General features: G+C 71.4%; 803 protein-coding genes, 5 tRNA genes, 5 pseudogenes and 2 riboswitches (2 of these 815 only partly in view). Of the genes and pseudogenes, 377 read left to right on the top strand and 436 right to left on the bottom strand.

Annotation, left to right across the window (positions count from 1 at the left end; genetic code table 11):
- Both AC0VYL_RS05145 and AC0VYL_RS05140 read right to left on the bottom strand, forming a co-directional pair.
- On the bottom strand, positions 1-791 hold the 5' portion of the coding sequence (locus AC0VYL_RS05145) for a PTS transporter subunit EIIC (RefSeq protein WP_475482465.1). It extends 682 nt beyond the left edge of the window; the window shows 791 of its 1,473 coding nt (coding positions 1-791); the start codon lies at positions 789-791; its stop codon lies off the left edge, out of view.
- A gap of 47 nt (positions 792-838) precedes the next feature.
- A complete protein-coding gene (locus tag AC0VYL_RS05140) occupies positions 839-1,576 on the bottom strand; it encodes a GntR family transcriptional regulator (protein ID WP_017542475.1) in 738 nt (245 codons plus the stop codon).
- A 282-nt stretch (positions 1,577-1,858) separates the two neighbouring features.
- On the opposite strand from AC0VYL_RS05140, the gene AC0VYL_RS05135 reads away from it, so the two are divergent.
- Positions 1,859-2,899, top strand: a complete 1,041-nt coding sequence (locus AC0VYL_RS05135; RefSeq protein ID WP_475482464.1) for an SIS domain-containing protein — start codon at positions 1,859-1,861, stop codon at positions 2,897-2,899.
- Between the two features lie 215 nt (positions 2,900-3,114).
- Positions 3,115-3,510 carry a YciI family protein gene (locus AC0VYL_RS05130; RefSeq protein ID WP_475482463.1) on the top strand — a complete coding sequence of 132 codons (396 nt, stop codon included), beginning with the start codon at positions 3,115-3,117 and terminating at the stop codon, positions 3,508-3,510.
- A 58-nt stretch (positions 3,511-3,568) separates the two neighbouring features.
- Here AC0VYL_RS05130 and secA read toward each other — a convergent pair whose 3' ends face one another.
- Complete coding sequence (gene secA, locus AC0VYL_RS05125; RefSeq protein WP_475459743.1) at positions 3,569-6,415, bottom strand: preprotein translocase subunit SecA; 2,847 nt, start codon at positions 6,413-6,415, stop codon at positions 3,569-3,571.
- 329 nt (positions 6,416-6,744) lie between these two features.
- On the opposite strand from secA, the gene AC0VYL_RS05120 reads away from it, so the two are divergent.
- The gene (locus AC0VYL_RS05120) at positions 6,745-7,242 is read left to right on the top strand and encodes a hypothetical protein (protein WP_475459741.1); all 498 of its coding nucleotides are present in this window, start codon (positions 6,745-6,747) and stop codon (positions 7,240-7,242) included.
- 93 nt (positions 7,243-7,335) lie between these two features.
- On the opposite strand, the gene hpf is transcribed toward AC0VYL_RS05120, so the two are convergent.
- The 5 genes from hpf to mtrA form a co-directional block, all read right to left on the bottom strand.
- Positions 7,336-8,007 (bottom strand): ribosome hibernation-promoting factor, HPF/YfiA family, encoded by a 672-nt coding sequence (gene hpf / locus AC0VYL_RS05115; protein ID WP_475459738.1) that lies wholly within the window; start codon positions 8,005-8,007, stop codon positions 7,336-7,338.
- Between the two features lie 780 nt (positions 8,008-8,787).
- Complete coding sequence (locus tag AC0VYL_RS05110; protein ID WP_475482462.1) at positions 8,788-9,021, bottom strand: phosphoribosyltransferase family protein; 234 nt, start codon at positions 9,019-9,021, stop codon at positions 8,788-8,790.
- A 1,176-nt stretch (positions 9,022-10,197) separates the two neighbouring features.
- Positions 10,198-12,096, bottom strand: a complete 1,899-nt coding sequence (locus tag AC0VYL_RS05105; protein ID WP_475482461.1) for an LpqB family beta-propeller domain-containing protein — start codon at positions 12,094-12,096, stop codon at positions 10,198-10,200.
- Complete coding sequence (gene mtrB, locus AC0VYL_RS05100) at positions 12,093-13,859, bottom strand: MtrAB system histidine kinase MtrB (protein WP_475459732.1); 1,767 nt, start codon at positions 13,857-13,859, stop codon at positions 12,093-12,095. Before mtrB ends, AC0VYL_RS05105 begins: the two co-directional genes overlap by 4 nt.
- Positions 13,860-13,875: 16 nt before the next feature.
- Positions 13,876-14,553, bottom strand: coding sequence for an MtrAB system response regulator MtrA (mtrA, locus tag AC0VYL_RS05095; protein ID WP_014908694.1), 678 nt, complete (start codon positions 14,551-14,553; stop codon positions 13,876-13,878).
- Positions 14,554-15,002: 449 nt separating this feature from the next.
- On the opposite strand from mtrA, the gene AC0VYL_RS05090 reads away from it, so the two are divergent.
- The 5 genes from AC0VYL_RS05090 (at position 15,003) to AC0VYL_RS05070 (ending at position 20,688) form a co-directional block, all read left to right on the top strand.
- Positions 15,003-16,544 carry a DUF7847 domain-containing protein gene (locus AC0VYL_RS05090; protein ID WP_475482460.1) on the top strand — a complete coding sequence of 514 codons (1,542 nt, stop codon included), beginning with the start codon at positions 15,003-15,005 and terminating at the stop codon, positions 16,542-16,544.
- Positions 16,541-17,176: a DUF4129 domain-containing protein gene (locus AC0VYL_RS05085; protein WP_475482459.1), complete on the top strand. Its 636-nt coding sequence runs from the start codon at positions 16,541-16,543 to the stop codon at positions 17,174-17,176. The genes AC0VYL_RS05090 and AC0VYL_RS05085 overlap by 4 nt, the downstream gene beginning before the upstream one ends.
- Positions 17,173-18,342 (top strand): DUF4350 domain-containing protein, encoded by a 1,170-nt coding sequence (locus tag AC0VYL_RS05080; RefSeq protein ID WP_475459723.1) that lies wholly within the window; start codon positions 17,173-17,175, stop codon positions 18,340-18,342. The genes AC0VYL_RS05085 and AC0VYL_RS05080 overlap by 4 nt, the downstream gene beginning before the upstream one ends.
- Positions 18,343-18,406: 64 nt before the next feature.
- A complete protein-coding gene (locus AC0VYL_RS05075; RefSeq protein WP_475459721.1) occupies positions 18,407-19,390 on the top strand; it encodes an AAA family ATPase in 984 nt (327 codons plus the stop codon).
- A complete protein-coding gene (locus AC0VYL_RS05070; RefSeq protein ID WP_475482458.1) occupies positions 19,390-20,688 on the top strand; it encodes a DUF58 domain-containing protein in 1,299 nt (432 codons plus the stop codon). Before AC0VYL_RS05075 ends, AC0VYL_RS05070 begins: the two co-directional genes overlap by 1 nt.
- Positions 20,689-20,745: 57 nt before the next feature.
- Here the strand turns inward: AC0VYL_RS05070 and AC0VYL_RS05065 are convergent, their stop codons facing one another.
- The 4 genes from AC0VYL_RS05065 to AC0VYL_RS05050 all read right to left on the bottom strand — a co-directional run bounded on the left by AC0VYL_RS05065 (position 20,746) and on the right by AC0VYL_RS05050 (position 25,423).
- Positions 20,746-22,236, bottom strand: a complete 1,491-nt coding sequence (locus tag AC0VYL_RS05065) for a sodium:solute symporter family protein (RefSeq protein WP_475459716.1) — start codon at positions 22,234-22,236, stop codon at positions 20,746-20,748.
- A gap of 147 nt (positions 22,237-22,383) precedes the next feature.
- Positions 22,384-22,767 (bottom strand): RidA family protein, encoded by a 384-nt coding sequence (locus AC0VYL_RS05060; RefSeq protein ID WP_475482457.1) that lies wholly within the window; start codon positions 22,765-22,767, stop codon positions 22,384-22,386.
- A gap of 45 nt (positions 22,768-22,812) precedes the next feature.
- The gene (locus AC0VYL_RS05055; RefSeq protein WP_475459711.1) at positions 22,813-24,129 is read right to left on the bottom strand and encodes an alanine racemase; all 1,317 of its coding nucleotides are present in this window, start codon (positions 24,127-24,129) and stop codon (positions 22,813-22,815) included.
- Between the two features lie 25 nt (positions 24,130-24,154).
- Positions 24,155-25,423, bottom strand: a complete 1,269-nt coding sequence (locus AC0VYL_RS05050; protein ID WP_475482456.1) for an amidohydrolase family protein — start codon at positions 25,421-25,423, stop codon at positions 24,155-24,157.
- A 221-nt stretch (positions 25,424-25,644) separates the two neighbouring features.
- Here AC0VYL_RS05050 and AC0VYL_RS05045 point away from each other — a divergent pair, with 221 nt between their 5' ends.
- The 4 genes from AC0VYL_RS05045 (at position 25,645) to AC0VYL_RS05030 (ending at position 30,031) form a co-directional block, all read left to right on the top strand.
- On the top strand, positions 25,645-26,529 hold the full coding sequence (locus AC0VYL_RS05045) for a sugar kinase (protein WP_475483472.1): 885 nt from the start codon (positions 25,645-25,647) through the stop codon (positions 26,527-26,529).
- A 75-nt stretch (positions 26,530-26,604) separates the two neighbouring features.
- Positions 26,605-27,351, top strand: a complete 747-nt coding sequence (locus AC0VYL_RS05040) for an IclR family transcriptional regulator (RefSeq protein ID WP_475459707.1) — start codon at positions 26,605-26,607, stop codon at positions 27,349-27,351.
- The gene (locus tag AC0VYL_RS05035; protein ID WP_475482455.1) at positions 27,348-27,980 is read left to right on the top strand and encodes a bifunctional 4-hydroxy-2-oxoglutarate aldolase/2-dehydro-3-deoxy-phosphogluconate aldolase; all 633 of its coding nucleotides are present in this window, start codon (positions 27,348-27,350) and stop codon (positions 27,978-27,980) included. Before AC0VYL_RS05040 ends, AC0VYL_RS05035 begins: the two co-directional genes overlap by 4 nt.
- Positions 27,981-28,024: 44 nt before the next feature.
- Positions 28,025-30,031: a tetratricopeptide repeat protein gene (locus tag AC0VYL_RS05030; protein WP_475482454.1), complete on the top strand. Its 2,007-nt coding sequence runs from the start codon at positions 28,025-28,027 to the stop codon at positions 30,029-30,031.
- A gap of 4 nt (positions 30,032-30,035) precedes the next feature.
- Here the strand turns inward: AC0VYL_RS05030 and AC0VYL_RS05025 are convergent, their stop codons facing one another.
- Entirely contained in the window at positions 30,036-30,323 is a 288-nt protein-coding gene (locus AC0VYL_RS05025; RefSeq protein WP_475482453.1) for a DUF397 domain-containing protein, read from the bottom strand.
- A gap of 52 nt (positions 30,324-30,375) precedes the next feature.
- On the bottom strand, positions 30,376-31,371 hold the full coding sequence (locus AC0VYL_RS05020) for a stage II sporulation protein M (RefSeq protein ID WP_475459698.1): 996 nt from the start codon (positions 31,369-31,371) through the stop codon (positions 30,376-30,378).
- A gap of 117 nt (positions 31,372-31,488) precedes the next feature.
- Between AC0VYL_RS05020 and AC0VYL_RS05015 the strand changes: the two genes are divergently transcribed.
- On the top strand, positions 31,489-32,301 hold the full coding sequence (locus tag AC0VYL_RS05015; protein WP_475459696.1) for an RDD family protein: 813 nt from the start codon (positions 31,489-31,491) through the stop codon (positions 32,299-32,301).
- Here the strand turns inward: AC0VYL_RS05015 and ahcY (AC0VYL_RS05010) are convergent.
- Entirely contained in the window at positions 32,277-33,539 is a 1,263-nt protein-coding gene (gene ahcY, locus AC0VYL_RS05010) for an adenosylhomocysteinase (protein ID WP_475459694.1), read from the bottom strand. The genes AC0VYL_RS05015 and ahcY (AC0VYL_RS05010) overlap by 25 nt on opposite strands.
- Before the next feature lie 18 nt (positions 33,540-33,557).
- A complete protein-coding gene (gene ahcY / locus AC0VYL_RS05005; RefSeq protein WP_475459691.1) occupies positions 33,558-34,991 on the bottom strand; it encodes an adenosylhomocysteinase in 1,434 nt (477 codons plus the stop codon).
- 129 nt (positions 34,992-35,120) lie between these two features.
- Here ahcY (AC0VYL_RS05005) and AC0VYL_RS05000 point away from each other — a divergent pair, with 129 nt between their 5' ends.
- Together AC0VYL_RS05000 and AC0VYL_RS04995 are read left to right on the top strand one after the other, a co-directional pair.
- Positions 35,121-35,567 (top strand): MerR family transcriptional regulator, encoded by a 447-nt coding sequence (locus tag AC0VYL_RS05000; RefSeq protein WP_475459689.1) that lies wholly within the window; start codon positions 35,121-35,123, stop codon positions 35,565-35,567.
- An 83-nt stretch (positions 35,568-35,650) separates the two neighbouring features.
- Positions 35,651-36,784: a hypothetical protein gene (locus AC0VYL_RS04995; protein ID WP_475482452.1), complete on the top strand. Its 1,134-nt coding sequence runs from the start codon at positions 35,651-35,653 to the stop codon at positions 36,782-36,784.
- 13 nt (positions 36,785-36,797) lie between these two features.
- Here AC0VYL_RS04995 and AC0VYL_RS04990 read toward each other — a convergent pair whose 3' ends face one another.
- The 4 genes from AC0VYL_RS04990 to AC0VYL_RS04975 all read right to left on the bottom strand — a co-directional run bounded on the left by AC0VYL_RS04990 (position 36,798) and on the right by AC0VYL_RS04975 (position 40,363).
- Entirely contained in the window at positions 36,798-38,117 is a 1,320-nt protein-coding gene (locus tag AC0VYL_RS04990; protein WP_475482451.1) for a serine/threonine-protein kinase, read from the bottom strand.
- Between the two features lie 179 nt (positions 38,118-38,296).
- Complete coding sequence (locus tag AC0VYL_RS04985; RefSeq protein ID WP_357768719.1) at positions 38,297-38,473, bottom strand: Trm112 family protein; 177 nt, start codon at positions 38,471-38,473, stop codon at positions 38,297-38,299.
- 28 nt (positions 38,474-38,501) lie between these two features.
- A complete protein-coding gene (locus AC0VYL_RS04980) occupies positions 38,502-39,872 on the bottom strand; it encodes a phosphomannomutase/phosphoglucomutase (RefSeq protein ID WP_475482450.1) in 1,371 nt (456 codons plus the stop codon).
- Positions 39,873-39,961: 89 nt separating this feature from the next.
- The gene (locus AC0VYL_RS04975) at positions 39,962-40,363 is read right to left on the bottom strand and encodes a DUF3499 domain-containing protein (protein WP_017542446.1); all 402 of its coding nucleotides are present in this window, start codon (positions 40,361-40,363) and stop codon (positions 39,962-39,964) included.
- Positions 40,364-40,559: 196 nt separating this feature from the next.
- On the opposite strand from AC0VYL_RS04975, the gene AC0VYL_RS04970 reads away from it, so the two are divergent.
- Positions 40,560-40,955, top strand: a complete 396-nt coding sequence (locus tag AC0VYL_RS04970) for a metallopeptidase family protein (RefSeq protein WP_378744850.1) — start codon at positions 40,560-40,562, stop codon at positions 40,953-40,955.
- Here the strand turns inward: AC0VYL_RS04970 and AC0VYL_RS04965 are convergent, their stop codons facing one another.
- The 5 genes from AC0VYL_RS04965 to AC0VYL_RS04945 all read right to left on the bottom strand — a co-directional run bounded on the left by AC0VYL_RS04965 (position 40,956) and on the right by AC0VYL_RS04945 (position 48,509).
- Positions 40,956-41,372, bottom strand: coding sequence for an SRPBCC domain-containing protein (locus AC0VYL_RS04965; RefSeq protein ID WP_475459677.1), 417 nt, complete (start codon positions 41,370-41,372; stop codon positions 40,956-40,958).
- Positions 41,373-41,496: 124 nt separating this feature from the next.
- A complete protein-coding gene (locus tag AC0VYL_RS04960) occupies positions 41,497-42,996 on the bottom strand; it encodes a DUF5719 family protein (RefSeq protein WP_475482449.1) in 1,500 nt (499 codons plus the stop codon).
- 3 nt (positions 42,997-42,999) lie between these two features.
- Positions 43,000-46,344 (bottom strand): glycosyltransferase, encoded by a 3,345-nt coding sequence (locus AC0VYL_RS04955; protein WP_475482448.1) that lies wholly within the window; start codon positions 46,342-46,344, stop codon positions 43,000-43,002.
- A gap of 305 nt (positions 46,345-46,649) precedes the next feature.
- Complete coding sequence (locus tag AC0VYL_RS04950) at positions 46,650-46,937, bottom strand: WhiB family transcriptional regulator (protein WP_014908913.1); 288 nt, start codon at positions 46,935-46,937, stop codon at positions 46,650-46,652.
- A 240-nt stretch (positions 46,938-47,177) separates the two neighbouring features.
- Positions 47,178-48,509, bottom strand: a complete 1,332-nt coding sequence (locus tag AC0VYL_RS04945; protein WP_475482447.1) for a hypothetical protein — start codon at positions 48,507-48,509, stop codon at positions 47,178-47,180.
- Positions 48,510-48,755: 246 nt separating this feature from the next.
- Here AC0VYL_RS04945 and cofD point away from each other — a divergent pair, with 246 nt between their 5' ends.
- The 5 genes and pseudogenes from cofD to AC0VYL_RS04920 all read left to right on the top strand — a co-directional run bounded on the left by cofD (position 48,756) and on the right by AC0VYL_RS04920 (position 54,385).
- Complete coding sequence (cofD, locus tag AC0VYL_RS04940) at positions 48,756-49,745, top strand: 2-phospho-L-lactate transferase (protein WP_475459667.1); 990 nt, start codon at positions 48,756-48,758, stop codon at positions 49,743-49,745.
- Positions 49,742-51,085, top strand: a complete 1,344-nt coding sequence (locus tag AC0VYL_RS04935; RefSeq protein ID WP_475459664.1) for a coenzyme F420-0:L-glutamate ligase — start codon at positions 49,742-49,744, stop codon at positions 51,083-51,085. Before cofD ends, AC0VYL_RS04935 begins: the two co-directional genes overlap by 4 nt.
- 90 nt (positions 51,086-51,175) lie before the next feature.
- Positions 51,176-52,762, top strand: a complete 1,587-nt coding sequence (locus AC0VYL_RS04930; RefSeq protein WP_475482446.1) for a Na+/H+ antiporter — start codon at positions 51,176-51,178, stop codon at positions 52,760-52,762.
- Between the two features lie 143 nt (positions 52,763-52,905).
- Positions 52,906-53,910, top strand: a pseudogene (locus tag AC0VYL_RS04925) (chitinase); the annotation flags it as partial.
- A gap of 205 nt (positions 53,911-54,115) precedes the next feature.
- Entirely contained in the window at positions 54,116-54,385 is a 270-nt protein-coding gene (locus tag AC0VYL_RS04920; RefSeq protein ID WP_475459659.1) for a hypothetical protein, read from the top strand.
- 48 nt (positions 54,386-54,433) lie between these two features.
- Here AC0VYL_RS04920 and AC0VYL_RS04915 read toward each other — a convergent pair whose 3' ends face one another.
- The gene (locus AC0VYL_RS04915; protein ID WP_475482445.1) at positions 54,434-57,061 is read right to left on the bottom strand and encodes a bifunctional FO biosynthesis protein CofGH; all 2,628 of its coding nucleotides are present in this window, start codon (positions 57,059-57,061) and stop codon (positions 54,434-54,436) included.
- 103 nt (positions 57,062-57,164) lie between these two features.
- Between AC0VYL_RS04915 and AC0VYL_RS04910 the strand changes: the two genes are divergently transcribed.
- Both AC0VYL_RS04910 and AC0VYL_RS04905 read left to right on the top strand, forming a co-directional pair.
- Positions 57,165-58,226, top strand: coding sequence for a lysylphosphatidylglycerol synthase domain-containing protein (locus AC0VYL_RS04910; RefSeq protein WP_475482444.1), 1,062 nt, complete (start codon positions 57,165-57,167; stop codon positions 58,224-58,226).
- A 371-nt stretch (positions 58,227-58,597) separates the two neighbouring features.
- Positions 58,598-59,347 carry a hypothetical protein gene (locus AC0VYL_RS04905; RefSeq protein ID WP_475482443.1) on the top strand — a complete coding sequence of 250 codons (750 nt, stop codon included), beginning with the start codon at positions 58,598-58,600 and terminating at the stop codon, positions 59,345-59,347.
- Positions 59,348-59,349: 2 nt separating this feature from the next.
- Here AC0VYL_RS04905 and AC0VYL_RS04900 read toward each other — a convergent pair whose 3' ends face one another.
- Genes AC0VYL_RS04900 through AC0VYL_RS04890 form a run of 3 tightly spaced genes read right to left on the bottom strand, consistent with a single transcriptional unit; the run spans position 59,350 to position 63,486 of the window.
- Complete coding sequence (locus AC0VYL_RS04900; protein WP_475482442.1) at positions 59,350-60,456, bottom strand: glycosyltransferase family 4 protein; 1,107 nt, start codon at positions 60,454-60,456, stop codon at positions 59,350-59,352.
- Positions 60,453-61,388: a glycosyltransferase family 2 protein gene (locus tag AC0VYL_RS04895; RefSeq protein ID WP_475459647.1), complete on the bottom strand. Its 936-nt coding sequence runs from the start codon at positions 61,386-61,388 to the stop codon at positions 60,453-60,455. The genes AC0VYL_RS04900 and AC0VYL_RS04895 overlap by 4 nt, the downstream gene beginning before the upstream one ends.
- Before the next feature lie 37 nt (positions 61,389-61,425).
- Positions 61,426-63,486, bottom strand: coding sequence for a hypothetical protein (locus tag AC0VYL_RS04890; RefSeq protein WP_475482441.1), 2,061 nt, complete (start codon positions 63,484-63,486; stop codon positions 61,426-61,428).
- 132 nt (positions 63,487-63,618) lie between these two features.
- Here AC0VYL_RS04890 and AC0VYL_RS04885 point away from each other — a divergent pair, with 132 nt between their 5' ends.
- Complete coding sequence (locus tag AC0VYL_RS04885) at positions 63,619-64,422, top strand: TIGR03089 family protein (RefSeq protein ID WP_475482440.1); 804 nt, start codon at positions 63,619-63,621, stop codon at positions 64,420-64,422.
- Positions 64,423-64,441: 19 nt separating this feature from the next.
- On the opposite strand, the gene AC0VYL_RS04880 is transcribed toward AC0VYL_RS04885, so the two are convergent.
- From AC0VYL_RS04880 to AC0VYL_RS04870, 3 genes are all read right to left on the bottom strand, one after another.
- The gene (locus tag AC0VYL_RS04880; protein WP_475459640.1) at positions 64,442-64,663 is read right to left on the bottom strand and encodes a hypothetical protein; all 222 of its coding nucleotides are present in this window, start codon (positions 64,661-64,663) and stop codon (positions 64,442-64,444) included.
- Positions 64,664-64,868: 205 nt separating this feature from the next.
- Complete coding sequence (locus AC0VYL_RS04875) at positions 64,869-66,083, bottom strand: amidohydrolase (RefSeq protein ID WP_475482439.1); 1,215 nt, start codon at positions 66,081-66,083, stop codon at positions 64,869-64,871.
- A gap of 69 nt (positions 66,084-66,152) precedes the next feature.
- On the bottom strand, positions 66,153-66,971 hold the full coding sequence (locus tag AC0VYL_RS04870; protein ID WP_475459634.1) for a helix-turn-helix domain-containing protein: 819 nt from the start codon (positions 66,969-66,971) through the stop codon (positions 66,153-66,155).
- A gap of 215 nt (positions 66,972-67,186) precedes the next feature.
- Between AC0VYL_RS04870 and AC0VYL_RS04865 the strand changes: the two genes are divergently transcribed.
- Both AC0VYL_RS04865 and AC0VYL_RS04860 read left to right on the top strand, forming a co-directional pair.
- Positions 67,187-67,669, top strand: a complete 483-nt coding sequence (locus tag AC0VYL_RS04865; RefSeq protein ID WP_475482438.1) for a PLD nuclease N-terminal domain-containing protein — start codon at positions 67,187-67,189, stop codon at positions 67,667-67,669.
- A 127-nt stretch (positions 67,670-67,796) separates the two neighbouring features.
- Positions 67,797-68,444, top strand: coding sequence for a peptidylprolyl isomerase (locus AC0VYL_RS04860; protein ID WP_475482437.1), 648 nt, complete (start codon positions 67,797-67,799; stop codon positions 68,442-68,444).
- A gap of 78 nt (positions 68,445-68,522) precedes the next feature.
- Here AC0VYL_RS04860 and AC0VYL_RS04855 read toward each other — a convergent pair whose 3' ends face one another.
- Complete coding sequence (locus AC0VYL_RS04855; protein ID WP_475459627.1) at positions 68,523-69,695, bottom strand: cysteine desulfurase family protein; 1,173 nt, start codon at positions 69,693-69,695, stop codon at positions 68,523-68,525.
- 206 nt (positions 69,696-69,901) lie between these two features.
- Between AC0VYL_RS04855 and aroA the strand changes: the two genes are divergently transcribed.
- Positions 69,902-71,227: a 3-phosphoshikimate 1-carboxyvinyltransferase gene (gene aroA / locus AC0VYL_RS04850; protein WP_475482436.1), complete on the top strand. Its 1,326-nt coding sequence runs from the start codon at positions 69,902-69,904 to the stop codon at positions 71,225-71,227.
- The gene (gene rsgA / locus AC0VYL_RS04845) at positions 71,224-72,252 is read left to right on the top strand and encodes a ribosome small subunit-dependent GTPase A (RefSeq protein WP_475482435.1); all 1,029 of its coding nucleotides are present in this window, start codon (positions 71,224-71,226) and stop codon (positions 72,250-72,252) included. The genes aroA and rsgA (AC0VYL_RS04845) overlap by 4 nt, the downstream gene beginning before the upstream one ends.
- A gap of 51 nt (positions 72,253-72,303) precedes the next feature.
- On the opposite strand, the gene AC0VYL_RS04840 is transcribed toward rsgA (AC0VYL_RS04845), so the two are convergent.
- Positions 72,304-72,657 carry a winged helix-turn-helix transcriptional regulator gene (locus AC0VYL_RS04840; protein ID WP_475459621.1) on the bottom strand — a complete coding sequence of 118 codons (354 nt, stop codon included), beginning with the start codon at positions 72,655-72,657 and terminating at the stop codon, positions 72,304-72,306.
- Between the two features lie 96 nt (positions 72,658-72,753).
- Between AC0VYL_RS04840 and AC0VYL_RS04835 the strand changes: the two genes are divergently transcribed.
- Positions 72,754-73,635, top strand: a complete 882-nt coding sequence (locus AC0VYL_RS04835; RefSeq protein ID WP_475482434.1) for an NAD(P)-dependent oxidoreductase — start codon at positions 72,754-72,756, stop codon at positions 73,633-73,635.
- A gap of 6 nt (positions 73,636-73,641) precedes the next feature.
- Here AC0VYL_RS04835 and AC0VYL_RS04830 read toward each other — a convergent pair.
- Together AC0VYL_RS04830 and AC0VYL_RS04825 are read right to left on the bottom strand one after the other, a co-directional pair.
- Positions 73,642-73,854: pseudogene (locus tag AC0VYL_RS04830) on the bottom strand (DUF2087 domain-containing protein); the annotation flags it as partial.
- An 87-nt stretch (positions 73,855-73,941) separates the two neighbouring features.
- Positions 73,942-74,466: pseudogene (locus AC0VYL_RS04825) on the bottom strand (TetR family transcriptional regulator); the annotation flags it as partial.
- A gap of 161 nt (positions 74,467-74,627) precedes the next feature.
- On the opposite strand from AC0VYL_RS04825, the gene hisN reads away from it, so the two are divergent.
- The 5 genes from hisN (at position 74,628) to AC0VYL_RS04800 (ending at position 79,195) form a co-directional block, all read left to right on the top strand.
- Entirely contained in the window at positions 74,628-75,437 is an 810-nt protein-coding gene (gene hisN, locus AC0VYL_RS04820) for a histidinol-phosphatase (protein WP_475459615.1), read from the top strand.
- 57 nt (positions 75,438-75,494) lie between these two features.
- Positions 75,495-76,022, top strand: coding sequence for a hypothetical protein (locus AC0VYL_RS04815; RefSeq protein ID WP_475482433.1), 528 nt, complete (start codon positions 75,495-75,497; stop codon positions 76,020-76,022).
- Positions 76,023-76,198: 176 nt separating this feature from the next.
- The gene (locus AC0VYL_RS04810; protein ID WP_475459610.1) at positions 76,199-77,434 is read left to right on the top strand and encodes an ABC transporter permease; all 1,236 of its coding nucleotides are present in this window, start codon (positions 76,199-76,201) and stop codon (positions 77,432-77,434) included.
- A 9-nt stretch (positions 77,435-77,443) separates the two neighbouring features.
- On the top strand, positions 77,444-78,475 hold the full coding sequence (locus AC0VYL_RS04805; protein WP_475482432.1) for a permuted SH3 domain-containing protein: 1,032 nt from the start codon (positions 77,444-77,446) through the stop codon (positions 78,473-78,475).
- The gene (locus AC0VYL_RS04800; protein WP_475482431.1) at positions 78,476-79,195 is read left to right on the top strand and encodes an ABC transporter ATP-binding protein; all 720 of its coding nucleotides are present in this window, start codon (positions 78,476-78,478) and stop codon (positions 79,193-79,195) included.
- Positions 79,196-79,311: 116 nt separating this feature from the next.
- On the opposite strand, the gene AC0VYL_RS04795 is transcribed toward AC0VYL_RS04800, so the two are convergent.
- The 3 genes from AC0VYL_RS04795 to AC0VYL_RS04785 all read right to left on the bottom strand — a co-directional run bounded on the left by AC0VYL_RS04795 (position 79,312) and on the right by AC0VYL_RS04785 (position 82,886).
- Positions 79,312-79,388 (bottom strand) — tRNA-Met (locus AC0VYL_RS04795).
- Between the two features lie 275 nt (positions 79,389-79,663).
- Positions 79,664-79,740, bottom strand: a tRNA-Met gene (locus AC0VYL_RS04790).
- A gap of 167 nt (positions 79,741-79,907) precedes the next feature.
- Complete coding sequence (locus AC0VYL_RS04785; protein WP_475459601.1) at positions 79,908-82,886, bottom strand: UPF0182 family membrane protein; 2,979 nt, start codon at positions 82,884-82,886, stop codon at positions 79,908-79,910.
- Positions 82,887-83,140: 254 nt separating this feature from the next.
- Between AC0VYL_RS04785 and AC0VYL_RS04780 the strand changes: the two genes are divergently transcribed.
- On the top strand, positions 83,141-83,668 hold the full coding sequence (locus tag AC0VYL_RS04780; RefSeq protein ID WP_475459598.1) for a PPA1309 family protein: 528 nt from the start codon (positions 83,141-83,143) through the stop codon (positions 83,666-83,668).
- 162 nt (positions 83,669-83,830) lie between these two features.
- On the opposite strand, the gene AC0VYL_RS04775 is transcribed toward AC0VYL_RS04780, so the two are convergent.
- Genes AC0VYL_RS04775 through AC0VYL_RS04765 form a run of 3 tightly spaced genes read right to left on the bottom strand, consistent with a single transcriptional unit; the run spans position 83,831 to position 86,485 of the window.
- Positions 83,831-84,898 carry a YlbL family protein gene (locus tag AC0VYL_RS04775; RefSeq protein ID WP_475483471.1) on the bottom strand — a complete coding sequence of 356 codons (1,068 nt, stop codon included), beginning with the start codon at positions 84,896-84,898 and terminating at the stop codon, positions 83,831-83,833.
- Positions 84,899-84,953: 55 nt separating this feature from the next.
- A complete protein-coding gene (locus AC0VYL_RS04770) occupies positions 84,954-85,391 on the bottom strand; it encodes a molybdenum cofactor biosynthesis protein MoaE (RefSeq protein WP_378748042.1) in 438 nt (145 codons plus the stop codon).
- A gap of 26 nt (positions 85,392-85,417) precedes the next feature.
- On the bottom strand, positions 85,418-86,485 hold the full coding sequence (locus AC0VYL_RS04765; protein ID WP_475462949.1) for an NAD-dependent epimerase/dehydratase family protein: 1,068 nt from the start codon (positions 86,483-86,485) through the stop codon (positions 85,418-85,420).
- A 123-nt stretch (positions 86,486-86,608) separates the two neighbouring features.
- Here AC0VYL_RS04765 and AC0VYL_RS04760 point away from each other — a divergent pair, with 123 nt between their 5' ends.
- The 5 genes from AC0VYL_RS04760 (at position 86,609) to AC0VYL_RS04740 (ending at position 89,667) form a co-directional block, all read left to right on the top strand.
- Positions 86,609-88,024: a zinc-dependent metalloprotease gene (locus AC0VYL_RS04760; RefSeq protein ID WP_475459596.1), complete on the top strand. Its 1,416-nt coding sequence runs from the start codon at positions 86,609-86,611 to the stop codon at positions 88,022-88,024.
- Positions 88,025-88,582 (top strand): NUDIX hydrolase, encoded by a 558-nt coding sequence (locus tag AC0VYL_RS04755; protein WP_475482430.1) that lies wholly within the window; start codon positions 88,025-88,027, stop codon positions 88,580-88,582.
- A gap of 114 nt (positions 88,583-88,696) precedes the next feature.
- Positions 88,697-89,068: a hypothetical protein gene (locus AC0VYL_RS04750; RefSeq protein WP_475459591.1), complete on the top strand. Its 372-nt coding sequence runs from the start codon at positions 88,697-88,699 to the stop codon at positions 89,066-89,068.
- Positions 89,069-89,155: 87 nt separating this feature from the next.
- Positions 89,156-89,410, top strand: a complete 255-nt coding sequence (locus AC0VYL_RS04745; RefSeq protein ID WP_475482429.1) for a type II toxin-antitoxin system Phd/YefM family antitoxin — start codon at positions 89,156-89,158, stop codon at positions 89,408-89,410.
- Positions 89,407-89,667 carry a Txe/YoeB family addiction module toxin gene (locus AC0VYL_RS04740; protein ID WP_475482428.1) on the top strand — a complete coding sequence of 87 codons (261 nt, stop codon included), beginning with the start codon at positions 89,407-89,409 and terminating at the stop codon, positions 89,665-89,667. Before AC0VYL_RS04745 ends, AC0VYL_RS04740 begins: the two co-directional genes overlap by 4 nt.
- Before the next feature lie 3 nt (positions 89,668-89,670).
- Here AC0VYL_RS04740 and AC0VYL_RS04735 read toward each other — a convergent pair whose 3' ends face one another.
- From AC0VYL_RS04735 to AC0VYL_RS04710, 6 genes are all read right to left on the bottom strand, one after another.
- Complete coding sequence (locus AC0VYL_RS04735) at positions 89,671-90,234, bottom strand: M48 metallopeptidase family protein (protein WP_475459590.1); 564 nt, start codon at positions 90,232-90,234, stop codon at positions 89,671-89,673.
- A gap of 274 nt (positions 90,235-90,508) precedes the next feature.
- A complete protein-coding gene (locus AC0VYL_RS04730; protein WP_475459588.1) occupies positions 90,509-90,667 on the bottom strand; it encodes a hypothetical protein in 159 nt (52 codons plus the stop codon).
- 39 nt (positions 90,668-90,706) lie between these two features.
- Positions 90,707-90,985 carry a WhiB family transcriptional regulator gene (locus tag AC0VYL_RS04725; protein WP_475459586.1) on the bottom strand — a complete coding sequence of 93 codons (279 nt, stop codon included), beginning with the start codon at positions 90,983-90,985 and terminating at the stop codon, positions 90,707-90,709.
- A gap of 204 nt (positions 90,986-91,189) precedes the next feature.
- A complete protein-coding gene (locus tag AC0VYL_RS04720) occupies positions 91,190-91,540 on the bottom strand; it encodes a hypothetical protein (protein WP_475482427.1) in 351 nt (116 codons plus the stop codon).
- A 203-nt stretch (positions 91,541-91,743) separates the two neighbouring features.
- The gene (gene tesB, locus AC0VYL_RS04715; protein WP_475459582.1) at positions 91,744-92,631 is read right to left on the bottom strand and encodes an acyl-CoA thioesterase II; all 888 of its coding nucleotides are present in this window, start codon (positions 92,629-92,631) and stop codon (positions 91,744-91,746) included.
- The gene (locus AC0VYL_RS04710; RefSeq protein ID WP_475482426.1) at positions 92,624-94,729 is read right to left on the bottom strand and encodes an ATP-dependent DNA helicase UvrD2; all 2,106 of its coding nucleotides are present in this window, start codon (positions 94,727-94,729) and stop codon (positions 92,624-92,626) included. The genes tesB and AC0VYL_RS04710 overlap by 8 nt, the downstream gene beginning before the upstream one ends.
- Before the next feature lie 268 nt (positions 94,730-94,997).
- Between AC0VYL_RS04710 and AC0VYL_RS04705 the strand changes: the two genes are divergently transcribed.
- A complete protein-coding gene (locus tag AC0VYL_RS04705) occupies positions 94,998-95,288 on the top strand; it encodes a mycoredoxin (RefSeq protein WP_017542395.1) in 291 nt (96 codons plus the stop codon).
- 143 nt (positions 95,289-95,431) lie between these two features.
- Complete coding sequence (locus tag AC0VYL_RS04700; protein WP_475459577.1) at positions 95,432-95,893, top strand: ANTAR domain-containing response regulator; 462 nt, start codon at positions 95,432-95,434, stop codon at positions 95,891-95,893.
- Positions 95,894-96,036: 143 nt separating this feature from the next.
- Here the strand turns inward: AC0VYL_RS04700 and nudC are convergent, their stop codons facing one another.
- Both nudC and AC0VYL_RS04690 read right to left on the bottom strand, forming a co-directional pair.
- Positions 96,037-96,987, bottom strand: a complete 951-nt coding sequence (gene nudC, locus AC0VYL_RS04695) for an NAD(+) diphosphatase (protein ID WP_475482425.1) — start codon at positions 96,985-96,987, stop codon at positions 96,037-96,039.
- Positions 96,988-97,115: 128 nt separating this feature from the next.
- On the bottom strand, positions 97,116-98,498 hold the full coding sequence (locus AC0VYL_RS04690; RefSeq protein WP_475482424.1) for a dipeptidase: 1,383 nt from the start codon (positions 98,496-98,498) through the stop codon (positions 97,116-97,118).
- A gap of 329 nt (positions 98,499-98,827) precedes the next feature.
- Here AC0VYL_RS04690 and AC0VYL_RS04685 point away from each other — a divergent pair, with 329 nt between their 5' ends.
- Positions 98,828-99,310, top strand: coding sequence for an SRPBCC family protein (locus tag AC0VYL_RS04685; protein WP_475482423.1), 483 nt, complete (start codon positions 98,828-98,830; stop codon positions 99,308-99,310).
- A 73-nt stretch (positions 99,311-99,383) separates the two neighbouring features.
- Here AC0VYL_RS04685 and AC0VYL_RS04680 read toward each other — a convergent pair whose 3' ends face one another.
- Positions 99,384-100,079, bottom strand: coding sequence for a phosphonatase-like hydrolase (locus AC0VYL_RS04680; protein ID WP_475482422.1), 696 nt, complete (start codon positions 100,077-100,079; stop codon positions 99,384-99,386).
- Complete coding sequence (locus tag AC0VYL_RS04675; protein WP_475483470.1) at positions 100,073-101,188, bottom strand: TIGR03364 family FAD-dependent oxidoreductase; 1,116 nt, start codon at positions 101,186-101,188, stop codon at positions 100,073-100,075. The genes AC0VYL_RS04680 and AC0VYL_RS04675 overlap by 7 nt, the downstream gene beginning before the upstream one ends.
- Positions 101,189-101,396: 208 nt before the next feature.
- On the opposite strand from AC0VYL_RS04675, the gene AC0VYL_RS04670 reads away from it, so the two are divergent.
- Entirely contained in the window at positions 101,397-101,933 is a 537-nt protein-coding gene (locus tag AC0VYL_RS04670) for an EF-hand domain-containing protein (protein WP_475482421.1), read from the top strand.
- Positions 101,934-102,006: 73 nt separating this feature from the next.
- Here the strand turns inward: AC0VYL_RS04670 and AC0VYL_RS04665 are convergent, their stop codons facing one another.
- Positions 102,007-102,246, bottom strand: coding sequence for a hypothetical protein (locus tag AC0VYL_RS04665; protein WP_475482420.1), 240 nt, complete (start codon positions 102,244-102,246; stop codon positions 102,007-102,009).
- Positions 102,247-102,921: 675 nt separating this feature from the next.
- Here AC0VYL_RS04665 and AC0VYL_RS04660 point away from each other — a divergent pair.
- Positions 102,922-104,193, top strand: a complete 1,272-nt coding sequence (locus AC0VYL_RS04660) for an HNH endonuclease signature motif containing protein (RefSeq protein ID WP_475482419.1) — start codon at positions 102,922-102,924, stop codon at positions 104,191-104,193.
- Positions 104,194-104,818: 625 nt separating this feature from the next.
- On the opposite strand, the gene AC0VYL_RS04655 is transcribed toward AC0VYL_RS04660, so the two are convergent.
- The 5 genes from AC0VYL_RS04655 to moeZ form a co-directional block, all read right to left on the bottom strand.
- Positions 104,819-108,415 (bottom strand): UvrD-helicase domain-containing protein, encoded by a 3,597-nt coding sequence (locus AC0VYL_RS04655; RefSeq protein ID WP_475482418.1) that lies wholly within the window; start codon positions 108,413-108,415, stop codon positions 104,819-104,821.
- Positions 108,408-111,566, bottom strand: coding sequence for an ATP-dependent helicase (locus tag AC0VYL_RS04650; RefSeq protein ID WP_475462947.1), 3,159 nt, complete (start codon positions 111,564-111,566; stop codon positions 108,408-108,410). Before AC0VYL_RS04650 ends, AC0VYL_RS04655 begins: the two co-directional genes overlap by 8 nt.
- Positions 111,567-111,652: 86 nt before the next feature.
- Positions 111,653-112,003 (bottom strand): MGMT family protein, encoded by a 351-nt coding sequence (locus AC0VYL_RS04645; RefSeq protein ID WP_475459557.1) that lies wholly within the window; start codon positions 112,001-112,003, stop codon positions 111,653-111,655.
- Positions 112,004-112,045: 42 nt separating this feature from the next.
- Positions 112,046-112,432: an SPW repeat domain-containing protein gene (locus AC0VYL_RS04640; protein ID WP_475459554.1), complete on the bottom strand. Its 387-nt coding sequence runs from the start codon at positions 112,430-112,432 to the stop codon at positions 112,046-112,048.
- 163 nt (positions 112,433-112,595) lie between these two features.
- Positions 112,596-113,759 carry an adenylyltransferase/sulfurtransferase MoeZ gene (gene moeZ / locus AC0VYL_RS04635; protein ID WP_475459552.1) on the bottom strand — a complete coding sequence of 388 codons (1,164 nt, stop codon included), beginning with the start codon at positions 113,757-113,759 and terminating at the stop codon, positions 112,596-112,598.
- A gap of 272 nt (positions 113,760-114,031) precedes the next feature.
- Between moeZ and AC0VYL_RS04630 the strand changes: the two genes are divergently transcribed.
- The 3 genes from AC0VYL_RS04630 to AC0VYL_RS04620 all read left to right on the top strand — a co-directional run bounded on the left by AC0VYL_RS04630 (position 114,032) and on the right by AC0VYL_RS04620 (position 116,166).
- Positions 114,032-114,256, top strand: a complete 225-nt coding sequence (locus tag AC0VYL_RS04630) for a hypothetical protein (RefSeq protein ID WP_475482417.1) — start codon at positions 114,032-114,034, stop codon at positions 114,254-114,256.
- Between the two features lie 169 nt (positions 114,257-114,425).
- Positions 114,426-115,073 carry a TetR/AcrR family transcriptional regulator gene (locus AC0VYL_RS04625; protein ID WP_475459548.1) on the top strand — a complete coding sequence of 216 codons (648 nt, stop codon included), beginning with the start codon at positions 114,426-114,428 and terminating at the stop codon, positions 115,071-115,073.
- 295 nt (positions 115,074-115,368) lie between these two features.
- On the top strand, positions 115,369-116,166 hold the full coding sequence (locus AC0VYL_RS04620; protein ID WP_475459546.1) for a membrane protein: 798 nt from the start codon (positions 115,369-115,371) through the stop codon (positions 116,164-116,166).
- 82 nt (positions 116,167-116,248) lie between these two features.
- Here the strand turns inward: AC0VYL_RS04620 and AC0VYL_RS04615 are convergent, their stop codons facing one another.
- The 3 genes from AC0VYL_RS04615 to AC0VYL_RS04605 all read right to left on the bottom strand — a co-directional run bounded on the left by AC0VYL_RS04615 (position 116,249) and on the right by AC0VYL_RS04605 (position 117,942).
- On the bottom strand, positions 116,249-116,491 hold the full coding sequence (locus AC0VYL_RS04615) for a hypothetical protein (protein WP_475459543.1): 243 nt from the start codon (positions 116,489-116,491) through the stop codon (positions 116,249-116,251).
- Between the two features lie 266 nt (positions 116,492-116,757).
- A complete protein-coding gene (locus AC0VYL_RS04610; RefSeq protein ID WP_378747907.1) occupies positions 116,758-117,069 on the bottom strand; it encodes a DUF6401 family natural product biosynthesis protein in 312 nt (103 codons plus the stop codon).
- Between the two features lie 174 nt (positions 117,070-117,243).
- Positions 117,244-117,942 (bottom strand): ferritin-like fold-containing protein, encoded by a 699-nt coding sequence (locus tag AC0VYL_RS04605; RefSeq protein WP_475459540.1) that lies wholly within the window; start codon positions 117,940-117,942, stop codon positions 117,244-117,246.
- A gap of 623 nt (positions 117,943-118,565) precedes the next feature.
- Between AC0VYL_RS04605 and AC0VYL_RS04600 the strand changes: the two genes are divergently transcribed.
- Together AC0VYL_RS04600 and AC0VYL_RS04595 are read left to right on the top strand one after the other, a co-directional pair.
- A complete protein-coding gene (locus AC0VYL_RS04600; protein WP_475482416.1) occupies positions 118,566-120,110 on the top strand; it encodes a DEAD/DEAH box helicase in 1,545 nt (514 codons plus the stop codon).
- 77 nt (positions 120,111-120,187) lie between these two features.
- Entirely contained in the window at positions 120,188-121,096 is a 909-nt protein-coding gene (locus tag AC0VYL_RS04595; protein ID WP_475482415.1) for an alpha/beta fold hydrolase, read from the top strand.
- An 89-nt stretch (positions 121,097-121,185) separates the two neighbouring features.
- On the opposite strand, the gene AC0VYL_RS04590 is transcribed toward AC0VYL_RS04595, so the two are convergent.
- From AC0VYL_RS04590 to AC0VYL_RS04550, 9 genes are all read right to left on the bottom strand, one after another.
- Entirely contained in the window at positions 121,186-122,208 is a 1,023-nt protein-coding gene (locus tag AC0VYL_RS04590) for an MBL fold metallo-hydrolase (protein WP_475482414.1), read from the bottom strand.
- Positions 122,209-122,313: 105 nt separating this feature from the next.
- A complete protein-coding gene (locus AC0VYL_RS04585) occupies positions 122,314-123,189 on the bottom strand; it encodes a PHP domain-containing protein (protein ID WP_475482413.1) in 876 nt (291 codons plus the stop codon).
- A gap of 55 nt (positions 123,190-123,244) precedes the next feature.
- Positions 123,245-123,910, bottom strand: coding sequence for a DUF6758 family protein (locus AC0VYL_RS04580; protein WP_475459530.1), 666 nt, complete (start codon positions 123,908-123,910; stop codon positions 123,245-123,247).
- 109 nt (positions 123,911-124,019) lie between these two features.
- The gene (gene typA / locus AC0VYL_RS04575; RefSeq protein WP_378742445.1) at positions 124,020-125,912 is read right to left on the bottom strand and encodes a translational GTPase TypA; all 1,893 of its coding nucleotides are present in this window, start codon (positions 125,910-125,912) and stop codon (positions 124,020-124,022) included.
- 168 nt (positions 125,913-126,080) lie between these two features.
- Positions 126,081-126,509 (bottom strand): (deoxy)nucleoside triphosphate pyrophosphohydrolase, encoded by a 429-nt coding sequence (locus AC0VYL_RS04570; RefSeq protein WP_475459524.1) that lies wholly within the window; start codon positions 126,507-126,509, stop codon positions 126,081-126,083.
- A gap of 127 nt (positions 126,510-126,636) precedes the next feature.
- On the bottom strand, positions 126,637-128,544 hold the full coding sequence (locus tag AC0VYL_RS04565) for a Vgb family protein (RefSeq protein ID WP_475482412.1): 1,908 nt from the start codon (positions 128,542-128,544) through the stop codon (positions 126,637-126,639).
- A gap of 65 nt (positions 128,545-128,609) precedes the next feature.
- Positions 128,610-129,065 (bottom strand): hypothetical protein, encoded by a 456-nt coding sequence (locus AC0VYL_RS04560; RefSeq protein ID WP_475482411.1) that lies wholly within the window; start codon positions 129,063-129,065, stop codon positions 128,610-128,612.
- A 381-nt stretch (positions 129,066-129,446) separates the two neighbouring features.
- The gene (recD2, locus tag AC0VYL_RS04555; RefSeq protein ID WP_475482410.1) at positions 129,447-131,663 is read right to left on the bottom strand and encodes an SF1B family DNA helicase RecD2; all 2,217 of its coding nucleotides are present in this window, start codon (positions 131,661-131,663) and stop codon (positions 129,447-129,449) included.
- 16 nt (positions 131,664-131,679) lie between these two features.
- On the bottom strand, positions 131,680-132,087 hold the full coding sequence (locus AC0VYL_RS04550) for an MmcQ/YjbR family DNA-binding protein (protein WP_475482409.1): 408 nt from the start codon (positions 132,085-132,087) through the stop codon (positions 131,680-131,682).
- A 165-nt stretch (positions 132,088-132,252) separates the two neighbouring features.
- Between AC0VYL_RS04550 and AC0VYL_RS04545 the strand changes: the two genes are divergently transcribed.
- Positions 132,253-133,335, top strand: a complete 1,083-nt coding sequence (locus AC0VYL_RS04545) for a serine/threonine-protein kinase (RefSeq protein ID WP_475459509.1) — start codon at positions 132,253-132,255, stop codon at positions 133,333-133,335.
- Here the strand turns inward: AC0VYL_RS04545 and AC0VYL_RS04540 are convergent.
- Positions 133,292-133,783, bottom strand: coding sequence for a hypothetical protein (locus tag AC0VYL_RS04540; RefSeq protein ID WP_475482408.1), 492 nt, complete (start codon positions 133,781-133,783; stop codon positions 133,292-133,294). The genes AC0VYL_RS04545 and AC0VYL_RS04540 overlap by 44 nt on opposite strands.
- Positions 133,784-134,162: 379 nt before the next feature.
- Between AC0VYL_RS04540 and AC0VYL_RS04535 the strand changes: the two genes are divergently transcribed.
- On the top strand, positions 134,163-136,316 hold the full coding sequence (locus tag AC0VYL_RS04535; RefSeq protein ID WP_475482407.1) for a 5'-nucleotidase C-terminal domain-containing protein: 2,154 nt from the start codon (positions 134,163-134,165) through the stop codon (positions 136,314-136,316).
- A 114-nt stretch (positions 136,317-136,430) separates the two neighbouring features.
- Here AC0VYL_RS04535 and AC0VYL_RS04530 read toward each other — a convergent pair whose 3' ends face one another.
- Positions 136,431-137,156 carry a hypothetical protein gene (locus AC0VYL_RS04530; protein ID WP_475482406.1) on the bottom strand — a complete coding sequence of 242 codons (726 nt, stop codon included), beginning with the start codon at positions 137,154-137,156 and terminating at the stop codon, positions 136,431-136,433.
- A gap of 177 nt (positions 137,157-137,333) precedes the next feature.
- A complete protein-coding gene (locus tag AC0VYL_RS04525) occupies positions 137,334-137,918 on the bottom strand; it encodes a hypothetical protein (protein WP_475482405.1) in 585 nt (194 codons plus the stop codon).
- A gap of 332 nt (positions 137,919-138,250) precedes the next feature.
- Between AC0VYL_RS04525 and AC0VYL_RS04520 the strand changes: the two genes are divergently transcribed.
- Both AC0VYL_RS04520 and AC0VYL_RS04515 read left to right on the top strand, forming a co-directional pair.
- On the top strand, positions 138,251-138,919 hold the full coding sequence (locus AC0VYL_RS04520) for a response regulator transcription factor (protein WP_026128827.1): 669 nt from the start codon (positions 138,251-138,253) through the stop codon (positions 138,917-138,919).
- Positions 138,920-138,984: 65 nt separating this feature from the next.
- Positions 138,985-140,271 (top strand): sensor histidine kinase, encoded by a 1,287-nt coding sequence (locus AC0VYL_RS04515; RefSeq protein WP_475459498.1) that lies wholly within the window; start codon positions 138,985-138,987, stop codon positions 140,269-140,271.
- Between the two features lie 191 nt (positions 140,272-140,462).
- On the opposite strand, the gene AC0VYL_RS04510 is transcribed toward AC0VYL_RS04515, so the two are convergent.
- The 3 genes from AC0VYL_RS04510 to wecB form a co-directional block, all read right to left on the bottom strand.
- Positions 140,463-142,652, bottom strand: a complete 2,190-nt coding sequence (locus AC0VYL_RS04510; protein ID WP_475483469.1) for a glycosyltransferase — start codon at positions 142,650-142,652, stop codon at positions 140,463-140,465.
- Between the two features lie 136 nt (positions 142,653-142,788).
- The gene (locus AC0VYL_RS04505; RefSeq protein WP_475459496.1) at positions 142,789-144,534 is read right to left on the bottom strand and encodes a hypothetical protein; all 1,746 of its coding nucleotides are present in this window, start codon (positions 144,532-144,534) and stop codon (positions 142,789-142,791) included.
- A gap of 109 nt (positions 144,535-144,643) precedes the next feature.
- Complete coding sequence (gene wecB, locus AC0VYL_RS04500; RefSeq protein WP_475459494.1) at positions 144,644-145,753, bottom strand: non-hydrolyzing UDP-N-acetylglucosamine 2-epimerase; 1,110 nt, start codon at positions 145,751-145,753, stop codon at positions 144,644-144,646.
- Positions 145,754-145,988: 235 nt separating this feature from the next.
- On the opposite strand from wecB, the gene AC0VYL_RS04495 reads away from it, so the two are divergent.
- The 4 genes from AC0VYL_RS04495 (at position 145,989) to AC0VYL_RS04480 (ending at position 151,360) form a co-directional block, all read left to right on the top strand.
- Entirely contained in the window at positions 145,989-147,743 is a 1,755-nt protein-coding gene (locus AC0VYL_RS04495) for a glycosyltransferase family 4 protein (protein WP_475483468.1), read from the top strand.
- Between the two features lie 112 nt (positions 147,744-147,855).
- Positions 147,856-149,226 (top strand): nucleotide sugar dehydrogenase, encoded by a 1,371-nt coding sequence (locus tag AC0VYL_RS04490; RefSeq protein WP_475459489.1) that lies wholly within the window; start codon positions 147,856-147,858, stop codon positions 149,224-149,226.
- A 247-nt stretch (positions 149,227-149,473) separates the two neighbouring features.
- Positions 149,474-150,640: a glycosyltransferase gene (locus tag AC0VYL_RS04485; protein WP_475482404.1), complete on the top strand. Its 1,167-nt coding sequence runs from the start codon at positions 149,474-149,476 to the stop codon at positions 150,638-150,640.
- Positions 150,641-150,754: 114 nt separating this feature from the next.
- A complete protein-coding gene (locus tag AC0VYL_RS04480) occupies positions 150,755-151,360 on the top strand; it encodes a malonic semialdehyde reductase (protein ID WP_475482403.1) in 606 nt (201 codons plus the stop codon).
- A gap of 49 nt (positions 151,361-151,409) precedes the next feature.
- Here AC0VYL_RS04480 and AC0VYL_RS04475 read toward each other — a convergent pair whose 3' ends face one another.
- The 6 genes from AC0VYL_RS04475 to AC0VYL_RS04450 form a co-directional block, all read right to left on the bottom strand.
- Complete coding sequence (locus AC0VYL_RS04475) at positions 151,410-153,074, bottom strand: PP2C family protein-serine/threonine phosphatase (protein WP_475482402.1); 1,665 nt, start codon at positions 153,072-153,074, stop codon at positions 151,410-151,412.
- Entirely contained in the window at positions 153,071-154,117 is a 1,047-nt protein-coding gene (locus AC0VYL_RS04470) for a SpoIIE family protein phosphatase (RefSeq protein WP_475482401.1), read from the bottom strand. The genes AC0VYL_RS04475 and AC0VYL_RS04470 overlap by 4 nt, the downstream gene beginning before the upstream one ends.
- Positions 154,114-154,551: an anti-sigma regulatory factor gene (locus tag AC0VYL_RS04465; protein ID WP_475482400.1), complete on the bottom strand. Its 438-nt coding sequence runs from the start codon at positions 154,549-154,551 to the stop codon at positions 154,114-154,116. Before AC0VYL_RS04465 ends, AC0VYL_RS04470 begins: the two co-directional genes overlap by 4 nt.
- Positions 154,548-154,964 (bottom strand): STAS domain-containing protein, encoded by a 417-nt coding sequence (locus tag AC0VYL_RS04460; RefSeq protein ID WP_475482399.1) that lies wholly within the window; start codon positions 154,962-154,964, stop codon positions 154,548-154,550. The genes AC0VYL_RS04465 and AC0VYL_RS04460 overlap by 4 nt, the downstream gene beginning before the upstream one ends.
- Positions 154,965-154,984: 20 nt before the next feature.
- Entirely contained in the window at positions 154,985-155,863 is an 879-nt protein-coding gene (locus AC0VYL_RS04455; protein ID WP_475482398.1) for an STAS domain-containing protein, read from the bottom strand.
- 91 nt (positions 155,864-155,954) lie between these two features.
- Positions 155,955-157,121, bottom strand: a complete 1,167-nt coding sequence (locus AC0VYL_RS04450; RefSeq protein WP_475483467.1) for a PP2C family protein-serine/threonine phosphatase — start codon at positions 157,119-157,121, stop codon at positions 155,955-155,957.
- 188 nt (positions 157,122-157,309) lie between these two features.
- Between AC0VYL_RS04450 and AC0VYL_RS04445 the strand changes: the two genes are divergently transcribed.
- Positions 157,310-157,786 (top strand): MarR family winged helix-turn-helix transcriptional regulator, encoded by a 477-nt coding sequence (locus tag AC0VYL_RS04445; protein ID WP_475482397.1) that lies wholly within the window; start codon positions 157,310-157,312, stop codon positions 157,784-157,786.
- A gap of 255 nt (positions 157,787-158,041) precedes the next feature.
- Here the strand turns inward: AC0VYL_RS04445 and AC0VYL_RS04440 are convergent, their stop codons facing one another.
- The 8 genes from AC0VYL_RS04440 to AC0VYL_RS04405 form a co-directional block, all read right to left on the bottom strand.
- Entirely contained in the window at positions 158,042-158,872 is an 831-nt protein-coding gene (locus AC0VYL_RS04440; RefSeq protein WP_475462944.1) for a glycosyltransferase family 2 protein, read from the bottom strand.
- A 288-nt stretch (positions 158,873-159,160) separates the two neighbouring features.
- On the bottom strand, positions 159,161-159,931 hold the full coding sequence (locus tag AC0VYL_RS04435; RefSeq protein ID WP_475459482.1) for a CDP-alcohol phosphatidyltransferase family protein: 771 nt from the start codon (positions 159,929-159,931) through the stop codon (positions 159,161-159,163).
- Positions 159,909-160,958, bottom strand: coding sequence for an iron-containing alcohol dehydrogenase family protein (locus AC0VYL_RS04430; protein WP_475459480.1), 1,050 nt, complete (start codon positions 160,956-160,958; stop codon positions 159,909-159,911). Before AC0VYL_RS04430 ends, AC0VYL_RS04435 begins: the two co-directional genes overlap by 23 nt.
- A gap of 5 nt (positions 160,959-160,963) precedes the next feature.
- Positions 160,964-161,695 (bottom strand): phosphocholine cytidylyltransferase family protein, encoded by a 732-nt coding sequence (locus AC0VYL_RS04425; protein WP_378742396.1) that lies wholly within the window; start codon positions 161,693-161,695, stop codon positions 160,964-160,966.
- 33 nt (positions 161,696-161,728) lie between these two features.
- Positions 161,729-162,370 (bottom strand): DUF5941 domain-containing protein, encoded by a 642-nt coding sequence (locus AC0VYL_RS04420; protein ID WP_475483466.1) that lies wholly within the window; start codon positions 162,368-162,370, stop codon positions 161,729-161,731.
- A gap of 77 nt (positions 162,371-162,447) precedes the next feature.
- Positions 162,448-163,185 (bottom strand): hypothetical protein, encoded by a 738-nt coding sequence (locus AC0VYL_RS04415; protein WP_475482396.1) that lies wholly within the window; start codon positions 163,183-163,185, stop codon positions 162,448-162,450.
- A gap of 170 nt (positions 163,186-163,355) precedes the next feature.
- Positions 163,356-164,282, bottom strand: coding sequence for an ABC transporter ATP-binding protein (locus AC0VYL_RS04410; RefSeq protein ID WP_475459475.1), 927 nt, complete (start codon positions 164,280-164,282; stop codon positions 163,356-163,358).
- On the bottom strand, positions 164,282-165,121 hold the full coding sequence (locus tag AC0VYL_RS04405; protein ID WP_475459472.1) for an ABC transporter permease: 840 nt from the start codon (positions 165,119-165,121) through the stop codon (positions 164,282-164,284). Before AC0VYL_RS04405 ends, AC0VYL_RS04410 begins: the two co-directional genes overlap by 1 nt.
- Positions 165,122-165,543: 422 nt before the next feature.
- Here AC0VYL_RS04405 and AC0VYL_RS04400 point away from each other — a divergent pair, with 422 nt between their 5' ends.
- The gene (locus AC0VYL_RS04400; RefSeq protein ID WP_475459469.1) at positions 165,544-166,284 is read left to right on the top strand and encodes an IspD/TarI family cytidylyltransferase; all 741 of its coding nucleotides are present in this window, start codon (positions 165,544-165,546) and stop codon (positions 166,282-166,284) included.
- On the top strand, positions 166,281-167,051 hold the full coding sequence (locus AC0VYL_RS04395) for a glycerophosphodiester phosphodiesterase (protein WP_475482395.1): 771 nt from the start codon (positions 166,281-166,283) through the stop codon (positions 167,049-167,051). Before AC0VYL_RS04400 ends, AC0VYL_RS04395 begins: the two co-directional genes overlap by 4 nt.
- Positions 167,052-167,059: 8 nt before the next feature.
- Here the strand turns inward: AC0VYL_RS04395 and AC0VYL_RS04390 are convergent, their stop codons facing one another.
- A complete protein-coding gene (locus tag AC0VYL_RS04390) occupies positions 167,060-168,115 on the bottom strand; it encodes a DUF4429 domain-containing protein (protein ID WP_475482394.1) in 1,056 nt (351 codons plus the stop codon).
- Between the two features lie 128 nt (positions 168,116-168,243).
- Positions 168,244-169,263, bottom strand: a complete 1,020-nt coding sequence (locus AC0VYL_RS04385) for a glycosyltransferase family 2 protein (protein ID WP_475482393.1) — start codon at positions 169,261-169,263, stop codon at positions 168,244-168,246.
- 345 nt (positions 169,264-169,608) lie between these two features.
- Between AC0VYL_RS04385 and AC0VYL_RS04380 the strand changes: the two genes are divergently transcribed.
- The 5 genes from AC0VYL_RS04380 (at position 169,609) to AC0VYL_RS04360 (ending at position 174,678) form a co-directional block, all read left to right on the top strand.
- Positions 169,609-171,120, top strand: coding sequence for an LCP family protein (locus AC0VYL_RS04380; RefSeq protein ID WP_475482392.1), 1,512 nt, complete (start codon positions 169,609-169,611; stop codon positions 171,118-171,120).
- A gap of 20 nt (positions 171,121-171,140) precedes the next feature.
- Positions 171,141-171,863 (top strand): YIP1 family protein, encoded by a 723-nt coding sequence (locus AC0VYL_RS04375; RefSeq protein WP_475462942.1) that lies wholly within the window; start codon positions 171,141-171,143, stop codon positions 171,861-171,863.
- Between the two features lie 267 nt (positions 171,864-172,130).
- Positions 172,131-173,462: a UDP-glucose dehydrogenase family protein gene (locus tag AC0VYL_RS04370; protein WP_475459456.1), complete on the top strand. Its 1,332-nt coding sequence runs from the start codon at positions 172,131-172,133 to the stop codon at positions 173,460-173,462.
- A 129-nt stretch (positions 173,463-173,591) separates the two neighbouring features.
- On the top strand, positions 173,592-173,966 hold the full coding sequence (locus tag AC0VYL_RS04365) for a hypothetical protein (RefSeq protein ID WP_475482391.1): 375 nt from the start codon (positions 173,592-173,594) through the stop codon (positions 173,964-173,966).
- 145 nt (positions 173,967-174,111) lie between these two features.
- On the top strand, positions 174,112-174,678 hold the full coding sequence (locus AC0VYL_RS04360) for a TetR/AcrR family transcriptional regulator (protein ID WP_475482390.1): 567 nt from the start codon (positions 174,112-174,114) through the stop codon (positions 174,676-174,678).
- Between the two features lies 1 nt (position 174,679).
- Here AC0VYL_RS04360 and purE read toward each other — a convergent pair whose 3' ends face one another.
- Positions 174,680-175,213 carry a 5-(carboxyamino)imidazole ribonucleotide mutase gene (gene purE / locus AC0VYL_RS04355; protein ID WP_475482389.1) on the bottom strand — a complete coding sequence of 178 codons (534 nt, stop codon included), beginning with the start codon at positions 175,211-175,213 and terminating at the stop codon, positions 174,680-174,682.
- Complete coding sequence (locus AC0VYL_RS04350; protein ID WP_475482388.1) at positions 175,210-176,367, bottom strand: 5-(carboxyamino)imidazole ribonucleotide synthase; 1,158 nt, start codon at positions 176,365-176,367, stop codon at positions 175,210-175,212. Before AC0VYL_RS04350 ends, purE begins: the two co-directional genes overlap by 4 nt.
- Positions 176,368-176,564: 197 nt before the next feature.
- On the opposite strand from AC0VYL_RS04350, the gene AC0VYL_RS04345 reads away from it, so the two are divergent.
- Positions 176,565-177,026 (top strand): GtrA family protein, encoded by a 462-nt coding sequence (locus tag AC0VYL_RS04345; RefSeq protein WP_475483465.1) that lies wholly within the window; start codon positions 176,565-176,567, stop codon positions 177,024-177,026.
- Here the strand turns inward: AC0VYL_RS04345 and AC0VYL_RS04340 are convergent.
- Positions 177,017-178,018 carry a lysostaphin resistance A-like protein gene (locus tag AC0VYL_RS04340; protein WP_475462940.1) on the bottom strand — a complete coding sequence of 334 codons (1,002 nt, stop codon included), beginning with the start codon at positions 178,016-178,018 and terminating at the stop codon, positions 177,017-177,019. The genes AC0VYL_RS04345 and AC0VYL_RS04340 overlap by 10 nt on opposite strands.
- Before the next feature lie 406 nt (positions 178,019-178,424).
- Between AC0VYL_RS04340 and AC0VYL_RS04335 the strand changes: the two genes are divergently transcribed.
- Positions 178,425-179,564, top strand: a complete 1,140-nt coding sequence (locus AC0VYL_RS04335) for an Mrp/NBP35 family ATP-binding protein (RefSeq protein WP_475459444.1) — start codon at positions 178,425-178,427, stop codon at positions 179,562-179,564.
- 94 nt (positions 179,565-179,658) lie between these two features.
- Here the strand turns inward: AC0VYL_RS04335 and AC0VYL_RS04330 are convergent, their stop codons facing one another.
- The 4 genes from AC0VYL_RS04330 to sigE form a co-directional block, all read right to left on the bottom strand.
- Entirely contained in the window at positions 179,659-181,329 is a 1,671-nt protein-coding gene (locus AC0VYL_RS04330) for a S1C family serine protease (protein ID WP_475482387.1), read from the bottom strand.
- A gap of 61 nt (positions 181,330-181,390) precedes the next feature.
- A complete protein-coding gene (locus AC0VYL_RS04325; RefSeq protein ID WP_475482386.1) occupies positions 181,391-182,461 on the bottom strand; it encodes a sigma-E factor regulatory protein RseB domain-containing protein in 1,071 nt (356 codons plus the stop codon).
- Positions 182,458-183,249: an anti-sigma factor family protein gene (locus tag AC0VYL_RS04320; RefSeq protein ID WP_475459436.1), complete on the bottom strand. Its 792-nt coding sequence runs from the start codon at positions 183,247-183,249 to the stop codon at positions 182,458-182,460. Before AC0VYL_RS04320 ends, AC0VYL_RS04325 begins: the two co-directional genes overlap by 4 nt.
- On the bottom strand, positions 183,246-183,884 hold the full coding sequence (sigE, locus tag AC0VYL_RS04315; RefSeq protein WP_475459434.1) for an RNA polymerase sigma factor SigE: 639 nt from the start codon (positions 183,882-183,884) through the stop codon (positions 183,246-183,248). Before sigE ends, AC0VYL_RS04320 begins: the two co-directional genes overlap by 4 nt.
- 319 nt (positions 183,885-184,203) lie before the next feature.
- Here sigE and AC0VYL_RS04310 point away from each other — a divergent pair, with 319 nt between their 5' ends.
- A complete protein-coding gene (locus AC0VYL_RS04310; protein ID WP_475462939.1) occupies positions 184,204-184,794 on the top strand; it encodes an O-methyltransferase in 591 nt (196 codons plus the stop codon).
- 146 nt (positions 184,795-184,940) lie between these two features.
- Here the strand turns inward: AC0VYL_RS04310 and AC0VYL_RS04305 are convergent, their stop codons facing one another.
- From AC0VYL_RS04305 to AC0VYL_RS04290, 4 genes are all read right to left on the bottom strand, one after another.
- Positions 184,941-186,431 (bottom strand): leucyl aminopeptidase, encoded by a 1,491-nt coding sequence (locus AC0VYL_RS04305; RefSeq protein WP_475482385.1) that lies wholly within the window; start codon positions 186,429-186,431, stop codon positions 184,941-184,943.
- Positions 186,432-186,540: 109 nt separating this feature from the next.
- Positions 186,541-186,708 (bottom strand): DUF3117 domain-containing protein, encoded by a 168-nt coding sequence (locus AC0VYL_RS04300; RefSeq protein WP_017542172.1) that lies wholly within the window; start codon positions 186,706-186,708, stop codon positions 186,541-186,543.
- Between the two features lie 343 nt (positions 186,709-187,051).
- The gene (locus AC0VYL_RS04295) at positions 187,052-187,633 is read right to left on the bottom strand and encodes a hypothetical protein (protein WP_475482384.1); all 582 of its coding nucleotides are present in this window, start codon (positions 187,631-187,633) and stop codon (positions 187,052-187,054) included.
- 174 nt (positions 187,634-187,807) lie between these two features.
- A complete protein-coding gene (locus AC0VYL_RS04290) occupies positions 187,808-188,389 on the bottom strand; it encodes a hypothetical protein (protein ID WP_475482383.1) in 582 nt (193 codons plus the stop codon).
- Positions 188,390-188,451: 62 nt separating this feature from the next.
- Between AC0VYL_RS04290 and AC0VYL_RS04285 the strand changes: the two genes are divergently transcribed.
- Entirely contained in the window at positions 188,452-188,868 is a 417-nt protein-coding gene (locus tag AC0VYL_RS04285) for a hypothetical protein (protein ID WP_475482382.1), read from the top strand.
- 7 nt (positions 188,869-188,875) lie between these two features.
- Here AC0VYL_RS04285 and AC0VYL_RS04280 read toward each other — a convergent pair whose 3' ends face one another.
- The 3 genes from AC0VYL_RS04280 to AC0VYL_RS04270 form a co-directional block, all read right to left on the bottom strand.
- A complete protein-coding gene (locus AC0VYL_RS04280; RefSeq protein WP_475459422.1) occupies positions 188,876-189,652 on the bottom strand; it encodes an LOG family protein in 777 nt (258 codons plus the stop codon).
- Positions 189,653-189,781: 129 nt separating this feature from the next.
- Positions 189,782-190,846 (bottom strand): succinyl-diaminopimelate desuccinylase, encoded by a 1,065-nt coding sequence (gene dapE, locus AC0VYL_RS04275; RefSeq protein WP_475483464.1) that lies wholly within the window; start codon positions 190,844-190,846, stop codon positions 189,782-189,784.
- 132 nt (positions 190,847-190,978) lie between these two features.
- Positions 190,979-191,815 (bottom strand): 2,3,4,5-tetrahydropyridine-2,6-dicarboxylate N-succinyltransferase, encoded by an 837-nt coding sequence (locus AC0VYL_RS04270; RefSeq protein ID WP_475459420.1) that lies wholly within the window; start codon positions 191,813-191,815, stop codon positions 190,979-190,981.
- A 324-nt stretch (positions 191,816-192,139) separates the two neighbouring features.
- Here AC0VYL_RS04270 and AC0VYL_RS04265 point away from each other — a divergent pair, with 324 nt between their 5' ends.
- Positions 192,140-193,027, top strand: coding sequence for a hypothetical protein (locus AC0VYL_RS04265; RefSeq protein ID WP_475459417.1), 888 nt, complete (start codon positions 192,140-192,142; stop codon positions 193,025-193,027).
- A gap of 91 nt (positions 193,028-193,118) precedes the next feature.
- Here AC0VYL_RS04265 and dapC read toward each other — a convergent pair whose 3' ends face one another.
- Both dapC and fdxA read right to left on the bottom strand, forming a co-directional pair.
- Positions 193,119-194,225, bottom strand: a complete 1,107-nt coding sequence (gene dapC / locus AC0VYL_RS04260) for a succinyldiaminopimelate transaminase (RefSeq protein WP_475459415.1) — start codon at positions 194,223-194,225, stop codon at positions 193,119-193,121.
- Positions 194,226-194,365: 140 nt separating this feature from the next.
- A complete protein-coding gene (gene fdxA / locus AC0VYL_RS04255) occupies positions 194,366-194,686 on the bottom strand; it encodes a ferredoxin (protein WP_014908468.1) in 321 nt (106 codons plus the stop codon).
- Positions 194,687-194,870: 184 nt separating this feature from the next.
- Here fdxA and AC0VYL_RS04250 point away from each other — a divergent pair, with 184 nt between their 5' ends.
- The 4 genes from AC0VYL_RS04250 to AC0VYL_RS04235 all read left to right on the top strand — a co-directional run bounded on the left by AC0VYL_RS04250 (position 194,871) and on the right by AC0VYL_RS04235 (position 198,617).
- Complete coding sequence (locus tag AC0VYL_RS04250; protein WP_475462937.1) at positions 194,871-195,107, top strand: putative acetyltransferase; 237 nt, start codon at positions 194,871-194,873, stop codon at positions 195,105-195,107.
- 171 nt (positions 195,108-195,278) lie between these two features.
- Entirely contained in the window at positions 195,279-196,640 is a 1,362-nt protein-coding gene (locus AC0VYL_RS04245; RefSeq protein WP_475459412.1) for a hypothetical protein, read from the top strand.
- 91 nt (positions 196,641-196,731) lie between these two features.
- Entirely contained in the window at positions 196,732-197,469 is a 738-nt protein-coding gene (locus AC0VYL_RS04240) for an SDR family NAD(P)-dependent oxidoreductase (protein WP_475482381.1), read from the top strand.
- 104 nt (positions 197,470-197,573) lie between these two features.
- Positions 197,574-198,617 (top strand): site-2 protease family protein, encoded by a 1,044-nt coding sequence (locus AC0VYL_RS04235; RefSeq protein ID WP_475459407.1) that lies wholly within the window; start codon positions 197,574-197,576, stop codon positions 198,615-198,617.
- Positions 198,618-198,623: 6 nt separating this feature from the next.
- Here the strand turns inward: AC0VYL_RS04235 and AC0VYL_RS04230 are convergent, their stop codons facing one another.
- Both AC0VYL_RS04230 and mshB read right to left on the bottom strand, forming a co-directional pair.
- Positions 198,624-199,109, bottom strand: coding sequence for a hypothetical protein (locus tag AC0VYL_RS04230; protein ID WP_475459404.1), 486 nt, complete (start codon positions 199,107-199,109; stop codon positions 198,624-198,626).
- A 60-nt stretch (positions 199,110-199,169) separates the two neighbouring features.
- Entirely contained in the window at positions 199,170-200,036 is an 867-nt protein-coding gene (mshB, locus tag AC0VYL_RS04225; RefSeq protein ID WP_475482380.1) for an N-acetyl-1-D-myo-inositol-2-amino-2-deoxy-alpha-D-glucopyranoside deacetylase, read from the bottom strand.
- 129 nt (positions 200,037-200,165) lie between these two features.
- Between mshB and AC0VYL_RS04220 the strand changes: the two genes are divergently transcribed.
- On the top strand, positions 200,166-202,352 hold the full coding sequence (locus AC0VYL_RS04220) for a S9 family peptidase (RefSeq protein WP_475459400.1): 2,187 nt from the start codon (positions 200,166-200,168) through the stop codon (positions 202,350-202,352).
- 75 nt (positions 202,353-202,427) lie between these two features.
- Here the strand turns inward: AC0VYL_RS04220 and AC0VYL_RS04215 are convergent, their stop codons facing one another.
- From AC0VYL_RS04215 to AC0VYL_RS04200, 4 genes are all read right to left on the bottom strand, one after another.
- Positions 202,428-204,290, bottom strand: coding sequence for a serine/threonine-protein kinase (locus AC0VYL_RS04215; RefSeq protein WP_475482379.1), 1,863 nt, complete (start codon positions 204,288-204,290; stop codon positions 202,428-202,430).
- A 59-nt stretch (positions 204,291-204,349) separates the two neighbouring features.
- Positions 204,350-206,107, bottom strand: a complete 1,758-nt coding sequence (locus tag AC0VYL_RS04210) for a serine/threonine protein kinase (RefSeq protein ID WP_475482378.1) — start codon at positions 206,105-206,107, stop codon at positions 204,350-204,352.
- A 75-nt stretch (positions 206,108-206,182) separates the two neighbouring features.
- A complete protein-coding gene (locus AC0VYL_RS04205; RefSeq protein WP_475482377.1) occupies positions 206,183-208,474 on the bottom strand; it encodes a serine/threonine-protein kinase in 2,292 nt (763 codons plus the stop codon).
- A gap of 74 nt (positions 208,475-208,548) precedes the next feature.
- A complete protein-coding gene (locus tag AC0VYL_RS04200) occupies positions 208,549-210,318 on the bottom strand; it encodes a serine/threonine-protein kinase (protein ID WP_475482376.1) in 1,770 nt (589 codons plus the stop codon).
- 163 nt (positions 210,319-210,481) lie between these two features.
- Between AC0VYL_RS04200 and AC0VYL_RS04195 the strand changes: the two genes are divergently transcribed.
- From AC0VYL_RS04195 to AC0VYL_RS04175, 5 genes are all read left to right on the top strand, one after another.
- On the top strand, positions 210,482-210,859 hold the full coding sequence (locus AC0VYL_RS04195) for a DUF3054 domain-containing protein (protein ID WP_475482375.1): 378 nt from the start codon (positions 210,482-210,484) through the stop codon (positions 210,857-210,859).
- A 51-nt stretch (positions 210,860-210,910) separates the two neighbouring features.
- Positions 210,911-211,309 carry a hypothetical protein gene (locus AC0VYL_RS04190; protein ID WP_475459393.1) on the top strand — a complete coding sequence of 133 codons (399 nt, stop codon included), beginning with the start codon at positions 210,911-210,913 and terminating at the stop codon, positions 211,307-211,309.
- A gap of 68 nt (positions 211,310-211,377) precedes the next feature.
- Positions 211,378-212,061, top strand: a complete 684-nt coding sequence (locus AC0VYL_RS04185; RefSeq protein ID WP_475482374.1) for a TrmH family RNA methyltransferase — start codon at positions 211,378-211,380, stop codon at positions 212,059-212,061.
- A gap of 78 nt (positions 212,062-212,139) precedes the next feature.
- The gene (locus AC0VYL_RS04180; protein ID WP_475459388.1) at positions 212,140-212,775 is read left to right on the top strand and encodes a GNAT family N-acetyltransferase; all 636 of its coding nucleotides are present in this window, start codon (positions 212,140-212,142) and stop codon (positions 212,773-212,775) included.
- Positions 212,776-212,872: 97 nt separating this feature from the next.
- The gene (locus AC0VYL_RS04175; RefSeq protein ID WP_475459386.1) at positions 212,873-213,514 is read left to right on the top strand and encodes a GNAT family N-acetyltransferase; all 642 of its coding nucleotides are present in this window, start codon (positions 212,873-212,875) and stop codon (positions 213,512-213,514) included.
- Positions 213,515-213,687: 173 nt separating this feature from the next.
- Here AC0VYL_RS04175 and AC0VYL_RS04170 read toward each other — a convergent pair whose 3' ends face one another.
- From AC0VYL_RS04170 to AC0VYL_RS04160, 3 genes are read right to left on the bottom strand one after another with little or no spacing between them, the layout of a single operon-like run.
- Entirely contained in the window at positions 213,688-214,434 is a 747-nt protein-coding gene (locus AC0VYL_RS04170; protein ID WP_378742306.1) for a succinate dehydrogenase/fumarate reductase iron-sulfur subunit, read from the bottom strand.
- Positions 214,431-216,377 (bottom strand): fumarate reductase/succinate dehydrogenase flavoprotein subunit, encoded by a 1,947-nt coding sequence (locus tag AC0VYL_RS04165; RefSeq protein WP_475482373.1) that lies wholly within the window; start codon positions 216,375-216,377, stop codon positions 214,431-214,433. Before AC0VYL_RS04165 ends, AC0VYL_RS04170 begins: the two co-directional genes overlap by 4 nt.
- Positions 216,378-217,028, bottom strand: a complete 651-nt coding sequence (locus AC0VYL_RS04160) for a succinate dehydrogenase cytochrome b subunit (protein ID WP_475462936.1) — start codon at positions 217,026-217,028, stop codon at positions 216,378-216,380.
- Between the two features lie 131 nt (positions 217,029-217,159).
- On the opposite strand from AC0VYL_RS04160, the gene AC0VYL_RS04155 reads away from it, so the two are divergent.
- From AC0VYL_RS04155 to AC0VYL_RS04130, 6 genes are all read left to right on the top strand, one after another.
- Entirely contained in the window at positions 217,160-218,176 is a 1,017-nt protein-coding gene (locus tag AC0VYL_RS04155; RefSeq protein ID WP_475459381.1) for a LysR family transcriptional regulator, read from the top strand.
- A gap of 263 nt (positions 218,177-218,439) precedes the next feature.
- Positions 218,440-220,332, top strand: a complete 1,893-nt coding sequence (locus AC0VYL_RS04150) for a glycosyltransferase family protein (protein ID WP_475482372.1) — start codon at positions 218,440-218,442, stop codon at positions 220,330-220,332.
- A 369-nt stretch (positions 220,333-220,701) separates the two neighbouring features.
- Positions 220,702-221,514: a hypothetical protein gene (locus tag AC0VYL_RS04145; RefSeq protein ID WP_475482371.1), complete on the top strand. Its 813-nt coding sequence runs from the start codon at positions 220,702-220,704 to the stop codon at positions 221,512-221,514.
- A 23-nt stretch (positions 221,515-221,537) separates the two neighbouring features.
- Positions 221,538-223,700, top strand: coding sequence for a fumarate reductase/succinate dehydrogenase flavoprotein subunit (locus AC0VYL_RS04140; protein ID WP_475482370.1), 2,163 nt, complete (start codon positions 221,538-221,540; stop codon positions 223,698-223,700).
- Positions 223,697-224,500, top strand: a complete 804-nt coding sequence (locus AC0VYL_RS04135) for a succinate dehydrogenase/fumarate reductase iron-sulfur subunit (RefSeq protein ID WP_475482369.1) — start codon at positions 223,697-223,699, stop codon at positions 224,498-224,500. The genes AC0VYL_RS04140 and AC0VYL_RS04135 overlap by 4 nt, the downstream gene beginning before the upstream one ends.
- A 255-nt stretch (positions 224,501-224,755) precedes the next feature.
- The gene (locus tag AC0VYL_RS04130) at positions 224,756-225,892 is read left to right on the top strand and encodes a DNA alkylation repair protein (RefSeq protein WP_475482368.1); all 1,137 of its coding nucleotides are present in this window, start codon (positions 224,756-224,758) and stop codon (positions 225,890-225,892) included.
- Positions 225,893-225,971: 79 nt separating this feature from the next.
- Here the strand turns inward: AC0VYL_RS04130 and AC0VYL_RS04125 are convergent, their stop codons facing one another.
- The 5 genes from AC0VYL_RS04125 to AC0VYL_RS04105 all read right to left on the bottom strand — a co-directional run bounded on the left by AC0VYL_RS04125 (position 225,972) and on the right by AC0VYL_RS04105 (position 231,600).
- Positions 225,972-226,598 (bottom strand): MBL fold metallo-hydrolase, encoded by a 627-nt coding sequence (locus AC0VYL_RS04125; RefSeq protein ID WP_475459368.1) that lies wholly within the window; start codon positions 226,596-226,598, stop codon positions 225,972-225,974.
- Positions 226,599-226,629: 31 nt separating this feature from the next.
- Positions 226,630-227,637, bottom strand: coding sequence for an adenylate/guanylate cyclase domain-containing protein (locus tag AC0VYL_RS04120; RefSeq protein ID WP_475459365.1), 1,008 nt, complete (start codon positions 227,635-227,637; stop codon positions 226,630-226,632).
- Positions 227,638-227,713: 76 nt separating this feature from the next.
- The gene (locus AC0VYL_RS04115; protein ID WP_475459363.1) at positions 227,714-228,229 is read right to left on the bottom strand and encodes a PH domain-containing protein; all 516 of its coding nucleotides are present in this window, start codon (positions 228,227-228,229) and stop codon (positions 227,714-227,716) included.
- Positions 228,230-228,251: 22 nt separating this feature from the next.
- Positions 228,252-229,022, bottom strand: coding sequence for a biotin--[acetyl-CoA-carboxylase] ligase (locus tag AC0VYL_RS04110; protein ID WP_475482367.1), 771 nt, complete (start codon positions 229,020-229,022; stop codon positions 228,252-228,254).
- 16 nt (positions 229,023-229,038) lie between these two features.
- Complete coding sequence (locus AC0VYL_RS04105) at positions 229,039-231,600, bottom strand: phosphoenolpyruvate carboxylase (protein WP_475462935.1); 2,562 nt, start codon at positions 231,598-231,600, stop codon at positions 229,039-229,041.
- Between the two features lie 337 nt (positions 231,601-231,937).
- Between AC0VYL_RS04105 and AC0VYL_RS04100 the strand changes: the two genes are divergently transcribed.
- The 5 genes from AC0VYL_RS04100 (at position 231,938) to AC0VYL_RS04080 (ending at position 238,951) form a co-directional block, all read left to right on the top strand.
- Entirely contained in the window at positions 231,938-233,548 is a 1,611-nt protein-coding gene (locus AC0VYL_RS04100; protein WP_475482366.1) for an acyl-CoA carboxylase subunit beta, read from the top strand.
- Positions 233,545-233,775: an acyl-CoA carboxylase subunit epsilon gene (locus AC0VYL_RS04095; RefSeq protein ID WP_475459354.1), complete on the top strand. Its 231-nt coding sequence runs from the start codon at positions 233,545-233,547 to the stop codon at positions 233,773-233,775. Before AC0VYL_RS04100 ends, AC0VYL_RS04095 begins: the two co-directional genes overlap by 4 nt.
- 87 nt (positions 233,776-233,862) lie before the next feature.
- A complete protein-coding gene (locus tag AC0VYL_RS04090; RefSeq protein ID WP_475482365.1) occupies positions 233,863-235,626 on the top strand; it encodes an acetyl/propionyl/methylcrotonyl-CoA carboxylase subunit alpha in 1,764 nt (587 codons plus the stop codon).
- Positions 235,627-236,062: 436 nt separating this feature from the next.
- The gene (locus AC0VYL_RS04085) at positions 236,063-237,517 is read left to right on the top strand and encodes a dicarboxylate/amino acid:cation symporter (RefSeq protein WP_475482364.1); all 1,455 of its coding nucleotides are present in this window, start codon (positions 236,063-236,065) and stop codon (positions 237,515-237,517) included.
- Between the two features lie 192 nt (positions 237,518-237,709).
- Positions 237,710-238,951 carry a chemotaxis protein CheA gene (locus tag AC0VYL_RS04080; RefSeq protein WP_475483463.1) on the top strand — a complete coding sequence of 414 codons (1,242 nt, stop codon included), beginning with the start codon at positions 237,710-237,712 and terminating at the stop codon, positions 238,949-238,951.
- A gap of 249 nt (positions 238,952-239,200) precedes the next feature.
- On the opposite strand, the gene AC0VYL_RS04075 is transcribed toward AC0VYL_RS04080, so the two are convergent.
- The 3 genes from AC0VYL_RS04075 to AC0VYL_RS04065 form a co-directional block, all read right to left on the bottom strand.
- Entirely contained in the window at positions 239,201-239,854 is a 654-nt protein-coding gene (locus AC0VYL_RS04075; protein WP_475482363.1) for an AAA family ATPase, read from the bottom strand.
- Between the two features lie 17 nt (positions 239,855-239,871).
- The gene (locus AC0VYL_RS04070) at positions 239,872-240,219 is read right to left on the bottom strand and encodes a TFIIB-type zinc ribbon-containing protein (protein WP_475459345.1); all 348 of its coding nucleotides are present in this window, start codon (positions 240,217-240,219) and stop codon (positions 239,872-239,874) included.
- Between the two features lie 113 nt (positions 240,220-240,332).
- The gene (locus AC0VYL_RS04065) at positions 240,333-241,715 is read right to left on the bottom strand and encodes an NAD(P)H-quinone dehydrogenase (protein ID WP_475459343.1); all 1,383 of its coding nucleotides are present in this window, start codon (positions 241,713-241,715) and stop codon (positions 240,333-240,335) included.
- Positions 241,716-242,039: 324 nt separating this feature from the next.
- Here AC0VYL_RS04065 and AC0VYL_RS04060 point away from each other — a divergent pair, with 324 nt between their 5' ends.
- Entirely contained in the window at positions 242,040-242,864 is an 825-nt protein-coding gene (locus tag AC0VYL_RS04060) for a purine-nucleoside phosphorylase (protein ID WP_475459341.1), read from the top strand.
- A gap of 549 nt (positions 242,865-243,413) precedes the next feature.
- Here the strand turns inward: AC0VYL_RS04060 and AC0VYL_RS04055 are convergent.
- From AC0VYL_RS04055 to AC0VYL_RS04035, 5 genes are all read right to left on the bottom strand, one after another.
- The gene (locus tag AC0VYL_RS04055) at positions 243,414-244,064 is read right to left on the bottom strand and encodes a PH domain-containing protein (RefSeq protein WP_475482362.1); all 651 of its coding nucleotides are present in this window, start codon (positions 244,062-244,064) and stop codon (positions 243,414-243,416) included.
- Positions 244,049-245,146 carry an adenosine deaminase gene (locus tag AC0VYL_RS04050; protein ID WP_475459338.1) on the bottom strand — a complete coding sequence of 366 codons (1,098 nt, stop codon included), beginning with the start codon at positions 245,144-245,146 and terminating at the stop codon, positions 244,049-244,051. Before AC0VYL_RS04050 ends, AC0VYL_RS04055 begins: the two co-directional genes overlap by 16 nt.
- Positions 245,147-245,280: 134 nt before the next feature.
- Positions 245,281-246,516 carry a M20 family metallopeptidase gene (locus tag AC0VYL_RS04045; RefSeq protein WP_475459335.1) on the bottom strand — a complete coding sequence of 412 codons (1,236 nt, stop codon included), beginning with the start codon at positions 246,514-246,516 and terminating at the stop codon, positions 245,281-245,283.
- Positions 246,517-246,540: 24 nt separating this feature from the next.
- Entirely contained in the window at positions 246,541-247,698 is a 1,158-nt protein-coding gene (locus AC0VYL_RS04040) for a glutamate--cysteine ligase (protein ID WP_475459332.1), read from the bottom strand.
- A gap of 161 nt (positions 247,699-247,859) precedes the next feature.
- Positions 247,860-248,906, bottom strand: coding sequence for a YihY/virulence factor BrkB family protein (locus AC0VYL_RS04035; protein ID WP_475482361.1), 1,047 nt, complete (start codon positions 248,904-248,906; stop codon positions 247,860-247,862).
- A 468-nt stretch (positions 248,907-249,374) separates the two neighbouring features.
- Between AC0VYL_RS04035 and AC0VYL_RS04030 the strand changes: the two genes are divergently transcribed.
- Both AC0VYL_RS04030 and AC0VYL_RS04025 read left to right on the top strand, forming a co-directional pair.
- Positions 249,375-250,475 carry a galactokinase family protein gene (locus AC0VYL_RS04030; RefSeq protein WP_475482360.1) on the top strand — a complete coding sequence of 367 codons (1,101 nt, stop codon included), beginning with the start codon at positions 249,375-249,377 and terminating at the stop codon, positions 250,473-250,475.
- A gap of 109 nt (positions 250,476-250,584) precedes the next feature.
- Positions 250,585-251,838: an LCP family protein gene (locus AC0VYL_RS04025; RefSeq protein WP_475459326.1), complete on the top strand. Its 1,254-nt coding sequence runs from the start codon at positions 250,585-250,587 to the stop codon at positions 251,836-251,838.
- Between the two features lie 669 nt (positions 251,839-252,507).
- Here AC0VYL_RS04025 and AC0VYL_RS04020 read toward each other — a convergent pair.
- Entirely contained in the window at positions 252,508-253,725 is a 1,218-nt protein-coding gene (locus AC0VYL_RS04020) for an NADP-dependent isocitrate dehydrogenase (RefSeq protein WP_378742246.1), read from the bottom strand.
- Between the two features lie 179 nt (positions 253,726-253,904).
- A complete protein-coding gene (locus AC0VYL_RS04015; RefSeq protein ID WP_475459324.1) occupies positions 253,905-254,258 on the bottom strand; it encodes a DUF3017 domain-containing protein in 354 nt (117 codons plus the stop codon).
- A gap of 528 nt (positions 254,259-254,786) precedes the next feature.
- On the opposite strand from AC0VYL_RS04015, the gene AC0VYL_RS04010 reads away from it, so the two are divergent.
- On the top strand, positions 254,787-255,392 hold the full coding sequence (locus AC0VYL_RS04010) for an FHA domain-containing protein (protein WP_475459321.1): 606 nt from the start codon (positions 254,787-254,789) through the stop codon (positions 255,390-255,392).
- 16 nt (positions 255,393-255,408) lie between these two features.
- Here the strand turns inward: AC0VYL_RS04010 and AC0VYL_RS04005 are convergent, their stop codons facing one another.
- The 4 genes from AC0VYL_RS04005 to purN form a co-directional block, all read right to left on the bottom strand.
- A complete protein-coding gene (locus AC0VYL_RS04005; protein WP_475482359.1) occupies positions 255,409-255,696 on the bottom strand; it encodes a hypothetical protein in 288 nt (95 codons plus the stop codon).
- A 425-nt stretch (positions 255,697-256,121) separates the two neighbouring features.
- On the bottom strand, positions 256,122-256,979 hold the full coding sequence (locus AC0VYL_RS04000; RefSeq protein WP_475482358.1) for a bifunctional methylenetetrahydrofolate dehydrogenase/methenyltetrahydrofolate cyclohydrolase: 858 nt from the start codon (positions 256,977-256,979) through the stop codon (positions 256,122-256,124).
- A 21-nt stretch (positions 256,980-257,000) separates the two neighbouring features.
- The gene (gene purH, locus AC0VYL_RS03995; RefSeq protein WP_475482357.1) at positions 257,001-258,563 is read right to left on the bottom strand and encodes a bifunctional phosphoribosylaminoimidazolecarboxamide formyltransferase/IMP cyclohydrolase; all 1,563 of its coding nucleotides are present in this window, start codon (positions 258,561-258,563) and stop codon (positions 257,001-257,003) included.
- Positions 258,560-259,171, bottom strand: a complete 612-nt coding sequence (gene purN / locus AC0VYL_RS03990) for a phosphoribosylglycinamide formyltransferase (RefSeq protein WP_378742222.1) — start codon at positions 259,169-259,171, stop codon at positions 258,560-258,562. Before purN ends, purH begins: the two co-directional genes overlap by 4 nt.
- Positions 259,172-259,495: 324 nt before the next feature.
- On the opposite strand from purN, the gene AC0VYL_RS03985 reads away from it, so the two are divergent.
- The 9 genes from AC0VYL_RS03985 to AC0VYL_RS03945 all read left to right on the top strand — a co-directional run bounded on the left by AC0VYL_RS03985 (position 259,496) and on the right by AC0VYL_RS03945 (position 270,506).
- The gene (locus tag AC0VYL_RS03985) at positions 259,496-259,888 is read left to right on the top strand and encodes a DUF4190 domain-containing protein (RefSeq protein ID WP_475459311.1); all 393 of its coding nucleotides are present in this window, start codon (positions 259,496-259,498) and stop codon (positions 259,886-259,888) included.
- Between the two features lie 235 nt (positions 259,889-260,123).
- Positions 260,124-262,304, top strand: a complete 2,181-nt coding sequence (locus AC0VYL_RS03980; RefSeq protein ID WP_475482356.1) for a chain length determinant family protein — start codon at positions 260,124-260,126, stop codon at positions 262,302-262,304.
- The gene (locus AC0VYL_RS03975) at positions 262,301-263,713 is read left to right on the top strand and encodes a ligase (protein WP_475482355.1); all 1,413 of its coding nucleotides are present in this window, start codon (positions 262,301-262,303) and stop codon (positions 263,711-263,713) included. The genes AC0VYL_RS03980 and AC0VYL_RS03975 overlap by 4 nt, the downstream gene beginning before the upstream one ends.
- Entirely contained in the window at positions 263,710-264,933 is a 1,224-nt protein-coding gene (locus AC0VYL_RS03970) for a phosphotransferase (protein WP_475459305.1), read from the top strand. Before AC0VYL_RS03975 ends, AC0VYL_RS03970 begins: the two co-directional genes overlap by 4 nt.
- Positions 264,934-265,050: 117 nt before the next feature.
- Positions 265,051-265,926 (top strand): sulfotransferase family protein, encoded by an 876-nt coding sequence (locus AC0VYL_RS03965; RefSeq protein WP_475482354.1) that lies wholly within the window; start codon positions 265,051-265,053, stop codon positions 265,924-265,926.
- Positions 265,896-267,449: a lipopolysaccharide biosynthesis protein gene (locus tag AC0VYL_RS03960; protein WP_475482353.1), complete on the top strand. Its 1,554-nt coding sequence runs from the start codon at positions 265,896-265,898 to the stop codon at positions 267,447-267,449. Before AC0VYL_RS03965 ends, AC0VYL_RS03960 begins: the two co-directional genes overlap by 31 nt.
- 71 nt (positions 267,450-267,520) lie before the next feature.
- Entirely contained in the window at positions 267,521-267,979 is a 459-nt protein-coding gene (locus AC0VYL_RS03955; protein ID WP_475482352.1) for a UDP-N-acetylglucosamine--LPS N-acetylglucosamine transferase, read from the top strand.
- Positions 267,976-269,493: a glycosyltransferase gene (locus tag AC0VYL_RS03950; protein ID WP_475482351.1), complete on the top strand. Its 1,518-nt coding sequence runs from the start codon at positions 267,976-267,978 to the stop codon at positions 269,491-269,493. Before AC0VYL_RS03955 ends, AC0VYL_RS03950 begins: the two co-directional genes overlap by 4 nt.
- 428 nt (positions 269,494-269,921) lie before the next feature.
- A complete protein-coding gene (locus AC0VYL_RS03945; RefSeq protein WP_475462931.1) occupies positions 269,922-270,506 on the top strand; it encodes a GNAT family N-acetyltransferase in 585 nt (194 codons plus the stop codon).
- 47 nt (positions 270,507-270,553) lie between these two features.
- Here the strand turns inward: AC0VYL_RS03945 and AC0VYL_RS03940 are convergent, their stop codons facing one another.
- From AC0VYL_RS03940 to AC0VYL_RS03905, 8 genes are all read right to left on the bottom strand, one after another.
- A complete protein-coding gene (locus AC0VYL_RS03940) occupies positions 270,554-271,654 on the bottom strand; it encodes a glycoside hydrolase family 26 protein (protein WP_475459294.1) in 1,101 nt (366 codons plus the stop codon).
- Between the two features lie 128 nt (positions 271,655-271,782).
- Positions 271,783-272,676 (bottom strand): sulfotransferase, encoded by an 894-nt coding sequence (locus AC0VYL_RS03935; RefSeq protein WP_475462930.1) that lies wholly within the window; start codon positions 272,674-272,676, stop codon positions 271,783-271,785.
- A gap of 199 nt (positions 272,677-272,875) precedes the next feature.
- Positions 272,876-274,033: a S8 family peptidase gene (locus AC0VYL_RS03930; protein WP_475482350.1), complete on the bottom strand. Its 1,158-nt coding sequence runs from the start codon at positions 274,031-274,033 to the stop codon at positions 272,876-272,878.
- A 463-nt stretch (positions 274,034-274,496) separates the two neighbouring features.
- Positions 274,497-275,765, bottom strand: coding sequence for a sulfate adenylyltransferase subunit CysN (gene cysN, locus AC0VYL_RS03925; RefSeq protein WP_475459289.1), 1,269 nt, complete (start codon positions 275,763-275,765; stop codon positions 274,497-274,499).
- Positions 275,766-275,882: 117 nt separating this feature from the next.
- Complete coding sequence (cysD, locus tag AC0VYL_RS03920; RefSeq protein ID WP_475459286.1) at positions 275,883-276,815, bottom strand: sulfate adenylyltransferase subunit CysD; 933 nt, start codon at positions 276,813-276,815, stop codon at positions 275,883-275,885.
- A 60-nt stretch (positions 276,816-276,875) separates the two neighbouring features.
- Positions 276,876-277,667 (bottom strand): 3'(2'),5'-bisphosphate nucleotidase CysQ, encoded by a 792-nt coding sequence (locus tag AC0VYL_RS03915; RefSeq protein WP_475459284.1) that lies wholly within the window; start codon positions 277,665-277,667, stop codon positions 276,876-276,878.
- A gap of 3 nt (positions 277,668-277,670) precedes the next feature.
- On the bottom strand, positions 277,671-279,194 hold the full coding sequence (locus AC0VYL_RS03910) for a sugar transferase (RefSeq protein ID WP_475459282.1): 1,524 nt from the start codon (positions 279,192-279,194) through the stop codon (positions 277,671-277,673).
- A 295-nt stretch (positions 279,195-279,489) separates the two neighbouring features.
- On the bottom strand, positions 279,490-280,452 hold the full coding sequence (locus tag AC0VYL_RS03905; protein ID WP_475482349.1) for a DsbA family oxidoreductase: 963 nt from the start codon (positions 280,450-280,452) through the stop codon (positions 279,490-279,492).
- A 66-nt stretch (positions 280,453-280,518) separates the two neighbouring features.
- Between AC0VYL_RS03905 and AC0VYL_RS03900 the strand changes: the two genes are divergently transcribed.
- Positions 280,519-281,070 (top strand): TetR/AcrR family transcriptional regulator, encoded by a 552-nt coding sequence (locus tag AC0VYL_RS03900; RefSeq protein WP_475482348.1) that lies wholly within the window; start codon positions 280,519-280,521, stop codon positions 281,068-281,070.
- Positions 281,071-281,083: 13 nt separating this feature from the next.
- Here AC0VYL_RS03900 and pth read toward each other — a convergent pair whose 3' ends face one another.
- The 4 genes from pth to glmU all read right to left on the bottom strand — a co-directional run bounded on the left by pth (position 281,084) and on the right by glmU (position 285,239).
- Positions 281,084-281,719: an aminoacyl-tRNA hydrolase gene (pth, locus tag AC0VYL_RS03895; RefSeq protein WP_475459275.1), complete on the bottom strand. Its 636-nt coding sequence runs from the start codon at positions 281,717-281,719 to the stop codon at positions 281,084-281,086.
- 103 nt (positions 281,720-281,822) lie between these two features.
- Positions 281,823-282,416 carry a 50S ribosomal protein L25/general stress protein Ctc gene (locus AC0VYL_RS03890; protein ID WP_475459273.1) on the bottom strand — a complete coding sequence of 198 codons (594 nt, stop codon included), beginning with the start codon at positions 282,414-282,416 and terminating at the stop codon, positions 281,823-281,825.
- A gap of 370 nt (positions 282,417-282,786) precedes the next feature.
- Positions 282,787-283,755, bottom strand: coding sequence for a ribose-phosphate diphosphokinase (locus tag AC0VYL_RS03885; protein WP_378742186.1), 969 nt, complete (start codon positions 283,753-283,755; stop codon positions 282,787-282,789).
- Between the two features lie 17 nt (positions 283,756-283,772).
- On the bottom strand, positions 283,773-285,239 hold the full coding sequence (glmU, locus tag AC0VYL_RS03880; protein WP_475459270.1) for a bifunctional UDP-N-acetylglucosamine diphosphorylase/glucosamine-1-phosphate N-acetyltransferase GlmU: 1,467 nt from the start codon (positions 285,237-285,239) through the stop codon (positions 283,773-283,775).
- Between the two features lie 551 nt (positions 285,240-285,790).
- Between glmU and AC0VYL_RS03875 the strand changes: the two genes are divergently transcribed.
- The 5 genes from AC0VYL_RS03875 (at position 285,791) to AC0VYL_RS03855 (ending at position 289,248) form a co-directional block, all read left to right on the top strand.
- The gene (locus tag AC0VYL_RS03875) at positions 285,791-286,780 is read left to right on the top strand and encodes an acyl-CoA desaturase (protein ID WP_475459268.1); all 990 of its coding nucleotides are present in this window, start codon (positions 285,791-285,793) and stop codon (positions 286,778-286,780) included.
- A gap of 14 nt (positions 286,781-286,794) precedes the next feature.
- A complete protein-coding gene (locus AC0VYL_RS03870; RefSeq protein ID WP_475459267.1) occupies positions 286,795-287,445 on the top strand; it encodes a TetR family transcriptional regulator in 651 nt (216 codons plus the stop codon).
- A gap of 89 nt (positions 287,446-287,534) precedes the next feature.
- Complete coding sequence (locus tag AC0VYL_RS03865; RefSeq protein ID WP_475459265.1) at positions 287,535-288,044, top strand: MarR family winged helix-turn-helix transcriptional regulator; 510 nt, start codon at positions 287,535-287,537, stop codon at positions 288,042-288,044.
- Positions 288,045-288,105: 61 nt separating this feature from the next.
- The gene (locus tag AC0VYL_RS03860; protein ID WP_475482347.1) at positions 288,106-288,993 is read left to right on the top strand and encodes a GDSL-type esterase/lipase family protein; all 888 of its coding nucleotides are present in this window, start codon (positions 288,106-288,108) and stop codon (positions 288,991-288,993) included.
- Between the two features lie 33 nt (positions 288,994-289,026).
- Positions 289,027-289,248, top strand: a complete 222-nt coding sequence (locus AC0VYL_RS03855; protein WP_475482346.1) for a hypothetical protein — start codon at positions 289,027-289,029, stop codon at positions 289,246-289,248.
- Between the two features lie 4 nt (positions 289,249-289,252).
- Here the strand turns inward: AC0VYL_RS03855 and AC0VYL_RS03850 are convergent, their stop codons facing one another.
- Together AC0VYL_RS03850 and AC0VYL_RS03845 are read right to left on the bottom strand one after the other, a co-directional pair.
- Complete coding sequence (locus tag AC0VYL_RS03850; RefSeq protein WP_475482345.1) at positions 289,253-289,744, bottom strand: glutathione peroxidase; 492 nt, start codon at positions 289,742-289,744, stop codon at positions 289,253-289,255.
- Between the two features lie 36 nt (positions 289,745-289,780).
- A complete protein-coding gene (locus AC0VYL_RS03845; protein ID WP_475482344.1) occupies positions 289,781-290,266 on the bottom strand; it encodes an ArsR/SmtB family transcription factor in 486 nt (161 codons plus the stop codon).
- Between the two features lie 82 nt (positions 290,267-290,348).
- Between AC0VYL_RS03845 and AC0VYL_RS03840 the strand changes: the two genes are divergently transcribed.
- A complete protein-coding gene (locus AC0VYL_RS03840; RefSeq protein ID WP_475482343.1) occupies positions 290,349-291,236 on the top strand; it encodes a S41 family peptidase in 888 nt (295 codons plus the stop codon).
- Positions 291,237-291,240: 4 nt separating this feature from the next.
- Here AC0VYL_RS03840 and AC0VYL_RS03835 read toward each other — a convergent pair whose 3' ends face one another.
- Positions 291,241-293,019: an ABC-F family ATP-binding cassette domain-containing protein gene (locus tag AC0VYL_RS03835; RefSeq protein WP_475482342.1), complete on the bottom strand. Its 1,779-nt coding sequence runs from the start codon at positions 293,017-293,019 to the stop codon at positions 291,241-291,243.
- A gap of 197 nt (positions 293,020-293,216) precedes the next feature.
- On the opposite strand from AC0VYL_RS03835, the gene AC0VYL_RS03830 reads away from it, so the two are divergent.
- On the top strand, positions 293,217-293,726 hold the full coding sequence (locus AC0VYL_RS03830) for a lamin tail domain-containing protein (RefSeq protein ID WP_475459250.1): 510 nt from the start codon (positions 293,217-293,219) through the stop codon (positions 293,724-293,726).
- Positions 293,727-293,959: 233 nt separating this feature from the next.
- On the opposite strand, the gene AC0VYL_RS03825 is transcribed toward AC0VYL_RS03830, so the two are convergent.
- The 4 genes from AC0VYL_RS03825 to AC0VYL_RS03810 form a co-directional block, all read right to left on the bottom strand.
- Positions 293,960-294,856 carry a transposase gene (locus AC0VYL_RS03825; protein WP_475453480.1) on the bottom strand — a complete coding sequence of 299 codons (897 nt, stop codon included), beginning with the start codon at positions 294,854-294,856 and terminating at the stop codon, positions 293,960-293,962.
- 137 nt (positions 294,857-294,993) lie between these two features.
- Entirely contained in the window at positions 294,994-295,893 is a 900-nt protein-coding gene (locus AC0VYL_RS03820) for a transketolase family protein (protein WP_475482341.1), read from the bottom strand.
- A 14-nt stretch (positions 295,894-295,907) separates the two neighbouring features.
- Positions 295,908-296,618, bottom strand: coding sequence for a thiamine pyrophosphate-dependent enzyme (locus AC0VYL_RS03815; protein ID WP_475482340.1), 711 nt, complete (start codon positions 296,616-296,618; stop codon positions 295,908-295,910).
- 82 nt (positions 296,619-296,700) lie between these two features.
- Positions 296,701-297,651: a 4-(cytidine 5'-diphospho)-2-C-methyl-D-erythritol kinase gene (locus AC0VYL_RS03810; RefSeq protein WP_475482339.1), complete on the bottom strand. Its 951-nt coding sequence runs from the start codon at positions 297,649-297,651 to the stop codon at positions 296,701-296,703.
- Between the two features lie 259 nt (positions 297,652-297,910).
- Here AC0VYL_RS03810 and AC0VYL_RS03805 point away from each other — a divergent pair, with 259 nt between their 5' ends.
- Complete coding sequence (locus AC0VYL_RS03805; protein WP_475482338.1) at positions 297,911-299,782, top strand: serine/threonine-protein kinase; 1,872 nt, start codon at positions 297,911-297,913, stop codon at positions 299,780-299,782.
- A 90-nt stretch (positions 299,783-299,872) separates the two neighbouring features.
- On the opposite strand, the gene guaA is transcribed toward AC0VYL_RS03805, so the two are convergent.
- From guaA to AC0VYL_RS03750, 11 genes are all read right to left on the bottom strand, one after another.
- The gene (guaA, locus tag AC0VYL_RS03800; RefSeq protein WP_475459239.1) at positions 299,873-301,453 is read right to left on the bottom strand and encodes a glutamine-hydrolyzing GMP synthase; all 1,581 of its coding nucleotides are present in this window, start codon (positions 301,451-301,453) and stop codon (positions 299,873-299,875) included.
- Positions 301,454-301,581: 128 nt separating this feature from the next.
- A complete protein-coding gene (gene galE / locus AC0VYL_RS03795) occupies positions 301,582-302,595 on the bottom strand; it encodes a UDP-glucose 4-epimerase GalE (protein ID WP_475482337.1) in 1,014 nt (337 codons plus the stop codon).
- A gap of 154 nt (positions 302,596-302,749) precedes the next feature.
- Entirely contained in the window at positions 302,750-305,206 is a 2,457-nt protein-coding gene (locus tag AC0VYL_RS03790; protein WP_475482336.1) for an endonuclease/exonuclease/phosphatase family protein, read from the bottom strand.
- 226 nt (positions 305,207-305,432) lie between these two features.
- Positions 305,433-307,442: a GTP-binding protein gene (locus AC0VYL_RS03785; RefSeq protein ID WP_475482335.1), complete on the bottom strand. Its 2,010-nt coding sequence runs from the start codon at positions 307,440-307,442 to the stop codon at positions 305,433-305,435.
- A 175-nt stretch (positions 307,443-307,617) separates the two neighbouring features.
- Positions 307,618-310,155, bottom strand: a complete 2,538-nt coding sequence (locus AC0VYL_RS03780; RefSeq protein ID WP_475483462.1) for a polynucleotide kinase-phosphatase — start codon at positions 310,153-310,155, stop codon at positions 307,618-307,620.
- A gap of 53 nt (positions 310,156-310,208) precedes the next feature.
- On the bottom strand, positions 310,209-311,735 hold the full coding sequence (locus AC0VYL_RS03775; protein WP_475482334.1) for a 3' terminal RNA ribose 2'-O-methyltransferase Hen1: 1,527 nt from the start codon (positions 311,733-311,735) through the stop codon (positions 310,209-310,211).
- 63 nt (positions 311,736-311,798) lie between these two features.
- A complete protein-coding gene (locus AC0VYL_RS03770) occupies positions 311,799-312,281 on the bottom strand; it encodes a hypothetical protein (protein WP_475482333.1) in 483 nt (160 codons plus the stop codon).
- Positions 312,282-312,324: 43 nt separating this feature from the next.
- The gene (locus AC0VYL_RS03765; RefSeq protein WP_475482332.1) at positions 312,325-313,377 is read right to left on the bottom strand and encodes a PLC family EF-hand domain-containing protein; all 1,053 of its coding nucleotides are present in this window, start codon (positions 313,375-313,377) and stop codon (positions 312,325-312,327) included.
- 105 nt (positions 313,378-313,482) lie between these two features.
- Entirely contained in the window at positions 313,483-315,771 is a 2,289-nt protein-coding gene (locus AC0VYL_RS03760) for a TRAP transporter permease (protein ID WP_475482331.1), read from the bottom strand.
- A 104-nt stretch (positions 315,772-315,875) separates the two neighbouring features.
- Positions 315,876-316,451, bottom strand: a complete 576-nt coding sequence (locus tag AC0VYL_RS03755; RefSeq protein ID WP_475459222.1) for a DUF1850 domain-containing protein — start codon at positions 316,449-316,451, stop codon at positions 315,876-315,878.
- Positions 316,452-316,464: 13 nt separating this feature from the next.
- Positions 316,465-317,538: a TAXI family TRAP transporter solute-binding subunit gene (locus AC0VYL_RS03750; protein WP_475459220.1), complete on the bottom strand. Its 1,074-nt coding sequence runs from the start codon at positions 317,536-317,538 to the stop codon at positions 316,465-316,467.
- Positions 317,539-317,775: 237 nt separating this feature from the next.
- On the opposite strand from AC0VYL_RS03750, the gene AC0VYL_RS03745 reads away from it, so the two are divergent.
- Positions 317,776-318,840 carry a TAXI family TRAP transporter solute-binding subunit gene (locus tag AC0VYL_RS03745; RefSeq protein ID WP_475482330.1) on the top strand — a complete coding sequence of 355 codons (1,065 nt, stop codon included), beginning with the start codon at positions 317,776-317,778 and terminating at the stop codon, positions 318,838-318,840.
- Positions 318,841-318,987: 147 nt separating this feature from the next.
- Here the strand turns inward: AC0VYL_RS03745 and AC0VYL_RS03740 are convergent, their stop codons facing one another.
- The 9 genes from AC0VYL_RS03740 to groES all read right to left on the bottom strand — a co-directional run bounded on the left by AC0VYL_RS03740 (position 318,988) and on the right by groES (position 330,448).
- Entirely contained in the window at positions 318,988-320,466 is a 1,479-nt protein-coding gene (locus tag AC0VYL_RS03740) for a sensor histidine kinase (protein ID WP_475482329.1), read from the bottom strand.
- A 67-nt stretch (positions 320,467-320,533) separates the two neighbouring features.
- Complete coding sequence (locus AC0VYL_RS03735) at positions 320,534-321,238, bottom strand: response regulator transcription factor (RefSeq protein WP_475459213.1); 705 nt, start codon at positions 321,236-321,238, stop codon at positions 320,534-320,536.
- A 145-nt stretch (positions 321,239-321,383) separates the two neighbouring features.
- Positions 321,384-323,117 carry a glycerol-3-phosphate dehydrogenase gene (gene glpD, locus AC0VYL_RS03730; protein WP_475459210.1) on the bottom strand — a complete coding sequence of 578 codons (1,734 nt, stop codon included), beginning with the start codon at positions 323,115-323,117 and terminating at the stop codon, positions 321,384-321,386.
- Between the two features lie 141 nt (positions 323,118-323,258).
- Positions 323,259-324,203 carry a lytic transglycosylase domain-containing protein gene (locus tag AC0VYL_RS03725; protein ID WP_475459209.1) on the bottom strand — a complete coding sequence of 315 codons (945 nt, stop codon included), beginning with the start codon at positions 324,201-324,203 and terminating at the stop codon, positions 323,259-323,261.
- 182 nt (positions 324,204-324,385) lie between these two features.
- Positions 324,386-325,492, bottom strand: coding sequence for a GuaB3 family IMP dehydrogenase-related protein (locus AC0VYL_RS03720; RefSeq protein WP_475462928.1), 1,107 nt, complete (start codon positions 325,490-325,492; stop codon positions 324,386-324,388).
- A 120-nt stretch (positions 325,493-325,612) separates the two neighbouring features.
- Positions 325,613-327,103, bottom strand: coding sequence for an IMP dehydrogenase (gene guaB / locus AC0VYL_RS03715; protein ID WP_475459206.1), 1,491 nt, complete (start codon positions 327,101-327,103; stop codon positions 325,613-325,615).
- Between the two features lie 482 nt (positions 327,104-327,585).
- On the bottom strand, positions 327,586-328,140 hold the full coding sequence (locus tag AC0VYL_RS03710) for a sigma-70 family RNA polymerase sigma factor (protein ID WP_475462927.1): 555 nt from the start codon (positions 328,138-328,140) through the stop codon (positions 327,586-327,588).
- Between the two features lie 291 nt (positions 328,141-328,431).
- Positions 328,432-330,036: a chaperonin GroEL gene (gene groL / locus AC0VYL_RS03705; RefSeq protein WP_475459203.1), complete on the bottom strand. Its 1,605-nt coding sequence runs from the start codon at positions 330,034-330,036 to the stop codon at positions 328,432-328,434.
- Positions 330,037-330,139: 103 nt separating this feature from the next.
- Positions 330,140-330,448 carry a co-chaperone GroES gene (gene groES / locus AC0VYL_RS03700; protein ID WP_017543880.1) on the bottom strand — a complete coding sequence of 103 codons (309 nt, stop codon included), beginning with the start codon at positions 330,446-330,448 and terminating at the stop codon, positions 330,140-330,142.
- A 225-nt stretch (positions 330,449-330,673) separates the two neighbouring features.
- Here groES and AC0VYL_RS03695 point away from each other — a divergent pair, with 225 nt between their 5' ends.
- Positions 330,674-331,945, top strand: coding sequence for a THUMP-like domain-containing protein (locus AC0VYL_RS03695; RefSeq protein WP_475482328.1), 1,272 nt, complete (start codon positions 330,674-330,676; stop codon positions 331,943-331,945).
- Positions 331,946-332,327: 382 nt separating this feature from the next.
- A complete protein-coding gene (locus tag AC0VYL_RS03690) occupies positions 332,328-334,454 on the top strand; it encodes a coiled-coil domain-containing protein (RefSeq protein WP_475482327.1) in 2,127 nt (708 codons plus the stop codon).
- Positions 334,455-334,541: 87 nt separating this feature from the next.
- On the opposite strand, the gene AC0VYL_RS03685 is transcribed toward AC0VYL_RS03690, so the two are convergent.
- The 6 genes from AC0VYL_RS03685 to alr form a co-directional block, all read right to left on the bottom strand.
- Positions 334,542-335,498, bottom strand: a complete 957-nt coding sequence (locus AC0VYL_RS03685; RefSeq protein ID WP_475459194.1) for a zinc-binding dehydrogenase — start codon at positions 335,496-335,498, stop codon at positions 334,542-334,544.
- Positions 335,499-335,612: 114 nt separating this feature from the next.
- Positions 335,613-336,644 (bottom strand): tRNA (adenosine(37)-N6)-threonylcarbamoyltransferase complex transferase subunit TsaD, encoded by a 1,032-nt coding sequence (gene tsaD / locus AC0VYL_RS03680; RefSeq protein ID WP_475459191.1) that lies wholly within the window; start codon positions 336,642-336,644, stop codon positions 335,613-335,615.
- Positions 336,637-337,074: a ribosomal protein S18-alanine N-acetyltransferase gene (gene rimI / locus AC0VYL_RS03675; RefSeq protein ID WP_475462926.1), complete on the bottom strand. Its 438-nt coding sequence runs from the start codon at positions 337,072-337,074 to the stop codon at positions 336,637-336,639. Before rimI ends, tsaD begins: the two co-directional genes overlap by 8 nt.
- Positions 337,075-337,097: 23 nt before the next feature.
- Complete coding sequence (gene tsaB / locus AC0VYL_RS03670) at positions 337,098-337,778, bottom strand: tRNA (adenosine(37)-N6)-threonylcarbamoyltransferase complex dimerization subunit type 1 TsaB (RefSeq protein WP_475459188.1); 681 nt, start codon at positions 337,776-337,778, stop codon at positions 337,098-337,100.
- Between the two features lie 11 nt (positions 337,779-337,789).
- The gene (tsaE, locus tag AC0VYL_RS03665) at positions 337,790-338,296 is read right to left on the bottom strand and encodes a tRNA (adenosine(37)-N6)-threonylcarbamoyltransferase complex ATPase subunit type 1 TsaE (RefSeq protein WP_475459185.1); all 507 of its coding nucleotides are present in this window, start codon (positions 338,294-338,296) and stop codon (positions 337,790-337,792) included.
- Between the two features lie 111 nt (positions 338,297-338,407).
- A complete protein-coding gene (alr, locus tag AC0VYL_RS03660) occupies positions 338,408-339,523 on the bottom strand; it encodes an alanine racemase (RefSeq protein WP_475459183.1) in 1,116 nt (371 codons plus the stop codon).
- Positions 339,524-339,613: 90 nt separating this feature from the next.
- On the opposite strand from alr, the gene AC0VYL_RS03655 reads away from it, so the two are divergent.
- The 4 genes from AC0VYL_RS03655 to AC0VYL_RS03640 all read left to right on the top strand — a co-directional run bounded on the left by AC0VYL_RS03655 (position 339,614) and on the right by AC0VYL_RS03640 (position 342,749).
- Positions 339,614-340,246 carry a DUF6069 family protein gene (locus AC0VYL_RS03655; RefSeq protein WP_475459180.1) on the top strand — a complete coding sequence of 211 codons (633 nt, stop codon included), beginning with the start codon at positions 339,614-339,616 and terminating at the stop codon, positions 340,244-340,246.
- Positions 340,247-340,400: 154 nt separating this feature from the next.
- Positions 340,401-341,309 (top strand): hypothetical protein, encoded by a 909-nt coding sequence (locus AC0VYL_RS03650; RefSeq protein WP_475482326.1) that lies wholly within the window; start codon positions 340,401-340,403, stop codon positions 341,307-341,309.
- Positions 341,296-341,850, top strand: coding sequence for a hypothetical protein (locus AC0VYL_RS03645; protein WP_475482325.1), 555 nt, complete (start codon positions 341,296-341,298; stop codon positions 341,848-341,850). Before AC0VYL_RS03650 ends, AC0VYL_RS03645 begins: the two co-directional genes overlap by 14 nt.
- On the top strand, positions 341,850-342,749 hold the full coding sequence (locus AC0VYL_RS03640) for a hypothetical protein (RefSeq protein WP_475482324.1): 900 nt from the start codon (positions 341,850-341,852) through the stop codon (positions 342,747-342,749). The genes AC0VYL_RS03645 and AC0VYL_RS03640 overlap by 1 nt, the downstream gene beginning before the upstream one ends.
- 42 nt (positions 342,750-342,791) lie before the next feature.
- Here AC0VYL_RS03640 and AC0VYL_RS03635 read toward each other — a convergent pair whose 3' ends face one another.
- The gene (locus AC0VYL_RS03635) at positions 342,792-344,000 is read right to left on the bottom strand and encodes an ROK family protein (RefSeq protein ID WP_475482323.1); all 1,209 of its coding nucleotides are present in this window, start codon (positions 343,998-344,000) and stop codon (positions 342,792-342,794) included.
- A 115-nt stretch (positions 344,001-344,115) separates the two neighbouring features.
- Here AC0VYL_RS03635 and AC0VYL_RS03630 point away from each other — a divergent pair, with 115 nt between their 5' ends.
- From AC0VYL_RS03630 to AC0VYL_RS03580, 11 genes are all read left to right on the top strand, one after another.
- The gene (locus AC0VYL_RS03630) at positions 344,116-345,255 is read left to right on the top strand and encodes a Gfo/Idh/MocA family protein (protein WP_475483461.1); all 1,140 of its coding nucleotides are present in this window, start codon (positions 344,116-344,118) and stop codon (positions 345,253-345,255) included.
- Positions 345,256-345,619: 364 nt separating this feature from the next.
- Positions 345,620-349,963, top strand: a complete 4,344-nt coding sequence (locus AC0VYL_RS03625; RefSeq protein ID WP_475482322.1) for a ThuA domain-containing protein — start codon at positions 345,620-345,622, stop codon at positions 349,961-349,963.
- Between the two features lie 129 nt (positions 349,964-350,092).
- Positions 350,093-350,854, top strand: a complete 762-nt coding sequence (locus AC0VYL_RS03620) for a hypothetical protein (protein WP_475482321.1) — start codon at positions 350,093-350,095, stop codon at positions 350,852-350,854.
- Between the two features lie 44 nt (positions 350,855-350,898).
- Entirely contained in the window at positions 350,899-352,062 is a 1,164-nt protein-coding gene (locus tag AC0VYL_RS03615; protein ID WP_475482320.1) for an inositol-3-phosphate synthase, read from the top strand.
- A complete protein-coding gene (locus AC0VYL_RS03610; RefSeq protein ID WP_475482319.1) occupies positions 352,059-352,940 on the top strand; it encodes an SCO3242 family prenyltransferase in 882 nt (293 codons plus the stop codon). Before AC0VYL_RS03615 ends, AC0VYL_RS03610 begins: the two co-directional genes overlap by 4 nt.
- Positions 352,937-353,806 carry a sugar phosphate isomerase/epimerase family protein gene (locus AC0VYL_RS03605; RefSeq protein WP_475482318.1) on the top strand — a complete coding sequence of 290 codons (870 nt, stop codon included), beginning with the start codon at positions 352,937-352,939 and terminating at the stop codon, positions 353,804-353,806. The genes AC0VYL_RS03610 and AC0VYL_RS03605 overlap by 4 nt, the downstream gene beginning before the upstream one ends.
- A complete protein-coding gene (locus AC0VYL_RS03600; RefSeq protein WP_475482317.1) occupies positions 353,803-354,513 on the top strand; it encodes an EboA domain-containing protein in 711 nt (236 codons plus the stop codon). Before AC0VYL_RS03605 ends, AC0VYL_RS03600 begins: the two co-directional genes overlap by 4 nt.
- Positions 354,514-354,521: 8 nt before the next feature.
- A complete protein-coding gene (locus tag AC0VYL_RS03595) occupies positions 354,522-355,433 on the top strand; it encodes a TatD family hydrolase (protein ID WP_475482316.1) in 912 nt (303 codons plus the stop codon).
- Positions 355,430-356,593, top strand: a complete 1,164-nt coding sequence (gene eboE, locus AC0VYL_RS03590; protein WP_475482315.1) for a metabolite traffic protein EboE — start codon at positions 355,430-355,432, stop codon at positions 356,591-356,593. Before AC0VYL_RS03595 ends, eboE begins: the two co-directional genes overlap by 4 nt.
- Before the next feature lie 45 nt (positions 356,594-356,638).
- Positions 356,639-358,030 carry an alkaline phosphatase family protein gene (locus tag AC0VYL_RS03585; protein ID WP_475459150.1) on the top strand — a complete coding sequence of 464 codons (1,392 nt, stop codon included), beginning with the start codon at positions 356,639-356,641 and terminating at the stop codon, positions 358,028-358,030.
- Between the two features lie 69 nt (positions 358,031-358,099).
- Positions 358,100-359,104 carry a sugar phosphate isomerase/epimerase family protein gene (locus AC0VYL_RS03580; protein WP_475459148.1) on the top strand — a complete coding sequence of 335 codons (1,005 nt, stop codon included), beginning with the start codon at positions 358,100-358,102 and terminating at the stop codon, positions 359,102-359,104.
- Positions 359,105-359,158: 54 nt separating this feature from the next.
- On the opposite strand, the gene AC0VYL_RS03575 is transcribed toward AC0VYL_RS03580, so the two are convergent.
- Both AC0VYL_RS03575 and AC0VYL_RS03570 read right to left on the bottom strand, forming a co-directional pair.
- Positions 359,159-359,404: a hypothetical protein gene (locus AC0VYL_RS03575; protein ID WP_475459146.1), complete on the bottom strand. Its 246-nt coding sequence runs from the start codon at positions 359,402-359,404 to the stop codon at positions 359,159-359,161.
- Between the two features lie 73 nt (positions 359,405-359,477).
- On the bottom strand, positions 359,478-360,182 hold the full coding sequence (locus AC0VYL_RS03570; RefSeq protein ID WP_475459144.1) for a carbonic anhydrase: 705 nt from the start codon (positions 360,180-360,182) through the stop codon (positions 359,478-359,480).
- A gap of 289 nt (positions 360,183-360,471) precedes the next feature.
- Here AC0VYL_RS03570 and AC0VYL_RS03565 point away from each other — a divergent pair, with 289 nt between their 5' ends.
- The 3 genes from AC0VYL_RS03565 (at position 360,472) to rsgA (AC0VYL_RS03555) (ending at position 363,426) form a co-directional block, all read left to right on the top strand.
- Positions 360,472-361,110 carry a TetR/AcrR family transcriptional regulator gene (locus tag AC0VYL_RS03565; protein ID WP_475459142.1) on the top strand — a complete coding sequence of 213 codons (639 nt, stop codon included), beginning with the start codon at positions 360,472-360,474 and terminating at the stop codon, positions 361,108-361,110.
- A 149-nt stretch (positions 361,111-361,259) separates the two neighbouring features.
- Positions 361,260-362,108 (top strand): MHYT domain-containing protein, encoded by an 849-nt coding sequence (locus AC0VYL_RS03560; RefSeq protein ID WP_475482314.1) that lies wholly within the window; start codon positions 361,260-361,262, stop codon positions 362,106-362,108.
- 196 nt (positions 362,109-362,304) lie between these two features.
- On the top strand, positions 362,305-363,426 hold the full coding sequence (gene rsgA / locus AC0VYL_RS03555) for a ribosome small subunit-dependent GTPase A (RefSeq protein WP_475482313.1): 1,122 nt from the start codon (positions 362,305-362,307) through the stop codon (positions 363,424-363,426).
- Positions 363,427-363,432: 6 nt separating this feature from the next.
- Here the strand turns inward: rsgA (AC0VYL_RS03555) and AC0VYL_RS03550 are convergent, their stop codons facing one another.
- The 3 genes from AC0VYL_RS03550 to metG form a co-directional block, all read right to left on the bottom strand.
- Positions 363,433-364,077, bottom strand: a complete 645-nt coding sequence (locus AC0VYL_RS03550; RefSeq protein WP_475482312.1) for a VOC family protein — start codon at positions 364,075-364,077, stop codon at positions 363,433-363,435.
- A 58-nt stretch (positions 364,078-364,135) separates the two neighbouring features.
- Positions 364,136-365,059, bottom strand: a complete 924-nt coding sequence (locus AC0VYL_RS03545; protein WP_475459135.1) for a TatD family hydrolase — start codon at positions 365,057-365,059, stop codon at positions 364,136-364,138.
- Positions 365,060-365,239: 180 nt separating this feature from the next.
- Entirely contained in the window at positions 365,240-367,057 is a 1,818-nt protein-coding gene (gene metG, locus AC0VYL_RS03540) for a methionine--tRNA ligase (protein ID WP_475459127.1), read from the bottom strand.
- Positions 367,058-367,242: 185 nt separating this feature from the next.
- On the opposite strand from metG, the gene AC0VYL_RS03535 reads away from it, so the two are divergent.
- Together AC0VYL_RS03535 and secD are read left to right on the top strand one after the other, a co-directional pair.
- Complete coding sequence (locus AC0VYL_RS03535; protein ID WP_475459125.1) at positions 367,243-367,704, top strand: hypothetical protein; 462 nt, start codon at positions 367,243-367,245, stop codon at positions 367,702-367,704.
- Between the two features lie 120 nt (positions 367,705-367,824).
- A complete protein-coding gene (gene secD / locus AC0VYL_RS03530; protein ID WP_475482311.1) occupies positions 367,825-370,479 on the top strand; it encodes a protein translocase subunit SecD in 2,655 nt (884 codons plus the stop codon).
- A gap of 83 nt (positions 370,480-370,562) precedes the next feature.
- On the opposite strand, the gene AC0VYL_RS03525 is transcribed toward secD, so the two are convergent.
- Positions 370,563-371,222, bottom strand: coding sequence for an AIM24 family protein (locus AC0VYL_RS03525; protein ID WP_475459122.1), 660 nt, complete (start codon positions 371,220-371,222; stop codon positions 370,563-370,565).
- A gap of 82 nt (positions 371,223-371,304) precedes the next feature.
- Entirely contained in the window at positions 371,305-372,180 is an 876-nt protein-coding gene (gene rsmI / locus AC0VYL_RS03520; RefSeq protein WP_475459120.1) for a 16S rRNA (cytidine(1402)-2'-O)-methyltransferase, read from the bottom strand.
- A gap of 110 nt (positions 372,181-372,290) precedes the next feature.
- On the opposite strand from rsmI, the gene AC0VYL_RS03515 reads away from it, so the two are divergent.
- The 3 genes from AC0VYL_RS03515 to AC0VYL_RS03505 all read left to right on the top strand — a co-directional run bounded on the left by AC0VYL_RS03515 (position 372,291) and on the right by AC0VYL_RS03505 (position 374,956).
- Complete coding sequence (locus AC0VYL_RS03515; protein ID WP_475482310.1) at positions 372,291-373,928, top strand: dolichyl-phosphate-mannose--protein mannosyltransferase; 1,638 nt, start codon at positions 372,291-372,293, stop codon at positions 373,926-373,928.
- Between the two features lie 318 nt (positions 373,929-374,246).
- Positions 374,247-374,450: a cold-shock protein gene (locus tag AC0VYL_RS03510; RefSeq protein ID WP_017543917.1), complete on the top strand. Its 204-nt coding sequence runs from the start codon at positions 374,247-374,249 to the stop codon at positions 374,448-374,450.
- Between the two features lie 191 nt (positions 374,451-374,641).
- Positions 374,642-374,956, top strand: coding sequence for a sec-independent translocase (locus AC0VYL_RS03505; RefSeq protein WP_475459115.1), 315 nt, complete (start codon positions 374,642-374,644; stop codon positions 374,954-374,956).
- A gap of 9 nt (positions 374,957-374,965) precedes the next feature.
- Here AC0VYL_RS03505 and AC0VYL_RS03500 read toward each other — a convergent pair whose 3' ends face one another.
- The 10 genes from AC0VYL_RS03500 to galU all read right to left on the bottom strand — a co-directional run bounded on the left by AC0VYL_RS03500 (position 374,966) and on the right by galU (position 383,454).
- On the bottom strand, positions 374,966-375,502 hold the full coding sequence (locus tag AC0VYL_RS03500) for a hypothetical protein (protein ID WP_475482309.1): 537 nt from the start codon (positions 375,500-375,502) through the stop codon (positions 374,966-374,968).
- 820 nt (positions 375,503-376,322) lie between these two features.
- On the bottom strand, positions 376,323-376,736 hold the full coding sequence (locus AC0VYL_RS03495) for a hypothetical protein (RefSeq protein WP_475459110.1): 414 nt from the start codon (positions 376,734-376,736) through the stop codon (positions 376,323-376,325).
- Positions 376,737-376,739: 3 nt separating this feature from the next.
- Positions 376,740-377,357, bottom strand: a complete 618-nt coding sequence (locus AC0VYL_RS03490) for a TetR/AcrR family transcriptional regulator (RefSeq protein ID WP_475459107.1) — start codon at positions 377,355-377,357, stop codon at positions 376,740-376,742.
- Between the two features lie 527 nt (positions 377,358-377,884).
- Positions 377,885-377,958, bottom strand: a tRNA-Ala gene (locus AC0VYL_RS03485).
- Between the two features lie 58 nt (positions 377,959-378,016).
- On the bottom strand, positions 378,017-378,676 hold the full coding sequence (gene sepX, locus AC0VYL_RS03480; RefSeq protein WP_475459105.1) for a divisome protein SepX/GlpR: 660 nt from the start codon (positions 378,674-378,676) through the stop codon (positions 378,017-378,019).
- A gap of 404 nt (positions 378,677-379,080) precedes the next feature.
- A complete protein-coding gene (locus AC0VYL_RS03475; RefSeq protein WP_475482308.1) occupies positions 379,081-379,800 on the bottom strand; it encodes a GNAT family N-acetyltransferase in 720 nt (239 codons plus the stop codon).
- Positions 379,801-380,052: 252 nt separating this feature from the next.
- A complete protein-coding gene (locus AC0VYL_RS03470) occupies positions 380,053-380,562 on the bottom strand; it encodes a MogA/MoaB family molybdenum cofactor biosynthesis protein (protein WP_475459101.1) in 510 nt (169 codons plus the stop codon).
- On the bottom strand, positions 380,555-381,058 hold the full coding sequence (gene moaC / locus AC0VYL_RS03465) for a cyclic pyranopterin monophosphate synthase MoaC (RefSeq protein ID WP_475459098.1): 504 nt from the start codon (positions 381,056-381,058) through the stop codon (positions 380,555-380,557). Before moaC ends, AC0VYL_RS03470 begins: the two co-directional genes overlap by 8 nt.
- A gap of 120 nt (positions 381,059-381,178) precedes the next feature.
- On the bottom strand, positions 381,179-382,405 hold the full coding sequence (gene glp, locus AC0VYL_RS03460; RefSeq protein WP_475459096.1) for a molybdotransferase-like divisome protein Glp: 1,227 nt from the start codon (positions 382,403-382,405) through the stop codon (positions 381,179-381,181).
- Positions 382,406-382,515: 110 nt separating this feature from the next.
- Complete coding sequence (gene galU / locus AC0VYL_RS03455; protein ID WP_475459095.1) at positions 382,516-383,454, bottom strand: UTP--glucose-1-phosphate uridylyltransferase GalU; 939 nt, start codon at positions 383,452-383,454, stop codon at positions 382,516-382,518.
- A 151-nt stretch (positions 383,455-383,605) separates the two neighbouring features.
- Here galU and AC0VYL_RS03450 point away from each other — a divergent pair, with 151 nt between their 5' ends.
- The 4 genes from AC0VYL_RS03450 (at position 383,606) to AC0VYL_RS03435 (ending at position 386,171) form a co-directional block, all read left to right on the top strand.
- Positions 383,606-384,250 (top strand): 5-formyltetrahydrofolate cyclo-ligase, encoded by a 645-nt coding sequence (locus AC0VYL_RS03450; RefSeq protein WP_475482307.1) that lies wholly within the window; start codon positions 383,606-383,608, stop codon positions 384,248-384,250.
- A 241-nt stretch (positions 384,251-384,491) separates the two neighbouring features.
- A complete protein-coding gene (locus AC0VYL_RS03445; RefSeq protein WP_475459091.1) occupies positions 384,492-384,875 on the top strand; it encodes an FmdB family zinc ribbon protein in 384 nt (127 codons plus the stop codon).
- 151 nt (positions 384,876-385,026) lie between these two features.
- Positions 385,027-385,683, top strand: a complete 657-nt coding sequence (locus tag AC0VYL_RS03440) for an SAF domain-containing protein (RefSeq protein ID WP_475482306.1) — start codon at positions 385,027-385,029, stop codon at positions 385,681-385,683.
- 80 nt (positions 385,684-385,763) lie between these two features.
- Positions 385,764-386,171 (top strand): MscL family protein, encoded by a 408-nt coding sequence (locus AC0VYL_RS03435; RefSeq protein ID WP_475459087.1) that lies wholly within the window; start codon positions 385,764-385,766, stop codon positions 386,169-386,171.
- A gap of 109 nt (positions 386,172-386,280) precedes the next feature.
- Here AC0VYL_RS03435 and AC0VYL_RS03430 read toward each other — a convergent pair whose 3' ends face one another.
- Complete coding sequence (locus AC0VYL_RS03430) at positions 386,281-387,384, bottom strand: D-alanyl-D-alanine carboxypeptidase family protein (protein WP_475459085.1); 1,104 nt, start codon at positions 387,382-387,384, stop codon at positions 386,281-386,283.
- 423 nt (positions 387,385-387,807) lie between these two features.
- Between AC0VYL_RS03430 and AC0VYL_RS03425 the strand changes: the two genes are divergently transcribed.
- Together AC0VYL_RS03425 and AC0VYL_RS03420 are read left to right on the top strand one after the other, a co-directional pair.
- Positions 387,808-387,880 (top strand) — tRNA-Arg (locus AC0VYL_RS03425).
- Between the two features lie 238 nt (positions 387,881-388,118).
- Positions 388,119-388,322 carry a hypothetical protein gene (locus AC0VYL_RS03420; protein WP_475483460.1) on the top strand — a complete coding sequence of 68 codons (204 nt, stop codon included), beginning with the start codon at positions 388,119-388,121 and terminating at the stop codon, positions 388,320-388,322.
- A 40-nt stretch (positions 388,323-388,362) separates the two neighbouring features.
- On the opposite strand, the gene AC0VYL_RS03415 is transcribed toward AC0VYL_RS03420, so the two are convergent.
- A complete protein-coding gene (locus tag AC0VYL_RS03415) occupies positions 388,363-389,601 on the bottom strand; it encodes a phospholipase D-like domain-containing protein (RefSeq protein WP_475459080.1) in 1,239 nt (412 codons plus the stop codon).
- Positions 389,602-389,802: 201 nt separating this feature from the next.
- Positions 389,803-390,594 (bottom strand): class I SAM-dependent methyltransferase, encoded by a 792-nt coding sequence (locus AC0VYL_RS03410; RefSeq protein ID WP_475459077.1) that lies wholly within the window; start codon positions 390,592-390,594, stop codon positions 389,803-389,805.
- A 283-nt stretch (positions 390,595-390,877) separates the two neighbouring features.
- On the opposite strand from AC0VYL_RS03410, the gene AC0VYL_RS03405 reads away from it, so the two are divergent.
- Genes AC0VYL_RS03405 through AC0VYL_RS03380 form a run of 6 tightly spaced genes read left to right on the top strand, consistent with a single transcriptional unit; the run spans position 390,878 to position 397,342 of the window.
- Complete coding sequence (locus AC0VYL_RS03405; RefSeq protein WP_475482305.1) at positions 390,878-391,930, top strand: STM4015 family protein; 1,053 nt, start codon at positions 390,878-390,880, stop codon at positions 391,928-391,930.
- A 49-nt stretch (positions 391,931-391,979) separates the two neighbouring features.
- Positions 391,980-393,041: an STM4015 family protein gene (locus tag AC0VYL_RS03400; protein ID WP_475482304.1), complete on the top strand. Its 1,062-nt coding sequence runs from the start codon at positions 391,980-391,982 to the stop codon at positions 393,039-393,041.
- Positions 393,038-394,204 (top strand): STM4014 family protein, encoded by a 1,167-nt coding sequence (locus AC0VYL_RS03395; protein WP_475482303.1) that lies wholly within the window; start codon positions 393,038-393,040, stop codon positions 394,202-394,204. The genes AC0VYL_RS03400 and AC0VYL_RS03395 overlap by 4 nt, the downstream gene beginning before the upstream one ends.
- A 35-nt stretch (positions 394,205-394,239) precedes the next feature.
- Positions 394,240-395,061, top strand: coding sequence for an STM4013/SEN3800 family hydrolase (locus tag AC0VYL_RS03390; protein ID WP_475483459.1), 822 nt, complete (start codon positions 394,240-394,242; stop codon positions 395,059-395,061).
- Positions 395,062-395,072: 11 nt separating this feature from the next.
- Positions 395,073-396,407, top strand: a complete 1,335-nt coding sequence (locus tag AC0VYL_RS03385) for an STM4012 family radical SAM protein (RefSeq protein WP_475483458.1) — start codon at positions 395,073-395,075, stop codon at positions 396,405-396,407.
- Positions 396,404-397,342 (top strand): STM4011 family radical SAM protein, encoded by a 939-nt coding sequence (locus tag AC0VYL_RS03380; protein ID WP_475482302.1) that lies wholly within the window; start codon positions 396,404-396,406, stop codon positions 397,340-397,342. Before AC0VYL_RS03385 ends, AC0VYL_RS03380 begins: the two co-directional genes overlap by 4 nt.
- A 39-nt stretch (positions 397,343-397,381) precedes the next feature.
- On the opposite strand, the gene AC0VYL_RS03375 is transcribed toward AC0VYL_RS03380, so the two are convergent.
- Genes AC0VYL_RS03375 through AC0VYL_RS03360 form a run of 4 tightly spaced genes read right to left on the bottom strand, consistent with a single transcriptional unit; the run spans position 397,382 to position 400,054 of the window.
- Positions 397,382-397,657 carry a DUF6510 family protein gene (locus tag AC0VYL_RS03375; protein WP_475459064.1) on the bottom strand — a complete coding sequence of 92 codons (276 nt, stop codon included), beginning with the start codon at positions 397,655-397,657 and terminating at the stop codon, positions 397,382-397,384.
- Positions 397,654-398,379, bottom strand: coding sequence for a ferredoxin reductase (locus tag AC0VYL_RS03370; RefSeq protein WP_475482301.1), 726 nt, complete (start codon positions 398,377-398,379; stop codon positions 397,654-397,656). The genes AC0VYL_RS03375 and AC0VYL_RS03370 overlap by 4 nt, the downstream gene beginning before the upstream one ends.
- A 3-nt stretch (positions 398,380-398,382) precedes the next feature.
- On the bottom strand, positions 398,383-398,982 hold the full coding sequence (locus tag AC0VYL_RS03365) for a sulfite oxidase-like oxidoreductase (RefSeq protein WP_475482300.1): 600 nt from the start codon (positions 398,980-398,982) through the stop codon (positions 398,383-398,385).
- A 58-nt stretch (positions 398,983-399,040) separates the two neighbouring features.
- Positions 399,041-400,054 carry an alpha/beta hydrolase gene (locus AC0VYL_RS03360; protein WP_475459058.1) on the bottom strand — a complete coding sequence of 338 codons (1,014 nt, stop codon included), beginning with the start codon at positions 400,052-400,054 and terminating at the stop codon, positions 399,041-399,043.
- A gap of 236 nt (positions 400,055-400,290) precedes the next feature.
- Here AC0VYL_RS03360 and AC0VYL_RS03355 point away from each other — a divergent pair, with 236 nt between their 5' ends.
- The gene (locus tag AC0VYL_RS03355; RefSeq protein WP_475459056.1) at positions 400,291-401,103 is read left to right on the top strand and encodes an HAD family hydrolase; all 813 of its coding nucleotides are present in this window, start codon (positions 400,291-400,293) and stop codon (positions 401,101-401,103) included.
- Positions 401,104-401,195: 92 nt separating this feature from the next.
- Complete coding sequence (locus tag AC0VYL_RS03350) at positions 401,196-401,687, top strand: DUF2087 domain-containing protein (protein ID WP_475482299.1); 492 nt, start codon at positions 401,196-401,198, stop codon at positions 401,685-401,687.
- A 212-nt stretch (positions 401,688-401,899) separates the two neighbouring features.
- On the opposite strand, the gene AC0VYL_RS03345 is transcribed toward AC0VYL_RS03350, so the two are convergent.
- The 4 genes from AC0VYL_RS03345 to AC0VYL_RS03330 form a co-directional block, all read right to left on the bottom strand.
- The gene (locus tag AC0VYL_RS03345) at positions 401,900-402,469 is read right to left on the bottom strand and encodes a GNAT family N-acetyltransferase (RefSeq protein ID WP_475459052.1); all 570 of its coding nucleotides are present in this window, start codon (positions 402,467-402,469) and stop codon (positions 401,900-401,902) included.
- Positions 402,466-402,873, bottom strand: a complete 408-nt coding sequence (locus AC0VYL_RS03340) for a lasso peptide biosynthesis B2 protein (RefSeq protein ID WP_475483457.1) — start codon at positions 402,871-402,873, stop codon at positions 402,466-402,468. Before AC0VYL_RS03340 ends, AC0VYL_RS03345 begins: the two co-directional genes overlap by 4 nt.
- Positions 402,874-403,193: 320 nt before the next feature.
- Positions 403,194-404,897, bottom strand: coding sequence for an albusnodin/ikarugamycin family macrolactam cyclase (locus AC0VYL_RS03335; protein WP_475482298.1), 1,704 nt, complete (start codon positions 404,895-404,897; stop codon positions 403,194-403,196).
- Between the two features lie 64 nt (positions 404,898-404,961).
- Positions 404,962-405,075, bottom strand: a complete 114-nt coding sequence (locus tag AC0VYL_RS03330) for an albusnodin family lasso peptide (protein WP_475482297.1) — start codon at positions 405,073-405,075, stop codon at positions 404,962-404,964.
- Between the two features lie 163 nt (positions 405,076-405,238).
- Between AC0VYL_RS03330 and AC0VYL_RS03325 the strand changes: the two genes are divergently transcribed.
- Positions 405,239-406,693 carry a peptide deformylase gene (locus AC0VYL_RS03325; protein ID WP_475482296.1) on the top strand — a complete coding sequence of 485 codons (1,455 nt, stop codon included), beginning with the start codon at positions 405,239-405,241 and terminating at the stop codon, positions 406,691-406,693.
- 7 nt (positions 406,694-406,700) lie between these two features.
- On the opposite strand, the gene AC0VYL_RS03320 is transcribed toward AC0VYL_RS03325, so the two are convergent.
- From AC0VYL_RS03320 to AC0VYL_RS03305, 4 genes are all read right to left on the bottom strand, one after another.
- Positions 406,701-407,066 carry a VOC family protein gene (locus AC0VYL_RS03320; protein ID WP_475482295.1) on the bottom strand — a complete coding sequence of 122 codons (366 nt, stop codon included), beginning with the start codon at positions 407,064-407,066 and terminating at the stop codon, positions 406,701-406,703.
- Between the two features lie 61 nt (positions 407,067-407,127).
- On the bottom strand, positions 407,128-407,442 hold the full coding sequence (locus AC0VYL_RS03315; protein WP_475482294.1) for a DMT family transporter: 315 nt from the start codon (positions 407,440-407,442) through the stop codon (positions 407,128-407,130).
- 32 nt (positions 407,443-407,474) lie between these two features.
- Positions 407,475-407,541, bottom strand: a riboswitch (guanidine-III (ykkC-III) riboswitch).
- Between the two features lie 57 nt (positions 407,542-407,598).
- The gene (locus tag AC0VYL_RS03310) at positions 407,599-408,282 is read right to left on the bottom strand and encodes a GntR family transcriptional regulator (RefSeq protein ID WP_475482293.1); all 684 of its coding nucleotides are present in this window, start codon (positions 408,280-408,282) and stop codon (positions 407,599-407,601) included.
- Between the two features lie 73 nt (positions 408,283-408,355).
- Complete coding sequence (locus tag AC0VYL_RS03305) at positions 408,356-409,591, bottom strand: molybdopterin molybdotransferase MoeA (protein ID WP_475482292.1); 1,236 nt, start codon at positions 409,589-409,591, stop codon at positions 408,356-408,358.
- A gap of 78 nt (positions 409,592-409,669) precedes the next feature.
- Here AC0VYL_RS03305 and AC0VYL_RS03300 point away from each other — a divergent pair, with 78 nt between their 5' ends.
- The 5 genes from AC0VYL_RS03300 (at position 409,670) to fdhD (ending at position 416,962) form a co-directional block, all read left to right on the top strand.
- On the top strand, positions 409,670-410,653 hold the full coding sequence (locus AC0VYL_RS03300) for a 2-dehydropantoate 2-reductase (protein WP_475482291.1): 984 nt from the start codon (positions 409,670-409,672) through the stop codon (positions 410,651-410,653).
- 82 nt (positions 410,654-410,735) lie between these two features.
- Positions 410,736-412,700: a molybdopterin oxidoreductase family protein gene (locus tag AC0VYL_RS03295; protein ID WP_475482290.1), complete on the top strand. Its 1,965-nt coding sequence runs from the start codon at positions 410,736-410,738 to the stop codon at positions 412,698-412,700.
- A 178-nt stretch (positions 412,701-412,878) separates the two neighbouring features.
- Positions 412,879-415,008, top strand: a complete 2,130-nt coding sequence (locus AC0VYL_RS03290) for an NAD(P)H-dependent oxidoreductase subunit E (protein WP_475482289.1) — start codon at positions 412,879-412,881, stop codon at positions 415,006-415,008.
- On the top strand, positions 415,005-415,946 hold the full coding sequence (locus AC0VYL_RS03285) for a 2Fe-2S iron-sulfur cluster-binding protein (protein WP_475459018.1): 942 nt from the start codon (positions 415,005-415,007) through the stop codon (positions 415,944-415,946). The genes AC0VYL_RS03290 and AC0VYL_RS03285 overlap by 4 nt, the downstream gene beginning before the upstream one ends.
- Before the next feature lie 137 nt (positions 415,947-416,083).
- Positions 416,084-416,962, top strand: coding sequence for a formate dehydrogenase accessory sulfurtransferase FdhD (gene fdhD, locus AC0VYL_RS03280; RefSeq protein WP_475459017.1), 879 nt, complete (start codon positions 416,084-416,086; stop codon positions 416,960-416,962).
- Between the two features lie 120 nt (positions 416,963-417,082).
- On the opposite strand, the gene sucD is transcribed toward fdhD, so the two are convergent.
- Together sucD and sucC are read right to left on the bottom strand one after the other, a co-directional pair.
- A complete protein-coding gene (gene sucD / locus AC0VYL_RS03275) occupies positions 417,083-417,964 on the bottom strand; it encodes a succinate--CoA ligase subunit alpha (protein ID WP_475482288.1) in 882 nt (293 codons plus the stop codon).
- 27 nt (positions 417,965-417,991) lie between these two features.
- Entirely contained in the window at positions 417,992-419,164 is a 1,173-nt protein-coding gene (sucC, locus tag AC0VYL_RS03270) for an ADP-forming succinate--CoA ligase subunit beta (protein ID WP_475482287.1), read from the bottom strand.
- A 135-nt stretch (positions 419,165-419,299) separates the two neighbouring features.
- Between sucC and AC0VYL_RS03265 the strand changes: the two genes are divergently transcribed.
- The 12 genes from AC0VYL_RS03265 to AC0VYL_RS03210 all read left to right on the top strand — a co-directional run bounded on the left by AC0VYL_RS03265 (position 419,300) and on the right by AC0VYL_RS03210 (position 435,049).
- Positions 419,300-420,838 carry an MFS transporter gene (locus AC0VYL_RS03265; RefSeq protein ID WP_475482286.1) on the top strand — a complete coding sequence of 513 codons (1,539 nt, stop codon included), beginning with the start codon at positions 419,300-419,302 and terminating at the stop codon, positions 420,836-420,838.
- 77 nt (positions 420,839-420,915) lie between these two features.
- Positions 420,916-422,622, top strand: coding sequence for a thiamine pyrophosphate-binding protein (locus AC0VYL_RS03260; protein ID WP_475459009.1), 1,707 nt, complete (start codon positions 420,916-420,918; stop codon positions 422,620-422,622).
- 15 nt (positions 422,623-422,637) lie between these two features.
- Complete coding sequence (frc, locus tag AC0VYL_RS03255; RefSeq protein ID WP_475459006.1) at positions 422,638-423,867, top strand: formyl-CoA transferase; 1,230 nt, start codon at positions 422,638-422,640, stop codon at positions 423,865-423,867.
- A gap of 4 nt (positions 423,868-423,871) precedes the next feature.
- Positions 423,872-426,025: an acetate--CoA ligase family protein gene (locus AC0VYL_RS03250; RefSeq protein ID WP_475459004.1), complete on the top strand. Its 2,154-nt coding sequence runs from the start codon at positions 423,872-423,874 to the stop codon at positions 426,023-426,025.
- Between the two features lie 278 nt (positions 426,026-426,303).
- Positions 426,304-427,932 (top strand): Nramp family divalent metal transporter, encoded by a 1,629-nt coding sequence (locus tag AC0VYL_RS03245; RefSeq protein ID WP_475459001.1) that lies wholly within the window; start codon positions 426,304-426,306, stop codon positions 427,930-427,932.
- Entirely contained in the window at positions 427,932-428,504 is a 573-nt protein-coding gene (locus tag AC0VYL_RS03240; RefSeq protein WP_475458998.1) for a hypothetical protein, read from the top strand. Before AC0VYL_RS03245 ends, AC0VYL_RS03240 begins: the two co-directional genes overlap by 1 nt.
- Before the next feature lie 368 nt (positions 428,505-428,872).
- Positions 428,873-429,274, top strand: a complete 402-nt coding sequence (locus AC0VYL_RS03235) for a DUF485 domain-containing protein (protein ID WP_475458996.1) — start codon at positions 428,873-428,875, stop codon at positions 429,272-429,274.
- Positions 429,271-430,965 (top strand): solute symporter family protein, encoded by a 1,695-nt coding sequence (locus AC0VYL_RS03230; protein ID WP_475458994.1) that lies wholly within the window; start codon positions 429,271-429,273, stop codon positions 430,963-430,965. Before AC0VYL_RS03235 ends, AC0VYL_RS03230 begins: the two co-directional genes overlap by 4 nt.
- 233 nt (positions 430,966-431,198) lie before the next feature.
- A complete protein-coding gene (locus AC0VYL_RS03225) occupies positions 431,199-432,215 on the top strand; it encodes a sensor histidine kinase (protein ID WP_475482285.1) in 1,017 nt (338 codons plus the stop codon).
- A complete protein-coding gene (locus tag AC0VYL_RS03220; RefSeq protein WP_475482284.1) occupies positions 432,212-433,000 on the top strand; it encodes a LytR/AlgR family response regulator transcription factor in 789 nt (262 codons plus the stop codon). The genes AC0VYL_RS03225 and AC0VYL_RS03220 overlap by 4 nt, the downstream gene beginning before the upstream one ends.
- A 16-nt stretch (positions 433,001-433,016) precedes the next feature.
- Complete coding sequence (locus AC0VYL_RS03215; RefSeq protein ID WP_475458987.1) at positions 433,017-433,397, top strand: hypothetical protein; 381 nt, start codon at positions 433,017-433,019, stop codon at positions 433,395-433,397.
- Entirely contained in the window at positions 433,394-435,049 is a 1,656-nt protein-coding gene (locus AC0VYL_RS03210; protein WP_475458985.1) for a sodium/solute symporter, read from the top strand. The genes AC0VYL_RS03215 and AC0VYL_RS03210 overlap by 4 nt, the downstream gene beginning before the upstream one ends.
- 238 nt (positions 435,050-435,287) lie before the next feature.
- Here AC0VYL_RS03210 and AC0VYL_RS03205 read toward each other — a convergent pair whose 3' ends face one another.
- Positions 435,288-435,917: a TetR/AcrR family transcriptional regulator gene (locus AC0VYL_RS03205; RefSeq protein WP_475482283.1), complete on the bottom strand. Its 630-nt coding sequence runs from the start codon at positions 435,915-435,917 to the stop codon at positions 435,288-435,290.
- 122 nt (positions 435,918-436,039) lie between these two features.
- Here AC0VYL_RS03205 and AC0VYL_RS03200 point away from each other — a divergent pair, with 122 nt between their 5' ends.
- On the top strand, positions 436,040-437,032 hold the full coding sequence (locus tag AC0VYL_RS03200) for an aldo/keto reductase (protein ID WP_475482282.1): 993 nt from the start codon (positions 436,040-436,042) through the stop codon (positions 437,030-437,032).
- A 240-nt stretch (positions 437,033-437,272) separates the two neighbouring features.
- On the opposite strand, the gene AC0VYL_RS03195 is transcribed toward AC0VYL_RS03200, so the two are convergent.
- The 4 genes from AC0VYL_RS03195 to AC0VYL_RS03180 all read right to left on the bottom strand — a co-directional run bounded on the left by AC0VYL_RS03195 (position 437,273) and on the right by AC0VYL_RS03180 (position 439,611).
- Positions 437,273-437,803 carry a hypothetical protein gene (locus AC0VYL_RS03195; protein ID WP_475482281.1) on the bottom strand — a complete coding sequence of 177 codons (531 nt, stop codon included), beginning with the start codon at positions 437,801-437,803 and terminating at the stop codon, positions 437,273-437,275.
- Positions 437,804-437,945: 142 nt separating this feature from the next.
- Complete coding sequence (locus AC0VYL_RS03190) at positions 437,946-438,497, bottom strand: TetR/AcrR family transcriptional regulator (protein ID WP_475482280.1); 552 nt, start codon at positions 438,495-438,497, stop codon at positions 437,946-437,948.
- A 362-nt stretch (positions 438,498-438,859) separates the two neighbouring features.
- A complete protein-coding gene (gene cyaB, locus AC0VYL_RS03185; RefSeq protein WP_475482279.1) occupies positions 438,860-439,459 on the bottom strand; it encodes a class IV adenylate cyclase in 600 nt (199 codons plus the stop codon).
- Entirely contained in the window at positions 439,450-439,611 is a 162-nt protein-coding gene (locus AC0VYL_RS03180) for a hypothetical protein (protein ID WP_475482278.1), read from the bottom strand. The genes cyaB and AC0VYL_RS03180 overlap by 10 nt, the downstream gene beginning before the upstream one ends.
- Before the next feature lie 39 nt (positions 439,612-439,650).
- Here AC0VYL_RS03180 and AC0VYL_RS03175 point away from each other — a divergent pair, with 39 nt between their 5' ends.
- Positions 439,651-440,427, top strand: coding sequence for a protein kinase (locus AC0VYL_RS03175; RefSeq protein WP_475482277.1), 777 nt, complete (start codon positions 439,651-439,653; stop codon positions 440,425-440,427).
- A gap of 88 nt (positions 440,428-440,515) precedes the next feature.
- Here AC0VYL_RS03175 and AC0VYL_RS03170 read toward each other — a convergent pair whose 3' ends face one another.
- From AC0VYL_RS03170 to AC0VYL_RS03155, 4 genes are all read right to left on the bottom strand, one after another.
- Positions 440,516-440,755 carry a DUF397 domain-containing protein gene (locus AC0VYL_RS03170; protein WP_475482276.1) on the bottom strand — a complete coding sequence of 80 codons (240 nt, stop codon included), beginning with the start codon at positions 440,753-440,755 and terminating at the stop codon, positions 440,516-440,518.
- Positions 440,756-440,974: 219 nt separating this feature from the next.
- On the bottom strand, positions 440,975-441,160 hold the full coding sequence (locus AC0VYL_RS03165; protein WP_475482275.1) for a DUF397 domain-containing protein: 186 nt from the start codon (positions 441,158-441,160) through the stop codon (positions 440,975-440,977).
- A 242-nt stretch (positions 441,161-441,402) separates the two neighbouring features.
- A complete protein-coding gene (locus AC0VYL_RS03160; RefSeq protein WP_475483456.1) occupies positions 441,403-441,585 on the bottom strand; it encodes a DUF397 domain-containing protein in 183 nt (60 codons plus the stop codon).
- Positions 441,586-441,596: 11 nt separating this feature from the next.
- On the bottom strand, positions 441,597-442,436 hold the full coding sequence (locus AC0VYL_RS03155; protein WP_475482274.1) for a helix-turn-helix domain-containing protein: 840 nt from the start codon (positions 442,434-442,436) through the stop codon (positions 441,597-441,599).
- Between the two features lie 412 nt (positions 442,437-442,848).
- Here AC0VYL_RS03155 and AC0VYL_RS03150 point away from each other — a divergent pair, with 412 nt between their 5' ends.
- From AC0VYL_RS03150 to AC0VYL_RS03130, 5 genes are all read left to right on the top strand, one after another.
- A complete protein-coding gene (locus AC0VYL_RS03150) occupies positions 442,849-443,418 on the top strand; it encodes an ATP-binding protein (RefSeq protein WP_475482273.1) in 570 nt (189 codons plus the stop codon).
- On the top strand, positions 443,418-443,939 hold the full coding sequence (locus AC0VYL_RS03145) for a hypothetical protein (RefSeq protein WP_475482272.1): 522 nt from the start codon (positions 443,418-443,420) through the stop codon (positions 443,937-443,939). Before AC0VYL_RS03150 ends, AC0VYL_RS03145 begins: the two co-directional genes overlap by 1 nt.
- A 100-nt stretch (positions 443,940-444,039) precedes the next feature.
- On the top strand, positions 444,040-444,582 hold the full coding sequence (locus tag AC0VYL_RS03140; protein WP_475482271.1) for an ATP-binding protein: 543 nt from the start codon (positions 444,040-444,042) through the stop codon (positions 444,580-444,582).
- A 185-nt stretch (positions 444,583-444,767) separates the two neighbouring features.
- Positions 444,768-445,055: a hypothetical protein gene (locus tag AC0VYL_RS03135; protein ID WP_475482270.1), complete on the top strand. Its 288-nt coding sequence runs from the start codon at positions 444,768-444,770 to the stop codon at positions 445,053-445,055.
- Between the two features lie 199 nt (positions 445,056-445,254).
- The gene (locus AC0VYL_RS03130; protein ID WP_475458957.1) at positions 445,255-445,797 is read left to right on the top strand and encodes a hypothetical protein; all 543 of its coding nucleotides are present in this window, start codon (positions 445,255-445,257) and stop codon (positions 445,795-445,797) included.
- Between the two features lie 54 nt (positions 445,798-445,851).
- On the opposite strand, the gene AC0VYL_RS03125 is transcribed toward AC0VYL_RS03130, so the two are convergent.
- Entirely contained in the window at positions 445,852-446,184 is a 333-nt protein-coding gene (locus tag AC0VYL_RS03125) for a type II toxin-antitoxin system HicB family antitoxin (protein ID WP_475482269.1), read from the bottom strand.
- A 509-nt stretch (positions 446,185-446,693) separates the two neighbouring features.
- Between AC0VYL_RS03125 and AC0VYL_RS03120 the strand changes: the two genes are divergently transcribed.
- The gene (locus AC0VYL_RS03120; RefSeq protein ID WP_475482268.1) at positions 446,694-447,329 is read left to right on the top strand and encodes a hypothetical protein; all 636 of its coding nucleotides are present in this window, start codon (positions 446,694-446,696) and stop codon (positions 447,327-447,329) included.
- A 48-nt stretch (positions 447,330-447,377) separates the two neighbouring features.
- On the opposite strand, the gene AC0VYL_RS03115 is transcribed toward AC0VYL_RS03120, so the two are convergent.
- The 3 genes from AC0VYL_RS03115 to AC0VYL_RS03105 all read right to left on the bottom strand — a co-directional run bounded on the left by AC0VYL_RS03115 (position 447,378) and on the right by AC0VYL_RS03105 (position 451,413).
- On the bottom strand, positions 447,378-448,151 hold the full coding sequence (locus AC0VYL_RS03115; protein ID WP_475458950.1) for a bestrophin-like domain: 774 nt from the start codon (positions 448,149-448,151) through the stop codon (positions 447,378-447,380).
- Between the two features lie 235 nt (positions 448,152-448,386).
- The gene (locus tag AC0VYL_RS03110; RefSeq protein WP_475483455.1) at positions 448,387-450,195 is read right to left on the bottom strand and encodes a phosphoenolpyruvate carboxykinase (GTP); all 1,809 of its coding nucleotides are present in this window, start codon (positions 450,193-450,195) and stop codon (positions 448,387-448,389) included.
- Positions 450,196-450,510: 315 nt separating this feature from the next.
- Positions 450,511-451,413 (bottom strand): universal stress protein, encoded by a 903-nt coding sequence (locus AC0VYL_RS03105; protein ID WP_475458947.1) that lies wholly within the window; start codon positions 451,411-451,413, stop codon positions 450,511-450,513.
- A 235-nt stretch (positions 451,414-451,648) separates the two neighbouring features.
- Between AC0VYL_RS03105 and AC0VYL_RS03100 the strand changes: the two genes are divergently transcribed.
- Positions 451,649-452,377, top strand: a complete 729-nt coding sequence (locus AC0VYL_RS03100; RefSeq protein ID WP_475482266.1) for a DUF998 domain-containing protein — start codon at positions 451,649-451,651, stop codon at positions 452,375-452,377.
- 134 nt (positions 452,378-452,511) lie between these two features.
- Here the strand turns inward: AC0VYL_RS03100 and AC0VYL_RS03095 are convergent, their stop codons facing one another.
- The 4 genes from AC0VYL_RS03095 to coaA form a co-directional block, all read right to left on the bottom strand.
- Positions 452,512-454,104, bottom strand: a complete 1,593-nt coding sequence (locus AC0VYL_RS03095; protein ID WP_475482265.1) for a tetratricopeptide repeat protein — start codon at positions 454,102-454,104, stop codon at positions 452,512-452,514.
- Between the two features lie 81 nt (positions 454,105-454,185).
- A complete protein-coding gene (locus AC0VYL_RS03090; protein WP_475482264.1) occupies positions 454,186-456,315 on the bottom strand; it encodes a HelD family protein in 2,130 nt (709 codons plus the stop codon).
- Between the two features lie 147 nt (positions 456,316-456,462).
- A complete protein-coding gene (locus tag AC0VYL_RS03085) occupies positions 456,463-456,768 on the bottom strand; it encodes a hypothetical protein (protein WP_475458938.1) in 306 nt (101 codons plus the stop codon).
- A 261-nt stretch (positions 456,769-457,029) separates the two neighbouring features.
- A complete protein-coding gene (coaA, locus tag AC0VYL_RS03080) occupies positions 457,030-457,935 on the bottom strand; it encodes a type I pantothenate kinase (protein WP_475462921.1) in 906 nt (301 codons plus the stop codon).
- Between the two features lie 332 nt (positions 457,936-458,267).
- Here coaA and glmS point away from each other — a divergent pair, with 332 nt between their 5' ends.
- Complete coding sequence (gene glmS, locus AC0VYL_RS03075; RefSeq protein WP_475458935.1) at positions 458,268-460,121, top strand: glutamine--fructose-6-phosphate transaminase (isomerizing); 1,854 nt, start codon at positions 458,268-458,270, stop codon at positions 460,119-460,121.
- Between the two features lie 65 nt (positions 460,122-460,186).
- Here glmS and AC0VYL_RS03070 read toward each other — a convergent pair whose 3' ends face one another.
- The gene (locus AC0VYL_RS03070; protein WP_475458933.1) at positions 460,187-460,546 is read right to left on the bottom strand and encodes an STAS domain-containing protein; all 360 of its coding nucleotides are present in this window, start codon (positions 460,544-460,546) and stop codon (positions 460,187-460,189) included.
- Between the two features lie 146 nt (positions 460,547-460,692).
- On the bottom strand, positions 460,693-461,244 hold the full coding sequence (locus tag AC0VYL_RS03065) for an ATP-binding protein (protein ID WP_475482263.1): 552 nt from the start codon (positions 461,242-461,244) through the stop codon (positions 460,693-460,695).
- Between the two features lie 374 nt (positions 461,245-461,618).
- Here AC0VYL_RS03065 and AC0VYL_RS03060 point away from each other — a divergent pair, with 374 nt between their 5' ends.
- Together AC0VYL_RS03060 and AC0VYL_RS03055 are read left to right on the top strand one after the other, a co-directional pair.
- Positions 461,619-462,464, top strand: coding sequence for a helix-turn-helix domain-containing protein (locus tag AC0VYL_RS03060; RefSeq protein WP_475482262.1), 846 nt, complete (start codon positions 461,619-461,621; stop codon positions 462,462-462,464).
- 456 nt (positions 462,465-462,920) lie between these two features.
- On the top strand, positions 462,921-463,154 hold the full coding sequence (locus tag AC0VYL_RS03055; protein ID WP_475458926.1) for a DUF397 domain-containing protein: 234 nt from the start codon (positions 462,921-462,923) through the stop codon (positions 463,152-463,154).
- A gap of 234 nt (positions 463,155-463,388) precedes the next feature.
- On the opposite strand, the gene AC0VYL_RS03050 is transcribed toward AC0VYL_RS03055, so the two are convergent.
- Positions 463,389-464,732, bottom strand: coding sequence for a KamA family radical SAM protein (locus AC0VYL_RS03050; RefSeq protein ID WP_475462919.1), 1,344 nt, complete (start codon positions 464,730-464,732; stop codon positions 463,389-463,391).
- A gap of 430 nt (positions 464,733-465,162) precedes the next feature.
- On the opposite strand from AC0VYL_RS03050, the gene plsX reads away from it, so the two are divergent.
- Positions 465,163-466,239, top strand: a complete 1,077-nt coding sequence (gene plsX, locus AC0VYL_RS03045) for a phosphate acyltransferase PlsX (RefSeq protein ID WP_475458903.1) — start codon at positions 465,163-465,165, stop codon at positions 466,237-466,239.
- A gap of 59 nt (positions 466,240-466,298) precedes the next feature.
- On the opposite strand, the gene AC0VYL_RS03040 is transcribed toward plsX, so the two are convergent.
- On the bottom strand, positions 466,299-466,739 hold the full coding sequence (locus tag AC0VYL_RS03040) for a protein-tyrosine phosphatase family protein (RefSeq protein ID WP_475482261.1): 441 nt from the start codon (positions 466,737-466,739) through the stop codon (positions 466,299-466,301).
- A gap of 99 nt (positions 466,740-466,838) precedes the next feature.
- On the opposite strand from AC0VYL_RS03040, the gene argS reads away from it, so the two are divergent.
- Both argS and AC0VYL_RS03030 read left to right on the top strand, forming a co-directional pair.
- On the top strand, positions 466,839-468,584 hold the full coding sequence (gene argS / locus AC0VYL_RS03035) for an arginine--tRNA ligase (protein WP_475482260.1): 1,746 nt from the start codon (positions 466,839-466,841) through the stop codon (positions 468,582-468,584).
- Positions 468,585-468,793: 209 nt separating this feature from the next.
- Positions 468,794-469,396 (top strand): YceI family protein, encoded by a 603-nt coding sequence (locus AC0VYL_RS03030; RefSeq protein WP_475482259.1) that lies wholly within the window; start codon positions 468,794-468,796, stop codon positions 469,394-469,396.
- 84 nt (positions 469,397-469,480) lie between these two features.
- On the opposite strand, the gene AC0VYL_RS03025 is transcribed toward AC0VYL_RS03030, so the two are convergent.
- The gene (locus AC0VYL_RS03025; protein ID WP_475482258.1) at positions 469,481-470,404 is read right to left on the bottom strand and encodes a ribokinase; all 924 of its coding nucleotides are present in this window, start codon (positions 470,402-470,404) and stop codon (positions 469,481-469,483) included.
- A gap of 8 nt (positions 470,405-470,412) precedes the next feature.
- Entirely contained in the window at positions 470,413-471,237 is an 825-nt protein-coding gene (locus AC0VYL_RS03020; protein WP_475458892.1) for an exodeoxyribonuclease III, read from the bottom strand.
- Between the two features lie 311 nt (positions 471,238-471,548).
- On the opposite strand from AC0VYL_RS03020, the gene AC0VYL_RS03015 reads away from it, so the two are divergent.
- Together AC0VYL_RS03015 and AC0VYL_RS03010 are read left to right on the top strand one after the other, a co-directional pair.
- Positions 471,549-473,456 (top strand): acyl-CoA dehydrogenase family protein, encoded by a 1,908-nt coding sequence (locus AC0VYL_RS03015; RefSeq protein WP_475482257.1) that lies wholly within the window; start codon positions 471,549-471,551, stop codon positions 473,454-473,456.
- Positions 473,457-473,493: 37 nt separating this feature from the next.
- The gene (locus AC0VYL_RS03010; RefSeq protein WP_475482256.1) at positions 473,494-474,726 is read left to right on the top strand and encodes a winged helix-turn-helix domain-containing protein; all 1,233 of its coding nucleotides are present in this window, start codon (positions 473,494-473,496) and stop codon (positions 474,724-474,726) included.
- 37 nt (positions 474,727-474,763) lie between these two features.
- Here AC0VYL_RS03010 and AC0VYL_RS03005 read toward each other — a convergent pair whose 3' ends face one another.
- From AC0VYL_RS03005 to AC0VYL_RS02990, 4 genes are all read right to left on the bottom strand, one after another.
- Positions 474,764-475,225 carry a type II toxin-antitoxin system VapC family toxin gene (locus tag AC0VYL_RS03005; protein WP_475482255.1) on the bottom strand — a complete coding sequence of 154 codons (462 nt, stop codon included), beginning with the start codon at positions 475,223-475,225 and terminating at the stop codon, positions 474,764-474,766.
- Positions 475,222-475,482, bottom strand: a complete 261-nt coding sequence (locus tag AC0VYL_RS03000; RefSeq protein WP_475482254.1) for a hypothetical protein — start codon at positions 475,480-475,482, stop codon at positions 475,222-475,224. The genes AC0VYL_RS03005 and AC0VYL_RS03000 overlap by 4 nt, the downstream gene beginning before the upstream one ends.
- A 134-nt stretch (positions 475,483-475,616) precedes the next feature.
- Entirely contained in the window at positions 475,617-476,759 is a 1,143-nt protein-coding gene (locus tag AC0VYL_RS02995) for an acetyl-CoA C-acetyltransferase (RefSeq protein ID WP_475482253.1), read from the bottom strand.
- A gap of 108 nt (positions 476,760-476,867) precedes the next feature.
- Positions 476,868-478,877 (bottom strand): MDR family MFS transporter, encoded by a 2,010-nt coding sequence (locus AC0VYL_RS02990; RefSeq protein WP_475458884.1) that lies wholly within the window; start codon positions 478,875-478,877, stop codon positions 476,868-476,870.
- Between the two features lie 202 nt (positions 478,878-479,079).
- On the opposite strand from AC0VYL_RS02990, the gene AC0VYL_RS02985 reads away from it, so the two are divergent.
- Entirely contained in the window at positions 479,080-480,222 is a 1,143-nt protein-coding gene (locus AC0VYL_RS02985; protein WP_475482252.1) for an acyl-CoA dehydrogenase family protein, read from the top strand.
- A gap of 27 nt (positions 480,223-480,249) precedes the next feature.
- Entirely contained in the window at positions 480,250-480,417 is a 168-nt protein-coding gene (locus AC0VYL_RS02980; protein WP_475458880.1) for a hypothetical protein, read from the top strand.
- 188 nt (positions 480,418-480,605) lie between these two features.
- On the opposite strand, the gene AC0VYL_RS02975 is transcribed toward AC0VYL_RS02980, so the two are convergent.
- From AC0VYL_RS02975 to AC0VYL_RS02955, 5 genes are all read right to left on the bottom strand, one after another.
- On the bottom strand, positions 480,606-481,352 hold the full coding sequence (locus AC0VYL_RS02975; protein ID WP_475458878.1) for an NPP1 family protein: 747 nt from the start codon (positions 481,350-481,352) through the stop codon (positions 480,606-480,608).
- Between the two features lie 256 nt (positions 481,353-481,608).
- Positions 481,609-482,391: an amino acid ABC transporter ATP-binding protein gene (locus tag AC0VYL_RS02970; RefSeq protein WP_475482251.1), complete on the bottom strand. Its 783-nt coding sequence runs from the start codon at positions 482,389-482,391 to the stop codon at positions 481,609-481,611.
- Positions 482,388-483,248 (bottom strand): amino acid ABC transporter permease, encoded by an 861-nt coding sequence (locus tag AC0VYL_RS02965; RefSeq protein ID WP_475458874.1) that lies wholly within the window; start codon positions 483,246-483,248, stop codon positions 482,388-482,390. The genes AC0VYL_RS02970 and AC0VYL_RS02965 overlap by 4 nt, the downstream gene beginning before the upstream one ends.
- Complete coding sequence (locus AC0VYL_RS02960) at positions 483,245-484,141, bottom strand: ABC transporter substrate-binding protein (RefSeq protein ID WP_475482250.1); 897 nt, start codon at positions 484,139-484,141, stop codon at positions 483,245-483,247. Before AC0VYL_RS02960 ends, AC0VYL_RS02965 begins: the two co-directional genes overlap by 4 nt.
- Before the next feature lie 76 nt (positions 484,142-484,217).
- Complete coding sequence (locus AC0VYL_RS02955) at positions 484,218-484,634, bottom strand: MerR family transcriptional regulator (RefSeq protein WP_475482249.1); 417 nt, start codon at positions 484,632-484,634, stop codon at positions 484,218-484,220.
- Positions 484,635-484,693: 59 nt separating this feature from the next.
- Between AC0VYL_RS02955 and AC0VYL_RS02950 the strand changes: the two genes are divergently transcribed.
- Entirely contained in the window at positions 484,694-485,605 is a 912-nt protein-coding gene (locus tag AC0VYL_RS02950; protein ID WP_475482248.1) for an NAD(P)-dependent oxidoreductase, read from the top strand.
- Between the two features lie 48 nt (positions 485,606-485,653).
- Here the strand turns inward: AC0VYL_RS02950 and AC0VYL_RS02945 are convergent, their stop codons facing one another.
- The 4 genes from AC0VYL_RS02945 to AC0VYL_RS02930 all read right to left on the bottom strand — a co-directional run bounded on the left by AC0VYL_RS02945 (position 485,654) and on the right by AC0VYL_RS02930 (position 493,388).
- Positions 485,654-487,933 (bottom strand): SpoIIE family protein phosphatase, encoded by a 2,280-nt coding sequence (locus tag AC0VYL_RS02945; RefSeq protein WP_475458866.1) that lies wholly within the window; start codon positions 487,931-487,933, stop codon positions 485,654-485,656.
- Between the two features lie 152 nt (positions 487,934-488,085).
- Positions 488,086-488,784 carry an iron-dependent transcriptional repressor DtxR gene (locus AC0VYL_RS02940; protein WP_475458864.1) on the bottom strand — a complete coding sequence of 233 codons (699 nt, stop codon included), beginning with the start codon at positions 488,782-488,784 and terminating at the stop codon, positions 488,086-488,088.
- A 370-nt stretch (positions 488,785-489,154) separates the two neighbouring features.
- Complete coding sequence (pdxH, locus tag AC0VYL_RS02935; RefSeq protein WP_475458863.1) at positions 489,155-489,805, bottom strand: pyridoxamine 5'-phosphate oxidase; 651 nt, start codon at positions 489,803-489,805, stop codon at positions 489,155-489,157.
- 25 nt (positions 489,806-489,830) lie between these two features.
- Positions 489,831-493,388 carry a type 1 periplasmic-binding domain-containing protein gene (locus AC0VYL_RS02930; protein WP_475482247.1) on the bottom strand — a complete coding sequence of 1,186 codons (3,558 nt, stop codon included), beginning with the start codon at positions 493,386-493,388 and terminating at the stop codon, positions 489,831-489,833.
- Positions 493,389-493,614: 226 nt separating this feature from the next.
- Here AC0VYL_RS02930 and serC point away from each other — a divergent pair, with 226 nt between their 5' ends.
- Together serC and AC0VYL_RS02920 are read left to right on the top strand one after the other, a co-directional pair.
- Positions 493,615-494,736 (top strand): phosphoserine transaminase, encoded by a 1,122-nt coding sequence (gene serC / locus AC0VYL_RS02925; protein WP_475482246.1) that lies wholly within the window; start codon positions 493,615-493,617, stop codon positions 494,734-494,736.
- Between the two features lie 124 nt (positions 494,737-494,860).
- Positions 494,861-495,868, top strand: a complete 1,008-nt coding sequence (locus AC0VYL_RS02920; RefSeq protein ID WP_475482245.1) for a glycerophosphodiester phosphodiesterase family protein — start codon at positions 494,861-494,863, stop codon at positions 495,866-495,868.
- Positions 495,869-495,924: 56 nt separating this feature from the next.
- Here AC0VYL_RS02920 and AC0VYL_RS02915 read toward each other — a convergent pair whose 3' ends face one another.
- Entirely contained in the window at positions 495,925-496,995 is a 1,071-nt protein-coding gene (locus AC0VYL_RS02915) for a hypothetical protein (RefSeq protein ID WP_475482244.1), read from the bottom strand.
- 92 nt (positions 496,996-497,087) lie between these two features.
- On the opposite strand from AC0VYL_RS02915, the gene AC0VYL_RS02910 reads away from it, so the two are divergent.
- Complete coding sequence (locus AC0VYL_RS02910) at positions 497,088-497,813, top strand: 3-keto-5-aminohexanoate cleavage protein (protein WP_475482243.1); 726 nt, start codon at positions 497,088-497,090, stop codon at positions 497,811-497,813.
- 31 nt (positions 497,814-497,844) lie between these two features.
- Here the strand turns inward: AC0VYL_RS02910 and AC0VYL_RS02905 are convergent, their stop codons facing one another.
- The 5 genes from AC0VYL_RS02905 to thpR all read right to left on the bottom strand — a co-directional run bounded on the left by AC0VYL_RS02905 (position 497,845) and on the right by thpR (position 503,043).
- Positions 497,845-499,413 (bottom strand): glycosyltransferase family 4 protein, encoded by a 1,569-nt coding sequence (locus AC0VYL_RS02905; RefSeq protein ID WP_475482242.1) that lies wholly within the window; start codon positions 499,411-499,413, stop codon positions 497,845-497,847.
- Positions 499,410-500,510: a hypothetical protein gene (locus AC0VYL_RS02900; RefSeq protein WP_475458848.1), complete on the bottom strand. Its 1,101-nt coding sequence runs from the start codon at positions 500,508-500,510 to the stop codon at positions 499,410-499,412. The genes AC0VYL_RS02905 and AC0VYL_RS02900 overlap by 4 nt, the downstream gene beginning before the upstream one ends.
- 204 nt (positions 500,511-500,714) lie before the next feature.
- Positions 500,715-501,068 (bottom strand): MerR family transcriptional regulator, encoded by a 354-nt coding sequence (locus AC0VYL_RS02895; protein WP_475458845.1) that lies wholly within the window; start codon positions 501,066-501,068, stop codon positions 500,715-500,717.
- A 47-nt stretch (positions 501,069-501,115) separates the two neighbouring features.
- Positions 501,116-502,312 carry an MFS transporter gene (locus AC0VYL_RS02890; protein ID WP_475482241.1) on the bottom strand — a complete coding sequence of 399 codons (1,197 nt, stop codon included), beginning with the start codon at positions 502,310-502,312 and terminating at the stop codon, positions 501,116-501,118.
- A 140-nt stretch (positions 502,313-502,452) separates the two neighbouring features.
- Positions 502,453-503,043 carry an RNA 2',3'-cyclic phosphodiesterase gene (gene thpR / locus AC0VYL_RS02885; protein WP_475482240.1) on the bottom strand — a complete coding sequence of 197 codons (591 nt, stop codon included), beginning with the start codon at positions 503,041-503,043 and terminating at the stop codon, positions 502,453-502,455.
- A gap of 57 nt (positions 503,044-503,100) precedes the next feature.
- Here thpR and AC0VYL_RS02880 point away from each other — a divergent pair.
- Positions 503,101-503,748: pseudogene (locus AC0VYL_RS02880) on the top strand (TSUP family transporter); the annotation flags it as partial.
- On the opposite strand, the gene AC0VYL_RS02875 reads toward AC0VYL_RS02880, so the two are convergent.
- Complete coding sequence (locus AC0VYL_RS02875) at positions 503,659-505,089, bottom strand: MFS transporter (RefSeq protein ID WP_475458819.1); 1,431 nt, start codon at positions 505,087-505,089, stop codon at positions 503,659-503,661. The pseudogene AC0VYL_RS02880 and the gene AC0VYL_RS02875 overlap by 90 nt on opposite strands.
- A 208-nt stretch (positions 505,090-505,297) precedes the next feature.
- Positions 505,298-506,749, bottom strand: a complete 1,452-nt coding sequence (locus tag AC0VYL_RS02870; RefSeq protein ID WP_475458817.1) for an NCS2 family permease — start codon at positions 506,747-506,749, stop codon at positions 505,298-505,300.
- Between the two features lie 221 nt (positions 506,750-506,970).
- On the opposite strand from AC0VYL_RS02870, the gene AC0VYL_RS02865 reads away from it, so the two are divergent.
- From AC0VYL_RS02865 to AC0VYL_RS02855, 3 genes are all read left to right on the top strand, one after another.
- The gene (locus tag AC0VYL_RS02865; RefSeq protein WP_475482239.1) at positions 506,971-507,258 is read left to right on the top strand and encodes a DUF2530 domain-containing protein; all 288 of its coding nucleotides are present in this window, start codon (positions 506,971-506,973) and stop codon (positions 507,256-507,258) included.
- 52 nt (positions 507,259-507,310) lie between these two features.
- The gene (locus AC0VYL_RS02860) at positions 507,311-508,807 is read left to right on the top strand and encodes a DUF7059 domain-containing protein (protein ID WP_475482238.1); all 1,497 of its coding nucleotides are present in this window, start codon (positions 507,311-507,313) and stop codon (positions 508,805-508,807) included.
- Positions 508,808-508,936: 129 nt separating this feature from the next.
- Complete coding sequence (locus AC0VYL_RS02855; RefSeq protein WP_475482237.1) at positions 508,937-509,629, top strand: DUF6518 family protein; 693 nt, start codon at positions 508,937-508,939, stop codon at positions 509,627-509,629.
- Here AC0VYL_RS02855 and AC0VYL_RS02850 read toward each other — a convergent pair.
- Both AC0VYL_RS02850 and AC0VYL_RS02845 read right to left on the bottom strand, forming a co-directional pair.
- Positions 509,581-511,158: an MFS transporter gene (locus AC0VYL_RS02850; protein WP_475482236.1), complete on the bottom strand. Its 1,578-nt coding sequence runs from the start codon at positions 511,156-511,158 to the stop codon at positions 509,581-509,583. The two genes, AC0VYL_RS02855 and AC0VYL_RS02850, sit on opposite strands and share 49 nt — an antisense overlap.
- The gene (locus AC0VYL_RS02845) at positions 511,155-511,721 is read right to left on the bottom strand and encodes a TetR/AcrR family transcriptional regulator (protein WP_475458805.1); all 567 of its coding nucleotides are present in this window, start codon (positions 511,719-511,721) and stop codon (positions 511,155-511,157) included. Before AC0VYL_RS02845 ends, AC0VYL_RS02850 begins: the two co-directional genes overlap by 4 nt.
- Positions 511,722-511,845: 124 nt before the next feature.
- Between AC0VYL_RS02845 and AC0VYL_RS02840 the strand changes: the two genes are divergently transcribed.
- Complete coding sequence (locus AC0VYL_RS02840; RefSeq protein WP_475482235.1) at positions 511,846-512,691, top strand: MOSC domain-containing protein; 846 nt, start codon at positions 511,846-511,848, stop codon at positions 512,689-512,691.
- 103 nt (positions 512,692-512,794) lie between these two features.
- On the opposite strand, the gene AC0VYL_RS02835 is transcribed toward AC0VYL_RS02840, so the two are convergent.
- The 4 genes from AC0VYL_RS02835 to AC0VYL_RS02820 form a co-directional block, all read right to left on the bottom strand.
- Positions 512,795-515,917 carry a sacsin N-terminal ATP-binding-like domain-containing protein gene (locus tag AC0VYL_RS02835; RefSeq protein ID WP_475482234.1) on the bottom strand — a complete coding sequence of 1,041 codons (3,123 nt, stop codon included), beginning with the start codon at positions 515,915-515,917 and terminating at the stop codon, positions 512,795-512,797.
- Positions 515,918-516,141: 224 nt separating this feature from the next.
- Positions 516,142-516,897: a DUF3027 domain-containing protein gene (locus tag AC0VYL_RS02830; protein WP_017544058.1), complete on the bottom strand. Its 756-nt coding sequence runs from the start codon at positions 516,895-516,897 to the stop codon at positions 516,142-516,144.
- Positions 516,898-517,228: 331 nt separating this feature from the next.
- On the bottom strand, positions 517,229-517,612 hold the full coding sequence (locus tag AC0VYL_RS02825) for a cold-shock protein (RefSeq protein ID WP_017544059.1): 384 nt from the start codon (positions 517,610-517,612) through the stop codon (positions 517,229-517,231).
- A 490-nt stretch (positions 517,613-518,102) separates the two neighbouring features.
- Positions 518,103-518,864 (bottom strand): HAAS signaling domain-containing protein, encoded by a 762-nt coding sequence (locus tag AC0VYL_RS02820; RefSeq protein WP_475482233.1) that lies wholly within the window; start codon positions 518,862-518,864, stop codon positions 518,103-518,105.
- A gap of 154 nt (positions 518,865-519,018) precedes the next feature.
- Here AC0VYL_RS02820 and AC0VYL_RS02815 point away from each other — a divergent pair, with 154 nt between their 5' ends.
- From AC0VYL_RS02815 to AC0VYL_RS02795, 5 genes are all read left to right on the top strand, one after another.
- The gene (locus AC0VYL_RS02815) at positions 519,019-521,475 is read left to right on the top strand and encodes a helicase-associated domain-containing protein (protein ID WP_475482232.1); all 2,457 of its coding nucleotides are present in this window, start codon (positions 519,019-519,021) and stop codon (positions 521,473-521,475) included.
- 123 nt (positions 521,476-521,598) lie between these two features.
- Positions 521,599-523,077, top strand: a complete 1,479-nt coding sequence (locus AC0VYL_RS02810) for a serine/threonine-protein kinase (RefSeq protein ID WP_475482231.1) — start codon at positions 521,599-521,601, stop codon at positions 523,075-523,077.
- 214 nt (positions 523,078-523,291) lie between these two features.
- Positions 523,292-523,714 (top strand): hypothetical protein, encoded by a 423-nt coding sequence (locus AC0VYL_RS02805; RefSeq protein WP_475482230.1) that lies wholly within the window; start codon positions 523,292-523,294, stop codon positions 523,712-523,714.
- Between the two features lie 105 nt (positions 523,715-523,819).
- Positions 523,820-524,314, top strand: a complete 495-nt coding sequence (locus AC0VYL_RS02800; RefSeq protein WP_475482229.1) for a hypothetical protein — start codon at positions 523,820-523,822, stop codon at positions 524,312-524,314.
- A 127-nt stretch (positions 524,315-524,441) separates the two neighbouring features.
- A complete protein-coding gene (locus AC0VYL_RS02795; RefSeq protein ID WP_475483454.1) occupies positions 524,442-526,088 on the top strand; it encodes a DNA repair helicase XPB in 1,647 nt (548 codons plus the stop codon).
- A 15-nt stretch (positions 526,089-526,103) separates the two neighbouring features.
- On the opposite strand, the gene AC0VYL_RS02790 is transcribed toward AC0VYL_RS02795, so the two are convergent.
- Complete coding sequence (locus AC0VYL_RS02790) at positions 526,104-526,340, bottom strand: hypothetical protein (protein WP_378737755.1); 237 nt, start codon at positions 526,338-526,340, stop codon at positions 526,104-526,106.
- Positions 526,341-526,541: 201 nt separating this feature from the next.
- On the opposite strand from AC0VYL_RS02790, the gene AC0VYL_RS02785 reads away from it, so the two are divergent.
- Entirely contained in the window at positions 526,542-527,513 is a 972-nt protein-coding gene (locus tag AC0VYL_RS02785) for a R2-like ligand-binding oxidase (protein ID WP_475482228.1), read from the top strand.
- A 10-nt stretch (positions 527,514-527,523) separates the two neighbouring features.
- Here the strand turns inward: AC0VYL_RS02785 and AC0VYL_RS02780 are convergent, their stop codons facing one another.
- Together AC0VYL_RS02780 and AC0VYL_RS02775 are read right to left on the bottom strand one after the other, a co-directional pair.
- The gene (locus AC0VYL_RS02780) at positions 527,524-528,111 is read right to left on the bottom strand and encodes an LURP-one-related/scramblase family protein (protein ID WP_475482227.1); all 588 of its coding nucleotides are present in this window, start codon (positions 528,109-528,111) and stop codon (positions 527,524-527,526) included.
- An 11-nt stretch (positions 528,112-528,122) separates the two neighbouring features.
- Positions 528,123-529,223: a zeta toxin family protein gene (locus tag AC0VYL_RS02775; protein WP_475482226.1), complete on the bottom strand. Its 1,101-nt coding sequence runs from the start codon at positions 529,221-529,223 to the stop codon at positions 528,123-528,125.
- A 123-nt stretch (positions 529,224-529,346) separates the two neighbouring features.
- On the opposite strand from AC0VYL_RS02775, the gene AC0VYL_RS02770 reads away from it, so the two are divergent.
- Positions 529,347-529,775: an NUDIX hydrolase gene (locus AC0VYL_RS02770; RefSeq protein WP_475458781.1), complete on the top strand. Its 429-nt coding sequence runs from the start codon at positions 529,347-529,349 to the stop codon at positions 529,773-529,775.
- Here the strand turns inward: AC0VYL_RS02770 and AC0VYL_RS02765 are convergent.
- The gene (locus tag AC0VYL_RS02765; RefSeq protein ID WP_475482225.1) at positions 529,772-530,635 is read right to left on the bottom strand and encodes a lysostaphin resistance A-like protein; all 864 of its coding nucleotides are present in this window, start codon (positions 530,633-530,635) and stop codon (positions 529,772-529,774) included. The genes AC0VYL_RS02770 and AC0VYL_RS02765 overlap by 4 nt on opposite strands.
- Positions 530,636-530,767: 132 nt before the next feature.
- Between AC0VYL_RS02765 and AC0VYL_RS02760 the strand changes: the two genes are divergently transcribed.
- From AC0VYL_RS02760 to AC0VYL_RS02750, 3 genes are read left to right on the top strand one after another with little or no spacing between them, the layout of a single operon-like run.
- Positions 530,768-532,486 carry an ABC transporter transmembrane domain-containing protein gene (locus AC0VYL_RS02760; RefSeq protein ID WP_475482224.1) on the top strand — a complete coding sequence of 573 codons (1,719 nt, stop codon included), beginning with the start codon at positions 530,768-530,770 and terminating at the stop codon, positions 532,484-532,486.
- A complete protein-coding gene (locus tag AC0VYL_RS02755; RefSeq protein WP_475482223.1) occupies positions 532,483-534,333 on the top strand; it encodes an ABC transporter ATP-binding protein in 1,851 nt (616 codons plus the stop codon). The genes AC0VYL_RS02760 and AC0VYL_RS02755 overlap by 4 nt, the downstream gene beginning before the upstream one ends.
- Before the next feature lie 60 nt (positions 534,334-534,393).
- Entirely contained in the window at positions 534,394-535,149 is a 756-nt protein-coding gene (locus AC0VYL_RS02750) for an SAM-dependent methyltransferase (protein ID WP_475482222.1), read from the top strand.
- 150 nt (positions 535,150-535,299) lie between these two features.
- Here AC0VYL_RS02750 and AC0VYL_RS02745 read toward each other — a convergent pair whose 3' ends face one another.
- Positions 535,300-535,587 carry a ribbon-helix-helix domain-containing protein gene (locus AC0VYL_RS02745; RefSeq protein ID WP_475458770.1) on the bottom strand — a complete coding sequence of 96 codons (288 nt, stop codon included), beginning with the start codon at positions 535,585-535,587 and terminating at the stop codon, positions 535,300-535,302.
- Positions 535,588-536,096: 509 nt separating this feature from the next.
- Between AC0VYL_RS02745 and AC0VYL_RS02740 the strand changes: the two genes are divergently transcribed.
- The 3 genes from AC0VYL_RS02740 to zwf all read left to right on the top strand — a co-directional run bounded on the left by AC0VYL_RS02740 (position 536,097) and on the right by zwf (position 538,648).
- Entirely contained in the window at positions 536,097-536,420 is a 324-nt protein-coding gene (locus AC0VYL_RS02740; protein ID WP_475482221.1) for a hypothetical protein, read from the top strand.
- 78 nt (positions 536,421-536,498) lie between these two features.
- Entirely contained in the window at positions 536,499-536,975 is a 477-nt protein-coding gene (locus tag AC0VYL_RS02735; RefSeq protein WP_475458765.1) for an NUDIX domain-containing protein, read from the top strand.
- Positions 536,976-537,226: 251 nt separating this feature from the next.
- Complete coding sequence (gene zwf, locus AC0VYL_RS02730) at positions 537,227-538,648, top strand: glucose-6-phosphate dehydrogenase (protein WP_475458763.1); 1,422 nt, start codon at positions 537,227-537,229, stop codon at positions 538,646-538,648.
- Positions 538,649-538,790: 142 nt separating this feature from the next.
- Here the strand turns inward: zwf and groL (AC0VYL_RS02725) are convergent, their stop codons facing one another.
- From groL (AC0VYL_RS02725) to thrC, 6 genes are all read right to left on the bottom strand, one after another.
- Positions 538,791-540,422, bottom strand: coding sequence for a chaperonin GroEL (gene groL, locus AC0VYL_RS02725; RefSeq protein WP_378737781.1), 1,632 nt, complete (start codon positions 540,420-540,422; stop codon positions 538,791-538,793).
- An 865-nt stretch (positions 540,423-541,287) separates the two neighbouring features.
- A complete protein-coding gene (locus AC0VYL_RS02720; protein ID WP_475482220.1) occupies positions 541,288-542,082 on the bottom strand; it encodes an ABC transporter permease in 795 nt (264 codons plus the stop codon).
- Positions 542,079-543,044, bottom strand: coding sequence for an ATP-binding cassette domain-containing protein (locus AC0VYL_RS02715; protein WP_475482219.1), 966 nt, complete (start codon positions 543,042-543,044; stop codon positions 542,079-542,081). The genes AC0VYL_RS02720 and AC0VYL_RS02715 overlap by 4 nt, the downstream gene beginning before the upstream one ends.
- A gap of 98 nt (positions 543,045-543,142) precedes the next feature.
- The gene (locus tag AC0VYL_RS02710) at positions 543,143-543,724 is read right to left on the bottom strand and encodes a PadR family transcriptional regulator (protein ID WP_475482218.1); all 582 of its coding nucleotides are present in this window, start codon (positions 543,722-543,724) and stop codon (positions 543,143-543,145) included.
- Positions 543,725-543,830: 106 nt separating this feature from the next.
- Positions 543,831-544,109 (bottom strand): ubiquitin-like small modifier protein 1, encoded by a 279-nt coding sequence (locus tag AC0VYL_RS02705; protein WP_378737787.1) that lies wholly within the window; start codon positions 544,107-544,109, stop codon positions 543,831-543,833.
- A 44-nt stretch (positions 544,110-544,153) separates the two neighbouring features.
- Positions 544,154-545,413 (bottom strand): threonine synthase, encoded by a 1,260-nt coding sequence (gene thrC, locus AC0VYL_RS02700; RefSeq protein WP_475482217.1) that lies wholly within the window; start codon positions 545,411-545,413, stop codon positions 544,154-544,156.
- Between the two features lie 13 nt (positions 545,414-545,426).
- Positions 545,427-545,567: riboswitch (SAM riboswitch) on the bottom strand.
- Between the two features lie 270 nt (positions 545,568-545,837).
- Between thrC and AC0VYL_RS02695 the strand changes: the two genes are divergently transcribed.
- Together AC0VYL_RS02695 and AC0VYL_RS02690 are read left to right on the top strand one after the other, a co-directional pair.
- Positions 545,838-547,283, top strand: coding sequence for an alpha,alpha-trehalose-phosphate synthase (UDP-forming) (locus AC0VYL_RS02695; RefSeq protein WP_475458758.1), 1,446 nt, complete (start codon positions 545,838-545,840; stop codon positions 547,281-547,283).
- A gap of 188 nt (positions 547,284-547,471) precedes the next feature.
- Positions 547,472-548,383, top strand: a complete 912-nt coding sequence (locus AC0VYL_RS02690; RefSeq protein WP_475482216.1) for a MerR family transcriptional regulator — start codon at positions 547,472-547,474, stop codon at positions 548,381-548,383.
- Between the two features lie 127 nt (positions 548,384-548,510).
- On the opposite strand, the gene AC0VYL_RS02685 is transcribed toward AC0VYL_RS02690, so the two are convergent.
- The 3 genes from AC0VYL_RS02685 to AC0VYL_RS02675 form a co-directional block, all read right to left on the bottom strand.
- Positions 548,511-549,113 carry a GrpB family protein gene (locus tag AC0VYL_RS02685; RefSeq protein ID WP_475458755.1) on the bottom strand — a complete coding sequence of 201 codons (603 nt, stop codon included), beginning with the start codon at positions 549,111-549,113 and terminating at the stop codon, positions 548,511-548,513.
- A 114-nt stretch (positions 549,114-549,227) separates the two neighbouring features.
- Entirely contained in the window at positions 549,228-550,019 is a 792-nt protein-coding gene (locus tag AC0VYL_RS02680; RefSeq protein ID WP_475458753.1) for a class I SAM-dependent methyltransferase, read from the bottom strand.
- 141 nt (positions 550,020-550,160) lie between these two features.
- A complete protein-coding gene (locus AC0VYL_RS02675; protein WP_475458751.1) occupies positions 550,161-551,321 on the bottom strand; it encodes a S8 family serine peptidase in 1,161 nt (386 codons plus the stop codon).
- 229 nt (positions 551,322-551,550) lie between these two features.
- On the opposite strand from AC0VYL_RS02675, the gene AC0VYL_RS02670 reads away from it, so the two are divergent.
- Positions 551,551-551,835, top strand: coding sequence for a DUF3263 domain-containing protein (locus AC0VYL_RS02670; protein ID WP_475482215.1), 285 nt, complete (start codon positions 551,551-551,553; stop codon positions 551,833-551,835).
- Positions 551,836-551,937: 102 nt separating this feature from the next.
- Positions 551,938-552,783, top strand: a complete 846-nt coding sequence (gene otsB / locus AC0VYL_RS02665; RefSeq protein WP_475458747.1) for a trehalose-phosphatase — start codon at positions 551,938-551,940, stop codon at positions 552,781-552,783.
- Here otsB and AC0VYL_RS02660 read toward each other — a convergent pair.
- Positions 552,752-553,783, bottom strand: coding sequence for a serine hydrolase domain-containing protein (locus AC0VYL_RS02660; RefSeq protein WP_475458745.1), 1,032 nt, complete (start codon positions 553,781-553,783; stop codon positions 552,752-552,754). The two genes, otsB and AC0VYL_RS02660, sit on opposite strands and share 32 nt — an antisense overlap.
- Before the next feature lie 248 nt (positions 553,784-554,031).
- Here AC0VYL_RS02660 and argJ point away from each other — a divergent pair, with 248 nt between their 5' ends.
- Positions 554,032-555,192, top strand: coding sequence for a bifunctional glutamate N-acetyltransferase/amino-acid acetyltransferase ArgJ (gene argJ / locus AC0VYL_RS02655; protein ID WP_475458743.1), 1,161 nt, complete (start codon positions 554,032-554,034; stop codon positions 555,190-555,192).
- A gap of 86 nt (positions 555,193-555,278) precedes the next feature.
- Here the strand turns inward: argJ and AC0VYL_RS02650 are convergent, their stop codons facing one another.
- Positions 555,279-556,889: an MFS transporter gene (locus AC0VYL_RS02650; protein ID WP_475482214.1), complete on the bottom strand. Its 1,611-nt coding sequence runs from the start codon at positions 556,887-556,889 to the stop codon at positions 555,279-555,281.
- Positions 556,890-557,055: 166 nt separating this feature from the next.
- On the opposite strand from AC0VYL_RS02650, the gene AC0VYL_RS02645 reads away from it, so the two are divergent.
- Positions 557,056-557,694 carry a TetR/AcrR family transcriptional regulator gene (locus AC0VYL_RS02645; protein WP_475482213.1) on the top strand — a complete coding sequence of 213 codons (639 nt, stop codon included), beginning with the start codon at positions 557,056-557,058 and terminating at the stop codon, positions 557,692-557,694.
- A complete protein-coding gene (locus tag AC0VYL_RS02640; RefSeq protein ID WP_475482212.1) occupies positions 557,684-558,019 on the top strand; it encodes a glyoxalase superfamily protein in 336 nt (111 codons plus the stop codon). Before AC0VYL_RS02645 ends, AC0VYL_RS02640 begins: the two co-directional genes overlap by 11 nt.
- 246 nt (positions 558,020-558,265) lie before the next feature.
- On the opposite strand, the gene ptsP is transcribed toward AC0VYL_RS02640, so the two are convergent.
- The 6 genes from ptsP to AC0VYL_RS02610 all read right to left on the bottom strand — a co-directional run bounded on the left by ptsP (position 558,266) and on the right by AC0VYL_RS02610 (position 563,898).
- A complete protein-coding gene (gene ptsP / locus AC0VYL_RS02635; RefSeq protein WP_475482211.1) occupies positions 558,266-559,954 on the bottom strand; it encodes a phosphoenolpyruvate--protein phosphotransferase in 1,689 nt (562 codons plus the stop codon).
- Between the two features lie 89 nt (positions 559,955-560,043).
- Complete coding sequence (locus tag AC0VYL_RS02630; protein WP_475458732.1) at positions 560,044-561,084, bottom strand: zinc-dependent dehydrogenase; 1,041 nt, start codon at positions 561,082-561,084, stop codon at positions 560,044-560,046.
- A 76-nt stretch (positions 561,085-561,160) separates the two neighbouring features.
- Positions 561,161-561,601, bottom strand: coding sequence for a PTS mannitol transporter subunit IIA (locus AC0VYL_RS02625; RefSeq protein WP_475458730.1), 441 nt, complete (start codon positions 561,599-561,601; stop codon positions 561,161-561,163).
- Complete coding sequence (locus AC0VYL_RS02620) at positions 561,591-561,899, bottom strand: PTS lactose transporter subunit IIB (protein ID WP_475458727.1); 309 nt, start codon at positions 561,897-561,899, stop codon at positions 561,591-561,593. Before AC0VYL_RS02620 ends, AC0VYL_RS02625 begins: the two co-directional genes overlap by 11 nt.
- Positions 561,900-561,940: 41 nt before the next feature.
- Positions 561,941-563,053: a mannitol-specific PTS transporter subunit IIC gene (gene mtlA, locus AC0VYL_RS02615; protein WP_475458724.1), complete on the bottom strand. Its 1,113-nt coding sequence runs from the start codon at positions 563,051-563,053 to the stop codon at positions 561,941-561,943.
- A gap of 83 nt (positions 563,054-563,136) precedes the next feature.
- A complete protein-coding gene (locus AC0VYL_RS02610; RefSeq protein WP_475458722.1) occupies positions 563,137-563,898 on the bottom strand; it encodes a DeoR/GlpR family DNA-binding transcription regulator in 762 nt (253 codons plus the stop codon).
- Positions 563,899-564,261: 363 nt separating this feature from the next.
- Here AC0VYL_RS02610 and pfkB point away from each other — a divergent pair, with 363 nt between their 5' ends.
- Complete coding sequence (gene pfkB / locus AC0VYL_RS02605) at positions 564,262-565,203, top strand: 1-phosphofructokinase (RefSeq protein WP_475482210.1); 942 nt, start codon at positions 564,262-564,264, stop codon at positions 565,201-565,203.
- Positions 565,204-565,280: 77 nt separating this feature from the next.
- Entirely contained in the window at positions 565,281-565,550 is a 270-nt protein-coding gene (locus tag AC0VYL_RS02600; protein WP_378737825.1) for an HPr family phosphocarrier protein, read from the top strand.
- A gap of 36 nt (positions 565,551-565,586) precedes the next feature.
- On the opposite strand, the gene AC0VYL_RS02595 is transcribed toward AC0VYL_RS02600, so the two are convergent.
- On the bottom strand, positions 565,587-567,218 hold the full coding sequence (locus AC0VYL_RS02595; RefSeq protein WP_475483453.1) for an AMP-binding protein: 1,632 nt from the start codon (positions 567,216-567,218) through the stop codon (positions 565,587-565,589).
- Positions 567,219-567,368: 150 nt separating this feature from the next.
- Positions 567,369-568,124 (bottom strand): SDR family oxidoreductase, encoded by a 756-nt coding sequence (locus tag AC0VYL_RS02590; RefSeq protein WP_475482209.1) that lies wholly within the window; start codon positions 568,122-568,124, stop codon positions 567,369-567,371.
- Positions 568,125-568,698: 574 nt separating this feature from the next.
- Here AC0VYL_RS02590 and AC0VYL_RS02585 point away from each other — a divergent pair.
- The 4 genes from AC0VYL_RS02585 to AC0VYL_RS02570 all read left to right on the top strand — a co-directional run bounded on the left by AC0VYL_RS02585 (position 568,699) and on the right by AC0VYL_RS02570 (position 574,679).
- Positions 568,699-571,518 carry a PEP/pyruvate-binding domain-containing protein gene (locus tag AC0VYL_RS02585; RefSeq protein WP_475482208.1) on the top strand — a complete coding sequence of 940 codons (2,820 nt, stop codon included), beginning with the start codon at positions 568,699-568,701 and terminating at the stop codon, positions 571,516-571,518.
- 9 nt (positions 571,519-571,527) lie between these two features.
- Entirely contained in the window at positions 571,528-572,187 is a 660-nt protein-coding gene (locus AC0VYL_RS02580; protein ID WP_475482207.1) for a TetR/AcrR family transcriptional regulator, read from the top strand.
- 123 nt (positions 572,188-572,310) lie between these two features.
- Entirely contained in the window at positions 572,311-573,588 is a 1,278-nt protein-coding gene (locus AC0VYL_RS02575) for an MFS transporter (protein ID WP_475482206.1), read from the top strand.
- A gap of 74 nt (positions 573,589-573,662) precedes the next feature.
- Entirely contained in the window at positions 573,663-574,679 is a 1,017-nt protein-coding gene (locus AC0VYL_RS02570; RefSeq protein WP_475482205.1) for a nitronate monooxygenase, read from the top strand.
- Here AC0VYL_RS02570 and AC0VYL_RS02565 read toward each other — a convergent pair.
- Both AC0VYL_RS02565 and AC0VYL_RS02560 read right to left on the bottom strand, forming a co-directional pair.
- Entirely contained in the window at positions 574,676-574,828 is a 153-nt protein-coding gene (locus tag AC0VYL_RS02565) for a hypothetical protein (RefSeq protein ID WP_475482204.1), read from the bottom strand. The two genes, AC0VYL_RS02570 and AC0VYL_RS02565, sit on opposite strands and share 4 nt — an antisense overlap.
- Before the next feature lie 72 nt (positions 574,829-574,900).
- On the bottom strand, positions 574,901-575,602 hold the full coding sequence (locus AC0VYL_RS02560) for an Eco29kI family restriction endonuclease (protein WP_475482203.1): 702 nt from the start codon (positions 575,600-575,602) through the stop codon (positions 574,901-574,903).
- A gap of 125 nt (positions 575,603-575,727) precedes the next feature.
- Here AC0VYL_RS02560 and AC0VYL_RS02555 point away from each other — a divergent pair, with 125 nt between their 5' ends.
- The 3 genes from AC0VYL_RS02555 to AC0VYL_RS02545 all read left to right on the top strand — a co-directional run bounded on the left by AC0VYL_RS02555 (position 575,728) and on the right by AC0VYL_RS02545 (position 579,214).
- Complete coding sequence (locus AC0VYL_RS02555) at positions 575,728-577,044, top strand: DNA cytosine methyltransferase (protein WP_475482202.1); 1,317 nt, start codon at positions 575,728-575,730, stop codon at positions 577,042-577,044.
- A 78-nt stretch (positions 577,045-577,122) separates the two neighbouring features.
- Entirely contained in the window at positions 577,123-577,854 is a 732-nt protein-coding gene (locus tag AC0VYL_RS02550) for a very short patch repair endonuclease (RefSeq protein WP_475482201.1), read from the top strand.
- A 166-nt stretch (positions 577,855-578,020) separates the two neighbouring features.
- Positions 578,021-579,214, top strand: coding sequence for an MFS transporter (locus tag AC0VYL_RS02545; RefSeq protein ID WP_475482200.1), 1,194 nt, complete (start codon positions 578,021-578,023; stop codon positions 579,212-579,214).
- Between the two features lie 90 nt (positions 579,215-579,304).
- Here the strand turns inward: AC0VYL_RS02545 and AC0VYL_RS02540 are convergent, their stop codons facing one another.
- The 5 genes from AC0VYL_RS02540 to AC0VYL_RS02520 all read right to left on the bottom strand — a co-directional run bounded on the left by AC0VYL_RS02540 (position 579,305) and on the right by AC0VYL_RS02520 (position 592,253).
- Positions 579,305-580,105, bottom strand: a complete 801-nt coding sequence (locus AC0VYL_RS02540) for an ABC transporter permease (RefSeq protein ID WP_475458703.1) — start codon at positions 580,103-580,105, stop codon at positions 579,305-579,307.
- Positions 580,102-581,076: an ATP-binding cassette domain-containing protein gene (locus tag AC0VYL_RS02535; protein ID WP_475482199.1), complete on the bottom strand. Its 975-nt coding sequence runs from the start codon at positions 581,074-581,076 to the stop codon at positions 580,102-580,104. Before AC0VYL_RS02535 ends, AC0VYL_RS02540 begins: the two co-directional genes overlap by 4 nt.
- Positions 581,077-581,129: 53 nt before the next feature.
- Positions 581,130-581,339: an MbtH family protein gene (locus tag AC0VYL_RS02530; protein ID WP_475458698.1), complete on the bottom strand. Its 210-nt coding sequence runs from the start codon at positions 581,337-581,339 to the stop codon at positions 581,130-581,132.
- 67 nt (positions 581,340-581,406) lie between these two features.
- Positions 581,407-591,732, bottom strand: coding sequence for an amino acid adenylation domain-containing protein (locus AC0VYL_RS02525; protein ID WP_475482198.1), 10,326 nt, complete (start codon positions 591,730-591,732; stop codon positions 581,407-581,409).
- A gap of 308 nt (positions 591,733-592,040) precedes the next feature.
- Positions 592,041-592,253: a hypothetical protein gene (locus tag AC0VYL_RS02520; RefSeq protein ID WP_475458694.1), complete on the bottom strand. Its 213-nt coding sequence runs from the start codon at positions 592,251-592,253 to the stop codon at positions 592,041-592,043.
- Positions 592,254-592,566: 313 nt separating this feature from the next.
- Between AC0VYL_RS02520 and AC0VYL_RS02515 the strand changes: the two genes are divergently transcribed.
- On the top strand, positions 592,567-595,080 hold the full coding sequence (locus AC0VYL_RS02515; RefSeq protein ID WP_475482197.1) for a penicillin acylase family protein: 2,514 nt from the start codon (positions 592,567-592,569) through the stop codon (positions 595,078-595,080).
- Positions 595,081-595,122: 42 nt separating this feature from the next.
- Here the strand turns inward: AC0VYL_RS02515 and AC0VYL_RS02510 are convergent, their stop codons facing one another.
- Positions 595,123-595,995: an oxidoreductase gene (locus AC0VYL_RS02510; protein WP_475482196.1), complete on the bottom strand. Its 873-nt coding sequence runs from the start codon at positions 595,993-595,995 to the stop codon at positions 595,123-595,125.
- A gap of 80 nt (positions 595,996-596,075) precedes the next feature.
- Here AC0VYL_RS02510 and AC0VYL_RS02505 point away from each other — a divergent pair, with 80 nt between their 5' ends.
- Positions 596,076-596,672, top strand: coding sequence for a TetR/AcrR family transcriptional regulator (locus tag AC0VYL_RS02505; protein WP_475482195.1), 597 nt, complete (start codon positions 596,076-596,078; stop codon positions 596,670-596,672).
- A 74-nt stretch (positions 596,673-596,746) separates the two neighbouring features.
- Here AC0VYL_RS02505 and AC0VYL_RS02500 read toward each other — a convergent pair whose 3' ends face one another.
- Positions 596,747-597,415, bottom strand: a complete 669-nt coding sequence (locus AC0VYL_RS02500; protein WP_475482194.1) for a DUF899 domain-containing protein — start codon at positions 597,413-597,415, stop codon at positions 596,747-596,749.
- A 426-nt stretch (positions 597,416-597,841) separates the two neighbouring features.
- Between AC0VYL_RS02500 and AC0VYL_RS02495 the strand changes: the two genes are divergently transcribed.
- A complete protein-coding gene (locus AC0VYL_RS02495) occupies positions 597,842-598,027 on the top strand; it encodes a hypothetical protein (RefSeq protein ID WP_475482193.1) in 186 nt (61 codons plus the stop codon).
- Here the strand turns inward: AC0VYL_RS02495 and leuE are convergent.
- From leuE to AC0VYL_RS02460, 7 genes are all read right to left on the bottom strand, one after another.
- Positions 598,014-598,673: a leucine efflux protein LeuE gene (gene leuE, locus AC0VYL_RS02490; protein WP_475482192.1), complete on the bottom strand. Its 660-nt coding sequence runs from the start codon at positions 598,671-598,673 to the stop codon at positions 598,014-598,016. The genes AC0VYL_RS02495 and leuE overlap by 14 nt on opposite strands.
- A 134-nt stretch (positions 598,674-598,807) precedes the next feature.
- Positions 598,808-599,539, bottom strand: a complete 732-nt coding sequence (locus tag AC0VYL_RS02485; protein ID WP_475458682.1) for a hypothetical protein — start codon at positions 599,537-599,539, stop codon at positions 598,808-598,810.
- Between the two features lie 94 nt (positions 599,540-599,633).
- Positions 599,634-600,575: a M56 family metallopeptidase gene (locus AC0VYL_RS02480; RefSeq protein ID WP_475458679.1), complete on the bottom strand. Its 942-nt coding sequence runs from the start codon at positions 600,573-600,575 to the stop codon at positions 599,634-599,636.
- The gene (locus tag AC0VYL_RS02475; protein ID WP_475458677.1) at positions 600,572-600,952 is read right to left on the bottom strand and encodes a BlaI/MecI/CopY family transcriptional regulator; all 381 of its coding nucleotides are present in this window, start codon (positions 600,950-600,952) and stop codon (positions 600,572-600,574) included. Before AC0VYL_RS02475 ends, AC0VYL_RS02480 begins: the two co-directional genes overlap by 4 nt.
- A gap of 56 nt (positions 600,953-601,008) precedes the next feature.
- Positions 601,009-602,280 carry a PQQ-binding-like beta-propeller repeat protein gene (locus AC0VYL_RS02470; RefSeq protein ID WP_475482191.1) on the bottom strand — a complete coding sequence of 424 codons (1,272 nt, stop codon included), beginning with the start codon at positions 602,278-602,280 and terminating at the stop codon, positions 601,009-601,011.
- Positions 602,270-603,235 (bottom strand): cytochrome c biogenesis CcdA family protein, encoded by a 966-nt coding sequence (locus AC0VYL_RS02465; protein ID WP_475458672.1) that lies wholly within the window; start codon positions 603,233-603,235, stop codon positions 602,270-602,272. Before AC0VYL_RS02465 ends, AC0VYL_RS02470 begins: the two co-directional genes overlap by 11 nt.
- A gap of 5 nt (positions 603,236-603,240) precedes the next feature.
- Positions 603,241-603,945, bottom strand: a complete 705-nt coding sequence (locus tag AC0VYL_RS02460) for a DsbA family protein (RefSeq protein ID WP_475482190.1) — start codon at positions 603,943-603,945, stop codon at positions 603,241-603,243.
- 204 nt (positions 603,946-604,149) lie between these two features.
- On the opposite strand from AC0VYL_RS02460, the gene AC0VYL_RS02455 reads away from it, so the two are divergent.
- On the top strand, positions 604,150-604,593 hold the full coding sequence (locus AC0VYL_RS02455; protein ID WP_475482189.1) for a hypothetical protein: 444 nt from the start codon (positions 604,150-604,152) through the stop codon (positions 604,591-604,593).
- A 53-nt stretch (positions 604,594-604,646) separates the two neighbouring features.
- On the opposite strand, the gene AC0VYL_RS02450 is transcribed toward AC0VYL_RS02455, so the two are convergent.
- Positions 604,647-604,853 (bottom strand): hypothetical protein, encoded by a 207-nt coding sequence (locus AC0VYL_RS02450; RefSeq protein WP_475482188.1) that lies wholly within the window; start codon positions 604,851-604,853, stop codon positions 604,647-604,649.
- 185 nt (positions 604,854-605,038) lie between these two features.
- Between AC0VYL_RS02450 and AC0VYL_RS02445 the strand changes: the two genes are divergently transcribed.
- Positions 605,039-605,233 (top strand): DUF1918 domain-containing protein, encoded by a 195-nt coding sequence (locus tag AC0VYL_RS02445; RefSeq protein WP_475458663.1) that lies wholly within the window; start codon positions 605,039-605,041, stop codon positions 605,231-605,233.
- A 121-nt stretch (positions 605,234-605,354) separates the two neighbouring features.
- Here AC0VYL_RS02445 and AC0VYL_RS02440 read toward each other — a convergent pair whose 3' ends face one another.
- The 7 genes from AC0VYL_RS02440 to AC0VYL_RS02410 all read right to left on the bottom strand — a co-directional run bounded on the left by AC0VYL_RS02440 (position 605,355) and on the right by AC0VYL_RS02410 (position 614,531).
- A complete protein-coding gene (locus tag AC0VYL_RS02440) occupies positions 605,355-608,159 on the bottom strand; it encodes a PQQ-dependent sugar dehydrogenase (protein ID WP_475482187.1) in 2,805 nt (934 codons plus the stop codon).
- A 155-nt stretch (positions 608,160-608,314) separates the two neighbouring features.
- Positions 608,315-609,202, bottom strand: coding sequence for a sugar phosphate isomerase/epimerase family protein (locus AC0VYL_RS02435; RefSeq protein WP_475482186.1), 888 nt, complete (start codon positions 609,200-609,202; stop codon positions 608,315-608,317).
- Positions 609,199-610,458, bottom strand: a complete 1,260-nt coding sequence (locus tag AC0VYL_RS02430; protein ID WP_475458656.1) for a dihydrodipicolinate synthase family protein — start codon at positions 610,456-610,458, stop codon at positions 609,199-609,201. The genes AC0VYL_RS02435 and AC0VYL_RS02430 overlap by 4 nt, the downstream gene beginning before the upstream one ends.
- Positions 610,455-611,615 (bottom strand): Gfo/Idh/MocA family protein, encoded by a 1,161-nt coding sequence (locus AC0VYL_RS02425; protein ID WP_475482185.1) that lies wholly within the window; start codon positions 611,613-611,615, stop codon positions 610,455-610,457. The genes AC0VYL_RS02430 and AC0VYL_RS02425 overlap by 4 nt, the downstream gene beginning before the upstream one ends.
- A 47-nt stretch (positions 611,616-611,662) precedes the next feature.
- Entirely contained in the window at positions 611,663-612,496 is an 834-nt protein-coding gene (locus AC0VYL_RS02420) for an ABC transporter ATP-binding protein (protein ID WP_475458652.1), read from the bottom strand.
- 2 nt (positions 612,497-612,498) lie between these two features.
- Positions 612,499-613,551: an ABC transporter substrate-binding protein gene (locus tag AC0VYL_RS02415; RefSeq protein ID WP_475482184.1), complete on the bottom strand. Its 1,053-nt coding sequence runs from the start codon at positions 613,549-613,551 to the stop codon at positions 612,499-612,501.
- 140 nt (positions 613,552-613,691) lie between these two features.
- Positions 613,692-614,531 (bottom strand): ABC transporter permease, encoded by an 840-nt coding sequence (locus AC0VYL_RS02410; protein ID WP_475458647.1) that lies wholly within the window; start codon positions 614,529-614,531, stop codon positions 613,692-613,694.
- 162 nt (positions 614,532-614,693) lie between these two features.
- Between AC0VYL_RS02410 and AC0VYL_RS02405 the strand changes: the two genes are divergently transcribed.
- Positions 614,694-615,743 carry a LacI family DNA-binding transcriptional regulator gene (locus AC0VYL_RS02405; protein WP_475458645.1) on the top strand — a complete coding sequence of 350 codons (1,050 nt, stop codon included), beginning with the start codon at positions 614,694-614,696 and terminating at the stop codon, positions 615,741-615,743.
- A 183-nt stretch (positions 615,744-615,926) separates the two neighbouring features.
- Here the strand turns inward: AC0VYL_RS02405 and AC0VYL_RS02400 are convergent, their stop codons facing one another.
- Positions 615,927-616,973 carry a LacI family DNA-binding transcriptional regulator gene (locus tag AC0VYL_RS02400; protein WP_475482183.1) on the bottom strand — a complete coding sequence of 349 codons (1,047 nt, stop codon included), beginning with the start codon at positions 616,971-616,973 and terminating at the stop codon, positions 615,927-615,929.
- 203 nt (positions 616,974-617,176) lie between these two features.
- Here AC0VYL_RS02400 and AC0VYL_RS02395 point away from each other — a divergent pair, with 203 nt between their 5' ends.
- Both AC0VYL_RS02395 and AC0VYL_RS02390 read left to right on the top strand, forming a co-directional pair.
- Complete coding sequence (locus AC0VYL_RS02395; protein WP_475482182.1) at positions 617,177-617,944, top strand: cupin domain-containing protein; 768 nt, start codon at positions 617,177-617,179, stop codon at positions 617,942-617,944.
- Positions 617,945-618,135: 191 nt separating this feature from the next.
- The gene (locus tag AC0VYL_RS02390) at positions 618,136-621,126 is read left to right on the top strand and encodes a 3-keto-alpha-glucoside-1,2-lyase-like domain-containing protein (RefSeq protein WP_475482181.1); all 2,991 of its coding nucleotides are present in this window, start codon (positions 618,136-618,138) and stop codon (positions 621,124-621,126) included.
- A 31-nt stretch (positions 621,127-621,157) separates the two neighbouring features.
- Here AC0VYL_RS02390 and AC0VYL_RS02385 read toward each other — a convergent pair whose 3' ends face one another.
- Both AC0VYL_RS02385 and AC0VYL_RS02380 read right to left on the bottom strand, forming a co-directional pair.
- Positions 621,158-621,874, bottom strand: a complete 717-nt coding sequence (locus AC0VYL_RS02385) for a MerR family transcriptional regulator (RefSeq protein ID WP_475482180.1) — start codon at positions 621,872-621,874, stop codon at positions 621,158-621,160.
- 31 nt (positions 621,875-621,905) lie between these two features.
- Positions 621,906-623,456: an alpha/beta hydrolase gene (locus tag AC0VYL_RS02380; protein ID WP_475482179.1), complete on the bottom strand. Its 1,551-nt coding sequence runs from the start codon at positions 623,454-623,456 to the stop codon at positions 621,906-621,908.
- Positions 623,457-623,774: 318 nt separating this feature from the next.
- On the opposite strand from AC0VYL_RS02380, the gene AC0VYL_RS02375 reads away from it, so the two are divergent.
- Positions 623,775-624,752, top strand: coding sequence for a phosphotransferase family protein (locus AC0VYL_RS02375; RefSeq protein ID WP_475482178.1), 978 nt, complete (start codon positions 623,775-623,777; stop codon positions 624,750-624,752).
- Positions 624,753-625,085: 333 nt separating this feature from the next.
- A complete protein-coding gene (locus AC0VYL_RS02370; protein WP_475482177.1) occupies positions 625,086-627,173 on the top strand; it encodes a prolyl oligopeptidase family serine peptidase in 2,088 nt (695 codons plus the stop codon).
- A 59-nt stretch (positions 627,174-627,232) separates the two neighbouring features.
- On the opposite strand, the gene AC0VYL_RS02365 is transcribed toward AC0VYL_RS02370, so the two are convergent.
- A tRNA-Thr gene (locus AC0VYL_RS02365) sits at positions 627,233-627,305 on the bottom strand.
- Between the two features lie 144 nt (positions 627,306-627,449).
- Here AC0VYL_RS02365 and AC0VYL_RS02360 point away from each other — a divergent pair.
- Together AC0VYL_RS02360 and AC0VYL_RS02355 are read left to right on the top strand one after the other, a co-directional pair.
- Positions 627,450-627,797, top strand: a complete 348-nt coding sequence (locus AC0VYL_RS02360) for a PadR family transcriptional regulator (protein ID WP_475458627.1) — start codon at positions 627,450-627,452, stop codon at positions 627,795-627,797.
- A 131-nt stretch (positions 627,798-627,928) separates the two neighbouring features.
- The gene (locus AC0VYL_RS02355) at positions 627,929-628,486 is read left to right on the top strand and encodes a hypothetical protein (protein ID WP_475458625.1); all 558 of its coding nucleotides are present in this window, start codon (positions 627,929-627,931) and stop codon (positions 628,484-628,486) included.
- Between the two features lie 391 nt (positions 628,487-628,877).
- Here the strand turns inward: AC0VYL_RS02355 and rlmB are convergent, their stop codons facing one another.
- Together rlmB and cysS are read right to left on the bottom strand one after the other, a co-directional pair.
- Positions 628,878-629,852, bottom strand: a complete 975-nt coding sequence (gene rlmB / locus AC0VYL_RS02350; RefSeq protein WP_475482176.1) for a 23S rRNA (guanosine(2251)-2'-O)-methyltransferase RlmB — start codon at positions 629,850-629,852, stop codon at positions 628,878-628,880.
- A 167-nt stretch (positions 629,853-630,019) separates the two neighbouring features.
- Entirely contained in the window at positions 630,020-631,423 is a 1,404-nt protein-coding gene (gene cysS / locus AC0VYL_RS02345) for a cysteine--tRNA ligase (RefSeq protein WP_475458620.1), read from the bottom strand.
- Between the two features lie 414 nt (positions 631,424-631,837).
- On the opposite strand from cysS, the gene AC0VYL_RS02340 reads away from it, so the two are divergent.
- Positions 631,838-633,757 carry a DUF2637 domain-containing protein gene (locus AC0VYL_RS02340; protein ID WP_475482175.1) on the top strand — a complete coding sequence of 640 codons (1,920 nt, stop codon included), beginning with the start codon at positions 631,838-631,840 and terminating at the stop codon, positions 633,755-633,757.
- Positions 633,758-634,490: 733 nt separating this feature from the next.
- Here AC0VYL_RS02340 and ispF read toward each other — a convergent pair.
- From ispF to phoU, 3 genes are all read right to left on the bottom strand, one after another.
- Positions 634,491-634,961: a 2-C-methyl-D-erythritol 2,4-cyclodiphosphate synthase gene (gene ispF / locus AC0VYL_RS02335; RefSeq protein ID WP_475462915.1), complete on the bottom strand. Its 471-nt coding sequence runs from the start codon at positions 634,959-634,961 to the stop codon at positions 634,491-634,493.
- Positions 634,962-634,992: 31 nt separating this feature from the next.
- Positions 634,993-635,475 (bottom strand): CarD family transcriptional regulator, encoded by a 483-nt coding sequence (locus AC0VYL_RS02330; protein WP_026129182.1) that lies wholly within the window; start codon positions 635,473-635,475, stop codon positions 634,993-634,995.
- 354 nt (positions 635,476-635,829) lie between these two features.
- Positions 635,830-636,492: a phosphate signaling complex protein PhoU gene (gene phoU / locus AC0VYL_RS02325; protein ID WP_378737916.1), complete on the bottom strand. Its 663-nt coding sequence runs from the start codon at positions 636,490-636,492 to the stop codon at positions 635,830-635,832.
- Positions 636,493-636,616: 124 nt separating this feature from the next.
- Between phoU and AC0VYL_RS02320 the strand changes: the two genes are divergently transcribed.
- Together AC0VYL_RS02320 and AC0VYL_RS02315 are read left to right on the top strand one after the other, a co-directional pair.
- On the top strand, positions 636,617-637,810 hold the full coding sequence (locus tag AC0VYL_RS02320; protein ID WP_475458615.1) for a sensor histidine kinase: 1,194 nt from the start codon (positions 636,617-636,619) through the stop codon (positions 637,808-637,810).
- Positions 637,807-638,505, top strand: a complete 699-nt coding sequence (locus AC0VYL_RS02315) for a response regulator (RefSeq protein WP_475458613.1) — start codon at positions 637,807-637,809, stop codon at positions 638,503-638,505. Before AC0VYL_RS02320 ends, AC0VYL_RS02315 begins: the two co-directional genes overlap by 4 nt.
- 241 nt (positions 638,506-638,746) lie before the next feature.
- On the opposite strand, the gene pdxR is transcribed toward AC0VYL_RS02315, so the two are convergent.
- A complete protein-coding gene (pdxR, locus tag AC0VYL_RS02310; protein WP_475482174.1) occupies positions 638,747-640,276 on the bottom strand; it encodes a MocR-like pyridoxine biosynthesis transcription factor PdxR in 1,530 nt (509 codons plus the stop codon).
- A gap of 67 nt (positions 640,277-640,343) precedes the next feature.
- Between pdxR and AC0VYL_RS02305 the strand changes: the two genes are divergently transcribed.
- Complete coding sequence (locus AC0VYL_RS02305) at positions 640,344-640,982, top strand: pyridoxamine 5'-phosphate oxidase family protein (protein ID WP_475458609.1); 639 nt, start codon at positions 640,344-640,346, stop codon at positions 640,980-640,982.
- A gap of 47 nt (positions 640,983-641,029) precedes the next feature.
- Here the strand turns inward: AC0VYL_RS02305 and dtd are convergent, their stop codons facing one another.
- Together dtd and AC0VYL_RS02295 are read right to left on the bottom strand one after the other, a co-directional pair.
- Positions 641,030-641,455, bottom strand: coding sequence for a D-aminoacyl-tRNA deacylase (gene dtd, locus AC0VYL_RS02300; RefSeq protein WP_475482173.1), 426 nt, complete (start codon positions 641,453-641,455; stop codon positions 641,030-641,032).
- Positions 641,456-641,504: 49 nt separating this feature from the next.
- Positions 641,505-643,355: a DUF2207 domain-containing protein gene (locus AC0VYL_RS02295; protein ID WP_475482172.1), complete on the bottom strand. Its 1,851-nt coding sequence runs from the start codon at positions 643,353-643,355 to the stop codon at positions 641,505-641,507.
- A 213-nt stretch (positions 643,356-643,568) separates the two neighbouring features.
- Between AC0VYL_RS02295 and AC0VYL_RS02290 the strand changes: the two genes are divergently transcribed.
- The 3 genes from AC0VYL_RS02290 (at position 643,569) to AC0VYL_RS02280 (ending at position 648,109) form a co-directional block, all read left to right on the top strand.
- Positions 643,569-644,453: a neutral zinc metallopeptidase gene (locus AC0VYL_RS02290; protein ID WP_475462914.1), complete on the top strand. Its 885-nt coding sequence runs from the start codon at positions 643,569-643,571 to the stop codon at positions 644,451-644,453.
- On the top strand, positions 644,450-645,517 hold the full coding sequence (locus tag AC0VYL_RS02285; RefSeq protein WP_475482171.1) for a neutral zinc metallopeptidase: 1,068 nt from the start codon (positions 644,450-644,452) through the stop codon (positions 645,515-645,517). Before AC0VYL_RS02290 ends, AC0VYL_RS02285 begins: the two co-directional genes overlap by 4 nt.
- A 75-nt stretch (positions 645,518-645,592) precedes the next feature.
- Positions 645,593-648,109 carry a hypothetical protein gene (locus AC0VYL_RS02280; protein WP_475482170.1) on the top strand — a complete coding sequence of 839 codons (2,517 nt, stop codon included), beginning with the start codon at positions 645,593-645,595 and terminating at the stop codon, positions 648,107-648,109.
- Positions 648,110-648,186: 77 nt separating this feature from the next.
- On the opposite strand, the gene AC0VYL_RS02275 is transcribed toward AC0VYL_RS02280, so the two are convergent.
- The 3 genes from AC0VYL_RS02275 to AC0VYL_RS02265 form a co-directional block, all read right to left on the bottom strand.
- Positions 648,187-648,486 carry a DUF2516 family protein gene (locus AC0VYL_RS02275; protein WP_017544166.1) on the bottom strand — a complete coding sequence of 100 codons (300 nt, stop codon included), beginning with the start codon at positions 648,484-648,486 and terminating at the stop codon, positions 648,187-648,189.
- Between the two features lie 154 nt (positions 648,487-648,640).
- Positions 648,641-649,585 carry a M56 family metallopeptidase gene (locus AC0VYL_RS02270; protein WP_475458598.1) on the bottom strand — a complete coding sequence of 315 codons (945 nt, stop codon included), beginning with the start codon at positions 649,583-649,585 and terminating at the stop codon, positions 648,641-648,643.
- 5 nt (positions 649,586-649,590) lie between these two features.
- Positions 649,591-649,953, bottom strand: coding sequence for a BlaI/MecI/CopY family transcriptional regulator (locus tag AC0VYL_RS02265; protein ID WP_352387983.1), 363 nt, complete (start codon positions 649,951-649,953; stop codon positions 649,591-649,593).
- Between the two features lie 905 nt (positions 649,954-650,858).
- Here AC0VYL_RS02265 and AC0VYL_RS02260 point away from each other — a divergent pair.
- The 3 genes from AC0VYL_RS02260 to AC0VYL_RS02250 all read left to right on the top strand — a co-directional run bounded on the left by AC0VYL_RS02260 (position 650,859) and on the right by AC0VYL_RS02250 (position 652,930).
- Positions 650,859-652,112, top strand: coding sequence for a YcaO-like family protein (locus AC0VYL_RS02260; RefSeq protein ID WP_475482169.1), 1,254 nt, complete (start codon positions 650,859-650,861; stop codon positions 652,110-652,112).
- A 222-nt stretch (positions 652,113-652,334) separates the two neighbouring features.
- On the top strand, positions 652,335-652,772 hold the full coding sequence (locus AC0VYL_RS02255; RefSeq protein ID WP_352387985.1) for a hypothetical protein: 438 nt from the start codon (positions 652,335-652,337) through the stop codon (positions 652,770-652,772).
- Positions 652,773-652,774: 2 nt separating this feature from the next.
- The gene (locus AC0VYL_RS02250; protein ID WP_352387987.1) at positions 652,775-652,930 is read left to right on the top strand and encodes a hypothetical protein; all 156 of its coding nucleotides are present in this window, start codon (positions 652,775-652,777) and stop codon (positions 652,928-652,930) included.
- Between the two features lie 57 nt (positions 652,931-652,987).
- Here AC0VYL_RS02250 and AC0VYL_RS02245 read toward each other — a convergent pair whose 3' ends face one another.
- Positions 652,988-654,298 carry a cryptochrome/photolyase family protein gene (locus AC0VYL_RS02245; protein ID WP_475482168.1) on the bottom strand — a complete coding sequence of 437 codons (1,311 nt, stop codon included), beginning with the start codon at positions 654,296-654,298 and terminating at the stop codon, positions 652,988-652,990.
- A gap of 87 nt (positions 654,299-654,385) precedes the next feature.
- On the opposite strand from AC0VYL_RS02245, the gene AC0VYL_RS02240 reads away from it, so the two are divergent.
- The 5 genes from AC0VYL_RS02240 to AC0VYL_RS02220 all read left to right on the top strand — a co-directional run bounded on the left by AC0VYL_RS02240 (position 654,386) and on the right by AC0VYL_RS02220 (position 659,284).
- A complete protein-coding gene (locus AC0VYL_RS02240) occupies positions 654,386-655,357 on the top strand; it encodes a YbgA family protein (RefSeq protein WP_475458589.1) in 972 nt (323 codons plus the stop codon).
- 171 nt (positions 655,358-655,528) lie between these two features.
- Positions 655,529-656,524 (top strand): alpha/beta hydrolase, encoded by a 996-nt coding sequence (locus AC0VYL_RS02235; protein ID WP_475483452.1) that lies wholly within the window; start codon positions 655,529-655,531, stop codon positions 656,522-656,524.
- Positions 656,525-656,644: 120 nt separating this feature from the next.
- Positions 656,645-657,943, top strand: coding sequence for a D-inositol-3-phosphate glycosyltransferase (mshA, locus tag AC0VYL_RS02230; protein ID WP_475482167.1), 1,299 nt, complete (start codon positions 656,645-656,647; stop codon positions 657,941-657,943).
- Between the two features lie 34 nt (positions 657,944-657,977).
- On the top strand, positions 657,978-658,490 hold the full coding sequence (locus AC0VYL_RS02225; protein ID WP_475482166.1) for a type III secretion system chaperone family protein: 513 nt from the start codon (positions 657,978-657,980) through the stop codon (positions 658,488-658,490).
- A gap of 47 nt (positions 658,491-658,537) precedes the next feature.
- On the top strand, positions 658,538-659,284 hold the full coding sequence (locus AC0VYL_RS02220) for a phosphoglyceromutase (protein WP_475482165.1): 747 nt from the start codon (positions 658,538-658,540) through the stop codon (positions 659,282-659,284).
- A 64-nt stretch (positions 659,285-659,348) separates the two neighbouring features.
- Here the strand turns inward: AC0VYL_RS02220 and AC0VYL_RS02215 are convergent, their stop codons facing one another.
- Together AC0VYL_RS02215 and AC0VYL_RS02210 are read right to left on the bottom strand one after the other, a co-directional pair.
- Positions 659,349-659,711 carry a DsrE family protein gene (locus AC0VYL_RS02215; protein ID WP_475458580.1) on the bottom strand — a complete coding sequence of 121 codons (363 nt, stop codon included), beginning with the start codon at positions 659,709-659,711 and terminating at the stop codon, positions 659,349-659,351.
- Between the two features lie 13 nt (positions 659,712-659,724).
- Positions 659,725-660,492 carry a hypothetical protein gene (locus AC0VYL_RS02210; protein ID WP_475483451.1) on the bottom strand — a complete coding sequence of 256 codons (768 nt, stop codon included), beginning with the start codon at positions 660,490-660,492 and terminating at the stop codon, positions 659,725-659,727.
- Positions 660,493-660,737: 245 nt separating this feature from the next.
- Between AC0VYL_RS02210 and AC0VYL_RS02205 the strand changes: the two genes are divergently transcribed.
- Entirely contained in the window at positions 660,738-661,283 is a 546-nt protein-coding gene (locus tag AC0VYL_RS02205; RefSeq protein ID WP_475458578.1) for a nitrobindin family protein, read from the top strand.
- Between the two features lie 333 nt (positions 661,284-661,616).
- Positions 661,617-662,636: a CAF17-like 4Fe-4S cluster assembly/insertion protein YgfZ gene (ygfZ, locus tag AC0VYL_RS02200; protein WP_475458576.1), complete on the top strand. Its 1,020-nt coding sequence runs from the start codon at positions 661,617-661,619 to the stop codon at positions 662,634-662,636.
- A 62-nt stretch (positions 662,637-662,698) separates the two neighbouring features.
- Here the strand turns inward: ygfZ and AC0VYL_RS02195 are convergent, their stop codons facing one another.
- The 4 genes from AC0VYL_RS02195 to AC0VYL_RS02180 all read right to left on the bottom strand — a co-directional run bounded on the left by AC0VYL_RS02195 (position 662,699) and on the right by AC0VYL_RS02180 (position 668,006).
- On the bottom strand, positions 662,699-663,613 hold the full coding sequence (locus AC0VYL_RS02195) for an NADP-dependent oxidoreductase (RefSeq protein ID WP_475462911.1): 915 nt from the start codon (positions 663,611-663,613) through the stop codon (positions 662,699-662,701).
- Between the two features lie 91 nt (positions 663,614-663,704).
- The gene (locus AC0VYL_RS02190; protein WP_475458574.1) at positions 663,705-664,418 is read right to left on the bottom strand and encodes a type 1 glutamine amidotransferase; all 714 of its coding nucleotides are present in this window, start codon (positions 664,416-664,418) and stop codon (positions 663,705-663,707) included.
- A 13-nt stretch (positions 664,419-664,431) separates the two neighbouring features.
- The gene (locus AC0VYL_RS02185; RefSeq protein WP_475458572.1) at positions 664,432-665,688 is read right to left on the bottom strand and encodes a MurT ligase domain-containing protein; all 1,257 of its coding nucleotides are present in this window, start codon (positions 665,686-665,688) and stop codon (positions 664,432-664,434) included.
- An 86-nt stretch (positions 665,689-665,774) separates the two neighbouring features.
- Positions 665,775-668,006, bottom strand: a complete 2,232-nt coding sequence (locus AC0VYL_RS02180; RefSeq protein WP_475482164.1) for a hypothetical protein — start codon at positions 668,004-668,006, stop codon at positions 665,775-665,777.
- Positions 668,007-668,615: 609 nt separating this feature from the next.
- Between AC0VYL_RS02180 and AC0VYL_RS02175 the strand changes: the two genes are divergently transcribed.
- The gene (locus tag AC0VYL_RS02175; protein WP_475482163.1) at positions 668,616-669,125 is read left to right on the top strand and encodes a hypothetical protein; all 510 of its coding nucleotides are present in this window, start codon (positions 668,616-668,618) and stop codon (positions 669,123-669,125) included.
- Between the two features lie 79 nt (positions 669,126-669,204).
- On the opposite strand, the gene AC0VYL_RS02170 is transcribed toward AC0VYL_RS02175, so the two are convergent.
- The 6 genes from AC0VYL_RS02170 to AC0VYL_RS02145 all read right to left on the bottom strand — a co-directional run bounded on the left by AC0VYL_RS02170 (position 669,205) and on the right by AC0VYL_RS02145 (position 673,345).
- A complete protein-coding gene (locus AC0VYL_RS02170) occupies positions 669,205-669,510 on the bottom strand; it encodes a DUF1416 domain-containing protein (RefSeq protein ID WP_475458564.1) in 306 nt (101 codons plus the stop codon).
- Positions 669,507-670,352, bottom strand: a complete 846-nt coding sequence (locus AC0VYL_RS02165) for a sulfurtransferase (RefSeq protein ID WP_475458562.1) — start codon at positions 670,350-670,352, stop codon at positions 669,507-669,509. Before AC0VYL_RS02165 ends, AC0VYL_RS02170 begins: the two co-directional genes overlap by 4 nt.
- A 372-nt stretch (positions 670,353-670,724) precedes the next feature.
- Positions 670,725-670,811 carry a putative leader peptide gene (locus AC0VYL_RS02160; RefSeq protein WP_355267795.1) on the bottom strand — a complete coding sequence of 29 codons (87 nt, stop codon included), beginning with the start codon at positions 670,809-670,811 and terminating at the stop codon, positions 670,725-670,727.
- A 115-nt stretch (positions 670,812-670,926) separates the two neighbouring features.
- Positions 670,927-671,250 (bottom strand): TlpA family protein disulfide reductase, encoded by a 324-nt coding sequence (locus tag AC0VYL_RS02155; RefSeq protein WP_475458560.1) that lies wholly within the window; start codon positions 671,248-671,250, stop codon positions 670,927-670,929.
- The gene (locus AC0VYL_RS02150) at positions 671,250-671,948 is read right to left on the bottom strand and encodes an LmeA family phospholipid-binding protein (RefSeq protein ID WP_475458558.1); all 699 of its coding nucleotides are present in this window, start codon (positions 671,946-671,948) and stop codon (positions 671,250-671,252) included. Before AC0VYL_RS02150 ends, AC0VYL_RS02155 begins: the two co-directional genes overlap by 1 nt.
- 242 nt (positions 671,949-672,190) lie before the next feature.
- Complete coding sequence (locus AC0VYL_RS02145; RefSeq protein ID WP_475462910.1) at positions 672,191-673,345, bottom strand: putative quinol monooxygenase; 1,155 nt, start codon at positions 673,343-673,345, stop codon at positions 672,191-672,193.
- Positions 673,346-673,586: 241 nt separating this feature from the next.
- Between AC0VYL_RS02145 and AC0VYL_RS02140 the strand changes: the two genes are divergently transcribed.
- Entirely contained in the window at positions 673,587-674,393 is an 807-nt protein-coding gene (locus AC0VYL_RS02140) for an HAD family hydrolase (RefSeq protein WP_475458556.1), read from the top strand.
- An 82-nt stretch (positions 674,394-674,475) separates the two neighbouring features.
- Here AC0VYL_RS02140 and AC0VYL_RS02135 read toward each other — a convergent pair whose 3' ends face one another.
- Positions 674,476-675,156: a hypothetical protein gene (locus tag AC0VYL_RS02135; protein WP_475458553.1), complete on the bottom strand. Its 681-nt coding sequence runs from the start codon at positions 675,154-675,156 to the stop codon at positions 674,476-674,478.
- A 118-nt stretch (positions 675,157-675,274) separates the two neighbouring features.
- Between AC0VYL_RS02135 and AC0VYL_RS02130 the strand changes: the two genes are divergently transcribed.
- On the top strand, positions 675,275-675,760 hold the full coding sequence (locus AC0VYL_RS02130; RefSeq protein ID WP_475458551.1) for a MarR family winged helix-turn-helix transcriptional regulator: 486 nt from the start codon (positions 675,275-675,277) through the stop codon (positions 675,758-675,760).
- Positions 675,761-675,775: 15 nt separating this feature from the next.
- Here AC0VYL_RS02130 and AC0VYL_RS02125 read toward each other — a convergent pair whose 3' ends face one another.
- The 5 genes from AC0VYL_RS02125 to AC0VYL_RS02105 all read right to left on the bottom strand — a co-directional run bounded on the left by AC0VYL_RS02125 (position 675,776) and on the right by AC0VYL_RS02105 (position 680,140).
- The gene (locus AC0VYL_RS02125) at positions 675,776-676,711 is read right to left on the bottom strand and encodes an NAD-dependent epimerase/dehydratase family protein (protein ID WP_475458549.1); all 936 of its coding nucleotides are present in this window, start codon (positions 676,709-676,711) and stop codon (positions 675,776-675,778) included.
- A 229-nt stretch (positions 676,712-676,940) separates the two neighbouring features.
- Positions 676,941-677,039, bottom strand: coding sequence for a 30S ribosomal protein bS22 (locus AC0VYL_RS02120; RefSeq protein WP_013155353.1), 99 nt, complete (start codon positions 677,037-677,039; stop codon positions 676,941-676,943).
- 220 nt (positions 677,040-677,259) lie between these two features.
- Positions 677,260-677,895, bottom strand: a complete 636-nt coding sequence (locus AC0VYL_RS02115; protein ID WP_475458546.1) for a histidine phosphatase family protein — start codon at positions 677,893-677,895, stop codon at positions 677,260-677,262.
- Positions 677,896-677,926: 31 nt separating this feature from the next.
- Complete coding sequence (gene hemL / locus AC0VYL_RS02110) at positions 677,927-679,228, bottom strand: glutamate-1-semialdehyde 2,1-aminomutase (protein ID WP_475458544.1); 1,302 nt, start codon at positions 679,226-679,228, stop codon at positions 677,927-677,929.
- Positions 679,229-679,477: 249 nt separating this feature from the next.
- The gene (locus AC0VYL_RS02105; RefSeq protein WP_475482162.1) at positions 679,478-680,140 is read right to left on the bottom strand and encodes a phosphatase PAP2 family protein; all 663 of its coding nucleotides are present in this window, start codon (positions 680,138-680,140) and stop codon (positions 679,478-679,480) included.
- 271 nt (positions 680,141-680,411) lie between these two features.
- Between AC0VYL_RS02105 and rraA the strand changes: the two genes are divergently transcribed.
- Positions 680,412-680,894, top strand: coding sequence for a ribonuclease E activity regulator RraA (gene rraA / locus AC0VYL_RS02100; RefSeq protein WP_475458540.1), 483 nt, complete (start codon positions 680,412-680,414; stop codon positions 680,892-680,894).
- Here rraA and AC0VYL_RS02095 read toward each other — a convergent pair.
- Complete coding sequence (locus AC0VYL_RS02095; RefSeq protein ID WP_475482161.1) at positions 680,891-681,607, bottom strand: hypothetical protein; 717 nt, start codon at positions 681,605-681,607, stop codon at positions 680,891-680,893. The two genes, rraA and AC0VYL_RS02095, sit on opposite strands and share 4 nt — an antisense overlap.
- Before the next feature lie 202 nt (positions 681,608-681,809).
- Here AC0VYL_RS02095 and AC0VYL_RS02090 point away from each other — a divergent pair, with 202 nt between their 5' ends.
- Positions 681,810-683,081, top strand: a complete 1,272-nt coding sequence (locus AC0VYL_RS02090; protein WP_475482160.1) for a sensor histidine kinase — start codon at positions 681,810-681,812, stop codon at positions 683,079-683,081.
- Complete coding sequence (locus tag AC0VYL_RS02085) at positions 683,078-683,725, top strand: response regulator (RefSeq protein ID WP_475482159.1); 648 nt, start codon at positions 683,078-683,080, stop codon at positions 683,723-683,725. Before AC0VYL_RS02090 ends, AC0VYL_RS02085 begins: the two co-directional genes overlap by 4 nt.
- Positions 683,726-683,781: 56 nt before the next feature.
- On the opposite strand, the gene AC0VYL_RS02080 is transcribed toward AC0VYL_RS02085, so the two are convergent.
- The 8 genes from AC0VYL_RS02080 to AC0VYL_RS02045 all read right to left on the bottom strand — a co-directional run bounded on the left by AC0VYL_RS02080 (position 683,782) and on the right by AC0VYL_RS02045 (position 691,835).
- Positions 683,782-684,393 carry a bifunctional DNA primase/polymerase gene (locus AC0VYL_RS02080; RefSeq protein WP_475462909.1) on the bottom strand — a complete coding sequence of 204 codons (612 nt, stop codon included), beginning with the start codon at positions 684,391-684,393 and terminating at the stop codon, positions 683,782-683,784.
- A gap of 138 nt (positions 684,394-684,531) precedes the next feature.
- On the bottom strand, positions 684,532-685,530 hold the full coding sequence (gene hemB / locus AC0VYL_RS02075; RefSeq protein WP_475458531.1) for a porphobilinogen synthase: 999 nt from the start codon (positions 685,528-685,530) through the stop codon (positions 684,532-684,534).
- Positions 685,531-685,592: 62 nt separating this feature from the next.
- On the bottom strand, positions 685,593-687,284 hold the full coding sequence (locus tag AC0VYL_RS02070) for a bifunctional uroporphyrinogen-III C-methyltransferase/uroporphyrinogen-III synthase (protein ID WP_475482158.1): 1,692 nt from the start codon (positions 687,282-687,284) through the stop codon (positions 685,593-685,595).
- A 230-nt stretch (positions 687,285-687,514) separates the two neighbouring features.
- Complete coding sequence (hemC, locus tag AC0VYL_RS02065; protein ID WP_475482157.1) at positions 687,515-688,486, bottom strand: hydroxymethylbilane synthase; 972 nt, start codon at positions 688,484-688,486, stop codon at positions 687,515-687,517.
- Positions 688,483-689,994: a glutamyl-tRNA reductase gene (locus tag AC0VYL_RS02060; protein WP_475458525.1), complete on the bottom strand. Its 1,512-nt coding sequence runs from the start codon at positions 689,992-689,994 to the stop codon at positions 688,483-688,485. The genes hemC and AC0VYL_RS02060 overlap by 4 nt, the downstream gene beginning before the upstream one ends.
- A 142-nt stretch (positions 689,995-690,136) precedes the next feature.
- On the bottom strand, positions 690,137-690,829 hold the full coding sequence (locus tag AC0VYL_RS02055; protein ID WP_475458523.1) for a redox-sensing transcriptional repressor Rex: 693 nt from the start codon (positions 690,827-690,829) through the stop codon (positions 690,137-690,139).
- A 447-nt stretch (positions 690,830-691,276) separates the two neighbouring features.
- Positions 691,277-691,543 (bottom strand): glutaredoxin family protein, encoded by a 267-nt coding sequence (locus AC0VYL_RS02050; RefSeq protein WP_475482156.1) that lies wholly within the window; start codon positions 691,541-691,543, stop codon positions 691,277-691,279.
- Between the two features lie 34 nt (positions 691,544-691,577).
- Complete coding sequence (locus tag AC0VYL_RS02045; RefSeq protein ID WP_475458518.1) at positions 691,578-691,835, bottom strand: MoaD/ThiS family protein; 258 nt, start codon at positions 691,833-691,835, stop codon at positions 691,578-691,580.
- A 109-nt stretch (positions 691,836-691,944) separates the two neighbouring features.
- Here AC0VYL_RS02045 and AC0VYL_RS02040 point away from each other — a divergent pair, with 109 nt between their 5' ends.
- The 7 genes from AC0VYL_RS02040 to AC0VYL_RS02010 all read left to right on the top strand — a co-directional run bounded on the left by AC0VYL_RS02040 (position 691,945) and on the right by AC0VYL_RS02010 (position 699,178).
- Positions 691,945-692,742, top strand: a complete 798-nt coding sequence (locus tag AC0VYL_RS02040; protein ID WP_475482155.1) for a winged helix-turn-helix transcriptional regulator — start codon at positions 691,945-691,947, stop codon at positions 692,740-692,742.
- 228 nt (positions 692,743-692,970) lie between these two features.
- On the top strand, positions 692,971-693,996 hold the full coding sequence (locus AC0VYL_RS02035) for a hypothetical protein (RefSeq protein ID WP_475482154.1): 1,026 nt from the start codon (positions 692,971-692,973) through the stop codon (positions 693,994-693,996).
- Between the two features lie 120 nt (positions 693,997-694,116).
- On the top strand, positions 694,117-695,094 hold the full coding sequence (mshD, locus tag AC0VYL_RS02030; protein WP_475482153.1) for a mycothiol synthase: 978 nt from the start codon (positions 694,117-694,119) through the stop codon (positions 695,092-695,094).
- Positions 695,095-695,376: 282 nt separating this feature from the next.
- A complete protein-coding gene (gene pstC / locus AC0VYL_RS02025; protein WP_475458508.1) occupies positions 695,377-696,342 on the top strand; it encodes a phosphate ABC transporter permease subunit PstC in 966 nt (321 codons plus the stop codon).
- Entirely contained in the window at positions 696,339-697,418 is a 1,080-nt protein-coding gene (pstA, locus tag AC0VYL_RS02020; RefSeq protein ID WP_475482152.1) for a phosphate ABC transporter permease PstA, read from the top strand. The genes pstC (AC0VYL_RS02025) and pstA (AC0VYL_RS02020) overlap by 4 nt, the downstream gene beginning before the upstream one ends.
- A 15-nt stretch (positions 697,419-697,433) precedes the next feature.
- Positions 697,434-698,213: a phosphate ABC transporter ATP-binding protein PstB gene (pstB, locus tag AC0VYL_RS02015; protein ID WP_475458504.1), complete on the top strand. Its 780-nt coding sequence runs from the start codon at positions 697,434-697,436 to the stop codon at positions 698,211-698,213.
- Positions 698,213-699,178 carry a nucleoside hydrolase gene (locus AC0VYL_RS02010; RefSeq protein ID WP_475482151.1) on the top strand — a complete coding sequence of 322 codons (966 nt, stop codon included), beginning with the start codon at positions 698,213-698,215 and terminating at the stop codon, positions 699,176-699,178. The genes pstB (AC0VYL_RS02015) and AC0VYL_RS02010 overlap by 1 nt, the downstream gene beginning before the upstream one ends.
- On the opposite strand, the gene AC0VYL_RS02005 is transcribed toward AC0VYL_RS02010, so the two are convergent.
- From AC0VYL_RS02005 to AC0VYL_RS01995, 3 genes are all read right to left on the bottom strand, one after another.
- Positions 699,165-699,578: a PaaI family thioesterase gene (locus AC0VYL_RS02005; RefSeq protein ID WP_475458486.1), complete on the bottom strand. Its 414-nt coding sequence runs from the start codon at positions 699,576-699,578 to the stop codon at positions 699,165-699,167. The two genes, AC0VYL_RS02010 and AC0VYL_RS02005, sit on opposite strands and share 14 nt — an antisense overlap.
- Before the next feature lie 82 nt (positions 699,579-699,660).
- A complete protein-coding gene (locus AC0VYL_RS02000) occupies positions 699,661-700,104 on the bottom strand; it encodes a GreA/GreB family elongation factor (protein WP_475482150.1) in 444 nt (147 codons plus the stop codon).
- A 64-nt stretch (positions 700,105-700,168) separates the two neighbouring features.
- Entirely contained in the window at positions 700,169-701,428 is a 1,260-nt protein-coding gene (locus AC0VYL_RS01995; RefSeq protein ID WP_475458481.1) for an NAD(P)/FAD-dependent oxidoreductase, read from the bottom strand.
- A gap of 148 nt (positions 701,429-701,576) precedes the next feature.
- Between AC0VYL_RS01995 and AC0VYL_RS01990 the strand changes: the two genes are divergently transcribed.
- Positions 701,577-703,124 carry a PucR family transcriptional regulator gene (locus AC0VYL_RS01990; RefSeq protein WP_475483450.1) on the top strand — a complete coding sequence of 516 codons (1,548 nt, stop codon included), beginning with the start codon at positions 701,577-701,579 and terminating at the stop codon, positions 703,122-703,124.
- Between the two features lie 73 nt (positions 703,125-703,197).
- Here the strand turns inward: AC0VYL_RS01990 and AC0VYL_RS01985 are convergent, their stop codons facing one another.
- A complete protein-coding gene (locus tag AC0VYL_RS01985; protein ID WP_357756546.1) occupies positions 703,198-703,815 on the bottom strand; it encodes a DUF47 domain-containing protein in 618 nt (205 codons plus the stop codon).
- 452 nt (positions 703,816-704,267) lie between these two features.
- Between AC0VYL_RS01985 and AC0VYL_RS01980 the strand changes: the two genes are divergently transcribed.
- The 3 genes from AC0VYL_RS01980 to purM all read left to right on the top strand — a co-directional run bounded on the left by AC0VYL_RS01980 (position 704,268) and on the right by purM (position 707,471).
- The gene (locus tag AC0VYL_RS01980; RefSeq protein WP_475482149.1) at positions 704,268-704,732 is read left to right on the top strand and encodes a sterol carrier family protein; all 465 of its coding nucleotides are present in this window, start codon (positions 704,268-704,270) and stop codon (positions 704,730-704,732) included.
- A 44-nt stretch (positions 704,733-704,776) separates the two neighbouring features.
- On the top strand, positions 704,777-706,273 hold the full coding sequence (gene purF, locus AC0VYL_RS01975) for an amidophosphoribosyltransferase (RefSeq protein ID WP_475458476.1): 1,497 nt from the start codon (positions 704,777-704,779) through the stop codon (positions 706,271-706,273).
- A 133-nt stretch (positions 706,274-706,406) separates the two neighbouring features.
- The gene (gene purM, locus AC0VYL_RS01970) at positions 706,407-707,471 is read left to right on the top strand and encodes a phosphoribosylformylglycinamidine cyclo-ligase (RefSeq protein WP_475482148.1); all 1,065 of its coding nucleotides are present in this window, start codon (positions 706,407-706,409) and stop codon (positions 707,469-707,471) included.
- A gap of 170 nt (positions 707,472-707,641) precedes the next feature.
- Here purM and AC0VYL_RS01965 read toward each other — a convergent pair whose 3' ends face one another.
- Positions 707,642-707,869 carry a DUF3073 domain-containing protein gene (locus AC0VYL_RS01965; protein ID WP_357756536.1) on the bottom strand — a complete coding sequence of 76 codons (228 nt, stop codon included), beginning with the start codon at positions 707,867-707,869 and terminating at the stop codon, positions 707,642-707,644.
- A 253-nt stretch (positions 707,870-708,122) separates the two neighbouring features.
- Between AC0VYL_RS01965 and AC0VYL_RS01960 the strand changes: the two genes are divergently transcribed.
- The gene (locus AC0VYL_RS01960) at positions 708,123-708,956 is read left to right on the top strand and encodes a DUF8083 family protein (RefSeq protein WP_475458471.1); all 834 of its coding nucleotides are present in this window, start codon (positions 708,123-708,125) and stop codon (positions 708,954-708,956) included.
- Positions 708,957-709,672: 716 nt separating this feature from the next.
- Positions 709,673-709,876 (top strand): developmental transcriptional regulator BldC, encoded by a 204-nt coding sequence (gene bldC, locus AC0VYL_RS01955; RefSeq protein ID WP_013155387.1) that lies wholly within the window; start codon positions 709,673-709,675, stop codon positions 709,874-709,876.
- A gap of 164 nt (positions 709,877-710,040) precedes the next feature.
- Here the strand turns inward: bldC and AC0VYL_RS01950 are convergent, their stop codons facing one another.
- On the bottom strand, positions 710,041-711,231 hold the full coding sequence (locus tag AC0VYL_RS01950; RefSeq protein ID WP_475482147.1) for a hypothetical protein: 1,191 nt from the start codon (positions 711,229-711,231) through the stop codon (positions 710,041-710,043).
- 585 nt (positions 711,232-711,816) lie between these two features.
- Here AC0VYL_RS01950 and AC0VYL_RS01945 point away from each other — a divergent pair.
- Positions 711,817-712,689 (top strand): N-acetylmuramoyl-L-alanine amidase, encoded by an 873-nt coding sequence (locus tag AC0VYL_RS01945; protein WP_475458466.1) that lies wholly within the window; start codon positions 711,817-711,819, stop codon positions 712,687-712,689.
- A 305-nt stretch (positions 712,690-712,994) separates the two neighbouring features.
- Here the strand turns inward: AC0VYL_RS01945 and AC0VYL_RS01940 are convergent, their stop codons facing one another.
- A complete protein-coding gene (locus AC0VYL_RS01940; RefSeq protein WP_475482146.1) occupies positions 712,995-714,224 on the bottom strand; it encodes a PT domain-containing protein in 1,230 nt (409 codons plus the stop codon).
- Between the two features lie 663 nt (positions 714,225-714,887).
- Here AC0VYL_RS01940 and AC0VYL_RS01935 point away from each other — a divergent pair.
- From AC0VYL_RS01935 to AC0VYL_RS01925, 3 genes are all read left to right on the top strand, one after another.
- The gene (locus AC0VYL_RS01935) at positions 714,888-715,583 is read left to right on the top strand and encodes a DivIVA domain-containing protein (RefSeq protein WP_475458462.1); all 696 of its coding nucleotides are present in this window, start codon (positions 714,888-714,890) and stop codon (positions 715,581-715,583) included.
- A gap of 118 nt (positions 715,584-715,701) precedes the next feature.
- Positions 715,702-716,616 carry a M48 family metallopeptidase gene (locus AC0VYL_RS01930; protein WP_475482145.1) on the top strand — a complete coding sequence of 305 codons (915 nt, stop codon included), beginning with the start codon at positions 715,702-715,704 and terminating at the stop codon, positions 716,614-716,616.
- A gap of 113 nt (positions 716,617-716,729) precedes the next feature.
- On the top strand, positions 716,730-716,990 hold the full coding sequence (locus tag AC0VYL_RS01925) for a DUF6504 family protein (protein WP_475458458.1): 261 nt from the start codon (positions 716,730-716,732) through the stop codon (positions 716,988-716,990).
- 60 nt (positions 716,991-717,050) lie between these two features.
- Here AC0VYL_RS01925 and thrS read toward each other — a convergent pair whose 3' ends face one another.
- The 3 genes from thrS to AC0VYL_RS01910 form a co-directional block, all read right to left on the bottom strand.
- Positions 717,051-718,358, bottom strand: coding sequence for a threonine--tRNA ligase (thrS, locus tag AC0VYL_RS01920; RefSeq protein WP_475482144.1), 1,308 nt, complete (start codon positions 718,356-718,358; stop codon positions 717,051-717,053).
- A 67-nt stretch (positions 718,359-718,425) separates the two neighbouring features.
- Positions 718,426-718,896, bottom strand: a complete 471-nt coding sequence (locus tag AC0VYL_RS01915; RefSeq protein WP_475482143.1) for an NUDIX hydrolase — start codon at positions 718,894-718,896, stop codon at positions 718,426-718,428.
- A gap of 39 nt (positions 718,897-718,935) precedes the next feature.
- Positions 718,936-719,514, bottom strand: coding sequence for a GNAT family N-acetyltransferase (locus AC0VYL_RS01910; protein WP_475458454.1), 579 nt, complete (start codon positions 719,512-719,514; stop codon positions 718,936-718,938).
- A gap of 57 nt (positions 719,515-719,571) precedes the next feature.
- Between AC0VYL_RS01910 and AC0VYL_RS01905 the strand changes: the two genes are divergently transcribed.
- From AC0VYL_RS01905 to xylA, 3 genes are all read left to right on the top strand, one after another.
- Positions 719,572-720,804: an ROK family protein gene (locus AC0VYL_RS01905; protein ID WP_475482142.1), complete on the top strand. Its 1,233-nt coding sequence runs from the start codon at positions 719,572-719,574 to the stop codon at positions 720,802-720,804.
- Between the two features lie 189 nt (positions 720,805-720,993).
- Positions 720,994-721,179 (top strand): hypothetical protein, encoded by a 186-nt coding sequence (locus AC0VYL_RS01900; RefSeq protein WP_475482141.1) that lies wholly within the window; start codon positions 720,994-720,996, stop codon positions 721,177-721,179.
- A gap of 106 nt (positions 721,180-721,285) precedes the next feature.
- Positions 721,286-722,443 carry a xylose isomerase gene (gene xylA, locus AC0VYL_RS01895; protein WP_475482140.1) on the top strand — a complete coding sequence of 386 codons (1,158 nt, stop codon included), beginning with the start codon at positions 721,286-721,288 and terminating at the stop codon, positions 722,441-722,443.
- Between the two features lie 84 nt (positions 722,444-722,527).
- Here the strand turns inward: xylA and AC0VYL_RS01890 are convergent, their stop codons facing one another.
- The 6 genes from AC0VYL_RS01890 to AC0VYL_RS01865 form a co-directional block, all read right to left on the bottom strand.
- Positions 722,528-723,199 (bottom strand): hypothetical protein, encoded by a 672-nt coding sequence (locus AC0VYL_RS01890; RefSeq protein ID WP_475482139.1) that lies wholly within the window; start codon positions 723,197-723,199, stop codon positions 722,528-722,530.
- A 10-nt stretch (positions 723,200-723,209) separates the two neighbouring features.
- The gene (locus AC0VYL_RS01885; protein WP_475482138.1) at positions 723,210-723,767 is read right to left on the bottom strand and encodes a hypothetical protein; all 558 of its coding nucleotides are present in this window, start codon (positions 723,765-723,767) and stop codon (positions 723,210-723,212) included.
- Positions 723,768-724,095: 328 nt separating this feature from the next.
- Positions 724,096-724,467, bottom strand: coding sequence for an STAS domain-containing protein (locus AC0VYL_RS01880; protein WP_475458441.1), 372 nt, complete (start codon positions 724,465-724,467; stop codon positions 724,096-724,098).
- Between the two features lie 309 nt (positions 724,468-724,776).
- The gene (gene meaB, locus AC0VYL_RS01875; protein ID WP_475458439.1) at positions 724,777-725,841 is read right to left on the bottom strand and encodes a methylmalonyl Co-A mutase-associated GTPase MeaB; all 1,065 of its coding nucleotides are present in this window, start codon (positions 725,839-725,841) and stop codon (positions 724,777-724,779) included.
- Between the two features lie 68 nt (positions 725,842-725,909).
- Positions 725,910-728,147 (bottom strand): methylmalonyl-CoA mutase, encoded by a 2,238-nt coding sequence (scpA, locus tag AC0VYL_RS01870; RefSeq protein WP_475482137.1) that lies wholly within the window; start codon positions 728,145-728,147, stop codon positions 725,910-725,912.
- On the bottom strand, positions 728,144-730,096 hold the full coding sequence (locus AC0VYL_RS01865) for a methylmalonyl-CoA mutase family protein (protein WP_475482136.1): 1,953 nt from the start codon (positions 730,094-730,096) through the stop codon (positions 728,144-728,146). Before AC0VYL_RS01865 ends, scpA begins: the two co-directional genes overlap by 4 nt.
- Before the next feature lie 225 nt (positions 730,097-730,321).
- Here AC0VYL_RS01865 and AC0VYL_RS01860 point away from each other — a divergent pair, with 225 nt between their 5' ends.
- Positions 730,322-730,996, top strand: coding sequence for a hypothetical protein (locus AC0VYL_RS01860; protein ID WP_475482135.1), 675 nt, complete (start codon positions 730,322-730,324; stop codon positions 730,994-730,996).
- Positions 730,997-731,090: 94 nt separating this feature from the next.
- Here the strand turns inward: AC0VYL_RS01860 and AC0VYL_RS01855 are convergent, their stop codons facing one another.
- From AC0VYL_RS01855 to AC0VYL_RS01825, 7 genes are all read right to left on the bottom strand, one after another.
- The gene (locus AC0VYL_RS01855; RefSeq protein ID WP_475458432.1) at positions 731,091-731,492 is read right to left on the bottom strand and encodes a spore-associated protein A; all 402 of its coding nucleotides are present in this window, start codon (positions 731,490-731,492) and stop codon (positions 731,091-731,093) included.
- A gap of 11 nt (positions 731,493-731,503) precedes the next feature.
- Entirely contained in the window at positions 731,504-733,141 is a 1,638-nt protein-coding gene (locus AC0VYL_RS01850) for a serine/threonine-protein kinase (RefSeq protein WP_475482134.1), read from the bottom strand.
- Between the two features lie 164 nt (positions 733,142-733,305).
- Positions 733,306-737,709, bottom strand: coding sequence for an FtsK/SpoIIIE domain-containing protein (locus AC0VYL_RS01845; RefSeq protein WP_475482133.1), 4,404 nt, complete (start codon positions 737,707-737,709; stop codon positions 733,306-733,308).
- 205 nt (positions 737,710-737,914) lie between these two features.
- Complete coding sequence (locus AC0VYL_RS01840) at positions 737,915-738,211, bottom strand: WXG100 family type VII secretion target (protein ID WP_378738097.1); 297 nt, start codon at positions 738,209-738,211, stop codon at positions 737,915-737,917.
- Positions 738,212-738,355: 144 nt separating this feature from the next.
- The gene (locus AC0VYL_RS01835; protein ID WP_475458425.1) at positions 738,356-739,009 is read right to left on the bottom strand and encodes a hypothetical protein; all 654 of its coding nucleotides are present in this window, start codon (positions 739,007-739,009) and stop codon (positions 738,356-738,358) included.
- Between the two features lie 50 nt (positions 739,010-739,059).
- On the bottom strand, positions 739,060-739,407 hold the full coding sequence (locus AC0VYL_RS01830; RefSeq protein WP_475458422.1) for a hypothetical protein: 348 nt from the start codon (positions 739,405-739,407) through the stop codon (positions 739,060-739,062).
- Positions 739,408-739,465: 58 nt separating this feature from the next.
- Positions 739,466-744,706 carry a hypothetical protein gene (locus AC0VYL_RS01825; RefSeq protein ID WP_475482132.1) on the bottom strand — a complete coding sequence of 1,747 codons (5,241 nt, stop codon included), beginning with the start codon at positions 744,704-744,706 and terminating at the stop codon, positions 739,466-739,468.
- A 254-nt stretch (positions 744,707-744,960) separates the two neighbouring features.
- Between AC0VYL_RS01825 and AC0VYL_RS01820 the strand changes: the two genes are divergently transcribed.
- On the top strand, positions 744,961-746,445 hold the full coding sequence (locus AC0VYL_RS01820; RefSeq protein WP_475482131.1) for a hypothetical protein: 1,485 nt from the start codon (positions 744,961-744,963) through the stop codon (positions 746,443-746,445).
- 12 nt (positions 746,446-746,457) lie between these two features.
- On the opposite strand, the gene AC0VYL_RS01815 is transcribed toward AC0VYL_RS01820, so the two are convergent.
- From AC0VYL_RS01815 to AC0VYL_RS01805, 3 genes are all read right to left on the bottom strand, one after another.
- Complete coding sequence (locus AC0VYL_RS01815; protein WP_475482130.1) at positions 746,458-747,024, bottom strand: hypothetical protein; 567 nt, start codon at positions 747,022-747,024, stop codon at positions 746,458-746,460.
- A gap of 4 nt (positions 747,025-747,028) precedes the next feature.
- Positions 747,029-748,504 (bottom strand): outer membrane protein assembly factor BamB family protein, encoded by a 1,476-nt coding sequence (locus AC0VYL_RS01810; RefSeq protein ID WP_475482129.1) that lies wholly within the window; start codon positions 748,502-748,504, stop codon positions 747,029-747,031.
- A gap of 118 nt (positions 748,505-748,622) precedes the next feature.
- A complete protein-coding gene (locus AC0VYL_RS01805) occupies positions 748,623-749,255 on the bottom strand; it encodes a YigZ family protein (RefSeq protein WP_475458412.1) in 633 nt (210 codons plus the stop codon).
- Between the two features lie 278 nt (positions 749,256-749,533).
- Between AC0VYL_RS01805 and AC0VYL_RS01800 the strand changes: the two genes are divergently transcribed.
- Entirely contained in the window at positions 749,534-750,151 is a 618-nt protein-coding gene (locus AC0VYL_RS01800; RefSeq protein WP_475458409.1) for a superoxide dismutase family protein, read from the top strand.
- A gap of 25 nt (positions 750,152-750,176) precedes the next feature.
- Here AC0VYL_RS01800 and AC0VYL_RS01795 read toward each other — a convergent pair whose 3' ends face one another.
- Positions 750,177-750,884, bottom strand: coding sequence for a YidC/Oxa1 family membrane protein insertase (locus tag AC0VYL_RS01795; RefSeq protein ID WP_475458407.1), 708 nt, complete (start codon positions 750,882-750,884; stop codon positions 750,177-750,179).
- A gap of 93 nt (positions 750,885-750,977) precedes the next feature.
- Positions 750,978-751,277 (bottom strand): DUF6412 domain-containing protein, encoded by a 300-nt coding sequence (locus AC0VYL_RS01790; protein WP_475458405.1) that lies wholly within the window; start codon positions 751,275-751,277, stop codon positions 750,978-750,980.
- A gap of 247 nt (positions 751,278-751,524) precedes the next feature.
- Between AC0VYL_RS01790 and AC0VYL_RS01785 the strand changes: the two genes are divergently transcribed.
- Complete coding sequence (locus AC0VYL_RS01785) at positions 751,525-751,833, top strand: hypothetical protein (protein WP_475482128.1); 309 nt, start codon at positions 751,525-751,527, stop codon at positions 751,831-751,833.
- Here AC0VYL_RS01785 and AC0VYL_RS01780 read toward each other — a convergent pair.
- Both AC0VYL_RS01780 and AC0VYL_RS01775 read right to left on the bottom strand, forming a co-directional pair.
- Positions 751,830-752,750: a sugar kinase gene (locus AC0VYL_RS01780; protein WP_475458401.1), complete on the bottom strand. Its 921-nt coding sequence runs from the start codon at positions 752,748-752,750 to the stop codon at positions 751,830-751,832. The two genes, AC0VYL_RS01785 and AC0VYL_RS01780, sit on opposite strands and share 4 nt — an antisense overlap.
- Positions 752,747-754,345 (bottom strand): N-acyl-D-amino-acid deacylase family protein, encoded by a 1,599-nt coding sequence (locus AC0VYL_RS01775; protein ID WP_475458398.1) that lies wholly within the window; start codon positions 754,343-754,345, stop codon positions 752,747-752,749. The genes AC0VYL_RS01780 and AC0VYL_RS01775 overlap by 4 nt, the downstream gene beginning before the upstream one ends.
- A gap of 190 nt (positions 754,346-754,535) precedes the next feature.
- Here AC0VYL_RS01775 and AC0VYL_RS01770 point away from each other — a divergent pair, with 190 nt between their 5' ends.
- The gene (locus tag AC0VYL_RS01770; protein ID WP_475482127.1) at positions 754,536-754,916 is read left to right on the top strand and encodes a RidA family protein; all 381 of its coding nucleotides are present in this window, start codon (positions 754,536-754,538) and stop codon (positions 754,914-754,916) included.
- Between the two features lie 189 nt (positions 754,917-755,105).
- Here the strand turns inward: AC0VYL_RS01770 and AC0VYL_RS01765 are convergent, their stop codons facing one another.
- Positions 755,106-755,756, bottom strand: coding sequence for a class I SAM-dependent methyltransferase (locus AC0VYL_RS01765; protein ID WP_475458396.1), 651 nt, complete (start codon positions 755,754-755,756; stop codon positions 755,106-755,108).
- A 198-nt stretch (positions 755,757-755,954) separates the two neighbouring features.
- Between AC0VYL_RS01765 and AC0VYL_RS01760 the strand changes: the two genes are divergently transcribed.
- Positions 755,955-756,275 (top strand): hypothetical protein, encoded by a 321-nt coding sequence (locus AC0VYL_RS01760; protein ID WP_475482126.1) that lies wholly within the window; start codon positions 755,955-755,957, stop codon positions 756,273-756,275.
- A 387-nt stretch (positions 756,276-756,662) separates the two neighbouring features.
- On the opposite strand, the gene AC0VYL_RS01755 is transcribed toward AC0VYL_RS01760, so the two are convergent.
- The gene (locus AC0VYL_RS01755; protein ID WP_475482125.1) at positions 756,663-757,277 is read right to left on the bottom strand and encodes a TetR/AcrR family transcriptional regulator; all 615 of its coding nucleotides are present in this window, start codon (positions 757,275-757,277) and stop codon (positions 756,663-756,665) included.
- Positions 757,278-757,470: 193 nt separating this feature from the next.
- On the opposite strand from AC0VYL_RS01755, the gene AC0VYL_RS01750 reads away from it, so the two are divergent.
- The gene (locus AC0VYL_RS01750) at positions 757,471-759,165 is read left to right on the top strand and encodes an MDR family MFS transporter (protein WP_475482124.1); all 1,695 of its coding nucleotides are present in this window, start codon (positions 757,471-757,473) and stop codon (positions 759,163-759,165) included.
- A 36-nt stretch (positions 759,166-759,201) separates the two neighbouring features.
- On the opposite strand, the gene AC0VYL_RS01745 is transcribed toward AC0VYL_RS01750, so the two are convergent.
- Together AC0VYL_RS01745 and AC0VYL_RS01740 are read right to left on the bottom strand one after the other, a co-directional pair.
- Complete coding sequence (locus AC0VYL_RS01745) at positions 759,202-759,651, bottom strand: N-acetyltransferase family protein (RefSeq protein WP_475458388.1); 450 nt, start codon at positions 759,649-759,651, stop codon at positions 759,202-759,204.
- 132 nt (positions 759,652-759,783) lie between these two features.
- Positions 759,784-761,082, bottom strand: a complete 1,299-nt coding sequence (locus AC0VYL_RS01740) for a cell division protein DivIVA (RefSeq protein ID WP_475483449.1) — start codon at positions 761,080-761,082, stop codon at positions 759,784-759,786.
- Between the two features lie 385 nt (positions 761,083-761,467).
- Here AC0VYL_RS01740 and AC0VYL_RS01735 point away from each other — a divergent pair, with 385 nt between their 5' ends.
- The 3 genes from AC0VYL_RS01735 to AC0VYL_RS01725 all read left to right on the top strand — a co-directional run bounded on the left by AC0VYL_RS01735 (position 761,468) and on the right by AC0VYL_RS01725 (position 763,798).
- Positions 761,468-762,031 carry a gamma carbonic anhydrase family protein gene (locus AC0VYL_RS01735; RefSeq protein ID WP_475458386.1) on the top strand — a complete coding sequence of 188 codons (564 nt, stop codon included), beginning with the start codon at positions 761,468-761,470 and terminating at the stop codon, positions 762,029-762,031.
- Positions 762,032-762,372: 341 nt separating this feature from the next.
- The gene (locus AC0VYL_RS01730) at positions 762,373-762,885 is read left to right on the top strand and encodes a hypothetical protein (RefSeq protein ID WP_475482123.1); all 513 of its coding nucleotides are present in this window, start codon (positions 762,373-762,375) and stop codon (positions 762,883-762,885) included.
- A 166-nt stretch (positions 762,886-763,051) separates the two neighbouring features.
- Complete coding sequence (locus tag AC0VYL_RS01725; protein ID WP_475482122.1) at positions 763,052-763,798, top strand: hypothetical protein; 747 nt, start codon at positions 763,052-763,054, stop codon at positions 763,796-763,798.
- 64 nt (positions 763,799-763,862) lie between these two features.
- Here AC0VYL_RS01725 and AC0VYL_RS01720 read toward each other — a convergent pair whose 3' ends face one another.
- The 5 genes from AC0VYL_RS01720 to AC0VYL_RS01700 form a co-directional block, all read right to left on the bottom strand.
- Positions 763,863-766,541: a sensor histidine kinase gene (locus AC0VYL_RS01720; RefSeq protein WP_475482121.1), complete on the bottom strand. Its 2,679-nt coding sequence runs from the start codon at positions 766,539-766,541 to the stop codon at positions 763,863-763,865.
- Between the two features lie 157 nt (positions 766,542-766,698).
- Positions 766,699-767,547 carry an ABC transporter permease gene (locus AC0VYL_RS01715; RefSeq protein WP_475458378.1) on the bottom strand — a complete coding sequence of 283 codons (849 nt, stop codon included), beginning with the start codon at positions 767,545-767,547 and terminating at the stop codon, positions 766,699-766,701.
- A 115-nt stretch (positions 767,548-767,662) separates the two neighbouring features.
- Positions 767,663-768,664, bottom strand: a complete 1,002-nt coding sequence (locus AC0VYL_RS01710; RefSeq protein ID WP_475458375.1) for an ABC transporter ATP-binding protein — start codon at positions 768,662-768,664, stop codon at positions 767,663-767,665.
- 734 nt (positions 768,665-769,398) lie between these two features.
- Positions 769,399-769,998: a TetR/AcrR family transcriptional regulator gene (locus tag AC0VYL_RS01705; RefSeq protein WP_475482120.1), complete on the bottom strand. Its 600-nt coding sequence runs from the start codon at positions 769,996-769,998 to the stop codon at positions 769,399-769,401.
- A gap of 170 nt (positions 769,999-770,168) precedes the next feature.
- Positions 770,169-772,388, bottom strand: coding sequence for a (Fe-S)-binding protein (locus AC0VYL_RS01700; RefSeq protein ID WP_475458371.1), 2,220 nt, complete (start codon positions 772,386-772,388; stop codon positions 770,169-770,171).
- Between the two features lie 532 nt (positions 772,389-772,920).
- Between AC0VYL_RS01700 and dnaK the strand changes: the two genes are divergently transcribed.
- The 5 genes from dnaK to clpB all read left to right on the top strand — a co-directional run bounded on the left by dnaK (position 772,921) and on the right by clpB (position 780,212).
- Positions 772,921-774,789 carry a molecular chaperone DnaK gene (gene dnaK / locus AC0VYL_RS01695; RefSeq protein ID WP_475482119.1) on the top strand — a complete coding sequence of 623 codons (1,869 nt, stop codon included), beginning with the start codon at positions 772,921-772,923 and terminating at the stop codon, positions 774,787-774,789.
- Positions 774,790-774,833: 44 nt separating this feature from the next.
- Positions 774,834-775,562 (top strand): nucleotide exchange factor GrpE, encoded by a 729-nt coding sequence (gene grpE, locus AC0VYL_RS01690; protein ID WP_475458367.1) that lies wholly within the window; start codon positions 774,834-774,836, stop codon positions 775,560-775,562.
- 168 nt (positions 775,563-775,730) lie between these two features.
- Positions 775,731-776,888 (top strand): molecular chaperone DnaJ, encoded by a 1,158-nt coding sequence (gene dnaJ, locus AC0VYL_RS01685; RefSeq protein ID WP_475458365.1) that lies wholly within the window; start codon positions 775,731-775,733, stop codon positions 776,886-776,888.
- Entirely contained in the window at positions 776,885-777,511 is a 627-nt protein-coding gene (locus tag AC0VYL_RS01680) for a heat shock protein transcriptional repressor HspR (RefSeq protein WP_475482118.1), read from the top strand. Before dnaJ ends, AC0VYL_RS01680 begins: the two co-directional genes overlap by 4 nt.
- 91 nt (positions 777,512-777,602) lie before the next feature.
- The gene (clpB, locus tag AC0VYL_RS01675; protein WP_475482117.1) at positions 777,603-780,212 is read left to right on the top strand and encodes an ATP-dependent chaperone ClpB; all 2,610 of its coding nucleotides are present in this window, start codon (positions 777,603-777,605) and stop codon (positions 780,210-780,212) included.
- A gap of 40 nt (positions 780,213-780,252) precedes the next feature.
- Here the strand turns inward: clpB and AC0VYL_RS01670 are convergent, their stop codons facing one another.
- From AC0VYL_RS01670 to AC0VYL_RS01645, 6 genes are all read right to left on the bottom strand, one after another.
- The gene (locus tag AC0VYL_RS01670) at positions 780,253-780,480 is read right to left on the bottom strand and encodes a hypothetical protein (RefSeq protein WP_475458361.1); all 228 of its coding nucleotides are present in this window, start codon (positions 780,478-780,480) and stop codon (positions 780,253-780,255) included.
- Positions 780,481-780,703: 223 nt separating this feature from the next.
- Entirely contained in the window at positions 780,704-781,420 is a 717-nt protein-coding gene (locus AC0VYL_RS01665; RefSeq protein ID WP_475482116.1) for a VOC family protein, read from the bottom strand.
- Positions 781,421-781,981: 561 nt separating this feature from the next.
- A complete protein-coding gene (locus AC0VYL_RS01660; RefSeq protein WP_475482115.1) occupies positions 781,982-782,437 on the bottom strand; it encodes a hypothetical protein in 456 nt (151 codons plus the stop codon).
- Positions 782,434-782,997 (bottom strand): ATP-binding protein, encoded by a 564-nt coding sequence (locus tag AC0VYL_RS01655; protein ID WP_475482114.1) that lies wholly within the window; start codon positions 782,995-782,997, stop codon positions 782,434-782,436. The genes AC0VYL_RS01660 and AC0VYL_RS01655 overlap by 4 nt, the downstream gene beginning before the upstream one ends.
- A gap of 101 nt (positions 782,998-783,098) precedes the next feature.
- Entirely contained in the window at positions 783,099-783,620 is a 522-nt protein-coding gene (locus AC0VYL_RS01650) for a hypothetical protein (protein WP_475482113.1), read from the bottom strand.
- The gene (locus tag AC0VYL_RS01645) at positions 783,620-784,204 is read right to left on the bottom strand and encodes an ATP-binding protein (RefSeq protein WP_475482112.1); all 585 of its coding nucleotides are present in this window, start codon (positions 784,202-784,204) and stop codon (positions 783,620-783,622) included. The genes AC0VYL_RS01650 and AC0VYL_RS01645 overlap by 1 nt, the downstream gene beginning before the upstream one ends.
- A gap of 431 nt (positions 784,205-784,635) precedes the next feature.
- Here AC0VYL_RS01645 and AC0VYL_RS01640 point away from each other — a divergent pair, with 431 nt between their 5' ends.
- The 3 genes from AC0VYL_RS01640 (at position 784,636) to AC0VYL_RS01630 (ending at position 786,303) form a co-directional block, all read left to right on the top strand.
- A complete protein-coding gene (locus AC0VYL_RS01640) occupies positions 784,636-785,469 on the top strand; it encodes a helix-turn-helix domain-containing protein (protein ID WP_475482111.1) in 834 nt (277 codons plus the stop codon).
- Between the two features lie 12 nt (positions 785,470-785,481).
- Positions 785,482-785,673, top strand: a complete 192-nt coding sequence (locus tag AC0VYL_RS01635) for a DUF397 domain-containing protein (RefSeq protein ID WP_475482110.1) — start codon at positions 785,482-785,484, stop codon at positions 785,671-785,673.
- A 384-nt stretch (positions 785,674-786,057) separates the two neighbouring features.
- A complete protein-coding gene (locus tag AC0VYL_RS01630; RefSeq protein ID WP_475482109.1) occupies positions 786,058-786,303 on the top strand; it encodes a DUF397 domain-containing protein in 246 nt (81 codons plus the stop codon).
- 92 nt (positions 786,304-786,395) lie between these two features.
- On the opposite strand, the gene AC0VYL_RS01625 is transcribed toward AC0VYL_RS01630, so the two are convergent.
- The gene (locus AC0VYL_RS01625; protein ID WP_475482108.1) at positions 786,396-787,382 is read right to left on the bottom strand and encodes an NAD-dependent epimerase/dehydratase family protein; all 987 of its coding nucleotides are present in this window, start codon (positions 787,380-787,382) and stop codon (positions 786,396-786,398) included.
- A 15-nt stretch (positions 787,383-787,397) separates the two neighbouring features.
- Between AC0VYL_RS01625 and AC0VYL_RS01620 the strand changes: the two genes are divergently transcribed.
- A complete protein-coding gene (locus AC0VYL_RS01620; protein ID WP_475482107.1) occupies positions 787,398-787,712 on the top strand; it encodes a hypothetical protein in 315 nt (104 codons plus the stop codon).
- Between the two features lie 62 nt (positions 787,713-787,774).
- Here AC0VYL_RS01620 and AC0VYL_RS01615 read toward each other — a convergent pair whose 3' ends face one another.
- From AC0VYL_RS01615 to AC0VYL_RS01605, 3 genes are all read right to left on the bottom strand, one after another.
- Positions 787,775-789,028 (bottom strand): RNA polymerase sigma factor, encoded by a 1,254-nt coding sequence (locus AC0VYL_RS01615; RefSeq protein WP_475482106.1) that lies wholly within the window; start codon positions 789,026-789,028, stop codon positions 787,775-787,777.
- Between the two features lie 62 nt (positions 789,029-789,090).
- Positions 789,091-789,528 (bottom strand): YciI family protein, encoded by a 438-nt coding sequence (locus tag AC0VYL_RS01610; RefSeq protein ID WP_475458332.1) that lies wholly within the window; start codon positions 789,526-789,528, stop codon positions 789,091-789,093.
- A 101-nt stretch (positions 789,529-789,629) separates the two neighbouring features.
- The gene (locus AC0VYL_RS01605; protein WP_475483448.1) at positions 789,630-790,952 is read right to left on the bottom strand and encodes an MFS transporter; all 1,323 of its coding nucleotides are present in this window, start codon (positions 790,950-790,952) and stop codon (positions 789,630-789,632) included.
- Between the two features lie 345 nt (positions 790,953-791,297).
- Between AC0VYL_RS01605 and AC0VYL_RS01600 the strand changes: the two genes are divergently transcribed.
- The 3 genes from AC0VYL_RS01600 to AC0VYL_RS01590 all read left to right on the top strand — a co-directional run bounded on the left by AC0VYL_RS01600 (position 791,298) and on the right by AC0VYL_RS01590 (position 799,236).
- The gene (locus tag AC0VYL_RS01600) at positions 791,298-791,939 is read left to right on the top strand and encodes a DUF1449 domain-containing protein (protein ID WP_475458330.1); all 642 of its coding nucleotides are present in this window, start codon (positions 791,298-791,300) and stop codon (positions 791,937-791,939) included.
- 209 nt (positions 791,940-792,148) lie between these two features.
- Positions 792,149-794,197, top strand: a complete 2,049-nt coding sequence (locus AC0VYL_RS01595; protein WP_475482105.1) for a flotillin family protein — start codon at positions 792,149-792,151, stop codon at positions 794,195-794,197.
- Positions 794,198-794,208: 11 nt separating this feature from the next.
- Complete coding sequence (locus tag AC0VYL_RS01590) at positions 794,209-799,236, top strand: DNA repair ATPase (RefSeq protein WP_475482104.1); 5,028 nt, start codon at positions 794,209-794,211, stop codon at positions 799,234-799,236.
- Positions 799,237-799,294: 58 nt separating this feature from the next.
- Here the strand turns inward: AC0VYL_RS01590 and AC0VYL_RS01585 are convergent, their stop codons facing one another.
- From AC0VYL_RS01585 to AC0VYL_RS01575, 3 genes are all read right to left on the bottom strand, one after another.
- Positions 799,295-799,597, bottom strand: a complete 303-nt coding sequence (locus tag AC0VYL_RS01585; RefSeq protein ID WP_475458324.1) for a helix-turn-helix domain-containing protein — start codon at positions 799,595-799,597, stop codon at positions 799,295-799,297.
- A complete protein-coding gene (locus tag AC0VYL_RS01580) occupies positions 799,594-799,950 on the bottom strand; it encodes a type II toxin-antitoxin system RelE/ParE family toxin (protein WP_475482103.1) in 357 nt (118 codons plus the stop codon). The genes AC0VYL_RS01585 and AC0VYL_RS01580 overlap by 4 nt, the downstream gene beginning before the upstream one ends.
- A 64-nt stretch (positions 799,951-800,014) precedes the next feature.
- Complete coding sequence (locus tag AC0VYL_RS01575) at positions 800,015-802,021, bottom strand: acyltransferase family protein (RefSeq protein ID WP_475482102.1); 2,007 nt, start codon at positions 802,019-802,021, stop codon at positions 800,015-800,017.
- A gap of 513 nt (positions 802,022-802,534) precedes the next feature.
- On the opposite strand from AC0VYL_RS01575, the gene AC0VYL_RS01570 reads away from it, so the two are divergent.
- The 8 genes from AC0VYL_RS01570 (at position 802,535) to AC0VYL_RS01535 (ending at position 809,759) form a co-directional block, all read left to right on the top strand.
- Positions 802,535-802,666: a keywimysin-related RiPP gene (locus AC0VYL_RS01570; protein ID WP_475482101.1), complete on the top strand. Its 132-nt coding sequence runs from the start codon at positions 802,535-802,537 to the stop codon at positions 802,664-802,666.
- 93 nt (positions 802,667-802,759) lie between these two features.
- Complete coding sequence (locus AC0VYL_RS01565) at positions 802,760-804,589, top strand: asparagine synthase-related protein (RefSeq protein WP_475482100.1); 1,830 nt, start codon at positions 802,760-802,762, stop codon at positions 804,587-804,589.
- Positions 804,586-804,846 (top strand): lasso peptide biosynthesis PqqD family chaperone, encoded by a 261-nt coding sequence (locus tag AC0VYL_RS01560; protein WP_475482099.1) that lies wholly within the window; start codon positions 804,586-804,588, stop codon positions 804,844-804,846. Before AC0VYL_RS01565 ends, AC0VYL_RS01560 begins: the two co-directional genes overlap by 4 nt.
- Positions 804,843-805,286 carry a lasso peptide biosynthesis B2 protein gene (locus AC0VYL_RS01555; protein ID WP_475482098.1) on the top strand — a complete coding sequence of 148 codons (444 nt, stop codon included), beginning with the start codon at positions 804,843-804,845 and terminating at the stop codon, positions 805,284-805,286. Before AC0VYL_RS01560 ends, AC0VYL_RS01555 begins: the two co-directional genes overlap by 4 nt.
- Positions 805,283-807,121, top strand: a complete 1,839-nt coding sequence (locus AC0VYL_RS01550; RefSeq protein WP_475482097.1) for an ABC transporter ATP-binding protein — start codon at positions 805,283-805,285, stop codon at positions 807,119-807,121. The genes AC0VYL_RS01555 and AC0VYL_RS01550 overlap by 4 nt, the downstream gene beginning before the upstream one ends.
- Positions 807,122-807,490: 369 nt before the next feature.
- Positions 807,491-808,204: an ABC transporter ATP-binding protein gene (locus tag AC0VYL_RS01545; protein ID WP_475482096.1), complete on the top strand. Its 714-nt coding sequence runs from the start codon at positions 807,491-807,493 to the stop codon at positions 808,202-808,204.
- 8 nt (positions 808,205-808,212) lie between these two features.
- A complete protein-coding gene (locus AC0VYL_RS01540; RefSeq protein WP_475482095.1) occupies positions 808,213-809,013 on the top strand; it encodes an ABC transporter permease in 801 nt (266 codons plus the stop codon).
- Between the two features lie 53 nt (positions 809,014-809,066).
- On the top strand, positions 809,067-809,759 hold the full coding sequence (locus AC0VYL_RS01535; protein WP_475482094.1) for an ABC transporter: 693 nt from the start codon (positions 809,067-809,069) through the stop codon (positions 809,757-809,759).
- A gap of 478 nt (positions 809,760-810,237) precedes the next feature.
- Here the strand turns inward: AC0VYL_RS01535 and AC0VYL_RS01530 are convergent, their stop codons facing one another.
- Positions 810,238-810,840 carry a suppressor of fused domain protein gene (locus tag AC0VYL_RS01530; RefSeq protein WP_475482093.1) on the bottom strand — a complete coding sequence of 201 codons (603 nt, stop codon included), beginning with the start codon at positions 810,838-810,840 and terminating at the stop codon, positions 810,238-810,240.
- 425 nt (positions 810,841-811,265) lie between these two features.
- Here AC0VYL_RS01530 and AC0VYL_RS01525 point away from each other — a divergent pair, with 425 nt between their 5' ends.
- Complete coding sequence (locus AC0VYL_RS01525) at positions 811,266-811,832, top strand: hypothetical protein (RefSeq protein ID WP_475458315.1); 567 nt, start codon at positions 811,266-811,268, stop codon at positions 811,830-811,832.
- 617 nt (positions 811,833-812,449) lie between these two features.
- Here AC0VYL_RS01525 and AC0VYL_RS01520 read toward each other — a convergent pair.
- On the bottom strand, positions 812,450-813,082 hold the full coding sequence (locus AC0VYL_RS01520; protein WP_475458313.1) for an FMN-dependent NADH-azoreductase: 633 nt from the start codon (positions 813,080-813,082) through the stop codon (positions 812,450-812,452).
- 120 nt (positions 813,083-813,202) lie between these two features.
- Here AC0VYL_RS01520 and AC0VYL_RS01515 point away from each other — a divergent pair, with 120 nt between their 5' ends.
- From AC0VYL_RS01515 to AC0VYL_RS01450, 14 genes and pseudogenes are all read left to right on the top strand, one after another.
- Positions 813,203-813,814, top strand: coding sequence for a TetR/AcrR family transcriptional regulator (locus tag AC0VYL_RS01515; RefSeq protein ID WP_475458310.1), 612 nt, complete (start codon positions 813,203-813,205; stop codon positions 813,812-813,814).
- Positions 813,815-814,075: 261 nt separating this feature from the next.
- Positions 814,076-814,699 (top strand): DedA family protein, encoded by a 624-nt coding sequence (locus tag AC0VYL_RS01510; RefSeq protein ID WP_475483447.1) that lies wholly within the window; start codon positions 814,076-814,078, stop codon positions 814,697-814,699.
- A gap of 145 nt (positions 814,700-814,844) precedes the next feature.
- Positions 814,845-815,882, top strand: a complete 1,038-nt coding sequence (locus AC0VYL_RS01505; protein WP_475482092.1) for a hypothetical protein — start codon at positions 814,845-814,847, stop codon at positions 815,880-815,882.
- Between the two features lie 212 nt (positions 815,883-816,094).
- Complete coding sequence (locus AC0VYL_RS01500) at positions 816,095-816,277, top strand: thiazolylpeptide-type bacteriocin (RefSeq protein ID WP_378738228.1); 183 nt, start codon at positions 816,095-816,097, stop codon at positions 816,275-816,277.
- Between the two features lie 125 nt (positions 816,278-816,402).
- Positions 816,403-816,585 carry a thiazolylpeptide-type bacteriocin gene (locus AC0VYL_RS01495; protein ID WP_378738231.1) on the top strand — a complete coding sequence of 61 codons (183 nt, stop codon included), beginning with the start codon at positions 816,403-816,405 and terminating at the stop codon, positions 816,583-816,585.
- 85 nt (positions 816,586-816,670) lie between these two features.
- Positions 816,671-817,588: an ABC transporter ATP-binding protein gene (locus tag AC0VYL_RS01490; protein ID WP_475458302.1), complete on the top strand. Its 918-nt coding sequence runs from the start codon at positions 816,671-816,673 to the stop codon at positions 817,586-817,588.
- Positions 817,585-818,463, top strand: a complete 879-nt coding sequence (locus AC0VYL_RS01485; RefSeq protein ID WP_475458300.1) for an ABC transporter permease — start codon at positions 817,585-817,587, stop codon at positions 818,461-818,463. Before AC0VYL_RS01490 ends, AC0VYL_RS01485 begins: the two co-directional genes overlap by 4 nt.
- Positions 818,460-821,117 (top strand): lantibiotic dehydratase, encoded by a 2,658-nt coding sequence (locus AC0VYL_RS01480; RefSeq protein WP_475482091.1) that lies wholly within the window; start codon positions 818,460-818,462, stop codon positions 821,115-821,117. The genes AC0VYL_RS01485 and AC0VYL_RS01480 overlap by 4 nt, the downstream gene beginning before the upstream one ends.
- A complete protein-coding gene (locus AC0VYL_RS01475; protein ID WP_475482090.1) occupies positions 821,114-822,262 on the top strand; it encodes a hypothetical protein in 1,149 nt (382 codons plus the stop codon). The genes AC0VYL_RS01480 and AC0VYL_RS01475 overlap by 4 nt, the downstream gene beginning before the upstream one ends.
- A complete protein-coding gene (locus AC0VYL_RS01470; protein WP_475482089.1) occupies positions 822,255-824,216 on the top strand; it encodes a hypothetical protein in 1,962 nt (653 codons plus the stop codon). The genes AC0VYL_RS01475 and AC0VYL_RS01470 overlap by 8 nt, the downstream gene beginning before the upstream one ends.
- A complete protein-coding gene (locus AC0VYL_RS01465) occupies positions 824,207-826,009 on the top strand; it encodes a YcaO-like family protein (RefSeq protein WP_475482088.1) in 1,803 nt (600 codons plus the stop codon). The genes AC0VYL_RS01470 and AC0VYL_RS01465 overlap by 10 nt, the downstream gene beginning before the upstream one ends.
- 833 nt (positions 826,010-826,842) lie before the next feature.
- Positions 826,843-827,895 (top strand): annotated as a pseudogene (locus AC0VYL_RS01460) (hypothetical protein); the annotation flags it as partial.
- Positions 827,892-829,580 (top strand): thiopeptide-type bacteriocin biosynthesis protein, encoded by a 1,689-nt coding sequence (locus AC0VYL_RS01455; protein WP_475482087.1) that lies wholly within the window; start codon positions 827,892-827,894, stop codon positions 829,578-829,580. The pseudogene AC0VYL_RS01460 and the gene AC0VYL_RS01455, both read left to right, overlap by 4 nt.
- A 170-nt stretch (positions 829,581-829,750) precedes the next feature.
- Positions 829,751-831,568, top strand: a complete 1,818-nt coding sequence (locus tag AC0VYL_RS01450; RefSeq protein WP_475458284.1) for an acyl-CoA dehydrogenase — start codon at positions 829,751-829,753, stop codon at positions 831,566-831,568.
- 124 nt (positions 831,569-831,692) lie between these two features.
- Here the strand turns inward: AC0VYL_RS01450 and AC0VYL_RS01445 are convergent, their stop codons facing one another.
- Positions 831,693-832,934 carry an MFS transporter gene (locus AC0VYL_RS01445; RefSeq protein ID WP_475482086.1) on the bottom strand — a complete coding sequence of 414 codons (1,242 nt, stop codon included), beginning with the start codon at positions 832,932-832,934 and terminating at the stop codon, positions 831,693-831,695.
- A gap of 628 nt (positions 832,935-833,562) precedes the next feature.
- Between AC0VYL_RS01445 and AC0VYL_RS01440 the strand changes: the two genes are divergently transcribed.
- The 5 genes from AC0VYL_RS01440 (at position 833,563) to AC0VYL_RS01420 (ending at position 842,489) form a co-directional block, all read left to right on the top strand.
- Positions 833,563-833,934 carry a hypothetical protein gene (locus AC0VYL_RS01440; protein ID WP_475458280.1) on the top strand — a complete coding sequence of 124 codons (372 nt, stop codon included), beginning with the start codon at positions 833,563-833,565 and terminating at the stop codon, positions 833,932-833,934.
- 313 nt (positions 833,935-834,247) lie between these two features.
- Positions 834,248-836,299 (top strand): WD40 repeat domain-containing serine/threonine protein kinase, encoded by a 2,052-nt coding sequence (locus AC0VYL_RS01435; RefSeq protein ID WP_475482085.1) that lies wholly within the window; start codon positions 834,248-834,250, stop codon positions 836,297-836,299.
- A 16-nt stretch (positions 836,300-836,315) separates the two neighbouring features.
- Complete coding sequence (locus tag AC0VYL_RS01430) at positions 836,316-838,370, top strand: protein kinase domain-containing protein (RefSeq protein ID WP_475482084.1); 2,055 nt, start codon at positions 836,316-836,318, stop codon at positions 838,368-838,370.
- Positions 838,371-838,412: 42 nt separating this feature from the next.
- The gene (locus tag AC0VYL_RS01425) at positions 838,413-840,413 is read left to right on the top strand and encodes a protein kinase (protein ID WP_475482083.1); all 2,001 of its coding nucleotides are present in this window, start codon (positions 838,413-838,415) and stop codon (positions 840,411-840,413) included.
- 60 nt (positions 840,414-840,473) lie between these two features.
- Complete coding sequence (locus tag AC0VYL_RS01420; RefSeq protein WP_475482082.1) at positions 840,474-842,489, top strand: WD40 repeat domain-containing serine/threonine protein kinase; 2,016 nt, start codon at positions 840,474-840,476, stop codon at positions 842,487-842,489.
- 179 nt (positions 842,490-842,668) lie between these two features.
- Here AC0VYL_RS01420 and eccD read toward each other — a convergent pair whose 3' ends face one another.
- Positions 842,669-844,009, bottom strand: a complete 1,341-nt coding sequence (gene eccD / locus AC0VYL_RS01415; protein ID WP_475458271.1) for a type VII secretion integral membrane protein EccD — start codon at positions 844,007-844,009, stop codon at positions 842,669-842,671.
- A gap of 218 nt (positions 844,010-844,227) precedes the next feature.
- Here eccD and eccCa point away from each other — a divergent pair, with 218 nt between their 5' ends.
- From eccCa to AC0VYL_RS01395, 4 genes are all read left to right on the top strand, one after another.
- Complete coding sequence (gene eccCa / locus AC0VYL_RS01410) at positions 844,228-848,190, top strand: type VII secretion protein EccCa (RefSeq protein ID WP_475483446.1); 3,963 nt, start codon at positions 844,228-844,230, stop codon at positions 848,188-848,190.
- A gap of 93 nt (positions 848,191-848,283) precedes the next feature.
- The gene (locus AC0VYL_RS01405; RefSeq protein ID WP_475482081.1) at positions 848,284-849,447 is read left to right on the top strand and encodes a hypothetical protein; all 1,164 of its coding nucleotides are present in this window, start codon (positions 848,284-848,286) and stop codon (positions 849,445-849,447) included.
- A gap of 133 nt (positions 849,448-849,580) precedes the next feature.
- A complete protein-coding gene (locus AC0VYL_RS01400) occupies positions 849,581-851,014 on the top strand; it encodes an outer membrane protein assembly factor BamB family protein (RefSeq protein WP_475482080.1) in 1,434 nt (477 codons plus the stop codon).
- 447 nt (positions 851,015-851,461) lie between these two features.
- The gene (locus AC0VYL_RS01395) at positions 851,462-852,565 is read left to right on the top strand and encodes an outer membrane protein assembly factor BamB family protein (RefSeq protein WP_475482079.1); all 1,104 of its coding nucleotides are present in this window, start codon (positions 851,462-851,464) and stop codon (positions 852,563-852,565) included.
- A gap of 248 nt (positions 852,566-852,813) precedes the next feature.
- Here the strand turns inward: AC0VYL_RS01395 and AC0VYL_RS01390 are convergent, their stop codons facing one another.
- Complete coding sequence (locus AC0VYL_RS01390; protein WP_475482078.1) at positions 852,814-854,151, bottom strand: outer membrane protein assembly factor BamB family protein; 1,338 nt, start codon at positions 854,149-854,151, stop codon at positions 852,814-852,816.
- Positions 854,152-854,546: 395 nt separating this feature from the next.
- Here AC0VYL_RS01390 and AC0VYL_RS01385 point away from each other — a divergent pair, with 395 nt between their 5' ends.
- The 9 genes from AC0VYL_RS01385 to AC0VYL_RS01345 all read left to right on the top strand — a co-directional run bounded on the left by AC0VYL_RS01385 (position 854,547) and on the right by AC0VYL_RS01345 (position 863,708).
- Entirely contained in the window at positions 854,547-854,867 is a 321-nt protein-coding gene (locus tag AC0VYL_RS01385; RefSeq protein WP_475458263.1) for a hypothetical protein, read from the top strand.
- A 66-nt stretch (positions 854,868-854,933) separates the two neighbouring features.
- Positions 854,934-857,546 carry a TPR repeat domain-containing protein gene (locus tag AC0VYL_RS01380; protein ID WP_475482077.1) on the top strand — a complete coding sequence of 871 codons (2,613 nt, stop codon included), beginning with the start codon at positions 854,934-854,936 and terminating at the stop codon, positions 857,544-857,546.
- A 46-nt stretch (positions 857,547-857,592) separates the two neighbouring features.
- The gene (locus AC0VYL_RS01375) at positions 857,593-858,102 is read left to right on the top strand and encodes a hypothetical protein (RefSeq protein WP_475482076.1); all 510 of its coding nucleotides are present in this window, start codon (positions 857,593-857,595) and stop codon (positions 858,100-858,102) included.
- 55 nt (positions 858,103-858,157) lie between these two features.
- Positions 858,158-858,712 carry a hypothetical protein gene (locus AC0VYL_RS01370; protein ID WP_475482075.1) on the top strand — a complete coding sequence of 185 codons (555 nt, stop codon included), beginning with the start codon at positions 858,158-858,160 and terminating at the stop codon, positions 858,710-858,712.
- Positions 858,713-858,962: 250 nt separating this feature from the next.
- Complete coding sequence (locus tag AC0VYL_RS01365) at positions 858,963-859,301, top strand: hypothetical protein (protein ID WP_475458256.1); 339 nt, start codon at positions 858,963-858,965, stop codon at positions 859,299-859,301.
- 43 nt (positions 859,302-859,344) lie between these two features.
- A complete protein-coding gene (locus tag AC0VYL_RS01360; protein WP_431868344.1) occupies positions 859,345-859,638 on the top strand; it encodes a WXG100 family type VII secretion target in 294 nt (97 codons plus the stop codon).
- Positions 859,639-859,652: 14 nt separating this feature from the next.
- Entirely contained in the window at positions 859,653-860,000 is a 348-nt protein-coding gene (locus tag AC0VYL_RS01355) for a hypothetical protein (RefSeq protein WP_475458253.1), read from the top strand.
- Positions 860,001-860,065: 65 nt separating this feature from the next.
- Positions 860,066-862,267 carry a serine/threonine protein kinase gene (locus tag AC0VYL_RS01350; protein ID WP_475482074.1) on the top strand — a complete coding sequence of 734 codons (2,202 nt, stop codon included), beginning with the start codon at positions 860,066-860,068 and terminating at the stop codon, positions 862,265-862,267.
- 340 nt (positions 862,268-862,607) lie between these two features.
- Positions 862,608-863,708, top strand: a complete 1,101-nt coding sequence (locus AC0VYL_RS01345; protein ID WP_475482073.1) for a hypothetical protein — start codon at positions 862,608-862,610, stop codon at positions 863,706-863,708.
- A 206-nt stretch (positions 863,709-863,914) separates the two neighbouring features.
- On the opposite strand, the gene AC0VYL_RS01340 is transcribed toward AC0VYL_RS01345, so the two are convergent.
- Positions 863,915-865,276 carry an outer membrane protein assembly factor BamB family protein gene (locus AC0VYL_RS01340; protein WP_475482072.1) on the bottom strand — a complete coding sequence of 454 codons (1,362 nt, stop codon included), beginning with the start codon at positions 865,274-865,276 and terminating at the stop codon, positions 863,915-863,917.
- Between the two features lie 222 nt (positions 865,277-865,498).
- A complete protein-coding gene (locus AC0VYL_RS01335) occupies positions 865,499-865,792 on the bottom strand; it encodes a hypothetical protein (protein WP_475482071.1) in 294 nt (97 codons plus the stop codon).
- 269 nt (positions 865,793-866,061) lie between these two features.
- On the opposite strand from AC0VYL_RS01335, the gene AC0VYL_RS01330 reads away from it, so the two are divergent.
- The 4 genes from AC0VYL_RS01330 to AC0VYL_RS01315 all read left to right on the top strand — a co-directional run bounded on the left by AC0VYL_RS01330 (position 866,062) and on the right by AC0VYL_RS01315 (position 871,291).
- On the top strand, positions 866,062-867,486 hold the full coding sequence (locus tag AC0VYL_RS01330) for an outer membrane protein assembly factor BamB family protein (protein ID WP_475482070.1): 1,425 nt from the start codon (positions 866,062-866,064) through the stop codon (positions 867,484-867,486).
- Positions 867,487-867,734: 248 nt separating this feature from the next.
- The gene (locus AC0VYL_RS01325) at positions 867,735-868,169 is read left to right on the top strand and encodes a hypothetical protein (protein WP_475482069.1); all 435 of its coding nucleotides are present in this window, start codon (positions 867,735-867,737) and stop codon (positions 868,167-868,169) included.
- A gap of 99 nt (positions 868,170-868,268) precedes the next feature.
- Entirely contained in the window at positions 868,269-869,201 is a 933-nt protein-coding gene (locus AC0VYL_RS01320; protein ID WP_475458238.1) for an AEC family transporter, read from the top strand.
- A 191-nt stretch (positions 869,202-869,392) separates the two neighbouring features.
- Entirely contained in the window at positions 869,393-871,291 is a 1,899-nt protein-coding gene (locus tag AC0VYL_RS01315) for a serine hydrolase domain-containing protein (RefSeq protein WP_475482068.1), read from the top strand.
- A gap of 169 nt (positions 871,292-871,460) precedes the next feature.
- Here the strand turns inward: AC0VYL_RS01315 and AC0VYL_RS01310 are convergent, their stop codons facing one another.
- From AC0VYL_RS01310 to pdhA, 3 genes are read right to left on the bottom strand one after another with little or no spacing between them, the layout of a single operon-like run.
- A complete protein-coding gene (locus tag AC0VYL_RS01310) occupies positions 871,461-872,867 on the bottom strand; it encodes a dihydrolipoamide acetyltransferase family protein (RefSeq protein WP_475482067.1) in 1,407 nt (468 codons plus the stop codon).
- 19 nt (positions 872,868-872,886) lie between these two features.
- On the bottom strand, positions 872,887-873,867 hold the full coding sequence (locus AC0VYL_RS01305) for an alpha-ketoacid dehydrogenase subunit beta (RefSeq protein ID WP_475482066.1): 981 nt from the start codon (positions 873,865-873,867) through the stop codon (positions 872,887-872,889).
- A gap of 3 nt (positions 873,868-873,870) precedes the next feature.
- Positions 873,871-874,986, bottom strand: coding sequence for a pyruvate dehydrogenase (acetyl-transferring) E1 component subunit alpha (gene pdhA / locus AC0VYL_RS01300; RefSeq protein ID WP_475458229.1), 1,116 nt, complete (start codon positions 874,984-874,986; stop codon positions 873,871-873,873).
- A gap of 401 nt (positions 874,987-875,387) precedes the next feature.
- On the opposite strand from pdhA, the gene AC0VYL_RS01295 reads away from it, so the two are divergent.
- Positions 875,388-876,506 (top strand): lysostaphin resistance A-like protein, encoded by a 1,119-nt coding sequence (locus AC0VYL_RS01295; RefSeq protein ID WP_475458227.1) that lies wholly within the window; start codon positions 875,388-875,390, stop codon positions 876,504-876,506.
- A gap of 259 nt (positions 876,507-876,765) precedes the next feature.
- Here AC0VYL_RS01295 and AC0VYL_RS01290 read toward each other — a convergent pair whose 3' ends face one another.
- The gene (locus tag AC0VYL_RS01290; RefSeq protein WP_378747235.1) at positions 876,766-877,401 is read right to left on the bottom strand and encodes a sigma-70 family RNA polymerase sigma factor; all 636 of its coding nucleotides are present in this window, start codon (positions 877,399-877,401) and stop codon (positions 876,766-876,768) included.
- A gap of 277 nt (positions 877,402-877,678) precedes the next feature.
- Between AC0VYL_RS01290 and purS the strand changes: the two genes are divergently transcribed.
- The 5 genes from purS to purL all read left to right on the top strand — a co-directional run bounded on the left by purS (position 877,679) and on the right by purL (position 882,608).
- Complete coding sequence (gene purS / locus AC0VYL_RS01285) at positions 877,679-877,921, top strand: phosphoribosylformylglycinamidine synthase subunit PurS (protein WP_017546939.1); 243 nt, start codon at positions 877,679-877,681, stop codon at positions 877,919-877,921.
- Positions 877,922-878,145: 224 nt separating this feature from the next.
- The gene (locus AC0VYL_RS01280) at positions 878,146-878,625 is read left to right on the top strand and encodes an ATP-binding protein (protein WP_475458225.1); all 480 of its coding nucleotides are present in this window, start codon (positions 878,146-878,148) and stop codon (positions 878,623-878,625) included.
- 347 nt (positions 878,626-878,972) lie between these two features.
- Positions 878,973-879,662, top strand: coding sequence for a phosphoribosylformylglycinamidine synthase subunit PurQ (purQ, locus tag AC0VYL_RS01275; RefSeq protein WP_475458222.1), 690 nt, complete (start codon positions 878,973-878,975; stop codon positions 879,660-879,662).
- A 42-nt stretch (positions 879,663-879,704) separates the two neighbouring features.
- Entirely contained in the window at positions 879,705-880,232 is a 528-nt protein-coding gene (locus AC0VYL_RS01270; RefSeq protein WP_475458220.1) for a hypothetical protein, read from the top strand.
- A gap of 81 nt (positions 880,233-880,313) precedes the next feature.
- The gene (gene purL, locus AC0VYL_RS01265; protein WP_475482065.1) at positions 880,314-882,608 is read left to right on the top strand and encodes a phosphoribosylformylglycinamidine synthase subunit PurL; all 2,295 of its coding nucleotides are present in this window, start codon (positions 880,314-880,316) and stop codon (positions 882,606-882,608) included.
- Between the two features lie 71 nt (positions 882,609-882,679).
- On the opposite strand, the gene AC0VYL_RS01260 is transcribed toward purL, so the two are convergent.
- On the bottom strand, positions 882,680-883,201 hold the full coding sequence (locus AC0VYL_RS01260; RefSeq protein ID WP_475482064.1) for a hypothetical protein: 522 nt from the start codon (positions 883,199-883,201) through the stop codon (positions 882,680-882,682).
- A gap of 130 nt (positions 883,202-883,331) precedes the next feature.
- Between AC0VYL_RS01260 and AC0VYL_RS01255 the strand changes: the two genes are divergently transcribed.
- Positions 883,332-883,577: a hypothetical protein gene (locus AC0VYL_RS01255; protein WP_475458214.1), complete on the top strand. Its 246-nt coding sequence runs from the start codon at positions 883,332-883,334 to the stop codon at positions 883,575-883,577.
- Positions 883,578-883,622: 45 nt separating this feature from the next.
- Here AC0VYL_RS01255 and AC0VYL_RS01250 read toward each other — a convergent pair whose 3' ends face one another.
- Entirely contained in the window at positions 883,623-884,351 is a 729-nt protein-coding gene (locus AC0VYL_RS01250; protein WP_475482063.1) for a class I SAM-dependent methyltransferase, read from the bottom strand.
- 277 nt (positions 884,352-884,628) lie between these two features.
- On the opposite strand from AC0VYL_RS01250, the gene AC0VYL_RS01245 reads away from it, so the two are divergent.
- Genes AC0VYL_RS01245 through AC0VYL_RS01235 form a run of 3 tightly spaced genes read left to right on the top strand, consistent with a single transcriptional unit; the run spans position 884,629 to position 887,206 of the window.
- Complete coding sequence (locus AC0VYL_RS01245; protein WP_475482062.1) at positions 884,629-885,138, top strand: pyridoxamine 5'-phosphate oxidase family protein; 510 nt, start codon at positions 884,629-884,631, stop codon at positions 885,136-885,138.
- Positions 885,135-886,181, top strand: a complete 1,047-nt coding sequence (gene tdh, locus AC0VYL_RS01240; RefSeq protein WP_475482061.1) for an L-threonine 3-dehydrogenase — start codon at positions 885,135-885,137, stop codon at positions 886,179-886,181. Before AC0VYL_RS01245 ends, tdh begins: the two co-directional genes overlap by 4 nt.
- Positions 886,182-886,201: 20 nt before the next feature.
- Positions 886,202-887,206, top strand: coding sequence for a GNAT family N-acetyltransferase (locus AC0VYL_RS01235; protein WP_475482060.1), 1,005 nt, complete (start codon positions 886,202-886,204; stop codon positions 887,204-887,206).
- Here the strand turns inward: AC0VYL_RS01235 and AC0VYL_RS01230 are convergent.
- From AC0VYL_RS01230 to AC0VYL_RS01200, 7 genes are all read right to left on the bottom strand, one after another.
- Positions 887,203-889,116, bottom strand: coding sequence for an endonuclease/exonuclease/phosphatase family protein (locus AC0VYL_RS01230; protein WP_475482059.1), 1,914 nt, complete (start codon positions 889,114-889,116; stop codon positions 887,203-887,205). The genes AC0VYL_RS01235 and AC0VYL_RS01230 overlap by 4 nt on opposite strands.
- Positions 889,117-889,224: 108 nt before the next feature.
- Positions 889,225-890,199 (bottom strand): glycine betaine ABC transporter substrate-binding protein, encoded by a 975-nt coding sequence (locus AC0VYL_RS01225; protein ID WP_475458203.1) that lies wholly within the window; start codon positions 890,197-890,199, stop codon positions 889,225-889,227.
- Positions 890,192-892,150, bottom strand: coding sequence for an ABC transporter permease (locus tag AC0VYL_RS01220; RefSeq protein ID WP_475458201.1), 1,959 nt, complete (start codon positions 892,148-892,150; stop codon positions 890,192-890,194). The genes AC0VYL_RS01225 and AC0VYL_RS01220 overlap by 8 nt, the downstream gene beginning before the upstream one ends.
- A 1-nt stretch (position 892,151) precedes the next feature.
- On the bottom strand, positions 892,152-893,318 hold the full coding sequence (locus AC0VYL_RS01215) for a quaternary amine ABC transporter ATP-binding protein (protein WP_475482058.1): 1,167 nt from the start codon (positions 893,316-893,318) through the stop codon (positions 892,152-892,154).
- The gene (locus tag AC0VYL_RS01210; protein ID WP_475482057.1) at positions 893,315-894,892 is read right to left on the bottom strand and encodes a GMC family oxidoreductase; all 1,578 of its coding nucleotides are present in this window, start codon (positions 894,890-894,892) and stop codon (positions 893,315-893,317) included. Before AC0VYL_RS01210 ends, AC0VYL_RS01215 begins: the two co-directional genes overlap by 4 nt.
- A gap of 209 nt (positions 894,893-895,101) precedes the next feature.
- Entirely contained in the window at positions 895,102-896,628 is a 1,527-nt protein-coding gene (locus AC0VYL_RS01205) for an aldehyde dehydrogenase family protein (RefSeq protein ID WP_475458194.1), read from the bottom strand.
- A gap of 275 nt (positions 896,629-896,903) precedes the next feature.
- Positions 896,904-897,842, bottom strand: coding sequence for an alpha/beta fold hydrolase (locus AC0VYL_RS01200; RefSeq protein WP_475458192.1), 939 nt, complete (start codon positions 897,840-897,842; stop codon positions 896,904-896,906).
- A gap of 178 nt (positions 897,843-898,020) precedes the next feature.
- Here AC0VYL_RS01200 and AC0VYL_RS01195 point away from each other — a divergent pair, with 178 nt between their 5' ends.
- The 3 genes from AC0VYL_RS01195 to AC0VYL_RS01185 all read left to right on the top strand — a co-directional run bounded on the left by AC0VYL_RS01195 (position 898,021) and on the right by AC0VYL_RS01185 (position 900,576).
- A complete protein-coding gene (locus AC0VYL_RS01195) occupies positions 898,021-899,157 on the top strand; it encodes a sensor histidine kinase (RefSeq protein ID WP_475482056.1) in 1,137 nt (378 codons plus the stop codon).
- Positions 899,154-899,807 (top strand): response regulator, encoded by a 654-nt coding sequence (locus tag AC0VYL_RS01190; RefSeq protein ID WP_475458188.1) that lies wholly within the window; start codon positions 899,154-899,156, stop codon positions 899,805-899,807. Before AC0VYL_RS01195 ends, AC0VYL_RS01190 begins: the two co-directional genes overlap by 4 nt.
- A gap of 103 nt (positions 899,808-899,910) precedes the next feature.
- Positions 899,911-900,576 carry a class II aldolase/adducin family protein gene (locus AC0VYL_RS01185; RefSeq protein ID WP_475458186.1) on the top strand — a complete coding sequence of 222 codons (666 nt, stop codon included), beginning with the start codon at positions 899,911-899,913 and terminating at the stop codon, positions 900,574-900,576.
- A gap of 9 nt (positions 900,577-900,585) precedes the next feature.
- On the opposite strand, the gene AC0VYL_RS01180 is transcribed toward AC0VYL_RS01185, so the two are convergent.
- Entirely contained in the window at positions 900,586-901,134 is a 549-nt protein-coding gene (locus AC0VYL_RS01180) for a hypothetical protein (protein WP_475482055.1), read from the bottom strand.
- Positions 901,135-901,166: 32 nt separating this feature from the next.
- On the bottom strand, positions 901,167-901,430 hold the full coding sequence (locus tag AC0VYL_RS01175; RefSeq protein WP_475482054.1) for a helix-turn-helix transcriptional regulator: 264 nt from the start codon (positions 901,428-901,430) through the stop codon (positions 901,167-901,169).
- A gap of 233 nt (positions 901,431-901,663) precedes the next feature.
- Here AC0VYL_RS01175 and AC0VYL_RS01170 point away from each other — a divergent pair, with 233 nt between their 5' ends.
- Positions 901,664-902,065, top strand: coding sequence for a VOC family protein (locus AC0VYL_RS01170; protein WP_475458179.1), 402 nt, complete (start codon positions 901,664-901,666; stop codon positions 902,063-902,065).
- Position 902,066: 1 nt separating this feature from the next.
- On the opposite strand, the gene AC0VYL_RS01165 is transcribed toward AC0VYL_RS01170, so the two are convergent.
- Positions 902,067-902,834, bottom strand: coding sequence for an alpha/beta fold hydrolase (locus AC0VYL_RS01165; RefSeq protein WP_475458177.1), 768 nt, complete (start codon positions 902,832-902,834; stop codon positions 902,067-902,069).
- A 150-nt stretch (positions 902,835-902,984) separates the two neighbouring features.
- Between AC0VYL_RS01165 and AC0VYL_RS01160 the strand changes: the two genes are divergently transcribed.
- The 3 genes from AC0VYL_RS01160 to AC0VYL_RS01150 all read left to right on the top strand — a co-directional run bounded on the left by AC0VYL_RS01160 (position 902,985) and on the right by AC0VYL_RS01150 (position 904,912).
- Complete coding sequence (locus AC0VYL_RS01160) at positions 902,985-903,506, top strand: DinB family protein (protein WP_475458176.1); 522 nt, start codon at positions 902,985-902,987, stop codon at positions 903,504-903,506.
- Positions 903,507-903,592: 86 nt separating this feature from the next.
- Positions 903,593-903,790, top strand: coding sequence for a type II toxin-antitoxin system VapB family antitoxin (locus AC0VYL_RS01155; RefSeq protein ID WP_475458173.1), 198 nt, complete (start codon positions 903,593-903,595; stop codon positions 903,788-903,790).
- Positions 903,791-904,147: 357 nt separating this feature from the next.
- A complete protein-coding gene (locus tag AC0VYL_RS01150) occupies positions 904,148-904,912 on the top strand; it encodes an SURF1 family protein (protein WP_475482053.1) in 765 nt (254 codons plus the stop codon).
- Here AC0VYL_RS01150 and AC0VYL_RS01145 read toward each other — a convergent pair.
- The gene (locus AC0VYL_RS01145; RefSeq protein ID WP_475458169.1) at positions 904,888-905,310 is read right to left on the bottom strand and encodes a DUF3817 domain-containing protein; all 423 of its coding nucleotides are present in this window, start codon (positions 905,308-905,310) and stop codon (positions 904,888-904,890) included. The two genes, AC0VYL_RS01150 and AC0VYL_RS01145, sit on opposite strands and share 25 nt — an antisense overlap.
- Before the next feature lie 120 nt (positions 905,311-905,430).
- Entirely contained in the window at positions 905,431-906,978 is a 1,548-nt protein-coding gene (locus tag AC0VYL_RS01140; RefSeq protein WP_475482052.1) for a glycosyltransferase family 2 protein, read from the bottom strand.
- Positions 906,979-907,330: 352 nt separating this feature from the next.
- On the opposite strand from AC0VYL_RS01140, the gene AC0VYL_RS01135 reads away from it, so the two are divergent.
- The 3 genes from AC0VYL_RS01135 (at position 907,331) to AC0VYL_RS01125 (ending at position 909,963) form a co-directional block, all read left to right on the top strand.
- Positions 907,331-908,065 carry a WbqC family protein gene (locus AC0VYL_RS01135; RefSeq protein ID WP_475483445.1) on the top strand — a complete coding sequence of 245 codons (735 nt, stop codon included), beginning with the start codon at positions 907,331-907,333 and terminating at the stop codon, positions 908,063-908,065.
- A gap of 107 nt (positions 908,066-908,172) precedes the next feature.
- On the top strand, positions 908,173-908,886 hold the full coding sequence (locus tag AC0VYL_RS01130) for a PIG-L deacetylase family protein (RefSeq protein ID WP_475482051.1): 714 nt from the start codon (positions 908,173-908,175) through the stop codon (positions 908,884-908,886).
- 93 nt (positions 908,887-908,979) lie between these two features.
- Positions 908,980-909,963, top strand: coding sequence for an NAD-dependent epimerase/dehydratase family protein (locus AC0VYL_RS01125; RefSeq protein WP_475458163.1), 984 nt, complete (start codon positions 908,980-908,982; stop codon positions 909,961-909,963).
- Positions 909,964-910,146: 183 nt separating this feature from the next.
- On the opposite strand, the gene AC0VYL_RS01120 is transcribed toward AC0VYL_RS01125, so the two are convergent.
- Positions 910,147-910,518 (bottom strand): DUF202 domain-containing protein, encoded by a 372-nt coding sequence (locus tag AC0VYL_RS01120; protein WP_475458161.1) that lies wholly within the window; start codon positions 910,516-910,518, stop codon positions 910,147-910,149.
- On the bottom strand, positions 910,515-910,862 hold the full coding sequence (locus AC0VYL_RS01115; protein ID WP_475458159.1) for a YidH family protein: 348 nt from the start codon (positions 910,860-910,862) through the stop codon (positions 910,515-910,517). Before AC0VYL_RS01115 ends, AC0VYL_RS01120 begins: the two co-directional genes overlap by 4 nt.
- 273 nt (positions 910,863-911,135) lie before the next feature.
- On the opposite strand from AC0VYL_RS01115, the gene trxA reads away from it, so the two are divergent.
- The 6 genes from trxA to pstA (AC0VYL_RS01085) form a co-directional block, all read left to right on the top strand.
- Positions 911,136-911,510, top strand: coding sequence for a thioredoxin (trxA, locus tag AC0VYL_RS01110; protein ID WP_475482050.1), 375 nt, complete (start codon positions 911,136-911,138; stop codon positions 911,508-911,510).
- 435 nt (positions 911,511-911,945) lie between these two features.
- Positions 911,946-912,818: a phosphate ABC transporter ATP-binding protein PstB gene (gene pstB / locus AC0VYL_RS01105; RefSeq protein WP_475458155.1), complete on the top strand. Its 873-nt coding sequence runs from the start codon at positions 911,946-911,948 to the stop codon at positions 912,816-912,818.
- A gap of 54 nt (positions 912,819-912,872) precedes the next feature.
- Complete coding sequence (locus AC0VYL_RS01100) at positions 912,873-913,658, top strand: response regulator transcription factor (protein WP_475458153.1); 786 nt, start codon at positions 912,873-912,875, stop codon at positions 913,656-913,658.
- Positions 913,659-914,058: 400 nt separating this feature from the next.
- Positions 914,059-915,180, top strand: coding sequence for a phosphate ABC transporter substrate-binding protein PstS (gene pstS, locus AC0VYL_RS01095; RefSeq protein ID WP_475458151.1), 1,122 nt, complete (start codon positions 914,059-914,061; stop codon positions 915,178-915,180).
- A 110-nt stretch (positions 915,181-915,290) separates the two neighbouring features.
- On the top strand, positions 915,291-916,298 hold the full coding sequence (pstC, locus tag AC0VYL_RS01090) for a phosphate ABC transporter permease subunit PstC (RefSeq protein WP_475458149.1): 1,008 nt from the start codon (positions 915,291-915,293) through the stop codon (positions 916,296-916,298).
- On the top strand, positions 916,295-916,919 hold the 5' portion of the coding sequence (gene pstA, locus AC0VYL_RS01085; protein WP_475458147.1) for a phosphate ABC transporter permease PstA. The gene runs 284 nt beyond the window's last position; 625 of the gene's 909 nt are visible here — the first part of the coding sequence; it begins with the start codon at positions 916,295-916,297; the stop codon falls past the right edge of the window. The genes pstC (AC0VYL_RS01090) and pstA (AC0VYL_RS01085) overlap by 4 nt, the downstream gene beginning before the upstream one ends.

Here is a 916,919-nt window from a genome sequence, read left to right as displayed (position 1 = left end):
TTGATGACGCCGTACACCCCGGCGCCGAGGGCGCCCGCGCCGATCAGGGCCTCGCCCAGGTTCTGGATCCACATGCCGACGATCGGCCAGACCAGGCCCAGCACGACGCCCAAGCCCAGACCGGCCAGTGCGGTGACGATGGGGACGAAGCGGCGGCCGCCGAAGAAGCCGAGCCAGGTGGGCAGCTTGATCCGGTGGTAGCGCTGCCACAGCACGGCGGCCACCAGGCCCACCACGATCCCGCCGAGCACGTCGGTGGGGTTCTTGACGGCGTGGTTGATCACCGGGAGGACGGCGTTGACCGCCTCCGGATCCGCGACCGGTTCCCGGGTCACCGGATCGGTCGCCAGCGGATAGGTGACCAGCCGGGACCCGATGTCGCCGGCGGGGCCGTCGAAGGTGACCATCGTCCAGGTGGCCACACGGTCGAACACGAGGTAGCCGACCACGGCCGCCAGGGCGGTGGAGCCGTCCGCGCGTCGGGCGAAGCCGATCGCCACGCCGATCGCGAACAGCAGCGGCAGGGCCTCGAAGATCGCCTCACCGGCGGTGCCCACGGCACCGGAGACCGGCTGCATCCAGCCCATCCCGTCGATCCCGGCCAGGCCGTCCGCTCCGAGCAGGTCGTCCTGGCCGAGGCGGAGCAGGATCGCGGCGGCGGGCAGGACCGCGATGGGCATCATCAGGCTGCGGCCGAGCCGCTGGAGCACGGCCAGCGCGGCCGAACCGCGCTTGCGCGGGGGGTCTCCGGGTTCGGCGGGGGCGTTCTTCGCTGGGGTTGGGTCCGACATGGTGGGGGGTCCTCCCTTTCGGACGCGCGCCCCTGGCGCGCGAGACGTCAGTCTCCGTGCCTCCGCGGGTCCAGGCGGGAGTGCAGCTGGTAGCGGTCGGCACGGTAGGTGGACAGGGCGAGTTCCACGCACTGTCCCTTGGCGAAGCTGCGGCGCTGCATGATCAGCACCGGGCTTCCTGCGGGTAGGCCAAGGAGACGGGAGTCGGCCGAGTCGCAGATCCCGGCCTCGATGGTCTGCTCACCGGAATCCAACAGGATGTCGAACTCGTTTTCCAGGACCTCATAGAGGGATCGTTCGGCCAGATCGTGGTCCTCCAGGCCGGGCACCATGGCCGCCGGGATGTTGGAGCGCTCGACCGCCATGGGCTCGTCGTCGGCGGTCCGCATGCGCTCGATGTGGTGCACGAGGGTGCCGGGGGCGATGTCGAGCATGCGCGCGGTGTGGCCGCTGGCCGGGATGACCTGGCGGATCAGCTCCCGTGCTCCCGGCTCGAAGCCCCGGGCCCGCATGTCCTCGCTGAAGGAGGCCAGGACCAGGGACATCTCGATCTTCGGCCGGGCCACGAAGGTGCCCTTGCCGGGGACCCGGTAGAGGCGGCCCTCAGCGACGAGGAGGTCGATGGTCTGGCGCACGGTCATGCGGGAGAGACCGTAGGTGGAGCTCAGCTCGCGCTCGGAGGGGACCATGTCGTCCACGCCCAGCCCGGCCGCGGTGATCCAGTCCAGGAGCAGATCGCGGAGTTGGACGTACTTCGGCAGGGGGTTGCTGGCGTCGATCGGCATGGAGCGGGTGGCCTTCTCGGTCGGCGGGTCGGGTGGTCCGGTGGTCGGCGTTCGACCTTAGCGCGGCATCCGCCCGGACTCGTGGCACTTGCCGGGTCATGCCGGGATCTGACTGGTATAGTCCGGACTAGACCATAGCTCGACCCGCGTGTCAATCCTCCTTGTGGTACGCGGAGTGAACCAGCATCGTGGCTGGCCAGCGGCGTAGTCCGGGCCGTCCACTCGACCAGCGCGGCCCCCGGCGTACGTCCAGGACCGCACGTCCCCACCGGAAGGCTCCGTATGTCCACCACGAGCATGATGCTCTCCGAGATCGCCGAACAGCCCGAGGCACTGCGCCGCACCTTCGCCGAACTGCTGCCCCTGCGCGGGGAGATCGAGGCGCTCGGCCGCGCCACCAAGCACGTCCTGTTCATCGCCCGGGGTTCCTCGGACAACGCGGCCGTCTACGGCAGCTACCTCCTCCAGGCGCACACCGGCCGCCTGGCCACGCTGGGCTCGCCCTCCATCGCCACCGCCTACGGCGCGCGGATCGACCTCTCCGACGTCCTCGCCGTGGCCATCTCCCAGTCCGGCAAGACCGAGGAGATCGTCGAGACCATGCGCTGGGCCGCCGACTGCGGCGCCCGGACCGTCGCCGTCACCAACGGCGCGGACTCCCCGCTGGCCGCCGAGGCAGACGTCGCCCTGGTCACCCGGGCCGGGAACGAGCTGGCGGTCCCCGCCACGAAGACGTACAACACGCAGCTGGCCGCCCTCGCGGTGCTGGCCCTGGGCCTGGGCGCGAACCTGGACGCCGGGGAGCTGGAGCTGGTGCCCGCCGGTATCGAGGAGACCCTCGCGGCCCCCACGGACTCCCTGGAGGAGATCGTGGAGCGGATGGTGGCCGTGCAGGGCGCGGTGATCTCCGGTCGCGGCATGGCCTTCTCGACCGCTCTGGAGGCCGCCCTCAAGCTCAAGGAGGCGTGCTACCTGCACGCCATGGGGCTGTCCTACGCGGACCTCCAGCACGGCCCCATCGCCGTCGTGGACCCGCGCACCCCGGCCCTGCTGGTCGCCGCGCCCAGCGGCCCCACCCTGGAGGGCACGGTCGCCCTCGCGGAGCGGGTCCGCTCCGCCGGTGCCCCGGTGTTCGGCTTCGGCGGCGGTTCCGCCCTCGCCGCCGCCAGCGACCTCTCCGTGCCGGTCCCGGACGTGCCCGAGTGGGTCGCGCCGATGAACCTCATCGTCCCCGCCCAGCTGCTCACCGAGCACCTCGCCCGCCGCCTGGGCTACGACCCCGACGTCCCCCGCGGCCTCAACAAGGTCACCCAGACCACCTGAGCCACAGGGTTCTCCCCGCCACCCACCGCTCCCACGCTCGACGGGTCTCGGGCCGCACGGGGGCGTCCACGGCCCGGCACCGCGCACGCGGCGCCGGGCCTTCGTCGTTCCAACTCACGGCAAAGAATCCGGCCGACCGGGGCGGGGTCGCGCGCCCGGCACCGCGTCCGTCGCGGGCGCGGCCCACAATGGGCGCACCGCACAGAGGAGAGACCGTGGCCAAGTACGTGATGATCAAGCACTACCGGGGCGCACCGGCCTCAGTGAACGACGTCCCCATGGACCAGTGGACGCCCGAGGAGGTCTCGGCGCACGTCGGCTACATGAACGACTTCGCGGACCGGCTGAGGGGGACCGGGGAGTTCGTGGACTCCCAGGCGCTCGCCCCGGAGGGGACCTTCGTCCGCTACGACGGCGAGGGAAGCCCGCCCCTCACCTACGGTCCCTTCCCCGAGAGCAAGGACCTCGTCGCGGGCTGGATGGTGATCGACGTCGACAGCCACGACCGCGCCCTGGAGCTGGCCGCGGAGCTGTCGGCCGCCCCCGGGGCCGGAGGGCGGCCCATCCACGAGTGGCTGGAGCTGCGCCCGTTCCTGGGTCCGCACGGCTGACGCGTGTGGGCGCGGCCCCCTCGGGGAGCCGCGCCCACACTCCGGTGTCCCTCAGCCGTTACTTGGCCGTGGGGTCACCGTGGCACTTCTTGTACTTCTTGCCGGAGCCGCAGGGGCACGGCGAGTTGCGGGCGGTGCCCGCGTACTCGTCGTCCACCGTCTCGCTGTGCCGCTCGACGGTGCCGTCCTCGCTCGGCGCGGAGTACTGGAGCTTGTTCGGCTGGTCCTCCCCGAACCCGGGTACCACCACGTCCTCGGGAGCCTCGGCCTCCTCGGACGGGGCGTCCGCCCCGGCGGCCTCGACGTCCTCGTCCACGGCCGTGGCCACGGCGGTCGCCCCGGAGGAACCACCGACGGTGGCGGCGGTCTGCGCGGCGGCGGCGGCCGTCAGCGCGGGCTCCTCCTTCTTGCGGACCTGGACCTCGACGTTGAAGAGGAAGCCGACCGACTCCTCCTTGATCGCCTCCAGCATCTGCTGGAACATGTCGAAGCCCTCGCGCTGGAACTCGATCAGCGGGTTGCGCTGGGCCATCGCGCGCAGGCCGATGCCCTCCTGGAGATAGTCCATCTCGTAGAGGTGCTCACGCCACTTGCGGTCCATGACCTGGAGGATGACGCGGCGCTCGACCTCGCGCATCGCCTCCTCACCGAGGTCCGCCTCACGGGCGTCGTAGGCGGCCTTGGCGTCCTCGACCACCTGGGTGGCGATGAGCTCGCCGGTCAGGGTGTGCAGGTCACCGTTCTCCTCGACGAACTCGTCGACGGTGAAGCTGATCGGGTAGACCTGCTTGAACGCCCGCCAGAGCTTGTCGAGGTCCCAGTCGTCCGGGTCACCCTGGGCGGTCTCCTCCACGACGTAGCCGCGCAGGACCTCCTCCAGCATCTCGATGACCTGGTCGCGCAGGTCCTGGCCCTCCAGCACCTTGCGGCGCTCGGAGTAGATGACCTTGCGCTGGCGGTTGAGGACCTCGTCGTACTTGAGGACGTTCTTCCGGATCTCGAAGTTCTGCGTCTCGACCTGGCCCTGGGCGGAGGCGATCGCCTTGCTCACCATGCCGGACTCGATCGGCTGGTCGTCGGGGATGTTCAGCTGGTTCATGAACACCTCCAGACGACTGGAGTTGAACAGACGCAGCAGGTCGTCCTGGAGCGACAGGTAGAAGCGGGACATGCCCGGGTCACCCTGACGTCCCGAACGGCCCCGGAGCTGGTTGTCGATGCGGCGCGACTCGTGGCGCTCGGTGCCGAGCACGTAGAGCCCGCCGGCCTCGACGACCTTCTCGTGCTCCGCCTCGAACTCGGCGGTGGCCTTCTCCAGCGCGTCGGGCCAGGCCGCCTCGTACTCCTCCGGGGTCTCCAGGGGGCTCAGGCCACGGGCCTGGAGCTCCTCGTCCGCGAGGAAGTCGGGGTTGCCGCCCAGCATGATGTCGGTACCGCGACCGGCCATGTTGGTGGCCACGGTGACGGAGGCGAGCTTGCCCGCGCGGGCGATGATCGACGCCTCACGGGCGTGGTTCTTGGCGTTGAGGACCTCGTGCGGAACGCCCTCGCGCTTGAGCATCCGGGAGAGGAGCTCGGACTTCTCGACGCTGGTCGTACCGACCAGGACCGGACGTCCCTCCTCGTGGCGCTCCGCGATGTCCTCGGCCACGGCCTGGAACTTGGCGTCCTCGTGCTTGTAGACGACGTCCTTGACGTCCTCGCGGACCATCGGCTTGTTGGTCGGGATGGGGACCACGCCGACGCCGTAGGTCTGGGTGAACTCCGCCGCCTCGGTCTGGGCGGTACCGGTCATGCCGGACAGCTTCTCGTAGAGGCGGAAGTAGTTCTGGAGCGTGACCTTGGCGAGAGTCTGGTTCTCGTCCTTGATCTTGACGCGCTCCTTGGCCTCGATGGCCTGGTGCATGCCCTCGTTGTAGCGGCGACCCGCCAGGACGCGACCGGTGAACTCGTCGACGATGAGGACCTCACCGTCCTTGACGATGTACTCCTTGTCCTTGCGGTACAGCTCCTTGGCCTTGAGGGAGTTGTTGAGGAAGCTGATCAGCGGGGTGTTGACGGCCTCGTAGAGGTTGTCGATCCCCAGCCAGTCCTCCACCTTGGCCACACCGGACTCGGTGATGCCGACGGTGCGCTTCTTCTCGTCGACCTCGTAGTCGGTGTCCTTCTTCAGGCGGGGCGCGATCTTCGCGAACTCGGCGTACCAGCGCGAGTTCTGCTCGGAGGGGCCGCTGATGATCAGCGGGGTGCGCGCCTCGTCGATGAGGATGGAGTCGACCTCGTCGACCAGGGCGAAGAAGTGGTCCCGCTGGACGGTGTCCTTGAGCGAGAGGGCCATGTTGTCGCGCAGGTAGTCGAAACCGAACTCGTTGTTGGTTCCGTACGTGATGTCGGCCAGGTAGGCCTTGCGACGCGCCTCGGCGGTCATCTGGGGGCCGACGACGCCGACCTCCAGCCCGAGGAAGTGGAAGATGCGGCCCAGGTTCTGGGCGTCGCGTCGGGCGAGGTAGTCGTTGGTCGTGATGACGTGCGCGCCCTTGCCCGCGAGCGCGTTCAGGTACACCGCGAGGCTTCCGGTCAGGGTCTTGCCCTCACCGGTCTTCATCTCGGCGATGTTGCCGAGGTGCAGGGCGGCCGCGCCCATGATCTGAACGTCGAAGGGGCGCTGGCCCAGAGTGCGCTTGGCCGCCTCACGGACGGTCGCGAAGGCCTCGGGGAGGAGGTCGTCGAGGGACTCCCCCTCCTCGTAGCGCTCCTTGTACTCCTTGGTCAGGTCGCGCAGTTCGTCGTCCGAGAGGTCGACGTAATCGTCCTCAAGGGCGTTGACCTGGTCCTTCAACTTCTTGAGCCGGCGCAGGATCTTACCTTCACCCGCGCGCAGGAGCTTGTCGAGTATGCCTGGCACTTCCTATGCGCTCCTCGCAGATCGCGGTTGGCTCCACCGAGGGGGTGGAGAGTCAGATCTAGGCCCGCTGACCGCTTCCCTTGGCCACGGAGGTCAGGGGTCAATCCTGGGTCCTCGGGCCTACATCCTAGAGGACCCGGAACCGCTTCCCGTCCTCTGGACAAACGAGCGGGACGGGCCTGGATGTTCCCACCTTTTTCGTGATCATTCGTGCAGAGTCGCGCATTGTTCCGGGTAGTTCAAAGGGAGAGAGCGGTGGTTTCGGCGGACCCTTTCAGCCGGTTCGGGCGAATCTCCACCGGACGCGACCGTGTTCCCAGGGGGACCACATGCGAACCAGAAGAGAGCGTGAACCCGCCGAGGCATCCGACACCGGAACTCGACTGTCGAGGACCCCGGACGACGCCGTCGACGAGTTCCTCCACGGGCGGCGCCCGACCGTGCTCGGGCCCCGCGACGACGAGGACCCGGGGCTCGCGTGGGAGGCGTACCGGCCCACGGACGAGGAGAAGGACCGGCACGGGCACATCCGGGGGTTCCAGCGCCAGGGCGGTTCGCTGGCCCCGACCAACGGTCACCGGGGAAGCGCGGCGTCGTGGGCCTGCGTGGCCCTCGCCGTGGTGGGGTTCGGCCTCGGCGGTCTGGCCCTGGTCCTGGGCGGATCGGTACCGCTGCTGGTCGCCGGGGCCGTCCTGATGGTCGCCGCCGCCGTCGTGGCGGTGGTCTTCGACATCCTCACTGACGTGGTGCTGGATCCGCCGCGCCTGGAGTCGGAGGAGCCGCACCAGACCCCGCTGCACCGGATCAAGCACCCGCGCAGGGCCTGACACGGCACGCGTCGCGGCGGGCCGCTCGGGCCCGCCGCGACGTGTGTTCAGCCCACCTCCGTGCGGGGGTGTCGGGGACGAGGACCGCGTGGACTAGTCCACGAGACGAAGGACGCCGTAGTTGAAGCCCTTGCGCCGGTAGACGACGCTCGGGGTGTCCTTGACCTCGTCATGGAAGAGGTAGAAGTCGTGTCCGACGAGTTCCATCTCCATCAACGCCTGGTCGATGCTCATCGGCTTGGCACGGTGGAACTTCTCGCGCACGACCACGGGGGTGTCCCCCTGGGTGTCGAGTTCCACGAACTCGTCGGAGAAGCGGCCGTCGAGTTCGACGCCGTCGATCGCCTCCTCGTCACCGCGCTGGGCCGGGGGAGCCTTGGTGACCGTCTGGACGGACGAGGGCAGGTCTCCGGGGAGGTTGGCCGTGGCGGCCGCGACGGAGACGGGAGTGTGGTTTCCGCGGTGCACCTTGCGGCGGTCCGCGGACTTGCGGAGGCGGGCCTCGATCTTGTCGATCGCGAGGTCGAGAGCGCCGTGACGGTCCACGGACGCGGCCTCGCTCCGGATGACCGGGCCGTCGGAGTGGATGGTCAGTTCAACCCGCTCGCGGACGTCAGCGAGCTTGGGGTTGCGCTCCTGGGACACCTCCACATCGACGCTCATGCCCTTGCGCTCCCACTTGGAGAGCCTGTCGAGCTTGTTCTCGACGTGCTGTCGGAACTTCTCACTCACACCAGTGCGTCGACCTTTGACGATGATGTCCATAGGACCCCCTTCATCGCGTGGCCGTCGTGAAGGCGACGGCCAGGCTGGCTCTGCTCCCCTCCCACGGCGGGGAGGGTGTGACGCGTCAGCCCTCCTTCCGTTCGTGCCCCGTTCTCTTGGGGGGCACCGCTCGGTTGGAAATCCGTATACCCATCAGAGGCAGGGTCATCACGCGCCCCAGGGACACGATTGGCCGGGGCCTTCGGATGGGAAAGAAAGAAATTTGACTCGTTTGGGGTGATTCGCCCACCAGACGGCGAAGACCGGGCGGGATCGGTCAGGGCCCGGGAAGCTCCGGGGAGGAGAGGGCCGAGGTGGTGTCGGGCCGTGGGGAACCGTGTGGGGGCCCGCCTCCCCGGGACCTGCGTCCCGGGCACGGCGAACCCCCCAACGTCGGTATGCCACCCGTCCGGCCGACCTGGTCTTCGTCCCCACATCCGCCTGCTGAGAGTGTCGCCGCTCTTGTACGCGACTACTGCTCTTCTCCCGGTCATGAGGGACATCGGGACCCTCAGCGGGGCAGGGCTTACCTCTAAGGCGCACCGTGATCGGTCGACGAAAAGTCGCCTTACGTGGGCCGTTTCGCCTGCGCCTGGCATCGGCTTGCCGGATGCGCTCCACGGTGTTCCCGGGAGCACTGAGTATCCGGCGCAACCACGGACCCGGACGGGTGCCATACCTGGACCGTAACCTGTCCCAGCGCGGATGTCAGGTAGCGAACGGGGTACCAAGCGGTCGACAAGCGCCGCAAACCCCTGCGAACAGGCATGTTTCGCCCGATCAGGGGGGTTTGTAAAACCTTCTTTCCGGCCCGGCCCCCGACCCCGAACCGGGTCGGCCCGGAACCCGGTCGCGCTCCGCGAACACCAGGACACCCACCACCCGGGCCCCCGCCGCGCGCAGGGCGCGGGCCGCCTCCTCCACCGTCGCCCCCGTGGTGAGGACGTCGTCGACCACGACCACGCACCGCCCCCGCAGGTCCCAGCACCCGATGGGCGGCCACAGAGTGGCCACCAGGCCAGCCGCAGACCCCGACCCACCTCGCGGATACCCCCGACCCCGCCGACTCCACCACGGCCCGCTGAACCGCCCGCGCACAGTCACGGATCCGTCCGGACCACCGCACGGCGTTCCCGTGGGCCCCGCGTCCGCATCCGCCCTCGCGGACCCCTCACCGGCGGACGGACGCCCCGTGCCGAAGCTCTCGGATTCCGGTCGCCCGCGCGCCGCAACGGGGCCCCTCACCCGATCGCCCGACGATTCCACGGGATCCAGGGCCGCGCGTGTCATCGCGGCCCCCTCACCCGCACAGGACCCGTGTACCGGGCCTGATCCGCCGGTGATCCGACGCCCCGCCACGAAGCCATCGGATTCCGGTCGCCCGCGCGCGGTCAGAGAACCGTCCGAGCGGTCGCCCGACGTTCCCGTCGGCCCCTCGTCCGCATCAGTCCTCGCGGGCCCCTCACCGGCGGACGGACGCCCCGCGCCGAAGGGACCCGGTTCCGCACGACGAGAACCTGCACGGGACCCGATCCGGAGCCACCGCCCTCCGGGGGGCCGGGGCTCGGCGGTGAAGACGCCCACCCGGTTCACCAGGCGTTCCGCCCTGCACAGACCCACCTGCGGGCGGGCGCGGCGGGCGTAGCGGAGCACCGGGGCCACCCCGGCGGTGGCCGTGGGTCCCGCATCGTGGGCGCAGGCCCGCGCGAGCCTCAGGACGGCGCCGCGCCCGGACCGCGCCCCGCGCCCCGGGACGGGCACCAACAGCGTGTCCGGGGCGGCCCAGCCCGAGGCCCGGTAGGCGACGGCCAGCCTTTCCCCGAGGAACCGGGTCAGGCGGTGTTCGCCCCGGTGCTTGAAGGCGAGCAGGACACGGCGGTGGTGACCCGCGTACGGTCCGGCCGCCCAGGTCGGCGGGCGGCGCCCGCCCGCCTGGCGCGGCCGGTGGTCCAGCAGGGTGCGGCAGCGCGCGCACAGCGGGTCGCCGGGACCGGAGCAGCCCGCGCAGTCCCGGCGCTGCACGAGTTCCGCGAGGGGGTCGAAAAGGGTGGCCAGGCGGCGCGACGCGCGCACGAGCGCGCCGAACCACCGCCGCCCGGGGGAGGCAGGGTCCATACCTCCAGCTTGGGTGGGGCGGGGCCGGAGCGCCAGTGCGGATGCGCGGGCTGTGGACAACCGGTCCGGGAGTGGTCAGCCCGGGAAGGTGGGCGAACCGCCCTCCACCACGTTCTGCCAGTTCAGGGGGTCGTTGGACACCCAGATGTTGCCGTCGTCCGAGCCCGCGAGCAGGGGTTGCCCGGGCGCACCGGAGATGGTGATCATCCCGGCGACCGGGGCTCCGGCGCTGGCGGCGGGCGTCCCGCCGTCCAGGGAGACGAACAGCGCCTGGGTGGTGCCGCCGTCCCGGCTGCCGAGGACCACCAGCTGGTCGCTCGAACGCCAGGCGATGCTGGTGATGTTCTCCAGCTCCTGGTCCGCGAGGCTGATGAAGGCGCCGACGGACACCTGGCCGTCCTCGCCCTCGACCACCCGGCCGACCTGGAGCGAGCGCACGCCGTCCCGTTCGGTGACCACGGCGGCGCGGGCGCCGTCGCGGGAGATCCTGAAGTGCACCAGCGACTGGTCTCGCAGGCCCCTGACCTCGGCCTCCACGACCTCCTCGCCGTCCCGGAGCAGCCAGAGCGCGGTGTTCCCGGGAGCGGGCGGGTCCTCCTCCGCCGGGCCGGTGCCGGGGTCCTCGTCGTCGCGGGGCCCGTCCTCCTCCTCTTCGTCGTCGGAGCGGCCCTTCTCCCCGGTCTCCTCGACCACCCAGAGGTTGCCGTTCACGTCCCAGGACAGCTCGGTGAACACGCCGTCGCTGAGCACCTCCTGGGTGTGCGCGCCGGGGCTGGCGAAGCTGGTGACCACCTCGCGGCCGCCCAGGGTGATGCCCGCGATGGTGCTCTCGTCGAGCGAGACCGCGAACCGGTCCAGCTGGACCTCTCCCGCGCCCAGGGGGCCGGGGACCCGTTCGGCGTCGTTGAAGTTGTCGGCGTCCCAGTCGGCCGCCGACCAGAGCTGGCCCTCGTGCGTGTAGTAGGCGTGCACGCCGGAGAAGGTGGCGCCGGGGCTGACCCTCGCCCAGTAGTCGCTGCCCGGCCGGGGGCGGTCGGAGCTGTCGCCGTCGGACTGCGGGAAGCTCACCTCGTCCCCGTTGATCCTGAGGGTGAACTCCTGGATCTCGGGGAGCTGGCGCAGGGTCCAGGCGATCTGGGCGCCCATGCCGTACTCGTCGGCGTCGGTCTGCCCGTTGATGTCGATGACCGCGCGTTCGGTGTCGATCTCCAGTTGGGGCGCGGTCCCCTCCGGGAAGGCGGAGAGCACGGCCGGGGCCAACCAGTCGGTGGGGCCGCCGATGAGCTTGCGCAGCAGGCGCTCGGCCAGCTGGTCGGTGCTCACGGGCAGGTACACGGGGTCCGGCACCAGGGCGGTCCCCGCCGGGTTGAAGAAGTACAGGTTGAACGGCCGGTAGGTCCGCTCCACGTCCAGCTGGCTGAGGATGATCTCGTCCGGGAGGTCCTGGATGCGCCACTCGCCCTCGGGGTCGTCCTCCTCCTTGGCGAGGGTGAAGGTCTCCTCCAGCATGGTTCCGGTCTCGGCCGGGACGTACTTGCCGCTCTCGTCGATGCTGGCGATCTCGTTGCTGCGGATGCGCACGGTGGCGCTGAGGCCGTCGGAGGAGACCTCGGAGTCCATGTCGACCGCGTCGAGGTCGGAGAACACCCGTACGGCGGCGTCCGGGGTCCACTCCTCGCTCTGCTCGGGGAGCATGTAGCTGCGGGCGGCCTTGTGGTCCTCCTCGAAGCTGCCGAGGTCCTTGAGGAAGCCGTCGATCAGGCCCTCCGGTTCCACGCCGGGCTGCGGTCCGGCGGGCAGGAGCCGCACGTAGCCGCCGTAGGGGTCGCCGGAGCTGTCGCCGCCCTCACTGGGGACGACGGGGCCGGTCATGGGAACACTCGCACAGGCCGCGAGGGACACGCAGGCGAGCGTTCCGGCCGCGATGGTGCGCGCGGCCCGGGCCAGACGTCCCGGGCGCTCCACGTCGCTCACAGCACCTCCTCCTCGTCGGGTCCGAACCGGCCCCGCACGTCCTCGGCCGCGTTCCCGCCGTCCTTGTCACCGAAGGGCGGGTAGTTGCGGCCCAGCGCGATCTCCGGCGGGACCAGGGGCAGCGGTGATCCGCGCAGTTCGGTGCCGGACTGGCGGGGCAGGGAGAGCCGGAACTGCGAGCCCTGTCCGGGCAGGCCCCAGGCCTGGAGCCAGCCGCCGTGCAGGGTGGCGTCCTCCTTGGCGATGGACAGGCCGAGCCCGGTCCCGCCGGTGGTGCGCACCCGGGAGTAGTCGGCCCGCCAGAAGCGGTCGAAGCACAGGTGCTCCTCCCCCTCCTTGAGCCCCACCCCGTAGTCGCGCACGGCCACGGCGACGGCGTCCCGGTCCCCGGCGGCGGCCACCACCACGTCGCGCCCCTCGCTGTGCTCGATGGCGTTGACCACCAGGTTGCGCAGGATGCGGTTGATCCGCCGGGTGTCGAACTCCGCGACCACGGGGTCGGCGGGCAGGCGCAGGACCACCTTGATGCCCCGGCCCTCCGCGATCTGCTCGGCGTCCCCCACCGCCTTCATCACCGAGTCCCGGATGTCCGCCGACTCGATGCCCAGGGTGGCGGCCCCGGCGTCGTGGCGACTGATCTCCAGCAGGTCGGCCAGCAGTTCCTCGAACCGCTCCACCTGGCTCTGGAGCAGTTCCACGGACCTGCGGTGGGAGGCGTCCAGCTCCTCGCGGTCGTCGAACAGCAGGTCACCGGCCATACGGATGGTGGTGAGCGGCGTCCGGAGCTCGTGCGAGACGTCGGAGACGAACTGGCGCTGGAGCTTGGACAGCTCCTCCAGTTCCTGGATCTTCTCCTGGAGGTTGCCCGCCATGTCGTTGAAGGACATCGCGAGCCGCGCCAGGTCGTCCTCGCCCTGCACCGTCATGCGTTCGGTGAGGTCCCCGGCGGCCAGGCGTTCGGCCGACTGCGCGGCGGAGCGCACCGGTGTGACCACCTGCCGGGTGATCATGAACGCGATCAGCCCGAGGAGGATCACCAGCAGCACCGCGACCAGGGCGACCGTGCCCTGCACCAGGTCCAGGATCTCCTGCTCGTGCTGGAGCGGGAAGATGTAGTAGAGCTCGTACGCCTGGTTGATCTGGGCGCCCACGACCAGGGCCGGTTCGACCGAACCGTCCTCCATGTCGATGCGCGTGTACGTGTGGTACTGCTGGTCGAACACCTCGGACTGGCGGACCTGTTCGACCAGGCGCGGCGGGACGCTGCCCTCACCGGTGGCCCAGCCGAGCTCGTCGCTCACCGAGGGCAGGATGAACACGCTGTAGAGCCCGGTGTCGCCGCTGCGGCTGGTCAGCTCGCTGGCGACGTTGTTCAGGAGACGGTTGCGGTCACCGATCTCGTTCTCCTGGAGCTCCGCGAGCGCGTAGTTGAGCCCCGCGCGGTGGTCGTTGACCGCCGCGTTGGTCTTGGCGTCCAGCAGACCGCCGCGCACCTCGGAGATGAGCACGTACCCCAGCCCCGCCATGACCAGCAACGACAGGACCAGGGTCGTGCTGATCACCCGCAGGTGCAGGGAGCGGCGCCAGTTGGTGTGCACCCCGCGTACCAGCGCGCGGGCGGCGCGCTGGGCGAGGAGGTAGGCACGGGTCAGACCCGTGTTGTTGTCCCGCCAGCCGCCGCTCTCGGGCAGGCCGGGGGGAGGGGCGGACCGCTCTCCCTCGGAGTCGGCTCCCCTCCCCTCCTCGGGTTCGGACGCGGTCATGTGGGTCCAGAGCGGGTCAGGCGGTCCCGGCCTTGTAGCCGACGCCGCGGACGGTCACGACGACCTCGGGGTGCTCCGGGTCCTTCTCGATCTTGGCGCGCAGGCGCTGCACGTGCACGTTGACCAGGCGCGTGTCAGCGGCGTGACGGTAGCCCCAGACCTGCTCCAGCAGGACCTCGCGGGTGAAGACCTGGCGCGGCTTGCGGGCCAGGGCGACCAGCAGGTCGAACTCCAGCGGGGTGAGGCTGATCTGCTCGCCGTCGCGGCGCACGGCGTGCCCGGCGACGTCGATGGTGATGTCACCGATCTGGAGGACCTCGGGCGCGGGCTCCTCGGTGCGGCGCAGACGCACGCGCACGCGGGCCACGAGCTCCTTGGGCTTGAAGGGCTTGACGATGTAGTCGTCGGCGCCCGACTCCAGACCGAGGACGACGTCCACGGTGTCGCTCTTGGCGGTCAGCATGACGATGGGAACCCCGGACTCGGCGCGGATCTGACGGCACACGTCGATCCCGTCGGCCCCGGGGAGCATCAGGTCGAGGAGGACCAGGTCGGGCTTGGTCTCGCGGAAGGCCTCCAGAGCCTTGTCGCCGTCGTGGACGAACGAGGGCTCGAACCCTTCACCGCGCAACACGATGCCCAGCATCTCGGCGAGGGCGAGGTCATCGTCGACAACCAGTACACGTCCCTTCATCGGTGTGTCCGGCGCCAGGGTCCACCGCCTCGGAGGCGGGGGGTACCGGCGCCTACTCCTCTCTCCTGGAACACTCAAGCGGCGTCAGTGGTCGGTGCCCGTGATCCCCGGGTCGGGGAACGATCCCCGACTGGGGGACCGCGTTTCGCCTCCCCCAACCTTGCCAGCTTCGGACACTGTTGGAGGAGCGGTCAGCGGTGTTGGGCCCTTTTGGACCGTATTCGGTCACCGGCGGCGTCATCCCTGGCAAAGGAAGGCCCGGAAAGCTTCGTGACTTGGCCGGTTGGTAACAGAAAGCATACAAAAGGAATGAAGTGCGTGGGTTGCCTACGACACACTGCAAGGCCACTGAGAAGCGGTGGAACCGGCCGGTAGGTTGGTTTCCGACACGTCAGAATTGGCGCGAAAACGCTCGCGCGCAGTAACCGAACCTCACGGAGGGCGGGCAGATGAGCCAGGAGGACGACCACCGGGAGAGGCCGGGGGGCATCCCCGACGGTCCCGGAGGACAGGGGTCGCCCGATTCTGGAGACACCCCCGGGTCGGGCGGTTGGGCCGCCCCGGGGCAGGGGTCCCCCTCCGAACCGGGTGAGAGCGGTCCCACGCCCGCTCCCCCGCCGCCTGGCCACGGAGCCCCCGGCTTCGCGCCCCCCGAACAGGGCGCTCCCCCCGGATACGGCCCCCCGCCCGGCCAGGGCGCGCCCCCGGGGTACGGCCCGCCTCCCGGTCACGGCCCGCAGCCCGGGTACGCGCCGCCTCCCGGTCACGGCCCGCAGCCCGGGTACGCGCCGCCTCCCGGATACGGCCCCCAGGCCGGTCACGGCCAGCAGCCCGGCTACGGACCCCCGCCGGGGTACGGTCCGCCTCCCGGGTACGGACAGCAGCCCGGCTACGGCCCGCCCGGCCAGGGCGCGCCCTACGGGCACGCGGCCCACGGCCAGGACCCGAACGCCCCGCGGCCCGCACCCATCAAGCCCGGGATCGTCCCGCTCCGCCCGATGTCGCTAGGTGACGTCTTCAACGGCGCGTTCAGCTACGTCCGCCAGAACCCGCGGACCACCTTCGTGCTGTCGCTGATCGTCATGGCGGTCGCGTCGATCGTCGGCAGCGTCGCGTCGACCTGGGCCACGGGCGACTCCCTGTCGTCCCTGAGCACCCTCGACGAGATCATGGCGGACCCGGAGGCGTTCGACCCGGACGACCCGATGTTCGCGACCTCCCCGTTCGCGACGCTGCTGTCCTTCGCCGGCGCCCTCATCGTGCTGGTCGGAGGGGCGATCCTGATCGGCACGCTCTCCTCCGTGGTCGGTATGGCGGTGCTGGGCTACCGGCTCACCATCGAGCAGGCCTGGGCCTCCGTGCGCGGCCGGGTCGGCTCCATCATCGCCCTGGCCTTCATCAAGCTGGGCATCCAGATCGTCATCGGCGTCGTCGCGGCCATCGCCTTCTTCATCGCGCTCTTCATCGGCCTCATCGCCGGTTTCGGCATGGCGGACCCCGTGGCGGGCCTGATCATCGGGTTCCTCATCGTGTTCGTGGCGGCCGTGGCCGTCGGCGTACCGACCATGTGGGTCTGGGTCCGCCTCTACTACGCCATGCCCCTGGTCGTGCTGGAGCGGCTGGGCCCGGGCCAGGCCATGGCCCGCTCGTGGCGGCTCTCCCAGGGCGCCTGGTGGCGCACGTTCGGCTACTGGCTGCTGAGCGGGGTGATCGTGCTGGTGGTGAACATGCTGCTGGCCGGTCCGCTCGGGATCGCCCTCCCCTTCCTGTTCGAGGTCGACACCTTCGGCCCGATCCTGGCGGGGACCGTCAACTACGTGGTCACCGTGCTGATCTACGCCGTCACGCAGCCCTTCCTCGCCGGTGTGACGACCCTGCTCTACATCGACCTGCGGATGCGCCGTGAGGGTCTCGACCTCCAGCTGCACCAGATCGCCCAGCGGGGCCAGCCGGTGGGCTCGGAGGTCTACCTTCCGGGGTACCGCACGTGAGGGGCCCGCTCATCGCGCCCCTGGACGTGACCGGGGAGGAGGGTCGGCGGCGCGCCATCGAGGAGCTGTCCGACCCCCTCTACGGCAAGAACGAGCCCTCCCTCTTCGACCGGTTCCTGAACTGGCTCGGAGAACTCCTCGACCGCCTCGCCGCGGCGGGCGAGGGCGTCATCCCGGGCGGATGGATCCTGGCCCTCGTGCTTCTGGTCGTCGCGGTCCTGGTGATCGTCCTGATCGTCTACCTGCGTCCCTCACGCAACCGGAAGGCCGAGCCTCCCCTGCACGAGGGAACGGTGCGCACCGCCGCCGACCACCGGGAGCTGTCCGACCGGGCCGAGGCCCGGGGCGACTTCGCCGAGGCCGTGACCGAGCGGCTGCGGGCGGTCAGCGTGGACCTGGAGGACCGGGCGATCGTCGGCCCCCGCCCCGGACGGACCGCCACCGAGCTCGCCGCCGAGGCCGCCCTGTCACTGCCCGGTGAGGCCCGGGGGCTGGACGAGGGCGCCCGCCTGTTCAACGACGTGGTCTACGGAGACCGCCCCGCCACGGCCGATGCCGCCCGCACCATGCGTGAGCTGGACGTGCGGCTGAGCGCGGCCCGCCCCGTACTCGACGACGAAGGGTCCCGATGACGACCACCGCACCGGGGCCGGTCCCTCCGCGATCAGGCACCGGACGCCTGTGGCGCGCCAGCAGGCTGCCGCTCGCCGTCATCACCGTGCTGGTCGTGGCGGCGGTCCTGCTGTCGCTGGGCGAGGAGCAGTTCCCCTCCGGCTACCTGGAGCCCGGCAGCCCCGAACCCCAGGGGTCGCGCGCCTTGGCGCGGCTGCTGGACGAGGAGTCCGACGTTACCGTCGCCCGTACCTCACGTGAGGCCGCACGGGCGGTGGAGCGCTCCGGCGACGACACCCTCCTGCTGCTCACGCTCGACCACCGGCTGCTCCCCGAGGAGCTGGACACCCTCGCCGGGCTGGAGACCGACACCTTCCTCGTGCAGCCGTCGCTGCGCTCCCTCACCACCTTCGCGCCCGGCGCGGACGTGACCGGCCGGGCCCACGACGACGGCACCCGCGCCCCCGACTGCACGATTCCCGACGCCACCCTCGCCGGGGACGCCGGGGTGGCCGGTGAGCTCTACTCGGCGGAGCCCGGGACCGAGGCCCTGGGCTGCTACCCCTCCGAGGAGGGTTTCTCGGTGCTCCAGGTGGCCCGGTCCGACGGGTCCACGACGACGGTCCTGGGCACCGGCGCCCCGCTCACCAACCGCGACCTCGACTCGGCGGGCAACGCGGCGCTGATGCTCAACCTGATCGACGCGGAGCACGTGGTGTGGCTTCGGCCGGACCCGCCGCAGGAGGTCGGGAGCGCCAACCCGTGGGACCTGGTCCCGCTGGGCCTGCGCTGGTCGCTGGCCCCGCTGGCGCTGGCCCTGCTGCTGTTCGCGCTCTGGCGCGGACGGCGGATGGGCGCACTGGTCCCCGAGGCGCTTCCGGTCGTGGTCCGGGCCGCCGAGACCACGGAGGGCCGCGCCGGGCTGTACCAGTCCCGGCAGGCGCGCGACCGTGTGGCCGCCGCGCTGCGCGAGGGGTTCCTGGAACGGTCGGTGCCCAGGCTGGGCCTGAACGCGGACGCCGGTCCGGACGCCGTGGTGGCGGCCGTGGCCGCGCGGAGCGGGGCCGATCCCCAGTCCCTGGCGCCGTTGCTGTACCCGGCCGAGCCGGACCCGTACACGGCGGACGACGCCGCGATGACGCGGCTGGCCGAGGAGCTTGACCGACTCTCCGAGGCCCTGCGGTGAGCCCCGCGCCACCGCCCCGCGGACGAGAACAGACCACTGAGGTATCGAGAGAGGTAGACGGCACGTGAGCGCCTTCACACCCGAGGCACTGCCCTCCGCCGACGAGGCCCGGGCGGCGCTGACCGCCCTGCGCCGCGAGGTGGCCAAGGCGGTCGTGGGCCAGGACGAGACGGTGACCGGGCTGGTCGTGGCACTGCTGTGCCGTGGCCACGTACTGCTGGAGGGTGTGCCCGGTGTCGCCAAGACGCTGCTGGTGCGCACGGTCTCGCAGGCCCTGTCACTGGACCACAAGCGGGTGCAGTTCACCCCGGACCTGATGCCGGGCGACGTGACGGGTTCGCTCGTCTACGACCAGCACACGGCGAAGTTCGAGTTCATGAAGGGCCCGGTCTTCACCAACCTGCTGTTGGCCGACGAGATCAACCGGACCCCGCCCAAGACCCAGGCCTCCCTGCTGGAGGCCATGGAGGAGCGGCAGGTCACCGTGGAGGGGCGGCCGGTCGCGCTGCCGGACCCGTTCATGGTGGCGGCCACCCAGAACCCGGTCGAGTACGAGGGCACCTACCCGCTGCCCGAGGCCCAGCTGGACCGCTTCCTGCTCAAGGTGACGGTCCCGCTGCCCGAGCGCAACGCCGAGGTGGCCATGCTGGGCCGCCACGCCGCCGGGTTCGACCCCGGTGACCTGGCCGCGGCCGGGGTGACCGCCGTGGCCGGGGCCGCGGAGCTGCACGCCGCGCGCGCGTCCGTGGCCCAGGTGCGGATCGCGCCCGAGGTCCTCGGCTACATCGTGGACCTGTGCCGCGCCACCCGCTACTCCGCCTCCCTCCAGCTGGGCGCCTCGCCGCGTGGCGCCACGGCGCTGCTGCGCACCAGCCGGGCGTGGGCGTGGCTGTCCGGTCGCGACTACGTGACCCCCGACGACGTCAAGGCCCTGGCCAAGGGCACGCTCCGGCACCGGATCGGCCTGCGCCCGGAGGCCGAGCTGGAGGGCGCCACCGCCGACGGCGTCCTCGACGGCGTGCTGGCCTCCGTCCCGGTGCCCCGCTGATGGTGGTCACCGGCCGGGCCGCGCTGCTGGCGCTGGTCGCGGCGGTCGCGGTGGCGGTCTCCGGGGACATCGGCGGGATCGTCACCGCCGTCTCCGTCGGTCTCGTGGTGCTGCTGGTCGTGCTCGACGTGCTGCTGGCGACGTCTCCGGGGCGGCTCCGGCTGTCCCGGGAGGGTGACACCACGCTGCGTCTGGGCGAGTCGGCCGAGGTGTTCGTGACGCTGGCCAACCCGACCCGGCGGCGGCTGCGCGGCTGGGTCCGCGACGCCTGGCCGCCGAGCGCGCACGCCTCCCCCCGGTCCCAGCCGCTGCTGGTGGGCCCCGGGGAGCGGCGCCGTGTGCGGACCGGGCTCACCCCCACGCGCCGGGGCGACGCCCGTGCCGCCGGGGTGACGGTGCGCAGTGTCGGACCGCTGGGGCTGGCCGGGCGTCAGCGCACGCTCACGGCCCCCTGGACCGTGCGGGCCCTGCCCCCGTTCCACAGCCGCAGGCACCTTCCGGGCAAGCTGTCCCGGCTGCGCGAGCTGGAGGGACAGCACACGGCGATGGTGCGCGGCCAGGGCAGCGAGTTCGACTCCCTGCGCGACTACGTGCCCGGTGACGACGTGCGCTCCATCGACTGGCGGGCGACCGCCCGCAACGACGGCGTGGTGGTGCGGACCTGGCGCCCCGAGCGGGACCGGCGCATCCTCATCGTGCTGGACACCGGCCGCACCTCGGCCGGTCGGGTGGGCGACACGCCCCGGCTGGACCACGCGATGGACGCCGCGCTGCTGCTGACCGCGCTCGCGGGCAGGGCGGGCGACCGGGTGGACTTCATGGCCCACGACCGCACCGTGCGTGCGCAGGTCCGCGCCTCGGGCAAGGGCAGCCAGGTCAACCGGGTGGTGGAGGCGATGGCCACGCTGGAGGCCACGCTCGTGGAGTCGGACCCTGCGGCCCTGGTGAGCTCCGTGCTCACCCAGGGGCGGTCCCGCAAGCTGGTCGTGCTGCTCACCGACCTCAACGCCACCTCGCTGGAGGAGGGGCTGCTGCCGAGGCTGCCGCTGCTGTCCACGCACCACCTGCTGCTGGTGGCGGGGATCAGGGACCCCGAGGTCGAGGAGATGGCGGCCGGGCGGGGCAGCCCCGAGGCCCTGTACCGGGCGGCGTCGGCCGAGCGGACGCTGGGCGAACGGCACCGGATCAGCAAGGAGCTGCGCCGGATGGGCGCCGAGGTGGTGGACGCGACCCCCGAGCAGATCGCCCCGGCGCTCGCGGACGCCTACATCAACCTCAAGGCCCAGGGGCGCCTGTAGGACCGGACCGACGAGGGGCCACCACCGCGCGCGGTGGTGGCCCCTCGTGTTCTCGGGTCAGGCGTCCTTGTCGGAACCGCCCCGCAGCTTGGCGCCGACCTCCAGAGCGGAGCGCTCCTCGGTCAGCCGCCGCAGGGCCTCCTCCTTGGAGACGGTGGAGCGCGGGGTCACCAGGCTGACGACCACCCCGGCGACCAGGGCCACCACCAGCGACGGGATCACGGCGTTGCCCCAGAAGGCGGTGAACGAGGCGACGTTGTTGACGACCAGGGCCGCCACCGATCCGCCCAGCATCGCGGCGATCCCGCCCTGCCAGGTCGCGCGGGGCCAGAACTTGCCGAGGAGCGACGCCACCAGCAGGCCGGTGAGCACCGTGGAGATCATCAGGGTGATGTACCCGATCAGGGTCGTGGCCATGAGGGAGAACACGAGGGCGAGACCCATCACCGCGGTCAGTCCCCACCGCGAGTAGCGGACCAGGTTCCTCGGGTCGGGGAGCCTTCCGGTGACCAGCTGGGAGATGTCGCGGACCAGGATGGTGACGCTCACGATGGCGTCCGAGTCACCCGAGGACATCGTGGCCGACAGCCCGGCGACGAGCAGGAACGCGCCCAGCCACACCGGGAACAGGGTGGTGACCAGGTACGGGAAGGCCATGTCCGGGTTGTCGAGCGCGGGTTCGAGGGTGTGGGCCGACATCCCCGCGATCGCCGGGAGGACTGAGAAGGCCGCGAAGAGGACCCCGGCGAGGACGAAACTGCGCCGCACGGTCCGCACGTTGACGGCCGCGTAGATCCGCTGGCGGTACGACGGGGTGGCCAGCACACCGACGGCGATGACCACGGCGAGGGAGAGCGCGGGCACCGGGCCCAGGGCCTCGTAGCCGAACAGGGAGAGCGCCTCCTCGGAGGAGCCCTCACTGAGTCCGTCGAGTCCGCCGACGCTCACCAGGGCCAGGACGGCGAGGACGGTGAAGCCGAGGAAGAGGATGGTGCCCTGGATGGCGTCGGTGATGACCACCGCCAGGTAGCCCCCGACGATCGTGTACACCCCGAAGCCGAGGGCGATGACCACCTTGGCCGTGTTCTGGTCCATGTCGGTGAGGAAGGAGAGGTACATGGCCCCGCCCATGATGTGCGCGCCCAGCCATCCCACCGAGGCGAGGAACAGCAGGACGGCCACCACCCCCTTGATCGCGCGGCTGGCGCCGAAGTAGTAGCTCATCTCCTCCGGGAAGGTCATGAACCCCTTCTCGCGCACGTCGGCGAAGAGCCACAGCAGGAGGAAGACGCCGGTCGCGCCGCCGACCCCGTACAGGGCCCCCGCCCAGCCGTTCTGGTACGCGAAGCCCACCGCGCCCAGGCTGGAACCGGTGCCGACCAGGGTGGCCAGGGTGCTCCCCATGACCAACGGGGTGCCCAGGCCGCGTCCGGCGAGGAGGAAGTCCTCACCGTCCTTGGTGCGCCGGGCGACCCACCAACTGATCGCGATCATCAGCAGCACCGAGGCGAGCAGTGCCGACAGGTAGATCACGTTGGACTGGCTCATGACGAACCTCCAGGGATGACGGGGGGAGGGGGTGGGTGGGGAGTGGGGAGTGGGGTGGGGGGTGTGGGTCGAGCTGGGGCGGGGCCCGTGCGGCCCGGATCCGGGAACCGGGCCGCACGGCGGGAGCGGGGGCTCGGGGCCCCGGGGTCAGCTGGCCGGGTGGTACAGCACCGCGTCGACCTCGATGGCGAAGCCGGGCAGGTCCGCCTGGATGGTGGTCCGCACCGGCGCCTTGTCACCGAAGTACTCCGCGAACACCCCGTTCATCGCCTGGAAGTCGGCCAGGTCGCGCAGGTAGACCCGGGCCTGGACGGCCTCGGACAGGTCCGCTCCCGCGGCCGCCGCCACGGTGGCCAGGTTGTCGAACGTGGCGCGCGCCTGCTCCAGGAACGGGCCCTCGATCACCGAACCGTCGGTGCGGTGCGGCGTCGCTCCTGCGAGGTAGACGAAGTCCCCGGCCACGACGGCGTGGGAGTAGGGGCCGCCGGGCGGTGCGGCGTCCGGGGTGTTGACGATCTTCTTCTCAGCCATGCTTCCTCCTTGGGTGGGGTGGTGCCGGTGGTTGACCGGACCGGTTCAGAACAGGGTGCGGACAGCGTCCACGACCCGGCCGTCCGCGTCGAGGACGGGGATCAGCGGCCACTTGTCGAACACCGTGCAGGCGTGGGAGAGCCCGAGTTCGACCACGTCACCGACGCGCAGCGCCTCCTCGGCGGGGCCGCTGAGGTCGAGGAACGCGTGGTGGTCGTTGAGCTCGACCACGCGCGCGCCGTCCGTGAGGGGGGTCCGCTCGCCGTCGCGCAGCACCGCGCGCGGCACGGGCAGGTCGACGTCGAACGACACGTCGCGCTTGCCGACCCCCAGCAGCGCCCGGCCGGGTTCCGGGCGGGACAGGACCCGCGCGTGGCAGCTCAGCGCGGGGCGCAGGGGGTCGTCGTCGGCCGCGGACCGCAGCGGGGAGGCCCGCTCCATGAACAGGTCGTCGTGGGCCACGTAGCAGCCCGAACGGACGATCCGGCGGACCGGGCGCGACAGTTCGGGGGGCTCCGCGAGGGCGTCGGAGACCAGGTCGGGGTAGCTGCTGCCGCCCGCGGTGACGATCACCTCCGCCGCGCCGTCGAACAGGTTCTCGGCGTCGGCCCGGCGGGCGAAGTCGTACAGGCGGTCCAGCCAGGCGCGCACGCGGTCCGGGGAGTCGTCGTCGCGGCGCTGCGGGAACACGCCCTCGAAGGCCTCCACCCCGACGAGGGTGAGTTCCGGGGAGGCGGCGACCGTCCGGGCCAGCTCCAGGGCGCGCTCCGGGTCGCGGACGCCCGTGCGGCGCCCGGCCACGCCGAGCTCCACCAGGACCGGGAGCGGTCGCGCGGCTCCGGCCAGGGCGTGTTCCATGATCCGGACCCCCTCGACGGAGTCCACCAGGCACAGCGGCTCGAAACCGGGGTCGGCCAGCGCGTCGGCCAGCCAGGACAGCTGGTCGGGGTCCACGACCTCGTTGGCGATCAGGACCCGGGGCACGCCGAAGCGGCGCATCACCCGGGCCTGGGCGACGGTGGCGGCGGTCAGGCCCCAGGCGCCCCGCTCCAGCTGCGCCGACCACAGCCGGGGGGCCATCGTGGTCTTGGCGTGCGGGGCGAGGTCGACGCCGCGTTCGGCGCACCAGCGGGCGAACCGGTCGAGGTTGTGGGTCAGCGCCGCCTGGTCGAGGGTGACGGCGGGCAGCCAGAGGTCTCGGAGGTGCAGGTCGGCGGCGCGGATCCGGTCGACCGTGGTGGGGCCGTCCGGCAGGGACCGCGCCTCCACCGGCGCGGAGTCGAGCTCGGCCAACCGAGCGGTGGGAAGCCCGGGTCCGGTGGCGGTACCGGTGGGCAGGGGTCTCGAAGGTGAGTCTGTCAAGGTGGGCTCCCGTCGTGTCCGGCCCTCAGGCACGGTCCTTGGCGGCTGGGCGGGGGAAGGGCTCGTCGAAGTCCTCGGGGCGGTCCAGGCGCTGGACGGCGGAGCGCACCTGCCGGTGGCGGTGGTCCTCGGCCCGTTCCTGGGCCGCGCTCAGCGGTACCCACGCCGGGGGGGGTTCGGCGGCTCGGGGTGTGAGCAGTCGGCCGCGGGCGTAGGTGGCGGTGTTGGTCAGGCGGAGGGGTGCCTCCCGGGTGCCGCCGTGCACGTCGACGACGGGGAAGCTCCCCTCCTCGGCGTCGAACACGGCGATGTCGGCGTCCGCGCCCGGGCTCAGCGTTCCGGCGGGCAGGCCGAAGGCGCGGGCGGGGCGGTGGGTCACGGCCGCCACCACGTCGGTCAGGCCCATTCCGGCGGCCAGGGCCTTGCCCATGACGGTCGGCAGGTCGAACGCGGGGCCGTACACGGAGCGGATGTGCAGGTCGGTGGAGACGAGGGGGACCAGACCGGCCGCCAGCTCGGCTTCGAGCACGTCGAAGTCGAAGGCGCCGGAACCGTGCCCCAGGTCGAAGAGCACGCCGGAGTCGCGCAGGCGCAGCAGGGTGTCGGCGGGGCGGCCGTCGACGACCAGGCCGGTGGCGACCCCGGTGGCGCAGTGGGTGACGACGTCGCCCTCGGTGAGGAAGGGGGCGATGTCGGTGAGGTCGGGCGGGCCGTAGCCGATGTGCACCATGAGCGGGCGCTCCAGGCGCCGGGCCAGCTCCGTCGCCCTGCGCAGGGGCTCCAGGCCGTGCATGCCGACGGTGTGGCTGTCCATGCGCGCCTTGACACCGCAGACGAAGTCGCCGTTCCGGGCCACCACGGCCGCGGCCGCGTCGACGTCGAGGTTCTCCAGGACGTGGTGTTCGCCCGTGCGGCCGACCAGCCCGATCCCGGAGACGTTGACCAGGGCCCGGACGCGGAACGACGCGGGCTCGGCCACGGTGCGGCGCAGCCCGTCGAGGCCGTAGGCGCCGGCGGAGCCCGCGTCGATCCAGGTCGTGACACCGGTGCGCCAAGCGATCGGTTCGGGGTCCACGCCCCAGTAGGTGGAGCCGTGCAGCACGTGGGTGTGCGCGTCCACCAGGCCGGGGAGCACGAGCTTCCCGTGGACGTCCTCGACCCGCGCGGCCCGGTCCCTCGGCAGGTCGGTGCCGACCTCCGCGATCCGTCCGGCACTGACGGCGACGTCGGCCGTCCCGTCACGCCCCGAGGCCGGGTCGATGACGCGGCCGCCGCGCAACATCAGGTCCCACACTCAAGCCACCCCCTTGTGTTGCGTACTGCGCAACACTGTTGCGCGGTGAACAACATATTGAATAGCATTCGCCGGTGACGCAGGTCAACACATCCCGTGAGCCCAGTCACCAGACGAACCGGAGGTCGTGAGTGAGCACGCAGCGACGGATCGAGGTACCAGCGCCGTCCTCCCCCGCGAGCTCCCAGGACGCTTCCCCCGCCCCGCTCGACGCGGTGTGCGTGGGCGAGACGATGGCGCTCCTCATCCCCGAGCCGCACCCGGACGGGACCCCCCGGTTCCACGCCGAGGTCGGCGGAGCCGAGTCCAACGTCGCGGTGCACCTCGCCCGCGCGGGACGGACCGTGGCGTGGCGCAGCGCGCTGGGCGGCGACGTGTTCGGGCACCACGTGCGCGGACGTCTGACCGGCGCGGGCGTACGGTGCCTGGTCCGGGAGGACCCCGCTCGCTCCACCGGCCTCTACATGAAGGAGCCCTCCCCCGAGGGCACCCGGGTGCGCTACTGGCGCGCCGGGTCGGCCGCCTCCACGCTGCGCCCGGCGGACGCGGACGAGGTGTGGCGGTGCCAGCCCCGCCTGGTGCACACGACCGGGATCACCGCCGTCCTGTCCGACACGGCGGAGGGCCTGGTCCGGGAGCTGTTCGAGCAGGCTCCCCCCGACACCCTGCGCAGCTTCGACGTGAACTACCGCCCCGCGCTGCACGGCGCGGGCAACGCCGACCTCCTGCTGGACCTGGCCCGCCGCGCCGACGTGGTGTTCTGCGGCCTCGACGAGGCGCAGTCACTGTGGCGGGTGGAGTCCCTGCCCCAGCTGGTCGAGCTCCTGACCGGCCCGGACGGACCCGACCTCGTCGTCGTCAAGCAGGGCGCCCGGGGCGCCACGGCCGTCAGGGACGGACGCACCTGGTTCGAACCCGCGCCCAGGGTGGAGGTCGTCGAACCCGTCGGAGCCGGGGACGCCTTCGCCGCCGGGTTCCTCGACCGCCTGCTGGACGGTGCTCCCCTGCCCGACTGCCTGGCGGAAGGCGCCAGACTGGCCGGGGTGGTGCTCGGGCTCCCCGGCGACATCCCGCCTCCGCAGGAGGGGTCCCCCGCCACCCGCTGAGAGGCCGTGCCAGTCCGAAACCGCCTCCGACCACCCCAGGGGCCGCGCCCCTGCCGACCAAGGGGAGAACCACCGGTGTCCAACAGTGTCGAACGCGCTCTGCGCATCCTCGTGGAACTGGCCGACGGTCCCAGCACCATCAGTGAGCTCGGCCGCCGCCTCGACGTGCACCGCACCACCTCGCTGCGCCTGCTGCGCACCCTGGAGGAGGAGCGGTTCGTACGCCGCGCGGACGACGGCGCCTACCGGCTGGGCCCACGACTGGCCGCCCTCGCCGCCGCCGCTCTGGACGGGCTCGACATCCGCGACGGCGCCGCCCGGCACCTCGCGGCGCTCAGCGACACCTGCGGGCAGACCATCCACCTGGGCGTACTGGAGGGCCGTCAGGTGATGTACCTGGACAAGGTGGAGTCGCGGCAGGCGGTGCGCATGTACTCGCACATCGGCGCGCTGGCGCCGCTGCACGCCACCGGGATCGGCAAGGTCCTCCTCGCCTACCTGTCCGCCGGGGAGCGCGACGAGCTGCTCGGTGCGTCCCCCTACCCCAGGTACACGCCGAACACGCTCACCGACCGCGCGGCGCTCGACGAGGTCCTCGACCGCACCGCGCGCCAGGGCTGGGCCCTGGACGACTTCGAGCACGAGGAGTTCATCCACTGCGTGTCCGCGCCGGTCTTCGACGCGGCCGGACGGGTGGCCGCCGCGATCTCCGTGTCGGCTCCGAGCATGGTCCTGGACCGCCCGGGGCTGCTCGCCTACACCGAGGACCTGACCTCCACCGCGAGGGCCATCAGCGAAGAACTGGGTTGGAGCCAACGATGACCACGAACGACGGCGCCCCGACGGGATCGATCCCCGGCTGGGCCGACTTCTTCCGCGAGGGGCTCTCCACCGTGCCCCTGGTCCTCATCCTGCGCGGGACCACACCCGACGAGGCGGTCGCCGCGGCACGGGCCGCGTGGAGCGCGGGGGTGCGGCTGGTGGAGGTCACCCAGGAGAGCGCGTCGGGCCCGCCCGCCCTGGAAGCGGTGGTCCGCGCCGCCGAGGGGCGGCTCCCCGTGGGCGCGGGGACGGTGACCACTCCCGAGCGGCTGCACCGGGCGGTGGACGCGGGCGCGGAGTTCGGGGTGGCCCCCGGACTGGACCCGGACACCGTCGCTGAGGCCGACCGCCTGGGTGTCCCGTTCCTCCCCGGGGTCTCCTCGCCCACGGAGGCCGGGCAGGCGCTCCGGCTCGGTGTCACCACGGTGAAGGCGTTCCCGGCCAACGTGCTGGGCCCGGCCTGGGTGTCCGCCGTGGCGGGCCCCTTCCCCGAACTCCGGGTCGTGGCCACGGGCGGGGTCGGCGCCCGGAACGCGGCCGAGTTCCTGCGCGCGGGCGCGGTCGGCGTGGGGGTGGGCCGCTCCGCCACCGAGGGCGGCGCCCTGGCCGGGCTGCTCGGGGCCCTCTAGCCGGTTGGCTGCGGTGGGATCGCCCTTTCGTGCAGTATGTGTGCATGGCCTCTCCCCCCGAAGCCCACAACCACGCCGACGGGCCCGTGTACGGGCACCTGGTGCAGGCCCGGGACATCCACGGTGGCGTCACCGTGAACGCCGCCCCGGCGGCCGCCCCGGTGCTCGACGTCTCCCTCGACCCCCCGCGCCCCGCCACGACCGTACGCGGGCGCCACGACCTGCTGACGGCCCTGCGCGAGGGCATGTACGACGGAGACGCGGTTCCGCACGTGCTCACCGGAGCCGGCGGGTTCGGCAAGACCACCGTGGCGGCGGCCCTGGCCGAAGACGCACGCTCCGAGGGGTGGACGGTGTTCTGGGTGCGCCCGGACACGATCCTGCCGAGCATGCTGGAGGTCGCCGTGGAACTGGGCGGCTCCCGTGAGGAGGCGGACCGGTTCAGGACCGCTCCCCGTCAGGCCGCGCGCTGGGTCTGGCGGCACCTGGACACCGCGCCCCGCCCCTGGCTGCTGGTCATCGACAACGCCGACCAGCCGGAGCTGTTGGACCCGGAGAACCGTCCGGGCGAGCAGCGCGGCTGGATGCGGTCGAGCCCGGGCGGGTTCGTCCTGGTCACCAGCCGTGTGGGCGACCCCGCGCTGTGGGCGCCCGCGACGGTGCACCGTGTGGACTCTCTCCACGGCCAGGACGCGGTGAACGCACTGGTCGACCACGCGGGAGGGCCACCGTCACCGGGGGCCGAGGCCTTGGCCGAGCGCCTGGGTGGGGTCCCGCTCGCGCTCTTCCTGGCCGGACGCATCCTGGCCACCCACGGCGTGCTCTTCCCCGACGCGGACGCGCTGCTGGGGCACCTCGACGAGGACCCGACCCGGCTCGACGCGCTCTCCGAGCCGCTGGTGTCCGGCGCGGACAGCGAGCGCCGCCTGCTCTCCGGGGTGTGGGAGCTGTCCCTGCGCATGGTGGGCGAGCGGAACCCGCACGCCGTGCCCCTGCTGCGAATACTGGCGGTCCTCGGGAGCGGCTCCACCTCCGTACCCCTGCGCAGACTCCCGCTGGGCGAGCTGGCGGAGGGAGGGCTGGGCCCCCTCCACGAAGCGGGCCTGGCGCAGGCGATCAACGCGCTGGTCGTCCACGGGCTGGTCACCACCGCACGCCGGGACTCGGGAGAGGTCTCCCTGCGTCTGCACCCCCTGGTCTCCGAGAGCGTCCGCGCGCGCCTGGACTCCGACTCCCTCCCCCTCCTGGAAACCGTGCGGCGGCTCCTGGAGTGGCGGGCCGACCACGACCTCGCCCTGGAGATGGGGGCGCACTCGGCCCTGCACGCCGTCCTGCTGCGGATCCACGGCCGCGCCCACCCGGCGCCCGTGCGCGCGTGCACCCTGTTCCACCGGGCCGTCATGCTCCTCGGCCTTCGGGAGGCGGCGGAGAGGGGTCTGCGCAAGGTCGTCGACCAGAGCCGCGCCGACCTGGGTGACGCGCACCCGGAGAGCCTGAGCGCGCGGCACGCGCTGGCCGACGCCCTACGCGCCCTCGACCGGATCGAGGAGGCGGAGGGGCTCTACCGCGCGGTGCTCAGTGAGCGCGAACGGGTGCTGGGGCCCCTGCACCCGGAGACGCTGAGCAGTCGCCACCAGGTCGCCCTGATGGCCGGGCTCCTCGGTGACCTGGACACCGCTGAGCAGGAGTTCCGGGAGCTCTGGCGGACGTACGAGGAACGCTCACAGGAGGAAGACCGGCTCGCGCTGAACACACTGGAGAACCTCTCCTTCGTCCTCCTCTACCGGGGTGACCACGATGCCGCCGAGGAGGGGTTCCGCAGGGTCGCGCGGGGACGCGGCGCGACCCTGGGAGAGCTGCACCCGGCCACGATCGACGCTCGGTTCGACCTGGCCAGGGTCGCGTTCGCGAAGGAGGACCACCGCGCAGCGGCCGACGGGTTCGAACGGGTCGTGGAGCTGCGCGAGGGGGTCCTCGGCGAGGACCACGCTCACACGAGGCTGGCGCGGGAGTGGTGGCAGAGGGCGACCCGGGCGTTGACGGGAGACTGACCCGTCACCGCCGGTCCGCGACGACCGTGATGAGCGCGGACCACTCCCGTGCCCCCACGCCGACCACGGCGGCACTGCGGTTCTGGGTGTCACGGACCAGGACCGGGAGACCCCCCCGAAGGGCCACCTCGACGCACGCCTCGTTCTCGAAGCTGCTGTGACTGCTCTTGACCCACACCTCGGAGGTCAGGGGGCCGTGACGGAACACCACCCGCCCCGGTACCCCCACTTCGACACAGTTGTGCATGAAACTGCTGTGACTGCTCTTCACCCAGCGGATGGCGTCGTCCATACGCACGATCGTGACACGGGACCGCACGGAATCACAGGCCCTTCGACCCCTTTCAGCCCGCCACGGGGAGGGCGGCCGGGGCGTCCGCGATGTCGCCGGTCTCGCCCTCCTGGTAGGCCCTCTTTCCCACCGTGTACACGTAGACGAAGAACAGGACCTCCGCCACCACGCCGATGCCGATGGCGATCCACGTGTTGGTGATCCACCCGGTGACCAGCCCCTCGATCAACCCCGAGACGAACAGCACCACCACCAGGCCCAGGACCACCGCGATGGCGGCCCGGGCCTCCTCACCGAGGGCGCGCAGACGGGTCCGTTCGCCCGGCACGATCAGCGACCACCCGATCTTGAGGCCCACGCCCCCGGCCACGAACACGGCGGTCATCTCCAGCAGGCCGTGCGGGAGGATCAGCGCGAAGAACACGTCGCCGCGCCCCATCGCGAACATCATGCCCCCGGCCATACCGAGATTGACCGCGTTGAGGAAGAGCACGCCGAGGGTGGGCAGCCCGAAGGCCACACCGAAGATGATCGCCTGCGCCGCCACCCAGGCGTTGTTGGTCCACACCTGGGCCGCGAAGGAACCCGCCGGGTTCTCCACGTAGTAGTTGGCGAAGTCGTGCTCGACGTAGCGCGCGATGGACTCGGGGGTGCCCAGGGCGGCCAGGACCTCCGGGTTGGTGGCGATCCACACCCCGGTGACCGTGGCCACGGCGAGGGTCCCGGCGGTCACGCCGATCCACCACCAGCGCAGCCGGTAGAGCACGGCCGGGAACACCCGGGTGAAGAAGCCGGTGACGTCGGTCCACGAGGAGGCGTGCGAGCCGGTGACCGCCGAACGGGCGCGGGCCACCTGGGAGGTGAGCCGACCCGCCAGTTCCGGGTCCTGACCCGAGGAGCGCACCACCGACAGGTGGGTCGACACCCTCTGGTAGAGATCGACGAGCTCGTCGATCTCCTCACCTGTGAGCGAACGGCGCCGACGCACCAGTTCGTCCAGTCGTTCCCACTCCCGGGCGTGCGCAGAGGCGAACACGTCGATATCCACGTAAGGGACATTACTGGATTTCGGTCCCCGGCTCCCCTACGGGTGAGAACGGCGCCGCGCGCTGGCGGGTAGTGTCGGGGAGACGGTTTCAGACACCCGGTAAGGGAGCGTGCACTGGTGTCCTATCCCGGTGGTGGCGAGACCCGTGACGACGTGTACGGCGCGACGCCGCTGGTCACGGGTGACGCGGTGGTGCTCGAACTGCGCCCGGCCGGGTTCGCCACGCGCGCGGCGGCGATCGCCATCGACTTCCTGGTGCAGGTCATCGCGTTGATCGCCCTGGGTCTGCTGGTGAACTGGATCGGCGTGAGCGTCGACTTCGCCGCGACCAGCGCGGTCTCGCTCGCCTCGACCATCCTCGTCATCGTCGGCTACCCCGCCGCGTTCGAGTCGATCTCCCGCGGGCGTTCCCTGGGCAAGATGGCCCTGGGCCTGCGGGTGGTGGGCACCGACGGCTCCCCCGAACGCTTCCGGCAGGCCCTGGGCCGCGCGCTCTCCGGGTTCGTCGAGCTGTGGATGACCTTCGGCGTGATCGCCCTGGTCACCTCGATGCTCAACCGGGACGGCCGCAGGGTCGGTGACTTCGTCGCCGGAACCATGGTGGTGGAGGAGCGCACCGGGGGCCGCCGCGACACGGCCGTCCCGATGCCGCCGCACCTGGCCGCCTGGGCCGCGACGACCGAGCTGTCACGCCTGTCCCCGGAGACCGCCAACGCCGCCCGCCAGTACGTCCTGCGCTACGGCGAGCTGGCCGAGCACACCCGCCACGAGATGGGCGCCCAGCTCGCGGACACCGTGGCGTCGCAGATCAGCCCGCTTCCGCCGCCCGGCACCACCCCGCCGTACTTCCTCGCCGCCGTGCTGGCCGAGCGCCGCCGACGCAGCCTGGAGGCCATGAACGAGGGTCAGGGGCGCCAGGAGCTCAGGTAGGCCTCCTGGTCGGGGGTGAGGACGTCGATGCCCACCCCCAGGGCCGCGAGTTCCAGGCGCGCGACCTCGTTGTCGGTCTCCTCCGGCACCTCCACCACGCCGGGGGCGAGGGTGGCGTGCTCCCTCGCCAGCCACTCGGTGGTGAGGGCCTGCACGGCGAACGACATGTCCATGACGGCGGCCGGGTGCCCCTCCGCGGCGCCCAGGTTGACCAGCCGCCCCTCGGAGAGCAGCAGGAGCCTGCGGCCGTCCTCGAACTCGTACTCGTCGGCCTGTTCACGCACGCCCCGGTCCACGGTGACGGACAGCGACTCCAGGGCGTTGAGGTCGATCTCCAGGTCGAAGTGGCCCGAGTTGGCCAGGATCGCCCCGTCGCGCATCACCGCCAGGTGTTCGCGGCGGATCACGTCCCGGTTCCCGGTGGCGGTGACGAACACGTCCCCGACCGGGGCCGCGGTCTCCATGGTCGCGACCGTGTACCCCTGCATCACGGCGTCCAGCGCCTTGACCGGGTCCACCTCGGTGACGACCACGTTCGAGCCCATGCCCCGGAACCTCTCGGCCAGTCCCCGACCGCAGTAGCCGAACCCGGCCACGACGACGGTCCGACCGGCCAGCAGGGTGTTGGTGGCGCGCAGGATCCCGTCCACGGTCGACTGCCCGGTGCCGTAGCGGTTGTCGAACATCCGCTTGGTACGGGTGTCGTTGACCGCCACCATCGGCAGCCGGAGCTCACCCTCCGCGCTCATCCTGCGCAGCCGGATCACCCCGGTGGTGGTCTGCTCACACCCGCCGAGGACCCCCTCCAACAGCTCGGGACGGCTCACGTGCGCGGTGTTGACCAGGTCGCAGCCGTCGTCCAGCAGCAGGTGCGGCCGGGACTCCAGGACGGTGACCAGGTTGCGGTCGTAGGCGGCCGTGTCCATGCCCGCCCACGCGTGCACGGCCACCCCGTACTCGGTGACCAGGGCGGCGGCGGTGTCGTCCTGCGTGGACAGCGGGTTGGAGGCGGCCAGCCACACCTGCGCCCCGCCCGCGCGCAGGACGCGGAGCAGGTTGGCGGTCTCGGCGGTCACGTGCAGGCACGCGGCCACCCGCAGCCCTTCGAGCGGGCGTTGGTCCGCGAACCGGGCGCGGACGCTGCGCAGGACCGGCATGGAGCGTTCGGCCCATGCCACACGGCGGACCCCGGCCTTCGCGAGGCCGAGGTCCGCCACCTCGTGTGAGGGAGGAGTCATCTGAGTAAGGACTCGCCCCTAGTAGCGGTAGTGGTCGGGCTTGAACGGCCCGGACACGTCCACGCCGATGTAGGCGGCCTGCTCCTTGGTGAGCTCGGTCAGCTTGACGCCGAGCGCGTCCAGGTGCAGACGGGCGACCTTCTCGTCGAGGATCTTCGGCAGCGTGTACACGTCGGTCGGGTACTCGTCGGGCTTGGTGAAGAGCTCGATCTGCGCGATGACCTGGTTGGTGAAGCTGTTGGACATCACGAAGCTGGGGTGGCCGGTGGCGTTGCCCAGGTTCAGCAGGCGGCCCTCGGAGAGCACCAGGACGGACTTGCCGTTGTCCTGGGTCCACTCGTGGACCTGCGGCTTGATCTCCTTCTTGGTGATCCCGGGGACCTTCGCCAGGCCGGCCATGTCGATCTCGTTGTCGAAGTGGCCGACGTTGCCGACGATCGCCTGGTGCTTCATGCGCAGGATCTGGTCGGCCATGATCACGTTGAAGTTGCCGGTGGTGGTGACGAAGATGTCGCCGACCTCCAGCACGTCCTCCAGCGTGGTGACCTGGAACCCGTCCATCGCGGCCTGGAGGGCGTTGATCGGGTCGATCTCGGTGACGATGACGCGGGCGCCCTGGCCGCGCAGCGCCTCGGCCGAGCCCTTGCCGACGTCGCCGTAACCGCAGATCACGGCGACCTTGCCGCCGATGAGGACGTCGGTGGCGCGCATGATGCCGTCCGGCAGCGAGTGGCGGATGCCGTACTTGTTGTCGAACTTGCTCTTGGTGACGGAGTCGTTGACGTTGATCGCCGGGAACGACAGGCTGCCGTCACGCTGCATCTCGTAGAGGCGGAGGACACCGGTGGTGGTCTCCTCGGTGACGCCCTTGATCTCCTTGGCGATGTTGGTCCACTTGCCGGAGTCCTTCTTGAGGCTCTCCTGGAGGAGGGTCAGGACGACCTCGAACTCCTCGCTGTCGGCCGTGGACGGGTCCGGGACGGCACCGGCCTTCTCGAACTCGGCGCCCTTGTGGACGAGCATGGTGGCGTCACCGCCGTCGTCCAGGATCATGTTCGGGCCCTCGCCGGGCCAGGTGAGGGCCTGCTCCGTGCACCACCAGTACTCCTCCAGCGTCTCGCCCTTCCAGGCGAAGACGGGCACGCCCTTGGGGTCGTCGACGGTGCCGTCGGGGCCGACCACCACGGCGGCCGCGGCGTGGTCCTGGGTCGAGAAGATGTTGCAGGAGACCCAGCGGACCTCGGCGCCCAAGGCGACGAGCGTCTCGATGAGGACGGCGGTCTGCACGGTCATGTGCAGCGAGCCCATGATGCGGGCGCCCGTGAGGGGCTTGCTGTCACCGAACTCGGCGCGGGTGGCCATGAGACCGGGCATCTCGTGCTCGGCGAGACGGATCTCGTTGCGGCCGAACTCGGCCAGGGAGAGATCTGCGACCTTGAAGTCGAAAGCCATGCGTTCCTCACTCGTCAAGTCATGGTTGCCACCCGATTCTAGGCCCGCGGCCACCCTCCGCACACAAACCTCACACAGAGATGTCAGATTTGCGCTTCAGGACGGTGGCGGTGGGTTAGGGTCACCTGCATGGCCGCCCTCGACGACGACCCCACAGCGCCCGGACCGCACGGCGCTCCGGTCCCCATCTCCGCCGCCGCCGAGCGGGTCGGCAGCACCGCCCGGATGCTGCGCTACCGCGAGGGTCTCGGTCTGCTCCCCCGCACACAGGAACAGCCCACGGGGCGCGGCCACCGGCACCGCCGGTTCACCGAGGAGGACCTGCGCACGATCGCGGGCGGGCTGGAGCTGGAGCGCGAGTTCGACATCCCGCCCGCCGCGCTCGCCTTCGCCCTGCGGGTCCTGGCCGAACCCGAGGTGCTGGCCCGGGTGCGCGCGCACGGCGAGCGTCTGGGTCGGCTGGCCGCCGCCCCCACCCGCGCGCTGGACTTCGAGAAGGAGAAGGCCATGCGCCTCCTTCACGCACGTCGCCCGACCCCCCAGGGTCCCGGGACGCGCGGCGGCCGTTCCGGTTGACCTGAGGCCACGGCCGTCACCGGACACCCAGACCAACCGTTCGGCATGTTTTGGCAAAGACTCCACGGGCTACGGATGAGACCGTGGACAGCCAACTCGGAGACACGCCCTGGGAGACACTCCCCGAGCGCGTGCGCGCAGACCTCAGGGACGTCGACCTCCTCCGGACGGTCTGGGCCCACCGGCGCCAGGACCGGCCCCACCAGCGGCACGGCGCCGCGCGGCGGGAACTGACGCGGGACCGCGTCCGCGAGTGGGGTGGCGGAGCCGACCTCACCGACCTGCTGCTGACCGGCGAGTCCGTGTCCGGAGAGCCCATGACCGGACCCCACGTCGCCGCGCTGGCGGGACGGGTGGCCGAGCTTCCCCCCGGAGGGGAACGCCGGGGCGTGCCCGACGGCCCCCCGTTGCGCCCGCTCCGGACGGCGCTGTCCACCGAACACACGCTCCGCCTGGCCCGGGCCGCGACCGTCCCCGCCCACCCCGTGGTGCGGGCCGCGCACACCTACGCCGAGTGCGTGCGGGTGGCGGCCGAGGCCTCCGGGGAGCAGACGCACGGCGCCGGGGCCGCCTGGACGCTGCCGTGGGTACTGGCCTCACGGGTCCTCCAACGGGCCGACCTGCCCCCGCTGCTCCTCGACCCCGGCACCCCTCCGCCCGACCCCGCGGGCAAGCACGACCCCGAGGAACCGCTCGCGCCCCTGGTCTCCCACATGGCCCGGCTGGTCACGGGCGCCCTGCGCGACGAACTCGCGTGGCACCCGGAGGAGGCGGTCCCGACGGGGCGGCCGGTTCCCCCGCTGACCGCCGTGACGCGGCGCCGCGTCCTGGAGCACGTGCGTTCCCGGCGCGGCTCGGTCGCGCTCCTGCTGAGCGCCCTGGACCCGGCCGCGACCACCACCGTGACCTCGGGCGACGGCGGCCGGGGCGGAGACGCCGCGCACTGGTGGACCTGTCTGGAACTGCTGGCGGACGGGGTCTCACTCGCCCTGTACGTGGTGGTCCGGGACGTGGGCAGCCCGCCCTCGGGGGTGCTGGCGGTCACCGCGCACGCGCGCCTGGCCACCCCGGAGGGGGTTCGGCGGGCGCTGGAGATGTCCCGGAGCGACAGCGTCACCGTCCTGCCGACGGACTGCGTGGACGACCGCTGGCCCCAGGTACGGGACCTCGTGGACGAGGCGGTGTCGCGCGCCGTGCACGAACTCACCCGCGGGTGAGCGGGGCCGCCCGTCAGCCGCTGAGGCCCAGGATCAGCAGGAGCAGCAGCAGGATGATGATGGTGACCAGCACCGCCGGGATCACCCAGCCCTGCTGGAGGATCGAGTCCTGCTGGCTCGGCCGCTGGTGCGGCGTGTAGGTCTGGTTCGGGTTGACCGCCCCGGTCATCATCGGGTTGGCGCCCTGGTGCATGGCGTGCGGCTGGTGGTGCGGGCCCGGCGCGCCCGGCCTCGGGTTGGACATCCCCGGGTGGGCGCCGAAGCCGCCGTGCCGGGGGTCCGAGTTCACCGGGTGGCCGCCCATCTGGCCGGGGCGGGGGTTCGAGGTCCCCGGGTGCGCGCCGAAGGGGCGCGGGTTGGACACGCCGGGGGGGTACCCCATGCCCGGCTGTCCGCCGGTGTGCGGGTACTGCGGTGCCTGCGGGTGCACGGGGGGCAGCGGGTTGCCGTTGAGCAGACCGGTCTGCGCCACCCGCTCTCCCTGCTTGAGCGCGTCGTCGGCGTCGTTCGAGGGGCCGACCGGGCCGTCGTGGCCGAGCAGCCGCATGAGCAGGGTCTGGGCGTTCGGGCGGCGGTTCGGGTCCTTGTCCAGGCACGACTCGACGATCGGCCGCAGAGCGTCGTCGACCCCGTCCAGGTCCGGCGGGGCGCTCACCACACGGTGCACGACGGCCGGGACGGTGTCCGAACCGAACGGCGCGCGGCCGGTCGAGGAGAACGCGATCACGCAGCCCCAGGCGAAGATGTCGCACTTGTCGGTGATCCCGCGGCCCTCGATCTGCTCCGGCGCCATGTAGGAGGGCGTGCCGACGATCGAGTTGGTCATCGTGGCGGTGCCGTCGTCGACCCGGGCGATGCCGAAGTCGATCACGCGCGGGCCGTCCGGGCCCAGCAGCACGTTCCCGGGCTTGAAGTCGCGGTGGACGATCCCCGCCTTGTGGATGGCCACGAGCGCCGTGGCGGTGGAGACGGCCAGGCGCTGGAGCGCGGCGCCGCGCACCGTCTTGCCCTTGGCCACCGTCTCCTGGAGGTCCTTGCCCGGAACGAACTCGCTGACCACGTAGGGAGGGTCACTGTCGAGCTGGGCGTCGATGATCGCCGCCGTGCAGAAGGACGCGACCCGCTGGGCGGCCCGCACCTCCTTCTCGAACCGCTTGCGCAGGTCGGCGTCGGCGGACCACTGGTCGTTGAGGACCTTGACCGCGTACTCGTCGCCGTCGCGGTCCTCAGCGAGGTAGACGACCCCCTGACCGCCCTTCCCCAGCCGTCCGGTCACGCTGTAATCACCGAAAGCGGAGGGGTCGCTCGGCAGTAGCGATTCGGGACCGGGCATCGATGTCCTCCTGGGAGGTGGGCTTGAGCGGGGGCGCAGCATCAGGTTAACGGGCACGGGACGCCGGGTGGGGCCGCGACCGGTCGCGGCCCCGCAGGTGTCCCCTCACCCGGACGTACCGGATATGACTGCCGGAACGCGGAGTTCGTTCCGTCCCCCACCCAACCTTTTCCGCCCGTTCAGGAGAGCGTGCGCGCCTCGTCCACCAGCAGGACCGGAATCCCGTCGCGGATGGGGTAGGCCAGGCCGCTCTCGTCGCAGACCAGTTCGTCGGTCTCCGGGTCGTGGCGCAGCGGGGCCTGGCTCTGCGGGCAGGCCAGGATCTCCAGCAGCCAGCCGTCGATCTTCGTGCTCATGGTTCTCGTTCCTCGTGTGATGGCCGTGTCAGGCGCGGACGATGGCCAGGACCTCGTCGCGCAGGCGCGCCACGGCGGTGTCGTCAGGGGCCTCGACGTTGAGCCGCAGCAGCGGCTCGGTGTTGGAGGCGCGCAGGTTGAACCACGCGCCGTCCGGCAGGGTGACGCTGAGGCCGTCGAGCTCGTCGACGGTCACCCCGTCCCGGTCCCCGAACGCGGCGCGCACCGCGGCCATGCGGCCGTCGGCGTCGTCGACCCTGGAGTTGACCTCGCCCGAGGCCGCGTACCGGGAGTACTCCTCCGTGATCCGCGAGAGCGGACGCTCGTCCGCACCCAGGACACGCAGGACGTGCATGGCCGCGAGCATACCCGTGTCGGCCTTCCAGAAGTCCCGGAAGTAGTAGTGGGCGGAGTGCTCCCCGCCGAAGATCGCACCGGTCTCGGCCATGGTCGCCTTGATGAAGGAGTGGCCGACGCGGGTGCGCACGGGCTTCCCGCCGCGCTCGGTGACGATCTCGGGGACCGCCGCCGAGGTGATGAGGTTGTGGATGACGGTGCCGCCGGGCTCGCGCTTGAGCTCCTCGGAGGCGACCAGGGCGGTGACGGCGGACGGGGAGACGGGCTCGCCCCGTTCGTCGATCACGAAGCAGCGGTCGGCGTCGCCGTCGAAGGCCAGGCCGAGGTCGGCCCCGGTCTCACGGACCCTGGCCTGGAGGTCGACCAGGTTGTCGGGGTCCAGGGGGTTGGCCGGGTGGTTGGGGAAGGTGCCGTCCAGCTCGAAGTACAGGGGGACGACGTCCAGCGGCAGGCCCTGCTCCAGGACGGCGGGGACGGTGAGGCCGCCCATGCCGTTGCCCGCGTCCACGACGACCCTGAGCGGGCGGGACCCGGAGAGGTCGACGAGCTGGCGGAGGTAGTCGGCGTAGCCGGGCAGCAGGTCCCGCTCGGTGACGGTGCCCTTCGGGCCCTCGTGGGCGTCGGGGTCCTCGGCGCCGGACAGGAAGTCCTCGGCGAGTCGGCGGACGTCGGCCAGGCCGGTCTCGGCGCTGATCGGCGCGGCGCCCGCGCGGCACATCTTGATGCCGTTGTACTCGGCCGGGTTGTGGCTGGCGGTGAACATGGCACCGGGCAGGTCCAGGGAGCCCGAACCGTAGTAGAGCAGGTCGGTGGAGCCGAGTCCGGCGAAGACGACGTCCACGCCCTGGGAGGTGACGCCGTCCGCGAAGGCGCGGGCGAGCTCCGGCGAGGAGGGTCGCATGTCGTGGGAGACCACGACGGCGGGTCCACCGGCCACCCGGGCGAAGGCGGCGCCGACCGCGTGGGCGATCCCGGCGTTGAAGGTGTCCGGGATCACACCGCGTACGTCGTATGCCTTGAAGATGCTTCCGAGGTCAGCCACGTCTGCTCCGGCCAGGTCGATCCTGCGACGAATTCGGTCCAGCGCCCCGTTGTTCGAGCGCCGTACAAAACTAGCAAGAGCGGGCCGGGTCAGCCGTTCGGGTGGTGCGGCGGGCGTTGCTCGCCCCGGTCGGACTTGACCACGCGCAGGTGGCCCCGGCGCAGCGTCTCGTGACCCTCCCCCACGGGTTCGCCGGGGGACGGCTCTTGACGCGCGGGCGGCCGCGCCGCCTCACGTACGGCGTCGGCGAGGGCCTCCAGGTCGTCACTGCCGGGACCTCCTCCCGACGTCTCGACCGGAAGCCGAACGACCTCCCAACCACGCGGCGCGGTCAACCGTTCGGCGTGGATCGCGCACAGGTCGTAACAGTGCGGTTCCACGTAGGCGGCGAGCGGACCGAGGACGGCGGTGGAGTCGGCGTAGACGTACGTGAGCGTGAATACGGCGGGCTGCCTGCACGCGGTGCGGGAACAGCGTCGAACATGGCTCACAGCGTTTGACTGTATGCCTTTACCGAGGGACACGCCAGCATCGTCCCATGACCTGCACAGTTTTTGGGCGACTGTTCTTGACCCGGGAGGGTCGACGTCCGATTCTTCCGAGGCGCCAGGACTTCGCGCAGGGCCCGTGATGGCTTAGTCTCGAAGTGTGCGACGAGTGCGCCTTTCCAGTGGCCAACCAGACAGAGTGCGGCGCCGGGACCGCCGGGGCCGGGGCATCCGCGGTCCTCTCGTGCCCTCCGACCTGCCCGTCTCCCGCAGTCGGGCGCAGGCCTTCGACGACCTTGTCCTGGACGCCGTCGAACGCCTGGAACGCCTGTGGGCGCGTGAGCTGGCGAACGTCGACTTCCTCGTGGAGGACGTTCCCCCGATCCCGCCCCACGGCGACCTGACCGAGGCGATCCCCTTCTCCCGACTGGAGAGCGAGCCCACGGGCCGCGCGCGGATCATCGTCTACCGGCGCCCCGTGGAGATCAGGACCAAGGACCCCGAGGAGCTGGCCCTCCTCGTCCACGAGACCGTGGTCGAGGAAGTGGCCAACCTGCTCGGCGTCGAACCCGAGTCCGTGGACCCGGAGAACTGATCACACCTCGTCGAGCGACCTCTCCAGCTCGTCGAGGCAGGACCGCCAGCCCTCCGCCGTGCGCTCGGCCCACTCCCTGCCCGTGAACGTGTGCGCCAGCACCAGGTGTCCGTCCTCACCGACGGTGAGGCGCATCTGGTGCTCGCCCGTCTCCGGGTCGAACTCCCGGAAGCCGAACGCCCGAGGCGGGTCCACCTCCGTGACCACGGCGGTCAGGTCGCCGCCCTCCTCGTCGGCGAAGACGATCTCCCCACCGACCCTCAGGTCCAGCCGGTCGACCGTCATCGGATACCACCGGCTCAGCTCGGCGGGCTCCGTGAGGGCCCGCCACACCCGCTCCACGGGTCTCCCGAGGTCACGCTCCAACGTCAGCGTCCACCGGTCGTCCCCCAACGACGCCAGCTTGGTCTCACCCATGTCCGCTCCCTCCGGCCGATCCCTCTCGCAGACCTCACTACCCACATCCACCCCACCACCTACCCTGCGCCCCTCCTCCACCTGTGTGGGAGGGGGTTCGCACGGGGGCCGAGGGAACCGGCGGTCAGGGGACGATGCCGGTCATGCTGTCGCGGACCACGGGAAGCTGGACCCTCACCGGGGCGGGAGTGACGGGCAGGACGCTGACGCCGTCGCCCGAGCGCAGGACGCGGGCGGCGTAGACCGGGCCGGAGTCCTCCAGCAGCTCCAGGCGGACCGCGTAGCCGTCCTCGGGGTCGGCCCCCGAGGGGACCCCCCAGCCCTCGGTTTCCGTGCCGAACACGTGGGTGGTTCCGGCGGCGACCTCGGCGCGGACGGCGTCGCCCATGCTCCCGTCGGCGGCGATCGGGGTGGCCACCACCCTGGCGTCCCGGTCCAGGGCTCCCAGGACCAGTTCCACGTCGACGTCCTCGGGCATGTCCGGGATGACCGCCGTGGTGTCGAGCGGACCGGTGAGGGGGTCCGCGGCGGCCGTGTAGGCGGTCTCCACGACCTTCTTGCCGTCCACGGCCTCCGCGACCACCCCGGCCACGACCGGGCCGTCGGCCTCGACGACGACCGTTCCGGGGGCCTCGGCCAGCGCGCCCTCCAGGGTGAGCCAGGCGGAGGCCGCCGGCGGGACGTTCAGGACCAGGGGTTCGTCGTCGGTGCCGTTGGGCTCCTCGGTCACCACGCGAACGCGGGCCTCGACCGGAGCGTCACCGGGGGCGGCCACGAACAGGCGGCGCGTGCCCTCTCCCCCGGGCACGCCGGGGATGACGTGCTCCTCGTCGGGCGCACGGGTCGGCGGAACCCAGTCGCTGTTCCCCGAGGAGTGTTCCGCGAGCAGGGACGCGGCGACGCGGCCGGTGCTGGTGCGCACGTGGACGCCGAGCGAACCGGTGCTCTGGATGAGCTCCGTGACGTCGAGCTCGGTCGACTCCCCCGGCCCGAGATGGATGCCCCGGCTGTCCGGGGAGTAGGACGGCCCCTCCATGGTGTAGAGGTCGACGCTGACCGTGGCCCGGAAGTCCTCCGGGTTGGCCAGGTGCACGGTGAGGGTCTCCAGGTCGACTCCGTCGGGGTCGTCCGCGCCGGGAAGGGCGAACCAGGTACCGATCGACGGGGCGGCGCAGCGGACCTCGGTGATGCCGTCGTCGGAGACGGTGGTCTGCGCGGCGTCGAGCCCGGAGGCCAGGGAGCCCTCGGCGTGCAGGGCGGTGGGCCGGGTGGCGTCCCCGGTGTCGGTGCTCCAGACCCGCCCGGGTTCGGTGAGCTCCTCCCCGAGCGTGTCGGTGTCGGGCCCGTCTCCGTCCACCGGGGACAGCGGGACGGCCCACAGCTGACCCTCGTCGTCACGGCTGACCCGGGGGGCGAAGGCCGCGATCGAGCTGTCGGCGTCGTCGGAGGGCTCGTGCGGGGCGGGGCAGACGCGTGCCGCCAGGTCCGGGCGGACGGTGTCGGGCTCGGACACGCCGAGCTCGGCGTTGACCGGCCGGATCACGAACGCCACCCCGAACAGGGCGAGCAGCGCCAGCGCGACCAGCCCGAACAGGGCGAACCGGTTCTCCACGATCAGTCGCATGTCCTACCCCTCGTCCTCGGTGCCCGCGCGGCGCCTGGACGCCCTGCGGGTCCCGGCCCGTCGTGTGCCCCGCGTGCCTCGGCGCCTGCCTCGGACGGCGGGGATGGAGCCGGTGGTGGTCGGGCCGGGATCCGGTTCCGGCTGTTCCTCCGGCACCTTCTCCGTCGCCTTCTCGGGAGCCTTCTCCGGTGCCGCGCGGCGGGACCTCCCCGTACGGCGGGGACGCCGGGGGCGGGGCATCGGGGTGGCCTCGATGAGCCTGCGCTCCTCCTCCGTCCGCACGCCGGGGGCGGCGAGCACCGCCACGATCAGCAGCAGCGCCCCCTGGGTGATCCGCCAGGCGGTGTGGACGAGGTCCGTGTGCCACACCCGCAGCTCGCCGCCGTGCACCGGCAGGGCCCACGCCTGGGTCCCGTTCTCGGTGTCGACCGGGGTGAGCTCGTCCCCGTCCAGGGTGGCCCGCCATCCGCCGTCGGCGGGTTCCGCGAGGGCGAGACGGCGGCCGGTGTGGCCCTCACCGATCTCGGCCGTGAGCTGGTCCGCGGAGCCCTCCACGCGCAGGGCCTCGGCTTCGAGGCCGTCCTCGGAGACCGTCCGCAGCACGCCGGTGGGTTCCGCGATCCGCCAGAGGCCGTAGTGGTCGGACAGCGACTGCCGTCCGAGCCCCGGGGTGCCGTCGAGGGTGTCGACCATGGTGGCGTCGGCGGGCCCCCCGAGCTCGGGACGCGGGTAGAGCACGTACTGGACGCCGTGGTCGAGCAGGGTGACGAGTTGGTCGCTGCCCTGGCCCGCGGCCAGCTCCGCGACGGCCTGGTCCATGGCGGCGCGGGTCCGGGGTTCGGGAACGACGCGCTCCTCCCCCAGCCGGGGTTCGCGGCCCCGGACCACCACGTAGTCCACGCCGCCGTCCTCGGCGGGGGTGACGATGACGGTGCGGGGCTCGGTGCCGTCCGCGCTCACGCTCTCCAGGGCCCCGGGCACGGAGCGGGGCGCGTTCGCGGTCATCGGCCCGTCCACGCCCTCCCACATCCACAGGGCCGCCGCCGAGACGGGCGTGGCCAGCGCGAGCAGTGCCACGGCCAGCGCGAAGTACCTCCGGAGGCCACCGAGGCGGATCATGTTCCCGAAGGCGCGGGCCGCCGTGGCCGCCGTCAGGAGGACGGCGGTGGCGGCGAAGGACAGGGCGACGCCGGGCCAGACCAGGGCGGGCGGGCCACCGAAGTAGGGCTCGATGACGATCCTGCTGGTCAGGACGGCGACGAGCATCCCGAACAGGGCGAGGCTCCAGCCCGCCGCCACCAGCATGCGGTTGCGGAGCAGCAGCAGGGAGCACAGGGCGGCGGCGATGAACCCGGCGGTCACCCAGACCGGGGGCGTTCCCGGGCCGCCCGGGGAGAGCATGAGCAGTTCCGTGGGGGTCGCCCCCGGGTTGGACAGCTCGGGCCGGTGCAGCCCCGCCTCCAGCAGCCACAGGCTGGGGTGCATCAGGAGTTCGAGGGTCCACGGCATGAGGAGCACCGCGGGTGTGCCCAGGCTGATGCCCATGCTGACGAAGATCCGGCGGCCGAGGTGCCCGAAGGCGACCGCGACCAGGACCCCGGTGACCAGGCACAGGAGCCAGACGATGGGCACGAAGGCGGTGGCGACGGTGAGCGCCAGGCCCAGCCCCCAGGCGGCCCGGCGCGAGGGCTTGGGCGGCATGGAGACCAGGCGGACCAGCAGCAGGCCGAGGACGGGCAGCAGCGCGTGGACGAGGGCGGTGCCCAGCCTGCCCTGCGCGACGGCGCCGGTGGCCATGGGGAGCAGGGCGTAGGCCCCGGCCATCCACAGGCGGGCCGGGCGGAAGCGCAGCACCTCGCGGGCGAGCAGGTAGGAGGTGAGCCCGGCCAGCGGCACGCAGCCCAGGAGGATCACCATGACGGCGATCCACGGCTGCCCGAAGGTGAGGGTGGACAGCAGCGCGAGGAACCCGACGTAGGGCGGGACGGCCCCGGACGAACCCACACCGCAGTCCGGGTGGCCGGCCAGGTAGAGGTTCCACAGGTCGAGGGCGTTTCCGGTGACCGGGGGCAGGGCGCCTCCGGCGAGCATGCCGCCGAGGAGGAGGGAGCGCTCCGCGATGATCGTCACCACGGTCAGGCCGATGACCAGCAGGACGCCCGGTTGGAGGACCACGCGGCGCAGGAAGGACGAGGAGTCGTCGGCGGGGCCGTCGTCCTCCTCGCCCGGGGGCGCGGTGACCGCCTGGTGGCGCCCGGCGGTGTCGGCCATCCGTTCCCCGGTGAGGATGCCGGTGACGGCGTCCGCGAACTGCCGCATGGCCACCCCCCGGGCCAGGAACGGCCGGATGGCGCTGTAGGTGCGGCGGCGGTCGCGGCGGCGCCGGAACCGGGCCCGGGCCAGGCGGAACGGCCGACCGTAGACCAGGGTGATCGCGGCGGCCTCGTCCAGGGCGTTGGCCGGTTGCTTGATGAGCAGGTACATGACCACGCGCAGCAGCGATCCCACGGAGTTGCGCAGCAGCGCGAACACCATGCCGCCGACGGGCAGGTTGGCCAGCAGCACGAACACGGCGTGCCTGCGGTCCACGCGGCGCGGGTGGTTGCGGGTGGCGGTGATCTTCCTGCGGCGGCGGGCCGAGGCCTCCGCGTGGTAGGCGACGGCGTCGGTGACCAGGCGGACCCGGAGCCCGGCGCCGCCCACCCGCCAGCAGAAGTCGATGTCGTCGCGGAACAGCGGCAGCGCCGGGTCGAACCCGCCGAGGCGTTCCCACACGTCGCGACGGACCAGCATGCCCGCGCTGGAGACGGCCAGGACCTGGCGGGTGCCGTCGTGCTGGCCGTGGTCGAACTCCCGCTGCTCCAGCCCGGTCTCGCGGCGCCCGGCGCCGTCGATGGTGACGCCCGCCTCGACGAGGAGGCGGCGGTCGAACCAGTCGCGGAGCTTGGGGCCCAGGACCGCGCTGCGGGGGTCCTGGTCGGCGGCGGCGAGCAGGTGTTCGAGTGCGTCCTTCTCCGGGGTGAGGTCGTCGTGGATGAGCCAGATCCACTCGGTGGCGTCGTCGTCGAACCCGTGCACCTCGGTGGTGGACCTGGGCAGGTCCAGGGCGGCCTTGACGGCGTCGCCGTATCCGGTGCGGGCGGGCAGGTCGATGACGGCGTCGGCCGGAAGGTGGTCGGCGAGGACGTCGGGGCTGCCGTCGGTGCTGCCCGTGTCGGCGGCCACGACCCGCTGTACGGCGCGGGTCTGGGCTCGGAGCGCGGACAGGGTTTCCGACAGCCATCGTGAGCCGTCGTGGGACACGATGACCGCGGTGACGACGTGGCGGGCGGAATCCAGGTCAGGCACGGCTGTGGTCGGGTCTCTCCGGGAGAAGGGGCGGGCCCGTGCGCGGGCCCGGGGTGTGCCGACCGGAGCGGTCGGTGGGCGCCTCAGTGCGCCGGGGCGGTTCGCGGACGCGAACGCGGGTCATCACGATACGCCACCGCACACCATTACGGATCATTTTGGTCGGGGACGTGAGGGGCGACCATAGCGGTGCATTCGGCGCCGAGCGGACCTCACGGACCAATCAGGCCCAAGGGCCTGAAGGGTACGGAACATGAAAAAGGCGCGCCCGGGCTCGTGGCCCGGGCGCGCCGTGACGCGTACCCCTACAGCATGTCCGCCAGGAAATCGAAATCTCCCCCGGCGGCCTTCTTCAGCCTTCGGCGCTCGCGCTCGGAGAGTCCCCCCCAGATGCCGAAGCGTTCGTCATGCTCCAGCGCGTACTCCAGGCACTCCGCACGTACCTCGCACGACTGGCAGACCTTCTTCGCCTCCCGTGTCGAGCCGCCCTTCTCGGGGAAGAACGCCTCCGGGTCGGTCTGCGCGCACAGGGCACGTTCCTGCCAGCCCAGATCTTCGTCCGAGCCGTGCGCCAGCGGGATGACCTCGCTCATGCGCACCTCCTGTAGCCCCCCAATAGATGTCCCCGACCCTTTTCGTCCCCCAGGTCGGGTGGAAATCCCACATTGGAATTACACGCGTGCGCTTCACTGTGAGTCAAGCGCGCTGCGTGGTAATCCACTGAATATCATGTAACGAACCTCCAGCGGCAGGCCCGCGATGTCCGTTCTGTGGATTACCACGCAATTCACGTACCTTCCCAAGGCGTGGAGAGCGCGGCGATCAGGGCCGGTTCAGCGCTGGCCGTCGTTGCCGTACCAGTTCTGCTGGCCGTCGTTGCCGCCCTGTCCTTGCTGGTCAGAGCCGTATCCGGCACCGGAGCCGTACTGGGCGCCGTAGCCGCCGCCGCTCTGGTCGGCGGCCTCGGCCCCGTTGTTCTCACCGGAGTTAAAGAATGGTTCAACTCCGGGGGCGGCCTGGGGGTCCTGCCCCTGCTGGGCCTGGGCCTGGGCGGCCGGGTCCTGGTACCAGCCGTTGGCGATGGCGTCCTGGGCCTGCTGGTCGGCGGCGGGCTGCGGCGCGTACTGCGACGGGTCGTAGGCCTGGCCGTAGGCCGCCTGCTGCTGGGCGGCGGCGTCCTGACCGTAGGCGGCCTGCTGGCCGGAGGGGTCGTAGTTGTACGCCTGCTGCTGGCCGGAGGCGTCGTAGCCGTAGGCCTGCTGGGCACCGGTCCCGTACGCCTGCTGCTGAGCGGCCGCGTCGTAACCGTAGGCCGCCTGCTGCTGCGCGGCGGGGTCGTAGCCGTAGGCCTGCTGGGCACCGGTCCCGTACGCCTGCTGCTGAGCAGCCGCGTCCTGACCATAGGCGGCCTGCTGCTGCGCGGCCGGGTCCTGGCCGTAGGCCTGCTGGGCACCGGTCCCGTACGCCTGCTGCTGAGCAGCCGCGTCCTGACCATAGGCGGCCTGCTGCTGCGCGGCGGCGTCGTAACCGTAGGCGGCCTGCTGCTGCGCGGCCGGGTCCTGACCGTACGCCTGCTGGGCGGCGGCGTCGTAGCCGTAGGCCTGCTGCTGGGCGGCCGGATCGACCGTCTGGTAGCCGGTCTGGGCGAAGGACTGCTGCGCACCGGTCGCGGGCGCGAACGGCTGCTGGTTGTACACCTGCTGCTGCGGCTGCGCGCGGGGGACCACGGTGGGGTCGTTGAAGATCTTGATCAGGTAGAACCCGAAGAAGCCGAGCACGGCGCCCTGCACCGCGCGGCCCAGGAACCCGGCGAAGGCGACGCCGCCCTCACCCGGACGAATGTCGATGAAACCGCTGATCAGGGCGATCAGGCAGAACAGCAGACCGACGCCGACCAGGATCATCGCGGTCAGGATGACCGGAAAGGAGCTGGGTCGGGTCCGCTCACTGGTCAGTACCAGGGCGATCGCGGCCGCGAGCAGAAGGGTGACGGTGAATCCGTAGAAGTCCCCGCCGTTCGCCACCATCGCCAACGGGAAGCTGTAGCCCTGCGCGCTGGAGCTGATGATCACCGAGATGAGCCCGGCCAGCATGTGGACGCCCAGGGCTCCCAGCAGGACCCAGGCCCCGGGCAGGCGCAGGCGGTCGAGTGTTTCGTTGTTCAAGAGAGGTTCCCCTCTGCTGCTTCGCCGTCGCGTCGGAGGAAGCTTGGCATATCGTCGGGCTGTCGGGTGAATCGGCCGGAATGCGCTCGAAAGGACGTGGGGACACCGAACGCGGGGCCGATGAAGTGGGATGGCGACCACCGCCCGAAGGTTCACACACCGTCGGTACCGGTTCGGTCACGCTGGATCGTACCCACGCAGGGGCAGACGACCCATACTCGCCCCCAGCCTGCCAGACTTGGGCGCATGCGGATAGTCGTACCGGCTGGCGGTATCGGCGGCGCGCGTTTCCTCCGTGGCCTCAAGGCCGCTATGGGAATCGACGCCGCGACCGAATCCGACCAGGCCACAGACCACCAGATCACCGTCATCGGGAACACCGGTGACGACATCACCCTCTTCGGTCTCCGGATCTGCCCGGATCTGGACACCGTCATGTACACCCTCGGCGGCGGGATCAACGAGGAACAGGGCTGGGGCCGCACCGACGAGACCTTCACGGTCAAGGAGGAGCTCGCGGCGTACGGGATGAAGCCCACCTGGTTCGGGCTGGGTGACCGCGACACCGCCACCCACATCGTCCGGGCTCAGATGATCGCCGCCGGATACCCGCTCTCCGCGATCACCGCGGCGCTGTGCGACCGCTGGCAGCCGGGTGTCCGCCTCCTCCCCATGACCGACGACCAGGTCGAGACGCACGTGATCGTCGACGACGAGGACGGGCGCCGGGCGATCCACTTCCAGGAGTGGTGGATCCGACACCGGGCCGCTCTGCCCGCCGAGCAGATCATCAGCATGGGCGCCGAGAAGGCCAAGCCCGCCCCCGGTGTGATCCGCGCCATCCGCAACGCCGACGCGGTGATCATCCCGCCGTCCAACCCCGTGGTGAGCGTGGGTTCCGTCCTCAACATCGAGGGCATCCGCGAGGCGATGGCGGGCAAGACCGTGGTGGGTGTCTCACCGATCATCGGCGGCGCCCCCGTGCGCGGCATGGCCGACGCCTGTCTGACCGCCATCGGCGTGGAGACCAGCGCGGGCGCGGTGGCCGAGCACCTCGGCTCCGACCTGCTGGACGGCTGGCTGGTGGACGAGGCCGACGCCGGCACCCGGGTGGACGGCGTGGAGGTACGGTCCCGCCCGCTGTACATGAACGACCCGGAGACCACCGAGGCGATCGCCCAGGCCGCCCTGGACCTGGCCGTCGAGCTCTCCGAGCGCGGGGAGCGGGCCCGGTGAGCATCGAGACGCGGACGGAGCGGAACCGGGTGGACGGACCACGGGTGAACGAACTGCGGGTGCGCGGACTGCCCGGCATCCCCGAGGTGCGCGCGGGCGACGACCTGGCGGCACTGGTCACCGAGGCCGTGGCCGCTTCCGGCCAACCCCTCGTGGACGGCGACGTCCTGGTGGTCACCTCCAAGATCGTCAGCAAGGCCGAGGGGCGCTCCCAGCCAGGCGACGACCGTGAGGCCGCGATCGACGCCGAGACCGAGCGCGTGGTGGCGCGGATGGGCCACATCCGGATCGCCCAGCACCGGTCGGGCCTGGTCATGGCCGCCGCCGGGGTGGACGCCTCGAACGTCGCCCCGGGCACCGTGCTCCTGCTGCCCGAGGACCCCGACGCCTCCGCGCGCGCCCTGCGCGCCCGGCTGGCCGAGCTCCTGGGCGTGCGCGTGGGCGTGGTGGTCTCGGACACGTTCGGCCGCCCGTGGCGGATGGGCCAGACCGACGTGGCCATCGGCGCGGCCGGGATCACCCCGGTGCAGGACCTGCGCGGCACCACCGACGCCCAGGGCAACGTCATGGAGGCCACCATCAACGCGGTGGCCGACGAGGTGGCCGCCGCCGGTGAGCTGGTCAAGGGCAAGACCTCCGGGATTCCGGTGGCCGTGGTCTCGGGCCTGGTCGGGATGGTCACCGAGGAGGACGGCCCCGGAGCGGCGGAGCTGGTCCGCCCGGCCGACGACGACCTGTTCCGCTACGGCTCCAGGGACGTGGTGGCGGCCCGGCGGACGGTGCGCTCCTTCACCGACCGGCCGGTGGACCCGGCCCTGGTGCGCCGTGCGGTGGCCACCGCCGTGACCGCACCCGCCCCGCACCACACGACTCCCTGGCGCTTCGTCCTGGTGGAGTCGCCGGACACCCGCGAGCGGCTGCTCGACGCGATGCTCGCGGCCTGGGTGGAGGACCTGCGGCGGGACGGGTTCACCGAGGAGCAGATCGCGCGGCGGACCCGGCGCGGCGACGTGCTGCGCGGCGCTCCCACCCTGGTGGTGCCGTTCCTGGTCGCGGACGGCGCGCACCCGTACCCGGACGAGCGCCGCGCGGACGCCGAGCGGTCGATGTTCCTCGTGGCCATGGGCGCGGGCGTGCAGAGCCTGCTGGTGGGCCTGGCCATGGAGGGCCTGGGCTCGGCGTGGATCTCCTCCACGATGTTCTGCGCCGACGTGGTGCGCGAGGTCCTGGAGGTGCCCGAGGACTGGCGTCCGATGGGCGCGGTGGCCGTGGGCTACGCGGCCGAGGCGCCGAAGGAGCGCCCGCCCCGGGACCCGGACGCCTTCATGGTGGTGCGCTGACCCCCACGTCGGAGGCGGCGCGTCCTCCGTCGTGACCCGACCCCGTCCCGGCATGCTGGGGCGGGGTCGGGCCGTCGGGGGGGAGCCGGGATGTCCGTTGAGCACTACGTGATCGTCACGCTGGTCGTGGTGGTCGCGGTCGTCGTGGGCCAGCTGGTCGCGGGGCGGATCAGGATCCCGGGAGCGGTGGTCCTGGTGATGCTGGGCATGCTCCTCGGAGTGGTGCCGTGGATGGACTCCATGGCCATCCCACCGGAGGTCGTCCTCCTGGTCTTCCTGCCGCCGCTGATCTACAACGCGGCGTTCTTCTCCTCCCCCAGGGACATGCGGGACCTGGCGCGGCCCATCATCGTGATGTCGGTGGGGATGACGCTGGCGACGGCGTTCGGTCTGGCCGCCGTCGTCCACCTGCTGATCCCGGACGCGGGCTGGCCGGCCGCGATCGCGCTGGGCGCGGCGATCGCGCCGACCGACGCCGTGGCGGCCTCCGCGATCCTCAAGCGGGCGGGCACCCCGCGCCGGGTGCTGACCATCCTGGAGGGCGAGTCCCTGATCAACGACGGGGTCGCCCTGACCATCTTCAGCCTGGCCGTCACCGCCATGATGCGTCCGCTCACCCCGGGGGACGCCCTCTTCGAACTGGGCAAGGTCGTGGTGGGCGGGCTCCTCTACGGGGCCGTGGTCGCGGTGGTGATCGCGTGGGGGCGCGGCCGCATCCAGGACCCCTCCCTCCAGCTGATGACGGTGCTCATCACCCCGTTCGTGGCCTACATCCCCTCCGAGATGGCGGGGTTCTCCGGGGTGCTGTCGGCGGTGGTGGCCGGGTTCTACCTGGGTACGCACGGCGAGGGTCTGCTGCCACCAAGGGTGCGGGTGAGCGGGCAGACCATCTGGAGCACCCTGGTGAGCCTGTTGGAGGCGATGCTGTTCGTGCTCCTGGGCTTGCAGCTGGACTCCGTCGTGCGGTCGGTACGGGAGAACTTCGCGTTCGTGCAACTGCTGGTGGCGGCGCTCGTGGTGACGGTCACCGCGATGGTGCTGCGCATGGTGCTGATGTTGTTCCTGACGTCGTTGCAGCGCTTCGTGTCACGGTCCCGGTTGGACGTGTCGGGCTTCCGGGAGCGCGTGGCGATCGGCTGGAGCGGGATGCGCGGGGCGATCTCCCTGGCGATCGCGCTGTCGTTGCCCGCCACCCTGGGCGGGCAGGAGTTCTCCGAGCGGGGCGCGCTGATCTTCATCGCCGGCGTCGTCGTGATGGGCACGCTCGTGGGGCAGGGCACGACACTGCCGTGGCTGCTGCGCAGGCTGCGACTGACCGACGAGGGCACCCGTCACCGGGAGTTCCTGCGGGCCGAGTACGAGATGGACTGCGCCGCCGTGCGCAAGGTGGACGAGATGCTCACCGGGGGTGACCTCGACGACCGGTCGGCGGACGCCATGCGCGACCGGTTCAGCAAGCGGATCGGCCACGTGAAGGGGCTCCTGGACGGGGGCGACCTCGACCGGGTGAAGGAGGACGCCCGGGACCGCAGGGAGACGCTCGCCCAGATCAACCAGGCCCGACGGGACTCCCTCACGTCCCTGTACCGCTCGGGGGACATCGACCACGACGTGTTCACGAAGCTCGCCCGGGACATGGACATCCGGGACAGCGGGAGCGGTCAGTACGGAATGTGACTGGTACCGGGTGCCCAAGAAAACCGCAAACTTTCCTAACCATTTCCGTTGACTGTCGCGGAACGTAACTTTAAAGTTTCCTAACAATTACCGGCTCACAGAGCACGCCTTCGTCACCCCGCTCGGCGAAAGGAACACTCCCCATGCTCAGCCCCCGTAAGACCAGGCTCGCGATCCTCAGCGGCCTCGCCGCGGTGGCCACCGCGTTCGTCACCTCGGTCGGCGCCCTGACCCCCGAACCCGCGCAGGCCTCGACCGCCCCCGTCGAGACCCAGCAGACCAGCCAGTGGCTCACCGGCTACTGGCACAACTTCAACAACGGCTCGACCGTGATGCCGCTCTCGGAGATCCCCGCCGAGTACAACCTCGTGGCGGTCGCCTTCGCGGACAACCATCCGCAGCTCGACGGCGGCATCACCTTCAACCTGGCCAGTGACGAGCTCAACGGCTACACCGACGCGCAGTTCCGCGAGGACATCGCCGCCATCCAGGCCCAGGGCCGCAAGGTGATCATCTCCGTGGGCGGCGAGCTCGGCCACGTGAACGTCACCAACCCCACCCAGGCGAAGAACTTCGCGGACACCACCCACGCGCTCATGCAGGACTACGGGTTCGACGGCGTGGACATCGACCTGGAGCACGGCATCAACGCCGAGCACATGACCAGCGCCCTGCGCGACCTCAGCGGCAAGGCGGGCCCCGGGCTCATCATCACGATGGCGCCCCAGACCATCGACTTCCAGAGCCCCAGCGCCGGGTACTACCAGCTGGCCAGCAACATCTCCGACATCCTCACCATCGTGAACATGCAGTACTACAACTCGGGCAGCATGCTCGGTTGTGACAGCAGCGTGTACCAGCAGGGCACCAGCGACTTCGTCGCCGCGCTGGCCTGCATCCAGCTGGAGATGGGCCTGAGCCCCGACCAGGTCGGCCTGGGCCTGCCCGCCGTGCCCTCCGCCGCCGGAGGCGGCTACCTCGCCCCGAGCGGGATCATCTCGGCCCTGGACTGCCTGGAGACCGGCACCAGCTGCGGTTCGTTCTCCCCCACCACCCCGTACGGGCCGATCGGCGGCGTGATGACCTGGTCCATCAACTGGGACGCCACCAACAACTACGCCTTCGCCAACGCCATCTCGGCCCGACTGCAGTAACCCCCCGAACCCGCGGGTCCACTCCCTCCCCGCGGCCAGCGCCCCGTCGCCTCACTCCCATCCCCGACGGGCCGCGCGAGAAAAAGGGGCGGGACGCCACCCCCGGCGTCCCGCCCCTCCTTCGTGCCCCACTCCCGAGGAGTGGATCAGGCCCCCGCCGGGAAGGTCAGTTACCCCGCCCCCGTCTGAAAGGAAACCCATGGATCGTCTCTGGGACGTCGACCCCTCAGCACGCTTCGCGAGGCGTCTCGGCAGGACCGCGGCGGAACTCGGCGCCAGCAGGGACAACGACGACTGCCCCGAGATCTGGGAACTCGACAACGGCGACGTGGCCGTGGTCGGTCGCGACGCCACCGAACTCCTCCGCGACCGGCTTCCCGCGGATCTCAGGGTCGGTGGCGACGAGCGCCTGGTGGTCATCCCCGGGAGCATGCTCCGATCCGCCAAGGACGACATCCCCGACGCCTGACCCGGGGGTGCGGGGCGCTCTCGGCGTCCCGCACCCCTCCGTGGCTGGTCAGGCCATGGGCAGCTGGGGGCGCAGGATGCTGGCGGCCACGCCGTCGCTGGCCTCCGCGACGCGGCGGCGCTCCTCCGGGACCGGCCCGTAGGTGGTGGTGCGCTGGCGGACCGGTCGGCCCGTGGGCTCGACCAGCGCCTTGATGTCGCTGATGGTCTTGTACGAACCCTGGCCGGAACCGGCCATGCGGCTGATGGTCTCCTCCATCAGGGTGCCGCCGACGTCGTTGACTCCCCCGCGCAGCAGCTGGCGGAAGGTGTCCTCGGCGAGCTTGACCCAGGAGCCCTGGATGTTGTCGATGCTCCCGTGCAGGAGGAGGCGGGCCAGGGCGTGCACCGCGCGGTTCTCCCGGGCGGTCGGCCCCGTGCGGGCCAGCCCGGCGAGGTAGATCGGCGCGTTGGTGTGCACGAACGGCAGCGGGACGAACTCCGTGAAGCCCGGCCTGCCGTTGCGCTCCATCGACCGCTCCTGGAGCGAGCGCAGCAGCTTGATGTGCGCCACCCAGTGGTGCGGGGAGTCCACGTGCCCGTACATCATCGTCGACGTGGTCGGGATGCCCAGGTCGTGGGCGCTCGTGATGACCTCGATCCACTCGCTGGCGGGGAGCTTGCCCTTGGTCAGCACCCACCGGACCTCGTCGTCGAGGATCTCGGCGGCGGTCCCCGGGATGGACCCCAGCCCGGATTCGCGGGCGCGGGTCAGCCAGTCGCGCACCGACAGGTTGGTACGCGCGGCGCCGTTGACCACCTCCATCGGGCTGAAGGCGTGGACGTGCATGTCGGGGACGCGTTCGCGGACGGCGGCGGCGATGTCGAAGTAGGCGGTGCCGGGCAGGTCCGGGTGGATGCCGCCCTGCATGCACACCTCGGTGGCCCCGGCCTTCCAGGCCTCCTCGGCGCGGTCGGCCACCTGGTCGAGGGAGAGCGTGTAGGCGTCGGCGTCGGTGCGTCGCTGGGCGAAGGCGCAGAAGCGGCAGCCCGTGTAGCAGACGTTCGTGAAGTTGATGTTCCTGGTCACGACGTAGGTGACGTCGTCCCCGACGGTGTCGCGGCGGACCCGGTCGGCCAGGTCGGTGAGCGCGTCCAGGGCGTCGCCGTCGGCGTGCAGCAGGGCCAGCGCCTCGGAGTCGCCGAGTCCGGCCGGGTCGCTCTCGGCGCTGCGGAGGGCGGCGGCGATCTCGGGGTCCAGGCGTCGGGGTGCGGCTCCCTCGCGGTCCACTCCGGAGGCGAGTTCGTCCCAGTCGCCGTAGACGGCGTCGAAGTCGCCGCGCCGGTCGCCGGTACGGCCCTCACCGTCGATCTCCGTGTGCAGGTCGGTGCGCCCCGAGGAGACCAGGACCGCCTCCGGCTCCTGCCAGGGACGGCCCACCAGGGGCGCGTCCGCACGGGCCAGGCCGGTCTCCGGGTCCACGAGCGCATGGACGTGCTCGCGCAGACGCGGGTCGACCCAGGGTTCCCCCGCCCGGATGTACTCGGGGTACACCGTGAGGCGTTCGCGCAGGTCGAAGCCCTGGGCGGCGGTACGGGCCGCGAGGTCGTCGATCTGCGGCCAGGGGCGTTCGGGGTTGACGTGGTCGGCGGTGAGCGGGGAGACCCCGCCCCAGTCGTCGATGCCCGCGCGGATCATCAGCTCGTACTCGTCCACGCCTCCCCGGTCCGCGCCGATGAGGTTGGGCGGGGCCTGCACGTGGGCCTTGGGGCCCATCACGAGGCGGGTGACGGCGATGGTGGCGGCCATCATGTCGCGTTCGGCGTCGGGGCGGTGCATCATCGCGGTGTCCGGCTTGGCCCGGAAGTTCTGCACGATGACCTCCTGCACGCCGCCGTAGCGGCGGGAGACCCCGCGCATCGCGAAGATCGACTCGGCGCGGTCCGCGACCGTCTCACCGATCCCGAGCAGGATGCCGGTGGTGAAGGGGACGCTGGAGCGTCCGGCGTCCTCCAGGGTGCGCAGCCGTACGACGGGGTCCTTGTCGGGGCTGCCGTAGTGGGGCTGGCCCTTCTCGGTGAACAGCCGCCGGGAGGTGGTCTCCAGCATCATCCCCATGGAGGGGGCGACGGGCTTGAGCCGCTGGAGGTCGGACCAGGTCATCACCCCGGGGTTGAGGTGCGGGAGCAGCCCGGTCTCCTCCAGGATCATGATCGCCATGGCGCGCACGTAGGAGAGGGTGTCGTCGTAGCCGCGCGAGTTGAGCCACTCGGCGGCCTGCTTCCAGCGGTCCTCGGGCCGGTCGCCCAGGGTGATGAGGACTTCCTTGCAGCCCAGGGCGGCGCCCTCGCGGGCGATCTCCAGGACCTCGTCCGGCGACATGAAGGGCGCGTCCAGACGCCCGGGGACGGTGGCGAAGGTGCAGTAGTGGCAGCGGTCGCGGCACAGGCGGGTCAGGGGGACGAAGACCTTGCGGCTGTAGGTGATGACGCCGGGGCGGCCCGCCGCCTCCAGGCCCGCGTCGCGGACCCGTCCCGCGTACTCCAGGAGTTGGTCGAGGTTCTCGTCGCGGGCGTGCAGCAGCACCTCCGCCTCGGTGACGTCGAGGGTCTTGCCGTCCCGGGCGCGGGCCAGGGCCCTGCGCATGGCGGACGCGGTCGGTGTGGGAATGGGGGCAGGGTCGTTCGCACCACTCATAAGCGATCACCCTACGCGTCCGGCCGTTCCCGTTCGCGGGCGCCACCCGGTCGGGCCTGTGGACAACCCGGGAGGGCGGGGGTCCGCGGCATAGGCTTGGGGGGTGCTGACTCGGCTTCGACGGAACTCCTGGGTGCGCCTGGCCCTGCTCGCGCTGGTGTGCGCGTGCGCGGGCGCCGCCCTGTACGCCAACTGGACGCAGGCGCGGACCGCCGTGTCCGAGCTCCCGCTGTGGGTGCTGCCCGCCGCGGTGCTGGCGGGGATGCTGGGGCTGGCGGCGCAGATGATGGCGTGGCGCTCGTTGCTGGCCGGTCTGGGCTCGCCGTTGCCGACGGCGGCGGCCGCCCGGGTGATGTTCGTGGGCCAGCTCGGCAAGTACCTGCCGGGGTCGGTGTGGGCGTTCGTGGCCCAGGTGGAGCTGGCCCGTGACTGGAGGGTGCCGAGATCGCGCGGGGCGGCGGCGACCCTGCTGGCGATCGCCGTGACGGTGGCCGTGAGCCTGGCCGTGGCGGCGGTGGCCCTGCCGCTGTCCTCCGCCGAGGCGGCCCGGCGCTGGTGGTGGGCGCTGGCCGCCGCACCGCTGCTGCTGGTCTGTCTGCACCCGAGGGTGCTGGGGTGGGGGGTCCGGCTGGCGGCGCGCCCGTTCGCGCGGTTCCGTGAGGTGGCGGAGGCGGGTCCGCTGGAGATCGGCGGGCGTTCGGTCGCGGCGTCGGTGGCCTGGACCCTGGTGGCGTGGGTGCCGTTGGGCGCGCACGTGTGGTTGCTGACCTGGGCCGTGGGTGGCGAGGCGCTGAGATCGGTGGGCCCGGCGGTGGGCGCCTACGCGCTCGCCTGGACGCTGGGGCTGCTGGTGGTGTTCGCACCCGCCGGGTTGGGTGTGCGCGAGGTGGTACTGGTGGTGGCGCTGGCCCCGGTGGTGGACGCGGGCGCGGCCCTGGTGGTGGCGGTACTGTCCCGGCTGGTGATGACGGTGGCGGACGTGGGTTGGGCGGGGTTGTCGCTCCTGTTGTCCGGACCGCCGGAGTCCGCTGCCGCCGATGCGGAAGGTGATGGGAGAGACGGGAGAGAGGGGAGACCCGTCCGGGGTTCGGGGTCGGTTCAGGAGCCGGGAGTTTCGGGCCCGGGTCCGAAGGCGCGCACGGGCTCCGAGCAGGACCCCGAGTAGGACCGCCCACCGGAAGGGGCGCCAGGGGCCCGTCCACCGGTGATCCACGGGCCGGGCGGACACCGGGGCCGTACGAAGCGAGATACGGGGGCCGTACCGGGCTTCACGTGGCTCAAGGGCCGGGCGGGAACCGGAGCCGGGCGGAGTCGGGGCTCCGGGGTCCGCGCGAGGCCAGGCCCGGACCAGCGTCCGCGAAGGAGTCGTCTCCGGCACGAGGAGGCCCGGGAGCCGAGGGACCGGGCACGGGGCCCGAAGGCGGACCGTGAGCCCGGTGCGCCCGGAGCGGGGTCCGCGAAGGCCGGGAACACCCGTGCAACAAAACAGGAAAGAAACCTTCCTTTGCGCGTGGGTGCGGCCTATGCTCATGCCGTATGAACTGGGCCCCCCGCTTCCCACGTGTCCTGTCCGCCCTCGCCGTGACCCTCACACTGGCACCGGCCACCCTCGGCGCGGCCGATCCGGCGGCCGATCCCACCCCCGAAGGCCCCTCCCACGCGTACGTGAAGCCCGCCGAGGTGGCGTGTGACCAGGGCGCCGGAACCCTCACCGTTGTGGGTCAGCTCTTCCCCGTGGTGAGCGACTCCCCCGACGGCCAACCCGAGTTCTCCCTGAGTCTGGCCGCCGAGCTCGCGTCCGAGGAGGAGACCGAGGACGAGACCGAGGGAGAGGAGGGGACGGCCGACCTCGAACTCGAACTGGTGCCGAACCCCGAGCCGCTGCCCGGGATCAGCGCCGAGGAGATGGGCGCGGCCGCCGAACGCGCCGGAACCCTCACCGCCACGCTCTCCGGCAGCGACGGCAGGCTGCTGACCGGTGACGATCCGCCCGCCCTGGCCTGGGAGGACTGGGAGCCGCCGCTGGGCTTCTACGAGGTGCGCGTGGCCACCGAGACCTTCGCCCTGCCCGGGTTCGGGGACTGCTCGGTGACCGCCGCGACCCCGGTGAGCAGCGTCCAGGTGGGTACCGAGGACGAACTGGAGGAGCAGCGGGCATCGGGCGTGGACGAGTCCTCCAGCCTGCGCGAGTACCTCCCGTGGGTCCTCCTGGGCGTGGGTGTGCTCGGCGCCGTCTGCATGCTGGTGCCCGCCGTGCTCCACCTGCGCCGCCGCCGGGCGTCCTGAGGTCAGGCGGACAGCAGCCGGTCGGTGTAGGACCTCCAGTACGGTTCGGCGTCCACCGGCCGGACTCCCGCCCTGAGCCGGGCGGGCGTGCCCGGCTCGTAGAAGGCGGCCAGCGCCCGGGCGAGGTCGGCGGTGTCCCCCGGTTCGCAGAGCAGCCCGTCCACACCGTCGCGCACGTGGTCCGCGAGGGTGCCCGCACGGGTGGCGATCACCGGCAGACCGTGTTCGTGCGCCAGCCACACGTTCTGGGTGGCGGTGGCGGACCGGTAGGGCAGCACCAGGGCGTCGGCACCGGCGAGCAGCCCGGGCAGCTCGTCGGCGGGCACGTACCCCTCGCGGAACCGGACCCGGTCGGCCACGCCGAGCTCCTTGGCCAGGTCGGCCAGGTCGGCGGACCCTCCCCAGAACTCACCGGCGACGGTCAGGGTGACGTCCTGTGGAGCCCCCTCGGCCAGCGCGCGCAGCAGTACGTCCACCCCCTTGTACGGGCGGACGATCCCGAAGAACAGCAGGCTCCGGTGCTCCTCCGCCCCTCCGGCGGGCGCCCCGCCGGTGTCGGGCAGGTGCGGCGGCATCTCCGCGACCACGGGGCGCGGTCGGCCGGGGCCGAGCAGCCCCTCGGCGAGGCGGCCCTGTTCGGCGGAGTGGGTGAGCACCCCGTCCACCCGGCGCAGCAACGCGCGGACCAGGGAGACGTCCACCGCCCGGCGCTCGTGCGGCAGCACGTTGTGGCACAGCGCCACCACCCGGGTCCCCCGCCTCCGGGACCTGATCCCGGCGAGGAGGCCGAGGTAGGCGGGCACCTGCACCGGTGAGAACAGGGTGAGCACCACCAGGGCGTTCTCGTCCGCGAGCCGGCGTCCCGTGCGCCACCAGCCGTCCGGCCGGTACCAGGCCAGCTCGTGGCGGGTGTCCGGGTAGGGCTCCCCCTCGGGGTCGGTGATGGTCTGCGTGCCCGGGTAGAGCGCCGCCGGGTACTGCGCCCGCCACGACTCGATGCCCGTCTCGTGGCCGAGGCCGCTCAGCCGGTGCGCGAGTTCGGTGGTGTGCCGGGCCCCGCCGCCCTTGTAGGGGTGCGCGGGTCCCACGAGGGTGGTCCTGCCGGTCACGGGTGCTCCCTGGAACGGACGATGAGGTCGGCCAGGAGCGCGATCGCCGCGATGATCAGCCCGGTCATCAGGATCATGACGGTGTTGTTGGGCATGTAGAGCGGGTTGCGGACCTGGTCGTAGACGAACTTGGCCGCCCCGATCCCCAGCAGCCACAGGGCGGGCGGCATGAGGACCTTGAGCGGGTTGAAGTACATGACCATGCGCAGCACCTGGAGGATGTACCGGTAGGCGTCGCGCACGAAGTGGAACTTGGACGTGCCCGCCCGCTTGGCGTACTCGATGGGCACGTACCTCAGCGGGTGCTGGTTGGACAGGAACGCCAGCGTGATGGTGGTGACGCAGGAGAACCCCGGGGGCAGCAGCCGCAGGTAGGGGCGGGCCACGTCCCGGCGGAACACCCGGAGCCCGGAGTTGAGGTCGGGGATGCGGGTGTTGGTGAGGCGTTCCGCGACCTTCCGGATCATCCACTTGGCGGGGACCCGCAGCGCCTTGTGCGATCCCATCTCCTGGGTGCGCGCGCCCACGACCTGGTCGATCTCCGGGTCGTTGTCGAGCATGGCGACGAACTCGGGGATGCGCTCGTTGGGGTAGCTCATGTCGGCGTCGGTCCACACCACGAACTCGCCGCGCGCCCGCTGGCTGCCGATCCGCCGCACGGTGCCCGCGCCGCCGTTGTGGCCGAAGGGGACCACCCGCATGTGCGGGAAGAGGCCCTCCACCTCGCGCAGCCGGGTCAGGGTCGCGTCGGTGGAGGCGTCGTCGACGGCGAGCAGTTCGTACCCGTACCCCGAGGAGTCCATCGCCGAACAGATCCGTTTGATCTCGTCGACGACGTGCTCCTCCTCGTTGTAGCAGGGGAGGACGATCGTGACCCGCACCGGCGGGGCGTCGTGCTCCGGGGCTCGGCCTTGGGCGTCTGCGTGGCTCATGGTCCTTCTCAGCGGGGTGGTCGGGGAGGAGTGGGTCTCACGCCGGATCGTTCGTGGCGGGCAGGACGGCGGTCCACACGCTGCCGTTGAAGGTCCAGTGTCCGGTCGGGGGTTCCATGAGGGTACTGGGGTCCATCCGGGCGACGACGTGGAAGTGCCGTTGGGGTTCCACGGCGGAGTCGGTGAGCGCGTCGAGCGGTTCCCAGTCGGGGGCGGCCAGCACCGCGTCCCGGCCCCGCTCGTGCACGGCGGCGACGACCCTGTCCACCGCCTCCGGGGAGGGGTCGTCCAGGGCGGCGGTGGGCACACCGCAGACGTTGCGCAGCAGCGGCATGTAGTTGCCCGCCATCCCGGAGTCGACCACGATGACCGAGGCGTCGGGTGGCAGGGACGCGCAGAGGTCCTCCGTCGCCGCCACGGTGCCCACGTCCTGCCGGTACCCCATGATCCCCGACGCCGAGGTGATCGCGCCGGGCCCGAGCATGGCGACCGCGGAGCCGGCTGCCACCACGACCGGGAGGGTGCGGACCATCGAGGTGGCGCGGGTGTGGCGGACGGAGTTCTCGCAGTAGCGGGTCAGCCAGGCCAGGAACCAGACCGCGAACAGCACGAACGCGGGGATCACCAGCACGATCAGGCGCCTGCTGGCCCAGGGGTGGTCGGGTGTGATGGCGGGGCGCAGGAGCGTGGTGGAGACCGTCCACACGAGCAGCATGGCGGGCAGCAGCCACTGGAGGTCGCGGCGCAGGGTGAGGCGGCGCAGGACCAGGGCCACGCCCAGGGAGGCGAACAGCACGGTGCTCAGGCCCACGTACCAGCCCACCCAGTACAGGCTCATGTCGTAGTAGGTGCGGCTGCCCTCGATCGGCAGTCCCTCGATCTCCTGGACGGAGGCCACCCACTGGTCGGTGAAGTCGCTGCCGTGCCCGTAGTCCGGCCAGAGCAGTGGGCGGACGGCGAAGCCGACCATGACGAGCAGCGCGAGGAGCGCCATCGCGTTGGGCAGCCAGCGGACCCGTTCGGTGTGCGGCAGCCCGAACCGCCACAGGGCGGCGGTGAGCGCGACGGTGGCTCCGATGACGGCGGCGCTGATGAGCAGGAGGGGGTTCAGGGAGTCGGACAGGTACTCCAGGTACGGCAGTGAGTAGCCGTACCCCGCGACCAGCCCGTAGCCCACGCCCACGCCGAGTCCGGTGAGCAGGGGAAGCGCCTGCCCGCGCCGGGCGACCAGCAGCAGGCCGACGAAGCCCACCACCGGTAGGAGGTCGCGGATCGCGTCGATGCGCACCAGCACGCCGAGGCCGAACACCAGCCCGGCCACCAGTGCCAGCGCCTGGGGTGCTCCCCAGCGGTCGGTGAGGGACCGCCGGCGGCTCAGGGCGTCGACGGCGAGGACCATGCCGCCCAGGAGCAGGATCTGCGCGAGGGGCTCGCTGTAGGTGAATCGGCTGACCCACTGCTGGGGCAGGCAGATCGCCAGGATCAGGGCGGCCAGCGGGGCCCAGCGCGCGCCGACCAGGCGGGCGGTGAGACCCGCGAAGGTGAGCACGCCCAGTGCGCCCAGTACCGGGGTGGTGACCAGCATGCCGTCCAGCCCGCCGAGCCAGTAGCCGACCGCCAGCACCAGTGGCGCCCCGGCCATGAACTGCGGCCAGATGACGTCGTCGCGCTGGTAGTGGGCGAGGCTCTGGTAGCTCAGGGCCGGGTCGTCGCCCGCGATGAGCTCGCGCTGCTGCGGGATGGGCAGGAAGCCGTTCTCCGCGATCCAGGCCGTGTACATGGCGTAGGAGGCCGGGTCCCGCCGGATCACCAGGGCCTCGGCGTGGTAGGCGATCTGGACGGCGGCGAAGCCCACGGTGACGAGCAGGACCGCGACCACCGGCCACCAGGGCACGTCCTCCTCGTCCGGCGGGTCCGGGAGCAGGCGCGGCACCAGGGCGCACGCCGCGACCACGGCGGGCAGTCCCAGGACGAGTCCGGCCAGCGGGGTGAACTGGCCGAGGACCAGCAAGGGGAAGGCGACGAGGAGCCAGGCCGAGAGGGCGATCGCGGGGAGCGCGGTCACACGGGCGAGGAGCCGTCCGGGAAGCAGGCGCATGAAGGCAACTCTGGCACTTCGCCCTTCGATACGCACACTCCGTCCTCAACCATGGCGCGACCGTGACAAAGGGGGTCGCGTCCGGAGGGGCGGGCTGACGGGCGGGAGGAATGATCCGACGCACGACCTAGCATGGGCGCCATGTCCGACTCTCCCGCGCGGCTCTGGCGCGCCCTCGTCTCCGCCGATCCGACCCGACCGTTCGTGACCTCCTACGACGACCTCGGGGACCGGATCGAACTGTCCCGGGCCACTCTCGACAACTGGGTGTCCAAGACCTCGAACATGCTCGTGGACGGCTTCGGCACCCAGCCGGGTGACCGGATCTCCCTCGCCCTGCCGCCGCACTGGCAGTCGCTGGCGTGGGTGCTGTCCTGCTGGTCGGTGGGGGCGGCCGCGGTGCTCTCCGAGGGCGGCGCGGCGCCCGAGGTCGCGGTGGCCGGGCCGGACCGCGTCGCGGCGGCCCTGGACAGCGGCGCGGAGGAGGTCGTGGGCACCTCCCTGGACCCGTTGGGCCTGCCGCTGCGCGAGGTCCCGCCGATGGTCACCGACTACACCGTGGAGGTGCGCGGGCACGGCGACCACTTCCCCGCCTACCCGGTGGACGCCGCCGAACCGGCCCTGGAGTCCGCGGGGCGCACGCTGACCGGCGCCGAGGTCGTGGCGGCCGGGCAGACCCTGGCCAAGGCCTGGGACCTGGGTGAACGCGACCGCCTCGCGGTGGTCACGGCCCTCGACGCGCCGCTCGACTCCTTCGGCGCGGACCTGGCCGTGGTCACCGCCGCCGTCGTCTCCGGGGCTCCCCTGGTACTCACCCCGCCGCCCGCCGAGGACGGACTCCAGCGGTTCCTGGACCGGATGGGCGCGGAGGGCGTGACCGTCCTGTACGGCACCGAACCCGCCGGGGACCTGCCCTTCCGCCGGGTGGCCCGGTAGGAACCGCGGCGGCCCCCGCCTACGTCCCGTGGGCGGGGCGCCAGCCGCCTCCGTTCCGGCGCGACTCCGAGGGTGACCGGTCGGCCCCCTCCGCCTCCCGGGCCCGTTCGGCGGCCCGGTCCCTCCGTGCGGCCTCCCGCTGCTCCTTCTGCGCCCTGCGCGCCGCGCGCTCCTCGCGGGCGGCCCGTTCGGCCTCGGCCCGGTAGAGGTCGGCGGCCTGTGCGGCGAAGTCCGGGTGCATGGTGTCCCCCTGCTGGTCCGTGTCGGCCGGGAGGCTCCTCCCGGCTGGTTCCAGACTCCGGCTAAGGCACCCGGCCGCACATCGGGAGACTTCACCAGATGACGGCGCCGTGCCCCGCCTCAGAAGGGCGCGGGACACGGCGCGGGGACGTCTGAGGTACCTCAGAGGACAGGCGGGGGGGTGGGGGCCGCAGGGCGGGCCGGGCTCAGGACTCCCGGTAGTAGGCGTCCGCGACGGTCCCGGCGCGCTTCGACTCGTCGTAGGTGTACACCTCGCGGCCGTCGACGAACACGCGCTGGGCGCGGCTCATGATGTCGAGCGGGTCGCCGGACCACACGACGACGTCGGCGTCCAGACCGGGCCTCAGGGACCCGACCCGGTCGTCCAGGCCCATGATCTCGGCGGGGTTGACGGTGAGCGCGCGGATCGCGGAGTCGCGGTCCATGCCCTCCTTCACGCACAGGATGGCCTGGTACACGAGGAACTCGATCGGGATGACCGGGGCGTCGGTGGTGAGGGCGACCTTCACGCCCGCGCGGTCCAGGATGCCCGGGTTGGCCAGGGTCCGGTTGCCCACCTCCACCTTGGAGCGGCTGGTCATCAGCGGTCCGGTGATGACGGGGATGCCGCGCTCGGCGATCTCGTCGGCCAGCAGGTGGCCCTCGGTGCAGTGGTTGATGATGAGGCGGTAGCCGAACTCGTCGGCCAGGCGCATCGCGGTGTGCATGTCGTCGGCGCGGTGCACGTGCTGGCACCAGGGCACTTCGCCGTCGAGCACCTGGACGAGGGTCTCCAGGGTGTTGTCGCGGTCGAAGGGCGTTCCCTCCTGGACGGCGTGGTCCCGCTTGGCCTTGTAGTCCTGGGCCTTGGTGAAGGCGTCGCGGATGACCGCGGCCACGCCCTGCCTGGTGGAGGGGAGGGTGTCCTTCTTGCCGTAGACGCGCTTGGGGTTCTCACCGAGGGCGCTCTTGACGCTGGCGGGCTCCTTGAGGAGGCGGTCCTCGACGCTGCGACCCCACATCTTGAGGGCGACGGTGCGGCCGCCGATGGGGTTGCCGGAGCCGGGCTTGATCACCGAGCTGGTGACGCCTCCGGACAGGGCGTCCGCGAAGCCCTGGTCGGCGGGGTTGATGGCGTCGATGGCGCGCATGCGGGCGCCGTTGGGGTCGGTCATCTCGTTGGTGTCGTCACCGGCCCAGCCGATGGTCTCCTCGTGGATACCCACGTGGCCGTGGGCCTCGACGAAGCCGGGGAGGACCCACTGTCCCGCGGCGTCAACGATCTCAGCGCCTTCGGGGACGGTGACGTCGGCGGCCGGTCCGACGGCGGCGATCTTCCCGTCGGAGATGAGGAGGGTGCCCCCGTCGATCGGGTCGCCGTCGACGGGCACCACGTATCCGGAAGTGATTGCGATATCCATGGCGGGCAACCTAGCCCATGGACGGTCACGTTCCCAAGGGTGTTCAGTGACCGATCACCCAACGACCGCTCATCCCTCGGGCCAGCGCGCGGTGAGGAGTTCGGACTCGGGGGCGAGGTCCACACTGGCCTCCTCGATGGAGTCGCGCACCATGCGGCAGTGGCCGACGTCCTCGGTGTCCCCGGTGAGCTCACCGCCCTGCGCGGCGAAGGCGTAGACCATGCTGGGGCGGTCCGCGAACTCCATGATCCGGAACGCGCCGCCGAGCCCCGGGTGGTGCGGGGTCTCCTCGGGGATCACGGCGAGGCTGAGGATGCCCGCCTTGACGAGGTCCCCGAGGAAGTCGCGCTGTCCGTTGAGGACGTCGGCTCCGCCCTGGGGCCGCTGGAGCACGGACTCGTTGAGGACCACGCGCAGGGCGGGGCCGTCCGGTCCGGTGGTGGCGGCGCGTTCGGCCATCTCGTCCTCCACCATGGCCTCGATCTCCTCGCGGTCCAGGTTGGGGTGGCGCGGTTCGAGGATGGCCCGCGAGTACTCGCGCGTGCGCAGGAAGACGGGGACCGCCATCGGCTGGTGCTCCCAGAGGCGGGCGGCGTGCGTGCCGAGCTCGCTCATGTCTCCGAACTCGCTCGGGAAGGCCTCGGCCTGAAGGGTGATCGCCCAGGCGTCGACCAGCTGGTGTTCGGTGCCGAGCGCGGTGTCGACCCGTTCGACCAGCGATCGGGCCGGGCGGCAGTGCGCGTCCTCGACCTCGCGGAGCTTGTCGTCGGTGACCCCGACGTTCCTGGCGAGCTCGGCGCGTGAGAGACCCCGGTCGGAGCGGGCACGCAGCACCCGCGCCCCGAAAGGGAGCCACATCGCCGACGGCAACACGGTGTTCACGCCCATAACCTCTCCCGTCCTAGGCCGGTCAGCAGACACCTGTGGAGGGCAGGTGGTGGCGTACCCTCTGTGCGACGCCCCAGCCCCTGTGGTCCGACCTTCTCCCGGTTCGGGGCGGCTGGTCAAGCGACCGGGCGGGTGCGGCCATCCGTGATAAGTCCGCACAAATCCGTTGATGTCGCCCCAGCGCTGTCGAGTGTTTCCCCCGATTGGAAGGTCCGTTGGTCTACTTCGCCCTCTTCCTCGCCCTCCTGTCGCTCGTCTTCTGGGTCTACGTGCTCTTCGACGTCATCGGCTCCGACTCCGCGAGGATCCGACTCCTGCCCAAGCCGGTGTGGGCGGTGATCGTCCTGTTCCTGCCCAAGGTCGGCGCCGCGCTCTGGTTCCTGCTGGGCCGCCCGCCGCGCGACCCCGCGCTCGCCCAGGGCCCCGCGGGTCCGCCGCCGCCCTTCCCCGAGTACGAGCACCCCGGACGCGCCCGTGCCGTCTCCCCCGAGGAGGACGAGGCGTTCCTGCGGCGCTGCCGTGAGCGCGCCGAGGAGCAGCGCCGCCGCGCCAGGGAGATCCAGGAACGCGAGTCCCGGGAGCGCCGGGAGCGCGAGCACGGTGGCCGCGAGGAGAGGGGGCGTGAGGCCGGAGGCGCGTCCGGCTCGGAGGACGCCACCCGCGACGGGGACGAGGACCCGATCGGTCCCTCGTCCTGATCCTCTCCCCCGAAGACCCCCGGAACACGCCGGATCCACGATCGGGCCAGCCCACGGGACCGGCGCCCACCCGTCCGCAGTAACCTGTGTGCCGCCCCGCCGCGAACCCGACCCCGGAAGTGAACCGATGAACCGCTTGACCCTGCCGGTAGCGATCCTCGCCTCCACCGCCCTCCTCGCCACGGCCGCGTGCCAGAGCGAACCGGAGTCGCCGGAATCCCCCGAGGCCACCGAGGCCACGGAGTCGGAGGTGGAGGTTCCCGACGTCGACGGCGCCACCCTGCACACCAGCGAGGGCGACATCGAGGTGGAGTTCTTCGCCTCGGACGCTCCGCGCGCCGTCACCAACTTCGTCGAGCTCGCTGAGGGGGACGGTCCGAAGAACGAGGAGACCGGCGCCGCCGAGTTCTACGACGACACGGTGTTCCACCGCGTGATCGACGGGTTCATGGTCCAGGGCGGCGACCCGACCGGGACCGGTCGCGGTGGCCCCGGCTACCAGTTCGAGGACGAGTTCGAGTCGGGTCGCGAGTTCGACGAGCCGGGTCTGCTGGCCATGGCCAACTCGGGCCCCGACACCAACGGCTCGCAGTTCTTCCTCACGGTGGCGCCCACACCGCACCTGACCGGCCTGCACACCATCTTCGGCAAGGTCGCCGACGAGGAGTCGATGGAGGTCCTGGAGGCGATCTCGGTCGTCGAGACCGACGGAGCCGACCGCCCCACCAGCGACATCGTGCTGGAGTCGGTCACCGTCAAGCACGCGGGAGACTGACCTCCGCACGGCAGACCCGACGGCGGCGGTGCCCTGAGGCACCGCCGCCGCCGTCGTCGGGTCACACGTCCGTGGTCGTCAGCGCCGCCGCTTGGCTCTGGCCGCGCGGGCGCGCTCCACCGCCGGACCGATCGCCTCGACCAGCCGGTCGACGTCCTCCTCGGTGGACGTCCGCCCCAGTGACAGCCGCAGACTGCTCAGGGCCGTGTCCGGGTCGGCGCCGGTGGCGAGCAGCACGTGGCTGGGCTGGGCCACCCCGGCCGAGCAGGCCGATCCGGTGGAGCAGGAGATGCCCCTGGCGTCGAGCAGCATCAGCAGGGCGTCGCCCTCGCAGCCGGGGAAGGACAGGTGGGCGATCCCCGGGAGCCGCAGCTCCGGATCGCCGTTGACCACCACGTCGGGCACGACGTCCCGGACCCGGGCCTCCAGTTCGTCGCGGAGCGCGGTCAGGTGCTTGGCGTGTTCCTCGCGCCCGCGGACGGCCGCGTCCACGGCGGTCGCGAGTCCGCGCGCGAGCGGGGCGGAGAGAGTCCCGGAACGGATGTCGCGCTCCTGGCCGCCTCCGTGCAGCACGGGGGTCGGGGCGAGTCCGCGGGCGACCACCAGGGCTCCGGTGCCCACCGGACCGCCCAGCTTGTGGCCGCTGAGGGTCAGCGCGCTCACGCCGCTCGCCGCGAAGTCCACCTCCCGGGCGCCCACGGCCTGTACCGCGTCCGTGTGGAAGGGGACACCGTACTCGGCGGCGACGGCGGCCAGCTCGCGCACCGGCTGCACGGTGCCGATCTCGTTGTTGGCCCACATCACGGAGACCACGGCCACGGAGGCGGGGTCGCGCCCGATCGCCGCGCGCAGGACCTCGGGGGCCACCCGGCCCAGGGCGTCCACGGGCAGTTCCTCGTACACGGCGCCCTGGTGGTCGGCCATCCAGCGCGCGGGGTCGAGCGCCGCGTGGTGTTCGACGGCGCTGACCAGGATGCGGGTGCGCCGCGGGTCCTCGGCGTTGCGGGACCAGTACAGGCCCTTGACCGCGATGTTGTTCGACTCGGTCCCGCCCGCGGTGAAGACCACCTCGTGCGGAGTGGAGCCGACCGCCTCGGCCACGCGTTCTCGGGACTCCTCGACGGTACGCCGAGCGGCCCGTCCGTGGCCGTGCAGGGACGATGGGTTACCGAGCGCGCCGAGCTGGGCCGCCACATCGGCGATCACCTCGGGGCGGACATCGGTCGTGGCTGCGTGATCCAGATACACCATGGCGCATTCCAGGATACGTACGACCACATCCGCCCCTACCCCCCTGCCCCTCCTCTTCGTCAACGGAGACCGCGGGGCGGGTCCGCCGCACCCGCCCGCCGTCGAGCCGCCGCACCCCGCCCTGTGCGGTCGCCCCGCCCGACTCCTTGTCCACAGGCCCACCACGACCTCCTCCGCACCCGACCACGGACCGATAACCTTGGACCATGCCTGACTCCGTGCCCACGCCGTCCGCCTCGCCCGCCACCCCCGCCGGGGAGCACTGGCCCGCGCCCGTCGCGCGGCAGCCGGTGCGCGCCCGCGTCTCCCTGCCCGGATCCAAGTCCGTCACCAACCGGGCGCTGATCCTCGCCGCGCTCTCCGAGACGCCGTGCGTGGTGCGCCGCCCCCTGGTAAGCAGGGACAGCGAGCTCATGGTGGACGCCCTGCGCGCCCTGGGCACCCGGGTCACCGAGATCCCCTCCGACGACCCCGGGGTCCCGGACCTGTCCGTCACCCCGGTGGCCCCCCGGGGCCCGGCCAGCGTGGACGTCGGCAACGCTGGCACCGTCATGCGCTTCGTGCCGCCGCTGGCGGCCCTGGCCTCCGGGGACGTGCGCTTCGACGGCGACCCCCGCGCCCGTGAGCGGCCGGTGGACGAGCTGCTCGGCGCCCTGCGCGCCCTGGGCGCCGACATCGACGACGAGGGGCGCGGCGCCCTGCCGATGACCATCCACGGCACCGGTGCCGTGCGCGGCGGCGAGGTCACCCTGGACGCCTCGGGGTCCTCCCAGTTCGTCTCCGCGCTGCTGCTCAGCGGCGCCCGTTTCACCGAGGGCGTGCACGTGCGGCACGAGGGCCCACCGGTCCCCTCCCAGCCGCACCTGGACATGACCGTGGAGATGCTGCGCGCCGTGGGCGTCCGGGTCACCACCGGCGAGAACTCGTGGAGGGTGGAGCCCGGGCCGGTCCGGGCCTCGGAGATCACCGTCGAGCCCGACCTCTCCAACGCCGCGCCCTTCCTGGCCGCCGCCCTGGTCAGCAAGGGCGAGGTGACCGTCCAGGGGTGGCCGGAGCACACCACCCAGCCCGGCGACGCCCTGCGCGATCTGTTCACCCGGATGGGCGGCGAGGTCTCCCGCTCCGGTGCGGACCTCACCCTGCGCGGCACCGGCGAGATCCACGGGATCACCGCCGACCTGCGGGACGTGGGCGAACTCACCCCCACCATCGCCGCCGTGGCGGCCCTGGCCGACTCCCCCTCCCGCCTCACCGGGATCGCCCACCTGCGCCGTCACGAGACCGACCGCATCGCGGCGCTGGCCGCCGAGATCAACCGCCTGGGCGGGGACGCGGAGGAGCTCTCCGACGGGCTGCTCATCCGGCCCCGGGCCCTGCACGGCGGGGTGTTCCACTCCTACGACGACCACCGGATGGCCACGTCCGGCGCGGTGATCGGGCTCGCGGTGCCCGGGGTGGAGGTGGAGAACATCGCCACCACACGCAAGACGCTGCCCGACTTCCCGGGCCTGTGGTCGGAGGTCCTGGCATGAGCCGCACGCGGGGCGGCGGACGCCACCTGGACGAGGACGACATCCGTGTGCGCGCCCGGGGCGGCTCCAAACCCCGCACCCGTAACCGGCCCAAGCACGAGAACGCCGTGGAGGGCCTGGTCACCGCCGTGGACCGGGGCCGGTACCGCTGCCTGGTGAACGGTGTCCCCGTGGTGGCGATGAAGGCCCGCGAGCTCGGCCGCGGGTCGATCGTGGTCGGTGACCGGGTGGACGTGGTCGGTGACCTGTCCGGGAGACCCGACACCCTGGCCCGCGTGGTGCGGGTGCGCGAGCGCGCCTCCGTGCTCAGACGCACCGCCGACGACACCGACCCGGTCGAGCGCGTGATCGTCGCCAACGCCGACCAGCTCGCCATCGTCTGCGCCCTCGCGGACCCGGCACCGCAGCCGCGCTTCGTGGACCGCTGTCTGGTCGCCGCCTACGACGCCGGGCTGGAACCGCTGCTCTGCCTGACCAAGGCCGACCTCGCCGCACCCGACGAGATGCTGGGCACCTACAAGCCGCTCGGGCTCCCCTACGAGGTGCTGAGCCCGGAGGGTGACCTCGACGAGCTGCGTTCCCGGCTGGCGGACCGGACCACGGTGTTCGTGGGCTCCTCCGGTGTGGGCAAGTCCACTCTGGTCAACCGGCTGGTCCCGGGCACGGACCGCGCGGTGGGCCACGTGAACGCCGTCACCGGCCGTGGCCGCCACACCTCCACCTCCGCGCTCGCGCTGCGGTTCGAGGGCGGTTGGCTGATCGACACCCCGGGCGTGCGCAGCTTCGGCCTGGCACACGTCTCCCCGGAGGAGATCGTGTCGGGGTTCCAGGACCTCTCGGAGCTCGCCGCCGACTGCCCGCCCGCCTGCTCCCACCAGCCCGACTCCCCGGAGTGCGCCATCGGCGCGGCGCTGGCGCGCGGCGAGGTGGACGCCGAACGGGTGGCCTCACTCCGCAGGCTCCTCAGCAGCCGCGAGGGCGACGACGACACCGAGAACGCCCCGCCGACCGGCCCCCACTCCTGACGTCCCGGCGAGTGGTCGGAGGCGGTGCGCGCCAAGGGGCCACCCGAGAACTCAGGCGGTCCGCGCTCCGGTGTAGTCGGCGGGCAGGCGGTGCTCGCGGCCCCAGGCGCCCAGGGGCTCCAGCGCGCGGTTCAGGCTGCGGCCGAGGTCGGTCAGCGAGTACTCCACTCGGGGCGGGACCTCCGCGAAGTCCTCACGCCGCACGATCCCGTCGTCCTCCAGCTCGCGCAGGTGCGAGGCGAGCACCTTCTCCGTGATCCCCGGCAGGGCCCGGCGCAGCTCACCGAACCGGTGCGGCCGCTCGTCGAGCGCCCACAGCACGAGCACCTTCCACTTGCCGCTCACCACGTCCATCGCGGCGTCGATCCCGCAGTGATACCCGAACTGCCCCTGTTTGGCGGCCATGTCCCCACCCCGTTCACCTGCTCGCTTACCCCGAAGTGCGCGCCCACTTCGAAGTGCGTACTTGTCCCGCTTCGAGCGCGGTACAAGCCTAGACACATGACCAACGACAACAAGCCCCGCGTCGTCCTGCTCGGACTCGGCGCGATGGGCACCGCCCTCGCCAAGGCCTGGCTGAACGCCGGGCACCCCCTGACCGTCTGGAACCGCACCGCCGCACGGACCGAGCCCCTGCGCGCGCTCGGCGCCGACGTGGCCCCCACCGCCGCCGAGGCCGTCGCCGCCGGAACGCTGGTCATCACCTGTCTGATGGACGACGCCTCCGTCGGCACGGCCCTGGACGGGGCCGACCTCGTCGGCAAGGACCTGGTGGACCTCACCACGGGAACCCCGAAGGAGGCGGACGCCCGCGCGGAGTGGGCGCACGACAGGGGCGCCCGCTTCCTCAGCGGCGGCATCATGTCGAGCCCGTCGATGGTGGGCGTCCCCGAGGCCGGGGGCTACGTGTTCTACAGCGGCTCCCGCGAGCTCCTGGACCGGTACGAGTCCGCGCTGGCCGCCGTCCTGGGCGTGCACTACACCGGCTCCCGCCCCGGCTCGGCGGCCCTGTACGACATCGCGCTGCTGAGCGCCATGTACGGCATGTTCGCCGGGGTCACGCACGCCTTCGCCCTGGTGCGCGACGAGGAGATGCCCCTGAAGGAGTTCTCGGGTCTGCTCACCTCGTGGCTCACGGCGATGCTCATGTCCAACGACACGGTCGCGGACCAGCTCGACAGCGGTGACTACACCAGGGACGTGCAGGCCAACCTGGCCATGCTGGTCTCCGGCTTCCGCACCTTCGAGGTCGCCGCGCGGGAGCAGGAGGTGGACTTCCGCCTGCTCGCGCCCTACCTGGAACTGTTGGAGGAGCGTCTGGGCCAGGGATACGGCGACGAGGGCACCGCGGGTGCCGTCGGACTGCTCGCGAAGCGCTCCTGACCGGCCTCAGAGGTCGACGGTCCCGCCGCAGCGCCAGTAGTGGGTGCGGTCGCTCTCCATGAACCCCTCGTCGACGAGGCTGCGGCGCAGCACCACGTGGTCCGCGCTGTACCGGCGCAGGACCCCGTTGAGCTGGTCCTCGGTGTAGCGCACGCCGGGTTCGAAGGCCCGCGCGACGTGGTCGAGGAGGACGAGGCGGTCGGGGCGCCGGACGGGGACGGACGTGATCCTGCCCCGGGGCATGTACGCGCGCAGCACCTCGGCGCGTTCGGCCCGCCCTGGCCGCTCCGTCACCCGCGCCTCCTCACGGTCCACCAGCAGCATGCCGTGCACGACCGTCTCCACCCGGTGGGCCGCCTGGTCGGGGTCCACGGGCTGGAGCGCGTACGAGACGGTCAGTCTCAGGCTGACGTCCGCCACCGCCTCGGCGGTGGCGGGCGGCACCTGCGGGCAGTGCTCCGCCAGGGTCCAGGCGATACGTTCCCGCAGCGCGTCCAGGAGCGGCGCCGCCCGGGTGGTGAGCACCGGGAGGAGCTGGTCGTCCCCGGTGACCACCGCGCGCAGCAGCGGATTGTCCCGCGCGGCGAGCAGGACCATCCGGGTGGTGCGGCTGACCGCGTGGGCGGGGTCGTGGCCGTCGGCCGCCAACATCGCCTCGACGGTGTCCAGGAGCGCGGTGACCTCCCTCACCACCACCGCCTGGAGAAGGCCCTCCTTGCTGCCGAACACGTTGTAGAGGGTCTGCCTGGACACGCGGGCGGTGGCGGCGACGTCGATCATCCGCCGCTCGCCCCAGTGCCCCGCCAGCACCTCGGTGTAGGCGGCGTCCATCAGCCGTTCACGAACCCCGGTGCCCTCCCGGGGCCGTTTCTCTCCGCTCACCCCACCATCCTCGCACCCGCTCCCCGGGGCCGTCCTCCCCCTAACACTCTGGTCACGCCGGGGGCGGCGCTTTGGGCATGTTCGTGCCCGGGACGGTAGCGTTACCGGCCATGGTGTCCTTTGACGATGATCTGCGGCTGGCCCACGTGCTCGCCGACGCTGCCGACGACATCGCGGTGAAGCGGTTCCGCGCCCTCGACCTGGTGGTCGACACCAAGCCGGACCTCACCCCGGTGACCGAGGCCGACCGCATGGTCGAGGAGACCCTCCGCGGGGTGCTCTCCCGCGCCCGACCGCGCGACGCGGTCGTGGGCGAGGAGTACGGCCGCAGCGGCAACAGCAACCGCGTGTGGGTCATCGACCCCATCGACGGCACCAAGAACTACGTGCGCGGCGTCCCCGTGTGGGCCACGCTCATCGCCCTGCTGGAGGGCGACCGCCCGGTGGTCGGCGTGGTGTCGGCCCCGGCGCTGCATCGCCGCTGGTGGGCCTCGAAGGGAAGCGGCGCCTGGACCGGCCGCAGCCTGTCCAAGGCCTCCCGCTGCCAGGTCTCCAAGGTCCAGGAGCTCTCGGACGCCTCGCTGAGCTTCTCGTCGTTGAGCGGCTGGGAGGAACAGGGGCGGCTGGAGTCGTTCCTGGGGCTGACGCGGTCCGTGTGGCGGACCCGCGCCTACGGTGACTTCTGGTCCCACGTGATGGTCGCTGAGGGCACGGTGGACATCGCGGCCGAGCCCGAGCTCTCGCTCTGGGACGCGGCCCCGCTGCCGATCATCCTGGAGGAGGCCGGCGGTCGCGCCACCAACCTGCGCGGCGACGGCTTCGAGGACGGCGGCCCCCTGGTGTGCACCAACGGTGCCGTCCACGACCAGGCGCTCACCTGGCTCAACGGCGGTCCGACCCCGTTGCGCCGTCCGGAATAGCCACCGGCAACCACGAAAAGCACCTGCGCGATTACTTTCAGTAGTAGCGTGCGCTGTGTGCTGACCAAGACAACGCATCGACGCCGCGCTGTCGCGTTGTGCGCGGCGGCCCTCCTCCTGGCCACGGGGTGCGGCCAGGGCCACGGCCACACCCCGCAGCAGCTCAGCGAGATGATCGCGGACACCGTGCGCGACTCCGCCGCCTCGGGCCCGCTCGGGCTCGGCGTGCCCGACACCCTGTTCGACCCCGCCCGCTACACCTGCTCCCCCGCCGTGGACCCGGGGCTCCCGGGCGGCTGGCGCAGCGAGGCCCCCCGCAAGGCCGTGGCGGACGGGGATCCGGTGGAACTGGGTCTCTCCGACTCCGAGGGCGGGCACTCCGGCCCGGTCGCCGCCACGGTGACCGACCCCGCCGGGGAGAGCTCCACCGCCGAGGCCGATCCGTCCGGCGGCGACTGGGCCCGCCTGGACTACCCGGACGCCTTCGACGGTGCCGCGGATCTCACCACCGGCGTGTACACGGTGGTGTGGTCGGACGCGGGCACCGGAGCACCCATCACCTGCGACGGCTTCGAGGTCGAGTAGGCCGCCCCCTTCGTCGTGACCCCGTGTGGCCGGGAACGGCCAAGAGAATAATCCTCCCGGTCTGAACCGAAACCCCCCGCAATGGCGATGGGTCTGGTGAAACCCCGCGCAACGCGGGGCGACCCGGCGCCGCCCCTCGCCGCGCCGGGCTCCACAGACACACGGGAAGGGGCTCCATGCTGCGTTCCCTCAAAGCTGGGATCGTGCTGGCCTTCGCCGGTTCCCGAGCCAACGTGGCCCGAACCATCCTCTCCTGCGCGGGCATCGTCGTCGGTGTCGGCGCCCTCATCATGGTGGTCACCGCCGGCGAACTCGGCCAGCGCTACGCCACCGCCTTCGGTGAGGCCAACGCCGGTCGGGCGGCGACCATGGAGGTCACCGTCTTCGACAAGGTCACCGACCTCGACGCGTTCGAGGAGGACCTCGGCCGCGCGGGCGGGCTGGAGGTCTCGGTCCACACCCGGTCCGAGTCCCCGCCTCCGCTCCGCCAGGGCGACCAGGTCTTCGGCGACGTCGACATCATCGGTGTCGACGTCGCGCTCGGTGACATCCGCCGGATCAACCTCACCCAGGGCCGGTGGTTCACCGAGGCCGACCTGGAGTCGCGCGCACCGGTGCTGGTGGTCAACGAGGCCCTGGCGGAGGAACTGGGCGACTTCGCGGACGTCCAGCTCGGCAACGGCCGCTGGTCGGACGTGCGAATCGTCGGCGTCACCCAGGGTTCCGTCTACGAACGGGGCTGGTACAGCGCCTACCTGCTGAACGCGCCCTCCACCGGGGAGATCCTCTTCGGCCCCGAGTGGTCCCCCGAGAGGCCCACGGCCTCACAGGTCACCTACGTGACGCGGATCGACCCCGCGGACTCCGCCGCCGCGGAGATGGACTTCGGTGAGGAGTTCACCGACCGCCTCGTCTCGGCGAGCTGGCGCTGGGGGGTCGACAGCCGGGACAGCCTGATGGCCTACCGCACCGACAACTCGGAGATGACCGACGAGCTCATCGGCTACCTCTCGATCGGGCTGATCGGGGTCGCGGTGATCACCCTGTCCACGGGCCTGCTCGGCGTCCTCAACGTCGGACTCGTCACGGTCCGGGAGCGGCGCCGGGAACTGGCCACCTACCGGGCGCTCGGCGCGAGCCGGTTCACCCTGTTCGTGGCCGTGGTGATGGAGGCGGTGGTGGTCGCGGTCGTCGCCGGTCTGATCGCCCTCGCCCTGTCCTGGTTGCTGGTCGCCGTGGCCTCGGTGGTCATCGGAAACCTCATGTGGCTGCCACCCGACATCAGCATGACCGTTCCGCCCTCCGCCGCGCTGGTCGGACTGGGCAGCGCGGCCGTCGTCGGGCTCTTGGCCGGGATCATCCCCGCGATCCGGGCGCTGCGCGCGTCCGTCGTCGCCGGGCTGCGGGAATAGGAGACACAAGTGAAGAAGTGGATCATCATCGGCGCGGCCGTCACCCTGGTGCTGGGACTGCTCGGTTCGGGCTACTTCCTGCTGTCCAGCTTCGGAGGTTCCGGAGCGGACGAGGAGGAGTTCCTCGGTGAAGCGGCGGTGGACGTCGGCGGCGCCCCGATCGAGGTCGAGCTGGGCACGGTGAGCTCCCTGCTGGTGCTCGACGCCACGGTGCGCCCGGAGCCGGGCAGGGCGCTCAAGGCCCCCAAGGGCGGCACCGTCACCCACCTGTGGCTGAACAACGGCGACGCGGTGGAGAACGGCGCTCCGATCATCAACGTGAAGGTGCCCGCCGAGACCACCGCGGGCGCGGACGAGGAGGGCGAGGAGGCCGCCGCCTTCACCGAGGTCTCCCTGTACGCGCCCACGGCCGGGACGATCAAGGGCATGGGCGACGTGCAGGTCGGTGACGTCCTGGAGCCCGGCGCGACCGTGGCGACCGTCGCCCCGGACCAGTTCCGAGCAGTGGCCACGGTCCCCGCGAACGACCTGTACCGGCTCTACGAGGACCCCGACGACATCATGCTGAAGATCGACAAGGGTCCGCCCGCCTCGGAGTGCTCGTTCATCTCCCTGGGTTCGGGCGAGGGCGGCGCTCCCGCCGAGCAGTCCGCGCAGGACGAGTTCGGGGAGGAGACCGAGGGTGGCGGAGGCGGCGCCGAACTGTCCTGCCGCGTCCCCGCCGACCTCCAGGTGTTCGACGGCGTCCAGGGGCAGATGTCGGTGAGCACCGGCGAGGCCGAGGACGTCGTGGTCATCCCGGTGACCGCCGTGCGCGGCACCTCCGAGGAGGGCGAGGTGCTTGTGGTGGCCGAGGACGGCTCCGAGGAGCCCCGCGAGGTCACCCTGGGCCTGTCCGACGGCCAGTTCGTCGAGGTCACGGGTGGTCTGGAGGTGGGCGACACCATCATGGACCCGGTGCCTCTGGACCCGCGCTTCGACGTCCCCGGTGCGGAGTCCGAGGAGGACTTCGACGAGGAGCTCCACGGGATGGGTGGCTAGATGACCGCCGACGCTCCCTACCCCTCGGTCGTGGCGCCGCGCCGACCCGGCCCCCCGCTCCTCCAGGTGCAGGACCTGACCAGGCACTTCATGGTGTCGGGGACCCGGATCGACGTGCTGCACGACTGCACCTTCGACGTCGCCCGGGGCGAGGTCGTGGCCATCGTGGGCCAGTCGGGGTCGGGCAAGTCGACCCTGCTGAACGTCCTGGGTCTGCTGGACAAGCCGAGCACCGGCTCGTACGTGTTCGACGGCGTGGAGACCACGCCCCTGCGCGAGGGCCGGATGTCGCGGCTGCGCGGCGACGGGATCGGTTTCGTGTTCCAGCAGTTCCACCTGCTGGAGCGGCGCTCGGCCCTGGCCAACGTGGGCGTTCCGATGGTGCTCGGCGGTGTGCCGGTGCTGCGCCGCCGCAGCCGTGCCAAGGAGCTGCTGGAGTCGGTGGGGCTGGGGCACCGCCTCAACTCCCAACCGCACCAGCTGTCCGGCGGTGAGCAGCAGCGTGTGGCCCTGGCACGGGCGCTGAGCCGGGAACCCGCGCTCATCCTCGCGGACGAGCCCACGGGCGCCCTGGACGCGGCCAGCAGCACCATGATCATGGACCAGCTGATCAACCAGGCCCGGGAGCGCGACGCGGCGGTGGTCGTGGTGACACACGACTCCAAGGTCGCTGAGCGCGCCGACCGCGTGGTGGAGCTGGTGGAGGGCCGCACCCGCTGAACCGGACCCCGGTGCCGCCTCTTCCCCAGGCGGCACCGGGGAACGCTCCTTTCCCCATGGCGTGGGAACACGAAGAAAGCGCCGGGTGGATTCCTCCACCCGGCGCTTCTCTTTCTTGGTAGCGGGGACAGGATTTGAACCTGCGACCTCTGGGTTATGAGCCCAGCGAGCTACCGAACTGCTCCACCCCGCGTCGTTGTGATCTCTACTTTAGGGCCTTTCGCCCCAGGTGGCAAATCGGCTCTTTGTGAAACTGAACCGATCGGAGATCCACCCGTTCGTCCCGGTCAGCTTCCCGACCAGGCCTATTGGCTACTCTACCAGGCTTTCCTCGCGGTCCGCACCGGCATTTTCGCCGCGCACACATATTGGCGACCGAAGAGCCACCGATATGCGCTTCCCGAATCACCTGTCGGAACAGATGGCCGGGAAAAGCACCGGACCCGGGATTTCTCCCGGGTCCGATCTTGGTAGCGGGGACAGGATTTGAACCTGCGACCTCTGGGTTATGAGCCCAGCGAGCTACCGAACTGCTCCACCCCGCGTCGTTGTGTCTTCAGATTAGCGCGCCCCGGCGGGAAAGCCAAATCGACCTGCGCGGGCCCTCCCCCGCCCGGCCTCCCGCGCCCCCGGACACGGGAACGGGGCGGGACCCGGCAGGTCCCGCCCCGTCGTACTCGGCGCCCCGAGGGGCGGTCGGTACGGCTACGGACTAGTTGCCCGCGGCCTCCTCCAGGGCCTCAAGGGCCTCACGCAGGCGCTCGTTGGCCTCGTCGTTCGACTCCTGGGCTTCCTCCCAGGCCTCGACCGCCTCGTTGAGGGCCTCGGTGAGGTCACTCGGGTCGCCTCCGCCCGAGCCGCCCTCAGAGGTCTCCTCCTCGGAGGTGCCCTCCTCCGTCTCCGGGTCGGGCAGCGGGCCCTCTCCGCCCTCGAACAGGTTGTTCAGGGCGTCCTGGAGGTTGCTGCCGATGGCGACCTCCTCGCCGAAGCCGACCATGACCTGCTGGAGCAGCGGGAAGGACGCGGCTCCGCCACCACCGGCCTGCACGTAGAGGGGCTCCACGTAGAGCAGGCCGCCGGCGAACGGCAGGGTCAGCAGGTTGCCCCGGGTCACCTCGGCGTTGGACTGCTCCAGCGGGAGCAGGACCTCACGCACGTCGGCGTCCGAGTCGAACGCGTTCTGCACCTGGCCGGGACCGAAGATCACCGTGCTCCGGGGCAGCTCCAGCAGCTTGAGCTTGCCGTAGTCCTCGGACTCCGGGTTGCTGTCCACCGCCATGAACGCGGCCAGGTTCTCACGACCGCGCGGCACGAACGTCGTGGTCAGCGAGAAGCTGGGCTCGTCGGCACCGGGGTAGTTGATGGTCTGGCGGTAGGGCGGCTCGGAGACCTCGCCCTCCTGGGTCGGGTCGTTCGGGACCGACCAGAAGTCCTGACCGCCGTAGTAGGCGGCGGCGTCGGTGACGTGGTACTCACGCATGATCTCGCGCTGCACCTTGAACAGGTCGTCCGGGTAGCGCAGGTGCTGGACGAGCTCGTCGCTCATCTCGTCCTTGTCGGTGATGGCGCCCGGGAAGGCACCCTCCCACGTCTTGAGGACCGGGTCCTCCTCGTCCCAGCCGTACAGGGTGACGGTTCCGTCGTAGGCGTCGACGGTGGCCTTCACCGAGTTCCGGATGTAGTTGACCTCGTTGCCGGGCAGCGCGCCGACCTGCTGCGCCGAACCGTCGGTGAAGGTGTCGGTCACCGCCTGCGTGAAGTCGATCCGGTTGGCGTACGGGTAGCCGTCGGACGTGGTGTACCCGTCGACGATCCACAGGACCCTGCCGTCGACGACCGCCGGGTAGGGGCGGCTGTCGACCGTGAGGAAGGGAGCGACCTTCTCCACGCGGTCCAGCGGGTCGCGCTCGTAGATGATCCGCGAGTCGCTGGTGATGGCGCTGTTGAGCAGGATGCTCGTTTCCTGGTACTTGATCGCGTACAGGATGCGGTCGAAGAAGTTGTTGAGCTCGACGCCGCCATCGCCCTCGTAGCGGTTGTACTCCTGGGAGTCACCGCCGGTGCTCTCCTCGGCGCCCTCGTCCGTGGCCTCGGCGTCCTCGGCGGGGGCCTCCTCTGCGGGACTCTCCTCCGCGCCGTCGGCGGGCGCGCGGGCCTCGTCCGGGCTCGGGCTCGCGTCGACCGCGTCCTCCAGCGTCGGGACCTCGGGTTCGTCCGAGGCGGGGTCGACCGGGTGGTCGTACTCCTCCTCCGCCTGGACGATGACGTACTCGGCGCCCTCGCGGCCGTAGTAGATCCTCGGCTCGTACTCGCCCGCGACCTCGCTCAGTTCACCGCGCGGCGGGATGTTGTACTCGGTGAAGACCGGACGGCCCTCGTTGTCGATCAGGTTGCCCGCGGCGGCGACCATGCCGAAGCCGTGGGTGTAGATCAGGTGGCGGTTGAGCCAGTTGTCCTGGTCGGCGGGCGGGCCGTCCAGCTCGCGGACCGCGACGATCGTGTCGATCAGGTTGCCCTCGGCGTCCGGGTAGCGGTCCACCTCCAGCACGTCCGGGAACTGGTAGAAGCCTCGGACCTGCTGCATCTGCTGGAAGGTCTGCGAGACCACGGCCGGGTCGGCCAGACGCACGCTGGGGATGGTGTCGGCCTCGGCCGCCAGCTCCTGCGGGGTGAGCTCCGTGGTGGCGTCGTAGGTCTCCACCTCGGCGTCGGCGATCCCGTACGCCTCGCGCGTGTTCTCGATGTTGCGCTCGATGTACGGGCTCTCCAGGCGCTGCTCGTTCGGGTCGACCTGGAAGCGCTGCACGATCTCGGGGTAGGCCACACCGACGACCACGCCGGACAGCACGAGCAGTCCGAGGGAGGCCACCGGGATCATCGTGTTCTTGAAGACGATGTTGGCGAAGAACAGGACCGCGCAGATCACCGAGATGACGGTGAGGATGGTCAGGGCGGTCTTGACCGCGTTCACGTCCGTGTAGGAGGCACCGAACGTGTAGCCGCGGTCGGAGAACACCAGCCCGTAGCGGTCCAGCCAGTAGGAGCCCGCGCGCAGGAGTACGAACAGGCCCAGCAGCACCGACAGGTGCACGCGGGCGGCAGGGGTGGCGCGCTGCCCGGAGTCGTTCTGGAGGCGGACGCCGCCGTACAGGTAGTGCACGATCACGGCGGCGATGAAGGCCAGGATGACGGCCGCGTACAGGTAGCCGAGCAGGATGCGCAGGAACGGGTAGGTGAACGCGAAGAACGCGACGTCCATGCCGAACTCGGGGTCGTTCACCCCGAAGTCGACTCCGTTGACGAACTGCAGGTAGGAGCGCCAGTCACCGCTGGCGGCCGCTCCGGCCAGGAGCGCCAGGGCGCCGACGGCGATCCAGAAGAAGAGCTTGCGGTGCGGGTCGATGGACTGCCGGTAGCGGTCCAGGCCCTGCTGCTCCAGACTCATCGGTCTGACACCGGGCCGGGCCCGGTACGCGAAGAAGATGCTCGCGCCGACGATGACGGCCATCACGAGCGCCGCTACGGCGAAGAGCAGGACCCGGGTCCACAGCTCGGTCAGGAAGACCGAGGTGTAGCCGACGGAGCTGAACCACTTGAAGTCGGTCCAGAAGTTCGCGGCGAACATCAGTCCCGCGATGATAACGACCACGGTCGCCGCGACTGGCGCGAGCAACCTTGATCGGCGAGGCATACGCGCAGGTGGTGCGCCGGGCGATCGGAAGCTCACGCCTCCCCCTCGTTCTGGCTTGGTAGGTGCGTTGGTTGCGCGTGTGGCGCCTTCATTACTGAAAACTTAATCGGTGGCCGTCGGGTTCCCGAAATCACCCTCCACCCGGTGACAAGGCTGCATCGTTGGTGTATCGGAGTCGCAACCGGAGGGCACCTTGCGACCCTACTGCCGCCGAACGGGCCCGGCGAGGTTCCCACATCGGGGACCATGGAAACGTGTCGAACATTCGCGAAGCAGTCATGGACCTGGAACGCCACGCCGCCGAGCAGGGGTGGGACCGCCCGTTGGGCCTGTACGCCCTGGTCCCCACCTCGGAGCTGCTGGCGGCGGAGCCCGCTCTGGCGAGCATGCTGGGGATCGCCTCCCCGGCCGACCCCGACGAGCTGACCCCGGTCGAGCAGGAGGCGCTGTCCCCGGACGTGCCGTTGGAGGAGGCGTTGGGGCGCATCCTGTGGCCGGAGGGCGTGGCCGGGTGCGCACTGGTCATGGAGCGCCTGGTGGTGAAGGGCTCGGACGAGACCCTGGCCGCCGGTGAGGACCCCTCCGCCTCCGGCAAGGAGACCGAGGAGATCCGCATGGTCGCGGGCGTGCTGCGGGACGGTTCGCGGCACTGCGCCATGCGGATGCGCAGCCATGACAGCGAGACCGAGGTGCTCAACGGCCCGGACCTGATCCCGGCCCTGACCTCAGCGCTCGCCCTCACCCTCGACCTGGACGAGGAGCTCCCCGAGAAGGAGAGCTGACCCCACCCGTACGAAGGACCCCCGGACCACACGGTCCGGGGGTCCTCTCATACCCACATGTTCGCCTCAGCCCCAGGCGTGCTTCCTCTCTGTACGCCCCAACCCCTCTGCAAAGGCGCCGAACACGCATCGAAGCGAAGCGGAGATGCAAGGAAAACACTGCTACTCGCAGCGCGGCAGTTCGCCCTCTCCCCCGCGGATGACCTCCAGGGCGTCCATGGCGTCGGTGAGGGTCTCGACCCGGACGACGTCGAGGTCGCCGTAGGCGGCGGACTGGGAGATCTGGGAGCAGCTGTCGGCGGCGACGAAGAAGTACTCGGCGCCGTCGCGCTTGGCGCTCACCATCTTCTGCGGGATGCCACTGACCCCGCCGACCTGGCCGTCGGAGGTGATGGTGCCGGAACCGGCGATCCTGGCTCCTCCGGTGATGCTGTCCTCGCTGAGGCGGTCGATGATGCCCAGGGAGAACATCATGCCCGCGCTGGGGCCGCCGATCTCGCCCACGGAGATGGAGATGTCGACGGGGAAGTCCATGTCGTCCGCGATGAGGACGCCCACGGCGGCGTTGCCCTCCTCGCCCGCGACGGTGTCCATGTCGACCTCGACCTCCTCGCCGTCGCGCTCCAGGACGAGGGAGACCGGTTCGCCGGACTCGCGGTCTCCGACCCGTTCGACCACGTAGGAGCTGCCGACCAGTTCCTCGGTGTCGGCCCCGGTGGTGTGGGTGGGCACCTTCTCGCCGTCCACCTCGATGATGCGGTCGCCGGGCTCGACGACGCCGTCGGCGGGCATGTCCGCGACGGTGTCGGCCACCAGCGGGACCGCCTCGTAGTCGATGTTGAGCTGGTTGAGGGCGGCGGCGGTGGCGTCGGTCTGCGAGTCGTTCATCTGGACGGTCTGCCGCTCGGTGACCTCCTCCTGGGAGCGTCCGGCCGGGAACAGCAGTTCCTCCGGCAGGACGGCCTGGCTCGGTGAGAGCCACGCGGTCACCAGCGTGAAGAGGTTGAGCCGGTGGTCCGGTCCGCCCGCGTACTGGACGGTCACCATGGAGAGCGATCCGTCGTGCTCGTAGTTCTCGGCGCCCTCGACACCGATGACGGGCACGCCGTCCTCCTGCTGTCCCAGGGTGTCCAGGGTGACGCCCGGGGCCGCGACGAGGTAGGGCATGGGCAGGTGGAGACTGCCGTACCCGAGCCCGGCAAGCAGGACGAGAGCGGCGACAAGGGTCATGACACGACGAACCATGCTGACACCTTAGAGCCCTTCGGGACCTGGACGGGAGGACTCAGGGCGAGCCGACCCACTCCGTCCCGCCGTCCTCGAAGGCCTGGTTCTTCCAGATGGGCACCTGGGCCTTGAGGTCGTCGATGAGCCTGCGGCAGGCCGCGAAGGCCTCCTCGCGGTGGGCGGCGGAGGCCGCGACGACCACGGCGAGGTCACCGATCTCCAGGTCCCCGACGCGGTGTGTGGCGGCCATCCGCACGACCGGGCGGTCCGGGGCGGTGGTGTCGCTCAGCACCTTCTCCATGACGACGCGCAGCTGCGCCTCGACGGTCGGGTGGGCCGAGTACGAGAGGGCCGCGACGTCGCGCCCGTGGTCGTGGTCGCGCACGGTGCCGATGAAGACGGCCGTGCCGCCCGCCCTGGGGTCGGCCACGGCCGCCAGGACCTCGTCGACGGACAGGGGCGTGTCGCGTACGGCCGCGAGAGTGATCTGATCCACCCGGGAACCGTATCAAGCGGCACGGATCAGGACTTCCCGCGCTTGCGCAGATGGCGGATGGCGGCGGCGGTGCCGATGGCGGCGGCCGCCGCACCGGCCGCGCCGGCGGCCGTGATGGTGACCTCCTTGCGTCCGAGGCTGCGCCCGGCGATGGCGTGCTTGCCGCTCTTGGAGTCCAGCAGGGCGGCCAGCGCCGACTCGTTGTCGTGGTCGGGCTTCCACCCGGCCTCGCGCAGGGAGGCGCCGTCCACCACGCAGGGGTAGACGAGGAACTTGATCTCTCCGGCGGCGGCCGGGGTGATGCGGGCCTGGTGGAGGCGGCGGACGGCCCCGAAGGCGAGGTTGGCGGGCACCTCGAAGTGCTTCATCCCCGCGATCTCCTCCACCTCCCCCTGGGTGAGTGAGCCCTCGCTGGCCACGGCGACGACCCCGTCGGTGCCGGTCACCTCGTGCAGGGCGCAGAAGGCGAGCGCGGAGGCGAGGTCGTCCTCGTGGCAGAACTGCCAGTGCTGTTCGTGGCCCTTGACGGTGAGCAGCCGGGGCGCGGAGAAGTGGCGGCTGAGGAGGGTGTCCAGCTCGGGGCCGACGAGCGGCGCGGGGCGCACCACGGTGACGCTCAGGCCCGGGTGGGCCCTGCGGGCGCGTTCGGCCAGCTCCTCGACCTCGGCGAAGTCGCCCATGAGGCCCTCGCTGTTGTCCGAGACGCGGGTGGCGTTCTCGGGCAGCGGGACCGGGTTGTCGGGGGCCGCGCCGTAGACCATGGTGCTGGTGATGAGGAGGACGCGCGGGACGCCCGCGGCGGCGGCCGCCGTCAGGACGGTCTGCGCGGCCCGGATGTTGTGCGCCCGGCGCGACGACGGCCTGGTCTCCAGCGAGCGGTCGTCGGCGGTGTGCACGAGGACGTCGATCCCGTGCAGGCGGGAGACCAGGCCCGGGTCCTGGACGTCCGCGATGCGCCAGGTCACCCCGCGCAGGTCGGCGAACTCGTCGTCGATCGCCACGACCTCACGCGCCGAGATGGAACCTTCTGGGGCGGCCAGGCGTTGCACGAGGAGTCGGCCCACTCCGGAGGCGGCACCGGTGACCGCCACCACCATGCCCGCCCGATCCGAGGGGCTGTGCTGTGGGCGAACCTGGCTGCTTTCGGTATTCACTCCGGGCGACTCCCAGCTAACGTGACAGTGGAGACCAAACCTAATCCTGCCTGAGGTCTGATTGTGAGCGACCTGCCTTTCGGTTTCAGCATGCCGAACGATCCCGATGACGAGTCCGGACGCCGTTCAGGCGACTCCGGCTCGGGTGCCGGCAGCGGCGGCCCGGGCGGGGGGAACCCCGGAACACCGGACGGATTCCCGTTCGGTGACCCGCAACAGATGGCCAACATGCTCCGCCAGTTCGCGGACATGATGTCGTCCCAGCCCGCCCCCGGTGCGCCGGAGGCCGGTCAGACGTCCCCGACGTCCGGCATCAACTGGGACATGGCCAAGAACATCGCGCGGCACGCGGTGTCCCAGAAGGGGGACCCGAGTGTGCCGCCCGCCGACTACGCACGGATCGAGGAGGCACTGCGCCTCGCCGACCTGTGGCTCGACCAGGCTACCGACCTGCCCTCGGGGCTCCAGACCGCCCAGGCCTGGAGCCGGTCGGAGTGGATCGAGAAGACGATGGACTCGTGGGCGCAGCTGTGCGACCCGCTGACCGCCAAGACGGTCCAGGCCATGGGGCAGAACCTCCCTGAGGAGATGGCTTCCATGGCCGGTCCGCTGCTGGGGATGATCCAGCAGATGGGCGGCATGATGGTCGGCCAGCAGGCCGGTCAGGCCATCGGTGAGCTGGCCCAGGAAGTGATCGGAACCACCGACATCGGCCTTCCGCTGGCCGGTGAGGGCAACGCCGCCCTGCTGCCCTCGGGGGTGGCCCGCTTCAGTGAGGGCCTGGAGATCCCCGAGGACGAGGTGCGCCTCTACCTCGCCGCCCGTGAGGCGGCCGTGCACCGCCTGTACTCGCACGTGCCGTGGCTGCGTTCCCACGTGTCCCGGCTGGTCGAGGAGTACGCGGCCGGGATGTCGTTCGACGTCAGCGGCCTGGAGGACAAGCTCGGCGGGGTCGACCTCTCCAACCCGGAGGCGCTCCAGGAGGCCCTGTCCGGCGGGCTGGGTGGCGAGGGACTGCTCCAACCGGAGGACACCCCCCAGCAGAAGGCCGCGCTGAAGCGCCTGGAGACCACCCTCGCCCTGATCGAGGGCTGGGTGGCGACCGTGGTGTCCTCGGCCGTGTCCGAACGGCTGCCGCAGTCGGGCGCCCTCGCGGAGACCACCCGGCGCCGCCGCGCCACCGGTGGGCCCGCCGAACACACCTTCGCCGCCCTGGTCGGCCTGGAGCTGCGCCCGCGCCGTCTGCGCGAGGCCGGAGCCCTGTGGGCCGCGCTGGAGGAGGCCCGTGGTGTGGAGGGCCGGGACGCCGTGTGGCAGCACCCGGACCTGATGCCGACCGCCGACGACCTGGACGACCCGGACGCCTTCGTGCACGGGCGCAGCGAGTTCGAGGGCACGGACTTCGACATCTCGTCGCTGACCGACCCCGACGGCTCCGAGCGCCCCCGGCCCGGCGACGACGACGAGGACGGCAAGTAGGTGACTCTGCACGCCGACGCCCGGTCGGTGCTGGACGCGTGGACCGCGCCCGACGCCGACCAGGAGCAGCTGCGCCGCTCCTACCTGGGGCACCTGGACGCCCACGGTGACGCCATGTGGCGTACCTGCCTGCCCGGGCACCTGACCGCGAGTTCCGCGATCGTCTCCGCCGACGGTTCCCGGGTGGCCCTGGTGCTGCACCGCGTCCACCGGATGTGGTTGCAGACCGGGGGCCACTGCGAGCCCGAGGACACCACCCTGGGCGGCGCCGCGCTGCGGGAGGCCACCGAGGAGTCCGGGATCCGGGGTCTGACCCTGCTGCCGGAGCCGGTGCGGCTGGACCGCCACGCGGTGCCGTGCGGCGGGGGCAGTTTCCATCTGGACGTGCAGTACGCGGCGGTGGCTCCGGCCGACGCCGTGCTGGTCCGGGACCCGGAGGAGTCCGCCGGGCTGGACTGGTTCCCGGTGGAGGCCCTGCCCGAGCCCAGTGACGACTCCGTCCGGGCCCTGGTGGACGCCGCCGTCCGCGCGCACCGGCGGATCACCGCCGCGAACTGAACCACGAGGGGCCCGCCCGGAGGAGATCCGGCCGGGCCCCTCGTGGTGCGTACCCCCGACGCCCGACGGAACGGAACAGACCATGCACCTCCGGCCCGCTGTGAGGCGTTCGCCGTGTCCCTGATCACCGTGGTCGGCATGCTCGGCGGGCTGGTCCTGGTCCTGTTGGCCAGACGGGTCCGCAAGGCGGCCGACAGCCTCCTGGCCGACGAACGCGCCGGGCTGGTCGGTCCGCGTGAGGTCGCCCGCGCCCGGGTGGAGCAGAAGCGGCGTTCGCTGCGGCTCGGGCAGGGTGTCGTCGGGTTCATGGGGGTGCTGCTGGTCGCGGTCCTGGGCCGTGCCGCCGTCTCGGGATCGTGGGGCGGGACCACCACCTACTACGCCGCCGTCTTCGGGGTGCTGCTCGTGGTGAGCGCCGTGGTGCTGGTGCGCGTCGCCGCCGACGTCAGGGCCTCCGAACGGGAGCTCGACGCGTCGGGTGACTGAGGGACCCTCTCACCCGACACTCCACTCGATGTACAACTTCCTGTACATTGGGAGACGAGAACTTCGCTCTGGCACTCAGGAGGAACCGTGACCAAGACGATCACCTACTCCGACTCCCGTGCCCACTACGCGGCCACCATGGACGCGGTCGTCAACGACCGCGAGGAGGTCATCATCACCAGAGCCGGGCACGAGCCGGTCGTGATGATGGCCCTGTCCGAGTACGAGTCACTCAGAGAGACCGCCTACCTCCTCCGCAGCCCCGAGAACGCCCGCCGTCTGGTCGACGCCATCGAGCAGGTGGAGTCCGGGCACGGAATAGAGCGGGGCCTCGCCGAATGAAGCTCGTCTGGGCGGAGACTGCCTGGGAGGACTACGTCTGGTGGCAGGGCCAGGATCGCAAGGTCCTGAAACGCATCAACGTGCTCATCAGGGACATCGACCGGCATGGCAACGAGGGCATGGGGAAACCCGAACCCCTGCGCCACGGGTTCCACGGCTACTGGTCGCGCCGCATCACCGACGAGCACCGACTCGTCTACCGGCTGCACGAGGACGAGATCCGCATCGTCGCCTGCCGATACCACTACGGCAAGTAGGCCCTACTCCTCGAAGGCGACCTCGTCGGGTTCGAGGGCCTCGTCCGGGTCCTCGTCGTCGCGGTCGGAGCGGCTGCCCGCGCTGAACCCCTCCAGGTAGCCGCGGGCGCGGTCGGCCTTGGGGTAGCGCCGGACCAGGTCCCAGAAGTCGCGACCGTGGTGCGGGATGCGCAGGTGGGCCAGCTCGTGGACGAGGACGTAGTCCACCACCCACGAGGGCATGCCGGCGACGCGGCGGGAGATGCGGATGGTGCGGGTGTCCGGGGTGCAGGAACCCCAGCGGGAGTTCTGGTTGTCGACCCAGCGGACGCTGTCCGGGAGGTGGGTCCCGTCCAGGTAGCGTTCGGCCAGTTCGACGGCGCGGTCCTGGAGTTCGCGGTCACCGGGGTGCCTGCGGCCCTCCCGGGCGCGGAGCTTCTGCAGCATCTGGTCCACCCAGCGCTTTTCCTCTGCGCGGGAGAACGTCGCGGGCACGAGGACGACCGTGGTGTCCCCGTCCCTGTAGGCCGACACGGTGCGGCGGCGACGAGGACTGCGTCGTACCTCGACTTTGGTGTTCGAGGGCACAGTGTTTACGGTATCCGAGGTGGGCCCTCGCGAACAGGTGTGGGTTGTCCGGATATGTGATTTCTTTCGCGCCGTGTCCGGCCCGGGCCTTCGGGGGCGGAATCGGGGTCCCGTCGCGGATTCCCCTCTGACCAGGGGGCTTCAGGCCTGGTGAGACAGGACACACTGGGACCGGATTCGGGGCCTCCCGCTGGTTTTGGTTACACAAACGAGACCGAACGGCGCGTTCCTGACGCCCTTCGGTCTCGTTCGTTCACTCACTTGTCAGTCCGCGTCAACATAGCCTTGACCACGCGATTTCCATGATCGCCTGCTCCGCACGGCGCTCCTCGCGCTGCCGGGCGCGCAGCTGTCGGGCGCCGAGCCGTCTGATCTGAAGGTCGCGGGGCTCCTCGTCGGTGCGCTCCACCATCTGCATGAGTTCCTGCATCATCGTTTCGAGTCCTCTGGGTTTCGTGGGTTCTTGGGGTGTTCAGGCGGCGACGGGCGCGGGGTTCTTGCGGGGACGGCCACGGGGGCGCTTGCGCGCCACGACCTGACCGGAGACGAGCAGCTGCCCGCCCCAGACGCCCCACGGCTCACGCCGTTCGAGCGCGTCCGCCAGGCACTGCTCCCGGATGGGGCAGGAACCGCAGATCGCCTTGGCCGCCTCGACCTCCGCGGGGGACTCCGCGAAGAACAGGTCCGGCTCCATACGGCAGGGAATGTCGACCTCGCCCAGCTGGGGCGCTTCCAGGACCGACGCGAGCATCGGTGCCCTCCAAGATCTTTGATCGTTCGTACAACGCGGTCGGTGTTCAGTCACCGGAACGGGTCCGGTGAGGGACCTGGACTTGCGATGCCGCCGCCTGTTCCCGCGCCCCTGGGGGACGGAGAACGAACGGAGATACAAAGAAAGCCGCGGCCCCTGTGTCGGGGTCCGCGGCCACGGTCGAGGATCTCGGCCTGTGCTGCTCTAGGCCGGAATCTTCCGTGGACACTCCCCCGATGCGCCGTAGCGCGGGGTTTCGTGCGATGCCTCGATGACGCCACCGGTGAACTTGCCGCGATCAAGGGCAGGCTCGGACTCGTGGCGCGGCTCGCCGATGACGCCGGACTCGGACATACCGGTCCCCTGGAACACGAGGCCAGATCCGATGAGCTGGACCATGCCGAGGGACTGGATGCCGTTCTGGGCGCTCGGACGACCGCCGATGGTGCTACCGCTCAGGCCGATGCCCGACACGACTCCTGTCGGGAACGGACGCCAAGCGGCCTCGGAAGCGAGGGACAACGAGGTCATCGAGTTCATCTCCGTGGTGGTCATTTGATCGGGCACCTCCTTCGAAGTCGGGCACAGGGTCTCGCACCTGTACCGAGAGCGGTTGGTTCGACGAGTACACACTACGGGCCGCCCACAAAGATCGGCAACCCATTTTTGACCTGGGAAAACGTCCGCATCCGGCCAGAACTCACCGGGAATGACGAAGGGCCCGGGAACGTTGCCCCGAGCCCTGTGGTGCCGGTCCGTCAGGACCAGCCCTCCGCGTCCACGACGCGGATCATGCCCTCCTGCACCACGGAGCAGACGAGCTGGCCGTCGCGCGTGTAGACCAGGCCCCGCGCCAGCCCCCGGGCGCCCTGGGCGGTCGGGGACTCCTGCGCGTACAGCAGCCACTCGTCGGCGCGGAACGGGCGGTGGAACCACATCGCGTGGTCGAGGCTGGCCATGGCGATCCCCGCGAACGACCTCCCGTGCCGGAGCAGCACGGTGTCCAGCAGGGTCATGTCCGAGGCGTAGGTCATGAGGCAGACCTGGGTGAGGCGGTCGTCCGGCAGCTCGCCGTCCACCTTGAACCACACCGGGTTGGTGGCCGTGCGCAGCTCCGGGTCGCGTTCGGCCTCGAACGACATCGCGCCCACCGGCCGCATCTCGATGGGGTGCCACTGCACGAAGTTGGGGACCTTCCCGAACGCCTCGCGCAGCCGCTCACGGGTGCTGAGCAGCTCCTCGGGCGGCGGGACGTCCGGCATGGGGATCTGGTGGTCCAGTCCGGGCTCCTCCTTGTGGAAGGAGGCCGAGAGTGTGAATATCGCCTTCCCGTGCTGGACGGCCACGACCCGGCGGGTGGTGAACGAACGCCCGTCGCGGACCCGGTCCACCTCGTAGACGATCGGCACGGTGGGGTCGCCGGGCCGTATGAAGTAGGCGTGCAGTGAGTGCACGTACCGTTCGGCGGGCACGGTCCGGCCCGCGGCCACGAGCGCCTGCCCGGCGACCAGTCCGCCGAAGACCCGCTGCGGCCCCTCCGCCGGGCTGATCCCCCGGAAGATGTTGACCTCGATCCGCTCCAGGTCCAGGACCCTCAGCAGGTCGGCCAGCGACTGGCCCCTGCGTTCGGCGTCGTGTTCACTCATCCTCGTCCTCTCCGTCCCCGGCCTCCCCCGCCGGTTCCCTCCCCGCGACCAGCGCGAGCACCGCCTCACCGTAACGGTCGAGCTTGGCCGGACCCACCCCGGACACCGCCGTGAGCTGGGAGACGCTGGAGGGTTCCTGCTCGGCGATGGCCTGGAGGGTGGCGTCGGTGAAGATCACGTAGGCGGGCACCTTCTGCTCCTGGCAGGTGCGCTTGCGCCAGTCGCGCAGCCGTTCCAGGAGGGCCTCGTCGTAGGTCGAGGGGCAGTCCACGCACCGGCCCAGCTTGCGCTCGGTGGCGTCGGAGAGCACGTTCGAGCAGACCCGGCAGCGCGCCGTTCCGCCCTTACGCCGGTCGCGGCGGTTCGCGGTGGAGGGCGAGGCCGGGCGCAGGCCGTCGAGGAATCGGGAGGGCTTGCGGGACTTGCGGCCGCCCGGGGAACGCGAGAGGGACCAGGACATGGCCAGGTGTTCGCGGGCGCGGGTGACCCCCACGTAGAAGAGCCTGCGCTCCTCCTCCACCTGTTCGTCGGTCTCGGCGTAGATGATGGGGATCATGCCCTCGGTGAGGCCCACGAGGAAGACCGCGTCCCACTCCAGGCCCTTGGCGGAGTGCAGGGAGGCGATGGTCACGCCCTCGAACCCGGGCGCGTGCTCGGTGGCCATGCGCGTCTCCAGCTCCTCGACGAACGTGCCCATGGTGGCGGGGCGTCCGTCGGGGCCGGGCCTGGCGGCCATGTCCTCGGCCAGCTGGGCGAGCGCGGACAGCGACTCCCAGCGCTCCCGGGCCTGGCGGCCCTCGGGCGCGCTGTCGGTGAGGCCCATCTGGGAGAGGAGGCCGCGCACCGTCGCGACCAGGGGTTCGGCCACCTCGTCGGCGGCGGCGTGCCGGGCCCCGCGCAGGGTGTGCACGGCCTGCTTGATCTCGGGGCGCTCGAAGAAGCGGGTGGTGCCGCGCACGGTGAACGGGACGCCCTCGTCCGCGAGGGCCTGCTCGTAGGAGGCCGACTGGGAGTTGGTGCGCACCAGCACCGCGATCTGGCTGGCCGGGGTGCCGTCCTCCAGCAGGACGCTGATCTTGCGTGCGACCCCGGTGGCCTCGGCGGGCTCGTCGTCGTACTCCTGGTACAGCGGGTCCGGTCCGTCGGGGCGCTGCGCCTGGAGGGTGAGGTGGTTGGCGGAGGTGGTGTCCCTGGCCTGCGCGATGACGTGGTTGGCCACCCGCACCACCTGGGGCGTGGAGCGGTAGTCGCGGACCAGCCGGACGACGGTGGCGTGCGGGTAGCGGTTGGCGAACCCGGTGAGGTAGCTGGGGGTGGCCCCGGCGAACGAGTAGATGGTCTGGCTGGGGTCGCCCACCACGCACAGGTCGTCGCGGTCGCCCAGCCAGGCGTCCAGGAGGAGCTTCTGGAGGGGGTTGACGTCCTGGAACTCGTCCACGACGAAGTACCGGTACTGGTCGCGGACCCGCTGGGCGATGGCCGGGTACTCGGTGATCATCCCGGCGGTGAGTTCGAGCATGGACTCGAAGTCGAGGAGGTTGTGCTCGCGGCACAGCTCCTCGTAGGCCTCGAAGACCCGGGCGACCTCGCCGGCGTTCATGGGGGCCTGCCGCCCGGACTTGGCCACGGCCTTGTCGTAGTCGCTGGGCCGCACCTGGGTGACCTTGGCCCACTCGATCTCGCTGGCGAGGTCGCGCAGCCCGAGCCGGTCCGGCTGCTGGCCGACCGAGTTGGCGGCGCGCGCCACCACCGAGAGCTTGCTCTCGATGAGCTTGGGCTTCTCCCCGCCGATCACCTGCGGCCAGAAGAACCCGAGCTGGCGCAGCGCGGCCGCGTGGAAGGTGCGGGCCTGGACCCGGGGGGCGCCCAGGGAGCGGAGCCGACCGCGCATCTCCCCGGCGGCGCGGGCGGTGAAGGTGACCGCCAGGATCTGCTGTTCGGAGACGACCCCGCTGGCGACGGCGTGCGCGATCCGGTGGGTGACGGCCCTGGTCTTCCCCGTTCCGGCACCGGCGAGGATGCACACGGGGCCGCGCAGGGCGCGCGCCGCCTCGGTCTGTTCCGGGTCCAGTCCCTCCAGGACGCGGTCGGGGTCCATGGTGCTCCTGAATCTGGTTGGGGAGGCTGCGTCCGCCGGGGCGGCTGACTCGCCGTGGGCGCACAGTCTCTCAAGTATCGGTCGTCACCGGGAGCGGATGGGCCGGGTGCGCGGGTGTCGGCGGCGGCGCTTCCCCGAGCTGCCCGAACAGTCCGGGTGAGACATTCCAGAACCAGGAGGCCCTGTGAGGCGTCCCACGTTGTGTCGATCGGTCATGGGAAGCGGCGGGACCCCCTTGGTGTTGGAATGGGGGTACTGATCCCCGAACATGACCGTCGACCAGGAAGACGTGAGCGAGATGACGAGTACGGGCACCGAACGATTCACGATGTACAGCACCCCCTGGTGCGGGTACTGCAAGCGCCTCAAGAGCCAGCTCTCCCGTGAGGGCATCGCGGTGCGCGAGGTGAACATCGAGGAGAATCCGGAGGCCGCGGAGTACGTCATGAAGGTCAACAACGGGAACCAGACGGTCCCGACGGTGGTCTTCAGCGACGAGACCGCGATGACCAACCCGTCCCTCGCTCAGGTGAAGAAGAAGTTGGCCGAGCTGTCCTGAGGACGAACGGCGCGGGCCGCCCTGGTGCGGCCCGCGCGGCGGGACCCCCTCCCCCAGGGGGCGGACACCCCCGCGTTCCGTACGGCGGCGAGGTCGGCACCGTAGCGCGGACGATGACGGGGAGTGTTGAGTTGGGGGACGATATGAGGCCTCATGACGTGGCGGTCACCGACACGGTGACCGTCGAAGTGGTGCGGCGCACCCCTAACGGGTGGCGCGTGGGCACCGAGCAGCACGGGCACGATGCGCCTGACCTGGTCAGCGCCATGGTCCTGGCGGATCTCCTCACCTCCGAGGCGGGGACCGGCCGTCCCCGCACGCAGGCGCCCGGCCGGGCCCCGGAGGGGGCCTCCGAGGTGGAGCGGCTGCGGCACACGATCACGCAGCTGGAGCACGCGCTGCACTCGCGGGTCGTGGTGGAGCAGGCCATCGGCGTGCTGGCGGAGCGGCACACGATGCCGCCGCGCGAGGCGTTCGAGAGACTGCGCTCCTCGGCCAGGTCGCGTGGCAGGAAGGTCGCCGACCTGGCTCAGGACGTGGTGGACAGCAGCACGAGTCCGCTGACCGTCCTTCCGGACGAGCTGACCGGGACCGGGACCGCCTGAACCGCCCCGGGTGACTCGGCCCGGGTCGCGGGTCCCGGTGGAGCGGGCCCGAGGGTGTGGGCCGCGGGCGTCCGGTGCGGGGGGACGGACGGCCCGCGGTTCCGGTCCGCCCGTGTGCGCGGTGACGGTTCCGTCGCCGCGGCTCACCAGCCTCCGGGCAGCTCCGCGCCGTACCAGTGCTCGATCAGCGTGCGCGCGATGGAGACCCGGCCGGGGAGGCTGACCTCCTCGGAGTGCACGGCCTCGGCCAGTGCGGCCCGGGTGAACCAGCGGGTCTCCGCGATCTCGTCGTCGGTGCGTTCGGTCTCGCCCACCGCGCGTGCGGTGTAGCCCATCATGAGGCTGCGCGGGAACGGCCACGGCTGGGAGGACACGTAGCGGGGCGACTCCACGACCACGCCGGCCTCCTCCGCGACCTCGCGGATCACGGCCTGTTCCAGGGACTCGCCCGCGTCGACGAACCCGGCCAGCACGGAGAAGCGCTTCGCGTCCCAGTGGGGGTTGTTGCCGAGCAGGCACTCCTCCTGGCCGTCGCGTTCACGGTGCACCAGCATGATCACGGCCGGGTCCATCCGGGGGAACTGTTCGGTGCCCTCCTCCTCGCAGACGCGGACGTGACCGGCCTTCTCGATGCGTGTGGGTGCGCCGCAGCGGGGGCAGAAGCCGTGGCTGGCGTTCCAGTTGGCGAGGGCGATGGCACGGGTGAACAGGCCGGTGTCGTGGTCGCTGAGGATCGCGCCGACCTCGCGCAGGGACGCGGGTTCGGCGACGGGATTGGGCTCCAGCTCCTGGTGGGAGCGCACGGCGAAGTAGGCGCGGTCGCCGTCGCTGCCCAGGAGGTAGCGCTCGCCCGGGGGCGCGTGGTGGGGGTCGGTCAGGACCAGTTCCCGGGTCTGCCCGGTGGTGACGAGGGCCCGCGACTGCTTGGCCATGAGCGCCTGCCAGCCGTAGCTGCCGGGTTCTCCGCCCTCCAGGACGAGGACGCGGGTGCCGGGGTCGGCCCAGGCGGCGGCGAGCCAGGCGTCGTCTCCGCGCCGGTGTCCGGCGGGGTCGACGGTGGACCGGGCGAGCAGGGGTGTGGCTTCGGTTTCCATGGGACCTTCCGACGTGGTGGTTCTCCCCCAGGTGTAACGCCTTCGGGGGGTCCGCGCACTCCCGTTGGGCAAACCCGCGCGGCCGCCGCCCGGACTGCGGCGGCCGCGAACGGATCCGGGGCGGGGGCTCAGGCGTCCGTGGCGGCGCCGAGCTCCTCCCACAGGTGGGCGACGCTCTCCGCGCCCTTGAGCAGGAGCGGCGTCTCGACCTTCTCGTTGGGGGCGTGGATGCGGTCCTCGTTGAGGCCCACGGCCACGAACACCAGCGGCGCCTCCAGGATGTCCGCGATGTCGGCCTCGGGGCCGCTGCCGCCCTCGCGGGTGAAGAGGACCTCCTTGCCGAAGGCGCGCCCCATGGCGGAGCGGGCGGCCTTCAGGGCCGTGGAGGACAGGTCGGAGGCGCAGGCGCGCACGCCCGGCCCGCCGAACTCCAGCTCGGCGCGGACGCCCTCGGGGGTGGCGGCCTCCACGTAGGCGCGGACGCGGTCCTGGATCTCCAGGGGTTCCTGGCCGGGGACGAGGCGGAAGCTGATCTTGGCGTGGGCGGAGCGGGGGACGATGGTCTTGCCGCCCGCGCCGGTGTGCCCGCCCCACATGCCGTTGATCTCGGCGGTCGGCCGCAGCCAGACGCGCTCCAGGGTGCTGTACCCCTTCTCCCCGCGCGCGGCGGTGGAGGCTGCGGTGGCCAGCCACTCGGCCTCGTCGAAGGGCAGTCGTGCGATGAGCTCGCGCTCCTCGGCGCTGGCCTCGACGACACCGTCGTAGAAGCCGGGGATCGCGACCCGGTCGTCGGCGTCGTGCAGACCGGAGAGGACGTCGCTCATGATCTTGAGCGGGTTGGGCACGGCGCCGCCGAAGGAGCCGCTGTGGAGGTCGCGCTCGGGGCCGTACAGGCTGATCTCGACGTCGGTGACGCCGCGCATGCCGACGCACATGGACGGGGTGTCCGCCGCCCACATGGTGGTGTCGGAGATGACGGCGACGTCGCAGCGCAGGCGCTCGCGGTTGGCCTTCATGAGGTCCGCGAAGTGGACGGAGCCGGACTCCTCCTCGCCCTCGACGAGGAACTTGAGGGTGACCGGCGGGGCCTGTCCGCCGGAGGCGGCCAGGGCGGCGCGCACGCCGAGGGCGTGGAAGAGGACCTGGCCCTTGTCGTCGGAGGCGCCGCGCGCGTACAGGGAGGTGCCGCGTTCGGTGGGGACGAAGGGCTCGGTCTCCCACTCCTCCAGGGGGTCCACCGGCTGCACGTCGTGGTGGCCGTAGACGAGCACGGTCGGCGCGGCGGGGTCGGAGGCCGGCCACTCGGCGTACACGGCGGGCAGGCCGGGGGTCTCCCAGACCTCGACGGTGGGGAACCCGGTGGCGGTGAGGTGGTCGGCCAGCCAGCGGGCCGAACGGCGCACGTCGTCGTGGTGCTCGGGGTCTGCGGAGATCGAGGGGATCGCCAGCCACTCCTTGAGCGAGGAGAGGAACTCGTCCCGGTGGGCCTCGATATAGGCGCGCGCGTCCATCAGCCGTCCTTGTCCTAGACATCCTTGTCAGGATCGACCTTAGAACCTGGACAAAGAGGACTTGACCTCGCGACTCCTTGTCACGGGGGTGGACTGCGCCGACGATGGGTCGTACACAGTGCGTCCAACGAGGACGAGTGCGTGGACCTGATCTTCCACGCCCTGTCGGAGACCACGCGCCACGACATCCCGTACCACCGGTGGAGGGGGAGCTGTCGGTGCCGGTCCGGCCCCGCCGATCATCACGGCGCGGCCCGAGACGGAGCGCTCCGACCAGACCGAGGCGCCCGGCGCGTAGCGCCTCGGACCACCACGAAGGGATCGAACCGATGGCTGTCACCAGTGTTGACAAGGACTTCGAGAACCAGACCCTCACGCTCACCTGCGACCTGCCCGCCACCGTGGAGCGGAGCTGGGAGCTGTGGTCGGACCCGCGCCAGCTGGAGCGCTGGTGGGGGCCGCCGACCTACCCGGCGACGGTGGTCCTGCACGAGTTCACGCCCGGGGGCGCCGTCACGTACTACATGACCGGTCCCGAGGGCGACCAGCACCACGGATGGTGGCAGGTGGAGAGGGTGGAGGCGCCGCGTTCGCTGGAGTTCACGGACGGTTTCGGGGAGACACCGGGCGACCCGGGCGACCTGCCCGTCGCCTCCGTGCGGGTGGACATCGGTGAACACGGCGGCGGCGTCCGCATGACCGTGCGCACCACCTTCGCGTCCACGGAGGCGATGGAGCAGATGCTGGACATGGGTATGGCCGAGGGTATGCAGGAGGCCATGGGCCAGATCGAGGACGTCCTCGCCTCCTGACCCGGACGGACCCGCACCAGGCGCCCCCGCACCGCGACGACGGTGCGGGGGCGCCGCGTGTCCGGGGCCGGGATCAGCCCCGGGCGGCCTCGCGCTCGGTGAGCAGGTCCGGCAGGGCGGCGACGGAGTCCAGCACGTGGGTGGCCCCGGCCGCGCGCAGGGTGTCGGCGTCGTGGGCGCCGGTCAGGACCCCCGCGACGAGTCCGGCCCCGGCACTGAGCCCCGTGCGCACGTCCGAGGCGGTGTCACCGGCCACGGCCACCGCCGCCACCGAGGAGACCCCGGCGCGCAGGACGGCGGCCAGGACCATGTCCGGGTGGGGGCGGCCCCGCCCGCCCACGTCCGACGGGCACAGGGTGTGGTCCACCAGGTCCCGCCAGCCGAGGGCCGCGAGGATCCGGTCCTGGGTGTCGCGGGCGAACCCGGTGGTCAGAGCGACGACGCGGCCCTCTTCGCGCAGACGGCGCAGGGTCCGCTCCGCTCCGGGCAGGGGGGCGCAGTGGCCCCGGTCCACCAGGTCGGCGTACGCGGTCTCGAAGGCGGTGTTGGCGTCCCGGGCGCGCTCCTCGTCGCCGCCGCTGAGGTGGCGGAACACGGTGATCTTGGATTCGCCCATGGTGGCGCGCACGTGCGCGAGGTCGGACTCGGTGAAGTCCGGCAGGGCGGCGCGGAAGGCGCGCTCGACCAGGCCGTCGTCGGCGACGGTGGTCCCGGCCATGTCCAGCACGACCAGTTCGGTGCGGACGGGGTTCTCGGTCATGGTCACCATTCCAGTTGGTCCGCGGTGGTCTCGGCCAGGGCGGGGGCGCAGGTCATGCCCCGGCCGCCGGGCCCGGTGACCAGCCACGCGGAGTCGGCGACGGGGGCGCGGTGGACGACGCGCGCGGTGTCGACGCACTGGGCGTAGACCCCGGCCCAGCGGCGGCGGACTGGCGGGACCGGGCGGCCGAGGAGGCGTTCGGCCACCCCGGCGAGGTGTTCGTAGGGGTCCTCGACGGTGTCGAAGGAGAAGGGGTGTGCGTACTCGTGGGTGTCCCCGATCGTGAGGGAGCCGTCCGCGCGCTGGACCATGAGCAGCTGCGTGCCGTGGTCGCGGGCGGTGGGCGGCTGGGGCTGCCCGTCGTTGAGGGCGTCCAGCTCCGCGCCCCGGTAGGCCGGGTAGTAGCGGAAGCTGTCGGCGTCGGCCACCGAGGTGGTGAGGGCCGCGTCCAGCGGGGCGGTCTGCATCATCTGGAGTCGGACCCGGCGCACGGGCAGGTCGGGCGCGAGTTCGCGGACCAGGCCGCCGAGCCAGGCGCCGGTGCAGAGCACGACCTGGTCTCCGTGGTGGACCTCGCCGTGGTCGTCGCGAACGGCCCCGGGCGCGGGGAGGTCCCGGACCTCCCGGCCGGTGAGCAGGGTGTACCGACCGCTGCGGGCGAGCTCAGCCTGGAGGGCGCGCTGGGCCACTCGGGGCTCGACCTGGGCGTCGCGGCGGCACCACAGGCCGCCGAGGAGGTCCCCGCGCAGGGCCGGGTTGACCTCGCGGACACGGTCGGCAGTGAGCAGTGCGAACCCTCGCCGCTCCGCCTCAGGGCCCCGGGCCGCGGCCTCGGCCACGGCCAGCTCGGCGTCGGTGGTCACGGCGGTGAGCGAACCCGAAGGGCGGAAGCCCAGGTCGGGGACGCGCTCAGCGATCCCCTCCCACAGTTCCCGGGCCCGCAGCGCGGTCTCCAGTTCCGGTCCGGAGGAGCGGCCGCTGACCCACACCAGGCCGAAGTTGCGGACGGAGGCGCCCCGGGCCGCGGCCTCGCGTTCGATGTGGACGACCTCATGGCCCCGGGAGACGGCCTGCCAGGCGTGCATGGTGCCGAGTACCCCGGCGCCGACGATGATCACTCTCATGCCCCGAGCGTGGCGGGCGCGGGTGGAGGGGCCGGTTCCCGGCGGGGAAGCGCGGGTGAACCGGCCCCGAACTCTGTCCCGACCGGCGGGGCGAGGGACGGTTTCCGCGTGAACACCCCGTGTGAACAGGGAACCTTCTACGCTGACCGGGACTCTGAGTCAAGGGGCGGGAAAGGCCCGCCCACTCGCACAGGAGGCCCGCGTGAGCAACAACCCCCAGATCGCCGCCAGGTTCGGTGACCTCTTCGACACCCTGGACACCGACGGCGACCAGGCCGTGACCTGGGCGGACTACCAGAGGCTCGTGAACCGGTACCTGTCCGGCTACGGCATGGAGGCGTCGGCGCCCAGGGCCGTCGCGATCCAGGAGGCGTACGAGTCCCTGTGGGGCACGCTGGTGCGGACCTCCGCCGAGGTGCGCCTGAACCGCGAGCAGTTCGTGGACGCCATGCAGGAGGCCACGGAGGACCGGAGCCGGTGGAACACGGCCGAGGCCGTCGCGGAGGCCGTCTTCGACCTGCTGGACGGGGACGGTGACGGCACCATCAGCCAGGAGGAGTTCCTGGTGTACGCCAAGGCCCTGGGCGCCCAGGAGGAGGACGCCCGCAAGCGGTTCGCCCACGTGGACACCGACGGGGACGGCGACATGAGCCGCGAGGAGTTCGTGCAGTCGGCCCGCCTGTACCTGTTCGGTGACGACATCGACTCCCCCGGCGGCTTCGTCTTCGGCGTCGTCTAGTGCGCCGCCCCGGTCAGGTGGTCCGCGCCCGGCTGACCGGGGCAGGAGCTGGTCCGGGGTCCCCTCTCACCCCTCACTCCGGAAAGCGGGTCCCCGCCTTCCGCGCCTGGTGGAAGAGATCGAAGAGGGTCGCCTCGATCGCCATGTCCGCGATGGTCCGCAACGTGTCGTCGGACCAGGGTTCGAGGTCGGGAAGGCGTGAGGAGGCGTCGCTCCTCATCGTCGACATGACCGTGTCCAGGTTGGCGCGACCGAAGCACCAGAGGATGGTCTCCGCGTCCGGCGTCCAGCCTTCGCTCCCGCTCGTTGCCATGCGGTCCAGGTAACCAGATCTCGCCTGTTCAGCGGGGTTGCGACAGTCCGGCGGGCCGGGCGGGCAGCGGAGGGGGCGGTGAGGGAAGCGGGGGTCCTTGGGCCTGTGCGGAACGGTGAGCCGTGTCGCGGCCGGTCAAGGAAAGACGGCAGCGAAGGTGGGTCCGGTCCCAGGGCTGCGCGGAACGGTGAGCCGTGTCGCGGCCGGTAGGTGGGCAACGAAAAGCGGCGACGAGGGTGGGTGTTCCTCCGGGGCTGCGCGGAACGGTGAGCCGTGTCGCGGCCGGTCAAGGAAAGACGGCAGCGAAGGTGGGTCCGGTCCCGGGGCTGCGCGGAACGCTGGGCCGTGTCGCGGCCGGTCAAGGTGGGTGACGAAAAGCGGCGGCGAGGGTGGGTGTTCCTCCGGGTCTGTGCGGAGCGGGCTTCGTGTCGCGGCCGGTCAAGGTGGGCAGCGAAAAGCGGCAGCGAGGGCGGGTGAGGGTTTGTGTAGCACACCCGTGCGACCTTTTTGGGGTTATCCACAATGGTCGGGCGACCATTTCTCCTGGCCAATGGGAACGCTTTTATGGCCACTCGGCTATAGTGCCACAAAGAGCTATTAGCCTACTATGGGAATATGGATCTCCTTCCCGCAGCACCCGCCTCTTCCACCGGGTCCACCCCGGTGGAAGAGGCCGTGCGCGCTGCCCGGGAACAGGCCACCGCCTTCTTCACCCGCGACCTGGCGCCCGGATGTGAGGGCGAGGTACTGGACCAAGCCACCCGCCTGTGGGAAGAGCTCGACCAGATCAAGTACCACATGGTCACCGCCCTGGCCCGTATCGAGGCCAGCGGGCAGCTTCTGGGCGAGGGCGGTCAGCGCGACCTGGCGAAGTGGATACGACACTCCTTCGGTATTCCCGCCGCCCAGGCCAACGAAATGGCAACCGTGGGACGCTCCGCAATACGTGAGACTTTCCCGGGAACCACGCGGGCCATGGAAGCGGGTGAGCTTTCTTTCGGAGAAGCCGCCGCGGTGGTGTCGGGGGTGGAACGGGCGGTGGAGAAAAGGAACCCCGCCGACAACCCCGACCCCGACCTGTTCCGCGCGAAAATGGAACACGGGCTGCTCGCCTTCAAACAGGAACGCCCCCACACCTGCGTGGCGGGGCTGGGTAGGGCCGCCCTGCAGATGGGGGCCAGGCTCGACCCCAACCGGATCGAACGCGACCACGACGCCGCCCACGCCGAGCGGGGCGCGATGCTGTCACGGACCTTCGGTGGGAGTTTCCTGTTCCAGGCGTGGGGGTCGGCCGCTGACGCGCTGCGGTTGGAAGCGGTGTTGGAGGGTTACGCCAACCCGCACCACCCCGAAGAGGGGCTGTCGCGAGCGCAGCGGGACTATGACGCGTTCTTCAACGCGGTGGGCCACGCCCAGACCCACCAGGGGTGTGAGAAGCCCTCCACCCCGGCGGCGCTCATCAACATCCTCATCCCCGCCACCACCCTGGCCGGGGGCGAAGGCCAGGACCCGGCGACCACGCAGGAGGGGCGGGTGGTCCCCACCAGCATGGTGCGGGAGCTGCTGGGGGAGAGTCTGGTGCGGCACCTGATGGTGGAGCACCGCACTGGTGCGGTGCTGGACGTGGGGCACGAGTACCGGACCGCGACCCCGCAGATCAAAGCGGCCGCGTACCTGGGGCACACCACTTGTGCGTGGCAGTACGGGTGTGATGTGCCGTTGAAGTGGACGCAGGCCGATCACATCGTGGAGTGGTGGCAGGGCGGGCGTACCAGCGCCGACAACATCCAGCCCTTGTGCTCGACTCATAACCGGTTGAAGCACCGGTGGGGGTTGCGTAAGGACCGCAGGATGTGGGCTGGCCGCAACCGGGGCCGACCACCCACCCCACCAGGAATACCGGGCCTACCGGGCCGGGTGCCAGCACCACGCCCACCCCGCGAATAACCGCCGAACCCCGGCCCCCTACCCCCGCACGCCCCACCGCACTTCTGCACGCCCAACCGCACTTCTGTGTGCCTGGAGTGAGAGGAACCCCGTCATGCCCACACCCGACACCCCCGCCCAGGCCGTCCCCGCCCAGGGCGTGACAGGCCTGGGTCCAGGCCCGCAGGCAGGCGCGAAGACTCCCCCCGACAGCACGTCCCGCCCTACGGACCACCGACCCCGACCCCGCTCGCTCCCTCGCTACCGCAGTTCCGTTGGGGCGGGTGACCGGCCGCGACACGAAGCCCGCTCCGCACAGAGCTGGGGACACACCCACCTTCGCTGCCGCAGTTCCGTCCGGGGCAATGACCGGCCGCGACACGATGCACGCTCCGCACAGGGCCGAGGACACACCCACCCTCGCCGCCGTAGTTCCGTTGGGGCGGGTGACCGGCCGCGACACGACACACGCTCCGCACAGACCCCAGGAAACACCCGCCCTCGCTGCCGCAGTTCCGTCCGGGGCAATGACCAGCCGCGACACGACACACGCTCGGCACAGACCCAGGGACACACCCACCCTCGCTGCCGCAGTTCAGTCCGAGTGGATCGGGCTCCGTCATGTCCGGGGGCATCGCCCGAGCGCTCAGCCGGGTTCGGGGATGTTGGTGATCAGGGCCGCCAGTCCATCCGCGTCCAGCAGGTCGGCGGGGCGCACGGTCTCTCCGGCCCGCACGTAGTGGAACGCCGCGCGAACCTCCTCCAGCTCCACCCCGGCCAGGTCGGCCCAGGCCAGACGGTAGGCGGCGAGCTGCACGCCGACCGCCCGACGCTCCACGTCGTTACCCGGCGGTCGACCGGTCTTCCAGTCCACGACGTCGTACCGCCCGGTCTCGGCGTCATGGAACACCGCGTCCATCCGGCCACGGATCAGCCGGTCACCGATGACCGTCTCGAACGGCACCTCGACCTCGGCCGGAATCCGCGCGCCCCACTCGCTCTCCTCGAACCGGCGCTGGAGTTCGGCCAGGTCCTCGTCCTCACCGGCGGTCTCGTCGGCGGCCCCCGGCAACTCGTCCAGCAGCGTCGCGTTGTGGCCGAACCGCTGTTCCAACCACGTGTGGAAGGCCGTGCCCCTGCGCGTGTGCGGCGCGGGTGGCCTCGGCAACGGTCGGCGGATCTGCCGGGCCAGCGCGGAGGGATCGCGCGCCAGCCAGACCATGGAGGACACGGACAGGTGGTCGGGCAGCTCCACCTGGACCGGCCCCTCCCCCGGACCCTTGGCGGCCCGGTCCCGGTGGGCGAGCAGCAGTTCGGTGTCGCGCTCCCAGCCCTGGAGCCTGCGGCGCAGCCCCTCGGGGGGCTTCCTCGGCCCGGCCGGTTTCCCCTCACGCAGACGCGCACGCGCCTGCTCGACCAGCTCCGCACCGGCCAGGATCTGGGCACGGCGGGAGTCGGCGGGGGGCTGTTCCCCCGGGGTCGGCTCGCGCTCCGGTACCGAATCCGGGTCCAGGTCGGGCTCGGGCTCGACGATCGCGTCGAAGTCGGGCGCCGGAACGTCGTCGAACTCGGGGTCGTACTCCGGCTCGTACTCGAAGTCCGGCACGGGCTCCGGCACGGCCGGGACCGGCAGCAGCACCGGGGCGGGCTCGGCGGAACCCGAGGCGGCGGGCACGTCCTCGGGCGGCCACACCGCCGAGGACTCCTCCTCGTCGTGCGGGTTGGTGTCCTCCGGGTCCGGCGGCGGATCCCAGCGCACCACTCCCCCGGCGCCCTGCTCACAGGCCTCCCGGATCTCCTCCAGGAACTCCGAGGGCCCGCGCGGGGTACTGCCGGTCCGTCCCCACCAGTGACCGGTGCACACCAGCTCGTAGGAGGCCCGGGTGACCGCCACGTACGCCAGCCGCCGCTCCTCCATCAGGTGGCGGGCCTCCTCGGCCTCCTTGAAGGCGGCGATGTCCTCCTTCTCGACCCCGCGCAACGTGGGCAGGCTGGAGCGGTCGCCGCGCAGCGGGTACGGCAGCTGGTGGTCGGCCTTCACCCAGGCGTGGGAGTCGCGGGCCTTGGCGGGGAAGAGCGGCGCGCGGGCTCCCGCGCTCACCCCGGGCACGATCACCACGGGCCACTCCAGGCCCTTGGCGCCGTGCATGGTCATGAGCTTCACGCTGTCCGAGCCGCCCACGCGCTCCCCCGGGCTGAGGGCGCTCTCGTTCTCCTCGGCCGCGTTGAGGTAGCCGAGGAAACTCCCCAGGGTGGGGTCCTCGGAGTTGCCGACGAAGCGGACGGCGTGGTCCACGAAGGCGTCCAGGTCGGCGCGGGCCGAGAGGGGGTCGCGGTTGGTGCGGGCGCCCACCTCGATGTCCAGGCCCAGCATCCGCTCGATCTCGGTGATCAGGTCCGGCAGCGGCTGCCCCACGAGCTTGCGCAGGGTGCGCAGCTCCTCCGCGAGACGGCCGAGGCGTTCGTAGGCGGTCTCCGAGTAGTTCTCGGCGGGACCGGGGTCGTCGACGGCGTCCACGAGACTGCCGCTCTCGGCGGTGAGGTCCAGGACGGTGCGGCGCAGCAGGTCCTCCGACTCCTCGTGCGCCCCCTCCTCCGCTGCCGGTCCGGTGAGGTCGCGGCGGGTGTGCCGGGCCAGCTCGGTGGCGCGGGTGCCGAGGGCCGCGAGGTCACGGGGGCCCATCCGCCAGCGCGGACCGGTGAGCAGGCGGGCGAGCTCGTTCCCGGCGGAGGCGTCGTGCACCACGCGCAGGGTGGCGATGATGTCGCGAACCTCGGGCACCAGCATGAGCCCGCCCAGGCCGACCACCTCCACGGGGATGCCGCGCGCCTCCAGGGCGTCGCGCAGCGGCGGGAACTGGGACCTCTTACGGCACAGCACCGCGACGTCGCCGGGGCTGACCCCGCCGTCGGGCCCCCCGCCGGACTCGCTCTCGGGCCACACCAGCCCGTCCGGGGCGAACACCTGGCCACCCGGCCGGTCGGCGTCGGCACGGAGCAGGTCCCGCACGTGGTCGGCGATCCACTCGGCCTCCTCGGTCTCCGTGGCGAACAGCCCCGCGCGCGCCGTGCCGCGCCCCTGCCTGGCCTGGCTGGGGTGCAGCACCGGGACGTCGGCCGCCTCGGCGCGCAACGGTTCCGAGATGCGCTTGGCCACCCGCAGGACCCGTTCACCGTTGCGGAAGCTGAAGGTGAGGCGGCGGACCGGAGCGGGGCGTCCGGGCGCGACCGGGAAGTCGGTGGGGAAGCTGGTGAGGTTGGCGGCGATCGCCCCCCGCCACCCGTAGATGGACTGGCAGGGGTCGCCCACGGCGGTCACCGCGTGCCCCTCACCGAACAGCGCCCGCAACAGCACCAGCTGGGCGTGGCTGGTGTCCTGGTACTCGTCCAGGAGCACCACGCGGAACCGGCCGCGCTCGATCAGCCCGACCTCGGCGTGGTTCTGGGCGATGCGGGCGGCCAACGCCATCTGGTCCCCGAAGTCCATCGCCTCGCGCGCGTGCTTGGCGTGGTCGTAGCGGTCCACCAGCGGGAGCAGCTGCTCGCGGCGGCGCTGGGTGTCCACCAGGTCCCGGGTGGGCTGGGTGGGTTTGCGCGACATCGCGTCCACCCCGGCCTGGATCCAGCGGCCCACGCCGCGCACCTGGTCGGTGGTGGTGAGGTGGTCGGAGATCTGCCCGGACAGGTCGAGGACCCGGCGGGTGACGGTGTCCGCGCCGACGTTCACGTGCTCCATGGGGCCGTCGTACTCACCGACGATCCGGGCGGCCAGCTGCCAGGCCTGGCCCTCGCTGAGCAGACGCGACGTGGGCTCGACCGCCTCGCGCAGGGCGTGGTCGGCGACGATCCGTCCCGCGTAGGAGTTGTAGGTGGAGACGGTGGGCTCGCCGTCCAGCAGCTCGTCCGGGAACTGCTCGGTGTCGCGCAGCTGCTCCAGGCGCTTGCGCACGCGCTCGGCCAGCTCGGCGGTGGCCTTGCGGGTGAAGGTCAGCCCGAGGACCTGTTCCGGGCGCACGTGGCCGTTGGCGACCAGCCACACGACGCGGGCCGCCATGGTCTCGCTCTTGCCCGAACCCGCGCCGGCGATCACCACCCCGGGCTCCAGCGGCGCCGAGATGACCTGGGCCTGCTCGGCGGTGGGTTCGGGGCGCTTGAGGAGCCGGGCCAGCTCGGCCGGGCTGAAGCGGGGCCTGTGGGGGTCGGGGGATGCGGAGGCGGGGGTCCCGGGGATGGGTTCAGACATGTCGGCCCTCGTCCTGGACCGGGCAGCAGGCGCGCACGGCGCACGCGTTGCACCCGGTGTTGCGGGTGGCGGCGAAGCGGGACCCGCCCATGCCGGTGGCGACCTCGCGGACGAGGGTCTGCGCCCATCCGGGGTCGGGGTCCTCGCCCAGCGGGGGCTGGGCCTGCTCGCGCGCCTTCTTGCTGAGTGCGGCCTTGCCGACCTGGACGAGGGCGGCGCCGCCGGGTTCGGCCAGGCCGAGCTTGGCGAAGGCGCCCCGGAGCACGGCCATCTGGTAGACGCCGAGCTGGGGGTGGCGGGCCAGGTCGTCGGCCTTGGTGCCGCCGGTCTTGATGTCCACGACCACGGCGCGGCCGTCGGAGTCGCGTTCGAGGCGGTCCACGCGGCCGGTGATCTCGATCCCGCCCACGTCCACCTTGAAGCCCTCCTCGGTGACGACCAGTTCGCGGTCGTTGACGGCGTCCCAGGTGATGAACTTGCGGACCATCTCGTCGGCGCGGTCGCGCTGCTTGTCGGACTGCCAGGGGCCGCCGAAGTCGAGGTCGGCCCAGATCTCGTCCATGCGGGCGCCGACCTCCTCGGCGGTGCCGCCCTCCGCCACCAGGACGGCGACGGCGTGCACGACGGTGCCCAGCGCGGAGGCGGAGTCGCCCGAGGAGGCCCCGGCGGCGCGCTCCAGCAGCCACCGCAGCTGGCAGTTGGTGAAGCTCTCCACCTGGGAGGGGGACACCCGGATGGTGTCCTCGGGGTCGGAGAGCGGTCGGGCGTCGGAGAAGGGGGTGAGCGCGTACCACTCCGCCGGGTCGGCGCCCCGGACGCCCTCCTCGGCCAGGCGGGCCAGGTGCGCGGCGGCGGCGGTGCGCAGGGGGTCGGGCGCCTCGGGGTCGGTCACCACCGAGCGCAGGTCCGCGACGAGCGCGGGCAGGGAGAGCCAGCGGCGGCCGGTGCTGACCGGCTCCGGGTCGCCCAGGCCCATCTCGTTGAGGAAGCGGGAGGGGCGTTCGTCGGTGTCGTCACCGCCCACGCAGGTGACGTAGAGGGAGCGGCGGGCCCGGGTGAGGGCCACGTAGAACAGGCGGCGCTCCTCGTCCAGGAGTTTGGAGGCCAGGGCGGCGCCGAAGGAGTCGGCGGCGTGGCTGCCGGAGTCCACCAGCTCCTCCACGCCGAGCAGGGAACCGCGCAGCCGCAGGTCCGGCCACTCTCCCTCCTGGGCGCCGGCGACGACGACCAGCCCCCACTCCAGGCCCTTGGAGCGGTGTGCGGTGAGGATGCGCACCGCCTCGCCCTCGGGGGCGCGCTCAGCGAGGCTGTCGCCGGGGATCTCCTGGGCGGCCAGGTCCTCCAGGAACCCGTCCGGGGTGCCCGGCGGCAGGCGGTCGCAGTAGCGGGCCGCGCTCTCGAACAGCGCCACCACGGCGTCCAGGTCGCGGTCGGCGGCGGCGCCCCGGCGGCCCCCGGCCAGGCTGGCGCGCATGAAGCGGTCCGCGAGGCCGCTGTCCCGCCACAGCTCCCAGAGGACCTGTTCGGCGTCGGCGCCCTTGGCGGCCAGCTCCCGGACGGTGCGCAGGGCGTTGGCCACGCGCAGGGCCGGGGCGGCCACGGCGGGGTCCACCAGGGTGAGTTCACCGGGGTCGCGCAGGGCGTCCACGAGGAGCCGCGCGGAGGGCCGGTATCCGGTGTCCTCGGTCCCGGCGGTGGTCTCGTCGGTCTCCGCGTTCGCGACCCGGTCCAGGTCCAGGCGGCGCAGGGCGCGCACCAGTCGGCGCAGCCGCACCGAGTCCGCCTCCCCGAAGGGGCTCATCAGGAGCTCGCGGGCGGCGTCGTCGTCCAGCTCCTCGGGGCGCAGGCCGTGGCGGATCAGGCCGAGCAGGGGGCGGACGATGGGCTCGGCGGCCACCGGGAGGTCGTCGGAGCCCACGACCACCGGCACCGAGGCGGCGGCGAGCGCGCGGCGCAGCACCGGGAGCTGGCGGCTGGAGGAACGCACCAGGACGGCCATGTCCGACCACGGCACCCCGTCCACCAGGTGGGCGCGGCGCAGGGTGTCCGCGATGACCGCGGCCTCCTGGGTGGAGCTGTCCGCCATGAGGACGTGCACCTCGCCGTCCGGGACGCCCTCGGCCGGAACGAGGTCGCGGTGCGCGTTGACCCGGCCCCGAGCGGAGGCCACGGCGGGAAGGCGGCGGGTGAGGCCGCGTGAGGCCGCGAGGAGGACGGAGCCGCTGCGACGGCAGGTGCGCAGCGCCACGACCGGGGCGTCGGCGCGCCGCAGCGTGGGGAAGCGGCGCGGGAAGTCGAGGATGTTGTCCACCTCGGCGCCGCGGAAGCCGTAGATGGACTGGTCCGGGTCGCCCACCGCGACGAGGTCGCGGCCGTCCCCGGCCAGGGCCCGCAGCAGCTCCTCCTGGGCCGGGTCGGTGTCCTGGTACTCGTCGACGAAGACCACCTCGTGGGCGGCGCGCTCGCGCTCCTGCACCTCGGGGTCGGAGAGCATGTTCGCGGCCACCCGCACGAGCTCGGCGTAGTTCAGCGTGGGGACCGGAGCGATGTCGAAGCGGCCGTTCATCCGGGACAGGAACCCGGCGGCGGCGGTCCAGTCGTCGCGGTCGCGCTCGGCGGCGGCCAGGGCCAGCTCGGCGGGGCCCAGCCCGCGTTCCTGGGCGCGCATGAGGAAGTCGCGCAGCTCCTCCGCGAACCCGCGTGTCTCCAGGGCCGGGCGCAGCCGCTCGGGCCACTCCTCGGCGCCGTCCTGGAACTCCCAGTTCAGCAGCTCGCGGACCTCCATGAGCTGCTCGGGCCCGGACAGCAGACGGGGCGGGGCGTCGCCCATCCGCTGGAACTCACGGCGGATGAGGGCGTAGGCGTAGCTGTGGAAGGTGAGCGCGAGGGGCTCCCTGGTGGTGCGCCGCAGGCGGCCGGTGATGCGCTCGCGCAGCTCCTGGGCGGCCTTGCGGCTGAAGGTGAGCACCAGGATGCGGGAGGGGTCCACGCCCCGGTTGTCGATCCGGTCCACCACGGCCTCGACGATGGTGGTGGTCTTGCCGGTCCCGGGACCGGCCAGGACCAGGAGCGGACCGCCGGGGTGGTCGACCACGCGCTGCTGGTTCTCGTCCAGCACCGGAGGCGGCAGCACCTGGTGGGCGCGCCGCACAAGACGGTACGGGGATGTGTTCACGCCTCCAGTTCACCAGAGGTCGACGACCATCGCGGACGCCACGGCGGCGCCCGGCACCCCCGTCAGGCCCCGCTTCCCCCGTCCCATCGGGCTTCCCGCATGTCCACCCGGTCGCCGCTCGGGCGCATCGGTGTGGCCTCGGCCGCGTAGTGGGATCGGGCACGTACGAGGTGCCCCTCGGCGGGGCGCCCGTCCGAGCGCACCACCCGCCACCAGGGCACCGCCCCGCCCCAGCGGGACATCACCGACCCCACCTGCCGGGGGCCGCCCCGACCGACGTACTCCGCGATGTCGCCGTAACTCATGACCCGGCCCGGCGGGATCCGTTCGACCACCGAGAGGACCTCCTCGGTGTACTCGTCGACGGGCTCCGACTCGTCCTCGCCGGGTTCTCGGGGGTGGGGCTCGACCATGCGCCGAGCCTATCCACCCCCGCCGACACTCGTCGGTGTCGGCTACTCGGACACGACGTTCATGTGGGTGCCCCACGCCAGCTCCGGGTCGCGCCTGCGCGCCGCGCGGGCCTGCACCAGCCCGTAGGCGCCCAGGGCGGCGATGATCGCGCCACCCACCCACGCCGTGATCGCGGCCCCCAGGACGTCGGTGTAGCCCAGCGCCCACGGCAGGACGAACAGCAGGACCCCGGCCGCCGTCACGCCGAGCTCGGTCACCAGCGCTCCGGGCCTGGTCAGGGACATCGTGGCCATGACGATGACCGCCAGGCCCACCAGGAGGAACGTCGCCCCGGAGAAGCCGTACATCCCGTGCCCGACCCAGCTCAGACCCACGGCGAGTCCGAGGACGACCGTGGCCACGTCCGCCCAGCGTCCCTTCTCACGCATCACGCCACCTCCTCGCGGCAGGGGCCGGTGCCGAGGGTCGACAGCGCGCCCCGTGCGTGATTCGTACCCATCTATCCCACTTGGTAGGGCTTCGGGCCAGGGAAAACTCCACCCGGAAACACGAAGGGCGGCGCCGGTGCTCCGGCGCCGCCCTCTCGGTTCGCTAGTACTCGGGCAGGCTCGGGTCGACCTGGTTGATCCAGGCCAGCACGCCGCCGCCCACGTGCACGGCGTCGGAGAACCCGGCGGCCTGCACGGCGGCCAGCGCCTCCGCCGAGCGCACGCCGGACTTGCAGTGCAGGACCACGCGCTTGTCCTGGGGCAGCTGCTCGAAGGCCTTGCCGTTGAGGAACTCGCCCTTGGGGATGAGCGTGGAGCCCGGGATGCTGACGATCTCGTACTCGTTCTTCTCGCGCACGTCCACGAGGAAGATCTCGTCGGGCTTGTTGTCCAGCAGCTCCTTGAGCTCCGGAGCGGTGATGGTGGAGCCCGAGGCGGCCTCGGTGGCCTCCTCGGACACGGCGCCGCAGAAGGCCTCGTAGTCGATGAGCTCCGTGACCGGCTCGGTGTCCGGGTCCTTGCGGACCTTCACCTCGCGCCAGGTCATCTCCAGGGCGTCGAAGATGAGCAGGCGGCCGACCAGCGGGTCACCGATGCCGGTGATGAGCTTGATCGCCTCGTTGACCATCACCGAGCCGATGGACGCGCAGAGCACGCCCAGGACGCCGCCCTCGGCGCAGGAGGGGACCATGCCGGGCGGCGGGGGCTCCGGGTAGAGGTCGCGGTACTGCGGCCCGTACTCGTTCCAGAAGACGCTGACCTGACCGTCGAACCGGTAGATCGAACCCCACACGTAGGGCTTGTTCAGGATGACGGCGGCGTCGTTGACCAGGTACCGGGTGGCGAAGTTGTCCGTGCCGTCCAGGATCAGGTCGTAGCCCGCGAGGATGTCCAACGCGTTGTCGGACTCCAGGCGGTCCTGGTGCAGGATGACCTCGACGTTGGGGTTCACGTCCTTGATGCTGTCCCGGGCGGACTCCGCCTTGGGACGGCCGACGTCGCTCTGCCCGTGGATGATCTGACGCTGGAGGTTCGACTCGTCGACGACGTCGAAGTCGATGATGCCGAGCGTGCCCACACCGGCGGCGGCCAGGTAGAGCAGGGCCGGGGAACCGAGACCGCCCGCGCCGACGACCAGCACCTTGGCGTTCTTCAGGCGCTTCTGGCCGTCCATGCCCACGTCGGGGATGATCAGGTGGCGCGAGTAGCGGCGCACCTCGTCCACGGTCAGCTCGGCGGCTGGTTCGACCAGCGGCGGCAGCGACACGGTGACTCCTCATGACTGTTCGGATCGCTCCGCGTCCACCTGGGGGGCGGTGCGCGGAGCTGCTTGCAGTTATACCCAACCTAACGGGTGGGGTATTCCATTCCCACCCCGGGTGGGCGTGGTACTCGTCGCTTCCTGACCTCCGTCAACCACCGAGGCCCGGGGGTTCATTCCACGCGGTGCGCGGCGGTCGGCCGCGCGGCTCCCCTTGCCCCGACACCCGGCGCGGGTAGTGTCACTCGTACGCTCCGCGACGATGTTGGGAGGACCCGGTGGCAACTGACAGTGGGAACCGACGCACCGCCCCCGTGGAGGAGGACCCCGCCTCGGCGGTGCCCGAGGCCGACGCGGCCGAGCAGCGCGAACAGGCGGACGACGGCGAACCCCGTGAGGACTGGACCGAACGGGCCTCGGAGGAGAACTTCGACCAGGCGGACGAGGCCGACGTGATCGAGCAGGTCCGGGAGGCCGGACAGGACGAGGACGAACGCCGCTGACCACGGGCGTCCCTCCGTCCTCACCGCCCACACCGAACCTACGCCGGAGTAGGATGGGAAAAAAGCTGCGGGCCGCGTCACAGAGCCGAGGCCGGGCCCGACAGCGTCAGCCACGCAGATGTCCGGTGAACGGCGTGCATCTGCAATGCCGAGTTCGGAGGGTGTGGGTGTGACAGCTCCATCAGACGCCCGCGCCCGGGGCACGCGACTGCCCCGGGTCCGGCGCCGCCGCCAACTCCTGGCAGCGGCTCAGGAGGTCTTCGTCGCCCGCGGCTACCACGCCGCGGCGATGGACGAGATCGCGGACCGCGCGGGAGTCAGCAAGCCGGTCCTGTACCAGCACTTCCCCGGGAAGCTGGAGCTCTACCTGGCCCTTCTGGAGGAACACTCCGAGGCCCTGGTCGAGAAGCAGCGGGAGGCGCTGGAGAGCACCGACGACAACCGTCAGCGCGTCACCGCCAGTTTCCAGGCCTACTTCGACTTCGTCGCGGGCGACGGAGAGGCGTTCCGGCTGGTCTTCGAGTCCGACCTGCGCAATCTCCCGGCCGTCCGGGAGAAGAGCGAGCAGACGTTCCAGCGCTGCGCGGAGCTGATCGGCAAGGTGATCCGCCAGGACACCAGCATCTCCGACGACGAGGCGCACCTGCTCAGCATCGCGCTGGTCGGCATGGCCGAGACCAGTGCCCGGTACTGGCTGAACAACCACGGAGCGATCCCCAAGGACGCCGCCGAGCAGCTGGTGGCCCGGCTGGCCTGGCGCGGGATCAGCGGCTGGGACCTGACCCGGCCCGCCGACGAGGACGAGACCGGGGACTGACCCCCGGGCCGCACACGTCACGGCCCCCAGAACACGATCGTGTTCCGGGGGCCGTTCTTCTTTTTCCGCAATTACGCCCCGGCATTGTCCCGAATCACCGGTCGAAAAAGAACCACAGAATGGCCATTCCTCGTCCAAGACTGGGCAATCAACGCGACACCGGCATTCGGAACGGTTCAATTATCGTGCGACGGGTATCGCGGAACTGAGAAGTAACGCGCTTCTCTTCGCCGTATCCGCCCGGCACCGGCAACCGGTCAACCGGACGGAACCGACGATTCGGGGGTGAGGACGTATGGACATCGGTCAGGGCCTGATGGACGCCTGGCAGACGGTGGCGGGTTTCGTGCCGTTGCTGCTGGGCTTCCTGGTGATCCTGGTACTGGGCTGGATCATCGCCTGGTTCGTGGGGAAGGGCGTCGCCAAGGGCCTGCACAGCGTCGGTCTGGACCGCGCACTGCACCGCGGAGGCGTGGGCGAGTACTTCGAGCGCAGCCGCTGGACCGCCAGCGAGCTGGGCGGGAAGATCATCTACTACGTCGGCCTGTTGTTCGTGCTGACGCTGGCGTTCAACGTCTTCGGACCGAACCCGGTCAGCACGCTGCTCAACGACGTCATCGCCTGGATTCCGCACGGCATCGTGGCGCTGGTGATCGTCGTGGTGGCGGCCATGATCGCCAAGGCCGTCCGGGACCTGATCACCGGTGCCCTGGGAGCGCTGTCCTACGGCCGCTTCCTGGCCAACGTGGCGGCCGTGGCCGTCCTGGCCCTCGGTGTCATCGCCGCGCTGAACCAGATGGGCGTGGCCACGACCGTCACCCTTCCGGTGCTGGTCGCGGTGCTCGGCACCATCGGCGGCATCCTGGTGGTCGGCGTCGGAGGCGGACTCATCCGGCCGATGCAGTCCCGCTGGACGAACTGGCTGGACGCGGCCGAGCGCGAGACCGCCCGCGTGAGCGGCGGCGAGAGCAGCTACAAGGCGGGACGCGAGGCGGCCATGGGCCGACCCGGCGCCACCGCGGAGGAGGGCTCCAAGGAGGAGGCCTCCAGCCTTCCGGGGCAGCGCGGGAGGGGCGGTGAGCCCACCTCGTAGCCGCGAGGGAACAGAGCAGCAGTAGAGGGCGGGGCCGTCGGCCTCGCCCTCGTCGTGTGTGCGCCGCCGGTGCGGCGCCCCGTCACAGGAACTCGGAGTCCCGCAGCTCCTGCCGGGACAGGCTCTCGATACGTCGGAACGCCAGCACGCCCGTGGCGATCATCGGCAGGAACGCCAGCCAGAAGACGACGCTCCTGGGACCGGTGAACACCATCGACACGAGCGCGACGACGAAGATCAGTGCGAAAAGCGCGAAGTCGACGCGATCCTGTTGGATCAGGACGCCGACCGGTGGGCGCGCCGCCCCATGCCGACCGCTCCTCATTCGCTTTCCTTTCTCGCGGCTCTTCGGGCCGCTCCGCCGGTCACGGTGCCCGGGTACCGCCTCGCCCCTGGAACACCGAGAATGCCACGTTGCATTCCGCAGGCCACTGGAACCGGCGCGGTGCGCCGATCCGGGTCGGGCCGTCGTGGTTCACCGGTGCCAATTCAGCGTACGCCCAAGAGGCGGCTTCCGCCGGAGAACCAGAAGGGCGATGACAGCGAGAGGAATCGCGTCGCAGATCACACCCGCCTGCGGACGTCACCAACCTAGCGGACGAAACCACGGTCCTTCGCCAGTCGGCAGATCGCGAGAATACGGAGTGTCTCCCAGTCATAGCTGGCGTCCTCGGAGTCCCAGCCGCGTTCGAGGCAGCCGTCGAGGAATCCGTGCAGGTACGTTCCGAGCGTGTTGGCGGTGAGCTCGGCGCCGCCGGAGACGATGCCTTCGCACACCTGTGCGGCGTGCTGGTCCAGCTCAGCGCTCATCCAGGGAGGCACCGGCGCGTCGAGGGGGCCGATCTTGTGGAAGTCACGGGTGAGTCCGGCCAGCGGGTGGCGCACGGAGGTCCCACGGGGCATGGAAGTACCTACTCGCGTGGTCAGGAGACGGGAAACTCCATCGACTCTATGTGCGCCGAGCCAATGGATCGTAACGAATGTGTTGGAAATTACCCGCTCTTGACCAAGTGGGACCAAGTCCCGGTCAAACTCCCGAGAAGGCGGCAACCACCACCGGACGGGCGATCCGGACGCCTATTCGGCCAGACCCATGGCGGAGAGTCGGGCCGCGTGCCCCTCCGTGAGCGAGGCGAACATCCGGCTGACGGCGGCGAGGTCGCCCAGACCCGAGTCGCCCGCCCTCCCGTTCCGCTCGGCCACCTTCGGGTCACGCGCCAGCAGCGCGGCCAGCCGGGGCCGGTCCACGGCCACCGCCTGCGCCTGGCTCAGCGCCTCCCCCACCAGGCGACGGGCCCACAGGGACAGGCGCCCGGCCAGCTTCGGGTCCTCCGCGAGTGCGGCGCGCACCTGGCCGGCGACGAACTCGGCCCGCTCGGTCTCCGCCAGCACGTCCTCGACGAGGGCGCGGGTGTCGGCGTCGGCCAGCTCGGCGACCCTGCGGTAGAAGTCACCCGCGATGCCGTCACCGACATAGGTCTTGACCAGGCTCTCCAGCCAGCTCTGCGGTTCGGTGCGCTCGTGCCAGGCGTCCAGCGGCCGCAGGAACGGGGCCATGGCCTCCTCCGGGTCCACCCCGAGCTCCGCCAGGCGCCGGTGGAGCGCCTGGTAGTGGTTCTGTTCCGTGGCGGCCAGACCGGCCAGCTGACCCTTGGTCCGCAGCGAGGGCGCCAGACCGGCGTCGTCGGCCAGACGGAAGAAGGAACCGAGCTCGGCGTAGGCGAGCAGGCCGAGCAGATCGATCACGCCGGGATCGGCAGAGGAGCCTTGGGTCATGCCCGTCAGGGTATCGTCCGGCCCCTCCTGCACCCAATCGGGGACTAAACGCCTCCTGGGAACGGTTGCACCGGCTGGGAGCGGGTACGGTCACGCCCGTCGGAGCCCGCCACGCGGCGGGGTCCACAGCACAGTGACCAGCTATGTGCACCGGGCTAACCAGCAGCTAGACTCAGCGTGATGACCGGCGCGCACGATCGCGGCGCCGCGTCCCGCACCCCCGCGACGCGGGCCCTCCCGCGCGCACCTTCCGGCGCCGCGGACGCGGGCGCCCAGCGACGTGCCAGCCGGACACCACAACGTGTCCTCACGAGCAGTGCGGCGTGAGGGAGCAACGGCCCACGCGCCCAGCTACGCACCGCACACGACAATCCAGCGGATGGAACCGAGACATCGTGACCAGGGAACCCCCCGGGCCGCGCGGGTCCAGTCGGCAGCGCCACCGGGGCTCCCTCGCCGAAGCGGGAACCGGTGAGCCGCGCCCTCCGCGGCGGCCAGAAGCCGCCCGCGACCGCACCCCGCCGCGGCCACGAACAACGCTGCGGCCCGCCTAGATGGAGGCTTGAGCCCTGAGCAGCACAGAAGCATCAACGACACCCACGACCACCTTCCGCGACCTCGGCGTGAGCCCGGAGATCGCGGACGCCCTGGAGGCGGAGGGGATCATCTCCCCGTTCCCGATCCAGGAACTCGCCCTGCCCATCGCGCTGAACGGCAGCGACATCATCGGCCAGGCGCGCACCGGCACCGGCAAGACCCTCGCCTTCGGTCTTCCGCTGCTCCAGCGCGCGCAGGACAAGCCGGGCACGTCCAAGCGGCCCCGCGCCCTGGTCGTCGTCCCCACCCGTGAGCTGGCCATCCAGGTGGCCGCCGACCTCACCACCGCCAGCAAGCGCAGCGGCGGCCGCATCCTGACCGTCTACGGCGGTCGCTCCTACGAGCCGCAGATCAACGGGCTCAAGGAGGGCGTCGACGTCGTCGTCGGCACCCCGGGCCGTCTGCTCGACCTGGAGAACCAGAAGCACCTGCGGCTGGACGAGGTCGCGGCGGTGGTCCTGGACGAGGCCGACAAGATGCTCGACCTCGGTTTCCTCCCGGACATCGAGCGCATCCTCAAGAAGATCCCGACCGAGCGCCAGGTGATGCTCTTCTCGGCCACCATGCCGAGCGAGATCGTCACGCTCTCCCGGAACTACCTGCGCCAGCCCACCCACGTGCGGGCCGGCGACGACAACGAGATCGACGGCTCGGCCATCACCAAGCGGATCGCCCAGCACGCGTTCCGCACCCACCAGATGGACAAGCCCGAGATGCTGGCCCGGCTCCTCCAGTCCGAGGACCACGGCCAGAGCATGGTGTTCTGCCAGACCAAGCGGGCCTGCGACCGCGTCGCCGGGGAACTCAAGGACCGCGGCTTCGCCGCCGCGGCCGTCCACGGTGACCTCGGCCAGAGCCAGCGTGAGCGCGCTCTGCGGGCCTTCCGCAACGGCAAGATCAACATCCTGGTCGCCACCGACGTGGCCGCCCGCGGACTGGACGTCGACGACGTGACCCACGTGGTCAACTACGAGACGCCCGAGGACGAGAAGACCTACACGCACCGCATCGGCCGCACCGGCCGCGCGGGGCGTACCGGTACCGCGGTCACGTTCGTGGACTGGCAGGAGATGCCGCGCTGGAAGCTGATCAACGGCGCCCTCGACCTGGACTTCCACGAGCCCGAGGAGACCTACTCCACCTCGCCGCACTTCTTCGAGTCGCTGCGCATCCCCAAGGGGACCAAGGGCAAGCTGGCCATGGACAAGCGCGGGGAGCACGCTGGTCTGGAGGCCGAGGAGGTCGAGGACATCGGTGACACCGGGCAGCCGCGCGGCGGCGACCGGGGCGGCCGCAAGGGCCGTGGTGACCGCAAGGAGCGCGGCGAGCGCGGTGAGCAGGGAGGCCGTAAGGCTTCCACCACCCGCGACCGCGACCGCGGCCGTTCGCGCCGACGCACCCGCAGCGGTGAGAACGTCGGCCGCTCCGAGGGCACGGCGGAGAAGGCCGCGGTGAAGGCCGACGTCCCCGCCAAGGGCCCGGAGCAGTCCGGCGAGGGTGACGGGGCCCGCCGGGTCCGCCGTCGTCGTCGCACCCGGGGCGCCGTGCGCCGCGACCCCGAGAACACCTGAATCACCTGATCCGAGAACGGTCGAATCCGCGTCGGGTACCCCCGGACCGGTAGTCCCATCGTCTAGGGTGGCCCGACGTGAGTACACCTGAGTTCCTCGATCCGCCGCCGGGTGTGCGGCGCACGGACCTGCGTCTTTCGTATGGTCCGGTGGCCGCACTCCGGGCCCAGCCCACCTCCGGCGGCACAGTCCTCGCCCCCGCTGTCCTGGTGCACGGTTTCACCGGCAGCAAGGAGGACTTCATCGCCCTCCTCCAGAGCCTGGCCCAGGCCGGGCGGGAGGTGGTGGCGATCGACCTGCCCGGCACGTACCGTTCGCCGGGCCCCGAGACCCTCACCCCGCCGCCCGGGGTCGAGCTGCCCGACTACCGCCTTTCCTCCCTGGGCGCGGTGGTCGGGGAGGTGCTCGACGTCGTCGGCGACGGCGGCCCCGTTCACCTGGTGGGGCACTCCTTCGGCGGCCTGGTCTGCCAGGAGGCGGCGCTGACCGAGCTCGCGCCGCTGGCCTCCCTCACCCTGATGTGCTCCGGCCCCGGTGCCCTGAGCGGCCCCGCGGCGGACCGGGCACGCAACCTCATCGCCGCGCTGTCGATGGACCCCACCCCGGAACGGCTCCGGACGCTGTGGGACGAGCGCTTCGCCGCCGAGGCGCGCGCCCGCACGGCCAAGCCCGAGGTCGTGGACTTCCTGCGCGAGCGGTTCCTGGACACGAGTGCCCTGGCCTTCATCCGGATGGCCGAGGACCTCCTGGGCGCCCGGGACCGGATCGACGAACTGGCCGGGGTCGACCTCCCCGCCCTGGTCCTGTACGGCGAGAACGACGACGCCTGGCCGCTGGCCGAGCAGGACGGCATGGCCGAGCGCCTGGGCGCGCGGCGGCTGGTGGTTCCCGGCGCGGGCCACTCCCCCAACGTGGAGGCCCCCGAGACCACGTCGAGCGCGCTCACGGACTTCTGGAACGAGACGGAGTCCGTCGGTCGGCGCTGAGCCCCGTCGCGGACTCGTGGCAGCTGGAAACGGCCGGGTGGCCGCCCCCGTGGGGAGCGGCCACCCGGCCGTTCGCGGGTCCGGAGGGATCAGACCCAGGAGTCGAAGTTGCGGCCCTCGGCCTCGACCGTGGTGGACGGGCCGCGGTCCGGGAGGACGCGGGTGTCCGGCGGCAGGGACAGCAGGCCCTCTCCGATGGACGCGAGCTGAGTGGTGTAGTCGATGTACGTGTTGCCGACCATGCCCGGCTCGCCCTTGCGGAGGATGTCACCGCTGAACACGGCGCCGAGCTCGCTCACGTAGTAGCCGACGGAGCCGTTGGTGGTGCCGGGCAGGGCCAGGACGTCGATGTGCAGGTCACCGATGTCCAGGGCGCCCTCACCCTCGACGTCGATCTCGGGGCGGTGCTCCGCGCCGTGGAGGCGGCGCCAGGCACGCATCTCGCGGGGGTGCAGGGCGATGTCGGCCTCGGTCTCCTGGGCGATGGCCAGGGCCGACTCGATGTGGGGGCTGTAGCCGTTGGTGCAGGCCACCAGGTAGACCTCGCGGTCACCGACGGCCTTCAGGATCGCCTCGGCGTCGTGGGCGGGGTCGATGACCACGACTCCGTCCTTGTCGGCCTCGATGATCCACGTGTTGCTGATGATGTCGTACTTCTCGCCGTCGAACTCGAAGGTCCCGGCGGTGCGGACACGGGTGACGCCGTCGGAGTCGGGGCCGGTGACTCCGACCTCCACCGCCTCGTCGTCCTCGTCCTCGTCCACGGACGCGGCGGCGGTCTCGTCCTCCGCCTTGTCCTCGTCCTCCGCCTCGGCGTCGGTCTCGGCGGCGGTCTCGTCGGCGGTCTCGTCGGCGTCGTCCTCGGACTCACCGGCCCCGTCGGCCTTGGCGTCGTCGTCCTCGGTCTTCTCCGCGTCGGTCTCGGTCTGCTCGGACCCGGAGTCCTCGGCGTCGGGCTGGTCCTCGGCCCTGACGTCCTTCTCCTCCGCCTTCGCGTCCTCGGACCCGACCGCGTCGGTCTCGGTCTCCTCGGTGGTGTCCTCCGCGACCTCCGCAGCGGAATCGGTGGCCTCCTGGCCGTCCTGCTTCTTCGGCTTCCGCTTCCAGAACACGGCTACAGACCTCTCATCCAGGGGTAAGTGCTACAACACTGCGACCATTCTCGCGTCCCCGCGCAGTGGTCCGTACCGTACCGAACACCGGGCTCCGGCGGCAGGTCACCCCACGATCAGCGGAACCCCGGTCGCGGGGGCCGTGAGCTCCTCGAACGCCTCGGGCGCCGTGGTACGGCAGCCCAGCCGGTGCCCGGTCAGGGATCCGTGGTCGTCACTGGATCCGGTCACCACCACACCCAGATCGGCGGCGACGCCCCGCCAGAACTTGCGCTGGGTCCGGTTGTGCGAGGGGTGGTCGGCCTCGATCCCGCCCAGACCGGCCGCCGCCATGCGCTCGGTCAGCTCCACCGGAACGGCGCCGTTGGTGGCGCCCTCGGCCCGCCCCGGGTGGGCCAGGGAGCAGACCCCGCCCGCCTCCCGGACCAGTTCGACGGCGCGGACGGGGTCGATCGCGTACCGGGACGCGTAGGCGGGGCCGCCCGAACCGATCCACTTGTCGAAGGCGTCCTGCACGTCCCGGGCCGCGCCCGCCTCCACCACCGCGCGTGCCAGGTGGGGGCGGCCGATGGTGTTGGCGTCGGCGTACTCCGGCTCGCCCGCCCCGGCGATCTCCAGCACCCGCTCCCAGGTCACGTCCACGCCGTGCTCCTGGAGTTTGCCCACCATCTCCTCGGCCCGCGAGGCCCGGTCCGACCGGACGCGGCGGAGCTCGGCGGCCAGACCGGCGGAGTCGGGGTCGAACAGGTAGGAGACCAGGTGGACGCTGGAGCCCTCATAGGCGCAGGACAGTTCCATGCCGGGGACCAGGGTGAACCCGGACGGCAGGTGCTCCGCGGCCTCCCCGATCCCGCCGACCGTGTCGTGGTCGGTCAGGGCGAGTACGTCGAGTCCGGCGGCGACCGCGTACGCGATGACCTCGGCTGGGGCGTCGGTTCCGTCGGAGACCGAGCTGTGGGAGTGCAGGTCGATACGTGTCACCGGGCGATTGTACGTAAGCGGGGGCGTTCCCGCTCGGTACGGGGCCCGGCCCCGGTCAGTCCTGTTCGCCGTCGACCACCAGGATCCGGCTGAGGAACGGGCTGGGCGCCCCGAACGGCGGTTCCAGGGCGACGCCGCCGTCCCGGAGGTCGCGCAGGTCGCGCAGTGAGCTGACCTCGCACATCACCAGACCGGTGTCGGCGGAGGCGAAGACCAGCCACAGCCAGTGGGAGAGCGCCTCACCGGCGTAGGCGGCTCGGTCGCGCCCCACGTCCAGGTTCCACAGCGCCATCTCGTGCCCGTCGAAGCGCACCTTGGCGTCGGGCGGGCCGGAGTCGAAGCCGTGGCCGGGGTCGGGCCCCTCCAGACCGGCGATGCGGGCGCCCAGGCCGATCCCCGGGTCCTCCGCGACGATCACCGCCTCACCCACGCCGCCGAGCGGGTTGGGGCCGGACAGGGCCACGGCCACCGCCAGGGCGCCGCTGCGCTCGTCCCCGACCTCCGCGAACCCGGTGACCACCCACCCCGTCGGCAGCGGCCACGGGACCCACACGGGGACCCCGGCCTGTGCGAGGAGGGTGTCGAGTGCGGCGGGGCCGGGTGCCCGTACGCCCTGGAGGGGTGCCACCGCCCCGTGGGCGTCACACCTCCACGCGCTGGTCCACAACCCCGGGGGTTGTACGGCGCGTCCGCAACGTGGACACGAGGGCTGGGCTTTCATGTCCTACGTTTTTACCCGAGTGGTGTCCTGCGAAAACGCGGAGCGGGCGGGGTGCGATCGCACCCCGCCCGCTCCGGAACCTGAGGACCGACGGCCCCCCGTTCACTGCCTACTGCTGCTGACGCTTCCGGTTCGCGGTGATCCGGCCGCGCTCCTTCTGGTCGAGGATGACCTTGCGGATGCGGACGTTCTCCGGCGTCACCTCGACGCACTCGTCCTCACGGCAGAACTCCAGGGCCTGCTCCAGGGAGAGCTTGCGCGGCGGCACCAGGCGGACGAGCTCGTCGCCGGTGGCCGAACGCATGTTGGTGAGCTTCTTCTCCTTGGTGATGTTGACGTCCATGTCGTCGGAGCGGGAGTTCTCCCCGACGATCATGCCCTCGTACACCTCGGTGGTCGGCTCGACGAACAGCGTGCCGCGCTCCTGGAGGTTGAACATCGCGAACGCGACGGCCACACCGGCGCGGTCCGCGACCAGGGAGCCGTTCGGCCGGGAGCGGATGTCACCGAACCAGGGCTCGAACTTCTCGAAGACGTGGTTGGCGATACCGGTGCCGCGCGTCTCGGTGAGGAACTCGGTCCGGAAGCCGATGAGGCCGCGGGACGGGACCAGCCAGTCCATGCGGACCCAGCCGGTGCCGTGGTTGACCATGTTCTCCATACGGCCCTTGCGGACGCTCAGGAGCTGGGTGATGGCGCCCATGTACTCCTCGGGCGCGTCCACGGTGAGGCGCTCGACCGGCTCGTGCACCTTGCCGTCGATGTTCTTGGTGACCACCTGCGGCTTGCCCACGGTCAGCTCGTAGCCCTCGCGGCGCATCTGCTCGACCAGGATGGCCAGCGCCAGCTCGCCGCGGCCCTGTACCTCCCAGGTGTCGGGGCGCTCGGTCGGCAGCACGCGCAGGGAGACGTTGCCGATGAGCTCCTTCTCCAGGCGGTCCTTGACCAGGCGGGCCGTGACCTTGGCACCCTTGACCTTGCCGACCAGCGGCGAGTTGTTGGTGCCGATGGTCATGGAGATGGCGGGCTCGTCCACCTTGATGAGCGGCAGCGCCACCGGGTTCTCGGGGTCGGCGAGGGTCTCGCCGATCATGATCTCCTCGATACCGGCGATGGCAGCGATGTCACCGGGGCCGGCCTTCTCGGCGGGCTTGCGCTCCAGACCCTCGGTCATGAGCAGCTCGGTGATCTTGACCTGCTGGGTGGTGCCGTCGGTGCGGATCCACGCGACCTGCTGGCCCTTGCGGAGCTCGCCCTGCTGGACGCGGACCAGGGCCAGGCGGCCGAGGAAGGGGGAGGCGTCCAGGTTGGTGACGTGGGCCTGGAGGGGCGCGTCCGGGACGTACTCGGGGGCCGGGATCGTGTCCAGGATGGTGGAGAACAGCGGAACGAGGTTGTCGTTGTCGGGCACGGTGCCGTTGGCGGGGCGCTCCAGGGAGGCCTTGCCGTCACGGGCGCACGTGTAGACGATCGGGAACTCGATCTGCGACTCGTCGGCGTCCAGGTCCATGAACAGCTCGTAGGTGTCGTCCACGACCTCGGCGATCCGGCTGTCGGGCCGGTCCACCTTGTTGATCACGAGGATGACGGGGAGCTTGGCCGCGAGGGCCTTGCGGAGCACGAAGCGGGTCTGCGGAAGGGGGCCCTCACTGGCGTCGACGAGGAGGACGACACCGTCCACCATCGACAGACCGCGCTCGACCTCGCCACCGAAGTCGGCGTGGCCGGGGGTGTCGATGATGTTGATGACCACGTCCTCGCCCTCGGGCGTGGTGTAGTGCACCGCGGTGTTCTTCGCGAGAATGGTGATGCCCTTCTCGCGCTCCAGGTCGTTGGAGTCCATCACACGGTCGTCGACATCCTGGTTCTCCCGGAAGACTCCGGACTGCCAGAGCATGGCGTCAACGAGGGTCGTCTTGCCGTGGTCGACGTGAGCCACGATGGCGACGTTGCGCAGGTCACTGCGGCGGGCGGAGCCCTCGACGGGCGTAGCGCTGGACATGCTTAAGTCTCGATCTCCTGTACTGGGTAGAGACCGCAGAGTGCCACGGCCCGTAGCCAGTTTATGCGGTCATAGCGGGCTGGTTGGGAAACGTACAGGTCACCCCGGTTAGTTTCGTCACCCTGGAAGGGGTGCGGACCGGGGTCCGCCGATCGCCCGGAATCCCTGTCAGGAAGGGCTTTCGTGCGTTCGGAGGAGCGGGGGGAGCGCCTCCAGGAAGGGGACGTCGGCGGGCATCCAGTCGAGGTCGCGGAGCCCCTCCGCGGGCACCCAGCGGACCTCCCGGTGCTCCAGCGCACGGGGTTCCCCGGCGAGGAGTTCGGCCCGCAGCAGGCGCAGCACGGCGGGGCGGGTGTGTCCGTCGGAGGGCGCGGGGAAGGGCACGTCGGCGCCGACCGGTTCCCCGGCTCGGACGGTGACGCCCAGTTCCTCCCGGCACTCGCGGACCAGTGCCTGGGCGGGGGTCTCCCCCGGTTCGGTCTTGCCGCCGGGGAACTCCCACAGTCCGCGCAGGCGCTCGGGTTCGGCTCGCTGGGCGGCCAGGACGCGTCCGTCTCGGATGATGGCCGCGCCGACCACGATGAGTGTCTCTCCCACGGGGAACCACCCTAGGCCCTCGCGACCAACTCAGGGGCTGTCGAGGACCCCTCCCGCCCCGGTGCCCACGCCGCCGGGGTCGGCCGCCGCGAGGTGCCCGCGACGGCCGACCCCGGAGGCCTCGCCGCTACGCCTCCGCGGCGGAGGCGTTCAGCACCCCGGGGATCCGCAGCAGTCTGCCCTGCCGGTCGCTGACGTAGACCGCGTCGTGGGCGTGGTCCAGCCCGATCCCGCAGACCTGGCCGAGACCGTCCGCCGCCGCGCGTTGGAGGCCCTTCTCCTCGCCGTCGGTGCGGACGACCTCGTGCAGTCTGCCGCCCGCCGGGTCGGCCACGTAGGCGTGACCCGAGCCGTCCAGCGCCACACGGATGCTCTGTCCCAGGGCGGTGGCCACCCGCTGCGGGGTGGCCTCCTCCGCCGACAGGTCGACCTCGTACAGCTCGCCCCGGTCGTACTGGCCGACGTAGGCCCGGTCACCGTTCAGCGCCACCCCGGCGGCCCTCGGCACCGGCCAGCTGCGCCGCCGCTCCGCCGAACCGCCGTTCAGGTCGTACTCGACCAGCCTTCCGGCCCCGAGGTCGCTGACGTAGACCCGGTCGTTCGCCGGGTCCACCGCGACGCCGTAGGCGTACACACCGTCCACGACCGTCACGGGTGCGGCGGAGGGGTCGGAGAGCCTCACCGTGATCAGGCGCCGGTTGTTGTGGTCGGTGAGGTAGGCCCTGTCCCCGGGCAGGTCCAGCGCCACGTCGTTGGTGTCCCCCAGGCCCTCCGCGACCCACTCGGTCTCGCCGCTGTCGAGGTCCACTTTGTGGAGCCGACCGCCGCGACCGCGCTCGACCACGTACGCCTTCCGGCGGTCCGGGTCCAGTGCGAGGCCCTCGGCCCTGCCCAGCCCGGTGGCGACCTCGTCCGGGGTCGCCTTCGGGACCTCCGGTCGCGCCAGGTCGACCTTGTGGAGGGGGTGGTGCTTCTCCTCGAAGACGAGGTTCTCCAGCTCGAAGACCTCGTGCTCCCCTGCCAGGGTGGAGACGACCTCGGCCTCGCCCCTCTGCATGAAGGGTTTGCCGTCGTCGGTCAGGTCGAAGGCCTCCTTCTCCTGGCCGGTCTCGTTGAGCTTCCAGGCGAGGACCCTGGAGTACCGGGGGTTCGAGGACTGCGGCCCGGCGGGACGCGCCTCCTTCACCTCGACCGGCTCGGGGTAGTAGAGCGCGACCCAGCCGCCGAAGGTGATGGGGAACTCGTAGTCGAACCTGCGCACCTGGCGGCGCTGGGTGGCCAGCACGTCGACCCGGCTGCCGACCTCACCGCTCAGGGTGGACGACGTCTTGAACCCGGTGGTGAGTGAACCGCTGACCGATCCGGTGATCCCGAGCATCAGCTGGGCCGACAGCTCCCCGGTGCCCGTCGCGGTCCCCGTGGCCGTGGTCGTGCTCGTGGTCTGCGACTGGGACTCCGTGTCGACGCCCTGGTTGTCCTTGCTGTTCTTCAGGGTGGTCTTCTGGGAGTTGTTCAGGGCCATGCTCTTCTGGAGCTGCTGTTGCAGCGAGGCGGTGGCCTTCGCGCCGAAGGTGAGCTGGACCTGCCCCTGGAGCGACCAGCTGATGGTGTTCGAGATGGAGAACTCGACCGTGTGCGACCAGGTCGTGGGGGTCGGGTCGGTCCGGTTGACGTACGTCTGCTTGGAGACGACGTCGGGCGGCGGCTGCGTGATGTCGCCGCGCTCCTCGACGAGGGGCACGCCGACCGTCATGTAGGCGCGCCACTCGCGTTGGTGGGCCGTGTCCTCCCGGTCGGGGAAGTCCCCGAACCGCCCCTTGTTCAGGGAGAACCCGGTGGGGTACACGTACCGGTCCTTGCCGTCGGAGGTCTTCCGCTCCGCCTTTCGCCTCAGTTTCTCCCGGTCCCGTTCCAGGATGACCGGCGCCTTGGCGGCGATGTCGAGTTCCTTGAGGTTCCGCCCCGTCATCGGGTGCCGGATGAAGCGTTCTCCGAGACGGGTCGTGCTCACGTGGTTCTTGGTGGGGCCGCCCATGGCCTTCTCCTTTTCTCGTGACGGAACTCAGGTGGTGGTGCCGATTCCCGAATGGCGACCGGGCGTCATTCCCTGGGCGGCTCGCGGTCGAAGCCCCTGACGTTCGCCGTCGACTCCTCGTTGTCCTTCTTCAGCCCCTCCCGTTCCTCGGCGCTGATCCTCGGTTCGTCCTCCTCCTCGACCTCCACCCGCACCCTGCTGAAGGCCTGGTCCTTGGCGGCGGAGGCCGTTCCGGCGGTGGACTCGGGGTCCTCGCTGGCGTCCTGCTGCTGGGCGGCGACCGTCCGGGTGTTCCCGAACAGCGGGGTGACGAAGTTGGTCAGGATCTCCAGCGCCTCAGGCGAGGTCTCGCGCACGAGCTTCGGATCGCGCTCCACCTCGGGGATTCCGTCGAAGAGCTCCGGGTCCACGCCCTCCCACTCGGGGCGGGCCCCCGGGACCCTTCCGTGCACGTTCCGGGCGGACTCCTCGGCGGACCCGGCCTCGTTCCCGCCGGTGCCGAAGATGTTCTTGAAGGTCATGACCCTCTCCCTTTTCTGTTCTGGTCTCTCACGGGATCACTGCTACTGCGAGGCCTCGCTTTCGCACCACCGGGTTTCGATCGAAGGGTTCACCGCGCACCACTGATGAGGGCGAATCGCCACGGGGCGCTTTCACCGGATTTCACTGATGAGTCGGGGGGGGTCGAGGGTGACGTCATTTCCGGGACGGGGACTCCGCGCCCGTCCATACCCCCATGATGAACCATGTACGCGGTTCATGCATGCTTTTTCCGGACAGAAACCCACCAGCCTCGCAATTGGTCTGCAAAGTCTGGAATAAGAACCTCACGAATTAGATAGACCTATGTCCGGACATGCGAATTTCGAGGGCGCGCCGGGTCGGCCGAGGCGAAGCGGGGTTCAGTCCCCGAGGGGTCTGAGCAGCCGGTGGGCGAGGGAGGTGTGCCGCCGCCCCGAGGAGGCGTTGGCGACCGCGCGGTCCAGGGCACGGCGCGAGCCCACCAGCACGACCAGCCTCCTGGCCCTGGTGATCCCGGTGTAGAGCAGGTTGCGTTGGAGCATCATCCACGCCGAGGTGGTGACCGGGATGACCACCGCCGGGTACTCACTGCCCTGGGAACGGTGCACGGTCACGGCGTAGGCGTGCGCGAGCTCGTCGAGCTCCGCGAAGTCGTAGGCGACCTCCTCGTCCTCGTCCGTGCGCACGGTGAGCTCCTGGGCCACCGGGTCGATGCCGGTGACCACCCCCAGGGTCCCGTTGAAGACGCCGTTCGCGCCCTTGTCGTAGTTGTTGCGCACCTGGGTGACCTTGTCCCCCACCCGGTACACCCGGCCACCCAGCCTGCGCTCGGGTACGTGTTCCCCCGGCGGGGTCAGCGCGGCCTGGAGCGCGGCGTTGAGGTTCACCGCACCGGCCGGTCCGCCCTTCATGGGGGTGAGGACCTGCACGTCACGGCGGGGATCCAGGGAGAAGCGCCGGGGGATGCGCCGCGCGACCACGTCCACCACCGTCTCGGCGGCGTCCTCCGCCTCCTCGCACGCGAACAGGAAGAAGTCGGACATCCCCTGGAACTCCGGCGGCTCCCCCTGGTTGATCCGGTGCGCGTTCGTGACCACACCGGACTGCTGGGCCTGGCGGAACACGTGGGTCAGGCGTACGCGGGGGACGGGCGAGCCCTCCTCCATCAGGTCGCGCAGGACCTGCCCGGCGCCCACGGACGGCAGCTGGTCCACGTCACCGACGAACACCAGGTGCGCCCCGGGCGGAACCGCCTTGACCAGCTTGTTGGCCAGGACCAGGTCGAGCATGGAGGCCTCGTCCACCACGAGGAGGTCGCAGTCCAGCGGGTTGTCGCGGTCGTGCGCCGCCTCACCGCCGGGGCGCAGTTCGAGGAGCCGGTGGACGGTGGAGGCCTCGTGGCCGGTCAACTCGGTCAGGCGCTTGGCGGCCCGTCCGGTGGGGGCGGCCAGGATGATCCTCGCGTCCTTGACCGACGCCATGGTGACGATGGAGGACACGGTGTAGGACTTGCCGCAGCCCGGACCGCCGGTGAGCACGCAGACCTTCCTGGTCAGCGCGGTGCGCACCGCCTCGCGCTGGGCCCGCGCCAGGGTGGCCTCGGAGCGCCGGTCGAGCCAGTCGAGGGCCCGGGGCCAGTCCACGTCGGTGAAGGCGGGCAGCCGTTCCAGCGGCGTCTCCAGCAGGGACCGCAGCCCGCTGGCCAGTCCGATCTCGGCGCGGTGGAAGGGGAGCAGGTAGACCGCGCGGACCGGCGCGCCCTCCGGTCCGGGCACGGTCTCGCGGACCACGCCCTCGGCGGCGACCAGCTCGGCCAGGCACTCGATGACCAGCCCCGCCTCCACCTGGAGGATCTTCACGGCGGCGGAGATGAGCCGTTCCTCGGGCAGGAAGCAGTGCCCGTCGCCACTGGACTCCGAGAGGGTGAACTGGATGCCAGCCATCACCCGCTGCGGGCTGTCGTGCGGGATACCGACCGCCTGGGCGATGGTGTCGGCGGTCCGGAAGCCGATGCCCCACACGTCCGAGGCCAGCCGGTAGGGCTCCTCCTGGACGACCCGGATGGAGTCGTCGCCGTACCTCTTGTAGACCCGCACCGCCAACGAGGTGCTGACCTGGACCCCCTGGAGGAAGACCATCACCTCCTTGATGGCCTTCTGTTCCTCCCAGGCGTCGGTGATGAGCCCGGTCCGCTTGGGGCCCAGCCCGGGTACCTCGATCAGCCGGGCGGGCTCCTCCTCGATGACGTCGAGGGCGTCGGTGCCGAAGTGGTCGACGATCCGCTCGGCCATTCGCGGCCCGATCCCCTTGATGAGCCCGGAGCCGAGGTAGCGGCGGATGCCCTGCACCGTGGCGGGCAGCACGGTGGTGAAGTCGTCCACGTGGAACTGGCGGCCGTACTGGGGATGCGATCCCCAGCGGCCGTACATGCGCAGTGACTCGCCGGGCTGGGCGCCGGGGAGGGAGCCGACCACGGTGAGCAGGTCGGGGCCGCCGCGCCCGGTGTCGACCTTGGCGACGGTGTAGCCGTTCTCCTCGTTGGCGAAGGTGATCCGTTCCAGGACGCCCTGGACCACCGCCCGCGCGGGCGCCGACATGGCGTTCTCCGTCCTCTCAGCGGCCGTCCGTACCGGGGAGCGGTGGGGCGTCGTCCCCCAGGACCGCCAGCACGCGGTCGCGGTCGGCCCGGCGCAGGCCCCCGGCCACCCGGGTGTAGGAGTGCGCCAGCATCTCCAGCAGTTCGTCGTCGGGGACGGTGCCGTCCAGCAGCACGGAGTTCCAGTGCCGCTTGTTCATGTGCCAGCCCGGTGTGACGGCGGCGAACCGTCCGCGCAGCTCCAGGGCGAGTTCGGGGTCGCACTTGAGGTTGACGGTGGCGCCCCGCTCTCCCGGGCCTTCGGTGAGCAGGGCGAACATCTTCTGGTCGGCCACCTTGTACACGAGTGCCCCCGGCCCGAAGGGCTCGCTCTCCCCGGCCTCGGGAAACCACAGCGCGGCGTCGATGAACTGTTCCGGTGTCATGCCCTCTCCCCCCGTCCGCTTCCGAGCCTGCCAGACCGCACCGACCTTCGGGAGCCCCTCCCCCGGCCTGTGGACAACTCTCCCGGCGCCGCACGGGGACGGGCCGCGGCGGAGGCCCGCGGATATGATCCGGCTCTCACCTCCCCACGGCCGGTTGGAGTGCCCATGAAGGCGCGCGGTGTACGCAGACTCGCCCCGCTCGTGCCGGGGGACCCCCTGGAAGTCGGCGGGCACCGGGTGCGCGGCCGGGTCGGTTCGGGGGGCATGGGCACCGTGTACGCCGCCGAGTCACCCGGCGCGCACGGCTACCTGGCCGTCAAGGTGGCCCACCCGGAGCTCGCCCGCGACCAGCGGTTCCTGGAGCGGTTCACGCACGAGGCGCGCCTGCTCGCGAAGGTGGACAGCCCCTGCGTGGCGCGGTTCGTGCGCGCGGACGTGGGCGCCCGGCCGCCGTGGATGATCACCGAGTACGTGCCGGGTCCGACCCTGCGCCACCACGTGGAGCGGTTCGGGCGGCTGCGCGGCGGGATGCTGCTGGGGCTGGCGGCGGGCGTGGCGGAGGCCCTGCGCGCCGTGCACGCGGCGGGGGTGGTGCACCGCGACCTCAAACCCGGCAACGTGGTGCTGTCCGGTCGGGGGCCCAAGCTCCTGGACTTCGGGATCGCGCACGCGGTGGAGGACCCCGACCCCACCAAGTGGCGGCGGCTGCGCCGGATGCGCCGCGCCTACCGGGCGCTGGGGATGCCCTCACCGGCGGGTCTGTCGGACGAGCGCACCGCCCGGATGCTCGACCGTCGGGGCACCCCCGGGTGGATCAGCCCGGAGCAGTACCGGCGCCAGCCCACCACGCACGGGTCCGACGTGTTCCTGTGGGGCGCGACGGTGGCCTTCGCGTCCGTGGGCCACGACCCGTTCGGGACCGCGCCGCCCAGGGAGATGGCCCGGAGGGTGACCGCCGAGGAGCCCGACCTGCGGTACCTGCCCGTGGGGCTGGAGAAGCTGGTGGTGGCGGCGCTGAGCAAGGACCCCGACGACCGTCCCCGCTCCGGGGAGCTGCTGCGCGCCGTCCTTGACCTGGAGGGCCCGGAGGGCGGGGTCCGCACCCCGGCGGGCGCGGGGGACGGCGGTGTGCGCGGGCTGCTGGAGCGCCACTGGACCAGGGTCGCGGTGCGGCCGCCGCTGCCGCCCCGCGAGTGGTCGGGGCTCAGAGGAGGCCGAAGTAGGCGCGGCTCTCCTTGGACCACATGAAGGCCAGCATGGCGGCGGCGAAGCCCAGCGGGACGATCGCGAGGAGCTCACCCGAGAGCAGGGCCCACAGCAGGATGCCCGCGGCGGCGCCCTGGAACAGCAGGGCGCTCCAGAAGACCCCCACCGTGCGGCGGCGCAGGCGGGTGGCGACGAGGACGGACAACGTCCCGTAGACCCCCGTCACCAGGGCCATCAGCCCCATGTACGAGCGCATCATGTCGGCGTCGAAGGCCAGGGCCACGCCCTGCTCGGCGGCGAGCGCGGCCTGCTCGTCCAGGGCCTCCTCCATCACCTCGGCGGGCGCGGACAGCCCCATCACGAAGAGGAGCAGGAGCAGGAGGCCGCTGACGCCGCCGATGAGCATCAGCGTGCGGACGGTCACGACCCGGCGGGGCATGGGTGCGTCGGGACGCAGGGCCTCCAGATGGGGGGCGTCGAAGTCGGGCATCCCCCGTTGCGAGGGCACCCCGCCCTGTCCCGAGTCGGGGTCGTACGGGTCCTGGCCAGAGGGAAACACGGACGTCCTCCGAGGGAATCGAGCCGACTGTCCCCTCCATGGTAGGGGCGTGCCGTCGTGGGGGCGCGGGCCGGAGGCGCCCGGGCGCGCGTCGGTCCGAAACCGGCTACGGACCGCGACCGCAATCGAACCCCGGCCACGCTGGGCTATCGTCTCAGGGCGAGAACCAGCCTGCACACGGAGATTCCGCAAATCGTAACCCCCCGTCCCGTGTCCTCACCCCCGTCCCCATCTAGGGTGAAAAAACTCCGACCCCTCCCGCCCCCGGGGCGGAATCCCCGCACAGTCCCCCAAAGGAGTCACAGCAGACATGTCCAGACTCGTGCGCGCCACCGGCGCACTGATCCTGACAGGCGCGCTGGTGGTGCCCCTGGCCCCCGCGGCCAGCGCGTACGCACCCACGGACACCCCTGACAGCGACGCCGCCTTCACCCTCACCCTGCTGCACGGCAACGACCCCGAGTCCGCGCTCCTGCACGCCTCGGCCGACCCGGACTTCGGCGGCGCCGCGCGCTACACGACCCTGCTCAACCAGCTCCGCGACAGCGAGAACGCGGGCACCGGGGCCGGAGACGGCGAGGCCGCCCACCGCGGCGTGGTCGCCGTGAACTCCGGCGACCTGTACCTGCCCGGACCGGAGTTCGCCGCCTCACGGGAGGAGGGCGCGCCGTTCTACGACGCGATCGCCACCTCCTTCGCGGAGTACGACGCGGTCTCCATGGGCAACCACGAGTTCGACTTCGGCCCCGACGTGTACGCCGAGTTCATCGGCGCCCTGCCCGAGAGCACCCCCGTGGTCGCCGCCAACGTGGACGTGTCCGGCGAGGCCGCCCTGGCCGCCCTGGAGGCCGAGGGCCGGATCGCCCCGAGCACCGTCGCCGAGGTCGAGGGCGAGCGGATCGGCATCGTCGGCGCGCTCTACCCGCCCCTGGCCTCCATCACCAGCCCGCGCGACGTCGTGGTCGACGAGGTCGTCGGCCCGGTCCAGGCCGAGGTGGACCGGCTCACGGCGGAGGACGTCGACAAGATCATCCTCATCTCGCACCTCCAGAACATCACCTACGAGGAGCGGGTCGCCAAGGAACTGACGGGTGTGGACGCCATGGTGGCCGGTGGCGGCCACGAGGTGATGGCCAACCCCGACGACGCCCTGGTCCCCGGTGACGAGGTCACCGTCCACCCGGGTTCCGGTGAGCCGCTGTCCTACCCGCTGGTGGTGGACAACGCCGACGGCGAGACGGTGCCCATCGTCACCGCGGGCTCCAACTACAAGTACGTGGGCCGCCTGGTCCTCAACTTCGACGCGGCCGGCGACCTCCTCTCCGTGGGCGACCGCTCCGGCCCGGTGCGGGTCTCCGGCACCGGCGCCGACGCCGTGGAGCCGCACCCCGAGGTCGAGGCGCAGGTGACCAAGCCGGTCACCGACTACGTCGCGGAGCTGGCCGAGACCGAGGTGGCCCAGAGCGAGGTCGCCCTGGACGGCACCCAGAACCCCGGTGTGCGCACGCAGGAGACCAACCTGGGCAGCCTCATGGCCGACGCCCTGCTGGACACCGGTCGGCGCAACGCCGACGAGTACGGCGTCCCCGAGCCGCAGATCGGCATCCAGAACGGCGGCGGCATCCGCAACGCCTCGGTGATCCCGGCCGGTCCGCTGACCGTGCTGGACACCTACTCGGTCGCGCCGTTCGCCAACCAGGTGGCCGTGGTCCCCGAGATCCCGCGCGGCCAGATCAAGGAACTCCTGGAGCGCGGTGTGGCCTCCGCGCCCGCCGCCGACGGCGGGTTCATGCAGGTCGCCGGGGTGAACTTCGCCTACGACCCCGAGCGGACCGCGCAGGTCGTCACCGAGGACGGCGAGGTGACGACCCCGGGTGAGCGGGTCCGCAACGCGATCCTGCACGACGGCACGGTCATCGTCGAGGACGGCGAGGTCGTGGACGGCGACGCCATCTCGGTCGTCACCAACGACTTCTCGGCGGGCGGCGGCGACATGTACCCGTTCCGCGGCGCCGACTACACCGTGGTGGGCTCCACCTACCAGGGCGCGCTGGAGCGCTTCCTCACCGGGACCCTCGACGGCCGGATCAGCGCCGAGGACTACCCCGAGGGCGGCGCCGACCGCATCGTGGTAGGGGAGAAGGCCACGGTGCCCTCCGGCGGTGACGACGACGATGACGACGACACCGACCCGACCGAGCCGCCCGCGTCGCCCGGCCCCAGTCCGAGCCCGAGTCCGAGCCCCAGCCCGACCGACGGTCCCTCCGGTGGGCCCACCGACGGCCCGGGCGACGGGAAGCCCGGCGACCCGGACGACAAGAAGGGCGGCACCCTGCCGGTCACCGGTGGGGCCCTGACCAGCCTGGTGATCGCCGCCGTGGTCGCCATCGGCGCCGGTGGCGGAGCCCTCTACCTGAGCCGCAGGCGCGGGTCGGCCGCGGGAACCGGCGGGATCGAGGGCTGATCCCCTCCCGTTCGCCCTCGCCGAGCGCGGACGCCGAACAGTGAACGCGGGCCCGTCCGAGTGGAGACTCGGGCGGGCCCGCGTCGTCGTGCTCGGGCGGTCCTGGGACGGGGGTCAGCAGCGCGGCAGCCCCTCGATCGGCTTCCAGGGCTCGCCGTTCCGGAAGGCGGTGGCGCTGACGAAGACGTCGTGGTTGCCCGTGTCGTCGTCGGTCAGCGCCCACCAGGTCGAGTAGCCGTCCTCGCCGTCGGAGTGCGGCTCGCCCTCCACCTGGCAGAAGAAGTAGTGGCGCCCGGCCCAGAGCCAGCCGCCCGTGGGGTACCGGCTCTCCTGGGACCAGTAGGTCCGGGCGTCGCGCCAGGTGGTGTAGTAGTGGCGGCGGGAGAACGGGGTCGCCGCCGGTTCGTTGGCCGGTTCGGCGGTCGGCTCGGCGGTCGGCTCGGCCACCGGTTCGGCCGGGGGTTCTGCGGCCGGTTCGGACGTCGGCTGGGCCGTCGGCTGGTCGGCCGGGGCGGTGACCGGCTTGTCGGTCGGCCCGTCGGCCGGTCTGTCAGCCGGTCTGTCAGCCGGTCGGGGCGGTCCCGCGTTCGGTGCGTCGTCCCGGGGGTTCACCGGGACCTCGACCCGGACGGCCTCCGCCACGGTGGTCCCGGAGGCCGGGGCCGCGAGAACGGTCGGGAGGCAGACCGCGAGGGCCAGGGCCAGGGTGAGTCCGGCGGGGGTGCCCCGCCGCCGCGTGCCGGGCTCCGACGACGCCGCCGACTCCCGCCACCCCCTGGGTCGGGTCGGCCCCTTCGGGCCGCCGGGTCGGTTTCCGGCCTTCTCTTCGCGACGCACCATCCGCACTCCTCGCGTACCCCCGGACCGGGATCGGGGTCCGAGTGGGGTGACGGGTCCGGTGGAGGTGCGCGCCCTGGGGCCCGCCAACCACCACCAACACCACCATTGCCACCCCTATCATCACTCAGAGTGTTCAAGAGGACACGTCACGACGCGGCGGATTCGTCGGAAGAGGGGTCAGCAACCGGCGAAGGACCTGGCGTCGCGGGTCATGTCGTCGCGCTCGGACTGGTCCATGCCGCTGCCCTCGAACCAGATGAACACGATGTGGCAGGCGTTCTGGGCGTCGACCATGTCGTTGTCGTCCTCCTCCGCCTGGGCGCGCAGGTTCACGATGACGATCGAGGCCGTCAGGATGTCGTCGAAGTCGATGACGCGGGCGAGGTTGGTGTCCATCGCGCTCGTGCAGGAGAGGGCCTCCTCCTCCCCGCCGCCGCAGAGGTCGTCGGTCACGTCCCGACCCGCCTCCAGGTCGTAGTCACCGCTGAGCTCGGAGATGACCTCCTCGACGGTCACCTTCTCCTGGGGCTCCTCCGTGGGAGGGTCGCTCGGCTCCCGGGTCGGTTCGGCGCTGGGGAAGGGGTCCTCGGTCGGACTCGGGGACTCCTCGGGCGCGGGCGTGGGAGAGGGGGACGGCGAGAGCTCCGGTCCGGGCTCCCGTTCGGCGGCGATCCGACCGGTCACGACTCCGCCCAGGGCGAGCCCGCCGCCGAGGAAGGAGGCTCCGGCCAGGATGGCGATGACGGCGAGCACAGCGACCACGCCGGTGCCGTACCGGCCCCGGGGGCGAGGTGCCTGGGGAAAGGGCGCCTGGGGAGGCGGCCCCTGGGGAGGGGAGCCGAATTCGTTTCCGCCCGGGGGCGGCGGCTGGGGATTCACGTCCTGGCTCCTCTGCTGTCCGGGAGTTCTGTCGAAGGGCACTCCTACACCCCGCGTTCCAGCTTCCCAGTTTCACCAAGAACGTGCAAAGAAAGAGCTCCTGGTAGCCATTTGCACTATTTGACCGGTATGTGATTAGCGTATTTTCGGCCAACCTTGGGCCATCCGGCGCGCATAATAGGGAAATGCGCCACCCTGGACCTACGATCGGCTCCATGACCTGCGTTTTGCTGGCCGAAGACGATGTCTCGATCTCCGAGCCTCTCGCGCGCGCACTACGCCGCGAGGGTTACACGGTAGACGTGACCGTCAACGGCATTGAGACACTCGACCGCGCCCGTGCGGGAGACATCGACCTCATGGTCCTGGATCTCGGGCTCCCCGAAATGGATGGCCTTGAGGTGGCACGTCGGCTCCGCGCCGAGGGTCACGGAACGCCGATCCTCATCCTGACCGCCCGAGCGGACGAGGTCGACACAGTCGTCGGCCTCGACGCCGGTGCCGACGACTACGTGACCAAGCCGTTCAGGCTCGCCGAACTCCTGGCCCGCGTCCGCGCCCTGCTGCGGCGCGGCGGAGCCGAGGTGCCGGTGGTCCACGGAGTCCGCATCGACAACGACTCGCGCCGCGCCTGGCTGGGCGACCGCGAGCTCCAACTGACCACCAAGGAGTTCGACCTGCTGCGCGTGCTCGTGCGCGACGCGGGCAAGGTGGTCACCCGTGAACAGATCATGCGGGAGGTGTGGGACACCAACTGGTGGGGGTCGACCAAGACCCTCGACATGCACATCTCCTGGCTGCGCCGCAAACTCGGTGACGACGCCAACCAGCCTTCCTACATCACGACCGTCCGGGGCGTGGGGTTCCGGTTCGAACGAGACTGACACGACCTTGGGTTCGACGCGCTTGCCAGTCGACCGCCCAGGGGGTCGGACGGACGTGAGGTGACATGCGCAGGCGGATGGTTTTCTCCACCCTGGTGGTGACCGTCATCGCCGTCATGCTGCTCGGGCTGCCCCTGGGTGCGCTCACCTACAAACTGGTGCACGACGAGGCCAGTCGGCAGCTTGAGGGCGAGGCCGAACTGATCGGCGCCGAGAGCGACAACATGCTGGAGCTCCACGGCGAACTGGATCTGGCCGAGTTCGACCGGGAACACCCGAACCGGTTCGTCCGCATCACACCCGCGGGCGAACCGACCGCCGTGACGGCGGGCGATCCCGCGTTGAACCCCGAGGCCGTGGACTCACCGCGCCTGCTCAGGGCCACCGTCACCACCGGCCGCGACACCAGGGTCGAGGTGTGGAGTGACGGCGAGGACGTCCAGGAGAGCGTCGTCCGCGCCTGGCTGGGCATCGCCTCGCTCTCCCTGCTGGCCATCGGGGTCGCCGTGGGCCTGTCCATGTTCCAGGCCCGCCGCCTCACCCTGCCGCTGGTCGATCTGGCCGCCACCGCCGAACGGCTCGGCTCCGGGGTCACCACGCCCTGGGGACACCGCTACGGCATCCCGGAGGCCGACCGCGTCGCGGAGGTCCTGGACCGCAGCGCCGAACGCATCGCCGGGCTCATCGCCACCGAACGCCACTTCGCCACCGACGCCTCGCACCAGCTCCGCACACCGCTGACCGCGCTCACCATGCGGCTGGAGGAGATCATCGCGGAGTCCGACAACGCGCAGGTGGTCCGTGAGGAGGGCGAAGCCGCCCTCGCCCAGACCGAACGCCTCGTGGAGACCGTCGAGAGCCTGCTGGGCCGCGCCCGCAAGAGCCAGAACCCCGAGGTGGAACCGGTGGAGCTCGACCCGGTCCTCAACCACCTCCAGGCCGAGTGGTCGCCCGTCTTCCAACAGGAGAAGCGCCGACTCCTCGTCACCGGAGACCCCGGACTGACCGCCATGACCGTCCCCACCGACCTCGCCCAGATCCTCGCGACACTGGTGGAGAACGCCTACAAGCACGGTGCGGGGACGGTGACCATCCGCCGCCTCGACACCGGTCAGTCCGTCCGGGTCGAGGTCAGCGACGAGGGTGAGGGTGTCCCCGAGCACCTGTCCGGGCGGATCTTCGAACGCGAGGTCAGTGGCGGCGGCGGTACCGGCCTGGGACTCGCCCTGGCCCGCCACATCGCGGAGTCCGAGGGGGCGAGGGTGGAGCTGGTCCAGACCCGGCCGACCACCTTCGCGCTGTTCCTGCCCGCCGGGGCCGGGGGGCTGTCAAAGATGACGGGGCCCGTCTGATCGTGCTTCTTTGGGCCTCCGCTTCGCTTCGGTGCGTGTTCGGGCGCCCCCCTTGTGGCAAGGTTCAGGGCGGGACTCACGCCCGTGGCTGAGCCGGGCCGTTGGCTCCTCGGCCGAGGCTGAGGAGCCACGCCCGCTCGCCCAGCCCCGGGCTCACGGCGAAGTGCGAACAGCACACATCGATGCGGGGCCTAGTTGGCGCTGGCGTGGGCGGTGGAACCCTGGGCGGCGGGGGCCTCGCCCCGGACCACCAGGTCACTCCACAGCCCGCGGACCCGCTCCAACCCGTAGACGGACGTCACCTCCGCGCGGGCGCGCTCGCTCTCCTCACCGAACCGGCCCTCGGAGACCGTCGCGTGGATGGACTCGGCCATGGCCACCGCGTCGTCGTGGATCCAGTGCGGGTCGTAGATGGTGTCCGAACCCGGCCACGCGAGGAGGGCAGGGACCCCGCCGGAGGCCGCGCACTCGGCCGGAGCCAGGTGGAACGACTCGTCGTCACTGGTGGACAGCACGATCCCCACCCGGCGCAGCCAGGTGGCCACGTCCGGCCCGAAGCCGTCGAAGACCACACCGGAGGCCAGGCTCTCGTCCCGCTGGATGCGCCGGTACACCCGCTCGAAGTAGGAGCGCTCCTCCGGCCGGTTCCAGATCCACCAGTACTCCCACGGCTGCTTCGTCTTGACCGACAGCGTGTAGCGGGGGTCCATCCGGCGCAGCTCCGAGAGCACGTCCAGTCCCCGGTCGAGGCGCTTGCGGGACGGCGCGATGCCGATCATGCCGAGCGAGTACTCGGCCCCGGCGAGCTTGGGGCGGTCCAGCTGGCGGTCGTCCACCCAGTTGGGCAGCACCACGACCTTCTCGGCGGGCCAGCCGGTGATCTCACGGGTGAGGTCGGCGTAGTGCGGGCTCACGCAGACGACCGCGTCCACCTTGGCGATCTCCAGGCGGCGCGGCCACTCCGCGTACAGCTCGAAGCGGTGCAGGCGCACGATCAGCCGCTGGTCGGGGCGCTTCCACTTGGCGTAGAAGAGCGCGTTGGGCCCGCACCACTCGCAGATGACCACGTCGGCCCAGGCGGCGAGCTCCCGGGACCGGTACTGGTCATGGGTACTCAGCCCCTCCCACTCGTCGATGCGCACGTCCAGGCCGGGAAGCGAGTCCAGGTACTCGGCCAGGCGGGTGAAGAACTTGAGGTCGTGCCCGGCGATGACCACCTTGAGCGGGCGCTCCGGGTCGGTGCCCTCGGGAGCGGCGGGGATGGCCTCGGCCAGGTACCCGCGCAGGCGCTCGGCCGCGCGTTCCAGGGTGTGGTTCGCGGCGGCGGCCCGGCAGCGTTCGGCGGCCTCGGCGTAGACGGCGCGGTCGTGGTAGGCGCGGGCGATCACGGCGGCCACCGAGGCGGTGTCCTCACCGGCGAACAGCGGGTAGTCCGCGCCCAGCAGGGCCTCGTGCATGGGCGTGCGGTTGAGGACCACGGGCAGGCCGAGCGCGCCGAGTTCCAGGACCTTGGTGGACAGCTCCAGGCTGGCGTCCATGTCCGGGTCGCGCCAGGAGAGGCCGAAGTCGCACTCGGCGGACTGGCGGAGGGCGTCGGCCCGTGCCATGCCGCCGCGCCAGTCGACGTGCGGGGTGCTCTCCAGGGCCCTGCGCATGCGCTTGGCCCAGTCGGCGGGTTCGGAGTGGATCTTGTCACCGATCATCACCAGCTCGGAGTCCACCCCGAGGCGGGCCAGCTCCTCGGGCAGGCCGGTCATCTCCAGGGTGTTCCAGCGGGGCGCGAACTTGCCGGTGTAGGCCAGGCGGGTGCGCGCGTGCGTCTGCCCGTCGGCGGCGATCCCCTCGGGCACGGCCGCGACGGGCGGGAACAGGACGGAGCGGCCACAGGCGGCGGGGATCGTGGACTCCAGGAAGGCCCGCAGCTCCTCGGTCTGGCAGAGCACGAACCGGGAGGCCAGCGCGATGTCGGTGAGCTCGGCGGTGGCGGTCGCGGAGAGTTCCCCGACGCTGTGCGGGAAGTCCGTGAGGTACGTCCACAGCCTCCCCGACAGGCTCTCCTCCTGGGCGGCCAGCCCGGCGAGCCGACGGCCCCGGACCACGACCAGGTCGAAGGGCCTGCGGGCGTGCATCCCGCCCATGAGTTCCACGGCCTGCTCGGGCGTGAGTCCGCGAGGTCCGAGGTCGGACAGGAGCTTGTCCTCGTAGGGGCGGATCAGCCTGACCGCGGGGTTCGCGGTGAGCGGCGCCGTGAGCCGGTCGGTGCGGACCTGGGCCTTGAGCAGCAGGGTGACCTCGCAACCCGCCGCCGCCAGGGCCTGCGCCATCGACTGCGCCCAGATCGCCGAGCCGTCGATGATGTTCAGGTCCACGTCCCCGTACAAGAGTGCGCGCGGAGGAGCTGTGCTCACGTTCTTCCCTTCGGATGCTGATGGGTGGCCCGAGTCTTGCGTACTACCGCGCCGCGCGCGTCCGTCGGGGGCGGACCGGGCGACGACCGGTCGGGCGGCGTCACGGTGGTCAACCGACCGCGCCCGTCGAGGCGTCGGCGTGGGTGGGTCCCTCGTTGTCGCCGTCGGTGCCGGAACCGTGGTCCGGGCCCAGGGCCAGGAGCCGGGTGCCGCGCCGGTTCCACTCCGCCGGGAGCCAGCCCCGGCGCAGGAGGTCGGTGCGCGCCAGCTCCGGGGTGACGGAGGTGACGAACACGTACTGTCTGCCCCCGGTGTCGCGGTCGAAGAAGCCCCGCTCCCCCATGCCCGGGGCGCCCGGGTCGTCGGAGTCGGGCGTGCCGACGGCGTCCGCGTCCGAGCACTCGGCGGCGCAGGCGAGGTCGGCCAGGCGGTGGCGGCCCACCGGACCGGTCCACAGGTGCGCCCACGGCGAGGTGGCGCGTTCGGCCAGGGCCGCCCAGTGCTCCGGTTCGAACCCGCCGACCTGGGAGCGGGTGCCCTCCCGGGTGAGTTCCTCGGGGGTGTCGGGCGCGATGGTGCGGACCGTGCGCACGGTGAGGCCCTCCGACCGCAGGCGCTGGACCCCGGGCATGCGCGCGGCGGTGTCGGGGACGACCACCTCGGCGGGGCGCAGGCGTGAGCCGAGGAGGTCGGCGGCGAGGCGTTCGGCCTCGGCCTCGGAGGCCGGGTCGGCCAGGACCGCGACGCCCCTGCCGCTCAGCGGGAGTTCGGTGCCGGGCGTGCCCGACGCGAAGTCGAGGCCCTCCAGGAGGGCGGCCAGCCGGACGGGGGCCGCCTCGTCGAGGAAGACCTGGCGCAGCATGGCCCGCACCTCGCGGGGCGTGGGCGGTTCCGCGCGCAGCCGGGGCACGGTGACCGCGAGGTCCTCGGTGTCCGGCGCGGGCACGGCCGGGTGCGAGACCACCCGGGTGCCGCAGGCCCAGGCGCGGCGGCGCAGGCGCAGGTCGCCGTGGCCCGACTCGGGGATCACGGCGACGTTGGCGGCGCGCAGGGCGTCGGGCAGGTCCGGGGAGTCGGCGTCCACCACACCCGCGCCGAGGTCCACGAGGACGTCGGGGACCGGCTGGTCCGGGGAGGTGCGGACGAAGACCGCCTCGGGGCCGGAGACGAGTTCGGCGGCCACCGGGTTGAACTGGTGCAGCGGCACCCCGGCGTCGCCCTTGTGCACGCGGTCGAAGCCGAGCTGGCGCAGGGCGGGCGGGGCGGGTGCGTCGTCGAGCAGGACCGTGGGGATGCCGCGCGCGGCCGCGGACTCCAGCACCCAGTGCAGGGCGCGGGTGCGGTCGACGGCGGCGGGGTCGCCCACGTGGGCCCACGGGGAGCCGGGCGCGGCGGCCGAGGACGACACCAGGAGCAGGTCGACGTCGACCGCGTCCATGACGATCTGGGCGTCGTGCGGGCGCAGCGGAACCGTACGGAGGTACGGGTCCACGGCCTTCTCCACGGCCGGACCGAGGACGGTGGCGACGACCAGCAGGTCCTCGCGGCCGCCGCTCAGCCCGGTGAGGAGGCGGGCCTCCTGCCGGTCGGCGTCGAAGGAGCGGACCGGCTCGACCCCGCGGCGCTGGGCGTGGTTGGTGCTGCCGCTGCGGCGCCACAGCCGGTAGAGGTCGCGCGGGAGCCTGACCAGGGAGCGGCCGGGTCGTTTGGCGGCGGCGGTGAGCGCGCGGCCCACCTGGAGGGAGGTCGATCCCTCAAGCGAGGCGAGACGGGCCTGTGCCTCCTGGAGCTGGGCCTCGCGCTCGGCCAGGGCTTGCCGAAGCTGTTCGGTCTGGCTCTGTTCACGCCGTTTCACGGTCTGCCACCTTGTGCTCGGTTCGGGAAACCTCGGGTCGGGACACCGGGGTGTCCGTGGTGTGGTCCGGGTGCCGGGGGGCGCCCTCGCGGATGGGGGACACGGCCGGTCACCGCGACCACTGGGTGAGGACGGCGGCGATGCGCTCGCCCGAGCGGCCGTCCCACAGCGGTGGCACGTCACCGATCCGTTCCCCGGTCCGGCCGTCCAGGACCTTGCCGAGGGTCTGGAGGAGGTCGGCCTCCGTGACCAGCTGGTTGGTGCCGTGGGTGATGGTGATCGGGCGTTCGGTGTTGGGGCGCAGGGTCAGGCAGGGGACGCCGAGGATCGTGGTCTCCTCCTGGACCCCTCCGGAGTCGGTGACGACGGCGGCGGCGCCCCGGGTGAGGGCGACGAAGTCGAGGTAGCCGAGCGGTTCGAGCAGGCGCACGCGCGGGTGGTCGCCCAGCCCCGCGCGGTCGAAGGCGGCCTTACCGCGCGGGTGCACCGGCATGACCACGTCGGTGAGGTCCGCGATCTCGTGCAGCCGCTCGGTGAGGAGGGCGACGTTGGCCGGGTCGTCGACGTTGGCGGGGCGGTGCAGGGTCGCGGCCACGTACCGCTCGGGCAGGTCGAGGCGGGCGCGCAGGGCGTCGGCGTCGAAGCGGTCGAGGTTGCCCAGGAGCGTGTCGATCATCGGGTTGCCGACGAGGTGGACGCGGTCCGGGGAGATCCCCTCGGTGGCCAGGTGGCCGACGGCCTCGGGGCTGGTCGCGAAGAGGAGGTCGCTGAGCTGGTCGGTGACCCGCCGGTTGATCTCCTCGGGCATGGTGTTGTCGAAGGAGCGCAGGCCCGCCTCGACGTGCGCGACGGGGATGCCGAGCTTGGCGGCGACCAGGGCGGCGGCGACGGTGGAGTTCACGTCGCCGTAGACCACGACCATCCCGGGCGTGTTCGCGGTGAACTCGCGCTCCAGGCCGACCATGAGCGCGGCGGTCTGGGCGGCGTGCGAACCGGAGCCGACACCGAGGTCGACGTCCGGGGTGGGCAGGCCGAGGTCCCGGAAGAAGACGGCGGACATGCGGTCGTCGTAGTGCTGACCGGTGTGCAGGACCGTCTGGTGCGCGCCCCGCCCGCGCAGGGCGGAGACGACCGGCGCGGCCTTCACGAAGTTGGGGCGGGCCCCGACCACGTGCACGATCCCGGTGTCCTGGCTGCCAAGAGGCGCACTCGTTGCCACGGCTGTTTCCTTCTGCTTCTGGTGGGGGTGTCTGCTGTGCTGGTGTGGGCCGGGGTCCGGCCGGGCGGTCGGTGCGCGCGGTCCGGGTGACGGAGTTCTTTGCCCCAGCCGTCCCGTCCGTGTCGCCGTGTTGTCACCATCCGGCCACGTCCACGTGGTTGTGTGACTGACCGTGCATGACTCCCAGATTTCCGAACCCCGTGTTCCGCGTTCGCGCGTCCTCTGGCCGAGGGCGGTGACCTTCACCGCGACGCTGGCCTGGCACCACCTGCGTTCCGATCCGGCCCGCCTGCCGCTGCTGGCACTGCGGCTGATGCCCGGCCCGGTGCGGACCCCGGCGCGTGCCGTGTCCGCCCGTTCGGGCGCGCTCCCGCGCGCCTACTCCCTGTGGGACCAGGGACGGCGCGCGGAGGCACGCGAGGTGCTGCTGTCCGCCGCCACGAACGCCTCGCCCCGCAGGGTGGGACGCCTGGTCGCGGCGGCACTCGCCGCCGGTGACGCCGACACAGCTCGTGACCTGGTCGAACGTCTTCCTCCGGGGCCGCACAGGACCTCGGCGGAACATCGGACGGCCCTGGCCACGGGGCGTGCCGTCCCCGCGTCCCCGTCCGTTTCGCCTGACCGTCACGGGTTCACGTTAACCCGCGGTGCGCCAACGCGGCCTGACGACACGGTGAACGCTCAGCGACCGGCCACCGGCACGGATGACGGCGGGCGCTGGCGGGTGGCGGCGGACCCGGGGCGGCCCGGGGCGGGGATCCGGGTGCTGCATCTGGTCACCAACGCGCTGCCGCACACCAACGCTGGCTACACCCAGCGCACGCACCGGATCGCGGTGGCGCAGCGGGAGGCCGGGATGGACGTGCACGTGGCCACCCGGGCCGGGTATCCGCTGACCAAGGGGGTACCGGACCCGCGCACGCTGGTGTCGCTGGACGGTGTGGCCTACCACCGGCTCCTGCCGTGGGCGGCGCCCCGGGACCACGCCGACGAGCTGGAGTCGGGGCTTCGGCTGGCGTCGGAGCTGGTGGAGGCGGTCCGCCCGGACGTGCTGCACGCCGCCAGCAACCACCACAACGCGCGGCTGGCCCTGGAGCTGGGCCACCGGTTCGGGCTGCCGGTGGTCTACGAGGTCCGGGGGTTCCTGGAGGAGTCCTGGCTGTCCCGGGATCCGTCCCGCAGCGTGGACGATGCCTTCTACCAGGCAGAACGCGCCAGCGAGACCGAGTGCATGCTGGCCGCCGACCTGGTGGTGACGCTCGGGGAGGCCATGCGCGCCGACATCGAGGCCCGCGGGGTGCCCCGGGAGCGTCTGCTGGTGGTCCCCAACGCCGTGGACGAGTCGTTCCTGGAGCCGCTGCCGTCGGGGGACGAGGTCCGCCGGGGGCTGGGCATCGGACCGGACGAGTTCGTGGTGGGCACCACCACGAGCTGTTTCGGTTACGAGGGTCTGGACGTGCTCCTGGACGCGGTGGCGTCCATGCGTGAACGGGGCGAACGGGCCCACGCCCTGGTGGTCGGCGACGGGCCGGAGCTGGCCACGCTGCGTGACCGCGCCCAGCGGCTCGGGCTGGAGGGCGCGGCGCACTTCCCGGGGCGGGTCCCCGCCGACCGGGTCCGCCACCACCACGCCGCGCTGGACGTCTTCGCCGTGCCACGACTCGATGAACGCGTGTGTCGCTTGGTGACACCGTTGAAGCCGGTGGAGGCCATGGCTGGTGGGCTTCCCGTTGTCGCGAGTGACCTTCCCGCACTGCGAGAGATCGTGGAACCGGGGGTGTCCGGTGAGTTAATTCCGGCGGGCGAATCGGCACGTCTAGCTGATGTCCTCACAAATCTCGCCTACAGTCATCCAAAGCGGACGTCCTACGGTCAAGCTGGTCAGAAGCGTGTCGGGGCCAACCGAACGTGGACCGAGGCCGCATACCGCTACAGCCAGGCGTATCGGGTTCTTATTCGAAAAATGTCCGAACCAGGACAGATCCCGTAACCGAGGACAACGTCTACCTACACTCGGACGTCCAGCACTCCGAATGGTGGATCCAAGGCAGTCCTCGACTATTTGCGCCCGTTCACGAAATGAATGCGAGTGTGACCGCGAAGTGGATGCCGCAGCCTCCAACCCAGTCCCTGTCCCCGAGCAGAGCTCCGGTTCGGCCAGCGATCTCGTCGTCCTCGGCCTCGGTTACGTCGGTCTCCCGTTGGCGGCGGAGGCCGTCTCGGCGGGACTGAGGGTGACCGGATTCGACGTGAGCACGAGAGTGGTCGACGGTCTCAACGAGTCCGTGTCGCACATCGACGACCTGTCGACGGACGACGTCGCCTCGATGCTGGCCCGAGGGTTCAGCGCGACCACCGACCCGGCGTGCCTCGCCACGGCGCGCACCATCGTCATCTGCGTTCCCACGCCGCTCTCCCCGGAGGGCGGCCCGGACCTGGGCGCGGTCACCTCGGCCTCCAGGGCCATCGCCGCGCACCTGTCCCCGGGCACCCTGGTGATCCTGGAGTCCACCACGTACCCGGGCACCACCGAGGAGGTCGTCCGGCCGCTGCTGGAGGAGTCCGGCCTGGTCGCCGGCGCCGACTTCCACCTGGCCTTCTCGCCCGAGCGCATCGACCCGGGCAACCCGACCTTCGGCGTCGCCAACACCCCGAAGGTGGTCGGGGGCCTCACCGAGGAGTGCGGCGAGGCGGCCGCGGCGTTCTACGGGAACTTCGTGAACACCGTGGTCCGGGCGCGCGGCACCCGTGAGGCCGAGATGGCCAAGCTGCTGGAGAACACCTACCGGCACGTGAACATCGCGCTGGTGAACGAGATGGCCGTCTTCTGCCAGGAGCTCGGCATCGACCTGTGGGACTCGATCTCGGCGGCCGCCACCAAGCCGTTCGGCTTCCAGGCGTTCTACCCGGGTCCGGGCGTGGGGGGTCACTGCATCCCCATCGACCCGAACTACCTCTCCTACAAGGTCAAGACGCTCGGCTACCCGTTCCGGTTCGTCGAGCTGGCCCAGGAGATCAACGGGCGGATGCCCGCGTACGTGACCCAGCGCGCCCAGGAACTGCTCAACGAGTCCGGCCTGGCGCTGTCCAGGTCCAAGGTCCTGCTGCTGGGCGTCACGTACAAGGCCGACATCGCCGACCAGCGGGAGTCGCCCGCGCGCCCGGTGGCCCGCAAGCTGGCCGCGAAGGGCGCCACGCTGACCTACCACGACCCGCACGTGGACTCCTGGGAAGTGGACGGGACGGACGTGCCGCGCTCCACCGACCTGGAGCGGGCGATGGCCGAGGCCGACCTGACCATCCTGCTCACCGACCACGCCGACTACCGGCCCAAGCTGCTCACCGAGTACGCGCGGCTACTGCTGGACACCCGGGGTGTCCTGCGCCGCTCGGACCCGGAGGCCGACGCCGTGGCCGAGGTTCCCTCGCAGGCGCGCCGCCGCGTGCAGCGTGAGGGTGTCCAGGTCCTCTGACCAGCCGCTAGATCCGGTACCACCGAGGCACGCCGCTTCGGACGCCACCGCGCGTTCGACGGCGTGCCTTCGTGCGTTCACGGTGACCCAACGAAGGGTTCACCGGAATCACCCCACGCGTCCACTCAGCTTTCCTCGGCGTGTTTCCGCTGGTGAATACCGTGTCGTTCAGCTGATTCCGCACCCTCGGGGCGGATCATCGAATACGGACGAGTCGTACAAACGGTGACATAAGTAGGTGAACCCGATGCACGCGCTTGTGGCCACGATTGTGCACCACCCCGAGGACGCCCGGATCCTGCACCGACAGATCCGCGCCCTCGTGGACGCCGGACACACCGTGACGTACGTAGCCCCGTTCCGGGAGTGCGGGGTGACCCCGTGGGACCAGGTGCGTTCCGTGGACGTACCCCGCGCCTCGGGCCGCGACCGCCTGTCCTCGCTGAGGGCGGCCCGGTCCGCGCTGGCGCATCTGGCGCCGGAGGCCGACCTCCTCCTCTTCCACGACCCCGAGCTGCTGCTGGCCCTGCCGGCCAAGCGCCCGGTGACGGTGTGGGACGTCCACGAGGACACCCCCGCCGCGCTCCTCACCAAGTCCTGGATCCCCGAACGTCTGCGCAGACCGCTCGGCGCCGTGGTGCGCCGGTTCGAGCGCCGCGCGGAGCGCAGGATGCGCCTGCTGCTGGCCGAGGAGGGGTACCGGCCCCGCTTCCGGGGCGCCCACCCGGTGGTCCCCAACACCACCGAGGTCCCCGAGACCCCGCTCCGGCCGCCCGGCGACGACCGGGTCGTGTACCTGGGCCAGCTCTCCAGGGCCCGGGGCGCCCACGACCTGATCGAGGTGGGCCGCCAGCTGCGCGACCACGGCGTGCGCCTGGAGGTCATCGGCGGCGCCGACCACGAGATCCGGCCGCTGCTGCGCGACGCCCACCAGGAGAACGCGCTGCACTGGTACGGGTTCGTGCCCAACGACCGGGCCCTGCGCATGGCCGCGGGCGCCCTGGCCGGGATCAGCCTGCTGCACGACACCGACAACTACCGGCACTCCCTGCCCACCAAGGTCGTGGAGTACATGGCCCACGGTCTGCCGGTGGTCACCTCACCGAACCCGATGGCGCGGGCCCTGGTGACTCAGCGCCCGGAGGGCCCGGCGGGCCTCATGGTCCCGTTCCAGGACCCGTCGGCCGCCGTCCGTGCCGTGCTGGAGCTCCGCGACGACCGGGTCCGGCGCGAGGAGTACGCGCGCACCGGCCACCGGATCGCGCAGACCTCGTTCCACTGGCCGGTGCAGGCACGCCTGTTCGTGAAGCAGCTGGAGGAGTGGGTCACCGAGGCCAGCGGGCCGCGGCCGTCGATACCGCGCCCGCGCGTGCCCCGGCCGGGCAGCCGCCGTCCGGCGCCGCTCGCTGAGTGAGTGAGCTCACCAATGGTTCCCTGGTGAAATATCTTCCTGGCAAACCAGGTTGTGCTCGGTAGCCGGCCCCCAGCGGCATGCCCTGAACCGCTCAAGCACAGCTGAGGTTTCCCTATGAGTGACGCTCTCGTTCTGGCCAAGGACGCGCAGGACCTTCTGTTCCGCAGCGCCCGTACCGCCAACTCCTTCACCGACGAACCGGTGACCGACGAGCAGCTGCGCGCCATCTACGACCTGGTCAAGTTCGGCCCCACGGCGATGAACAACCAGCCCCTCCGGGTGACCGCCGTCCGCTCCCCCGAGGCCCGGGAGCGCCTCGTCAGGCACATGGCCGGGAACAACGCCCCCAAGACCGCCAAGGCCCCGCTGGCGCTGGTGCTGTCGGCCGACAGCTCCTTCCACGAGCACTTCCCCACGACCTTCCCCGTCCTCCCGGACGCCCGTGAGAACTTCTCCGGCATGCCGGTCGAGGCCCGTGAGGACATGGCCCTGCGGAACGCGTTCCTCCAGGTCGCCTACCTGATCGTCGGCGTGCGCGCCGCCGGTCTGGCCGCCGGGCCGATGACCGGCTTCGACGCCGAGGGCCTGCGCGAGGAGCTCTTCGGCGCGGACTCCACCCAGACCCCGCTGGTCGTCATGAACATCGGCCGTCCCGGGCCCGACGCCTGGTTCGACCGTCTCCCCCGCCTCGGCTACGAAGCGGCCGTCACCGAGATCTGATCCTCCGTGGCGGGAAGGGGCGGGGCGCCGCACGGGCGCCCCGCCCCCGTCATGTCGGTACCGGCGCGGGCCCGAGCACCAGCAGGCAGACGTCGTCGTAGGCGTGCCCGCGCAGCGCCGCCGCCAGCAGCTGGTCCGCGGTGTCCTCGGTCCCCAGGGACCGTCGGGCGGCTTCCCCGAAGCACGCGCTCAGCCGAGCCATCCCGGTGTCGATGGACTCGCCCCGGCGCTCGACCAGACCGTCGGTGTAGAGCAGCAGGGCACCGCCCGGGGGAACCTCCACGCTGTTGTCAGCGTAGGTGAGGTCGATGGGCAGGCCCAGCATGCCGCCGGAGTCCGCTTCGACCGGAGCCGCCTCCCCCGAGGCATCCCGCAGCAGCGGGGGCGGGTGCCCGGCCGACGCCAGGGTCACGTGGGGATCGCCCGGGCGGAAGCGGACGATGACCGCCGTGGCGAACAGGTCCGGCTCCAGACGGTCGAGCAACCGGTGCAGAAGACCCAGGAGCGCCGCCGGGCTCCGTTCGTCAACGGCGTAGGCGCGCAGGGCCGTCCTCAGCTGGCCCATGGTGACGGCCGCGTGGATACCGTGCCCGGTGACGTCACCGACCACCCCGATGTACTCGCCGTCCTCGACCGGGAAGACGTCGTACCAGTCGCCCCCCACGTTCATGCCGTCCTCGGCGGGCAGGTAGCGTGCGGTCAGCTCCATCCCCGGGAGCCGGGGAAGCCGGGTCAGCATGGCGCGCTGGAGGGCCGCCGCGGTGTTCCGCTCGTGCTCGAAGCGCTGCGCGTTGTCCATGGCCGTGGCCACCCGCCGCGCCAGCTCCCCGAGCATGACGTCGTCGTCGGCCCCGTCCGCCCGGTGGAGGACCATGGCGCCCAGCGAGCGAGACGCGAGGAGGAACGGGAAGGCGGTACCGACCACACCCTCGGGCGAGGCCCGGCCGCGAACGGGACGCCGTTCCGCGACCGCCCGGACCGCGATGTCCGGAGCCTCCCCGTTCCCGGAGCCCTCCAGGGGCACCAGCGCCCCCTCCTCGACCACCCACAGGTCCACGGCGGACGCGTACACGGGGATCAGCAGCTTCTCCAGGCGCCCGCAGATCTCCGACCGCTGAAGGGTCGCCATGAGCTGGGCGCTCGCGGCGGACAGGAAGGTCAGCCGGTTACGCGCCGTCTCCGCCTCGTCCCTGGCGGCCCGCTCCGCCCGCAGCAGCCTCCTCTGTTCGTCGCTGGCCTGCGCGAGCTCGGCGTGAAGGGCCAGCACACCCAGGTTGGTCTCCTCCAGCTCCCGCTGGTGGGAGTCGAGTTCCCGGGCCCGCTGGGCGGCCAGCCCGGCCATTCTCCTCTGGTGCCGGTCGTCAGCCAGCTGCTGGGCGGCCAGCAGTTCGACCTCGGATGCCGGTGGTTCCAGGGCCGCGTCCGGGAGCGGACCGTCCAGGACCAGGATGCGGGACCAGGCGCCGTCCGGCTCCGCACCGTCCCCGAGCACACTGGCCCGCAGTTCGCGGCGGTCCCCCGACGCCTCCAGCCGTACGACGGCGGCCCGACCCGCCCCGACCCGCTCCAGAGCGTGTTCGGTGGTGGCGGAAAGGAACTCCGCGCCCTTCTCCATGACGTGTCCGTCCGCGCGCAGGACGTGCCCGACCCGGGCACGGGCCAGCGCCACGTCGACAGCCGAGCGCACGCGCTCGTCCAGGAGGCGATGCCTCATGTTCCCTCCCCGTGGAAGCGTCCGGAATGCCGCACGACGGCGACCGCCGTGTCGTCCCGAAGCGGGCGGGCGGCACTTCCGGCGTCCCGGAAGACCCGTGCCGCGATCAGCGCGGCGTCCCGGTCGGCCAGGCGTTCGATCCCCTCCGGGGACCACCGGCTGGGCAGCCCGTCGGTGCACAGCACCAAGAGGTCGCCCGGGTGCCACTCACGGATCACCGGCGCCGGAGTGCGCAGGCCGAAGGCGCCGACGATCCCGGGGCGGGACAAAAGCGTCTCCCAGCGGCCGGCACCGTACAACCGCGCTCCGATGTTACCCACCCCACAGAAGGTGAGCCGGTGTGCGGACTCGTCGATGTCGGCCACGGCCACGGCCGCACCACGGCTCGACCTCAGCTCCGTGTGCAGGAACCGCAGGAGGTCCTCGGGCCTCCCGCCCGCCCTGTTCCGCACCGTCCGCGCGGCCAGGTCACTGGCCTCAGCCGCCGCGGCTCCGTGCCCGAGGCCGTCAGCCAGCATGACGGTCCGGCGCCCCGAGGCGCTGCGGAACGCCAGTCCGTCCCCGGACTCGGGCGCACCGCACAACGCCAGGTGCAGACCCCCGGTCACGGCGGGGGAGGCGAAGGCTTCGCGGGCCCCGTGCGGACCGAGCCGGGCCAGAGCCAGGGTGCCCTGCCCGAGGACGCTGTCCACGGCGAAGTAGTCGCAGGCCCGCAGACACGCGCCCAGGCCGGTGCCGAGGGAACTTCCCGTCGTGAAACCGTCCGTCATGGCGCGGTCCACGTCACGGATGCCCGGCCCGTGGTCGAGCGCCAGGATCTGGAGGGCGCTGACGTTGCCCCACGGGTCACGAGAGATCTCAGCGACGAGTCTGCCCTCACCCGCGTACTTGACCGCGTTGGTTGCCAGCTCGGTCGCGACCAGGGCGGCGTCCCCGACGCGTTCGGGGTCGAGCCCCGCCGCGGAGGCCGCTGCCTCGGCCGCCTCGCGTGCCCTGCGGACCAGTGTGGAGTCGCTGACCACCACGTCCCAGATCCTGGTCATCGGCGTCCGTGGAGTTGGGGTCGCGACCAGAGGGTGGCGGTGACGGCGGTGCCCTCTCCGCTCGTGGTCTCGACGGAGAAGTCGTCGACCAGCCGTTTGGACCCGCTCAGCCCCATGCCTAGTCCCCCCGCCGTCGAGTAGCCGTCTCCCAGGGCGAGGGCGACGTCGGGGATCCCCGGGCCCTCATCGGAGAAGACCAGGGTGATACCCGACCGGCCCTCGCCGTCAGTGACGAGGTCGACGCTCACGTGCCCGCCCCCGCCATGGATCAGGGTGTTGCGGGCCAACTCGCTGGCAGCGGTGACCAGCTTGGTCTGTTGGACGAGTCCGAACCCGAGCTCCTGGGCCAGGCCGCGCACACGCTGACGCACCGTCATGAGGTCGGCGTCGTTGCGGACCGGCAGGCTGAAGGCGGTGCGCTCGTCGGTGCTCACGTCTGGACCCCGTCAGTGCCCCTGGCCGCCGTCCGTGGTGCGGTGTCGCGGATCTCGACCCCGAAGCAGGCCGCCGCCTCCGATACCGTACGGGCGGTGTCGAGTCCGGGCAGTGTGAGCCCAAGCTCGACCAGGGTGATGGCGACGCTCGGCCGCATGCCCACCAGCACCGCTTGGGCAGCCAGGAGCCTGGCTCCGGCGGCCAGTTCCGCCAGTACCCGGGCGAGGAAGGAGTCGACCATGTCGAGTCCGCTGATGTCGATGATCACGCCGCGTGCTCCCGTCGAGGAGACGGCACGGGTCACGTCCGTCCGGAGGTCGACGGCGGCGTGGTCGAGGAGTTCTCCCTGGATACTGATGAGCAGGATGCCGCCCAGGTCCAGGACGGGGACGGGGGATGCTCCAGGCTGCACGTGCGGGTCCGATCAGTGAGTCAGGCGCGGGGGGTGAGCCCCTGGATGTTCGTGTTCTGCCGTTCCAAAGCGAGTTCCAGGGCGTCCGCGAGAGTGGCACGGGTGGTGACCGGGCCGAGGTCGAGCCCGAGCTGGACGATGGTCTGCGCGATGGCGGGCCGGATACCCGAGATCACGCAGTCGGCCCCCATGAGGCGGGCGGAGGCGACGGTCTTCATGAGGTGCTGGGCGACGAGTGAGTCAACCGTGGGCACGCCGGTGATGTCGAGGATGGCCATGTTCGCGTTGTGTTCGACGATCGCCTCCAGGAGGTTCTCCATGACCACCTGGCTGCGCGCGCTGTCGAGCATGCCGATCAGCGGCACGGCCACCAACCGGTCCCAGAGCTTGATCACCGGAGTGCCCATCTCCATCAGCTGCTGGCGCTGGCGGTCGACGATCTCGCGGTTCTCGTGGAGGGTGGTCTCGATGACGACGACCCTGAACGTGGACAGCAGCTCGGTCCACAGCAGGCGTGCGAGCAGCACGTCGCGTCCGTCCGCGGCTCCGACCTCGCGTTCGAGGATCTCGACCGGGGCGATCCCGAGCGCGCCAACCTCACGATCGATCTGACCGACGGAGAGCCCGGACCGGCTTCGGGAGGCGCTCATCGCCGCCAACTGCTGACGGATCGCTCCGAATCCGGGAGCCTCGATGTCGTCGACCCGACCGGTCTCCGCCACCTGGGCCAAGGACTCGATCACGGAGTGGCAAGCCTCCACGGCCTCGTCCCGTGTGACGGTGAAGACCGCCTGGAACAGCGGAAGGTCCGCCCAACGCTGGGCGATCTGTTCACCTCTGTCCCGCAGGACACGGGCCACGGTCCGTGCTGTGTTCCCGGCCGGGGAGTCCTCGGTCATGTCGATTCCGTTCTCACTCGTTTGTCGCCCGACAACTGTCTACCAGACCGTCCCGCCGCAGACGGTCCCCGTAGCCTCGCCCCTGGGCGGATCAGTCCTTGCCCCGCCAGTCGAGGCACACCACCAGGGCGTCGTCCTCGCTCCGTTCCCCTCGACGGTGTCCGCTGAGGTGACGCAGGATCTCCTGGGGGACGGAGGCGGCGGGCAACAGCCGGGTCGCGAGGATCGAGCGCGCCAGCGAGCGGTGGCCGAAGGTCTCCCGGTCGAACCCCGACGCGTCGAAGACCCCGTCACTGACGAAGACCAGCCGGTCACCCGGCTGGACGGTGAAGCGCTGGGTCGTGTAGACGGTGTCCTCCGCCATGCCCAGCGGCATTTGGGCGTCGAACGGGAAGTGCGCCACCGAGTCGTCCCTCAGCAGGTACAGGCGCGGCGATCCCGCGTCGACGACCTGGACCTCCCCAGTGCCCTGGTCGAAGGAGAGCAGGAGCAGGTCCAGGTAGAGCTCCCCCTGGTGCTGCGCGAAGACCGCCTTGTCAGCGAGGGCGACCTGGTCGGCCAGCGGGACTCCGGCCCGGCGCGCGTTGCGCAGAGCGTTCACCGCGAGGCTGGTGAGCAGGGACGCCTCGATGCCCTCCCCCATGCCGTTGGTGACGCCGAGGAGGAGGTGGTCGCCCCCGGCCGACCAGTCGAAGTTGTCGCCCCGAATGGCGTAGGCGGGCTCCAGCTGGGCTCCCAGCGCGTACTCCGGACACTCGTAGGCACGGCCCGCCAGGAGGTCCCACTGGATCTCCGCGGCCAGGGTGAGGCGGCCCCGGCGGCGCAGGGTGCGGTAGAGGTCGGTGTCCCGTTCCGAGACGAGCAGTTCGTGGCCCAGGGCGCGCGCGATGCGCTCCAGGTCCCCGACCACCCCCGGAGCCGGCGCGGCCGAGGGCAACTCCACCACGAGCACCCCGGTGCGATCCCCACGGACGGTCACCGGGAGGCGCGCCACTGAGCGGCCCGCGCTCGGGAAGCCCTCGACCATCGGTTCCTGGGAGCCGAAGACCCTCCCCTCGGTGCTGTTGAAGAGGGAGAGCCAGCGGGGCTCCTCCCCCGGAGCGATGACGTGGCACAGGGACGTCATCCCGTAGTCGGCCAGCAGCAGGTCCACCGCCAGCGCCTCGAAGTTCTCGGTCAGAGCTGCGCGCAACGCGGTCAGCAGACCGTCGGGCCTGGCCTGCTGGAGGGCCCGTACGACTGCCTCGTAACCGTTCAAAGTCGTCAACCTGTGTTTTCTGTCAGGGGAAGTAGACGTCCCCGCCCGATCTTCGTGGGGGGACGGCGAGCAGGCACGGAACCGGGCGTTCCGTTATGGTCTTGGAGATACCCGGCCGCCAGCCAGGGCGCGGGTCCTACTCACAACGGCGATGTGGTGAGGCGAAAGTGAGCGCTGAATCGCAGGAAATGGCACATGACGCCACGCGGGTCGCCTCGGAGGCGACCGAGCTGATGGAGGTGCTGTGGGGCCGTGGGCGCGAACTGGCGACAGCTCCGGTCTCGGCGTCGCAGCTCAAGGTCCTGTTCATCCTCGACGGCGAGGACGGCGTGAACCTGCGGACCATCACCGATCGTCTGGGCTCCACCCCTCCGTCCGTCAGCAGACTGTGTGACCGCCTGGAGGCGGTCGGCTTCGTACACAGGACCTCCAGCCCCAACAGCCGCCGCGAGCTGAGGATCTGGCTGACCGAGAGCGGGCGCTCGTTCATGCGCGACCTCCGCGCCCGGAGGGAGCGGGAACTCCACACCGTGATCGCCCGGATGCCCCCGAGGAAACGGGCGATGCTGCTGGAGGGGCTCGCCGCCTTCCAGGAAGCGGCGAACCGTGTCGACGGTGACACCGGAGACGCCGAACACGAGCGGCAGGGATTCCGTACGGCGTGAACCGCCGCCGTCCGGGCTCCCTCCCACCGGAAAACAATGCCCACATAGTCAACTATTGTCAAGAAGCAACAGTCTGGCCGGCCTCCGGTGATGACCGGGTGGGCCGGGCCCCGCACACGAACGCTCCCCAGGAGTGGGACCGAGTACGTCGGTCCGGCTCCTGGGGAGCGATCCACGGGGCGGGCACCGTTCGCGCCGGCGCTCTCAGCCCCTCTGTGTCCTCGGCCTCGGCCCGCGCGCGGGGCCGACGACCCGTCAGATGACCGGGGGGCGGCCGGCGCGGGTCATCCGCCAGGCGGTGCGCCAGCTGATGGGCGTCCGGCGTCCCGCGTCCTCGCGCCAGCCCTCGCGGAAACCGGAGAACCACGACTTCAGGGCCTCGCGGTCCCGCTCGCGCAGGACGGTCAGCCCCACCCAGGTGCCCAGGTAGGCGAAGGCCAGGGGCCACGGCAGGTTGCGGCGGGCCAGCCACACCCGGTTGCGGGCGTTGAGCCGGTAGAAGTTCTCGTGCCGGGTCGGCGCCACCGCCGGGTGGTACATCACGGCGTCGGCGTCGTACTCGATCGTGTACCCGGCGTCCATGATCCGCCAGGCGAGGTCGGTCTCCTCGTGGGCGTAGAAGAACTCGCCGGGGAGGCCGCCGCCCTCGTCGAAGGCGGTCCGGCGCACCGCGCTGGCCCCGCCGAGGAACGTGGTGACCACGCTCGACTTGCGGGAGTCGCCCACGCGCAGCCGGGGCACGTGGCGGCGCTGGTCGGGGCCGCCGTCCGGGTCCGCGATCCGGAACGAGAGCGCGCCCAGCGCGGGGTCGGCCGCGAACCGGTCGCGCACGTGCCGGGCCAGGTCCATGGACCGGTACCAGCCGTCGTCGTCCAGGAACAGGACCACGTCGCCGCTGGTCGCCCGCACGCCCTCGTTACGGCCGGCGGGGATGCCCACGTTCTCCGGAAGCCGCACCGTGGTGACGCCCTCGGGCAGCTCGGGCAGGTCCGCGCCGTTGCCGACGACGACCACCTCGACGTCGGCGTCCTGCTGCTCGAACACGCTCGTGATCGCACGCCGCAGCTCGGCCGGGCGGTTGCCCATGGTGAGCAGAACACAGGACAGTGTGGGCTTTCCGGGCACCTGGGAACTGCTCCGTTCGGCTCTGGGCGCACGGTTGTCGTGCGCGGAGGGCGCGCCGGAGCCTTGCGATGGAGGGATCACGGGTGTGGCCATGGTTGCGACCGTTCAGTGGACGACGTGCGGCTGACAGGTGGACACATGCCAACGTTCGCAGAAACAGACTAACGAAAGAATAAAAGCGACGTGTACGGAGCCGTGGACGGGGTAACGTCCACGGCTCCGTCAGTGACGTCGAGCGTCGGCGCCCCGCTACTCCAGGCGGCGGGAGGCGAGCACGCTCACGAAGTGCGCGAAGCTCATCAGCACCGCGACGGCGGCGCAGGCCACCACCAGGACGCGGGTCGCCAACAGGTCCCCGAGGAAGAGGTCGGCCACGGCCGCCACCACCACGATCAGGGACAGCTCCACCGCCTGGATCAGGCGGTGGACCTTCAGCGCCGAGGCGAGTCGGCGAGCCAGGCTCAGACCCGAGGACTTCGGCCGCATGGCCTCCTCGGTGATCTTCTCCGGCAGCCCGGCCTTGGCCCGGGCCACCACCACGTTGTCGGTCTCGGCCTTGATCAGGACGACGCCGAGCGCGGCGGCCATGCCCAGGATCACCCAGCCGCCCGACTCGAACTCGCCCTGGGCACGGATGCCCAGGCCGACGAGCAGGGCGACCTCGGACACGTAGTGCCCGATGCGGTCCAGGTAGATCCCCGCCACGCTAGTGCGGCCCGTGTACCGGGCCACCTCTCCGTCGGAGCAGTCCAGCAGGAGGTAGATCTGCACGAACACGGCGGCGAGGACCGCCGACCACAGACCGCCGAAGGCCACGATCACACCGGCGAGCACGCCGAACACCATCATCAGGTAGGTGATGGGGTTCGGTGGCACGCGCAGCCGCACGAAGAGGGTCGACAGGTACGGGGAGAGGTCCCTCATGTAGAGACGGCCCGCCCAGTGCTCCTCGTTGACGCGCTCCTTGATCCCCGCGGGCTGGCCGCCCGCGCGGACCTCAGCGACCGACGGCTTCGACATAGTCCGCGACACTCCGCCCGATCTCGTCCTCGGAGAGGTTCAGGTGTTCAAGGATGGTGAACCGACCCGGGCGGGTGCCCGGGGCGTGGGCCACCGCGCGTGCGAACGAGGCCTCGTCGAGCCCCACGTCGGAGGGCACGATCGGCAGCGAGTGGCGGAGCAGGCAGGACCTGATCTCCTCCAGCCGCGCCTGCGGCCAGTCCAGGTGCTTCACCCGCAGGTAGGACGCGAACAGCGCGCCCAGACCGGCGAGCTCGCCGTGGTTGCTGGTTCCCGGGTACAGCTGCGTGACGGCGTGCAGGATCTCGTGGCAGGCGCCACTGGCCGGACGGCTGGAACCGGCGACCGACATGGCCATCCCGGACAGCACCAGCCCCTCGGCCAGGACCTTGAGGAACCCGTCGGAGTCGATGGAGTCGGGGCGGTGCAGGACCGCCTCGGCCGCCACGCGGGCGAAGGTGACCGCCATGCCGTCGACCGGCTCGCCGTTCACCCTTCCGGCCAGTTCCCAGTCCTCGATGGCCGAGATGTTGCTGACCACGTCACCGACGCCGGACCGGACCAGGTGCGGGGGGGCCGCCTGGACGTAGTCGACGTCGATGACCACGGCGATGGGCATGGTGACGCCGATCGACGGCTTGCCGCCCTCGTGCTCCAGGGAGCTGACGGGGGAGGCGATGCCGTCGTGGGCCAGGTTGGTGGCCACGGCCACCATCGGGATGCCCGCCATGGTCGCGGCGAACTTGGTGACGTCGATGGTCTTGCCGCCACCGATCCCGGCCACGGCCTCGTACGCGCCGGAGCGCAGCTTCTTGCCCAGTTCGGTCGCGGCGTCGACGGTGCCTTCCTCGACCTGGAAGACCTCGCACTGCGGCAGGTCCAGGTCAGCGGCGATCTGCGCGCCCTGACCCGGGCCCACGGCCACGGCGATGCGTCCCTCGGTCGCGATGCGGCGGTCGGCCAGCACCGTCCCGAGCGAGGCGATGGCTCCCCTGCGGACGTCGATCGCCAGCGGGGAGGGAAGCATTCGGGCTAGTAGTGGCACGCGATCTCCCTCGCCTTGGCCAGGTCGTCGTGGTTGTCGACCTCGACCCAGTCGACCTTGCCGATGGGGGCGACGGAGATCTTCTCGCCGCGGCGGACGAGCTCCTGGTAGCCGTCCTCGTAGTACAGCTGCGGGTCGCGCTCCCAGGTGGCCTTGAGGGCGTCGGCCAGGCGCGGGGCCAGCGAACCCTCGATGAGGGTGGCGCCGATGTACTCACCGGCGGCGGTCGCGGGGTCCATGAGCTTGGTGATGGTGCTGAGGTGACCGTCCTCGTCGAGGGTCACCTTCATCTCCTCGTCGGCCAGGTTTTTCACGTTGTCCACCGCGAGGAGGAGTTCCGGCCCCCGGGCGGCGAGTAGCGTTTCCTCGACACTGACGGGGTGGACGGTGTCGCCGTTCACGAGGAGGACGCCCTCGGAGAAGAACTCACGCGCGGTCCAGAGGGAGTAGGCGTTGTTCCACTCCTCGGCCTTGTCGTTGTAGCTGAGGGTGAGCTTGACGCCGTGGCGCTTCTCCAGCGCCTCCTTGCGCTCCTCCACGGCCTCGGCACGGTAACCGACCACGACAACGACGTCGGTGAGCCCGGCGGCGGCCAGGTTGCGCAGCGAGATGTCCATGATGGTCGTCTCGCCGTCGACTGGAACCAGGGCCTTGGGCAGGGTGTCGGTGTAGGGACGCAGACGGCGCCCCGCGCCTGCGGCGAGAACCATTCCGAGCATGAGGGCGTGTTCCTCCTTAGTTCGAGGAGGCTGTCACGCCTCCCCGTTCGTTCCGGCGGCCGGTTGGCCCCCGTCTCCCTGGCGGGCGATCGGGTGATCCCCCAGGACGTCGGCGCCGTCGCCGCCTTCCGTCGCGGTGCCGACGCGGACGTCGGACACCGGTGTGGCGCTCCAGGTGCGCACGGCCTCGCGAACGAGCAAGATCGCCAGGTATGCGGCGAGTATGCCGTAGGCGGCGGTGAGGGCGGAAAACGCGCCCCCGACCGCGATGACGAGCATGCGGCCGTCCCAGCCGAGCGCGGCGCGCCGTACCCGTTCCGGCCGGTGCACACCGACCGCGGGACGTGCGACGTCGTCACGGTGGTGGCAGACGACCGTCACCAAGAGTACGAACACCAGGGGACCGGGCACACCGGACGCGAGCCCGACCACCGCCAGGTAGCTGTACTCGGTGACGCGCAGGAGCGGAGGTACGAGCCAGTCGTACCGCCCGTCGTGGGGGTGGCCCGAGGCCAGACCGGACAGTAGCAGGGCAGCGACCGGTGCGAACAGGGTAATGCCTGTCAGCCGTCCCCCGTCCGCCGCCATCAGGACGAGCACGACGACGGCCCCGGCGACCGTGGTGAGCAGCGGCGGGGCGAGGCCCGGCACCAGCCTTCCCAGCAGCGTCCCCATGTGACTGTCATCACGGAGGAACCTGAGGTCGGGGACGGTCGGCAGGAACCTCTCCCGCTCGGGCACCTCCCCCGCGCTCACGGACGGGCCTCCCGCGAGGAGGGGTCGACCAGTTCGCCGGTGATCGCGATGACGCAGCCGACCACGAGGCTGAGGAAGGCGATCCGCGCGTCGAAGGCGACGGTGGCGACGGCGATGACGAGGAACCGGGTGGGCTGGCCGAAGACCATGATCCGGCGGGCCAGGTGGGCCAGGGAGAGTCCCCCGGCCGCCTCGGCGGACTCCGCCCCGACGGTCGGCCGGGCCCGGGTGACGGTCTCCGCGGCGCCGTCCCGGGGCGGGGGCACCCTGGGGCCGGGGATTCGGAGGCCCTCAGGACGACGCTGTGAGGGCGGGGCGAGAGGATTCGGGTTCGAGGGCGCCGGAGGGGCCGAGCGGGCCACCAGGAGCGCGTCACGCAGGGCCAGGGCGATCAGCGCCCCGGCAGCCCACCCCCAGGCGCTGGCGAACCCGGCGGCGGCCGCTCCGAAGGCCAGGCCGACGTAGACGACGTACTCACGGAGCGGGGCCACCATGGACACGGTCCAGACGGTGAGCGCGTCCCGGCGGTGGGCGCGCATCCGGGCGCGGACGGCGTCACAGCACAGGATCAGCCCGAGCAGGGCCGATCCGGCCGCGGCGCCGACGTCGTCGGCGCGGCTGAACCAGACCGCCGCGCCGACCGCCACCACGAGGCTGATCCGGGTCACCCCCGAACGGGTGACGTGCCTGCGCTCCAACATGCGCGCGGTCACCCGCGCCACCGTGCCAGTCATGTCCGTGCCCTCCCAGTATCAACTGAGAGTCACCGTCGCCCACGCTCTGTGCGCAATCAACCACTGACACGCGTATGGCGCCGGTCGTCCCCACTTCGGCCTTTACGGACAGTTCCAGACACGAAAGAGCGCACCTCCGGAACAGTCCGGGATGCGCTCTTTCGGATGAATCAGGCGGCCTGTCCGCCGTCCTTGCCCTCGTTGCCGTCCTTGGGCTGCTCCGGGGCGGGGTCGGCGGCCTTCTCCTCGGCCTCGACCTTCTTCTCCGCCGCCTCGGCGCGCTTCTTCTTGGCGGCGTCCTTCTTCTTGCGCTCCTCGATCTCCGCCTTGGTGTCCTCGTTGTAGGCGGCCAGCGCGGAGTCGATGTCGGTGTCCAGGGCGAGCGCGCCGCCCTTGATGTACAGACCCCGGTTGCAGAAGCGGCGCAGGTCCTTCTCGTTGTGCGAGACCAGCACCATGGTGCGCTCGTTGGCGAGCATGCGGTCGATGGCCTCGTAGCACTTGCGCTTGAAGGCCTTGTCCCCGACCGCGAGGACCTCGTCCACCAGCATGATCGGATGCTCCAGCTGCGAGATGAGCGCGAAGCCCAACCGCACCTTCATACCGCTGGAGTAGTGCCGGACCGGGGTGTCGATGAACTTCGGCTTGACCTCGGCGAAGTCGACGATGTCCTCGAAGCGCTCGTCGATCTCCTTCTCGCTCATGCCGTGCAGCGAACCGACCAGGTACACGTTCTCGCGCCCGGTCAGGTTGTCGTTGAACCCGGCGCGCAGCTCCAGCAGCGGGGCCACCTTGCCGTGCACGCTCACCTTGCCCTCGTCGGGGAGGAGCACCCCCGCGATCATCTTGAGCAGGGTCGACTTGCCGGTGCCGTTCTTGCCGACGATGCCGACGCAGTCGCCCTTGGCGATGTCGAAGGAGACGTCGCGCAGCGGCCAGAACTCGTTGCCCTCGGCGTTGGGGTCGCGCTTGCTGCCGTGGATGAACATCTCACGGAGGCTCCGCTTGCGGCGGCGGTTCACGGCGAACTTCACACCGAGGCCCTGGGCCTCGATGACCGGACCGCTGGCGACCGCGGCCTCGTAGGTGGACGCCATCACAACTCCTTCAGAACGGACATCTCCAGGCGCCGGAACGTCCAGTACCCGATGACGAGCATCAGGATGGAACCGACCACCGCAGAGGTCAACGCGAGCGGGCTCGGCGTTAGTTCCGCGTACCCGGGGAACCACACCGTTCGGTGCATCTGGAAGATACCCATCAGCGGGTTCAGCTCGTAGACCGTCTTCGCCCAGCCCGGCGCACTGGAGTCGAGCACCATCGCGGCCGGGAACAGGATCGCCGAGCCGTAGAACAGGATGCGAGTCAGGATACGCGTCAGCCGTTCCACGTCGCGGAGCAACACGTTGACCGCGGACAGGAACAGGGTCACGCCCAGGCCGAACATGAAGGTCAGCACGACCGCCAGCGGCAGCCAGAGGAACATGCCCTCCCAGCTGAACCGGCCGCCCAGAGCGAACACGAAGATCAGCAGGACCGGCCAGGTCAGCAGGTACTCGATGAACTTGGTGCCCACGGTGGCCATGGGGAAGATCTCACGGGGGACCTTCATCGTGGTGATCAGCTTCGAGTGCGTGATCATCGCGCGCGGCGCCTCGCTGAGGATCGCACCGAAGGTGGTCCACGGCAGGATCCCCGCCACGAGGAAGAGGATGTAGCCGCCGGGGGCCCCGTCCGGCATACCGCGATCCGCCTGGAGCACGATGCCGAAGACGAACCAGTACACCAACGTCAGCGCGAGGGGTTCCAACATCGTCCAGGCGTATCCCAGCACGGACTGCTGGTACTTGACCTTCAGGTCGCGCCGGACCAGGAGGCCGACGACCTTCCGGTTCTCCCAGACGGCCAGCGTCCTTGACGCCACCGCCACCTCCAAGGTTTGAGATCGTCCGGATCACGATGTGCCGGACGTCGCGTCTACGAACTCGCCTGCGCGCACCGACCGTCTGCTCGGTCGGTTCCTCACCGGACCGGAAGAGGGGGCATCCGGGCGACCGGGGGAAGTCGCGCACCGCGCCCGGCTCCACTACCGAATCAGAGGAGGTAGCGACCGGGCACGCCCAACAGGCGTCCATAGGTTACCGCTGCATGGGACAGACCGTGCCAACCACGTGCCGTGCCAGCCTCATTCGTATTGTTCGCGACCAAGCACGGAAGTCCCCCGATCCGGCGCGACCGCCGGTCAGGAACGAGGGGGGCGTGGACGAGGATGCTGTGCTGTACTCGATCCGAATCCCTCCGCGAAGGCGCCGAACCCGGGCCGAAGCGAAGCGGGGGCCCGAAGAGAAAGAGAATCCCATGCGCGTGATCGCGGCCGTCCTGGCCGGAGGGGTCGGCTCACGGATGGGCGCCCCCTCCCCCAAGCAGCTGCTGCCGTTGGCGGGTCGCCCGATCATCGAGCGTTCGATCGCGGCCTTCGAGGCCAGTCCCGTGGTGGACGAGATCGTCGTGCTGATGGTGGACGGGTTCGTGGGCCGGGTCGAGGAGATCGTGGCCGACGCGGGTTTCACGAAGGTGACCCGCGTGCTGCCGGGCGGGGCGACCCGGACGGACACGTCCTTCGCGGCGCTGGCCGCGATGGCGGAGGCGGACGACTCCGACCTGGTGCTCCTCCACGACGCGGCCCGCCCCCTGGTGCGGCCGGAGACGATCGCGGCCTGTGTCGCGGCGCTCGGATCGGCCGGGGCCGTGGGGGTGGCGGTGCCCAGCGCGGACACGGTGGTCGAGGTGACGGCGGGGAGCGACGGCGGCGAGGTGATCGTCCGGACCCCGGACCGTTCCCGGCTGCGCAGGATGCAGACGCCGCAGGGGTTCCGGCTGGGGGTGGCCCGGCGCGCCTACGAACTGGCGATGGCCGATCCGGAGCTGGTGGCCACCGACGACTGCGGGGTGGTGCTGCGGTACCTGCCCGAGGAGGAGGTCCGGATCGTGACCGGGGACGAGAGCAACGTCAAGGTGACCAACCCGGGTGACGTGGAGGTCGCGGAGACGCTGCTGCGCCGGGCAGGGGAGAGCGCCGGTCCGGGGGCCGCGTCGTGAGCGGGGTGTTCGAGGCGACCGAGGTGATCGGCCACCGTGGCGCGGGCCGGGGTGTGGTCGAGGGGGCGCTGGAGAACACGCCCGCGTCGTTCGAGCTGGCGGCCCGCACCGGCGCGGACTGGATCGAGATCGACGTGCGCCGCACGGCCGACGACCGGCTGGTGCTGTTCCACAACGCGGCGCTGGACGACGGCCGGGCGATCGTGGACCTGACCGAGGCGGAGTGCCGTGCGGAGGGTCTGGTCGGCCTGGAGGAGGGGTTGGCCGCGATCCCGCCCGAGCTGGGGCTGGACGTGGACGTGAAGACGGTCATGGAGGACGGGGTGGACGCCCCGTCGCGGCGGACGCTCTCCCTGGTCCTGCCGTTCCTGCGCCGCGAGTCCGGACGCCGGAGGGTGTTCGTGTGCTCCTTCGACCCGGGTCTGTTGCTGGGGGTGCGCGAGGGCGCGCCGGGGGTGGCGACGGCGTGGATGCCGTACGTCCGCAACCCGGCGGACAGCGCGATCCCGGGCGCGGTGGGTATGGGCTGTCCGGTCGTGGCGGTGGACGCCCGGGCCCTGGGTCTGGCGGAGGACGGGCCGAAGCCGGGCCGTCGCACGCTGGAGTACACGGTGGAGACGGCGCACCGGGCCGGGCTGGAGCTGATCTCCTGGTGCCCGGACCCGGTGGACGCGGCGCGGTTCGCGGCGGCCGGGATGGACGCCGTGGTCGTGGACGACGTGCCGGGCGCGGTGGCGGCGCTCGGTCCGGCCGGGAACCCCGGGTAGGGGCCCGCTCAGATCCGGTCGAGGAGTTCGGCCTTCTTCTCGCTGAACTCCTCGTCGGTGAGCAGGCCCTTGGCGTGCAGGGCGCCGAGCCGTTCGATCTGCTCGAAGATCCACGCGGTGTCCGCGCCCGTCGTCACTTCGGCGGCGGGTTCGGGACTGGTTCCCACGGGAGCCCCCGCGCCGTCGTCCGGCCGCGCGTCGGCGCCCCCGGGGAGGCTCGCGGTGAGCCGGGGGGCGCGCACGGCCTCCACGGCGCTCCGGGCGGCGTCCTTCCACCACTCCGGGTCGACGGGGCCGGGCCGGGTGTCCGCGTCGGCGACCTCGCCGGAGCCCAGCGCGTGCCTCTCGGCGCCGCGCGCCCACCGGTGCGCGGTGACGGTGGCCGCGAGCAGGAAGACCTGGTGGATCTCGTTGCCCTCCTCACCCGCGCGCAGCAGGTTGAGGTCGTTCCTGGGTTTGGCCGAGGCCTCCAGCGCGCTCTGCTCCGTGACGATCCGGACGAAGCCCCAGCCCGTCTCGTCGAGGGGCGCCCACTCGGCGGCGCGGATCTCCGCGAGGTCGTACTCGCGGCGCTGTTTCTTCTTCTTGTAGCCGCTCGCGTAGATGCCCGCCCAGACCAGGGTGAGGCGGTCGCCCTCCAGACGCGCGGTGCCCTCACAGGTCATGATGTGCAGCGGCAGGGCGGGGACCAGGCGGGTCGGGGTCGCGGGGTGGGGCTCCTCCGCCTGGCTCGCGGCGAAGCGGAGCTGGTCGGCCAGGTACTCCGCGACCAGTTCGGTCTTGGCGGATCCGGTGAGCCGGAAGGGCTGGGCCTTCTCGTCGAGCATCGCGCCGACGGCCTCGTAGGGGTCCATGCGCTCGTGCAGCCGCAGGTTCATCACCCAGCCGTTCTTGCGGCCGGCTCCGGGACGGAAGTCGACCTCGCGGACGGCCGCGACGGGTACCTCCAGGGTGCCGAGGAGTTTGAGCAGCGGGCTCCTGAACCAGCCCTTCGTCTCGTACCGGATGGAGACCGACTCCCCGTCGAAGCCCCAGGCGGCCTGGTCGCCACGCAACTCGTCCATTGACACCTTCTCCAGTTCTCAGCAGCCCACTGACCCCTGCCTAGCAGAACGTCCGCCCCCGATCGAGGGCGGACGTCGTCCACTTGTGGCCGATGCGGCCTCCGCGCGGCGGCGCGGGCGGGTACCGGTCAGGCGTTGCCGGAACCGTTCGCGGGCTCACTGCTGGTGCGGGCGGTGCGGGAGTCCGCGCCGAGCCCGGGCGGGCTGGTGATGAAGCCGACGCCCCACGACATGTGCATGGTGGCGAGCGCGACCGGGATCAGCGGCCACGAGGACGCGGGCAGGCCGCGGGTGAGCGGCGCCGAGGCGGCGGTGATCAGGGCGAGGTAGGCGGCGGGCACGAGCCAGAGCGGCCAGAGGAACACGCCGCCGACCAGACCGGCCGCGATCCCCGCCACCGCCACCGGCGGGGCCAGGTAGCGCAGGTTGATGGTGCCCCGGTGCTGGCGGGCGACCACGCGCCGCCAGCGCCCGTAGTGGAAGTACTGCTTGGCGAGCAGCCGGACGTTGCGGCGCGGTCGGTAGGAGACCCGCATCCGGGGCTGGAACCAGACGGTGCCGCCGGTGGTGCGGATGCGGTGGTTCATCTCCCAGTCCTGCGCCCGCAGGAACGCCTCGTCGTAGCCGCCGACCCGCTCCAGGGCCGAGCGGCGGAAGACGCCGAGGTAGACGGTGTCGGCGGGACCGCCCTCACCGCCGGTGTGGAAGCGGGCGTTGCCCACCCCCACCTTGGAGGTCATCGCGGCGGCCACGGCGCGCTCCCAGGGCGTGGTGCCCTCGGCCGCCATGATGCCGCCGACGTTGTCCGCCCCGGTCTCCTCCAGGGTCTCCACGGCCACCCGGAGGTAGTCCGAGGGCATCATCGCGTGCCCGTCGATCCGGGCGACGACGTCGTGCGTGGAGGCGCCGATGGCGGCGTTCAGCCCGGCGGGGGTCTTCCCCGTGGGGTTGTCCACCACCTTCACGCGCGGGTCGGCCGCGGCGAGGCCGTCGGCCACCTCGCGGGTGCGGTCCGAGGAGGGGCCCACGCCCAGAACGACCTCCAGCTCGCCCGGGTACTCCTGGGCGAGGACGTGCTCCACCGCTGCGGCGAGGTGGCGCTCTTCGTTCAGTACGGGCATGACGACGGAGACAGGCGGCCAGGACACGGGCACTTCCCAAGGTCAAGACTGTCGGGACTGCGTGACACCGTGAGGGCTCCAGGGGCGCTCGGGCCCCGGGCTCGCTCGACGGTGGCGCGGCCTCAACGGTACTGCACGCGGAACCGCCGGACGGCCGCGTCGTCCGGGTGTGCGGGAGTGGCGCGCGGGGAGGGCGTGTCGGGACGTCCGGGCCCCGGAGAACTCCCCCGCTGATCACGGCGTCCCACCCAAAGGGGAGAACAACACGCCGAGGGTTGACATCTCGCACCCTTCGGCCGATCGGGTGACAACCTAGATACCCAGGTACCTGGATGCCTAGGACACCGTAGAACGGGTGGGACGGGGACGCCGATGAGCGACGGGGACGCCGGACGGCAGAGGAACACGGGCGAGTTCCGACGGGCACGCTCGCAGCCTCAGCCACCCGGTCGGCGGCGCTCGTCACGGTCCGGTCGGTTCACCGTCCCCGAACCGCGCGTGCGCCGCCGCCGCAACGGCCTGGTCCTGATGAGCGTGCTCTCGGTGCTGGTCCTGCTCGCCTCCGGGACCTCGTGGGCGATCACGGGGTGGATGTCCGGGGCGCTGAACCGGTTCGACGTGTTCGGCGGGCTCTCCGAGGGCGACCGTCCGGAGGAGACCGGCGGGTTGACCTTCCTCGTCATCGGCTCCGACAGCCGGGACGAGATGAGCAAGGAGGACAAGAACGCGCTCAGCGTGGGGTCCACGCCGGGGCAGCGTTCGGACAGCATGATGCTGGTCCGCCTCAACCACGAGCGCGACCACCTCACCGTGGTGGGCCTCCCCCGCGACCTGTGGGTGGACATCCCCGGCGAGGGCGAGGACAAGATCAACGCGGCCTACGCCTACGGCGGACCGCAGCTCGCCGTGCAGACGGTGGAGTCCGTCACCGACGTGCGGATCGACCACTACGTCGAGGTGGACTTCAACGGGTTCGTGGAGGTGGTCGACGCCCTGGAGGGGATCGACGTGTGCCTGCCCGAGCCCATCAACGACCCCAAGGCGCACCTGGACATGCAGGCCGGGACGCACCGGGTGGACGGCGCGGAGGCGTTGGCCTTCGCCCGCACGCGGGCCACCCCGCGCGGCGACCTGGACCGGATCGACCGCCAGCAGCAGGTGCTGTCGGCCATGCTCGACCGGGCCATGAGCACCGAGACGCTCTCCGACCCGCGCAAGCTGACCGCGTTCCTGGACAGCGCGCTGACGTCGGTGACGGTCGACGAGGGGCTGGACACCAGCACCATCAACGACCTCGCGTACCAGATGCGCGACGTCGACCTGGGGAACGTCACCTTCGCGCAGGTGCCCATCGCGGACATGGAGCACTGGACGCCGCGCGGCGACGTGGCCCTGCTGTGGGACGAGACCGCCGCCCGGGAGATGTTCGCGACGATCAACGCCGACCGCCCCCTGTCGGAGCCCGAGGAGGAGCCGGAGGCCGCCGAGGAGGACGGCGAGCCGGTCCCCTCCGACATCAGTCTGCGGGTGTTCAACGGCACCGCCACCCCGGGGCTGGGTTCGCAGATGGACTCCCAGCTGTCGACGGCCGGGTTCGACGTGACGGACGGCGCCGAGAACTGGAGCAGCCGCGACGTGGCCACCACGGAGGTCAGGTTCGGGCCGGGGCAGGAGCAGGCCGCCGAGTACCTGGCGGGCACCCTCCCGGGTTCACAGACCGTGGAGGACCGGACCCTGGACGAGGACCTCCAGGTCGTGATCGGATTCAACTACACGACGTTCGAGGCCCCCCGGGTCGAGGCGACCGAGGCGGCGCCGGAGGAGGAGCCCTCCGCCAGCGCCGAACCGGCCACCACGACCGCGAAGGACAACATCTGCGGGTGACCCCGCGAAGAAAGGGACACGTGCTCCGCCACCTGGTCGGTCTGCTCTCCGGAATCGCCCTCGCACCCGTGCTGTGGGTGGGTGTCGCGTGGTCGGCCGACCTCCTCCCGAAGATCACCCAGGGCGAGGTGACCGTCGCCACGGTGTTCTCCGTGGTGGTGCTGTGCCTGGTGGGGATCGTCGGCGCCTACCTCGTGGCGTCCGGGTTCTCCCCGCTGGCGGCGGGCGCCTCCGGACTCCTGCTCGTGGCCCTGTGCCTGTGGCCGGTGGTCGCACGGGACACGGTGGAACCGGCCCTGTACTGGCTCAACGAGGAGAGCTTCCTCTACCCGAACGGCGCGGGGCTCGGTGTGGCGCTCCCCCTGGGCGTGCTGCTGCTGGTCTCCGCGACGACGCCGACCCGGTGGCGGGCGGCCGCCGACACCGGCCCGTCGGGCCTCCCTGCCGCCCGTGTGGTGGCCAGCCACAGCCGCGAGGAGTTCCAGCGGGGCGGGCGGCCCCCGGCCGAACCGGCGTACGACGGCGAGTCGGTCACCCTGGTCGACCCGAAGCGGGTCTGGAACGACGGCGGACCGGCGGGCGACACCGTTCCGGACGTGCCGCCGCCCTCCTCACCCGTGCGGCGGTACGACGATCCCAGCAGGACCACGACACCGTTTCGTCGCGGAGAGAGCGGCGCGGTGTGGACCCCGGTGGACGAGGATCCCGGTCACAGCGGGTCGTTCGGGGACGGACGCTACTAGTCGGCACCAGGGTGTGTGACACCGCACGAACCCCGACAGTCCTCCCCCGGTGCCGAGCGACCCCAACCCGCCGGTAATCTGACCGCCTGACTGTTCACGTGTTGTTCGGTCACGCGCCAGACCCCGACGCGTAGGGTGATGCACCGTCCCCCACGGACTACCCGTCGGCCGAACCATGTCCGTTTTCTGCCCTCATGCGGGATGTGAGCCGCCACCAGCGGGCACACCAGCTGGTGAGGCGCGTGCGGAAGCAAGGAAGGAACACCAGTGGTCGAAGCGGAACGTATGCGGGTCTCCGTCATCGGAACCGGCTATTTGGGCGCCACCACGGCCGCCTGCCTGGCCGAGATGGGCTACGAGGTCATGGGCCTCGACGTCGACGAGGCCAAGATCAGCATGCTGCGCTCCGGCAGGGTCCCCTTCTACGAGCCCGGACTCGACGAGCTGCTCACCGCCAACCTGGAGACCGGTCGGCTGCGCTTCACCACGGACTTCGCGGAGACCGCCGAGTTCGCCGACGTGCACCTGATCTGCGTGGGCACCCCCCAGCGGGACGACTCCGGCGCCGCCGACCTGCGGTACGTCAACTCCGCGGTGGACCAGCTCGCCCCGCACCTGACCCGGCCGACCGTGGTCGTGGGCCGCTCCACCGTTCCGGTGGGCACCGCCGCCACCCTGGCCGCCCGCCTGGCGGCGCTCGCGCCGGTCGGCGCGGAGGCCGAGCTCGGCTGGAGCCCGGAGTTCCTCCGTGAGGGCTTCGGCGTGGAGGACACCCTGCGGCCCAACCGGATCGTGATCGGCACGGACTCCTCCCGGGTGGAGAAGACGGTCCGCGCCCTCTGGCAGCAGCAGGTGGACGAGGGCATCCCCTTCCTGGTCACCGACCTCCAGACCGCCGAGCTGGTCAAGGTGTCGGCCAACGCGTTCCTGGCCACCAAGATCTCCTTCATCAACGCGATGGCCGAGGTGTCCGAGGTCGCGGGCGCGGACGTCATCCAGCTCGCCGAGGCGCTGTCCTACGACGACCGCATCGGCGGGAAGTTCCTCGGCCCGGGCCTGGGCTTCGGCGGAGGGTGCCTGCCCAAGGACATCCGCGCGTTCATGGCCCGCGCCGACGAGCTCGGGGTGGAGCCCGCGCTGTCGTTCCTGCGCGAGGTGGACGCGATCAACCAGCGCCGCCGTGCGCGCACGATCGACATCGCCCGCCAGCTGATCGGCGGCAACTTCGCCGGGCGCACCGTGACGGTCCTGGGTGCGGCGTTCAAGCCGAACTCGGACGACATCCGCGACTCACCGGCGCTGGACGTGGCCTCCACCATCGCGTCCCTGGGCGCTCGGGTGACCGTGTACGACCCGGCCGCCCTGGAGCGTGCGCGCGAGGCGCACCCGGAGCTGAACTACGCGGACTCCATGCTGGAGGCCGCGCGGGGGGCCGACGTGGTCCTGCTGCTCACGGAGTGGGCGGAGTTCCGCGAGGCCAACCCGGAGGAGCTGGCCACGGTGGTGGCGCAGAAGAGGATCGTGGACGGGCGCAACGCCCTGGACCCGATCTACTGGCGCGCCTCCGGCTGGACCTACCGCGCACTGGGCCGCCAGTAGCGAACGCACCGAACGGGCCGTCCCCTGGGGGCGGCCCGTTCGTCGTGTGCGCCCGACCCATGATTGACTTCGCACCGTAGTCATACGGTGACCCTTGGTGCTCCCAGGGGTCCAGTCGAACGGAGTCCGATGTCGAAGTTCCCCTTGGTGGTCGGTGCCGTCCTCGCCTTGGTGGTGGCCACCACCGCCTCCGCCGCCCCCTCGGGCCACCCGGCGCCCGGCTCCCCGCGCGCCGCTTCCCACCTGGGGCAGCCCTCCTCCGCGGGCAACCCGGAGACGGAGTACGAGCTGCTCAGGAACCTGTCCCCGGTGGAGTACCTGGACCGCTGGTGGACCGTCGAGGGCAGCTGGAACCGGCCCGGACACGACGCGGTGGTGGCCGACGCCCAGTCCCTGAAGGAGCTCCAGGAGCTGCCCTCGGGCTGGATGCTGGACCGCGTCGGTTCCCCGTGGGGCTCGTTCCTCGCCCACGCGCCCGCGCCCGCCTCCCGGCACGCGTCGTAGCGCCCCCGGCCCGACCTGCCCGGAACAGGGTCACTGCTCCTGGCGGTTCGCCTCGTCCACCTTCTCGCGCAGCCACTCGGGGATGGACCCCTCAGCCCGAGGGACACGCCGGTATGTACGTACGTCAAAATGTTAGGCTGGCGGCATGAGCCAACGTGAGGACCTGCTGGTGGGCGCGAAGAAGTGCCTGGCGGAGAAGGGCTACACCAAGACCACCGCCCGGGACATCGCCGCCGCCTCCGGCGCGCACCTGGCGTCCATCGGATACCACTTCGGCTCCAAGGACCGCCTCATGAACACCGCCGTGATCGAGGCGACCGGCGAGTGGGGCGACGTCTTCGTCGCGGCCGTCGCCCGGGCCCGGCCGGAGACCGCGCGGGACCGGGCCCGGCTCCTGCTCGGCACGCTGTTCGCGACCCTGCCCGAGCACCGCGACCTCATGGTCTCCAGCGTCCAGGCCTTCGGCCAGGCCCAGTTCGACGAGGCCATGCGCGCGAACCTGGCCGAGGGGATCGCGGAGGCCCGCCGGGAGTTCAGCGCCCTGATCCTCGGCGTCCCCGTGGCGGAGGTCGACCCCGGGACCGCCGCGGGCCTGGGGTCGATGGTCTACAACCTGGTCACCGGGTACGTCCTCCAGTACCTGGTCGACCCCGACTCCCTGCCCACGGTCGACCAGGCGATGGACGGGCTGCGCGCGCTCCTGCCCGAGTGACCTACCGGCCGAACCCCATGGTCCGGCCGCCGTCGGCCACCTCGCGGCGCAGCCGCTCGCCCTTGGCGTGCGCCTGCTCCCTGAGCTCCTCCTGGAACGCGGTCATCCGCTCGGCCAGCCGCTGGTCGTGCGCGGCGAGCTGGCGCACGGCCAGCAGACCGGCGTTGCGGGCGGCGCCCACCGCGACGGTGGCCACCGGGACCCCGGCGGGCATCTGCACGATGGACAGCAGCGAGTCCATGCCGTCGAGGTACTTGAGCGGCACCGGGACGCCGATGACCGGGAGGGTGGTCACCGAGGCCAGCATCCCCGGCAGGTGGGCGGCACCGCCCGCACCGGCGATGATCGCCTTCAGGCCCCGGCCGGCGGCCTCCGAACCGTAGGAGATCATCTCGTGCGGCATGCGGTGCGCCGAGACCACGTCGGCCTCGAAGGGGACCCCGAACTCCGTGAGCGCGTCGGCCGCGTCACGCATCACCGGCCAGTCGGAGTCGGACCCCATCACGATGCCCACCACGGGCTTGCTGTCGGTCACTTCTGGTCTCCTCGCAGGTAGGAAGCGGCGTCGCGGGCGCGCTCCAGCAGGTCCTGGTAGTCGTCGCCCATCACGGTGACGTGCCCGATCTTGCGGCCCGGACGCACGTCCTTGCCGTAGAAGTGCACCTTCACCTCGGGGTCCTTGGCCATCACGTGCAGGTAGCGGCGGTAGACGTCGGGGTCCTCGCCGCCCAGCAGGTTGGCCATGACGGTGTAGGGGGCGTTGGTGCGCGGTGAGCCCAGGGGCAGGTTCAGGACCGCGCGCAGGTGCTGCTCGAACTGCGACGTGCGGGCCCCCTCGATGCTCCAGTGGCCGGAGTTGTGCGGGCGCATGGCCAGCTCGTTGACGACCACGTCGTCGGCGGTCTCGAACAGCTCCACCGCGAGCACGCCCGTGACGTCCAGGGCGTGCGCGATCTCGATGGCCAGCTTCTGGGCGCGCAGGGCCAGCTCCTCGGCCAGGCCCGGCGCGGGGGCGATCACCTCGTGGCAGATCCCGCCGCGCTGGACGGTCTCCACGACGGGGTACACGGCGACCTGCCCGTGCGGCGAACGGGCCACCTGGACGGCGAGCTCGCGGGAGAAGTCCACCTTCTCCTCCACGAGCAGCGGGACGTCCTCGGCGGCGGCGCGGTCCACGACCTCGCGGGCCTCCCCGGGGCCGTCGACGACCCACACGCCCTTGCCGTCGTAGCCGCCGCGCGCGGCCTTGAGCACGACCGGCCACCCGGTGTCCCCGGCGAACCCGGTGACGTGTTCGAGGGTGGTCACCGCCCGCCAGCGCGGGGACGGCGCGTCCAGTTCGGCCATGCGGGTACGCATCCGCAGCTTGTCCTGGGCGAAGCGGAGGGCGTCGCGGCCGGGCCTGAGCAGCCCGCCCGCCTCCTCCACAGCCCGCAGGACCGGTTCGGGCACGTGCTCGTGGTCGAAGGTGACGACGTCGTTGGCCTTGGCGAAGGCCAGGACGTCGTCGAGGCCCCGGTCGTCGCCCAGGGTGACGTCGCCGCAGACCAGGGCCGCGCTGTCCCGGGGATCGGCGGCCAGGACGGAGAAGTCCACTCCCAGTCCGATGCCCGCCTGGTGGGTCATCCGGGAGAGTTGGCCTCCGCCCACCATTCCCACACGGGGGACGATGCGGTTACGCTCGCTCACAGTTCCTCAACTCAATGCTCGTCAACCGCGGATGCGGGGCGGCCCCGCGCACGGCGGAACCTGGCCGTTCGGCTCGGAACCCGCGGCCGGGGTGTCTCTCGAAGGCCCCGGATAGAGTCTAGGGCGTGCGGGTGCGCCACCCCAGGGCCCACTCCCCCGCCGCCGTGACCCCCACAAGGACCCGGAGGGCGCAGGCCATGCGCGAGTTCCTCTCCCGTCGCCCCCGGCTGGCCCGGCTGGCCTCCGAGGTCGGCAAGTTCGGCTCCGTCGGCGCGATCGCGTACGTGGTGCAGCTGACCGCGACCAACCTGCTGTGGGCGGGCGGCATGGGGTCGATGGTGGGGCAGGTGGCGGGCACCTCGTGCGCCATCGCGGTGGCCTTCGTGGGCAACCGGTTCTGGACCTTCAACGACCGGGCCAGCACCGGCCTGGGCCGGGAGACCTTCCTGTTCCTGGTGATGAACGGCGTGGGGATGCTCATCCAGGTGGGCTGCCAGGCCTTCTCGCTGTACGTGCTGGGCCTGGAGGGCACCCTGGCGCAGAACGTCTCCGGCAACGTGGTGGGGGTGGGACTGGGGACGCTGTTCCGCTTCTTCGCCTACCGCACCTGGGTGTTCCCACCCGATCCCGTCCCGGACGCCGCCCGGTCTCAGACCTGAGCGGCGGCGCTGCGGCTGCGGACCCCGTGGCGGCGCGCCATGGTGCCGACCAGGAGCAGGTAGAGCCCCACCTGCACCACGGCCAGGCCGAGGGTCATCGGGGTGTTGGTTCCCAGGGGCAGGCCCCCGCCGAGCACGACCCCGGTACCCACCTCGTCCAGGCGGCCCTCCACGGCGCACACGCCGAACTGCACGAGGCTGTTCACCACGTGCAGGCCGATCGCGGCCTCCAGGCCGCCGGTACGCCAGGTCACCCAGGCCATCCCCAGGCCGAGGACGGCGAGCGCCGCCGTGTTCCACAGGTCCCCCGGGTGGGTGGCCGCGTACAGGGCCGCGAACAGCGTCCCGCCCGCCAGGATCGCGGGCCACGGGGAGCGCAGCACCCGGGAGAACGCGGTGTCTCCCGCGGGTGACCCCAGCGAGCCGACGAGCTGCATGACCATCCCGCGCAGCGTCATCTCCTCGGCCACGGACTGGAGCGGGACCAGCAGCACGATGACGAGCATCGCCGCCGCGAGGACCTCGACGCTTCCGTAGTCGACGGTGATCGGCAGGTCGGTGGGCCCCTCCCCGGTGAACGCCAGGAGCAGTGCGGTGCCCGCGGTGACGGGGACGGCCGCCGTGAACACGCAGCGGGCCAGCCAGCGCCAGCGCAGGTGTCCGGTGACCGAGAGCAGGGAGCCGGGTCTGCGCCACTGCACGACGCGGGCCACGAAGAGTGTGACCGGTGCCAGCAGGGCTATCGCGGCCAGACCGAAGGCCAGCCCGGCGATCTCGCCCACCCGGACCGAGTCCGGGGCCAGTCCGCTGCCGCCGAGGATCGCGACGATGGTCATCACGACCACCACGCCGACCCACAGGAAGAACAGCAGGACGGCGAAGACCAGGAGCGCCAGCGGCGGCACCCACCAGCGGAACCTCGTGGTCCGGGCGAGCCTGTGATACGACTCACCCTCGGGGATCTCCGCGCAGGCGAAGAGGTTCGGCCGCACCGGACGCGGTGGTGGCCAGGCCCACACCGAGGGGTCCGGGGTCAGGGCGGGGTGCCCACCGGGCGGGGTCTGACGTGCGCCGCCGGGCGGCCAGGCCCAGGTCTGCTCCTGGGTGTGGCTACCAGAAGTCTGCCCCTCCGGCCCCTCAGGCGCGGCGGGCCAGGACGAACCAGGCGGTGGCGGCACATTTCCCATCGTGCGCTGAGACTACTATCCGGGCATGTATCGCCTGCGTTAAGGCCACGCCGTTATCGCCTGGTCACGGTACGGGGCAGAAGCCCCGAAGGCCCCCGGACGGCGGAATAGCGGACCGCCCCTCCCCTGTTGGAACTGGTGGTCCTGCGGGCGGTCACTCCGGCGACTCCACAGGCCAACCACCCCGTCCCGCTGACCTACGATTGAGTACATGTCCTCCACACCAACCACCGAGCAGGTCCACGAAGCCCTGGCCACGGTGCAAGACCCGGAGATCCATCGACCCATCACCGACCTCGGCATGGTCAAGAGCGTCGAGATCGGTGACGACGGCGCGGTGCACGTCGGTATCTACCTCACGGTGGCCGGGTGCCCGATGAAGGGCCGCATCGAGAAGGACGTGACGGGAGCGGTGACCAAGGTCGCCGGCGTCACGAAGGTCACCGTCGAGCTCGACGTCATGAACGAGGAACAGCGCAAGGAGCTCCAGACCAAGCTCCGCGGCGGCCAGGCGGAGAAGGAGATCCCCTTCGCCAAGCCGAACTCCCTCACCAAGGTCTACGCGGTCGCCTCGGGCAAGGGCGGTGTCGGCAAGTCGTCCGTCACCGTGAACCTCGCCGCCGCGCTCGCGGCCCAGGGTCACAAGGTGGGCGTCGTCGACGCCGACATCTACGGCCACTCGGTGCCGCGCATGCTCGGTGCGTCGGACTTCCCGACCAAGGTCGAGGACATGATCCTCCCGCCGACCGCGCACGACATCAAGGTCATCTCGGTGGGCATGTTCACCGAGGGCAACACCCCGGTGGTGTGGCGCGGCCCGATGCTGCACCGCGCCCTCCAGCAGTTCCTCTCCGACGTCTTCTGGGGCGACCTGGACGTCCTGCTGATGGACCTGCCCCCGGGCACCGGTGACATCGCGATCTCCGTCGCCCAGCTCCTCCCGGCCGCCGAGCTGATCGTGGTCACCACGCCGCAGCAGGCCGCCGCCGAGGTCGCCGAGCGCGCGGGCGCGATCACCGCCCAGACGCACCAGCGCATCGCCGGTGTCATCGAGAACATGTCCTACTACCAGCCGGAGGACGGCGGCGAGCCCGTCCACCTCTTCGGCCAGGGCGGCGGCCAGACGGTCGCCGACGCGCTGACCAAGACCCTCGGCGCCGAGATCCCGCTCATGGGGCAGGTGCCGCTGGACACCCGTCTGCGCGAGGGCGGCGACGAGGGCCAGCCGCTGGTCCTGACCCACCCCGAGGCCGAGGCCAGCAAGGTGATCGTCTCGATCGCGGAGAAGCTGGTCGGCAAGCCGCGCGGGCTGGCCGGGATGCAGCTCGGCATCTCCCCCGCCGGTCGCTGACCGACCCCCGGGTCGACTGGAAGACACGCGTACGGCCCCCGGATCCCTGCGGATCCGGGGGCCGTCGTGTTTCTCCGGGGTCGGCGGTCGCCGGTCAGTCGCCGGAGCCGAGGGTGACGGTGACGGTCTCCCGTTCGCCGTCCCGCTCGTACTCGATCTCGACCTCCTCGCCGGGGGTCCGGTCGCGCACCAGGGCCTGGAGCTCGCCGTGGGAGTCGACCCGGCGGCCGTCGAAGGTCACGATCACGTCGCCCGGCTCCAGCCCGGCCTCGTCCGCGGGGCCCCCGGACTCGACGGCGCGGGGGTCGTCCGCGATCACCGCGCCGACGACCGAGCTCTCCTGGTCGAAGGTGACCCCGAGGTCCGCGTAGGTGGTCTCGCCGTGGTCGATCATCCGGGTGACGACCTCCTCCGCCTCCGTGGAGGGGATGGCGAAGCCCAGCCCGATGCTGCCGCCCTGCTGCTCGCCCATGAACCCGCCGCCCATGGTGATGATCATCGAGTTGACGCCGATGACCCGCCCCTGGATGTCCACGAGCGGACCGCCCGAGTTGCCGGGGTTGATCGCGGCGTCGGTCTGGAGGGCGAAGAACTGGCTCTCGCCCTCGTCCGAGCTGACCGGCCGGTCCTTGGCGCTGATGATGCCCTGGGTGACCGTCCCGTCCAGGCCCAGCGGGGCGCCGATCGCGATGACCTCGTCACCCACGACCGCCTCCTCGGAGTCACCGAACTCCAGCGGCTCGACCTCGTTGGGCTCCTCCAGCTGGAGGACGGCCAGGTCGGAGCTGGGGTCCGAGCCCACGACGGTGGCCGCGCTGGTCTTGCGGTCGCTGTACTCGATGACGATCCCGTCCTCCTCCAGCGGGGCGGAGACGTGGTCGTTGGTGACGACGTAGTCGTCCGCGATGACGAAGCCGGAGCCGGTCGCCCCGACCCGTCCGCCCGCGCTGCGCAGGGAGACCACGCTCGGACTGACGCGCTGCGCCACGCCCGCGATGGTGTCGGCGGCGCGCTCGGGCGCCTCGGGCGGGGGTTCGTTGATGGTCGGCCCCTGCTGGGAGTCGGGGGCCGCCTGCTGGCCGGAGCCGAGCAGGCCCCCCGCGAGGCCGCCCGCTCCGCCCGCGATGAGGGCGACGACCAGCATTCCGCTCAGCGCGGCCCAGGCGGGGACTCCGCGTCTGCGGCGTCCGGCCGAGGGGGCGGGGGCGGGCTGGCCGTACCGGGTGGGGGCCCCGGGAGGGGCAGCGAAGTGTCCGTGGGTCGGTGCCTGCTGGGTCGGCTGGCCCTGGTGGGAGGTGTGCCCCTGGGGCTGCTGTGACTGCTGGGTCTGGTGGGAGGCGGGGGTCTGTGCTGCGGGCTGCCCTTGGGACTCGTGGTACGCCTGCGGTCCCTGAGCCTGTTGGCCCCGCCCGGTGGGCTGCCCCGGGAGGGAGGGCTGGCCCTGGTGTGACGGGTACGCCTGCGACCCCTGGGACTGCTGGGGCCACTGCTGGGCGGGGACCTGGCCGGAACGGTCTCCGGGCGGGGGCGGCTGGGGGTTCGTGGGGTCCGCGCCGCCCTGGCCCACCGGGGGGTCCGGGTGGGGAGGCTGGCCTCCCTGCGGGTGCGGCGGGGCGATCCACGCACCGGCGGGGCCCCGCGGAGGTTCGGCGGGCACCTGCCCGTGGGCGGGCGCGTCCGGCGCGCCCGGCTGGGGTGCGCCACCGTTCGGCGGGGGCGGGGTCCACCCCTCGGCGGGTTCCGAACGGTCGTTGTCCTGACTCAAGACCTGCTCCGTTTGTCGCTCGGCTTTCGGTCCCGGCACGCGCCGCGCCGGTCGGCCGGGCCTACAGCAGGCCCAGCCGGGACAGACCTCTCAGCACCCTGGCCCAGAAGCCGGAGTCCTCGGGGCCTGGCAACGCGGCCACCGCCGAGGAGGCCAGGTCCGCGGGGGCGTCGGCCAGGACCGTGTAGACGAATCCGTTCGCCTGCCACACGCTCTGGTACTGGCCCGCGTCTCCGCCGAAGATCGTGTCGTGCCCTGTTGTGACGCCGCCACCCCCCGTCCCGGTTCCGGTGTATCCGTTACCAAGTGTGGAGGGATGTTCGGTTCCCAGCTTGCCACGCTGGACGAAGACCGAGACCTGGGAGAGCCCGTCCGAGTAGACCGCGTGGACCACCCGCTCCCCCTCGTAGCGTTTGGAGCGGGTGTCGACCAGCCTGAGGTCCCAGGTCAGGTGCTCGGGCAGCACCCACCCGGCCTCCCGGAGCGCCTGCCGTTCCCCGTCGTCGAGGGCGTCGCCCCAGGGTGAGTCCCCGAGGGCCTCGTCCGGCCAGGCGCCGTCGCCCAGGTCGAGGTCGGTGAGGTGGCTGCTGAACGCCTCGTCCCCCGAGCGGTCGTACACCACGTGCCCCAGCAGGAGGTGGGTCTCGTCGTCCACCCAGAAGCGTCCGGCCACCGTGGAGTCCGCGCGCAGCGCCTCCACCAGGTGCGCCGGACGGCCGTCGAGGCGTTCCCGCCCCGCGTCGACCACCTGGTAGGTCTCCTCCAGCACGGCCAGCAGCCGCTCGTCGAGGGACTCCAGGGCGGAGGAGCTGAGCACGACGAACGCCGACTCGGTGTCCTCCTCCCCCAAAGGGGACATGGCGACGCCTGAGTCGGGGCGATTGACCACACTGAGGTCCACCCCGTCCCGTCCCCGTGGTCCGCGTACCTCGCGGACCGCGGTGTAGGCCACCCGGCCGTGCGCGTCGGAGGCGCGTTCCAGGACGGCCATGCCGTGGTCCTCACCCTCGGCCGGGACCGCGGTGGCCTCCGGGTGGACCGCGCCGGTGAGCACGAGGGCGCACAGCAGCGCGGCGACGACCGCGGGGGCGGGGGCGGAGTTCGGTCCGAGAGAGGGTCTGCCAGCCCTCACCGGGTCGTTTCGGTCGAGGCCGAGGACGGGGATCCCTCGGCCGCGACGGGCAGGGGCTCGAACGGGGGGTGGTCCGTGGGCAGCGGTTCCACCACCGGGATCTGGCGGCTGGTCACCGCGTGCTCGACCGCGAAGTCGGCCAGGTGCGGCTCGACGATCGGGGTCTCCTCCCCCTCACCGCCCGCGACGAACGCGCTCCCCAGGAGCGCCGTCGCCACCGCCAGCCCCGCGACGGCGTAGCGTCCGCCGGAGAAGTGCGGCAGCAGGCCGGAGAACCGGTCGCCGCCCCGGGGTTCCGGCCTGGGCGGGACGTACCGCTCCGGCTGGGTGCGCGGCTGGGTCCTCTGCCGGCCGGGTGACGCGGTGTCCGGGGTGGGCGAAGCCTCGCCCCGGTGCACCGGTTCGCTCGGGCGGGTCGGCCCGCCCACTCCCATCAGGGGTCCGCCCGTGGGGAACCCGCCCAGGGGGCGGGAGTGGCCCAGCGGCGGGCTGGACCCGAAAGGGCCGGGGGGCGGAGGGTCCGAGGGGCCGCGATCACCCCGATCACGTGCCCCCGGGCCGCCCGGGCCGCCGAGGCCCGGCTGGGACATGAGGCGTCCCATGAAGTCCATGTCGGGTTCGGGTTCGCCGAGCCCGGTCAGCCTGCGCTTGAGTCTGCGCATCATGTCGGCCTCGAACCGGCACGACTCGCACTTGGCCAGGTGGATGAGGGCGCGCTCGTGGTCGGCGGCGCCCAGTTCCCCGTCGATGAGCGCCGACAGGCGCTCCCCGAGGTGGTCCATGCTCATTCCGCCTCCCCGTGCATCACGTTGGCAGTGGCGCCGCCGGTCCCCTCGGTGCCCCCCTGGGCCCCGTTCGCGGCCGCCAGGGACCTGCGGTGCTCCAGGGCGCGGCGCAGCTGGGCGCGGCCCCGGTGGATGCGGCTGCGGACGGTGCCGAGCTTGACGTCGAGGGTGGCCGCGATCTCCTCGTAGGAGAGCCCCTCGATGTCGCAGAGCACGACGGGGGCGCGGAACTCGGCGGGCAGGGCGTCCAGCGCGCTCTGGACGTCGGCGTCGAAGTGCCGGTCGTCGTAGCGCTGGGCCGGTGAGGGCTCGCGGCCCTCCAGGCGTTCGTCGGCGTTGTCGGCCAGCCCCTCGAAGCGGATGCGGGCCTTGCGCCGGGCCATGTCGAGGAAGAGGTTGGTGGTGATGCGGTGCAGCCACCCCTCGAAGGTGCCGGGGGTGTAGTTGGCGAGGGAGCGGAACACACGGATGAAGACCTCCTGGGTGAGGTCCTCGGCGTCGTGCTTGTTCCCGGTGAGGCGATAGGCCAGCCGGTAGACGCGCGGCGAGTGGACGCGCACGACCTCTTCCCAGCTCGGGGGTTCCCATGCCTCGAACTCGACGGCAGGGCCGGTCTCTGGCACCGCTGCTCCCTTCATCCCGCTGAGTTCACCACGCGAGGACAGGTAGGGGGGCGTTCACTTCGTGGCGATCAACGTGCGTTCATCCCGATTCAACGTCGGAGGGCGCCGATTAAGTTCCCGCCACCACACTCGGAGTTCCGGCTGGTTCAGGCTAGTCTTTTGCCCAGGGACATACCTGGCCGCGACCACCATTCTACGGTGGGTGACGATCCCCCGGTCAGAACGCCTGGCCATGACATTCAGCAGTGCTTGGGAGGCCGTCATCAGCGCAGAAGAGAGCGTCGCCCGGACCGCGTGGGTCCGGACCGAGCAGGCTCGGTTCGAGGAGTCCGCCATGGGGGACGGACCTCTGGCGGACGCCTACGACGCGGGGGTACGCGCCGCGGCCTCGCCGGTGGACGCGGCGACGGGGGCCGCGCTGCGGTTCCTCACCGCCGCCATCGGGGCCCGTTCGGTGGTGGAGATCGGCACCGGCTGCGGGACCTCCGGGATCTGGCTGCTGCGGGGGATGGTCCCCGAGGGCATCCTGACGACCGTGGACGTCAACGCCGCGTACCAGGACTACGCGCGCTCGGCCTTCTCCCGGGCGGGGTTCGGCGCGGGCCGGGCCCGGCTGATCCGGGGGACGGCGCTGGACGTGCTGCCCCGGCTGACCGACGGCGGGTACGACATGGTGTCGGTCGACGCCGACCAGGCCTCCTACCCCGCGTACCTGGAGGAGGCGCTGCGGCTGCTGCGGCCGGGCGGGGTGCTGGTGTTCAACAACGTGCTGACGGCGCCCACGGAACCGGACAGCCCGCTGCGGGTGCCGGACCCGGCGGAGATCGCGGTGCGCGAGGTGATGCAGCGCATGCGCGAGGACGAGGCGTTCATCCCGCTGCTGGTGCCGGTCGGTGAGGGGCTGCTCGCCGCCATCCGCCCCTAGACCGTGTTCCGTGGATGCTTCCGCGCTCGCGGCCCGTGCGGCCGGGACCCGTCGGAGGGGGCGCCGCCGGTACCCGGACACACGTCGGGCCCGGACGGAGGGGGTGTCCGCCCGGGCCCGTGGTCGGTCGGCGCCGACCGGGACGCCTACCTCGCGGCGAGCCAGCGGAGCAGGGTCCGGGTGGCGAAGGCCGTGCCGCCCTTGGTGAGCAGGCCGCTCTCCTTCATGGACCGGCCCGGACCGGCGATGTCCAGGTGGGCCCAGGGCAGGCCGCCGGTGAACTCGCGCAGGAACAGGGCGGCGTCGGTCGCCCCGGCCGGACCGAAGTCACCGCCGCGGGTCCCGATGTTGGCCAGGTCCGCCACCCGGGAGCCGGTGGTCGGGACGTAGTCCTCGGTGAGCGGCATCCGCCACAGCGGCTCGCCCGACTGCTCTCCGGCGGTCTCGATCTGCGCCGCGACCGTGTCGTCGGTGCTGTACAGGGCGCCCGTGCCGGTGCCCAGCGCCAGCTTGGCGGCGCCGGTCAGGGTGGCGACGTCCACCAGCACGTCCGGGTCGAGGCGGGTACTGGCGTAGCCCATGGCGTCGGCCAGGACCAGGCGGCCCTCGGCGTCGGAGTTGAGCACCTCGACGGTCCGGCCGGTGTAGGTGGTCAGCACGTCACCGATACGCGTGGCGTCACCGGAGAAGGCGTTCTCCGCGAGGGCGAGCAGACCGGTGACCCGGACGCCGGCGCCCACGGACGCCAGCGCCGACAGGACGGCCAGCACGATCGCCGCGCCGCTCATGTCGGTCTTCATGAGCTTCATGTTGTCGTTGGGCTTGAGCGAGAGCCCGCCGGTGTCGAAGGTGATGCCCTTGCCGACCAGCACCACGTGCGCGGTGGGGTTCTCCGGCGTGTAGCCCAGCTGGACCAGCCGGGGCGGCCGGGAGGAGCCCTGGCCGACACCGAGGATGGCGCCGAAGCCCTCGTCACCCAGGTCCTTCTCGTCCCACACCCGCACGTCGAGCCCGACCCGGTCGGCGGTCTCGCGCGCCCGGGTGGCCATCCACTCCGGGTCCTTGGTCAACGAGGGGGTGTTGATCAGGTCCCGGGCGAGGGCGGTCGCCGTGGCCAGGGTGGTGCCCAGGGCCAGGGGCGCCGCGAGGGCGGCGGCGTCACCGACCACGTCGATCACCGGCGCGGGGCGCTGGGACCTCGGGGGTTCGGTGGTCCTGTAGGTGAAGGTGTACGAGGCCAGCAGGGCGCCCTCGACGAAGGCCGTGGCGGCCTCGCCGTCCGCGCCGGGCCAGGCCAGGGCGACGCGCTCGTTGCCCCGTGCGGCCCGGGAGAGGGCGGCGCCGGCCTTCCGGAGGTCGGCGGGGCTAGCCGAACCGACTCCGAGAAGGGCCAGGCGGACCAGGCCCCCGTCCCGGGACACCGGGAACTGGCAGAGCTCACCGGACCCGCCGGTGAGTGCGTAGTGCGCGAACAGGTCCGCGAGCGACGACGGAAGGACCTGTGTCAGTCCACCGTCGGTGACCCCTTCGACCGCCTCGGGGCCTTCCTCGCCCGCGAGTACGGGGAGGACCAGCAGGTCCGCGGTGGATTCGGCGAGGGTCCCCGGTACGGGGTGGATCTCCGTGGCGAATGGCACAGGCCGCTCACAATCGTTCACTCTTCGGGGAGGTTCACGCAGGTGGGAGGTGTGGAACCTCGGGGGTCATCAGGGCGTTCCGGCCCAGGTGGGGGACTATTGGTGCCGGTTAACCGACGACGCCCCGAAGCGCGTCCCGGAGCTCGGTCGCCTCGTCCGGCGTGAGCTCCACGACCAGACGGCCGCCGCCCTCAAGCGGGACCCGCATGATGATGCCGCGACCCTCCTTGGTGACCTCCATCGGCCCGTCGCTGGTCCTCGGCTTCATCGCCGCCATGCCATTCCCCTTTCTAGGTGTTCCTCGCAGGTGACCGGGGCCGACCCACAGCACCGACGCCCGATCCGCAGGGTCGTCTCGGCTCCGGAGCCGTCGGCCGGTTCCGGGTGACTCGCGCCCGTGTGGCTTGAGGGTCGGGAATCACTCTTCGACCATTATCTCGGAGGTTGACCCCTGGGTGTGCGCCAGGCGACAGCCGGGGCACCTCCGTGAGCGCCCACCGGCGAGGAATCGTTGGTCAGTAAGGTTATATCGGTCTCGACCGAAACCCGCGCGGTGTGCGGGCGTCCGTGCGGCCTCCGCCCCGGGCGGTCCCGGCCGCGGCGCGGGCCCTCCGGCCCGCTCAGTCCAGCGCGCCGGTGGAGACCATCCGCGTCCCCTCACGGGTCACGGAGGACCACTCGGCGTTGAGCCCGTCGCCCTCGGCGGGCCAGAGGGTCAGTTCCGACTCGTCCACACAGCGGTCCTCGGGGTCGGAGGTCTCGGTGTAGGCGTACACGAGGCGGTCGCCGTCGCGTGCCGACAGCTCCAGGGTCCCGGAGCAGGAGAAGGTGGTCCAGGCGGTGCTGCCGCGTTCGGCGCCCTCCTCGATCCGCACCTCGGCGTCCCACTCGGCGACGGGCCGACCCTCGGTGTCCACCTGGCTCATCCGCCCCGACCAGGCCCCGACGAACTCCTCGGGGTCGGACATGGTGGTGACGGTGTCCTCGTGGGCCCCGTCCAGACGGGACCAGGCCGCGAAGCCGCCCCCGCCGATCAGGAGCAGCGCGGCCAGGGCCACGGCCGTCCTGGCGAACTGGCGGCGGCGCCTGCCCGTGTGCCGGGTCGATCGGGGCGGCGGCCAGAGGGACATCTGGCGCACCGGGGTGGAGGAGTTCCCGGGCTCGTCCTCGGAGCCCGCCCGGAGTTCGGGTGCTGTGTCCATCCTCGCCATCCTCACGACGGTCCACCCGCTCCGGCGGAGCAGGGGTACGCATGTACAGCGACCGAGAATAGATCACCCGAACGCACCACATCCGACCAAGAACGACAAGACGGATGTGATGCACGGCATAGGAGACCCGGGCGTGCCGGGGCCCCTCCGGGCCTCCAGGCGGGGTCAGGACCGGTCGTCGGCCCGACCGCCGACCGAGGCGTCGTCAGCCTCGGGGGTGGTTTCGGACACGATTTCGGGGGAGGTTTCGGGGGTCGCCTCGGGGTCGGCACCGAAGTCGGACGCCGGAGCGGCGTCCGAGGGCGCGTCCTCCGCGCGGACGTCGGCCACGGTGGGCGCGGGGACGAGGGTCACGCTCTCGACGTCGTCGGTGGCCCCGTCGAGCTCGTCCTGGCCCGGCAGGTAGGCGCCCGGGCTCGGTCCCGTGCCCCGGGGCACGTAGGACGGGTCCAGGCGGGCCAGCCGCCACTCCAGGTCCTCGATCCGCTCCTCGCGCTCGCGCAGGGTGGACGTGAGCCGCACCAGCAGCTCGTCGACGGCGCGCACGTGGTACCCCCACATGGACAGCGGGACGAGGAGACCGGCCAGGTCACGGGAGCCCACCGGGCGCCCCTCCGGCAGGTTCAGCGGAGGGAAGTCGGCCTCGAACCGGGCGAGCTGCCCGCCCTTGCCGAGCACGACGAAGACCACGCCGACGAGGACGGCGAGCGCGGCGGCGGCGACCAGGATCAAGATGAAGAAAGGCACGGGACCGATCGTGCCACACCGCCGCACTCCCCAGGGAGCGCCGGGCATGGGAGACTCGGCGGGTGTCGAACGCACCCTTCCGAGTCCTGACCCCGACCGCGCCCGGCGCGGAGGCGGGGGATCCCGCCCCCTCCGAGGACGGCCCGGGGAACGGCGCCCCCTGGACGGTGGACGCCGGTCACCGGCCCCCCGCCGCCCGGGTCGAGGCCCTCGTCGCGGAGGGGCACACCGTCCTGGTCCGCTGCACGCGGCCGGACGGCGGGGAGCCGCGCACGGACCTTCCCCCGGCGCCGCCGGGGATCGTGGGCGCGGTCCCGGTCGCGGCGGCCGAGGAGGTGGCCCTGGCGACCGCGTACGCCTGGGCGGGCGCGAGGGTGTTCGTCACCGACCACCCGGAGCGGGTCCGGCGGGCCCTGGACATGGTCGCCTCGGTGCGCGGCGATCGCCCGCCCGCTGCCGTGCGCAGGGGGCTCGCCTGAGCGGCGGCTAGCTGGAGGGGCCCGCCTCGTCGCGCTCGAACCTGTTCTCCAGGTGCAGGTGCGCCTGCTGGATGATCCGCACGGCCTCCTCCGGGTCGTCGGTCACGTACAGGAGCTCCATGTCGTGGTCCGCGACGAGGCCGTGCTTGAGCAGGCTGTCCTCCACCCAGCCGCGCAGGCCGCCCCAGAACTCGGTGCCGATCAGCACCACGGGGAACCGGGTGATCTTCTTGGTCTGGACGAGCGTGATCGCCTCGAACAGCTCGTCGAGGGTCCCGAACCCGCCGGGCAGCACCACGAAGGCCTGCGAGTACTTCACGAACATCGTCTTGCGGACGAAGAAGTACCGGAAGGTCATCCCCATGTCGATGTACGAGTTGAGCGACTGCTCGAAGGGGAGCTCGATGCCCAGGCCCACGGAGAGCCCGCCCGCCTGCTGGGCGCCCTTGTTGGCCGCCTCCATCATGCCGGGGCCGCCGCCGGTGATCGTGGCGTACCCGGCCTCGGCGAGCCGCGCCCCGACCTGCACGCCGAGCTCGTAGAACTCGGAGCCGGGCTTGATCCGCGCCGAGCCGAACACGCTCACGGCGGAGGGGAGCTCGGACAGCAGCCCGAAGCCCTCCACGAACTCCGACTGGATACGGAGCACGCGCCAGGGGTCGGTGTGCACCCAGTCGGCGGGGCCCCGCCGGTCGAGGAGCCGTTGGTCGGTGGTGGTGTCGGGGATCGCGCGGCCGCGGTAGGTGAGCGGTCCGGCACGCCTCACGTTCTCTTCTTCCGTCATGCTCGTAAAGCTATCCATCCGTGGCGGGACCACACCCGAACGACGCGTGTCGGTCCGGTGACCGGTAACGGACACGGAACCGCCCACCAGGGCCGGAGCCCCGGCGGGCGGTCCGCTGTCCGGGTTCGCTCAGCGCCGTCCGGTGAGCCAGGCCACCATGCGCTCCTCGGCCTCGCGGATCTGCGTGATGCTCGCGTACTCGTCACGCGTGTGGGCGAGCATCGGGTCGCCGGGGCCGTAGTTGACCGCGGGCACCCCCAGCTCGGAGAAGCGGGAGACGTCGGTCCACCCCAGCTTGGCGCGGGCCTGTCCCTCACCCACGGCGGTGACGAAGGCCGCCGCCGAGGGGTCGTCCAGACCGGGGCGGGCCGGGGCGGAGGAGTCGGTGACCGTCACCTCGAAGCCCGCGAACACCTCGCGCAGGTGCGCCTCGGCGTCGGCCGGGGAGCGGTCGGGGGCGTACCGGTAGTTCACGCGGACCACGCACTCGTCCGGGATGACGTTCCCGGCCACGCCGCCCTCGACGAACACCGCGTTCAGCCCCTCGTGGAAGGTCAGGCCCTCCACCTCGGGCTGGCGGGGCGTGTAGGCGCGCAGCACGTCCAGGATCGCCCCCGCCTTGTGGATGGCGTTCTCGCCCTTCCACGAGCGCGCGCTGTGCGCCCGCCTGCCGTAGGCCGTGACGTCCACGCGCATGGTGCCCTGGCAGCCGCCCTCGATGACGCCGTCGGTGGGCTCCATGAGGATCGCGAAGTCACCGGCCAGCCACTCCGGGTGGTTCCGGCTGAGGCGGAGGAGGCCGTTGCGGACGGCGTCCACCTCCTCGTTGTCGTAGAAGACGTAGGTGACGTCGTGGACCGGCTCGGTGACCAGAGCGGCCAGCTTGAGCTGGACGGCCACGCCCGACTTCATGTCGGTGGTGCCGCAGCCGTAGAGGCGGTCGCCGTCCACGTGCGAGGGGACGTTGTCCACGATCGGCACGGTGTCGAGGTGCCCGGCGATCACCACGCGTCGGCCCCGCCCGAGGTCCGTGCGGGCCACGACGGCGTCGCCGTCCCGGGTCACGGTCAGGTGGGTCAGGGCGGACAGGGCGTTCTCGACCGCGTCGGCGAGGGCCCTCTCGTCCCCGCTCTCGGAACGGATGTCCACGAGGGCGGCGGTCAGGTCCGCCACGTCCGAGGTCAGGTCCAGCATGGTGTCGCCCCGTTTCGGTGAGGTGAGTGGATGGGTCTCGCGCATGGCCACCCTAGAACAACGGCGGGGCGCCCTCCCCGGATGGGAGGACGCCCCGGACGTGGGCGCGCGGTGCGCGACCGGGCGCGGAGCCTAGGCGTTGACGCCGTGCTCGCGCAGGAGGTCGTTCAGGGCGAGCTTGTCGTGCTCCTGGCCCTCTTCGAGGCGCTTGAGCACCAGCAGGACCGGCATGCCGAACTCGCCGCCGGGGAAGCTCTTGGTCCGGCTGGAGGTGACGCACACCGACCAGGCCGGGGCCTCGCCCCGGGCCAGTTCCTCGCCCGTCTCGGCGTCGAAGACGCGCGTGGAGGATGTGAGGATGGTGCCCGCGCCGAGCTTGGCGCCCTTGCGCACGCGGGCGCCCTCGACGACCATGCTGCGCGAGCCCAGGAAGGCGTCGTCCTCGATGATCACCGGGGAGGCCTGCGGCGGCTCCAGGACGCCGCCGACACCCACGCCGCCGGAGAGGTGGACGTTCTCACCGATCTGCGCGCAGGAGCCGACCGTGGCCCAGGTGTCGACCATGGTGCCGGAGCCGACGTAGGCGCCGATGTTGGTGAAGGACGGCATGAGCACGACGCCCGGGGCCAGGAAGGAACCCCAGCGGGCGATGGCGCCCGCGACGACGCGGACGCCGTCGAAGCGGGTCTTCAGGGGCATGCGGTCGTGGTGGTAGAAGTCACCGACGTGCGACTCCTTCATGTCCAGGACCTTGAAGCCGAGGAGGATGGAGCGCTTGGCGCGCTCGTCGACCACCACGTCGTCCGTGGCGGGGTCGACGAAGGCCACGCGGGCCTTGCCCTCGTCGATCTGGTCGATGGCGCCGGTGATGACGGCGCGCGCCTCGGCGTGGTCGGGGGTCAGTTCGGAGCGCCGCTCCCAGAGTTCGTCGATCTGGTCGGGCAGCGGACTGGTGTACGAGCTGGTCATGTGAACCCACGTTAGCCGCTCGTCCGGGGTGGGTCGTCTGCGCCCCGCCCGCTCCGGATGAGCCTTTGGCCACTCGTGCCGACGGCCTCCCCGGGCCGGGGCCGACGGCGGTCCGGAGACGGGCCGGGTGGCCCGGTCACGAGGCGGAACACACGTTCCACGAGGGTTCCCGTCCACGGTTCGCGGCGCAGACTACAATTTCGCGCAGGCTCGTCCGGGAACCGCCTCCGACAGGGAACCCCGACGCGCCCAGCACACCGCCTCGGCCCTCCCCTCGGGTCCGCGACCGGTGGGCTCCACCCGTCGCCGACCCTTGGTTCGCCCGTGCCCAGTAAACGCAGGACGTTCTCCGCGTTCGCCAAGATCCTCCTCATCCTCACCTTCGTCTGCGGGCTGTTCGTGGGCGGGGCCTACTACGTGCTGACCACGTTCGAGCCGCTGGACACGCGCGAACGCCCCGAGCCCGGCTGCCGTCTGGCGCTCCCCGAGGGCCGCTACGACATGGAGATCACCCAGGCGGCGAACGCGGCGACCGTGGGCGGCGTCGCCTTCAGCCGCGACCTGCCGGAGGAGGCGGTCACGGTGGCGTACGCGACCGTGTGGCAGGAGTCGACCTTCTACAACGTCGAGTACGGGGACCGCGACTCGCTGGGCCTCTTCCAGCAGCGGCCCTCGCAGGAGTGGGGCGACCCCGAGGAGATCCTGGACCCGGTGTTCTCCAGCCGGTCGTTCTACGACGAGCTGGAGGAGGTCGGCGGATGGGAGGACCTGCCCGTCTACGAGGCCGCCCAGCGGGTGCAGCGCAGCGCGCACGGGTTCGCCTACGACCAGCACGAGGAGCTGTCCTCCGGGATGGCCGAGGCCTTCACCGGGCGCGGCGGAGCAGCGGTGACCTGCTGGTTCGACGAGGCGACCCTGGAGTCGCTGCGGGCGGGGGACGCGGACACCGCCGGGGCCGAGGAGGAGATGGCCCGGGTGTTCGGCACCGACCCGGCGGAGCTCCCCGTGCCGGAGGGGCAGGAGGGGCGGACCGGTGACCTGGGCTGGGCGATGGCCCACTGGGCGGTCGTGCACGCCGAGGAGTACGGGCTCACGTCGGTGTCGTACGGAAACCAGCGGTGGCGGGCCTCGGAGGGCATGGACGGCGCGCAGAACTGGACCGAGATCGAGGACGCGAGCCAGGACACGGGCGGCCGCGTCGTCCTGAGGTAGGGCCGCCCCCGGACGGAACGGGTCCGTCTCCGGGGGCGTTCCGAGCGGCGGCGCGTTCCGTGGCCGGGGGCCCGGACCGCACCGCCGGACATCACTCGGCCAGGCGCTTGGCCGCGGCCTCGACCCGCTCGTCGGTGGCGGTGAAGGCCACGCGGACGTGGCGCTCGCCGGTCGGGCCGTAGAAGGCACCGGGGGCCACCAGGACGCCGCGCTCGGCCAGCGCCTCCACCGCGCCCCACGAGTCGTGGTCGGGGTGGCTGGCCCACAGGTACAGGCCCGCGTTGGAGTGCTCGACGCTCCACCCCGCGCCCTCGAAGGCCGCGCGGAGCCTCGTGCGACGGGCCCGGTAGCGCTCCTTCTGCTCGGCGGCGTGCGCGTCGTCGTCCAGGGCCGCCCTCATGGCCGCCTGCACGGGCGCGGGCACGATCATGCCCGCGTGCTTGCGCACCGCGAGGAGTTCGGCCACCAGGTCGGGGTCGCCCGCCACGAAGGCGCCGCGGTACCCCGCGAGGTTGGAGCGCTTGGACAGCGAGTGGACCGCGAGGAGGTTCTCGTGGGAGCCGCCGCACACGTCCGGGTGCAGGATCGAGACGGGCTCGGCGTCCCAGCCCAGGTCCAGGTAGCACTCGTCGGAGGCGACGATCGTGCCGCGCTCACGGGCCCACTCGACCACCTTGCGCAGGTGGTCGGCGCCGAGGACGCGGCCCGTGGGGTTGGCGGGCGAGTTGACCCACAGCAGCTTGACGTCGGCCGGGCCGAGGGCGGTGAGGCTGTCCGAGGCGACGGCGGTGGCCCCGGCGATGCGCGCGCCCGCGTCGTAGGTCGGGTACGCCAGTTCGGGGTGGACGACCGTGTCACCGGGGCCCAGGCCGAGCAGGGTGGGCAGCCAGGCCACGAGTTCCTTGGAGCCGACCGTGGGCAGGACCGCGCCGTCCGCGACCCGGACGTCGTGGCGGCGCTCCAGCCAGCCCTGGATGGAGGCACGCAGTTCGGGGGTGCCCCAGGTCAGCGGGTACCCGGGCGAGTCGGAGGCGTCGGCGAGCGCCGCGCGCAGGTTCGCGGGCACCGGGTCCACGGGGGTGCCGACCGAGAGGTCGACGATCCCGTCCGGGTGGGCGGCGGCCGTTCTCTTGTACGGCGTCAGCCGGTCCCACGGGAAGGTCGGAAGCCGATCGGTCACCGGTCGACGTTCACCCATCGGTGCACTCTCCATTCGGTTCTCGGGCCGTTCAGGTCTCGGTCGGGCCCCACACAACAGCGTCGCGCCGACCCCGGGTGGGATCGGCGCGACACGTCACGTCGGCCACGCGACCTCTGCGCCAAGGGGTCGCGCGCGGCTCACTCGGCCTGCGGGGGCAGCTTGGCGACGATCGGGTGGTCGCGGTCGATCTTGCCGACCTTGGAGGCGCCGCCGGGGGAGCCCAGGTCGTCGAAGAAGTCGACGTTGGCCTTGTAGAACTCCGACCACTGCTCGGGCAGGTCGTCCTCGTAGTAGATGGCCTCCACCGGGCAGACCGGCTCGCACGCGCCGCAGTCCACACACTCGTCCGGGTGGATGTAGAGCATGCGGTCACCCTCGTAGATGCAGTCCACGGGGCACTCGTCAATGCACGCCTTGTCCAGCACATCAACACAGGGCTGCGCGATGACGTAGGTCACGTCGTACTCCTTGTCTCACCCCCGCTAACCCGCGGGGAGGCGGGGACCTTCAGAGGGCACCGGCACCGGTTCCGACGTGCGGGCGTCGTTCGTGGTCCGGGCTCTGTAAAGCGATTGGCACAGATGTCGTACTCCTAGTATGGCGTCGGAGAACACCCATCGCACACTCGGGGGGTTGGAAACCATGCACCTGGGCGGTCGACTCGTCCACAGGATCACTCCGGAGGACCTCGGCGCAAGGGTCTCCGTGCGAATCACCCGCGCCGAGGGCGGCTTCACCGATATCGTCGGCGTGGTGGAGTCCTGGACCGACGGCGTGCTCACGCTGCGCAGGAGGGACGAATCGACGGTGGAGGTCACCGAGGCCGACGTGGTCGCGAGCCGTGTCGTTCCCCCGGTACCCCCGCGTCGGCCCCGCTAGGGGGCGAGGCGCCCACAAGCTGGAATTCTTCGGCCTTTCCGGGGTAGGACAGGCACAGCCCGGGACGGTGAACCCCCAACCGTGACCCCGGGCCGACAACGGAGCACCGTACCCGGCCGTCCCACCCCCGGACGGGCCGGGCACGAGGTACGCGGGGAGGTGGCGCCCATCATGAGGGAGGCAGTCGCGTCCGCACTCGCCGAGCTGGCCCGGCGGGACGAGCGGGCCGCCGACCTGGCACGACTGGCTCTCGACACGCTCGCCCCCGAGCAGGAGATCCAACGGCTCAACCAGCACGCGGTACAGCGGTTCTGCTGGTACGAGCTCCCCATGCGCTTCCAGGACTCGGCCGACGACCGGCTGTTCGCGGCCCGTTCCCTCGGCCACCTCTTCCAGCTCCTGAAGCTGAACCGGTACGCGGACGTGTGCCGGGCCTCGGAGACCGCCACCCTGCTGGCGCTGTACGACGCCGACCACACGGCGGGCCTGGCCATGTACGAACGGCTCATGTGGGAGTCCGGGGTGGAACCGCCCGACCTCCCCGAACTCACCTGGGGCACCAGCGTGGGCGACGTGGAGCTGCACGCCCGGGGGGAGACCGCCGCCGCGCTCGAACTCGCCATCACGCTCGGGGACATCCGCCCCGGGAAGAGCGGCTGGCGGCCCGCCCAGGAGCGGTTCGCCCGGTCCTTCCTCACCCAGCCCGACCACCGGGGGCTCAGCCACCTCGACCGGGTCCGCGAGGAGCGGGTCCGGGCCTGGATCTCCTCGTCCGCGCACCCGCACCGGCAACGGCTGTGGCCGCTGGTGGGTCAGATCATCGCCGGGGCGGACGTGCCGCGCGGTTCGACGGCCGCGATGGCGCCGCTGCAACGGATGCTGGACCTGGCCGCCGACGGGATCGCCCTCACACAGATCGGGTACATCTCCCCCGGCGTGGTCAGGCAGCTGTGTGAGGACTTCGGCTGGACCACCACCCCGGAACCGCCGCGCAGCGAGACCGACGCCACCCAGATCATCGCCCTGCACCAGGTACTGCGCACGATGCGCGCCGTCCGCCGGTCCGGGCGCCGACTCGAACTCACCCGGCGCGGGCAGCAGCTGCGCGAGGACCCCGAGGCGCTGTGGCAGGCCGCCACCGAGACGCTGTGCCGGACCGGCGGCATCCAGCAGGCCGCCGCCGAGACCCTGCTCGGGATGCTGCTGGGCCGCTCGCCCCAGGGGCTGGGCTCGCACGCCCGCCCGGCCACCTCCGACGCCGAGGCGGCCGAGCGGACCCTGACCGAGTCCGGGTGGCGACCGGTGGACCCGCCGGTGGCCGCCGGACGGCACGCCGCAGCGCACCGCCGCACCGCGGAGACCGCCTCCGACCGGGTGCGCGCCATGGTGATGGCGGTGGGCTGGCTGCTGGAGGCGCTCGGGCTGGTCACCGGGGACGACTCCGACGGCCGCAGGGAGCTCACCCCGGCGGGGCGCGCGTTCGCGGTGGCGTGCCTGCACAAGTCGGCGGTCGCGCCCCGCGCGGTGGTCTGAGGCGGCGTCCGCGCCCCGGACACCCGATGCCATACTTCCCCTCGGCCAGCGCCCCGGGGACGGGTGCGGCCGTCGAACCGGGGAGGCACCCATGTCGCGTCAGGTCACCGTCGTCACGGGCGGGAGCCGGGGCATCGGCGCGGCCACCTGTGCCCGGCTGGCACGGGACGGCCACGACGTGGTTCTCGGATACGCCCGTGACGAGGCCGCCGCGCTGCGGACCGCGGAGCGGGTGCGCTCCGCCGGGGGCCGGTGCGCGACCGTGCGTGCCGACACCTCGGAGGAGGCGGGGGTGGAGCGGATCTTCGACACCGCCGTCGCGGAGTTCGGCCGGGTGGACGGTCTGGTCAACAACGCGGGGGTGACCGGTCCGCTCGGCGCGTTCGTGGACGTGTCCACCGAGGACCTGCGCCGCGTGGTCGACGTGAACCTGCTGGGTTACCTGTTGTGCTGCCGACGCGCCGTGCGGGAGATGAGCGCGGGCGGGGGCGCGATCGTGAACGTCTCCTCCGCCGCGGCCACCCTGGGCAGCCCCGGCGAGTACGTGCACTACGCCGCGACCAAGGCGGCCGTCGACACCCTCACGGTGGGGTTGGCCAAGGAGCTGGGACCGGTGGGCGTGCGGGTCAACGCGATCTCCCCCGGCATCACCGAGACCGACATGCACGCCGCGATGGGCGCTCCCGACCGCCCCGTCCGGGCGGCGTCGCGCATCCCGCTCGGTCGTGCGGGGCGTCCCGAGGAGATCGCCGGGGCGATCGCCTGGCTCCTGTCCGCGGACGCCTCGTACACGACCGGCACGGTCCTGAGGGTCGCCGGAGGAATGTAGGGCGAGGTCAGGGCGGGGACCCGGCGGGTGAGGCACCCGCTGCGAGGAGGTGCGCGCCAGGGCCTAATCTGGAGCGCGAACCACCCGCGACCAGCAGGAGCATCATGCCCACGCCCGAGCCGCCGCAGCCGGCGGACCCCGACGCCGTGACCGTTCCCGACAGTGAGGCGGACCCCGGCGAGCGGGAGCGCGCCGCCGACCCGTGGTCGCGGATGCCCGACGACGCCCTGAACGCCTCGGGGGTCGGCTCCGACCACGCGGACGGCGGGGACGACGCGGAGGGCACCGGTTCCGCGCCGGATCGCGGGGCCGACGGGGGCTCCGACGCGGGAGGGGACGCGCCCGAGCGCGCGGAGAGCTGGGCGGACTTCCTGCCGAGCCCGGTGTTCCTGCTGCTGCTCGGCCTGGCCGGGTTCGCGGGCTGGCTGTCCTGGACCCACGCCGAGCTGGACTGGGCCGCGGAGGGGACGTCGGTCACCCCGCTGATCCCGCCGCTGCTGATCCTGTTCGGGTGGATCGTCTCCGTGGCCGTGCACGAGTTCGCGCACGCCCTGGCCGCCTACCTCGCCGGGGACCGCTCCCTGCGCGGCAGCGCCTACCTGCGGTTGAACCCGTTCGCCTACCGTGAGGCCTTCGGCGGCCTGGTGCTGCCGATCGTGTACCTGGGGGTCGGCGGGTTCGGCCTGAACGGGCCGCCCACCTACGTGGACTGGGACCGCGTGCCGAGCCGGGGGCGCCGGGTCATGGTGGCGCTGGCCGGGCCGCTGGCCAGCCTGGTGCTGTCGGCCGTGCTGGCGCTCACCGTCTCACTGCTGGTCCCGGTCGGCCAGGACACCACGAACTGGGCGATCTCCTCGCTGGCCTTCCTCGCCATGGCCAACATGACCAGCGCGGTGGTGAACCTGCTGCCGCTCCCCGGTCTGGACGGGTACCACGTGCTGGCCGCCTTCCGGGGCGCCGGGTGGACGGAGTTCGTCCGGGTCAACGGCCTGTTCTGCTCGATCGCCGTGTTCGCCGTCCTGTGGCTGCCGGTGGTCCGGGACGTGTTCGAGAAGGCGGGGTACGCGCTGTTCGACCTGATCCTGCCCAACCCGACCATCCCCGGGATGATGTTCCACGGGAAGCTGCTGCTCCAGTTCTGGGCCTAGCCGGGCCTAGATCGCGTTGGTGACCGCGGGGGTGGGGCGCGGCGGCAGGACGAGGCTGCGCATCACCCCGACGGCCAGGGCGATCATCGAACCGAACAGGAAGACGTAGTTGGCCGGTTTGGCGGAGAACACGATGTTCCCGCCGGTCAGGTAGCCGACCATGGCCAGCATGACCACCAGGTAGCCGACCGCGAAGGCCACGGCACCGGACTGGCGGCGGCTCCCCCACCCGGCCAGACGGCACAGGGCGTACACCACGGCCAGGTAGGCGACCACCGCCACCACTCCCCCGACCTGCTGGGAGAGGCCGAGGTCCCAGAAGTGGGAGACCCAGCCCATGGCGAAGCCGGAGAGCACGCCCACGCCCAGGCCCGTGACCAGCAGCACCGCGAAGGAGAGCACGGTCATCGCGGACGACGCGAACGGGTGGGGGCTGCCGTGCGGCACCGGGGCCGGGCTCGCCTCGTTGTCGGGAGTCTCAGGAGTGGTCACGGAAGACGAGGGTAGGCGCTCCCGGGCGGGAAGGTGGCACGCTCCCCCCGCCGCACCACGTCACAGCCCGGCGAACAGGTCCGACTCGTAGCCGTCCTCGTCCGGACGGGGCGGCGGCCCCAGCAGCAGGGTGAAGTACTCGACGGCGTCGATCTCCTGGGCGATGTCGTTGGACAGCGCGAACCGCTCCCCGTCCACGGTGATCTGGGTGGCGTGCGCCCGCATGGCCAGGGCCTTGGCCGCCCAGTGGTCGGAGGCGTCGATCCGGGTGGTGACGATCGCGTCGGGGGTGCCCCGGGCGATGTCCGACACCTGCTTGGGCGGGGTGAAGGGCCCCGCCTCCTCGTTGAGCCGCGCGATGGACTCCTCGATGCGGGACACCGGCTGGGCGATCGCGTAGAGCTTGCCGACCCGCCACGGTGTGCCGGGCATGGCCCGCTCGTTGGCCTTGGCGCAGGCGCGGCGGGTGATCCGGTGGGCCTGCACGTGGTCGGGGTGGCCGTAGCCCCCGTGTTCGTCGTAGCTGACCAGCACGTGCGGGCGGACCTCGCGGATGATCTCGGCCAGGCGGCGGGCCGCCTCCTCGACGTCGGCGCCCCAGAAGGCGCGGGGGTGGTCGTTGGTGGGGCCGCCCGCCATCCCGGAGTCCCGGTAGTGGCCGGTCCCGCCGAGGAAGCGGTGGTCGCGCACGCCCAGGGCCACGCAGGCCCTGTCGAGCTCCCCGACCCGGTACTCACCCAGGGTGTCCTCGCGGTCGGAGGTCAGGTGGGCGAGATCGGCGGGGATGACCTCGCCCTCCTCGCCCAGCGTGCAGGTCACCAGGGTGACCCCGGCCCCCTCGGCCGCGTACTTCGCCAGAGTGGCACCGGTGACGATGCTCTCGTCGTCCGGGTGCGCGTGCACCATCATCAGTCGCCTGTCCATCACGCAGCGAACAATACCGGGCGGATACGTGCGTCCCAGCCCAAACGCGACCATCCACCCGACGGCGGAGGCCTCTCATGACGGGCGAGGGCCACGGGGCGGCCGGGGCGTGCCATGGGACACAATCGGCGTATGAGCTTTCCTCGCCAACAGGCAAGAACCCAGCGCTTCACCATCGGAGTCCCGCGCTCGTTCCAGATCTCCCCGGACGGGGAGCGCGTCCTCTTCCTGCGCGGGCGTGACGGTACCGACCGGGCGACCTGCCTGTGGTCGTACTCCGTGGAGACCGGTTCCGTGTCGGTGCTGGCCGACCCCAGGGACCTGGGCGCCGACGACGAGAACCTGCCCCCGGAGGAGCGGGCCCGCCGCGAGCGGATGCGCGAGCACGGCGGCGGCATCGTGTCGTACACGGTGGACGACGCCTTCACCCGCGCCGTGTTCACCCTGTCCGGCCGGGTCTTCTACGTGGACCTCGTCGGGGACGACGCCGCCCCGCGTGAGCTCCCCGTGGCCAGCCCGGCCGTCGACCCCCGCGTCGCCCCCGCCGGCGACCGGGTGGCCTACGTCCACCAGGGCGCGGTCCGCGTGGTCGACATCGCCGACGGCGGCGACCCGGACCGGGACCGCGTCCTCGTGGAGCCGGACGGCGAGCACGTCACGTGGGGCCTGGCAGACCTGGTCTCCGCCGAGGAGATGAGCCGGGTGCGCGGATTCTGGTGGGCCCCGGACGGGAGCTCACTGGCCGTCAGCCGGGTGGACGAGTCCGAGGTGAACCGCTGGTTCGTCGGCGACCCGAACCACCCCGGCCAGGAGCCGCAGCCGCTCCGCTACCCGGCCGCCGGAACCGCCAACCCGGACGTGCGGCTGGCGGTGCTCGCCGTGCCGTCCGCGACCGCGTACCGGCGCGACGGCCTCCCCGAGCCCACACCGATCGAGTGGGACCGCGAGGCGCTGCCGTACCTGCCCACCGTGGGATGGACCACCGGACCGGACGGGAACCCCGTCCTGGTGTTCACCGCGCAGAGCCGCGACCAGCGCACCCTCACCCTGTTCAGCTCCGACCCCGCCACCGGCCTGGTCTCGGCGGTCCGTACCGAGAGCGACGACGTGTGGGTGGAGATCATGCCGGGCGTGCCCGCGTTCACCGCGTCGGGCGACCTGGTGTGGATCGGCCGCGACGGTGCCCGGGGCGAGCGCCGGGTGTTCGTGGGCGGGAGCGCGGTCAGCGCCGAGGGCGTGTACGTGCGCGGTGTGGTCGACGTCGACGGCGACCGGGTGCTCTTCACCGGTTCGCCCGCGGGGCGCCCGGGCGACGTGTCGCTGTGGCTGGCCGACACCCGGCTGGGCACCTGTGCCCCGCTGGAGCTGCCGGGCGGCCCGGACGACGGCCACGGCGGGCTGCGCTCCGGTCGGCTGCGCGGGGACACCCTCGTGGCGCAGCACCGTTCGATGGACTTCACCGGGGTGCGGACCCTGGTGGTGCGGGACGCCAGCCGGGAGACCCGGCGCGCCCACGGTGAGATCGAGAGCCTGGCCGAGACCCCCGAGCTGCCGGAGGTCCGGGTGCACACCTGGACGGCCGGTGACGGGATCCCCACCGCGCTGGTGCTGCCGTCCTGGTACCGCGAGGGCGAGGACCCGCTGCCGGTCCTGGTCGCCCCCTACGGCGGCCCCCACGCGCAGCGGGTGCTCAACGCGCGCGGCGCGTACCTGTCCTCGCAGTGGTTCGCGGAGCAGGGCTTCGCGGTGCTCATCGCGGACGGTCGGGGGACGCCCGGGGTGGGCGTGGACTACGAGCAGGCGGTCCACCACGACCTCGCGGAGCCGGTCCTGGAGGACCAGGTGACGGCGCTGGAGGAGGCGGCGGAGCGGTTCGGCTGCCTGGACCTGACCCGGGTGGGCATCCACGGCTGGTCGTTCGGCGGGTACCTGGCGGCGCTGGCCGTGCTGCGTCGCCCGGACGTGTTCCACGCGGCCGTGGCGGGCGCCCCGGTGATCGACTGGGCCCTGTACGACACGCACTACACCGAGCGCTACCTCGGCACGCCTCAGGAGGAGCCGGAGGTGTACGAGAGGACGTCGCTCATGGCGGACGCCGCCAAGCTGGAGCGGCCGCTGATGCTGGTCCACGGCCTGATCGACGACAACGTGGTGTTCGCGCACACGCAGCGGCTGTCCGAGGCGCTGCTGGCCGCCGGCCGCCCGCACACGGTGCTGCCGCTCACGGGCGTGACCCACAGCCCGTCGGACCCGGTCACGGCGGAGAACCTGCTGCTGTTGCAGGTGGACTTCCTGAAGCAGAACCTGAAGGGCGCGTAGGCCCCCGGTCGTGGCCCCGGTCCCTCACTCCCGTGCGGGAGTGAGGGACCGGGGCCACGGCGTGTTCGCGCCGGGTCAGGGAACGACCTCGATCTCGTCCTCGGTCGGCACCTCGATCGTCACCGGTTCGTCGAAGCTGACCACGAAGACCTCCCAGCCGTCCACGCCGCCGAACTCGTCCTCCGCCCCGGAGGTCCGCTCGCGGGAGTGCTCGAACCGCTGGAAGCGGCCGTCCACGCCGATCCACAGGTCGAACTCGTAGTCCAGGCGGGGGGAGCCCTCCTCGTACGGGCTCTCACGCGCGTAGGTGCCCGCGTAGTGGTGGGCCGGGCCGTGGTCCGGCTCCGTCTCGAACAGTTCCTGGTTCTGGGCGGTGTTCCGGACGTCGTCGGTGACCCCCATGTAGGTCACCCGGGGCTCGGCCCCCGGTTCGAGCAACCTGGAGGGAAACCACAGGAACGACCACTGATCGGAGCCGAACTCCGCGTACTGGGCGTCGGTCCTGGCGGGTTCCGCCACGCGGGAGTACGGGCCCCGGACCAGCTCCTCCCAGGTGGGGGCCTCCGGGACCAACCGGCTCAGGCGGTCCGCCCCCTCACCCGTCATGGGGTCCCCGCCGACCGCCAGCGTCTCCGGGATCACGGGCCCGCCGTATCCGGCGCTGTAGACGGCCGGACGCGGCGCCTCCGTGAACCGGTGCACCGTGAAGTTGCCGTGCGCCGACGCCCCCAGGGAGTGCTGGTAGGCCTCGAAGCTCCCCACGTCGTTGGCGAGGCCGATCGCCTCGGAGAGCACCGCCTCCCAGTCCTCCGGGTCCACTTCGGCGGCCAGGGCCGCGCCCGTGCCCGAGCCGTCCCCCTCCTCGGTGTCGGTGCCGTCCGCGCCGGTGTCCCCCGCGTCCGTTCCCAGCCCCGGGATCCCGAGGGCCGGGACCCCGTTCCCCGGCCACACGAGGACCGCCCCCGCGACCAGGGAGAGGGCGAGGGCCGCGGCCCCGACCGCCGTCACGGTCCCCGCCCTCCTCCGGCGCACCCGCCGGGGCTGCGGAGCGGAGATCCCGCGCCACTCGGTCGCGAGCAGGCCCGGGACGATCGCGGTCGCGTCGGCCGCTCCCAGCGCGGCGACCCGGGTCGCCGCCCAGGTGCCGGTGAGTTCGGCCAGGACCTCGGCGGCGGCGGGCCGCGGAGCGGGATCCTTCGACAGAGCGCGGCGAACCGGTGAGGCCAGGGGTTCGGCCAACACGGACAGGTCGGGCTCCTCGTTGCGGACGCGGTGCGACAGCACGTCCGGCTGACCGGCGCCGAAGGGGTTCTCCCCCGTGGCGGCGAACAGCACCAGCGCGCCCCAGGCGAACAGGTCCGAGCGTTCGCTGGCCTCCTCGCCCAGGTACTGCTCGGGAGCCACCCAGCCGGGGGTGCCGAGCAGCCCTCCGGTCGCGGTGAGCGCGGTGCCGTCGGCGGCGCGGGCGATCCCGAAGTCCAGCACCTTCGGGCCGTCCGGACCCATGATCACGTTCCCCGGTTTGAGGTCCCGGTGGACCACACCCGCCGCGTGGATCGCGGCCAACGCCTCGGCCAGGCCCACCGCGAGCGCCGTGAGCACTCCGCCGGAGAGCGGGCCGTGCTCACGGACGTACTGGCGCAGGGTCAGCCCGGGAACGTACTCGGTGGCCAGCCACGGGGTGGCGGCCTGGGTGTCCGCGCCGAGGAAGGCCGGGGTGCAGGTGGCCCGCACCCTGGCGACCAGCCCCACCTCACGGGCGAACCGGGCCCGGAACTCGGTGTCGGCGGCGAACTGGGGGTGGACCACCTTGACCGCCGCCGGGGATCCGTCCCCCGCCAGTCCCGCGTAGACGGCGCCCATGCCGCCCGCGCCGATCCGGCCGACCACCCGGTAGGCACCGAGCTGGTCGGGGTCGCCCGAGGTGGGCGGATCCATCCCCGGAGGGAGGTGGTTCCGGGTGAAGGGCGGAGAGGGGTGGGGCGGGGGGTGTGGGCTCATGTCTGCTCCGGTTCTTCGGTGTGGGCACAGCTGGCGGTCAGGGCACCGTCGGTCATCGTCGTGTCGTGCGGCTCGACGCTGCCCGCGCGGTCCGAGGCGTCCTCGGGCGCACGCTCCCCCGAAGTGAGACAGAGACCTCCCGGGTACCGGAGGTCCTCCTGGGCCTCCCGTCTGATCGAGGCGGGTACGTGGTAGACCACCCGGGCGTCCCTGAACACCACCCGGACCCTCGCCGTGGGATCCTCCGGTCCGAGGTCCGCGAGGATCCCGGTGTTGACGGAGCCCTCGAAGTCGAGGACGTCGTCTCCGGAGCGGATGGCCCGTACCCCGACGAACTCGTCGCTGTGCACACGCAGGGAACCGTGGTCGGGCAGGTACTCCAGGTCGACGGTGAGCCCGTCGTCCCCGAACTCCTCAGTCAGGACGGCGCCGAAGCTCATGCGCAGCACGTCCAGGGGCTCACCCTCTCCGTCGGCGGGTTCGAGACGCCGGACGAGTACGGTCTCGGTGCCGGGCTCCGGCTCCACCACGACGTTCCCGGTCTCGTAGAGGTCGCGGTACTCGTCGGGGACGTCGTCGGGGATTCCGGCGGTCGAGCCCCCGGCCGTCCCCCCGCCCCCTTCCCCTCCGCCTGTTCCGGTCCCGCCTGTTCCGGTCCCCGCCGAAGAGGTTCCGGTTCCGTCGGGACCGCGCGGCCTGGTCGCGGGCGGGGAGCCCTCTCCGGTGAGGGCGCGCACGCCGAGCCCGACGACCAGGGTGAGGACCACGGCCCCCGCGACCGCGACGAAGGCGGTCCGGTGCCGCCGCGCCCAGCTCCGCCGTGGCGGGGCTCCCCGTGTCCACTCCTCCCCCGTCCCCGGAAAGGGCGCGGCCTCCCACACCCCGGCCAGGAGCAGGGTGGCGTCCGTGTCCCCTCCGGAGCCGAGCAGCACCGCCAGGGTCCGCTGGAGCTCGGCGGCGGTCGGCCGCTCCTCGGGGTCCTTGGCCAGGGCCCGCTCCAGAACGCCGTGCAGCGGCTCGGGGACCCCGGTCAGGGACGGGGGTTCGGAGAGGATCCGCGAGACGACGGCGTCGGAGGTACCCGTGCCGAAGGGGCCCCGGCCCGTGGCGGCGTGGACGACGAGCCCGGCCCACGAGAAGACGTCCGAGAGCTCCGTGGCCGGGGCTCCCCGGTACTGCTCGGGCGAGATCCAGCCGGGGGTCCCGACCAGTCCGCCGGTCCTGGTGAGGGCGGTGCCGTCGGTGGCCCGGGCGATCCCGAAGTCCAGTACCTTCGGGCCGTCCGGGGACAGGATGACGTTCCCCGGTTTGAGGTCCCGGTGGACCACACCCGCCGCGTGGATCGCGGCCAACGCCTCGGCCGCCCCGAACGCGAAGCCGGTCAGTTCGCCGCCGGAGAGCGTGCCCCGGGTGTTCACGAACTCGGCCAGGGTGGGCCCCGGCACGTACTCGGTGGCAAGCCAGGGCACTTCGGAGCGGGTGTCGGCACCGAGGAAGTCGGGGACACAGGCGGCGCGCACACGGCGGACCAGCCTCACCTCACGGGCGAACCGGTCCCGGAAGTCCGTGTCCGAGGCCAGGACCCGGTGCACGCACTTGACCGCCACCCGCCGGTCCCGGTCGTCCAGGGCCGCGTACACCACACCCATGCCGCCCGCCCCCACCCTCCCGACCAGGCGGAACGGTCCGAGGTACCGGGGGTCGTCCGGTTCGAGGGGCGCGACACCGGTGGGCGTTCCTGGGGAAGTGTCCATGGGAGGCGGTTCCTGGTCGGGGGCGGAGTTCGTCGGTGGCGGGGAGACGGGGCGGGCCCGGGCGCCTCGTGGTCGTCACCCCGCGAGGAGCTCCTCGTCGATCTCGACCGGCTGGTTGAAGTTGAAGAACCTCACCGTGCGCATGAGGGTGAGCATGTCACCGGGGTTCTCCCCCGGCTCGTCGGTCACCGCCACCAGGGAGTAACCGAGCGGATAGCCGTCGTCGGAGACCCAGATCTCGAACTCCGTCTCCTCGGTCATGGTCTCGGGGTAGTGGTCGTGTCCGTGGATCACGGTGCCGGTGTAGCGGTGGCCCTCCCGGACGATGTCCGTCGCCCCCTGGTCCGCCTGCTCCCGGAGCTCGTCGTCGAGCAGGTCCCGGGAGACGAACCGCACGTCGGACGCGGCCAGACCCGTGTACTCGACCTCCACGCCCTGGTCCAGGATGTCCTCGAACACCCCGAACAGGTCCTCCCAGTCGGCGCGGAGGTCGGCGTCGACCTCGTAGGGCGGGGGTTCCCGGTCGAAGTCGCGTCCGATGACCTCGTTCATGTTGGTGGGGCTGCGCAGGTCCCACCAGTAGCGGTGCCCGTCCAGGTTCTCCCCGGTGACGACGGTGCCGCTGCTCGTCGGCCCCAGGGAGCGTGTCCTCACCATCACCGGTTCCGGCCCCCTGGTGTACGTGTAGCCGAACGTGCTCAGGGCCCCCGGATTGCTGTGTCCCCAGTAGTCGTGGGTCGTGAAGCTGTCGGCCTCCAGCGCGAGGGCCGCGGCGTCGGCGAGTACGGCCTCCCCCTCCGACGGGTCCTCCGCGATGGCGGGGGTGCCGTCCGTCTCGGTCTCCTCGGCGGCCACCGTCTCGTCCGGGGCGTCGTCCCTGAGGAACCAGGCTCCCGCCGCCACGGCGCCGCCGATCAGCGTCAGTGTGCCCAGGACGGCCGCGACCCCCTTGGCCCCGGCCAGGGCGCCGATCACCCCGCCACTGCCCGCGGCGCCTCCGGCTGCACCTCCGGCCGTGCCCATGGCGCCCCCGGCAGCACCTCCGGCCGCGCCCGTGGCTCCGGCGGAGGCCAACCCCCCGGCAGCGCCCGACCCCGACCCGGCCCCGGCGGCCCCGGCTCCTCCGGCTCCGGCCGCGCCGACGGCACCGGTCCCTACAGCACCCGCAGCCGCACTGGCCCCTCCGGCCCCTCCGGCCCCGGCAACCGCACCGGCACCTCCGGCACCCGCAGCACCTCCAGCACCCGCCGCACCTCCAGCACCCGCAGCCCCTCCAGCGCCCGCCGCACCTCCAGCACCCGCAGCACCTCCGGCGCCCGAGCCCAGCATTCCCGCGCCGACCACGCCCAGACCCGCTACCGAGGCGGTGCCCAGCGCGGCCGCCCAGCGGGCGGGGTCGTGTCCGGCCGCGTCCACTCCGCGCCAGTAGTCGGCCAGCATCCCGCGCAGCGCCCGCCGCGTGCGCGTGCGGTCCGGAACCGCCTCCGGGCGGACGTCCTCCCCCGTCGCGGGCGGCAGCAGCGCGGTCAGGAGGTCCACCGCCGTGGGCCGCTCGGGAGCGGCCACCGACAGCGCCCGTTCCACCAGGGCCAGCAGGTCCTCGGGGACCCCCTCGACGTCATGGTCACCCGCCTTGACGCGCGCGGCCAGCTCCGCCGCGCTCCCCGTACCGAACGGGGCGCGGCCGGTGGCGGCGAGGGTCACCAGGCCGCCCCAGGCGAACACGTCCGCAGCGGGGTCGGCCGTGGCCCCGGTGTAGCGTTCGGGCGCCGTCCAGCCCGGTGTGCCGTAGGTGGCGGACGCGTCCTGCTCAGGGTCGGTGCCGATCTCGACCGCGATCCCGAAGTCCACGATCCTGGGCCCGTCCGGTGCCAGGATGACGTTGCCCGGCTTGATGTCGCGGTGCGCGATGCCCGCCGAGTGCAGGGAGGCCAACCCCTCCGCTATGCCCAGGGCGAACGTGCGCAGCATGTCTCCGGTCAGGGGTCCGCACTCGCGCACGTGGCGACGCAGGTCCCGGCCGGGCACGTAGTCGAAGGCCAGCCACGGGACCGGCGCGGAGGGGTCGGCACCGTGGACGCGCGCGGTGCTGATCCCGTCGGCGCGGCGCAGCATCCCGACCTCGCGGGCGAACGCCTCCCGGTGTCCCGGCCGGTCGGCGTACCTCGCGTGGACGGTCTTGACCGCGACACAGCGCCCGTGCGGTTCCAGCCCCGCGTACACCACACCCATGCCCCCGGCCCCGATCCGGCCCACCAGCCGGTAGGGGCCGATCCGGCGGGGGTCGGAGTCGGTCAGGGGGCCGAGGCCGGGCGGAACGTCCGGCTGGGGCTCCGGCCCCTCGGCCGGGTGGGGGAACGTGCTCATCGTTTCCCTTCACGATGACGGGGCGCGGCGGGGCAGGGGGTGGGAACGGGGTCGGGAACGTCCCGACACCCGGTTCAGGGGCGGGTCGCCTGGATCTCGGTCGGCTCGGGGACCTCGACCTCCACCGGGAGGTCGAACCGGAGGAAGTCCAGGTGCTGCGTGTAGCTCCTCGGTTCGCCGCTCTCGGCCACCGCGTCCGGGTCGGGCACTCCCACCACGACGAAGCGGACCGGGTACCCGTCCTCGGAGACCCAGAGGTCGAACTCGACGTCCACGGGGCCGTGCGAGAGCTCCACGAACTCGTGCTCGAACGTCCCGGTGTAGTGGTGGCCGCCGCGTTCCAGCGGGTCCACGTCGCCCAGCAGCTCCTCGGGGATCTCCGCGTCACCGATCGTGCCCCGGCCCTCGTAGGTGACCTGCGCCCCCTCGGCCGTGAGCCCCTCCAGGGTGCGGAGCTTCCGCTCCCAGAGGTCCCGGGGCGCCTCGGTCTCGGTGCTCCCGGGGCCAGGGTCGCGGAAGTAGCGGCGTTCCCCGCCCCCGATCACACCCGTGTTCTCGGGGGCGAAGTGCACGAGCTCGGACAGGTCGTCACCGTAGGACAGCTCACCGTTCGTGCTGGGTCCGAAGTGGACCGTCCGGGACATGGCGGGCTGCGGCTCCTCCGTGTACCGGTAGTGGGCCTGTGTCTGGTCACCGATGTCGTTCGTGTATAGGCGGTCGTAGGTGGTGAAGCTGGACGCCCCCAGGGCGAGCTCCACCGCGTCGGCCACGACCGCGTCGATGTCCTCGGGCACCTCGGCCACGGCGGGGCCGGTGCGCTCCTCCTCGACGGCGTCCCCCGCCGCGTCGTCGGTGTCCGGACTTCCGGCGCCGACCGGGCTCCCTACGGTGCTGATCAGCGCCCCGCCGCCGATCAGGGCCCCGACCAGCACGGCGGCGGTTCCGGCGAGCAGGAAGGGCCCGAGCGCGCGGCGCGGGCGGCCCACGGGGCGGAGTCGCGGAGCACTCACCCCGGTCCACTCGGCGGCCAGCAGCCCGGACACCGCCGTGACCGGGTCCTCTCCCACGGTGAGCTCCTGGAGGAGCTCCAGTGCGGTGGGGCGTTGGTCGGGCTCCTCGGACAGGGCGCGGCGGACCAGCGCGTCGAGGTGCGCCGGGACGGTGCCCGTCGCGCCCCCGCCCGTGGCGGCGAAGCGCACCAGCGAGCCCCAGGCGTACACGTCGGCGTATCCGGTGACCCCGGCGGGGTCGGCGGAGCGCTGCTCGGGAGCGGCCCACCGCGGGGCGGAGACCGGCTGCCCGGTGGCGCGCGCAACCCCGAGGTCCACCACCCGGGGGCCCTCCGGGGACATGACCACCCGGTCCGGGTCCAGGGCCAGGTGGAGCGCCCCGGCCGCGTGCCCCGCGGCCACGGCCTCGGCGAGTCCGGCGGCGAGAGCGGTGAGCATGCCACCGTGCAGCGGACCGTGCTCGGCCACGTGCGCGGCGAGGGTGAGCCCGGGGGTGTACGCGGAGGCCAGCCAGGGTCGGGCGGCCCGGGCGTCCGCGCCCCGGTGGCCGGCGACGCAGAGGGAGCGCACCCGGGCCAGGCGGTCGAACTCCGCCTCCAGCCGGGCGCGCGCCTCGGGGGTCTCGGCCGACGGAAGCACGCGGATCACGGAGGCCGCTCCGGAGTCGTCCGTCGCGAGCAGGACCGTGCCCGCCGCGTCCCGGGAGATCCGACCGATGACCCGGTGGCCGCCCAGCGACGCCGGGTCGCCCTTGGCCGGACGGTCCACGCCCGGTGGCAGGTGGTCACGGTCGGGGGTCGGTACGGCGGCGGACGGGCCAGCAGAAGGGTTCATGGGGGAGGTGCTTCCGGTCGGAGGAGGGGAACGCGGAACCAGTATGGGCCCGGCAGATCTGATGCGGTCCGCGCCGGGGTGGTTCACGCCGTCACGCTCGGTCTCCGGCGGAGGTCCCGAGCCCCGCCGGAGCGGGAGCCCGGTCCGGGTCTAGCCTGGGGGTATGCGCTCGTACACCCCGTTGCTGGCCCTGGTGGCCGACCTGCTCTGCGTGCTCGTGTTCGTCGTGGTGGGCAAGGCCGACCACGCGACCGGCCTGGGCCTGGCCGAGGTGGCCGCGACCGCGTGGCCATTCCTGGCCGCCCTGGCCCTGGGGTGGGTCGTCACCCTGGCGTGGCGCTCCCCTGGCCGGATCTGGCCGACCGGTGTCCTGGTGTGGGCCGTGACCGTCGTGGGCGCCATGCCGTTGCGCCTGCTCAGCGGGGAGGGAGCACCCCTGTCCTTCGTCGTGGTGACCTCGCTGTTCCTGGCCGCGACCATGCTCGGCTGGCGCGCCGTGGCCCAGCTGGTCTCCCGGAGGAAGCGACAGACGACGGCCTGAGGGGGAAGACTGGGGGTGTACACCCGTCTCCGCACCCTCAGGGAGCCCCCCGTGTCCGATCCCGTCACCGCCGCCGTCGTCGCCGCCCTCGCCACCGCCTCGGCCACCAAGCTCGGGGACGGCCTCGGGGAGGGCGTGGTCTCGACCTTCAGGTCCCTGTACCGGGCGGTGACCAAGCGGTTCCGCTCCGAGCCGGAGGCCCTGGAGGCGCTGGACGACCTCCGGTTGGAGCAGGACGACGCCGAGGCCGTGGAGACCGTCTCCGTGCACCTGGAGCGGGCCGCGCGCGAGGACCCGGAGATCGGGCGGCTCCTGGCGGAGCTCCGCTCGGCGGTACAGCAGATCAACCAGGAGGGCGAGGGTTCCGTGGTCAACCAGATCCACGGTGACGTGAGCGGGTCGGCCCGGGTGATCCAGGGCCGCGACTTCCACGGGGGCATCCACCTCTAGGGGCCGCGCCCGGTCGGGGACGGTGTGACCGGCTCGGGTGGCCGTGGGCGGTTCGTAAGCTGGAGGCGATGAACGAGCACCCCGCCACCGAGGCCACCACCGTGATCCCCGTCGAGCACCCCTCCGGGGAGGACGAGGCCCGTGAGGTGGGCGTCGGACCCTGGGAGGGGCCCTGGCCCGAGGGCGACCAGTACGACCCGGAACTGCTGGCCAACGGCGACCGCCGCAACGTGGTGGACCACTACCGCTACTGGCGGCGCGAGGCGATCGTGGCCGACCTCGACACCGTCCGGCACGAGTTCCACGTGGCGGTGGAGAACTGGTCGCACGACTTCAACATCGGTTCGGTCGTGCGCACCGCCAACGCCTTCGGCTGCGCGGCGGTCCACATCGTCGGCAAGCGGCGCTGGAACCGGCGGGGCGCGATGGTGACCGACCGCTACCAGCACGTCCACCACCACCCGGACACGGAGTCGCTGGTGGCCTGGGCGGCCGAGCGCGACCTCGTGCTGGTCGGGGTGGACAACCTGCCCGGAGCGGTCCCGCTGGAGACCCACCCGCTCCCCCGGAACGCCGTTCTGGTGTTCGGTCAGGAGGGTCCGGGCCTGTCCGAGGAGGTGCGGGAGGTCTGCGCCGCGGTGCTGTCGATCGCCCAGTTCGGGTCGACCCGGTCCATCAACGCCGGCGCGGCCGCCGCCGTGGCCATGCACGCCTGGGTGCGGGCGCACGTGTTCGACCAACGGCTGACCTAGGGCCCGACCACCCCTCGTCCGTGATTGTCCCGTGATCTAACATGGGCGGGTCGCGCCCCCTACCAGGAAGTAGCCAGGATGAGTCCGATCGTCACCTCCACCGCCCGCTCCGCCACCCTCGACGACGTGCCCGGGGTGGCCCGGGTGCTCAGCCGCTCGCTGCACGACGATCCCCTCTTCCGGTGGCTGTTCCCCGACGACGAGCAGCGCATGGCCAGGGTCCGCCGGTTCTTCGCCCTGACCGTCGGCTACGGCTACGTGCCCGCGGGCGACACCCGGGTCACCGAGCTCGCTGAGGACGCGGGGGCCGCGCCGGTCGTCCGCGCCGCCGCGCTGTGGGCCCAGCCGACCAGCAACCCGGAGGGCCCGATGGTGTCCGTGCGCACCTGGCCGCACTGGGGTCCGCTCATCGGCCGCGCCCGCCTGGCCGCGTTCGTCCGGATCTTCGCCGAGTGGAAGATGGCCGCCCCGCAGGAGTCGCACCTGTACCTGGCCGCGTTGGGCGTCGACCCGAGCGCGGCGGGCACCGGGCTGGCGGGCGGGCTGCTCACCTCCGGGCTGGACCAGGCCGACTCCCACGGGCTGCCGGTCTTCACCCAGACCCTCAACGACAAGAGCGTCGGCTTCTACGAGAACTTCGGTTTCCGCTGCGTGCACCAGGTTCCGCACGAGGGTGTCGGCACCAGCTACTTCCTGCTGCGTCCCGCCTCCTGACACCCCGGTCGCGCCCTTCCCGGAAAACCGCCCACCCGTGATGATTCCGTGATCTAGCATGGGCGGTGACGACCCCGGGACGAGGGAGACTGCGCAGATGACCCCGATGGCCACCACCGTCAAGTCGGTCCGCACCGCCACGATGGACGACGTCCCCGGGGTGGCGCGGGTCCTGAGCAGGGCCTTCTACCACGACCCCTTCTTCCGCTGGCTCTTCCCGGACGACAACCGCCGGATGGCCCAGACCGCCCGTGCCTTCGCCCTGATCGCCGGGTTCGGGAGCATTCCGGACGGCCACACCACGGTGTACGAGGTCAAGGAGGATCCCGGACGCGCCCCGGTGGTGCGCGGCGCCGCCCTGTGGACCCCGCCCGAGGTGTCCGGCGACCGGCTGCCCGTGATGCTGCGGTCGCTGCCGCACTGGCTCGAACTGGTCGGCCTGTCCCGCCTGCCGGAGATGGTCCGGTACCTGGGCGAGCTGCGGGCCTCCGAGCCCGAGGAGGCGCACTGGTACCTGTCGGTGCTCGGCACCGCCCCCGTGGCGCGCGGGACGGGCGTGGGTGCGCGGCTGCTGCGCGCGGGCCTGGCCCGGGCCGACGCGGACGGCGTCCCGGTCTACCTGGAGACCATGAACTCGGCCAACATCGGCTACTACGAGAGGTACGACTTCCGGGTGGTCCGCGCGATCAACGACCCGTCGTTCCCCTCCACCTACTGCATGCTCCGCCCCGCCGTCTGACCGTCCGACCGTCTGTCGGTACTCGCTGGAAGAGTGAGGGGCATGCTGATCGCGATGGCCGGGCTGCCCGGCACCGGCAAGAGCACGCGGTCGGCGCCTGGGCGCATGGACGGGTGGACGCGGGACGGGCCGCACCCCGAGGGGTACGGCCCGTCCTGACGACCGGGGTCGGACTAGCCGATGCCCTTGCTGAGCGAGCCCAGCAGGTCGCGGTTGAGCTGCGAGATGGTGTCCAGCGGGATGCCCTTGGGGCAGACCGCCGCGCACTCACCGATGTTGGTGCAGCCGCCGAAGTCCTCGTGGTCGTGCTGGTTGATCATCTTCACCACGCGCGAGGCCCGCTCCGGCTGCCCCTGCGGGAGCATGCCGAGGTGGGTGACCTTCGCGGCGGTGAACAGCATGCCGGAGGCGTTCGGGCAGGCCGCCACGCAGGCGCCGCAGCCGATGCAGGTCGCGGCGTCGAACGCGCGGTCGGCGTCCGGCTTCGGGATCGGGTTGGCGTGGGCGTCCGGCGCGGTACCCGTGGGGGCGCTGATGAAGCCGCCCGCCTGGATGATGCGGTCGAACGAACCACGGTCCACGACCAGGTCCTTCACGACCGGGAAGGCCTTGGCCCGCCACGGCTCCACCGTGATGGTGTCGCCGTCGTTGAAGCTGCGCATGTGCAGCTGGCAGGTGGTGGTGACCTCCGGGCCGTGGGCCTCGCCGTCGATCACGACGCCACAGGCACCACAGATGCCCTCACGGCAGTCGTGGTCGAAAGCGACCGGGTCCTCGTTCTCGAGAGTGAGCTTCTCGTTGAGGACGTCGAGCATCTCCAGGAAGGACATGTCCGGCGAGACGTCCGTGAGCTTGTACGTGACCATCCGGCCTTCGTCGTCACGGCCCTTCTGGCGCCAAACGCGCAGGGTGATGTTCACTTGTAGCTCCGCTGCTTCATCTCGACGTACTCGTACTCCAGGGCTTCCTTGTGGAGCACGGGCTTGCTGTCAACGCCACCGAACTCCCACGCGGCGACGTAGGCGAACTCGTCGTCGTGGCGCAGGGCCTCGCCGTCCTCGGTCTGGCTCTCGGCGCGGAAGTGGCCGCCGCAGGACTCGCGGCGGTGCAGGGCGTCGATGCACATGAGCTCGCCCAGCTCCAGGAAGTCGGCCACGCGGTTGGCCTTCTCCAGAGCCTGGTTGAGCTCCTCGTTCGTGCCCAGCACCTTGACGTCGCGCCAGAACTCGGCGCGCAGCTCACGGATGAGCTCGATCGCCTTGCGCAGGCCCTCCTCGTTGCGCTCCATGCCGCAGTAGTCCCACATGATGTGGCCGAGCTCCTTGTGGAAGGAGTCGACGGTGCGGGAACCGTTGATGGAGAGCAGCTTGTCGATGCGGGAGGTGACCTCCTCCTTCGCCTTGACGGCGTCGGGGTGGCTCTCGTCCAGCTTCTCGAACGGGCCGTCGGCCAGGTAGTCGTTGATGGTGTTCGGCAGGACGAAGTAGCCGTCCGCCAGACCCTGCATCAGCGCGCTGGCACCCAGGCGGTTGGCGCCGTGGTCGGAGAAGTTGGCCTCACCGGTCACGAACAGGCCCGGGATGGTGCTCTGGAGGTCGTAGTCGACCCACAGGCCACCCATGGTGTAGTGCACCGCCGGGTAGATGCGCATCGGAACCTCGTACGGGTTCTCGCCGGTGATGCGCTGGTACATGTCGAACAGGTTGCCGTACTTGGCCTCGACGGCGTCGCGGCCCAGACGAGCGATCGCGTCGGCGAAGTCCAGGTAGACGCCCAGGCCGCCGGGGCCGACGCCGCGGCCCTCGTCGCAGACGTTCTTGGCGGCGCGGGAGGCGATGTCACGCGGCACCAGGTTGCCGAAGGCCGGGTAGATGCGCTCCAGGTAGTAGTCGCGCTCGCCCTCGGGGATCTGACGCGGGTCGCGCGTGTCGCCACCCTCCTTGGGCACCCAGATCCGGCCGTCGTTACGCAGCGACTCGCTCATCAGGGTCAGCTTGGACTGGTAGTCGCCGCTGACCGGGATGCAGGTCGGGTGGATCTGCGTGTAGCAGGGGTTCGCGAAGTGCGCGCCCTTGCGGTGGGCACGCCACGCGGCGGTGACGTTGGAGCCCATGGCGTTGGTCGACAGGAAGAACACGTTGCCGTAGCCGCCGGTGGCCAGGACCACGGCGTCGGCGAAGTGCGTCTCGATCTCGCCGGTGACCATGTCACGGGCGATGATGCCGCGCGCCTTGCCGTCCACGACGATGACCTCGAGCATCTCGTGGCGGGTGTTCATCTGAACGGTGCCCGCCGCGATCTGCCGCTCCTGCGCCTGGTAGGCGCCGATCAGCAGCTGCTGACCCGTCTGGCCGCGCGCGTAGAACGTACGCGAGACCTGCACGCCGCCGAAGGAGCGGTTGTCGAGCAGACCGCCGTACTCACGGGCGAACGGCACGCCCTGGGCCACGCACTGGTCGATGATCTCGACGCTGGTCTGGGCCAGGCGGTAGACGTTCGACTCACGGGAGCGGAAGTCGCCGCCCTTGACTGTGTCGTAGAACAGGCGGTGGATGCTGTCGCCGTCGTTGCGGTAGTTCTTCGCGGCGTTGATGCCACCCTGCGCGGCGATGGAGTGCGCGCGGCGGGGGCTGTCCTGGTAACAGAACGAGATGACGTTGTAGCCCGCCTCGCCCATGGTGGCGGCGGCGGCCGCACCGGCCAGGCCGGTGCCGACGATGATGACGGAGAGCTTGCGCCGGTTCGCGGGGTTGACCAGCTTGGCCGAGAAACGGCGCTGGTCCCAGCGCTCGTTGATCGGGCCCTCGGGCGCCTTCTCGTCGCGGATCGGGGCGCCCTCGATGTAGAGGTCGTTCTCAGACATTTACTTCACCAGTCCAAAGGTGACCGCCAGGGGCGGAAGCAGGAAACCGACCGTCACGACCAGCGCGATCGCCACGGCGACGGCGTTGATCTTGCTCTGGCGGCTGGCCTTGTTGACACCGAGGGTGGCCATGCCACTCCAGATGCCGTGCCGCAGGTGGAAGCCCACGGCGATGACGGCCAGGACGTAGAACAGGGTCACGAACCAGAACTCGGGCTGGAACCCGTTCACCAGTCGTTCGAAGGGACTGTCGGACTTGCCGCCGGGAGCGATGACGTTCACCGTGAGGTGGAGGATGTGGAAGATCACGAAGAGCGCGATCAGCACACCTCCCCAGCGCATGGTGTAGGAGGCGTAGGTCCGCTGGACCCGCTTCTTCACCACGTAGCGCTGCTCACGGGCGTTGCGCGCGCGGATCGTCAGAACCGCGGCGGAGTAGATGTGGATCAGGATGCTCGCGAGGAGCACGATCCGGAAGACCCAGAGGAAACCGCTCTCGGGAAGGAGCGGGTACCCGATCTCACGCAGTGCGTGCGCATAGCTGTCGAAGGCCTCCTGGCCCGCGAAGACCTTCAGGTTGCCGTACATGTGCGCGATCAAATACAGCACAAGGATCGCACCGGAGGCCGCCATTGCTGACTTGAGCGCCACCGTGGACCCGTAGGCCGTAGACCGCTTCTTGGTCAAGGTACTGTTCGCCACAGCCTGCCACTTTAAATTCGAGTTAAGTCTGACGTCCAAGTCATCAGGACCCTGGTGTCGATAGCCGTAGGCTATGGACCATGCAGTTCCAACAGCTGGCCTACTTCGTCGCTGTGGCCCGCACGCGCCATTTCACCCGCGCAGCAGAGCTTTCTCGCGTCGCCCAGCCGAGTTTGAGCAAACAGATCCGGAGCCTTGAGCGCGAGTTGGGCGCGCCGTTATTCAGTCGTGCTCGGGGAAACATCACACTCACACCCGCAGGTGAGGCCCTGCTTCCGCTGGCCCAGCGCATCCTCACCGACCTGGAGACGGCCCGCCGGGAGGTCGCGGAGCTGGCCGGGGTCCGGCGGGGCCGGGTCCGGTTGGGGGCGACGCCGTCGCTGTGCGCCGGGTTGCTGGCCGACGTCCTCTCGGACTTCCACAGGCGCTTCCCCGGGATCGAGCTGCACGTGGAGGAGAGCGGCTCCCGCGACCTCATCCGGGATCTGGGGAGGGGGGAGCTGGACCTGGCCCTCATCATCCTGCCACTGCACAGCAGCGACCCGGACTTCTCGACCACCCCGATCCTGAGGGAGAACCTGGTGGTGGCGAGCCCGACCTCGCGCCCCTCCCCCAACGGGCGGGCGTCGATCCGCATCACGGAGCTGGAGCACCGTCCGCTGGTGATGTTCCGGCGGGGTTACGACGTCCGCGAGGCGACGCTGCGCGCCTGCCGCGCGGCCGGGTTCGAGCCGGACCTGGCCGTGGAGGGCGGCGAGATGGACGCTGTGCTGAGGTTCGTGGAGGCGGGGCTGGGCCTGGCGGTGGTGCCGAGCATGGTGCTGCGCAACCGCCCCGGCCTGAGGGGCACTCCGCTGGCCCGGCCGAGGCTGCTGCGCACGGTGGCCCTGGCCCGGCGCAAGGACGTGGAGCCGTCCCATTCGGCGGAGGCCTTCCGCCGCCACCTCAACGAGTACCTGTTGGCGATGTCGCCGGAGGACCTGGGCCCGGACCTGGAGGTGCTGATCTCGGCGGCCGACGCGGGCGACCCCGGCCACGAGCGCCGGTGGGAGGGGCCGGGCGGCGGTACGCGGGTCGACGGGGATCCCACGGACTGACGCGGAGCCGCGGGCGGACGCGGGCTCCGGGAACCCCTGGCACTCCCGGAACGGGTTCCGGCCCGCTGACCTGCTGATCCCGCGTCCGTGCCGATCCGGTATCGGCCACTTCGCGCCGCTCTGTCACCGACCCTCCTCCGAACCGGGGTTCCTTCGCCGCGCGGCCCCTCTGGGTGACCCTTGGTGGCACCCGCCGCTCCACCGGCCGTCCCCCACCGGATCCGCGCGGGAGTCAGGCATCCCCTATGCGGAACGTGGTCGCCATGAGTCTCAGTTCGATTTCCCTGAAGCAGGTCGTCTCGGTCGCCGTCGTCGCGGTCACCGCGGCGGTGGCGCTCAGCCCACCGAGGCTGGCCCTGGCGCTGGTCTTCGCCGGGCTCGCCGTCCTCGCGCTCGCGGTCGCCTTCGCCGTGGACAGAGAGCGCAGAACCCTCGCGGAGAAGATGGAGGAGGTGCGCGTCCAGCTGGACGAGATGGCGCTCGACCGCCGTGACGAGGTGGGCGCGGCGCGCGACCGCGACGTGCGGGTGCGCCAGACCATCCAGGAGGCCGCCGACGCCTGCGCGGACCGGACCGTGGAGGGCTGGGCCCGGTACGAACGCCAGCAGGCGAGGAGGTCGGCGTCCCGGACCCAGGACGCGGGGGCGGACGGGCGCTCGGGCGGAGGTTCGCACCGGAGCCCGGGTGGCGGCTCCGGTCGGGGCTCGGACCCGGACACGGCGCGGACGCCGGCGGAACGGAACCTGTCCGAGGCCCAGGACCTGCTCTGGAACGGGTACAGCTCCCTGGGGCTGGAGCGGTTGCGCCGTCTCGGCGCGGACCACGAGGCCACCCCGTCCGTGCGCGCCGAGGCGCACAAGACGCTCTCCAACTGGCACCGTGCGACGGGGCAGCCCGACAACGCCCGCGACCACGCCCACCTGGCCGACCTCGCCGCCCCACGCGCCGCCCGGGGAGCCTCCGGCGTCCCCTCTCTGCTGACCGCGCGCATCCGCGCGCCGCGTGCGGCCCGGCACTTCGACGTGGTGCTGATGTCGGACTTCCGCCTGCCGGGCGGCAGCACCGGAAGCAACGTCCAGGAGATCACCGCGCAGCGTGACGCGGGGCTGACCACCGGCCTCGTGCACCACCCCGTGCTCCGCGCCGACCAGTCCCGCGGGGTGAACCCCAGGGTCCTGGCCACCGTGGACAACGACCGGGTCCGTTTCGTGGCGCCGGACGAACGCGTCACCTGCGATCTGCTGGTGGTGCGGTTCCCGCTGATCGGTCAGCACCCGATGGACGTCCTTCCGTCGGTGGAGGCCGCGCGGCGGATCGTGGTCCTCAACCAGACCCCGAACCGCCGGTACGGGGCGGGGGCGGAGGAGACCGGGCACGGGGAGCACGGGGAGGCCGCCCCGAACGAGGCGTGGGACGTCGCGCGCTGCGTGGAGGGGTTCACCGGCATGCTCGGGGAGCACAGCTGGTACCCGGTCAGCGCGCGGGTGCGTGAGGCGATGGTCCTGCACCACGCCTCGGAGATGGCGGGGGTTCCGCTGGCGGACGAGGACTGGACCAACATCATCGACCTCGACGCGTGGCGGCGCGGCGGGCGCCGGAACCCGGACGGCCGTGTGCTGCTCGGCCGCCACTCGCGGGACGACCGGGACAAGTGGCCGGAGGACCCGGCCCTGCTGGCGGCCGCGTACCCGGCGTCGCCCGGGTGGGAGACACACGTGCTGGGCGGGACGAGACACGCCGAGCGCACGCTGGGCGGGCTGCCCGAGCACTGGACCGGGCACGCGTTCGACGCGATGGGCGTCCGCGAGTTCCTGCACGGGCTGGACGCGTACGTGTACTTCACGGGTCAGGGGTACCTGGAGTCGTTCGGCCGGGCCCCGTTGGAGGCCATCGCGGTCGGACTCCCGACCGTGCTCCCGCACGCGTTCGCCCCGGTCTTCGGGGACGCCGCGCTCTACGCGGAGCCGGAGGGCGTCCGCGGGGAGATCGAGGCTCTGATGGGTGACGAGGAACGGTACGCCCGACAGGTGCGGACCGGTCACGAGGTGTTGCGTGAGCGGTTCAGCCGTCAGACGCATCTGCGCAGGCTCGCGGAGCTGGGGGTGCGGGTCCCGGCGGAGTTCGTGGAGGCGCCGAGGGCGCTGCTGGTTCCCTGACCCGGAGTGGGGTCGGGAGGAGGGGGTGAGGGGGCGTGGCTCCCTCACCCCCTCCTCCGCATTAACACAGGAATCCTGGAAACCGAAAAGGGCAATGGTTGCATAAGGGATTTCTGACTATAAGTAGCAACAAAAGACAAAGGAATAGTGGCGCACATCACAACAATTCCGGGCCGTTTTCCCCGACCTGGAACGTGACCGTGATCACAACGACCTAGCGTTGCGTAGCAGACCGGTTCGCTACTGCTTCCCCCGCAGCACTGCTCGCCCACAGCGATCCAGCATCCGGGAGCGGTCACGGCCACCGGAGGCACGGGTCCGCGCCCCGTCTTCGGGTCCGACCGCTCTCCACAGGAGGTGGAGACCACGGTGACCCCCACTCACGACGCGCGCCCCGGCGGCGGCCGGGCACGCCTGAGCCAGCGAACACTGCGCACCGACCGATGGTGGCTGGCCCCGACCCTGACGACGTTGGGCCTGGCCGCCTTCCTCGTCTACGGGGCGGCCCGGGTGTTCCAGCAGGACCACTACTGGGTCCAGGAACACCACTACCTGACCCCCTTCTACTCCCCCTGCCTCGCCCAGCAGTGCGTCCCCGACGCCTCGCTGTTCGGGCGGCTGCCGTGGGAGTTCCCCCCGATCCTCCCCTACGCCCTGCTCAGCCTGCCGATCCTGCTGCTGTTCCGGGTGACCTGCTACTACTACCGCAAGGCCTACTACCGCTCGGTCTGGCAGGCGCCCACCGCCTGCGCCGTGCGCGAGCCGCACCGGACCTACACGGGTGAGACCCGCCCGCTGATGCTCCCCCAGAACGGCCACCGGTACTTCTTCTACTTCGCCGGAGCCATCGTCCTGGTCAACACCTGGGACATGCTCGTCCCGTTCTTCCACGGCACGGAGGGCGGGTTCGGCATCGGGCTCGGCAACCTCGTCATGCTCACCAACGTGGTGCTGCTGTGGGGCTACACGTTCGGCTGCCACTCGTGTCGGCACATCATGGGCGGCCGACTGCGCAGCTTCGCCGGGCGGCCGGTCCGCTACTGGCTCTGGTCCCGCGCCTCCGCGCTGAACAACCGGCACATGCTGTTCGGCTGGCTGAGCATCGCGTCGCTGATCGCCACGGACGCCTACGTCGCGCTGGTCGCCAGCGGCACCATCACGGACCCGCGCATCCTCAACTGAGCGTGAAGGAGTACACGCGCCCCATGCCCCCCACGCCCGGCCTTTCCTCCAGGCTCTCCCCGACGTCCAGGATCTCCCCGACCTCACCCGGGTCACCGTCACCGGCCACGGCCACGGGACGCACACCACCCTCCGGAACCACCTCCGCCGACGAGCCCTCGCCGCGGTCACGTCGCGGTGAGGGCGACGGGATCACCCGGCACCGCTACGACGTCGTGGTGATCGGCGCGGGCGGCGCCGGGCTCCGCGCCGCGATCGCCGCCCGGGAACAGGGAAAACGCACCGCGATCGTGTCGAAGTCGCTCTTCGGGAAGGCCCACACGGTGATGGCCGAGGGCGGCGCAGCGGCCGCCCTGGGCAACACCAACGCGGCCGACAGCTGGAAGGTGCACTTCCGCGACACCCTGCGCGGCGGCAAGTTCCTCAACGACCCGCGCATGGCGGAACTCCACGCCAGGGAGGCCCCCGAACGCATCCTGGAACTGGAGTACTGGGGCGCGCTGTTCGACCGCACCGAGGACGGTCGGATCAGCCAGCGCAACTTCGGCGGGCACGAGTACCCCCGCCTGGCGCACGTGGGCGACCGCACCGGGCTGGAGCTCATCCGCACGTTCCAGCAGCGGATCGTGGCCCTCCAGCAGGCGGACGCGGCGGAGTTCGGTGATCCGGACGAGCGGCTGACGGTGTTCGCCGAGACCGCCGTGACCAGTCTGATCAGGGAGGGAGGGGACGACGGACGGATCGTCGGCGCCTTCGGCTACCGCCGGGTGGACGGCGGGTTCATGCTGTTCGAGGCCCCCACCGTCATCCTCGCCACGGGCGGCATCGGCAAGGCCTTCCGCACCACGTCCAACTCCTGGGAGTACACCGGTGACGGGCACGCCCTGGCCCTGCGCGCGGGAGCCTCGCTGATCAACATGGAGTTCGTCCAGTTCCACCCCACCGGCATGGTCTGGCCGCCGTCGGTCAAGGGCATCCTCGTCACCGAGTCCGTGCGGGGCGACGGCGGCGTGCTGCGCAACTCCCGGGGCGAGCGGTTCATGTTCGGCTACGTGCCCGACGTCTTCCGGTCGCAGTACGCGGAGACCGAGGAGGAGGCGGACGGCTGGTACGACGACCCGGCGCACCACCGCAGGCCGCCGGAGCTGCTGCCCCGGGACGAGGTGGCCCGGGCGATCAACAGCGAGGTCAAGGCCGGACGGGGCTCCCCGCACGGGGGCGTGTTCCTGGACGTGTCCTCGCGGCTGCCCGCCGAGGAGATCCGGCGGCGCCTGCCGTCCATGCACCACCAGTTCAAGGAGCTGGCGGACGTGGACATCACGGCCGAGCCGATGGAGGTGGGGCCCACCTGCCACTACGTGATGGGCGGGGTGCGGGTGGACGCCGACACCGCCGCGTCGGACGTGCCCGGACTGTTCGCCGCCGGGGAGGTGGCGGGCGGGATGCACGGCTCCAACCGGCTGGGCGGGAACTCGCTGTCCGACCTGTTGGTGTTCGGGCGGCGGGCGGGACTGGGCGCCGCCGCGTACGTGGACGCGCTGGAGGCGGGCCACGAGGACCGCGCCCGGAGGAAGGGCGCGCTGGAGCGGGCGACGGCGGAGGCGGTCGCCTCGTCGCTGGCACCGCTCAAACAGGGGGCCGGGGAGAACCCGTACGCCATCCACTCCGAGCTCCAGGACACCATGAACGACCTGGTCGGGATCATCCGCAAGGGCCCGGAGGTGGAACGGGCCCTGGAGCGGCTGGCCGGGCTGGCCGGGCGGGTGGACGTGCTCAGCGCCCCAGGAGACCGGGTGTACAACCCCGGCTGGCACCTGGCGCTGGCCCTGCCCAACATGCTCCTGGTGTCCGAGGCGGTGGCGCGGGCCGCGCTGGAGCGCACGGAGTCGCGCGGCGGGCACACACGGGACGACTGTCCGGAGATGTCGGCCGAGTGGCGCCGGGTGAACCTGTCCGTGCGCGCGGTCGACGGGCGGGTGGAGCTGGAGCGGACCCCCGTCGCGGACATCCCCGGTGAGCTGCTCGCCCTCTTCGACCGGGACGAGCTGGCCAAGTACCTGACCAAGGAGGAGCTGCCCGACGAGGAGCAGGACCGGGCGGGTGCCGGAGATCCCGGCGGGACTCACGGGGCGGACGGCACGGGCGGTGGCGACGGAGCAGGGGCGAGCGAGGAGGGCACGTCATGAGCGAGCGGACGTTCCGGGTGTGGCGCGGCGGACCGGACGGGGAGCTGACCGAGTACCGGGTGGAGGTGAACGAGGGCGAGGTCGTCCTCGACGTGCTGCACCGGCTCCAGGCCACCCAGACCCCGGACATGGCGGTGCGGTGGAACTGCAAGGCGGGCAAGTGCGGCTCCTGTTCGGTGGAGATCAACGGTCGGCCCCGCCTGTCCTGCATGACCAGGATGAGCGTGTTCGAGGACGACGAGGTCGTCACGGTGACCCCGATGCGCACCTTTCCCGTGGTCCGTGACCTGGTGTGCGACGTCTCCTTCAACTACGCCAAGGCCCGGGAGATCCCGTCGTTCACCCCCGCCCCCGGGACGGAGCCGGGCGACTTCCGGATGCGGCAGTCGGACGTGGAACGTTCGCAGGAGTTCCGCAAGTGCATCGAGTGCTTCCTGTGCAACAACGTGTGCCACGTGGTCCGTGACCACGAGGAGAACAAGGAGCACTTCTCGGGGCCGCGCTTCCTGATGCGGGTCGCCGAGTTGGAGATGCACCCGGAGGACACGGCGGACCGGCGCCGGACGGCCCAGGAGGAGTTCGGGCTCGGCTACTGCAACATCACCAAGTGCTGCACGGAGGTGTGCCCCGAGGGGATCCACATCACGGACAACGCCCTGATCCCGTTGAAGGAGCGCGTGGTGGACCGCAAGTACGACCCGCTGGTGTGGCTGGGGTCGAAGATCGGCAGACGGCCGAAGGACACCCCGATCGCCCCGAACGTCCGACGCCCGGAGGAGGGCCGGGGAACGGCGGAGTAGGCGGAGGAACGGGGTCGGCGGAGCCCGGTGGGAGGAGGGGCCGGAAGGAGTGTCGGGCGGTGGGCGTCCCCGCCGCCCGGCCCCTTCCGCCGCGCGGTCACGGACGCGGGTTCCGGGGCTGTCGGTCCTCGGGGATCGTTCTCGACTTCGGTCGGACCACGGTATAGCTTGACCGTTCCGACACCGGTGTCGCCTCTCCCCGAGCCCCGGCTGGGCGGGCGACGACCGGATCGGGGTACGGGCGGGGGACGTGCCATGGCCGGGGAGTACAGCCTCAAGGACCACTTCGACGGGGTCAGCGCACGCGTCCTCGGGGAGTCGGTCCACCGGGTGTACGCGGGCTTCGACGTCGACGGGTACGTGGCGGAGGTCGAGGGGCTGGTCGGGCCGCTGGAGCTCAAGGAACGGGTCCTGGTGATGGCGAGGGGCCTGCGCGACCGCCTGCCGGAGCACGTCCCCGACGCCGTCGGCGTGCTGGTGGCCTCGCTGGGGGACGACGCCCTCGGTGAGGGCGAGGGCATGTTCAACGAGGGCTTCCACCTGATGGCCGTGGCCCGGTTCGTGGAGGAGTACGGGCTGGACCACCCGGAGGTCTCGCTGCCCGCCCTGGTGGAGATCACCAAACGCCACACGAGTGAGTTCGCCGTGCGTCCGTTCGTGCTGCGGCACTACGAGACCACGATGGAGCTGATGCGGACCTGTGCCCTCGACCCCGACCCCAACGTGCGCCGGTTCGCCAGTGAGGGCATCCGACCGCGACTGCCGTGGGCACGCAGGTTGACGAGGTTCGTCGAGGACCCGGCCCCCGTGCTGGAGGTCCTGGAGGCGCTGAGGTCGGACCCGTCGAAGTTCGTGCGCACCTCGGTCGCCAACAACCTGAACGACGTGTCGAGGGAACACCCCGGGCTGGTGCTGGACGTGGCGGAGCGGTGGACCCGGGAGAGCCCGACCCCGGAGACGGCGTGGACCGTCCGGCACGCCCTGCGCACCCTGGTGAAGAAGGGCGACCAGAGGGCACTGGCGCTGCTCGGGGCCACGGGCGGTGAGCTGGTGACCGCGGAGGGCCTGACCCTGAGCCCGCAGGTGCTGGAGCTGGGCGGGGCGCTGTCGGTGCGGGTCGACCTGGTGAACGGGGACGACCGGCCGCACACGGTGATCGTCGACTACGTGGTTCACCACGTGCGTGCGAACGGGGGACGCAACCCCAAGGTGTTCAAGTGGACGACGTTGGAGCTGGGCGCCGGGGAGCGGAGGACCCTGGAGAGGAGGCACCCGGTGCGGCCCATCACGACCCGGACCTACTACCCGGGGGAGCACCTGGTGGAGGTCCAGGTGAACGGGCTGGTGAAGGCGGAGGCCGGGTTCGGGCTGATGCTGACCCGCACCCCCTGACGAGGGCGGGAACCGGCGCGCCTCCGGCCCCGGGGTCTGAGGGGGTGTGGCCGACCGCGCGGGGCGCCGCCCCGAGGCGTCAGAAGCCCCGGGTGGACCACTCTTCGAGGTGGTTGGCGGCCTCCGCGATGGTGGTGGACTCGCCGTGGCCCGGGTGGACGATGGTGTCGCCCGGGAGGGTGATCAGCTGGTCGCGGATGGACGCGATGATCGTCGGGAAGTCCGAGGAGGGCTGCCCGGTGGCTCCGGGGCCGTCGGGGAAGAGCGTGTCGCCGCTGAAGACCACGCCGAGTTCCGGGGAGTGGAACGAGACGCCGCCGGGGGTGTGGCCCGGGGTGTGCAGCACGTTGAGCTCCACGTCTCCGGCGCGCAGGACCTCGCCGTGCAGGAGCGGGGCGTCCGGTTCACGGTAGGGGTGGACCTGGTACCACAGCTCGGAGTCGTCCGGGTGGAGGAGGATCGGGCAGTCCGTGAGGTCGGCCAGGGCGACGGCGGCGTTGATGTGGTCCGGGTGGCCGTGGGTGCACACGATGGCCATGAGTTCACGGTCGCCCAGGCCGCGGGCGATGCGCTCGTGGTCGTGGGCGGCGTCGATCACCACAGCGCTCTCGTCGTTGCCGACGATCCACACGTTGTTCTCGATGTCGGACTCGGCGCCCTCGACGCTGAAGACACCCGAGGTACGCAGCTGCTGGATGGGGGTCACACTCTCACCGCCTCACGTTGGGGCTTCGAGCCTATCCCTCCGGAGGCGTCGGCACATGCGGTTGCGCGTCGAAGTCCCGGCGTAGCGCGTAGGGCTGGATGAGGCCCAGACCGTGGGCGTGTCGGGCCCGGACCTGCACTACCTGGAGGCCCTCCTCGTCGCTGAGGCTCTCGGCCAGGGCCTCGTCGATGAGGACCGTGCCGGGCCGCGCGAAAGAGGTGAGTCTGCTGGAGCGGTTGACGGTGGTGCCGAAGACGTCCCCGTGCAGGGTGAGGACCGGTCCGTAGGCCACACCGACCCGGACGTCGGGGACCTCCACGTGGGTCTTCACCCCGGAGGCCAGGCGCAGGGCGATGTCCGCGGCCTGGAGGGGCGAGTCCGCGACGTAGAGGACCTCGTCACCCAGGGTCTTGACCACGCGTCCGCCGCCGGAGGCGACGATGTCGGCGGCGGTGGCCTCGAAGCCCTCCACGACGCCCGCGAGTTCGACCTCGTCGAGCTCGCGGCTCAGGGTGGTGAAGGAGACCAGGTCCGCGAAGCCGACGATCAGCGGGTAGTAGTTCGGGACGATGTCGTTGTTGTTGGACATCACCGCGAGGGTGCGCGCCGTGGAGGCGGCGAGCTGGCGGCGCCAGATGTGCAGCAGGAGGCGCTCCACGTCGGGCAGGAGCTCCTTGACCTGGTTCATCAGGGGGCTGGCGGAGTCCTCGTTCTGGAAGATGAGGGTGCTCAGGATGCTGGTCTGCCAGTCCGCGAGTCTGGCCATGGTCTGGCCCATGGCGCGGGCGAAGCGGACCACGCCCTCCTCGTCGAGGAGCCCCTCCTTGAGGAGGGAGTTGGTGATGCGCAGCGCCTCGACGTCGCTCTCGGCGAAGATCACCGAGTCGTCGCCCAGGGTGGGAAAGCCCAGGGCGCGCCAGACTCGTCCGGCCAGTTCGGGGTCGGCTTCGGCGAGCTCGACCGCCTGTTCCCTGGTGTAGACCGCTTCACCACCGAGCAGGACGGACTCGATCGCTTTCGGGTCAGGACGCGACGGCATACGTTCTCTTTCACGGCCTTACCGCACGGGGGCGGTGTGGGATGCACCTCCAGCTTACGCCGATGGTGCGCCGGGGTCAGGTTCCCGACGGGTACTCGGGCCGCTGGGCCGCGTTGACCTGGCGGTAGATCTCCGACTGGAACCACTGGGGTCTGGGCACGCGCTGGAGGACCATGCCCTCCTGCTCGGACGCCGACTGGATGGACAACGTTCCGTACCGCATGATCCGTTCCCAGAGGCTGATGTTGAAGGAGACATCGTTGACCCTGGTGAGCGGCATGTCCCGGCCCTGTTTGGAGATGATGCCGTCACGCATCATCAGCCGCCGGTTGGTGAGGATGTAGACCGTGGTCGCCCACTTGAGCATGGGGACGAACCAGAAGGCCAGGGCGGCGACGACCCCGACCGCCACCACGACGCCCGCGGCGATCAGGCTCCAGTCCTCGGACCAGGGGATGAAGAAGAGGGCGGTGCCGACGACACCGATGATGAGGATCAGCGCGACGAACTCCCCGGCGAGGAGGGTCCAGTGCTGCCGTGCGACGTGGACGAGTTCCTCGTCGTCGGAGAGATAGCGGTCCGCGATAGCCATAAAGGTGATGATGGCACACGATTCACTGGCCCGGCCGGACGTGTACGACGTCCCCGGCGCTGAGCGCCCGCCCCTCCACGAGGAGTCGCGCCTGGTCGTCGACGCCGGTCGCGGTGCCGTCGAGGTAGGTGTCCCCCGGCAGGTGGACGCGGACCCGGCGGCCGATGGTCACGCACACGTCCCGGTACTCGTCGGCCGGTTCCCAGGCGGAGTAGCGTCGCTCGAACTCCTCCAGGACGGCCACGAGGAGGGTCTCCCGGAGGGTGTCGGCGCCCTCGGCGCGCAGGGAGGTGGCGGTCTCCACCGGGAGTTCGTCGCGCGTCTGGGAGACGTTCAGCCCCATGCCGACCACGATTCCGGGGCGGGCGGGGTCGGAGAAGTCGGCCTCGGCCAGGATCCCGGCGAGCTTCCGCTCCCCCAGGAGCAGGTCGTTGGGCCACTTCAGCCGTGTCTCCAGGCCGGTCGTCCTGCGGACGGCGGCGACGGCCGCCAGTCCCATCAGCGGGGACACCCAGCCGAGCTCCTCCGAAGGCACCCCGGGACGGACCAGCAGCGAGAAGGTGAGCGCGACCCGCGGCGGTGTCGTGAACCCGCGCCCGAGCCTTCCCTTCCCTGCGGTCTGGTGCTCGGTGACCAGCACGGTCCCCTCGGGGGCGCCTTCCTTGGACCTCGCGACCAGTTCGGTGTTGGTGGATCCGGCCTCGGGGACCACCTCGACCCGTCGCCAGAGCCCGCCGGGCCGGATCACCGCCGAGGTGATCGCGGCCCGGTCCAGGGGAGGGATCTCGTTCATCCGTCCATTACAGCAGTCAGCCGGTGTTCTGGAGACCGGCGGCGACACCGTTGACGGAGAGCAGGAGCAGCCGTTCCAGGTGCTCGCTGTCCTCTTCGGAGAGGGACTCGGCCTCCTCGCCGCGCAGCGCCTCCAGGGCCCGGAGCTGGAGATGGCTGAGCGCGTCCACGTACGGGTTGCGCAGGTCCACGGCGCGGGACAGAACCGCGCGGTTCTCCAGCAGGCGGCTGTGGCCGGTCACCCTGAGGACGAGCTCGCGGGTCAGGTCGTACTCGCGCAGGACCGTCTCGCTGAGTTCGGGCCGGTCGCCCAGGGCGAGGTAGCGCTCCGCGATGGTGCGGTCGGTCTTGGCCAGGCTCATCTCGGCGTTGTCCAGCAGCGACGCGAACAGCGGCCACTCGCGGTAGGCGGCCTGGAGGACGGGCAGGTCGGCCACGGCGGCCAGGCCCGTACCGAGGCCGAACCAGCCGGGCAGGTTCACGCGTGTCTGGGTCCACGCGAACACCCACGGGATCGCCCGCAGGTCGCCCAGGCCCCGGGCGGCGCCGCGCCGGGAGGGACGCGATCCCAGGCGGAGCTCGCCGAGCTCCTCCAACGGGCTCACCTGGGAGAACCACACCGCGAAGTCGTCGGTGTTGATGAGCGACAGGTACGCCTCCTGGGCGGCCTCCGCGATGGTGTCGGCGTGGCGCCGGTAGCGCTCGGCGGCGGCGCGCTCGTGCTCCTGGACGGCGTCGGTGGAGGCCATCAGGACGGCGTGGCCGACCTGTTCGATGTGGCGGCGCCCGATCGCGGCCTGTCCGTAGCGGGCGAAGATGACCTCGCCCTGCTCGGTCACCTTGAACCGCCCGTCGACCGAGCCCGGCGCCTGGGCGAGCAGGGCGCGGCTGGCCGGGCCGCCGCCACGGCCCAGGGAACCGCCCCGGCCGTGGAAGAGGGTCAGGCGCACGTCGTGCTCGCGGGCCCACGCGGACAGCCGGGCCTGGGCGTCGTAGAGGCGCAGGGTCGCGCTGACCGGCCCCACGTCCTTGGCGGAGTCGCTGTAGCCGAGCATCACCTCCAGGCGCCGGTCGTTGTCGGCCAGGCGCCGGCGGACCGGCGGGAGGTCGAGCATCCCGGCCAGGACCCGGGGCGAGGCCTCCAGGTCGGCGCCGGTCTCGAAGAGCGGGATGACGTCCAGGACCGGCACGCGCTTGGGCGGCAGGGCGTAGGTGGCCAGCTTGTGGACGGCCTCGATGTCCTCGGCGGAGCGGGTGAAGCTGACGATGTAGCGGCGGCAGGCCTCCACACCGAAGCGCTCCTGGATCCAGGAGACGGTGCGGATGGTGTCCAGGACCTCCTCGGTGCGCTCCGAGAGGGGGCCTCCGGCCTCCAGTTCGGCCAGGGCCGCCGCGTGGACCTCGCTGTGCTGGCGGATCTCCAGTTCGGCCAGGTGGAAGCCGAAGGTCTCGGCCTGCCAGACGAGGTGCTGGAGGTCGCCGTAGGCCTGGCGGACCGCTCCGGCGGCGGCGAGGGACTCCTGGACCAGGCGCAGGTCCGCGAGGAACTCCTCGGCGTCGGTGTAGGCGAGGTCGGCGTCGCGTTCGCGGGTGGCGCGCAGGCGGGCGGTGGCCAGGAGCAGGAGCTGGCGGTGGGGCTCGTTGGGTGAGCGCTGGGTGATCTCGCCCATGAGCGCGGGCTGTCCGGCCTTCGCCTCGGAGAGGGCGTCCAGGAGCGCGGGGCTGGCCGGGGTCAGGTTGGAGTAGACGGTGAGGGCCCGGGCGATCCGGCCGGAGGCCGTTTCGAGGCCGCGCAGGATGTGCTCGGACTGGATGGTCATCGCCTCGCGGGTCACCTCGTGGGTGACGAAGGGGTTGCCGTCCCGGTCCCCGCCGATCCAGCTGCCGTAGCGCACGAAGGGCGTGGCGCGGGGCGGGCGGGTGCCGGTGCCCTCGGGGTCGATAGCGGTGTCGAGGGTCCGGTAGACCTCCGGCACGATCGCGAAGATCGTCTCGTCGAAGGCGGCGAGGGCGGTGCGCACCTCGTCGAGCGGGTCCAGCTTCGTGTAGCGCAGCTGGGAGGTGCGCCAGAGGAGGTCGATCTCCTCCAGCAGGCGGCGGTGCGCCTCGGCGGCGGCGCCGCTGCCCTCGTGCGCGGTGTGCAGGTCCTCCAGCTGGGCGCTGATGCGCAGGATGGAGGTGGAGACGGCGCGGCGCCGGGCCTCGGTGGGGTGGGCGGTGAGGACGGGGTGGAACTCCATGCCCTCGATCAGCGCGTTGAGGCGCTCCTCGCCGCCCTCGCCCTCGCGGACGGCGCGCACGGCGGCGGCCAGGGACTCGCGGGGCGGGTTGTGGGCGTCGTCGCGTTCGCGCAGGGCGCGCATGCGCTGGTGTTCCTCGGCCAGGTTGGCCAGGTGGAAGTAGACCGTGAAGGCGCGGGCGACCTGCTTGGCGCGTTCCAGGGGCCAGACCGCGACCAGGCGGGTGATCTCCTCGGTGGTGACGGTGCCGTCGCGGGCACCGATCACCGCGTGTCGGAGTTTCTCGACATCGTCGAGCAGGTCCGCGCCGCCGCTTTCGGCGAGAACCGTTCCGAGCATCTCACCGAGCAGCTTGACGTCATTCCTGAGCTGTTCGGGGACTTCCTGGCGGGCACTGTCGCGTTCTGCGCTAACCGCTGTCATAGGGCCGACCCTACAGAGATCACGCCTGGCGGCATGTGCGCGGGGGCGGTTTCCCGCAGTTTTGCCCAGGCGTTAACCGGTGTTCTACAAACGGGCGCAATTCACAATTACTCACTTTTCTCGGGCATCCTTTACACACCGCGATTCCCGGGGGCCGCGCCTCGACATTCGGGCCCCGGGAGGCCGGACCTACTGACGAGTAACCCGGGCCGCGTGACGATGAACCAGACCCCCGGAGCTAACCTGGGCTGTTATGGCCACAGAAGCCCCTGAACCGCTGTCCGCGGCTGAGATCGACATCCACACGACCGCGGGCAAGCTCGCGGACCTGCGACGACGCAGGTACGAAGCCGTGCACGCCGGCTCCGAGCGGGCTGTCGAGAAGCAGCACGCCAAAGGCAAGATGACCGCTCGCGAGCGGATCGACGCACTGGTCGATCCGGGCTCGTTCGTCGAGTTCGACGCGCTGGCCCGGCACCGCTCGACCAACTTCGGCCTCGACGCCAACCGCCCCTACGGGGACGGTGTGGTCACCGGCCACGGAACCGTCGACGGCCGCCCCGTCGCCGTCTTCAGCCAGGACGTCACCGTCTTCGGCGGATCACTGGGCGAGGTCTACGGCGAGAAGATCTGCAAGGTCCTCGACCACGCCCTCACGAACGGGTGCCCCGTCGTGGGCATCAACGAGGGCGGCGGCGCGCGCATCCAGGAGGGCGTCGTCGCGCTCGGCCTGTACGCCGAGATCTTCAAGCGCAACACCCACGCCTCCGGCGTCGTCCCGCAGATCTCCCTGATCATGGGCGCCACGGCCGGCGGGCACGTCTACTCCCCCGCCCTCACCGACTTCGTCGTCATGGTCGACGAGACCTCCCAGATGTTCATCACCGGACCCGACGTCATCAAGACCGTCACCGGCGAGGACGTCTCCATGGAGGAGCTGGGCGGCGCCACCGCGCACTCCACCAAGTCGGGGGTCTCCCACTACCAGGGGGCCGACGAGCAGGACGCCATCGACTACGTGAAGTCCCTGTTGTCGCACCTGCCCGACAACAACCTGGAGGAGGCCCCCCGGCTGGCCCCCGAGGACGACCCGGGCGACGAGACCACCGACACCGACCTGGCCCTGGACACCTTCGTCCCGGACTCGGCCAACCAGCCGTACGACATGAAGCGGGTCGTCGAGTCGGTCCTGGACGACGGCGAGTTCCTTGAGGTACATGCCCAGTTCGCCACCAACATCGTGGTGGGCTTCGGGCGGGTCGGCGGCCAGTCCGTCGGCATCGTCGCCAACCAGCCCATGAGCTTCGCGGGCTGCCTGGACATCGACGCCTCCGAGAAGGCCGCGCGGTTCGTGCGCACCTGCGACGCGTTCAACGTCCCCGTCCTCACCTTCGTGGACGTGCCCGGCTTCCTGCCCGGCACCGACCAGGAGTGGGACGGCATCATCCGCCGGGGCGCCAAGCTGCTGTACGCCTACGCCGAGGCCACCGTCCCGCTGATCACGGTGATCACCCGGAAGGCCTTCGGCGGCGCCTACGACGTCATGGGCTCCAAGCACCTGGGCGCCGACGTCAACCTGGCCTGGCCCACCGCCCAGATCGCGGTCATGGGCGCGCAGGGCGCGGTCAACATCCTGCACCGGCGCACCCTCGCCGCCTCCGACGACGTCGAGGCCGAGCGGACCCGCCTGGTCGGGGAGTACGAGGACACCCTGCTGAACCCGTACTCGGCGGCCGAGCGCGGCTACGTGGACGGGGTCATCCTGCCCTCGGAGACCCGGGTGCAGGTCACCAAGGCGCTGAGGGCGCTGCGCAACAAGCGCAGGCAGCTCCCGCCCAAGAAGCACGGGAACATCCCGCTGTGAGCGCGCCCGAGAAGCCGTCCCCGCACCTGGTGGTGGTCAGGGGCGAGCCCACCGAGGAGGAGCTCGCCGTCCTGACCGCCGTGCTCACCGCCCGCGCGGCGGCGGCCCGGGCCGCCGCCGGGGCCCCCGAGCCCGAGCGGCCCGTCTCCGGCTGGCGGGACCGCGCGCGGGGCATGCGCACACCGCCGCGCCCCGGCCCCGGCGCCTGGCGCCTGAGCACCAGGTGACCCCTGACGTGCTCCCCCGATACCCAGACCCTTCGTCGAGCGGTCGGCGTGTGACCCGCTCCGTGCTCCAGCTGGAGGATTTCCACCGTGCGTAAAGTTCTGATCGCCAACCGAGGCGAGATCGCCGTGCGGATCGCCCGCGCCTGCCGCGACGCCGGGATCGGCAGCGTCGCGGTCTACGCCGAACCCGACCTCGACGCCCTGCACGTCAAGGTCTCCGACGAGGCGCACAGCCTGGGCGGCTCCACCCCCGCCGACTCCTACCTCGACATCGGCAAGCTCCTGGCGGTGGCCGCCTCCTCCGGCGCGGACGCCGTCCACCCCGGCTACGGGTTCCTGGCCGAGAACGCCGACTTCGCGCAGGCCGTCATCGACGCCGGGCTGACCTGGATCGGCCCGCCCCCGTCGGCGATCACCGCCCTGGGCGACAAGGTCCAGGCCCGACACATCGCGCAGAAGGTCGGCGCCCCGCTGGTCGCGGGCACCCCCGACCCGGTGGAGTCCGCCGAGGAGGTCGTGGCCTTCGCCCGGGAGCACGGCCTGCCGATCGCGATCAAGGCGGCCTTCGGCGGCGGCGGACGCGGCCTGAAGGTGGCGTACACGCTGGACGAGGTGGCCGACGCCTACGAGTCGGCGGTGCGCGAGGCGGTGACCGCGTTCGGTCGCGGCGAGTGCTTCGTGGAGCGCTACCTGGACAAGCCGCGCCACGTGGAGACGCAGTGCCTGGCCGACACCCACGGCAACGTCGTGGTGGTCTCCACCCGTGACTGCTCCCTCCAGCGCCGTCACCAGAAGCTGGTGGAGGAGGCGCCCGCCCCGTTCCTGTCCCCCGACCAGATGGAGCGCCTGTACAGCGCCTCGAAGGCCATCCTGGCCGAGGCGGGCTACGTGGGCGCGGGCACCTGCGAGTTCCTCGTCGGGGTGGACGGGACCATCTCGTTCCTGGAGGTCAACACCCGCCTGCAGGTCGAGCACCCGGTCACCGAGGAGGTCACCGGCATCGACCTGGTCCGCGAGATGTTCCGCGTCGCGGACGGCGAGGAGCTGGGCTACGGCGACCCCGAGGTCCGCGGCCACTCCTTCGAGTTCCGGATCAACGCCGAGGACCCGGGGCGCGGATTCATGCCCGCCCCCGGCACCATCACCGCCCTGAACCTGCCCGGCGGACCCGGCGTGCGGGTGGACACCGGCTGCGAGGCCGGGTTCACCGTCCCGCAGGCCTTCGACTCGATGGTCGCCAAGCTGATCGTCACGGGGCGCACCCGCACCGAGGCGCTCCAGCGCTCCAAGCGGGCCCTGGCCGAGTTCGCGGTGGGCGGCATGCCCACGGTGATCCCGTTCCACCAGGCCGTCGTCGAGGACCCGGCGTTCGCCCCGGCCGACCCCGACCAGCCGTTCGGGGTGTACACCCGCTGGATCGAGACCGAGTTCGAGAACACCATCGAACCCTGGGCGGGCGAGCCCGGCACCGCCGAGGCCCCCGAGCGGGAGACCGTGACCGTGGAGGTCGGCGGCAGACGCGTGGAGGTCGTCCTGCCCGCGTCGCTGGGCGCGGCGGCGGCCCCGGCGGCCGACAACGGCGGGAAGCGCAGGCGGTCGGCCCGCAGGGGCGGCGCGGCGGCGGTGGCCAGCGGTGACTCCCTCGTCTCCCCGATGCAGGGCACCGTGGTCAAGCTGGTGGCCCAGGAGGGCCAGCAGGTGGGCGAGGGCGAGACCGTGGTGGTCATCGAGGCCATGAAGATGGAGCAGCCGCTCACCGCGCACCGGGCCGGGGTCGTGACCGGCCTCAAGGTCACCCCGGGCGAGACCGTGGGCAACGGCGCCGTGGTCTGCGAGATCAAGGACGCGTAGGGCTCCGGGCCCCCGGTCCGTGGAGGGGAGGCACCGCGCCGGTGCCTCCCCTCCGGCGTCTCCCGGGGGTGATCCTCGTCGCGTAGGACGCCGGGAAGATCCAGCCCAGTAGGGGCTCCCGACGGCACCTTCGGGAAGAACGTCCGATTGTGTATGGAAAAGGTAAGTGATCCGGGTTAGTGTTCTCGACTGTGACGAACATCTGGGGACTGACGCGAAGGTGGCACATCGACCTGTGCCGCTTCAGCAGCCACGCGTGTAGCTAGGTCCACGCGCGCCCGTGCCTTCCGCCGGGCAGCGCGCCGCTCACCCTTCCCAGGTCACCCATCCCGGTGATGCCCGACCGATCCCCTGCGCCGAGCTCCCGCGGCCCGCCACGCCGACCCGTGACGTCGTACGTGTGCGCCCGGCCACCCATCCCTGGAGTCATCCTTCCGTGTCTGAGCAGACCACAGTTCCCAGACGTAAGCCGCGTTTTCCCTTCGCCGCACAGGTCTTCGCCGGTGTCGTCCTCGGCATCGTGCTCGGTGTCGTCGCCCTCCAGATCGGCCCCGTCGGTGACGGTGAGCCGAACTGGCTGGCCGTCACCCTGGAGACCGTCGGCTCGACCTTCGTGGCGCTGCTGCGCACGATCGTGCCGCCGCTGATCGTCCTCGCCGTCATCTCCTCCATCGCCAACCTGCGCAACGTCGCCAACGCCGCGCGCCTGGCCTGGAAGACCCTGCTCTGGTTCGCCATCACCGCGCTGGTCTCCGTGGCCATCGCGATCGCGATCGGCCTGACCCTGCGCCCCGGCCTGAACAGCGCCGTGGACGCGGGCACCGCCGCCGAGCCCTCCACCACGGGTTCCTGGCTGGCCTTCATCGAGAGCATCGTCCCGGCCAACTTCCTGGGCCTGGCGGCGAGCACCTCCGCCGCCGACGACGGCTCGCTGAGCACGTCGCTGTCGTTCAACGTGCTCCAGCTGATCGTGATCGCCGTGGTCCTGGGCATCGCCGCCGTGAAGGTCGGCAAGCCCGCCGAGCCCTTCATCGCGTTCACCTCCTCCACCCTGGAGGTCGTGCTCAAGGCCCTGTGGTGGGTCATCCGCCTCGCCCCGATCGGCACCGTCGGTCTGCTGGGCAACGCCGTCTACAGCTACGGATGGACCACGATCGGCGCGCTCGGCCAGTTCACCGTCGCGATCTACCTCGGCCTGGCCCTGGTGCTGTTCGTCGTCTACCCGCTGGTCGCCCGCCTCAACGGCCTCTCCCCGGTCAAGTACTTCACCGGTGTGTGGCCCGCCGTCCAGCTCGGTTTCGTGTCGCGCTCCTCGCTCGGCACCCTGCCCGTCACCCAGCGCGTCGCCGAGCAGAACTTCGGCGTCCCGCGCCACTACTCGGCCTTCGCGGTGCCGTTCGGCGCCACCACGAAGATGGACGGCTGCGCCGCGATCTACCCGGCGATCTCCGCGATCTTCGTCGCCCAGTTCTTCGGCGTCGGCCTCGGCCTCACCGACTACCTGCTGATCGTGTTCGTCTCGGTGATCGGCTCGGCCGCCACGGCGGGCACCACCGGCGCGACCGTCATGCTGACCCTGACCCTGTCCACGCTGGGTCTGCCCCTGGAGGGCGTGGGTCTGCTGCTGGCCGTCGACCCGATCCTGGACATGGGCCGCACCGCCACCAACGTGGCCGGTCAGGCGCTGATCCCCGCAATCGTCGCCAAGCGCGAGGGCATCCTCGACGTGGTCCGCTACAACGCCCCGCGCGGCACCACCGGCTTCGTCCCCGAGGACGAGCCCGGCACCGCCACGGGTGACGCGATCGCCGCCGAGCGGGCGGAGGCCGAACGCGCCGCCGCCGAGGCCTCCGAGGAGGCCGACCTCGCGGAGTCGGCCGCACGGAGCTAGCTCCCCGCAGCAGACGACGAGGCCCGCCGGATTCCGCCCGGCGGGCCTCGTCGTGTCCCCGGGGGCGCACACCGCGATCAGCGGGGATCCGGAGTCGGCGGCCGGTCGCGGGAACTGTGGCGGCCTCCTGTTCGTCCTGTGGTTGAGGGAGGCGAGAGGATCGACATGTTGCGCCGCTTGGTAACACCCACAGTGCTGACCGCCGGGCTCGCGGCGGCGATGGTGACGGCCGGGGCGGCATCCGCCACCGCCGACACCGGGACCGAACCCCCGCAGACGCAGGACATCGTCGCGGAGCTGGAGAACGACGGGGTCTTCGTCGACCCGTCGATCGAGGGCTTCCCGAGCGGTGACGAGGCGGCCCTGGAGGCGGCCGTCGCGAACGCGGACACCCCCGTCTACTACGTGCTCCTACCGCGTGAGGTCACCACCTCCGAGGCCGGGGTGAACACCATCATGGAACCGGTGATGGCCGAGGTCGGTGACGGGGCGTACGGGGTCCTCGGCGGGAGCGAACGCTTCTTCGTCACCTCCCCCAACCTGGAGGACACCACCGCCGTCCGGGACGCCGCGCACTCCGCGAGCCCCACCAACCCGACGGACGCCCTCGTGGCGCTGCCGGAGGCCGTCCAGTCCACCGAGACCGCCGACGAGGCCCCGGCCGGGGGCGGCGGCTCCGGACTGGTGCTGCTCACCGTCCTCGTGCTCGTGGCCGCCGCGGGCGGCTGGTACGTGTACAACGCCCGCAAGAAGCGTGAGGCCGAGAAGGCCAAGCAGCTCCAGGAGATCAAGCAGATGGCCACCGAGGACGTCGTCCGCCTCGGTGAGGACGTCGCCCGTCTGGAGATCGACCTGTCCCAGGTGGACGACGCGACCCGCGAGGACTACTCCCGGGCCATGGACTCCTACGACCAGGCCAAGGCCCAGCTGGACACCATCCAGGAGCCCGACCAGGTCAGGCAGGTGACCAGCGCCCTGGAGGACGGCCGCTACTACATGTCCGCCACCCGGGCCCGGATGAACGGCGACCCGGTGCCCGCGCGGCGCGGCCCCTGCTTCTTCAACCCGCAGCACGGGCCCTCCACCGAGGACGTCACCTGGGCCCCGCCCGGGGGCTCCCCCCGGTCGGTCACCGCGTGCGCGGCCTGTGCCCAGGCGGTGCGCACCGGCGGGCAGCCGGACGTGCGCATGGTCGAGGTGGACGGTGAACGGCGTCCGTACTACGACGCCGGTCCCGCGTACTCGCCCTACGCCGGCGGCTACTTCGGCATGAACATGATGATGGGCATGTTCACCGGCATGATGATGGGCTCCATGATGGGGTCGATGATGGGCGGCGGCATGATGGACGCCGGAGGGGACATGGGCGACGGCGGCGGAGGCGACTTCGACGGCGGCGGCGACTTCGGGGACTTCGGCGGCTTCGACTTCTAGGGAGTGTTTTTTGGATGCTTTCGCTGGTGGCGGCGGAGCCGCCATCGATGCGAGCGGCCGTCCAGGCAATCTCTCGCAAGACGATGAGTGAAGGTCAGCCCGGGTTTGGCTGTCCGAGCTTCATCGGCGCAGCGAGAGGCAGCCTGGTGGTCGCGAGCGCGGAATGATCCAAAAGAACACGACCTAGTCGGGCGCCACACACGGAAGGGCCCCGGGAGAGGTGAACTCTCCCGGGGCCCTTCCGTGTTCCTACTCCCGGCCGACGGGTGTCGGGGAGTCCTGGTGGACGCCCTCCACCCAGCGCCGGACCGCCTCGGCGGTCTCCACGGGCGCGGACTCGGTGGTGTCGAGCAGCGTGACGGGCGGCCGCAGCCTACCGGCCTCCTCCGTCAGCCAGTCCTGGTGGTCCAGGGTCTCGTCGATCCTGGCCTCGTCCCAGCCGCGCCAGTCCGGGCGGGCCCTCAGCCTCGCGGCGAGCGCCCGGGGGTCGCAGGTGAGCGCGAGGTAGTGGACCCCCGAGAAGAGGGCGCGCTCGGGCAGGTGTTCGAGTTCGGGCGGAGCCACGGTCCCGCACAGCACGACGGGCCGCCCGCTCTGCTGGACCATGGCGGCGGTGCGCAGCCAGGTCGAGCGGAACAGGCGGTGGTCGTCGGCGGGGTCGCGCAGGCCGCCCACCCAGAGCAGGTCCTGTTCGAGGACGACGAACCGCTCGGACAAACGGGCCAGGAGTTCCCGGGCCACGGTGGACTTGCCCGTGCCGCTGGGCCCCGTGACGCACAGGAGCGGCAGCCTCAGGAAGGGACGGGTCAGACCGCAGAAGGAGCAGCGGAGCAGGTGCTCCCCCGCTCCCGTGTCGGGTTCCCCGTCCCACTCCCCGCAGTGTGTACAGATCAGCGGGTGCACGGCCGTCACCTCTGCGGCTAGTCGAAGAGCTGTTCCAGGAACCCCTTGCGGCGACGGCGGTAGGGGCGGGGGGAGTCGTTGTACCCGCCGCCGCCCCGGTAGGCGGCCGGGGAGTCCGCGTAGCCGCCGCCGTAGCCGCGCGGGGAGTCGGGGTAGCCGCGCCGCTGGCCGGGGCGCTGGCCCGGGTAGGGCTGGGGGGAGTGCGGGTCGGGCGGGACGGCACCGTAGTGGCGCTGCTCGGCGGAGACGACGCGCTCCAGCTCGCCACGGTCCAGGAAGATTCCCTGGCACCCGTCGCACCGGTCGATGTGGACGCCCTGACGGTCGTAGGTACGCATCTGGCTTTGGCACTTCGGACAGATCACCCGGAAAAGGTACTCCCGGGAGTGTCAAGGGGATGTAAGGAATCCGGGCCCGCCGTGTGTCCTGCACGTGATCCACACGGCGGGCCGGGCCCGCGTTCCGGGGAACCCGTCGACTACTCCGGGGAGGCGAGCATGAGCGAGCGGGCGGCCTCGGTGACGCTGCCGGACAGCGAGGGGTACACCGAGAAGGTGTGCGCGATGTCGTCCACGGTCAGGCGCTGCTGCACCGCGATGGACACGCCCAGGATGAGTTCGCTGGCGCGCGGGCCGACGATGACGCCGCCGAGGACGATCCCGGTGTGCTGACGGCAGATGAGCTTGACGAAGCCGTCCTTGACCTGGTTCATCTTGGCGCGCGGGTTGGTGTTCAGCGGCAGGGTGACGGTACGGCCGTCGATCCGCCCGCTGCGCACGTCGTCCTCGCTGGCGCCGACCGCCGCCAGCTCGGGGTGGGTGAACACGGTGGAGGCGACGGTGGAGAGCTGGAGCGGGGACACGGCCTCGCCCAGCGCGTGCCACATGGCGATGCGCCCCTGCATGGCCGCCACCGAGGCGAGCATGTTCACCCCGGTGCAGTCACCGGCGGCGTACACGCCCGGGACGGTGGTGCGGGAGACCCGGTCGACCTCGACGAACCCGCCCCTGCCCAGGCGGACCCCGGCCTCCTCCAGGCCCAGGCCCTCCGTGTTGGGGATCATGCCGACGGTCATCAGGCAGTGGCTGCCGTCCACGGTGCGGCCGTCGGAGAGGGTCACCCGGACGCCGTCCTCGGTGCGCACGACCGACTCGGCGCGGGTCTGGCTGAGGACCGTCATGCCGCGTCGCATGAAGACCTCCTCCAGTACCTCGGCGGCGTCGGAGTCCTGCGTGGGCATGACCAGCTCGCGGGAGGACACGAGGGTGACGTCGGAGCCCAGGGCCTGGTAGGCGCTGGCGAACTCGGCGCCGGTCACGCCGGAGCCGACCACGATCAGCTTCTCCGGCAGCTCCTCCAGGTCGTAGAGGTGGCGCCAGGTGAGGATGCGCTCGCCGTCCGGCTTGGCGGTGGGCAGCTCGCGCGGGTGCGCGCCGGTGGCGATGAGCACGACGTCGGCGCGGATGCGGCGGTCCCCGACGGCGACGATGTGCGGGTCGACCAGCCGGGCCTCCCCGATGACCACCTCGACGCCCTCCTTGACCAGGCGGGCACGGGTGTCGTCGGACTGGGCCTGGGCCAGGCGCTTGATCCGCGAGTTGATCTGGTCGATGTCGACCTCGACCGGCTCCTTGTGCTCCTCGGCCGCCGGGATGTGGATGCCCAGGCTGCCCGACTCGCGCACGTACGTGGTGCGGGTGGACGTGGCGATGAGGCTCTTGGAGGGGACGCAGTCGGTGAGGACGCAGGAACCGCCGATTCCGTCGCGCTCCACCACGGTCACGTCCGCGCCCAACTGCGCGGCGACCAACGCCGGCTCATAGCCCCCGGGCCCGCCACCGATGATCACGACCTTCGTCACGCTGCTTCACTCCCTCTGCGGGCGATGCGGCCTACCCGTTCCCGGTCCGGGGCGATGTTCGGGCATGGCAGGGCACCACCTGGTTGTCTCGCTTCCCTCCATTGTCGGCCATGCCGGGTGTCGATGACCGCAGCCACCCCCGGTCAGCGCACGGTGCCGGGTGGGGACGGGCCCGTCGGACCCCCTCCCGAGCTCGGAGAATGCGACGAAGGACACGTGGACCGGGGCGCTCGACGCACCCGAGGTCACACGTACATTCCGCCCTTCGGACACCCTGCGTTGCGCTCCGGTGTCAACTGACTACAGAGCGGTAGTATCCGACTTGTGAGTGAATCAGAGCAGCCGCCCCGAACCACGGGCGAGGCGAAGCAACTGGCGGACTCCGCGGCGAAGGAGCTGTTGGCCCGGGCCGGTGCCGACAGTTTCGACGCCCTGGTGGTGCTCGGCTCCGGCTGGGCTGGCGCGGTGGACACGCTGGGCACGCCCGACATCGAGATCGACGCGACCGAACTGCCCGGGTTCGTGCGGCCCACGGCGGAGGGGCACAGCGGCAGGATCCGCAGCATGTGGGTGGGCGACAAGCGCGTGGTCGTGTTCGTGGGACGCGTCCACCTCTACGAGGGGTTCGGCCCGATGGTGGCCGCGCACGCGGTCCGGACGGGGATCGCCGCGGGCGCCCGGGTCGCGGTACTGACCGGCTCCGCCGGGTCCCTGCGCACCGACTTCCAGCCGGGCCAGCCGATCGTCGTCCGGGACCACGTGAACCTCACCGCGACCTCGCCGCTGGCCGGTCCCGACTTCGTCGACCTGACCCACGCCTACAGCGAGCGCCTGCGCGGCGTCATCCACGAGGTGGACGTGACACTGGCCGAGGGCGTGTACGTGTCGACGACGGGCCCGCAGCTCCAGACGCAGACCGAGCTGAAGGTGCTGCGGCAGGCGGGCGCGGACGTGGTGGGGCGGTCGATCGCGCTGGAGACCATCGCCGCCGTCGAGATGGGGGCCGAGGTCCTGGGCCTGTCGATGGTCAGCAACGACGCACTGGGGTCCGTACTGGAGCCGTTCGAGCAGGAGCGCGCCCTGGAGGTCGTCACCCAGCGGGCACGGCGGCTCGGTGAGCTGCTGAACCGGGTGCTGGAGGCGGCCTGAGGCACGGCGACCCCGTTCCGGGGTCGGACACGGACAGCACGAAGCCCGGCCTCGGCCGGGCTTCGTCGTGCCGGGTGTCCGCGATCCCGTGGGGACCGCGTCCGGAAGCGGCTGGGGCACCCTCGACCGGACCCGAAACGTCCGGTACCGGCGTGGCGAGCGTACATCCCGAGGCCATGGGATGGACGGCACCGAACGTGGGTCCGGTCGAAGGTGGTGCTTTCCCCGGTGCCACCCAGCGCCCGGGATCCCCGCAGACCCCGTTGGACTGGCGCTGACAGCACCTTCTCTTCCCGATATTCAGTTGAACCGCGCGCGTTGCCCTGGGAGGGGGATCCGGGTGGGTGGCCATCCGCGCGAAGCCCGCCCACCCGGAACGTTCTCCCTTAGGCATGCCTAACCTAACCAGAACCCCGGGGGGTGCGTCAACCCCGCGTCCGGCGCGTCCGCCCGGCCTCGGGCCGACGGCCCGCCCCGGCCCCGACAGACGACGGGCCCGGCCCCTCGCACGGTGCGGGGGGCCGGGCCCGATCCGGGACGAACGGCTGGTCAGGCGATGAACAACACGGCCACGAGGAGCACCAGCGGCACGCCCAGGACGACGATGACCTCGACCGGCACCATCGTCTGCGGGCGGTCCTCGGCGCCCAGCGCGGCCGGGCCCTCCTCGTCGATCTCCTTGATGGGGCCGCGCAGCGGACGGGCCCGGTACTTCTCCGCGTCACGGCGGAGCTCACGGGCGACCAGGTCCACCGGGCGCATCGCGGTGGGGTCCCTGTCGTCGTCGTGGTCCAGGTAGCCCGACTCACGGCGCATGTTCTCCCGCACCTTGGCCCGCTTGGTCTCGCGCAGCGGCCAGGACCGGTAGACCCGCTCCGGGGTGTGCACCCGCAGCACGTCCACCACGTCCACCCACTGCACGGCGGCCCACGGCACGAAGGTCTCGCGCAGCGGGTTGACCATCCGGACGCCGCGCTCGGTGGAGACCACCCGGGGGCGCAGCCACGTGGCGTAGACGGCGGCGACGCTGAACACCAGGACGGCCCCGGCGATCCAGGCCATCCGGTCCTGCCCGCGCAGCACCAGGTCCAGCAGCAGCAGGACCGCGACGACGATCCAGACGATCGCCAGCACCCGGGAGGAGGTCGAGTAGTGCGTGGTGACCCCCTCGGAGGATCCGGCCATCAGTGCGTCGCCCACTTCAGCTGCGCGAACCCGGGCTTGATGGTGCCGTTGATCAGCGCCAGCCGCTCGTCGAACGGCAGGAAGGCCGACTTCATGGCGTTGACCGTGAACCACTGGAGGTCGTCCCAGTCGTACCCGAAGGCCTCGCTCAGCTTGGCGAACTCCTCCGACAGGGTCACCCCGCTCTGGAGGCGGTTGTCCGTGTTGACCGTGACCCGGAAGCGCAGGTCCCGCAGGAGGCTGATCGGGTGGTCCGCGATGGACTCGGCGGCACCGGTCTGCACGTTGGAGCTGGGGCACATCTCCAGCGGCACGCGCTTGTCCCGCACGTACTGGGCCAGGCGCCCCAGCACCGGCACACCGTTCTCGTTCTCGGTGATGTCGTCGATGATGCGCACGCCGTGGCCGAGCCGGTCGCAGCCGCACCACTGGAGCGCCTCCCAGATGGAGGGCAGTCCGAAGGCCTCACCGGCGTGGATGGTGAAGTGGAAGTTCTCCCTGCGCAGGTACTCGAAGGCGTCCAGGTGGCGGGTGGGCGGGTTGCCCGCCTCCGCGCCCGCGATGTCGAAGCCGCTGACCCCGGCGTCGCGGTAGCGCACCGCCAGCTCCGCGATCTCCGACGAGCGGGCCGCGTGGCGCATGGCGGTCACCAGCTGACCGGTGCGGATGCTCCGGCCCGCGTCGGCGGCGCGCTTCTCCCCCAGTTCGAGCCCCTCCTGGACGGCCTCCACGACCTCCTCCAGGGTGAGGCCGCCCTCCAGGTGCTGCTCGGGGGCGTACCGCTGCTCCGCGTAGACCACGCCGTCGGCGGCCAGGTCCTCCGCCGACTCGGCGGCGACGCGCACGAGGGCGTCACGGCTCTGCATGACCGCCGTGGTGTGGGCGAAGGTCTCCAGGTAGCGCTCCAGCGACCCGGAGTCCGACGCCTCGCGGAACCAACGCCCCAGCTCGGCCGGGTCGTAGGTGGGCAGGTCCCGGTAGCCCGCCTCCTGCGCGAGCTCCACCACCGTGGACGGGCGCAGCCCGCCGTCGAGGTGGTCGTGCAGGAGCACCTTGGGCGCCCGGCGGATCTGTTCGACTGTGAGTGGCTGGTTCATCCACTCAGGATGCCACCAGGCGACGAGGGCACCCGACACGGCGACACGAAGTTACCGACGATCCGGCAGAAGCCGCCCGGTGGCCACGTTGGCGGAGGTCCGGGCGCCGTTGGTGCGGGGCGGCGGAAGGGCCGTCAGGCCAGGGCCTCGCTGTCCGAGCGCACACCCTCGGGGGCGTCCTCCCACAGGGAGGTGAGCGCGGTGGTCACCATCAGGCGGGTGCCCGCGCCGATCGCGCGCTCGTCGGCGTCGAAGGTGCCCCGGTGCAGGTCCAGCATGTCGCCGCTCCAGTCCGGGGAGTGGGTGCCCAGCCGGGCCAGCGCGCCCGGAGCGTGCTCCAGGTACCAGGCGAAGTCCTCCCCGCCCAGGCTCTGCGGGGTCGGCGTGACCGCGTCGGCGCCCAGGGCCAGGGTGGTGGCCTCGCGCATGATCTCCACGCTGCGGGACTCGTTGATGGTGGGCGGGACGCCCCGGCGGTAGGTGACCTCGGCGTCGGCGCCGTAGGCCGAGGCGACCGACTCCACCAGGCCCTTGAGGATGTCGGGGGCGGCGTGCCAGGCCTCGTCGTCGAGGCACCGGACGGTGCCCTCCGCGACGGCGTCGTCGGGGATGACGTTGGGCGCCGAGCCCGCGCTGATCCGGCCCCACACCAGGCTGAACCCGGCCCGGGGGTCGACCCGGCGGGACAGCGCGGCGGGCAGCTCGGTGACGATCTTGCCGAGCGCGTAGACGAGGTCCGAGGTCAGGTGCGGGCGCGCGGTGTGCCCGCCCGGGCCGGAGAGGCGGACCATGATCTGGTCGCAGGCGGCGGTGATGCCGCCGGTGCGCAGACCCACCTTGCCGACCATCTGGCGGGGGTCGCAGTGCAGGGCGAAGACCCGGTCCACGCCCTCCATGCCACCGGCCCTGACGACCTCGACCGCACCGCCGGGGAGCTCCTCGGCGGGCTGGAAGAGGAGGCGGACGCGGCCGGGCAGCGCGCCCGCCCGGTCCTGCTGGGCGAGGAAGATCCCCGTGGCCAGCAGGACCGTGGTGTGCACGTCGTGCCCGCAGGCGTGGGCGACGCCGGGGACGGTGGAGCGGTAGGGGACGTCCTTCTCGTCGGTGAGGGGAAGTGCGTCGATGTCGGCGCGCAGGGCGACCATGGGGCCGGGGCCGTTCCCGATGTCGCAGATCAGGCCGGTGCCCTGGGGAAGGGTCCGGGGTGCGAGCCCCGCCTGGCGCAGGCGCTCGGCCAGGCGGCCCGTGGTGCGGTGTTCCGCGAAGGCCAGCTCCGGGTGCATGTGCAGGTCCCGGCGGAATCCCGTGAGCTCCCGCTCATGGCGCGCCAGAAAAGCCGTCAACTGCTCCGGCAGGTCACGTCCCTGCATGCGAGGGTCCCCATTTCGTTACTTCTATCGCGCGCCGACAAATGCCGCGCGGGCGGTGTCCCCCTCGAACTCGGCTGAGAGCAGGTCCACGACGTCTTCGAGCGAACCGCCGTCGGCGACCACCGCTCGCTGACGCTCGTAGGAGGCACCCTTGTCCAGGATCTCGGTGACCAGGTCCAGGTCCTCCGCGCAGCCCAGGCGGGCGGCGACCGGCGCCAGTTCGCGGACCAGCTCGTAGAGGTCGTCGCGGATCGGAACGGTGGTCCCGTGTGAGTCCGTGATGACACGAGCGTCGAGTCCATAGCGGGTGGCCCGCCACTTGTTGTCCTTCACCACCCAGGACGGCGGGCTGGGCAAGCTGTACCCGCGGTCGAGCTGGTGATCGAACAGCTCCACCAGACACTGGGAGAGAGCGGCGGCCATTCCCACCTCGCGCAAGGTGGGAATCCCGTCGAACATCCGGATCTCGATGGTGCCGAAATCCGGGTGCGGACGGATGTCCCACCAGACTTCCTTGATAGAGGCGATGGTACCCGCATTGAGAAGGGTTTCGAGGTAATCCTCGAAAGCGGGCCACCCGGGGAGGTTCGGCGGGGGCCCCGAGGTGGGGAGCGCGCCGAAGACAATCGAGCGCGCGGAGGCCAGCCCCGTGTCATGACCACCCCAAAACGGGCTAGAAGCACTCAAAGCCAGAAAATGTGGGAGATACTTCGCAAGTGCGTTCACAATGGGAATAGCCTTCTCCTGGCCGCGCACCCCCACGTGGACGTGTACACCGCAGGTCAGGATCCTGCGGGCCAGCCACTGCATCTGCTCGACCAGCTCCCCGTACCGCTTGCCGGGGCTCAGCTCCTGGTCCCGCCAGTGGTCGATCGGGTGCGTGCCGGAACAGGTCAGCGTGGCACCGCGGGGTTCCAGCACCTCCCGCATCCGCGCCACGTTGCGACCGAGGTCACCCTTGGCCTCCTCGACCGTCTCGCAGATCCCCGTGACGACCTCCACCTGGGACTGCATCAGCTCGTGCCGCAAGGGGGGCACCGCGGCCTCACTGCTGAGATCCGGGAGTTCGGCGAGGAGCTGCCCCGCCTCCTGTCGCAGGTGGCGACTGTTCCGGTCGACGAGTTGGAGTTCCCACTCGACCCCGAGTGTCGCGCGCTCGGACGATTTGAATGCGATTCCCATCTGACCTCCTGGTGTGGGACAGCCCTTGTGACCGACGCACCGCTGGTCCCGGAGAACCGGTCATCCGGGACAGAGGAGGACTACCCGTCTCACACCGCGCGCATACGGAATCAACCCACAGTAAAAAACGACTTCTTTCCGATCCTTTTCCGTTTCCGTGGTCATGTGCGCCGCATGCGCACCGCCACCGCCGCGACACCCGCCGCGACCACCGCCCCGACCAGCGACAACCCCAGGGCGAGCAACCGCTGGGCGAGTCGTCGCTCGGCCAGTGCCTCCGGGCTCGGTCGCAGAACCGGGCGCGGACGCGTCCAGTCCATGCCGTTCTCCTCCGGCAGCGGGAAGGACCCGGTGTAGGGCGGCAGCACCGGCAACCAGGTGGCCGTCCAGGCCGCGCTGAACATGACCACGCGCATCACCAGGTTGATCCAGACCAACAGGCCGACCAGCACGGCGAAGGACGCGTACACCGGGTTGCCGAGGGTCCCCGCCAGCAGCTGCGTGGCGACGTTCTTGAGGATCTCGAACGCCACCGCGCCCAGCAGGGCGCCGCGCCACATCACGGCGGTGGGCCGCCCCACCCCCGACAACAGGGAGAAGGCCAGCACGAACAGGCACGTGTTCACGCCGATCGCGATGACCAGGGCCAGCCCCCGCAGGGACAGGTTGGCCACCACCGACCCGTCCAGCCCCACCAGGGACAGCAGCCAGACCGTGGCGGTCTGCATGAAACCGGTGAAGGCCACCGTGAAGACCAGGGCGGTGCCCAGGGCGACCATCACCAGCAGGTCCACCAGCTTGCGCACCAGGACGTTGGGGCCCTGCCGGAGGCTGTTCAGCCAGATCGTGTGCAGGGCCTCCCGCAGCGCCGACACCGAGTTCAGCCCCGCGTACAGCAGGCCCAGCAGACCCACGACGCTCGCCCCGACCCGGGCCCCCGCGATCTGCTCCATGGGCAGTTGCTGCGACAGCCCCGGCAGCACCTCGTCCAGGGCCGTCTCCAGGTAGTCGGTGAGCTCCACCTGTTGGGAGGCGAGGAAGCCCACCACGGCGAAGGCCAGCGCCAGGAGCGGGAAGAAGGAGAGGAAGGTGAAGTAGGTGACCGCCCCCGCCAGCTGGGTGCCGTTGCGGTCCGAGTAGCGCTCGTAGGCGCGCACCAGGTGGTCCACCGACGGGTACCGGCGCCGCAGACCCCAGTAGCCGTCCATCGCCGCGTTCTGGTAGCGCTGGGCGGTCTCCTTCGCGCGTGTCCTCTTCTCACCTCCGCTCCGCTTCGGGTCCGGCGGTACCCCTTTGGGCCCTCCGCTCCGCTTCGGCCCGTCGTCCGGCGCCGAACGGGCACCCCCCAGCGGCCGGGGTGAACGGGCGGCCCTCACGGGTGCGTCCAGGGTGAACGGGCGGCACTCACGGTTGTCGCTGAGGTGGCGGGTCGGCCGTCCACCTCTGGCTGGGACACCCGTGGCCAGGGCGCGTGGTCGGAGTCGACGGTCGTGGCTGGGGTGGGCAATCGGGTCTCCTCCTGTGGCTGGGGCGGGCGATCGGGGCTGGCGGTGGGAGTCGTCGGGTCGGCAACCCTAGCGCCGGGGACCTCTCGGGAGGAAAGCCCCACGCCCGTCCGGTACCGAGGTGGGGGCAGACTTGGACCCGGTGTTCACCGAGGAGAGCGGGGGCGGGACGTGGGGGTCACCGGGGCGCGGGTGCGCGCGGTGTTGGGGGCGCGGACCACGGGGCCGGTCGGGGACTGGCCCGAGGGGCGGGACGACGACGCCCTGCGTGCGGAGTACACGCGTCTCTTCGGGGCCGAGCCCGCCGGACTGTGGCACGCGCCCGGGCGGCTCGCCCTCATGGGCGAGCACACGGCGGCCAGTGGCGGGGCCGCCCTCTACACGGCCCTGCCCTGGGGCGCGACGGTCGCGGTGGGCACCGACGCGGACGGTGCCACGCGTGTGGCGACCCCCAGCGGCCCTCTGGGCGGCCGGACCCCCGCGGCCCGCGCGGCGACCCGTGCCGTGGACGAAGCGCGCGAGAGCGGGCGTCTGGGCGCCGACAGGGGCGTACGGGTACTGATCGGCTCGAACCTGCCCGAACACGCCTCCTTGGGACACGCCGCGGCGGTCGAGGCGGCGGTGTCCCTGGCCCTGGCCGACCTCGCGGGGGCCGACCGGCCCACCGGCGTGGCCCTGGACGCGCGTGCCGGGCACGCGGTGCGGGTGAACCTGGCCAGCGGCCGGACCACGGTCCTCCCGTTCGACCTCGAAGGGGCCGGGCTGCGGCTGGTGGTGCTGGAGACCGGCGCGCTGCCGAGGCGGGACCCGCGACCGAGGCGCGCCGCCGAACTCGCGCGGGCCCAGGACACCCTCGGCCCGCTGCGCTCCGTCCAGGACCTGCCCGGGGCGCTGCGCCGACTCCAGAACCCCGTGCTGCGCCACCGGGTGGAGTACGCCGTCACCGAGGTCCACCGGCTCAACGCGGCGGTCGGGCTGCTGCGCGCGGGCCGCGCGGCGGAGACCGGGCCGATCCTGTCCGCCTCGCACCTGTCCCTGCGGAGGTTCGACCTGCCCCTGCCCCCGGTGGAGCTGGCGGTGGAGACCGCCGCGCGGGCCGGGGCCCGGGGCGCGCGTATGTCGGGCTGGGCGGGGACGGCGTTCGCGCTGGTCGCGGAGGAACGCGTGGCGGATCTGGGGTCGGCGGTCCGGGACGCGTTCGCGGAGAAGGGGTGGCCCCCGCCGCGCGTCCGTGCGGCGTTGCCCTCGGACGGGGCCGTGCGGAGGGCCTGAACGGGCCGCCGGAGGACATCGGATCGAACCGGACTACTCTGTCAGCGATCACAAGGGACGTACGACACACACCCGAGCGACACATGGCACGGAGCGGATAGGCGATTCGATGGCTGACCGACGGCACCGGGAAGGGCCGGGCTCGACCGGTGGACACGACGACGCGGGCGTGTTCCGGCGCGGGGGCGACCCAGACAGTCCGGACGAGTTCGAGAGGCTGTACCGCCCCCGTGAGTCCGAACAGCGGGTGGTGGGCGACACCCGACGGCTCCCCCCGGCCGACCGGGTCCCTCCGCACCGCCCGAGGAAGCGCCGGACGCACAGCGCCGGGCGCGAGTACGACGGGCGCGGGCACCAGCGTCGCGCCCGGGAGCGCCGCAAGAAGACCGCGCGGAACACCGCGATCCTGGTCCTGGTCCTGCTGTTGGTGGTCCCCGGGGCCTTCTACCTGTGGGCCGACTCCCGGCTGGAGCGGGTGGACGCCCTCCAGGACTACGAGGGCCGCCCGGACCGCCAGCCCGGGACCACGTACATGATCGTCGGCTCCGACAGCCGGGACGGTCTGGACGACGACCAGATCCGCGACCTGGCCACCGGCCGCGCCGAGGGCCGCCGGACGGACACGATCATGGTGCTCTACATGCCGCGCGACGGCGAGCCGACCATCGTCAGCGTGCCGCGTGACTCCTACGTCCCCATGGCGATCCCCGGCTACGCGGACAACAAGATCAACACCGCCTTCGCGGACTCCGTGTGCGGCACCGGCGAGGACGGCGAGGAGGTCTGCGGCGGCCCGGCCCCGCTGGTGCAGAGCTTCGAGCAGGCCTCGGGCGTGCGGATCGACCACTACGTGGAGATCGGCATGGGCGGCTTCGTGGACCTGGTCGACGCGGTCGGCGGCGTGGAGCTGTGCCCCGAGGAGCCGATGGCGGACCCGAAGGCGGGCCTGGACATCGCGGCGGGCTGCCAGGAGATGGACGGCGGCACCGCGCTGGGCTACGTGCGCACCCGCGCCACCGCCCGCGCCGACCTGGACCGCATCCAGCGCCAGCGTGAGTTCTTCTCCGCGCTGATCCAGGAGGCCAGCGCCCCCTCCACGCTCTTCAACCCCTTCAAGTCGGTGCCGCTGGTGCTGGCGGGCACCGACACGTTCATGGTCGACGAGGGCGACAAGCTCCGTCACCTCGCCAGCATGCTGCTGGCGATGCGCGGCGGCACCCAGACCACGGCGGTTCCGGTGGGCGACACCCCCACGCTGGACGGTGTGGGCTCGGTGGTGCTCTGGGACGAGGTGCGGTCCGAGCAGATGTTCGAGGCCATGCGCACCGGGGAGGCCATCCCCGAGGACGCCATGCAGGACTGACCCCGGGAACGAGCGAAGGGCCCGTCACCGGAGTGACGGGCCCTTCTTCGTGACGTTCCGTACTGTGCGCGCCTACCCCCCAGCGGGCGCACGGCCGGCACGTCGGCTCGTGGTGGCCGGAGGGCGAAAACCCCCTCTGGCCTGCCGGTTCTCACCGGCGTGTCTCCACAATAGGTCAAAGTTCGCGAAAGGGGCGAATCGTGCTCACGTGTCCTACGTCGCACACGGTGTCCGAGGACCCCCTCCGACCCCGTCATCCTCCCACCTCCCACGCACGGATGTGGGCCGAACACGGGAAACACTCCCGGGAACTTCCGCGTTCCACGCGCTCCGAACCCCCGCGAACACCGCGTTTCGTGCGTCTCGCCCCGCCCCCGGGACCCCCGGGGACGACGAGGCCCGGGCGCCCCCTCACGGGGACGCCCGGGCGTGGCCAAGGTCTCACCGCGCCGGTCGGCTCAGGACCGCCGCGACGAACCGGGACCTAGGTCGTGTTTTTTGGATCATTCCGCGCTCGCGACCACCAGGCTGCCTCTCGCTGCGCCGATGAAGCTCGGACAGCCAAACCCGGGCTGACCTTCACTCATCGTCTTGCGAGAGATTGCCTGGAGGCCGCTCACATCGATGGCGGCTCCGCCGCCACCAGCGAAAGCATCCAAAAAACACTCCCTAGGCGAGACGCTTGCTCAGGTTCTCGTCCAGAGCGGCGAGGAACTGCTCGGTGGTCAGCCACTCCTGCTCGGAGCCGACCAGCAGGGCCAGGTCCTTCGTCATCTGGCCGCCCTCGACGGTCTTGATGACGACGTCCTCGAGGGTGTTCGCGAACTCGACGACCTTCGGGGTGTTGTCCAGCTTGCCCCGGTGCTCCAGACCGCGGGTCCACGCGAAGATGGACGCGATCGGGTTGGTCGAGGTGGGCTTGCCCTGCTGGTGCTGGCGGTAGTGACGGGTCACGGTGCCGTGGGCGGCCTCGGCCTCGACGGCGCTGCCGTCGGCGGTGCGCAGGACCGAGGTCATGAGGCCGAGCGAGCCGTAGCCCTGCGCGACGGTGTCGGACTGGACGTCACCGTCGTAGTTCTTGCAGGCCCAGACGTAGCCGCCCTCCCACTTGAGCGCGGCGGCGACCATGTCGTCGATGAGGCGGTGCTCGTAGGTGATGCCCGCGGCGGCGAACTTGTCCTTGAACTCGGTCTCGAAGATCTCCTCGAACACGTCCTTGAACATGCCGTCGTAGGCCTTGAGGATGGTGTTCTTGGTGGACATGTAGACCGGGTAGTTCCGGTCCAGGCCGTAGTTGAGGCTGGCCCGCGCGAAGTCCTCGATGGACTTGCGGTAGTTGTACATGCCCATCGCGACGCCGCCCTCCTCGGGGAAGTTCGCGACGTCGAACTCGACCGGCTGGCTGCCGTCGGCCGGGGTGTAGGTCATGGTGACCGTGCCGGGGCCGGGGACCTTGAAGTCGGTGGCCTTGTACTGGTCGCCGTGGGCGTGGCGGCCGATGATGACGGGCTTGGTCCAGCCCGGCACCAGACGCGGCACGTTCTCACAGATGATGGGCTCGCGGAAGACGACACCACCGAGGATGTTGCGGATGGTGCCGTTGGGCGACCGCCACATCTTCTTGAGGCCGAACTCCTCGACGCGGGCCTCGTCGGGGGTGATGGTGGCGCACTTCACGCCGACGCCGTACTTCTTGATGGCGTGGGCCGCGTCGATGGTGATCTGGTCGTCGGTGCGGTCACGCTCCTCGATACCGAGGTCGTAGTACTTGAGGTCGATGTCGAGGTACGGCAGGATCAGGCGGTCCTTGATGAAGGACCAGATGATCCGGGTCATCTCGTCGCCGTCGAGCTCGACTACGGGGTTTTCGACCTTGATCTTGGCCATGGCTGTGTGGCTGTCCCTTCAGTCCTCGCTACCGCCTCGTGCGGCGGAGAGTCGGGGCCGGTTCGTGGCCGGTCCCGGTCCGCGCGCGCGGCAATCCCTGATCCCGCCCGGTGTCCGTGCTGCCCGGGAGGCGGAGCTTGTCAGTGTCGCGGTATCTCGACATCAAGCTTATTCGACGCCTAGGAGGAGAGTTGCGGCGCCACCCAGGCCAACACGATCAGAAGGACCGCGAGCGCCACCAGCGTGAACAGATCGACCCATCTCCGGCGTACCGCGAGCAGTCCGATCCAGTCCTTGGGCAGCAACAACCTGAAGGTGGCCGCGAGCAGCAGCGCCGCCGCGATGATCGCCGGTCCGCGCTTGAAGTAGGCGGCGGCCACCACGACGATCCCCGCCGCGAGCGCCGACAGCACCAGCGCGTAGGGCACCTGGGAGAGCCAGTAGGGCACCTTCGGGCGGCCACGGCCCTCCGACCCGCCGTCCGGGGTGCCCCCGTCCGACCGCGCCACCTGCGTCTGCTCAGCGTCGTCCACCGCGTCCCGACCCGTTCGCTTCCGAATTGCCTGGCCGCCGCGCGGCCCGTACCCACGGCCCCTCCCCGGTCGGCTGGCACAGACCGGCCACACGTCGAGGAGGAGCTGTCCGAAACCGAACGGCACCCCAGTGTGGCTCATGTTCTTGGCGGTTCCGAACGCCCCGCACGAACAGGGGCGCCGTCATCCCGGAGGGACCGCTTTCATACTAGTGAACCGCACGGCCGAAGCCCCAGGGCTCACGGAAACGGACTTGTCTCCCTCGGGGGCCTCCCGTGACCGTTTCCTGCTTCCGGTTCGGTCACAGAGCCGTATTTCCCCGCCTTATCCGCCTAACTCCGAAGTAAGCGCGTAGAACACGTACCAGCCGGGTAACCAAGGTGGAGATGAGCGCACCGGTGAGCGAGGACGACCCCCATGAAGCCCACGCGACGTGTAGACCGATCGGCCACCCCCCGACAGCCACCTCTCCACCACCGTAGGCCGCACCCCCACCGACCGCGCCCCAGCAGCCCGGGAGGAGTCACCGTGGACGGTCCCTACCTTCGGTTGGAGGAGACCGGTGACATCCGCCCCCTCCCCCACGAGGTCACCACGGTCGGCCGCGGCGAGGGGGCCGACATCCGACTGACCGACCCGAGTGTCTCCCAGCTCCACGCCGAACTGGTCCGGCGCGGGCCCTACGTTTACGTCGTCGACCTCGGCCTGTCCCGCAACGGCACCCGGGTCAACGGGCGGCCCATCGCCCGCCGCGTGCTGGAGGAGGGGGACGTGGTGAGCTTCGGCGGCGCCCGCTGCCGGATCGGCGGCCTGCCCAGTGAGCAGCTCAGCCCCGACATCGAGCTACGTCGTGGGGCGGCGCCCGAACTGACCCGCCGTGAACTGGACGTGCTCACCGCCCTGTGCCAGCCCGCGCTGTCCGAGGAGGCCTTCGTGGCCCCGGCCACAGCTCGCGACATCGCGGAGGCCCTGGTGGTCACCGAGGCGGCGGTCAAGCAGCACCTGCTGCGGCTCTACCAGAAGTTCCGCATCCCGGAGGGGCAGAACCGGCGCACCCGGTTGGCGAACGAGGTCGTCGCCCTCGGTCTGGTCCGCCCGATGCCCGTGGGGGGACGCACCCGCCGAGCCAGCTGATCACGGTCGCCGGGTTTCACCGGCGGGCGGCCCGCACCGTCTCGGCCAGAGCGCTGAACTCGGCACGCACCCGCGCGATATCGGTCGCGTTCGCGGGGTCGAGGGCCTCACGGCGGCGGACGCACGCGCGTCGGCCTTCAGTTGCCTTAGCGATCACCCGCTCATCGGGGGCGTCCTTGGCCTCTTCGTGAGCGATCAGGGCGCTGTAGGCGCCCATCGCGCCGTGGATCGCCTCCAGCGCGGCCTCGTAACGGGCCAGCTCGGTACCGGACCATGACTGTTCGTTCGGGGAGTTCTCACTCATGACGTCCACCTTGCCTTGGGGAGGGGCGGATACCCGGGGCCGCGCCGTCGTGCGTCGCGTGTTCGCCGGTCGGCTGAGGATACGCCGTCGGCCATGAAGGAGCCGGTCCCGAGCACGCCCGTAGGACCGGCAAGGTCCATCCCGCATGCGCGCGGGGAGCAGCTCGGCCTCGGTGCCGAGGCTGATGACGAACTGGGTCCATCCCCACGTGCGCGGGGAGCAGACTCTTTGAACTGGCAACTTACCAATGGCAAGTGGCCGTTTTTCCAACTTCTCGAAATACGGACACTGGGAACATTCCTCCCGTAGTCGCCATAAGGCTCAATGCTCTCCCAGGCCGCGTCGTTCGGATTGCCTTGCTCCAGCGCGAGCCCGTCAGCTGAGGGGGCGGCCCCGGACGGGACCGCCCCTCCACAAACCGGAGCCTAGAGCTCGGCGGCCTGGCGTTCGGCGGCCTCTACCACGTTGACCAGGAGCATCGCCCGGGTCATCGGACCCACACCACCCGGGTTGGGCGACACGTGCCCCGCGACCTCGGGGACGTCCAGGGCGACATCGCCGACCAGGCCGTCGTCAGTACGCGAGACGCCCACGTCCAGCACGGCCGCACCGGGCTTGACCATGTCCCTGGTGATGATCCCCGGCACACCCGCACCGGCCACGACGATGTCCGCCCGGCGCGTGTGCTCGGCCAGGTCACGGGTACCCGTGTGGCACAGGGTGACGGTGGCGTTCTCCGACCGTCGGGTGAGCAGCAGCCCCAGAGGACGACCCACGGTCACCCCCCGTCCCACCACGACGACCTCGGCGCCCTTGATCGGCACCTCGTAGCGGTTGAGCAGCTCCACGATGCCGCGCGGGGTGCACGGCAGCGGCGCCTTCTCCATGAGGACCAGCTTGCCCAGGTTGACCGGCTGGAGGCCGTCCGCGTCCTTGGCCGGGTCGATCAGCCCCAGCACCCGGTTCTCGTCCAGCCCCCGCGGCAGGGGCAGCTGCACGATGTAACCGGTGCAGGCCGGGTCCTCGTTGAGCTCGTGGACGGCCTGCTCCACCTGCTCCTGGGTGGCGTCGGCGGGCAGGTCGCGGCGAATACTCGCGATACCCACCTGGGCGCAGTCGCGGTGCTTGCCGCGCACGTAGGAGTGGCTGCCCGGGTCGTCACCGACCAGGACGGTGCCCAGACCGGGGACGACGCCCTTCGCGTGCAGCTTCGCCACCCGCTCCGCCAGTTCCTCCCTGATGGCCTTGGCGGTGGCCTTGCCGTCCAGAACGATCGCGCTCATGCGTAGCTCCTCGCTGACTGGTTAGTGGAAGAAGTGGCGGGTGCCGGTGAGGTACATCGTGACCCCGGCCGCCTCGGCGGCGGCGACCACCTCGGCGTCGCGGACCGAGCCGCCGGGCTGGACCACGGCGCGCACGCCCGCCTTGGTGAGGATCTCCAGCCCGTCCGCGAACGGGAAGAAGGCGTCGCTGGCGGCCACGGAGCCCCGGACGCGTTCCCCGGCACGGGAGACCGCGAGACCGGCGGAGTCGACCCGGTTCACCTGACCCATGCCGACGCCCACGGTGGCGCCGTCGGAGGCGAGCAGGATCGCGTTGGACTTGACCGCGCGCACCGCCTTCCAGGCGAAGACGAGGTCAGCGAGGAGTTCCGCGTCGGCGGGCGCCCCGGTGGCCAGCGTCCACGTGGCCGGGTCGTCGCCCTCGGCGTCGATGACGTCGGTGTCCTGGACCAGCAGGCCGCCGCTGATCTGGCGGGTCTCCACACGCGGACCCTGGGCGGGGTCGGAGACCACCAGCAGGCGGATGTTCTTCTTACGGGACAGCGTCTCGACGGCCTCGGCGGTGAACCCGGGGGCGACGACCACCTCGGTGAAGACCTCGAAGATCTGCCCGGCCAGCTCGGCGCCGACCTCGCGGTTGGTGGCGATGACCCCGCCGAACGCGGAGACCGGGTCGCTGGCGTGCGCCTTGCGGTGCGCCTCGGCGTTGTCGGCGCCCACGGCGATCCCGCACGGGTTGGCGTGCTTGATGATCGCCACGCACGGCTCGTCGAAGTCGTGGGCGGCGCGCAGGGCGGCGTCGGCGTCGACGTAGTTGTTGTACGACATCGCCTTGCCGTGCAGCTGCTCGGCCCCGGCCAGGCCGCTGGGGGTGGCCTCGGTGTACAGCGCCGCCTTCTGGTGCGGGTTCTCGCCGTACCGCAGGGCCGCCTGGCGGGTGTGCACGGAGGCACGGAAGGCGGGCCAGCCGGTGCTCTCGGCCTCGGCGTCGGGGGCGTAGGTGCCCGCGAACCAGTCGGCGACGGCGGCGTCGTAGGCGGCGGTGTGCTGGAAGGCCAGCCCGGCCAGGTGCTTGCGCTGGTCCAGGGTGTAGCCGCCCGCACGGACCGCTTCGAGGGTGGCGCCGTAGCTGGCGGGGTCGACCACGATCGCCACGCTGCCGTGGTTCTTGGCCGAGGCGCGCACCATGGCGGGTCCGCCGATGTCGATCTTCTCGATGCAGTCGGCCTCGGAGGCTCCGGAGGCGACGGTGTCGGAGAAGGGGTAGAGGTTGACCACGACCAGGTCGAAGGGGGCGATGCCCAGTTCGCGGATCTTCGCGACGTGGTCGGGGTTGTTCTGGTCAGCGAGGAGACCGCCGTGCACGGAGGGGTGCAGGGTCTTGACCCGGCCCTCCATGATCTCCGGGAAGCCCGTGACGTCCTCGACGGGGGTGACGGGGACGCCGGCCTCGGTGAGGCGGGCGGCGGTGGAGCCGGTGGAGACGATCTCCACCCCGGCCGCGGCCAGGCCGAGGCCCAGCTCCTCCAGGCCGGTCTTGTCGTACACGCTGATCAACGCACGCCTGATGGCCTGCTGGGTCACCGGGACTCCTTCGTGTCGGTGCGGCCGAACCGCACGTGCCTGCCGTCGATGGTCCAGCCCTCGCGGGCGAGGCGGCCGACCGTGTCGACCAGCATGCGCCGTTCCACGACCTTGATCCGCTCGTGGAGGCTGGACTCGTCGTCGCCGTCCTCGACGGGCACCGCGACCTGGTCGATGATCGGACCGGAGTCGACGCCCTCGTCGAGGAAGTGGATGGTGGTGCCGGTGACGCGGACACCGTGGGCCAGCGCGTCACGCACGGCGTGCGCGCCGGGGAAGGAGGGCAGCAGTGCCGGATGGATGTTGACGGCCTGGTGGCGGCCGATGACGGCGGGCCCGAGGATGCGCATGAACCCGGCGGAGACCACGAGGTCGGGTTCGTGTTCCGCGATCCGGTCGGACATGGCGGCGTCCCAGGCGGACCTGTCGGAGAAGGAGCGGAAGGGGACGACGAAGGTGGGGATTCCGGCCGCGTCAGCGACCTCCACGCCCCGTGTTCCCTCGCGGTCCGTTCCCACTGCGACGATCTCGGCCCCGTAGGAGGGGTCCTTCGCGGCTTCCGTCAGGGCGGCCATGTTGCTGCCCGTCCCCGATATGAGAACCACCACTCGCGCGGACAAAGCGTGCGTCTCCCTCATGTGTTGAAGAACGGTGCGGGGACCGGGTCCCCACTCCCGGGGGCGCCGGGGGACGGCACAGCATCCGGGATGCGCGTACGCCTGGTACGGACGCCAGGCCTGGGCCTCGTCGGCCCGTCCGCGTTCCCACCCTATCGGGCCGGGTAGCGTCTACCTCACGCGGACCGGGCCGTCTCCGCCTCCGGTGGAGGCCTCGGAGGGGTCGCGGTCCCGTCTCACCAACGCCACGCGATCCGCTCGGGCGAGCGGACCACGGCGCCCCACGGTGCGGGGCGTCCCCGAAGGAGTGAACCTGTGACCGACAACAGCCCGGAGCCCCGTGCCGACGGCCAGCCGCCCAGGGTCGAGCGAGGAGGCCTGTGGGGGCTGTTCCTGGGCCTGGCGGGCCTGCTCTTCCCGCCGTACGGCGTCGTGCTGTCCGTGTTCGGTGTGGTGCAGGGGTTCCGGGCCCGGCGCGCGGCGCGTTCGCACGGGTCGCAGGCCCCGGGCGCGCTGATGAGCGTGGCCCTGGGCGTGGTCGGGATCGTCGTGTCCTCGGCCATGATCTCGGTCCTGTTCGTCTACCAGGACCAGGCCTCCGCGTACCGCGACTGCTCGGCCAGATCGCACACGGTGTCCACCCAGAAGGACTGCGACGAGGCGTGGGAGTCGGACACCGGGCTGCCCCCGGTGATCCTCGGCGGCTAGCCGCGGCGACAGCGCTCCGCGAAGGGGGCGGTGGGATCTCTCCCACCGCCCCCTTCGTCGTTTCGGGTGCCTTCGTCCGACTCCGGGTGGTATCGACCCACGTCATCGCCGGTTTGCGGACATCACCACATGGGAAAAGCGCGGTTTCCCAAACCACCAGCCACAGCCAAAGGGATTACACTTAGTATGCAATCGTTCACTAAAAGTGCTGCCATGTCTGTGTGGAGAGGACCCGATGGACACCGACGTCCCAGGCCCGTCCGGACCGGAACTGAAGGAGTACACCGCGCTGCTGAGGCGCCGCTGGCGCCTGGTGGGCGCCGGAGTGCTCGGCGGGCTGGTCCTGGCCACCGCCGGGCTGTTCGCGGTTCCCTCGACCTACACCTCCGTGGCGGCCGTGCAGGTCCAGCCGACCGAGATGGCCGAGTTCACCGGGGAGCGGTCCGGCCGCCTCACCGGGGACGTCAACCTCGACAGCGAGGCCCAGGTGGCCGTCTCCGACCAGGTCACCCGGGGCATGGCCGAGGCGCTTCCGGGCGACCCCTCCCCCGCCGACCTGCGGGAGCGGATCGAGGTCACCGTCCCCTCCAACAGCAACATCCTCGAACTCCACTACTCCGCACGCTTCCCCGAGGTGGCCCGGGACGGCGCCGACGCCCTCGCCACCGCCTACCTGGAGCACCGGGCCGAGCGGACCCGCGCCCTGGTCAACGCACGGCTGGACGCCCTGCGCGAGGAGCAGGAGGGCCTGTACGAGCGGCTGTCCGAGCTGACGGCCGGGGACTCGGACGCCGCGCGGGTGAGCGCCGACGCCCAGGCGGACGCGCTCCGCCAGGAGATCAGCGACCTCGGCAACGGCATCAGCCCGCTCAGCGCCCTGCTGGAGACGGTCTCGCCCGGCCAGGTCATCACCCCGGCCGAACTGCCCGAGTCCCCCTCCTCCCCCGTGCCCGCGCTGTGGCTGGTCGCCGGGGTCGCCCTCGGCCTGCTCACCGGGCTGCTCGCGGCGGTGGTCCGCGACCGCCTGGACCCGCGCGTGCACGACACCGAGGACACCGCCCGCGTCGGCGCCGTCCCCGTCCTGCTGGACCTGTCCTCCGCGAGGACCGCCGACGGCTCCGGCCCCGGTCTGCTCACCGACGCCGAACCCGGCGGCCAGCACGCCAACGAGTTCGCGCACCTGGTCCGCGCCCGCCTCACCGGGAACACCCCCGTGGCCGCCGCGACCGCTGACGACGCCGACGACCGGCCCGCCCCCGGACAGGTGCTCGTGGTCACCGGCACCACCCCGGGGCGCGCGGGCACCGCCGCCGCCGTGAACCTCGCCGCCGCCCTGGCCCGGACCGGCTCCGAGACCCTCCTGGTCTGCGCCGACCCGCGCACCGACACCGCCGGGGAACTCCTCGACCTTCCCCAGGGGCCCGGCCTGGCCGAGGTCCTGGTGGACGGGGAGGACCCCGCCGACCTGGAGGCGCGCCCCACCGCCGTGCCGCGCCTGCGGGTGCTCCGCCACGGCCGCCCGGGAACCGTCGCACCGATCCAGGGCGGCGCCGCCGAACTGGTGGAGCTGCTGCGCCCGCGCGCCGCGTTCGTGGTGGTCGTGACCGCCTCCGTGGTCGAGAGCGCCGACGCCCACGCCCTGGCCGGGTCCGCCGACCTCCTGCTGCCCGTGGTCGAACTGGGCCGTACCCGCCGCGCGGACCTGACCGGCCTGGTCGCCGCCGGTGCGCGGTTCGGGGTGACCGTCCCGGGCACCGTCACCGTGTCCCGCCAGCCGAACCCGGTCCCCGTCTCCGCGTCCGCTCCCGCTCCGCAGGAGTCCGCCGAGGCCCCGGAGTCGGGTCGGGCCGAGTCGGCAGTGAAGGCCGACAAGGCCGGGAGCGGTGCCGTCGGCGCCCCCTCCGGCACCGAGGTCGCGGAGGCCGCCGAGTCCGCTGGTGCCGCTGAGGGCACAGAGTCCGGCGAGTCCACTGAGGCCGCCGAAGCCGCTGCGGCTGGCAAGGCCGACGTCGATTCTGAGGTTCCGACGGGGTCCAGCGCCAAGTCCGCCAAGGCCACGGAGTCCTCCGAGGCGGTTGAGGCCTCCGGGGTCGCTGAGTCCAAGAGGCCTGTCGAGACCGCCGGGGCCACGGAGGCCACCAAGCCCGCCGAGACCGCGGGTGCTGCTGAGGGCACGGAGTCCTCCGAGCCCGCTCAGACCACCGGGGTCACTGAGACCGCTGCGGCCAACAAGACCGCCGAGGTCGACGAGCCTGCCGAGACCGCTGAGGTCTCCGTGACCAGCGAGGCCGACGACGCCGAGGCCGAGGTTCCGACGGGATCGAACGGCACCAAGCCCGCCAAGGGCACGTCCGCCACGTCCGCCAAGAAGAAGGCGACCAAGCACAGGCCCGCGGCCGCGGGGTCACGGTCTTGACCGGCCGGGGCGCCGCCGTCGGCGGCCGACACGTGCACGGTTCGGCCTGGCAGGTCGCGCCGCGACGCGGGGGCGCCCCGGTCACCGGGTACCCGCTGGTGTGGCTCCTGGCCGGGTACCCGCTGTGGTGGGCACTGGGGATGGGGCAGTTCGCCTACTGGCTCTTCGCCGTCCCCATGCTGGCCGAACTGGTGCGCCGCCACCGGACGGTGGGGCTGCGCGTCCCGCCCGGCTTCTGGCTGTGGGGGCTGTTCCTGGTGTGGGCGGTCCTGGGCCTGACCCTCGTCCCGTTGGAGATGCCGGGGACGGTGCCGGAGAGCGGCGGCTACGCTGGCGCCCTGCTACGGGTGATCAACTACCTCGTGCTCACGGTGCTGCTCCTCTACGTGGGCAACCTGACCGAGCGCGAACTCCCGGTCCGCGTGGTGGTGTGGGCGCTGGCGGTGCTCTGCGTGGTGACGGTCGCCGGGGGCTACCTCGGGATGCTCGCGCCCCGGTTCGAGTTCACCGCGCCGCTGGAGTACCTGATCCCGGGGTCCCTCGCCAAGGACCCCTACATGCAGACGCTGATCCATCCCGCCTCCGCCCAGGTCATGGACGTGTTCGGCGGGATCGAGTCGGCCCGCCCCAAGGCGCCATGGGAGTACACCAACGTGTGGGGCTACATGCTGTCCCTCCTGCTGGTGTGGGTCGTGGTGGGCTGGTTCGTCCAGGGTTCGGCGTGGGCCCGGCTGGGTGCCCTGGCGCTGGTCGCCGTGTCCGTGGTCCCGGTCGTGCACTCCCTCAACCGCGCCCTGTGGGCCGGGCTGGCGCTCTCCCTGGCGTTCGGCGCGGTGCAGGCCGTGCGCCGGGGGCGCGTGGTCCTGGTCGGCGCCGGGGCGGTCGCCGTGGTCGCTGTGCTGATCGCCCTGGCCCTGTCCCCGCTCGCGGACGTGGTCCGGGCCCGCGCCGACAACCCGCACAGCGACGACGGACGGGCGGCGACCAACTCCGCGTCCGTCGAGGCCGCCCACCTGTCCCCGGTCAACGGCTGGGGCACCACCCGGGAGGCGCTGGGCAGCTCCGACTCCATCGCGATCGGCCCCACGGCCGAATGCCCCGGATGCGGCCAGCACGTGATCGGCAACGCCGGTCAGCTGTGGATCACCCTGATCTCCAGCGGCTGGGTGGGCACCGTGCTGCTCTTCGGGTTCTTCGCCCGGGTGGCGTGGCGCTACCGCGCCGCGTCCACTCCGGTCGGTCAGGGAGCACTGCTGACCGTCCTGCTTCTGTTCTGGTACATGTTCTTCTACGTCGCGCTGATGTCCCCCCTCGCCGTCACCATGATCGCCGTCGCCCTGCTCTGGCGCGGCGAGGAACCGGTGCTCCGGCGACGCGGGACCGCGCACACCGGCGGGGGTGCCTGGTGAACAGCGAGACCACCTATCTGACCGACCTCGCGGCGGTGCTGTGGCCCTGCGGGGGCCTGCTCGGCACCGGCGACGGGGCGGTGCGCCGGATGGCGTACCGCAACCGGGGCAACCAGTACCTCCCGGTGCCCAACGCCCACAACCCGCGGGTGATCCTGCCCGCGCACAACCGTTCGGCGGCCACGCGGGGGATCACCTCCTTCGCGCAGGGGCACTCCCTGCGCGAGCGGCTGCGGACCCTGCTGCTGACCAGCGCCTTCGCCACCGGGGTGGCGCCGCTGCTGCTGCGCGACCGCCTGTTCGTGGGCGCGGGGCCGGGGATCGAGCACGCGCTCACCACGGCCCTGGACCGCGAACTCGCCATCGCGATCCACGTGGGCCCGCCGCGCGCCAACCGCAAACCGGTCCTGCTCCTGCTCACCCCGGGCGGGCGCACCATCGGCTACGCGAAGGTCGCCGTCAACGACCTCACCGCGCGCCTGGTGCACGCCGAGACCCGGGCCCTGCGCCACCTCTCGCAGGCCCGGCTCCGGGACGTGACCGTGCCCCGGCTGCTCTACGACGGCGAGTGGAACGGCCACCCGATGCTGGTGCAGGAGGCGCTGCCGGTCGGCCACCAGACGGACCGGCCGACCCGGCACCAGCTGCTGCGCTGCGTCACGCAGATCGTGGGGCTGGCCCAGGTGCGCGAGCGCAGACTCTCGGAGAGCCCGTACCGCAGGACCCTGGACGAGCGAATCGCCAGGCTCGGCGCGCGTCCCGAGGCCACTCCCCTGCGCACCGCGCTGCACCGGCTCCCCGACGTGTCCCTGCCCTTCGGGGCCTGGCACGGCGACCTGACCAGGTGGAACATCGCGAGCACGGCGCGTCGCGCCTTCGTTTGGGACTGGGAGCGGCTCACCATGGACGCACCCGCGGGGTTCGACGCCCTGCACTTCGACCTCAACGAGTGCGTGCAGGCCGGGGTGCACCCGGGTGTCCACCGGTGGCTGGACAGCGGCACGCGCCTGCTCCGCGATCCGATGCTGGCGGGCTTCGGCCTGCGGGACCACACCGTGTCCACGGTGATGGCGCTGTACCTGATCGACCTCGCCACGCGTTACCTGCACGACCGCCAGGCGGAGTCCGGCAGCGGCATGGCCGCGGTCGACGACTGGCTGCTGCCCGCGCTGGACGGACTCCAGGAGAGGGCTGCCCACGAGGCCGTCCGGTCCGTCTGACGGCCGCGCCGGGCCGCCCGGCACACGCACGAAGTAGCAGCCGCGCCCGCTCCGCGGCTGGCCGACATCAGCCCGGTCCCCGTCCCGGACGGGGGCCACGCACACTAGGAGCTCGCGATGCCCCGGGCCACCTCGCCCCTGAACCGCCTGGCCGTCCCGGCTCGGCGGGCCCTGCTGCCGCTCGCGGACGGGTTGGGCGGTGTCACCAGCGCCGCCCGAGCCGTGCCCGACTTCCTCATCTGCGGGGCCCAGCGCTCGGGCACCACCTCGCTCTTCAAAGCCCTGTCCCAGCACCCGGGGGCGACCGGACCGGTGCTGCGCAAGGGGGTGCACTACTTCGACACCGGCCACCACCACGGGCCGGACTGGTACCGGTCGCACTTCCCGCTGCGCGCCTCGCTGCGGCCCCGATGGGGGCGGCCCCGGGTCCGGGTGTTCGAGTCCAGCCCCTACTACCTGTTCCATCCGCTCTCCGCCGAACGGATCGCCAAGGAGCTGCCGGACGCGCGGATCGTGGTGATCCTGCGCGACCCCGTCGAGCGGGCCTACTCGGCGCACGCCCACGAGACCGCGCGGGGGTTCGAGACCGAGCCGTTCGCGCGCGCCCTCGAACTGGAGGAGAAGCGGTTGGCCGGAACCGAGGAGCGGCTGGTGGAGGATCCCGCCCACCACTCCCACGCGCACCAGCACCACGGGTACGTGGCGCGGGGCCGCTACGCGGACCAGCTGGAGCGGATGGAGGCGGCGGTGGGGCGCGAGCGCATGCACGTGGTGGACTACGCCGACCTGTTCGACGGCGGTCCCCGCGCGCTGGGCGGGATCCTCGACTTCCTCGGTCTTCCGCCGGGGCGGGACATCTCCCTGGGCAGGCACAACGCCCGCAAGCGCGCGGTGATGCCCGAGACCCTGCGCGCCGAGCTCACCTCGCGTTTCGCGGACAGTGACGCCCGGTTGGCCGCCTGGTGGGGGCGCACCCCCTCGTGGTGCGCGTGACCCCCACGGGGACGCGTTCCGGGAACGGCCTGGGCCGCGTCCTGCGCGGCGGCGCGGTGAACATGGCCGGGGCGGTGGTGAGCGCCGCGCTCAACCTCGCGCTGATCGTGGCGATCACCCGGGCGTTCTCGCAGGAGACAGCCGGGCTGCTGTTCTCGGCCACCTCGGTGTTCCTGATCATGGCGGCGGTGGCCAACGCGGGCGCCCCGGACGGGCTGGTGTACTTCATCGCCCGGATGCGGGTGTTCGGCCGCCCCGAGGGCGTGCCGGTGCTGCTGCGGCTGGCGCTGGGCCCCGCCGTGCTGGCGTCCTGCCTGGTCGCGGCCGGGCTCATGGTCTTCGCGGGGCCGCTGGCCGAGGCGCTGGGGTCGGAGGAGGCCACCGCCTATCTGCGGACGCTGGCGCTCTTCCTGCCCTTCGCCGTGCTCACCGACTCCGCGCTGGCGGCGACCCGAGCCCACCACGACATGTCCGTGACGGTCGTGGTGGACAAGGTGGGTCGGCCGCTGGCCCAGCTGGGGCTGGTGGGGATGATCGCGCTGTCCGGCTCGGCCGGGCTGCTGGCCCTGGCCTGGGCCGGTCCGTACCTCCCGGCGGCGGTGCTGGCGTGGTTCTGGCTGGGCCGGATCGTGCGCCGGGCCGGGCCGTCCGACCCGGCGCCAGCCGACCCGGAGCCGACCGAGCCGCCACCGGTCGGTCCCGAGAACCGCGACGAGCGGGTCACTCCGGCGGTGTTCTGGTCGTTCGCGCTCCCCCGCGCCCTGGGCGGGGTCGCCCAGATGGGGGTGCAGCGCGGCGGGGTGGTGATGGTGGCGCTGCTGAACGGGCTGGCCGGGGCGGCGGTCTTCACGGCCGCCACGCGGATCATGGTCGTCGGACAGTTCGGTACCCAGGCCGTGCTCTACGCGGCCCAGCCGCGCTTCGCGGAGCTCCTGGCCGCGCGCGACCACGCGGCCGTGCGTTCCCTGTACCAGGCGGGGACGGCCTGGCTGGTGTGCCTGAACTGGCCGCTGTACCTGACCGCGCTGGTGTTCGCCCCCGAGGTGATGCGGCTGTTCGGGGACGGGTACGCCGCCGGGGTGCTGGCTCTGGTCATCGTGTGCGCGGGCCAGCTGACCGCCCAGGTGCTGGGGATGGGCGACCTCGTCCTGACGATGACCGGGCGCACCGGGCTCAACCTGCTCAACAACGTGATGTCGCTGCTGGCCAACGTGGCGGTGTGCGTGCTCCTGGTGCCCGCGTACGGGGCTGCGGGCGCGGCCGTGGCCCTGGTGGTCTCCGCCCTGGTCCGCAAGCTCCTGCCCCTGTGGCAGCTGCGCTCCCTGGTGGTGCTGCACCCGTTCAGCCGTCCGGTGCTGGCCGCGACGGGCAGCGCCCTGGTGTGGTTCGGCGCGCTGCCGATGCTCCTGGACGCCGCGACCGGCGGCGGGGTCCCGGTCCTGGCCGCGGCGGTGCTGGTGGGGGCCCTCGGGCACCTCGGCACGGTCTGGCGGCTGCGCGACCGCCTCGAACTGCGGAGGTGAACCCGGTCCGTCCACCCACCGTGTGCACGACACCCACAAGCCGACACTCAGAGTAATGGATTGATCACATTATGTCTGCACGACCGGTTCTCCTGGTGGCCTCCAGCGGCGGCCACCTCACCCAGCTGCGGTCCCTGCGCCCCTGGTGGCGCGGGCGGGAACGCGTGTGGGTCACCTTCCGGACCCCCGACGCCGAGTCCTCGCTCACCGACGAGTCGGTGCGCTGGGCGTACCACCCCACCACCCGCCACCTCGGCAACCTGCTCCGCAACACCGGCCTGGCACTGCGGATGATGCGGGAACTGCGCCCCGCCGCCGTGGTCAGCACCGGCGCCGGGGTGGCCCTGCCGTTCTTCGTCCTGGCCTGGCTGATGCGGATCCCCACCGTCTACATCGAGGTGTACGACCGCATCGACACCCCCACCCTCACCGCCCGGCTCTGCAAGCCGTTCACCCGGCTGTACCTCGCCCAGTGGGAGGAACAGCGCTCGTTCATGCCGACCGCCATCACCGTAGGACCGCTCCTGTGACCGAACAGACCACACGACCCACCCAGAGCCCCGAGGGCAGCGACCACCCCGACGTGGTCGTCAGCCTCGGCACCGACCACCACTCCTTCGACCGCCTCGTGCGGTGGATCGACGACTACGCCCGCCGCAACCCCGACCTGAGCGTCCTGGTCCAGCACGGACACAGCCGGGCGCCGGAGAAGGCCTCGGGCACCCCGTTCCTGTCCGGAGAGGAGCTGTCCGAGGCGATGCGCTCGGCCTCCGTGGTCGTCACGCACGGCGGCCCCGGAACCATCACGCAGGCGCGGGCCGCCGGGCACCTGCCCGTCGTGGTGGCCCGGGACCCCGAGCTGGACGAGCACGTGGACGAGCACCAGCTGTTGTTCGTCCGCAGGGTCGAGGACGCGGGACGGGTGCGTGCCTGCGCCACCGCCCAGCAGCTGCACGCGTTCATCGACAAGGCGCTGGAGTCCCCCGAGGACTTCCGGGTGGACCCCGCCGCCGAGGACGGCCCCGACCGCGCCGCCCGGCGCGCGGGCGAGCTGATCGACCTGCTCACCGACGACCGGGACGACGCCGCGCGCAGGGACACGGGCGACCGGGCGGCAACCGGGGCTCCGACCGACACCTGGCCCGCGGTGACCGTGGTCGTCCCCACCCGGGACCGGCCCGAGCTGCTGCGCCGCACCCTGCGCGCGATCGTCGAGCAGGACTACCCGGGGCGGATCACCACCATCGTGGTGTTCGACAACGACCAGCCCGACCCCACCCTCGCCCACGGTGAGGGCGACCGCCCGGTCCGCGTGGTGACCAACACGCTCACCCCGGGGCTGGCCGGGGCGCGCAACACCGGTGTGCTCGGAGCGGACACCGAACTCGTGGCCTTCTGCGACGACGACGACACCTGGATGCCCGAGAAGCTGCGGGCCCAGGTGGAGATCATGCGCGACGAGCCCGACACCGACATGGTGTGCTGCGGCATCCAGGTGGTCTACGACCGGGTCGAGTCGGAGCGGACCCTGGACCGCACCAGCGTCACCTTCTCCGACCTGCTGCGCTCCCGCCTGACCGAGCTGCACCCGTCCACCTTCCTGATCCGGCGCCGGGCCATGATCGACGGCTGCGGGACGGTGAGCGAGGAGATCCCCGGCAGCTACGGGGAGGACTACGAACTCCTGCTGCGGCTGGCCCGGCGGGGTCCGATCCGCAACATCCCCGAGCCCGGCGTGCGGGTGCTGTGGCACCGCAAGTCGTTCTTCTCGGAGCGCTGGCAGACGATCTCCACCGCACTGCGCTGGCTGTTGGAGCGCTATCCCGAGTTCGCGCTGGTGCCGCGCGGGTACGCGCGGATCGCGGGACAGATCGCCTTCGCGGAGGCGTCGGCCAAACGGCGCGGCCAGGCGCTGCGGTGGATCGGCCGGACCCTGCGCCGCCGACCGTTGGAGGCCCGCGCCTACCTGGCCCTCCTGGTGGTGTGCGGGGTCCCGCCCGCGTGGATCCTGCGCCTGCTCCACCTGCGCGGCAAGGGGCTCTGAGGCGCGCCACCCGGGTCGTTCCCCCGCTCCCGTACGGCGGAACGACCCGGGTGGTTCGGGTGGTGCCCGGTCGGACCCCCCTCGGCGTCGTCCTCTTCGCTGAGAGTGAGGGCGGCCCCGGTGCCCGTTTCGGTGCCCGGCCCGGAGGCCACCGCGTCGAGCGGGTGCGCCAGGACGCACCCGCCACGAACCGTCCGGGTGTCCGCTCTCCCGGGGTCCGGAGGTCGATCGCTCCCCGGTGCGGGCTGACGAGGCCCGGTGCGGGCCCGGTCCCGCGACGGTCGCGACGGTGGCCTGGAACATCCGCTCCCAGACGGGCGGTCCGACCCGACCGATAACCTCTCCCTCGTGCCCCGCACGGGGTCGGGGCGCGCACACGACGACACCGGGGGGACGCCATCTTCGAAGCGAACACGACCGAGGTGCCCGTGATCAGGGAGGCCGCCAGCGAGGACGTGGCCGGGGCCGCCGACACCCTGGCCGAGGCCTTCCGGGACTACCCCTTCACCCGGCACACGATCTCCGCCGACGACCACCTCGCGCGCCTCCGCGAGTTCCAGCGGCTCTTCCTGGCCGAGGTCGGCCTGCCGCACGGCCGGGTGTGGGTGAGCGAGGACCTGTCCGCCGTCGCCGTCTGGTCCACTCCCGACTCGGGCGGGGCCGACGAGGTGATGGCCGGGATGCTGCCCACGCTGGTCAACCTCGCGGGTGACCGCGCCGACGCCTTCGCCTCGGCGGAGGAGGTCATGGAGGCGCACCGGCCGAAGGAGCCGGTCTGGTTCCTGGGCACCGTGGGGGTGCGGCCCGGGGCGCGGGGCCGGGGGCTGGGCCGGGCCGTGGTCCGCGCCGGTCTGCGGGAGGCGGACGCGGAGGGCGTGCCCGCCTTCCTGGAGACCTCGACGCCGGAGAACGTCCGGCTCTACGAATCGCTGGGGTTCGCGGTCACCGCCGAGTACGAACTGCCCGACGGAGGCCCGCGCACCTGGTCGATGTTCCGGCCGGTGGGCGGCTGAGACACACCGGGGCCGCCCCGGTGGCACCGGGGCGGCCCCGTCCGTGCTCAGTCGCGGGTCACCGCGTACTCCGCGAGGCGCCGGACGCGCTCGGGCAGGTTCACGTAGGGGTCCTTGCCCGCCTGCTCGAACCCGCGCCGGGCGTGCTCGTTGGCCAGGATCCGGAAGTCGCAGTCGGCACCGACCTCGCTGTCCCAGAGTTTGACGGCACGCACCCGCTCGTAGCGTCTGAGGACGTCCGGGACGTCCGTGTACCACTTCGTGGTCTCGCTGGCGCCGATGTCGGTGGTGCCCATCTCACCGATCATGACGGGCTTCTGGGGGTCGATGCCGTGCTTGGGGCCCTCCTGCTGGATCCACTCGTAGGTGGGGGCGAGGGCGTCCTCGAAGGAGTCGACGTGGTTCCAGTCGTTCATCTTGTCGCAGCCGGTCATGTTGTACGCCTCCCAGCTGATCCAGTCGACGTAGTCGTTGCCGGGCCACAGTCCGGGGAGCCGGTCCAGGTTGCCGGGCCACCCGGTCACGTTCCAGACCCAGATGGCGTTGTCCGCGCCCTCGGAGCGGTAGAGGTCGACGATGTGCCGCCAGGAGCTCACGAACTCCTCCGGGGTGCCCCGGTTGTTGTAGCGGGCCTTGCCGTCGGCCTCGTGGTCGAAGGTGACGAAGTACGGCACGTCGAGTTCCGCGATGGCCCGCGCCTGGGAGCGCAGTGAGGAGTCGAACTCGCCCGCGATGATGTCGCGGTAGGCGATGTCGGAGCGCCCCTGGGTGAAGCGGCGGGCCTCGATGTTGGTGTGCACGAAGCGGCCCTCGGCGATCATGCGCCGCTCGCGGTCGCCGGGGACGTCGGGCTGGTCGATGCCGCGCCAGGTGTAGACGATGTCCATGTCGCGGTCGACCGCCGCCTCCAGCGCCGCCACGTCGTCGCCGTCGGGGCTGGCGCCCCACCAGACGCCGCAGGAGGGTTCGAGGATGTCCGAGACCGTGCACTGGGTCTCGACGGTGGAGGGCAGTCCGAGGAACGACGCCGAGTTCGGGACGGAGGGGCTCTGCCGTGGCCGGTCCTCCGTCGGTGCCGCGGCCTCCGTCGGGCCCTCGCCCACACTCGTCAGCCCCAGGGCGAGGAGTACCGCCCCCGTCGCAGCCATGCCTCGTACCGGTCCGCCCACCATGGTCAACCGCCCCCTAGTTCCCCCGATGACAACACAGAGTGTTCACGCAATGACAATACGTTATGTATCCCCCGTGCAACACCCTGGGAACCAGGTAGCGGACATCAGTACCCATAGCGACCGCGCGTGGGAGCGGTGACCGCCTCGACCAGACACCGGCGCCAGGGGGCCAGTCCGCGCCGCCAGCCGTGGTCGGCCCGGACGCCGACAGGGCCCGCCTGGAAGCGCATCGGGTTGCCGGAGACGGCGTGCCCCGCCGCGAGTTCCACCCCGTCCCCGCCCAGGCGGAGCGGGTCGCCCGCGTGTCCGGCGAAGGCGGCGACGCGCCCGAACTCGCCCTCCGGGTCGGCCACGAAGTCCTCGTACCGCACCCTCAGGGTCGGGAGGCCCTGGCGGGCCAGCTCGTCCAGCGTGGAGTTCTGGGTCATCCACTGCACCGCCGAGCGCCCCGCGGAGTAGCGCGCCATCTCCGGCTCGGAGCTGCCCGGAGCGGCGTCCGGGCGGGCCACCCGCTTGCTCCAGGAGTGCGCCACCGCCCGGGGGTCGCGGACAACGTGCAGGAGGCGCATCCCGGAGCCGTACCGCCAGCGCAGACAGGCGGCCAGGGAGGCGTGCTTGCTGGCGTCCACGATCACCCGCGCCCCGCTGACCTCGGCGACGGCCGCGTAGAGCCGGTGGTAGAAATCCGTGTAGCGCGCGCACCGGGCCGCGAGGGCGCCCTCCCCCGCCGACCCCTGGAGCAGCCCCGGGAGGAAACGGGTGCGGTCGACACCGTCCTTGAGGCGCAGCACCGACTCCACGTCCAGGCGCTCCCAACCGCCGAACGCCCGCTTGCCGACGTCACCCCAGAAGCCGCAGTCGGCGAACGCCAGGCCGCACCCGCAGCGCTCGTTCTCCACCAGCCCCCGGCGCCACAGGTGCACGACCTCACCGACGGAGCAGAACCCGGGCAGCTCACCAAGGAGGCGTTCGATCAGCGTGGACCCGGAACGGCCCATCCCGCCGACGAACACCAGACGATATCCATCCACGACCCCAGGCTATTACCTTTGGTCATGAAGCATGAACACAAAGTGACGCGACTGTCGGGGCGCATGGGAACGGCCCCGGGCGGGAGGGGTACTCCCGGCCCGGGGCCGTCCGTCACTCGTCAGTTCCGCCGGGTGTGGACGCGCGGGGTCTCCACAACCCCGCGGGCTACAGGCCCTGGACGTTCAGCAGCAGGTTCACGGTGCCGCTGGGAACGCCGCTGAGCTTGTCCGAACCACCGTTCTCGGTGAGCCAGTCCAGGATGACGCCCTGCTCGTCGTCACCGAGGGAGCTCTTGTACAGAGCGGCGGCGCCGGCCACGTGCGGGCTGGCCATCGAGGTGCCGGAGTAGCTGTCCGTGCCGCCACCGGGGATGGTGGACTCGACGTCGACGCCGGGGGCGTAGATGTCGACGGCCGGGCCGTAGTTGGAGAAGGACGCGGTGGCGTCGGAGTCGTCGGAGGCACCGACGGTGACCACGCCCTCGGCGCCGCCCGGGGAGACGTTGTCCGCGTCCTGGCCCTCGTTGCCCGCGGCCACGGCCACGAACACGCCCGAGTCGGCCAGGGCGTTGACGGCGTCGTCCACGGCCTGCGAGGCCGGGCCGCCCAGGGACAGGTTGGCGACCGCGTTGGCGTCGGCGTTCGCGGCGACCCAGTCGATGCCCGCGATGACGTCGTCGTAGGTGCCGGAGCCGTCGTCCCCGAGGACCTTGACGCCGTAGAGCGAGGCGCCCGGCGCCACACCGTAGCTGTCGGAGCCCACGGTGCCCGCGACGTGCGTGCCGTGGCCCTGACGGTCACCACCGTCACCGCCGGTGGCGTCGAAGCCGACCTCGGCCCGACCGCCGAAGTCCGGGTGGGAGTCGTCGATGCCGGTGTCGATGATGTAGACGGAGGTGCCGCTGCCGTCGGACTCCGTGGTGTAGGAGCCGTCCAGCGGCAGGTCCTCCTGGTCGATGCGGTCCAGGCCCCACGGGACCATGGTGGTGGCCTCGCCGACCTGCTCGATGTAGGCGACGCCGTCCTGGGCGCGCAGCTCCTGGACCTCGGCGTCGCTCAGGGCCGCCGAGTAACCGTTGATGGTCTCCTCGTAGGTGTGGTTGACCTGGTCGGCGGAGATGCCGAAGGCCGACGGGGAGACCGAGCTGGCGTTCATGGTGTCCTCAAGGACCACGAACCAGTCACCGCCGGAGGCGGCGGAGCTCGTGTACACCGGCGCGAGCTCGGAGGCGCCGGCGGTGGCGCCGCTCAGCGCGAGGGGAATGGTGAGGGCGCTGACCGCGACAGCGCTGAACGCGACCCTGCGAGTGGGGTGCTTCTTCACGCGGTTCCTCCTTGTGGGGGTTTCCATAGTGGGAGTACGCGACAGGTCATAACCGTGCGTATTGGCTCGATTGCGACCCTGTACGCGATTCGCACACTTTAGGCAGACTTGACCCCGGATTGCCAGAGGCTGAGAGAATTTTTCTCAACGATCACTCTCCGCGCTCCTATCCGATAGGCCAGAATCGCTCCGTTCGAGGTGACACTCTGGTTGGTCCTCGCCCCTGCACACGGCCCTAACGCCGGGTAACTTGAGCTCCTCCAGGCACACCAATGACCCGGAACCGATCGGCACCGAGGACCAGAAAAAGTGCTCCGAGGATTCACACCCTGAAATGTGCGCGTAAGAAACCGGGGCCCGAGTGGTCCGGTCCGGGTCGCCCGCGAACACCACTCGGAACACACGAAACGGGGCCGCCGAAAGGCGACCCCGTGAGGAATGTTTGGCTATTCAGCGGGTACGTCTAGTCAGCTTTGACGACCATTCCGGCGCCCACCGTGGTGTTGGTGGCCTCGTCGATCAGGATGAACCCGCCCGTCTGCCGGTTCTTGGTGTACTCGTCCACGAACAGGGGCTGGGTGGAGCGCAGCCGCACCCGGCCGATCTCGTTGAGCGCCAGGTGGTCGGCGCCCTCGTCCCGGTGCAGCGAGTTCACGTCCAGCCGGTAGCGCAGGTCCTTGACCACCACCTTCGCGGTCCTGGTCGTGTGCTTGACGAGGAGCCTGGAACGCGGCGTGAGCTTGCGCGCGTCCGTCATCCAGCACACCATCGCCTCGATGTCCTGGGACACCGTGGGGGTGTTGTTGGGGCGGCAGATCATGTCGCCCCGGGAGATGTCGATCTCGTCCTCCAGCAGGAGGGTGACCGACATGGGCGAGAACGCCTCCGCGACCTCGCCGTCCGCCGTGCGGATCTTCGCGATGCGCGTGGAGAGCCCCGAGGGCAGGTGGGTGACCTCGTCCCCGGGCTTGAGGACCCCGCCCGCGAGCTGGCCCGCGTAGCCCCGGTAGTCGTGCAGTTCGGGGTCGTCCGAGCGGTGCGGCCGGATCACGTACTGCACCGGGAAGCGCGCGTCGATCAGGTTGCGGTCGGAGGCGATGTGCACGTTCTCCAGGTGGTGCAGCAGGGAGCCGCCCGTGTACCAGGGCATGTTCTCGGACTGGCTGACCACGTTGTCGCCGTGCAGGGCTGAGATGGGCACGAACGTGAGGTCGCGCGCGTCCAGTTTGGCGGCGAACTCCGCGAACTCGGCCTTGATCTCCTCGAAGCGGTCCTGGGAGTAGTCGACCAGGTCCATCTTGTTCACCGCGAGCACCAGGTGCGGCACCTGGAGCAGGGTGGTGAGGAAGGCGTGGCGGCGGCTCTGCTCCTGGAGGCCCTTGCGGGCGTCCACCAGGATGATCGCGAGGTCGGCGGTGGAGGCGCCGGTGACCATATTCCGGGTGTACTGGATGTGCCCGGGGGTGTCCGCGATGATGAAGGTGCGCCGGGGCGTGGCGAAGTAGCGGTACGCCACGTCGATGGTGATGCCCTGCTCGCGCTCGGCGCGCAGTCCGTCGGTGAGCAGTGCCAGGTTGGTCTGCTCCTCGCCCCGTGCGGCGCTGGTGCGCTCCACGGCGTCGAGCTGGTCCTCGAAGATGGACTTGGAGTCGTACAGCAGACGGCCGATCAGCGTGCTCTTGCCGTCGTCGACGGAGCCCGCCGTGGCGAACCGCAGGATGTCGTTGCTCATGGTGCCTGTCCTATGCGCGAAGTGTGGGGCGGTTCAACAACCGTGGGGACGGGAAGCGGTGGGAGCCGGACGCCCGGAGACCGGGCCGAAGCGGAGCGGAGGCCCAAAGAGACACGGCTAGAAGTAGCCCTCGCGCTTGCGGTCCTCCATGGCTGCCTCGCTGGCCCGGTCGTCGGCGCGGGTCTGGCCGCGCTCGGTGATCCGGGTCGCGGCGATCTCCGCGATGATGTCGTCCAGCTCCACGGCCGAGGACTTGACCGCCCCGGTGCACGTGAGGTCACCGACGGTGCGGTAGCGCACGGTCTCGGTGAAGGGGACCTCGGTCTCGTCGCGCTGGATGAGCGGAGAGTCCGCGAGAAGGATGCCGTCGCGCTCGAACACGCTCCGCTCGTGGGCGAAGTAGATCGAGGGCAGCTCCAGCTCCTCACGCTGGATGTAGCCCCACACGTCGAGCTCGGTCCAGTTGGAGATGGGGAAGACCCGGATGTGCTCGTCGCGGTTGATCCGGGTGTTGAACACGTTCCAGAGCTCGGGGCGCTGGTTCTTGGGGTCCCACTGGCCGAACTCGTCACGGAAGGAGAAGACCCGTTCCTTGGCCCGGGCCTTCTCCTCGTCACGGCGGGCGCCCCCGAAGGCGGCCGTGAAGCCGTTCTCCTCGATGGCCTCCAGCAGAGCCGAGGTCTGGAGGCGGTTGCGGCTGGCCCAGCGGCCGGTGGGCTCGGTGACCTTGCCCGCGTCGATCTGCTCCTGGACCGAGGCCACCACCAGCCGGACCCCGGCCTGGGCGACCCTGCGGTCCCGGAACTCGATGACCTCGTCGAAGTTGTGCCCGGTGTCCACGTGCATGACGGGGAACGGGACCGGGGCGGGCCAGAAGGCCTTCTCCGCCAGGCGCAGCATCACGATGGAGTCCTTGCCGCCGGAGAAGAGCAGCACCGGCCGCTCGAACTCCGCCGCCACCTCACGCATGATGAAGATCGCCTCGGCTTCGAGGACGTCCAGCTGGGAGAGCTGGTAGCGCCCGAGCGCCTGCTGACTCGCCTGACCCATGGAATCCGCCTTAGAAATACCGACACTCACGTCCGGTTCCGCGGCGGTGGGTGCTGCGGTTCAGCCCCCCGCGTGCGGACCGGCGCTGTCAAGGTCCGCGCCGTCGCGGATGCTTGCCAACAACATACCCGACAATTCCGATCGGCATACAAGGACATCGGGGAGTAGCGGGTCGGCTACGTTGTAGCGCAGCTCCGAGCCGTCGATCCTGGAGGTGTGCAGACCCGCCGCGCGCGCGACGGCGACCGGCGCGGCGCTGTCCCACTCGTACTGGCCGCCCGCGTGCACGTAGATGTCGGCGATCCCCAGCAGCACGGCGCAGATCTTGGCGCCCGCCGACCCCATGGGGATCACCTCGGCGCCCATCTGCGTGGCCATGCGCTGGACGAACGCCGGCGGCCGGGTCCGGCTGGCGGTGATGCGCAGCCGCTGCCCCTCGGGGCGCTCCTCCGGCAGCCACGGCGGATCGACCGTGGACAGGCAGCTGCCCTGGGCGGGCAGCGCGACCGCCCCGGCGACCAGGTCGCCGTTCTCCCACAGCGCCACGTGCACCGCCCAGTCGGTGCGGCCGGGCTCGGAGAACTCGCGGGTCCCGTCCAGCGGGTCGATGATCCAGACCCGCCTGGCCCGCAGCCGCGACTGGTCGTCCGCGCCCTCCTCGGACAGCACCGCGTCGCTCGGCCGCAGCCGCCCGAGCGCGGAGAAGAGGAACTCGTGCGAGGTGCGGTCACCCAGGGTGCGCAGGACCTCGGGCTCGTCGAATCCGTGGCGGGCGCGCAGGCGCAGCAACAGCTGCCCGGCCTCGCTCGCCAGGTCCCGAGCCACCTCATGATCGTTTCGGATGTTGTTCACCGGCTAGTATGCTCCCGCCCCACGGATCACCGCTGACCACGTCTTCCACAGGATCTGGATGTCCAATGTCAGCGACCAGTTTTCCACGTACCGCAGATCCAGACGGACCGATTCCTCCCAGGAGAGGTCGGAACGGCCGCTGACCTGCCACAGGCCCGTCATCCCCGGTTTGACCACCAGCCGACGGCGGACGTCGTGCCCGTACTGGGCGACCTCCTCCGGCAGCGGGGGCCTCGGGCCGACGAGCGACATCTCACCGCGCACCACGTTGACGAGCTGGGGAAGCTCGTCGAGCGAGTAGCGGCGCAGCCACGCCCCCACGGACGTGACCCTGGGGTCCCTACGCATCTTGAAGAGCACTCCGTCGTGCTCGTTCCGGGCTCGGAGGATCGCCTTGAGGGCGTCCGCTCCGACCACCATCGTACGGAACTTGTACACGGTGAACTCGGTGCCACCCCGGCCCACGCGCGTCTGCCGGAAGAAGACGGGTCCGCCGCCCTCCGAGCGGATCAGGACGCTCAGGACGAGGAAGAGGGGCGAGAGCAGCGCCAGCGCCAGTGCGGCGGCGCAGCGGTCGAAGGCGCCCTTGACCACGCGGCGGGTGCCCTCCAGCTCGGGGTGTTCCACGTGCAGCAGGGGCAGGCCCGCCACGGGACGGATGGTGGTGCGGGGCCCGGCCACCTCCATGAGGGCGGAGGCCACGGTGAGGTCGGTACCGGTCTTCTCCAGCTCCCAGGCGAGGCGGCGCAGTTCCACCCCGTCCATCTCCGGGCAGGCCAGGACCGCGACCGTGTCGGCGCCGACCAGCGCGGCGGCGTCGGCGGCGTCGGTGAAGGAGCCCAGGACCGGGCAGCCCTCCACCTCGGTGACGTCGGACTCGTGCGAGGGCAGGCACACGCCCACCACGCGCATGCCGTGGTAGATCTCGTCGCGGAACCGCCGGATGAGGTCGCTCGCCGAGACGCTGTAGCCGACGACCACGACCCCGCTCATACAGGCTCCGGAGCGGCGCCGCCGGTGCAGCGCCTTGCGGCGCGCGTAGCGCAGGCCCAGGGAGAGCAGGACGATCAGCGGGAGTGCGATCAGCACGTAGCCGCGCGCGAGGTCGAACTTGACGGCGTAGGCGCCGACCGCCACGGTCGCGGCCAGGATCGCACCGGCGACCGCGACCCTGCGGTACTCCTCGGTGCCGACCCCCAGGAACCGCCGTTCGTATCCGCCGCCGAGCCGGACGAAGACGACCCAGACAGGTGGCAGGACCAGGGAGAGCAGCAGGTAGGGCGTGGTGGTTCCGGCCAGGAGGGCGTCGTGGAAGCGGACCGCGCTCCCGGCCAGGGTCGCCACGAGGGCGGCGGTCAGGTCCAGCGCGACCAGGCCGAGGACGTAGGGACGGAGCCAGGTCTCGGCCCGGGGCCCGGTGTTGACCGGGATCCGCCGGATCCCCCGGACCGGCGTGCCCGGCCGCGGCCGGTGCTCCCGTCGCGGCGCGGAGGACTGTCCCTGGACGGTCCCACTGGTTGTGACCACGTTTCCCCCAAGACCACTTAAGGCTGCGAATGCTCACCATGGGTGACCACCCCTGGGCGCGCGCCGACGGCGCGAAGGTCAGGGATGAATGTCTCTCCGGGCACAGAACGGCTGCCGTCAACCCGAACAGTAACCAAAAGTAGTCGAAAAGTCGCTCTGAGTGTCGGCCTGTTGGGGAAGAAGTCCCGTTCCCACCAAGAATGTGTCTCCCCCGAGACCGTCCGGGGTCGATTTAAGGGGACACGGCGGGTCCGGAATCTGTCATGACCGAAACCCTGAGCTGAACGTGACCGACTCAGGCGAGCGCGGGATCCATCACGGCGGCCAGCCTGAGGTGGGGCTCCGCCTCCCCGTGCCGCCCCATCCGCTGGAGGGTGCGACCCAGCAGCAGGTGCGCGTAGGCGTCGTCGGCCGTCTCCCCCAACAGCGCCTCCAGGACACCCCGCGCCCGGTTGAGCTGCGCGGACCGGTAGTAGGCGCGGGCGGCCAGGAACCGGACGCCGCGGTCCCCCGCGTGTCCCTCCATCAGCGGCCGGAGCAGTTCGAGCGACCCCAGCGGGTCGCTCCGCTCCAGCAGGGACTCCGCGCGGCGCAGACGAAGGACCTCCTCCGGCAGATCCCTCGGCGTCCGTCGGGAGGCCTCGGCCAGGAAGTCGCGGATCACCCCGGCCTCGTGCGCCCCGGCCAGGGAGGTGCCGTTCGCGACGAAGGTGGGCGAGGTGCGCACCCCGTCGGCGCGCCCCGTGAGCAGCAGTTCCCGGACCGTCTCCTCGCCGCCGCCCGCCGCCAGCAGCGCGGGGCCCCGGGGGAAACCGGCGGCGACGGCCACCTCCTCCAGCACCCGGGCGTCGGAGATGTCCCGGGCCGCCACGAAGTGGGCGCGCATGACCCCCTCCGCCACGGCGTCCTGGAGCACGGGTCCGCCCTCCTCCTCCGCCAGCGCGATGAGCCGCTGGGCGTCGTGGCTGCTCGCACGCCAGGCGGCGCCCCAGCGATCGGCCGACCCCTCGGCGCGGGCGATCCCGGCGACCCGGTCCCGGTTCTGGGCCGGGGTCAGGTGCGGGGCGCAGGCCCGCAGGGCCGCGTCCAGTCGGGGGTCGCGCACCACCTCGGCCAGGGGTTCGGCCACGGCGGGCGCCGACGGGTCGATGCGGTAGGGGCGCCACACGACCTCGGTCCCGGCGTCAGCGAGTTCGAGGCGCCGTCGGCCGATGTAGGCCCAGGGGCAGACCACGTCCGCCCAGATCTCCACTCTCATGCCGTCAACATAAACGACACCTGTTGATTAAGCAACAGGTGTTGTTTTATCCCGTAGACTCGGAGGATGAACCCGGACGACCCCCGCGTGCGGCGCACCCGCGACCGCCTGCGCGCCACACTGCTGTCCCTGGCCTCCGAGCAGGAGCTCGACTCCCTCACGATGGCCGCCGTCGCGCGCCGCGCGGAGGTCAACCGCGCCACGGTCTACCAGCACTACGCGGACCTCGACTCCCTGGTCGCGGACGCCATGGAGGACGCGGTCTCCCACGTCTCCCGCTGCGCCGAACTGTGTCCCCTGGACGCGCCGCGCGAACGCGCGCCGGAACCGCTGGAGGAGTTGTTCGCGCACGTGGCCGACCACGCCGTGCTCTACCGCAGGATGTTCTCCGAACGGGGCGGGGCCCGCCTCAGCAACCGCCTGCGCGACCGGATCACCGAGGTGCTGACGGCGCGCTTCGCCGAGGGGGCCCGACCGCCCGGGTACGACGACGTCCCCGCGGCGTTCCACGCCGCCTACCTGGCGGGGGCCCTGGTCGGGGCGATCGCCCACGCGGCCGCGGGCGCGGGGTCCCCCGGTGACGACGCCCTGGCCACCTGGCGCCTGCTGCGCGGATGACCGGGCACGCGGATCAGGCCGCGGTGTGGAAGATGTTCTGCGCCCGGCCCAGACCGTCCCTGAGGATGGTCCGCACCGCGTCGGCGGCCCGCTCCACGTTCAGATCCAGCTCGGGAGCCTCGGTCGAGGAGAAGTCGCGCAGCACGTAGGCGGCCGGGTCCATCCGCCCGGGTGGACGGCCCACGCCGAACCGGACCCGCAGGTAGTCCGGGCCGGACAGGGAGGCGGTGGCGGACTTCAGCCCGTTGTGGCCGCCGGACCCGCCGCCCTTCTTGAGCTTGAGGGCCCCGAAGTCGATGTCCATCTCGTCGTGCACGACGATGATCCGCTCCATGGGGACCTTGTAGAACTTCGCCAACCCGGAGATCGGCCCGCCGGACACGTTCATGAAGGTGCGCGGCTTCGCCAGGACCACGGGGGCGCCCTCGATCCGGGTCTCCACGACCTCGGCGTGCGCCTTGTGGACCTTCCAGCGCTCACCCTTCTCGGCGGCCAGGGCGTCCACCACCATGAACCCGGCGTTGTGCCGGTTGCCCGCGTACTTGGGGCCCGGGTTGCCCAACCCGACCACCAACCAGCGCTCCGCCTCGGCCATGTCCTCGCCGTCCCCGCTCTTCCGGATACCCAACATGCTCAACACTCTCCACATGCCGACCGACACTATCGGCACCCGAACCGCACCCCCACACGCCGAACGCGCGGCCCCCGGATCGGGGACCGCGCGTTCTGGGCTGTGTGGTGCGGGACCGCGCCTACTCGGCGACGGCCTCCTCACCGGCGGCCTCGGTGCTGGTCTCCGGCTCCTCCTCCACGCGCGGCGCGGAGACGGTGAGCAGGATCGACTCGGGGTCGGTGACCAGGGAAACGCCCGAGGGCAGCTTCAGGTCGGCGGCGGTCGGGGTGGTGCCGACCTCCAGGCCGTTGATGTCGAACTCGACACCATCGGGGATGTGGGTGGCCTCGGCCTCCACGGTCACGGTGACGAGCTCCTGGTTGAGCACGCCGGGAGCCTTGACCTCACCGGTGAGGGAGACGCTGATCTCGACCTCGACCTTCTCGCCCTTGGAGACGACGAGCAGGTCGACGTGCTCCAGGAAGCCCTTGATGGCGTCGCGCTGCACGCTCTTGGGGAGGGCAAGGTTGTCCTTGTCCAGGCCGTCGAGGCGAATCAGGACGTTCGGGGTCTTCAGGGCGAGCATGAGCTCGTGGCCCGGCAGGTTCAGGTGGCGGGGCTCGGTGCCGTGGCCGTAGAGGACGGCCGGCACCTTACCCGCGCGGCGGGCGCGACGGGAGGCGCCCTTGCCGAATTCCGTGCGGGGCTCGGCAGCGATACGTACCTCGGACACGACAAAACTCCTCGGGTTCAACCCCGCAGCACGGGGAACACGACTCCAGTAGTACGAACGATTCTCGCCCTCGGCGAAGAATTGCGACGGGGTCACCCAGCTCGCTGAGGACTCGACCGCCCTGGTTCCAGGCGTGCCCGGCGAGCCGTCACCGGACCCGTCCGGCCCGGGAACGCTCGTCGCGCACCCCTGCCCGCGTTGATCCCGGGCGGAGACACAAAAGGAATCCACCCGGACACGGGGACACTCGGCCAAGTCTACTGTCTCTGGTGACGACTCCGTACATGGCCCGTCCAGGTCCGGCCGGAGGGCACCCGCGCCCGGCGCGGGTGCCGACGACGACGCTGGTCGAACAGGCTCGTGACCGAACCTAGTCGAACAGGCTCGTGACCGAACCGTCGGTGAAGACCTCGTTGATCGCGCGGGCGACCAGCGGCGCGATCGAGAGCTGCGTGAGCTTCTCGAAGGCGCGCTCCTCGGGGACGGGGAGCGTGTTGGTGATGACCACCTCGGAGATGCGCGAGTTCTGGAGCCGCTCGGCGGCCGGGCCGGACAGCACACCGTGCGTGGCCGCGACCAGGACCTTCTTGGCGCCCTGCTCGAAGAGGGCCTCGGAGGCCTTCACGATGGTGCCGCCGGTGTCGATCATGTCGTCGACCAGGACGCACACGCGGTCCTTGACCTCACCGACGACCTCGTGGACCTTCACCTGGTTGGCGACGTCCGGGTCACGGCGCTTGTGGATGATGGCCAGGGGAGCGCCCAGGCGGTCCGCCCAGCGGTCGGCGGTGCGCACGCGGCCGGCGTCCGGGGAGACCACGGTGATCTCCGCGTGGTCGACCTGGCTGGCGATGTGGTCGGCCAGGATCGGCAGCGCGAAGAGGTGGTCCACCGGGCCGTCGAAGAAGCCCTGGATCTGGTCGGTGTGCAGGTCCACCGCCATCATCCGGTCCGCCCCCGCGGTCCGGAACAGGTCGGTGACCAGGCGCGAGGAGATGGGCTCGCGGCCCCGGTGCTTCTTGTCCTGGCGGGCGTAGCCCAGGATCGGGGTGACCACGGTGATCCGCTTGGCGGAGGCGCGCTTGAGCGCGTCCACCATGATCAGCTGCTCCATGATCGACTCGTTGACCGGGTCGGCGTGGCTCTGGATGACGAACGCGTCACTGCCGCGCACCGACTCCAGGTACCGCATGAAGATCTCGCCGTTGGCGAAGGTGTCGAACCGGGTGGGGACCACCTCTATCCCCAGCTCCTTCGCCACCTCCTCGGCCAGGGCCGGGTGCGTACGCCCCGAGAACAGCATCAGTTGTTTCTGGCCGGTGGCCTTCATGCCGGTCACGTGTTTCTCCCCCACAGTCACTGCTTGTTCGCGGCGTCGGCTCTGTGCCGTTCCGCCTGCTCCGCCGCCTCGGCGGGCGGAGTTCCCGGACGCTTGCGCCGCGTCCAGCCCTCGACGTTACGCTGCCGGTGTCCTTCGGAGATCGCCAGGGCACCGGGCGGGACATCGTCGCGGACCACGGTCCCGGCCCCGGAGTAGGCTCCGTCGCCCACGGTCACGGGAGCGACGATGGTGTTGTCGCTGCCGATGCGGACGTGGTCACCGATGGTGCTCCGGGACTTGTTGACCCCGTCGTAGTTGACGAACACCGAGGAGCAGCCGATGTTGCTGCCCACGCCGATGTCCGCGTCCCCGACGTAGGTCAGGTGCGGGATCTTCGAGCCGGTGCCGACGTTCGAGTTCTTGACCTCGACGAAGGCTCCGGCCTTGGTCCGCTCGGCCAGGCGGGTGCCCGGCCGCAGGTAGGTGTAGGGGCCGACGGTGGCCCAGGGGCCGATCTCCGCCCCGTCCGCGGTGGTCTCGCGGACCTTCGCGCCGTCACCGACGAGGGTGTCGCGCAGGTCGGCGCCGGGGCCCACCTCGGCGTCCTCACCGATCCGCGTGGTGCCGTAGAGGCGGCTGTTCGGGTGGACCACGGTGTCCGCGCCAATGCTGACCTGGGCGTCCACCCAGGTCGTCGCGGGGTCGACGATGGTCACGCCGGACAGCATGTGCCCGGTCAGGAGACGGTCGTTCAGGACGCGGCGCGCCTCGGAGAGCTGCACCCGGTTGTTGACGCCCTGGACCTCGTTCCAGTCCTCGGCGCTCCAGGCGTCCACCCGGTGCCCGTCGCCGCGGAGCAGGCCCACCGCGTCGGTGATGTACTCCTCGCCCTTGGCGTTGTCCGTGGACAGGCGCTGGACGACCTTGTTCAGGAGGGCGCCGTCGAAGGCGTACATCCCGGAGTTGATCTCGTCGACGAGGTGCTGTTCGGGCGTGGCGTCGGCGTGCTCGACGATCTCCGTGAAGGAGCCGTCGGCGTCGCGCACGATGCGCCCGTAGCCGTGGGGGTCGGGGACGCGGGCGGACAGCACGGTGACCGCGTTGCCCTCCTTCTCGTGCGCCGCGACCAGCGACGCGAGCGTCTCGCCGCGCAGCAGGGGCGTGTCCCCGCAGGTCAGGACGACGGTCCCGGAGAGTTCGACGCCCTGGGCGGCCAGGTCCTCGACCGCCATGCGCACGGCGTGGCCGGTGCCGTTCTGTTCCTCCTGCACCGCCGTGACGGCTTCGGGGGCGACCTCGGCCAGGTGGGCTCGCACCTGGTCCCGGGCGTGGCCCACGACCACCACCGTGTTGCCGGGATCGAGTTCTCTGGACGCGTGGAGCACGTGGCCGAGCATGCTGCGGCCGTTGAGTTCGTGAAGGACCTTGGGAAGCTTCGACTTCATTCGGGTGCCCTCACCCGCCGCGAGGATGATCACGGCAGCCGGACGGTTCACGCTCACTGGAGGAGACCCCTCGTGATAGCTGGCATATGAACGTCGGCTCACCCTTCGGCGGCGCGACCCGCATGCCGCGCGGGCGGCCGTCGGATGACCAGCGGCCGACATGGGAAGGATACATGTGTGTCACCGGCACACATCAGGCACGTGAGGGCGCAGCGCGCGCGGCGCCCGGCGGACGCCCGCAGGAGCGGGCCAGCCGGACGCCGGTGTGAGTTGTGCCGCCGTCCCTCTCCCGTGCCCGGCACGGGGTGCGTCCCGTCCCCTCGGAGGGGCGGTCGCGCGACGGCGGGAGTTGCTCCCGGACCAGGGCTCGAACCTGGACGATGGGGACCAAAACCCCAGATGCTGCCGATTACATCATCCGGGAACGCTCCGGACGCTCGTCCGGACGCTCGACACCAACATAGCGCCTCCACCCGGGGGCTTGCCAAACCTACGGGGTCGTAGGTTACGGTTACGTAGGAATAGGTTGGGCCGTCCCGCCGGGTGCACCGCACCCGTGACGCCGTCCCGACCGGCGACGACGTTCTCCGTGACGAGGTGCAAGACCCATGACCGCCGCTCCCGAGGTGCCGACCGAAGGCGCCGAGAAGCCCACCGGGACCGCCACCGACGCTCCCAAGCGCGAGGCGATCCCCGAGTACGAGCCCGAACTGCGGGGCAAGGCCGAGCGCTACACCGTCTTCGCCTTCGTGTTCGTGCCCCTGATCGCGCTGCTCGCCGCGGTGCCCTTCTTCTGGGGCTGGGGCCTGTCGCTGCTCGACATCGCCATCGCCGCGGTCTTCTACGTGATCAGCGGCCTGGGCATCACCGTCGGCTTCCACCGCCACTTCACCCACGGCTCCTTCAAGGCCAAGCGCCCGCTGCGGATCGCGCTGGCGATCGCGGGCTCCATGGCCATCGAGGGCAGCGTCATCAAGTGGGTGGCCGACCACCGCCGCCACCACAAGTACGCGGACGCCGAGGGCGACCCGCACTCGCCGTGGCGCTTCGGGGACGACTGGAAGTCCGTGGCCAAGGGCATGTACTACGCCCACATGGCGTGGATGTACCTCGACGAGAAGAAGACCTCGCCGCGCCGCTTCACCCCGGACCTGCTCAAGGACAAGGACGTCGTCCTCGTCGACAAGCTGTTCCTGCCGATCGTGCTCTTCTCGCTCTTCGCCCCCGCCGTCATCGGCGGCCTGGTCACCATGTCCGTCTGGGGCGCGGTCACCGCGTTCTTCTGGGCGAGCCTGGTCCGCGTCGCGCTGCTGCACCACGTGACCTGGTCGATCAACTCCATCTGCCACACCATCGGCGAGGAGAACTTCGAGGTCCGCGACCGCTCCCGCAACGTGTGGTGGCTGGCCATCCCGTCCTTCGGTGAGTCCTGGCACAACCTGCACCACGCCGACCCGACCTGCGCCCGCCACGGTGTGCTCAAGGGCCAGATCGACATCTCCGCCCGGGTCATCTGGGCGTTCGAGAAGTTCGGCTGGGCCACCAAGGTGCGCTGGCCCAACAACGAACGACTCGCTGCCAAGCGGGTCAAGGTCTAGGATCAGTAACCATCATGGGAGCAGCCGACAGCGAGCAGAGGACCCGAGTGCGCCGCAAGCGCATGACGGGCAAGGAGCGTCGGCAACAGCTGTTGGAGATCGGCCGGGAGCTGTTCGCCGAACGCGGGTTCGACGCGACCTCCGTTGAGGAGATCGCCGCGCGGGCCGGGGTGTCCAAGCCCGTGGTCTACGAGCACTTCGGTGGCAAAGAGGGCATCTACGCCGTCGTCGTCGACCGGGAGATGCGCACGCTCCTGGAGATGATGGGCGAGGCCCTCACCGCCGACCACGCCCGAAGCAAGATCGAGAAGGCGGCCCTGGCCCTGCTGCGCTACGTCGAGGAGGACAGCGTGGGGTTCCGGGTGCTCACCCGCGACTCGCACGTGGCCTCCGGGACCGGCAGTTTCGCGAGCCTGATCAACGACATCGCCAGCCAGGTCGAGCACATCATGGCGGACGAGTTCTCCGAACGCGGCTACGACCCGGCGCTCGCCCCGATGTACGCGCAGGCCCTGGTTGGTATGTGGGCGCTGACCGGCCAGTGGTGGCTGGAGGTGCGCAAGCCCAAGCGTGAGGTGGTGGCGGCGCACCTGGTCAACCTGGCCTGGAACGGGCTGTCCGCGCTGGAGTCCAAGCCGAGACTGGACACACGCCGCAAGCGTTGACCGTGGCCCCGGCCGCGGGAGAGTCACCAGTGGGGCGGGTATTCGTATACCCGCCCCACTATCTTGATGTCAAGAGATATGCTGGTGCCATGCGCGATGAGGTGGATGGGCTGATCGAGGCGTGGCGCTCCGAGCGGCCGGACGTGGACGTGACACCCCTGGAGGTGTTCAGCCGGGTTTCCCGGCTCGCCCGCCACCTCGACCGTGCCCGCCGCACCGTCTTCACCGAGCACGCCCTGGAGCCCTGGGAGTTCGACGTCCTGGCCGAGCTCCGCCGCTCCGGCCCGCCCTACGAGCTCAGCCCCGGGCGCCTGCTGCGGGCCACCCTGGTCACCTCCGGAACCATGACCAACCGCGTGGACCGGCTGGCCGCCGCCGAACTCGTGCGCCGCCGCCCCGACCCCGCCGACAAGCGCGGCGTGCTGGTCCGGCTCACCGCGAGGGGCGCCGAGCGGATCGACGCCGCCCTGGCCTCACTCCTCAGCTACGAGGAGACCCTTCTGGCCCCGATGCCCGCCGCCGAGCGCGAACAGCTGGCATCGTTACTGAGAAGCCTTCTCGCGCCCCTCGACAGGAGCCCGTCCGGCCCGCAGGGGTGAGGACGCGGCAGGGGCGCGCCGTCACGGGCCCTGGTTGGAGAGCACGTTGAGAATCCGTTGGATGGCCGCCGTCGCCGCGACCCTCGTCGTCGTCGGCTGCTCGGGTGAGGACGCGGGAGAACCCGCCCCGGCGCCGAACCACTACCTGTCCCTGGGCGACTCGCTGACCGTGGGCGTGCAGCCGGACGAGCAGGGGCGGACCCGGGAGACCCCGGAGGGGTACACCGACGTCCTCTACCGCTCGCTGAAGGACACCGACTCCACGCTCCGGCACGAGCGCATGGGCTGCGGCGGGGAGGACACCACGACCTTCGTCGGCGGCGGCATCCCCGGGTGCGACGACCGTTACGAGGAGGGGTCCCAGCTCGACCAGGCCGAGGACTTCCTTCGGGAGCACGGCGACGCGGTCGGCCTGGTCACCCTCACCATCGGCGGCAACAACTTCACCGGCTGCGTCGAGGGCGTCCACGAGGAGGCGCTCGGCATCGACGGGATCAGCGTCGACGAGGCCTGCGTGACGGACGGCCTGGAGCGCCTGGAGACCGAGGTGCCGGTGATCGCGGAGCGCCTGGTCGATGCGGCCGACCCGGGCACGCGGATCGTCGGGATGACCTACTACAACCCGTTCCTGGCCCTCGCCCTCCTGGAGGACCCCGACACGGCGGGCGACGCGAGCCTGTCCACCCGGACGGCGGAGATCCTCGACCGGGTGAACGCGTCGCTGACCGCCTCCTACGAGGCGGCCGGGATCGACGTGGCCGACGTGGACACCGCCTTCGACGGCTCCGACACCGAGGTCCCCGCCGACAGCGCCACGGGCATGCCGGTCAACCTCCAGCGGATCTGCGACCTCACCTGGATGTGCGACACCGCCCGGGGCCCGGACATCCACACCAACCTCGCCGGCGCCCAGGCCATCGCCGAGGCCTTCCAGGCCCGGATCCGCTAGGACACGGAGCCGCTTCGACCACCCATGAACTCGATGAAACTCCTCCACCGGACGGGACCGGCCCTGTCCTTGGCCCTGCTTCTCTCCTCGTGCGCGCTCACGGACGACCAGGCGGAGCCGCCGCCAGAGGCGAAGGAGTCCTTCGTCCCCTACAGCTGGGTCTCCGCGACCCTTGAGCACAGGATCGTCCTGCGACTGGTCGAGGAGGAGTTCCTGGAGAGCATCGAGGACTACGTCGACTGCGGAACGGGTTGAGCGGTCAGGCGCCCTCGGGCAGGGACCGCTCGATGAGCTCCACGATCTCGGGGGCGTCCGGCACGGTGGCGGGGCGGAACCGGTGCACCTGGCCGTCGGGGAGCACCAGGAACTTCTCGAAGTTCCACTTCACCCGCCCGGCATTGCCCTCCGCGTCGGGGGCGTTGGTGAGCTCGGCGTAAAGGGGGTGCTGGCCCCGTCCGTTGACCTTCACCTTCTCGGTCATCGGGAAGGTCACCCCCCACGTCATGGAGCAGTACTCCGCGATCTTCTCCTCGCCGCCGAACTCCTGGAGGAACTGGTTGCTGGGGAGGCCGATCACGGTGAACCCCCGGTCCTCGTAGCGCTTCTGGAGCTCCTCCAGCGCGCCGTACTGCGGGGTGAGCCCGCAGCGGGACGCCACGTTCACCACCAGGCGCACCTTCCCGGACCACTCACCGAAGGTGGTCTCCCGGCCGTCGATCATGGTCACCGGGATCTCGTCCAGGCCAGCCATGGCGTCTCCTCCTGAGTTCGGAACCGTACGGGCAGCCTACTGCCGGTAGAGGGCGACCAGCAGGCCGTGGCGCGGTTGGTCGTCGTCGGCCTCCTCCGTCTCCGAGACCAGGGCGAGGAGCGTGTCCTGGAGCCGCCCGGCCTGCTCCGGGGTGAGCCGCAGGTGGCGCAGGGCCAGCAGCGGGTCGTCCGGTGCGGCGGCGAACTCCTCGGAGACCGCCCGGAGCATCGCGGCGGCCGGACCGGGTCGGGCGTCCGCGATCTCGACGCCGCCCGACGTGCGCCGGTAGTACTGCTCGGTGCCACCCCGCACCCGCCTGCTCTCGGAGGCTTCCACCATCCCGGCGGCGAGGAGCGGCTTGAGGTGGTGGGAGACGTTGCCCTTGCGGGTGTCCAGGGTCTGGGCGAGCTGGCTGACGGTCGCGGGCCGCTCCCCGAGGACGAACAGCATCCGCTGGCGGAGCGGGTGCGCCAGCGCCTTGAACTGCTCCGGGGAGGAGATCGGCTGGGGGTCGTCGTTCATGACCTCAAGGGTCAAGAACTCTTGACGCTTTGTCAAGCCGCGTGCTCTACTAAGCGCCCCCACCCCCCATCCCAGGAGCACCATGGACCCCGACCTGATCGACGAGCTGGTCACCGAGTCCGGCCGCCTCGTGGCCCGGAACTACGTCTTCCCCGAACTCGCCGAGCGGCTGCGGCGGCTCCTCGCCGAGCGGCACGCCTCGGGCCACTACCGCCGGGCGGACGGCCCCGCCTCACTGGCGGAGCTGCTCACCGCCGACCTCCAGTCCCTGAACGGGGACCCGCACCTGCGTCTCCAGCACCACGAGGACGAGATCCCCGACCTGCCCGACGACTCGGGGCTGATCGAGGTCATGGCCCGCGAGGCGCGGGAACGGTGCGGCGGGGTCGCCCGGGTCGAGCGGCTGGACGGCGGTACGGCCCTCCTGGAGCTGCGGCCGCTGCTGTATCCGATGTCGATGGCGGCGGCCCAGCTGACGGCGGCGCTGCGGCTGGTCGCGGAGGCGGACGCACTCGTCATCGACCTGCGGCGCAACCGGGGCGGTGACCCCGCGACGGTGGCGTTCGTCTGCAGCCACCTGTTCGACGAGCCCACCCACCTGCACACGATGTACTTCGGTGACGGCGGGGCACCCCGGCAGTCCTGGACGCACGCGGTGGCCGGGCCCGTGTTCGGCGGCCGCAAGCCGCTGGCGGTGCTGACCGCCTCCGACACCTTCTCCGGCGCCGAGGAGCTCGCCTACGACCTGCAACAGCACGGGCGGGCCACGGTCGTGGGCGAGCGCACCAGGGGCGGCGCCCACCCGCGCGAGGGCTTCCGGCTCCACCCCCACCTGGAACTGGCGGTGCCGACCGGCCGTCCGGTCCATCCGGTCACCGACACCAACTGGGAGGGCACCGGGGTGCTGCCGGACCTGCCGTCGGGCGCCGAGGGCGCCCTGGCGGCGGCCCTGGCCCACCTGTCGCGCTGAGCGGTCAGTCCCCGATCAGCTCGGCCTGCTCCAGCCAGACCATCTCCAGCTCCTCCTTCTCGGAGGCGAGGGTGCGGGCCTCGGCGTCGAGGTCCGCGAGCCGGGTGTAGTCCTCGGCGGCCGCCGCCATCTGCTCGTGGAGCTGTTCCTCGCGCTTGGCGATCTTGTCCATCCGCCGTTCGACGCGCTGCATCTCCTTCTGGGCGGCGCGGCGCTCGGCCTGGGACACGGCGGGGGCGGCGGCGGGCGCCTGGACGGCGGTCTCGGAGGCGCCCAGGGGCACGGTGACCTCGCCCGCGCTGGCCTCCCGGCGCTCCAGGTACTCGTCCACGCCTCCGGGCAGGAACGCCAGGCTCCCGTCGCCCATCAGGGCGAGCACGCGGTCGGTGATCCGCTCCAGGAAGTACCGGTCGTGGCTGACCAGGACGAGGGAGCCCGGCCAGCCGTCGAGGAGGTCCTCCAGCTCGGTCAGGGTCTCGATGTCGAGGTCGTTGGTGGGCTCGTCCAGCAGCAGCACGTTGGGCTCGTCCATGAGCAGGCGCAGCAGCTGGAGGCGGCGCTTCTCACCGCCGGACAGGTCACCGATCGGCGTCCACTGGCGCTCGCCCCGGAAGCCGAACTTCTCCAGCATCTGGCTGGCGGTGTAGTCGCGCTTGCCGATGGTGATGTGCTCGCGCACGTCCATGACGGCCTGGAGCGGGCGCGCGGTGGGGTCGAGTTCCGCGACGTTCTGGGACAGGTGCGCCAGCTTCACGGTCCGGCCGGTGCGCACCGTTCCGGAGTCGGGCTCGCGCTCCTCGGCGAGGATCTTCAGGAGGGTGGACTTGCCCGCGCCGTTCACGCCGACCAGACCGACCCGGTCACCGGGGCCCAGCTGCCAGGTGAGCTCGTCCAGGAGCGTGCGGTCGGGGATGGAGACCGAGACCTTCTTGAGGTCGATGACGGTCTTGCCTAGCCGCGAACTGGCGAAGCGGACCAGCTCCACGGAGTCGCGCGCCGGCGGCTCGTTCGCGATGAGCTGGTTGGCGGCCTCGATGCGGAACTTGGGCTTGGAGGTGCGCGCGGGCGCTCCCCTGCGCAGCCAGGCCAGTTCCTTGCGCATGAGGTTCTGGCGGCGGTCCTCCTCGGCGGCGGCCTGGCGGTCCCGCTCGGCCTTGGCCAGCACGTAGGCGGCGTACCCGCCCTCGTACCTCTCGACGGCGCCGCGCCCGACCTCCCAGGTGCGGGTGGTGACGGCGTCCAGGAACCACCGGTCGTGGGTCACGACCACGAGGGACTCCGGACGGCCGCGCAGGTGCTCGGCCAGCCACGCGATGCCCTCGATGTCGAGGTGGTTGGTGGGCTCGTCCAGGATGATGAGGTCGTGGTCGTCCACCAGCAGCCGCGCCAGCCCGGAGCGGCGGCGCTCGCCGCCGGACAGCCCGGACATGGGCACGTCCAGGTCCCAGCCGCCGAGCAGGCCACGGAGGATGTCGCGGATGCGCGCGTCCCCCGCCCACTCGTGCTCGGCCCGTCCGCCCAGCACGAACTCACCGACGGTGCTGTCGGGGAAGACGTCCCGCTGGTGCAGGAAGCCGACCCGCAGCCCCCGGTTGTGCACGACCCGACCGGAGTCGGGCTCGGTCCGCCCGGCGAGCACGGAGATCATCGTGGACTTGCCGCCGCCGTTGCGGCCGACCACCCCGATGCGTTCGCCCTCGTCCACGCCAAGGGACACCTTGTCGAGGAGTACGAGCGGCCCGTAGGCCAGGGACACGTCCTGAAGGTTGACCAGATTCGTCATCCCTTCCATTGTGCTGCCCCCGCGACGGTGAACGGACCGGCTGACCGCCAGGAACGACACTTTTCGCTTCTCGGCCCATTTCGCCACCGATCGCCGCACGGAAGGGCTACTCTTCTGCCCTGTCCTCGGCACCCCCGCTTGCGAGCCACCCCCCGGAGGCCCGCATCGCAGGACGGCGTGAACCGAAAGGGGAGCCCATGCGCTCCGTCCGTGCCGCCGTCGCGGCCGTACTCCTCACCGCGTTCCTCGTACCCGTACCGGCGCACGCCGCGTCCACCACGGGTGCCCTGATGATCACCCACGTGCGGCCCAACGCCGCCGGGGCCGACGTGAAGAACAACAAGCAGACCAACCTCAACGGCGAGTACTTCGTCGTGAAGAACGTGTCGAAGAAGACCGTCGACCTCCGGGGCCACGTCCCGGACATCACCTCGAACACCTACGGCCGGGCGCTGCCCTCGTACAACCTTCCGGCCGGGGCCGTCGTCCACGTGCACACCGGCTCCGGGAGGAACCACAGGGACGCCAAGGGCACGCACCACGTCTACCGGGGCTACGCGCGCCACGTGCTGCCCAACGACGGCACCGGGCGCAACCCCGACCTCCGGCTGAAGAAGCCGGGCAGCAAGGACGACAACAAGGCCGCGGGCACGTTGAGCAGCTGCAACTGGGGCAAGGCGGCGGACGGGAGAACGTACGCCTGCTAGGTCGTGTTTTTTGGATCATTCCGCGCTCGCGACCACCAGGCTGCCTCTCACTGCGCCGATGAAGCTCGGACAGCCAAACCCGGGCGGGCCCCCGCTGTGCGACACTGCGGAGCTTGCGTAGCAGCGCACAGTAGGGGCGACGGCCGCTCGCATCGATGGCGGCTCCGCCGCCACCAGCGAAAGCATCCAAAAAACACGACCTAGATCGTTGATGTGAAAAGTGTGTGCCCTGGTCAGTGGTCGTAAGCGATCAGCGACCGCTTGACCGGGGCGCCGATCAGCCAGTTGTGCCAGATCACCGCGTTCAGCGCGCAGACGCGCTGGCACACCCTGGCCCAGAGCCCTTCGGTCGTACGAGCTTGGTGGCGTTCCAACCCGAGTTGGTTCTTCAACGTCCAGATCACCGCCTCGATCCGCTGACGCAACCACCCCGGGAAAGCGTGGTCGGGCTCGTCCTTGCGCGAGGGGCGGACCAGAACGTGACCCAGACCAGCGGCGGCCTTCTCGATCCCGGCCCCGGCGAACCCTTTGTCGCACACGATCGGCACCGGCCCCGGCCCGGGGGCGCAGCCCTGCACGTGGAGCAGGTGCAGCGCCTGCTTGCGCTCGTCCAGCTCCTTGGGATGGGCCAGGGAGAACGCGCACACCGACCCCTCGGCAGTGGTGATCAGCATGAGCTTGGCGCCCCAGTAGAACGCGTGGTGGGACTGGTCCATCCCATAGCCAGCGATCTCGCCCAGGCCGGAGCGGTTGACCGTCACTCGTGAGGCACCGCAGCGCACCGGGGTGCCATCCATCAACCGCAGTTTCTCGTGCCAGGTAGGTGCGACTCGGGCGAGCCACCGAGCTGCTTGGAGCAGGGCCGGGGCCGTCGCACGCAGGTGGCGGTTGTACTCGGACTGGCTGGGCAGACGCGGGAAGAGATGGCCGATGCGTGCTGGTGCGGCGCGCATCCAGTGCCGCTCGGAATCATGGCGCAGCAGGACCTGGGCGATGGCCACACAGACCAGTTCGGCGTCAGTGAGCAGGCGGGGCCGCCCCGCCCGTCGGGGTCGGTTCGCTGAAGGGAGCACCTCATCGTCCAGATGGACGTAGAGTGCTGTCAGAAGGGCGTCAAGGTCTTTGGTCACACTCTGATCCTTGACGCCCTTCGTCATGCCCGCAGCAGGTTCAGCGATTTCCCATCAACGATCTAGGGCGTGTCCGGCGGACACGCCCTGGGGCGGGACGCCCGGGGCCGCACCACGCGAGGCCCCGGGCGGGTCCACTACACCAGGAAGAACTCCCGGGCGGACTTGGCGATCCCCTCGACGTCCAGACCGTGGAGCCGGTCGTGGTCGGCGGCGGTGCCGTAGGCGCGGACCTCCGCGCGGCGGGACACGCCCAGGGACATCTGGCGGTGGCGGCGGTCGGCCAGGGCCTCGGACACCTCGTGGGCGGAGGTCCCCTTCAGGTAGGGCTCCACGATCAGCACGTCGGCGTTGCCCGCCGCCCCGGTGAGCGAGCTGAGGCCCTCGTGGTCGAAGGGGCGGACGGTGGAGGTGTGGGCGACGGTGACGTCGAGGCCCGCGGTGGCCTCCAGCACCCGGTCCAGCATGGGCCCGACCGCCACCACCACCCCGGCGGAGCGGGAGGAGCCCGTGCGCAGCACGTTCAGGCGGGGGCCGACGGGCAGCGCGGCCTTGTTGGTCTGGGCGGACAGCCGCAGGTACACGAGGTCGTCCCCGGGCACCGCCCTCTCCATCATGGTCCGCACCTCGTCGGGGTGGCCCGGCACGTGCACGGTCCAGCCCGGCAGGGTGTCCAGGAGCGCCACGTCCTCGGGCGCCTGGTGGGTGCGGCCCTCGGCCGAGGCGTCGTGGGAGGCGCCGATGCTCACCAGGATCGCGCCGGCGTCCTGGTGCGCGAGGGAGATCTTGATCTGCTCGAAGGGGCGCTCGACCAGGAACGGCGTGTAGCTGTGCACGATGGGGCGCATACCGGAGAGCGCGAGGCCGCCGGCGACGCCGATCATCGCCTGTTCGCGGATACCGAGGTCGATCACGCGCCCCGGGTGGCGGGTGGCGGCGCGGCGGAACATGTCCGCGGAGATGGCCGCGAGGACCAGCGCGACCCGGGGGTCGCGGTCGAGTGCCTCGTGGGTGGCGGCGGCGAAGGTGTCACGCATGACCTGGCTCGCTTTCAGTTTCCGTTGCGGACGCGGGCGACGACGGCCAGCGGCCGTCCGGAGCTGGTGCGGGTGAAGGCGTGGTGGAGGGCGTCGTGGTCGCGGCCGCCGACCTCGCGGGTCTCCCAGCCCTCGACCTCGAACCGGCGCCCGACACCGCCGGGCCAGCCGTGGGTGGCGGAGGCGTTGTCGATGACCACGACGGTCAGGTTGTCGGTGCCCAGGCGCGCGGCGGCGGCGATGGCCTCGTGGTTGCTGCCCTCGTCGAGTTCGCCGTCGCCGACCAGCACCACCACGCGGGGTTCGGTGCCGTCAGCGCGGCGCACTCCCTGGGCGCGCAGTCCGAGGGCGGTGCCCAGGCCCAGCGGCAAACCCTGGCCGAGGGACCCGCTGCCGATCTCCGCACCGGGGACCAGGACGCGGTCCGGGTGGTGGCCCAGCGGGGAGTCGAAGGCGGTCCAGCCGCGCAGGGTGGGCACGTCGAGGAAGCCCTTGGCGGCGAGTACGGCGTAGAAGGCGGCCGGACCGTGTCCCTTGGAGAGGAGGAAGCGGTCCCGGGCCGGGTCCTCGGCGGTCTCGGGCGAGACGTCGAGGACCCGGTCGTAGAGGACCCAGAGAACGTCGAGGGTGGAGTGCGCGGCGGCGTTGTGCTTCTCGTCACCCTCCATGAGCCCGATCAGCGCAGGGAGGTCGGCGTACCTGGAGAAGGTGGCTGGCGTCGTCATGCCACCAGTGTTCTTCCTCAACCATGGTTGAGGTCAATGGCGGAAATCGCCCGAATCGGGACGACAAAGCCAGTGATATGCGTCACACGACGGTGGTTCCCGGGACGTCGCCGTCGGCCGCGATGACCTGCTCGCACAGACCGGTGGCACGCAGCGCGGACACCACTCCGGCCTCCCGTTCCGCCACCGCGACCGGGTCCTCTCCCCCGCCGCCGACCAGGAAGGCGCACGTGGGCCCGGATCCGGACACCAGGGCACCGAGCGCACCGGCGGCGCGGCCCGCGTCCAGGGTGTGTCGGAGCTCGGGCAGCAGCGAGAGCGCGGCGGGCTGGAGGTCGTTGCTCAGCGAGGCGCCCAGGGCCACAGCGTCACCGCTGGCCAGGGCCTTCTCCAGAGCGGCGTCCAGACGCGGTTCCGGGGCGTCGGGACGCAGCCGGTCGTACTCACCGAACACGTCGGCGGTGGACAGGCCGCGCGGGGACAGGGCGAACACCCACCGGTACCGCCCGGGGCTGGCCATCGGTTCGAGAAGTTCTCCGCGCCCGGTCCCCACCGCCGTGTCACCGACCAGCCCGAAGGCCACGTCGCTGCCGAGTCGGGCGGCGAGGCCGAGGAGGCGCTCCCGGGACAGGTCACAGCCCCACAGGCGGTCGCAGGCCACCAGCGCGGCGGCGGCGTCCGCGCTGCCCCCGGCCATGCCGCCCGCCACCGGGATGCGCTTGTCGAGGTGGATGTCCACGGGGAAGCCGACGCCCGTCTCCTCGGCCAGCAGGATCGCGGCGCGGGCCGCGAGGTTGCTCTCGTCCAGCGGCACCCTGGCCAGGTGGGACTCCGACTGCCCGGTGGCGGTCAACGCGGTGAGGGCACGCGGCCGACGCGGCGACGCCGCCTTGACGGTAACCTCATCGAACAGCGAGACGGCGTGGAACACGTTCACGAGGGCGTGGAAACCGTCCTCGCGTCTGGGCCCCACCGCCAACTGGAGGTTCACCTTCGCGGGGACCCGCACGGTTACGGTGGTATCAACGGTCACGAGTCCCCAATCGTAAAGGAACCCCCACCTTGCGTGAACACAGACCCCTCCACGGGGCGCGCCGTGTTCACCGCCTCCCACCGGCGCGGACCTCCGCGCCCGGGAGGGCGGGTCCCCTTGATCCAGGGTTCGTCACCACTGTCATGTCAGCTACCGCCCGACCCCCGAACGACCCGATCCGGTCCGTGAGTGGGAATCAGGGCACAAACACCGCTACCTTGGGGCAAGGCGGGGTTTGGACACCGTCGGGGAGGGTCGCTTGCCGTCGGATGGGCTCCCGAAGAACCTGGAACCGCTGGCCGCCGGAGATCCGGCCACCATCGGTCCCTACGTGCTGTCCGGGAAGCTGGGCAGCGGCGGCATGGGCACCGTCTACCTGGGCAGCACGCCGGAGAAGAACAACCAGGTAGCCATCAAGGTCATCCGTCCGGAGCTCGCCTTCGACGAGCAGACCCGGGCGCGCTTCCGCGACGAGATGGAGAACGCCCGCAAGGTCGCCTCCTTCTGCACCGCCAAGGTGCTCGACCACGGGACGTTCGAGAACCGTCCCTACATGGTCACCGAGTACATCGCGGGCACGGCCTTGGCCGAGCACATCGCCGAGCACGGGCCCCTGGACTCCTCCACGCTGCACGGCTTCGCCCTGGGCGTGGCCGCGGCGCTCGCCGCCATCCACCGCACCGGGCTGGTCCACCGGGACCTCAAGCCCGCCAACGTCCTGCTGTCGCTCTCCGGCCCCCGGGTGATCGACTTCGGCATCGCGCGCGCGATGAACACCGCGACCAACCACACCCAGACCGGCATCGTCATGGGCAGCCCCGGCTGGATGGCGCCCGAGCAGCTACTGGAGGAGAAGGTCACCACCTCGGCGGACATCTTCGCCTGGGGCTGCCTGGTGGCGTTCGCGGGCAACGGCACGCACCCCTTCGGCAACGGCGACGCGATGACGCTGGGCAAGCGGGTGCTGTTCGCGGAGCCGCAGATCGGCAACCTGGACAGTCCGCTGGACCGCCTGGTGACCCGCGCCCTGGCCAAGGAGCCGGGCCGCCGCCCCACCGCCCAGGACCTTCTGCTGGAGCTCGCGGGCGGGGAGGACACCAGCAACCCCAACGACATGGTCTCGCACGCCCTGCACCAGTCGTGGCGGCCGAACCTGCCCCCGATGCCCCCGGGCATGCCGCACCCCGCGCACCAGACCATGTCGGGCATGCGCCATCCGGCGCCCGGCCACTACCAGCAGCCCCCGCCGCCGATGCCGCCGCCCGCGCACCAGACCGGCAACTACACGCGGTCGCAGCACGTGCCGCCGCCGGTCCACCCCGTCGCCGGTCACCCGGCCGGTCCGCACCCGGTCACCCACGGCCAGCAGCAGCGTCCCGCCCCGGCGGGTCCGCCCCCCGCGCAGCACCCGGCCGCCACCGGCCCCATCCCGATGGTGCCGCCCCCGGCCGAGCAGCAGCAGCGGGGACCCCAGCCGTACGTGCCGCCGGTGCCGCCGCCCCCGCACCGGCCCGCCGCGCCCGGCAGGAGGGGCGGTCTGTTCTGGGGTCTGCTCGCGGGCGGTATCGCCCTGGCCGTACTGCTGGTGGTCGTGGCCGTCCTCGTCCTCAACCGGCCCGGGTCCGGTGCGAGCGACCAGAACACCCCGCCGGCCAACCAGGGCAGGGAGGATCCCGCCCCGGACCCGAACGTGCCCGACGACGGTCTCGGCAACATGGACCCGGAGATGCCCGACCCCTCCGACACCGACGGGGAGAAGGTGTCCGAGGACGGCACGGTCCGCTACACCGCCGAGGTGCGCTGCCTGGAGGCGATCCCGGGCCGGTCGAGCATCGAGGGCGGGGTGTACTGCGTGGCCGACCTGGCCCTGGAGAACCTCGGCAGCGACGAGATCGTGTTCAGCTCGGCCGAGCAGCGCCTGGTCACCGAGAGCAACCGGTGGATCACCGCCGACACCCCCACCTCCGAGGAGAAGAAGGGCACCCTCTGGGAGCCGGTTCCCCCGGGCGCGGAGGCCCGGGGTGACCTGGTGTTCAGCGTGAGGTCGGGCGAGGAGCCCTCCAGCCTGGTCCTCACCCACTCCGAGGACGCCGACGACACGGAGATCCGCGTGTCCGTCAGCCAGGACTGACACGGGGCTCCCCGAGACGGGGCCCCGAAAACGCGTCGGGCCCGGCACACACCGTGTGCCGGGCCCGCTCATGTCAGGAGCGCCGCGGGGCTACTCCCACTCGATGGTGCCCGGGGGCTTGCTGGTCACGTCCAGCGTCACCCGGTTGATCTCGCGGACCTCGTTGGTGATGCGGTTGGAGATGCGGGCGAGCACGTCGTAGGGCACGCGCGACCAGTCGGCGGTCATCGCGTCCTCACTGCTCACCGGGCGGAGCACCACGGGGTGGCCGTAGGTGCGGCCGTCACCCTGGACGCCCACCGAGCGGACGTCGGCCAGCAGCACGACGGGGCACTGCCAGATGTCGCGGTCCAGCCCGGCGCGGCTGAGCTCCTCGCGGGCGATCGCGTCGGCCTCGCGCAGGATCTCCAGGCGTTCCCGGTTCACCTCACCGATGATCCGGATGCCCAGGCCCGGGCCGGGGAAGGGCTGGCGCCACACCATCTCGGGCGGCAGGCCCAGCTCCTCACCGACCTTGCGGACCTCGTCCTTGAACAGCTCGCGCAGCGGCTCCACCAGCGTGAACTGGAGGTCGTCGGGCAGGCCGCCCACGTTGTGGTGCGACTTGATGTTCGCGGTGCCGGTGCCGCCGCCGGACTCCACGACGTCCGGGTACAGGGTGCCCTGGACCAGGAACTCGACCTCGGCGCCGTCCTCGCCGCTCTCCGCGACGACCTCGCGGGCCGCCTGCTCGAAGACGCGGATGAACTCGCGACCGATGATCTTGCGCTTCTCCTCGGGGTCGGTCACCCCGGCCAGCTCCGAGAGGAACTGCTCCTCGGCGTCGACCACCTTGAGCTTGGCGCCGGTGATCGCGACGAAGTCCTTCTCGACCTGGTCGGCCTCGCCCTTGCGGAGCAGGCCGTGGTCCACGAACACGCAGGTGAGCTGGTCGCCCACGGCGCGCTGCACCAGGGCGCCGGCGACGGCGGAGTCGACACCGCCGCTGAGCGCGCAGATCACGCGCTTGTCACCGATCTGCTCGCGGATGCGCTCCAGCTGCTCCTCGACGATGTTCACCATCGTCCAGGTGGGACGGCAGCCCGCGCCCTCGTAGAGGAAGCGACGCATCAGCTCCTGGCCGTGCTCGGTGTGCATGACCTCGGGGTGGAACTGGACGCCGAACAGGCGGCGCTCGGTGTCCTCGAAGGCGGCGACCGGGGCGCCCGCGGTGCTGGCGGTGCTCTTGAACCCGGCCGGGGCCTGGACCACGGAGTCGCCGTGCGACATCCACACGCTCAGGTCCTCGGGCAGGCCCTCGAACAGGACGGAGTCGGCGCTGGCGGTCAACGCGGTGCGGCCGAACTCGCTCAGGTCGGTGCGGTCCACGACCCCGCCCAGGGCGCGGGTCATGGCCTGGAAGCCGTAGCAGATGCCGAAGGTCGGGACCCCGGTCTCGAACAGCTCGGCCCCCACGCTCGGGGCGCCCTCGGCGTACACCGAGGAGGGGCCACCCGAGAGGATGATGGCCTTGGGTTTCTTGGCGAGCATCTCCTCGACCGGCATGGTCGAGGGCACGATCTCGCTGTGCACGTGGCATTCCCGGACCCGTCGGGCGATCAGCTGCGCGTACTGCGCACCGAAGTCGACGACGAGGACGGTGTCGAACGTGCTGTCAGCACCAACGGACACGACGGAGGACCTTCCGCAGAAAAATGTGGATGTCCGTCCAGTCTAGGCCGTTCACCACGGTCGGGACGCACCGACGGGTGTGCCGCCCGGCACGCGGACCGGGTGTCCGGACCGGGTGTCCGGAGCGCTCAACCCGCGAACCCTCCGGGGTTGGCGGACTGCCAGCGCCAGGTGTCGCGGCAGGCGTCGTCCACGGTCAGCTCCGCCTTCCAGCCCAGGTCGCGGGAGGCGGCCGAGGGGTCGGCGTAGCAGACGGCGATGTCGCCGGGGCGCCGCCCGGTGACCGTGTACGGGACGGGCGACCCGGTGGCGCGCTCGAAGGCGCGCAGGCTCTCCATGACGGAGGTGCCCTGGCCCGTGCCGAGGTTGTAGACGCGGTGGCCGGGGGAGTCGGTGAGGTGGTCCACGGCGGCCAGGTGGCCCGCGGCCAGGTCCACCACGTGCAGGTAGTCGCGGACTCCGGTGCCGTCCGGGGTGTCGTAGTCGTCCCCGTACACGTTCAGGCGCTCGCGGCGTCCGGCGGCGACCTGGGCGATGTAGGGGAAGAGGTTGTTCGGGACGCCCTGGGGGTCCTCACCGATCAGGCCGCTGGGGTGGGCCCCGATCGGGTTGAAGTAGCGCAGGGAGACGATCCGCCAGCGCGGGTCGGCGGCGGCCAGGTCGTCCAGGATGCGCTCGGCGAACAGCTTGGTGTTGCCGTAGGGGTTGGTGGTCGACAGCTCGGCGTCCTCGGGGATCGGCACGCGCCGGGGGTCGCCGTAGACGGTGGCGGAGGAGCTGAGGACGAGGTCGCGCACCCCGGCCTCGTCCATGACCTCGCAGAGGGTCAGCAGGGCGTCGAGGTTGTTGCGGTAGTAGCGCAGGGGCTGCTCGACGGACTCGCCCACGGCCTTGAACCCGGCCAGGTGGATGACGGCGTCGATCTCGTGCCGCTCGAAGACGTCGCGCACGGCGTCGGCGTCGGTGCAGTCGACGCGGTGGAACGCGAGCGTGCGGCCCGTGATCCGCTCGACCCGGCGCAGGGCCTCCTCGTGGCTGTTGACGAGGGAGTCGACGACCACGACCCCGTGCCCGGCCTGGAGGAGTTCGACCGCGGTGTGGGTGCCGATGTACCCGGCGCCACCGGTGAGCAGTACGTTCATCATCGCTTCCCTGGGATGGGCGGTGCGGACCCTCCCAGGATAGGGGCGCGCCGCGACCCATCGCGGGTGACCCTCGCGACGTGTCGGATCGCCCCGGGAACACGGGGGGCGGGCGCCGCGTGCGGTGCCCGCCCCGTCGTGTGTCGTGCGGTGGTCAGCTCCGGCCCGGCGAGGTGCTGCGCCGGGTGTCGATCCGCAGGACCTGCGGGTCGTGGTCGCTGACCTGGTCGTGGAACTCGGAGTTGATCCGGGCGATCTCGTAGTCGACCCGTCCGGCCAGGGCGCCGTTGACCAGGATGTGGTCGAGGGCCTGGGAGTTGCCGTCGAAGACGTAGTTGTAGCCCTCACCCCCGCCCAGGTCCGCCATGGGGTTGGTGAGCGCGCCGTCGCCGGTGAGGATGTCCAGGGTCGTCGAGAACTGGAAGTCGTTCAGGTCGCCCATCACCACCAGGTTGGCGTCGGGGTCGGCGGCGAGGAGGTCGTCCGCGAACTCGCGGACCAGGGTGGCCTGCTGGTGTCGCTGGGTCTCGGTCACCCGGCTCGGCGGCTGGTTGACGCCGTGCAGGGACTCGTCGCCGCCCTTGGCGTTGAAGTGGTTGGTGACCACGTACACGTCGCGGTTGAGCGCGCGGAAGTGGCCGACCAGCGGCTTGCGGCTGGAGTTCCAGGCCTCGTCCCCGGGCGCGATCCGCCCCGGGGAGACGGACAGCCCGACGCCGCGTTCGCCCTCCACGACCTCGACGGGGGTGGTGGCGTCACCGCCCTCGACGTCCACGAACTGGACCCTGGCGGGGTTGAAGAGGAAGGCGTTGCGGATGTTCCCGCCGGGGACGCCGCCGTCCTTCTTGTCCTCGGGGCTGATCTCCCGCCACTCGTAGGCGGGGCCGCCCGCCGCCTCGATGGCGTCGACGAGGCGGTCCAGGGTGACGTCGGCGGCCACGACGCCGTCGTCGGTCTCGCTGCTGTTGTCCTGGATCTCCTCCAGGCCGACGATGTCCGGCGCGCCCAGGTAGCTCACGAACCCCTCCGCGAGGGCGTCGAAGTCGGCCTGGTCGTCCGCACCGCCGAGGTTCTCGACGTTGTAGGTGGCCACGCCGATCTCGTGCCGCGCGGTGTCGCGGACCGCGACGCGCTCCAGGTCACCGGGGACGTGTTCGCCCAGGGTGGTGGCGCGGATCAGGTAGCCGCCGAACCGGCTGTAGGCGACGGGGCCCTCGGTGACGCCCGCGAGGGTGTCACCGACGTCGGCCTTGGGGAAGGGGCTCACGTCGCGGTCGAGCAGCGACTCGATCTTCACGCGGCCGCTGTTGGGGTCGTCGTAGGAGCCGTAGTGCACGCCGCCGTTGGGGGTGCGGTTCGCGTCGGGCCGGGTGGTCACCCACAGGGCGTGGTAGCCGTCGGTGGCCCCGACGACGGGGGCGTCCTCGACGCGGACGGTCATGTGCTCGTGGGCGGCCCAGAAGTCCAGGGCGTACTCGTCGGGCCGGAGTTCGAGCTCGGTGACGTCGCCGCCGTGGTCGGGGGCGTACGCCTCGGGGATCGCGTCGGCGTCGAGCAGGACCGCCTCCGGCAGGTCGTTGCCCCGGGAGAGGGTGGTCCAGCGGGCCTTCTCCAGCTGGGTGGCGGTCTGCGCACCCGCCTGGGGGCGGTACTCGCCCACCTGTCCGGCGGCCAGGACCTCGTCACCGACCGCGACGTCGGGGGTGGTGGAGCCGGTGAGGACGAAGAGCGCCTCGCTGGTGCGCGGGTCGCCGTCGCCCTCGGTGTCCTGGAACCAGAACCCCCGGGCGCTGCCGAAGGCGTTGACTGCGGTGACCACGCCGGGCAGGCCGGTCACCCGCTCCCCCGCGTACGGGGAGGTGCGGGTGGTGCCCTGGACGTCGTGGATGCGCAGGTCACCGGGTTCGACGGGCTCCTCCGGCCCTCCCCCGCCGGGGCCCTCGACGGTCTCGCCCGCGCCATTGGTGGGGGTCGGCTCGCCCACGGTGAAGTCGGCGGAGTTGTCGCCGGAGTGGGTGAACCCCCCGTCGCGCGAGGCGGAGGTGGTGTTGCCGGTGCCGGGCGCGGGTGCCCCGGCGTGGACCACGGCGTCGCCGTAGCCGACGACGTCGACGATCGAGCCGTCCTCGGCGCAGGTCGCGGCGGTGCGGCACTCGACGGGGGTGGTGCCCGACACCAGGAGCACGGCCCCGGCGGAGGCCGACATGTTGGTGTTGCCGGTGTCGTCGGGGGCGGGGAGGTCGGTGGTGCCGCCCGCGCCCGCCGCCTGGCGGACGAGGTGGTGCTCGCCCGCGGCGACGCTGCCGCTGAGCGGGGTCACCTGGACCCGGGTGTTCGGTCCGGGGCGCGCGGGCAGGTACTGCACGCTCCACCCGGTCAGGTCGACGTCGGCGGCGGTGGGGTTGCCCAGCTCGACGAAGTCGTGGCGCAGCTGCGCGCCGCTGTTGCCACCACCGCCGTAGACCTCGCTGATCACGGGGGTGTCGGCGGAGGCGAGGGCGGGCAGCGGAGCCAAGAGGCCCGCTCCCAGGGCGGCGGCCGCGAGCGCGGCGGCGGAGGCGAGGGATCTCCGGCGGACCGGGACCGTGGCTCTGGAGGGGGTTGGGGACACGCCTGCTCCGGTTTCTGCGGGGAATGGGGGGATCCGTGCGGCCACATCATCGCCGCCACGGGTGTCCGCTTGAAGGAGTGCGCGTGAAATGAAGGCGTCCCGGTGTCCGATTGTTGTGATCCCACGACGGTCGGCGGCCCGGACCCCGGTGTGATCCTCCAAGGTCCGGGCCGCCGTCGCCCCGCTGGTCCGGTCCGGTCCACAGCTGTGGGCCGACCCGGGCGGTCTACCCGCCGATCCCGGCGCGGCCCGCGTTGCCCAGGTACACCAGGTACTCGGCGGGGTCCAGCGGGTTGCCGTCGGTGCGGGTCCGGTGAGGGGGCCGCCCCCGTACCGGCCGGTCGCCCGCCGGACGGCTGACCCACACGCCCTCGCCCCGGGTGGCCCCGGCGAGCGCCGCGCCGACCGGGTGGGCCTCGCCCGCCCCGACCTCGCCGGTCACCCGCCAGGTGTCCCCCTCGGCCTCGGTCTCCCGGACCCGGGCCCCGTGCCCGCCGAGCAGGGAGAGCACCGAGCTGAGTTCGGTGGCGGGCACCGACAGCTCGAACGCGTGCACCGGTTCGAACACCCGGCTCCCCGCCCGTTCCAGGGCCCGCAGGGCCACCATCGGGACCAGCAGACGGAAGTGCGCCGCCTCCGCGAGCGGGGCGACGTAGCCGCTCCGCACCAGGGTCACCACGCAGTCGGTCACCGGCCAGCCGTACAGCCCCTGCCCGAGGGCGTCGCGTACGGCGTCCTCCACCGCCCGGTCGTAGGCGGGCAGCAGCGCCCCCAGTTCCGTCTCACGCCGGAAGACCACACCGGACCCCTCCTCCCCCGGGTCCACGCGCAGCCCGACGGTGACGGGGCCGCCGATCTCCCGGGTGAGGCGGACCGGCTCGACCGCCGTGCCGGAGCCGGACGGGCGTTCGGCGTGCACCACGCTGCTGGCCGCGAAGACCGCCTCGACGCCGAAGTCCTCGGCCAGGGTGGCGGCCACGACCTCCTTCTGCACCTCGCCGTGGAGGAGCACGGACAGCCCCTCCCCCGGTACCGTGCGCAGCCGGATCAGCGGGTCCTGGTCCGAGAGCGCGGCCAGCGCCGAGTGGAGCCGGTTCCCGTCCTCCGGGCGGACCGGCCGGACCACCGACTCCAGGGCCGGGCGCGCCAGCGGCGGGGCGTGGACGGGGCGCCCGATCCGGTCACCGACCCGCAGCCCGGGCAGACCGCGGATCCGGCCGATCCCGCCCGCTGTGAGGGGTCGGTCCCGTTCGCCCTCGGATCCGACGACCTCCAGACGCGTGAGGCGTCCCTCGTGCGGTTCGCCGTCGGCGGGGTCCGCCCGCTCGAACCCCACCCGCTCCCGGGTGCGCAGGGATCCCTCGTACAGCCTCAGGTAGCCGGTCTTCTCGCCGGTCGGTGAGCGCTCGATCGCGAACACCGTGCCCCGGGGCTCTCCTGCGGCCTCCCGTCCGGCACCGGCGCCCCCGTCCGGTCCGGGCCCGGGGCGGGCGGGCAGCAGGTCCGCGAGGGCCGCCGTCAGTTCGGGGATTCCCGCACCGGTGATCGCGGAACCCGACAGCACCGGGTGGGCCAGGCCGCGCAGCACCTGGGCTCGCAGCGTGGACCGCAGGGACTCGGGGCCCGGGAGCGGCCGGTCCTCGACCAGCGCGGCCAGGAGCCCGTCGTCGTGTTCGGCGAGGAACTCGGCCGTGCTGGCGGCGTGCCCGGGGTCGCCCAGGTCGAGGGCGGCCACCCGCGCGCGTGCGGCACCCGCGTCCGTGACGGTGTCCAGGGCGAGGGCGCGGCCGGTGAGGCGGCGTCGGACCTGCTCGAAGACGCGCGCGGGTTCGGCGCCGCCCCGGTCGATCTTGTTGACGAACAGCAGCACCGGCAGGCGCATCTCCCGCAGCACCCGCATGAGCAGGCGGGTGTGCGGCTGCACGCCCTCCACGGCGGACAGCACCAGGACGGCGCCGTCGAGCACCGCGAGGGCGCGTTCGACCTCCGCGACGAAGTCGGCGTGGCCGGGGGTGTCGATCAGGTTGACCTGGACGGCGCCGACCCGGAAGGACGCCACGGCGGTGCGCACGGTGATGCCGCGTTCGCGTTCGATCCGGCCGGTGTCGGTCTGGGTGTCGCCGGAGTCGACGCTGCCGAGCCGGTCGGTGGCACCGGCGTCGAAGAGCAGGCGCTCGGTGAGGCTGGTCTTACCCGCGTCGACGTGCGCGAGGATTCCGATGTTCAGGGTGGTCACGTGCGGTTCCCAGGAGAGTTTCGATCCGGATGGTGGACTCGGAGCTTCCGTGGGATCGCCGCATGCCGTCGGCCCTTCTGTCGTCGGTTCTGATCAGGGAGATCATGCGGAAAAGGGTGCGGGGCGCGCAAGGGGTTTTCCCGCGCGCCCCGCACCCTCCGCCGGGTCGGCCCGGCTACAGCCGCGGGTCGACCGGCTCGGTCTCCAGGGCGAGCACCGCGAACACCGGTTCGTGCACGCGCCACAGCGGCTCACCTGCGGCCTGGCGGGTCAGGGCCTCCAGCCCGAGCTTGTGCTCGCGCATGGCCAGGCCGTTCTTGCGGCCGAGTTTGCGGTCCCTGAGCACCGCGATCCGTTCCGGGTCGGTGTAGTCGGCCCCGTAGATGATCCGCAGGTACTCGGGGCCGCGCACCTTCAGCCCCGGCAGGGCCAGGCCCTTGCGCCCCTTCGCCCGGGCACCGAGCAGGGGTTTGACCACCATGCCCTCCCCGCCGTGGTCGACCATCTCGCGCCACCACGCGGCGGCGGCCGCGCAGGAGGCCGGTTCGGTGGTGTCCACGACCAGGTAGCGGGTGGCCTGGACCATCCCACCGGTCCCGGCCAGCTGTTCGGCCACGCCCATGTGCCAGAGGTGGTCGGCCTCGGTGTACTCCTTCCCCTCGGTGGCCAGGAGCGCGAACGGGGCGTAGCGGAGCCCGTCCGCCCCCTCGGTGTCCCAGGTGTAGCGACGGTAGACCTCGCTGAACGCCTCGGTCTGCTCGGTGCGGCGGGCGATGGTCGCGGCGAGCCCGCCGACGTCCACGCCCCGGGCGGCCGCCGCCGACAGGGCGGCGGAGGCGGCGGGCAGGGAGGCCCGGGCGGCCGCGCCCACCGAGGCGTACTGCTCCCGGATGAGCGCGTGCGCCTTGGCGGACCAGGGCAGCATCTCGCCGTCCAGGGCCAGCCAGTCGGTGCCCAGCCGGTCCCAGAGCCCGGCCTCGGTCACCGCCCGCCGCAGCCGGTCCACCACCTCGGCCTGGACCTCGGGGTCCCGGAAGAAGGGGCGTCCGGTGCGGGTGTAGACGGTGCCGAGCTCCCCCGGGACGAAGCGGCGCGCGGCGGCGGCCCCGTCGCGGCACAGCACGGCCACGGCCCGCGAGCCCATGTGCTTCTCCTGGCAGACCACCTCGCCCACCCCGGAGCCCCGGTAGGCGGCGAAGGCCTCGTCGGGGCGCTCCAACAGTTCGGGGTCGGCGGCGGTCGGGGCCGGGGCCATGGTCGGCGGCAGGTACACCAGCCAGCGGGGATCCACCGAGAACCGGCTCATCACCTCCAGGGCGGCCATGGCGCTCTCGGGGTCGGCGCGCACGGTCCCGTACCCGGTCTCGACGACGAGTCCGGCGTGGGGGTCGCCCACGCCGACGTCCTTGATGTCGACGACCCGGCCGGTGCCGTCCTCGTCGCGCTCGGGCGGGGTCTCGACCAGGGGACGGACCGGCTCGTACCAGGTGCGCTCGGCGTCCACGTCCACGATCTCCCGTTCGGGGTAGCGCAGCGCGGTGAGCCTGCCGCCGAACACGCAACCGGTGTCCAGGCAGATGGTGCGGTTGATCCACTCGGCCTTGTTCGTGGGGACGTGCCCGTAGACCACCGTGGCCCGGCCCCGGTACTCGCGGGCCCAGGGCAGGCGGACGGGGAGGCCGAACTCGTCGGTCTCACCGGTGGTCTCGCCGTACAGGGCGAAGGAGCGCACCCGCCCCGAGGCGCGGTTGTGGTACTCCTCCTTGAGCCCGGCGTGCGCGACCACCAGGTCGCCTCCGTCCAGCACCAGGTGGCTGACCAGGCCGTCGCAGAACTCCAGGACCTCCTTGCGGAACTCCTCGCTCTCGCGACCCAGCTGCTCCACGGTCTCGGCCAGGCCGTGGGTGAGTCGGCCCTTGCCGGTGCTGAGGTGGCGGACCAGCTTGTTCTCGTGGTTTCCGGGCACGCAGAGGGCGTCGCCGTCGGAGACCATCCCCATGACCAGGCGCAGGACGCCGGGGCTGTCGGGGCCCCGGTCCACGAGGTCACCGACGAACACCGCCGTACGGCCCTCGGGGTGCCGGGCGCCGACCGGCCGTCCCCGGTCGTCGCGGCGCAGCTGGTAGCCGAGCCGCGTCAGCAGGCTCTCCAGCTCGGAACGGCAGCCGTGGACGTCACCGACGATGTCGAAGGGGCCGGTGAGCTCGGTCCGCTCCGGCCAGGGGCGTTCCAGCTCGATCCGGACGGCGTCGATCTCCTCCTGTCCCCTGAGGACGTACGTCCGCCGGATCCCCTCTCGGGACATCCGCTTGAGGCCCTCCCTGAGGTCGCGGCGCTGACGGCGGATCACGTGGTCCCCGAAGTCGCGGTCGAGGCGGGCGCGGTTGCGGGCGCGGGCCACCGACTCGGGCACGTCGAGGACGATCGCCGTGGTGAGGACGTCGTTGTCCTTCGCGATGCGGACGAGCTGGTCGCGTGCCCTGCGCTGGACGTTGGTGGCGTCCACCACGGTGAGCAGTCCGCGCCGCAGCCGGATGTCCACGATCGTGCCCAGCAGGGCGAAGGCGTCGGCGGTGGCGGTCTGGTCGTTCTCGTCGTCGCTGACCACGCCCCGGCAGAAGTCGGAGCCGATCACCTGGGTGGGCTCGAAGTGCCTGGCCGCGAAAGTGGACTTGCCCGATCCGGAGACCCCGACCAGCAGGACGAGCCCCATGCGGGGCACGCCGAGCACGCGGGGCTCGCGGGCGGCCTCGTCGTTCGGCTCGTTCACTTGGTGAAGACTCCCATCTGGGTCGGTGCGCCGGTCTCGGGGTGTTCGGGGCCGACCGGCAGGTGTCGGACGGTGTAGCCGTGTTCGGCGGCGACCCGGTCGGCCCAGGCGGCGAACTCGGCGCGGGTCCACTCGAAGCGGTGGTCGGCGTGCCGGAACTCCCCTTCGGCCAGTCCCTCGTAGTGGCGGTTGTACTCGATGTTGGGTGTGGTGACCACGACGAGCCGGGGTGCGGCGTCGCCGAAGACCACCTGCTCCATGGCGGGCAGCCGGGAGGGGTCGAGGTGCTCGACGACCTCCATGAGCACCGCCGCGTCGTGGTCACGGAAGCGCCGGTCCCGGTAGACCACGGAGCCCAGCAGCAGTTCGGGGCGGGTCCCGGGCCGCGATCGCTCCTCGCGGCGGGTGTCGGAGTCCGCGAAGAGGGGCCGGTGGCGCCTGCCGCCGTCCGGGTGGCAGCCCTCGCAGAGCCTGCGGTGGGCGATCTCCAGGCTGCCGAGGTGCACGTCCACGCCGGTGACGCGCTCCAGGGAGCGGTCGCGGACCAGCCGCTCCAGCAGACGGCCCCCACCGCAGCCGAGGTCGATGACGCTGGTGGCCCGTTCCGCGCCCAGGACCGCGGTGACCGCGCCCGCGCGCTGTTCGGCCAGGGAGGGCTCGCGCTCCTCCACGGCCGGGTCGCGCGGGAGGGCGGCGGCGTTCTCCCCGGGGGCGCCGTCCTCGTCGTCCGGTCCGGACCCGGGGTCCCCGGCCTCTTCCAGCCGGGCCAGGGCGGTGCGCACGTACGTCTCCCGGCGCGCGAGGTAGCGGCGGGTGATCCAGGCGCGTTCGGGGTGTCCGGCCAGCCAGCCCGCGCCCGCCTCGTCGACGACGCCGTCGACCGGGGCCCCGCCCGCCCGCAGGAGCTTGTCGATCTCGGTGGAGTCCACCCAGTAGTGCTTGTGGCCGCCCTCCATCGCGGGCAGCAGCACGTACAGGTGGCTCAGCGCCTCGGACAGCCGCAGGGTGCCGGTCAGGGTGAGCGACAGGTGGTGCGAGTCGCCCCAGCCGGGCAGTTCGGGGTCGAGCGGGACCGGGATGGCCTCCACCGACCAGCCCAGGGGCTCGAAGAGCGCACGCGCCCTCTCGGGGCCGGGGCGGCAGGGCACGGCGGGCAGGTGCAGGACCAGCGGAAGGGGTGTGCGCGCCAGTTCGGGGCGGCGCTCGCTCGTCCCCCGGATCGCGGACCGCAGCACCCTGCCCAGCGCCACCGTGAACAGCGAGGAGGAGGCGTAGGGGCGGTCGTTGACGTACTGCGCGAGGGCGAAGTCCGGGGTGCTCACCGACGTCCGCGAGCGCAGCAGCGCCCGCGGGTCCACTTCCAGGAGCAGCGCGGCCGTACAGCGTTCGTCGGTGGCCTCGGGGTAGAAGACGTGCGCCGTCCCGAAGGACTGCTCGAAGCTCTGCGCCTTGTCGGGGTGCTTGTGCAGCAGGTGTCCGAGGTCCGTCGCCGGTTGGGCCGTGGTGGTGATCGTCAGTAGCACCCGTGCATTGTTTCCGACCGGGCCGGTACCGACCAGTGCTTTTCGGACCGGCCTCGGTCGGGTTCAGACCCCGGCGGTGTCCCGGTTTCGTCGGGAGCGGGTGGTCAGCAGCGCCGCGAGGGCGACCGACACGGGGAGGGAGACCAGGGTCATGAGGTACCAGGGCACCCACGGGCTGGTGGCGTTGGCGAAGTCCGGGAACCGGTCCCACAGCCAGAAGTCCAGGTGGATGGCCGCGTTGGTGGAGAGCACGGTCAGGACGAGGTAGAGCGGCAGGGAGTACAGGACGACGGCGAGGGGCCGGGGCACGCGCGTCAGCCGCAGCAGGAGCAGGGCCAGAGCGGGGGCGGAGAGCACGGTCACGGCCCTGGCGGCCATTCCGGCGCCGATGTTGGCCCCGACCACCTCGTCGGACTGGAACGCGACGAGGAGGGTGCTGAGCAGAAAGCCGAGGCCTTCGGCCAGGAGCGCCGCGCCCACGCCCACGGCGAGGCCGAGGAGTGCGGCGCGGATCGGGGAGATCGCTTCGGGGGTCGTCTTCGTCATGGGACCAGTCTGTGCCGCCGCCGCCCGCCCCGCATGAGTACTCCTACTCAACCCCGCCCGGCGCGCCCGTTCCGTCCTCCCCGGGCGCGGGTCGGGGATCCACCCCGAGCTCGGACATGGCCAGGGCCGCCTCGGTGCGCGCGGGGCCGAAGAAGGCCCAGGGCACGTCGCAGACGTACCGGCCGACCATGCCCAGGTGCCAGCGTGCCAGATCGGGTTCTCCCGCCCGGTGGAAGGCCCAGCCGAACAGGTGGTGGGCCTGGACGTCCCGCACGTGCGGGACGGCCGCCGACGCCCACCCCTGGGCCAGCTCGAACAGCTCGCGGACGGCGTCGCCGTGCAGGCGTCCCATCGCCATGGAGGTGATGTAGGCGCTGTTGCCCTCCCGGACGAGGCGGCGCTGCTCGCCGCGCAGGTACTCGGCGTGGGCCAGGGCGAGGACGGACGGCAGCGGGCTGCCCTCGGGCGCGGTGTCGGCGGCCGCCCCGGCGGCGGCGAACATCTCCTCCGCCGATCCCCCTCGGGTGGGGGCCAGGGAGCGGACCCGCGTCACGTGCGCCGGGTACAGGTGCGGTGCCCGGGAGGACGCTTCGGACCAGGCCCTCTCGCGTTCCTCCCGCTCCCCCAGCCCCATCGCCACGGTCTGGAGCGCGGACCAGGGGGCGGCGTCGTCGGGGTTGAGCCGGGCGGACTCCGCGAGGGGGTCCCGCGCCTCGTGCAGGGCGGCCTCGAAGGCCTTGCGGTCGGCCTGGGCCGCGCCCGCTCCCCCGGAGGGCAGGGCCACGGCGCGCGCGAGCAGGGCGTGGCCGAGCCACAGCATCGTGTCGGCGGGGTCGGCCCCCTCACCGACCAGCCCGGCGATCTCGTCGGGGCTGTCCACGGCTGCCCGGCCCAGGGCCTCGGCCTGGTAGGCGCGGGCCTCGGGGTCCTCCCTGGTCTCCACGAGCAGGGTCGCGCCCGCCTCCGCGTCGCCCGCACGCACCGCCTCGCAGGCCGCGCGCAGCAGGGGGTCCGTTCCGTAGGAGGCCGACAGGAGCACCGCCTCCAGGTCGGTGCCCTGGAGGCCCCGTCCCGGTTTCCATCCGAATCGCCACATGCCAGCGAGGTTAGGACATGCGGCGCGGAACACGGACGGGGCGCGGTGGCAGGTGCCACCGCGCCCCGTTCCGGGAACCGGCGTGCGGGTCCCGTACGCCGACCGCTAGGCCTTCGTGGACTCCGTGGACTCCGCGGTCCCGGGAGCCTCGGTGTTCTTCGAGGGCTCCTCGGGTGTGGCGGGAGCTGCGGGCTCGGCGGCCTTCGGCTGCTCCCCACCGAGCGGGGCGACCAGGCCCTTCGCCTTGTCACGGCGGTGGTTGACCACCTGGAGGGCGATGAGCACGACGCCCGCGACCGTACCGGCGGCGATGAACAGGTCCGGGGAGACCTGGACGGACAGCAGCGACTCGGTCCAGCCGCTCCACTCGGGGGCGATCAGGACCAGGGCGGCGGAGAGCCCCAGGGCGATGCGCTCGCCGAGCAGGGTGCGGCGCAGGAAGAAGCCCTCGATCGCCATGGCACCGGCCGCCAGCGCGACCGATCCGGTGGCGATCGACACCACCAGGTCGATGACCGGCCCGTCCACCTCCATGAGCGACGAGTACGCCATCAGGAGCGGGATCAGGTAGAGGCCCTTGGCGAACTTCCACGAGGACACGCCGGAGCGCATCGGACTGGAGTTGGCGATGCCCGCCGCCGCGAAGGCCGCGAAGGCCACCGGCGGGGTGACGTTGGAGTCCTGGCTGAGCCAGTACACGATCATGTGCGCGACGATCAGCGCCAGGCCGAGCTGCTCCAGCGCCGGACCGGCCAGGATCACCAGCACCACGTAGGACGCGGTCACCGGCAGGCCGATGCCCAGGATCAGGGAGGCCAGGGCGACCATCACCAGGGTCATGAAGAGGTTGCCCGCGAAGGCGTTGACCAGGACGTCGGAGAAGACCAGGCCCAGGCCGGTGAGCCCGACCATGCCGACGATGATGCCCGCCACGGCGCACGCCACGGAGACCGGCAGGGTGCTGCGGGCCGCCATCACGAACACCTCCAGGAAGTCCTTGAGGCTGAGGCGGCTGCTCGCGCGCAGCATGGCCACCACGAGCAGGGCGCCGCAGGCGGCCAGACCGGCCTGCGTCGGCGGCACGTAGTTGAGCAGCAGGACGATCAGCAGGATCAGCGGGGCCATGAAGTGCCAGCCCGCACGCATCACGATCGCGAAGGTGGGGACCTCGTCCTTCTCCAGCGGCCGGATGTTGTTCTTGCGGGCGAGGATGTCCACGAACAGGAACATCAGCGCGAAGTACATGATCGCGGGGATGATCGCGACCTTGACGATGTCTGCGTAGGGGATGCCCAGCCGCTCCGCCATGAGGAACGCGCCCGCGCCCATGATGGGCGGCAGGACCTGTCCGCCGGTGGAGGCCGCGGCCTCCACCCCGGCCGCGTCGTGCTTCTTGTAGCCGACCTTCTTCATCAGCGGAATGGTGAAGGGGCCCGTGGTGACCACGTTGGCGATGGCGCTGCCGGAGACCGAACCCATCAGGGCGCTGCCGAGCACCGCGCCCTTGGCCGGGCCGCCGACCATGCGGCCGGTGAGGACGTAGGCCAGACCGACGAAGAAGTTGCCGCCGCCGGTCTTGGACAGCAGCGCGCCGAACAGGATGAAGACGAACACGAACGTGACGACGACCCCGAGTGTGAGCCCGTAGATGCCGTCGTTGCCCAGGTAGGCGTGGGTGGAGATGCGCTGGATCGTGACGCCCGAGTGCCCGAAGTCGCCGGGGATCAGCGGACCGACCCAGGCGTAGTAGATGAACCCGGCCACCAGCAGCACCATGACGAGGCCGACGGAGCGCCGGGTGGCCTCCAGCAGGACCACGATCGCGACCAGACCCATGATCCAGTCCAGGTCCGTGTAGGCGCCCGCGCGGCGGGCGAGCTCCGCCTGGTACACGATCGGGTAGAAGCTGACCACCACGGTCGCGACGACCATGACGAGGTCGAGGACCGCCCCCAGCACCAGGGCGACCGGGTTCCCCTCCACCGTCGACTTCTTGAACGGCGGCATGATGATGAAGACCATCAGCATGACCAGCATGAGGTGCATGAGCCGCTGCTGACGCGCGTCCAGGCCGGAGCGCAGGGCGATCCAGAGCTGGAAGGCGGTCAGGGCGATGCCCAGGAGCAGGATGATCCCGCCCATGGCGAGCCCGAACCGGCCCTCACCCCAGCGCTCGGCGGCGATCCGGCGCCAGAACGGCGGGGCGTCGTCTCCGAGGCCGTCGACGTCCGGCAGGGCGTCGGCGGAGGTCCCGGTCCTGCGGCCGCCCTTGCCGAAGCCGACCTCGGACGACTCCTCGGCGGCGGTGGGGGTGGCGGCGTCGTCGCGACCGTCCCGCTCCGTTTCCTCCGGCGTCGGGGGCGCGTCACCCCGCACCTGTGGTTTCTCAGCCATGTTCTTCCTCGGGTTCAACAGACGGACCGCGCGGGGCGTGAGAACACGGTGACCACGCGGCGGAGGGTGCTTCAGGCGGGGGGAGGACCTGACTTCGGGGACTGCTACTCGTCGCAGACCGGCTGCGGTGAGCGGCCGACCAGCAGGACGAGTGTGGAGATCCGGGCGGGCTCGACGGCCACCCTGCGGGAGGTGAGGCACGGGGAGAGCCGCACCTCGGTGTCGGGAGTGCGGAGCCGGTGGTCCACCGAGGCGGTGCCCACGCGGATCGCGAGCTCCGGGCCGACGTGGCGGTTCATGTCCTCGATGACCCACCACTCGCCGTCGGCGCGGCCGGTTCCCTGACCGGGGATCTGGCCCATGCCCGCGCCGAACTGGCGCAGGCGGGTCGAGTCGGCGACCAGTTCGCCGTCACGGACCTCGATGTTCTCCTCGATCGGCAGGTGGTCGATCGAGTGCACGTAGGAGACGGTGAACTGCTCGCCCTCGGCCAGCGGCAGGTGGCCGAGGCGGTCGCCGTCGACGCTCAGGCGCAGCGCCGGCCACACGGGGACGAGCGCGGCGACGACCAGTGCCGCGCCCAGCCCCGCGCCGACCCACAGGGCGGCGCGGCGGAGCACGGAGATCCGTGGACGCCGGGGTCCGGCGTCCACGGATCGTCCCACCGCGGTCGGTTCCATCGGTGTGTGCGACCTACTCTTCGTCGGTGTCCTCGGCGGCGCTGTCGCCCGCCTCGGTGCCCTCGGGACGCAGGTCCTCGGGGATCTCGACGCCCTGCTCCTCGTAGAAGCGGATGGCGCCCGGGTGGACGGGGACGGGGCTGTTCTCGATCGTCTCCGGGACCAGGTACTCCTCGCCGGGGGCGTACACGCCGACCACCTGGTCGATGTTCTCGAACATCGCCTTGGTGATCTCGTAGGCCTGGTCCTCGTTGAAGCTGCCGGGCACGACCAGGGCGTTCCAGACGGCGATCGTCGACACGTCGTCCTCGATGCCGGGGTAGGTGCCGCCCTTGACGACGTGCTCGGTGTAGCCGCCGTAGCCGCTGACGATCGCGTCGCGCTCGTCGTCGCACATCTCGATGAGCGCGATGTCCTCGGTGGTGCCGAGCTCGGTGATGCCGGAGTGGCCCTCACCGACGACCCAGGAACCGGCGTCGAGCTGGTTGTTGGTCAGGGCGTTCGCGGTCTCCGCGTAGCCGAGCTGCTGGATCTCGACCTCGCTGGGGCCGATCTCCAGCGAGTCGAAGACCTGGTTGGTGGTGGCCTCGTTGCCGCTGCCGATGTCGCCGACCGAGTAACGGGTGCCGATGACGTCGGAGAAGCAGTCGAAGCCCTCGCTCTCCTTGATGCTCTGGAGCGTCACCGCGTGGAAGACGTTCGGGTACAGGACCGCGAGCGAGTAGGTCTCGACGGGGTCGCCCTCGAAGTCGCCGGTACCGGTGAAGCCCTGGTCGGCGGCGTCGCCCTGGACGATGGCCAGGTGGCTCTCGCCGGAGCCGAGCAGGCGGATGTTCTCCACGGAGGCGCCGGTGGCCTCGACGGAGGCGGACTGGCCTTCGAGGTTGTCCCCGATGATGCCCCGCAGGGCGCCGCCGATCGGGTAGTACACACCGGTGGTGCCGCCGGTGACGATGCTGAGGTTGTTCTGGACTTCGCCGCCACCGAGCTCGATGTCCTCGGCGGCCTGCTCGGCGGGCTGTGAGCAGGCGGCCAGCATGAGCACGCTGGCGGGGATGGCGACCAAAGACAGTGTGGAGCGTCGCATGGTTGTGGGGGTCCTCTCGGGGTGCTTCGTGCGTCAGGGGGCGCGGGAGTGCCGGGGGATACCCGCTCGCCGGGCCCGGAACCCGGGTTCGGCTCCGGCACGCGGGCCGCGGGACGCAGTCGTGGCCCCCGCCCCGCCGCCGCGAGCAACGTAACCGCCATCACGTCGAAACCCGCAGGACCCGAGAAGGGATTTGAGCCTCTTCTGAGGTTTCGCACTCGTTGGTATCGTTCGACCATGGCGTCCTCCGTCCCCCAGCGTCTCTGGAGCGTCACCGGGTTCGTGGCCGCCTGCGCGGTCGTGGTCACGGTGCTCACCTGGGCGTCTCCCCTGCACCCGGCTCCCCTTCGGCTGTCCGTCGGAACCGGCGGCGCGGGCGGGGTCTACCACGTGTACGGCAGCGGTCTCGCTCAGGTCACCGCCGCCCGGCAGGACACCTGGATCACCGCTCTGACGACCGCCGCGAGCGTGGAGAACAACCTCCTGGTCGCGGACGGGACGCTGGACGTGGCCTTCACCCTCTCCGACGTGGCCGCCCTGGCCGTGGACGGCAGGGAACCCTTCGAGCGGCCCCTGCCGATCTCGGCGATCGCCCGCCTGTATGACAACCACACGCACGTGGTGGTTCGCGCGGATTCCCCGGTGGAGGAGATCGCGGATCTGGCCGGGGGCACGGTGTCGGTGGGTTCGGCCGGGTCGGGCACCGAGATGATGGCCGACCGGCTCCTGGAGCTGTCGGGGCTGACGGCGTTGCCCGAAGGGAGGCGCCCCGACTCCGACGGGGAGGTGGAACGACTCCAGCTGTCGATAGGCGACTCGGCCCGGGCGCTGGAGGAGGGGCGCGTGGACGCGTTCTTCTGGTCCGGGGGGATACCGACCCAGGCCGTCGGTGACCTGGCCGAACGGATGCCCGTGCGCCTGCTGGACCTGGCCGAGCACGTGCCGGGGCTGACCGAGCGGTACGGGGAGTACTTCACGGAGCTGCCGGTCCCCGCCGGGACCTACGCGGACGTTCCGGCGGTGAGGACGATCGGGGTGCCGAGCCTGCTGGTGGTGAACACGGCGATGCCGGACCACCAGGCGGAGGAGTTCACCCGGCTGCTCTTCGAGTTCCAGGCCGACCTGGTCGAGATCCACCCGGTGGCGCTGCACCTGCACCCGCGCTCCGCGATCTCGACCCTGCCGGTGCCGCTCCACCCGGGCGCCGTCGACTACTACCGGTCGGTCAAGTACGCCAACGACCGGCCACCCCCCGAGGCCATGGAGCCCTCCGGAGCACCGTCCCCGGTCCTGGGCCCCTGAGGCTCCGGAAACCTGTCTGGCGGCGTCTCGGAGTTCGCTCCGGACGATGGAGGGGAGCGCGGTCCACCCCGAAGCTGAGAAGGGCGGGTGCTCCCTCGGGCACCTGGGGCCACGGATGCCCGCTCCGGCACCGAGGGCCGGGGAACGCTAGGCCCCTTCCAAGGACCCCTCCGCCTTGGGCTCGGTCTCGACCCCGTTCTCGTCTCCGGTGTGACCGGCCAGGCGGAGCCTCAGGCGGGCGTCGATCCCGTTCGGCTCCCGGGAGGTCAGGGTGAGGCCCGCTCCCTGGAGTTCGAGGAGCGTGACCACGATGGACAGTCCCAGCCCGGAACCGCCACCGCCGCCGTCCCGCCAGAACGCCCGGGTGGCCTGGGCGAGCTGGTCGTCCGGGAGCCCCGGGCCGTCGTCCACCACGTGCAGGTCCAGGTGACCGTCCTCCCCCTCCCCCACCGGTTCGCCCACGTGGACGGTGATCCGCACCCCCGCCCCGCCGAACTTCAACGCGTTGTCGATGAGCGCGTCCAGGGCCTGGTCCAGGGTCCCCTCCACGCACCGCACCATGGCCGACTCCGACCCCGTGCACTCCAGCACGGCGCCCGCGCGGTCGGCGATGGGCCCCCACGCCGCCACCCTCAGCTCCGCGACCTCCCTCGCGTCCTCCCACACCATGGAGTGCTCCGCGTCCTCGGCCTGCGCCAGGGTGAGCAGGCTGTCACAGATGCGGGTGAGCCGGTCCACCTCGTCCAGGGCCAGCCCGTGCTCCCGCAGCCCCTCGTCGCCCAGGTGCCGGGCCAGGCCCCCCACCCTCAGGCGCAGCGCCGCCAACGGGTTGCGTACCTGGTGCCCCGCGTACGCCACGAAGGTCCGCTGGCTCTCCAGCATCGAGGTGATGGTGTCGGCCATCTGGTTGAAGGACTCCCCCAGCCTGCGCAGCTCCTCGGGCCCCGCCGCCGTGCGAACCCGGGTGTCCAGGCTGCCGCCGCTCACCGCCCGGGTGGCCTGGGCGAGGTCGTCGATGGGCCGCAGGATCCACCGGGTGAGCGGACCGGCGACGGCGATACCCGCCACCATCAGGGCGGTCACCACCAGCCAGGCCACGAACCACTGTCCGAGGGTGGCGCGGCGCAGCGCGCTGGTCGGAGAGGCGGTGACGGCCGCCCCCACCACCTCGCCCGAGCTGCCGATGGGCTCGGCCACGATGAGCGGCCCGTCCTGCCAGGGCCAGACCACGCTGTCCGCGGCCCTGCGGTTGCCCGCCAGCGCCCCCCGGACCGCGTCCGGCAGCGGCTCCTCGCTGTCGGGCCAGCCCTCCGGGTCCAGGTCCGCGAGGGTGAGCCCGGGACTGGAGGAGGCGACCACGTCGCCGTCCCGGTCCACCACCACGGCCGTGATCCCGTACACCTGCTCGTAGACCGTGAGCTCGCTGACCAGCCCGGACAGCGCACCCTCGGACCCCGACAGCACCCCGGGCTCGGCCAGACCGGCGAAACGGGCGGTGTCGTTGATCCGGTCGAGGACCATGTCGGAGGTGCCCCGGGCCGCGATGTTCCCGCACAGGGGGAAGGCCAGCGCCAGACAGGCGACCACGAGCAGAGAGACGTAGACGGTGACCACGCGCCGGTGCATCAACGTGCCCCTTTCGCGCGCGGGACCCCCGTGACGCAAGGCCCCGACCCGCGCCAGACCGAACCCCTCACCGGGAGGCCGGGGCCGCCGCGGCCCCGGCGGTCGTGTACTCGGCGGTCACCAGCTGGTAGCCGACCCCGCGCACGGTCCGGATGAGCCCGGGCGAGCCCAGCTTCGAGCGCAGCGTCCCTATGTGCACTTCGAGGGTGCGCAGCGTGCCCGGCCAGGCGGTCTGCCAGACCCGGAGCAGCAGGTGTTCACGGGAGACCACCCCGCCCACCTCCCGCAACAGGACCACGAGCAGGTCGAACTCCTTGCGGGTGAGCTCCACGGGACGACCCGAGCACACCACGGAGCGCGTGGACAGGTCCACGCGCAGCGGCCCGGCCTCCAGCACGGTGCCGACCCGCCCGCCGGTACGGCGCAGGACCGCCTCCATCCGGGCGCACAGCTCCTCGATGGCCAGCGGCTTGACCACGTAGTCGTCGGCGCCGGAGCGCAGCCCGAGGATTCGCTCGCGCTGCTGGCGCCGGGCGGTGACCATGATGATCGCGGTGTCCCCGAAGTCCTGGCGCTCACGGATGCGCTGGCACAGCTCCACGCCGTCCATGTCGGGCAGCCCGAGGTCGAGCAGGACGATGTCCGCGGGAGGCGCGCTCAGGGCGCCCCCCGCGGTCCTCACCTGGTCCACCTCGTAGCCGTACGTCTCAAGCGCGCCGGCGAGGGCGTCGGCGAGGCGCACGTCGTCCTCTACAAGCAGCACCTTGATCATGGGCGGGGGTCCTTCGGAGGGTGAACACGACAGGGAGCAACTCCACGCACCCTAACCCCACGATGTGCCACAAACCACAACGGCCGGATCAGTGATCAGCAACAATACGAACCGGCCGAAGGACCCCGCGCCCCGGGATCACCGGTCAGGAACGGCCTCCCGGCCTGCCCACGTGCATGTCCGGCACGATCTCCGGAGCACCGTGCTGGACCGCGTCGGCCTCCTGGTCGGTGTCCTGTTCCTGTGCGGCGCGCTCGGCCTCGATGCCCTTGCGGTAGTACTCCACCTCGCGCTCGACCTGTTCCTTGGTCCACCCGAGCGGTTCCGCCATGAGCGCGGCGGCGGACTCGGCGGCGGCGATCCCCCGGTCCCAGGTCTCGAAGGTGATGCGGGTGCGCCGGGACAGGACGTCCTCCAGGTGACGGGCGCCCTCGGCCTCCACCGCGTAGACGACCTCGGCCCGCAGGTAGTCCTCGCCGCCCTTCAGCGGCTCGCGCAGGTCGGGCCGCTCCCGGATCAGGTCGAGGACGTCGTGCACCCCGGAGCCGTACCGGCGCAGCAGGTGCGAGACCCGGGAGACGTGCAGCCCCGAGTCCCGGGCGAGCCGGTGCCGCTGGTTGTACAGAGCCGCGTACCCGTCCGCGCCCACCAGGGGCAGCTTGTCCGTGACCGAGGCCGGGACCGCGCCGCCCAGCCCGTGCGCGACCGCGTCCACCGCGTCCTTGGCCATGACCCGGTAGGTGGTGTACTTGCCGCCCGCGATGAGGACGAGCCCCGGCACGGGGTGCGCCACCGTGTGCTCACGGGAGAGCTTCGAGGTCTCCTCGGACTCCCCGGAGAGCAACGGCCGGAGCCCGGCGTAGACGCCCTCGACGTCGTCGCGGCCCAGGGGCGTGCGCAGCACCTGGTTGACGTGGTCCAGGACGTAGTCGATGTCGGCCCGCGACGCCGCCGGGTTCTCCTTGTCCAGGTCCCAGGGGGTGTCGGTGGTGCCGATGATCCAGTGGCGGCCCCACGGGATCACGAAGAGCACGCTCTTCTCCGTCTGGAGGATCATCCCCGACGAGGCCTGGATGCGGTCCCGGGGCACCACGAGGTGCACGCCCTTGGACGCGCTCACGTGGATCTGACCGCGACCGCCCACCATCTCCTGGATGTCGTCGGTCCACACACCGGCGGCGTTCACCACCTGCCGCGCGCGGATCTGCTTCTTCTCGCCGGTCTCCAGGTCGGCGGCGGTCGCCCCGACCACGTGCTCGCCCTCGCGCAGGAACTCGACCGCCTGGACCCGCGAGGCGATCCTCGCCCCGAGCCCGGCGGCGGTGCGCAGGACGGTGGTCACGAACCGGGCGTCGTCCACCTGGCAGTCCCAGTACTGGACCGCCCCGGCCAGGGCGCTGCGCTTCAGTGCCGGGAAGACCCGCAGCGCTCCGGACCTGGTCAGGTGCCGGTGGGAGGGCAGGCCCCGGTTGTTGCGCGAGGTCATCGCCAGGGTGTCGTACAGGGTGACGCCCGCGCCGATGTAGAACCGCTCCCAGTGGTGCTGGAACGGGAAGAGGAACGGCACCGGGCGGACCAGGTGCGGTGCGATGGTGGTGAGCAGGAGCCCGCGCTCGTGCAGCGCCTCGCGGACCAGCTCGAAGTCGAGTTGTTCCAGGTAGCGGAGGCCGCCGTGGATCAGCTTGCTGGACCTGCTGGAGGTCCCCGAGGCGAAGTCCCGTGCCTCGATCAGGCCCGTGGAGAGCCCGCGCGAGACCGCGTCCAGCGCGATGCCCGCGCCCACGATCCCGCCGCCCACCACGAGGACGTCGAGCTCCTCGTCCGCCATCGACGCGAGCGCCTCGGTGCGCCCCTTCGGCCCCAACCAGGTGGTCGCCATGGATGGTCCTCCCTTTCGATCGGTGTCCCACCAAGGCGCATACCCGGAGTGGTGGGGCCCCAGGCTAACCGGAGGCCGTCAGGGACGTGGGTTGCCACACCCCATACCGCCGGTTTACCTCCGAGACGGGGCGGAACGGGATCAGGCGGCGTCGGCGTAGGCGTGCGCGTAGGCCAGGACGTCGCTGACGTAGGCGGAGGAACGGTTGTACTCCAGGACCGCAGACTCCCAGTCCTGCGCGGAGGCGAGGTCGCGGCCCTCCCCGCACAGGTAGCGGGCGGCGGTCAGGGCGGCGTCGTCGACGTTGTGCGGGTCGGGGCTGCCGCCCTCCAGGGACTCGCCCCACCGGGCCCAGGTGCCGGGGATGAACTGCATGGGGCCGATCGCCCGGTCCCACTCGGTGTCGCCGTCCAGCTCGCCGCCGTCGGTGTCCGGGATGGCCTGCGTGTTGTTGGTGCCGTCCAGCGGGATGCCGATGATGTCCACGGTGGTGTTGCCGTCGGGGCCGAGCTCGCCACCCGCGTAGGTGCCGTGGCGGGACTCGACGTAGCCGATACCCGCGAGCGTGGGCCAGGACAGCTGGCACGAGGACTGGTCGGCGTCGAGCACCAGCTGGGCGCTGGCGTAGCCCTCTAGGGCCCGGCGCGGGATGCCGGTGTTCTCCGAGACCTCGTCCAGCCACTCGTCGCTGGGGCGCAGCGCCTCGGCTGGTCTGGACTGCTCGTCCGCGCCGAGCGCCGACTCGGCCGGGTCCCCGTTCTCCCGGGCGGTCACCCCGGTCTGGGCGGGCGGGCCGGTGAGCTGGTCGTGCGGCGGGGTCTCGATGGTGCCGACCTCCGGGGTGGCCTCGGCGGTCGGCGCCTCCCAGTCGTTGAGGGCGGTGGACACGCGGCCGACCAGGACCACGACGCCCGCCGTCACCAGCAGGCAGACGACCAGCGCGAGGCTGACCGCGATCGCCGGTCCGCGTCGGCGCCGCCGACGGTGCCCCGCACGGTCCGCCGCGGCGGCGCGGGGCTCCTCCTGGGCGCGGGGCTCCTCGGAGGAACCGGACACCCGGGGGGCACCGGACTCACTGTCACCCATGCAGTCCTCCAAGAGAAAGTCACCATCGGATCACGAGACTGAAAAACACGCACCATAGTGGCACACTGTGGCCGCCCGGACGCACCCCCCTTGGACGACACGGGGGGCGCCCCGGTTCACCGGGACGCCCCCACGACACTCATGTCGGGTCCGACCTGCGGGGAGACCCCCGCCGCCACTCCCTACCTGTGCGGGTTCACCACGACCTCGACCCGCTGGAACTCCTTGAGGTCGGTGTAGCCCGAGGTGGCCATGGTCCGACGCAGCGCGCCCATGAGGTTCATGGAGCCGTCGCTGCTGGAGGCCGGACCGTGCAGGATCGACTTGAGGTCACCGATGGTGCCCACCTCGACCCGCTCGCCGCGCGGCAGCTCGTTGTGGTGCGCCTCGCTGCCCCAGTGGTAGCCGCCGCCGGGCGCCTCGGTGGCGCGGGCCAGCGGGGAACCCACCATGACGGCGTCGGCGCCGCAGGCCAGGGCCTTGGCGATGTCACCGCTGCCGGTCATGCCGCCGTCAGCGATGACGTGCACGTACCGGCCGCCGGACTCGTCGAGGTAGTCGCGGCGGGCCGCGGCGACGTCACCGATGGCGCTCGCCATGGGGACGGCCACACCCAGCACCGAACGGGTGGTGTGGCCCGAGCCGCCGCCGAACCCGACCAGCACACCGGCGGCACCGGTGCGCATCAGGTGCAGGGCGGCGGTGTAGGTGGCGCAGCCGCCGACCACGACGGGCACGTCGAGGTCGTAGATGAACTGCTTGAGGTTGAGCGGCTCGGCGCGGCCCGAGACGTGCTCGGCCGAGACGGTGGTGCCACGGATCACGAAGATGTCGACCCCGGCGTCCACGACGGCCTTGTGGTACTGGGCGGTGCGCTGCGGCGACAGCCGGGCGGCCGTGACGAGACCGGCGTCACGGATCTCCTCGATCCGGCGGCCGATCAGCTCCTCCTGGATCGGCGCCGCGTAGATCTCCTGGAGACGCTTGGTCGCGGCGACGTCGTCGAGCTCGCGGATCTCCTGGAGCAGCGGCTCCGGGTCCTCGTATCGGGTCCACAGACCCTCCAGGTCCAGGACGCCGAGGCCGCCCTGCTCACCCACGGCCACGACGGTCTTGGGCGAGGCCACACTGTCCATGGGGCTGACGACCAGGGGCGTCTCGAACCGGTAGGCGTCGATCTGCCAGGCGATCGACACCTCCTCCGGGTCGCGGGTCCGTCGTGCGGGCACGATCCCGATCTCGTCGAGCTCGTAGGCGCGACGCCCGTTCTTGCCCAGCCCGATCTCCACCTGAGCCAACTGTTCGATTCCCCTCTGACGTGCGGCGCCGGTCGGTCGACCGTCGCGTGACCGCGGACGCGAGTCTATCCGGCCGTGGTCGAACCGGTTCCGGCGCCGCCCCCGCGCGGACTAGCGCGCGTTGTAGTTCGGCGCTTCCACGGTCATCTTGATGTCGTGCGGGTGGCTCTCGCGCAGCCCCGCACTGGTGATACGCATGAGCTGGCCGCGCTCGCGCAGCTCGGGCACGGTGCGGCTGCCCGCGTACCACATGGACTGGTGCAGGCCGCCGACCAGCTGGTGGGCCACGGCGGACAGCGGGCCGCGGAACGGCACCTGGCCCTCGATGCCCTCGGGGACCAGCTTGTCCTCGGAGGAGACGTCGGCCTGCGCGTAGCGGTCCTTGGAGAAGGAGCGGCCGCGCATGGCACCGAGCGAACCCATGCCCCGGTAGGCCTTGAACTGCTTCCCGTTGATGAAGATGAGCTCGCCCGGGCTCTCCTCGACACCGGCGAGGAGGCTGCCGAGCATGACGGTGCTGGCGCCGGCGACGATCGCCTTGGCGATCTCGCCGGAGTACTGGAGGCCGCCGTCCGCGATCAGCGGGACACCGGCGGGGCCGCAGGCGAGCCCGGCCTCCAGGATGGCGGTGAGCTGGGGGGCGCCCACACCGGCGACGACGCGGGTGGTGCAGATGGAGCCGGGGCCCACCCCGACCTTGACGGCGTCGGCACCGGCGTCGATGAGCAGCTGGGCACCGGCGCGGGTGGCGACGTTGCCCGCGACGATGTCCGCGCGGGAGTTGGCCTTGAGCTTGGCGACCATGTCAGCGAGCCCGGAGGAGTGGCCGTGCGCGGTGTCGACCACGATGAAGTCGACCCCGGCGTCGATGAGCAGCTTGGCGCGCTCCTCGGCCTCGGTGCCCACACCGACGGCGCCGCCGACCACGAGACGCCCGTTGGAGTCCTTGGTGGCGTTGGGGAACTGCTCGCTCTTGATGAAGTCCTTGACGGTGATGAGCCCGCGCAGGCGGTTCTGGCCGTCGACCAGGGGCAGCTTCTCGACCTTGTGCTCGCGGAGCAGCTCGAAGGCGCGTTCGCGGCTGACCCCGACGGGGGCGGTGACGAGGTTCTCGGTGGTCATGACGTCGCGGACCAGCCGGGAGCGGTCGTCCTCGAAACGCATGTCGCGGTTGGTGACGATGCCCACCAGGGAGCCCTGGGCGTCGGTGACCGGGACACCGGAGATGCGGTAGTGGGCGCAGAGGCGCTCGACCTCCGCGAGGTCGTCCTCGGGGTGACAGGTGACCGGGTCGGTGACCATGCCCGCCTCGGAGCGCTTCACGAGGTCGATCTGGGCTGCCTGGTCCTCGGCGGAGAGGTTGCGGTGCAGCACCCCGGCGCCGCCCTGGCGGGCCATCGCCACGGCCATGCGGGCCTCGGTGACGGTGTCCATCGCGGCGGAGAGCAGGGGAATGCTGAGGGTGATGTTGCGGGAGAGCTTCGTGGTGGTGTCCACATCGCCCGGCTGGAGGTCCGAGTAGGCCGGTACCAGCAGGACGTCGTCGTAGGTCAGACCCGGCGGAAGCAGCTTCCTCCCGTAGTCGCTGTGGTCCTGGCTCATGACACAACCTCCGCTGTTCCCGGCGACAACTGCGCGGATCGCCCCCGCGTGTCGTCTCATCCTAGGTCGTCGTCCGGTACCGCCCAGGTGGAATGCGATGTTCGCCCGGTCACCTCGGTCACGAAACGGCCACCGCCCTCACCCAGGACAGCAAGCCAGCCACCCCCAGTCATCCCGCCCCAGCCACACCCCCGCAGATAGAGGGGTCAAGGCCCATCCCCGCAATGGCGGGGAGCAGTCCTACATGCCAAGCACTGCCTACTCGATGCCAGGATCATCCCCGCGCGTGCGGGGAGCAGTCTCGCTGACCTGCGGGTCTAGTGGCGGCGGGGGGTCATTTCTGCAAGTTGTTGCGAATCAGACAAATCCCCACACACCTTCCATGACCCTGTGAGCGAGCCCCTCAGCGGGGGTAGCGGCAGTAGCCGCGTTGGCGGGGCCGAGCCGGGCACCGGCGCTTCCCGGGGCGGGAGGCACGGTGCTCAGGGGAGGACGCGGTTCGCCAGGGCCACCTTCCGAAGCCGAGCAATAGCTCGGTGCTGGGCAACCCGTACCGCACCTGCCGACATGCCAAGGAGATGTCCCGTCTCGTCTGCTGTAAGTCCTGTGATCACCCGCATGACCAGCAGCGTGCGCTGCTGTTCGGGCAGTTCGTCGAGGAGGGCCCGGGCCCGCTGGGCCTCGGACACGCGGACCGCCGACTCCTCGGGGCCGGGGCCGTCGTCAGGCTGTTCCGGCACGGTGTCGGTGGGAACCGTCTCCACCCGACCGGCCACGCGGAGGGTGTCCGCGACCTTGTGCGCGGCGATGCCGAACACGAAGGAGGCGAAGGGCCTGCCCCGGTCCTGGTAACGCGGGACGGCCGTGAGGAGGGCGATGCACACTTCCTGTGCGACGTCGTCCGAGTAGTGCGCCAGGCCCGAGACCCGGGCCAGACGGGTCCGGCAGTACCGGACCACCATGGGTCTGACCTCGCGCAGGAGGGAGTCCATGGCCCCGTCGTCGCCCCGGACGGCGAGTGAGCCCAGACGGTTCAACCCCGTGTCACGCGGAGCGGGGTCCGCCTCCTCGTGCCCTGGGGGCGTACCTGGCCGCTGCGCGGTAACGCCCTCGCGGGCGCCTGCATCCGTCACGTTAGGAATGATGCCCGCAGTTGGGGACCCAACCACTCCAATCAGCAACTACAGAATGGTCACATTTTGGGAAAATAGCCCGAAAACGGTACGTAGTTGCGGGTGTGAAACGGCTCTCCCGTGGTAGTGGACGGGGGTGGGACGACGGCGCGCCCCACCCCCGGACCGGGTCCTCACGGACACCGACCAACGTCCCTAGTGGGCGTGGCCGTGACCGTCGTCCGCGTCCTCCTCGGGCTTGTCCGCGACCAGCACCTCGGTGGTCAGCAGCATGCCCGCGATGGAAGCGGCGTTCTGGACGGCCGAGCGGGAGACCTTGACCGGGTCGAGGATGCCCTCGGCGGTCAGGTCGCCGTAGGTGCCGGTGGCGGCGTTGTAGCCGTGACCGACCTCCATCTCGGAGACGCGGTGGGTGACCACGTAGCCCTCGGCGCCCGCGTTCTCCGCGATCCACCGGGCGGGCTCGACCAGCGCGCGGCGGACGATCGCCGCACCCGTGGCCTCGTCGCCGGTCAAGCCGAGGTCGTCCAGAGCGGTGGAGGCGTGCACCAGGGAGGCGCCGCCACCGGCGACGATGCCCTCCTCGATGGCCGCGCGAGTAGCCGAGATGGCGTCCTCGAGACGGTGCTTCTTCTCCTTGAGCTCGACCTCGGTGGCCGCGCCGACGCTCAGCACGGACACGCCGCCCGCGAGCTTGGCCAGGCGCTCCTGGAGCTTCTCGCGGTCCCAGTCGGAGTCGCTCGCCTCGATCTCCTTGCGGATCTGGCGAACGCGGTCCTCCACCTCGGACTGCTCGCCGCCGCCGTCGACGACGGTGGTGGTGTCCTTGGTGATGGTGATGCGGCGGGCCGAGCCCAGCACGGACAGGTCCGCGTTCTCCAGGGTCAGGCCGACCTCCTCGGAGATGACCTGGCCGCCGGTGAGGACGGCGATGTCCTGGAGCATGGCCTTGCGGCGCTCACCGAAGCCGGGCGCCTTGACCGCGGCCACGTTGAGGGTGCCGCGCATGCGGTTGAGCACCAGGGCGCCCAGGGCGTCGCCCTCGACGTCCTCGGCGATGATCAGCAGCGGCTTCTTGTTCTGGACGACCTGCTCCAGCAGCGGGAGCAGCTCGTTCAGGTTGCCGATCTTGCCCTGGCTGATCAGGATCTGCGCGTCCTCCAGGACGGCCTCCTGACGGTCTCCGTCGGTGACGAAGTAGGGCGAGATGTAACCCTTGTCGAACTGGAGGCCCTCGGTGAAGTCGAGCTCCAGACCGAAGGTCGGGGACTCCTCCACCGTGATGACGCCGTCCTTGCCGACCTTGTCGAAGGCCTCGGCGATGAGGTCGCCGATCTGGGCGTCCTGCGCGGAGTTGGTCGCCACGTAGGCGATGTCGGCGCGCTCCTTGATCGGCACGGCGCGCTCGAGCAGGATCTCGGAGACCCGGGCGGCCGCGGCGTCGATGCCCTTCTTGAGGGACATCGGGGAGGCGCCGGCGGCGACGCTGCGCAGGCCCTCGCGGACCAGCGCCTGCGCCAGCACGGTGGCGGTGGTGGTGCCGTCACCGGCGGCGTCGTTGGTCTTGGTGGCGACCTCCTTGACCAGCTGCGCGCCCAGGTTCTCGTAGGGCTCGTCCAGCTCGATCTCACGGGCGACGGTCACGCCGTCGTTCGTGATGGTGGGGGCACCGAACTTCTTGTCGATGACGACGTTGCGGCCGCGCGGGCCGAGCGTCACCTTGACGGCGTTGGCGAGGCGGTCCACGCCCCGCTCGAGGGCGCGGCGGGCGTCGTCCTCGAACTCCAGGATCTTCGGCATGTGTGAGTACTTCCTCTAACGGTTCGGGTCGAAAGAGAACATCCCGCCCCGCCCGGCTTCAGGGCCGACCGGTGCGGGATGTTCGAAGGCTCTGCGCCGAGAGCTACTTCTCGACGACCGCGAGGAGGTCGCGGGCGGAGAGAACCAGGTACTCCTGGCCGTCGTACTTGACCTCGGTGCCGCCGTACTTGCTGTAGAGAACGACGTCGCCGACGTTCACGTCGAGGGCGACGCGCTTGCCGTTGTCGTCAAGGCGACCGGGACCCACGGCCAGGATCTCGCCCTCCTGGGGCTTCTCCTTGGCGGTGTCCGGGATGACCAGACCGGAGGCGGTGGTCTGCTCAGCCTCCAGGGTCCTGACCACGACGCGGTCCTCGAGCGGCTTCAGCACGGTCTTGGTGGCGGTCGACACGGTGTGACCTCCCCCTTCAAAGTCTCGGTGTATCTGACGTCGGCCCATGCGTGAGCACGGACCAACCACGTAAAAGGGGCGACCGCGGCGGCCTGTCGTCGCGGGTGCCAGACCGGCCTCGTCGCGTTTAGCACTCTACCCCCGAGAGTGCCAGAATGGAAATGTGGCGGGGCTCCGGACCCTGGGGCGGACCCGCCACCCGTCGTGCCCACAGCAGGAGGATCCATGCGCGTTCCCGCGTTCTCGGCGCTGCTCACCGACGCGGGACGGGAGGTCCTCGCCGGGGTGGACCCCGCCGCCGCGGCCAGCAACCCCCTCGCCGCCGCTTCGCGGCTGCGCGCCGACCCCCGGGTCGCCGCACTCGACCCCGACCTCCCCGTGTCCGAGCTCGTCAACGCCGTGATGACCCAGGTGGGCCTGCGGGAGCGGGGCCGGGCCAAGTTCGGGGAGAACGCCGCGCGCATGTACTTCACCCCGAACGGGCTGGAGCAGTCCACCCGCCGGACCGTGGCCGAGTACCGCGCCGAGCGCACCGCCCGGCACCTGCCCCCCTCGGTGGCCGGGGGCGCCGTCGCGGGCGACCTGTGCTGCGGGATCGGCGCGGACCTGCTGGCCCTGGCCGGTCGGGGCGTGCCGGTGGAGGGCGTGGACGCCGACCCCCTGACCGTGGCGGTGGCCCGGGCCAACATCGAGGCTCTGGGGCTCACGGAGCACGCCCGCGTCCGGGAGGGCGACGTGAACGCGGTCGCGGTGGGCGACCACCCGCTGCTGTTCTGCGACCCGGCCCGGCGCGGAGGGCGGGGCCGGGTGTTCGACCCGGCCGCCTACTCGCCGCCGTGGGACGTGGCCACCCGGCTGGCGGAGGGCGCGGAGGCCGCCTGCCTGAAGGCCGCCCCGGGTATCCCGCACGAGGTCCTCTCCCCCGCCGCCTCGGCCGAGTGGATCTCGGTGGACGGCGAGCTGAAGGAGACCGCGCTGTGGTTCGGCGGGCTGGGCTTCGGCCCGGACGGGCCGCGACGGCGCGCGACGGTGCTGCACGAGCGGGCGGGCCTGCTGGCGAGCGAGGGCGCGGTGGCGCACCTGGACGAGGAGCCCGACCTGGGCCCGGCGCCGGTGGCCGCCGCCCGGCGCTACCTGTACGACCCGGACCCGGCCGTGGTCCGCTCCCACCTGGTGGCGGAGGCGGCGGCGCGGGTGGACGGCGCGCTGCTGGACGAGCGGATCGCGTACTTCACCTCGGACCGGGCCGAGCGCTCACCGCTGTGGCGGGTGCTGGAGGTGCTGGAGTTCGCACCGTTCTCACTGAAACGGGTGCGCTCGTCGGTGCGTGCGCACAAGGCCGGAACGGTAACGATCAAGAAACGCGGTTCGGCGGTGGACGCCGAGAAACTCCGGCGGGATCTGCGCGCCTCGGGACCGGAATCGGTGACTGTCGTCCTCACGCGAATCGGTGAGAAACCGTTCTACCTGCTGTGCCGTGAAACAGAGGCGGCATAGGCCCTCCGGAGGCCCCGTGCCCGCCCGCGCCCGGGTGCGACGCGGGCCACATTCGGAGCAGGCCACGCAGACCATATCGTTATCTCCCACACCCATATCTTTCACGGACCCCTGGGGTCGCGCCGGACTGTGTCGTTAAACTGGCGCCGCAGATTTCTTTCCCTTCTCATGGGTTCTCCGGAAGGCCGTGCTCGTTCGATTCGCCCAGCGGTTCGGTCGGCACCGGACCCACGCCCCCCGTGTATACACACAGTCACACTTCGGTCACATTGGGGCGCAGGCGGCGCGGTGCAACGACCGCCCGGGGACCATCGAGAACCCGTCCGCGCGACCACCGTGCGGCGAAGTGGGCGGGAGCGCCAGAACCATAAGGAGCACCTCGGTGGAACAGACCAATCACAACTTCCTCAATGGGGGAGGTCAGGCCGGAGTCTCCGACCGCATGCGTGACCTGCTCTCCCAGGCCGCGCAGGAGCACGTCTCCGAGCAGAAGTCCCAGGGTGCCGTCAGCGAGGAGATGCGCCAGCGCCTTGAGGGCATGGAGTGGCTGCTCCGCGAGCTGCGCGAGCGGGAACTCACCGCGCTCGCCGAGGCGATCACCACCGTCGACGGTCGGATCGACGACTTCCTGGCCCGCCCGCCCGAGTGGGCCGAGGCCCTGGCCGAGCACATAGAGGTGGTCGGCAGGCAGGTCAAGCCGCTGTCGGAGATGTCGTCCCTGAGGGCCGACACCCAGCGCGTGGCCGGGCACCTGGACACCGCCCTCACCCGGCTCCAGCGCATGGCCGAGACCGGCAACCGCACCTCCGAGCAGGTCACCGAGATCGGTGAGCGCGTCACCGAGCTGGGCGAGACCGTCGGCACCCGCCTGGACGCCCTGGACCGGGCCCTGGCCGACCTCGGCACCCGCGCCGAGGCGATCGAGACCTCGCTGTCCACCCTGGACACCACCCTGGGCGAGCGCCACGAGGAGCTCAGCGCCACCGTCCGCACCACCCTGACCGAGGGCCGGGAGCAGCTGGCCGAGGCCATCTCCGAGAGCCGCTCGACCGTCGAGACCGCCGTGAAGGAGAGCCGCGAGGCCCTCGAAGTCGCCGGTCAGGAGCACCGCGAGGCCCTGGAGGGCGCCACCGCCGAGCTCGGTGAGCGCGTCACCACCGGCCTCACCGCCTCCCTGGAGGAGCGCACGGCCGAGCTGCGCGGCTTCGTCGAGGAGCGCACCGCCGAGCAGCACGAGACGCTGCTCTCCCGCCTCCAGGAGAACACCGGCGAGCTGGGCGAGCGCACCTCCGCGCTGGCCGAGGAGCTGGGCGCCCTCGCCACGGCCTCCGGCGAGCGCCACGACACCCTCGCGCAGGAACTGAAGGACCACGCCGCCGCCTCCGTGAAGCGCCACGAGGAGATCACCGGCAAGGTCACCGAGAGCGTCGGCCACCTGAACACGCAGGCCGAGGAGAACCACGCCGAGGCCACCGCGGCCGTCGCGGACGTCACCGGCTCGCTCGCCAAGCTGCGGGAGAACCACGAGAAGTCCCTGAACGACCTGCGTTCGCACGTGCGCCAGCGTCTGGCCGAGCTCGACGAGCAGATCGAGCTGGGTCGCACCGAGACCCGCGAGCACGCCGAGAGCACCGCCGAGGGGCTGCGCGAGGCGCTGACCAAGCGCACCGACTCCCTCTCCACCCGCATCGCGGAGGACGCCGCGAAGGTCGCCGCCGACCTGGCCGAGCTGCGCGCGTTCGTCCAGGAGGACAACGCGAAGCTGGCCTCCGACGCGGAGGACCGGCACCAGACGCTGACCGAGGCGCTGACCGACCAGGCCGACGCCCACCGGACCGCGCTCGACGAGCGGCTGGACCGCCACCGCGAGAGCCTCAACGGCAAGGTGGACAACCACCTGTCGCAGATCACCGGCAAGGTCGACCACGAGCTGGGCCGCCTCACCGACCGGTTCGACACCTTCGAGGGCCACTTCGAGGGCAGCTTCGAGGGCGTCGAGGGCAAGATCGACCGGGTCGACGGCCGGATCGACGGCCTCAACGGCCGCCTGGACGGCATCGACGGCCGGGTCAACGGCGTCGAGGGGCAGTTCGAGGGCGTCAGCGGTCACTTCGAGGGCGTCGACGGCCGCATGGAGGCCATCGACGACCGTCTGGAGGCGCTCAACCAGCGCCTCAACCAGCTGCCGCAGACCCTGGAGGTCAGCGAGCTGCACCGCCGCCTCACCGAGCTGGTGGACCGTCCGCTGCTGGACCACACCGGCAAGCTCGACGAGATCGACTCGCACGTCACCACGGCGGTGGACCCGGTCATCCGCGAGCTCAAGCAGCGCCCGGACCGTCACGAGCTGGAGGAGACCGTCACCGAGGCGGTCGAGAACTCGCACGACGACATCACCAAGCGGTTCTCCTCCCTGGAGGAGACCGTGCTCGCCCTGGCCGAGGCGCTGCTGCGCCCGGGCCGCGACGGCAAGAAGAAGCGCCGCCGCGACGAGGACGACGAGGAGTAACCACGCGTCAGCGTGAACGAGGGGCCCGGGGCGGTGACCGTCCCGGGCCCCTCACGTGCGTAGGGCTCGGTTCTCGGCCCGGTCGGCCTAGGGGACGAGGACGATCTTGCCGAACTGCTCTCCGGCGGCCAGGGCCCGGAAGGCCTCGCGGGCCTCTGCGAGCGGCAGCACCCGGTCGATCACGGGACGCAGACCGGTGCGCACGCACATCTCGGTGAGGGCGGCCAGTTCCTCCTTGGTGCCCATGGTGGAGCCGAGCACCCGCAGCTGGAGGAAGAAGACCCGGGTGAGCTCGGCGGAGGGGGCGTCGCCGCTGGTCGCCCCGCAGGTGACGACGGCGCCGCCCGGCTTGAGCGAGTGGACGGAGTGCTTCCAGGTGGCCTGGCCGACGGAGTCGAAGACCACGTCCACCTTCTCCGGGAGCCGCTCCCCGGAGGGCAGCGCCGTGTGGGCGCCCAGTCCGAGGGCGAGGGCACGCTTCTCCTCGCTCCTGCTGGTGACGTACACGCGGTGCCCGACCTGCGCGGCCATCGCGATGAGGGCGGCGGAGACCCCTCCCCCGGCGCCCTGCACGAGGACCGTGGAGCCGGGTCGCAGGTCGGCCTTGCCGAAGAGCATGCTGTAGGCGGTCAGCCAGGCGGTGGGCAGGCAGGCCGCCTCCTCGAAGGACAGCTCCGGGGGCTTGGGCACGAGGTTCCCGCGGGGAACGAGCACCTTCTCCGCGAGGGTGCCGTCGTGGATCTCCGACAGGAGGGAGAAGCGCGGGGAGCGGCCCGGCTTCGGCGGTTCCTGGACCACCCCGTGCACGATGACCTCGTTGCCGTCCTCGTCGATCCCGGCGGCGTCCCCGCCGAGGACCATCGGGAGGCGGTCCTCGCTCAGTGCGACGCCGCGCAGGCTCCACAGGTCGTGGTGGTTGAGCGCGGCGGCCCTGACCCGGACGGTGGTCCACCCCTCGCGGGGCGCGGGGTCGGGCCGCTCACCCGCCTCCAGCCCGGACAGGGGGTCGTCGAACGAGATGCGTGCAGCCGAGATCGCGAACATACCGGCACCCAACCACAGCGGCCCCGCGCCGCTCCCCGCCGGGTGCGCCGGTCCGATGCGTGGACACACGTCGGGCCCCGCCGGTCCGGTGACCGGCGGGGCCCGACGGAGGGGCTACACGGCCAGCGGGGACTCCACCGGCAGCGAGGTGTCCGTGGCGAGGTCCAGGGTGGACGGCGGCAGGCCCGCCGCCACCACCTCGGCGCCCAGGGCCGCGATCATCGCGCCGTTGTCCGTGCACAGGCGGGGGCGCGGGACGCGGAGTTCGATCCCGGCCTCCTGGCAGCGCTGTTCGGCCAGTACGCGCAGTGCGGAGTTGGCCGCCACGCCGCCGCTGATCACGAGGGTGCTCACGCCGTGCTCCACGCAGGCGTCGACCGCCTTGCGGGTGAGCACGTCCACCACGGACTCCTGGAAGGCGGCGGCGATGTCGGCCACCACCAGCGGTTCGCCCCGGCGGTCGGCGTCCTCCACGTGCCGGGCCACGGCGGTCTTCAGCCCGGAGAAGGAGAAGTCGTACGTGCCGTCGCCCCACTTGCCGCGCGGGAAACGCATCGCCTTCGGGTCGCCCCGCTGGGCCGCCTTGTCGATGGGCGGGCCGCCCGGGTAGGGGAGCTCCAGCAGCCGCGCGACCTTGTCGTAGGCCTCCCCGGCGGCGTCGTCGACGGTGTCACCGAGCGAGACCACGTCGGTGGCCAGGTCGTTGACCAGGAGCAGCGAGGTGTGACCGCCGGAGACCAGGAGGGCGATCGAGGGCTTGGGCAGGGGCCCGTGCTCCAGCTGGTCCACGGCGACGTGACCGACCAGGTGGTTGACCCCGTAGAGGGGCTTGCCGAGCGCCATCGCGTAGGCCTTGGCGGCGGAGACGCCGACCAGGAGGGCGCCGGCCAGGCCCGGCCCGGCGGTCACGGCGACGGCGTCCACGTCGGACAGTCTCACCCCGGCGGAGTCCAGGGCGCGGCGCACGGTGGGGGTCATCGCCTCCAGGTGGGCGCGACTGGCCACCTCGGGCACCACGCCGCCGAAGCGCACGTGCTGGTCGACGCTGGAGGCCACCGACTCGCCCAGCAGCTCGCAGCCCCGGACCAGGGCCACGCCGGTCTCGTCACAGGACGACTCGATCCCCAGGATCAACGGCTCACTCATGGCTTCCCTTCTCCGCGACGCGGCGCATGACGATCGCGTCCGCCCCCTTGTAGTAGCCCCGGCGCACGCCGATCGCCTCGAAGCCGAAACGTGTGTACAGGTCCTGGGCGCGCGGGTTGTCCGAGCGCACCTCCAGGAACATGTGGGTGACGCCGCGCGCGGCGGCCTGGTCGAGGAGTTCGGTGAGCAGGGCCCGGCCGATCCCCCTCCCCCACGCGTGCTCCGCGACGGCCATGGTCTGGACGTCGCCCTCGGGCGGGACGAACCGCAGCCCGGCGTAGCCCGCGAGCCCGGCCTCCGACTCGGCCACCACGTAGTGGCGGGTGGAGGCCTCGGCCAGTTCGTCGCGGAGCGTGTTCTCGCTCCAGGCGTCGAGGGGGAACAGGGCGCGTTCCAGGTCCATGACGGCCGGTACGTCGGCGGCGGTCATCTGGCGCAGCGCCACGGGAGCGGTCACCTCACCCACTGGCGCACCTTCTTCGGGGCTCCGGGCTCGACCGCGTCGGGGCGGCGCAGGTAGAGCGGGGCGGGTTCGGGCAGCTTCTCGCCGCGGTGCAGGCGCAGCAGGGCGAGTTCGGCCATCGCGGCGGCGTCGGGGTGGAGCGGTTCCAGGGCGGCGGTGTCCTCCGCGCCCAGCACGTCGGCGTACATGCGGGCGCCGTCACCGACCAGCGGCAGGCCGCCGGTGTCGATCTCGGCGGGCCGGTCCACCCGGACCTCGCCCACCCGGGTGAGGTGGTCGTCGTAGCGCGCCCAGAACACCTCCTTGCGGCGGGCGTCGGTCATGCCCAGGAACGGTCCGGTTCTCCTGGTGGCGAAGGCCAGGGCGTCCAGGGTGGCGACCCCGTGGCAGGGGACGTCCAGGGCGTCCGCGAGGGCGTACGCGGTGGCCAGGCCCACCCGCAGGCCGGTGTACGGGCCGGGGCCCATGCCGACCGCGATGTGGTCGAGGTCGCCCAGCACCAGCCCGGACTCGGTGAGCAGGTTCTGGATGGTGGGCGCGAGGAGTTCGCCGTGGCGACGGGCGTCCACCGAGCTGGCGCTGGCGCGCAGCAGGAAGGAGCCGTCCGGGGTGGTCTCCCCGATGGCGGCGGTGACCGCCGGGGTGGCGGTGTCGAAGGCCAGGAGCAGCACGGGTGTTCCGCCTATCCGTTCCCGGCGGCGGTGCCGGGCAGGTCGATGTCGGTCCACCGCGCGCCCACCGGGCGCAGGTGGACGGTGCGGGTGTCGTCGGAGTGGCGTTCGATCCGGATCTCCAGGCGGTCGTCGGCCAGACCCTCGGCCACGCCCTCACCCCACTCGACGACGGTGACGGACTCGCCCAGGGTCATGTCCAGGTCGATGTCGTCGACCTCGTCGGGACCGCCGAGCCGGTAGGCGTCCACGTGCACGAGGGCGGGGCCGCCGACCAGGGACGGGTGGATTCTGGAGATGACGAACGTGGGCGAGGTGACCGATCCCCGCACGCCGAGGCCCTGTCCGAGCCCCTGGGTGAGGGTGGTCTTGCCCGCTCCCAGCGGCCCGGAGAGGATCAGCAGGTCCCCGGGGCGGGAGAGTGCGGCCAGGTCACGGCCCAGAACGCGCATGTCCTCGTCCGTCGCGGCGGTCACCGCGTGGACGTGGGACGCGGTGGTGGCTGTGGTGTCTGTCATCGCTCTCACAGGTTGGTCCGTGTGGTGGTCAGCGCCGGAGCGCGCCGAAGGTCCCTCTTCACCCAGGTTAGGCCGGGTGGAGAAGGTTCGTGACCGATATCGGGGACTGCGTCAGCCGACGTACTCGCGCGGTACCCGGGCACCGATCCGCGTGATGATCTCGTACGGGATGGTGTCCAGGACGTCGGCCCAGTCCTGCGCGGTGGGAACGCCCCGGCCCGGGTCTCCGAACAGGACCGCGAGGTCGCCCGCGCGCACCGGATCGTCTCCGACATCGACAACGAACTGGTCCATGCAGACTGTTCCCGCGATGGTGCGGCGGGCGCCGCCCAGCTGGACCGGGCCCCGGTTGGTGGCGGCGCGGGGCACCCCGTCCGCGTAGCCGAGCGGCACGAGGGCCAGGGTGGTCTCCTCCTGGGTGACGTACCGGTGGCCGTAGGAGACGCCGCTGCCCGCGGGGACGCGCTTGGTGAGTGCGATCCTCGATTCGAGGGTCATCGCGGGGCGCAATCCGGGCACGTCCAAATCAGGGATTGGGCAGAGTCCATAACTCGCGATTCCGCCCCGCACCAGATCGAACCGCGCCTCCGGCAGGGTCAACAGCGCGGCCGAGTTGGAGATGTGCCGGACCTCCGGGTTCAGCCCCGCCTTGTCCGCCACCAGGAGCGCCTCGTGGAAGACGTCCAGCTGCGCCTGGATCGACGGGTGACCGGGCTCGTCCGCGCAGGCGAAGTGCGACCACAGGCCGGTGACCCGGACGGTGCCCTCCTGTTCCGCGAGCGCGGCGGCCTCGACCACGGAGGCCCAGTCGCCCCGGTTCACGCCGCCCCGGTTCAGGCCGGTGTCCGCCTTGAGCTGGACCCGCGCGACCCGGCCCAGACGGCGGGCCTCGGAGACCACCGTGTCCAGCACGGCGCGGTCGCTGATCCCGAGGTCGATGTCGGCCTCGATCGCCTCCCCCACCGGCTCCCCCGGGGGAATGATCCAGGACAGGACGGGCACCGTGACGCCCGCTCGGCGCAGCTCCAGCCCCTCCTTGATGAGCGCGGTCCCCAGCCAGGTGGCTCCGCCCGCGATCAGGGCACGCGCGGCGGGGACCATCCCGTGGCCGTATCCGTCGGCCTTGACCACCCCCATGAGGGGCGTCCCCCCGGCCAGTTCACGGAGCAGCCGGGCGTTGGAGGTGATCGCGTCGAGATCGACGCGAGCGTGCGCGAAAGGAGCCATACCCACAGTGTTCCACGCGTGGGTTACCGCTGCGGAGCTGCGGGTATGTGGCCTACGACCGAGTTCGAGCCCTATTTTGGGGATATCGGGATGAACGAAATCGGAAGTGAACGAGCCGTCAACGTGACCCGGCTCTGGTCCGGCGGCCTGGCCACCGCGGTGGTCGCCGCACTGGTCATCTTCGCCGGAACCCTGGTGGTTCGCGGGGTCTTCGGCGTCCCGGTGCTGGCACCGGAGGAGGCCGGGAACCTGGGTGACGCCGGAACGGTCGGTTACGCGCTCCTGGCGGGGCTGGTCGCGCTGCTCGCGACCGCACTGCTCCACCTGTTGCTGCTGTCCGCGCCCCGGGCGCTCTCGTTCTTCGGCTGGATCGTCGGTCTGGCCACGGCCATCGCGGCCGTCACGCCCTTCACACAGGGCGCCGAGATCTCCAGCCAGGTCGCGACGGGCCTGATCAACCTGGTCTGCGGTATCGCCATCGCCTCGCTGCTGCGGGGCGTCGGCCGGACCGCGGTGATCAGCCGGGTCCCCCGACAGGCCAGACGCGAGGAGGGCCCGGCACTGCGCCACGAGGGTGTCCTGCCCGACGTCGAACGGCGGGAGTACGACCCCACGCGCTACCGCGCGATGGAGGAGGACGCCGAGTACGACGCCGCTCGCGACCGTGCCGAGGCCCAGCGCGCGGAGGAGGACCGTGCCCGTCACGGCACCCGCGACGACTGACCGGAGATACGACACCGCCGGGGGCGGGGACCCGAGAGGTCCCCGCCCCCTTCGCATGCCAGGATTTCCACTGCACGGACTCGTCGAACCAGCCCCATCGAACGGTTCGGCCCCGAAACCCAGCCCTCCGCCCCCGATGGGAGAGCCCACCCCCATGTCCCAACCCCCACAGAGTCCCGACGCCGAAGCGCAACAGCGTGAGAAGGAAGAAAGGGCCACCCAACTGGAGGAAATGCTCCGTTGGGCCGGAATGAGCGACCGTGGGATCGAAAAACTCCGGAACGGCGAGGACCGCACCGGACTCGGCTGGCAGCGCCTGGCGAAGGCGGTGCATAACAAGTATCCGACCATGGGGAAGGACTCACCGGAAGCCGACGCGGTCCGCCCGGCGGTCATCGAAGGTCTGCGCTTCGCCCATAGGGGAAGCTCCGGCCTGCAGGAGTTCGCATACAGATACGAGTACTTCAAGGCCCTCTACGACGAACAGAGCCAGGACATCGCCACCAACAGGCGAGATCTGTCCAAGGTCGACAAACTTGAACTAGCCTCCAGAAGAATGACCAGGATCGATGTCCAGGGCGTACTCGACGCCGATACAGAAATAATTCGCGAGGAGCGCCGACAGGGAAGAGTCGACATCAACCTGAACCAGAGCGACGAGGAGGTTGTCTCAGCAATTCGAGAGCAGGCTGACAACATCGGCATGGGCCACGACACCTCCACCGCCTACCATGCCCGAAAACACTTCGGCGAACTTCCGAAGGAAGAACAAGTAGGGCACCCCGTCGCGGCATACCTCAAGAGCCTGGCATCTACGATCCGAAATGGGGAGGTCAGCAGCTTCAACAGGATGGACCAGGGACAATCAGCAAGCATTGTCATCGACCGAATACTTCCACAAAGAAAAGACAAAACACTAAAGAAACAGGAGTCCTCATCAAAGGAATCCGGAGAGGTTTCCGCACTCCGGGCCCGACTGTTCATTCGCCCGCAAACAGGCGTCGTGGCACCGACCCACATGAAAGACAAGGTAGAGAGGTCAGCCGAACATGAACGAGACTAGGGCCGAGGAGAACGTGATCCTCTCCCTACTGGAGAGCACCGATAACGAAACAAGCGGAGCTGCCATCGCGAGCATCTACGATGAGGCCGTGGACCGACTCGTGACCCTGTGGGCGTACAACAGGATGAACGAACAAGAGTGGCCTCCGGACTTCGTTGACAAAGTCCGCGGACTCCTGAAGTCAGATGCAAATCGACATGGATTCCAGGCCTACGTCAGCAAGTGTGAAATGCTTGCGTTGAGAAGCATGCAGGATGGATTCCGACGCTCCTGCTACTATCGGAGTCACATTCAGGTCGTGATCGACGAGTTCGTTCCCTTCGCCGAGCTCGTGCATCCAGCAGACGTGGGCGGGCTGGCTGAGATCGATGAGCTCTACGTCAATGACGCCAACGAGATCCCGCCCATCCCACCCGGCGACATCCCCTCCTGGGTTCCTGAATCCCACTGGTGGTGGCGGGCTCCCACGCGCCTTGACATGAGCCAACAGGAAATTGAAGAGAAGCTCTACGACTACCACCCTGAGGACTGGGATTCCTGATGACCGACGGCAACCCCTCCCCGGTGGAGACGCGGCTCCAGCGGGACCTCGCTGAGGTGAACGCCCTGGGCCGGGGCGGCGTCCGCGTCGACCTGAGCGCCGGGTCCAAGGCCGTGGTGACGACCCTGCGCGAGTCCGCCGACCGGATCGGTTTCGACTCCCCGATCAACGCCGCGGTGCACGTCATGCGCCGCCTGGACGAACTCCCTCCGGCCGAGCGCGGGAACCCGATCCCCTCGTACCACGCCTCCGCCTCGGAGTCCGTGCGCACCGGGCGCGCCAGGTCCGGGGGTGTGGACGAGGGTGTGTTGCGCCTGGTCTTCGAGCGGGTCGCCCCCCTGTCCCCGTCGGCCACGGTCACCCTGTCCACCCAGGTGGAGATCATGGGCGACGGCACGGCCCACCTGGCCGAGCACGGCTGGCCCGCGTTCCCGCAGAGCCCCGTGCACGCCTTCTCCGGCAGGCCGGAGGAGCTGCTGGAGCAGGCTCGGGTCGGCCTCGCTGACCCGGAGGCGCCCCTGGACCAGTCGTTGCTGTTGCTGTGGGGAGCCCGGATCGGTTCGCCCGACCTCGTCGGCACGCAGGAACAACGGCTCTCGGTCGCGGAGCGCGCCGCGGTGCGCGGCGGGGAGATCCGCAGGACGGTGGCCCGCGCCGAGCAGCTGGCCTCCGGTCCCGAGTGGTACGCGGCCTGCCTGTACCGCTCCATGCTGGAGAACCTCTTCGAGGGCTTCCTGGGCGCGGTGACGTTCGCCGTGGTCAAGGCGGAGGACATCGACGACGTCGACGAGGAGCTGAAGGAGGGGCTGCCGCAGGCCGAGGGCGCCGTTCCCGAGGCGGTCCCGGCCGGGGCGCCCGAGGGGCACTGGTGGTGGCGGGCTCCGTTCGCCCGTTCCTGACCCACCTCCGGGGAGCGGGACCCGCCACGGGCCCGCTCCCGGTCAGGCGCCCATGACCAGGGACTCGGCGTGTTCGGGGCTCAGGCAGTGCTCGATGACCATGACGGCCGCGCCGATCACGCCCGCGCTCTCACCAGCCTTGGACGAGGCGATGCTCAGGTTCTCCGTGGCCAGCGGCAACGAGCGCTGGTAGATGACCTCCCGGACCCCGGCGAGCAGGTGGTCCCCGGCCATGGCCAGCGCACCGCCGACGACGATCACCGACGGGTTGAACATGTTGACCGAGGCGGCCAGCACCTCACCGACGTCGCGGCCCGCCTGGCGCAGGGCGCGCAGCGCCGGGACGGACCCGTTGCGGGACAGTTCCACCACGTCGCGGGCGCCCGAGGCGGGGACCCCCTCGGCGGTCAGGGCCTCCGCGAGCGCGTGTCCGCTGGCCACCGCCTCCAGGCAGCCGGTGTTGCCGCAGCGGCAGGGCCGGTCGGCCCCGCTGGGCACGTGGATGTGCCCCATGTCCCCGGCGGCTCCCTGAGCACCCCGGTAGACACTGCCCTCGCTGACGATCCCGCAGCCGATGCCCGTGGCGACCTTCACGAAGAGCAGGTGGCTCGCGGTGGGCCAGGCGACGTGGTGTTCACCGACGGCCATGATGTTGACGTCGTTGTCCACCAGCACGGGCCGGTCGATGCGGCCGCGCACGTGGCCGGACACGTCGAAGCCGTCCCAGCCGGGCATGATCGGCGGGTTGACCGCGCGCCCGGTGGAGTGCTGGACGGGGCCGGGCAGGCCCACGCCGACGCCGAGCAGGTCACCGGTGCCGTGTCCGGATGAGGCGAGCAGGGCGAGACCGTGGTCCACCACCCAGTCCAGGACGGCTTCGGGGCCCTGCGCGATGTCGATGTCGGCGCGGTCCTCCGCGAGCACGGTCCCCGACATGTCGGTGAGGGCGAGCCGGGCGTGGGTGGCGCCCAGGTCGGCGGCGAGCACGACGCGTGCGTCCGGGCGGAACGAGAAGGTCGTGGGCGGTCGCCCGCCGGTGGAGACGGCTTCCCCGGCCGGTCCGATGAGCCCGCTGGCCAGGAGCGCGTCCACGCGCTGGGTGACCGTGGAGCGGGCCAGGCCGGTGACGGAGGCCAGCTCGGAGCGGGTGCGTGGACGTCCGTCGCGCAGCAGCCGGAGCAGGGTCCCGGCGCCGGGCGCGGCTGTGGCGGCCGGGGTTCGCTGTGGAGCTGTCAGCGCGTCTTCCGTCATGGGACCAGTGAAGCACAGGATCTATTGAGTGGCCGTCATTCATCTATTTTGTCCACATCCGGCAACTTATGCTTGACCTTCGACATAAGTCAGACGTAACGTCTCGGTCATGTCAGTGAAACAGGTCACAGGTCTGGGCGGTTCGCCGGGGCACACCGCCCCCTCGGCCTACCGCGCCGCGGTGATCGGAACCGGCTTCATGGGCCGGGTCCACACCCACGCCGTCCGCGCCTCCGGCGGCGAGGTCGTCGGTGTGGCGGGGTCCTCCCCCGCCAGGGCCGAGGACTTCCGCGCCGCCCACGGCCTCGCCCGGGCCCACGCCGACCCCCTCGAACTGATCCACCGACCCGACGTCGACGTGGTGCACGTGTGCACCCCCAACCATCTGCACGCCCCTCTGAGCCTGGCCGCCCTCGCGGCGGGCAAGCATGTGGTCTGCGAGAAGCCGCTGGCCACCGACGCCGAGACCGCCCGCGGCCTCACCCGGGCCGCGCACGAGGCCGACCGGGTCGCCGTCGTCCCCTTCGTCTACCGCTTCCACCCCATGGCCCGCGAGGCCCGCGCCCGGGTCGCCTCGGGCGCCGTCGGCCGGATCGGCCTCGCCCACGGCGGCTACCTCCAGGACTGGCTCCTCCACCCCGAGGAGGACAACTGGCGCGTCGACCCGAAGATCGGCGGCCCCACCCGGGCCTTCGGGGACATCGGCTCGCACTGGTGCGACATGCTGGAGTTCGTCACCGGCGACCGCATCGACGCGGTGAGCGCCCAGACCTCCCGGTTCAACGAGCACCGGGGCGAGGCGGGCCGCGCGGTCACCACCGAGGACCTGGTGACCCTCCAGTTCTCCACCGAGGGCGGGGCCGTGGGAACCGCCGTGATCAGCCAGGTCTCCCCCGGCCGCAAGAACCAGCTGGTGCTGGAGGTCTCCGGCACCGAGGGCTCGCTCCGCTTCGACCAGGAACGCCCCGAGACCCTCTGGGCGGGCGGGCGCGACCGCTCGGCGGTCATCTCCCGCGACGACGCCGACCTCGGTCCGGACGCGGCCCGCATGGTCACCCTCCCGGTCGGCCACCCGCAGGGCTACCAGGACTGCTTCAACGCCCTGGTCGCGGACACCGGCGCCGCCGTCGCGGGCGGGGAACCCGAAGGACTCCCCGTCTTCGCGGACGGACTGCGGGCCGCCGTGCTCGCGGAGGCCGTGCTGGAGTCGGCCCGCGAGCGCCGCTGGGTCGACGTCCCCCGGACGGACCGTTAGGTGCGCGCCCCAGTGGTCCGATCCGCCCAGGTTTGTACGAAAGACCGAGACCCCCTCGGCCGCGACGACCTGGAACGGTTACGGACCGTGAACCCAGGGGCCTCAACAGGTTACTCAGAGCCCCTGGTCAACGGAACCGCCACGACGGAGAATGCCAGCGAGTCGTCTCGCCCAGGTTCCTCCCTGCCCCCGACGAAAGGTGCCGCCGTGGACTGATCACACCGATGAGGCGGCCACCCCCCCGCTTCCGAACGCGATAGCAGGAACTCCCCGACGGATCGCCGCACGCGGCCCACCGTCCCTGCCGTCGGCGCCGGCACGCCGCACGGACTCATCGACCCCCCACCCCCAGGTGAGGTTTCCCGTGATCAAGAGACCCCTACGAACGCTGGGCGCGCTGACGGCGAGCATCGCGTTGGCCCTCGGGCTGACGTCGGTCCCGGCCCAGGCCGACGCCGTGGAGGAGGAGCCGTTCACCGCGCTCATCTTCTCCAAGACCACCGGCTTCCGACACGACTCCATCCCCTACGGCGTCGCCCTCTACGAGGCACTCGCGGAGGAGCACGGCTTCGAGACCGAGCACTCCGAGGACGCCGACATCTTCAACCCGGAGGACCTGGCCCGCTTCGACGCGGTCATCTGGCTCTCCACCACCGGCGACGTCCTGGACGAGGGCCAGCAGGCCGCGTTCGAGGAGTACGTCCAGGACGGCGGCGGGTACGTCGGCGTCCACTCCGCCTCAGACACCCACTACGACTGGGAGTGGTACGGCGACCTGGTCGGCGCGTACTTCGCCAGCCACCCGCCCGGCACCCAGGACGCCGAGGTGATGGTCAACGACCGCGCCCACCCCTCGACGTCCATGCTCCCGGCCAGCTGGGACCGGCACGACGAGTGGTACGACTACGACGTCAGCCCGCGCGGTGACGTCCACGTCCTGGCGGGCCTGAACGAGGCCTCCTACGAGGACGTCGTCGACCCGGCCGGACAGATGGGCTTCGACCACCCGATCGCCTGGTGCCAGGTGTACGACGGCGGCAGGTCCTGGTACACCGGCGGAGGCCACACCGTCGAGTCGTACTCGGAGCCGGAGTTCACCGCCCACCTGCTCGGAGGCCTCCAGTGGGCCGCCGGACAGGTCGAGGGCGACTGCGGCGCCACCCAGTGGGACAACTTCGAGAAGGTCACGCTCGCCCAGGGCGAGGAGAACGTCGGCGAGCCCATGGGCATGGCCGTGCTCCCCGACGGCCGGATCATGCACACCTCCCGCAACGGCCAGGTGTCCATGTGGTCCCCCGAGACCTACAGCACGAACGCGCTCGCGGACGTCCCGGTCTACGACCACGACGAGGACGGGCTCCAGGGCATCGCGCTCGACCCGGACTTCGAGGAGAACGGGTGGGTGTACCTGTACTACGCGCCCGTGATCGACGGCGTCCCCTCGGGCGCCGCACCGGAGAACGGTTCCCCGGAGGACTTCGAGCCCTTCGAGGCGCACAACAACCTGTCGCGCTTCCAGTTCGTGGACGGTGACGAACCCTCCCTGGACCTGGAGAGCGAACAGGTGATCCTGGAGGTCGAGGCCACCCGGGGCATGTGCTGCCACGTCGGCGGCGACATCGACTTCGACCCCGACGGCAACCTCCTCCTGTCCACCGGCGACGACACCAGCGCCTTCGGTTCGGACGGGTTCAGCCCGCACGACGAGCGGGAGAGCCGCAACCCGGCCTTCGACGCCCAGCGCGGCTCGGCCAACACCAACGACCTGCGCGGCAAGCTGATCCGCATCTCCGTCAACGAGGACGGCGGATACGACATCCCCGAGGGCAACCTGTTCCCGCCGGAGACCTCCGACGCGGACCTGACCCGCCCCGAGATCCTCGCGATGGGCCTGCGCAACCCGTTCCGGTTCTCCGTGGACCAGAACGACGGCAGCGTCTACCTGGCCGACTACGGACCGGACTCACCCGTGGCCGACCCCGAACGCGGCCCGGAGAACACGGTCACCTGGCACCACATCACCGAGCCGGTCAATATCGGCTGGCCGTACTGCATCGGCAACAACTCCGCCTACAACAAGTACGACTTCGGGTCCGGCACGTCCGGGGAGCCGTTCGACTGCGACGCCCCGGTCAACGAGTCGCCGCGCAACACCGGGCTGACGGAGCTGCCCCCGGTCACCCCGGCGTCGATCTGGTACGGCTACGACGAGTCCGAGGAGTTCCCGCACCTGGGCACCGGCGGCGGCGCCCCCATGGGCGGCCCGGCCTACGACTTCGACCCCGAGCTGGACTCGGACAACAAGTGGCCCGAGTACTACGACGGCGTCCCGCTGCTGTACGAGTGGAGCCGCCAGTGGATCAAGCAGGTGCACCTGGACGACGAGGGCGGTGTCCTCGACATCACCGAGACCGTCCCGGACATCGACCTGGCCAATCCCATGGACATGGAGTTCGGCCCGGACGGCGCCCTGTACGTGCTGGAGTACGGCTCCGGCTGGTTCGGCGGGGCGGAGGACTCCGCGATCTCCCGCATCGACTACTCCGGGTCGGGCGACAGCCCGGTGGCCCGGATCGGCACCAGCGCCACCTCGGGTCCGGCGCCGCTGACCGTGGAGTTCTCCGGTGAGGGCTCCTTCCACCCCGGCGGCCTGGCCTTCGACTACGCGTGGAACTTCGGGGACGGCACGACCTCGACCGACCCCGCGCCCACGCACACCTTCGAGGAGGCGGGCCGGTACAACGTCAGCCTCACGGTGACCGATACCGAGGAGCGCACGGGCACGGCCACGGTGACGATCACCGCGGGCAACACCGCGCCCAAGGTCGCCTTCGACTCGCCCCGCGACGGCCAGTTCTTCGACTGGGGCGACGAGATCCCGTTCGACGTGACCGTGGAGGACACCGAGGACGGGTCGATCGGGAACGGGATCGACTGCGGCGAGGTGGACGTCACCTCGTCGCTGGGCCACGACAGCCACGCCCACCCCTGGACCCAGTACGAGGGCTGTGAGGGTGTCAGCGTCACCGGGACCGACGGCGGTCACGGCCACGACATGAACATCTTCTGGGTCCTCCAGGCCGAGTACACCGACCGCGGCGGGGACGGCGTTCCGGCCCTCACCGGCAGCGACGGGATCAAGCTCAACCCGTCGCGGATGCAGGCGCAGTACTTCACCGGCAGCGAGGGAGTGGTCACCGACTCCACGGAGGACCCCAACGGGGGCCTGCGCAACCTCGGCGGCATCCACCACGGCAGCTGGGTCTCCTACGACCCGGTCAACCTGCACGGGGTCGAGCAGATCGGCTTCCGTGTGGCCTCGGACGGGGCGGGCGGCACCATCGAGGCCCGCGCCGACTCCCCCGACGGTGAACTGGTCGGCTCGGTCGACGTCGCACCCACCGGCGGCTGGCAGGAGTGGACCGACGTCACGATGGACGACGTCACCGACCCCGGCGGCACCATCGACCTCCACCTGGTCTTCGTCAACGACGGGGCCGGGGACGAGGCGCTGTTCAACGTCAACTACTTCGACGTGAACGCCGACCACGACGGCGGCCACGAGGACGGGCCCGAGACCGAGCTGACCAGCCCGGCCGACGGCGCGACCTTCGAGGCGGGCGAGGACGTCCCCCTCTCGGCGGAGGTCACCGACCACGGTGACGCCGGGATCGAGGAGGTGGAGTTCCTCGTGGACGGGCAGCCGGTCGCCACGGTGGCCGAAGGCCCCTACGAGGCCTCCTGGACCGACGTCCCCGAGGGCGAGTACGCGGTCAGCGCCGTGGCCACCGACGGCGAGGGCCGCACCGGCGCCTCCGCCACCCACACCATCACGGTCGGGGACGAACCCGCCCCCGTGGAGTGCGCGCCGCCCAAACTCGACGACGGCTACCGCGCCCTGTGGGACGGGGAGTCCCTGGACGGCTGGAACATGGCCGGTCCGGGGAGCTTCGAGATCGTCGACGACGGTGACGGGTGCGTCCTCCAGACCGAGGGCGGCATGGGCCTGCTCTGGCACGAGGACGAGCTCGGCTCCTACCGGATGAAGCTGGACTACCTCACCCACGAGGAGTCCGACAACTCCGGTGTCTTCGTCGGCTTCCCCGACCCGGGCGACGACCCGTGGGTCGCGGTCAACGAGGGCTACGAGATCCAGATCGACCCGTACGGCGCCCCCGACGGAGACCCCCTCACCCAGACGGGGGCCGTGTACACGTTCCAGGCCGCCTCCTCCCACCCGGAGGTCGTGGGCGAGTGGAACACGATGGAGATCGAGGTCGACGACCCGATGATCCGCGTGTGGATCAACGGCGAGCTGGTCAACGAGTTCGAGAGCACCGACCCCGCCCGCGACCTCTCGGCCGGACGCGTCGGGCTCCAGAACCACGGCGCGAACGACCTCGTGTGGTTCCGCGACGTGCAGGTCACCGACCTGGAGGACGAGACGGAGACGTTCACCTTCGCCGAGGTCCACGAACGGGTCGGGGAACTGGCCGAGGCGGGCGGTCTGACCGCCTCCGAGGCCACCCGGCTCACCCGTCAGCTGGAACTGGCCGAGCACCACGTGAGCGTGGGTCGGCCCGCACAGGCCGGACGCTCGCTCGACCGGTTCCGGACGACCGCCGAGACCGTGGCCGACCCCGACACCCGAGAGGAGCTGGGGCGCCTGGCCGACGGCCTCGAACACCTGACCGCACCACCCGAGTAGCTCCGGATCAGCAGTAACGCGACGAACCGTGGCGGGGCCGGACCCCGGCCCCGCCACACCCCCGCGGCGTCGCTCGCACGGCACGCGCCGCCCGTGACCCGGCCAGTGTCAACCTGACAGGAGGTGCCCGTGAGCACCGATCCCTTGAGCAGCCAGCAGGGGAAGACCCCCTCCCCGGACAGGACCGAGGGGGTTCAATCCTCGAACTCCAACCCCACCACCTGGTGGCTGACCGGTGGCTCCGTGCTGCTGGTCGGCGCCGTCGTCGCCTCGGTGGTGCTCTTCTTCGGGGGCGGGGACGACCAGGTCTCCCCGGACCCGGCCCGGGTGGCGGAGCTGGAGGCCTCCGCCGACGCCCGCCACGTGGACCAGGTGTCCAGCCTGATCGGCCACACCAGGGCCGCGCACGAGGAGCTGGTCCCGGCCCTGGAGGCCCTGAACGGGGTCCTGCCCGCCGACGGCTCCGCGCCCTCCGAGGACTTCCCGGACGACGAGGAGATCGACGGCTGGCTCGGCACGGTCCGCGACGCCGGAGCCCACTTCGAACTCGACGACTCCGGCCGCACCGACTTCAACGTCACCCTCTCCGGGCTGGACGGCTCGGTGGACCTGCTCGGTTCGGCGGTGAGCGCCTACGCCGCCGCCGCTCGGGCCGACGAGGACCAGCGGACCGAACTGCTGGACCTCGCCGCCGACCTGCGCGACCAGGCGGTCACGGCCTGGTCGGTGGCGGCCACCCAGCTCGACATGGTCAGTGTCGACGCCGGACACGGCCACATCCACCTGTACCTGCCCTCCGAGCCCGGCAGCGGCGCCCTCCAGCCGGACGAGGCCGAGGAGGGCGAGGGGGCGACCGGGGACGGTCCGCCGCCCGGCCACGACGGCCACTGACACGAGGTCCACCGGGACGAGCACGACAACCAGCAGGGGAGCACATGACACGCATCGGAGTGTGGTTGGTCGGGGCGCGCGGTTCGGTCGCCACCACGGCCGTCCTGGGGGCGCTGGCCGTGCGGGCGGGCGCCGCCGAGCGGACGGGGTGCGTGACCGAGCGCCCCGAGTTCGCCGACGCTGGCCTGCCCGGCCTCGGTGACCTGGTCTTCGGGGGTCACGACGTCTCGGACACCCACCTGTCCAAGAGCGCGGAGCCGCTGGCCAGGTCGGGCGTGGTCCCACCGCACCTCCCCGAGGCCTTCGCGGACGAGCTCGACGCCGTGGACCGGCGCGTCCGCCGGGGCGTGGAGCCGCGTCCCGAGGGGTTCGCCCGCTGTCACACGGACCGCCTGGAGCAGGACCTGCGCGCGTTCGCGGAGGACGAGGCGGTGGAGCGCGTCGTGGTGGTGGACCTGTCCAGCACCGAGCCCCCGCCGGAGCGGGTGCCCGAGCTCTCCGCGCCCGACCTGCTGGAGGCGGCCCTGGACGCGGGGACCGCACGGATCCCGGCGAGTTCGGTGTACGCGTACGCGGCCCTGCGGGCGGGGTGCTCCTTCGTGGAGTTCACTCCGAACGCGGGGCCGCGCCCGCCCGCGCTGGCGGCCCTGGCCGAGGAGCTGGGGCTGCCGTGGGCGGGTTCGGACGGCAAGACCGGGGAGACCCTGGTCAAGAGCGTGCTCGCGCCGATGTTCGCGGCCCGGGCGCTGCGTGTGCGCTCGTGGTCCTCCCTGAACCTCCTGGGCGGCGGCGACGGGGCGACCCTCTCCGACCCCGCGAGCAACGACAGCAAGACCGCCTCCAAGGCGCGGGGCCTGGAGCACCTGCTGGGGCACCCGGTGGACGGGCCCCTGCACATCGACTACGTGCCCGACCTGGGCGACGCCAAGACCGCCTGGGACCACGTGTCCTTCGAGGGGTTCCTGGGCGCCCGGATGAGCCTCCAGTTCACCTGGTCCGGCTACGACTCGGCGCTGGCCGCGCCACTGGTCCTGGACCTGGCCCGGCTGGCCGCCCACGCCCACCGGACCGGTCGCGCGGGACCGGTCCCGGAGCTGGGCTTCTTCTTCAAGGACCCGGCCGGGAGCGACGTGCACGGGCTGGCCGCGCAGTGGGAGGCGCTCACCGCCTGGTGCGCCGGACCGGCGGAGGGGGCGGGGCGCGGATGAGCCGGAAGCTGGGGTCCCTGGCCCGGCTGGTGCGCCTGCCCGCCGCGTTGACCGTGCTCGGTGACTCCCTCACCGGTGCCGCCGCGGCCGGTCGGCTGGGCCGACCGAGTACCTGGGCGCTCCCCGCCGCCTCGGTCTGTCTGTACTGGGCGGGGATGGCCCTCAACGACTACGCCGACCGCGACCTCGACGCGGTGGAGCGCCCCGAACGCCCGCTCCCCTCGGGGGAGGTGTCCCCGGGTGAGGCCCTGGCGGTGGCGACCGGGCTCACCGCCGCCGGGGTGGGGATCGCGGCGCTGGCGGGGGGCGGCCGGTCCGCGCTGGTGGCGACCGCCCTGGCCACCACGGTGTGGACCTACGACCTCGTCCTGAAGCCCACACCGCTGGCCCCGTTGGGGATGGCGGTCAACCGGGGGCTGGACGTGCTGCTGGGTGCCGGTGACCGGACCGGCGCGGCGGTGCTGCCCGCCGCGGCGATGGCCGCGCACACCTACGGGGTGACGACGCTGAGCCGGGGCGAGGTCCACGGCACCCGCCCGGAGGTGGCCGCCGGGGCGCTGGCCTGCACCCTGACCGGCGCGGTCGTGGCGGCAAACCCGTCGCGCACGGCCCCCGCCACGGCGCGGGGCACGGTGGGCGAGCTGGCCGCCGGGGCCTTCGCGGGCTCGTTCGCGGCCACGGTCGGGCTGGCCCAGGCCCGGGCGGTGGCCGAGCCCAGCGCCGACCACGCGCGGGAGGCGACCGGAATCGGCATCCGGGGGATGATCCCGCTCCAGGCGGCGCTGCTGTCCCGGTACGGGGCGGTCGGCACGGCCTGCGCGCTCGCGGCCGGGGCCCCGGTCACCGCGCGGGCGGCCAGGGCGGTGTCGGTGACATGAGCGAGCACCTGAGGCTGGGGTACGGGACGAACGGGTTCTGGGACCACCGGCTGGACGACGCCCTGGCGATCATCGCCGACCTCGGTTACGAGGGGGTCGGGCTGACCCTGGACCACCCCCACCTGGACCCGTTCTCGTTGGACGTGAACGCCCGGGTGGCGGCGGTCGCCCGCAGGCTGGACGCGCTGGGCCTCGCGGCGGTCGTGGAGACCGGCGCCCGGTACCTGCTGGACCCGCGCCGCAAGCACGAACCCACCCTGGTCTCCGACCGGGACCGCGACGTGCGGGTGGACCTGCTGCGCCGGGCGGTGCGGGTCGCCCACACCCTCGGCGCGGAGGCGGTGTCCTTCTGGTCGGGGATCCTGCCCGCCGGGGCCACCCGGGAGCAGGGTCGGGACCGGCTCCTCGCCGGGGTGGAGAAGGTCCTGGTGACGGCGGACGAGCTCGGCGTGGACCTCGCCTTCGAGCCCGAGCCGGGCATGTTCGCGGAGCGTCTGGAGGACGTCCTGGAACTGCGGCGCGCGCTGGGCGACCCCGCGCGGCTCAGGGTGACGTTGGACGTGGGGCACGGGGTGTGCAACGAACCCGACGGCCCCGAGGGCGCGGTGGCCCGGGCCGGGGAACTGATCGCCAACGTGCAGCTGGACGACATGCGTCCCCGGGTGCACGAACACCTGGAGTTCGGTGAGGGCGACCTCGACCTGGCCGGGGTGCTGGGCGCCCTGGACCGGGCCGGGTACACCGGGCTGGCCTCGGTGGAGCTGCCCCGGCACGGGCACGCGGCGCCGCTGGTCGCGGAGCGCTCCAAGCGGGCGCTGGACGCGGCCTGGGCCCGGGTCCTGGCGGAACGGGGTGAGCGGCAGTGAGCGGCACGGGTGGTCGGACCGGAGGGAGCGGGACCGTGGTGGACGTCGGGGATCTGTTGGCGGAGGGCGCCCGCGCGGAGCTGGCCGCGCTCCGCGCCGAGCTGGCCGAGCGCCCGGAGCGCGTCGCGGTGCTCTTCCCCGCCGCCGCCCGCCGGGTGGCGCGCGGCGCCGGGCCCTCCGGCGATCCCTCCGGGACGGCGGGGCCCACCCTCGACGACCTGGTACGCGCGGACCTGCTGCGCCAGGTGGCCCGGGTGCTGTCCCCCGCCGACCTGGCCGGGGAGGTGGACGCCCTCTACGAGTACGGCGACGCCGAGGAGCGCCGCGCGGTCCTGCACGCGCTCGGCCGCCTCGACACCCGGGAGCCCGAGGTGGCCGCCACCGCCCGCCGCCTGCTGGCCGACGCCCTGCGGACCAACGACACCCGGCTGGTCGCGGCGGCGGCCGCCAGCGGGGCCCAGGCCCTGCTGGACGACCACTCCTGGCGCCAGACCGTGCTCAAGTGCCTGTTCGTCGGAGTGCCGCTGCGCCTGGTGGCGGGGGTGGACGAGCGGGCCGACGCCGAGCTGGCCCGCATGTGCGCGGACTTCGCCCGCGAGCGCGAGCGCGCGGGCCGGGCGGTACCCGCCGACGTCCACCGGGTGCTGGACCGCTTTCCCCGGACCACCGGCACGGACGGCCCTGAGGGTCCGGACCCCCGCTCATAGGAGGCACCATGCGTATCTTCGACCCGCACATCCACATGACCTCGCGGACCACCGCCGACTACCGGGCGATGTACGACGCCGGGGTGCGCGCCCTGGTGGAGCCCGCGTTCTGGCTGGGGCAGCCGCGCACCAGCGTGGGCTCCTTCCGTGACTACTTCGACGGCCTGGTCGGATGGGAGCGCTTCCGGGCCGCCCAGTTCGGTATCCGCCACCACTGCACCATCGCGCTCAACCCCAAGGAGGCCAACGACCCCCGCCTGGCCGGGGTGCTCGACCTCCTCCCCCGCTACCTGGCCAAGGACGGGGTGGTGGCCGTGGGCGAGGTGGGGTTCGACTCGCGCACCTCCGAGGAGGAGAAGGCCTTCCGGCACCAGCTGGACCTGGCCCGGGAGTTCGGTCTGCCGGTTCTGGTACACACCCCGCACCGGGACAAGGTCGAGGGCACCCGGCACACCCTGCGGCTGGTCGAGGAGTCGGGGATCGCCCCGGAGATGGTCCTGGTGGACCACCTCAACGAGACCACCGTGGAGATGGTGCGCGACTCCGGGTGCGTACTGGGCTTCTCCATCTACCCGGACACCAAGATGTCCCCGGAGCGGATGGTGCGGGTGCTGTCCGAGTGGGGCCTGGACCGCATGGTGGTGAACTCGGCGGCCGACTGGGGGCACAGCGACCCCCTGACCACCCTGTACACGGGACAGCGGATGCTGGAGGCCGGGTTCACCGAGGACGACGTGGACCGCGTGCTGTGGCGCAACCCCGTGGAGTTCTACGGGCGCAGCGGCCGCCTGCTGCTGGAGGACGGCGCGGGACCGGCGGCCGGAGCCACCTTCTCGGGCAACTCGATCCTGCGCGGCGAACGCCCGGAGGCGGGTCCGCCGGAAGGCGCGACGGAGGACCCGCGAGGGGGCGCCGCATGAGGTTCCGGCACCCCGACGGCACCGTCGTCCACCTCGCGTACTGCACCAACGTCCACCCGGCCGAGGACCTGGACGGAGTCCTGCGCCAGATCCGGGTGTTCGGCGGCGGGGTCCGCGCTGCCCTGGGCACCGACCGGCTCGGCCTGGGCCTGTGGCTGCCCGCGCCCCTCGCCCGCGAACTGGCCGCCTCCCCCGCGCTGACCGACAGCCTGCGCGCGGGGCTGGCGGCGGCCGGTCTGGAGACCGTCACCCTCAACGCCTTCCCCTACACCGGGTTCCACGCGCCGGTGGTCAAGCACGCCGTGTACTCCCCGGACTGGACCGAGCGCGCCCGTCTCGACTACACGGTGGACTGCGCGCGGGTGCTCGCCCGGCTCATGCCCGACGACGCCGCGCGGGGCAGCGTCTCCACCCTGCCCCTGGCCTGGCGGGAGCCCTGGGACGCCGACCGCCTGGCCGCCGCCCGGGCCCACCTCACCGAGTTCTCCGCCGTGCTGGACGGGCTGGCCGACGCCGGGCGCCCGGTGCGGGTCGGACTGGAGCCCGAGCCCGGCTGCGCCGTGGAGACCACCGGGGACGCCGCCCGCCTGCTCGCGGACCCGCCCCCCCACGTGGGCGTGTGCCTGGACACCTGCCATCTGGCGGTGGGGTTCGAGGAACCCGGCGCCGCGCTGGACCGCCTCACGACCGCCGGGCTGCCGGTGGTCAAGACCCAGGCCTCGGCCGCCGTGGAGGCACCCGACCCGGCCGACCCCGCGACCCGCGCCGCCCTGGCCGCCTTCACCGAGGACCGGTTCCTGCACCAGACCCGCGAACTGGCCGACGGCCGTCTCCGGGCCCGGGACGACCTGCCCGAGGCCCTCGCCGGGCCCCGTCCCCTCGGCGGAGGCGGCCCCTGGCGCACCCACTTCCACGCGCCCCTGCACTCCCCCGCCGCCGCTCCCCTGCGCGGCACCACCGACCACCTCGACCGGACCCTCTCCCTCCTCCTGGGCCCCGACGGCGCCCGCACCGACCACGTGGAGGTGGAGACCTACACCTGGACGGTGCTCCCCGAGGACCGGCGGCCCGACGGCGAGGAGGGACTGATCGCCGGGATCGCCGCCGAACTGGCCTGGGCCCGCGACCGGCTCACCGCGCTCGGGCTCACCCCGCTCTGACGGCCGACCACCGCACGCCACGGCCCACCCAGGAAGGACCGCTCCATGACCAGCCGCCTCCTCGTCGTCAACGCGGTCGGGCTCACCCCCCGCCTGCTCGAACACGCCCCCCGCCTGAGCTCCCTGGCCGATCGCGGGTGGCGGGCCCCGCTGGACACCGTCCTGCCCGCCGTCACCTGCACCGTGCAGTCCACGTTCCTGACCGGGACCGCCCCCGCCGAGCACGGCGCCGTCGCCAACGGCTGGTACTTCCGGGACCTGGGCGAGGTGTACCTGTGGCGCCAGCACAACCGGCTGGTCCAGGGAGAGAAGGTGTGGGAGACCGCCCGCCGCCACCGGCCGGACTTCCGGACCGCCAACGTCTGCTGGTGGTACGCCATGGGCGCCACCACTGACTGGACCGTCACGCCCCGGCCGGTCTACCACGCGGACGGCCGTAAGTCCCCGGACTGCTACACCCGGCCGGTCGGACTGCACGACGAACTCACCTCGGAGCTGGGCCCCTTCCCGCTCTTCAACTACTGGGGGCCGACCGCCTCGATCCGCTCAACCGAGTGGATCGTGGCCGCCACCCGCAGGCTGTTGCCCCGGGCCGACCTCACCCTCTGCTACGTCCCCCACCTTGACTACGACCTCCAGCGCTTCGGCCCGGACTCCGAGGAGGCCCGGCGGGCGGTCCGCGACCTCGACGCCGCGCTCGCCCCGCTGCTGGACGACGCCGAGGCCGCCGGGGCGGCCGTCCTGGTGCTCAGCGAGTACGGGATCACCCCCGCCGACCGGCCCGTGCACGTCAACCGGCTGCTGAGGCGGGAGGGGCTGCTGGAGGTGTACACGCAGGAGGGCATGGAGTACCTGGACCCGTGGGCCTCGCGGGCCTTCGCGGTCTCCGACCACCAGTGCGCGCACGTGTACGTCCGCGACCCCGCCGACCAGCCGAAGGTCGCGGAACTGCTGCGGGAGCTGGACGGGGTCGACCTCGTGCTGGACCGCGAGGCCCAGGCCGGGTACGGGCTCGATCACGAGCGCTCGGGGGAACTGGTCCTGTTCGCCGAACCCGGGGCCTGGTTCACCTACTACTACTGGCTGCGTGACGGGTCAGCCCCCGACTTCGCGCGCGGCGTGGACATCCACCGCAAGCCCGGCTTCGACCCGGCCGAGCTCTTCCTGGACCCCGCCGATCCCCTGGTCAAGGCCAGGGCGGCGGCCAACCTGGTCCGCAAGAAGGCGGGCCTGCGCTACGCGATGAACGTCGTCCCCCTGGACCCGGGCTGTGTCCGGGGCACCCACGGACGCCCGCACGACGATCCCCTGGACGGGCCCCTCGTGCTGTGCACCGACCCCTCGCTCTCCCGTGACCGCGTCGCCGCCACCGAGGTGCGCGACCTCATGCTCGGCCTCGTCGGTGTGCCGGCACCGGCGGGGCCGACCCCGCGCTGAACCGACCGGCGAACCGGGGCCGCGGCCGTCCGGCCCGGCCCCACCCCCCGACACTCTGGAGGCAGCCCGATGACCCGACCGGTCACCCTCTTCACCGGCCAGTGGGCCGACCTGCCCTTCGAGGAGGTGTGCGCGCTCGCCTCCTCCTGGGGCTACGACGGCCTGGAGATCGCCTGCTGGGGCGACCACCTGGACGTGACCCGCGCCGCCGTGGACGACGCCTACGTCCGGGAGCGACGGGAGGTCCTCGAACGCCACGGCCTCGGCGTGTGGGCGATCTCGAACCACCTCCTCGGCCAGGCGGTGTGCGACGACCCGATCGACCACCGTCACCGTGACGTCCTGCCCTCCCGGGTCTGGGGCGACGGCGAACCCGAGGGGGTCCGCCAGCGCGCGGCCGAGGAGATGAAGCTGACCGCCCGGGCCGCCGCGAGGCTGGGCGTGTCCACGGTGGTGGGCTTCACGGGGTCCGCGATCTGGAAGTACGTGGCGATGTTCCCGCCGGTCGGCGCGGACGTGATCGAGGCGGGCTACCGGGACTTCGCCGACCGCTGGAACCCGATCCTGGACGTGTTCGACGAGGTGGGCGTGCGGTTCGCGCACGAGGTGCACCCGTCGGAGATCGCCTACGACTACTGGTCGACCCAGGCGGCGCTGGAGGCCGTGGGGCACCGGGAGGCCTTCGGGCTGAACTGGGACCCCAGCCACATGGTGTGGCAGGACATCGACCCGGTCGGCTTCCTGTGGGACTTCCGAGAGCGGATCTACCACGTGGACTGCAAGGACGCCCGCAAGCGGGTGGGCAACGGCCGCAACGGGCGCCTCGGCTCCCACCTGCCGTGGGGCGACCCGCGCCGGGGATGGGACTTCGTGTCCACCGGTCGCGGTGACGTGCCGTGGGAGGCGTGCTTCCGCGTGCTGAACTCGATCGGGTACGAGGGGCCGATCTCCGTGGAGTGGGAGGACGCGGGGATGGACCGGCTGGCCGGGGCCGCCGAGGCGGTGCGGTTCGTGCGGGCCAACGCCTTCGACGCGCCCGAGGCCTCCTTCGACTCCGCCTTCGGGTCGGACTGACCGCTCCCGGGAGGAGGGGCGTCCGGTGCCACGGGGTGACCCGTGGCACCGGACTCACATCATCGGTGCGATGACCACCCGGTACCGTCCGCCGTCCGCGGTGACCACGTCATGGCGGAAGTCGTTGGTCCGGTTGACCGAACGCTGCACCGCGTCGCTGCCGAAGGCACTGGTGTCCACCGAGGGCAGGTGCTCCCGGAGGGCGCGGACCGCCTCGTCCACGGACAGGGCGGTCCCCCGGTGTTCGGGGGTGATGCGTCGGCCCCCGTCGGTGAGCCGACTGATCGCGATCCGGAACATACCGGGTCTCCCTGCGCTGCCGGGGGAAGGTCACCGGCATTCTCCCCCATACTCGGCGGACTGGCCAGTGGGGTCAGAGCCAGGCGACCTTGGAGTCCTCGAGGTCGTAGCGCGCGGAGACGATCTCCAGCTTGCCCTCGGTGACGAACCTGCCCAGCTCACTGTCGTCGCGCAGGCGCTGCGCGATGTGCTCGGCGTTGGCCCGGACGCAGGCGTCGAGGAAGTCCACGCCGTCGTCGGGGGTGGACTCCACGACACCCAGGATCTCCGCGACCAGTCCGCCGATGTGGCCGTGCGGGAGCTGGCCGGTGCGGTGGGCCTGGACCGCGGCGTCGACGGCGCCGCAGGTCTGGTGGCCCATCACGACGATGAGCGGCGTGTGCAGGTGCTCCACGGCGTAGGTGAGGCTGCCGAGCACCGAGCCGTCGAGGACCTGGCCCGCCGAGCGGATGGTGAAGAGGTCGCCCAGCCCCTGGTCGAAGACGAGCTCCGGGGGGACCCGGGAGTCGGCGCAGCCGAGGATGGTCGCGAAGGGGGCCTGGCCGTTGACCAGCTGCTCACGGCGGGGTCTGCCCTCGTTCGGGTGTCTGGACAGGTACTGCGACCAGCGCTGGTTGCCCTCCTTGAGGAGGCGCAGGGCCTCCTGCGCGGTCTGGGCGACGGGTGCGGCGGGGGCCGTGTCGGCCCAGGCCAGGGAGGCGGGGATCGTGGTGGCGACGGCGGCACCGACACCACCGAGCAGCGACGCCTTGAAGGCACCGCGACGGGTTATGGCCATTTGGGGCTCTTTTTCCGTTTCACGAACAAAATGACTTTTGCCAGCAAAGCGGGTAAAAGCTACTCCTGGTGTGCGAGCCCCTACAAGGGGATTAACGGGTCCCTAACGACAGTTGGCCACATTCAGCCATCCGGGAATCAGACGCGCCTCCGGGCATGAGCCGTACGGCCGGGAACCAGGGTTGCCTACCGACCGTTCGTTCAGTAAACAGGTTCCCAAGGTGGGCGACCCGGCCCGACCAGGCGGCCCCGCGCACGTCCGCCCCCGTCAGGAGGTAGATTCGACAACCGTGTCCCGATCTTCCGCACCCGAACCAGCCACCCCGAGACAGACCGGCAGGCGCCGCTCCGGACGTCCGGGGCACGACGCCGACTCCGTGCTCCGCGTGGCCGCTCGCGTGTTCAACGAACGCGGCTACGACGGAACGAGCATGGAGGACCTGGCCCGCGCCCTCGGCGTGACCAAGTCCGCGATCTACCACCACGTCACGGGCAAGACCGAACTCCTGCGCCAGTCCCTGGACCTGGCCATGGACGCGCTGTTCGAGGTCACCCGCGAGGAGGGCGCGACCACCGGACCGGCCATCGCTCGGCTCGAACACGTGCTGCGCGGCAGCGTCCGGGTGCTCGTCGAGGAGCTGCCCCACGTCACCCTCCTGCTGCGGGTGCGCGGCAACACCGAGGTGGAGAAGCACGCCCTGGAACGGCGCCGCAGGTTCGACCACCTCATCGCGGACCTGGTCCGCGAGGGCGTGGTCGACGGGGACATCCGCAGCGACGTCGACCCGGCGGTCGCCTCCCGCCTGCTCTTCGGCATGGTCAACTCGGTCGTCGAGTGGTACAAGCCGGACCGCGGCATGTCCTGCGAGGAGATCGCTGACTCCCTGTGCCACATCGCCTTCGAGGGGTTGCGGTCGCACCGGGACTGAGCCACCCCGGCGGCCCCGGCGGCCCCACTGGCCACATCAGGCCAGCGGATCGGCGGTGGAACCCTGGCCATCGGTGACGGGGGTCCCTACGCTCCATGAACAGGGGTCACGACTGTGACCCACGTCATGGAAAGCAGAGAACAGGGACCGTGTCCGATCTCCTCCCCCAAGGCTGGATGACGCCCTCGATCGCCTACGCCATCTCGGCCGTCGGCGCCTTCCTGGGCCTCTCCTTCGCCGCCAGGGCCCGCCGTACGACCGGCTTCTTCCGATGGCAGTGGCAGGCGCTGGCCGCGGTCTCCCTCGGCGGTATGGCCGTCTGGGCGATGCACTTCGTCGCCATGCTCGGCTTCACCATCCCCGGCACGCCGCTGCGCTACGACGGCCTCCTGACCGCCGTCAGCGGCGTGATCCCCGTCGTGGTCTCGGTCCTCGCCCTCCAACTGGTGCTCCGAGCGGCCACCGCCGTCCGCGTCCTGGCCAGCGGACTCCTGCTCGGCTCCGGGATCGTCGCCATGCACCACGTCGGCGTGGCCGCCATGAACCTCCACGGCACCCTGCACCACGACCCGTTCACCGTGGCCTTGTCCGCCGTGATCGCCGTGGTCGCCGCCACCGTCGCCCTGTGGTGCGCCGTCCAGCGGTCCGGGCCGATCGCGACCGTCCTCGCCTCCCTGGTCATGGCGGGCGCGGTCACCGCCACGCACTACACGAGCATAGCCGGGACACACGTCGTCCCGGCCGACTTCACCCCCGTCTCCGCCCCCGACGGCGCCAAGGCGTGGGACCTGCTGCTGCCGGTGATCACCGGCCTGTTGGTCCTCCTGCTGATCTGCAGCCTCTTCCTCCTGCTCGGTGACGACGAGGAGTACGAGCGCGGGAACCGTCCCTCGCCCCGGGCGGCGGAGCACGGGGACGCCGAGGAGGCCTACACCCCCCGGCACGGCGTCCCCGCGGTTCCCCGGCCCGGGGACGACGTGTGGACCCGGCGCCGCTGAGCGCCCGCGGGAAAACCACTGGCACCGCGCCGAGGCCCTGTCCTAGGGTCGGTGCGTGCCGTGCGGTCCGCGCCGGCCGCTGACGAGAGGAGCACGCCATGGCCCGCCTCATGCCTGGCCCCGGTATCCGAACCTCGATCGTCAGCGAGCCCTAGGTCGCGTCCAGCGGCGGCTCGCGCTCCTCAGAGAGAGCACTGTGAGTCACCACAGCACGAACACCACATCCGAAGAACACCCCGCCCACCCGCTCTCGGTCCTGGGCTGGAACCCCCGCGTCGAGGCGGCCTTCGACGCCGTCGCCCACGGCCGACCGGAGGTCCTGCTCCCCGCACGGGTCTCCGAGGCCCGCCGGGGCGCCGTCGGCGTCCGCCTTCCGGGGCACGAGACCGCCGCCCTGTCACCCGCGGTGCGCAGGGCGGCGGAGGCCGACCCCTTCACCGCTCCGACCAGCGGCGACTGGGTGGCCGTCCGCAGGTCCGGCGACACGTGGCTGGTGGAGGCGGTCCTGGAGCGCTCCGGAACCCTCGTCCGCCAGGGCGTGGCCAAGGACTCCCACGACCAGGCCCTGGCCGCCAACGTCGACGCCGTCCTGATCTGCGAGGCGGCCGACCAGGGCCCCAACGTGGGGCGTCTGGAGCGGTTCCTCAGCCTGGCCTGGACCAGCGGCGCCACGCCGGTCGTGGCCGTCACCAAGGCCGAACTCGCCGGTGACCGCCTTCCCGAGGTGGTCGAACTGGTCGAGTCGGTCACCACCGGCGCCGAGGTGCACACCGTCAGCGCGCACACCGGCCTGGGGCTGGCGGCGTTGTCCGCCAAGCTGCGTCCCGGGGCCACCTGGGTCCTGCTCGGCACCTCCGGCGCCGGGAAGTCCAGTCTGCTCAACGCGCTGGCGGGGCGCACCGTCATGGAGACCGGCGGGATCCGTGACGATCGGCGCGGCCGCCACACCACCACGCACCGTCAGCTGATCCCCATGCCCGGGGGCGCGCTGTTCCTGGACATCCCGGGGGTGCGCCGCATCGACGTGCCCGGGGACGGGACCGGTGTGGACCGCACCTTCTCCGACGTCAACGAGCTGGCCGAGCGGTGCCGGTTCCGGGACTGCTCCCACGGCGCGGAACCCGGGTGCGCGGTCAGGGCCGCCGTGGACGACGGGGAGCTGGACTCCGGGCGCCTCGAACGCTGGTTCAGGCTGCGCCGCGAGGCCGAGTGGAACCGGTCGAGGGGCGACGCCCGCATGCGTGCGGAGCGCCGTAAGGAGTGGAAGCGCAACACCCGCGAGGGCCGGGAGGCGGGCCGCCTGAAGCGCGGCCACTGATCCCGGTCAGTCCCGTCCGAGCTCCGTGCAGACGCAGGCCTGGTTGCCGTCCCGGTCAGCCAGGACGACGAACGTCGGGGCCCGGCTGTCGTCGACGACGCGTCCGCCCGCCGAGACCGCCGAGGCGATCCGTGCCTCGGCGGTCTCGGGCGGGACGACGACGTCGAGATGGAAGCGTTGCCGGTCCGGTGCGGTGGAGTCGGTCTTCTGGAACCACAGGGTCGGGCTGCCTCCCGCCGGATCGACGACCTCGCCGTCCACCTCACCGGCTGCCAGGAGAGCGGTCCAGAAGGGACGGACCGCGTCCGAGACCGGCGTGTCCAGGGCCAGTTCCAGCACCTGGACGCGCTCGGGTCGCGGGGTCAGCCCGCGCTCGGAAGCGAGTGCGGTGATCCTCTCCGCCAGGCGGACCTCCCGTGGGGTGACCTCTCCGGTCTCACGGTCACGCAGCGCGAACTGGACGTGTCCCGCGCGCAGGTCCGCGTCGGGAGGATGCCCGGCCTCCTCGGCCACCTCGGCCACGGCGGCCACCAACGCCGCGCCCGCTCCGAACGATCCGGTGTCGAACCTGGCCCGCAACGCGCCCAGTAGCCACCGCCACTCCGCGAGGTCGATCTCCCCGGCCCTGAGTCCCGTGCTTCGTCTCACCATGCCGCGACCCTAGGGGAAGGGCCCGTCACTCGGCCAGCTCCGGAGCGGTTCGGGCCGGTCAGAACCCGAAGGCCCGGCGGGCGTTGTCGGCGACGATCCCGGCCAGCTCCTCCTCACCGAGCCCCTTGGTCTCGGCCAGCACCCGCAGGGTGAGCGGGATGAGGTAGGGGGCGTTGGGGCGGCCCCGGTAGGGCTTGGGGGTGAGGAAGGGGGCGTCGGTCTCCACCAGGACCAGCTCGGGCGGGGCGACCTTGGCCGCCTCTCGCAGGGGCTCGGCGCTGGCGAAGGTGACGTTCCCGGCGAAGCTCATGAAGTAGCCCCGCTCGGCGCACACCCGGGCCATGTCGGCGTCGCCGGAGAAGCAGTGGAAGACCACCCTCTCCGGCGCGCCCTCCTCCTCCAGGACGCGGAGGACGTCCTCGTGCGCCTCGCGGTCGTGGATCATGAGCGCCTTGCCGTGCCTCTTGGCGATGGCGATGTGGCGGCGGAACGACAGCTCCTGGGCGCGGGCGCCCTCGGGACCGGTGCGGAAGGTGTCCATCCCGGTCTCTCCGACCGCCACCACCTGCGGCAGCGCCGCCAGCGCGTCGATCTCGGCCAGCTCGGCCTCCAGGGCCTCGGTCCCCCCGGCGGGTCGTGCCTTCCCCGCCCAGTCGGTGTCGTCGGCCTCCACGCCCTCGGCGCCGTCGCCGTGCACCACGCGGGGGGCCTCGTTCGGGTGCAGGGCCACGGCGGCCCACACCCTGCCGGGGTGCCTGGCGGCGGTCTCGGCCGCCCAGCGGGAGGAGGGGAGGTCGACGCCCACCTGTACGAGCGGGGTCACGCCCACGGCCTCCGCCGCGGCGATGATCTCCTCGACCTCGGGGGTCTGCATGTCCATGTGGGTGTGGCTGTCGGCCACCGCGACCCGCAGCGGCTCGGGTGCCGGGGGCGGGGTCTGCGCGTTGCGCTCCCTGACCGCACTGCCCTTGCGTCTGCCCATGTCATGCCCCCATCACGTGTACTGCGTGCGCCGTGGTGATTCTAGGCGGCCCGCGCCCTCGGATCGGCCGGTGATTGGTTCATCATTGACTCGGCGCCCCGCTGAGGCCGCCGCCCGGACACGAAGGAGGCGGGCGCCGGTCCACGTGGACCGGCGCCCGCCTCGGCGTCGGGTCGGAACCTACTCGGCGTCACCGGCCAGGCGCGCCAGCTCCTCGTCCACCACGGACGGGTCGAGCTTGGTGAACAGCGGGGTGGGACGGCTCAACGGGGTGCCCACCGCGATCGGCGCGGACTCCCAGCGGGCCGCGTTGTCGGCGTAGTCACCGGTGATCACCGGGTAGTCCACCTTCTCCTCGGAGCCGCCGATGGTGTCGTGGCCGGACTCGATGCGCGGCATCCCGGTCCAGGTGCCCGTGCCCCCGAGCATCGCGTACACCTTGTTGGCCGACTCCGGCAGGAACGGCGTGAGCAGGGTGTTGGCGTCGCTGACCAGCTGGAGGGAGACGTGCAGGACGGTCGCCATCCGCTCCGGGTCGGTCTTCTTGAGCGCCCACGGGGCCTGGTCGGAGATGTACTTGTTGGCCTCGGCCACGGTGCGCATGGCCTCCTGGAGACCGGCCTTGAACTGCGACCTCTCCAGACGGGCGCCCACGGTGGCGAAGGCCTCCCGGGAGGCCGCCAGGACCGCGCGGTCCTCGTCGTTCAGCTCACCGGCGGCGGGGATCTCACCGAGGTTCTTGGCCGCCATCGAGATGGAGCGGTTGACCAGGTTGCCCCAGGCCGCCACCAGCTCGTCGTTGTTGCGGCGGACAAACTCGGCCCACGTGAAGTCGGTGTCCTGGTTCTCCGGGCCCGCGGCCATGATGTAGTACCGCAGCGCGTCGGCGGAGTAGCGCTCCAGGAAGTCACGCACGTAGATCACGACACGGCGCGAGGAGGAGAACTTCTGCCCCTCCATGGTGAGGAACTCGCTGGAGACGACCTCGGTGGGGACGTTCAGCTCACCGAACGGGCCGACCTCGCCGCCCTGGTCGCCCTTACCGCTCGCGCCGAGCAGGATCGACGGCCAGATGACCGAGTGGAAGACGATGTTGTCCTTGCCCATGAAGTAGAAGGACTCGTTGTCCTCCCCCTGCCACCAGCGGCGCCAGGCCTCGGGCTCACCGATGCGCTCGGCCCACTCGATGGACGCGGACAGGTAGCCGATCACCGCGTCGAACCACACGTAGACGCGCTTGGCGGCGTTGTCGCTCCACCCGTCCAGCGGGATCGGCACGCCCCAGGTGAGGTCACGGGTGACCGCGCGCGGCTGGAGGTCCTCCACCAGGTTCAGGGAGAACTTGAGGACGTTGGGGCGCCACTCGCCCTCCTTGCCCTTGAGCCACTCGGTGAGGACGTCCGCGAAGGCGGGCAGGTCGAGCATGAAGTGCTCGGTGTCCACGAACTCCGGCGTCTCGCCGTTGATCCGCGAGCGGGGCGAGAGGAGGTCGATCGGGTCGAGCTGGTTCCCGCAGTTGTCGCACTGGTCGCCGCGCGCGCCGTCGAAGCCGCAGATCGGGCAGACGCCCTCGATGTAGCGGTCGGGCAGCGTACGGCCGGTGGACGGGGAGATCGCGCCCTTGGTGGTGCGCGTGAAGACGTAGCCGTTCTCGTAGAGCGTGGTGAACAGCTTCTGGACGACCGAGTAGTGGTTGCCGGTCGTGGTGCGGGTGAACAGGTCGTAGGACAGACCGAGCGCGACCAGGTCCTCCGCGATGATCCGGTTGTAGCGGTCGGCCAGTTCCCGGGCGCTCACGCCCTCCTGGTCGGCCAGCACCTGGATCGGGGTGCCGTGCTCGTCGGTGCCGCTGACCATCAGCACGCTGTTCCCCGACATTCGCTGGAAGCGCGAGAAGACGTCGGAGGGGACCCCGAAACCGGAGACGTGGCCGATGTGGCGCGGGCCGTTGGTGTAGGGCCAGGCGACCGCGGTCAGGATGTGGCGATTCGACGACATGCCTCAAGACTAAAGGTGGCCCGGGGCGTCCGAGCACCAAACGGCGCCCCGGAGGCCGCTCGTCCACAGGGGCGACCACGTGATTCCCCCGGAAGGGTGCCTACCCGTATGCTCTGCTGGATGGAGCCGCGTGCCCCCGGGGCACCGGCCCGAGCCAGCACGACCCTCCAACCCGGCCTGAGGCGGTGGTCACCACGGTTACCCGTGCCCTACCCCGCCCTGCCCTGCGGACCGGATCGCTGATCACCAGCGTGGTCCTGCTGGTCATCCTGTCCTTCCCCGTGGCCTCCGGCCTCTCCGGGGAGAGGGACACCGTCGCCCTGCCCTCACACGGAGGGCACAGCGCCCCCGAGCGCGACGCCGCGCAGGCCCCCGACGACGACCCCTCGGGGACGTCGGAGGAGGCCCACCCGTACCGCGGGACCGAGACGGTCTCGCTCGGGCCGCCCGTCTCCGTCTGCGACCAGCGGTCGGTGCTCCGGGACCTGCCCGACGCCGTCCCCGCGTGCGCACTGCGCCTGGCGGTGTGGGACCAACCCTGGTGGCCGCTGCCCCTGCCGCACCACGACCCCGTTCCCGAACGGGTCGACGCGGAGGAACTGCCGCCCACCCGGGCACCGCCTCTCACCGCGCACACCCTCGTCTGACCATCCCGGTCGGCCGCCTCCCGGAGCCGCGACGGCGCCGGGACCGGCCTCACGCACCCCCCGCCCGGCGCCGCCGGGCACGCGACCGGTACCCACCATCCGCAGTGAGAGGTTCACCCCTTGTCCAGTCAAACGGGAGCCGGGGCGCGCTGGACACGCGCGCTCATCTCCCTCCTCGTCATCCTCGTCGCGTTCGGCGCGGCGTGGTTCATCCCTCCGCGCCTGGGTCTCGACCTCAGCGGCGGCACGCAGATCGTCCTGGAGACCCAGGACGGCACCGACGGCACCCAGGCCAACTCGGAGAACACCGACAAGGTCGTCGAGGTGCTGCGCCAGCGCATCGACCGCCTCGGTGTGGCCGAGGCGACCATGTCCCGGTCCGGTGAGAACCGGATCATCGTCGAGCTCCCGGGCGTGCAGGACCCGGCGGAGGCCGCGCAGATCGTCGGCCAGACCGCCCAGCTGTCCTTCCACGAGGTCCTGGGCGTCGGCGAGCAGGGCGGCCAGGGCGTCCAGGCACCCGGCGGCGGCGACTTCGCCAACGCCCCCGCGGACGAGGCCCGCGCCCCCTCCGACGGCCAGGACGGCGCCCCCGAGGGCGCTCCCGAGGGCGGCGGCGAGCTGCCCGAGGGTATGGAGGGCATGGAGGGCCTGGAGGACATGCTCGGCGGCCAGGGCGGCATGCCGCAGGCCCCGGCGGGCCCGTCGGCGGAGAACCCCGAGGACGTCGCCCTGACCCTGCCCGACGAGCAGGGCAACATGCTCCAGCTGGGTGAGACCTTCATCCAGGGCGACCGGGTCTCCACCGCCGACGCCGGTCTCGACAGCGCCAACCGCGCCCAGTGGGTCGTCAACGTCAGCTTCCGCGGCGAGGGCCGCGACCAGTGGCGCGAGCTCACCGGCCAGGCCGCCTGCTACAACGACGGCGACCCCCGCCGCCGCGTGGCGATCGTGCTGGACGACCAGATCATCTCCGCCCCGCAGGTGGGCCTGGAGATCGGCTGTGACGCCGGTATGTCCGGTGGTCAGACCACCATCAGCGGCAACGACTTCACCAGCGAGAGCGCCAACGAGCTGGCCGTGCTGATCGAGGGCGGCTCGCTTCCGCTGCCGGTCACCGAGGTCCAGCGCCAGACGGTCGGCCCGACCCTCGGTGCCGCCGCCATCGAGGCCAGCGCCATCGCCGCGCTCCTCGGTATCGCCTTCACCGCCCTCTACATCACGGTGGTCTACCGGCTGGTGGGCTTCCTGGCGTCGATCGCCCTGGCGTTTTACACGCTGATCGCCTACGGAGCGCTGGTCGCCTTGGGGGCCACACTGACCCTGCCGGGTCTGGCCGGTTTCGTGCTGGCGATCGGTATGGCCATCGACGCGAACGTGCTGATCTTCGAGCGCGCGCGTGAGGAGTACCAGCGACAGCAGCGGACGTACGAGGCGAACAAGTCCGCCGGGATGAAGGACGCGGGCGAATCCGAGGGGTCCAAGGCCGAGAGCGGCGCCCTGGCCCGACGTCGCCGCCGCGCCATCGCGCCCAACCTGGAGAAGGCCTTCGTCCAGGGCTCGCAGAAGGCCTGGAGCGCGGTGCTCGACACCAACGTCACCACGCTCCTCGCCGCCGGTCTGCTGTTCTTCTTCGCGTCCGGCACGGTGCAGGGCTTCGGCGTCACGCTGAGCATCGGCACCATCGCCTCGATGGTCTCCGCGCTGATCATCGCGCGCGTGTTCGTCGAGTGGGCCGTGCGCCGCGCGGTCATCAAGAAGCACCCGTCGGTCACGGGGCTCAACCGCATCGGCCCGATCCGCACCTGGCTGGTCGAGAAGAACCCGCAGCTGATGGACTTCCGCCGCGTCGCGCTCATCGCCGCGGCCCTGGTCGTGGTCGCCGCGATCGCGGCCCCGCTGGTCCGCGACACCAACCTGGGCGTGGAGTTCACCGGCGGCCGGGTCATGGAGTACGAGATCACCGGCGACGAGACGCTCTCGGTCGACGAGGCGCGCTCGCTCATCTCCGGTCTCAACTTCCCGGGTTCGGACACGGCCGTGGTGCAGGAGTCCGGTGACGGCGACATCGCCGTGCGCACCGGTGACATCTCCGACACCGAGGCCGCCACCATCGCCGACGCCCTCTCCGAGGAGACCGGCGGCGTGGAGCTGGTCAGCGACGAGCTGATCGGTCCGAGCATGGGCGACGAGCTGCGCAACCGGGCCCTGATCGCCCTGGGCGCGGCCCTCGCCCTTCAGATGATCTACCTGGCCTGGCGCTTCCGCTGGTCCTTCGGTGTCTCCACCATGCTGTCGCTGGCCTTCAACATGGTGCTGGTCATCGGGCTGTTCATCTGGCTGGGCAAGCCGATCGACGGTGTCTTCCTCGCCGCGATCCTGAGTGTCATCGGCTTCACGGTCAACGACACGGTGGTGGTGTTCGACCGTGTCCGGGACGAGTGGGCGAGGGACGACAAGTCCTCGTTCAAGGAGATCGCCAACCGCGCGGTGCTCAACACCCTGCCGCGTACGGTCAACACGACCGTCGGCGCGTGGATCATCCTGAGCTTCCTCACCTTCCTCGGTGGGTCCTCGCTCCAGGACTTCTCCATCGCGATGCTGGTCGGTCTGACCACCGGTGTGGTCTCCACCGTGTTCGTCGCGGTGCCGCTGGCCATCTGGCTCCAGAAGTGGGACCGGACGCCGGCCCCGCACGTGCTCAAGGAGCGCAAGGCCAAGGAGAAGGTGGCCGCCAAGGCCGCCCGCGACGCCGACGACGGCGCCGTGGTCTGATCCGCTCCACTGGCAGAGGAGGGGCCCCGGTCCGCGCGGTGTGCGCGGACCGGGGCCCCTCCCCGTCCCGGGGGTTCGTCCCGTCAGCCCTGGGTCGGCACGGGGGCGCCCTCGGAGGCCTGGACCAGCACGAAGCCCTGGCCCTCCAGGGAGAGCTGGAAGGCCTCACCGCTGCCGCGCCCGACGATGGCGCCCGCCTTGACCGTGCGCCGGATGCCGGTCCGCAGCGTGCTGGACCAGGCCACGGCGGCGTCGGTGTCGACGAAGGTGGGCTGGTCGATGTTGAGCAGCACCGGCGTGCCGTGGCAGGCGACCGCCACCCGGCCGTGTCCGCTGAACACCGTGTTGAACAGGCCCCCGGCCATCATCCCGGCGCCCTGGACGCGGCGGATGTCCCACTCCAGGCTCGGTTCGAAGGCCAGCACGTTCTCCCCGCTGACCGTGATGGAGTCCCCCTCCAGGTCGATGAGGTGGACGTCCCAGGCGTCCCGCGCCAGGAAGACGTCGCCCTGCCCGGAGACCCGCATCAGCGGCATGCCCTCACCGGTGAAGGCCTTCTTGAAGAACTTCCCCACGCTCCCCGCGCCCTGGTAGGAGAAGTCGATGTTGCCCTGGTAGGCGACCATGGAGCCCTGCCGGGCGAGGAACTCGCCGTTCAGGCCCACCCTCAGCATCTTGTGGTTCTGGAGGTGCATACCGGGCCGCTGGGTCTCCTGGGCCTGCTGGAAGAGTGCGCTGCGCATGGTGGGATCCTCGTTCCTGTCTCCGGTTACTGCCAGGTTCGACGCTCCCCGTCCGAAAAGGTTCCGACCAGGGACGAAACTCTCACTCGGCCTCGACGACCCCGTGCACCAGGTCGTACACGCGGCGCTTGGGAACCCCGGTCTCCTTGGCGACCCGGGTGATCGCCTCCTTGCGGCGCACGCCCTCCTCCTCCAGCGCGGCCACGGCCTCCACCAGGTCGGTGTCGCTGGTGCGCTCGGCCCGGGGGCGGGCGCCCTCCACGACCACGGAGATCTCGCCGCGCACCCCCTCGGCGGCCCACGCGGCCAGCTCCCCGAGGCCGCCCCGGCGCACCTCCTCGTAGGTCTTGGTGAGCTCGCGGCACACCGCCGCCCTGCGGTCCGCGCCGAAGGCCCCGGCCATCGCCTCCAGGGTCGCGGCGATCCGGTGCGGACTCTCGAAGAACACCATGGTGCGGCGCTCGTCGGCCAGCTCGCCCAGGTACCCCTTCAGGCCCTTGCGCGGCGGGAAGCCCTCGAAGCAGAATCGGTCGGTGGGCAGTCCGGACACCACCAGGGCGGTGGTCACGGCCGACGGACCGGGGATGGCGGTGACCGTGATCCCCTCGTCCGCGCAGGCGGCGGCCAGACGGTAGCCGGGGTCGGAGACCCCGGGCATCCCGGCGTCGGTGACGACCAGGACCTCCTCGCCGTTCCGGAGGTCGTCGAGCAGTTCCTCGCTCCGGCGGGTCTCGTTCTGGTCGTAGTAGGAGACGATCCGGGCACCGGTCGAACCGCCCAGCCGGAGCCCCACACGGGAGGCGAACTGCTTGAGCCGACGGGTGTCCTCGGCCGCGATCACGCGCGCGTTCTCCAGCGCGTGCAGCAGTCGGGGCGGTGCGTCCTCCTGGTTCCCGATGGGAAGGCCCGCCAGCACGAGCCTCCCGACTCGCCGCGTCCCGTCAACGTCCTCAACCACTGTGATCCCCGTCCTGTCGCGCTACGGTTGGCTCTATCGCGCCACCCGAAACCCGGTTTCGCGGCCCGTCCGCAACGGACCCCATCTCTGACCCCAACCTACGAGCCGAGATGACCACCACCGCACTTCACAGCGAGGTACCGCCCTCGAACCCCCCGGCCGCGGCCCAGCCGCCCACGCTCCGTTCCCGTTTCTCGCCCCGCCTGCCCAGCCCCTGGTGGCTCGGGTGGCTGGGCGCCCTCGTCGTCGCGGGCTTCGCGGGCGCGCTGAGGTTCTTCAACCTCGGCCAGCCCGACCGCATCTACTTCGACGAGACCTACTACGCCACGGACGCCCACGCCCTCTGGGAGTTCGGGTACGAGCACGACACGTTGGAGAACTCCGACGACCTGCTCAGCCAGGGTGACCCGAACATCTGGACCGGCGCGGGCGACTTCATCGTCCACCCGCCCGTCGGCAAGTGGATGATCGCGCTCGGTGACTGGCTGTACTCGATCATGCCGTTCGGCTCGGCCGTGACACCCGAGGGCTGGCGCGTGGCCTCGGCCGTGGCCGGGGTCCTCTCGGTGCTCATCCTGGTGCGGCTCGCCACCCGGATGACCCGCTCGGTGCTGCTCGGCTGCACGGCCGGGCTCATCATGGCGCTGGACGGGCTGCACTTCACGCTCAGCCGCATCGCCATGGTGGACATCTTCCTCACCCTGTGGATCCTGGCCGGGTTCGCGTGCCTGGTGATCGACCGGGACAGGACACGGGAGCGGCTGGTGCGGCTCGCGGAGGCCGGGGTCGACGTCACCACCGTGGGCTGGCTCGGGATGCGCTGGTGGCGGCTGGCGGCGGGGCTGTGCTTCGGTCTGGCGATCGGCACCAAGTGGTCGGCGCTGTTCTTCGTGGCCGCCTTCGGGCTGCTCACGGTGGCGTGGGACTACGGGGCCCGGCGCAGCGTCGGGCAGCAGCGCCCGCTGGGCCGGTGGTTCGGCTTCGACGCCGTCCCCGCGTTCGTGCAGACCGTGGTGGTGGCGGGCGTCGTCTACCTGGTCTCGTGGTCGGGCTGGCTCCTCACCCGGGGCGGCTACAACCGGGACTTCGCGGACGGGCTGCTCCCCGACTGGGTCCCGGGGTTCCTGCGCTCCCCCATGGAGGCCATGTGGAGCCTGTGGGACTACCACGGCCGCATGATGAACTTCCACTCCAACCTGAGCAGCGACCACTCCTACATCTCCGCGCCGTGGGAGTGGCTGATCATGCGCACCCCGGTGCTGTTCCACTACAACGGCCAGGCCGTGGGGTGCGACACGGGGAACTGCGTGACCTCGGTGGTGTCCATCGGGACGCCGGTCGTCTGGTGGCTCAGCATCATCGCGGTGACCGTGATGTTCGGCTGGTGGATCACCTTCCGGGACTGGCGCGCGGGCGCGGTGCTGCTCGCCATCGCGGCGGGGTGGCTGCCGTGGTTCGCCTATCCCGAGCGCCCCATGTTCCTGTTCTACGCGCTGCCGATCCTGCCCTTCCTGGTCCTGGCGATCGTGCTGGCGCTGGGGCTGGTGATGGGGGCCGGCGAGGACAGTCCCCGGTTCGCCCCGTACCTGCGGGCGCTGGGCGGGGTGGTCTTCGGTGTGGTGGTCCTGCTGACCATCGCCCACTTCGCGTATCTGTATCCCGTCTTGTCGGCGTATCCGATACCTGAGGAGACCTGGCGGGACCGACTCTGGTTCGACGTGTGGGTGTACGGCCGGGACGCTTCCTGACGCTCTCCGGGGAACGGGTAATACCGTTCCCCGGAACACATCTCCATTAGTGGCAGAAGGGCGGGAAAGCAACAGTTTCGAGTTGCCGAAACAGGACACTCCGGAATCCCGGATTCCTGCCGGAAAGGCCTCGGCAGGGCACCACTTCCCCTGGTACTGTCTGCAACTGGTTGCTGTTGTTGTTTCCATGGATGCCCAAGGCGCCTCGCGGAACTTCACGTGGGCGCTTGTCGATTCGGGATTACCCTTCGTCGGTTGGCGCCCGGCGACCCGGGACCAGCAGGGTGCGGTCCCGCCGTAGTCCCCAAGGGAGAGCACATGGCTCAGGGCACCGTGAAGTGGTTCAACTCTGAGAAGGGTTTCGGGTTCATCGCCGTCGAGGGTGGTCAGCCCGACGTGTTCGTGCACTACTCAGCGATCGCGGGCACCGGCTTCCGGAACCTGGAAGAGGACCAGAAGGTCGAGTTCGACATCATCCAGGGCCCGAAGGGCCCGCAGGCGGCGGACGTTCGCGCGGTCTGACCGTCACACGTGCGTCTTCCCAGCCCTCCGCTCCGTGAGCGGGGGGCTGGACCGCGTTCCGGGACCGTCGGCGGTGGTCGGGGGCGTGGCGCCGCGCCGGTGGCGGCCAGGGGGGTGGGCGGTTACCGAAGCCCGGCGAGACCGGTTAACCTGCTTGAAGCCGGTCGGTACACCAAGAGCGAGGACTGAACATGTTCGGCATCAGTGGGGGAGAGTTCGTCCTACTCCTTCTGCTCGCTCTCCTGATCTTCGGCCCCGACCAGCTCCCCAAGGCCGCCCAGCAGGTCGGCCGGGTGCTGCGCCAGCTCCGCACCATGGCCAACTCCGCCTCCGCCGACATCAAGGAGGGGCTCGGCCCGGAGTACAAGGACTTCGACGTCCAGGACCTCAACCCCAAGCGCTTCATCCAGAAGCACTTCTGGGAGGAAGAGGAGGAGGAGACGGGACGCAGACCCGCCTCCCAGCTCAACGGCAAGCGTCCGCCCTTCGACGACGAGGCCACGTAGGCCCCGTCCTCAGCCGACGAGCATCAGGAAGAACGCTCCCAGCGCGAGCAGCACCACCGACCCGATGATGATCGCGGGCGATCCGAGGGCGACGATCAGCACCTCCAGCGTCACCGCTCCGCCCAGTGCCGCGGCGATCCACGGCCACCGGGCCCGGGGCGCCCAGTCGTGGCGGCGCTCGCGGGCCGTGGTCACCAGGAACGCCAGCCCGATCAGGAGCCAGAAGCCCAGGTGGGCGGCGATCCGCGTGCCCGGCTCGACGTAGTCGGCCATGCCGCCGACGATCATGACGTAGAAGACGGTCCCGACGGCCAGGCGCCAGAAACACCGGCTCCGTTCCACCGGGATGACCTTGCTCCTGGCCCGTGTGGTGCGCCGGAAGCGTTCGGCGGCGACCGGTGGTTCGTGCTCCCCCGGTCTCGGTTCCGGCGGCGGCCCGGCGCGGTGCGGCCTCCGCTCGGGTTCGGTGGGGCGGACGTAGCCGCCCTCCGGCTCTGGTTCCTCTGGCTGCTGGTATCCGCCTGGGTACTGGGGGGAGTCGGACACGGAGGTTCCGCCCCTTCACGGTCGGTCCGGACCTGACTGTCCTGTTGTCGTACCGGGCTCCTACCCGTCACGGTCGGGGGTCAAATCCCCGACACGCGTGTTCCGGGAACGCGGAAGGGGTCCGCCGACGTCGTCGGGCGGACCCCCTGCACGTGAGTTCACTGAAGAGCGTTCAGCGTGCGCTGGTTACCACCAGCTCCAGCCGTTGCCCTTGCGAGAGGCCTTCGCGTGCGTGGTCATGGCATCCACCTTTCCATCGATGTCTCCGGCCCATCCCGCAACCAAGATGTCCCATCCCGGCGGGCTTCACAAGACCCGTGTTCGAATATTCGTCATTCCGTGGTCGACCTACGACCAAAGTTTGCAGCAGTGGCGTACGAAAGCCCACTGGAGTCGCTGTTGTCGCAGTTCAGGCAAGTTCCCTTTACCCACGCCAAACACACCCTCCCCGATGACCTGCAAAAACAAGACCGGCGCGGAGCAAAATCCCCGAAGGCGAACATAACAGAGTGTGATGCTATCGCTATTGCGGTTTGGGCGCTGGAAAACCACGCAATCGCTCTCGCGCGGGCCGGGAATCGACGTGGGACGCGTACAGACACCGGGACAAGGCGTAAGAAACCGACACAGAACATCGCTTCTTGGGCGTATCACCAGAAGACGGGCGATCACGCTTCGTGTCGAAGGGGGGACACCCACCCGTGTGGAAACCGGTTCCTTCACGCACGCCGGGGCTGGGTTTCGGTCTCTCCCTAACAGAGGTAATCTCCGCCGCTTTTCACCGGGGAACGTCGCGCCCGCCCGCCACCGGAGGCTGTGGTCAGCCGAGTGCCAGGCCGCCCGCGATGAGCGCGGCACCCGCGGCGACAAGGCCGATGACCAGGCTCGCCGCACCCAGGGGGATGAGCAGCCGCAACCGGTTGGGGGCCTGGGGATCGCGGCCGACCACCGACAGGAAGAACCCGGCCGGGATGAGGATTGCGGCCAGGAGGACCAGGTCCCCGAGGAGCCGCCCCCAGTCCGGAACCGTGGGCTGGTCCAGCAGGAGCCGGACGACCAGGCCGAGGATCACCAGGACCCCGGCGTGCGCGTGCCCCGCACGGAAGTAGGAGCGCTGGAGTTCGTTGGCGGGGAAGGCGCCGTTGACGACCCGGAGCAGGAACGTGCCGCCGTAGGCGATGCCGACCACGGTGAGCAGGACGGCGCCGGACGTGATGAGCGTTGCGGCTGACATGGGTCACTCCTGTGCTGGTGAGGGGGGTCGCCCCGAGGGGCCGAAGAGGAGTCCGGCGCTGCGTCGGGTGACGGACAGCAGATCGGCGTCCCCGAGAAGCGCGCGCACTCCGGAGTTGTCGAGGTTCCCGGTGAGCGCCAGGGTGGCGATGCCGTGCACGATCGACCAGCCCGCCACCACCCCGGCGGCCGGATCGTCGGCCGCCCTCCCCCCGTCGGACACCGACGCCACTCCGGAGCGCAGTTCGCCGAAGGCCGCGTCACGCGCGGCGGAGAGGGCCGGGTCGTCCTGGTCGAGCAGGGTCGGCGCGAACATCACCTGGAAGTGGGCCGGGTGCTCCATGGCGAAGCGCACGTACTCGACCCCGGACTCCAGGAATCCCCCGTCCGCCTCCCGGTTGGCCGCCAACCTGCGGGCCAGCTCGGTGAAGCCCTCGGTGGCCAGGGCGTTGAGGACGCCCTCCCTGCTGCCGAAGTGGTACCTCGGTGCCGTGTGGCTCACCCCGAGGTCGGCCGCGAGCGACCGCAGGCTGAAGGCGTAGGGGCCCTCCTCCTCGATGACCTCCGCGGCCCGCGCGAGCACGGCGGTACGCAGGTTCCCATGGTGGTATCCGTCTGCCATGAGTGGAACCATACACCGGAAAGTTTCCACTGTATAGATTCGGTCGCGTCGATCCGAAGGCGCCGACCCATAGGACATCCGGACCTACCGGGGTACTCTGGGGTACACACCGGTCACCCGACTCAGGGTATAGACGCTTCGCCGGTGACACTCGGGGCTCCGGTCCGGACGACCGCCCGCCACAGGGATCAGCAGCATTCGTCCAGTGCGACCAGGGACACAGTCGAAGGGCCCGGTTCGGTGAACCGGGCCCTTCGACTGTGTGCGGGAGAGCGTACCCGGGAGAACGAAACGACCCCGCGAGGAGGCCGAAAGCCCCCGAACAGGGTCGCCTCAGAGCCACCGGGGGTCCCAGGGGGTCGCCCCCCTGAGGGAAAACGAAACGACCCCGCGAGGAGGCCGAAAGCCCCCGAACAGGGTCGACTCAGAGCCACCCGGGGGTCCCAGGGGGTCGCCCCCCTGAGGGAAAACGAAACGACCCCGCGAGGAGGCCGAAGGCCCCCGAACAGGGTCGTCTCAGAGTGAAGTGGAGCTATGGGGATTTGAACCCCAGACCCCCTCGATGCGAACGAGGTGCGCTACCGGACTGCGCCATAGCCCCTGAAGACGTTTGAAAGACTATCAGGAGATTGCGGGTGGTCCGAACCGAAGCTCCGGGGTCAGTCTCCGGCGGCCCTCAGGCGGGCGTCCGCGTACTGGTCGTAGACCTGGCTGCGGCGCTCGATGAAGGCGATGATCTCGGCCTCGCGCTCGGCCTCGCGGGCCTCCTCGGCCTCGGCCCGGCGCGCCCTCAGGACCGCCTGGCGGCGTGCCCTCGCCACGGCCTCGCGGCGCTCGGCGTCGGCCTTGGCGGCCTCGCGCAGCAGGGCCATGTGTCCGACGAGCAGCAGGACCGGCGGGGCCATGACCCACCAGGGACCGAGGCCGAAGGCGACCGCCACGACGGTGCCGACGTTCAGCAGGGTGAGCACGGTGGTGCGTCGGCGCCGACGGGCGATGACGCGGGACCGGGGCTCGTGGCCGACGCGTTCGACGGCCGGGCGACTCCGCTCGGGAGCCTCCTCCTCGGCGCCGTGGTCGTCCCTGACGGCGGGGCGGCGGATCACCTGGGTCTCGGTGAGGTCCGGGTCCCCCTCGTCGTCTGAGTCGTCCTCAGCGCGCTGCTCGTCTTCCTCGTCGGCCTCGGACGCCTCGACGTCCTCGTCCTCGCGGCGGCCGTCCTCGGGGACGGTGTCCACCGCGTCCTTCCGCAGCAGCATCGGGACGAGGACGATGAGCCAGACCACCACGATGGCCAGGTACAGAGGAGAGCTGCTCATCACCCCTCCTCACGATGACGGCCACTGAACGTTGGTCGACACTTCGTCGACACCGCCCCGCGTGTGGCTGGACGTACCCCCGGAAGTAGAGACGTCCTCCGGCTGGACATCGTTCCTGGCCCTCGTCGGACCGGGGTCGATTCCCGTGTGCCATATCCACGCGTTGCCCGCATCGTCAATGCGTCTATGTTCCGCACGGTACGACCCCGTGTCCATAAATGCGCCACATTCCGACCGGAGTGTCGCAAGATTGTGGACCCTCAGTTTCGGTCGTCACACCCTCCTGAACGAAAGAGCAGGTCAGGCGATGACTGCGGAGCGCAGTGCCAATTCAACGCAAAGTAATGAATCATTGTGCTTAAAGAGGGGTTTAAGATCCGGACGCATCCGTGATCGTGCCATGTTCAGTTCGATCCCGGGTGCGGACTCGCCGGATCCCACGGATCACCGCCACCGTTCGGGCCCTGTGGCCCCAATGCGGAACCAGGGCCGGAACCCCCCACCTCGGGCGGACCGGAAGGCGTTCCGTCGTACCAGCGCCGCAGCACGCCACGGGGTACCTCCTCCGCCGTGAGGCCGTAGCAGATGTGGTCCCGCCAGGCACCGTCGATGTGGAGCTGGCGTCTGCGCACCCCCTCGTCGCGGAATCCCAGCTTGGTCACCACTCGTCGGCTGGCGCGGTTCTCGGGACGGATGTTGGCCTCGATCCGGTGGAGTCCGACAGTGAAGAAGGAGTGGTCGACGGCCAGGGCGACGGCGGTCGGGGTGATGCCCCGACCCGCGTAGGCGCTGTCGACCCAGTAGCCGACCTGCGCGGACCGTGCCGAACCCCACACGATGGCGCCCACGGTGAGCTGGCCGACGAAACGGCCCTCGTAGGTGATCGACCACGGCATCGACAGGCCCTGCCTGGCCTCGCGGCGGATGGCCTGGAGCATGGCCACGTAGGGCGTCAGCCCGGTGGTGCGCAGCGGCATCTCCGGGTAGGTGGGCTCCCAGGGCCGCAGCCACTCGGCGTTGCGCGCCCGGGTGTCCCGGAGCACGGGGGCGTCGCGAAGGCGCAGAGGGCGAAGCGCGATCGGCCCCTCCTGAAGGGTGGCGGGCCACCCCTGTCTGCGGTTCACGTCCGTCCTTCCGAGCCCTCCGGACCGCCCTGCGCGGTCGCGCCACCGCCCCTCGGTACTCGTGGAGCACCCGGTGTCGGTGACGCCTTCCAGTATTCCACTCCGACGGCGTGAGGTGGCGGGCGTCACCCTCACGGCACGAGAATCGGATGTTTCCTAACTCCATTCACGCCAGTACCGAAAACAGGTACCAGGTCAAGGAATTCTCCACCTCCGGAATGCCCCCGATGTGATTCCGGTCATTGTCCGGTGTCATTCGGGCCGGGGGTGGTCTCCGCCACGGAGCTGGTCGATCGCGTGGCCCAGAACCGGCTCCAGCACGTCCATCCCGTCGCGCACACCGCCCCTGGAACCGGGCAGGTTCACCACGACCGCCCGGTGTCCGGAACGCTCCGCGATCCCCGCCAGGCCGCGCGAGAGGATGGCGGTGGGAACACCCTTCTCCCGACCGGCCGCCCGCAGCGCCTCGGCGATACCGGGGATCTCCCGTGTGAGGAGGGGCCGCGTCGCCTCGGGGGTGAGGTCCTGCGGGGTCAGCCCGGTGCCACCGGTGGTCAGGACGGCGTCCACGCCCTCGTCGAGCGCGCGCTCGATCGCCTCGGTGACCGGCGCGCCGTCCGGCACGACCCAGGGTCCGACGACCCGGCAGCCCATGGCCCGGAGGCGTTCCGCGATCACGGGCCCGGAACGGTCCGGGTAGACCCCGGACGCCGCGCGGTTGGACGCGGTCACCACCGCGACCCGGTGCACGGCGTCACTCACCGCGCCTCCAGTGGCCCTTCTTCCCGCCGGTCTTCTCCTCGACCCGCACCCGGGTGACCTCGGCCTCGGGGTCGATCGCCTTGACCATGTCGACCAGGCCGAGGGCGGCGGTCATCACGCAGGTGAGCGCCTCCATCTCGACACCGGTGCGGTCGGCGGTGCGCACCGTGGCGCTGACGTCCACCCCGTCGTCCGTCACCGTCAGGTCCACGTCCACGCCGTGCACGGCGATCGGGTGACACAGGGGGACGAGGTCCGGGGTGCGCTTGGCCCCCTGGATGCCGGCGATCCGGGCGACGGCGAGGGCGTCGCCCTTGGGGACCGCTCCGTCACGCAGGGCGGCGACCGTCTCCGGGTTGAGCAGGACCCGGCCGGTCGCCGTGGCCGTGCGGGCGCTCACGGACTTGGCGGAGACGTCCACCATGCGCGCGGATCCGGACTCGTCGAGGTGCGTGAGGCCGGAGGGGTGCGCCTCCGGGCGTGGGGTGTCGGTCATCGCTGTGGAGCCACTCATCGTCTCGTGCGGGCTCGCGGCCGCCCGGAACGGTCGGCCACGGGGTCGCGTGGTGACGCGTCCAAGGACGACCGTACTCCTCCGGGACGACACCCGCCGCCGTCAGTGCTCGGGCAGGACCAGGACCTCGACCAGGTCACCGGCGGCCAGCTCGGTGACCTCCTCGGGGACGACCAGGAGCGCGTTGGCCTCGGCCAGCGCGGACAGCTGGTGGGAGCCCTGCCGCACCGCCGGGGCGACCGCGGGCACCGGGTCCAGGGCGGTGGGGTCGGAGAGCACGGCACGCAGGTAGGAACGGCGGTCGCGGGGCGAGCCGACCGGGGTGGCCAGCCGTGCCCGCACGCTCGGCAGCGGCTTCGGGGGCAGGCCGCGCAGCCTGCGCAGGACCGGCCGGACGAACAGGTGGAAGGACACGAAGGCGCTCACCGGGTTGCCCGGGAGCGTGAGGATCGGGGTGTCGTCCGGACCGATCGCGCCGAACCCCTGGGGCTTGCCGGGCTGCATGGCCACCTGGGTGAACTCGACGGTGCCCTTGGTGGAGAGCACCTCCTTGACCACGTCGTAGGCGCCCATGCTCACGCCCCCGGTGGTGACCACCACGTCAGCGCGGATCAGCAGGTCCTCCAACGTGTTCCACACGGTGACCGGGTCGTCGCCGACGAAGCCGTGGCGGTACACCTCGCAGCCCTCGTCGCGGGCGGCGGCGGCCAGCATGTAGCTGTTGGACTCGTAGATCTGCCCCGGGCCGAGGGGGCGGCCGGGCTCGACCAGCTCCTCACCGGTGGAGAGCACCACCACGCGCGGCCGGGGGCGGACCGGGACCGAGCGGCGCCCGACCGCCGCGAGGACACCCATCTCCCCCGCCCCGATCCGGACCCCGGCGCTGAGCACCGTCGCGCCCTCCCGAACGTCCTCGCCCCGGCGCCGGACGAACGCGCCCTCCCGCGCGGGGCGGTCGATCGCCACCTCCACGGTGCCGCCGTCGGTCCACTCCACCGGGACCACGGCGTCCGCGCCCTCGGGCATGGGCGCCCCGGTCATGATGCGGGCGCACAGCCCCGGCCGGATCGCCGCGGGGTCCGCGTCGCCCGCCGGGATGTCGGCCACGACCCGCAGCCTGACCGGGGAGTCGGCGGTGGCCCCGGCCAGGTCGGCCGCGTGCACCGCGTACCCGTCCATCGAGGAGTTGTCGAAGCCCGGCAGGGACACCGGGGAGACGACCGGCTCCGCGAGCACCGTTCCGTGCGCCTGGAGCAGGTCCAGCTCGGTCGGCTCGGGTGCGGCGACCAACCCCAGGAGGTCGGAGATGTGCTGTTCGACGCTCTTCATGAGGTCCTTCCGGGTCGTGGACGCGCTGGGGGCCTCCCCCGCCACGGGAGGAGGCTCCGGACCCATTGTGACCATCCCGGGAGCCGACGTCCCGGACCCGGGCTCCCGGGTCAGCCCCGGAGCCGCTCCTGGCGGTCCAGGAACTCCCGCAGCCAGGGCAGGAGCTCGTCCGCCAGATCCGGGCGGCGGCAGGCGAACTCCACCACGGTGCGGATGTACTCGGCCTTGTTGCCGGTGTCGTAGCGGTTGCCGCGCAGCAGCACGCCGTGGACGCCGCCGCCCTGGTCGGGACTGGTCCGGGCCAGTTCCTTCAGGGCGTCCGTCAGTTGGATCTCGCCGCCGCGTCCGGGCGCGGTGTCGTGCAGGACGGGGAAGACCGACGGGTCGCACACGTAGCGGCCGATGATCGCCCAGCGGCTCGGCGCCTGTTCGGGGGAGGGCTTCTCGACGAGGTCGGTGACGGTGACCACGTCGTCCTCGTCGGTGGCCTCCACCGCCGCGCAGCCGTAGAGGGACACCTGCTCGGGCTCCACCTCCATGAGCGCGACGACGCTGCCGCCGTGGGTCTGCCGCACCTCGATCATGCGGCGGAGCAGGTCGGCGGACTCGATGAGGTCGTCACCGAGGAGCACCGCGAAGGGGTTGTCGCCCACGTGGGCCTCCGCGCACAGCACGGCGTGGCCCAGGCCCCGGGGCTCACCCTGGCGGACGTAGTGGACCTGCGCGAGGTCGCTGGACTCGCGGACCGAGTTGAGCTTCTCCTTCTCGCCCTTGGCGGCCAGCGCCTCCTCCAGCTCGTAGGCGCGGTCGAAGTGGTCCTCGATGGAGCGTTTGCTGCGCCCGGTGATCATCAGGACGTCGCTGAGCCCGGCTTCGACGGCCTCCTCCACGACGTACTGGATCGCGGGCTTGTCCACGATCGGCAGCATCTCCTTCGGGGTGGCCTTGGTGGCGGGCAGGAAACGGGTGCCCAGCCCCGCCGCCGGTACGACCGCCTTGGTCACGGCGGCGTCGGTGCGGGGTCGCTTCTGGTCGGTGTCGGCGCTCATGAACGGCACTTTAGGACAGACAACCCCGATTACGTGGACCGATGACTTCCCGTGGCCGAGAAGTCCCCGTCGTTTCGGGCGAAGTCGTGGTAACCGCAACCGAGTGTTCACCCCTCCGGGGAGGCGGGGGCCGGGTGCCACACTGGGGCCCATGGGTGCCACGAACGAACACGACCGCGACGCCAAGCGCGCACTGCGCGCCCGCCTGCTCTCCGCGCGGCGGGAGAGGGACGCGGCGGAGCGCTCCCGTGTGGGTTCCGCCGTCCGCGACACCCTCATGGAACTGCCGTGGCTGGCCATGGGCGGAACCGTGGCCTGCTACTACTCCGTGGGCGGCGAGCCCGGCACCCGGGGGCTGGTCAACGCGCTGTGGAAGCGCGGCACGTACGTGCTGCTGCCGGTCTTCCTGCCCGACGGGACGCTCGACTGGGCGGCCTACGAAGGTCCGGACGGACTCGAACCGGCCGGACACGGACTGGTGGAGCCGACCGGGCACCGCTACGGCCCCGAGGTGCTGGGCCGCGCCGACGCGGTGGTCTGCCCGGCCGTGGCGGTGGACCGGAGCGGGACGAGGATGGGGCGCGGCGCGGGCTGCTACGACCGCGCGCTGCCGCTCCGGGGCCCGCACACGCCCGCGATCGCCGTGGTCCACGACGAGGAGTTCGTGGACGCGCTGCCCGCGGAGCCGCACGACCGGCCGGTGGACGCCGTCGTGACCCCGGGCGGCGGGCTCCACGTGTTCGACCCCGGCTCGGCGGTCTGGCCCGGCGGCGCCCCGGACGGCCGGCCCCGGTGAGGCCCGTGCGCCCCGGGACACGGGGCCGGGGGGATTAAGGCGACGGGGCGGAACGTTATGGCTGGCGGTCGTGTCCCGGACCTGCCCCGGTACGCGCGCACCCCGCAGGCCCGGCCCGGTACCGCCCGGCTCACGGGACACCCGGCGCCGCAGCGGTGAGGGGTTGTCGCGGCCGTGGTCGGCGAACGCGTACTATTTAGCAGTCAACGGGTGTGAGTGCCAGCAAGGAGGACCCGGAACAGTGCCTACGTACCAGTACGCGTGCACCGAGTGTGACGCCCAGATGGAGGTCGTGCAGAGCTTCAGCGACGACTCGCTGACGGTCTGCCCCGAGTGCGAGGGGCGCCTGCGCAAGGTGTACTCCGCGGTCGGCATCGTCTTCAAGGGTTCGGGCTTCTACCGCACCGACAGCGGTAAGTCCACCACGAACAGCTCCGCCCTGACCGGTTCCAACACCGACGGCGGCACCGAGGGCAAGGGCGAGAAGTCCGCCGACTCCGCCAAGCCCTCCTCCGACTCCGGCGGCACCGGCACCCCCGCCGCCGCCTCCACCGCCAGCACGGGCGGCAGCGACAAGTCGAGCAGCAAGAGCACCAGCGGCAGCACCGCCGCGACCAGCAGCTGAGCCACCGCACCGTTGACCGTGGCCGCGCCGCCGAGGCCCCTCGGCGGCGCTTCTGTTGTCTCCGGGGCCCCCGGGCACTGCGGGGTCCGGGCGGAAATCCGCCCTGTGGACAACCCTCCCGGGCCGCCTCCCCCGGCCTAGCGTTGGAGACATGAGCAACCCCCCGCCCCCGTTCCGGCTCCGGCGCGGCCCGCTCCGCCTCCTCGACCGTCACCGCCGCGCCGTCGCCTCGGTCCTGACCGCCCTGGCCGTGGTCTGCGCGGTCCTCGTCCTGCGACCCCCTCCCCAGCCCGAGGCGGAGGTGCTCGTCGCCGCCAGGGACCTCGACGCCACCGCGCCGCTGTCCGGGGACGACCTCACCCCGCTCGTGATGGCCGAGCGCTCCGTCCCGGACGGGGCCCTCGCCCCCGGGGACCCGACGTCCGGGCTCTCGCTGAACGCTCCGGTGCGCCGGGGCGAGGTACTGACCGACGCCCGGCTGAGCGACCCCCCGGCGCTCCGCTACGGCGCTGACATGGTCGCGGTCCCGGTGCGGGTGGCCGATCCGGGGGCGGTCGGTCTGCTCTCCCCCGGCAGCCGCGTGGACGTGCTCGCGGCCACGGGCGCCGACGGGTTCGGCGGACCGCACCCCGGACCCGGGCACGCCGTCGAGGTCGTCGGGGACCGGCCCGTGCTGGCGGTCCCGGCTGAGGAGGGTCCGAGCGGGGAGGTCGGGGCGCTGGTCCTCATCGCCGCGACCAGCGAGGAAGCCAGAGCCCTGGCCGGGCACGCGACCACCTCGCGACTGTCTGTCACGATTCGCGGTTGACCGATGACCAGGGGTGGTGAAAGCTGTCCCGGGCGCCCCACCGGGCGCATCCATCACTCACGAACACGTAGGGCAGTTCCATGGAAGGCTTCAAGAAGTTCCTGCTCCAGGGAAACCTGGTGCAGCTGGCGGTCGCGGTCGTCATCGGCTCCGTCTTCGCCGGCCTCATCTCGGCGTTCACCGAAGGGTTCATCACCCCGCTCCTGGGGATCTTCGGCGGGATCCCCACCTTCGCGGACCTCTACTTCGAGATCAACGGCAGCAGGTTCCTGTACGGGGCCTTCGTCGACGCCCTGGTCTCCTTCCTGATCACCGCCGCGGTCCTCTACTTCCTCGTGGTCCTGCCCATGGGCAAGCTGATGGAGAAGTTCATCAAGGCCGAGGAGGCCACCACCCGCGAGTGCCCGCACTGCTTCTCGGAGATCAACAAGAAGGCCAGCAAGTGCGCCCACTGCACCAGTGAGGTCACCCCGGAGACCGTCTCCTAGTGCGTTCAGGGGCCCGCACGGCCCCCGTTCCGACACACGTGAGGGCGGCCCCGCGGGGCCGCCCTCCGGGTCGCTGGCGGCCGGTCCGGGACCGGCCGCGCGCGGTGCTCTAGCCCTCGTACTCCCAGTGCCAGGGCTCGAAGGGGCTGGACTTCGCCCAGGCCGGGTGGATCCAGTTGTACTTGGCCCCGTGCTCCTCCATCCAGTTCCACCGCTCCGAACGGAAGTTCTGGATGCCGCAACCGAGGTCGATCGCCTGGCCCAGACCGTGGTTACTGGTACCGGGCACGGCCGCGAAGCCGGGCGGCTCCTGGGCGTAGACCCGGTGCTGGTTCGGCAGGTCGCGGTAGGCGCTGGTGATGCAGATGTTCTCGCCGAACTCCTCGACGTACTCGACGTTCAGCTGGAGGAACTCGACGGCGGCGTCGGCCCTCAGGAACTTGTCGTCGTACAGCGAGCAGAGTGCCTCCTGCGGGAGCAGCCCGTTGGGGTAGCCGCCCGCGTTCGAGGCCGCGCTCGGGTCGCAGTCGGCGGCCGCCATGTACGCCTCCGGGTCCAGACCCCGCGACTCCAGCTCGTCCGTGAGCTCGTTCATGCTCGTCTCGGACTGTTCGCGCAGCGAGTCCACCTCGGCGGCGAGCTCGGCCTGTTCGAGCTGCGTGAAGGTCTGGAGCTCCTGGGCCTCCCCCGCCAGGTCCACCTGCTCCGCGCGGAGGTTGGTGGCGTCCTGGATGAGCGCCTGGTTGTCCTCGGACAGCTTGGCCGCGTAGGACTGCGTCTGGAGGTCGTCGTCGAGGTCGCCCGCCGCGAGGAGTCCGAGGACGCCGGCGTCGGGCTGCTGGTACATGGTGCTGGCCAGCTGGGCGAGCGGTTCGCGCATCTCGGTCAGGTCGCCCTCGATCTGCTGGAGCTCGTGGAGCGTGGAGATCAGGTCCTCCTGCGCCTCCTCCAGGGCGTCCTGACGCGCGACGTACTCGTCGGTCGCCTCCTCCAGGGCGTCGGCGGCGGACTCGGCGCGCTCGCGGAGGTCCTCCAGGCTCGCCTCGGCTGGCGGAGCCAGGGGTACGGACCCCGGCACGACGAACAGGGACGTGACCAACATGAGTGTCAGCGCCTGCGCGATCCGGACCCGGTGGTGTGCCCCCAGGACGGTCAGCACCCCGCTACCCGGTACGCGGGACCTACGCCGCGCCGACTCGGAAGTGAACGGCACGAATGATCCTCCGGCTGCATTTTCCTCGAACACCTACTCGTGGCCGCAAGGCAACGTACTACATGTCCACATGCGGACACACTGGACAGTGCGGCCCGACGGCCGAACCCGTGGACGGTTGGCCGCCGCCCTCCCGGCCGTCTCGCACGGCCTCTGGAAGAAGGCCTGGTCGTCGGGGTGCGATGACCGCTCACACCCGCCCGCCCAGAGTGACCGAAGCGCGCGGGCGGCTCTCATCACGACACGCGAAATGAACAACATCACACCGCAACCAGGACAACCAATCGTAGGTCAGCGTACTGTGCCGCGCACGCAGAGTGCCTCGCCCGCACCGCCCCAACACCAATCGACACCCCACGCACACCCATCCTGGGTTAGGCTTGGCCCCGTGGCCGGGTAACGTCCGGCCCTGGCATCACCCATGGCTCCATAGCTCAGGGGATAGAGCACCGCTCTCCTAAAGCGGGTGTCGCAGGTTCGAATCCTGCTGGGGCCGCCTCAACGGAAGGGCGCCCCTCTCGTCGGTCGAGAGGGGCGCCCTTCCGTCTTTTCCCGCGTCTGGAATCCGTCCCAACCCCGTCAAGACGTCACAAGTCCCCACGAGACCCTCCCCGGCCGCGAAAAAGTTGCCGGACCCCTCCGTGTCGGGCGGCGGCCCCCGCCCCCTTCCGAGCCATCATGGACAGCGAAGGACCAGGCAGGACGCGTGCGTGAGCACGGACGGGGGTGGCCGGATGGCGGACGGGGACGACATGACCGAACTCGGGGCCGACGACAGGGGGCGCCAGCGGGGCGGGTCGCCCTCCGCGATCTCCGGGGCGCTGAAGAAGGACCCCCAGCCCGGCCCGCAGCACTGGGGCGGTCCCCGGCCCCGCAGGGCCGATCCGGACCGCTTCTTCCCCCGGAAGTTCCCGCGCCTGTCCCCGAAGGACGTCTGAACCGGACCCGGCGACGAGGGCCGCGCTCAGGTGGCCCAGCTCACAGGAATCCGCGCCAGGGGGCCAGGACGATCTCGCTGAACTTGGCCGCGAACGGGCGCCCCCGCCACTCCTCCTCGGTCAGCTCCCGGGCGTTGGTGAGGTCGGTCTCGAAGACCTTCTCCAGGTGCCGGGCCACGCCCTCGTCGAAGATCTCCACGTTGATCTCGTAGTTGCCGGTGAGGCTGAGCCGGTCCACGTTCGCGGTGCCGATCGTGCTCCACCGGCCGTCCACCGTCGCGGTCTTGGCGTGCACCATGGCGTCCTCGTACAGCCAGAGCCGCACCCCGCCCCGCAGCAGCTCCGAGTACCGGCCGCGCGCCATCCAGTCCGCGACGACGTGGTTGGAGTTCTCGGGCACGAGCACGTTGACGTCCACGCCACGGCCCGCCGCCTCGATCAGGACGTTGGCGAGCTCGCGGTCCGGGATGAAGTAGGCCTGGGTGAAGATCACCCGCTCCTTGGCCCGGTCCACCGCCTCCAGGAACATGGCCCGGATCGGGTAGATGATCAGCTCGGGGACGTTGCGGTGGACGCGGATGCGCGAGTCCCACTCCGCCTCCCCCAACCCCTGCAGCTCCGGCTGGTCCGCGCGCCGGTTGGTGTTCCAGAAGTCCACGAAGGCGTTCTCCAGCTCCCACACGACCGGGCCGACGACCCGCAGGTGGGTGTCGCGCCACTCGATGGCGTAGGTGGAGCCCACGTTGAACCCGCCGACGAAGCCCGTCTTCCCGTCCACCGTGAGGATCTTGCGGTGGTCGCGGCCGGACTTGCGCACGTTGAGCAGGAGCACGCCGGGGCGGAAGGCGGGGTAGCGCATGACCCGCACGGAGGGCGGGAAGCGGAAGAAGGAGCGCGGCACCACGAGGTTGGCGAAGCCGTCGTAGATGACGTACACCTCGACCCCGCGCTCGGCCGCCTCGATCAGCGCCGCCTTGAACTCCTGCCCCACAGCGTCGGCCTTGAAGATGAAGGACTCGAACAGGACGCGGTGGCGGGCGCCCCTGATCGCGGAGAGCATGTCCTCGAACAGGTCCTCACCGTAGGTGTAGACCGTCGCGGTGGTCTCCCCCACGGGCACCGAGGCGGGATCGGTGCGGGGGAAGTTGGCCCGGTGCGGCCGGACCCTCTTGCGCCACTGGTCGATCCCGACGAGGGTCGCGACCACGGCGACCTGGGTGGCCAGCAGCCCCAGCAGCCCCCGTCTGACCCAGGTCGTGATGGTCGAGCGTGTCAGCATGCGGTCGCCTCCCGAACAGACCGTCCGCCGCGCCCCCGGAACGGCGGCCACCCCGGCACCAAGGTGGAGCACCACCGTAACCCGGCGCCCACCCCGGCCCCGGGCACGAACCGCGTTCCGGGGCGAACCAGGCGCCGCTGCCCGTCCGTCCCGAACCTGGACATAAGACCGCGAACGACCCGGGGCCCGCCGTGCCCGGGGTCAGGTGTCCTCGCGGCGGCGGAGCACGAGGAGTTCCGTTGTGGGGCTCTCCCGGCGGCCGCGCACGAGCCTGCGGTCCACCCGGTACAGGAGCGCCCCGGCGAGCCACCCGGTCGGCGCGGTGACGGTGGCGGCGCGCAGGACCCCGCCCCAGACCTTGCGCCACGGCAGAGAGGCGTCGACCTGGGCGTTCATCAGCATCAGCATGGGCACCCGGCGCACGATGTCGAACCCGGCCTTGTCGGCCAGCGACGCGATCGTCTCCAGGGTCCGGTTGACCTGGTGCTCTCCGCGCTGTTCGGGGCGCTGGAGGCAGTTCTCGGAGATCACCAGGGTGCCGCCGGGACGCACGACCCGGCCCAGGGAGCGGAAGGCGGCGGCGTACCGGTCGTCGTCGGTGATGTGGAAGAGCACGTCCATGCAGGAGGCGGCGTCGAAGCTGGCGTCCTCGAAGGCGTCGAGCTCGGACACGTCCTGGCGGAGGAAGCGGTGGTCCGGAAAGCGGCCGCGCAGGCGTTCGACGGCGGCGTCGGTCATGTCGCAGCCGGTGACGTCACCGACGCCCAGGCGCTCCCACTGGCTCACGTAGAACCCGGTGCCGCTGCCCGCGTCGAGCACGCTGGCGCCCTCCAGCCCCAGCTGGCCGACCTCGCGGAGGAAGACCTCCTCGCGCACCCGGTACATCCAGGTGTTGAAGGGCCGTCCGAGGGCGCGGTAGCCGACGCCGCTCTCGGTCCAGTCACCTTCGAGCCGGTGTTCCCAGAAGTCACGGAGTTCACTGTGCGTAGCCATGCGACCACTTTCACATCGCGGTCCGTCGTTGTCCTGCCGCACCGCCGTGGTCCCACCGGCGGGTTCACCGGGTCGGCGGCGATCCCGCGTCCACACCCGTGGACACGTCCGAATCGCCCCCGTCAGCTGCTAAGAAAGAGGAATCCACCCGCCCCGGGACGTTCGCGGCCTTCGCGCGGAAACCCGCCGCGCCGACACGGGACGGGTGCCCCACCCCGTTCTGTCACCCTCCGCTGTTAGAACGTGTGGCACACCCCCCGGCCACGACGGAAGGCTCCCCGCCATGATCAAAGAACACCTCACCGACCACGCCGGACTCCCCGTGGTCGACTTCCTCGACGCGCAGGCGGACGAGCACTACCTCCACCTGGCCGGCACACGACCCGCGTCCGGAAGCGCGACAGGCCCCCGCTCCACGCAGCACGCGCGCATGGAGGAGGCCAGGAAGGACCCCGGATCGGTGGCGTGGCGGCTGCGCCTCGCTGGCTACGCCGAGGAGTTCGTGCCCTACCTGGACCGGTTCTTCGCGGAGGTGGACACCTCCCCGGTGACGGCGCTGGTCATCGGTGACTGGGGGTTCGAGGACGGCTGCGACGTCTCCTCCCTCGAACTCCGGGACGCCCTCATCCGCCACGTGGACGCCCTCCCCGCGCTGCGCTCGCTGTTCATCGGTGACGTCACCTTCGAGGAGAACGAGATCTCCTGGATCCACCAGTGCGACCTCGCTCCCCTGCTGGACGCCTACCCCCTGCTGGAGGAACTGACCGTCCGGGGCGTCGGTGACACCTACAGCGGAGGAGAGACGCTCTCCCTGGCGGTCGGCGGCCACCGGTCCCTGCGCTCGCTCACCGTCCAGAGCGGCGGCCTGCCCGGCCGGGTGGCGCGCGAGGTCGTCGCGGCCGACCTGCCCGCGCTGGAGCGGCTGGAACTGTGGCTGGGCATGGCCGACTACGGCGGCGACACCCTCGTCGAGGACCTGGCGCCCCTGCTGCGCGGGGAGGCCCTGCCCGCCCTGCGCCACCTGGGTGTGCGCAACGCACCGCGCACCGGCGACTGGCTGCGGGCCCTGGCCGGGGCCCCGCTCACCGCCCGCCTGCGCTCGGCGGACCTGTCCCTGGGCACCCTGCGCGACGACGACGTGGAGGACCTGCTGGCCTCCGTACCGGCCTTCGCCCACCTGGAGAGCCTGGACCTGCACCACCACTTCCTGAGCGAGGACGGGGCCGAGCGTGTGCGGACCGCGTTCACGGAGGCCGGGGTCCGCGTCGACCTCTCCGACGGACGCGGGTCCCCGACCGACGAGAACGTCCACTACTACCCGGCCGTCGGGGAGTGAGCCCCGCCGTGTCCGTCCCCGTCCCCGCCCCACTCCCGACAGGATCCCCGTGCCCAACAGCAGCCATCTGACCGAGTACGCCGGACTGCCCGTGGTGGAGTTCACCGGGTGGGAGACCATCCGCCGGGAGTTCCACATCGCCATGTCCTGGGCGAGCAACCGGAGGGAACGCCACCCCGACCTGCCGCCCTCGTACGAACCGCTCTTCCGCGCGATCGCCGCTCCCGGCTCCGTGGCGTGGCGGCTGCGCGCGGAGGAGGCCGGCTACCACCGGAGGGCCGCGCAGACCCTCACCGAGTACCTGGACGAGTTCGAGCAGCTCGTCCCGAGGGACGAGGTCCGGGCCCTGGTGGTCGGGCACGTCGAGGAGCGGGTCGAGGGCGGCGGAACCCTCCTCGACGAACTGGTCGGCCGCGTGTTCGCGTACACCAACCTCCGTTCCCTGTTCTTCGGGGACGTCATCCAGGAGGAGAACGAGATCTCCTGGATCGAGCACGGCGACCTGGGGCCGCTGCTCGCCGCGCTCCCCCACCTGACGGCCTTCACCGTGCGCGGCGGCAGCGCCGACCTCGACCTCACGATCACCGAGCCCCACGGGCTGAGGAGCCTGACCGTGCAGTCCGGCGGGCTCCGCCCCGAGCTGGTCCGGACCGTGTGCGCGGCGCCCCTGCCCGAGCTGGAGCACCTGGAGCTGTGGCTGGGCGACGAGGAGTACGCCGGTGAGCACACCACCGTCGAGGACCTCGCCCCGGTCCTGTCCGGCACCGCGTTCCCGAGGCTGCGCTCCCTGGGCCTGCGCAACGCCGACAACGCCGACGACTGGGTGGCGGCGCTGGCCGGGGCCCCGGTCACCGCGACGCTCACGGAGCTGGACCTGTCGCTCGGGGTCCTGACGGACCGGGGCGCCCGGATCCTGCTGGACACCCCCGTCTTCCACGGTCTGCGCCGCCTCGACCTGCACCACCACTACCTGTCCGAGGAGACGGAGGGGCGGCTTCGCGCCGCCCTCACCGCCTCGGGGGTCGAGCACGACCTCTCCGAGCGTCTGGAGCCCGAGGAGAACCCCTACGCGGAGGGCGGCCTCTCCTACTACACGGCGGTCTCCGAGTGAGCCGGGACCGGCCGCCCCTCGACCGTCCGCTGGTGGTGGTGTGCGTTCCGGGCAACCGCCGCCTGGCGCTGTTCACCGAGGCGGCGCGGGCGGCCGGGCTCCCCGACCCCGTCCCACTGGACTGGCGCGACCTCGCGGACCCGGAGGCCGGTCCGGTCACCCTGCCGGAGGGCGCGCTGGTGCGCGTGGACTCGGCGGGTGAGGACGCCGCCACCGCCCGCCTGCTGCGCGGCTGGCGGCACGACCCCGACCTCCACCGGGTCGAGGGCGGCGCCGACCAGCACCGCGGATTCGTCCGCGCCCTGGGGCGGCTGTCCGAGGCCGTGGCGGCCACCCCCGGGGCGCACCTCCTCCAGGACGCGGACGACCTGGCCGACCTGTGCGACAAGCGCCGTTGTCACGCGCGGCTGGACGCGGCCGGTGTCCCGGTCGCCCCGGCCCTGCCCGGACCGGTGACCGGGTACGACTCCCTTCGATCGACGATGGCCGGGTCCGGCTGGCGGAGGGTGTTCGTCAAACCCGCGCACGGCTCGTCGGCCGCCGGGGTGGTCGCGCTGGCCACCGCCCCGCGCGGGCGGGTCCGGGCGGTCACCTCGGCCCACCTGGTGCGCGCGGGCGGGTCCGTCGAGCTGTACAACGCGCTGCGGCCCCGCTCCTACACCGACGAGGCCGACGTGGCGGCGATCGTGGACGCGCTCGCCCCCGACGGCCTGCACGTGGAGCGCTGGGTCCCCAAAGCGGGGTTCCAGGGGCGCGTGATCGACCTCCGCGTCCTGGTGGTCGCCGGGCGGGCCACGCACACGGTGGTGCGCTCCTCGCACTCACCGATGACCAACCTGCACCTGGGCAACGCCCGGGGCGACCTGGCGGCGCTGCGCGCGAGCATGGGCCCGCGCGCCTGGCGGGCGGCCACGGCCACGGCGGAGGCGGCGGCGGGGGTCTTCCCGGGCACGCTGCACACCGGGGTGGACCTGCTGGTCTCACCCGGCTGGCGCGGCTTCACGGTCTGCGAGGTCAACGCCTTCGGCGACCTCCTGCCCGGGGTCCTCCACGAGGGGCGCGGCACCCAGGCCGAACAACTGCACGCCCTCGCCACCGGCCGGTTCCCGATTCCGGCACCGCACCCGACACCCGAACACGCACCCACCGGGGAACGCCCTTGAACACCGACGCCGCCTCCGGCCTCCCCACGCCGGACATGAACACCGTGGTGGGCACGCACGACATCCTGCTGCTCACCCTGGACACCCTGCGCCACGACGTGGCGGTCGAGCTGGCCGAGGCCGGACGCACCCCGAACCTGGCCCGGCTCCTGCCGCCGGGCGGCTGGGACGAGCGGCACTCCCCCGCGAGCTTCACCTACGCCTCCCACCTGGCCATGCTCGCCGGGTTCCTGCCGACCCCGGCCGCGCCGGGTCCGCACCCGCGCCTGTTCGCCGCCGCGTTCCCCGGCAGCGTCTCCACCGCCCCGGGGACCTGGACCTTCGACACCCCCGACCTCGCCTCCGGCCTGGCCCGGGAGGGGTACCACACGGCCTGTGTGGGCGGCACGGGCTTCTTCAACCGCAGGTCGGAGCTGGGGTCGGTGCTGCCGGACCTGTTCGAGGAGAGCCACTGGGAGGAGTCGTTCGGCGTGGCCGACCCGCACTCCTTCGAGAACCAGGTGGCCCGCGCGGTCGAGGTGAGCGCCGCCCTGCCAGCGGAGCAGCCGCTGTTCCTGCTGCTCAACGTCGCCGCGCTGCACCAGCCCAACTGGTTCCACCTGCCCGGGGCCACCCGGGAGGACGGGGACACCCGGGCCAGCCACGCGGCCGCCCTGGAGTACGTCGACCGGCACCTGCCGCCGCTGCTGGCCGCGATGTCCGCCCGGCGCCCCTGCTTCGCCATCGTGTGCTCGGACCACGGCACCGCCTACGGCGAGGACGGCTACACCGGCCACCGCATCGGCCACGAGACCGTCTGGACCGTCCCCTACACCCACGCCGTGCTGCCCCACAGCACCGAGGAGGTCGCCGCGTGAGCATCACCCCGATGGCCGAGCCCGTCCGCGCGGACTCCCCCTACCGCTCGTACGTGTACGCCTACCCGCACAAGAGCGCCTACCGCCCCTTCACCGAGCGCCCCCGCCTGGACGACCTGTGGGCGCGCGAGGACGCCAGCGCCCTCTCGCTGTACGCGCACATCCCCTTCTGCGAGATGCGCTGCGGGTTCTGCAACCTCTTCACCCGCTCCACGCCCCCGGCCGAGCAGGTCACCGCCTACCTGGACGCCTTCGAGCGCCAGGCCGAGACGGTCGCCGCCTGTCTGCCGGAGAACGCCGCGTTCGCCCGCGCCGCCCTGGGCGGGGGCACACCCACCTACCTCACCGCCGACGAACTGACCCGCGTCTACGACACGGTCGAACGCCACTTCCCGCTGGACCCGCGCGCGGTCCCGGTGTCCGTGGAGACCTCCCCCGCGACCGCCACCCCGGACCGCCTCCAGGTCCTGGACGCGCGCGGGATGACCCGGATCAGCATGGGCGTGCAGAGCTTCCTCGACTCCGAGGCGCACGCCGCCGGCCGCCCGCAGAAGCGCGCGGAGGTGGACCGGGCACTGGCCGACATCCGCGAGCACGCGCGGGCCGACCTCAACCTGGACCTCATCTACGGCATCGACCGCCAGACCGCGAAGACCTGGGCGTACTCGCTGGACACGGCGCTCTCCTGGGAGCCGGAGGAGGTCTACCTCTACCCGCTGTACGTCCGGCCGCTCACCGGGTTGGGCCGCCGCGCCCGCGCCTGGGACGACCACCGGCTGGCGCTGTACCGGCAGGGCCGCGACCACCTGCGCGAACGCGGCTACGAGCAGGTGTCGATGCGGATGTTCCGGAGGGCGGACGCCCCCGAGACCCTGGCCTCCGCCTCGGACCACCGCTGCCAGACCGACGGCATGGTGGGGCTGGGCTGCGGCGCCCGCTCCTACACGGCCACCACCCACTACTCGTTCGACTACGCGGTGGGAGTGGGCCGGGTGCGGTCGATCATCGCGGACTACGTGGGGCGCGACGCCGCCGACTTCGCGCGCGCGGAGGTCGGGTTCGTGCTGGACGGGGACGAGAGCAGACGCCGCCACGTGCTCCAGTCGCTGCTGCGCGTGGAGGGGCTGGCGGTCGCCGACTACACGGCCAGGTTCGGCGCGCACCCGGCGGCGGACTTCCCGGCGGAGTTCGCGGCCCTGGCGGAGCGCGGCTGGCTGGAGGACGGAGCCCCGGACGCCGCCACCGTCCGGCTCACCGAGGAGGGGCTGGCGCACTCCGACTCCGTCGGCCCCGACTTCTTCTCCGCGCGCGTCAACCGCCTGACCGCCGAGTACGAGGCGTCATGAGCTCCACCGTGGACCTGCCCGACCCGCTGCGGCGGCGTCCGGACACCGCCCTGCCCGCGCACCTCACCCTCCTGTACCGGGGACCGTTGGCCAGCTGCGACTACGACTGCCAGTACTGCCCCTTCGCGAAGCGCCGGGACGGCCCCGAGACCCTGCGGGCGGACCGGGCCGCCCTGGAACGGTTCACCGACTGGGTGGCCGGGAGCACCGGCACGCGCCTCTCGGTGCTGTTCACACCGTGGGGCGAGGGGCTGACCCGCTCCTGGTACCGCCGTGCCCTCACCCGGCTGAGCCACCTGCCGCACGTGGAGCGGGTGGCGATCCAGACCAACCTCAGCGGCCGCACGGCCTGGCTGGCCGACTGCGACCGCGACTCCGTCGCCCTGTGGACCACCTACCACCCGGGCGAGGTCGGGCACGACCGCTTCCTGGGCAAGGCGCGTGAACTCATCGCGCTCGGGATCCGGTTCAGTGTGGGAGTGGTGGGGCAGCCCGAACACCTGGCGGCCGCGCGGCGCATGCGCGCCGACCTCCCCGAGGAGGTGTACCTCTGGGTGAACGCCGCCGAGGGGCTCACCTACACGGACGCCGAGGCCGAGGTCTGGCAGGCGATCGACCCCCACTTCCACTACAGCCGCGACCCGCACCCGAGCCTGGGGATGCCCTGTCGCACGGGTGACAGCGTGCTGTCGGTCGACGGCGACGGCGAGGTGCGCCGCTGCCACTTCGTGGACACCCCGCTCGGCAACCTCTACGACGGCTCCTTCGCCGCCGCGCTCGGCCCGGGTCCGTGCCCGCTCACCAGCTGCGACTGCCACATCGGGTACGTGCACCTGGAGACCCTGGACCTGTACGACGTGTTCCGCGGCGGGGTGGTCGAGCGCGTCCCGGCCGTCCTGCCCCCGCGCGCTCCCGGGAACCCTCCGGAGGCCTGACACCGGCCGGTTCCCCGAAGGCGGACGGCCGCCCCGGCCTCAGCGCGCCTCCGGGATCGGGATGGTGACGCAGCCGGTCCCGCCCAGGTCCAGGACCACGCCCTCCGGGGTGCGCACCAGGCGGAGCACCAGCACGGCGCAGTTCGGGCAGCGGGCGACCAGTCCGGGGCCGTCCGCGTACACCAGCAGCTGGGCGCACACGCCCTCGTCGCCGCAGAGGGCGCACCGGCGCACGGCGGTGGTCAGGTCCACGCTGAAGACCTCCGACAGCGGCCCGGCGAGCACGTTTCCGTCCAGGATGGTCGGTCCGGTCATCGTCCGCCTCCGCTGCCGTAGCGTTCGGTTCTGATCCTGCGCTGGTCGTGGCCCAGCGCGACGAGGCCGTCCGCGACGGTCTCGACGAACCCGGTCGGCCCGCACACGTAGCACTGGGGCGCGAACTCGGCCGGGAACCCGTGGGTGTTCAGGTCGGCCACGCCCAACCGCCGGGGTCCGCGCGCCGCCCCCGGCGGGGCCTCCCGCGTGTAGGCGAGGAAGACGTCCACGCCCGGGTCCGCGGCGGCACCGAGCTCCTTGGCGTAGTAGCGGTCCTCGGGAGTCCGCAGCGAGTACAGGACGCGGAACAGGGCCCGGCTCCCGGTGCGTCGGCGTTCGCGCACCATCGACGCGAGCGGGACCACGCCGGAGCCGCCGCCGATGAGCACGACGGGGTCGGTGGCGTCCGTCCGCCAGACGAACCAGCCCCCCAGGGGCCCGCGCACCCACACGCGGTCCCCGGGCCGGAAGTCCCGGACCAGGTACGGGGAGACCTCCCCGTCGGGTGCCAGCTGGACGGTGAGCTCCAGGCGGTCCGGCTCGGAGGCCGACGCGACGGAGTAGGAGCGCTCGGCCGTGTACCCGTCCTCCGCCCGCAGCTGTACGTCCACGTGCTGTCCGGGCCGGTGCCCGGTCCAGCCGGGCACCGAGAGCACCAGCGTCCGGGCGGTGGGGGTCTCCCACCGGTCGGACTCCAGGACCGCGGGCGTCCACGAGGGCACCGGTCAGTCACCCCGGTAGCGCTGTTCACGCCACGGGTCGCCGTAGTCGTGGTAGCCGCCCTGCTCCCAGAACCCGGGTTCGTCCTCGTGGGTCAGGGTCAGGCCCTTCACCCACTTGGCGGACTTCCAGAAGTACAGGTGCGGAACGAGCAGGCGGGCGGGCCCGCCGTGCTCGGCGGGCAGCGGCTCCCCGTCGAAGGTGTGCACGACCCACGCCCGTCCGTCCGTGAGGTCCTCCAGCGGCAGGTTCGTGGTGTAGCCGCCGTAGGAGTGGGCCAGCACGAAGTCGGCGGCGCTCTCCACGTCCGCCAGCAGCGTGTCCAGGGAGACGCCGACCCAGTCGGTCTCGAGCTTGGACCAGCGGGTGACGCAGTGGATGTCCACGCGCGGCCGTTCCTGGGCCAGACCCATGAACTCGTCCCAGGTCCAGCTGTGCGCGGCCCCGGTCTCGGCGGTGACGGTGAAGGCCCAGTCGTCGGTGTCGACGCGCGGCGTGGGGCCCACGCTCAACACCGGGAAGTCGTCGGTCTGGTACTGCCCTGGCGGAACGCGGTCGGATGCGGCGTCACGCCGACCCTGGAACCCGCGCGTGAACATGTTCATGCTCGCCCCCCTGTCGTGAGACGTTCGCACCGGACACCCGGCGCGCACGGCGGACGGTCTAGCGGACCCCGGCGCCGGTGGACCGCGCGGCCTGCTGGCGGGGCACCGACGAACGGGTGCCGAGGACGTCGCTGAGGAAGTCGCCGGCCAGCACCAGGGCCGCCCGGTTCGCGTGGGTGTCGCGCATGCTGTCCACCATCATGAAGTCGTGGATCATGCCCTGGAAGCGGACCGCGGTCACCGGTACCCCGGCCTCGCGGAGCCTGCGGGCGTAGGCCTCTCCCTCGTCGCGCAGCACGTCGGCCTCGCCGTTGAGCACGATCGCGGGCGGCAGGCCGCGCAACTCCTCCAGCGAGGCCCGGAGCGGGGAGGCGTAGACCTCCCGGCGCTGTGCGGGGTCGGGGGCGTACTGGTCCCAGAACCAGATCATGCCGTCCCGGTTCAGGAAGTACCCGAAGGCGAACTGGTGGTAGGACGCGGTGTCGAAGTCGGCGTCGGTCACCGGGTACAGCAGCGCCTGCCCCCGGAGCGGGACGTCACCGCGGTCCTTGGCCATGAGCGCCAGCACGGCGGCCATGTTTCCGCCGACCGAGTCTCCGGAGACCGCCATCCGCCCGCCGTCGAGGTTCCTCTCGGCGCCGTGGCGCACGACCCACTGGGCGGCCGCGTAGTTCTGCTCGATCGCGGTCGGGTACCGGGCCTCCGGTGAGCGGTCGTACTCGGGGAAGACCACCGCGGCGCCGGTACGGGTGGCCAGTTCGCGGACCAGGCGGTCGTGGGTGTCGGCGCTGCCGAAGACCCAGCCCGCGCCGTGGATGTAGAAGATCACCGGCAGGACACCGGTGGCGCCCGCCGGGCGGACGATCCGGATCGGCACCTGGCCGGTGGGGCCGCCCTCGACGGTGATCCACTCGTCGGTGATCTCCGGTTTGGGCACCCCCTCGCCGCTCTGCACGCCCTCCAGGACGTCCCGGCCCTCCTCGGGAGGGAGTTGGTAGATGAAGGGCTCGTTGGCGTTGGCGTCGGCGAACTCCTGGGCTTCCCTCTCCAGGACCACCCTGTTCTCGGACATGTCTTCTCCACGGGAACGGCGTCAAGGGTCGGGTCTCCGAGCGCGCGCTCCGCCCCGGAACCCGGGGTTGGGGATGCCCGTCCCCCTCAGCCGGGTAACCGGGTTTTCGCAACATTGGACGCCCGCAAGCCAGAAATTGGCGGCGCCGCGACCGGTCCCCCGGCGATCTGCCGCCCGGGTGTGAGATGCGCCGAAACCCCTTCGAATCCGTCACTGCCCGACGCCATAATGTGCCCATGGCCCTTCCTCGCGTGATCGCCACCGACCTTGACGGAACCCTCCTCGACCAGAACGGTCAGGTCTCCCCCCGCAACCACCGTGCCCTCACCGCCGCCGTGGAGGCCGGGATCAGGGTGGTCATCGTGACCGCCCGTCCGCCGCGCACCACCGAAACCTTCGCCGCCATGTTCGACTGCGCCGCCGTGGTCTGCGGCAACGGCGCCCACACCCAGCTGCCCGGGGAGGCCGAGCCGCTCGTGCGGGCGATCGACCGCGACACCTCGGGAACGATCGTGGAGAAGCTGCGGCACTCCCTGCCCGGTCTCGGGTTCGGGGTGGAGACCGGCACGGACTTCTACCACGACACCGACTACCACCTGGAGCCGTGGATCCGGAGCGAGTGGGTCAAGGGCGTGCTGGAGGGCACCGACGCCCTGCTGGCCGCCGCGACCCCGGTCACCAAGCTCATCGCCCGGTCCAAGCAGTACCCGGTGCAGCAGATGTACGAGGCGTCCGTGGCCGCCGTGGGCACGCTCGCGGAGCCGACCTACTCGGGCGGGGCGGGCCTGGTGGAGATCAGCGCGGTCGGGGTCAACAAGGGGAGCACCCTGGCGATGCTGTGCGAGCGCTGGGGGGTGGACCGCGAGGAGGTCGTGGCCTTCGGGGACATGCCCAACGACCGTTCCTCGCTGACCTGGGCGGGGACCGGGTACGCGATGAGCAGCGGGCACCGTGACCTGCTCGACCCCGCTCTCGGCCTCAGGGTGGCCCCGTCCAGCTTCGAGGACGGCGTGGGCCGCGTGGTGGAGGAGATCCTGGAGCGGGCCTGACCGACGGGCCCCGGGGATATTCACTGGCCGGGACCGCGGTGCGGCTCCTACGGTGGCGGGGTCCGTTCCACCTCCGTCCCCGAGGAACCGCCGTGCCGCATCCCGCCCAGCTCGTGTCGTCGCTCTCCGCCCCCGAACGCCTGTCCCTGTTCGCCAGGGCCGTCACCTCGGGGCCCGAGGGCCTGGACCGGGGTGAGGTCCGGGGCACCGCCAGGCACCTGGCCCGGCTCCTCCGGGACGGGCTGGTACGCGAGGAGGGCACGCGGATCGTCGCCGTGCCCGGGATCTTCGCGGAGGCCATGCGCGCGCACCAGGAGGTGACCAGGTCCACCGATCCCGTGGACGCGCTCTTCCACGAGGGGCGGCTCACCTCGATGCCCGCCAGGCGCGAGCTGCGTCTGGCGGCCCTCCGCCGTATCACCGGGCGCCTGTTCGCCCCGGAGCTGGAGTACACGGAGAAGCAGGTGAACACGGCGATCCTGACCTGCTTCGACGACCCCTCCACCCTGCGCCGGTACCTGGTCGAGGAGGGCTTCCTGGAGCGCGAGGACGACGGCAGCCGCTACCGCCTCGCCCGGGGGTAGGGGAAGGGTCCGGTCAGAAGCCCTCGGGCTCCGGCCGCTCTGATGCCATGGTCAGTGGCGCTCTCTCCCCCGTACCCCTCCGCAGCAACGGTCTCCGAACCCGGACGCACGCGGAAGCGGGCTCCGGATCCTCAGATCCCGAGCCCGCCTGGCTCAGTTCCTCCACTTGACCAGCAGCTCAATGACCGACCGCCACGCGTCCGGGTCCCGCGTCAAAGCATCTGCTTGACCAACGAAGGCCCCTCGAACTCTTCGGGGATGGCGTCCATGAGCACTTCATTGACAGTCTGGCCAAGCCACTGGTTCGAGTTGCGACGGACACCCTGTCGTTTGAACCCGGCCTTCTCGTAGGCGCGGATCGCTCCGGAGTTGGGTTCGATGACGGTCAGGTACACACACGCCAGGTTGGTGACGTGGAAGGCGTAGTCCAGAACGAGCCGGGTGGCCTGGGTCCCGACGCCCTTACCGCGAGCTTCCCCCAAAGCGACGACGTACTCGCCGTTCCGCCTCATGGGGTCGACATAGACCTGAGCAGCTCCGACGGGAACAGGGCCTTCGCCGGTGAGATCGTAGACAGTGAACTTCAGCTGCCGGTCACTGGAGTTCTGGTAGCTGTCATAGAAGAGCCTGCCCACCTCGAACGGTTGGGGAGTCTGGCGGTTGTAGCCCACGATCGTCGGGATCGTGTTCTCCCACCTCCAGTACAACTCCTTGAGATCCTCACGTAGCGGGCCGATCCCTGCCCTGGTGTCTCGCAGCCAGATCACCGGAGTGTCGTTCATTCGGTGTTCTTATGTCCTTCCGGGGTCACGTAGAGCCGTGCGTAGCTTTCCGCCGCCAGTTCCGAGGGAGCCGCTCCGTCCAGAGTCTCCACCCATGCGTGGACGGTGATCGGGTCAGTGCTGAGCCCGTGACACCACCGAACACCCTTCCCCGCGAACGTCAGGAGCGCGACGACCGCGATCGACTCTTCCAGACAGGCAGCCCGAACAGGGCTGAACAGACTCACCCGCCGGATGGCATGGACCGCCTGAAGAACCGTCTCCACAGACGCAGGGGGGCGGGGTTTGGCTGTGAGGGCACTCGCGAGCTGGACCATACGTGCCATGCGGCGATGCCGTGGTCCTGCGTTCTGGCAAGCAAGCGTGAAGGTAAGCGCACCTCCAGCCGCGGCGAGCCAGGTCACTGGAGCCCGTCGGGGCGGGTCCAGGGCGACAGGAATCTCGTTGGTCCCCCAGTTCGGGCGCCAAGGCGGAGTTGATACAGGCCTTGGCCACGGTTGAGGACTGGTCGTTGTGCGCAGTGTCCCAGCCGCGCAGAGCTCTTCCGCGAGGAGCCCTCCCACCTCGTTGGACAACGCTGCCACGGCTGAGAGGTCGCCTGTGTCAGCCAGTTCGCGCCACCAGTGCGCGTACGGCCCGATCAACGTGCGTACCTTCCCCGTGGCGTAGTCAATGACCACGACCGCGTAACCGAGATCGCAGGCAACCACCGAGCGCGGGGCGGTCACGTAGTTGGGCACGGCTTCTCCCAACGAATCGGTGCGGCGTTGTCCAGGCTGCGAACCCAGGTCTCTGCGGCGATGGTGTTCTTGAGTTGGTACAGGGGAGGCCCTGTTCCCGCTGCTGCCTGGGAGAGTGCTCGGCGCAGGGCGGGAAGGTCGATGAGGCCGAGTTCGTGAAGGCGCCCGTCCATGAGTCCGAACAGGTCCGGGAGGGCGTCACGCAGCCCGCAGTAGTGATCGGATGTCGCATCACCCTTGGTCGTCCGAGCGAGAAGGCTCGGAGGAAACAGGTCGCTCATAGCCTGAGCGAGGACGGGCTTGTAACGGACAGGGCTCGGTAGAGCGCGGACCGGGATTCTCAGGTATGTGTCGATCAGGTGGGAATCGGTGTAAGGGTTGTGCAGCTCAACCCCCGTGGCTCTGGCCACCTGAACATCGGAATGGGCGCTCCGCCCGATCTCGCTCATGGCGTGAAGAATGTGGTTACCAACCGCCGTACCCGTGGAGATCCCTGGCAGGGAGGCAGGGGCCGGACTCCGACTTCGGTGATGGGCCTCGTTCGTGAACCAGGCGGGCAGTGGCTCGACCAACCCCTGCTGAGATCGGATCAAGCGCCATACGTGAACGAACGACGTGTTGCGGAGCTGCGCCCATTGGGCGGTTTCTTGCATGGCACGGCGGATGTCGCCTTGGCTCATCAGGTCGTTCACGATCTCCAAAGGGGTGGTGAAGAGGTTGTCGCCCCCGTCCCCAGTCATGTGGAGAGCACTGCCAAAGCGGCTGAGCCATGCGAGTTGGTGGCGAAAGAACGCGAACGTGACGGTCGAAGGAGCTGGTTCGTCACTCGCGGGGATGTCCGCGAAGTTCTGGTACGGGACCTCGTTGGGTCCGCAAGGAAGGAAGTACCTGCTGATTCCACCACTCTCGGCAGCGGCGTGAGCATAGTCCAGGTCGCCACCGGTCGTGACACCTGCGGGATGGCCGGTGACCACAGGAAAACTCCCCTGTTGCTGAGCGGCAACCAGTGCGAGCGCGGTCGAGTCGAAACCGCCGGAGAAATCCGACGTGACGGTGCCCGCGGCGGCCAGACGAACATGAACGGCACCTTCGAGAGCGCTACGAAGGTTGTGAGCGTGAGGAGCCCCTGGAATCCTGCGAGGTCGCCAAGTCGGGAGGGTTCGCCGGTGCCCCGAAGGCGCCAGGTCGAGACGATGTCCGGCCGGGACACGCCGCACTCCGTCGAAGTAGGAGGACTCACTGTCTGGGCGTCCGATGTCCGGTGGGTTGATACGACGAACAAGGTGGTTGACGTCTATGCCCGCGTCATCGAGCGAGGCCAGGAGCCGAGCGCTGCTGGCCCAGACCACAGTGTTGGCATACTCGCGAACGTAGACCGGGTTTGCCGACCCCAGGTCCGTCCACACCGAGGTGCCTTTGACCGAGGCTTCCAGCACGACATAAGAGCCAGACCAGAGCCACGCGACATCATCGGGGATACCTCGCTCAGCCAGTTCCTGTACGTGAGGCCCTGGAATTCCACACACTCCGACCACGGCGACAAGGCGCTCCACCGACGCTGCGGTCCGAATCCACTTGGCCGGAAAATCCTCCCCGATCCAGGCTGAGCGCGCTTGGGGCCACAGGTAGCGGGTCCCTGCGGGCCGGGGAACAGTGGCGGGACCTTCATGTCCCCCAAACCACCTCATCGGGCATCCTCTCGGCCACCAGGGCGTTCGAAGGAACCCCTCCGAACGCCCCTTGCGAGGGCCACTAGTTGTAGACCTCGCGCTTGTTCTCGTTGGCGCTCTTCCTACCGCCGAGCGTGAGTTCAGCGGCGTCCCCCATGTCCACGACGAGATCGTCCATCTCGGAAGGGTCTTCCATGACTGCTCCTCCTCTCACATTCCTCGTTGTGGTGGTGGAGAGGTAACCCTCCACCATCGGTAACCACATGGGAACGCGGAAAGGCGAGGTGAGACCAGAGTGAGCGCGATTCAGTTCGGATTCACTCAGGTACTCACGTCATCGGTCCGTCATAATCGACTCCATGTCCACCCCCGGCGGCTTTCCGGCCGCGCTCACACATTGGCGCACACACCGCGGGCTGACGAAGAGGGCCCTCGCCCAAGTGATGGGATTTGACCCCTCCTACCTGAGTCACATCGAGGCGGGCCGCTACCCAGCCAGCGAGGGTTTCGTACGGCTCGCGGAACGGAGGCTCTCGACCGGGGGCGAGCTGTGGCGGATATGGCGGGACGAATCTGGTCCCACCGCAAGCTCCGCTGGCTCCGGTGGACTGTTCGTCGACACGGACCACGCCGAACTCCGCTTCCAGGACGGGATCTACACGGCGCGGATGCGTCGGCGTGTGGTGAACGGCGGGGACGAGCCGGTGAGCCGGTATCTGGTCCGCATCAGCGTGGACCGGTACCCGGGGCAGCCCAAACGGTCCAACGAGCTGTATCGGAACCATCCCCTCACTTGGGAGGGCCTTCGCCTTACCGCCTCCTGTGACGGGGAACCGATGCGTTGGACCGCCAAGCACGACCGGGACTCCTTCAAGGAGGTGTGGCTCAGGTTCGAGAACGAGGCGGGGATGTTCCCGCTCTACCCGGGGCAGAGCGCGACTCTCGAATACTCGTACATCGTCAGCGAGGACCAGTGGGGCCAGTGGTTCCAACGAGCGGTGCGGCTGCCGACTCGTGCGGTCAGTGTGGAGCTGGACTTTCCTGCCGAACTCACCCCTTCGGCCTGGGGCACCGAAACTTCCACCACCGCCGAGGCGGTCCCTCTACGCTCTCCCATACACAGGGCGGAGCAGTCAGAGCGTGTGCGCTTCTCCTGGCATACCGACAGCCCCCCGATAGGCGCCAGGTACCGCTTGGAGTGGCGGTGGCGAACGGGTCAAGAGCCCGTACACACACGTCCCTCGCTGCGGAAGGCCAGCGATCGGATGGTCGCGGCCGGAATCGTCCAAGAGGGCCACCCAGCGTTGGACAACCCGGCAGCGCCGTTCGATCTGCCCCAGGAGTCGGCCGAAGCCGAAGAAGTGGTCGACCATCTCCACCGCGCGATTCAGCGGGTGCGGGACCATCACCACTTCGGGAAGGGCATGGGCCTGGCCGCGCCACAGATCGGAATCACGAGGTCCGCCGCGATCGTCCTGCCTCCCGACCCGGATGCCGCACCCGTGGTCCTGCTCAACCCGCGTGTCATCGACACCTCAACGGAGTCGGACACCCAGTACGAGGGCTGTCTGAGCTTCTTCGACGTACGCGGACTGGTACCACGCCCACGAAGCGTCGAGATCGAGCACACACAGCCCGACGGCGGCACTGTGATCACCGTGTTCACCGACGCCATGGCCCGTCTCGTCGCCCACGAGGTGGACCACCTTCACGGAGTGGTATATCGAATCCGCATGCCCGAAGGTCTACGGCCCATCCCCGTGGAGGAGTATCGGGGCACCGGCCGTTCATGGAGCTACGAGGGATCAGGCTGAACCGGTACTACGCATCATCAGCGGACGGCTTGACCAGGCAGAACTCGTTGCCCTCGGGGTCACGCAGAACCTGGAACGAGCCCTCCTCGTCGGTGACCACCTGCCCCACGGTGGTGGCGCCCTGCTTCACGACGGAGCGGACGGACGCGGAGAGGTCGTCGACGACCACGTCGGCGTGGACGCGGTTGGGGCGGGCCTTGGCCTCCTCGGTCGGCTGGAACGCCAGCCGGGGCTGTCCCGCGGCTCCGTGGAGAACGGCCCAGCCGTCCGACTGGGCCTCGACCTCCCCACCGAGCACGAAGGCCCAAAAGCGGGCGAGGGCGAGCGGGTCGACGGCGTTCACGACCCACTGGGCGACGGATCCGGCAGTCATGCTGGCACAGTAACACCACGTGAGGCGTCCGCCCGGGCACCGAACCCGGGCGGACGGGTGGCTAGTGGAGGACCTTCAGGCCGACGACGCCCGCGACGATGGCGAGCAGGCACAGGGCCTTGGGCACGCTGAAGCCCTCACCGAGGACGAACATGCCGATGAGCGCCGTACCGACGACACCGATGGACACCCAGACGGCGTATCCGGTGCCGAGGGGAATGGTGCGCAGGGCGAAGGCCAGACCGGCCATGCTCAGGGCGAGGGTGACACCGAAGATCACCGAGGGCCACAGACGGGTGAAGCCCTGTGAGGCGTGGAGCGCGGCGGCCCACGCGGTTTCGAGAAGACCGGAGATCACGAGAACGATCCAGGCCATGACCTGTTACCTCCCAGACGTGCGAGCTGTGGTCCGCGCCGTCTTGTCTTGACCGGGTACGGCGCCCCTCGTCCGGAGTCTCAGGTACTCGCAACCTACAACCACCCGTGCGGGGTGGTGCTTCCAGGGTGGGTGGTCAGACGTGTCACCACGGGGTCAGGGCCGGGTGCCGTCGACTTCCTCGTGGTAGGTGCGGCGGGTGCGCTCGGTGTGCTCGCTCATGAGTGCGCGGGCCCGGTCCGTGTCGCCGCGCTCGATGACCTCGACCAGCTGCTCGTGCTCGTCCCAGGAGGCGGAGCCCCGGATCCGGGCCACCGGGGCGTAGTACCAGCGGACCCGGCGGTCCACCTGGGCGGCGAGTTCGGTGAGCACCCGGTTGCCGGAGGCCTCCGTGACGGCGCGGTGGAAGTCGGCGTTGGCCTTGACCACGGCGTCGGTGTCGGCCCGCTCGGCGGCGGCGCGGCCGGTGGAGACCAGCTCGCGCAGGCGGCCGATCTGTTCCGGGGAGGCGTGCTCGGCGGCGAGCCGGGCGGACTCGGCCTCCAGCATGGCGCGCACGGCCAGGAGCTGGTCCGCCTCGCTCTCGGTGGGGGTGTGCACGAACGCCCCGTAGCCGGGCCGCAGGTCCACCCACCCCTCGTTGCTGAGCCGCTGCATGGCCTCGCGGACCGGCTGGCGCGAGACCCCCAGAGTGCGTGCCAGCTCGGTCTCCACCAGGTGCTGGCCCGGGGAGAGCGCACGCGTGGTGATGAGGTCGAGAATGGCCTCGTAGACGGCCTCGCGCAGCGGAACCGGGCGCTGGATGCGTCCCGCGACGGCGTTCAATCCCTCCGAGGGCATGAGGAGTCTCCAGTGTCCGGCTGCACGGTCAGGGTCGTTGTAGACAGTGTACGAAGTCCGTCGCGCGCGTGGGTCACGCTGGCACCCCGACGAGTTCGACGCGGCCGGGGGCCCGGCCGGGCGGAACCACCGCGAGGGCATCGGCCACGGCGACGGCGCGCAGGTCGGCGGAGCCGCTCGCGGGCAGTTCCACCGCGAGGTCGCGGCTGACCCGCACCGGGACCAGCCGGGTGTCGCGGGGGTGCGGGCGCACGTCCCCGACCAGCCGGACCCGCCGTCCCGTGTGCGCGGGGTCCCGCCGACCGGCCCGTCCGCTGAGCACGGGCACCAGCAGGGTGAGGGCGGCGGCGAGGGCGGCCCCGGGGTTGCCCGGCAGTCCCACGACCACGGCCCCCGAGGGCAGGACGGCGAGCAGTTGCGGGTGGCCGGGTCGGCAGGCCACACCGTCGACCACGAACCTGGCACCGAGTGCGGTCAGCGCCGTGCGCAGGTGGTCGGCGGGGCCCGCCGAGGAGGAGCCGCAGACCGCCACGGTGTCCGTCCCCACCACGGAGTCCAGCCGCTCCTCCAGGGCTCCGGCGCGGTCGGGCACCGCGACTCCGGGTTCGCCGTACCCGCCTGCCCAGGCCACCAGCCCGGGCAGTACCGGGCCGATGGCGTCGCGGACGGCACCCGGGCGCGGCACCCCCGTGTGCACCACCTCGTCCCCAGTGACCAGGACGCGCACGCGCGGGCGCAGCACCCGGAGGGTGTCACGGCCCAGACTGGCGGCCAGCCCCAGGAGCGCGGGGGTGACCGGGCTGCCCGCGCGCGCGGCCACCGTCCCGGCCAGGGTGGTCTCGCCCCGGCGCCGGAGGTGCCGCCCGGGCGCCACCTCGCCGCCCAGAAGCGGGGCGGGCCGTCCGGACGCTGCCGTGGCGTCCTCGTGGGGGAGGACGGCGGTGGTGCCGTCCGGCACCACGGCGCCCGTGGCGGTCTCCACCGCCTCCCCCGGCTGCAGGCGTACGACCGGCCCCCGGTGACCGGCGAGCGACCGACCGAGTACGAGCCAGGGGCCCGCACCGCAGACGGCGTACCCGTCCATGGCGGCGCTGTCCAGGGCGGGGACGTCGATGGCGGAGACGAGGTCCGCGCCCAGGGTCGCTCCCCGGGCGTCGGCCAGGGGCACGTCCACGGCCCGCGCCCCGCCCGCCGCACCGACCTCCCGGGCCAGCTCGCGGGCCCGGGGCCAGGGGGTGGGCGCGTGGGTTCCGGACGGGCGGCGGTCACGAAGAAGCGGAGAAGTTTCCCAGGCACCCGAGTCGGGCATTCCTTCTCTCCCTGCCGTGGTGAGGGGATGGATGCGACCGAGCATACTGTATACAGTATGGAATAGGAAGGAGTCCTCATGCGCATCGCCATCCTGGGCGCCGGAGCCATCGGCGCCTACGCGGGGGCCGCCCTGCACCGCGGCGGAGCGGACGTCCACCTCATCGCCCGGGGCGCCCACCTGCGCGCCCTGCGCGAGCGCGGCGTCCGGGTCCTCAGTCCCCGTGGCGACTTCACCGCACGCCCGCACGCCACGGACGACCCGACCGAGGTCGGCCCCGTGGACGCCGTCCTGCTCGGTCTCAAGGCCCAGCACTACGCCGACTGCGGTCCGCTGCTGCGCCCCCTCCTCGGCCCGGCGACCGCCGTGGTCGCCGCGCAGAACGGCATCCCCTGGTGGTACTTCCACGGCGTCGAGGGGCCGCTCGCGGGCCACCGGATCGAGAGCGTGGACCCGGCCGGGGCGGTCAGCCGCGCCATCCCGGTCGAACGCGCCGTCGGCTGCGTGGTCTACGCGGCCACGGAGATCGTGGAACCGGGCGTGGTCCGGCACATCGAGGGCACCCGGTTCTCCCTGGGCGAGCCGGACCGCTCCGACTCCCGCCGCTGCCGCGACCTCTCCGAGGCGATGACGGCGGGCGGGCTCCGGTGCCCGGTCGAACCCGACCTCCGCGTGGACGTCTGGGTGAAGCTCATGGGCAACATCGTCTTCAATCCGCTGAGCGCGCTCACCCGCTCGACCATGGCCCAGATCTGCCGCCACCGCTCCACCCGCGACCTGGCCCGCACCATGATGAACGAGACCCTGGACGTGGCGGCCCGGCTGGGCGTGCGCACCGACGTCTCCGTGGAGCGCAGGCTCGCGGGCGCGGAGCGGACCGGGGACCACCGCACCTCCACCCTGCACGACCTCGAACGCGGCCGTCCGATGGAACTGGACGTGATCCTGTCCGCCGTGGTCGAGCTGGCCGACCTCACCGGCGCCCCGGCGCCCACGCTGCGCGCGGTCGACGCCGTGGCCGGTCTGCTCAACCGGCGGGTCTCCGAACCCGCCCTCGCCTAGCACCCGGCCCCGCACCATTGCCCGTTCCTCCAACATTGCATACAGTATTCCCTTTGAGGCCACGAACCCCGAGCGAGGCCACATGCGCCGTTCCGCAGACCACTCCAACCCCCTCGACCGACTCACCCGACCCCTCGTCCGCGAACACGGAGAACTCCGCCCGGCCACGTGGGAGGAGGCCCTCGACCGCGCGGCCGCCGGCTTCCGGGCGGGCGTCGAACGCCACGGACCCGACTCCTTCGGCATGCTCTCCTGCGCCAGGGCCACCAACGAGATGAACTTCGTCGCGCAGAAGTTCACCCGCGTCGTCGTCGGCACCAACAACGTCGACTCCTGCAACCGCACCTGCCACGCGCCCAGCGTGGCGGGCCTGTCCGCCGCCTTCGGCTCCGGCGGCGGCACCTCCTCCTACGCGGAGATCGAGGACACCGACCTCATCGTCGTCTGGGGCGGCAACCCGCGCTTCGCCCACCCGATCTTCTTCCAGCACGTGCTCAAGGGCGTGCGCAACGGGGCCCGGCTCTTCGTCGTCGACCCCCGCCGCACCCCCACCGCCGAGTGGGCCGACCGCTGGTTCGGACTCAACGTGGGCACGGACATCCCGCTCGCGCACGCCGTGGGCCGGGAGATCCTGCACGCCGGACTGGCCAACGAGTCCTTCGTCGAACGCGCCACCAGCGGGCTCGACGAGTACCGCGCGCTGGTGGAACCGTGGACGCTCGCCGCCGCCGAGGCCGAGACCGGCGTCCCCGCCGAGGCCATCCGGGAGCTGGCCCACGCCTACGCCCGCGCCGAACGCGCCCAGCTGTGCTGGACCCTCGGCATCACCGAACACCACAACGCCACCGACAACGTCCGCGCGCTGATCAACCTGTCCCTGCTCACCGGGCACGTCGGGCGGCACGGATCCGGGCTCAACCCGCTGCGCGGCCAGAACAACGTGCAGGGCGGCGGCGACATGGGCGCCATCCCCGACCGCCTCGCCGGGTTCCAGGACATCCTGGACGCGGAGGTCCGGGCCCCGTTCGAGCGCGCCTGGGGCCGCTCCATCCAGGGCCGCAAGGGCCTGAACCTCACCCAGATGTTCGAGGCGATGGAGGAGGGGGAGCTGAAGACCCTCTACGTCATCGGTGAGAACCCCGTCCAGTCCGAGCCCGAGACGCACAAGACCACCGCCCGGCTGCGGGCCCTGGACCACCTGGTGGTCCAGGACATCTTCCTCACCCGCACCGCCGAGCTCGCGGACGTCGTCCTCCCCGCCAGCGCCGCCTGGTGCGAGTCGGACGGCACCTTCACCAACAGCGAGCGGCGGGTGCAGCTGGTCCGCAAGGCCCTGGACCCGCCGGAGGGCGCCAGGGACGACATCGAGATCATGTGCGCGCTGGCGACCCGGCTCGGACACGACTGGGAACGCCCCTCGGCGGAGGAGATCTGGGACGAGGTGCGCTCGCTGTCCCCCATGCACCGGGGCATGAGCTACGCGCGCCTGGCCGAGCACGACGGCATCCAGTGGCCCTGCTACTCGGAGGACACGCTGGAGCCCAGCTACCTGCACTCCCGGCTGTGGTCGAAGGACCCGCGCGAGCGGGGCGAGCCCGCGCCGTTCGGGATCGTCGGCCACTCGCCGCCGGTGGACCTGCTGGACGAGGACTTCCCGTTCCGGCTCACCACCGGACGCCGCCTGGACGACTACAACACCGGCGTGCAGACCTCGGGCTTCTCCTCTCCGCTGCGCCGGGGCGAACTGCTGGACCTGTCCCCGGAGGACGCCGCCAAGCTGGGGATCGAGCACGGCGAGACGGTCCGGGTGACCTCGCGGCGCGGTTCGGTGCTGGTCCCGGCGTCGGTCACCGCGTCCATGCGGCCGGGGCTGGTGTTCATGACCTTCCACTTCCCGCACCAGGTGGACACGCAGCTGCTCACCATCGACGCCACCGATCCGATCGCCGGGACCGCCGAGTACAAGGCGGCCGCGGTGCGGATCGAGCGGGTGGGGCCGCGTCCTCCGGAGCGGCGACGGGAGGTCCCCGACCAGGTGCCGGGCTGAGACCCGCGCGCCGAGGCGGGCCGTCCCCGGTGGGACGGCCCGTCCGGGGTGCCCGTAGGACCCCCACCCTCACGAACCCACTCGGGAACCAGGGTTGTCATTCCGGAGGACCACTCTTACTGTCTTCTGTATACAGAATCCTGTGATCTGTCCTACACACGATTGAGGTGATCCGGGCGTGGACCTGCGACTTCTGGACGAGGTGGCCACCGACGCCGAACGCGACGCCGTCGACACGCTCCTGGGGGCGCCCGCGTCCGGCTGGGAGGGCGGGACCCGTCAGGACTCCGACCTGCGCTACGCACGTGGCGGGCACGCCGCACGCGACCAGCGCGACCTGCTCCTGCCCGCCCTGCACGCCGTCAACGACCGCGTGGGCTGGATCAGCCGGGGCGCGCTCAACCACATCTGCCGCAGGCTCACCGTCCCCCCGGCCGAGGCCTACGCGGTGGCCTCCTTCTACGCGATGTTCGCCCTGCACGAGCGCCCCCGCCGAGTCGTGCACCTGTGCACCGACATCGCCTGCGCCGCCTCCGGTTCGGGCGCGCTCCGCGAGCGCCTGGCCGCCCGCCTGGGCCCGCCCGGCGGCCACTCCGACGACGCCGGGGCCCCCGGCACCACCTGGCACGAGAGCCCCTGCCTGGGGATGTGCGAGCGCGCCCCGGCGGCGCTCGCCCTCGAAGCGGGAAGCCCCGCGCGGTACGCCGTCGCCGCCCCCGCGACCCCCGACGCCCTCGACTCCCTCGCCGAGGCCCCGCCCACGGAGCCGGAGTCCGCGACCGGCTCCGGGGACGACACCACCGGTCCCGACGGCACCGCCAACGGCTCAGCGATCGCCGACCCGCCGACCCCGGTCGGCGCCGTCGACGCCGTCAACGGGCACTCCCTCGACGGCCACCGCCCCGGCACCACCACCTACGCCGCCGACCCCCTCCTCGGCGGCGCCCCCGAACCCGACCCGGCGGCCGCGGTCCCCGACGCCGGTTCCCCCGACCACGTCCTGCTGAGCCGGATCGGCCGCGTGGACCCCCTCAGCCTCGACGACTACCGCGCGGCGGGCGGGTACGCGGCGCTCCGCGAGGCCCTGCGCCTCAGCCCCGCCGGGGTGATCCGCGAGGTCACCGACTCCGGGCTGCTCGGCCGGGGCGGTGCCGCCTTCCCCACCGGCCGCAAGTGGAGCGCCACCGCCCAGCAGCCGGACACCCCGCACTACCTGGTGTGCAACGCCGACGAGAGCGAGCCCGGCACCTTCAAGGACCGGGTCCTCATGGAGGGCGACCCCTTCTCCGTGGTCGAGGCCATGACCGTCGCCGGGTACGCGATCGGCGCCCGCACCGGCTACCTCTACATCCGGGGCGAGTACCCGCGCGCGCTGCGCCACCTGGAGAACGCCCTCTCCCAGGCCCGGGAGCGCGGACTGCTCGGACCCGACGTCCTGGGGTCCGGCTTCTCCTTCGACATCGAGATCCGGCGCGGCGCGGGCGCCTACATCTGCGGCGAGGAGACCGCCATCTTCGGCTCCATCGAGGGACAGCGCGGCGAGCCCCGCACCAAGCCGCCCTTCCCCGTGGAGAAGGGCCTGTTCGGCAAGCCGACCACGGTCAACAACGTGGAGACCCTGGTCAACGTGCTCCCCGTGCTCCTCATGGGCGGTCCGGCGTACGCCGCTGTGGGAACGAAGGGCTCCACCGGGCCCAAACTGTTCTGCGTGTCCGGCGGCGTGCGCCGCCCCGGCCTGTACGAACTGCCCTTCGGGGCCACCCTGGGCGACCTCGTCGAGGCTGCGGGCGGGATGCCCGAGGGGCGGTCCATCCGCGCCGTGCTCCTGGGCGGGGCGGCCGGGACCTTCGTCCGGGGCGACGAGCTGGACATCCCGCTGACCTTCGAGGGGGCGCGGGCCGCCGGGACCTCGCTGGGTTCGGGCGTGGTGCTGGTCCTGGACGACACCGCCGACCTCGGCGCGACCCTGGCGCGCGTGGCCGCCTTCTTCCGGGACGAGTCCTGCGGACAGTGCGTGCCCTGCCGGGTGGGCACGGTCCGCCAGGAGGAGTCGCTGCTGCGGCTGCGCTCCGGCGCCTCCCCCGCCCAGGAGCTGCCGCTGCTCCGGGAGGTCGGCCTGGCCATGCGGGACGCCTCCATCTGCGGCCTGGGCCAGACCGCGTGGAACGCCGTGGAGTCCGCGATCGACCGGCTCGGCCTCTACTCCGAGTCCGACGGCACCGGCTCCCCGGCCCCCGACAGCCCACGGAACACCGACCCGCACACCCCAGCCCCGGGCGACCGGGCTGCGACCGAGGAGGCCCGATGACCGTCCCCGTACTCCTGCCCACCCCCCGACGCCTGATCGACGCGACCATCGACGGCGCGACCGTCCGCGTGCCGGAGGGCACCACCGTCCTGGAGGCCTGCGCCGCCGAGGGCACCGAGGTGCCCACCCTCTGCCACGGCGACACGCTCACCCCCCGCAACGCCTGCCGCGTGTGCGTGGTGGAGGTGGAGGGCGCCCGCACCCTCGCCCCGGCCTGCTCCCGCAAGCTGGAGGAGGGCATGAGCGTGGCCACCGACTCCGAGCGGGTGCGGCACAGCCGGAAGGTGGTCCTCGAACTGCTGGGCTCCTCGGTGGACCTGTCCACCACCCCGAAGGTCGCCGGGTGGATGGACCGCTACGAGGCGGAGCCGGAGCGGTTCGGCCCCCGGGCCGAACCGGCGGCGCTCGGCGTCCGCGACGCCCGGCGCGCGGGCGAGCACGAGCCCGGCGACGGCGCGGAGGCCGCCACGGTCGAGCAGCCCCCCAAGGTCGACAACGACCTCTACGTGCGCGACTACTCGAAGTGCATCATGTGCTACAAGTGCGTGGACGCCTGCGGCGACCAGTGGCAGAACACCTTCGCGATCGGGGTGGCCGGGCGCGGGTTCGACGCCCGCATCTCCACCGAACACGACGTGGAGCTCCCCGACTCGGCCTGTGTGTACTGCGGGAACTGCATCGAGGTCTGCCCGACCGGGGCGCTCTCGTTCGCCACGGAGTTCGACATGCGCGCGGCGGGCACCTGGGACGAGGAGAGCCAGACCGAGACGACCACGGTCTGCACCTACTGCGGGGTCGGGTGCAACGTCACCCTGCACGTCCAGGAGAACGAGATCGTGAAGGTGACCTCGCCGCACGACAACCCGGTGACGCACGGAAACCTCTGTATCAAGGGCAGGTTCGGCTTCCAGCACGTACAGCGGCGCGGCGACGGCTGAGGCACGGGGCTGTGACCGGGGCCTCTCCGGGCCGCCTGTCCTCCATACGCCGATTTGACGCTTCGTCCCCTCGACACCGAATGTCGGGAAGAGTAGACCAGTAAACGCACTCGGGCACCGGAAGGCGGTGGTGGGGAATGGGACGGGTGACCGCCCGTGAGAAGGTCCTCCGTATCAGGGAGGGAGTCGAGAGCGAACGCGTCGACACCCTCGTGGTGGAGGAGCCGCTGGAGATCAGGCTGGACGGCGCCCCGTTGAGCATCACCATGCGGACCCCCGGGAGCGACTTCGACCTCGCCGCCGGGTTCCTGGTGAGCGAGGGGGTGGTCTCCGAGGGGCCCGAGGTCACCGCCATCCGGTACTGCGCGGGGGCCACCGCGGACGGGTCCAACACCTACAACGTGCTGGACGTGTCCCTGGCCCCGGGGGTGGCGCTCCCCGACACCTCGCTGGAGCGCAACTTCTACACCTCCTCCTCGTGCGGGCTGTGCGGCAAGGCCAGCCTGGACGCCGTGCGCACCAAGGCGCGGTGGCCGGTGGCCGACGACGGCCTGCGGATCGACGTGCCCACCCTCACCGTCCTCCCGGACCGGCTGCGTGAGGCCCAGCGGGTGTTCGACCGCACGGGCGGCCTGCACGCCGCCGGGCTGTTCACCGCCGACGGCGAGCTGCTGGCCGTGCGCGAGGACGTGGGGCGGCACAACGCGGTCGACAAGCTGGTCGGCTGGGCCCTGCGCTCCGACCGCCTCCCGCTGAGCGAGACCGTGCTCATGGTGTCGGGGCGCGCCTCCTTCGAGCTGGTCCAGAAGGCGTGGATGGCGGGCATCCCCATGATGGCCGCCGTCTCGGCCCCCTCGTCCCTCGCTGTCGACCTGGCCACGGAGGCGGGCATGACGCTCGTCGGCTTCCTGCGCGGCAGCTCCATGAACGTCTACACCGGAAGGCATCGCGTTCTCCTGGAGAGGGCGCTCGCGTCCTCGGCGGCCCCAGGGGCGACGCGCCCTCCGGAACGGTAGACGCGGACCTGGTTGGCGCGTTCCAGCCCCCCGCACCAACCAGGTCCGATACCGGCCCACCCGGGGCGGCGGCACCAGCCGCCGCCCCGTCGCGGTGTCCGGTCGATCCGACCGGCCGTCTCAGCCCAGGAGTTCCCGGGTGAGGCGGGCGGTCTCGCTCGGGGTCCGGCCGACCCGCACCCCGGCCGCCTCCAGGGCCTCCTTCTTGGCGGCGGCCGTGCCCGAGGAGCCGGAGACGATCGCCCCGGCGTGGCCCATGGTCCTGCCCTCCGGGGCGGTGAAGCCCGCCACGTAGCCGACCACGGGCTTGGTGACGTGTTCCCGGACGTACGCGGCGGCGCGCTCCTCGGCGTCGCCGCCGATCTCACCGATCATCACGATCACGTCGGTGTCCGGGTCGGCCTCGAAGGCGGCCAGGGCGTCGATGTGCGTGGTGCCGATGATCGGGTCGCCGCCGATCCCCACCGCCGTGGAGAAGCCGAGGTCCCGTAGCTCGTACATGAGCTGGTAGGTGAGCGTGCCCGACTTCGAGACCAGGCCGATCCGGCCCGGTTGGGTGATGTCGGCCGGGATGATGCCCGCGTTGGACTGTCCCGGGCTGATGAGGCCGGGGCAGTTGGGGCCGATGATCCTGGTGCGGTTGCCGCGCTCGGTGGCCAGGTGCCAGAAGGCGGCGGTGTCGTGGACCGGGACGCCCTCGGTGATGACGACGGCCAGACCGATCTCCGCGTCGACCGCCTCCTCCACCGCGTCCCGGGTGAAGCGGGGCGGCACGAAGACCACGGTGACGTCCGCGCCGGTGGCCTTGACGCCCTCCGCCACGGAGCCGAAGACGGGCACCTCGGTGCCGTCGAAGTCGACGCCCTGCCCGGCCTTGCGCGGGTTCACGCCACCAACGACGTTGGTGCCGGACGCGAGCATGCGCCGGGTGTGCCTGGTGCCCTCGGCGCCGGTCATGCCCTGGACGAGCACCCTGCTGTCCCTGTTCAGAAAGATGGCCATGGGGGTTTCTCCTGTCGAAGGGGGCGGTCAGTTCCGCGCGGCGAGTTCGGCGGCGAGCCGGGCGGCGCCGTCCATCGTGTCCGCCTGGCGCACGGCCGGGTGGGCGCGGGCGGTGAGGATCTGGCGCCCCTGCTCGGCGTTGTTGCCGTCCAGGCGCACGACCAGCGGCTTGCCGACGTCCTCACCCCGGCTCTCCAGGAGTTCGAGGGCCTGGACGACGCCGTTGGCCACGGCGTCGCAGGCGGTGATCCCGCCGAAGACGTTGACGAGCACGCTCCGGACGGCCGGGTCCCCGAGGATCACGTCGAGGCCGTTGGCCATGACCTCGGCGGAGGCACCGCCGCCGATGTCGAGGAAGTTGGCGGGGCGCACGCCGCCGTGCTCCTCCCCGGCGTGGGCGACCACGTCCAGGGTGGACATCACCAGTCCGGCTCCGTTGCCGATGACGCCGACCTCGCCGTCGAGCCGCACGTAGTTCAGGCCCCGTTCCCGGGCGCGGAGTTCGCGTTCGTCGGTCCCCGCGCCGTGGGAGAAGGGGGTCCGCTCGGGGTGCCGGTAGGCGGCGTTGTCGTCCAGGGTGACCTTGCCGTCGAGGGCGACCACCCGGCCGTCGGCGGTGCGGACCAGCGGGTTCACCTCCACCAGGGTGGCGTCCTCGCCCACCATGACCTTCCACAGGGCGGCGATGGCCGTGGCGGCCCGGTCCCGGACCTCCTCGGGCAGCCCGGCGGCGGCGCAGATGCCCAGCGCCTCCTCCCGGCCCACTCCCCGGGAGCCGACCGGGGTGCGCACGACCGCGTCGGGCTCGGCGGCGGCGACCTCCTCGATCTCCATGCCGCCCCGCGCCGAGCAGATGGAGAGGAACTCGCGGTGGGCGCGGTCGAGCAGGAAGGAGAAGTAGTACTCCTCCGCGATGTCGCTCGCCTCCTCGACGAGGACGCGGTGAACCGTGTGGCCCCTGATGTCCATGCCGAGGATCTCCTCGGCCCTGGCCCGGGCGTCGGCGGGCCCCTCGGCCACCCGCACGCCTCCGGCCTTCCCGCGCCCACCGGCCTTGACCTGGGCCTTCACCACGACCCTCCGGCCGAGGCGTCCGGCCACCGCCGCCACCCGTTCGGGGGTGTCGGCGATCTCGCCCTCGACCAGCGCGACCCCGTACTCACCGAAGATCTGTTTGGCCTCGTACTCGTGGAGATCCAACGCTCCTCCTCCGTCCGCTCGTCGCCCCCTTCCAGTGATACTCCACATTGTATGCAGTATTCAATAGGCATTGTTGTCGAGATGCCCCTTCACAAGCCCTCCGGGACTTTGCATACTGCATACAAGGAGGTCGCCATGTTCCCCCGCCATCTGCCCGGACCACCGCCCCGACCCGCCCCGGCGGAGCCGGAGCCACCGCCCGCCCCCGCGTCGGAGGCCGCCGAGGTGCACGACTGGCGGGGCAGGCGCTACACCGTCGGCCCCTCCGCGCGTCGGCTCACCGGAGCGCCCCGCTCCGTGCTGCTGACCCGCGCCCTGCTCGCGGTCGGGGCGGTGGGCGTCCTCCAGTTCGGCTACGGCGCGGCCGTGCCCCTCCTGACGGCGGCGCACGGCTGGACCCCGGCCCAGGCGCTGACGCCGTTCCTGGTCTGGGCCCTCGTCCAGGGCTGCCTCGCCCCGGTGCCGCGCCTGCTCCGGACCCGGGGGCTGCTCCGCCCGGGCGCGGCGATCTGCGTCGGGGCCGCGCTGTGTGCCGTGGCCGTGTACACGGTCGGGCACGCCACGGACCCGCTGACCGCCGTGGCGGGGTACGGTCTGCTCGGCGGCGTGGGCGCGGGGCTGGTCTACCACTCCTGTGTGGACCTGGTGGGCGGCTGGTTCCCGGACCGTCCCACCGTGCGTCTGGGCGCCGTGGGCGGGGCCTTCGCCCTGGGCGCGGTGCCACTGCTGCCCGCGCTCGCCCTGGGGCCGCCCTCCGGAGACCCCGGCCCCGCGGCCACGGCGCTCGCGTTGGCCGTGCTGGTCCTGGGTGCGGCGGGCGGCGTCGGCCAGCGCGGCGCCCCCGCGTACTGGTGGCCCCCGGGGAGCGACCCCCGCGCGGCGGCCCTGCGGCGCGGCGCCGACCCGCCGGCCGCGCGTGACTTCAGCGCGGGCCAGGCCTGGGCGAGCGGGCGCTCCCTGCACGCCCTGCACACGATCGTGGCGCTGTCCGGGACGGTCGGGCTGTTCACCCTGGTGGTGCTCCCACCGGTCCTGTCGGGCCTCGGTCGAGATCCGGCGGAGATCGCGGCGGCCGTCACGGCGTTCGCCCTGGGCAGCGGGGTCGGGCGGCTCGCGGCGAGCGGAGCGGCCGAACGCGCCGGACGGCGCCGGACCCTCACCGCGCTGCTGGCCGCGACCGCGCTCGGGCAGGCGGCCCTGGCCGCGTCCGCCCCGGACGGCCCCCTGCCGCTCCTGCTCGCCGCCGTCCTCGTGGTGGGCGCGGGCACCGGCTCCTGCTACCCGTTGACCCGGGCGATCACCGAGGGGCACTTCGGCAGGGGCCAGCACCGTGGCACCGGCCAGCACCACGGCACGGTGCGGGTCAGCGGGTCCGGCCGGTTCCGCGCCCAGGAGGACGACCCCGCCCGTTCGGCCGACCTCGCGGGGCTGGTCCACGGCTCCAAGGCGGTCGGCGGACTGCTCGGCGTGGGCGGCGCGATCGCGCTCCTCACCCTGGCCCCGGACTCCTCGCACACCGTCGCCCTGGCCGCCTCCGGCCTGCTCACAGCCGTGGCCGCCCTCCTGGCCGCACGCCTGCGCCGCCCCCTGCCGATCCGGACGCTCCCTCCGGGGGCCGGGACAAGTCGGCCCCCCGGGGTCTGGACAGCGCGGCGCCGGAGTGTTCCAATGTGATGCACACGGTATACAGTATCCGATCTTCACGTGATCACACGCTCCGTACCCTCAGCACGAAAGGGGTCGTCGCACCGATGGCCGAAGGCAAGGTACCCACCGAAACGAACAGCGACAGCAGCACGATCTCCGGCGGCCACCTGGTCGCCAAGGCCCTCAAGGCCGAGGGGGTCGACGTCGTCTTCACGCTCTGCGGCGGCCACATCATCGACATCTACGACGGCTGCGCCGACGAGGGCATCGACGTGATCGACGTCCGGCACGAGCAGGTCGCCGCGCACGCCGCCGACGGCTACGCCCGGATCACCGGCAAACCCGGCTGCGCGGTGGTGACGGCGGGCCCCGGCACCACGGACGCGGTCACCGGCATCGCCAACGCCTACCGCGCCGAGAGCCCGATGCTGGTCATCGGCGGCCAGGGCGCCCTCAGCCAGCACAAGATGGGCTCGCTCCAGGACCTGCCGCACGTGGACATGATCAACCCGATCTCCAAGTTCGCGGCCACCGTCCCGCACACCGAACGCGTGGCCGACCTCGTCTCCATGGCCTTCCGCGAGGCCAACAACGGCGCCCCCGGCCCGTCCTTCCTGGAGATCCCCCGCGACGTGCTGGACGCCAAGGTCCCCGTGGAGCGGGCGCGCGTGCCCGCCGCCGGGCACTACCGGGCCTCCACCCGCCAGGCGGGCGACCCGGCCGCCGTCGAGCGCCTCGCGGAGCTGATCGTGCGCTCCGAGCGGCCCAGCATCCTGCTCGGCAACCAGGTGTGGACCACCCGGGCCACCGACTCCGCCGTCGAACTGGTCCGCGCCCTCAACATCCCGGCCTACATGAACGGCGCCGGACGCGGCACCCTCCCGCCCGGCGACCCGCACCACTTCCAGCTCTCCCGGCGCTACGCCTTCAGCAACTCGGACCTCATCATCATCGTCGGCACGCCGTTCGACTTCCGGATGGGCTACGGCAAGCGCCTCTCCCCCGACGCCACCGTGGTGCAGATCGACCTCAACTACGCCACCGTCGGCAAGAACCGCGACATCGACCTCGGCATCGTGGGCGACGCCGACGTCATCCTGTCCTCCGCGCTCCAGGCCGTCTCCGGCTACGGCGACACCGGGGCGCAGGGCCGCAAGGGCTGGCTGGAGGAGCTGCGCACCCAGGAGCAGGCCGCGCTCGACAAGCGCGCGCACCTGCTGACCTCGGACTCCACCCCGATCCACCCCTACCGCCTGGTCAACGAGATCAACCAGTTCCTCACCGAGGACTCCGTGTACGTGGGCGACGGCGGCGACATCGTCACCTTCTCCGGCCAGGTGGTCCAGCCGAAGTCACCGGGCCACTGGCTGGACCCGGGGCCGCTCGGCACGCTCGGCGTCGGTATCCCGTTCGTGATGGCGGCCAAGTACGCCCGCCCGGACAAGGAGGTGGTCGCGCTCTTCGGAGACGGCGCCTTCAGCCTCACCGGCTGGGACTTCGAGACCCTGGTCCGCTTCGACCTGCCCTTCGTGGGGATCGTCGGCAACAACTCCTCGATGAACCAGATCCGCTACGGCCAGATCGCCAAGTACGGCGCGGACCGGGGCGAGCTCGGCAACACCCTGGGCGACGTCCGCTACTCGGAGTTCGCGAAGATGCTCGGCGGGTACGGCGAGGAGGTCCACGACCCGGCCGAGATCGGCCCGGCCCTGCTCCGCGCCCGCGAGTCCGGCAAGCCCTCCCTGATCAACGTCTGGATCGACCCCGAGGTGTACGCCCCGGGGACCATGAACCAGACGATGTACAAGTAGCCCGGAAGGAGAGTCATGGGCAAGGCACTCGACGGGGTCCGCGTCCTGGACATGACCCACGTCCAGTCGGGACCGTCCGCGACCCAGATCCTCGCGTGGATGGGCGCCGACGTCGTCAAGCTGGAGGCGCCCTCGGGCGACATCACCCGGCGCCAGCTCCGGGACCGCCCCGGCGTGGACAGCCTGTACTTCACGATGCTCAACTCCAACAAGCGGAGCATCACCCTCAACACCAAGAGCCCCGAGGGCAAGCGGATCTTCCTCGACCTGGTGCGCCGCAGCGACGTGCTGGTGGAGAACTTCGCTCCGGGCGCCCTGGACCGGATGGGGTTCACCTGGGAGGTGCTCGCGGAGGCCAACCCGCGGCTGGTCTACGCGTCGATCAAGGGGTTCGGCCCGGGCGCGTACGCCGACTTCAAGGCCTACGAGGTGATCGCCCAGGCCATGGGCGGCTCCATGAGCACCACCGGGTTCGAGGACGGCCCGCCGCTGGCCACGGGCGCGCAGATCGGTGACTCGGGCACCGGAATGCATACAGTGGCCGGTATCCTCGCCGCGCTCTACCAGCGGGTGCACACCGGCCGGGGCCAGCGCGTCCAGGTCGCCATGCAGGACGCGGTGCTCAACCTGTGCCGGGTCAAGCTGCGCGACCAGCAGCGGCTCGCCCACGGCCCGCTCTCCGAGTACCCCAACGACGACTTCACCGACGAGGTCCCCCGCTCCGGCAACGCCTCCGGCGGCGGACAGCCCGGCTGGGCCGTGCGCACGGCGCCCGGCGGACCCAACGACTACGTGTACGTGATCATCCAGCCCGCGGGCTGGGCGCCCATCGCCCGGCTCATCGGCCGCCCCGAGCTGGCCGAGGACCCCGAGTGGGCCACCCCCGAGGCCCGGCTGGACAAGCTCGACAAGGCCTTCGCCCTGATCGAGGAGTGGTCCGGGGAACTGCCCAAGTGGGACGTGCTCTCCGCGCTCAACGAACACAACATCCCGTGCGGGCCGATCATGTCCACCCGGGAGATCATCGAGGACCCCACCCTGAGGGAGAACGGCGTGGTCACCGAGGTCGACCACCCCGAGCGCGGCAGCTACCACACCGTGGCCTCGCCCATCCGCCTCTCCGACTCCTCGGTGGACGTCAGCCGGTCCCCCCTGCTCGGTGAGCACAACCCCGACATCTACCGCGACGAGCTGGGCCTGACCCCCGAGGAACTGGCGGAGCTCTCATCGAACGGAGTGATCTGAGCGCATGGCCGTCTTCACCCCCGAACGTTCCGACCGCGACCCCTCCCCGGTCCGCGAGGTCCTCGACCGGGCCCGCGCCGAGGGCCGGACCGCGCTCACCGCCCCCGAGGGCCGCCTCCTCGCGGAGGCCTACGGCATCCCCGTCCCCGGCGAGGCGCTGGCCCGCAGCGCCGAGGAGGCCGCCGCCCTGGCCACCGAACTCGGCCTCCCCGTGGCCGCCAAGATCGTCTCCCCCGACATCCTGCACAAGACCGACGCGGGCGGCGTGGAGATCGGACTGAACAGCGCCGAGGAGGTCGCCGCGGCCTACGAGCGCGTCACCGCCAACGCCCGCGCCCACGACCCCGACGCGCGCGTCGACGGCGTACAGATCCAGCAGATGGTCCAGGGCGGTCTGGAGGTCCTGGTCGGCGCCACCACCGACCCCACGTTCGGCAAGGTCGTGGTGTTCGGGCTGGGCGGCGTCCTGGTGGAGGTCCTCAAGGACGTCTCCTTCCGTCTGGCCCCGGTCAGCCGGGAGGAGGCGCTCACCCAGGTGGGCGACATCCGGGCCGCCGAGGTCCTGGACGGGGTCCGGGGCGCCGAGGCGGTGGACCGGGAGGCCCTGGCCGACCTCCTGGTGCGCCTGTCCGAGCTGGTCACGGACTTCCCGGAGATCGCGGAGGCCGACCTCAACCCCGTGTTCGCCTCCGCGTCCGGGGCCGTCGCCGCCGACCTCCGGTTCGTCCTCGACTTCGAGCCCGCCGAGGGGCCCCGCACCTTCGGGCGGGAGGAGATCCTGGCGTCCATGGAGCGCATCTTCAAGCCGCGCTCCATCGCCGTGATCGGCGCCTCCAACGAGGAGGGCAAGATCGGCAACTCGGTGATCCGCAACATCGTGGACGGCGGGTACCGGGGCGCCATCCACCCCGTCAACCCGAAGTCGGCCGAGGTCAACGGCCTCACCTCGTACAGGTCGATCACCGACGTGCCCGGCGACGTGGACGTGGCGGTCTTCGCGATCCCGGCGAAGTTCGTCGCCGGGGCCCTGGAGGAGGCCGGGCGCAAGGGGGTGGCGGGCGCGATCCTCATCCCGTCCGGGTTCGCGGAGACCGGCGAGCAGGAGCTCCAGGACGAGGTGCTCGCCGTCGCCCGCAGACACGGGGTCCGGATCCTCGGACCCAACATCTACGGCTACTACTACACGCCGGAGAAGCTGTCCGCGACCTTCTGCACCCCCTACGACGTGGCCGGGGGCACCGCCCTCACCTCGCAGTCCGGCGGGATCGGCATGGCGATCCTGGGGTACAGCCGCAGCACGCGCACGGGTGTGTCCGCGATCGTGGGCGTCGGCAACAAGGCCGACATCGACGAGGACGACCTGCTCACCTTCTTCGGCCAGGACGAGAACACCAACGCCGTCGCCATGCACCTGGAGGACCTCAAGGACGGCCGGGCGTTCGTGGCCGCCGCCCGCGAGGTGGTCCCGAAGAAGCCCGTGGTGGTACTCAAGGCCGGCCGGACCTCCGCCGGGGCCCGCGCCGCCGGGTCCCACACCGGGGCGCTGGCCGGGGACGACAAGGTCTACGACGACATCCTCCGCCAGGCGGGCGTGGTCCGGGCCCCCGGACTGACCGAACTCCTGGAGTTCGGCCGCGCCCTGCCGGTCATGCCCGCGCCCGGCGGCGAGAACATCGTGATCATCACCGGTGCGGGCGGCTCGGGCGTGCTGCTCTCCGACGCCGTGGTCGACAACGGGATGTCGCTGTACGAGATCCCGCCGGACCTGGACGAGGCCTTCCGGGCCTTCATCCCGCCGTTCGGGGCGGCCGGGAACCCGGTGGACATCACCGGGGGCGAGCCGCCCTCCACCTACGAGAAGACCATCCGCCTGGGGCTGGAGGACCCCCGCGTCCACTCCCTGGTGCTCGGCTACTGGCACACGATCGTCACCCCGCCGCTGGTCTTCGCGGACGTGGTGATCGACGTGGTGAGCAAGGCCCGGGCCGCCGGGATCGACAAGCCGGTGGTGGCCTCCCTCTCGGGTGACACCGAGGTCGAGGCGGCCAGCCAGCGGTTGTTCGAGCACGGGATCGTCGCCTACCCCTACACGACCGAGATGCCGGTGAAGGTTCTCGGCGCGAAGTATCGCTGGGCCCGCGCCGCCGGACTACTCTGACCGAATGCCCGGCCGGTGCCACCGGCCCCGGCCGGGCCAGCACGACACACGACCGACACCAGCCACTCGCCACACACCGAGCACACGAGCCACACCCGCCCGGCGGCCCCTGGAGCCGCCGCCGCAAGGCCGCCGGGCCCCTGGCCACCGCAGGGGACAGCCACGTCCAGCCACGGTGACCCCCAGCCACGTGTCCACCACGATCAGGGAGGTGCCGCACCACCCGGGGGCGACATGCGAACCACCGACTCGCATTCGCACACACACGGAGTACCGCCTTGGATTCCTCACGCCCCGAACCCGACTCCTCTGAACCCCCGGCGCCGTCCGGGACCCAGCGACCGCACGTCCCGGCCCAGCGCCGGGCCCACCCGTCCGAGACCGGCCCCGCCGCCGAACCGGTCACCGCCTCCGCCGACGCGCCCTCCGACCCCCCGGCCGACGCCACCGCCGCTCCCCCGCAGGAGCAGCGGTACTGGAAGGCGGGCAAGCTGGAGCCGATGCCCATCCGGGAGCTCCCCAAGGCTCCCCCGTCCATCCACATCCTCGGCCCCACGGTGTTCCTGGTCGCCCTGGGCGTGGGCATGGGCGAGTCCTACATGTGGCCGCGCCTCGTCCTGGTCTTCGGGCCCGAGATCCGCTGGCTGTTCCTGATCGGCGTCTCCCTCCAGGCCGTGGTCATGCTGGAGATGTCGCGCTACGCGATGGCCACCGGGGAGAGCATCTTCTACGGCGCGGCACGCGTGTTCAAGCCGCTGATGTGGTTCTTCTTCCTCACGGCGATCCTGGTGTACATCTGGCCGGGCCACCTCTCGGCGGGAGCCTCCGCCTTCGAACGGGTGACCGGCATCCCCTGGCAGGCCACGGCGGTGGCCGGGATGGTCCTCGTCGGCGTGGTCTTCACCCTCGCCAAGGTCATCTACGACCTGCTGGAGAACCTGCTCTCCATATGCATCGGCCTGCTGGTCGTCGGCACGTCCGTGGTCGCGGCGATGGTCGGCAACCTGTCCGACCTCACCTCCACCATCAGCGGGATGTTCTCGTTCGGGTACTTCCCCGAGGAGGCCATGTCGGCGGCCTGGTTCCCCATCGTCGTCGGCGCCATCGCCTTCGCCGGACCCTCCGGCATGCAGCAGATGTGGTACACCCTGCACCTGCGCGACAAGGGCGCGGGCATGGGCGCGCACATCCCCCAGATCCGGGGCCTGCGGCACGCGGGCGAGCAGGAGGCCGTCCCCTCGCGCGGCTTCATGTTCGACACCTCGGACCCGAGGGAGATGGAGAAGTGGAAGGGGTGGCGCCGCTGGGTGACCTTCGACGCCCTGGTGCTCTTCTGGGGCATCACCATGCTGGTGACGATCTCCTTCACCGTGCTGGCCCAGTCGGCGGCCCGGTTCGACCCGCAGGTGGCGCAGCTGATCCGGGACGGCGACCGGGAGGCCTCGCTCGACGCGATGGCGGGTGCCTTCTCCGCCGCCGGGAGCCCCGTCCTCGGCACGGTGTTCTTCCTCTTCATCGCGTTGATCGGCATCAACGCCACCCTGGGCCTGTTCGACTCCTTCTCGCGCGGCCAGGCCGACATGACGTACAACTTCGTGCCGGGTGCCAAGAAGATCGGGCTGTCGAAGCTGTACGGGATGTTCCTGTGGGGGCTGATCGCGTTCGGCACCGTCATCCTGCTGTTCGGACCGGCGGACGGACCGGCGGCCATCCTGGACGTGCTGGCCTTCCTGTCGGCCTTCGCGATGGGCGCGTACTGCGTGGTGCTGCTGCTGGTCAACAACATCGCGCTGCCCAAGCCGATCCGCCCGGGGATCGTCTCCAACGCGATCATCGCGCTGGCCGCCGTGTTCTACCTCGGGGCGCTCTTCTACTCGCTGATCGCGTTCGGGGTGGTGGTCGACTGATGCCCGCCACGTCCGCCCTCCGCCTGGGAGGCACCCCGCCCAACCACCTGGAGGTCGCGCTCCCGGGGGCGGCCATCGGCGTGGTCGCCGGCCTGTTCGCCACGGGAGTGGGGATGGCGGCGGGACTGCCCCTGGCCATGACCGGCACCGCCGGGCTGGCTCTGGGCCTCCCGCTCGCCGTGCTCGGCGCCGTGTACAGCGTGCTGCTGGCGCGCGGGGTCTTCCCGATCGGGGCGGTGGCCCCGCTGGCCCTGTACTGGCTGGTCGGGTTCCCCGCCGCCCAACTGTTCGACGCCCACATGGTGGCGTGGGTGATCGGTGACGGCCCCGCGCTGCGCGAGCCGCTCCTGTCGTTCCTCGCGCTCCAGGCCATGCTGAGCTTCGGCTTCACCATCGGCTTCCTGTGGCTGCACGAGCGGGTCATGCCGCACTGGCTGATGCGCGTGCGCGACCACAACCCGGTGGCCGAGTCCCTGTTCCAGCGGTACCTGGTGCACGCGGCCCACCTCAACCGCCGACGCGACGGGCGCAGGGCGCGTCGGCCCCGACGAGGTCGCGGGCGCCCGGACTGATCCACCCCCGTTCGAGGAACGGGAACCGAGCTGACGGCCCCGGCGGGCCCCCACCCGCCGGGGCCGTCAGCGGTGTGCGGGACGCGTTCTCCGAGGGGCGTCTCCCCAGGCGGGGCGGGGCGCGGGCCGCCCGTCGACCGTTCGTCGCGTCAACCGACCGTTCATCGCACGGTGGGCGACCGCTCGACGCTCCTCGTCCGCGTTCGGCGCGCGCCCCGGCACGCCCCCCTGCTCAGGCCGGGTGGCCCTCCTTACAGTGCTGGGTAACGCACGTCACACGAACCGGTCATTCCAGGCGAACCCGCTCGACGCGGGAACGCGACCGGACGCGGCACCTTCCCCGCCATCCCCCCGGAGGTTCACGAAACATGGCACACGACAGCCCCCCGAAGGGTCCGACACCACCGGACGGCAACGGCGGTGGCGACGTACCCATCACCGACGCGGCGTACGTCGCGATGCACGCCGACCCGCGGTTCGTCGACTTGAAACGGCGCCTGTACCGCTTCATCTTCCCCATGAGCATCGCCTTCATGGCCTGGTACCTGCTCTACGTCCTCATGTCCGCGTTCGGCCGCGACGTCATGGGCACCGTGCTGTTCGGCAGCGTCAACGTCGCCCTGGTCTTCGGCATCCTCCAGTTCGTGTCCACCTTCGGGATCGCCGTCCTGTACACGATGTACGCCAACCGGAACTTCGACTCGCTCGCCACCGAACTGCGCGACGAACTCCAGAACGGTTCCTCGACGGACCAGGAGGACGGCCGATGATGCTCGCTCAGGAGGCGGTCAGCGAGAGCAGCCGCATCGTCACCCTCGTCCTCTTCGCCCTGATGATCGCGGCGACGCTCGGCATCACCGTCTGGGCCAGCCGCAACACGCGCTCGGCCACCGACTTCCACTCCGGCGGACGCGGCTTCTCCCCGCTCCAGAACGGCCTGGCCATCGGCAGCGACTACATGTCCGCCGCGTCCTTCCTGGGCATCGCGGGCATGATCGCGCTCTTCGGCTACGACGGCTTCCTCTACTCCATCGGCTTCCTCGTGGCCTGGCTGGTCGCCCTGCTGCTCGTCGCGGAGCTGCTGCGCAACTCCGGCCGCTACACCATGGGCGACGTCCTCTCCTACCGGATGCAGCAGCGCCCGGTGCGCACCGCGGCCGCGGTCTCCACCGTGGTCGTGTCGATCTTCTACCTGCTCGCCCAGATGGTCGGCGCGGGCGCGCTCATCGCCCTGCTGCTCGGCATCCAGGAGGGGCAGACCTTCCTCGGCATGGACGCCCCGACCGCGAAGATCGTCGGGATCGTCGTCATCGGTCTGCTCATGACGATCTACGTGGCCTTCGGCGGTATGAAGGGCACCACCTGGGTGCAGATCGTCAAGGCCGTCATCCTGATGGCCGGCGCCGCGCTGCTGACCCTGCTCACGCTGTCGCTCTACGGCTTCAACCTGGGCGCCCTGATGACCGACGCGGCCAACGCCAGCCAGGCGGCGGCCGACGGCGACGCGGCCGCATTCCTCGAACCGGGGCAGCGCTACGGGGTCGTCGTCGAGGGGGACGCGCTCCAGACCCTGTGGAACAAGCTGGACCTGATCAGCCTGGGGCTGGCGCTGGTCCTGGGCACCGCCGGTCTGCCGCACATCCTCATCCGCTTCTACACGGTCCCGGACTCCCAGAGCGCCCGCAAGTCCGTCAACTGGGGCATCGGCCTCATCGGCGCGTTCTACCTGATGACCCTCGTGCTGGGCTTCGGCGCCGCCGCCCTGGTGGGCTTCGACGCCATCACGGCGCAGGACGCGGCCGGGAACACGGCCGCACCGCAGCTCGCGTCGGTGGTGGGTGAACGCATCGGCGGCGAGATGGTCGGCGCGGTCCTGCTGGCCGTCATCGCCTCCGCCGCCTTCGCCGCGATCCTGTCGACGGTGGCGGGCCTGGTCATCGCCTCCTCGTCCTCGCTGGCCCACGACTTCTACAACTCGGTCATCCGCAAGGGCAAGGCGACCGGAGCCGAGGAGGTCAGGGTCGCGCGGTTCTCGGCCATCGGCGTCGGCGTGGTGGCGATCGTGCTGGCGATCTTCGCGCAGAACCTCAACGTGGCCTTCCTGGTCTCGCTGGCGTTCGCGATGGCCGCCTCCGCGAACCTGCCGACCCTGCTGCTCAGCCTGTTCTGGAAGCGCTTCAACACGGCCGGGGCCCTCGCGGGCATCTACGGCGGTCTGATCAGCGCCGTCGGCCTGGTGTTCTTCTCGCCCGTGGTCTCGGGCTCGGAGTCCGCGCTCATGCCCAACGTCGACTTCGCCTGGTTCCCGCTGCCCAACCCGGCCCTGGTGTCGGTGCCGATCAGCCTGGTCTGCGCGATCGTCGGAACGCTGATGTCCAAGGAGCGCGACTTCGACAAGTTCGCGATGCTCCAGGTCCGTGCCCTCACCGGCGCGGGCGCGGAGAAGGCCGGCAGCCACTAGGTCACCGCTCTCCCGTTGACGGGCCCGTCGCCTCCCCGGGCGGCGGGCCCGTCCCGTGCACCTTCCGTGACCAGCGACGCACAGCCCGGAACGAAGAGGAAAAGCGAGGGTCAGCACGTGAGCGCCGACACATTTTGCGGGGATAGGATCGGTCCGTGTCCTATCGGTGGCTGTCGCGGCTTTCCCCCTCCCGGCGCCCCACGTCCTCGGAACGCCGGGCGAGCGTCGAGTTGATGCGCCAGGTCCACGCACTGGGAGCCGACCTCCGGGACGGCCTGCACGGGCGCGGCGCGCACTCCGCCGCCCGCCGTCTGCGCCAGGTCCTGGCGGTGGACGGGGTGCTCCTCGCCGACCTCGACGGAACGGTCGCCTCCCATGGGAGGTGCCCGGCCCCCGCCGAGGTCGAAGCCCTGCTGTCCCAGGTCTTCGAGTACGGCGGCGGCGCCCGTTCCCGGCTGCCCGACGGCACCTCGGTGTGCGCCGTCCCGCTGACCGTCGCGGACGAGCTCTCCGGTGCCCTGATGGCCTCGGGCCACCCGGTGGAGGCGGACGTGGAGGCGGCCGCCGCGCTGGTCTCCGACTCCCTGGACCACGCCGCCCTGCGCCGGGCCCGCGCCCGCATCGCCGCCGCCGACCTGCGCACCCTGCGCGCGCAGATCTCCCCGCACTTCGTGCACAACGCGCTCGCCGTGATCGCCGCCCTGGTGCGCACCGATCCCGACCGGGCCCGCCACCTGCTGTCGGACTTCGCGGACTACCTCCGGTACGGGTTCTCGGAGAAGGGCGACTACGCCACGGTCTCCGACGAGCTGGAGGCCACCCAGACCTACCTCGAACTCCAGCGGGCCCGCTTCCACGACCGCCTCGACATCACCGTGCGGATGGCGCCCGAGGTGCTGCCCGTCGCCATCCCCTTCCTGGTGGTGCAGCCGATCGTGGAGAACGCGATCCGGCACGGGCTGGAACGCAAGGAGGGGACCGGGCACATCAGCGTGTCCGGGTTCGGCGAGGGCCCCCTGTGCGTCATCGAGATCGAGGACGACGGGGTGGGCATGCACCCCGAACTGGCGCGCGCCCTGCTGGCGGGCACCGGCCCCGAGTCCCGCGGCGTCGGTCTCGCCAACGTCGACCAGAGGCTGCGGGCGGTCTACGGACCCGAGTACGGTCTGGTGATCGAGACCGCTCTGGGAGAAGGGACGAAGGTGACCGTGCGCGTACCGAGGTTCGCCCCCGGGGTGGTGGTCCGGTGAAGCCCGAACTCCGCGTGCTGGTGGTGGAGGACGAGTCCTCCACCCGGCAGGAGATGGCCTCCCTGCTGGGTGACATGCCCGAGGTGGCGGAGGTCCTGGTGGCCTCCAACGGCGCCACCGCCGTCCGCCTGCTCGGCACGACCAGCATCGACGCCGCCTTCCTCGACATCCTCATGCCCGGGTTGGACGGCATGGACGTGGCCCGGGTGCTGAGCGTGATGTCCGAGCCGCCGTCCATCGTGTTCGTGACCGCCTCCGAGGCGCACGCCGTGGAGGCCTTCGGTATCGGGGCCGTGGACTACCTGCTCAAGCCGATCCGGCCGGAGCGGCTGGCCGAGGCGGTGGGGCGGATCGCCCAGCTGCGCGGGTCCGGCGGCGCGTCCTCCCCGGCGGAGGACCTGCACGTGGTGCAGATCGACACCGGGCGCAGGACCGTCTTCGTCAAGCGCGACGACGTGCAGTTCGTGGAGGCGCAGGGCGACTACGTGCGGCTGCACACGGCGGACGGCACGCACCTGATCCGCCTGTCGCTGTCGTACCTGGAGGAGGTGTGGGCCGCCGCCGGGTTCATCCGCGTGCACCGGGGGTTCCTGATCGCCATCCCGTGGGTGCGGGACCTGCGGGTGACGTCCTCCTCCGGGCTGGTGGCCGGGACCCCGGCCGGGGACGTGCCGGTGAGCCGCCGCCACAGCCGCCGACTCCGGACCCAGCTCATGGAGGCCGCCCGACGCGACCAGCTGGGCCGTTCGGCCCGCCCGCCGGGAGCGGTCAAGGAGCAGCCGTGACCGCCGGGGGTGGGGTGTGAGCCCGCGCCGTGAGAAGCTCACCAGCCCGCAGACGCGCATCGCGCTGGCCCGTGGCAACCGTCCCGCGCACCACCTCATCCCGGTGCCCGCCCCGGTGGACACCGAGGCGGCGCGGCGGCTCTTCCGGGCGCAGCGGCGCACGGCGGTGCGCACGGTCCTGCTGCTGGCGGTGGTGCTCTTCGGGCTGAGCGGGGCCTTCGCCCTCTTCCCCGAGCTGGGCCGGACCCGCCTGGTCGGGGTCCCGGTCTCCTGGCTGCTGCTGACGGTGGCGGTGTACCCGCTGCTGTTCGGGCTGGCCCTGTGGCACGTGCGCGCGGCCGAGCGCCTGGAGGACCGGGCCGAGGGCGGCGGCGCCGGACCCGACGGGAAGCCATGACCACGGCCGTTCTGGCGATAGGCCTGGTCCTGGTCACCAGCCTGGTCATCGGGGTGTACGGGGTGCGGGCGGCCCGCTCCACCTCGGACTTCCTGGTGGCCTCCCGGCGCGTGTCACCGAACTGGAACGCCCTCGCGATCGCCGGTGAGTACCTGTCCGCCGCCTCGGTGCTGGGCCTGGCCGGGCTGCTGCTCAAGAACGGGCTGGGCACCATGTGGTACGCGGTGGGGTTCACCGCGGGCTACGTCGCCGTGGTGGCGCTGGTCGCCGGGCCCATGCGCCGCTCGGGGGCCTTCACCGTGCCGGACTTCGCCGAGTACCGGCTGGGCGCGCCCCGGCTGCGCAAGCTCTGCGGGTGCGTGGTGCTGGTGATCATGCTGCTGTACCTGGTTCCGCAGTTCAAGGGGGCCGGGGTGGTGCTGAGCCTGGTCAGCGGGACCCCCTACTGGGTGGGCGTGCTGCTGGCGGGCCTGGTGGTGAGCGGGTCGATCGCGGCGGGCGGGATGCGCTCGGCCACCTACGTGCAGGCGTTCCACTACGTGGTGAAGCTGGCCTTCCTCGCCGTGCCCGCGATCTTCCTGGTGGTGCACGCGGGCGCCGAGACCCGCGCCGAGGCGCTGCACCCGGAGTGGGGCACCCACTTCCCCCGGACCACGCCGGTGGAGTTCACCGTGGCCACGGAGTTCAGCCTGGACCACGCGGTCACCGTGACCACCCCGGACGGCCGGGAGCTGGAGCTGGCCGCCGGAGGGCACGCGGTCGAGCAGGGCACGGAGTACGTGTTCCCGGAGGGCGCCACCATCCCGCACCCGGCCGGGCTGCCGGAACTGGGCAACGAGCGGTGGAGCACCCCGCTGCTGAACGTGGGCGGCTACCCGCTGTTCGAGACGTGGTCAACGCTGCTCGCCATCACCCTCGGCTGTATGGGGCTGCCGCACGTGATCATGCGGTTCCACACGAGCCCGACCGCGCGGATCGCCCGCCGGGTCGCGGTCGGCGTGATCGCGCTGCTGGGGCTGTTCTACCTGTTCCCCACGGTCTACGGCCTGCTGGGCCGGGTGCTCACGCCGCAGCTGGTGATGCTCCAGGGCACCGACACCGTGGCGGTGGTGCTGCCAGCGGAGGCCGTCCCCGGTTCGGTGGGCACGCTCCTGACCGCGTTGGTCGCGGCGGGGGCCTTCGGCGCGTTCCTGTCCACGTCCTCGGGTCTCCTGCTGGCGCTGGCCGGAGGGCTGTCCCACGACCTGTTCCAGGGGAGCGTGCCGCGGCTGCGGCTGGCCGTGGCGGTCGGCGCCTGCGTCGCGGTGCTCCTGGCGCTGCCCGCGCAGATGATCGACATCAACGTGCTGGTCGTGTGGGCGTTCACGGTGGCGGCGTCCACCTTCTGCCCGCTGTTGGTGCTCGGTATCTGGTGGCGGCGGCTGACCCTGCCCGGGGCGGCCGCGGGGCTGATCGTCGGCGGGGTCACCGCGACCGGTGCGGTCGGCTGGTCGATCCTGTTCAGCACGCCCGAGGGCTGGGTGAGCGTGCTGCTGGCGCAACCGGCGGCCTGGACCATCCCGCTGGCCTTCCTCACGATGACGGTGGTCTCCCGGTTCACCCGCCCGCCCGAGTGGGCCGAGCACGCGGTCCTGCGCCTGCACTCTCCCTAGAGCGTGTTCCGTGGATCCTGAATCTCGCATCTGTGGCTCTGACGCTCGGTGCGCACCCGGTGCGTGAGCCGCAGATTCGAGCTCCGAAGAGGAGTGGGACCCGATCCGCCCTCTGCTGCCCACCGATGACTGCCCGCTGTGAGCCCCGACCGCAGTACCGGCGTGGTCTGCTGGCGACGCCATCTTCGACGGACGCATCCGAGGTGTGCGTCAAACCCGAACGGTGCGAGCGTTGTTCTCAGCCCGCGCGAGGGAACATGCGCTCGACGGCGGCCACCAGTGCGGCGCGGCGGGCGGCGACGGAGGGGGCCGCCGCCTGGCCCGCGGCAGCGGCGGCGATTTCGGGCTGACCCGCCCAGGTCATGGCGATCTGGTTGATCAGGGCGAGGACGTCGACCGGGTCCCAGGCCGGGTCGAGCGACCCGGCGCGCTGAGCGTCGCGGAGTTGGTCGAGCTTGCCCGCGACCGTGGCCTGGAGGCGGCTGGCGGCGCTGCCTGCGGGCTCGACCTGCTCCAGGCGGCCCCACATGATCAGGCGGTAGTGGTCCGGACGTGCCGTGAAATGGTCGAAGAGGGTGCCGACATAACCGGGCAGGTCGGTCGGGTCCAGCTGCGTCGCCTCGACGAGTGCGGTCGTCTCGCGTTCGGCGACGTGCGCGTAAAGGGCTTCCTTGCTGCGGAAGTAGGCGTAGACACGTTCCTTGCTCGTCCTGGCCTGCTTGGCTATGCGGTCCACGCGGGCACCGGCGATCCCGTGCCGGGCGAACTCCTCCTTGGCCGCGGCGACGATCCGCTGGCGCGTGGAGTCGGCGGACTCACCCGCGATGGCGGCGTCCGGGGTCTGGCCGGGGTTGGTGGAGGAAGGCATGAGCCCAGGATAGGCGACCGAACCGTTCGGTATTGCGTTGCGCTCCGGACGGGCGTAGGGTCACACCAAACAGTTTGGTTTGGTCGGCTGCGGGGTGCCGACACGACACGAGGAGCGATTGCATGCAGCACCGAAGCCTGGGACAGCAGGGACTACGCGTCTCCGCGCTCGGACTGGGCGTGATGGGGATGTCCATGGCCTACGGCCCCTCGAACGACGAGGACGGCATCTCCACCATCCACCGCGCCCGCGAACTCGGCGTCGACTTCTTCGACACCGCCGAGATGTACGGCCGAGGCACCGGCAGCAACGAGACGCTGCTCGGCAGCGCGGTCAAGGACTTCCGCGACGAGGTCATCCTGGCCACCAAGTTCGGCTTCGACATGACCGGCGAGACGCCCGGGAGCGGTGTCAACAGCCGCCCCGAGAACATCCGCGAGGTCGCCGAGAACAGCCTGCGCTACCTCCAGACCGACTCCATCGACCTCTTCTACCAGCACATCTCCGACCCCGACGTACCGGCCGAGGAGGTCGCTGGCGCTGTCGGTGACCTGATCACCGAGGGCAAGGTGCGGTACTTCGGCCTGAGTAACGTCGGCCCGCAGTACATCCGCCGCGCCCACGCCGTCACCCCGGTCACAGCCCTTCAGTATGAGTACTCGGTCTTCGAACGCGAGGTGGAGGACGAGATCCTGCCGGTCCTGCGGGAACTGGGGATCGGCCTGGTGCCGTACTCGCCGCTCGGCCGCGGCTTTCTCTCCGGCGTGGTCAGGCCCGCCGACGAGTATCCCGAGGGCGACATGCGCCGCTGGGACGAGCGCTGGCAGGGCGAGAACTACGCCTACAACCTGAACGCCGCCGAGCAGCTCCGTAAGCTCGCCGCCGCCCGGGGCATCACCCCCGCCCAGCTCGCTCTGGCCTGGCTGCTCGCCCAGGGCGAGGACGTCGCCCCGATCCCGGGCACCCGCAGCGCCGCACGTCTGGAGGAGAACGTCGGCGCCACCGACGTGGAACTCACCGAGACCGATCTGGCCGGTATCCGGGAAGTCCTCCCCCAAGGCTCCGCAGGCAGCCGCTTCCCGGCCTCGATCATGGCTGGCTACCGCACCGCCTGACAGCCCGTCCACCAGGTTCGGCGGCCCCGGGCATGCGGCGGCGAGCAGCTGCCGCATGCCCTCCCAGTCGGGCTGGAGCAGTACACCTGGGCGCTGCGGTCCCATCGAAGATCGCGGCCCGCCTGTCGTAGCGGGCCGCGACCGCCCGGGACGCACGCGCCTGCCCACCCGGGATGTGAACGAGTGCGCGGTCCACTCCTGCCTCCGGCGGCTCCGCGAGTTCGAGCGTTCCGTGTCGGGTCAGTGGAGCAGGGGCATGAGGTAGATGACCTCCCACGCCTCGAAGACGGCGATGACGAAGAGCACCAGGACGATGACGGGATAGAGGCGCAGGTTGACGCCGAGGCCCGCCCGGTACCCCGCCCGTTTGGACGGCAGTCCGAGTCGCTGGTACCCGAGGGTCGATCGCCAAAGAATGATCGCGCCGAGCGCCGCCAGGATGTAGGCCTGGAATTCGATGATCAGGACGGGGATATGGGGGATGAGGGCGATGGCGGCGTCCGAGGATGTCGGGGTGAGCCACATGCCGATCTCCATGGCTCGGTAGACCGTGGCGACGACCCCGAAGAACGGGATGACGAGCGAGGGAATCGTGGTCGTGAGCAGGGCGGCAAAGGTGAGGTTGAAGATGAACGTGCCTAGGGCAGCCGACACGAAGTCGCCGTTCACGTAGGCGGTGACCACGAAGTCCGCGGGGCCGGGCAGGTCCAGGAAGGCTTGGGCGCGTTCGAGTCCCCTCTCCTGCAACCCGAAGAGGGCTGTCACGGCCATCGTCACTCCCAACAGGCCGTAGACGGCGATATTGAGAAGGACGTAGGTTCTCCCATGCTCTCTGAGGACGTCCAGGAAACTGCGAACAAGACGCATCAGGTTGTTCCCTTCTGGTTCCGCGGCCGAGTGGTGGCGACGCCGTTCAGTGGCCAAGGGCATCGAGGGCTGTGGCGATGATCGTGGGTCGCCATTCCCGCTCACGGCCGACGCGCACGGCGGTCAGGCAGGCGTGGGTGAGCAAGGCGGCAGCGCTGATCACCCGGATCTGGCGTTCCTCGTCGGAGGGGGCCCAGTCGATCCCGAAGGCGCGCGTGACGGCTTCCCCGCAGGCGAGGAGCTCCGCGGGCGCGTCGTTCGGATCGATGTCGATCAGGCCCAAGGACAGCGTGCTCACGCCTGGCCACTGGAACGTGAGGTCCACGAACCCGGCCACCAGGCCCTGGTCCCGCTCCTCGCCTGCGGGGAGGGTCTCCACCTCGGCGGTGACGGCGGTCACCGCCCGGCTTATCGCGGAGATGGCCGCCTCGTAGAGCGCGTCCTTGGTGGCGAAGCGGCGCAGGATCCCGGCCTTGGAGTATCCGGTCGCGTCAGCGATCTGTTGGACTGATGTGTTCTCGAAGCCGTGGCGGGCGAACAGGCCCGCCGCCCGGTCCACGATCTGAGCGTCGATCTGCTCACTGTTCGGTTTCACCATGGGGAGACCCTATCGCATGTGTGACCATATTGGTCACAAGATGACCGATCTGGTCACAACAGGGGGTCCATGCGGAAGCGTTGCGGTTGGCGGCGGAGTCCCCTGGCCTGGTGCTTTGCTGGCCGGGCGAACTCATGTGGCGGCTCCGCCAGGGGAGGACCGAGTACCAGGATCCACACCATCTGCGCTGGCCACGGCAACCCCTGGTCACCACCCTCACCCCGGGAGGGACGCCGACCGTGCTCAGCGCTGCCTGCCACTCAGTCGCGCTGAACAGGAGGTGGCCGAGCTCGCGGTTCTGCCTCTGGCCTCCTGCGGAGGGCCCAGCCACTTCCCCACCCGGTCACGTCATCAACGACGGGTCAGGACACAGAGGTGCGCACCGCGTCCTCGTTCGCTTGGGCGCTCAACAGCAGGTCCCGGTAGGGCGAGGTCACCACCGGGTGGGGGCCCAGCTCCAGGAGTTGTTCGATCTCTTCGAGTTGCCGCACGGCCTCCTGGCGAGAGCCTTCGGAGACGATTTCGGTCTCGACGAACGATCCCAGGCCCGTGACCGTGTCCACCACCACCGAGAGCTCCGGTTGCCCGGAGTCGCGGTAGCAGGTGCGCGACTTCTCCACCCGGGCCAGCCGGACCATGCCCAACGCCTCCAGCAGAGCATGGGCGTGTGCGACCTGGGCAGTGTCCGCCAGGGCCACGTTCGTCTCCTGCTTGGCGATGACACCCGTGGTGCTGTGGGTGGTGGAATCGGAGGCGGGCTTGTAGGTGACCTCGCACCCACCGTCACGTTCACGGACCCGCAGGCACTCGACCGTGACCAGGAAGTCGACGTCGGGCCTGCTGTAGTAGGTATCGACCTCCACCGTCGGCTCCATCGCGACGAACCCCGACTGTTCCAGCCGCTGTTCCAGGAGCTCGCGATTCTCCAACTTACGTTTGCGCTCAATCTCCATCAGTGGCATCGAGGGTTCATGCCCTTCCAGGGGGCCAAGGCCGCGTACACGCGAGCGAGGTTGTGTTTGCTGAACGACTCTCGAACACTGGCCAGTGCCTCGGCCAGCATCCGGGAATCCGACATCGGGATGTTACGGAAGAGCACGAGCTGTTTGGCCACGATGTCCTATGCCCTCCTCGCCACTAATGGAAAGCCAGGATGCACAAGCAGCTCGCACGACTTATCGCCCCTCACACCGGCCGCATCGACCATGTGGAGCCAACCCCGGGACACAGCACCGCGACCACCGCCATGGTCACCGGCAAACACGGTCGGGTGTTCGTGAAGGCCGTCCCGGACCGGCCGGGCGGGCTTCTTGAAGAGGTGGAGCGTGAGGGGCAGATCAACCCTCACTTGGGCGGGTTGGCTCCCCGACTGCTGTGGCAGGCCCGGGGGGACGGATGGTTCGTGCTGGGGTTCGAGGTCATCGACGCCCGTCCCACCGACTACGCACCTGGTTCCCCGGACCTGCCGCGACTCGTGGAGGCCATGGACCGGATCGTTGGTCTCCCGCTCCCCGACGTGGCACGGCCGTGGGTGGAAACCCGGTGGGACAGGGCCCTATCGGGTGAGGAAGTCCATGCGGTCCGCGGTGACCACCTCACCCACGCGGACCTCCACCCGCACAACATCGTCATCGACACGAACGACAGGTTGTGGGTGCTCGACTGGGCGTGGCCGACCCGGGCATCAGCGGTCGTGACACCTTCGGGGTTGGCTGTGCAGCTGGTGTCGGCTGAGCAGACCCCGGCAGACGTGGAGAAGCTTCTTGCGGCATCGTCGGTGTGGAAACACCTTGATCAAGAGGTGTTGGTGACGTTCGCACGAGCGCAGGTGCGGATGCACCGGCACTATACGAAGCTACGTCCTGGTGAGGAGTGGTTGGTGGCCATGTTGGACGCTGCGAAGGCGTGGCACCAGCATGTGAAGGGGTGACCAGAGACCTCAGTCCCTAGACCATGATCGCGCGAACACCAACAGGCGCCCCGTCTCCTTACCTGGTGGGCCCGTTGTACGCGGGCCTCTATTCGGTGATGGCCAGCAGGGCGGCGGCCCACTCTGCCCCGGTGAATCCCAAAGCGCCGAGGTCGCGGTTCTGGGTGTCGCGGACCAGGTGCTCACCAGGGAGGTCGGCCACCTCTACACAGTTGTTTCCGGTGCCGCTGTAGGACGACTTGCGGTAACTGGCGACCTCAACGCAGTCGTTGGCGTTAGCGCTGTAGCTGGACTTGTGGAAGGTGAGTTCGTCGATGTAGGGGTGCATCCTGGGGACCTCCGCTGGAGATGGGGGCACTGACTGACTCATACACAGTCCTGCCCGCTTCCACACCCCGTGTGCAGAGAAGAACGTCCCGACCCCCTGTCCAGCTGTGGACAGTGGAGCCTGTGCCTGCTCTGAGGGGCCGGGAATACAGGGAAGCGGGTGCCCTGGTGAGGCATCGAGAAGGCCCCGACGCTGAGGTCAGGGCCTTCTGCGTTCGATCTACTGAGAGACGCGAAGAAGCGCTGTCCACTCGATGGAGGGGAAGGCCAACGCGCCGAGCTCCCGGTTCTGGGTGTCGCGGACAGCAGACAAACCGGGGGTGTCGGCTACCTCGACGCAGTCCTGGCCCTTCGCTGAGCTGTGGCTGGACTTGCGGAAGCTGAGTTTGTCGATGTGGGGGTGCATCCCTGGGGACCTCCGCTGAGAGTGGGGGCACTGACTGGCTCATACTCAGTCCTTCCCGCTTCCACACCTCATGTTCAGGAAACCCCCCGAGACTCTGTCCACCTGCGGACAGTGGAGTCTGCTTCCCCTGTTAATGGGCGCTGGGAGCAGCGACCGCAGGATACTTTCAGGTTCAGCACGACGAAGGCCCCCAGCTCGCTTGAGTTCTAGAGAACGTGGCTGGGGGCCTTATTCGTGTTTGGCTACTTGATGGAAGCACGCAGGAGGGCTGCCCACTCACTCATCGGGAACTCAAGGTGACCAGCCGCGCGGTTCTGGGTGTCGCGAACAGCTGCACCAACAGGGATGTCGGCAACCTCGACGCAGTTGTCGCCTCGCCCGCTGTAGGACGACTTTCGGAAGTTCAGGTCAGTGGATGAAAGCATGGTCGTCCTTGCTAAATGAATGATTCCAGACACCGAATGGAGGCTTCCGGCGACTCTGCCGAGCTGCATATATGCCCGAAGATGCCGACGTAGTTTTGGATAGCCTCTGGTTGCTCTAGGTACAGATCCTCTGTCGCGGTCTCTATGTACACCAGGGGTAGGTCTGCTGGGTCGGGGAAATCCAAGAGCATGAAGGACCCTTCCATCGCAGCATGGGAACCGGCCTCATCTCGAAGAACTTGAATGTCGATGTTCGGTCGCTCTGCGATGGCGATGAGCTGCCGGATCTGAGCTGACATCACTTCGGGCCCGCCGACCCGCTTGCGTAGGGCTGCTTCGTCGATCACCGCCCACACGCTTGGAGCGGCTTCAGCTGCGAGGATTTCTTGTCTCTTGAGTCGCCCCGCGACCTTGCGCTCGATGTCACCATCGCTGAGCACTCGACTACCTCGAAGCACTGCGGCAGCGTACTCAGGAGTCTGAAGCAGCCCTGGGATCAACAGTGCTTCGTAGGTGCGGATCATCGAGGCGCCTGTCTCGAAGTCTGCCAGTCCTCCGCGAAGCACATCCTTGAAGTCGACCCACCAGCCTCGACGTCTGGACTCGCTCGCCAGAGACACGATGGCCTCGCGCATCTCAGTGGGGAGTTCGTAGACCTCGGCCAAGTCCTTCATGTCGCGGACGCTTGGGAGCTTCCACTCGTTGCGCTCCATGCGAGACAGCTTGCCGCTCGACCAGCCGAGCTGCTTGTTCACGCTCTCGATCTTGAGGTTGCGCTCTTCGCGCATCCGTCGAAGCAGAGCGGACAACCTGCGTCTTCTGGCGCTCGGACTGTACCTGCTATCGGTCACCACGTGTCACCTCCTAGCTTGCCTGATCATAGGCCAGCCAACGGGAATCAGACATATCACCCAAGTGCGAATCACATCTTGTGAAAAGCATGACACGTATCGCATGATGGTTATTCGCGATCGTCTATGCCGCCCTCATCCGGCGGCATCTCGTACCGGAGGTGTGCGCCGTGGCGCCCCGATCCCTGAAACTCTCCGCGCTGGCATGCATGTGCCATCTCGCGTCCGTGGCGTTCCATCGCCGTCGTCCCAGGCAGGCCGCGCGTGTGCGGGCCTTCGCTGCCAACCCCCGCACCACCACTGCTCGTTCTCGTGGCCCAGTGATCCCCTCGCCCAGGAGGCCGATCGACTCCGTCCCCATGCAGGTCTTGGAGGCTGTCCTGGCGGGGCTGCGGCGTCTGGCGGTGGCCACGTGAGCGTGTTCTCCCCCGAACTGACCCACCGCGAGACCACGGTCCCGCTGGCGAGCTTCATCAAGCCGTTCCATGCCCACTACTTCTCCCGCACGGTGGGCACCCCGTTCCGCAAGCGCAAGTACGCCTTCGCCGGACTCCCCGGCCTCATGCCCCTCGTGCGGGCATTCCTGGACACCAGCGCAGCCGAACGCTCCACCGACTACCGGTTCCTGTTCACCCTGCTCGGATCGGAACTGGCCAACAACTCCCTCGCCCACTCACTGTCAAGCGAGCACGGCAGCACCTACACACTCACCGTGGACCGGGGCGCGACCGGGATGACGCTGACCTGCCAGGACCAGGGCAGCCGCCTCCCCCTTGAACCGGGCCCGTTCACCGCGACTGACCTGGACACGCTCGACCCGGAATCGGGCCCGGGGAGCGGCCAGGGCATCGGTTTGGGGCTGGTCAACGCGTTGGCGGACCGGTGGGGAGACAACGGCAACCCGAAGTTTCGGCAGGTCTGGTTCCACCTCTCCTACGACCTGACCAACAACCCGTGGACCCGGATCGAGGGAGAGTGCTGATGTTGGACGTGGACACCCGGGACTTGTTGGCCGTGGCCGAGGACGCCCTGACCGCCCCGGCCCATCTCACTCCCGCTCAGGTGGACGTGTGGCACAACCACACCCTGCGCAACCGCCTCCCCCTGGTCCTGGAAGCCCTGCGGACCGCTCGCGAGGAGAGCAACGCCGAACTGGCGATGCAGCTGATCGACCAGGCCATCCACGACCACCCCGCACCCACACGGGTACCCGGCAACAGGCCGGTGCCGGGGCCGGTCCCGAAACAGAACAACCCCCAACCGGAGTCCCTGCCGGTTCCGGAGCACGTGCTCTGCGCCCTACTGCACAAGCACTGGAACATGACCGTGGAGGGCCAGGTCCCCAACGAGACCTTCGTGGCCCGCCGCCCCCTGGGGTGGACCGGTGAGGGGGACCCCTACGAGCGGATCACCGCACCCAACCGCACCGAACTCCTGCGGCTGCTCGCCCACCGCCACCTCGGTGTTCACCGGAGCGATCCGGAACCTCCGCCCGCTGCCTGAGAGGCCCCGAAGCCAGTCCATGAAAAAGCTCTGGCGGGTGCAGCAACACCCCCAGAGCAGGCCGACAACCACCCCTGGTTAGAGAAAGCGAATTGCCGACATGGCCATTGTGCCGCACACCCATGCCCTCAACCACACGAACAGCCCACCCAGTGACGAGCTCCGGTGGGAGTGCCGCGTCTACCCCGGTCAGCTCTCCCAGACCAGCCAGGTTCGCGCCGACCTCGCCTTGGACCTCGGCCGGATGACCAGCCTTCCGGCCGAGGCGAGGGAAGACATGGTCTTGTGCGTGAGCGAGATGTTCGCCAACGCCTGCGAGCACTCACGCTCCGGACAGGACCCCGACGGCAGGGTGGTCCGGACCCTGGACACGCCCAGGGCGGGAACGGTCCGGATCTCGATCATCGACGACGGCACCCGAACCGACACCACCAGCAGCACTTTCCCGAAGGTCCCGCGCCGTCGCACAAGGAGGGACTGGGAGCGGGCCGAACGCGGCCGGGGCCTGCTCATGATCGGTGAACTGGCATCGAGGTGGGGCACCCGGCCGGTGCTGGACTTCCCGTTCTGCGCCGGGATCGGCACTGTCATCTGGGCCGAGTTCACCCTCCCCGACCTGACCACGGTTGGGGGTACCCGGTGACCGGCAGCGCTCAGATCAGCACGGAAGTACGCTCGGTCCTGGCCGCGCCCCGAGGCCACCGCTTCCCCCGCCCCGCCGCACGCCCGAAGCGAGGGTCCGCCCCTTCCTGGGGCGTCCCAGTTCCGTCAGGGGCACCCCAGGAACCGGAGTCGCACCAGGCCCGTCAGGAACGACTGCTCCGCCAGATGCAGGACAACCCCCGGGTGGCCTACATGCTCGAACACGGTCCGGTGCCGCACTGGGTGCACGTCGCCCGCCAACAGCGCGAACGCGCGGCCCGGGAAGCCCGGGAAGCCCAACAGGCCGCCGCCCGGTTCCAGCCGGAACCCGTGCTTCCCCGGGGTCGCCACCGTGCGCCCCGCCGGTGGTGGGGATGGCCCGCCGCCGCCATCAGCTCCACCCTCCTCCTGGGCCTGAACGCCCTGGAGATCCTGGGCCAGAACCTCACCCACCACGTCGGCATCCTGGCCTGACCCGACGAGAGAACGGGGCCCGGTGACGACCTCGTCACCGGGCCCCGCCCGTCCCCCGCCCATGCCCCGCCCATCCCCCGCCCATCCCCCGCCCCGATGGGCGGTACTGATGGCCCCGGGGCCGAAAGGCCTTGGTCCGCCGAGTCGGCGGTTGGTAGGTTCACAGCACCCCCGCGCGAACCCACCACCGGAGGACAAAGTGCCCCACGCTTCCCCCCGCCAGAAGAAGACGTCCCGGTTCACCGCGCTGACCGCCCTGGTCACGGCCACCGTCCTGCTCGTCCCCGGCACCGCCAGCGCCGAGATGGGACAGGTACGCACGGAGAGCCAGGAGGTCATCATCACCGACGAGGGCGTCTTCGAGGTCGGCGCGGACGTGGAGAGCCTGGAGGCCTTCCTGGAGGAGAACCCCGAGTACGCCCCGACCGTGGAGGACCCCGACCGCGTGGGCGCCCGGGCCACCGAGTCGCTCCCCATCACACACGGCACGCTGACCACGCGCACCACCGGGTGCGACAGCGCGACGGTCACCTACAAGAAGACGACCGGATCCCGGCTGACCATCAAGTTCTCCATCGCGCAGCTCGGCAGCCTCACCCGCAACGGCCCCACCCTCAGCATCAGCGCGGGCCAGACGCGGAGCTTCACGGCCAACCTCTCCCCCATCGGCAACGTCCAGGGCCGCATGGCGGTGGACGAGCAGAACAAGACCTTCGTCAACAAGTTCATCAGCTGCCGTTAGGTGCCGGGCGGCCACACGAAGCGGGTGCGGGCACCGTAAGCCCGCACCCGAGGTTCAGCCTCGCGTCGCGAGTCTCATGGCCGCCAACCGATTGAGTGAGACGTTCTGCTCCGCGGCCTCGATCACGAGCTGGCGGTGCAGTTCCGGAGGAACCCGGACCTGGAACTTTCCGGAGTAGTTCCGTTCCCCGATCGGCAACGGCGGACTCTCACCCGAAGAGATCATGTCCTCGACCGTGTCGGCAGCCAGCCGACGGATGCCCGCGAAGGCTTCCGAGCTCTCCGGCGCGACCCAGGACAGGGACGGGAACTCGGCGACGGTCCCGACATAGGACTCGTCCTCGGCCGACCATTGGACACGGTAGGCGTAGTGCTCGAATCTGTTCACCGTTCCCCTCCCATCTCTCGATCGCAGCGAGAACCTGTCTCACCTGATAGGCCTTCGCCGCGCCGTGGTCGTTCTGAATATTCACCCGCGGGTCCCCCGACCAGGGCATCCTGTACACCCGTCGCGAGGTCCCACTCTGCCGTGTGCACCGAAGTAGTGCTCGTACAGCTTCGCGAGGTCCGTGAAGCGGACCGACTTCGGCTGATCCCGCATACGTACGAGGATCTTCTCAACGCTGCCCATGCACAGGAAGTATCACTATTGATACTGCCACCAGCTTCCTGATGTGGGAGGCACGAAGGGCCTGGGCCGCGTCAGCATGCGCGGTTGCGGGTTCCACCCTGGGGAACCCGCGCACCCCGTAGCATCACCGTGTGAACAGACCTCAGCACGGGCGGTCACGGAACCTCTCGCCGCCGCCCCCACCCCCGTCACCACCCCGGCACCGGCACGCACGGAGAAGGACGGCCCCCGGCACCCACCGGCGGGCCTGGTCGCTCCTCACCCTGATGGCGGGCGCGCTCGTGCTCGCCTGCGGCCCCGCCCCGGCCTTCGCCGAACGGGCCGACCCCTCCGTCAGTGTCGGCCCGTCGGGGGTGCGCGTCGACGACGGCACGTCCCAGGTGGACGTCGGCCCCACGGGCACCCAGGTGGACACCCCGGACGCCCACGTCGACGTCCGGCCCGGATCGCACGTCCTGGTGTGCGCCAACGGGGTCCGCGTGGTCGTCCACACGGGTCAGGCTCCGTCGTGCCCCCAGCCCCCGCCAGCTCCACCCGCCCCACCGGTCCCACCGCCCGCGCCGCCTCCCGTGGAGGAGCCCGCCCCGCCGCACGAGCGGACCGTGCCCGAGGCGGCCCCGGCCCTGCCCGAACCGACCGTGCCCGGCCCAACCGAACCGGAGCCCGAGGCGGAGCCCACCGCACCCGCCCCGGCCGAGACACCCCCGGAGGCCCAAGCCTCCGAACCGCCCGCCGAGTCCTCACCGCCCGCCCAGGCGCTCCTGGTGGACGCGGGCCCGCCCGTCGCGTCGCCGTCGTCCTCGGCGTTCACCCCGCTGCGCACGATGGTGGTCGTCGCGATCGTCGCGGCGGGCGCCTCGGTCGTCGGGGGCCGCGCCGTGGCGACCCTCTCCGCCGAGTGACACGCGGCCCGTCCCGCCGGATGACCCCGGCGGGACGGGCCGCGTCGACTACGGGAGCTCCAGCGTGGAGTCGGACCGGTCGAAGCCCGCCAGGGCCTCCTCCATCGAGCCCGCGTCGTTGGCCAGAACCCCGTTGTACGGGTTCCCCATGAACAGCAGCAGCGCGATCGTGCCGAACACGAACACCAGGTTCACCGCCGCCCAGAAGAAGGCCACCCCGGAACCCTTCCGGATCATGGCGAACGGCAGCACCGCGATGACCACGGCCGTCAGGGCCGACACCGCCAACAGGGCCGCCGGGATCTGGTCCCCCGCCGCGTCGGCGCGCTGGCTGCGCGCGTCGCTGAGCTTGGTGACCTCCTGGCGGGCGGTCAGGCGGTCCAGCCCGTCCCCGGTGTCGGACACCGACAGGCCGCGCACCGACGCCGCCAGCAGGGCGAGATCGTCGTCACCGCCGGGGCTGAGCTCCCCCTTGGTCTCCATGAGCGGCCAGTCGTCCTCCACCACCGTCTCCAGGTAGGTGCGCAGATGGCCGCGCACGGCCTCGCCCTCCTCCCCGGGGAACGCGGTGCTGCTCCAGTACAGGGCCTGGGCCGCCCCGGCCTCGGAGATCAGGTCGTCCTCGGCCGACTTGTAGTCCTCCCAGCCGATGACCACGGCCATCGCCGCCGCCACGAGGTACAGGGACAGCACACAGGGAGCGATGACCACACCCACCGCACCCTCCGCGAAGGATCCGGAGAGCCGGAACCGCCAGGCGACCAGGGCGGCGCCTCCGACCATGGCGACCAGGACGGCGAGGGCGACGAACAGCGTGGGCAAGGAGGCTCCCGGGGGGTTCTCGACAGAGGACGGACCATCCTTAACACGCGGCGCCGCGCCGGTAGCGGGAAAAACACAAAGCGTCACCGGGCCGTGCCCACGCCCTGTCAGCATCTGTCCCCTATGTCATGACCTGCCCGGACACGACGAAGAGGGGCGCGGGCACCGTGGTGCCCGCGCCCCTCTCGGGAGGTGACCGGCCGTTCGCGCGGAAGGGGGACCGGCCGGGAGGGCGCTACTTCTCCAGACGGCTCAGCAGCGCGTGGTACTCGTCCCAGAGCTCGGCGGGCAGGTCGTCACCGAAGGTCTTGAAGAACTCGGGAACCAGGGCGGCCTCCTGCTTCCAGACGTCGGTGTCGACGTCGAGGACGAACTCCATGTCCTCGGCGGAGATGTCCAGGCCCTCGGTGTCGATGCCGTCGGCGGTCGGCAGGTAGCCGATCGGGGTCTCGACGGCGGCGGCCTCGCCCTCAAGGCGGTCCACGACCCACTTGATGACGCGGCTGTTCTCACCGAAGCCCGGCCACACGATCTTGCCGTCGGCGTTCTTCTTGAACCAGTTGACGTAGAAGATCTTCGGCAGCTTGGACGCGTCGGCCTGCTTGCCGACCTTCACCCAGTGGGCGAAGTAGTCGCCCATGTTGTAGCCGCAGAAGGGCAGCATCGCGAACGGGTCGCGGCGCAGCTCACCGACGGAGCCCTCCTGGGCCGCGGTCTTCTCGGAGGAGACGTTGGCACCCAGGTACACGCCGTGCTGCCAGCTGAAGGACTCCGACACCAGCGGCACCGCGCTGGCGCGGCGGCCACCGAAGAGGATCGCGGAGATCGGGACGCCCGCGGGGTCCTCCCACTCGTCCGCGATGGTCGGAGCCTGCCCGGCCGGGGTGGTGAAACGGGAGTTCGGGTGGGCGGCGGGCTCACCGGACTCGGGCGTCCACGGACGGCCCTTCCAGTCGGTGAGGTTGGCCGGGGCCTCCTCGGTCAGGCCCTCCCACCACACGTCGCCGTCCTCGGTGAGCGCGACGTTGGTGAAGATGCTGTTGCCCCAGAGGGTCTCCACCGCGTTGGCGTTGGTCTTGGCGCCCGTGCCGGGAGCGACGCCGAAGAAGCCGGCCTCGGGGTTGATGGCGCGCAGCTGGCCGTCGGCGCCGAAGCGCATCCAGGCGATGTCGTCCCCGACGGTCTCGACCTTCCATCCGGGGATGGTCGGCTGGAGCATGGCCAGGTTGGTCTTGCCGCAGGCGCTCGGGAAGGCGGCGGCGACGTAGTGGGACTTCCCGGCGGGCGAGGTCACCTTGAGGATGAGCATGTGCTCGGCCAGCCAGCCCTCGTCGCGGGCCATCACCGAGGCGATGCGCAGCGCGTAGCACTTCTTGCCGAGCAGGGCGTTGCCGCCGTAGCCGGAGCCGTAGGACCAGATCTCGCGGGTCTCCGGGAAGTGCGAGATGTACTTGGTGGAGTTGCAGGGCCAGGCGACGTCCTGCTGGCCGGGCTCCAGGGGGGCGCCGACGGAGTGGACGGCCTTGACGAACTCGCCGCGCTCCTCGATCAGGCGCAGGGCGGCGGAGCCCATGCGGGCCATGATGCGCATGGAGACGACGACGTAGGCGGAGTCGGTGATCTCGACGCCGAGCTGGGAGATGTCCCCGCCCAGCGGGCCCATGCAGAAGGGCACGACGTACATGGTGCGGCCGCGCATGGAGCCCTTGAAGACCTCGCCGAAGGTGGCGCGCATCTCGTCGGGGGCGATCCAGTTGTTGGTGGGACCGGCGTCCTCCGCACGCTCGGAGCAGATGAAGGTGCGGTCCTCGACCCGGGCGACGTCCGTCGGGTCCGACTTGCAGTAGAAGCTGTTCGGGCGCTTCTCGGAGTTGAGACGGGTGAAGGTGCCCTGCTCGACCAGCTGGTCGGTCAGGCGGGTCCACTCCTCCTCGGAGCCGTCACACCAGACGACCTCGTCCGGCTGGGTGAGCTCCGCGACCTCACGAACCCAGGAGGCGAGTTCCTCGTTCTTGGTCGGGGCGGCGCCCACATCAGTACCCACGTCAGCAGTCACAACGGCTCCTCATCGCACTTACGAGATCCCTCGAATCATGAACGACGAGTGCCGAAGCTGACCAATTGGACTAGGCCAATGGTCTATACGCGTAGGCGCGACGGGGCTGATTCCACTGCACAGCAGGGGATTCGGGTGGTTCAGGTACGTGCCGCGACGTGTCCGCGCGGGGCGCGCTCCGGCACTGCTCGGAGCCGCTTTCCCCTGTTCTGCGGGCAGGACCGCGACCCGAGGCGACACACGGTGCTGTTCGTCACACAACGGACGCGGGACGCGAATCCCCGGAATAGACCTCTGGCGGGATCAGCGGACGATCGCGACCGGCCCCCGGGCCCCGTGCAGGACCGAGTGGCTCACCGAACCCAGCAGGAGCCCGCGGAAACCGCCGCGCCCGCGCGAGCCCACCACGACGAGATCCGCCGGGGTGGCCTCCTCCAGGAGCGCGACCACCGGGTGCGCGCGCACCACCCGCGTCTGGACGCGGACCTCGGGGCGCAGCAGCCGCAGGTCGGTGAGCTCCTCGTCCAGGGCGTGCCGGGCCGCCTCCGCGGCGGTGGCGTCGTCGAACAGCTCGGGCGGGATCGGCCCGGTGGCCGCCGCGAAGGCCACCAGCGGCTGCCAGGCGCTCACCGCGACCAGATCGGTGTCGGCGAACTCCGCCTGGGAGAAGGCGAACTCCAGGGCGTGGCGGCTGGGTTCGGAGCCGTCCACCCCCACGATCACCCGGCTGCGGACCCCGTGCGCGGACGCGTGGTCGCGGGGCAGCACGATCACCGGGACCGGGGAGCGGGCCGCGAGTTCGATGCCGACCGACCCCACGAAGGCGGCGGCGATCCCGCTGAGCCCGCGCGAGCCCACCACCACGGCCACCGCCCCGGGGTCGGCCGTCTCCGTGAGCAGCGCCTCCGCCGGTCGCGAGAAGGAGACGCGGGTCTGCACGGCGAGCTCGGGGAACAGCCGGGACGCCCAGTCCCCGGCGTGGTCGAGCAGACGTCGGGCACCCGCGCCCGGCCCGTCCTCGGTGTGTTCCCCCGTACCGCCCCAGACTCCGAGGTCCTCGGTGGCCAGCGGGTTCGCCGCGGCGACGATCCGCACCCCGAGACCGCGGAGCGAGGCCTGGTGCGCGGACCACTCCAGGGCGTGCCTGCTGGAGTCGGTGCCGTCCACCCCCACGATCACCCATCGTGTCGTGGCTGCGCCGTTCATCACGTGCGCCCTTCCGTAGGTCGTCGATACCCCCGCGGCTCCGGACCTACCGGCCGGTGTCCCGTGGTGTTCCACGATGATGCCGCTCGAACACGCACCCGTGGATAACAGTGCCGCCGCGAGTTGGCTGACGTAGGGTCCCAGAACGGCCCGTGTCCCCGCGACGACGGAACGTGCGGGCGCCCTGGCGCGTCCGAGAGTCATACACGAGTCAGCTGCGGACACTGGGGGCGCGATGCCTTACTCGAACACCGCGACACTGCACTGGGACCACCGGGACGGGCGTGTCGCCGCCGTGGTCGCCTCCATCGTCTACAGCCTGTGGACCGTCGAGGTCGTCCTCCCCGCCGGACCGGGCACACCCGCCGGGGCCCTCGCGGATCCCCAATCCACGCTCGGACAGTTCCTCGACAGCGCGCACCGGACCGCCGCGATCCTGGTGATCCTCGCGGCCGGGCTGGGTCTGGCCCTGGGCGCCCGGCGCCCGCGCCGCTGGCTGACGTTCTCCTGGTGGTCGATGGCCGTGTTCGGCGCGGCCTCGCTGGCGGCCTCCCTGTTCCCCGGCCGCTGCGTGGTGTCCACGGACGCCGCGTGCACGGTGGAGTCGCTGGTGGAAGGGGTCCGGGGGGCGACGGTCGTCCAACCCGTGCTGGCCGTGGTCGCCACCCTGGCCGCGCTGCTGGCCTCGGCGGCGCTGACCTGGGACCGCAGGCGGGCCGGGGAACGCGCCTGGGTGGTCCTCGCGCTCATCACGCTGGCCCAGGCGGTGGCCGCCGCGGTGGTCCTCGTCCTGGCCGCGCTGGTGTACGCCTCCTCGGGGGACGGATCGCCCGGGGTCGCCCTGGGCCTGGCCGAACGCGCCCACCTGCTGACCGTGGCCCTGTGGCTGCTGGCGGCCGGTGCCGTGCCAGGCCAGTGGAAGCGCGCGCGCAAGCTCAACGACACCGGGCACCCGACCAACTGACCGGTGGCTGTCGGGGCGCGGCCTGCGGGGCTGCGGAACCCCGGGGCCGGGCCGTCGCGGTTCGGGGGTCCGGGGTCCGGGTCCGCGCGGATCCGGTTCCCGGGGCTCCGGGGCGCGCCCGCCCTCTGCGTCTCTCACGCGGAACGGCGCTCCTCTCCCCCGCACGCGTACCCGAGCCACTCGGTGTAGGCCTCCAGCGCGGCCCGGGTGCCGGGAGCGTCCGGCCCCAGGTCACGCTCACACTCGCGGTGGAGTTCCGCCAGCCGCGCCAGGGCGGTGGCCTCGTCCGAGCGCAGGGTGATGACGAGGGCCCGGAACATCACGGTCAGCCCGTGGTCGGGGCCCAGCGCCCGGCGGAAGTCGTCGAACAGCGCGGTGATCCGCCGCTGTCCCTCCTCCCCCTGGAGGTCGCCCTCGGCGGCCAGGCGCAGCCGCACCAGGAGCACGTTCGGGTGGAGCGGGCCCAGCTCCCGTTCCCAGCGCTCCCGCAGTTCCCTGTGCACGCCGACCGCCTCGGAGTCGCCCCGGGCCTCCAGGACGAGCGCCCGGGCGAAGAGGGTCGCGGGGTGGTCGTCCCCGTGCAGCCGCCGCAGGACGGGAAGCAGCGCCTCGGCCTCCGTGAGGGCCCTGTCCAGGTCACCGGTGGTGACCCGGGCGGCGGCCACCAGGAAGCGGGCCTCCGCGGTGGCCTCGTGCTCGGCTCCCAGGATCCGCTCCAGGTCACCGGTCAGCCCCTCCACCTCGGCGCCCGCGGCCTCCGTCTCCGCCAGCAGGAACAGCAGACGGGCCCGGCCGACCCGGGCCAGCAGGGTGAGGCGGTGGTCCGCCGGGAGGTGGCGCTCCAGGTCGGGGAGGAGCTCCCGGTAGTCGCGCTCGGCGGCGAGCAGGTCACCGGCCCCGGTCCGGTGGTGGGCGAGCAGGCGCCGGGTGTTGAGGACCTCCCTGTGGTGCGCGGGCTGGACCGCCTCCCGCGCCGCGAGCAGGTCCGCGCAGGCCCCGGCCGCCCCTTCGTGGTCGCCCGCCTCGGCCCGCCAGCGCACGAGCTGGACCCGGGCGGCCAGGGTGTCGGGGTGTCCCGGTCCGTGCACCCGCTCCCGGGCGGCGACCTGGTCCGCGCAGGCCCGGGCGGCGCCGGTCGGATCCCCCGCCCGTGCGTGCCAGCGGATCAGCTCCGCCCGGGTCTCCAGGACGTCCTCGTGGTTGGGCCCGAGCGCCCGGCGCCGGCGGATGAGGAGTTCGGCGTAGGCCGCCACGGTCGCGGCGGCCCGGTCGGTCTTCCCCGTCCACCAGGCGAAGCGTTCGTAGGCGGCCAGCGCGCCCGGGTCGTCGGCTCCCCTGGCCTGCCCGACCGTCTCCGCCAGACGGCCGTAGCTGTCGGCGGCCAGGTCGGTGAGGTCGGACTCGCCCCACAGGCGCGCGATCTCCGCGTGCAGGGCGAGCATGTGCGGGTGCAGGGGCCCGGCGCTGTCCGAGAGCTGACCGGCCGCGCCGCTGAGGGCGATCGCCGCCCCGGCCGGGTCGTCCTCCCGCTCCTGGCACAGCGCCATGTGCACGCGCAGGGTCAGGGCGTCGGGGTGGTCGGCCCCGAACCGTTCCTCCGCCTCCGCGTGCAGCGCCCCGAGCTCGTCGGCGGAGCCGCGTTCGACGGCCCGCCGCACCCGCCGGTCGAACGCCCCGTCGCCGGTCCCGACCGGTTCCCGCAGTTCGTCGAGGACGACACCCCTCATGCTGTTCCCCCTTCGCGCGTCCGTCCGCACCAGATCCGACGACGGAACCGGCCCCGGGGTTGCACACACCTTCCGAAGGGTTCAGGCGAGGGGGTCGGGGAGCGGGCGGGTGTGCACCACGTGCAGGGAGCTCACCGCACGGGTCAGGACCACGTAGAGGCGGTTCACGCCGCGCTCCTCCGCCTCGACGATCGCGGCGGGTTCGGCCACCACCACCGTGTCGAACTCCAGGCCCTTGGCCAGGCTGGCCGGGACCGCCACCAGACGGGCGCCGTCCATCCCGGCATCACCCAGGAGGGGGGCGTCCACCCCCTCGGCGGCCAGGGCCTCGCACAGCTCCGGCAGCTGGTGGTCGGCGGCGATCAGGCCCACCGACCCCTCGCCCCCGAGCGCGCTCCGGCAGGAGTCCGCCAGCGCCGGGGCGATGCCCTCGGCGGCCGGGACCAGCCTGAGGGCGCCCGGGGATCGGCGGACCGCGACCGGCGCGCCCAGCCCCGGGGCGATGGAGGGCAGGAGCCGCGCGGCGAAGTCGATGATCTGCGCCGGCACGCGGTACCCCCGGTTCAGGGCGTGGAGGTGACCGGTGGGCTTGCCGAGGTGTTCCAGCAGCGTCGTCCAGTTGCGGGCCGCCGAGGGGCTGGTGCCCTGCGCGATGTCCCCGAGCACCGTGAGCGAACCCGCCCCGGCCCGGCGGCCGATCGCCCGGCACTGCATGGGGCTCAGGTCCTGGGCCTCGTCCACGACCACGTGCCCCAGTCCCGGGACGCGCTCGATCAGCGCCGTGGCCTCGTCCACCAGGGCCAGGTCCTCCTCCGACCAGAGCGCCGACTTCGGGCCGCGCGGGCTCCCCGGCAGGAGCAGGGCCCGCTGCTCCTCGGCCGTGAGCAGGCCCTCCGCCGCGCGGGCCAGGCGCTCGGGGTCGGTGAGCAGCCCCAGCACCATCCTGAGCGGGTCCACCTTGGGCCACAGTGCGGTGACGGCGGCGCGCACCGCCGGGTCCCGGCGCACCCGGGTGTGGGTGCGGTCGTCGCAGACCTGGCCCTCGGCCTCCATCAGGGTGAGGACGGCGTGCGCCATGCGGTGGGACAGGAGTTCGCGGCCGGACCCGTAGGCCACGCCGCGCTCCGCGAGTTCGTCCAGCAGCGGGCGCAGGTCCTCCGGGTACAGCCGCCAGCGGCGCGAACCCTGACGGACCATCACGGTCTCCTCCGGGGTCCGCAGGTGCGCCCACAGGTCGCGGCGGAGCACCTCGGCCATGACGGCGGAGCCCTTGGTGCGCGCGGCCTCGGGGGTCTCCGTCCGGCGGACCCACCCCCGGGCGGGCCGCAGGCGCTCCGGCAGGTCCCGGGTGAGCAGCTCGTTGACGGTGGTCTGGTGGACGTCCACCTCGCCCAGGGCCGGGAGCACGTCCTGGATGTACGAGAGGAACGAGCGGTTGGGGCCGATGATCGCCACACCGTAGCGAGAGAGGCGCTCGCGTTCGCTGTACAGGAGGAAGGCGATGCGGTGCAGGCCCACGGCGGTCTTGCCGGTGCCGGGAGCACCCTGGACGCACAGGGTGGTCTCCAACGGGGCCCGGACCAGGACGTCCTGTTCCGGCTGGATGGTGGCGACGATGTCGCGCATGGGACCGGTGCGGGGGCGCTCGATCTCGGAGTTGAGGAGCTCGCCGCCCAGAGCGGCCTCGGGGGCGTCCGGGCCGATCATGAGGTCCTCGTCCTCGAACGCGGTGAGGACCGACTCGGGTTCACCGTCCTCGCCGGTCAGGGTGCCGAACCCGTAGCGCCGACGGACCCGCACGTCCATCCGGTCGCTGGGAGAGGCCTGGTAGTAGGCGACGCTGATCGGCGCGCGCCAGTCCAGGACCACGGGGCGGCCCCGGCCGTCATGGACGTGGCGGCGGCCGATGTGGACGCGGTCGGGGTGTTCGGAGGGGGTGTCGTCGAGGAAGACGGTGCCGGGCTCGAAGTCCATCCGCCCGAAGTACAGGGGGGCGCCGGGGACGTCAGCCAGGGCGGCCAGGCGGCGTTCGCGACCGCGCCGCAGGGCGGCGTCGGTGACCTTGTCCTTGGCGGCGTCTCCGAACAGGAGCTCGGTGGCGTCGACCGTCTCGCGCATGCCGCGCAGAGCGGCGCGGGCGTCGCTGAGCGCCCGCCGTTCGGCGATGATCTCGGGGTCGGCGGGCACGGCTGAGGGATCGTTCGTGGTCATGGGGACCTCGTGGTTCGGCGGGACAGGACGCGACCTCACGCGTGCGCGCGGTCCCGCCCCGGTCGCCGCGAGGGCCCGGTTCGTTCCGATCCATGAGCGCGCACCACGACCCGGGGGGTCGGTGATGCCGAACCTGTGAGCCTACAGCTACCAGACGCCGGAGCGGTCCGGGGTGAGCATCGCGTCCTGGACGCTGTCCCAGCGCACACGGCCGAGACCGCCGCCGATCTCCACGTCCTCGATGACGGCGTCGATGGTCCGCCGGTCGTACTCGTCGGTGAGCTCGACACCGCCGTCGCGGTAGTCGGAGACCAGTCCGACCACGTACTGCCGCAGGTCGGTGACGCCTCTGCGGGCGGCGGCGCGGGCCTGTTTGTCCCAGCGAGCGTCATGCGGGATCCATGACGCGACGACCTCGGTGGGGGTGGGGACGTACTCGTTAGGAGTGGCCATAGGGTCACGGTAGCCATGAGGCGGGGAGCACGGGGCCGTTAGCCGGATTGTCCGGCGGGCCGCCGCACCTCGGGCGTCGACGCGCACGCGACCCCGCGAGGACCCCCGCGCCCCGAGGACCCCGCCCCGACTCGGTGCGGAGGGCCCGGGTGTCGTCGAGACCCCTGTGGCCGCATGCGGCCCCGCCCCCGCCGAACGCGCGTCGGCCTCCCCGACCGCGGAGACGGCCGGGGAGACGGCCGGGGGAGACGCGGAACGCGCTCAGGTCTTGCGCAGGCGCACCCGGCTGACGCGGTGGTCGTCGCCCTTGAACAGCACGAGGGTGGCCCGCCCCCGGGTCGGGCGGATGTTCTCCACGAGGTTGACCTCGTTGATGGTCTCCCAGGTGTTGGCGGCGAACTCCAGCGCCTGGGCCTCCTCGATGGTGGTGGCCATGTGGTGGAAGTAGGAGCGGGGGTCGGAGAAGGCGGTGCGCCGCAGCTCCCGGAACCGTTCCAGGTACCAGCTGCGGACGTTGTCCACCTTGGCGTCGACGTAGATGGAGTAGTCGAAGAAGTCAGCGACCGCCAGCCGTCCCGCGGTCGCGGGCTGGAGCACGTTGATGCCCTCGACGATGAGGATGTCGGGGCGGTGCACGGTCTGGCGCTCACCGGGCACGACGTCGTAGTGCAGGTGGGAGTAGACGGGGATGTCGAGGCGGTCGGCTCCGGCCTTCATCTCCGACACGAACCGGACCAGCGCGCGCCGGTCGTAGCTCTCCGGGAACCCCTTGCGGCGCATGAGCCCGCGCGACTGGAGGACCGAGTTCGGGTGGAGGAAGTTGTCCGTGCTGACGAGCTCGACGTCGGGGTGGTTGGGCCACTGGGCGAGCAGGGAGCGCAGCAGGCGCGCCGTGGTGGACTTGCCCACGGCGACGCTGCCCGCCACGCCGATGATGAACGGCGACGGCCGGTCCGACTCCCCGAGGAAGGCGCGCACCGCGGCGTGCCGCTGCTGCGTCGCGCCCACGTAGAGGTTGAGCAGACGGGAGAGCGGCAGGTAGATGTCGCGGACCTCGTCGAGGGAGGTGGGGTCGTTGGTACCTCGCAGGTCGCTGAGGTCGGCCTCGGTCAGGGACAGGGGCGTGGAGGCCCGGAGTGCGGCCCAGGCCGCTCGGTCCAGTTCCACGTACGGCGAGGAGATGCCGTTCTTCGTCGCGTGAGACACGGTTGACCACCTTAGACGAGGCGCTCCCCCACTCCGGGCAGCCGGTCCCCCGATTGTCCGACGCGGGACGGGAACGTGCGGGACACCACACGTACACGCGGGCGACACGCGAGGTTTTTTGGGTGGGTTCGTCGGGGAGGAACCGGTTCCACTCGGCGCCCTCCCCTACCCTCCCACCTGCGTGGTCCACCTCGGATACACCAAATGGTCTATACCGCCACCTGGGAAAATGACTATTGGTATGTACCACTGGTTGGTCGATTCCGGACATCTTTTGGCCTACGCTGGCGCCCATGTGCGGAATCGTTGGCTACGTCGGGCCGCAACCGGCGCTTGAGGTCGTCGTGAACGGCCTCGCGAGGTTGGAGTACCGCGGATATGACTCCGCGGGTGTCGCTGTGCTGGGTGAGGGAACCCTGCGCTCCGAGAAGCGGGCGGGCAAGCTCGCCAACCTGCGCCAGGCCCTGGAGGAACACCCTGTCTCCGGTGAGGGCGCCGGGATCGGTCACACCCGTTGGGCCACGCACGGTGCGCCCAACGACGTGAACGCCCACCCCCACGTCGACAACGACAACCGGGTGGCCGTCGTCCACAACGGCATCATCGAGAACTTCGCCGCCCTCCGGGCCGAGCTGGAGGAGCAGGGCTGCAAGTTCCTGTCCGAGACCGACACCGAGGTCTCCTCCCACCTGCTCAGCAAGGAGCTGGAGCGGCGCGGCGACGGTGACCTGCCCGGGGCCATGCGCGAGGTGTGCAAGCGCCTGGAGGGCGCCTTCACGCTGGTGGCCGTCTCCACCGACGACCCCGACCTGGTCGTCGCGGCGCGCCGCAACTCCCCGCTCGTCGTCGGTCGCGGCGAGGGCGAGAACTTCCTGGCCAGCGACGTGGCGGCGTTCATCGCCCACACCCGCGAGGCGGTCGAGCTCGGCCAGGACCAGGTCGTGGAGCTGCGCGCCGACTCCGTGCTCGTCACCGACTACGAGGGCAACCCCGTGGACGTGCGCGAGTACCACGTGGACTGGGACGCCTCGGCGGCGGAGAAGGACGGCTACGACTACTTCATGCTCAAGGAGATCGTCGAGCAGCCCAAGGCTGTCGCGGACACCCTCCTGGGCCGGGTCTCGGTCGACGGCCAGCTCACCCTGGACGAGATGCGGCTGACCCCCGCCGAGCTGCGGTCGGTCGAGAAGATCGTCATCATCGCGTGCGGCACGTCCTATCACGCGGGCCTGATCGCCAAGTACGCGATCGAGCACTGGTGCCGGATCCCCTGCGAGGTGGAGGTCGCCAGCGAGTTCCGCTACCGCGACCCGATCCTGGACCAGCAGACCCTGGTCATCGCCATCTCGCAGTCCGGCGAGAGCATGGACACCCTGATGGCGGTCCGCTACGCCCGCGAGCAGCGCGCCCGCGTGCTGGCGATCTGCAACGTCAACGGCTCCACCATCCCGCGTGAGTCCGACGGCGTGCTGTACACGCACGCCGGTCCGGAGGTCGGGGTGGCCGCCACCAAGACCTTCCTCACCCAGCTGGCCGCCTGCTACCTGATCGGCCTGTACCTGGCCCAGGTGCGCGGGATGAAGTTCGGTGACGAGATCAACGCCGTGATCGCGCAGCTGGCCACCATGCCGGAGCAGATCGAGCGGGTCCTGGACTCGGTGGAGCCGGTCCGTGAACTGGCCCGCTCCCTGGCCGACGAGAAGACCGTCCTGTTCCTGGGCCGCCACGTGGGCTTCCCCGTGGCGATGGAGGGCGCGCTCAAGCTCAAGGAGCTGGCGTACATGCACGCCGAGGCGTTCGCCGCCGGTGAGCTCAAGCACGGCTCGATCGCGCTCATCGAGGACGGCCTGCCGGTGGTCGTCGTGGTGCCCTCGCCCAAGGGGCGCAGCGTGCTGCACGACAAGATCGTCTCGAACATCCAGGAGGTGCGCGCCCGCGGCGCCCGCACCATCGTGATCGCCGAGGAGGGCGACGAGTCGGTGCGTCCGTACTCGGACTCGCTCATCGAGATCCCGGCGGTGCCGACCCTGCTCCAGCCGATCGTCGCGACGATCCCCATGCAGGTGTTCGCGTGCGAGCTCGCCCTGGCCAAGGGCAACGACGTGGACCAGCCCCGCAACCTCGCCAAGAGCGTGACCGTGGAGTAGGTCGTGACACGTGCGGGGCGCGTCGCACGGGGGTCCTCCCCCGGCGGCGCGCCCCGTTCTCGTGGTCAGTGCAGGGCGTGGGCCGTGTGGCTGGCCCGGGCCGCCACGACGTCGGCGTGGGTGGGCAGCACCCCGTGCAGGTCCAGGACGTCCAGGATGCGGCTCAGCTGGCGGGGCGGGCTCGCGACCAGCAGGTGGCGCTGGGAGCCGGCGGCGATCCGCAGGGCGCCGACCAGGGCGTTGACCCCGGAGGCGTCGATGAAGGCCACCTCGGAGAGGTCCACGACGGTACAGTTCTCGACCACGGAGGAGGCCAGCCGGGCGTACACGCCCTCGGCCGTGGCGATGTCGATCTCGCCCTTGAGGTGGACGACGGACATGCCGTCGCAGCGGAAGCGCTCCTGGTCCGGATCCAGTACGGCCACGCCTTACTCCCGTGTTCGGGGCCGGTGGGGTCTGTGCCGCCGTCGGTCAAATGCCGACATGCCTTGACAGCCTACTCGGACCGGCGGACTCCACAGCTGTCCCGGAACGCGGTCACCGCCCGTTTCCCGAGGAAATCGACGGACCGTCAGAACGGATCAGAACCGCAAATCGCCCAGACGATCTTTCCGTGACCGTCCACGGGATTCCAACCCCATTCGCGACTGAATGCGGCCACCAGCCCGAGCCCGCGCCCCGACTCGGCGAAATGGTGCGCCTCGACCCGGACCGGTCCGCGCGGGTTGGGGTCCGCGACCATGCAGACCACGGCGCCGTCCCGGGGGAACGGCCGCAGCTGGAGGGTGACCCGGGTGTGCTCGGGGAGGTCGTCGGAGACCGCGTGACGGCACGCGTTGCCGACCAGTTCGGAGATGACGAGCCGGAGGTCCTCGGCCAGCCGCGAGAGCCCCCACGCGGACAGGTTGTCGGCGCCGAACTCCCGCGCCGACCGGACCGAGTCCGGTACCGCGCCGTAGCAGGCCGCAGCGCCACCGGGGGCGCGGGTGCTCTCCCCGATGCCCAGTCGGCCGAGCGACGGGTCCCACCACCCGCCCCGGGTCGTCTCGGGCGTGCGCGCCCGGGAGTGCGGACCCCAGGATGCCCCGGCGTGCAGCTCCGAAGGCACCAGCTCTGTGTTCATCACGGTCCTCACGGATGATGTCGGTTCGCGCGTCCGGCCTGCGCCGCGCTCTGCTCCGGCATACGTGTTCCTTACATACGCAAACCACAGATGCACGTGCAGCGCAACGTTCGGCAACACTATAGGAAGCCCTCCCCCTTTCGGTAGGCCCCCTCACGAAGAATTCGTCCGCCCGTCTTCCGGGATTCTCGCCGGTACCCTTCACTGGGGTTCGAATCGGCGCTCGACGCCCCTGTCCCGGAAGAACGACATCGGTATACTGAGCGGTCGCTCCCGCCAATACCACTCCATAGGGAGGCGAAGTGGTAGCAGACCCAACGCCGAACCACCAGGTCACACAGGATTTCCTGGCCAATTCCAGTGGTGGTCCCACCGTGCTGCGCATTCTGCTCGGCACCCAGCTGCGGCGCTTGCGCCAGGAGAAGGGCATTTCCCGGGAGGACGCCGGGTACGCCATCCGGGCGTCCCACGCCAAGATCAGCCGGATGGAGCTCGGCCAGGTCAGCTTCAAGCACCGCGACGTCGACGACCTGCTGAAACTGTACGGAGTGCGGGAGCCGGAGCAGCGCGAGGCGCTGGTCGGGATGATCTCCAGCGCCAACGCCCAGGGTTGGTGGCACAAGTACGGCGACGTGCTGCCGCAGTGGTTCGGCGTCTACGTGGGCCTGGAGGAGGCCGCGTCGGTCATCCGTACCTTCGAGGTCCAGTTCGTGCCCGGACTGCTCCAGACGGAGGCCTACGCCCGCGCGGTGATCCGGCTCTCGCGCACGGCCACCTCCGAGGAGGACGTCAACAGCCGTGTGAACATGCGCATGCATCGGCAACGGCGTTTCACGTCCGCCGAGGGCGATCCGCCGCGCCTGTGGGCGGTCATCGACGAGGCGGTGCTGCACCGTCCCTTCGGTGACCCCGAGGTCATGCGGGAGCAGGTCGAGCACCTGTTGGAGATGGCCAGCCGCCCCAACATCACCATCCAGATCGCCACGTTCGCCATGGGCGGCCACCCGGCCGCGGGCGGCCCGTTCAGCATCCTGCGGTTCCCCACGCCGCAGCTGCCGGACGTGGTCTACCTGGAGCAGCTGAGCAGCGCCCTGTACTTCGACAAGTTCGACGACACCAGCCGCTACGCGCAGACCATGGACCACCTGGCCACCCAGGCTCCCCTCCCGGGCCAGACCCCGGACCTCCTCCAGGACTTCCTCAAGCGCTACGGGGGTTAGGACGGGCCGGTCCGCCGGGCGCCGCCCGCGCACAGCCACCGCGACCGGCCCGCCCCGTCCCCCCCGATCCCCCGCGCCCCGGACCCGCACCCCCCGCGACCCCGTGAACGCCCTGCGTACCCACGGGGTCGCTTTCGTGTCCGCCTTCGGCCACGACTGGGAAACAATCCCGGAACACCGAACCTTCTGCGCCTCCGGCACGTTAGTCCTGACATGCGGTTCCTTCGATGCCATCGCCGTGCACCGATCGGGGGTTGATTACGGATGCAATCACCGATGCACGTGCATGGACTACGCTTTGGCCTCGTATGGGGACAAAGGGATCACCCGCCAATAAACCGCCCGTCCCTGGACAGGACGGACGGTGCCCGGGTGGTCGGGTCCGACGGTCACGGCGTGCCGGAGCCGTCCGCGGACACCCCGCTCACCAGTCCCCGAACTTCCAGGAGGTTGAGGATGCAACCGATCTACAACGGCGTCCCCGCGGACCGGTTGGAGGTCGCATGGACCAAGAGCAGTTGGAGCAACCCGGACGGCAACTGCGTGGAGGTCGCGACCCTGCCCGGCGGTGACATCGCCGTACGCAACTCCCGTGATCCCCAGGGTCCCGCGCTGGTGTACACGCCAGCCGAGATCAGGGCCTTCGTCCGGGGCGCCAAGACCGGCGACTTCGACGCCCTCCTCGACTGACCCGAGCGGTGCCGGACCCGACGCACCGCACCCTTCCGAACCACGGCGCCCGGGGCCCTCATCCCCCACCACAGACCATCCCGGGACCCGTGTCCGCGTCGTCGGCCCCGTGGTCGACACACCCGTCCCACGGCGGCCTCCTTCCGTCCACGACGCGGACACGGACGGAGCCCGGCACCCACCAGGGTGCCGGGCTCCGCTGTTCTCCAGCGCCCGTCCGAACGGGCCCCGCCGCTAGAGGCGGGTCGGGTCGACCAGGCCGTTGGCGCCGACCGGGGCGTTCTCCCACGGGAAGTGGGTGGCTCCGAGGGCGGGCTTGAGGTCGAACAGCCAGGCGGCCTTCTCGTCGTACTTGGCGAAGAAGGGCTGGCCGACCAGTTCCGGGTCGCGCGCCTGGATGAAGTGCAGGACGAAGACCTTCTCTCCCATGATCTCCGTCACGCCGTCCACACAGACCTTGCCCGGGGTCGCGGACATCGACGGGCCGCGCACGGTCCGGGCGAGGCCCGAGACCTTCTGGTACGCGCCCCGGAAGATGTCGTAGGCCTCGGCCAGCGGCACCGCGAAGTAGTCCTGCGGGCCGGTGTCACGCTCGACGAACATGTAGTAGGGCACCATGCCGTGGCGCAGGTGCGTCCGCCACATGTCCTCCCACGTGGCCGAGGAGTCGTTGATCGTGCGGATCAGCGGGGCCTGGGTGCGGATGACCGCCCCCGTGGCGCGGATGCGGCGCACGGCCTCCTGCACGAGCTCGGACTTCATCTCGTTCGGGTGCGAGAAGTGGGCCATGAACGCGAGGTTCTTGCCCGAGGCCACGACCTTCTCGAACAGGCGGAGCGTGTCGTCCGCGTCCGGGTCGGTCGTGAAGCGCTGCGGCCAGTAGGCCAGCGCCTTGGTCCCGATCCGGATGGCCTCCAGGTGCTCGATCTCCAGCAGCGGCTCGATGTAGCGGGAGATGACCCCCTCACCCATGATCATCGGGTCGCCGCCGGTGAACAGGACGCTGGTGACCTCGGGGTGCGAGCGCACGTAGTCGACCATCTGGTCGATCTCGCCGGACGCGAACTTGAGGTCGGCGTCACCGACGAACTGCGCCCACCGGAAGCAGTAGGTGCAGTACGCGTGACAGGTCTGGCCCTGCTTCGGGAAGAAGAGGACCGTCTCCTTGTACTTGTGCTGGATACCCGGGATGGGCTCCTCGTTGCCCGTGGTGGGCACGTTGAGGTCCATCTGCCCGGCGGGGTGCGGGTTCAGCTTGGCGCGGACGCCGTTGGCGGCCTCGTTGAGCTCCTTGCGGCCAGCGCCGGAACTGATGAGGTCCGCGATCCTGGAGACGTCGTCCGCGGGCAGCATGTCGGCCTGCGGGAAGACCAGGCGGTAGATCGGATCGTCGGGAGCGGCGTCCCAGTCGATCAGCTCGTCGATGACGTAGCTGTTGACGCGGAACGGCAGCACGTGCGCGACCGCTTTGACCGCGAGCTGCTCGTCAGCCGCGAGACCGGCTCTCGCCGTGAGCTCGTCAAGGTGTTTCGTCGTGTAGGCACGAAACCGACGTCCGGCGGACGCGGACTGTGCCACGTCTGGCGTTACGCTCACGCCTCTCCTCTCCTGCGGTTGGACAGGGGCCCGCCCTCATGGAGCAGGGCAGCCCTGAGCCGGTGGCTCCGGCATACGGGTACCGGGGAACCACCTGGGGATGAAAAATCAGTTATCGGCTGTGACCAGAGTGTTTCCGGCGGACCAGCCAGCGAGCGGATATACCCCGTCTAGGGGCTTTGTACCCACTCTGCGTAATATCCAGCCCTGACCTGGACATACAGGAAGTATCCTCGCATGACCGCACGAACGTACCGTCCGTAGGCAGCGGCGGAGCGACCCGATAACGTGTCACCACATCACCCCGTGCGGCCCCGAAAGGGCGCGGTCACCCGTGCCGTGAAACGGCGCCGAGCTGCGCGGACGGCACGCCCACCCGCCCACCAGCACCAACCGACCGTGTGAGGAAGCTGTGACTGGCACACCCGACGCGGACGCACCGGTACCGCGTACGTCACCGCCCATCATCGCGGTGGACGCCATGGGCGGCGACAACGCCCCCGGGGAGGTCGTGCGCGGCGCCGTCAGGGCCGTCCGTGAGCTGGGCCTGCGGGTCCTGCTCGTGGGGCGCCGGACCGAGATCGCCGCCCAGCTCGCCGAGGAGGGCGCCCTGCGCGACGTCCCGGTGGTGCACGCCGAGGACAACCTCGCCATGGACGAGGGGGCCCTGGCCAGCTGGCGCCGGCCCCGCTCCAGCGCCGCGGTGGCGTGTCGGCTGATCCGGCGGGGCGACGCCGACGCCCTGGTCTCGGCGGGTTCGACCGGCGGGATCGTGGCCACCTCCACGGTGCGGCTGCGAACCCAGCCCGGGGTGCTGCGACCGGCCCTGGCCGTGACCCTGCCGACCGGACCGGTGCCGACGATCATGGTGGACGCCGGGGCCAACGCCGACGCCAAGCCCGAGATGCTGGTCCAGTTCGCGCACCTGGGGTGCGCCTACGCGCAGACCGCCTTCGGGGTGGAGCGGCCCCGCGTCGGCGTGCTCAACATCGGTTCCGAGCCGGGCAAGGGCAACAAGCTGATCCGCAGGGCCAGCGAACTACTGGCCGCCGAGGGATCCGAGTCCATGGACTTCCGGGGCAACATCGAGGGCCACGACCTGATGCTCGGCAGGGTGGACGTGGTGGTCACCGACGGCCACACCGGCAACGTGGCGCTCAAGACCATCGAGGGGACCGCCGCCTTCACGATGAACGCCGTCAAGGACGCCCTCACCTCCTCCACCATGGCCAAGGCCGGGGCGGTGCTCCAGCGCGGCGCCCTGCGCAGGCTGCGGGAGCGGTTCGACAGCGAGACCTACGGCGGCGCCGCCCTGCTGGGCCTGAACGGCACCGTGGTCATCGCGCACGGGGACAGCCACCCGGAGGGCATCGCGCAGGCCTGTCGGCTCGCCCACGACCTGGCGGGCGGGCGGATCGGTGACCAGATCCGCCGCCGGGTGCCCCAGCGCTCCCCGCACTGGCTCCACCGCCGCTCCGAGGAGCGCTGACCCGGATCCGGGCGGCCGCGCCCGGTCCGGTCCCGGGACTCGTTCAGCCCCGGAGCCGTTCAGTCCCGGGAGGCTCCGAAGGCCCGCACGTAGGCCTCCTGCTCGGGGGTCTCCACCGCGTGCGGGGAGTAGTGCTCGCGTACGAAGGACACGGCCTCGTCGGCGGGCACCCCGTCCAGCACCGCGAGGCAGGAGAGCGCGGTCCCGGTCCGGCCCCGCCCGCCCAGGCAGGCCAGCTCCACCCGTTCCCCGTCGGCGCGCTCCAGGGCCTCGCGGAACCCCGCGAGGGCGTCCTCGTCCTCGGCGGGCAGTCCGAAGTCCGGCCAGCGCACCCAGCGGGCGGACCACAGGAAGGTCGGCGGCTCGTGCTCCAGCAGGTAGACCCCGAACCCCGGTGTCGGACCCTGCGGCAGCGGGTAACCGAGGCCCCTGCCACGGACCAGGCGGCCGGAGGGCAGTCTCAGCACGCCGGGGGTGTCGGGGTTCCACGCTTCGCTCATGGAGGGGAGCGTATCCGGCGGAGCCCCGGCGAATCGGCGTCCGGGAGGACCGTTTGAAACCTGTCGGGAAGGGGATAGGCGGTCGGTAGTCTTAGGGGCATGGCCGACCCGCAGGAAGTACTCTCGCGACGGGTCCAGTCCGCCCTCGGCGCCGCCTTCGGCCCCGAGTACGCCGACACCGATCCCGTCGTCCGCCCGTCCCAGTTCGCTGACTACCAGGCGAACGCCGCACTCGCGCTCGCCAAGCGCCTGGGCCGCAAGCCCCGCGAGGTCTCCGCGGCGATCATGGAGCACCTCGACGTCGCTGACGTGTGCAGAGACATCGAGGTCAGCGGGCCGGGCTTCATCAACCTCACGCTGCGCGAGGACTGGATCGCGGACCAGGCGCGCCAGCTCCTCGACGACCCGCGCGTGGGCGTTCCGGTCCAGGAGCGCCTGAACATCCCGGTCGACTACTCCGCGCCCAACGTGGCCAAGGAGATGCACGTCGGCCACCTGCGCACCACGGTGGTGGGCGACTCCCTGGCCCGCACCCTGGAGTTCCTGGGCCACAACGTCATCCGGCAGAACCACATCGGTGACTGGGGCACCCCCTTCGGCATGCTCATCGAGCACCTGCTGGAGGCCGGGGAGGACTCCGAGGAGGCCGACCTCCTCACCACGGACCCCAACGCCTTCTACCAGGCGGCCCGGACCAAGTTCGACTCCTCCGGCGAGGGCGCGGACGACTTCGCCGCCCGCGCGCGCCGCCGGGTGGTCGCCCTCCAGAGCGGGGACGAGGAGACGCTGCGCCTGTGGCGCGAGCTGGTGGGCCTGTCCCGGGTCTACTTCAACAAGGTCTACGCCAAGCTGGGCGTCACCCTCACCGACGAGCACCTCGCCGGTGAGAGCAGCTACAACGCGATGCTCGCGGACGTGTGCGACGAGCTGGAGTCCAAGGGCATCGCGGAGATCAGCGACGGCGCCCTGTGCGTGTTCCTCGAAGGCTTCACCGGCCGCGAGGACAAGCCGGTCCCGCTGATCGTCCGCAAGAGCGACGGCGGCTACGGCTACGCCACCACGGACCTGGCGACCGTCCGGTACCGGGTGGACGACCTCAAGGCCGACCGCATCCTGTACGTGGTCGGCGCCCCGCAGGCCATGCACTTCAAGATGGTGTGGGCCACCGCCCGCGCGGCCGGATGGCTGCCGGAGAGCGTCGAGACCACGCACGTGCAGATCGGCAACGTGCTGGGCCCGGACGGCAAGATCCTGCGCACCCGCAGCGGCGCCCCGGTCCGGCTCGTGCAGCTGCTGGACGAGGCGATCGAGCGGGCGGCGGCCGTGGTCGCGGAGAACCGCCCCGACCTGGACGCCGAGAGCCAGGCGGAGATCGCCCGCAAGGTCGGCATCGGCGCGGTGAAGTACGCGGACCTGTCGGTCTCGCACGACACCGAGTACGTGTTCGACTTCGACCGCATGCTGGCGCTGACCGGGAACACCGGCCCGTACATCCAGTACGCGCAGGCCCGGATCCGCTCCATCTTCCGCAAGGGCGGGGTGGACCCCCGGTCCGTCGACGGGCGGATCACCGTCTCCGAGGGCTCCGAGCGGGACCTCGCGCTGAAGCTGCTGGGCTTCGGGGCCGTGGTGGAGCAGGTGGGCGACCACCTCCAGCCGCACCGGCTGTCCACGTACCTGTTCGAGCTGGCGCAGACGCTCACCGCGTTCTACGAGCACTGCCCCGTGCTGACGGCCCGGACCGACGCCGAGCGCGAGTCGCGGCTGGCGCTGGTGTCCGTGGCGCTGCGCGTGCTGGTCCAGGGGCTGGACCTGCTCGGCGTGGAGTCGCCCGAGCACATGTAGCGCGTCGGCGCGTGTACGTCGGGAGGGTCGGGGCCACGGGCTCCGGCCCTCCCTTCGTGTGTGCGGCTCTCCGCCCCAAGGGGGCTCCCGGTCGGGGCGAGTCGAAAGTCTCGCCGCAGGTCAGAGGCGAACCAGGGGTTCTGGTCGGGCGTCGGACCTACAGTATGTGGACGAATGTCTCATACCGGACACAAAGGGAGTTAACGCCCATGACATCCACCCCCGAGTTCGGCCCGGGCCCCGGTACCTGGCACCTCGACCCGCTGCACTCCAGCCTGATCTTCGTCGCCCACTACCTGCGCTTCGGCCGGGTCCAGGGCACCTTCGGCAAGGCCGACGGGCAGGTCCGCGTGGCGGAGGACCCTGCTCGTTCCTCGGTGGAGGTCGTGATCGAGTCGGACAGCGTCAACACCGGCGTCAACGCCCGCGACGCGCACCTGCGCTCCGCCGACTTCCTCGACGTGGAGCGGCACCCGGAGATCCGCTTCACCTCCACCCGCCTGGAGCCCGGCAGGAAGCGGAACTCCTTCCGCCTGCACGGCGACCTCGCCATCCACGGCACGGCGCTCCCCGTCGTCCTCAACGGCGAGTGGGTGGGCGAGGCCCCCGACTACGCCTCGCCCGACGACACGTACGGCCACTTCTTCTCCGCCACGACCCAGATCAGCCTGTCCGACTTCGGGGTCGGCGACGGCGGGCCCGTGCCCTGGGGCGGCCGCCTGGTCGGGGACACCGTGGACATCGTGCTGGAGGTCCGCCTCCAGGACCAGGACCCCGCGCCGTTCCTCAAGCAGATCGGGCACACCCCCTGACCCCCGTGGCCAGGGCGCGCGCCCGATCCCGTCCGCTGCCGTCCGGCACCCGAGCCGGGCCCGGACACCGGAGCGGCACCGCACTCAGCCCCTGATCAGGGCCTCCACCTCGTCCCGCGAGGCCATCGACGAACTGGCTCCGTGCCGTCCCACGGAGATCGCGGCGGCGGCCGCGGCGAACTCCATCGCCTCCCGCGCCGACCGGCCCTCGGCCCGGGCCACCGCGAACGAGCCGCAGAACGTGTCACCGGCCGCCGTGGTGTCCACGGCCTCCACCCGACGCGCCGGAACGTGCACCGGCTCCTCGCCCCGACGCCCGAACAGCGAGCCGTCCTCGCCCAGGGTCAACAGCACCTCGGGCACCCTCTCCAGCAGCGCCGCCAGCGCGGCGCGCGGTTCGGTGTGCCCGGTGATGGCGGCGGCCTCGTGCTGGTTGGGCACGAGCACGTCCACGTTGGCCAGGAGCTCGTCCGGGAGCTCCCGCGCTGGCGCGGGCGTCAGGTAGACCGGCACGCCCAGGCCCCGGCCCAGCCGCGCCCCGGCGACCACGGCCTCCATCGGCAGCTCCAGCTGGAGCAGCAGCGCGGCGGCGCCGGCCACCCGCGCCTCGTCTCCGTCGACCGCCCCGGCCTCGGCGTTGGCGCCCGGCACCACGATGATCCGGTTGCCGCCACCGCCGTCCACGGCGATGTGCGCCACCCCGGACACCCCCGGGACGGTGCGCAGACCGGAGGTGTCGATCCCGCTGGACACCAGGTTGGCGCGCAGTTGGGCACCGAAGGCGTCGTCTCCGACCGCCCCGAGGAAGGCCACCTCGGCCCCGGCGCGCGCGGCCGCGACCGCCTGGTTGGCGCCCTTGCCTCCGGGGACCTGCCGGAAGTCCGTGCCGGTGACGGTCTCGCCGCCACCCGGGACCGTGTCCACGTAGGCCACCAGGTCCATGTTGACGCTGCCGAGGACGGCGACGCGCGGCACGGCGCTCACTTCGTTACCCACTTCTCTGTTCATTCCCCAGGTCACTTCTTGGGCCGGTCGACCGGCTGGCTGTCCGCACCGTCGAGGGCGACGATGACGGGGGCGTGGTCGGAGGCGCCCTTGCCCTTGCGCTCCTCACGGTCGATGCTCGCACCGGTCACCCGGGCCCTCAGCGCGGGCGAGGCGAGCACGAAGTCGATGCGCATGCCCTTGCGCTTGGGGAAGGACAACCCCTTGTAGTCCCAGTAGGTGTAGACGCCGGGGCCGGGCGTGTACTCGCGCACGACCTCGGAGAACCCGGCGCCGACCAGCTCGGTGAAGGCGGTGCGCTCGGGTTCGGTGACGTGGGTGAGCCCCTCGAAGGCGGCCATGTCCCACACGTCGTCGTCCTGCGGGGCGATGTTGAAGTCACCGACGTAGGCGATCTGGGCCTCGGGGTCCTCGGCCAGGCGCGCGGCGCCCGCCTCGCGCAGGGCCTCCAGCCAGCGCAGCTTGTACGCGTAGTGCGGGTGGTCGATCTCCCGGCCGTTGGGCACGTACAGGCTCCATACCTGGACGCCGCCGCAGGTGGCCGCGATGGCGCGGGCCTCACGCTCCTCGGGGTCGCCGTAGCCCGGCTGGCCGGGGAAGCCGATCCGGACGTCCTCCAACCCCACGCGCGAGGCGATCGCGACCCCGTTCCACTGGGAGAGGCCGTGGTGGGCGACCTCGTACCCGCGGTCGGTGAGGACCGACGCGGGGAACTGGTCGTCGCGGGCCTTGGTCTCCTGGATGGCGAGGACGTCGATGTCGCTCCGGTCCAGCCAGTCGCCGATCCGCTCGGCCCTGGCCCGGGCACTGTTCACATTCCATGTCGCGATACGCACAGCCAAAGGCTAGAGGATCGCGCCGACGGACCGCCCCGACCTGGCCGGACACGCGGGTCGGGCCGGTGCGGACAGGGGGAACCCCGGTGCGGCCGTCCTCCGCACCGGGGTTCGGCGACTCCCGGCATGAGCTCGGTTGGTTTCCGTCGCGCTTCGTTGGACGGCCGGGCCCCTCGAACGGTTCGCATCGTGCGCAAGGTTTTTCCCGCCTTCCAGGTACCGGGACCCTCATGGGTATCGGACCCACACCCTCCGGGTAGGCCTGTGGTGGAGGCCACACAGACCCTCCCCCCAGGTGAGGTGAGCGTGTCATGTCGACGGACGATCCCCGCGAGGCCCGCCGGGTGGCCGAACGCGCCAGGGAGGGCGGAGGGAACCGGCCGAGCTTCGCCAAGGAGCTGTACCTGGGCCGCCTGCGCCTGGACCTGGCCGATCCCCCGTACCCGGACGAGCCGGAGACAGAGCGGGCGGAGGCCTTCCTCGCCCGGCTGCGCGAGGTGTGCGAGGACGTCGACGCACCCCGTATCGAGCTGGAGGAACGCGTCCCCGACGAGACCGTCGCGGCCCTGCGCGGGATCGGCGCGTTCGGGATGCGGATCCCCGCCCGGTACGGCGGACTCGGCCTCTCCCAGCTCCACTACGACCGCGCCCTGACCCTCGTCGGCTCCGTCTGCCCGGCGGTCGCCGCCCTGCTCTCCGCCCACCAGTCCATCGGGGTCCCGCAGCCGGTCGCCCGGTTCGGCACCGAGGAACAGCGGCGGGCCTACCTGCCCCGCTGCGCCGAGGGGGCCGTCAGCGCCTTCCTGCTCACCGAACCCGACGTGGGCAGTGACCCCGCACGGCTGCGCGCCACCGCCACCCCCGCGGACGGCGGTGCGGCGTACCTGCTGGACGGGGTCAAGCTGTGGACCACCAACGGCGTGGTGGCCGAGCTCCTCCTCGTGATGGCGCGGGTGCCCGAGGGACCCGGGCACCCGGGCGGGATCACGGCGTTCGTGGTGGAGGGCGACTCCCCCGGCGTCACCGTGGAGCACCGCAACCGCTTCATGGGCCTGAAGGGCCTGGAGAACGGGGTGACCCGCCTGCACGGGGTCCGGGTGCCCGCCGACCAGCGGATCGGCGCGGAGGGCGAGGGGCTGCGCATCGCGCTGTCCACACTCAACACCGGACGCCTGTCCCTGCCCGCCCTCTGCGTGGGCGCGGGCAAGTGGGCCACCGGGATCGCCCGTGAGTGGTCCCGTGAGCGCGTGCAGTGGGGTCGCCCGGTGGGCCGACACGAGGAGGTCGCCAGGAAGCTGTCCTTCATCACAGCCACCACCTACGCCATGGAGGCCGTGCTCGACCTGACGGGGCGGATGGCCGACGACGGGCGCCACGACATCCGCGTGGAGGCGGCCCTCGCCAAGCTCTGGACGTCGGAGATGGCGTACCGGGTCGCCGACGAGCTCGTCCAGGTGCGCGGCGGGCGCGGGTACGAGACCGCCGGATCACAGGCCGCGCGGGGCGAGCGCGGGGTGCCCGCCGAGCAGCTGCTCCGCGACCTGCGGATCAACCGGATCTTCGAGGGAAGCACGGAGATCATGCGGCACCTGATCGCCCGCGAGGCCGTGGACGCGCACCTGGCCGTGGCCGGGGACCTCGTCGACCCCGACGCCAGCCGGTCCCGGAAGGCGAGGGCCGCCGCCAGGGCGAGCGGGTTCTACGCCCGGTGGCTGCCGACCCTGGTGGTCGGCCGGGGCCAGGTGCCGTCGGCCTTCGAGGAGTTCGGCCCCCTCGCCCAGCACCTGCGCTTCGTGGAGCGCGCCTCGCGTCGGCTCGCGCGCTCCACCTTCTACGCGATGTCCCGCTGGCGCGGAGGGCTGGAGACCCGGCAGGGCTTCCTCGGGCGCGTGGTGGACGTCGGCGCCGAGCTCTTCGCGACGAGTGCCGTGGTCGTGCGCGCCCGAGCCGACGCCGACGCCCACCCCGAACGGGGCACCACACCGCTGGAGGTGGCGGACGTGTTCTGCCACCAGTCCCGGCTGCGGGTCGACGCCCTCTTCGAGGGGCTGTGGTCCAACACCGACGAACTGGACGGAAGGCTGGCCCGCCGCCTGATGGCCGACTCCTACACCTGGCTGGAGGAGGGCGTTCTGGACCCGTCGCTGCCCGGGCCGTGGATCGCGCCCACCGACCCGGGACCGTCCGTGCTCGACGACCTGCACCGCCGGATGGGCTGAACCCGAAGATGTCGTCGGCGGCGGATACGGTGACCAGATGGCCGCACCACACCCCCGCCGCGACGCGGAGATCTCACTGCCGCAGGCCCGCCGGATCGCCCTGGCCGCCCAGGGCTTCCACGATCCCCGGCCGGGCTCCACGCCCACGCTCGCCCACCTGGCGCGCGTGGTCCGGCGGGTGGGCCTGCTCCAGATCGACAGCGTGAACGTGCTCGCGCGCAGCCAGTACCTGCCGGTGTTCGCCCGGATCGGCGCCTACTCCCCCGCCCTCCTGGACCGGGCCACCACCACGAGCGTCGGTGACAGCCCGGCCCGGCTGGTCGAGTGCTGGGCGCACGAGGCGAGCCTGGTGCCGCCCGCCACCCACCGCCTCATGCGGTACCGGATGGAGCTCAACCGCGCCCAGTCGAACGTGGGGTGGATGAACGGCATCCGCGAGGACAGGCCCGAGCTGGTCAAGGCGGTGCACGAGGAGGTGGCCCGGATCGGCCCGGCCACCGCCCGGGAGGTCGAGGCGGCGCTGGCCCACGACGTGCCGCGCGCCAAGGACCACTGGGGCTGGAACTGGTCCGAGATCAAGCGGTGCCTGGAGTACCTGTTCTGGATCGGTGACCTCACCGCGAACGGCCGCAACACCCAGTTCGAGCGCCGCTACGACCTGCCCGAACGCGTCCTGCCCGCCGAGGTGCACGCGCTCCCCCACCCCACCTCGGAGGAGGCCCACCGCGAGCTGGTCGCCATCGCGGCCCGCGCCCACGGGATCGCCACCGAGCCCGACCTGCGCGACTACTTCCGGCTCAAGGGCGCCGGGTCCCGCGCCGCCGTGGCCGACCTGGTGGACTCCGGAGAACTGGTCCCGGTCACCGTGGAGGGCTGGGAGCGCCCCGCCTACCTGCACCGGGACGCCCGCGTCCCCCGCAGGGTGGACGCCCGCGCCCTGCTCAGTCCGTTCGACTCCCTGGTGTGGACCCGCGACCGCGCGCAGGAGCTCTTCGGGTTCCGCTACCGCCTGGAGATCTACGTGCCCGCCGCCAAGCGGGTGCACGGCTACTACGTGCTGCCGTTCCTGCTGGGCGACGACCTCGTGGCCCGGGTGGACCTCAAGGCGGACCGCGCCTCGGGCACCCTGCTCGCCCGGCAGATCACCCTGGAGGAGGGCGCCCCCGCCGACACCATGCCGGAACTGGTGGAACAGCTGGAGGAGATGGCGGCCTGGCTCGGCCTGGAGAACGGCGTCGGCGGCGAGGGCCTCACCCACCCCGCCCGCTGACGGCGCGGGTGTGCCCTCCCGATCCGGACGCCCCTCCTCACGACGACGGGCCGCGCACCTCCTCGGGCAGCGGAGAGAACCCCTCCATCGCAGCGGCGGCACGCAGGTTCTTGTCGAACACGGCGCATGACGTACAACTCGGGTCAGCCGATCGCACAGCCTTGGCCGTCGCGAGCTGTACCGCGTCGTAGGCCCTGAGACCGTGTACCGCCGTCAGCCGGACCGCCTCCTCCAGGATCTCGGCGGTGACCCTGACCGCCGAGAAGCGCCGCTCCTCACCCGGTGCTCCGAAGTAGTCGGCTTCGAACTCCGCCACCAGGATCCGGGTGCTCTCGGCACCCAGTTCTCCGACGCGATGCTTGCGCCACAGCGCCGCGGGCACCTCGACCCTTGTCAACTGGGACACCACCAGCGGCTCCTCAAGCTCGCGGACCTGGTGGCTCCCGCACTCGTCCGCGTAGAGCTTGACCACGGCGGACGTGTCAGCGAAGACGCTCATTCACGCCCTTCCGCCACAAGGTCCTCCAACGAGGTACCCCCTCCCGCCGCGCGGCGGGCCTCTTCGACCGCCTCACGACTGGGTCGGGTGCGCGGCGTCCCGGACACGTCCAGGAGTCCCGCCTGCGCCAGCTTGGCTCGTACCGCCTTGGCCTCGTCGTCCTCCAGATCCGGGTCGGTGGCCGCACTCATCACCCGGGTGACGTACTCGTTGAGGCTGACACCCCGCCTCTCGGCGGAGCACCTGACTCTGCGCATCAGCTCTTCATCGGTTCTCCACGTCATCTGGCTCATAATCCCCACACTAGATGCAGGCATGCCTGCATGCAAGGAGGGTGGCCCCTGACGGCGGGCCGCGCACACGTGGTGCGCGGCCCGTCGAGGTCCGGGGGTCAGACGCGTTCGACGATGGTGACGTTGGCCTGGCCGCCGCCCTCGCACATGGTCTGGAGGCCGTAGCGGCCACCGGTCCGGTGGAGCTCGTTGACCAGCTTGGTCATCAGGATCGAGCCCGTGGCGCCCAGCGGGTGGCCCAGGGCGATGGCGCCACCGTTGGGGTTCACCCTGGCCGGGTCGGCGCCGAGCTCCTCGGTCCACGACATCGGGACCGGCGCGAAGGCCTCGTTGATCTCCGTGACGTCGATGTCGTCGATGCTCAGACCGGCCTTCTCCAGGGCGATCCGGGTCGCCGGGATCGGGGCGGTGAGCATGTAGACCGGGTCGTCCCCGACCAGCGACAGCTGCACCACGCGGGCGAGCGGGGTGAGCCCGTGCCGCTGCACGGCGCGCTCGGAGGCGATGAGCAGCGCGCCCGCGCCCACGGAGATCTGGCTGGCGATCGCGGCGGTGAGCTCCCAGCCCTCACGCAGCGGCTTGAGCCCGGCCATCTTCTCCAGGGTGGTGTCCGGGCGCACGCCCTCGTCCCTGGCCACCCCCGCGAGGGGGGCGATCTGCGCGTCGAAGTACCCGGCCTCCTGCGCGGCGGCGGCCCGGCGGTGGCTCTCCAGCGCGAACTCCTCCAGCTGCGCGCGCTTGTAACCCCACTTCTCGCACATGAGCTGGGCCCCCCGGAACTGGGAGATCTCCTGGAAGCCGTACCTCTCGATCCACCCCTGCCCGTACAGCGGGAGGTCGTTGTCGAGGGCGAACTGGACGTTGGCGCCCATGGGGACCATGCCCATGTTCTCCACGCCCGCCGCCACGACCAGGTCCTGGGTGCCGGACATGACGCCCTGCGCGGCGAAGTGGATGGACTGCTGCGAGGATCCGCACTGGCGGTCGATGGTGACGGCGGGGACCGACTCGGGCAGTCCGGCGGACAGCCACGCGGTGCGGGCCAGGTCCAGGGCCTGCGGACCGGCCTGGCTGACCACGCCCATGATGACGTCCTCGACCGCGGCCGGGTCGACCCCGGTGCGCTCGACGAGCTCCTTGAGGACGTGGGCACCCAGGTCCGCCGGGTGCACGGCGGCCAGGGCACCCTTCTTGGTGCCGACGGGGGTGCGTACCGCACCGACGATGTAGGCCTCAGCCACTGGGTCCTCCAAGGGGCGTGGGATGTGACGTCCTATAGAACCGAACTGTATTCGGTTTGAGTCCCCAGGCAAGCCCCCGGCCCCGTCTTGCGAACGTCCGCGCAGGTCTCAGTCCGTGCGGTCGCCCCAGCGCCCGGCCTCGTCACCGAGGGTGGTGCCGGTGACCCGCTCCAGGACGTCGAACACGTCCGGGTGCTCGTCGGGGCCGAAGTCGGAGAGCAGCGAGCGCAGCGCCGTCCGCTGCGCCTCGTACAGCTGCCGCACGGCGTCCTCCCCGCGCCAGTTGAGCTCCCAGGGGGCGCTGTCGTCGACCAGGTAGCCCGCCTCCAGCAGTTCCTGGTGGGTGTCGGCCCAACGGGAGGCGCTCAGGCCGGACATGCGCACCAGGTCGTCCACGCCGAGCGGCCCCTGGACCCCGATGTGGCTGAGCGCCCAGCAGGCCTCCGCCGAGACCTCCAGGCCGGAGGCCTCCCGCAGCCGCTGGTACATGGTCTCCGTGCCCTCGGACCCGCAGGCCTCGTAGATCTCGCGCTCCACCTGGTCCATCGCGCTGCGGCTCGGCGTGGCCACCGGGGCCACCGTCTCGTCCAGGTCCGGTGTCCTGATGGTCGTGCGCAGCACGTCCTGGCGCAGGAAGAGGGCGAGCACCAGGCCGACGAGGGCGACCGGCACCGCGCACAGGAAGACGGTGTCGATGGCGTCGGCGTAGACCTCCAGGAAGCTCGCCTGCACCTGCGGGGGCAGGCGGTCGATGGCGCCCGGGTCGCTCTCCAGCGAGGTCGCGTCCACCCCCGGCGGGAGGTCGATCGCCCCCGCCCGCGCGGCCAGGTCCGAGGCCAGCTGTCCGGCGAAGACCGATCCGAACACCGCCGTGCCGAAGGAGCCGCCGATGGACCGGAAGAAGGTCGCTGACGAGGTCGAGACCCCCAGGTCGTCGTAGGAGGAGGCGTTCTGCACCACCAGGACCACCACCTGCATCACCAGGCCCAGCCCGGAGCCCAGGACGAAGAAGTAGACGCCCATCTCCCACAGGGAGCTGTCCGGCCCCATGCCGGACATCAGGAAGAGGCCGATCGAGGTCAGGGCCATGCCCGCGACAGGGAAGACCTTGTACCGGCCGGTCCGGGTGACCAGGCGGCCGCTGGTGATCGAGGTGATGAGCATGCCCATGACCATGGGGAGCAGGTGCAGCCCCGAGGCGGTGGGTGAGAGGCCGTGCACGATCTGGAGGAAGAGCGGCAGGAACGCCATCGAGCCCATCATCGCGAAGCCCACGCAGAAACCGATGGCCATGGCGACCACGATGGTCGGGTTCCGGAACAGGCTGAGCGGCATCACCGGGTCCGGGGCGCGCCGCGCGGTGAGCCACCACCCCACACCGAGCACCAGCCCCGCGGCCGCCAGGGAGAGGATCTGCCAGGACAGCCAGCCGTAGACCCCGCCGCCCCAGGAGGCCACCAGGGTCAGGCAGACGGCGGTGGCGGCCAGCAGCGTGATGCCCGCGTAGTCGATGTTCCGGCGGCCGACCGGGTCCTGCCGGGGCAGCACGGCCACGACGGTGAGGAAGGCGAGCAGCCCCAGCGGCAGGTTCACGTAGAACACCCACCGCCAGGACAGGTGGTCCACGAACAGCCCGCCCAGCAGGGGCCCGGCCACGCTGGAGACCCCGAAGACCGCGCCGAACAGCCCTTGGTACTTGCCGCGCTCCCTGGGTGAGACGACGTCACCGATGATCGCGGAGGCCAGCACCATGAGCCCGCCGCCGCCCACGCCCTGGAGGCCCCGGGCCAGCACCAGCTGGAGCATGTCCTGGGCCAGGCCGCACAGCACGGAGCCCACGAGGAAGATCGCGATGCACGCGAGGAACAGGCGTTTGCGGCCGAACTGGTCACCGAGCTTGCCCCAGAGCGGGGTGCTGGCCGTGACCGCCAGCAGGTACGCGGTGATCACCCAGGACAGGTGGTTGAGCCCGCCGAGGTCGGAGACGATCGTCGGCAGCGCCGTGGAGACGATGGTCTGGTCCAGCGCCGAGAGCAGCACGGCCAGCATGAGGGCGGTCATGATCAGCGCGATCCGCCCTCCATGGGACTCGCGCTGGTCGGCGGGGCTGTGTGTCATCGAATCGCCTCCCGGGGTCGGGCCGGCCGACTCCGCACGGCCCGGCTGCTGGTCCACCCTAGGAACCCGCACCCGCCGCGCCTCCGGGAGCCGCGCGGAGGTCCCGGAACTTTGCTCCGGCTTGCCCCCCGTACTTCAAAACCGAACGCGGTTCGGTTACCGTGTGGGAACACAGTGATCCCCGACACCCTCGGAGCTGAGCATGAAGCGGGAACTCTTCGACGCCGACCACGACCTCTTCCGCGAATCGGTGGCCGAGTTCCTCAAGCGGGACGTCGTCCCCTTCCACGCCCAGTGGGAGAAGGACGGGATCGTGCCCCGGGAGGTGTGGGTGAAGGCGGGAACCGTCGGCCTGCTCGGCCACGGCGTCCCCGAGGAGTTCGGCGGCACCGGGATCGACGACTACCGGTACAACCAGATCGTCAACGAGGAGATCTGCCGAGCGCACGCCAGCGGCCTGGGCATCACCCTCCAGAACGACGTCATGGCGCCCTACATGGTGGGGCTGACCACCGACGAGCAGAAGCGCCGCTGGCTGCCCGGCTTCGCCAGCGGCGAGCTGATCACCGCGATCGCCATGACCGAACCCGGCACCGGCAGCGACCTCCAGGGGATCCGGACCTCCGCCGTACGCGACGGCGACGAGTTCGTCGTCAACGGCGGCAAGACCTTCATCACCAACGGCATCAACGCCGACCTCGTCATCGTGGTCTGCCAGACCGACCCCGACGCCGGGGCGCAGGGCTTCTCCCTGATCGCCGTGGAGCGCGGCACCCCCGGCTTCGAGCGCGGCCGCAACCTCGACAAGGTCGGCATGAAGGCGCAGGACACCGCCGAGCTCTTCTTCGACGACGTCCGCGTACCGGCCGCCAACCTCATCGGCACCGAGGGCCAGGGGTTCATCCACCTGCTCCAGAACCTGCCCCAGGAGCGGCTGTCCATCGCCACCTGCGCGGTCGCCTCGGCGGACCACGTCCTCCAGCACACCATCGAGTACTGCCGGGAGCGGACCGCCTTCGGCCGGTCGATCGGGCGCTTCCAGAACACCCGTTTCGTCCTGGCCGAGTTGGCCACCGAGGTGGACCTGGGCCGGACCTACGTCGATCGCGGGGTCCAGCTGCTCAACAAGGGTGAGCTCACCGTGGAGGACGCCGCCAAGGCCAAGTGGTGGACCACCGAGATGTGCAACCGCGTCATGGACCGGTGCCTCCAGCTTCACGGCGGGTACGGGTACATGATGGAATACCCCGTGGCACGGGCCTGGCAGGACTCCCGCGTGCAGACGATCTACGGTGGCACCACCGAGATCATGAAGGAGATCGTCGGCAGGGGCCTGGGCCTGTAGGACCCCCGAACCCCGAAGGGACCGGTCGTGAGCGGATCGTGGGACGGCCTCATCGTGATGGGCCTGCTGGTGGTGCTCCTGGTCATCGCCGTGCGCAAGCTGAGGCCCAAGGTCCACATCCCCTGGGCGACCAGCGGCATCGTGGTCTTCTTCGTCTTCGTGTGCCTGCTGCTGTGGGCCAACTCCTACCGCTGAGCACCCGCGCGGACACACCGAGGGCCCGCCGCCCCGGCTCCTCGACCGGGTCGGCGGGCCCTTCGGCGTCCGGGGGGATGGACGGGCCCGGCGCACGGTCCAAAGGCGGGTGAGGACCGTACGGGGCGGACCCGGCCGTGATGGTCTGACGAGGGCATGGTCGGGCCGGGGGTCGGTTCCGGTGTCGGTCAGGGCGCGTACGGGTCGAAGTCGATCCCGTCGGGCACGGCCTTGGCCAGGGCGTCGGCGAACCGCTCGTCCTTGAGGTCGAGCTGGGCCGCCCCGTAGTCGGCGGTCACGAAGATCTCCCGGATCCCCTCGGGATAGCCCTCCCAACCGACCAGGTCCGGGTACTGCCACACGCCGTAGTGGTTCTCCGGCGGGTCGTCGTGGTCGGCGGCGAACCGGAACGCGTGGGTCGAGGCGCCGTCCTTGTGGTAGACGATCTTGGGGTGGGTGCCCTCCCACCGGACGTCCTCCGCCGCGCGGGTGTCGTAGTCGCCGTGCGCCGAGGCGGACACGTACCGGGCCTCGTCCTCGAACACCCACACGACGACGTGCTCCAGGTCGTGCCGGTGCCCGCAGCAGCCGTGCATGATCTGGTCCTTCTCGAAGTAGAGCGCGTACATGTACGCGCACCACCCGCTGCCGTCGCAGCTGGACCGGGAATAGGAATTGGTGTTGTCGAGGTCCGACTGGTCCCGGCAGTTTCCGTTCAGCGCCCCCGAGGTGTTCAGGCCCTCAGCGACAGTTCCGTCGGGCCCGATGGCGGGGGTGGAATAGCAGCCGTCCGTGTCGTAGTCGAAGGCGGGCTGCCATTTCGCCTCGGCCTCGGAGGAATGGGCGGGAAGCGCCGTCGGCGGTTCAGCGAAGGCCGGCGAGGCCATCGCGACCACCAGGGCCAGCGCACCGAGGATCGGGACACCACCCCGCACCGGAAGACGAAGGGAACCCGGGAACCTCTTGGGACTTTGTCCCATGAAACCCCAAGAGGAACCCGGAGTCACTTTCGCGCCGTGCTCACGCAATGCGCGCACCACCATTCCCCGAGCCGATCTTGTCCTTTACCACTGAATAAAGTAACCAGCCGACTACAGACAAACAAGACGGGTTCGGTGCCTTTTTTTCCTGCCCGGAAACAGGTTTACCGCGACACTGTCCCCGACCAGCGAAGAAGGGTGCCCGCGCCGGTCAGAGCCGTCCCGCGTCGATGATGCGTTGGAGGAACCGACGGGTGCGCGGCTCGGTCGGGTCGCCCAGGACCCGCTCCGGCGGCCCCTGTTCGAGGATCCGCCCGCCGTCGAGGAAGCACACCGTGTCCGCCACCTGCCGGGCGAACCCCATCTCGTGCGTGGCCAGGAGCATGGTCATCCCGTCCTCCCTCAGCCCGCGCACCAGGTCCAGCACCTCTCCGACCAGCTCCGGGTCCAGGGCGCTGGTCACCTCGTCCAGCAGGAGCAGGCGCGGAGAGTTGACCAGGGCCCGCACGATCGCCACCCGCTGCTGCTGACCGCCCGAGAGCCGGTCCGGGTACTCCCCCGCCTTGTCCAGCAGGCCGACCCGGTCCAGGAGGGCGCGCCCCCGTTCCTCGGCCTCCGCGCGCCGCCTGCGGTGCACCCGGCGCGGCGCGAGGGTGACGTTGTCGAGCACGGACATGTGCGGGAACAGGTTGAACGACTGGAACACCATGCCGATCCGTCGGCGGACGCGGTCCGGGTCCACCCGGGGGTCGGTGACGTGCTCGCCGTCCAGGTGGAGGGAGCCGTCACTGATCGGTTCCAGCAGGTTGGCGCAGCGCAGCAGGGTGGACTTGCCGGACCCCGAGGCGCCGATCAGCACCACCACGCCGTGCTCGGGCACGTCGAGGTCGAGGCCGTCGAGCACCACGTCGCCCCGGAACTCCTTGCGGACGCCGCGCGCCCGCAGCACCGGCGAATCGCCCTCCAGTCGGGAGAGCCGTTCGAGCTCACTCACCGCGCCCCCTCCGAGGACTGTCTGCGGGCGGCCCGTACGGTCACCCAGTCGGTCACGGCCACCAGCGGGATCGCCATGAGCACGAACAGCACCCCGGCCACCACGTAGGGCGTGAAGTTGTAGGTCTGCGCGGTGGCGATCTGCGCGGCCCGGATGGCGTCGATCGGTCCGGCCAGCGAGATCAGCCCGACGTCCTTCTGGAGCGCCACCATGTCGTTGAGCAGCGGCGGCGACACCCGGCGCACCGCCTGCGGCAGCACCACCCAGCGCATGGCCTGAGCGTAGGTGAGCCCGAGCGAGCGGGCCGCGGCGATCTGGCTGGGGTGGATCGACTCGATGCCCGCACGGAACACCTCCGCGATGTAGGCGCCGTAGGTGATGACCAGCGCGATCCCGCCCAGGACCAGGACGCTCGGCGTGCCCTCCAGCCGGAGTCCGGGCACGCCGAAGGTCATCAGGTACAGCACGATGATCAGCGGAGCGCCCCGGAACCCGTACGTGTACGACGCCGCCAGGGCCCGCAGCGGGAAGAACACGGGTCCGCGCAGGGTCCGCAGGATCGCCACGACCAGCCCCAGGGCCAGTGCTCCGAGCGCGCAGAACACCAGGACCCGCAGGTTGAGCCAGAGCCCGGTCAGGACCGCCGGGAGGGCGTCCCGGGCCACGCCGAGGTCGAAGAAGGTCTCCCGCACCCGCTCCCACCCCGGCGATCCGACCACGACGGTGACCAACACGGCCCCCAGCGCCGCCGTGGACAGCGCGCCGACCAGGACCGAGCGCACGCTCTGGCGTCGGCGGAACGTGACGCGCTCGGCCTCCAGGAGGCTGGGGACGCGTGGCTCCCTCGGTCCGGTCACGACAGTTCGGGGGCGTCGGCGGCCTCGGCGAGCCACTCCTGTTCGAGCGCGGCGAGCGTGCCGTTCTCCCGCAGGGTGTCCACGGCTTCGGACACGCAGTCCGTCAGGGGGGAGTCCAGGTCGAGGACCAGCCCGAACGACTCCTCCTCCGACTCCGACTCCGCCTTCGGCAGCTGGCCGACGATCTCGGCGTCCTCCAGCTCGGCGGAGGTGACGTAGAAGGCGGTGGGCAGGTCGAGGACGACCGCGTCCACCTGGCCGTTCTCCAAGGCCTGCTTGGCGTCGTCGTTGTTGTTGAAGACCAGGGGCTCCTGCTCCGGGTCGATACTCGCGACCAGGGCGTCGTAGCTGGTGGTGCCCACCTGGGCGCCGACCACCAGCCCCCGGAGGTCGTCCAGGCCCTCGGCCCCGGCGGCCTCGCCGTCGGAGAGCGCCACCACCGCCTGCCGGACGTCGTAGTAGGGCGAGGAGAAGTCGACGGCCGCGCGCCGCTCCTCGGTGACGGAGAACTGGTTGACGTCGAAGTCGTAGCCCTTGGGTCCGGGGGCGATGGCGTTGTTGAAGGTCACCACGGTCCACTCGACCCGGTCCGCCGGGTACCCCAGCTCCTCGGCCACCGCGTGGGCGACGGCCGACTCGAACCCCTCGCCGTTGGCGGGGTCGTCCCCGACGAACCACGGCGGGTAGGCGGGGCTGTCGGTGCCGATGGTGAGCGTGCCCTCGGTGAGCGTGGGCAGCGCCCCGGGCTCGCAGGCGGCGGCGTCGCCCCCGGCGTCCTCCGCGGCGTCCTCGGGCGAGCAGGCGGTGGCCAGGAGCACGGCCGACGCCGCGACCGCCCCGAGGCGGACGAAGGGCGGAAGGAGGGGACCACGGGATCGGGGCCGCAGGGGCATGGGGTACTCCGGAAGCTCAGGCGGGGGACGATGATTTCCCCACATTAGCGACCTGAGCAGTGGACAACCAGGTCTCCTACGTCACGCTCGCCCGCCGGTCCACGGCCGTCCCGTCGCACGACCCCTCCTCGACGGGCCCGAGTCGCGAGGTGCTCTCCACGAGGGAGTCCAGCCTCGCGCGCGCGGTGAGCAGGTCGGAGACCGCGTCACTGAGCCGTTCGCGTTCGCGGTGCAGGTCGGGGAGCATCCCCGAGCAGGAGGGGGCCAGGGTCCCACCGTCGTCGGCCATGCAGGGCAGCAGCTGGCCGATGGTGGCGGTGTTCAGTCCGGCGGCGAGCATCAGACGGATGCCCCGCACGGTGGCCGCGTCCTCGTGGACGTACTCGCGGTACCCGCTGGGCCGCCGCTCGGGCCGGAGCAGGCCCTGCTCCTCGTAGTAGCGCAACGAGCGGACGCTGACGCCGGTCAGCCGTGCCAGCTCCCCGATCCTCATGTGATGACCGCCACTCCCGGTTGACCCTCACGCCGATGTCAGGGTCCAACCTATCCGGCATGACGAACACGCACCCGTCCACCCGACACTCCACCGAGATCACCGTCATCGGCCTGGGCCCGATGGGCCTCGCGCTCGCGGAGGCCCTCCTCAGAGCGAACCGCTCCCTGACGGTCTGGAACCGCACCGCGGCGAAGGCCGACGGCCTCGTCCGACGAGGGGCGCGCCCGGCGCCCACCGCCGCCGACGCCGTGGCCGCGAGCCCCGTCACCGTCGTGTGCCTCAGCGACTACCCGGCCGTCGACGGGATCCTCGACCTCCTCGGCCCGCTCGACGGCCACACGCTGGTGAACCTCAGCAGCGGCACCCCGGCCGAGGCCCGGGCCACCGCCGACCGGGCGGCCGGCCTCGGGCTCGACTACCTCGACGGCGCGGTCATGGTCCCGCCCCCGCTCGTCGGCCACGACGGATCGGTCCTGCTGTACGACGGTCCCCTCGAGGTCCTCGACCGGCACCGGGAGATCCTGACGGACCTGGGCGAACCCCGCCACCTCGGCGCCGAGCCCGGCCTCGCGGTGCTCCACAACGCCGCCATGCTCGGGATGATGTACGCGACCCTGAACGGCTTCCTGCACGCCGCGGCCCTCGTCGGATCCGCGAACGTCCCCGTGACGGACTTCGCGGAGCTCGCGCTGGGCTGGTTCATGCCCGTGGTGCTGTCCCCCGACGGGATCGCGGAACAGGCGCCCCACCTGGACGCCGGGCACTACCCGGGGGACCTGGGAGGCATGGGGATGAACCTGAACGCGCTGGAGCACATCACGCGCACGAGCGAGGAGCAGGGGGTCCACTCGGAGCAGCCCCGGATGCTCGCACGGGTCGCGGAGCGGGCGATCGCCCGGGGCCACGGCGCCGACAACTACTTCGCGGTGTTCGAGGTCCTGAGGAAACCCGACCCGGACGTCCTCTGACCCACGCGCCCGGGCCGCCCGTCCACGTTGGCGGGCGGCCCGGGCGGCCTACGCGTCGTCGTCCTTCTCGGCCTCTCGGACCTCGGCGTGCATGGGCATCTCGAACCAGACCGCCTTGCCGTCCGGCGTGGGCCGCGAACCCCAGCGGCTCGCCAGCTGCTCCACCAGGTAGAGGCCGCGACCGCCCTCGTCGTCGGCGGCGGCGCTGCGGATGCGCGGCAGACGCAGGTCGTGGTCGAAGACCTCCACCCACACCGCGTTGGCGCCACGGCGCAACCGGAGCAGGAACTCCTTGTCGGCGGGGTCGTCGGAGGACTCGTCCTCCTCCGCGACCGCCTCCAGGAGATCACTCCAGTCCTCGTCGAACTCGTCGGCCGCACCGCCCGCGCTGAGGGGGGTCTCCGAGTCCAGGACGCCGCTCCCGGTGAACTCGCGGTGCACGGGGTGCGGGGTGGCGTGGATGACCACGTTGGTGACGATCTCCGAGACCAGCAGACAGGCGAGCTCGGCCTGGTCGCGGTCGACCCCCCACTCCTTGAAGGTGTCGGCCGCCAGGTGCCGGGCGGCGCCCACGGTCGAGGCCTCGGAGGGGAACCAGCCCTCGCGCAGCGCCAGCTCCTCGGAGTGGGTGCGCACCACCATCAGCGCGGTGTCGTCGTCCAGCACGCCGGGCACGCTGTGCACGGCCGCCTCGGCGATCTGGTCCACGTCCTTGTCCGCGACCTCGGCCACGCGTTCGGTCATGCGGGCCAGCGCGCGCTCCGGGTCCGCCTTACCCCCGACCGGCCTGCGGTCCACCAGGCCGTCGGTGTACATGACCAGGGTGGCGCCCAGGGGAAGCCGCAGGTTGGCCTGGTGGTAGACGATGTCCTCGCCCGAACCGCCCTTGGCGCGCACGCCCAGCATGCGGTCGGTGACCTCCAGGTCGAGGGTCTCGACCGACTCGGAGGTGATGAGCAGCGGCGGCGCGTGCCCGGCGTTGGAGTAGGACAGCTCGCGGGACCAGGCGTCGTAGACCATGTACAGGCAGCTGACGCTGGGGATCCACACGCCGCCCCCGCTGTCGGGGATACCGAGCTGGCGGACCCACTCGTCGAGCTCGCGCAGGATGTCGGCGGGCTCCCGGTCGGCCTGGGCGAAGGCGCGCAGCGCGGCGCGCAGCTGGCCCATCACGGCGGCCGCGTGCGGGCCCCGGCCCTCGACGTCACCGATGACGAGGCCGACACGTCCGGCCGAGAGCGGGATGGCGTCGTAGAAGTCGCCGCCGACCTGGGTCTGGATGCCGTGCCCGTGCCCCTGGAGGGGGCCGGCCGGGAGGTAGCGGTGCGCGACGGTCAGGCCGTCCAGGGAGGGGAAGTCGCTGGGCAGCAGGCTCCGCTGGAAGGCCACCGCGGTGCTGCGCTGCTCCTCGAAGAGCCGGGCGTTGTCGATCGCCAGGGCGACCCGGGAGGCGATGGCGCCGACCAGGTCGCGGTCGAAGCCGCCGTAGCTGCTCTTCTGCCGGGGCGAGAGCCCGGACAGGGCGAGGGTGAGCACGCCGAGGACCTCGCCGCGGGCCCGGAGCGGGGCGGCGATCGCGGAGGTGACACCGACCTGGCGGGAGACCCGGTCGGAACGGTCGTTGGGAGAGTTCTCGAAGAGGTAGTCGCTGGTGACCACCGTCTCCAGGCGGCGCATCGCCTGCGTGACGAAGTGGCGTTCGGGGTAGCGGACCTCGTCCCCGACGTCGAACCACGTGTTGGCCGGGGGCGACCAGCCCTCGGCGTGCACGGACACCTGTCTGACCAGGCGGTCGCGGTCGTAGAGGTCGATGAAGCAGTGGTCCGCGAACTGCGGCACCAGGATCCCGGCCACGCCCCTGACCGTGGAGTCGAACTCCAGGGAGCTGGCCAGGCGGCTGCCGATGCGTTCGAGCAGGCCGTACTGTTCCTCGACCCGGCCGCTGCGCAGCGCCTCACGGGCGATGAGGGTGATCCCGTCGATCTCCCCGGACTCGTCGCGCATGGGCACGGCCTGGGCGCGCACGTGGATCCACGAGGAGTCGCCCTTGAGCACGGCGAACGTGCCCTCCCACGGCTCGCCGCGCAGCACGCGCCGCGCCAGCTCGGAGGCGTGTTCGCGGTCGGACTCGTGGATGCCGATGTCGAGCAGCGACAGGCCGACGTAGTCGCGCCCGCCGACGAACCCGAACAGCTCGCGGGCGTACGGGTTCCAGTATCGAAGGAGGCTGAACCGGTCGATGACGACGATCGCGATCTGGGCCTGGTCGACGACCTCGGCCGTGACGAGCGCGTCGCTCTCCCGGAAGGGCTCACCCCACCGTGTCATCTAGCCGCCACCTCGCCGTCATGAGCTGCACACATGCCCGCTCCGGGTACCCCGAACGACCGCACCTTGGGGCGAGCGTAGCAACACAGTCAACGTTCCCGCAGCGCAATGAGACAATCCCGATGAGCAACCAATCAACGTGGACGAACGTTTCACGGCTTGGCGACGAAGATGTGCCCGGCGACGTCCGCCGGGAGCTCGGTGTCCTCGCCGTCGCCGATGACGCGCACGCCGTCGTCCGAAGCCTTGAGCACGACTTCCTGTCCCGGTTGTACCCCGGATTCGCGCAAGGTGAGCATGATGTCCGCGTCCGGCTGGAGTTGTTCGCTGATACGGCGCACCGTCACGGTGGTCTCCGAGTCGGAGGCGGCGTCGATCATCGGCACGATGGAGTCGTCGGTGAACGGCTCGGGGGCGTAACCCTCCAGGCCCAGCTCCTCCAGCCCCGGGATCGGGTTGCCGTGCGGGCACACCGACGGGGCGTTGAGCAGCGTGACCAGACGCTCCTCGACGGCCTCCGAGATGACGTGCTCCCAGCGGCAGGCCTCGATGTGGACGTCCTCCCACGGCAGCCCGATGACGTCGACGAGCAGGCGCTCGGCGAGCCGGTGCTTGCGCATGACGTGGGTGGCCAGCCTGCGACCCTCGGCGGTCATCACCAGGTGACGGTCGTTCTCGACCTTCAGCAGGCCGTCGCGCTCCATGCGGGCGACGGTCTGGCTCACCGTGGGGCCGCTCTGGTGCAGGCGCTCGGCGATCCGGGCCCGAAGCGGGACGATGCCCTCCTCTTCGAGCTCGAAGACCGTACGGAGGTACATCTCCGTGGTGTCGATCAGCCCGTGTGCGGTCAAGACTCCCCTCCCAAGGCTCTGCGCCCGACGCGCGGTCACGTGCGGGCACGGCAGGTCTCTCACAACACAGGCCGGGACCACGTGATTCCCTGGGGCCAAGTGGGGACCGGGGCGTCCGCAGGACCGCGGGAGCGACCACCGATGCGTCCAGCATATCGCGGCGCGACGGGCGTGGATTTCGACACTGTCTCACGATACGGACACCCGGGGCCGTGGCGACCCGCGCGACACAAGGGTCCAAGGTCACAGGCGTGCAGGTGACCCGCCCGATACGGGAAGTATCCGAAAGACCCTTGCGCGACCGCCGTACGGCCCCGACCTCTCGAACCCGCGTTCGACGCGACCAACGTCACCTCGGGGCGAGCGCGGATCAGGGCGCGAGGCGCTCGATCTCCCAGGCTCCCCCGACCCGCAGGTAGCGGAACCGGTCGTGCATGCGGTCCTCACCGCCCTGCCAGAACTCCACCTCGCCGGGAACCAGGCGATAGCCGCCCCAGTAGGTGGGTCTCGGTATGGGTTCGTCCGCGCCCCACACCGAGTCGAACTCGTGGAACAGCCGGTCCAGCTCGGGGCGGTCGGCCACCGGCCGCGACTGGCGCTCGCTCGCCCAGGCACCCAGCTGCGAGCCCCGGGGGCGGGTGGCGAAGTAGCGGTCGTTCTCCTCGTCCCCGAGCCGCTCCACGCGTCCGGCCACGAGGACCTGGCGCCGGATCGCGTGCCAGGGGAAGACCACGCTCGCGCGCGGGTCGGCGTCCAGGGCCCGGCCCTTGCGCGACGTGTAGTTGGTGAAGAACCGCAGCCCCGTGCTGTCGTAGCCCTTCATCAGGACCGTCCGCGACCGGGGCATCCCGGAGGGCTCCACCGAGGAGAGCACCATCGCGTTGGGTTCGGCCAGGCCGGACTCGTAGGCCTCACCGAACCACAGGTGGAACTGGGACATCGGGAGGGCGGCCAGGTCACGGCGGCGCAGGGGCTCGCCCAGGTACGGCTTGCGCAGTTCCGCGGGGTTCTGGTGGTCCACACGAGGCATACTCTCACGTCGGCCCTCACCCGCCCCCGGAGGCCAGGGGCAGGCACTCGGCACCGGGTTCGACGGTGTTCGCGTTGCGCATGCCGCACCGCTGGACCACGTGCTGGCGCTGCCTCTCTCCGGTCTCCGGATTGACCGTCTCCGGCCCCACCAGCACCAGCTGCACCATGCGGCCGTCGTACCAGTTCCCGTCGTTCCCGGCGTCGAACTCGATGTAGCCGGAGACTCCGGTCAGGTTCCGGGTCCCCTTGATCCCGCTGTGCAGGTCGTCCCGCTGGTCCTCGTACTGCTCCTGGGTGCGCAGGAAGGGAGGCCGGTCGAGGCCGACCCACCGCAGGGGATTCCTCGCCGCGAGTTCCTCCCGGGTCAGCCCGGTGGCGGGCAGAGCCTCGGAGACCACCAGCAGGGCGTCGCTGGCCACGGCGGCGTGTGCGATGGAGGGCAGTTCCTTCTTGGGGACCGGCCGCACCTCGCGCTTCTCTCCGGCCTTCTCCTCGAACAGCTCGTCCTGGAGTGCCTTGATATCGCTGTAGAAACCCTGGTCACCACCCCCGGGGCGACCGTCCGAGCCGCCCCAGGGCCCGCTGGGGGCCAGGGGCGTGTAGAACACCGAGTGGTAGGCGGCGTTGTTGCCGATGAGCTCCTCCTCGTCAGAGACGAACTTGGAGACGTCGTCCCCGCCCAGGATGGTCATGCGGCCCTCCACGCAGTCCTCGCCTCCGGTTCGGGTGAACCGGCGGTAGAACTCGGTGAAGTCGTCAGAACGGCCCGCGTAGTAGAGCAGATCCGGCGGGTCGTCGTCCGTGCACAGACGCTCCAGCTGCTCCTCGTAGGTGGTATCGTCCTCCGACTCACCGTTCTGGTAGAGCAGCACGCCCCGGTCGTACTCGTTCCGGCCCAGTCCCTCGGCGCCCTCCCACACTCGGCCTCCACGCCTCTCGAAGGCGTCGATGAACTCCCGTGCGAGGTGCGGTCCGTACTGTTCGTGCGCCCCTCCCTCAGTGTCTGTCTCGCCGCTGGCGATGGCGACGGCGGTCTCGTGCGGCTCCAGCCCGCGCTCCACGCCGTCCTCCCCCCGCCAGGACACCCCGGAGCGGGCCCAGTGTGCGGACTGCTCCGCGATCCTGGTGTTGGCCGGGGAGATCGGGAAGTAGAACTCGCTGTGCTCGCGGTCACCGGACTTGGCGACGTCGTCGAAGGTGGCGGTGGTGCCCACCATGGTGATCGAGGCGTCCCCAACCTCCTTGATGGCGTCACTGTTGGGCACGACGCTGTGACCGAAGCCGACTGCGGCGATCGGTCGGTCCATGCCGAGCCGCTCGTTCTCGGCGCGGTCCACGATCTCCTTCGCGGCCACCAACGAGTGTTCCCAGTCCCGGCCCGCGTTGGCGATGAGCAGCTTGATCCGGGGATACCTGGGATCCTTGATCCGGTTGTGCTGATCCTGCTGGTAGGCCAGGCCGAGGAGCTCACCCTGACCTCCGGAGAGCGAGGGGTCGTCGGGGTCGGCCACATCCAGCTCGGCGAGGTGGGCGATGGTGACGTAGGGCTGGCCGCTGGCCTCCACGGCCTTGTTCTGGTCACGGACGCGCTCGGAGACCTCCTTCAACCGATCGTTGAAGACGAACGCACCGTCGGTGACGCCGACGCACTGGTCCCCCTTCCGCGTGATGCCCTGCGGCTGCCAGACCCCGTCCTGGACACACGGGTTGCTGGCCTGCGCCAACGAGGGCAGGAAGACGACGCCGAACAACACCGCCACGGCGGTCACCCCCGCAATCCCGCTGGTCCACATCCCAACGAGGACCGGCACGCTGCGGACCCATTCCAGGCGTCCTCGCGGGGTGATTTCTCCTCCGTCCCCGGAGAGCTTCGGGATACGTCGGGTGATGACGCGTTCGGCTCCCAGGACCCCGGAGAGGTAACGGTGGTAGGTCCACCGGCGGACCAGATCAAGCGCCTCCCTCTTCCGACTTCCCGCCTCGTCCTCGTCCGTCGCCTTCTTCTGGTCGAGTTCGGGCAGGAAGCCGTACCGGGTGACGTCGACGACCCCGTCTACCAGGGGGGCGAGTCCGCCGTCGCGCACCTGCACCAGCAGCAGAGGGTCGGGGAAGCCCCTGCGCAGGCGTTCCTGCTCGATCAGCCACACGAAGTAGCGGCCGACACGGTCCATTCGGCGCTGGTCATAGATGAGCACCGGTCGGACGTCTCCTCCGCGCCGCAGGCGGTGGCCGACGGAGTACTCGCGGTGGAGATCGTCCAGTAGGGCGTTGACCGCGATCCTGTGGGTACTGGGCGCCTGTCCCGCCTTGCTGGTGCTCCTCTGCACGTGGGCCTCGTCGTCGAACAGCCTGATCAGCTGAACGCCGTGGACACGGTGACGACCGCGCGCTCCCCGGGCGGGGCTCGGTTCCTTCGGCGTGTCGGAGCCGCCGTTCTTGTCGGAGGCAGCCCCCTGGACCGTCCGGGTCTGGCGCATGACGTACCGGTGGTGGCGCAGCCATCGGTAGGGGCGCCACGGAAGCAGGAAGAAGAAGACCGTGAGCAGGTAGACGCTCATAAGGAGGGCGCCGACCAGCAGGGATACGAGCTCGTTGGCCTGCTGCGCGGCGAGTCCGATGAACGCGAAGGTGAAGGGGGCCGCAGCCACGAAGAGGGACAGCACGAAGGAGACCGGAGTGAGGATCTTGTCGTCGGCGTTGCCGAAGGTGATCCACTTCGAGGCCGTGTTGACCCCGTTGGAGAGGGAGGCCACGCCCTTCGCGAGGGCGCGCCCGTAGACGACCCAGCGGCTCTTGGCCAGCTCCCAGCGGCTGGGGGATGGCACGGCCCCGGGCTTCTCGGCGGCACGTTGCGCGCGGGCCAGCAGGTTCTCCCTGTCCTCCCGGGCACTCTCCAGCCGCACCTCGCGCAGTGCCTTGATCACCTCCGCCTGGGCGTCACTGCTAGGGGTGTCATCGTCCTCGAGGGCTGAAACGACCTTCTCGTAGTTGCAGCGCTGGAGCCACAGCAGGGAGCGGACCTGGGCGAAGCGGGGCGGTGGCGGCGCCCTGTGGCCACTCGGCACCTTGATCTGCTCGTCCTTCCAGGGGAAGGCGTCCTTCACCAGTCGGTCCAGGAAGCCGTAGAGCTCCTCGACGGTCACGACACCGTCCGCCTCACCCGTGTATCCGCCCTCGGGCGGCCTCCTGCGGCGGTTCCGCCCGTTCGCTCGACGCGGAGCGTCGGTGTCCGGCGAGCTGGGGTCCTTCCTGACTGCTTCGCGGTCCTTCTTCAGTGCCCCTTTGGGAAGCATCCAGACGGGTCCGACCCCGCCTTCTAGCACCAGGGCATGCAGAACGGCTGTGGTGTCCTCGGGACCCTCGGTCACCAGGTCCAGGACGGGAGGCGGCTCGGCGACGTCACCGCGTTGCCTCTTGCCCAGGCGCGCCGGACGGCGCCGGGTGACCGTGTGTTCCAGACTCCGGACGACGAGGCGCTCGGAGCGCGAGGGGAGTCGGCGCAGAGCCTCGAAGACTCGGATGAAGGAGGGCTTGGTCGGCTCTTCCTGAGTGCGAGGTGTCTGGTCGGACACTCGAAGGTCCCTTCACGGTCGATTCTGTAAGGTCCGCCCCCCGGCAGCTGCCTCATTAGACAGCAACAGGCAGCGGGCCGACATCCCCTTTCCCCGAATCGAGACTGGCCCATACCGGCCAGTAGCTCCGACCTGTGATGATTCGTTGCACCTGTCACGTGATTTCACGACACCAATTGCCGACCTGACCGGCGCTCCCGCGACGTCCACCACTACGCTGGTCGGCGTGACCGAGATTCAGATTCCCGCGAACCTGCTGCCCGCCGACGGCCGTTTCGGAAGCGGCCCCTCCAAAGTCCGCGCCGCCCAGCTCGACGCCCTCGCCGCCTCCGGCTCCCGCTACCTGGGGACCTCCCACCGGCAGAAGCCGGTCAAGTCCCTGGTCGGCCGCGTCCGCGCCGGTGTGAGCGAGCTCCTGTCCCTGCCCGACGGCTACGAGGTGGTTCTCGGCAACGGCGGGACCACCGCCTTCTGGGACATCGCCGCCCACGGCCTGGTGCGCTCCAAGTCGCAGCACCTGGCGTTCGGTGAGTTCTCCAGCAAGTTCGCGAAGGTCGTCGGGGGCGCCCCCTGGCTGGACGACCCGACGGTCATCACCACCGACCCCGGCACCCACGGCGAGGCCGTCGCGGAGGCCGGTGTGGACGTGTACGCGCTCACCCACAACGAGACCTCCACCGGCGTGGCCGCGCCGATCCGCCGGGTCGCCGGGGCCGACGAGGACGCGCTCGTCCTGGTCGACGCCACCAGCGGCGCGGGCGGTCTGCACGTCGACATCACCGAGACCGACGTCTACTACTTCGCCCCGCAGAAGAGCTTCGCCGCCGACGGCGGCCTGTGGATCGCGGTCATGTCGCCCAAGGCGCTCGCCCGGGTCGAGGAGATCGCCGCGAGCGGTCGCTACGTCCCCGAGTTCTTCTCGCTGACCACGGCGGTCGCCAACTCCGCCAAGGACCAGACGTACAACACCCCGGCGGTGGCCACCCTCCTGCTCCTCGCCGAGCAGCTGGAGTGGATCAACGGCCAGGGCGGCCTCAAGTGGGCCGTGGCCCGCACGCACGAGTCCAGCTCGATCCTCTACAACTGGGCGGACCGCTCCCCCGTCGCGACGCCGTTCGTCACCGACCCGGCCCAGCGCTCCCAGGTGGTCGGCACCATCGACTTCTCCGACGAGGTCGACGCCGCCCGGATCGCCCAGGTGCTGCGCGCCAACGGCGTCGTGGACACCGAGCCCTACCGCAAGCTGGGCCGCAACCAGCTGCGGGTGGCGATGTTCCCGGCCGTGGAGCCCAGCGACGTGAACGCGCTCACCGAGTGCATCGACCACGTCCTGACGCGCCTGTCCTGACGGGGATCACCAGGGGACCGTCCTGAATCGGTCCGCCGACACTGGAGAATGGAGGCCGACCCGCCGCGCGTGGGTCGGCCTCCTTCTCCTACTTCCGCTCATCGTTTCCCAGGACGGTCCCACTGTGCGCAGGAACAAGAAGACTGAACTCCCCATCAAGATCATCTCCCACCGGGGGGCCTCCGGTCACCGGCCCGAGCACACGCTGGCCTCGTACGAACTGGGTGCCCGGCACGGCGGCGACTTCATCGAGATGGACCTGGTCGCCACCAAGGACGGCCAGCTGATCTGCCGCCACGAGCAGGAGATCGGTGAGACCACCGACGTGGCCGACCGCCCCGAGTTCGCGGACCGGCGCACCAAGCGGACCATCGACGGCCGCACCGTCGAGGGGTTCTACGCGCAGGACTTCACCCTGGCCGAGATCAGGACGCTCCGGGCCCGCGAGCGCATGGCCAAGGTCCGCCCGGACAACGCGGTGATGGACGGGACCTACGGGATCCCGACCCTCCAGGAGGTCATCGAGCTCGCCCTCTCCCTGACCAAGGAACTGGGCCGCCCGATCGGCATCTACCCGGAGACCAAGCACCCCGCCCACCACGTGGAGCAGGGCCTGGACCTCGAACCGCCGCTGATCGCCGCCCTCCGCGAGGCCGAGCTGGTCGGTGAGGAGCCGAGGGTCCCGGTGTTCCTCCAGTCCTTCGAGGCCGAGAGCCTGCGCAAGCTCTCCGAAACGGGACTGCCGCTCGTGTACCTGATGGGTACCGAGGAGCACTGGACGCACTACACGACCCCGGACGGCCTGGCCGAGGTGGCGGCGTTCGCGCACGCCATCGGCCCGCACAAGAGCCTGGTGATCCCCACCAACGAGGACGGTTCCCTGGGCGAGCCCACCGACCTGGTGAAGGACGCCCACGAGGCCGGGCTGGTCGTGCACCCCTTCACGTTCCGCAGCGAGAACCACTTCCTCCCCACCGACCTGCGCTCCGACGGCGACCCGAAGGACTACGGCGGCTTCGCCGCCGAGTACGAGGCCTTCTTCGACGCGGGTGTGGACGGCGTGTTCACCGACTTCTCCCGGCACGCCTTCCTGTGCCGCGAGCACTACCTGGACCCGCAGCCCGAGAAGTAGGGGCCACCGGACCTCCGGGGCGAACACAGGTCGGGTGGACGCGGGAACCGGCGCCCTCAGGTGCGGCGGACCAGGAGGACGATGCCGCCGATCAGGACCACGGCCACGACGGCTCCGCCGAGGATGAGCGGGAGCGCGCCTCCGGCACCCGACTCCCGGGTCTCCTCGCCCTCGCCCTCGTCGGCGGCCGGGGAGGCCTCGACCTCGGCCTCGGCTTCGGCCACCGCGTCGGGCAGCAGCTCCCCCGACAGCGGGACACGCCAGACCGGGGAGTTCGCGCCCTCGGTCCCCGCCATCAGCGCGGTGCCGTCCGGGGTGAAGGCCACCGACTCGCCCTGCTCCATCTCGGGCAGGTCGAAGGAGCCCACCGACCTGCCCGGCACGCCGTCGGTCCCGTCGTAGACGCTCACCCCCCAGTAGGTGCGGATGGCGTAGCGGGTCCCGTCCGGGCTGAACGCGGCGTCGGTGGCGAAGAGCGGCGCGGAGTCCACCCTGGTCAGAACGTTCTCCCCGAAGGGGTCCAGGTTCTCCGGCGCGGCGTAGACGCTGCCCGCGAACTCCTTGGACACCACGTAGAGGCGGCCGCTTCGGGGGTCGATCATCATCCCCTCGGCGTCGCGCCCGCCGTCCTCGTAGGTGAAGGTGAACACCGACGGGTCCAGGACGGAGTCACCCAGGACCTCGGGTTCGGTGAAGTGGTAGACCCGGATGTTCGGCCAGCCGCCGCCGAAGTTGTCACCGATGTCGCCCACGAAGACCGTGGGCACCCCTTCGGGCCCCTGGGCGACGCTGATCGCCTCCCAGTCACGGCGCTCGATGTCGAGGGTGACGGTCGCGAGCGTCTCACCGTCCTCATTGACCGCGTAGACCTCGGAGGGGTGGTCGCCGCTGTCGTTGTGCGTCCACCACACACCCTCGTGCAGCAGGGAGGGGGCCAGCCCGCTGGACTCGGAGATGCGGTCGTCCTGGAACTCGAAGGCGATCTCCGAACCCTCGGGGCCCTCGCCCCCGCGCGGGTAGTCGACCCCGCCCGTCCCGTCCTCGGGGTCCACGGGGGCTGCCGCGGCGGAGGCCGTCGGGGCCAACGCGAACAGGGCAGCCGCGACGAGGGTCAGGGATCTTCTCATGCCCGCCATCCTGCCAGGGCGGACGGCCGGGGGCTTGCACCCGGGTGCGAGCGGGAACATTCGGCATAGAGAGCGCCGCAAGGAGAGACCTCATGAGGATCGTCGCCTGTCTCAACGGTGACCGCCGTCCGGGTGCGCACCCGGCGCTGCCCGTCTCCGTCGACCAGCTCGTCACCGACGCGCACGCCGTGGTGGCGGCGGGCGCCACCGCCGTCCACATCCACCCGCGCGACCCCCGAGGGGCGGAGTCGCTGGATCCGCAGGTGGTGGCGGACCTGATGGAGCGGATGCGCGCGGACGGGCCCGACGTCCCGGTGTCGCTCACCACCGCGCTGTCGGCGGAGTCCGACCCCTGGCGCCGCTACGACCTGGTGCACCGGTGGGCCTCACCGGCTCTGCCCGACTCGGTGTCGGTGAACCTGCACGAGGCGGGTTCGGTGGACCTGATCCAGCTCCTGGGCGACCGCCGGGTCGCCGTGGAGGCCGGTGTGTGGACGGTGGACGCGGCCCGCATCCTGGTCGCGACCGGGGTGGAGGTGGCGGCGGTGCTGGTGGAGCCGACCCAGGTGGCGGTGGAGGACGCCCGGCGCAACACGGAGGCGATCACCCGTGTGCTGGACCGGGGCCGGGTGCGCGTGCCCCGCCTGCTGCACGGCGTGGACGCGACGGCCTGGCCGGTCCTGGAACAGGCCGTGGAGGAGGGCCTGGACATCCGGATCGGCCTGGAGGACACGATGCGGCTCCCGGACGGCACGGAGGCCCACGACAACGCCGCCCTGGTGACCCACGCGATCTCCCTCACCGCAGCCGCGGCCTAGGCGAGACTGCTGGCACGGCCGTAGCTCCGGTTCACCGGGTCGGTCCGTCGTCCTTGCCTGAGGTGTCGCGTGTCCGCCGGGTGGGAATGGACAGCTGTCTGCTCCTGGTCTCCTTCTGCGACGCCGCGCCCTCCCTTGCCATGGACCGCAGCTGTGAACCAGGACCCCGCCCGGGACTCGCCTGCGATTCCTTTCTGGCCTTCAGACCCGTGGTGTGGAGCTTCTGTTCGCTCCTCTCCTTCTTCAAGGTCGCCATCGTCGGCCCCACCGACACCCCCAGATCCCGAGTGCCGACAGCAGGAAGAATCACCGCACCCGGCCCCTGCTTGCCGTGTTGACCGGGGAGAGCGTGCGCACCGTGAATGATGGCCTCGGCCAGGTGCCCCTCCGTGAACTTCCCGTCCAGGAGCCGGTCCCGGACCCCTCTGCTCAGGCTCAGGTACTGCGGGTACTCGTCCATCATCTTGCCCATGGACGCGCCCCAGCGCTTCTGTCGGCGCTTCTCGACCTGCCGGGGATCACCCTCCTTGTTGATGAGCGCACGGCAAAGATCCTCGTCTCGGACGACGAACCGTTCTCGCAGTTTCGGGGGCATGCGATCGGGATCCGAAAGAAACATGCCTGCGCCCGAACTCTCGGTCACGAGCACAGGGACACCCTCACTGAAGGACTCGCTGGCGACCAGCCCGAACCCTTCGCCCAACGAAGGCATGAGCACAACATCGCACCGGTCACGTTGTTCTTGGATTACCCGGTCGTCATCGGTGTAGGGCAGACACTCCACCACTCCCGGCCCGAGAAGACGATCCGCGGCAGCCTGTTCGTCAGAGAGCTCGTCGGGGGGTATTCCGAGTAGGGTGAGCCGAGCGTTCCGACGGCCCTGCTTGTGGATACTTTCCATCGCCCCCAGAGCGATTGACTTCCCCTTGGCCGAGTCACCCAGTCGCCCATACAGCAAAAACCTGACCGGCTTGTCCGGATCACGCATCCGCTCCGCAGCATGCTGGGCACGCTGGGCGTCTCCGTGCTTGGAGGTCATGGTCGGCGGAGCGGCCTCCAACACATGGGGCGTCCCCACCCGCAACAGGTCGGCGGACAGAGCTGGGCCCACCCCCACTCCCAGGTCGGTGCGCTGCATCGTGCTGGCGAACCCGCTCTGGTAATGGCGCTCGAACCATTTACCGTCCGCCATCGGATACTCCGTGTAATAGGACAGATTGTGGTTCACCTGAACCAGACGCGCCTCAGGGAGAATGTCCTTCATCTGAGGACCGATGTGCCGGAACTTCCCGTTGATGACGATCATGGTGGGGTCCTGGTGATCGTTCTGCTTCCGGTATCTGTCGATCGCCGGTGTCATGTGCGACCACAGATGCCCCTCCAACTCAGAAAGGGTCTTTCCTTCGGGAGGGGCGTCGGGAAATCCCAGTTCCGTGACACCCTCGATCGCTTCGTACCCACCTACAGACAAAGCCGTGACCTGGTGCCCCCGGTCCAGGCATCCACTGATGAACGACCGGTTGAACCTGCTGATCCCGTCGTCGAGTTTGGTGGGGCCAAGAACCAGCAACCGTTCGCGGCCCGTTCTCCGCCCGCTCACAGCACCTCGATCCGAGATTCGAGGCGCCGCAGGAAGACGCACAGCGGGAACGCGTCGAACTGCATCTGCCCCACGCTCAGGCCAGGGGCGATCCGTGCCGCAAACTCGTCCAACACCTCCGCGATCACCAGCGCGTAGGTGGGGGTCAGCACGATGCGACGATCTCTCTTGACCGGCCACGAGGAGTACTGGTAGTCCTCCAGGGACTCCTTCTCGTCCGGCCCCGTGGGAGCGTCCTTCCTGGTGAACCTGTCACGGAAGGATCTACCGTCCTCTTCCAAGGACACGACCATGGCGGCTTCACGCACGCTGTCCACAGAGGGGTCTACCCCCTCCGTGGGTTCCACCCACGCGGGCTCCTGGCTTCCCTCCAGGATCCGCGACACCCTCCGAGCCGCGTCGACCACCGGCACCGAGACTCCGCTCTCCCAGTTGCCGATGACCTCCTCTCTGGAGGGAACCGCCTCGGCTGCCGCCTTGGCCAGAGCGCACAACCTCCCGTAGTCGGCTTCGGACACCTCCCTCTCCCGTACCGGGAAGCCGCCCCGCACGGGCTCGACGCGCGCCGGTACCTCAGGCACATCCCGCAAGGGGGCACGCAACTGGTCGGCGAGATCGCGATACACCTCGGCCAGCTCCCGACTCTGGGGACCGAAGGTCACCGCCGGTCGCCCGGGCGCCACCCGGGCGTCGAGCTCCCCTGCGAACAGGTAACTCAGCGAACTGTGCCACCCGGTCGAGAGGATCACCGCGCTGCCCGGGGCCAACCCCGCGTACCCCATCGGGCGCGGCTCCGGGGTGAGCTTCGGTCCGTTGACGATGCGTTCGTGCCAGTCCTCCGCCGCCTCCGTCAACGTGATCGGCTGTCCTCCTGGCCCCCGACGCGACAGTACGTGGTGCGCGGGATCGAAACCCTCCAGGGCCTCGACATCCTCCCGCGCCAGCCGCGTCAACTCCGCCTCCAGCGCAGTCCACGCCGCACTGAGGTGCGGAGGCCATTCCTCACCCAACCAGGGATAGATATCGTCCTGAGTCCACATCATCTGCGAGGCAGCGGTACGGACACGGCGGAAATGCTCCGCGCGGCGCTCGTTCACGAAAGGCCCTTCAGAGGGGAGTCAAAGGATGGTCCCGCTATCCTAAGCACGCCGAACAACAGCGACCAGTTCACCGGAACACGGTCGAATCAGGGGGATCGACCTTCGCGTAACGAGAAGCGCCTCGACCTCGGAATTCGTGGATCCACGATCCTGATTCGGCGACGGAACGATCTCCGCATTCACCCTCGCCAAGGGACGGGCCTAGGTCCCGGTCTCCTCCGAGAGCTGGCGTTCGATGCGGTGCCGGGTGGCGGTGAGTGCCTCGATGCGTTCCCTGACCGCCCGGAGCCGGTGCTCGTAGAGGGCCACGGCCTCGGCGCAGGCGGGTTCCCGGACCAGGTCCAGTTCCAGGCAGTCCTGGAGTTCCTGGACGTCCTCCGAGGTCAGCCCGGATTCGAGGAGGAGGCGGATGTTGCGCACCCGGTCCACGGCCTCGGGGCCGTACTCGCGGTAGCCGTTGGCCGTCCGCTCCGAGGCAAGCAGTCCGCGCTGCTCGTAGTACCGCAGGGAGCGCGGGCTGGCGCCCGTGCGTTCGGCGAGCTCTCCGATGCGCATGCCGTCTCCGACCTGGTGGGGCCGCGCGGGTGCGCGGCCCCACCAGCCTACGAAACCCGTGCGGTCGGCCTGCTGGCGGGGAACCAGCGGACGGAGAGCGCCATGAAACCCAGCGCGGCCAGGCCCACGGCGGTGGCGGCCACCGGGACACCCGCTCCCCCGTGTCCGGCGACGACCGCACCGCCCAGGGCCCCGGCCACCGCCGTGCCCACGTACAGCCCGCCGGTGTTGAGCGCCAGGGCCTCGGTGCCCGCGTTCCCGGCCAGGAACAGGAGCCTGGCGCTCATCGGTGCCGCGAACCCCCAGGCCGCGAAGCCCCACAGGCCGAGGACGCAGGCCAGGGCCCAGACCGGGACGCTGGCGGGGAGCCCGAGCACGGCCAGGAGCAGGCTGGTCCCGACCATCCCGGCGAAGGTGCTAAGCAGGACCCGGTCCGCCCCCCAGCGGTCGGTGGCCCGCCCGCACAGGAAGGTGCCGACCGCCCCGGCGACGCCCACCACCGCGATCAGCGGGGCGAGGGCCGCGCCGCCCGTTCCGGTGAGGTCACGGGTGAGCGGAGCGACGTAGGTGTAGGTCATGAACCCGCAGGTGGCACCGGCGACGGTCCCGGCCACGCAGGTCAGGATCGCGGGACGGCCCAGGTGGCGCAGCTGATCGCGGAGCCCCGCCTCGGGCGCCCCCGGGAGCGGGGGCAGGTACCGGAGGGAGGCGAGCAGGACCGCGACGGTGAGCAGGGCGACGGCGACGAAGGCCCAGCGCCAGCCGAACACGGAGCCCAGCAGCGCGCCGATCGGCACCCCCAGGAAGAGGGCGACCGTCAGCCCGGCGGCGACCGCGCCCACCGCGCGTCCGGTGTGCCCAGGCGGGGCGAGCCGGGCCGCCGTGGAGAAGGCCGCCGGGGTGAGGGCGGCGGCCACGAGGGCGGCGAGCACCCGCAGGGCCAGGAGGGCGGTGTACGTGGGCGCGAGGGCGGTGACCAGGTTGACGAGGGCGAACACCGCGAGTCCGCCGAGGAGGAGGGTACGGCGGGGCATCCGGGCGGTGGCCACCGCCAGCGGCGGCGCGGCCACGGCGTAGGTGAGGGAGAAGACGGTCACGAGCTGCCCCGCGGCGGCGACGCCGACGTCGAGGTCCAGGGCGATGACCGGCAGGAGTCCGGCGATGACGAGGTCGTCGGTCCCGACCGCGAAGGCGATCAGGGCCAGGCACGCCAGCCAGCCGGAACGGAGCGTGGGAGTGGACATGGCCGCACGCTAGGACCCTGACACCTGTGTCAGGGTCAAGCCCGCTCAGCCGAAGAGGGCTCCCAGGACCACGATGAGCATGATCGAACCGAGCACCACCGGCAGGAGCCAGCGCTGCTTGCGGTTGTTGGTGAGCATGCTCATGACGTGCCCCGCTCCGGTGCTCGTTGGGATTCGCTACCCCAGGGTAGTCCCCAGCTCCGGACGGTCCGGTAGCGGTCCGGCCCTGACGGGCGGCTCTCCACGAGGGCGATCCGGTCGGCCCGCCAGCCGGTGTCCGGCGCCGGGCCCAGGGCACGCAGGGTCCGGGTGACGTCGCGGGGCCTCCGGGCGCGGGCGAGGGTGACGTGCGGCACGAAGGGGCGTGACGAGACGGGCACGCCCGCGCCTCGGGCCGCCTCGGCCAGGGCCCCGGCGAGCTCCGGGAGTCCGTCGCCCCGCACCCCGGCCCATACGACGGACGCGTGGTGTCCCGGCCCGCCCGCCCTGGGGAAGACGCCCCAGCCGTCGAGGGACAGGTCCGGGGGCGGGTGCCCCTCCAGGGCGCGTTCCAGCGCCGTGGAGAGTTCGGGGACGCGCACGGCGGGCTCCCCCAGGAAGAACAGGGTGAGGTGCCATCGCTCCGGCGGGGTCCAGCGCAGCTCCGGCGCGGTGGGCCGGGCGGCGCGCACCGCCCGTTCCAGACGCTTCCGGACCTGGTCGGGCGGCCACAGCGCGACGAACAGGGTCATGACATCATCATCCCTTCGACACCCGCCGCCCGCCACCTCGTCCTGTGAGCCGCCCCCGTGTACGTCCTCGCCTGTGTGTTCGTGGTCCTGACACTGGCCGCCCTGATCCGCATCACCGCGGGCTTCGGGTTCGCCCTGGCCGCCGTGCCGCCGCTGGCCCTGCTCCTGGACCCGGTCACGGCGGTGGTGGTCTCCGCGACCCTGGCGGTACCGCTGAACCTGTGGGTCGCGCTGCGGGACCGGGCCCACGTGGACCGGCGGGCCGCCCTGCTGCTGCTCGTGTGCGCCCTGGCGGGGGTGCCGTTCGGGCTGTGGGCGCTCAACGTGCTCTCCGAGCAGGTCCTGCTGGTGCTGATCGCGGCGACGGTCGTCCTCGGCACCGTCCTGGTGTGGCGCCGGGTACGCATCCCGGGCGGTATGGGGGCGGTGGCCGGGATGAGCGCGCTCTCGGGCGCCGCGTTCGCCTCCACGGCGATCGACGGCCCCCTCATGGTGGCCGGGCTCCAGGGCTCGCGGCTGGCCGAACTGGAGCCCCGGGTCCAGCGGGCCACACTCGCCGTGACGTTCTCCGCGACGAGCGTGGCGACGCTGGTGGGCTTCGGGTTCGGCGGCCAGCTAACTCCGCAGGTCAGCAGCCTGCTGCTGGTCGGTGCCCCCGCGCTGCTGATCGGTACCCTCGCGGGTGAGCGGCTCTTCCGCAGGCTGGACGCCGAGCTCTTCCGCCGCACCGTGCTGGTGCTGCTCGCGGTCAGCTCCGTCTCCATGGTCACCCGGGTGGTCACCGCCTGAGCCCACGGGTTCCGGTCCGCGCCACCTCCGGGGCAGCAGGTCGCGGACGGCCACGCCCCTGGTGCGCATCAGCAGCACGGTGAGCACGCCGACCACGACGGTGGTCACCGCGCCGCCGGTGAGCAGGCTGGCCTGCGGGCCGAAGGCGTCCGCGATCAGGCCCACCACGGGCGCGCCGATCGGGGCCACACCCATGAACACCAGCAGGAACATACTCATGACCCGGCCGCGCATCTGGGGGTCGACGCTCAGTTGGAAGGTGGCGTTGAGCGTGGTCACGAAGGTCATGAAGAGCACGCCCATCGGGACCAGGACCAGCACGAAGGCCACGTAGCCGGGCATCAGACCCGCCACGAGCTGGGTGGCGCCGAACCCCATCGCGCCGATCAGCACCAGCTTCAGGCGCGGGTGCTCACGGCGCGCTGCCAGCAGGGCCCCGGCCAGCGCGCCCACCGCGAGCGCGGCGGCGGCCACACCGAAGGCGGTCGCGCCGGTCTCGAACACGTTGTTGACCATGAGGGCGATCTGGTTCTGCGCGTTGGCGCCGAAGAACTGCACGGAGCCGGCGAGGACCAGCAGAAGGACCAGGTCGCGTCTGCCGCCGATGTAGCGCAGACCCTCGCGGATCTGCCCCTTGCCGCGCGGGACGCGTTCGGTGGGGTTGAGGTCGGCGGTGCGGATCAGCAGCAGCGCCACGATCGTGAAGGCGAACGAGAGCCCGTTGACCATGAACACCGGACCGCTGCCGACCAGGCCGATCAGCACACCGGCGACGGCGGGGCCTGTGACGCGGCCGAGCTGGAAGCTGGCGCTGTTCAGGGCGATCGCGTTGGGCAGCAGCTCCCGGTCGACCATCTCCGGGACGAAGGCCTGACGCCCCGGGTTGTCGAGCACGGTGATCAAGCCGAGGCCGAAGGCGAACAGGTAGACGTGCCAGACCTCGGCCGCGCCGAGCGTGGCCAGGACGCCCAGGCCGACGGCGAGGACGCCCATGCTGGCCTGGGTGATGATCAGGAGCTTGCGCTTGTCGAAGCGGTCGACCATCGCGCCGCCCCAGAGCCCGAGGAAGAGCATCGGCAGGAACTGGAGCGCGGTGGTCATCCCCAGCGCGATCCCGCTGCCTCCGCTGAGTTGGAGGACCAGCCAGTCCTGCGCGATGCGCTGCATCCAGGTGCCGGGGTTGGAGACCAGCTGGCCGAGCGCGTAGATGCGGTAGTTGCGCACGGCCAGGGAACGGAACATCGCGATGCGGCGCATCAGTCCCTCCCCGTCGGACACCGGGGAGGGACGGACGCGACCACCGGAACGTGGTTTCGGGGGCAGAGAAGTAAACGGCGTTGACTCATCAATGGACGCAACGCCGTCCACCCCGCCGCGCATTCCCCGCCCCTGGTACACGGCGCGGGCCGACGCCCCCGCCAGGGGACGTCGGCCCGGGTCCGACACGGCTCAGCGGATCAGGAGGTCACCCGATCAGCGCGTAGATCGGCGCCTCCGCGAAGTGGATCAGGAAGACCACGGAGATCAGCCACAGGAGCGGGTGCACCCGGCGGCCGCGGCCCGTGACCAGCATGACGAACGCGTAGGCGAGCAGGCCGAACCCGATCCCGTTGGCGATCGAGTAGGTGAACGGCATCATGATGATCGCCAGGAAGGAACCGATGCCGATGGCCGGGTCCTTGAAGTCGATGTTGGTCACCTGGGTCATCATCATGAAGCCGACGATCACCAGGACCGGGGTGGCCGCCTCGAAGGGCACCAGGGTGACCAGCGGCGTGAACAGGGTCGCGACCAGGAACATCGCGCCGGTGACGATCGGGGCGATACCCGTCCGGGCGCCCTCACCGACACCCGCCGCGGACTCCGCGTAGAGCGTGGCGACCGACGCGGAGCCGACGCCTCCCAGGATCGTGCCGAGGGAGTCCGCGACCAGCACCTCACGGGTGCCCTCGATGTTGCCGTCCTCGTCGGCCATGCCGCCCTGGTGGGCGACGCCGACCATGGTCCCCATGGTGTCGAAGAAGTCGGCCAGCAGCAGGGTGAAGACCAGCATGACGACGGTGGCCACGCCGATGTCGGAGAAGCGGCCGGACAGACCGCCGTCGAGGAACATGCCCAGGAGGGAGACGTCCGGAAGCGCGACCAGGTCGCCCGGGCTGGTGGGCAGGCTCGGCACGGTCAGGCCCCACCCGAGGGCGTCGGCGCCGTCACCGAACAGCGTCTCCACCGCGATGGCGACGAACGTGGTGGCCACGATGCCGATGAGCAGCGCGCCGCGCACGTTGCGCACGTAGAGGGCGATGCTCAGGAGCAGGCCGATGACGAAGATGAGGATCGGCCAGCCGTTGAGGCCGCCGTCTCCGAGCTGGACCGGGGTGCCCTCGCCCGCCTGCACGAAACCGGCGTTGACCAGGCCGATGAGCGCCAGGAAGAGGCCCACGCCGACCGCGATGGCCACCTTGAGACCGGGCGGGATCGCGGCGAAGACCGCGGTACGGAAGCCGGTCAGCACGAGGATGAGCAGGACGACGCCCTCGATGATGATCAGCAGGAAGACGTCGGCCCAGGTCATGAGCGGCGCGATGCCGTAGGCGACCACGGCGTTCAGGCCCATGCCCGCCGCGATGGCGAAGGGGTAGCGGCTGACCACGCCCATCAGCACGCAGGAGAGGGCGGCGACCAGGGCCGTCATCGCGGCGACGCCGGGGATGCCCAGGGTGTCGCCGTTGACGTCCTCGGCGGTGCCGATGATCAGCGGGTTGAGGACGACGATGTACGCCATGGCGAAGAAGGTCGCCATGCCACCGCGGATCTCTGTGCCGATGGTGGAGCCGCGTTCGGACACGCGGAAGTAGCGGTCCACCGCGCCTTTGGGCCGTCGGTGCTCGTCAGTGGAGGAGGGAGTCGGTGCGTTCACGTCGTCAGCCTGACCTGGTCGTGTTACTGGACAACAAGGATTCTGCGCCAGATTAGTTGCATCTTCGTACAACACCAGACACCCGTTTCACATCAATTTCAGAGAAATCGCCATATGAAGGGGAGATCGGATCATGGGGTGTGACCAAGGCATCTCCCCGTCGGCCTCGACCCGTCGCACCGCTACCGCACCCGCCGGACACCAGCGGATAGCCTGGATCCGTGCCCAAACCTCGTCAGCCCGACCCCGAAGTCCACGAGAGCGACTACCGCGTCCCGGCCGCCATCGGCACGGTCGCGTGGACCATCGCCCTCGTGGTGCTCCTCGCCATGGGAGACGGCGTGCCGTCCTCCGAGAAGTGGTGGATCGGCGTCTGTGTGACCGGGATCGCCCTGGGAGTCTTCGGGTTCCTCTACATCCCGCGCCTGTTCCGCAAGCGCGACGAGGCGGCGGATCGGGTGGCCGAACGGCTGACGGAGGAGGACCCGAGCGCACCCGGAACCCCCTGAACGGCACCGCCAGCGCACCGGGGCACCTCGTCACCTGACCGATAATGGGCGGGTGTCTGAGACAGAATTCCCGCGAGGACTCGCCGACCGGCTCCGTGGCACCCTGATCGACGCCGACTACACGGTGTCCGGGGTCCGCGACCGCCTCGGTGACGCCGCCGCCAAGGCCCTGGCCCGCGAGCAGCTCGTGCCCGCACTCCGCGCCACGGGCGGGGAGGAACGCCTCGGACTGCTCCTGCGCCTGTGGTGGCTCCAGTCCCCCATCCCGGCGCGCGCGGCCCGTGCCATCCTCCCCGTCGACGAGCTCGCTGACGCGGGACTGGTCACCGTCGAGGAGGGGGCCGACGGCGCGGTCGTCCGCGCCCTCGTCCACCTGGGCCCCTGGGAGCTGGAGGACGGCAGACCCGGCTTCGTCGTGTCCGACCCCAAGGTCCGCCCGGGCAGCGGGCAGGTGCCGGGCGCCGACCACGTGGTCGGTGCGGGCGGCGCGTCCGCCAACCTCTCCCGCCTGATCGTCGACGGCCCCTACGACCGCGCCCTCGACCTGGGCACCGGCTGCGGCGTGCAGGCCCTCCACCTGGCCTCCCGCGCCCGCGAGGTGGTGGCCACCGACCTCAACCCGCGCGCGGTGCGCCTGGCCGGGATCAGCCTCGCCCTGTCCGGGATCACGGGCGCCCGCCTGGCCCAGGGTTCGCTCTTCGAACCGGTCCGGGACGAGCGCTTCGACCTCATCGTGTCCAACCCGCCGTTCGTGATCACCCCCGAGGCGGCCCGGTACACCTACCGCGAGTCCGACCTGCCCGGCGACACCGTCTGCGCCGAACTGGTCCGGCAGGCCCCCGCGCACCTCACCGAGGGCGGTTGGGGGCAGTTCCTCGCCAACTGGACGCACACCGACTCCGACGACTGGCAGGACCGGGTGGGCGGCTGGATCACCGGCACCGGATGCTCGGGCTGGGTCGTGCAGCGCGACGTCCAGGACCCCGCCGAGTACGTGGAGCTGTGGCTGCGCGACTCCTGCGAGCACGGCACCCCCGAGTACACGCGCCGCTACGACGCCTGGCTGGACTACTTCGACCGCGAGGGCATCAAGGGGATCGGCTTCGGCTGGATCAGCCTGCGCAACGACGTCGCCCAGGACGCCACCGTGCGGGTGGAGGAACTGCGGCACGACGTCCAGCAGCCGGTGGGCCCCTACCTTCCGGACGTGGTGGACGGCGCGATGACCGCCCACCGCCTGACCGACGCCGCCCTCCTGGCCGCGCACGTGGCACTGGCCCCGAACGTGGTCGAGGACCGCGTGGCCGTGCCGGGTGCTCCCGACCCGGAGAAGATCCTGCTGCGCCAGCGCGACGGGCTGCGCCGTGTGGCGCGGATCGGCACGGTGGAGGCGGCGCTGGCCAGTGTCTGCGACGGCACCATGCCGGTCGGTCCGCTGCTGGACGCCATCGCGGACCTCATGGGCGAGGACCCGGTGATGATCCGGGAACGCACCCCGGAGGCGCTGCGCACGCTGATCTCCGAGGGGTTCTTCCGCGTCGCCCGCTGACGGACCGCCGGGGGCGGTCCCCCACGACCGCTGACGAACCGCCGGGGCGGGCCCCGTCGATAGGAGACAGGGAACGGCCCCCGGCGGGGGCCGGAGACGTCCCGTCACCCACGCCCCGAGGACCCCACCATGACCACGCGCAGCACCGACAGCGACCAGTCCCCTCCCGAAACCGAGGCGCGGCCCGCGCCCGCCCGGGACCGGTCTCCGTGGTTCTCCCTGGCGGTCGCCGTCGGAGCGGGGCTGCTGGTGGGGGTCCTCACCTCGTACGCGCAGGGAATGCTCCCCGAGGTCCTGTCGCCTCTGGCCAACTCGTCGGGGTCCTGGAGCGTGGCCGCCTTCCTCCTCGCGTACCCGTCCCGTCGGCGGGGGTTCGCGATAGCGACCGGCGTGCTCACCCTGTTCGCCATGGTCGCCGGGTACGACCTGGCCTCGGTCCTGAGGGGCTTCTCCCCCTCCCTGGGCTCGTCACTCTTCTGGTGCACGACCGCGGTCGTCGTCGGCCCCTTCCTCGGGTGGGGCGCCCACGCCCTCAGGACGCGCTCGCGGTACACGCCCCTCGCGGTGGGCGCGGTGAGCGGCCTTCTCGTCGGAGAGGGCCTGTACGGCCTCACGGTCATCGCCGCCACCACGCCCGCCGCGTACTGGTGGGGGTCGATCACGGTCGGCGCGGCCCTGCTCGTCTGGGCCGTGGTCCGCCGCTTCCCCCGCCTTCTCCCCGCACTGGGCGCGGTGGCGGTCGCCGCCCTGGTCTCCGTCGTCTTCCCGCTGGTCTACTCCGTCGACCTGAGCTTGCTGTTCACCTCGCCCCTCCCCTTCTGACCGGAGGTCCGGCCAGCGGCCTCGCCGTTCCAGCCGCGCTTGTGGAAGAAGGCGAACGCGGCGGAGGCGAGCAGGACGACGGCGGCGATGACCAGGGTGACCAGGAAGCCGTTGTCGAAGGCCCGGGCGGCCGCGGACACCAGCTCGGCGGCGTTCGCGGCGTCCAGGTCCCGGGCCGCGGCGAGGGCCTCGTCCATGCCCTCGGCCGCCGAGGCGGGTGCCCCGTCGGGCAGGCTGACGGTCCGCGCGAACACGGCGGCCATCATGCTGCCCAGGATCGCGACCCCGGTCAGGCTGCCCAGCTCGTAGGAGACCTCCTCCACGGAGGCGGCCATGCCCGCCCGGTGCGCGGGGGCGTTGCCGACGATCGCGGCGGACGCGGCGGTCATCGCGGCACCGGTGCCCGCGCCGAGCACCAGCAGTCCGGCGACGGTCCAGGGCAGCGGAGCGGAGGCCGACAGCAGCACCACCACGGTTCCCACCGCGGAGGTCAGCAGCCCGGCGACGATCATCGGCCGGGTGCCCACCCGGTACAGCAGGGCTCCGACGGCCACGCCCACGGGCAGGGCGCCGAGCGCCATGGCGGCGACGGTCGTGCCCGCCTGCAACGGGCTGAACCCCAGCACCAGCTGGAGGCGCTGGGTGAGGACCAGCTGCACCCCGGCCAGCGCGAACATCGCCATCCCGGCCGCGAGCACACCGACGAGGATGCGCGGGTCGCGGAAGAGCGCGAAGTCGATCAGCGGGTAGGTCTGGCCGCGCTGGCGGCGTACGAAGCTCCAGAACCCCGCCACGGCGGCGCCCAGCGCCACCACCACCGCCAGGAGCGACGGCTCGGGTCCGGTGAGCTCCTTGATCGTGTAGACGAGGCCCACCAGGCCCACCATGACCTGCACGGACGCCAGCAGGTCCCAGGGGCGGTCGGAGCTGCCCGAACCGCCCGGCGCGACCACGGCGGCCAGAACCAGCGCCACCAGCACGATCGGCACGTTCACCAGGAAGACCGAGCCCCACCAGAAGAACTCCAGCAGCGCCCCGCCGACGATGGGCCCGACCGCCGCGCCGACCATGGCCATGGTGCCCCAGACCCCGATCGCGATCCCGCGTTCGCGCTCGTCCACGAAGGTGACGCGGATCAGCGACAGCGTGGCGGGCATCATCGCGGCGGCTCCCACCGCCAGGAAGGCGCGCCCGGAGATCAGCATGGCGGGGCTGACCGCGTAGGCGGCCACGAGTGAGGCCGCGCCGAACAGCACGAGCCCCACCAGGTACATCCGCTTGTGCCCGACCCGGTCTCCGAGGGTCCCGGCGCCCAGGAGCAGGCCCGCCATCACCAGCGGGTAGGCGTTGATGATCCAGAGCCGTTCCGAGGCGCTGGCCCGGAGGTCGGAGCTGAGGGTGGGCAGGGCCGTGTAGAGCACGGTCATGTCCACGGAGATGAGCAGCAGTCCGGCGGAGACGGCGGCCAGTACGAGCCAGCGTCTGGCCCTGGAGACGGGTGCGGTCCCGACCTCGTGCGCGTCACTCATGAGACCTCCTCGGTTCCGGGAGCCTGCGGCTCCGCTCCGGTCAGTTCGGCCACGCGAGCCCGCAGGGCCCGCGCCACCCCGTCCGGGAGCGCGTTCCCCGGGGTGGCGTTGAACAGCCAGAGCCCGTCGGCGGCCAGGCGGGCGAGGAACAGGTCCAGCCCGCGCTGGTCGACCGCGCGTGGGGTGGGTGCCCAGCGCTCCATCAGCTCGCCCCAGATCCGGGCCAGCTCGGGGTTGGACTCGGCCTCGACCATGAAGGCGAGGTCGGCGTGGTTCACCTCGCCGCGCATCATGACGCGCACGTAGGCGGCGCCGCGTTCCTCGGGGGTGGCCTCCGTTCGGGGCCCACCGAGCTCGGCGAGGAACCGGTCCTCCCAGCCCTGGACGAGGTGGCGCTGGATCGCCAGGAGCAGGTCCTCCCGGGTCCGGAAGTGGTAGAGGAGGCCGCCCTTGGTCAGCCCGGCCTCCTCGGCGGTGGCTTCGAGGGTCAGCGCGGTGATGCCCTGCCGTTCGGTCACCCGGACGGCGGCATCGAGGATGAGGGTTCTCGAACTGGGTCGCATAGGAGTAACTGTACCTTCCAGAAGGTACAGTTACTACCTGTGAGGCGAACCACAGTCCAGGACGCCAAGGGATTCCGCGAGGGTTCGTCCGCCGTCTTCTGAGGGGGCCGGTAGCGTCGTCGTCATGAGTGCCACTCCGACCGTCCGCGTGTCCTCCCTCGCCGTCTACCCCGTCAAGGGATGCGCGGGACTCCCCCTCAGCACCGCCGAGTTCACCTCCGCCGGGATCACCCACGACCGCTCGTTCATGGTGGTCGACGACTCGGGCGACTTCCGCAGCCAGCGCAGGGACCCCCGCATGGCGCGGATCCTCCCCGACCTCACCCCGGACGGCTCCCGGCTGGTCCTGAGCACCGAGGGGTTCTCACCGGTCAAGGTGGACGTGGACCCCGAGGGCCCCCGTCTCGACGTGACGGTGCACCACAACCCCCTCGTGGGCGTGGACCAGGGCGACGAGGTCGCCGGATGGCTCACCGAGCTGTTCGGCCGCCCCAGCCGCCTGGTGCGGGTCCCGGACGACAACCGGCGCGTGACCACCGGAGTCACCCCCGGCACCGCCGGGTTCGCGGACGGCCACGCCGCCGTGATCGGGTCGATGACCTCCCTGGACCTGCTCAACGAGCGCATCGTCGCCGACGGCGGGCAGCCCGTGCCGATGGCGCGGTTCCGCCCGAACGTCATCGTCACCGGCTGGACCGAACCGCACACCGAGGACCTGATCCGCCGGGTGCGGATCGGCACCACCGAGCTCGGCTACGCGAAGATGTGCACCCGCTGCGCGGTCACCACGGTCGACCAGGAGACCGGGGAGAAGCGCGGCCCCGAGCCGCTCCGCGCCCTGGCCGCCTACCGCCGCGTCGCGGACGGCGGCGTGGCCTTCTGCACGAAGTTCGCGGTGACCGCCCCGGGCACGGTGTCCGTGGGAGACGCCCTGGACGTCACGGAGTGGGCCGACGCCCCCGAGGCGTAGGCCGCTGGTGGGGCGTCGGCGGCGGGGACACGTTCCCGCCCCCGGGCTCCGAGGGGGTGTGCGGCGTGCACCCCACAACGGCAACGTGGTCGCCGCGACGCGGCTATTCCAGGTCGGCTTCGGCCAGCAGGTGTGCGGCGGAGGACGGGTCCCGCAGGACGGCCGCGAGCAGGTGGCGGCGGGACCACTGACCGGCCCGCCAGCACAGGGCGCGGGCCAGCCCCTCGGAACCGGAGGCGTGCACCGAGCCGTCCCCGACGTACCACTCCACCTCCACACCGTCCACGGTGAGCTTCTGGTGGTGCAGGTACGTGCGGTCCGCCTCACCGGCGAGGAACAGGGCGGCCTCGTCGGGGACCGCGCGGACACGACCGGCCGAGTTCACCTTCCCCGTGACGCTCTCCGACGCCAGGTCCAGGTCGAGCACGTCGGCCAGCCGCTCGGCGGCCGCCGCCTCGGCCAGCACCAGCGGCCGGTCCGCCACCAGGGGAAGCAGGTCCGGCGAGTCCACCACCACGGCGTCCTCGGCGTCAGCGACCACGATCGCCCCCTCGCTGACCGCGCGCACCAGTGACGGCGGGGAGACGAGGTCGGCGTCGACCTCGGCCAGCGCGGTCCACAGGCGGCGCAGGGCGCCGCGGCTCACGTGCCGGGCGGGGTCGGCCAGGCGGTTGAGCAGGTCGTCCGGGCCGTCCGGGTCCGCGAGCAGGTCGGAGAGGGTCGTGCGGACCCCCAGCGCCCGGGCGAACTCGGGGTCCACGTCGGCGGGCACCTCGTCGTAGAGCCCGGCCAGCGCGGGTTCGGCGTCCGCGGTGCGCAGCTCCACCGGGGCGCGACCGCCCAGGAGCGCCCGGGTCCGCAGCCACCAGGCGGTGTAGGACGGGACGTCGACCACCCGGCCGTCCGGCATGAGCAGGCGGGCGGGCTCGACCACCGCCTCGCGCAGCGGCTCCCGGGAGAGCATCGCCAGGGCCTGCGGCCAGGCGTCGTCCGCGACGTAATCGAGGTCCGCGACGCACACCAGCTCGGGGACGACCGGTGGGAGCTCGGGGTCGCCCACGCGTTCCAGGACGTCGTCGGCCCAGTCGTCCAGGCCCTCCGGGCCCTCGTCACCGGCTCCCTCGAAGGTCAGCGGGGCCTCACCCAGAGCGGCCTCCTCGGCACGCACCACGGTGAGCTCCCACAGGGCGCCCACGGCCCGCAGGGCGTCGACGCCGTGCCGCTGGACGAGGTCGTCGTGGACCGTGCCGAACGGGGCGTCGTCCACCAGCAGGTCAGCCAGGGGCGCGCCGGGCACGAGGAGTTCGGCGGCGATCGAGTAGCCGTCCTCGTCGTCGCGCAGGGCCAGCTCGGACAGCCAGGGAGCGTCCCGGACCGTCGTGCCGGAGGCGGCCACCAGGTCCAGGACGGCCTCGGAGACGGGTTCGGGGTCCTCGGCGTCCAGGGAGTCCCGGACCGCCGCCTCGGTGCGGGGGTCGGCCAGCACGGTGGCGGCCCCGGCCTCGACCGCGCCCAGGCGCAGCAGCAGCGGGTGGGCCGCCTCGGGGTGCACGACGCGCACGCCCAGGGTGGCGAGGGCGGCGGGGTCGAGCCGGTTGCCGTCGGCGTCCGCGACCCTCGCCCAGTCGTCCGTGGGCACCAGCAGCGAACGCGGCCCCCGGACCAGGCGGTCGTCGGCCAGGGGGACCGGCAGGGAACCGAGTTCGTCGAGGTCGGCACCACCGCTCCCCGCGGCGCCCAGGGCCGTGTAGAGGCCGCGCCACCACTCGGGCGCACGCCGGGTGTCCCCGAGTAGGTCAGCGAGGTCGGCCAGGCCCAGACGGCGCACCCGCAGGGAGGCCAGGGCCGGATGGCGCGGGCTCCAGGAACCGGGCAGCAACGGAGGCACGAGGTCGACCAGCAGGTCGACGAGGTCGGCGGCGCCGCTCGCTCCCCCGGTGTCCAGGAGGACGGCGTCACGCGGGGCGACCGGATGGCCGGCGGCGGTGACCAGGAACGGGGTGTCCCGGAGCGGTTCGGCGACCCGGGTGCGGAAGACCGCGTCCACGGCGCCGCCGCCCACCCGGGTGGCGGGCACGAGGTCGAGGGCGGCGGCGGGGGCGAAGCGGCGCAGCAGCGCGCAGTAGGCGTCGGCCGCCTCCATGAGCAGGAGGTCCGTGGCTGCGCCCGGCTGCACGGAGCGCCGGTCAGCGCCCAGCGGGAACGTGCCGATGAGCACGGCGGGCAGGTCGAGTTCGGTGTCCGTGGGGGTGGGCGCGTGCACGACGTGCTCGACGTCGGCGGGCAGCGTGGCCACACTGCCATCGGGGGTCACGGGCGCGGCCCAGGTCAGCGACCACGTGGAGCGTTCGCGTTCCTCGGTGGGGCGGTCCGCGAGCAGGTGCGCGGCGAACTCGCCGGAACGGCGCAGCACGCGCCAGGGCGTGACCCGGGTGCCACCGGCGTCGGTGTGGGTGGTGACCAGGTCGGTCCCGTCGTCGCCGGGCGCGCGGGTGAGCGTCCGCTCCTCGCCGTCGACGACGACACGCACCTCGGAGAGCCCCTCCAGGGCGAGGAGCAGCGCCTCCCCCGTGCGGTCCAGGAGTTCCAGGACCCGTTCGCGGGCCCGCTCGTCACGAAGGACCAGCGTGACGACGGTGTCGTAGTCGCCCCCGGGCCGTTCCGGCACGACGTCGGCGCAGAAGGGCAGGCGCAGCATGGGCACGTGCCCGGAGCGGCGGCCCACCTCGTCCGCGAGGTCGGCGTGGGTGCCGTCGGCGTCGAGCAGGTCGGTGACCACGGCGCGGGCCCGCTCGGCGGAGAAGTGCACGGCGGTGCCGCCGGAGTCCACGGTGACGTCGTCGCTGAGGGACACCACGGCGGAGAAGCCGACGCCGAACCGGCCCGCCGAACCGTGGTCGTCGCGTTTGCTGGAGGCCCGCAACGTGGCCAGGGACTCCACGCCCTCCGAGGTCAGCGGAGCGCCGGTGTTGGCGGCGGTGAGGCGGTCGCCGTCCAGGGCGAGGAGGAGTCGGCCGGGAACCCCCGCCCGGCGGGCGGCGTCGGCGGCGTTCTGCGCGAGCTCGACCACCACCCGGTCGCGGTAGCCGCCGAGCGCGAAGTCCTCCTCGGCGTTGGCGTCCTCACGGAAGCGGGCGGGCGCGTCGGCCCACGCCGACAGCACGCGGCGGCGCAGTTCGGCCGTGTCGAAGGTGTCGTCCACCGAAGCGGTCACCGGATCGGCCATGGTGGTCTCCTCCTGCGCTGGGCGCGCGGTCCGATCAGCCCGACACGAGTGTGCCGGGAGCGACAGGGCGAGCTTGGTGGTAGCTCGACCCTAGCCCACGACCGCGGCGGTTCGGGTCCGGGCGGAGCGCGTGGCGTGCGCGCCGGGGCGCGTACGGGAACGGGCCCCGCCGCGTGTGCGACGGGGCCCGTTGTTCGGGTGGATCGGCCCGTGTGGTCGGCTCGTCAGGAGTCGCTGGAGACCAGTTCCAGTTCCGTGGTGTCGTCGAAGACGATGTGGTCGTACCCCATCTCGTCGACGACCGGTGCGACCGGCTCGTTCTGCGGGCCGGGGCGGCGGACCTCGGAGTGGGCTCCGCAGCCGTGGTCGAGGGACACGACCCTGCCGTCGTCCGGGGCGTACTCGTTGGTGCACACGCCGAACATCTGGCGCAGCTCACCGGCGAGCGGGGTCAGGAACCCACAGGTGGCGCAGGCCGCCGGGGCGGCCGTGGCGATGGGGCTGCGCGGTCCGGGATCGCCGTTGTACCAGCGCTCCGCGGCCTGCTCGCGGCCGACCTCGGAGAGGACCTGGCGTCGGCCCAGTCCCAGCTCCCACACCATCTGCTTGTCCATGCCCTCGGCGTCGAGTTCGCTGTCGGGCACCTGCGCGTAGCCGGGGACGAGACGTTCGTCGTCCTCCTCGGTGGGAAGCAGGTCCCCCACACCGACGTCGCCCGGGCGCAGCCGTTCCTTCCAGGGCACCCAGTTCGGAGCGACCAGGGCACCCTCGCCGGGCAGCAGGACGACCTCGTTGACCGTGACGTCCTTGGCGCGCGAGGCGCGGACGACGGTGACCGAGTAGGTCCATCCCGGGTAGGAGGGGTCCAGGCACTGGAAGTAGTGGGTGACCAGGCGTGTGTCCTCGACCTGGGCGGTGAGGTGCTCACCGACCCATTCGGGTCGCCCGACCTCCGCCGCAACCGAGCGGGCCAGATCCACCGCGTCGACACATGCTTTGTCCGGTACAGGAGAACGTCGAGAAGGGCTCACGTTCACCATTCTCACTGATCGCGGGCACCGATTTGACCATAACGCGGGTCAAGGTTCGGCCGATACGCCCTCTTGACGGAGTCTTGTGCCACCAGAGACGGCGGATACGGGCGATCTGGCCGCTCACCGACCGTGATTCCGGGGGTTCAGGACAGGAAGTCACACGTTTTTTCGGCCAGCAAGCCCCCGGAGCGATCGAAGAGCCCCCGAGACGGCGAAAAGGCCGCGGCGGACGCCGAACACGTCCGCCACGGCCCCTGACCAGGTGCCTCGGGGGCCGTCAGGCCTCCAGGTCGTCGGCGACCACGCGCAGCACGGCGGCGACCCTGGCCGCCTCGCGCTTGTCGGGGTGGTGGCCGCGCCGGTAGCCGTTGGAGACGTTCTCCAGGAGTTTGATGAGGTCCTCGGTGATGAGCACCATCTCGTCGGGCTTCTTGCGCCGCGCCCTGGCCACCGAGTGCTGCGTGTCCAGGAGTCGGACCTGGAGCGCCTGGGCGCCCTTGCGTCCGTCGGCCACGCCGAACTCGACCCGTTGGCCGGGCTTCAGGGTGGTGGTTCCGGTCGGGAGCGAGGTGGAGTGCACGAAGACCTCACCACCGTCGTCCTGGGTGAGAAAGCCGAAACCCTTGTCGCCGTCGTACCACTTGACCTTGCCGGTGGGCACGTAGTGACCTCATGCTTTCACTGACGGGCGCGCGCGACGTCGGAAACGGTGCCGTCCACCTGTTCCCCCGCCCCGGGCGGCCCCTGGTTTCCACGGGTGGTCCCAGATTAGTGCCCGAGGGTCGAACAAGGCGAGGGATTATGGGCGGGGCCGATTCGACGGCGCTCCGCGCTGGTGGAACACGGAACGAGGCCCGGATACGGCTCACCCGGGCCTCGTGGCGTCGACGTCGCCCCCGTCACCGCTGGGTGCGGAGTGTGGGACGGGACTCGGCGGGGTCAGGGACGTCGTCGACGGGCCGGTGCCCGAGCTGGAGGCCGGACCACCTGTCGTGCACCGCCTCGAAGCGACAGCGGCGGTGTACCGACATGACTACCCGACCCACCCCACGGGGATACGCGCCAACGGGCCGACCGGAAAAGGTTATTCCCCAGGGTTTGCCAACCAATGACGGAACGGACCGGTTCGGGGCGTTCGGGCTCCCGACGGGTCAGCTCCTCAGGGACCGGTCCGCGACCCGGGCCGCGCGGGCGGCCTTCGGGAAGAGGTAGAGCACGCACACCAGCGAGGCGACGCCGAGGGCGGGGACCCCGGTGGCGGGCAGGGCCTGCTGGATGTACTGGTCGACGAACTTCGCCTCACCCGTCCACAGGGCCGTGCCGACCACGCAGGCCAGCAGGGGGAGACCCACGCCGACCCACTTGTCCCGGGTGTTCCACACCTGGCTGAGCACGATGAGGGCGGCGCCGAGCACCCACAGGAAGGCCACGTCCCACCACACTCCGGCGAGGACGAGCATGACCAGGGCCACGGCCTCGGGCGGGTGGTGCCGGAGCAGCATGAGGGCGTTGCGGGTCACCCCGGGCTTGCGGGCGACCCGGCCGTCCATGCGCAGGTCGGTCTGGCTGGGCCCCTCCAGCAGGGACATGAACCCCTGGTTGGGGCCGCCTCGCCAGGGCGGCGGCGGACGGTCGGCGTGCCGCGGCTTGGGCGGGATCATCTCGTCGTCCTCGAGGTCGACCGCCTGGCCGGTGAGCTCCTCCCGCACGATGTGGTCGGGGGATCCGAAGCCGCGGAGGATGCGCCGCACGGTGTCGACGTCGTCGGCCTCGGCCGCCTCGCGTCGCTCGTCGATGCGCGCCCGCAGGCTGGCGAGATAGGCGGTCCGTTCCCTGGGCGTCACACGACCGTACAGCGCGAGTCCGACCTCGGAGAGATAGTCGAGTACCAATTGTTCCGAGCGCTGGGTCATGGCCCCATATTGGCCCACATTGACCTGCCTTTTAACCCCTCCCCCTCCTTTTCGGTCCGAGAATTCCGCCCACATACGGTTCGACCCGCCGTGATGGGGGAGGCGGGCGGGTGCGGGTGTGCTCCGCCCCGCCCCATCACTTAGCGTTGATCCGATGACCGACTACGCGCCACCCGGGTCCGACCGGGGCACGGGCGGCCCCGACGGCGATCCGCCGGGGCGGCCCCCCACGTTCACTGCCTGGCTGCGCTCACGCTCCGACGACGAGCTGACCGCCCTCCTGGACGCGCGTCCGGACCTGGTGCAGCCGGTCCCGGCCGACATCGGCGCCCTGGCCCACCGCGCGACCTCGCGCAACACGGCACTGCGCGCACTGGAACGGCTCGACCGGTTCACGCTCCAGGTCCTGGAGTCCGTCGTCGCGCTCGGGGACGACCGGCTCTCCGAGCCCGTGGGCGCCCAGCCCGCGGAGCTCGCCCACGGGCTGGGGCTGTCCCCCTCCGGCGGCCGGGGCACCGAACCGCTGGACGCGGCCCTGGACACCCTGCTCTCCCTCGCCCTGATCTGGCCGGACCACGGGCGGCTGCGCCCGGTCCAGGTGCTGCGCGAGCTCCTGACCCACCCGGCGCAGCTGGGACCGCCCGCGCGGGCCCTCCTGGCGGCGCTTCCGCACGAGGCCGTCCGCCGGTTGGCCCGGGACCTCGTCCCGCACAGCACCGCCAGCAGCCCCGTGGAGACGGTCGCCACCGCGTTGTCGGACCCCGCACGGCTCGCCGCCCTGATCGGCCAGGTCGAGGCCCCCGCGCGGCGCCTGCTGGACAACCTCGCCTGGGGACCGCCCAACGGCACCGTCACCGACGCCCGCCGGGAGGTCAGCCTGGCCACGGCGGCCTCGCCGGTCGAGGCCCTCATCGCCCGGGGCCTGCTGGTGGCCACCGGTGACGACACCCTGACCCTGCCCCGCGAGGTCGGCCTGCACCTGCGCTCCGGAGTGCTGTTCCGCGAGGTCGAGACCGCTCCGCCCGCCTTCGAGGGGCGCCCGGTCTCCCCCGAGGCCGTCGCCCGCGCCGCCGCCGGACAGGCCTTCACCGTGCTGCGCGCCGTGGAGGAGCTGCTGGAGCGGTGGACCGAGGAGCCCGCCGCCGTCCTGCGCAACGGCGGGCTGGGCGTGCGCGACCTGCGCCGGGCCGCGCAGGCCATGGACACCGACGAGGACACGGCCGCCCTGTACCTGGAGGTGGTCCGCGCCGCCGGGCTGATCGGCACCGACCACCGGGTCGCGGGCGAGTGGCTGCCGACCCGCGAGTACGACCTGTGGCGGGAGCGCGCCCCGGAGCGCCGGTGGCTGCTCCTGGCCCGGGCGTGGCTGGGTTCGGACCGGGTGGCCTCCCTGACGGGCTCCCGCGACGCGGGCGGTCGCGTGCGCAACGTGCTCGGCCCCGGGCTGGTCAGACCCGCGGCCCCGCAGGCCCGACGGGACCTCCTCACCGAACTGGGCGAGGCCGAACCGGGCCTGGCTCCGAGCGGGGACTCACTCCGGGAGCGGCTGGCCTGGCACCGCCCCCGCCGCCAGTCCCCCGTGTACGCCGACCTGGTGGGGGCCGCCCTGACCGAAGCGGCGGCGCTCGGCCTCACCGGCCTGGGGGCGCTGGCCGAGCACACCCGTCCCCTGCTCGGCCTCGACGAGGACGCCGAGGAGACCGCCGCACGCCTGCTCTCCGCCGAGCTGCCGGAGCCGCTGGACTACGTCCTCGTGCAGGGCGACCTCACCGCCGTGGCGCCGGGGCCGCTCGTCACCGAGCTCGCCCGGGAGCTGGCGCTGGTCGCGGACGTGGAGTCCACCGGGGGCGCCACCGTGTACCGCTTCACCGAGGACTCCGTGCGCCGTGCCCTGGACGCCGGGCGCGGCGTCTCCGACATCACCGAACTGCTGGAACGCCACTCGCGCACCCCGCTGCCGCAGGCCCTGCGCTACCTGGTCTCGGACGCCGGCCGCAGGCACGGCAGACTGCGGACCGGCACGGCCGCCAGCTACCTGCGCTGTGACGAGCCCGCGCTGCTGACCGAACTGGTCTCCGACCGCCGGGCCGCCGACCTCGAACTCCTCCTCCTGGCGCCGACCGTGGTGGTGAGCGGCCTGAACCGCGCCGCGCTCACCGAGCGCCTGCGCCAGCTGGGCTACCATCCGGTTCCCGAGAGCGGCGACGGCACGATGCGTCTGAGCCGCCCCGAGGTACGCCGCGCCGAGCCCGACCCCTCGTCCACCGTGGAGGGCGCGCCGACCCCCGAGCTCACCCGGGCCGCCGTGCGCGCGGTGCGGGCCGGGGACGAGGCCGCCACCGTCGCCCGCGTGCCGGTGTCCCTGCCGGAGGGGGGCACCGCCGGGTCCCGGGCCTCGGCGGTCATGGAGGTCCTCTCTGAGGCCGCCGTGGCCGAGCGCCGCGTGTGGATCGGCTACACCGACACCGACGGCCGCCAGGTCAGCCGGATCGTGGAGCCCACCCGCGTGGACGGCGGCTTCCTCACCGCCTACGACACCACCCGCGACGCCGTGCACCGCTTCGCCATCCACCGCATCACCGGAGTGGCCGAGCTCGCCCCCTCCGACTGACGGGTCCGGAACCGCGGGCGATTGGCCGCCATCGGCCACACCTGAGGCAGATCCGCAGCCCCGAAGCGGGGAAGAAGGGATGATCGAAGCGTACGGACGTCCAGCCGCCGGAAGGGGTGCGGAGTGCGAACCGTCGGTCCGAACGACCCCCGGCAGATCGGACCGTACCGACTCACGCACCTCCTCGGTCAGGGCGGTATGGGACAGGTCTTCCTCGGCCGGACCAGGGGCGGCTGGGACGTGGTCGTCAAGATCATCCGACCCGACCGGCTGCACGAGAGCGACTCCAGGAGCCCCGAGTACCGCGCCCGGTTCGCCCGTGAGGCGCAGGCGGCCCGCAGCGTCGGCGGCTTCTACACCGCCCACGTCCTGGACGCCGACCCGCACGCGGAACAGCCGTGGATCGCGAGCGCGTACATCCCGGGGCCCACGCTGTCACGGGCGGTGCGCGACCAGGGTCCGATGTCCCCGCCCTTCGCCCGGCGGTTGGCCGCACGCCTGGCCGAGGGCCTGTCCGCCATCCACGGCCGCGACCTGATCCACCGCGACCTCAAGCCGGGGAACATCATCCTGGCCGACGACGGCCCCAAGATCATCGACTTCGGCATCGCTCGTCCGCTGGACAACACGGCCATCAGCAGTACCGGACGCATCTTCGGCACCCTGTCCTGTATGTCTCCGGAGCAGGCCAGAGGCCAGGAACTCACCCCGGCTTCGGACGTGTTCAGCCTCGGCACGGTGCTCGCCTTCGCGTCCACCGGCGTCAACCCGTTCCAGACCAACAGTGCACCCGCGACCCTGCTGCGCGTGGTCGCCGCCCCGCCCCTGCACGCCTTGGAGGACCTGCCGTCGGACCTCAGGGACACCGTCACCGCCTGTTGGAGCCACGCACCCGAGGAGCGTCCCGCCCCGGACGACATCATCACCCTGCTCTACGAGGTGGATCCCGAAGCCGGGGACGCTGAGCCCGAGCCGACGATGCCGCAGGTTCCCCCCTCACCAGCAACGAGCAACACGCTGGAGGGGACGACCGAACCAGTACCGGAGGCGGAGTCGGAGCCGGTAACGGAGGCCACTCCCGAGGCGGAGCCCGAAGCGAAGCCCGAAGCGAAGCCCGAAGCGGAGCCGGAGCCGCAAGCGGAGCCCGAGTCCACAGCAATGCGGCACTCGATGGTCCCGCAGGTCTCGCCACCACCGGAAACGCTGGAACGGAGTAGCGAACCGGCCTCCGAAACCGGACCGCAGTCACCGGAACCGACCACCGAACCAGTACCGGAGGCGGAGCTGGAGCCCGAGGTCGGGAACGGGACAGTGCCGGAGGCACGGTCAGAGACGGGACCCGAGCCCGAAGCGGAGGCTCAGCCCCACCCGACGGTGCCGCAGGTCTCGTCTCCACCGGAGACGGTCAACACGCGAGGGCTGGCGACCGAACCGGACCCGTCGTACGACCCCGGTCCGGCGCAACGACCCGAGCTCGCGCTCCGACGAGTCGCGCGGGTCCCCCGGACCGATCCCACCGTTGACCCCTCCGCGCTACGGCTCCTGATCGTCTGCGTGGCGGCTTTCATCGTGATCGTGGCGATCTCGCTGATCGCGTCCTGAACATCCTCACCCCGGGGGACCGCGAGTCCGACCCACGGCCGCTGTGCTTCGAAGGGCACCCGCACCGGGTGGAGCCCGTGGTCTTCGCTCCCGATGCGGCCACTCCGGTGACCGCCATCCTCGTCTGGCCGATCGGTTGACGCCTGGCGCGGAGCGCCGAGGGGCGGGCGGGCTAGAGTGGCGTAGGTCGATCAACGACGGCGAGAGACACCCCATGAGCAACGCACCGCTGCCCCCCGGAGCCTCCTCCCCCCGCGACCGGGCGCGCGAGGACCGCGTCCCCGAGGGCCGGGACCGGGCGCCCGAGCGGGAGCGCGACGACGACCGGCGCGAACCGGTCCCCCCGGGTTCGACGGGTGGCGCCAACAGCTCCACCATGGCGCTCATCCTGCACGCGGCGACCGCGCTGTGCTGCATGAACTGGATCTTCGGGATCGCCGGGATCACCTTCGCGGTGCGGGCCGCGCACGCCCGCGACCGGGGCCGCCCGGACCAGGCCGAGGTCCTCACGCGGTACTCCTGGTACTGCCTGGGCGCGGCGGGGGTGATGTTCTTCGTGATGCTGGTGCTGACCTTCGTGATGTTCACCCAGGCGGGGGACTGGATCCAGCAGATCGTCCCCGTGGTCAACTTCTGACCCCGGTTTGGGGCAACGAGTACGGGATCGTCCGCGTCCCACCCGTGTGGGGCGGGTATGCGACCCACAGACACGGTGAACTGCGTGAGGGGGCACGGACCAGCGGTGAACGGTGACCGGAGCGACCCCAGGGCCTTCTGGGAGCGGGGACGGACCTCCGTCCCCGGTTCGGGGCTGCCCGCGAGCACCCCCGCCGCGCGTCCGTCGGCGCCCCCGGGACGGGCGGCCGCGCCGCCCCCGCCCGGACCGCCCGCGTACCAGGCCGTCGCGTCGGCGCCCCGGCCACCGACGGGACCCCCGCCGCCCTCCGGGCCGCCTCCCCGTGTGGGCGGCGCGGTCGCGGCCCTGTTCGTGGCGGTCAGCACGCTGATCGTCCAGGTCCTCGGTGTCTCCCTGGGCCTGTGGTTCTTCGTCCTCTTCGCCAACGTCCCCGGGATCGTCCTGGGTGTGATGGCGCTGACGAAGGTCCCCGACACGGACGCGGTGGAGCGGTACATCCGCTACACGTGGACGTGCACCTTCGCCTACACCGCGTTCTCGGTGGTGTTCCTGCTGCCGGTGATGGTGATCGCGTCGATGCTCCTGTTCCTGGGGGCCTGACCCGCGTCGGCCGGGCGCGCCGTAACGAACCCCACCCCGGCACGGGCATGATCGGAGGGGTTCCCGTGTTGCACCTGGGGCCACCCTCGTCCCCGTGACCGTGCCCGTTCCCGCCGGAAGGCCCCGTGTGTCCTGCCTGATCGTCCAGTCCGACAAGACGCTCCTGCTAGAGATCGACCACGAACTCGCCCCGGAGTGCCGCCGATCCATCGCGCCGTTCGCCGAACTCGAACGCGCCCCCGAACACGTGCACACCTACCGGATCACGCCGCTGGCCCTGTGGAACGCGCGCGCCGCCGGGCACGACGCCGAGCAGGTCGTCGACTCGCTCATCCGCTTCTCCAAGTTCCCGGTGCCGCACTCGCTGCTCGTGGACATCGCGGAGACCATGGACCGCTACGGGCGGCTCCGGCTGGTCGGCGACCCCCGGCACGGCCTGATCCTGGAGTCCTCGGACCGCGCCGTCCTGGAGGAGGTCGTGCGGGCCAAGAAGGTCAAGGGCATGCTGGGCGAGCGGATCAGTGAGGACTCGGTCTCCGTCCACCCCAGCGAGCGCGGCAACCTCAAGCAGACCCTGCTGAAGATCGGCTGGCCCGCCGAGGACCTGGCCGGGTACGTGGACGGCGAGGCGCACGACATCGACCTCGCGGACGGCGACTGGGAACTGCGCGGGTACCAGCGCGAGGCCGCCGAGAGCTTCCACGCGGGCGGCTCCGGCGTGGTCGTGCTGCCCTGCGGCGCGGGCAAGACCATCGTCGGCGCGGCCGCGATGGCCATGACCGGCGCGACGACGCTGATCCTGGTGACCAACACCGTGTCGGTGCACCAGTGGAAGACCGAGCTGCTGAAGCGGACGTCCCTGACCGAGGACGAGATCGGTGAGTACTCGGGGACCCGCAAGGAGATCCGACCGGTCACCATCGCCACCTACCAGGTGATGGCGGCGCGCCGGAAGGGCGTGTACACGCACCTGGAGCTGTTCGACGCCAAGGACTGGGGCCTGGTCGTCTACGACGAGGTCCACCTGCTGCCCGCGCCGATCTTCCGGATGACCGCCGACCTCCAGGCCCGGCGCCGCCTCGGCCTGACCGCCACCCTGGTCCGCGAGGACGGCCGGGAGGGCGACGTGTTCTCGCTGATCGGGCCGAAGCGCTACGACGCCCCGTGGAAGGACATGGAGAACCAGGGGTGGATCGCCCCGGCGGACTGTGTGGAGGTCCGGGTGGACCTGACCGAGTCCGAGCGGCTGGCGTACGCGACCGCCGAGCCGGAGGACCGGTACCGGTTCTGCGCCTCCTCGGAGACCAAGACCACCGTGGTGCGCCGGATCGTGGAGCGCCACCCGGAGGAGCAGGTCCTGGTGATCGGCTCCTACATCGACCAGCTCGACGAGCTCGGTGAGCGGCTGGGCGCCCCGGTGATCAAGGGCGAGACCCGCAACAAGGAGCGCGAGCGCCTGTTCGACGCCTTCCGCTCCGGCGAGCTGCGCACCCTGGTGGTGTCCAAGGTCGCCAACTTCTCGATCGACCTCCCCGAGGCGGGGGTGGCGGTCCAGGTGTCGGGGTCCTTCGGTTCCCGGCAGGAGGAGGCGCAGCGGCTGGGCCGTGTGCTGCGTCCGAAGGCGGACGGCCGGACCGCGCGGTTCTACGCGGTGGTCGCCCGGGACACCCTGGACCAGGACTACGCCGCGCACCGGCAGCGGTTCCTGGCCGAGCAGGGCTACGCCTACCGGATCGCGGACGCGGGCGACCTGCTCGCGGAGGAGGAGAGCTGACCCGGTGACCCCGGGTCAGAGCGAGGGCAGGACGCCGATCACGTACGTACCGGCGGCGATGCCCCAGGCGATCAGGGAGTAGGTGAGGGTCCGGGTGCGCAGCAGGCGGTCGCCCCGGACCGAGGGCGCGGTGAAGGCGGCCAACAGCAGGGCCAGGCCGAGCAGCGCGGGGATCACCGAGGCCAGCGCGAACAGCTGGGACTGGGCGGCGCACGCGGCGTAGCCGGAACTGCCGGGATCACCACAGAACACGTCGTCCCCCGATCGGATCGTTCATGCGGTCGTACTCCCCCGACCGTACCGTTTCGGCGGGGCCGGATCGCCGTGTGCAGCGACCGGATCGGATCCGAACCGGGTTCTGAATGCGAGTGACCCAGGACACCTTCAGGGCTTTACACGAACCCCGCCCGTGTCCAATCATGAGGGGCAGTACACCCGACGGAGGTACCCCCCATGACCGACGCACCGGCCACCGAGCGCCGCGACGGCTTCCACTCCCTCCGCGGCGGCGGACTCAACTGGGACTCGCTCCCCCTCAGGCTGTTCGCCAAGGGCAACGCGCGGTTCTGGAACCCGGCCGACATCGACCTCTCCCAGGACGCCGAGGACTGGCGGAAGCTCGACGACGAGGCGCGCTCCCGCGTCCTGCGGCTGTGCGCGCTCTTCGCCGCGGGCGAGGAGGCGGTCACCGAGGACCTCCAGCCGTTCCTACGCGCCATGGCCGCCGAGGGCCGCCTGGGCGACGAGATGTACCTGACCCAGTTCGCCTTCGAGGAGGCCAGGCACGTCCAGGCCTTCCGGCTCTGGCTGGACGCGATCGGCGTCCGGGACGACCTCCACGAGTACGTGGACACCAACCCCGGCTACCGCGTCCTGTTCTACGACGAACTCCCCCGTTCGCTGGACGCCCTCCTGGACGACCCCAGCCCCCGCAACCAGGTGCGCGCCTCGGTCACCTACAACCACGTCATCGAGGGCTCACTGGCGCTGACCGGCTACTACGCCTGGAACCACGTGTGCACCGTCCGCGACATCTTCCCGGGCATGCGCCGGATCATCAGGCGGATCGGTGACGACGAGCGCCGCCACATGGCCTGGGGCACCTTCACCTGCCGACGCCACGTCGCCGCCGACGACCGCAACTGGGACGTGGTGAGCGAGCGCCTCGACGAACTGCTCCCCCACGTCATGGGCACCGTCCGGGACGGCGACGTCCCCTCGAAGGACCCGGCCGTCCAGCGCTACGAGCTCCCCCCGGGCGAACTCCTGGAGTACGCGAGCGACCGCGCCCTGCGGCGGTTGGGCGCCATCGAGTCCGCGCGCGGGGTGCCGCTCTCCCGGATCGACCTGGACGCCTCGCCCGAGGAGCTGGAGGAGCGGTTCGGGGAGGAGGACCGCGCCGCCATGGCCCGCCTGGAGAACTGAGCTCCCGGGGTCACCTGCCCTCGCGCAGGACCAGGTCGATCGCGATCGCGGACGCCACCACCAGGGTGCGCAGGGGTTCCGGAAGGGAGGGGTAGCGGTGGTGCAGCGCGTAGCTGTCCGCCGCGGTGAGGATCTCCCCGAGGTCGGGCAGGCTGCGGTCGACCCGGGCCACCTCGTGCGCGTTGTGGTCGTTGATCCGGAAGTCCCGGCTGACGAGGTCGCCCTCGATCGTGCCGATCTGCCGCTTCCACGGGTCCATCAGGGTGAACTGGGCCCCGAAGAACTTCAGGTCCTGCTCGATGCTGCCCACCGGGCGACCGTCGGGCAGGCTCACGCTGGTGGTCGCGGTCATCCAGGACCAGTGCTTCCGGATGACGAGCCGGACCGCGCCGTTGAGGTCGGTGACGTGCACCAGCCTCTCGAAGCCGCCGGTGTTGCGGGAGAGCTGCCGCAGCACCTGCACGCCGCCGCCCGCACCCTGTTCACGCGCCCACGCGATCTGCCGTCCGAACTGGTCGAGGATCTCGTAGTCCGAGACGTCGGCCATGAGGCGTCTGGGCTGGCGGACCAGGAGGGGGCTCGCGGAGAAGATGTCCATGGGGAGCGATCCTAGAGCGCGTCCTCGGCACGCCAGAGTTCGCGTCTGCCCCTCTCGGCCTCCAGCGCGATCCGGCCGAAGGGCTCCGACCGCCACCCGCCCTCGCGCCGGTGGTTGGCGTACAGCACCTCACCCTCCCGGGAGAGCACGTACACCGAGTCCGCGAGGTGGTGGGTCTCCAGGAACTCGACGGTGTTGGGGACGCCCAGGTAGAAGCGGTCGTGGTGGATCTCCGGCAGCCAGCGGCCGAACCCCTGGTCGCGGGTGGCCCGCTCGTGCCGGTCGAAGACCGAGAACCGGCTGTTGGAGGCGTGCGTGGCCACGAAGGCGACCTCCACCCGGTACCCGGCCTCCCGGAAGCCGAGCACCCACCGGGCGGCCCAGTCCGCGCGCCCCAGCGGGTGGCTGCACACGACGTCGTGGCGGCCCCGCCGCACGTGCTCCATGGCCCGGTCGTGCACCCCGCCGACCTGCGCGGACACCGACGTGGAGGCGGCCCGGTCGTCGGCGGTCATCGCCCACTCGTAGTCGGGCGAGAGCCGCAGCAGGTCGTCGCCGTCGTAGCTGACCGTCCCCGGAGGCAGCACCGGCAGGAGGAGGCGCTGGAGGGTGGACTTCCCGGAACCGGGCTGGCCCCCGAGGAGCAGCAGCCGGGGGCGTTCGCGCGGGGTCCCGGTGAGCCGGTCGCGCAGCGCGAGGTCGAAGAGGGCGTCCTGCTCGGCGTCGGTGAGCTCGCGGCCCAGATCGTCCGGGGTGGCACCCGAGGGGCGCGGCGCGGGGTCGGCGCGGAGCTCACGGAGGGTGCGGGAGAGCACGGCGTTGGCGTGGGCGACCTCGTCGGGTGTCATGAAGGGCAGCCGCGCCTCCTCGGAGAGCAGGAGCCGCGCGCGTTCGACCAGCGACGGGTCCTTCTCCGTACGCGCGAGGCAGGCGCCGATCGCCGCGCTGTGGAGGTTGTAGGCGCGTTCGCGTTCCTCGCGGTGTTCCGTGGTCTGGGGCGGCACACCGCCGCTGGAGCTCTCCGCGAGGAGGGGGTGGACGTCCGCCCCGGGCCGTGCGGCCGAGGGGTCGGGGCCCGATCCGGGACCGGTTCCGGAGGGGGAGGGTGCCATGTTCGTCCGCTCTCGCCGTGGCCCGGCCGGTGCGGGCCGTGGGTGTACGGAAGACGAGATTAGTGGCTCAGGTCACCACAGGGCGGCGGTTCTCGCCCGCGCACCGCGACCTAAAGTGGCCACATGTCAGCGAACTCGCTCCCCTCACCGTCTCCCGCCGTCATCGAGGCCCTGGCCTGGGTCCACGTACGCGACGGCCGCCTGTTGTGCGTGCGCCCCGAGGACAGGGACCTCCTGTACGTCCCCGGCGGCAAGCGCGAGCCGGGCGAGAGCGACGAGGAGGCGGTGGCCCGCGAGACCCTGGAGGAGGTCAGCGTGGTCCTGCGCCCCGGCACCTTCGACCTGGTCGCGGAGATCGACCAGGAGGCGCACGCCCAGGCACCCGGGACCCGTGTGCGGTTGGTCTGCTACTCGGCGGAACACGACGGCGAGATCGTTCCGGACAACGAGATCCTGGAAGCGGTGTGGATCTCCCACGCCGAACGCGACCGGTGCGCCCCGGCCGTACGCGACCTGGTCGAGATCCTGCACCGGCGCGGCGAGCTCCCCTAACGCGAGGCCCGCCCCGGTGCGGACGGCGCCGGGTCGGGGGCCCTCCGCGACCAGGTGCCGGTGTCGCGCAGGAACAGCATGGCGACGGTGACCCCGAGCGCGAACGGCAGCAGGAAGACGGTTCCCATGACCGTCTCCAGGCCGTCGACCTCGAACAGGCCCCAGTTCAACAGCCCCTGGGCCGCGACCTGGAAGGCCAGGTGGAAGCCCACGCAGGCCCAGACGTTCCCGGTGACCACACGCAGGCAGCCGAGCACCACGCTCATGCCGAGGAACAGCGGCAACCTCTCGGCGAGGACCTCCCACCCTCCGGTGAGGACCCACAGACCCGTCCCCCACAGGGTGAACAGCGCCGCCTGCCCGAACACCGCCAACCAGGCGGACATCGCGGTGTTGAGGTTGCGGAACAGGTATCCCCGGAAGATCAGTTCCTCCGGGACCGCCTCGTAGAGCAGCACCAGGACGGTGAGGGCCGCCAGGGAGAGCACGACCTCCGTCAGGGGCACGGCCGGGGTGACCGACGCGCCGAGGGCGAGGGCCACCCCCAGGCCCACCGCCGCCGGAAGCAGCCAGGAGAGCGCGCCCACAAGGAACGGCCACCAGGCGTCCCGCGGACCGGTCAGCCCCAGGCCGGACCATGAGCGGCGGTCCAGGTACCGGCGGGCCGCCCAGACCAGCGCGGTCCCGAGGACGCCGATGACCACGGCGTTGATCCAGTGCGCGAGGTTGCCCTGACCCCCCGGTTCGTCCGACAGCAGGTCGTTGGCCAGGAGCAGCGCGGACCAGAGCAGGACGGCACCGGCGGTGACGGCCGCGATCCGCAGGGGGAGGCCGGGCCGGTCAGGAAAGCTGTCGTTCATGGGTCCAGGGTTCCGTCCCGGCCCGCACCAACACCATCCGGGAACACCCGGAGAATCCCCTGAACCGCCACTGCGCGGGACGCGAGAAAACCAGTGGCCTCCTCCGGTCTCCGCTGGTTAGGTTCGGTAACCGTGCGCGTACTTCCCCAGCCTCCGGGCGACCCGGACCACCGATCCGCCAACCGCTTCCTGCTCTGGCTCACCCGCATGGAGTGGCGTTCACTGCTGTACGCGTCGCTGATCGCCTCCGCGTACTACCTGAGCACGATCCTGGTGTCGTTCGTGCTCGGCGCGGCGCTCGACTCCGGGCTGGCCGAGGGCGGGTACGGCACCCTGCTGTACTGGTTCGCGCTCATCGGACTGTGCGCCGTGGCGGGCGCGGCCCTGACCCCCCTGTACGAACGGGCCAGCTGCTTCAACTGGTACGCGTCCGCCTACCGCACGGTGCAGCTGATCACCCGCCGCTCCTCACGCCTGGGACCGACGCTCACCCGGCGGCTGCCCACCGGCGAGGTGGTGGCGGTCGGCACCGACGACATCGACCAGATCGGTGAGCTCTACGAGCGCTCCAACCTGTTCGTCTCCTCGGTGGTCGCGGTCCTGGTGGTCGCCTTCCTCATGCTCACGTCGCACGTCACCTTCGGGCTGATCGTCCTGGTGGCGGTACCGCTGATCGTCGTCGGCATGGTCCCGCTGCTGCGCCCGCTCAACCACCGCACGCACGCCCACCGCGACCGCCAGGCCGAACTCACCACGCGGGCCACCGACCTCGTGGCCGGGCTGCGGGTCCTGCGCGGGGTGGGCGGTGAACGGTCGACCGGCGAACGGTACCGCGCCGAGTCGCAGCGGGTCCGGGCCGCCGGGGTCCGGGTCGGATGGATGGACGCCGCACTGGAGGCCGTCCGCACTCTGTATCCGGGACTGCTCCTCGTGGGGATCGTCTGGTACGGCGCCCGGCTGGCGCTGGTCGGTGAGCTCACGGTGGGGCAGCTGGTCTCCTTCTACGGCTACACGGGCGCACTGGCCAGCGCCGTCCGCTACTTCATGCTCTTCTCCTCCGACCTGGTGACCGCCAGGGTCGCCGCCACCCGCGTGGTGCGGGTCCTGGGCATGGAGCACGACCTCACCGAACCCGCGATCCCGGCGGAGGCCCCCGCCGGACCGCGGGACCTGCACGACCCGGGCAGCGGCGTGCTCCTCGCACACGGGAGGGTCACCGGCGTGGTCTGCGCCGACCAGACCGACGTGGGGCCGGTGATCGAACGGCTGGGCCGCTACCGGGACGGCGGCGGTGCCGAGCTGTCCGGTGTCCGCCTGGACGCCCTGCCGCTGCGGGAGGTCCGCCGTCGCGTGCTGGTCGCCGCCAACGACGCGCACCTGTTCTCCGGCCGGTTGCGCGACGAACTCGACCCGGACGACACCGGCTCCGACGAACACGTCACCGCGACGCTCCGCGCCGCGTCGGCCGAGGACGTGCTGGCCCAGTCGCCGCTGGGACTGGACGTCGAGCTCACCGAGCGCGGCCGCGAGTACTCCGGCGGCCAACAGCAGCGCCTGCGGCTGGCCCGTGCCCTGCTCAGGGACCCCGAGGTACTGATCCTCGTCGAACCCACCTCTGCGGTGGACGCCCACTCGGAGGCGGCCGTCGCTGAACGGCTCCGCGGGGTCCGCGCCGACCGCACCACCGGGGTGGTCACCACCAGCCCGCTCCTGCTGGACCGCACCGACCACGTCCAGTTCCTCGTGGAGGGCCGGGTGGCCGCCGAGGGCGCCCACCGGGACCTGCTCCGCACCCACGACGCCTACGCCGCCACCGTCCTGCGCACGACGCTGGAGGAGGAGAGGGTATGACCCAGACCGCCGACCCCCGTCCCTCAGGCGACCGACCCGGGTCGCCCTCCCCCGGCGGGCCGCCCACCGCCGCGGTGGACCCGGCCGCCCTGCCTGTGGCGCCCACTCCCGAGGTGTGGCGCCGGCTGCGGCGCGCGGGCCGCGACCACGGGCCGCTCCTGCTCCAGGTGGTCGTGCTGTACGCCCTGGCCACGGGGGCCGCGCTGGTCGCCCCGTGGGTGCTCGGAATGATCATCGACGCCGTCCGCGACGGGGCCGGCCCGGAGCGCGTGGACGTCCTGGCCCTGGTCATCGTGGCGTCCCTGCTGGTGAACGCGGGCCTTCTGCTGGCGGCCGTGGCCCAGTCCATTCGCTTCGGAGAGGGGCTGCTGGCCGAGCTGCGTGAGGAGTTCGTCCGGTCGGTGCTGCGGCTGCCCCTGGGCACCGTGGAACGGGCGGGCACCGGCGACCTGGTCTCACGCACCGGCCGCGACGTCAACTCCCTCAGCGTGATGGTCCGCGAGTCACTGCCCGTGTTCGCCACGGGCGGGGCGACGGTGCTGGTCATCCTGGTCGCCCAGGCCTTCCTGCACCCGGCGCTCATGCTCGCGTGGCTGCCGTCGGCGCTGATCATCTGGGTGAGCACGCGTTGGTACGCGCGGCGGGCACCGGACGGGTACCTGGCCGAGATGGGCACGTACTCCCGGCTCACCCAGGGCGTGTCCGACACCGTGGAGGGGGCGCACACCCTGGAGGCGCTGGACCGCCAGGAATGGCAGGACCTGCGCACCGACGCCGACGTGCGCCGCGCGTACCTCGCGGAGCGGTACACGCTCTGGTTGCGGACCGTGTGGTACCCGCCGCTGGAGTTCTCGTACATGGTCGCCTCGGCGACGACCTTCCTGGTCGCGGGGGCGCTGTACGTCCAGGGCGAGCTGTCCCTGGGGCAGATCGCCACCGCGGTGTTCCTGACCGTGCAGATGTCCAAGCCGTTGGAGCGCATGATCGACCAGATCGACAACGTGATGGTGGGCTTCACCGGGATGCGGCGTCTGTTGGGGGTCCAGACCCCCGAAGAGGCCACGCGCCCCGAGGCCGGGACCGGGAACGGTGAGCCCGGTGGCGGTGAGCCCGGTGGCGTGGCCGTCGACGGCGTGCGGTTCGGGTACACCCCCGGCACCGAGGTGCTGCACGGGGTCGACCTGGACCTGCGCCCCGGGGAGCGGCTGGCCATGGTCGGCCCGAGCGGTGCCGGGAAGTCCACCCTCGGAAAGCTCATGGCCGGGGTGTACCTGCCCGGTGCCGGTACCGTCCGCGTCGGCGGCACGGACCTGGCCGCGCTCTCCCCCGAGGAGCGCCGGGAGCGGGTGATCCTGCTCAGCCAGGAGAGCCACGTGTTCCGGGGGACTCTCGCGGAGAACCTGGCCCTGGCGCTGGAGGACGACGGCGCGGACCGGGACCGGCTGTGGCGGGCGCTGGAGGCGGTGGACGCCGACACCTGGGTGCGGTCGCTGCCGGAGGGCCTGGACACCCGGGTGGGCTCGGGGCAGGACGCCCTGGACCCGGCCCACGTGCAGCAGCTGGCCCTGGCGCGGGTCGTGCTGGCCGACCCGCAGGTCCTGGTGCTGGACGAGGCGACCTCGATGATCGATCCGCGTTCGGCCCGGCGCCTGGAGGGTTCGCTCGCCGGGGTCCTGGCGGGCCGTACCGTCGTGGCGATCGCCCACCGGCTGTACACCGCGCACGACGCGGACCGGGTGGCCGTGGTGGACGGCGGCGAGATCGTCGAGCTCGGCACCCACGACGAACTCCTCGCCCGGGGCGGTTCCTACGCGAGGCTGTGGAACGCCTGGCACGGGGAGGGCTGACCGTCCGGGGCACCGGAAAACCAGTGGACGGTCCGGCCCCTCCCGGGTGATCCTCCTCGGATGACCACCCCCGGGATTCCCCCCCTGTACCGCGACGTCGACTTCAACGGCCCGCTCAACGACGAGCGGGCCGTTCGGCTGATCCGCTCGCTCGGGCCCCTGGCCGGACGCCACATCGTGGACGTCGGCTGCGGCTGGGCGGAGCTCCTGCTCCGCGCGCTGGCCACCGAGCCCACCGCGACGGGGTTCGGCATCGACCTCAGCGAGGACTACGTCCGGCTCGGCCGGGCCAACGCCGAGGAGCGCGGGCTGGCCGACCGGGTCGAGCTCGTGGCCGGGGACGTCGGCACGTGGCGGGGCGAGCCCGCGGACCTGGTGCTCAACATCGGTGCCAGCCACGCCTGGGGCGGCGATCCGGTGGTGCACACCGCCAACGCCCTGGCGGCGCTGGCGGACCTGACCCGGCCGGGCAGTCGGGCGGCGTTCGCGGAGTGCTACTGGAGGCGGCCACCGACCGACACCGAGATGGCCGCCATGCCGTTCATCCCGCGCGAGCAGTACCGCTCCCTGCCCGAGCTGGTGGACTTCGCACTCGCGCACGGCTTCCGGCTGATCGCGCTGACCGAGACCACCGTGGACGAGTGGGACGAGTTCGAGAACCTGCACTGCCTGGGCTGGGAGGACTGGCTCCTGGAGAACCCGGACTCACCCGACTTCGAGGAGGTCCGCGACCGCGCGGACCGGCACCGTCACGCGCGCGTGCACGGCCAGCGGGAGACCCTGGGCTTCGCCTACCTCACCCTGCTACGGGTCTGAGGCGGGGCGGCGACGCGCGGGCGTCGGAACGTCCTTCCTCCCTCGACGGTCGTGCGCCCGACCGGGCCGCGGTGGTGTGGACACTCGGTGCTCGCGGTCGGGGCACTGGCACGGCACCCGGGGGTCTCCGGGCATGACGAAGGGGAGGGTTCAGAAGAAGCGCAGGCGCTCCCGCTCCTGGCTCTCGGCGTTCTCGACGTAGACGCGGTCGCCCTCGGCCATGACGGACTCGAGATAGGCGTACACCTGAAGGGCGCGGTTGATGACGTCGGTCTGGGTGTCACCCGTGGCCGCGACGGCCTCCTCCATCGCCTTCGTGGAGCGCGCGGTGAGGTTGACGGTGACTCGCGCGGGGGACCCGGCGACCCTTCTCCCCGCGGGTCGGCCCCGTCCCTGGGAGGCGTCGGTCAGTTCGGTTCCTGTGCCCTTGGGTGACATGGCGCGACCTCGTTCTCTGGCTTGACTGCGGTGGTCTCGATCCGCGAGGAGCCGCGGGAAACACGAGCTCGGGGAGTGCCGGAGACACCGCGCGCGGGACGGCGCGGTCGGCACGGGGAAACGACGGGGCTCGCACGGAGGATCGAACGCCTCGACGCGGTGATCCCTCCGGCAGCGGCACGGGCCGGGGCACATCCATGAGCTGTTCCCGGCCATCGGCATATCCCCCCAGCACTTCCGCGTCTTTGGTAAGGCTATCAATATCCTGACAGCTGTAGTTAGTCAGAGTCAAATGCATCAATCGTCCGCACGTTTGATGCATGGTATCCGCCATGGTGATAGGCTACGGAGCGTGGACACTCGGCGCTCCGGCGTCACAGGTGCCGACCTGGCCCCCATCGCACCAGGGAGCGGCACCACCCCCCTGTACGCCAACGGCTGGAGGTTCGTTCATGGGAGACCCCCCGGGGCAGCCCCCGCAGCAGCGGGAGACTCGGGAAGAACCACAGGTGACGGAGCTCCGTCTGGACGACGAGACCCCGCGCTCGCGGGCGGACGTCGACATCGACAGAACCCCCTTCACCTACGGGATGGAGGCGAGCCTCAACTCGGAGGGGCTCTCGGCCCGCTTCAAGGGGCGGGCCCGCGCGGGTTCCCCGGCGGAGCGGGCGTCGGCCTCCCTGCTCGCCCTGAGCGGAACCGTCCTTCCCCCTCTCGCGCTCGGCGGCCTGGCCCACGTCGTCGGAGCCCCCGCGACCGTCACGCTGATCGTGGCCGGGGTCGCGTGGATGCTCGCCACCCTGGTGGCCCTGCGCATCACCGGCACCCGGTAGACCGTCGGTGACCGGCTCCGGTCCCCACCGGAGACGGTCACCGACGGCCCTGCCCCCGCCGCTCGGTACGGTCGCCTCATGGACTTCACGGAACACCCGGTCTTCGGTGACCTGGCCGCACGGGCCCGCGCGCACGGGATCGGGCGGTACGCGGCGGGGGCGATCGTGCACCGGGGCCGCGGGCGGGAGATCCTGCTGCTGCGCCGCCGCGACGACGACACCTCCCACCCCGGAGCGGAGAGCCTTCCCTCGGGCGGGGTGGACCCCGGCGAGGCGATCCTGGACGGGCTCGCCCGGGAACTGCGGGAGGAGATCGGGCGCGCACCCGGGCCACTCCCCCTGGAACCCTTCGTGACCTGGTTCGACTACGTGTCCCGGCACGGGGTCCGCAAGCGCCAGTTCACCTTCGCCCTCCCCCACGACGGGGCGGACGTTGTGCTCTCCGACGAGCACACGGACCTCCGCTGGGTTCCGGCCGAGGAGTACGCGGACAGCGACCTCACCCCGCAGGTCAAGGCGGCGGTGCGCGCGTGGCTCGACTCCCGGGGCACGTGACCCTCCCCCGCCCGTGATCCCCGGCGCCCTCGGCCGACGTCCCGGAGCTCCCGGCCGACGTCCCTGCGCGGCACCCTCCCGGCCACCGACCGACGATCGCTCCCACCCCTGACGGCCGCGTACCGGCGCACGCACCCGGCTCCGCTCCGGTCACCCATTCTTGGCCCGCCCTTGGGCACGTCACCTCCCCGAACCGGGTACCTCCGCCAACGTGCGCGGCCCGCGCACCGTCCGGCCGACGAGGGGACAGCATGACCACGGGACCCAACGCCGACACCCTGGTGATCTTCGGGGTGACCGGTGACCTCGCCAGGAAGTACCTCCTCCCCTCCCTCTACCACCTGGTGGAACGGGGAGAGCTACGCGCCCGGATCGTGGGGGTGGCCCTCTCCGACTGGGACACCGAGGCACTGCGGCGCCGGACCCGCGAGGCCGTCACCGATCACCTGGCCGAGACCGACGGGTCCGCCCCCGTGGACGAGTCCGCCCTGCGGTCCCTGACCGACCGGATGACCATGGTCACCGGCGACCTCAACGACCCCCGCACCTACGCGGACCTGGCCGGGGCCCTGCCCGACGGCACCCACACCGCCCACTACCTGGCGGTCCCTCCGGCGCTGTTCACCATGGTGGCCCGCGCCCTGGCGGACGCCGGGCTCAACCGGGACGCCCGCCTGGTGGTGGAGAAGCCCTTCGGCCACGACCTCGCCTCGGCCCGCGAACTCCACCGGGCGCTCCTGGACTGCTTCCCCTCGGAGAGCCTTTACCTGGTCGACCACTTCCTCGGCGAGGAACCCGTCCGGGGGCTGCCGGTGACCCGGTTCGGCAACACCCTGCTGGAGCCCGTGTGGAACCGGGCGTTCGTGGACAACGTGCAGATCACCATGGCCGAGGACTTCGGGGTGGACGACCGGGGCTCCTTCTACGACGCGGCGGGCGCGGTCCGGGACGTGTTCCAGAACCACCTGCTCCAGCTGTTCGCCCTGCTCACCATGGACGCGCCGGTCTCCACCGACCCCTCAGTGGTCAAGGACGAGAAGCTGCGCCTGCTGCGCGCCGTGCGCACCCTCGAACCGGCCGACGCCGTCCGGGGCCGCTACCAGGGCTACCTCGGCACGGAGGGGGTGCGGCCCGGCTCCACCACGGAGACCTTCTTCGCGCTGCGCATGTGGGTGGACAACCACCGCTGGGCGGGCGTGCCGTTCTACGTGCGGTCGGGCAAGCACCTGCCCCTCACGTCGTGGGAGGTGGTGGCCGAGCTCAGACGCCCCGCCGCCGACCTCTACCCGGGACCGGCCAACCTGGTCCGGTTCCAGCTGGAGCCGTGGTCGGGGGTGACCTTCGAAATGCTGCTCAACGAGCCCGGCGCGGAGAGCGACTCGGCGGCGCGCCTCGTGCTCGGGGCCGACGTGGGACGCCAACTCGGGCCTGGGCACGAGGCCTACGACCACGTGCTCCACGGCGCCGTGGTGGGCAGTCCCGAGCAGTTCGTGCGCTTCGACGTGGTCGAGGAGTCGTGGCGGATCGTCGACCCGCTGATGGACCTGTCGACGGAGCCCGAGCCCTACCCCCGGGGCTCCTACGGGCCGGAGTCGGCGCAGGTCCTGCCGGGGCCCCAGAGCTGGCACCCGCTGGCCGACGCGATCCGCCCGCGCGAGGGCTCCCGGGGCTGAACACCGGCGGGACCGAGCATCGGGAGGGGCCCGGAACGTGCGAAACCGGGCGGCCCCCAGGGGGACCGCCCGGTCGTCGCGGGCGAGGTCGCGTATCCGGACCTCAGGCGCCTACGGGCTCACGCCCGGTGTCACGGACCTGCTAGAAGTCCATGCCGCCCATGCCACCGGTCGGGTCGCCGGCGGGAGCCGCGGCCTTCTCCGGCTTGTCGGCGATGACGGCCTCAGTGGTCAGGAACAGACCAGCGATGGACGACGCGTTCTGCAGAGCGGAACGGGTGACCTTGGTCGGGTCGATGACGCCGTCCTTGAACAGGTCGGTGTACTCGCCGGTGGCGGCGTTGAGGCCGAACCCGGGCTCCAGGTTCTTGACCTTGTCCGCCACGACGCCGCCTTCGAGGCCGGCGTTGACCGCGATCATCTTGAGCGGCTCGGCGATGGCGCGACGCACGATGTCGGCGCCGATGGCCTCGTCACCGTCGAGGTCCAGCTTCTCGAACGCGGGGACGCTGGCCTGCAGCAGCGCGACGCCACCACCGGGCAGGATGCCCTCCTCGACCGCGGCCTTGGCGTTGCGGACGGCGTCCTCGATGCGGTGCTTGCGCTCCTTGAGCTCCACCTCGGTGGCGGCACCGGCCTTGATGACGGCCACGCCGCCGGCCAGACGCGCGAGGCGCTCCTGGAGCTTCTCGCGGTCGTAGTCGGAGTCGGTGCGCTCGATCTCGTTGCGGATCTCGTTCACGCGACCGGCGATGGCGGTGGCGTCACCGGCACCGTCGACGATGGTGGTCTCGTCCTTGGTGACGACGACCTTGCGGGCGCGGCCGAGCAGGTCGAGCTCGGTGCTCTCCAGCTTGAGGCCGACCTCCTCGGTGATGACCTGGCCGCCGGTCAGCACGGCGATGTCACCGAGCTGGGCCTTGCGGCGGTCACCGAAGCCCGGAGCCTTGACGGCGACGGACTTGAAGGTGCCGCGGATCTTGTTGACCACGAGGGTCTGGAGGGCGCCGTCAGCGACGTCCTCGGCGATGACCATCAGCGGGCGGCCGGACTGGAGGACCTTCTCGACAACGGGCAGGAACTCGTTGTTGTTGGAGATCTTCGAGTTGACGATGAGGATGTACGGGTCCTCGAGGACCGTCTCCATGCGCTCAAGGTCGGTGGCGAAGTAGGGCGAGATGTAGCCCTTGTCGAAGCGCATGCCCTCCGCGAGCTCGAGCTCGAGACCGAAGGTCTGGCCCTCCTCGACGGTGATGACGCCTTCCTTGCCGACCTTGTCCATCGCCTCGGCGATGGTCTCACCGATCTGGGTGTCACCGGCGGAGATGGAGGCGGTGGAGGCGATCTGCTCCTTGGTCTCGACGTCCTTCGAGAGGTTGCCGAGCTCCTCGTTGATGCGGGCCACGGCGGCCTCGATGCCGCGCTTGAGGCCGATCGGGTTGGCGCCGGCGGCGACGTTGCGCAGCCCCTCGCGGACGAGGGCCTGGGCCAGGACGGTGGCGGTGGTCGTACCGTCACCGGCGACGTCGTCCGTCTTCTTGGCGACCTCCTTGACCAGCTCGGCCCCGATCTTCTCCCACGGGTCCTCGAGCTCGATCTCCTTGGCGATGGAGACACCGTCGTTGGTGATCGTGGGGGCGCCCCACTTCTTCTCCAGGACGACGTTGCGACCCTTCGGGCCGAGCGTGACCTTCACGGCGTCAGCGAGCTGGTTCATACCGCGCTCGAGGCCGCGACGGGCCTCCTCGTCGAACGCGATCAGTTTGGCTGCCATTGAGTTCTTGTCCTCCCGTGACCGGGCTGATACGCGATGGGACGAGGCGTGCGCCCGCGACGGACGACCGCTTCCGCACCGGCAACCCTGCTGCCGGAGGTCCACGGTCTCGCAGCCTCGATCCGGTTAGCACTCGGCAAAGGTGAGTGCTAACCACTCCCTTTTTTAGCACTCGGCCATGGAGAGTGCAAACGATGTGGTCACGATTTCTCCACCTGGAGAAACAGCTGTGACCAGGACGAACTTCCCTCCCCACAGCGGTTTGAGCGCTCCGCGAACAGAAGGCGAACCCCCGGTTGACCTGGTGGCCAGGTACGTACCGGCCCGGTGACCAGGGGTCCGCCGGCTCAGCCGTTGAGGCGGCGCATCGAACGGACGCCCACCGCCAGGGCCACCACGGTCATCCCCGCGTGCGCGGGGAGCAGAAAACCCCGCCCCCTCTGAGGGGGCGGGGCTTGGGACCATCCCCGCGTGCGCGGGGAGCAGACTTCTTGACCAGGCAACTTACCAGTGACAAGGGCTCGTTTTTCCAACTTCTCGAAAGTTGGACACCGAGGACATAACCCCTACATGCCACATGACTCATCGCCTCCCGAACTCAACCACGAACCATGGAACCTGACGTCGGCCCACTCCACCCGCCGCCGCCCTCGTGCCGGGGGAATCTTCCTCGCAGGTTACGAGGGGCCACGGACAGGCGGACGCCCCCCTCGACCATGGAAAGTGCAATCGATGCGGTCACGATTTCGTCAGCCGGAGAAACCGCCCTGATCAGGCTGGACTTCCCACCCCACAACGGTTTGAGCGCTCGGCGAACAGGGGAGGCGCCCTCAGTAGACCTGGCGTCCAGGAGTTCGCACCTCGCTCAGCCGTTGAGGCGGCGCATCGAACGGGCGCCCACCACCAGGGCCACCACGGTCATCGCGACCGCCACGGCCCAGCCGACCAGGACCGTGCCGTCCCACGCGCCGCCCCCGAAGAGCACGCGCGCGGCGTCCACCACGTGTGCCACCGGGTTGAACCGCGACAGCGTGTACAGCCACCCCGGGGCCAGCTCCATCGGCAGCAGCACGCCGGAGAGCAGCATCAGCGGCATCATCACCGTCTGGATGATCGGCGCGAACACGTAGGTCTGCTTGGCGAGCATCGCGGCCAGGTAGGAGAGCGTGGCCAGCCCGATCCCGAGCACCCCCAGCAGAGCGAAGCCCGCCAGCGCCCCCGGCAGGGTGGTCCGGAAGCCGAACGGCAGCACCAGCAGCAGGATCAGCAGCATCTGCGCCAGCACGATCACGAGGTCGCGCAGGACCCGGCCGAGCAGCAGGGCCACCCGGCTGGCCGGGGTGGCGAGCATCCGCTCGTACGCCCCCGAGGCCATCTCGGGCAGGAGTCCGAACCCGGCGAACCCGGCGGTGAACAGGGACAGCATCACGAAGAGGCCGGGCACGAACCACTGCCACGGGTTCTCCCCCTCCGCGCCCGCCAGCCCGGTCAGCAGCGGCGCGAACAGCACCAGGTACAGCAGCGGCTGGAGCATCCCGAAGGCGATCATGAACGGCCGGTGCCAGACGGGGTGCATCTGCCGGGCGAACACGGTTCCGGTGTCGCGGAGCACGCCCGCGACCCCTCCCGGGCGAGCCGGGGCGTCGGTCGTGGTGGTCACTGGTCCTCCTCGCGCAGGCTGCGGCCGGTCAGGGTCAGGAACACGTCGTCCAGGGTGGGTCGCTGCACCTGGACGGTGCGCAGGTCGAGGTCGGCGGCGTCGAGGGCGCGCAGCAGCTCCGGCAGGACGGAGTCGCCCCGGGCCACGCGGAAGCGCACCTCGTGGTCGGCTCCCCCGTGGACCCGGGCACCGCCGTCCGGGGCGATCCGCTCGGCCACCTCGACGGCGCCCCGGGCCTGCTTCTCGTCCGCGAGGACGAGGCTGACCAGGTCTCCGGAGACGCGGCCCTTGAGCTCGTCGGGAGCACCGTCCGCGATCACCCGACCATGGTCGATGACCAGCACCCGCTCGGCGGCGGAGTCGGCCTCGTCCAGGTAGTGGGTGGTGAGCACCACCGTCGTCCCGAACTCCTCCCGCAGCCGCGCGACGTGCTCCCACAGGTTGGCCCGGCTGTGCGGGTCCAGGCCCGTCGAGGGTTCGTCGAGGAAGAGCAGCCCGGGCCGGTGCACCAGGCCCATGGCGATGTCGAGCCTGCGCCGCTGCCCGCCGGAGAGCGTGGTGACGTCGCGCCCGGCGGCGGCGGTGAGGTCGAGCATCTCCAACAGGTCGTCGGCCCGGCGGCGCGCGGTGCGCCGGTCGAGCCCGTAGAGGAGCCCCTGGGAGTACGGCTCGTCGCGGACGCGCTGGTCGTCGGCGGCCCCGTGGCCCTGACCGACGAACCCGATCCGGCGGCGTACCTCAGCGGGTTCGGTGCGCACGTCGCGTCCGGCGACGGTGGCCGTCCCGGAGGTGGGTTCGAGCAGGGTGGTGAGCATGCGCAGGGTGGTGGACTTTCCCGCTCCGTTGGGCCCGAGAAGCGCGACGGTCTCGCCCTCGGCCACGTCGATGTCGACGCCCCGGACGGCCTCGACCGTCTCTTTGCCCACCCGGAAGTGCCGGGTGAGTTCGCGTGTGTGGATCATGGACCTCTCCGTATTAAAACTTGAATACATGGGCCAGACTGCACCACCGGGACGGCGTATTCAAGTTTTAATACGGAGGAACGGGGCCGGAACGGGGCTCAGACCGGTGGCAGGCCGAAGGCGTGCGGGCTGTCGTCGGCCATGACGTACTCCCCCGCCTCCAGCGAGGAGATCAGCCGCCGGGTCCACTCCGCGCCCGAGTCGATCGAGTACTCCCAGAGCCGGAAGAGCTCGCGTACGTGGGGCGGCTTGCCCCACGCGGACTCGGAGAGGCCCATCGACTCACGGACCCCCGCCACGTTCCTCTCCAGCCACTCCAACCGCTCCCGCAGCAGGCCGATCACGTCGGCGCGCGGCAGGCTGGTCATGAGGGTGATCCCGGCGCACAGCAGGGCGTGGTCCTCCGTGGAGCTCAACGCCTTGCGCAGGAGCCGGTCGAGCTCCGCCTCCCCCTCCTCCGTGATCACGTAGGAGGTGCGTTCGGTGACCTCGCCCTCGGCCACGGACTCACGGAGCCTCCCCTGCTCGGAGAGCTTGCGCAGCGCGTGGTACAGGGAGCCCCACTTGATGTTGGCCCACTCCTCGGCGCCCCAGTCCATGAGCTCGCGGCCCACCCGGTAACCGTGGGCCCGCCCGTGCACGCGCACCACGCCGAGCACCAACAACCGCGTCGCAGACATCGCCATCCTCGTCCCAGAAGAATCCTCCTCCCAGGTTACGAGGGGCCGGACACACGGACGGGGCGGGCGCCCTCCGGCGCCCGCCCCGTCCGTGTGGTGCCGTCGGTCAGCAGCCCCCGGCGACGGCGGGGATGATCGAGATCTGCTGGCCGTCGCGGACCTCGGTCTGGAGGCCCTTCTCGAAGCGGACGTCCTCGTCACCGACGTAGACGTTGACGAAGCGGCGGACCTTGCCGTTGTCGTCGAGCACGCGGGCGCGGATGCCCGGGTGGTTGGCCTCCAGGTCGTCGAGGACCTCGGCCAGGGTGCCGCCCTCGGCGGTCACCTCGGACACGTCGTTGGTGTAGGTGCGCAGGATGGTGGGCACGCGGACGCTGACGCTCATGGTGTTCGTACTCCTGGGACGTGGGTGGTGGGAGGGGGCGCGGGTCAGGCCAGGCCCTCGGCCTTGAAGGCCTCGACGGACGGCTTGATGGTGGCGGTGACCCCGGAGTCGACGGCGTTGAGGGTCTTGAGCCCGTCGCCGGTGTTGACGATGACCGTCTCCGCCTCGGGGTCGAGCGTGCCCTCGCGGACGAGCTTGCGCAGGACGCCGGTGGTCACGCCGCCCGCGGTCTCCGCGAAGATGCCCTCCGTGCGCGCCAGCAGCTTGATGGCGTCGACGATCTCGTCGTCGCCCACGTGCTCGATCGCACCGCCGGTGCGGGTGGCGATGTCCAGCACGTACGGGCCGTCCGCCGGGTTGCCGATCGCCAGCGACTTGGCGATGGTGTCCGGCTTGACCGGCTGGATGACGTCGTGCCCGTCGGCCCAGGCCCGGGCGACCGGCGAGCAGCCGGTGGCCTGCGCGCCGAACACCTTGTACGGGCGGTCCTCGACCAGGCCGACCCGGATCAGCTCCTGGAAGCCCTTGTCGATCTTGGTGAGCTGGGAGCCGGAGGCGATCGGGATGACGATCTGCTCGGGCAGGCGCCAGCCGAGCTGCTCCGCGATCTCGTAGGCCAGCGTCTTGGAGCCCTCGGCGTAGTAGGGCCGCAGGTTGACGTTGGTGAAGCCCCAGCTCTCGCCCGCCTCGTCACCGATGAGCTCGGAGCAGAAGCGGTTGACGTCGTCGTAGTTGCCGTCGATGGCCACGACCTTGCCGCCGTACACGGCGGCCATCACGACCTTGCCCTCCTCCAGACCGGCCGGGATGAACACGCACGAGTCGAACCCGGCGCGGGCCGCGGCTGCGCCCACGGCTCCGGCGAGGTTGCCGGTGGAGGAGCAGGAGAGGGTGGTGAACCCGAAGGTGCGGGCGGCCTCGACGGCGATCGCGACCACGCGGTCCTTGAAGGAGTGCGTGGGGTTGGCCGAGTCGTCCTTGACGTGCAGGGACCGCAGGCCGAGTTCGGCGGCGAGGCGGTCGGCCCTGACCAGGGGGGTGAGGCCGGGGTTCATGTTGGGGAGGTCGGCCACGTTGTCGGGGACCGGGAGGAGGGAGCGGTAGCGCCAGATGTTCTTGGGGCCGCTCTCGATCTGCTCGCGGGTGACGGTCCCGAAGTCGTAGGCGATCTCCAGGGGGCCGAAGCAGAACTGGCAGGCGAAGATCGGCGCGAGGTCGTAGCGCTCACCGCACTCCCGACAGGACAGGGCGGTCCCGGGGCCGAAGGCGCGGACGGAGGTGGGTTCAGCGGCGGCAATCGCCATGGCGAGGCGTCTCCCCTCATCTTTCCTGGTGGCCACCTTGACCCCAGGCCGGAGTTGGCACCTGCCTCGACGGGTCGCGGTGATCGCGGTTCCACATGTCGAGATGGTTGCCGGGGCTTCGCAGGGCCGGTCCCTCCACCCCTCTGGATGAGCAATATGAAGTTGTGGCGGTTCTTCTCCGAGAACGCACCGTCACTGTAACTGAGGTGCTGACCGATTTTCCACGCCGGGTGATCCGGATTACACAATCCGGCTCGCATGGTGAGACGGCACCGTCCACGTGGGGCGCGACCCGGAGGCGGCCTCCCCGCCCGTGTGACGGTGTCCACGGTTGACTCTGAGGGGGTTTGGGGCCGCTGCCCGCAGGCGAGACCTAGGGGAAGTGCGTGATCCCCGGACCATCCTTCGTCGAGAGGACGACCACGTGGACAAGGCTCAGATCCTCATAGCCTCCAACAGGGGCCCGGTCTCCTTCTCCACCGCCGACGACGGTTCCCTGACACACAGTCGGGGCGGCGGCGGACTGGTCTCGGGGATGATCTCCGTGGCCACCGAGATCGACGGGCTGTGGGTGTGCGCGGCCCTGTCCGAGGCCGACCGTCGGGCCGCCGCCGAGGCGCCGGGGGCCCGTCTGGACCTCGCGCACGACCTCGACGGCATGCGTGTCCACATGTTGGAACTCCCTGAGACGACCTTCTCGGGCGCCTACACGGGGGTCGCCAACTCGACCCTGTGGTTCGTGCAGCACATGCTGTACGACACCCCGAACAAGCCCTCCTTCGGCTCGGACTTCCGGAACCTGTGGGAGGACTACGCCGCCTACAACAACGCCTTCGCGGAGGCGCTGGTCGGCGGTGCGGCCGAGAACGCGCGCGTGGCCGTGCAGGACTACCACCTGGCGCTGGTGCCGCGCATCCTGCGGGCCCGCCGCCCCGACCTGCGGATCGCGCACTTCTCGCACACCCCGTGGGCCCCGCCCGAGTACTTCCGGATGCTGCCCGCCCAGGTGGCGCGGGAGCTGCTGGAGGGGATGCTCGGCGCGGACCGGCTGGGGTTCCTGAGCCCCCGCTGGGCCGACGCGTTCCTGCGCTGCTGCGCCGAGATCCTGCGCGCCGACGTCGACCTCGAACGCCGCACCGTGGAGTACGGGGGCCGGGTCGTCGAGGTGGGCGTGCACGCCCTGGGCGCGGACGAGGAGGGCCTGCGGGAGAGCGCCTCGGAGCCCGCCGTGGCGGACCGCAGGCGCACGCTGGGCGAGGCCGTGGGCGACACCCGCCTGATCGTCCGCGTGGACCGCACCGAGCTGTCCAAGAACATCGTGCGCGGCCTGGAGGCGTACCGGGAGCTGCTGACGGCGCACCCGGAGTGGCGGGGCCGGGTCACCCACCTGGCGTTCGCCTACCCGAGCCGGGGCGACGTGCCGGAGTACCGGGAGTACACGGAATCCGTGCTGCGGACCGCGAAGGAGATCAACGAGGAGTTCGCCACCCCGGAGTGGACCCCGCTGGTACTGGAGGTCAACGACGACTACCCGCGTTCGCTGGCCTCGTTCCAGATGGCCGACGTGCTGCTGGTGAACCCGATCCGGGACGGCATGAACCTGGTCGCCAAGGAGGGCCCGGTGCTCTCCGAGCGCGACTCGGTGCTGGTGCTCTCGCGTGAGGCGGGGGCGGCGGACGAGCTGGGCGACGCCGCGCTGCTGGTCAACCCCTACGACACCGTGGAGACCGCTGAGGCGCTGCACCGGGCGCTGTCGATGTCCGAGGGCGAGCGCAAGGAGCGCCGGGAGCGGCTGGCCGAGGCGGCCGTGGCGCTGCCGCCGCGCCGGTGGTTCCAGGAGCAGCTGCGCGCCCTGGGCGCGCACGGCTAGGTCGGGTACGGGGTTCGGCTTCCTGCGCACGCCCCGCATGCTGATGACCGCGATGCGGGGTGAGGGGCTCCTTCCGGTGAGCGATGGTCGGTGCCGGGTCGTCGCTGCCCGCGGCGGGTTGCACCTTCCGTAGCGGCATGTGGTCCTGTGGACCCACGTCCCGGTCCCTTGAGGAGAGGTCCCCGCTCATGCACCTGTCTTTCGTCCCGCCCCGTCAGGTCAGGATCGGTGACGCGGCGGCCTTCGCCGGCACCACGCCACGGGCGATCCGCCATTACCACGAGATCGGTCTGCTCCCCGAGCCTGAGCGGGGCGTCGACGGCCGCCGCCGCTACGGGTACGAGGACATGATCCGCCTGCTGTGGATTCGCAGGATGGCCGACGCAGGGATCGCCCTGGACGACATCCGTGACTCCTTCGAGACCGGCGCGACTTCCGGCGGTGCGGACGGCGGAGGCGGTATCGCGGGCGTCCTGGAGCGGTTGGAGGGGACCCTCGCCGAACAGGAGGCGGAACTGCGGCGGCAACGGACCGCCGTGCAGCGGATGCGCACCGAAGGCAGCCGGATGGGCCTGCTCTCCGACTTCGTCACCGACCGTCTCAGGAGCCTGCCCGAGGGCTCCCTGCGTCAGGCGGACCTGGACACTCTACTGATCACCGAGCGGGTCTTCGGCCCGCTCGGCGCGGCCGTCCAGGCCACCCGCTTCATCGCCCTGGCCACGCATCCCGCTCTGCGGGAGGACTCCGACCGCGTCGATGCCGCCGAGGAGGCGCTCGACGACGGTGTCGCCGTCGACGATCCACGGGTGGCCCAAGTGGCCGCCGAGCGGCACGCCTTCGAAAGAGCCCTGCACGCCGTCATCGAGGAGTCCGGCCTGGACGAGGACGACGACGCCCTCTTCGACGCCTGGGACACTCTGCACCCCGCTCCCGCCGACGCCGACGACGGCGAGGACGTGATCGGCTCCGGCAGGCGGGAGGCCGGATCCATGAGCGCGTTCGAAGCCATCGGCAAGATGCCCTACGACGTCTCCCCGGCCCGATGGCGCTGTATGGAACTGGCCATCGAACTGTCCGCCCAGGACTCACCCGCCCCCTAGGACACGGCCAGACGGGGCTGGAACGACGCGAGGGCGTGTCCCGTGCTGGACACGCCCTTCGGCGGGGTCGCGTGGCGGTCGGACTCCGGTCATCCGGTTCGTCACCGGTCGTCCGGCCGGGGGTCGGTCAGTTGGTCCGGGAGACCGCCTTCCAGGCCTCGGCCTCGGCGAGGAGTTCGAGGACGATGTCGGACTTGGCGTCGGCGTAGTCCTGGATGCGCTTCCAGGTGCGCTCGGAGAGCTCGCGCTTGACGGCGGTGTAGCGCTCCCGGGCCCCGGCGTCGGCGGCGAGGTAGTCGCGGAAGAGCCGCATGCGGTCGACCTCCTCGCACCCCTCGCTGAAGACGTGGAGGTTGAGGTTGACGCTGGGGCCCTTGAGGACCCGGTGTTCGTACCAGTCGGGTTCCGCGATGACCAGGGTGTACCCCGCCTTCTCCAGGTCGGGGAGGTAGGCGGGTTCGTCGGCGGAGTCCGCGACCACCATGACCAGGTCGACGCAGGGCTTGGCGGCCAGGCCGGGCACCGCGGTGGAGCCGACGTGGTCCAGGGAGAGCACGCGGTCCCCGAGGGCGCTCCGGACACGGGACTCCTCCTGTCGGAACAGGTAGGGCCACTTGGGGTCGGGTTCGGAGAGGCGCACGCGACCGTTCACCAGGTTGCGTGCCATGGGGTCGGTGGCGACCCGCCTGTCTCCTCGTGAGGGCAGAGAGGGCGATTCGAGGGGCGACATTCCACAAAGCCTTGTCGTCCGGCGTACCCGCGTCAAGGCTTTCGACGTGCCTTACATATGCACGCGCATCCGTGACGCCACGGACTGTCGGAGCGGCATGACCGAACGCGACGGTCAGGGCTCGGGCGGGCCGTCGGGGGTGGAGACCACGAGGACGAGCGAGCCCTCCCACTCGGGCAGCTCGCGCAGGTGCCCGTGGCGCGCGTCCCACGTGCCGTCGCGGAGGTCGCGGGACAGGTCCTCGTGGAAGCGGGTGTGCGCGGCCTCGTCGACGAAGCTCCACGCCGAACAGGCCTGCCGGGCCCCGGGGTCGAGCAGTGCCTCGGGGCGGCCGTAGTAGGCCTCGTTGAAGCCGTCCGAGCAGTCGAGCGGAATCGGTACCCGCGTGACGGTGGTCGTGCCGCCCAGCCCCTCGGCCAGGGCCGACGGTTCCGGGTAGCGGCGCGCCTCGGTGTCCAGGACCTTCGGGCAGTACTCGTACAGCCAGAAGTCGCGCACCAGGGCCGGGTCGCAGGTCAGCACCGCCACGGGCCCCGTGGTCACCCGCCGGACCTCGGCCAGGCCCCGGGCGGGGTCGGACCACTGGTGGACGCTGAAGGTGGTCATGGCGGCGTCGAAGGAGCCGTCGGGGAACGGCAGCGACTCGGCGGTGCCGTCGACCGCCGCGGGCAGGTGCGCGGGGCGCCGGGCCCGCATGCTGGCCGAGGGCTCCACGGGGGTGACGTCGCGGTCGGTGGGTTCGTAGGAACCGGCCCCGGCCCCGACGTTCAGCACCGTCCGGGCCCCTCCCAGGGCGGCGTCCAGCAGTGCGGCGATCCTCGGTTCCGGTTGCCGGTGGTCGGTGTAGGTGCGGGCGATCACCCCGTAGTCCGCGTCTCCCGCGCTGCCGTCCCGCATCCGAACCATGCCGTCTCCCGCCGTCGAGGTGTGTGCCGGGTCAAGGTGGTGCCGCTGGGACCCTAACCAACGAAGGGCCGCGGCGTCACGGGGTTTTCGCCCGATCGGCCACGGCCCGCGGCACGCGCGTCACCTCACGCGCGGATCCGCCTACTTCTTGCGGCGGCGGCCGCCCTTCCTCCGGGAGGGGCGCTCCTCGGCCCGCGCCTGCTCGGCGCGCTCGGCGGCGAGCCGCTGGTCCTCCTCCTGCCGCTCGGCGTCCACCCCGTAGGGGTCCTTGGTGCTCCGGCGCACCCAGAGCACCAGCAGGATCACGATCAGCGCCAGCACCACGCCGACCAGGGCGAACCACATCCAGACCGGCACGGCCGGGGAGTCGTCCTCCACCAGGTTGTCGTCGATGAGCGGGATGGACTCAGCGTCCCCGGAGGCCTGCGCCACGGCCGAGGGCAGGTACAGGGAGGGCAGCCCCTCGGTGCCCTGCTGGGAGCCCTCCACCAGCGCGGCCCGGAGCTGCTCCGCGCTGAGCTGCGGGTACTCGGAGGTCAGCAGCGCGGCGGAACCGGCGACCACGGCGGCCGCGTAGGGAGTGCCGGTCACGTCGGTCTGACCCATGTCCGGACCGGCCGTGGACAGTTCGGCGCCGGGCGCGAGGAGATCGATCGACGCGGGCGGCGGCGAGCCGGGCAGGAGCACGCCCTCCTCGTCCACGCCGCCCACGGCCAGGACGTTGGGGTCCGCCTCCCCGCCCGCCGGGGCGACGACCAGGGTCGCGCTCCGCGCGGCCGACGCGGTGGCCGCCTGGAGGTCCTCGTCCTGTGCCACCTCGTCCGGGAGCAGGATGACCTGGGCCCCCTGGTCCAGGGCGTGGTCGATGGCCTCGGCCGGGCCGTCGCCGGTGGGCAGGACCAGCAGCCCGGCGCGCGGAGCCACACCCAGCACCCCGCCGTCCGCGTCCATGCCGTGCCCGTGTCCGACGACCAGGGCGCCCATCGCCGTGCCCACGTCGGTGTCGCCGCCGTTGCCCCCGAACTCGGTGTCGACCACCAGGTTGTCCCGCAGGTCGGGGTGGTCCTCGTCGACGGAGACCCCCGGCAGGGCCACGGTGACGCCCTGCCCCTGGCTGGTCTCCCAGGCCTCCTGGGCTCCGATGGACGCCAGGGCCCACTGCTCCGGCCGGAAGTCCGGGACGTCGTCGGCGGCGGCTGGAACCGCCGTCAGTCCCAGTACGGTGAGCGCCGCGCAGGCACCCGCCGTCGCGCCGATCACGTGGCGCTGGTGTGTCCTGCTACGGCTGTTGCCCCCGAGCACGTCTGGCTCCCTCGAACGTTGCGGTCGGTGCTGCGCCGGGCCTCCCCGGACCCTCGCAATTCTGTCATGAGCACAGGATTCAGGCTTGGACAAGTGACCTGGGGGGTAGGGAACGTAACTGTATCCCTGGTGCCAGTCCTGGGTTTTCCGCTCCTCATCCGGCATGTCGAGTCGCTAGCATGAGTCGCGCCGATCCGGACAAACCAATTACCCGTCCAGGGGGTGTCCCATGCCGAATATCGGTCCGTCCGACGACGGCCAGTCGGCCCTCGCCGAACGCGAACAGCGAATCCTCGCCTTCGAACGCCAGTGGTGGAAGTTCGAGGGATCCAAGGAACAGGCGATCCGTGACGAGTTCGGGTTCTCCGCGACCCGCTACTACCAACTGCTCAACGGCCTGGTCGAGCGCCCCGAGGCGCTCGCCTTCGACCCCATGACCGTCAAGCGCCTGCGCCGCCTGCGCGCGGACCGCAGACGTCAGCGCAACGCCCGCCAGCTGGGTATCCAGCTCTAGGACGGGCGGGGCCTCCGGAGACTCCGCGAGGCACGCCACCGCCCGGGCGCGGCACCCGCCCGGGAATCCCCACAGCGCAGCCGACACCGACAAGGTCCCCGCATGCCCTCGTCCCCAGCAGACGACCTGCCCGCGCCCACCACCGAGGCCGGGCGCGCCGCGCTCGGCGCACTGGTCTCGGAGCCGTCCGGGGCACTGGTCGCCTTCGACTTCGACGGCACCCTGGCGCCCATCGTGGCCGACCCGCGCGACTCCGCCCCGCAGCCCGGGATCGTGGACGCGCTGGCGGCGCTGGGGTCCCACGTGGGCACCGTCGCGGTGATCACCGGCCGCCCCGCCGCCACCGTGGTGCGGCTCGGGGGCCTGGAGCGGGTGCCGGGGATCGTCGTGCTCGGCCACTACGGCGCCGAGCGGTGGACGGACGGGCGCGTGGTCGCCGCCGACCCGCCGCCCGGGGTGGCCCTGGTCCGCGAGGAACTGCCCGCCCTCATCGACGCCTCCGGCGCACCGTCGGGCACGTGGATCGAGGACAAGGGGCGTTCCCTGGCCGTACACACGCGGCGCGCGGACGACCCCGAGCGGGCCCTGGAGCTGCTGTCCGGCCCCCTCTCCGAGCTCGCGGAGCGGGCCGGTCTCCAAGTGGAGCCCGGTCGGCTGGTCATCGAGCTCCGTCCACAGGGTGTGGACAAGGGCGCCGCCCTCACCTCCCTGGTGGAGGAGAGGTCCGCCCGGAGCGTCCTCTTCGCCGGTGACGACCTGGGCGACCTGCCCGCCTTCGCCGCCGTCGCGGCCCTACGCGGCCAGGGGGTCCCCGGACTCACCGTGTGCTCCTCCTCCGACGAGGTGACCGAGGTCGCGGACGCCGCCGACCTCGTCGTCCCCGGACCCGCCGGGCTGACCGACCTGCTCGGCCGGCTCACGACGAGGATTCGTGGGCTTGCGGGGTGAGCGCCGAACGCGCGGCCGTGCGCAGGTCCACCAGACCGGTCCGGTCGCGCCCGTAGTTCACGGCGTTGGTGAGCACACCCACGTAGCGCCCGCTCTCGGGGTGCAGGAACAGGCTCGTGCCGGTGAACCCGTTGTGGTAGACCACGCCCTCCGGGGTGACCAGCCAGGCGAGTCCCCTGGACAGCCGGGCCCCGGCGTCCACCTGCGGTGACCAGCTCTCCCGGATGAACGACGCCGGGATGACCCCGCTCTCACCGTCGTGCAGGCGCAGCACCTCCCGGGCGAAGGCCCCGAGGTCGATCGCGTTGCTGAACACCCCGGCGTGCCCGGAGACACCGCCCATCAGCGCCGCCGCCTCGTCGTGCACCACGCCCCAGGAGGGCGCCGCGCCGACGAGACGCCGTTCGGTCGGCGCCACGCTGGGCGACCTCGCGAGCGGCCCGTAGGTGGTGGAGCGCAGGCCGAGGTCGGCCCACAGGTCGTCGGCCAGCCGGTCCAGGGTGCTGCCGTACAGGCGCTCCAGGAGGAGGCCGAGCAGGATGAACCCGCGGTCGATGTACTGGTAGCCGGGTTCCTCCAACGGGTCCGACAGGATCGCCTCGGCCAGGTCCTGGTCGGTGCCCACGTACCGTTCCATCCAGCACACCGGGTTGAGTCGGCTGGTGTGCGTGAGGATCTGCCGGGTGGTCACCCAGGCCCCGGGGAGGTCCTCGCCAGGAAAGTATTCGGACATCGGGGCGTTGATGTCCAAAACCCCCTCCGCGATCGCCCTGCCGACCAGGGGCCAGGTCGCCATCACCTTCGTCAGGCTCGCGACGTCGTACGAGACGTCGGGAGCGGTGTCGTGCTCACCGTCGGTCCGACCGACCGCCACGAACTCCCACATTCCACCGGTGCCGACCACGGCGGCCCCACCGGGCAACCAGTCCGCGTCCACCATCACCTTCAGGACGCCACGGATCCGCGCCCCAGTCTCCGTGAGCCAGTCACCATCACGCACAACACGCCTCCCCCCGAGCGGTCTCCCCCACTTCTCGGCGGATACCCCGTTCACTCCGGCTTGTCACACCCGTGCCGTCTCCGAACAGTACGAAACCCCCGCAGGTCATGGCCGTAACCACACCGCTTTGGCGTGGCGTCGTCCCTGGCCACGGGGAGGGACCGGAGCGGAGCCCCGAGTGCGGCTCCGGCCTCGGGCCGCGCGGGCGGGGCGAAGTAGGCTGGCGCCACGAAGTTCCGAGGAGGACGATGAGCAGCAAGACCCCCGTTCCCGCCGGTTTCGTCGGCGTGGCCGGAAACATCGGGATCAAGGACCCCCAGGACGACTTCTTCACGGTGGTCTCCCAGGTCCCCACGGCGGTCTCCGCCGTGTTCACCCAGTCCCGGTTCGCCGGGCCCAGCGTGCGGCTCAGCCGTGAGGCCGCGGCCGACGGCCGGGCCCGGGGCGTCACCGTGGTCGCCCGCAACGCCAACGTGGCGACCGGCCAGGTCGGAACGGCCGACGCGCGCGAGGTCCAGGAGGGTGTGGCCCGCGCCGCCGGGGTCGACCCCGACCAGATCCTGATCGCCTCCACCGGGGTCATCGGCCGCCCGTACCCGATGGACCGGGTCCGCTCCTACCTGGAGGACCTCCCGGCCGAGTTCCCCCCGGCCGACCTGGACCGCTCCGCCGCGGCCATGATGACCACCGACACGCACCCCAAGATCGCCACCGCGAAGGTCGGCGGCGCGACCCTGACCGGGATCGCCAAGGGTGTCGGCATGATCGAACCCAACATGGCGACCATGCTGACCTGGTTCTTCACCGACGCCGAACTGGAGCAGCCGGTCCTGGACGCGGTGTTCCGCCGGGTGGTGGACCGGACCTTCAACGCCCTGAGCATCGACACGGACACCTCCACCAGCGACTCCGCCGCGATCTTCGCCAACGGGTTGGCCGGGCCGGTGGACGTCACCGAGTTCGAGGAGGCCCTGTACGGGGTCGCACTGAGCCTGGTGCGGATGATCGCCTCCGACGGCGAGGGGGCGGGCAAGCTCATCGAGGTGCGGATGACCGGCGCTCGCGACGACGCCCAGGCGAAGCGGATCGGCAAGGCCGTGGTGAACTCGCCCCTGGTCAAGACGGCGGTGCACGGCGCGGACCCGAACTGGGGCCGGGTCGCGATGGCCGTGGGCAAGTGCTCGGACGAGACCGACGTGTTCCCGGAGAACGTGCGGATCGTGTTCGGGGACGTGGAGACCTTCCCGACCCAGGCGACGGAGGAGACCCTGGAGCGCGCCGCCCAGCACATGAAGGGCGACGAGGTGGTGATCAGCGTCGATTTGGGCATCGCCGAGGGCGCCTTCACGGTCTACGGCTGCGACCTGACCGAGGGCTACATCCGGATCAACGCCGACTACACGACCTGAGCCGGGGCCGCGAGGCCCGCAGAACACGCGAAGGCCCCGGTGGGAGCACCACCGGGGCCTTCCCGCGTCCTTCGGATCCGATCCGATCAGATGTGGACTGCGGGGCCGTCCGTCATCCGGCCCGCCTTCATGAAGAGGGAGAGCCCGGCGGCCACCAGCATCACCACGGCGGCGATGCCGAACGCCAGCTGGAGCCCGTCCAGGAAGGCGAGGTTGCTGGCCTGGGTGATCGCGGCGGCCGTGGCGGCGTCCGCGCCCTCGGGCAGGACCGCCCCGCCCTGCGCGACGGTGCTCTGCATGGCGGAGAGGTCACTGGCGGAGGGTTCGGCCAGCCCGGCGTCGGCGTAGTGGGCGGGCAGTGTGGAGATGATGGTCGCGGACATCACCGCGCCCAGGACGGCCGTCCCCAGTGAGCCGCCGAGCTGCATGGCGGCCTGCTGGAGCGCGGAGGCGACCCCCGCGTAGCGCACCGGGGCGTTGCCGATGATCGCGGCGGTGGCGCCGGTCATCACCAGGCTCAGGCCCACGCCCAGCAGCACGAACGCCACCGAGACGTAGGGAACGCCGGTGTCGGCCTGCAGCCGGGACAGCAGGAACATGCCCGCCGAGGCGGACAGCAGCCCCGCCGTGGTGGGCAGGCGGGCGCCGACCCGGTCCAGGAGGCGTCCGGCGATGGGCGACGTGATCGCCATCATCGCGGTCATGGAGATGAGCTGGAGCCCGGTCTGGGCGGGGCTGAGGCCGCGCACGCCCTGGAGGTAGAAGGTGATGAAGAACAGCGAGCCCATGAGGCCCAGCGCCATCGCCACGGTCAGGACCACACCGATCGACAGCGACGGGTGCGCGAAGAGGGCCAGCGGGACGAGCGGCTGTTCGGGGCGGCGCTCCCACACGAGGAAGGCCGCGCCGAAGAGGACCGCCGCGCCCAGGGAGGCCAGGGTGACCGGGTGCGCCCAGCCGATGCTGGGGGCCTCGACCAGCGCCCACACCAGGGCGAAGATCGCGACGCTCACCAGGACGATGCCGGGCACGTCCATGCGGGACCCCGCGTCGGTGGCCCGGTTGGCGGCCAGCAGCCACAGGCCCAGGCCCAGGGCGACGGCGCCGACCGGGACGTTGATGTAGAACACGGCCTCCCAGCTGAGGGCGCCGACGAGGAGCCCGCCCAGGATGGGGCCGCCGGCGGTGGCGGCGCCGATCAGGCTGCCGAACACGCCGAAGGCGCGGCCCAGCTTGGAGGGAGGGAAGCTGGCCCGGAGGAGTCCCATGGCGGAGGGCAGCAGCAGCGCGCCGAAAATCCCCTGGACGATCCGGAAGGCGATGAGCATGATGACACCGGACGACAGCGCGATCGCCACCGAGGAGAGCACGAACCCGATCACGCCGACCAGGTACGTGTTCCGGTAGCCGAAGCGGTCACCGATCTTGCCCGCCGTGATGAGGAAGACCGCGAGCCCGAGCAGGTAGCCGTGGGTGACCCACTGGAGCTCGGCCAGGGAGGCGCCCAGGCTGGCGCCGATCGCGGGGTTGGCCACGGCCACGATGGTGCCGTCGAGGGCGACCATCATGACGCCGAAGGCGATCGCGACGAGTGTGGCCCAGGGGCTCTCCGTGAAGCGGGGCCGTGCCTCGGCCGCGGTCGGAGGGCGCCGCTGATCTCTCGGATCTCGTGGACTCTGCTCGGCCTGCGTGGTCATGTGCGCCCCGTGTCTTCTCTTCTGGCTTCCGGTACCAGACGAGATTATGTCAGTGACTGACATTAGACAATCGCTGACTTTTGTCAGTGACTGACATCACCTCGATCCCGCGTGTATCCTCCAGGGACAGGAAGATGGCGTCTCACCCGGGAGTGGAGGCACGTCCATGAGCACGACGAGCCCCGAGAGCGTCGGGCTGCGCGAGCGCAAGAAGGCCGAACTGCGCAACACCCTCATCGAGTCCGGGCTGCGCCTCTTCCATGAGAAGGGCTACGAGGCGACCACCACGGAGGAGATCGCCGCCTGCGCCGGGGTCTCCCAGCGGACGTTCTTCCGGTACTTCGCCTCCAAGGAGAACGTGGTCCTGGAGGCGATCGAGGAGGTCGACGAGCTCCTCTGCGCGTTCGTGCGCGACCGCCCCGCCGACGAGCCGCCCTTCCGTGCGCTGCGCAACGCGATGCGGGATCACTGGGAGGTACTGGAGCGCGAGGAACTGCACCTCCAGGGCAGCGCCGCCAACTTCATCTCACGGAGCCCCGAGCTCATCGAGGTGAACATGCGCTACTGCGTCCGACGCCAGTCCCGTCTCGCTCGCGTCATCGCCGAACGCGCCGGGGTGGACCCGGCCGACCACCGGCCCGGCCTGGTGGCGGCGGTCTTCTACGCCACGCTCAACAACGGCTTCCAGGTGTGGGCGGATTCGGGGTGCGGTGACAAGACGGACGGGTTACTCCGGTGCTTCCTCGACCAGCTCGACCTGGTCCCCGAGGCCGTCTGCGGGAGCTGGGGGCAGGATGGTGGCTGAGGAGGTCGTTCCCATCCTTCGGGTGGCCGACGCCGCCGTCGCCCTCCGCTGGTACCAGCGCCTGGGGTTCACCCTGGAGTGGGAGCACCGCTTCGAACCCGGCTTCCCCACCTTCATGGAGATCGGCCGGGGAGGGATGCGGCTCTTCCTGTCCGAGCACACGGGCGACGCCCGCCCGGACACCCTCGTGTACCTGCGGGTGAGGGACGTGGACGCGATCGCCGCCGAGTTCGGCGCGACTGTGGAGGAGGCTCCCTGGGCGCGCGAGACCGAACTCCGCGACCCCGACGGCAACCGCCTGCGCGTGGGCACCCCGAAGGACTGAACCGCGCCCGCCGTCGTGGGCGGGCGCACGGAGGAACTCAGCCGGTCTGCGGGCCGTTCGACCCCCTGCCCCCGAGGTGGCGGTGCGCGAGCGGCCTCAGCGGTTCCGTTCGCGTGGGCGCGGTGACCCGCTCGAAAGGGTCACCGTCCGGGTGTGGCAGCCCTCCTCACCGGAGTCGCGCCGGGACACACGAAGAGGCCCCGGCGACCAGGCCGGGACCTCTTCCATGAATTCAGACCACGAGGGTCAGAGGTCGGTGACCTCGGGGTGGGCCGCCTTCCGGACGGACTCGCGGGCCTGCGCCGGGGTCTCGGCGTTCAGGGCGAGGCTGGCCAGCGCGCGGCACTCCTCCTCGGTGTGCCGTGCCAGCGCGAAGCGCACGGCGGGCAGGGCCGGGGGCGCGGCGGAGAGGCTGGTGACGCCTAGACCCACCAGCACCAGCGCCAGGAGGGGGTCGGCGGCGGCCTCGCCGCACACCCCCACGGAGCGCTCCGCGCGCTGTCCGGCGGCACCCACCTGGCCGATCAGGGCCAGGAGCGCGGGCTGCCAGGGGTCCAGCAGGTCAGGAAGCGAACCCAGGGTACGGTCGGCCGCCATCGTGTACTGCGCCAGGTCGTTGGTGCCGATGGACACGAAGTCCACCCGGGACAGCAGCCGGTCCGCGAGCAGCGCGGCGGCGGGCACCTCCACCATCACGCCGACCTCGGTGATCCCCGCGTCGCGGGCGAGGGTCGCGAACTCCTCCGTCTCGGCGGGCGTGGACACCATCGGCGCCATCACCCGGACCCGGGTGTGCTCGCAGGCCTTCGTCGCGGCCGCGATGGCGGTGAGCTGGTCGGAGAGCAGGTTCGGGTGCACGCGGGTGGTGCGGAAGCCGCGCACGCCCAGCGCCGGGTTGTCCTCCTCCCCGGTCTCAGCGAACGCCAGGGGCTTGTCCGAGCCCGCGTCCAGGGTCCGCACCGTCACGGTGCGCCCCTTGAAGGCCCGGAACAGCCTGGTGTAGGCCTCGGTCTGCTCGGCGACCGTCGGCGGCTCCGCTCTGTCGAGGAAGAGGAACTCGGTCCGCAGGAGACCGATGCCCTCGCTGTCGTGAGCGGCGGCCTCGTCCGGGTCGCCCTCGCCCGCGTTGAGCAGGAGGGACACCGGGACACCGTCGGACGTCCGGCCGGGGCCGGAGCTCTCGGCCAGGACGGCGCGGCGCCGCTCGGCCCGCAGGCGGACCCGCTCGGCCACCTCGGGGTCCGGGTCCACCTCGACGGTGCCCTGGTCACCGTCCACGGCCACCAGGGTGCCGTCGGTCAGGTCGGCGGCCCCCGGACAGCCCACCACGGCGGGCAGACCCAGGGACCGGGCGAGGATGACGGTGTGGCTGGTGGGCCCGCCCAGGCGGGTGACGATGGCCTTCACCTGGCTCGTGTCCAGGCGCACGGTGTCGGCGGGCGCGAGGTCCTCGGCCACCAGCACGTGCGGGTGACCGGGGTCCGGCAGCCCCGGCATGGGCAGCCCCAGGAGGACGGAGACCGCCCGGTCCCGGATGTCGGCCAGGTCGGCGGCGCGCTCGGCCAGGTAGCCACCGGCGGCGAGGAGCAGGTCCTGGTAGCGGCCGCAGGCGTCCCGCACCGCCCAGGCGGCGGCCCGGCTCTCCGCGATGCCTTCCTCGACCTGGCGCCGCAGCTCCGGGTCCCGGGCCATGAGCGCCTGCGCGTTGAGCACCGCGGCGGCCTCACCGTCCAGCCCGGCGGCACGGCCTTCGAGGTCGGTGGCCACGCTCTCCAGCGCGGCGCGCGCGGCCTCCTGCTCGGCCCCGACGTCGGCCACCTCGGGCTCGACGTCCGGGAGCGAGGGCGGAGCCGCCATCCTGGCCACCGGAGCGACGGCCCCACCCGGACCAGCCGCGATGCCTTCCAGTGCCCGGGTGGGGTTCGTCTGCTCCATGTGTGCTCTCCTGAGGGGGTCTGTTTTCAACTAGCCAACCCGGAAACGGCTCGCGACGCCAGGGTGGATCCGGGATCTGTGGACAGGGGTCAGGGCTCGATGGTCACCTTGACGGCCGTGCCCGAGGCCACGGTCTCGATCGCCTTGTGGACGTCGGCCAGCGGCATCCGCTCGGTGATCAGGTCGGCGACCGGCACGGCGCCCGAGGAGATCAGTTCGAGGGCGCGCTTATTGTGCTGAGGGCTGGAGCCGTTGGCACCGAAGATCGAGATCTCCTTGTAGTGCACGACGTTGGCGTCCAGCTGGATGACCGGCGCGTCCTTGGGCAGCCCGCCGAAGAAGCTGATCCGGCCGCTGCGCGCCACCATCTGGAGCGCGTCCTCCTGCGCCTTCCCGGAGGCGGCGGCGGTGATGACCACGTCCGCGCCGCGCTCGCCGGTGAGGCGGCGCACCTCCGCGACGGCGTCGGTCTCCTCGCCGCAGATCGCGGCGTCCGGCTCGACGAGGGCGGCGGACATGTCCAGGCGCCCCCGGTTGAGGTCCACCAGGTACACCTTGGCCGCGCCCTTGGCCCGGGCCAGCCGCACGTGCAGGCAGCCGATGGGACCGGCGCCCATGACCACGACCGTGTCGCCCTCACCCACCCCGGCGATCTCCTGGCCGTTGAGCACGCAGGCCAGCGGCTCGGCCACGGAGGCCTCGGCGAGGTCCACGTTGTCGGGCACCCGGTTGACGCCGTCCACCGCGAGGACGGCCTCGGGGATGATCATGTACTCGGCGAAACCGCCGTCGTAGTGGTAGCCCATGGACTCCTGGTTGGAGCAGACCGTGAAACGGCCGTCGGAGCACTCCACGCACTTCCCGCAGGGGATGGCCGCGATGACCTGAACGCGGTCGCCCTCGGCCCAGCCGTCGACACCCTCACCAACCTCGACGATCCGGCCGGCGATCTCGTGGCCGATGACCCGGGGCGGGCGGATGTGGTGGTGGCCGTGCTTGGAGATCTTCACGTCGGTGCCGCAGGTGGAGCAGTTGGCGACGGCGATCTTGAGCTGCCCCGGTCCGGGGGTGGGCTCGGGTGCCTGCTCCAGACGGATGTCACCTGGGGCGTAGAAGCGGGCGACGAGCATGTTCGGGCCTTTCTGGTGGGGCTTGGCCGGGGCGGGTTCCTCCGCCCCGGCCGGTGGAGCGTTCTGTGGTTCGGGCTCAGCCCGCGGCGGGTGCGAGGAGTTCGAGGACGTCGTCCACGCTGGTGGCGGAGCGCAGGCGGGCCGCGCGCTCGGGGTCGGTGAGGACCCCGGCCAGCGAGGACAGCACCTTGAGGTGCTCGTCGCCAGAGGCCGCGATGCCGATGGCGACGTGCACGGTGGGCCCGCCCCAGTCGATCCCCTCCGGGAACTGGATCACGGCCAGGGCCGTCTTCCTGACCATCGTCCGCGAGGCGTCGGTGCCGTGCGGGATGGCCACCCCCTCCCCCACGAAGGTGGGGATGGAGGCCTCGCGCTCGTGCATCGCGGGCACGTACCCGGGCTCGACGGCGCCGAGCTCCACGAGGAGGGCTCCGCACTGGTCGATGGCGTCGGCGCGGTCCTTGGCGGACCCACCGAGCCGCACGGACTCGGCGGTGAGGGTGAGGTCAGTCGGCAAGGGTGCCACCGTCCCGGATGGCCGCCTCCACACGGGCGAAGGCGGGGTCACCGAGGAACATCTGGAAGGGCACTACCACGGTGTCGGTGACACGGTGGCGGGCGCGGTCGACCAGCCCGGTGTGGCACAGGACGAGGTCGGCGTCCTCGGGGATGCGGTCGACCGGGGAGTGCTCGACGCTGACGCCGTGGGGCGACAGGGTCTTCTTGAGCTGCGTGGTGAGCAGGACGCTGCTGCCCATCCCGGCGTCGCAGGCGACGACGACCTTCTTGATGTCGGAACCTTCGATGGAGGCCATGAACGGTTCTCCCTGTTCTGTGGTGAGTGGGTTTCGGTGGACTACTCGCCCTGGTCTGCCTGGGCCTTCTCCGCCTTGGCCTTCTCGGCCTCGGCGGCCTCGCGTTCGGCCTTGCGCTCGGCCCGGCCGAAGCCGAGGAGCAGCGAGGCGACGGCGAACGAGGCGAGCGTGCCGACGACGACACCGGCCAGGACGCCGATGTGGTCGCCGCGCGGGGTGACCGCCATGAGCGCGAAGATGCTCCCGGGCGCCGGGGTGGCGAGCAGGCCGACGTCGAAGAGGAGGAACGTGGTGATGCCGGACATGCCGCCCGCGATGGCCGCGAGGATCAGCTTGGGCTGGGCGAGGATGTACGGGAAGTAGATCTCGTGGATGCCACCGAAGAAGTGGATGATGATCGCACCGGGGGCGGTCGCCCTGCTCAGCTTCGGGCCGAAGAGCATGCAGGCCAGGAGGATGCCCAGACCGGGGCCGGGGCTGGTCTCGATGAGGAACTCGATGGCCTTGCCCTGGTCCGCGACCCGCACCACGCCGAGGGGCCCGAGGACACCGTGGTTGATGGCGTTGTTGAGGAACAGGACCTTGGCGGGCTCGATGATGATCGAGACCAGCGGCAGGACCGAGAGGTCGATCAGGAACTGCACGCCCTTGCCGAGCCAGGCGGCGATGGTGGTGACCACCGGCCCGATGGCGTACAGCCCCGTGATGGCCATGAGGCCGCCGAGGATGCCCGCGCTGAAGTTGTTGACCAGCATCTCGAAGCCGCTGGGGGTCCTGGGCTGGAGGACCTTGTCGATCTGCTTGATCAGGTAGGCGGCGAGCGGACCGGCCAGCATCGCGCCGAGGAACATCGGGATGTCGGCGGAGACGATCACACCGATGGTCGCGATGGCGCCGACCACGCCGCCGCGCTTGTCGTAGATGAGGTGACCGCCGGTGTAGCCGATCAGCAACGGCAGCAGGAAGCCGATCATCGGGTCGACGAGCTGGGCCATGTGCTCGTTGGGCCACCAGCCGTCGGGGATGAACAGCGCAGTGATGAGGCCCCAGGCGATGAACGCGCCGATGTTGGGCATCACCATGCTCGCCAGGAATCCACCGAAGCGCTGGACTCTGGAGCGCACGGCGACGAGTCTGCCTTGCTGGGTTGACATGGGGGAACCTCCTGGGAGGTCCGGCGGGCGGTCTGCCTCGGCCGGGAAGGGAATGGCTGTGGGGTGGTCAGGCTGTGGGGTCGTCAGACGGAGCGGACGGAGGGACCGGCCGTCTCCAGTTCGTCCGAGAGTCCGTCCGCGAGTCCGTCGTCGGTGATGACCAGGTCGAGGTCCTCGACGGCGGCGAAACGGGCGAAGTGGTCGTTGCCGACCTTGGTGTGGTCGGCGAGGAGCACGGAGCGCCGAGAGGAGGCGATCATGGCCCGCTTGACCTCGGCCTCGGCCGGGTCGGGGGTGGTCAGACCACGTTCGACGGACACTCCGTTGGTGGCCATGAAGGCCACGTCGACGAAGCACTCAGCGAGGGCGCGCAGCGCCCAGGCCTCGACGCTGGCCTGGGTCCTGGTGCGCAGGCGCCCACCGAGGAGCATGAGGTTGATGTTGGTTCTGGGAGTGAGGGTGAGGGCTATCGAGAGGGAGTTGGTGACGACGGTGAGCTCGCGGTCCGTGGGCAGCTGTTCGGCCAGGCGCCCCGTGGTGGATCCGGCGTCCAGGAGGATGGCGCCCTCGTCGGGGAGTTCGTCGAGGGCGGCCTTGGCGATCCGCTCCTTCTCCTGGGTCATGACGGAGTCGCGCACAGTGAGAGCGGGCTCGAAGCCCAGTCGCTCGACGGGGATCGCGCCACCGTGGACCCTGCGCAGGACCCCGTGCCGCTCCAGGGCGGTGAGGTCGCGGCGGACGGTCTCATAGGTCACGTCGAACTCCGAGGCGAGCCCCGTGACGTCGACCCGGCCGTCGTGGCGGGCGCGTTCGAGGATCACCTTCTGGCGCTCTTCCGCGTACATGTTGGATCACCTGTGTTTCGGTGTGGTTTTCGGTGAGTTTAATGGTGTTGCATGGGACACACAAGGGGTATCTCCCCCCAATATCCCAGCAACCCCACCAGGTTGTCAGCAGAGGGATCATCCGACCCTCGGGCGTCGTGACCAGGAGACCGCACAGCCCACACCGCCCCTGAGCGACCGAAGAGCACCCATCGGATCCGCGTCACACCATTGACACACACAGACAAACACACATAATCAAAGACAGAACCACATCCCTGATGGAGCCACCCACAGCCAGCCGAACCCCACCTCCTCGGGCGCACCCCTCCACCCCCGGAGGCACCCGGACCGGGCGCGTCACACCCCTCGAAGAGAGCACCCATGATCCTGACCCTCACCCCGAACCCGAGCGTCGACCACACCCTTGAGGTCGACCGCCTCGTCCGAGGCGAGGTCCTCCGCGTGCGCGCCACCCGCTCCCAGGCGGGTGGCAAGGGAGTGAACGTCTCCCGGGCCCTGTTCGGCAACGGGGTCCCCACCCGAGCGGTCCTCCCCGTCGGCGGTGGCGGCGGGGCCGAACTCGTCACCCTCCTCGACGACCTGCCCCGCGTCACCGTGCCCATCGCCGGGGAGACCCGCGCGAACGTCACCGTCACCGAGACCGACGGCACCACCACCAAGCTCAACGCCGCCGGCCCCACGATGTCCCCCGAGGAGATCGAGGCCCTGCTCGGCGCCCTGGAGGGCGAGCTGACCCGCGCCCCCTCCTGGGTCGTGGCCAGCGGCAGCCTGCCCGCCGGGGTCCCCGAGGACCTGTACGTGCGCGTCGCCGGCCTGGCCGCCGCCCACGGCGTGCCCCTGGCCCTGGACACGTCCGGAGCGCCGCTGGCGGCCGCCGCCAAGGCCGGGTCGATCTCCCTGCTCAAGCCCAACCAGGAGGAACTCGCGGCGCTGGTCGGCCGGGAGCTGGCCACCCTCGGAGACGTCACCGAGGCGGCCCGCGAGGTCCTCGCCTGGGGCAACGAGTCGGCCCTGGTCACCCTCGGCGGCCACGGCGCCCTGCTCGTCACCGAGCGGGACGCGCGTTGGGCGCGCGGACCGCGGGTACGCACCCTGAGTACCGTGGGCGCGGGAGACAGCGCGCTCGCGGGCTTCCTCGCCGGAGAGGGCTCACCCCACGAGCGCCTCCGTCAGGCCGTGGCCTGGGGGACCGCGGCCGTCGCACTCCCGGGAACGACCGTCCCCCACCTCGACGACGTCGCCACCGACGGGGTCAGCCCGGCCACCGAGCCCGACCCCGCCTGGCGGATCGACGCGTCGTGACCGCCCGTTCCACAGCCACAGACCGCCGTGAACGGGGCCGGACCACCCGGCCCCTCCCGACACCCCCAAGGACTGACATGCCCGAGCGCACCGTTGTCATCGGCTCCCTCCTCGGCCTGCACGCCCGGCCCGCGACCCTCTTCGTCCAGGCGGTCAACGAGACCGGCCTGCCCGTGACCGTCTCCCGCGCGGACCACAAACCGGTGGACGCCCGCAGCGTGCTCGCGGTGATGGCGATGGGGGCCTCGCACGGCGAGACCGTCACGCTGACCTGCGAGGACGAGGGCTCGGACGCGGCTCTGGACGGGCTGGTGGAGATGCTGGGCAAGGAACTCGACCCGAAGTAGCCCGAACCGGGGCGGGCGGCCGTCCCCGCCCGCCCCTCAGATCAGCCCCGCGTCGAGCAGACGGACGGCCTCCTCGCGCATCTCCACCTTGCGGACCTTGCCGGTGACCGTCATGGGGAACTCGTCCACCACGTGGACGTAGCGCGGCACCTTGTAGTGCGCGATCCGCCCCTCGCAGAAGGCGCGCAGGGCTTCGGCGGTGAGGGGCCGGGCGCCGTCGCGCATGCGCACCCACACCATGAGCTCCTCGCCGTACTTCTGGTCGGGGACCCCGATGACCTGCGCGTCCAGCAGGTCCGGGTGGGTGTACAGCAACTCCTCGACCTCGCGCGGGTAGACGTTCTCGCCGCCTCGGATCACCATGTCCTTGATCCGGCCGGTGATGCTGACGTAGCCGTCGAGGTCCATGACGGCGAGGTCACCGGTGTGCATCCAGCGGGCCGCGTCCACCACCTCGGCGGTCCGGTCGGGCTGGTCCCAGTAACCGAGCATCACGGAGTAGCCCCGGGTACAGAGTTCGCCGGGGGTGCCGCGTGGGACCGTGACCCCGGTGTCGGGATCGACGACCTTCACCTCCAGGTGCGGGCCCACTCTTCCCACGGTGGACACCCGGCGCTCCACCGAGTCGTCGACGCGGGTCTGGGTGCTCACCGGAGAGGTCTCCGTCATCCCGTAGCAGATCGACACCTCGGCCATGCCCATCCGGTCGATGACCTGGCGCATCACCTCCACCGGACACGGTGACCCGGCCATGATCCCGGTCCGCAGTGTGGAGAGGTCGTAGGAGTCGAAGTCGGGGAGAGCGAGCTCCGCGATGAACATGGCGGGCACCCCGTACAGCGAGGTGCAGCGCTCGGCCTGGACGGCGTCGAGCGCGGCGGCGGGGTCGAACCCGGGACCGGGGATGACCATGCAGGCGCCGTGGCTGGTGGCGGCCAGGTTTCCCATCACCATGCCGAAGCAATGATAAAAGGGCACCGGTAGACAAATACGGTCATACTCGGCATACCCCAGCAGCTCACCGACGGAGTGGCCGTTGTTGAGGATGTTGTGGTGGGAGAGGGTCGCGCCCTTGGGGAACCCGGTCGTGCCGGAGGTGTACTGGATGTTGACCGGGTCGTCCGGGGAGAGCGTGGCCTCGACCGCGGCCAGCCTCGCGGGGTCGCCCTCGTCACCGGCCGCGAGCAGGGCCTCCCAGGCGGGACCGTCGAAGAGCACCACCTCGCGCAGTTCGGGGCACTCGCCGCGCACCCGCTCGATCATCGCCGCGTAGTCGGAGGTCTTGAAGGACGGCGCGGCGACCAGTACGGAGACGCCCGCCTGGTTGAGCACGTACTCCAGCTCGTGGGTGCGGTAGGCGGGGTTGATGTTCACCAGGACGGCGCCGACGCGGGCGGTCGCGTACTGCACGAGGACCCACTCGGACCGGTTGGGCGACCAGACGCCGACCCGGTCGCCCTTGGCCACGCCGAGGCCGAGGAGTCCCAACGCGACCCGCTCGACCTCGGCGCCGAACTCCGCGTAGGTGAGCCGGAGCCCGGAGGCGCGGTCGACCAGGGCGTCCCGGTCGGGGTGCGCGGCGACGGTCCGGGCCAGGTCACCACCGATGGTGTCACCGAGCAACGGGGTGGTCGAGGTACCGGAGGCGTAGCTGGGAAGGGCGTTCACACTCAAGTCCAGGCTCCTAGCCGTGCGCGCGACAGAGGGCCCCACGTCCGGGAGAGGCGCCGTTTCACCCCTTCCGCCATGTAAGCCAGATCACACCTATCACGCGCTCCGGCCCCCGGGAAAGCCTTCCGCGACGCCCCCGGTCGTCGCCTACTCCCTGACCCGGTGGACCTTGTGCGCGGCCGCCTGGGCGCGCGGACGGACCACGAGCAGGTCGACGTTGACGTGCGGCGGCCGGGTGATCGCCCACACGATCGTGTCCGCCACGTCCTCGGCGCTCAACGGGTCCGGCACCCCGGCGTACACGGCCTCGGCCCCCTCGGCGTCCCCGCGCAGGCGGTTGAGGGAGAACTCCTCGGTCCTGACCATCCCGGGGGCCACCTCCAGCACCCGGACCGGTTCCCCGCACAGCTCCAGGCGGAGCGTGGCGGCCAGCGTGTGGGCCCCGTGCTTGGCGGCCACGTAACCGCCGCCGCCCTCGTAGACCCCGTGCCCGGCCACCGAGGAGACGACCAGGACGGTGCCGTCCCCGCTCGCGATGAGCGCGGGGAGGAGGGCCTGGGTCATGTTGAGCACGCCCAGGACGTTGACCTCGTACATGCGCCGCCAGTCGGCGGGGTCGCCGGTGGCGATGGTCTCGGTGCCGATCGCCCCGCCCGCGTTGTTGACCAGCACGTCGCAGGAGCCCAGGGCCTCCGCGAAGGCGTCGACCGCCGGACGGTCCGTGACGTCGAGGACCTGGGCGCGCGCCGAGTGACCGTTTCCGGTGATCTCCTCGGCCAGCGCCTCGATCCGGTCGGCGCGGCGGGCCACCAGGACCACGTCGTAGCCCTCGGCGGCGAGCCCGCGCGCGGTGGCGGCACCGATCCCGCTGCTGGCTCCGGTGACGACCGCGGTCGCTGTCATGTGGTTCCTCCCAAGGTCAGGTGTCGCGCCGAGCGTATCGGGGGGCGCGGCCCCCGCCGCGTGGCGGGGCCGAGGGGGAAACACGTGGAGTTCCTGCCGGGGCCCACGGTCGGGACGGCACGGGGCAGTGGGCGGCACGGGTCAGGGCTCGCAGCCCGACCGGGTGGTGCCGTCGGAGCGAGGCGCTGGGCTTCGAGGAGAACCCTGGGGCGGACGATGGCCCGCGACGGAGGCCGGAGGCCCCTGTCGGGGAGGAGGCAGCGGCAGGACCGGCGGGGGCCGAGAGCGCAGGGGGTTCTTCGCTCCCCAGCGAAGAACCCGGAGGCCGAAAGGAAACGTTGCGTTTCCTATCATCTCGAACTACAGTTTAGGAAACGCATCGTTCTCTAGCTCGCGAGGGGGCGGACCGGTGGCACCTGGAAGCCAGGAACCAAGAGGCGCCCTGCCGGAGGAAGCCGGCACCCCGAGGCCGAGCACAACCGACGGGACCCCACCGGCCCACCCGCTCCGACAGTCGACGGCGGCACTGCGGCTGGCGGAGAGGGCCCGACCCCGCACCCGACCGGGAGGCACCGTGAACCCCGACCCCACCGGCACGCCTGCGGTCGCGCCACTGGACGCCTTCGGCGCCGACGATCTGCCCCTGGTCGGCGGCAAGGCGGCCAACCTGGGCGAGCTGCGCCGCGCCGGGCTACCCGTGCCCGACGGGTTCGTGGTGACCACCGAGGCCTACGCGGCGGTCGCGGAGTCCGTGGGGCTGGGCGACCTCGTCCACTCGATGGACCGGGCCGCCCCGGAGGGCTCCGCACCACCGGCCCGCTCCGGCGACGGTCCGGTATCGACTGCGAGCGCACCCGCGTCCACGACGAGTCCCTCCCCGAAGGCGGACCCCGACGACCGCCCCGGAACCGAGGGCCCACGGGCCACACCACCCCCTGACCCGGAGGGCTCCCTCGCTCCGGAGGGCCATCCCCTGGGAGGACCGTGGCCGGAGGAGCTTCGAGCCGCCGTGACGAGCGCGCCCGTCCCCGACGAGCTGCGGCGGAGCATCGCCCGGGCCTACGAGCGGCTGGGGTCGGACGTCGCGGTCGCGGTGCGTTCCAGTGCCACCGCCGAGGACCTGCCCGGCGCGGCCTTCGCCGGGCAGCAGGACACCTACCTCAACGTGGTCGGCGCGGACGCGGTGGTCGCTGCGGTCCGTCGCTGCTGGGCCTCGTTGTGGACCGACCGGGCGGTGGCCTACCGCAGGGAGAGGGCGGTGGACCAGGCCGAGGTCCGCATCGCCGTCGTGGTCCAGGAGATGGTGGACTCCGAGGTGGCCGGGGTGATGTTCACCGCCGACCCGGTGAGCGGGGCGCGCGACCGGATCGTGGTGGACGCTGCCTCCGGGCTCGGTGAATCGGTGGTGTCGGGCCTGGTCACCCCGGACCACTACCTGCTGGACCAGCGCGGCCGGGTCATGGAGTGGACACCCGGGCGCGACGAGGTGGTGATCCGGTCGGTGGCCGGCGGCGGGGTCCACCACGAGGAGGCACCGGGCCGGGGCGGGGGTACCGACCGGGGAGCGCCGGTCCGATCCGGACGGCCCGCCGCGACCGGCGCGGGCGCCGCGGACAGCGCGGACGGCCCGGACAGCGCGGACGGCCCGGACAGCCCGGGTTCGCGGCGGGCGCTGCTCTCCGGGGACCAGCTGACGATCCTGGCCGCGCACGCCCGGACGATCGCCGCGCACTTCGGTCGGCCGCAGGACATCGAGTGGGCCCTGTCCGAACAGAGGTTCCGGATCGTGCAGTCCCGCCCGATGACGGCTCTGCCGCCGCCCCCCACCCCGCTCAACCGGCGGCAACGACTCCAGGCGTCCATCCTCACCGAATACCTGCCCACCCGCCCCTACCCCATGGACGTGAGCACCTGGCTGGGGCGCGGACCCGCCGCGATGATGCGCGAGATCACCGAGTACTACGGGCTGGCGGGGGCCTTCACCGACTACCTCCGGGAGGAGGAGGGGGTGGTGGTCCAGCTCGTGCCGCCCTCCCCGCGTCCGACACCACGCATGGTGCTCACCCCCTGGAAGCTGGTCCGCAAGGCGCGGCGCTTCCGCTCCTCCGACTGGACGGCGGACCCGAGGCTGGCGGGCTTCCTGGAGGAGGCCGACGCCCTGGACGCCCAGGACCCGGCCGCCCTGTCCTGGGCCGAACTGGTGCGGGTGCCCGACCAGGCCCTGGCCCTGATGGGGCCCTGCCGTGACCTGAGGATCGACTATCTCCCCGGCAGCGGGCTAGCCCTGGCTCGGATGGCGCTGGCCACGGCCGTCCTCGGGCACCGCTCCCTGCTTCCGGACCTGATGGGCGGCGCCCGTACCCGCACCGAGGACTCCAACGAGGCCCTGCGGGCGCTCGCGGACCGGGCCCGCGCCGTCCCGGAGCTGTACCGGCTGTTCACCGAACGGCAGCCCGCCGAGATCCTGGGCGCGCTGCGCGAGGAGGGTGCCGAGACCGCGTACGCCACCTTCCGCACCGAGCTCGACGCCTACCTGCGCGAGTACGGGCGCCGGGAGACCACCTCCCCGCTGCTGGTGAGCCCGCCGACCCTGGCCGAGTCCCCCGAGGTGGTCCTGGGACTGGTGCGTTCCCTGCTGGCGCGGGAAGGTCAGCCCGGGGCGGGTACCGTCTCCCGGTCCTCCGAGGCGCGGCGCCGGATGCTCGGGCACCCCCTGCTCCGTGGACACCGCGCCCGGGCCAGGGTCGAACGGTGGCTGCGGGAGGCCCAGGACGGCGTGGCACTGCGCGAGGACACCCACTTCTACTTCACCGCGTCACTGCCAGCCCTGCGCCGGGCCCTGCTGGAGATCGGGGACCGGCTCCACCGGGCGGACGTGCTCGCCGAACCCTCCGATGTCTTCCACCTGCGCATGGAGGAGGTGCTGGAGGTCCGGGACGTCGAGGCGATCCCCACCGCACAGGCTGACCGCCTGCGCTCCCTCGTGCGGGCCCGGGCCGCCAAGCGGGCCGAACTGGCCGGGGTCGCGATGATCGACCCTGCCGAGGCCTTCCCGCGCGGCGGCACCGGCGACGCCCTGGTCACGGGTGCTCCGGCCAGTTCGGGGAGGGTGAGCGGGCCGGTCCGGATCGTCCGGGGTGCCGAGGACTTCCCCCGGCTCCGGGAGGGTGACGTGCTGGTCTGTCCCTACACCAACCCGGCGTGGACACCGTTGTTCCAGCGGGCCGCCGCGGTGGTCGTCGACTCGGGGGCGATCGCCTCCCACGCGGCGATCGTGGCCCGGGAGTACGGGATTCCCGCGGTGATGGGCACCGGGACCGGGACGACCGTCCTCACCGACGGCGAGCCGGTGACCGTGGACGGCGGCAGCGGCCGGGTCACCAGACCTTCGTAGGATGCGAACATGTCCGCCGAGAGCACCGACCACCGCAAACGCCCCCGCCGAAGAGGGGAGGCCCTGGTCAACGCCATCCTCGAAGCCACCATCGAGGAGCTGGCGGAACAGGGGTACGCGGCACTGACCATGGAGGGGGTCGCCGAACGGGCCAGGGCGAGCAAGGCCTCGCTCTACCGGCGCTGGACCTCGCGGTCCACCCTGGTGATGGACGCGGTGTACCACCTGTTGCCGCACCCGTCCGACATCCCCGACACCGGCGGGCTCCGAGGTGACCTCCTGGTCCTGCTGCGGCAGAACGCACGGACCCTCTCCGGTCCGGCCGGAGCCGCGCTGCGCGGCCTGCTCGGTGAGGCCCTGCCGTATCCGGAGCACGCTGCGGAGATCCGCTCACGTTCCCAGGGCATGGGGCGGAAGATGATGGAGGAGGTGGCACGCAGAGCCGTGGCCCGGGGGGAGATCCCCGCCGAAGCGGTGGTCGGCGCCCGCCTGGACGTGGGTCAGGCGTTGCTGCGCCACCACTTCCTCTTCCGGTTGGAACCCATCCCCGACGATCTGGTGGTGGAGATCGTGGACACGGTCCTGGTCCCGCTGTTCCACACCCTTCCGCACGAGGATGCCGATCACGGCGAACGGGTGACCAGGGCGGACGCGCGGGCCTCACGGTGACGGAAGCGCCGGGAACCACTTCGGGAGCCCGGGAAAACGCGTGGAGTGGCAGGGCGGGGCGCTGTTAGCGTCGGCGAAACCCCACCGGCCCGGTGCACGGGTCCCGACGGAAGCGGGCCGCCCATGTCCCCCAGCACTTCCGATCCGACCCCGGACGAAACCGCCCCACCCGCACCGCTTCCGAAGGGGAGCCGGTTTCCGCTCCTGGCGCGGCTCAGCGCCTTCACCCTGGTCAGTACCTCGGCCGACTTCGCCTACGGCGCGGTCTTCGTCACCGTGATCCTCGCGCGCGGGGCCGACCCCTGGGCCGTGGGACTCATCCTGGCCGGGGGCCACCTCATCGGTTTGGTCATGGAGGCGCCCAGCGGAGCCCTGGGCGACCGGTACGGGCACCGCCGTCTGCTGACCCTCGGCCTCCTGGTGTGGGGGTCGGGGTTGGTGGCCCTCGGTCTGGCGGACGGACTCGTGTTGACCGTGGTGGGCGTGTGCCTGGGCAACATCGGCATGTCCCTGAAGTCCGGCACCCTTGAAGCGATCCTGATCAACCGGATCGGCTCCCACGACAGGAACGCCCGCATCACGAGGATCGTGCGGGTCGCCTCGGTGTCCACGCGCCTGGGTTCCGTGCTGGGTGCGGCCTCCGTGATGGTCGGGGGCACGTGGTTGTCGGCGGGCACGATGATCACCGTGGGCGGCGCCCTCGTCCTCCTGTTGGGCGTGCTGGCCCCCGTGTGCTTCCCGCCGACCTCTGGGCGGCGGGACCGGCGGGTGGGAGCCATCGTCCTGGAGTCGGTGGTCCTGGTGGCCTCCCGCCGGTTCCTCCCCCCGGTGGTGCTGGCCCTGTCCCTGATGGTCGCGACCATGCTGCTCGTGGTGTCCTGGCAGCCCATGCTGCTGGCCGAGTACGGCGACGACGTGCGCCTCAACGGCCTGGTGCTCCTGGTCATGAGCCTGTCCCTGGCCGCCGGGGCGGCCTGCGCCCGCTGGGTGCACCCGGACCGTCCGCACGTGTGGGGCGCGCTGCTGTCGATGGGGATCGGCCTCCCACTGGTCCTGGCCGCCCACGGAGCGGTTCCGCTGCTGGCGGGCCTGGTGGCGGCGGAGTTCCTCATCGGGCTGGGAGGGGTGCTCTCCGGGGCCTGGTGCCAGCTGATGTTCACCGACGCCAACCGGAACACGATGTTCTCGGCGGTGACGGTGGTGACCCTGCTCGGCAGCGCGCTCACGACCAGTTCGTTCGGGTGGCTGTGGGACCTGTGGGGCATCGCCACCGCCGTGTCCGTCCTGGCCGTGTTCGCCTTCGCGCTGGCCGCCGCCGCGCTGGTCCTCACCCGGCTCCTGCCGGAGTCGGCGGACTTCACCTGGGCCGTGCGGCGCAACGAGGACGCGGCCCGGGACTGATCCGGCGCGCCTGTTAGCCTGCGCGCAGGTCACGCGGGGAGCGTCCCGCACCGGACCCCCGGAAGGCGGGAAACATGGATCTGCACGAACTCCTCGGTGCGCGCCGCGTCCTCCAGGCCCCCATGGCCGGAGGCACGTCCACCCCCGCCCTGGTCCACGCCGTGGACGGTGCGGGCGGCCTGGGGTCCCTGGCCGCCGGGTACCTGTCCGCGGAGGCGCTGGCCGAACGGATCACCGGGGTACGCGGGCTGGGGACCGACGTGTTCGGAGTGAACGTGTTCGTCCCCTCGGGCTCACCGACGCCCGCGTCCGTGCTCGACGGCTACCGGGGGGACCTCGCGGGGGAGGCCGACCGGCACGGGTCCGAGGTCGGCCCGCCCACGTACGACGACGACGCCTGGGACGCCAAGATCGACCTCCTGGCGAGCTCCCCCGTCACCGTCGTGAGCTTCACCTTCGGCTGCCCCTCCGCCCGGGTCCTGGAGCGGCTGCGCGACGCGGGTTCGGCCACGGTCGTCACCGCCACCACCGTCGAGGAGGCCCGGACCGCCGTGGCCCGGGGTGCCGACGGGGTGTGCGTCCAGGGTCTGGAGGCGGGCGGGCACCGCGCCACCTTCGACCCCGCCCGGGGCGACGACAGGCCCCTGCTCTCCCTGCTGCCCGACGTGGTGCGCGCCGTCGACGTGCCGGTGGTCGCCGCCGGGGGAATCATGGCCGAGGAGGACGTCGCCGCCGCCCTGGCCGCCGGGGCCACCGCCGTCCAGTTGGGCACGGCCTTCCTCCGGTGCCCGGAGAGCGGCGCCCAGCCCGCGCACAAGGCCGCGCTGGCTGACCCGTCCTTCGCCGGGACCTCACTGACCCGCGCGTTCACCGGTCGTCCGGCGCGCGGACTCACCAACCGGTTCATGGCCGAGCACCCGGACGCGCCCGCGGCCTACCCCGAGGTCCACCACATGACGAAGCCGCTGCGTGCCGCCGCCGCGCGGGCCGGCGACACCGGGGGCATGGCCCTGTGGGCGGGGACCGGGTTCCGTCGGGCCCGGGAGCTGCCCGCCGCGGACCTGGTCGCCTCGCTCCGCGACGCCGTCTAGCGGGGCCAGTCGTCGGTGAGGGCCACGAGCGCGTCGGGCAGTCCGGCCCGCCAGCAGGCCCGGTCGTGGCCGCCGTTGTACTCGACCAGGGTCGCGAACCCGTCGTCGCGGCCCAGTTCCGCGCCCCGACGCAGCAGGGCCCGGTGCACGCGCCCGTTGGCCCCGATCAGCGACCACTCGCGTGGCCCCGCGCCCGGACGCCTGGCGCCGTGTGGCCCGAGTCACTGGGGCCCTATGCGTGGGGGGACGAGGTTCAGAGGGACTCCACTCGCGGATTTGCGCTCCGGCCCATGAGTCTTCAGATGCAGCCTCACTTCCTCTTCTAGCTTCGGGGCTCCTCCCGGACGCTCGGGCATGCCCTCGGCCCAGGACACCCCGGGATGTACCTGGTGCCACTTGGGCCGACGCCCCTCAATCCTCTTCTTCCCTGGCGGATTGACGCCGAATCCTTCGAGAATCATGTTCCAAACGGGCTTGAGCTCCGAGATCATCAGCCTTTCAGCCATCGGGGTGAAGAGATCGTCTGCTGGCAGATAGCGAGCCTGGAAATCAATCAGGTCCAGGTTTTTCGCTGCTTCGATGGTTCGCGCGTGCTTATTGAGCCGATCCCGCAGACGGAAGCCCTCCCAGGCCCGATGCACCTCTCCCCCCTTTCGCGACCCCGAAGGGTCTGCTTTACCTACGTAAATCGGAACTTGGAGCTCCAGGGACGAGATGGGCTCGTAAAGCTCACTATCACCCGTGTAATAGAGGGCGTAAATTCCGCAACCCGGAAATTGGGGAATATCACCCAACGGCACAGGACTCGAGGCAACCAGCGCCCATAGAACACTGCGGCCAAGATTTTCTCTCTTCAATGGGTCGTACACCCACCCGGGCGTGGATTTAGAGTCCACCTGACCCTCCGAGAAATTCTCACCCATTTTATTTCCGTTCTTTTGAAGCTCCGCCAGGCATTTTCATCCGCAGGCCACTCGATCCGACTTTAGACGACTTAGATCACAATCGTGTGGACAATGAACAAAGAGGGACTATTCCGCGGTATGCTTTGACCATCACTGAGCTGCTGGGGGGACCGAACATGGACCGGAAGTCTGTAGAGCTGTTCGCAGGGGGCGGCGGGCTCGCGATGGCTGTGCATGGGGCCGGTTTCCGACCGCTTCTCGTCAACGAGTTCGCCAAGCGGGCCGTGGAGACGCTGACCGTCAACGGGGCGACGCTCCGGGAACCCTCGGACACCTCCGTTCCTGGTCCTGACTCGGCGTACGGGTCTCGGGCGACGGGTTGGCCGTTGGTCCCGGGTGATGTGCGGGACATCCCTTCCTTCGAGTTCTTGGCTCCTGCCGGGGTCGACGTCCTTGCGGGCGGACCACCCTGTCAGCCCTTCAGCCTCGGAGGTGTGGCGAGGGGGGACGAGGACGAGCGGAACATGTTCCCTGAGATGTTCCGGGCGATCCGCGAGATGCGCCCGAAGGCCGTCGTTTGCGAGAACGTGCGGGGCCTGCTCCGAACATCCTTCCAGCGTTATTTCGAGTACATCAAGAGGGAGATGAGTTTGCCGTTCGTGCGACGGGCGGAGGGCGCCACTTGGGAGGAGCATGACGCCGTCCTACAGGATCGCCTCGCGAATGGCTCTGTGGATCCCACCGAGCGCTATCACGTGGTGCACGTGCCTGTGAACGCGGCGGACTACGGTGTGCCCCAGATTCGTCATCGCGTCATCATCGTCGCCTTCCGGTCCGACCTGGGAGTGGATTGGGCCCGTCACCAGCCCGTTCCCGAGTACTCGGAGGCCGCGCTGATCGAGTCCATGCACGATGGGACCTACTGGAAACGACATGACGACGCGCCTGGCATCGACACGACGCGGGAGAGGGTGATGGCTGATCTGCGCCCCCCCGGTTTCATGTCGGATGGGCTGCGCCCTTGGCGGACGCTCAGGGACGCGATCAGGGGCGTCGATGAGAATGAGGGGGTGCCTCTGCCGCCCGTCCCGGAGGAGGCCGTGCGAGGGAAGCTGGTCGTTGGCGGAGTCCCTGACCACGTTGGTTGGCCTGGGGCGCGAATCTACACCGGGCACACCCCCAACGAGCTGGATCGCCCCGCGAAGACGGTCAAGGCTGGTGTGCATGGGGTGCCGGGTGGTGAGTCAGTGATGCGTCTGGACGACTCCACCTTCGACGGGGCGGGCTACCGGTACATGACGGTGCGGGAGACTGCCAGGGTGATGACCTTCCCTGACGAATGGGAACTGGCTGGGCCCCGTGGTGAGAAGATGCGCCAACTGGGGAACGCCGTTCCGGTTCGACTCGGGCGGGTGTTCGCGGACGCTGTTCGGAACGCGCTCGAAGAAGCGGGGGCTTGAGCCTTGCCCACGGGACGTGCGCAACGAGGCTGGGGTGACCGCCCCCCGCCTCCACGAGCCTGGCGACCTCGCCCGGGGATGACGCGCGCGGCTCGGTCGGCGGAACAGGATCGAGCGGTCGGCGGACGTGGTCGTCGTGTGGTCGTCATCTCCGACGGGACTGAGGCGACCGGGTCGGTCGCTCTACGGGTGTATGACCGCACTCGTCGTATCCGCGCCTACTTGCGATGGTCGGAGAACGGACGAACCCGCGAACGCTACTTGGGAGAGGTCGATGCCGACACACGCGCCGCCAACTTGGCGCGGGCGTGGAACCTCGCCCGTGCGGCCGGATTGGTCAGGGACCGGGCCCTTCCGATCGGCTCCACCGCGACCTCCGGGGCGGCACGCGCGACCATGAGAGCGAACAAGGGACGTGACACCGGTCCTGAGTTGCTCCTTCGATCACTCCTGCATGCGCGAGGCCTTCGTTACCGCGTCAACGCCCGACCGCTGCCGGAACTGGCGCGGACCGCCGATGTCGTTTTCCGAAAGGCGCGTGTCGCTGTCTTCGTGGACGGCTGCTACTGGCACGGGTGTCCCGAGCACCATCGCCCGGCCAAGCGGAGAGCGGACTTCTGGCGCGACAAGATCGAGGGAAATCAGGCGCGCGACACCGACACGAACGAAAAGCTGCGAGCCCAAGGGTGGACAGTCGTCCGAGTGTGGGAGCACGAGACACCGGAAACTGCTCTGGAGAGGGTCTTGACGGCGCTCGATGAAGGCCTGGAGGGATCCTCTCCTGGTTCCGGGGGATCTAACACCACCTGAGTCTTGTCGGTTCGAAGCCTGGTGTGTCTGGGCGGGGGAATCGACGACGAGGCTGATCCTCGGCTGACCCCGGCGGGGAAGGCACCGCTTCCGGGAGGGCGGTTCGACTGTCGGTGTCGGCCCCTAGAGTGGCCGCTGCCCCCAGCGTCCACCCCCTGGAGCCCCCGTGACCCAGACTGGTCAGCGCCGTTCCCTGTGGCGCTTCAGCCGCGACGAACGCACCCTCGTGCTGGGTTCGCTGCTCAACTCCATGGCGTTCTTCGCCGCCCTGCCGTTCGCCGCGCTCTACCTCGCGGACCGGACGGAACTGTCGGCCGCGGGGATCGGCGCGGTGGTCGGTGGCATTCCGCTGATCGCCGCGTTCGGCGGCCTCCTGAGCGGGATGGTCGCCGACCGGTTCGGCGCCGTCCGGCTCATGCGATGGGGGCTCCTGCTGAACGTGCTGGTCTACTCGGCGCTGGCGCTGGCCTCCGCTCCCGCCGCCATCGTGGCGCTCTTCCTCAGCCTGGGCGTGGCGCGCACGATGGTCGAACCGAGCATGAAGAAGCTGCTCTCCCTGTCCGACACCGGCGACGGCCGAATCTTCCGGGTCCGCTACATCACCCTGTGCATGGGTGCGATCGTCGGACCGGCCGTGGGCGGCGTCCTGTTCCACGTGGGTCCCGCGGCGTTCTTCCTGGCCCCGGCGGCCTTCTTCGCGCTCTACCTGTCAGTGGTGGTGGTGCGCGGCGCGGAATTGACGCGCTTGGAGACCTCCTCCAGGAGCACCACCCCAGTTCCGTGGACCGACGCCCTGCGTGACCGCCACCTGATGGCCGCCATCGGCGCGGGAGCGGTGGTCTTCCTGATCATGGCCCAGATGGACACGTCCATCCCGCTGTACATGAAGGGCGCCTACGGCGACCGGACGGAGTACCTGTTCGCCTCGTTGCTGGTGCTGAACGCCGCCCTGGCCCTGGCGGTACAGCCCCCGGTGATCTGGCTGTCCGAACGCCTCCCCCGGGGGCCGTTGGTGACCCTGGGGTGCGTGTTCTTCGCGGTCGCCTTCGTCTGCGTGTGGCTGGGCACGACCAACGTGGTCCTTCTGTACGTGGCCATCGTGTTCTGGACCCTGGGCGAGGCGATCCTGCTGCCCCTGCCGGACGTGGCGGTGCACTCCCTGGCCACGGACGACCGCAAGGGCGCCTACTTCGGCCTGTCCGAACTGCGCTACCTCGGGTTCTTCGTCGGTCCCGTCCTGGGCGGAGCCCTCCTGGACCTGTCCGCCCCCGCCTACTTCGCCACCATGGGGGCCGCCGTCTTCCTGTGCGTCCCCCTGCTCCTGCGCTCCTTCAAGGAGGAGCCTCGGCCCCAGGCCTGAGTACGGGGAGGCGCCCCGTGGTCCGTCGGCCCCGGGGCGCGGAGGTGGCGGTCCACCCATGGGTCGTCCCGCTCCACCTCCGCGCCCCGGTCAGCGGGCGCTGATGAGGACGTAGCGGCGCAGGGCCAGCGGGGCGAAGACCGCGATGACCACGGCCGACGACAGCGCCGCGTACAGCACCGCGTTCTCCGCGGGCCAGCCGGTCGGCTGCGCCAGGCCCGGCGGCGGGGCGTTGCCGAACAGCTCCCTGGCCGCCGAGGCGACGGCGGTGACCGGGTTCCACTCCGCGACGACCCGCAGCGGCGCGGGCATGCCCTCGACGGAGACGAAGGCGCCCGACACGAAGGCGACCGGGAACAGCCAGACCAGGCCCAGGCTCTGGGCCACCTCGACGCTGCGGGCGGTCAGCGCGATGAACACACCGATCCACGAGGTCGCGAAGGCGAAGAAGAGCAGGAGGGCCACGCCCAGGACCACCTCGCCCGCGCCCGTGGTGACCCGCCATCCGATCGCCAGCCCGCACGCGGCCGTGACCAGCAGCGACAGGGAGCTCGTCGCCAGGTCCGACAGGGTCCGGCCCAGGATGACGGCGATCCGGGACATCGGCAGTGACCGGTAGCGGTCGACGATGCCCTGCTGGAGGTCGTTGGCCAGCCCGACCGCCGTGAAGGACGAGTTGAACAGCAGGGTCTGCGCGAAGATGCCGCCGATCAGGAACTCGCGGTACTGCGCGCCGCCCAGGCTGCCGCCGAAGACGAAGGCGAGCAGCAGGACGAACATCACCGGCTGGATGACCCCCGCGACCATGGATCCCGGGGTGCGCACCACGTGGAGCAGGTTCCGGTGGGCGACGACCCCGCTGTCGCTCACCGATCTCATCAGTGCGTTCACCGGGGACCTCCCACCAGGGAGGCGGGTTCGTCCCGCCCGGTGAGTTCGAGGAACACCTCGTCCAGGGTGGGGCGGCGCAACGCCACCTCCACGACGGGGACGCCGCCACGGCGCAGCGCGGCCAACGCCTCGGTCAGCGCCGTCTGTCCCTCGGAGGTGCCCACGGAGAGCCGCCGGGTGCCCGGGTCCGTCTCCGGGCGGCCGTTGCCGTGGTCCGCGACGATCCCCGCGGCCGACTCCAGGTCGGCGGCGTCGGCGAGGACGAAGTCCATCCGCGCCCCGCCCATGTGCTCCTTGAGGGCGTCCGCGCTGCCCCGGGCGATCACCGTTCCCTGGTCGATGACCACGATCGTGTCCGAGAGCTGGTCGGCCTCCTCCAGGTACTGCGTGGTCAGCAGGACCGTGGTCCCGTCCTCCACGAGGGTGGAGACGATCTCCCAGGTGTCCATCCGCCCGCGCGGGTCCAGGCCGGTCGTGGGTTCGTCGAGCACGACCACCTCGGGCCGGGCCACCAGGGCCCCGGCCAGGTCGAGGCGGCGGCGCATGCCGCCCGAGTAGGCGCCCGAACGCTGGTCCGCGACGTCCCAGAGCCGGAAGCGCCGCAGCAGTTCCCGGGCGCGCGCGGCCGCCTGCGCGCGGTTCATCCCGTACAGGCGTCCCACCATGCGCAGGTTCTCGAAGCCGGTGAGCTTCTCGTCCACGGCCGCGTACTGGCCGGAGAGCCCGATGCTGCGGCGGACCGCACCCGGGTCGGCCACCACGTCGTGACCGGCGACCCGGACCCGTCCGCCGTCCGGCCGGAGCAGGGTGGTCAGCACGCGGACGGTGGTGGTCTTGCCCGCTCCGTTGGGGCCGAGCAGCCCGAGCACGTGCCCGCGCGGCACGGCCAGGTCGATGCCCCGCAGCGCGCGGTGTCCCCCGAAGGACTTGGTCAGTCCCTCGACGTCGATGACATGGTCGTCCCCGTCCACGTCACTCCCTTCGTGGGTTGGGGGCCCGGCCGCGCGGCCGGGCCCTGGTTCTCTCAGGCGGCGTCGAGCTGGCGCACCCGGTGGGGACGCATGTCGGTCCAGTTGGTGTCGATGTAGGTCAGGCACTCCTGGCGCTCGGCGGGGCCGTGGCGCACGACCCAGCCGGCCGGGACCGGGACGAAGGCGGGCCACAGGGAGTGCTGGTCCTCGGCGTTGACCAGGACCAGGAAGGAGGCGTCGGTGTCGTCGAACGGGTTCTGCATGGGGTGCCCTTCTGTGTTCCGAGCGGCGCGTTGTCACGGGCCGCGGTTGTCGGTGGTGCGTGGGGGTTCAGCGGCGGTGCGCCAGTGGCCGGGCCATCCGGTCGGCGAGGACCGGGCCGATCACGGACAGCGCCTCGGGTGTGGTCATGAGCGCGTGGGTGCAGGTCACGTCGTGGTCGTCGATCCGACCCCCGACGTAGGGCCGCCAGGTCCGCGCGAGGTCGACACCGGGAACGCCGTCCAGCGTCGCGGTGAAGAAGAGGAGGTCTCCGTCGAAGACGGGCGGCTTCCCGTGGCGCAGCAGGGTCACCTGCCGGTCGAAGCCGAGGAGCATGGCCTCGACCGCGTCCTTGGAGAGCTCTCCGAGGGGGTCGCCGTGGCGCCGGAACACCGCGATGGCGTCCTCGGTCGTCGGGGACTCGCCCAGGCCGTCGGCGTCCTCGGCGTAACCGACGGCCCGGAGCAGCGCGTCGAGGACCTGGGTGTCGTCCTCGAAGCCCGCGTCGGCGGACTGGCCGAACGGGTGCGAGTCCAGCAGGGCGAGGGTGGCCACCTCGTCGCCGGTCTCCCGAAGGTGTCCGGCGAGCGCGTGCGCGATGTTGCCGCCGAAGGACCAGCCGAGCAGGTGGTAGGGCCCCTCCGGCTGGATCTCGCGGATGCGCGCGGCGTAGTCCTCGGTGAGCGACCGCAGGTCGGTGGCGTGCTCGGTCCGGTCGCCGGGGCTGAGTCCGGGGGCCTGGAGTCCGTACACGGGGTGCTCCGCGCCGATGTGCCGGGCCAGCCCCGCGTAGGGCCAGGCGAGTCCTCCGGCGGGGTGCACGCAGAACAGCGGGGCGCCCTCGCCGGTGGGCCGGATCGGCAGGATCCGCCCGAGTCCGGTCCCGGTGGTCTCCCCGTCCGCCGCCTGGATGAGCCCGGCGACGGTGGGGTTCTGGAAGAGCATCGGCACCGTGACCTCCTGGCCGAGGGCGGCGCTGACCCGCCGCACGAGACGCGCGGCGAGCAGCGAGTGCCCGCCCATCTCGAAGAACCCGTCGTGCACGCCGACCTTCGGCAGGTCCAGGACCTCCGCGAACAGCTCACACATCCGGATCTCGCGCCGGGTCCCGGGAACACCGGTGACCTGCGGCGCGTGCTCCGCGGGGTCCGGCAGGGCCGCGTTGTCGACCTTGCCGTTCACGGTCAGGGGCAGGGACTCCAGGCGGACGAACACCGCCGGGACCATGTACTCGGGAAGCCGGGCGGCCAGGTGTCGGCGCAGCTCGGCGTCGCTGGGACCGGGGTGGACGAGCGGCACCGGGTAGGCCACGAGCCGCGCGTCGCCCGCGGCCGTGCGGCGGACCAGGACGGCGGCCTCGGCCACGCCGGGGTGGTCCACCAGTGTCGCCCTGATCTCCCCGGGTTCGATCCGGAAGCCCCGGAGCTTGACCTGGTCGTCGGCGCGGCCGACGAACTCCAGCGTGCCGTCGGCACGCCACCGCACCAGGTCGCCGGTCCGGTACATGCGTCCGCCGGCGGCGGCGAAGGGGTCGGCCACGAACCGCTCCCCCGTCATGCCGGGGCGGCTGCGGTACCCGCGCGCCAGCCCGGCCCCGGCGATGTAGAGCTCACCGAGCGCGCCCACGGGCGCGGGCTGGAGTCCGCCGTCGAGCACGTACACCCGGATGTTGCCCACCGGTCGGCCGATGGTCGGTCCGGCCTCGCCGCCGATGCCCGCGATGACGGCGTCCACCGTGGTCTCGGTGGGGCCGTAGAAGTTGTAGGCGCGCACGCCCGGGCGACGGGTCAGGTCGTCCCAGAGGTCGGCGTCGACCGCCTCGCCGCCCAGGGCCACCACCGAGAGCGCGTCCGAGTGGTCGAGCACGCCCTCGGCGATGAGCCTGCGGGCGTAGCTGGGGGTGGTCTCGACGGAGTCCACGCGATTGCGCGTCAGGTAGTCGGAGAGCCCGGAGGGGTCCCGGCGCACGGAGTCCTCGACCACGTGCAGTTCGTGCCCGTCGACCAGCCAGAGGATGGGGTCCCAGGAGGCGTCGAAGGCCACCCCGGCGGTGTGCGCGACGCGGAGCCTGCGGCCCAGTTCCTCGCTGACCGGGGTGAACAGCTCCTCCTGGTGGCTCAGGAAGAGGTTGACCAGCGACCCGTGCTCGACCTCGACGCCCTTGGGCCTGCCCGTGGAGCCGGAGGTGTAGATGACGTAGACGATGTCCGAGGCGGTGAGCGGGCGGACCCGTTCCCGGTCGGTCAGCGCGCCCGCGGTGCCGCAGTGGCAGTCGCCGTGCTTGTCGGTGATGGCGTCCACGTCCCGCACCAGCGGGGCGTCGGGGACCCGGTGGGCGAGCGAGGAGTCGGTGAGCACCAGTCCGGGTGCGGCGTCCTCCAGCATGGTGGCCAACCGCTCGTCGGGGTGGTCGGGGTCCAAGGGCAGGTACGCGGCGCCGCTCTTGAGCACGCCCAGGAGGCTCACCACCGTCTCCACCGAACGCTGGAGCAGGACGGCGACCACGTCCCCCGGACCGTTCCCGAGCTTGACCAGCGAACGGGCCAGGCAGTTGGCGCGGCGTTCGAGGTCGGCGAAGCTGAGCCGTTCCTCCCCGCAGACCAGGGCGGTCGCGTCGGGGGTGCGCCGGACCTGGCCCTCGAACAGTTCCACGACGGTCTCGACCGGGAGCTCCCTGCGCAGGCCGTGGCCGTCCGCGAGGAGTCCCTCCCGTTCCTCGCCGGAGAGGATCTCCAGGCGGCCGAGCCGGGCCTCCGGGGTCCGGGTGGCCGCGTCGAGCAGCCGGACGTAGCGCTCCACGAGCCGCCGGGCCGTGCCGGGGTCGAACATCGCGCTGTTGTACTCCAGCGTTCCCCTGACACCGGCGGCGCCGCCGAGCGGTCCGGCCTGTTCGGCCAGGTCGAAGGAGAGGTCGAACTTGGCACCCAGCGCCGGGGCCCCCGGTTCGGGGCGCACGTCCAGCCCGGAGAGCTCCATGGTGGGCGTCTCGTTGTTCTGGAGGGTCAGGGCCGTCTGGAACAGGGGGTGCCGCCCGAGCGCCCGGGAGGGGTTGAGCCGCTCCACGATCTGCTCGAAGGGCACCTCCTGGTCGTCGAAGGCGTCCAGGTCGGCGTCGCGCACCCGCGCCAGCAGGTCCGTGAAGGTCGGGTTGCCGGAGGTGTCGGTGCGCAGCGGGAGGGTGTTGACGAAGAACCCGACCAGTTCGTCCAGGGCGGGGTCGGTACGCCCCGCGACCGGGCTTCCGATGACGATGTCGTCGCCCGCGCCCAGGCGGGTGTGCAGGGCGGCGAGACCGGCCTGGAGGACCATGAACAGGCTCGTGGACGTGGACCGGGCCAACCGCAGCAGGCGTTCGTGCAGGTCCGCGCCGATCTCCACCCCCGTGCTGGCGGAGGGCTGGGAGGCGGTGGCGGGACGGGGCCTGTCGGAGGGCAGCCGCACCTCGTCCGGGGCCCCGGACAGGCGGCGCTCCCAGGCGTCGAGGCTGTGCCGGATCGCGCTCTCGGGGTCGCCGTCGTCGCCCAGGACCTCGCGCTGCCAGAGCGTGTAGTCCGCGTACTGCACCGGCAGGTCGCGGGCGAGGGCCGCGGTGCCGTGCACACGGGCGGTGTAGGCCATGGAGAGGTCGCGGGCCAGCGGCGCGGTCGACCACCCGTCACCGGCGATGTGGTGCAGGACCAGCAGCAGGACGTGCTCCCGGCCCACCTTGAACAGGTGGCCGCGCAGGGGCGTCTCGACGGCCAGGTCGAAGCCCCGGCCCGCCTCGCGGACCAGGGCACGCCGCAGCTCCTCCTCGGAGGCGACCTCGACGCACTCGCCGCCCGGGGCGACCGCCTCGGGGGGCAGCACCTGCTGGAGGGGTTCTCCGTCGGTGTCGGGGAAGACCGTGCGCAGGCTCTCGTGGCGTGCGGAGACGTCGTACAGGGCCCCGCGCAGCGCCTCGGTGTCCAGCTCGCCGGTGATCCGCACCGCCATCGGCAGGTTGTAGAGGGCCGCCGAGGTGTCCAGCCGGTTGAGGAACCAGAGCCTGCGCTGGGCGAAGGACAGCGGGATCCGCGCGGGCCGGGGCATCGGGCGCAGCGGCGGCCTGGACTGGCGCCCGGTGCCGAGCGCGGCGGCGAGACCGGCCACGGTCGGGGCCTCGAAGAGCGTGCGCACGGCGACCTCGGCGCCGACCGTGTGGCGGATGCGGGCCACCAGGCGCACCGCGAGGAGCGAGTGCCCGCCGAGGGCGAAGAAGTCGTCGTCGATGCCCACCTCGGGCACGTCCAGGACCTTCGCGAACAGCTCGCACAGCACCGTCTCGTCGCGGGTGCGCGGGCCGCGTCCGCCGCCGGTGACGGCCTCGGGCTCGGGCAGCGCCGCACGGTCCAGCTTGCCGTTGGGTGTCAGCGGGAGTTCGGGCAGCACCATGACCACCCCGGGGAGCATGGCGGCGGGGAGTCTGCGCGCCGCGTGGTCGCGGATCCCCCGGGTGTCGGGGCGCCCGCCCGGACGCGCGGTGACGAAGGCGGACAGGCGCGCGTCCCCGTCCCGGGTCCGGGTGAGCACCACGGCCGCCTGGGCGACGTCGGGGTGTTCGGCCACGACCGCCTCGACCTCACCGAGTTCGATCCGGTGGCCGCGCACCTTGACCTGTCCGTCGACGCGGCCGACGTAGCGCAGGGCGCCGTCGGGCCGACGGGTCACCAGATCGCCGGTGCGGTACATCCGGCTCCCGTCGGCGGCGAACGGGTCCGCGAGGAAGCGCTCGGCGGTCAGCCCCGGGCGGCCGAGGTAGCCGCGGGCGACCCCGGCCCCGCTGAGGTAGAGCTCTCCGACGACCCCCGCGGGGACCGGGCGGAGCCTGCCGTCCAGGACCCGCGCACCGGTGTTGGCGATCGGTCCGCCGATCACCGGCTCGGCCTCCTCGTCGGAGCGGGCCGTGACGCTGTCGACGGTGCACTCGGTCGGTCCGTACAGGTTGTGCGCGGTCAGGCCGGGGACGTCGCGCAGCTCGGCCCAGAGCCGGGCGTCGACGGCCTCGCCGCCCAGGGCGAGCACGCGCGGCCCGGTGCCGCCGTCGAAGAGCCCCAGCGCCACGAGCTGCCGGGCGTAGGAGGGCGTCGTCTCGACGGCGTCGACCTCCCGTTCGCGCAGGAGGGTCACGAGCCGTTCGGCGTCCCCCCTCACGGGGTCCTGGACGATGTGGAGTTCGTGGCCGTCCACCATCCACAGGAACGGGTCCCACGAGGCGTCGAAGGAGACCCCTGCCGTGTGCGCGACCCGCAGGGGTCGTCCCGCGGCGGCGACCGCCGGTCCGAACACGCGCTCCCGGTGCGAGTGGAGCAGGTTGGCCAGCGAGCGGTGCTCGACGACGACGCCCTTGGGGCGCCCGGTGGACCCGGAGGTGTAGACGACGTAGGCCGCGTCGCGGGGGCCGGGTCGGTCCGGGACCCGGAGCATCGGTGTGTCCAGCGGCAGCGCGTCGACGTACAGCACCGTGCTGTCGGCGGGGAGGCGCGTCCGGTGGCCCGTCGTGGTGAGCACGTGCTCGGGCCGGGCGTCCGCGAACATGTGGTCGATCCGCTCGCGGGGGTAGGACGTGTCGACGGGCATGAGGGCGGCTCCGCTGCGGAGCACGCCCAGGAGCGCGACGGCCAGGTCGACCGAGCGCGGCAGCACCGTGGCGACGGTCGAACCGGGCCCGGCGCCCCGGTCGGCCAGGACGCGGGCCAGGCTCTCGGCGCGGGCGTCCAGCTCGGCGAAGGTCAGGGAGTGGTCGCCCGCGACCACGGCGATCCGGTCGGGCGTGCACAGGACCTGGGCCTCGAAGGCCTCCAGGATCGAGTCCGCGGCGCCGGAACGGGACGGTCCCGCCGCACCCGCGTCCAGCTCCGCCCGTTCCCCGGGGAGCAGGAGCTCCGCCTCCTCGACCGCGGTGCCCGGAGCCTCGGCCAGAACCGAGAGGAGGTGCGTGAACCGGTCGGCCACGGAGCGGGCGGTGCCCTCGTCGAAGAGGTCGGCGTCGTACTCCAGGTCACCGAGGAGTCCGTCCGCGGCACCGCCGGAACCGAGGTGTTCCGTCAGGTTGAAGGTGAGGTCGAACTTGGCCTGCCGGGCGCCGGTGTCCTCCAGCACCGTGGTGTCGAGGTCGCCCAGGGACGGCCGCGCGGCCGGGATGTTCTGGAGGGCGAGCATCACCTGGAAGAGCGGTGGCCGCGAGCCGAGGCGGGTCGGGCGCAGCTCCTCGACCACGCGGTCGAAGGGGGCGTCCTGGTGGGCGAAACCGGAGAGGCAGGCCTGCCTGGATCGGATGACCAGGTCGTCGAAGGTCGGATTTCCGGACGTCCGCGTGCGGATGACGACCGTGTTCACGAAGAAGCCGACGAGGTCGTCGAGTTCCGCCTCCGTGCGGCCCGCCGTGGGTGTGCCGACCGTCAGGTCGGTGCCCGCGCCCAGGCGTGAGAGCAGTGCGGTGAGCCCCGCGTTGAGCACCATGAACAGGCTCGCGCCGTGCCTGTCCCCGAGCTCGTTGAGGCGTTCGTGGAGTTCGGGTGACAGGCGCAGCGGAACCGAGCCGCCGCGTCCGCTGGACCGTTCGGGGCGGGCGCGGTCCACGGGCAGGACGGTCTCCTCCGGGGCCCCGCGCAGGGCCTCGCGCCAGTAGGCGAGCTGACGGGAGAGCTCGCTCCCGGGGTCGTCGTCCCCGCCGAGCACCTCGTTCCGCCAGAGCGTGTGGTCGGCGTACTGGACCGGGAGGGGTTCCCAGTCGGGGGCCCGTCCCTGGGACCGGGCGGAGTAGGCGTCGGACAGGTCGCGGGCGAGCGGTCCCAGCGACCATCCGTCACCGGCGATGTGGTGCAGCACCAGCAGCAGGACGTGGTCGCGCTCACCGACCCTCAGGAGCCGCACCCGTAGCGGGGTCTCCACGGAGGTGTCCACGCCGCGGCCCGCCTCGGCCGCGATCACCCGCTCCAGGTCGTGTCCGGGGCACGACACGGCGGCGAAGTCGAGGGGGCTCTCCCCGGGCGCCAACACGTGCTGGCGCGGCTCCTCGCCGTGCAGCGGGAACACGGTGCGCAGGGTCTCGTGCCGCTCCACCAGGTCGTCCAGCGCGGCGCGCAGGGCCTCGGTGTCCAGCTCACCGCGCAGCCTGAGCGCGGCCGGGATGTTGTAGGCGCCGGAGTCGGGCGCGTACCGGTTGAGGAACCAGAGCCCGCGCTGGGCGTGCGACAGCGGCAGCACCTCGGGGCGCTCCCGCGCCTCCAGCCGCGGAGCGGTCCCGGCCCCGTCCGGGAGCACCCCGACCAGCCCGGCCACGGTCGGGTTCTCGAAGAGTTCGCGGATGGCGGGGGCCGCGCCGAACTCGGCGCGGATCCGCCCGATCAGGCGGCTGGCCAGCAGGGAGTGGCCGCCCAGGGCGAAGAAGTCGTCGTCCACACCGACCCGTTCGACCCCGACCGCCTCGGCGAAGAGCGCGCAGAGCCTGCGCTCGCGCTCGTCGCGCGGCGCCCGGAAGGAGTCGGAGCCGCCGGACGGCAGGGGCAGGGCCGCGCGGTCGAGTTTGCCGCTGGGGGTCAGCGGCAGCTCGGGGACCCGGACGGTCGCGGCGGGCACCATGAACGCGGGCAGCCGGTCCGAGGCGTGGGCGCGGACCCCGTCCGCGTCGGCGTGGTCGTCGACGACCACGTAGGCCACCAGGCGGGTGTCGGCGCCCTCACCGACGGGGATCACGGCGGCCCGTCGGACGCCGGGGCTCTCCCGGACGACGGCCTCGACCTCGGCCGGTTCGACGCGCACCCCGCGCACCTTGACCTGGTCGTCGGCGCGGCCGAGGAACCGCAGCGTGCGGTCGGGCCCCGGCGAGACCAGGTCGCCGGTGCGGTACATGCGGCTGCCGTCGGCGGCGTAGGGGTCGGCCACGAACCGTTCGGCGGTGAGCACGGGACGGCCGAGGTAGCCGCGCGCGACGGACGCGCCCGAGACGTACAGCTCACCGGTGGCGCCCGGGGGGACGGGCCGGAGCCCGGAGTCCAGGACGTAGGCGCGGGAGTTGGCGACCGCCCCGCCGATGTGGGGGTGGCTCTCCGGTGTGACGGGCGCGGTCAGGCTGTCGACCGTGGTCTCGGTGGGGCCGTACAGGTTGTGCGCGCTGACGTGCTCCAGCGACGCGAGCGTGTTCCACAGGTCGGCGTCCACGGCCTCGCCGCCCAGGGCGACGACGGTGGGGCCGCCGGGCTCCGCCAGCCCCTCGGCCAGCAGCGCGCGGGCGAAGGAGGGTGTGGTCTCGATGGCTTCGAGCCCGTGTTCGCGCAGGTGGGCGACGAGCCGCTGGGGGTCGCGGCGGACCTCGTCCCCGACCAGGTGGAGCTCGTGGCCGTCGACCATCCACAGGAAGGGGTCCCAGGCGGCGTCGAACGAGAGCCCCGCGGTGTGGGCCACGCGCAGCGCCCGCCCGTGGCGCTCGCGGGCGGGGGTGAAGACGAGTTCGCGGTGCGAGTGCAGGAGGTTGAGCAGCGACCGGTGCTCCACGGCGACCCCCTTGGGGGCACCCGTGGAACCGGAGGTGTAGATGACGTAGGCGAGGTCGGCGCCGGTGGCGGGCCGGGGCCGGGCCGACGCGGGCGGGCGCGGACCCCCTTCGACGGCGGCCCTGGTGGCCGGGTCGTCCATCAGGACGGTCGCGGGGGCATCCTCGGGCGCTCCGTCCGCGGCTCGGGACACCGTGTCGCCGTGGGCGAGCACGAGTGCGGGACGGGCGTCCCGCACCATCGCGGCCAGTCGGCCCGGCGGGTAGCCGGGATCCAGGGGCAGGCAGACCGCGCCGGCCTTGAGCACGGCCAGCTGCGCGACGGCGAGGTCGGTGTGGCGCCCCAGCCGGACCCCCACCACGCGTCCGGGGGCGGCGCCGAACGCGCGGAGGTGGTCCGCCCAGCGGTCGGAGAGGGCGTCCAGTCGGGCGAAGGTGAGGCTGCTGTCCGGTGCGACGACCGCGGTGCTCGCGGGGAACCGGGACGCGGTGATCGCGAACTCGTCCGCGACCGTCAGGTCGGGCAGTGCCCGCGCCGGGCCGTCGCTCGCGCTCGGCCGCGTCCGCGCCTCCTCGGCGGAGCGGACCTCCAGGGACCCCACCGGGGCGGAGGGGTCCTCCGCCATGGCCCGCATGACGGCGAACAGGCGGCGCTGGTGGTCGACGAGCCCGTCGCGCGTGTACAGGTCGGGGCTGCCGTCGAAGTCGACGCGGACGTCCTCCGTGGCGCCGAGCCCGTGGAAGATGACGGACAGGTCCTCGACGGGGCCGACCGAGAGGTTGTGCGTGGTGGCCGGGAGTCCGGCGAAGACCAGCCGTCCCAGGGCCGGGATGATGTTCACCGACGGACCGGTGAGGCGGCGGCCGACGTTCGCGCCGCGACGCAGGTCCTCGCTCCGGTACCGCTGGTGCCGCAGCGCCCGCCGGGTGTCCAGGGCCACCTGCCGCAGGAGTTCCGACACCGGCTGGTCGGGGCGGACCCGGACCCGCAGCGGAACGATGTTGGAGACCGCCGCCGGGACCGTCCGTGAGTGCGACGTGCGGCGTGTGGTGACCGGCAGGCCCAGGACGACGTCCCGGGCGCCGGTGAAGCGGTGGAGGTAGACGGCGGTGGCCGTGAGGACCGCGGTGGGCAGGCTGGTGCGCTGTTCGCGGGCGGCGGCCTGGAGCCCGGCGGCGATCTCGCGGGGCAGGCGGTCGGTGACCCTGTGCAGGCCGGTGGGCATCCGCACGGGCGCACCGGCCAGTCCCACCGCGTCGGGGGCGTCGGCCATCCGCTCCGCCCAGAAGCGCCGGTCCGTCTCCTCGGTGCCGTCCTCCCGGTAGTCGGCCTCCTCCTCCAGGAGTCGGCTCAGCGAACCGAAGGGGCTGGGGCCCGGCTCGGTCCCGGCGGCCAGGGCGTCGTGGATCTCGGTGACCCGGCCCAGGACCAGCATGGCCCCGTAGCCGTCCAGGAGCAGGTGGTGGACGCGCTGGTAGACGAAGTGGCGTTCCGCGCCGAGCCGGAAGACCACCTCGGAGAACAGCGTCTCGCCCCGGACGTCCTGCGCCCGGTCGAGGTCGTCGCGCATCCACCGGCGGGCGGACTCGGCGGGGTCGGTCTCGTCGGTGAGGTCCACGACGGTGGGCCACCAGTCCTCGGGCCTGCGGACCTCCTGCCAGGGCACCCCGTCCTCCTCACCGAAGCGCAGGTGGAGCGACTCGGTCTCCAGCACCGCCTGGCGGAGGGCGGCGCTGAGGATCGAGACGTCCAGCGGACCGTCCAGCTCCAGGTACTCCGCGATGGCGTACACGGGGTTCCCCGGGTCCATCTGCTGCGCGTACCAGAGCCCGGTCTGGGCAGCCGTGAGCGGCAGTCGGCGGGCTCGGCCGGTGTTCGTCATCGAAGACCTTCCAATCGCGTCGGCGCCTCTGCTCTTGCAGCGACGGGCCGCGGTTGCGGGGAATTGAATGCCTGTGTCCGGGATGCCTCGGGCGGGGAGCGGGGCACGCCAGCGGATCGGCCATCCCGGACGGGGCCGGGATGACCGCTTTCAATAGCTTGTCTGTGATCACTGGTGATTCGTGGTGAAAGTTCGGAAGGATTGCGTGATGCACGTCACACATAGCAATCAGATACTTACTAAAAGCCATATTCCGGACAGGGCAAAGGGGCCGGAGTGCACCACTCCGGCCACTTTGAAAGGAGTCGCTAGTTGTTGATCTGGTAGTTGCCGATGAAGACGGTGACCAGTCCGCCGTCCCCGAACAGACCCAGACCGCCGAGCAGTCCGCCCGAGGACGACGGGGCCCCGACGGCGGGGGCCGCGGCCGCCTGAGCGGGCGGGACGGCGAGGCCGAGGACCGCGGAGGAGGCGAGGACGGAGAGCAGGAGCGCGGAGACGCGTCGACGAACTGACGTCATGGCGGGGGTTCCCTTCGATGGTCGGTCGGGGCCTGTCGCCGGTTGGACGAACCGCCCCTCAGGGTCCATTCGTCGCCGAAGGGCCGGGGTATTGGTCCGTTCGGTCATGAAATCCGCCGAATGTCGCAACCGATCCGCGCCCCGCGCTGACGGCCTCCTCGGCACGGAACCCACACCCGTCCGCATACGCTCGACTTCGATGCGCCCCGCCAGGGGGAACAGAGTTTTCTACCACTTGGTAACAATTAAATAGACTGCGATCGAGCCCTAGAGCACACGAGCGGAAACGCCCTAGGGTTCCGACATGGGTGTAATGCGGAAGCGTGTCCTTCTTCGTGTCTTTCTGGGCTTTGTCGCCACGGTCGCGTCTCTCGCACTGATCGCCTCGCTCCTGGCCGTCTGGGCGGTACGGAGCTCCTTCCCGACCACCTCCGGCGAGCTGACGCTGTCCGAACTCGGCGCCCCGGTGACCGTGCTGCGCGACGAACACGGCGTGGCGCACGTGTACGCCGACGACGCCGAGGACCTGTTCGTGGCCCAGGGGTTCACCCACGCCCAGGACCGGTTCTGGGAGATGGACTTCCGCAGGCACGTCACGGCGGGCCGCACCGCCGAGCTCTTCGGCCCCGGCCAGGTGGAGACCGACGTCTACCTGCGCACCATGGGATGGCGGCGCGTCGCCGAGCAGGAGTACGACCTCCTGGAGGAGGACACCCGCCGCTACCTGGACGCCTACGCGGCCGGGGTGAACGCCTGGATCGACGACAACCAGGGCCTCTCGGCCAGCCTGGAGTACGGCCTCCTCGGGATCACCGCGGACGACTACACCGTGGAGCCCTGGACCCCCACCGACAGCCTCGCGTGGCTGAAGGCCATGGCCTGGGACCTGGGCGGCAACCTCCAGGACGAGACCCGGCGCGCCCTGCTCCTCGCCGACGGCCTCGACGAGGAGCTGATCGAGGAGCTCTACCCGCCGTACCCGACGGAGAAGCACGCCCCCATCACGGACACCGACGAGCATGAGGGGACCGGCTCCGAGGCCGACCTGGGCCGCGCCCCCGACCTGCCCGAGGAGGCCCTGGCGGCGCTGGGCGGACTCTCCGACGTGCACGACGCCGTCCCCGACCTCCTCGGCCCCTCCGACGACCCCGACCTCGGATCCAACTCCTGGGTCGTGTCCGGTGAGCACACGGAGACCGGATCCCCGCTGCTCACCAACGACCCCCACCTGGGTGCCTCGATGCCGTCCACCTGGTACCAGATGGGGCTGCACTGCACGGAGCTCACCGAGGAGTGCCCCTTCGACACCAGCGGGTTCAGCTTCTCGGGCCTGCCCGGCGTGGTCATCGGCCAGAACGAGTCCATCGCCTGGGGCTTCACCAACCTCAACCCGGACGTCATGGACCTCTACCTGGAGCGGGTCGAGGGCGACGAGTACGTCGTGGACGGGGAGAAGCGCCCCCTGGAGGTCATCGAGGAGACCATCGCCGTCTCCGGCGGGGAGGACCTCCAGCTGACCGTCCGGTCCACGCACCGCGGCCCGATCCTGTCCACCACCGCGGCCGGCTCCGACCTGCGGGAGATCGGCGCGAACCCCCGTGAGGGCGACGATTCCCCCTACCAGGTGTCCCTGCGCTGGACCGCGCTCCAGCCGGGCACCACCGCCGACGCGATCTTCTCACTGAACCGCGCCCGTGACTGGGACACCTTCCGCGAGGCCGCGAGCAAGTTCGACGTGCCCTCGCAGAACCTCGTCTACGCGGACAACGAGGGGAACATCGGCTACCAGGCCCCCGGTCTGGTGCCGGTACGGGGCAAGGGCGACGGCCGCTGGCCCGCCCCCGGCTGGGACTCCGACTACGACTGGGAGGACGAGTTCCTGCCCTTCGACGAGCTGCCCAGCGTGTACAACCCGGAGTCCGGGGTGATCGTCACCGCCAACGAGGCGGTCGTGGACGAGGACTACGAGCACTTCCTGACCTCGGACTGGAACTACGGCTACCGGGGCCAGCGGATCAACGACCTCCTGGACGAGGCCACGGCCGAGGGCCCCGTGGGCGTCGCGGACATGGAGCGGATCCTCGTGGACTCGCTCCACACCAGCGCCCTGGAGATCACCCCGTACCTGCTGGACGCCCCGGTGGAGGGAACCACGGCCGAGGCCCGGGACCTCCTCGTCGACTGGGACCACCGCAACGAACCCGACTCCGCCGCCGCCGCGTTCTACAACGCGACCTGGCGCCAGCTCCTCCCCCTGCTCTTCGACGAACTGGGGGCGCACGGCATGGACGGCCGCTCACGCGGGATGCACGTGGTGTCCCAACTCCTGGAGGACCCCGACTCGGTCTGGTGGGAGGGCGCCGAGGTCAGCGGACGCGAGGAGGTGCTGGCCGCCGCGATGGACGCCGCCGTGGAGGAGCTCACCGAGCTGTTGGGCGACACCCCCGCCGACTGGCGCTGGGGCGACCTGCACACCCTGACCGCCACCCACGACTCGTTCGGGACCTCGGGGATCGGACCCGTGGAGTGGCTGTTCAACCGGGGCCCCGTGGAGAGCGCGGGCGGCTCCGACCTGGTCAACGCCACCGGTTGGAACACGGCCGAGGGATACGGCATCACCACGGTTCCGTCCATGCGCATGGTCGTGGACCTCGCCGACCGGGACTCCTCCACGTGGGTCCACCTGACCGGCAACTCCGGGCACGCCTTCCACCCGAACTACGACGACCAGCTGGAGCTGTGGGCCCGGGGGGAGACGCTTCCCTGGGCGGTGACCGAGGAGGCGGTCCGGGAGGCGCACACGGACGCACTCACCCTCGTTCCGTGACGTCGGACGGCCCCGAGGCGCGACGCTCGGGGGCCGTGCGCGTCACAGCGGGAACGAGGTCCCGGTCATCTCCTCGGACAGGTCCCACAGCCGCCGGGCCGCTTCGGTGTCCAGGGCGGCTCCGCTCCGGCTGGACGGGCCGGGCGCGCCGTTCACGAACAGCCCGGTGGGCCCGGCGAAGAACGCTCCGGGGACGTCCTGCGTGGCCGCGTAGACCGTGGGCAGTGCCCCGCCGGACGCGCTCTGGGCGAAGATCCGGTTGCCGATCCGCAGGAGCCCGTCCTGCAGGCGGTTCTCGCTGCGGCTCTGGAGGTTGGTGGCGGCGTAGCCGGGGTGCGCGGCGGTGGCCAGCACCGGTGAGCCGACCTCGTCGAGCCTGCGCTGGAGCTCCAGGGTGAACAGGAGGTTGGCCAGCTTGGACTGCCCGTAGGCCCGGTAGGGGGTGTAGCGGCCCTCCAGGTTGGGGTTGTCGAAGTCGATTCCCCCGGACAGCCGGTGCAGGCCGGAGGAGACGGTGACCACGCGCCCGGTGACGTGTTCCAGGAGGAGGTTGGTGAGGGCGAAGTGGCCCAGGTGGTTCACGCCGAACTGGGTCTCGAACCCGTCCGCCGTGCGGGACTCGGGGACCGCCATGAGGCCCGCGTTGTTGATCAGGAGTTCGAGGTCGCCCTTCCATTCGGCGGCGAACGCGCGGACCGAGGCCAGGTCGGCCAGGTCCAGGCGACGGACCTCGGTCTCGCCCGGGATCTCGGCGGCGGCGCCCTCCCCCTTGGCGGTGTCGCGGACGGCCAACACCACCCGGGCGCCGCGTCCGGCCAGGACCCTGGCGGTCTCCAGGCCCAGGCCGCTGTTGGCGCCGGTGACGACGGCGCTCCTTCCGGTCAGGTCGGGCAGGCTCACGCTGGTTCGGCTCATACCGCCAACGTAGGCAGCCCATCGGAAGTTGTCAATGACAACAATGCTGTCATTGCAAACATTGGACTATGCTGATGGGCATGGCTGACCGCCCCTACCACCACGGCGACCTCCGCTCCACCCTGCTGGGCAGCGCCGAACGCACCCTGGCCGAGCGCGGCCCCGGCGCCCTCTCCCTGCGCGAACTCGCGCGCGAGGCCGGTGTCAGCCACGCGGCGCCCGGCCGCCACTTCAAGGACAAGCAGGCGCTGCTCGACGCCCTCGCGCTCGACGGGTTCCAGCGGCTCCAGGCCGCCCTGGAGCACGCCAAGGAGGCGCAGGACCAGTCGGAGGCGGACACCGGCTCCTACCTCCTGGGGCTGGCCCGCGCCTACGTCGGCTTCGCCCTGGCCAACGCCGCCCTGCTCGACCTGATGTACGCGCGCAAGCACGACAGCGACATCTCCGACCAGCTCTCCGCGGCCGTCGGGGACATGATCGCCATCGTCCTGAACACCATCTCCGAGGGTCAGCGCACGGGGGAGATCGCGGAGGGCGACCCCATGACGATCGCCTTCACCGTGGCCTCCACGCTGCACGGGTTCGCCTCGTTCAGCGCCAACGAGACCGTGGAGAACGTCGAGGAGGGGCTCCAGGCCGTGATCCGGGTCCTGATGACCGGCCTCGTCCCGCGCTGAGCCGGGTCGGCGCGGAAGCGCCGGGTCGGCGCGGAAGCGCCGGGTCGGCGCGGAGGCGCCGGGTCGGCGCGGGATCAGTCTCCGTACTCTCCGTGCAGCCGCCACCAGGCGTAGGGCTCCCCCTGGGGGACGCCCTCGGGGCTGTCCTCCCAGAGTTCCTGGCGGCCCAGCGGGGTCAGGTCGAGGAGGCTCCAGTTGGTGCCCAGCTTCTCCACGCCCCGGCCCTGGGTGAAGTAGGTCCGGTACACGGACGCCTCGTCCCGGATGAACACGCTCAGCCCGAAGTTCTCACCGCCGTCCACGGTGACGCCCATGTCCTCGTTGAAGCGGCTTCCGAAGGACGAGTACCAGGGCACCGTCCACCCCATCCGCTCGCGCACGGCCGCGATCTCCGGGTAGGGGGCCCTGGACACCAGGGCGAGGGTGGTGTCCCGGGCGTTGAGGTGCGCGGGGTCACCGAGGTTGTCCACGACCATGGAGCAGCCTTCGCACTGGTGGTCGGAGCCGGGCGGGAGCATGAAGTGGTAGACGATGAGCTGTCGGCGCCCCTCGAACAGGTCCGTGAGGGAGGACTCCCCGTTCTCACCCGTGAACACGTACTCCCCGGGCATCCGGACCGCGGGCTGCCTCCTGCGCTCGGCCGCCAGCCGGTCCTGCGCGCGGGTCAGCTCCTTCTCCTTGGCGATCAGCTCCTGGTGGGCCCCGTTCCACTCGGCCGGTGAGACCGCGTCGGGCACGTACATGGCTTCCTCCTCGGGCGGTTCGGCGGGGGCCGCTGAGGTGTGGAGGGCCCGTCCACCGGTGTCTCCACCGTGCCACTGACGTACGACCATCGTCGGCAGGCCCGACAGAAGGCACCGTCGTGTCGGTCGGTCCGCGTGGCGGACACGACGAAGGCCCACCGGGGAGTACCCGGTGGGCCTTCGGAACGTCGAGGGGCCGGTGCGGCGGTCGCCTCACGGCGGGTGGCACAACAGGGCTCCTGACCACCACTGGGGTGCGGTATTCCCTGAAGGCTTTGATTAGAGCCCGGGGGACACTTGAACCGCACCGACCCGAACCGTGTAACGACACCACCCCCGGGGCTATTCCGCGAGCCCGGAGAAGTTTTCCGAACCCCCTGAACCGGCCGGGACCTGGGCGTGTTCGCCGGATCCTAGGCTGAACCCATGGACGAACCCGGACGACGGATCCGGCGGCTCCCCAAGGGCCGGGCCGCCCCGCTCACCGATCTCACCCTCTGGGTGACCCTCTCCGGGCTCTCCCTGGCCGAACTCTCCAGGCAGGACGTCCACTCGTTCCTCTCCGGGGCCGCTCGACCGCCGCTGCCCCCGGACGCCGTCAGGCGCTGCTGACGGAGAGTTTCACCGCGAAGCCGAGGAAGAGCGCGCCCGCCGCCGAGGTGGCGCCCGCCGAGAGCCGCCTCCGCCGTCCGAAGGCGGCCGCCAGCCGCGTCCCGCTGAAGATCAGCACGGACAGGTAGAGCAGGCTGAACGCCTGGAGCAGCAGCCCCAGCACCAGGAACGACAGGGCCGGGTAGGCGTAGGCGGGATCGACGAACTGCACGAAGAAGGAGATCAGGAAGAGGATCATCTTCGGGTTGAACAGGGACACAACGAGCGCCCGGTGGAAGGGGCGCTCACCGGTGGTCGGCCTCGCCGCGTCGGCCGCCCGCTGCTCCTCGGCGCGCTGGTGCCGCGAGGTCCAGATGGCGTGGGCGGCGCGCAGCATCCCGATCGCCATCCAGACCAGGTAGGCGGCTCCCGCGTACTTCACCACCGTGAACAGCAGCGGGTTGGTCTGGAGCAGGGTCGCCGCACCGGCCGCCGCGAGCAGCATCAGCAGGGTGTCACCGGTGAACACCCCGGCGGCGGCCCTGTAGCCCGTGCGGGTGCCCCCGCGCGCGGCGACGGAGAGAACGTAGAGGGAGTTCGGCCCCGGCAGGAGCACGATGAGGACGAGTCCCGCCAGGTAGGTCGGCAGGTCGGTGATACCGAGCATGGACGCAGTGTTTCATCCGGCCCCCGGACACGCGGACGTCGGGTCCGCGTCACCTGCCCACGCCCCCCGGTGCGACATCCCGGTGCCCGTGACAGGAGGGGCGCCGTCGCAGGGGCCGTCCGCTGACCACCCGCTCAGCGCGGGTCCGCCGACCCGTCGGTTCCGGATCCGCCCGGGTCCGGGCCGCCGGTTCCGGCGACCGCGTCGTCAAGGGTGACCAGGTCCAGGAGTTGGCGGGCCTCCGAGAGGGCCTCGGCGAGCTCCACCCGGCCGGTCTCCGACACCTCGAAGAACGCCTCCTCCATCCATCCCCGGGTGGTCGCCAACCAGGCGACCACGCGCTCGTCGCGGTCCCGGGGCGCGGTGTGCGCGACCTCGCCCACCAGCTCGACCAGGGTCCACAGCGCCCTCGGGGTGCTCCGGCCCCACCACGACTCCAGGTACGGGCCGGGGTCCTCCCCCGACTCCGCGAGCGTCGTCCACGGCGCGTGCCCGCGCTCCTCCTCGGTGAGACCGAGCTCCCACCAGACGGACAGGCAGGCCCGCAGCGACGCGCGTTCGTCCTCGGGCCAGTCGGTCCACCCGGCCTGACCGAGTTTGGCGAAGAGCCCGTGGAGGTCGGCGTCGCCCCGGAGGGAGAGCTCCAGCAGCCGGGGCAGGAAGTGGCGCAGGTCGTCCACGTCGCCCCACGTGTTCAGGGCCTTGTGGGAGTACCGGCGCAGCCGCTCAGCGTCCAGCTCCCGCAGCGGAGCCCCGAGCAGGTCACGGTGGTCGTCCTCGGTGACGCAGTGCTGGCACCCCTCGACCCTCTCGGGTCGGGGGTAGCGCGCGAACACCCGGTACACGTCCTCGATCTCGCTCTGCACGACCCCAGCATGACCCAACGGCCCCGGCGGCGCCACGGTTGCCGATGGCCGTGTCTGGTCGGGACGGGTCGCGCGCGGGCCCCTCCCCCGGCGCTCAGCCCACGCAGTCGCAGTGCGGGACGGCGACGTTCAGCGCGGTGGCCAGCACCGTGAGCACCAGCGGCAGGACCACCACCAGCGCGGCGAAGAGGTAGGTACCCGGTCCCGCGGTCGCCCGGGCGGGGCGCACCTGTCGGCGCACCCGACGCACCGGGCAGGCACCGGTCACCGACAGCGCCGGTTCGGGTCCCCGGCCCCCGGCCATGATCCCCAGGGCGTGGGCGAGGGCGTGCGGCCCCGCCTCACGGGCGGCGTGGTCGTCGGCCACCCACTCCACGAGTTCGGGGACCTCCCGGGCGGCCGCGCGCAGCAGCGGGACGCCGGGGAAGGCGGTGTCCAGCAGCCTGGTCCAGGTGACCAGGAGGTGGTGGCGGCCGTTCAGGTGGGCCCGCTCGTGGGCGAGGACCGCGCGGAGTTCGGGTCCGGTCAGCCGGTCGAGCGCGCCCCGGGTGACCACGATCCCGAAGCGGCGTCCGGGCAGACAGTAGGCGGCGGGTTCGGGATCCTCCACCAGCCAGACCCGGTTCAGGTGGAGAACGCGGCGGTCACCGACGGCCGCGAGGGCCCGGCCGTGTTCCCGGGTCCAGGCGCGTCGGCTCCGGCCGCGGCGCGCGGCCGTCCACGCGAGGCGGGCCAGGCCGAGGGCGCCGAGCAGTCCGGCGACCGCCACCCCGCTCTCCGCACCGTTCTGCTGGACGGCCTGGTAGAGGTCCACGCACGCGGCGACGAAGGCCTTCACCCCCGGGCCCATCACCCGCGTGGCCAGGGTGGCGAGGAGGACGGCGGAGGCCAGCAGCCACACGACCGTGGTGAGTGTCCAGAGCGCGAGCATGGCCCTGGCGCTGGCGCCGAGCCCCTCCTGGAACGCGCGCAGGACCCGGGGCCCCGCCGTGCTCCACAGCAGGACCGCCGCCAGGGCCACCACGGACCAGGTCACGGGTCGTCCTCCGGCCGGGGGATGTCGGCGAGCAGGTCGCGGAGGAGGTCGAGGTCGCGCGGATCCATCCGGTCCACGAACCGCAGCAGGGCCACCTGGGAGTCCCCGCTGTCGTCGAGGGCCCCGTGCATGCGGTCGGCCGCGTACGAGGCCCGGTCGCGCAGCGCGCGGTAGAACCACAGGCGGCCGGTGCGTTCCCGGTCGACCCAGTCCTTGCGGCGCAGGTTCTCCAAGACCGTGGAGATGGTGGTGTAGGCCGGTTCGCGGTCGGCCAGGTCGTCCACCACCTCGCGCACGCTCAGGGGGCGGTCGGCGGCCCACAGGACCGCCATCACCGCGGACTCCAGTGACCCGAGCCCCGGAACCGTGTTTCTCATGGCCCACCGTTCGTCATGCGCTTCTCCGTCCAAGAATAGGCAACCCCGGGCCCCGTTCAGCGGACGGGCAGCGCGGCGAGCACACTGCCCCCGTCCTCGGGGACCGGCATGATGGCGGGACCGCCGGGGAGCGCGGCCACCGGGATCCGGTCCGCGGTCTCCCCGCCGAGCCCGGCGGCGACGTCCCCGGTGGCCGCGTCGACCACGCGCCCGGTCCCGCCCTCGGGGACGTCCGTGTACAGGGTGCCGCCGACCAGACCGGCGAGCCGTTCGGCCGGGAGGGCGGGCAGCTCCCAGACCGGAGCGGGCTCGGTGGCGGCCAGGCCGTACAGCCGGGCCTCCCCTCCCCCGGCCGGGGCTCCGAGGACCACCGTGCGGCCCCGGCCGTCTCCGAGCAGGCGGGGGCGGGTGCCGGGATCGAGGGTCAGCAGGCGTTCACCGGTCCGGAGGTGGTGCACCGTGTACAGCAGCGCCTCCCGGTCCTCGTCCGCTCCGGCCTCGTCGGGGTCGGCCGTCCACTCCAGGACGACGGCGGCACCGGAGTCGCTGGAGGGCCGGGGTCCGTACCCGACCGCGACCGGCCGGTCGCCCAGACGGTCGGGGACCGCGAGGTCGGCGTGGGTCCACAGCCCCTCCCCGTCGGGCCCGACGGCCCGCAGCGCGCCGTCCCGGTGCAGCAGCAGCGTGCCGTGGTGTTCGTGCAGGACGGCGTCCCCGTCGTCCTCGTCGGCGACGACCTCTCCCGTGGCCGCCGCCAGCGCCGTCCTGGGGCCGGTCTCCTCGGTCATGACGCTGCCCGACACGGCGGCGAACACCAGCCCCGGTCCGACCAGCGTCCCTGGGACCTCGGTCGGTCCCCACCGGAGCTCCCCGGTGTCGGGGTCGTGGGCGGAGGCGGTGGTCACGTGGGCGAGGACGCCGCCCTCGGGGTCGGGTTCGCGGTCCAGCAGCACGACGAACTCGTCCCCGCCCTCCTCGGCGCGCGTGACCGTGAAACCGGTGCAGCTGGGGTCCCGTTCGGTGGCCCAGCGGGTGACCCCGTCCCGGTCCACGCCGAGGAAGTGGAGCGGACCTCCGGCCCTGTCCTGGGACACCCCCACGAAGGAGGAGCCCGCCGCCCTGGGCTCGGAGGAGAAGGGCGCCGTCCACAGGGCCGCCCCCTCCAGGGGGTGCGGGAGGGCGCCGGTGACGGCGGGCGGGGGTACGGCCGGGGTGTCGCGCGGTTCCACGCCGGGCGTTCCGCCCGGTCGCGGAGCGCAGGCCACCACCAGGAGGAGGGCCGCCAGAGCGACGGACCGCCCCGTGTGCTCCCGCGCGCTACTCCGCACGCCCGGTCGCCCGTCCGGGGTTCGGGGAGCCGTGCTCCTCGGCTTCCTCGGCTCCCGCCGCCTCGGTGATCTCCCCTTCCCCGGTCCCGTCCTCGGCGGTCTCCCCCTCGGTGGTCTCCTCCTCGTCGCGGTTCCGGCGCCGGGAGCGGACGGCGGTGACCGCCACGAGGGCGACCACGACGGCCAGCGCCACCAGGGCGATGAGGTCGGTGCTGGTCCCCAGCCGCGCGAACTCGCCCTGGGCGCGGTCGGCGGCCTCCGCCATCCGGTCGAAGCCGGGGAGCGAGGTCATCGAGGCGGTGCCGTCGAAGACCACGAACAGCACGCCGATCCCCACGAAGAGGGCGCCGGACAGCAGGGCCGTCGTGTGGGTGCGGAGCGGGCCCAGCTCGACGGTGCGGCCGCGCAGCCACTGCCGTCCGCCCAGGTCGAAGTGGTCCCAGAGCAGCGCCAGGAAGAACATCGGCAGGACCATGCCCAGCGCGTAGGCGGCCATCAGGAACATGCCCCGGACGGGGGTCCCGGTCGCCGCCACGGTGAGGACCGCGCCGAGGATCGGTCCCGAGCAGAACCCGGCCAGCCCGTAGACGGCGCCCAGCCCCAGGACGGACAGGTTGCCCCGGCCTCCGGCGAAGCGGTTCTGCGCCCGCGCCAGGACGCCCCAGGTGAAGCCGAGCCCGAGGATCTGCGCGACGCCGAAGGCGATGATCAGGCCGCCCGCCACCGAGATGAGGAGGTCGCGGTGCCCGTAGAAGAGGACGCTCACCATGGCCGAACCGGCGCCGAGCGGCACCAGGGTCAGGCAGAGCCCCACGTAGAAGACGCCCGTGCGCAGCAGGAGCTGCCCGGTGTCGCGGAAGGCGTAGGCGAAGAACGACGGCAGCAGCAGGGCGCTGCACGGACTGAGCAGGGCGAGCAGTCCGCCGAGGACGGCGGCGACGAATCCGATGTCCATGGCGGTCACTCCCCGGCCGCGGCGAGGGCGGTGTCGACGCTCTGGACGAACACGTCCAGGGGCTGCGCGCCCATGATCGGGTCACCGTTGACGATGAAGGCGGGGGTGGCGCTCACCCCGATCTGCTGGCCCTCCATGAAGTCGTGGCCGACCTCGATGCTGGTCCGCTCGGAGTCCATGTCCTCCTGGAACCGGTCGGCGTCGAGCCCGAGGTCCGCGACGATCCCGTCGAGGATCCCGTCCGGGTCGTCGGCGGACTTGAGCTCGTCCTGCTTGGCGAACACCGCCTCCTGGTACTCCCAGAACGCCTCCTGCTTCCCGGCGGCGGCAGCCCCGAGGGAGAGGTCGGTGGACAGGTCGCCCAGGTAGGGGAACTCCCGCCACTCGATCCGCAGGTCACCGGAGTCCACGTACCGCTCGATCAGTTCGGGCTGGGTCTCCTGCGCCCAGGAGGCGCAGTAGGGGCAGGCGAAGTCCGAGTAGGCGACCAGGACCACGGGGGCGTCCTCGCTGCCCAGGGCCATCGGGTCGTCGGCGTTACGGCGGGCCAGGGCCTGGCCCCACTCGCGTTGTTCGGCGTCGATGTGGTCGACCGCCGAGGCCGCGTCGGGGGTCCCCTGTTCCTCTCCGCCGCCCTCCATGCGCAGTCCGATGACCACGGCGACGACCAGGGCGACCGTGACGGCCCCGCCGATCAGCAGCGGCGACATCCCGCCCTTCCCGGTGCCCCTGCGTGTGGCCGCTCCCTTGGTCCCCGCACCCTTCCGGCCCGAGTCCTGTGGCTTCCTGGCGTCCTTCGGCATGCCGCTCCCCCCGCTTTCTATGACAGATAGAGAGTACTCTATGCTCCATAGAAACCGCGTGGGGCGTGCCGTGCGCCGACCCCCGCGCCCACTCTCCCGGAAGGACGGACCATGCGCGACTGGGGAACCCGCCAGTGGTTGACCGCCGCGGCAGGGACGGCGCTGACGCTGCTGGTCCTCGGCCTGCCGGCGGTGCTCATCCCGAACGGGATCTTCGCCCGTGAGATCGAACCCACCTGGTGGTCCCACCCCGTCTGGGTGGCCACCTCCGTGCTGTCCGGGCTGCTCCTGGCCACGTACACCCGACCCGTCCCGGAGGGCTCCGAGGGCCCGGGCGGACGGCGAGGACTCGGCGGGGGGCTGCTCGCCTGGTTCGCGATCGGCTGCCCGGTCTGCAACAAGATCGTCCTGCTGGCGCTGGGCACCAGCGGCGCGATGGCCTGGTTCGCGCCGATCCAGCCGTTCCTCGCCGTCGCCGGGCTCGTCCTGCTGGTCGTCGCGTTGCGGGCCCGGCTCCGCGCGAACGCCTCCTGCCCCCTCCCGACCCCGGCCTGACGGTCACACGGGGACGTGCGGGGAGACGGGGGCGCGGGCGTACGGCGGTCGAGCTACTCCCCGGTGATCAGCCGGGACACGTAGAGCACCGCCCCGGCGGCGAGGGCGGCGACGCCCATCGAGGCCACGAGGGAGGCCAGGCCGAGAATCACCCCCTCCAGGGCGACCCAGGACTCCAGGAAGTCCCGGAGCGGGGTCCGTGACAGCACGAACACACCCATGAAGACGACGAACGCGATGATCGGGGAGAGTTTGTCCACCCGTTCATTATGCGAGGGGCCCGCCGGTCCCCACGCCCGGGTGGCCCCCTCCCCCATGTGTCACCGTTCACCCGAATGCGGCGGTGTTTCCCCAGGTGGACCTGGTTCGTCCGGGGTTGTGAGCGGGTACCACCCGACTGTGACCAGCCTGGGGGAGGCCGGTCGTCGAACCGTGGGGAGTACGGATGCGCGCCACCGTCGGAGACCAGCTGCACACACACGGGGTGACCAGTTCCAAGGGCGAGCACGAGGCCGAGATCATCGACGTCCTCGGGGCGGACGACGGTCCGCCCTACCTCGTCCGCTTCGCTGACGGCGAGGAGCGGGTGGTCTACCCGGGCCCCCGGACGGTGGTGCTCCCCCGGACCCCGAGCGACTGACCTCCGCCGACGCGCGACGCACCGCGCGACGCGTGGCACACGCCGAAGGGAAGAGGACCCCTCCGGCCCGAGTGCAGGTCGGGCCGGAGGGGTCGGTACCGGGGGGAGCGGCGGGGTCCGCCTACTCCTCGGTGGCGGCGGTGATCCGCCAGACCTTCCCGTTGGCCTTGGACAGCAGGTACAGGCCGCCCTCCGCGTCCTGCCCGAACCGCAGGTCCACCCGGGAGTCGCCCGCCAGTTCCCGCATGTCCGTGGGCTGACCGGCCGCGTCCACCAGACCCACCCGGTAGAACGGAGCCCGGTCGCCTCCCCGCGCCATGTCGGCGGTGTCCGCGAACCGGATCTCGCCGCTGACGATGTCACCGAAGAGGTACCGGCCCTCCAGGGCCGGGTACGGGCCGCCCCTCGGGACGAACCCGCCGACCAGCGACACCCCGGAGTTCCGGCCCAGGGACACCACGGGATAGGTGTAGCCGTACTCCGCGTCGTCCTCCGGCAGCGGGTAGACGTTGGACGGGTCGGACCGGTCGAAGCGGAACCCGCCCTCCCGCTCGTTCCACCCGAAGTCGTCTCCCGGCCTGAGTTCGTAGACGGAGTCGATGGACTGTTCACCGATCATCCCGACGAACATCCGCCCGTCCTCCGGGTCCCAGGTGAACCGGTGCGGGTTGCGCATACCCAGGCCGTAGACCTCGCCCAGGGCGTCGGGGTCGTCCGCGAACGGGTTGTCGCCCGGGATGCCGTAGGCGCCGCCGGGACCGTCGTCCCCCTCGGGGTCGATCCGCAGGACCTTCCCCTGGGGCTGGCCGGGGTCCAGCGGGTTCGGGCTGAAGTCGGGCACCTCGTCCCCGTCCCCGGAGGCCACGTAGAGCAGCCCGTGGTCGGGGTCGCCCGGCGCGGCGGTCGGGTCGAAGCCGATCTGCTGCATCCCGTGCAGGAACCGGCTGTACCCGATCCGCAGGACCTCGCGGCGTTCACCGGAGAAGACGTCGGCGGCCGGGTCGTCGGCGGTCCACTCCGTGACGACGCCGTGCACCCGGGTGTCCTCGGGCGGCGCGTGCGTGGGCGTCCGGGTCTCCAGGGCCGCTCCGGCCTCGGTGTGCACGGTGTAGAGGCGGCCGTTCTCCGCGAACCCGGGGTGGAAGGCGGCGAAGCCCAGCCCGGTGCCGAGTGAGGGCCGGATGACGAAGTCGGGGAACTCGTCCCAGGCGTTCAGGTACTCGGTGGCCGCGCCGGTCTCCTCGTCCACCAGGTAGAGCGGGCCGTTGAGGTCGGGGACGGCCAGGCGCCCCGATCCGCCGTCCGGCCCGGGGACCTCGGAGACGAAGTTGATCCGCGCGCCGCCGTCGCCGTCGGTCTCGGGCAGCCGGGTGAGCTCCTCCACCTGGAGGGTGACCCCGGAGGGCAGCGGGGTCTCGGGGATCGGCGTCTCCACCGGCCCCTCGCCGTCGTCCACGACCTCGCAGTCGCCCGCGTCGCCGCTGGGCACGCGCAGGTTCGCGCTGTGCGGGTCCACGGCCACGTCGTCCACGAGCAGGCGTCCGGCGCTGTCCGCCCCGTTGAGGGCGAAGAACCGGTCCAGTCCGTCCTCGACCGACTCGCGGAGGGCGAACTCCGTCTCCTCCCCCACGGGCAGCCGGGTCGTGGTGCGGTACGGGCCGCCCCTGCTGTAGGCGCGCACGGTGTCGGCGCCGTTGTCCACCACCATCCAGACGCACTGCCAGGCACCGGACGGCCAGGATCCGGCCTCGGCGAAGGTGTCGCCGTCCCGGACGTTGAGCACGTCGGAGTTCTGGCTGTTGGCCTGCGCCCGCATGTCGTCGAAGCCGCTCGGGGCCGCCACCTCGGTGAGGCCCAGGGAGGTGTCCAGATCGGCGTCCCGGTGCATGCGGAAGAACAGCGTTCCGGTCGCCCCGTCCGCGATCTCCGGCACCGCCCGGTCGGCGGCCAGGCCGTCGCCGGTCATCTCCAGGACCCGGCGGTCCTCCGAGGGCCGCGTGGGGTCGGGCACGACCCGCGCGTCGGCGTCGGCGCGCCAGCCGTCCTGGCCGTCGAGCGCCGCCGCGTCGTAGTCGTCGAAGTCGACCACCTCGGCGTACTCCGGCGCGGGGTTGGCCGTGGAGTCCGTCTCGGGGGCCAGGTGGACGTTGTCGAGGTGGGTGTCGCCCGAGGGCGGCTCGTCGGCGTCGTTGAGCAGGAGGAACGTGAGGAGCGGGCCCTCCCCCGCGGTGCGGAAGGCGAACTCGGTGTCGCCGTCCGGGCCCCGGGCCGGCGCGGGTTCGCCGCCCGCGTCCGCGACGTGCACCCGGTAGGTGTCGGCCGCGTTGTCCACGACCAGCCACACCGCGTGGCGCTCACCGTCCGCGATCTCGGTGTCGAGGACCTGTTCCCCGTCCCCGTCCCGTGCCACGAGGCCGCGTTCGTCCAGGGTGACGTGCGGGCCGAAGTCGTCCGGGTCGAAGGGGTGGCCCGTGGTGTCGGCGCCCAGCCCCGGCGTGGGGTTGGCGCTCAGCCCGATGTCGAGCCCGGTGGCCGCGAGGTCGTCCGCGACGAACTCCCAGAAGACGGTGCCGGTGGCGTCCGCCTCCAGGGCCAGGTCACCAAGTTCGGCGTAGGCGTTGCCCCGGTACCGGACCGGCTCGGGGCGTTCGGACAGCAGGATGCTCAGCGCCTTGCCGGAGAGCGAGGCCGGTGCCTCCTCGGAGACCACCGCGCCGTCCGGGGCTCCGGGGGTGTTGACGTGCCAGGGGCCTTGGCCGCGCAGGCTGCCGTTGGCGTAGTCGTCGAAGACCGCCAGGGGCCGGAAGCCGTCGGCCGCCGCGTCGGGCGGACGGGTGGTGGGGCCCTCCGACGCCGTGACGGGTGCCGCCGACATGAGGGAGGCGAGGAGCACGCAGGCGGTGGCCGCCGCCGCGGTCCTCGGCACGGGTGGTCCGGCTGGTCTCGGGCGGGGGGACACGGGATCGGCGCCTCGCATCGTCGCTGCTCCTTCGGGGGGTGACGGAGTGTGCTCGCCGGGGAGGGTGACGCGGGGGTCGGCGGGGTCCGGCGCCGACCCCCGGGAGGTCGGCGCCGGACGGGTCAGGTCCGCAAGGCGGGCTGGGCGAGGTGGGGGGCGATGACCTCACCGAAGGCGCGGACGCAGTCCCGGACCACGTCCGCGAATGGCGCGTCCCACACCCGCTGGTGGAACACCTCGATCTCGACGTCCCCCCGGTACCCGGTCGCCTCCACCGCGCGGGTCAGGGACGCGAAGTCGACGTGCCCCTCGCCCGGCAGCCCCCGCCCCAGGAGCGCACCCTCGGGCAGCGGGGTGAGCCAGTCGCACACCTGGTAGGAGACGATCCGGCCCTCCGCCCCGGCACGCGCGATCATCGGCAGCACCTGCGGGTCCCACCACACGTGGTAGGTGTCCACGACCACTCCGACCGTCTCCGGGTCGAGGTCGCCGACCAGGTCGAGGGCCTGCCCGAGGGTGGAGACCACCGCGCGGTCGGCGCAGAACATGGGGTGCATCGGTTCGACGCCCAGGCGCACCCCACGGGCCCGGGCCTCCGGTTCGAGGCGGTGCAGCGCCGCCCGGACCCGCTCACGGGCCGCCGCGAGGTCGCGGTCCCCTGGCGGCAGCCCGCCGACGACCAGCACGAGCACCGGGGCCGACCCCGGGGCCCCGGCCTCGGCCAGCGCGGCGGTCTCGTCCAGCGCCCGGAGGTTCTCCCTCCACTGTTCGTCGGCGGTGCCCGGATCCGTGACGAACCCGCCCCGGCACAGGCTGGAGAAGCGCAGCCCGGAGTCGGTCAGGCGGGCGGCGGCCTCGGCCAGGCCCGTCTCCGCGACCCGGTCGCGCCACAGTCCCACCGCCCCGACCCCGGCGGCCACGGCGTGGTCGATCGTGGCCGCCAGGTCGGCCCGCTTGATGGTGGCCTGGTTGAGCGAGAACCGCTCCGAGCCCGTCCGAACGGCACTCACGTCCGCGCCTCCCTCTCCTCGGTCACACCGTGTGTCATCAGCAGGTTCCGCCACCTCCGCGCGGCGAGCGCGGGGTCCGCGAGCGCACCGCACGCGTCGGCCAGTTCGATCACCCGGGACAGGTGCGGCAGGCTCCGGGCCGAGTGCAGCCCGCCCACCATCGACCACCCCGGCTGGAGCCCGTTGAGCCAGGCAAGGAAGGCCACCCCCGTCTTGTAGTACTGGGTGGGCGGCGCGAAGACCTGCCGGGACAGTTCCTCGGTGGGTCCGAGCACCCGCCGGTAGGCGGCGGTGTCTCCGGACTCCAGCGCGGTCAGCGCCGCCGACGCCTGCGGGGTGACGGCGGCGAACGCGCCCAGCAGGGCGTCGGAGTGGTGTTCGCCGTCACCGAGGATCAGGTCCACGTAGTTGTAGTCGTCGCCCGTGTACATGCGCACCCCGTCCGGCAGCCGGGAGCGCAGGGAGCGCTCGGCCGCCGCGTCGAGCAAGGAGAGCTTGATCCCGGCGATCATGTCCGCGTGGTCCTCGATGAGGCCCACCACGGTGTCCATGGCCTCGGCCGTGTCCCGTGACCCGAAGTACCCGGACAGGCGGGCGTCGAAGGCCTCGCCCAGCCAGTGCAGGACCACCGGGGTCCGCGCGGCCCCGAGCACCTCCGCGTAGACCTTCGCGTAGTCGGCGGCGTCGCGGGCGGCCGCCGCCAGGTGCCTGCTGGCCATGAGCACGACCCCGGAGCCGGTGGACTCCACGTGTTCGAGCTGCGACCGGTAAGCGCTTACCACCCCGGCGAGACTGACCGGGGCGTCCGGGAGCTGGTCGGTGTTGACCCCCGAGACGACGAGGTCGCGGGTGGGCACCCCGTGCTCCCGACCGAACTCCGTGGCGGCGCGCGCCGTGCGTTCCACCAGTTCACGGGTGGCGGCGTAGTCGAGTCCCATGTTCCGCTGGGCGGTGTCCATCGCCTCCGCTACGCCGAGGCCCAGCCCCCACACCCGTCGTCGGAACCCCAGGGTGGAATCCCAGTCCACCTCGGCGGGGGCGCCGGGCACGTTGGCTCCCCAGGGCACGGGCACCACGTGGGCGGCGGCGTAGACCGACCGCACCCGGTGGTGTCCGCGCGGGGCGACCGGCTCCGGCGCGGCCGCGAGGGTCAGTCGGTCGACGCGGCCCGAGGCGCGCGGCAGCAGCACCCGGGGCGGGTCCGCCGGGTCCACCGACTCGGCCGACGGATCCGCCGGGTTCGGGGCACCCGTCATGACCGCGCCTCCGCGTCCCCGCCGAGCGCGATCCGGCGGCCCGTGGCGGCGGACTCCAGGCCCCGCTCAGCGAGCAGCACCCCGCGCGCGGCCGACGCGAAGTCGAACCGGTGCGGCCGTCCCGCCACGAGGTCGCGCAGGTACTCCTCCCACTGCGCGCGGAAGCCGTTGCCGAACTCCGCGTTGTCGGGCACGCGGCTCCAGTCCGCCCGGTAGTCGTGGGCGTCCGCGAGGTCGGGGTTCCACACCGGGCGGGGCGTGGTCTCACGGGTCTGCACCCGCCCGTTGAACAGCCCCACCACCGCGGAGCCGTGCGTGCCGTCCACCTGGAACTCCACCAGTTCGTCGCGGTCCACCCGCACGCACCAGCTGGAGTTCATCTGGACCACGGTGCCCTCGCCCACCTCGAAGATCGCGTACGCGGCGTCGTCGGCGGTCGCGGTGTAGGCGGCTCCGTGCTCGTCGACCCGCTCCGGGATGTGCGTGGCAGTGTGCGCGTACACCGAGCGCACCGGCCCGAAGAGGTGCTCGAAGACGTAGTTCCAGTGCGGGAACATGTCCACCACGATCCCGCCGCCGTCCTCCTTGCGGTAGTTCCAGCTGGGGCGCTGGGCGGGCTGCCACCCGCCCTCGAACACCCAGTAGCCGAACTCCCCGCGCACCGAGAGGACGCGGCCGAAGAAGCCGGACTCGACCAGCCGCCTCAGCTTCAGCAGCCCCGGCAGGTACAGCTTGTCGTGCACCACGCCGTTGTGCAGGCCCACGCGCTCCACCTCACGGGCCAGCTCCTCGGCCTCCGCGTGGGTCTCGGCGGTCGGCTTCTCGCTGTAGATCGCCTTCCCCGCCGCGATGGCCCTGCGCAGGGCGGGGACCCGGGCGCTGGTGAGCAGGAAGTCGGCGTAGACGTCCAGCCCGTCGTCGGACAGCGCCGCGTCGAGGTCCGTGGTGTACTCGTCGACGCCGTGCCGCAGGGCGATGCGGTCGAGCTTCTCCTTGTCGCGCCCTACGAGGACGGGGCGGATCGGTACCCGGGAGCCGTCGGGCAGGGCGAGCCCGCCCTCGTCCCGGATGGCCAGGATGGACCGCACCAGGTGCTGGCGGTAGCCCATGCGGCCGGTGACACCGTTGAGGATGATCCCGATCGTCTGTGTCGTCATGTCGTGCAGGTCCTGTCCAGTTGCGGTCGGTCGACCGTGGCTCGGGGTCAGTCGGCGGTGGCGGTGGAGCCCAGGAGTTCGCGGATCCGGGCGGTCACGCGCTGGAACTCGGGGTTCTCCAGGGTGGGTTCGTACTCGCGGTGGCCGGGGATGGCGATGTCGAACTCCTCGATCACGCGGCCGGGGCGCGGCCCCATGACCACGGAGCGGGAGGCCAGGTACACGGCCTCGGCCACCGAGTGGGTCACCAGCACCACCGTCATGCCGGTGGCCTCCCAGATCCGGCGGAGTTCCACGTTCATGTTCTCCCTGGTCAGCGCGTCGAGGGCGCCGAAGGGCTCGTCCATGAGCAGCACGTCGGGTTCGTGCAGGAGGGCACGGCACAGGGAGACGCGCTGCTGCATGCCGCCGGACAGCTCGAAGGGCATGGCCTTCTCGAAGCCGGTCAGGCCGGTCATCTCCATGAGCTCGTCGGTGCGTTCGCGCGCCCACGCCTTGGGCAGCCCGCGCATCTCCGCCTGGAAGAGGATGTTGTCGCGGGCGTTGCGCCAGTCCAGGAGCGCCGCCCGCTGGAAGACGAACCCGACGTCGCGGCGGGGCCCCTCCACGGGCGTCCCGCGCAGCGTCACCCCGCCCGCGCTGGTCGCGGTGAGCCCGGCGATCACCCGTAGGAGGGTGGACTTCCCGCATCCGGACGGGCCCGCGATGCTGAGGAACTCGCCGTGCTGGATGGTGAGGTCGATGCCGCTGAGCGCGTGCACCGTGCGGTCCTTGGTCCGGAAGGTGACGTCGACCCCGTGGATGTCGACCATCGGGCCCGGTTCGCGGGGCGGTCCGGCCCCGGCGCCGTCCTGGGCGCGGTCGGCTGTCCTGGCGAACATGCTCACTGTCCTTCCGTGGTGAAGGAGGCGTCGAAGTAGGTTCCGGTCTCCTTGGCCTCGTTGATCAGCCCGGCCTCCGCGAGGACCTCGATGGTCTCCCGCCAGTCCTCCTCCGAGGTGTGGCCGGGCTCCAGGCCCTCGCTGTTCTGGGTGTGGAGGAGTTCGACGGTCCCCTGCCACTGCTCCAGGAGCACCTCGCCGCTGGGCATCTGCGGGTTCTGCCCCTCCATGGAGGCGACCGCGTCCTCCGGCGACTCCTGGGCGGCGGTGAAGGCCGCCGTGGTCGCCGCGACCATGCGCTGGACCAGGTCGGGGTCGTCCGCGATCGTGGAGCTGTGGGCGAGCAGCCCGTTGCTGAAGAAGCTCAGCCCGGCGTCGGAGTAGCGGAGGTAGTCGACCTCCTTGCCGCTCTCGGCGGAGATCTTGGGTCCCTGGTCGTGGCCGAAGCCGATCAGGGCGTCCACCTGGCCGGAGATGAGGGCCGCGTTCTTGCCCGCCGAGTCCAGGTTCTGCTGCTCGACGTCGTCCTCGGAGAGGCCCACCGCCTCCAGGTACAGGGGGAAGGTGAGGGTGACCGCGTCTCCGGCGGAGACCGCGATGGTCCTGCCCCTGAGGTCGTCGGGCCCGGAGATGCCGGTCTCGGAGAAGTACTGCACGGCGGCGGGCGTGGACTGGAGGTAGACGGCCACGGAGCGCACGTCCACGCCCTCGTCCACGTTGGCGAGCAGCGCGGGGGTGTCCGCCCAGCCGAAGTCGAAGTCCTGCTGGCCGACGGCCTGCACGGTCCGGGCCGAACCCTGCCCGGCCTCGATCGTGAGATCGATCCCGTGTTCCTCGAAGATCCCCTCCTCCACGCCGTAGTAGAAGGGGGCGTGTTCGCCGTAGGGGTACCAGTTGAGCTGCAGCGTCACGGCGTCGGTGTCGCCGGATCCGGCCGTCTCGCCGTCCCCGCCGCAGGCGACGAGGGCCAGGGCGCTCGCCCCGGCGGCGAGGGCGGTCAGGGCCGGACGCGAGGTGGTGCCGTACCGCGTGGTGCGGGAGGGTCGGGTGGCCATGAGGGGTCCTTCGGGAGTTCCGGGAGCTGCTGGGCAGGCGTGGAGCCTGGGTGGCCCGGGGGTCCGGGCTTTCGGGTGTGCGGAGGGGTGTGCGGGCGACGGGCCCGTGAGCGGCGCGGGCGCGGGTCGGGTTCGGGGGTTCAGCCCCGGTTGCGGCGCGTGGCGTGCCAGGGGATGAGGAGCGTCTCCGCGACCTGGATGATCGCGAACAGCAGGACGCCCAGCGCGGACATGATGATCAGCGCGGCGAAGAGCATGGCGGTGTCGATGTTGCCGTTGGCCTGGAGGATCACGAAGCCCAGGCCGGAGTTGGCGCCCACGAACTCGCCCACGACGGCGCCGGTGACGGCGAGGGTCGCGGCGATCTTGAGGCCGGACAGCAGCTCGGGCAGGGCGGCCGGGAACCTGACCTTCCAGAACGTCTTGAGCCGGGACGCGCCCATGGTGGAGGTGAGTTCGAGGAGTTCGGGGTCGACCGAGCGCAGACCGCTGATCCCGGAGATCACCACCGGGAAGAAGGCCATGAGCACGGCCACGAGGATCTTCGGGCTGGCGCCGAACCCCAGCCACACGACGAACAGCGGCGCGATCGCGATCTTCGGGATGACCTGGGCGAAGAGGATCAGCGGGTAGAAGGTCTTCTCCAGAGTGGGCGAGTAGACCATCAGCACCGCGACGAGGACGCCGACCACCGACGCGATGACGAACCCGGCGACGGTCTCCCCCGTGGTGACGAGCGTGTGGCTCCAGAGGTACTCGGGGTTGTCGGTAAACGCTTTCCAGGTGTCGACGGGCGACGGGATGACGTAGGGCTGGACCAGGCCCGTGGTCGTGACCGCGAACCAGGCCACCACCAGCAGGGCGAGGAACGTGGCGGGGTAGACCGCCGCCGCCCCGATCGAGGGGCGACGTCCACGGCGCGTCCCCGCGGAGGCCTGCGTGGGCGAGGGGGCTGGGGCGGACTGAGTCTGTGGAGTCATACGGACCTCGTGTCGCACTTCGGGGGATGGCGGAAGAAGCCTCGGCTATGATGGAAAGCGCTTACCCAGACGATCCGGAAGCGGGATAGCGCTTTCCCGTTTCCGGAATATTAAGTTCGCGTAGGTGGGGTGTCAATGCCCCCACGAGGGACGGGACGGAAAATGCGCAAGACGAGGACCAGGGCATCCAGCGGAAACCCGACCCTCACCGACGTGGCCGCGAGGGCCGGTGTGTCCCTGGCGACGGCCTCCCGGGTACTCAACGACAGCGACCGCAAGGTCGGCCGCGAACACCGCGAGCGGGTCCTGAGCGCCGCCCGCGAACTCGACTACCGGACGGACCTGTCCGCGCAGGCCATGGCCCGGGGCAGCGCCCCGGTGCTGGCCCTGCTCGTCAGCAGTATCGACGACCCGTACTTCTCCGCCCTGGCCGCCGGGGTCGCGGACTCCGCCCGCGCCCACGGGGTGATCGTGACCATCGCCATCACGGCGCGCGACAGCGAACGAGAGCTCACCTCCGTGCGCACGATCCGGGGCCAGCGGCCGCGCGCCATCCTCGTGGGCGGCAGCCGCATCGCGGGCAACCCCCACACCGACGCGCTCCTCGCGGAGCTGCGGGGATTCGCGGACGGCGGCGGGCGGACCCTCTTCCTGAGCCAGTCGGTGGGCGGCCTCGGCGCCGTGCACCCCGCCAACACCGCCGGGGCCAGGGAGCTCGGCACCGCGATCGCCGGGATCGGGTACCGCGACGCCGCGATGGTCACGGGCGCGGGGTCCCTGGAGACCGTGGCCGAGCGGACGGAGGGCCTGCGGCAGGGACTCGCGACCCGGGGCGGCGGGATCTCCGTGGTCGAGAACGACTCCTTCGACCGCTCCGGCGGCTACCGGGCCACCCTCCGGCTCATCCGGTCCGGCCGGATCAGGGAGGTGGACGTGTTGTGCGCGGGCAACGACTTCATGGCGGTCGGCGCGATGACCGCCCTGCGCGACAACGGCATCCAGCCGGGCCGCGACGTCGCCGTCACGGGGTTCAACGACATCGAGACCGCCGCCGACGTCACCCCCCAGCTCACGACCGTGCGCTTCCCGCTCGCCGCCATAGGGCGCCAGGCCGCCGACCTCGCCCTGGACCCCACGGCCCCGCTCACCGAGGACGTCTGCGTGCCGGGCCAGGTCATCCTGCGCGACTCCTGCCCACCGCTCGCGAGGTGAGCCGGCCGGACGGCCCGCACCGCACCCGACCGGGAGCCCTCCCCGCCTCCGGCAACCCTGACCAGGCGTTCGACCTTTCGCGCGCCAGGTTCCTCCCGGCACGCGGCCCCACCCGGACCCCGTGGGGCCCAGTGCGGGGCCCAGTGCGGGGCCCGCGGGCGGCATCGCCCCCTCAGCGGGGGCTCATCCGGGGGCCGGTCCGGTGGAGTCGCGCACGACCAGCTCGGTGCGCACGGTCAGGACCGCGCCGGGCGGATCCTCGCGGGCGCCCAGCGCGAGCAGGCCGCTGGTGCGGCCCGCGTCGGCCAGCGGAATGCGGACGGTGGTCAGCGCGGGAACGGCGTCGCGGCTGAACGGGAGGTCGTCGAACCCGGCCACCGAGACGTCCCCGGGAACGTCCAGCCCGCGCGAGCGGAGTTCCGCGAGGGCGCCGAGCGCCGCGTTGTCGTTCCCCGCGACCACCGCCGTGAGCCCGGGTGCGCGACGCAGCAGCTCCGCCACCCCGGCCCGCCCGGACTCGCGGTCGAAGTCGCAGGTCACGACGGGACAGCTCTCCTCCGTCAGCCCGGCGTCCGCCAAGGCCCGGAGGTGGCCGTCCAGCCGCAGCCGCGAGGTGGTGCGGTGCTCCGGACCGGTGAGGTACCCGATGGCGCGGTGTCCCGAGGCGACCAGGTGCGCGGTGAGACCGCGGGCGCCCTCGCGGTTGTCGAAGTCGACCGCGACCACCCCCGGCAACCGTTCTCCGTCGCGACCGGTCAGGAGCGGACGGCCGCACAGGACGACGCGCGATCCGGCGGAGGTGAACTCGGTGACCTGGTCGACGAGGGCGTCACGGTGGCCGGGGTCGTTGACCGATCCCCCGGTGAGCACCACGGCCCTGGCCCGCTGTCTGCGGAGGAGCCTGAGGTAGCGCAGCTCGCGTTCGGCGGAGCTCGCGGTGTTGCACACGACCGCCAGGACGTCGCCCTCGGCCATGGCCCCCTGGATGCCGCTGGCGATGACCCCGAAGAACGGGTCCGCGACGTCGTGCACCAGGACGCCGATCAGGTCGGAGCTGGCCGCCGCCAGGGCGCGGGCGTTGCCGTTGACCACGTAGTCCAGCTCGGTGACGGCCCGGTGGACCCGTTCGGCCGTCGCCCGGGCCACGGGGTAGTTGCCGTTGAGGACCCGGGACACCGTCGCCGGTGACACCCCGGCCCGCCGCGCCACGTCAGCGAGTGTGGTCGCCATCTCCGCCCTGGTCCCCCGTTCCGGAGCCTCCCGACCGCGCCGCCGCCAGCGCCGCCCGGGGAGGCGTTCCCAGCAGTATGGCGAAGTTCCCCGCCCGGCGCAGGCGGCGGTCGGGCGCTCTTGGGGACCTTGACAACGGGCGGGAGGCGAACGTACTTTCTCGGCATAGAAAGCGCTTTCCCCCCTGCGCCCCGGGAGCCGTGGTGAGCCCGTTACCCCAGCCGAACAGCCCTGACGCCCCGACACCGCCACACGGCCTCCCCGCGCTGCCCGGAGGGATCGGGCTGTCCGGACTGCGCGTCTACGACTGGCCAGCCGCACCGGGGAGCGACGACCTGTGCGGCGGCTCCCCCCACCTCCACCTGGCCTGTACCGAGGCGTACGCGGTGACCGGGGGCTCGGGTGCCGTGCAGACCCTGACCATGACCGGCTTCGCGTCCACACCGCTCACCGAGGGCGACCTCCTCTGGTTCACCCCCGGAACCGTGCACCGCCTCGTCAACCACGGCGACCTGCGCATGATCGTCCTCATGCAGAACGCGGGCCTGCCCGAGGCCGGGGACGCCGTCCTCACCTTCCCCTCCGACGTCCTGGCCGACCCGGCCGCCTACGCGAGGGCGGCCGCCCTCGACCCCGCCGACCCCGAGGGCTCGGCCCGTGAGCGGCGCGAACTCGCGGTCTCCGGCTTCACCCTGCTGCGGAAGCGCCTGGAGTCCGGCGACACCTCCGCACTGACCGACCTCCACACCGCCGCCCTGCGCCTGGTCTCCGCCCGCCTGCCCGCCTGGCGGACCCGGTTCGAGCAGGGTCCGGCCGCCGAGGTCGCCCGCACCGCCGCCCACCTCGACGCGCTCGCGGAGGGCGACACCTCCCACCTGGTCTCCGCGTCCGTCCACCGGGGCGGAGCCGTCCCGGCCTGGGGCATGTGCGGACGCCTCGACAAGTACGAGAGAACCGAGCCAGCCGAGTGAGGCGGGGGATGACCGGGACGCCGGTCATCCCCCGCCCTCGTTCCACCCCTCGTTCCACCCCGCCCGACCGTCAGGCAGGCGCGCCCTTCCCCGCGCACTTCGCCCTGCCCCTGCCGTGCCCGCGGCCCCCTCCCCCATCCGCGGCCACACCGAGTTCAGCACTCACCCGACCCGCACGAGGGAGTCTGTTCATGTTCCTGAGACCACGCCGCTCCCTGGCGACGACCCTGGGGTTCGCCCTGGTCGCCGGGGCCTTCCTCCCAGCCGCCCCGGCGCTGGCCTTCCCCGCCGACCTACCTCCACAGGAGCCCGGGGTCACCCTCCGGGTCTTCGACGTCGGCTTCGAGCCCGAGCAGATCTGCACCCTGGTCGAGGGGCAGACCCCCAACGTCGACGTCCTGCGCGAGACCGTCGACTACGAGACCACGGAGGAGTTCGGCGGCATCGCCAACAACTTCATGGCGCACGTGATCGGCAACCTGCACGTCCCCGAGGACGGGACCTACGACTTCCGCCTGATCAGCGACGACGGTTCACGCCTGTACCTCGACGGCGAGGAGATCATCGAGAACGACCAGCGCCAGCCGCCGACCGCCGTCGACGGGACGGCCGAGCTCACCGAGGGCGCGCACGCCCTGCGCATCGACTACTTCCAGGGGGCCTTCGACAAGGCGCTGCGGCTGGAGTGGAGCCCGCCCGGGCAGGACGGCTTCGTGCTCGTCCCCGAGGACGTGCTCACCACCGACGCGGACGTGACCCGGGTGACCTCGCCCGGGGTGAAGGTGTGTTCGGACGCCGGTATGAGCCCCGGCGACGGGGCGCCCCTGGCCGACGTGCACCCGAACTACACCCTGACCGACCTGCGACCGGAGGGCTTCGAGCCGAAGGTCACCGGCATGGACTGGTTCGACGACGGCCGGATGGTCATCACCACCTGGGCGGGGCGGGAGAGCTTCGACGGCGCCGTCGAGGTGGTCGACGGCACGGTCGGGGAGGACGCCGACCCCGGGAACGTCACCACCGAGGTGGTCGCGACCGACATGAACGAGCCCCAGGGGGTGCTGGTCGAGGACGGCGAGGTGATCGTCGCGGAGAAGCACCAGCTGAGCCGACTGGTCGACGCCGACGGTGACGGCTTCTACGAGGACACCGAGCAGATCGCCACCTGGCCGAGCGGCGGGACCTACCACGAGTTCGGGTTCGGGCTCCTGTCCGACGACGACCACTACTACCTGAACCTGTCGGTGGCCATCACCCCCGGCGGCAGGACCACGGTCCCCCAGCACGTGGAGAACCGGGGCACCTCCATCAAGGTGGACAAGGACACCGGAGAGGTGGAGTACGTCGCCGGCGGCCTGCGCACCCCCAACGGCATCGGCTGGGGCCCCGACGGCGGGATCCTCGTGGCCGACAACCAGGGCGACTGGCTGCCCGCGTCCAAGATCGTCGAGATCGAGGAGGGCGCCTTCTACAACCACTACACGACCCCGGCGGGGCCCTTCGACGACCAGCCGGTCACCCAGCCCGTCCTGTGGCTGCCGCACAACGAGATCTCCAACTCCCCCACCAACCCGGTGCTGGTGGAGTCCGGGGTGTTCGAGGGCCAGACGGTCTTCGGTGACGTCACCTACGGCGGGATCCAGCGGGCCTTCCTGGAGGAGGTCGACGGCAGGAAGCAGGGCGCCGTGTTCCGGATGACCCAGGGCCTGGAGTCCGGGGTCAGCCGCCTGGCCGTCGGCCCGGACGGAGCCTTCTACGTCGGCGGCATCGGTGGCGGCGGCAACTGGGAGCAGCCGGGCAAGCACCCCTACGGCCTCCAGAAGCTGACGCCCGCCTCCGAGGACGCCATGGACATCCTGTCCATGGAGATCACCGAGACCGGGTTCGACCTCACCTACACCAAGCCCGTCTCCGACGATGTGGTCGAGAACGCCGCCGAACGCTACGACGTGGCCCAGTGGTCGTACAACCCGACCTCGCAGTACGGCGGCCCCAAGCGCAACCAGGAGACCCTCCCCGTCACCGGCGCTTCCGTCTCCGACGACGGGCACACGGTCAGCCTGGACATCGGCGGCCTGCGCGAGGACCGGGTGGTGCACGTCCGCTCGCCCCGCCCGTTCGAGGCCGCCGACGGCACCGAGCTCTGGAGCACCGAGGCCTGGTACACGGTGCACGGCATCCCCGGCTACGAGGCGCCGCCCAACGAGATCGGCCTGTACGAGGCCGAGGACGGCACGCTGCGCGGCGGCGCGGGCATCGCCGACGAGCACCCGCACCACACCGGCGAGGGCTTCGTGGACGGCTTCAGCAACATCGGCGCCTCCCTGACCTGGGACGTCCACGTGGACGAGGCGGGAACCCACCCCGTGACCTTCCGCTACTCCAGCGGCCCCAACCCGTTCGTCGGGCCCAAGACCATCTCGTTGGACGTCAACGGCGAGGACCTGGGGCAGATCACGGTCGAGACCACCGAGGTCTGGCAGGCCTGGGCCGACCACGTGGAACAGCTCGACCTCCGGGAGGGGTCCAACACGATCACGGTCACCGCCGGTGAGGACGACGACCGGCACGTGAACTGGGACCACCTGCGCGTCCAGCAGGAGCCCTGCGCCCCGGCCACGCCCGACGAGGGGTACCGGATGCTGTTCGACGGCACCCCCGAGAGCCTGGCCGACTGGGAGATGGCCGGTCCCGGCGACTTCGTCTCCCAGGGCGACTGCACGATGCGCTCCGTCGGCGGTCTGGGCTTCACCAGCTATCCGGAGGAGTTCACCGACTACAGCCTGACCCTGGACTGGAAGATGGGCGGGGACGACAACTCGGGCGTGCACCTCGGGGTCAACGACCCGCAGGGCGACCCGGCCGCCCGCAACCGGGGCTTCGAGGTCCAGATCGACGCCACCGACGAGCCCCACCTCACCACCGGCGCCATCTACAACTTCCAGGGCGCCGACATCGAGGCCCGTGACGAGGCCCTCAACCCGCCCGGTGAGTGGAACACCTACGAGATCGTCGTCGAGGACCACCGGGTGCGGGTGTACCTCAACGGGACGCTGATCAACGACTTCGACAGCGAGGGCGCCGACCCCGACCGGGACCTGACCGGACGGATCGGCCTGCAGAACCACCACACCGGTTCCGACGTGTGGTTCCGCGACGTGCAGATCAAGGAACTCGGCTGACCGACGGGGGCGGGGCGCACACGCCCCGCCCCTACTCCGGGTCCCCCTCCAGGATGAGGAGGGCCCGGCGTATGACGTCCCGCTGCGCCTCGTTGTAGAGGTCGGCCACGGACATCATCGCGGCCTTCTCGACCACGGCCCGGGGCATCGTCAGCCGCGAGCCCGGGTCGCTCAACCAGGGGTGGTTCCTCCGGTGCCCCTCCAGGATCACCGCCACCCGCTCCGCCAGACGCTGGCGCGCGTCCGCGCTCGCGTCCGGCGGCAGGGTGTTCATCTCGTGGTCGAGGTCGGTGGGTTCCGCGTCGATCATGCTCCGCAGGTCCGCCACCGCACTCTCGTCGTAGAACCTGCTGGAGATCGCGATGACCGCACGGTCGGCGTCGCTCAGCCGTTCGGCCACGCCCTCGAACCCCGCCGGGACGTCGGTCGGTGTGCCCTCGCGCAGCAGCGCCGCCACCTCCTCCCGTGCCCGACGCAGGCGCTCGATACCGGCCTCGAGTTCGGCGTCCAGGGCCCGCAGGGCGTCCGCGGAATCGGCGGGCCCCATCCGGTCCACCCGGGCCAGCGGTACCCCGAGCTCGCGCAACCGGCGGATCTGGAGGACCCGCGCCAGGTGCCGCGCCTGGTACTGCTTGTAGCCGTTGGCCCGGCGTTCCGGCTGGTCGAGCAGGCCGACCCGGTGGTAGTGACGGATGGTGTTCACCGTCGTCCCCGCCATCGCGGCGAGCTCACTCGTGCTCCACCCCATGGACACCCCTCTCACACTCCGGTGTACCGCATCAGAGCGTGCAGGTCGCGCCCGGTTCGGGCACCTCCAGGTCGATCAGGTACCTGGCGGCGGCCTCGTCCACGCACGCGTTGGTCCCCAGGGAGACGATCCCGTGCCCCTCGCCCTCGACGGTGAGCAGCGCGCTCCCGAGGGTGTCCGCCAGCTCGATCCCGCCCGCGTGCGGGGTGCTGGGGTCACCGGTGATCGACACCACCAGCGTGTCGGGCAGTCCCTCGACGTCCTCCGCGTAGGGGAATCCGAGATCCGGCTCGGCGGGCCAGGCCTCGCACCCGTCGCGCGCGCCCTCGGTCACGTCCACCCCGGGGTCCATGAACGGCGCCTGAGCGTAGGTGGCCTCCCGCAGCTCACCGCCCTGCTCCGGGGTCAGGCGCTCCTCGTCCATGCAGTTGATCGCGTGGTTGGCCTCCAGCGAGTTCGGCCACCGCCCGTCGGGGCCGCGCAGACCGAAGTCGTAGATGAGCTGCATCAGGGTGTCACCCCGCCCCTCCTGGACCTCGGCGATCCCGTCGATGATCCGGGGCCAGCTCTGCGGCGAGTACAGCCCGGCGATGACACCGCCGACCGCCCCGTCGAAGTCCAGCTCGGACTCCAGAGCGGGCACGGGGTCCTCCCGCAACGGCCGCACGATCTCCTGGAACCGCTCGGTCGCCTCGTCCGGATCCGTGCCGAGCGGGCAGTCCGCCTCGGCCGCGCACGCCACGGCCATCTCGTCGAACGCCGCCTGGAACCCGGCGTACGCGTTGACCCGCCGCTCGAAGCTGCCCTCCAGCGGGCTCATCGCGCCGTCCAGGACCATCGCGCGCACCCGGTCGGGGAACTGCTCGGCGTAGACGGCCCCCAGCCGGGTGCCGTAGCTCTGCCCGAAGTAGGTCAGCTCCTCCTCGCCCAGGACCGCCCGCAGCACGTCCATGTCCCGTGCGGTGTCCCGGGTCCCCAGGTGTTCGAGGACCTCCACACCCCCGGAGCCCTCGGCGCACCGTTCCATGATCTCCCGGGTGTCGTCCTCGGTGAAGCTCACCGTGGTGCCCTGCGACCCCAGCGGCACGACCCCGGTGTCGGCCTCCTCGTCGGTGTAACAGTCCACCGCGGGCGTGGTGGCGCCGACACCGCGCGGATCGAACCCGACGAGGTCGAAGCGCTCGGTGATCTCGCTCTCCGCGAGCCCCGCGAAGGCCAGGGCCGCGCCCACGACCCCGGAACCCCCCGGACCGCCGGGGTTGTAGACCAAGGAGCCCGTCGACTCACCCCGCGCGGGCACCCGCAGCACCGCCACCGAGGCGCGCTCCCCCTCGGGGTCCTCGTAGTCGAGCGGCACCTCCATGCGCGCGCACTCGGCGCCCGGCGCCAGATCCAGGAGCGCGGCCTCCCCCGCCGTGTCCGGGTAGTCGGCGCACCCCTCCCAGGAGAGTTCCTGGGCGTGGAACCCCTCCAGCGCGGAGTCCGCCGTCTCCTCCGTCGCGCACCCCGCCAGGACCCCGGTCAGTGCCAGCGCACCGGCCCCGGCCCTGATCAGCCTTCCCCCTCGTCGACGATGTTCCACTTCCACCCCTCCGGTACGTCAGCACGTCGGGGCCAAGCAGACACCCTGTTCCCAGAACAGGGTCAAGCCAGTTCCCGGCACGGTCGGTTCCGGCGGCTGGACGGGCGGGGGATCGCTCCGCACCGGGCGACCCCGCGCCCCTCCGGGCCGACACGTCACGGGGGTCCTCCGCCATCCGGTGCGTCACGGATGGCCCCCGGCGACCGCGAGCACTCCTCACTCTGGGTGCTTCGTCATCCTGTTCTCCCCGGTCGGGGGGCGAAGCGGATCGAAGCCGCCTCCGCACCAGCACTCGTACGACCCTGGGAGGATGCACGCATGACGCAGGAGCCCAGTGCGAGCATCCATCCGCTCGACGCGCATCGCGATCCGTCCGACACCGCCCGCGTCCGGGGCCTGGCCGCCGAGGTCGCGGCCCGCTATGGCGGCGAACTCGCGCGCATGCAGCGCGCGAACGGGTACTCGAACGCGACGTGGGTCGGTGACGGTATCGCCGTGCGGATCGCGCACACACCGGTCGACATGGCCCGCGAGGTCGCGCTCGTCCGTGCTCTGCCACGAGAGGTCGGGCACCCCGAGATCCTCGGGGAGGGCACCACGGAGGGCCACGGCTGGATCGTGACCGCGGAGGTTCGCGGCCAGAACCTGCACGAGGCATGGCCGACGCTGACTCCTGCGGAGCAACGACGGGCGGTCTGTCAACTGTGGGCTCGGACCCGGATCGTGCACGATGCGAGCGCGTCTCTCAGGCCGCGCGTCGCCTCGCACGGGGGTTTCGTTCCGGCGTCGCTCGACGATGCCACGGCGGCGGCGGGACGCGCCGAAGTGGCGCTGGGGCTGTCCCGCGCCCAGCGGTCGCGGCTCCACGAGGTCGTCGAGGGCTACTTCCGGGCCGCGCCCCTGGTCGAGCAGACCGTCAACCACGGCGACCTCGCCCTGATGAACGCGCTGTGGGACGACGAGGTCGTCGCCCTGCTGGACTTCGAGTTCGCCGTGCTCGGTCCGGTCGAGATCGACCTGTGCCGACTGGTGTGCGAGGCCCGAGTGTCCGAGGAAGGCCAGCGCGTTGATTCGGAGGCGGGCGCCGCCGCCGTCGGGATCGCCGCCCGTCACATGGACCCGATCCATGGTCGCGCGCTCGTCCACGGCGCCGCGGTTCTCGACCAGCTCCGCGACCTCGACATCTGGCTCGCCCCTGACAGAGCCGAGGAACGTGTCGAGGACCGGCGCCCGGCCCGCCTGCTCACGGACCTGCTCGACGCCGAGGGCGGCTATCTCGCGCCCCTGCTCGGGTGACCGGATCCGGCACGCCTCGTCCGGGGGCCTCGACGTGCCCGGTCTCCGTGGCGGCACTTCGGCGCACCACCCCGTTGACTCGCGGTTTACCTCCGTGAACAGCGGGAACTACCGTGAGTGCCCAATTGACATCTCTCAGCAACTGGAGGTTCTCATGGAGGAACTGCCCACGCAGCTCGGTCTTCCGGTCATCCTGTCGGACGAGATCATCGACGTGGAGGGATGGCGCCTGGAACTGGTCGAGGGCGACCAGGACTGAGCACCGGGTGACGGTCCGGGGGCGGCGGGCTCTCGACGGGGCCCTCTCCACGACGCGGGAAGGACGAGGGACCTGTGGACGCAACGGATGCGGGGCCGGTCACCGGTGTCCCCCGCACGTACCGGGGTTCGACGCAGGAACGACTGCACGGACGCGACGTCGCCGATCCCTACCGCTGGTTGGAGGACGGGGAGGACCCCGACTGCGCGGAGTGGTTGGCGCGGCAGTCCGCTCTCCTGGAGCACCACCGGTCCTCGTGGCCGGGCCGTGCGGCCTTCCGAACGCTGTTGGAACGAGCCTCCGCCCCCGGCGCACGCCCGCCCGTCTGGCGCTCGGGACGCCGCTTCGACCTGCGGGCCCACCACGGCCGCCAGCTCCCGGAGCTGAGGGTCCGCGACCGCGACGGCGCCGAACGCACGCTCGTGGACCCGCTGGCGGAGGACCCCTCCGGGACGACCACACTGGACGCCTGGCGCCCCTCCCCCAGCGGAGACCTGCTGGCCTACCAGACCTCACGCCGGGGTGACGAGCGTCCCCGGCTCCGGGTCATGGACGTCACCGACGGCCGCGTCGTGGACGGCCCGATCACCCCCGGCCGTGCCACCCCGGTGGCCTGGTCGCCCGATGAGACGGGCTTCTACTACGTGTCCGACCGGGTGGAGGGCGCACCGGGCCGGTCCCTGCGGTTCCACCGCGTCGGCGCGGCCCCGGACACGGACCCCGAACTCCTCACCACCGACCTGCCCCAGATGTCGGTCACGACCAGCCCGGACTCCGGGTGGCTCATGCTCAGCGCCGCACCCGGCGCCACCTCCGGCAACGTCCTGTGGCTCGTCCGCGACGCCCACCCGGCCAGCGCGGTCCGTCCGGTCCTGGTACACGACGGCACCGCGGACGGCACCCGCGCGGTGCTCCGCTTCGCCTCCGGCGACCGGATCTACGCGATCACCGACTCCGGCGCCCCGTTCGGCCGCCTGTGCGCCGTCGACCCGGACGATCCGCACTCCACACGGTGGCGCACCGTGATCGACGAACGGCCGGGCCGCGTCCTCGCCGACTGCGCGATGCTCGCCGAGTCCCGCGTCCCCCGGCTGCTCCTGGCCTGGTCCCGGCACGGATCGAGCGAACTCTCCCTGCACGGTGCCGACGGGGCCCTCCTCGGTGACGTCACCCTTCCCGGGTCGGGCAGCGTCTCCCGGCTCACCGCGCCTCCCGAAGGCGGGCAGCGGGCCTGGTTCACCTACACCGACTTCACGAGCCCGCCCACCGTCCACCGCTTCGACCTGGGCACCCGGCGCTGCGTCGCCGAACCCGAGCCGACACGTCGCGGTTCGGCCCGGGCCGAACCGCGTCCCCGCGTCCACGAGGTCGTCTACGCCTCCCATGACGACACACGGGTGCGGATGCGAGTGGTCGTCCCACCCACCGGGGAGGGGCCGTATCCCACCCTGCTGACCGCCTACGGCGGGTTCGGCGCCTCCACCCCTCCCGCCTACTCGCCGAGCATCACCGCCTGGGTCCGGGCGGGCGGTGCCTACGCGATCGCGAGCGTGCGCGGCGGAGGCGAACAGGGCACCGCCTGGCACGAGGCCGGGCGCGGGCGCAACAAGCCCAACGCCGTCGCCGACTTCGTCAGCGCCGCCCGGTGGCTCGTCGACCAGGGGTGGACCACACCGGCGCGGCTGGCCATCAGGGGCGGATCGCACAGCGGACTGCTGGTCGCGGCCGCTCTGACCAGCAGCCCCGAGTCGTACGCCGCCGCCGTGGTCTCGGACGCGGTCACCGACATGCTCCGCTACCACCGCTTCGGACTCGGGCACCTGTGGACCGAGGAGTTCGGTACGGCCGCCGACCCCGAAGAGTTCGCCACCCTGCTCGGCTACTCGCCCTACCACCGGGTCCGAACGGCGACCGCCTACCCGGCGGTCCTGCTGACCTGCCCCCGGGTCGATCCACGGGTGGACTCACTCCACACCCGGAAGCTGACCGCGGCGCTCCAGCACGCCTCGCCCCCCGACCCGCGTCGCCCCGTGCTCCTGCGCTGTGAGTCCGACGTGGGGCACGGTCAGCGTTCGCTCTCGCGCTCGCTCGACCTACAGGCGGACGTCCTCGCCTTCTGCGCCGCGCACACGGGACTGCGCCCACCCGCGGAAGCTGCGTGATCCCCGGTCCCGGAAACGACTCCGGCCCGGTCGGGTGACCGGGCCAGAGGAAGTATGAGAGCCGACGAGGGGACTTGAACCCCTAACCTATCGCTTACAAGGCGATTGCTCTGCCAATTGAGCTACGTCGGCCGACCGCCGGGGCGCCTGGCCCCGGTACGTCCAAGCAGAATGGTACCGGGTCCGGCGCCGACTGGCCTACTCGGACTTCCCAGCGGTCACTGTGTCAACGACATCGACGAGACAAGGAGCCGGTGGGCTATATAGAGTTCTCCTATGCCACCACTGAGGCTCACCCTCCAGACCCAACTCGTTCTACGCGAGTTGTTGACGTCACCTGACAAACCTGTGTACGGGTTGCAACTCTGCGAAGAGATCGGACTTCCCGCAGGCACCGTCTACCCGATCCTCACCAGGCTCCTGGCCTGTGGTTGGGTCTCAAGCCGCTGGGAGACGCCCGAAGAGCAGGCGGACGCTGGCCGACCCCGGCGGAAGTACTACCAACTCACGGCGGACGGTTGCGCCGAGAGTCGGGTGGCCTTGGCGGAAGCACACCAGCAGAACGCGGCCGTACGCAGACTGTGGGAGCTGCGCACTCCCGAAGAGGGGCCCGCGCAGGCATGAGTTCCGATACCCCCCCGAAACCGACCCTCCCACGTCGGCCACCCATGAACGAGGAGCGAATTCGTCGGCTCCGCGGTGAACAGAGCTCTCCCCGATCGATCGCCCGCCGCACACTCGGTCTGCTCCAGACCGTGCGCGAACTCCTCCCCCAGACTCTCGGCCCCTTCAATTACCGCGTCCACCCCTTCGGGCTCGACGCCGCCGGGATCATCTGTCGCGCCCTGGAAGCCGCGTTCACTCTCATGGAATCCATCGCGGCACCCGCAGCGGAGGAACGTATGGAGGACAGCAAGCGTGTCTGTGCGGTCCTCGCGGACCACTGCAAATCGCTGCGCCAGGGTCGAAGCGAAGAAGTGCTTACCAAGATCAGGTCGGCGGCGGATGACCTCAAGATCGCCGAGGCGATGCTCGACGACATCGCCAACGGGCGGATTCGTTCCTATCGGCACGGTGCCGAAGACACCGTGCCGCCTCGCACGCCACGCCACTCTCTGCCACTGCTGCGCCGAGTTGCTCGTGCACTCGCACTGGTCCTTCCGAGTCAGCACCGTGAGGACTGGATCGAAGAACGAATCAGCGACCTCCACTATCTGCCCGCAGGCAGAAGAATCATCTACGTGGTGCAGATGGCGGGAGCGATCCCGGGCCAGGCGCGAGTCATGCGCAGAACCGATCGCGAAGCGGCGTAGCCCCCTCCAGGTCGGCAAGGATCTGACGCATGCCCAACGCGCGCTCAACCACCCGACTCCCACGACTCAAGAGAAAGTTCCACGACCATGTCCCGAACCGACCCGACACAGTCCGAACCCAACGGAGAAGGGCCTGAGTCGGTGCACGTCAGCACACGATTCGCGGTCATAGCACTCTGGAGCCTGGTCTGCGCCGCGATCATGTGGTGGGTCGCTTGGCGCTCCGGCACACCCGACGGGACCGCACCTCTGGTGGCGGTGAGCACCCTGGGGGGAGCGTTCTTTGCCCTGAAGCAACTGATCCGTTGAATGCGCGCCCCAGCGGCAGCCGTCACCGTGACATGATCAAGCCCCTGCCGAGGCGGCAGGGGCTTCCGAATACGACCTTCGGCTAGCTGGCCTCGGCTCCGCGTCGGCGGGCCACCTCGTAGAGGGAGACACCGGCGGCCACGGAGGCGTTCAGGGACTCGGCGCCGCTGATCGGGATGCTCGCGACCACGTCGCAGACCTCGCGGACCAGGCGGGACAGACCCTTGCCCTCGGAGCCCACGACGATCACCAGCGGGCCGGTCGCCAGCTCCAGGTCGGGCAGCTGGGTGTCGCCACCCGCGTCCAGTCCCGCGACGAACAGCCCCGCCTTCTTGTAGATCTCCAGCGTGCGGGTCAGGTTGGTGGCCTGGGCCACCGGCAGCTTGGCCAGGGTTCCGGCGGAGGTCTTCCACGCGGCCATCGTCACGCTGGCGGTACGGCGCTCCGGGATGAGCAGGCCGTGCGCGCCGAAGGCGGCGGCGGAACGCGCGATGGCGCCCAGGTTGTGCGGGTCCGTGACCCCGTCCAGGGCGACGATCAGCGGCGGGGTGTCCGACGCCAGCGCCTTGTCGAGCAGCCCCTCGGCCGCCCAGTACTGGTACGGGCGGACCTGGAGGACGATGCCCTGGTGGGTGGCGCCGGGCAGGCCGTTGCTCTCACAGCGGCGGTCCAGGTCGGTGCGGTTGACCTCCACCACGTCCACGCCCTGGGCGCCCGCGAGCTTGGCGGCCTCGTTGACGCGGTCGTCCGGGTCCAGGCTGTTGGCCAGGAACAGGCGGGTGGCGGGCATGCCCGCGCGCAGGGCCTCCACCACCGGGTTGCGGCCGATGAGGAGGTCGGAGTTGTCCGGCCGGTTGGGCGAGCGCTCCTTGCGGGGGCTGTCCGAGGCCGCGGGGCCGCCGGTCTGCCCGGCACGCTTGTTGGCCTTGTGCCGCTGCTTGCCGTCGTACCAGTGCCGCTGCTCCGCGGGCAGGGTGCCGCTCTTGGCCTCCAGGGAACGCCGGCCCTTGCCGCCGCTGCCCTTCGTGGGGCCCTTCTTACTCTTCTTCGCCGGCATGGTCGCCGCCTCCCGTTACGTGTCGCGAGCATGCCGGAAGGACTCTTCCGGCCGATGGGGTAGCCGCGGCGCCGAGGGGCGGCGGCAAACTCCCAGCCTAGTGCCGACCCGGCACCACACGCGTCGGTGCCGGGGCCGGGATGTCCCGGCCCCGGACACGGAGGAGCTCAGCCCTTGCGCAGGTCCCAGCGCGGCCCCTGCGGGGTGTCCTCCACCACCACACCGGCGTCCGCCAGCTGGTCGCGGATGGCGTCGGCGGCCGCGTAGTCCTTGCGTCCGCGCGCGGCCTGGCGCTGTTCGAGGGCGACGGCCACCAGGGCGTCCACGACCTCGGTCAGCCCCTGGTCCCCGCCGCCGCACCACTGCTCGCTCAGCGGGTCCAGGCCCAGCACGGAGAGCATGACGCGCAGTTCGGCGGCGAGCTCCTGGGCCCGTTCCTTGTCACCGGCGGCGAGCGCCGTGTTGCCCTCGCGCACGTGGCCGTGGACGATCGCCAACCCCTGGGAGACGCCCAGGTCGTCGTTGAGCGCCTCGGTGAACGCGGGCGGGACGTCGGCGGCCGGGGTGATCGTGCCGAGCACCTCGACGGCTCGGGTGAGGAAGCCCTCGATCCGCTGGTAGGCGGCGGCGGCCTCCTGGAGGGCGGCGTCGGAGTACTCGATGGTGGACCGGTAGTGGGCCTGGCCGAGGTAGTACCGCAGCTCGACCGGGCGCACCTTGCGCACCACCTGCGGGATGAGCAGCGAGTTCCCGATGGACTTGCTCATCTTCTCGCCGCCGATGGCGAGCATGCCGTTGTGCAGCCAGTACTGGGCGAAGCCGTCACCGGCGGCGCGCGACTGCGCCTGCTCGTTCTCGTGGTGCGGGAAAATCAGGTCGATCCCGCCGCCGTGGATGTCGAAGCTGGGGCCCATGTACTTGGTGGCCATGGCGGAGCACTCCAGGTGCCAGCCGGGACGGCCGCGTCCCCAGGGCGTCTCCCAGCTGGGCTCGCCCGGCTTGGCGCCCTTCCACAGGGCGAAGTCGCGCGGGTCCCGCTTGTCGCGGTCCGGGTCGGAGTCGGCGGATTCCACGACCTGGTCGAGGCGCTGGTTGGAGAGCTCCCCGTAGGCGGGGTGCGAGCGCACGTCGAAGTAGACGTCGCCCGATCCGTCGTCGGCGGCGTAGGCGTGCCCGGCGTCGATCAGGCGGCGCATGAGCTCGATCATCTCCGGCACGTGACCGGTGGCGCGCGGCTCGACGGTGGGCGGCAGGCAGCCCAGGGTGTCGTAGGCCCAGGTGAAGGCGCGCTGGTTGCGCTCGCTGACCTGCCACCACGGGACGCCCTCGTCAGCGGCGACCCGGATGATCTTGTCGTCGATGTCCGTGACGTTGCGGCAGAACGTCACCGCGTATCCGAGGTGGGTCAGCCAGCGGCGCAGGATGTCGAAGTTGACACCGGACCTGATGTGGCCGATGTGCGGGGGTGCCTGCACGGTGGCACCACACAGGTACAGGGAGGCACACCCCTCACGGATGGGGGTGAAGTCTCGGACCTGTCGGGCACTGGTGTCATAGAAGCGCAGACTCACGTTGTCAAGACTATCCGTTCTCCCCTCACCGGGGCATCACAAACCAGTAAGCACCACCGGTTCGGTACGGGGTTCGGGGCGAGACGCGGTCCGGATCGCTCCGGACAGCCCGGAGAACTCATATGGGGCGAGCCGTATCGCCCCCGCCCACATGTGAGATGACCCGGTGTTCCGACCCCTCCTCGGAGTGGGATCGCCCGGCACGCTCCGCCAACCGGGACGGGTCGGCGGCGGGCACCCTTCGGCACCAGCGTCGGGAAGCAGCCGGAATCGGCCGGAATCTCGTGTTCGCGGCACTGCCTGGACTACGCTTCGGTGACGATGGCCCCTTTCAACAACGCCCCCGAGACAGGGACACGGAACGGTCGGACCGCGAATCGCGGCGCGGGAGCCGGTGCTCTCGTCGGTGGCGCCGTGTTCGTCAGTGTCATCGCCCTGTGCGCCCTAGTCATCGCCTACAACGGCATCTACCGGTTCGCCCTGATCGTGCACCACGAGGGCGGCTTCCTCCCGCACGTCTTCCCGGTGACGTTCACCCTGCTGGTCCTCATGGCCTTCTGGGTGAGCTACGTCCTGCGCGCGGCTCCGCCGAGCGAGCGCCTCTGGGTGGACGTCGTCCTCATCCCCCTGCTGATCCTCGCCGCGGCCGTGCCGATGGTGCTGCACAGCATGAACATGGTGGACCGCATCGCGGCGAACCACGAGGGGATCGTCCAGGTGGTGGTCGCGGTCGCCCCGCTGGCCGCCCTGCTGGTGGCGTTCCTGCTGTGGATCACCGTGCGCGCGCACGTCCGCAGACGCAACAGCCGCGGCCGTCCGCGCGCCAACCCCGCCGACGACCGCGCCACCGTGCTGCGCGGGCGCCCGAGGCCGGAGGACGCCCCGCCCCGCGACCGGGACGGGACGGAGGCGCTCAAGACCCGGCTGCTGCGCCTGGGCTCGGACGGGACGGAAGCGACGGACGAGTCCGACGAGGACGAGTCCCGGGTGGCGCCGCTGCCCGCCCGTACCTCCACCCTGCGCCGTGACCGCGAGGAGCAGGAGGAGAAGGAGCGGAAGGAGCTCCTCGAACGCGAGGACCGGGAGCGCGCCGAACAGGAGGAACGCGAGCGGGAGGAACAGGAGCGCGCGGAGCAGGCCGAGCAGGAGCAGGCCGAACGCGGGCGCGCGAGCGAGGCCGCCGTCGAGGCCGGTCCCGTGGACCTCCCCCGGGACGACCGTTCCGACGCCGACGACCCGGACTCCCCGACGGAACCGGTCGCCGCGGTGGACGCCGGGGCTGGGGAGGCCGCCGAGGCCTCCGTGCCCACGCTGCCGCTCCCCCGTCGGGCCCGTGACAGCGACAACCCGATCAAGCGCGCTGCCGCCGAGCCGCCGGTGGTGCCCGCCCCGACCCATTCCCCCGAGTCCGAGTCCGAGCACACAGCCGGGCACGGGTCCGAGGGATCCGGGGACCCGGCCGCCCCGGACTCCGACCGCCTCGCCGACGAGGGGTTCGAGCACGACTCCCCGGTGGCCGACCCCAGCACGGACGAGGCGGAGGCACCCGTCCCCGCTCCGGTCGTTCCGGAGCCCGAGCCGGAGCCGGAGCAGGCCCCGGAGGCGGAGCCGTTCGTCGCGGGGGCCGGGACGGAGGGAGGAACCGGTTCCGAGGAACCCGGGGAAGAGGTGTCTCCGGAGGCCCGCCGGGGCGGCGGCCCCGTGGAGCTGTGGCCCGAGGGCGAGACCGGGTCCGGCCCCCTGCCCGAGATCGAGGACCTTCCCGCCGTGGCGGAGGAGGAGACGGGCGCGGAGCCCGAGTCCGCGGACGACCACGGCGGGTCTCCGCTGTGGGAGCCGCCGTCCGAGGACCCGGCCCCCTCGCACCTGGCCGACTACGTGCCTCCGGTGTGGACCCCTCCCGAGGACGACACCCCGGCCGAGCCCGCTCCCCTGGTGGGTCGGGCGACCGGTGAGGCTGAGGCGACCCCGGCCCTGGACCACGACACCGGCCCCTCGGTGCGGGCCGCTTTCCGGATGGGTTCGGTTCCGCCCGGTGCGGCCCGACCGGAGCCGGAGCCGCTGCCCGATCCCGAGCCCCTGCCCGAGGACGAAGCGGAGGTGGAGGCCGAGGCGGAGCACGATCCCGAGCCGGAGCCCGAGTCGGTGGCGCGACACGAGCCCGAGCGCGAGCCGTTGACGGAGCGCGCGCCCCGCACCGGTCCGCGCTCGCTCAGGTCCATGGAGAAGCGGCCCATGGTGCTGAAGCCGAAGCGTCCGCCCATGCCGGACTTCGCCTCGGGCCCGCCCTCGCGCCGCGTGCGCAGTGAGCCGCTGCCTCCTGAGGACCACTGAGCAGGACGTGCGCCCCGGCCTCGGACGGGGCCTGAACAAGGGGACGTCGGCCCCGGAACCACGGGTTCCGGGGCCGACGTACGTCCGGGACCGGGGCGGCGGGGGCGCGTGGCCGGGGCGCCTGGGCTGCTGAGCGGCGGGGGCGGGCCTGGGTGAGGGCAGCACGGAGCGGGCGGGAGCGGAGGATCCCCCGAAGTCGACGCTACGCGTGTCTGAGGGGGCTCCACCAGAGTCGGTCCGTTCGCCTGTGGACAACCCGCCCCGCCCTGTGAACGACCATCCGGATCGTGCTCTCACACGGCTGTGAACGGCGGGTTTCGGTCCCCTGACCAGGCACTCCGTCACGGACCGGATACCGGTCCCACAGCGGCGCTTCGAGGGATTCCCGCGAGACCGAGCGACCGAAGGTCCCCACCCCGGCGCCGGACACCGCAGGGGCGCTCCGTCACGGACGGACTCCGGCCATCAGAACGGCGGGAGGAAGCCCCCTCAGGAGCCTCGGTGGCCGGGAGGGACGACCTGGCGCTACCCGGACACCCGACGCGACCAGTCACGGGCCCCGCGCCGCCCTCGACAGCCACCGCCCCGTGCGGGCTGACGGGGGGCCGCACGGCAGCGCTCCCCCGGCGCCGGACACCGCAGGCCTGGCGCGGTCGGCGCTCGGACGGCCGTGGCCCCAGCTCAACGCACGGAGGGCGGCCCCGCGACTGCGGGGCCGCCCTCCGTGCGTGTGTCAGTCCCTGGGAGCGCAGACGGCCGTGGCGACGGCCGCGATGCCCTCGCCCCGACCGGTGAGGCCCAGGCCGTCGGTGGTGGTGGCCGACAGGCTCACCGGCGCACCCACGACCTCGGAGAGGGTCTTCTCCGCCTCGTGGCGCCTGGGAGAGAACTTGGGTCGGTTGCTGATGATCTGGACGGCCACGTTGCCGATCTCGAATCCGGCCGCGTGCACGCGGGCGACGGTCTCGGTGAGCAGGGCCGCACCCGAGGCGCCCTTCCACCGGGGATCGGCCGTGCCGTAGTTGGATCCGAGGTCACCGAGTCCGCAGGCGGACAACAGCGCGTCGCACGCCGCGTGGGCGGCGACATCACCGTCGGAATGGCCGCTGACACCGTCTTCACCCGGCCATTCCAAACCGGCGAGAAAAAGTGTCCGTCCAGGAGAAAACGGGTGGACGTCGGTACCGACGCCCACCCGAGGCATTTTCGTCATGAATTACGTGATTCCGCGAGTATCAGTTCGTCAGAACCTCGTCGAGGAGGGCTTCCGCCTTGTCCTCGTTGGTCTTTTCCGCGAGTGCGAGTTCGCTCACGAGAATCTGCCGGGCCTTGGCCAGCATCCTCTTCTCGCCCGCGGACAGGCCACGTTCCTTGTCCCGGCGCCACAGGTCCCGAACGACCTCGGCGACCTTGTTGACGTCGCCGGACGCCAACTTCTCCAGGTTCGCCTTGTAGCGCCTGGACCAGTTGGTGGGCTCTTCGGTGTGAGGTGCGCGCAGCACCTCGAAGACCTTGTCCAGGCCCTCCTGCCCCACCACGTCACGAACGCCGACATCCTCGGCGTTCGCGGCCGGCACACGCACCGTCAGATCGCCTTTGTCAACCCTCAGAACGAGGTAGGTTCTGTCCTCGCCCTTAATGGTGCGAGTCTCGATCGCTTCAATACGAGCAGCCCCATGATGGGGGTAGACAACAGTGTCGCCGACCTTGAAAGCCATGTGACAGGTACCCCTTCCGCTACCACAAGGATACCACGAATCTGTGACTTAACGTACCTATTAGGTTTGCGAACACGCAGGTCAGGCCACACATTTTAGGCCTTGACAAAGTGTACCCGAGGAGTCCCGGCCACCCGGTCGGAGCGCTCCCGAGAGGCCTCCACCCCTGCTGGCCAGCCGAAGCGCGGCTTGACGCGGGCGCGGATCGGGGTAGGGTTCGCCCCCGCCCGGACACCCTCCGCGAGCGTCCAGAGCGATAAAGGTCACGATTTCGGATCGGGTCGGCCCGCCCGTGACCCGTCCGGATCCCCGGGCCCGGCCAACCCGACCGCACCGCACGTCATGACCCCGTCATCAGGCCTCGGGCTCGTAGTCCTCACGCTTCTCGCCCGTCACCATGTAGACCAGGTTGTCCGCCACGTGCACCGCGTGGTCACCGAAGCGTTCGTAGAACCGGCCGACCAGGGTGACGTCCATGGTGGCCTCCACCCCGTACTCCCAGCCCGGAGCGAGGATGCGCTGCAACAGCTTGCGCCGCAGCCGGTCCATCTTGTCGTCGTCCTTGTCCAGTTCCAGAGCGGTGTCGGGGTCCCGCTCCATGATCACCTCACCGGCCTTGATCACCAGGAGCTCCGCCTGGTGGCCCATCTCCAGGACGATGGAGCGGACCGGCTTGGGGATCGCGGAGTCCGGGTGGCGGCGCCGGGCGATCTTGGCGAGGTGAACGGCGTGGTCACCCATCCGCTCGAGATCCCCGCGCATCGAGAGGGCGGTGATGATGGTCCGCAGGTCGGAGGCGACCGGCTGCTGCCGCGCCATCAGGCTGAAGGCGGTGTCCTCGATCTCCTGGTCGAGGCGGTTGAGCTCCTCGTCACCCGAGATCACCTCCTGAGCCGCGTTCAGGTCACTGTCCAGCAAGGCCGTGGTGGCCCGCGCGACTGCGTGCCTGGCGAGCCTCGTCATCTCGACGAGGCGTTCACTCAGGCTGTCTAGGTCCTCATGGTAGGTATCGCGCATGTCCTCAATGCTCCCAGTCTGTGTTTGAAGGATCGGCCAAGAGTTGGTGAACGATGAAAGAACCTCGGTTGTGTCACATGCCCTGACCGGGTAAAGCCCCAGTCCGCACGTTTACGATCGAATCGTGCAAGGGGAACTTCTCGCCGCGGTCGTCGGCATCATCGGGCTCGTCGCGGGCGTCGCCATCGGCGTCGTCGCCGCCAGCCCTCTCTTCCGTACGCGCACCACGGGCGAGGAGGCGCCGTCACCACGCCACGACGGCAGCACCCTCCCCCAAGGGGTGGCGGAGGTGCTGTCCGCGCTTCCCTCCTCTGCGGTGGTCCTCGACTCCGGCGACCGCGTGCTGCGCGCCTCCTCCGCAGCCAGGGCCTTCGGCATCGTCCGAGGGGAGGAACTGGTCATAGGCGAACTCCTCACGCTGGCCCGCAAGGTCCGGCGCGACGGGGTGATCCGGGAGACCGACATCGAGGTGGCCGTCCGCAAGTTCGGCCCCGACGCCACGTCCTTCGCCGTGCGGGTCGCCCCTCTGGGCGGCACCGGCCTGGTGCTGGTGCTGGCCGAGGACCAGACCGAACACCGCAGGGTGGAGGCGGTCCGGCGCGACTTCGTGGCCAACATCTCGCACGAGCTGAAGACCCCCGTGGGCGCGCTGTCCCTCCTGGCGGAGACCGTACAGGACGCCAGTGACGACCCCGAGGCGGTGCGCCGCTTCACCGGGCGCATGCAGACCGAGGCGTCCCGGCTCACCGCGGTCATCCAGGACCTGATCACCCTCTCCCGCATCCAGGGCGCCGAGCCCATCGCGGAGCCCGCCCCGGTGGACCTGGGTTCGGTCGTCGAGGAGGCGATCGACACCGTGCGCATGCCCGCCGACGCCAAGGGCATCGAACTGGTCGGCAGCGGCGCCGAGGGGCTGACGGTCCTGGGCGACGAGGCGATGCTGGGAACCGCCCTGCGCAACCTCATCGCCAACGCCGTGGCCTACAGTCCGAAGAACACGCGGGTCGCGGTGTCCGTCGGGACCTCGCGGAGCAGCGTGGACATCAGCGTCGCCGACCAGGGGATCGGCATCCCCCAGCAGGACCTGGAGCGAATCTTCGAGCGGTTCTACCGTGTGGACGCCGCTCGGAGCCGGGCCACCGGTGGTACCGGTCTCGGCCTGGCCATCGTCAAGCACATCATGACCCACCACCGTGGAGAAGTGACCGTGTGGAGCAAGGAGGGGTCGGGTTCGACGTTCACACTGCGTCTGCCCAGACCCGAGAGCCGGGAGCTCGACGCGACCCGGAACGACAACCACCAGGAGACGGCACAGTGACGCGCGTACTCGTAGTAGAGGACGAGGAGTCCTACAGCGACGCCCTGTCGTACATGCTGCGCAAGGAGGGCTTCGAGGTCGCGGTCGCGCCCACCGGGACCGTCGCTCTGGAGACCTTCGACCGGACCGGCGCCGACCTGGTGCTGCTGGACCTCATGCTTCCCGGGCTGTCCGGCACCGAGGTGTGCCGGACCCTGCGGCAGAAGTCCAACGTCCCCGTCATCATGCTCACCGCCAAGGACTCCGAGATCGACAAGGTCGTCGGTCTGGAGCTGGGCGCCGACGACTACGTGACGAAGCCGTTCTCCTCCCGTGAGCTGGTGGCGCGCATCCGCGCGGTGCTGCGCCGCCGGGGCGAGGACGAGATCGTCCTGCCCGCCGCCCTGGAGGCCGGCCCCGTCCGGATGGACGTGGAGCGGCACGTGGTGACGGTGCGCGGGGACAGCGTGCAGCTCCCGCTGAAGGAGTTCGAGCTGTTGGAGGTGCTGCTGCGCAACGCCGGGCGGGTGCTCACCCGGATGCAGCTCATCGACCGCGTGTGGGGCGCCGACTACGTCGGTGACACCAAGACCCTCGACGTGCACGTCAAGCGTCTGCGCGCGAAGATCGAGGAGGACCCGGGCAGCCCGCGGTACATCGTCACGGTGCGCGGCCTCGGCTACAAGTTCGAGCCCGTCACCGTCGAGGTCGAGTAGGGCGCCGGGCGGGCACGGAAGGTCCCCCTGCGGGTCCCTCTCCCCTTCCCGTCCGGCTCCTCCCCTTCGTGTCCCGGGTCGCGGTGCTGCCGCGGCCCGGGACCTCGTGTGTCCGGGGCGCCCGCGCCGCGCTGTCGCGCCCTTTTGAGGGCCTGACCCGCGCCGCCGGGCGCGTCCGGTGCGCCCCGGACCTGGGGGACGTCCACGGCCTCCGGTACCCGGGGCCCTCAGGGACGTCCGCTCACTCGTCCCGGGCCGCCGCGCTCCCCGGCTCCCGGTCGGCGGGCTCGGCGCCCGCCATGCCGCGTACCGACGGCCGACCGCTCCCCGCGTGGCGTGCCACGGCTCGGGCCAGGACCTCGCACGCGCGGCGGAGCTCCGTGCCGCCCGCCGTCCCGTAGCCGATGACCAGGCCGTGCACGCCGGGGTCGCCGTGGCTGGCGCGGCTGGTGTCCTCCACCAGGACCCCCTCCTCGGCCGCCGCCGCGATCACGGGCGCCACCGCCTCCTCGGGCAGGGTGAGCAGCACGTGCAGCCCGGCGGTGTCCCCGCCGATCCGGGGGCCGAGGTGTTCCACGAGCAGGGCGCGGCGGCGGGCGTACTCCAGGCGCATCCGGCGCAGGTGCCGGTCCAGGTCCCCGCGTTCGAGCAGGAGGGCCGTGGCCGCCTGGACGGGTCCGCTGGTGCGGTCGGACAGGTCGGCCCGCACCCGGGCGAGGCGGTGCAGCAGGTCGGGTTCGGCCACGATCCAGCCGATGCCGAGGTCGGGGTCGAGGGTCTTCGAGAGGGTGCCGAGCAGTACGACCCGCTCGGGGTCGAGCCCGTACAGGGCGGGCAGGGGCGCCACGTCGTAGCGGAACTCGGCGTCGTAGTCGTCCTCGATCACCACGGCTCCGGTCCGCCGGGCCCAGGCCAGGAGGCGTTCGCGGCGGGGCACGGGGAGGCGCCCGCCCAGCGGGTACTGGTGGGCGGGGGTGGTGTAGACGAGCGCGAGGTCGTCGGGCAGGTCGTCGGGGCGGATCCCGTCGTGGTCGACGAGGCAGGGAACGATCTCGGCGCCGCGTGCGGCCAGGATGGTGCGGGCCTTCCCGTAGCCGGGCTCCTCGACCCCGGCGCGGAAGCGGACTCCGGGGGACGCCGCCGTGCCCGGCCACCCCTCCGCTCCGGCGGTCATGGCGCCGACCAGGTCGATCCCGTTCCCGGTCCCCCGGGTGACCAGGACGTTCTCGGGTCCCACCCGCACGCCCCGGGTGCGGCGCAGGTGTTCGGCCAGCAGGGCGCGCAGCCTCGGGTCCCCCTGGGGGTCGGGGTCGTCCGAGGGCGGGACCTCGGCGGCGTGCCGCCAGGCCCGGCGAAGTGCGGCGCGGTCGTGGTCGCGGACCCAGGCCGCGCCGGGCCGCAGGTCCACCGCCCCGGCACGGCGGATCTCGTCCCGTGAGGGGCGCCCGCGGACGGGTTCGGCGGTGCGCGGGGGTCGCGGTCGGGCGGGGGCGGACGGTCTCGGCAGGGGGCCGTGTTCGGCCACGAAGGTGCCGGAACCGTGGCGGCCGTCGAGCCAGCCCTCCGCGTAGAGCTGCTGGTAGGCGTCGGTGACCACCGTGCGGCTGACCCCGAGCTGCCCGGCCAGGGCCCGGCTGGAGGGCAGCCGTTCACCCGCCCTGAGTGCTCCGGAGGCCATGGCCTCCCGCAGCGCGCCGGACAGCTGCGCGGTGAGGGGCGTGGGGTCGGCGCGGTCGAGGCGGACCGGCGGTTCGGTGAGGTGTCGCGGCAAAGTGGTCTTTCACTTCCTGCCAGAAGTGGCCATGGTTGGGGTATCCACTTCTGCCTACCGTAGACGCATGCTCTCCACCACCGAACGCACACGGCTCAACCGCGCCAAGCACAAGACCCGGACCGACCGCGCCGAACTGTACGACCTCCTCGACGAGGGCCTGGTCTGCCACATGGGCGTGGTCGTGGACGGTTCGCCCCGGGTCGTGCCCACGGGGTACGGGCGGATCGGCGACACCCTCTACCTGCACGGGTCGACCGGAGCCCGGTCCCTGCGGGCGGCGGGCGAGATGTGCGTGACGGTCACCCTGCTGGACGGGATCGTCCTGGCCCGCTCGGGCTTCCACCACTCCGTGAACCACCGGTCCGCGATGGTCTTCGGAACGCCGCGCGCGGTCACCGACGAGCAGGAGCGCTGGGACGCGCTGCGGGCGATCACCGAGCAGCTCGCTCCCGGTCAGTGGGAGGCGGCCCGCCAGCCCGACGCCAAGGAGATGGCGGCCACCAGGGTGCTGGCGCTGTCCCTGGAGGAGGCGTCGGTGAAGGTCCGCACGGGCCCGCCCGCAGACGACGAGGAGGACTACGCCCTCCCGCTCTGGGCGGGTGTGCAGCCGGTCCGCACGGTGTTCGACCCCCCGGTCACCGACCCGGCCCTGGTCCACGACCTCCCCGTCCCGGAGCACGTCCTGGCGCGCGTGACCCGGTGACCCCGTGACCCGGTGGGCGCGGCGGGACTCCGGCCGCGCCCGCGCCCTCAGGCCTCCACGATGACCGTGAAGGGGCCCTCGTTGGTCAGGCCGACGGACATCTGGGCACCGAACACGCCCGTGGCCACCTCGGCGCCCTGGTCGCGCAGCTCGCGCACGACCGCGTCCACCAGGGGCTCGGCCACCGGTCCGGGCGCGGCCGCCTGCCAGGTGGGACGGCGGCCCTTGCGCGCGTCGCCGTAGAGGGTGAACTGGCTGACCACCAGCAGCGGCGCCCCGACGTCGGAGCAGGACTCCTCGCCCTCCAGGATCCGCAGGGACCACAGCTTCCTGGCGACCTTGCGGGCCTCCTCCTCGGTGTCGGTGTGCGTGACCCCCACCAGGGCCATCAGTCCGGGACGGGTGATCTCTCCGACCACCTCGCCCTCCACCGTCACCGAAGCGTGCGACACCCGCTGCACGACAGCGCGCATGGTCCTCCCCTGTTCCCGTGTGTACTCCCCGCCCCTGGTCGGGGCGGTGCTACCTCGATCGTTGCAGCTGGTTGAGCAGGCGCATACGTCGGGTGTTGGTGATCAGACCGGTGAGGGTGACCACGAACGTGCTGATCGAGTCCGAGAAGTCCTCGATCCGCCACTCGCGCGGGCCGGTGTACCAGTGCAGGCCGTCACCGTCGAGCTCCTCGGGACTGAGGTCCGCGATGGCCGCGGCGGCCAGGATGTTGGCCCAGCGGTCGACGTCGTCGAAGATCACCGCGTAGGGGAGGTAGCGCGAGTACAGTTCCACCCGTTCGCCGGGCGGGGCGCTCTGGGCGCGCTGGCTGAGCAGGTAGTCGCGGAAGCCCATCGTGTGCGCGTACACCGAGCTGCCGAGCCTGGTCTTGGCGGGCATGTACTGCGCTCCCGCGGTGACGGCGGCACCGGCGATGACGACGGCCAGCCCGGTGAAGGCGGCGCTGGTGAACACCGCGAGCACCCCGGTCAGGACCACCCCGACGGCGGTGAGGGCCATGCCCACGGTGGTCCAGGTCCCCCGCACCCGGCTGGGCGACCGGGAGAACCACTTGAGCCGGACCATGTCGCGGTACAGCTCCTCGCGGACCCGGTCCACGCGCGCCGGGAAGTCGTCGGAGTGGCGGGGGGAACCGAGCTCGGACAGGCGCACGGTGCGGCGCTCCCCGAAGAGGGCGTCCAGCAGGAGCCACTCGGAGGAGAGCAGGGTCTCCTCCGTCGGCCCGTCCAGGCGGACCAGCCGCCAGTCCACCGACGTGAAGTGTTCGTGGGGCAGCTCCTCGACCCGGATGTGACCGCGTACGGCCAGGTCGAGGACGGTGCCGGTGAGGTCGGCGATGTCCACGCGCTCGTCGACCAGCGTGCCGATCTGACCGGGGTGGACGTCGTCCGGCGGGGCGAAGCGCATCCGGCCGTGCTCGCCGCGGGCCACAGGGGCGTGGTCGCCCTCCGCCGCCTCGCTGCGCAGCGCGCGTTCGTCGCGGCCCCGGAGGCGGATGAGGGCGATCAGCCCGCCGACCAGGACCAGCAGCAGGAGTCCGAACACGCTCGCGGTACCCGGTGTCACCTGGAAGGCGGACGCCAGCGACCACCGGCGGTTCAGGAGGGGTTCGCCCTCGGCGGTGCCGGGCGGGTAGTTCACGACGATGTCCAGCCGGTCGCTGGGGGTCATGTCGGCCTGGAGGAAGTGCGCGACGACCGCGTCCCCGCCCATGTCCGAGGCGGTGCAGTACATGGCGCTGCGGGGTTCGCCCGCCAGGCACGACAGCGCCTCGGGGGGCTGCGGAGCGGTGACGGTGACGTCGGTGGAGCGGACGTCGTGGCTGTAGGCGCCCACGGCCCGCCACTCCAGCTGGACCCCCTGGGCGACCTCGCCCACGGTGCCGCTGACCCGGTAGCTGAGCCGCACCCCGCGCGTGCCCTCGGTGGGGATGCGCACGAGGAGGGCGCCGTCGGTCTCCTCGGTCTCCACCTGGAGGGTGGAGCCGCCGGAGTCGACCGCCGAGACCCCGTTGATCTCGAACCGGCGGTCGTGGTCGGTGTCGTAGAGCATCGTGGCGGTGAGGGCGCGGGTGAAGGTCTCCGGCGCCGGGCCCTCGAACCGGATGGACTCCTCGCCGTGCAGAATGCCGAGTTGGTCCAGTTCCAGACGGATATCGTTGGTGATGACCGCGTCCGTGGCGGAACGTCGGTCGATGACCGTCGGTTCGTGCCCCGGTACTGTGGTTGCCGGTGCGGTCGCCGTCACCGCGTGCGCCTGCCCTCCCGGCCACCCCGCGGCGACCACCACGAACGGCGAGGAGAACACGAGAAGGGCCGTCGCCATCGCGACGGCCGGGCGCCAGGAGCCGACCCACCACATGACGCGAGAGCTTATCCGGTCCGTGAGCGGACCGTATCCATCGGGCGCCCTCCCCGGCGTCGCGTACCGGACCCCCGCTGGTGGCTCCGTCGACCGCCCCTCCGGCGTGGCCGGACCTCCCGCGCGGAACGGGGGCGCGGTCGCGTGCTGACCCGACGACGGAACCGACCCGTGTCCGACCCCTGGGCGGAGCGCCCCGGCTTCCTCCAGCGCATGGGGCTGGGAGTCTCGCTGTCCCTGGGCACGGGGCTGGCCGCCGTGGGTTTCACGGGCTTCCTGGCGTTCTCGGCGCTGCTGCCGACGGCGCAGCCCGCCTGGGGCGGGCCCGTGGGACCGGACGCCACCCAGGTGCTGTCGGCCGAGGCGGCCTCGGCGGAGTCCGACACGGCGCGGATCGAGGACCCGCTCGGGCAGAACCCGCTGTACGCCAACGGCGAGCTGGGCGAGGTCACGTGTCGGCCGCCGAAGATGGACGCCGAGGACCCGAAGTCGGTGGAGACCTTCGTGCACTCCATCGCGGACTGCCTGGACGCGGCGTGGGGCGCGTACTTCCATGAGGCGGGCATCCCGTTCTCCTCCCCCAACCGCGTGTACTGGTACGCGGCGGGGAACAGCCCGTGCGGCCCCTTCCCCAAGCAGGGGACGGCGGCCTTCTACTGCCAGGCCAACCAGGGCCTCTACCTGGGGGTGGAGGACATCGTGGCGGCCTCGGCGGGCAGTGACGAGGCCGAGGCGTACACGTTCCTGCTCAGCCACGAGTACGGGCACCACGTGCAGGGGCAGTCGATGATCCTGGCCGAGTTCCGCTCGCTCCGGGCCAACGCCGACCAGGAGACGGCGGACGAACTCACCCGGCGCAACGAGCTCCAGGCCAACTGCCTGGGCGGGGTGTTCGTCGGCTCCGCTGAGGAGTCCCTCGGTTACGGGAAGTCGGAGCGAGCCAATATCCTCGACTCCGTCGGGCTCCGCTCCGACCACGCGGGCACGAGCACGCACGGATCGGTGGAGAACGGTCGTCTGTGGACCGCGCACGGTCTGGACCGTCTCGACCCGGCGGCCTGCAACACCTGGGAAGCCCGCGAGGAGCTGGTGCGGTGAGCGGTGACCACGGACCGGGAGGCTCCGACGAGCCCCGCGGGCCCGGCCCGGGCGGTTCCGATCCCGCCCTGTCGGCGGCGTCCACCCGGCTGGAGTACTCCCGCAGGGCCCACCGCACCAACCGCAGGGTGTTCAGCGCGGTGTGCGGCCTCCTGGTGGCCCTGCTCGCGCTGTCGCTGCTCTCCTGGACCAGCGTCAACGAGGGCGAGTCCGCCATGGACACGGTCTCCGAGCGGGCCGACGGCGGGGGCGACGACAAGCCCGGCCAGCCTCCGAGCCCCACCGCCGACGCGCCCACCGGTCAGCTGGGACTACCCGGGCGCACCGTGCCCGACCGGCCCTCCGGCCACAGCGCGCTGGTCGCCAACCCCATCTACGACACCGGTCGGCTGAGTCCGCTGCCGTGCCCGGTACCCGAACTCGACGTCGACGACCCCGGCTCGATGGAACGGTTCCTGCACCTGGTCGCGGACTGTCTGGACGACGTGTGGAAGACCCAGTTCGACCGCGCGGGCATCCCGTTCGCCCCGCCGGACCGGGTGTTCTGGGACGAGCCCGGGGTGAGCCCCTGCCGTTCCTACCCGTCCCCGGCGGGCGCCTTCTACTGCCGGGCCAGCGCGTCGATCTACATCGGCACCTCGGACGTGGTGGAGAAGTGGAACGGCTCGGACGACAGCGTGGTCTACGCGTCCCTGCTGGCCCACGAGTACGGGCACCACGTGCAGGGCGAGTCCGGGCTCCTGGAGTACTACCACGAGCAGCGCCAGCTGGAGGAGGACGACGCGGGGCGCAACTCCTGGACGCGCCGCAGCGAACTCCAGGCGAACTGCCTGTCGGCGGCGTTCCTGGGGTCCGTCCGGGTGAGCTACCCGCTCTCGGAGGGGGACCTGTCCACGCTCCTGGACGACGCCTCGGCCACCGCCGACCGCCCCGACGGCCCCGAGGAGGAGCGCACGCACGGTTCCTCGGACAACAGCGTGTGGTGGACGCGGACCGGTTGGACCGAGCAGTCGGCGGGGGCCTGCAACACCTGGGACGTGAGTGACGAGGGAATGGTCAAGTAGCACGCCTGGTCACGGGTTGTCCACAGGCTCCGGCTTTCCGTGTTTCATCGCGACTGTGCGTGGCAGGATGCTGACATGCCGGACACCCCCGAACCCTCCGGCTCGTACGAGCCCGAGCACCCTCGCCCCGTGTCTCCCACCCTCTCCGTCACCCGGACCCCCGCCGCCAGGCACTCCCCCGTGGACACCACGGTCACCACCCTCGTGCCCCCGGTCGCGCCCACCGCCGAACCCCGGTCCGCTCCCACCCGCAACTGCGTGGAGCTGCGCGTGCACGGGGTCAGCGGCGGCCAGGCCGAGGAGCTCCTGGACGTGGAGCCCGCCATGCGCGTGGGCGGCGACCGGCTCGCGGGCTTCTTCCGCTGGCGGCGTGAGCCGGACACCCAGAGCGTGCCGGGGGTGCGGCGCGAGATCTTCGCCTGGGGCAACCTGACCTCGGGCAGCTCCTCCCGGGCCTTCTGGCTCCTGCTGCTGCCGTTCATGATGCTCAACGTGGCGTACTGGATGCGGCCCGGCCGGATGGACCGGGGCCAGACCGGGGTCCGCAGGGCGGCCAGCATCGCCTACGGGGCGGGGGTACGGCTGCTGGCGCTGTCGTTGACCGTGCTCATCACCCTGGCCTCGGCCGGGGTCGGCATGGACCTGGTGGGCTGGCAGTGCGCCGGGCTGGGTGACGCGTGTGTCCAGGCGCGCCCGTGGCTGGCCTTCCTCGCCTCGTCCTCCTCGCCGCTGTCGGCGCCGGGTTGGGGGCTGCTGGTGGGGGCGGTGCTGCCCGCCGCGGTGATCGTGGTGCTGTGGCGGCTGTCCCGGAGGACGGCCGCCGACTACGAGGTGGTGACCGGCCCGGTGCCGCCGGACCACGCCGAGGACGCTCCCCTGAGCCACCCGGACTTCTGGCGCAACAGCGAGATCATGGCCCGGCTGAGGTCGGTGCACATCGCCCTGGCGGTCGGTACCGTCGCGGCGCTGCTGCTGGTGCCCGCCTTCCTGCACGACCTGTCGGCCCGGTCCGGGGGGTCGGCCGCCGAGCCGGGCGCCTGGTGGGTCGGGGCGGTGCTGACGTTCCTGCTCGCGACCGTGGCGGCCGCGAGCACCGCGAGCGTGCTGGTACCCGGGCTGGATCCGCGGTGGAACGCCCGGGCCGACCGGTTCTGCCGGGTGCTGCGGGACACCGTGCTCGTCCTGGTGGTGGCCGTGGCGGTCTACACGGTGTGGCCGCGCCCCGGCTGGGTGGCCGAGGGGCGGTTGCCCGGCAGCGGCACCATGCTGAACACGCTCTTCGCCACCCAGGGCGCGCTGGTGCTGATGCTGCTGGTGGCGGCCCTGGTCCTGTTCGCGGTGGACCGCCCGCACGAGCGGACCGCCATGCGGGGGCTGGCCGGGCCGTCGACGGCGGCGCTCGGAACACTGCTCGGTGGCGGGTTCTCGGCCGCGCTGGTCTACCAGGGGTCGCTGTGGCTGAGCGGCTGCGGTTCCATGAGCGCGCCGGAGGCGGACTGCCTGGCGCTGTCGCCGCCGACCGCCTACTCGTGGCTCCAGCTGGCGTTCGCCTTCGAGGCGGTGATCGTGCTGGCCGTGGTGGCGGTGCTGGCCCTGCGCCTGCGCGGGGCGGTCCGCGCGCAGCTGCCGGAGGTGACCTCGCTGTATTCGCGGAGTGTGCGGGACCGCCGGACCTGGGACATCGCCAGGGCCAGGGCGGCCGGGCGGATGACCGAGGTGCTGCCCGCGGTGCTGGCCGCGCTGTTGCTCCCGGTGGTGCCGCTGGTGGGGCTGGCGCTCTACTCGATCATCACCGGGAACCTGGTGGCCGGTCCGGTGGACGCGCCCACGGCCGTGGCCGGGGAGTTCCAGGGCGCGGTCCAGAGCGCGTTGGACGCCCTGGTGGGGGTGGGGTCGCTCCTCGGCGGGGCGAGCCTGGTGGCCCTGGTGTGGATCGGCCGGAGCGCGTACCGGGACCGGCCGACCCGGCAGGCGGTCGGCGCGGTGTGGGACGTGGGGACCTTCTGGCCGAGGGTCGCGCACCCGCTGGCCCCGCCCTCCTACGCCGAGCGCGCGGTGCCGCAGCTGACCGCGAGGGTGGCGAGGATGGCCGGTGAGGGCACCGACGTGGTGATCTCCGGCCACTCGCAGGGCTCGGTGCTGGCCGCGGCGACCGTGTGGCAGCTGCCCCGGAGCTGCCGCTCCCGGGTCCGCCTGATCACCCACGGCTCACCCCTGGACCGGCTGTACGCGCGGTACTTCCCCGCCTACTTCGGACCGGCGTCCTTCGCGGACCTGACCGGGAGGGTGTCGGCCTGGCGCAACCTGTGGCGGGTCACCGACGCCATCGGCGGTCCGGTCAGACGCCGTGGCGCCACCGTGGCGGGCGAAGACGGGGGCGAGGCCCTGGAGATGGTGGACCAGGCCGAGCCGCTGCCCGACCCGCGCTCCTACGACGCCCCGCCCGGGGAGGCCCGACGTCCGGAGATCCTGGGTCACTCCCACTACACGAGCGATCCGGCCTACGCGGAGGCGCTCTCCGAGGTGCTGCCGCCGGTGCCCTCGCCGCCGAGGGACGCGCCGCCACGGGCCTCGGCCCCACACGGCGGGTGAGGCCGGTCCCGACGGGCCGGGGCGGCGTCACGCGGTGGCGGGCGCCACCGGAGGCCGGACGGCTCGGCCGCCCCGGGTTACCAGGGGCCGTAGGGACCGTTGTTCTGGTTGCCGCCCACGCCCTTCACGGCGGGCCGGACGTCCAGCAGGAAGATGAGGGTCGCGACGAGGCCCAGGATGACGAACATGCCCGTGCCGGTCAGGACGGCGAGCAGGGAGACACCGGAGGCCACACCGGTGAGGATCACCCACAGCTTCTTGGTCTGCTTGTCCATCACCACGAAGGCCTGCTCGGGCGTCCTCAGGGCCTCGATGAACGCGTACAGGCTGGCCACGAAGGTCACGAGGTAGATCAGCTGCCAGATCCAGAAGAACAAGACTCACTCCAGTCGCCACACGCGTCCGAACGGGGTTCCGCCCGCTCTCCACGTTAAACGGACCGGACGCGAGGATCGTGCCCGAGGGAGGGGCAGATCACGGACCGGGTGCGCGCGAAGTGTTCCGGACCACCCGGCGCGGCGTGCGCGACGGTCAGATGGGGATGTGCCAGAGACAGGTCACGGTGGCCAGCAGGAAGGCCGAGGCGCCCATGATCACGGCGCCCGCGTGGTACGGGAGCTCGTCGTCGGGGCGCAGGAGCCGGTTGACCCGGCGCATGACGGTGGGCTCGGCGGCGTGCACGGCGGCCATCGCACCGGCGGGCACGGGCGCGGGCCCGGCGGCGCCGAAGCGGAGCAGCGCCATGGCCAGCTCGCGGGAGGAGCTCCTGCGGCGGGCCTGGTCGTCGGCGCACATCTCGATGAGCAGCGCGACGCTCTCGTAGTAGGTCCGCACCAGGCGCACGCGGGGGAAGGCCCGCTTGAGGGAGGAGAACGGGAGCAGGACGAGGTCGTGGCGTTCGCGCAGGTGGGCGTGCTCGTGGGCGAGCACCGCGGCGAGCTCGCGGGTGTCGAGCACCTCCAGGGCCCCGGCGCTGATCACCACCTGGGAGCGCAGCACCCCGGGCAGGCAGTAGGCGGCGGCCGCCGGGTGGTCGACCACGCGCGCGCCCGGGACGTCGGGGTGTTCGCTGGCCACCAGTTCGAGCAGGTCGTGGTGGCGTCTGCGGACCCGGACCACCTGGACGAAGGAGGCGACGAGCCCGGAGAAGAGCACGAGGGTGAGCGCGGTCGCGAGCACGACGGCGGCGAGGTGGCTCAGCCCCTCGATCCCCTGTGAGAACTCGGAGATGATGAACTGGCCGGTGAGGAGGTCGGTGGCGGCGGCCAGCAGGCCGCCGGCGGCGCCGAGCTCGTAGGAGGACAGACCGTAGGCCAGCAGCGCGCCGATGGTGGACACGCCCCAGGCCAGGCCGAGCGCCTGCCAGGCGATGACCGCCGTGTAGGGACCGCGGGAGGGCCACTTCGCCCGGTGGAGTGCTTCCATGGCGACGAGGCAGCTGACCGCGACGAGAGTGAGGAGGGCGGCACTGACCATAGGGGCTAGTTCCTTGGCTGCTCGATTTCCGCGAGTGCGCGACGAAGCGCTTCAGCCTCCCCGCCGTCCATGGACTGGACGAAGGCGGCCAGGGCCGCGTCGCGGTCAACCGTCTGACCGAGCGCGTCGAACATGAGCTCCGACACGTAGTTCTCACGGCTGGCCGCTGGACGGTACCGCCACGCACGACCTTCGCGTGCCCGGTCGACGACCTTCTTCTTGGCCAGTCGGTCGAGCACCGTCATGACGGTCGTGTGGGCCAGGTCCCGATCAGCGAGAGCCTTCCCGACCTCACGAACCGTCATTGGTTCGTTGCGTGCCCACAGTACATCCATCACCGCGCGTTCAAGTTCGCCAAGCCGATTCATGGTCACAAGTCTACGACCGGTAGTACGACACTCGGCAGTACCCCCCATATAGCGCGTGACCTGCCTAGATGCAGGTACTTTGATCCTGGTCGGATCGCGTGCCGCATACCGGTCCGACCGTCCCGGCCCAGGCTCACCGCCCTCCGGAGTGGTTTCATGTCACGCACCAGCACCGGGGACGCCCCGATCGACCGGCGCGACCGCTCCGGGAAGCGGGAAGCGACCGGCAACCGCTTCGCGCGGCACCGCGACGGTTGTGCCTGTGGCCACCATATTCGCCACCCATTCACACAAACATGACATTCCCCCGATACCACCGGGCCGTGTTTGTGTCCCAGCGAGACAGGGGTATTCCCCTCGATGCCAGAATGGCGACCGAACGAACAGGGATGGCAACAATGGGTATCCGAACGTGGGACTCAGTCGGCGGCGGCCCTCACAACCGTCTGACGGACCTGGAGGAGCAGGAACTCCAGCAGATCGAACAGGCCCAGTCGACCCAGGAAACCGACGCCTAGGGAGTGTTTTTTGGATGCTTTCGCTGGTGGCGGCGGAGCCGCCATCGATGCGAGCGGCCGTCGCCCCTACTGTGCGCTGCTACGCAAGCTCCGCAGCCTCGCACAGCGGGGGCCCGGCAATCTCTCGCAAGACGATGAGTGAAGCTGCCCCTACTGTGCGCTGCTACGCAAGCTCCGCAGCCTCGCACAGCGGGGGCCCGCCCGGGTTTGGCTGTCCGAGCTTCATCGGCGCAGTGAGAGGCAGCCTGGTGGTCGCGAGCGCGGAATGATCCAAAAAACACGACCTAGCACCGGTCCGCGTCCGGGGCGGCACCTTCCTTCGACGGAACGCCCCGGACCCCGGTGCCCGCCCCGACCGGAAAGGCGCTGCCCCCACCGGGCCGCTCGATGACCACGACCTCCACCCCGGCACACCGCACCCATCAGGCCGGAGAGCGCGCCTTCTCCCTGGACCGGGCCCGCGAGCTCGCCGAGCAGACCCTCACCCAGGCCGGACTGCGCGCCCGACTGCACGACTTGGACGGCGCCTGGCGCTGCCACCTGCACCGCTTCGACGGCACCCCGGCCCCGGCCGGTGTCGGAGCGGGCAAGGGCGGGAGCGAGCAAGCCCGCGTGGGCGCGCTCTTCGAAGCCCTGGAACACCACCACAGCGACGCCCACGCCATCACCGCCGAACAACTGGTGCTGCGCTCCTCCCAGGAGCTCGTGTCCGAGGAGCTGGCCACCGACCCCGCGATACGCCCCCTGACCCTGGCCCCGCCCGCACTCCTGGCCTGCCGCACCCACACCGCGCTGGACGGATCCGGCGCGGGTACGGACGTGCCGGTGTACCTGCACACCCCCTCCTACCTCGCCGCGACCCCCCATCAGCGCCGTGCCCTGGGCGACGCCTTCGACTACTCGACCGTGGCGCGCTACAGCACCAACAACGGGACCGCCATCGGCGCCACCGCCACCGAAGCCTTCGTGCACGCCCTGGCCGAGACCGTCGAACGTGACGCCCTCTCGGTGCTGCTCTCCTCCACCTTCCTGGCCCCACACCCGGCGCCCCTGCGCGTGGTGGAACCGACGAGCCTGCCCGAGGACCTGCGTCAGCTCCACACCCGGGCCCAGGACCGCTCCGGCACCGCGGTGTGGCTGCTGGAGATGACCACCGACCTCGGCATACCGGCGTTCCACGCCTACGCCCCCGCCCGCCGGGGCCACCACATGGCCGGGTACGGCGCCTCCCTGTGCGCCACGCACGCCGCCCGTCGTGCCCTGGAGGAGTTCGTGCAGGTCCTCGCGATCTTCGAACACGAGGAGCACCCGCCCCCCGACCTCGCCGCGCTGTCCCGCCACCCCGCTCTCCTGCGCGCTGGCCGGGCCGATCTCACTCCCCGCCTGGACTCCGCGAGAGTGCTCGCCTTCACCGCCACCACGGCGCCCGTGTCCCCTGCCGGACACCTGGCCGCGTTGGTGCGCGTGCTCACCGCCCACGGGCACCGCCCCTACGGGCGCATCCTCCACGAGGCCGCCAACGGAGTGAGCACGGTCTCGGTGTGCGTACCCGGCCTGGAGCGCTTCTTCGCCGTCACCAGCGGCCAGTGCGTGGTCCCTGGCCCGCGTGCCCGCGCACACATGACCCGGGCGGTGGACTGAGGTTCGACCGGGCGATTCTGGAACCACATTTCCACAGGCCGGATATCTTGGGCATCATTTCTCATGCAGCCTTGTGTCGAATTCACGACCGGTGGCACCGGCCCTCGTGACACCCCCACGTCAATTCGGGACGGTTTTCCCGGAAGGGGTCCGAGACCTGACGGGCCCCGGGGACGGACCCCCGTCCACCGCGCCCCAGGCGTCCGACGTACGCTCCGTTCCATGGGACACCGGCATCCGAGCAAGCTCAAGAACCCAGAGGTGAGTCATGCGCGTGCCCGCTGGCTGTTGCGCGCGGAACTCGCCGGATGTGACGCCTGCCGCGCCGAGGGCGACGAGGACGCCCTGTCCGACCTCGCGTCGGGCGGTGTCTTCGACTCCCTGATCACGGGTTTCGTCCTGTCCCGCGTCCAACAGTGGCACTCCCCGAGCCGCCCGTCCCAGTACCCGGCCACGGTGTACCGCATCGCCCCCATCGACGAACGCGACTTCTGGCGGCCCCCGACCCAGCACTGCATGCGCGTGTGCACGGTGACGGGGGCCGGGGGCGACGGCGTGGACACCCTCCCCGCACTCCGGGAACTGCGCCTGATGTCGGCCCGGGACCGCTCCCTGGTCCTGGACGACGTCATCGACGGTCTGGCCGAAACGGAAGGTTGACCTTGAATCCCGTGCTCCGGCTTCCCCTGCTGCCCGATCCCGGCACCCGCATGTCCCCCAAGCACGACAAGCCCATCGTCGGTCAGTGCGAGAGGTGCGGTGAGTACCTCAACGCGGGGGTGCGCACCTGCCCCAACTGCGGGCACTACAACGGCTGAGCCGTTCCGCCCGGGGGACCGCCCCCGGGCGCTCCCCCGTCCCGGACACGGGTGCGGTCACCGGCCGGGGTCCGCGATCGGGGCCGGGTAGCCCTCGACACCCTCCCCGTCCCCCTCGTTCCAGGGCCGGTGGACCCGCGCCCCCGACAGCTCGGCCAGCTCGGGGACGTGGCGGCGCACGTAGACGCCCTCGGGGTCGAAGCGCCGCGCCTGCCGCGAGGGGTTGAAGGCCCGGTTGGGCCGGGTGTCGTTGCCGGTCCCCGCCGTCCACTGCCAGTTCCCGTACTCGTTGGCGACGTCCCCGTCGGTGAGGTGCGCGTCGAAGTGCGCGCCCCCCTCACGCCAGTGCACCCGCAGCGTCCTGGTGAGGAAGGCGGCGGTGATCATGCGGGTGCGGTTGTGCATGAAGCCCTCCCGGAGCAGCTGCCGCATGCCCGCGTCCACGATCGGCACGCCGGTCCGGCCCTCCTTCCAGGCGGCCAGGGCGTCCGGGTCGTGCCGCCACTCGCGGTCACGCGCCCGGTAGTCGCGGGTGTTGATCCACGGGAAGGCCGCCGTCACCTGGTGGTGGAAGTCGCGCCAGGCGAGCTGGCGCACGTACGCGTCGCCGCCCGGCAGGTCCCGCGCTGCGGTGGCGACCTCCAGCGGGGAGAGGCAGCCGAACCTGAGGTCGGCGGAGAGGCGGGAGGTGGCGGCACCGGGGAGGTCGTCGTTCCGGTCCCCGTAGTCGGCCAGTCCCCCGTCGGTCCAGGAGCGCAGGCGCGCGCGTGCCCGGGTCCAGCCGCCGGTCTGCCGTTCCGGGGCGAGGGAGCCCGCACCGGCGGAGTCGTCCGCGTCGAGCGGGTCGCCCGGTTCGAGGCCCTCGGGCAGTTCCAGGCGCTCGGGCGCGGGCAGCACCTCGCGCCACCGCTCCGCCTCCCAGGCCCGCCAGTAGGGGGTGAACACCTTGTAGTGGTCACCGCTGCCCGGGGTCACGTCGCCGGGCGGGACCACGGTCAGCCCGGGGTGGGCGCACACCTCCAGCCCGGTGGCGTGCAGGGCGTCCAGGCGCCGGGACGCGAACCGGCTCACGCCCGCGCTGAGGTGGACGGTGCGGGCCCCGGTCTCCCGGGCCAGCCTCCCGACCTCGGTGGCGGTGTCGCCCCGGCGCAGGAGGAGGTCGCCCCCTCTCTCCCGCAGGGCCGAACGCAGGTCCGCGAGCGCCTCGCCCAGGTAGGCGCGGCGGTTGCGGGCGGCGCGCGCCAGGAGCCCGGGTTCGAGGACGAAGAGGGGGACGACCGGGCCGGGGGCGCGCAGGGCGGCGCTGAGCGCGGGGTGGTCGTGCGGGCGCAGGTCCTGCGTGAACAGGACGATGACGGGGGTGCCCACCAAGGACTCCTTCACTTTGCGAGACCATCACACTACTGGGTGTGTTCCTTGGTGGTTACCCGACGCCAGCGGGGGTAGGGCCCCACCATGAACCCGCCTTCCCGACCGGTCGTCGGCGTCTCCAGCTGCCTCATCGGAGCGCCCGTGCGCTACAACGGCGGGCACTCGCGCTTCCGGTTCCTCACCGACGAGCTGGACCGGCACGTGGACTGGCTGCCGGTCTGCCCGGAGGCGGAGATCGGACTCGGCGTCCCGCGCCCCACCCTGCGCCTCCAGGAGCGCGCGGACGAGCACCCCGGCGAGGCCCGGGTGATCTCCAGCAGGGGCGGCGCCGACCACACGGACGACCTCGCGCGGGTGGCCGACCGGCACCTGCGGGAGCTGCGCCGCCTGGACGGCTACGTCCTCAAGAACAAGTCACCGAGCTGCGGCCTGTACGCCCTTCCGGTCTTCGACGACCACGGCGACCGGCAGCGCGGGACCGGCCGGGGGGCCTTCGCCGCCAGGCTCACCGCGCTGCTGCCGCACCTGCCCGTGGAGGAGCAGGGCCGCCTGTCCGACCCCGTCCTGCGCGAGCACTTCGTGGAGCGCGTGTTCGCGCACCACCGCCTGCGGACCCTGCTGGAGGACGCGTGGCGCCCGCGCGACCTGGTGGCGTTCCACACCCGGCACAAGCTCCAGCTGATGGCGCACTCCCCGGACGGCTACCGGGAGACCGGCCGGATCGTGGCCCGGGCGGGCACCGGCGACCCCGAGGAGGTCGCGGCCGCCTACACGGAGGCCTTCCACCGGACCCTGGCCGTCAAGGGCAGCCGGGGCAAGCACGCCAACGTGCTCCAGCACGTCCTCGGGATGGTCAGCCCGCTGTTGGACGACACGCGCCGACACGACCTGCTGGCCGGGATCGAGGAGTACCGGGAGGGGCAGGCCCCCCTCAGCCTGCCGGTGGCACTCCTCCGGCACCACTGCTCCGCCGAGGCCGTGACCTGGGCGAACGAGCAGACCTACCTGCGCCCCTACCCGGAGGCCCTGCGACTGCGGCACCCGGTGTCCGTCTGACCCCACCGGAGACGGACCCGGGGGAAGGGGACGGAAGGGGGGTTCGGGGGCGGCGCCCGACAGTACGCCGCAAATTCCATGCCCAGCGAACACATTCGACTACAGTGGGTCACAGTTCTCGGCCGCGTCGTGCGCGGTTCCCGGTTGCCCCCGACCCCCGAGGTCCCCGACGTGTTCGTCACCATGCCCCGACGCGCCGCAGTGCTCGTCTCCTCCTGCGCCGTCGTGCTGCTCGCCACGTCCCTGGCCACCGCACCACCGGAACACCTGGTCGAGAGGATCGGCCACCACCTGGCCGCGCCCGAGCCGGAGCTGACCCACGGCCACGCGATGCTGCCCCCGGGCCCCGGGCCCGCCCCGGCGCCCATTCCCCACCCGGGGCAGGTCGCCGTCTGCGAGGAACCCGGCCGCGACCAGGTCGTCACCCTGCCCGACCCCGGAACGCCCGGAGACGAGGGGCGGCCCGTGTGGATCCGGCGCCCTCCCGGGCCCGACAGCACCGACCTCCCCGTCCTCTACCTGCTGCACGGGTCCGCCTCCACCCACCGCACCCTCATGGACGCCGGCCTGGGGGCCCGCCTGGACCGGCAGATGTGCCGCTCGGGGGTCGAGTTCGTCGTCGCGGCCCCGTACGGACAGGAGAGCGGGGGCTCCACCACGGAGTGGGGCGACGCCCACGACGGCCGCTTCGCACTGGAGAGCTTCGTCACGCGGGACACCGTCGACGCGGTCGAGGGCGAACACCCGCGTCCCCGGTCGCTGCGGGCGATCGGCGGCTTCTCCATGGGCGGCTACGGCGCGGCCGCCCTGGCCCTGCGCCACCCCGACCTCTACTCGCAGGTGGTCGGCTGGGCGGGGTACTACCGCGTGGACGACCCGCACGGGATCTTCGGGGAGGACACCGCACCGCACTCCCCCGACCGCCTCCTGGGCTCGGAGGAGGTGCGCGACCTCCGGTTCATGCTGGTGGAGGGGCGCGCGGACCACACACCGCTCCAGGAGGGCAGCATCCAGGGGGAGGCCGCGCGCTTCTCGGCGCTCCTCGCCGAACACGGTATGACGGTCGACACCCTCCGGCCCCGCGGCGGCCACGACCTGGAGACCTGGCGCAACACCTTCCCCGAGGCAGTGGACTTCCTGGTGTCCGGGTGGACGTCTACACCGTGACCACGGCCGGGTCAACCCCGGCCCCCTCGGACGGTCCGGTGGGGAACAGTGTGTACCTTCGTCGCTGTTGACGACTACGGCTCGCACACTCGTTGCTTACACGACTCGGAGGAACCACCGGTGTCCGGACCCCTGCCGCTGGGACGCAAGACGGCGGTTCCCTCAAGGATCGCGACCGTCAGTCTGCACACCTCCCCGCTCGACCAGCCCGGCACCGGTGACGCGGGGGGCCTCAACGTGTACGTGGTCGAGGTCGCCCGGCGGATGGCCGAACGCGACGTGGCCGTGGACGTGTTCACCCGCGCGACCAGCGCCGACCTCCCCCCGGTCGTGGAGCTCGCGCCGGGCGTGAACGTGCGGCACGTGCCCGCCGGACCCTACGGCCGCCTCGACAAGAACGCCCTCGCGGACCACCTGTGCCCGTTCGTCTTCGGGATGCTGCGCGCCGAGGCCCAGGGCGACCCGGGCCACTACGACCTCGTCCACGGCCACTACTGGCTCTCCGGCAAGGCCGGGGTGATGGCCGCCCGCCGGTGGGGCGTGCCCATGGTGCAGTCCATGCACACCATGGCCCGGGTGAAGAACGCCGCACTGGCCGAGGGCGACTCCCCCGAGCCGGAGGCACGAGTGCGGGGCGAGGACCAGCTGGTCCGCCAGGCCGACCGGCTCATCGCCAACACCGACGACGAGGCGCGGCAGCTCACCGGCTTCTACGGCGCCCGGAACGAGCAGATCAGCACGATCCCGCCCGGGGTCGACCTGGAGACCTTCACCCCCGGTTCGCGTATGGAGGCGCTGGAACGGATCGGGCTGCCCCGTGACGCCGAACTCCTCCTGTTCGTGGGCCGCGTCCAGCGGCTCAAGGCCCCGGACGTGCTCATCCGCGCCGCAGCCGACCTGCTCGAACGCGACCCCTCCCTGCGTTCCCGCCTGGTCGTCGGGATCGTCGGCGGGCTGTCCGGGGGCGGCCGGAACGAGCCCCGCCTGCTCACCGACCTCGCGCGGTCCCTGGGCGTCGCCGACGTGGTGCGGATCGAGCCGCCGCAGGACCGCGCCCGCCTGGCCGACTACTACCGGGCGGCGACGGTGACCGTGGTCCCCTCCTACTCCGAGTCCTTCGGTCTGGTCGCCGTGGAGTCGCAGGCCTGCGGCACCCCCGTGCTGGCCGCCCGTGTCGGCGGCCTGACCACGGCGGTGGCCGACGGTGCCTCCGGGGTCCTGGTGGACGGGCACGACCCCCGGCACTACGCCGCCGAGCTTCACCGGATGATCACCGAACCGGCCTGGCGTGCCAAGCTGGCCGGAGCGGGCCCACGGCACGCCGCCACCCTGGGGTGGTCGCGGACCGTGGACGAACTCCTGGACGTGTACCAGGACACCCTCAACCCGCGCGGTCTCCGCCTGGCCGAGGCCCGTTGACCGGGGCGGGAGCGACGTGACGAGAGGCGAGGACGTGGCAGCGGAAACAGAGCGCGAGAGCGCCGTCAGGGCGATCACCGAGGCCGTCGCGGAGGCCGGCCTGGAAGTCGAGCGCCCCCGCGAGGGGTCGTTCCTGGTGACGATCCCCGGTACGGCCAAGCTCAGGACCATGGTGTGGCTGGAGGCCGGTCCGCACAGCCTCACCCTCACCTCGTTCTTCTGCCGCCAGCCCGACGAGAACCACGCCGCGTTCTACCAGTGGCTGACCCGGCGCAGCTCGGACATGTACGGGATGGCGTTCGTCTCGGACGACGTCGGAGACGTGTACGTCCGGGGGCGCCTGCCGCTGGGCGGGGTGACCCCCGCCGAGGTGGACCGGTTGCTGGGCTGCGTGCTCACCTACTCCGACGAGAACTTCAACACCGCGCTGGAGCTGGGCTTCGCCACGGCGATCCGCAAGGAGTGGAAGTGGCGGACCGCGCGCGGCCACGACACCCGCAACCTGAGCGCGTTCGCGCACCTGGCCGAACCCGTCACCGAACAGTAGGCCCCGCCGTGGGCGGTCACCCGGACGGGATCGCTAGGCTTGCCCCCATGGGAACTCTGGTACTGCTTCGACACGGCGAGAGTGTCTGGAACGCGAAGGGCCTGTTCACCGGCTGGGTGGACGTGGACCTCTCCGCGCAGGGCGAGGAGGAGGCCCGCCGCGGCGGCGAGCTCCTCAAGGCCGCCGGGGTGACCCCGGACATCCTGCACACCTCTCTGCTCAAGCGCGCGATCCGCACCGCGAACCTCGCGCTGGAGACCGCCGACCTGCACTGGCTGCCGGTCGAGCGCTCCTGGCGCCTCAACGAGCGCCACTACGGCGCCCTCCAGGGCAAGGACAAGGCGCAGACCCGTGAGGAGTACGGCGACGACCAGTTCATGACCTGGCGCCGCTCCTACGACACGCCCCCGCCGCCCATCTCCGACGACGACCCCTACTCGCAGGCCGGGGACGCGCGTTACGGGCTGCTCCCGCCGGAGCTGCTGCCGCGCACCGAGTGCCTGAAGGACGTCCTGGACCGCGCCCTTCCGTACTGGTACGACAACATCGTCCCGGACCTGGCCGCGGGGAAGACCGTCCTGGTCACCGCGCACGGCAACTCGCTGCGCGCCCTGGTCAAGCACCTGGACGGGATCAGCGACGCCGACATCGCGGGGCTGAACATCCCCACGGGCATCCCGCTGGTGTACGAGCTGGACGACCGGTTCCAGCCCACCAACCCGGGCGGCACCTACCTCGACCCGGAGGCCGCCAGGTCCGCCATCGAGGCCGTGGCCAACCAGGGCAAGAAGTAGCCCGGACCCCGACCTCCCGTGCCCGCGCCGCCGACCGGTGGTGCGGGCACCGTCGTGTCCGGGGTCAGTAGACGAGGGCCTGGGCGCCGTCCCGGAGGGTCTCCTCCACGAAGGTGGCCGCGCCCGCGACGCGCACGCCCTCGATCAGGTCCTCCGGGGTGAGCTCCCGGCGGGCCGCGCACTGGGTGCAGACCGTGACGGCCCCGGCGGCGAGCACACCCGCGAGCAGGTCCTGGAGCGGGGCGGCGTGGGGGAGGGCGAACTCCTCGGCCCGGCCGGGCACCGCGAACCACGAGGCCTCGCCGGTCAGCCAGAGCGACACGTCCGCGCCGCTCGCGACCGCCGTCGCCGCGACGGTGAAGGCCTGGTTGCAGCGCTCCGGGGAGTCCGCACCGGCGGTGACCTTGATCACCAGGGAACGAGTCATGCGGTCAGCCTACTCAGAACGCGGCGGCGGTCACGACGGCGCCACCGATCGCGCAGAGGGCGAAGGCGGTCAGGAGCAGGATCGCCTCGCGGCGTCGGGGCGAGACGCGGGCGGGGCCCTCCTCCACGCCGTGCTCGACGGTCAGCGGGGCGCCCTCGGAGGCGACCAGCACCACCCGGCCGTCGCGCACGTCGACCTCGCCGGTGACGCGCACGCGCGCCCCCTGGCGGATGATCCACTCGCGGTACTCGAACTCGATGGTCTCGCCCCGGAAGACACCGGAGATGCGGCCGCGGACGCGCGGCAGGAGGTCGTCGGCGGCGGCCGCGACCCCGGGCTGGGGGCGGCCGACCAGGCGCTTGAGGCAGAGCTCGGGGTCACGGGGTTCGACCCCCGCCGGGTCGACGTAGACGCGCTCGACCGCACCGGTCCGGCCCTCGGCGACCAGGCCGAAGAGCTCCTCCGAGCCGTAGTCCGCGATCGAGTCGCAGGCCCGCTCGGTGACGGCGCCCTCGGCGCGGTCGCGGACCAGCGGACGGTAGTGGCGCAGCACCTCGTGGCCGTGCCACACGCACTCGGAGCCCGCCAGCCCGGACTCGATGGGACCGGACGGCCCGACGGCGGCCACACCCGTGAGCGTCACCCGCTGGCCCTTGAGGGGCACCAGGGCACCGGGCAGGAGCTGGGCCAGCCCGCGCTGCCGCAGCCAGCGGCGCAGCCCGACGACGGTCAGCGGCAGGAGGACCACCGCGACGGCGAGCAGCGCCACACCGATCACCATGAACACAGGCAGCCCCTTAGTAAGCGCGTCGGAGGTCAAGGACGACTGCGGGCGCCGAGCCCCAAGGACACACCGCGTCTGCTGACAATCTTTACCAGTTCTCCAGGAAAGCGGGGCCAATTGGGCATGTCCAGTCCAAGGCTGCTCGATGCCGCGGATCGCACACGGCCGGGTCGTCACCGGAGGGGTCGGGGCGCCGCGCAGCAGGGCGTGTATCCGCCGAGCATGCCCTAGGCTCGTTGGCTATGGATGCTGAGGTACACCCCGATCTGGAGAAGCTGTCGTTCCTGTTCGGACGCTGGGAGGGCGTCGGCGTCGCCGGTTACGCCGACGAGGAGGAGCTCCAGTTCGGCCAGGAGGTCGAGTTCGAGGTCAGGGACGGAGCTCCCTACCTGGACTACCGGAGCCGGGCCTGGCGCATGAAGGCCGACGGAACGCTCGGAGAGCTCATCACCGAGGAGTCCGGCTACTGGCGTGCGCTGTCCGAGGAGGACACGGCCCAGTACGCCAAGGACGACGAGAAGAACATCATCCACCTGGAAGTGCTGATCGCCCACAACGAGGGCTTCATCGAGTCCTACCTGGGCAACGTGTTCGCGAACCGGGTGGAGATGGCCACCAACGCGGTGATGCACACCATCACCGGCCTGGAGGTCCAGGCCTCGCACCGCCTCTACGGGCTGTTCGGTGAGGACCGGGACACCCTGGGCTACGCCTGGGACCTGGCCGCGCGCGGGCACGACCTGCGCTCGTACATGTCGGCCCAGCTCAAGAAGGTCGGAAGCAAGTAGGGCCGCGCTCCGACCCGTGGTCGGAGGAGGGCATGGGCGAACCCCGGGCTCTGTCCCGCGTGTGCGGGGCCGGTCGGACCAGGTCCGGCAGCCCGGGGTTCGGGTGTCCGTCAGGTATTCGCGCGAACGACGTCGGGCGAACGCTCAGCGTCGTCCTAGCGGACGGCCACCTCGCCAGTCCTCGAATGAATCATTTCTCGGACCACCTCCTTTCCTGCGTGCTCCGAAGGTACGTCCCGTGGCCGGGGTGGGGCAAGTGATTTTCGGAGCTCCGTCTTCCCTGTTCAGAAGGGGTGCCCCGGGGCGTTTGGCGGGCCGGATAACCTCGGTTCCATGACTTCGCCGCTGCTGACCACACCGGGTGCCGTGAGCGCCGACACCCCCGACTCCGACGTCGCCGCGCACTACGGCGACCCCTCCCACGAGGCCCGCGCGATGGAGCGTTCCAGCGCCTGGGTCGACCGGAGCAACCGTGGCGTGGTGCGCGTGACCGGACCGGACCGCCTGGGCTGGCTCAACGACATCACCAGCCAGCTGACCCGGAACCTCGCCCCCGGTGTCGCCACCGAGTCGCTGGTCCTGGACACCCGGGGCCACCTGCGCCACCACCTGTCCCTGGTGGACGACGGCGAGACGACGTGGATCCACACCGAACCCGGCGGCGGACCGGCGCTCGCGGAGTTCCTGGACTCGATGGTGTTCACGCTGCGCGTGGAGGTCGAGGACCTGTCCGACGCGTTCTCCGTGCTGACGGTGCTGGGTCCGGAGCGCTCCAAGGTGGCGGCCGTGGCCGAGGGCGTGCTGAACCGCGCCGCCGAGGACCAGATCGACCTCTTCGTGCCCTCCGGCGACCTCGTGGCCGTCGCGGAGAAGCTCACCGCCGCCGGGGCCCGCCCGGCGGGCATGTGGCCCTACGAGGCGCACCGGATCGCCGCGCACCGGGCCCGCCCGGGGCTGGACTCGGACGAGCGGTCCATCCCGCACGAGATGGACTGGATCGGCTCCGCCGTGCACCTGGAGAAGGGCTGCTACCCCGGTCAGGAGACCGTGGCGCGGGTGCACAACCTGGGCCGACCGCCGCGCCGCCTGGTGATGCTGCACCTGGACGGGACCGTGGAGCGGCTGCCGAAGCTGGGCAGCGACATCGAGCTGGACGGGCGCAGGGTCGGCCGGGTCGGGACGTCCTCCCGCCACCACGAGCTGGGACCGATCGCCCTGGGCCTGGTCAAGCGCACCGTCCCGGTCGACTCCGACCTGGTCGTGGACGGGATCGCCGCGGGCCAGGAGGTCGTCGTGGACCCGGACACCGGCGCCAACGCCGACCTCAGCGACTTCCGCAACAAGCCCAGGTAGTCGACCGGAACGGGGCGCGGACCGGTGACCGGTCCGCGCCCCGTCCGGGAGCCGCGCGGGCGTCAGACCGTGAGGACGATCTTGCCCCGGGTGCGGCCGGTCTGGTTCAGGCGCCAGGCCTCGGCCGCCTCCGCCAGCGGGAACGCGCGGTCGACGTGCACCTTCAGCGCGCCCGCGTCCGCCAGAGCGGAGAGTTCCACCAGGTCGTCGTGGTCGGGCCGGACCCACAGGTACTGTCCGCCCTCCGCGAGGACCCCGGGGTCGGCGATCGAGACCACCCGCTCCCGGTGTTCCGTGACCGGGAGCGCGGCCACCCCGCCGCCGACGAAGTCCAGGACCGCGTCCACGCCCTCGGGCGCGAGCGCCCGCACCCGTTCGGTGAGCCCGTCCCCGTAGGTCACGGGTTCCGCGCCCAGCGCGCGGAGGTGGTCGTGGTTGCGCTCGCTCGCCGTGCCGATGACCCGCGCGCCCCGGGCGACCGCGATCTGCACAGCGAACGCCCCCACACCGCCCGCGGCGGCGTGCACCAGCACCGTGTCACCGGAACCCACCGAGACGCGCTTGAGGGACTGGAGGGCGGTGAGCCCCGCCAGGGGCACCCCGGCCGCCTCCTGCCAGCCCAGTGACGCGGGCTTGGGCGCGATCAGACGCACGCTCGCGGAGACCAGCTCGGCGTAGGTGCCGTTCTTGGCCCAGTCCTTGCGGAGGTAGCCGTAGACCTCGTCCCCGACCGCGTACTCCCCCGCGTCGAACCCGACGGCCTCGACCACACCGGAGACGTCCCACCCCGGGACGAGCGGGAAGTCGGCCTCCATGACGGGGTCCAGACCGCCCGCCGCGAGCTTCCAGTCCACCGGGTTCACCCCGGCCGCGCGCACGCGGATCAGGACCTCCCCCGGGGCGACCTTGGGATCGGGCAGGTCCACCAGGGCCAGGTCGTCGGCGGATCCGTACTGCTGTAGTGCTATTGCCTTCATGTCGGGTGACAAGGCGGTGACGGAGTGATTCATTCCTTCCGGACGCGATCGGGCCCGGTGGGAGATCCCACCGGGCCCGATCGGGTGTGACCTAGCGCAGGGCCGCGGCCAGGCGCTCGTCGTGCAGACGCTCGCCCCAGGCCGGGGGGAGCGGGTTCAGCTGGCCCACGCGCCAGCGCAGCAGGAGGTCGGCCAGCTGCGGGTTGCGCGGCAGGGCCGGGCCGTGCAGGTAGGTGCCCAGGATCTGGCCCTGGTAGGCGCCCTCGGTGTGGTCGTCGTTGCCGATGCCCTTCACCGTGGTGGACAGCGGTCTGGCCTGGGGACCAATCGCCGTGCGCCCCTGGTGGTTCTCGAAACCGGTGATCCGGCCGACGCCCAGGGCGGGGTCGACGTCCGCGACGATCTCGCCCACCGCGCGGGTCTGGCCGCGGGTGCTGCGGATGTCGAGGATGCCCACGCCCGGGAGCGGGTTGGCGTCGTCGTCGCCGTAGCTCTCACCGATGATCTGGTAGCCCGCGCAGACCGCGAAGACGCAGGCCCCGCGGGCGGCGGCCCGGGCCAGACCGCCGTCGGCGCGCAGCCGGTCGGCGGCCAGGATCTGCGGCCGGTCCTCGCCGCCGCCGAGCAGGTAGATGTCGCCCTGCTCGGGCACCGGGTCGCTGGAGTGGACGTGCACGATCTCGGTGGGGATGCCGCGCAGTTCCGCGCGGCGCTTGAGGATGAGGACGTTGCCCTGGTCCCCGTAGGTGCTGAGCAGGTCGGGGTAGATCCACACGATCCGCAGGGCGCTGCTGGTGTTCGACATGGGTGTGTGTCTCCTACTGGACGCGGCCGTACGCCGTGCGGATCTGCTGGAAGGCTGTGTAGTTGGCGATGACGTCGACCTTGGTGATGTCGGGGCGCTCGGCCTTGAGCTTGCCCAGCACCTCGTCCACGCGGTCGGCGACCTCGAAGGGCACCTCGTCGGTCTCCAGGCGCAGCGCGAGGTCCGTGCGGCGCTCGCCCATGACGAACACCCTGCGGTCGCGCAGCACCGTGTAGTCCACGTCCCAGAGCCAGGAGGTGTCCTTGCCGTCGGGGATCTGGGCGTTCACCGCGAGGATCACGGGGACGCGGGGCGGGTCCAGGACCGCGAAGGACTCCAGCCATCCGGCCGGGTTCTTGGCGAGCAGCAGGCGGACCTCGACGCCCATGGTGACCACGGAGGTGTAGCGCCCGGCCACCGAGGTGACCTCGCGCAGCCGCTCGATGGTGCGCTCGGGGTGCATGCCGTACCCGGCGGCCGTGGCGGCGGCGATCGCGGCGTTGGCGCGGTTCGCGTCACCGGGCAGGTTCATCCGGAGCTTGGTCTGCTGGCCGTCGGGGGCGATCAGCACGTCGTTGTCGTTGTCCACCGCCCAGGTGGTCCGGGGCCGCGCCAGGCCGCACTCGGGGCACTCCCAGTGCGGGTCGACGTCGCGCTTGAGGTGACCGCCGCACTCGGGGCAGCACCAGGAGTCCTCCTTCCAGCGCTGCCCGGCCGACACCCAGGTGGCGTTCGGGGCGCCGAGCCCCGCCCAGGCCACGAGCGGGTCGTCGGCGTTGGCGATGACGTGGGTGTTGCTCTGCGAGAGGGCGGTCCGCCACTTCTTCGCGAGCAGGTTGATCTCCGAGGCGCGGTCCATCTGGTCGCGGCTCAGGTTCATCAGGACCACGAAGGAGGGGTTGGTGGCCTTGAGCACCTGCGGAAGGTACTTCTCGTCCACCTCCAGCACACCGTTGACCGCCGACTTGTTGTCGGACAGGGCGGTGATGTGCCCGGTGGGCATGTTCGCGCCGTACTCGTTGGTCGCCACGTCCCCGAACTCACGCAGGGCCTGCGCGATGAGCCGGGTGGTGGTCGTCTTGCCGTTGGTGGCGCTGACCAGGGCCAGGCGACGGCCCTGGGCGAGCTTGGCGAGCAGGTCGGGCTCGACCTTGAGGGCGACGCGCCCACCGATGACGGAGCCGTCTCCGCGTCCGGTGGCCCTGGACAGGCTGGCTGCGCTCCTGCCCAGTACCGAGGCCAGTTGGGCGCGCAAGGGAAGCTCGCTCATCAATTCTCCACGATCGGTAGATCACCCGCACGGACGCGCTTCGGCGGCGGGCGATGTGTCGGGCCAAGCTTATTGTCCACCGAACCTCAGACCCGCCAGTCCAGGCGCTCGGGCGGCGGCCCGAGGTTGGGCGGGGCCTTCTCCGGGTCGGTGCGGCCCACGGTCCCGGCCGTCTCCGCGACGCCGTGGCCGTCGGATCCGCTGGTCGCCCCGGGGGTGTCGTCCCGAACGGTGCGGTCCGGTCGGAGGGGGACCTCCGCCGGTGCGGTGCCCCCGAACGGCTCGGAGCCGCCCGCGTGCGCCTTCCGGGGCTCGCCGGCCCCGGTACCGCGCCGGGACACCGGTGCTCCGGCGGTGGCTCTGCCGCCACCACTGGCCCCAACGTTCCCGCTGGTCCCGGTGTTCCGGTTGTCGTCCACCGTGGCCAGGGTGGCCGTGGACAGGGTGAGGATACCCGGGTTGGTGTCAGCGAGGATCGGCCCGCCCCGGGTGAGGACGAGGGCGGCGGTGGACGGCAGCTCCCGCAGGGACCGCGCGTCCAGGCCGAGCGGGCACGTTCCCGGTTCCTGCTCCACGTCGGGCCGCGCCGGGGTGTCGATCTCGGCGGCCTGACTGGTCACCCGCCCCCACGCCGTGGTCGATCTCACATGGCGGACCAGGTCGAGGGGGGCGATCGCGGCCGTGGCGTTGCGGATCAGCGCCCCGGACTCGGTGTGCGGGGAGGGGAAGAGGAGGTCGTCGTCCTCCTCGTCGTCGGCCGGTTCCACCACCGTGCCGCCCACGGCCGCGCCGATGACCTCGGTGAGCCGGTGCACCTCCAGGTCCCGGGGGTCGGCCGCCACGGCGACCGCCGCCGCCACCGCTCTCCCGACCTCCTCCGCGTCGTCGTCCAGCCCCATCACCACCGGCAGGCAGCTGGGGTCGGTGAAGCGCGCCAGGGCGGCGGGGACGGCGGTGCGGAACAGCAGGACCACCTCCACTCCGCCCTCCGACGCGGCGGCCAGGACCTGGTCCACCTCCTCGGCCGGGAGGGTCTCCGCGCCGCAGACGACCACGCTGCGGGTCCGAGGGGGCCGGGCCCTCGGGCGTCGTCCGGCGGAGGCCGGCTCGGGCGAGCGCGCCTCCAGGAGTTCGCTGAGCGCGGCCACCGCGTAGGTGCCGTAGACCCGGGCGGCGCCCTCCCCCGAGGCCCGGTCCGTCGAGATGATCTTGACCTGGGCGTAGGCCCCGTCGTCGGCCCTGGTGCCCACGGCCTCGAAGGGGCTGAGCCGGTTCTCCAGCGTCCAGGCGCGTTCACGTATCCCCGGGTCGTCGGCGCACCGCTCCCGTACCCGGGCCCGCTCGGCCTCGGACAGCAGGGCCAGGGCGGCGTCGTCCTCGGCGGTGTCGTCCTCGGGGGTGACCAGGGCGCGCAGCCCGCCGATGAGCCGGGCGACTCCCACCTCCGGACCGAGTACCTCCAGCAGGCGCAGCAGCAGGGTCTCGTCCGCGTCGGCGTCCTCCAGACGCCCGGAGGCGGCGGCCGCCGCCGAGAGGACCCGGGCCCGCTGCCCGGCGTCCAGGTTGGTGCCGAGGGTCATCCGGGGCAGGTCGGCCGGGAGGACCCAGCGCCGGGGCCCCACCGCGCAACGCCTGGCCAGCCGGACCAGCTCGCTGGTGACCGAACGCCCGGTGAGGTCCACGACGGTGAGGTCGCCGCCCTCACGCAGCCGGGAGATGCCGACCGTGGTGAGCAGCGCCGACCATCCGGCGTCGCCGCCGCCGACCACGAGCACCGACGAGACGTCCGGGGGCACGGTCACGCCGTACCAGCGCGGCTGGGCCTCGTAGGCGCGCGCGGCGGCCTGCCACTCGGTGTACCGGCGCGCGTGTGCGCGCTGCTGGTCGTGCAGGGCCCGCTCCCGCGCGGCCCGCTCCTCGGCCAGTCGCGCCTCGGCGCGTTCGAGCCGGGTGGCCATCACCTGCCTGCTCTGGAGCAGCGCGAAGACCAGCGGTGCCGCGATCGCCGCGCAGGCGAACACACCTCCCAGGGCCAGGCTTCCGGGGAGGATCCGCAGGGTCCACAGCAGCGGGCAGAGCAGGGCGAACAGCCCGAGCCCCGCCAGGGCGTAGTGGAGCGGCCGGTTGGTCTGGGCCTCGCTGTCGAACTGTCCGGCGACCCACTCCTGGCTCAGGGTCTCCGCGTCCGCCGGCGCGGGGCGGCGCGGGGCCGGTCCCGGCGGCGGCAGCACGACCCTGTGCCGCCAGCCGAGGTAGGTGCGTCCCGCCTCGCTTCGGGGCGTGCTGGCCGCGGCCGCCGACGACCGTGGTGTGGGCACCGTCCGAACACCTCCTGACCGGCGGGGGGAGTACCGCCGGGATACCTTCACGCGGGGGTTCCGGCCAGGGGGGTCGGAGGTCGGGGCTGGGGGCCCGCGCCCGGCGTGCTTGCCACGGGCCGCGCCCCTTCGCGGGAGGGCGCCGGGGGCGTCCGGACGCTGCGGAGAACACGAACCGTGACCTTCAGTGAATCAGGGCCGCCCACCGCTTTCCAGTCCCCGTCCACACCTGTGGACAAGTGCCTCCGCCCCACCGGGAGGAACCCGTCCGAAGCGCCGCCCGAGTGAGTGGGGGGCGCGGGCACGAGCGATCGGGACGGTCCCCTGAGTGCCCCGATCCGGAACGCTTCCTCTGCGCACGCTGACCGCACGGGGAGTCAGGAGACGACCGGGCACCGAAGGCACCCAGGCCCGGACGGAGCACGGGGGACGGATCAGTCCGACGTCACGGGCCCGAACGGGCTCGCGGTCCCGGGACACGGGTCGACATAATGATGGTGGCCTCGTGCCGGGGGCTCGCCCGGGAGGGGCCGCCTGGGCCTCTCCCCCATCCCCCTCACACGCCCCGCCCAGGTGCTCCCGGGCGTTGCGGTCGACGAGGAGTCCCCCATGGCCGTTCAGACGCACGCGCTCCCACTCCTCGGGATGCTCCTCCAGAGCGCCGCACTCGTTCTGCTGGTCCTGGCCGGGCTCTGGAACCACCGGCGAAAGCGGTTCGGGTGGAGTGAGAGGGCTCTGGCGCTCCAGGAACCCGTCACGGAGGAACGGCGCCGGGTACGCCCCTTCCTGCGCGACGGGACGGTCGCCCCCGACCCCGAGCTGGCCCGCCTCACTGTCAGGGTGGCCGAGCACCGCGTGCGCAGGCTGGAGAACCCCTGGCTGCTCAACGGCGTGAGCCTCAACGCCCTGGGGGTCAGCCTGTTCGCGATCCACTACTCCTACCCGGGCCCGGCCCTCTGGGTGGCGTTCGCCCTCTTCCCCGCCGCCCTCAGCGCCCCCTTCATCCGACAGGTCACGCTGGACCGGGCGCGACGGGCCCTGGAGGCCAACCGGGAGCTGGCGGAGCTGCACGAGGGCTCCGAGGAACCCCCGGAGCACACCGTGGCCAGGGAACGCTGAGGGCACGCGAAACGGCGCGGCGCCGGTGCCGGACGAAGTGATTCGTCCGGCACCGGCGCCGCGCGCGGTGGTACCGCTGTCAGGCCTCGACCTGGACGTCGATGACCTTGCCGACCTCGGCCGTCACCCTGTACTCCCCGGTGAAGCCCTGGGAGGCCAGGACCCGCAGCTTCCACTCGCCGTCGGCGGCGAAGAAGCGGAAGGTGCCCTCGTCACCGGTGGCGACCTCCCCGACGAAGTCGTCGGAGGAGTTCAGCAGACGGGCGTAGGCGCCGCGCAGCGGCTGGCCGTCACGGGTCACCGTGCCCTGGATGACCGCCTGGTTGCCCGCGTCGACGTCGGCCAGGGCCACGCCCCCCTCGGGTGCTCCGCAGCTGTCGCTCACTTGGCCTCAGCCTCTCCGAGCTCGACCGGGACGCCCACCAGGGAGCCGTACTCGGTCCACGAGCCGTCGTAGTTCTTGACGTTCTCCAGCCCGACGATCTCGTGCAGGGCGAACCAGGTGTGCGAGGAGCGCTCGCCGATCCGGCAGTACGCGATGATGTCCTTGTCGAGGTCGACCCCGGCCTCGGTGTAGAGCTCGCGCAGCTCGTCGGCGGTCTTGAAGGTGCCGTCCTCGTTGGCGGTCTTGGCCCACGGGATGTTGCGCGCGGTCGGGATGTGCCCCGGGCGCTGCGAGGTCTCCTGCGGCAGGTGCGCGGGGGCCAGCAGCTTGCCGGTGAACTCGTCGGGCGAGCGGACGTCGACCAGGTCCTTGGTGCCGATGGCCTCCACAACCTCGTCACGGAAGGCGCGGATCGAGGAGTCCTGCTCCTTGGCCGAGTACTCGGTGGCGGCCCGCTCCGGGACCTCCTCCACGAGTTCGCGGGAGTCCAGCTCCCACTTCTTGCGGCCGCCGTCGAGCAGGAGGACGTTGTCGTGGCCGTAGAGCTTGAAGTACCAGTAGGCGTAGGCCGCGAACCAGTTGTTGTTGCCGCCGTACAGGATGACCTGGTCGTCGTTGCCGATGCCCTTGGCGGACAGCAGCTTCTCGAAGCCGGTGCGGTCCACGAAGTCACGGCGGACCGGGTCCTGGAGGTCCGTCTTCCAGTCGATCTTGACGGCGCCGGGGATGTGGCCCTTGTCGTAGGCGGACGTGTCCTCGTCCACCTCGACCAGGACGACGTTGGCGTCGTCCAGGTGAGCCTCCACCCAAGCGGCGTCCACGAGGACGTCGGAGCGGCTCATGAGGAACCTCCTGTGCTTTCTGTGCGGTGTCGCGTGTGCGGTCGGTGCGTCGCGTTCCGGGGGCGCGGTGCCCGGAACAGGGGTTTCTGGGCGGCCTCCCCGCCCCTGACGGCCACCGGATCGTTCACCGGGGACGCGGAAGGGCACGGGAGAGGCACTACGCGTGGGAGAGGGCGGTCGCGGCGATGGTGAGCCGTTCCGGGCACGACGGAGGATGTTCCCGGGGTCACCGACGGTGGCGACGGAGGAGAGGGAACCGTCAGGTGTCGTCGGGGTCCGGGACGAACGACGGGTGTACGCCGTCGTTCCCAGCGCGTACTCGGAAGGGGCCGGTCGCACGGAGCAAGCGGGGGCTCGGAAGGCCCGTCCGCCCTAGGGACACGGACAGAGCGCGGCAGCGACGCGGCAGAAGTCCACCGCTCGTCGCTTCGTCAGATACGCGCTCGTCAAGGAAGTCACGTCCTAGACGCTACAGCCCGCACCGCGATCTTGTCACGGGTGTCCTGGATCACAGGACAGGCGTCCCAGAATGTGGGACGCCTGGGGGCGGGGGCGCCGGAGCGGGGTACGCCCGTCAGCGCACGGCCTCGCCCAGAGCGGCGATCACGTCGGCCTTCCGGGGCTGACCCCCGGCCCTGCGGACCACCCGGCCGTCGGCGTCCAGCACGAACACCGTGGGAGTCCCCTGGATCTCCAGCCGACGCACGAGGTCCAGCCGGGACTCGGCGTCGACCTCCACGTGGGCCACCCCCTCGACCATGCCCGCCACGTCCTCCAGGACACGGCGGGTGGCGCGGCAGGGCTGGCAGAAGGCGCTGGAGAACTGCACGAGGGTGGCCCTCGCGCCCAGCTCGGCTCCGAGCACGTCGGGGCCGAGCGTCTCCGCCGCCGGGGCCATCAGACGGCCTCGGAGCCCATCAGCGGGACGTCGGTGCCGGTGCCGGTGATCTTGAGGCCGTTCGAGGTGGCCTCCATGTCCTTGGCGGTCAGGCCGAAGGGCAGCTCGGGCACCTGGGCGCTGAAGGTCAGCATGTTCGAGACCATGTCGTCCACGTTGAGGGGGACGTCCGCCACCGCGATGTCGACCGGGGTCACGTGCAGGGTGTCGCCGTCGACGCTGAACTCGCCCGCGCTGGAGACGGAGACGCTCCGGCCCAGCTCCGGCACGGCCAGCTCGCCGTTGATGCGGGGCTCACCGTTCTCGGTGGTGATGGTCATGCCCTCGGGCAGGTACGGGTTGAAGTAGGCGTAGGGCACCACGAAGGAACCGTCCACCTGGCCCGCGGTCACCGTGGGCTGGTCCATGAGGTCGCTCAGCGGCGCCTCGACATCGGAGGCGGTGGCCTCGATCTTCTCCACCGTCACGCCGTCCATCGTGGCGCTGTCGGCCTGGATGTTGACCTCGGTGTAGGTACCGCTGATCACCTGCGGGAGGAAGGCCCACCCCTCGATGGACACGTCCGGGTCCTCGGACATCTCCATCTGGTCGGCCAGACGTCCGGCCAGGGTGCTCTGCGCGAACGAACGCGCTCCGACGTCCGCCACCACGACGAGCGCGGCGAGCAGGATCAGGAAGACGACAAGGAACTTACGCATCGGGGCTCCCAGCAACTTTCTTTGGCTCCGGCGCGGCTCTCGGCTGGGTCATCCGGCCGGTCTCGGTCACACGCCATCGGCACCCGACGGGCACCGGTCATGAAAAACCTGTAGGGAAGGGTACTTCACCCGGGATGGGACGCGGGGCGCGCCGCATTGGTTGCGCCGGGGGCGTGACCACGGGCGGTACGCGGCCCCTCCGAACCGCGCCGGAGGGACCGAAGAAAGCGTGGAACGCCTGCTCAGCGGGGCATCAGCATGGCGGCGAGGCCGTCCGTGGCGGCGGCGCCGGAGAGGGAGAGCTCGATCACGTTGGTGGCCACCACGTGCCCGGAGAGGCGCCGTGTGAACTCCATGACGTGCGGCTGCTGCTCGTGCTCCTCCTGGGCGAGTTCGTCCCGGTAGATCGCGTAGACGATGCGCTGGAGGGGGGCGCTGGGCACGGTGTGCGAGGCGAACAGCAGGGTGTCGGGCTCGCGCTTGGAGACCTCGGCCACGACCGCGTTGGCGAGCTGGTCGAACCCGCCGCCCTGGCCGTCGGCGAGCGTGTAGATCGTGATGACGCCGCGGACCTTGCTGGGCGGGGCGGCGGGCGCGCCCTCGTAGAGGTCGTCGTAGTTCTCGGCGTTGCGGCGCTTGCGGCGCACGGGCTCCTCCTGGGGCTCGTCGTCGAGTTCGTCTTCGTCGTCGTACTCGTCGTCGTAGTAGTCGTCGTACCCGTCGTCATAGGGGTCGCGGCGCGGCTTGGCGGCCAGCGCCCCGGCACCCCAGAGGGAGGAGACGGCGCCGAGGACCAGCAGCGGACCGAGGGCGCCCAGCCCCATGCGTCCGACCACGACGGAGAGGAGCACGGCGAGCGCGACCAGACCCAGCACGGCCAGGTCGGTCCGGCCGGGGCCGCGGATACCGCGGCGCGCGACAGCGACGACCGCGAGGACGAGGAGGACGGCGACGAAGCCCTGCACGCCGTTGATGAGCGAGCGAGGGATCAGGTCGTAGTGCTCTCCCAGCGGGGGGAAGGCCGCGTCGAACCGGCCGCTGATGCGGTCGACGCTGAGCACCACCAGGGGAACGATGGTCAGGGCGGTGACGATGAGGCGCGTGGCGAAGCGGCCGTTGGGTGAACGGACCGCGAACTCCAGGGCGCCCCAGGCCGCGTAGAGCGGTCCCAGGAGGCTGACGCCGATATGGAACAGACGGAAGGTGACCTGACCGAAGTCGAAGAGCACCCCGATGACCGCCGCGCTGAGGCCGACCGTCACCCCCAGGGACGCGACCAGCCAGGCGATCGCGGAGACACTGGGACGGCGTTGGGCATACGCGGTCAGCGCGGCGGTGGCGCTCCAGCCCACCAACGCGCTGATGAATGTCAGTCCTACCGTGACCATCCCGACCATGATGCTGCACCGCAAAGGGTGGATGTGCACCGCGTGCACCTTCTCCGGGGCGGTGACCGGGAAGATCCCGCAGAGTGGGGGCCAAAACCGCGCTCTACACTGTGACCTTCATCACCAGGTTTGGCGCTCTCGCCCTGTCGCGGCCCGGCACCCGCAGGTGGTCATAAGCTCGCAGTACGCGGGGAAGCGCCACCCCGGACATCCGGAGGGCTGCCTCCCCCACCACAGCCAGGAGAGAACCGTGTCACACGACGCCGTTTCCCCGAAACCGGTCGGCCCCGGAGCCGCTTTCTTCGACGTGGACAACACGCTCATGCGAGGCGCGTCGATCTACCACTTCGCCCGCGGCCTGGCCTCCAGGGACCTGTTCACCACCCGGGACCTCATGCGGTTCGCGTGGGGGCAGACGGTGTTCCGGGTGACCGGCAGCGAGCAGCCGGAGCACATCAACGCCGCGCGCGAGGCCGCCCTGGCCTTCGTCGCCGGACACGGTGTCGAGGACCTGGTCACCCTGTGCGAGGAGATCTACGACGACACCATGGCCGACCGCATCTGGGAGGGCACCCGCGCACTCGTGCAGGAGCACCTGGACGCGGGCCGTCCGGTGTGGCTGGTCACCGCGACCCCGGTGGAGCTGGCGCAGATCATCCGCCGCCGCCTGGGGTTGACCGGCGCGCTGGGCACCGAGGCCGAGTGCGTCGACGGCGTGTACACGGGGCGGCTCAACGGCGACCTCATGCACGGTCCGGCCAAGGCCGTGGCGGTACGCGCGCTGGCCCGCAAGGAGGGTTGGGACCTGGCGGCCTGTTCGGCCTACAGCGACTCCTCGAACGACCTGCCGCTGCTGTCGTTGGTCGGTGACCCGCACGCGGTCAACCCGGACGGCGACCTGCGCCGCTACGCGCGCACCCACGAGTGGCCGGTGCACGACTTCCGCAAGCACCGGGCGGCCCTGAAGGTGGCCCTGCCCGCCGCCGTGGCGGGTGCCGTGGCCGGAGCCGTGGCCGTGCGCGCCGTCAGACACCGCAGAGCCCTCAGCCTGCGCTGAGCACGACGGGACCGCCCCCGGCGCCCCGGACGCCCCGCTGGCGCGCGACGGCGGCACACGCGAGCTCACGGGCGCACCGCCGTCACCGCCGCCGGTAGAACACGGGCAGGGCGCTCATGCCCTCGGCCCGCAGGGCCGCGCGGACCCTCTTGAAGAAACTCGGCCTGATGAGCTGGGCGAGGAGGAAGCGCACCGGCCCGCCGGGCAGGCGCACGTGGTTGACGAGCGTGTAGGGCGCGTCGTCCAGCGGTTGGAGCAGGGTGGAGTTGTCGACGCCCGTCTTGTCGACGTACCAGCGGGCCAGCTCCTCCCAGACCGCCACGGCGCGCTCGGGGTCCGGAGCGGTGAAGTGGTTGAGGAGGTAGGTGGCCGAGGGGTCGTCGCCGGTCACCCCGATGCGGCGGGTGTTGCGCGCGGTCATGACCAGCTCGCCGTCCAGCTGGCGGTAGGCCTCGGAGTCCAGCACGTCCGCCACGCGGTCGGGTGCGGCCACGGTGACGAGCAGGACCGCGTCGTAGCCAGGGGAGCCCTCCAGCGGCGGCATGAGCACGGCCTCGTAGACCGTGGTGGAGACGACCGGGGGCAGCTCCTCCAGCTCGTCGGCGAGCACCCGGAACCGCGCCAGGGCGCGCTCCCGGTCCGTGTCGCGCCGAACGAGGGCGCCGTGCCGGGGAGGGGCCACGCGCGCGCCGACGTACACGTAACCGTACGGATGGGGATCGAGGAAGCCGGTCCGGTCCGGTTCCGGGCTGTTCCTGGGCATGGCGCCTCTCCTCCGTCGGTCAGGGCGGGGAGCCCCGTCACGGTGCGTACCACCGACCCTAACCCCGAAGCTTCGCCTTTCCAAACAGTTCGGAAAGACAAATCATATGATCGTAGACATGACTGCAGACAGGGCACCGGAGTCCCCCGACGAACGGGACCGCGCACTCGTGGCGGAGCTGGGCGTCATCCCTCAGCTGGAGGTCTACTTCCGCCGGGTGCGCGTGGAGATGCCCGCCGACGTCGCCGAGGCGTTCTCACGGCACGGACTGACCGCGCGGCACGGCGGAGTACTCGGCCAGCTGGCGGTGGTGCCGTCGATCGGCGTCTCCGATCTGGCCAGACGGATGGCGGTGTCCCTGCCGACCGCGAGCGAACTGGCCGGGGACCTCAGACGCGCCGGACTCGTGGTGGCGGAGGAGGACCCGGACAACCGCAGACGCACCCTGCTGAGCCTGGCCGACGACCACCGGGCCTCGGTGGAGACACTGGTGGCGGCACGGGCGGCGCCGCTGCGGCGCGCGATGGAGCGCCTGCCGGAGCGGGACCGTGAGGGGTTCGCGGCGGGGCTGCGGGCCTGGGCCGATGAGATGCGCGACTGGTGAGACCGCGCGGGGCCGCTACCGGCCCAGGGTGGCGCGGGCCAGGGCCAGCACGTGGATCGGGCGGAGCCCCGCCCCCCGGGGCGAGCCGCCCCGGCTGTGCGCGTAGGACTCGAAGGCCTCGATGGAGCTGTAGGAGGGCACCCAGTCCAGGGCCCGGCACAGCGGCGCGGGGTCCAGACGCGGGGCGCTCAGCCCGCCGCGCACCGCTCGGGCGGCGCTGGAGCTGGCGTAGTCGATCCGGCCGTGCCTGGCGACACCGCGCAGCACCCTGAGGCCGCGTGCGGGCACCGGGAGGCGCTGGCCGCCGACGCGGCGCAGGCAGTCGGAGAGCGGGACCTCGTCGGCCCCGGAGACGTCGAAGAAGCCGGTCTCGTCACTGAGCGCCATGCGCACGAGCGCCTCGGCTCCGTCGTCCTCGTGCAGGAACTGCACACGAGGGTCGCGGCCCATGACGGTGGGCACGACGCGCGAGTCCATGTAACGGGTGAGGGGGGTGTCCACGGAGGGACCGATGAGGTTGGCGAACCTCAGGACGGCCACGGACAGGTCCGGGCGGCGGCGCTGGAGGCCGCGGGTGTGCCGTTCGACCTCGGCCGCGTCGTCGGCGTCCAGGGTGGCGCTGGAGCGCACCACCAGCCGCCGGACGGTGGAGGAGCGCTGGGCCGCGCCCAGGACCCGCATGGTCCCCAGGAGGTTGTCCTCCCTGTTGGGGTCCTTCGCGGTGTCCAGGCCCAGGTGCAGGACCAGGTCGGCGCCGGACTCGGCGACGATGCGGTCCAGGCTGCCGTCGTGCAGGTCGACGTGCTGGAACTCGACCCCCATGGTGCCGTTCGGCGGCGGAGCGGAGTCCGCGCCGATCACCCGGTGCACACCGGGCCCCTGGCTCAGGGTCTGGGCGACCCCGGCCGCGAGGGGGCCGGAGACCCCGGTGACGAGTACGACACGAGCCATGGAGACACGTTCCTTGGAAGGAGACGGTGGTGGTCCGGATGGGCCACGAACCGCTCACCCCCGTCGGAGGCGAACCGGTGAAGATGACCCGTGAGTCACAACAGTGGTACACCCGGAAAATTCCGTTCCCCGGCTGACGCCGGGCAAGGGAAGTGAAGTGTCTCCGCGTCCGGGGCGTGCCAGCGGCCCGCCCGCGCCCGCGGAGAGACGACCTACGTCGCGAACGCTCCTACTTCTTGTTGCGACGCGCCACACGCGTGCGCTTGAGCAGCTTGCGGTGCTTCTTCTTCGCCATCCGCTTGCGGCGCTTCTTGATGACGGAACCCATGGGATCACCTTCTCGCTGACGAGTGAGTACGGACATGCCGAACCACTGGTGACGAACACCTGCTGGCTCGGATGCGGTTGCTGGGCTCGCCCGGGCACACGCGCGCGCAGCGCGGGTGGCCGGTGCGACCGGGGCGGGCCCCGGGGAGGACGACGGTCACTGGTACACACGTCTACCGCACCCGTGGGCCCAGCTTACCGCTACGGGCAACCCGGGCGGATCACGCCCCTGGAAGGGACGGACCGTCGCCGTAGAGGACGGCTGCCGGTTCGGCGTAGCTGACGCTGGCCAGCCGCTGATCCGCGAAGGTCAGCGACGTGACACTGGCGAGGTTACATTCCCGCAGGTCCGGCCGGTGCCACAGGCGCCTGCCCTCGGCCGCCCGACGGGACATCCAGATCGGCAGCTGGTGGCTGACGCACACGGCCTCACGCCCCCAGGCGGCCCGCCGGACGACCTTGATGACCTCGACCATGCGGTTGACGATGTCCTGGTAGGGCTCGCCCCACGAGGGCCGGAAGGGGTTGTACAGACGCCTGAGCACCTGCGGATCGCGCGCCGACTTGGCGGACAGCGCCATCCCCTCGAACTTGTTGGCCGCCTCGATGAGCCGGTCGTCCAGGGTCACCGAGAGGTCGAACGCCTTCTGGAGCGGGACGGCGGTCTCCTGGGTGCGGTCCAGCGGCGACGAGTACAGGGCGGCGATGTCGTGGCCCTCGAACCAGTCGGAGGCCATCTCCGCCATCCGCTGTCCCCGATCGCTCAGGTGGTAGTCGGGGAGGCGGCCGTACAGGACCTTCTCGGGGTTGTACACCTCTCCATGCCGGAGGAGGTGGACGACGGTGGTCGTGGTCATCGTGGAGGATCCTTCCGAGGTGCGGGTCGGGTCAGCCCTGGGACTGGGCCTGCGCCGCGGCCCGGGCGGCCGCGGGCAGGGCGTCGACCACCCTGCCGACGGCGGCCTCGTCGTGCGCGGACGAGAAGAACCACGCCTCGAAGGCGGCGGGCGGGAGGTAGACGCCCTGTTCGAGCATGGAGTGGAAGAAGGCGGCGAACACCTTGGTGTCCGTGGTGCGGGCGCTGTCGAAGTCGGTGACCTCGCGGTCGGTGAAGAAGACCGTGAAGAGGTTGCCGCCGCCCTGGATCCGGTGGGTGACGCCCTCGGCGCTGAGCGCCTTGGAGATCTCGCTCTCCACCTGGGCGGAGACCCGGTCGATGTGCGCGTAGACCTCGGGGGTGGCGCCGCGCAGCGTGGCCAGACCGGCCGCCGTGGCCAGCGGGTTCCCGGAGAGCGTCCCCGCCTGGTACACGGGGCCGTTCGGGGCGAGGCGGTCCATGATCTCGGCGCGTCCGCCGAAGGCCGCCGCGGGCAGGCCGCCGCCCATGACCTTGCCGAAGGTCATGAGGTCGGGGGTGACGCCCTCCAGACCGAACCAGCCGGAGGCGCTGACCCGGAAACCGGTGAGGACCTCGTCGAGGACCAGCAGGGCGCCGTGGGCGTGCGCGATCTCCTTGAGGCGGGCGTTGAACCCGGCCTTGGGCGGGACCACGCCCATGTTGGCGGGGCAGGCCTCCGCGATCACGCAGGCGATCTCGTCGCCGTGCTCGGCGAAGGCGCGCTCCACGGCCTCGACGTCGTTGTAGGGGAGCACTAGGGTGTCGGCGGCGCTGGCACCGGTGACGCCCGGGGAGTCCGGCAGGGCGAACGTGGCCAGGCCGGAGCCGGCCGCGGCCAGGAGGGCGTCGACGTGGCCGTGGTAGTTGCCCGCGAACTTGATGATCTTGCTGCGTCCGGTGAACCCGCGCGCGAGGCGGATCGCGGACATGGTGGCCTCGGTCCCGGAGTTGACCAGGCGGACCTTCTCCACGGGGGTGCGCTCGACGATCAGCTCCGCGAGCTCGACCTCGCCGGGGGTCGGGGCGCCGTAGGAGGTCCCGGCCGCGACGGCGCCGTGGAGGGCCTCCACCACACTCGGGGCGGCGTGCCCGAGGACGAGCGGCCCCCACGAGCAGACGAGGTCGACGTACTGGCGACCGTCGGAGTCCGTGAGGTAGGGGCCTTCGCCCTTGACGAAGAACGGCGGGGTGCCGCCGACCGCCCCGAAGGCGCGCACGGGCGAGTTCACGCCGCCGGGAACAACGGCGGCCGCCCGCTGGAAGAGCTCTGCTGAAGTCTGTTGAGTACCCACCTCACCAGTGTGTCAGCTGTGCTCTCCCCCGCGACCGTGACCCGCCCCGCAACGCCCGCGGGCCCCTGCGGGGCCGGTTCCCGCACACCCTCAGTCGCGCCGGATCACCCGCACGAGCCGGTGGACGCGCCGTCCGTCACGACGAACCCCGCGACGCCTGGTCGCACGTTCCCCTGTGCCCCGCTTGGCCAGGAACGCACGCGTGCCCCGCCGGGGGGGGACGGGGCACGCGTGGAGGGGGAGGGTGGATCAGACGTTGCTGTGGGCGTTCGCGCGGGTCCGCCCGGCCTCGGGGCCGTGGTCCGCGTCCTGGGCGCGCAGCAGGGGGCGCAGGCGGTCGTTCTCGGCCAGCTTGTCGACGACGGCGGTCATCGGGCGGGCGGCCAGCAGGCAGACCAGGGTGGCGACGAGGGCACCGACGAGGAGGCCCACGGTGACGTCGTGCGGGTAGTGGGCGCCGACGAACACCCGGGAGAAGGCCTCCAGGACGGCGAAGACGGCCGCGACGACGGCGAAGCGGCGCCAGGCGATGATCACGGCGGCGGCCGCGGCGCCGGCGATGGCGGCGTGGTTGCTCGGGAAGGACCAGTCACCGATGGGGTCGCACGTGGCGATGGTGTTCAGGTCCGTCATGGCCTGGCAGGGACGCATCTGTTCGAAGAACGACTTGATGGTCCGGCTGACCGCGTAGGCGATGACGGTGGCGACCGGCGCGAAGAGCGCGAGGCCGACCAGGCGCGAGCTGACGGACCGGGCGCGCCACCAGGCCATGAGGAAGAGGATCGCGAACACACCGAGGAACAGGTCGGTGCCCCACTCCGCGGCCGTCTGCATCCAGGGGTCGAGTCCGTCGGCGAACTCGATCACGGACCGTGACCAGGAAGCGCTGACGGCGAAGATGTCGGAGACCATCTCTCTCCAGGGGTCGTACGGGGAGGAGAGTCGCCCTGACGGCAGGGGGAAGACGGGGCGACGTCCCGGTGACGGGACTCCCACGAGCGAATGACGGGAAGGTCCTTATCCTGTCATCCGTGGAACCCCTCTGAGACCGTGGAAGCCCGAACACCAACGAAAGAGACACGGCCCATCGACCAAAGAGGGGAACGGGCCCCGGTCGGGAACCGCTGCTCTACCGACCAGTAACTTGGGCTCGTCCACTCACTCCTCACGGACCGGAGCTGTCATGGCCACGGACTTCACCACGGCGGACCTGATCGACGACCACGGCGACACCCTGCGCAGCTGCTCCACGCAGTTCCGCCAGTTCGGGAGGCACGAGGTGTTCTCCGGGCCGATCCGCACCGTCCGCTGCCACGAGGACAACGGGCTGGTCAAGCAGATCCTCAACACCCCCGGTGAGGGATCCGTCCTGGTGGTGGACGGCAACGGCTCCCTGCGCAGCGCCCTGATGGGCGACATGATCGCCGAGGCCGCCGTGCGCAACGGCTGGGCCGGGGTGGTCGTCAACGGCGCCGTCCGCGACACCGCCGCCCTGGGCGGGCTGGAGCTCGGGGTCAAGGCCCTGGGCTCCAACCCCCGCAAGTCCCTCAAGGACGCCGCCGGACGCCAGGACGTACCGGTGACCTTCGGGGACGTCACGTTCGTCCCGGGAGAGTGGCTCTACAGCGACCACGACGGCATCGTGGTCAACGCCACCGAGATCTAGCGCACTCCGTCGCGCCACGACTGGCGGCCGACGAAGGGCACCGCGCACCCCAGCAGGATCACGGGCATCAGCAGCAGCCCCGTGAGGGCCGCCCACCGGGGCTCCGGGAGCAGGAGGCCCACGGCCCCCGTGAGCACGCCGACCGCCACGACACCCCCGCCCACGGACCAGCGCGCCCGGCTCCACCAGCGGACGGCGGGGGTGTCGAGGCCCTCACGGGCACGCACCACCGGGACCAGCAGGCCGAGGGCGACCAGGAAGACCGCCAGCAGGAGGGCCATCAGCTGGTCGGTGGACAGCGGCAGGGCGCGCCCGGCCTCCGAGTGCAGGATGACCACGTGCACGGCCAGCAGGAACGCCGCCAGCACGGCCAGGTGCAGGTCCAGCAGCCGGCCCAGCGAACGCCCGGACCAGAACACCGGCAGCCGGAGGGCGCGCTGGAACCCGGCCCCCAGACGCGCGCCGAGGGTCAGCGCCGCGACCAGCAGCAGGATCGTCCCCGGCGCCGCCGTGGTGAACAGCCAGCGGGGCGTCATCGTGGGCTCGCCGTCGAGCCCGACCTTCCCGCTGGGGACCACCTCCGGGATCTCCGGCCACAGGGTCACGGTCACCGCCACGGCGAGCAGCGCCATGAGCGAGGCGAGCACCGCCCCGACCCACGGAACGGGGACGGCCCCCCTTCCGACAACGGTTTCCGCCGAGTTCGCCGCCATGCGACTCCCACCTTTCGATTCGCTCGATTCGTCGATGGGAGAAACGTTAGGAATTCCGCGCGGCGGACACATCGAGCCCGGGGCACGCACCGGTCATGTGCCTGGTCGGGGGCGGGACATGCCGGAGGTCATGGTCGGAACATGCCCGTATCCATGACCCTTCGGGCATTTCCGGGCACCGCCTCGCGGCTACTCTCGAAGAATGCGGAAGAAGGATTCCCTGCCCGACCTCTCCTCGTGGGTGACGCTCCGCGCAGACCGCCCTCCCCGGGTCCTGAACCTGCTGTTCTGGGCCGCCGTGGTCTCGACCGGACTGACCTACGGGTTCGTGTTCCTCGTCGCGCCGGAGACGTTCCCCTCCGGCGACCCGGTGGTCGACGTGGTGATCCCGGTGATCATCGCGTGTCTGGTGGTCTCCTGCGCGCTCTGGCCGCTCCTGGCCTGGTCGCCCTCGGCGGGGTGGGGGCACCGCGCGGCCAGCGTCCTGTTCCTGGCCGTGTCCGTGTTCTCGCTGGCCTCCAACAACTACACCGTGCTGGTCCTGGTGTGCCTGGCCACGATGAACGCCATCGCCGTGTTCGGGATCGCCGGGGCCTGCGGCTACGCGGCCTTCCTCGGCGGGGTGAACCTCCTGCTCGTCCTGCTGCTCCCCGGCGACCCGCTGCTCATCGGCCTCGTGACGACCGGCAGCGCGCTGATCCTGGTGCTGGCGTCCGGCCTGGTGTACGTCGCCCTGCTCGTGGCCTCCCAGCGGGCCGAACGGACCCGTGAGCTGCTGGCCGAACTGGAGGAGGCCCACACGGAACTGCGCCGCCACGCGGAGCGCGTGCGTGAGCTGACGGTCGCGGAGGAGCGGGCGCGCATGTCGAGGGAGATGCACGACAGCACCGGGCACTACCTGACCGCCCTGGCCATGACGCTCTCGAACGCCCTGCGCTTCCGCTCCGCCCGCCCCGACGCCGCCTGGGAGGAGGTGGAGCAGGCCCGGGAGCTCGCCCGGGACGCCCTCACCGACACCCGCCGCTGGGTGCGCGCCCTGCGCCCGCTCCAGCTGGAGGGGCACGCGGGCACGGCGGCCATGCGGGCGATGGCCGAGTCCTTCGACGGCGGCGGTGCGCGCGTCGTCTTCACCGACTCCGGGTCCTGGCCGCACCTGTCCCAGGAGGCGGAGCTGGTCTGTTACCGGGCGCTCCAGGAGGGGCTGACCAACGCGATGCGCCACGCGGGCGGCGACCGGATCGAGGTGGAGGCGGGCGGCTCGGCGCAGGGCGCGTACGTGTCGGTGACCGACAACGGCACCGGCGCCGCTGAGGGGGCGGCCCGCGGCGGATTCGGCCTGCGGGGCCTGCGCGAGCGGGTGGCCGCCGTGGACGGTTCCCTGAGCACCGGGAACCCGCCGGGCGGCGGCTTCCGGCTCCTGGTGACCGTCCCCGCCGAACAGGCCGCCCCGGCCGTGGTCGGGGGTACCGGATGAGGCCGGTCTCGGTGCTGATCGTGGACGACCAGGTCCTGCTGCGGCAGGGGCTGCGCAAACTGCTGGAGATCGAGGAGGGCGTCGAGGTCGTCGGGGACGCGGCCGACGGGGTGGAGGCCCTGGAGTTCCTGGCCTCGGCGCCGCCGCCGGACGTGGCCCTGGTGGACGCCCGTATGCCGCGCATGGACGGGATCGAGTTGATCACCCGGATGCGCGCCGACCACCCGGGGGTGCCCGCCGTCATCCTGACCACGTTCGACGACGACGCGCTCGTCTTCGGCGGGCTGCGCGCGGGCGCCCGGGGCTACCTGCTCAAGGACGTCCCCCCGGACGAACTGGTGCTGGCGATCCGTCAGGCTGCGCGCGGCGAGACCGTCCTGGGCGGTCCGGCCGCAGACCACCTGGTCGCCGCCCTCACCGCTCCTCCGGCGTCCGAGCCCTCCCCGGTACGACCCGCCGCGCTGTCCGGGCGCGAGTGGGAGGTGGCGCGCATGGTGGGCACGGGGGCGACCAACCGGGAGATCGCCCGCACCCTGTTCATCACCGAGGGCACGGCCAAGAACCACGTGACGAGCATCCTGCGCAAGCTGGACCTGCGCGACCGCACGGCACTGGCCCTGTGGGTCGGTGACCGCCGCGCCTGAGCGGGGCTCCGACCGGAGTCACCCGCGTGCCGGGGGCGTTCAGGTACCGGAGGCGTTCAGGCGCCCGGGACGGCGAACTCCTCGCTGGCGTCGTTGAGGATGTCGAGGACCGCGATCGGGTCCGGCAGGACCACGGCGCCCTCCACGTCGCGGGGGTTGCGGATCCAGGTGACGCGACCGCCGGAGGGCAGGGCGGAGGGGGCGCCCAGGACGAAGCTGTCCCGGCAGTGCCAGCGCAGGCCCGGCATCGCCTCGACGGCCTCGGGGACGCAGTCCAGGTGGCACGACCACCACTCGTCCTCGTCCATCGGGGAACGGGTGGCGACGAAGAACATGTAGCGGGAGTCCAGGGCCGCGACCGGGCCCGCGGGTACGCCCGCGCGGCCCATGCGGGCCAGAGCCATCACACCGGCCTCACGGGGGACGTCCAGGACGTCGAAGACCCGGCCGGTCGGGAGCACGATGTTCGCCCGCGGGTCGGCCGTCCACCACCGGCGGATGGTCTCGGTGTCGGTGCTGGCCTCCACCCCCCAGGCGGCGGTGACCGGGTGCGCCGCCGGGTCCGGGCAGCCCATCCGGTCGCACGTACACGCGCGGTCCTCACCCGGGGACGTGCCCCGCACCACCGGCCAGCCCAGCTCGGCGAAACGCAGGGCCGACTCCAGCATGCTGTCCGTTGCGTGGCGTCGTTTACGTCGGTACAACACGTCGGCCATCTGGGTCTCCCCGGTCGTGATCGGTGCGGGCGCGGCCGGTGGAAGGGCCGGGCGCCCGGCGGCCGCGACCGGGGCGTGGGCCTGGACGCGTCAGCGCAGCAGGCGGGCCGCCTCGGTCGCCCAGTACGTGAGGATCTGTTCGGCCCCCGCGCGCCGGTAGGACGTCAGCGTCTCCAGGATCGCCCGCTCCCGGTCGAGCCAGCCCTTCTCGGCCGCCGCCTCGATCATCGCGTACTCGCCACTGACCTGGTAGGCCGACACGGGCACCGGGGAGGTCTCCGCGACCTTGGCGACCACGTCGAGGTAGGCCAGCCCCGGCTTGACCATGACCATGTCGGCGCCCTCCGCGACGTCCAGGGCCACCTCGCGCAGGGACTCGCGGACGTTGGCCGGATCCTGCTGGTAGCCGGAACGGTCCCCGAACTGGGGAGCGCCCTCGGCCGCCTCGCGGAAGGGCCCGTAGAACACGGAGGCGTACTTGGCCGCGTAGGCCAGGATCGGCACGTGCGGGAATCCGGCGCGGTCCAGTCCGGCGCGGATCGCGCCGACCTGGCCGTCCATCATGCCGCTGGGGGCGACCACGGCGGCACCGGCCTGGGCCTGGGCGACGGCGATGGACGCGTACCGCTCCAAGGTGAGGTCGTTGTTGACGTGCCCGTCCTGCTCCAGCGGACCGCAGTGGCCGTGGTCGGTGTACTCGCACAGGCAGAGGTCGGCCATCACCACGATGTCGTCCCCGACCTCGTCCGCGAGGTCGCGCAGCGCCACCTGGACCACACCGTCGGGGTCGTCGGCCTGCGACCCGACGGAGTCCTTGTGTTCGGGGATACCGAACAGCATCAGGCCGCCGACACCGGCCTCGACCGCCTCCCGGGCGGCCTTGCGCAGGCTGTCCCGGGTGTGCTGCACCTGACCGGGCATCGAGGAGATCGCCACCGGTTCGGTGAGCCCCTCCTTGACGAACATCGGCAGGATCAGGTTCTCCGGGAGCACCCGGGTCTCCGCGACCAGACGACGCAGCGCCGGTCCTCGGCGCAGTCGGCGCGGCCGGGCGACGGGGAACTCGGCGTCATGGCTGGCGGCGGTCATGGGTACTCCCGGATGGGCTGGGTGGTGGTCGGGAACCGAGGGCACGGTTCGGGGTTCACTGCTCAGAGCTTGCGGCGGCGGCCGCGGCGCTTCTGGCTCGGCTTGAGGACCGGCTTGCCCGCGTCGATCGCCTCCTGGCGCTTGGCCGCACCGTACTCCGAAAGCGCCTCCGCGAGGGCGGAAACCGAGGCTTTCGGCGCGACCACGTCCACACGCAGGCCGAACTCGATCGCCGTCTTCTCGGTCTCCGGGCCGATCACGGCGATCGCGGTGGTGTTGTGCGGCTTCCCCGCGATCCCCACGAGGTTGCGGACCGTGGACGAGGACGTGAAGAGCACGGCGTCGAAGCCGCCGCCCTTGATCGCCTCGCGGACCGGCTGGGGCGGGGGCGCCGCCCGGACGGTCCGGTAGGCGGTGACGTCGTCGATCTCCCAGCCGAGGTCGGTGAGCCCGGCGGCGAGGGTCTCGGTGGCGATGTCCGCGCGCGGCAGCAGGACCCGCTCGATGGGGTCGATCTCGGCGTCGTAGGGCGGCCAGACCTCGACCAGCCCCTTGCTGGACTGGGCGTCCTCGGCGGGCTCCAGGTCGGGCTGGATGCCGAAGTCGCGGACGGCCTGCGCGGTGGCGTCACCCACCACGGCGACCTTGACCCCGGCGAACGCGCGGGCGTCCAGGCCGTAGGACTCCAGCCGCTCACGGATGGCGCGGACCGCGTTCACGGAGGTGAAGGCCACCCACTGGTAGCGGCCGGTCACCAGACCGCGCACGGCGCGCTCCATCTGCTGCGGGGTGCGCGGGGGCTCCACGGAGATGGTGGGCACCTCCTCGGGCACCGCGCCGTAGCCGCGCAGCTGGTCGGAGAGGGCCACGGCCTGCTCCTTGGTGCGGGGCACCAGGACGCGCCAGCCGAACAGCGGCCGGGTCTCGTACCAGGACTGCTCGGCCTGGCGGGCCACCGGGGAACCGACGATCATCAGCGCGGGCGCCGTGACGTGGTGGTTCTTGGCGTCGGTGGACTTGAGTTCGGCCACCAGGCGGCCCAGCGTCGAGGTGACGGTGGTCTGCCGGGTGGTGCCCCCGGCGCGCACGACCGCGACCGGGGTGGTGGCGGGGCGGCCACCGGCGATGAGGGCCTTGCACACGACGTCGAAGCCGGGGCCCCGGTGCTCGGGCGCCTCCTCCGGAGGGGCGTCGGCGCCCAGGATGACCAGCGGGGCGTCGCTGGCGGCGGCGTCCTGCCAGTCGACCTCCCGGTCGCCGTGCGGGCGGGCGTGCAGCACGCGCAGCTCGGCCTCGTCGTCCCCGAGAAGGGAGATGCCGCCGAAGGTCGGGACGGAGGTGATGGAGGAGACCCCGGGGGCCACCTCGACCTCGATCCCGGCCTCGCGGCACGCGGCGACCAGGGCGGCGCCCCGGCAGCCGAAGAACGGGTCGCCCGAGTACAGGCGCACGACCCGCTGACCCTCGCGGGCACGGGTGACGGCGAGCGCGTTCACGTCGCCACCGCACTCGGCGGCCTCCACCACCGTGACGTCCTCGGAGCAGTGCGCCAGCAGTTCCTCACGGAAACCGGCGAGCTCCTCGGCGGCGGGCTCCCTGAGGGTGACGACCACGTCGGCCCGGCTCAGCAGCTCGGCCCCGCGCAGAGTCAGCAGGTCGGCACCTCCCGGACCGGCACCGACCAGGGCGACGTGACCGGACCCGCGCTCGCGGCGACGCGGTTCCTCCGGCTGGGGGCTGGCGTTGGCGTTCACGTACTGGCTCCTCGTGTGTGGGTCGCCCGCGCCCCGGGGCGCGGAGTCCGGGGCGGTGACAGGGAGGTGGTGGTGCGGTGGTGGCCGGACCCTCTCTCGCGGGCGACGGGCGACGGTGCCCCCGCTGCGCCCCGCTCCGCGGCCTCGCACGGCGGCGGCCCACCCGGGGTCGGCCGTCCGTCGGGTCTGGTCAGCGGCGTGCGAGGCGGACGCGGTCCGGGGAACACGGTCTAGGGGGTGTCCCGCTCGGCGAAGGCCTCGGCGACGATGCGGTCGGCGCCCTCGGCGATCATCTGGCGGGCCAGGTCGCGGCCGAGCCCGACGGCCGTGTCGAGGTCCTCCGGCGACGCCAGGTCGATGGTGCGTTCACGGCGCACGGCGGTGGCGCCGTTGGTGGCGACCACGGCGGCGCGCAGGCGCAGGCGGCCCTCGGCGTACTCGGCGTAGGCGCCGACCGGGGCGGCGCACCCGGCCTCCAGCTCCGACAGCACGGTGCGCTCCGCGACGACCTCGGCGCGGGTGGCCGGGTGGTCGACGGAGCCCAGGTAGGCGAGGTCGGAACCGGCGCGTTCGGTCCGGCACTCGATGGCCAGGGCGCCCTGACCGGGGGCGGGCAGCATCTGCTCGGGTGCGAAGACGTCGGTGACGTCGTCACGGCGGCCGACCCGGCCCAGTCCGGCGTAGGCCAGGACCACGGCGTCGAGTTCGCCGGAGGTGACCTTGCCCAGGCGGGTCTCGGCGTTGCCCCGGATGGGGACGTAGACGAGGTCGGGGCGGAGCGCGGACAGCTGGGCGACGCGGCGCGGGGAGCCCGTGCCGACCTTGGACCCGGCGGGGAGGTCCGCGAACTTGAGCCCGTCGCGGGCGCACAGGGCGTCGCGGGGGTCGTCCCGCTCGGGGATGGCCGCCAGGACCAGTCCCTCGGCGGGGGCGGTGGGCAGGTCCTTGAGGGAGTGCACCGCGAAGTCGATGGTTCCGGCGACCAGCTCGTCGCGCAGGGCGTTGACGAACACGCCGGTGCCGCCGAGCTGGGTCAGGTGGGCCTTGGTGACGTCGCCGAAGCTCGTGATGAGCTCCAGTTCGATCGCCTGGCCGGTCCGCTCGGTGATCGTGTCAGCGACGCCCTGGGACTGGGTGGTGGCCATGGTGCTGCGGCGGGTGCCGAGCCTGGCGGGTACGGAGGTCGTGCCTTCTGCGGTCATGCCTTCTCCTGTGCGGGCCGCGCGGCGGGGCTGCGGCGCCCGGGACAGGTCTCCCCGTCCGGGGCCTTCGGGATCTGGAGGTCGAGGTCGAACAGCTGGCGCAGGGCGGCCTCGTAGGACTCACCGTCCGGGGCCGCAGCCAGTTCCTTCACGCGCACGGTCGGTCTGTGCAGCAGCTTGTCCGCGACGCGGCGCATGGCGCGGCCGATCTCCTCGCGGGTGCGGTCGTCGAGGTCGTCGGGGAGGCGGCCGTGGAGGCGGGAGAGCTCGGACTCCACCACGTCGCGGGCCTGGGCGCGCAGGGCGACGACGGTGGGGGCGACCTCGTTGGCGCGGCGGATCGCGCGGAACTCGTTGACCTCCTCGTCGACGATCCCGCGCACGACCGGAAGGGCGTTGGAGTGGCCGGGGTCGTGGTCGGACCCGGTGGCGACGGCCTGGCGCAGGTCCTCGATGTCCACGAGGTGGACCCCGGGGAGCTCGCGCACGCCGGGGTCGATGTCGCGGGGCAGGGCCAGGTCCAGGAAGACCAGGGGGCGGGTGCGGCCCTCGGTGGCGGCGGCCACGGCGTCGGCGGTGAGCACGAGGCCCTGGGCTCCGGTGCAGGAGATGACGAGGTCGACCTCGTTGAGGGCGGCGGCGGCGTCGGTGAAGGGCACCGAACCGGCGCGCACGGTGTCGTAGGCCTCGTTGAGGCACTCGGCCAGCCGCGCGGCGCGCTCGGGCGTGCGGTTGGCGACGACGACCGTCCCGGCGCCCTGGCGGGCGACGGTGTTGGCGGACAGGGCGCTCATGGAGCCCGCGCCGAGGACCAGCACGCGGGAGCCGGTGAGCGGACCGGCGGGGAGGGCGGCGCCGAGGGTGCGGGGCTCGGATCGCTCGGAGACGTCGGTGGTGCGGGGGCCCTGGCCGGACATGGGGCAGCCCGCGGGCGGGGTGACCTCCGCGGCGGGCAGCGACGGGTCCGGGGTGACCGCGAGGTCCCGGGTGGCGATGGTGAGGCCGAAGCTGACCATGTCGGCCCCGGCGTGGTCCAGGTGGGTCTCGGTGTGGGCGCGCTTGCCCACGCGCAGGGCGCGCTGGCCGAGGTCGTTGAGGACCCGTCCGACCGAACCGGTCTCCTGGCCCTCCTTGAGGGCGTCGCGGACCTGGCCGAGGATCTGGCCCTCGCCGACGACCATGGAGTCGAGGCCGCAGGTGACGGAGAACAGGTGCTGGACGGCGTTGTCCTCGAAGTGCGCGTAGAGGTGCTCGTTGAGCTCCCCGAGGGTGACGCCCGTGTGCCAGGAGAGGAGTTCGGTGATGGCCGCGACCCCGCCGTGGAGGTTCTCGACGTCGGCGTAGACCTCGGTGCGGTTGCAGGTGGAGACCACCATGACCTCGTTGACCGCGTCGGAGCCCACCATCTCACCGACCGCCCTGGTGCGTGTCTCGCCGTTCAACGCGACACGTTCGAGCAGCGCCACCGGCGAACTCCGATGGCTCAACCCCACGGCCAGGACACTCATCCGCACTCCTATGCAGGCACTATGTCTCTCCATGTTCGGGCACGGTCGCGGACCACCGCCGTCTACCCCCCGAAACGCGGCGTACGCTCGCTCTTCGCCGCCGCTCGGGCCTGGGGACCCCTGCCCCAGGACCCGGTCCGTCTCATGTCACTTCCAGCCCCGACCCGTACGTTCGGCCGTCGCCGTCGGCCCTGCGCTGCGCGTGGAAGGCGAGGATCTGGAGTTCGATGGACAAGTCGACCTTACGCACATCGACCCCGTCCGGCACATTCAGCACGACGGGGGCGAAGTTGAGGATGCTGGTCACTCCGGCTTCCACGAAGCGGCTGGCGACACCCTGCGCGGAACCGGCCGGTGTGGCGATCACGCCGATCGACACGCCCTTGGAACGGACAACCTCCTCCAGGCTGTCAATATGCCTCACGTCCAGCGACGCGACGGACCGCCCGACCACCTCCGGGTCGGCGTCGAGCAGGGCCGCTATCCGGAACCCCCGGGTGCCGAAACCCCCGTAGTTGGCCAGTGCGCGACCCAGGTTGCCGATGCCGACGATGGCCACCGACCAGTCCTGGGTGAGACCAAGCTCACGCGAGATCTGGTAGATGAGGTACTCGACCTCGTAACCCACGCCTCTCGTCCCGTAGGAACCCAGATGGGAGAGGTCCTTGCGGAGCTTCGCCGAGTTCACTCCGGCGGCACCGGCCAGCCCCTCGGAGGAGACGGTGGCGGTGCCACGGTCCTGGAGGGCCTGGAGGGCGCGGAGGTAGACCGGCAGCCGGGCGACGGTGGCCTCCGGGATTCCCCTCTCCCGGGGCCGAGGCGGACGTGTTGTCACAGGGTGGCGCTCCTGGGGGGCGGTCGGTTCGGGCGGGTGCGGGGTGTGGGGCGCACGGTTCCGGCGCCGACGGCCCGGAACACGCGTCTCCCCCGCCCTACGGGTCGTGGGAACCTCAGATTACGTGCTTGTGAAAGCACGCACAAAGTGGGGTCCGGTGTGAGGCCCCACGGGCGAGTTCCCACAAATGCACCCCTGGGAGCCCGGCGCGGAACACGAGATCACATCACGCGCATTCCGGGCATCGGCGTGGAGCGCGCGGCGACTCGGAGGAAGAAGTCGCGGACGCCCCGAAGCCGTCCTCCGAAGGATCACGGAAGTGGCGGGAAGAGACGCGTAGGCGGTGCGGAAAAGGCGCCGCCGGACATTACCGGTGACACCGCCACGGGTCGGCGGCGCCATTTCCGCTCCCGTCCCGTTCCCGGGGAGAGCCCCCGCGAAGGGCGCTCAGGAGGAGAGCGCGGAACGCAGCCGGTCCTCGGACACCCGCCAGAAATCGTGCTGCCGACCGTCCACGAAGGTCACCGGGATCTTGTCCCAGTACTCCTCGCGGTCGGCCTCCGGAACCTGCGCCAGGTCCTGCTCGGCCCGGCCGGCCCCGAGGTCGTCCGTCACACGCTCGATGACCGACCACGCGTCCTCGCACAGGTGGCACCCGGCCCTGCCGAGCATGACCACGCGCGCCTTTCCCGCCCACTGCTGGGTTTCCGTCATGTTTCGCTCCGATTCCGCCACGTCCTCGGCCCCCTCACCCGCCCGCGAAGGGCGGTAGGACCTCGATCACAGTCCCGTCCGTGACCGCGACCTCACCGTGCGCCCGCCGCCCCACGGGACGCTCGTCCACTAGGAGCGACGAAGCCCCCAGCACACGCCGGAAACGGTCGTCGGTGTGCAGGAGACACGCCGCTTCGAGGGCGGCCGCGAGGGTGTCGGCTTCGACTGTCTCCTCAGCCGTTCCGGCGGCCTCCTTCGCGGAAGCCCAGTACCGGATAGTGCACTTCGCCATCAGTTGATTATCCTTGGTGTTGCTCGGAGGCGACGTATTCGACAAATCTTCACCGGGGGCAATGGCGCCTTCGATCGCCCGACACAAGCGGGCCGACGAGAAGAGACGCATGAGCCATCTGCTGTTACTCACGAACTCGAACGAACCGTCCGACCACGTTCTTCCCGCCCTCGGACTCCTCCTGCACTCGGTGCGGGTGGCTCCCGCCGAGGCCGGAGCCCTGCTGGCCTCCGGAGCCGGCGGGAACCCGAGCGCCCCGGTTGACGCCATTCTGGTCGATGCGCGAACGGACCTGGCGGCGGCCCGCAACTTCTGCCGTCTGCTCGACACCACCGGACTCGACTGCCCGCTGCTGGTGGTCCTCACCGAAGGCGGCGTCGCGGCGCTGACCCCGGACTGGCAGGCCGACGACTTCATCCTGGTCACCGCCGGTCCCGCCGAGGTCGAGGCCCGTCTGCGCCTGGCGGTCGGAGCGGCCGAGGCCGGGTCCGACGACCCGGACGAGATCCGCCGGGGCGACCTGGTCATCGACGAGGCCACCTACATCGCCCGCCTGCGCGGCCGCATCCTCGACCTCACCTTCAAGGAGTTCGAGCTGCTCAAGTTCCTGGCGCAGCACCCCGGGCGGGTCTTCACCCGGGCACAGCTGCTCCAGGAGGTGTGGGGCTACGACTACTACGGCGGGACCAGGACCATCGACGTCCACGTGCGGCGCCTGCGCGCCAAGCTGGGCTCGGAGTACGAGTCCCTGATCGGCACCGTGCGCAACGTGGGCTACCGCTTCGTGCCGGACCCGGTCTCGAAGTCCGGGACGGCCCAGAAGCCGTCCTCGGAGGCGCCGGAGGCCTCCGAGGCGGCGGAGACGGCGGAGGCCGTGCCCGCCACCCGTTCCGCCGGGGCCTCCTAACGACCGGCCGCACCACCCGACCCTTCCGGGGCGCCCGCGCGGGCGCCCCGGAACCGTGTCCGGGGATCGGCCGGATTGGAGCGGCGCGCACCCTCGTGCTCGACGCCCCCACGCCCTAAGATCAGTGGGGCACCCGACGGACGGGGCTTGGCAGGCGTGGCGGAGGCCCGTCGCCGGGTGCGGCCCGAGCCGCTGACGGCGCGCCCCCGGAGGAGTGAGATCGCACCGATGCCGACCCCCGCTACCCACGCCCCCCACAGACCCCGTCTCAGCAGCGTCCTCGGCGCGGCCTTCGTCGGTTCCACGTTGATCGCCGTGATGTCGCCGGCGCACGCCGACCCCGCGCCCTCCGCCGTCATCACCTTCGCCAGGGGCGACGACACCGTCGTGCTGGGCGAGGAGGCCCCGCCCAACACGCTCTCGGTCACCAACACCGGGACCGTCCCGATCTGTCTGCTCGACCTGTCGACCGACGCCTCCGAGTTCCCGGCGGGCGCCCCCACCGCGTCCGTGATCGCACCGGACGTGACCACCGAGAGCACGGTCTCGGGCGCACCCCGGCAGGACACCGCGGTGACCGCGACCCTGCGGTACGCGCCCGCCCCCGAGGAGGGCTGTGAGGGCGTGGACGAGGAACAGGCGAAGGAGGTCGTGTCGGACCCGTGGACGGTGACGGTCACCGACCCCGAACCCTCGCCGACCCCCACACCCACGGAGAGCCCCTCGGAGCCCACGGAGGAACCCACCGAGGAGCCGTCCGGGGAACCCACCAGGACCCCGAGCCCGTCGCCGACGCCCTCCCCCACGAACTCCGCCAGCCCCACGCCGACCCCGTCACCGACCCCGTCAGGGACGCCCACGCCCGCCCCGTCCGCCAGTGAGAGCAGCGCCGGAGGCGGCTCGGGCAACGAGCGCGGCCCGGCCAGGACCCCGAACCGGCCTCCGCGCTCGACCGTGAGTGCCGCCCCCACCAGCGACGCGACCATCCCCACGCTCCCCCGCAGCGAGGCGGACCTGCCCGACCTCGCTCCGGGAGAGGCCGAGGACCTGGCCGAGCTGCCGCTGGTGACACCCACCGCGAACGAGGACGCCGAGACCGAGATCGCCGCCGACCACTCGGACATGGGCCCCTCGATCGCACCGGCCGTCCTGCTCGCGGCGTTCCTGCTCGCCCTGCTGCTGGCCACCCCGCTGGCTCCCACCCGCCGGGTCCGCCTCGGCGCCGGATACCAGGGCAAACGACGCAAGGGCTGACACGCCTCCCAGTGGACCCGGGGTTCCGGCCCCGGGTCCACGCACCGATTCGGCCGCTCGGGGCATCAGTTCGGGCGTCGACATGGGGAATTCGGCCAACACGATCTAGGATTCTGGCTCATGAGTACCCCGCTAGTCACTGACAACCTCGCACCGGAGCTGGTCGGGCCCGTACTGGCCCTGGCCGAGGCCGCGCGTGCGCAGGACGGGGCCGCCGCCCTGTCCGAGCACACCCTGCTCCGGATCAGACACGGAGCCCCGTCCGGCAGCAGCCGCTTCCACGTGGTCTCCCACGACGACCGCGTCGTGGGCTTCGCGTTCGTGGAAAGAGGCCAGGGCGAGCCGGACTCCGGCGAGGTCGTCGTGCACCCCGAGCACCGCAGGAGCGGACACGGTTCCGCGCTGCTGCGCTCGATCCGGGAGGACGCGGGCCCCCACGGGGTGCGGGTGTGGGCGCACGGGCGCACGCACGGAGCGGTGTCGGTGGCGGAGTCCGAGGGCTGGACGCCGGTCCGCGAACTCCACAAGATGCGCATGCCCCTGCGCGACCTCGGCCCCGAGGTCCCGGGCGGACCGTGGACAGCGCCCGAGCTGCCCGAGCCCGTCCTGCGGCCCGAGGTCGCGGACCAGGTGCGCATCCGGCCGTTCGTGGTCGGCCAGGACGAGCAGGCGTGGCTGAGGGCCAACGCGCTCGCGTTCGCGGACCACCCCGAGCAGGGCTCGCTCACCCTGGACGACCTGCTCCAGCGCGAGGTCGAGGACTGGTTCGACCCCCGAGGGTTCCTGGTGGCGTCCACGAACAGCGGAGCGATCGCCGCCTACCACTGGACCAAGACGCACGCGGACGGCGCCGGACTCAGCGACGACGAGGCCGTCGGCGAGGTCTACGTGGTGGGGGTCGACCCCGCGTGGCAGGGCACCGGGCTGGGCCGCGCCCTGACCCTGGCCGGTCTCGTCCACCTGCGTGACGCCGGGCTGCCCTGGGTGCACCTGTACGTGGACGGCGACAACGAGGCCGCGGTGCGCCTGTACGAGTCCCTCGGCTTCTCCATGTGGGACACGGACGTGATGTACGCCCCCTCCGACCCGCGGAGCTGAGTGCCGTCGCGGGCCGCCCCCGAGGCCCGCTCGACGTGCGGCTTGTCACATTCACCGGGCCAACCCTTGTGCGCCACAAGAGTGCGACGCCGCGTTCACCTTCCGTTCACCTTCTCTGGGACAACTGGTCACTTCCTGCGCCTACCTTCGCATTCGGCGCGGTTCGGCTGTTTTCCGCGCGTTGACCGTGGCACCACGGTCGGGTCTCGCGTGGTTCACCGCCGTCCCGCTGGGACGCGGACCGATGACCAGCCCCGCAAACCTTTCCGAACCGGAGAATCCATGACGACCACGGACGCGCCCAAGGCGGCACCGCCGCCCGCGGGCAAGCGCCGGATCGGCGATGTCGTTTTCGCCGGGCTCGCCCGAGGATCAGGAATCCTGATCCTGCTGATCCTCGCGGGTGTGGCCGCCTTCCTCCTGGTCCAGGCCTGGCCGTCGCTGCTGGCCAACACCTCGAACTTCCTGACCGACCAGTCATGGAACGCCAACGTCCGGGAGAACCCGTCGTTCGGTGTGGCCGCGCTGGCCTTCGGCACCGTCATGGCCGCCGCGATCGCGCTCCTGCTGGCCACTCCGGTGGCGATCGGCATCGCGCTGTTCATCGTCTACTACGCGCCCCGGCGGCTCGCCACCACGCTCGGCTACCTGGTCGACCTGCTCGCCGCCATCCCCAGCGTGGTCTACGGCCTGTGGGGCATGATGGTCCTGGCCCCCCAGCTGGTCCCGGTCTACGAGGGCATGACGACGTACCTCGGCTGGATCCCCCTCTTCGCGGGCCCCGCCTCCACCTCCGCCCGCACGCTGCTCACCGCGGGCATCGTCCTCGCCGTGATGATCCTGCCGATCATCACCGCGATGTCCCGCGACGTGTTCCACCAGGTCCCCCAGGGCCACCGTGAGGCCGCGCTGGCCATGGGCGCCACCCGCTGGGAGATGATCCGCCTCGCGGTCCTGCCCTTCGGCAAGTCCGGGATCGTCGGCGGCGCCATGCTCGGCATGGGCCGCGCGCTGGGCGAGACCATGGCGGTCGCCATGATCCTCTCCCCGTCCCTGGCGATCTCCTTCAACCTGCTCCAGAGCGGCAACCAGACCATCGCCGCGCACATCGCCCTCCAGTACCCGGAGGCCACCGGCTACGGCGTGTCCGCGCTGATCGCCGCGGGCCTGGTCCTGTTCGCGATCACCCTGGCCGTCAACATGGGCGCCCGCTACGTCGTGGCCCGGGGCAACAAGGAGTCCGCATGAGCATGACGACGACGCAGCCTCCTGCCCCCGACGCGGGAGCTCCCGAGAACGACCTCCGCTCGGGCGCCCTGCCCACCCGCTTCCCGCTGGTCCTGCTGGTCGCCTGCGGCATGGTGGTCGCGGGCGTGCTCGCCGCCTTCTCGTCCTTCGGCGTCATCCTGTGGGCGCTGCTCACCGCCGTCTCCTACGTCGTCATCGTCGTGACCGCCTCGGCGCGGATCGAGGGCGGCCGCAAGGCCAAGGACCGCCTGGTCACCTCGCTGGTCTACTCGGCGTTCCTGCTCGCGATGGCGCCCCTGGTGTCGCTGCTGTACACGGTGGTCGGCTACGGGCTGGACCGCTTCGACGGCTACTTCCTGTCCGTGTCGATGAACGGCGTCCTGCCGAGCATGGACGCGGGCGGCGTGTACCACGCGATCGTCGGCACCCTGGCGATCACCGGCATGGCGACGCTCATCTCGGTGCCGATCGGTGTGCTCACCGCCGTCTACCTGGTCGAGTACGCCCAGGGCCGCCTGAAGAAGGTCATCACGTTCTTCGTGGACGTCATGACCGGCATCCCGTCCATCGTCGCCGGCCTCTTCGTGGTGGCGCTGTGGATGATGCTCTTCGGCCCCGGCAACACCAACGGCGCGGCGGGCGCGATCTCCCTCGCCGTGCTGATGATCCCGGTCGTGGTCCGGTCCAGCGAGGAGATGCTCCGCCTGGTCCCCCGCGACCTGCGCGAGGCCTCCTACGCCCTGGGCGTGCCCAAGTGGCGCACGATCACCAAGGTGGTGCTGCCCACCTCCGCCGCCGGTCTGACCACCGGAATCATGCTCGCCATCGCGCGCGTTATCGGAGAGACGGCGCCGCTGGTCCTCACCGCGGGATCGTCGGCGGTGTCCATCAACTGGAACCTGTTCGACGGGCAGATGATGAGCCTGCCGGTGTTCATCTACTCGCAGTTCCGCATGGGTGGGGCCGTCAACTACGAGAGGGCCTGGGCCGCAGCGCTGACGCTGGTCCTGACGGTCATGCTGCTGTTCGTCCTGGCCCGTGTGATCGGCCGACTCTTCGCACCCAAGACCCGCTAGATCGAGGAACTTCCTGTGGCGAAACGAATCGACGTCTCCGGACTGCACGTCTACTACAGCGACTTCCTCGCGGTCGAGGACGTGTCCATGACCATCGAGCCCCGCTCCGTGACGGCGTTCATCGGCTCCTCCGGCTGCGGCAAGTCGACCTTCCTGCGCACGCTGAACCGGATGCACGAGGTCACCCCCGGCGCCCGCGCCGAGGGCAAGGTCCTGCTGGACGACCTCGACATCTACGGGCGCGAGGTCGACCCGGTGATGGTGCGCAGCGAGATCGGCATGGTCTTCCAGAAGGCCAACCCGTTCCCCACGATGTCGATCTACGACAACGTGATCGCGGGGGCGCGGCTCAACAACAAGCGGATGAGCAAGTCCGAGGCGGACGGGCTGGTCGAGGAGTCGCTGCGCGGCGCCAACCTCTGGGAAGAGGTCAAGGACCGCCTGCACAAGCCCGGTTCGGGCCTGTCCGGCGGCCAGCAGCAGCGCCTGTGCATCGCCCGCGCCACGGCCGTGAAGCCGTCCGTCCTGCTCATGGACGAGCCCTGCTCCGCCCTGGACCCCATCTCGACGCTGGCGATCGAGGACCTCATTCACAAGCTGAAGGAGGACTACACGATCGTGATCGTCACCCACAACATGCAGCAGGCCGCCCGCGTCTCCGACCGGACCGCCTTCTTCAACCTGTCGGCCCCGGGCAAGCCCGGCAAGCTGATCGAGATGGGCGAGACCAACCAGATCTTCACCCGCCCGGAGAAGAAGGAGACCGAGAACTACATCACCGGCCGGTTCGGGTGATGGCCGTTCCTCTGGTGATCGACACCGACACCGCGCAGGACGACTGCGTGGCCCTGCTGGTCGGGCTGCTCGACCCGGCGGCCGACCTGCGGGCGGTGACCATGGTCGCCGGGAACGTGGGCTTCGACCAGCAGGTCCGCAACGCCTTCCTGACGCTGAACGTCGCGGGCGGGCGCTCCGACGTGCCCGTGTACCTGGGGTGTCGGCGTCCCCTGGTGCGCGAGTGGGTGAGCGCCGAGAACGTCCACGGGGACGGGTCCGGCGGGCTCTCGATGGACCAGGACGGGCTGGAGCCCCGTGGCGAGCACGCCGTGGACGCCCTGGTACGCCTGGCCGCCGAGAACCCCGGTGAGCTGTCGATCGTGGCCATCGGTCCGCTCACCAACATCGCGGCCGCGGTGGTCCGGGACCCCGACTTCGCGGGCAACGTGAAGTCCCTGTACGTCATGGGCGGGTCCAACAACGGGCGGGGCAACATCACGGCCGCCGCCGAGTTCAACTTCTACGTGGACCCCGAGGCCGCCAAGGCGGTGTTCGCGGCCGGGTTCGACGTCACCGTGGTCCCGTGGGACCCGCTCACGCTGCGGCACGCGGTGTTCGGGCAGGACCGGCTGGACCGGATCGCCGCGCTGGACACCCCGCTGTCCCGCTTCTTCACCAGGATCTGCGCCGCCACCCTGGAGTTCGACCGCAGGGTGGGGATCGACGGCACCACGCACCCGGACTCGCTGACGGCGGCGGTGCTCCTCCACCCGGAACTGGTGCGCTCGGTCTCGCCGTACCACGTGGACGTGGAGACCGCCGGGGAGCTCACCCGCGGCTACTCGGCCATGTCCTGGGGCGTCCACGGGCTGGAGCCCAACGCGCGGGTCGTCGAGGAGGTCGACGCGGACGGCTTCTTCGAGTACCTGCTGTCGCTGCTGTCCCGCGACACCGAGCCGCCGAGGACCGTCAGCGGTCTGTGAGGGCGATGGTGCCCTGCGCCGCCGCCACGGTCCTCTCCCCGTCGTCGACCATCACCAGGTCGCAGCGGCACACGGCTCGGCGGCGGGTGGACTCGACGACGTGCGCGCGGGCGCTGAGCAGGACCCCCTGGGCAGGGCGCAGGTACTCGATGGAGAACCCGCTGGTGAGCACCGAGGGGCCCAGCACGGTGCCGCCCGCGAAGGTGAGCGCGTTGTCGGCCGCGTAGGCGAGCACCCCTCCGTGCAGGAAGCCGTTCTGCTGGCGGAGCTCGTCGCGGACGTCGACCTCCAGCACGGCCCTGCCGGGCTCGAAGACGGCGATCCGGGCCCTGACCAGCTGGCTGAAGGGCTGGGCGGCCAGGACGCTGTTGGCGAGCTCCGGGGTGATCTCCTCGGCCATGGGGTTCCTTCCTGAGGCGGGTACCGCCACCCTAGGCGCCCGGGGCGGGGCCGTCCCGATGTGAGCGGCCCCGCCACCGGACTCAGGGAACCTCGGCGACCTCCGAGCCGTAGGGGACGGCGCGCACCAGACTCACCCTGAGTGTCCGCCCGTTGGGTGCCGTGTAGGTGCGCTCCTCCCCCTGCTCGGCGCCGAGGATCGCCTGACCCAGGGGTGACTCCGGAGAGCAGACCGGCATGCCGTCGGAGTCGGCCCGGTCGCGCACCCCCAGCAGGAAGGTCTCGGGTTCGGGGTCGGTGCCGTAGCGGACGGTGACGACCATCCCGGGCTCCGCGATGCCGTCGTCCGGAGGGGCCTCACCGATGACCGCGTCCCTGAGGATCTCCTGGATGCGGTTGACGCGGGTCTCACGGGCGTCCTTGTCCTCGATGAGGGTGAAGCCCCCCGTTCCGGGGGCGGACATGCCCGTGAGGACCGCCAGTTCGGCGGTGAGGCGTTGGTGGGTTCCCGGGGTCAGCCAGGCCATGGGGTCTCCTTGTACGAAGGCGCCCCGTCGGGGTTCGACGGGGCGCGGACGGGTTCCTGCCGGATCAGCGGGTGGGGTCGAAGGGGCGCAGCGCCGGGGACGGTGTTCCGGTGGCGACAGTGCGGGCCAGGAGGCGTCCGGTGACCGGCCCGTGGGTGAGCCCCCACATGCCGTGTCCGCCCGCCACGTAGAGCCCCGGGACGTCGGTGCGGCCGATCAGGGGCAGGCCGTCGGAGGTGACGGGTCTGGAGCCCACCCACTCGTCGGTGCGCTTCCCCAGGTCCACGCCGTCCAGGTAGGGCGCGGCGGACTCGGTGATCGCCCGGACCCGCTCGGCCCGCAGGGGCGCGTCGATGGCGCGGAACTCCATGGTTCCGGCCACGCGCAGGCCCTCGCCGTGCGGTGTGCAGGCCACCCGGACCTCGGGCAGGTAGACGGGGCCGGGAACGATCCGCTCCGTGGGGACCATGAAGCTGTAGCCGCGTCCGGCGCGGAGGGGCACGTTGACGCCCCAGGGTCGGGCCTGGCGGCCGAGCCACGCGCCCGTGGCCACCACGACGGCGTCACCGGTCTCGGTCTCACCGTGCGCGGAGTGCAGCCGGAACCCGCCGTCGCGGGCGGCCTCCACCCTGGTCACCCGGAAGCCCTCGACCACGCTCCCGCCGCGTTCGCGCACGGCGTCCGCGAGCGCGTGGGTGTACACGCCGGGGTTGACGTACCGCTGTCCGTCGATGCGCACGCCCGCCTGCACCCGCGCGGAGGCGAGCGGGTGGGCGGTGCGGGCGGCCTCGCCCTCCAGGGCCGCGTAGGTGAGCGGCAGGCCCGCCTCGCGGGCGGTGTCCAGCTCCATGAGGAGCCGGGCCGCGTGCTTGCGCGAGCTGAAGAGCGCGGTGATCGGGGACGACTCGACCCTGGCGTGCACGCCCCCCTCGAAGAGCTCGTCGAAGGCGTCCAGGCAGGCCGAGCTGAGCGGCACGTTGCCGCGCAGCGCCCGCTCCCAGGTCGACTGCCTGCTGTTCAGGGCGAACGAGGCCAGGAAGTGCAGGAGTCCGGTGTCGGTGGTGGGCGGGACGGACAGCGGGGCCCGGGGGTCGAGCAGCGCCCTCAGCCCGTTGCCGAGCACGCCCGGCTCGTTCAACGGGATGGCCAGGCCGGGCGAGATCCAGCCCGCGTTGCCCCAGGACGAGCCCGAGGCCACCGTGTCGCGTTCGACCACGGTGACTCCGACCCCGTACTTCTGGAGGAACCAGGCGGTCGAGAGACCGACGATCCCGGCCCCGACGACGATGACGGTACGCGGTGCGCCCGCGCCCTTCCCGGACATGGCGAGTTCTCCTGTGCTGGACGTCGGGTGCGAAGCCGCACCCGCCCAGAGTCTCTCCCGGAAGACCGCGGCGTCCCTTGTCCACGGGGAACAATCTCGGCGTACGCTGATGTGGGGATCACACAACGTGTCCAAGGGAGTGGCGTCGATGGTGTTGCTGGACCGGCTGGTCACCATCCTCGGCACGTACGGCACCCGGCTGGTCGGCCCCCGTCCCGCCCCGGACACGGTGCTGCGCGGGGTGGCGGTGCACGACCCGGCCGACCCCGGCCCGGAGGAGGCGGACGTCCTGCTCGCCGTGGGCGTCCAGGACCCGCTCCACGCGGTCGAGCTGGCCGAGCGCGCCCGGTCCCTGGCCGTGGTGGTGCGGGTCGTGCGGGAGGGCGGGGTGGACCCGCACGGGGAGGCCGCCGTCCGCGCCCGGGGCCAGGGGATCGCGCTGCTGACAGTGGACCCGTCGGTGTCCTGGGGACAGGTCGCCGGGGTGGTCTACGGGCTGGTGCTGGAGGGCGGCGAGACCGAGGCGGGGCGCGGCCCCGCCGACCTGCCCGCGCTGGCGGACACGATCGCCGCGCGGGTCGGCGGGCCGGTGACCATCGAGGATCCGCGCCTGCGCGTCCTGGCGTACTCGAACCGCCAGTCCGAGGCCGACCAGGCCCGCTGGGACACCATCCTGGGGCGCGGGGTCCCTGAGGCGCTCCAGCGCCGTCTGGAGGCCACCGGGGTCATCGCGCACCTGGCCTCGTCCACCGAACCGGTGTTCCTCCCGCCCGAGCCCGCACTGGGGATGGGCGGCCGCACGGCGGTGGCCGTCCGGGTCGGCCGGGAGTTCCTGGGGTCGCTGTGGGCGGCCTGTCCGGGACCGCTGGACGCCGAACGCTCGGCGCTGCTCGCCGAGGGCGCCCGCACGGTGGCCCTGCACCTGCTGCGCACGAGAGTCAGCGCGGACCTGGAACGCCAGGTGGAGTCGGATCTGGTCAGCCGTCTGCTGGAGGGCGCCATGGACCCGACCGAGGCGGCCGGGCGGCTGGGGCTGGCCGCGACCCCGCACCGGGTCGTCGCCCTCCAGGCGCACACACCCGACGAGCGCCACTCCGCCACCCTCATGACCTTCGAGCGGGCCACCACCGGTTTCGGCTGGTCGCGCCAGGGCCGGAGCACGGTGTTCGGGAGCACGGTCTACACGGTCCTGCCCTGCGGGGCCGACCCATCCCCGGCCCGCGCGTGGGTGGCGGAGACCACCCGGGGGCTGCCCGGGCACGTGGTGGTGAACGCGGGGATCGGCGCGCCCGCCGACCTCGCCGGTCTGGTCGCGAGCCGCAGGGAGGCGGACGAGAGCCTCACCCTGCACGCCGCCCGCCCCGAGGGCGCGGCGGTGGCCTACGACGAGTCCTGGGGCGACGTGCTCATCCACCGTCTGCGGATGGCCTCGGCGTCCGGGCGCCGACCCGCCGACGGACCGGTGGCCGCCCTGACCCGGCACGACGCCGAGCACGGCACGGAACACGCGCGCACCCTGCGCGCCTGGCTCCGGGCCCAGGGCGACCCCAACGCGGCCGCCGAGGAGCTGGGGGTGCATCCCAACACCGTCCGGCACCGGATGCGGAGGATGGCCGAGGTGACCCCGCTCGGCCTGGACCAGCCCGACATGCGACTGGCCCTGGCCATCGCCCTGGAGGCCCACGCCGGGGAGTGAGGGCCGACTGGGGGCGCGGGGGTGTCCGGGGCCGGTTCGGGGACCGCCGGATCAGGGGTCGGGGGCCGCCGCCCTAGCCGTTCTTCACCACGATGGTCTCCACCGTGTTGGCCACGTGCTCGAAGGCGTCGGCGGCGGTCTCCAGCTCCTCGATGACGTCCTTGAGCTTGAGGACCGTCAGCGCGTCGTACTCGCCGCTGAAGAGCTTCGCAAGGAGCTTGCGGTAGATGCGGTCGGCCTGGTTCTCCAGCTGGTTGATCTCGATCCAGTAGCGGGTGAGGTCCTTCATGGACCGCAGACGGGGCATGGCCTCGGCGGTGAGTTCGGCCGCCCTCTCCAGCACCTCGATCTGGTCGATGATGCCCTTGGGCAGCTGTTCCAGCCCGTACAGGTTGATGAGGTCGACGGCCGCCTCCATCGAGTCGATGACGTCGTCGAGGTTGGAGGCCAGGCGGTAGATGTCCTCCCGGTGCAGGGGAGGCGCCGAACTCTTGTTGAGTCGGCGCATGATCGCGTGGGTGGCGTCGTCACCGGCGTGCTCGCAGGCACGCATCTTCTCGGTGATGGCCTCCCGGTCGGCCCCGTCGCTCATCAGCTCCACCAGCAGGCGGGCTCCGATGACCAGGTTGTTCGCCGAGTCGGTGAACATCTCGTAGTAACTGTCATCACGCGGGCGCAAGCGCAGGCGCACGTCGTTCTCCCGATGGTGCGGTGGTCTTCCTTGGTGGATGTTAAGGGCGCTGACCAGCTGCTTCAGCGCGACAGTGCGGGATGCTCACGTCCGGACCCCGATTGGGGGAGGCGGGTCCGGGTATGGTCACCCCTCGTTCATCTGTCTGTGTCGACGCGTGGAACGCCATCTGCGCGGGTCCCCTCGCAATCCTCCCAATCTCGGACGACACCGGGACGGTTCGGGACGCTACCGTGTCCCGCTCCCCCTGGCCAGCGGGGCGCTGAGACACGAATCACTCGATCACCCGGAGACCGACAGGCAGTTCCCCCTGAATCCCCTTATGTCCACCTTCGGTCCATCGCCCGGTAATGACAAGCACCCCTGGCGTCAACCCTGCCCCACGCGCCGGAGCCGAGGCCGTGACCTCGACGAACCCGACTCCGTCGCCGCCCCGCCATAGGATCTCGTGCATGCCTTCAGCCCTGACCCCGAGCTCCGTGCGCCGGTTGCGCTCCGCCCTGGACGAACAGCTCTCCGCCCTGGGCGAACCCGCCTTCACGGGCACCGACGAGGAGGCCGTGGCGGCGGCCGCGCGGGCGGTCCTGCGCGCCGAGGAGCCGCTCCGCCCCGCGGTGAAGGCCGCCGTGCGGTGCAGCCTGGCCGTCCTGGCGGACCGCGTTCCGGGCCGCAGCCTGGAGGTGCGCGTCCCCCCGTACGGCGCGGTCCAGGTGATCGAGGGGACCACGCACACCCGGGGCACCCCGCCGGGGGTGGTCGAGACCGACCCCCTCACGTGGCTGCGGCTGGCCGTGGGCGGCGCGGACTGGGAGGGAGCCGTGCACGACCACGGGGTGCGGGCCAGCGGTGTGCGCTCCGACCTGTCCGCCCACCTGCCGCTGTGGTCGGACGAGGGGACGGGTCGGGGTTCCGTCTGACCCCGAGTGACCCCCCGGCGTCGGGCAGCGGCTAAGCTGTGCGTGTGTCGTACTCCGACGGCCGGCTCTCCATGGACCTCGATCCGCTCGAACGCGGCCCGCAGGACGCCTGCGGCGTTTTCGGGGTCTGGGCACCCGGCGAAGAAGTCAGCAAGCTCACCTACTTCGGCCTCTACGCTCTTCAGCACCGCGGGCAGGAATCCGCGGGCATCGCCACGAGCGACGGGGAACGGATCGTCGTCTACAAGGACATGGGACTGGTCTCCCAGGTCTTCAACGAGGCGACGCTCGACTCCCTGAAGGGCCACCTCGCGATCGGCCACTGCCGTTACTCGACCACCGGTTCACCGGTGTGGGAGAACGCCCAGCCGACCTTCTACACCGCGCGTGAGGGGGGTCTGGCACTCGGCCACAACGGCAACCTCATCAACACTCCGGAACTGGCCGCGATGCTGCCCGACCAGCGCCGGGGCGCGACCACCGACACCGAGGTGCTCACCAACCTCCTGGCGGCCCGCGCCAAGGAGGGGCACACCCTGGAGGACGCGGCCCTGGAGCTGCTTCCCCAGGTTCGGGGCGCCTTCTCCCTCGTCTTCATGGACGAGGACACCCTCTTCGCCGCGCGCGACCCGCAGGGCATCCGCCCGTTCGTCCTGGGCCGCCTCGGGGAGAACTCCGGCTCCGGCGGCTGGGTGGTGGCCAGTGAGACCGCCGCCCTGGACATCGTGGGCGCCACGGTCGTCCGCGAGATCGAACCGGGCGAACTCCTGGTGATCGACGGCGACGGGGTCCGTTCCCGCCGCTTCGCCCCCACCCAGCGCAAGGGCTGCCTGTTCGAGTACGTCTACCTGGCGCGCCCGGACACCACCATCAACGGGCGCAACGTGAACTCCACCCGCGTGGAGGTGGGCCGCCGCCTGGCGAAGGAGCACCCGGTCGAGGCCGACCTCGTGATCCCGGTCCCCGAGTCCGGCACCCCCGCCGCGGTCGGGTACGCCGAGGCCAGCGGCATCCCGTTCGCCCAGGGGCTCGTGAAGAACTCCTACGTGGGGCGCACGTTCATCCAGCCCAGCCAGACCCTGCGCCAGCTGGGCATCCGGCTCAAGCTGAACCCCCTGCGGGAGGTCATCGAGGGCCGCCGCCTGGTGGTCGTGGACGACTCGATCGTGCGCGGCAACACCCAGCGGGCGCTGGTCCGGATGCTGCGGGACGCCGGGGCCGCCGAGGTGCACGTGCGCATCTCCAGCCCGCCCGTGCTCTGGCCCTGCTACTACGGCATCGACTTCGCCACCCGCGCCGAACTCATCGCCGCGAACCTGTCGGTGGAGGAGATCGCGGAGTCCGTCAACGCGGACTCGCTGGCCTACGTGGACCTGGAGGAGCTCATCGCCGCCTCCGAGCAGCCCAAGGACCAGCTGTGCCGGGCCTGCTTCGACGGGGTGTACCCGTTGGAGGTCGACTCCGACTCCCAGGGCAAGTACCTGCTGGAGAAGGCCTGCGGCACCCCCGAGGGCTCCACCCTGGCCACCAGCCACAAGTAACGCGCGCGGCGGGCCGCGGCCCGCCGCGTCCGGCGGGACACCCCTTCCGGACCCTCCGGCGTGCCCTGGGACGGGCACCGGAGGCTCGCTCAACAGCGAACACCGCACACCACCGATCACGAGGAGAACTCGCGTGGCAGCCGACAGCACAGGGGCGACGGGCGCGTACGCGGCCGCGGGCGTCGACATCGCCGCCGGTGAGCGCGCCGTCGACCTGATGAAGCGTCACGTCGCGCGCACCCGCCGGCCCGAGCAGGTCACCGACGCCAGTGGTTTCGCCGGTCTGTTCCGTCTGGACACGGCCAGATACCGGGACCCGGTCCTGGCCACCTCCACCGACGGCGTGGGCACCAAGGTCATGCTCGCCCAGCAGATGGACAAGCACGACACCATCGGCATCGACCTGGTGGGGATGGTCGTCGACGACCTGGTCGTCAGCGGCGCCGAGCCCCTCTTCATGACCGACTACATCGCGACCGGCGCCGTGGTGCCCGAGCGGGTGGCCGAGATCGTCGGCGGTATCGCGGAGGGCTGCCACCAGGCGGGGTGCGCGCTGATCGGCGGCGAGACCGCCGAGCACCCGGGCGCGATGGACCCGGACGAGTACGACCTGGCCGGGGCCGGCACGGGTGTGGTCGAGGGCGACGCGATCCTGGGCCCGGACCGGGTGCGCGAGGGCGACGCCGTGATCGCGATGGCCTCCTCCGGTCCGCACTCCAACGGCTACTCGCTCATCCGCCACATCGTGGACCGGGCCGACCTGGACCTGTACTCCGAGGTTCCCGAGCTGGGCGGGGTCCTGGGCGAGGTGCTGCTCACCCCGACCCGTGTCTACGCGAAGGACTGCGTGGCGCTGACCGCCGAGGTCGAGGTGCACGCGTACTCGCACATCACCGGCGGTGGCCTGGCCGCCAACCTGTCCCGGTCGCTGCCGGAGGAGCTGGACGCCGAACTGGACCGTTCCACGTGGGCGCCGTCACCGGTCTTCGCCTACCTCGCGGAGAAGGGCGAGGTCAGCCGGGAGGACATGGAGGCCACGTTCAACATGGGCGTGGGCATGGTGGCCGTCGTCGCCGAGGACGACGCCGACCGTGCGCTGGGCGTGCTCGCCGGGCGCGGCGTGGAGGCCTGGCGCCTGGGCGTGGTGAAGGGCGGTTCCGGACGGGCCGTGCTGAACGGCGAGTACCGGAGCGCCTAGGTGGTGCCGGTTCGCGCCCGAAGGACGCGAACATAGCCGGTGCGAACCACCGCAGTGGTTCGCACCGGCTATATCCACCTGTCCGCGACGGTCCCGCGACGGGGACCGTGACCGCTACAGGTCAGCGGTTGTTGTCCGAGCGACCCGAAAGACTCGACCGGTTCCGACGTCTACTTGTCGGAGTCCGAGTACTTGTCGGCAAGATCCGCGTAGCGGTCGATCAGGTCGTCCTGAGGTTCCGTGTAGGAATCGTCCGGACCCGACGGCCCGGAGGGAGACCCCTCGTCCTCAGCGACACCCAGCTCCGACCGCAGCCGCTCAAGGTCGGTCCCACCGGAGCTGTACTTGAGCTTCCGGGCGACCTTCTGCTGCTTGGCCTTGGCTCGGCCGCGCCCCATTGGCTCGACCCCCTCAACGATTGGGTTCCGACGAACCCCAGATCACTTACTAACCCGCACTACCAGGCTGACGGCCGTCAAACGCGACTGACGTCTGGCGCCAGCTTACGTACACATACAACCGTACCTGGTCGGACCCCACCGTGCCTACGCCACCCGGGTGTGACGGATGTGGTGTGCGCACGGAACCCCTCCCTGCCTGGCCGTTCTCACGGTGAGTGCCAGACGGAACGATCTGTGCCACGATGCGATCGTGCTGCCCTACACCGCGTATCTGCGCGTCTACCAGCCGATCACGGCCTTCTCTCCTCGTGACCGTCGGTACTGGGAGGGGTACGCGGAGTCCCCGGACCGACCCAAACGCGTGAACGCCCTCGCCGCGGAGCACGCGGAGAGTCTGGGCCGGACCATCGCGACCCCGCCGGTGGTCGCGCCCGCCGAGGAGAGCGGGGACGCCTACCTGCGCCGGGTGAACGAGCGGTTGTACGTGTGCCCGTGGCAGACGCGCCTGCGGTCCTGGCGCGCGTTCGGGGAGTTCACGGAGTCCATGCCCCGCCCGATGGTGGAGGCGTTCGTCCCGGCCAGGGAGGCCGACCGCGCCGAGACGGGATACCGGCAGTGGCGCGACTCGGGCGCGCTGGCGGAGCCGGGGATCCTGTCCAGCAACTGGACGATCCCGATCCCGTGGTTCGTCGCCTTCGAGCCGCAGGAGCGCTGCCTCGTCCTGTCCGCCGGACCCACCAGGACCCTGCTGTACCTGACCAGGACCGCGCTGGCCCGCCGCCGCCTGGAGCACACGGCGGCGGTGCTGCGGGAACGTGTCGGAGAGCACGCGGTCTCCTCCTCTGCGGAACGGCTCACGGAGTGGCTGGCCACGACCGCGCACCCCGAGTCCCTGCTCGAACTGGACTACGGGGGGCTGCCGCACCTGCTGAGCGACGAGCACCTGAGCGAGGACCACTCGGTGGCGGAGGTGGCCGAGGCCGTGGAGTCGCTCGCCAGGGGCGAGGGCTCCCGGGTGAAGGAGCTGCGAGCGAGGCTCACGCGGCGCTGGAGGTCGGTGCGCGCCCTGGAGCACGCCAACTGACCGTCATGTTCCGGTCGACCTTTCTTGGACACTTCGCACGCCCTGTCGTCATCCCGACCGGGGTGCGAGCCGGGACACGGGGGCGCCACGCCGCACCCCAACCTGGTACACCAGGTTTCTCGGCCGCACGAAACCGTCTTTTCGCACGTGACGGCGGCGCACGCTTCCACCCGCCGAGAACGCCCCTCCAAGCGCCGTGAAACTGGGCATAACGCCCGATAGGGATCGGCGTAGACTGTAGCGAGTCGACCACAGAGAGCACTCAGAGTAACCAGGAAACCCTGCCACGCCGAGGAATCGCGTGGCCCGACCCCCCTGCCGCAGCGGACCGGCCGCCCACCCCGCCGCTCCGCCCCACACCACCCCGAACGGCGACCGACCAGGGCCCGCGCTCTCCTCCCCCAGACTCGGCCCCCGGGTTTCGGTCAGCCCCGCCCTAGCACTTCGGGTTCTCCGGATCGAGAAAAACGAGGCCCGAGAACGAAGTTTTGACCGAATACGCCACATGCCACTAAACGTGTCGCTAGAATCACTTAGCGTGACGCGGCCACGGGCGGCTTTCAATGGCCTCCCACGTGCAAAGTTGCTTGGAGTGGTCGCGCAAACACCTCGGGTGATATCAATAGGACTCAAGTGGGACTATTGGACATCCGGGCCAAGTGCCAGGAATCAGGCTCAAGGATCGGCACACAGATCCAGGAGGAGAGGCCGTACACATGTCGACTCGCACGCCCGAGGCGGAGCCCCTGTTGACCCCCGCCGAGGTTGCCACCATGTTCCGCGTTGACCCCAAGACCGTGACACGCTGGGCCAAGGCGGGCAAGCTGACCTCGATCCGCACCTTGGGTGGCCACCGCCGCTACCGCGAGACTGAGGTCCGCGCCCTGCTGGCCGGAATCCCCAGCCAGCGCACGGAGTGATCTCCCCGGTCTGTGCCGATTCCGGGGGGAACGGCTGGACGCGTTCCGGCTGCTGACAGATTTCTCAGGGCGGGCCACCCGTACGGGGTGGCCCGCCCTCCCTCACGCACCGCCCGGGGCACGGGTCCCCGCCCCGGCCCCCGACCGGGGCGGACCGGCCGCGGTCAGTCCTCGATCTGGTCATCCATGGCGGTGGTCCGCTTGCGGGCCAGGAAGGTCGCCGCGGCCCCGCCGCCGACCGCCACCACCGCCGCGGTGACCAGCGCCGCCAGGGAACTCCCCGTGGTGGCCAGCCGCTGGCTCGCGGACGCGGTCTCCCGTTCCCCCTCACCGCGCTCCCCTTCACCGGGCGCGTCCGCCGCGATGTGGGTGGAGCCGATCGCCCAGGAGTCGGCGAAGTCCACCGTGAACCCCTGACCCAGCTCGGGGTCCCCGACCTGGACCGACACCGAGAACGAGGAACGCACGCCCTCGCCCTCCCAGTCCTCGTCCTCGTCGTCGAAGGTGCCGGAGCTGGTCACGAAGCGGACGCTGACGGGCACCTCGACCAGTGTCCGGCCCCTCTCGTCGAGGACCTCCAGGGTCTCCTCTGCCAGGTGGTCTCCCTCGAAGTCGGTCACGGGCTCACCGAACGCGGTCAGCTCCCCGTACTCGAAGGTCGTCTCGGTCGCCCCGTCGTAGGCCGCGGCCGCGCTGGTCCGCACGTCCGTGAGGGAGAACTCGACCGCGTTGGAGTCGGCGGAGACCGTCTCGGACTCCTCCTCACCGAGGACCACCACGTCCTCTTCGGAGGGTGTGGCGCTGGCGCCGGGCTCCTCCGAAGGGTCCTGGAAGGGCGTGTCCGGGGTGGGCCGGTCCGACCACCGGGGTCCCTGGTCTCCGGACTCCCCCTCCTCGGGCCCGCCCTCGTCCTCGACGGGTGGTTCGGTGCCCCTCTCGGGCTCCGGCGTCGGAGTCTCCTCGACCTCGCCGCCCGCGCCGTCGACCGGGTCGATCATGCCGAGGCCGATGAGGTCGTCCACCCCGATCCGGACCGTCGCCCGATCCACCGCCGACTGGGCCAGGGCGCCCCTGTCGTTGACCAGGGTTCGGCTCTCGCCCTCGACCCGCGCGAACCGCGCGAGGTCGCCCACGACGGGGTCGGCACCGGCGGCGTCCTCGGTCTCACCACCGAAGCTGATCGCGGTGGAGTATCCCGAGACGAGGTCACCGTCACCGACCCAGGCCTGCGCGTTGGCCCAGACCAGCTGGTCGGCGGAGGCGGGGGAGGCGGACGCGACCCCGAGCGCGCCGAGGGCGGTGAAGAGGGTTCCGCCCACCAGGAGGCGGCGAACGGACATTCTGGCGGGAGTCACCACGACACTCCTGTTGCATCTGGGGGATGACCGGCCCTGGGGCCGGTCCCGACCCGGCGCCGTGGCGTCGTGTCGGGGTGTTCCGACCGGCCTCGCGGGCCGGGGGCGGTGTTTCCGGGGCGGGGTGTGCGCACTCCCGCGCCGGTCGTGGACGGGTTCGTTGTGGAGTGCCGTGTGCGGAACGCTCCACACGGCGAGCCTAGTCGCTTGATCACAAAACGGAAACCGTTCCGTCGCCGTCGGGCGGCGTTTCACGGCCTTCGGAGCGCCGCCGACGCACCGTTGTGAGCCGGTGGAACGCCGAACCGAACGGAACAGTGCTCCAGGGGGCGTGGCGGGTGAGCGGTGATGGGGGCCGAGCGCGATCCCCTCGGCGGGCCACCCGGGACCCCGCCGCCGGAGGTCCGTCAGCGCTGGTCGCCGTGGGTGATCCCACCGGCTCCGCGCCCGCCCCGGGGGCAGGACACGGCGCGGGCGCGCGCTCCCCGGGACACCGGGGCGGGGCGGACTCGCGCCACGGCGAGAGCCTTTCGTCCGTGTTTGTGCGGGTACGGCGGGGTCACGGACAGCGGCTAGGTTTGAGGCATGCTCGTCTGCGCACCCACAGGGCGCCGGAGCCGCGCCACACGCGCCCTGGCCCTGCTCTCGCTCGCCGTCGTCTGGACCGCGGGCTGCTCGTCCCCGGCGGGCGGCGCACCCGGAACCGACCCCACGGCGGCGCCTCCGCTCCCCGGCCCGGAGGACGGGTCCGGCGCCCCCAGCACCGACGACGAGGCGCCCCCACCCGGCGAGGGCCCGCTCGGTGACCGGGTCGTGGTCATCGACCCGGGTCACAACGGGGGCAACGCCGACGCCCCGAGCGAGATCAACGCGATGGTGCCCGCTGGCCCAGGCGAGAAGGCCTGCGACACGGTCGGCGCCGAGAGCGTCAACGGCTACCCCGAACACGAGTTCACCTGGGAGCTGTCCCTGCTCGTCCAGGAACGGCTGGAGGCGGACGGTGCCACGGTGGTCCTCACCCGCGAGGACGACGAGGGCGTGGGGCCGTGCGTCAACGAGCGTGCCGAGATCGGCAACGAGAACGACGCGGACGTCGCCCTGTCCATCCACGCGGACGGCGGACCGGGTTCGGGACGGGGCTTCCACGTCATCACCCCGGGCGAGGTGAGCGGGTTCACCGAGGAGATCGTCGAGCCCTCCGCGCTGTTCGCCGAGGACCTCCGCCGCGAGTACCTGGAGGGCAGCGGGATCCCCTACGCCGACTACCTGGCCGAGGACGGCCTGGACGAACGCACGGACCTGGGCGGGCTGAACATGTCCACGGTCCCGAAGGTGTTCCTGGAGGCGGGCAACATGCGCAACGCCGAGGACGCCGAGCTCCTGGAGGACCCCGAGTGGCGCGAGCGCGCCGCCGACGCCATCGCCCGCGGTCTGGCCACCTACCTCCTGCGCGGGTAGGCGCCGCCCCGAACACACGGAGGCGGGCCCCGGGGATCTCTCCCCGGGGCCCGCCTCCGTCAGTCACCCCGAACCGTCCGGGCCGGTCGACTCACGCGGCCGGACGGTCGGAGGTCCGACTAGGGAGTGTTTTTTGGATGCTTTCGCCGGTGGCGGCGGAGCCGCCATCGATGCGAGCGGCCGTCCAGGCAATCTCTCGCAAGCCGTGGAGCGAAGGTCAGCCCGGGTTTGGCTGTCCGAGCTTCATCGGCGCAGCGAGAGGCAGCCTGGTGGACGCGAGCGCGGAATGATCCAAAAAACACGACCTAGCCCTCGTTGGTCTCGGGGGCCTCTTCGCCGTTCTTCTTCTTGCGACGCGCCAGGTAGGCGGCGGCGCCACCGCCGGCGGCGATCGCGGCGCCGGCCGCGATCAGCCCGGCGAGCGGAGAGCCGGTCTGGGCCAGGGGCTGGGCGTCCTTGGCCTCGGTCTTCGGGACGGTGTCCGCGTCGCGCTCCTTGACCGGCGGGTTCTTGGCGTCGTCGTCGCCACCGCCGTTGTCACCACCGCCGTTGTCCCCACCGCCGTCGACCGTGCCGGTCGTGATGCCCGCGGCGCTCTCGGCGATCAGGAAGCCGGAGACGATCTCGTCACCGACGCTGAAGGTGATGTACATGTCGGTGATGGCGTCGTTCCAGACGAAACCGGCGTCCTCGGTCTCGTGGACCGCGCTGACGGGCTCCAGCGACACGGAGAGCTCGACGGTCTCGCCCTCGACGTCGGCCTGGAGGGTGGAGGCGCCCAGGACCCCGGCGTCGAAGCCGTGGTTGACCGCGCCGTCCCAGCCCTGGCTGGTGGAGACGCTCGCACCGTTGATGGTGGCCTCGAGCAGGACGTCGCTGCCACCGTCGACCAGCTCGGAGTTCTCCTCGTCGAGCTCGATGACGTCGGCGGAGGCGGTCGTGCTCTCGGCCTCGTCGTCACCGTCCTCGGCGGGGGCGGAGGGCTCCTCGGTCGGCTGCGGGGCGGGCTCCTCGGTCGGCTGCTCGGACGGCTCGTCCGTGGGCTGGTCGGTGTCGCCGTCGTCCGGGACGTCGGTGTCACCCTCGCCGTCGCCGTCCTCCGGGGACTCCTCGCCCTCGGACGCGTCGTCGTCGCCCTCGTCCTCGCCGTCCTCGTCGTCGTCCGGGGTCTCCTCGTCCTCGTCCTCGTCCTCCTCGGGGTCGAGGATGCCGGGGAGGTCGGCCTCGGTGATGACGATGCGCGCGGTGTCCACCACGGCGGTGCCGGTGGCGCCGCTGGAGTTCACGGTGGCCGTGGTGGTGCCCTCAACGGTCAGCCAGTCGCCGATGGCGCCGCTGAAGGTGTCCGAGACCGTCTGGTCCTTGGTGATGTAGGTCTGCGTGGGGGAGGAGGCGCCCAGGGCCGAGGCGTAGCCCCACCCGTAGGTGTCGGCGTGGGCGGGCGAGGCGGCGCCCAGCGTGAGAGCACCCAGCGCGGCGAAGGCGACACCGCCCTGGAGCACGCGGCGTGCGGAGATTCGAGAAGCGTTCTTCAAGATCAATCCTCGTTTGGATCGTCCAGGCCCACATGGGTCGGGGCCAGGCCTGGTCTGGGCTTCCACCGCCGGAACACAAAGGCGGGAAGTCTCGGAACGCGGAATCACGGACCAGGGTCGAATGGGGGACGGTCAAGGCACACAGAAGCCCATGACCTGCGAAAATAGAGAGCGTGCACGGTTTCGGCCCGCAGAGGGCAAGAGCCGGAAGAACCGGCCGAGTTGCTTTCCATTCCCTACGGAGACAATACAGTCCAAGTAATGATCAAATGCATGATCACTGATCTCAAAAACATCACGATGAACGGTTGAACGCACTGAGTAACCACTCTCGGCAATTCCGGTTATTCTTTTGGATTCCGGTAAACCTTCTCTCGGCCGGGGCGTCTTATAAGGAAGACCCCGACGGAAGGGGCCTGGTCAGTGCCCGGGTCGCGTCCGCACCCGGCCAGAACCACCGGCCGGTATGGCACGGGTCACCTCCCCTCGGCATAATGCGAACCGTGTGTTCCCCCCGGCGCTCCCGCGTCCGCACTCCGCGCGTGTCTCCGCTCGGCGGAGAACGGAGTCCGGCCGCTCGGCGGGGCCCGGCGGCCGTCCGAACGGCCCCGGAGGCACACGCGGACGCGTGATACCGCACCTACGAACCTCGTGAACTGCACAATGGGGACCATGCCTCTGACACCGGCGGACATCCGCAACAAGAAGTTCCACACGGTGCGTCTGCGCCCGGGTTACAACGAGGAGGACGTGGACGCGCTCCTCGACCGGATCGAGGCGACGCTGGTCGCGCTGGAGGGCGGGCCGCGCACGGGCCCGCTGCTCACCGCGGACGAGATCCGCAACTCCCGGTTCCGCACCACCCGGATGAGCCCCGGCTACCGCGAGGACGAGGTGGACGACTTCCTCGACCTCGTCGTCGCCGACCTCGCCGGCCGCGGCCTGGGCCAGCCCGCCGCGACGCCTCCCCTGCCCCCGCACCCGGGTCAGGCCGGACCCGGCCAGCCCCCTCCCGGCCAGGGACCGGGGTACGCGGACCCGCACCGCTCCGACCAGCCGCCCGGCGGCCCGGCGGGCGGCCCTCGGATGGCGCCCGGGGACATCAGGGAGAAGCGCTTCGCCACCACCCGGCTGACCACCGGCTACAACGAGCAGGAGGTGGACGAGTTCCTGGACCGCGCCGAGTACACCCTGGAGGTCCTCCTCCAGGGAAGGCCGGACCGGGCCACGCTCACCGCCGCCGAGGTGGAGCGCGTCCAGTTCGCCACCACCCGGGCGCGCCCGGGGTACGACCCGGCCCAGGTGGACCACTTCCTCGACGAGCTCGCGGAGGAGTTCCGCCGGTACGAACACCCCTGAGCCCGGACACGCCGCCCCCAACCACACCACACGAAGGGAAGCGGAAAGTAATATTTAGGCACAGGGAGTAGTCATCCCCTGTCAAGGGCGGCCCGAGGGGAGCAGTATGCGACATTCCATGCCGTCTTGGGGGACCTCCCCGACCAGCGCGGTCCACGGGGTCCCCGGCTGCACCACCGTCCCCGGACCGTGGTCGGCGCACCAGCCCTCCCCGCACGCGAGCGAGCCGTACCCGGCCGACGCCGACGAGGAGGTCGTCCCGGCCTCGGCGCACCCCTGGGAGAGACCGCTGCTCGCATTGTGCGTGACGGTGACGCTGGTGCTGACCGCGGTGCTGTTGCGGCTGGTGTGGTCAGTGTCGGGTTCACTGCTGTGGACGGCGCTGTCACTGGCCGCGGTACCGCTGGTGTGCTGGTCGGCGCGCGGCCTGCGGTACGCCCGCGAGCGCGCGGAGTCGGTCCGGATCTCGCCCACCCAGTTCCCCGAGGCCTACCGGGTGGTGGTGTCGTTGGCGCGGGACATGGGGCTGCCCCGGGCCCCGGAGGCCTACGTTCGCCCAGGGCCGGTCTCGGTGCGCGCGGACGCCGCCGCGCACGGGTTCCGGCGCTACCTGGTACTCCCCGACGCCGTCTTCGACGACCGGGGCCTCCCCCAGGACCGGGAGGCCCTCGCCTTCCTCGTCGCGCACCAGGTGGGCCACGTCGCCGCCGGGCACACGGGGTACTGGCGGCGGGTGGCCACCCTCGGCGCCGACCTGGTCCCCGGCCTCGGCTCGGCGCTGTCCCGGGCCTCCGAGTACACCGCCGACAACCACGCCCACGCGCACGTGCCCGAGGGCGCGCACGGGGTGCGGCTCTTCGCCGGGGGCCCGTCCCTGTACCCGCGTGTGAACCTGGGCGAGATGGCCGCCCGGGCCCGCACGGACCGGGGCTGCGCGCTCCTGCTCTACCACCTGCTCTCCCGGCGCCCCAGCAACACCCGCCGGATGGCCGCCCTGCGCGACCGCGACCGCCGGGGCCGGGTGTTCCTGTAGCCCACAGGCGGGGATGGCGACCGCTCCGACCAGGGACTCAGTCACGAAGCGCGACCCTCGCCACCCTCAGGAGGCTTGACTCGTTCGAACACACGTTCGATAGACTGTGCCTCGTGAGTCTCCTGAACGACCAGATCAACGTCCGTTCCACCGACCGTGGCCACCCGGCGCAGTTCACCTGGCGCGGCCACACCTTCCGCGTGCGCCGGATCATCGGTGACTGGCCCGCCCGGCCCGGAGCCCCGGGCGTACCGGCCACGCACATCCATCTGCTCCGGGTCTCGGCCGAGTCCGAGACCGGGCAGCCCAGCATCATCGACATCTCCCGTGACGCCGCCTCGGACCGCTGGACCATGCGGCGCCAGTGGAGCTGACGGACGCGTCCCGGGCGCGGGCGGCCGCCCGCCGGGCCGATCCCCGGCGGGCGGACCGTCTCAGGGCCAGAGCTCGGCGGTGTGCGCCCCCACCAGGGCGCGGACCCGCTCCACGAACGCGTGCGCGGGCACCGGGTCCAACCGGCGGCCGTCCCGCAGCCGCACGGCCACGGTGCCCGCCAGCGCCTCCCTGCCGCCGATCACCGCCTGGTACGGCACCAGCCGGGACGCCCTGACCCGCGCGCCCAGACTGCCCCGCTCCGGTCCGGCGACCTCCGCGCGCAGACCCAGTTCCACACACCGCTCCACCAGCCGCTCCGCGTCCGCGACCTGGTCTCCTGAGACCGGCACGGCCACGACCTGCACGGGCGCCAGCCAGGCCGGGAACGCACCGCCGTGCACCTCGATCAGGTGGGCCACCGCCCGCTCCACGCTGCCGACCACGCTCCGGTGCACCATGACCGGCCGGTGCCGTGCGCCGTCGGCCCCGACGTAGGTCAGATCGAACCGCTCCGGCTGGTGGAAGTCCACCTGGACGGTGGAGAGGGTGAACTCCCGCCCCGCCGCGTCGGTGAACTGCACGTCGATCTTGGGCCCGTAGAAGGCCGCCTCGTCCTCGGCCCTTTCGTAGTCCAGCCCCGAGCTCTCCAGGACCTCGGTGAGCAGGGCGGTGGAACGGCGCCACAGCTCCGGGGCGTCCACGTACTTGCCACCGGGACCGGGCAGGGACAGCCGGTGGCGGGTCGCGGAGATCCCCATGGCCGCGTGTGCCCGCCGCACCAGCTCCAGCGCCGCGCCCGCCTCGTCCACGACCTGCTCCAGGGCGCAGAAGACGTGCGCGTCGTTGAGCTGGATCGCGCGGACCCGGCCCAGCCCGCCCAGGACCCCGGAGCGCTCGGACCGGTACATCCCGCCGAGCTCGGCCAGACGCAGCGGGAGTTCGCGGTGGCTGCGTGACCGGGATCGGTAGATCACCGCGTGGTGCGGGCACAGGCTCGGCCGCAGCACGAGCTGTTCGTCACCGCCGCCCAGGTCCATCGGCGGGTACATGTCGTCGCGGTAGTGGGTCCAGTGCCCGGAGATCTCGTACAGCTCGCGTTTGCCGAGCACCGGCGAGTACACGTGCTGGTAGCCCGCACGCCGCTCGGCGGCCCGGACGTACTCCTCCAGGGCGTGGCGTACGGCGGCGCCGTCCGGCAGCCAGTAGGGCAGGCCGGAGCCGATCAACGGGTCGGTGCCGAAGAGCTCCAGCTCACGGCCGAGCCTGCGGTGGTCGTGCTGTGCGGTCATCTCGTTCCTCCTGGTGTGGGACGAGTGAACGCAGGACGAAGGCCCCGGGGCACTCGCCCCGGGGCCTGTCGAAAACACGGTTCAGCGCGCCGGGACGGGTTCCGGCGTCGTCGTCATGGTGGCGCGCTGCATGTCGGTCAACGTATCACCGGACGTAGTACGGTTCGCTGCCGTCACCGCGGGCCCAGCGGATGCGTTCGAGGACGCGCTCGGCCATGGGCGGCGTCTCGGACTCGGCGAACCAGTCCACGTCCAGGCTCTCGTCACCGTCGACCCTGGGCGCGCCTCCGACCGGACGGCACCGGAAGGCGAGGTCGAGGAACTGCACCCGGTCGCCGTTGGGGTAGGTGTGCGGTTCCTGACCGACCACGGTCACCAGGCGGTCCACCTCAACCCGCACCCCGGTCTCCTCCCACACCTCGCGGACCACCGCCTGGGCGGGCTGCTCCCCCGGTTCGAGGATGCCGCCGGGAGTGGCCCAGCGTCCGTCGTCGGAACGCTGGTGCAGCAGCACGCGGCCGTCGTCGTCGAGCACCACTCCGGTCACCCCCACCAGGGGGAGGAGGGAGTGGCCGACGTGCTCGCGCAGCTGGGTGACGAAGTCCGGGACGGGCATGCCACCGACACTAGCGCCGACTCCGGCGAGTCCCGCTGATCAGCCACGCCCGCGTCGGAGTTCGGCGTACTCGTGGTCCAGGATCGACATCAGGACCGCGTCGTGCCAGGCGCCGTCCCAGCGCAGGTGCTGACGCCACACGCCCTCGCGGACAAACCCCGACCTGGCGTAGGAGCGTTCGGCGTTGACGTTGAAGGCGAACACCTCCAGGGCCACCCGGTGGAGCCCGGCGGTCTCGAAGGCGTACTCCAGGACCAGGTCGGTGGCCTCGGTGCCGTAGCCCTGGCCGGTCCACGCCATGGAGTTGAGCGCGATCCGGTAGTGCGCCTCGGCGTTGTCCGGGTCCAGGTCGAGCAGCGCGCAGTCCCCGAGGGCCGTGCCGTCCGAGGAGCGGATCACCCAGTCGGCCCGGTCGTTCCGGTGCTCCCACTCCGCGAACACGCGGCGCAGCTGTTCGGGGGTGAACTCCTGGTGGGTGCCGGTGAACCTGCGCACCTGCGGGTCCATGTCCACGAGCGCGGGGATGAGCTCGTCCGCGCAGGCCGCGCCGAGCGGTTCCAACCGCACGCGCTCCCCCACGAGGACGGGTTGGTCACGGAAGACGTCTGAAGGCACCATGATGGGAATCCAACCAGCGCCCCCACACACGGGCAACGGGAATACGAGGGGGTACGGGTGGCGGCCGGTACGGGCACGGCGGGTCTCCACACCATCCGTGAGAACAACCTCCGCGCCGTGCTGCGGACCGTCAGGGCGCTCTCCCCCTGCTCACGCGCGGCCGTCGCCGCGGCCACCGGACTGAACAAGACCACCGTGTCCAGCCTGGTCAGCGACCTGATGGACCGCAGGCTGGTCCGGGAAACCGGGCAGTCGCCGCAGCGCCGGGTGGGCCGCCCCGGAGTCCTGCTGGCCCTGGACGACCGTTCCGTGGCGGCCGTCGGCGTGGAGGTCAACGTCGACTACCTGTCGGTGGTGGCCGTGGACCTGGCCCACCGGGACCTGGTGCGGCGGCACGTGCCGCTGGACGCGCGCTCCGTGGGGCCCGAGGCCTGTGCGGGCCGGATCGCTACGGCCCTGCGGGAGGTGGCCGGGGAGCCCGAGATGGAGGGCCGCGCGGTGGTCGGGGTGAGCGTGGCGGTTCCCGGGCTGATCGACTCCCCCACCGGCACGGTGACGCGGGCGCCCAACCTGGACTGGCGGGACGTTCCGCTGCGCGGCCTCCTCCGCTCCGCGCTGGAGGGCTCCGCCCTGGCGGAGGCGACCGTCCTGGTCGACAACGACGCCAACCTCGGCGCCATGGCCGAGTACCGGTTCGGATCCCTGGCCGGGCTCGCGGACCTCGTGTACGTGACCGGCGAGGTGGGGATCGGCGCGGGGGTGCTCACCGGTGGTGAGCTGCTGCGCGGCGCGGCCGGTTTCGCCGGGGAGATCGGCCACCTGGAGCTGGCCGCCGACGGGCCGGAGTGCTCGTGCGGGCGGCGGGGCTGCCTGGAGGCGCTGGCCGGGATCGGGGCGATCCTGCGTGCCGCCCTGCCCGACCGGGTCGCGGACGGTCCCCTGGAGAGCCGGGACGTGGCGGCCCTGGTCGGCCTCGTGGTGGAGCGCGCGTCGGCGGGTGACGGTGCGGCCGTCGCCGCCCTGGAACGGGCCGGAACCTGGCTGGGACGCGGGGTGGCGACCCTGGTCAACGTGGTCAATCCCGGGGCCGTGGTGTTGGGCGGGTACTTCGTGCCCTTGGCCCCGTGGCTGCTCCCCAGCTGTCGTGCGGCGGCCCGGGCCCACTCCTTCGCGTCCGAGGCGGGCGGCTGCCGGGTGGAGCCCTCCTCCCTCGGGATGAGCGCGGCGTCGCGGGGCGGCGCCGCCGTGATGATCCACGGCCTGGACTCGGGTGCCCTGCCGCTCCCGTAGGCGGAAACGCGGTGGCCTCCAGAGCCTCCCCTCGCCATGATCGCCTCGTGGTTCCCTTCCTGGAGACCGACCGGCTCACGCTGCGACCGTTCGCGGCGGCCGACACCGACCACCTGGTCGCCCTCGGCGATGACCCCGAGGTGACGCGCGGTCCCGGCCCTGGTCCGTCTGGGCTTCACGGAGCTGGGCGTGGAGCGGGTCACCGCGAACACCATGGGCGTCAACACGCGTTCCCGCCGGGTGATGGAGGAGTCGGGACCGGTTCTCGCCTGGACCTTCACCGGGGACTGGCCGGAGCCGATCGAGGGGGCCGAGCACGGCGAGGTCGAGTACGGGCTCACCCGCGCCGCGTGGGAGGGGCGCAGACGGGCGTGACCGCCGCCCGAACCGGGGTGGCGGAGACCGTTGACAATTAGTTGTGACTCTAGACAAACTGGCCGGGTCCGGCGCCCTCCACGGATCGAACCCCCCGGGAGCACACATGACCGACCTCCGCCCCACCCCTGAGGACCGCTTCAGCTTCGGCCTGTGGACCGTGGGCTGGCGCGGCGTCAACACCTTCGGCGATCCGGTACGTCCGGCGCTCGACCCGGTGGACGCCGTGCACCGTCTCTCCGACCTCGGCGCGTACGGCGTCACCTTCCACGACGACGACCTGATCCCGCCGCGCAGCACCCCCGATGAGCGGGAGGCGATCCTCCGGCGCTTCCGGAGCGCGCTCGACGAGACCGGGCTGCGGGTGCCCATGGTCACCACCAACCTGTTCAGCCACCCGGTCTTCCGGGACGGCGGGTTCACCTCCAACAGCCGGGACGTGCGCAGGTACGCGCTGCGCAAGGTCGTCCGCAACATCGACCTCGCGGTCTCCCTGGGCGCGCGGACCTTCGTGTGCTGGGGCGGCCAGGACGGCGCCGAGACCGAGGCGGGCAAGGACCACCAGGCCGCTCTGGACCGTCTGCGCGAGGCCTTCGACCTGCTGTGCTCCTACGTCCTCGACCAGGGCTACGACCTGCGCTTCGCCATCGAGCCCAAGCCCAACGAACCGCGCGGCGACGTGCTGCTGCCCACGGTCGGCCACGCCCTGGCCTTCATCGAGCGGCTGGCCCACCCCGAGATGGTGGGGGTGAACCCGGAGGTCGGCCACGAGCAGATGGCCGGTCTGAACTTCGCGCACGGGGTCGCCCAGGCACTGTGGGCGGGCAAGCTCCTCCACATCGACCTCAACGGGCAGCGCGGCGTCAAGTACGACCAGGACCTGCGGTTCGGCGCCGGAGAACTCAAGGAGGCCTTCTTCCTCGTCGACCTGCTGGAGCGCTCCGGGTACGACGGTCCCCGCCACTTCGACTTCAAGCCGCCGCGCACCGAGGACGTCTCCGGGGTGTGGGAGTCCGCCGCGGGCTGCATGCGCAACTACCTCCTCCTGAAGGAGCGGGCCGCGTCCTTCCGCGCCGACCCCGAGGTGGCCGCGGCCCTGGCCGAGGCCCGGGTGGCCGAGCTGTCCGAACCCACGCTCTCCCCGGGGGAGGGCGTCACGGACCTGCTCCGCGAGGAGCTGGACCTGGAGACGGTGGGACGGCGCGGCTACCACTTCGAGCGGTTGGACCAACTCGCCCTGGAGCACCTGCTCGGCGCTCGCTGACAGGGGGCACCCCCGGCGGACGGGGGACGTTCGCCGGGGGGACGCGGAGGCTCGCAGTCACCCGAGAGGTCCCGGGTCAGTGGACTACGGCGTCCGGGGCTCGTTCTCCCGGTCGGCCGCGCGCTCGTCGTAGAGCCTCGCGAAGTCCCGTGCCCGCTGGCGGTAGCGCCTGGTCCAGGGCCCGAGGAAGAGCAGGTACGCCAGGAACAACAGGGTGAGCGTCGCGCTGAAGAGGAAGTCGAACCCCAGGCCGTCGAGCGCGTAGTTCACGATGGTGAGCGCACCGAACATCAGCATTCCGGCCACGCTCAAGACGTTGACGGTCCTCGGGGAGTTGATCTTCGCCTCCGCCTGGGCGGCGACCACCCGCGCGATCCGGTTGACCTCCTCCCTCTCGTGCAGGCCGCCGCGGCGCAGCTGACGCTTGGCCTCCAGCAGGTCCACCGGATCGGTGCCCGGACGCAGGATGGAGGTGCCGAGGGTCCGACGCAGGAACCAGGGCATCAGCCACACCATGAGGGCGCCCACGATCACCGCGGGGGCGGTGGCACCGATGAGGACCGGGACGAACGAACTCCAGTCGTCGAGCAGGATCACGCAGAGGACGAGCGGGGGGAGCAGCGTCAGGAGGAGGACGACCGACATGACCCTGGCGGCGTAGGCACGCGGGTGGTTCTGCGCGTAGACCTGCATCTGGCCGAACAGGGCCCTGGGATGTCGGCGAGCGGACGGGGGGTGCGTCGTGTGCTCGTTCATGCCGAACCCACTACCCGGAATTTCCGTTACCAATCCGATACCTTTCGCTGGGGGTTCGATGACCGTCCCCCCGCGCACGGGCGTCGTAGGCGTCGGCCACGGCCCGTGCTCTTCGCCTGCCCCGGGTGTCGACGGGGACGGAGACGGCCACCATCACCACGAAGAGGAGGCCCGTCGCCAGGAAGAACACGGACATCCCGTTCCAGGAGCCGTCCGAGGTGTACCGGTTGAGCGCGTTGAACAGGTTCAGCGCTCCGAGACCGCACAGCAGCAGCACCGACGGCCACAGGCGCTGCCTCAGGACCAGCGCGGCCAGGTCCCTGGCGATCCGGTCCACCTCGGGCACGCCGGTCAGCTCTCCCGACCGGAGCACCCTTCTCGCGGCGCGCCCGTCGGCCGGGCTGGATCTCACCAGGCGCCTGCCCAGGGAGAGGTGCACCAGAGCGGCGACGAGGACGGCGAAGAGCGGGAGGCCCAGGACCGCGCCGACCGCGGCCACGCCGATCAGTATGCGGACGGAGAAGTCGCTGACACCGAGGACGAAGCCGAAGACCATGGTCAGGAGCATGAGCAGTGCGAAGCTGACCCCCGCGACGATCCTCGCGTTACGCGGGTCGTAACCGACCTGGAGGAGGAGGCGGCGGAGGGGGTCGAGGAGGCGGCGGGGGGACCGGGGGGAGGGGGTCGTGTCGTCGATGCACCCATTATCCCCGAAGGAGGCGGGTGAGGCCGGTTGTCCACAGGGGAGGGCCGCGCCGCTTCGGGGCGGTCACGGCGGGGCGACACCCGATCCTCTCCGGGCAGGGCACCGAGCCTGCCGGAGGAGGGCACGGGAGAGGAGGGGTGTCAGCGGCGGCCACGGTCCCGGGAGGGGGCCCACGGAACCCTGGATTCCGCTAGCCGGCCTGGCGTTTGGCCTCCAGGGCCTCCATCGCCGCGACGGCGGTGGCGACGGTCTGGTGGACGGGAACCTGACGGTGCAGGCCGACCAGTCGGACGACCTTGGTGACGCGTTCGTTCAGTGCCGCCAGTGACAGGGAACCGTCCCGCTCACGGACGTTCCGATAGGCGTTGATGATGACGTTCAGCCCGCTGGAGTCCATGAAGTCCAGGGCGGACAGGTCCAGGATCAGCCACGGACCGTGGTCCTCGATCGCGGTCTTGATGTGTTCCTGGAGGTCGGCGGCGGTCGCGATGTCGAGCTCTCCCTCGATCGCGACGATGACGCTGCGGCTCTCGAACCGCGTGCTCAGTCCAAGCCTGTGCACGTTCACTCCTCCCGGCCCCACGTTCAGATGGTGAGGGGTCCCTCGCTTAACCATACGCAGCCCGGCCGGGAACGACTACCGGACCCGGCTCCACTCCCACAGAGCCGGTCCGGTGAGGGGAGACACTTGCGCGCCCGAGCGGCCTGGTAAGTCGTTGGACACACACGGTATAAGCGAACCGCTCCCACGGGAATGGCATCAGGCAAGAAATTTTCGCCTCATGGGCGAGAACCCCCTCCGCCCAGGGCGATACCTCCCGTTCACCCTGGGTCATTTCACGACATGGTAACCGGTGTTGCCTCGTGCCCCTCAGGCACTCCCACCGTCACTCTCGGCCCGGTCACGGTCCGTTCGACCCTCCGCGTCACCGTCACCCTGGGTGAAGGAGTCCAGCAGGGAACGCGCGGCCAGGGTGGCGGTGGTCTCACCCGAACGCACCCGTGACTCCATCGTCGGAATGAGGTCGGCCACACCCGCGTCCCGCAGGAACGTGTCCATGAGCTGGTCCCGCACCTGGTCCCACATCCAGCTCACACCCTGCTCGCTGCGCCGGTCGGCGAGGGCGCCGTCGCGCTCCAGCACCCGCCGGTGGTCGAGCACCGTGTCCCACACCTCGTCCAGCCCGTCACCGGTCAGGCCACTGCACGTCAGCACCGGCGGCCGCCACTCGGGGTGGACCGGCTGGAGCAGGCGCAGGGCACGGGAGAGCTCCCGGGCGGCCTTGCGGGCGTCGTCGGCGTGCGGGCCGTCGGCCTTGTTCACCGCGACCACGTCCACGAGTTCCAGGACGCCCTTCTTGATGCCCTGGAGCTGGTCCCCGGTCCGGGCCAGGGTGAGGAACAGGAAGCAGTCCACCATGGCGGCGACGGTGACCTCGGACTGGCCGACCCCCACGGTCTCCACCAGGACCACGTCGAACCCGGCCGCCTCCATGAGCAGCATGGTCTCCCTGGTGGCGCGGGCCACCCCGCCGAGGGTGCCCGCCGTGGGCGAGGGCCGGATGAACGCGTCCGGGTCCACCGCGAGGTCGGCCATGCGCGTCTTGTCGCCCAGGATGCTGCCGCCGGTGCGGGTGGAGGAGGGGTCGACCGCGAGTACGGCCACCCGGTGCCCGCGCGAGGTCAGCCGGGTGCCCAGCGCGTCGATGAAGGTCGACTTGCCCACGCCGGGTACCCCGGTGATCCCCACCCGTTGGGCCTTGCCGGTGTGCGGGAGCAGCCGCACCAACAGCTCCTGGGCGGCGCGCGTGTGGTCCGGGCGGCGCGACTCCACGAGGGTGATCGCCCTGGCCAGGGTCGGCCGGTGCCCGGACAGCACCCCCTCGGCCAGGGCGTCCACGTCCACCGGACGCCTCCCGCGCACCGCCACGTCCACTCCCCTTCCGGCCGGGTCCCGGCCGTTCGCCTCCGGCCGGGCCGCTCCGGCCCGCCCGCGCTGAACAGTCAGCCCCGCTGCCCCGTGCCCTCCGGGTCCAACCGTTCCTCCAGCTGGTCGAGCAGGTCGATCGCGGCCTCCGCGATCACCGTTCCGGGTGGGAAGATGGCCGACGCCCCGGCGGCGCGGAGCTCGTCGAAGTCACCCGGCGGGATCACCCCGCCCACCACGATCATGATGTCCTCGCGGTCGAGTCCGGCCAGTTCCTCGCGCAGCGCGGGCACCAGGGTCAGGTGTCCGGCGGCCAGGGAGGACACCCCGACCACGTGCACGTCGGCCTCCACGGCCTGGACGGCGACCTCGGCCGGGGTCTGGAACAGCGGGCCCACGTCCACGTCGAAACCGAGGTCCGCGAAGGCGGTCGCGATCACCTTCTGTCCCCGGTCGTGGCCGTCCTGGCCCATCTTCGCCACGAGGATGCGGGGACGGCGCCCCTCGGCCTCCGCGAACTCGTCGACCCGGGCGGTCACCCGATCCATCAGTCCGGCCGCGTCGGAGCTCCCGGCCGCCTCGTTCCTGTACACACCCTGAATCGTACGGATCTGGCCGGAGTGGCGGTTGAAGACCTTCTCCATGGCGTCGGAGATCTCCCCGACCGTCGCCTTGGCGCGGGCGGCGTCGACGGCGGCGGCGAGCAGGTTGTTGGTGAGGGACGCGTCGGCCCTGGACTCGCGCCCGGCCGCCTCGGTGAGGGCGTCGAGGGCGGCGCGCACCCGGTCGTCGTCGCGCTCCTCGCGCAGGCGGCGGAGCTTGTCCAGCTGTTCGGAGCGGACCCTGGAGTTCTCGACCTTGAGGACGTCGATCTCGTCGGCGGAGTCGGGCCGGTACTTGTTGACCCCGATCACCGGCTGCCGTCCGGAGTCGATGCGCGCCTGGGTGCGGGCGGCCGCCTCCTCGATGCGCATCTTGGGCAGTCCGGCGTCGATCGCGGCGGCCATGCCCCCGGCCTTCTCGACCTCCTGGATGTGCGCCCACGCCTTCTCGGCCAGCTGCTGGGTGAGGCTCTCCACGTAGTAGCTGCCGCCCCAGGGGTCGACCACGCGCGTGGTGCCGGACTCCTGCTGCAACAGCAGCTGGGTGTTGCGGGCGATGCGCGCGGAGAAGTCCGTGGGCAGGGCGAGCGCCTCGTCCAGGGCGTTGGTGTGCAGCGACTGGGTGTGACCCTGGGTGGCCGCCATGGCCTCCACACAGGTGCGCGCGACGTTGTTGAACACGTCCTGCGCGGTGAGGGACCAGCCGGAGGTCTGGGAGTGCGTGCGCAGGCTGAGCGACTTGTCCTTGGCGGCGCCCAGGTCCTTGACCAGGCGGGCCCACAACAGGCGGGCCGCGCGCAGCTTGGCGACCTCCATGAAGAAGTTCATCCCGATCGCCCAGAAGAACGACAGCCGGGGCGCGAAGGCGTCCACGTCCAACCCGGATCTCTGACCGGCGCGGATGTACTCCACGCCGTCCGCGAGGGTGTACGCCAGCTCCAGGTCGGCCGTGGCCCCGGCCTCCTGCATGTGGTAGCCGGAGATGGAGATGGAGTTGAAGCGCGGCATCCGCTGCGAGGTGAAGGCGAAGATGTCGGAGATGATCCGCATGGACGGCCGCGGCGGGTAGATGTAGGTGTTGCGGACCATGAACTCCTTGAGGATGTCGTTCTGGATGGTCCCCGACAGCTTCTCCGGGGGCACCCCCTGCTCCTCGGCGGCCACGATGTACAGCGCCAGGACGGGCAGCACCGCGCCGTTCATGGTCATGGACACGCTCATCCGGTCCAAAGGGATCCCGTCGAACAGCTGGCGCATGTCGTAGATGGAGTCGATGGCCACGCCCGCCATGCCGACGTCGCCGGCGACCCTCGGGTGGTCGGAGTCGTAGCCCCGGTGGGTGGCCAGGTCGAAGGCGACCGAGAGGCCCTTCTGCCCGGCGGCGAGGTTGCGGCGGTAGAAGGCGTTGGACTCCTCAGCGGTGGAGAAGCCCGCGTACTGGCGGATGGTCCACGGCTGGTTCACGTACATGGTCGGGTAGGGCCCGCGCAGGTACGGCGGGATGCCCGGCAGCCCGTCCACGAAGTCCAGGCCCGCGCGGTCGGCGGGCGTGTACAGCGGCTTGACGCCGATCCCCTCGGGGGTCTCCCACTCCAGGGCGTCGGCGGCCTTGCCCGTGGATTCCTCCAGGGCGCGCCGCCAGTCGGCCGCGCCCCGGTCGGCGCCGGTGAAGGCCGGAAGGCACGGGTCGACGGCGGAGAAGTCGGGGATCATGCGGTCTCCCCCTGGGTGGAGTCGGTCGTGGTGGTCGGGGGGTCGGTGAGGATCACGTCGACCAGGTCGGTGAGCAGGGCGACGGCGTCGCAGCCCCTGTGAGCGAAGGCGTCCACCCCGGCCTCCCGGTAGGCGTCGCGGGGCGCCCCGGCGAGCAGGACGCGGCGGGCTCCGGCTCCCTTGAGCGCGCGGGCGACCTCTTCGGCGTGCTCGTCGTAGAGCCGGTCCGAGGAGCAGATCACCGCGACCCGGCTGCCGGAATCCGCGAAGGAGCGCGCGGCGGACGGCGCGTCGTCGAGGGGGCCCGGGTCGTCGGCCTCGATCCCCCCGGCGGCGAGGAGGTTGGTGGCGAAGGAGGCGCGGGCGGTGTGCGCGGCGACCGGCCCGAGGGTGGCCAGGAACGCGCCGGGCCGGTGGCCCGTCGCGGCGGTGTGGGCGTCCGAGCGGTCCCGCAGGGCCTCGTAGTCCTGGGCGTAGCGGCGGACCGGGAAGCCGCCCCGGACCGGTTCGGGACGGGCGGGGTCGGGATCGCGGACCAGGGGTTTCTCGTTCGGGTCGGGGAACTCGCTGACCCCCGTGAGCGGGGCCGTGCGGCGGGCGAGGTCGTGGCGGCGGCGTTCCCAGAGGCGGTCCACGGCGGCGCGGAGTCCACCGTGTTCGATCGCCGCGCCGATGCCCCCGGCGCGCTCCAGTTCCTGGAAGAACGCCCAGCCCGCGCCGTAGAGGTCGCGGGTGAGGGCCTCGACGTAGAACGATCCCCCGGCCGGGTCGATGACCTGGGCCAGGTGCGACTCCTCGATGAGGAGCGACTGGGTGTTGCGGGCGATCCGGCGGGCGAAGTCGTCGGGGAGTCCCAGTGCGGAGTCGAAGGGCGCCACGGTGACCGCGTCGGCGCCGCCCACCCCGGCGGCGAAGCAGGCCACCGTGGTGCGGAGCATGTTCACGTGCGGGTCGCGTCGGGTGAGCATCGCGTCCGAGGTGGTGGCGTGCAGGCTCGTGCCGCGCCGGTCGGCGGGCACCCCGCAGGCCTCCAGGACCTGGTTCCACATGGCGCGGACGGCGCGGAGCTTGGCGATGACGGAGAACTGGTCGGCGTTGGCGGCGAGCCGGAACTCGATCCGGCGGGCGGCGTCGGCGGGGGCGATCCCGGCGTCCGCGAGGGCGCGCAGGTAGGCGGTCCCCGCGGCGACGGCGGAGCCGATCTCCTGGGCCTCGGAGCCGCCCGCGTCGTGCACGAGCGTGCCGTCCGCGACGAACAGGCCGAGCCCGGGGTAGCGGGCGGCGTGTTCGGCGGCGAAGCGGGCGGTGTCTGCCACGTCGGGGCGCTCCCCGGCCAGGGCTGCCGCGCTGAGCGGGTCCAGGCCCAGGTGGGAGATGACGCGGCCGTCGGGGACGTCGGCGTCGGCGTGCGCCCGGAGCAGGGCGGTCGCGGCGTCGAGGGCGTGGGGCCCGGGTGCGGACAGCACCACAGGGGCGAGGTCGAGGTAGACGTCCGCGAGGGCCTCGCCCAGGCGGGAGAGGGGGACCCCGCGGGGTTCGGCGGTGTCGGCGCCCACGGCCACCCACAGCGAGCTCACGCCGTTCATGAGGTCGCCGTGCATGCGGCGGCGCAGTTCGGCGGGGTCGGCGTCGGTGTGCCGGGCGCGGATGTCCCAGCCTCCGGCCACGCCTCCGCCGGGACGGTGGCCGCGCGTGAAGGGGGGAAGTCCGGGGTAGCCGGGGTCGGCGGCGGGCGGATCGGCGGTGTAGAGGGGTTCGATGTCGAACCCGTCGTAGCCGTGCGTGGCGAGGACGGACTCGGGGGTGTCCGCGAGCCGTTCCTCGGCGACACCGCTCTTGCGCAGCACCCCGGCGACGAGTTCGCGCCACCGCTCACGTGTGGCCGCCGGGAAGCCTTCGGCCAGGTTGGGGGCCGCGGTACCGGCGGCCCCGCTCTCAGGGACGTCCATACTTCGAGATGGTAGAGAACCGCGTTCGGTTCCGTTGATCCGGGGTGTGGTGCTCGGCACAGGATCGACCTCCACCGCCCTGACCTGCGCGTCGACCGGGTCAGACACACGGTCCACTCCAGCCCCACCATATGACATAGACCACATAGTGGCCCGCCTCAGAACCAAAAGCCCCGGTCAGGGACCCAAGCGGACACCCCAACCGCTCTCCTGACGGGATGACCCATGCTGAACTCCACCCGCCGACACCGTGTCGCCCTCGGACTGGTCGCCGCCGGTTCCGCCCTCGCCCTCGCCGCCTGCGGCGGCGAGGACCCCGAGCCCACCCAGCCCGACACGGCCGCGGTCGAGGAGGTCGAGGACGAGGCGGCCGAGGTGGACACCTCCTCGTTCAACCGGGGACCCGTCCCCGACGAGGCTCCCGAGATCGACCCGGAGGCGGATCTGCCCGCCGAACCGGACGCCGCCGCGCCCCTGGGGGACCGCATCGCCTGGGAGGCGCTGGAGCGGGTCTCCACCTTCGCCTCGGTGACCGACCCCGACGCCACCTCCTCCTGCCCGGAGATCGCCGGTGAGGAGGGGGAGTCCGTCACCTGCACGGTGACCTTCCTGGACGAGGAGTTCGAGTACACGATCGACATCAGTTCTTCGGGCATCCTGATCAACTACGACTGGGATCTGCCCGAGGGCCCGCTCGTGCGCGAGGTCGTCGAGGACAGCCTGCGGGTGAGCGCCGAGTCCGAGCTCGTGCTCTGCGACATGGAATCCGACGTCGAGCGCGGCGAGACCGGCGGCGAGGCGCCCTTCCTGTGCCAGAGCCTGGACGAGGAGACCGGCGACGTCACCGAATGGGAGGTCAGCATCTCCCAGTACGGCTCCTTCTCGTTCTACCGGGTCTGATCCACCCGCGTCGCCCCGCCCGGCGGCCCCGGGCAGCGGAGGGCCCCGCCGAACACCCTGTTCCGAGGGGCCTCTCACGTTCCCGGGCGCCGGGTCAGCCGCAGTTGGTCCCGTTGCGCACGACCCACTCGCCGCCGATCGAACCGCCCCAGTCCACGCACTGCCCGGCCGCGTCCAGGTAGACCGGACCGGCGTAGGAGGTGAAGCTGCCCGGGTCGGTCTTCCAGGAACCGGAGTCGGAGCGCTTGAGTGCGGCGTCCATGTCCATCGCGGAGCCGGGGCTGGACCGCGTCACGACCACGCAGTTCCTGCCGTTGGAGTTGTTGTAGGCCAGGTGGACCGTACCTCCGGAGACGGAGGCCGAGTTCACCACCCCGTACCCGCTCCCGCACTCCCCGTTGTAGGAGTCGGCGGAGGCCGGGGCGGGGCTGGCGAAGGCCGCGACCAGGACGACGGTGAGCCCGCAGGAGATCCGGCGGGTGAGTGACTTCAGCACTTCTGCTCCTCCTACCAGGGCGGGGTTCCGCTACCGCTGGTCTTGTGGTGCTCCACGAGTCGGGTGATGGTGACGGTGCCGCCGCTCTCGGTGTAGGTGACCTCCGCCGAGACGGTGCGGCTGCCGGAGTTGGCGTAGCCGGTGAGCGCGCCGGGGCTGGAGGAGACCGATCCGGCGGCGCCGTCGGCCACACCGCCGCCCTGCTCCTGGCAGAAGCTCCACGCGCACACCACCGTGGCGCCGTCGAGCACCGCGTACCGGCCGGATCCGCCCTCGGGCTGGAAGGCCACCACGTGGTCGCCGGACGGGCGCTCGCCCGACGCGCTCACCCCGGCGCCGACGGTGGCCATGGCGGTGGTCGCACCACCGTCCTCCTCGCCCTCGTCGTCCTCGCCGTCGTCCTCGCCGTCGTCGGCGTCCTCCGAGGGGTCGTCCGACGGAGAGGCCTCCTCCGTGGGCTCCTTGCCGACCGGCCCCGGACGGCGCTGTTCGTCGTTGGAGCCCTCCTTCACGGAGTCGCCGCCCGGCTCCTCCTCGTCTCCGGAGAACCACGAGGCGACGGGCAGCGAGTCCCAGTTGCTGGCCAGGGCCACGCCGCCGAAGCCGAGTCCGGCGATCAGCAGGAGGGCCCCCAGGCCCGCCCCGACCAGGGCCAGGACCCTGCCCCCGCCGCCGCTCCGGGGCGCCGCCACCGCGAACTCGCGTTCGGGCGCGGTCTGCACGCCGTGCCAGTTGTTGTCGACCAGGGCGCCCATCACGCTCCCGGCCGCTGCGGCCGAGGCCACCGGGGCGAAGGACCGCCCGGGGTGGGTCACGGACACCATCTCCGAGACCAGCTGGAGGGCCGTGGGCCGCTGGGAGCCCTCCTTCTGGAGCGCGCGCCGCGCGAGGTCGGCCAGCGGACCGGTGAACCCCTCGGTGTCCGGTTCCCCGCTGATCACCCTGTGGGCGATCGCGGCCGGGTCCCCGCTGCCGAAGGGCGGTCGCCCGGTGGCCGCGTAGGTCACCAGGGCGCCCCAGGCGAAGATGTCGTCGGTGGTGCTGGCGGGCTTGCCCTGGTAGTGGTCGGGGCTGATCCACCCGGGCGAACCCATGACCGATCCGGTGCGGGTGAGCGCCGTCTGGTCCACCGCCCGGGCCACCCCGAAGTCGAGGACCCGGGGCCCTTCGGGCGACAGGACGATGTTGGCGGGTTTGAGGTCGCGGTGCGCGATGCCCGCCTCGTGGATCTGGGCGAGCGCCTCGGCCACACCGGCGGCCAGGCCGATCAGCAGCTGTTCCTCGAGCGCGCCGTGCTTGCGCATGTAGGCGCTGAGCGTCATGCCCCGCACCAGCGGGGTGACCAGCCAGGGCCGGTCGGCACCGGTGTCGGCGTCCAGCAGGGGGACCGCGCACGCGCCGCCCACCCTGCGGAGCAGTTCGACCTCACGGGTGAAGCGCGCCCGGAACTCCTCGTCGGCGGCGTACTCGGGGTGGATGAGCTTGACCGCGACGATCTCGCCCCCGTTGGCCTGGGCGGCGTACACGACGCCCATGCCGCCCGCGCCCAGGCGTTTGAGGGGCTGGTAGGGACCGATCCTCGCGGGGTCGGTCGAGGTCAGATCGGTGGCGGTGACCGGAAGTGAGACGGCTGATGGGGTTGGGTTCACTGGGAACAGATCCTGATCGGCATACGGGTGGGACGGTTGACTCTGGCAGCGGGGTCAGGCGCCCACCGAGAACAGGGGTGGCGAAGGGGGATCAAGGGGAGTAAATGGATCCTAGCGCCTTTAACCTCGCGCACAAGGTACCTTCACCCCCCCGGCTCCGGCGGTCACGGCATGGGCACCCTCACCTGCTGGACCCTGCCGTCACCCAGGTGCAGGTAGGCGGTCCCCGGGGTGAGCCTCGGGCTGGACACGCCCTTGGGCAGCCGCAGCCCCAGGACCTCGCCGTCGGCCTGGCTCTGCGGGGACAGCAGCGCACCGATGCGGTTGCGCTTGAGGTGGACGTGCCAACCGTTGAAGCCGCCCTGGAGCGCCTCGTTGGTGCCCGCCGCGACGATGCCCCATCCCGCGCCCACCATGCCGCGCGCGATCCGCGTGAACTCCTTGCCGAGGTCGCTCTGGAGCAGCAGCTCGGCGTCGTCGATCACCACGACCGCCGTGTCCGCCTCGAAGCGCCCGAGCGCGTCGTGCAGCTGCGAGAGCCTCGGTTCGGCGGCGTCGATGACGGCCCGCACCCCGCGCTCGTTCCGCAGATCGGCCAGGCGTGAACCGCGCGGCGTGACCAGCAGCAGCTCCGTCCCTCCCTCCAGCAGCGACGCGGCCATGGTCGTGAGCATGCTGGACCGACCGGACTGGGGAGGGCCGCTCACGAGGAAGGTCGGGATCCGCGACAGGTCGGCGGTGACGGCGGTGAGCTCGTTTCCGCCGACCCCGATCAGGGCGTGCAGCGGACGGGGCCGCTGGGTGCGGTAGCGGGCCATGTCCGCGTAGCTCAGGCGGTCCGGCAGGACGTCGACGCGGAACGGCCTCGGTCCGCCGCCGGGACCCTGGCGCTTGGAGACGAACTCCGCGATGCGTGCGAGCTCGGCGCCCTGGGCGGCACCCTGCGGGTTCTTCGTCAGGAGCGCGATCTGGACCTCCAGCGCGTCGCCCGCACGGAAGGCCCGGCCGTCCGGGACCTCCTCCGGCAGCGCCCGGGCCTGGAGCCCGGCCGAACTGTAGTCCCCGCTGTCGTTGCAGCGCAGGACCAGCAGGTCCTCCGTGGTGGAGGAGTACTTCGTGCGCGTCAGCAGGCGGTCGCCGGTGGCGACCACGTGCACGCCCACGCCCGCGCCGTCCCGCATCAGGGTGGTGACGTCCTCGACCAGCGCCCCGTAGTTGTACTCCCCGAAGGCCTGCTCGAAGGCGTCGAGCCGGTCGATGAAGAGCACGATGTGGGCCGGTCGCTCCTGGGCCGGCAGCTTGGCCCGGAGCTCCTCCAGGTCGGCGCAGCCGTGCGCGGCGAGCAGCTTCTGCCTGCGGTCCAGCTCCTCCCCGAGCAGCCCCAGCAGGCGCACGACGCGGTCGCCCTGGGTGCGCTGGGCGACCGCCCCGCAGTGCGGCAGCCGCTCCATCGGCAGCAGGGCTCCGTTGCCGCAGTCCAGGCCGTACATGTGCACGTCGTCGGGGTGGTGGCCCAGAGCGAGCGAGGCGGCGAGGGTGCGCAGCGTCTGGGAGCGGCCGGTCCGGCCCGACCCCATGACGTGCAGGTGTCCGGTCCTGGCCAGGTCGAACGTGTACGGCATCTGGCGCTGCTGCGCCGGGACGTCGATGAGCCCGAGCGGAACAGGGCGCACCGCCCCGGCCTCGGGCTGCGGGGGCCGCCCCCGCAGGAGCGTCGACAGGGTCAGCGACGTGGGCAGCGCCTCCAGCCAGGGGCTGGGCTGCCGCCGCGCGCCGACCCGCTCGGTGGCCTCGCGCACGGCCGCGACCAGCGCCGTGAGGTCGGTGGCCTCCACGTCGCCGCTCTGTTGGCTCTCCTTGGCGGCGATCGGAGCGGGAAGCGCCAGGTCGGACCACTTCACCGGGTGGGCGACGGGGGCGGAGGCGTTCTCGACGGCCACGATCCGTCGGCCGCCGACCCGGCCCGACTGGAACGGCAGCAGCGACGCGTGACCGAGCCGGGCGTAGGCGCGGCCGGGGGTGTCGATCCCGATGTGGGCCGACTCCGCGGCGTCGATGACGTCGCGGCTCTCCGTCTCGTCGGTCATCCGCAGCGCGATCCGCAGGTTGGTGTTGGCGCGGATGTCGTTGGTGACCACTCCGCCGGGGCGCTGGGTGGCCAGCACCAGGTGGATGCCGAGGGAACGGCCGCGCTGGGCGATGTTGACCAGGCCCTTGACGAAGTCCGGCAGCTCGCGCGCCATGGACGCGAACTCGTCGATGACCAGCATCAGCCGGGGCATCTGCGGCATGCGCGGGTCGCGGTCCAGGAGTTCGAGGTAGTCCTCGATGTCCTTCGCCCCGGCCTTCGCCAGGATGTGCTCGCGGCGGTGCAGCTCGGCGCCGAGCGAGACCAGGGCGCGCCCCACCAGGTGGGTGTCCAGGTCGGTGACCATGCCGACGGTGTGCGGCAGGTCCACGCAGTCCTTGAACGCGCTGCCGCCCTTGTAGTCGACCAGGACGAACGACATCGACTCGGGGCGGTTCACCGCCGCCAGCGACGCCACCAGCGTCTGGAGGAGTTCGGACTTTCCGGAACCGGTGGTGCCCGCGATGAGCGCGTGGGGGCCGTCCCGCCGGATGTCGACGGCGAAGGCGCCGTCCAGGCCGACACCGAGGGTGGCGACCGTGCTGCGGCCGCCGCCCGCCCAGTGGGCGGCGATGGCGTCGCCGTTGGGCGGCTCCAGACCGATCACGTCGAGCAGGCGCGCGCTGCGCGGCAGGGAACCGCCGGACTCCCCGACGCTGCTGTCGCGCAGGGGCGCCAGGGCCCGTCCGAGTCGGTCCGCCCAGGCGGCGGAGGGAACGTCGGCGCGCACGTCCTCGACGTTGTCGAAGGAGGTCCGGCGCAGGCGCATCCCGTGCGGGGTGATGCTGACGACCGCCCGGCACTCCTCGGGCAGCAGCCGCTCCTCGGCGTCCAGGCACACGACGTAGATGCCCACGTCGGGGCCCTCGCGCAGCAGCTGCACGACCCCGGGCAGCGAGCGGATCCGGCGGGCGCCGTCGAGGACGACCACGATCGCGGGCTCGTCGTCGACGGCTCCGCGCGCGGCCTGGGCCCTGGCCTCCATGATCATCAGCAGCTCAGAGACGCGGCGGGCGCACGTGGTGGCGTCGATCCCGATCCGGCCCAGCGAGAGCTGGGGCAGGTCGCCGCGCAGGTGCGGGACGTAGCGGGTCCACCGCCAGCGGGTGTGGTCGCCCTCCATGGACAGCAGGTAGAGCTGGAGTTCGGCGGGGCTGTGCAGGGCGACGAGCTGGGCGACCAGCCAGCGCTCCAGGGCGTGTGCGCCCTCGCCGGTCCCGGCCACACCCACGACCCCGTTGTCCTTGACCGACACGCTCACCGGCACGTCCCGCATGTCCCAGGTGACCTCCTTGCGGTGGTCGTCCTTGGTGGGGTCCATGAGGACGACCTCGGAGGGGATGCTGCCGGTGCCCACGCGCAGCTGGGTGAAGTCCTCGTCGATCTTGCGGCGCTCCCACAGCCGGGAGCGCGGCCCGGTGGACAGCAGCAGGACGGCGGCGGGGTCGGGGCAGGTGTCGCGGAGGCGGCGCTGCGCCAGGACCAGGGCGTCGCGGGCGTCCTTGGTGACCCGCTCCGTCTTCTCCTCGAACTCCAGGAGCTGCTTCTCGTAGCGGGCCTTGGTGGTCTTGCGCTGCATCAGCTGCATGAACAGCACGGAGACCGGCGCCAGCAGGCCGATGAGGAGCATCTGCGGGCGGTTCATGATGAGCGCGCCGCCGACCGCCATGGTGATCGGCATGAGGATCATCATGAGCAGCTGGGCGATCGGCCGGTCCGGCGGCTCGGGTGGGCTGGGCAGCTTGAACTTGGTCTTGGTGGGCGCGGGGTGCAGCCGGGGCGGACGGTTGTAGTCCAGGCCGGTGCCGTCCTCGGAGGTGACGACGGAGGCGTCGGGCCGGTGGTTGGGCCACGCCTCGAAGAGGGTGCCGCCCAGGGTGAGCTGCTCCCCCTGCGGCCACGCGGTGTCCGGGGCGACCTCGTCGCGCTCCAGGTACGCGCCCTGACCGGTGCTGGTGGCCCGGATGGTGACGGTGCCGTCGGGGGACACGCGGATCCGCGCCCAGTGACCGTCGGCGTCCACGACGAGCACCGCGCTCTCGTGGTCACCGACGACGTAGTCGCCCGGGTCGAGCCGGACGACCCGCCCCGCGTCGGGGCCGGAGACCACCCGGACCTCCACCACGCCGGGGGGCTCCGCCTTGACCTCCGCGGGACCGCCCACACCGATGACCGACCCGTCCAGGATCCCCGCGTCCGCGAGGGACACGGACGGATCGACCCGCCGGTCACCGACGTAGAGCGGGACCTCCTGGCCGTCGACGCGCGGCACCGTGCGGACCACCGGGTCCACGACCTCGGTGAGCTGGCGCACGGTGGCGCTGGGGTCGGCGTCGACGAGCATGTCCAGACGCAGGGGCGAGGAGGCGACGGGGCCGGAGCCGTTCGGCCCGTCCACGGACGGGCCGGTGGCTGGGGTCGCGGTGAAGAGAAGGCGCACGGTGAGGACTGCTTCCGGGTCTCTGCCCTCGGGGGCGGGTCGCGTTGGTCGACGCTGTGGTCGGTGGGAGCCGCGCGTCCGCCCCGCGCCCGCGCGGGAGCCGTGAGGGGGAGGGAGGGGTCCGGCGCGGGCGTTCGGGGCGGGGCGGCTCGGTTCGGGGCGGGTGCCCGCGAGGAGCGCGTGGTTCGGGGGCGGCGCGGGGCCGTCAGCCCTTGAGGCCCTCGCCCAGCTTCTCGTCGGTCTCGCTGAAGGTGGTGCCGACCTGCTTGAGGTACTTGGCGATGCCGTCGAGGCCCTTGTTGACGTCCTCGAAGCCGCTGTTGAAGTCCTCGAAGAACGGACGGAAGTGCTTCTCCGCCGCGGGGGTGCTGTAGCCGTCCGAGATCAGCGCGTCGACCTTGTTCTTGATGGACTGGAGGCGCTCGGTGAACTCGTTGAACTCCTGGGTGAGGGAGCCCGAGGTCTCCTCGGTCTTGTCACTGTCGACGTTGTACGCGGGCATGTGTGTCTCCTCGTGTGTGTGCTCTCGGAGCGACCGCGCCGGGCCGAGGGGCCGAGAGCCCTTCTGTGATCATTGTGGCTGATACCTGCTCAGGGGTGATGGTTCACCCCTGGTGCCACCGGTCCCGCACCGTTCGGCGGGGGCTCAGTCCCCCTCGTCGGCGGGGACGTCGCGCTCCCAGAACCGCGCCGACGCGGTGATCGCGTCGAAGAGGTCCAGGACCTCGTCGACCTCCCGGGAGTTGGGGCTGGTGCAGCTGACCAGGATGCGCTTGTCCAGACCCGGGTACTCCAGTGCCGTGTGCATGGCCACCGTGCGCAGGATCGCCTCGTCGGTGTCGTAGTCCGTGACGCCCTGGATACGGCCGCACTGGCCCAGGCCGGACTCGGTCAGGTCGACGACGGTCTTCTTCAGCCAGGTGCCCTCGCGGGCGGTGGCGGAGTCCTGGTAGACGTAGTCGACCAGGCGCAGGGGGTCGATGGTGTGCTCGCCCCGGCCCGCCGGGAAGGCGAACACGCAGACGGTCGCCATGAAGAACCCGTCGTCGTACTCCTCGAAGGTCCCGGAGGCCGAGATCAGCCCGGACCCGGTCGCCTCGTCGGTGACCCTGGCCATGTCGGCGATCAGCTCGTTGAGCGCCTCCGCCTCCTCCGGCCGGTTCCCGTACTCCTCCAGGACCTTGGCCCGCATCTCCGCGAGCGCGTCGCCGGACAGGTCGTACTGCTTCCAGCCTTCCGGAAGCGCGTAGTCGAACAGGAGGTCCCGCTGCGGGACGTCCTCCTCGAACAGGTAGGGCATGGCGGTGGTCCTCCTCGTGCGGCCGGGTGCGGCTCTGTGCGGTCAGGCGGCTAGACGGCGGCCTGGTTGGGCGGCCCGGCCGGCGGCTGGTCGCCCTTCTTCTTGTCGGTCAGGCTCTTGCCCAGCTCCTCGTCCGCCTCCTCGAAGGTCTCGATGACCGGACCGATCGCCTGGGTCAGGGCGCCCAGGTCCTCGGCCTGGCGCTCGTAGTTCTTCTTGCAGTCCTTGCCGTAGTCCTTGGCCTTGTCGACCAGGTTGCCGGGGCCGATGTCCTCCGCCCGGTCCTCCGGGCTCTGGTACGAGTCGTTCTCGCTGTCCGTAAAGGCGTTCTGAATCCTGATCAGCGACGACTCCATCTGCTTGAGCGCGTCCATGTCGATCCGGACGATCCTTGCCATCTGTCTCCCCTTCCTGGTTCGTACGGTGTCCGGCCGTGCGGTGTCAGCCCTGGTCCTGCTACTTCTCGTCCTCGGGGTCGCCGTTCCGAAGCTTCTTGAGCTCGTCCCTGAGCCTCTCCCTCTCCTCCTTGGCGTCCTCGAGGAAGCGGTCCACCCGCGCCCGTTCCTTGACTTCCGCACCCGTCTCGTCGTCGGAGGGGGCGGTGTCCCTGCTCTCCTCGTACTTCTTGAGGTTCTTCTCGTCGAGCAGCGCGTCGAGCGCGTCGATACGCTCCTGGACCTCCTTCTCCTCCAGGGCCCTCGCCTCCTCCGCGCGGAAGTCCTCGTGGTACTCGTCCAGGTACGCGTCGCGGAGGTTGTTGCGCATCGCCTGGTGCCCCAGTTCCAGCGGGAGGTTGGGCAGGCCGTCGGCGCCCCCGTACCTGCCCTCGGCCGCCGCCTTGGGGATCGCCGTGCCGAGCTGCATGAAGGACTGCACCACGTAGCTGGGGTTGGGCAGGCCGTCCGGACCGAACGCGATGCCTTCGGAGAGCCAGTCCTGCCCCAGCGCCTCGGCCCCGAAGTGTCGGAGGAAGTCGAAACCCGTTCCGGCGACCACGTTGAGGATGTTCTTGAACATCTCGAAGGGGATCGCCTGGACACCGGCGGCCCGTGTGTCCCTGAGCGTGGTGACCGGATCGGAGTCCGAACGCCGGGACCCACGTGGGGTGTCTGCCGAACGGTCGCCCTCGGGTGTGGCGCCGTCGTCGTCACGGCTCGGCGAGGGGGCGCCGTCGTCCCCTCGCGCGGGGTCGGTGCCCGCTCCGTCCCGGACGGGGTCGGCGGTGTCGGGCCGGGTCGGGATGTCCACCCGGTGCTGGGTGCCGTCCGGTGCGTTGATCCGCACGTGGCCCTCGGTGACCCGCAGGTCGGGCCCACCACCGCTCGCGTCGACCCGCACCCCTCCCCTGGCGTCCCTGAAAGTGGTCCCGTTGGCTCCGTCGACGACCTCGGTCCGCCCGGAGGCCGACCGGCCGCCCGCGACGTCCCCGCCGGTCTCGAACCTGATCTGGTCGGGCGAGGTGATCGGGTTCTGCCACCGGAGCCCCCCGTTGCCCCGGTACAGGGGACTGCGCGCTCCGCCTCCCTCGGGCCGGGCGGTGACGTCGATGCTCTGGGCACCGTTGCTGCCGCGCGTCCCGTCGGGGCTCGTCGACACCTCCCACGCGTCGGAGTCGCGACCGGTGCCCCGCGCGCTCAGGCCGTCGGACGTGACGTCCACGGTCCGGTCGCCGGAGTTCACGGTGCCGGGTTCCCGGCCCGGGCCCATCGTCGTGTGGATCCCGTCGCGCCCGGCCCAGACGCTCGTCCCCTCACTCGTGGAGACGGAGGACTCGTGCGTGGAGCTCTCCCCGAAGGGCGGGCGGTGTTCGCTGTCGCTCCTGGTCTCGGCCACCCTCTCGCCCGGGATGGCACCGCCTTCGTCCGTACGCGCGGTCGTGGTCGCCTCTCCGTCGGACACCCGTACCCGGTCTCCGTCGGTGTCGCCCCTGAGCCCTTCGGGCCCGGAGACGCTGAGCCGTCCACCACCGTTGTCGGCCCGGTGGCTCCCGTCCCTGGTGTTCACCGCCACGGAACCGTCGCCTCGACGCGTCACTTCCAGGGAGTTCTCCCTTCCCCCGGGCGCCGCCACGCTCACGTCCCCGTCTCCGGAGGTGCGCACCGACCAGCCGTAGGGGTTGTCGACGCGCAACGCGGGGGCCGCTCCCGGCCCGTCACCGCCACGCCCCGGTTCGATCGTCACGCTGGTGAGCGTGCGACCGTCCGGGGAACCGATCACCAGGGAGGGGGTGTTGGTGGCCGGGTCCAGGGGCAGGTTCGGGTAGGTCTCGCCCAGCACGGGCGTGCCGTCCATGTTGTAGGTCCGTTGGCGGCCACCGTCGACCACGTGGATCGCGCTCGTTCCCTGGTGGTCCACGATCTGGACCCGGGAACCGTGGTCGAAGCCGACCTGCCCCGGCTCCGCAGTGACGTTCCCGGACCTGAACACGGGGCGGGTGCCGCCCCGGCCGTCGGTCACCTGCCTGAGGGTGGCGTCGTTCCCTTCCCCGTGGGTGGACGACCGGAGGTCGATGCCGCCGTCCGCGCGGATCTCGGCGCTGGAGGGACCGCCCCTGACGCTGCCGGTGCCGTCCTGGCGTAGTTCGAAGTCGACGCCGCGGTCGGCGTGGGACAGGTGTGCCGAGTCGGGCCTGACCTCGGCGCGGGCACCGCCGGATTCGACGCGGACCGTCCCGTCGGCGCGGTCGAAGCCGTGCGAGGCCCCGCCAGGAACGTCGACCCGGTAACCGTCGACGCCCACCTCGGCGTTCCTGCCCGTGGTCGGGTCGGTCGCGTGGGAACGCGGAGCGCGTCCCGTGCTGTCGACGGCGGCCCGGGTGACGTCGGGACCGCTGCCGTTGGTCCTCAGGTCGACGGGGCCGTCACCGGTGTGGCTGACCCGCAGGCCGTCCGCGTCCCGCCGTACGGTGAGTCCGTCCTCGGTGCGAACCTCGCTGCCGTTCGGGTCCCGGGAGACGGAGACGTCACCGTCGCTCGTGGACACCGTCAGCTCACCGTCGCGGTAGGAGGCACGGCCCCTGCCTCCGGGACCGGTCACCTCCAGGTCGCCCGTGCGGATCGTGCCGTCCCGCTGGGTGCGAACGGACGAACCGTCGGCGGCGGAGACCTCGAAGCCCCGCTCCGTGCTCCGCACACCCGTGCCGTTGACCTCGGCCCCGTCACGGGTCACGTTCATGGTGAAGTCCGAGCCGCCCTCGCGGGTGGCCGGATAGCGGTAGGCGGTGTTCTGCTCCCCGTCCGGTCCACGCGTGGTGGTGAACTCCCCCTGGCCGGTGGTGCGCGTGTGGGTGACGGTCGAACCGTCCTGGGTGGAGGCACCGGAGCGATCGCCACGCGGGGCGTCGGAGGCCCGCGTGCCCTCGCCGTTCCGAGCAGGCGCGGACTCGCCGGAGATCTGGCCCGGGGTGCCCTGCTCTGGCGTGTTCGGGGCCTGCTCGGCGCGGTGCGCGGGGTTCGGGTCGCCACCGTCCGACCGAGACTCGGAACGCGTGTCGGCGAGTGCCCCGGCTTGGGGAGCGGCGTCGGGTTGGCCGTCGCGGTTCCCCGGCGAGACGTCCACGTCGCCCGGCTCACCGATCCGAGCCCGGGGGGAAGCGGGCGGCTGGGGCGTGTTGGTGCCGCCCCCGGACCGGGTGACCGGCGCGAAGTCCTCCCTGGGTTCGCTACTCGGACCTCGCCCGCCCTGGCTCTCTCCGGAGTCACGTGAGCCAGGTCCGTCGGTGTCGGTCGCGGAGTCCCGCGCACCGCCCGCGCTGGGCAGCCCGTCACCGCGCGACGGCGCCGGGTCTCCGGAGCGCCCCTCACCCGTGGCGGGTCCGCTGTCCTGGCCTCCCGCCGGACTCGCACCACCGTCACCCATGGAGGTGGGCGAAGGAGCCGCTCCCGGGGGTCCGTCACCGAACTGCGACGTCAGGTTGCCGGAACCACCATCACCCACAGGGGCGGACGACGCACTCGGGCCCGAGGGTCCGTCACCGAGCTGAGGTGAGGGACCGGACCCGCCCTCGCTCGCGGTGGCGGGCGAAGCGTCAGCAGCCGGGGGCCCGTCACCGAACTGCGACGTCAGGTTGCCGGAACCACCATCACCCACAGGGGCGGACGAGGCGCCTGAGCCTGAGTTCCCGTCACCGGACTGAGGCGAGGGATCGCCCCCACCAGTCGCAGAGGACGCTGCGGAAACATCCGGACCACCCGCGCTGGGCAGCCCGTCACCGCGTGACGGCGCCGGGTCTCCGGAGCGCCCCTCACCCGTGGCGGGTCCGCTGTCCTGGCCTCCCGCCGGACTCGCACCACCGTCATTCACGGAGATGGTCGAAGCGGCCGCTCCCGGGGGTCCGTCACCGATGTCGGGCGACAGGTCACCGGGGCGGCCCTCGCCCGTGGCGGGACCGCCGTCCTGGCCTCCCGCCGGGTTCCGGCCACCCTCACCGCCGCCGTCGCCGTCCGCCCCGCCGGAAGCGGGTGCCAGGTCCGGGTCCGGTCCGTCGACACCGCTGAGATCCGGCGCCGGTTCGCTCCCTCCGCCGCCGGAACCGCCGCTGTCGGAGCCGCCGCCGAAGCCGGGCAGCGAACCGTTGTCCTTGAGCACCCCGACCGTGGAACCGGCGGCGCTGGTGCCGAAGGCCGTCAGCGCCTCGTTGGCCATGTTGAGGTCGCTGAAGCTCTTGCCCTCACCCGCGACCTGGACCGTGACCGACGAGGCCATGCTGGCCGCGCTGTCCTTGACGATGGTGGTCGCGATCTTCCCGCCCGTGGTGTTGGCCGCGTGCCTCACCCCGTCTGCCGTGGAGCTGGCCGCCTGTCTCACTCTGACGGGCACCGCACGGCTGGCACCGTTGCGGACCGAGGAGGCCGCCCCGCGCACACCGCCCGCCACACGCTGTCCCCCCATGCGGGTGGCCGTCGCGCCGGCGGCTCTGCCGACCGCGCGTCCACCGCGCAGCAGAGCGCCGCCGGGGACCAGGGAGATCGCGTCCATGCCCAGGGTGAACAGCGACTCCCGGTTGAAGCCGAGCTTGCCCTCCTTGTGCAGCGAGGCGGCGCTGATCGCGAGGACGGTCAGGGCGAGGGCGATGCCCAGGCCGGGGATGAAGATGGCCGCCAGGCCCGCGACGACCATGGCCACCGCGTACAGCAGCGGGTTCTCCTCGACCCACGTGACGATCTTGTCCAGCCAGCCCCAGAGCTTGCGCGGGCTGCCCTGTTTGGCCTCCTCCAGGGCGTCGGCGCACTCGCGGGCGGCCTCGTCCATGTCGTTGAGGACGCTGGTGAGCCTGGTGATGAAGGCGTCCCGGGCGGGGTCGTCGCCGTCGACCTTCTCCTTCCAGGCCTCGGGGTCCTCCAGTGCGGCGTGGGCCGTGGCGGCCTGGCGGGCGATCGACGCGCTGTCCAGCCGTGCTGTGCCGAGGGAGGTCTGCCACCGGTCGAGGGCCTTGTAGCCCTTCTCGTAGGCGTCCTGTGCCTTGTCCAGGTGCTTGGGCAGTTCCTTGACGAGCTCCTTGAGCGCGGCGACCGTGTCGCCCTCCCCCAGCTCGTCGCCATCGAGGCGCCGCATGTCGGCGGCGGCGTCCTTCGCCGCGTCGGACAGCTTCTCGTAGAACCTGCTCAGGCCGATGACGTCGTCCGTGTCCCACGGGACGGGATCCTCGGAGCGGTCGAGCAGATCCCACCGGAGGTAGTCACGAGGTTCTTTGGCCACGTCCGCAGTACTCGCCTTCCAGGTCCGACAGGGCACCGTCGTGTTCCGCCCACAGGGGCGCGGCACGAACAGTCGGGGGGCTTCGCGGGCCTCGGGGGCATCGGGCACCGCGCGAGTCCGACATCATAGACTCCCACCCTCATGAGTTAACAGATGCACCGGAAGCCCTCCGAGTTCCCGTGAACCGGAAGAAGACTTTCCGCATCATCTCCTCCGGGCGACACACCAGTAGAGACAGCAACGGGAGAGAGCGAGTGAACCTGACAGCGGCGGCACGACCCCTCGAAGCACGGTCGGCGGCGACGCGGACGGTCCGCACCGCCACCACCCTCGCCGTCGGCAGCTCCCTGCTGGCGGCTCTTCTGTCCGCGCTGGGCGCGACCCCGGCCGGAGCGGACACCACGGGCACCTACGACATGTGCCCGCAGGTCTACTACTACGTGGTCCCGGAGGGCTCCCCCGGGCTGGAGGCCATCGCCGACCTCATCCTGGACGACGCCGAACGCGCCGACGAGATCCACGAACTCAACGCGGGCCGCACCCAGGCGGACGGTCAGGCCCTGGGTGAGGACCGTGCGGTCCAGACGGACTGGCGGCTGGTGGTCCCCTTCGACTCCGGGGGCGACGGTGTCTACGAGGGCCGCGACCCCCTGTGCGTGGTCGCGGTCGACCAGGCCAACGCCCAGGGGGTGGCCCCGCCGAGCCCGCACCCGGCTCCCCCCGCCTACACCCCGCCGCCCGAGGAGGAGCCGTCGGCGCAGGAGGGCGAGGTCACCGACGTCACCCCGCAGAACGACAAGCCCAAGATCGACCCGCGCCTCCTCGCGGCCGGTGCGGCCGGACTGGTCCTGCTGACCCTGCTGACCCTGTTCTGGCAGCCGATCGGCCGGGCCATCGCCTGGCCGTTCCGGAAGATCGCCGCGCTCCCCTGGCGCAGGCCCCGCAAGCCCCGGTCCGCGCGGATCGCCGCCGCGACGCGTCGCCGCCGGGCCGCGACCGAGCTCGTCACGGCGGATCCCGACGCGGTCCACCGTGCGGGGGGCGCCCACGCCGACCTCCTCGGAGCCCCCGCCGAGATCCCCGCCAGGCCCGTGGCGATCCTGACCACGCCCGGGGAGACGACCGCGATCGTCCCCGCCGGGGCGACGCCCCCCGCGACCTCGTGGCGGGTCGTGGACACCACCACGTGGCGCTACGCGCGCGGTTCGGGGGCCTCGGGCCCGCTCAACTTCGCCGCGTCCACCCACACGATGGTCCGGCCCGTGGTCAACGGGGTCCTGGCGTGCCTGGGCCCCCTGGAGGACGGGGAAGCGCTCGTCCACGTCGACCTCACCCGGGTCCGCGGCCTGCTGGCGGTGGACGGTGATCGGACGGTCGCCGCCGACGCGGTGCGCGTGGTCGCCGACGCGCTCCGCGCCAAGGGGCTGACGGTCCGGGTCCTGAAGTCGGGCCAGCCGCTGCACACGGTGGTACCGGCGGCGCTGCCGGACCTGACCGTCCCGGACCCCGTCCAGAGCCTGGAGCACAGCGCCGAGCATCCGCTCGTGGTGGTCGTACCGCGACCGCTGGGGACGTCCGACGAGCACGTGCTCGGCAACATCCCCCCGAACACCCTCGTGGTGGGCACCGGGGAGTCGGTGCACGCGCGCTGGCAGTGGGAGGCCCACGAGGACGGCACCCTCGACACGGGGGCGCTCGGCCTCAGGGTGGTCCTGCGGATGCCCGAACGCCGCCAGTGAGCGGGTCGGGCGTCAGTCCGGGTCCCCGGCGCGTTCCTCGCGCCGGATCTCCCGGACGCGCCCGTAGCTGACGGCCGCGAAGGGGAAGGGGACGCGGAGGGCGTTCGGGTCCATGCCCTCCGCGAGCAGCGCCCGGACGAGTTCGTCGGGGGTGTCGGTGCGGGCCGTGACGTACCGGCCGTCCCGGCCGACGATCTCGACGCCCTCGCCCGCGCGGGCGTTGGTCAGGTTCAACCTGCTCAGGCGCCACACGTGACGCCCCTCGAAGCGGGCCCGGCCGACGTACCCGATCTCGTCGGCCCGGAGCCTGACGCCGCGACGGCCCGCGTTGACCTCCAGCACGCCGCTCGCGACCCGCATGTGGACGCTGGAGACGTACACGAGGGTTCCGCCGATGACGGCGGCGAGGAACAGCACCGCGAGGAAGGGCCACCAGAACGGCCCCTCGTCCACGATCAGGATGCCCGTGCCGACCACGCCGACGGCGGGGCCGACCACCATGCCCACGATCCGCAGCACCGGGTTCGTGACGACGCTCCGCTCGTAGCCGGGTCGGGGGACGTGGGTCCGGTCGCTCATCGGATCAGCTGGCGTCGTCGGAGGGAGCGGGGGACCCGGACTCCTCGGCGTCCACGTCCTCCTCGGTGTCCCCCGGGGCGGGGCCCACGACGAAGCGCTGCCGGTCCTGGACGAGGATGGCGTGACCGGTGTCGGTGACCGCCTCCACGTAGGCGGAGAGCTCGTCCCCCACCACGTCCATGGTCTCCGCGTCCAGCACCAGCTGGAGGTCGCCGTCCTCGTTGGAGCGTGAGTCCCCGTAGACCAGGCCGCCGTGGGCGAAGGCCGGGGAGATCGAGCCGTCGTCCTCCTCCAGACCCCAGCGGACCTCGCCCCGGACCAGGTCGACGGCGACCATGGTGGCCTCACCGCTGGCCTGCGAGAGCAGGAGGGTTCCGGTGTCGGAGTCGTGGAGCAGGCCGGGGACGCCGGCCTCGTCGAAGTGCCGGGAGACCGGGTTGGTGCCCGCCTCCTCCAGGGTCCACAGCGGCTCTCCGTCGACGGTGTCGTGGGCGGAGAGCACCGAGGGCGCCTCGGGCTGGGCCCAGCGCAGCAGGATCGTCGCCGGGACGTCCTCGTCCTCCCCGTCGTCCTCGCCATCCCCGGGTTCCTCAGGCTCCTCGGGCTCCGGTGCGGGGAACACACCGAGGATCTGCGGGAGGGGGACCGGCGCGGTGGCGGGCAGCCCCAGCTCCTCGTCGCTGGCGGCCACCGACCACAGGAGTTCGCCCGCGTCGTCGGGGTCGAGCGAGTGGGCGCGCAGGACGGAGTCCCCGGAGTCCAGCAGGACGGTGTCGTCCCAGGCGGCCACCGGGACGCCCAGGCGTTCGGGGTCGTCCGCGCTGGCCTCGGTCTCCGCCTCCGGCGCGGTCTCCTCGTCGGTGTCCTCGTCCGCCTCGGCGTCCTCGGACTCGGACTCGGGCTCGAAGGAGTAGGACCACAGCTCCTCACCCTCGGCGTCCAGCACCGAGAAGTCGCCGTGCGGCTCCTCCGCGCTCCACTCGGCCGGGCGGCGCACCGCGACGCCGTCCAGGTAGAGGTCGCCCTCCTCCGCCGGTTCCCAGAGCCGCCGCCCCTCGGCGTCCAGGACGAAGGGGGTGTCGTCCGCGTCGGTCATGAGCAGGACGGTCTCGCCCCCGGTGTCGGTGTCGAACCCCCGGAAGCGCGCCTCGCCCTCCCAGAGGGTGTCGCCGGTCGCGGCGTCCTGGAGCAGGTGGCGGTCCTCACCGCCGGAGCTGATCAGGAAGGCGCCGCCGACCGGGCTGATCCGGACGCCCAGGGGGTCGTCGAGGATCTCGTGGGAGTCCGCGTCCTCACCGTGCAGGTGGCGCAGGACCTCGCCCTCGATGCCGGGGGGCACCTCTCCCTCGAACTCCGTGGGGATCGGAGGGGGCTCCTCCTCCGGCGCGGGGGCGGGCGGCTCCGGCTCACCGGTGCACCCCGCGACCAGCAGCGCCGCAAGGCCACAGGTCAGCGCCTGAAGCACCCGTGAGCTGCGCATTGACGGTATCTCCCCACGAAACGATGACGTTTACGGCAAATCCTAAGCCGGGGGGCGGCCAGGTGGATACACGGTGTCGACCACTCGTTACGGGCCTGTGAGCGCGCCGTTCCCGGGTTCAGGGACCGGTTTCGGGCTCCACCTCGATGGTGGTGACACCCCTCACCTCGAACTCGCCCCGCCCTCCGGTCAGCTCCGCGAGGCGGACCTCGAATCCGGGCAGCTCGGCCTCGGGCAGCGCCACCTCGATCCGGACCCGGTCCTCGTAGGCGACCTCCCGGACGGTAAGCGAGGAGTCCCGCAGGTCGCTCTCCAGTCGGCCGCCGAGGACGTAGTCGGCGAACACGTCCACCACCAGGAGCTGGCGCCGCTCCAGCAGGCCGAACTCCTCGACGGCCGCGGAGACCGCGTTGCCGTAGGCGCGGATGAGCCCGCCCGCACCCAGTTTCGTCCCACCGAAGTACCGGGTGACCACCGCGACGGTGTCGGTGATCCGACGGTGGCGCAGTACCTCCAGCATGGGCACCCCGGCGGTCCCTGCGGGCTCGCCGTCGTCGCTGGACCGCTGGACCCCGCCGTCGTCACCCAGGACGTAGGCGGTGCAGTTGTGGTTCGCGCTCCAGTGCTCCTTGCGGCGCTCGGCGATGAACGCGCGGGCGGCGTCCTCACCGTCCACCCTGGCCATGGCGCAGATGAACCGGGACTTCCTGATCTCGATCTCGTGTTCGCCGCCGCGCTTGATCGTTCTCATGTCGCCTGTTCAGAAGGGTTCGTGGTGGGACGCACCAGTCTGCCATCCCCGGAGGGGACGGCCTCCCCCGCCCGCTCTGCTGGTACGGTCCCCTCACCGGAGGGACCCAGGAGCGCGCCGGGAGCCCCCGCCGCGGGGGCCGGGCGCGCGGTCGCGCCCTCACGGGGGCGGCGCCGACCCTCCGACACCCACCACAGTTGCCGCACTCGTAGTTATCCCACATGCACTTTGGGTAACGTTGCGGACAGCCACAGCACTGATCACCGGGGAGTCCCGACATGCGCACCACGCCACCCGCCGTCGGTCTGGTCCTGACCGCCCTTCTCGCCACCGGGTGCACCCAGGGCGCGCCCTCCACCAGTGACGGAGCGGCCGCCACGGAGAACCCCGCCGTCCAGCCGACCACCTCCCCGAGCGTGACCGCGTCGATCTTCCTCCCGCCGGGCGAGAGCGCCGGGGCGATCACCTACGACGAGACCGCGGTCCCCGAGGGGGCCACCGCGGACGTCCAGGTCCGCGTCCAGGACGGTTCCACGTTCGTGCAGTTCACCGGGACCGGCCTGGAGGCGGACCGGGACTTCGGCGCCCACGTGCACACCCGCCCGTGCGGTGACGACCCCGCCGACGCCGGGCCGCACTACCAGAACGAGGTGGACCCGGCGGCGACGGAGGACGAGCCCTCGGCCGACCCCGAATACGCCAACCCCGAGAACGAGGTCTGGCTGGACATGACCACCGACGACAACGGCAACGCCTTCATCACCTCGACGGTGGACTGGGAGTTCCGCGAGGGCGAGGCGCACTCCCTGGTGCTGCACGACGAGCACACCTCCACCCACGAGGGGCACGCGGGCACCGCCGGGGACCGCCTCGCCTGCGTGACCGTCGAGTTCTGACGCCCGCGGACGGTCCCGGCGGCGATCAGTCCGGGAGCACCCTGCGCAGCACCACCTTCTCCGCGAGCGCCCAGGTCGTGGAGGCGAACAGGTAGATCCCGGCGGCCAGCGGCACGAACGCCGCGATGACCACGGTCGTGAACTGCATGTAGGACAGCGCGGCGAGCATCGGGGGCTGCGCGGGGTTCTCCCTCATCATCGGCAGCACCACGTAGCGGCGGTTGGCCCAGGCCACCACGGCCAGGAGCACCAGCAGCGCGGCGAAGACCGGGGGGACGAGGGACCCCTCGACGCTGGTGACCAGCGTGGAGCCCAGCTCGATCCCGCCGAAGGTATGGGCGAGCAGCGGCTCCTCCCCCGGTCCGGCTCCGATGAACAGCCCGTACAGGGCCACGACCAGCGGGATCTGCACGAGGCCCGGCAGGCAGCCCGCCAGCGGCGAGGTGCCCGCCTCCGTGTAGACCTTGCGCTGTTCCGCGAGCATCCGCTCGGGGTTCTTCCCGTGGCGTTTGGTGATCTCCGCGAGCCGGGGCGCGATCCGGGCGCGCTGCTTCTCCGCGCGCACCTGGGCCACCCCCAGGGGCAGGAGCAGGAGGCGCACGGCGACGGTCAGACCGACGATCGCCAGCCCCGCAGCCAGGGCCCCGGCGAGCGGGGTGAGGGTGGAGGTGAGGGCGGAGAGAACCGCCGAGAGCATGCTGATGACGGCCGCGATCGGCCCGAAGGTGTACAAGGTCGGGACCCTTCGTCTGGGTGGAATGTTCAGACGTCAGGCCGCTCGGAGCCGAGCCACGGCGGAGCGCGCGAGGGCGCGTCAGGGCGTGGGTCAGCGAGCGGCCGGAAGGGCCGCGCCGGGGGCTCGGGGACGCGGTCTGCCCGCCGCGTCGGGGTCGCACAGGGTGAGGACGGGGAGCTTCCTGGCTCTTCGGCGCATCGCGTGCGCCGTGCCGGTGGCGGTGTCGCCCACCGGCCACAGGGCCGTGCCGCGCAGGGCCAGCCAGGTCAGGGCCGCACCGACCGCCACGACCAGCAGGGTCAGGGCGGCGCCCTCCACACCGGGGAGCGGGAGGTCGGCGGGGAGGAAGCCGAGGGCGAGGAATTCGAAGAAGGGCAGCAGGTACTGCACGCGCGCCCTCCCTTCCCATCCGTTGGCACCATCGTACCCAAGCCCTCACCAGCGCGACGAAGGCACCGTCCACCCTGTGGAGAAATCCGCCGACACTCCGCCGTGGCTCCCCACCTTTCGCGTGATCCTGTAGCTAAATGACACAGAGTAACCATCTCCGCACTCGGCAGCGCCCTTCGGTGCCCGTCCGCGTCTCCAGTACCTGTGCCTCAAGGGCTCGCGCGAGCCCGGTGAAAAGGGGAATCCCGTGCCGATCCGCCCTGCCAACCTCGCCACCATGTCCGCGACCATCGCCGGAGCGATCTCCGGGATGGCCAGCAAGGAGGAGACCGCCCCGGTGCGGGTCACCTTCGAGTCCGGCCACGAGCAGAACGTGGAGAACGGCGGCTGCCGTGTCCTGGAGACCGGCCAGGGCGGGGTGGTCGAGATCGAGGGCGAGTCCCGGTTCGCGCTCTTCGCCGGCAACAGCTGTCAGGGCAGCCGCAGCCTCGCCTCCGGTCAGGGCTCCGTCCGCTTCGGCACCCCGGTCCTGGCCGGGGCCATCGTCATCGGCTAGCCGTCGGCGCGGATGCCGGGGACCCCGTCCGGGACCCGGTCGAGGGTGTCCCCGCGGGAGCGCAGCACCTCGCCCGCCGCGGCGTGCCCCAGGCTCAACCGCCGCTCCGGTGTGAGGCCGTCGAGCAGGCCCGACAGGAAACCGGCGGCGAAGGCGTCACCGGCGCCGACCTCCTCCACCACGTCCACCGGCGGGGCGGGCACGAACACCGTGTCCGCCCCGTCGAAGCTCGTCGCCCCCCGCCCGGAGTCCTTGACCACCAGGGTCGGCACCTCCGGGAGGACCGCCCGGACGTCCTCCACGGCGGGGGTGCCCCACAGGCGTTCGGCCTCGTCACGGCCGACGAAAACCACGTCGGCGCGGCGGGCGAGGTCCAGCAGCACCGGCCCGGCCTCGCGGGCGTCCCAGAGGGCGGGCCTGTGGTTGACGTCGAAGCAGCGCAGCGCGCCGTTGCCGGACCGCCGGTCGAGGAGGTCCCGGACCAGCGCGGCGGCCCGCGAGGACAGCGCGGGGGTGATCCCGGACAGGTGCACCAGCCGGGGACCCCGGGACCACACCTTCTCGCCGTCCGCCACGGACATCATCGAGGCCGCCGAGCCCCTTCTGTAGTACAGGACCCCCGCCCCGCCGGGAGCCGTGTCCTTCACGTACAGGCCCGTGGGGAGGTCCGGGTCCACCTCGACACCGCGCACGTCCACGCCGCAGCGGGCGACGGCGTCGGTGACCATCCGCCCGAAGGGGTCCGCGCCCACCCGGCTGACCCAGGCCGAGCGGTGGCCGAGCCGGGCCAGGGCCATCGCCACGTTGGACTCGGCGCCGCCGGTGCCCACCGTCAGACGGGCTCCCTCGGCCAGGGCCTCGGGTGAGGTGAGCACCGCCATGGTCTCCCCCACGCACACCGCGTCGATCCGGGTCATCGGGCGTTCCTCCGAACGGATCGGCCGGGGAGGCGGTCGGTGCGGCGCCCGTCCCGGACGGTGAACTCCCCGGCGATCATGACGTGCTCGATCCCCACGGGGGTCTGACGGGGCTCCTCGTAGGTGGCGGGTGAGTTGACGGTGTCGGGGTCGAACACGGCCAGGTCAGCGACGGCGCCGACCTGGATGACCCCCCGTTCCGCGAGGCCGAGCCGCTGGGCGGGCCGTGAGGTGAGGTGGCGGACGCACTCCTCCAGGCTGAGCAGGCCGAGCTCGCGCACGTAGTGGCCGAGGTAGCGGGGGAAGGTGCCCCAACCGCGCGGGTGGGGCCGTTCTCCGACGAGGATGCCGTCGCTGCCCGCCGTGTGCGCGCCGTGGCGCATGATCGTGCGGATGTTCTCCTCGTTGCCGACCTGGAGGAGGCATCCGCTGCGGAGCTCGTCCGCGATGAGGAGGTCGACGAACACCTTCCCCGGCGCCTCGTCGCGGTCCCTGGCGAGGTCCGAGACGGAGGAGCCCACCGCCCAGGACAGCGCGGGGTCGGCGGTCCCGGTGACCACGAGGGTGGTCCAGTCCATGGGGACGCCGTGGTTGCCGTCCGTGCCCGCCTCCTCGATCTCCCGCAGGACGCGGGTCCGGGTGGCGGGGTCGCGCAGGCGGGCGAGGGTGGCGGCGGTCCCGCCCTCCTGGGCCCAGGAGGGCAGCGGGGCGGCGAGGTAGGTGGCGCTGGCCCGGTAGGGGTAGGTGTCGAGGGTGACGTCCAGGCCGTAGCGGACGGTGGCCTCGTCGATGGCGTCGAGCACCTCGGGGGCGCGGCCCCGGTTCTGCGGGAAGTTCACGTGGCAGTGCGCGAGGTGGAGGGGCACGTGGGCGCGGCGGGCCACCTCCAGGCACGCCTGGTAGGACTCCACCACGCGCGAACCGTAGTTGCGGTGGTGGGGGCAGTAGTAGCCGCCCGCCGCGCGGACGGGTTCGAGGAGGGCGACGATCTCGTCGTCGCTGGCGTACATGCCGGGGGTGTAGGTGAGCCCGACGGAGAGTCCGTGCGCGCCCTCGGCCATGCCCCGGGCGACCATCGCGCGCATGCGGTCGATCTCGGCACCGGTGGCGGGGCGGTCGTCGTTGCCCAGGACCGCCATGCGGACGTTGCCCTGGGGGACGAGGTAGGCGGCGTTGGTGGGGGAGCCGCGGTCGATCAGGTCCAGGTACTCACCGACCCCGCGCCAGGAGTAGTCGAGTTCGGGGGTCCCGTTCCACGCGGCGATCTGTTCGCGGATGGGTTCGGCGGTGGCGTCGGTGACGGGCGCGTATCCGAGCCCGTCCTGACCGAGCACCTCCAGGGTGACGCCCTGGAGGACCTTGGCCTCGTGGGCGGGGTCGGCGAGCAGGGCGAGGTCGGAGTGGGCGTGCATGTCCACGAACCCCGGGGAGACGGCGAGGCCGGACACGTCGACGACCTCACCGGTGGTCCTGGCGCTCCCGGGTGGGACGATGTGGCTGACGCGGCCGTCGCGCAGGACGAGATCTGCGTGGCGGGAGGGCCCGCCGGTGCCGTCGATCACCCGACCTCCGGCGAGTACGGTCTCGGGCTGCACTGTTCCTCCGTTCGGGGTCCCCGACCCCCGTTCGGCGGTTCCGCCGTCGGAGGGTCGGTGTGGCCCAAGATACGCTTCAGGAAAGATAATTGGTAACTTTGTTGCCAATAAATGTGCTCGCGGGCCGCCCGCGTGACCGCACGATCCCCGGCGCGCACGGGAGCACGCGAGACCCGACCGAAGGAGACGCATGTCCAAGAAGGCGGTCCAGACCGACAAGGCCCCCGTTCCCGCCGGTGCCTACAGCCAGGGCGTCGTGGCGGGCGGCTTCCTGTACACGGCCGGGTTCGGCCCGCAGGACCCCGAGACCGGCCGGGTGGCGCCGACCGTGGGCGAGCAGACCGCGCAGGTGCTGGCCAACGTCGCCGCCGTGCTCGCGGAGCACGGCCTGACGCTGGACGACGTCGTCAAGTCCACGGTCCACCTGGAGAACCTCAAGGCGGACTTCCCGGAGTTCAACGCGGTCTACGAAGAGCACTTCACCGCCCCCTACCCGGTCCGCACCACGGTGGGATCGGACCTGGCCAACATCCTGGTCGAGATCGACGTCGTCGCCAAGCTCCGCGACTGACCGGCCCGCCTCGGGCCGCTTCCCGGTCGTGTCCCGATCGCGTCCCGGCCACCCGCCCCGAGGGCCGGAGCCCCGGCGGGCGCCCCGGGTACGCACCAGGCCGACCGGCCGCCCCCGACATCGGCTCCCCGGGGGCGGCCGGTCCCCCCGCGGGACCCCGCACGGCCCGGTCGGCCCGAGCGAGCACCCCTAGGCCCGACGGCGCGCCCGCACCACGAGGTCGTGGACGGTGTAGATGGTCCCGTCCAGAACCTGCTCGGAGGGACGCGCCTCGTTGACGAGCACGTCCCACTCCCCCTCCATGAGCGCGGCGGTCACCGCATCACCCTCGTAGAACAGCTCCGGGTACGGCGGACGCGGCACCCCCGCCTCCAGATCGCTGGGGTGGTGGGCCACCACCAGGAGTTCCCCGCCGGGCGCCACCGCGGCCGCCAGGTCCGCGAACAGCAGCGCCCGGGCGTTCGGGTACAGGTGCATGAACTGGACCGTGACCAGCTCGTACTGGGGGGACGGCGGGGCCCACCGGGTCACGTCCGCACGCAGCCAGGTGATCCGCTCCGCCACCCCCGCGCCCGCCTCCACCGCGTGCGCCGCCGCGCGGTCCAGCGCCACCGACGAGATGTCGACCGCGGTCACCCGCCAGCCGCGCGCGGCCAGCCACAGGGCGTCCGCGCCCTCACCGGCGCCGACGTCCAGCGCCCGCCCGGGCCGGACCCCCTCGATCTCGCTGACCAGGTGCCGGTTGGGCCGCCCGCTCCAGATCCGCTCGCTGGAGCGGTACCGCTCGTTCCAGAACTCCTCGTCCATCTCCTCGGACAGGGAACCGTACTCGTCGGCCATGTCGACCACCTCCGCCCCCAACTCTGCTCAGCCGGACGCGGTGAAGCGAGTTCCCTTGCCGAACCGGCAAAGGAGTCCCGTGAAAGGGGTGGAGAAGCCGGGCCGTAATTTCACATAAACCACAGAACTCAGCACCCTTCACATGAATCCCACCGACCGTCCGCAAATCCCCCCGGTGACACCAAAGGACGAAGAAACATGATCATCTGGCGCGGCTGGGGCATTCTGGTCCTACTCATCGCTGCGGCCATCGCCGTACCCTGCGGCGTCATCGCCGGGCACCTCATGGGTTCCCAGGCGTCCGGCCTGGGCGGTGCCGTCGGCTGTGTCCTCGCCGCGGTCGCCGTCCACTTCGTCGGCCGGAAGCTGAACGCCCCCAAGCAGAGCTTCCACCCGGCCACCGGGCAGCCCATCGAGCACCGCAACGCGCACACGCTCTTCTTCGTGCCGATGCAGTACTGGGCGTTCATCCTGCCGGTCGTCGCGGTCGGCGTCGCCGCCACCGCCTTCCCGCTCTAGGGAGTGTTTTTTGGATGCTTTCGCCGGTGGCGGCGGAGCCGCCATCGATGCGAGCGGCCGTCGCCCCTACTGTGCACTGCTACGCAAGCTCCGCAGCCTCGCACAGCGGGGGCCCGGCAATCTCTCGCAAGACGATGAGTGAAGCTGCCCCTACTGTGCGCTGCTACGCAAGCTCCGCAGTGTCGCACAGCGGGGGCCCGCCCGGGTTTGGCTGTCCGAGCTTCATCGGCGCAGTGAGAGGCAGCCTGGTGGTCGCGAGCGCGGAATGATCCAAAAAACACGACCTAGGGCGGGGACTCCCGGGCCTCACGGCCCGGGAACGCCCCCGCCCCTCCTCTGCCTGGGAGGGGCGGGGCGCGTCAGAGGCGCGGCCTGGGACCGGCCGCCTCAGGAACCCTCGGGCTCCGGTTCACCGAAGTCCTTCAGGCACAGCTCCAGCAGGGCCAGGACCCGCTCCTTGAGCTGTTCGCGGTCGTGCGCCCGCAGCGCGCCCGCCCCCTCCACGCGGCGCACCCGGCCCACCCCCAGCAGGACGGCGGCCACCAGCGACGCGTGCACGCGCGCGTCCGGTCCGCCCAGGTAGACGGCGAGGGGATCGATCAGCGCGCTCTTGAGACGCCCCTGGTAGACCGACTGGAGGTCGGGGTCACCGGCGGAGTCGTCCAGCGAGAGCTGCAACGGGGTGCCCTCGCCGTGCAGGCGGCCGACGGAGTGCTCCGCCAGGCGCACCGTCAGGTCCTCGGGGGCACCCTCCTCGATGAGCCGGGGAAAGACGCCGTCCTCACGCAGGATCTCGGTCAGGAGACCGGCCTTGGAGCCGAAGTAGCGGTTGATGAGCGCGACGTTCACCCCCGCGTGCGAGGCGATCTTGCGCGAGGAGACCGCGCCGTACCCCTCACTGGTGAACAGTGTCTTGGCGCTGGCGAGAATGCGCTCCCGGGTCGCCTCACGGCCACGCGTCGGCGCCTCCGCACCGGTTCCGGTCTGTTCCGGACGCTCCATCTGCACACCCCTTGGTGGCCGTGATTCTGGCTTTCAGTACTCCAGGTTGACACCTGGGTACACCCCACGCATACCGGAAGCGTCGGAGAGATACCGATTTGACAGGTCAACAGCGTTTACATATACCTGACGTGGATGCTTGCCCCCGGTGTGCTTGCCGTGGGGCTTTCGTGCGTCCGGAATCGGGGGCCTCATGGAACAGTCAGTGCAAGGGACATCCACCGCACGGGGCTCCTCCCCCGGAACCGCCCCCCAGGACCTCACGGCCCCCGGCCCCCTGCCCGAACCCGCGACCGAGTACCCCCCGCGCCAGGTCGTGCGGCGGATCATGGTCGGCCTGGTGCTGGCGATGCTCACCTCGATGCTCACCAACTCGATCATCGGCACCGCGCTGCCCACGATCATGGGCGAGCTCGGCGGGCAGGACCGGCTGGCCTGGGTGGCGACCGCGGCCCTGCTGACCATGACCGCCTCCACCCCCGTGTGGGGCAAGCTCTCGGACATCTGGGGGCGCAAGCTCCTCTTCCAGATCGCCCTCGGCGTCTTCATCGTCGCCTCGCTCGCGGCGGGGTTCGCGCAGGACATCAACTGGCTGATCGCCGCCCGGGCGCTCCAGGGCCTCGGGGTCGGCGGCCTGGCCACACTGCCCAACATCATCCTCGGCGACGTCGTCTCGCCCCGTGAGCGCGGCCGCTACAGCGGCCTGATCGGCATGGTGTTCGGCGTCTCCACCGTGCTCGGACCGCTGGTCGGCGGATTCCTGGTGGACAGCCCCCTCGGCTGGCGCTGGTGCTTCCTCATCACCGTCCCGCTCGCCGTGGTGGCCTTCGGCGTCATCCAGTTCATGTTCCGCATGCCGTTCACGCCGCGCCACCGGCCCACCGTGGACTGGCTGGGCGCGGGGCTCATCTTCAGCGCCGCCAGCACGGTGATCGTCCTGCTCAGCCTGGGCGGCACGCAGATCCCGTGGAACTCCGCCCCCGCGTACGCCATGGGCGCCGCCTCGGTGCTGCTGACCGTCGCCGCCGTCCTGGTCGAGCGCCGCGCCAAGGAGCCGATCATCCCCACCCGCCTGTTCCGCGACCGCACCTTCGTGCTGGCCTCGGCTGGCTCGGTCACCGTGGGCATGATGATGTTCGGCCTCATCATCTACATGCCGCAGTTCCTCCAGATGGTGCACGGCATGACCCCGACCGTCTCCGGTCTGATGACCCTGCCGCTGGTGGCCTCGTTCCTGCTCACCTCGATCGGCTCCGGCTTCGCGATCAGCGGGACCGGCCGGTGGAAGGCCTACCCCGTCGTCGGCATGGTGCTGTGCGTGGTCGGGTTCGTCGTTCTGAGCCTGACCCAGTTCGACACCGGGCTGACCACGGTGGTCGTGGGGCAGATGCTGGTGGGCCTCGGGTTCGGCCTCAACATGCAGATCCTGCTGCTGGCCACCCAGAGCTCGCTGCCGGTGCGGGACATGGCCTCGGGAACCGCCTCCGTCACCTTCTTCCGCAACCTGGGCGGGGCCATGGGCGTCGCCGCCTTCGGCGCCGTCATGGTGAGCCGCCTCAACGCGGAACTCGCCACGGCCGCGACCGCCGCGCAGGAGGCGCTCGTTGTGGACACCGCGAACGGCACCGACTCGGGCGCCCGTGAACTGACGGTGGGGCTGGAGCAGGCCGCCGAGTCCGCGCAGGGCTCACCGGAGCTGGTGCACTCGCTGCCCGGCCCCGTGCGCGACGTGGTCGTGGGCGCCTTCGACCACGCGATGCAGGGGGTGTTCGTGGCCGGGATCCCCATCGCCGCGCTCGGCCTGATCGCGGTCTCGTTCATGAAGGGCGTGCCGCTGCGCGGTGGCGGGCCCAAGCGGGCCCGGAGCGCGGACGCCGCGGAGGAGTAGCGGGCCGGGGTCACGGGCCGAGTGCGGCGCCGGGGCTCAGAGGTAGCGGCGGAAACCCGCGGCGGAGGTGTCGAAGCCCAGGGCGGCGTAGAAGAGGTGCGCCCCCTGGCGGCTCTCGTGCGAGAGCAGCTCGATCTTGTAGCAGCTCGCGTGCGCGGCGCGGTCCACCGCGTCCTCCATGAGCGCCCGGCCGATGCCCTGGAGTCTGGTGTCGGGATCGACGACGAGGTTGTCCACCACCGCCCAGGGCTGGGCGTCATGGGTCAGGTTGGCCACCACCAGCAGGTCCAGGGTCCCGATGATCTGGCCCCGGCGCTCCGCCACCAGCACGGTGCGGTCGGGGTCGTTCTCCATACGGGTCCAGGCGCGTACGGCGGCGGAGGACATGCGAACATGAGCGCTCTGCGTGTGGGTGGTGTCACCGAGTTCGCGCAGGAGACGCAGGATCGCACCGAGGTCGGACCGTATGGCCGCGCGGATAATCATGGCTGTCGGCATCGTAGCCGACAGCCTGCGACAAGGCGGACGTCACCCTACAACTGACCACAAAACACCAAGGGCGGGACTGGCCGGTCCCGCCCTCGTGACACACCCGCCGGACGCCGGTCCGGCGCCGTGTCAGGGCTTGCGGATGATCCGCACGCCCTCGTCGTTCGCGGGCGGCTGCTGCTGCCCGCCCTCGGGCCGACGGTACACGCCGGTGATCCCCGGGTCACCCCCGGTCGCCTCCGCGGGCGGAGCCGCCGGAGCCTGCTGCGGACCGCTCGGCTGCTGGTAGGGCTGCCCCGGGGCCGGAGCGTCGAAGCGGGCACCCTGCGGGGGCTGCGGAGCGACCGCCCTGGGCTCACCGCCCTTGCCCTCGTCCTGCCTGGGGGCCTGCTGCGCCTCGGGCTTGGGAGCGTCCTGCTGCCCCTGCCCCTGCCCGGGCTTCGGGAGCGGCGCGATGCGCACGGTGGCCTGGTCCGGTTCCTGCTGGAGCGGGGGAAGCTTGGTGGTGGCCTCCTCCTTGTGCTCCGGCTGGGCGGCGGGCTTGGGAGCCTCGGGGGCCTTGGCCTCCGGAGTCTTGGCTTCGGGAGCCTTGGCCTCGGCGGGCTTGTCCTCGGCGGGCTTGGCCTCGGCGGGCTTGGCCTCGGAGGCCTTGTTCTCGGGGGCCCGGTTCTCCGGCTTGACCGCTGGCTTGGGCCGCACCGGGTTCTGCTGGCCGGGGTGCTGCTGGCCCGGGTTCTGCTGGCCCTTGGGGGCCTCGGCCGGAGCGGGCGCCGTCTCCTCGCGGGACAGGCCGGTCTCCAGGGCACCGGCCTTGTCCTCGGCCGTGACCAGGTCGGCCAGCGTGGAGTGCATGTCCTTCAGGCGGCGCAGCGCCTCGGCGTGCGTGGCCGTCAGCGTGGCCAGACGACGGTCGGCCGTGTCGTGGATCTTCTTGGCGCGGGCCTCGGCCTCGCTCAGGCGGCGGTCGCCCTCCTGCTTGGCCTGCTCACGGAGCTGGTCGGCCTCCTTCTTGGCCCCGCCCACCATCTCGTTCGCCTCGGAGCGCGCGGCGGAGACGATCCGCTCGGCGTGCTCCTCGGAGTCCTTGCGGTGCTTGGCGACCTCCTCCTGGGCCTTCTTCTGGGCCTCCTTCACCTCGGTCTCGACCCGGGAGCGACGCTCCTTGGCCTCCTCCTCGGCGATGCGGAGGATCTCCGCCATGCGCTCGCTGATCTGCTCGTGCTCAGGCTTGACCTGGGCCTTCTCGCGGGCGATCGCGAGGTCGCGCTTGTACTGCTCCAGTTCGTCGTCCATACGCTGGAGACGCTCACGGAGGTCCTTGAACTGATTGTCCATTCGGACGTAGTAGTCGTCGACGTGCGCCTTGTCGTAGCCGCCCTTGCGCACCGTCGGGAACCGGTCTTGTTGCAGTCCGCCGCCCGGCAACATATCGCTCATGTGCCTTTCATGTCCTTATACACCGTTGCTGCACGTCGCAGATGGTGAGAGATGGTGAGAGTCGCCCCGTACCCATGTGACGCCGGAGCACCCGTCGGACCGTTCGGTCTGGCTCGCCCGCGGATGCCCCCGTCGAGCTCCGGCTCGGCACGATGAGGGGCACCGGCCGAGAGCGGAGCGTGACGCCGTGGGCACCGTCCAAACGACCAAGGTAGGCACGTGCTGCGTCACGGCGTCAAGAGCCGTGACGGGTACATCGCCGTGCGGACCCTGGTCACGTTCTTACTAAGGTATGCGCGATCATCCCCGTACGGGGGCGTAGCGGTCAACTTCCTACCCTCCGACCCCAGGGGACCCCCAGCGAGAGGACCCACGCATGGACAGCGCGACCGACGGACCCGTGATGGAGCCGCGCCCGGAGGCGAGGATCGGCGGTGCTCCCTTCGGTGAACCGGAGATCCATCCCACAGCCTGGATCGCCCCCGGAGCCGTGGTGGTGGGACGCGTCCGCCTGGGCGCCGAGAGCAGCGTCTGGTACGGATCGGTCCTGCGCGCCGACACCGAGGACATCGTGGTCGGTGAGCGGGTCAACATCCAGGACCAGTGCGGGCTCCACTCCGACCCGGGCCAGCCCGCCGTCCTGCACGACGACGTGAGTCTCGGGCACAAGGCGATGGTGCACGGCGCCGTCGTCGAGGAGGGTGCGCTGATCGGCATCGGCGCGATCGTGCTGGGCGGCGCGCGGGTCGGCCGGGGCGCGCTGGTCGCCGCCGGGTCGCTGGTCGCGCCGGGCAAGGTCGTCCCGCCGGACACCCTCTGGGCCGGGGTCCCCGGCAAGGTCGTCCGGGAACTGAACGACGACGACCGCCTCGTGCTGGAGCACACCCCCACCGCCTACGCCGCCTACGCCGTCCAGCACCAGGACGTCATCTGGCGCTGACCTCCCCGGGCGGCGCCGACACGCGGTGGACCCCGGTGCGCGGGGGCTCCGCGTACCGGGCCCCGTTCCGTGTGCGGGGAGGCGACGGATCGGCGGTCGCCCGTGGTTCGCATGGGGGAGGACCCGCTTTCCCTCCCCCCAAGGGGATGTGGGCCACTGGCTAACCCGGATGATCCCGTCACTGGCCCACAAGAGTCATGCGCTCCGGGGCCCGGCGGCCCTAACCTGGAAGTCCTCTCTCCTTGTGGGATCGGTTCCGTCGCGCCGCGCCCGCATCGCCCCGACGCGCGGGGCGGCCGTCCTGTCCTGCGACAACGGGTGCCCCCGGGAGGTGAGTGGTGGTGAACGGCCTGGGTGTGGACGACCGGCTCCACGACCACGTCGCGTTGGACGAGATCGAGCTGTACGCGGAGGTCCTCATCGCGGTGGCCGACACCGACCGCCAGCTCAGTCCCGCCGAGATCGACCGTGCGCTGGGCCTGACCAGGACTCCCCTGGCCAGCGAGGCCGTGGCCCCCTCCGGAGGCAACGGCGTCAGAGAGACCGCCGACGGCGAGAACCCCCCGGTCTCGGCGTCCGAAACCGCCGCGCCGGACGGAGGGTCCCGGCACGGAGCCCACGCCTCCAGGATCCCCGCTCCCACCAGGACGAAGCGGCCGCGCGGCGGGTCCGCCCCGGAGACGCCGTCCGAAACCAGGTACGCGGGATCGGTGCCCCCGGCCCGTGACGGCCACCGCCCGCCCACCTTCGTCCTCCCCGTCCACGGCGAGGTCCCGAACGGCGCCTCGGCGTCGCATCCGCTGTGTGACGTGGTCCTGCCGCACTTCGTGCCCTGGCGCGCCTGGCACCTCTGAAGTCACACCCGCCCCCACGGAACCACTCGCCTCCGTTTCGGAAACCGAACCGTCCGGAATCGGCCTGATCCGGCCACGTTCGTCCCGCTCCGCGTCGACTCGTACTGGGTACTCCCCTAGTGGGCCCCTCAGCCCACAGAACGGCCAGCAGCCCTCAGGAGCCGAGATGCACGCAGGACCCGACAGGCCGGAGCGCGAGGACGAGCGCTCGGACCCACGCGCCCCAGCGGACCGCCATCCTCGCCGCGTCGTGGGCGAACCCGACAACGCGCGCCGTGTCACCCTCACCGTCGCGCTCGTGGTGACCTTCCTGTTCCTCCTGGTCACGGCCGGAGGCATCGGTTGGTTCCTGTCCAACGGAAGCGGCACGGGGACCCAGGACGACGCCGCCTCGGACGACACGGCGGAGGAGACGGAACCGACCACGGGGTCGGGTCCCCCGCCCGGCGACGAGGGAACCGTCACGGACTCCAGGTCGGGGCTGGCCTACGTCCTGCCCGGTGAGGGGTGGGCCCGGCTCGGAGACGACCAGGTTCCGGCGGAGTACTCCTCGTACACCGTGTTCGGCTCCGAGGACGATCCGGACGCCATGATCGTCACCGGCACCGAGGAGCTCGGCCCCCTGGAGCCCATCGCGGCCACCGGGTTGTCCCTGGCCACGGAGATGGCCGGGGAACTGGTCGCCGGGGGCGCGGACCTGCGGATCGAACCCTCCGAGGAGACCACCCTGGGCGAGCGCCCCGCCTTCGGTGCCACCCTGGGCGACGCCTCCGACGGGAACGGCTACGGGCGGTTCCTGGTGATCCAGGTGACCGACGACCGGGGCGCGTTCATGCTCGGCCTCAACACCAGCGGCGGCGAGGAGGCCACGGCCGGGATCGACGCCGCCTTCGACACCCTGGGCACCGTCTGACCCCACGGCTCCCCGGACGTTCCGCGGCGCCCCGGTCCAGGGCGCCGCGGAACAGGGGCGGCGGTCAGAACGGGATCACGGCGCGGAGCAGGAAGCCGCCGTCCCTGGTCCTGGCCCTGGACAGGCTCCCGCCAGCCAGGGCGACCCGCTCGGAGAGCCCCGCCAGTCCGTTGCCGTCGCTTCCCCCGACTGCCTCGTCCTTCGCTGTGTCGTTGTGCACCTCCACCACCAGGCCCCTCGACACGTTCGCTCCGTCCCGGGTGAGCCGGAAGCTGATCTGGCACTCCTCCGCGTCGCTGTGCCGCATCACGTTCGTGCCGCCCTCGCGGACCACCCAGGCGGCCAGCCCGGCGGCCTTCGGCGGGAGCTCCAGTCCTTCGAGACCGGTGACGACGGTCCGGGTACCGCCCGACTCCAGGACCGCGCCGACCGCCGCGACCTCACCCTCCAGATCGACCTCCCGGTCACCGCTCACCGCGGACCGCATCTGCTGGAGCGCCTGACCGGCCAGCCCCTGGACCTCGGCCATCTCGGTGACGGCGCGGTCCGGGGCGCGGTCCACGAGCCGTCCGGCCAGCTGGGCCTTGACGGCCAGCGCGGAGAGGCTGTGCCCCAGCAGGTCGTGCATGTCCCGCGCGAAGCGGAGCCGCTCCTGGGTGACCGCCAGCTGGGCGCTGGCCCGCTGCCCGGCCACCGCCTCACGGCTGATGTCCCACAGCCAGATGGTGCCGAAGGTGCTGAAGGCGAAGGTGAAGGCCACGAGCACCGCGCCGTACCAGAGCAGTCCGTAGACGAGGGGGTTGATTCCGTTCGGTTCGAAGAAGGGGCCGAAGGTCGGGATCAGCGGGAGGGGGGAGAGCAGCAGCAGGGCGCTGACCAGTGCCCCGGGCCAGCGGGTGGTGAAGAAGATCCCGGTGCCCCACCAGGCACCGATCATGATCAGCACGATGGGCGGGTTGTTCAGGAAGACCGCGCTCAGCAGGAGCAGGGCCACGGAGGTCCACCACAGCCTCGGGCTGGGCCGCCGGTTGCCGTCGATCCGCTCCTGGAGCAGCCGGAGGAGCAGGCAGGCGACCACCACCGCGAGGAGCGCGCCGACCACGGAGGTCCAGAGCGGCAGACCGTACTCGGAGCTCAGGGGCAGGTCCACGAGGGCCAGCCCCACGATCAGCAGGCTGTTGAACCCGATCAGGCCCATGATGATGCGTCGGGAGAGGCGTACCCGCCGGTCGTTGGCCACGTCGCTGAGCAGGTCCGGGTCGTCCTCGGGGGACGGCGGCCCGTCCGTTCCGGAGTCCTCGGGGACGACCGGCACCGGCACCGGCCCGGCGGCGACCGCAGGCATGGGCGGGCCCGCCCCGTTCCGGCCGCTTCCGGTCGGCTCGGGGACCGGCTCCGTCAGGGGCAGAGCCGCCCGGAGGAGGAAACCGCCGTCGTCCGTCCGGGACGCCGTCAACGTTCCGCCGACCCCGGCGATCCGCTCGGCGAGCCCGGCCAGCCCGCTGTCGGACCCCACCCCGTCCGGGACGGCCTCCCGTGCCCGGTCGTTGGCCAGTTCCACGACCAGCTCTCCGTGGCCCGCCCCGGGCACCACAGTGAAGACGATCCGGCAACGCTGGGCGCGGCTGTGCCGCAGGACGTTGGTCCCGCCCTCCCGCACCACCCACGCGGCCAGGGCGGACGTGTCCGCCGGAAGGTGCGGGTCGGCCAGCCCGGAGACCGTCGTGGTGGTCCCGTTGGCCTCCAGGACCGCGCGGACCGAGCCCACCTCCGCGTCCAGATCGATGTCCCGGTACCCGCGGACCACCGAGCGCACCTGTCTCAGCGTGGCCCGTGCCAGCTCGTGGACCTGGCCGATCTCCCGCTTCGCCGTCTCCGGGTCGCTCCGGACGTTCCTCCCCGCGTGCCCGGCGCCGATGCGCAGGGCGTCGAGCCGGTGCCGGAGCAGCTCCCGGATCTCGTTGGTGAAGCGGAGCCGCTCACCGTCCACCGCCAGCCGCGCGCGGGCCTGCTGGCCCTCGGTCACCTGCCGGATGCCGTCCCACAGCCAGACCGTGTAGAGGCAGCCGAGCCACAGGAAGCCCGCCCAGACGAGCATGAACAGGCTGTGGCCCACGAGACTGGAGGAGAACCCCGGGAACCCCGGCGGGTCGTCCGGGCCCGGCAGCAGCGGCATCCTGATCGGGCTGATCAGCGCGCTCACCGCCACCACCACGACGGCCCCGGCCGAGAGGCGCAGCAGCCCCCTCCGCGAGGTCAGGAAGGCGAACAGCACCCCGGCCGAGGCGCAGACGGCGAGAACGCTCGTGGTGTGCCAGAGGAAGAGGCACAGGACCGCGAGCAGGGCGACGGTGTTCCGGAACAGGTTCCGGTCCGGCCGGTGTCTGCCGTCCAACCGGTCCCGGATCATCCGGAACATCGCCAGCGCGCACAGCACGGAGGCGACGAACAGGACGACGGTCCGGGCCACGGCGAGCACCAGGACGTACGTGGGCTGGCCTCCGAGCATGTCCTGGGCGTAGACGAGGTCCACCAGGAGTCCGGTCCCAGCCCAGAAGGGAACCAGGAACGGGAACGCGGCCATGCTGAACAGGCAGTACAGCCGGGCCCGGCGGATCCTCCGGGCGAACCCCGCGCTCATCCCCGGTGGTTCGTGCGCCTCCGCGCCACGGCCCGTGGCCGCCGTGGCGGCCCCGGATCCCGGCACCGCCACGGGCGCCACGCGCCCGCTCCGCTCCACCACGTCCGCCTCCCCGCGTCCCCCGTGCCTGCTTCCAACGTAAGGCCGGAGCGACCCCCCGGAGCCGTTGTCCACAGGCCGGATCTCCCGTCGGCTCCCGGCACGGCGGAGCCGGGAGGCCCCGTCCCGGCCGCCCGGCTCCGCCCCTCCGGTGCCAGCCCTAGGGCTGGCGCGGGTCCCACTTGAAGTAGCGGCGGACCAGCAGCGACAGCACCACGATCCAGGCCAGCATCACGCCGATCGACGGCAGAGCGCTGCCCCACAGGGCGGCGGCGCCCACCGCCTCCGCGGCCTCGTACCCGCCGAACACGTCGTAGCCGGTGAAGGCGGCCTGCGCCATCTCGGCGGCCGGGGCGACCGGAAGGACCTGCGCGACCATGCGGACGGGCTCGGGCATCAGTTCGAGTGGAAGGAACACCCCGCCGGTGATCAGGAGCCCCATCATGGGGACCACCGAGAACATCTGCGCCGACTCAGCGCTGCGCACCAGCGGCGTGATCAGCAAGCCCACGAGGGTCATCGCGACGGAGCTCAGCAGCACCGCGACCACCAGCATCACGGGGTCGGCGGGCAGGTTGCCCCCGAAGGCGGCGACCGCGCCGAGGACCAGGGCGGTCATCGCCAGGGAGAACAGGACGACGACCACCGTCACGCCGCCGAAGATCGCCGTCTGCGGGATCCCGCTCACCCGGAGCCGCTTGAGGACCAGCGACTCACGGCGCGCGGCGAAAACGTTCGAGGGGTGCCCGATCCCCAGCATCAGACCGATACCGATGACGGCCGACGCCAGCGCCAGTTCGTGGGTGGTGAAGCCCCCGAAGGCCGGCGCGCTGGGCGTCGACAGCATCGGCGCGAAGAGGACCAGCGGCAGCACCAGGTACATCAGCGCGGTCTTGTACCGCACGAAGAGGGTGAACTCGGTGCGGGCCAGGCGCAGGGTCCGCTTCAGGGTGCCGGGCGCGGTCCGTTCGGCCGCACGGGCCGGGGGCCGGGTGGTGGTCGTGCTCATGGAGTCTCTCCTGGTTCTGGTGCCGGGGTCGCGCTGCGGCGCGTGGTCCCGGTGACGGGGTGGGTTCGCGAGGGCGGGTGCCGTCCGGGTCGGGCGGCGTGCCCGGCCTGCTTCCTCAGGTGAGGAGGTCGGCGGCGCCGTCCGCGACCTGGAGGAAGACGTCCTCCAGGGAGGCGCCGCGCACCTGGAGGTGCTGGAGGACGACCCCCTGTTCGGCGGACCACGCGACCAGCGCGGCGACGGCGCGGTGGGCGCGCTCGGCCACGTCCCCGCCCGTGACCGTGTAGGTGGCCCACAGCTCCTGGTCCCGGGTCTCCACCTCGATCGAGGCTCCGGCCACGTCGGGCAGGTCGGAGGTGCGCACGTCGCCGGGGAGCAGGAAGCTGACCCGGTCGCCCCAGCCCGCGAGCACCCCGGACAGGGTGCCCTCCACCCGGATCTCGCCCCGGTGCATGATGGCGAGCCGGTCCGCGAGGCGCTCCGCCTCCTCCAGGTAGTGCGTGGTGAGCAGGACCGCCACCCCGCTCTCCTTGAGGTCGTTGATGATCCGCCAGGTCTCGTGCCGCGCCTCGGGGTCCATGCCGGTCGTGGGTTCGTCGAGGTAGAGGACCTCGGGCCGGGTGAGCAGCGCCGAGCCCAGGTCCAGGCGGCGCTTCTGCCCGCCGGAGAGCTGGCGGACGCGGAGTGCGCGCTTGTCGGTGAGGTCGATCAGCTGGAGGATCTCCTCGACGTCCCGGGGCGAGGCGGCGAGGTCGCTGGTGAGCCTGAGGCTCTCGTCGACGCTCAGGTCCTCCATGAGCCCGCTGCCCTGGAGGACGGCGTTGACCCGCTCCCGCACCCCGGCGGGCTGGCCGAAGGGGTCCTGCCCGAAGACGCGGACCGTTCCGGAGCTGGGTCGGCGGAAGCCCTCCAGCGTCTCGATGGTGGTGGTCTTCCCCGCGCCGTTGGTGCCGAGCAGGGCGAAGAGCTCGCCGGGGCGGATCTCGAAGGAGACCCCCCTGACCGCCTCGAAGTCGCCGTAGCGCTGGTGGAGGTCGCTGACGACCACGGAGGGACCCGTGGTCGACGTGGGGTCCTGGGTGGCGGCGGCCGGTCCGGTGTGCTCTGTCGTCGTCATGGCCCCAGAGTCCCGCGAACCGGGCCCCGGCTGACAGACGTCGCTGTCACCCGTCACTGATGACACTTCATCCGCCCCCGTCGCTGACAAATGTCATCCCGGGGCCCCGTCCGCGTTCCGTCCCCTTGGTCCGGCCCCCTCCGCCGGGCCACGGGAACACGGCCGCGCCCGTACGTGCCCCTTCGACAACTCACCTACGGACGCGGCCGACGCCACCGGCCGGGGCCGCGCCCGTCGACACGATGTCGGGCGCGGCCCCCCGGCGGTCACCAACGTTCTACACGACTCCGATCGGGCGCGTCCGTGGAATGTGGCAATTCCCGGCGCCGGGATTCCGAACTCCCGAGTATTGGTTGCCTTCTTCTTGGGAAACATCGTCCCGGGGGTGCCATCTCCGCGTTGGGCGCAGACCGAACGCCGGTGCGAATGACATCGGCGGCCCTACGCCCGGCGCCCCCGCTGATCAGGCAGGACAGGCATGCTCGCCACCCCAGGGAAATGCGATCCACGGGGCCGATCCCCGGTCGGGGAAATGGCGTGCCGACATCTCCACGGAATTCCTTCACCCGGAGAAAGACACTGGTCAGGGCCACCCCCGAAGGAACGATCCCCCTCCGAACCGCCTTCCGGGACCAAGGACACCAATCGTGCACAGACCGTTTCGCTCCCGACCCGTTCGAGACGCGCACAACCGGGCTCCGGGCTCCGCCGCAGCCCCGGAGGGTCGTCCCGGTTCAGCCGGCGACCAGGCGGACCGCCGACTCGACCGCCGCGCGCTGAGGGGCCAGGTCGGCGCCCTCCGGCAGGCGGGCACAGGTGAGCCACAGGCCGTCCACGAGCACCATCAGCAGCTCCGCCGCGGCCTCCGGCTCCTGCCCGGAGGCGAGTTCCCCCTGGTCCCGGGCGTACTCCAGGACGGCGCGCAGGTTCGCCCTGGCCTGGGCGTCCAGCTCGGCCAGCACTCCGGCGAACACCGGGTCCACCGCCGCGCGGGCGTAGTAGGCGGCCCAGATCCGTGTCTGGGCCCAGCGCCGCCCGTCGGTGGGCAACAGGTCCAGGAGCACCAGCCGCAGGCCCTCAGCGACGGTGAGCCTCTCCGGCCCGACCCGGAACCGGCCGAAGCGGGCGGTCACCTCATCGACGGAGGCGCGCAGCGCGAAGTGCAGCAGCTCGTCCTTGGTGGCGAACTCCCGCTGCACCGCCCCGGCGGACAGCCCCGCCTCGGCGGCGACCACCCGGACGCTGACGCCCTCAAGCCCCTCCCGGGCGGCGATGCGGTGGATCGCCTCAGCGACCCGGCCCCGTCGGGTTTCCCTGTCTACGACCTTCGGCACACCGTCATTCTGGCACAGGACCGCCGCCTTGGAGCCCGCGTATCGGTACGGTCGTATCGCCAAGGGTCCGTCCCCCGGACACGCGAGAGGGGGCGGGGTGCTCGTGGCACCCCGCCCCCTCGAACGCGGATCGCGACCCCGCCGGGACTCACCCCGGCGCGGGAAGGACGCTAGGCGTCGGCGGTCTCCTTCTCCTCGCCGCCCGCGGCCGGGTTGTCACCCTTGACCGAACGGAGCAGCAGCTGGGAGACGTCGACGACCTCCAGCGACTCCTTGGCCTCGCCCGCCGACTTCTTCTCGTTGATCGCGTCACCGAGCATGACCTGGCAGAACGGGCACGCGGTGGAGACGGTGTCCGGGTTGGTGGTCAGCGCCTCGTCGACACGCTCGGTGTTGATGCGCTTGCCGATCCGCTCCTCCATCCACATGCGGGCGCCGCCTGCGCCGCAGCAGAAGCCGCGCTCCTTGTGGCGGTGCATCTCCTGCGTCTTGACGCCGGGCACCTGCGCCATGATGTCGCGCGGGGGCGTGTACACCTTGTTGTGGCGGCCCAGGAAGCACGGGTCGTGGTAGGTGATGTTCTCGTCGATCGAGTTCACCGGGGTGAGCTGCCCCTCCTCGACCAGCTTGGCCAGCAGCTGGCTGTGGTGGATGACCTCGTAGGTCCCACCGAGCTGCGGGTACTCCTTGGCCAGCGTGTTGAAGCAGTGCGGGCAGCTGGCCACGATCTTCGTGACCCCGGCCTCGTTGAGCGTCTCCACGTTCTGCTGGGCCAGCATCTGGAAGACGTACTCCATGCCGAGGCGGCGCGCCGGGTCACCGGTGCAGGCCTCCATGCCGCCCAGGACGGCGAACTTCACGCCCGCGATGTCCAGCAGCTCCGCGATGGCCTTCGTGGTCTTCTTGGCGCGGTCCTCCAGGGCACCGGCGCAGCCGACCCAGAACAGGTACTCCGTGCCCTCGGGGAGCTTGTCCTCGACGACCGGGACCTCGACCGGGTTCTCCTGGGAGGCGAGCTCCTCGATCCAGTCCATGCGCCGGTCCTCGGCCATACCCCAGGGGTTGCCCTTGTTCTCAAGGTTCTTGAGCAGGGTGTTGGCCTCGGACGGGAAGTTGGACTCGACCATGACCTGGTAGCGGCGCATGTCCAGGATGTGGTCGATGTGCTCGATGTCGACCGGGCACTGCTCCACGCACGCACCGCAGTTGGTGCAGGACCACAGCTCGTCGGGGTGGATGACGCCACCCTCCTCCTCGGTGCCGACCAGCGGCTTGTTGAGGAGGGCGAGGACGTCGACGCCCGCGTGGCTCTCGTCGGGTGCCTCCGCGAGGGTCTCCTCGGTGATGCCCTTGAGGAGGTACGGGGCCTTCTCGTAGGTGTGCTTCTGGAGGTCGAGGATGACCTTCTTCGGGGAGAGGGGCTTGCCGGTGTTCCAGGCGGGGCACTGGGACTGGCAGCGGCCGCACTCGGTGCAGCTGGTGAAGTCGAGGAGGCCCTTCCAGGTGAAGTCCTCCAGCTTGCCCGCGCCGAACGGGTCCTCGTCCGGGTCGGCCTCCTCGAAGTCGAGGGGCTTCTTTCCGGAGGCGTCCATCATCTGCTTGGCGGCACCGAGGGTCGGGGTGCCGTCCGCGTTGCGCTTGAAGAAGATGTTGAACGGCGCGACGAAGCGGTGCCAGCCGATACCCATGGTGAGGTTGAAGAACAGGACCACGAAGAACAGGTAGCTGATGATCAGCTTGAACGCGGCGACCAGAGCGATGGCGGGCTCGGCCACGGCCGCGTCGCTCGGCAGGATCGTGCCGACGGCGTGGGAGATCGGGGTGGCCCAGGCCGGGAAGGGGAAGTCACCGATGGCGACCTTGAGGCCGCGGATCACGAAGATCGAGATCAGCAGGCCCCACAGATAGGCCTCGACGTAGTACGCGGTCCACGTCTTGGAGTTGTAGAAGCGGGAGTCCCGGCCCTTGCGGTGGGGGCCGTTCAGCAGACGGTAGATCGTCAGACCCACGATGCCCGCGAGGCTGGTTGCGGCGATGAACTCGATCGCCAGGCCGAAGACCGTCCAGTCGTAGATGACCGGCAGCTTGAAGTGCGGGTCGAAGACCTCGCCCTGGGCCTCGACGACCGTGAAGAACAGCAGCGGGAACGAGACCATCACGAACCAGTGGGCCACACCGACCCACGGCCGCTTGAGCATCCTCGTGTGTCCGAGGATCTCGATGAGCGTCATCGTGAGCCGCTTGCCCAGCGACTCCGTGCGCTCCGGCTCCACCGCTCGGCCCACACTCACGGTTCGCCAGATCTGGTAACTGCCCAGAGCGAACGTGGCAAGCGCGGCCACGGCGAAGACCGAGGTGATGATGCCCAGCGTCAAGTACAGAGGATGCATCGTCCGTGGCCTCCCATCCTGCTTCTGTCACCCGGTGCGCCACACACCGGTGGTCCTATTGATGTTACTAGCGAGTAATAGCACGGCGGCCACCGGCCCGGAGCCCAACCACGCGGCGGCGGGTGCCACCGTAGCCAGTCGCGACGCGACCTCCCTCACGCGGGTGCGCCCGAGCCTCCCCGAACACACCGCGCACTCCTATCAAAGCGGACCGGGGGCACGGCGCGGGCCACCCGGCCCCGGACCGGACCGCGGCCGTGTCGCGACACCCGACCGCGCGACACACCCCGGAGGGCGACCCCGAGACACCCCCGGCGCCCCTGGTTTCCAGGTCAAGGATGTCCCCGAGTTGTCCCGGGGTTCACCCACTCCCCTCGTGAAATCACCCCAGGTCGGGAACATCCCCGCGAGGCCACCCGTTGTCAGGTCGTAGGAAGTAACTTGAGTGGGGTCGACTCAACTGACTTGACAGCCCCAACCCGACGAAGCAAACTTACGCCTGAACGACTCAACTTTGACGGAGGAAACAACCATGGCACGTGCGGTCGGAATCGACCTCGGTACGACGAACTCGTGTGTCGCGGTCCTTGAGGGTGGCGAGCCGACGGTCATCACCAACGCCGAGGGCTCCCGCACCACCCCTTCGGTCGTGGCCTTCGCCAAGAACGGTGAGGTGCTCGTCGGCGAGGTGGCCAAGCGTCAGGCCGTCACCAACGTCGACCGGACCATCCGCTCGGTGAAGCGTCACATCGGCACCGACTGGTCGGTGCAGATCGACGACAAGACGTTCAACCCGCAGCAGATCAGCGCCTTCATCCTCCAGAAGCTCAAGCGCGACGCCGAGGCCTACCTGGGCGAGGACGTGACCGACGCGGTCATCACCGTCCCGGCGTACTTCAGCGACTCGCAGCGCCAGGCCACCAAGGAGGCCGGCACGATCGCGGGCCTGAACGTCCTGCGCATCATCAACGAGCCGACCTCGGCCGCGCTCGCCTACCACCTGGAGAAGGAGGACGAGGCGACGATCCTCGTCTACGACCTCGGTGGCGGCACCTTCGACGTCTCCCTCCTGGAGGTCGGTGACGGCGTCGTGGAGGTCAAGGCGACCAACGGCGACAACCACCTCGGCGGCGACGACTGGGACCAGGCGATCGTCGACTGGCTGGTGGAGAAGTTCAAGAACTCCAACGGCGTCGACCTGGCCAAGGACAAGATGGCGCTCCAGCGCCTGCGCGAGGCCGCCGAGAAGGCGAAGATCGAGCTCTCCAGCTCCAGCGAGACGCAGATCAACCTGCCCTACATCACGGCCTCGGCCGAGGGCCCGCTGCACCTGGACGAGAAGCTCACCCGCGCCGAGTTCCAGCGGCTGACCTCCGACCTGGTCGAGCGGACCAAGACCCCGTTCCAGCAGGTCATCAAGGACGCCGGGATCAGCCTGGACCAGATCCACCACGTCGTTCTGGTCGGTGGCTCGACCCGTATGCCCGCCATCGCGGAGCTGGTCAAGGAGATGACCGGCGGCCAGGACCCCAACAAGGGCGTCAACCCGGACGAGGTCGTGGCCATCGGCGCCGCGCTCCAGGCCGGTGTGCTCAAGGGCGAGGTCAAGGACGTCCTGCTGCTGGACGTCACCCCGCTCTCCCTGGGCATCGAGACCAAGGGCGGCGTGTTCACCAAGCTCATCGAGCGCAACACGACCATCCCGACCAAGCGCTCCGAGATCTTCACGACGGCCGACGACAACCAGCCGTCCGTGCAGATCCAGGTGTACCAGGGCGAGCGTGACATCGCCCAGTACAACAAGAAGCTGGGCGTCTTCGACCTGACCGGTCTGCCCCCGGCGCCGCGCGGCGTCCCGCAGATCGAGGTCGCCTTCGACATCGACGCCAACGGCATCGTCAGCGTCACCGCGAAGGACCTGGGCACCGGCAAGGAGCAGTCCGTCACCATCTCCGGTGGTTCGGCCATGTCCAAGGACGACATCGACCAGATGGTCCGCGACGCCGAGCAGTACGCCGAGGAGGACCGCAAGCGCCGCGAGGAGGCCGAGGTCCGCAACAACGCCGAGTCCCTCGTCTACCAGACCGAGAAGGTCATCAAGGACAACGAGGACAAGATCCCGGCGGACGTCCGCTCCGAGACCGAGACCGCCGTCGCCGAGCTGAAGACCGCTCTGGAGGGCACCGACACCGAGGCCATCCGCTCCGCGAGCGAGAAGGTCGCGCTGGCCAGCCAGAAGATCGGTTCCGCGATCTACAGCCAGGGCCAGCAGGGTGAGGACGCCGCCCAGCCCGGTTCCGAGAACGCCGACTCCTCCACCGAGGACGCCGACGTGGTCGACGCCGAGATCGTCGACGAGGACAACGGCAACGGCAACGGCAAGGGCAACCAGGGTTCCTGACCCGCGACGGCCGGAGACGGCTGAGGAAGGAGGGAGCGTCGGACATGGCGCCGTCGGACAAGAACAACCCGGAGACGGGTGACGAGGACCAGGGTCCGGTGATCCGCGACAACCGCAGGATCGACCCCGAGACCGGTGAGGTCCGCACGCCCGAGGGCGAGTCCGCCGAGGAGGCCACGGCCGCCGAGGAGGAGCCCGAGGTCGTCGAGGCCGAGATCGAGGACGTCCCCGAGGTTCCGGACACCCCGGAGTCCGTGGTGACCGAGGCGATCAACGCGGACGAGCGGGTCATCGAGCTCACCAACGACATCAAGCGGGTGCAGGCGGAGTACGCCAACTACCGCAAGCGTGTCGAGCGCGACCGCGTGGCCGTCCGCGAGGTGGCCACCGCCCAGGTCGTCGGTGAACTCCTGCCGATCCTGGACGACATCGGCCGGGCCCGTGAGCACGACGAGCTCAACGGCGGGTTCAAGGCGGTGGGTGAGGCCCTGGAGGCCACGGCCACCAAGCTGGGCCTGGAGCGCTACGCGGAGCAGGGCGACGAGTTCGACCCGAACGTCCACGAGGCGCTCACCCTGGTTCCGGTTCCGAACATCTCCGTCCAGACGGTGATCGAGGTGTTCCAGCCTGGGTACCGCATGGGTGAGCGGGTTCTGCGCCCCGCCCGCGTGGTGGTCGGTGAGCCGTTGGAGGGCGCGGGGGACGACGAGTCCGCCGACACGTCCTCGGACGCCGACGACTCCACCGCCGAGAGCGGCGAGGACAAGCAGTAACCCGATCCGGGCCGAAGCGACAGCGGAAGGCCCGGGGCGGACATGACCCGGCCGTGGCCGACGTGAGAACGTCGGTCACGGCTCCGGGTCGCCCCCGGCACCCCAGCGGTACGGGGCCACGTGGAAACATCGGACGCAACCGGCACCAGCGGGAGAAGGCACCAGTCGATGAGCACCAAGGACTACCTGGAGAAGGACTACTACAAGGTCCTGGGAGTCTCAAAGACGGCCTCCAAGGACGAGATCAAGTCGTCCTACCGCAAGCTGGCCCGGGAGAACCACCCGGACGCGAACACCGACGACCCCCAGGCCGAGGACCGCTTCAAGGAGATCTCCGAGGCGTACAACGTCCTCTCGGACGAGAAGCGCCGTAAGGAGTACGACGAGGCGCGCTCCATGTTCGGCGGGTCGTACCGGCCCGGCGGCGCCGGGCCCGGCGGGTTCGACATGAGCGACATCTTCGGTCAGAGCACCGGCGGCGGGGCCGCGGGCGGGGAACGCCTGAGCGACCTCTTCGGCGGACTGTTCGGCAACCGCGGGCGGGGTGGCACCGCCACCCGCAGCAGGCGCGGGTCCGACATCGAGACCGAGACCACACTGAGCTTCCGCGAGGCCGCGGACGGGGTGACCCGTTCGTTCCAGCTGAGCAGCGAGGCCCCGTGCCCCACGTGCAAGGGCACGGGAGCGCGCGCCGGCACGGCCCCGCGCATGTGTCCCAAGTGCAGCGGCACCGGGCACGACAGCACCAACCTGGGCGGCTTCTCGCTGTCCGAGCCGTGCAGCGAGTGCAAGGGACGCGGCCTCGTGGTCGACGACCCCTGCCCCACCTGCACCGGCAGCGGGCGCGGCAAGAGCACCCGCACCATCCAGACCCGCATTCCGGCCGGTGTCAGTGACGGCCAGCGCATCCGCCTCAAGGGCAAGGGCGCCCCCGGCGAGCACGGCGGCCCCAACGGTGACCTCTACGTCGTCGTCCACGTGAAGGGACACCCGGTGTTCGGCAGGAGCGGCGACAACGTCACCATCACGGTCCCGGTGACCTTCCCCGAGGCGGCCCTGGGCGCCGAGGTGCGGGTCCCCACCCTCAGCGGTTTCCCGGTGACCGTGAAGGTGCCGCCGGGCACCCGGAACGGGCACACGCTGCGGGTCCGCGGCAAGGGCGCCACCCGCAAGGACGGCACCACGGGGAACATGCTGGTCACCTTCGAGGTGGACGTGCCCAGGACACTCAACGGCGAGGCCCGCGAGGCCCTGGAGAAGTTCCGCGCGGCGACCTCCGACTACGACCCGCGCGACGGGCTCGAAGCGCGGGCGAAGGGCGCGTGAACAACGTGAACGATCCTGCCTTCGGCGCCGACGCACCGGTCTACGTGATCTCGGTGGCCGCTGAGCTGGCCGGGATGCATCCGCAGACGCTGCGGCAGTACGACCGGCTCGGGATCGTCTCTCCGGGCCGCACGTCCGGCCGGGGCCGCCGGTACTCCATGCGCGACGTACGGACGCTGCGCGAGGTGCAGCGCCTGTCGCAGGAGGAGGGCATCAACCTCGCCGGGATCAAGCGGATCCTGGAGTTGCAGCACGAGGTGGAGCAGCTGCGTGAGCAGGCGTTCCACCTGGCCAACGAGCTTGAGGCGGCCCGCCGGGCGGTGTCCCGGCGGGGCCGTCCGGCCCGTCCCGAGGGCGGGCCGGTGCGCGGGGAGCTGGTGCGTCGCACCCGCGTCACGATCTTCAACACCGCCGAGCCCGAGGACCCCGACCAGGGCCGCCAGGGCGGCCCCGGTGGTCAGGGGCCGAGTGGCCAGAGCGGCCCCGGCGGCCAGGGCCAGAGCGGCCCCGGCGGCCAGGGCCAGGGCGGCCCAACGGGCGGCCAGGGCTCCGGAGGGCCGGGCGGCCAGAGCGGTCAGGCCGGTCGGGACGACACCGGCCGGAGCGGTCCGGGCCAGGGCTGACGGACCCGGGGGGCCACCGTTCGGGGAACGGTCTCAGACGCCCCCGCATGATCACTCTGAGTAACAGATTCTGTGGAAGGGGTAACCGGACATGAACTACAAGCTCACGCGGAAGAGCCAGGAGGCCCTGGCCGCCGCGATCCGTGAGGCCACCGCCGACGGCAGCCCGCAGACCGAACCGCTGCACCTGCTGAACGCCCTGCTCGACCAGGCCGAGGGCATCACCCGACCGCTGCTCAAGGAGGTCGGCGCCAGCCCCGACCAGCTCAAGGACAAGGTCGAGTCCGCCATCGGCGCCCTGCCCAAGGCAGCCGGTTCGACGGTCAGCTCACCGTCCTCCTCGCGCCAGCTCATCGTCTCCATCAACACCGCCGCCCAGCGCGCGCAGCAGATGGAGGACGAGTACGTCTCCACCGAGCACCTGCTGGTCGGGCTGGCCACCGACGGCGGCGAGGCCGCCCGCCTGCTCAACGAGGCCGGTGCCGCCCCGGACACGCTGTTGGAGGCCTTCGAGCGGGTGCGCGGCACCGGGAAGGTCACCTCGGAGAACCCGGAGGACACCTACCAGTCGCTGGAGAAGTTCGGTGTGGACCTCACCGAGCGCGCCCGCGAGGGCAAGGTGGACCCGGTCATCGGCCGGGACGGCGAGATCCGCCGGGTCATCCAGGTCCTGAGCCGCCGCACCAAGAACAACCCCGTGCTCATCGGTGAGCCCGGCGTGGGCAAGACCGCGGTGGTCGAGGGTCTGGCGCAGCGCATCGTGGCCGGAGACGTGCCGCAGTCGCTGCTCGGCAAGCGCCTGATCAGCCTCGACCTGTCCGCGATGGTGGCGGGCGCCAAGTACCGGGGCGAGTTCGAGGAACGGCTCAAGGCGGTGCTCTCGGAGATCAAGGAGTCCGAGGGCCAGGTCATCACGTTCATCGACGAACTCCACACCATGGTGGGCGCGGGCGCGGCCGAGGGCGCCATGGACGCGGGCAACATGCTCAAGCCCATGCTGGCCCGGGGCGAGCTGCGCATGGTGGGCGCGACCACCCTGGACGAGTACCGGGAGAAGATCGAGAAGGACCCCGCGCTGGAGCGCCGCTTCCAGCAGGTCATGGTGGGCGAGCCGTCGGCCGCGGACACCATCGCGATCCTGCGCGGCCTCAAGGGGCGCTACGAGGCGCACCACAAGGTGCAGATCTCGGACTCCGCCCTGGTGGCCGCCGCGACGCTCTCCGACCGCTACATCACCGCGCGGTTCCTGCCGGACAAGGCGATCGACCTCATCGACGAGGCGGCGTCCCGGCTGCGCATGGAGATCGACTCCAGCCCGGTGGAGATCGACGAACTGCGCCGCACGGTGGACCGCCTCAAGATGGAGGAGATGGCGCTCGACAAGGAGTCCGACCCCGCGAGCCAACAGCGGCTGGAGCGGCTGCGCGCCGACCTCGCGGACCGCCAGGAGCAGCTCACCGGCCTGGTGGCCCGCTGGGAGCAGGAGAAGGCCGGGCTGAACCGGGTCGGTGACCTCAAGGGCCAGCTGGACGAGATGCGCACGAAGGCGGAGCTGGCCGAGCGCGAGGGCCGCTTCGAGGAGGCCTCCCGGCTGATGTACGGGGACATCCCGCAGCTGGAGAAGCAGGTCGAGGAGGCGTCCAAGGCCGAGGAGAACGCCGAGGCCAACGCCGGGGACACCATGGTCAAGGACGAGGTGGGCGCCGACGAGATCGCCGACGTCGTCTCCTCCTGGACCGGTATCCCCGTGGGTCGGCTCATGGAGGGCGAGACCTCCAAGCTGCTGCGCATGGAGGACGAGCTGGGGCAGCGGCTGATCGGGCAGCGGGACGCCGTCCAGGCGGTGTCCGACGCGGTGCGCCGTGCTCGGGCGGGGATCTCCGACCCGGACCGCCCCACGGGGTCGTTCCTGTTCCTCGGTCCGACCGGCGTGGGCAAGACGGAGCTGGCCAAGGCGCTGGCCGAGTTCCTGTTCGACGACGAGCGCGCGATCGTGCGCATCGACATGAGCGAGTACTCGGAGAAGCACTCGGTGTCGCGCCTGGTGGGAGCGCCCCCCGGGTACGTGGGCTACGAGGAGGGCGGCCAGCTCACCGAGGCCGTGCGGCGCCGCCCGTACACGGTGGTGCTGCTGGACGAGGTGGAGAAGGCCCACCTGGAGGTGTTCGACACCCTGCTCCAGGTGCTGGACGACGGTCGCCTCACCGACGGCCAGGGCCGTCAGGTGGACTTCCGCAACACCATCCTCATCCTCACCTCCAACCTCGGTTCCCCGTTCCTGGTGGACCAGTCGCTGGACGAGGCCACCCGCCGGGAACGCGTGATGGACGTCGTGCGGGCCACGTTCAAGCCGGAGTTCCTCAACCGCCTGGACGACGTGATCATGTTCGACGCGCTCTCCACCGAGGACCTGACCAGGATCGTCGACCTCCAGGTGGACAAGCTGGCCCGCCGTCTGGCCGACCGGCAGTTGGCGCTGGACGTGACCCCGGCGGCCCGCGAGTGGCTGGCGCTGACGGGATACGACCCGAACTACGGTGCGCGGCCGCTGCGCCGCCTGGTGCAGTCGAGTATCGGGGACCCGCTCGCCCGCGAGCTGCTTTCGGGTGAGCTGACCGAGGGGGATTCCATCCAGGTGGATGTCAACGACTCCCGCGAACGGCTGACGGTGAGCACGCGCAAGGCGGACCAAGCGGTCTGACCGGCGGCGAGGGGCCAGCGCGGTCCCTCGCCGTCCCGGTTCAGAAGAACAGCAGGGCCCCCAGCACGCTCAGCACCAGACCGACGACGATCGCGGTCCAGGCGTAGCCGGTGAAGCGGGCCCGTTCCTCCTCGTCCTCCTTGCCCATCGCCACCGCCGCGAAGGCCACGCCGACGACGCCGCCGATCAGGTTGCAGCACACGAGCGTGAGGATGGCGACGGTGAGGGCTGTTCCGGGGCTGCTGTCACCGGAGGACGCATAGGCCATGGGGGGGCTCCAGGGTCGGGGGATGTCACTTGATGGGATGCCCCCGGGCGCTCGGTGGTTTGCGCGGACCGTCGGCCATTTCCGCACGTTGTCGAGAAACGGACACGGTCCTCATTGGCCCCTTCGTTCGAGCACTGTCGGCGAACCACATCGCTCATCAGGCCGAATACGACCTCGCCGGTATCCGATACTGATCGCCTCACTCACGGACCCCTCCGAGAATTCAGCGCAGCGGTTTCAGAAGTCTGAACTCGTTTCCCGAAGGGTCCGTCAGCAGATGCCAGGGCGCCCCGCCCTCGGTTTCCACACGAACCGCTCCCCTTTTCACCAACGACTCCAGGGCGTCGGCCTCCCGTTCGTCCTCATCGAGGCGTAGGGCCAGGCCCATGAGGTTCGGTTCGGTCTCGGGTTTGGGACCGAGCTCGTCGCAGAACGCCAAGCGGATGCCGGGACCGTGCGGGGGACGCAGCTCCGGGGCACTCCCCTCGGTGGGTGTCCAGCCGGTGACCCGGGCCCAGAAGTCCCGATCGGACCGAGGGCGCGCGGAGTCCACAGGCAGTGATCCCAGCCCGGGTCCTGCCTCCTCGTAGCGATCACCGGGCATCACACAGAACAGGTTTCCCTCGACGTCGGCCAGCACCTCCCAGGGCACGTCCCCCTGCCCCACGTCGCGGGGGGACGCGCCCCGTGAGCACAGGGTTCGGGCCCAGGAGCGGTGGTCGCTCCCGCCGTTGAGGTCGAGGTGCAGCCGAGTGATGGCCGATTCCGACCGAGGGGTGGAGGAGGACGGTGCCGGGATGACGCGTAGCGGCACCCCCGGAGCGGGGAGCAGGAAACCGGCAGGCCCTCGACTCACGGTCGGCACCCCCAGGGCCTCCGACCAGAAGCGGGCCAGCGTGGCGGGATCGTCGGCCTGGAGGGTGATCGAGTCCAAGAGCATGGCGCGGAGACTAGCTCAGGGGTACGACCCTCGGAGCGGGCTTCCTTCCCGTGCGCCGTCCGGCCGCGACCAGGTGGCCGATGATGCTCGGAGCGTCGTTCCTCGCAGGTGGAAGGCCTCGGCCCGCCGATATCAGCCGCTCGGGCACCGAGTTCACTCGCCCAGAAGTGCGCCTGTATTTCTCCTCGGGGCACGTCGAAATTCGGAACGGACAAAAAAGGATATTGCCCATGGTTACGAGAGGTCGTTAGTCTGACGGAGTTGAACTACGGTTCCGTCGACTTGTGGAGGTGCACATGTGGGACTGGGTGTAATAGCTGATTCTCAGCAACGCACGGAAATGACGCCTCAGCACTCGTGAAGGCGCAGGCCAACGAGACTGCTCCCCGCACTCGTGAGGAGACCAGCGGCCCTCAGAAGCTCTCTGAGGGCCGTTCTGTTTTCCCGCGCGCGGGATGGACCCCTCCGCGACGCCCCGGAACGGCGGCACAGCCGTCTGCTCCCCTCGCTTGTGGGGGTGGTCGGGGCACGACGTCTGCCGGGCCCCGACCTCTGGGTGGTTCAGGTCAGGATGCCGATGTGGTGGGTGAGGTTCTGGCCCAGGATCTCCAGGGTGTTGAGGCCCAGGAGCAGGGTGGAGCTGATGGCGGTGGCGGGCCATCCCCACCAGGGGCGGGGCGCGCGGTGGCGGCCCCGGGGGAGCGCGCGCTCGGTTTCGGCATGGGTAGCGGCCTCCGCCCGTCGGTCCTCCCTCGCCTTCTGTTCGCGGTGTTGGCGGGCCACCTTGACCCAGTGCGGGAGGGGTCCGTGTTCGAGCATGTACGCCACCCGGGGGTTGCCCTGCATCTGGCGCAGCAGGCGTTCCTGACGGGCCTGATGGGTCTCGGTCCAGGCGGACTCTGATTCCAGGGCAGGGAGGGCTGGCTGGGGTGAGCGTGTGTGCGGGCGGGGGAAGCGGTGGCCTCGGGGTGCGGTCAGGACCGACCGGATCTCCTCCCTGACCTGGTGTGCGGTCATCGGGCACCTCCACCACAGGTGTCCCCACCAGCGGACAGGGTGGTCAGGGCGGGGTGGGTGAACTCGGCCCAGATCACGGTGCCGAGCCCGGCACAGAAGGGGAAGTCCAGCACCGGCCGGAATCCCCATCGGGTGGCGAGGTGGCCGAGCAGCAGCAGGCCCCGGCCGCGCTCAGCCTCGTCCCACTCCTTGCGCGTGCGACGACGCGGGACCTTCGGGGAGGAGTCCGTGGTGTTGGTGCGGGTGCCGTCGTCGATGATCGAGACCCGGACCGTCCCCGGTCGGGGCTGGTCCAGGGTCCGGACCACCCGTCCGTCGGGGTCCTGTCCGGAACGGGAGTGCTCACAGGCGTTGGCGAACATCTCGCTCAGACACAGGACCATGTCCTCCCGCGCCTCGACCGGGAGGCTGGTCATTCGGTCGAGGTCGGAGGCGAGGTCGATGCGGACCTGGCTGGTCTGGGAAAGCTGCCCGGGGTAGACACGGCATTCCCACCGGGGAGCGTTGTCGGTCGGGCTGATCGTGTGGTTGAGGGCAGGGGTGTGCGGCACAATGGCCATGTCGGCAATCTCTTTCTCTTGAACGGGTTGTGCTTGTCGGCCTGCTCTGGGGGTGTTGACGCACCCGCCAGAGCTTTTTCATGGAACGGCTTCGGGGCCTCTCAGGCAGCGGGCGGAGGTTCCGGATCGCTGCGATGAACACCGAGGTGCCGGTGGGCGAGCAGCCGCAGGAGTTCGGTGCGGTTGGGAGCGGTGATCCGCTCATAGGGGTCACCATCGCCGGACCACCCGACGGGACGCCGAGCCACGTAGGTCTCTTTGGGTGCCTTGCCTTCCACCGTCATCGACCAGTGCTTGTACAGCAGGGCGCAGAGCACGTGCTCCGGAACCGGCAGGGACTCCGTGTGGGGGTTGTTCTGCTTCGGGACCGGCCCCGGCACCGGCCTGTTGCCGGGAACGCGTGTGGGTGCGGGGTGGTCGTGGATGGCCTGGTCGATCAACCGCACCGCTCGTTCCGCGTCGCTCTCTTCCCGGGCGATGCGCAGGGCCTCCAAGACCAAGGGGATGCGGTTGCGCAGAGTGTGGTTGTGCCACACATCCACCTGCGCCGGGGTGAGATGGATGGGGGCCGTCAGGGCGTCCTCAGCCACGGCCAACAGGTCCCGGGTGTCAACGTCCAACATCAGCACTCCACCTCGTCCGTTCCGGTGTCGATCCGGTTCCAGGGGTTGTTGGTGAGGTCGTAGGACAGGTGGAACCAGACCTGACGGAACTTCGGGTTGCCGTTGTCTCCCCACCGGTCCGCCAACGCGTTCACCAACCCCAACCCGAATCCCTGGCGCTTGCCCGAACCCGTATTGGAGTTGAGGGCGGGCAGGTCGGTGGAGGTGAGCGGGTCGGGGTCCATCGGGCGCCGGGTGCCCTGGTCCTGACAGGTGAGAGTCATGCCGGTCGCTCCCCGGTCGACCGTGAGTGAGTAGGTGCTGCCGTGCTCACTCGACAGGGAGTGCGCGAGGGAGTTGTTGGCCAACTCCGACCCCAGGAGGGTGAAGAGGAACCGATAGTCCGTGCTGCGTTCGGCGGCGCTGGTGTCCAGGAACGCCCGCACCAGAGGCATGAGACCGGGGAGTCCGGCGAAGGAGTACTTGCGCTTGCGGAACGGGGTGCCCACCGTGCGGGAGAAGTAGTGGGTGTGGAAGGGCTTGATGAAGCTCGCCAGAGGGACCGTGGTCTCGCGGGTGGTCAGTTCGGGGGAGAACACGCTCACGTGGCCACCGCCAACCGTCGCAGCCCGGACAGGACGACCTCCAGGACCTGCATGGGGGCGGAGTCGATCGGCCTTCGGGGTGCGGGGATCAACGGACCACGGGAACGAGCAGTGGTGGTGCGGGGGTTGGCGGCGAAGGCCCGCACACGCTCAGCCTGCCGGGGACGAGGGCGATGGAACGCCACGGACGCGAGATGGCAGACACATGCCAGGGCAGAGAGGTACAGGTATCGCACAGGCGTCTCCTTCTTTGGACGTTGCTGGATGGGGGCAGCGGCGGATGAGCACATCTCCATACTCCACTCGAAACTTTTAAATCGCAAGACCTCAGTCAAGATACAGTGATCCGAACAACCGTGATGAGGAGTTGCGAAATGTCTGGTTCGGGGCGGGCGGCGATACCATCGGCGACAGATCCAAAGGAGGTCGATTTGAGCAGCCCATCCGTCGCCAGACGGCAGCTGTCTGCACAAATGCGCGCGAAGCGAATCGCCACGGGCAAGACCATCGAGCAGGTTGCTGAGGACCTGGAGTGGTCGAGCACGAAGGTCTCGAACATCGAAACTGGCCGATCGAAGAAGCCCGCCGTGACGGACATCCGTGTGTTGCTCGATCTGTACAAGGTCAGGGACTCAGCAGAGCGGGAAGCGATCCTCACCCTGGTCCGTCAGTCTCGGGAGAGCGGTTGGTGGAACCGCTACGGTGACGCGATCGGCGGCCCGTACACCTCCTACGAGGCCGGGGCGACCGGTATCAAGATCTTCGAGCCGCAGTACATCCCTGGTCTCTTCCAGACTGAGGCGTACGCTGCAGCCGTTGCCCAGGCAACACTTATTCGCAACCCAGACGACATCGCCAGAGCGGTCGAGGCCCGGATGCGGCGCCAACAGCTACTCACCCAGCAGGAGGATCCACCGTTCGTGTGGGCGGTGATCCACGAGGCAGCCCTGCTCATGCTGCGGTCGCATCCGGAGCTATTCCATCCGCAGGTTGACCGGCTCGTTGAGCTGGCCGAAGCCCCGAACAACGTGACCATCCAGGTGCTCACCATGGGTGCGGGGTTGCATGCTGGGATGGGAGGGCCGTTCGTGATCCTGGACTACGAGGACGCCGCAGCGATCGCGTTCTTGGAGACAAATACGGATGGCCTCTACCTGGAGAAGCCGACCGAGGTCACTCGGTACCGCCAGTCCTTCGACCGGTTGGTTGCCAAGGCCCTCGACCCTGATGAAGTGCCCGCATACCTGCGAGCGCTGGCCGCCTAGAAAGTCACGACCATGCACTCATCCACTGACAGTCACCTCGCGTTCCGCAAGTCGAGCTACAGCAACCCCTCCAACTGCGTCGAGTACGCCGACGCCGGGGAAGGGACGGCTGCTGTGCGGGACTCCCAGAACCCGGAGAACGGCCACTTCCTGCTATCTGGGCGGGAGTGGGGGGCACTCCTGGGCGCCGTTCGTCGCGGATAAGTCTGCAAGGAAGCAGGAAGGCCCCGACAGGAACCTGTCGGGGCCTTCCTACGTACTCATCCAGGCACACTGGACCCGCTGCTTAGTGGGCGGGAAGCGAGCTCGATTGTCCACAGTTGGAAAGGGGTTCGGAGCGCCTTCCCTTGAACACGGGAGCGCGGGAGCGGGCAGGACCGTGCATTAGTCAGTCAGTGCTCCCACTCCCAGCGGAGGTCCCCACGATGCACCCCAACGCCTCCCTGGGTTCAGTGAGACCTATCGGAGTCGGGCGGTGTGGCTCCGGGGACAGGATTCGGGGCGTTTTCCTCTGCACACGAGGTGTAGCCGTAGGCAGAACCGTGCATGAGTCAGTCAGTGCCCCCACCCCCAGCGGAGGTCCCCACGATGCACCCCCACACCGACGAACTCACCTTCCACAAGTCCAGCTACAGCGGCGGGCAGACGCAGGACTGCGTCGAGGTCGCCCGCTACCGCAAGTCCTCACACAGTGCGAACGCCAGCGACTGCGTCGAGGTCGCGGACCTCCCCACTGGCGCTGCCGTCCGCGACACCCAGAACAGGGAACGTGGTCACCTGGCGTTCGCGTCGCCGGAGTGGCGCGCGTTCCTCGCCGGAGTTCGACTCAGCTGACCAAGGCATCACGCAGGACCCCGGTTCTCACCCGGGGTCCTGCGTGAACTCCTTCGTGCCACGCCCCAACCCGGATGCCGGTTTCCGGAACCTCACAACCCGAGGACGCGGGCCTCGACCTCGGGGTCCAGGCCCACCTTGGGACGGTCCGGGCGCTGCTCCGCCTCCCCGCCCACGGACTCCAGCCACGCCCACGTGTCCGCGACGGTCTCCTCCACCGGCCGACAACGCAGCCCCGTCGCGAGCGCGCGATCGACGTTCCCCTGGTGCAGGAACCCGTGCAGCTCCCCCGGCGGAAGCCACATCGGCAACTCCCGCCACGGGGCGATCCCCGCGTCCGCGATGACCTCGGGCGAGGTCCACCGGAACTCCGTGTCCGACCCCGTCACCTCCCTGCACGCCGTCAGGAAGCCCTCCATGGTCGTGTGCCCGATCGGGCTGACCATGTTGTACGGCCCGTTCAGCCCCTTCTCCGCCGCGTCCAGGGTCCAGGCCGCGAGGTCACGCGCGTCCACGTACTGGAGCGGGAGGTCCCTCGGCCCGGGGGCCAGCACCGGCCCGCCCCGGGCGACCCGGTTCAGCCACCACGGCAGCCGACCGATGTTCTCGTACGGCCCCAGGATCAGCCCCGCGCGGACGAACAGCGACCGGTCACCGAACACCGCCTCCGCCGCCAGCTCACCGCCGCGCTTGGCCCGCGCGTAGTCGGTGCCGTCGTCGTCAACGGAGGCCTCCACCACAGGAGCGCCCTCATCGGCTCCGGGCTCAGCGGGCGAGACGTACACGGAACGGCTGGAGACGTAGGAGTAGTGGCCGACCCTGCCGTGCAGCAGACGCGCCGCCTCGGCCACCGCCACGGGAGCCATCGACCAGGTGTCGACCACCAGGTCCCACTCCCCCTCCGCCAGCGCGGCGAGCCCGCCCTCCTCCGTACGGTCACCGTGCCGGACCTCGGCCCCGGCGGGCGACGCGCGCGTCCCCCGGTGGAAGACGGTGACCTCCCACCCCCGCGCGATCGCCTCCTCCGCGACCGCACGCCCCACGAACTCCGTACCGCCCAGAACCAGAAGTCTCGTCATGCGGCCAGTCTTCCGGTGCCGCACCACCCGCGCCAGACCCTCCTGCCCACAGCAGAAGTGCGCGAACGGCGTGTGAAGGCCGCCGCGCAGCATGACGGTGTCCCCAACGAAAGGAACACCATGCCCGTCCGCCGGTCACTCGGTTCGGTCTCAGCCACCCTGTTGCTGAGCGCGCTCCTGCTCGCCCCCGGCACCACCGCCGCGGCGAACACCCAGGCCTCCGGGTCCGCCACGACCACCTCGCAGAGCTCCGCCCTTCCGGTCCTTCCGCCGGAGCACTGCGTGATCCTTCCGATCGTCTGCTTCCCCCTCCCCCAGCCACCCGCGTAGGTCCGAGGACGACCAGTGACACCCGTGCGCGCGAGCGGACCGCACGCGCGCACGGCACGATCTCACTTCCGGGCGCGTTCCAGCAGGAGGTCGCGTTCGCGTTCGTTGCGGGTGAGCTCGGCCGCACGAGCGAACTCCGCTCGGGCCTCCTCCGCGCGGTCCAGGCGTTCCAGCAGGTCGCCACGGACGGTGGGCAGGAGGTGATAGCCGTCGAGGGCACCGGAGGCACTCAGGGCGTCGACGATCCCGAGCGCCTCCACCGGCCCCAGCGCCATGGACACGGCCACCGCGCGGTTGAGCTCGACGACGGGTGAGCCGGTGCGCCGGACCAGCTCCTCGTACAGGACGGCGATCCCGTTCCAGTCGGTGTCCTCGGGCCGGACGGCGACCGCGTGCAGAGCGGCGATCCCGGCCTGGAGCGAGTAGACGCCCCGGGGCTCGGCGGGATCCGTCGGCATCGAACGGCTCAGGGCCCGCACGCCCCGGCCGATGAGCAGCCGGTCCCAGCGGGAGCGGTCCTGCTCCGCGAGCGGGACCGGCTCCCCTCCGGGGCCGCCCCGGGCCCGGAACCGGGAGGCCTGGAGCTCCATGAGGGCCACCAGCCCGTGCACCTCGGGCTCCTGGGGCAACAGCTCCACGAGGACCCGGCCCAGGCGCATGGCCTCCTCGCACAGCTCGGGGCGTAGCCAGCGCTCCCCCGAGGTCGCCGTGTAGCCCTCGTTGAACACCAGGTAGAGGACTTCGAGCACATCCGAGAGCCGGGCGTCGCGGTCGGGTCCGCTCGGCACCTCGAACCGGACCTTCTTCTGGGCCAGCGTGCGCTTGGCGCGCACCACGCGCTGGGCCACGGTGGCCTCGGGAACCAGGAAGGCGCGAGCGATCTCGTCGGTGGTGAGGCCGCCGAGCAGCCTCAGGGTGAGGGCGATCCGCGCCGGGGTGGACAGCACCGGATGGCAGCAGACGAACATCAGGCGGAGCAGGTCGTCGCCGTAGTCCTCCTCCAGGACGGCGTCGAAGTCGGACCGCCCGTCGTGGTCGGTGAACTCCCGGCCCAGCTCCACCATGTGCGACCGGAAACGCTCGTCGCGCCGCCAACGGTCGAGCACACGCCGTCGCGCGACGGTGGTCAGCCAGGCCCCGGGCTTGCGGGGCACACCCTCCTCCGGCCACTTCTCCAGGGCGGAGACCAGGGCGTCCTGGGCGAACTCCTCAGCGAGCCCGACCTCCCCGACCATGCCGGTGAGCGTGGCGACGAGGCGGGCCGACTCGATGCGCCAGACCGCCTCCACCTCGCGTTCGACGCCGGTGTGGCCCATGGTTCCATCACAGCACCACGGGCCACACAGGTGCAACGGGATTCGGGCCCCCGGGGCGACCCTCAGCCCTGGCGGCTCTCCTCCTCGGCACGGCGCTCACGCTCGTGCTCCTTGACCTCCTCGGGCATGTCCTCCAGGTCCTCCAGCTCAGCGATACGGCGCAGCTGGAGCTTGAGTTCGCCCGGCTCGCCCTTGGCGGGGTGCGGGCACCTCCTGGCCCACTCCAGGGCCTCGGCGTGCGAGGACACCTGGAGCACCCAGTACCCCGCGATGAACTCCTTGGCCTCGGTGAAGGGCCCGTCCAGCACGGTGGCCTCACCGTCGCGGAAGATGACCTCGGCCCCGGCGGAGGTGGGCGCGAGCCCCTCACCGGTCAGCAGGACCCCGGCCCGGACCATCTCCTCGTTGTACTTCCCCATCTCCTCGTAGACCTCGGGGCCGACCTCGTAGTCGGCGGCCTCGGACTCGGGGGTGCTCATGATCGACATCAGGTAGCGCATGGTGCTCTCCGCTCTTCGGGTGCGGAACGGGGTCCGTTCCCCGCTCTCACCAGTACGTCGAACGGGGCGGGCCGGGATCGACACACTCCTCAGGATTCTTCCTACTTTTTCTCCTGCCCGGGTTCCCGCTCATGTTCACCCAGGTCAGCGACTTTTCCCCAGGCTTCGGCCCCTGATGCGTCGGCCACCGCCGCGGCCTCGTGCTCGTCCGCCTGGGCGGTGACCCGGCGCAGCGCGGACGCGGACACGAGCAGGGCGACGAAGACCACCGCGCCCGCCGCGACCGGCACGTAGGACAGCTCGACCCGGCCGAGCGCCCCGCCCAGCAGGGCGCCGATCGGGGAGAAGCCCGCACCGGACACCTGGACGCAGGACATCACCCGCCCCATCTGGGCACCGGGAACGATGAGCTGGATGGCGCTGAGCATCACGATGTTGGAGGAGGTCATCGCGAACCCGATCACCGTCCACGCCACGGCGGCCACGTAGGCGTTGGGGGCGAGGCCGAAGGCGACGCAGGACACGGACGCCAGAGTGAAGAGCGCCATCTCCGTGCGGAACCGGCCGAGACGGCCCACGATCCGGCTCACGGTGGACGCACCCAGGAGCGCGCCCACCGCGGAGGCGCCCAGGAAGACCCCGTAGAGGGCGGCGGGCACCCCGAAGTGGTCCCGGACCAGGAGCACCATCACCGCGGACTGGCCGACGAAGGCCATGTTCATAACCACGTTGAACGCCAGGATCGGGCCCAGGGAGCTGCCACGGAAGACGAAGGCCAGCCCCTCACCGATGTCGTCGAGGACCGAGCGCACCGCTCCCTTCCCGTCCCTCTCCTCAGTACCGCCCTCGGGTCGGCGGGGGCGGCGCACCGCCAACGGCAGGCCGAGCAGCACCAGCGCACCCAGGACGTAGGCCCCGGCGTTGACGGCCAGCGGCAGGAACGCCGCCACCACGAACAGGAACCCGGCGAGCGGCCCGCCCGCGAACTGCTGGGTGACGGTCTGACCGCCGACCAGACGGCTGTTGGCCCGGTCCAGCGCGCCGGCCGGGGCGATGTCCGGCAGCATCGCCCGCCCGGCGAGGTCGTAGAACACCTCGCAGACCATCACCGTGAACATGACCGCGTACAGCGCCCAGATCGAGGCGTGACCGGTGACGATCAGCAGGGACAGGGCCACGAGCGCGCCGCCCCGGCCGAGGTTGGTCAGGACCATCAGGCGCACCCGGTCGACCCGGTCCACCACCACGCCCGCGAACAGGCCGACCAGCAGCCAGGGCAGGAAGCGGACCGCCGTCAGCCCGGCCACCAGCAGGGGGTCGTTGGTCAGCATGGCCGCCACCAGCGGCAACGCGACGAGCATCATCCCGTCGCCGAGGTTGCTGGACAGACTCCCCGCCCAGAAGCGGTGGAAGTCCCGCCCCATCGGCGGTTTCGCCTTCTTCTCGGGGAACGCCCGGTCGGGGGGTGCGCTGTTCACGTGGGGGATGTCCCTTTCACGAGGTGGGGGCTGCCTGCCGGGTCCAGGCTCCCCGGCAGCGGTCAACTCCGGGTCACGGGTCCCGTGCCGTTCACGCCCCACGGACGGGCACGGACGCCGCTCCGCCCTGTTCACGGGGTCTCCGAGGGAACGAGCGCTTCACCGCGTGACCGGATCAGGACAGGCCGCGAACGTGACCACAAGCGGTCAGGAACGGCCCCGGGGGCCGTCCTGAACTGGGGCGTTCGGTAGAGTTCCTGGACAGTTCGAACGGTGGGGGCGGGGGCACGGGTGGGCGTTTTCCTGAGTGCCGCGTTCGGGTTTCCCACCGTCCTGTTCACGCCGATGCTCGTCGTCGTGCTGGGCTACTGGATCCTCGTGATGGTCGGCGCCGCCGACACCGAGCTGCTCGACGGCGTGGACGCCGACGGCGACGCCGTCGGGCTGAGCGCGTTCCTCAGCAGGGCGGGCCTCGGCGGGGTTCCGGTGACGGTGGCCCTGAGCCTGCTGATCTGTGTCGCCTGGTTCGTGAGCATGATGGGAAGCATCTTGACCACCCTCATCGAGACCACCTCCACCCCCCTGCTCTACGCCCTCGGCGCCGTGGTGCTGCTGATCGCGCTGGTCGCCGCCTGGGCGGTCACCAGCGGCGTGGTCATGGGCCTCCAGCGCTTCCTGCCCAAGGGCAGGGGCGACTCCAAGCACGAGCTGGTCGGCCGCACCTGCGTGATCCGGATCGGTGAGGCCCGCGAGGACTTCGGCCAGGCCGAGATCACCACCGCGGGCGGGGCCGCCATCTCCATCCCCGTACGCACCATCAGCGGTGAGGTCCTCTCCCTGGGCAGTACCGCGCTGATCTTCGACCACAGCCCGGACGACGACGTCTTCCTGGTGACCGCCTTCGACGCCGCCCTCGATCCCGGGCAGTCCTGACCGCCCGACCGGGCACCTCCCGCCAGCCGCCGTGCTCCCGGTCCGCCCGTGAGCAGGGACGACCTTGGCCGACCGTGGAACCGTTCGCGCCACCGTCGCGTCCCACACCATGACGAACGCTTCTCACCCCCGGTCGCCGCACCGCCAGCCCCGCGTCGCTCCCCCGGTGCCGGACCGACCACGTTCACCTCGCAGAAAGAGACCCCCACGTGTTGCTGAGTGCATCCTCCACCGGCGGCCAGGAGGCGGCTGACGCGGCCTTCCTGACCTTCGGAGTGGCCCTGGCCATCGGCCTCGTCGTCCTCATCGCCCTCCTGGTGATGGTCACGCGCCTCTTCCGGAAGGTCGAGCAGGGCAAGGCCCTGATCATCTCGAAGGTCCGCGACGTCCACGTCACCTTCACCGGCTCCATCGTCCTCCCGGTCCTGCACAAGGCCGAGATCATGGACATCTCCCTCAAGAGCCTGACCCTGGAGCGCGGCGGCCGTGACGGCCTGACCTGCAAGGACAACATCCGCGCGGACATCAAGGTGTTCTTCTACGTCCGCGTGAACGAGACCGCCGAGGACGTCAAGAAGGTCGCGAAGGCGATCGGCACCGCGCGCGCCAGCGACCAGGACACCCTCCAGGAACTCTTCAACTCCAAGTTCTCCGAGGCGCTCAAGACCGTCGGCAAGCAGTTCGACTTCGAGGAGCTGTTCACGCACCGCGAGCAGTTCCGCCACGCGATCGTGTCGCTGATCGGCACCGACCTCAACGGCTACATCCTGGAGGACGTGGCCATCGACGAGCTGGAGCAGACCCCGCTGCACCAGCACGACGCCAACAACATCCTCGACGCGCAGGGCATCTCGAAGATCACGGAGCGCACCGCCAAGGAGCACAAGCGCACCAACGAGTTCGAGAACGACCGCAAGAAGGAGATCGACCGCCAGAACACGGAGACCGCCGAGACCCTCGCCGAGCTGGAGAAGCGTCGCGAGGAGGCGGCCGCCAAGGCCAAGCGCGAGATCGAGATCATCCGCGCGCAGGAGGAGGCCGAGACCGCCCGGGTCCAGGCCGAGGAGCGGCTCAAGTCCGAGACCGCCAACCTGCGCACCTCCGAGTCGCTGGGCGTCCAGCACCAGAACCAGCAGCGTGAGATCGCGGTCGCGGAGAAGAACCGCGAGCGCGTCATCGCCATCGAGACCGAGCGGATCGAGAAGGACCGCCTCCTGGAGGTCATCGGCCGCGAGCGCGAGACCGAGCTGAGCCGCATCGCCAAGGAGAAGGAGGTCGAGGCCGAGAAGCGCGAGGTCGCCGACGTCGTCCGCGAGCGCGTGGCCGTCGACCGCACCGTCGCGGAGCAGGAGGAGGCGATCAAGAAGCTCCGGGCCGTCGAGGAGGCCGAGCGCCAGCGCCAGGCCATCATCATCCACGCCGAGGCCGAGGCCCAGGAGAACCTGGTCAAGGACATCAAGGCCGCCGAGGCCGCCGAAGCCGCCGCGAAGCACCGCGCCCAGGAGGAGCTCACGCTCGCGGAGGCCCGCCAGCAGGCCGCCGAGCTGGACACCCGCGCGAAGATCCGCCTGGCCGAGGGCATCCAGGCCGAGGCCGCCGCCGCCGGTCTGGCCGACGTCCAGGTGCGCGAGCAGGACGCCGCCGCCGTCGAGAAGCTCGGCCGCGCCGAGGCCGTCGTCGCCCGCGAGAAGGCCGATGTCGAGGCCGACGCGGTGGAGAAGAAGCTGCGCGCCGAGGCCGCCGGTCTGACCGACAAGGCCGCCGCCATGGCCGCCCTGGACCAGGTCAGCCGCGAGCACGAGGAGTACCGCCTGCGTCTGGACGCCGAGAAGGAGGTCCGCCTGGCCGGGATCGACGTGCACCGTCAGGTCGCCGAGGCCCAGGCCGCGGCGATGGCCGCCGGTCTGGAGAGCGCCGACATCAACATCGTCGGCGGCGACGGCGCCTTCTTCGACCGCATGGTCAACTCCATCGGCATGGGCAAGGCCGTCGACGGATTCGTCGGCAGCTCCGACACCCTCCAGGCGCTGGGCAGCGGCTGGCTGAGCGGCGAGGGCAACTTCGCGGAGGACGTCAAGCGGGTCCTGGCCGAGGCCGACACCGAGGACGTCAAGAACCTCACCGTCTCCGCGCTGCTGCTCAAGCTCATCGCGGCGGGCGGCCCCCAGGCGGGCAGGCTGGACAACCTGCTGAGCACGGCCCGCTCCCTGGGCCTCGAGCAGCTTCCCGTGAACGCCCTCGCCCCCGTGAAGCAGTGAGGTAGTCCTCCGTGACCGAGGCCCACTCCCAGGAGACCGAAGGCCCCGGACCCGACACCGAGGACGCGCGGACGCTGGACGCGGGCACCTACGAGGTGCTCCGCGCCCGGCTCCGCGAACAGACCGGTGAGCTGGCCCGGCGGACCGAGGAACTCAACAACCGCCGCCTTGGGGTGTTCGGCGGCACCGAGCTCTCCCTGCGCGGTACCGAGCGCATCCGCACCGAGCACAACTGCGTGCCGCGCGACATCGTCAGCGTGGGGCGTTCCGTCGGGGACGACGCCGACGGGGACATGATCCTCTTCGGTTACAACGTCTACATCGGCATGCAGAGCCAGACGCACGTCTCCGACGTGTTCTCCCTGCACCGGTACGAGCACGACGGTGACTCCTTCGAGTTCACCGACACGGACGAGGAGGCCGTTCCGGGCCTCCTTGCGGACGAGCGGTTCCGGCAGGAGTTCGCCCAGCTCTACCGCTACTACCGCGACGCCCGCCTGCTCCAGCTGCGCCGGGTCGAGGAACGGCTGCTCGCCGTCTTCCAGACCGGCCCGCGCACCGAGGACGTGCGGGTGCTGCGGTGGTCGGTCTCGCCCACGGGTGAGCTCTCCTACCTCGACGACCGGGGCGAACGCGACCACGTGTTCCCGCCCTCGCACGACTTCTCGTGGACGGAGGCCACCCGCGAGGACCACGTGCAGGGGCGGCACCCGCACATCTCGATCCGCGACGAGCTGTTCGTGGAGACGGTCGGCGGCGACCTCACCATCAAGGTGGAGAACAACACCGAGGTCGGGGAGGGCGTCTACAGCGAGCCCGTCGACGAACCGTTGCAGAGCCTGGCCGACGCGTCGGTGTTCCACGCGCAGGTCGGCGCGCTCGTCCTGCTGAAGGTCCAGCCGTACAACGAGACGGTCTGGCGCCACCTGGTCTTCAACACGCGCACCAAGGAGGTCGAGCGCCTCGACGGCATCGGCCAGTCGTGTCAGCGCCTGCCCGACGACCAGGGGCTCATCTTCCCCGGCGGCTACTACCTGGCCACCGGGGTCGCGCGGACCTTCGACACCGACGTCACGGACCTGGAGTTCGAGCGGGTGGTGCGCTCGCCCAACGGCGAGGACGTGCTGTACGTCTTCCACTCGCGGGCGGACGGCCGCAGCCTGCTGCTGTCGTACAACACCATCCGCAAGGAGGTCGCCAACCCGATCGTCTGCCACGGCTACTCGCTGTTCGACGACGGGACGATGACGGTCTTCCGGGACAACTCCGGTGAGCCCACCCGGGTGCACCCCATGCAGGTGTGGCAGACCCCGTACGTGTCCGACGTGTACGCGGCCGCGCAGCCTGTCGGCACCGGGCCGCTGGAGCGGATCGGCAACGCCGAACTGGTCCAGGGCGTGTCCGAGTGCCTGTCGGTGGCGCGGATCTCCGAGGACATGCGGCCCTCGTCCGAGGTGTTCGAGGCGCTCATCGCGTCCTGCCGCCGGGTCCTGGACCGGTTCCACTGGCTGGGCGACGAGGCGCTGGGCGACCTCGCCACCCCGCTCACCGAGGTGCGGTCCACGGCCGAGCGGGTCCTGGACGAGTTCGAGACCGTCCAGGAACTCACCCGGCAGGCCGCGCGGAGCCTCACCGAGACCGAGGAGAGGGTCACCGCGCTCATCCGCCGGTCGCGGGGCGAGACCCCGCGTTCGGCCGAGGGGTGGGTGACCCGGCTGACCGACCTGCGCCGCGCCCAGGGGCAGGCGGCCACGCTGCGCGAGATGCGCTACGTGGACACCGGCCGGATCGACGCGGTGGAGGAGGGCCTGGGCGAGGAGATCGCCTCGGCCGGGCGCCGCACCGTCGCCTTCCTCGAACAGGACGACGCCTTCGACGGCTACCACTCCGAGGTGGAACGGCTGGTCGGGGAGGCCGAGGCGCTGGAGGCGGTCAGCGCCGCCACCGCCGTGGGCGAGCGGATCGCGGAGCAGACCGAGGGCCTCCAGGTGGTCACCGAGGTGATCGGCTCCCTCGACATCGGTGACGCCCAGGTGCGCACGCGCATCCTGGAGCGGATCAGCGAGGTGATGGCGGGGGTCAACCGGGCCCGCGCCACGCTGGAGTCGCGGCGCAGGGAACTGCTCGCCCTGGAGGGCCGGGCCGAGTTCGCCGCCGAGTTCGCCCTGCTGGGACAGGCCATCACCGGGGCGATCGCCGCGGCGGACACCCCGGACCGCTGCGACGAGCAGCTGGGCCGGATCATGCTCCAGCTGGAGAACCTGGAGTCCCGCTTCGCGGAGTTCGACGACTTCCTCCAGGAGCTGTCGGACAAGCGCGAGGACGTCTACGAGGCGTTCTCCACCCGCAAGCAGTCGTTGGTCGACGAGCGCTCCCGCCGGGCCGACCGGTTGGCGTCCTCCGCCGCCCGGGTCCTGGAGGGCGTGCACCGGCGGGTCGCGGCACTGGCCACGCTGGAGGACATCAACACCTACTTCGCGTCGGACGCGATGGTGACGCGGCTGCGCCGCACCGCCGAGGAGATGCGCGCGCTCGGGGACACCGTGCGCGCCGAGGAACTGGAGGGCCAGATCCTGGCCGCCCGCCAGGAGGCGGGGCGGGCGCTCCAGGACCGCACCGACCTGTTCGAGGGCGGCGCCGGCGGGGAGACCATCCGGCTGGGCAGGCACCGCTTCGCGGTCAACACCCAGCCCGTCGACCTCACCCTCACCCCGCACGACGGGCAGATGTCGGTGGCGGTCACCGGCACCGACTTCCGGTCGCCGGTCAGGGACGAGGCGTTCCAGGAGACCCGGCACCTCTGGGACCGGTTGCTGGTCTCCGAGAGCCCCGAGGTGTACCGGGCGGAGTACCTGGCCACGTCGATCCTGAGCGCGGCCGAGGAGGGGTCCGGCGGGTTCTCGCTGGAGGCCCTCAACGAGGCCGTCCTGCACCCCGAGAACGGGGAGTCCCTGGAGTCCCTGGTGCGCGGGGCGGCGGAGTCCCGCTACGACGAGGGCTACGAGCGGGGCGTGCACGACCACGACGCCACCCGTGTCCTCTCCGCGCTGCTGCGGCTGCGCGCCGGGGCCGGGCTCCTGCGCTACCCGGGGCGGGTCAGGGCGGTGGCCCAGCTGTTCTGGGCGTACGGCGCGGACCAGGAGCGGCGGGGGGCCTGGCGGACGCGGGCGACCTCGCTCGCGCGGGCCCGGAGCGTGTTCGGTGCGCGCCGGTCGGCGGCGATCGACGCGCTGCGCACCGAGCTGGCCGAGGGTGTGGACGCCTTCCTCACCGACACCGGCCTCCACCAGGACGCCGACCTGGAGCTGGTGGGCGACTACCTCTTCGAGGAACTGGCCCTGGACGGCCCCGCCGAGCGCGGGTTCGTCTCGGGTGCGGGCGCCCGTCAGCTGCTGGACCGGTTCCACCGGGCCCTGGGCAGCACCCGGGAGACCACCCGCAAGGCCTTCGAGGAGGACCTGCGGGGGCTCGGCGAGGACCTGGCCGCCCGTCACCAGCTGGTGACGGCGTGGTTGGAGGCGTACGCGACCACGCTGGAGGAGCCGCCCGCCCCGGGCGACCTCCCCGAGGCCGCCGCGATCGCGCTGTCCGAGGTGGACCGGTACGAGTCGTCGGCCGCGGTCGGCGAACGCGTCACCGGGCTGCTGGGGTCGCACCCGAGGATCAGCGAGCGGTCGCTGGAGGTGCGGTTGGACGAGATCCTGCCGCGCACCCGGCGGTTCCGCACCGTGGAGGTGCCCGCGTACCGGGACTTCCAGCGTCGCCGGAACGCGCTGGTGGCGACCGAACGCGAGCGCCTGCGGCTGGAGGAGTACAAGCCGAAGGTGATGAGCGGGTTCGTGCGCAACCGTCTGCTGGACGAGTCGTACCTGCCGCTGATCGGTGACAACCTCGCCAAGCAGCTGGGCGCGGCCGGGGACGACAAACGCACGGACCAGAGCGGTCTGCTGCTGCTCATCTCCCCTCCCGGGTACGGCAAGACCACGCTGATGGAGTACGTGGCGAGCCGTCTGGGCCTGGTGTTCGTCAAGGTCAACGGCCCCGCTCTGGGCCACGCGGTCACCTCGTTGGACCCGGCCGAGGCCCCGGACGCCACCTCCCGCCAGGAGATCGAGAAGATCTCCCTCGCGCTGGAGATGGGCAGCAACACGATGCTGTACCTGGACGACATCCAGCACACCAACCCGGAGCTCCTCCAGAAGTTCATCTCGCTCTGTGACGGCCAGCGCCGGATGGAGGGCGTGTGGGAGGGGCGGACGCGCACCTACGACCTGCGCGGCAAGCGGTTCGCCGTCTGTATGGCCGGCAACCCGTACACCGAGCAGGGCAAGCGGTTCCGCATCCCGGACATGCTGGCCAACCGGGCCGACGTGTACAACCTGGGTGACGTGCTCTCGGGCAAGGAGGAGCTGTTCGCGCTCAGCTACATCGAGAACGCGCTCACCTCCAACCAGACCCTGGCGCCGCTCTCCACCCGGGACCGCGAGGACGTGTACACGTTCGTGCGGATGGCTCAGGGTGACGACTCGGTCGGCACGGACCGGCTGAAGCACCCGTACTCGGCTGCGGAGGTGGACCGAATCGTCTCCGTCCTCCGGAAGATGCTCCGGGTGCAGGAGGTGGTGCTGGCCAACAACCAGGCCTACATCGCCTCGGCGGCGCAGTCGGAGGACGCCCGGACCGAGCCCCCGTTCCAGCTCCAGGGTTCGTACCGGAACATGAACCGGCTGTCGGAGAAGATCGTGCCGGTCATGAACGAGGCCGAGGTGGAGGCCGTCATCGACGACCACTACCTGGGCGAGGCGCAGACCCTCACGTCCGGCGCGGAGGCCAACCTGCTCAAGCTGGCCGAACTGCGCGGGGTGATGACCCCCGAACAGGAGGAGCGCTGGCACGAGGTCAAGGAGGGCTTCCGTCGCGGCCGTGCGCTGGGCGGATCCGACGACGACCCGATGACCAGGGCCATCGGCGCGATGGGCCTGCTGGCCGACCGCGTGGGCGAGATCGGCACGGCCCTCGGACGAGGCGCCGACAGGTAGCCGAGAGAGGGACCCGAAGGGGGCCGCCGACCCGCGAGGTCGGCGGCCCCCTTCGGACTCAGACGATGGGGAAGCTCTCGTCGCCGATCACCATCTCGACCCGCAGGTTCCCCCCCAGGGCCTCCACGTACCTCCTCAGGGTGTCGACCTGCGTGTGGCCGATCTCCCCGCGTTCGATGCTGGAGACCCTGTTCTGACTGACGTTCAGCTGCTGGGAGAGCTGCACCTGCGTCAGCTCGGCCGCCTCCCTGAGCTCGCGCAGCCGGTAGGACCGAACCTCGTCCAGCAACCGCTGCTTGTGCCGCTCCACCGCTTCCCGGTCGACAGGACGCTTGGCCAGCATGTCTCGAAGGTTCGTCATCGGTGTCCTCTCCCTAGTCCGGAGACGTGTTCGTCGAAACGCTGGTCCGCGAGTGGAATGCTGACCCGGTACCACTTCTGCCAGTTTCCCGACTTGTCCCCGCCCACCAGCATGATCGCCCTGCGCACGGGATCGAAGGCGAACAGGACCCGCAGTTCGGATCTCCCCCTGGATCCTGGGCGCAGCTCCTTCATGTTCGCGTGCCGTGACCCCCTGACCGTGTCCACCAGGGGTCGGCCGATACCGGGCCCGTGTGTGGCCAGTACTTCGAGCGCCGCGATCACTTGTTCGTACGAGCCCTGGTCCAAGGCTTCCAACCAGGGTTGGACGAGTTCCAGTTCAATGTCCCACACCAGCTTAGGTATACAACGCACAGGTTGTAAAGGAAGGTCGTTCGGGTGTCTTCCTCAGTCCTGATCAGCCGGTGCGGAGCAGGAGGCGGCGTTCGAGTTCGGGGGCGAGGGTGCGCATGTAGGTGGTGGTGATGTGGCTCGCGTCCCAGTAGACGAGGACGTTGCCGACCACCGGGCTGCACAGGTCCGGCTCGCACAACAGGTCGGTGAGGTCCAGGGCCGTGACGTTGGCGGGAAGCTCCGCCCCGTCCAGGGGTGACTCCTCCGCCAGGGAGTGTCCGGGAGGCACCGCGCACCCCTCGGGATCGGACTCGGAGAGGCAGTCGGGGGCGTCGAAGGGCAGGCGCGGGGTGTCGCGGACCGCGACGACCTCGATGCCCAGGGCCTCCAGCTCCCGCCACCGGTCCACGTAGCCGTCCACCAGAACCTCCTCCCCGAAGCCCGCGCCGGTGTCCAGGCTCGTCGTGGTGCCGGTGGTGAACACCGCGTCGGGGCGCAGGGACCGGAGCTCGTCCATGACGTCGGCGTTCCACTCGGCGCACTCGGTGTAGGGCTCCCCCTTGTGGAGCTGGGGCGCGTCGGTGAACAGGCAGGCGCCCTTGGTGATGTTGACCAGCCGCCAGTCGCGGCGGTGCGCGATGTCCTCCAGGGCGGGGAACCAGTGGGCGGCGTGGGAGCCGCCGACCAGCGCGACCGTGCGGTCGGGGTCCGAGGAACCGTAGGAGCAGGTGATCGCCTCGGTTCCGGAGGTGGACTGGTTGCAGCCGTCGTCGTAGGTGACCGGAAGGTCCAGGGTGGCGGAGGCCGCGGGCGGGTGGACCGGGTCGGGGTACGCGCCGGGGTCGTCGTGGGGCAGCGCCAACGCGCCGGGGTAGCGGGCCGGGTCCGCAAGCAGTTCCTCCAGTCGGCGCTGGTCGGCGTCCATCCGGGCCGTCCACGCGCCCGTCGCCAGCAGGACGGGGACCAGGCAGGCGGCGGCGACCACCGGGGGCCGCCGCCGGGTCCCCGCGCGGCCGAACGCGACGATCCGGTCGGCCAGCGGGGTCGTCACCGCCGCCAGGGCGATCGACACGACGAGGACGAGGGCTCCGCCGAGCGGGCTGGCGAGATCCCGCCCGGTGAGCTCCAGGTGGAGGACCAGGATCGGCCAGTGCCACAGGTACAGGGCGTAGGAGAGCGAGCCCAGGTACAGCACCGGGCGGAGGGTGAGCCAGCGGTCCGCACCCCAGGGGTAGCCGGTGGTCCCGGCCACGATGACCGCCGTGGCGGCGAGGGTCGGCCACAGGGCCGCGAAGCCGGGGAAGGCCGTGGACACCTGGAGGAGCACACCGCACAGGACCAGCGCGGCCAGGCCGAGCCAGCCGAGGAGGATCCGCAGAGTGCGGGGCGGGTTCAGGTACGGCAGGAGGAGGGCGAGCAGCCCGCCGAGCGCGAACTCCCACAGGCGCGCGCCGGTGTCGAAGTAGGCCCACGGCTGGTCGGCCCGGGTCATCAGCACCGAGTAGGCGAGGGAGAGCGCGAAAACCGTGCCCAGGACGGTGGGGAGCACCCGGCGCACGGGTCGGCCGAGGCGGGTGGCCCACCACGCGGCCAGGCCGACCACCACCGGCCACACCAGGTAGAACTGTCCCTGGACCGACAGCGACCAGAAGTGCTGGAAGACGCTCGTGGCGTCGTCGCGCGCCAGGTAGTCGACGGAGCCGAGCGCCAGGTGCCAGTTCATGTGGTGGAACGCGGCGGCCACGGCCTCCGCCACGGTGTCGCGCCAGCGCGCCTCGGGCAGCAGCAGCCGGGCGCCCAGCAGGGACACCGCGATCACCAGGGCCGCCGTGGGCACCAGCCGCACGGCGAGCCTCCCGAGGAAGGCGCCGTAGCGGAACCCGCCGCGCTCGACCGCGCGCACCAGGGAACCGGTGATGAGGAAGCCGCTGAGCAGCAGGAAGACGTCCACGCCGCCGGAGACCCGGCCGAACCAGACGTGGTAGACGGCCACGAGCAGGACGGCGACGGCGCGCAGGCCGTCGATCTCCTGCCGGTGTCCGGGCTGCGGGGGGAGGCGGGGCGTGTTCACGGGAACCCCAGGTTCGCGATCCGGGGTGACCGCGCGGGGTACGCGGGTTGGCCCCCACGGGAACCCGCGGGGAAGGGCCGCCCCCCGATACCCCGGGTGTGGTCGACGAACCCGCCATGCAACCACTCGAAGATGAAATCAGAAGAGACTATCTATAATTCAGCGAAGACATGGGCGCCCCTTCCGGACCCATTGGCCGATCTCGGCCATGGGCAACAGAAGCCGAGAAGAACAAAATGATCTTCGAAAGACTCCCCACACCTGCATAAACTCAGCGAACGCGAAGACCATGGCATCCTCTTTCGCGTATTGACTCATTAATGCACCCATGTCTAGAGTGAAAACAGATGGAGCGCTCCATCAGATCAACGAATGGCAGACGGGGATTCGGAGCCGGCGACACCCAGCGGGCCCGAATCCGAAGAACGTGTCCTCTTCGCCATCCGGCAAGAACACGGACCGCCCTCTTATTGCCGTTCATTTCGCATCGACAAAGAATAGGTGGAATCAGCCATGAGCGCATACAAGAAGCCGACTCTCACCCGCATCGGCAGCTTCAAGAAGATGACGAAGTCCCTTGGTCGCCTGCGTTGTCACGACGTGTTCAACGCCCGCGCCCTCTGGACCACGCGCCCCGGCTGCTGATAGCGGCAACAGCCAGGACGCGGAGCGGAGTCCTCGCCTCCGCTCCGCGTCCGCCCCGGGTCACCGCTTCGAGCCCGTTGAAAGGAGGATCGCATGGCGATCATCGTCCTGCCAGACAGCCCCTCAGACCCAGGAATGGTGGCGTACCTGCTGGACGTCGTCGGACCGGTACTGTGCCAGCACCGTTCGGGGCGACCGTGGATCTTGGGTGGCCCTCAACGGGGTGAACTCGTCGTGACGCGAAACCGGGATCTGGACGTCGCCGTAACGGGACACTCCCACATCGACGAGGCATGGTTGTCCTCCGCGATCCGCAATTGCAGGACCGTGGACGATCTGGAGAGGACAGCGGCGAGGGTCGTCGAGTTCGACGTGATCCTTCTGGCGCATTCGGCAGGACACCTGCGGGCCCAGGCCCCGGCCTTCCTCACTCGATCCCTGTTCTGGACCAAGGTCGACGGCCAATACGTGATCAGTGACGAACAGTACCCGCTGGCCCTGCTCAACGGCCTCGAACCCGACCCGGGTGTCCTCGCGTGCCGACTCAGCAACGCCGACGTGTCCCACCCCTTCTCCCGGCACCCCGTGTGGCGTGGTGTGCACGGCCTCGGCGCGGGCGAGTACCTGAGAGCCACAGGACCGTCGGCTCCGTCCCGGAGAACCTGGTGGACCCCTCCCGAACCCGACCAGGACGTCGAGTCACTCGCCCCAGCCCTGACCGACGGCATCCGCGAGGCCTTGGCCACGAGAACACGGGGACGGTCCACGGTGAGCACGGACCTGTCCGGCGGTCTCGACTCCACCACGCTGAGCTTCTACACGGCGGAGACCGACTCGAAGCACCACACGTTCTTCCTCCGCACGAGCAACCCGGCCAACAACGACTGGAAATGGGCACGACGCGCGGCCGCGGAGATGGGTTCCTCGCATGTCGCGGATTCGTATCAGGCCACGATGGAATCCCTTTCCGAGAACCCGGAGATCGATCTCCAGCGTTTTCCCGAGGGGCCGAACAGTCTTTCCACGACCGTCGCGGTCACGCCGGTTGTCGAGCAGGCCCTGGCCGGAACGGGGAGCTCCCTCCATCTCAACGGCCACGCCGGTGACGCACTGTTCGGCGAGGTGTCCACCATGGTCTGGTCATTCATGAGATCACGGGCCAAGGGCCGCTTCTCGTGGCTCCGGAAGTACCGAACGATGAACCGGATGCCGGTGGTGGCCACGGTCGGAATGGTGACGAGGAACAGCTCCTACGAGAAGGAGCTGCTGAGGTTGGCGCGGGGCGATTTCCGCAGACCCAAGCACGACATCGTCGATCACTCAAGCTGGATCGACGCGCCACAGCCACCCGCGTCGCTGAGTGAGTACGCGAGATCAGGGGTGGCTCACCTGGCGCAACAGGAGATCGAGCAGGACTCGAAGAGCCTTTCCGAGGACAAGACCACCCATCAGATCCTCTCCTACCTGATGGCGCACGGATCAACCACACGAAGAATGAATCTCACGTCGGAACGAATCCAGTTCGACAGTCCCTACCTCGATCGCCGCATCGTCGAGCCAGCGCTGGCTCTCAACATCGCGGATCGGACTCGGAGGCACCCGATCAAGCCCCTTCTCGCCGCCGCGCGCCCTCCCAGCATGAGCCTTGAGTACTTCACACGAACCGACAAGGGGGACTACACCGCCGAGGTGTTCGACCAGCACAGCAGGAGGGTCGATGCGGCCCGCGAACTCTTCATGGGTGGCACCGAGCTCGAGGACATGGGCCTGATCTCCGGCTCCGCGGTGGTCCACTCCCTGGAGAGGTACTCCGTCAACGGATCGTCCTACGGCGAGGCGGCCGAACTGGAGTTCGCGGAGAGGTGGCTGCGCTCCGTTCGGGATGCGCGAGGATCCCGGGCGCAGTGGAGGCGATTCCCTTGAAGCTCAGAGAAGGAGTCGAACTGGCCCACAACGAGGACGGGGCGATTCTCCTCGACACGCGCCGCGGCGTCTACTGGCACCTGAACGACCCGGGTGTCAGGTTCATGAGTTCGCTGTCGGAAACGGGTTCCTTCGAGGCGGCGGTACACGAGGTCTCCCAGGAGTACGACGTCAGCCCGGTCACGGTGAGGCGCGACTTCACCAAGCTGCTCAAGGAACTGAAGAAGGCTCGGGTCCTGGAAGGGAGAATTCCATGAGCAGTCCCGTATCCCCGGAGAGAGGCAGCGGAACGCGCGGGCTGACGTCCGTGATCGCGCGGATCTCCGTCTGCGTGGGATTCCTGCTTTCCCATCTGCCTCCCGCGATCCTTCGCAAAGCCCTGTCAAAAGTGGTGGGGAGCGGACAGAGGCCGGATGACCGCGACGTCGTCCACTGTCGGCGCGCCGTCGTGTCGGTGAGCAGGCTGTGTGCCGGTGAAGGCTGTCTTCCACGTTCGATCGCGACCGCGGTCATGGCGCGCTGGTACGGATTCGGGGTGACCTGGTGCACGGGGATCCAGGACCGTCCCTTCGCCGCCCACGCCTGGGTCGAGGTCGACGGCAGACCCGTCGACGAGGTCTCCGACCTCTCAGCGTTTCACAAGGTCATGGTGGCCGCACCCCGGTACGCCGTGGATGACACGGGCCAGAGATCATGACGGTCTCGGACACGGACGCCACCGCCGGATCCACGAGGGCCGCGAAGGATACGAGTGCGTCCACGGACCAACGGAAGGTCGCCGGCTTCCGCGACGCCCTCCCGTTGCTGAGGCCCTATCGGGGACGTCTCCTACTGGCGCTCGCTGTCGGTCTGCTGTCCACGACAGCCGTCGCGGTACAACCTCTCCTCATATCCAACATCGTGGACACGTTCGGAGGGGAGATCCCCCTGCCGGAGGTCGCGGCGGTGGTGGGCCTTCTCATCGCGGGCGCCGTCCTCACCGGCATCCGGGAGGTGCTGATCGAGCGCACCGGTGAACGGTTCGCCTATGACACACGGAAGAACCTCGTGCGTCACGTGTACTCCCTGCCCATGGGAGGGCTCGAGCGTCGGAGCAAGGGCGATCTCGTCTCCAGGGTGACCACCGACGTCTCCGAGACCCGTACGATCCTCACCTCGGGTCTGGTCGACCTCGCCGTGAGCGGAGCGACCGTGGCGGTGTCGATCGCCATGATGGCGTTCATCGACCCGGTTCTGCTGGGGCTGGCCGTCGCCTCCGTCCTTCTGGTCCTGTTTCTGGTCTTCGCCATCGGCAGACGGATGCGACCGGTCGGACTACGTATGCAGACCGCCGTCGGTGCCCTCGCGGAGACCGTGTCCGGGGCCATCGGCTCCATGAAGACGATACGCGCGACGGGCGCCGTGGACAGCGAGACGGAGCAGGCCACCGCGAAGGCGTCAGAGGTGCACGCGGCCGGACGATCGGTCGCCGGCCTGCGGGCCGTGGTGCAGACGGTGTCCGGGGTGTCCATTCAACTGCTCCTCATCGTGGTCGTTGGCCTGGGAGCGGTACGAGTGGCGTCCGGGGCCATCTCCACCGGTGACCTGAGTGCGTTCATCATGTACCTGATGCTGATGGTCGCGCCGATCGCCATGGTGGGGAACGTGGTGTCCATGCTGGGTGAGGCGTTCGGCGCGCTCTCGCGGATTCTTGAGGTCACGGAGGAGCCCGCCGAGAGGGACGTTCACTCGCCGGGCTTGGTCTCTCCGACCCGGGCTTCGGACGGAAGCGTCATTCGCTTCGAGGGTGTGTGCTTTTCCTATCCCACCTCACCGTCTCCGTCCGGACGAAGGGACCAGGTGCTCTCGTCGGTGTCACTCGCGATCGAGCCGGGCACGACCACGGCCATCGTCGGCCCGTCGGGGGCCGGAAAGACGACGCTTTTCTCGCTTATCGAGAGATTCTACGAACCAACCGCAGGCAGAATCCTCTTCGAGGGAAGAGACGTCGCCGGAATGTCAAGAAAGGAGCTCAGGTCACGCATCGCCTACGTCGACCAGGACGCGACGCTCCTTTCCGGAACGGTCCGCCACAACCTCACCCTGGGTACCACCGGTCTCACCGACGAGGAGTGCGTCGCCGTCCTCCAGGAGGTCGCACTCGCCGCGGATCCCACCCAGGCACGGCTCTACCTCGATCAGGACGTGGGGGAGTTCGGTTCACGCCTGAGCGGAGGCGAGAGACAACGCGTCTCCCTCGCGCGCGCGCTGCTCGACGACGCGCAGATCCTGTTGCTCGACGAGGTCACCTCCAACCTCGACAGCCGCAGCGAGGGACTGGTCCGCGAACTGCTGGGAGCTCCCCACCCCAGACGCAGCTCACTCGTCATCGCGCACCGCTTCTCAACGGTCCTCTCCGCCGACAAGATCATCGTGATCGACGGTGGCGCAGTGGTGGACCAGGGGGCTCACGAATCGCTCATGGCAACCTCCGACCTCTATCGGGACCTGGCTGAACGGCAGTTCCTGCACGAGACCTCCGGCCGCACCTAAAGGGAGCATGGCAACTCAGATAAGACACTGACTTCGGACCGGTCGAACAATGACCGAAACCAGATGCGGATCCGCTGTACACCCGGTGTGGAAAGCAACGGAACGTGGTGAGCGGAACAGGAGACAGAGCACCGCGAAGTGAGTAGGATGCCTGAACCGTGGGCAACAACCCCACACCCCACAGAGCAGTCCGATTATTCGGTCGCGGATTTATGAATCTCGACAGTACTGCCATGTCAGAAGCGTTGTCCCACAAAGAGAAGCAGGGAACCAGGGTGCTGAGTGTCCGCCTCCATTCTTTACCATCGGCACCGGAAATCGACTTTGAGCTGCTGAAACCACACGGAGACGCAGGGAGCGTTCAACCCCATGATTGAGATCACCAACGTGTCCAAACGCTACGGTTCGAAAATGGCGGTGGACTCGGTGAGCTTCACTGCCTCTCCGGGACGGGTGACCGGCTTTCTCGGACCCAACGGCGCCGGCAAGTCCACCACCCTGAGGATCCTCCTGGGTCTGGACCGTGCCACATCCGGAACCGCGTTGATCGACGGACAGCCGTATTCCTCCCTCCGGCAGCCGTTACGCACGGTGGGAGCCATGCTCGACGGTGCGGCGGCGGTACCCGAGCGTCGCGCGGTCGATCATCTGCGCTGGATCGCGCAGTCCAACCGCATACCGGTCCAGCGTGTCGGTGAGGTCCTGGAGACCGTTGGACTCTCGGACGCGGCCAAGGTCAGGGTGCGAAAGTACTCCCTCGGTATGAAGCAGCGCTTGGGGCTGGCGGCGGCGCTGCTCGGCGAACCACGGGTGCTGGTCCTCGACGAGCCGGTCAACGGCCTCGACCCGGAGGGCATCCGGACCATTCGCACCTTCCTGCGTGGATACGCCGCCAAGGGCAACACCGTTCTGCTCTCCAGTCACCTGATGAGCGAGACGGAGGAGACCGCGGACGATGTCGTGATCATCAACAAGGGCCGGATCATCACCGGCGGTACGCTGGCGGCCGTCACTGCCGAGCACACCTCGCTGGAAGAGGCGTTCTTCTCACTCACCGGCACCCAGCCCGGGCAGAGTTGGTGATCGGCGTGGTGAGCGTCATCCAGTCGGAACTGACCAAGATCCGAACCCTCCCGAGTGTGTGGGCGGTCACCGGGATCCTGGTCGGGCTGAGCGTCTTCTTCCAGTTCCAGGGGCTCGCCTCGGTGCGGGAGGCGCTGTCCACCCTGGACGCGAACGGCATGCACTGGTGGTACGGCAGGCCCGTCCCCGCAGACCTCGACATCATCTCCTCGATCGGCAGCAGCGTGTTCAATCCGGGGATCTTCTTCCCCGTGCTCGGGGCGGTCATCGCTGGCGCCGAGTACCGGACCGGGCAGCTGGGCCTCAGTGTGCTCGCGGTACCCTCGCGCGTCCGTCTCGTCATCGCCAAGAGCTGCGCCGTCGGTCTCTTCTCCCTGGGGTTCGGTCTCTTCTTCGCCGTACTCACCATGGTCTTCACCTATGTGGGGGTCAGGGACTGGCAACCCGACCTGATCTGGAGACCCGAGGCCCTCGCCTCGATCGCGGGGTCGGTGTTGTTCATCGTCGCCATCACTCTGGTGTCGTTCTCCATCACCCTGGTCACCCGACGTGTCCTCGTCGGTGTCCTCGTGTTGGCGGCGTTCGTGGCTCTGACGATGACACAGGCGCTCGCCGCCCTCGCTCCGGCGCTGGACGCGATGACTCCGTTCAGTGCGGCACGGAACATGCTGTTGCAGAGTGAGGGGTTGGATCTCGCCGGTCCGCCCTTCACCTCGACTCCAGCGGTGGGCGGGATGGTCCTGGTCGTCTGGGTCGTCCTGACCGTGCTCTGCGCGGTGATCGCCGTCCAGAGGAGGGACGCCCGGTGAACCCCACGACCTCGTTTCCACCCATCCGCACGCGGGACGTCGTGTCCGCGGAGATGACCAAGATCCTGAGCCATCCGACCACCCTGGTCGCGCTCGCGATCACCATGGCGGTGAACACGCTCTTCGCCGTGGTGGCCAGCAGTGAGACCGTTCGGTTCGGCTCGGGTGACGACGTCGCGCCGCTGTCCGCCTTCGCTCTGGTGATGTTCGCGCCGATCTACGTGTTCCTTCTCGTGCCCGTGCACGCCATCGGCAGCGAGTACCAGGGCGGACAGTTCCGGATCACCCTGACCGCGGTACCCGCCCGGGGCCGACTCGCGTCCGGCAAGTTCCTGGCCATGGTCGCGGTGGTCGTCGCCGGGGCCGTCGTCGTGCTCGCGCCGGGCCGCGTGGTCCTGGGTCTGTCGGAGGGAGTGGGCGCGGGTCCCCTCGCCATGGACCTGGCCCGCTGGGTCCTCGCCTACACGTTCATGTCAGTCACGGCCTTCGGTCTCGCCGCCGTCCTGCGCGGCACCGTCGCACCACTCTCCACCTTCGTGGTGGTGGCCATCTTCACTGGTGGAGGGTTCCTGCAATGGCCGGAGGGGATCCGTTTCCTGCCCGACCAGGCCAGCATGAGTCTTCTCGGAACGCCGGCCTTCGAGGTCACTGAGATAACACCGGCGGCCGCCGCCCTGACGCTCGGTCTCTGGGCCAGCGTCCTCTCGGCGGCCTACGCCCTCGTACTCCTCAGGCGCGACGCGTGAGCGCCCGAACGGGGGCCACGGTCCCCTGCCGTACACGCGACCAGGTCATCCCCGTCTCGGGCACCCCCAGGGAGAGGACAGATGGTTCGGTACCTGCTCTATGACAACACCTGCTCTCACTGCTCGGACATCGCCACGATGGTCGAGCAGGTCGGGGGCGGCTGGTTGGAGACGCGTAGCCTCCAGGACCCCGGAGTACGGGAGATCCTCGACCGCGCCAAACCCGGTTGGTCGTCACGCCCCATGCTCGTGTCAATCGACGGAGATCGGGTCCGGGTCTCATGGGGCCTGGCGATGGCGATGCGCATGTTCTTCGGCCTCGGCCCTCGACGCACGCTTCGTCTTCTGACATCGGCCGTCTAGGGGGCGCGACCCTGCGAAGGGCACCTGTCACCGGGTCCCGGTCGTAAGCGGATCCGCTCACGATCGGGACCCTCCTGGCGTTCTCAGGTGACGAAGTCCTTCCCAGGACCGCCGCCTAGAGGCGGATGGTCTCGCGATCGGGGTCGGTGATCATCTTCGGGTCGCGGTCGCGGAGCAGCGCCATGATCGGGGCGACCGTGTCGGCCTCCTGGGCGTACTCGCCCTCCTCGGTCTTGAGCCCCACGACCTGGAAGAACAGCACCAGGCCGTTGTCGGTGTCCAGGATGCGCATGTCGGCGTCGGGCACGATCGCGAGCGAGGTCATGTCCCCGTTGGCGCTCTCCCCGCCGAGCGGGGACCGGGTGACGATCCAGTGCCCCACGTCGAGCTGCGCACCGGCCACGTACTGGTCGGCCAGCGCGTGCAGGACGCGGAGGATCCACGCGGGCACCGTCTCGTCGCCGTCCTCACGCGGGATGCGGCAGGTGAACTCGAACCCGGCGCCGGAGACCCGCTTCTCCTCGCTGGTCTTCTCCCCCAGCTCGGTGAGGCCGAAGGTGACCAGCAGCCAGTGGCCCTCCATCGGGTAGGCGAGCACCCCGTTGATCCCCTGCTCGGACTCGCGGGCGGGGAACTGGATGGTCAGCGGGTGCACGTCCGGGTAGTGCTGCGCCCACCCCTCGTAGATCTGGGTGAGTCCGGGCAGCAGTTCCAGCATCGTGTGCTCTCCAGGTTCGTGATCGGTGCACCTCAGAGAATATGCGGCCGGGGATCGGCACCGTCCGGGGACGAGGCCGGGTGCGGCGGCGTGGTGGCTCCGGAGCCGGGATCGCGCACCGCGCCACGAGCACTCCTCAAGCTGCCTGAGGTGCCTACTGTCCGGAGCACACCCCGACTTTCAGCATTCTTGCTCCTTGAGTATCCGCCTCCGAGTGCAATAGTGACTTTTGGTGCATTTCATCTTACGGGCGACGATGGAAAGAATTGTGAGCATGTCCGAAAGCGAAGGAAATAAACTTCTTTTGGGAAATGATGTACACCAGGCCTTGTTTGATGGCACAGTGGTCCTGTTGGCACGCAAACCCAGTTCGTGGGCATATTTCCACGAGACTGCGCGTGTTCCCTGTTTGAAAGAGGAATTTCGTGGCGAACGAGATCAAGTACGGCGACCTCATTCATTTGCAGAACGGGTACAACAACTGGGCAGGCGGATACCTCGACACCAACGGGCATCGCCCGGCTCCCGCCAAGTACGGGGTCTCCACAGCGGACACACCCACGCGAGGCGCCGGTACCGGAACCTGGGAGGTCCTCTCGGCCACGGGCAAGGCCGCCGGGGCGCTGGTGATCAGCGGGGACGTGATCTACCTGCGCAACCTCTACCTGGACGACGGCGGGTACCTGGACACCAACGGGCACGCGTCCAACGCCCAGCAGCAGTCCGGCGGCAGGTATGACGTCTCCACCTCACCGGGCAGGGACCGGGCCGAGGGCACCGGCCGCTGGCGGATCCTGGCCCAGACCTCCAGCCCCCTGGACCAGTCGGTGCGCCTGGGCGACGTGCTGCTGCTGTGGAACCTCTACGCCAACGGCAGCTTCCTGGAGACCAACAGCACCTCCGGCCCCGGCCTGTACGACGTGTGCACCAACGCCTACTTCAACCGGGCGGCTGACGTCACCTACTGGAAGGCCCTGACCGCCCAGGTGTGATCCCTCAGCACCCGCGGTCGCTGCCACGACTCCGGTCGTCGACAGGATCAGGTATCTCCGACACCGCTTGAGAGGACCTTCGCTGACAGCGGGTGCTCTCCGGCCTGAGCCAAGCAGGTATCCAAGAACCCCTGCCGGGTACGCCCGGCAGGGGTTTCCGCAATGGTGTCGGCGGGGACGGAATCTGGACGTGGTGTGGCCTGGTCAGCCTTGTGTCGTCCTCCACAGGCCAGTGCGTCGCGAAGCTCGCCGGAACAAAGCGAGCTCCACGGATAGCTGAGGCGCCTCGGGTGAGAAATCCCCAGTCCCGTACAAAACCCGTGCGGCAGCACTTTCCCGGGCGGCTGTGGGCCCCGAAAGGAGTGCCCCCCGGTGGGATGGAGGCGTCTCATCGTGAAAACAGGGGAACCTGTTTGGGCGTTCGCCAGCCGGACGGGCATCACCACTGCTGTGACTGATCCTGATGACGAAACTGGTGAAGACGGGAAGGTCGAGTCCCCACTGGACGACACACTCCACCACCACCGCAAGTTCTCCAGGTCGGTGAGGGCAGAAGTCTGTGGTGGTGGACCCCCGGGGATTCCGGTACCCGTCACGCTGTGCCCCCGCCCTTGGGGTCAGACCCCGGCGAGCGCACGACCGGTGTCGCGGGCGGCGTCGAGGGCCCTGGTGCGCTCCTGCTCGGCGAGGTCCCTCAGGCCCTCCATCCCCGGAGTGGTGGCGGCCAGGGTGAGCTCGCACTTGATCAGGGTGAGGTCGGCCTGCCAGAGGTCTCCGACGACACGCTCCAGATAGGGCGTGGAGTGGTCCCAGCCCTCGCGGGGGGTGCCGGGACCGTATCCGCCTCCGGCGGTGGTGACCAGCGCGGTGGGGACCCCCTTCAGCACCGGGTTGGTGGCACCGGCACCGGCGATGACCAGGTCGACCCAGGTCTTGAAGTGCTGGGAGACGCCGTAGTTGTACATCGGTACGGCCAGGATCACGGCGTCGGCGCTCTCCAGTTCCCCGGCCAGCCGGGCGGCCAGGGCCAGCGCCTCGTTCTGGGCCGGGGTGCGCTCGGCCTCGGGGGTGGCGGAGCCCACGGTGGCGTGGACCCAGGCGTCGGCGGGCAGCGGGTCGGTCCCCAGGTGGCGGCGGTTCACGACGCCGCCCGGGTGCGCCGTGGCCCACTCGGTCTCGGCGCGGTCCGCGATCTCGGCGCTGGAGGACACGGACGGGAAGATGCTGCCGTCCAGTCGGAACAGGTGCATGATGCCTACTTCTCCCAAGGGTTCGGTGTACCGCTGACCGGACGCGTGCCCGGTGTCGCGGCGTGACGACAGCATAAACGGACTATCCCCCGCTTAGTATTCCCGGGGTAGGTTGGCTCCGTGGATGTGCCAGTGGTCCCCTTCGGAAAACCGCGCCCCGAACGGGCGGACGCGGCCCGCAACCGCGAGCACCTGCTGCGGACGGTCCGCGCGATGATCGTCGAGCTGGGCCCGGAGAACGTGACCATGGACGGCCTCGCCGAGCGTGCCGGGCTGGGCAAGGGAACGGTCTTCCGACGCTTCGGCACGCGTGCGGGCATCTTCCAGGCCGTGATGCACGACGACGAGCTGCGGTTCCAGGAGGCGGTGCTGTACGGCCCGCCGCCGCTGGGGCCCGGGGCCGAACCGAAGGAACGCCTGATCGCCTACGGCCTGGCCCGCTTCGACATGCTCAGGACCAACCACGCGGTCATCCGCGCGGGCCTGGACCGTTCCGCGCTGACCCCCGCCTCCGTGAGCATGACCCCTCCGCACTTCCGGATGCTGCTCCGACAGATCAGGCCGCCCCTCCCCCACCCGGACGGCCTCGCCCTCCAGCTCTCCGCCGCCCTGGAGGGACCGTTCCTGCTGTACCTGGGCACGGACGACCTCTCCGGCCCGTCGGGGGAGGACGGCTGCGACCACCTGGCCGACAGCTGGCGGACCCTCGTCGAGCGCGTCCTCGGCGGCTGAGCCCGCCCCACGGTCGGAGTTCGACCGACCGGGGCCGACCGACCGGGACCCGCCGACCGGGGCGGTCCGCCGTGCACACCCCCTTGCCCCGATGCGGCCGGAGAAAGGGATCCGTCTTTACGCGGAGCGTCGCCCCCGGCGCCTAACGTTCTGTTCCACCCTTCGAAAAGGGACCGTGAACAGGAGCAACGAGTGAACGCCAATCTCGCCCTCGCGGCGGCCGAACCCACGGACGGATTCGTCGGGTGGGTCGTCGGACTCATGGAGGTCCTCGGCGGACCGGGGGTCGGTCTGGCCATCGCGCTGGAGAACCTCTTCCCGCCCATTCCGAGCGAGGCGATCCTGCCGACCGCCGGTTTCGCCGCGTCCCGGGGCGAGCTGGGCCTGGTGGAGGTCCTGCTCTGGGCCACCGTCGGCTCCGTGGTCGGCGCGCTCGCGTTGTACGGTCTCGGCGCCTGGCTCGGGCGGGAACGCTTCAGGGCGGTGGCGAGCCGTGTCCCCCTGGTCAAGCTCAGTGACATCGACCGGACCGAGGACTGGTTCGCACGGCACGGGCCGAAGGCGGTCCTCATCGGGCGGCTCATCCCCGTGTTCCGCAGCTTCATCTCGATCCCGGCCGGGATCGAGCGCATGTCCCTGCCGCTCTTCCTGGGGCTCACCACCCTGGGCAGCGCCGTGTGGAACACCCTCTTCGTCCTGGTCGGGTACCACCTGGGCGAGCAGTGGCACGTGGTGGAGGAGTACGTCAGCGCGGGGTCCAAGGTGGTCCTGGGCCTGGTCGCGGTGGCCTGTGTCTGGTTCGTCGTCGCCCGGGTCCGGGAGCGCCGACGCGCCCGTCGGACGGGCAGCCCGGACGACGAGGAGGACTCCTACTCCCGGCGCTGAGCGTGAGGGGACCCGGTCAGGGGCCCTTGTCCGATCCGGGAGCGGGAGGTAACTTTCCTCCGAGTCAGACATCCACGTTGGAAACCACCGACAGTGACCCGGCCGGTGAGCCCCCTCCCCTCGAACCCGCTCCAGAGGTGGACACGTGAAGACCCCCCGACCGCCGTTCCGACGGCGTGCCCTGACCACCCTCACCGCCCTGGCCGCCGCCGCGCTGCTCTGCGCCCCGCAGACCGCCCTGGCCGCGCCCGACGACACCGTCGAGTTCGTCCCCACACCGGCCGACACCCCCGCCGAACGCGCCGAGGCGGACCGGGAGGCGGTGGAGGAGAAGCTGGCCAACACCGCGATCCCGCCCGGACCGCTGAGCTTCGGCGCCGAACCCCTCGCGGCCGCCCGGAACGCCGCCGAGGGCGCCGCCGCCGGCGCCTCCTGCGCGATCACGGCGGAGTCCGCCACCGCCCTGGCGCTGGCCCCCGTCTGGCCCGAGGTCTCCGCGAGCTCGTCCCTGCCGCCCTCACCGATGACCCTGTCGAGGTACGACAACCAGTCCGGCCTGTACGACCCGGCCGGTCGCGACGGCCTGTTCTTCAACCCGGGCGTCGGCCTGTGGCAGATGGACTCCGCCGGGCTCGGGACCAACAACACGGCGGGCGAGGCGATCGACTCCGTGTGGGTCTCCGACTTCGTGGTGCCCTACATCGTGGACAAGTACTGCGCGGCCATCAACCGGGGCTCCGCGGCGCCCGCCGCGCGTGCCACCGCGTGGGCGGACTGGAACGCCTGCTCCGGCGGGGACTGTGACACCGTGTACTGGCGGGCGGTGAACACCGGGATCACGTCCGACCCGAGTGTGGGCCGCCACGGCGGGGCACAGCCGCGCACCTGCGAGTTCGAGGGCGCCTCGTACGACTGCCTGTTCGTGGACGTCGCCGACGCCCAGGGCGCCGACTGGTGGACCCGGCCGGAGAGCGGCCGCTCTCCGGTGCCGTCACCGTTCTACGTGTTCAGGGCCGGTTCGGGCGACAGCCTCCGCGAGGTGCGCGTGTGGCTCGCGGCGGACTCCGGGCACGGGGTGGACGTGACCGTCACCCGTCCGTTCGGCGGCAACGCGCGGGACTCGCTCTCCTGGACCGACGGTCCGGCTCTGTGCGACACGACCGCCGGGCGCGGCTCCTGCTGATCACTTTGCGTGTCGAATGAACGAGGGCTCTGGTTCCCCGTGGAACCAGAGCCCTTTCTCCTTTCCGGTGTTCCCGCCGTGAAGCGCAGAAGAACCGGCAGCCACACCAGGGAAAAGGATCAATACAACCTCTATCTACCGCTCTGGCCGCATGTTACTTTCTTTCCTCCCGGGGGACCCGCCAGGAAGATTCAAAACGAAGAGGCCACACAATGCCCCATTCGACGGCACCCGAGATCGACCTGCCCGAGCTGGACTTCGACGACATGGAGGTGATGAGCGTCCGCGAGGCGGTCGCCGTCCCGGAGACCGGGGCCACCAGCGGTTCCAGCTCCTGCACCTCCACCTCGTGCTGCGGCTCCAGCAGCTGCTGCTCCGGCGGCTCCTGCGGCTGACGGAGTACTCCGGGACGGCCCCGTCACCGGAACGCGCGTGACCGCGTTACCCAAGCGTGAATTCGGCAGGGGCAGGCTCCAACGTTTCACGTCAACATCCCCCTCACATCAGAAGAAGGTGTCCGATGGCGTCGCAGGAAACCCCCACGATCGACCTGCCCGACCTCAACTTCGACGACATGGAGGTGATGAGCGTCCGCGAGGCGGTCGCCGTCCCGGAGACCGGGGCCACCAGTGGCTCCAGCTCCTGCACCTCCACCTCGTGCTGCGGCTCCAGCAGCTGCTGCTCCTCGGGTTCGTGCGGCTGACCCCCTGAACCGGGGCGGCCCTCTCGCCGGGGCCGCCCCTCCCCCGCCCCCGAACCCCCCAGAAGAAGCACGACGAGGGCCGCACGTGTACGCGATCGACGCCACGGACATCACCAAGGACTACGGGAAGGGAGAGGTGCTCCACGGCATCTCCTACCAAGTGCCCGCCGGACAGATCGCCGCGCTGCTCGGCCCCAACGGGGCGGGCAAGACGACGCTGATCGAGATCCTGGAGGGGCACCGGGGACGCACCTCGGGCCGGGTGGAGGTGCTCGGCCTCGACCCCGGGAACCGCCGTGACTTCGCCCGGCTCCGCACACGCATGAGCGTGGTTCTGCAACAGACCATGCTGGAACCGGGGCTGTCGGTCCGCGACATCCTGCGCCGCCACGCCTCCTACTACCCGGACCCGCTCGACGTGGACGACGCCCTCGCCCAGGTGGAACTCACGGAGAAGCGGTCCGCCCTGGTCAAGTCACTCTCCGACGGCCAGCGCCGCCGTCTCGACCTCGCCCTCGCGCTGACCGGCCGCCCCGAACTGCTCTTCCTCGACGAACCCACCACGGGGCTGGACCCCGTCTCGCGCCGCCGCATCCGCGGGCTGGTGGCGGGGTTGCGTGAGAGCGGCACGACCGTGGTGCTGACCTCCCACGACCTCACCGAGGTCCAGGAGCTCGCGGACCGCGTGGACGTCATCCGCGACGGTTCCTTCATAGCCTCCGGCAGCCCCGACGACCTCGTCCGGGGCTCGGCGGCGTACACGGTGGTGGAGTTCGCCCGCCCCGAGGGGACGGACGACCGCCTGCCCGAGGGGGCCGAGCTGGTCAACGGCAGGGTGCGCATCCTGACCGACGACCAGGACGCGGTGGTGGAGCGGGTGCAGGCCTGGGCCCGGGACGAGGGGACGCGGATCAGCGGCCTCACGATCGTGCCGCCCAGCCTGGACGACGCGTACGTGGCGATGTTGGAGAACGGCGTGCTGGAAGCGGAGAAGAGCGAATGAGCGTCACGGGAACCGAACGCGCGCGGAGCACCCGCCGCCCGTCCTCCTTCTGGCTGCACGTGGACGGCGAGCTCAAGGAGTTCTGGCGCTCGCCCATCACCCTGGCGTTCATCGTGCTCATGCCGGTGATGTTCTACGTGGGCTTCGGGCTGGCCTTCCGCTCCCAGGCGGACGAGATCCGGCTCGTGGGCGAACACGAGGTCACCCAGGCCAACCTGAGCTTCGGCGGCATCCTCGGCTTCGCGCTGATGTCCGTGGCCTTCGCCAACGTCGCCATCGGACTGGCGATCCGCCGTCACCACGGGCTGTTCAAGCGCTTCCGCACCACCCCGGTCAGCCCGGCCACGGTGATGGGCGCCTACCTGGTGAACACGCTGCTCACCGCCGTGATCGTGCTGGGTGTGGTGACCGCGATCGGCCTACTCGGCATGGGCGTGACCATCGACCCGGCGCGTCTCCCCCAACTGCTGGCCGCACTGCTGCTCGGCTTCCTGTGCATGGCCCCGCTGGGCGCCGCCGCCTCCCTGCTGCCGCCGAACGCCGACGCCGCCGTACCCATGGTGAACGGCATCTTCTTCCCGACCGCCTTCCTCGCGGGCGGGTTCGTCGTCCTCCCGCTGGGCGACACCGTGGGCGCCGTCGTCGACCTGCTTCCGGGCCGACCGCTGACCCTCCTCGTCCAGGGCGCCCTGTCCGAGTCCGGTCCCGTGTGGGACTGGTCCGCGGTGGCGCTGCTGCTGGCGTGGTCGCTGCTGGGCACCGTGGCCGCGCTGCGCTGGTTCCGGTGGGCCTCCGAGCGGGAGCCGCGCGGGTTCGGTTCGTCCAAGCGCAAGGAGAAGGACGAGGTCACGGCACCGGAGGGGACCGGGGCTTGAACACTCCCGACGCACCCTCACGGTCCTTCGAGGTCGTGGAGGGTCCCTACCTGGTCTCCAGGGTCAACCCCCACCCCCACCGGCAGCTGCGCGGCGCGGCCCCGACCGCGCCCCTGCTGCGCTCCCTCGCCCGGCTCGAACGCGAACGCGAGGAGCTGCGCGAACGACTGCTGGAGGCCCTGCACCGGGCCGCGCCCGAGCTGGGCGCCCACCGGAGCGCGGCGCTGGCCGCCAAGCGCGCCGTGTTCAACCGCCGCCCTCCCCGGGAGGACCTGTACGACCACCCCGTCACCCGTGAGGTCCCCCTCCTGGGCGCGTGGGCGGACCTCTGGCGGGAGACGCGTGCCGCGGCCGCCCTGGTCGACGCCGAACACGAGCCCGCGCTCACGGCCGAGCGCGCGGCCCTGACCGCGTGGGCCCGCGACCCCGGGGTGGACCGGGCCACCGCGCTGTCCAGCCCGGACCTGCACCGGGCGGTGGCCGCCCGCGCCGCCAGGGACGGCGCCCCCGACAAGCGGATGCGCAAGGCCGAGGCCGCCCTGGTCCGGTACTTCTCGCGCTCCACGGTCAAGGTCAGCCCGTACTCGCTGTACACCGCCGTGCACTTCTCCCCCCTGGAGGCCGAGGAGGCCGGGGCCTCGGAGGAGGCCGACCGACCCCTGACCCTCACCTCGCACGCCGCGCTCCGCCGCCTGCTCCCCCGGCAGGCGGCGCGGGCCCTGGCCGCCGACCCCGAGGCGCGTCTGGGCCTGGAGTGGGTGCTCACCGGCGGGGCCCGGCGCGAGGTGACCGACCAGGGAGAACGCCTGGTCGTGCGCCGCCGCCGGTGGGCGCCGCCCTCCCCCGGGCTGCGCGCGGAGGCCTTCGGTGAGGAGGAGGTCCGGCTGCCCATGACCGGGAGCTGGGACCGCCTCGTCACCGTCCTGGAGAAGCGCGCGGCCGCACCGGCGCGGTTGGCCGCGCTGCGCGACGCGGTCGCCGCCGACCTCGGCTGCGGCGCGGACCGGGCGCTGGGCGTGCTGGACCAGCTCATCGGGGTGGGCGTCCTGGTGCCGTGGTCGCCCGTGCCCGAGCAGTCCCCCGACTTCACGCGGCACTGGCACCGGCTGGCCCGCTCCCTGCCCGGCGAGGCGGCGGCACGGGTCGCGACCGCCTTCGCGGAGACCGAGACGGTGCTGGCCGGGTTCGCTGACTCCGACGGGGCCGGTCGCGCCGGTGACGTGCTGAGGCTGCAACACCTGTGGTCGGCGGCGGTCGGGGTGGAGGGCTCGGCCACCTCACCCGTGGTGGAGGACTGCCTGGTCTCCCGGGGCGTCCCCGTGGAACGGGAGCGCACCCGCACGTGGTCGGCCGACCTCGGACGACTCATGCCGCTGCTGTTCGCCCTGGACGACCAGCGGGTGCTCTCGGGCGCCCTGGAGCAGGTGTTCGTGTCCCGCTACGGCCGGGGCGGGCGCTGCTCCGACCTGGAGGGGTTCGCCCAGCACGCGCGGGCGGCCTTCCCCCTGACCCAGGAGCTCATGGGCGGTGACCCCGCCGCCCTGGCCGGGGCCGACCCGGAGCTCACCCGGGTGCTGGCCGCGCGTCGGCGCGCGGTGGACCACCTGGTGGAACTCGGCCGCTCCGGCGGGGACCGGGTGGAGGTGGACCCGGCGGTGGTGGACGAGGTCGCGGCGATGCTGCCGGACCGGGAGTTCGCCGCCCGGCGCTCCTTCGCGGTGTTCGGCCAGGCCGTCCCGGACGGGCTGGTGGTCAACCACCTCTACGGCGGCCGGGCCCGCTACTTCAGCCGGTTCCTCGGTCACCTGCCGGAGGAGGTCCGGGACCGGGTCGCGGACCACGTGCGGCGGCTGGGCCCGGCGGAGGCCGACACCGTGCACATGCGGTCGGCGCTGGGGTTCAACGCGAACCTGTCACCGGCGCTGGCCGACGAGGAACTGGCGCTGCGCGACGAACCCACCCTGGTGCCCGGCCCCTCCACCCTGGACCTCACCCTGGTGCACACCCCGCACGGGCTGCGCCTGGTCCGGGACGGCGGGCGCGAGATCGACCCCGTCTACACCGGATTCCTCGTGCCGCACGCGCTGCCCTACGACGAGATGCTCGTGGCGATGGTCGCGGACTCGCCGTTCTTCTCCTTCGCTGACCTCACCATCGACCTCCACGACCGCTGGACCCGGCGCGGGTTCCGGGGCGGGACACCCCGGATCGGGTTCGGTGCGCTCACCCTGTTCCGCCGCAGGTGGGGCATGGACACCGCCGACCTCTCCCCCCGGCCGGAGGAGTCCCCCGCCCGACTGCACCGACGGCTGAACGTGGACCGCGAGCTCCGGGGCATCCCCGAGCAGGTGTTCGTCCGCCCGCTCCAGGGGGGCAGGCTCGGTCCGCTGGAACGCGCCATGGCACCCAAGCCCCAGCACGTGGACTTCCTGAGCAGGCTGCACACCGGCACCGCCGCCAAACGCCTGGCCCACCTGGGCCCGGCGCTCCTGGTGGAGGAGATGTTCCCCGGCCCGGACCACCTCCGTGTGCACGGCCCGGCCGGTGCGCACGCCAGCGAGCTGTTCCTCGAACTCTCCACGGTGCCGCGCGCGGCGGGCACCGCCCCCGCTCCCCCTTCCCATCCCCCAGGCGAAGCGAGGCTGACCCCTTGACCGTCGGACTCAGAGTCAACTACCACGACAGCGACAAGAGCGCCCTGCTCGGAGACTGTCTCGTACCCGCCGCGCGCACGGCCGCCGCCCGTGAGGGCGTCACCGCCGCGTGGCTGCACCTGCACTGGCGGCTCGGCCCGCACTGCGTGCTCTACGCGGACGGCGACCCGGCGGCGGTGGAGGCAGCCCTGGCCCAGGCCGAGGAGGGGGTCCGCGCCTTCCTGGGCCGCCAGCCCTCGCGGCGAAGGCTGGACCCCGTCCAGTACGAGGCGTTCTCCCAGCGCATGGGACGGCTGGAGCTGGTGGAGGGCCCCTACGCGCCGATCGAGCCGGACAACGGCACGCGGCGCCTGGCGGGCGACCCGGTGGACACGTTCCTGCGCGGCCCCGAGGCGGTCGCGCTCAAGGGGCGGGTCCTCACCGACGGCCTCTCCCGTGTGGCCGACCAGGCGGGCGGGCGCGGCGGCGAACGGGCGGTCTCCGCCAACGTCTTCGCCGGGATGGGCGCGATCGCGACGCGCTACCCCGAGTGGGGCCTGCGCTCCGGCTACCAGGCCTTCCTGTCGCACTGGAAGGAGTACTTCCACTGGTCCGACCCGCAGGGGGCGGCGCAGGAACGGCTGGCCACCGCCTACCGGCGGCAGCGCGAGGGACTCGTGGCGTCCCTGCGCGCGGTCCACGAGCGCGACGGCGCGGACCCGTACGCGCTGGCCTGGGGCGAGTGGGCCGACCGGTGGCTGCCCGAGGCGGTCGCGCTGGCCCGCCGGGACCACATCCTGCCGTTCCCGCATCCGGAGCGGCAGGAGCAGGCGGCGAAGTTCGGTGACGACGTGCGGGTGCGCTGGAGCGGTTCCGACGACCGTTCGTACAGCGACTTCCACCGGGAGTTCCGCAAGCTCGACTTCACCCGGCTCGGAGACGGGTACGGGTTCGCGGCCTTCCGGTTCCTCATCAACTGCTTCTTCGACCTGCTGCCGCTGATGGGGGTCGCCCCCGTCCAGCGCTACTCGGTGGCGTACCTGTTCACCGAGGCCGCGCAGGAGGTGGTGGGCGAGGGCTGGGAGGAGACCGTCCGCCGGGTCGTCGACCACCAGAGCGCGGACCCGGCGCTGCGGCCGACCCTTCCGTGGGTGGGCGATGCCTGACACCACCGCGACCACCCCGGCGGCGCGGCTCAAGAGCGCCGTCCGCGCCCGATCGCTCGCGTCGGAGGGGGTGGCGCTCAGCATGGGCGCCACCGCCGTCGTCGTCCGGGGCTCCCGGGCCGACACCGTGTGGCGGGCCCTGGAACCCGCCCTCCGCGCCGGATTCCACCGCTCCGACCTGCTGGAACGCTTCCCCGAGGCGGGGCGGCCGTTCCTGGCGGGCATCCTCGACCAGTTGGAGGAGCACCGGTTCCTCCGCGACCTCGAACCCGAACCCGCCTCCCTCACGGAGGCCGAACGGGCCGCCTACCCGCACCTGGAGTCGGTGACCCACCGGCCGTACGCCGCACTGGCCGCGCTGCGCACGAGTGCGGTCCGGGTCCGCTCCTCGTGCCCGCTGTTGGAGGCGGCGGTACGGCGGGCGCTGGCCCGCGCGGGGTTCGGGGAGGTGCACGCGGACACCGGGCCGATGCCCGAGGCACCGGTCCTGCTGACTGCCCGGCTCTCCCCGAACGGGGGAGCGGCCGAGGCCGAACACGTCGTCGCCGCTGGTGACGGCCTCTGGCTGACCGGGCCGCGCGACCGTCCGGGCACCCCGGACCTGTCGGGGCGGTTGCGCGCCTGGTTCGCCGGAAGGGAGGGCGATCCGGACCACCGGGAACCGGACGCCGCCGCGCTGGGGGTGACCCGGAGCCTGGTCGCCGCCCAGCTGGCCCTGGCCCTGGTGGCCCAGGTGGCGCGCGGGGTGTCCGCCCCCGGGGTGACCTCGGCGCCGGGACCGGGCCCCGAGTTCATGGTGACCACCGACGAGCTGGTCAGCGAGCCCCACACCCTGCTCGTCACGGAACCGCTGGACCCGCGCGTTCGCCTGCCGCTGCCGGAGACGGCGCCCGAGGGGTTCGCACCAGCCGAGCCGCTGGAGGTCCCCGACCGCCTGGACGCCGTGACGCACCTGTGGGACCGCGTGTTCGGTCCGGTCGCCCCACCCGCACCTGGGAACCTGTCCCAGCTGCCGGTCGGCCTGGCCAGGTCGGGGAGGCACGCGGGACACGGGCTGACCACCGCGCTCGCTCGGGAGAGCGCCCTGGTCAACGCTCTGAACGAGGTCGCGTGGGACACCCGCGGAACCACCGGTCCCACTGATGGTGGAACCGACCCCCGGACCACGAGCGGGACCACGGGAACGACCGATGGGACGACCGCGACGGGCTCCGCGGCGGGCGGTACGGGACACCGTGCTGGCGGGGTCGAACACCGGGCCGGACTCGGGTCGACCGCCGTGCCCGACCACGAGAACGCCCTGCACGAGGTGTGGGAGGAGTCAGGACCGGGTGGACCCGGGGCACACGCCGGGGACGCACTCGGACGGGAGACCCCGGGAGCACGCGCGGGGCTCGCTGACGCGCCCGACGCGGGTGGCCGTCCCGAGGCGGGCCGCGCGGACGCGGGCCGCCCACCCGGGGGTCCGGCATCCACCTGCGGACTCGGGACCGGGCTGACCCAGGCCGCGGCGATCGGCGCGGCCGTGGGCGACCTCGTCCTCCGCGAACCCGACGCCCGCTGGAAGGACGTGGACACCCCGTCCCCCTCCCCGACCGCCCGCCGACTCTGGGCCGCGCTCACCCTGCGGTTCGGGGTCGCGGCCGAGCTCACCCTCCAGGAGCTGGACGGCACCGGTGTGTGGCGGGCCCGTGTGGCCTCGGACGGAGGGCCGCTGGGCACGGGCGCCGCGCCCGACCCCTCCACCTGCGTGGAGGAGGCACTCCTCCACGCGGTCGCGCGCGTGCGGTTGGCCGACGAGGCCCCCGACGCGGTCCTTCCGCCCGCCGCCACCGGCACACCGGCGCTGGCGCGGTGGGCCCTGGAGACCGGTGCCGTGCGGGTGGAGGCGCCCGGCGGCGCCGACACCTGGCGCGACCTCGGGGTGCACTCGGCGGTGGCCGCGTGGACCTGACCCCCGACCTCGACGGCCTCTCCCCCGTCGGTGCCACCCTCGACCGGCCGCACACCGTGCGCGTCGGCAGCGGGCTCCTGCACTCCGCGATGAGCGGTGCCCTGGCCGTCCTCGGCCCGTGGACCCCGGACGGGGCCACGGGCTGCGCGCGGTGCGCCGGACTCTGGCGCTCGGACGTGGAGGGCGAACCGGACACCTCCCCGCCGCCTCCGGACGACCTCCTCACGCTGTGGGCCGACGCGTTCGCCGCGCTGACCGCCACCACCGACCCGGTCGACCTGCGCCTTCGCATGGTCGTGCTGGACTGCCGCACCGGGGAGGTGACCCGGCACGGCCTCGTCCCCCACCCCTCCTGCGGACACTGCTTCCCGGACGGTCACGGCCTCGGGGTCACGGAGCCGGGCGACACCCTCGACCTCACCGATCCGCTGCCCGCCGTGGGCGACGCCCTGCGCACCCGCGCCATGGACCGCGACGTCCTCCGCGACCGGCTGCTGGACTTCCGGTTCGGTCCCGTCGCGCACGTCTACCGCGACGAGGAGTCCCCCCTGGCCCTCATGACCTGCGAGACCGTCGCACCCGGGCACGCGTCCCGCGAGGGCGGGTACGGGCGCTCCACCCGCTTCACCGCCAGCGAGGTCCCCGCCTTCCTCGAAGGGGTGGAACGGGTGACCGGCGGGCGGCGGCTGAACGGCGCCGCCACCGTCCACGGCTCCTACGCGGCCGTCGCCGACGACGCCGTCGACCCCGCCCGCCTGGGCCAGCACGAACCCGAGTGGTACGGACACCCCACGTTCGCACCCGTGCCCTACACCCCCCGCACCCCCACCACCTGGGTGTGGGGCTGGTCCACCCGCGAGCGGCGCCGGGTCCTGGTCCCCGAACACGTCGCGTACTGGCACGCGGGCCGCCCCGAGGAGCGGTTCCTCTACGAGTCGTCCAACGGCTGCGCCGTGGGCGGGACGTTCGCGGAGGCCGTCCTGTACGGGTTGTTCGAGGTGGTGGAGCGGGACGCGTTCCTGCTCGCCTGGTACTCGCGCACCCGGCTGCGGCTGATCGAGGGGGCCGACGACCCCGACCTCGCGCACCTCAGGGACCTGCTGACCGAGCGCGGCCTCACCCTGCGCCTGTTCGACCTCACCTCCGACCTGGGGATACCGACCGTCCTGGCGACGGTCACCGCCCCGGAGGAGGCGGTCCGCGAGGGACGCGCGCCCGCGCTCAGCCTGGCCACCGGCACCCACCTCGACCCGCGCCGCGCGCTCATGGCGGCGGTGGAGGAGACGGCGACCAACGCGCTGATGTACCCGAAGTGGGTGCGGATGCGCCCGTCCGTGTCGGTGGAGCGGTGTCGGCCCATGCTCGACGACCCCACCCTCGTCCGCACCCTGGAGGACCACACCGGCCTGCACGGACTGTGGGAGGCCCGCCCGATGTGGGAGTTCCTGGAACACCCCGGCGGGAGCGTGCCCCTGGACCGGCTCACCGCCGGGCGGTCCCCCTCGTTCGCCGGAACCGACCTCGCCTCGGTGCTGCGCGACCGCCTCGCGGCAGTGCACGGGCTCGGCCTGGACGTGGTGGTCGTGGACCAGAGCAGCGCCCCGTACACGGCGGCCTCCGGCACCCGGGCGGTCAAGGTGATCGTGCCCGGGGCCCTGCCGATGACCTTCGGCCACACCCACCGCCGGACCCGCTCCCTGGAGCGGCTGACCCGGGCGTCCGCGCTGTTCGAGGGAGGGGTTCCATGGGAAGCGCCCGGCAGGACGTACCCGGTTCCGCACCCGTTCCCCTGAGGGACGGGTACGAGGACGCGCTCGCGCACTTCCACGCGCAGTCCCATGACAAGGACGTCTCCCAGGTCGAGACGCTGTTCTTCGGGGACGGGCCGTCGAACGGGCTGGCCCGGCCGGTCCCCGGGCAGCTGCGCCCTCCGACACCCGCGCTGGGGCCGCTGCGCGACCTCGACGCCGCCGCGACCGCGCTCGGCGGCGGCTGGTCGTCCGCGCAGCGTCTGCTCGCCGCGTGCGTGGAGGCCGTCCGGGTCCGCCGGATCTCGGCCGCCGACCGGTATCCGGTGCACCGGGCCTACCCCTCCCCCCGGGGCCTGTTCGGGGCCGACCTCTTCCTCGTGGCGCCGGGAGGTCCCACCACGCACGGAGATCCCACACCACCCGGAGACCCCAACACCCCCTGGGACCCCACCACGCACGGAGGCCCCAACACCCCCGGGGACCCCACCACACCCGGAGGCCCCAACACCCCCGGGGACCCCACCACACCCGGAGGCCCCAACACCCCCGGGGACCCCACCACACCCGGAGATCCCAACACCCCCTGGGACCCCACCACACCCGGAGATCCCAACACCCCCGGGGACCCCACCACACCCGGCCGCCCCACACCACCCGGAGACCCCACCACACCCGGAGACCCCAACACCCCCGGGGACCCCACCACACCTGGCGGTCCCACACCCCCCGGGGGCCCCACACCACCCGGAGACCCCACCACGCACGGAGATCCCAACACCCCCGGGGACCCCACCACACCCGGCCGTCCCACAAAGCCCGGGGACCCCACTTCCTCTGGAGGCCCCACCACGCACGGAGGCCCCACCACCCCCGGGGGCCCCACGTGGTGCCTGCGGATCGACCCGCAGTCGCACGCCCTGCAACCGGTCGGGGGTCCGGCGGTCCCCTCGGACCTGGAAGGGGCCCGCCTGGTGGTGGCGGTGGACCAGCACCGGTACCCGCCCGAGTACGGTCGGCTCCGGCCCTCGCTTGCCCGCTTGGAAGCCGGTCACCTCCTGGCCACCCTCGGTCTGACCCTCACCCGGGCCGGTCTGCGACCCCGCACCCACCCCGACCCGGCGCACCCGGCCTGCGCGGCGGCGGCCCCGCTCCTCCCCCCGGGCATGACCCCCGTCGCCGCCGTCACCCTGGACGGCCCGGCCCCCGCCACCGGCTCCGGAGTCGGAAACGGGGACGGGAGCAGAAGCGGGAGCAGGAACGCGAACAAGAACGGAGACGGCCCCGGAAACGGGGTGTCCCTCTCCCCCGAGGCCACCGCCCGGGTGGCGGCCTCCGTCGCCCCGGCGGGCCGTACCCTGCGGCGCTGGCTGGACGAGCGGACCAGCGGGGTCTCCACGGCCAACCTGGTGACCAGCGTGTACGTCAGCCCCGAGCAGGGAGCCACGATCACCTCCGGCCTGGTGCGAGCGCTCGCGGCCGTCCACGAGGTCCTTCCCCGTCCCCACTCCCTGCGGCTGTTCCAGCACACGCTGGAGGACGACCGGGTGGACGACCGGGTCGTGCGCGAACTCCGCCCCGACGGTTCCGCGGGGCCCGCGCGTCCCGTCCCCCGCACCGGCGAGACCAACTTCTCCGCCACCCTCGGCCACACCCTGACCGTGGACTTCCCCGCCTGGGCGCACGCCCTGGGCCCGGACCACGCCGAGACCGTCCTGCACACGCTCCTCGGATGGATCGCCCAGTGGGGGTGCCTCGGTGCCGCCGCCACCGACCTGTGCGCCCGCCCCATGCGCAACTACGCGGAGGCCGACTGGGCCTTCGTCCTGGGCCTGGACCCCGACCACACCCCCGCCTACCAGCTGTGGGTGCGCGCCGAACGCGGCACCTACCTGGACACCCCCGTCGACGCCGCCCCGGAGACCCCATGACCCGCACCTGGTCCGCCGTGTACGTCTACCTGCACCGCGGCCGCGCCGACATCGACGCCTTCCTCCTGGACCACCTGGCCCCCGAGGCGGAGCGGATGGTCTCCTCGGGGCGCGCCGCCTCCTGGTTCTTCCTCCGCTACTGGGACGGCGGGCCGCACCTGCGCGTCCGGTTCCTGGACGCCGGGCCCGACGCCGTCGCGGAGTTCGCCGAGCGTATGCGCGCGCTGGCCAAGGAGACCTCGGCGGCCGCCCTGGACCTGGACAGCGAGGCCTACTACGCCGACCTCCCCCAGGCCGACCCCGCCCGCTGGTACGCCGACGGCGAGGTCACGGAGGCGGTGTACGAGCCCGAGACCGAGCGGTACGGCGGCCCGCGCGCCCTGGAGGCGTGCGAGGACTTCTTCGTCGTGAGCACGCGCATCGCGCTGGCCGTGCTCCGGTCCGCGCCCCACCAGCACCAACGCCAGGTGGTGGCGGCCGACCTCACCTCCCTGGCCTTCGGGGCGCTGGGCTTCGACGACGTGACAGCGGTCCGGCAGGCGCGCGGGTACTACGCCACCTGGGACTACTCGGCCGAGGTCGCGCGCGGCGGCACCCAGGCACGCGCCGAGGCCGAGCGGCTGTTCCACTCGGCGCCCGCCCGGTGGTTGCAGCGGCGCCCGCAGGTGGAGCGGCTGGTGGCAGGTGGCGGGGCCTCCACCCACCACCTGTGGGACCGGGGGCTGCGGGAGACCGTCGCGCGTCTGCGCCGGATCGACGCGGAGGAGGGGCTGGCCAACGGGCTGGACCGGATCGTCTGGTCTCTGCTGCACATGACGCACAACCGGCTCGGACTGGACATCGACGACGAACGCCGGATCGCCTGGCTGCTCTCGCTGGCCTACCCCCGCTGGGAGCCGCCGGGTGACTACTTCGACCCCGGCGTGAGCTCCCCTGACCGCACCTTCCTGGAGGCCGGCAAGTACCGCCCGGACACCATGGCCGGGGACCACCTCCCCCGCGAGGTGCCGCCGGAGGGGGTGCGCGAGGGGGCCTCGGCGGCGCCCTCGGTCCCGCTCCCCGCGCCCGCCCCGCTCACCGCCTCCCTCGGGCAGGTGCTGGCCGAGCGCAACAGCGACCACGGTGACTACGGCTCCCGCCTGGAACTGGCCGACCTCTCCGCGCTGCTCGGCCACGGCGCCGGGATCAGCCGGGTCCGCGCCGACCAGCCCGGCCGCCACGCGCCGCCGCGGACCCATCCCTCACCCGGGGCGGCCTACGCCACGGAGGTCTGGGTGGTGGCGCGGCACGTGGCGGACCTGGAACCGGGGGTCTACCGCTACCTCCCCGAGGGCCACCGGCTGCTGAGGGCGGACGGGGTCCCGGAGACCGACCGGCTGACCGAGCTCTCCCCGTTCCTGCGTGAACACGCCGACGGACGCCCCGGGGTGACGGCGTCCACGGTGGGCGCCCTCGTGTTCCTGGTGGGCGATCTCGGTCGGCTCCGCCAGGGTTACGGGCAGCGGGCGCTGCGGCTGCTGCTCCAGGAGTGCGGGCACGTGGCGCAGAACCTGTCCCTGTGCGCGGCCGCCCTGGGCCTGCGCTCGCTCGTGGTCTCGGGGTTCGCGGACGACGCGGCCAACGCGCTGCTACACCTGGACGGGGTGGACCGGACGGTGCTGACCCTGCTCCCGGTGGGCACCTGAGCCACAGGGACCACTTGCGAACTGGACGGACGATCGCTTTACCTGGCCGTGGGGAGACAAGTGTCTACCCTCACTGGCATCTTGTTCTACTGGGTAGTAACATTGGCTTGTTACTAGTCGGTAGATCCGCGTGTACAGACACCGCGGCCAGGGACACAGCGGAGCTGTCCATGACGCATTACAAGAGCAACCTGCGCGACATCGAGTTCAACCTCTTCGAGCTGTTCCGACGCCAGGACGTACTGGGCGACGGCCCCTTCGAGGAGCTGGACGAGGAGACCGCGCGCACCATCCTGGACGAGATCAACCGTCTCGCCACCGGTGTCATCGCGGAGTCCTTCGAGGACGCCGACCGCAACCCGCCGGTCTTCGACCCCAAGACCAACACCGTCGCACTCCCCGAGAGCCTGAAGAAGTCCTACCAGGCCTACATGGACGCTGGCTGGTACAACCTCGACCTGCCCCAGGAGCTCGGCGGCCTCGGCGCCCCCCGCTCCCTGGTGTGGTCCGCCGCCGAGCTGATCCTGGGCTCGAACCCGTCCATCCACATGTACTCCGCCGGTCCCGGCTTCGCCAGCATCCTGCACTCCGAGGGCAACGAGGCGCAGAAGAAGTTCGCGGAGCAGGCCATCGAGAACGGCTGGGGCGCCACCATGGTGCTCACCGAGCCGGACGCCGGTTCGGACGTCGGCGCGGGCCGCACCAAGGCCACCGACCAGGGCGACGGCACCTGGCACATCGAGGGCGTGAAGCGCTTCATCACCTCGGCCGAGCAGGACATGACCGAGAACATCTTCCACCTGGTGCTGGCCCGCCCCGAGGGCGCCGGCCCCGGCACCAAGGGCCTCTCGCTCTACCTCGTGCCGAAGTTCCTGGTGAACGAGGACGGTTCGCTCGGCGAGCGCAACGGCGCCTACGTCACCAACGTCGAGCACAAGATGGGCCTGAAGGCCTCCACCACCTGTGAGCTGACCTTCGGCGACAAGCACCCCGCCATCGGTTACCTCGTCGGTGACAAGCACGACGGCATCCGCCAGATGTTCCTCGTCATCGAGTACGCGCGCATGATGGTCGGGACGAAGGCGATCGCCACCCTGTCCACGGGGTACCTGAACGCCCTGGAGTACGCGAAGAACCGCGTGCAGGGCAACGACCTCGCCGGGGCCAAGGACTCCCCGAAGGTCACCATCACGCACCACCCGGACGTGCGTCGCAGCCTCATGACGCAGAAGGCGTACGTGGAGGCCATGCGTTCGCTGGTCATCTTCACCGCCACCCAGCAGGACGCCATCCAGATCGCCCACTCCAAGGGCGAGGACGCCACCGCGCTGGAGGCGATGAACGACCTCCTGCTGCCCATCGTCAAGGGTGTGGGTTCGGAGCGCTCCTACGCGCTGCTCGCGGAGTCCCTCCAGACCCTCGGCGGTTCCGGGTTCCTCCAGGAGTACCCGATCGAGCAGTACATCCGTGACGCGAAGATCGACACGCTGTACGAGGGCACCACGGCCATCCAGGCCCAGGACTTCTTCTTCCGCAAGATCGTGAAGAACGGTGGCCAGGCCATCGGCACGCTGTCCGCCGAGATCAAGGCGTTCGCGGAGAGCGACGCGGGCAACGGTCAGCTCAAGGAGGAGCGCAAGCTCCTGCTCGCCGCCCTGGGCCAGGTCGAGAAGATCGTCGAGCTCATGGTCGGCCACGCGATGGGCTCCGCCGAGGACAGCCGCGAGCTGTACAAGGTCGGCCTCAACTCCGTCCGCCTGCTCTTCGCCTTCGGTGACGTGGTCCTCGCCTGGCTGCTGCTCCGCCAGGCCGAGATCGCGCTCAACAGCATCGACGGCGCCAGCGACGACGACCGGAACTTCTACACCGGCAAGATCGCCGCCGCGCGCTTCTTCGCCGAGCAGTTCCTGCCGCGCGTGGAGTCCGAGCTGAAGATCGCCCAGACCGTGAACCTGGGTCTCATGGAGGTCCCCGAGGAGGCCTTCTAGCCTTCCGGAGGGTCATCAGCGCCTGAGGGGCGGGACGAGCGATCGTCCCGCCCCTTCGCCGTTCCCGGGGCCGTTCCGGGGCCCGGGAGGGGGCCTCTCCCCCTTACTGGTGGGCGGCGGCCTCCTACTGCGGGGCGGCCGTGCGGGCCCGGCGGCGGATGAACACGGCCAGCACGCAGGTGGAGAGGAAGGTGGCGACGGCCATCGGGGTGAAGGCCCACTGGTAGGAGGTGGGCTCCTCCGGCAGGGCCTGGAGGATGGCCCCGGCCGCGACCGTGCAGATCACGGCGGTGGTGAAGCCGCTCATGTTGACCAGGCCCGAGGCGACGCCGGTCCGGCTGGCCGGGATGCCGTCGCGGGCGAAGTCGAAGGAGACCGTGGGCGCCATGACCTGCCCGAGGGCACTCACGGCCAGCACCGCGACGCCCACGGCCACGGGGACGCCGCCGGGCCAGGCCACCAGGAGCAGCCAGCCGATCGTCAGGGTGCCGCTCAGGGCCAGGGCGAAGTACACCCTCACCCCCGGCCAGCGACCGACGAGCACGCCGGCGAGCGGGGCCAGCCACAGCGCACCGGCGGCCAGACCGGTGAGGGTGAGGGCCGCGGAGCCCTCGGACAGCCCCAGGCCTCCCACGAGGAAGGGGTAGCCCCACAGCACCATCATCATCGTGAACGGCGCCATGACCGCCGCGTGGTGGGCCATCCCGATCCGGGGGCCGTCCGCCCTCAGCGCCTCCCTGAGCGCCTCCCACACGGAGATGGGGTCGGCGACCGTGGACCGTCCGGCGGCGCCGACGGGGCGGTCCCGCACCACCAGGAGCACCATCAGGGCCATGAGCACCGTGACCCCGGTGGTGGCGAGGAAGGCCGCCTCCCAGCCGACGCCGTCCAGCGCCCAGGCGAGCGGGGCCGCGCTGGCCACCTGGCCGGTGCCGCCGACCACCCCGGTCAGACCGCTGACCAGGGCGTAGCGCGAGCGCGGGAACCACAGGGCGGCGAGCCGGATGACGTTGAGGAACACGAGTGCGTCACCGAGACCGATGAGGAACCGTCCGGCCACGGCCAGTTCGATCCCCGGCGCCAGCGCGAACAGGCAGGAGCCGACGGCCATCGCGATCATGCCCATGACGAGCGTGTACCGGGGGCCGAGCCGGTCGGCCAGGAGTCCGGCGGGCACCTGGAGGACGACGTACACCAGGAGCTGGAGCATCGGCAGGAGGGAGAGGAGCGCCGGACCGACGTCGAACCGGCTCTGCGCCTCCAGCGCCGCCACGCCGAGCCCGTTGCGGTGCAGCATGGCGAGGAAGTAGCCGGCGACCGCGACACCCCATACCAGCCAGGCCCGTGCACCACCCACCGGCTCCATGGAAACTCGTCCTGTTGCGGATGCCCTGTCACCGGATGTCTGGGTATGCGTCACTTAGCTGCTTCTCTCCTCGTTTGCACCGCCTTCCAGTGTCCTCCAGGCCGTCGAACGCTCACCACACCGGGGTGACCAGGCACGCAACACGGACAGGAACATCCCCCGAGGACGGGGATGCGGACTCGGCAAGGAACGGCAAAGACCCGGCAACGCACGCGTTGTCACCCTGAGTCATCGTGAGTGCGCCAAGGGTTCCCAAACTGGGTGAGACCCACGACAACCAGGACGGGACTACGGCCTCTTCTGCGCAAAATCACCACAGGTACAGCAGTCCGAAAAACCCCATCTGAACTGCACGTTTCTGCTTTAAACAGGTCCATACTCAGTTGTTAACTGTGAGATGCGTCACTCAAAGAAGCCTCGACTACGAGGGGTCAGTTACTGCTAGCATCCGGAGCGCGAAGAATAACTACGAGGTAACGACACCGTTCGGACCTCGCCAACTTCGCGGAGGGATGTCACCAACGCCGGACGACGGCGAGGTGAACGGAACTCACGCCGCGGCGACGTGGTCGCCACAAGCACACAGGTCAGCACACCCGCGGTATCCCGACACACACTGGAGACGACCTTGAGTCACTGGCGCCTGAACAATCCCCGGGCCTCCCGGGCGAAGTCGGCCCTCGCCAGACGAATCAAGCACAAGCCCCGCCACGCGTTCTGCGCGGAGCGCGCGATCACGGCTCTGCTGGGCGAGCTCGCCTCGGTCGCCTCCCGTCCCCTCTACTGGTCCGGCACCTCCGAGATGGCCGTCGCCTCCGTCATGCGCGACGTCAACGTCTGGTGTCGCGACGGCCGCTTCTTCTGGAACGACCTCTTCCAGGGCGGCACGATCTCGCACCCCGCGAGCGACCCCGTCGGCGCCGCCGCCCTCCTGAACCCGTTCGCACAGGTCCCGGAGCCCGCGCACTACTACACGCACCGCCAGCCGGTCGCCGCCTGACGCCACCCGGGTCCCACTTCCTCCCGCGCGCGCGACGCCCGCGCCCCCTTGCGCCACGACGACGGCGCCCACACGCGTGCCCGCTCCGTCGTCGTCCCGCCGTCGTCCCGCCGTCGTCGTCCCACACCACCCCTAACGCGCCCCGCGGCCGCCCCGGTTCGCCGTGCCACCGACCGGATCAGGCCACGAGCCTGGGTGGTTTGTCGTGAACCAGCTACATTGGCGGGGTACACCGACCCCTCGGTCGCCCCGGACCTGCCGTAACCCCTGACTCCAGCGCGCGGCGGTCGCACGCAGTTAGGACCCCGCCGCGGTGCAGCCCCTCGCCTCCGACGACCCGAACGCCATCGGCCCCCACCGGCTCCTCGCCCGTCTCGGCGCCGGCGGTATGGGCAAGGTGTACCTGGCGCGGACCCCCGACGGGCACCTCTGCGCCCTGAAGGTGGTCAAGGCGGACCTGGCCCACGACAGCCAGTTCCGCGCCCGGTTCGCCCGCGAGGTCCGCACCGCGCAGCGCGTGCGCGGCCCCTTCACCCCGGCGGTGGTCGACGCCGACCCCGAGGCCCCCGCACCGTGGATGGCCACCGAGTACGTGCCCGGCCCCACGCTCAAGGAGGCGGTCCGGGAGAACGGCCCCTTCCCCGAGGAGTCCCTGCGGGTGCTGGTCCTGGGCCTGGCCCGCGCGCTGTCCACCATCCACACGGCGGGGCTCATGCACCGCGACCTCAAGCCCAGCAACATCCTGCTGTCGCCACGCGGCCCCCAGGTGATCGACTTCGGCATCGCCCGCGCCGTCGAGGGCACCGTCCTCACGCGCACCGGACAGACCTTCGGAACCCCGGCCTACACGTCACCGGAGCAGATCACCGGGCGGAACGTGTCCCCGAGCGCCGACGTCTTCTCCCTGGCGGGAGCGGTGCTCTTCGCCGCCAGCGGCAGGCCGCCGTTCGGTCAGGGCAGCCCGGTCAGCACCCTCAGCAGGGTCATGAAGGGCGAGCCCCGCCTGGAGGCCGTGGCCGAGGGCCCGCTGCGGGACCTGCTGGCCCGCTGCTTCGCCAAGGACCCGGCAGGACGCCCGGACGCCGACACGATCCTGCGGGAGGTCTCCGCCCTCCCGTTGCCGTCCGCCGAACACGGTTGGCTGCCCTCCCAGGTCCACCGGCAGATCAGCGCCAAGGCGAGTGAGACCCGGCGGGCCGAGGAGGCCGAGCCCCCGCGGCCGCCCGCCCCGGAGAGGGGGAGGCGGCGCGGTCGGGCCGCCCTGGTCGCGGGTGCGGCCGCCGCGGCCCTCGTCCTGGTCGGCGGCGGCGCCCTGGCGCTGAACGCCCTCCCCCTGGGCTCGGACGGGCCTTCCGGGGACACCGCCGACGCGCCTCCCGCCGACGGGGACGGCGAGGGGGACGAGGCACGGGACGAGATGGACGAACTCGGTGAGCTCGCCCTCCAGGGCTTCCTCTACAACATCGACTTCTCCGAGGACGGCGAGCGGATGCACGTCTTCGGCTCCAACACGCTCTCCAGCTGGGACTGGCGGGAGGGTGTGTCGGTCGACCACTACACCCCCACCCCGACCGGCGCCATGATCACCCCCAACGGGTTCGCGGCGGGCACCACCACCGACTACGTCGAGGTGTGGGACGGCGGCAGCGACAACCGGATCGCGGTGATCGGCAACGACGAGGACGAGGAGCGGGGCCAGTTCGACATGCCCGCGCTCACCTCCGACGGCGGCCGCGTCGCCACGCTCAGCTCCGACGACGGCACCGTGGAGGGCGAGCCGCACATCCAGGTGTGGGACGTCCGGGACGGGGAGGTCCTGAGCGAGTTCCCCATCGAGGGCATGCTGACGGACCTGTTCTACACACCGGACGACTCGGCCCTGGTCGGCGTGGTCGCCGAACGCGGCTACGAGACCCATGTCGGCGTCCTCGTCTGGGACCCCGAGACCGGGGAGGAGCTCCAGCGGTTCGAGGGCTCCGACTACTACCAGGTCTCCCTGGCCGGGGACGGCAGGACCCTGGCCATGGTCACGGACCGCGACCGCGCCCGCGTCGCGGACATCGAGACCGGTGAGGTCCGCGACCTGGAGGACCCCGGGCTGCGGAACAACGAGCTCTTCGAGGTCCAGATCTCCGTCGACGGCTCCCTCGTCTACGGCGCCACCTCTGAGTACGCCGAGGAACCGGGGTTCGTCTGGGACGCGCGCAGCGGCGACCTCGTCACCCCCGACAACCTGGTCCTCAACCCTCCCGTCGGGGTCCACCCCGACGGCGAGCACATCGCCACCGCCTCCGACCCCGAGGGCGGCGTCTACACCATCCTCATCCTGGACGCCGACTTCAACGTCGTCGCCGAGGTGAGCTGACCTCCCGGAAGGCACCATGGAGCACCCCTCCCCCAACGACCCCGGACGGGTCGGCCACTACCGTGTCGTCGCCCTGCTCGGCTCCGGTGGCATGGGACGCGTCTACCTCGGCCTGGACCCCTCAGGTTCCCCCGCCGCCGTGAAGGTCGTCCGGGCCGAGTACGCCTACGACCCCGGTTTCCGCGAAAGGTTCGCCCGCGAACTCGAACTCGCCCAGCGCGTGCACGGCAACTACACGCCACGGGTGCTCGCCGCCGACACCTCGGGCCAGACCCCGTGGCTGGCCACCGAGTACGTCATGGGCCCCTCACTCCAGGACCTGGTCCAGGACACCGGCCCGCTGCCCGAAGACACGGTGCGGTTCATGGGGCGCGGCATCGCCCAGGCCCTGGAGCGCGTGCACGCCACGGGCCTGGTCCACCGCGACCTCAAACCCGGCAACGTCATGGTCTCCGCCGCCGGCCCCCAGGTGATCGACTTCGGCATCGCCCGCGCGTTGGAGGACGCCCGGGGCGCCGAGGAGGAGAGGATCATCGGCACCCCGGGGTACATGGCCCCCGAGACCGTCGACGGGCGGGAGACCGGGGCGGCCGCGGACGTCTTCGCGCTCGGCGGGGTCCTGGTCCACGCCCTCACCGGCGACGGCCCCTTCGGCGACGGCCATCCGTCGGCGGTGCTCTACCGGATCGCCAACCTGGAGCCCGACCTCGACGGCGTCCCCGCGTCGCTGCGCGGCGTCATCACGGCGTGTCTGGAGAAGGACCCCGCCCGCAGGCCCAACGCGGCCCAGGTGCTCCAGGCGCTCGGCGGTCCCACCGCCCCGGCGGAGTCGTCCGCCGCCTGGCTGCCCCCGGCCGCCGCGGCCCGGATCGACGGCGTCGCCCACGAGTACGGGAACGCGGTCCGTTCGGCGGGTGCGGGCGGCGTCAGGGGCGCGATGGGGCGCCGCCTGTTGATCGTCGGCGCCGCCGCTCTGGCGCTGACCATGGTCGGCGGGATCGGTGTGTGGGCCGCTCGGGACGCCGGTCTGATCGGGTCCGGACCGGGTGCCGCCTCCGAGGAGGAGGCGGGTGTGCCGGACCGGGAGGTCTGTTCCCCCTCCGAGCACCTGGCCCCCGCGTACACGGAGGCGGCCAAGGACGAGATGACCGTGCCCAACCACGGCGAGAGCGGCCTCTTCTACACGGGCTTCTCCCACGACGGCGAGGTGCTCGCGGTCACGGGGGTCGGCGGGGTGGCCCTGTGGGACTGGCGGGGACACGAGGAGCTCGCCCTCATCGAGGCCGAGATCGCGCCCGGGTTCGGCCACCCGGTGTTCAGCCCCGACGGCTGCAAACTCGCCTACGCCGCCGACGACGGCGCGTACGTGTACTCGCTGGAGAGCGGGGAGGTGACGGTCCTCTCCGAGGGGTACCAGGTGGGCGCGGTCGCCTTCACCCCGGACAACGCGCGGCTGGTCGTCGGCAACGGGGACTACGAGGTGGACTCCGGCGTCGTGGAGTACGACCTGGAGACCGGGGAGCTGGCCACCACCTACACCGACATCGGGAACACCGTCATCTCGGTCGCCGTCTCCCCCGACGGCGGGTACGTCGCCGCCCAGGACATCCTCGAACGCACGACGGTCTGGGACACCGCGACCGGCGAGAGCGTCGCCACGGGCGAGGAGATCCCGGGCACCGACCCCTCGGCCCTGAGCTTCGCCGACGAGGAGACCCTGGTCCACCCCGACGCGATGGGGGCGCGCGGCCAGAGCGTGGTCTCCGACCAGAGCGTCCCGTTCGTCACCGAGGAACTGGAGGAGGGGCTCGCGCTGCACGAGGTCGAGTACAGCGTGGCGGCCGACCGCGTGTACGCCACCTTCGTCCCGTCGGACTACGACCCCGAGCACGCGGTCATGCGGATCTGGGAGTACTCCACGGGCGAGGAGCTGACCTCCGAGTCCGGAGAGGGCTTCCTCTGGCAGATCAGCATGCACCCCCAGGGCGAGGTCATCATCGGCGTCCCCTCCTCCGGCAACGGGATGTGGGTCGTGGACCCCCAGGAGATGCGCATCATCGACCGCCTCTAGGCTCCCGGTCTCCCGTCCCTCCCTCCGCCCCCGGAAAGGCCCATGTTCCCTCTGCACCCGCACGACCCGCCCTCCGTGGGGCCGTACCGTCTGTACGCCCGTCTGGGAGAGGACTCCTACGCGCGCGTCTACCTGGGCGCCGTGCGCGCGGAGGACCCCGTCGCGGTGAAGGTGGTCCGGCCGGAATACGCCACCGACCCCGCCTTCCGTTCCTCCTTCACCCACCAGGTGACGACCGCGGGGGGACCCAGGGGCCCGCACGTGTGCGCGGTCCGCGACGCCGACCTGCACGGGGCGGTGCCCTGGGTCGCGGTGTCCCGCCCCCTCGGCCCGAGCCTGGCCGAGCTCGTCAGCGGGAACGGGCCGCTCCCGGCGGACGCCCTGCACCCGCTCGCCCTGGCCCTGGCCCAGGGGTTGGACGACCTGCACGCCTCGAACCGCGCCCACGGTTCGCTCTGGCCGGACGGCGTGCTCCTGTCGACCGACACCGCCCTGCTGGCCGACCCCGGCCTGGAGTGGGCGGTCAGCGACACCGACCGGCGCGCGCCGCATCCGGCCTTCGCGGCGCCCGAGGGAGGAGCCGCCCCGGCAACGGACGTGTTCTCGTGGGCCTCCACCCTGTGCTTCGCGGCCAGCGGCGTGGAGGGCCCCGACGGGCTGGCCCGGGTACCGCTGCAACTGCGCGGGCTGATCGACGCCTGCCTCAAACGCGACCCCCGGCTGCGCCCGAGCGCCCACGACCTCGTGCGGATGCTGGGCGGCCCGGCCGAACCCGCCGCCTGGCCTCCCCCGGTGCGGGCGGCGATCGACGCGGCCACCGAAGCGCAGGGAGCGGTGCTGGTCCCGGCCGACGCCGCTCCCGCCCCCCGGAGGCGGGGCCGCGCCCTGGCCGTGGGCGCGGGGGTCCTGGCCCTGGTGGTGCTGGCGGGAGCGGGGGCGGCGTACGCCCTGTTCGGCGGCGAGGCGGCGCCGGAGGACCCTCAGGACCCCGACGCCCGGGCCCTGGTCTCCGGGACCGGCTGCCCGGACGGCCCCGGGTTTCCCGCACCCGAGGAGCCCCTGCCCGACGACGCCACGTTCTGGGGCCCCGCCTTCTCCCCCGAGGGGGACGTGCTCGCCGCGGCCTCCACCGCCGGACTCACGGTCTGGGACTGGGACTCCGGTGAGCTGGTCGCACGGCCGACGACGCACTCGACCTTCGGTGTCGAACCCAGGTTCTCCCCGGTCGGCTGCACCGTGACCTCCGCCCGGTCCGTCGAGTACGAGGGCCGTGAGCACCCGGTGCGGATCGGGCACACCCACGACCTGTCCTCGGGTACCTCCGCCGAGCACCTGGGCCCCCAGGAGGGCCCGGACGACAACGGCCGCTGGCTGCTGAAGCCGAAGGACGTGGAGGCCATGGACTTCTCACCGGACGGCGGCCTCCTGGCGGTGACCGTCAGCGGCGCCAGCGGCGAGGACAGCACCGTGGTGATCGACACCGCCACCGGTGCGGCGGGCGCGCCCATGGCCCCGGGCCTGCACTACGGCACCGTGTTCGTGGACGACCGGCACTTCGCCACCAACAGCGACGGCGAGATCCATGTCTGGGACGCGGAGACCGGCGAGGAGGTGCACGTCGTCGTCGCTTCCTCGAACACCCGCCTCGCGGCGGTCCCGGGCGAGACCCAGGTGGCCTACCTCGACGGCGACCGGGTCGTCATCAGCGACTACACCACCGGGTCGGAGGTCGCCTCCTTCACCCGGGAGGAGTTCGAGACGGACGACGAGCCCATGCTCACCCGGCTCCTGGTGGACGGCGAACGGAACCGCGTGTACGCGACCTGGCAGGTGACCACCGGACCCGGGGCGTGGCGGTTCCACACCTACGTGTGGGACCTGACCAGCGGCGCGAACCTCGCTGAGGGCAAGGAGGTCATCGGCGCCTACAGCGCCCTCGTCCCGCACCCGGACGGCGGGGTCCTCGCCGCCAGCACCGCCGTCGACAGCGAGCTGGTCCTGGTCGACCCCGACACGTTCGAGGTGGTCGAGGAGCTGAGCTGACCGGATAACAGAACCCGCCGCCCGTCCCCGTCCCCGTCCCCGTCCCCAGGAGCTGACCCCGTGTACCCCCCGACCCCCACCGGCCCCTCCCACGTCGGCCCCCACCGGCTCCTCGCCCGCCTGGGCGCGGGGGGAATGGGGGAGGTCCACCTGGCCCGTACCCCCGAGGGCGGACTGGCCGCGGTCAAGGTGGTCAAGGAGGACCTCGCCGGGGACCAGGAGTTCCGTTCCCGGTTCGCACGCGAGGTACGCACCGCCCAACGCGTGCGCGGCCCGTTCACCCCGGCGGTGCTCGGCGCCGATCCCGACGCGGACCCGCCGTGGATGGCCACCGAGTACGTGCCCGGCCCCACCCTGAAGGAGGCGGTCCGGGAACACGGCCCCTTCCCCGAACCCTCGCTCCGGGTCCTGGCCGTCGGCCTGGCCGGTGCCGTCCAGGCGATCCACGCCGCCGGGCTCATGCACCGGGACCTCAAACCGAGCAACGTGCTGCTGTCCCCGCGCGGCCCGCAGGTGATCGACTTCGGCATCGCCCGTGCCGTCGAGGGCACCGTGCTCACCCGGACCGGCCAGAGCTTCGGCACGCCCGCGTACACCTCCCCCGAGCAGGTCAGGGGAGAGGAGACCAGCCCGGCCAGCGACGTCTTCTCCCTCGCCGGCGTGGTGGTCCTCGCGGCCACCGGCAGGCCGCCCTTCGGCGCCGGTCGCGCGGCGGACGTCCTCCCCCGGGTGATCGGCGCGGCCCCCGACCTGGACGGCGTCCCGGAGGCCCTGCGCCCGCTCCTGTCCCGGTGCCTGGCCAAGGACCCCGCCGCGCGCCCCACGGCCGACGCCATCGTGCGCGAGCTCTCCGCCGGACCCCTGCCCTCCGCCGAACACGGCTGGCTCCCCCCACGGGTCGGCGAGGCCGTCAGCGACCACGAGTGGCGGGCCCGCGCGGTGACCGCCCCCGCTTCCCCGGTACCTTCCCCGCAGCCCGTCACCCCGACGGGCGGCCGGGGCCGCACCGCCCTCATCGCCGGGGCCGCCGTGGTCGCCGTCGCGGTGCTGGCCGCGACCCTCGTGCTCCTGTCCACCGCCCCCTGGCGGGACGGCACCACCCCGCAGGAAGGGAGCGCTCAGGAGGTGCCTCCGGAACCGTCCGAGGTCTTCGGGGACCGGCTGCTGGGCGTCGGCTTCGCCCCCGACGGGGAGAGCCTGTACGTCTCGGGCATGGATCACCTGGTCGAGGTGGACTGGCGGACCGGGGAGGAGCTCCGCCGCTTCGAGCAGCGTCCCAACCACCTGGCCGTGGGCGCGGACGGAACCGTCGTGGGGACCGTCCTCGACGCCGCCCTGGTCTGGGACCCCGGGGCGGAACGGGCCCGGCACCTGTTCGACGGGGAGCTCGGCGAGTGGAACCGGTCCGTGCCGAGCGCCGACGGGAGCAAGCTGGCCGTCTCGGTCAACGACGGCGAGGGCGAGCCCCTCGTCCAGGTGTGGGACCTGGGGACCGAGGAGGTCGAGTTCGAGATCGGAACCGACTCCCACGCCCGGGACCTGCACTTCAACGCCGACGGTTCCCTGCTGGTCGTCAGCGACTACTCGGGGACCGGCACCTCGGCCGTGTGGGACCTGGCCGCACGCGAGACCGTGCTGGAGCTTCCCAACGAGGACTTCCCCGCCGTCCCCAACGACACGGGGCACCACCTCAAGCATCTGGCCTTCCACCCGGCCGACCCCACGCTGCTCGCCGTCACCACCGGTCCCGAGGACACCGCGCTGTACGACCTCGACAGCGGCGCGACCACGCCCCTGGAGGCACCCGGGACCAACGGACACCCGCTGTTCGAGATCCACTTCTCCCCGGACGGGTCACGGCTGGTCGCCAGCGGCGACGACGGCGCCTCGGACCGGGGAGGGCGGGTGTGGGACACCGCCACCGGGGAGCTGCTGACCGAGGGCGGGGCACCGCTGTACTCCCTGCTGGGCTTCCACCCGGAGGGCACGGTGATGGCCACCCTCACCCACGACCAGGAACGGCTCCTCGTCGTCGACGCCGAGAGCTTCGAGGTGCTGCACGAGTACCCCGAATAGCACCTCCGGAGTCACCCGACCGACGCGAGAACAGGGAATGCCCCACCAATCGACTCGTCGGGCACGTCGCATTCCCGTACCCGACGGTTCGGCGGGTGTTCGCGCACCCGCCCTTCGACGACGGAATCGTTCGGATGCGAGCGCCGGAACCCATTCCCGGAGAAATCAACGCACCGGGATCAGTTGGCTCCGGTCATCTCGGCCACGAACTCGAACAGGCCCATTCCCCAGGCGAACATCACGCACATCGCCATGATGACGAGGATCTCGGTCCAGTTGAGGACCCTCCGGAGCGAGGCCCTGGGGACGTCGTTCAGCTTCACCCAGCTCAGGACGCTCAGGAGCGTGCCCCCGAGGAGCACGACCACCGGGAGCCAGGGGCCGAACACCGGATACTGCGTGACCACCGCGACCCCCGCGGCGCCCAGGCCGACGACGCCCGCCAGACGCAGGGGCAGCACGTGCCGGATGCGGTCGAACAGGCGGGAGCGCATCACCAGCAGCACGCCGAGGAGGGCGCACAGCGCCAGGTCCGGAATGCTCGAACCGAAGTAGGCGAGCAGGACGGTGACGGCGCCACCCGCGACGGCGGTGCCCATGACGATCCCCAGCAGCAGGCGGTCGCTGTTGGTGAAGGTCTCCTCGAAGCGTTCCGTGGCCACCTGGCCCGACCGCCCGACCTCGTAGTCGAGGCCGGAGAGTCCGCCCATCACCATCGCCACACGCGGCAGGGCGCCCACACACAGGGTCAGGGCGATGCCCATCGCGCGCACCCCCTGCGTGGGATCCACGAAGATCCCGACCAGCACCAGCACACCGGCCGCGAGGACCACCACCGTGAGCCCGGCGATGTAGGAGAGCCCGGTCTCGTGCAGCGACCAGCCGATCAACGCCACGAGCAGCCCCCCGGACAGCGCGATCCCGGCCGTGGTGAGGGGTGACGCGTTGACCACCAGTTGCGCGGTGAGGACCGCCGTGGCACCTCCCCACACGCACGCCGTCGCGAAGAGGACGTTCGCGACGACGGGCAGCGGGCGGCGAGCGGCCAGCAGCATCGTCCCGACGGTGAGGAGCGTACCGAAGGCCGCCACCCCCAGGTAGCCCACCGAGGGGCGCAGCCACATCATGAGGAACAGCATCAGCAGCGGGCCGATACCGCCCACGAGCAGGCCGAACGACAGCGTGGTAGTCGAGTTCCAGATCCACGCGGTCTCGTCCACGCTGTCCTCGACCGCGCCGCGTACGTCGTCGACGTGCGCGGGGCGGCTCGGGGCCACCACCCGGTCGAGGAGCAGGACGTCCCCGTCGTAGACCCCCGCGCCCTCCAACGGTTCGTCGGACCGCACCGGGCTTCCGTCGACCGTGGTGAGGGACCAGGAGGCCGGATCCGAGGGCTCATCCTCGGGGACGCACACCTCGATGATGCGCGGCATGAGCGCGGCGACGGGCACGCTCCCCGGTAGCGCCAGATCGGCCCAGTTCTGGGGTCCGGTGATCGTGACCCTGCAGTATCCGCTCACCCGAGACCCTCTTTGTCAAAGTGTGTGCTTTTTTCCATGGCTAAGGGCTGTGCCAGACGCGAATTAGGTGATTCGCGTTGTTCACGAGATCATCTATAGCGTAGTCACCCAGACACGAGACCTCACAGGTGGACGGAGAAGGGACCCCCGTGGCGACGAGACCTGTTCCCCGGCCCGCCCGCAACACCCCGCCGGCTCCCGGGAACTCTCCCCTGGTCATCGCGACTCCGCCACAGATGCCGGAGAACGCTCCGGCCGGCAGCTCGGGCGCGATGATCATCATGCCGATCATCACCGGATCCGGCTCCCTCCTGATGTCCATCACCATGGGCCACCGGCCCTTGATGATGGTGGCGGGCGTGATGATCATGATCGCCAGCGTGATCGTCGGCATCATCATGTTCGTCGCCCAGCACAACGGCCCTCGTAAACGTATTCGGGAGCAGCGGGAACGGTACGTCGACTACCTGGACCAGCTGCGCGAGATCGTACGCGAGGTCGCCGCCACACAACGTTCGGACAACGCCTTCCGGCACCCGACACCCGACCTTCTCACGGAACCGGCGCGCTCCCGGGCGCGGAGGTGGGAACGCAGGGCGTCCGACCCCGACTTCCTCGACGTCCGCGTCGGGTCGGGCACACGCCCGCTCGCCCGGCGCCTCAAGCTGAAGGTGGACACCTCCTCCCCCCTGATCGTCTACGACCCCGTCTGCCAGGGGGCCGCGGACCAGCTCATCGAGCTCTACGGTGACGTTCCGGAGATGCCGCTGGTCGTCTCCCTCCACAAGTACGGCGTGATCGCGATCAACGGCGACCGCGCGGCCGGACGCGGGCTCGCCCGGGCGATGATCGCCCAGCTGTCGGTCTTCCACTCCCCGCACGACCTGCGCGTCGGAGTGGTGCGGGACCAGAAGCTCCGGGCGCAGTGGGAGTGGCTGAAGTGGCTGCCCCACAACACCTTCGACGACGCCATGGACGGGCCGATGCCGGCCCGGTTCGTCTCGGGGAACACCGTGCAGATCGCGGAACTGCTCTCGGACGAGATCGAGCGCCGCACCGTCGACCTGCAACGCCGTCGAGGCAAGCCCCCGGGCCCGGGAACGCAGCGGCTCGTGGTCGTCCTGGACGGTGAGTACCAGTCGACCCTGTCCGGCCTGCACGCCGAACCGCCGGTCTCCAACCTGGCCGACCTCGGCATCCACGTCATCACCCTCGTGTCGGACCGCAGGGAGGAGCCCGACGGCGTGCAGCTCCGGCTGCTGATCGAGGCCGACGGCACCCTGAAGGAGGACACCGAGGGCACCAGGACCGACGAGGACCCGACGCACGTCCCCCTGGAGGGGAGGGCCGACCGCTCCGACGTCGCGCGGCTGACCACCCTCGCCCGGGTCCTCGCCCCGTACGGCATCGCGGTGACCGACGGCGACGACGCCATGCACGAGACGGTGGGGCTCCCGGAGATCCTCGGGGTGTCCGACGTGGCCGAGCTGGACACGCGCCGTACCTGGCGCAGGCGCAGCACCGGTGACTACCTTCGCGTCCCCATCGGTGTGGGACCGGGCGGCAACACGGTCCTGCTGGACCTGAAGGAGTCGGCGTTCGGCGGCATGGGCCCGCACGGCCTCGTCGTCGGCGCCACGGGCTCCGGCAAGTCGGAGATGCTGCGCACCATGGTGGCGTCCCTGGTCATCAACCACTCACCGGAGAACCTGGCGCTCCTGCTGGTGGACTTCAAGGGTGGCGCGACCTTCGCGGACACCGACCGCCTGCCGCACAGCGCCGGGCTGATCACCAACCTGGCCGACGACGACGGCCTGGTGGTGCGCTTCCGGGAGGCGACCTTCGGGGAGCTGCTGCGGCGGCAGCAGATCCTGAAGAACGCGGGCAACCTGCCCAACCTGCACGCCTACGAGGCGGCCCGGGAGAGCAACCCCGAGCTGGAGCCGCTGCCGCACCTGCTCATCATCATCGACGAGTTCTCCGAGCTGCTCACCGCGCACCCGGACTTCGCGGAGCTGTTCGTGGCGATCGGTCGCATCGGCCGGTCCATCGGCGTGCACCTCCTGCTCGCCACCCAGCGCCTGGAGTCGGGCAAGATCAAGGGGCTGGAGTCCCACCTGTCCTACCGGGTGGGCCTGCGGACCTTCTCCGAGGCGGAGAGCCGTGAGGCGATCGGTGTCGGGGACGCCTACCACCTCCCGCCGGAACCCGGCTCGGGGTACCTGAAGGTCGACACGTCCGTCTTCGAACGGTTCAAGGCCGCCATGGTCTCCCAGCCCTACGAGCCGCCGGTCAAGGAGGAGAAGACCGAGTACGACCCGGTCCTCCCCCTGCTGTCCTACAACGGCCTGAACAAGGTGACCGGGTCCGGTTCGCTGGTGGAGTCCCTGGTGGACTCCATCAGGTCGAAGTCGGAGGACAAGCCCAAGCAGGAGAAGCGGACCACCCTCCAGGTGACCGTGGACCGGCTGGTGGCCTCGGGAGCCGACCCGGTGCGGCCCGTCTGGCTGCCGCCGATGCCGGAGATGCTGACCTTCGACAGTGTCCTGACCGACCTCGGCGAGGGGGACGACCTCCAGGGCGAGGGCACCGAGCCGGATCCGGCGGAGGCGAAGGCGGTCTTCGGCCTGACCGACATCCCGCGTGAACAGCGCGTGGTCCCCGCGGAGATGGACTTCACCGGCGGCGAGGGCAACATCGTCGTCCTGGGCGGGCCCCAGTCCGGCAAGTCCACCCTGCTCCGAACGGTCATCACGAGCCTGGCGTGGCGCTACCCGCCCGGCCGGGTGGCGGTCTACGCGATCGACTTCGGCGGCGGGGCGCTCCAGGCGATGGACGAGCTCCCGCACGTGGCCGGTGTGGCCGGGCGTTCCGACCCGGAGAGGGTGCAGCGCATCCTCACGGACGTCTCCGGGCACCTGGACCGCCGCCAGCGCGTCTTCCGTAAGTACAAGCTCGACTCCCCCGCCGCCCTGCGCCAGGCCCGCGCCGAGGGCAGGGTGCCCTCGAACGTCGTGGGCGACCTGTTCCTGATGATCGACGGGTGGTCGGCGGTCCGCGACTCCTTCGACGCGGCCGACGACTTCCTGATGGACATCGCGACGCGGGGCCCCTCCCTGGGCGTGCACACGATCCTGACGGGCGCGGCCTCGTCCCAGGTCCGGTCCCGGTTGCAGGCGCTCTTCGGCGGCCGGTTCGAGCTGCGCCTGAGCGACCCCATGGACTCGGGGATCGGACGGAAGATCGCGGAGGACATCCCGAAGGACGCGCCGGGCCGTGGTCTCACCTCGGAGGAGTACCACGCCCAGGTGGCCCTGCCCCGTGTGGACGGGGTCGCGGGCGACGAGGATCTGACCGACGGCATCCAGGACCTGATCAAGCGGGTCAGGGAGCGCTGGCCGCAGGACGCGGTCCAGGGCGTACGGACGCTGCCCGCCCGCGTGGAGCTGGACGACCTGCTCAAGGGCCGCAAGACGGGCCGCACCAGGTCCCGCGAGCTCGTGCTGGGCATGGCCGAGAGCTCGTTGGCCCCGGCCGTCACGAACCTCGACCGGGACCCGCACCTGGTGGTCTTCGGAGACCCGCAGACCGGCAAGTCCACGCTCATCCGGGGACTGGTCAAGCAGATCGTGCAGCGCCCGGCGAAGGAGCTGGGCATCGTGATGGTCGACTTCCGCCGTTCCCACCTGGAGCTGGTGCCGGAGGACCACCTGTTGGCCTACTGCACGACGGCGGAGCAGACCAAGGCCGTCGCGGACAACCTCGCCGGTTCGCTCCAGCAGCGCCTGCCGGGCCCGGACGTGACCCCCAAGCAGCTGCGGGAACGCAGTTGGTGGAAGGGGCTCGACCTGTACATCGTCGTGGACGACATGGACATGCTCGCCTCGCGCAGCAACCCGTTGGCGTCGCTGGCGAAGTTCATCCCCCAGGGCGCGGACCTGGGCCTGCACATCATCGCCGCCCGCCGTACCGGCGGTACGGCGCGGGCCATGTTCGAGCCGGTGCTCCAGTCGCTGAGCGACATGGCCACCCCGGGTGTGCTGTTCTCCGGTGACCGGATGGAGGGGCGCCTGGCCAACGGCGCGGCCTCCAAGCAGCTGCCCCAGGGCCGGGCCCAGCTGGCCCTACGCGGCAAGCGCCCCGACCTGGTCCAGGTCGGCTGGAGCGAACCCCCCGCGTAAGGAATCGGGGCGGTGCCGTGGAAGGACGGTCCACAGCGCCGCCCCGCTCACGAATCCGGCAGACACCCGAGCAAGGAAGTCGTCCCCAGAACCATGCGGCGTCGTTCACTGGTCATCGCCGCGAGCGCCGCGGGCCTCGTCCTCCTTGTGGCCGTCCCCGTGTCATGGCCCCACCCGGAGTCCCCCGAGGTCGAACACGTCACCACGGGAGAGCTCGGAATCCACGCTCCTGGCACGCTGGACGGGACCTCTGAGTTCGAGGACCTCCCGGTGGACCCCGGCCTACGGGCGACCGACCTGCTCCATACCCAGGGTCGCGTCCTGGCCCATGTCCCCGGTGGAGTCGCGGCGATCCAACATCCCGACGGAACCAGGCGCTGGAGCCACCAGGTTCCCGGCACCGAGCCGGACGTGGGCGTCACACCCCGGGGCGACGCGGTGGTGGTCACCTATCCGGTGCCCGCCCGTTGGGGACGGGAAGGCCTGCAGGAGGTCGTTCTGGACATCGACACCGGTGAGCAGCTGCACAGCGATCTCCTGGCTCCCGACACCTCCGTCGCCGTGGACCTGGGATACGCCAACACCCGTGTCCTCGTCGAGGAAACCGTCCAGGGGCAGGATCGGGAGAGCGGCGAGACCATCTGGGAGGTCGATCCGCGCTCCTGGTGCGCCGACGCCGAGTCTCCGGTCCGTGATTTCAGTCTGGCCGCGGACGGCGGCCACACGTACCTGTCGGTGGTCTGCGACGGCACCGACGAAGCCCACCTGGCCGCGCTCTCCGGCGACAGCGTCGAGTGGGAGCTGTTCACCGCCGCCAACAGCACCGCGCCCGAACTGATGCTGATCAGCAACGAGCTGCGTCGAGGCATCGACCACGACCCGGTCGCTCGCACCGTCAACGAAGACTTCGGCACGGCTCACCGATACGTGGACGTCCGTCACGGCGGCTCGGTACTCCCTCCACAGCTGGAATCACCCGCCTTGGAGGAGTACGTCTCCAGCCCCTCCGAGGACCCGGCCGAGCCCGTGGAGGTGTTCGTGATGGGCTCCAGGGACATCGTGGATTCCCACGTGCTGCACCAGACCGTTCGATCCCTGCTCGATCAACGGGTCCTGTCCCCGGGCGATCTGAGCGACGACCTCTTCCTGTCCGACCAGGGGGAGGAGCGGCTCCTCACCCCGCACGACGGATTGACGTACTACTCCGACCTCGCACGCATCCATCTGCGTGAGGCCCTGGAAGGACTCGAAGGGTGATCACTGGAGTCGGTGCGAGTGCCGAACAGTCGCACTCATGCTCCAGGAGGTTCCCTTTCCTTCCTGACTACAGGTCCTCATGTGATCCAATCCCGTGCGGTCCCGGCCTGACCGATCACATCGCATTCAGAGGATGACCGTGGAGCTGAAGAGAAAACTGACTGCGATCGCGCTTCTTCCATTGCTCTCGTCGTGTTCTCTGGTGCCTGGGAGCTGGCAGGCAAGCGAGATCGACCATGTGGTGTACCAGGGATCCGCTGAACCGCTGGAGGTTCCACAGAACCTGACCTCCGTAGGGTGGGGCTGGGAGGCCCCCGAGGAAACCGACATCGTCGACGTGTGCCCCTTTCCCTTCGGTGTGGTCGTGACCGTCTCGGACGGGGTCGTCGCCCTACGGGGCGACACAGGAGAGGAACTCTGGCGGTACAGACGCGTGGGCGAGGCGGTGACGGACGCGAACATCACGCCGAGCGGGGATCGTGTCGCACTCGCCTACCCCGTCGAAGAGGACGAGTCCGAAGCCACAGTGGCACCGCACGACGTCGTCCTCCTCGACCCCGCCACGGGCGAGGAACTCGGCTCCCACACGGAGGACTTCACCGCTGAGGCGGTAGTCCCCTCGGACATCGCGGCACTGTCCCCCACCCCAGAACACCTGGGTCTGCTCTCCGACTCCTCCCGAATCGTCTACCGCGACCTGGACGATGGGAACATCGGTGTTTTCTCACTCGATCTGGAGACCGGCGACGAGCTGTGGAGCCTCACCGACCTCGAAGGAGAAGGTCAGGAGGGGCGGGACTTCCACCCGAAGGGAGTGGTCGCCTCGGGCGACGCGATCATCCTTTCGGGCAACTTCATGGACGAGGACATCGCATCCCTCGACGAGACCGCCGAGGAACAGGAGCACACGGTCGTTCTCCTGGGACTCGACGCCAACTCAGGAGAGGAGCTCTGGCGCCACGAACTCGACAGGGAAGCTCCCATCGACCTCCACCCCATCAGGCTGGGTGTTCAACCGACTTCAGGTGCGGTGATCGCGGAGACCCCGAGTCCGCATGGCGAGGAGTGGATACTCGACCCTGCTTCGGGGGAACGCCTGACCGAGGAGGAATTCTTCTCGGGCCGAGAGAGCAGTGTCATCGGAGTTCTGGAGGACACCGTGGTGACCGAGATCCGACAGACGGATGACGACGAGCTCGACTACTCGTACACCGACTTCACCGGGGACACCCACACGACGATCCGTGTTCCAGCACCGTTGGAGCGTCGGTGGAGTGCGTTCGTCCTGCCCCTTGAGGAAGCGATCGTGTGGCTCGACGTGAACCGGACCGAGTACTCCCGCGATCCCGATGAATCCGTGTGGGACAAGGCACGCCTGGTGATCGATGAGGACGGTGAGTCCCGAGTGATCGACCTTGGTATCCGGGTCGAACGGGACTACAAGGAGGACGGGAGTCCTTCAGGCCCGTTCCCCAACCCGGCCGACATGACCGTCGCTCCAGGCGCGCTGGTGGTGCAGGAGAAGGTCCCGGGAGGCCCGCGCCGCCTTGTGGGCGCGGTTCCGTAGCGTTAGGTACTCGGGCGAGGACGGAGGATACACGTCGGAATCGGCCCCACGCGGGTGAGCGGGGACTCCTGGATTTTTCCATTCCGGCGGGAAATCATACGGATAGACGAAATTCGGTTCGAAATTCAATCGGGGCGAAAGTGGAACAGCCAACAAACAAAGGAATATGATCCGATTTTTTCGATGATGCACGCGCCAAGATCGGCGTCCGCACCCATCGCGATATTCGCGCTCTTCCTGGGCGCCCTCGGATGCGCCACAGACGACGCACAGGAGATTTCCACATCCGTGGAACCACTGGCCGGGAACGCGGTCGACCACAGCACGACACCCAGACCAAACGAACCACTCCCCGCGCCCACGACGGTCTCCGAGGCCGCCTGGGTGTGGGAAAGTCCCGCAGGCAGCTTTGTGACAGCCGTTCATCCCTCGTCCAATGGGGCGATCATGGAGTTGAACAACGGAGCAGTTGCTCTGGACACCTCCACCGGCGAAGAGGCCTGGAGATTCCTCCTCCCGGAATACCACACAGCCAAAAAGGAGACGGACCTCTCCGTTTCTCCAGACGGATCAGTGATCGCATTCACTCCTGGGCAATCCATGGTCGTTCTTGATGCTGAATCTGGCGAAGAAATAATTCGACTCGAACACAACGCATCGGGTCCTTCTCAATTCACTCCAACCGCTGCTGGCTTGATCGGTGATTACGGACTTTTCACCGTTGATTCTGGCAACGAAGCCCATGTCACCATGCAACCTTGGGACGAGGGGGATAGTGGATGGGAGACGGTAGTACCAGCGTGCACCCAGGGAGAATTGGCGGACGTCTCTCAAGGCGTACTCACCGATGCCCAAATCGTCATCGAGTACTCTTGCCCCTTCCAAGAGGCGACTCTGGTAGGGATCGACCAGGCCGAAGGCGAGGAACTGTGGAGGCTTGAGCAAGGCCGGGATTACAGCCCGGACCAGGATATTTTTCCCGCACCCAGCCCGTCCGCTGACTTTGATTTCGGTGTGGTCGGGGATCTGGTCGTTCTTCAGAACATTTCCGAAGAACGAGGAACAGTCGTCATCGATACCATTTCTGGCCAAGTCCTCACTGACAGACTGCCCAGTACTGTGGAAACCCCACTTTTGCGCGTGCTCCCTGATGGATATTTGACCGTGCAGGAGGAGGTAAACGAAGACTCCACAAACAACACTCTTACTTACGAACTACGTGACTTCGACGGTAACGTACGCAGCGAGGTCATTACCAGCCCTGAGGTAGCACGTGGCAGACTCAACAACTTCCTCGTCCTGGATGATTCTCTGCTGAAAGTTCGAATGACTGGCGCCACCGAGAGCCAGGACATGGCCGTGCTTGATTGGGATTCCAAGGAAGACCACCGCATCCCTCTTCCGGTGAGTGTGGACACGACCGGCATACCCAGTATCGGGCGTGCCGACAGCGAAGTCGGACCGTCCACCTTCCGTTCAGTTCCGGGCGCGATCATTCTTCGGGAGTTCCCCGGAGTCAAGAACCCCCAACGCGTGGTCGGCTTTCATTGATGTCTGCGAATCCAGGACCATGAACACGAGGTGATCGACGACATTTTCCTTCCTTGCCTGAGGGAAGAACGGCCACACATCACACAACGACCGAGATACCAATCCTGCCTCGCGCCCCCAGAACCGTGTGAGGCCTGGACGCCCCAGGGGGCGACCTCGAACTCTGCTCCGGAAAGCAAGGTGTGCCGTTAGAAGGTGACAGAACCAGCTATTGTGCCCGGAGCACTCACTCACTCGGCCAGAAGGGATCAGATGAGGCCCAGAAGAGCCTGGTCTCCATCATCACCGTCCGCCGCGTAGGTGAGCACCACAGCGCCGGGTGCGACGGTGGTGGAGACTCGTGCTTCGTCCTCAGTGACGACCTGACTCACATCGATCACTGCGGGCCTGTTCTCGGAGCTCCAGCCGTGGAACCACACTTGCGCGTCCGACCCGAGTGAGTGCTCACCGGAGTTGACGACGCCCTCTTCCAGGACGGTCGAATCGTCAGTCCCCATCCCGGTGACGTCAGAGGAGTCCGGTATCGCCTCAGCGGGGTTGGGCAGGGTGGCCAGCGTCGTCCCCTCAGGGTTCTCACGCTGGTACTCCCCGTCGCGGGGGTACCAAACCACGACCGATCCGTCCTCCAGTACTCCGATGACCGCACCCTCCCATTCACCGATGACCTCACCCGTCGAGACGTCGAAGAGAACATTGGGGGAGTTCAGCGTCCTCATCACCAGGTGCTGTTCGGAGAGAGGATCGAGGCTTCGATGATCCATGGACTGGAAGGCATGGATACCGAAGTCCTCCTCGAAGCGCCATAGCTCCTCACCGGTACGCAGATCGCGACCGACCAGGCCGGAGAGGACGACGTCTCCTTCCTCCCGGGTGAAGGTGAAGTCGCGCACCACGCTCGGTGCGCAGGTGAATTGCTCCACGACCACGTCACCAAGGACGATCACACCGTCGGTGCTGCTGTTCAGGCCTTCGGCGGTGGTGCACTCAGTCGGTTCCTCGTGGGTCCACACCCGATCACCCGTCCCCAGGGAGAGTGCCGTGAGAGCCGGACTCTGGGAGGAACGGACGACCATGGTCCCTTCGCCCACAGACTGGCTGAAAGAGCTGACGTCCACACCGGTGTCCTCACCACCCGCCTCGTCTCGGGCCGACTCCTCAAGGATCTCGCCCGTGGACGAGTCGAATCGAAGCAGCAGAGAGCCAGCCTCGGGCTCCTTGATCTCCAGTGCCAGGTACTCGCCGTCACGGGAGGCGTACGCCGCGAGGGCGGCGTCCTGGGCGCGGTATCGCCACATCTCCTCGCCCGTGTCCCCGGCGAGCACGACGTACCCGTCATCGAGTACGACGGCCACGCCTGTGGGCACAGGAACGGTATCGACGATCCGAGCGCCCTCAGGAGGCTGCCACTCCCAGCCGACCTGCTCGATCCGTTCCGGGTGGGCCAACTCCCGTACCTCGTCGCTGGTGGTGTGGTCGGAACCTGAGGAGGTCCCACACCCTGACAGCGGTAGGAGCACGGCCGCGCACACCGCAGCAGGCAGCGACGTCCCCCTCGTTGGTCCTTTCATCGAGCTGAAGTCTGCCACCTACCCCCACTGAGCCCCATAGTGAGCGGATAGCTGTCGGCCGCACTCTTCGTGCTCCCTCGCCGTCGGCCCAGGGAGTCAAGACGGTCCGGGCCCGGGGGCACTGGTGGTGCAGGAGAAGGTCCCGGGAGGCTCGCGCCGCCTTGCGGGCGCGGTCCCGTAGCGGCCTCGGCGCGGGGCGCGGACCCGGTGTCCGCTCCCCGCGCCGGTGGCGGTACCCGGTCCCACCTGGGTGAACGGAGAGTCTCGTTACCTACTTGTTCCCTTTGGTATGAAACCCTCGTTGCCTCATCGTCGTCGCAACAGTCGATCCTGACCTCATCTCCCCCACAGCGGAGACAGCGGAAGCCGGTTCATCGTGCCGGTGCGCATCCTCTTCCGAAAGGAGTGCCCCCATGACCGAATCGGGCGCCAACCCGATCGAGGCGATGGAGGGCGGCGAGTACGCGGAGACCCTCGCCGCCGCGATGGCCGGGCTGGCCGACGCCTTCGACATCCTCATGGGCGACGCGGCGAGCGCCAGCGGCCACGAGGACCTCCGGTCCGGGTTCAACAAGTTCCGGGAGGAGGCCGACCAGGCCCTCATCGACCTCCAGGAGCACGGCCTCGCCCTGGCCAACAACATCCAGGCCGGAGCGGGAGAGATCGCCAGGAACGACCAGGAGAGCTCCGAGGACTTCCACCCCTGGTCCTCCCACCGCGAACTCAACTTCTGACCCCGCGACGCGACAGCCCCCGCGTCCCCCTCACCACCCGCTCGATCCCCACCCCTGAGGATGTCCGTGGCCACCATCGCCCTCGCCTTCGCCCCCCGTGAATTCTTCGGCAAGCCCGACACCATGTACGAGTGCGCAGCGGACCTGGAGATCCTCAACGCCCGCGTGCTCGGCCGGGCCGACGACCTCGGGGGCGGCTTCGACGCGGCCGCGCAGCAGTTCACCGACATCATCGCCTGGGACATCCGCGGGCAGTCCGAGGAGGACGTCCAGAAGTGGCGGGACGCCGCCGTCACCGTCAGCTACGCGGCCTCGGTGGCCGAGATGTGGGCCGACGCCGTCCAGGCCTTCCACGACGAGCGCGACGCCCAGAACTCCGACTGGCGGAACGGCAAGAGCGAGAAGGAGGGCGCCGTCCCCGCCGCCTACCAGGGGGACCGGATCACGGAGTCCCACCCCCAGGCCGACGGGTTCCTCTGGACGGACTGGGGCGCCGGGGACGAGAAGAGGTGCCGCGAGCTGTACGACGAGCTCTCCACCATCCGGGACGGGCTCGTCACCCGTGAGCAGACCAACTGGGACAAGCTCCAGGAGAACGCGGAGGACGCCCGGCGGATGCTGGAGGAGGGGCCCACCCCCGAGAACGTCTCCAAGCTGATCGAGGCGGGCAACGCCAGCTGGGGGTTCCTCAGCCTCGACCCCTCCCGCTACTCGTCGCTGATCGGCGACGACGTCGAGCTCACGCCGGAGAACGCCGAGGAGTACGCGAACGACCTCGCCGCCTACTGGTCCGGCGACCGTCCCATCGATGACCGGTACCACGAGCTCATGCTCGTGATGTCCATGCTGGGGACGAGCGCCAAGCAGCACCAGGAGAACGGGACGGAGTTCAGCGCCGACGAGGTCGGCTTCCTGGAGGAGTTCTACAGGCAGCTGGAGGACCCCTACCTCCGCGACGGCGTCGGCGGCGGCCTCATGGTCTACCCCGAGCTCATGGCCGAGTCCGGCATGTCCGACGAGGAGCGCGAGCGGGCCCTCGGAGTGCTCGGAGACGGGCTCCTGGCGCTCTCGGATCCCAGCATCGGCGGCGGCTACGACAGCCTGCCCCAGAGCTTCCGGTACGCGGTCGAGGGCCCGTGGATCAACCCCGACGCCGACGGCAAGATGCCCGCGACCCCCGTCTCCCTGGGCATGGACATGAAGGCGCTCTCCGCCTTCATGGAGCACACGGACGACAACCTGGAGGCCGGGTACGGACTGTCCACCAACCTCCACCTGGCCACCGGGGCCTTCCTGGACGCCTGGGGGGACGAGGTCCACGACTCGAGCGGGGTCCTGCCCGACTCCGAGCAGGTCTCGCACATGATCGACGTGGCCTCCCGGAACAAGGACTCGAACTACTACATCCTGACCGGCGAGCACCTCAACGAGGAGCCGGGCGTCCCCTACGGCGACGCCGACCTGCGCAAGCAGGCCCTGGAGGGAACCCTGACCTTCGAGTGGCACGACAACGGCCACACCGCGCGACAGCTCACCGACTGGCTCGCGGAGGACGTCCACAGCGAGGACCCCGAGCTGAGCCAGCGCGCGGGCGACGCTTTCGCCGGGTTCATGCGGACCATCACCGACCCCGACATGCACGACGCCCTCATCAACACGGGCGTGGACGTCACGGAGGGGGACAACGAGTACTCGGACGCCTCGTTCACCCAGTTCAACGGAGCGCTCGCGGACAGCCTGGCCGATATCTTCGACGCCCACATCTACAGCTTCGCGGACAGCGACATCTTCGAAGGAAGGGACCCGGTCACGGGGGTCGAGGACTTCGACCCGGAGACGAACTTCGTGCGTATGGGCCCGGATGAGCGGGCCATGTACATGCAGTTCCTCGCGGGCAACGACGAGAGCGCCGCGAACGTGGCCAACTCGATCGACATCTACCAGCAGATCGAGGCCGCCTCGTACTTCGAGCACGGCCAGGACGAGCAGACGGCGCGCGGTTCCGGCCATCTCCAGGCCCTCTTCGAGGAGGGACTGAAGAGGGACTCGGCCGACCGGTCGGCCGATCTCGACGAGCAGATCAAGCGCCAGGAGCAGATCGCCGGCTTCGCGGTGACCGAGGCCAGCAACCTGTCCCAGAAGATCCCCGTCATCGGCCAGGGCATCTCGAAGGGGATGTCGCTGGCGAAGGACGACATCGTGAACGCGATCATCGACGGCGAGTACGACGTCTCCCCGCGCCACCCGACCTTCACCGGGGCCGAGTTCATCGAGCGCAACTACCGGCTCGAGGGACTCGACTACCTCGCGCAGCAGTCCCCCGACACGCTCAACAGCGTCGTCACTCCCGAGGAGTTCCGCACCCTGCTCGACGGCGAGGCGATCACCATCGAACGGGACGGCATTCCGCTCACCTCCGACGACCTCGACGACGACTTCGTCTTCGACGACTCCGTCACCGTCGACGTCGAGAAGAACCCCCAGAACTGGAAGGACAACCAGAACGGGGACCTCGACCGGATGGACTCGGCCGTCAGCAACATCATGGACGACGTGGAGATCACCACCTCCGACGGCCGTACCCACACCGGTGACAAGCGCATCACCGACGTCATCACCCAGTACAACAACGCGTACAACGACACGCGGGGCTACTTCGCGGACAGCAAGGAGAACTGACGCCCAGCCTCCCGTGAACGATCCCCGACAGCACTTGGAGAGTCCGTTGATCCGCCGTGAGGGCCGTGTGCCCGCCTTCCTGGTCGTCGCCGTGTCCGCCGCTCTGGCCCTGACCGGTTGCTCGGACTCCGGGTCCGCGACCGAACCGGCAGCCGAGGAGACCCCGGACCACATCTCGGCGTTCTGGGTGGAACGTGAGGTGCGGGTGCGCACCCTGGACCGGATGTTCACCGAGGGCGACTCCAACGAGGTCATGGAGAACACCGGTGACCTGAGGGACCGCTTGTTCGAGTCCCGGATCGTCCGGGAGGAGGGTGACGGGTACGTCGTCGAGCTCGACGAGGACGAGTGGGACACGTCGATCAACCTGTCCCGGATCGACGGCGCGTTGAACGACGCCATGTACCGCAACGAGGTCACCTGGTGCGGGGACCCCGTGAACGGCGAGGAGTTCGTCGACGCCTACGTGGACGAGTTCGGTGAGGCCCTCGACAGCTTCGAGGCCTACGAGGAGAGCGTCGTCGACTACGTCGACTGCGGCACGGGGGCTCCGTGACCGGTATCGGCCGCTCCGTTCCGGGGCCTTCGACGTCTGCCGGAGAGGACCAGTGATGGGGCCTACGGGTGCCGCCTCGTTCCGGCCCGTGCGTCTCCCGGAGATCCATCGGCAACGCCGGACGACCGGCCTGACCGTCCTCGCAGTCTCCGCTGGACTGGTTCTGTCCGGTTGCTCGACGTCCGAGGCCGACCCCGAGCCCGCGTCCGGTCTGCCCGAGGACTACGTCTCCGTACAGTGGGTCGAACGAGAGGTGCGGGTCCACACCCTGGACCGGATGTTCACCGAGGGGGACTCGACGGAGGTCGTCGAGAACACGGGCGCCGCTCGTGACCACCTCCTGGATTGGGGGGTCGTGTCCGAGGAGGGGGACGGCTACGCCGTTCAGTTGGACAAGGGCTCCTGGGACGACAAGATCCACCTGGCCAAGGTCGACGGGGCCCTCGGCGCCGCGATGAACCAGAACGAGGTCGCGTGGTGCGGAGAGGCCGTCAGTGGCAAGGACTTCGTCGACGTCTACATGGACGAGTACCAGGACTCCTTCGACACTCAGGACGAGTACACGGCGAGCGTCGTCGACTACGTCGACTGCGGCACGGGGGCTCCGTGACCGGAACCGGCCACTCCATTCCGGGGCCTTCGACGCCTCCTCGAACTCCGGGGTTCGCGAGAGGCGGGGAGGGAATGCTCACCCGATTCGCCTCGTCACGAAATACGCACGTACATTGACCGAAAGGTCATACCCTTACTAATCTCCGTAGCGCCGTACCTCCCGTGTTCGTGAAGCAGCGGACGAACACCCTGCCCATGGGGGACAGGCCCACGAACTCACCCGCCAGCGATTCCTTGAAAGGGTACGGATGTCCCAGCACGCCGGTCTTGAAAATGTCAATAGCCTGTCGCAGGGAGGCGAACAGCTCGGTCAGGAGTCCGACGGCCTCCGCACCCAGATGAACCAGCTCATCAACGACATGAGCGGCGACGCCGACTCCCTCCAGGGCCAGGCGCTCCACGACTTCCGTGAGGCCCGGAACAGCCTCACGGAGCGCTTCGACGAGCTCATGACCTGGTGCAGCCAGAACGGCATCAAGCTGAACGAGGGCCAGCAGCAGTTCAACCTCACCGACAGCGAGGCGAGCGACGACTTCTCGGCGTCCGGCCAGGACCTCGGCGGCCTCTCCCGCCCGGTCAACGCCTGACCCTCCCTCCTCCACCCGTTCCACCCCCAGGAAAGGCACTCTCATGGGTTCCCAGTTCGACGTCTACGGAAATGTCGGCGGTCTCCAGACGCTGGCCTCCGACCAGCAGGCGCACCTCGGTCGTTTCACCGCGATCATGAGCCAGATCAACGAGCAGTCCGAGAGCACCGTCAGCCAGTGGGAGGGCTCCGGAAGCCAGCAGTTCCAGTCCAAGGCCCAGGAGTTCGACACCCACTTCTCCGAGGTCAACTCCGCGTTCGCGAAGATGATCGACGCCACCAGTGACACCGCGGACAAGTACGGCAAGCTCACCCGGTACCTGGACGGACTGTTCTAGTAGGCTGACCTTCGATGTCCTCCCCACCTTCGCCGCCCTCCACCGACCCCGATCCACAGCTTCCGGAGGCGTTCCACTACACGCCCGACGAGGAGAAGTACGTCCTCGAGGCGGACGCCCTCCGGCACCGGCAGCTCCGGTCCGCGCTGCTGTACGGGTCCAGTCGCTACTGGCGACGGCGCCAGCGGGTGTGGCCGGCCGTGATCGGCGGGGCCATCCTCATCGCGCTCATCTGTGGGGTCATCGCCCTGGTGGGGGCCTTCGGCCGCCAGCAGGAGATCAACGAGGAACGAGGGTGGGGAGCCAACCGCCAGGTCGGGAGCGCCGCCATCGACCTGTCGGCCCCCTCGGACCGTCCCTGACCGCACACGCCATCCCCCGCTCCGTCTGACCGGGCGGGCCTCCACCACGAAGGGGGCGATCTCCCATGTCCGTCTGGGCGCCGGGGTACGAGACCTCCACTCAGCTTCGTCAGGGACGCCGTGCCCGGATCTTCCGTGCGGTCCGTGTGACCAGCGGCGCCGAGGTCGTGCTCAAGGTCCTGCCGATGGAGGCGGGGCAGGCCGAGCTCGGGCACCTGCGCACCCTCGACGGGGTCCCCGGTGTGGTCCCCCTGTTGGACGCCGGAACCACGGCGGACGGCGAGTTCTTCGTGGTCACGCCCTTCTACTCCGACGGTTCCTTCGGGGAGATGCTGGCGCGGAAGGGCCCCGCTCCTATCCAGGAGGCGGCGGCGGTCGCGCGCAGCGTGGCCGGGGCGCTGGGGGCCCTGCACGGCCGGGGGCTGCTACACAACGACATCTGCCCGGGCAACGTCCTGCGCGCCGGACGGACCCCGGTGCTCACGGGCTTCGGCGCGATCGGCCGGGTCGGGGAGGCGTTGCCCCCGCCGCCCCCGCAGATGGAGTCGTTCCTCCACTCACCGCCGGAGTCGCTGCGCGGTGAACCCCGCACGGCCGCGTCGGACGTCTACCAGCTCGCCTCGACGGTCTGGACGATGCTCACGGGCCGGGCCCCGTTCTCCACCACGGACGGAACCCCCTTCGATCCCCGGGCCTACGCCCAGCGTGTCCTCGGCGAGGAGGTCGCGCCGGTACCGCGTCAGGACGTGTCCCGTTCCCTGCGCGGGGTCCTCACCCGTGCCCTGGCGAAGGACCCGGCCAACCGACACGCGAGCCCGGCCGAGTTCGCGGCGGCCTTCGAGAAGGCGCGGTCCGGACGTCCGGCCGCGGCCCCCAGCGGTGCCCAGCCCTCGATGCTCGCCGCCCCGGCGGACGCCTCCGCTGGTCCACGCCCGACGCCCACGGGCCCCCAGGAAGCGCCCGCGCACAGCGCACCCCAGACACCGCCCGTCTCCCCGGGCACCTGGACCCCGGCGGCTCCCTCGGGTCCGCAGGCGCCCGTGGCGCCGCCTTCCGGGCCGCAGACACCCTTCGCCGCACCATCGGGGCCGCAGGCACCTATGGCGCCGCCCTCGGGGCCGCAAACACCCTTCGCCGTACCCTCCGGTCCACAGACACCCGTGGCACCGTCCTCCGGACCGCAAACACCCTTCGCACACTCGGGTCCACAGGCGCCCGTGGTGCCGCCCTCAGGTCCGCAGACACCCTTCGCGCACTCGGGTCCGCAGGCGCCCGTGGTGCCGCCGTCCGGCCCCCAGATCTCCCACCTGTCCGCGCCCTCGGGGCCGCACGCGCCACCTGCCCCGCCGACCCCGGCCCCCGTGGAGACCGGCCCCGAACAGACTCCCTCGACCCCGCCGGAGGACAGGTCCCGCCTGGCCAGTGCCTCGAGTCTGCGCCCGCCCCAGCGCCCCCTGCCCACTCCCGAGGAGCGGGAGCGCCACGGGGCCGTACCGGAAGCCTCCCCGCACAGCACCGCCGACCTCATGATGGCGAAGCTGCGCGGCGAGGAGGTCTCCCCGCTGCGCGCCTGGGCCCGGTTGGAGGGGTGGAACGGGGACGCTGAGTCCGCGTACCTGCCCACCGAAGAAGTCGTCGAGGAGCGTTCCTCGGACCCGGAATGGGACTCGCTCTCCGCTCCCCTCGAACCCCCTCGGTGGCGCAAGCAGATGCACATCGGCGTGACGGTCTGCGGGGTCCTCCTGGTCACCGTCGTGGGCAGTGCCTTCGCGGCCAGGAGCCCCTCCCAGCCCGTGGTCGAGACCGTGGCCAGCGAGGAGGCCGAGGCGAAGACGGAGGAGGAGGCACCCGCGGAACCGGTGGCCGCGCCCTCACCCCTGCCCGAGGGCAGCCCTCCGTCCGAGGTCAGGCTGGAGGACACCCTCAGCGCCGTCACCATCTCCTGGGCCGATCACACCGGCGGCACCGGTTCGTACTTCGTGGTCGGCGGCCCACAGGGGCACGCCCCGGCGACCCTGGCCAGAACCGGCCCAGGCGCGCTGACCGCACAGGTCCCCACGGACAACACCCAGGGCGAGTACTGCTTCGTCGTCGTCGCCGTCGACGGAAGCGCGGCACCCGCCGAGGAGGTCTGCACGACCCGTGCGGCGGAGCGGGCCGCCGAGGCGGAACGCCTGGCCGAGGAGGAGGCCGCGGCGGAAGAGGAGGAAGAGGAGGAGAACGAGCCCGACCCCTCGCCGTCCCCCTCCCCCAACGCCGACGAGTAGCGACCTCCCTGGCTCCCCGTCACCTGGAAAGTCCGGGACCATTCGTCCCGTACGGCAACGAGAATGGTCCGGACTTTCCCACGCCCACCGCTCCAATTTCGTTGCCGAATGGTGAATGGACCGGGGTCCTCTCGCTCCGGCCTCTTCGTTCGGTGAAAACGGAACGGTTGTGCGCTGGTGAATCCCCGCGACCAGGGGCACCCGGGGGAGAGTCGTCGGGTACCGGGCCCCGTGGCCGCGCCCCTCGGATAACGTGAGGTTCGGGGAGAACCGTGACGTGTCGCCGGGGATCCCACACCCTGGAACCACCCGCTCCTCCTTCTCCCCCGAAAGGCGATCCATGCGGCGTTCACTCGCCTTGGCCTCTGCTGTGTGCCTCCTCGCCGTGACGGCGTGCGAGTCCTCCTCCGGGTCCTCGGAGGGAGCACCGGAGACGGTCGAGGAGCTCACCGAGGGCGGCCTGGTGGGGCTGGCCCTGGTGCACCGGGGGTTCGAGGGCGGAGACCCGGAGACCGAGCAGGTGCTGGTCTTCCACGATCCCGACACCGGGGCGCCCCTCCAGCAGATCGACCTGCCCGACGGAGCGGTGGACCCCATGGCGCCCGCGGTGCCGGTGCACAAGCGGTTCTCCGAGGACTGGCAGTACTTCGCGTTCGTCACGAACGAACCCAACGCCGTGCACCTGGCGGACCTGACCGACCCCCAGGACTCCGAGGAGGAGGGCGAGGAGTTCTCGTACCAGCCGGTCGAGAGCATCCAGGCCTCGGGGGACGAGACGCTGTCGGACCCGGTGATCCACGGGGACCGGCTCTGGTACGTCTCCGCGCAGGGCCAGGGCCAGCCGCCGCAGGTCCAGTCGGTACCGCTGGAGGCTCCGGGGGGCACCCCCAACCAGGAGGGCAGTCTGGCTCTCGGGGAGGGACAGCGGCCCAGCGACTGGACCATCACGCCGGACGGTTCCCTGCACATCCGCAACAGCGTCCCCACCCAGCAGGTCGCCGGGGGCGAGGGCAACCTCGTGGTGCGTTCGACCAACGGCACCGTCGTGAACGCCACCCTCAACACCGGTGGCGAGCAGTGGCAGACCTTCGACGACGCGCCGGTCTGGGGCGGTGAGCAGGCCCTCCTCCGACCGGACGGCGACGGGGACCTCCAGGGCGCCCACCTGCTCACGGTCGAGGGCCAGGGGTACGGGACGACCCGCCTGCTGGAGGACGCCTCCAGCCCGGTCGTGCAGTACACCCTGGCGCCCGAGCGGGACGCGATCCTGCTCCAGACCGAGGAGGCCTGGTTCCGGGTCGACCTGGAGGAGGCGGCGGTGACGGAGACCGAGGAGAAGTTCCCGCGCTACCACGACACCTCCATGGACGGCTGGCCCCTGGTGGTGCGGTGGTCCCAGGAACCGCCGCCGGACGCCCCCTCGGCGAGCCCCGGCGACTGACACGGGAGCCAGGCACACGGCTGATCCGGCCCCCGTCCCCGCCTTCTCACCGCCGATCGCACCTCTCGGGCAGTTCAGTGCCCCCCGATGCCCGCACCGGGCAGGAGTTCATCGACCTCGTCCTGCACATCCGACCGAATCGATTCTCGTAGCCAGGGACCACGACGGATCAGGTGAGGCACGAGCCCGAGGCCGGATCTCGATCGTCAGGACAATCCCACCGCCCGGATGCTCACATCGGACTCCTCCGCGACGACGACGGCTCCCGGTACGGGCACCAGCCTCGGGGCATCGGCGTTCGCGTTGATAGAGCCCTCGGTCTGGAACAACAGCGGTTCGTTCGGCGACAGATCCACCGGTACCAACCATGACTCGCCGTTCTCCCAGGAAAGGAACTCCGCGTTCACCTCACCCCGGGCCCAGACTTCGTCGGTCAGGTAGTCCAGGCGCAGCATCCCCTCTCCGGTGACCATTCCTGGATGGATGGCCGCTTCCCCGGGCCGGACGGAGCCCTCGACGTGCTCTCGGCGGGAACCGTCGAAGTTCATCACCTGGTACCGGACCTCCTCCGGATCCTGGGACTTCTCGACGTAACCGTCCCCCAGCAGAGCGACGCGCTGCCAGTCCTCGCCGTCAGAGAAGGCGGATCCGGGCAGTTCATCCCCGGTGTGGGGGTCCAACAGCCACCGCTCCCTTGCCTCGGAAGAGTTCCCGTCGTCCGATTCCAGAAGCAGCACCCGTCCGTCATCGGAGAGTGTGACCTGCGGCTGTTTCACCCTGTCGGCCGTGAAGGAGAACTCCTCCTCCCAGAGGACGTCCCCCGTTCGGGCGTCCAGCCCTACCACTGAGAGAGTCTGACCAACCCCGGCCTCCGCTTCCGCACGGGAGCTCTCCGCGAGTACGGCGCTCAGCACGATGGTGTCGGCGGTGACAACGACCTCACCCGCGTGGAACTCTTCCGCTTCTTCCGGAATGTCCTCCGCGAACTCCCACAGCGGCTCCCCGGTCTCCAGCGATGCGGCGGTCACGCGGAATCTCCCTGCCCCTGAGTGGGACAGCCGTGCGTCGTCGGTCAGGAGCGACGACCCACCGTCGCCCCCACCAGCACGAACGGGAAACTCCGCCAGCAGCTCACCGGTTCCCGTGTCCAGCACGACCACGTCGAGGTCACCTTCGTCCTCTCCCCGGTAGGCCAACACCACGGACGCCTTTCCGGGGGTGGTCGACGCCGACGCCAAGGTGCCATCAGGAATCCGGTACCGCCAGAGCTCGGCCCCTGTCGTCCCCTCCAGCCCCACGACCCCGTCAGTGAGAACCATGACGGCGCCCCCGACGCCCGCCAACACGTTCCGCAGCACGAAGCTGTCGGGGGCCTCCCACACCCAAGCGACCTCCGAGACCGCATCCACCGGGGAAAGTGCTCTGACCTCACCTGAGTAGGTCACCTGCTCATCGGACAAGAAAACCGCCGGGAGTGAACAGCCTGAAGCCACCACGGAGAGAGCCACCGCCGCGGCGGCGATCCCCACACCACAGGCACCCTTGGAACACACATCAATCCTCGTCACCTGCCGTGTCCCTCCTGCGACATCGGCGCCCCAACTCCAGAGACACATCATCCAACACACCACTTCTGTCACCACCGTGAGATCCACGGGTAAGCGGTGTGAGGTCAGTCCGACCACGGTCCATGGACCTGGGTTCTCCTCCGTCACCACCACGGCCCCAGGCACCGTAGCCAGACGAGGAGCGTCGGGAAGAGTCATCGCGCCGCCCTCGGACCTGATCCATCACTCTTTGTTCGCGGTCATGTCAACGTTCAGAACCAGAGGGCCGCCCGAGGCGTCCCAGCGTGCGAACTCGATGTTCATCGATCCACGGTCCAGGTCCGCTTCGGTCAGGAAGTCCGGCCGAAGCACCCCCTCCCCTACAAGCAGGCCCGGGTCGATGTCACCTTCGGCCGGACGCTGGTGAGTCTCCAGATTGGCTAGTTCCTCGCCGCCGAAAGACATGTGCCAGTACTCGACCGTGCCCTTGTCATGGTCAACGGCGGTCTCGACGTAGCCGTCGTCGAGCAACCCCACGCGGTGACGTTCCCGGTTCTGGTAGGCCGCGCCCTTGATCTCCTCTCCTATCTCAGGGGCGATGAGTAACTCATGCCGTTGGTTTCCGGTCCCTACCTCCAGGAAGAGCGCTTCGGCTCCGGGGGAGAGTTCGTGCTTTGCGAGTGGGGAACGACATCCCTGTCGCAGAGCCGATCGGTGCCGTTCCACCGATTCGGAGAGCCCACGTTAGCCTTCTTCGGTCTCGACGCCCCTACTTCAACTCCCACCCGACCCCCTGAGGAGCGGATATGGAACTGAACGGAATTCTGTCCGTGACGGCGCTGACCCTTCTGCTCTCGTCGTGTTCCCTGATACCCGGGGCCTGGCAGGAGAGCGAGATCGACCATGCGGTGTTCCAAGGGATCGCCGAGCCGCTGGAGGTCCCCGAGAACCTTGCCTCCATGGGGTGGGGCTGGCAAGCCCCCGAGGAAACCAACGTCGTCGCGGTGCATCCCGCCTCCTTCGGAGTGGTCGTGACCGTCTCGGACGGGGTCGTCGCCCTGCGGGGCGACACCGGAGAGGAACTCTGGCGGTACAGACGTGTGGGCGAGGCGGTGACGGACGCCAACGTCACGACGAGCGGAGAACGCGTGGCGCTCGCCTACCCCGTCGACGCGGAAGACGAAGCCGCAGTGGCATCGCACGACGTCGTCCTCCTCGACTCTTCCACGGGCAAGAAGCTCGGCTCCCACACGGAGGACTTCACCGCTGAGGCGGCCCTACCCGGGAACGTCACGACGCTGTCCCCCATGCCGGAACACCTGGGCCTGCTCTCCGACTCGTCCCGAATCGTCTATCGCAAGTTGGACGGCCAGAGAACCGGGGTGTACTCACTCGATCTGGAAACCGGCGACGAAATGTGGAGCCTCACGGACCTCCACGGAGAAGGCCAGGAAGGGCGGGACTTCCACCCCAAGGGAGTGGTCGCCTCAGGCGACACGATCATCCTTTCGGGCAACTTCATGGACGAAGACATCGAATCTCTTCCCGAAACCTCGGAAAAGCAGGAGCACACGGTCGTTCTCCTGGGACTCGACGCCGACTCAGGCGAGGAGCTCTGGCGCCACGAACTCGACAGGAACGCCCCCCTCGATCTCCACCCGGTCAGATTGGGCGTTCAACCGACGTCAGGTGCGGTGATCGCTGAGGCCCGCGGCGTGGATGAATGGATACTCGACCCCGGCACAGGGGAACGCCTGACCGAGGAGAAATTCTTCTCAGGGCGAGAGGGCAATGTCATCGGCGCTCTGGAGAACACAGTGGTGACTGAGTTCTCGCTGGTGGATGACGACGAGTTCGAGTACTCGTACACCGACTTCTCCGGGGACACCCACACGACCATCCGCGCCTCCGCCCCGTCGGAGCGCATGTCTCGTGCGTTCGTCCTGCCCCTCAAGGAGGCGGCCGTCTGGCTCGACGTGAGCCAGACCAACACTTCCTTGGACCCCGAAGAAGCCGCCTGGGACGAGGCACGCCTGGTGATTGATGAGGACGGCGAGTCCCGTGTCATCGACCTCGGTGTCCGGGTCGAACGCGACTACGCCCAAGACGGGAGCGAAGCTCAGCGCTCTTCGCTCCCCAGTCCGCCCGACATGACCGTGACCCCGGGCGCGCTGGTGGTGCAGGAGAAGGTCCCGGGAGGCCCGCGCCGCCTTGTGGGCGCGGTCCCGTAGCGACAGGGCAGCTTCACAGCACCGCCGCCCGGGTCGGGGAGCGAGTGGTCCAGGGGGCCGGGAAGCGTTCCTCTCCTGACGTTGCGCTGGCACTGGCCGGTGTCTGTCACCGTTTCAGTCGGCCGCGCACGACGTGGACGCCCCCTCGGAGAGCCCCGGCGACTGACACACCACGGGGAGCTTCCTTACGTTCTCAGGGTGCCCCATATAGCGTGAAATCCCGCGACCCCAGGGAGAGGACACCTCGAATGCCCAGGAAAAGGAACCAGCGCGGCACCATGGCCGCGCTCACCTCGCTGCTCGACAACACCCGCGCCGTGGCCGGGTCCGCCACGGCCTTCGGCGCCCCGGTGAGTTCGGGCGCGACCACGCTGGTCCCCGTCGCCAGGGTCAGCACCCTGAGCACCATGGGCGGCGGCACCGGGAACCTCCCGTTCTTCGGCGGTGACGGCGCCGGGGGCGTGGGCTTCACACGGGTCCGCCCGTCGGGATACCTGGTGGTGGGCCCCGACGGCGCCGGCTACCGGCCCATCCGCCAGCCGGCCACCGCTCTGGCCATCCCCCTGGCCGTGATCACCGCCGTCGCGGTCACCCGCATCGTCTCGGTGTCGGTCAGGGAGGCCCGCCGCCGAAAGATGGTGGAGGCCCTCCACACCCGGCAGGAGTGCGACCCTGAGCGCTGAGCGGTCACTTTCCGTGGTGTGACGTGGGCCGTTTCGCTTCCGGGCGGACTCCGTTAGCCTCGGCGGGTCGCGGCCGCACGGTTGTTCGGAGGGCGTTCCTTGTCCGGGGTCATCGTCGGGTTCGGGGTCATCGCCAGCATTGTCGTCATCGGCTACATGCTCGGGCGCATACCCCTGCTCGGTCCGGGGGCCAGGGAGGTCCTCAGCAAGCTGGCGTTCTTCGTCGCCAGCCCCGCTCTGCTGTTCACGATCCTGGCCCGGACGGACCTGTCCATCCTGGTGTCCGGCCCGGTCCTGGTGAGCGTGCTCAGCGTGGTCATCGTGGCCCTGGCCTTCCTCGTGGTGGGGCTGGTCCGCCGCTGGGGCGTCGGCCGCACCACCGTGGGCGTGCTGGGCGCCTCCTACGTGAACGCGGGCAACCTGGGCATCCCGATCTCCGTGTACGTGCTCGGGGACGCCTCCCTGGTCGCCCCGATCCTCCTGTTCCAGCTGCTGGTGCTGGCCCCCGTCTCACTGACCGTGCTGGACCTGGCCAACGGGAACGTGCGGGGTTTCTGGCCGGTCCTCCGCCGCTCCCTGGGCACCCCCGTGCGCAACCCGGTGGTGATCGCCTCCATCGCCGGGGTCGCGCTCTCCGCCTCCGGCTGGGTCCCGCCCGCTCCCCTGATGGAGCCGTTCGAGCTGATCGGCGGCATGGCGGTCCCGGCGATGCTCCTGGCCTTCGGGATCTCCCTGCACGGCAGCTCCCTGCCGGGCCGAGCCGGACCCGACCAGGTGCCCGTGCTGCTGGCCGTCATCCTGAAGTCGGTCGGGCTTCCGCTGACCGCCTGGGCGCTGGGAGCCCTGGTGTTCGGGCTGGAGGGCGCCGCCCTGTTCTCGGTGGTGGTCCTCGCGGCCCTGCCGACGGCGCAGAACGTGTTCAACTACGCCACCCTGTACCGGACCGGTGAGACCCTCACGCGTGAGGTGATCCTGTTGACCACCTTCCTCACGGTGCCGGTGCTGTTCGCCGTCACCTTCCTGCTGGGCTGAGCCCCCTCCGGGGGCACGCCAACACTCTCCAGAACTCGACCAACGCTGTGTTGGTTTTTGTCGGTTCGGGGTTTCTTGAGCGCCGTACTACAGCTGGCCGTACCCCGAGGAGGGTCACGGGCTCCAGTGCCTCCGAAGCGCCGGGTTCCTAGCGTTGACGGAGACATCGGAACGCCCCATTGGAGCCCCAGTTGCCCGCCCTTCGCTCCCTCGCCGCCCCTCTCGGCCTCGCCCTGGCCGCCGTCCTGGCCCTCCCCGCCGCCGCGGGCGCCGCGCCCGTGGCGGCCCCACCCCCCTCCCTCGAACTCACCGAGGAGGCCGCCAGGGAGTTCGTCGACCAACGCGTCCCCGAGCTGCTGGCAGAACACGGCGCACCCGGTGTGGTGGTGTCGGTCGTCGGGGACGGCGCTCCCCTGGCCTCCGCCGCGCACGGGGTGGCCGACCTCGCCGCCGAGACCCCCCTGGACCCGCTGGCTGGTCTGCCCACCGCCTCCGTCGCCAAGTCCTTCACCGCCCTGGCCGTCCTCCAGCTCGTCGAGCGGGGCGAGGTGGACCCGCACGAGGACGTCAACACCTACCTGCCCGAGGACCTGCGGGTCCCGGACACCCACGACGAGCCCGTGACCCTCCACCACCTGCTCACGCACAGCGCCGGGTTCGACGAGCGCACCGAGATGGACGACCCGGAGGACCCCGCGAGCCAGCGCGGTCTGGAGGAGTTCCTGCGGGACAACACCCCCGAGCGGCTGTTCCCGCCCGGCCGGTTCACGGCCTACTCCAACTACGGGACCGGGCTGGCCGGGTTCGTGGTCCAGGAGGTGAGCGGCGTGCCGTTCGAGGAGTACGTGGAACGGAACGTGTTCGCCCCGCTGGGTATGGACGACACCCGGTTCCGCCAACTCCACGAGGAGGACGGCCTCGTCACCGCCCACCGGTCGGACGGCTCCCCGGTCCCCTACCCCCACATCCCGCTGCCTCCGGCCGGGGCCGCGGTGACCACCGGCGACGACATGGCCCGGTTCATGCTGGCGCTGCTCGGCGGCGGTGAACTGGACGGCGAACGCGTGCTCGGTTCGGAGTGGACCGACGCCATGCTGGACCGGCGGTTCGAGGTCCACCCGGAGGCCACCGCCATGGGCTACGGGACCTACGAGTTCCGGACCGGCCCGCCCCGGGCCGTGGGCCACGGCGGCGACCTGGACGGCGTCCACACCGGCTACGTGCTCGTGCCCGAGATCGGCGCCGGGGTGTTCGTGGCCGTCAACGGCGACGACTCCGGACCCGACGCGGGGGCCGACCCCCTCCGGGACCTGCGCTTCGCCGTTCTGAACGGCTTCGTCGACGCGTTCGCCCCCGCCGAGGACACGGACGGAACGGGCGCCGGGAACACCGACGCGACCCCGGCGAGCGCCTACACCGGCGGCTACGTGACCACGCGGCGCCCCGGTTCGGGGAGCGGGCGGATCGTCACGCTGTTCGACAACGTCACCGTGCGGGACGCGGGCGACGGGGCCCTGAACGTACGCGGAGGCCTGGTCCCGGACGACCGCTGGGTCCCCGTGGGCTACGACGTGTTCGAGGCCGAGGAGACCGGGGAGCGACTGGCGTTCGTCATGGAGGACGGCGAGGCCGTCGCCGTGTACCTGGACGCCAATCCCACCAGCGGCTACGACCGGGTTCCCGTGTGGGGCACCCCCGGCGTGCACCTAGTGACCGTCGCCGTCTCCCTGCTGCTCCTACTGAGCGGGGCCGTCCGTCTCCGCCGCCCGGGAGGGGCCGCGCGGACCGCAGCCGCCGTGTCGTCCGGGCTCACCGCCCTGGCCTGTCTGGCCGGTGTGGGGCTGGTCGTCTACGCGGTCCTGGACCTCAACCGGCTCCAGGAGTGGCTGCTCGGCGGCTCGGCCGCGCTCTCCCTCCCGCTGGGTCTGGCCGTCCCGCTCGCCGTGGTCACCGCGGGGTTCGCGGTCACCGCCTGGGTGCGCGGCTGGTGGGGGCCGGTCCGCCGGGTCCACTACTCGCTGCTGCCGGTGGCCGCCTTGGCCGTCGTCGCCGTGGGCGCCCAGTACGGCCTGGTCTGGCCTTTCGCCTGAGAACCGCCGCGGTTCCGGAAAAAGCGGGGGTCAAGGGTTGGTCACGCCCCCGTCGCGGGAACACCTCTCAGTAGGGCCCGCCCCCACCCCCTTGGGGGCGGGCCCGACCAACACGTCGGGGCCGGTGCGGCCGGGGTCTCCCCCGGCCGCACCGGCCCCTCGTCTTCGGCTACCCCCAGGCCAGGGCGGTCAGCTCCGGGTCCTCCAGCGCGGTGCCGACGTCGCGCAGCACCTTGGAGCCCAGTTCACCGTCGACCAGACGGTGGTCGAAGGAGAGCGACAGGGTCGTCACCTTCCGGATCTTCAATTCGCCCTTGTGGACCCACGGCATGTCGCGGATCTGCCCGAAGGCGAGGATGGCGGCCTCACCCGGGTTGATGATCGGCGTACCGGCGTCCACACCGAACACACCGACGTTGGTGATGGTGATGGTCCCACCGGACATGTCGGCCGGGGTCGTCTTGCCCGACCGCGCCGTGTCGGTGAGGGCCTTCAGGGACGCCGCCAGCTCCGGAAGGGACTGGGAGTCGGCGTCCTTGATGTTGGGTACCACCAGACCGCGTTCGGTGGCCGCGGCGATCCCCAGGTTCACGTAGTTCTTGACCACGATCTCCTGGGCCTCCTCGTCCCAGGAGGAGTTGACCTCCGGGTGGCGGCGTACCGCCATGAGCAGGGCCTTGGCCACCAGCAGGAGCGGGGACACCCGGACGTCGGCGAAGTCGCGGCGCTCGCGCAGCCGGGACACCGCCTTCATCGTCCTGGTGACGTCCACCTGGAGGAACTCGGTGACGTGCGGCGCGGTGAACGCGCTGTTCACCATGGCGGCGGCGGTGTGCTTGCGCACGCCCTTGATCGGGACGCGCCGCTCACGGGCGGTGCGGTCCACCGTGGGCGCGGCCGAGGTCTCCGCGGCCGTCTCGGCGGCGACCGGAGCGGGCGCTGCCGCCGCACCGCCACCGACGGCGGCGTGCACGTCCTCGCGGGTCACGATCCCGTCCCTGCCGCTGGGCGCGACCGTGCTGAGGTCCACCCCGAGGTCCTTGGCCAGCTTGCGGACCGGGGGCTTGGCCAGCGGACGTCCGGGCGCGGGCGCGACCGCGACCGCCGGGGCGGGCTCGGCGGGCCTGGGCACGGGCGGGGACACCGGGCCGGACGGGGTGGGACGGCGGCGGGCGCGGCGCTGTGTGGCGGCGGCCTTCTCGCCGTAGCCCACGAGCGGCTTCTCCCGGACCTCCTCGGGCTCCTCGGCCTTCTCTGGCTCCGGCGCCTCGGAGGTGTCCGGGGCGGCGGCACCGGAACCGCCGGTGCCGTCGTCCACGGTGATGATCACCGAGCCGACCTCCACCGTCTCGCCCTCGGCCGCCAGCAGCTCCCGGACCGTCCCGGAGAACGGGCAGGGGAGCTCCACGACCGCCTTGGCGGTCTCGATCTCACAGATCATCTGGCCGTCGGCCACGGTGTCGCCCGGCTTGACGTACCAGGTGAGGAGCTCGGCCTCGACCAGGCCCTCACCGACGTCGGGCAGTTTGAACGCGTGCACGCCGTCGACCGCGGGCGTGCTCTTCTGAATCGCCATGTCTTGCGGTATCCCCGATCTAGTACGCGAACGCCCGGTCAACGCCGTCCAGGACGCGGTCCAGGTCCGGCAGGTAGTGCTCCTCCAGCCTGGACTGCGGGTAGGGCGTGTCGAACGCGGCCACGCGGATGACCGGCGACTCCAGGTGGTAGAAGCACTCCTCCGTGACCCGGGCGGCGATCTCCGCGCCGGGGCCGCCGGTGAGGGTGGCCTCGTGCGCCACGACCAGGCGGCCGGTGCGCTTCACCGACTCGGTGATGGTCGGGTAGTCGACCGGAGCCAGCGAGCGCACGTCGATGACCTCGATGGAGTGGTCGGTGTCGGCCTCGGCGGCCTGGAGGGCCGTCTTGACCATCGGGCCGTAGGCCAGCAGCGTGCAGTCGGTGCCGCGTCGGGCGACGCGTGCCGACCCCAGCGGGGTGACCTCGGAGAGGGACGCCTCCGTGTCGACCTCGGCCTTCTCGTAGTAGCGCCGCTTGGGCTCCAGGAAGATGACCGGGTCGTCGGAGCGGATGGCCTGCTGGATCATCCAGTAGGCGTCCTCAGGGTTGGCCACGCTGACCACGCGCAGACCGGCGGTGTGCTGGAAGTAGGCCTCGGGGGACTCGCTGTGGTGCTCCACCGCGCCGATGCCGCCGCCGTAGGGGATGCGCATGACGACGGGGACGCTGAGCGTGCCCGCCGAGCGTCGGCGCATCTTGGCGAGCTGGGTGAAGGTCTGGTTGGCGGCGGGGAAGAAGAAGCCGTCGAACTGGATCTCCACCACGGGCCGGTAGCCGCGCATGGCCATGCCGATGGCGGTGCCGACGATTCCGGACTCGGCCAGCGGGGTGTCGATGACCCGGTCGGCGCCGAAGTCCTTGTGCAGGCCGTCGGTGACCCGGAAGACACCGCCGAGCCTGCCGACGTCCTCGCCCATCATGAGGACCTTGGGGTCGTGCTCCATGGCGGCGCGCAGGCCCGCGTTGATGGCCTTGCCGATCGTGAGGTTGGTACCCATGGCCTAACGGCCCCCTTCCGCGCCTGCGCCCTCGAAGGAGGACAGGTAGTCGGCGAACTCGGACCGCTGCTGGTCGATGTGGACGTTGGGCTCGGCGTAGACCTCGTGGAAGATGTCCAGCGGCTCGGGGTCGGGCATGGAGCGGCACTGGGTCCGCACCTGCTCGCCGACCCGGTCGGACTCCTCGTCCACGGCGGTGAAGAACGCCTCGTCCGCGAGGTCGTTGAGCTCCAGGTAGCGGCGCACGCGCAGGATCGGGTCCTTGGCCTTCCACTCGTCGAGCTCGGCCTTGTCCCGGTAGCGGGTGGGGTCGTCGTTGGTGGTGTGGGCGCCCATCCGGTAGGTGAACGCCTCGACCAGTGTGGGGCCGTTCCCGGTCCGCGCGTTGTCCAGGGCGGCGCGGGTGACCGCGAGGCAGGCGAGGACGTCGTTGCCGTCCACGCGGACGCCCGGGAAGCCGAAGCCCGCCGCGCGCCGGTAGATCGGCACGCGGGACTGGCGCTCCAGCGGCTCGGAGATGGCCCACTGGTTGTTCTGGCAGAAGAAGACCACGGGGGCGTTGTTCACCGAGGCGAAGTTGAACGCCTCGTTGGTGTCGCCCTGGCTGGTGGCTCCGTCACCGAAGTAGGAGATGACGGCGGTGCCGTCCTCACCGACGGCGCCGTCGCGCTGGACGCCCATGGCGTAGCCGGTGGCGTGCAGCGCCTGGCTGCCGATGACGATCGTGTAGAGGTGGAAGCCGTGCTCGTGCGGGTCCCAGCCACCGTTGGTGACCCCTCGGAACATGCCGAGGAGTTCCTTGGGCTCGATCCCGCGGCACCAGGCGACGCCGTGCTCGCGGTAGGAGGGGAAGGCCATGTCGCGGTCGCGGAGTGCGCGTCCGGAGCCGATCTGCGCGGCTTCCTGGCCCAGGAGCGAGGCCCACAGGCCCAGTTCGCCTTGGCGCTGGAGGGAGACCGCCTCACTGTCGACCCGTCGGACCAGGACGAGGTCTCGGTAGAGCGCGCGGATCTCCTCCGCGCTGATGTCCAGGGGGTAGTCGGGGTGCTCGGTCAGCTCCCCTTCCGGTGTCAGGAGCTGAATGAGCTCCGGTTCCTCGTGCGCGGCGATGTGCGACACGTCGCTCCTCGGGTTCTCGGGGCCGACTTCGCGTGGGTGAACGCTGATCGGCCGGATCACGGTCCGTCCACCCGGGGTGTTGGGTGGGTGCGGACGGCCCTCCCCATATCGTGACAGAACTCACTATGGAGAGCGCAAGCCCCCAGCGACACCTTTTCCCCTGCCCGACCCATGATCCCGAACCCTGGCGACAGCGCAACTACCAGGGCTTCCTAGCTTTTACAAGGTCTTCCAACTACTTTGTGGCAACTTGTCCGCAACCGGCCGAACGCCGCTGGTCCGGGGCCCGACCCCGGCCGCGAGGGATGACACCTGTCATACGGGCGGCCGTGTGATTCGCAGCGAAATCGCGTGATTCCGGAGACTGCCGCGTGAGGGGCGGCCGGACCTAGGTTCGAACCATGCACCCCGAAGACGACCACGCACCGCCGCACCCCGCCCCGGCACACCACCCCGCCGCGCCCCAGGGGCCCGCCGTGCCTCCCGGAAACCCTCCGGGACCGGCTCCGCGGCGGCGTCGCGGCCCTCGTCCGGTTCCCCCGGGGCGGGAGTACCACCGGGTTCTGGCCACCGAGAAGCGTCAGATCTGGCGGGGGATCGCCGCGCTCGCGCTCCTCATGGGCGGGATGCTGGTCTTCTCGTTCGGGTTCGCGATCCTGGGCATGGTCGTCGACCTGCTGCTCGGTCGGGACAGCCTGATGACCGGCGGCGACGAGTACACGCCGGTGCTCCACGGCGCGACCCTGCTCGGCCTCGCCCTGCTCATCCCGTGGAGCATGCTGATCCAGCGGTGGCTCTACGGCGTGCGCGGCGCCTCGCTGCACTCCGTGCTGTCGCTCTTCCGCATGGAGGTCTTCGGCCGGGCACTCCTGGTGATCCTGCCGCTCTGGACGCTCTACATGGCCGTCTTCACCGTGGTGGGTCCGTCCGTCCCCGAGGCGGACTGGGCGTTCCGGGACATCGTCGCGATCTTCGCCCTCACCCTGCTGCTGGCGCCGCTCCAGTCGGCCGGTGAGGAGTACGGGTTCCGCGGTCTGGCCTTCCGGGTGGCCGCGAGCTGGGGCCGGGGGCCGCGTACGGCGCTGGCGCTGGGCGTCGTGGTGTCGAGCCTGCTGTTCACGTCGGCGCACCTCGCGCTCGACCCGTGGCTCAACCTGTACTACTTCACGATGGGCGTGGCCCTGAGCCTGATCACGTGGCGCACGGGCGGCCTGGAGATCGCGGTGGTCATCCACGCGGTGAACAACACGGTCGCCTTCCTGCTCTCCACCGTCCTGCGCAGCGACTTCGCCGAGGGGTTCGACCGCTCCACGGGGGCCGGCTCGGCGGCGATGCTGGTTCCGTGCGTGCTGCTGGTGGCGATCACGGCCGTGGTCTGGTTCCGCACCAGGCGGACGGGGCCGGAGCTGACCCCGGCGGAGCACCCCCGGGGCGCGGACGGCCGGGCGCCGGATGCGTCAGGAACGGCGGGGGTCGGGGAATCCGGCCGGGCGGCGGATAACGGCCCCTGGGGCCCCTGAACCGCACCTGGTTCCGAACACGGAGAATGCACCGGTGCCGACTCCGGGTCGCTGCCGGTGCGTTTTCCGTCAGAAGTCCGGTGAGTGGCCGAAGGCGGACGGTCCCACCCGTTCCCGCGCTTCGCCCGGGGCCCTTCCGATTTCACCGGGAGCACTTGGCGGCGCGTGCTCGGGCGCCATTGGCGGGCCGCCGAACGGCCCCCGGCGGCACGGCCTCCGGGCGCTTTCGGGACCCCGTTCCGGCCACGGGCGCGGCCGGTCACTCCGACGCGGTCCGCGCCTCCTGGGCGGGGACCCGCATTCCGCGCTCGCGGCCGTAGTCGGCGAGCATCTCGCGGAGCTGGCGCCGTGCCCGGTGCAGGCGGGACATCACCGTGCCCAGGGGTGTGCCCATGCGCGCGGCGACCTCCTTGTAGGCGTACCCCTCGATGTCCACGAGGTAGATGACCTCCTGGAACTCCTCGGGGAGCCGGGCCAGGGCCTGCTTGATGTCGGAGTCGGGCAGGTGGTCCAGGACCTCAGTCTCGGCCGAGCGCATCCCCGACGAGGTGTGCGTCTCGGCGGCGGCCAGCTGCCAGTCCTTGATCTCGTCAGTGGTCTCCTGGCGCGGTTCCCGCTGCTTCTTGCGATAGCTGTTGATAAAGGTGTTGGTCAGGATCCGGTAAAGCCAGGCCCTCAGGTTGGTTCCGGCACGGAACTGGTGGAAATTGGCGAAGGCCTTGGCGAACGTCTCCTGGACCAGGTCCTCGGCGTCGGCCGGATTGCGCGTCATGCGCAGGGCCGTCGGGTACAGCTGGTCGGCGAACGGTGTCACCGCGGTGGCGAAGTCCAGTGTCTGCGCCTCGTCACGGGCCCCACCGGTCGTGGAGATCTGATCCTTTTCGAGAGTCGTCAAGATTCCCCCTCGGGACGACCGAATGATCACTTCCACCCTGTAAGACGCCGCCACACACTCCCAATGATGACATCAATTGAGGTGATACGGGTCACGAACGAGTCGAAACCATCACCTGTCCCGGCAAGGACGCGGCAAAGGCCCCGCGTGGCTCCTGGCCAGGACCCGTGCGCGCCCCCGGGTGTCATACGCTGGCGACGCCCGCCAGGCGCGTCCGGACGAGGCGCCCTACAGAACGGCGGACCAGTGGCATACCCATTTTTCCTGTGGAGGACCTGTGGCCCGCGTCGTGGTTGACGTCATGCTCAAGCCCGAGATCCTGGACCCGCAGGGCCAGGCCATCGCCGGCGCCTGCCCCCGCCTCGGATTCGAGGGGATCGAACAGGTCCGCCAGGGCAAGCGTTTCGAGGTCGAGGTCGAGGGCGAGGTGGACGAGGCGAAGCTCGCCGACGTGCGCCGCCTGGCCGAGACCCTGCTCGCCAACACCGTGATCGAGGACTTCGAGGTCCGCCCCGCCTGATCCGGTTTTCCCACGGGCACCGGAGGCCACGGGGTGGGAGCGGCACCCGGCCGCGAATCGGTCGTCGCCAACCGCGCCCCCAGCTCCCCCGAGTGTCGGAAGTGTCCCGGATGTTCAGCCGCGTCCCTTCGAGGGCGCGGCTGTTCGTTTTACCCGTGGCGGCCTCGGGAAGGGTTCCTAACGTGCCGAGCTGGTAACCGACACGGAGCACGAGAGGTACACGGATGGACACCGTTTTCTCGATCTCCCTCCCCAGGCAGGCGTACACGGTCGCCGTCGTACGCGACGTCCTCGGCGCGCTGCTTCGCCGTTCGGGCCTGTGCGCCGGGTGTGTCGACGACATACTCCTGGCCGCCTCCGAGGCCTGTTCCAACGCCGTCGAACACGGGGAGACATCCCCCGACTACGAGGTGGGCGTCGAGCTCGCCGCGAACTGGTGCGAACTCCAGATCTCCCAGACCGGGAGGGCCCCCGAGACGGGGTCACTCGTCCGGAGATTCGCCTCGGATCACACGCCCCTCCCGGGTCTGACGTCAGAATCGGGCAGGGGCATCTCTCTGATGCGGTACCTCATGGACGAGGTCGCCCTGCGTCCCGAACCACACACCACCGTCATCCTGCGCAAACGCGTCACGACCTGCGACCCCGCCCATCGGGGGGCCTCGGAACGGGGCCAGCCGTCGACGCGGTTCGCGCTCCTGTAGACCGCCCCCGGACCCGGGCGTCCGCCCGTCCCCGCGCACCGTCCGCGCGGGGGTGCGGCCTGTGTGGTCCCGGTCGTCCCCGGTCAGTGACGTACGCCTCGCGAACTGTCGGGTCGCACACCCGCACCCCCTCCAGACGGGCCTTCCTTGGGAGGATCACACAGGACGGACCCCCTCGAAGGGGGTGAGGGTCGTACCCGAGCACAGGTGAGCGGGTACGCTGCGGATGTGGGGCGTGTTCCGTGGAATCCTCCGCGCTCGCGTCGCCAGGCTGTCTCCCTCCGCCGTCCCGGCGACGGGCCAGCCGCCGACTCCTCCCCGTCGAACAAACAACCCGGAGTGTGCTCATGACAGCCCGTGTGGGCGTCGTCACCTTCCCAGGCTCCCTTGACGACAAGGACGCCGCTCGCGCGGTGTCCCTGGCGGGTGCCGAACCCGTCGCGCTCTGGCACGCGGACAACGACCTCAAGGGGGTCGACGCGGTGGTCCTGCCCGGCGGCTTCTCCTACGGGGACTACCTCCGCTGCGGCGCCATCGCCCGGTTCGCCCCGCTGATGTCCGAGCTGGTCCCGGCGGCGCGTTCGGGCGCCCTGCCGGTCCTGGGCATCTGCAACGGCTTCCAGATCCTGTGCGAGAGCCACCTGCTCCCCGGTGCCCTCACCCGCAACTCCTCGCTGCGGTTCGTCAACCGCGACCAGGTCCTGCGGATGGAGAACACCCGGACCGCGTGGACCAACGGCTACGACGAGGGCCAGGAGGTCCTGGTCGTCCTCAAGAGCGGCGAGGGAAGCTACGTCGCCGACGAGGAGACCCTGGACCAGCTGGAGTCCGAGGGCCGGGTCGTCGCCCGCTACGTCGGGGGCAACCCCAACGGTTCGCGGCGCGACATCGCGGGCGTCACCAACGAACACGGCAACGTGGTCGGGCTGATGCCGCACCCCGAGCACGCGGTCGAGGCGCTGACCGGGCCCTCCACCGAGGGGCTGGGCTTCTTCACCTCGATCCTCGGCCACCTGGCCGCCCCGGCCCAGGCCTGACCCACCGACCCGACCCACCCCGACAGGGAGACGATCCTCGCGATGATGGCGCTGCTGCGCTCCCGGAGACTGCTGTACGTACTCGTGGGGCTGGTCGTGGTCGGCCTCGTGGTCTCCGGGGCCATCGGCCTCTTCCAGTCGTTCAACTCGCCCCCCGTGGCCCCGCCCGCCGGCGGCCAGGGCCAGCAGACACCCGGGCAGCAGGGCGAGCAGGGCGAGCCCCCGCCGGAGGTCGGTGCGCTGGGCAGCCCGCCCTCCGGGTTCACCTACGTCGACCAGGCCGAGGCCCACTGCTCCCAGGGGCAGTGCTTCCGCCTCATCGTGATCGCGGGTGAGGAGGGCGAGGAGCTCGACGGCGACCCCCGGGAGGCGGTCCGGTCGGTGTACGAGCACCTGCTCTCCAACGGCTGGCGCCAGGAACTCCCGCAGGGGGTCGAGTCCGAGGACGACGTCGAACTCGTGGACACCGTCCTCACCGACGACACGACCCTGGTCGCGGACTCCACCGGCGCCGACCCCGACGCCCCGCCGCTGCTGATGCTCGGCAACGCGGGTACGCCCGCAGACTGATCCGGTGCCGGGCGGCGGACACAGCCAAGGCTCGGCCTCCACCCTCCGCGCAACCCCGCGACACCCGAACGGAAGCACCGCATGTCTGAAGCACCCGGCCTCGACACCGTCGCCACGGCGACCGACAGCCCGGACACACCCCAGCCGTACGCCGAACTGGGCATGGCCAAGGACGAGTACGAGCGGGTCCGGGAGATCCTGGGGCGCCGTCCCACCTCCGCCGAACTGGCCATCTACTCGGTGATGTGGAGCGAGCACTGCTCCTACAAGTCCTCCAAGGTGCACCTCAGGCAGTTCGGTGAGAAGGCCCCGGAGAACGACGCGCTGCTCGTGGGCATGGGCGAGAACGCGGGGGTCGTGGACGTCGGTGACGGACACGCGGTCACGTTCAAGATCGAGTCGCACAACCACCCCTCCTACGTGGAGCCGCACCAGGGCGCGGCCACGGGCGTGGGCGGCATCGTCCGCGACATTCTCACCATGGGCGCCCGCCCGGTCGCCGTGATGGACGCGCTGCGCTTCGGCCCGGCCGACGCCGACGACACCAAGCGCGTGCTGCCCGGCGTGGTCTCGGGCATCTCCTTCTACGGCAACTGCCTGGGCCTGCCCAACATCGGCGGCGAGATCGGCTTCGGCGCCGGGTACATCGGCAACCCGCTGGTCAACGCCCTGTGCGTGGGCGTCATGAAGCACGAGGACATCAAGCTGGCCCAGGCGCCCGGCCCGGGCAACAAGGTGGTCCTGTTCGGCTCCACCACCGGACCCGACGGGATCGGCGGCGCCTCGGTGCTGGCCAGCGCCACCTTCGACGACGAGTCGCACGCCAAGCGGCCCAGCGTCCAGGTCGGTGACCCGTTCATGGAGAAGCTGCTCATCGAGTGCAGCCTGGAGCTGTACGCCCAGGACATGGTCGTGGGCATCCAGGACCTCGGTGCCGCGGGCGTCTCCTGCGCCACCACGGAGCTGGCCGCGGGCGGCACCGGCGGCATGAACATCCAGCTGGACCGGGTCCCGCTGCGCGACCACCGGCTCACTCCCGAGGAGATCCTCATGAGTGAGTCGCAGGAGCGCATGATGGCGATCGTCGAGCCCGCGAAGATGGACGACTTCCTCGCGGTCTGCGACAAGTGGGGCATCCTCGCCACCGAGATCGGTGAGGTCACCGACGTGACCCCCGAGGAGGCCGAGCGCGGCGGCCGCCTGGTGATGACCTGGCACGGCGAGACCGTGGTGGACATGCCGCCCCGGACCGCCTCCGACGAGGGCCCGGTCTACCAGCGCCCCTTCGCCCGCCCGGAGAGCCAGGACGCCCTCCAGGCCGACGACGCCGCGAAGCTGCCGCGTCCCGAGGGCGACGCGGAGCTCCGGGAGCAGCTCCTGCGGGTCCTGGGCGCGCCCGGCGTGTGCGACCCGACCTGGGTGACCCAGCAGTACGACAGCTACGTGCGCGGCGACACGGTCGTGTCCACCCCGCACGACTCCGGCATGATCCGGATCGCGGACGGCTCCGACCGAGGCGTGGCGCTGGCCACCGACGGCAACGGCCGGTTCACCCGCCTGGACCCGTACGCGGGCACCCAGCTGGCCTACGCGGAGGCCTTCCGCAACGTCTCCGCCACGGGCGCGCGCCCGCTGGCGGTCACCAACTGCCTCAACTTCGGTTCGCCGGAGGACTCCGGGGTCATGTGGCAGTTCGCGGAGACCACGCGCGGCCTCGCGGACGCCTGCCAGCAGCTCGGCACCCCGGTGACCGGCGGCAACGTCAGCTTCTACAACCAGACCGGTGACGTGGCGATCAACCCGACCCCGGTGATCGGTGTGCTCGGGGTGATCGACGACGTCAACGCCCGGCTCCGCTCGGGCTTCGACACCGACGGCGCCCGCGTGTTCCTGCTGGGTGAGACCCGCGCCGAGTTCGGCGGGTCCGCCTGGGCCGACGTCGTCCACGACCACCTGGGCGGTCTGCCGCCGGAGGTGGACCTGCCCGCCGAGGCCGCCCTCGGTGAGGTGCTGGCCTCCTCCGCCGAGCAGGGCCTGGCCGCGGCGGCGCACGACCTGTCCGACGGCGGTCTGGCCGTCGCCCTGGCCGAGGCCGCCCTGCGCGGCCGCAAGGGCCTGCGGGTCGAGGTGGACGGCGACGCCTTCACGTCGCTGTTCAGCGAGTCCGCCGCGCGCGCGATCGTGGCGGTGAAGCCGGGCCGGGAGGAGTCGTTCGTGGCCCTGGCCGCCCAGCACGGCGTTCCCGTCACGCAGATCGGCACCGTCGGCGGCGAGAGCCTGTCGGTGAGCCACCCGGGCGGTGTGGTGGAGATCGGCCTGGACGAGCTCCGCGCCACCCACGAGGAGACCCTGCCCGCCCTGATGAACGGCGTGTAGACACCCGAGACGACGAGGGGGCACTCCCACACGGGGTGCCCCCTTTCGTGTGCCCGGATCCGTGGGGTGGGTCAGACCCGCCCGGTGCCGCAGTCGACGTAGTCGATGACGCTCGCCTCGTAGGCGTCGAAGGTGTTGAGGGTCTGCCAGAACTCGTCCATGTAGTCCTCGACGAATTCCTCGCCCTCCAGGGCGTCGCCGCACCAGGTGACCTCGTTCCGTCGCATGGCGCTCCCCAGGGCTCCGTCGATCCGGCCCAGGTTGAGCGAGGTGTCCCACGTGTCCTTGTCGAGTTCGACGACGTACCCGTCGCCCTCCTCACGGACGACCCCGGCGTCGAACAACACGTCCCTGGTGGGGCCCGTGTTCGCGATGACCTCGTTGGAGTCGCCTTCGGCGAACATGCGGACCAGGGTGTGCACCCGCACCTCGCGTTCCAACCAGAACACCGGGATGAAGGGCGTGGTCGCCTCGGCCTCCGTGTCGGACTCGGAGTCCGGGTCGGCGTCGGGGGCGGAACAGCCCGTCAGGAGCAGGACGAACGGCAGGGCGACGGCCAGGGGGGCGGGCACACGGCCCTCGCGGTGGGACAACCTTCTCCTCCGGTTGACGGGGCGCAGCGTTCCGCCCCATTCTCCCGGCACCGGGGACCACCGGAAGGCACCCCGGAACGTGCGTCAGCTCCCGTTGGGGTAGGACTGTTCACAGGGAGGTGTCAACGACATGGAACGTGCCAGACGCGGCAGGTTGAAGGGGGCCCTGGGGACCCACGACCGCCCGGCGAGCGCGCTGGGTTTCCGGCTGGTCCTGGCGGTGTTCGGGGCGTTGGTCCTGCTGCTGGGGACGGTGGCGGCCATCGTGCTGACCAACCAGGCGTGGTTGGTCATCGTCCTGGGGGTCGGGTTCGTCGCGGCGTGCGTGAACGTCTACTGGGTGAGCCGCCGTCTCCACTACGAGCGGCCCGCGTAGACGCGCACCCCGGCTCGCGGGGTGTCCGCGTGAGGGGACCGTCCGTCAGCTCTCCGCGGGGCGGCGGGCCTCCAGCATGAGCGCGTGCGGCCGGTCCAGGTAGTCGCGCCAGAAACCGGCTCCGAACTCGTGCTCGCCCTCGGGTGAGACGTGGTGTCCGAGGCTACGGAGCGCCGTGAAGCCCGCGCCGGTGAGCGCCCGGTCGAGCGCCTGCCTGGTCCAGTACCGGGCGCTGATCTCCTCCTCGCCCATGATCAGGGTGATCCGGGACCCGTCCGCCAGGGGTTCGGGCACCACCAGGTCGAATCCGTAGGGCCGGTAGTAGCCGGGTACGGTGCTCAGGTCCGGGTTGGCCGGGAGGGCGACCAGTCGGCCACCCGGCTTCAGGGCGGTGAACGCCTGGGCGCACAGGGCGTCGAGTTCGTCCCGGTCCTCGGCGTAGGGCATGACGTAGACGGACAGGACGAGGTCGAAGCGCCCGGCGAACCCGTCGGTGAGGGGCGCGTGCGCGTAGCGGACCCCCAGGGGGTGTTCGCGCTCGGCCCGGCGGGCGTGCTCCAGCATGCCCTCCGCGACGTCGGCCCCGACCACGCCCTCCGCGCCGAGCCTGGCCAGCGTCCTGCTGTGCGTGCCGGTCCCGCAGCCGAGGTCGAGTGCGCGGAGCCCGGTCACGTCCCCCAGAGCGCGGACGATGCTGGGGAGTTCGAGGTGTCTCCGGAAGGGTGTCCGTGCGAAGTCGTCGTAGGTGTCGCCGAGTGCGTCGAACTGGGCCATCGCGGCCGCCTCCGTCCCTCCGCCCGCCCCGTCCGAGGCGGGACGTGCCGTCGTCCTGCCACCACCGACTGTACGCGCGGGCAGAATCCCCTACGGTGGACCCGGTGAATTCGGCCACCATTCCGGACGGAATCGGAAACCCCTGGGGTCGGTGGGAGCACTGTTCTTTCCTGTTGGGTGAGTGGCGAATTCTCTGACTCATTCTCAATATTCGAAGTAAATCCTGTTTGCCCTCCTGCGCTACGGGCATGGTCGTCGACACCCCACGGAGAGAGCAATGCAGGTTTCCGATAAACTGACCGACCGAAGCAATTTCCTGATCGAGAACGGGCGTTTCGTGACGCTCGCGACGCAGTCGCCCGACGGCGCCTGGGCGTCGACCGTCAACTACGTCCCCCTGCGTGAGCCGCTGCGCCTCCTCTGGTACTCGCTTCGCGCGGCGCGCCATTCACAGAACATCCACGCCGACCCGACGGTCTCCGGATCGATTTTCATGACCGGACTCCCCGGGTTCGGTCTGGACGGGGCCCAGTTCGCCGGAAGGGCCGCACCGGTGACCGGAGACGATCTTGGGGACGTCGCGGAGTTCTACTACCAAAGGAACTTTCCCGACGAGGCGACCCGCCAGGAATGGCGCCGCCCCCTTTCCGAATTCCACGGGGACGGGCACCGCCGGTTCTATGTCGTCGAGATCGAGTCCTGGTGGCTGCTCGACGTCGACCAGTGGCTCGTGGACATGAACGACCAGCGCGTCGGCGTCCCACTCGCACCCCTGGCACGGAGATGAACGCGACGCACGCCGAGACGATGCCCGCCCTGTACAAGTCCGGCCCGGGGCCCGGCCTGGAGCTGATCGAGGCTCCCGTTCCACTGCCCGGAGCGGACGAGGTGCTCATCCGCGTCCTGCTGACGGGGATCTGCGGGACCGACCTGCACATCGTCGAGTGGGACGACTGGGCCCGGAGCTCGGTCCGCACACCCCTCATCCCCGGGCACGAGTGCGTCGGGCGGATCGTCCGGACCGGGAGCGGGGTCCGGGGGCTGCGCGAGGGACAGACCGTCGGTGTCGAGGGACACCTGACCTGCGGCCGGTGCGCGCAGTGCCGCTCCGGGGCCCGGCACCTGTGCCTCGACAACACCAACCTCGGCGTGCACACCGACGGGGTCTTCGCCCGCTACGTGGCGGTCCCCGCCGCCAACGTGTGGGTGCACGGGCGGGGGGTGCCGTTGGAGGTCGCCTCGATCTTCGACCCGCTGGGCAACGCCGTGCACGCGGCCACGACCCACCCCGTCAGCGGACTGTCCGTGCTGATCACCGGCGCGGGGCCGATCGGGCTGATGGCGGCCCAGATCTGTGCCCGTATGGGTGCCCGGTCGGTGGTCGTCACGGACGTGAGCTCCTATCGTCTGCGGCTCGCCGAGAACATCGACGTGGTGTCCGCCCCCGCGTCCGAGGCGGGTACCGAGGAGCTGCGCGAGGCGGGTGACACCCCGCTGGGCTTCGACATCGGCCTGGAGATGTCGGGGGCGCCCGAGGCCCTGCGGACCATGCTCGACGCCGTCAGCCCGGGCGGCCGGATCGTGGCACTGGGGCTGCCCTCCCGCGAGACCCCCGTGGACTGGGCCGACATCTCCACCCGGATGCTCAGCATCCAGGGCGTGAGCGGTCGGCGCATCCCCGAGACGTGGCGCGGTGTCGCCGCGCTGGTCGCCAACGGGCTCGACCCCTCCTTCGTCATCACCCACACGTTCCGCTACGACCAGTACGCCGACGCCTTCGCCACCGCGGCCGGTGGAGAGGCGGGCAAGGTGCTGCTGGACTGGACCTAGGTCCGCCGAGGAGACCACACATGCCGTTACACGTGGCCGTCGAACCCGACACCGGCACCCTGGACCCCCGTGCCTGCGAGCGGCTGGTCCGGGAGACCGGTGCGCCGGTGTTCTACTCCCTGGCCTTCCTGCGCGCGTTCGAGGCCTTCCCGCTGCACTCCGTCGAGCGCGGCGCCCACATCGTCGTCCATGACGGGGCCGGGAGGGCGCACGCCCTGCTGCCGGTCTATCTCCAGCGGGGCGTCGACCCGATGGGGGCCCTGGCGGCCAACCGGCCCGAGGCGCTGGACCACCCGGTGCTGCTCTCCCACGTCTGGCACTGCTACGAGACGACCATCCCGGCTGTGAGCCCCGAGGCGGCACGTCTGGCGCTGGCGGCGATGGGCGACCTCGCCTGGGAGTGGGGCGCGGAGCTCCACGGGGCGGCCAACATCGGGGAGGACAGCGCCGAGGCGCGCCTGCTCGGGGCCGCCGGTCTGTCCGGGACCCCCCTCGACCGGATGTGGAGCATGGACGTCTCCGGTCTGGGCGGGTTCGACGCCTACCTGGAGAGTCTGGGCGGCAAGCCCCGCAGGGAGATGCGCCGACAGCTCCGTCGGGCCGAGGAGGCCGGTGTCCGGGCCCGGGAGCTCGGCGTGGACGACGCGGACCTGGACGGGTTCGTCCGGCTGGCGCGCGCCACCGCGGGCGGCAAGCACGACAACGCCGACTACTACCTGCCCGGGGTCTTCCAGGGGTTCCTGGGCGCCTTGGGGGACTGCGCCCGTGTCACCGAGCTGCGTGTCGACGGGCGGCTGGTCGCGGCGCTGGTGTGCCTGGTGGACGACGCCCGCCACCACCTGTGGTGCCTGGGCGTGGACGACGGCGCCTGCGACGGGTTCAGCCCGACCTACGTCCTGGTCGCCCACGCCCTGAGGTCGGCGTTCTCCGAAGGTCGGCCGACGGTGACCGCGGGCAGGCGCAACGGCTGGTTCAAGGCCCGCTACGGCTTCCGGTCCACCGAACTCCAGGTCTTCCTCTCCTAGGGGCCCTGCTCGGCGGGGGTGAGGGTGACCGCGACCGGGCGGTGGTCCGAATGCGGCACGTCGGGGTTGGCGGGATCACTCGGAACCAGGCCGCCACTCGTGAGGACGTGGTCGATCTGCTGGCCGGAGCGGGTGTCCGCCGCCATCGTGGGGAAGGGCCGCACCTCCGCGAAGGCGTCCCGGTAGTCGCCCCCGGACCAGCCCTCCAGAGGTAGTTCCTCCGGTTCGAAGTTGAGGTCCCCGGCGATCACCACAGGCGCTCCCGTCGTCCACCTCGTCTCCTCCGCGAAGAGCATCAGCTCGCTCATCTGGTCGCTCGCGCTCGGGTTCGCCAGGTCGTACCCCTCGGGCTGGAGGTGTGTCGCGATCACGCTCACCTCCGTGTCCGCCCACTCCACGGTGACCGCCAGCGCCTGAGCCCCGGTGGGTCCGCTGTCGGGGAGCGCCTGTCGGCGCACCTCGGTGACCGGCAGGCTGGTGAGCACGGCGTCCCCCCAGAACGGGCCGTCGGCCGGACCCCAGTACGCGGTCATGCCGAGTCGCGCGGCGAGCAGGGACAGTCCGTCGCGGCCCCCGTTGAGCAGCCAGCCCCGGTCGACCTCGCTCAGGGCGACGACGTCGGCGTCGAGGGCGCGCAGCGCGTCCGCCTGCTCCGCCACGGAGAGGCGCCCGTCCATCCCGAAGCCCATCCGCACGTTGTAGGCGGCCACCCTCAACCCCTCCGCTCCGGATCCGGCGGCGGGCGCGTCGGTGCGTGCGACCGGCGCGACGACCGTGGCGGCCAGGGTGAGCGCGGCGGCCGCGGTGGTGGTCCGCACGAGTACGCGTCCTCCCCACGGTGCGGGTCGCGCGGCGGTCGCGCCGGGCAGGATCGCGGCGGCGAGCACGGCCAGCGCCACGAAGGGCACGTGGTCGTTGGGAACGTGCAGGTCGTAGGCGGCGTAGAAGGCGAACACCAGGACCACGAAGAGGAGGAGGCCCGACGCGGCGAGGAGACCGGTCCGGGTGGGTGCGCTCGTCCTCACCGTGGCCGTCCATCCGGCGCAGGCGGCCAGGGCGGGCTGGCCGAGCAGCAGCGCGGCGAGCGACCACGCGGGCAGGGTTCCCTGCGCCTCCCCGGGCAGCAGCGGCGCCAGCCACAGCGTGGTGAGGATCGCGAACAGCACCGCGAGCGGCAGGAACGGGTTCGGGATGAGACGGCGCGGGTCGGCGGCGACCAGCACGGACAGCACCGCCACCACGCTGAGCGCGGCGGCCGCGAGAGGGGTGCCGCCGATGGTCTCGGCCACGGCGGGGTTGGCGGTGTACAGCCCGGACAGGAAGAGCAGCGGTCCCAGGGCCAGCCAGCCCCGGGGGCGGATCGGAGCCGGATCGCCCGGGACCGCCCGCCAGGTCCGGGCCGCCGCGAGGAGCAGGCCCAGCGGGGCCGCGAACACGGCGACCCAGGCGGCGGGGCCCTCCCGCCAGACCAGGTCCACCGTGCCCAGCGCGGTGTGCACGGCGGCGGAGGCCGCCAGTCCCGCCACGAGTCCGACCATGGCCCCGTGGCCGGTCACCCGGCCGTCCACGGCCGTGGCCATGGCCGTGCACACCAGCCACACGGCGCCCAGGCCGACGAGGGCGGAGGCCAGGTACAGCTGGGGGTCGCCGCCCTGGGTGAACTGGAGTCCCAGGCGGCCGACCGCGAGAGTCGCGGCGGCGGCCAGGGCGACCCCGAGCGGGGGCAGTCGGCGGGCCAGCGCCACGAACGGAAGGGGGAGCAGGAACCAGGCGAGCGCGTAGGCCCCCATGAGTTCCGGGCGGGTCGCGCCCGCCTGCCCGAAGAGGGTGATCAGGGAGGGCAGGAACACCCGGAGCACGTCCAGGAGGAGGACCGTTCCGAACGCCGTGACCAGTCGTCCCTGGTGCATGTCGCTCCAGCCGTCGGGGGGGTAAGTGAACGATTCTCACTTTTCCGGCGGCGCGGCGCAAGGGCGGAACGCGAGGGGGCGGGGTCCGCGCGGACCCCGCCCCTTCGGCTACCCGCGGTTCTCGTAACCCTTCGGGAGCCACTTCTCCCAGACGTCACGGTTCTCGTCGACCCAGGTCTCCGCCGCCTCGGGCGGGGAGACCCCCTCGTCCGCGATCATCTGCGCGACCTCGTTCTGCTGGGAGTTGGTCCACTTCCAGTTGTCGATGAAGCGGTACGCGTAGTCGTCCTCCTCCACGAAACCGGCCCTGAAGATCTTGTTCAGGTCGTACACCGGGTAGTCGCAGGGGACGTCGTCCAGGTTGGCGTCGCACCCGTCGTGGTAGTCGGGGAAGTCGACCTTGACCAGGTCCACCTCCTCCTGGAACCACTGCGGGTCGTAGAAGTAGAAGAGCACCGGCTCCTGGTTGGCGTACCGGCGCCGCACCTCGGTGATCTGTGCGGCCTCCGACCCGGCGTAGACGATCTCCAGGTCCAGGTCGAAGGCGTTGATCATCCCCTGGTCCTGGCTGACGAACCCGGGAGCCCCCGCCAGGAACTCGCCCTTGTCGCCCGTCTGGGCCGTCTGGAACAGGTCGGTGTTGGCCTTCAGCCCCTCCAGGGTGGTGATCTCCGGGATCTCCTCCGCCAGGTAGGCGGGGACGTACCAGCCGATCACGCCCTCGTTGCCGTTGGGGCCGCCGTCCACGGCGGTGCCGTTGCCGTCGGGGCCGTACAGCTCGTACAGGTCCTCGTGGCCCCAGTTCTCCACGATCACGTCCATGACGCCCTGGTCGAGGGCCTGCCAGGAGGGCTGCTCGTCCACGCGGACGAGCTGGACCTCGTAGCCCATCTCCTCGCGCAGGATGTTGGCCAGCACCTCGGCGCTGGCCTCGTAGCCCACCCAGCCGTTCACGGCGATCCGCACGGTGTTCGGATCGCGGGCGATCTGGTCGGTGCGCACCGCGCAGGAGCTCACCATCACCAGGGCCAGACCCGCGGCGAACAGCCGGAGCAGGGCGCTCCTCCTCAGAAACCTAGGCACGGGGTGCCCTCCTTCCCTGCGTCACCCGGTCCAGGAACAGACCCAGGGACACGATCGCCAGACCCGAGGCGATACCCAGCCCCAGTTCGTTCTGGGCCAGCCCGAGCACCACGTCGTTGCCGAGCGCGCCCGCGCCCACCAGAGCGCCCATGACCACCATGGACAGCACCAGGATGATGCCCTGGTTGACCGCAAGCAGCAGGGAGCCGCGCGCCATGGGCAGCTCCACCTTGGTGAGCAGCTGCCACTTGGTGGAACCCTGCGACGTCGCGGCCTCGACGGTGCCCGCCGGCACCCCTCGGATGCCGTCGTTCACCAGCCGGATCACCGGAGGCAGGGCGAAGATGACCGCGGCCGCCAGGGCGGGGACGGGCCCCAGCCCGAGCAGCGCCACCGCCGGGATCAGGTACACGAACGGCGGCAGTGTCTGCATGAAGTCGAGTACCGGCCGAAGTACCAGGGCGAACACGTCGCTGCGGGACATCAGCACGCCGACGACCACGCCCAGCGCGATGGTGACCACCGTGGCCACCAGCACCTGGGAGAGCGTGTCCATGGCGTTGTCCCACACCCCCAGCAGCCCGATCGCGAGGAAGCACAGGGCGGAGACCAGCGCGACCCGCCTGCCCGCGAAGATCAGTCCGAACGCGGCGGCGGCGAGCGTCACCAGCCACCACGGCGATCCGCTCAGCAGGTTGTCGAGCGGGCCCAGGATCCAGCTCTGCGTCCAGGAGCCCAGGGCCGCGGCGGCCGGACCGATCGCGGACTCGATCGCCTTGTCGGCGGCGTTGACCGGGATGTCGATCCGGATCGACAGCTCACGCGGCCAGCCGCCCAGTCCGAAGAGGCGTCCCACGGCGGCGGCGCCGACCGCGGCGGCGAGCATCCCGCCGAGGAGCGGCAACCGGTACCGTTCCTCGACCTTCGGGGTGCGCGCGCCGTGGCCGACCGCGCCCGTGACGCGGTCCATCGCGATCGCCAGCATGACGATCGCCAGGCCCGCCTGGAACGCCTGGCCCACGTTGATCTTGGACAGGGCCTGGTAGATGGCGTCACCGAGGCCGCCCGCGCCGATCACCGACGCGATCACGACCATGGAGACCGCGAGCATGATGGTCTGGTTGACGCCCAGCAGGATGGTGCGCTTGGCCAGCGGCAGCTGCACCTTGGTGAGGATCTGCCCCGGGGTGGAGCCCAGTGAGGCGGCCGCCTCGATCGCGCCCTTGTTCACCTCGCGGATGCCCAGCGCGGTGATCCGTACGACCGGCGGGAGCGCGTAGACGGCCGTCACGACCGCGGCCGACGCGTTGCCGATACCGAAGAGCAGCACGAACGGCAGCAGGTAGGCGAAGGCCGGCATGATCTGCATGAAGTCCAGCACCGGGCGGATGGCCCGGTAGAACGCCTCGCTCCGCCCGGCGAGGATACCGAGCGGGATGCCGAACAGCAGGGCGATGAACACCGAGGTGATGATGAGCGACAGCGTCGTCATCGACTCGTTCCACAGCCCCGTCAGCGCGAACACCGCGAAGGTCGCCAGGACCAGCAGGGCCACCCGCCAACCGGCGACCCGCCAGGCCGCGACCACCCCGATGACGGTCACGCCGAGCCAGGTGAGCCCGTTCAGGAACTGGTTGATCAGCACGACGGCCGATCCCAGTCCCACGGAGATGTAGTTGAAGAAGTAGAGGAACAGCGGGCTGTCGTTGCGGTTGGCGACGATCCAGGCGTAGACCCCGTCGAGCCAGGCCATGAAGCCGCTGCCGATGGTGCCCGGGAAGCCGCCCGCCCAGGACGGGGAGCCCGCCAGGCGGGTCAGCTGGTAGCCCGCGACGAGGACCACGACCACCAGCAGGGCCTGGAACCAGCTCCTGCGCAGGAGGCCTTCGTCGCCCCCCGCGCCCTTCGTGCCGGAGGCCGTGGCTCCGGCGGGTTCGGTCACCGTGGCCATGTCACGCACCGTTCCCCGTCGCGTCGGAGCCGCCGTGGTCGACGGCGTCGTCGGAGATCTCCTCCACCGCCTCCTCGACCATCGCGTCGACCTGTTCGGCGCCCTCCAGCTGGTCCTCCGCGATGGCGCGCAGCACGTCGTCGCGGCCCACGTAGCCGAGGAGGGTGTCGCCCTCCACGACCCGGACCGGGGCGGTGCTCGCGGCGAGCATCGGCAGGACCTCCGCCAGGACGGTGCCGGGTTCGGTGGTCGGGCCGTCGGTGCGCTCGTCCGGGTAGGCGTCGCGGACCAGCCACCGGGCGGTGAGCACGGTCGTGCGGGCCACGTCGGACGTGAAGTCCGCGACGTAGGAGTTGACCGGTCGGCCGACGACCTCCTCCGGGGTGCCCACCTGGACGAGCTCGCCGTCGCGCATGATCGCGATGCGGTCGCCCAGCTTGAGGGCCTCCTGGAGGTCGTGGGTGATGAAGACCGAGGTCTTGTTCAGCTCCTGCTGGAGCCGGATGACCTCGTTCTGCATGTCGCGGCGGATGAGCGGGTCCAGGGCGCTGAACGGCTCGTCGAACAGCAGTACCTGCGGGTCGACGGCCAGGGCGCGGGCCAGGCCCACGCGCTGCTGCATGCCGCCGGACAGCTCGCCGGGGCGGGACCGCTCGTACCCGGCCAGGCCCACCATCTCGATCATCTCCTGCGCCCGCTCGTAGCGTTCGACGCGCGGCATCCCGCGCACCTCCAGCCCGTAGGCGACGTTGTCGATGATCCTGCGGTTGGGCAGGAGGCCGAAGTGCTGGAAGACCATCGCCATCTTGTGGCGGCGCAGTTCGCGCAGGCGCTGTTCGGTGGCGTCCCCGATGTCCTCGCCGTCGAGCGTGACCGAGCCCGAGGTGGGCTCGATCAGGCGGGTGAGGCAGCGGATGAGCGTCGACTTCCCGGAGCCGGACAGGCCCATGACCACGAAGGTCTCACCGGGGCGCACGTCGAAGGAGACGTCGCGCACCGCGACGGTGCAGCCGGTCTCCTCCTTGATGCGGTCGCGGTCGGCCCGCTCCAGCTCCGTGCCGATGACGTCGTCGGCGTTCCTACCGAAGATCTTCCACAGGTTGCGGACGGAGAAGGTGACGTCGGTGGGGCCCGTCGCGGGGGCCGCTTCGGCGGCCGGGGCGCTCATCGGGCCTCCCCCTCAGTGGCGGACCGATCCTCGCGGATCAGGTCGGCGGCGCGCTCGCCCAGGGCGAGCACCATCACCATCGGGTTGGGGGTGGGCAGGGTCGGGAACACCGAGGCGTCCGCGACCCTGAGGCCGCGCAGCCCGCGCACCCTCAGGCGGGGGTCGACCACGGCGTTCTCGTCGTCGGCGGCGCCCATCCGGCACGTGCCCGCCGGGTGGTACACGGTGTGCGCGGCGCGGCGGCCGTACTCGGACAGCTCCTCGTCCGTCCGGACCTGCGGTCCGGGGGCGACCTCGCGCTTGATCCAGGAGCGGAACGGCTCGGTGGCGGCGACGTCGCGGGCGATCCTCAGCCCGTCCACGATGGTCCTCTCGTCGTACCCGTCGGGGTCGGTGAAGTACCGGAAGTCGAGGGCGGGCTTGGCCGCCGGGTCGGCGCTGGTGAGGTAGAGCTTGCCGCGCGAGCGCGAGCGCGGGATGTTCGGGGTCATACAGACCGCCCAGCCGTCCTCGGGCGACTCGTAGCCCAGCCGCTTCGTGTTGTCGTCGAAGGGGATCTGGTAGATGTGGAACATCAGGTCCGGGCGGGGGTCGTCGCCGTCCTCGCGCCGCACGAACAGGGCCGCGTCGGAGTCCATCACGGTGTTCTCGGGGACCCGCTTCGTGGTCTCCCACATGATGATCGACTCCGGGTGGTCCTGGAGGTTCTCCCCCACGCCCGGCAGGTGGTGGTGGCTCTCGACGCCGATCGCGCCCAGCTCCTCGGCGTTTCCGACACCGGACAGCATGAGCAGGCGGGGGCTGTCCACGGCGCCCGCCGCGACGATGACCTCCTGGCGGGCGCGGACGGTGATCCGCTCGCCGTCCTTCGTGGTGGCGCTGACGCCGGTGGCGCGGTCCCCGTCGAACAGGATCCGGCCGACCCAGGTCTCCAGGAGCACGGTGAGGTTGCCGCGCACGTCCATGATCGGGTGCAGGTACGCCACCGAGGCCGAGGAGCGGTGGCCGGTGTAGGGGTCGTAGGCGATGGACAGGAACCCGGCGCCGTCGGAGAACCCGCCGCCGTGGGAGGTCAGGGCGTTGAAGTCCTCGACGACCGGGACGTCCGCCGCCTCGGCGGCCGAGGACACCCAGTCCTTGACCATCGCGTTCCGGTCCTTCTCCGCGATGGGGATGATGTTGCACTTGATGCGGTCGGCGTAGGACTGCACGGTGGCGTTGTCCCAGCCCTCGGCGCCCGCCGCCACCCAGTCGTCCAGGTCCTCGGCGAACGGCCGGAAGCTGATGAGCGTGTTGTGCGAGGAGCAGCCGCCCAGCACCCGGGCGCGCGAGTGCAGGATGTGCGAGTTGCCGTTGGGCTGCTCGGTGGTGGTGTACCCGTAGTCGAGGTCGCTGTCGAGGACGCTCAGCCAGTCGCGGAGCCTGAGCACGTGCTCCAGGTCGCGGTCGTCCGGCCCGCCCTCGATGACGCAGACGGTGGTGCCGGGGTCCTCGGTGAGCCGGTTGGCGATCACCGATCCCGCCGTGCCTCCGCCGACGATGACGTAGTCGTAGGTGGTTTCTTTCGTGGACACGGGCCGAATCCTCTCGTTCGTGTGGCTCAGGGGGATGCCGGGGAAACCGACCTGTGTGTACTCGGTCTGGCATGTGCGTTCCGGTGCCGCGGCGTTCGCGGCACTCGGTGAGAAGGGCACCCGCCGACGCGGAGGACGGAACCGCGTCGGCGGGTGGCCTGCGGGTTTCCGGGTGCCTGTGGCGCCCGGTCCCCGGAGGGCGGTGGTCGCTAGCCGAACCAGCGCTGCGGTTCGGGCGACAGGTTCCGGTAGACGTGCTTGGCCTCGCGGTACTCGTCGAGTCCGGCCAGGCCGAGTTCGCGGCCGACGCCGCTGCGGCCGAAGCCGCCCCACTCGGCGCCCGGGAAGTACGGGCCGTAGTCGTTGATCCACACCGTGCCGTGGCGCAGGGCCGCGGCCACGCGCTCGCCGCGGGCGGTGTCGTCGGTCCACACGCCGCCGGAGAGCCCGTAGTCGGTGTCGTTGCCCAGCTCGATCGCCTGGGCCTCGGTCTCGAACCGTTCGACGGTCACGACCGGGCCGAACACCTCGGTCTGCACGATGTCCATGGAGCGGTCGCAGTCCACGAACACGGTGGGCCGGTAGAAGTAGCCGTCCCGGAGGTCGGCGTCCTCGGGTCGCCTGCCGCCCGCGATGACCCGGGCGCCCTCCTCGACGCCGCGCGCCACGGCCTTCTCGACCTTGGCGCGGTGCTCGGCGGAGACCAGGGGACCGCAGCGCACGCCCTCGTTCTGGCCCCGGCCGATGCGGATCGCCTCGGCCCGGCGGGCGAGCTCGGTGGTGAAGGCGTCGTGGATGTCGTTGTGCACGATGAGCCGCGCACCGGCCGAGCACACCTGGCCGGAGTGGAAGAACGCGGCGCTGAGCGCGTAGTCCACGGCCGTGTCGAGGTCCACGTCCGGGAAGATGATGTTGGGGTTCTTACCGCCCAGTTCCAGGGCGATCTTCTTGACCGTCTCGGCGGCCGACGCCATGATCCGGCGCCCGGTGACCAGGCCTCCGGTGAAGGAGACGAGATCGACGTCGGGGTGCTCGGACAGGGGGGCTCCGGCGTCGGGGCCGCTGCCCAGGACGAGGTTGACCACCCCGGCGGGGACGCCCGCCTCGGTGGTGAGCTCGACCAGCTTGGCGGTGGTCACCGGGGTGACCTCGCTCGGCTTGATCACCATGGTGTTGCCCGCCGCGATGGCCGGGGCCATCTTCCAGGCGAGCTGGAGCAGCGGGTAGTTCCAGGGCGTGATCATGCCGCAGACGCCGACGGGCTCGTAGACGACCTTGCTGTGGACGCCCTCGGGTGCGGACACGAGGCGGCCCGCGTCCTTGTCGGCCAGCCCGGCGTAGTAGCGGAAGACGTTGGTGACGTCGTCGACGTCGATCCCGCCCTCCTCGATGGTCTTGCCGGTGTCCAGCGACTCCATGACCGCGATCTCCTCGCGGTCGCGCTGGAGCAGGTCGGCGATCCGTTCGAGGACGCGGCCCCGCTCGTCGGCGGAGGTGCGTCGCCACTCGCCGTGGTCGAAGGCGCGGCGCGCGGCGGCGATGGCGGCTTCGGTGTCGTCCCTGCCGCCCTCACTGACGATGGTCAGTACGGAGGCGTCGGCCGGGTCCAGGATCTCTCGGACGCGTCCGTTCCGGGCCGCCCGCCACTCGCCGTCGATGTACAGGCTGGTGGCGGTGGACGCTCCGGGTTCGGACAGGTACGGCACGGTCGGCAGGGTTACATGGGTCTGGTTCACGGACCCTCTCTGCCCAGGATCGCTAGTCACAAACAGCCTCGTCTCGTAGGTCACATACGCCACAACGCTCCCATAACCCCCACTGATCAGGGCAAACAGCGCGTTACGGTACGTCTCGGCCGTGGCTCATATCACCAGCCCGCCTGGACAGACCTACGCCCCGGCCCTCCCCTGGGGCAGGTGGACACACCACCCTGGGGAAGACCGGGACGAGTCTTTGACGTGTGTTTGTGTGGAACTCGGTCGGTTCCGGACGTTCGGCGCGAGGCCGAGGTTCAGGCGGCCGCCTCGTCGGTCACGCGGCGGATGGCCTCGACGGCGACGTCGGGCTCGTCGACGTGGATGTAGTGGCCGCTCGCCTCGGCGGTGCTGAGCCGGCTGCGGTCGGAGAGCGCCAGCCACTGCTCCTGGCCCTCGGTCCACACGCGCTCCAGGTCGTCGCCGTACTCCGCGATCTCACCGAGGTAGCGGACCCCGTGCTGGATGACCTCCACCGGGATGTCCCCCGCCGAGCGGACCTCCGGGTCGCTGTCGATCAGGATCCCCTCCGGGTTCTCGCCCTGGAAGATGGCCAGGTTCTGCGCGCGCACCTCGGCGCCCTCCCCGGTGGCCGACTCCGGGATCACTCCGGTGATGTCGTCGATCATCGTCGGGGACGTGGCGTCCAGCAGCACCAGCCCGCTGACACGGTCCTGGTGGTCCGGGGCGTAGCGGGCGGCGATCAGGCCGCCCAGCGAGTGACCGGCCAGGACCACGGGGCCGTCACCGGCCACGTCCTCCAGGACGGCGGTCAGCGTCGCCCCGGCGTCGTCGATGCTCTGTAGGCCCTCCGGCTGGTCGCTCTCGCCCTCACCGAGCCGGTCGTAGGAGCAGACCCGCTCGTCCTCGGCCAGGGTCTCCTGCACACCCGCCAGGGTGTCCAGGCCGTCACCCATGCCCGCCATCAGCACGATGACCGGTCGGCCGTCCGAGGGCGTACCGGAGCAGGAGACGTTGACGGAGGCGCCGTCGACCTCGAGCGTCTTGGTCCCGGTGAACAGCTGCCCCTCGGTGAGCACCTCGTTGGCGGCGTCCTCCAGGTCCGACTGCACCTCCTCGGCCGCCGACCCCAGTTCGGTGCCCACCTCGGAGAGCACTCCGCACCCGACCAGCCCGGGAACCGCCGCGGCGCAGCACAGAGCGGTCAGGGCGGTCGTCCGGAAGGTGCGGAACATGGGGTGCCTCCAGGCAGCGGGCCCGGCCGTACGGAGTGGCCGGAAGGGGAATTCGGTATGTGGAGAACGCTACGGAAACCGGGGCCCGGGGTCGTCACCGCTGAGTGGACACCTGTACGTAGCTCGCATGGGGGACAAAGGGAGCGTCGCCGTGGCTCTGCGCGACTACACTGCGTCCGTGACCTGGCTCCGACGTCTTCCCCTTCTGTGGCGGCGGCTCGACGTCACCGTCCGAGACCTGCCCCTCGCCCTCATCCTCCTGTCCGTCTCCTGCGTCCCCGCTCTGCACGGTTACGGCACCCAGGTCGGCGGAGTTCCGGACCGCCCCCTCGACGCCCTGGGCGTGGTCGCGCTCGCCCTCCAGTGCCTGCCGCTGGCCGGTCGGCGGCGGTGGCCCGCGCTGACCCTGGCCCTGGTGGCGGTCGGCTTCGCCCTCGACCAGCTGAGCGGGTACCACCTGATCGCCGGGACCGCGATGCCGATCGCGCTCATGAGCGCGGGCGTCCACCTCGACCGGTACCGGCGCACCACCCTGCTGGTGGGGACGGCGGGGTTCGTGGCCCTGGCTCTGGCCCTGACCCGGCTGGGCGAGGGGGAGACCCCGGCCGAATGGGTGGTCTTCTACTTCGCGCACGGCCTGGCCTGGGGGATCGGTTCGTGGCTGCGCTCCACGCGGGTGGCCGAGGCCGAGCGGCGCCGCCGCCTGGCGGCGGACACGCTGGCCGCCGAACGCGCCCGCATCGCCCGGGAACTCCACGACGTCGTCACCCACCACGTGACCGCGATGGTCGTGCAGACCGAGGCCGCGCGCTACCTGACCGCCGCGCCCGAACGCCTCGACCAGACCCTGAGCACGGTCACCGGCACCGGCCGCCAGGCCATCACCGACCTGCGGCAGCTCCTGGACGTGCTCGACCCGGCCAACCCCGCGCCCGCCAACGACGAGGGGATGCTCGACGTGGTGGAGCGGACCCGCCGGGCCGGGCAGCCCGTGAGGTTCAGCGAGGAGGGCACCCCGGCCGGGACCCGGGGCGGCGCCGAACTCGTCGCGCACCGGGTCGTGCGCGAGGCGCTGACCAACGCCCTCAAGTACGCGCACGGAAGCCCCACCACGGTGCGCGTGCGCCACCGCCCCGAGGAGATCACAGTGAACGTCGACACCGAGCGCCCCGGACCCCCGGGGGTCTCCCCCGGCGGCAGCGGACGGGGCCTGGTCGGGCTGCGCGAACGCGTCGAGGTCATGGGTGGCGAGTTCACCGCCGGACCCCGCGGCGACGGTTTCACCGTGCACGCGCGCATCCCCGCGCGGCCATGAGCATCAGGGTGCTGGTCTGCGACGACCAGGTGCTGATCCGTACCGGGCTGGTGACCATCATCGGCGCGCAGCCGGACATGGAGGTCGTCGGGGAGTGCGGTGACGGGCGCGCCGCCGTGGAGCTCGCGGAGCGCCTGCGGCCGGACGTCGTGGTGATGGACGTGCGGATGCCCGAGCTCGACGGGATCGAGGCGACCCGGCTGCTGGCCGGATCGGAGGTGGAACACCCGGTGAAGGTCCTGGTGGTCACCACGTTCAGCCTCGACGAGTACGTGTACGAGGCGCTGCGCGCGGGCGCGAGCGGGTTCCTGCTCAAGGACGCTCCCCCGGACCAGCTGCTGCACGGCATCCGCACCGTGGCCTCCGGCGCCGCGCTGCTGGCCCCCGAGGTCACCCGCCAGCTGGTGGGCCGCTTCGCCGCCCGGATCCGGCCTTCCCACGCCCCCGAGACGGAGGTCCCGCTGACCCCGCGAGAACTGGAGGTGCTGGGGCTGATCGCCGACGGGCTGTCCAACGGCGAGATCGCCACGAGCCTCTTCATCAGCCAGGAGACCGTGAAGACCTTCGTCTCGCGCATCCTGACCAAGCTCGACCTGCGCGACCGCGTCCAGGCGGTGGTGTACGCCTACCGGCACGGCCTGGTCGCCTAGGGGGGATTACAGATCGGCCGTCCTGACGTACATTAGGTGTACCTAAGTCGGTTGGTCCGGTTTCTCCGCGGAGCCGCTGACCGCGCACCCCACCGAGGATCGTATGCAGCTGGAACAGGAACGCCGCGACGTCTGTCTGACCGCTCGCGCCATCGCCCAGCACCCGGGAACGGCGCCCGGCGAGGCCGGGACCGTCAGTGTCCGCAGCGGCGACCTGGTGGTCGTCACCCCGCACGGTGTGCCCCTGGACCAGCTCCAGCCGATCGACTGTCCGGTGATGTCGCTGGACGACCGGATGCTGGAGGGTCGGCGCGACCCCGCCGCCGAGGCCACGCTCCACATGGCCGTGCACCGCCACGCCGCCGAACAGGGCCGGGAGGCCCTCGCCGTGGTCAACGCGTTCACCGCGGACACCGTCGCGGTCTCCTCGGTGTTCCCCGAGCTCCCCCCGATCCACCACCGCGCCGCCGGTCTGGGCGGCGCCGTCAGCGTGACCCCGTACATGCCCTACGGCACGGGTGACATCGCCGACCAGGCGGTCAAGGCCCTGAAGGGCCGCGACGCCGCCCTGCTCGCCAACCACGGCGGGGTGGCCCTGGGGCGCGGCCTGGAGCAGGCTCTGGCGAACCTCCGGCTGCTCGACTGGCTCTGCTCCGCCTACCTGCGCGCCCGCCAGCTCGGTGAGCCCCGCGTCCTGAGCGAGGACGAGCTGGCGGAGGCCCGGCAGCGCGACACCTACGGCTGGGCGGGCCCCGACCCCTTCCTGTAGACCGCACGCTCAGGCGTCGTCGGGCTGCTCGTCGGGCTGGGTCCAGGCCAGGTAGCAGGCGGGGAACGACCGGTGCACCACCAGGGCCAGCCAGACGACCGGAAGCAGCAGGCCAGCGGGCACGGTCAGATCCGCCAGGGGGAACGTGCCCATGAGCTGTGCGACGCCGACGACCGCCACCACCAGCAGGAGCAGGGCCGACGTGACCGAGTGCCCGAGGTCCCGGGCGGCGTCGATCTCGGAGCGTTGGCGCTCGTCCACCACCTCCGCGTAACCGTGCAGGGTCCGCGACCCGGCTTCGAGCCTCTGGAGGGCTCCGGTCTGCGCGATCATGAGGACGACCACCGCGAGGCTGGATCCCGTCAGCATGAGGGCGCTCTGGGACAGGGCCAGCGAGGTGAGCGCCGCCGTGCCCATCAGGACCAGGGCCACCGCCAGGTACAGCCTGCGGACACGGGCGGTCCGGTCGGCCCAGAGGGCACGGGTCCGGGGATCCTCGAACTGGTCGACCAGCTTCTGGCGACGGGCCCGCGCGCGCTCTTCGGTACGTGCGTTCATGTCTCTCCCTGGGGGGTTGGGGGGGTGACCGGTCACCGGCCGATGCGGGGGAAGGGTTCGGTGGAGAAGACGACCTCGACCGGGACCTCGAAGTACCGCGCGATGCGCAGCGCCAGGTGGAGGCTCGGGCTGTACTCGCCCCGTTCCAGGTAGCCGACGGTCTGGTAGTGCACCCCGAGGGCCTCGGCCAGTTCCCTGCGGGAGACGCCGCGCTCGGCCCGCAGCATCGCGATCCGGTTGTGGATCGTCTCGGAGCCCGCTCTGGGGTGGCGTCCGTCGGTCTTCTCGGTGGGCACGCTCTTGTTCCTCTCGGGCCGCTTGCGGTTGATAGTACGTGTACTACATATGGCAGCACAGGGGATATGGAACGTCGCATCTGTGCTCGGTAGTGGAAGAGCAGGTCAACGGAGGGGGCGACACGGGTGGCCGGATCCGGCCATGCGTCATCCGGGTACGGATACTCAGGTGTACGTCATGCTCGGACCCGAGAATGGTGCCGACCACCCAGCCCGCACGGCAGGAGGCCCCCATGCGCTGTAGCTACATCAGGCTCCTCGTGAACGACTACGAGGCCTGCTTCCGCTTCTACGCGGACATCCTCAAGCTCCCCGTCCTGTGGGGCGACGAGGTGAGCCGCTACGCCGAGTTCGACGTGCGCTCGGGGACGCGGCTGGCCCTCAACCAGCGCGAGGTGATGGCCGAGGCACTGGAGACGGACACCGCCGACCCCGCCCTCCCCCACCAGGACCGGCTCGCGGTGATCTTCGAGGTGGACGACGTGGACGAGACGGCCGCGGGGCTGGTGGCGAGCGGCGCCCGGCTGGTGATGGAGCCCCGCGACTGGACGGCGTGGGGCATCCGCGCCGCGCACTTCCGCGACCCGGACGGCTACCTCCTGGAGGTCAACAGCCCCCTGGTCCCGCTGGTCTGACTCAGGCCGCGACGTGCTCCGCGAGCAGCTGGTTGACCCGGTCGGCGCGCTCCACGCCGAGCAGGTGCGCGGCGCCGGGGACCACCTCGAACCGCGCCTGGGAGATCCCGTCGGCCAGGCGGCGCCCGTGCCCCGGCGGCAGCAGGGGGTCGTGCGCGGCGGAGGCGACCAGGGTCGGCACGCGCACCCCGGAGACCAGGTTGCGCTGGTCCATGGCGGCCAGGGCGTCGCAGATCGAGGCGTAGGCGCGCGGGTCGACGGAGCCGAAGTCCTCCGTGAACCGGGCCGCCACCTCCGGGCGGTCGTCGGTCAGGTCGGGCGTGAACCAGGGCAGGACCACCTCGGCGGTGACCGCGTCCATGCCGCCCTCGCGGACCTGGGAGGCGATCCGGTCCCAGCGGTGCGTGGGCGGGGTCCGGGACGTTCCGGCCAGGAGCACCAGGCGCTCCAGGGTGCGCGGCGAGTTGGCGGCGATCCACAGCAGGAGGGCGCCTCCGAGGCCGCCCCCGACCGCCGAGACCCGCGTGAACCCCCGGTCCTCCAGGAGCCCGAGGACGTCCAGTGCCAGGTCCTCGACCGAGTAGGGGCCCTCGGGCACCGGTGAGAAGCCGTGGCCCCGGTGGTTGATCCGCAGCACCTGGCGGTTGCGGGTGAGCTCGGGCATCTGGGGTTCCCAGACCGACATCTTCGTACCGAACGGCGGCACGAGCAGCACGACGGGCGCGTGCCTGGGGCCGTCGAGCCGGTACTGGAGCGGAATCAGGGCCATGGAACCTCCGGGTCGCCAGAACGCCAGGTTATCCACACAGCTTTCAAGGAAGCCAGAAAACCCGGTCATGCCCAGCAAATGGAGGACAGTCGTTGACCGCCTCGCTCCCTAGGGTCGAGGCATCGAGACGGACCCGACTGAGGAGTTTCCATGGGTGAGACGAACAACCAGGTCAACGTCGAGCGGGAGTCGCTGCTGGACTTCCTGGCCCAGCAGCGCGCGTTCCTGCTCACGACCCTCCAGGGGCTGGACCAGGAGCAGGCCACCCGGCGCACCACCGCGAGCGGGCTGTGTCTGGCGGGGATCGTCAAGCACGTGACCTCGGTGGAGAAGGGGTGGATCGACTTCATCGAGGAGGGCCCGCATGAGGTCGACTACGAGTCCCAGGACACCCTGGACAGACACGAGAACAGCTTCCGCCTCATCGGTGAGGAGACCCTGGAGGGGACGCTCGCCGCCTACGAACAGCAGGCCAAGGAGACCGACGCGTACGTCCGCGCCCTGCCGGACCTGGAGGTCAGCCAGAAGCTCCCGGCCGCGCCGTGGTTCCCGGAGGAGAAGTCCTGGACCGCCCGTGACGTGGTCATCCACCTGATCCGCGAGACGGCTCAGCACTGCGGGCACGCCGACATCATCCGGGAGTCCCTCGACGGCCAGAAGACGATGGGCTGACCGACACCACCCTGGGTAGTGCGCGCGCCACCCTCCGCATGCGGGACGATGGGCCTGACCCCATCCCGAGCGGCGAGGAGCGCGGAGTGAGCCCGACCTGGATCGACATCGACGACGAGGCCCTTCGGGAGGCCATGCGTTTCTCGGGCGCGCGCACCAGGGACGACGCGGTCAACCTGGCACTGAGGGTGTACGCGGCGCGCCACCGGAGCCGCGCGGAGACGTCGGGGGAGCGCAGGCGGACCGATCCCCCGGCGGGGAGCCGCCGGAACAAGCAGCCCTGAGGACGGAAAGAGAACGGGGACGTTCCCACTGAACAGTGGAAACGTCCCCGTCTACGAGGTGGCGAGGGTCGCCTCCGCATCCCCCCTCAAAGTACGGAGGCAACCCTCGCTCTGGGAAGCGGCCTGCGACTCCTCCCCCCTGGAGTCGCGGCCTGAAGGTCTGCCACGTGGAAGCGATCTTGTCGTTCCGCGTTGATAGAGACACTACCGACCACACCCACGAATAACAACCCTGTGTCACGAGAAACTACTTAAAGTGATCGTCATTCCTGGGGCGTGGCCCGGCCAAGCGGGGTGTGGGCATCGTCAACACGGGGTCATGAGTGGACGCTCCGAGGGCGGACATAGCCTGGTCGGGTGAGATCTCCGCTCTTCAGCCCACGCTGGCTCGGCCTGCACCTGCTGGCCGTCCTGGTGGTCGCCGTGTGCGTCGCGGGCACCTACTGGCAGGGCACCCGTGCCTTCGAGCCCGACCGCGACGTCATCACCAACCCGGTGGAGGACCTGGCCGACGCCATCCCCGTCTCGGACCTCGGTGAACCCGGCGATTTCCTGCACCCCAACCTCACGACCAACACGGCGGTCGAGGTGTCCGGGCGCTTCGACGCCGGGGCCCAGCTCCTCGTGCCCCGGAGCCTGGACGGGGTCGACGGCTACGTACTGGTCCTCCCCCTCGTCACCGAGGACGGGGTCGCCATGACCGTCAGCCGGGGCTGGACGGAGGACGGGACCGGGCTCCCGGACGTCCCCGAGGGGGACGTCACCGTGACCGGTTGGCTCCAGCCGCCCCAGGACGCCGCGGAGGGGGTCGTCCCCATGGGCTCCCCCGAGGTGGGGACGGTCGAGCGGATCGCCCCGTCCGTGCTGGTCGGAGAGTGGGACTACCGCCTCTACGCGGCCTACGTCACCCTGCCCGAGAGCGAGCCCGCCGTCGACGGGCTGACCCCGGTACCGCCGCCCGAACCGCCCACGGAGTTCACGGTCAACTGGCGCAGCCTCAGCTACGCCGTGCAGTGGGCCATGTTCGGCGTCTCCGGCGTGGTCTTCTGGATCATCCTCATGCGCCGCGAACTGGCGGAGGAACCGGCCTCGGAGGATCAGCCCGTGGCGACGGGCTCCTGAGCCTGGTCGGCGGCGAGCTCCTTCGCCTGCTCGGACCGGACCACGCGGTGCTCGACCACGAAGCCGAGGACCGGGATGGTGCCCGCGAGCACCACGCCCAGGGTGCGGCCCGCGCCCCAGCGGCGGTCCAGGGCCACCCACAGGACGACCAGCACGTAGGCCATGTAGACGTAGCCGTGCGGCATGGCGACGTAGAGCATCAGCGGCGACTCGGGGCCGAACCAGTGCTCCCACCCCTCCGGCGCACCGACCAGGTGGAACTTCGAGTCCTCGCCCACCAGGTACTTCGCGGGCATGGCCAGGAAGGTCAGACCCAACAGGAAGACTCCCGTGATGTACGCGAGCACCCGGTACAACGCGAACGACACACGCCTCTTGTCCACTGCGACTTCACCCATTCAACGACTGCGCCCCGAGGAGGGTCGGGTCCCCTCCATCGAGGCTAAGCGGTGTCCGGCACGGTGGGCCCCTGGGGTGGGCATGCTCGGAGAATCTCACATTCCCGCAGGTCGAGGCGGTTACCGATCCTTGTGGGAGACCCGGGTGGGACTGCTCCACCGGCCGTCGGACCTGGCGGTCCAGGCCTTCGGGATCATCCGCAGGGCCAGGTAGGAGTCCACGATCCGGATCGGGAAGAAGAACAGCCCGTAGAACAGGTACGAGGGCCGCCGCCGCACCATGGTCATGACACAGGTGAGCACGTAGTCCGGCACGAGCAGGCCGATGGCCAGGGCCGTCAGCGGCAGGAACGCCGTGACCGCCGTGAACCCCTCGGTGAGGAACGGCACCCCCGCCAGCGCCTCCCCGCCGACCGTGCCCAGCAGTACGAACAGGGCGATCGCCACGGTCACCAGGAAGAGCACCGAAACCAGCACGACCTCCACGACGTACAGGGCCAGGGCCGCCCAGAAGAAGCTCGGCCACACCCCGTGCCGCCGCACCGTCTGCCAGAAGCCGAGGGTCCAGCGGCCCACCTGCTTGCGGTAGTCCCGGAACGTGAACGGGTCCTGGCTGTAGGCCTTGGTGTCCGGCCGCATGGAGATCCGGCCGAGGCGCTTGTGGTGCACCTCGAAGGTCATGTTGAAGTCCTCGATCACCAGCCCCGGGGGGTTGACGGTGATCTCCCTCAGGGCGCGGCTGCGGTACACGCTCGCGAACCCCGGCACGATGAAGGCGACGTTGGCCCGCTTCCAGGTCTGCCCGAAGCGCATGAAGTACTGGAGCATGAAGTACAGGCGGTCCCGGTAGGCCGAGATGACCCGCCCGACCAGCCCCCGCTCCCGGGGCTTCCACTCCGAGACGACGAAGCCCGCGACGGCGGCCACGTCCGGGTCCCGGAGCTGCCGTCTGGCGCCCTCGACGTATCCCGGGTCGAGCTCCGTGTCGGCGTCCAGGATCAGCACGCCGTCGTAGTTCTCGGTCAGTGAGAACTCCTCGATGACCGCCTCGATGGCCCCGGCCTTGCCCCGGTTGGTGAGGAGTTCGAGGACGTTCACGCCGGTCCGGGCCGCGATCTCGGCGGTGGCGTCCCCGGACGAGTCCGAGACGACGTAGACGTCCCACCGGTCGAACAGGCTGAGGGCGGAGGAGATCGCGGCGCCGATCACCGGCTCCTCGTTGTGGGCCGGGATGACGACGGCGAGGGTGGTGACCTCGGGGTCCCCGGCCACCAGCGGCCCGCCCGGGGCGGCGGTGTCGAGCGCTCCCTCCTCGGCGGACCCGCTCGCCCCGCCCCCGGTCAGCTCCTCGGTTCCCCCGGGGCCGCCCGCGCCCACGAGGAGGCGCCGCCGTTCACGGCTCCCGGGGACGCTCGCGCGCCGGTCCTCGGGGCGTCGGCGCAGGGCCGCCCGCGCCCCGCCCTCGGCCAGCCTGAGCAGGCCGACCACGGTCCACAGCAGCAGGTTCAGGCCGAAGGCCATCCACAGGAAGACGTACCCGAGGGCACCGATCCCGGCGGCCGCGGCCATGGACGACGCGAAGTCGAACCAGTAGACGAAGAGCGCGACGGCCAGCACCAGGGCGATCAACCCGGTCAGCAGCCCACCGATGGAACGCACGATACGCACAGCCCTGGGACCCCTCGAATGTCATCGGTTTTCGGACCGACATCAACCCGCGAAGTCGGCCTTGGGTTGACGTCCTACGCGGACGACGGGTTCACCCGGGTTCGCGTCCTATGTAGGCCACGCAAATCGTATACACGGGCTTGCGTGAGGTGGTACCCATTAGAAGATATTTGCGACGAGGTGCCGGAGGTGACCACCGCCACCGGTTTATACGAGGACCCATGGGATCCCGGTAAATCCCCGTCGCCTGACCGACGAGTTAAGGAGAACGCCCGGAGTGATCGGCGACCCACGATCCCCCGCGCCAGATCCCGCGCACGGCGCCCCGGGGCCCTTCTCCGGGAACACCACCCTGACCAGCGACGACGACGCGCGCGTGCGCGTGGCCGTCCACCAGCCGCACTATTGGCCCTGGCTGGGACTGATCGACAAGATCGACCGTTCTGACCGTTTCATCATGCTTGACACGGTTCAGTTCGAACGTCGGGGTTGGCAGAACCGAAACTACGTCGCCGGCCACGGTGATCCGGTCCTTCTCACCGTGCCCGTCACCCAGGCGAGCCGCGATGAGCGCATCCTCGACAAGAAAATAGACAAATCACAGAAATGGCGCAGTAAGCACTTCAGGGCACTCTCTGAACACTGTTACCGCAAGGCACCCTTCTGGAACGTTTACCGGGAGGAAATCGCCCGGCTGTACGAAACGGAGTGGGACGACCTCGCGGACCTGGCCATCGCCACCACGCGCCTGCTGACACGCGGATTCGGCATCGCCACACCCGTCCTGCGCGCGAGCGAGCTCGGGGACTTCCCCGGGCACAAGAGTGAGCTGTTGGCCCAGATCTGCGCCAAGGCGGGAGCGGACACCCTGCTCTCGGGCGACGGCGCGAGGGACTACCTGGACCCCGGGGTCCTGGGCCGCTACGGGATCGCCATCGAGTGGCAGGAGTTCCGCCATCCGGTGTACCGGCAGCACACCCGCGGCCCGTCCGACGGCTTCGTGCCCCGCCTGTCAGCGATCGACCTCCTGCTCAACGCCGGACCGGACGCGCTGGGCGTGCTCCGTCAGGCGAGAGCCCGCGGCTGACACCGATCAGCGAGCGGGCACCGTCCACCCGGGCCAACGGGCGCGGTGGGCCCGGCGGCCCGGGCGGCGACCGATCGCCCCACTTCGGCAAAGAACGGGAAACCGGCATGACGACGGACTGGTCCCAGGAGCGCCTCCTGGTCTACTCCCCCCACCCCGACGACGAGACCCTCGGCTGCGGCGGGCTGATGCACAAGGCCAAGCGCGCGGGCGCGGAGGTCTTCGTGCAGTTCCTGACGGTCGGTGACACCGCCGACCAGTCCCCGAAGGGTTTCTCCACCGCCGAGGAGCGCCACACCGAGATCAAGAAGGTCTCGGAGCACTTCCGCTGGGACGACTGGCACATGGCGCTGCCGGGCGACGAGCACCACCTGCGGCTGGACGCGGTCCCCCGGGTGGACCTGACGCGGCTGATCGAGCGGGACAGCCCGCTCTCGGTCGCGCGCCTGCGGCCCACCGTGGTGCTCGTTCCGCACCGCACGAGCTACAACCAGGACCACCAGGCCGTGGCGGAGGCGGTGCACACCGCCCTGCGCCCCTCGAACAGCGGTCTGCGCCACCACCCCGCCCTGGTGCTGTCCTACGAGGAGGCCGCCGACCAGTGGCGGTCCGAGCCCGTGGACTCCCCCAACCTCATCGTCGCGCTCTCCGAGGCGGACCTCGGGGCCAAGCTCCAGGCGATGGAGCTGTACGGCTCCCAGAGCCACGAACACCCCCACACGCGTTCGGAACTCACCCTGCGCAGCCTCGCGGTCCTCAGGGGCATGCAGGCCGGGGTGGCCCTCGGTGAGGGCTACCACGTCCTGCGGCACCTGGCCTGACCGGGCGTACGGCCCGAACTCCCCCACCCGTCACACGTAACCCACCCCAGTGAAGCGCAGGACACCTGCATCACCCGTAGTGGAGGGCACACCATGAAGGCCGTCATCACCGGCGGAGCCGGGTTCATCGGCTCCCACCTGTGCGACCACCTGGTCGCGCGGGGACACGAGGTCACCGTCCTGGACGACCTCTCGACCGGTTCACTGTCCAACCTGTCCCAGTTGAAGGGCTCTCCCGCCTTCCGGTTCGTCCAGGGGGACATCCTGGACCGGGACCTGGTGGACCGGCTCGTCTCGGAGTCGGACACCGTGTTCCACCTCGCCGCCGCCGTGGGCGTCTACAACATCGTCGACAACCCGCTCCGCTCGCTGCGGATCAACCTGCACGGGACCGAGAACGTCGTGGAGGCGGCGGTCCGGCACCGGGTCCCGTACATGGTCGCCTCGACCAGCGAGGTCTACGGCAAGAACGACGCGGACGGCATCAGGGAGGACGCCGACCGGATCTACGGCTCGGCCACCAAGAGCCGCTGGTCCTACGCCGCCGCCAAGGGGCTGGACGAGCTGGTGGCCTACGTCCACGGCACGGAGTCCGGCGTGCCCTGCGTCATCACCCGCTTCTTCAACGTGGTGGGGCCGCGGCAGACCGGCAGATACGGGATGGTCGTGCCCCGGTTCGTCGACCAGGCGCTGTCCGGCGAGCCCGTCACCGTCTACGGCACGGGTGACCAGCGCCGGTGCTTCGGGTCGGTGTTCGACGTGGTGCCCGCGATGACCCGGCTGATGGACACCCCCGAGGCCTACAACCAGGCGGTGAACCTGGGCGGGCACGAGGAGGTGACGATCAGGGGCCTGGCCGACCGGGTCGTCCGCCTGACCGGCTCGGGCAGCCCGATCACCTACATGGAGTACGAGGAGGCCTACGGCGAGGGCTACGAGGACATGCGGCGCCGGTACCCGGACACCTCGCTGGCCGGGAGGCTGATCGGCTACGAGCCCACCCTCGACCTCGACGCCATCATCGGGTCCATCGTCGAGCACCGCCGGTCGGACCGGTCGGTCCCCGCCCCCGCGTAGCCGCGCGCCACCGGAACCGCGGTCCCGCCACGGCCGCGACAGCCACTGACGGGAGGTCCTCCCCGGGTGCCCCGCCGCCCGGACCGCCCGTCGCCCCGCCGGGCGGTGACGGACCCCGGCTGACGGGGACGTCGACGAGGCCCGGCCCCGCCTCACGGACTCGGCGCGGCTCCCGCAGCGCACTCACGGCAGGAGCACCGTCGCCACCACGACCAGGGTCAGGACGAGGACGCCCGCGCTGAGCAGGACCATCGCCCAGGGCCGGGCCACGCTCAGCGGGGCCCGACCCGTCCCCGGTTCGCGGAGTCCGTACTCGGTGCGGCGCCAGCGCAGCCACAGGTGCAGCCCGAGGCCGGTACCCAGCAGCAGGGTGAAGGCCATGACGGCCGCCCGCAGCGCGGGGTCCACCTCGGGTACGACGCCGGAGCCGGGGTCGAGCGGCCCCCGCAGGTAGACCAGGCCCACCACGGCGAGCAGGATGAGCGCGCGCTGCCAGGACAGCAGCGTGCGTTCGGGCTGGAGGCCGGGGTCGCGGCGGTCCTGCTCCGGTCTCACAGCAGGTTCCCCAGCAGGACCAGGAGGCACACCGCCGCCACGGCGAACGTGGTGATCAGCGGGAGCAGGCTCATCGGGAGGGGTTCGCCCCGGCTCATCACCCGCTGCACGCGGTACCAGCGCAGCGGCGCGTACACGGTGACGACTCCGGCGAGGACGGCCAGCAGCAGACCCACCAGGGTGCGCGGCGTCTCGTCCCAGCCCAGGGGGAGCAGGTGGAGGACCGCGACCGCGCCCGCGAGCAAGGCCAAGGCGGTCCGGATCCACGCCAGGAAGGTACGTTCGTTGGCGAGGGTGAAGCGGTAGTCCACGCCCTGCTGGTCCTCCGGCGCCTCGGAGCTCATCGGTCCCCCCGGTTTTCGGCGTTCGGCCCACAACGGAAGCTCCGGTCACGACAATGAACCCGTGCCCCGCAGGCCGACACTAACCGTGTTCGCTCTTTCCTCCCAAACAGGTATGCAACACGCGTTGTGTCGGAAACCACCGGCCCGGTAGGGGTGCGCGCACCACCTCCCAGGCATGTGGAACAAACGAGTGGGCACTACCGCTGTAGCACCCAAGAGGATGGCAGTTGGCCACCGGTCGACACCAACAACGAACGAAGAGCAGGAGACCACGTGTCCACCGTCGAACTCACCAAAGACAACTTCGCGGAAACGCTGAAGGACAACAGCTTCGTCCTGATCGACTTCTGGGCTGACTGGTGCGGTCCCTGCCGCCAGTTCGCCCCCGTGTTCGACAAGTCCTCGGAGAAGCACACGGACATCGTGCACGCCAAGGTCGACACCGAGGCACAGCGGGAGCTCGCCTTCGAGTTCAAGATCCAGTCCATCCCGACCCTGATGATCGTGCGCGACCAGACGGTCATCTACAACGAGCCGGGCGCCCTCCCCTCCGAGGCCCTGGAGAGCCTGATCACCCAGGCCCGGGAGCTGGACATGGACGAGGTCAAGCAGAAGATCTCCGAGCAGGGCGGCGACTCCGCGCAGTAGGGTCCCCACCGTCCCCGACCGCCCCGGCGCCCGTGTCACGACCGGCACGGAAGCGTCGGGGCGGTCGTGTGTCGGGGACCGGTTCCGTGGCCGGGGGCGGGAGGCGGTTCACATGGTCCGGGGCGGTCCACGACCGGACCGCCCGCGCCCGGCACCCCGACCCCCGGGAACCCCGATCCTGGTGGCCCCGCCCCGGGCGGCGCCTGCGGCGGGCGCACCGGCCGACCCGCCCGCCGCGCCCCTCCGTGACGGTCCTGACCGGTGAGGACACCCGAACGTCACCGGGGGCTTCCTACTCCACCGCCCACGTTCATCTTGGCCACGGGGTTCGTTCACCCGGGCTTCACGCGGACATATTTGCATGGGAATCGACCGCACTCCGCGGGTTTCATCCCCTCATGCACACCGAGCTCCGTCCGACCCGGAAGTGGCCCCATGTCTGTCAGCAACACCGCGACCCCGCGAGGCACCGAGTCCGGCCGCGGCATCGCCCCCGACACCGTCCGGTACAACCGCGAGGTCCCCGGTCTGGGCGAACCCGTCTTCGACATCAGCGACCTGTCGATCCACTACGGGTCCAACAAGGCCGTGCGCGACGTGAACATGCAGGTGGGCCCGCGTCAGATCACCGCGATGATCGGCCCCTCCGGCTGCGGCAAGAGCACGGTCCTGCGCACGCTCAACCGGATGAACGACCTCATCCCCGGCGCGCGGATCGAGGGTCGGGTGACCTACCACGGTGAGGACCTGTACGCCTCCGACGTGGACCCGATCGAGGTCCGCCGCCGGATCGGGATGGTCTTCCAGAAGCCCAACCCGTTCCCCAAGTCCATCTACGACAACGTCGCCTACGGTCCCCGCATCAACGGGGCGCGCGGCAACATGGACGACCTGGTCGAGGAGACCCTCACCAAGGCCGCCCTGTGGGACGAGGTCAAGGACAAGCTGAAGGAGAGCGCCTTCGCCCTCTCCGGCGGCCAGCAGCAGCGCCTGTGCATCGCCCGCACCATCGCGGTGAACCCCGAGGTCATCCTCATGGACGAGCCCTGCTCGGCGCTCGACCCGATCGCCACCCTCAAGATCGAGGACCTCATGTACGAGCTGGCGGCCGAGTACACGATCGTCATCGTCACCCACAACATGCAGCAGGCGGCGCGCGTCTCGGACCGCACGGCCTTCTTCACCGCCAGCGTGGACGGCGCGGGCGAGCGCTACGGCAGCCTCGTGGAGTACGACGAGACGGCGACGATCTTCAGCAAGCCCTCCGACCAGCGCACCGAGGACTACATCTCGGGCCGCTTCGGGTAACCCGCCCGGTCGAGCTCCACCCGCCCCCGTAGCTCTCGACGAAGTGGACCCGCCATGCCCGCGCTCACCTGCTCCGCACCGGTTCCCCCGCCCACCGGCGCGCCGGACGACGAAGCGAGGACGCGGCGCGCGGAGGGTCCGTTGCGGGTCCTGCTGGTGGAGCCCGAGTCCGAGCAGTCGCACCAGCTGGTGCTCTCGTTGAGCGGACACGACGTGGACATCACGGTGTGCGTGGACGGCGCCGAGGCCCTGCTCCGGGTGGGGATGGTGCGGCCGGACACCCTGCTGACCAACGCGGCGCCGCCCGAGGTGGACCTGGAGACGCTGGTGCGGGTGACCCGCCGGGCCATGGACATCCCGATCCTGATCGGGGTGGGCGCGGGCGACTCGCAGCGGGCGATGCGGGCCCTCTCGGCGGGGGCCACCGCCTGTGTGAACCGCCCGTACCGCATCCCCGAGCTCGCGGGGCTGCTGCGCGGCTCGCTTCCGGGGAACGAGGCCGCCCCGCCGTCCGACCCCGGCGGACCGGTGGCGCTGCGCTCGGGCGACCTGGAGCTGGACGCCCTGGGGCACCGGCTGTTCGTGGACGGGCAGCCGGTCAACCTGGCCCTGCGGGAGTTCGGGATCATGGACTTCCTGCTCCGGCACAGCGGCAGGGTGGTCAGCCGGGAGGAGCTGTGGACCGAGGTCTGGCGCAAGCCGCTCCCGCCGGTGAACAACACGATCGCCGTGCACATCCGGCGCCTGCGGCACAAGCTGGGTGACTCGGAGGCCCAGCCCCGCTTCATCCACACGGTCCGGGGCATCGGCTACCGGCTGGACACGACGAACGGCGGGTAGGCGCACAAAGGCGGTCGCGTACTTTTTCGAGGGCCCTCCGGCAGGCACCGGAGTGGCCCGCCGTTCACGTACGCGTCACCCTTTTCTGATTCCCACGGAACGGTGACGTCCGAGGAATGCAAATCTGTCATCCCCCTGAACCCCGGTTCCGACAGCACTCTCGGACACGTTCTCATCACAGCAGGTCAGAGCGGACACTGGCGATCCTCCGACGAACGTCCGCACCACGACACACACCATCGCACACAGTGGCCGTTATCGAAAAGTGACCCCCATTCACCTGGCATTCACTGTTCTTCTACCCAACCGCCTCTATTTCGATGACACCACGACTTTCTACGCGCCTAGTGTCGTTTCACGTCAGCCCCGACAGCGGTCATTCAACGAGGAGAACCACGACATGCGCAACGGGCGTTCCAAGCTCGCCGTCCTGGCGGCCATCCCCCTGCTCGCCACGGCGTGCGGCAGCGGCTCCGACGGCGCGGACGGCTCCGCCTCGGGCGGAGACCTCAGCGCCTCGCTGACCGGTGCCGGGGCCAGCTTCCCCGACCCGCTCTTCCAGGACTGGATGCACACCTACAGCCAGGAGGTGCAGCCCGGCGTCAGCATCAACTACCAGAGCGTGGGCTCCGGCGCCGGCATCGAGCAGTTCCTGGAGCAGACGGTCAACTTCGGCTCCTCCGAGCGCTACCTGACCGACGAGGACCTGGCCACCGCCGCCGACGGCCGCGGCTGCGAGGCCATCCAGTTCCCGGTCGTGTTCGGCTCGGTCGTCATCGCCTTCGACAACCCCGACCTCGACGGTCTGGTCCTGGACGCCGAGACCATCGCCGGCATCTACTCCGGCGACATCACCTCGTACACGGACCCGGCCATCGCGGACCTCAACCCGGACGTGGACCTGCCGGACGACGAGATCATCCCGGTCCACCGTTCCGACAGCTCCGGCACCACCGAGGTCTTCACCCACTACCTCTCCACCGAGGTGGCCTCGTGGGCCGACGAGTACGGCTCCGGCGGCGAGATCGACTGGGCCCCCGGCCTGGTCGGCGGCCAGGGCAACGACGGTGTCGCCCAGGGCATCAGCCAGAACCCGGGCGGCGTGGGCTACGTGAACCAGGCCTTCGCGCAGGAGGCCGGTCTGGCCTCCGCCAAGGTCGTCAACGCGGACGGCGAGCCCATCGCGCCGACCCTGGAGTCCACCACGGCCGCCTCCGAGGAGGCGGAGATCCCCGAGGACTTCCGGTTCAGCATCGACGGCATCGGCGGCGAGGGCTACCCGATCGCCGGTACCAACTGGATCTTCACCTACACCTGCGGCTACGAGCAGGCCGAGGCCGACGCGATCATCGACTTCTGGACCTGGGCCCTGACCGACGAGGGCGCCAACGAGATCGTCGCGGAGCTGGGCTACGCCCCCCTCGGTGACGAGCTGAAGGAGCGCGTGCTCGCCGAGATCGAGCGCACCAACTCGGAGAACGAGGGCAGCGGCGACGCCGCCGAGGCCGGTTCCGAGGAGTAGAAGCCTCACCGGGGCCGGGGCCGGAGCGCCCCGGCCCCGTCCTCTCCGCCCCCGACCGGGGCCACCACGCGTCTCCCCCTCCCACGAAAGCCATCAAGAGGAGAAGCACCATGTCCACTGAGGCCCCAGAGGCCCCGGCCCCGGAGGAACCCCGGCGGGGCACGACGCTGAGGTCGAGCAAGGGGAGGATGGCCGACCCCCTCTTCAAGTGGGCGGTCGCGTCCTGCGGCACCATCGTCCTGGTCATCCTGGCCCTGATGGTCCTGCGCACCACCACCGAGGCCTGGCCCGTCTTCGCGAAGGAGGGCTTCTTCGGCTTCCTCGCGGGGGAGCAGTGGCAGTCGGGCAACTCGCGGAGCGAGATCACCGGCACCTACGGCGCCTGGCCGTTCATCTACGGCACCCTGGTGACCGCGACCATCGCCATCGTCATCGCGCTCCCGCTGGCGATCATGGTCTCCTTCTACCTCACCCACATGGCGCCGCGCCGGATCGCCAAGCCGCTCTCCTACACGGTGGAGCTGCTCGCCGCGGTCCCCAGCGTCATCTTCGGCCTGTGGGGCCTGCACTGGTTCCTGCCGACCGTGCTGCGGCCGTTCTTCGAGTTCCTGGAGGGCGTCCTCGGCTGGTTCTTCCTCTTCGAGGGCCCGATCCGCGGGGTGGGCTACCTGTCCGCCGGGATCGTGCTGGCCATCATGATCCTGCCGATCATGACCGCCATCATCCGCGAGGTCATCGCGGTGCACCCGGTCGAGCAGCGGATGGCCGCCTACGCGCTGGGCTCCACACGCTGGGAGGTCCTGCGCAACGTGGTCCTGCCCGCCAGCTTCTCCGGGATCGTGGCCGCCGCCATGCTCGGCCTCGGCCGCGCGCTGGGCGAGACCATCGCGGTCCTGATGCTGATCGGCGGGTCCCAGTCCTGGGGCGCGAGCCTGTTCGGGACCGGCAGCAGCATGGCCTCGCACATCGCCGCGACCTTCGGTGAGGCCACCCCCGAGTCCAGGACCGCCCTGATGGCCATCGGTGTGGCCCTGTTCCTGGTCACGATGATCGTCAACATCCTCGCCCGCGTCATCGTCTGGCGTCTGGGACGCATGACGGGAGACGCCGCCGTATGAGCACCATGACCTCGACTCCCCCCAGCAGGCACGTCCCGCTGAGCCAGCGCCCCCCGGGTTCCTCCTTCCGGCGCCTCAAGGACCGGGGCGCCACCGTGGCGCTGACCGCCGCGATGGTCGTCGCGATGATCCCGCTGGTCCTGATCGTCTTCGAGGTGACCCGTCGCGGCATCGGCGTGGTCAACCTGGACTTCATCACGCAGGTCGAGCCCCCGCCCCGGCGCGAGGGCGGCGGCTACGCGGCCGGGTTCTTCGGAACGCTGTACATCATGGCGCTGGCCGTCCTGATGTCGATCCCGTTCGGCATCGCCACGGCCGTGTACATCGTGGAGTACGGGCCCAACCGTCTGACCTCCGCGATCCGCTTCTTCACCGACGTGATGACCGGCATCCCGTCGATCTTCGTGGGTCTGTTCGTGTACGGCCTGCTGGTGATCGGCTGGGGCGGCATGGGCTTCGGCACCTTCGTGGGCGCGGTGGCCATCGCGGTGATGATGCTGCCCATCGTCACCCGGTCCTCGGAGGAGATGCTGCGGCTGGTCCCGAACGAGATGCGCAACGCCAGCTACGGGCTGGGGGCGCGCAAGTGGCAGACCATCGTGCACACGGTGCTGCCCGCCG

The sequence above is a fragment of the Nocardiopsis sp. iso_238 genome (assembly GCF_056173325.1).
The sequence above is the reverse complement of the archived record's forward strand: the minus strand, read 5'-3'. Positions and strand labels throughout refer to the sequence as shown.

Excerpts from the sequence above, each read along its gene's own strand:
- AC0VYL_RS04605 (WP_475459540.1), bottom strand. The coding sequence starts at position 117,942 with ATGACCCAAGGCTCCTCTGCCGATCCCGGCGTGATCGATCTGCTCGGC.
- AC0VYL_RS03310 (WP_475482293.1), bottom strand. The coding sequence starts at position 408,282 with ATGCCCTCGGAGGGATTGAACGCCGTCGCGGGACGCATCCAGCGCCCG.
- AC0VYL_RS02815 (WP_475482232.1), top strand. The coding sequence starts at position 519,019 with ATGACCGACTACGCGCCACCCGGGTCCGACCGGGGCACGGGCGGCCCC.
- AC0VYL_RS03160 (WP_475483456.1), bottom strand. The coding sequence starts at position 441,585 with ATGCTTTCATCCACTGACCTGAACTTCCGAAAGTCGTCCTACAGCGGG.
- AC0VYL_RS04905 (WP_475482443.1), top strand. The coding sequence starts at position 58,598 with ATGAACTGGGCCCCCCGCTTCCCACGTGTCCTGTCCGCCCTCGCCGTG.
- AC0VYL_RS04245 (WP_475459412.1), top strand. The coding sequence starts at position 195,279 with ATGAGGGAGGCAGTCGCGTCCGCACTCGCCGAGCTGGCCCGGCGGGAC.
- AC0VYL_RS01100 (WP_475458153.1), top strand. The coding sequence starts at position 912,873 with ATGCCCGCGCTCACCTGCTCCGCACCGGTTCCCCCGCCCACCGGCGCG.
- AC0VYL_RS02150 (WP_475458558.1), bottom strand. The coding sequence starts at position 671,948 with ATGCGTAAGTTCCTTGTCGTCTTCCTGATCCTGCTCGCCGCGCTCGTC.
- AC0VYL_RS01965 (WP_357756536.1), bottom strand. The coding sequence starts at position 707,869 with ATGGGGCGCGGCCGAGCCAAGGCCAAGCAGCAGAAGGTCGCCCGGAAG.
- mtlA (WP_475458724.1), bottom strand. The coding sequence starts at position 563,053 with ATGTCAACCCAGCAAGGCAGACTCGTCGCCGTGCGCTCCAGAGTCCAG.
- AC0VYL_RS02040 (WP_475482155.1), top strand. The coding sequence starts at position 691,945 with ATGAGCCATCTGCTGTTACTCACGAACTCGAACGAACCGTCCGACCAC.
- AC0VYL_RS01510 (WP_475483447.1), top strand. The coding sequence starts at position 814,076 with ATGGAGGTCCTCGGCGGACCGGGGGTCGGTCTGGCCATCGCGCTGGAG.
- AC0VYL_RS04115 (WP_475459363.1), bottom strand. The coding sequence starts at position 228,229 with ATGGCTATCGCGGACCGCTATCTCTCCGACGACGAGGAACTCGTCCAC.
- AC0VYL_RS01165 (WP_475458177.1), bottom strand. The coding sequence starts at position 902,834 with ATGGCCCTGATTCCGCTCCAGTACCGGCTCGACGGCCCCAGGCACGCG.
- AC0VYL_RS03490 (WP_475459107.1), bottom strand. The coding sequence starts at position 377,357 with ATGGCAGACGGATACCACCATGGGAACCTGCGTACCGCCGTGCTCGCG.
- AC0VYL_RS02135 (WP_475458553.1), bottom strand. The coding sequence starts at position 675,156 with ATGCCCAGGAACAGCCCGGAACCGGACCGGACCGGCTTCCTCGATCCC.
- AC0VYL_RS02500 (WP_475482194.1), bottom strand. The coding sequence starts at position 597,415 with ATGTACGTGCCCGACGCGGTCTCACCGGCCGAGTGGAACGGGGCCCAC.
- AC0VYL_RS04195 (WP_475482375.1), top strand. The coding sequence starts at position 210,482 with ATGCGCTCGTACACCCCGTTGCTGGCCCTGGTGGCCGACCTGCTCTGC.
- AC0VYL_RS01395 (WP_475482079.1), top strand. The coding sequence starts at position 851,462 with ATGGAGTTGAACAACGGAGCAGTTGCTCTGGACACCTCCACCGGCGAA.
- AC0VYL_RS02950 (WP_475482248.1), top strand. The coding sequence starts at position 484,694 with ATGACGAACACGCACCCGTCCACCCGACACTCCACCGAGATCACCGTC.
- AC0VYL_RS01755 (WP_475482125.1), bottom strand. The coding sequence starts at position 757,277 with ATGGAGCGTCCGGAACAGACCGGAACCGGTGCGGAGGCGCCGACGCGT.
- AC0VYL_RS04560 (WP_475482411.1), bottom strand. The coding sequence starts at position 129,065 with ATGACCTTCAAGAACATCTTCGGCACCGGCGGGAACGAGGCCGGGTCC.
- AC0VYL_RS02185 (WP_475458572.1), bottom strand. The coding sequence starts at position 665,688 with ATGAGCGAGCTTCCCTTGCGCGCCCAACTGGCCTCGGTACTGGGCAGG.
- AC0VYL_RS04420 (WP_475483466.1), bottom strand. The coding sequence starts at position 162,370 with ATGGGGACGCTGCTGGGAAGGCTGGTGCCGGGCCTCGCCCCGCCGCTG.
- AC0VYL_RS04435 (WP_475459482.1), bottom strand. The coding sequence starts at position 159,931 with ATGTCGAAGCCGTCGGTCGCTGAGGTCCGCGCGGGCGGCCAGCCCGCG.
- AC0VYL_RS04135 (WP_475482369.1), top strand. The coding sequence starts at position 223,697 with ATGAGCGAGCGGACGTTCCGGGTGTGGCGCGGCGGACCGGACGGGGAG.
- AC0VYL_RS03545 (WP_475459135.1), bottom strand. The coding sequence starts at position 365,059 with ATGGGCAGACGCAAGGGCAGTGCGGTCAGGGAGCGCAACGCGCAGACC.
- AC0VYL_RS04150 (WP_475482372.1), top strand. The coding sequence starts at position 218,440 with ATGAGTCTCAGTTCGATTTCCCTGAAGCAGGTCGTCTCGGTCGCCGTC.
- AC0VYL_RS05135 (WP_475482464.1), top strand. The coding sequence starts at position 1,859 with ATGTCCACCACGAGCATGATGCTCTCCGAGATCGCCGAACAGCCCGAG.
- AC0VYL_RS03170 (WP_475482276.1), bottom strand. The coding sequence starts at position 440,755 with ATGCACCCCTACATCGACGAACTCACCTTCCACAAGTCCAGCTACAGC.
- AC0VYL_RS02820 (WP_475482233.1), bottom strand. The coding sequence starts at position 518,864 with ATGACCCAGCGCTCGGAACAATTGGTACTCGACTATCTCTCCGAGGTC.
- AC0VYL_RS01990 (WP_475483450.1), top strand. The coding sequence starts at position 701,577 with ATGGTGTTGCTGGACCGGCTGGTCACCATCCTCGGCACGTACGGCACC.
- AC0VYL_RS02255 (WP_352387985.1), top strand. The coding sequence starts at position 652,335 with ATGGGACACCGGCATCCGAGCAAGCTCAAGAACCCAGAGGTGAGTCAT.
- pstC (WP_475458508.1), top strand. The coding sequence starts at position 695,377 with ATGACGACCACGGACGCGCCCAAGGCGGCACCGCCGCCCGCGGGCAAG.
- AC0VYL_RS01115 (WP_475458159.1), bottom strand. The coding sequence starts at position 910,862 with ATGAGCTCCGAGGCGCCGGAGGACCAGCAGGGCGTGGACTACCGCTTC.
- AC0VYL_RS04720 (WP_475482427.1), bottom strand. The coding sequence starts at position 91,540 with ATGACCACCACGGAGATGAACTCGATGACCTCGTTGTCCCTCGCTTCC.
- AC0VYL_RS03260 (WP_475459009.1), top strand. The coding sequence starts at position 420,916 with ATGGCCGAAGGCAAGGTACCCACCGAAACGAACAGCGACAGCAGCACG.
- AC0VYL_RS03065 (WP_475482263.1), bottom strand. The coding sequence starts at position 461,244 with ATGAACACAGAGCTGGTGCCTTCGGAGCTGCACGCCGGGGCATCCTGG.
- AC0VYL_RS05065 (WP_475459716.1), bottom strand. The coding sequence starts at position 22,236 with ATGAGCCAGTCCAACGTGATCTACCTGTCGGCACTGCTCGCCTCGGTG.
- AC0VYL_RS02845 (WP_475458805.1), bottom strand. The coding sequence starts at position 511,721 with ATGCGACCCAGTTCGAGAACCCTCATCCTCGATGCCGCCGTCCGGGTG.
- purL (WP_475482065.1), top strand. The coding sequence starts at position 880,314 with ATGTCTGAAGCACCCGGCCTCGACACCGTCGCCACGGCGACCGACAGC.
- AC0VYL_RS03405 (WP_475482305.1), top strand. The coding sequence starts at position 390,878 with ATGATCAAAGAACACCTCACCGACCACGCCGGACTCCCCGTGGTCGAC.
- pth (WP_475459275.1), bottom strand. The coding sequence starts at position 281,719 with ATGTGGAGAGTGTTGAGCATGTTGGGTATCCGGAAGAGCGGGGACGGC.
- AC0VYL_RS02590 (WP_475482209.1), bottom strand. The coding sequence starts at position 568,124 with ATGACAGCGACCGCGGTCGTCACCGGAGCCAGCAGCGGGATCGGTGCC.
- AC0VYL_RS04130 (WP_475482368.1), top strand. The coding sequence starts at position 224,756 with ATGGCCGGGGAGTACAGCCTCAAGGACCACTTCGACGGGGTCAGCGCA.
- AC0VYL_RS03025 (WP_475482258.1), bottom strand. The coding sequence starts at position 470,404 with ATGAACAGAGAAGTGGGTAACGAAGTGAGCGCCGTGCCGCGCGTCGCC.
- AC0VYL_RS02530 (WP_475458698.1), bottom strand. The coding sequence starts at position 581,339 with ATGCAGAACCCGTTCGACGACACCGACGCCTCCTTCCTGGTCCTGGTC.
- AC0VYL_RS01805 (WP_475458412.1), bottom strand. The coding sequence starts at position 749,255 with ATGAGAACGATCAAGCGCGGCGGCGAACACGAGATCGAGATCAGGAAG.
- AC0VYL_RS04020 (WP_378742246.1), bottom strand. The coding sequence starts at position 253,725 with ATGGCCAAGATCAAGGTCGAAAACCCCGTAGTCGAGCTCGACGGCGAC.
- AC0VYL_RS05060 (WP_475482457.1), bottom strand. The coding sequence starts at position 22,767 with ATGGCTGAGAAGAAGATCGTCAACACCCCGGACGCCGCACCGCCCGGC.
- AC0VYL_RS04640 (WP_475459554.1), bottom strand. The coding sequence starts at position 112,432 with ATGCGTGAGAAGGGACGCTGGGCGGACGTGGCCACGGTCGTCCTCGGA.
- AC0VYL_RS04200 (WP_475482376.1), bottom strand. The coding sequence starts at position 210,318 with ATGAACCCTTCTGCTGGCCCGTCCGCCGCCGTACCGACCCCCGACCGT.
- argS (WP_475482260.1), top strand. The coding sequence starts at position 466,839 with ATGGCCGACCCGCAGGAAGTACTCTCGCGACGGGTCCAGTCCGCCCTC.
- AC0VYL_RS03735 (WP_475459213.1), bottom strand. The coding sequence starts at position 321,238 with ATGATCAAGGTGCTGCTTGTAGAGGACGACGTGCGCCTCGCCGACGCC.
- AC0VYL_RS01125 (WP_475458163.1), top strand. The coding sequence starts at position 908,980 with ATGAAGGCCGTCATCACCGGCGGAGCCGGGTTCATCGGCTCCCACCTG.
- AC0VYL_RS01710 (WP_475458375.1), bottom strand. The coding sequence starts at position 768,664 with ATGACGACGACAGAGCACACCGGACCGGCCGCCGCCACCCAGGACCCC.
- AC0VYL_RS02115 (WP_475458546.1), bottom strand. The coding sequence starts at position 677,895 with ATGACCACGACCACCGTCGTCCACCTCCTCCGGCATGGAGAGGTGTAC.
- AC0VYL_RS04930 (WP_475482446.1), top strand. The coding sequence starts at position 51,176 with ATGTCCGTTGAGCACTACGTGATCGTCACGCTGGTCGTGGTGGTCGCG.
- AC0VYL_RS01740 (WP_475483449.1), bottom strand. The coding sequence starts at position 761,082 with ATGTTGCCGGGCGGCGGACTGCAACAAGACCGGTTCCCGACGGTGCGC.
- guaB (WP_475459206.1), bottom strand. The coding sequence starts at position 327,103 with ATGAGCCAGGACCACAGCGACTACGGGAGGAAGCTGCTTCCGCCGGGT.
- AC0VYL_RS02385 (WP_475482180.1), bottom strand. The coding sequence starts at position 621,874 with ATGGGGTGGAGCACGAGTGAGCTCGCCGCGATGGCGGGGACGACGGTG.
- AC0VYL_RS04365 (WP_475482391.1), top strand. The coding sequence starts at position 173,592 with ATGTCGAAGTTCCCCTTGGTGGTCGGTGCCGTCCTCGCCTTGGTGGTG.
- AC0VYL_RS01840 (WP_378738097.1), bottom strand. The coding sequence starts at position 738,211 with ATGCCCGCGTACAACGTCGACAGTGACAAGACCGAGGAGACCTCGGGC.
- groL (WP_475459203.1), bottom strand. The coding sequence starts at position 330,036 with ATGCCGAAGATCCTGGAGTTCGAGGACGACGCCCGCCGCGCCCTCGAG.
- AC0VYL_RS04180 (WP_475459388.1), top strand. The coding sequence starts at position 212,140 with ATGAGTCCGATCGTCACCTCCACCGCCCGCTCCGCCACCCTCGACGAC.
- AC0VYL_RS04100 (WP_475482366.1), top strand. The coding sequence starts at position 231,938 with ATGGCCACAGAAGCCCCTGAACCGCTGTCCGCGGCTGAGATCGACATC.
- AC0VYL_RS02780 (WP_475482227.1), bottom strand. The coding sequence starts at position 528,111 with ATGGACATCTTCTCCGCGAGCCCCCTCCTGGTCCGCCAGCCCAGACGC.
- AC0VYL_RS04700 (WP_475459577.1), top strand. The coding sequence starts at position 95,432 with ATGAGGCCTCATGACGTGGCGGTCACCGACACGGTGACCGTCGAAGTG.
- AC0VYL_RS01190 (WP_475458188.1), top strand. The coding sequence starts at position 899,154 with ATGAGCATCAGGGTGCTGGTCTGCGACGACCAGGTGCTGATCCGTACC.
- AC0VYL_RS05030 (WP_475482454.1), top strand. The coding sequence starts at position 28,025 with ATGGCCTCTCCCCCCGAAGCCCACAACCACGCCGACGGGCCCGTGTAC.
- AC0VYL_RS04110 (WP_475482367.1), bottom strand. The coding sequence starts at position 229,022 with ATGAACGAGATCCCTCCCCTGGACCGGGCCGCGATCACCTCGGCGGTG.
- AC0VYL_RS01450 (WP_475458284.1), top strand. The coding sequence starts at position 829,751 with ATGACGCATTACAAGAGCAACCTGCGCGACATCGAGTTCAACCTCTTC.
- AC0VYL_RS04620 (WP_475459546.1), top strand. The coding sequence starts at position 115,369 with ATGGACATCGGTCAGGGCCTGATGGACGCCTGGCAGACGGTGGCGGGT.
- AC0VYL_RS01630 (WP_475482109.1), top strand. The coding sequence starts at position 786,058 with ATGCACCCCCACACCGACGAACTCACCTTCCACAAGTCCAGCTACAGC.
- AC0VYL_RS03580 (WP_475459148.1), top strand. The coding sequence starts at position 358,100 with ATGACCCGACCGGTCACCCTCTTCACCGGCCAGTGGGCCGACCTGCCC.
- AC0VYL_RS03740 (WP_475482329.1), bottom strand. The coding sequence starts at position 320,466 with ATGCACCGGCGCGTGGTCACCGTCTACGTCTCTCTGCTCGTGGTCGCC.
- AC0VYL_RS03435 (WP_475459087.1), top strand. The coding sequence starts at position 385,764 with ATGGAAGGCTTCAAGAAGTTCCTGCTCCAGGGAAACCTGGTGCAGCTG.
- AC0VYL_RS05090 (WP_475482460.1), top strand. The coding sequence starts at position 15,003 with ATGAGCCAGGAGGACGACCACCGGGAGAGGCCGGGGGGCATCCCCGAC.
- AC0VYL_RS03605 (WP_475482318.1), top strand. The coding sequence starts at position 352,937 with ATGAGCGAGCACCTGAGGCTGGGGTACGGGACGAACGGGTTCTGGGAC.
- hpf (WP_475459738.1), bottom strand. The coding sequence starts at position 8,007 with ATGGACATCATCGTCAAAGGTCGACGCACTGGTGTGAGTGAGAAGTTC.
- AC0VYL_RS02705 (WP_378737787.1), bottom strand. The coding sequence starts at position 544,109 with ATGAGCGTCAGCGTCCGCGTGCCCACCATCCTGCGCACCTACACCAAC.
- AC0VYL_RS03570 (WP_475459144.1), bottom strand. The coding sequence starts at position 360,182 with ATGGCCATAACCCGTCGCGGTGCCTTCAAGGCGTCGCTGCTCGGTGGT.
- AC0VYL_RS01430 (WP_475482084.1), top strand. The coding sequence starts at position 836,316 with ATGGAGCACCCCTCCCCCAACGACCCCGGACGGGTCGGCCACTACCGT.
- AC0VYL_RS02175 (WP_475482163.1), top strand. The coding sequence starts at position 668,616 with ATGGCCGTTCAGACGCACGCGCTCCCACTCCTCGGGATGCTCCTCCAG.
- AC0VYL_RS02405 (WP_475458645.1), top strand. The coding sequence starts at position 614,694 with ATGCGCAAGACGAGGACCAGGGCATCCAGCGGAAACCCGACCCTCACC.
- AC0VYL_RS02460 (WP_475482190.1), bottom strand. The coding sequence starts at position 603,945 with ATGTCGCCGCTGCTGATCGGCGGGGCCGTCACGGTCGCCCTGGTCGTC.
- AC0VYL_RS01350 (WP_475482074.1), top strand. The coding sequence starts at position 860,066 with ATGTCCGTCTGGGCGCCGGGGTACGAGACCTCCACTCAGCTTCGTCAG.
- AC0VYL_RS04800 (WP_475482431.1), top strand. The coding sequence starts at position 78,476 with ATGACCGCCGACGCTCCCTACCCCTCGGTCGTGGCGCCGCGCCGACCC.
- AC0VYL_RS04705 (WP_017542395.1), top strand. The coding sequence starts at position 94,998 with ATGACCGTCGACCAGGAAGACGTGAGCGAGATGACGAGTACGGGCACC.
- AC0VYL_RS01655 (WP_475482114.1), bottom strand. The coding sequence starts at position 782,997 with ATGGCCATTGTGCCGCACACCCCTGCCCTCAACCACACGATCAGCCCG.
- recD2 (WP_475482410.1), bottom strand. The coding sequence starts at position 131,663 with ATGTCGGCGCCCGCGCGGGCGGTGGTCCAGGGCGTCCTGGAACGGATC.
- AC0VYL_RS02420 (WP_475458652.1), bottom strand. The coding sequence starts at position 612,496 with ATGTTCGCCAGGACAGCCGACCGCGCCCAGGACGGCGCCGGGGCCGGA.
- AC0VYL_RS04985 (WP_357768719.1), bottom strand. The coding sequence starts at position 38,473 with ATGAGCACGAAGATCGACGGCTGGCTGCTGGAGATCCTGGCCTGCCCG.
- AC0VYL_RS03240 (WP_475458998.1), top strand. The coding sequence starts at position 427,932 with ATGCCCGCCACGTCCGCCCTCCGCCTGGGAGGCACCCCGCCCAACCAC.
- AC0VYL_RS03450 (WP_475482307.1), top strand. The coding sequence starts at position 383,606 with ATGGGTGCCACGAACGAACACGACCGCGACGCCAAGCGCGCACTGCGC.
- nudC (WP_475482425.1), bottom strand. The coding sequence starts at position 96,987 with ATGGAAACCGAAGCCACACCCCTGCTCGCCCGGTCCACCGTCGACCCC.
- pstB (WP_475458155.1), top strand. The coding sequence starts at position 911,946 with ATGTCTGTCAGCAACACCGCGACCCCGCGAGGCACCGAGTCCGGCCGC.
- AC0VYL_RS03980 (WP_475482356.1), top strand. The coding sequence starts at position 260,124 with ATGGACACCGACGTCCCAGGCCCGTCCGGACCGGAACTGAAGGAGTAC.
- AC0VYL_RS03905 (WP_475482349.1), bottom strand. The coding sequence starts at position 280,452 with ATGAGAGTGGAGATCTGGGCGGACGTGGTCTGCCCCTGGGCCTACATC.
- AC0VYL_RS02375 (WP_475482178.1), top strand. The coding sequence starts at position 623,775 with ATGACGCAGGAGCCCAGTGCGAGCATCCATCCGCTCGACGCGCATCGC.
- AC0VYL_RS04045 (WP_475459335.1), bottom strand. The coding sequence starts at position 246,516 with ATGCAGGGACGTGACCTGCCGGAGCAGTTGACGGCTTTTCTGGCGCGC.
- AC0VYL_RS04615 (WP_475459543.1), bottom strand. The coding sequence starts at position 116,491 with ATGAGGAGCGGTCGGCATGGGGCGGCGCGCCCACCGGTCGGCGTCCTG.
- AC0VYL_RS03235 (WP_475458996.1), top strand. The coding sequence starts at position 428,873 with ATGGCACACGACAGCCCCCCGAAGGGTCCGACACCACCGGACGGCAAC.
- AC0VYL_RS04710 (WP_475482426.1), bottom strand. The coding sequence starts at position 94,729 with ATGGACCCCGACCGCGTCCTGGAGGGACTGGACCCGGAACAGACCGAG.
- AC0VYL_RS04580 (WP_475459530.1), bottom strand. The coding sequence starts at position 123,910 with ATGAAAGCCCAGCCCTCGTGTCCACGTTGCGGACGCGCCGTACAACCC.
- AC0VYL_RS04205 (WP_475482377.1), bottom strand. The coding sequence starts at position 208,474 with ATGAGCACGTTCCCCCACCCGGCCGAGGGGCCGGAGCCCCAGCCGGAC.
- AC0VYL_RS03140 (WP_475482271.1), top strand. The coding sequence starts at position 444,040 with ATGGCCATTGTGCCGCACACCCATGCCCTCAACCACACGAACAGCCCA.
- AC0VYL_RS02260 (WP_475482169.1), top strand. The coding sequence starts at position 650,859 with ATGACCACGACCTCCACCCCGGCACACCGCACCCATCAGGCCGGAGAG.
- AC0VYL_RS02000 (WP_475482150.1), bottom strand. The coding sequence starts at position 700,104 with ATGGCCTGGCTGACCCCGGGAACCCACCAACGCCTCACCGCCGAACTG.
- grpE (WP_475458367.1), top strand. The coding sequence starts at position 774,834 with ATGGCGCCGTCGGACAAGAACAACCCGGAGACGGGTGACGAGGACCAG.
- AC0VYL_RS04485 (WP_475482404.1), top strand. The coding sequence starts at position 149,474 with ATGCACGCGCTTGTGGCCACGATTGTGCACCACCCCGAGGACGCCCGG.
- AC0VYL_RS01910 (WP_475458454.1), bottom strand. The coding sequence starts at position 719,514 with ATGGTGCCTTCAGACGTCTTCCGTGACCAACCCGTCCTCGTGGGGGAG.
- AC0VYL_RS03640 (WP_475482324.1), top strand. The coding sequence starts at position 341,850 with ATGACCGACGGCAACCCCTCCCCGGTGGAGACGCGGCTCCAGCGGGAC.
- AC0VYL_RS04240 (WP_475482381.1), top strand. The coding sequence starts at position 196,732 with ATGTCGCGTCAGGTCACCGTCGTCACGGGCGGGAGCCGGGGCATCGGC.
- AC0VYL_RS03175 (WP_475482277.1), top strand. The coding sequence starts at position 439,651 with ATGCACAAGCAGCTCGCACGACTTATCGCCCCTCACACCGGCCGCATC.
- AC0VYL_RS02990 (WP_475458884.1), bottom strand. The coding sequence starts at position 478,877 with ATGACACACAGCCCCGCCGACCAGCGCGAGTCCCATGGAGGGCGGATC.
- AC0VYL_RS02295 (WP_475482172.1), bottom strand. The coding sequence starts at position 643,355 with ATGTGGTGGGTCGGCTCCTGGCGCCCGGCCGTCGCGATGGCGACGGCC.
- typA (WP_378742445.1), bottom strand. The coding sequence starts at position 125,912 with ATGTCCAGCGCTACGCCCGTCGAGGGCTCCGCCCGCCGCAGTGACCTG.
- AC0VYL_RS02090 (WP_475482160.1), top strand. The coding sequence starts at position 681,810 with ATGCGGAAGAAGGATTCCCTGCCCGACCTCTCCTCGTGGGTGACGCTC.
- AC0VYL_RS01760 (WP_475482126.1), top strand. The coding sequence starts at position 755,955 with ATGATCATCTGGCGCGGCTGGGGCATTCTGGTCCTACTCATCGCTGCG.
- AC0VYL_RS03165 (WP_475482275.1), bottom strand. The coding sequence starts at position 441,160 with ATGCACCCCCACATCGACAAACTCAGCTTCCGCAAGTCCAGCCACAGC.
- AC0VYL_RS03745 (WP_475482330.1), top strand. The coding sequence starts at position 317,776 with ATGGCGTCCTCCGTCCCCCAGCGTCTCTGGAGCGTCACCGGGTTCGTG.
- AC0VYL_RS03870 (WP_475459267.1), top strand. The coding sequence starts at position 286,795 with ATGGGAGCAGCCGACAGCGAGCAGAGGACCCGAGTGCGCCGCAAGCGC.
- AC0VYL_RS04565 (WP_475482412.1), bottom strand. The coding sequence starts at position 128,544 with ATGGGCGGCCCCACCAAGAACCACGTGAGCACGACCCGTCTCGGAGAA.
- AC0VYL_RS02155 (WP_475458560.1), bottom strand. The coding sequence starts at position 671,250 with ATGGCCCCGGCGGCGGAGACGCTCGGCCCCGACGTGCTCGGAGCCGAG.
- AC0VYL_RS03495 (WP_475459110.1), bottom strand. The coding sequence starts at position 376,736 with ATGTCAGCCGCAACGCTCATCACGTCCGGCGCCGTCCTGCTCACCGTG.
- AC0VYL_RS03615 (WP_475482320.1), top strand. The coding sequence starts at position 350,899 with ATGACACGCATCGGAGTGTGGTTGGTCGGGGCGCGCGGTTCGGTCGCC.
- AC0VYL_RS02465 (WP_475458672.1), bottom strand. The coding sequence starts at position 603,235 with ATGGACATCGGATTCGTCGCCGCCGTCCTCGGCGGACTGCTCGCCCTG.
- AC0VYL_RS03210 (WP_475458985.1), top strand. The coding sequence starts at position 433,394 with ATGACCACGGCCGTTCTGGCGATAGGCCTGGTCCTGGTCACCAGCCTG.
- AC0VYL_RS04445 (WP_475482397.1), top strand. The coding sequence starts at position 157,310 with ATGGCACATGACGCCACGCGGGTCGCCTCGGAGGCGACCGAGCTGATG.
- AC0VYL_RS03195 (WP_475482281.1), bottom strand. The coding sequence starts at position 437,803 with ATGGCCGTGACAGCCCTCTTCGGGTTGCAGGAGAGGGGACTCGAACGC.
- AC0VYL_RS04360 (WP_475482390.1), top strand. The coding sequence starts at position 174,112 with ATGAGCCAACGTGAGGACCTGCTGGTGGGCGCGAAGAAGTGCCTGGCG.
- AC0VYL_RS04415 (WP_475482396.1), bottom strand. The coding sequence starts at position 163,185 with ATGACTGGCACGGTGGCGCGGGTGACCGCGCGCATGTTGGAGCGCAGG.
- AC0VYL_RS01810 (WP_475482129.1), bottom strand. The coding sequence starts at position 748,504 with ATGCGCAGCTCACGGGTGCTTCAGGCGCTGACCTGTGGCCTTGCGGCG.
- AC0VYL_RS03090 (WP_475482264.1), bottom strand. The coding sequence starts at position 456,315 with ATGACCACGAACGATCCCTCAGCCGTGCCCGCCGACCCCGAGATCATC.
- AC0VYL_RS03575 (WP_475459146.1), bottom strand. The coding sequence starts at position 359,404 with ATGTTCCGGATCGCGATCAGTCGGCTCACCGACGGGGGCCGACGCATC.
- rimI (WP_475462926.1), bottom strand. The coding sequence starts at position 337,074 with ATGACCGCCGCCGACGTACCGGCCGTCATGGACCTGGAACGCGCCCTG.
- AC0VYL_RS03380 (WP_475482302.1), top strand. The coding sequence starts at position 396,404 with ATGAGCTCCACCGTGGACCTGCCCGACCCGCTGCGGCGGCGTCCGGAC.
- AC0VYL_RS03410 (WP_475459077.1), bottom strand. The coding sequence starts at position 390,594 with ATGGCTACGCACAGTGAACTCCGTGACTTCTGGGAACACCGGCTCGAA.
- AC0VYL_RS05140 (WP_017542475.1), bottom strand. The coding sequence starts at position 1,576 with ATGCCGATCGACGCCAGCAACCCCCTGCCGAAGTACGTCCAACTCCGC.
- AC0VYL_RS02785 (WP_475482228.1), top strand. The coding sequence starts at position 526,542 with ATGACCGACGCACCGGCCACCGAGCGCCGCGACGGCTTCCACTCCCTC.
- AC0VYL_RS03190 (WP_475482280.1), bottom strand. The coding sequence starts at position 438,497 with ATGGTGAAACCGAACAGTGAGCAGATCGACGCTCAGATCGTGGACCGG.
- dnaJ (WP_475458365.1), top strand. The coding sequence starts at position 775,731 with ATGAGCACCAAGGACTACCTGGAGAAGGACTACTACAAGGTCCTGGGA.
- AC0VYL_RS02895 (WP_475458845.1), bottom strand. The coding sequence starts at position 501,068 with ATGCGCATCGGAGAGCTCGCCGAACGCACGGGCGCCAGCCCGCGCTCC.
- AC0VYL_RS03030 (WP_475482259.1), top strand. The coding sequence starts at position 468,794 with ATGACATCCACCCCCGAGTTCGGCCCGGGCCCCGGTACCTGGCACCTC.
- clpB (WP_475482117.1), top strand. The coding sequence starts at position 777,603 with ATGAACTACAAGCTCACGCGGAAGAGCCAGGAGGCCCTGGCCGCCGCG.
- AC0VYL_RS01145 (WP_475458169.1), bottom strand. The coding sequence starts at position 905,310 with ATGGGTGAAGTCGCAGTGGACAAGAGGCGTGTGTCGTTCGCGTTGTAC.
- AC0VYL_RS01520 (WP_475458313.1), bottom strand. The coding sequence starts at position 813,082 with ATGCACCTGTTCCGACTGGACGGCAGCATCTTCCCGTCCGTGTCCTCC.
- AC0VYL_RS03965 (WP_475482354.1), top strand. The coding sequence starts at position 265,051 with ATGCCCCGGGCCACCTCGCCCCTGAACCGCCTGGCCGTCCCGGCTCGG.
- AC0VYL_RS01885 (WP_475482138.1), bottom strand. The coding sequence starts at position 723,767 with ATGCTCCTGACCATGGTCTTCGGCTTCGTCCTCGGTGTCAGCGACTTC.
- AC0VYL_RS04335 (WP_475459444.1), top strand. The coding sequence starts at position 178,425 with ATGTCCTCCACACCAACCACCGAGCAGGTCCACGAAGCCCTGGCCACG.
- AC0VYL_RS01745 (WP_475458388.1), bottom strand. The coding sequence starts at position 759,651 with ATGATTATCCGCGCGGCCATACGGTCCGACCTCGGTGCGATCCTGCGT.
- thpR (WP_475482240.1), bottom strand. The coding sequence starts at position 503,043 with ATGACCCTGTTCGTCGCGCTGTGGCCGCCCGACCAGGTCCGGAAGCGT.
- ahcY (WP_475459691.1), bottom strand. The coding sequence starts at position 34,991 with ATGGCTTTCGACTTCAAGGTCGCAGATCTCTCCCTGGCCGAGTTCGGC.
- AC0VYL_RS01305 (WP_475482066.1), bottom strand. The coding sequence starts at position 873,867 with ATGGGTACCAACCTCACGATCGGCAAGGCCATCAACGCGGGCCTGCGC.
- AC0VYL_RS03365 (WP_475482300.1), bottom strand. The coding sequence starts at position 398,982 with ATGAACATGTTCACGCGCGGGTTCCAGGGTCGGCGTGACGCCGCATCC.
- AC0VYL_RS02875 (WP_475458819.1), bottom strand. The coding sequence starts at position 505,089 with ATGCGCCGCATCGCGATGTTCCGTTCCCTGGCCGTGCGCAACTACCGC.
- AC0VYL_RS04425 (WP_378742396.1), bottom strand. The coding sequence starts at position 161,695 with ATGCTCGGAATGGTTCTCGCCGCAGGCGCGGGGCGCCGTCTGCGTCCC.
- AC0VYL_RS02630 (WP_475458732.1), bottom strand. The coding sequence starts at position 561,084 with ATGCTCGTCGCCCGCTTCTACGCCCCAGGTGACATCCGTCTGGAGCAG.
- AC0VYL_RS01585 (WP_475458324.1), bottom strand. The coding sequence starts at position 799,597 with ATGACGAACCTTCGAGACATGCTGGCCAAGCGTCCTGTCGACCGGGAA.
- AC0VYL_RS03055 (WP_475458926.1), top strand. The coding sequence starts at position 462,921 with ATGCAACCGATCTACAACGGCGTCCCCGCGGACCGGTTGGAGGTCGCA.
- mtrB (WP_475459732.1), bottom strand. The coding sequence starts at position 13,859 with ATGACCGCGTCCGAACCCGAGGAGGGGAGGGGAGCCGACTCCGAGGGA.
- AC0VYL_RS01625 (WP_475482108.1), bottom strand. The coding sequence starts at position 787,382 with ATGACGAGACTTCTGGTTCTGGGCGGTACGGAGTTCGTGGGGCGTGCG.
- AC0VYL_RS02650 (WP_475482214.1), bottom strand. The coding sequence starts at position 556,889 with ATGACCACGCAGGCCGAGCAGAGTCCACGAGATCCGAGAGATCAGCGG.
- AC0VYL_RS04345 (WP_475483465.1), top strand. The coding sequence starts at position 176,565 with ATGCGCGAGTTCCTCTCCCGTCGCCCCCGGCTGGCCCGGCTGGCCTCC.
- AC0VYL_RS04410 (WP_475459475.1), bottom strand. The coding sequence starts at position 164,282 with ATGGCGTCCACCTACGAGGCCGCGGTCGCCAGCGGTCCGGTCATCGAG.
- AC0VYL_RS03355 (WP_475459056.1), top strand. The coding sequence starts at position 400,291 with ATGGCCCTTCCTCGCGTGATCGCCACCGACCTTGACGGAACCCTCCTC.
- AC0VYL_RS03265 (WP_475482286.1), top strand. The coding sequence starts at position 419,300 with ATGTTCCCCCGCCATCTGCCCGGACCACCGCCCCGACCCGCCCCGGCG.
- AC0VYL_RS02575 (WP_475482206.1), top strand. The coding sequence starts at position 572,311 with ATGTCCCCCAGCACTTCCGATCCGACCCCGGACGAAACCGCCCCACCC.
- AC0VYL_RS01980 (WP_475482149.1), top strand. The coding sequence starts at position 704,268 with ATGCCTTCAGCCCTGACCCCGAGCTCCGTGCGCCGGTTGCGCTCCGCC.
- AC0VYL_RS01530 (WP_475482093.1), bottom strand. The coding sequence starts at position 810,840 with ATGCTGGAACTGCTGCCCGGACTCACCCAGATCTACGAGGGGTGGGCG.
- AC0VYL_RS02755 (WP_475482223.1), top strand. The coding sequence starts at position 532,483 with ATGACCCAGACCGCCGACCCCCGTCCCTCAGGCGACCGACCCGGGTCG.
- AC0VYL_RS02265 (WP_352387983.1), bottom strand. The coding sequence starts at position 649,953 with ATGAATCGGCTTGGCGAACTTGAACGCGCGGTGATGGATGTACTGTGG.
- AC0VYL_RS02525 (WP_475482198.1), bottom strand. The coding sequence starts at position 591,732 with ATGACGAACACCGGCCGAGCCCGCCGACTGCCGCTCACGGCTGCCCAG.
- otsB (WP_475458747.1), top strand. The coding sequence starts at position 551,938 with ATGCCCTCGTCCCCAGCAGACGACCTGCCCGCGCCCACCACCGAGGCC.
- AC0VYL_RS04855 (WP_475459627.1), bottom strand. The coding sequence starts at position 69,695 with ATGGTGTATCTGGATCACGCAGCCACGACCGATGTCCGCCCCGAGGTG.
- AC0VYL_RS04890 (WP_475482441.1), bottom strand. The coding sequence starts at position 63,486 with ATGCGCCTGCTTCCCGGACGGCTCCTCGCCCGTGTGACCGCGCTCCCC.
- dtd (WP_475482173.1), bottom strand. The coding sequence starts at position 641,455 with ATGCGCGCTGTCGTGCAGCGGGTGTCGCACGCTTCGGTGACGGTGGAG.
- AC0VYL_RS03585 (WP_475459150.1), top strand. The coding sequence starts at position 356,639 with ATGACCAGCCGCCTCCTCGTCGTCAACGCGGTCGGGCTCACCCCCCGC.
- AC0VYL_RS03305 (WP_475482292.1), bottom strand. The coding sequence starts at position 409,591 with ATGCCCGACTCGGGTGCCTGGGAAACTTCTCCGCTTCTTCGTGACCGC.
- AC0VYL_RS04000 (WP_475482358.1), bottom strand. The coding sequence starts at position 256,979 with ATGAGCGCGATCGTTCTGGACGGCAAGGCCACCGCCAAGGCCATCAGG.
- AC0VYL_RS01535 (WP_475482094.1), top strand. The coding sequence starts at position 809,067 with ATGACCAAGATCCTGAGCCATCCGACCACCCTGGTCGCGCTCGCGATC.
- AC0VYL_RS02835 (WP_475482234.1), bottom strand. The coding sequence starts at position 515,917 with ATGGCCGATCCGGTGACCGCTTCGGTGGACGACACCTTCGACACGGCC.
- AC0VYL_RS01830 (WP_475458422.1), bottom strand. The coding sequence starts at position 739,407 with ATGGCAAGGATCGTCCGGATCGACATGGACGCGCTCAAGCAGATGGAG.
- AC0VYL_RS03900 (WP_475482348.1), top strand. The coding sequence starts at position 280,519 with ATGAACCCGGACGACCCCCGCGTGCGGCGCACCCGCGACCGCCTGCGC.
- AC0VYL_RS03375 (WP_475459064.1), bottom strand. The coding sequence starts at position 397,657 with ATGACCGGACCGACCATCCTGGACGGAAACGTGCTCGCCGGGCCGCTG.
- AC0VYL_RS03765 (WP_475482332.1), bottom strand. The coding sequence starts at position 313,377 with ATGTGGCGATTCGGATGGAAACCGGGACGGGGCCTCCAGGGCACCGAC.
- cyaB (WP_475482279.1), bottom strand. The coding sequence starts at position 439,459 with ATGCCACTGATGGAGATTGAGCGCAAACGTAAGTTGGAGAATCGCGAG.
- AC0VYL_RS01485 (WP_475458300.1), top strand. The coding sequence starts at position 817,585 with ATGAGCGTCACGGGAACCGAACGCGCGCGGAGCACCCGCCGCCCGTCC.
- AC0VYL_RS01235 (WP_475482060.1), top strand. The coding sequence starts at position 886,202 with ATGCCGTTACACGTGGCCGTCGAACCCGACACCGGCACCCTGGACCCC.
- AC0VYL_RS02690 (WP_475482216.1), top strand. The coding sequence starts at position 547,472 with ATGCACCTGTCTTTCGTCCCGCCCCGTCAGGTCAGGATCGGTGACGCG.
- hemC (WP_475482157.1), bottom strand. The coding sequence starts at position 688,486 with ATGACCGCAGAAGGCACGACCTCCGTACCCGCCAGGCTCGGCACCCGC.
- AC0VYL_RS03750 (WP_475459220.1), bottom strand. The coding sequence starts at position 317,538 with ATGCGACGCTCCACACTGTCTTTGGTCGCCATCCCCGCCAGCGTGCTC.
- AC0VYL_RS02645 (WP_475482213.1), top strand. The coding sequence starts at position 557,056 with ATGAGCACGACGAGCCCCGAGAGCGTCGGGCTGCGCGAGCGCAAGAAG.
- AC0VYL_RS01255 (WP_475458214.1), top strand. The coding sequence starts at position 883,332 with ATGGAACGTGCCAGACGCGGCAGGTTGAAGGGGGCCCTGGGGACCCAC.
- fdhD (WP_475459017.1), top strand. The coding sequence starts at position 416,084 with ATGGGACGGGTGACCGCCCGTGAGAAGGTCCTCCGTATCAGGGAGGGA.
- AC0VYL_RS01215 (WP_475482058.1), bottom strand. The coding sequence starts at position 893,318 with ATGAGCGCCCCGGCCGCCGAAGCGGCCCCCGCGACGGGCCCCACCGAC.
- AC0VYL_RS02125 (WP_475458549.1), bottom strand. The coding sequence starts at position 676,711 with ATGGCTCGTGTCGTACTCGTCACCGGGGTCTCCGGCCCCCTCGCGGCC.
- AC0VYL_RS03935 (WP_475462930.1), bottom strand. The coding sequence starts at position 272,676 with ATGGGCCGTTCCGGGTCCACGCTGATCGAACGCCTCCTTGGTGAGCTG.
- AC0VYL_RS02505 (WP_475482195.1), top strand. The coding sequence starts at position 596,076 with ATGGCTGACCGCCCCTACCACCACGGCGACCTCCGCTCCACCCTGCTG.
- AC0VYL_RS05000 (WP_475459689.1), top strand. The coding sequence starts at position 35,121 with ATGGCCGCCCTCGACGACGACCCCACAGCGCCCGGACCGCACGGCGCT.
- AC0VYL_RS02330 (WP_026129182.1), bottom strand. The coding sequence starts at position 635,475 with ATGGCTTTCAAGGTCGGCGACACTGTTGTCTACCCCCATCATGGGGCT.
- AC0VYL_RS02510 (WP_475482196.1), bottom strand. The coding sequence starts at position 595,995 with ATGAGCCGAACCAGCGTGAGCCTGCCCGACCTGACCGGAAGGAGCGCC.
- AC0VYL_RS02855 (WP_475482237.1), top strand. The coding sequence starts at position 508,937 with ATGACCACGCGCAGCACCGACAGCGACCAGTCCCCTCCCGAAACCGAG.
- AC0VYL_RS03815 (WP_475482340.1), bottom strand. The coding sequence starts at position 296,618 with ATGACGACGCCAGCCACCTTCTCCAGGTACGCCGACCTCCCTGCGCTG.
- AC0VYL_RS02570 (WP_475482205.1), top strand. The coding sequence starts at position 573,663 with ATGGATCTGCACGAACTCCTCGGTGCGCGCCGCGTCCTCCAGGCCCCC.
- AC0VYL_RS02735 (WP_475458765.1), top strand. The coding sequence starts at position 536,499 with ATGGACTTCACGGAACACCCGGTCTTCGGTGACCTGGCCGCACGGGCC.
- AC0VYL_RS02390 (WP_475482181.1), top strand. The coding sequence starts at position 618,136 with ATGTTCCTGAGACCACGCCGCTCCCTGGCGACGACCCTGGGGTTCGCC.
- AC0VYL_RS03205 (WP_475482283.1), bottom strand. The coding sequence starts at position 435,917 with ATGCCTTCCTCCACCAACCCCGGCCAGACCCCGGACGCCGCCATCGCG.
- AC0VYL_RS01770 (WP_475482127.1), top strand. The coding sequence starts at position 754,536 with ATGTCCAAGAAGGCGGTCCAGACCGACAAGGCCCCCGTTCCCGCCGGT.
- AC0VYL_RS04310 (WP_475462939.1), top strand. The coding sequence starts at position 184,204 with ATGGGGGACGGACCTCTGGCGGACGCCTACGACGCGGGGGTACGCGCC.
- AC0VYL_RS04480 (WP_475482403.1), top strand. The coding sequence starts at position 150,755 with ATGAGTGACGCTCTCGTTCTGGCCAAGGACGCGCAGGACCTTCTGTTC.
- AC0VYL_RS04270 (WP_475459420.1), bottom strand. The coding sequence starts at position 191,815 with ATGACCAGCTCGTACACCAGTCCGCTGCCCGACCAGATCGACGAACTC.
- AC0VYL_RS03845 (WP_475482344.1), bottom strand. The coding sequence starts at position 290,266 with ATGAACGACGACCCCCAGCCGATCTCCTCCCCGGAGCAGTTCAAGGCG.
- AC0VYL_RS04250 (WP_475462937.1), top strand. The coding sequence starts at position 194,871 with ATGCACCTGGGCGGTCGACTCGTCCACAGGATCACTCCGGAGGACCTC.
- AC0VYL_RS04680 (WP_475482422.1), bottom strand. The coding sequence starts at position 100,079 with ATGGTGACCATGACCGAGAACCCCGTCCGCACCGAACTGGTCGTGCTG.
- AC0VYL_RS04390 (WP_475482394.1), bottom strand. The coding sequence starts at position 168,115 with ATGGACGAGTTGCGTGGCGACCAGGCCGCCTGGGGCTTCGACGGGGAG.
- AC0VYL_RS03755 (WP_475459222.1), bottom strand. The coding sequence starts at position 316,451 with ATGGAACCGACCGCGGTGGGACGATCCGTGGACGCCGGACCCCGGCGT.
- AC0VYL_RS03830 (WP_475459250.1), top strand. The coding sequence starts at position 293,217 with ATGCGCTCCGTCCGTGCCGCCGTCGCGGCCGTACTCCTCACCGCGTTC.
- AC0VYL_RS04540 (WP_475482408.1), bottom strand. The coding sequence starts at position 133,783 with ATGCCCGACTTCGACGCCCCCCATCTGGAGGCCCTGCGTCCCGACGCA.
- AC0VYL_RS04440 (WP_475462944.1), bottom strand. The coding sequence starts at position 158,872 with ATGGGCAACCGCCCGGCCGAGCTGCGGCGTGCGATCACGAGCGTGTTC.
- AC0VYL_RS04120 (WP_475459365.1), bottom strand. The coding sequence starts at position 227,637 with ATGCCGTCGCGTCCTGACCCGAAAGCGATCGAGTCCGTCCTGCTCGGT.
- AC0VYL_RS02105 (WP_475482162.1), bottom strand. The coding sequence starts at position 680,140 with ATGGTCTCCGACATCTTCGCCGTCAGCGCTTCCTGGTCACGGTCCGTG.
- AC0VYL_RS04740 (WP_475482428.1), top strand. The coding sequence starts at position 89,407 with ATGAAGCTCGTCTGGGCGGAGACTGCCTGGGAGGACTACGTCTGGTGG.
- AC0VYL_RS01245 (WP_475482062.1), top strand. The coding sequence starts at position 884,629 with ATGCAGGTTTCCGATAAACTGACCGACCGAAGCAATTTCCTGATCGAG.
- AC0VYL_RS01500 (WP_378738228.1), top strand. The coding sequence starts at position 816,095 with ATGCCCCATTCGACGGCACCCGAGATCGACCTGCCCGAGCTGGACTTC.
- frc (WP_475459006.1), top strand. The coding sequence starts at position 422,638 with ATGGGCAAGGCACTCGACGGGGTCCGCGTCCTGGACATGACCCACGTC.
- AC0VYL_RS04455 (WP_475482398.1), bottom strand. The coding sequence starts at position 155,863 with ATGACCGAGGACTCCCCGGCCGGGAACACAGCACGGACCGTGGCCCGT.
- AC0VYL_RS04470 (WP_475482401.1), bottom strand. The coding sequence starts at position 154,117 with ATGACCAGGATCTGGGACGTGGTGGTCAGCGACTCCACACTGGTCCGC.
- moaC (WP_475459098.1), bottom strand. The coding sequence starts at position 381,058 with ATGACCGACACCCCACGCCCGGAGGCGCACCCCTCCGGCCTCACGCAC.
- AC0VYL_RS02910 (WP_475482243.1), top strand. The coding sequence starts at position 497,088 with ATGAGGATCGTCGCCTGTCTCAACGGTGACCGCCGTCCGGGTGCGCAC.
- AC0VYL_RS03440 (WP_475482306.1), top strand. The coding sequence starts at position 385,027 with ATGAGCAACCCCCCGCCCCCGTTCCGGCTCCGGCGCGGCCCGCTCCGC.
- AC0VYL_RS01890 (WP_475482139.1), bottom strand. The coding sequence starts at position 723,199 with ATGAACGAGCACACGACGCACCCCCCGTCCGCTCGCCGACATCCCAGG.
- AC0VYL_RS02710 (WP_475482218.1), bottom strand. The coding sequence starts at position 543,724 with ATGTCTGCGACGCGGTTGTTGGTGCTCGGCGTGGTGCGCGTGCACGGG.
- AC0VYL_RS04645 (WP_475459557.1), bottom strand. The coding sequence starts at position 112,003 with ATGGTCGAGCCCCACCCCCGAGAACCCGGCGAGGACGAGTCGGAGCCC.
- AC0VYL_RS03515 (WP_475482310.1), top strand. The coding sequence starts at position 372,291 with ATGACCACCACCGCACTTCACAGCGAGGTACCGCCCTCGAACCCCCCG.
- AC0VYL_RS02945 (WP_475458866.1), bottom strand. The coding sequence starts at position 487,933 with ATGACACGGTGGGGTGAGCCCTTCCGGGAGAGCGACGCGCTCGTCACG.
- AC0VYL_RS03645 (WP_475482325.1), top strand. The coding sequence starts at position 341,296 with ATGAACGAGACTAGGGCCGAGGAGAACGTGATCCTCTCCCTACTGGAG.
- glmS (WP_475458935.1), top strand. The coding sequence starts at position 458,268 with ATGTGCGGAATCGTTGGCTACGTCGGGCCGCAACCGGCGCTTGAGGTC.
- AC0VYL_RS01555 (WP_475482098.1), top strand. The coding sequence starts at position 804,843 with ATGAGCAGTCCCGTATCCCCGGAGAGAGGCAGCGGAACGCGCGGGCTG.
- AC0VYL_RS02765 (WP_475482225.1), bottom strand. The coding sequence starts at position 530,635 with ATGAACGACAGCTTTCCTGACCGGCCCGGCCTCCCCCTGCGGATCGCG.
- AC0VYL_RS04655 (WP_475482418.1), bottom strand. The coding sequence starts at position 108,415 with ATGTCTGAACCCATCCCCGGGACCCCCGCCTCCGCATCCCCCGACCCC.
- AC0VYL_RS03390 (WP_475483459.1), top strand. The coding sequence starts at position 394,240 with ATGAACACCGTGGTGGGCACGCACGACATCCTGCTGCTCACCCTGGAC.
- AC0VYL_RS05070 (WP_475482458.1), top strand. The coding sequence starts at position 19,390 with ATGGTGGTCACCGGCCGGGCCGCGCTGCTGGCGCTGGTCGCGGCGGTC.
- AC0VYL_RS01670 (WP_475458361.1), bottom strand. The coding sequence starts at position 780,480 with ATGGCCTATGCGTCCTCCGGTGACAGCAGCCCCGGAACAGCCCTCACC.
- AC0VYL_RS03315 (WP_475482294.1), bottom strand. The coding sequence starts at position 407,442 with ATGGCCTGGATCGTTCTCGTGATCTCCGGTCTTCTCGAAACCGCGTGG.
- AC0VYL_RS02130 (WP_475458551.1), top strand. The coding sequence starts at position 675,275 with ATGACTGCAGACAGGGCACCGGAGTCCCCCGACGAACGGGACCGCGCA.
- AC0VYL_RS03015 (WP_475482257.1), top strand. The coding sequence starts at position 471,549 with ATGTCGACGGACGATCCCCGCGAGGCCCGCCGGGTGGCCGAACGCGCC.
- AC0VYL_RS04730 (WP_475459588.1), bottom strand. The coding sequence starts at position 90,667 with ATGATGCAGGAACTCATGCAGATGGTGGAGCGCACCGACGAGGAGCCC.
- AC0VYL_RS03325 (WP_475482296.1), top strand. The coding sequence starts at position 405,239 with ATGTCCACCCCCGGCGGCTTTCCGGCCGCGCTCACACATTGGCGCACA.
- tsaD (WP_475459191.1), bottom strand. The coding sequence starts at position 336,644 with ATGAGTGAGCCGTTGATCCTGGGGATCGAGTCGTCCTGTGACGAGACC.
- rlmB (WP_475482176.1), bottom strand. The coding sequence starts at position 629,852 with ATGCCGGCGAAGAAGAGTAAGAAGGGCCCCACGAAGGGCAGCGGCGGC.
- AC0VYL_RS03610 (WP_475482319.1), top strand. The coding sequence starts at position 352,059 with ATGAGCCGGAAGCTGGGGTCCCTGGCCCGGCTGGTGCGCCTGCCCGCC.
- AC0VYL_RS05025 (WP_475482453.1), bottom strand. The coding sequence starts at position 30,323 with ATGGACGACGCCATCCGCTGGGTGAAGAGCAGTCACAGCAGTTTCATG.
- AC0VYL_RS02890 (WP_475482241.1), bottom strand. The coding sequence starts at position 502,312 with ATGTCCACTCCCACGCTCCGTTCCGGCTGGCTGGCGTGCCTGGCCCTG.
- AC0VYL_RS04895 (WP_475459647.1), bottom strand. The coding sequence starts at position 61,388 with ATGAGCCACGCAGACGCCCAAGGCCGAGCCCCGGAGCACGACGCCCCG.
- AC0VYL_RS04915 (WP_475482445.1), bottom strand. The coding sequence starts at position 57,061 with ATGAGTGGTGCGAACGACCCTGCCCCCATTCCCACACCGACCGCGTCC.
- AC0VYL_RS04215 (WP_475482379.1), bottom strand. The coding sequence starts at position 204,290 with ATGGATCCGCCCACCTCGGGCGACCCCGACCAGCTCGGTGCCTACCGG.
- AC0VYL_RS01835 (WP_475458425.1), bottom strand. The coding sequence starts at position 739,009 with ATGCCCTACCTGTTCGAGGAGGACGTCCCGCAGCGGGACCTCCTGTTC.
- AC0VYL_RS03695 (WP_475482328.1), top strand. The coding sequence starts at position 330,674 with ATGCGCGTTCCCGCGTTCTCGGCGCTGCTCACCGACGCGGGACGGGAG.
- metG (WP_475459127.1), bottom strand. The coding sequence starts at position 367,057 with ATGTCGTCGAATCGCCACATCCTGACCGCGGTCGCCTGGCCCTACACC.
- AC0VYL_RS03330 (WP_475482297.1), bottom strand. The coding sequence starts at position 405,075 with ATGGAAGACCCTTCCGAGATGGACGATCTCGTCGTGGACATGGGGGAC.
- AC0VYL_RS04175 (WP_475459386.1), top strand. The coding sequence starts at position 212,873 with ATGACCCCGATGGCCACCACCGTCAAGTCGGTCCGCACCGCCACGATG.
- AC0VYL_RS02425 (WP_475482185.1), bottom strand. The coding sequence starts at position 611,615 with ATGACGACACAGACGATCGGGATCATCCTCAACGGTGTCACCGGCCGC.
- AC0VYL_RS01945 (WP_475458466.1), top strand. The coding sequence starts at position 711,817 with ATGCTCGTCTGCGCACCCACAGGGCGCCGGAGCCGCGCCACACGCGCC.
- AC0VYL_RS01715 (WP_475458378.1), bottom strand. The coding sequence starts at position 767,547 with ATGAGCACGACCACCACCCGGCCCCCGGCCCGTGCGGCCGAACGGACC.
- AC0VYL_RS01865 (WP_475482136.1), bottom strand. The coding sequence starts at position 730,096 with ATGGACGTCCCTGAGAGCGGGGCCGCCGGTACCGCGGCCCCCAACCTG.
- AC0VYL_RS02805 (WP_475482230.1), top strand. The coding sequence starts at position 523,292 with ATGAGCAACGCACCGCTGCCCCCCGGAGCCTCCTCCCCCCGCGACCGG.
- AC0VYL_RS01200 (WP_475458192.1), bottom strand. The coding sequence starts at position 897,842 with ATGTTCCGCACCTTCCGGACGACCGCCCTGACCGCTCTGTGCTGCGCC.
- galE (WP_475482337.1), bottom strand. The coding sequence starts at position 302,595 with ATGAACGTACTGCTCACCGGTGGCGCCGGGTACATCGGCACCCACACC.
- phoU (WP_378737916.1), bottom strand. The coding sequence starts at position 636,492 with ATGCGCGATACCTACCATGAGGACCTAGACAGCCTGAGTGAACGCCTC.
- AC0VYL_RS04105 (WP_475462935.1), bottom strand. The coding sequence starts at position 231,600 with ATGCTCGGAACGGTTCTCGCCGAAAGCGGCGGCGCGGACCTGCTCGAC.
- mtrA (WP_014908694.1), bottom strand. The coding sequence starts at position 14,553 with ATGAAGGGACGTGTACTGGTTGTCGACGATGACCTCGCCCTCGCCGAG.
- AC0VYL_RS02210 (WP_475483451.1), bottom strand. The coding sequence starts at position 660,492 with ATGGTGATCGGTGTGGCGCTGCTCGCCGTCGCGGTGGTCCTCCTGCCG.
- AC0VYL_RS01345 (WP_475482073.1), top strand. The coding sequence starts at position 862,608 with ATGCGGCGTTCACTCGCCTTGGCCTCTGCTGTGTGCCTCCTCGCCGTG.
- AC0VYL_RS02715 (WP_475482219.1), bottom strand. The coding sequence starts at position 543,044 with ATGATCCACACACGCGAACTCACCCGGCACTTCCGGGTGGGCAAAGAG.
- AC0VYL_RS01250 (WP_475482063.1), bottom strand. The coding sequence starts at position 884,351 with ATGGCCCAGTTCGACGCACTCGGCGACACCTACGACGACTTCGCACGG.
- AC0VYL_RS02610 (WP_475458722.1), bottom strand. The coding sequence starts at position 563,898 with ATGTACGCGGAAGAGCGCCAGAAGGTGATCCTCGAACGCGCCCGCCAC.
- AC0VYL_RS03345 (WP_475459052.1), bottom strand. The coding sequence starts at position 402,469 with ATGAACGACACTCCGGTGATCTGGCTGCGAGACACCAGGGCAGGGATC.
- AC0VYL_RS03840 (WP_475482343.1), top strand. The coding sequence starts at position 290,349 with ATGGACCCCGACCTGATCGACGAGCTGGTCACCGAGTCCGGCCGCCTC.
- AC0VYL_RS04165 (WP_475482373.1), bottom strand. The coding sequence starts at position 216,377 with ATGTCTGAGAACGACCTCTACATCGAGGGCGCCCCGATCCGCGACGAG.
- leuE (WP_475482192.1), bottom strand. The coding sequence starts at position 598,673 with ATGCTCGGTATCACCGACCTGCCGACCTACCTGGCGGGACTCGTCCTC.
- AC0VYL_RS03385 (WP_475483458.1), top strand. The coding sequence starts at position 395,073 with ATGGCCGAGCCCGTCCGCGCGGACTCCCCCTACCGCTCGTACGTGTAC.
- AC0VYL_RS04475 (WP_475482402.1), bottom strand. The coding sequence starts at position 153,074 with ATGAGGCATCGCCTCCTGGACGAGCGCGTGCGCTCGGCTGTCGACGTG.
- ygfZ (WP_475458576.1), top strand. The coding sequence starts at position 661,617 with ATGACTTCGCCGCTGCTGACCACACCGGGTGCCGTGAGCGCCGACACC.
- AC0VYL_RS02010 (WP_475482151.1), top strand. The coding sequence starts at position 698,213 with ATGGCCGTTCCTCTGGTGATCGACACCGACACCGCGCAGGACGACTGC.
- sepX (WP_475459105.1), bottom strand. The coding sequence starts at position 378,676 with ATGAGCAGCTCTCCTCTGTACCTGGCCATCGTGGTGGTCTGGCTCATC.
- AC0VYL_RS04550 (WP_475482409.1), bottom strand. The coding sequence starts at position 132,087 with ATGACACCGGAACAGTTCATCGACGCCGCGCTGTGGTTTCCCGAGGCC.
- pstS (WP_475458151.1), top strand. The coding sequence starts at position 914,059 with ATGCGCAACGGGCGTTCCAAGCTCGCCGTCCTGGCGGCCATCCCCCTG.
- AC0VYL_RS02560 (WP_475482203.1), bottom strand. The coding sequence starts at position 575,602 with ATGGGTGAGAATTTCTCGGAGGGTCAGGTGGACTCTAAATCCACGCCC.
- AC0VYL_RS03860 (WP_475482347.1), top strand. The coding sequence starts at position 288,106 with ATGGCCGCCGTCGCCGCGACCCTCGTCGTCGTCGGCTGCTCGGGTGAG.
- AC0VYL_RS04140 (WP_475482370.1), top strand. The coding sequence starts at position 221,538 with ATGCCCCCCACGCCCGGCCTTTCCTCCAGGCTCTCCCCGACGTCCAGG.
- AC0VYL_RS01360 (WP_431868344.1), top strand. The coding sequence starts at position 859,345 with ATGGGTTCCCAGTTCGACGTCTACGGAAATGTCGGCGGTCTCCAGACG.
- AC0VYL_RS04835 (WP_475482434.1), top strand. The coding sequence starts at position 72,754 with ATGACCAACGACAACAAGCCCCGCGTCGTCCTGCTCGGACTCGGCGCG.
- AC0VYL_RS02410 (WP_475458647.1), bottom strand. The coding sequence starts at position 614,531 with ATGACTCCACAGACTCAGTCCGCCCCAGCCCCCTCGCCCACGCAGGCC.
- AC0VYL_RS01605 (WP_475483448.1), bottom strand. The coding sequence starts at position 790,952 with ATGGGGCGGGACTTCCACCGCTTCTGGGCGGGGAGTCTGTCCAGCAAC.
- AC0VYL_RS04775 (WP_475483471.1), bottom strand. The coding sequence starts at position 84,898 with ATGACCCTTGTCGCCGCTCTCGTCCTGCTTGCCGGGCTCGGGTACGGC.
- AC0VYL_RS03040 (WP_475482261.1), bottom strand. The coding sequence starts at position 466,739 with ATGAGCGAAGCGTGGAACCCCGACACCCCCGGCGTGCTGAGACTGCCC.
- AC0VYL_RS03320 (WP_475482295.1), bottom strand. The coding sequence starts at position 407,066 with ATGACTGCCGGATCCGTCGCCCAGTGGGTCGTGAACGCCGTCGACCCG.
- AC0VYL_RS02215 (WP_475458580.1), bottom strand. The coding sequence starts at position 659,711 with ATGACTCGTTCCCTGGTGATCAAGGTCACCGCCGGTGCGGACTCCCCG.
- AC0VYL_RS02620 (WP_475458727.1), bottom strand. The coding sequence starts at position 561,899 with ATGGCCTCCATCGAAGGTTCCGACATCAAGAAGGTCGTCGTCGCCTGC.
- AC0VYL_RS02085 (WP_475482159.1), top strand. The coding sequence starts at position 683,078 with ATGAGGCCGGTCTCGGTGCTGATCGTGGACGACCAGGTCCTGCTGCGG.
- AC0VYL_RS01930 (WP_475482145.1), top strand. The coding sequence starts at position 715,702 with ATGCCGTCTTGGGGGACCTCCCCGACCAGCGCGGTCCACGGGGTCCCC.
- AC0VYL_RS01370 (WP_475482075.1), top strand. The coding sequence starts at position 858,158 with ATGGGGCCTACGGGTGCCGCCTCGTTCCGGCCCGTGCGTCTCCCGGAG.
- AC0VYL_RS03955 (WP_475482352.1), top strand. The coding sequence starts at position 267,521 with ATGTCTGCACGACCGGTTCTCCTGGTGGCCTCCAGCGGCGGCCACCTC.
- AC0VYL_RS02095 (WP_475482161.1), bottom strand. The coding sequence starts at position 681,607 with ATGGCGGCGAACTCGGCGGAAACCGTTGTCGGAAGGGGGGCCGTCCCC.
- AC0VYL_RS02915 (WP_475482244.1), bottom strand. The coding sequence starts at position 496,995 with ATGAGAAGATCCCTGACCCTCGTCGCGGCTGCCCTGTTCGCGTTGGCC.
- AC0VYL_RS04040 (WP_475459332.1), bottom strand. The coding sequence starts at position 247,698 with ATGGGAATCGCATTCAAATCGTCCGAGCGCGCGACACTCGGGGTCGAG.
- AC0VYL_RS03105 (WP_475458947.1), bottom strand. The coding sequence starts at position 451,413 with ATGAACGGCGCAGCCACGACACGATGGGTGATCGTGGGGGTGGACGGC.
- xylA (WP_475482140.1), top strand. The coding sequence starts at position 721,286 with ATGACCGACCTCCGCCCCACCCCTGAGGACCGCTTCAGCTTCGGCCTG.
- tsaE (WP_475459185.1), bottom strand. The coding sequence starts at position 338,296 with ATGACAGACACCACAGCCACCACCGCGTCCCACGTCCACGCGGTGACC.
- AC0VYL_RS02580 (WP_475482207.1), top strand. The coding sequence starts at position 571,528 with ATGTCCGCCGAGAGCACCGACCACCGCAAACGCCCCCGCCGAAGAGGG.
- AC0VYL_RS03335 (WP_475482298.1), bottom strand. The coding sequence starts at position 404,897 with ATGAGGTGGTTTGGGGGACATGAAGGTCCCGCCACTGTTCCCCGGCCC.
- AC0VYL_RS01615 (WP_475482106.1), bottom strand. The coding sequence starts at position 789,028 with ATGGGCCACACCGGCGTCGAACGCGAGGTGGAGGCGGTCTGGCGCATC.
- pstA (WP_475482152.1), top strand. The coding sequence starts at position 696,339 with ATGAGCATGACGACGACGCAGCCTCCTGCCCCCGACGCGGGAGCTCCC.
- AC0VYL_RS02240 (WP_475458589.1), top strand. The coding sequence starts at position 654,386 with ATGAACCCGCCTTCCCGACCGGTCGTCGGCGTCTCCAGCTGCCTCATC.
- sigE (WP_475459434.1), bottom strand. The coding sequence starts at position 183,884 with ATGAAGGGAGCAGCGGTGCCAGAGACCGGCCCTGCCGTCGAGTTCGAG.
- glpD (WP_475459210.1), bottom strand. The coding sequence starts at position 323,117 with ATGGCGACCACCTGGTTGGGGCCGAAGGGGCGCACCGAGGCGCTCGCG.
- AC0VYL_RS01385 (WP_475458263.1), top strand. The coding sequence starts at position 854,547 with ATGACCGAATCGGGCGCCAACCCGATCGAGGCGATGGAGGGCGGCGAG.
- purQ (WP_475458222.1), top strand. The coding sequence starts at position 878,973 with ATGACAGCCCGTGTGGGCGTCGTCACCTTCCCAGGCTCCCTTGACGAC.
- AC0VYL_RS01130 (WP_475482051.1), top strand. The coding sequence starts at position 908,173 with ATGACGACGGACTGGTCCCAGGAGCGCCTCCTGGTCTACTCCCCCCAC.
- ispF (WP_475462915.1), bottom strand. The coding sequence starts at position 634,961 with ATGCCTCGGGTGGGCGTCGGTACCGACGTCCACCCGTTTTCTCCTGGA.
- AC0VYL_RS04610 (WP_378747907.1), bottom strand. The coding sequence starts at position 117,069 with ATGCCCCGTGGGACCTCCGTGCGCCACCCGCTGGCCGGACTCACCCGT.
- AC0VYL_RS04520 (WP_026128827.1), top strand. The coding sequence starts at position 138,251 with ATGACCTGCGTTTTGCTGGCCGAAGACGATGTCTCGATCTCCGAGCCT.
- AC0VYL_RS03510 (WP_017543917.1), top strand. The coding sequence starts at position 374,247 with ATGGCTCAGGGCACCGTGAAGTGGTTCAACTCTGAGAAGGGTTTCGGG.
- AC0VYL_RS02600 (WP_378737825.1), top strand. The coding sequence starts at position 565,281 with ATGCCCGAGCGCACCGTTGTCATCGGCTCCCTCCTCGGCCTGCACGCC.
- AC0VYL_RS01310 (WP_475482067.1), bottom strand. The coding sequence starts at position 872,867 with ATGGCGATTCAGAAGAGCACGCCCGCGGTCGACGGCGTGCACGCGTTC.
- AC0VYL_RS03000 (WP_475482254.1), bottom strand. The coding sequence starts at position 475,482 with ATGCGCAGAGTCAGGTGCTCCGCCGAGAGGCGGGGTGTCAGCCTCAAC.
- AC0VYL_RS03875 (WP_475459268.1), top strand. The coding sequence starts at position 285,791 with ATGACCGCCGCTCCCGAGGTGCCGACCGAAGGCGCCGAGAAGCCCACC.
- AC0VYL_RS02455 (WP_475482189.1), top strand. The coding sequence starts at position 604,150 with ATGCGCGACTGGGGAACCCGCCAGTGGTTGACCGCCGCGGCAGGGACG.
- AC0VYL_RS04725 (WP_475459586.1), bottom strand. The coding sequence starts at position 90,985 with ATGCTCGCGTCGGTCCTGGAAGCGCCCCAGCTGGGCGAGGTCGACATT.
- AC0VYL_RS03360 (WP_475459058.1), bottom strand. The coding sequence starts at position 400,054 with ATGTCCGAGAACAGGGTGGTCCTGGAGAGGGAAGCCCAGGAGTTCGCC.
- AC0VYL_RS04965 (WP_475459677.1), bottom strand. The coding sequence starts at position 41,372 with ATGGGTGAGACCAAGCTGGCGTCGTTGGGGGACGACCGGTGGACGCTG.
- AC0VYL_RS03095 (WP_475482265.1), bottom strand. The coding sequence starts at position 454,104 with ATGAGGGGTGTCGTCCTCGACGAACTGCGGGAACCGGTCGGGACCGGC.
- AC0VYL_RS04210 (WP_475482378.1), bottom strand. The coding sequence starts at position 206,107 with ATGGACACTTCCCCAGGAACGCCCACCGGTGTCGCGCCCCTCGAACCG.
- AC0VYL_RS02670 (WP_475482215.1), top strand. The coding sequence starts at position 551,551 with ATGCCGAATATCGGTCCGTCCGACGACGGCCAGTCGGCCCTCGCCGAA.
- dnaK (WP_475482119.1), top strand. The coding sequence starts at position 772,921 with ATGGCACGTGCGGTCGGAATCGACCTCGGTACGACGAACTCGTGTGTC.
- AC0VYL_RS03100 (WP_475482266.1), top strand. The coding sequence starts at position 451,649 with ATGCCTTACTCGAACACCGCGACACTGCACTGGGACCACCGGGACGGG.
- AC0VYL_RS02400 (WP_475482183.1), bottom strand. The coding sequence starts at position 616,973 with ATGGCGACCACACTCGCTGACGTGGCGCGGCGGGCCGGGGTGTCACCG.
- AC0VYL_RS04515 (WP_475459498.1), top strand. The coding sequence starts at position 138,985 with ATGCGCAGGCGGATGGTTTTCTCCACCCTGGTGGTGACCGTCATCGCC.
- AC0VYL_RS03230 (WP_475458994.1), top strand. The coding sequence starts at position 429,271 with ATGATGCTCGCTCAGGAGGCGGTCAGCGAGAGCAGCCGCATCGTCACC.
- AC0VYL_RS01405 (WP_475482081.1), top strand. The coding sequence starts at position 848,284 with ATGCGGCGTCGTTCACTGGTCATCGCCGCGAGCGCCGCGGGCCTCGTC.
- galU (WP_475459095.1), bottom strand. The coding sequence starts at position 383,454 with ATGAGCGCCGACACCGACCAGAAGCGACCCCGCACCGACGCCGCCGTG.
- thrC (WP_475482217.1), bottom strand. The coding sequence starts at position 545,413 with ATGGCGATTGCCGCCGCTGAACCCACCTCCGTCCGCGCCTTCGGCCCC.
- AC0VYL_RS02205 (WP_475458578.1), top strand. The coding sequence starts at position 660,738 with ATGGATGCTGAGGTACACCCCGATCTGGAGAAGCTGTCGTTCCTGTTC.
- AC0VYL_RS01780 (WP_475458401.1), bottom strand. The coding sequence starts at position 752,750 with ATGACCCGGATCGACGCGGTGTGCGTGGGGGAGACCATGGCGGTGCTC.
- zwf (WP_475458763.1), top strand. The coding sequence starts at position 537,227 with ATGACCACGGGACCCAACGCCGACACCCTGGTGATCTTCGGGGTGACC.
- AC0VYL_RS01495 (WP_378738231.1), top strand. The coding sequence starts at position 816,403 with ATGGCGTCGCAGGAAACCCCCACGATCGACCTGCCCGACCTCAACTTC.
- AC0VYL_RS02685 (WP_475458755.1), bottom strand. The coding sequence starts at position 549,113 with ATGTCGCCCCTCGAATCGCCCTCTCTGCCCTCACGAGGAGACAGGCGG.
- AC0VYL_RS03010 (WP_475482256.1), top strand. The coding sequence starts at position 473,494 with ATGGCCGCACCACACCCCCGCCGCGACGCGGAGATCTCACTGCCGCAG.
- AC0VYL_RS04400 (WP_475459469.1), top strand. The coding sequence starts at position 165,544 with ATGCGCGTGATCGCGGCCGTCCTGGCCGGAGGGGTCGGCTCACGGATG.
- AC0VYL_RS01355 (WP_475458253.1), top strand. The coding sequence starts at position 859,653 with ATGTCCTCCCCACCTTCGCCGCCCTCCACCGACCCCGATCCACAGCTT.
- AC0VYL_RS04280 (WP_475459422.1), bottom strand. The coding sequence starts at position 189,652 with ATGACGGAAGAAGAGAACGTGAGGCGTGCCGGACCGCTCACCTACCGC.
- AC0VYL_RS01765 (WP_475458396.1), bottom strand. The coding sequence starts at position 755,756 with ATGGCCGACGAGTACGGTTCCCTGTCCGAGGAGATGGACGAGGAGTTC.
- AC0VYL_RS03550 (WP_475482312.1), bottom strand. The coding sequence starts at position 364,077 with ATGGTGAGACGAAGCACGGGACTCAGGGCCGGGGAGATCGACCTCGCG.
- AC0VYL_RS03685 (WP_475459194.1), bottom strand. The coding sequence starts at position 335,498 with ATGTTCGCGATCTCGGCTGCACGCATCTCGTTCGACGACCCCCTGTCC.
- AC0VYL_RS01185 (WP_475458186.1), top strand. The coding sequence starts at position 899,911 with ATGCAGCTGGAACAGGAACGCCGCGACGTCTGTCTGACCGCTCGCGCC.
- AC0VYL_RS03135 (WP_475482270.1), top strand. The coding sequence starts at position 444,768 with ATGCAGGACAACCCCCGGGTGGCCTACATGCTCGAACACGGTCCGGTG.
- AC0VYL_RS01295 (WP_475458227.1), top strand. The coding sequence starts at position 875,388 with ATGCACCCCGAAGACGACCACGCACCGCCGCACCCCGCCCCGGCACAC.
- AC0VYL_RS03145 (WP_475482272.1), top strand. The coding sequence starts at position 443,418 with ATGTTGGACGTGGACACCCGGGACTTGTTGGCCGTGGCCGAGGACGCC.
- AC0VYL_RS01270 (WP_475458220.1), top strand. The coding sequence starts at position 879,705 with ATGATGGCGCTGCTGCGCTCCCGGAGACTGCTGTACGTACTCGTGGGG.
- AC0VYL_RS04690 (WP_475482424.1), bottom strand. The coding sequence starts at position 98,498 with ATGGACGCGCGCGCCTATATCGAGGCCCACCGGGACGAGTTCCTCTCC.
- AC0VYL_RS02195 (WP_475462911.1), bottom strand. The coding sequence starts at position 663,613 with ATGAAGGCAATAGCACTACAGCAGTACGGATCCGCCGACGACCTGGCC.
- AC0VYL_RS03650 (WP_475482326.1), top strand. The coding sequence starts at position 340,401 with ATGTCCCAACCCCCACAGAGTCCCGACGCCGAAGCGCAACAGCGTGAG.
- AC0VYL_RS01425 (WP_475482083.1), top strand. The coding sequence starts at position 838,413 with ATGTTCCCTCTGCACCCGCACGACCCGCCCTCCGTGGGGCCGTACCGT.
- scpA (WP_475482137.1), bottom strand. The coding sequence starts at position 728,147 with ATGATCCCCGACTTCTCCGCCGTCGACCCGTGCCTTCCGGCCTTCACC.
- AC0VYL_RS04320 (WP_475459436.1), bottom strand. The coding sequence starts at position 183,249 with ATGAGCATGGACCACCTCGGGGAGCGCCTGTCGGCGCTCATCGACGGG.
- AC0VYL_RS04960 (WP_475482449.1), bottom strand. The coding sequence starts at position 42,996 with ATGCGACTGATCGTGGAGAACCGGTTCGCCCTGTTCGGGCTGGTCGCG.
- AC0VYL_RS02080 (WP_475462909.1), bottom strand. The coding sequence starts at position 684,393 with ATGCTGGAGTCGGCCCTGCGTTTCGCCGAGCTGGGCTGGCCGGTGGTG.
- AC0VYL_RS02050 (WP_475482156.1), bottom strand. The coding sequence starts at position 691,543 with ATGACGGAAACCCAGCAGTGGGCGGGAAAGGCGCGCGTGGTCATGCTC.
- AC0VYL_RS04685 (WP_475482423.1), top strand. The coding sequence starts at position 98,828 with ATGGCTGTCACCAGTGTTGACAAGGACTTCGAGAACCAGACCCTCACG.
- AC0VYL_RS01220 (WP_475458201.1), bottom strand. The coding sequence starts at position 892,150 with ATGGCCACGGTGACCGAACCCGCCGGAGCCACGGCCTCCGGCACGAAG.
- AC0VYL_RS02745 (WP_475458770.1), bottom strand. The coding sequence starts at position 535,587 with ATGTCACCCAAGGGCACAGGAACCGAACTGACCGACGCCTCCCAGGGA.
- AC0VYL_RS01860 (WP_475482135.1), top strand. The coding sequence starts at position 730,322 with ATGCTGAACTCCACCCGCCGACACCGTGTCGCCCTCGGACTGGTCGCC.
- AC0VYL_RS04235 (WP_475459407.1), top strand. The coding sequence starts at position 197,574 with ATGCCCACGCCCGAGCCGCCGCAGCCGGCGGACCCCGACGCCGTGACC.
- AC0VYL_RS03940 (WP_475459294.1), bottom strand. The coding sequence starts at position 271,654 with ATGGCTGCGACGGGGGCGGTACTCCTCGCCCTGGGGCTGACGAGTGTG.
- AC0VYL_RS04050 (WP_475459338.1), bottom strand. The coding sequence starts at position 245,146 with ATGAACCAGCCACTCACAGTCGAACAGATCCGCCGGGCGCCCAAGGTG.
- AC0VYL_RS04430 (WP_475459480.1), bottom strand. The coding sequence starts at position 160,958 with ATGCTTCCCTCCCCGCTGGCGATCGACGTCCGCAGGGGAGCCATCGCC.
- AC0VYL_RS04875 (WP_475482439.1), bottom strand. The coding sequence starts at position 66,083 with ATGGATATCGCAATCACTTCCGGATACGTGGTGCCCGTCGACGGCGAC.
- AC0VYL_RS02770 (WP_475458781.1), top strand. The coding sequence starts at position 529,347 with ATGTCAGCGAACTCGCTCCCCTCACCGTCTCCCGCCGTCATCGAGGCC.
- AC0VYL_RS02640 (WP_475482212.1), top strand. The coding sequence starts at position 557,684 with ATGGTGGCTGAGGAGGTCGTTCCCATCCTTCGGGTGGCCGACGCCGCC.
- AC0VYL_RS03225 (WP_475482285.1), top strand. The coding sequence starts at position 431,199 with ATGCGCCAGGTCCACGCACTGGGAGCCGACCTCCGGGACGGCCTGCAC.
- sucD (WP_475482288.1), bottom strand. The coding sequence starts at position 417,964 with ATGGCCATCTTTCTGAACAGGGACAGCAGGGTGCTCGTCCAGGGCATG.
- hisN (WP_475459615.1), top strand. The coding sequence starts at position 74,628 with ATGGTGTCCTTTGACGATGATCTGCGGCTGGCCCACGTGCTCGCCGAC.
- AC0VYL_RS02280 (WP_475482170.1), top strand. The coding sequence starts at position 645,593 with ATGCCGGACACCCCCGAACCCTCCGGCTCGTACGAGCCCGAGCACCCT.
- AC0VYL_RS04545 (WP_475459509.1), top strand. The coding sequence starts at position 132,253 with ATGAAGGCGCGCGGTGTACGCAGACTCGCCCCGCTCGTGCCGGGGGAC.
- AC0VYL_RS04950 (WP_014908913.1), bottom strand. The coding sequence starts at position 46,937 with ATGAGCGAGGTCATCCCGCTGGCGCACGGCTCGGACGAAGATCTGGGC.
- AC0VYL_RS02045 (WP_475458518.1), bottom strand. The coding sequence starts at position 691,835 with ATGGCGAAGTGCACTATCCGGTACTGGGCTTCCGCGAAGGAGGCCGCC.
- AC0VYL_RS03655 (WP_475459180.1), top strand. The coding sequence starts at position 339,614 with ATGAACGAAATCGGAAGTGAACGAGCCGTCAACGTGACCCGGCTCTGG.
- AC0VYL_RS02680 (WP_475458753.1), bottom strand. The coding sequence starts at position 550,019 with ATGGTTCGGATGCGGGACGGCAGCGCGGGAGACGCGGACTACGGGGTG.
- AC0VYL_RS04295 (WP_475482384.1), bottom strand. The coding sequence starts at position 187,633 with ATGGACACAGCACCCGAACTCCGGGCGGGCTCCGAGGACGAGCCCGGG.
- AC0VYL_RS01665 (WP_475482116.1), bottom strand. The coding sequence starts at position 781,420 with ATGCTCTTGGACTCGATCACCCTCCAGGCCGACGATCCCGCCACGCTG.
- AC0VYL_RS04665 (WP_475482420.1), bottom strand. The coding sequence starts at position 102,246 with ATGGCAACGAGCGGGAGCGAAGGCTGGACGCCGGACGCGGAGACCATC.
- AC0VYL_RS01230 (WP_475482059.1), bottom strand. The coding sequence starts at position 889,116 with ATGCACCAGGGACGACTGGTCACGGCGTTCGGAACGGTCCTCCTCCTG.
- AC0VYL_RS01935 (WP_475458462.1), top strand. The coding sequence starts at position 714,888 with ATGGGGACCATGCCTCTGACACCGGCGGACATCCGCAACAAGAAGTTC.
- AC0VYL_RS01470 (WP_475482089.1), top strand. The coding sequence starts at position 822,255 with ATGCCTGACACCACCGCGACCACCCCGGCGGCGCGGCTCAAGAGCGCC.
- AC0VYL_RS04990 (WP_475482451.1), bottom strand. The coding sequence starts at position 38,117 with ATGCCCGGTCCCGAATCGCTACTGCCGAGCGACCCCTCCGCTTTCGGT.
- AC0VYL_RS03820 (WP_475482341.1), bottom strand. The coding sequence starts at position 295,893 with ATGCGTGACACCTTCGCCGCCGCCACCCACGAGGCACTCGACCGCGAC.
- AC0VYL_RS02120 (WP_013155353.1), bottom strand. The coding sequence starts at position 677,039 with ATGGGTTCCGTCATCAAGAAGCGCCGCAAGCGGATGGCGAAGAAGAAG.
- AC0VYL_RS04185 (WP_475482374.1), top strand. The coding sequence starts at position 211,378 with ATGAACGAGCACCCCGCCACCGAGGCCACCACCGTGATCCCCGTCGAG.
- AC0VYL_RS02445 (WP_475458663.1), top strand. The coding sequence starts at position 605,039 with ATGCGCGCCACCGTCGGAGACCAGCTGCACACACACGGGGTGACCAGT.
- AC0VYL_RS02550 (WP_475482201.1), top strand. The coding sequence starts at position 577,123 with ATGACGCGCGCGGCTCGGTCGGCGGAACAGGATCGAGCGGTCGGCGGA.
- AC0VYL_RS03505 (WP_475459115.1), top strand. The coding sequence starts at position 374,642 with ATGTTCGGCATCAGTGGGGGAGAGTTCGTCCTACTCCTTCTGCTCGCT.
- AC0VYL_RS01735 (WP_475458386.1), top strand. The coding sequence starts at position 761,468 with ATGGACAGCGCGACCGACGGACCCGTGATGGAGCCGCGCCCGGAGGCG.
- cysD (WP_475459286.1), bottom strand. The coding sequence starts at position 276,815 with ATGGGTCAGGCGAGTCAGCAGGCGCTCGGGCGCTACCAGCTCTCCCAG.
- AC0VYL_RS02415 (WP_475482184.1), bottom strand. The coding sequence starts at position 613,551 with ATGGCCACCCGACCCTCCCGCACCACGCGGTACGGCACCACCTCGCGT.
- AC0VYL_RS01915 (WP_475482143.1), bottom strand. The coding sequence starts at position 718,896 with ATGCCCGTCCCGGACTTCGTCACCCAGCTGCGCGAGCACGTCGGCCAC.
- AC0VYL_RS02840 (WP_475482235.1), top strand. The coding sequence starts at position 511,846 with ATGAGTGCCACTCCGACCGTCCGCGTGTCCTCCCTCGCCGTCTACCCC.
- AC0VYL_RS03005 (WP_475482255.1), bottom strand. The coding sequence starts at position 475,225 with ATGAGCGTCTTCGCTGACACGTCCGCCGTGGTCAAGCTCTACGCGGAC.
- AC0VYL_RS03760 (WP_475482331.1), bottom strand. The coding sequence starts at position 315,771 with ATGGCTGAGAAACCACAGGTGCGGGGTGACGCGCCCCCGACGCCGGAG.
- AC0VYL_RS03120 (WP_475482268.1), top strand. The coding sequence starts at position 446,694 with ATGGCGGGCGCGCTCGTGCTCGCCTGCGGCCCCGCCCCGGCCTTCGCC.
- AC0VYL_RS03855 (WP_475482346.1), top strand. The coding sequence starts at position 289,027 with ATGAAACTCCTCCACCGGACGGGACCGGCCCTGTCCTTGGCCCTGCTT.
- AC0VYL_RS03595 (WP_475482316.1), top strand. The coding sequence starts at position 354,522 with ATGCGTATCTTCGACCCGCACATCCACATGACCTCGCGGACCACCGCC.
- AC0VYL_RS01610 (WP_475458332.1), bottom strand. The coding sequence starts at position 789,528 with ATGCGCTACCTGATGTCGATCATGAGCACCCCCGAGTCCGAGGCCGCC.
- AC0VYL_RS03200 (WP_475482282.1), top strand. The coding sequence starts at position 436,040 with ATGCAGCACCGAAGCCTGGGACAGCAGGGACTACGCGTCTCCGCGCTC.
- hemB (WP_475458531.1), bottom strand. The coding sequence starts at position 685,530 with ATGACCGCCGCCAGCCATGACGCCGAGTTCCCCGTCGCCCGGCCGCGC.
- rsgA (WP_475482435.1), top strand. The coding sequence starts at position 71,224 with ATGAGCCGCACGCGGGGCGGCGGACGCCACCTGGACGAGGACGACATC.
- AC0VYL_RS01455 (WP_475482087.1), top strand. The coding sequence starts at position 827,892 with ATGACCCGCACCTGGTCCGCCGTGTACGTCTACCTGCACCGCGGCCGC.
- AC0VYL_RS03295 (WP_475482290.1), top strand. The coding sequence starts at position 410,736 with ATGCGCCGTTCCGCAGACCACTCCAACCCCCTCGACCGACTCACCCGA.
- AC0VYL_RS01180 (WP_475482055.1), bottom strand. The coding sequence starts at position 901,134 with ATGAACGCACGTACCGAAGAGCGCGCGCGGGCCCGTCGCCAGAAGCTG.
- AC0VYL_RS01815 (WP_475482130.1), bottom strand. The coding sequence starts at position 747,024 with ATGAGCGACCGGACCCACGTCCCCCGACCCGGCTACGAGCGGAGCGTC.
- ahcY (WP_475459694.1), bottom strand. The coding sequence starts at position 33,539 with ATGACTCCTCCCTCACACGAGGTGGCGGACCTCGGCCTCGCGAAGGCC.
- AC0VYL_RS05120 (WP_475459741.1), top strand. The coding sequence starts at position 6,745 with ATGCGAACCAGAAGAGAGCGTGAACCCGCCGAGGCATCCGACACCGGA.
- AC0VYL_RS04025 (WP_475459326.1), top strand. The coding sequence starts at position 250,585 with ATGGCTGACCGACGGCACCGGGAAGGGCCGGGCTCGACCGGTGGACAC.
- AC0VYL_RS02960 (WP_475482250.1), bottom strand. The coding sequence starts at position 484,141 with ATGCCCCTGCGGCCCCGATCCCGTGGTCCCCTCCTTCCGCCCTTCGTC.
- AC0VYL_RS01545 (WP_475482096.1), top strand. The coding sequence starts at position 807,491 with ATGATTGAGATCACCAACGTGTCCAAACGCTACGGTTCGAAAATGGCG.
- AC0VYL_RS01400 (WP_475482080.1), top strand. The coding sequence starts at position 849,581 with ATGACCGTGGAGCTGAAGAGAAAACTGACTGCGATCGCGCTTCTTCCA.
- AC0VYL_RS01635 (WP_475482110.1), top strand. The coding sequence starts at position 785,482 with ATGCACTCATCCACTGACAGTCACCTCGCGTTCCGCAAGTCGAGCTAC.
- AC0VYL_RS05080 (WP_475459723.1), top strand. The coding sequence starts at position 17,173 with ATGACGACCACCGCACCGGGGCCGGTCCCTCCGCGATCAGGCACCGGA.
- eboE (WP_475482315.1), top strand. The coding sequence starts at position 355,430 with ATGAGGTTCCGGCACCCCGACGGCACCGTCGTCCACCTCGCGTACTGC.
- AC0VYL_RS02360 (WP_475458627.1), top strand. The coding sequence starts at position 627,450 with ATGCCACCACTGAGGCTCACCCTCCAGACCCAACTCGTTCTACGCGAG.
- AC0VYL_RS02475 (WP_475458677.1), bottom strand. The coding sequence starts at position 600,952 with ATGAGAAACACGGTTCCGGGGCTCGGGTCACTGGAGTCCGCGGTGATG.
- AC0VYL_RS03415 (WP_475459080.1), bottom strand. The coding sequence starts at position 389,601 with ATGCTGACACGCTCGACCATCACGACCTGGGTCAGACGGGGGCTGCTG.
- AC0VYL_RS02515 (WP_475482197.1), top strand. The coding sequence starts at position 592,567 with ATGCGGAAGCGTGTCCTTCTTCGTGTCTTTCTGGGCTTTGTCGCCACG.
- AC0VYL_RS02430 (WP_475458656.1), bottom strand. The coding sequence starts at position 610,458 with ATGACGGGTGCCCCGAACCCGGCGGATCCGTCGGCCGAGTCGGTGGAC.
- AC0VYL_RS02005 (WP_475458486.1), bottom strand. The coding sequence starts at position 699,578 with ATGGCCGAGGAGATCACCCCGGAGCTCGCCAACAGCGTCCTGGCCGCC.
- AC0VYL_RS04155 (WP_475459381.1), top strand. The coding sequence starts at position 217,160 with ATGCAGTTCCAACAGCTGGCCTACTTCGTCGCTGTGGCCCGCACGCGC.
- AC0VYL_RS02220 (WP_475482165.1), top strand. The coding sequence starts at position 658,538 with ATGGGAACTCTGGTACTGCTTCGACACGGCGAGAGTGTCTGGAACGCG.
- AC0VYL_RS02305 (WP_475458609.1), top strand. The coding sequence starts at position 640,344 with ATGCTCTCCACCACCGAACGCACACGGCTCAACCGCGCCAAGCACAAG.
- cysN (WP_475459289.1), bottom strand. The coding sequence starts at position 275,765 with ATGAGCAACGACATCCTGCGGTTCGCCACGGCGGGCTCCGTCGACGAC.
- AC0VYL_RS02520 (WP_475458694.1), bottom strand. The coding sequence starts at position 592,253 with ATGACGTCAGTTCGTCGACGCGTCTCCGCGCTCCTGCTCTCCGTCCTC.
- AC0VYL_RS05035 (WP_475482455.1), top strand. The coding sequence starts at position 27,348 with ATGACCACGAACGACGGCGCCCCGACGGGATCGATCCCCGGCTGGGCC.
- AC0VYL_RS03770 (WP_475482333.1), bottom strand. The coding sequence starts at position 312,281 with ATGACGAAGACGACCCCCGAAGCGATCTCCCCGATCCGCGCCGCACTC.
- AC0VYL_RS01750 (WP_475482124.1), top strand. The coding sequence starts at position 757,471 with ATGGAACAGTCAGTGCAAGGGACATCCACCGCACGGGGCTCCTCCCCC.
- AC0VYL_RS01170 (WP_475458179.1), top strand. The coding sequence starts at position 901,664 with ATGCGCTGTAGCTACATCAGGCTCCTCGTGAACGACTACGAGGCCTGC.
- AC0VYL_RS02985 (WP_475482252.1), top strand. The coding sequence starts at position 479,080 with ATGAAGCGGGAACTCTTCGACGCCGACCACGACCTCTTCCGCGAATCG.
- AC0VYL_RS02190 (WP_475458574.1), bottom strand. The coding sequence starts at position 664,418 with ATGTCGAACACCAGCAGCGCCCTGCGGATCGTGTGGATCTACCCCGAC.
- AC0VYL_RS04860 (WP_475482437.1), top strand. The coding sequence starts at position 67,797 with ATGAACCGCTTGACCCTGCCGGTAGCGATCCTCGCCTCCACCGCCCTC.
- AC0VYL_RS04035 (WP_475482361.1), bottom strand. The coding sequence starts at position 248,906 with ATGGACGGCTACTGGGGTCTGCGGCGCCGGTACCCGTCGGTGGACCAC.
- AC0VYL_RS02775 (WP_475482226.1), bottom strand. The coding sequence starts at position 529,223 with ATGGCACCCTCCCCCTCCGGAACCGGTCCCGGATCGGGCCCCGACCCC.
- AC0VYL_RS03780 (WP_475483462.1), bottom strand. The coding sequence starts at position 310,155 with ATGGGGCTCGTCCTGCTGGTCGGGGTCTCCGGATCGGGCAAGTCCACT.
- pstC (WP_475458149.1), top strand. The coding sequence starts at position 915,291 with ATGTCCACTGAGGCCCCAGAGGCCCCGGCCCCGGAGGAACCCCGGCGG.
- AC0VYL_RS04530 (WP_475482406.1), bottom strand. The coding sequence starts at position 137,156 with ATGGTGCGTCGCGAAGAGAAGGCCGGAAACCGACCCGGCGGCCCGAAG.
- cofD (WP_475459667.1), top strand. The coding sequence starts at position 48,756 with ATGCGGATAGTCGTACCGGCTGGCGGTATCGGCGGCGCGCGTTTCCTC.
- AC0VYL_RS01650 (WP_475482113.1), bottom strand. The coding sequence starts at position 783,620 with ATGTTGGACGTTGACACCCGGGACCTGTTGGCCGTGGCTGAGGACGCC.
- AC0VYL_RS04840 (WP_475459621.1), bottom strand. The coding sequence starts at position 72,657 with ATGGCCGCCAAACAGGGGCAGTTCGGGTATCACTGCGGGATCGACGCC.
- dapE (WP_475483464.1), bottom strand. The coding sequence starts at position 190,846 with ATGCTGGACCTGACCTCGGACGTGGCGGACCTGACCGCCGCCCTCGTG.
- AC0VYL_RS02060 (WP_475458525.1), bottom strand. The coding sequence starts at position 689,994 with ATGAGTGTCCTGGCCGTGGGGTTGAGCCATCGGAGTTCGCCGGTGGCG.
- AC0VYL_RS03725 (WP_475459209.1), bottom strand. The coding sequence starts at position 324,203 with ATGGGTGACAGTGAGTCCGGTGCCCCCCGGGTGTCCGGTTCCTCCGAG.
- AC0VYL_RS03865 (WP_475459265.1), top strand. The coding sequence starts at position 287,535 with ATGCGCGATGAGGTGGATGGGCTGATCGAGGCGTGGCGCTCCGAGCGG.
- AC0VYL_RS04785 (WP_475459601.1), bottom strand. The coding sequence starts at position 82,886 with ATGCCTCGCCGATCAAGGTTGCTCGCGCCAGTCGCGGCGACCGTGGTC.
- AC0VYL_RS04810 (WP_475459610.1), top strand. The coding sequence starts at position 76,199 with ATGCTGCGTTCCCTCAAAGCTGGGATCGTGCTGGCCTTCGCCGGTTCC.
- AC0VYL_RS03085 (WP_475458938.1), bottom strand. The coding sequence starts at position 456,768 with ATGGCCACTCCTAACGAGTACGTCCCCACCCCCACCGAGGTCGTCGCG.
- tesB (WP_475459582.1), bottom strand. The coding sequence starts at position 92,631 with ATGAGTGAACACGACGCCGAACGCAGGGGCCAGTCGCTGGCCGACCTG.
- alr (WP_475459183.1), bottom strand. The coding sequence starts at position 339,523 with ATGGCTCCTTTCGCGCACGCTCGCGTCGATCTCGACGCGATCACCTCC.
- AC0VYL_RS03635 (WP_475482323.1), bottom strand. The coding sequence starts at position 344,000 with ATGACGGAAGACGCGCTGACAGCTCCACAGCGAACCCCGGCCGCCACA.
- aroA (WP_475482436.1), top strand. The coding sequence starts at position 69,902 with ATGCCTGACTCCGTGCCCACGCCGTCCGCCTCGCCCGCCACCCCCGCC.
- AC0VYL_RS03835 (WP_475482342.1), bottom strand. The coding sequence starts at position 293,019 with ATGACGAATCTGGTCAACCTTCAGGACGTGTCCCTGGCCTACGGGCCG.
- mshD (WP_475482153.1), top strand. The coding sequence starts at position 694,117 with ATGAGTACCCCGCTAGTCACTGACAACCTCGCACCGGAGCTGGTCGGG.
- AC0VYL_RS01700 (WP_475458371.1), bottom strand. The coding sequence starts at position 772,388 with ATGCATCCTCTGTACTTGACGCTGGGCATCATCACCTCGGTCTTCGCC.
- AC0VYL_RS01725 (WP_475482122.1), top strand. The coding sequence starts at position 763,052 with ATGCACGCAGGACCCGACAGGCCGGAGCGCGAGGACGAGCGCTCGGAC.
- AC0VYL_RS01325 (WP_475482069.1), top strand. The coding sequence starts at position 867,735 with ATGCCCAGGAAAAGGAACCAGCGCGGCACCATGGCCGCGCTCACCTCG.
- AC0VYL_RS01330 (WP_475482070.1), top strand. The coding sequence starts at position 866,062 with ATGGAACTGAACGGAATTCTGTCCGTGACGGCGCTGACCCTTCTGCTC.
- AC0VYL_RS02165 (WP_475458562.1), bottom strand. The coding sequence starts at position 670,352 with ATGAGCCGCTCCGACGTCCTCGTGGACGCCGCTTGGGTGGAGGCTCAC.
- AC0VYL_RS03525 (WP_475459122.1), bottom strand. The coding sequence starts at position 371,222 with ATGCGCAGCGCACTCTTCCAGCAGGCCCAGGAGACCCAGCGGCCCGGT.
- AC0VYL_RS01570 (WP_475482101.1), top strand. The coding sequence starts at position 802,535 with ATGAGCGCATACAAGAAGCCGACTCTCACCCGCATCGGCAGCTTCAAG.
- AC0VYL_RS03300 (WP_475482291.1), top strand. The coding sequence starts at position 409,670 with ATGCGCATCGCCATCCTGGGCGCCGGAGCCATCGGCGCCTACGCGGGG.
- AC0VYL_RS04220 (WP_475459400.1), top strand. The coding sequence starts at position 200,166 with ATGAGCTTTCCTCGCCAACAGGCAAGAACCCAGCGCTTCACCATCGGA.
- AC0VYL_RS01280 (WP_475458225.1), top strand. The coding sequence starts at position 878,146 with ATGGACACCGTTTTCTCGATCTCCCTCCCCAGGCAGGCGTACACGGTC.
- glp (WP_475459096.1), bottom strand. The coding sequence starts at position 382,405 with ATGAAGAGCGTCGAACAGCACATCTCCGACCTCCTGGGGTTGGTCGCC.
- AC0VYL_RS04380 (WP_475482392.1), top strand. The coding sequence starts at position 169,609 with ATGAGCGACGGGGACGCCGGACGGCAGAGGAACACGGGCGAGTTCCGA.
- AC0VYL_RS01550 (WP_475482097.1), top strand. The coding sequence starts at position 805,283 with ATGACGGTCTCGGACACGGACGCCACCGCCGGATCCACGAGGGCCGCG.
- AC0VYL_RS01995 (WP_475458481.1), bottom strand. The coding sequence starts at position 701,428 with ATGTCCGGGAAGGGCGCGGGCGCACCGCGTACCGTCATCGTCGTCGGG.
- AC0VYL_RS02145 (WP_475462910.1), bottom strand. The coding sequence starts at position 673,345 with ATGGTCGGGATGGTCACGGTAGGACTGACATTCATCAGCGCGTTGGTG.
- AC0VYL_RS04920 (WP_475459659.1), top strand. The coding sequence starts at position 54,116 with ATGGATCGTCTCTGGGACGTCGACCCCTCAGCACGCTTCGCGAGGCGT.
- AC0VYL_RS04535 (WP_475482407.1), top strand. The coding sequence starts at position 134,163 with ATGTCCAGACTCGTGCGCGCCACCGGCGCACTGATCCTGACAGGCGCG.
- AC0VYL_RS03850 (WP_475482345.1), bottom strand. The coding sequence starts at position 289,744 with ATGGCTGGCCTGGACGAGATCCCGGTGACCATGATCGACGGCCGGGAG.
- AC0VYL_RS04300 (WP_017542172.1), bottom strand. The coding sequence starts at position 186,708 with ATGGCGGCGATGAAGCCGAGGACCAGCGACGGGCCGATGGAGGTCACC.
- AC0VYL_RS02270 (WP_475458598.1), bottom strand. The coding sequence starts at position 649,585 with ATGGTCAGTGCCGCCCTCCTCACTCTCGTCGCGGTCAGCTGCCTCGTC.
- AC0VYL_RS03285 (WP_475459018.1), top strand. The coding sequence starts at position 415,005 with ATGACCGTCCCCGTACTCCTGCCCACCCCCCGACGCCTGATCGACGCG.
- pfkB (WP_475482210.1), top strand. The coding sequence starts at position 564,262 with ATGATCCTGACCCTCACCCCGAACCCGAGCGTCGACCACACCCTTGAG.
- AC0VYL_RS02495 (WP_475482193.1), top strand. The coding sequence starts at position 597,842 with ATGGACGAACCCGGACGACGGATCCGGCGGCTCCCCAAGGGCCGGGCC.
- AC0VYL_RS02850 (WP_475482236.1), bottom strand. The coding sequence starts at position 511,158 with ATGAGTGACGCGCACGAGGTCGGGACCGCACCCGTCTCCAGGGCCAGA.
- groL (WP_378737781.1), bottom strand. The coding sequence starts at position 540,422 with ATGGCAGCCAAACTGATCGCGTTCGACGAGGAGGCCCGTCGCGGCCTC.
- AC0VYL_RS02035 (WP_475482154.1), top strand. The coding sequence starts at position 692,971 with ATGCCGACCCCCGCTACCCACGCCCCCCACAGACCCCGTCTCAGCAGC.
- ptsP (WP_475482211.1), bottom strand. The coding sequence starts at position 559,954 with ATGGAGCAGACGAACCCCACCCGGGCACTGGAAGGCATCGCGGCTGGT.
- AC0VYL_RS01365 (WP_475458256.1), top strand. The coding sequence starts at position 858,963 with ATGTCCCAGCACGCCGGTCTTGAAAATGTCAATAGCCTGTCGCAGGGA.
- AC0VYL_RS01445 (WP_475482086.1), bottom strand. The coding sequence starts at position 832,934 with ATGGAGCCGGTGGGTGGTGCACGGGCCTGGCTGGTATGGGGTGTCGCG.
- AC0VYL_RS02955 (WP_475482249.1), bottom strand. The coding sequence starts at position 484,634 with ATGAGGATCGGGGAGCTGGCACGGCTGACCGGCGTCAGCGTCCGCTCG.
- dapC (WP_475459415.1), bottom strand. The coding sequence starts at position 194,225 with ATGGGTGAACGTCGACCGGTGACCGATCGGCTTCCGACCTTCCCGTGG.
- AC0VYL_RS04885 (WP_475482440.1), top strand. The coding sequence starts at position 63,619 with ATGGGCGCCATGTCCGACTCTCCCGCGCGGCTCTGGCGCGCCCTCGTC.
- AC0VYL_RS03420 (WP_475483460.1), top strand. The coding sequence starts at position 388,119 with ATGGCGGACGGGGACGACATGACCGAACTCGGGGCCGACGACAGGGGG.
- AC0VYL_RS02750 (WP_475482222.1), top strand. The coding sequence starts at position 534,394 with ATGACCACCCCCGGGATTCCCCCCCTGTACCGCGACGTCGACTTCAAC.
- AC0VYL_RS04880 (WP_475459640.1), bottom strand. The coding sequence starts at position 64,663 with ATGCACCCGGACTTCGCCGCACAGGCCGCCGACCTCTACCGGGCCGAG.
- AC0VYL_RS01660 (WP_475482115.1), bottom strand. The coding sequence starts at position 782,437 with ATGACCGCACACCAGGTCAGGGAGGAGATCCGGTCGGTCCTGACCGCA.
- AC0VYL_RS03250 (WP_475459004.1), top strand. The coding sequence starts at position 423,872 with ATGGCCGTCTTCACCCCCGAACGTTCCGACCGCGACCCCTCCCCGGTC.
- AC0VYL_RS01800 (WP_475458409.1), top strand. The coding sequence starts at position 749,534 with ATGCGCACCACGCCACCCGCCGTCGGTCTGGTCCTGACCGCCCTTCTC.
- rraA (WP_475458540.1), top strand. The coding sequence starts at position 680,412 with ATGGCCACGGACTTCACCACGGCGGACCTGATCGACGACCACGGCGAC.
- AC0VYL_RS04870 (WP_475459634.1), bottom strand. The coding sequence starts at position 66,971 with ATGGGCGTGAACACCGTGTTGCCGTCGGCGATGTGGCTCCCTTTCGGG.
- AC0VYL_RS01565 (WP_475482100.1), top strand. The coding sequence starts at position 802,760 with ATGGCGATCATCGTCCTGCCAGACAGCCCCTCAGACCCAGGAATGGTG.
- AC0VYL_RS02290 (WP_475462914.1), top strand. The coding sequence starts at position 643,569 with ATGGGGCTGGGAGTCTCGCTGTCCCTGGGCACGGGGCTGGCCGCCGTG.
- AC0VYL_RS01160 (WP_475458176.1), top strand. The coding sequence starts at position 902,985 with ATGGGTGAGACGAACAACCAGGTCAACGTCGAGCGGGAGTCGCTGCTG.
- tdh (WP_475482061.1), top strand. The coding sequence starts at position 885,135 with ATGAACGCGACGCACGCCGAGACGATGCCCGCCCTGTACAAGTCCGGC.
- argJ (WP_475458743.1), top strand. The coding sequence starts at position 554,032 with ATGAGCAGCAAGACCCCCGTTCCCGCCGGTTTCGTCGGCGTGGCCGGA.
- bldC (WP_013155387.1), top strand. The coding sequence starts at position 709,673 with ATGTCGACTCGCACGCCCGAGGCGGAGCCCCTGTTGACCCCCGCCGAG.
- AC0VYL_RS04005 (WP_475482359.1), bottom strand. The coding sequence starts at position 255,696 with ATGAGTGAGAACTCCCCGAACGAACAGTCATGGTCCGGTACCGAGCTG.